805 protein-coding genes, 12 tRNA genes, 1 other RNA gene, 19 pseudogenes and 1 riboswitch (2 of these 838 cut by a window edge) are annotated in these 905,322 nt (G+C 69.1%); of the genes and pseudogenes, 422 read left to right on the top strand and 415 right to left on the bottom strand.

From position 1 onward, the window contains the following. Positions 1-1,366, bottom strand: the 5' portion of a protein-coding gene (locus tag ABC766_RS13200) for a multicopper oxidase family protein (RefSeq protein WP_342141403.1). 119 nt of this gene lie to the left of the window's left edge; the window shows 1,366 of its 1,485 coding nt (coding positions 1-1,366); the start codon lies at positions 1,364-1,366; its stop codon lies beyond the left edge, outside the window. Between the two features lie 148 nt (positions 1,367-1,514). On the opposite strand from ABC766_RS13200, the gene ABC766_RS13195 reads away from it, so the two are divergent. From ABC766_RS13195 to ABC766_RS13165, 7 genes are all read left to right on the top strand, one after another. Further along, a tRNA-Leu gene (locus tag ABC766_RS13195) sits at positions 1,515-1,599 on the top strand. 131 nt (positions 1,600-1,730) lie between these two features. Beyond that, positions 1,731-3,140, top strand: coding sequence for a trigger factor (gene tig / locus ABC766_RS13190; RefSeq protein ID WP_043347496.1), 1,410 nt, complete (start codon positions 1,731-1,733; stop codon positions 3,138-3,140). A 127-nt stretch (positions 3,141-3,267) separates the two neighbouring features. Next, the gene (locus tag ABC766_RS13185; RefSeq protein ID WP_012322036.1) at positions 3,268-3,894 is read left to right on the top strand and encodes an ATP-dependent Clp protease proteolytic subunit; all 627 of its coding nucleotides are present in this window, start codon (positions 3,268-3,270) and stop codon (positions 3,892-3,894) included. Positions 3,895-4,080: 186 nt separating this feature from the next. After that, complete coding sequence (gene clpX, locus ABC766_RS13180) at positions 4,081-5,352, top strand: ATP-dependent Clp protease ATP-binding subunit ClpX (protein ID WP_043385521.1); 1,272 nt, start codon at positions 4,081-4,083, stop codon at positions 5,350-5,352. A 248-nt stretch (positions 5,353-5,600) separates the two neighbouring features. Further along, complete coding sequence (lon, locus tag ABC766_RS13175) at positions 5,601-8,027, top strand: endopeptidase La (RefSeq protein WP_043357208.1); 2,427 nt, start codon at positions 5,601-5,603, stop codon at positions 8,025-8,027. A 69-nt stretch (positions 8,028-8,096) separates the two neighbouring features. Beyond that, positions 8,097-8,816, top strand: a complete 720-nt coding sequence (locus ABC766_RS13170; RefSeq protein ID WP_342141404.1) for an aspartate/glutamate racemase family protein — start codon at positions 8,097-8,099, stop codon at positions 8,814-8,816. 61 nt (positions 8,817-8,877) lie between these two features. Then, a tRNA-Val gene (locus ABC766_RS13165) sits at positions 8,878-8,953 on the top strand. 466 nt (positions 8,954-9,419) lie between these two features. Here the strand turns inward: ABC766_RS13165 and ABC766_RS13160 are convergent. From ABC766_RS13160 to ABC766_RS13145, 4 genes are all read right to left on the bottom strand, one after another. Beyond that, positions 9,420-11,108: a methyl-accepting chemotaxis protein gene (locus tag ABC766_RS13160; protein WP_345822440.1), complete on the bottom strand. Its 1,689-nt coding sequence runs from the start codon at positions 11,106-11,108 to the stop codon at positions 9,420-9,422. Between the two features lie 406 nt (positions 11,109-11,514). After that, positions 11,515-12,426, bottom strand: a complete 912-nt coding sequence (locus tag ABC766_RS13155; RefSeq protein ID WP_345822439.1) for an alpha/beta hydrolase — start codon at positions 12,424-12,426, stop codon at positions 11,515-11,517. Beyond that, entirely contained in the window at positions 12,427-13,440 is a 1,014-nt protein-coding gene (locus tag ABC766_RS13150; protein ID WP_182591232.1) for an SDR family oxidoreductase, read from the bottom strand. It abuts the gene before it with no gap. Positions 13,441-13,570: 130 nt separating this feature from the next. Then, positions 13,571-15,001 carry a mannose-1-phosphate guanylyltransferase/mannose-6-phosphate isomerase gene (locus ABC766_RS13145; protein ID WP_182591231.1) on the bottom strand — a complete coding sequence of 477 codons (1,431 nt, stop codon included), beginning with the start codon at positions 14,999-15,001 and terminating at the stop codon, positions 13,571-13,573. A gap of 187 nt (positions 15,002-15,188) precedes the next feature. On the opposite strand from ABC766_RS13145, the gene selA reads away from it, so the two are divergent. Together selA and ABC766_RS13135 are read left to right on the top strand one after the other, a co-directional pair. Further along, positions 15,189-16,631, top strand: a complete 1,443-nt coding sequence (gene selA / locus ABC766_RS13140; protein WP_345822438.1) for an L-seryl-tRNA(Sec) selenium transferase — start codon at positions 15,189-15,191, stop codon at positions 16,629-16,631. A 123-nt stretch (positions 16,632-16,754) separates the two neighbouring features. After that, positions 16,755-17,225, top strand: a complete 471-nt coding sequence (locus ABC766_RS13135) for a MarR family transcriptional regulator (protein WP_342141409.1) — start codon at positions 16,755-16,757, stop codon at positions 17,223-17,225. 52 nt (positions 17,226-17,277) lie between these two features. Here the strand turns inward: ABC766_RS13135 and ABC766_RS13130 are convergent, their stop codons facing one another. Together ABC766_RS13130 and ABC766_RS13125 are read right to left on the bottom strand one after the other, a co-directional pair. Next, on the bottom strand, positions 17,278-18,648 hold the full coding sequence (locus ABC766_RS13130; RefSeq protein ID WP_345822437.1) for a pentapeptide repeat-containing protein: 1,371 nt from the start codon (positions 18,646-18,648) through the stop codon (positions 17,278-17,280). A 45-nt stretch (positions 18,649-18,693) separates the two neighbouring features. Then, the gene (locus tag ABC766_RS13125) at positions 18,694-21,012 is read right to left on the bottom strand and encodes an FdhF/YdeP family oxidoreductase (protein WP_043357026.1); all 2,319 of its coding nucleotides are present in this window, start codon (positions 21,010-21,012) and stop codon (positions 18,694-18,696) included. A gap of 156 nt (positions 21,013-21,168) precedes the next feature. Here ABC766_RS13125 and ABC766_RS13120 point away from each other — a divergent pair, with 156 nt between their 5' ends. After that, the gene (locus tag ABC766_RS13120; RefSeq protein WP_043357024.1) at positions 21,169-21,342 is read left to right on the top strand and encodes a metallothionein; all 174 of its coding nucleotides are present in this window, start codon (positions 21,169-21,171) and stop codon (positions 21,340-21,342) included. 249 nt (positions 21,343-21,591) lie between these two features. Here the strand turns inward: ABC766_RS13120 and ABC766_RS13115 are convergent, their stop codons facing one another. Together ABC766_RS13115 and ABC766_RS13110 are read right to left on the bottom strand one after the other, a co-directional pair. After that, positions 21,592-21,879, bottom strand: a complete 288-nt coding sequence (locus ABC766_RS13115; RefSeq protein ID WP_287090606.1) for an MTH1187 family thiamine-binding protein — start codon at positions 21,877-21,879, stop codon at positions 21,592-21,594. 115 nt (positions 21,880-21,994) lie between these two features. Next, positions 21,995-22,897 carry a LysR substrate-binding domain-containing protein gene (locus ABC766_RS13110; protein WP_043357021.1) on the bottom strand — a complete coding sequence of 301 codons (903 nt, stop codon included), beginning with the start codon at positions 22,895-22,897 and terminating at the stop codon, positions 21,995-21,997. Positions 22,898-23,005: 108 nt separating this feature from the next. On the opposite strand from ABC766_RS13110, the gene kdgD reads away from it, so the two are divergent. The 3 genes from kdgD to gudD all read left to right on the top strand — a co-directional run bounded on the left by kdgD (position 23,006) and on the right by gudD (position 26,803). Then, on the top strand, positions 23,006-23,920 hold the full coding sequence (gene kdgD / locus ABC766_RS13105; protein WP_043357019.1) for a 5-dehydro-4-deoxyglucarate dehydratase: 915 nt from the start codon (positions 23,006-23,008) through the stop codon (positions 23,918-23,920). 98 nt (positions 23,921-24,018) lie between these two features. Further along, positions 24,019-25,374 carry an MFS transporter gene (locus ABC766_RS13100; RefSeq protein WP_043386722.1) on the top strand — a complete coding sequence of 452 codons (1,356 nt, stop codon included), beginning with the start codon at positions 24,019-24,021 and terminating at the stop codon, positions 25,372-25,374. 79 nt (positions 25,375-25,453) lie between these two features. Next, on the top strand, positions 25,454-26,803 hold the full coding sequence (gene gudD, locus ABC766_RS13095; RefSeq protein ID WP_043357015.1) for a glucarate dehydratase: 1,350 nt from the start codon (positions 25,454-25,456) through the stop codon (positions 26,801-26,803). Positions 26,804-26,825: 22 nt separating this feature from the next. On the opposite strand, the gene ABC766_RS13090 is transcribed toward gudD, so the two are convergent. The 8 genes from ABC766_RS13090 to ABC766_RS13055 form a co-directional block, all read right to left on the bottom strand. Further along, positions 26,826-28,367, bottom strand: a complete 1,542-nt coding sequence (locus tag ABC766_RS13090; RefSeq protein WP_342141411.1) for an amidohydrolase family protein — start codon at positions 28,365-28,367, stop codon at positions 26,826-26,828. 25 nt (positions 28,368-28,392) lie between these two features. Continuing rightward, positions 28,393-29,199, bottom strand: a complete 807-nt coding sequence (locus ABC766_RS13085; RefSeq protein ID WP_179697676.1) for an ABC transporter ATP-binding protein — start codon at positions 29,197-29,199, stop codon at positions 28,393-28,395. Next, positions 29,189-30,115 (bottom strand): ABC transporter permease, encoded by a 927-nt coding sequence (locus tag ABC766_RS13080; RefSeq protein WP_345822435.1) that lies wholly within the window; start codon positions 30,113-30,115, stop codon positions 29,189-29,191. Before ABC766_RS13080 ends, ABC766_RS13085 begins: the two co-directional genes overlap by 11 nt. A 4-nt stretch (positions 30,116-30,119) precedes the next feature. Then, positions 30,120-31,172: an ABC transporter substrate-binding protein gene (locus ABC766_RS13075; protein ID WP_043760248.1), complete on the bottom strand. Its 1,053-nt coding sequence runs from the start codon at positions 31,170-31,172 to the stop codon at positions 30,120-30,122. Between the two features lie 461 nt (positions 31,173-31,633). Beyond that, positions 31,634-32,179 (bottom strand): GNAT family protein, encoded by a 546-nt coding sequence (locus ABC766_RS13070; RefSeq protein WP_345822434.1) that lies wholly within the window; start codon positions 32,177-32,179, stop codon positions 31,634-31,636. 22 nt (positions 32,180-32,201) lie between these two features. Next, on the bottom strand, positions 32,202-33,095 hold the full coding sequence (locus ABC766_RS13065; protein ID WP_345822433.1) for a hypothetical protein: 894 nt from the start codon (positions 33,093-33,095) through the stop codon (positions 32,202-32,204). Positions 33,096-33,106: 11 nt separating this feature from the next. Then, the gene (locus ABC766_RS13060; RefSeq protein ID WP_043760252.1) at positions 33,107-34,093 is read right to left on the bottom strand and encodes an SPFH domain-containing protein; all 987 of its coding nucleotides are present in this window, start codon (positions 34,091-34,093) and stop codon (positions 33,107-33,109) included. Positions 34,094-34,103: 10 nt separating this feature from the next. Further along, positions 34,104-34,835: an NUDIX hydrolase gene (locus ABC766_RS13055; protein WP_345822432.1), complete on the bottom strand. Its 732-nt coding sequence runs from the start codon at positions 34,833-34,835 to the stop codon at positions 34,104-34,106. A 251-nt stretch (positions 34,836-35,086) separates the two neighbouring features. Here ABC766_RS13055 and ABC766_RS13050 point away from each other — a divergent pair, with 251 nt between their 5' ends. From ABC766_RS13050 to ABC766_RS13040, 3 genes are all read left to right on the top strand, one after another. Beyond that, complete coding sequence (locus ABC766_RS13050; protein ID WP_345822431.1) at positions 35,087-37,279, top strand: marine proteobacterial sortase target protein; 2,193 nt, start codon at positions 35,087-35,089, stop codon at positions 37,277-37,279. Continuing rightward, complete coding sequence (locus tag ABC766_RS13045; RefSeq protein WP_043353988.1) at positions 37,276-37,866, top strand: class GN sortase; 591 nt, start codon at positions 37,276-37,278, stop codon at positions 37,864-37,866. The genes ABC766_RS13050 and ABC766_RS13045 overlap by 4 nt, the downstream gene beginning before the upstream one ends. Positions 37,867-37,958: 92 nt before the next feature. Next, positions 37,959-38,711 carry a helix-turn-helix domain-containing protein gene (locus ABC766_RS13040; RefSeq protein ID WP_182591223.1) on the top strand — a complete coding sequence of 251 codons (753 nt, stop codon included), beginning with the start codon at positions 37,959-37,961 and terminating at the stop codon, positions 38,709-38,711. A 264-nt stretch (positions 38,712-38,975) separates the two neighbouring features. Here the strand turns inward: ABC766_RS13040 and ABC766_RS13035 are convergent, their stop codons facing one another. Both ABC766_RS13035 and ABC766_RS13030 read right to left on the bottom strand, forming a co-directional pair. Continuing rightward, on the bottom strand, positions 38,976-39,200 hold the full coding sequence (locus tag ABC766_RS13035; protein ID WP_345822430.1) for a hypothetical protein: 225 nt from the start codon (positions 39,198-39,200) through the stop codon (positions 38,976-38,978). Positions 39,201-39,555: 355 nt separating this feature from the next. Beyond that, a complete protein-coding gene (locus ABC766_RS13030) occupies positions 39,556-40,053 on the bottom strand; it encodes an Rrf2 family transcriptional regulator (RefSeq protein WP_075381312.1) in 498 nt (165 codons plus the stop codon). Positions 40,054-40,147: 94 nt separating this feature from the next. Between ABC766_RS13030 and hmpA the strand changes: the two genes are divergently transcribed. Continuing rightward, a complete protein-coding gene (gene hmpA / locus ABC766_RS13025; protein ID WP_345822429.1) occupies positions 40,148-41,392 on the top strand; it encodes an NO-inducible flavohemoprotein in 1,245 nt (414 codons plus the stop codon). 138 nt (positions 41,393-41,530) lie between these two features. Here hmpA and ABC766_RS13020 read toward each other — a convergent pair whose 3' ends face one another. The 3 genes from ABC766_RS13020 to ABC766_RS13010 all read right to left on the bottom strand — a co-directional run bounded on the left by ABC766_RS13020 (position 41,531) and on the right by ABC766_RS13010 (position 44,795). Next, positions 41,531-42,472: a cyclic nucleotide-binding domain-containing protein gene (locus tag ABC766_RS13020; RefSeq protein ID WP_345822428.1), complete on the bottom strand. Its 942-nt coding sequence runs from the start codon at positions 42,470-42,472 to the stop codon at positions 41,531-41,533. Between the two features lie 162 nt (positions 42,473-42,634). Then, the gene (fixJ, locus tag ABC766_RS13015; protein ID WP_043345590.1) at positions 42,635-43,252 is read right to left on the bottom strand and encodes a response regulator FixJ; all 618 of its coding nucleotides are present in this window, start codon (positions 43,250-43,252) and stop codon (positions 42,635-42,637) included. Then, positions 43,242-44,795 carry a PAS domain S-box protein gene (locus ABC766_RS13010; RefSeq protein ID WP_345822427.1) on the bottom strand — a complete coding sequence of 518 codons (1,554 nt, stop codon included), beginning with the start codon at positions 44,793-44,795 and terminating at the stop codon, positions 43,242-43,244. The genes fixJ and ABC766_RS13010 overlap by 11 nt, the downstream gene beginning before the upstream one ends. A gap of 419 nt (positions 44,796-45,214) precedes the next feature. On the opposite strand from ABC766_RS13010, the gene ABC766_RS13005 reads away from it, so the two are divergent. The 12 genes from ABC766_RS13005 to ABC766_RS12950 all read left to right on the top strand — a co-directional run bounded on the left by ABC766_RS13005 (position 45,215) and on the right by ABC766_RS12950 (position 55,534). Continuing rightward, on the top strand, positions 45,215-45,427 hold the full coding sequence (locus ABC766_RS13005; RefSeq protein ID WP_345822426.1) for a hypothetical protein: 213 nt from the start codon (positions 45,215-45,217) through the stop codon (positions 45,425-45,427). Further along, positions 45,427-45,573, top strand: a complete 147-nt coding sequence (locus ABC766_RS13000) for a hypothetical protein (protein WP_345822425.1) — start codon at positions 45,427-45,429, stop codon at positions 45,571-45,573. Before ABC766_RS13005 ends, ABC766_RS13000 begins: the two co-directional genes overlap by 1 nt. Beyond that, on the top strand, positions 45,570-47,828 hold the full coding sequence (locus ABC766_RS12995; RefSeq protein WP_345822424.1) for a phage/plasmid primase, P4 family: 2,259 nt from the start codon (positions 45,570-45,572) through the stop codon (positions 47,826-47,828). Before ABC766_RS13000 ends, ABC766_RS12995 begins: the two co-directional genes overlap by 4 nt. A gap of 146 nt (positions 47,829-47,974) precedes the next feature. Beyond that, complete coding sequence (locus ABC766_RS12990; RefSeq protein ID WP_345822423.1) at positions 47,975-48,271, top strand: hypothetical protein; 297 nt, start codon at positions 47,975-47,977, stop codon at positions 48,269-48,271. Between the two features lie 91 nt (positions 48,272-48,362). Then, a complete protein-coding gene (locus ABC766_RS12985) occupies positions 48,363-48,569 on the top strand; it encodes a hypothetical protein (protein WP_345822422.1) in 207 nt (68 codons plus the stop codon). Between the two features lie 118 nt (positions 48,570-48,687). Further along, positions 48,688-49,188: a hypothetical protein gene (locus tag ABC766_RS12980; protein ID WP_345822421.1), complete on the top strand. Its 501-nt coding sequence runs from the start codon at positions 48,688-48,690 to the stop codon at positions 49,186-49,188. 247 nt (positions 49,189-49,435) lie between these two features. Then, positions 49,436-50,014 (top strand): hypothetical protein, encoded by a 579-nt coding sequence (locus ABC766_RS12975; protein ID WP_345822420.1) that lies wholly within the window; start codon positions 49,436-49,438, stop codon positions 50,012-50,014. A gap of 11 nt (positions 50,015-50,025) precedes the next feature. After that, complete coding sequence (locus ABC766_RS12970; RefSeq protein ID WP_345822419.1) at positions 50,026-51,015, top strand: hypothetical protein; 990 nt, start codon at positions 50,026-50,028, stop codon at positions 51,013-51,015. Beyond that, positions 51,012-51,287 (top strand): hypothetical protein, encoded by a 276-nt coding sequence (locus ABC766_RS12965; RefSeq protein ID WP_345822418.1) that lies wholly within the window; start codon positions 51,012-51,014, stop codon positions 51,285-51,287. The genes ABC766_RS12970 and ABC766_RS12965 overlap by 4 nt, the downstream gene beginning before the upstream one ends. Beyond that, positions 51,284-51,487 carry a hypothetical protein gene (locus tag ABC766_RS12960; RefSeq protein WP_345822417.1) on the top strand — a complete coding sequence of 68 codons (204 nt, stop codon included), beginning with the start codon at positions 51,284-51,286 and terminating at the stop codon, positions 51,485-51,487. Before ABC766_RS12965 ends, ABC766_RS12960 begins: the two co-directional genes overlap by 4 nt. Positions 51,488-51,503: 16 nt before the next feature. Beyond that, on the top strand, positions 51,504-51,878 hold the full coding sequence (locus tag ABC766_RS12955; RefSeq protein WP_345822415.1) for a hypothetical protein: 375 nt from the start codon (positions 51,504-51,506) through the stop codon (positions 51,876-51,878). Between the two features lie 95 nt (positions 51,879-51,973). Further along, on the top strand, positions 51,974-55,534 hold the full coding sequence (locus tag ABC766_RS12950; RefSeq protein ID WP_345822414.1) for a phage tail tape measure protein: 3,561 nt from the start codon (positions 51,974-51,976) through the stop codon (positions 55,532-55,534). A gap of 19 nt (positions 55,535-55,553) precedes the next feature. On the opposite strand, the gene ABC766_RS12945 is transcribed toward ABC766_RS12950, so the two are convergent. The 4 genes from ABC766_RS12945 to ABC766_RS12930 all read right to left on the bottom strand — a co-directional run bounded on the left by ABC766_RS12945 (position 55,554) and on the right by ABC766_RS12930 (position 57,568). Continuing rightward, on the bottom strand, positions 55,554-55,961 hold the full coding sequence (locus ABC766_RS12945) for a hypothetical protein (protein ID WP_345822413.1): 408 nt from the start codon (positions 55,959-55,961) through the stop codon (positions 55,554-55,556). Positions 55,962-56,668: 707 nt separating this feature from the next. Further along, positions 56,669-56,968: a hypothetical protein gene (locus tag ABC766_RS12940; protein ID WP_345822412.1), complete on the bottom strand. Its 300-nt coding sequence runs from the start codon at positions 56,966-56,968 to the stop codon at positions 56,669-56,671. Next, positions 56,968-57,192, bottom strand: coding sequence for a hypothetical protein (locus tag ABC766_RS12935; RefSeq protein ID WP_345822411.1), 225 nt, complete (start codon positions 57,190-57,192; stop codon positions 56,968-56,970). Before ABC766_RS12935 ends, ABC766_RS12940 begins: the two co-directional genes overlap by 1 nt. A gap of 31 nt (positions 57,193-57,223) precedes the next feature. Beyond that, the gene (locus tag ABC766_RS12930) at positions 57,224-57,568 is read right to left on the bottom strand and encodes a hypothetical protein (RefSeq protein WP_345822410.1); all 345 of its coding nucleotides are present in this window, start codon (positions 57,566-57,568) and stop codon (positions 57,224-57,226) included. A gap of 374 nt (positions 57,569-57,942) precedes the next feature. Here ABC766_RS12930 and ABC766_RS12925 point away from each other — a divergent pair, with 374 nt between their 5' ends. Further along, positions 57,943-58,371, top strand: a complete 429-nt coding sequence (locus ABC766_RS12925) for a hypothetical protein (protein WP_345822409.1) — start codon at positions 57,943-57,945, stop codon at positions 58,369-58,371. 45 nt (positions 58,372-58,416) lie between these two features. Here the strand turns inward: ABC766_RS12925 and ABC766_RS12920 are convergent, their stop codons facing one another. Together ABC766_RS12920 and ABC766_RS12915 are read right to left on the bottom strand one after the other, a co-directional pair. Further along, on the bottom strand, positions 58,417-59,193 hold the full coding sequence (locus tag ABC766_RS12920) for a hypothetical protein (RefSeq protein WP_345822408.1): 777 nt from the start codon (positions 59,191-59,193) through the stop codon (positions 58,417-58,419). A 353-nt stretch (positions 59,194-59,546) separates the two neighbouring features. Beyond that, positions 59,547-60,155: a DUF6338 family protein gene (locus tag ABC766_RS12915; RefSeq protein ID WP_345822407.1), complete on the bottom strand. Its 609-nt coding sequence runs from the start codon at positions 60,153-60,155 to the stop codon at positions 59,547-59,549. Between the two features lie 197 nt (positions 60,156-60,352). On the opposite strand from ABC766_RS12915, the gene ABC766_RS12910 reads away from it, so the two are divergent. Next, entirely contained in the window at positions 60,353-61,111 is a 759-nt protein-coding gene (locus ABC766_RS12910) for a hypothetical protein (RefSeq protein ID WP_345822406.1), read from the top strand. Positions 61,112-61,114: 3 nt separating this feature from the next. On the opposite strand, the gene ABC766_RS12905 is transcribed toward ABC766_RS12910, so the two are convergent. Continuing rightward, on the bottom strand, positions 61,115-61,630 hold the full coding sequence (locus ABC766_RS12905; protein ID WP_345822405.1) for a potassium channel family protein: 516 nt from the start codon (positions 61,628-61,630) through the stop codon (positions 61,115-61,117). 3 nt (positions 61,631-61,633) lie between these two features. Further along, on the bottom strand, positions 61,634-61,891 hold the full coding sequence (locus ABC766_RS12900) for a helix-turn-helix transcriptional regulator (protein WP_345822404.1): 258 nt from the start codon (positions 61,889-61,891) through the stop codon (positions 61,634-61,636). A gap of 155 nt (positions 61,892-62,046) precedes the next feature. Here ABC766_RS12900 and ABC766_RS12895 point away from each other — a divergent pair, with 155 nt between their 5' ends. The 7 genes from ABC766_RS12895 (at position 62,047) to ABC766_RS12865 (ending at position 65,585) form a co-directional block, all read left to right on the top strand. Then, positions 62,047-62,286: a hypothetical protein gene (locus ABC766_RS12895; protein ID WP_345822403.1), complete on the top strand. Its 240-nt coding sequence runs from the start codon at positions 62,047-62,049 to the stop codon at positions 62,284-62,286. 10 nt (positions 62,287-62,296) lie between these two features. Then, positions 62,297-62,773 (top strand): hypothetical protein, encoded by a 477-nt coding sequence (locus ABC766_RS12890; protein WP_345822402.1) that lies wholly within the window; start codon positions 62,297-62,299, stop codon positions 62,771-62,773. Further along, entirely contained in the window at positions 62,770-63,204 is a 435-nt protein-coding gene (locus ABC766_RS12885; RefSeq protein WP_345822401.1) for a hypothetical protein, read from the top strand. Before ABC766_RS12890 ends, ABC766_RS12885 begins: the two co-directional genes overlap by 4 nt. Positions 63,205-63,207: 3 nt before the next feature. Next, positions 63,208-63,459, top strand: coding sequence for a hypothetical protein (locus ABC766_RS12880; protein ID WP_345822400.1), 252 nt, complete (start codon positions 63,208-63,210; stop codon positions 63,457-63,459). A gap of 90 nt (positions 63,460-63,549) precedes the next feature. Beyond that, the gene (locus ABC766_RS12875; protein WP_345822399.1) at positions 63,550-64,113 is read left to right on the top strand and encodes a MerR family transcriptional regulator; all 564 of its coding nucleotides are present in this window, start codon (positions 63,550-63,552) and stop codon (positions 64,111-64,113) included. A 4-nt stretch (positions 64,114-64,117) separates the two neighbouring features. Further along, positions 64,118-64,369: a hypothetical protein gene (locus tag ABC766_RS12870; RefSeq protein WP_345822398.1), complete on the top strand. Its 252-nt coding sequence runs from the start codon at positions 64,118-64,120 to the stop codon at positions 64,367-64,369. Then, a complete protein-coding gene (locus ABC766_RS12865) occupies positions 64,359-65,585 on the top strand; it encodes an integrase (RefSeq protein ID WP_345822397.1) in 1,227 nt (408 codons plus the stop codon). Before ABC766_RS12870 ends, ABC766_RS12865 begins: the two co-directional genes overlap by 11 nt. A gap of 88 nt (positions 65,586-65,673) precedes the next feature. On the opposite strand, the gene ABC766_RS12860 is transcribed toward ABC766_RS12865, so the two are convergent. Next, a tRNA-Gly gene (locus ABC766_RS12860) sits at positions 65,674-65,747 on the bottom strand. A gap of 193 nt (positions 65,748-65,940) precedes the next feature. Next, complete coding sequence (locus ABC766_RS12855; protein WP_342141424.1) at positions 65,941-66,783, bottom strand: 3-keto-5-aminohexanoate cleavage protein; 843 nt, start codon at positions 66,781-66,783, stop codon at positions 65,941-65,943. 191 nt (positions 66,784-66,974) lie between these two features. On the opposite strand from ABC766_RS12855, the gene aroQ reads away from it, so the two are divergent. The 13 genes from aroQ to ABC766_RS12790 all read left to right on the top strand — a co-directional run bounded on the left by aroQ (position 66,975) and on the right by ABC766_RS12790 (position 80,079). Further along, positions 66,975-67,424 carry a type II 3-dehydroquinate dehydratase gene (gene aroQ / locus ABC766_RS12850; protein WP_179697684.1) on the top strand — a complete coding sequence of 150 codons (450 nt, stop codon included), beginning with the start codon at positions 66,975-66,977 and terminating at the stop codon, positions 67,422-67,424. 143 nt (positions 67,425-67,567) lie between these two features. Continuing rightward, positions 67,568-68,269 carry an orotate phosphoribosyltransferase gene (locus ABC766_RS12845; RefSeq protein WP_053611097.1) on the top strand — a complete coding sequence of 234 codons (702 nt, stop codon included), beginning with the start codon at positions 67,568-67,570 and terminating at the stop codon, positions 68,267-68,269. A 12-nt stretch (positions 68,270-68,281) separates the two neighbouring features. Further along, positions 68,282-69,361 carry a dihydroorotase gene (gene pyrC / locus ABC766_RS12840; RefSeq protein ID WP_345822396.1) on the top strand — a complete coding sequence of 360 codons (1,080 nt, stop codon included), beginning with the start codon at positions 68,282-68,284 and terminating at the stop codon, positions 69,359-69,361. Positions 69,362-69,568: 207 nt separating this feature from the next. Then, positions 69,569-71,014, top strand: coding sequence for an amidase (locus ABC766_RS12835; protein ID WP_345822394.1), 1,446 nt, complete (start codon positions 69,569-69,571; stop codon positions 71,012-71,014). Positions 71,015-71,435: 421 nt separating this feature from the next. After that, complete coding sequence (locus ABC766_RS12830; RefSeq protein WP_342141427.1) at positions 71,436-73,211, top strand: acetolactate synthase 3 large subunit; 1,776 nt, start codon at positions 71,436-71,438, stop codon at positions 73,209-73,211. 70 nt (positions 73,212-73,281) lie between these two features. Further along, on the top strand, positions 73,282-73,824 hold the full coding sequence (ilvN, locus tag ABC766_RS12825; RefSeq protein WP_043347129.1) for an acetolactate synthase small subunit: 543 nt from the start codon (positions 73,282-73,284) through the stop codon (positions 73,822-73,824). Between the two features lie 53 nt (positions 73,825-73,877). Then, entirely contained in the window at positions 73,878-74,171 is a 294-nt protein-coding gene (locus tag ABC766_RS12820; protein ID WP_342141428.1) for a MazF family transcriptional regulator, read from the top strand. Further along, positions 74,152-74,502, top strand: a complete 351-nt coding sequence (locus tag ABC766_RS12815) for a type II toxin-antitoxin system PemK/MazF family toxin (RefSeq protein WP_043347126.1) — start codon at positions 74,152-74,154, stop codon at positions 74,500-74,502. The genes ABC766_RS12820 and ABC766_RS12815 overlap by 20 nt, the downstream gene beginning before the upstream one ends. Before the next feature lie 24 nt (positions 74,503-74,526). After that, positions 74,527-75,171, top strand: coding sequence for a glutathione S-transferase family protein (locus ABC766_RS12810; protein WP_342141429.1), 645 nt, complete (start codon positions 74,527-74,529; stop codon positions 75,169-75,171). 85 nt (positions 75,172-75,256) lie between these two features. Next, the gene (locus tag ABC766_RS12805) at positions 75,257-75,913 is read left to right on the top strand and encodes a TetR/AcrR family transcriptional regulator C-terminal domain-containing protein (protein ID WP_043347122.1); all 657 of its coding nucleotides are present in this window, start codon (positions 75,257-75,259) and stop codon (positions 75,911-75,913) included. Between the two features lie 12 nt (positions 75,914-75,925). Beyond that, a complete protein-coding gene (ilvC, locus tag ABC766_RS12800; protein ID WP_012322218.1) occupies positions 75,926-76,945 on the top strand; it encodes a ketol-acid reductoisomerase in 1,020 nt (339 codons plus the stop codon). Positions 76,946-77,111: 166 nt separating this feature from the next. Next, a complete protein-coding gene (locus tag ABC766_RS12795) occupies positions 77,112-77,765 on the top strand; it encodes a pyridoxamine 5'-phosphate oxidase family protein (protein WP_043347120.1) in 654 nt (217 codons plus the stop codon). 361 nt (positions 77,766-78,126) lie between these two features. Then, positions 78,127-80,079, top strand: coding sequence for a methyl-accepting chemotaxis protein (locus tag ABC766_RS12790; protein ID WP_345822390.1), 1,953 nt, complete (start codon positions 78,127-78,129; stop codon positions 80,077-80,079). Between the two features lie 23 nt (positions 80,080-80,102). Here the strand turns inward: ABC766_RS12790 and tam are convergent, their stop codons facing one another. From tam to ABC766_RS12765, 5 genes are all read right to left on the bottom strand, one after another. After that, positions 80,103-80,885: a trans-aconitate 2-methyltransferase gene (tam, locus tag ABC766_RS12785; protein WP_345822389.1), complete on the bottom strand. Its 783-nt coding sequence runs from the start codon at positions 80,883-80,885 to the stop codon at positions 80,103-80,105. A gap of 21 nt (positions 80,886-80,906) precedes the next feature. Further along, on the bottom strand, positions 80,907-81,608 hold the full coding sequence (locus tag ABC766_RS12780; RefSeq protein WP_345822388.1) for a haloacid dehalogenase type II: 702 nt from the start codon (positions 81,606-81,608) through the stop codon (positions 80,907-80,909). Continuing rightward, the gene (trpS, locus tag ABC766_RS12775; RefSeq protein WP_043760278.1) at positions 81,605-82,669 is read right to left on the bottom strand and encodes a tryptophan--tRNA ligase; all 1,065 of its coding nucleotides are present in this window, start codon (positions 82,667-82,669) and stop codon (positions 81,605-81,607) included. The genes ABC766_RS12780 and trpS overlap by 4 nt, the downstream gene beginning before the upstream one ends. A 93-nt stretch (positions 82,670-82,762) precedes the next feature. Beyond that, the gene (locus tag ABC766_RS12770; RefSeq protein WP_083935967.1) at positions 82,763-83,524 is read right to left on the bottom strand and encodes an endonuclease III domain-containing protein; all 762 of its coding nucleotides are present in this window, start codon (positions 83,522-83,524) and stop codon (positions 82,763-82,765) included. 290 nt (positions 83,525-83,814) lie between these two features. After that, positions 83,815-84,558, bottom strand: a complete 744-nt coding sequence (locus tag ABC766_RS12765) for a GyrI-like domain-containing protein (protein WP_078947350.1) — start codon at positions 84,556-84,558, stop codon at positions 83,815-83,817. Between the two features lie 194 nt (positions 84,559-84,752). Here ABC766_RS12765 and dapF point away from each other — a divergent pair, with 194 nt between their 5' ends. Together dapF and mtaB are read left to right on the top strand one after the other, a co-directional pair. Next, positions 84,753-85,640, top strand: a complete 888-nt coding sequence (gene dapF, locus ABC766_RS12760) for a diaminopimelate epimerase (protein ID WP_043382597.1) — start codon at positions 84,753-84,755, stop codon at positions 85,638-85,640. After that, complete coding sequence (gene mtaB, locus ABC766_RS12755; protein ID WP_345822387.1) at positions 85,640-86,860, top strand: tRNA (N(6)-L-threonylcarbamoyladenosine(37)-C(2))-methylthiotransferase MtaB; 1,221 nt, start codon at positions 85,640-85,642, stop codon at positions 86,858-86,860. The genes dapF and mtaB overlap by 1 nt, the downstream gene beginning before the upstream one ends. Before the next feature lie 303 nt (positions 86,861-87,163). Here the strand turns inward: mtaB and ABC766_RS12750 are convergent, their stop codons facing one another. Further along, the gene (locus ABC766_RS12750) at positions 87,164-87,838 is read right to left on the bottom strand and encodes an RNA pseudouridine synthase (RefSeq protein WP_345822386.1); all 675 of its coding nucleotides are present in this window, start codon (positions 87,836-87,838) and stop codon (positions 87,164-87,166) included. Positions 87,839-87,895: 57 nt separating this feature from the next. Between ABC766_RS12750 and ftsY the strand changes: the two genes are divergently transcribed. Together ftsY and ABC766_RS12740 are read left to right on the top strand one after the other, a co-directional pair. Next, the gene (ftsY, locus tag ABC766_RS12745) at positions 87,896-89,248 is read left to right on the top strand and encodes a signal recognition particle-docking protein FtsY (protein WP_345822385.1); all 1,353 of its coding nucleotides are present in this window, start codon (positions 87,896-87,898) and stop codon (positions 89,246-89,248) included. A gap of 130 nt (positions 89,249-89,378) precedes the next feature. After that, the gene (locus tag ABC766_RS12740) at positions 89,379-89,993 is read left to right on the top strand and encodes a septation protein A (protein WP_075381323.1); all 615 of its coding nucleotides are present in this window, start codon (positions 89,379-89,381) and stop codon (positions 89,991-89,993) included. A gap of 3 nt (positions 89,994-89,996) precedes the next feature. On the opposite strand, the gene ABC766_RS12735 is transcribed toward ABC766_RS12740, so the two are convergent. Genes ABC766_RS12735 through ABC766_RS12725 form a run of 3 tightly spaced genes read right to left on the bottom strand, consistent with a single transcriptional unit; the run spans position 89,997 to position 91,558 of the window. After that, entirely contained in the window at positions 89,997-90,611 is a 615-nt protein-coding gene (locus ABC766_RS12735; protein ID WP_043347162.1) for a DsbE family thiol:disulfide interchange protein, read from the bottom strand. Beyond that, a complete protein-coding gene (gene ccmD / locus ABC766_RS12730) occupies positions 90,608-90,751 on the bottom strand; it encodes a heme exporter protein CcmD (RefSeq protein WP_043347163.1) in 144 nt (47 codons plus the stop codon). Before ccmD ends, ABC766_RS12735 begins: the two co-directional genes overlap by 4 nt. A 9-nt stretch (positions 90,752-90,760) precedes the next feature. Then, a complete protein-coding gene (locus ABC766_RS12725; protein ID WP_043382608.1) occupies positions 90,761-91,558 on the bottom strand; it encodes a heme ABC transporter permease in 798 nt (265 codons plus the stop codon). 514 nt (positions 91,559-92,072) lie between these two features. Between ABC766_RS12725 and ABC766_RS12720 the strand changes: the two genes are divergently transcribed. Together ABC766_RS12720 and ABC766_RS12715 are read left to right on the top strand one after the other, a co-directional pair. After that, a complete protein-coding gene (locus tag ABC766_RS12720) occupies positions 92,073-92,747 on the top strand; it encodes a hypothetical protein (RefSeq protein WP_043382610.1) in 675 nt (224 codons plus the stop codon). 31 nt (positions 92,748-92,778) lie between these two features. Further along, on the top strand, positions 92,779-93,090 hold the full coding sequence (locus ABC766_RS12715; protein WP_020090705.1) for a hypothetical protein: 312 nt from the start codon (positions 92,779-92,781) through the stop codon (positions 93,088-93,090). 9 nt (positions 93,091-93,099) lie between these two features. Here ABC766_RS12715 and ABC766_RS12710 read toward each other — a convergent pair whose 3' ends face one another. Together ABC766_RS12710 and ABC766_RS12705 are read right to left on the bottom strand one after the other, a co-directional pair. Then, on the bottom strand, positions 93,100-93,858 hold the full coding sequence (locus ABC766_RS12710) for a tRNA1(Val) (adenine(37)-N6)-methyltransferase (protein WP_342144978.1): 759 nt from the start codon (positions 93,856-93,858) through the stop codon (positions 93,100-93,102). Then, the gene (locus ABC766_RS12705; RefSeq protein ID WP_026604550.1) at positions 93,855-94,079 is read right to left on the bottom strand and encodes a DUF2007 domain-containing protein; all 225 of its coding nucleotides are present in this window, start codon (positions 94,077-94,079) and stop codon (positions 93,855-93,857) included. Before ABC766_RS12705 ends, ABC766_RS12710 begins: the two co-directional genes overlap by 4 nt. A gap of 168 nt (positions 94,080-94,247) precedes the next feature. On the opposite strand from ABC766_RS12705, the gene ABC766_RS12700 reads away from it, so the two are divergent. Further along, entirely contained in the window at positions 94,248-95,267 is a 1,020-nt protein-coding gene (locus ABC766_RS12700) for a polyprenyl synthetase family protein (RefSeq protein WP_345822383.1), read from the top strand. A 181-nt stretch (positions 95,268-95,448) separates the two neighbouring features. Here ABC766_RS12700 and ABC766_RS12695 read toward each other — a convergent pair whose 3' ends face one another. Next, positions 95,449-95,877, bottom strand: a complete 429-nt coding sequence (locus ABC766_RS12695; RefSeq protein ID WP_043347176.1) for a MarR family winged helix-turn-helix transcriptional regulator — start codon at positions 95,875-95,877, stop codon at positions 95,449-95,451. A 137-nt stretch (positions 95,878-96,014) separates the two neighbouring features. Between ABC766_RS12695 and ABC766_RS12690 the strand changes: the two genes are divergently transcribed. Both ABC766_RS12690 and ABC766_RS12685 read left to right on the top strand, forming a co-directional pair. Next, entirely contained in the window at positions 96,015-97,832 is a 1,818-nt protein-coding gene (locus tag ABC766_RS12690) for a chloride channel protein (RefSeq protein ID WP_345822382.1), read from the top strand. Then, positions 97,829-98,311, top strand: a complete 483-nt coding sequence (locus tag ABC766_RS12685; protein WP_179697699.1) for a hypothetical protein — start codon at positions 97,829-97,831, stop codon at positions 98,309-98,311. The genes ABC766_RS12690 and ABC766_RS12685 overlap by 4 nt, the downstream gene beginning before the upstream one ends. 19 nt (positions 98,312-98,330) lie before the next feature. On the opposite strand, the gene ABC766_RS12680 is transcribed toward ABC766_RS12685, so the two are convergent. Both ABC766_RS12680 and ABC766_RS12675 read right to left on the bottom strand, forming a co-directional pair. Then, on the bottom strand, positions 98,331-99,203 hold the full coding sequence (locus ABC766_RS12680) for a 4-(cytidine 5'-diphospho)-2-C-methyl-D-erythritol kinase (protein WP_345822381.1): 873 nt from the start codon (positions 99,201-99,203) through the stop codon (positions 98,331-98,333). A 66-nt stretch (positions 99,204-99,269) separates the two neighbouring features. Beyond that, positions 99,270-100,520 (bottom strand): molybdopterin-binding protein, encoded by a 1,251-nt coding sequence (locus ABC766_RS12675; RefSeq protein WP_345822380.1) that lies wholly within the window; start codon positions 100,518-100,520, stop codon positions 99,270-99,272. 143 nt (positions 100,521-100,663) lie between these two features. On the opposite strand from ABC766_RS12675, the gene ABC766_RS12670 reads away from it, so the two are divergent. Next, on the top strand, positions 100,664-101,806 hold the full coding sequence (locus ABC766_RS12670; protein ID WP_342144988.1) for an aminotransferase class V-fold PLP-dependent enzyme: 1,143 nt from the start codon (positions 100,664-100,666) through the stop codon (positions 101,804-101,806). 206 nt (positions 101,807-102,012) lie between these two features. Continuing rightward, on the top strand, positions 102,013-103,278 hold the full coding sequence (locus ABC766_RS12665) for a hypothetical protein (RefSeq protein WP_345822379.1): 1,266 nt from the start codon (positions 102,013-102,015) through the stop codon (positions 103,276-103,278). A gap of 15 nt (positions 103,279-103,293) precedes the next feature. Here ABC766_RS12665 and ABC766_RS12660 read toward each other — a convergent pair whose 3' ends face one another. Both ABC766_RS12660 and ABC766_RS12655 read right to left on the bottom strand, forming a co-directional pair. After that, entirely contained in the window at positions 103,294-104,292 is a 999-nt protein-coding gene (locus tag ABC766_RS12660; protein ID WP_345822378.1) for a GNAT family N-acetyltransferase, read from the bottom strand. A 323-nt stretch (positions 104,293-104,615) separates the two neighbouring features. Continuing rightward, positions 104,616-105,881, bottom strand: a complete 1,266-nt coding sequence (locus ABC766_RS12655; RefSeq protein ID WP_345822377.1) for a glycosyltransferase family 4 protein — start codon at positions 105,879-105,881, stop codon at positions 104,616-104,618. Positions 105,882-105,987: 106 nt separating this feature from the next. On the opposite strand from ABC766_RS12655, the gene ABC766_RS12650 reads away from it, so the two are divergent. After that, a complete protein-coding gene (locus ABC766_RS12650) occupies positions 105,988-107,169 on the top strand; it encodes a DUF1972 domain-containing protein (RefSeq protein ID WP_342145492.1) in 1,182 nt (393 codons plus the stop codon). Next, entirely contained in the window at positions 107,163-108,404 is a 1,242-nt protein-coding gene (locus ABC766_RS12645; RefSeq protein WP_345822376.1) for a glycoside hydrolase family 5 protein, read from the top strand. Before ABC766_RS12650 ends, ABC766_RS12645 begins: the two co-directional genes overlap by 7 nt. A gap of 34 nt (positions 108,405-108,438) precedes the next feature. On the opposite strand, the gene ABC766_RS12640 is transcribed toward ABC766_RS12645, so the two are convergent. Together ABC766_RS12640 and ABC766_RS12635 are read right to left on the bottom strand one after the other, a co-directional pair. After that, a complete protein-coding gene (locus ABC766_RS12640) occupies positions 108,439-109,743 on the bottom strand; it encodes a VpsF family polysaccharide biosynthesis protein (protein ID WP_345822375.1) in 1,305 nt (434 codons plus the stop codon). Then, positions 109,740-111,845, bottom strand: a complete 2,106-nt coding sequence (locus ABC766_RS12635; RefSeq protein WP_345822374.1) for an exopolysaccharide transport family protein — start codon at positions 111,843-111,845, stop codon at positions 109,740-109,742. Before ABC766_RS12635 ends, ABC766_RS12640 begins: the two co-directional genes overlap by 4 nt. Before the next feature lie 516 nt (positions 111,846-112,361). Here ABC766_RS12635 and ABC766_RS12630 point away from each other — a divergent pair. The 7 genes from ABC766_RS12630 (at position 112,362) to ABC766_RS12600 (ending at position 117,192) form a co-directional block, all read left to right on the top strand. Further along, a complete protein-coding gene (locus ABC766_RS12630) occupies positions 112,362-112,541 on the top strand; it encodes a hypothetical protein (RefSeq protein ID WP_345822373.1) in 180 nt (59 codons plus the stop codon). Between the two features lie 69 nt (positions 112,542-112,610). Next, positions 112,611-112,767: non-coding RNA, 6S RNA (gene ssrS / locus ABC766_RS12625), on the top strand. Next, positions 112,757-113,374, top strand: a complete 618-nt coding sequence (locus ABC766_RS12620; protein ID WP_345822372.1) for a 5-formyltetrahydrofolate cyclo-ligase — start codon at positions 112,757-112,759, stop codon at positions 113,372-113,374. Before ssrS ends, ABC766_RS12620 begins: the two co-directional genes overlap by 11 nt. A 3-nt stretch (positions 113,375-113,377) precedes the next feature. Next, positions 113,378-114,196, top strand: coding sequence for a TIGR00282 family metallophosphoesterase (locus ABC766_RS12615; RefSeq protein ID WP_043382652.1), 819 nt, complete (start codon positions 113,378-113,380; stop codon positions 114,194-114,196). 206 nt (positions 114,197-114,402) lie between these two features. After that, positions 114,403-115,383, top strand: a complete 981-nt coding sequence (locus tag ABC766_RS12610) for a MotA/TolQ/ExbB proton channel family protein (RefSeq protein WP_043382654.1) — start codon at positions 114,403-114,405, stop codon at positions 115,381-115,383. Continuing rightward, positions 115,383-116,396 carry a peptidoglycan -binding protein gene (locus ABC766_RS12605; protein ID WP_075381337.1) on the top strand — a complete coding sequence of 338 codons (1,014 nt, stop codon included), beginning with the start codon at positions 115,383-115,385 and terminating at the stop codon, positions 116,394-116,396. The genes ABC766_RS12610 and ABC766_RS12605 overlap by 1 nt, the downstream gene beginning before the upstream one ends. A 280-nt stretch (positions 116,397-116,676) precedes the next feature. Next, a complete protein-coding gene (locus tag ABC766_RS12600; RefSeq protein WP_342143624.1) occupies positions 116,677-117,192 on the top strand; it encodes a methyl-accepting chemotaxis protein in 516 nt (171 codons plus the stop codon). A gap of 40 nt (positions 117,193-117,232) precedes the next feature. Here ABC766_RS12600 and ABC766_RS12595 read toward each other — a convergent pair whose 3' ends face one another. Continuing rightward, positions 117,233-119,077, bottom strand: coding sequence for an ABC transporter transmembrane domain-containing protein (locus ABC766_RS12595; RefSeq protein WP_342143622.1), 1,845 nt, complete (start codon positions 119,075-119,077; stop codon positions 117,233-117,235). A 240-nt stretch (positions 119,078-119,317) separates the two neighbouring features. On the opposite strand from ABC766_RS12595, the gene rpmE reads away from it, so the two are divergent. Both rpmE and ABC766_RS12585 read left to right on the top strand, forming a co-directional pair. Continuing rightward, a complete protein-coding gene (gene rpmE / locus ABC766_RS12590) occupies positions 119,318-119,566 on the top strand; it encodes a 50S ribosomal protein L31 (protein ID WP_012322259.1) in 249 nt (82 codons plus the stop codon). Positions 119,567-119,864: 298 nt separating this feature from the next. Next, a complete protein-coding gene (locus tag ABC766_RS12585; protein ID WP_345822369.1) occupies positions 119,865-121,226 on the top strand; it encodes a diguanylate cyclase domain-containing protein in 1,362 nt (453 codons plus the stop codon). 12 nt (positions 121,227-121,238) lie between these two features. Here the strand turns inward: ABC766_RS12585 and ABC766_RS12580 are convergent, their stop codons facing one another. From ABC766_RS12580 to ABC766_RS12560, 5 genes are all read right to left on the bottom strand, one after another. Beyond that, on the bottom strand, positions 121,239-121,769 hold the full coding sequence (locus ABC766_RS12580; protein WP_043353077.1) for a DUF1465 family protein: 531 nt from the start codon (positions 121,767-121,769) through the stop codon (positions 121,239-121,241). A 195-nt stretch (positions 121,770-121,964) separates the two neighbouring features. Then, entirely contained in the window at positions 121,965-124,103 is a 2,139-nt protein-coding gene (locus ABC766_RS12575; protein ID WP_342143618.1) for a TonB-dependent receptor, read from the bottom strand. Positions 124,104-124,147: 44 nt separating this feature from the next. Further along, positions 124,148-124,480, bottom strand: coding sequence for a DUF2946 family protein (locus ABC766_RS12570; RefSeq protein WP_342143616.1), 333 nt, complete (start codon positions 124,478-124,480; stop codon positions 124,148-124,150). A gap of 145 nt (positions 124,481-124,625) precedes the next feature. Beyond that, complete coding sequence (locus ABC766_RS12565; RefSeq protein WP_043760313.1) at positions 124,626-125,600, bottom strand: DUF1775 domain-containing protein; 975 nt, start codon at positions 125,598-125,600, stop codon at positions 124,626-124,628. A 42-nt stretch (positions 125,601-125,642) separates the two neighbouring features. Beyond that, on the bottom strand, positions 125,643-126,020 hold the full coding sequence (locus tag ABC766_RS12560) for a hypothetical protein (protein ID WP_342143613.1): 378 nt from the start codon (positions 126,018-126,020) through the stop codon (positions 125,643-125,645). Between the two features lie 229 nt (positions 126,021-126,249). Between ABC766_RS12560 and ABC766_RS12555 the strand changes: the two genes are divergently transcribed. Both ABC766_RS12555 and ABC766_RS12550 read left to right on the top strand, forming a co-directional pair. Then, positions 126,250-127,548, top strand: coding sequence for a L,D-transpeptidase family protein (locus ABC766_RS12555; protein WP_043760317.1), 1,299 nt, complete (start codon positions 126,250-126,252; stop codon positions 127,546-127,548). A 213-nt stretch (positions 127,549-127,761) separates the two neighbouring features. Then, positions 127,762-129,417, top strand: a complete 1,656-nt coding sequence (locus tag ABC766_RS12550) for a calcineurin-like phosphoesterase family protein (protein WP_342143611.1) — start codon at positions 127,762-127,764, stop codon at positions 129,415-129,417. 36 nt (positions 129,418-129,453) lie between these two features. On the opposite strand, the gene ABC766_RS12545 is transcribed toward ABC766_RS12550, so the two are convergent. Next, positions 129,454-130,032: a type 1 glutamine amidotransferase domain-containing protein gene (locus ABC766_RS12545; protein WP_043382680.1), complete on the bottom strand. Its 579-nt coding sequence runs from the start codon at positions 130,030-130,032 to the stop codon at positions 129,454-129,456. 166 nt (positions 130,033-130,198) lie between these two features. Here ABC766_RS12545 and ABC766_RS12540 point away from each other — a divergent pair, with 166 nt between their 5' ends. Beyond that, complete coding sequence (locus ABC766_RS12540; protein WP_043353093.1) at positions 130,199-130,402, top strand: hypothetical protein; 204 nt, start codon at positions 130,199-130,201, stop codon at positions 130,400-130,402. Positions 130,403-130,409: 7 nt separating this feature from the next. Here ABC766_RS12540 and ABC766_RS12535 read toward each other — a convergent pair whose 3' ends face one another. Next, the gene (locus ABC766_RS12535; protein ID WP_043353095.1) at positions 130,410-130,799 is read right to left on the bottom strand and encodes a hypothetical protein; all 390 of its coding nucleotides are present in this window, start codon (positions 130,797-130,799) and stop codon (positions 130,410-130,412) included. Between the two features lie 317 nt (positions 130,800-131,116). Between ABC766_RS12535 and ABC766_RS12530 the strand changes: the two genes are divergently transcribed. Continuing rightward, positions 131,117-131,326: a cold-shock protein gene (locus ABC766_RS12530; RefSeq protein ID WP_010682786.1), complete on the top strand. Its 210-nt coding sequence runs from the start codon at positions 131,117-131,119 to the stop codon at positions 131,324-131,326. A gap of 217 nt (positions 131,327-131,543) precedes the next feature. Next, positions 131,544-131,780, top strand: coding sequence for a hypothetical protein (locus ABC766_RS12525; RefSeq protein ID WP_043353097.1), 237 nt, complete (start codon positions 131,544-131,546; stop codon positions 131,778-131,780). Between the two features lie 35 nt (positions 131,781-131,815). Here ABC766_RS12525 and ABC766_RS12520 read toward each other — a convergent pair whose 3' ends face one another. Beyond that, on the bottom strand, positions 131,816-132,631 hold the full coding sequence (locus tag ABC766_RS12520) for a 3'(2'),5'-bisphosphate nucleotidase CysQ (RefSeq protein ID WP_345822368.1): 816 nt from the start codon (positions 132,629-132,631) through the stop codon (positions 131,816-131,818). Between the two features lie 421 nt (positions 132,632-133,052). Here ABC766_RS12520 and ABC766_RS12515 point away from each other — a divergent pair, with 421 nt between their 5' ends. Then, positions 133,053-133,508: a DUF6101 family protein gene (locus ABC766_RS12515; protein ID WP_342143607.1), complete on the top strand. Its 456-nt coding sequence runs from the start codon at positions 133,053-133,055 to the stop codon at positions 133,506-133,508. Between the two features lie 15 nt (positions 133,509-133,523). On the opposite strand, the gene ubiA is transcribed toward ABC766_RS12515, so the two are convergent. Together ubiA and ABC766_RS12505 are read right to left on the bottom strand one after the other, a co-directional pair. Further along, entirely contained in the window at positions 133,524-134,471 is a 948-nt protein-coding gene (ubiA, locus tag ABC766_RS12510; protein ID WP_342143606.1) for a 4-hydroxybenzoate octaprenyltransferase, read from the bottom strand. A gap of 88 nt (positions 134,472-134,559) precedes the next feature. After that, positions 134,560-135,039 (bottom strand): hypothetical protein, encoded by a 480-nt coding sequence (locus ABC766_RS12505; RefSeq protein WP_043353104.1) that lies wholly within the window; start codon positions 135,037-135,039, stop codon positions 134,560-134,562. Between the two features lie 220 nt (positions 135,040-135,259). On the opposite strand from ABC766_RS12505, the gene ABC766_RS12500 reads away from it, so the two are divergent. The 5 genes from ABC766_RS12500 to ABC766_RS12480 all read left to right on the top strand — a co-directional run bounded on the left by ABC766_RS12500 (position 135,260) and on the right by ABC766_RS12480 (position 139,072). Next, complete coding sequence (locus tag ABC766_RS12500) at positions 135,260-136,012, top strand: 16S rRNA (uracil(1498)-N(3))-methyltransferase (protein ID WP_342143604.1); 753 nt, start codon at positions 135,260-135,262, stop codon at positions 136,010-136,012. A gap of 294 nt (positions 136,013-136,306) precedes the next feature. After that, positions 136,307-137,674 carry a glutamate--cysteine ligase gene (locus ABC766_RS12495; RefSeq protein WP_345822367.1) on the top strand — a complete coding sequence of 456 codons (1,368 nt, stop codon included), beginning with the start codon at positions 136,307-136,309 and terminating at the stop codon, positions 137,672-137,674. A gap of 97 nt (positions 137,675-137,771) precedes the next feature. After that, positions 137,772-138,119 (top strand): hypothetical protein, encoded by a 348-nt coding sequence (locus ABC766_RS12490; RefSeq protein WP_345822366.1) that lies wholly within the window; start codon positions 137,772-137,774, stop codon positions 138,117-138,119. Positions 138,120-138,200: 81 nt separating this feature from the next. Then, positions 138,201-138,458 carry a sulfurtransferase TusA family protein gene (locus tag ABC766_RS12485; RefSeq protein ID WP_043353112.1) on the top strand — a complete coding sequence of 86 codons (258 nt, stop codon included), beginning with the start codon at positions 138,201-138,203 and terminating at the stop codon, positions 138,456-138,458. Positions 138,459-138,496: 38 nt separating this feature from the next. Beyond that, positions 138,497-139,072 carry an NUDIX hydrolase gene (locus ABC766_RS12480; protein ID WP_345822365.1) on the top strand — a complete coding sequence of 192 codons (576 nt, stop codon included), beginning with the start codon at positions 138,497-138,499 and terminating at the stop codon, positions 139,070-139,072. A gap of 2 nt (positions 139,073-139,074) precedes the next feature. Here ABC766_RS12480 and ABC766_RS12475 read toward each other — a convergent pair whose 3' ends face one another. The 6 genes from ABC766_RS12475 to ABC766_RS12450 form a co-directional block, all read right to left on the bottom strand. Next, positions 139,075-139,920 (bottom strand): WecB/TagA/CpsF family glycosyltransferase, encoded by an 846-nt coding sequence (locus ABC766_RS12475; RefSeq protein WP_236961732.1) that lies wholly within the window; start codon positions 139,918-139,920, stop codon positions 139,075-139,077. A gap of 10 nt (positions 139,921-139,930) precedes the next feature. Then, positions 139,931-141,322: a GumC family protein gene (locus ABC766_RS12470; RefSeq protein WP_345822364.1), complete on the bottom strand. Its 1,392-nt coding sequence runs from the start codon at positions 141,320-141,322 to the stop codon at positions 139,931-139,933. A gap of 364 nt (positions 141,323-141,686) precedes the next feature. Further along, positions 141,687-142,799 carry a glycosyltransferase gene (locus tag ABC766_RS12465; RefSeq protein WP_342143687.1) on the bottom strand — a complete coding sequence of 371 codons (1,113 nt, stop codon included), beginning with the start codon at positions 142,797-142,799 and terminating at the stop codon, positions 141,687-141,689. Next, a complete protein-coding gene (locus ABC766_RS12460) occupies positions 142,796-144,808 on the bottom strand; it encodes a glycosyltransferase (protein ID WP_345822363.1) in 2,013 nt (670 codons plus the stop codon). Before ABC766_RS12460 ends, ABC766_RS12465 begins: the two co-directional genes overlap by 4 nt. A gap of 104 nt (positions 144,809-144,912) precedes the next feature. Further along, positions 144,913-145,959 carry a selenide, water dikinase SelD gene (gene selD, locus ABC766_RS12455; protein ID WP_345822362.1) on the bottom strand — a complete coding sequence of 349 codons (1,047 nt, stop codon included), beginning with the start codon at positions 145,957-145,959 and terminating at the stop codon, positions 144,913-144,915. 40 nt (positions 145,960-145,999) lie between these two features. Continuing rightward, positions 146,000-146,719, bottom strand: a complete 720-nt coding sequence (locus ABC766_RS12450) for a cytochrome c biogenesis CcdA family protein (protein WP_345822361.1) — start codon at positions 146,717-146,719, stop codon at positions 146,000-146,002. Positions 146,720-146,877: 158 nt separating this feature from the next. Between ABC766_RS12450 and ABC766_RS12445 the strand changes: the two genes are divergently transcribed. The 3 genes from ABC766_RS12445 (at position 146,878) to ABC766_RS12435 (ending at position 148,066) form a co-directional block, all read left to right on the top strand. Next, on the top strand, positions 146,878-147,387 hold the full coding sequence (locus tag ABC766_RS12445; RefSeq protein WP_345822360.1) for a metallophosphoesterase family protein: 510 nt from the start codon (positions 146,878-146,880) through the stop codon (positions 147,385-147,387). Positions 147,388-147,525: 138 nt separating this feature from the next. Next, positions 147,526-147,840: a hypothetical protein gene (locus ABC766_RS12440; protein WP_043355560.1), complete on the top strand. Its 315-nt coding sequence runs from the start codon at positions 147,526-147,528 to the stop codon at positions 147,838-147,840. A 4-nt stretch (positions 147,841-147,844) separates the two neighbouring features. Next, positions 147,845-148,066, top strand: a complete 222-nt coding sequence (locus ABC766_RS12435) for a hypothetical protein (RefSeq protein ID WP_345822869.1) — start codon at positions 147,845-147,847, stop codon at positions 148,064-148,066. Here the strand turns inward: ABC766_RS12435 and ABC766_RS12430 are convergent, their stop codons facing one another. After that, positions 148,067-148,312, bottom strand: coding sequence for a hypothetical protein (locus ABC766_RS12430; protein ID WP_043355558.1), 246 nt, complete (start codon positions 148,310-148,312; stop codon positions 148,067-148,069). A 168-nt stretch (positions 148,313-148,480) separates the two neighbouring features. Here ABC766_RS12430 and flaF point away from each other — a divergent pair, with 168 nt between their 5' ends. Further along, complete coding sequence (gene flaF, locus ABC766_RS12425) at positions 148,481-148,852, top strand: flagellar biosynthesis regulator FlaF (RefSeq protein WP_043355557.1); 372 nt, start codon at positions 148,481-148,483, stop codon at positions 148,850-148,852. A 13-nt stretch (positions 148,853-148,865) separates the two neighbouring features. Here flaF and ABC766_RS12420 read toward each other — a convergent pair whose 3' ends face one another. Beyond that, positions 148,866-149,279 (bottom strand): flagellar biosynthesis repressor FlbT, encoded by a 414-nt coding sequence (locus ABC766_RS12420; RefSeq protein ID WP_043355555.1) that lies wholly within the window; start codon positions 149,277-149,279, stop codon positions 148,866-148,868. Positions 149,280-149,429: 150 nt separating this feature from the next. Here ABC766_RS12420 and ABC766_RS12415 point away from each other — a divergent pair, with 150 nt between their 5' ends. Continuing rightward, positions 149,430-150,206 carry an SDR family oxidoreductase gene (locus ABC766_RS12415; RefSeq protein ID WP_345822359.1) on the top strand — a complete coding sequence of 259 codons (777 nt, stop codon included), beginning with the start codon at positions 149,430-149,432 and terminating at the stop codon, positions 150,204-150,206. An 88-nt stretch (positions 150,207-150,294) separates the two neighbouring features. Here the strand turns inward: ABC766_RS12415 and ABC766_RS12410 are convergent, their stop codons facing one another. From ABC766_RS12410 to ABC766_RS12390, 5 genes are all read right to left on the bottom strand, one after another. Beyond that, on the bottom strand, positions 150,295-150,525 hold the full coding sequence (locus ABC766_RS12410; RefSeq protein ID WP_043355551.1) for a hypothetical protein: 231 nt from the start codon (positions 150,523-150,525) through the stop codon (positions 150,295-150,297). Between the two features lie 218 nt (positions 150,526-150,743). Beyond that, complete coding sequence (gene moaD, locus ABC766_RS12405) at positions 150,744-150,995, bottom strand: molybdopterin converting factor subunit 1 (RefSeq protein ID WP_345822358.1); 252 nt, start codon at positions 150,993-150,995, stop codon at positions 150,744-150,746. A 54-nt stretch (positions 150,996-151,049) separates the two neighbouring features. After that, positions 151,050-151,649, bottom strand: coding sequence for a CDP-diacylglycerol--glycerol-3-phosphate 3-phosphatidyltransferase (gene pgsA / locus ABC766_RS12400; protein ID WP_043355549.1), 600 nt, complete (start codon positions 151,647-151,649; stop codon positions 151,050-151,052). A gap of 73 nt (positions 151,650-151,722) precedes the next feature. Beyond that, on the bottom strand, positions 151,723-153,783 hold the full coding sequence (gene uvrC / locus ABC766_RS12395; RefSeq protein ID WP_043382720.1) for an excinuclease ABC subunit UvrC: 2,061 nt from the start codon (positions 153,781-153,783) through the stop codon (positions 151,723-151,725). A 73-nt stretch (positions 153,784-153,856) separates the two neighbouring features. Next, a complete protein-coding gene (locus ABC766_RS12390; protein ID WP_043382723.1) occupies positions 153,857-154,573 on the bottom strand; it encodes a protein phosphatase CheZ in 717 nt (238 codons plus the stop codon). A 278-nt stretch (positions 154,574-154,851) separates the two neighbouring features. Between ABC766_RS12390 and ABC766_RS12385 the strand changes: the two genes are divergently transcribed. Beyond that, positions 154,852-155,667: a L,D-transpeptidase gene (locus ABC766_RS12385; protein ID WP_345822357.1), complete on the top strand. Its 816-nt coding sequence runs from the start codon at positions 154,852-154,854 to the stop codon at positions 155,665-155,667. 101 nt (positions 155,668-155,768) lie between these two features. Here ABC766_RS12385 and ABC766_RS12380 read toward each other — a convergent pair whose 3' ends face one another. From ABC766_RS12380 to pgeF, 3 genes are all read right to left on the bottom strand, one after another. Continuing rightward, entirely contained in the window at positions 155,769-156,548 is a 780-nt protein-coding gene (locus ABC766_RS12380; RefSeq protein WP_043382729.1) for a DUF2076 domain-containing protein, read from the bottom strand. A gap of 198 nt (positions 156,549-156,746) precedes the next feature. Then, positions 156,747-157,586: an outer membrane protein gene (locus ABC766_RS12375; RefSeq protein ID WP_043346898.1), complete on the bottom strand. Its 840-nt coding sequence runs from the start codon at positions 157,584-157,586 to the stop codon at positions 156,747-156,749. A gap of 269 nt (positions 157,587-157,855) precedes the next feature. Next, positions 157,856-158,626 (bottom strand): peptidoglycan editing factor PgeF, encoded by a 771-nt coding sequence (gene pgeF / locus ABC766_RS12370; protein WP_043346897.1) that lies wholly within the window; start codon positions 158,624-158,626, stop codon positions 157,856-157,858. Between the two features lie 144 nt (positions 158,627-158,770). Here pgeF and ABC766_RS12365 point away from each other — a divergent pair, with 144 nt between their 5' ends. Next, entirely contained in the window at positions 158,771-158,962 is a 192-nt protein-coding gene (locus ABC766_RS12365; RefSeq protein ID WP_043346894.1) for a hypothetical protein, read from the top strand. A gap of 43 nt (positions 158,963-159,005) precedes the next feature. Here the strand turns inward: ABC766_RS12365 and ABC766_RS12360 are convergent, their stop codons facing one another. The 10 genes from ABC766_RS12360 to rpsF all read right to left on the bottom strand — a co-directional run bounded on the left by ABC766_RS12360 (position 159,006) and on the right by rpsF (position 167,840). Continuing rightward, a complete protein-coding gene (locus ABC766_RS12360; protein ID WP_345822356.1) occupies positions 159,006-160,076 on the bottom strand; it encodes a class I SAM-dependent methyltransferase in 1,071 nt (356 codons plus the stop codon). Continuing rightward, the gene (lgt, locus tag ABC766_RS12355; protein WP_427902306.1) at positions 160,073-160,975 is read right to left on the bottom strand and encodes a prolipoprotein diacylglyceryl transferase; all 903 of its coding nucleotides are present in this window, start codon (positions 160,973-160,975) and stop codon (positions 160,073-160,075) included. Before lgt ends, ABC766_RS12360 begins: the two co-directional genes overlap by 4 nt. Positions 160,976-161,057: 82 nt before the next feature. After that, entirely contained in the window at positions 161,058-161,945 is an 888-nt protein-coding gene (locus ABC766_RS12350; protein WP_345822355.1) for a VOC family protein, read from the bottom strand. Between the two features lie 5 nt (positions 161,946-161,950). Then, entirely contained in the window at positions 161,951-162,853 is a 903-nt protein-coding gene (locus tag ABC766_RS12345; protein WP_345822354.1) for an SMP-30/gluconolactonase/LRE family protein, read from the bottom strand. A 10-nt stretch (positions 162,854-162,863) separates the two neighbouring features. Beyond that, the gene (locus ABC766_RS12340) at positions 162,864-163,313 is read right to left on the bottom strand and encodes a cupin (protein WP_053611135.1); all 450 of its coding nucleotides are present in this window, start codon (positions 163,311-163,313) and stop codon (positions 162,864-162,866) included. A 132-nt stretch (positions 163,314-163,445) separates the two neighbouring features. Further along, positions 163,446-164,933: a replicative DNA helicase gene (locus tag ABC766_RS12335; RefSeq protein ID WP_043346877.1), complete on the bottom strand. Its 1,488-nt coding sequence runs from the start codon at positions 164,931-164,933 to the stop codon at positions 163,446-163,448. Positions 164,934-165,302: 369 nt separating this feature from the next. Beyond that, positions 165,303-165,875, bottom strand: a complete 573-nt coding sequence (gene rplI / locus ABC766_RS12330) for a 50S ribosomal protein L9 (protein ID WP_043346875.1) — start codon at positions 165,873-165,875, stop codon at positions 165,303-165,305. 41 nt (positions 165,876-165,916) lie between these two features. Then, the gene (locus ABC766_RS12325) at positions 165,917-166,996 is read right to left on the bottom strand and encodes a DUF2232 domain-containing protein (RefSeq protein WP_043346873.1); all 1,080 of its coding nucleotides are present in this window, start codon (positions 166,994-166,996) and stop codon (positions 165,917-165,919) included. Positions 166,997-167,123: 127 nt separating this feature from the next. Beyond that, the gene (gene rpsR / locus ABC766_RS12320) at positions 167,124-167,375 is read right to left on the bottom strand and encodes a 30S ribosomal protein S18 (RefSeq protein ID WP_007561044.1); all 252 of its coding nucleotides are present in this window, start codon (positions 167,373-167,375) and stop codon (positions 167,124-167,126) included. 3 nt (positions 167,376-167,378) lie between these two features. Further along, complete coding sequence (gene rpsF / locus ABC766_RS12315) at positions 167,379-167,840, bottom strand: 30S ribosomal protein S6 (protein ID WP_020090632.1); 462 nt, start codon at positions 167,838-167,840, stop codon at positions 167,379-167,381. A gap of 528 nt (positions 167,841-168,368) precedes the next feature. Between rpsF and hpnA the strand changes: the two genes are divergently transcribed. The 6 genes from hpnA to ABC766_RS12285 all read left to right on the top strand — a co-directional run bounded on the left by hpnA (position 168,369) and on the right by ABC766_RS12285 (position 175,387). Then, on the top strand, positions 168,369-169,397 hold the full coding sequence (gene hpnA, locus ABC766_RS12310) for a hopanoid-associated sugar epimerase (RefSeq protein WP_043346872.1): 1,029 nt from the start codon (positions 168,369-168,371) through the stop codon (positions 169,395-169,397). Beyond that, positions 169,394-170,290 carry a squalene synthase HpnC gene (gene hpnC / locus ABC766_RS12305; protein WP_342145390.1) on the top strand — a complete coding sequence of 299 codons (897 nt, stop codon included), beginning with the start codon at positions 169,394-169,396 and terminating at the stop codon, positions 170,288-170,290. The genes hpnA and hpnC overlap by 4 nt, the downstream gene beginning before the upstream one ends. Further along, complete coding sequence (hpnD, locus tag ABC766_RS12300) at positions 170,287-171,138, top strand: presqualene diphosphate synthase HpnD (protein WP_043387032.1); 852 nt, start codon at positions 170,287-170,289, stop codon at positions 171,136-171,138. The genes hpnC and hpnD overlap by 4 nt, the downstream gene beginning before the upstream one ends. Next, positions 171,138-172,439 (top strand): hydroxysqualene dehydroxylase HpnE, encoded by a 1,302-nt coding sequence (gene hpnE / locus ABC766_RS12295; RefSeq protein WP_111473208.1) that lies wholly within the window; start codon positions 171,138-171,140, stop codon positions 172,437-172,439. The genes hpnD and hpnE overlap by 1 nt, the downstream gene beginning before the upstream one ends. A 42-nt stretch (positions 172,440-172,481) precedes the next feature. Next, complete coding sequence (gene shc / locus ABC766_RS12290) at positions 172,482-174,479, top strand: squalene--hopene cyclase (protein WP_043387030.1); 1,998 nt, start codon at positions 172,482-172,484, stop codon at positions 174,477-174,479. A gap of 209 nt (positions 174,480-174,688) precedes the next feature. Next, on the top strand, positions 174,689-175,387 hold the full coding sequence (locus ABC766_RS12285; RefSeq protein ID WP_182591191.1) for a phosphorylase: 699 nt from the start codon (positions 174,689-174,691) through the stop codon (positions 175,385-175,387). A gap of 176 nt (positions 175,388-175,563) precedes the next feature. On the opposite strand, the gene ABC766_RS12280 is transcribed toward ABC766_RS12285, so the two are convergent. Beyond that, positions 175,564-177,090 carry a Do family serine endopeptidase gene (locus tag ABC766_RS12280; protein WP_043355239.1) on the bottom strand — a complete coding sequence of 509 codons (1,527 nt, stop codon included), beginning with the start codon at positions 177,088-177,090 and terminating at the stop codon, positions 175,564-175,566. Positions 177,091-177,418: 328 nt separating this feature from the next. On the opposite strand from ABC766_RS12280, the gene ABC766_RS12275 reads away from it, so the two are divergent. Then, complete coding sequence (locus tag ABC766_RS12275; RefSeq protein WP_345822353.1) at positions 177,419-177,784, top strand: hypothetical protein; 366 nt, start codon at positions 177,419-177,421, stop codon at positions 177,782-177,784. Positions 177,785-177,869: 85 nt separating this feature from the next. Here ABC766_RS12275 and ABC766_RS12270 read toward each other — a convergent pair whose 3' ends face one another. From ABC766_RS12270 to ABC766_RS12260, 3 genes are all read right to left on the bottom strand, one after another. Beyond that, positions 177,870-180,587, bottom strand: coding sequence for a valine--tRNA ligase (locus ABC766_RS12270; protein WP_345822352.1), 2,718 nt, complete (start codon positions 180,585-180,587; stop codon positions 177,870-177,872). A 113-nt stretch (positions 180,588-180,700) separates the two neighbouring features. Then, positions 180,701-181,231: a DUF2497 domain-containing protein gene (locus tag ABC766_RS12265; protein WP_345822351.1), complete on the bottom strand. Its 531-nt coding sequence runs from the start codon at positions 181,229-181,231 to the stop codon at positions 180,701-180,703. A 197-nt stretch (positions 181,232-181,428) separates the two neighbouring features. Continuing rightward, positions 181,429-183,018 carry a TolC family outer membrane protein gene (locus ABC766_RS12260; RefSeq protein ID WP_342144550.1) on the bottom strand — a complete coding sequence of 530 codons (1,590 nt, stop codon included), beginning with the start codon at positions 183,016-183,018 and terminating at the stop codon, positions 181,429-181,431. Positions 183,019-183,837: 819 nt separating this feature from the next. On the opposite strand from ABC766_RS12260, the gene ABC766_RS12255 reads away from it, so the two are divergent. After that, the gene (locus ABC766_RS12255) at positions 183,838-184,062 is read left to right on the top strand and encodes a hypothetical protein (RefSeq protein ID WP_043355250.1); all 225 of its coding nucleotides are present in this window, start codon (positions 183,838-183,840) and stop codon (positions 184,060-184,062) included. A 33-nt stretch (positions 184,063-184,095) separates the two neighbouring features. On the opposite strand, the gene ABC766_RS12250 is transcribed toward ABC766_RS12255, so the two are convergent. Continuing rightward, complete coding sequence (locus tag ABC766_RS12250; RefSeq protein ID WP_345822350.1) at positions 184,096-186,009, bottom strand: putative bifunctional diguanylate cyclase/phosphodiesterase; 1,914 nt, start codon at positions 186,007-186,009, stop codon at positions 184,096-184,098. 306 nt (positions 186,010-186,315) lie between these two features. Here ABC766_RS12250 and ABC766_RS12245 point away from each other — a divergent pair, with 306 nt between their 5' ends. Both ABC766_RS12245 and ABC766_RS12240 read left to right on the top strand, forming a co-directional pair. After that, the gene (locus tag ABC766_RS12245) at positions 186,316-187,383 is read left to right on the top strand and encodes a spore photoproduct lyase family protein (RefSeq protein ID WP_345822349.1); all 1,068 of its coding nucleotides are present in this window, start codon (positions 186,316-186,318) and stop codon (positions 187,381-187,383) included. 64 nt (positions 187,384-187,447) lie between these two features. After that, positions 187,448-187,906: a nucleoside deaminase gene (locus ABC766_RS12240; RefSeq protein ID WP_345822348.1), complete on the top strand. Its 459-nt coding sequence runs from the start codon at positions 187,448-187,450 to the stop codon at positions 187,904-187,906. 16 nt (positions 187,907-187,922) lie between these two features. On the opposite strand, the gene ABC766_RS12235 is transcribed toward ABC766_RS12240, so the two are convergent. Continuing rightward, positions 187,923-188,234 (bottom strand): ETC complex I subunit, encoded by a 312-nt coding sequence (locus ABC766_RS12235; protein WP_043355257.1) that lies wholly within the window; start codon positions 188,232-188,234, stop codon positions 187,923-187,925. 25 nt (positions 188,235-188,259) lie between these two features. After that, a tRNA-Pro gene (locus ABC766_RS12230) sits at positions 188,260-188,336 on the bottom strand. A gap of 352 nt (positions 188,337-188,688) precedes the next feature. Here ABC766_RS12230 and ABC766_RS12225 point away from each other — a divergent pair. From ABC766_RS12225 to ABC766_RS12210, 4 genes are all read left to right on the top strand, one after another. After that, complete coding sequence (locus tag ABC766_RS12225) at positions 188,689-189,639, top strand: SMP-30/gluconolactonase/LRE family protein (RefSeq protein WP_043387050.1); 951 nt, start codon at positions 188,689-188,691, stop codon at positions 189,637-189,639. Positions 189,640-189,745: 106 nt separating this feature from the next. After that, positions 189,746-190,453, top strand: coding sequence for a glutathione binding-like protein (locus tag ABC766_RS12220; RefSeq protein ID WP_043387021.1), 708 nt, complete (start codon positions 189,746-189,748; stop codon positions 190,451-190,453). A gap of 7 nt (positions 190,454-190,460) precedes the next feature. Further along, on the top strand, positions 190,461-191,036 hold the full coding sequence (locus ABC766_RS12215; protein WP_345822347.1) for an NUDIX domain-containing protein: 576 nt from the start codon (positions 190,461-190,463) through the stop codon (positions 191,034-191,036). Then, on the top strand, positions 191,033-191,926 hold the full coding sequence (locus tag ABC766_RS12210) for an inositol monophosphatase family protein (RefSeq protein WP_345822346.1): 894 nt from the start codon (positions 191,033-191,035) through the stop codon (positions 191,924-191,926). The genes ABC766_RS12215 and ABC766_RS12210 overlap by 4 nt, the downstream gene beginning before the upstream one ends. A gap of 92 nt (positions 191,927-192,018) precedes the next feature. On the opposite strand, the gene ABC766_RS12205 is transcribed toward ABC766_RS12210, so the two are convergent. The 3 genes from ABC766_RS12205 to clpB (ABC766_RS12195) all read right to left on the bottom strand — a co-directional run bounded on the left by ABC766_RS12205 (position 192,019) and on the right by clpB (ABC766_RS12195) (position 197,390). Beyond that, positions 192,019-193,965: a DUF4139 domain-containing protein gene (locus ABC766_RS12205; protein ID WP_345822345.1), complete on the bottom strand. Its 1,947-nt coding sequence runs from the start codon at positions 193,963-193,965 to the stop codon at positions 192,019-192,021. A gap of 258 nt (positions 193,966-194,223) precedes the next feature. Next, on the bottom strand, positions 194,224-194,568 hold the full coding sequence (locus tag ABC766_RS12200; RefSeq protein ID WP_345822344.1) for a hypothetical protein: 345 nt from the start codon (positions 194,566-194,568) through the stop codon (positions 194,224-194,226). 185 nt (positions 194,569-194,753) lie between these two features. Continuing rightward, entirely contained in the window at positions 194,754-197,390 is a 2,637-nt protein-coding gene (gene clpB, locus ABC766_RS12195; protein WP_075381365.1) for an ATP-dependent chaperone ClpB, read from the bottom strand. Positions 197,391-197,589: 199 nt separating this feature from the next. Between clpB (ABC766_RS12195) and ABC766_RS12190 the strand changes: the two genes are divergently transcribed. Continuing rightward, on the top strand, positions 197,590-198,360 hold the full coding sequence (locus ABC766_RS12190) for an MOSC domain-containing protein (protein WP_345822343.1): 771 nt from the start codon (positions 197,590-197,592) through the stop codon (positions 198,358-198,360). A 171-nt stretch (positions 198,361-198,531) separates the two neighbouring features. Here ABC766_RS12190 and ABC766_RS12185 read toward each other — a convergent pair whose 3' ends face one another. Together ABC766_RS12185 and ABC766_RS12180 are read right to left on the bottom strand one after the other, a co-directional pair. Beyond that, positions 198,532-199,122 carry a c-type cytochrome gene (locus ABC766_RS12185; RefSeq protein WP_345822342.1) on the bottom strand — a complete coding sequence of 197 codons (591 nt, stop codon included), beginning with the start codon at positions 199,120-199,122 and terminating at the stop codon, positions 198,532-198,534. Next, entirely contained in the window at positions 199,122-200,396 is a 1,275-nt protein-coding gene (locus ABC766_RS12180) for a PQQ-dependent sugar dehydrogenase (protein WP_345822341.1), read from the bottom strand. Before ABC766_RS12180 ends, ABC766_RS12185 begins: the two co-directional genes overlap by 1 nt. A 317-nt stretch (positions 200,397-200,713) precedes the next feature. On the opposite strand from ABC766_RS12180, the gene ABC766_RS12175 reads away from it, so the two are divergent. Beyond that, positions 200,714-201,367 (top strand): protein-L-isoaspartate O-methyltransferase family protein, encoded by a 654-nt coding sequence (locus ABC766_RS12175; RefSeq protein WP_043349657.1) that lies wholly within the window; start codon positions 200,714-200,716, stop codon positions 201,365-201,367. Positions 201,368-201,445: 78 nt separating this feature from the next. Here the strand turns inward: ABC766_RS12175 and ABC766_RS12170 are convergent, their stop codons facing one another. Genes ABC766_RS12170 through ABC766_RS12160 form a run of 3 tightly spaced genes read right to left on the bottom strand, consistent with a single transcriptional unit; the run spans position 201,446 to position 204,658 of the window. After that, on the bottom strand, positions 201,446-202,912 hold the full coding sequence (locus tag ABC766_RS12170; protein ID WP_345822340.1) for an NAD(P)/FAD-dependent oxidoreductase: 1,467 nt from the start codon (positions 202,910-202,912) through the stop codon (positions 201,446-201,448). Beyond that, positions 202,909-203,811 carry an alpha/beta hydrolase gene (locus ABC766_RS12165; protein ID WP_043387506.1) on the bottom strand — a complete coding sequence of 301 codons (903 nt, stop codon included), beginning with the start codon at positions 203,809-203,811 and terminating at the stop codon, positions 202,909-202,911. The genes ABC766_RS12170 and ABC766_RS12165 overlap by 4 nt, the downstream gene beginning before the upstream one ends. Before the next feature lies 1 nt (position 203,812). Next, on the bottom strand, positions 203,813-204,658 hold the full coding sequence (locus ABC766_RS12160) for an SDR family NAD(P)-dependent oxidoreductase (RefSeq protein ID WP_053611149.1): 846 nt from the start codon (positions 204,656-204,658) through the stop codon (positions 203,813-203,815). A gap of 99 nt (positions 204,659-204,757) precedes the next feature. On the opposite strand from ABC766_RS12160, the gene ABC766_RS12155 reads away from it, so the two are divergent. Together ABC766_RS12155 and ABC766_RS12150 are read left to right on the top strand one after the other, a co-directional pair. Next, positions 204,758-205,420, top strand: coding sequence for a TetR/AcrR family transcriptional regulator (locus ABC766_RS12155; RefSeq protein ID WP_345822339.1), 663 nt, complete (start codon positions 204,758-204,760; stop codon positions 205,418-205,420). Positions 205,421-205,477: 57 nt separating this feature from the next. After that, positions 205,478-206,725, top strand: a complete 1,248-nt coding sequence (locus ABC766_RS12150) for a NupC/NupG family nucleoside CNT transporter (protein WP_053611150.1) — start codon at positions 205,478-205,480, stop codon at positions 206,723-206,725. Positions 206,726-206,729: 4 nt separating this feature from the next. Here ABC766_RS12150 and ABC766_RS12145 read toward each other — a convergent pair whose 3' ends face one another. The 3 genes from ABC766_RS12145 to pqqA (ABC766_RS12135) all read right to left on the bottom strand — a co-directional run bounded on the left by ABC766_RS12145 (position 206,730) and on the right by pqqA (ABC766_RS12135) (position 208,101). Then, entirely contained in the window at positions 206,730-207,683 is a 954-nt protein-coding gene (locus tag ABC766_RS12145) for a class I SAM-dependent methyltransferase (protein ID WP_345822338.1), read from the bottom strand. A gap of 158 nt (positions 207,684-207,841) precedes the next feature. After that, positions 207,842-207,931: a pyrroloquinoline quinone precursor peptide PqqA gene (gene pqqA, locus ABC766_RS12140; RefSeq protein WP_007559225.1), complete on the bottom strand. Its 90-nt coding sequence runs from the start codon at positions 207,929-207,931 to the stop codon at positions 207,842-207,844. Positions 207,932-208,011: 80 nt separating this feature from the next. Beyond that, positions 208,012-208,101: a pyrroloquinoline quinone precursor peptide PqqA gene (gene pqqA / locus ABC766_RS12135; RefSeq protein WP_007559223.1), complete on the bottom strand. Its 90-nt coding sequence runs from the start codon at positions 208,099-208,101 to the stop codon at positions 208,012-208,014. Positions 208,102-208,536: 435 nt separating this feature from the next. On the opposite strand from pqqA (ABC766_RS12135), the gene mgtE reads away from it, so the two are divergent. Continuing rightward, positions 208,537-209,907, top strand: a complete 1,371-nt coding sequence (gene mgtE, locus ABC766_RS12130) for a magnesium transporter (protein WP_043387512.1) — start codon at positions 208,537-208,539, stop codon at positions 209,905-209,907. Between the two features lie 126 nt (positions 209,908-210,033). Here mgtE and ABC766_RS12125 read toward each other — a convergent pair whose 3' ends face one another. From ABC766_RS12125 to paoA, 4 genes are all read right to left on the bottom strand, one after another. Continuing rightward, entirely contained in the window at positions 210,034-211,575 is a 1,542-nt protein-coding gene (locus ABC766_RS12125; protein WP_345822337.1) for an acyl-CoA synthetase, read from the bottom strand. A gap of 86 nt (positions 211,576-211,661) precedes the next feature. Then, entirely contained in the window at positions 211,662-213,884 is a 2,223-nt protein-coding gene (locus ABC766_RS12120) for a xanthine dehydrogenase family protein molybdopterin-binding subunit (protein ID WP_345822336.1), read from the bottom strand. Positions 213,885-213,908: 24 nt separating this feature from the next. Beyond that, positions 213,909-214,883, bottom strand: a complete 975-nt coding sequence (locus ABC766_RS12115) for a xanthine dehydrogenase family protein subunit M (protein WP_345822335.1) — start codon at positions 214,881-214,883, stop codon at positions 213,909-213,911. Between the two features lie 10 nt (positions 214,884-214,893). Then, positions 214,894-215,544: an aldehyde dehydrogenase iron-sulfur subunit PaoA gene (gene paoA, locus ABC766_RS12110; RefSeq protein WP_043760372.1), complete on the bottom strand. Its 651-nt coding sequence runs from the start codon at positions 215,542-215,544 to the stop codon at positions 214,894-214,896. A 313-nt stretch (positions 215,545-215,857) separates the two neighbouring features. Between paoA and ABC766_RS12105 the strand changes: the two genes are divergently transcribed. The 9 genes from ABC766_RS12105 to lptB all read left to right on the top strand — a co-directional run bounded on the left by ABC766_RS12105 (position 215,858) and on the right by lptB (position 226,850). Then, a complete protein-coding gene (locus ABC766_RS12105) occupies positions 215,858-216,682 on the top strand; it encodes an aldo/keto reductase (protein WP_342143046.1) in 825 nt (274 codons plus the stop codon). A 137-nt stretch (positions 216,683-216,819) separates the two neighbouring features. Continuing rightward, on the top strand, positions 216,820-217,836 hold the full coding sequence (gene nadA / locus ABC766_RS12100; protein ID WP_345822334.1) for a quinolinate synthase NadA: 1,017 nt from the start codon (positions 216,820-216,822) through the stop codon (positions 217,834-217,836). After that, positions 217,833-219,356 (top strand): L-aspartate oxidase, encoded by a 1,524-nt coding sequence (locus ABC766_RS12095; RefSeq protein WP_345822333.1) that lies wholly within the window; start codon positions 217,833-217,835, stop codon positions 219,354-219,356. The genes nadA and ABC766_RS12095 overlap by 4 nt, the downstream gene beginning before the upstream one ends. Further along, a complete protein-coding gene (nadC, locus tag ABC766_RS12090; RefSeq protein ID WP_345822332.1) occupies positions 219,353-220,225 on the top strand; it encodes a carboxylating nicotinate-nucleotide diphosphorylase in 873 nt (290 codons plus the stop codon). Before ABC766_RS12095 ends, nadC begins: the two co-directional genes overlap by 4 nt. A gap of 173 nt (positions 220,226-220,398) precedes the next feature. After that, on the top strand, positions 220,399-222,387 hold the full coding sequence (locus ABC766_RS12085; RefSeq protein ID WP_427902305.1) for a potassium transporter Kup: 1,989 nt from the start codon (positions 220,399-220,401) through the stop codon (positions 222,385-222,387). 165 nt (positions 222,388-222,552) lie between these two features. Next, complete coding sequence (gene htpG, locus ABC766_RS12080) at positions 222,553-224,385, top strand: molecular chaperone HtpG (protein ID WP_287089842.1); 1,833 nt, start codon at positions 222,553-222,555, stop codon at positions 224,383-224,385. A gap of 229 nt (positions 224,386-224,614) precedes the next feature. Beyond that, entirely contained in the window at positions 224,615-225,334 is a 720-nt protein-coding gene (gene lptC / locus ABC766_RS12075) for an LPS export ABC transporter periplasmic protein LptC (protein ID WP_345822331.1), read from the top strand. Continuing rightward, a complete protein-coding gene (locus ABC766_RS12070; RefSeq protein WP_043386965.1) occupies positions 225,331-225,990 on the top strand; it encodes an LptA/OstA family protein in 660 nt (219 codons plus the stop codon). Before lptC ends, ABC766_RS12070 begins: the two co-directional genes overlap by 4 nt. Before the next feature lie 8 nt (positions 225,991-225,998). After that, entirely contained in the window at positions 225,999-226,850 is an 852-nt protein-coding gene (gene lptB, locus ABC766_RS12065) for an LPS export ABC transporter ATP-binding protein (protein ID WP_403090610.1), read from the top strand. Positions 226,851-226,903: 53 nt separating this feature from the next. Here the strand turns inward: lptB and ABC766_RS12060 are convergent, their stop codons facing one another. After that, complete coding sequence (locus ABC766_RS12060; protein WP_345822330.1) at positions 226,904-228,055, bottom strand: dimethylmenaquinone methyltransferase; 1,152 nt, start codon at positions 228,053-228,055, stop codon at positions 226,904-226,906. 180 nt (positions 228,056-228,235) lie between these two features. Here ABC766_RS12060 and ABC766_RS12055 point away from each other — a divergent pair, with 180 nt between their 5' ends. Next, positions 228,236-229,549: an MFS transporter gene (locus tag ABC766_RS12055; RefSeq protein ID WP_345822329.1), complete on the top strand. Its 1,314-nt coding sequence runs from the start codon at positions 228,236-228,238 to the stop codon at positions 229,547-229,549. Positions 229,550-229,573: 24 nt separating this feature from the next. Here the strand turns inward: ABC766_RS12055 and ABC766_RS12050 are convergent, their stop codons facing one another. Genes ABC766_RS12050 through ABC766_RS12035 form a run of 4 tightly spaced genes read right to left on the bottom strand, consistent with a single transcriptional unit; the run spans position 229,574 to position 234,498 of the window. Continuing rightward, the gene (locus ABC766_RS12050; protein WP_345822328.1) at positions 229,574-230,701 is read right to left on the bottom strand and encodes a glycosyltransferase family 1 protein; all 1,128 of its coding nucleotides are present in this window, start codon (positions 230,699-230,701) and stop codon (positions 229,574-229,576) included. A gap of 1 nt (position 230,702) precedes the next feature. Then, complete coding sequence (locus ABC766_RS12045; protein ID WP_345822327.1) at positions 230,703-232,085, bottom strand: right-handed parallel beta-helix repeat-containing protein; 1,383 nt, start codon at positions 232,083-232,085, stop codon at positions 230,703-230,705. Next, positions 232,082-233,023 (bottom strand): glycosyltransferase family A protein, encoded by a 942-nt coding sequence (locus ABC766_RS12040; protein WP_345822326.1) that lies wholly within the window; start codon positions 233,021-233,023, stop codon positions 232,082-232,084. The genes ABC766_RS12045 and ABC766_RS12040 overlap by 4 nt, the downstream gene beginning before the upstream one ends. Beyond that, positions 233,020-234,498, bottom strand: a complete 1,479-nt coding sequence (locus tag ABC766_RS12035) for a lipopolysaccharide biosynthesis protein (protein WP_345822325.1) — start codon at positions 234,496-234,498, stop codon at positions 233,020-233,022. The genes ABC766_RS12040 and ABC766_RS12035 overlap by 4 nt, the downstream gene beginning before the upstream one ends. Before the next feature lie 211 nt (positions 234,499-234,709). Between ABC766_RS12035 and ABC766_RS12030 the strand changes: the two genes are divergently transcribed. Together ABC766_RS12030 and ABC766_RS12025 are read left to right on the top strand one after the other, a co-directional pair. Next, on the top strand, positions 234,710-235,231 hold the full coding sequence (locus ABC766_RS12030; protein WP_236961721.1) for a serine O-acetyltransferase: 522 nt from the start codon (positions 234,710-234,712) through the stop codon (positions 235,229-235,231). After that, a complete protein-coding gene (locus ABC766_RS12025) occupies positions 235,228-235,830 on the top strand; it encodes a serine acetyltransferase (protein WP_287089726.1) in 603 nt (200 codons plus the stop codon). The genes ABC766_RS12030 and ABC766_RS12025 overlap by 4 nt, the downstream gene beginning before the upstream one ends. A gap of 28 nt (positions 235,831-235,858) precedes the next feature. On the opposite strand, the gene ABC766_RS12020 is transcribed toward ABC766_RS12025, so the two are convergent. Continuing rightward, complete coding sequence (locus ABC766_RS12020) at positions 235,859-237,001, bottom strand: DUF1972 domain-containing protein (protein WP_043354830.1); 1,143 nt, start codon at positions 236,999-237,001, stop codon at positions 235,859-235,861. 72 nt (positions 237,002-237,073) lie between these two features. On the opposite strand from ABC766_RS12020, the gene ABC766_RS12015 reads away from it, so the two are divergent. Next, complete coding sequence (locus ABC766_RS12015) at positions 237,074-237,811, top strand: class I SAM-dependent methyltransferase (RefSeq protein ID WP_043354823.1); 738 nt, start codon at positions 237,074-237,076, stop codon at positions 237,809-237,811. 12 nt (positions 237,812-237,823) lie between these two features. Here the strand turns inward: ABC766_RS12015 and ABC766_RS12010 are convergent, their stop codons facing one another. The 5 genes from ABC766_RS12010 to ABC766_RS11990 are packed head-to-tail and all read right to left on the bottom strand — an operon-like array spanning position 237,824 to position 243,711. Continuing rightward, entirely contained in the window at positions 237,824-238,756 is a 933-nt protein-coding gene (locus ABC766_RS12010) for a glycosyltransferase family 2 protein (protein WP_342144510.1), read from the bottom strand. After that, positions 238,753-240,393, bottom strand: a complete 1,641-nt coding sequence (locus ABC766_RS12005) for an O-antigen ligase family protein (RefSeq protein ID WP_342144512.1) — start codon at positions 240,391-240,393, stop codon at positions 238,753-238,755. The genes ABC766_RS12010 and ABC766_RS12005 overlap by 4 nt, the downstream gene beginning before the upstream one ends. Next, positions 240,390-241,031, bottom strand: coding sequence for a CpsD/CapB family tyrosine-protein kinase (locus ABC766_RS12000; protein ID WP_053610503.1), 642 nt, complete (start codon positions 241,029-241,031; stop codon positions 240,390-240,392). The genes ABC766_RS12005 and ABC766_RS12000 overlap by 4 nt, the downstream gene beginning before the upstream one ends. Then, positions 241,028-242,560: a GumC family protein gene (locus ABC766_RS11995; RefSeq protein WP_342144515.1), complete on the bottom strand. Its 1,533-nt coding sequence runs from the start codon at positions 242,558-242,560 to the stop codon at positions 241,028-241,030. Before ABC766_RS11995 ends, ABC766_RS12000 begins: the two co-directional genes overlap by 4 nt. Continuing rightward, positions 242,557-243,711 (bottom strand): polysaccharide biosynthesis/export family protein, encoded by a 1,155-nt coding sequence (locus ABC766_RS11990; protein ID WP_043760400.1) that lies wholly within the window; start codon positions 243,709-243,711, stop codon positions 242,557-242,559. Before ABC766_RS11990 ends, ABC766_RS11995 begins: the two co-directional genes overlap by 4 nt. Before the next feature lie 446 nt (positions 243,712-244,157). On the opposite strand from ABC766_RS11990, the gene ABC766_RS11985 reads away from it, so the two are divergent. The 4 genes from ABC766_RS11985 (at position 244,158) to ABC766_RS11970 (ending at position 247,705) form a co-directional block, all read left to right on the top strand. Further along, positions 244,158-245,261 (top strand): helix-turn-helix transcriptional regulator, encoded by a 1,104-nt coding sequence (locus ABC766_RS11985; protein WP_345822324.1) that lies wholly within the window; start codon positions 244,158-244,160, stop codon positions 245,259-245,261. Positions 245,262-245,367: 106 nt separating this feature from the next. Beyond that, positions 245,368-245,568 (top strand): glycine zipper 2TM domain containing protein, encoded by a 201-nt coding sequence (locus ABC766_RS11980; protein ID WP_043349362.1) that lies wholly within the window; start codon positions 245,368-245,370, stop codon positions 245,566-245,568. Positions 245,569-245,980: 412 nt separating this feature from the next. After that, entirely contained in the window at positions 245,981-246,190 is a 210-nt protein-coding gene (locus tag ABC766_RS11975; RefSeq protein ID WP_043386991.1) for a hypothetical protein, read from the top strand. Positions 246,191-247,090: 900 nt separating this feature from the next. Then, a complete protein-coding gene (locus ABC766_RS11970) occupies positions 247,091-247,705 on the top strand; it encodes a DUF2147 domain-containing protein (RefSeq protein WP_043349347.1) in 615 nt (204 codons plus the stop codon). 13 nt (positions 247,706-247,718) lie between these two features. Here ABC766_RS11970 and ABC766_RS11965 read toward each other — a convergent pair whose 3' ends face one another. Together ABC766_RS11965 and ABC766_RS11960 are read right to left on the bottom strand one after the other, a co-directional pair. Then, positions 247,719-248,942, bottom strand: a complete 1,224-nt coding sequence (locus ABC766_RS11965) for a serine hydrolase (protein ID WP_043349345.1) — start codon at positions 248,940-248,942, stop codon at positions 247,719-247,721. Between the two features lie 51 nt (positions 248,943-248,993). After that, complete coding sequence (locus ABC766_RS11960; RefSeq protein ID WP_345822323.1) at positions 248,994-249,503, bottom strand: DUF427 domain-containing protein; 510 nt, start codon at positions 249,501-249,503, stop codon at positions 248,994-248,996. Between the two features lie 114 nt (positions 249,504-249,617). Between ABC766_RS11960 and otsB the strand changes: the two genes are divergently transcribed. From otsB to ABC766_RS11945, 3 genes are all read left to right on the top strand, one after another. Further along, positions 249,618-250,361 carry a trehalose-phosphatase gene (gene otsB / locus ABC766_RS11955; RefSeq protein WP_345822322.1) on the top strand — a complete coding sequence of 248 codons (744 nt, stop codon included), beginning with the start codon at positions 249,618-249,620 and terminating at the stop codon, positions 250,359-250,361. 64 nt (positions 250,362-250,425) lie between these two features. After that, positions 250,426-250,830, top strand: coding sequence for a DUF4260 domain-containing protein (locus ABC766_RS11950; RefSeq protein WP_043386997.1), 405 nt, complete (start codon positions 250,426-250,428; stop codon positions 250,828-250,830). A gap of 118 nt (positions 250,831-250,948) precedes the next feature. After that, entirely contained in the window at positions 250,949-251,950 is a 1,002-nt protein-coding gene (locus ABC766_RS11945; protein ID WP_053610495.1) for a glucokinase, read from the top strand. 123 nt (positions 251,951-252,073) lie between these two features. On the opposite strand, the gene ABC766_RS11940 is transcribed toward ABC766_RS11945, so the two are convergent. Next, positions 252,074-253,546: an MFS transporter gene (locus ABC766_RS11940; RefSeq protein WP_043349334.1), complete on the bottom strand. Its 1,473-nt coding sequence runs from the start codon at positions 253,544-253,546 to the stop codon at positions 252,074-252,076. A 159-nt stretch (positions 253,547-253,705) separates the two neighbouring features. Here ABC766_RS11940 and ABC766_RS11935 point away from each other — a divergent pair, with 159 nt between their 5' ends. Further along, on the top strand, positions 253,706-253,990 hold the full coding sequence (locus ABC766_RS11935; RefSeq protein WP_236961717.1) for a hypothetical protein: 285 nt from the start codon (positions 253,706-253,708) through the stop codon (positions 253,988-253,990). Between the two features lie 115 nt (positions 253,991-254,105). Next, positions 254,106-255,047, top strand: a complete 942-nt coding sequence (locus tag ABC766_RS11930; protein ID WP_345822321.1) for a glyoxylate/hydroxypyruvate reductase A — start codon at positions 254,106-254,108, stop codon at positions 255,045-255,047. Positions 255,048-255,277: 230 nt separating this feature from the next. Here ABC766_RS11930 and ABC766_RS11925 read toward each other — a convergent pair whose 3' ends face one another. Further along, positions 255,278-256,171, bottom strand: a complete 894-nt coding sequence (locus ABC766_RS11925; RefSeq protein ID WP_345822320.1) for a LysR substrate-binding domain-containing protein — start codon at positions 256,169-256,171, stop codon at positions 255,278-255,280. Positions 256,172-256,282: 111 nt separating this feature from the next. Between ABC766_RS11925 and ABC766_RS11920 the strand changes: the two genes are divergently transcribed. Beyond that, complete coding sequence (locus ABC766_RS11920; protein ID WP_043349326.1) at positions 256,283-257,035, top strand: SDR family NAD(P)-dependent oxidoreductase; 753 nt, start codon at positions 256,283-256,285, stop codon at positions 257,033-257,035. A gap of 135 nt (positions 257,036-257,170) precedes the next feature. Continuing rightward, entirely contained in the window at positions 257,171-259,132 is a 1,962-nt protein-coding gene (locus tag ABC766_RS11915) for a cytochrome C oxidase Cbb3 (RefSeq protein WP_345822319.1), read from the top strand. 88 nt (positions 259,133-259,220) lie between these two features. On the opposite strand, the gene ABC766_RS11910 is transcribed toward ABC766_RS11915, so the two are convergent. The 10 genes from ABC766_RS11910 to urtA form a co-directional block, all read right to left on the bottom strand. Beyond that, complete coding sequence (locus tag ABC766_RS11910) at positions 259,221-259,790, bottom strand: ClpP family protease (RefSeq protein WP_345822318.1); 570 nt, start codon at positions 259,788-259,790, stop codon at positions 259,221-259,223. 26 nt (positions 259,791-259,816) lie between these two features. Then, entirely contained in the window at positions 259,817-260,872 is a 1,056-nt protein-coding gene (locus tag ABC766_RS11905) for an aliphatic amidase (protein ID WP_075381391.1), read from the bottom strand. Between the two features lie 222 nt (positions 260,873-261,094). Further along, entirely contained in the window at positions 261,095-261,412 is a 318-nt protein-coding gene (locus ABC766_RS11900) for a zinc ribbon domain-containing protein (RefSeq protein WP_345822317.1), read from the bottom strand. A gap of 200 nt (positions 261,413-261,612) precedes the next feature. Then, the gene (gene fmdA, locus ABC766_RS11895) at positions 261,613-262,842 is read right to left on the bottom strand and encodes a formamidase (RefSeq protein ID WP_043353434.1); all 1,230 of its coding nucleotides are present in this window, start codon (positions 262,840-262,842) and stop codon (positions 261,613-261,615) included. A 62-nt stretch (positions 262,843-262,904) separates the two neighbouring features. After that, positions 262,905-263,924 carry an alpha/beta fold hydrolase gene (locus ABC766_RS11890; protein WP_345822316.1) on the bottom strand — a complete coding sequence of 340 codons (1,020 nt, stop codon included), beginning with the start codon at positions 263,922-263,924 and terminating at the stop codon, positions 262,905-262,907. Between the two features lie 10 nt (positions 263,925-263,934). Continuing rightward, complete coding sequence (gene urtE, locus ABC766_RS11885; RefSeq protein WP_164706332.1) at positions 263,935-264,699, bottom strand: urea ABC transporter ATP-binding subunit UrtE; 765 nt, start codon at positions 264,697-264,699, stop codon at positions 263,935-263,937. A 2-nt stretch (positions 264,700-264,701) separates the two neighbouring features. Continuing rightward, positions 264,702-265,487, bottom strand: coding sequence for an urea ABC transporter ATP-binding protein UrtD (gene urtD, locus ABC766_RS11880; protein ID WP_043353438.1), 786 nt, complete (start codon positions 265,485-265,487; stop codon positions 264,702-264,704). A gap of 7 nt (positions 265,488-265,494) precedes the next feature. After that, the gene (gene urtC, locus ABC766_RS11875; protein WP_043353440.1) at positions 265,495-266,667 is read right to left on the bottom strand and encodes an urea ABC transporter permease subunit UrtC; all 1,173 of its coding nucleotides are present in this window, start codon (positions 266,665-266,667) and stop codon (positions 265,495-265,497) included. Between the two features lie 13 nt (positions 266,668-266,680). Continuing rightward, complete coding sequence (urtB, locus tag ABC766_RS11870) at positions 266,681-267,607, bottom strand: urea ABC transporter permease subunit UrtB (RefSeq protein WP_043353442.1); 927 nt, start codon at positions 267,605-267,607, stop codon at positions 266,681-266,683. A gap of 234 nt (positions 267,608-267,841) precedes the next feature. Then, positions 267,842-269,110 (bottom strand): urea ABC transporter substrate-binding protein, encoded by a 1,269-nt coding sequence (urtA, locus tag ABC766_RS11865; protein ID WP_345822315.1) that lies wholly within the window; start codon positions 269,108-269,110, stop codon positions 267,842-267,844. A 285-nt stretch (positions 269,111-269,395) separates the two neighbouring features. Between urtA and ABC766_RS11860 the strand changes: the two genes are divergently transcribed. From ABC766_RS11860 to ABC766_RS11845, 4 genes are all read left to right on the top strand, one after another. Continuing rightward, on the top strand, positions 269,396-272,770 hold the full coding sequence (locus ABC766_RS11860) for a hybrid sensor histidine kinase/response regulator (RefSeq protein WP_043354168.1): 3,375 nt from the start codon (positions 269,396-269,398) through the stop codon (positions 272,768-272,770). Then, the gene (locus tag ABC766_RS11855; protein ID WP_043354154.1) at positions 272,763-273,680 is read left to right on the top strand and encodes a DNA-binding response regulator; all 918 of its coding nucleotides are present in this window, start codon (positions 272,763-272,765) and stop codon (positions 273,678-273,680) included. Before ABC766_RS11860 ends, ABC766_RS11855 begins: the two co-directional genes overlap by 8 nt. A 113-nt stretch (positions 273,681-273,793) precedes the next feature. Continuing rightward, on the top strand, positions 273,794-274,018 hold the full coding sequence (locus tag ABC766_RS11850) for a hypothetical protein (protein WP_075381396.1): 225 nt from the start codon (positions 273,794-273,796) through the stop codon (positions 274,016-274,018). A 48-nt stretch (positions 274,019-274,066) separates the two neighbouring features. After that, the gene (locus ABC766_RS11845; RefSeq protein ID WP_043354155.1) at positions 274,067-274,441 is read left to right on the top strand and encodes a DUF6894 family protein; all 375 of its coding nucleotides are present in this window, start codon (positions 274,067-274,069) and stop codon (positions 274,439-274,441) included. 7 nt (positions 274,442-274,448) lie between these two features. On the opposite strand, the gene ABC766_RS11840 is transcribed toward ABC766_RS11845, so the two are convergent. Continuing rightward, positions 274,449-274,892, bottom strand: a complete 444-nt coding sequence (locus ABC766_RS11840) for a DUF488 domain-containing protein (protein WP_345822314.1) — start codon at positions 274,890-274,892, stop codon at positions 274,449-274,451. A 202-nt stretch (positions 274,893-275,094) separates the two neighbouring features. Here ABC766_RS11840 and ABC766_RS11835 point away from each other — a divergent pair, with 202 nt between their 5' ends. Both ABC766_RS11835 and ABC766_RS11830 read left to right on the top strand, forming a co-directional pair. Continuing rightward, on the top strand, positions 275,095-275,979 hold the full coding sequence (locus ABC766_RS11835; protein WP_051044925.1) for a glycoside hydrolase family 25 protein: 885 nt from the start codon (positions 275,095-275,097) through the stop codon (positions 275,977-275,979). A gap of 133 nt (positions 275,980-276,112) precedes the next feature. Beyond that, the gene (locus ABC766_RS11830; protein ID WP_342143085.1) at positions 276,113-276,895 is read left to right on the top strand and encodes a Crp/Fnr family transcriptional regulator; all 783 of its coding nucleotides are present in this window, start codon (positions 276,113-276,115) and stop codon (positions 276,893-276,895) included. 15 nt (positions 276,896-276,910) lie between these two features. Here the strand turns inward: ABC766_RS11830 and ABC766_RS11825 are convergent, their stop codons facing one another. From ABC766_RS11825 to ABC766_RS11810, 4 genes are read right to left on the bottom strand one after another with little or no spacing between them, the layout of a single operon-like run. Beyond that, positions 276,911-277,684 (bottom strand): ABC transporter ATP-binding protein, encoded by a 774-nt coding sequence (locus ABC766_RS11825; protein WP_345822744.1) that lies wholly within the window; start codon positions 277,682-277,684, stop codon positions 276,911-276,913. Continuing rightward, complete coding sequence (locus tag ABC766_RS11820; RefSeq protein WP_345822313.1) at positions 277,684-278,742, bottom strand: iron ABC transporter permease; 1,059 nt, start codon at positions 278,740-278,742, stop codon at positions 277,684-277,686. Before ABC766_RS11820 ends, ABC766_RS11825 begins: the two co-directional genes overlap by 1 nt. Then, positions 278,739-279,803 carry an iron ABC transporter substrate-binding protein gene (locus ABC766_RS11815; RefSeq protein ID WP_345822312.1) on the bottom strand — a complete coding sequence of 355 codons (1,065 nt, stop codon included), beginning with the start codon at positions 279,801-279,803 and terminating at the stop codon, positions 278,739-278,741. The genes ABC766_RS11820 and ABC766_RS11815 overlap by 4 nt, the downstream gene beginning before the upstream one ends. Further along, the gene (locus tag ABC766_RS11810) at positions 279,803-280,186 is read right to left on the bottom strand and encodes a VOC family protein (protein WP_345822311.1); all 384 of its coding nucleotides are present in this window, start codon (positions 280,184-280,186) and stop codon (positions 279,803-279,805) included. The genes ABC766_RS11815 and ABC766_RS11810 overlap by 1 nt, the downstream gene beginning before the upstream one ends. Before the next feature lie 240 nt (positions 280,187-280,426). Between ABC766_RS11810 and ABC766_RS11805 the strand changes: the two genes are divergently transcribed. Both ABC766_RS11805 and fabI read left to right on the top strand, forming a co-directional pair. Then, entirely contained in the window at positions 280,427-281,353 is a 927-nt protein-coding gene (locus ABC766_RS11805) for a J domain-containing protein (protein WP_345822310.1), read from the top strand. Positions 281,354-281,483: 130 nt separating this feature from the next. Beyond that, complete coding sequence (fabI, locus tag ABC766_RS11800) at positions 281,484-282,308, top strand: enoyl-ACP reductase FabI (protein ID WP_043381765.1); 825 nt, start codon at positions 281,484-281,486, stop codon at positions 282,306-282,308. Between the two features lie 67 nt (positions 282,309-282,375). Here fabI and ABC766_RS11795 read toward each other — a convergent pair whose 3' ends face one another. Both ABC766_RS11795 and ABC766_RS11790 read right to left on the bottom strand, forming a co-directional pair. After that, positions 282,376-283,530, bottom strand: coding sequence for an AAA family ATPase (locus ABC766_RS11795; protein WP_278306322.1), 1,155 nt, complete (start codon positions 283,528-283,530; stop codon positions 282,376-282,378). Between the two features lie 16 nt (positions 283,531-283,546). Then, positions 283,547-284,539 carry a polyphosphate kinase 2 family protein gene (locus tag ABC766_RS11790; protein ID WP_075381404.1) on the bottom strand — a complete coding sequence of 331 codons (993 nt, stop codon included), beginning with the start codon at positions 284,537-284,539 and terminating at the stop codon, positions 283,547-283,549. A 96-nt stretch (positions 284,540-284,635) separates the two neighbouring features. Between ABC766_RS11790 and ABC766_RS11785 the strand changes: the two genes are divergently transcribed. The 3 genes from ABC766_RS11785 (at position 284,636) to ABC766_RS11775 (ending at position 290,741) form a co-directional block, all read left to right on the top strand. Further along, on the top strand, positions 284,636-285,223 hold the full coding sequence (locus ABC766_RS11785; RefSeq protein ID WP_274926200.1) for a histidine phosphatase family protein: 588 nt from the start codon (positions 284,636-284,638) through the stop codon (positions 285,221-285,223). A 111-nt stretch (positions 285,224-285,334) separates the two neighbouring features. Beyond that, positions 285,335-289,402, top strand: coding sequence for a Pls/PosA family non-ribosomal peptide synthetase (locus ABC766_RS11780; RefSeq protein WP_345822309.1), 4,068 nt, complete (start codon positions 285,335-285,337; stop codon positions 289,400-289,402). Positions 289,403-289,586: 184 nt separating this feature from the next. Next, a complete protein-coding gene (locus ABC766_RS11775; protein WP_345822308.1) occupies positions 289,587-290,741 on the top strand; it encodes a GGDEF domain-containing protein in 1,155 nt (384 codons plus the stop codon). A 16-nt stretch (positions 290,742-290,757) separates the two neighbouring features. On the opposite strand, the gene ABC766_RS11770 is transcribed toward ABC766_RS11775, so the two are convergent. Next, complete coding sequence (locus ABC766_RS11770; protein ID WP_345822307.1) at positions 290,758-292,233, bottom strand: PAS domain-containing methyl-accepting chemotaxis protein; 1,476 nt, start codon at positions 292,231-292,233, stop codon at positions 290,758-290,760. Between the two features lie 380 nt (positions 292,234-292,613). Between ABC766_RS11770 and ABC766_RS11765 the strand changes: the two genes are divergently transcribed. Further along, a complete protein-coding gene (locus ABC766_RS11765) occupies positions 292,614-292,820 on the top strand; it encodes a SlyX family protein (RefSeq protein WP_043353476.1) in 207 nt (68 codons plus the stop codon). Between the two features lie 44 nt (positions 292,821-292,864). Here the strand turns inward: ABC766_RS11765 and ABC766_RS11760 are convergent, their stop codons facing one another. Together ABC766_RS11760 and ABC766_RS11755 are read right to left on the bottom strand one after the other, a co-directional pair. Next, the gene (locus ABC766_RS11760) at positions 292,865-294,298 is read right to left on the bottom strand and encodes an NAD-dependent succinate-semialdehyde dehydrogenase (protein WP_043353478.1); all 1,434 of its coding nucleotides are present in this window, start codon (positions 294,296-294,298) and stop codon (positions 292,865-292,867) included. 101 nt (positions 294,299-294,399) lie between these two features. After that, a complete protein-coding gene (locus ABC766_RS11755; RefSeq protein ID WP_043353480.1) occupies positions 294,400-295,185 on the bottom strand; it encodes a class II glutamine amidotransferase in 786 nt (261 codons plus the stop codon). 321 nt (positions 295,186-295,506) lie between these two features. Between ABC766_RS11755 and ABC766_RS11750 the strand changes: the two genes are divergently transcribed. After that, positions 295,507-295,899, top strand: a complete 393-nt coding sequence (locus ABC766_RS11750) for a response regulator (RefSeq protein WP_043381749.1) — start codon at positions 295,507-295,509, stop codon at positions 295,897-295,899. Between the two features lie 244 nt (positions 295,900-296,143). On the opposite strand, the gene rpsU is transcribed toward ABC766_RS11750, so the two are convergent. Next, positions 296,144-296,479: a 30S ribosomal protein S21 gene (rpsU, locus tag ABC766_RS11745; protein ID WP_043381746.1), complete on the bottom strand. Its 336-nt coding sequence runs from the start codon at positions 296,477-296,479 to the stop codon at positions 296,144-296,146. A gap of 222 nt (positions 296,480-296,701) precedes the next feature. On the opposite strand from rpsU, the gene ABC766_RS11740 reads away from it, so the two are divergent. Beyond that, positions 296,702-297,748 (top strand): low specificity L-threonine aldolase, encoded by a 1,047-nt coding sequence (locus tag ABC766_RS11740; protein WP_342143099.1) that lies wholly within the window; start codon positions 296,702-296,704, stop codon positions 297,746-297,748. A gap of 259 nt (positions 297,749-298,007) precedes the next feature. Here the strand turns inward: ABC766_RS11740 and ABC766_RS11735 are convergent, their stop codons facing one another. Both ABC766_RS11735 and ABC766_RS11730 read right to left on the bottom strand, forming a co-directional pair. Further along, positions 298,008-299,195, bottom strand: a complete 1,188-nt coding sequence (locus ABC766_RS11735; RefSeq protein WP_043381744.1) for a DUF1501 domain-containing protein — start codon at positions 299,193-299,195, stop codon at positions 298,008-298,010. Next, positions 299,192-300,721, bottom strand: a complete 1,530-nt coding sequence (locus ABC766_RS11730) for a DUF1800 domain-containing protein (protein ID WP_345822306.1) — start codon at positions 300,719-300,721, stop codon at positions 299,192-299,194. Before ABC766_RS11730 ends, ABC766_RS11735 begins: the two co-directional genes overlap by 4 nt. A gap of 185 nt (positions 300,722-300,906) precedes the next feature. Between ABC766_RS11730 and ABC766_RS11725 the strand changes: the two genes are divergently transcribed. Next, entirely contained in the window at positions 300,907-302,520 is a 1,614-nt protein-coding gene (locus tag ABC766_RS11725; protein ID WP_043381739.1) for a peptide chain release factor 3, read from the top strand. 134 nt (positions 302,521-302,654) lie between these two features. On the opposite strand, the gene ABC766_RS11720 is transcribed toward ABC766_RS11725, so the two are convergent. Then, positions 302,655-303,113, bottom strand: a complete 459-nt coding sequence (locus ABC766_RS11720; protein WP_043352244.1) for a response regulator — start codon at positions 303,111-303,113, stop codon at positions 302,655-302,657. Between the two features lie 9 nt (positions 303,114-303,122). After that, entirely contained in the window at positions 303,123-303,590 is a 468-nt protein-coding gene (locus ABC766_RS11715) for a BLUF domain-containing protein (protein WP_043352241.1), read from the bottom strand. A gap of 298 nt (positions 303,591-303,888) precedes the next feature. Here ABC766_RS11715 and ABC766_RS11710 point away from each other — a divergent pair, with 298 nt between their 5' ends. The 5 genes from ABC766_RS11710 to ABC766_RS11690 all read left to right on the top strand — a co-directional run bounded on the left by ABC766_RS11710 (position 303,889) and on the right by ABC766_RS11690 (position 309,388). After that, positions 303,889-305,151, top strand: coding sequence for a flagellar hook protein FlgE (locus ABC766_RS11710; RefSeq protein ID WP_043352240.1), 1,263 nt, complete (start codon positions 303,889-303,891; stop codon positions 305,149-305,151). Positions 305,152-305,185: 34 nt separating this feature from the next. Further along, positions 305,186-307,042, top strand: a complete 1,857-nt coding sequence (gene flgK, locus ABC766_RS11705) for a flagellar hook-associated protein FlgK (protein ID WP_345822305.1) — start codon at positions 305,186-305,188, stop codon at positions 307,040-307,042. A gap of 2 nt (positions 307,043-307,044) precedes the next feature. Next, positions 307,045-308,640, top strand: a complete 1,596-nt coding sequence (locus ABC766_RS11700) for a flagellin (RefSeq protein WP_345822304.1) — start codon at positions 307,045-307,047, stop codon at positions 308,638-308,640. Positions 308,641-308,790: 150 nt separating this feature from the next. Next, positions 308,791-309,051: a hypothetical protein gene (locus tag ABC766_RS11695; protein ID WP_345822303.1), complete on the top strand. Its 261-nt coding sequence runs from the start codon at positions 308,791-308,793 to the stop codon at positions 309,049-309,051. Between the two features lies 1 nt (position 309,052). Beyond that, positions 309,053-309,388, top strand: coding sequence for a hypothetical protein (locus ABC766_RS11690; RefSeq protein ID WP_345822302.1), 336 nt, complete (start codon positions 309,053-309,055; stop codon positions 309,386-309,388). Between the two features lie 8 nt (positions 309,389-309,396). Here the strand turns inward: ABC766_RS11690 and ABC766_RS11685 are convergent, their stop codons facing one another. From ABC766_RS11685 to ABC766_RS11675, 3 genes are read right to left on the bottom strand one after another with little or no spacing between them, the layout of a single operon-like run. Continuing rightward, positions 309,397-309,870, bottom strand: a complete 474-nt coding sequence (locus ABC766_RS11685; RefSeq protein WP_043352231.1) for a hypothetical protein — start codon at positions 309,868-309,870, stop codon at positions 309,397-309,399. After that, entirely contained in the window at positions 309,857-310,213 is a 357-nt protein-coding gene (locus tag ABC766_RS11680) for a rod-binding protein (RefSeq protein WP_043381723.1), read from the bottom strand. Before ABC766_RS11680 ends, ABC766_RS11685 begins: the two co-directional genes overlap by 14 nt. Positions 310,214-310,238: 25 nt before the next feature. Further along, positions 310,239-311,375, bottom strand: a complete 1,137-nt coding sequence (locus tag ABC766_RS11675; RefSeq protein ID WP_043352227.1) for a flagellar basal body P-ring protein FlgI — start codon at positions 311,373-311,375, stop codon at positions 310,239-310,241. Between the two features lie 242 nt (positions 311,376-311,617). Here ABC766_RS11675 and ABC766_RS11670 point away from each other — a divergent pair, with 242 nt between their 5' ends. Further along, positions 311,618-312,046, top strand: a complete 429-nt coding sequence (locus ABC766_RS11670) for a flagellar assembly protein FliX (protein WP_043760456.1) — start codon at positions 311,618-311,620, stop codon at positions 312,044-312,046. 117 nt (positions 312,047-312,163) lie between these two features. Here ABC766_RS11670 and ABC766_RS11665 read toward each other — a convergent pair whose 3' ends face one another. Further along, positions 312,164-313,660 (bottom strand): ATP-binding protein, encoded by a 1,497-nt coding sequence (locus tag ABC766_RS11665; RefSeq protein ID WP_043381719.1) that lies wholly within the window; start codon positions 313,658-313,660, stop codon positions 312,164-312,166. Positions 313,661-313,815: 155 nt separating this feature from the next. Here ABC766_RS11665 and ABC766_RS11660 point away from each other — a divergent pair, with 155 nt between their 5' ends. The 5 genes from ABC766_RS11660 to dksA all read left to right on the top strand — a co-directional run bounded on the left by ABC766_RS11660 (position 313,816) and on the right by dksA (position 318,887). Next, a complete protein-coding gene (locus ABC766_RS11660) occupies positions 313,816-315,063 on the top strand; it encodes an Hsp70 family protein (RefSeq protein ID WP_043381716.1) in 1,248 nt (415 codons plus the stop codon). A gap of 248 nt (positions 315,064-315,311) precedes the next feature. Further along, a complete protein-coding gene (locus tag ABC766_RS11655; protein WP_345822301.1) occupies positions 315,312-315,707 on the top strand; it encodes a cupin domain-containing protein in 396 nt (131 codons plus the stop codon). A gap of 194 nt (positions 315,708-315,901) precedes the next feature. After that, on the top strand, positions 315,902-317,275 hold the full coding sequence (locus ABC766_RS11650) for an MBOAT family O-acyltransferase (RefSeq protein WP_345822300.1): 1,374 nt from the start codon (positions 315,902-315,904) through the stop codon (positions 317,273-317,275). A 2-nt stretch (positions 317,276-317,277) separates the two neighbouring features. After that, on the top strand, positions 317,278-318,285 hold the full coding sequence (locus tag ABC766_RS11645; RefSeq protein WP_345822299.1) for a hypothetical protein: 1,008 nt from the start codon (positions 317,278-317,280) through the stop codon (positions 318,283-318,285). A gap of 182 nt (positions 318,286-318,467) precedes the next feature. Then, positions 318,468-318,887, top strand: a complete 420-nt coding sequence (dksA, locus tag ABC766_RS11640; protein ID WP_012322444.1) for an RNA polymerase-binding protein DksA — start codon at positions 318,468-318,470, stop codon at positions 318,885-318,887. Between the two features lie 48 nt (positions 318,888-318,935). On the opposite strand, the gene ABC766_RS11635 is transcribed toward dksA, so the two are convergent. From ABC766_RS11635 to ABC766_RS11625, 3 genes are read right to left on the bottom strand one after another with little or no spacing between them, the layout of a single operon-like run. Beyond that, positions 318,936-320,645 carry a TadE/TadG family type IV pilus assembly protein gene (locus ABC766_RS11635; RefSeq protein ID WP_043760459.1) on the bottom strand — a complete coding sequence of 570 codons (1,710 nt, stop codon included), beginning with the start codon at positions 320,643-320,645 and terminating at the stop codon, positions 318,936-318,938. Next, positions 320,617-321,282 (bottom strand): TadE/TadG family type IV pilus assembly protein, encoded by a 666-nt coding sequence (locus ABC766_RS11630; RefSeq protein WP_345822298.1) that lies wholly within the window; start codon positions 321,280-321,282, stop codon positions 320,617-320,619. The genes ABC766_RS11635 and ABC766_RS11630 overlap by 29 nt, the downstream gene beginning before the upstream one ends. Continuing rightward, positions 321,261-321,908 carry a TadE/TadG family type IV pilus assembly protein gene (locus ABC766_RS11625; RefSeq protein ID WP_078947025.1) on the bottom strand — a complete coding sequence of 216 codons (648 nt, stop codon included), beginning with the start codon at positions 321,906-321,908 and terminating at the stop codon, positions 321,261-321,263. Before ABC766_RS11625 ends, ABC766_RS11630 begins: the two co-directional genes overlap by 22 nt. 422 nt (positions 321,909-322,330) lie before the next feature. On the opposite strand from ABC766_RS11625, the gene ABC766_RS11620 reads away from it, so the two are divergent. Beyond that, positions 322,331-322,522, top strand: a complete 192-nt coding sequence (locus tag ABC766_RS11620; protein WP_244538877.1) for a hypothetical protein — start codon at positions 322,331-322,333, stop codon at positions 322,520-322,522. Then, the gene (locus ABC766_RS11615) at positions 322,519-322,989 is read left to right on the top strand and encodes a hypothetical protein (RefSeq protein ID WP_345822297.1); all 471 of its coding nucleotides are present in this window, start codon (positions 322,519-322,521) and stop codon (positions 322,987-322,989) included. Before ABC766_RS11620 ends, ABC766_RS11615 begins: the two co-directional genes overlap by 4 nt. A gap of 14 nt (positions 322,990-323,003) precedes the next feature. Here the strand turns inward: ABC766_RS11615 and ABC766_RS11610 are convergent, their stop codons facing one another. Next, positions 323,004-324,281 carry an FAD-binding oxidoreductase gene (locus tag ABC766_RS11610; RefSeq protein WP_345822296.1) on the bottom strand — a complete coding sequence of 426 codons (1,278 nt, stop codon included), beginning with the start codon at positions 324,279-324,281 and terminating at the stop codon, positions 323,004-323,006. A gap of 148 nt (positions 324,282-324,429) precedes the next feature. Here ABC766_RS11610 and ABC766_RS11605 point away from each other — a divergent pair, with 148 nt between their 5' ends. Further along, entirely contained in the window at positions 324,430-325,770 is a 1,341-nt protein-coding gene (locus ABC766_RS11605) for a glutamate--tRNA ligase (protein ID WP_345822295.1), read from the top strand. Position 325,771: 1 nt separating this feature from the next. Here the strand turns inward: ABC766_RS11605 and ABC766_RS11600 are convergent. The 4 genes and pseudogenes from ABC766_RS11600 to ABC766_RS11585 form a co-directional block, all read right to left on the bottom strand. Further along, positions 325,772-327,059, bottom strand: a pseudogene (locus tag ABC766_RS11600) (hemolysin family protein). A gap of 88 nt (positions 327,060-327,147) precedes the next feature. Further along, entirely contained in the window at positions 327,148-327,924 is a 777-nt protein-coding gene (locus ABC766_RS11595) for a class I SAM-dependent methyltransferase (RefSeq protein ID WP_345822294.1), read from the bottom strand. A 211-nt stretch (positions 327,925-328,135) separates the two neighbouring features. Continuing rightward, positions 328,136-330,275: pseudogene (locus tag ABC766_RS11590) on the bottom strand (OmpA family protein). A gap of 78 nt (positions 330,276-330,353) precedes the next feature. Then, positions 330,354-331,406, bottom strand: coding sequence for a DUF2865 domain-containing protein (locus ABC766_RS11585; RefSeq protein WP_345822293.1), 1,053 nt, complete (start codon positions 331,404-331,406; stop codon positions 330,354-330,356). A 159-nt stretch (positions 331,407-331,565) separates the two neighbouring features. On the opposite strand from ABC766_RS11585, the gene ABC766_RS11580 reads away from it, so the two are divergent. Further along, a complete protein-coding gene (locus tag ABC766_RS11580) occupies positions 331,566-332,078 on the top strand; it encodes a CreA family protein (RefSeq protein ID WP_043350523.1) in 513 nt (170 codons plus the stop codon). 37 nt (positions 332,079-332,115) lie between these two features. On the opposite strand, the gene ABC766_RS11575 is transcribed toward ABC766_RS11580, so the two are convergent. Then, on the bottom strand, positions 332,116-332,463 hold the full coding sequence (locus ABC766_RS11575; RefSeq protein WP_043350520.1) for a hypothetical protein: 348 nt from the start codon (positions 332,461-332,463) through the stop codon (positions 332,116-332,118). Positions 332,464-332,773: 310 nt separating this feature from the next. Between ABC766_RS11575 and cysS the strand changes: the two genes are divergently transcribed. Both cysS and ABC766_RS11565 read left to right on the top strand, forming a co-directional pair. Further along, positions 332,774-334,171 (top strand): cysteine--tRNA ligase, encoded by a 1,398-nt coding sequence (cysS, locus tag ABC766_RS11570; protein ID WP_345822292.1) that lies wholly within the window; start codon positions 332,774-332,776, stop codon positions 334,169-334,171. A 119-nt stretch (positions 334,172-334,290) separates the two neighbouring features. Further along, positions 334,291-335,058 carry a trypsin-like serine protease gene (locus ABC766_RS11565; protein WP_342145340.1) on the top strand — a complete coding sequence of 256 codons (768 nt, stop codon included), beginning with the start codon at positions 334,291-334,293 and terminating at the stop codon, positions 335,056-335,058. A gap of 176 nt (positions 335,059-335,234) precedes the next feature. On the opposite strand, the gene ctrA is transcribed toward ABC766_RS11565, so the two are convergent. Beyond that, the gene (gene ctrA / locus ABC766_RS11560) at positions 335,235-335,936 is read right to left on the bottom strand and encodes a response regulator transcription factor CtrA (protein WP_010683835.1); all 702 of its coding nucleotides are present in this window, start codon (positions 335,934-335,936) and stop codon (positions 335,235-335,237) included. A 419-nt stretch (positions 335,937-336,355) separates the two neighbouring features. On the opposite strand from ctrA, the gene fliI reads away from it, so the two are divergent. The 3 genes from fliI to ABC766_RS11545 all read left to right on the top strand — a co-directional run bounded on the left by fliI (position 336,356) and on the right by ABC766_RS11545 (position 339,483). Beyond that, on the top strand, positions 336,356-337,708 hold the full coding sequence (gene fliI, locus ABC766_RS11555) for a flagellar protein export ATPase FliI (protein ID WP_043381683.1): 1,353 nt from the start codon (positions 336,356-336,358) through the stop codon (positions 337,706-337,708). A gap of 150 nt (positions 337,709-337,858) precedes the next feature. Further along, on the top strand, positions 337,859-338,266 hold the full coding sequence (gene fliJ / locus ABC766_RS11550; RefSeq protein WP_012322462.1) for a flagellar export protein FliJ: 408 nt from the start codon (positions 337,859-337,861) through the stop codon (positions 338,264-338,266). A 143-nt stretch (positions 338,267-338,409) separates the two neighbouring features. Next, on the top strand, positions 338,410-339,483 hold the full coding sequence (locus ABC766_RS11545; protein WP_043350518.1) for a lysylphosphatidylglycerol synthase domain-containing protein: 1,074 nt from the start codon (positions 338,410-338,412) through the stop codon (positions 339,481-339,483). A 228-nt stretch (positions 339,484-339,711) separates the two neighbouring features. Here the strand turns inward: ABC766_RS11545 and flhA are convergent, their stop codons facing one another. After that, positions 339,712-341,859, bottom strand: coding sequence for a flagellar biosynthesis protein FlhA (gene flhA / locus ABC766_RS11540; protein WP_043350527.1), 2,148 nt, complete (start codon positions 341,857-341,859; stop codon positions 339,712-339,714). A 215-nt stretch (positions 341,860-342,074) separates the two neighbouring features. On the opposite strand from flhA, the gene ABC766_RS11535 reads away from it, so the two are divergent. Continuing rightward, on the top strand, positions 342,075-342,656 hold the full coding sequence (locus tag ABC766_RS11535) for a hypothetical protein (protein WP_287089716.1): 582 nt from the start codon (positions 342,075-342,077) through the stop codon (positions 342,654-342,656). Positions 342,657-342,704: 48 nt separating this feature from the next. On the opposite strand, the gene ABC766_RS11530 is transcribed toward ABC766_RS11535, so the two are convergent. After that, the gene (locus tag ABC766_RS11530) at positions 342,705-343,946 is read right to left on the bottom strand and encodes a capsule biosynthesis protein (protein ID WP_342140872.1); all 1,242 of its coding nucleotides are present in this window, start codon (positions 343,944-343,946) and stop codon (positions 342,705-342,707) included. A gap of 907 nt (positions 343,947-344,853) precedes the next feature. On the opposite strand from ABC766_RS11530, the gene ABC766_RS11525 reads away from it, so the two are divergent. The 3 genes from ABC766_RS11525 (at position 344,854) to ABC766_RS11515 (ending at position 347,889) form a co-directional block, all read left to right on the top strand. Then, entirely contained in the window at positions 344,854-345,321 is a 468-nt protein-coding gene (locus ABC766_RS11525; RefSeq protein ID WP_374701349.1) for a PAS domain-containing protein, read from the top strand. Positions 345,322-345,376: 55 nt separating this feature from the next. After that, positions 345,377-346,627: a formyl-CoA transferase gene (gene frc / locus ABC766_RS11520; protein ID WP_043353710.1), complete on the top strand. Its 1,251-nt coding sequence runs from the start codon at positions 345,377-345,379 to the stop codon at positions 346,625-346,627. Positions 346,628-346,710: 83 nt separating this feature from the next. Further along, entirely contained in the window at positions 346,711-347,889 is a 1,179-nt protein-coding gene (locus ABC766_RS11515; RefSeq protein ID WP_345822291.1) for an HPP family protein, read from the top strand. Between the two features lie 3 nt (positions 347,890-347,892). On the opposite strand, the gene ABC766_RS11510 is transcribed toward ABC766_RS11515, so the two are convergent. The 7 genes from ABC766_RS11510 to ABC766_RS11480 form a co-directional block, all read right to left on the bottom strand. Further along, positions 347,893-348,588 (bottom strand): esterase, encoded by a 696-nt coding sequence (locus ABC766_RS11510; RefSeq protein ID WP_345822290.1) that lies wholly within the window; start codon positions 348,586-348,588, stop codon positions 347,893-347,895. A gap of 310 nt (positions 348,589-348,898) precedes the next feature. Beyond that, the gene (gene oxc, locus ABC766_RS11505) at positions 348,899-350,644 is read right to left on the bottom strand and encodes an oxalyl-CoA decarboxylase (RefSeq protein WP_345822289.1); all 1,746 of its coding nucleotides are present in this window, start codon (positions 350,642-350,644) and stop codon (positions 348,899-348,901) included. 146 nt (positions 350,645-350,790) lie between these two features. Next, entirely contained in the window at positions 350,791-352,077 is a 1,287-nt protein-coding gene (gene oxlT / locus ABC766_RS11500) for an oxalate/formate MFS antiporter (protein WP_345822288.1), read from the bottom strand. 134 nt (positions 352,078-352,211) lie between these two features. Next, entirely contained in the window at positions 352,212-354,020 is a 1,809-nt protein-coding gene (locus ABC766_RS11495; RefSeq protein WP_345822287.1) for a hypothetical protein, read from the bottom strand. Between the two features lie 243 nt (positions 354,021-354,263). Further along, positions 354,264-355,352, bottom strand: a complete 1,089-nt coding sequence (locus ABC766_RS11490; protein WP_345822286.1) for a branched-chain amino acid aminotransferase — start codon at positions 355,350-355,352, stop codon at positions 354,264-354,266. A 91-nt stretch (positions 355,353-355,443) separates the two neighbouring features. After that, on the bottom strand, positions 355,444-357,204 hold the full coding sequence (locus ABC766_RS11485) for an ABC transporter ATP-binding protein (protein WP_345822285.1): 1,761 nt from the start codon (positions 357,202-357,204) through the stop codon (positions 355,444-355,446). A gap of 93 nt (positions 357,205-357,297) precedes the next feature. Continuing rightward, positions 357,298-357,819: a Spy/CpxP family protein refolding chaperone gene (locus tag ABC766_RS11480; protein WP_345822284.1), complete on the bottom strand. Its 522-nt coding sequence runs from the start codon at positions 357,817-357,819 to the stop codon at positions 357,298-357,300. A 164-nt stretch (positions 357,820-357,983) separates the two neighbouring features. Between ABC766_RS11480 and ABC766_RS11475 the strand changes: the two genes are divergently transcribed. The 4 genes from ABC766_RS11475 (at position 357,984) to ABC766_RS11460 (ending at position 363,301) form a co-directional block, all read left to right on the top strand. Beyond that, on the top strand, positions 357,984-358,922 hold the full coding sequence (locus tag ABC766_RS11475; RefSeq protein ID WP_345822283.1) for a metal ABC transporter solute-binding protein, Zn/Mn family: 939 nt from the start codon (positions 357,984-357,986) through the stop codon (positions 358,920-358,922). Between the two features lie 326 nt (positions 358,923-359,248). After that, complete coding sequence (locus ABC766_RS11470) at positions 359,249-360,997, top strand: heparinase II/III family protein (RefSeq protein ID WP_345822282.1); 1,749 nt, start codon at positions 359,249-359,251, stop codon at positions 360,995-360,997. A gap of 72 nt (positions 360,998-361,069) precedes the next feature. After that, positions 361,070-362,668 (top strand): bifunctional phosphoribosylaminoimidazolecarboxamide formyltransferase/IMP cyclohydrolase, encoded by a 1,599-nt coding sequence (gene purH / locus ABC766_RS11465; RefSeq protein ID WP_345822281.1) that lies wholly within the window; start codon positions 361,070-361,072, stop codon positions 362,666-362,668. Between the two features lie 381 nt (positions 362,669-363,049). Beyond that, positions 363,050-363,301: a hypothetical protein gene (locus ABC766_RS11460; RefSeq protein ID WP_245282001.1), complete on the top strand. Its 252-nt coding sequence runs from the start codon at positions 363,050-363,052 to the stop codon at positions 363,299-363,301. Positions 363,302-363,962: 661 nt separating this feature from the next. Here the strand turns inward: ABC766_RS11460 and ABC766_RS11455 are convergent. From ABC766_RS11455 to ABC766_RS11435, 5 genes are all read right to left on the bottom strand, one after another. Beyond that, entirely contained in the window at positions 363,963-365,597 is a 1,635-nt protein-coding gene (locus ABC766_RS11455; RefSeq protein ID WP_052083781.1) for an MFS transporter, read from the bottom strand. Between the two features lie 292 nt (positions 365,598-365,889). Continuing rightward, positions 365,890-367,572 carry a cation acetate symporter gene (locus ABC766_RS11450; RefSeq protein WP_043353743.1) on the bottom strand — a complete coding sequence of 561 codons (1,683 nt, stop codon included), beginning with the start codon at positions 367,570-367,572 and terminating at the stop codon, positions 365,890-365,892. Beyond that, on the bottom strand, positions 367,569-367,940 hold the full coding sequence (locus ABC766_RS11445; protein WP_043353744.1) for a DUF485 domain-containing protein: 372 nt from the start codon (positions 367,938-367,940) through the stop codon (positions 367,569-367,571). Before ABC766_RS11445 ends, ABC766_RS11450 begins: the two co-directional genes overlap by 4 nt. A 136-nt stretch (positions 367,941-368,076) precedes the next feature. Then, positions 368,077-370,023, bottom strand: a complete 1,947-nt coding sequence (gene acs, locus ABC766_RS11440) for an acetate--CoA ligase (protein ID WP_345822280.1) — start codon at positions 370,021-370,023, stop codon at positions 368,077-368,079. A 301-nt stretch (positions 370,024-370,324) separates the two neighbouring features. After that, the gene (locus tag ABC766_RS11435; protein WP_345822279.1) at positions 370,325-372,820 is read right to left on the bottom strand and encodes a PAS domain-containing protein; all 2,496 of its coding nucleotides are present in this window, start codon (positions 372,818-372,820) and stop codon (positions 370,325-370,327) included. Between the two features lie 269 nt (positions 372,821-373,089). Here ABC766_RS11435 and ABC766_RS11430 point away from each other — a divergent pair, with 269 nt between their 5' ends. Continuing rightward, complete coding sequence (locus tag ABC766_RS11430; protein ID WP_043353754.1) at positions 373,090-373,578, top strand: phasin; 489 nt, start codon at positions 373,090-373,092, stop codon at positions 373,576-373,578. A gap of 131 nt (positions 373,579-373,709) precedes the next feature. Beyond that, a complete protein-coding gene (locus tag ABC766_RS11425) occupies positions 373,710-374,045 on the top strand; it encodes a hypothetical protein (protein ID WP_051044905.1) in 336 nt (111 codons plus the stop codon). Between the two features lie 84 nt (positions 374,046-374,129). Here the strand turns inward: ABC766_RS11425 and ABC766_RS11420 are convergent, their stop codons facing one another. From ABC766_RS11420 to ABC766_RS11400, 5 genes are all read right to left on the bottom strand, one after another. Continuing rightward, entirely contained in the window at positions 374,130-374,777 is a 648-nt protein-coding gene (locus ABC766_RS11420; RefSeq protein WP_342140860.1) for a L,D-transpeptidase, read from the bottom strand. Between the two features lie 153 nt (positions 374,778-374,930). Then, positions 374,931-375,749: a transglutaminase-like domain-containing protein gene (locus ABC766_RS11415; RefSeq protein ID WP_287089634.1), complete on the bottom strand. Its 819-nt coding sequence runs from the start codon at positions 375,747-375,749 to the stop codon at positions 374,931-374,933. A gap of 77 nt (positions 375,750-375,826) precedes the next feature. Next, complete coding sequence (locus ABC766_RS11410) at positions 375,827-376,756, bottom strand: transglutaminase family protein (RefSeq protein WP_043760501.1); 930 nt, start codon at positions 376,754-376,756, stop codon at positions 375,827-375,829. A gap of 225 nt (positions 376,757-376,981) precedes the next feature. After that, positions 376,982-377,521, bottom strand: a complete 540-nt coding sequence (locus ABC766_RS11405) for a response regulator (protein WP_427902324.1) — start codon at positions 377,519-377,521, stop codon at positions 376,982-376,984. A 176-nt stretch (positions 377,522-377,697) separates the two neighbouring features. Next, entirely contained in the window at positions 377,698-378,864 is a 1,167-nt protein-coding gene (locus ABC766_RS11400) for a transglycosylase SLT domain-containing protein (protein ID WP_043760503.1), read from the bottom strand. A 229-nt stretch (positions 378,865-379,093) separates the two neighbouring features. Here ABC766_RS11400 and alaS point away from each other — a divergent pair, with 229 nt between their 5' ends. Beyond that, positions 379,094-381,772, top strand: coding sequence for an alanine--tRNA ligase (alaS, locus tag ABC766_RS11395; protein WP_053608886.1), 2,679 nt, complete (start codon positions 379,094-379,096; stop codon positions 381,770-381,772). A gap of 431 nt (positions 381,773-382,203) precedes the next feature. Here alaS and ABC766_RS11390 read toward each other — a convergent pair whose 3' ends face one another. The 5 genes from ABC766_RS11390 to mdeB all read right to left on the bottom strand — a co-directional run bounded on the left by ABC766_RS11390 (position 382,204) and on the right by mdeB (position 389,603). Then, positions 382,204-382,614, bottom strand: a complete 411-nt coding sequence (locus ABC766_RS11390; RefSeq protein WP_342140858.1) for a DUF2147 domain-containing protein — start codon at positions 382,612-382,614, stop codon at positions 382,204-382,206. Positions 382,615-382,650: 36 nt separating this feature from the next. After that, positions 382,651-383,238, bottom strand: a complete 588-nt coding sequence (locus ABC766_RS11385; RefSeq protein WP_043381805.1) for a hypothetical protein — start codon at positions 383,236-383,238, stop codon at positions 382,651-382,653. 338 nt (positions 383,239-383,576) lie between these two features. Then, on the bottom strand, positions 383,577-385,286 hold the full coding sequence (lpdA, locus tag ABC766_RS11380) for a dihydrolipoyl dehydrogenase (RefSeq protein ID WP_345822277.1): 1,710 nt from the start codon (positions 385,284-385,286) through the stop codon (positions 383,577-383,579). A gap of 11 nt (positions 385,287-385,297) precedes the next feature. After that, positions 385,298-386,674 (bottom strand): 2-oxo acid dehydrogenase subunit E2, encoded by a 1,377-nt coding sequence (locus tag ABC766_RS11375; RefSeq protein WP_342140856.1) that lies wholly within the window; start codon positions 386,672-386,674, stop codon positions 385,298-385,300. Positions 386,675-386,915: 241 nt separating this feature from the next. After that, the gene (gene mdeB, locus ABC766_RS11370; RefSeq protein ID WP_342140854.1) at positions 386,916-389,603 is read right to left on the bottom strand and encodes an alpha-ketoglutarate dehydrogenase; all 2,688 of its coding nucleotides are present in this window, start codon (positions 389,601-389,603) and stop codon (positions 386,916-386,918) included. A gap of 207 nt (positions 389,604-389,810) precedes the next feature. On the opposite strand from mdeB, the gene ABC766_RS11365 reads away from it, so the two are divergent. Next, positions 389,811-390,299, top strand: a complete 489-nt coding sequence (locus ABC766_RS11365) for an Lrp/AsnC family transcriptional regulator (protein WP_043354596.1) — start codon at positions 389,811-389,813, stop codon at positions 390,297-390,299. A 119-nt stretch (positions 390,300-390,418) separates the two neighbouring features. On the opposite strand, the gene ABC766_RS11360 is transcribed toward ABC766_RS11365, so the two are convergent. The 3 genes from ABC766_RS11360 to ABC766_RS11350 all read right to left on the bottom strand — a co-directional run bounded on the left by ABC766_RS11360 (position 390,419) and on the right by ABC766_RS11350 (position 391,164). After that, positions 390,419-390,494, bottom strand: a tRNA-Ala gene (locus ABC766_RS11360). A gap of 55 nt (positions 390,495-390,549) precedes the next feature. Further along, positions 390,550-390,625, bottom strand: a tRNA-Ala gene (locus ABC766_RS11355). A 152-nt stretch (positions 390,626-390,777) separates the two neighbouring features. Then, on the bottom strand, positions 390,778-391,164 hold the full coding sequence (locus tag ABC766_RS11350) for a TIGR02300 family protein (RefSeq protein WP_075381438.1): 387 nt from the start codon (positions 391,162-391,164) through the stop codon (positions 390,778-390,780). 279 nt (positions 391,165-391,443) lie between these two features. Between ABC766_RS11350 and aroA the strand changes: the two genes are divergently transcribed. The 4 genes from aroA to ABC766_RS11330 all read left to right on the top strand — a co-directional run bounded on the left by aroA (position 391,444) and on the right by ABC766_RS11330 (position 394,085). After that, positions 391,444-392,793, top strand: coding sequence for a 3-phosphoshikimate 1-carboxyvinyltransferase (aroA, locus tag ABC766_RS11345; RefSeq protein ID WP_345822276.1), 1,350 nt, complete (start codon positions 391,444-391,446; stop codon positions 392,791-392,793). 5 nt (positions 392,794-392,798) lie between these two features. Beyond that, positions 392,799-393,437: a (d)CMP kinase gene (gene cmk / locus ABC766_RS11340; RefSeq protein ID WP_345822740.1), complete on the top strand. Its 639-nt coding sequence runs from the start codon at positions 392,799-392,801 to the stop codon at positions 393,435-393,437. 105 nt (positions 393,438-393,542) lie between these two features. Further along, positions 393,543-393,618 (top strand) — tRNA-Lys (locus tag ABC766_RS11335). Positions 393,619-393,803: 185 nt separating this feature from the next. After that, the gene (locus tag ABC766_RS11330) at positions 393,804-394,085 is read left to right on the top strand and encodes a hypothetical protein (RefSeq protein ID WP_043350305.1); all 282 of its coding nucleotides are present in this window, start codon (positions 393,804-393,806) and stop codon (positions 394,083-394,085) included. 174 nt (positions 394,086-394,259) lie between these two features. Here the strand turns inward: ABC766_RS11330 and ABC766_RS11325 are convergent, their stop codons facing one another. Beyond that, a complete protein-coding gene (locus ABC766_RS11325; protein WP_345822275.1) occupies positions 394,260-395,198 on the bottom strand; it encodes an alginate O-acetyltransferase AlgX-related protein in 939 nt (312 codons plus the stop codon). Between the two features lie 318 nt (positions 395,199-395,516). Between ABC766_RS11325 and ABC766_RS11320 the strand changes: the two genes are divergently transcribed. Continuing rightward, entirely contained in the window at positions 395,517-395,696 is a 180-nt protein-coding gene (locus ABC766_RS11320; protein ID WP_342140851.1) for a hypothetical protein, read from the top strand. An 18-nt stretch (positions 395,697-395,714) separates the two neighbouring features. Here the strand turns inward: ABC766_RS11320 and ABC766_RS11315 are convergent, their stop codons facing one another. Next, positions 395,715-396,005: a PilZ domain-containing protein gene (locus ABC766_RS11315; protein WP_053610192.1), complete on the bottom strand. Its 291-nt coding sequence runs from the start codon at positions 396,003-396,005 to the stop codon at positions 395,715-395,717. Positions 396,006-396,454: 449 nt separating this feature from the next. Between ABC766_RS11315 and ABC766_RS11310 the strand changes: the two genes are divergently transcribed. Then, positions 396,455-397,483, top strand: coding sequence for a hypothetical protein (locus ABC766_RS11310; RefSeq protein ID WP_345822274.1), 1,029 nt, complete (start codon positions 396,455-396,457; stop codon positions 397,481-397,483). A gap of 18 nt (positions 397,484-397,501) precedes the next feature. Here the strand turns inward: ABC766_RS11310 and ABC766_RS11305 are convergent, their stop codons facing one another. Together ABC766_RS11305 and ABC766_RS11300 are read right to left on the bottom strand one after the other, a co-directional pair. Continuing rightward, entirely contained in the window at positions 397,502-397,843 is a 342-nt protein-coding gene (locus ABC766_RS11305; protein WP_345822273.1) for a hypothetical protein, read from the bottom strand. A 70-nt stretch (positions 397,844-397,913) separates the two neighbouring features. After that, a complete protein-coding gene (locus ABC766_RS11300) occupies positions 397,914-398,777 on the bottom strand; it encodes a formyltransferase family protein (RefSeq protein WP_043381630.1) in 864 nt (287 codons plus the stop codon). A gap of 109 nt (positions 398,778-398,886) precedes the next feature. On the opposite strand from ABC766_RS11300, the gene ABC766_RS11295 reads away from it, so the two are divergent. Further along, positions 398,887-399,621, top strand: a complete 735-nt coding sequence (locus ABC766_RS11295; protein ID WP_345822738.1) for an SDR family NAD(P)-dependent oxidoreductase — start codon at positions 398,887-398,889, stop codon at positions 399,619-399,621. A gap of 4 nt (positions 399,622-399,625) precedes the next feature. Continuing rightward, complete coding sequence (locus ABC766_RS11290) at positions 399,626-401,230, top strand: cryptochrome/photolyase family protein (protein WP_075381445.1); 1,605 nt, start codon at positions 399,626-399,628, stop codon at positions 401,228-401,230. Here ABC766_RS11290 and bcsS read toward each other — a convergent pair. Continuing rightward, positions 401,197-401,850 carry a cellulose biosynthesis protein BcsS gene (bcsS, locus tag ABC766_RS11285; RefSeq protein ID WP_274926164.1) on the bottom strand — a complete coding sequence of 218 codons (654 nt, stop codon included), beginning with the start codon at positions 401,848-401,850 and terminating at the stop codon, positions 401,197-401,199. The two genes, ABC766_RS11290 and bcsS, sit on opposite strands and share 34 nt — an antisense overlap. Before the next feature lie 365 nt (positions 401,851-402,215). On the opposite strand from bcsS, the gene ABC766_RS11280 reads away from it, so the two are divergent. After that, complete coding sequence (locus ABC766_RS11280; protein ID WP_210274666.1) at positions 402,216-402,818, top strand: exopolysaccharide biosynthesis protein; 603 nt, start codon at positions 402,216-402,218, stop codon at positions 402,816-402,818. A gap of 3 nt (positions 402,819-402,821) precedes the next feature. Here ABC766_RS11280 and ldtR read toward each other — a convergent pair whose 3' ends face one another. Together ldtR and ABC766_RS11270 are read right to left on the bottom strand one after the other, a co-directional pair. Continuing rightward, complete coding sequence (ldtR, locus tag ABC766_RS11275) at positions 402,822-403,334, bottom strand: transcriptional regulator LdtR (protein ID WP_043350258.1); 513 nt, start codon at positions 403,332-403,334, stop codon at positions 402,822-402,824. A gap of 160 nt (positions 403,335-403,494) precedes the next feature. Continuing rightward, entirely contained in the window at positions 403,495-403,953 is a 459-nt protein-coding gene (locus ABC766_RS11270) for a DUF6163 family protein (protein ID WP_043350256.1), read from the bottom strand. Positions 403,954-404,165: 212 nt separating this feature from the next. Between ABC766_RS11270 and hemB the strand changes: the two genes are divergently transcribed. From hemB to ABC766_RS11225, 9 genes are all read left to right on the top strand, one after another. Further along, a complete protein-coding gene (gene hemB, locus ABC766_RS11265) occupies positions 404,166-405,224 on the top strand; it encodes a porphobilinogen synthase (RefSeq protein ID WP_043350254.1) in 1,059 nt (352 codons plus the stop codon). Continuing rightward, positions 405,221-405,589, top strand: a complete 369-nt coding sequence (locus tag ABC766_RS11260) for a hypothetical protein (RefSeq protein ID WP_043350251.1) — start codon at positions 405,221-405,223, stop codon at positions 405,587-405,589. Before hemB ends, ABC766_RS11260 begins: the two co-directional genes overlap by 4 nt. Before the next feature lie 110 nt (positions 405,590-405,699). Beyond that, positions 405,700-406,191: an RDD family protein gene (locus tag ABC766_RS11255; RefSeq protein ID WP_043350249.1), complete on the top strand. Its 492-nt coding sequence runs from the start codon at positions 405,700-405,702 to the stop codon at positions 406,189-406,191. A gap of 124 nt (positions 406,192-406,315) precedes the next feature. After that, positions 406,316-407,062: an arginyltransferase gene (locus ABC766_RS11250; protein WP_043350247.1), complete on the top strand. Its 747-nt coding sequence runs from the start codon at positions 406,316-406,318 to the stop codon at positions 407,060-407,062. A 119-nt stretch (positions 407,063-407,181) separates the two neighbouring features. Beyond that, a complete protein-coding gene (purB, locus tag ABC766_RS11245; protein WP_043381613.1) occupies positions 407,182-408,489 on the top strand; it encodes an adenylosuccinate lyase in 1,308 nt (435 codons plus the stop codon). 52 nt (positions 408,490-408,541) lie between these two features. Beyond that, the gene (locus ABC766_RS11240) at positions 408,542-409,399 is read left to right on the top strand and encodes a D-amino-acid transaminase (RefSeq protein ID WP_345822267.1); all 858 of its coding nucleotides are present in this window, start codon (positions 408,542-408,544) and stop codon (positions 409,397-409,399) included. A 121-nt stretch (positions 409,400-409,520) separates the two neighbouring features. Next, entirely contained in the window at positions 409,521-409,811 is a 291-nt protein-coding gene (locus ABC766_RS11235) for a hypothetical protein (protein ID WP_342140848.1), read from the top strand. Positions 409,812-409,965: 154 nt separating this feature from the next. Further along, complete coding sequence (locus ABC766_RS11230) at positions 409,966-411,258, top strand: adenylosuccinate synthase (RefSeq protein WP_043350287.1); 1,293 nt, start codon at positions 409,966-409,968, stop codon at positions 411,256-411,258. A 279-nt stretch (positions 411,259-411,537) separates the two neighbouring features. Then, a complete protein-coding gene (locus tag ABC766_RS11225; protein WP_345822266.1) occupies positions 411,538-412,986 on the top strand; it encodes a histidine kinase in 1,449 nt (482 codons plus the stop codon). Positions 412,987-413,031: 45 nt separating this feature from the next. Here the strand turns inward: ABC766_RS11225 and rpoH are convergent, their stop codons facing one another. Then, positions 413,032-413,925: an RNA polymerase sigma factor RpoH gene (rpoH, locus tag ABC766_RS11220; RefSeq protein ID WP_043350239.1), complete on the bottom strand. Its 894-nt coding sequence runs from the start codon at positions 413,923-413,925 to the stop codon at positions 413,032-413,034. 235 nt (positions 413,926-414,160) lie between these two features. After that, positions 414,161-415,165 (bottom strand): RluA family pseudouridine synthase, encoded by a 1,005-nt coding sequence (locus tag ABC766_RS11215; RefSeq protein ID WP_342140846.1) that lies wholly within the window; start codon positions 415,163-415,165, stop codon positions 414,161-414,163. 103 nt (positions 415,166-415,268) lie between these two features. Here ABC766_RS11215 and ABC766_RS11210 point away from each other — a divergent pair. Further along, positions 415,269-415,344, top strand: a tRNA-Glu gene (locus ABC766_RS11210). 195 nt (positions 415,345-415,539) lie between these two features. Further along, positions 415,540-415,820: pseudogene (locus ABC766_RS11205) on the top strand (IS3 family transposase); the annotation flags it as partial. 211 nt (positions 415,821-416,031) lie between these two features. On the opposite strand, the gene ABC766_RS11200 reads toward ABC766_RS11205, so the two are convergent. The 3 genes from ABC766_RS11200 to ABC766_RS11190 all read right to left on the bottom strand — a co-directional run bounded on the left by ABC766_RS11200 (position 416,032) and on the right by ABC766_RS11190 (position 418,284). Beyond that, positions 416,032-416,796, bottom strand: coding sequence for a BA14K family protein (locus tag ABC766_RS11200; RefSeq protein ID WP_287091440.1), 765 nt, complete (start codon positions 416,794-416,796; stop codon positions 416,032-416,034). Between the two features lie 326 nt (positions 416,797-417,122). Further along, positions 417,123-417,434, bottom strand: a complete 312-nt coding sequence (locus ABC766_RS11195) for a hypothetical protein (RefSeq protein ID WP_279899692.1) — start codon at positions 417,432-417,434, stop codon at positions 417,123-417,125. A 238-nt stretch (positions 417,435-417,672) separates the two neighbouring features. Further along, positions 417,673-418,284 carry a PAS domain-containing protein gene (locus ABC766_RS11190; RefSeq protein WP_287091441.1) on the bottom strand — a complete coding sequence of 204 codons (612 nt, stop codon included), beginning with the start codon at positions 418,282-418,284 and terminating at the stop codon, positions 417,673-417,675. Between the two features lie 181 nt (positions 418,285-418,465). On the opposite strand from ABC766_RS11190, the gene ABC766_RS11185 reads away from it, so the two are divergent. Beyond that, positions 418,466-418,810, top strand: a complete 345-nt coding sequence (locus ABC766_RS11185; RefSeq protein WP_345822265.1) for a hypothetical protein — start codon at positions 418,466-418,468, stop codon at positions 418,808-418,810. A gap of 797 nt (positions 418,811-419,607) precedes the next feature. After that, positions 419,608-419,859: a hypothetical protein gene (locus ABC766_RS11180; protein WP_345822264.1), complete on the top strand. Its 252-nt coding sequence runs from the start codon at positions 419,608-419,610 to the stop codon at positions 419,857-419,859. Between the two features lie 695 nt (positions 419,860-420,554). Here the strand turns inward: ABC766_RS11180 and ABC766_RS11175 are convergent. Next, positions 420,555-421,229, bottom strand: coding sequence for a sigma-70 family RNA polymerase sigma factor (locus tag ABC766_RS11175; protein WP_345822263.1), 675 nt, complete (start codon positions 421,227-421,229; stop codon positions 420,555-420,557). A gap of 211 nt (positions 421,230-421,440) precedes the next feature. Here ABC766_RS11175 and ABC766_RS11170 point away from each other — a divergent pair, with 211 nt between their 5' ends. The 5 genes from ABC766_RS11170 (at position 421,441) to ABC766_RS11150 (ending at position 426,416) form a co-directional block, all read left to right on the top strand. Continuing rightward, positions 421,441-422,901 (top strand): helix-turn-helix transcriptional regulator, encoded by a 1,461-nt coding sequence (locus ABC766_RS11170; protein WP_345822262.1) that lies wholly within the window; start codon positions 421,441-421,443, stop codon positions 422,899-422,901. Positions 422,902-423,129: 228 nt separating this feature from the next. Next, on the top strand, positions 423,130-424,053 hold the full coding sequence (locus ABC766_RS11165) for a PhnA-like protein (protein WP_345822261.1): 924 nt from the start codon (positions 423,130-423,132) through the stop codon (positions 424,051-424,053). Between the two features lie 107 nt (positions 424,054-424,160). Continuing rightward, positions 424,161-424,364 carry a CsbD family protein gene (locus tag ABC766_RS11160; RefSeq protein ID WP_043350217.1) on the top strand — a complete coding sequence of 68 codons (204 nt, stop codon included), beginning with the start codon at positions 424,161-424,163 and terminating at the stop codon, positions 424,362-424,364. 95 nt (positions 424,365-424,459) lie between these two features. Then, the gene (locus tag ABC766_RS11155) at positions 424,460-425,875 is read left to right on the top strand and encodes a TAXI family TRAP transporter solute-binding subunit (RefSeq protein WP_043345428.1); all 1,416 of its coding nucleotides are present in this window, start codon (positions 424,460-424,462) and stop codon (positions 425,873-425,875) included. A gap of 64 nt (positions 425,876-425,939) precedes the next feature. After that, positions 425,940-426,416, top strand: a complete 477-nt coding sequence (locus tag ABC766_RS11150) for a YidB family protein (protein WP_342145645.1) — start codon at positions 425,940-425,942, stop codon at positions 426,414-426,416. A gap of 63 nt (positions 426,417-426,479) precedes the next feature. Here ABC766_RS11150 and ABC766_RS11145 read toward each other — a convergent pair whose 3' ends face one another. The 8 genes from ABC766_RS11145 to ABC766_RS11110 form a co-directional block, all read right to left on the bottom strand. Continuing rightward, positions 426,480-427,466, bottom strand: a complete 987-nt coding sequence (locus tag ABC766_RS11145; protein ID WP_043345432.1) for an ABC transporter substrate-binding protein — start codon at positions 427,464-427,466, stop codon at positions 426,480-426,482. Positions 427,467-427,606: 140 nt separating this feature from the next. Then, complete coding sequence (locus ABC766_RS11140; RefSeq protein ID WP_043760534.1) at positions 427,607-428,872, bottom strand: adenylate/guanylate cyclase domain-containing protein; 1,266 nt, start codon at positions 428,870-428,872, stop codon at positions 427,607-427,609. Beyond that, positions 428,869-429,267, bottom strand: a complete 399-nt coding sequence (locus tag ABC766_RS11135; RefSeq protein ID WP_043760537.1) for a response regulator — start codon at positions 429,265-429,267, stop codon at positions 428,869-428,871. The genes ABC766_RS11140 and ABC766_RS11135 overlap by 4 nt, the downstream gene beginning before the upstream one ends. Further along, positions 429,264-431,240 carry a sensor histidine kinase gene (locus tag ABC766_RS11130; protein WP_287090110.1) on the bottom strand — a complete coding sequence of 659 codons (1,977 nt, stop codon included), beginning with the start codon at positions 431,238-431,240 and terminating at the stop codon, positions 429,264-429,266. Before ABC766_RS11130 ends, ABC766_RS11135 begins: the two co-directional genes overlap by 4 nt. Positions 431,241-431,287: 47 nt before the next feature. Beyond that, positions 431,288-432,259: an ABC transporter substrate-binding protein gene (locus ABC766_RS11125; protein ID WP_043345438.1), complete on the bottom strand. Its 972-nt coding sequence runs from the start codon at positions 432,257-432,259 to the stop codon at positions 431,288-431,290. Between the two features lie 139 nt (positions 432,260-432,398). After that, positions 432,399-434,708 (bottom strand): TonB-dependent receptor family protein, encoded by a 2,310-nt coding sequence (locus tag ABC766_RS11120; protein WP_043760539.1) that lies wholly within the window; start codon positions 434,706-434,708, stop codon positions 432,399-432,401. Between the two features lie 472 nt (positions 434,709-435,180). After that, the gene (locus ABC766_RS11115) at positions 435,181-436,563 is read right to left on the bottom strand and encodes a PepSY domain-containing protein (protein WP_345822257.1); all 1,383 of its coding nucleotides are present in this window, start codon (positions 436,561-436,563) and stop codon (positions 435,181-435,183) included. Between the two features lie 39 nt (positions 436,564-436,602). Then, a complete protein-coding gene (locus ABC766_RS11110) occupies positions 436,603-436,914 on the bottom strand; it encodes a hypothetical protein (RefSeq protein ID WP_287090114.1) in 312 nt (103 codons plus the stop codon). A gap of 451 nt (positions 436,915-437,365) precedes the next feature. On the opposite strand from ABC766_RS11110, the gene ABC766_RS11105 reads away from it, so the two are divergent. From ABC766_RS11105 to ABC766_RS11080, 6 genes are all read left to right on the top strand, one after another. Then, positions 437,366-438,577, top strand: a complete 1,212-nt coding sequence (locus ABC766_RS11105; protein ID WP_345822735.1) for an ABC transporter substrate-binding protein — start codon at positions 437,366-437,368, stop codon at positions 438,575-438,577. A gap of 132 nt (positions 438,578-438,709) precedes the next feature. After that, positions 438,710-439,582, top strand: a complete 873-nt coding sequence (locus ABC766_RS11100; protein WP_043345455.1) for a branched-chain amino acid ABC transporter permease — start codon at positions 438,710-438,712, stop codon at positions 439,580-439,582. Positions 439,583-439,620: 38 nt separating this feature from the next. Beyond that, positions 439,621-441,669: a branched-chain amino acid ABC transporter ATP-binding protein/permease gene (locus ABC766_RS11095; protein WP_278306392.1), complete on the top strand. Its 2,049-nt coding sequence runs from the start codon at positions 439,621-439,623 to the stop codon at positions 441,667-441,669. Continuing rightward, a complete protein-coding gene (locus ABC766_RS11090; protein WP_043380492.1) occupies positions 441,662-442,384 on the top strand; it encodes an ABC transporter ATP-binding protein in 723 nt (240 codons plus the stop codon). The genes ABC766_RS11095 and ABC766_RS11090 overlap by 8 nt, the downstream gene beginning before the upstream one ends. 456 nt (positions 442,385-442,840) lie before the next feature. After that, entirely contained in the window at positions 442,841-443,092 is a 252-nt protein-coding gene (locus ABC766_RS11085; RefSeq protein WP_427902304.1) for a hypothetical protein, read from the top strand. A 614-nt stretch (positions 443,093-443,706) separates the two neighbouring features. Continuing rightward, a complete protein-coding gene (locus tag ABC766_RS11080) occupies positions 443,707-446,733 on the top strand; it encodes a PAS domain-containing protein (RefSeq protein ID WP_345822732.1) in 3,027 nt (1,008 codons plus the stop codon). Between the two features lie 609 nt (positions 446,734-447,342). On the opposite strand, the gene ABC766_RS11075 is transcribed toward ABC766_RS11080, so the two are convergent. Continuing rightward, a tRNA-Gln gene (locus ABC766_RS11075) sits at positions 447,343-447,416 on the bottom strand. 174 nt (positions 447,417-447,590) lie between these two features. On the opposite strand from ABC766_RS11075, the gene ABC766_RS11070 reads away from it, so the two are divergent. Beyond that, positions 447,591-447,680, top strand: a tRNA-Ser gene (locus ABC766_RS11070). A 413-nt stretch (positions 447,681-448,093) separates the two neighbouring features. Here the strand turns inward: ABC766_RS11070 and ABC766_RS11065 are convergent. The 4 genes from ABC766_RS11065 to ABC766_RS11050 form a co-directional block, all read right to left on the bottom strand. Continuing rightward, positions 448,094-448,747: an ABC transporter ATP-binding protein gene (locus ABC766_RS11065; RefSeq protein WP_043346135.1), complete on the bottom strand. Its 654-nt coding sequence runs from the start codon at positions 448,745-448,747 to the stop codon at positions 448,094-448,096. A gap of 528 nt (positions 448,748-449,275) precedes the next feature. Beyond that, positions 449,276-450,946, bottom strand: coding sequence for an EAL domain-containing protein (locus ABC766_RS11060; RefSeq protein WP_342144325.1), 1,671 nt, complete (start codon positions 450,944-450,946; stop codon positions 449,276-449,278). Beyond that, on the bottom strand, positions 450,943-452,772 hold the full coding sequence (locus ABC766_RS11055; RefSeq protein ID WP_043346187.1) for an ATP-binding protein: 1,830 nt from the start codon (positions 452,770-452,772) through the stop codon (positions 450,943-450,945). The genes ABC766_RS11060 and ABC766_RS11055 overlap by 4 nt, the downstream gene beginning before the upstream one ends. 288 nt (positions 452,773-453,060) lie before the next feature. Beyond that, positions 453,061-453,297: a hypothetical protein gene (locus tag ABC766_RS11050; protein ID WP_085987611.1), complete on the bottom strand. Its 237-nt coding sequence runs from the start codon at positions 453,295-453,297 to the stop codon at positions 453,061-453,063. A gap of 142 nt (positions 453,298-453,439) precedes the next feature. On the opposite strand from ABC766_RS11050, the gene ABC766_RS11045 reads away from it, so the two are divergent. The 3 genes from ABC766_RS11045 (at position 453,440) to ABC766_RS11035 (ending at position 455,301) form a co-directional block, all read left to right on the top strand. Continuing rightward, positions 453,440-453,682, top strand: a complete 243-nt coding sequence (locus ABC766_RS11045; RefSeq protein WP_043346132.1) for a hypothetical protein — start codon at positions 453,440-453,442, stop codon at positions 453,680-453,682. 35 nt (positions 453,683-453,717) lie between these two features. Continuing rightward, on the top strand, positions 453,718-453,933 hold the full coding sequence (locus ABC766_RS11040; protein WP_043380487.1) for a hypothetical protein: 216 nt from the start codon (positions 453,718-453,720) through the stop codon (positions 453,931-453,933). Positions 453,934-454,020: 87 nt separating this feature from the next. After that, positions 454,021-455,301: an O-acetylhomoserine aminocarboxypropyltransferase gene (locus ABC766_RS11035; RefSeq protein WP_053608749.1), complete on the top strand. Its 1,281-nt coding sequence runs from the start codon at positions 454,021-454,023 to the stop codon at positions 455,299-455,301. A 171-nt stretch (positions 455,302-455,472) separates the two neighbouring features. On the opposite strand, the gene ABC766_RS11030 is transcribed toward ABC766_RS11035, so the two are convergent. Next, positions 455,473-457,260 carry an acyl-CoA dehydrogenase C-terminal domain-containing protein gene (locus ABC766_RS11030; protein WP_345822249.1) on the bottom strand — a complete coding sequence of 596 codons (1,788 nt, stop codon included), beginning with the start codon at positions 457,258-457,260 and terminating at the stop codon, positions 455,473-455,475. 299 nt (positions 457,261-457,559) lie between these two features. Here ABC766_RS11030 and ABC766_RS11025 point away from each other — a divergent pair, with 299 nt between their 5' ends. Both ABC766_RS11025 and ABC766_RS11020 read left to right on the top strand, forming a co-directional pair. Next, positions 457,560-460,781, top strand: coding sequence for a hypothetical protein (locus tag ABC766_RS11025; RefSeq protein ID WP_345822248.1), 3,222 nt, complete (start codon positions 457,560-457,562; stop codon positions 460,779-460,781). 136 nt (positions 460,782-460,917) lie between these two features. Next, positions 460,918-461,355: a DUF3429 domain-containing protein gene (locus tag ABC766_RS11020; RefSeq protein ID WP_043346119.1), complete on the top strand. Its 438-nt coding sequence runs from the start codon at positions 460,918-460,920 to the stop codon at positions 461,353-461,355. 38 nt (positions 461,356-461,393) lie between these two features. Here the strand turns inward: ABC766_RS11020 and ABC766_RS11015 are convergent, their stop codons facing one another. Then, positions 461,394-461,624: a hypothetical protein gene (locus tag ABC766_RS11015; RefSeq protein ID WP_053608815.1), complete on the bottom strand. Its 231-nt coding sequence runs from the start codon at positions 461,622-461,624 to the stop codon at positions 461,394-461,396. Positions 461,625-461,774: 150 nt separating this feature from the next. Between ABC766_RS11015 and ABC766_RS11010 the strand changes: the two genes are divergently transcribed. The 3 genes from ABC766_RS11010 to ABC766_RS11000 all read left to right on the top strand — a co-directional run bounded on the left by ABC766_RS11010 (position 461,775) and on the right by ABC766_RS11000 (position 463,473). Beyond that, on the top strand, positions 461,775-462,503 hold the full coding sequence (locus ABC766_RS11010; protein WP_287090122.1) for an autoinducer binding domain-containing protein: 729 nt from the start codon (positions 461,775-461,777) through the stop codon (positions 462,501-462,503). A gap of 164 nt (positions 462,504-462,667) precedes the next feature. Next, positions 462,668-463,291 carry an acyl-homoserine-lactone synthase gene (locus ABC766_RS11005; protein ID WP_287090123.1) on the top strand — a complete coding sequence of 208 codons (624 nt, stop codon included), beginning with the start codon at positions 462,668-462,670 and terminating at the stop codon, positions 463,289-463,291. Positions 463,292-463,293: 2 nt separating this feature from the next. Then, the gene (locus ABC766_RS11000) at positions 463,294-463,473 is read left to right on the top strand and encodes a hypothetical protein (RefSeq protein ID WP_287090124.1); all 180 of its coding nucleotides are present in this window, start codon (positions 463,294-463,296) and stop codon (positions 463,471-463,473) included. Between the two features lie 74 nt (positions 463,474-463,547). On the opposite strand, the gene ABC766_RS10995 is transcribed toward ABC766_RS11000, so the two are convergent. Then, the gene (locus ABC766_RS10995) at positions 463,548-464,762 is read right to left on the bottom strand and encodes an NADP-dependent isocitrate dehydrogenase (protein WP_043380473.1); all 1,215 of its coding nucleotides are present in this window, start codon (positions 464,760-464,762) and stop codon (positions 463,548-463,550) included. Positions 464,763-464,968: 206 nt separating this feature from the next. Between ABC766_RS10995 and ABC766_RS10990 the strand changes: the two genes are divergently transcribed. Further along, positions 464,969-465,742, top strand: a complete 774-nt coding sequence (locus ABC766_RS10990) for an RNA methyltransferase (protein ID WP_342144897.1) — start codon at positions 464,969-464,971, stop codon at positions 465,740-465,742. On the opposite strand, the gene ABC766_RS10985 is transcribed toward ABC766_RS10990, so the two are convergent. Then, complete coding sequence (locus ABC766_RS10985; protein ID WP_043346103.1) at positions 465,743-465,928, bottom strand: hypothetical protein; 186 nt, start codon at positions 465,926-465,928, stop codon at positions 465,743-465,745. It lies immediately after the preceding gene. Between the two features lie 127 nt (positions 465,929-466,055). Between ABC766_RS10985 and ccmA the strand changes: the two genes are divergently transcribed. From ccmA to ABC766_RS10955, 6 genes are all read left to right on the top strand, one after another. Next, complete coding sequence (gene ccmA / locus ABC766_RS10980) at positions 466,056-466,694, top strand: heme ABC exporter ATP-binding protein CcmA (protein WP_345822240.1); 639 nt, start codon at positions 466,056-466,058, stop codon at positions 466,692-466,694. Beyond that, complete coding sequence (ccmB, locus tag ABC766_RS10975) at positions 466,691-467,359, top strand: heme exporter protein CcmB (RefSeq protein ID WP_043380469.1); 669 nt, start codon at positions 466,691-466,693, stop codon at positions 467,357-467,359. Before ccmA ends, ccmB begins: the two co-directional genes overlap by 4 nt. A 310-nt stretch (positions 467,360-467,669) precedes the next feature. After that, positions 467,670-467,936, top strand: a complete 267-nt coding sequence (rpsT, locus tag ABC766_RS10970; RefSeq protein ID WP_007561677.1) for a 30S ribosomal protein S20 — start codon at positions 467,670-467,672, stop codon at positions 467,934-467,936. 489 nt (positions 467,937-468,425) lie between these two features. Further along, entirely contained in the window at positions 468,426-469,922 is a 1,497-nt protein-coding gene (dnaA, locus tag ABC766_RS10965) for a chromosomal replication initiator protein DnaA (RefSeq protein WP_043346098.1), read from the top strand. A 266-nt stretch (positions 469,923-470,188) separates the two neighbouring features. Next, the gene (locus tag ABC766_RS10960) at positions 470,189-471,397 is read left to right on the top strand and encodes an acetyl-CoA C-acetyltransferase (RefSeq protein ID WP_345822235.1); all 1,209 of its coding nucleotides are present in this window, start codon (positions 470,189-470,191) and stop codon (positions 471,395-471,397) included. A 120-nt stretch (positions 471,398-471,517) separates the two neighbouring features. Next, entirely contained in the window at positions 471,518-472,033 is a 516-nt protein-coding gene (locus tag ABC766_RS10955; protein WP_043346096.1) for a hypothetical protein, read from the top strand. Between the two features lie 31 nt (positions 472,034-472,064). Here the strand turns inward: ABC766_RS10955 and ABC766_RS10950 are convergent, their stop codons facing one another. Continuing rightward, positions 472,065-472,844 (bottom strand): EAL domain-containing protein, encoded by a 780-nt coding sequence (locus ABC766_RS10950; RefSeq protein ID WP_342144888.1) that lies wholly within the window; start codon positions 472,842-472,844, stop codon positions 472,065-472,067. A gap of 113 nt (positions 472,845-472,957) precedes the next feature. Between ABC766_RS10950 and ABC766_RS10945 the strand changes: the two genes are divergently transcribed. Next, positions 472,958-475,159 carry a 3-hydroxyacyl-CoA dehydrogenase NAD-binding domain-containing protein gene (locus ABC766_RS10945; RefSeq protein ID WP_345822233.1) on the top strand — a complete coding sequence of 734 codons (2,202 nt, stop codon included), beginning with the start codon at positions 472,958-472,960 and terminating at the stop codon, positions 475,157-475,159. Here the strand turns inward: ABC766_RS10945 and ABC766_RS10940 are convergent. Beyond that, entirely contained in the window at positions 475,129-476,106 is a 978-nt protein-coding gene (locus ABC766_RS10940) for a LysR substrate-binding domain-containing protein (RefSeq protein WP_345822231.1), read from the bottom strand. The two genes, ABC766_RS10945 and ABC766_RS10940, sit on opposite strands and share 31 nt — an antisense overlap. Positions 476,107-476,251: 145 nt before the next feature. On the opposite strand from ABC766_RS10940, the gene ABC766_RS10935 reads away from it, so the two are divergent. Together ABC766_RS10935 and ABC766_RS10930 are read left to right on the top strand one after the other, a co-directional pair. Further along, positions 476,252-477,160, top strand: a complete 909-nt coding sequence (locus ABC766_RS10935) for an amino acid ABC transporter substrate-binding protein (protein ID WP_345822229.1) — start codon at positions 476,252-476,254, stop codon at positions 477,158-477,160. Between the two features lie 19 nt (positions 477,161-477,179). Next, entirely contained in the window at positions 477,180-478,241 is a 1,062-nt protein-coding gene (locus ABC766_RS10930) for a GntG family PLP-dependent aldolase (protein ID WP_345822227.1), read from the top strand. 6 nt (positions 478,242-478,247) lie between these two features. Here ABC766_RS10930 and ABC766_RS10925 read toward each other — a convergent pair whose 3' ends face one another. From ABC766_RS10925 to ABC766_RS10915, 3 genes are all read right to left on the bottom strand, one after another. After that, positions 478,248-479,117, bottom strand: coding sequence for a 3'-5' exonuclease (locus ABC766_RS10925; protein ID WP_345822225.1), 870 nt, complete (start codon positions 479,115-479,117; stop codon positions 478,248-478,250). 72 nt (positions 479,118-479,189) lie between these two features. Then, entirely contained in the window at positions 479,190-481,667 is a 2,478-nt protein-coding gene (gene ligA / locus ABC766_RS10920; RefSeq protein ID WP_345822223.1) for an NAD-dependent DNA ligase LigA, read from the bottom strand. A 64-nt stretch (positions 481,668-481,731) separates the two neighbouring features. Beyond that, on the bottom strand, positions 481,732-483,024 hold the full coding sequence (locus tag ABC766_RS10915; protein WP_345822221.1) for an MFS transporter: 1,293 nt from the start codon (positions 483,022-483,024) through the stop codon (positions 481,732-481,734). Between the two features lie 130 nt (positions 483,025-483,154). Here ABC766_RS10915 and ABC766_RS10910 point away from each other — a divergent pair, with 130 nt between their 5' ends. Both ABC766_RS10910 and ABC766_RS10905 read left to right on the top strand, forming a co-directional pair. Continuing rightward, positions 483,155-483,871, top strand: coding sequence for a 4'-phosphopantetheinyl transferase family protein (locus ABC766_RS10910; RefSeq protein ID WP_345822219.1), 717 nt, complete (start codon positions 483,155-483,157; stop codon positions 483,869-483,871). An 84-nt stretch (positions 483,872-483,955) separates the two neighbouring features. Continuing rightward, a tRNA-Pro gene (locus ABC766_RS10905) sits at positions 483,956-484,032 on the top strand. Positions 484,033-484,263: 231 nt separating this feature from the next. Here the strand turns inward: ABC766_RS10905 and ABC766_RS10900 are convergent. Next, positions 484,264-484,521: a hypothetical protein gene (locus ABC766_RS10900; protein WP_345822217.1), complete on the bottom strand. Its 258-nt coding sequence runs from the start codon at positions 484,519-484,521 to the stop codon at positions 484,264-484,266. Between the two features lie 237 nt (positions 484,522-484,758). On the opposite strand from ABC766_RS10900, the gene ABC766_RS10895 reads away from it, so the two are divergent. Continuing rightward, positions 484,759-485,799: a hypothetical protein gene (locus ABC766_RS10895; RefSeq protein ID WP_427902303.1), complete on the top strand. Its 1,041-nt coding sequence runs from the start codon at positions 484,759-484,761 to the stop codon at positions 485,797-485,799. 9 nt (positions 485,800-485,808) lie between these two features. Here ABC766_RS10895 and tgt read toward each other — a convergent pair whose 3' ends face one another. Continuing rightward, on the bottom strand, positions 485,809-486,945 hold the full coding sequence (gene tgt / locus ABC766_RS10890) for a tRNA guanosine(34) transglycosylase Tgt (protein ID WP_182592438.1): 1,137 nt from the start codon (positions 486,943-486,945) through the stop codon (positions 485,809-485,811). Continuing rightward, positions 486,942-488,006, bottom strand: coding sequence for a tRNA preQ1(34) S-adenosylmethionine ribosyltransferase-isomerase QueA (queA, locus tag ABC766_RS10885; protein WP_342145198.1), 1,065 nt, complete (start codon positions 488,004-488,006; stop codon positions 486,942-486,944). The genes tgt and queA overlap by 4 nt, the downstream gene beginning before the upstream one ends. Before the next feature lie 97 nt (positions 488,007-488,103). Between queA and ABC766_RS10880 the strand changes: the two genes are divergently transcribed. From ABC766_RS10880 to ABC766_RS10870, 3 genes are all read left to right on the top strand, one after another. Further along, entirely contained in the window at positions 488,104-488,361 is a 258-nt protein-coding gene (locus ABC766_RS10880) for a hypothetical protein (protein ID WP_342145199.1), read from the top strand. Next, complete coding sequence (locus ABC766_RS10875) at positions 488,358-488,588, top strand: hypothetical protein (RefSeq protein WP_244538815.1); 231 nt, start codon at positions 488,358-488,360, stop codon at positions 488,586-488,588. The genes ABC766_RS10880 and ABC766_RS10875 overlap by 4 nt, the downstream gene beginning before the upstream one ends. 97 nt (positions 488,589-488,685) lie before the next feature. Then, entirely contained in the window at positions 488,686-489,573 is an 888-nt protein-coding gene (locus ABC766_RS10870; protein WP_043348505.1) for a cation diffusion facilitator family transporter, read from the top strand. 5 nt (positions 489,574-489,578) lie between these two features. On the opposite strand, the gene ABC766_RS10865 is transcribed toward ABC766_RS10870, so the two are convergent. From ABC766_RS10865 to coxB, 10 genes are all read right to left on the bottom strand, one after another. Next, the gene (locus ABC766_RS10865; RefSeq protein ID WP_345822215.1) at positions 489,579-490,835 is read right to left on the bottom strand and encodes an SfnB family sulfur acquisition oxidoreductase; all 1,257 of its coding nucleotides are present in this window, start codon (positions 490,833-490,835) and stop codon (positions 489,579-489,581) included. A gap of 42 nt (positions 490,836-490,877) precedes the next feature. Beyond that, complete coding sequence (gene sfnG / locus ABC766_RS10860; protein ID WP_342145519.1) at positions 490,878-491,993, bottom strand: dimethylsulfone monooxygenase SfnG; 1,116 nt, start codon at positions 491,991-491,993, stop codon at positions 490,878-490,880. A 212-nt stretch (positions 491,994-492,205) separates the two neighbouring features. After that, the gene (locus tag ABC766_RS10855) at positions 492,206-492,970 is read right to left on the bottom strand and encodes an SURF1 family protein (RefSeq protein WP_345822212.1); all 765 of its coding nucleotides are present in this window, start codon (positions 492,968-492,970) and stop codon (positions 492,206-492,208) included. Then, positions 492,967-493,347: a DUF983 domain-containing protein gene (locus tag ABC766_RS10850; protein ID WP_051044717.1), complete on the bottom strand. Its 381-nt coding sequence runs from the start codon at positions 493,345-493,347 to the stop codon at positions 492,967-492,969. The genes ABC766_RS10855 and ABC766_RS10850 overlap by 4 nt, the downstream gene beginning before the upstream one ends. A gap of 146 nt (positions 493,348-493,493) precedes the next feature. Beyond that, positions 493,494-494,357: a cytochrome c oxidase subunit 3 gene (locus ABC766_RS10845; protein ID WP_043348496.1), complete on the bottom strand. Its 864-nt coding sequence runs from the start codon at positions 494,355-494,357 to the stop codon at positions 493,494-493,496. A 154-nt stretch (positions 494,358-494,511) separates the two neighbouring features. Continuing rightward, on the bottom strand, positions 494,512-495,123 hold the full coding sequence (locus ABC766_RS10840; protein WP_345822209.1) for a cytochrome c oxidase assembly protein: 612 nt from the start codon (positions 495,121-495,123) through the stop codon (positions 494,512-494,514). A gap of 10 nt (positions 495,124-495,133) precedes the next feature. Next, entirely contained in the window at positions 495,134-495,298 is a 165-nt protein-coding gene (locus tag ABC766_RS10835) for a hypothetical protein (RefSeq protein ID WP_043348492.1), read from the bottom strand. 5 nt (positions 495,299-495,303) lie between these two features. Further along, entirely contained in the window at positions 495,304-496,254 is a 951-nt protein-coding gene (locus tag ABC766_RS10830; RefSeq protein ID WP_345822207.1) for a heme o synthase, read from the bottom strand. A gap of 215 nt (positions 496,255-496,469) precedes the next feature. Then, on the bottom strand, positions 496,470-498,098 hold the full coding sequence (gene ctaD, locus ABC766_RS10825) for a cytochrome c oxidase subunit I (protein WP_043348481.1): 1,629 nt from the start codon (positions 498,096-498,098) through the stop codon (positions 496,470-496,472). 50 nt (positions 498,099-498,148) lie between these two features. Then, positions 498,149-498,988: a cytochrome c oxidase subunit II gene (gene coxB / locus ABC766_RS10820; RefSeq protein ID WP_342140727.1), complete on the bottom strand. Its 840-nt coding sequence runs from the start codon at positions 498,986-498,988 to the stop codon at positions 498,149-498,151. A gap of 300 nt (positions 498,989-499,288) precedes the next feature. Here coxB and fdhD point away from each other — a divergent pair, with 300 nt between their 5' ends. Continuing rightward, complete coding sequence (gene fdhD / locus ABC766_RS10815; protein ID WP_425287536.1) at positions 499,289-500,131, top strand: formate dehydrogenase accessory sulfurtransferase FdhD; 843 nt, start codon at positions 499,289-499,291, stop codon at positions 500,129-500,131. Positions 500,132-500,168: 37 nt separating this feature from the next. On the opposite strand, the gene ABC766_RS10810 is transcribed toward fdhD, so the two are convergent. Beyond that, positions 500,169-501,014, bottom strand: a complete 846-nt coding sequence (locus ABC766_RS10810) for a hypothetical protein (protein WP_345822204.1) — start codon at positions 501,012-501,014, stop codon at positions 500,169-500,171. A gap of 538 nt (positions 501,015-501,552) precedes the next feature. On the opposite strand from ABC766_RS10810, the gene gltB reads away from it, so the two are divergent. After that, complete coding sequence (gltB, locus tag ABC766_RS10805) at positions 501,553-506,268, top strand: glutamate synthase large subunit (RefSeq protein ID WP_342140728.1); 4,716 nt, start codon at positions 501,553-501,555, stop codon at positions 506,266-506,268. Between the two features lie 101 nt (positions 506,269-506,369). After that, the gene (locus tag ABC766_RS10800; protein WP_279897741.1) at positions 506,370-507,803 is read left to right on the top strand and encodes a glutamate synthase subunit beta; all 1,434 of its coding nucleotides are present in this window, start codon (positions 506,370-506,372) and stop codon (positions 507,801-507,803) included. A 28-nt stretch (positions 507,804-507,831) separates the two neighbouring features. On the opposite strand, the gene ABC766_RS10795 is transcribed toward ABC766_RS10800, so the two are convergent. The 3 genes from ABC766_RS10795 to galE all read right to left on the bottom strand — a co-directional run bounded on the left by ABC766_RS10795 (position 507,832) and on the right by galE (position 511,543). Next, positions 507,832-509,259, bottom strand: coding sequence for an SGNH/GDSL hydrolase family protein (locus ABC766_RS10795; RefSeq protein ID WP_051044907.1), 1,428 nt, complete (start codon positions 509,257-509,259; stop codon positions 507,832-507,834). A 93-nt stretch (positions 509,260-509,352) separates the two neighbouring features. Further along, on the bottom strand, positions 509,353-510,546 hold the full coding sequence (locus ABC766_RS10790; protein ID WP_345822201.1) for a lytic murein transglycosylase: 1,194 nt from the start codon (positions 510,544-510,546) through the stop codon (positions 509,353-509,355). A gap of 4 nt (positions 510,547-510,550) precedes the next feature. Beyond that, a complete protein-coding gene (galE, locus tag ABC766_RS10785; RefSeq protein ID WP_043353807.1) occupies positions 510,551-511,543 on the bottom strand; it encodes a UDP-glucose 4-epimerase GalE in 993 nt (330 codons plus the stop codon). 175 nt (positions 511,544-511,718) lie between these two features. On the opposite strand from galE, the gene galU reads away from it, so the two are divergent. Further along, positions 511,719-512,588: a UTP--glucose-1-phosphate uridylyltransferase GalU gene (galU, locus tag ABC766_RS10780; protein WP_043380421.1), complete on the top strand. Its 870-nt coding sequence runs from the start codon at positions 511,719-511,721 to the stop codon at positions 512,586-512,588. Positions 512,589-512,924: 336 nt separating this feature from the next. Here galU and ABC766_RS10775 read toward each other — a convergent pair whose 3' ends face one another. Next, the gene (locus ABC766_RS10775; RefSeq protein WP_287091081.1) at positions 512,925-513,827 is read right to left on the bottom strand and encodes an N-formylglutamate amidohydrolase; all 903 of its coding nucleotides are present in this window, start codon (positions 513,825-513,827) and stop codon (positions 512,925-512,927) included. A gap of 206 nt (positions 513,828-514,033) precedes the next feature. On the opposite strand from ABC766_RS10775, the gene cpdR reads away from it, so the two are divergent. From cpdR to ABC766_RS10755, 4 genes are all read left to right on the top strand, one after another. Continuing rightward, positions 514,034-514,390 (top strand): cell cycle two-component system response regulator CpdR, encoded by a 357-nt coding sequence (gene cpdR / locus ABC766_RS10770; RefSeq protein WP_003603128.1) that lies wholly within the window; start codon positions 514,034-514,036, stop codon positions 514,388-514,390. Between the two features lie 118 nt (positions 514,391-514,508). Further along, a complete protein-coding gene (grxC, locus tag ABC766_RS10765) occupies positions 514,509-514,778 on the top strand; it encodes a glutaredoxin 3 (RefSeq protein ID WP_043353813.1) in 270 nt (89 codons plus the stop codon). After that, a complete protein-coding gene (locus ABC766_RS10760) occupies positions 514,771-515,652 on the top strand; it encodes a carbon-nitrogen hydrolase family protein (RefSeq protein ID WP_345822161.1) in 882 nt (293 codons plus the stop codon). The genes grxC and ABC766_RS10760 overlap by 8 nt, the downstream gene beginning before the upstream one ends. Then, positions 515,649-516,107, top strand: a complete 459-nt coding sequence (locus ABC766_RS10755) for a DUF1178 family protein (protein ID WP_043353816.1) — start codon at positions 515,649-515,651, stop codon at positions 516,105-516,107. The genes ABC766_RS10760 and ABC766_RS10755 overlap by 4 nt, the downstream gene beginning before the upstream one ends. Positions 516,108-516,132: 25 nt before the next feature. On the opposite strand, the gene ABC766_RS10750 is transcribed toward ABC766_RS10755, so the two are convergent. Both ABC766_RS10750 and ABC766_RS10745 read right to left on the bottom strand, forming a co-directional pair. Beyond that, entirely contained in the window at positions 516,133-516,621 is a 489-nt protein-coding gene (locus ABC766_RS10750) for a disulfide bond formation protein B (protein WP_043380413.1), read from the bottom strand. Between the two features lie 2 nt (positions 516,622-516,623). Next, a complete protein-coding gene (locus tag ABC766_RS10745; protein ID WP_043353820.1) occupies positions 516,624-517,205 on the bottom strand; it encodes a YqaA family protein in 582 nt (193 codons plus the stop codon). 126 nt (positions 517,206-517,331) lie between these two features. Between ABC766_RS10745 and ABC766_RS10740 the strand changes: the two genes are divergently transcribed. From ABC766_RS10740 to ABC766_RS10720, 5 genes are all read left to right on the top strand, one after another. Beyond that, positions 517,332-517,416, top strand: a tRNA-Leu gene (locus ABC766_RS10740). Between the two features lie 175 nt (positions 517,417-517,591). Beyond that, positions 517,592-518,533, top strand: coding sequence for an NAD(P)/FAD-dependent oxidoreductase (locus ABC766_RS10735; protein ID WP_345822160.1), 942 nt, complete (start codon positions 517,592-517,594; stop codon positions 518,531-518,533). Beyond that, positions 518,530-519,450 (top strand): histone deacetylase, encoded by a 921-nt coding sequence (locus ABC766_RS10730; protein ID WP_342140733.1) that lies wholly within the window; start codon positions 518,530-518,532, stop codon positions 519,448-519,450. Before ABC766_RS10735 ends, ABC766_RS10730 begins: the two co-directional genes overlap by 4 nt. A gap of 147 nt (positions 519,451-519,597) precedes the next feature. Continuing rightward, positions 519,598-519,771: a hypothetical protein gene (locus tag ABC766_RS10725; protein WP_342140734.1), complete on the top strand. Its 174-nt coding sequence runs from the start codon at positions 519,598-519,600 to the stop codon at positions 519,769-519,771. 145 nt (positions 519,772-519,916) lie between these two features. Continuing rightward, positions 519,917-520,159: a hypothetical protein gene (locus tag ABC766_RS10720; protein WP_043380408.1), complete on the top strand. Its 243-nt coding sequence runs from the start codon at positions 519,917-519,919 to the stop codon at positions 520,157-520,159. Between the two features lie 15 nt (positions 520,160-520,174). Here the strand turns inward: ABC766_RS10720 and ABC766_RS10715 are convergent, their stop codons facing one another. The 3 genes from ABC766_RS10715 to ABC766_RS10705 all read right to left on the bottom strand — a co-directional run bounded on the left by ABC766_RS10715 (position 520,175) and on the right by ABC766_RS10705 (position 522,936). Then, positions 520,175-521,341, bottom strand: coding sequence for an alanine racemase (locus tag ABC766_RS10715; RefSeq protein WP_345822159.1), 1,167 nt, complete (start codon positions 521,339-521,341; stop codon positions 520,175-520,177). Between the two features lie 84 nt (positions 521,342-521,425). After that, the gene (locus ABC766_RS10710) at positions 521,426-522,061 is read right to left on the bottom strand and encodes a 2-dehydro-3-deoxy-6-phosphogalactonate aldolase (protein WP_345822158.1); all 636 of its coding nucleotides are present in this window, start codon (positions 522,059-522,061) and stop codon (positions 521,426-521,428) included. Continuing rightward, complete coding sequence (locus tag ABC766_RS10705) at positions 522,058-522,936, bottom strand: 2-dehydro-3-deoxygalactonokinase (RefSeq protein WP_345822157.1); 879 nt, start codon at positions 522,934-522,936, stop codon at positions 522,058-522,060. The genes ABC766_RS10710 and ABC766_RS10705 overlap by 4 nt, the downstream gene beginning before the upstream one ends. Positions 522,937-523,147: 211 nt before the next feature. Between ABC766_RS10705 and ABC766_RS10700 the strand changes: the two genes are divergently transcribed. The 8 genes from ABC766_RS10700 to ABC766_RS10665 all read left to right on the top strand — a co-directional run bounded on the left by ABC766_RS10700 (position 523,148) and on the right by ABC766_RS10665 (position 531,411). Next, positions 523,148-523,906, top strand: coding sequence for an ABC transporter ATP-binding protein (locus ABC766_RS10700; protein WP_345822156.1), 759 nt, complete (start codon positions 523,148-523,150; stop codon positions 523,904-523,906). After that, a complete protein-coding gene (locus ABC766_RS10695; protein WP_043348642.1) occupies positions 523,899-524,639 on the top strand; it encodes an ABC transporter ATP-binding protein in 741 nt (246 codons plus the stop codon). Before ABC766_RS10700 ends, ABC766_RS10695 begins: the two co-directional genes overlap by 8 nt. A gap of 95 nt (positions 524,640-524,734) precedes the next feature. Further along, complete coding sequence (locus ABC766_RS10690) at positions 524,735-525,952, top strand: ABC transporter substrate-binding protein (RefSeq protein ID WP_043348643.1); 1,218 nt, start codon at positions 524,735-524,737, stop codon at positions 525,950-525,952. Positions 525,953-525,980: 28 nt separating this feature from the next. Then, complete coding sequence (locus ABC766_RS10685) at positions 525,981-526,868, top strand: branched-chain amino acid ABC transporter permease (protein ID WP_043380394.1); 888 nt, start codon at positions 525,981-525,983, stop codon at positions 526,866-526,868. Between the two features lie 23 nt (positions 526,869-526,891). Next, positions 526,892-527,878: a branched-chain amino acid ABC transporter permease gene (locus ABC766_RS10680; protein WP_278306473.1), complete on the top strand. Its 987-nt coding sequence runs from the start codon at positions 526,892-526,894 to the stop codon at positions 527,876-527,878. A 237-nt stretch (positions 527,879-528,115) separates the two neighbouring features. Then, positions 528,116-528,418 (top strand): hypothetical protein, encoded by a 303-nt coding sequence (locus ABC766_RS10675; RefSeq protein WP_244538817.1) that lies wholly within the window; start codon positions 528,116-528,118, stop codon positions 528,416-528,418. A gap of 63 nt (positions 528,419-528,481) precedes the next feature. Further along, positions 528,482-530,428 (top strand): DNA mismatch repair endonuclease MutL, encoded by a 1,947-nt coding sequence (mutL, locus tag ABC766_RS10670; protein WP_345822729.1) that lies wholly within the window; start codon positions 528,482-528,484, stop codon positions 530,426-530,428. Between the two features lie 215 nt (positions 530,429-530,643). Further along, positions 530,644-531,411, top strand: a complete 768-nt coding sequence (locus ABC766_RS10665; RefSeq protein ID WP_287090697.1) for an SDR family NAD(P)-dependent oxidoreductase — start codon at positions 530,644-530,646, stop codon at positions 531,409-531,411. Positions 531,412-531,459: 48 nt separating this feature from the next. Here the strand turns inward: ABC766_RS10665 and ABC766_RS10660 are convergent, their stop codons facing one another. Beyond that, positions 531,460-533,112 (bottom strand): AMP-binding protein, encoded by a 1,653-nt coding sequence (locus ABC766_RS10660; protein ID WP_182592451.1) that lies wholly within the window; start codon positions 533,110-533,112, stop codon positions 531,460-531,462. A gap of 225 nt (positions 533,113-533,337) precedes the next feature. On the opposite strand from ABC766_RS10660, the gene ABC766_RS10655 reads away from it, so the two are divergent. The 4 genes from ABC766_RS10655 to ABC766_RS10640 all read left to right on the top strand — a co-directional run bounded on the left by ABC766_RS10655 (position 533,338) and on the right by ABC766_RS10640 (position 536,085). Further along, positions 533,338-533,877 carry a phasin family protein gene (locus ABC766_RS10655; protein WP_287090696.1) on the top strand — a complete coding sequence of 180 codons (540 nt, stop codon included), beginning with the start codon at positions 533,338-533,340 and terminating at the stop codon, positions 533,875-533,877. Next, positions 533,874-534,812: an alpha/beta hydrolase gene (locus ABC766_RS10650; RefSeq protein ID WP_342140742.1), complete on the top strand. Its 939-nt coding sequence runs from the start codon at positions 533,874-533,876 to the stop codon at positions 534,810-534,812. The genes ABC766_RS10655 and ABC766_RS10650 overlap by 4 nt, the downstream gene beginning before the upstream one ends. Before the next feature lie 399 nt (positions 534,813-535,211). Continuing rightward, positions 535,212-535,652, top strand: a complete 441-nt coding sequence (locus tag ABC766_RS10645; protein WP_043754937.1) for a helix-turn-helix domain-containing protein — start codon at positions 535,212-535,214, stop codon at positions 535,650-535,652. Positions 535,653-535,710: 58 nt separating this feature from the next. Beyond that, entirely contained in the window at positions 535,711-536,085 is a 375-nt protein-coding gene (locus ABC766_RS10640) for a cupin (protein WP_075381492.1), read from the top strand. 6 nt (positions 536,086-536,091) lie between these two features. Here the strand turns inward: ABC766_RS10640 and rsmD are convergent, their stop codons facing one another. The 4 genes from rsmD to ABC766_RS10620 form a co-directional block, all read right to left on the bottom strand. After that, on the bottom strand, positions 536,092-536,649 hold the full coding sequence (rsmD, locus tag ABC766_RS10635; protein WP_287090693.1) for a 16S rRNA (guanine(966)-N(2))-methyltransferase RsmD: 558 nt from the start codon (positions 536,647-536,649) through the stop codon (positions 536,092-536,094). After that, complete coding sequence (locus ABC766_RS10630; protein WP_342140743.1) at positions 536,646-538,421, bottom strand: pseudouridine synthase; 1,776 nt, start codon at positions 538,419-538,421, stop codon at positions 536,646-536,648. The genes rsmD and ABC766_RS10630 overlap by 4 nt, the downstream gene beginning before the upstream one ends. Before the next feature lie 119 nt (positions 538,422-538,540). Then, positions 538,541-538,717, bottom strand: coding sequence for a DUF1328 domain-containing protein (locus ABC766_RS10625; RefSeq protein WP_012317097.1), 177 nt, complete (start codon positions 538,715-538,717; stop codon positions 538,541-538,543). 77 nt (positions 538,718-538,794) lie between these two features. After that, positions 538,795-538,986 (bottom strand): CsbD family protein, encoded by a 192-nt coding sequence (locus ABC766_RS10620; RefSeq protein ID WP_043754943.1) that lies wholly within the window; start codon positions 538,984-538,986, stop codon positions 538,795-538,797. Positions 538,987-539,129: 143 nt separating this feature from the next. On the opposite strand from ABC766_RS10620, the gene ABC766_RS10615 reads away from it, so the two are divergent. Continuing rightward, entirely contained in the window at positions 539,130-539,621 is a 492-nt protein-coding gene (locus tag ABC766_RS10615) for a nucleoside deaminase (protein ID WP_342140744.1), read from the top strand. Between the two features lie 96 nt (positions 539,622-539,717). Here the strand turns inward: ABC766_RS10615 and ABC766_RS10610 are convergent, their stop codons facing one another. Beyond that, positions 539,718-541,532: an outer membrane beta-barrel protein gene (locus ABC766_RS10610; protein ID WP_345822155.1), complete on the bottom strand. Its 1,815-nt coding sequence runs from the start codon at positions 541,530-541,532 to the stop codon at positions 539,718-539,720. 293 nt (positions 541,533-541,825) lie between these two features. Between ABC766_RS10610 and ABC766_RS10605 the strand changes: the two genes are divergently transcribed. Next, positions 541,826-542,344 carry a MucR family transcriptional regulator gene (locus tag ABC766_RS10605; protein ID WP_342140745.1) on the top strand — a complete coding sequence of 173 codons (519 nt, stop codon included), beginning with the start codon at positions 541,826-541,828 and terminating at the stop codon, positions 542,342-542,344. Between the two features lie 830 nt (positions 542,345-543,174). Beyond that, positions 543,175-544,350, top strand: a complete 1,176-nt coding sequence (locus tag ABC766_RS10600; protein ID WP_345822727.1) for an MFS transporter — start codon at positions 543,175-543,177, stop codon at positions 544,348-544,350. Between the two features lie 4 nt (positions 544,351-544,354). On the opposite strand, the gene ABC766_RS10595 is transcribed toward ABC766_RS10600, so the two are convergent. Then, positions 544,355-549,199, bottom strand: a complete 4,845-nt coding sequence (locus ABC766_RS10595; RefSeq protein ID WP_345822154.1) for an NAD-glutamate dehydrogenase — start codon at positions 549,197-549,199, stop codon at positions 544,355-544,357. A gap of 242 nt (positions 549,200-549,441) precedes the next feature. On the opposite strand from ABC766_RS10595, the gene ABC766_RS10590 reads away from it, so the two are divergent. The 4 genes from ABC766_RS10590 (at position 549,442) to ABC766_RS10575 (ending at position 553,084) form a co-directional block, all read left to right on the top strand. Continuing rightward, on the top strand, positions 549,442-549,798 hold the full coding sequence (locus ABC766_RS10590; protein WP_236952810.1) for a MarR family winged helix-turn-helix transcriptional regulator: 357 nt from the start codon (positions 549,442-549,444) through the stop codon (positions 549,796-549,798). A 37-nt stretch (positions 549,799-549,835) separates the two neighbouring features. Continuing rightward, positions 549,836-551,122 (top strand): MFS transporter, encoded by a 1,287-nt coding sequence (locus ABC766_RS10585; protein ID WP_043356721.1) that lies wholly within the window; start codon positions 549,836-549,838, stop codon positions 551,120-551,122. Positions 551,123-551,209: 87 nt separating this feature from the next. Further along, on the top strand, positions 551,210-552,481 hold the full coding sequence (locus ABC766_RS10580; RefSeq protein ID WP_075381497.1) for a multidrug effflux MFS transporter: 1,272 nt from the start codon (positions 551,210-551,212) through the stop codon (positions 552,479-552,481). A gap of 75 nt (positions 552,482-552,556) precedes the next feature. Beyond that, positions 552,557-553,084, top strand: a complete 528-nt coding sequence (locus ABC766_RS10575) for a DoxX family protein (RefSeq protein WP_345822153.1) — start codon at positions 552,557-552,559, stop codon at positions 553,082-553,084. Here the strand turns inward: ABC766_RS10575 and ABC766_RS10570 are convergent, their stop codons facing one another. Further along, positions 553,085-554,533 carry an MFS transporter gene (locus tag ABC766_RS10570; protein ID WP_345822152.1) on the bottom strand — a complete coding sequence of 483 codons (1,449 nt, stop codon included), beginning with the start codon at positions 554,531-554,533 and terminating at the stop codon, positions 553,085-553,087. Positions 554,534-554,740: 207 nt separating this feature from the next. Here ABC766_RS10570 and ABC766_RS10565 point away from each other — a divergent pair, with 207 nt between their 5' ends. From ABC766_RS10565 to panE, 3 genes are all read left to right on the top strand, one after another. After that, the gene (locus tag ABC766_RS10565; protein WP_043351034.1) at positions 554,741-555,631 is read left to right on the top strand and encodes a DUF3313 domain-containing protein; all 891 of its coding nucleotides are present in this window, start codon (positions 554,741-554,743) and stop codon (positions 555,629-555,631) included. A gap of 311 nt (positions 555,632-555,942) precedes the next feature. Then, on the top strand, positions 555,943-557,436 hold the full coding sequence (gene guaB / locus ABC766_RS10560; RefSeq protein ID WP_043351032.1) for an IMP dehydrogenase: 1,494 nt from the start codon (positions 555,943-555,945) through the stop codon (positions 557,434-557,436). Positions 557,437-557,443: 7 nt separating this feature from the next. Beyond that, entirely contained in the window at positions 557,444-558,388 is a 945-nt protein-coding gene (gene panE, locus ABC766_RS10555; protein WP_345822151.1) for a 2-dehydropantoate 2-reductase, read from the top strand. A gap of 21 nt (positions 558,389-558,409) precedes the next feature. Here panE and ABC766_RS10550 read toward each other — a convergent pair whose 3' ends face one another. Continuing rightward, a complete protein-coding gene (locus ABC766_RS10550) occupies positions 558,410-558,583 on the bottom strand; it encodes a hypothetical protein (protein ID WP_164706329.1) in 174 nt (57 codons plus the stop codon). Positions 558,584-558,795: 212 nt separating this feature from the next. Between ABC766_RS10550 and ABC766_RS10545 the strand changes: the two genes are divergently transcribed. Next, positions 558,796-560,097, top strand: a complete 1,302-nt coding sequence (locus ABC766_RS10545) for an RsmB/NOP family class I SAM-dependent RNA methyltransferase (protein ID WP_345822725.1) — start codon at positions 558,796-558,798, stop codon at positions 560,095-560,097. Positions 560,098-560,213: 116 nt separating this feature from the next. After that, entirely contained in the window at positions 560,214-561,227 is a 1,014-nt protein-coding gene (locus ABC766_RS10540) for an alpha/beta hydrolase (protein ID WP_345822723.1), read from the top strand. 4 nt (positions 561,228-561,231) lie between these two features. On the opposite strand, the gene ABC766_RS10535 is transcribed toward ABC766_RS10540, so the two are convergent. The 4 genes from ABC766_RS10535 to ABC766_RS10520 form a co-directional block, all read right to left on the bottom strand. Further along, positions 561,232-562,470: a peptide ABC transporter permease gene (locus ABC766_RS10535; protein ID WP_342140774.1), complete on the bottom strand. Its 1,239-nt coding sequence runs from the start codon at positions 562,468-562,470 to the stop codon at positions 561,232-561,234. Positions 562,471-562,576: 106 nt separating this feature from the next. Then, positions 562,577-563,101: a DUF2937 family protein gene (locus tag ABC766_RS10530; protein ID WP_043754964.1), complete on the bottom strand. Its 525-nt coding sequence runs from the start codon at positions 563,099-563,101 to the stop codon at positions 562,577-562,579. 80 nt (positions 563,102-563,181) lie between these two features. Continuing rightward, on the bottom strand, positions 563,182-564,195 hold the full coding sequence (locus ABC766_RS10525) for a WD40 repeat domain-containing protein (protein ID WP_179697860.1): 1,014 nt from the start codon (positions 564,193-564,195) through the stop codon (positions 563,182-563,184). Continuing rightward, positions 564,192-564,866, bottom strand: a complete 675-nt coding sequence (locus ABC766_RS10520) for a YoaK family protein (RefSeq protein WP_345822150.1) — start codon at positions 564,864-564,866, stop codon at positions 564,192-564,194. Before ABC766_RS10520 ends, ABC766_RS10525 begins: the two co-directional genes overlap by 4 nt. Before the next feature lie 207 nt (positions 564,867-565,073). Between ABC766_RS10520 and ABC766_RS10515 the strand changes: the two genes are divergently transcribed. Together ABC766_RS10515 and ABC766_RS10510 are read left to right on the top strand one after the other, a co-directional pair. Next, complete coding sequence (locus tag ABC766_RS10515; RefSeq protein WP_043380355.1) at positions 565,074-565,502, top strand: response regulator; 429 nt, start codon at positions 565,074-565,076, stop codon at positions 565,500-565,502. A gap of 24 nt (positions 565,503-565,526) precedes the next feature. Further along, on the top strand, positions 565,527-565,892 hold the full coding sequence (locus ABC766_RS10510) for a photosystem reaction center subunit H (protein ID WP_342140754.1): 366 nt from the start codon (positions 565,527-565,529) through the stop codon (positions 565,890-565,892). A 97-nt stretch (positions 565,893-565,989) separates the two neighbouring features. Here ABC766_RS10510 and ABC766_RS10505 read toward each other — a convergent pair whose 3' ends face one another. The 10 genes from ABC766_RS10505 to proB form a co-directional block, all read right to left on the bottom strand. Further along, positions 565,990-566,619, bottom strand: coding sequence for a DUF2939 domain-containing protein (locus ABC766_RS10505; protein ID WP_345822149.1), 630 nt, complete (start codon positions 566,617-566,619; stop codon positions 565,990-565,992). A 24-nt stretch (positions 566,620-566,643) separates the two neighbouring features. Next, positions 566,644-567,198 carry an RNA pyrophosphohydrolase gene (locus tag ABC766_RS10500; protein ID WP_345822148.1) on the bottom strand — a complete coding sequence of 185 codons (555 nt, stop codon included), beginning with the start codon at positions 567,196-567,198 and terminating at the stop codon, positions 566,644-566,646. A 94-nt stretch (positions 567,199-567,292) separates the two neighbouring features. Further along, positions 567,293-568,528 carry a divergent polysaccharide deacetylase family protein gene (locus ABC766_RS10495; protein WP_179697861.1) on the bottom strand — a complete coding sequence of 412 codons (1,236 nt, stop codon included), beginning with the start codon at positions 568,526-568,528 and terminating at the stop codon, positions 567,293-567,295. Between the two features lie 171 nt (positions 568,529-568,699). Further along, positions 568,700-570,040: a S41 family peptidase gene (locus tag ABC766_RS10490; protein WP_043358098.1), complete on the bottom strand. Its 1,341-nt coding sequence runs from the start codon at positions 570,038-570,040 to the stop codon at positions 568,700-568,702. Then, positions 570,040-571,392 carry a murein hydrolase activator EnvC family protein gene (locus ABC766_RS10485; RefSeq protein WP_043380513.1) on the bottom strand — a complete coding sequence of 451 codons (1,353 nt, stop codon included), beginning with the start codon at positions 571,390-571,392 and terminating at the stop codon, positions 570,040-570,042. Before ABC766_RS10485 ends, ABC766_RS10490 begins: the two co-directional genes overlap by 1 nt. Positions 571,393-571,413: 21 nt before the next feature. Beyond that, positions 571,414-571,908, bottom strand: a complete 495-nt coding sequence (rlmH, locus tag ABC766_RS10480) for a 23S rRNA (pseudouridine(1915)-N(3))-methyltransferase RlmH (RefSeq protein WP_345822147.1) — start codon at positions 571,906-571,908, stop codon at positions 571,414-571,416. 15 nt (positions 571,909-571,923) lie between these two features. Next, positions 571,924-572,313: a ribosome silencing factor gene (gene rsfS / locus ABC766_RS10475; RefSeq protein WP_075381505.1), complete on the bottom strand. Its 390-nt coding sequence runs from the start codon at positions 572,311-572,313 to the stop codon at positions 571,924-571,926. Positions 572,314-572,370: 57 nt separating this feature from the next. Then, positions 572,371-573,045 (bottom strand): nicotinate-nucleotide adenylyltransferase, encoded by a 675-nt coding sequence (locus tag ABC766_RS10470; RefSeq protein WP_345822146.1) that lies wholly within the window; start codon positions 573,043-573,045, stop codon positions 572,371-572,373. Positions 573,046-573,064: 19 nt separating this feature from the next. Further along, positions 573,065-574,363 (bottom strand): glutamate-5-semialdehyde dehydrogenase, encoded by a 1,299-nt coding sequence (locus ABC766_RS10465; RefSeq protein WP_342140759.1) that lies wholly within the window; start codon positions 574,361-574,363, stop codon positions 573,065-573,067. A 158-nt stretch (positions 574,364-574,521) separates the two neighbouring features. After that, the gene (gene proB / locus ABC766_RS10460) at positions 574,522-575,637 is read right to left on the bottom strand and encodes a glutamate 5-kinase (RefSeq protein WP_342140760.1); all 1,116 of its coding nucleotides are present in this window, start codon (positions 575,635-575,637) and stop codon (positions 574,522-574,524) included. Positions 575,638-575,930: 293 nt separating this feature from the next. On the opposite strand from proB, the gene ABC766_RS10455 reads away from it, so the two are divergent. After that, complete coding sequence (locus tag ABC766_RS10455; RefSeq protein WP_342140761.1) at positions 575,931-577,121, top strand: cupin domain-containing protein; 1,191 nt, start codon at positions 575,931-575,933, stop codon at positions 577,119-577,121. Between the two features lie 84 nt (positions 577,122-577,205). Here the strand turns inward: ABC766_RS10455 and obgE are convergent, their stop codons facing one another. From obgE to ABC766_RS10425, 6 genes are all read right to left on the bottom strand, one after another. Then, entirely contained in the window at positions 577,206-578,234 is a 1,029-nt protein-coding gene (gene obgE / locus ABC766_RS10450; RefSeq protein ID WP_043754988.1) for a GTPase ObgE, read from the bottom strand. 89 nt (positions 578,235-578,323) lie between these two features. Next, the gene (locus ABC766_RS10445) at positions 578,324-578,920 is read right to left on the bottom strand and encodes a GNAT family N-acetyltransferase (RefSeq protein ID WP_345822145.1); all 597 of its coding nucleotides are present in this window, start codon (positions 578,918-578,920) and stop codon (positions 578,324-578,326) included. Between the two features lie 187 nt (positions 578,921-579,107). After that, the gene (gene rpmA / locus ABC766_RS10440) at positions 579,108-579,374 is read right to left on the bottom strand and encodes a 50S ribosomal protein L27 (protein ID WP_043352185.1); all 267 of its coding nucleotides are present in this window, start codon (positions 579,372-579,374) and stop codon (positions 579,108-579,110) included. 86 nt (positions 579,375-579,460) lie between these two features. Further along, the gene (rplU, locus tag ABC766_RS10435; RefSeq protein ID WP_010683509.1) at positions 579,461-579,775 is read right to left on the bottom strand and encodes a 50S ribosomal protein L21; all 315 of its coding nucleotides are present in this window, start codon (positions 579,773-579,775) and stop codon (positions 579,461-579,463) included. 191 nt (positions 579,776-579,966) lie between these two features. Then, complete coding sequence (locus ABC766_RS10430) at positions 579,967-580,368, bottom strand: hypothetical protein (RefSeq protein ID WP_043754991.1); 402 nt, start codon at positions 580,366-580,368, stop codon at positions 579,967-579,969. A 415-nt stretch (positions 580,369-580,783) separates the two neighbouring features. After that, the gene (locus ABC766_RS10425) at positions 580,784-581,416 is read right to left on the bottom strand and encodes a YceI family protein (protein WP_342140763.1); all 633 of its coding nucleotides are present in this window, start codon (positions 581,414-581,416) and stop codon (positions 580,784-580,786) included. Between the two features lie 133 nt (positions 581,417-581,549). Here ABC766_RS10425 and ruvA point away from each other — a divergent pair, with 133 nt between their 5' ends. The 8 genes from ruvA to ABC766_RS10385 all read left to right on the top strand — a co-directional run bounded on the left by ruvA (position 581,550) and on the right by ABC766_RS10385 (position 586,898). After that, complete coding sequence (ruvA, locus tag ABC766_RS10420) at positions 581,550-582,167, top strand: Holliday junction branch migration protein RuvA (protein WP_043352190.1); 618 nt, start codon at positions 581,550-581,552, stop codon at positions 582,165-582,167. A 192-nt stretch (positions 582,168-582,359) separates the two neighbouring features. After that, positions 582,360-582,632: a (2Fe-2S)-binding protein gene (locus ABC766_RS10415; protein ID WP_078947121.1), complete on the top strand. Its 273-nt coding sequence runs from the start codon at positions 582,360-582,362 to the stop codon at positions 582,630-582,632. 44 nt (positions 582,633-582,676) lie between these two features. Further along, positions 582,677-583,174 carry a bacterioferritin gene (gene bfr / locus ABC766_RS10410; protein WP_043380322.1) on the top strand — a complete coding sequence of 166 codons (498 nt, stop codon included), beginning with the start codon at positions 582,677-582,679 and terminating at the stop codon, positions 583,172-583,174. A 111-nt stretch (positions 583,175-583,285) separates the two neighbouring features. Then, positions 583,286-584,083 (top strand): 4-hydroxy-tetrahydrodipicolinate reductase, encoded by a 798-nt coding sequence (gene dapB / locus ABC766_RS10405; protein ID WP_053609417.1) that lies wholly within the window; start codon positions 583,286-583,288, stop codon positions 584,081-584,083. A gap of 17 nt (positions 584,084-584,100) precedes the next feature. Then, on the top strand, positions 584,101-584,739 hold the full coding sequence (locus tag ABC766_RS10400; RefSeq protein WP_342140764.1) for a 2,3-bisphosphoglycerate-dependent phosphoglycerate mutase: 639 nt from the start codon (positions 584,101-584,103) through the stop codon (positions 584,737-584,739). Continuing rightward, positions 584,740-585,393: an alpha-ketoglutarate-dependent dioxygenase AlkB gene (locus ABC766_RS10395; RefSeq protein WP_345822144.1), complete on the top strand. Its 654-nt coding sequence runs from the start codon at positions 584,740-584,742 to the stop codon at positions 585,391-585,393. 29 nt (positions 585,394-585,422) lie between these two features. Continuing rightward, positions 585,423-585,854 carry a DUF2809 domain-containing protein gene (locus ABC766_RS10390; protein WP_345822143.1) on the top strand — a complete coding sequence of 144 codons (432 nt, stop codon included), beginning with the start codon at positions 585,423-585,425 and terminating at the stop codon, positions 585,852-585,854. A 75-nt stretch (positions 585,855-585,929) separates the two neighbouring features. After that, complete coding sequence (locus ABC766_RS10385) at positions 585,930-586,898, top strand: hypothetical protein (protein ID WP_043380310.1); 969 nt, start codon at positions 585,930-585,932, stop codon at positions 586,896-586,898. Positions 586,899-586,902: 4 nt separating this feature from the next. On the opposite strand, the gene ABC766_RS10380 is transcribed toward ABC766_RS10385, so the two are convergent. The 3 genes from ABC766_RS10380 to ABC766_RS10370 form a co-directional block, all read right to left on the bottom strand. Further along, on the bottom strand, positions 586,903-588,522 hold the full coding sequence (locus tag ABC766_RS10380) for a gamma-glutamyltransferase family protein (RefSeq protein WP_345822142.1): 1,620 nt from the start codon (positions 588,520-588,522) through the stop codon (positions 586,903-586,905). 157 nt (positions 588,523-588,679) lie between these two features. Further along, complete coding sequence (locus ABC766_RS10375; protein WP_043350497.1) at positions 588,680-589,102, bottom strand: hypothetical protein; 423 nt, start codon at positions 589,100-589,102, stop codon at positions 588,680-588,682. A 136-nt stretch (positions 589,103-589,238) separates the two neighbouring features. Next, positions 589,239-590,063 carry a hypothetical protein gene (locus tag ABC766_RS10370; RefSeq protein ID WP_345822141.1) on the bottom strand — a complete coding sequence of 275 codons (825 nt, stop codon included), beginning with the start codon at positions 590,061-590,063 and terminating at the stop codon, positions 589,239-589,241. 318 nt (positions 590,064-590,381) lie between these two features. On the opposite strand from ABC766_RS10370, the gene ABC766_RS10365 reads away from it, so the two are divergent. Together ABC766_RS10365 and ABC766_RS10360 are read left to right on the top strand one after the other, a co-directional pair. After that, the gene (locus ABC766_RS10365) at positions 590,382-591,419 is read left to right on the top strand and encodes an aspartate-semialdehyde dehydrogenase (RefSeq protein ID WP_043380306.1); all 1,038 of its coding nucleotides are present in this window, start codon (positions 590,382-590,384) and stop codon (positions 591,417-591,419) included. A gap of 127 nt (positions 591,420-591,546) precedes the next feature. After that, positions 591,547-593,379: an alkaline phosphatase family protein gene (locus tag ABC766_RS10360; protein WP_345822140.1), complete on the top strand. Its 1,833-nt coding sequence runs from the start codon at positions 591,547-591,549 to the stop codon at positions 593,377-593,379. Positions 593,380-593,590: 211 nt separating this feature from the next. Here ABC766_RS10360 and ABC766_RS10355 read toward each other — a convergent pair. Then, a pseudogene (locus ABC766_RS10355) lies at positions 593,591-593,710 on the bottom strand (GapR family DNA-binding domain-containing protein); the annotation flags it as partial. Positions 593,711-594,292: 582 nt separating this feature from the next. On the opposite strand from ABC766_RS10355, the pseudogene ABC766_RS10350 reads away from it, so the two are divergent. From ABC766_RS10350 to ABC766_RS10340, 3 genes and pseudogenes are all read left to right on the top strand, one after another. Beyond that, positions 594,293-594,655: pseudogene (locus ABC766_RS10350) on the top strand (DUF1109 domain-containing protein); the annotation flags it as partial. A gap of 787 nt (positions 594,656-595,442) precedes the next feature. Then, entirely contained in the window at positions 595,443-595,847 is a 405-nt protein-coding gene (locus ABC766_RS10345; RefSeq protein WP_345822139.1) for a MerR family transcriptional regulator, read from the top strand. Then, positions 595,828-597,108 (top strand): MFS transporter, encoded by a 1,281-nt coding sequence (locus ABC766_RS10340; protein ID WP_345822138.1) that lies wholly within the window; start codon positions 595,828-595,830, stop codon positions 597,106-597,108. Before ABC766_RS10345 ends, ABC766_RS10340 begins: the two co-directional genes overlap by 20 nt. A 317-nt stretch (positions 597,109-597,425) precedes the next feature. On the opposite strand, the gene ABC766_RS10335 is transcribed toward ABC766_RS10340, so the two are convergent. Together ABC766_RS10335 and ABC766_RS10330 are read right to left on the bottom strand one after the other, a co-directional pair. After that, positions 597,426-598,070, bottom strand: coding sequence for a DUF1109 domain-containing protein (locus tag ABC766_RS10335; protein WP_345822137.1), 645 nt, complete (start codon positions 598,068-598,070; stop codon positions 597,426-597,428). Beyond that, positions 598,067-598,420, bottom strand: a pseudogene (locus ABC766_RS10330) (sigma-70 family RNA polymerase sigma factor); the annotation flags it as partial. The pseudogene ABC766_RS10330 and the gene ABC766_RS10335, both read right to left, overlap by 4 nt. A 72-nt stretch (positions 598,421-598,492) precedes the next feature. On the opposite strand from ABC766_RS10330, the gene istA (ABC766_RS10325) reads away from it, so the two are divergent. Together istA (ABC766_RS10325) and istB (ABC766_RS10320) are read left to right on the top strand one after the other, a co-directional pair. Continuing rightward, positions 598,493-599,791, top strand: a complete 1,299-nt coding sequence (gene istA, locus ABC766_RS10325) for an IS21 family transposase (protein WP_427902312.1) — start codon at positions 598,493-598,495, stop codon at positions 599,789-599,791. Further along, complete coding sequence (istB, locus tag ABC766_RS10320; protein ID WP_127991182.1) at positions 599,791-600,579, top strand: IS21-like element helper ATPase IstB; 789 nt, start codon at positions 599,791-599,793, stop codon at positions 600,577-600,579. The genes istA (ABC766_RS10325) and istB (ABC766_RS10320) overlap by 1 nt, the downstream gene beginning before the upstream one ends. A gap of 68 nt (positions 600,580-600,647) precedes the next feature. Here the strand turns inward: istB (ABC766_RS10320) and ABC766_RS10315 are convergent. Continuing rightward, positions 600,648-600,857, bottom strand: a pseudogene (locus tag ABC766_RS10315) (sigma-70 family RNA polymerase sigma factor); the annotation flags it as partial. A 326-nt stretch (positions 600,858-601,183) separates the two neighbouring features. Continuing rightward, positions 601,184-601,537 carry a hypothetical protein gene (locus tag ABC766_RS10310; protein ID WP_345822136.1) on the bottom strand — a complete coding sequence of 118 codons (354 nt, stop codon included), beginning with the start codon at positions 601,535-601,537 and terminating at the stop codon, positions 601,184-601,186. Between the two features lie 934 nt (positions 601,538-602,471). Here ABC766_RS10310 and ABC766_RS10305 point away from each other — a divergent pair. The 10 genes and pseudogenes from ABC766_RS10305 to ABC766_RS10260 all read left to right on the top strand — a co-directional run bounded on the left by ABC766_RS10305 (position 602,472) and on the right by ABC766_RS10260 (position 612,451). Continuing rightward, positions 602,472-602,705 carry a hypothetical protein gene (locus tag ABC766_RS10305; protein WP_345822135.1) on the top strand — a complete coding sequence of 78 codons (234 nt, stop codon included), beginning with the start codon at positions 602,472-602,474 and terminating at the stop codon, positions 602,703-602,705. 214 nt (positions 602,706-602,919) lie between these two features. Next, positions 602,920-603,198: pseudogene (locus ABC766_RS10300) on the top strand (sigma factor); the annotation flags it as partial. A gap of 692 nt (positions 603,199-603,890) precedes the next feature. Further along, positions 603,891-604,346: a FixH family protein gene (locus ABC766_RS10295; RefSeq protein ID WP_345822134.1), complete on the top strand. Its 456-nt coding sequence runs from the start codon at positions 603,891-603,893 to the stop codon at positions 604,344-604,346. Then, entirely contained in the window at positions 604,343-604,915 is a 573-nt protein-coding gene (locus ABC766_RS10290) for a FixH family protein (RefSeq protein WP_345822133.1), read from the top strand. The genes ABC766_RS10295 and ABC766_RS10290 overlap by 4 nt, the downstream gene beginning before the upstream one ends. Then, a complete protein-coding gene (locus ABC766_RS10285) occupies positions 604,915-606,423 on the top strand; it encodes an efflux RND transporter periplasmic adaptor subunit (protein ID WP_345822132.1) in 1,509 nt (502 codons plus the stop codon). The genes ABC766_RS10290 and ABC766_RS10285 overlap by 1 nt, the downstream gene beginning before the upstream one ends. Beyond that, positions 606,420-609,614 carry a CusA/CzcA family heavy metal efflux RND transporter gene (locus ABC766_RS10280; protein ID WP_345822131.1) on the top strand — a complete coding sequence of 1,065 codons (3,195 nt, stop codon included), beginning with the start codon at positions 606,420-606,422 and terminating at the stop codon, positions 609,612-609,614. Before ABC766_RS10285 ends, ABC766_RS10280 begins: the two co-directional genes overlap by 4 nt. A 76-nt stretch (positions 609,615-609,690) precedes the next feature. Further along, complete coding sequence (locus ABC766_RS10275; RefSeq protein ID WP_345822130.1) at positions 609,691-610,689, top strand: NAD(P)/FAD-dependent oxidoreductase; 999 nt, start codon at positions 609,691-609,693, stop codon at positions 610,687-610,689. Between the two features lie 591 nt (positions 610,690-611,280). Then, a complete protein-coding gene (locus tag ABC766_RS10270) occupies positions 611,281-611,670 on the top strand; it encodes a copper-binding protein (protein ID WP_345822129.1) in 390 nt (129 codons plus the stop codon). A gap of 25 nt (positions 611,671-611,695) precedes the next feature. Beyond that, on the top strand, positions 611,696-612,133 hold the full coding sequence (locus tag ABC766_RS10265) for a DUF411 domain-containing protein (RefSeq protein WP_345822128.1): 438 nt from the start codon (positions 611,696-611,698) through the stop codon (positions 612,131-612,133). Between the two features lie 48 nt (positions 612,134-612,181). Further along, entirely contained in the window at positions 612,182-612,451 is a 270-nt protein-coding gene (locus ABC766_RS10260; protein WP_345822127.1) for a hypothetical protein, read from the top strand. A 348-nt stretch (positions 612,452-612,799) separates the two neighbouring features. On the opposite strand, the gene ABC766_RS10255 is transcribed toward ABC766_RS10260, so the two are convergent. Continuing rightward, positions 612,800-613,225: a helix-turn-helix domain-containing protein gene (locus tag ABC766_RS10255; protein WP_345822126.1), complete on the bottom strand. Its 426-nt coding sequence runs from the start codon at positions 613,223-613,225 to the stop codon at positions 612,800-612,802. Between the two features lie 69 nt (positions 613,226-613,294). On the opposite strand from ABC766_RS10255, the gene ABC766_RS10250 reads away from it, so the two are divergent. From ABC766_RS10250 to ABC766_RS10240, 3 genes and pseudogenes are all read left to right on the top strand, one after another. Further along, on the top strand, positions 613,295-613,720 hold the full coding sequence (locus tag ABC766_RS10250; RefSeq protein ID WP_345822125.1) for a mercury transporter MerT: 426 nt from the start codon (positions 613,295-613,297) through the stop codon (positions 613,718-613,720). Continuing rightward, positions 613,717-613,890, top strand: a pseudogene (locus ABC766_RS10245) (GDCCVxC domain-containing (seleno)protein); the annotation flags it as partial. The gene ABC766_RS10250 and the pseudogene ABC766_RS10245, both read left to right, overlap by 4 nt. 362 nt (positions 613,891-614,252) lie before the next feature. Next, positions 614,253-614,681, top strand: coding sequence for a DUF411 domain-containing protein (locus ABC766_RS10240; RefSeq protein WP_345822124.1), 429 nt, complete (start codon positions 614,253-614,255; stop codon positions 614,679-614,681). Between the two features lie 13 nt (positions 614,682-614,694). Here ABC766_RS10240 and ABC766_RS10235 read toward each other — a convergent pair whose 3' ends face one another. Next, the gene (locus ABC766_RS10235; RefSeq protein WP_345822123.1) at positions 614,695-615,432 is read right to left on the bottom strand and encodes an NYN domain-containing protein; all 738 of its coding nucleotides are present in this window, start codon (positions 615,430-615,432) and stop codon (positions 614,695-614,697) included. A 324-nt stretch (positions 615,433-615,756) separates the two neighbouring features. Beyond that, on the bottom strand, positions 615,757-616,158 hold the full coding sequence (locus tag ABC766_RS10230) for a helix-turn-helix domain-containing protein (protein WP_345822720.1): 402 nt from the start codon (positions 616,156-616,158) through the stop codon (positions 615,757-615,759). A 100-nt stretch (positions 616,159-616,258) separates the two neighbouring features. On the opposite strand from ABC766_RS10230, the gene ABC766_RS10225 reads away from it, so the two are divergent. The 3 genes from ABC766_RS10225 to ABC766_RS10215 all read left to right on the top strand — a co-directional run bounded on the left by ABC766_RS10225 (position 616,259) and on the right by ABC766_RS10215 (position 620,554). Next, positions 616,259-618,451 (top strand): heavy metal translocating P-type ATPase, encoded by a 2,193-nt coding sequence (locus ABC766_RS10225; protein WP_345822122.1) that lies wholly within the window; start codon positions 616,259-616,261, stop codon positions 618,449-618,451. A 2-nt stretch (positions 618,452-618,453) separates the two neighbouring features. Further along, the gene (lspA, locus tag ABC766_RS10220) at positions 618,454-618,966 is read left to right on the top strand and encodes a signal peptidase II (RefSeq protein WP_345822121.1); all 513 of its coding nucleotides are present in this window, start codon (positions 618,454-618,456) and stop codon (positions 618,964-618,966) included. 802 nt (positions 618,967-619,768) lie between these two features. Beyond that, positions 619,769-620,554, top strand: coding sequence for a hypothetical protein (locus tag ABC766_RS10215; protein WP_345822120.1), 786 nt, complete (start codon positions 619,769-619,771; stop codon positions 620,552-620,554). An 18-nt stretch (positions 620,555-620,572) separates the two neighbouring features. Here ABC766_RS10215 and ABC766_RS10210 read toward each other — a convergent pair whose 3' ends face one another. From ABC766_RS10210 to ABC766_RS10185, 6 genes are all read right to left on the bottom strand, one after another. Further along, entirely contained in the window at positions 620,573-621,859 is a 1,287-nt protein-coding gene (locus ABC766_RS10210; RefSeq protein WP_345822119.1) for a multidrug ABC transporter ATPase, read from the bottom strand. 129 nt (positions 621,860-621,988) lie between these two features. Next, positions 621,989-623,542, bottom strand: a complete 1,554-nt coding sequence (locus tag ABC766_RS10205) for a TolC family outer membrane protein (protein WP_345822118.1) — start codon at positions 623,540-623,542, stop codon at positions 621,989-621,991. Positions 623,543-624,390: 848 nt separating this feature from the next. Further along, positions 624,391-624,945: a threonyl-trna synthetase gene (locus tag ABC766_RS10200; protein ID WP_345822117.1), complete on the bottom strand. Its 555-nt coding sequence runs from the start codon at positions 624,943-624,945 to the stop codon at positions 624,391-624,393. A 5-nt stretch (positions 624,946-624,950) separates the two neighbouring features. Further along, positions 624,951-628,199, bottom strand: a complete 3,249-nt coding sequence (locus tag ABC766_RS10195; RefSeq protein ID WP_345822116.1) for a CusA/CzcA family heavy metal efflux RND transporter — start codon at positions 628,197-628,199, stop codon at positions 624,951-624,953. 14 nt (positions 628,200-628,213) lie between these two features. Next, positions 628,214-629,548 (bottom strand): efflux RND transporter periplasmic adaptor subunit, encoded by a 1,335-nt coding sequence (locus ABC766_RS10190; RefSeq protein WP_345822115.1) that lies wholly within the window; start codon positions 629,546-629,548, stop codon positions 628,214-628,216. A gap of 130 nt (positions 629,549-629,678) precedes the next feature. Further along, complete coding sequence (locus ABC766_RS10185) at positions 629,679-630,149, bottom strand: hypothetical protein (RefSeq protein ID WP_345822114.1); 471 nt, start codon at positions 630,147-630,149, stop codon at positions 629,679-629,681. A gap of 464 nt (positions 630,150-630,613) precedes the next feature. On the opposite strand from ABC766_RS10185, the gene ABC766_RS10180 reads away from it, so the two are divergent. Then, positions 630,614-631,063, top strand: a complete 450-nt coding sequence (locus tag ABC766_RS10180; protein WP_345822113.1) for a hypothetical protein — start codon at positions 630,614-630,616, stop codon at positions 631,061-631,063. A gap of 47 nt (positions 631,064-631,110) precedes the next feature. Here the strand turns inward: ABC766_RS10180 and ABC766_RS10175 are convergent, their stop codons facing one another. Beyond that, a complete protein-coding gene (locus tag ABC766_RS10175; RefSeq protein WP_345822718.1) occupies positions 631,111-631,353 on the bottom strand; it encodes a PepSY domain-containing protein in 243 nt (80 codons plus the stop codon). After that, a pseudogene (locus ABC766_RS10170) lies at positions 631,354-632,031 on the bottom strand (adenylate/guanylate cyclase domain-containing protein); the annotation flags it as partial. A gap of 580 nt (positions 632,032-632,611) precedes the next feature. On the opposite strand from ABC766_RS10170, the gene ABC766_RS10165 reads away from it, so the two are divergent. The 4 genes and pseudogenes from ABC766_RS10165 (at position 632,612) to ABC766_RS10150 (ending at position 636,905) form a co-directional block, all read left to right on the top strand. Further along, positions 632,612-632,866, top strand: a complete 255-nt coding sequence (locus ABC766_RS10165) for a hypothetical protein (RefSeq protein WP_345822112.1) — start codon at positions 632,612-632,614, stop codon at positions 632,864-632,866. 415 nt (positions 632,867-633,281) lie between these two features. Continuing rightward, entirely contained in the window at positions 633,282-633,779 is a 498-nt protein-coding gene (locus ABC766_RS10160; protein WP_345822111.1) for a DUF305 domain-containing protein, read from the top strand. Between the two features lie 84 nt (positions 633,780-633,863). Further along, positions 633,864-636,311: a heavy metal translocating P-type ATPase gene (locus tag ABC766_RS10155; protein WP_345822110.1), complete on the top strand. Its 2,448-nt coding sequence runs from the start codon at positions 633,864-633,866 to the stop codon at positions 636,309-636,311. A gap of 8 nt (positions 636,312-636,319) precedes the next feature. After that, positions 636,320-636,905 (top strand): annotated as a pseudogene (locus ABC766_RS10150) (DUF4396 domain-containing protein). Between the two features lie 92 nt (positions 636,906-636,997). On the opposite strand, the gene ABC766_RS10145 reads toward ABC766_RS10150, so the two are convergent. The 3 genes and pseudogenes from ABC766_RS10145 to ABC766_RS10135 all read right to left on the bottom strand — a co-directional run. After that, entirely contained in the window at positions 636,998-637,201 is a 204-nt protein-coding gene (locus tag ABC766_RS10145) for a hypothetical protein (RefSeq protein ID WP_345822109.1), read from the bottom strand. Then, on the bottom strand, positions 637,201-639,372 hold the full coding sequence (locus tag ABC766_RS10140) for an AAA family ATPase (RefSeq protein ID WP_345822108.1): 2,172 nt from the start codon (positions 639,370-639,372) through the stop codon (positions 637,201-637,203). The genes ABC766_RS10145 and ABC766_RS10140 overlap by 1 nt, the downstream gene beginning before the upstream one ends. A 400-nt stretch (positions 639,373-639,772) precedes the next feature. Beyond that, positions 639,773-640,387, bottom strand: a pseudogene (locus tag ABC766_RS10135) (FAD-binding oxidoreductase); the annotation flags it as partial. A 582-nt stretch (positions 640,388-640,969) separates the two neighbouring features. Here ABC766_RS10135 and ABC766_RS10130 point away from each other — a divergent pair. The 5 genes from ABC766_RS10130 (at position 640,970) to ABC766_RS10110 (ending at position 646,245) form a co-directional block, all read left to right on the top strand. Then, the gene (locus ABC766_RS10130; RefSeq protein WP_345822107.1) at positions 640,970-641,527 is read left to right on the top strand and encodes a hypothetical protein; all 558 of its coding nucleotides are present in this window, start codon (positions 640,970-640,972) and stop codon (positions 641,525-641,527) included. Positions 641,528-642,254: 727 nt separating this feature from the next. Then, a complete protein-coding gene (locus ABC766_RS10125) occupies positions 642,255-642,764 on the top strand; it encodes a hypothetical protein (protein WP_345822106.1) in 510 nt (169 codons plus the stop codon). Between the two features lie 470 nt (positions 642,765-643,234). Then, entirely contained in the window at positions 643,235-643,663 is a 429-nt protein-coding gene (locus ABC766_RS10120; RefSeq protein ID WP_345822105.1) for a hypothetical protein, read from the top strand. A gap of 455 nt (positions 643,664-644,118) precedes the next feature. Further along, a complete protein-coding gene (locus ABC766_RS10115; RefSeq protein WP_345822104.1) occupies positions 644,119-645,651 on the top strand; it encodes a hypothetical protein in 1,533 nt (510 codons plus the stop codon). 3 nt (positions 645,652-645,654) lie between these two features. Then, positions 645,655-646,245 (top strand): hypothetical protein, encoded by a 591-nt coding sequence (locus ABC766_RS10110; protein ID WP_345822103.1) that lies wholly within the window; start codon positions 645,655-645,657, stop codon positions 646,243-646,245. Here ABC766_RS10110 and istB (ABC766_RS10105) read toward each other — a convergent pair. Then, complete coding sequence (istB, locus tag ABC766_RS10105) at positions 646,242-647,030, bottom strand: IS21-like element helper ATPase IstB (RefSeq protein WP_127991182.1); 789 nt, start codon at positions 647,028-647,030, stop codon at positions 646,242-646,244. The genes ABC766_RS10110 and istB (ABC766_RS10105) overlap by 4 nt on opposite strands. Next, positions 647,030-648,328, bottom strand: a complete 1,299-nt coding sequence (istA, locus tag ABC766_RS10100) for an IS21 family transposase (RefSeq protein WP_427902312.1) — start codon at positions 648,326-648,328, stop codon at positions 647,030-647,032. The genes istB (ABC766_RS10105) and istA (ABC766_RS10100) overlap by 1 nt, the downstream gene beginning before the upstream one ends. A 390-nt stretch (positions 648,329-648,718) precedes the next feature. Between istA (ABC766_RS10100) and ABC766_RS10095 the strand changes: the two genes are divergently transcribed. Both ABC766_RS10095 and ABC766_RS10090 read left to right on the top strand, forming a co-directional pair. Next, on the top strand, positions 648,719-651,295 hold the full coding sequence (locus ABC766_RS10095; RefSeq protein ID WP_345822102.1) for a VPA1269 family protein: 2,577 nt from the start codon (positions 648,719-648,721) through the stop codon (positions 651,293-651,295). Next, positions 651,292-652,107, top strand: a complete 816-nt coding sequence (locus tag ABC766_RS10090; RefSeq protein WP_345822101.1) for a hypothetical protein — start codon at positions 651,292-651,294, stop codon at positions 652,105-652,107. The genes ABC766_RS10095 and ABC766_RS10090 overlap by 4 nt, the downstream gene beginning before the upstream one ends. Before the next feature lie 66 nt (positions 652,108-652,173). On the opposite strand, the gene ABC766_RS10085 is transcribed toward ABC766_RS10090, so the two are convergent. The 5 genes and pseudogenes from ABC766_RS10085 to ABC766_RS10065 all read right to left on the bottom strand — a co-directional run bounded on the left by ABC766_RS10085 (position 652,174) and on the right by ABC766_RS10065 (position 657,025). Then, a complete protein-coding gene (locus ABC766_RS10085) occupies positions 652,174-654,711 on the bottom strand; it encodes a TniQ family protein (protein ID WP_345822100.1) in 2,538 nt (845 codons plus the stop codon). Between the two features lie 380 nt (positions 654,712-655,091). Continuing rightward, positions 655,092-655,355 (bottom strand): DUF2312 domain-containing protein, encoded by a 264-nt coding sequence (locus ABC766_RS10080; RefSeq protein ID WP_345822716.1) that lies wholly within the window; start codon positions 655,353-655,355, stop codon positions 655,092-655,094. Positions 655,356-655,605: 250 nt separating this feature from the next. Further along, positions 655,606-655,788, bottom strand: a pseudogene (locus ABC766_RS10075) (GapR family DNA-binding domain-containing protein); the annotation flags it as partial. Positions 655,789-655,889: 101 nt separating this feature from the next. Continuing rightward, entirely contained in the window at positions 655,890-656,198 is a 309-nt protein-coding gene (locus ABC766_RS10070; protein ID WP_043755005.1) for a DUF1244 domain-containing protein, read from the bottom strand. 62 nt (positions 656,199-656,260) lie between these two features. After that, complete coding sequence (locus ABC766_RS10065; RefSeq protein WP_345822099.1) at positions 656,261-657,025, bottom strand: N-formylglutamate amidohydrolase; 765 nt, start codon at positions 657,023-657,025, stop codon at positions 656,261-656,263. 178 nt (positions 657,026-657,203) lie between these two features. Between ABC766_RS10065 and ABC766_RS10060 the strand changes: the two genes are divergently transcribed. The 3 genes from ABC766_RS10060 to pyk all read left to right on the top strand — a co-directional run bounded on the left by ABC766_RS10060 (position 657,204) and on the right by pyk (position 660,521). Further along, a complete protein-coding gene (locus ABC766_RS10060) occupies positions 657,204-658,523 on the top strand; it encodes a glycerate kinase (protein WP_345822098.1) in 1,320 nt (439 codons plus the stop codon). Next, positions 658,489-658,971, top strand: coding sequence for a DUF1036 domain-containing protein (locus ABC766_RS10055; RefSeq protein ID WP_075381519.1), 483 nt, complete (start codon positions 658,489-658,491; stop codon positions 658,969-658,971). The genes ABC766_RS10060 and ABC766_RS10055 overlap by 35 nt, the downstream gene beginning before the upstream one ends. A gap of 113 nt (positions 658,972-659,084) precedes the next feature. Next, complete coding sequence (gene pyk / locus ABC766_RS10050) at positions 659,085-660,521, top strand: pyruvate kinase (RefSeq protein ID WP_043380293.1); 1,437 nt, start codon at positions 659,085-659,087, stop codon at positions 660,519-660,521. Positions 660,522-660,676: 155 nt separating this feature from the next. On the opposite strand, the gene ABC766_RS10045 is transcribed toward pyk, so the two are convergent. The 6 genes from ABC766_RS10045 to ubiG form a co-directional block, all read right to left on the bottom strand. After that, the gene (locus ABC766_RS10045) at positions 660,677-661,693 is read right to left on the bottom strand and encodes an alpha/beta hydrolase (protein WP_345822097.1); all 1,017 of its coding nucleotides are present in this window, start codon (positions 661,691-661,693) and stop codon (positions 660,677-660,679) included. After that, a complete protein-coding gene (locus tag ABC766_RS10040) occupies positions 661,690-662,301 on the bottom strand; it encodes a tetratricopeptide repeat protein (protein WP_345822096.1) in 612 nt (203 codons plus the stop codon). Before ABC766_RS10040 ends, ABC766_RS10045 begins: the two co-directional genes overlap by 4 nt. Positions 662,302-662,441: 140 nt before the next feature. Next, entirely contained in the window at positions 662,442-662,567 is a 126-nt protein-coding gene (gene ykgO, locus ABC766_RS10035; RefSeq protein WP_003601867.1) for a type B 50S ribosomal protein L36, read from the bottom strand. Between the two features lie 174 nt (positions 662,568-662,741). Further along, the gene (locus tag ABC766_RS10030; RefSeq protein WP_345822040.1) at positions 662,742-663,323 is read right to left on the bottom strand and encodes a PAS domain-containing protein; all 582 of its coding nucleotides are present in this window, start codon (positions 663,321-663,323) and stop codon (positions 662,742-662,744) included. 171 nt (positions 663,324-663,494) lie between these two features. Next, positions 663,495-664,067: a YbhB/YbcL family Raf kinase inhibitor-like protein gene (locus ABC766_RS10025; protein WP_345822039.1), complete on the bottom strand. Its 573-nt coding sequence runs from the start codon at positions 664,065-664,067 to the stop codon at positions 663,495-663,497. Between the two features lie 46 nt (positions 664,068-664,113). After that, entirely contained in the window at positions 664,114-664,875 is a 762-nt protein-coding gene (gene ubiG / locus ABC766_RS10020; RefSeq protein ID WP_345822038.1) for a bifunctional 2-polyprenyl-6-hydroxyphenol methylase/3-demethylubiquinol 3-O-methyltransferase UbiG, read from the bottom strand. 258 nt (positions 664,876-665,133) lie between these two features. Here ubiG and ABC766_RS10015 point away from each other — a divergent pair, with 258 nt between their 5' ends. From ABC766_RS10015 to ABC766_RS09995, 5 genes are all read left to right on the top strand, one after another. Then, the gene (locus ABC766_RS10015) at positions 665,134-666,369 is read left to right on the top strand and encodes an aspartate kinase (RefSeq protein WP_053609408.1); all 1,236 of its coding nucleotides are present in this window, start codon (positions 665,134-665,136) and stop codon (positions 666,367-666,369) included. Positions 666,370-666,558: 189 nt separating this feature from the next. Then, complete coding sequence (gene ptsP, locus ABC766_RS10010; RefSeq protein WP_342140827.1) at positions 666,559-668,820, top strand: phosphoenolpyruvate--protein phosphotransferase; 2,262 nt, start codon at positions 666,559-666,561, stop codon at positions 668,818-668,820. A gap of 215 nt (positions 668,821-669,035) precedes the next feature. Next, positions 669,036-670,121, top strand: a complete 1,086-nt coding sequence (prfA, locus tag ABC766_RS10005) for a peptide chain release factor 1 (RefSeq protein ID WP_043380277.1) — start codon at positions 669,036-669,038, stop codon at positions 670,119-670,121. 23 nt (positions 670,122-670,144) lie between these two features. Beyond that, on the top strand, positions 670,145-671,029 hold the full coding sequence (prmC, locus tag ABC766_RS10000) for a peptide chain release factor N(5)-glutamine methyltransferase (RefSeq protein ID WP_345822036.1): 885 nt from the start codon (positions 670,145-670,147) through the stop codon (positions 671,027-671,029). Positions 671,030-671,449: 420 nt separating this feature from the next. Continuing rightward, positions 671,450-672,526 carry a DUF4167 domain-containing protein gene (locus tag ABC766_RS09995; protein ID WP_278306478.1) on the top strand — a complete coding sequence of 359 codons (1,077 nt, stop codon included), beginning with the start codon at positions 671,450-671,452 and terminating at the stop codon, positions 672,524-672,526. Positions 672,527-672,595: 69 nt separating this feature from the next. Here ABC766_RS09995 and ABC766_RS09990 read toward each other — a convergent pair whose 3' ends face one another. From ABC766_RS09990 to ABC766_RS09975, 4 genes are all read right to left on the bottom strand, one after another. Beyond that, a complete protein-coding gene (locus tag ABC766_RS09990; RefSeq protein WP_345822032.1) occupies positions 672,596-673,153 on the bottom strand; it encodes a hypothetical protein in 558 nt (185 codons plus the stop codon). A 206-nt stretch (positions 673,154-673,359) separates the two neighbouring features. Beyond that, complete coding sequence (locus ABC766_RS09985) at positions 673,360-674,085, bottom strand: RlmE family RNA methyltransferase (RefSeq protein ID WP_043345260.1); 726 nt, start codon at positions 674,083-674,085, stop codon at positions 673,360-673,362. A gap of 10 nt (positions 674,086-674,095) precedes the next feature. Continuing rightward, positions 674,096-675,178, bottom strand: a complete 1,083-nt coding sequence (locus ABC766_RS09980) for a Ppx/GppA phosphatase family protein (protein WP_345822031.1) — start codon at positions 675,176-675,178, stop codon at positions 674,096-674,098. 110 nt (positions 675,179-675,288) lie between these two features. Continuing rightward, a complete protein-coding gene (locus tag ABC766_RS09975) occupies positions 675,289-675,762 on the bottom strand; it encodes a response regulator (protein ID WP_012317168.1) in 474 nt (157 codons plus the stop codon). 314 nt (positions 675,763-676,076) lie between these two features. On the opposite strand from ABC766_RS09975, the gene ABC766_RS09970 reads away from it, so the two are divergent. The 6 genes from ABC766_RS09970 (at position 676,077) to adh (ending at position 681,403) form a co-directional block, all read left to right on the top strand. After that, positions 676,077-676,865, top strand: coding sequence for a cold shock domain-containing protein (locus ABC766_RS09970; protein WP_043345255.1), 789 nt, complete (start codon positions 676,077-676,079; stop codon positions 676,863-676,865). A gap of 108 nt (positions 676,866-676,973) precedes the next feature. Then, on the top strand, positions 676,974-677,231 hold the full coding sequence (locus ABC766_RS09965) for a hypothetical protein (protein WP_345822030.1): 258 nt from the start codon (positions 676,974-676,976) through the stop codon (positions 677,229-677,231). Positions 677,232-677,393: 162 nt separating this feature from the next. Further along, on the top strand, positions 677,394-677,705 hold the full coding sequence (locus ABC766_RS09960; protein ID WP_043345251.1) for a hypothetical protein: 312 nt from the start codon (positions 677,394-677,396) through the stop codon (positions 677,703-677,705). A gap of 26 nt (positions 677,706-677,731) precedes the next feature. Continuing rightward, positions 677,732-679,225, top strand: a complete 1,494-nt coding sequence (locus tag ABC766_RS09955; protein WP_345822714.1) for a PepSY-associated TM helix domain-containing protein — start codon at positions 677,732-677,734, stop codon at positions 679,223-679,225. Continuing rightward, positions 679,222-679,569 (top strand): DUF3325 domain-containing protein, encoded by a 348-nt coding sequence (locus ABC766_RS09950; protein ID WP_279897619.1) that lies wholly within the window; start codon positions 679,222-679,224, stop codon positions 679,567-679,569. The genes ABC766_RS09955 and ABC766_RS09950 overlap by 4 nt, the downstream gene beginning before the upstream one ends. A 310-nt stretch (positions 679,570-679,879) precedes the next feature. Next, a complete protein-coding gene (gene adh / locus ABC766_RS09945; RefSeq protein ID WP_043345235.1) occupies positions 679,880-681,403 on the top strand; it encodes an aldehyde dehydrogenase in 1,524 nt (507 codons plus the stop codon). An 81-nt stretch (positions 681,404-681,484) separates the two neighbouring features. Here adh and ABC766_RS09940 read toward each other — a convergent pair whose 3' ends face one another. Further along, on the bottom strand, positions 681,485-681,778 hold the full coding sequence (locus tag ABC766_RS09940) for a hypothetical protein (RefSeq protein ID WP_345822029.1): 294 nt from the start codon (positions 681,776-681,778) through the stop codon (positions 681,485-681,487). A 148-nt stretch (positions 681,779-681,926) separates the two neighbouring features. Between ABC766_RS09940 and ABC766_RS09935 the strand changes: the two genes are divergently transcribed. The 3 genes from ABC766_RS09935 to ABC766_RS09925 are packed head-to-tail and all read left to right on the top strand — an operon-like array spanning position 681,927 to position 683,230. After that, entirely contained in the window at positions 681,927-682,352 is a 426-nt protein-coding gene (locus ABC766_RS09935) for a DUF779 domain-containing protein (protein WP_043345230.1), read from the top strand. A 27-nt stretch (positions 682,353-682,379) separates the two neighbouring features. Beyond that, positions 682,380-682,793, top strand: a complete 414-nt coding sequence (locus ABC766_RS09930; RefSeq protein ID WP_345822028.1) for a carboxymuconolactone decarboxylase family protein — start codon at positions 682,380-682,382, stop codon at positions 682,791-682,793. Next, complete coding sequence (locus ABC766_RS09925; RefSeq protein WP_179697880.1) at positions 682,790-683,230, top strand: cupin domain-containing protein; 441 nt, start codon at positions 682,790-682,792, stop codon at positions 683,228-683,230. Before ABC766_RS09930 ends, ABC766_RS09925 begins: the two co-directional genes overlap by 4 nt. A 3-nt stretch (positions 683,231-683,233) precedes the next feature. Here ABC766_RS09925 and ABC766_RS09920 read toward each other — a convergent pair whose 3' ends face one another. The 7 genes from ABC766_RS09920 to gap form a co-directional block, all read right to left on the bottom strand. After that, positions 683,234-684,262 (bottom strand): tetratricopeptide repeat protein, encoded by a 1,029-nt coding sequence (locus tag ABC766_RS09920; protein ID WP_427902323.1) that lies wholly within the window; start codon positions 684,260-684,262, stop codon positions 683,234-683,236. Positions 684,263-684,282: 20 nt separating this feature from the next. Beyond that, entirely contained in the window at positions 684,283-684,927 is a 645-nt protein-coding gene (locus ABC766_RS09915) for a thiamine phosphate synthase (protein WP_345822026.1), read from the bottom strand. 20 nt (positions 684,928-684,947) lie between these two features. Next, positions 684,948-686,018: a class II fructose-bisphosphate aldolase gene (gene fba / locus ABC766_RS09910; RefSeq protein WP_043345222.1), complete on the bottom strand. Its 1,071-nt coding sequence runs from the start codon at positions 686,016-686,018 to the stop codon at positions 684,948-684,950. 63 nt (positions 686,019-686,081) lie between these two features. After that, a complete protein-coding gene (locus ABC766_RS09905; protein ID WP_345822025.1) occupies positions 686,082-686,402 on the bottom strand; it encodes a hypothetical protein in 321 nt (106 codons plus the stop codon). Positions 686,403-686,481: 79 nt separating this feature from the next. Then, the gene (locus ABC766_RS09900) at positions 686,482-687,684 is read right to left on the bottom strand and encodes a phosphoglycerate kinase (RefSeq protein WP_345822024.1); all 1,203 of its coding nucleotides are present in this window, start codon (positions 687,682-687,684) and stop codon (positions 686,482-686,484) included. A gap of 35 nt (positions 687,685-687,719) precedes the next feature. After that, positions 687,720-688,205 (bottom strand): hypothetical protein, encoded by a 486-nt coding sequence (locus ABC766_RS09895; RefSeq protein ID WP_345822023.1) that lies wholly within the window; start codon positions 688,203-688,205, stop codon positions 687,720-687,722. Positions 688,206-688,294: 89 nt separating this feature from the next. Continuing rightward, the gene (gene gap / locus ABC766_RS09890; protein ID WP_043345211.1) at positions 688,295-689,299 is read right to left on the bottom strand and encodes a type I glyceraldehyde-3-phosphate dehydrogenase; all 1,005 of its coding nucleotides are present in this window, start codon (positions 689,297-689,299) and stop codon (positions 688,295-688,297) included. Between the two features lie 450 nt (positions 689,300-689,749). Between gap and ABC766_RS09885 the strand changes: the two genes are divergently transcribed. Then, complete coding sequence (locus ABC766_RS09885) at positions 689,750-690,034, top strand: DUF4164 family protein (protein ID WP_043380241.1); 285 nt, start codon at positions 689,750-689,752, stop codon at positions 690,032-690,034. 42 nt (positions 690,035-690,076) lie between these two features. After that, a complete protein-coding gene (locus ABC766_RS09880; RefSeq protein ID WP_043345206.1) occupies positions 690,077-690,448 on the top strand; it encodes a cell division protein ZapA in 372 nt (123 codons plus the stop codon). Between the two features lie 322 nt (positions 690,449-690,770). Here ABC766_RS09880 and ABC766_RS09875 read toward each other — a convergent pair whose 3' ends face one another. From ABC766_RS09875 to madL, 3 genes are all read right to left on the bottom strand, one after another. After that, entirely contained in the window at positions 690,771-691,439 is a 669-nt protein-coding gene (locus ABC766_RS09875) for a GntR family transcriptional regulator (protein WP_043380236.1), read from the bottom strand. 123 nt (positions 691,440-691,562) lie between these two features. Next, positions 691,563-692,327, bottom strand: a complete 765-nt coding sequence (gene madM, locus ABC766_RS09870; RefSeq protein ID WP_287090539.1) for a malonate transporter subunit MadM — start codon at positions 692,325-692,327, stop codon at positions 691,563-691,565. Between the two features lie 17 nt (positions 692,328-692,344). After that, positions 692,345-692,812 (bottom strand): malonate transporter subunit MadL, encoded by a 468-nt coding sequence (gene madL, locus ABC766_RS09865; RefSeq protein WP_342140812.1) that lies wholly within the window; start codon positions 692,810-692,812, stop codon positions 692,345-692,347. A gap of 227 nt (positions 692,813-693,039) precedes the next feature. Between madL and mdcA the strand changes: the two genes are divergently transcribed. From mdcA to ABC766_RS09825, 8 genes are all read left to right on the top strand, one after another. Continuing rightward, positions 693,040-694,686: a malonate decarboxylase subunit alpha gene (mdcA, locus tag ABC766_RS09860; protein ID WP_342140811.1), complete on the top strand. Its 1,647-nt coding sequence runs from the start codon at positions 693,040-693,042 to the stop codon at positions 694,684-694,686. A gap of 39 nt (positions 694,687-694,725) precedes the next feature. Beyond that, on the top strand, positions 694,726-695,034 hold the full coding sequence (mdcC, locus tag ABC766_RS09855; RefSeq protein WP_043380229.1) for a malonate decarboxylase acyl carrier protein: 309 nt from the start codon (positions 694,726-694,728) through the stop codon (positions 695,032-695,034). Positions 695,035-695,036: 2 nt separating this feature from the next. Beyond that, a complete protein-coding gene (locus tag ABC766_RS09850; protein WP_342140810.1) occupies positions 695,037-695,966 on the top strand; it encodes a biotin-independent malonate decarboxylase subunit beta in 930 nt (309 codons plus the stop codon). Beyond that, positions 695,953-696,669, top strand: coding sequence for a biotin-independent malonate decarboxylase subunit gamma (gene mdcE / locus ABC766_RS09845; RefSeq protein ID WP_345822022.1), 717 nt, complete (start codon positions 695,953-695,955; stop codon positions 696,667-696,669). The genes ABC766_RS09850 and mdcE overlap by 14 nt, the downstream gene beginning before the upstream one ends. Further along, positions 696,662-697,321, top strand: a complete 660-nt coding sequence (gene mdcG, locus ABC766_RS09840; protein WP_342140808.1) for a malonate decarboxylase holo-[acyl-carrier-protein] synthase — start codon at positions 696,662-696,664, stop codon at positions 697,319-697,321. Before mdcE ends, mdcG begins: the two co-directional genes overlap by 8 nt. Then, on the top strand, positions 697,318-698,244 hold the full coding sequence (locus ABC766_RS09835) for an acyltransferase domain-containing protein (RefSeq protein ID WP_342140807.1): 927 nt from the start codon (positions 697,318-697,320) through the stop codon (positions 698,242-698,244). Before mdcG ends, ABC766_RS09835 begins: the two co-directional genes overlap by 4 nt. Positions 698,245-698,420: 176 nt before the next feature. Continuing rightward, entirely contained in the window at positions 698,421-699,404 is a 984-nt protein-coding gene (gene gmd, locus ABC766_RS09830; RefSeq protein ID WP_043350641.1) for a GDP-mannose 4,6-dehydratase, read from the top strand. A gap of 69 nt (positions 699,405-699,473) precedes the next feature. Next, positions 699,474-700,955, top strand: coding sequence for an aldehyde dehydrogenase (locus ABC766_RS09825; RefSeq protein ID WP_342140806.1), 1,482 nt, complete (start codon positions 699,474-699,476; stop codon positions 700,953-700,955). Between the two features lie 45 nt (positions 700,956-701,000). On the opposite strand, the gene ABC766_RS09820 is transcribed toward ABC766_RS09825, so the two are convergent. The 8 genes from ABC766_RS09820 to ABC766_RS09785 all read right to left on the bottom strand — a co-directional run bounded on the left by ABC766_RS09820 (position 701,001) and on the right by ABC766_RS09785 (position 712,220). Next, positions 701,001-702,239 carry a hypothetical protein gene (locus ABC766_RS09820; RefSeq protein WP_345822021.1) on the bottom strand — a complete coding sequence of 413 codons (1,239 nt, stop codon included), beginning with the start codon at positions 702,237-702,239 and terminating at the stop codon, positions 701,001-701,003. A gap of 119 nt (positions 702,240-702,358) precedes the next feature. Continuing rightward, positions 702,359-703,870, bottom strand: a complete 1,512-nt coding sequence (locus ABC766_RS09815) for a lipopolysaccharide biosynthesis protein (RefSeq protein ID WP_345822020.1) — start codon at positions 703,868-703,870, stop codon at positions 702,359-702,361. Continuing rightward, positions 703,867-705,090: a glycosyltransferase family 4 protein gene (locus ABC766_RS09810; protein WP_345822713.1), complete on the bottom strand. Its 1,224-nt coding sequence runs from the start codon at positions 705,088-705,090 to the stop codon at positions 703,867-703,869. Before ABC766_RS09810 ends, ABC766_RS09815 begins: the two co-directional genes overlap by 4 nt. Positions 705,091-705,200: 110 nt before the next feature. Then, positions 705,201-706,457, bottom strand: a complete 1,257-nt coding sequence (locus tag ABC766_RS09805; protein ID WP_345822019.1) for a glycosyltransferase family 4 protein — start codon at positions 706,455-706,457, stop codon at positions 705,201-705,203. Further along, the gene (locus ABC766_RS09800; protein ID WP_345822018.1) at positions 706,438-707,574 is read right to left on the bottom strand and encodes a glycosyltransferase family 1 protein; all 1,137 of its coding nucleotides are present in this window, start codon (positions 707,572-707,574) and stop codon (positions 706,438-706,440) included. Before ABC766_RS09800 ends, ABC766_RS09805 begins: the two co-directional genes overlap by 20 nt. A gap of 46 nt (positions 707,575-707,620) precedes the next feature. Beyond that, positions 707,621-708,847 carry a glycosyltransferase family 4 protein gene (locus ABC766_RS09795; RefSeq protein ID WP_081948652.1) on the bottom strand — a complete coding sequence of 409 codons (1,227 nt, stop codon included), beginning with the start codon at positions 708,845-708,847 and terminating at the stop codon, positions 707,621-707,623. Then, entirely contained in the window at positions 708,844-711,039 is a 2,196-nt protein-coding gene (locus ABC766_RS09790) for a polysaccharide biosynthesis tyrosine autokinase (RefSeq protein WP_342140801.1), read from the bottom strand. Before ABC766_RS09790 ends, ABC766_RS09795 begins: the two co-directional genes overlap by 4 nt. 11 nt (positions 711,040-711,050) lie before the next feature. Next, on the bottom strand, positions 711,051-712,220 hold the full coding sequence (locus tag ABC766_RS09785) for a glycosyltransferase (protein ID WP_043755085.1): 1,170 nt from the start codon (positions 712,218-712,220) through the stop codon (positions 711,051-711,053). A gap of 210 nt (positions 712,221-712,430) precedes the next feature. Between ABC766_RS09785 and ABC766_RS09780 the strand changes: the two genes are divergently transcribed. After that, positions 712,431-712,556 carry a hypothetical protein gene (locus ABC766_RS09780; protein ID WP_342140800.1) on the top strand — a complete coding sequence of 42 codons (126 nt, stop codon included), beginning with the start codon at positions 712,431-712,433 and terminating at the stop codon, positions 712,554-712,556. On the opposite strand, the gene ABC766_RS09775 is transcribed toward ABC766_RS09780, so the two are convergent. Beyond that, the gene (locus ABC766_RS09775; protein WP_342140799.1) at positions 712,532-713,620 is read right to left on the bottom strand and encodes an acyltransferase; all 1,089 of its coding nucleotides are present in this window, start codon (positions 713,618-713,620) and stop codon (positions 712,532-712,534) included. The genes ABC766_RS09780 and ABC766_RS09775 overlap by 25 nt on opposite strands. Before the next feature lie 386 nt (positions 713,621-714,006). On the opposite strand from ABC766_RS09775, the gene ABC766_RS09770 reads away from it, so the two are divergent. The 7 genes from ABC766_RS09770 (at position 714,007) to ABC766_RS09740 (ending at position 723,775) form a co-directional block, all read left to right on the top strand. Next, complete coding sequence (locus ABC766_RS09770) at positions 714,007-714,261, top strand: acyl carrier protein (RefSeq protein ID WP_043353394.1); 255 nt, start codon at positions 714,007-714,009, stop codon at positions 714,259-714,261. Then, positions 714,258-715,421 (top strand): acyl-CoA dehydrogenase family protein, encoded by a 1,164-nt coding sequence (locus tag ABC766_RS09765; RefSeq protein WP_342140797.1) that lies wholly within the window; start codon positions 714,258-714,260, stop codon positions 715,419-715,421. The genes ABC766_RS09770 and ABC766_RS09765 overlap by 4 nt, the downstream gene beginning before the upstream one ends. Further along, positions 715,421-716,377 carry an amino acid--[acyl-carrier-protein] ligase gene (locus ABC766_RS09760; RefSeq protein ID WP_251982364.1) on the top strand — a complete coding sequence of 319 codons (957 nt, stop codon included), beginning with the start codon at positions 715,421-715,423 and terminating at the stop codon, positions 716,375-716,377. Before ABC766_RS09765 ends, ABC766_RS09760 begins: the two co-directional genes overlap by 1 nt. A gap of 4 nt (positions 716,378-716,381) precedes the next feature. Beyond that, the gene (locus ABC766_RS09755; protein ID WP_345822017.1) at positions 716,382-719,798 is read left to right on the top strand and encodes a DUF1839 family protein; all 3,417 of its coding nucleotides are present in this window, start codon (positions 716,382-716,384) and stop codon (positions 719,796-719,798) included. After that, the gene (locus tag ABC766_RS09750; protein ID WP_345822016.1) at positions 719,788-721,569 is read left to right on the top strand and encodes an alpha/beta fold hydrolase; all 1,782 of its coding nucleotides are present in this window, start codon (positions 719,788-719,790) and stop codon (positions 721,567-721,569) included. The genes ABC766_RS09755 and ABC766_RS09750 overlap by 11 nt, the downstream gene beginning before the upstream one ends. Continuing rightward, positions 721,566-722,879, top strand: coding sequence for a hypothetical protein (locus ABC766_RS09745; RefSeq protein WP_345822015.1), 1,314 nt, complete (start codon positions 721,566-721,568; stop codon positions 722,877-722,879). Before ABC766_RS09750 ends, ABC766_RS09745 begins: the two co-directional genes overlap by 4 nt. A gap of 71 nt (positions 722,880-722,950) precedes the next feature. Next, positions 722,951-723,775, top strand: a complete 825-nt coding sequence (locus ABC766_RS09740) for an alpha/beta hydrolase (RefSeq protein WP_345822014.1) — start codon at positions 722,951-722,953, stop codon at positions 723,773-723,775. 122 nt (positions 723,776-723,897) lie between these two features. Here the strand turns inward: ABC766_RS09740 and ABC766_RS09735 are convergent. After that, positions 723,898-724,497, bottom strand: a pseudogene (locus tag ABC766_RS09735) (cytochrome d ubiquinol oxidase subunit II); the annotation flags it as partial. On the opposite strand from ABC766_RS09735, the gene istA (ABC766_RS09730) reads away from it, so the two are divergent. After that, positions 724,496-725,794, top strand: a complete 1,299-nt coding sequence (gene istA / locus ABC766_RS09730) for an IS21 family transposase (RefSeq protein WP_427902312.1) — start codon at positions 724,496-724,498, stop codon at positions 725,792-725,794. The pseudogene ABC766_RS09735 and the gene istA (ABC766_RS09730) overlap by 2 nt on opposite strands. After that, positions 725,794-726,582 carry an IS21-like element helper ATPase IstB gene (gene istB / locus ABC766_RS09725; RefSeq protein WP_127991182.1) on the top strand — a complete coding sequence of 263 codons (789 nt, stop codon included), beginning with the start codon at positions 725,794-725,796 and terminating at the stop codon, positions 726,580-726,582. The genes istA (ABC766_RS09730) and istB (ABC766_RS09725) overlap by 1 nt, the downstream gene beginning before the upstream one ends. A 67-nt stretch (positions 726,583-726,649) precedes the next feature. Here the strand turns inward: istB (ABC766_RS09725) and cydB are convergent. Together cydB and ABC766_RS09715 are read right to left on the bottom strand one after the other, a co-directional pair. Further along, a pseudogene (gene cydB, locus ABC766_RS09720) lies at positions 726,650-727,144 on the bottom strand (cytochrome d ubiquinol oxidase subunit II); the annotation flags it as partial. A gap of 5 nt (positions 727,145-727,149) precedes the next feature. Further along, positions 727,150-728,592, bottom strand: a complete 1,443-nt coding sequence (locus ABC766_RS09715; RefSeq protein ID WP_043356420.1) for a cytochrome ubiquinol oxidase subunit I — start codon at positions 728,590-728,592, stop codon at positions 727,150-727,152. Between the two features lie 192 nt (positions 728,593-728,784). On the opposite strand from ABC766_RS09715, the gene ABC766_RS09710 reads away from it, so the two are divergent. Beyond that, a complete protein-coding gene (locus ABC766_RS09710; protein WP_043382208.1) occupies positions 728,785-729,597 on the top strand; it encodes a universal stress protein in 813 nt (270 codons plus the stop codon). Between the two features lie 170 nt (positions 729,598-729,767). On the opposite strand, the gene ABC766_RS09705 is transcribed toward ABC766_RS09710, so the two are convergent. The 4 genes from ABC766_RS09705 to pucL all read right to left on the bottom strand — a co-directional run bounded on the left by ABC766_RS09705 (position 729,768) and on the right by pucL (position 736,483). Beyond that, positions 729,768-730,721, bottom strand: coding sequence for a substrate-binding domain-containing protein (locus ABC766_RS09705; RefSeq protein WP_345822013.1), 954 nt, complete (start codon positions 730,719-730,721; stop codon positions 729,768-729,770). Positions 730,722-730,757: 36 nt separating this feature from the next. Then, positions 730,758-732,467 (bottom strand): methyl-accepting chemotaxis protein, encoded by a 1,710-nt coding sequence (locus ABC766_RS09700; protein WP_182592503.1) that lies wholly within the window; start codon positions 732,465-732,467, stop codon positions 730,758-730,760. Between the two features lie 1,228 nt (positions 732,468-733,695). Continuing rightward, a complete protein-coding gene (locus ABC766_RS09695; RefSeq protein ID WP_345822011.1) occupies positions 733,696-735,180 on the bottom strand; it encodes a PAS domain S-box protein in 1,485 nt (494 codons plus the stop codon). Positions 735,181-735,640: 460 nt separating this feature from the next. After that, entirely contained in the window at positions 735,641-736,483 is an 843-nt protein-coding gene (gene pucL, locus ABC766_RS09690) for a factor-independent urate hydroxylase (RefSeq protein ID WP_342140785.1), read from the bottom strand. A gap of 172 nt (positions 736,484-736,655) precedes the next feature. Between pucL and ABC766_RS09685 the strand changes: the two genes are divergently transcribed. From ABC766_RS09685 to ABC766_RS09675, 3 genes are read left to right on the top strand one after another with little or no spacing between them, the layout of a single operon-like run. Then, positions 736,656-737,495, top strand: a complete 840-nt coding sequence (locus ABC766_RS09685; RefSeq protein ID WP_345822010.1) for an FAD binding domain-containing protein — start codon at positions 736,656-736,658, stop codon at positions 737,493-737,495. Then, entirely contained in the window at positions 737,492-740,227 is a 2,736-nt protein-coding gene (locus ABC766_RS09680) for a molybdopterin-dependent oxidoreductase (RefSeq protein ID WP_345822009.1), read from the top strand. The genes ABC766_RS09685 and ABC766_RS09680 overlap by 4 nt, the downstream gene beginning before the upstream one ends. Beyond that, the gene (locus tag ABC766_RS09675; protein WP_043382194.1) at positions 740,227-741,567 is read left to right on the top strand and encodes an NCS2 family permease; all 1,341 of its coding nucleotides are present in this window, start codon (positions 740,227-740,229) and stop codon (positions 741,565-741,567) included. The genes ABC766_RS09680 and ABC766_RS09675 overlap by 1 nt, the downstream gene beginning before the upstream one ends. A gap of 16 nt (positions 741,568-741,583) precedes the next feature. On the opposite strand, the gene ABC766_RS09670 is transcribed toward ABC766_RS09675, so the two are convergent. The 11 genes from ABC766_RS09670 to ABC766_RS09620 all read right to left on the bottom strand — a co-directional run bounded on the left by ABC766_RS09670 (position 741,584) and on the right by ABC766_RS09620 (position 751,753). Further along, the gene (locus tag ABC766_RS09670) at positions 741,584-742,030 is read right to left on the bottom strand and encodes a PTS sugar transporter subunit IIA (RefSeq protein ID WP_075381557.1); all 447 of its coding nucleotides are present in this window, start codon (positions 742,028-742,030) and stop codon (positions 741,584-741,586) included. Between the two features lie 45 nt (positions 742,031-742,075). Beyond that, entirely contained in the window at positions 742,076-742,804 is a 729-nt protein-coding gene (locus ABC766_RS09665; RefSeq protein ID WP_043356449.1) for a response regulator transcription factor, read from the bottom strand. Further along, a complete protein-coding gene (locus tag ABC766_RS09660) occupies positions 742,801-745,518 on the bottom strand; it encodes a sensor histidine kinase (RefSeq protein WP_179697913.1) in 2,718 nt (905 codons plus the stop codon). Before ABC766_RS09660 ends, ABC766_RS09665 begins: the two co-directional genes overlap by 4 nt. A gap of 156 nt (positions 745,519-745,674) precedes the next feature. After that, on the bottom strand, positions 745,675-746,280 hold the full coding sequence (locus tag ABC766_RS09655; protein ID WP_287090680.1) for a K(+)-transporting ATPase subunit C: 606 nt from the start codon (positions 746,278-746,280) through the stop codon (positions 745,675-745,677). A 22-nt stretch (positions 746,281-746,302) separates the two neighbouring features. Beyond that, entirely contained in the window at positions 746,303-748,393 is a 2,091-nt protein-coding gene (gene kdpB, locus ABC766_RS09650) for a potassium-transporting ATPase subunit KdpB (protein WP_053608969.1), read from the bottom strand. 56 nt (positions 748,394-748,449) lie between these two features. Further along, positions 748,450-748,647 (bottom strand): hypothetical protein, encoded by a 198-nt coding sequence (locus tag ABC766_RS09645; protein WP_345822007.1) that lies wholly within the window; start codon positions 748,645-748,647, stop codon positions 748,450-748,452. A 1-nt stretch (position 748,648) separates the two neighbouring features. Next, positions 748,649-750,364: a potassium-transporting ATPase subunit KdpA gene (gene kdpA / locus ABC766_RS09640; protein WP_345822006.1), complete on the bottom strand. Its 1,716-nt coding sequence runs from the start codon at positions 750,362-750,364 to the stop codon at positions 748,649-748,651. Between the two features lie 22 nt (positions 750,365-750,386). Continuing rightward, a complete protein-coding gene (locus ABC766_RS09635) occupies positions 750,387-750,476 on the bottom strand; it encodes a K(+)-transporting ATPase subunit F (RefSeq protein ID WP_020091582.1) in 90 nt (29 codons plus the stop codon). Between the two features lie 11 nt (positions 750,477-750,487). Beyond that, positions 750,488-750,634 carry a hypothetical protein gene (locus ABC766_RS09630; RefSeq protein ID WP_158498429.1) on the bottom strand — a complete coding sequence of 49 codons (147 nt, stop codon included), beginning with the start codon at positions 750,632-750,634 and terminating at the stop codon, positions 750,488-750,490. A gap of 363 nt (positions 750,635-750,997) precedes the next feature. Then, the gene (locus ABC766_RS09625; RefSeq protein ID WP_164706328.1) at positions 750,998-751,138 is read right to left on the bottom strand and encodes a hypothetical protein; all 141 of its coding nucleotides are present in this window, start codon (positions 751,136-751,138) and stop codon (positions 750,998-751,000) included. Between the two features lie 405 nt (positions 751,139-751,543). Then, complete coding sequence (locus ABC766_RS09620) at positions 751,544-751,753, bottom strand: hypothetical protein (RefSeq protein WP_043755118.1); 210 nt, start codon at positions 751,751-751,753, stop codon at positions 751,544-751,546. A gap of 326 nt (positions 751,754-752,079) precedes the next feature. On the opposite strand from ABC766_RS09620, the gene ABC766_RS09615 reads away from it, so the two are divergent. The 4 genes from ABC766_RS09615 to ABC766_RS09600 all read left to right on the top strand — a co-directional run bounded on the left by ABC766_RS09615 (position 752,080) and on the right by ABC766_RS09600 (position 757,147). Next, a complete protein-coding gene (locus ABC766_RS09615; protein WP_342140778.1) occupies positions 752,080-755,004 on the top strand; it encodes a response regulator in 2,925 nt (974 codons plus the stop codon). Between the two features lie 49 nt (positions 755,005-755,053). Beyond that, positions 755,054-755,413, top strand: a complete 360-nt coding sequence (locus ABC766_RS09610; RefSeq protein WP_342140831.1) for a response regulator — start codon at positions 755,054-755,056, stop codon at positions 755,411-755,413. A 46-nt stretch (positions 755,414-755,459) separates the two neighbouring features. Further along, positions 755,460-756,515, top strand: a complete 1,056-nt coding sequence (locus tag ABC766_RS09605) for an adenylate/guanylate cyclase domain-containing protein (protein ID WP_345822004.1) — start codon at positions 755,460-755,462, stop codon at positions 756,513-756,515. Between the two features lie 68 nt (positions 756,516-756,583). Beyond that, positions 756,584-757,147, top strand: a complete 564-nt coding sequence (locus ABC766_RS09600; RefSeq protein WP_345822002.1) for a DUF1203 domain-containing protein — start codon at positions 756,584-756,586, stop codon at positions 757,145-757,147. A 73-nt stretch (positions 757,148-757,220) separates the two neighbouring features. Here ABC766_RS09600 and ABC766_RS09595 read toward each other — a convergent pair whose 3' ends face one another. The 4 genes from ABC766_RS09595 to ABC766_RS09580 all read right to left on the bottom strand — a co-directional run bounded on the left by ABC766_RS09595 (position 757,221) and on the right by ABC766_RS09580 (position 763,776). Further along, positions 757,221-760,082, bottom strand: coding sequence for a putative bifunctional diguanylate cyclase/phosphodiesterase (locus ABC766_RS09595; RefSeq protein WP_345822001.1), 2,862 nt, complete (start codon positions 760,080-760,082; stop codon positions 757,221-757,223). Further along, positions 760,079-760,888 (bottom strand): PstS family phosphate ABC transporter substrate-binding protein, encoded by an 810-nt coding sequence (locus tag ABC766_RS09590; protein ID WP_043347639.1) that lies wholly within the window; start codon positions 760,886-760,888, stop codon positions 760,079-760,081. Before ABC766_RS09590 ends, ABC766_RS09595 begins: the two co-directional genes overlap by 4 nt. A 75-nt stretch (positions 760,889-760,963) precedes the next feature. Then, positions 760,964-762,001, bottom strand: a complete 1,038-nt coding sequence (locus tag ABC766_RS09585; RefSeq protein ID WP_345822000.1) for a 2Fe-2S iron-sulfur cluster-binding protein — start codon at positions 761,999-762,001, stop codon at positions 760,964-760,966. A gap of 14 nt (positions 762,002-762,015) precedes the next feature. Next, positions 762,016-763,776, bottom strand: a complete 1,761-nt coding sequence (locus tag ABC766_RS09580; protein WP_345821999.1) for an ethylbenzene dehydrogenase-related protein — start codon at positions 763,774-763,776, stop codon at positions 762,016-762,018. A gap of 850 nt (positions 763,777-764,626) precedes the next feature. Between ABC766_RS09580 and ABC766_RS09575 the strand changes: the two genes are divergently transcribed. Next, on the top strand, positions 764,627-766,225 hold the full coding sequence (locus ABC766_RS09575; protein WP_345821998.1) for a porin: 1,599 nt from the start codon (positions 764,627-764,629) through the stop codon (positions 766,223-766,225). A gap of 720 nt (positions 766,226-766,945) precedes the next feature. Next, positions 766,946-767,239 carry a hypothetical protein gene (locus ABC766_RS09570; protein WP_287089153.1) on the top strand — a complete coding sequence of 98 codons (294 nt, stop codon included), beginning with the start codon at positions 766,946-766,948 and terminating at the stop codon, positions 767,237-767,239. 66 nt (positions 767,240-767,305) lie between these two features. Here ABC766_RS09570 and ABC766_RS09565 read toward each other — a convergent pair whose 3' ends face one another. The 4 genes from ABC766_RS09565 to ABC766_RS09550 form a co-directional block, all read right to left on the bottom strand. Further along, positions 767,306-768,691: a sensor histidine kinase gene (locus tag ABC766_RS09565; protein ID WP_287089154.1), complete on the bottom strand. Its 1,386-nt coding sequence runs from the start codon at positions 768,689-768,691 to the stop codon at positions 767,306-767,308. Then, on the bottom strand, positions 768,678-769,358 hold the full coding sequence (locus ABC766_RS09560) for a response regulator transcription factor (RefSeq protein ID WP_043347627.1): 681 nt from the start codon (positions 769,356-769,358) through the stop codon (positions 768,678-768,680). The genes ABC766_RS09565 and ABC766_RS09560 overlap by 14 nt, the downstream gene beginning before the upstream one ends. A gap of 176 nt (positions 769,359-769,534) precedes the next feature. Beyond that, a complete protein-coding gene (locus ABC766_RS09555; protein WP_345821997.1) occupies positions 769,535-770,920 on the bottom strand; it encodes an efflux RND transporter periplasmic adaptor subunit in 1,386 nt (461 codons plus the stop codon). Continuing rightward, positions 770,920-774,189, bottom strand: coding sequence for an efflux RND transporter permease subunit (locus ABC766_RS09550; protein ID WP_345822712.1), 3,270 nt, complete (start codon positions 774,187-774,189; stop codon positions 770,920-770,922). The genes ABC766_RS09555 and ABC766_RS09550 overlap by 1 nt, the downstream gene beginning before the upstream one ends. A 1,068-nt stretch (positions 774,190-775,257) precedes the next feature. Here ABC766_RS09550 and ABC766_RS09545 point away from each other — a divergent pair. Next, positions 775,258-775,509 (top strand): PilZ domain-containing protein, encoded by a 252-nt coding sequence (locus tag ABC766_RS09545; protein WP_043347619.1) that lies wholly within the window; start codon positions 775,258-775,260, stop codon positions 775,507-775,509. A gap of 168 nt (positions 775,510-775,677) precedes the next feature. On the opposite strand, the gene ABC766_RS09540 is transcribed toward ABC766_RS09545, so the two are convergent. Beyond that, positions 775,678-776,967: a D-serine ammonia-lyase gene (locus tag ABC766_RS09540; protein ID WP_043382156.1), complete on the bottom strand. Its 1,290-nt coding sequence runs from the start codon at positions 776,965-776,967 to the stop codon at positions 775,678-775,680. Between the two features lie 676 nt (positions 776,968-777,643). Between ABC766_RS09540 and ABC766_RS09535 the strand changes: the two genes are divergently transcribed. Further along, entirely contained in the window at positions 777,644-777,832 is a 189-nt protein-coding gene (locus ABC766_RS09535) for a hypothetical protein (protein ID WP_043382154.1), read from the top strand. Positions 777,833-777,989: 157 nt separating this feature from the next. Here ABC766_RS09535 and ABC766_RS09530 read toward each other — a convergent pair whose 3' ends face one another. After that, entirely contained in the window at positions 777,990-778,148 is a 159-nt protein-coding gene (locus tag ABC766_RS09530) for a hypothetical protein (protein WP_345821996.1), read from the bottom strand. A 394-nt stretch (positions 778,149-778,542) separates the two neighbouring features. Next, a complete protein-coding gene (locus tag ABC766_RS09525; RefSeq protein WP_043382283.1) occupies positions 778,543-779,037 on the bottom strand; it encodes an HD domain-containing protein in 495 nt (164 codons plus the stop codon). Between the two features lie 289 nt (positions 779,038-779,326). Between ABC766_RS09525 and ABC766_RS09520 the strand changes: the two genes are divergently transcribed. After that, complete coding sequence (locus ABC766_RS09520; RefSeq protein ID WP_345821995.1) at positions 779,327-779,629, top strand: hypothetical protein; 303 nt, start codon at positions 779,327-779,329, stop codon at positions 779,627-779,629. A gap of 171 nt (positions 779,630-779,800) precedes the next feature. On the opposite strand, the gene ABC766_RS09515 is transcribed toward ABC766_RS09520, so the two are convergent. Beyond that, positions 779,801-780,199, bottom strand: a complete 399-nt coding sequence (locus tag ABC766_RS09515) for a PRC-barrel domain-containing protein (RefSeq protein ID WP_043382150.1) — start codon at positions 780,197-780,199, stop codon at positions 779,801-779,803. A gap of 276 nt (positions 780,200-780,475) precedes the next feature. Between ABC766_RS09515 and ABC766_RS09510 the strand changes: the two genes are divergently transcribed. Then, positions 780,476-781,363: a DMT family transporter gene (locus ABC766_RS09510; RefSeq protein WP_075381572.1), complete on the top strand. Its 888-nt coding sequence runs from the start codon at positions 780,476-780,478 to the stop codon at positions 781,361-781,363. A gap of 17 nt (positions 781,364-781,380) precedes the next feature. Here ABC766_RS09510 and ABC766_RS09505 read toward each other — a convergent pair whose 3' ends face one another. After that, a complete protein-coding gene (locus ABC766_RS09505; RefSeq protein WP_043755151.1) occupies positions 781,381-782,298 on the bottom strand; it encodes a hypothetical protein in 918 nt (305 codons plus the stop codon). 153 nt (positions 782,299-782,451) lie between these two features. On the opposite strand from ABC766_RS09505, the gene ABC766_RS09500 reads away from it, so the two are divergent. From ABC766_RS09500 to ABC766_RS09485, 4 genes are all read left to right on the top strand, one after another. After that, positions 782,452-783,015: a nitroreductase family protein gene (locus ABC766_RS09500; protein ID WP_179697928.1), complete on the top strand. Its 564-nt coding sequence runs from the start codon at positions 782,452-782,454 to the stop codon at positions 783,013-783,015. An 11-nt stretch (positions 783,016-783,026) separates the two neighbouring features. Continuing rightward, positions 783,027-783,656: a flavin reductase family protein gene (locus ABC766_RS09495; protein ID WP_345821994.1), complete on the top strand. Its 630-nt coding sequence runs from the start codon at positions 783,027-783,029 to the stop codon at positions 783,654-783,656. An 89-nt stretch (positions 783,657-783,745) separates the two neighbouring features. Next, complete coding sequence (locus ABC766_RS09490) at positions 783,746-784,831, top strand: lytic transglycosylase domain-containing protein (RefSeq protein ID WP_345822711.1); 1,086 nt, start codon at positions 783,746-783,748, stop codon at positions 784,829-784,831. Then, positions 784,828-786,336, top strand: a complete 1,509-nt coding sequence (locus tag ABC766_RS09485) for a DUF2336 domain-containing protein (protein ID WP_345821993.1) — start codon at positions 784,828-784,830, stop codon at positions 786,334-786,336. Before ABC766_RS09490 ends, ABC766_RS09485 begins: the two co-directional genes overlap by 4 nt. Positions 786,337-786,534: 198 nt before the next feature. Here ABC766_RS09485 and ABC766_RS09480 read toward each other — a convergent pair whose 3' ends face one another. After that, a complete protein-coding gene (locus tag ABC766_RS09480) occupies positions 786,535-786,726 on the bottom strand; it encodes a hypothetical protein (RefSeq protein ID WP_043382136.1) in 192 nt (63 codons plus the stop codon). Positions 786,727-786,740: 14 nt separating this feature from the next. After that, positions 786,741-787,559: a universal stress protein gene (locus tag ABC766_RS09475; RefSeq protein WP_342140963.1), complete on the bottom strand. Its 819-nt coding sequence runs from the start codon at positions 787,557-787,559 to the stop codon at positions 786,741-786,743. A gap of 173 nt (positions 787,560-787,732) precedes the next feature. Here ABC766_RS09475 and ABC766_RS09470 point away from each other — a divergent pair, with 173 nt between their 5' ends. Next, a complete protein-coding gene (locus tag ABC766_RS09470) occupies positions 787,733-788,545 on the top strand; it encodes a universal stress protein (RefSeq protein WP_342140971.1) in 813 nt (270 codons plus the stop codon). Continuing rightward, positions 788,545-788,874: a cytochrome c gene (locus tag ABC766_RS09465; RefSeq protein ID WP_342140962.1), complete on the top strand. Its 330-nt coding sequence runs from the start codon at positions 788,545-788,547 to the stop codon at positions 788,872-788,874. The genes ABC766_RS09470 and ABC766_RS09465 overlap by 1 nt, the downstream gene beginning before the upstream one ends. Before the next feature lie 67 nt (positions 788,875-788,941). On the opposite strand, the gene ABC766_RS09460 is transcribed toward ABC766_RS09465, so the two are convergent. Further along, complete coding sequence (locus ABC766_RS09460; protein WP_342140961.1) at positions 788,942-789,304, bottom strand: hypothetical protein; 363 nt, start codon at positions 789,302-789,304, stop codon at positions 788,942-788,944. A gap of 278 nt (positions 789,305-789,582) precedes the next feature. Between ABC766_RS09460 and ABC766_RS09455 the strand changes: the two genes are divergently transcribed. Then, positions 789,583-792,471, top strand: a complete 2,889-nt coding sequence (locus ABC766_RS09455; protein WP_345821991.1) for an AMP-binding protein — start codon at positions 789,583-789,585, stop codon at positions 792,469-792,471. Between the two features lie 2 nt (positions 792,472-792,473). Continuing rightward, entirely contained in the window at positions 792,474-794,312 is a 1,839-nt protein-coding gene (locus tag ABC766_RS09450) for an AMP-dependent synthetase/ligase (RefSeq protein WP_345821990.1), read from the top strand. A 54-nt stretch (positions 794,313-794,366) separates the two neighbouring features. On the opposite strand, the gene ABC766_RS09445 is transcribed toward ABC766_RS09450, so the two are convergent. Continuing rightward, a complete protein-coding gene (locus tag ABC766_RS09445) occupies positions 794,367-794,579 on the bottom strand; it encodes a hypothetical protein (protein WP_345821989.1) in 213 nt (70 codons plus the stop codon). Between the two features lie 159 nt (positions 794,580-794,738). Between ABC766_RS09445 and ABC766_RS09440 the strand changes: the two genes are divergently transcribed. Together ABC766_RS09440 and ABC766_RS09435 are read left to right on the top strand one after the other, a co-directional pair. After that, a complete protein-coding gene (locus tag ABC766_RS09440; protein WP_345821988.1) occupies positions 794,739-794,972 on the top strand; it encodes a hypothetical protein in 234 nt (77 codons plus the stop codon). A gap of 40 nt (positions 794,973-795,012) precedes the next feature. Beyond that, positions 795,013-795,663, top strand: a complete 651-nt coding sequence (locus ABC766_RS09435) for a BON domain-containing protein (RefSeq protein WP_274925996.1) — start codon at positions 795,013-795,015, stop codon at positions 795,661-795,663. Positions 795,664-796,035: 372 nt separating this feature from the next. Here the strand turns inward: ABC766_RS09435 and aqpZ are convergent, their stop codons facing one another. Next, entirely contained in the window at positions 796,036-796,770 is a 735-nt protein-coding gene (gene aqpZ / locus ABC766_RS09430) for an aquaporin Z (RefSeq protein ID WP_345821984.1), read from the bottom strand. 367 nt (positions 796,771-797,137) lie between these two features. On the opposite strand from aqpZ, the gene ABC766_RS09425 reads away from it, so the two are divergent. The 11 genes from ABC766_RS09425 to ABC766_RS09375 all read left to right on the top strand — a co-directional run bounded on the left by ABC766_RS09425 (position 797,138) and on the right by ABC766_RS09375 (position 812,198). Continuing rightward, the gene (locus ABC766_RS09425; protein ID WP_043350331.1) at positions 797,138-797,749 is read left to right on the top strand and encodes an HdeD family acid-resistance protein; all 612 of its coding nucleotides are present in this window, start codon (positions 797,138-797,140) and stop codon (positions 797,747-797,749) included. A gap of 82 nt (positions 797,750-797,831) precedes the next feature. Further along, on the top strand, positions 797,832-798,074 hold the full coding sequence (locus ABC766_RS09420; RefSeq protein ID WP_043350334.1) for a hypothetical protein: 243 nt from the start codon (positions 797,832-797,834) through the stop codon (positions 798,072-798,074). 89 nt (positions 798,075-798,163) lie between these two features. Beyond that, on the top strand, positions 798,164-800,278 hold the full coding sequence (locus ABC766_RS09415; RefSeq protein WP_345821982.1) for an alkyl/aryl-sulfatase: 2,115 nt from the start codon (positions 798,164-798,166) through the stop codon (positions 800,276-800,278). A 94-nt stretch (positions 800,279-800,372) separates the two neighbouring features. Continuing rightward, positions 800,373-801,422 carry a patatin-like phospholipase family protein gene (locus tag ABC766_RS09410; protein ID WP_345821981.1) on the top strand — a complete coding sequence of 350 codons (1,050 nt, stop codon included), beginning with the start codon at positions 800,373-800,375 and terminating at the stop codon, positions 801,420-801,422. A gap of 330 nt (positions 801,423-801,752) precedes the next feature. Then, the gene (locus ABC766_RS09405) at positions 801,753-801,953 is read left to right on the top strand and encodes a hypothetical protein (RefSeq protein WP_345821980.1); all 201 of its coding nucleotides are present in this window, start codon (positions 801,753-801,755) and stop codon (positions 801,951-801,953) included. Between the two features lie 567 nt (positions 801,954-802,520). Further along, positions 802,521-802,727: riboswitch (cobalamin riboswitch) on the top strand. A gap of 191 nt (positions 802,728-802,918) precedes the next feature. After that, positions 802,919-805,051, top strand: a complete 2,133-nt coding sequence (locus ABC766_RS09400) for a TonB-dependent siderophore receptor (protein ID WP_342140956.1) — start codon at positions 802,919-802,921, stop codon at positions 805,049-805,051. After that, positions 805,051-805,776, top strand: coding sequence for an ABC transporter ATP-binding protein (locus ABC766_RS09395; protein WP_342140955.1), 726 nt, complete (start codon positions 805,051-805,053; stop codon positions 805,774-805,776). The genes ABC766_RS09400 and ABC766_RS09395 overlap by 1 nt, the downstream gene beginning before the upstream one ends. Then, positions 805,773-807,167 (top strand): DUF3526 domain-containing protein, encoded by a 1,395-nt coding sequence (locus tag ABC766_RS09390; protein ID WP_345821978.1) that lies wholly within the window; start codon positions 805,773-805,775, stop codon positions 807,165-807,167. Before ABC766_RS09395 ends, ABC766_RS09390 begins: the two co-directional genes overlap by 4 nt. Continuing rightward, entirely contained in the window at positions 807,164-808,651 is a 1,488-nt protein-coding gene (locus ABC766_RS09385; protein WP_345821977.1) for a DUF3526 domain-containing protein, read from the top strand. Before ABC766_RS09390 ends, ABC766_RS09385 begins: the two co-directional genes overlap by 4 nt. Positions 808,652-808,910: 259 nt before the next feature. Further along, a complete protein-coding gene (locus tag ABC766_RS09380) occupies positions 808,911-810,062 on the top strand; it encodes a DUF1624 domain-containing protein (RefSeq protein ID WP_342140952.1) in 1,152 nt (383 codons plus the stop codon). Positions 810,063-810,527: 465 nt separating this feature from the next. Continuing rightward, positions 810,528-812,198: a SulP family inorganic anion transporter gene (locus ABC766_RS09375; protein WP_345822709.1), complete on the top strand. Its 1,671-nt coding sequence runs from the start codon at positions 810,528-810,530 to the stop codon at positions 812,196-812,198. Here ABC766_RS09375 and ABC766_RS09370 read toward each other — a convergent pair. From ABC766_RS09370 to ABC766_RS09345, 6 genes are all read right to left on the bottom strand, one after another. Next, the gene (locus ABC766_RS09370; RefSeq protein ID WP_425287538.1) at positions 812,195-812,569 is read right to left on the bottom strand and encodes a hypothetical protein; all 375 of its coding nucleotides are present in this window, start codon (positions 812,567-812,569) and stop codon (positions 812,195-812,197) included. The genes ABC766_RS09375 and ABC766_RS09370 overlap by 4 nt on opposite strands. A 159-nt stretch (positions 812,570-812,728) precedes the next feature. Continuing rightward, complete coding sequence (rnhA, locus tag ABC766_RS09365; protein WP_342140970.1) at positions 812,729-813,391, bottom strand: ribonuclease HI; 663 nt, start codon at positions 813,389-813,391, stop codon at positions 812,729-812,731. Between the two features lie 669 nt (positions 813,392-814,060). Then, complete coding sequence (locus tag ABC766_RS09360; protein ID WP_345821976.1) at positions 814,061-814,861, bottom strand: MetQ/NlpA family ABC transporter substrate-binding protein; 801 nt, start codon at positions 814,859-814,861, stop codon at positions 814,061-814,063. A 176-nt stretch (positions 814,862-815,037) separates the two neighbouring features. Then, positions 815,038-816,375, bottom strand: a complete 1,338-nt coding sequence (locus ABC766_RS09355; protein WP_345821975.1) for an LLM class flavin-dependent oxidoreductase — start codon at positions 816,373-816,375, stop codon at positions 815,038-815,040. A gap of 14 nt (positions 816,376-816,389) precedes the next feature. Further along, positions 816,390-817,433 (bottom strand): LLM class flavin-dependent oxidoreductase, encoded by a 1,044-nt coding sequence (locus tag ABC766_RS09350; protein WP_345821974.1) that lies wholly within the window; start codon positions 817,431-817,433, stop codon positions 816,390-816,392. Positions 817,434-817,437: 4 nt separating this feature from the next. Then, positions 817,438-818,427, bottom strand: coding sequence for an ABC transporter substrate-binding protein (locus ABC766_RS09345; RefSeq protein WP_345821973.1), 990 nt, complete (start codon positions 818,425-818,427; stop codon positions 817,438-817,440). 405 nt (positions 818,428-818,832) lie between these two features. Here ABC766_RS09345 and ABC766_RS09340 point away from each other — a divergent pair, with 405 nt between their 5' ends. The 3 genes from ABC766_RS09340 to ABC766_RS09330 are packed head-to-tail and all read left to right on the top strand — an operon-like array spanning position 818,833 to position 821,688. Next, positions 818,833-820,053 (top strand): monooxygenase, encoded by a 1,221-nt coding sequence (locus ABC766_RS09340; protein ID WP_345821972.1) that lies wholly within the window; start codon positions 818,833-818,835, stop codon positions 820,051-820,053. Between the two features lie 13 nt (positions 820,054-820,066). Then, positions 820,067-821,431 carry an LLM class flavin-dependent oxidoreductase gene (locus ABC766_RS09335; RefSeq protein WP_345821971.1) on the top strand — a complete coding sequence of 455 codons (1,365 nt, stop codon included), beginning with the start codon at positions 820,067-820,069 and terminating at the stop codon, positions 821,429-821,431. Positions 821,432-821,475: 44 nt separating this feature from the next. Beyond that, positions 821,476-821,688, top strand: a complete 213-nt coding sequence (locus ABC766_RS09330) for a hypothetical protein (protein ID WP_345821970.1) — start codon at positions 821,476-821,478, stop codon at positions 821,686-821,688. A 330-nt stretch (positions 821,689-822,018) separates the two neighbouring features. Here ABC766_RS09330 and fghA read toward each other — a convergent pair whose 3' ends face one another. Beyond that, complete coding sequence (gene fghA / locus ABC766_RS09325) at positions 822,019-822,852, bottom strand: S-formylglutathione hydrolase (RefSeq protein ID WP_345821969.1); 834 nt, start codon at positions 822,850-822,852, stop codon at positions 822,019-822,021. A gap of 134 nt (positions 822,853-822,986) precedes the next feature. Further along, the gene (locus tag ABC766_RS09320; RefSeq protein WP_179697951.1) at positions 822,987-824,123 is read right to left on the bottom strand and encodes an S-(hydroxymethyl)glutathione dehydrogenase/class III alcohol dehydrogenase; all 1,137 of its coding nucleotides are present in this window, start codon (positions 824,121-824,123) and stop codon (positions 822,987-822,989) included. 717 nt (positions 824,124-824,840) lie between these two features. Here ABC766_RS09320 and ABC766_RS09315 point away from each other — a divergent pair. Then, complete coding sequence (locus ABC766_RS09315; protein WP_345821968.1) at positions 824,841-827,495, top strand: MHYT domain-containing protein; 2,655 nt, start codon at positions 824,841-824,843, stop codon at positions 827,493-827,495. 240 nt (positions 827,496-827,735) lie between these two features. Here the strand turns inward: ABC766_RS09315 and ABC766_RS09310 are convergent, their stop codons facing one another. The 6 genes from ABC766_RS09310 to ABC766_RS09285 all read right to left on the bottom strand — a co-directional run bounded on the left by ABC766_RS09310 (position 827,736) and on the right by ABC766_RS09285 (position 838,517). Continuing rightward, the gene (locus ABC766_RS09310; protein WP_345821967.1) at positions 827,736-829,808 is read right to left on the bottom strand and encodes a response regulator; all 2,073 of its coding nucleotides are present in this window, start codon (positions 829,806-829,808) and stop codon (positions 827,736-827,738) included. Further along, positions 829,805-835,618, bottom strand: coding sequence for a HAMP domain-containing protein (locus tag ABC766_RS09305; protein WP_345821966.1), 5,814 nt, complete (start codon positions 835,616-835,618; stop codon positions 829,805-829,807). Before ABC766_RS09305 ends, ABC766_RS09310 begins: the two co-directional genes overlap by 4 nt. A gap of 821 nt (positions 835,619-836,439) precedes the next feature. Beyond that, positions 836,440-836,673 carry a hypothetical protein gene (locus ABC766_RS09300; protein ID WP_345821964.1) on the bottom strand — a complete coding sequence of 78 codons (234 nt, stop codon included), beginning with the start codon at positions 836,671-836,673 and terminating at the stop codon, positions 836,440-836,442. Positions 836,674-837,167: 494 nt separating this feature from the next. After that, positions 837,168-837,509, bottom strand: a complete 342-nt coding sequence (locus ABC766_RS09295) for a hypothetical protein (RefSeq protein WP_427902302.1) — start codon at positions 837,507-837,509, stop codon at positions 837,168-837,170. A 30-nt stretch (positions 837,510-837,539) separates the two neighbouring features. After that, positions 837,540-837,893 carry a response regulator transcription factor gene (locus ABC766_RS09290; protein ID WP_342140938.1) on the bottom strand — a complete coding sequence of 118 codons (354 nt, stop codon included), beginning with the start codon at positions 837,891-837,893 and terminating at the stop codon, positions 837,540-837,542. A 192-nt stretch (positions 837,894-838,085) separates the two neighbouring features. After that, positions 838,086-838,517 (bottom strand): PAS domain S-box protein, encoded by a 432-nt coding sequence (locus ABC766_RS09285; RefSeq protein ID WP_425287539.1) that lies wholly within the window; start codon positions 838,515-838,517, stop codon positions 838,086-838,088. Here ABC766_RS09285 and ABC766_RS09280 point away from each other — a divergent pair. Further along, positions 838,459-838,806 (top strand): hypothetical protein, encoded by a 348-nt coding sequence (locus ABC766_RS09280; RefSeq protein WP_345821961.1) that lies wholly within the window; start codon positions 838,459-838,461, stop codon positions 838,804-838,806. The genes ABC766_RS09285 and ABC766_RS09280 overlap by 59 nt on opposite strands. A gap of 87 nt (positions 838,807-838,893) precedes the next feature. Here the strand turns inward: ABC766_RS09280 and ABC766_RS09275 are convergent, their stop codons facing one another. The 5 genes from ABC766_RS09275 to ABC766_RS09255 all read right to left on the bottom strand — a co-directional run bounded on the left by ABC766_RS09275 (position 838,894) and on the right by ABC766_RS09255 (position 848,417). After that, positions 838,894-840,948 (bottom strand): ATP-binding protein, encoded by a 2,055-nt coding sequence (locus tag ABC766_RS09275; RefSeq protein WP_342140935.1) that lies wholly within the window; start codon positions 840,946-840,948, stop codon positions 838,894-838,896. Continuing rightward, a complete protein-coding gene (locus ABC766_RS09270) occupies positions 840,948-842,474 on the bottom strand; it encodes an ATPase domain-containing protein (protein WP_345821958.1) in 1,527 nt (508 codons plus the stop codon). Before ABC766_RS09270 ends, ABC766_RS09275 begins: the two co-directional genes overlap by 1 nt. Before the next feature lie 116 nt (positions 842,475-842,590). Then, positions 842,591-844,873: a hybrid sensor histidine kinase/response regulator gene (locus ABC766_RS09265; RefSeq protein WP_345821956.1), complete on the bottom strand. Its 2,283-nt coding sequence runs from the start codon at positions 844,871-844,873 to the stop codon at positions 842,591-842,593. 1,578 nt (positions 844,874-846,451) lie between these two features. Next, the gene (locus ABC766_RS09260) at positions 846,452-847,207 is read right to left on the bottom strand and encodes an SDR family oxidoreductase (protein ID WP_345821955.1); all 756 of its coding nucleotides are present in this window, start codon (positions 847,205-847,207) and stop codon (positions 846,452-846,454) included. 295 nt (positions 847,208-847,502) lie between these two features. After that, positions 847,503-848,417, bottom strand: a complete 915-nt coding sequence (locus ABC766_RS09255; RefSeq protein ID WP_345821954.1) for a LysR family transcriptional regulator — start codon at positions 848,415-848,417, stop codon at positions 847,503-847,505. A 141-nt stretch (positions 848,418-848,558) separates the two neighbouring features. On the opposite strand from ABC766_RS09255, the gene dctA reads away from it, so the two are divergent. From dctA to ABC766_RS09240, 3 genes and pseudogenes are all read left to right on the top strand, one after another. After that, positions 848,559-849,890, top strand: a complete 1,332-nt coding sequence (gene dctA, locus ABC766_RS09250; RefSeq protein ID WP_345821953.1) for a C4-dicarboxylate transporter DctA — start codon at positions 848,559-848,561, stop codon at positions 849,888-849,890. A 62-nt stretch (positions 849,891-849,952) separates the two neighbouring features. Then, positions 849,953-851,116, top strand: coding sequence for a mandelate racemase/muconate lactonizing enzyme family protein (locus ABC766_RS09245; RefSeq protein ID WP_345821952.1), 1,164 nt, complete (start codon positions 849,953-849,955; stop codon positions 851,114-851,116). A 560-nt stretch (positions 851,117-851,676) separates the two neighbouring features. Beyond that, a pseudogene (locus ABC766_RS09240) lies at positions 851,677-851,968 on the top strand (hypothetical protein); the annotation flags it as partial. A 69-nt stretch (positions 851,969-852,037) separates the two neighbouring features. Here ABC766_RS09240 and ABC766_RS09235 read toward each other — a convergent pair. Beyond that, the gene (locus tag ABC766_RS09235; RefSeq protein ID WP_345821951.1) at positions 852,038-853,057 is read right to left on the bottom strand and encodes a zinc-binding alcohol dehydrogenase family protein; all 1,020 of its coding nucleotides are present in this window, start codon (positions 853,055-853,057) and stop codon (positions 852,038-852,040) included. 581 nt (positions 853,058-853,638) lie between these two features. On the opposite strand from ABC766_RS09235, the gene ABC766_RS09230 reads away from it, so the two are divergent. The 4 genes from ABC766_RS09230 (at position 853,639) to ABC766_RS09215 (ending at position 858,363) form a co-directional block, all read left to right on the top strand. Next, a complete protein-coding gene (locus ABC766_RS09230; protein ID WP_345821950.1) occupies positions 853,639-854,121 on the top strand; it encodes a (2Fe-2S)-binding protein in 483 nt (160 codons plus the stop codon). Between the two features lie 95 nt (positions 854,122-854,216). Next, positions 854,217-856,382, top strand: coding sequence for a xanthine dehydrogenase family protein molybdopterin-binding subunit (locus tag ABC766_RS09225; protein ID WP_345821949.1), 2,166 nt, complete (start codon positions 854,217-854,219; stop codon positions 856,380-856,382). Positions 856,383-856,384: 2 nt separating this feature from the next. Next, positions 856,385-856,984, top strand: a complete 600-nt coding sequence (locus ABC766_RS09220; RefSeq protein WP_345821948.1) for an Isoquinoline 1-oxidoreductase subunit — start codon at positions 856,385-856,387, stop codon at positions 856,982-856,984. Between the two features lie 323 nt (positions 856,985-857,307). Then, entirely contained in the window at positions 857,308-858,363 is a 1,056-nt protein-coding gene (locus ABC766_RS09215; protein WP_345821946.1) for an SDR family oxidoreductase, read from the top strand. Between the two features lie 296 nt (positions 858,364-858,659). Here ABC766_RS09215 and ABC766_RS09210 read toward each other — a convergent pair whose 3' ends face one another. Then, a complete protein-coding gene (locus ABC766_RS09210) occupies positions 858,660-860,645 on the bottom strand; it encodes a PAS domain S-box protein (protein ID WP_345821945.1) in 1,986 nt (661 codons plus the stop codon). 679 nt (positions 860,646-861,324) lie between these two features. Here ABC766_RS09210 and ABC766_RS09205 point away from each other — a divergent pair. Then, positions 861,325-861,447 carry a hypothetical protein gene (locus ABC766_RS09205; RefSeq protein ID WP_345821943.1) on the top strand — a complete coding sequence of 41 codons (123 nt, stop codon included), beginning with the start codon at positions 861,325-861,327 and terminating at the stop codon, positions 861,445-861,447. Positions 861,448-861,606: 159 nt separating this feature from the next. After that, positions 861,607-861,750 (top strand): hypothetical protein, encoded by a 144-nt coding sequence (locus tag ABC766_RS09200; protein WP_345821941.1) that lies wholly within the window; start codon positions 861,607-861,609, stop codon positions 861,748-861,750. A gap of 108 nt (positions 861,751-861,858) precedes the next feature. Here the strand turns inward: ABC766_RS09200 and ABC766_RS09195 are convergent, their stop codons facing one another. Together ABC766_RS09195 and ABC766_RS09190 are read right to left on the bottom strand one after the other, a co-directional pair. Beyond that, positions 861,859-862,698, bottom strand: a complete 840-nt coding sequence (locus ABC766_RS09195; RefSeq protein ID WP_345821939.1) for an aldo/keto reductase — start codon at positions 862,696-862,698, stop codon at positions 861,859-861,861. A 59-nt stretch (positions 862,699-862,757) separates the two neighbouring features. Beyond that, the gene (locus tag ABC766_RS09190) at positions 862,758-863,417 is read right to left on the bottom strand and encodes a hypothetical protein (RefSeq protein WP_345821937.1); all 660 of its coding nucleotides are present in this window, start codon (positions 863,415-863,417) and stop codon (positions 862,758-862,760) included. 636 nt (positions 863,418-864,053) lie between these two features. On the opposite strand from ABC766_RS09190, the gene ABC766_RS09185 reads away from it, so the two are divergent. Both ABC766_RS09185 and ABC766_RS09180 read left to right on the top strand, forming a co-directional pair. Further along, entirely contained in the window at positions 864,054-866,753 is a 2,700-nt protein-coding gene (locus tag ABC766_RS09185) for an excinuclease ABC subunit UvrA (RefSeq protein ID WP_345821935.1), read from the top strand. 94 nt (positions 866,754-866,847) lie between these two features. Further along, positions 866,848-867,531: a type 1 glutamine amidotransferase domain-containing protein gene (locus ABC766_RS09180; RefSeq protein ID WP_345821933.1), complete on the top strand. Its 684-nt coding sequence runs from the start codon at positions 866,848-866,850 to the stop codon at positions 867,529-867,531. Between the two features lie 118 nt (positions 867,532-867,649). On the opposite strand, the gene ABC766_RS09175 is transcribed toward ABC766_RS09180, so the two are convergent. From ABC766_RS09175 to ABC766_RS09155, 5 genes are all read right to left on the bottom strand, one after another. Next, complete coding sequence (locus ABC766_RS09175) at positions 867,650-869,428, bottom strand: c-type cytochrome (protein ID WP_345821932.1); 1,779 nt, start codon at positions 869,426-869,428, stop codon at positions 867,650-867,652. A gap of 104 nt (positions 869,429-869,532) precedes the next feature. After that, the gene (locus ABC766_RS09170) at positions 869,533-870,561 is read right to left on the bottom strand and encodes a hypothetical protein (protein ID WP_345821931.1); all 1,029 of its coding nucleotides are present in this window, start codon (positions 870,559-870,561) and stop codon (positions 869,533-869,535) included. Positions 870,562-870,628: 67 nt separating this feature from the next. After that, positions 870,629-871,195, bottom strand: a complete 567-nt coding sequence (locus ABC766_RS09165) for a type 1 glutamine amidotransferase domain-containing protein (protein ID WP_345821930.1) — start codon at positions 871,193-871,195, stop codon at positions 870,629-870,631. A 50-nt stretch (positions 871,196-871,245) separates the two neighbouring features. Beyond that, a complete protein-coding gene (locus ABC766_RS09160) occupies positions 871,246-871,575 on the bottom strand; it encodes a zinc ribbon domain-containing protein (RefSeq protein ID WP_345821928.1) in 330 nt (109 codons plus the stop codon). A gap of 100 nt (positions 871,576-871,675) precedes the next feature. After that, positions 871,676-872,833 carry a glutathione-independent formaldehyde dehydrogenase gene (locus tag ABC766_RS09155; protein ID WP_345821926.1) on the bottom strand — a complete coding sequence of 386 codons (1,158 nt, stop codon included), beginning with the start codon at positions 872,831-872,833 and terminating at the stop codon, positions 871,676-871,678. A gap of 847 nt (positions 872,834-873,680) precedes the next feature. Between ABC766_RS09155 and ABC766_RS09150 the strand changes: the two are divergent. Both ABC766_RS09150 and ABC766_RS09145 read left to right on the top strand, forming a co-directional pair. Continuing rightward, positions 873,681-874,851: pseudogene (locus ABC766_RS09150) on the top strand (IS3 family transposase). Between the two features lie 31 nt (positions 874,852-874,882). Next, positions 874,883-875,019, top strand: a pseudogene (locus tag ABC766_RS09145) (IS5/IS1182 family transposase); the annotation flags it as partial. Between the two features lie 163 nt (positions 875,020-875,182). Here the strand turns inward: ABC766_RS09145 and ABC766_RS09140 are convergent. From ABC766_RS09140 to ABC766_RS09090, 11 genes are all read right to left on the bottom strand, one after another. Continuing rightward, complete coding sequence (locus ABC766_RS09140; RefSeq protein ID WP_345821924.1) at positions 875,183-876,178, bottom strand: zinc-dependent alcohol dehydrogenase family protein; 996 nt, start codon at positions 876,176-876,178, stop codon at positions 875,183-875,185. A 171-nt stretch (positions 876,179-876,349) separates the two neighbouring features. Beyond that, a complete protein-coding gene (locus tag ABC766_RS09135; RefSeq protein WP_345821922.1) occupies positions 876,350-877,549 on the bottom strand; it encodes an alcohol dehydrogenase catalytic domain-containing protein in 1,200 nt (399 codons plus the stop codon). A gap of 63 nt (positions 877,550-877,612) precedes the next feature. Further along, positions 877,613-877,912 (bottom strand): putative quinol monooxygenase, encoded by a 300-nt coding sequence (locus ABC766_RS09130; RefSeq protein ID WP_135299995.1) that lies wholly within the window; start codon positions 877,910-877,912, stop codon positions 877,613-877,615. A 338-nt stretch (positions 877,913-878,250) separates the two neighbouring features. Beyond that, a complete protein-coding gene (locus tag ABC766_RS09125; protein WP_345821921.1) occupies positions 878,251-878,853 on the bottom strand; it encodes an Hsp20/alpha crystallin family protein in 603 nt (200 codons plus the stop codon). 96 nt (positions 878,854-878,949) lie between these two features. Then, positions 878,950-879,273 carry a chaperone modulator CbpM gene (locus ABC766_RS09120; protein ID WP_345821920.1) on the bottom strand — a complete coding sequence of 108 codons (324 nt, stop codon included), beginning with the start codon at positions 879,271-879,273 and terminating at the stop codon, positions 878,950-878,952. Between the two features lie 12 nt (positions 879,274-879,285). After that, the gene (locus tag ABC766_RS09115; RefSeq protein ID WP_345821919.1) at positions 879,286-880,161 is read right to left on the bottom strand and encodes a DnaJ C-terminal domain-containing protein; all 876 of its coding nucleotides are present in this window, start codon (positions 880,159-880,161) and stop codon (positions 879,286-879,288) included. Between the two features lie 55 nt (positions 880,162-880,216). After that, positions 880,217-880,801, bottom strand: coding sequence for a nucleotide exchange factor GrpE (locus ABC766_RS09110; RefSeq protein WP_345821917.1), 585 nt, complete (start codon positions 880,799-880,801; stop codon positions 880,217-880,219). A 29-nt stretch (positions 880,802-880,830) separates the two neighbouring features. Further along, positions 880,831-883,419, bottom strand: a complete 2,589-nt coding sequence (clpB, locus tag ABC766_RS09105) for an ATP-dependent chaperone ClpB (RefSeq protein WP_345821916.1) — start codon at positions 883,417-883,419, stop codon at positions 880,831-880,833. A gap of 85 nt (positions 883,420-883,504) precedes the next feature. Then, the gene (dnaK, locus tag ABC766_RS09100; protein WP_345821914.1) at positions 883,505-885,412 is read right to left on the bottom strand and encodes a molecular chaperone DnaK; all 1,908 of its coding nucleotides are present in this window, start codon (positions 885,410-885,412) and stop codon (positions 883,505-883,507) included. Between the two features lie 101 nt (positions 885,413-885,513). Further along, positions 885,514-886,044 (bottom strand): DsbA family protein, encoded by a 531-nt coding sequence (locus ABC766_RS09095; protein WP_345821912.1) that lies wholly within the window; start codon positions 886,042-886,044, stop codon positions 885,514-885,516. Continuing rightward, positions 886,010-886,522: a redoxin domain-containing protein gene (locus tag ABC766_RS09090; RefSeq protein WP_345821911.1), complete on the bottom strand. Its 513-nt coding sequence runs from the start codon at positions 886,520-886,522 to the stop codon at positions 886,010-886,012. Before ABC766_RS09090 ends, ABC766_RS09095 begins: the two co-directional genes overlap by 35 nt. Positions 886,523-886,828: 306 nt before the next feature. Here ABC766_RS09090 and ABC766_RS09085 point away from each other — a divergent pair, with 306 nt between their 5' ends. Then, positions 886,829-887,533, top strand: coding sequence for a helix-turn-helix domain-containing protein (locus tag ABC766_RS09085; protein WP_345821909.1), 705 nt, complete (start codon positions 886,829-886,831; stop codon positions 887,531-887,533). 222 nt (positions 887,534-887,755) lie between these two features. On the opposite strand, the gene ABC766_RS09080 is transcribed toward ABC766_RS09085, so the two are convergent. Together ABC766_RS09080 and ABC766_RS09075 are read right to left on the bottom strand one after the other, a co-directional pair. Further along, positions 887,756-888,721, bottom strand: coding sequence for an LLM class oxidoreductase (locus tag ABC766_RS09080; RefSeq protein ID WP_345821906.1), 966 nt, complete (start codon positions 888,719-888,721; stop codon positions 887,756-887,758). 128 nt (positions 888,722-888,849) lie between these two features. Then, the gene (locus tag ABC766_RS09075) at positions 888,850-889,902 is read right to left on the bottom strand and encodes a helix-turn-helix domain-containing protein (protein WP_345821903.1); all 1,053 of its coding nucleotides are present in this window, start codon (positions 889,900-889,902) and stop codon (positions 888,850-888,852) included. Between the two features lie 633 nt (positions 889,903-890,535). On the opposite strand from ABC766_RS09075, the gene ABC766_RS09070 reads away from it, so the two are divergent. The 9 genes and pseudogenes from ABC766_RS09070 to ABC766_RS09030 all read left to right on the top strand — a co-directional run bounded on the left by ABC766_RS09070 (position 890,536) and on the right by ABC766_RS09030 (position 904,089). After that, on the top strand, positions 890,536-891,039 hold the full coding sequence (locus ABC766_RS09070) for a MucR family transcriptional regulator (RefSeq protein ID WP_345821901.1): 504 nt from the start codon (positions 890,536-890,538) through the stop codon (positions 891,037-891,039). A 192-nt stretch (positions 891,040-891,231) separates the two neighbouring features. Further along, complete coding sequence (locus ABC766_RS09065; RefSeq protein WP_345821900.1) at positions 891,232-895,581, top strand: diguanylate cyclase domain-containing protein; 4,350 nt, start codon at positions 891,232-891,234, stop codon at positions 895,579-895,581. A 608-nt stretch (positions 895,582-896,189) separates the two neighbouring features. Continuing rightward, positions 896,190-898,456, top strand: a pseudogene (locus ABC766_RS09060) (CDC48 family AAA ATPase). A 380-nt stretch (positions 898,457-898,836) separates the two neighbouring features. Then, on the top strand, positions 898,837-899,085 hold the full coding sequence (locus ABC766_RS09055; RefSeq protein ID WP_345821899.1) for a hypothetical protein: 249 nt from the start codon (positions 898,837-898,839) through the stop codon (positions 899,083-899,085). 478 nt (positions 899,086-899,563) lie between these two features. Beyond that, positions 899,564-900,070 carry a PRC-barrel domain-containing protein gene (locus ABC766_RS09050; RefSeq protein ID WP_345821898.1) on the top strand — a complete coding sequence of 169 codons (507 nt, stop codon included), beginning with the start codon at positions 899,564-899,566 and terminating at the stop codon, positions 900,068-900,070. 195 nt (positions 900,071-900,265) lie between these two features. Further along, positions 900,266-900,556: a co-chaperone GroES gene (locus ABC766_RS09045; protein WP_060768194.1), complete on the top strand. Its 291-nt coding sequence runs from the start codon at positions 900,266-900,268 to the stop codon at positions 900,554-900,556. Between the two features lie 52 nt (positions 900,557-900,608). Beyond that, complete coding sequence (groL, locus tag ABC766_RS09040; RefSeq protein WP_345821897.1) at positions 900,609-902,255, top strand: chaperonin GroEL; 1,647 nt, start codon at positions 900,609-900,611, stop codon at positions 902,253-902,255. Between the two features lie 190 nt (positions 902,256-902,445). Next, positions 902,446-903,168 (top strand): TMEM175 family protein, encoded by a 723-nt coding sequence (locus tag ABC766_RS09035; protein WP_345821896.1) that lies wholly within the window; start codon positions 902,446-902,448, stop codon positions 903,166-903,168. A 393-nt stretch (positions 903,169-903,561) separates the two neighbouring features. Further along, on the top strand, positions 903,562-904,089 hold the full coding sequence (locus ABC766_RS09030; RefSeq protein WP_345821895.1) for a general stress protein: 528 nt from the start codon (positions 903,562-903,564) through the stop codon (positions 904,087-904,089). A 17-nt stretch (positions 904,090-904,106) separates the two neighbouring features. Here the strand turns inward: ABC766_RS09030 and ABC766_RS09025 are convergent, their stop codons facing one another. Both ABC766_RS09025 and ABC766_RS09020 read right to left on the bottom strand, forming a co-directional pair. Continuing rightward, entirely contained in the window at positions 904,107-904,466 is a 360-nt protein-coding gene (locus ABC766_RS09025; protein ID WP_345821894.1) for a hypothetical protein, read from the bottom strand. A gap of 832 nt (positions 904,467-905,298) precedes the next feature. Continuing rightward, on the bottom strand, positions 905,299-905,322 hold the end of the coding sequence (locus ABC766_RS09020; protein ID WP_345822706.1) for a BON domain-containing protein. Its footprint extends 630 nt past the window's final position; 24 of the gene's 654 nt are visible here — the last part of the coding sequence; the start codon falls outside the window, past its right edge; the stop codon is at positions 905,299-905,301.

The following is a 905,322-nucleotide window of genomic DNA, read 5'->3' as shown; positions in this document are numbered from 1 at the left end:
GGAGCTGGAACGTGTCCAGCCAGTAGGGCTCCCAGCCATCGTCGAGGGGGTGGAGCAGCCGGAAGCAATGGCCGTGCAGGTGCAGGGCCTGGGGAAAGGCGGTGTCGTTGCGCAGGGCCAGCACCACGACCTGGCCGCGCTTCACCGAGAAGATCGGCTGGAGGCCCGTGGTGCCGCTCGCACCGTTCACCGACCAGATCTTCTGCGGATCGCCCGTATAGACGGCGTCGGGCGCCGGACCGTCCTTGGCGCCTCCCTTGTCCTTCGGCACGAAGGCGCCGCCGGTGATCACGACGTCGCGGCGCAGGGCGTTCTGGAGCTTGACCTCGGCCGGCAGGCGCTTGTTCTCGCCGATCGGCCCGATCGGCGGCCGCTTCTCGGTGATCTTGGCTCCCTTCGTGGTGACGCTGGCCAGGATGAGGCCCTTGCCGATCAGCGCGTGGATCGCGCAGGTGGCGCCTTCCTCCTCCGGCAGGTCGACGAGCAGGTCGTAGCGGGTTCCCGGCGGGAAGGGCAGGGTGGCCCGGAGCGGCTCGAACGTGTCGGTAGGCTGACCGTCGACCGCCGCCACGTAGACCTTGACGCCTTCGAACTTGATGCGCGTCGCCCGGGCGTTGCAGGCATTGCCGAGGCGCAGGCGGACCCGGGCGCCGGGGCGGGCCTCGAAGATACCCGGCACCGGCTTGCCGTTGACCGTGACGAGGTTGCCGAGGCGCCCGTGTGCGGCCGCGAGCGGAACCTGCCCGAAGGGCATGAGCGTGCCGTCATCCTCGAGCCGCCAATCCTGCAGGACGACGCTGACATCGGCATCGACGGCGGGCGGATTTACCTCCTCGACGACCAGCATGCCCGCGAGCCCGCGCCCCGACGGTTCGCTCGACCCCCCGACGACCAACGGCCGGATCAGGTAGGAGCCGGCATCCGGCGGCGTGAACGCGTAGAGGAAGTCGCCGCCCGGCGGGATCGGCGCCTGGGTCACCCCGCCGACGCCGTCCATGGCGTTGACGTTGCGCACCCCGTGCCAGTGCAACGCGAGCGGCTTGTCGGTCCGGTTCTCGACCTTCAGCCGCACCGGCTGGCCGAGCTTGACCCGGACGACGGGCGGCAGGGCCTTGCCGTCGAAGCACCAGACCGGCGTTTCGGGCGCGGGCTCCGGCCGGAACCGAGCCCGGCCGGGGGCCGCCGGCAGGACGGCGGGTTCCGGTTGCGCCGGAGACGCCGCCCCGTTGCCGGGGGTCGGGCTCGGCGCCTGGGCCCGCGCCGCGTCCGGCACCAGCCCGAAGGCGGCGGCGGTGGCGAGGAGGCTCCGGCGCGACGGCGAGCCGGCGCGCGAATCGGTCGGCGGCACGGGGCGGGATGGCGGCATGGGATCTCGGCTGCGGCTCGCGACGGGTTCGCTCCATAGCGGCGTGTCGGCTCCCGCGCCACAGGGGTAAGTTTTTTGCTGCGGGCCGGCCGGCCCATGCTATAGGGCGCGCTTCCGGCGGCCGGCGATGCGCCGGATGTCGGCGCGCGCGGGCGTGGCGGAACTGGTAGACGCGCTGGATTTAGGTTCCAGTGTCGCAAGACGTGGGGGTTCGAGCCCCTCCGCCCGCACCAGGACGTCTGCTGCGGTAGCGGTCCCCTCGGGACCCTCCGTCCCGTACCCGACATCTCGGCATCCCGGTCCGCGCGAGCACGACGCCGGCCCGGCCGGCGAACCCAGGTTTCTTTGAAGAGCGACGACGACGATGCAGGTGACCGAGATCAACGCCCAGGGGCTGAAGCGCGAGTTTCAGGTTCTGCTGGCCGCCCAGGAACTCGAGGAGCGCCTGACCAACGAGCTGTCCGGCATGAAGGACAAGGTGCAGCTCAAGGGCTTCCGCCCCGGCAAGGTGCCGGTCGCGCATCTGCGCAAGGTCTACGGCCGCTCCGTGATGGCCGAGGTGGTGCAGAACGCCGTCAACGAGGCCAATCGCCAGATCGTCGCCGACAACGGCCTCAAGCTCGCCCTGGAGCCGCAGGTCGAGTTCCCGAGCGATCAGGCCGAGGTCGAGAAGGCGCTCGACGCCAAGGGTGACCTCGCCTTCAAGGTCGCCCTCGAGGTGATGCCGAGCTTCGAACTCGCCGACCTCTCCGACGTCAGCCTGACCAAGCGCGTCGCCAAGCCTTCCGACGCGGAGGTGGACGAGGCCCTGGAGCGCATGGCCGGCCAGGGCCGCCCGTTCGCCGAGCGCGACGAGGGCGCGGAGGCCCAGAGCGGCGACCGCGTCACCATCGACTTCGTCGGCCGCATCGACGGCGAGGAGTTCCAGGGCGGCAAGGGCGAGGGCATCGATCTGGAGCTCGGCTCCGGCTCGTTCATCCCGGGCTTCGAGGACCAGCTCGTCGGCGCCAAGGTCGGCGACAAGCCGCTCGTGAAGGTCACCTTCCCCGAATCCTACGGGGCCGAGCACCTCGCCGGCAAGGACGCCGAGTTCGACGTGACGGTCACGAAGATCCAGGCTCCGGGCGAGGCCAAGGTGGACGACGAGTTCGCCAAGTCCATGGGCATGGAGTCGCTGGAGAAGCTCCGCGAGGCCGTGTCGGAGGCGATCGGCCGCGACTTCGAAGCCGCCACGCGCCGCCGCCTCAAGAAGGACCTCCTCGACGCCCTGGACGGCAAGTACGCCTTCGAGCTGCCTCCGTCCCTGGTGGCGCAGGAATTCGCCGCGGTGTGGGCCCAGGTCGAGCAGGACCTCAAGACGCGCGGCAAGACCTTCGAGGATGAGGACACCACCGAGGAGAAGGCCCAGGCCGAGTACCGGAAGATCGCGGAACGGCGCGTCCGTCTCGGTCTCGTGCTTGCGCAGGTCGGCGAGAGCGCCGATATCAAGGTCTCGGACGAGGAGGTGAACCAGGCCCTCATCGCCCGGGTCCGGCAGTTCCCGGGCCAGGAGCAGCAGGTCTGGGACTTCTACCGGAAGAATGCGCAGGCGCTCGCGGAACTCCGCGCGCCCCTGTTCGAGGAGAAGGTCGTTGACCACGTCCTCGGGCAGGTCAAACTCGTCGAGGAGCCTGTCTCGAAAGAGGCGCTTTTCGCAGACGAAGATGACGACGACACGACCGGCGAGAAGCCGGCAGACAAGGCCGAGGCCAAGACCGAGGCAAAGGCCGACTGAGTCCCGCCCTGTCCGAGCGACGGCGGGCAAGGGTTAGGCGATGGTTAAGCATCGCCGGTGTTCGCTGACATGCCCGGGGCTGCCCTGATTCGCGGCAGCCCCGGGCCTCACTCCTGGGCAGGACGAGATGAGAGATCCGATCGACGTCTACAACAATGCGCTCGTGCCGATGGTCGTCGAGCAATCGAGCCGCGGCGAGCGCGCCTTCGACATCTACTCCCGCCTGCTGCGCGAGCGCATCATCTTCCTCACCGGCCCCGTGGAGGATTACGGCGCGTCGCTGATCGTGGCGCAGCTGCTGTTCCTCGAGGCGGAGAACCCGAAGAAGGAAATTTCCTTCTACATCAACTCCCCCGGCGGCGTGGTCACCTCGGGCCTGTCGATCTACGACACGATGCAGTTCATCCGCTGCCCGGTGACGACGCTGTGCGTCGGCCAGGCCGCCTCCATGGGATCGCTGCTGCTCACCGCCGGCGAGCCCGGCCATCGCTTCGCCCTGCCGAACGCCCGGATCATGGTCCATCAGCCGTCGGGCGGCTTCCAGGGCCAGGCGACCGACATCCTGATCCATGCCCGCGAGATCGAGGCGCTGAAGCGGCGCCTGAACGAGATCTACGTGAAGCACACGGGTCGCGACTACGACACGATCCACACCGCCCTTGAGCGCGACAACTTCATGACCGCGGACGCGGCCAAGGAGTTCGGGCTCATCGACGAGGTGATTGAGAAGCGCCCCGAGCCGGCAGCCGCCTGATCGGATCCGCGACGCCTGACCGCCGCGGCGCGGCCTTGATCCCGCCGCGGCAGCGTGTTTGCATCCGAGATCGGGCCCTTCGGTCAAAGGCGCGCAGCACACTGTTTCTTTAAACGGGCCCCCTACATTCAAACGATGCGCGTCCGCCCCCTTGCCGGCTGCGGACGCGAGGAATCGGAGACCGATATGAGCAAGACTGGCGGCAACGACTCGAAGAGCACGCTGTATTGCTCGTTCTGCGGCAAGAGCCAGCACGAGGTCCGCAAGCTGATCGCTGGCCCGACCGTGTTCATCTGCGACGAGTGCGTCGAGCTGTGCATGGACATCATCCGCGAGGAGTCGAAATCCTCGCTGGTGAAGAGCCGCGACGGGGTGCCGACCCCGAAGGAGATCCGCCGCGTCCTCGACGACTACGTCATCGGCCAGGACTTCGCCAAGAAGGTCCTCTCGGTCGCCGTGCACAATCACTACAAGCGGCTCGCGCACGCGACGAAGCACAACGACGTCGAGCTGGCCAAGTCCAACATCATGCTGATCGGGCCGACCGGCTCGGGCAAGACGCTGCTCGCGCAGACGCTCGCCCGCATCCTCGACGTGCCGTTCACCATGGCGGATGCCACGACCCTCACCGAGGCCGGCTACGTCGGTGAGGACGTCGAGAACATCATCCTCAAGCTGCTCCAGGCCTCGGACTACAACGTCGAGCGGGCGCAGCGCGGCATCGTCTACATCGACGAGATCGACAAGATCTCCCGCAAATCCGACAACCCGTCGATCACCCGCGACGTGTCGGGCGAGGGCGTGCAGCAGGCGCTCCTGAAGATCATGGAGGGCACGGTCGCCTCCGTTCCGCCCCAGGGCGGCCGGAAGCACCCGCAGCAGGAATTCCTGCAGGTCGACACGACCAACATCCTGTTCATCTGCGGCGGCGCCTTCGCGGGGCTGGAGCGGATCATCTCCCAGCGCGGCAAGGGCACCTCGATCGGCTTCGGCGCGACCGTGCAGGCCCCGGACGACCGCCGCACCGGCGAGATCTTCCGCTCGGTCGAGCCGGAGGACCTCCTGAAGTTCGGCCTCATCCCCGAGTTCGTCGGCCGCCTGCCGGTCCTGGCGACGCTTGAGGATCTCGACGAGGCCGCGCTGAAGAAGATCCTGCAGGAGCCGAAGAACGCCCTGGTCAAGCAGTACCAGCGGCTCTTCGAGATGGAGAACGTCGATCTGACGTTCCAGGACGACGCGCTGTCGCTCGTCGCCCGCAAGGCGATCGAGCGCAAGACCGGCGCCCGCGGCCTGCGCTCCATCCTGGAGACGATCCTGCTCGACACGATGTACGACCTGCCGGGCCTCGAGTCTGTGGAGCAGGTCGTGATCGGTCCGGAGGTGGTCGAGGGCAAGTCGCGCCCGCTCTACATCCACGGCGACCGCAACAAGGAAGCGCCCGCCAGCGTCAGCGCGTAAGCGCTTGGTAGGGTTGTGTTAAGCGCCCGGCTCCGGCCGGGCGCGCTGCGGGGAACATCTTGAAAACGCTGCGCCCCGCAGCCACCTCAGGCTCAGCGCGGTGGCCGCACGCTCCTTCGAGGTCCGGTCCGCGTCACCAGCCGCAAAGTTTTCGAAATTCCGACCCTCGCGGCCCGGTCGGCCCCTGGCTGTAGGCGCGCTCCATGCTTGGAGGTGCCGAACCCGGGCGTCCCTGAGAGGAAGTCAGCATGTCACAGTCGAAATCGCGCCAGCCGGTGGTCCCGGGCACGACGGGCACCTACGCCGTCCTCCCCCTGCGCGACATCGTCGTCTTCCCGCACATGATCGTGCCCCTGTTCGTGGGGCGCGAGAAGTCGATCCGCGCCCTTGAGGAGGCGGTCCGCACCGACCGCCACATCCTGCTCGCCACCCAGATCAACGCGGGCGACGACGATCCGGCCACCGATGCTATCTACAAGATCGGCACCCTTGCCTCCGTCCTCCAGCTCCTGAAGCTGCCCGACGGCACCGTGAAGGTGCTGGTGGAAGGCGTCGGCCGCGCCAAGGTCACGGGCTTCACCCGCTCGGACGAGTACTACGAGGCCACCGCCGAGGCCCTGCACGACGAGCTCGGCGACCGCGTCGAGGCCGAGGCGCTCGCGCGCTCGGTGCTCTCGGAGTTCGAGAACTACGTCAAGTTGAATAAGAAGATCTCGCCCGAGGTCGTCTCTGCCGTGACCCAGATCGACGAGCCGTCCAAGCTCGCCGACACGATCGGCTCGCATCTGCTCGTCAAGATTTCCGACAAGCAGGGCATCCTGGAGACCCCCACGGTGGCGCAGCGCCTCGAGCGCGTGCTGTCGCTCATGGAGAGCGAGATCTCCGTGCTGCAGGTGGAGAAGCGCATCCGGACCCGCGTCAAGCGGCAGATGGAGAAGACCCAGCGCGAGTACTACCTGAACGAGCAGATGAAGGCGATCCAGAAGGAGCTGGGCGACTCCGAGGATGGCCGCGACGAGCTGGCCGAGCTGGAAGAGAAGATCGAGAAGACCAAGCTCTCCAAGGAGGCCCGCGACAAGGCGACGGCGGAGCTGAAGAAGCTGCGCCAGATGTCGCCGATGTCGGCCGAGGCGACCGTCGTGCGCAACTACCTCGACTGGATGCTCGGCATCCCGTGGGGCAAGCGCTCGAAGATCAAGAAGGACCTCCTCGGCGCCCAGGCGCTCCTCGACGAGGACCATTTCGGCCTCGACAAGGTCAAGGAGCGGATCGTCGAGTACCTCGCTGTGCAGCAGCGGGCGAACAAGCTCACCGGTCCGATCCTGTGCCTCGTCGGTCCCCCCGGCGTCGGCAAGACCTCACTCGGCAAGTCCATCGCCAAGGCGACGGGTCGCGAGTTCGTGCGCATGTCGCTCGGCGGCGTCCGTGACGAGGCCGAAATCCGCGGTCACCGCCGGACCTATATCGGCTCGATGCCCGGCAAGATCGTGCAGTCGATGCGCAAGGCCAAGACCTCGAACCCGCTCATCCTGCTCGACGAGATCGACAAGATGGGCATGGACTTCCGCGGCGATCCGTCGGCGGCGCTCCTCGAGGTGCTCGACCCTGAGCAGAACAGCACCTTCAACGACCACTACCTGGAGGTGGATTACGACCTCTCGAACGTGATGTTCGTGACCACGGCCAACACCCTCAACATCCCGGGCCCGCTCATGGACCGGATGGAGGTGATCCGCATCGCCGGATACACCGAGGAGGAGAAGGTCGAGATCGCGCGCAAGCACCTGATCCCGAACGCCCTGAAGAAGCACGGGCTGGGGACGCACGAGTGGTCGATCGACGATGACGGGCTGATGATGCTGGTCCGCCGCTACACGCGGGAGGCCGGCGTCCGGAACCTGGAGCGCGAGCTGTCCAACCTGATCCGCAAGGCGGTGAAGGAGATCCTGATCACCAAGACCAAGTCGGTCGCGGTGACGACGGAGACCCTTCCGGTCTTCCTCGGCCCGCCGAAGTTCCGCTACGGCGAGATCGACGCGGACGATCAGGTGGGTGTGGTCACGGGTCTGGCCTGGACCGAGGTCGGCGGCGAGTTGCTGACGATCGAGGGCGTCATGATGCCCGGCAAGGGCAAGATGACGGTCACCGGCAACCTGAAGGACGTGATGAAGGAGTCGATCTCGGCGGCAGCGAGCTACGTCCGCTCCCGGGCGATCGACTTCGGGATCGAGCCGCCGCTCTTCGAGCGTCGCGACATCCACGTCCACGTTCCGGAGGGGGCGACCCCGAAGGACGGTCCGTCGGCCGGCATCGCCATGGCCACCGCGATCATCTCGACGCTGACCGGGATCCCGGTGCGCCGCGACGTCGCGATGACCGGCGAGGTGACGCTCCGCGGTCGGGTCCTGCCGATCGGCGGCCTGAAGGAGAAGCTGCTCGCCGCGCTGCGCGGCGGCATCAAGACGGTGCTGATCCCCGAGGAGAACGCCAAGGACATCGCCGAGGTGCCCGACAGCGTGAAGAACGGGCTGGAGATCGTTCCGGTCTCGCGGATGGATCAGGTACTGGAGAAGGCGCTGGTCCGTCAGCCCGAGGCGATCGAGTGGGAAGAGCCGCTGCCGGTGGCCAAGCCTGCCCGGACCGAGGAAGACGGCGCCGCCTTCGTGGCCCACTGACGAAGACGTCCGAATGAGACGAGCCCCCGGAGCTTCGCACCGGGGGCTTTTTCATGCGCGGAGGCTTGGATGCGCGTCCTGCTGATCAACCCGAACACCAGCGCGCATGTCACCGACCTCGTCGCCGCCCATGTCCGTGCGCAACTCGGTGACCAAGCGGAACTGCGCGCCGTCACAGGCCGCTTCGGGGCGCGTTACATCGCGAGCCGGGCTGCCGCATCCATCGCCGGCCATGCGGCGCTCGACGCCCTCGCGGAGCACGGGGCTGAGTGCGACGCGGTGTATCTGGCCTGCTTCGGCGATCCGGGTCTTCTCGCCTTGCGGGAGCTGTCGCGGGTGCCGGTCATCGGCATGGCGGAAGCCGCCTGTCGCGAGGCCGCCGCGGCGGGCCGGTTCGGCATCGTCACCGGGGGCGCGGCCTGGGAGCCGATGCTGCGGGAATTCGTGGCGGCCCTCGGCCTGTCCGATGCTCTGGCGGCGCTCCACACGGTGGCTCCGAGCGGTGGCGCCATCGCCCGTGATCCGGACGCCGCCCTGGCGACCCTGGCCGAGGCCTGCCGCGCCTGCGCGGCGTCCGGCGCCGAGCGCGTCATTCTCGGGGGCGCCGGCCTCGCGGGACTGGCGCGGCGGATCGCGGCGCAGGTTTCCGTGCCGCTGATCTGCTCGGTCGAGGCGGGAACCCGTGCGGTTCTGGCAGCGGGTGCGACCGGGAAGGTCCGGTTCAGGCCAGAGCCCGTGGAGAGCGTTGGCTTGGCGCCGGCACTGGCGGCGCGGCTCGTCGATCCCTGACGCCGATCCGAAACGGAGCCCCTTGCACCGCACCGGCGCCATGCCGTAACGGTCGCCGGCCGGGCGGTTAGCTCAGTTGGTAGAGCGTCTCCTTTACACGGAGAGGGTCGGGGGTTCGAGTCCCTCACCGCCCACCAGAAACCTCCCTCTTTCGCGGAGCTGGCCGTTCCACCGGTCGCACGTCCTGCACGGGGGCCGTTCTGACGGCACCGCCACGCCACCGAGCCGGCAAAGCGCGCCAGGGGGCGAGTCGGCCTCGTTACGAGGTCCCGGAGGGGATCACGCGCCGTCCGGTGGCGCGTCGGTTTCGACGGCGTCTTCTGCGGCAGGACCGAGGGCCAATGCGCACCTTTCGATCCTGCGCATCTGTCCGCGCGCCACATGGCCCGGGGTGGAGCATCGATCTGTGGGCTGAGCGGCCGCGCCTCCGAACGTCAACGATTGCAATTGCTTGAGAGCCATGTGCCGGTCTGGCGTATCGAGGGCCGATCGGCGCACGTCGTGTGAATCGCGGCCTCGAGGCCGGCCTATGCTTCGGCCGATCGGGTCGCACCGCCAGGCGCGACCCGATCGGGCATCGCGAGGAGGCCTGCCGGGGCGGGCTCAGGCCGCCCGGACGGTGGTCAGGAAGCGTCGCACCTCGGCCGACAGATGTTCGGATTGTTGCGAGAGCTCGGACGCCGAGGTGAGGACGTGCGCGGCGGCTGCGCCCGTGTCTTCGGAGGCGCGGGCCACACCCGCAATGTTGCCGGTCACTTCGGCCGTGCCGCTCGAAGCCTGCGCCACGTTGCGCACGATCTCCTGTGTGGCGGCGCTCTGCTGCTCGACGGCCGCCGCGATGCTGGAGGCCACGTCGTTGATCTCGCGGATCCGCCCCGTGATCCCACCGATGGCCGAAACGGCCTGGTCGGTCACGCCCTGCACCTGCCCGATCCGCCGGCCGATCTCCTCGGTGGCCCGTGCTGTCTGATTGGCCAGCTCCTTCACCTCGGCCGCCACCACGGCGAAGCCGCGGCCTGACTCTCCCGCCCGGGCGGCCTCGATCGTCGCATTGAGGGCCAACAGGTTGGTCTGGCCGGCGATGTTCGAGATCATTCCCACCATCGCGCCGATCTGCTCGGCGGCCTGGCTGAGTTCCTGCACGAGGCGCGTGGTCTGGTCCGCCTCCGCCACCGCAGCCTGGGCGAGCCCGGCCGAGCCGGCCACCTGCCGGCCGATCTCCTGCACGGAGGTCCCCAATTCCTCGGCGGCTGCCGCCACGGTCCCGACATTGGCCGCCGCCTCCTCGGCCGCCGCGGCGACCGTGGTCGATTGCGCGGCCGTCTGGCTCGCATTGGCGGTCATCTGCTCCGCCGTGGACTGCAACTCCGTGGAGGACGAAGAGACCATGCTGACGATGCCGCCGACCGCCCGCTCGAAGCTGTCAGCCAGTTCGACCATCGTGCGCCGGCGCTCCGCCGCGGCGGCCGCATCGGCGATCTGCCGGAGTTCCGCTTCCTCGGCGGCTTTGCGGGCGACCATGGTCTTGATGTTGTCGACGGCGCGGCCGAGCGCGCCGATCTCGTCGCCCCGCTGGCTTTCGGGGATCTCCGCGTCGATCTCGCCGGCGGCCATGCGCTCCAGCACCGCCACCAAGCGGGTGATCGGGCGCTGGATGTTGAGCATCAGCAGGATCGCGGCCGTGAGCAGGCTCAGCAGCATGGCCGCACCCGCCAAGAGGCCGAAGCGCGTCGCCGCGCTGACCTGCTCGGTCGTGGTCTCCATGGCCTTGTCGGTGAAGCCGCGCGCGTTGGCCACGGCCTGATCGATCATACCCTCGGCCCGGGCGATCTGTTCCGTGATCGACCGTCGTGCCGCGTTCGCCGCGTCCGGATCGACCGCGCCGCCGCGCAGGTCCGTCCGTCCGGCGTCGGCATAGGTCCTCACGGCGGCGGCCAGATCCTGCAACGCCGTCCCGCTGTCACGCAGGATCTGCGGCTTCAACGCGATGGCGATCGGGCGCTCGAGGCCGCGTGACGCCTGCTCGGCTTCCTTGGCCGCGCGGGTGACGGCCGCGTCGGCCTCGGGAGCGGTCCGAGCCAGATCGACGGCCTTGAGGCTCAGCTGGATCCGGTTCAGGGCGACCTGCGCCTGCGAGATCCCGGTCAGGATCGTCTGCTCCCGGGCGACGGCGTCGGTCGCTTCCGCGATCCGACGATCGCTGTTCCATTGGTTGTAGATCACGCCAGCGGCGAACAAGGCCGTCACGGCGGACGACAAAATCAATTTGCGGCCGATTGTCAGGCGGGGCATGTGGATCGCCAGTATCCGAGATGATTGAGCTGGAATTGCGTGCTCAATCTTAAGCGTATCGGATAAAGAAAATCCTAATCGCGCGTTTTTTTCCTTGGTATCGTGATATTTGACTTGCGCGCGCAAGAGATTCCGGGCGCGTGCAGGGACAGGCTGCACGGCATCCGCGTGCCAGACGCATGCGAAGGCGAAAAGTTCCGGGTGGGCTGAGATTTATTGCGCTGGAAGCCGGGCGGTCAAAGCGACAGCGGCGGCGGCGGCGGGCTGCATCGAGGCGAACGGCGCGTCGTTGGATCGGAACATTCCAATCGCGGGCCGTGACCGGGCTATGTCCTGTGGACTGATCGGGATCTGCGCGGGGCAGCATCCTCAAGCACCCTCGCCACGCGCGGGGCCGCCGGACACGTCAGGCGCAGGCTTGCACCGCGCAGGCCGCGCGCACGACCGCAGCGGCCTGGAAATGATGGAGCATGTGGCCGGCGTTCGGCAGACGTTCGAACCGCGCGCCGGGGATCATCCCGGCCGCCCGCTGTCCGTGCAGGGTGGTGTTCACCACCAGGTCGGCGCTGCCGCCCAGGATGCGGACGGGCCGGTGCAACGACGGGTAGCCGAGGACGCTGCGGGTCAGCGCCGGCCAGAGCCAGCCAGCATCCTCCCCCTCGGCGGTGATCTGCGCCGGGCGCCCCGCGAGATCGAACGGGAAGTCCCGGGCGAAGCGCGGCGGCATCGCCTCGGGAAAGAACATCGTATCCCACAGGAGCGGCAGGAGCATCCGGTCGCTGCTCGCGGCCAGGAGGGCCGACAGAGCGTCGCCGCCGAACGGCAGCGCCCGCGGCCCGAACAGCACCTGCTCCAGCCGCGGCTCCGGGAAGCAGATCGGCGCCAGGGCCACGACGCCGGCGATCTCCTCCGGATGGAGCATCCCGTACGCCAGGGCGACGGCCCCGCCGAACGAGTGACCCAGGATCACCGGCCGCCGCAGGCCGAGGCGCTGCACGGCTTCCCGGATGCTCGCGGCCTGATCCCAGATGTCGGCGGCGGCGCCCCGCGGGCGTCGGCTGAAGCCGTGGCCCGGTCGGTCGACGGCGACCACGCGGAAACGCTCGGCCAGTGCCGGCACGGGGCCGAGCCAGACGTCCTCCAGGCACATCAGCGTGCCGTGGATCGCCACGAGATCCGGTCCGGAGCCGGTCTCCGCGTAGGCGATCGTCCGGTCCTGCGCCAAAGCGACGATCCGGCGCGGCACGATCCGGGGATCGGCCCCGGCTCCCTGCGCCGGCCGAGCGGCGCCGGGCAGAGCCTCCGTGCCAGCGGCCACTTACAGGCGCCGCCGGCGCCCGGACGATGGGCCGAGCACCGCGAAGGCCGTGACCGCGCCGACGCCGAGGAGACCGGCCGCGGCGGCGAGGGGGTGCAGGCTCGCACGGGTATAGGCGCTGGTCCGCATGACCGGGACGGGCGGGTCGCCCCGCGTCTCGCCGGCCGCCACCGGCGCATGCAGGGCGCCATCCGGATTGCGCGGCGCGTCCGTCCGCTTCTGCAGGGCGATGATCGCCGAGCTGAGGTGGTCGTAGGCCCCGGGTGCGAATTCCTTGCCGGCCACGAAGGCCTTGCCGGCCCCGCCCACGATGATGTCGCGCTGCGGGTGCACGGCCGCGTGCAGGATGGCGTTGGCGACCTCCTCCGGCGGGTAGATCGGAGGCGGCAGGCTCGGTTCGCGGTCCATGTAGTTGCGCGCCCGCTGGGGCAGGGGCGTGTCGATCGAGGCCGGCTTGATCAGCGTCACCGAGACCGGCGCCTTCTCGTCCATCAGCTCCATGCGCAGGGCATCGGTGAAGCCCTTCACGGCGTGTTTCGAGGCCGCGTACATGCCCTGGTAAGGGAAGGCGAGATCCGATGCGATGCTGCCGACGTTGATGAGGGCGCCACCGTGCTGCCGCAGGTGCTCGGTCGCCACCAGGGATCCGTAGACGGTGCCCCAGAAGTTGGTCTGGATCAGGCGCTCATGGTCTGCGTCGCTGATCTCGCGCAGCCGGCCGTAGATCGAGCCGCCCGCGACGTTCACCCAGGTGTCGAAACCGCCGAAGGTCGCCACGGCCCGGTCGGCGACCGCCTGCACGTCGGCCCGCCGGCCGACATCGGCCACGACGTCGATCGCCTTGCCGCCGACGCCCTCGATCTCGGCCCGGATGCGCGCCAGGGCGTCGCCGCTGCGCGCCGCCAGCACCACCCGGGCGCCGCGTTCGGCCGCCATACGGGCCGTGGCGAGGCCGATGCCCGACGAGGCGCCGGTGATCACGATCACCTGCGCGCGGAGCGGCTTATGCGTCATGCGGTATCCCCGATGCTGCCCGGCGCGGCCGCACGGAAGCGGCCACACGCTGTGCTATCGATCGGGGAGGCCGCATGTTCCGAGCGCGTCTGCGGGCGATCGGGTCGCAGGGACGTCGGGTCCTGCGCGCTCAGCGTCCGTAGATATCCTCGACGCGGATGATGTCGTCCTCGCCGGTATAGGAGCCGACCTGGACCTCGATCAGCTCCAGCGGGATCTTCCCCGGATTGGCCAGCCGGTGCATCGAGCCGATCGGCAGGTAGACCGCTTCGTTCTCGTGAACCAGCACCACCCGGTCGTCGATCGTCACCTCGGCGGTGCCGCGCACCACGACCCAGTGCTCCGCCCGGTGGTAGTGCTTCTGCAGCGACAGGCGCCCGCCCGGCACCACCTGGATCCGCTTCACCTGGAAGCGCTCGCCGATGTCGATCCGCTGGTACCAGCCCCAGGGCCGGTACATCCGCAGATGCGCGTCCGCCTCCGGCGCGCCCGAGGCCCGCAGGGCGTTGACCAGATCCTTCACCTGGCCCGAATGCGCCTTGGAGGCCACCAGCACCGCGTCGGGGGTGGAGACCACCACCACGTCCTCCAGCCCGACCACCGCGGTCAGGCCCTCGCCCTGGCTGTGCACGAGGCTGTTCTTCGTGCCGATCAGCGAGACCCGGCCCCGCACGGCATTGCCTTCCGCGTCGTGGTCCAGCACCTGCCAGACCGCGTCCCAGGTGCCGACATCCGACCACGAGAACGACACCGGCAGCACCCCGGCCCGGGCGGTCCGCTCCATCACCGCGTAGTCGATCGAGATCTTGGGCGCCCGGGCGAAGGCCGCCGCATCGAGGCGCACGAAGTCGAGGTCGGTCACCGCCGCCTCCAGCGCCGCCCGCGCGGCCGCCAGCACCTCGGGGACGAACGCCTCCAACTCGGCCAGCATCAGGTCGGCGCGGAACAGGAAGTAGCCCGAGTTCCACAGGGCGCCGTCCGTGATCAGCGCCTCGGCGCCGGCCCGGTCGGGCTTCTCGACGAAGCGGGCGACCCGGGCCGCGCCGGGCGCCTCGGCGATCGGCTCGCCCCGGCGGATGTAGCCGTAATCGGTGGCGGGCCGGTCCGGCTCGATGCCGAGCGTCATGGTGTAGCCGGCCTGGGCGCCGGCGGCCGCGCGCCGCACCGCGTCGACGAAGGCCTCCGTGTCGGGCACGACATGGTCGGCGGCCAGGATCAGCACCACGGCCTGCGGGTCGGCGGCGGCGGCATGCAGTGCGGCCACCGCCACGGCGGCGGCCGAGTCGCGGCCCTGCGGCTCCAGCAGGATGTCGGCGGCAAGACCCAGCTGGTCACGCTGCTCGGCGACGATGAAGCGGGCCTCCGCCGAGGCGATGACCGTGGGCCTGGCGAAGACGGACGCGTCCGACACCCGCGCCAGCGTCGCCTGGAAGGTCGAGCGCTCGGCATCCACCAGCCGGGCGAACTGTTTGGGCATGCTCTCCCGCGACGCCGGCCACAGCCGCGTCCCCGTCCCCCCGCACAGGATCATCGGGTGGATCTGGATCGAAGATCGGGACATGGCGGCGTCTCCCGAGAGGGCTCGGCGGGGGCGCGGCCGAGCCCGCCCCGCGCGGGTGCGATGGACTCTCGGCCGCCGATTTCCAGATCTGCCCTTACCGTCGGGGCGGAGACTGAACAACCTGCGCGCATTATCCGCGCCGGAACGGACTGGCTCCGTGCCGGGGGATGGTTATCTCTGAGCTGACATGAATGCGCCTGTCCCCACCCCCCCGGCCGACGATCCGGTGCCGTCCCCGCGCCGGATCCCCTCGGTGGAGCGCCTCGTCGGCGCCGCGTCGCCCGCGGAACTCGAGACCTACGGACGGACGGCCTTCACGGACGCCATCCGGACGGTTCTGGCGGGAATCCGGGCCGGGGGCGGCCCCGTCCCGGACGCGGCGGCGATCCGGGCCGAAGCGTCCGCGCGGCTCGCCGCCGAGCGCCGCCCGTCCCTGCGGCCGGTCTTCAACCTGACCGGGACGGTGCTCCACACCAATCTCGGTCGCGCCCTGCTGCCCCGCTCGGCCGCGGAGGCGGTGGCCGCCGTGATGGTGCAGGCGAGCAACCTCGAATTCGATCTGGCGACCGGCGCCCGCGGCGAGCGCGACGACCATGTCGAGGCGCTGATCTGCCGCCTGACCGGCGCCGAGGCCGCGGTGGTCGTCAACAACAACGCGGCGGCGGTCCTGCTGGTGCTGAACGCGCTCGCCATGCGCAAGGAGGTGGTGGTCTCCCGCGGCGAGCTCGTGGAGATCGGCGGCTCGTTCCGGGTGCCGGACGTGATGGTGCGGGCCGGCTGCCGCCTGCGCGAGGTCGGCACCACCAACCGCACCCACCTGCGCGACTACGCGGAGGCCCTCGGGCCCCGCACCGGCTTGGTGATGAAGGTGCATCCGAGCAACTACGCCATCGCGGGCTTCACCGCGGCGGCGGATCCCGTCGCCCTCCACGCCCTCTGCCGGGAGCGGGGCGTGCCGCTGGCGGACGACCTCGGCAGCGGCAGCCTCGTCGACCTCGCGGCCTACGGCCTGCCCCCCGAGCCCACGGTCCGGGCCGCCCTGGAGCGGGCGGATGTCGTGACCTTCAGCGGCGACAAGCTGCTCGGCGCGGTCCAGTGCGGCATCGTCGCCGGCCGGAAGGACCTGATCGCCCGCGTGCGCAAGAACCCCCTTAAGCGCGCCCTGCGCGTCGACAAGATGACCTACGCGGCCCTCGAAGCCGTGCTGCGGCTCTATCTGCATCCCGAGCGGCTGCGTGCGGAGCTGCCGACCCTGCGGCTCCTCACCCGCGAGCGGCACGCGATCGCCGCACAGGCCGAGCGCCTCGCCCCCGCGGTGGCGGAGCGGCTCGCCGGCCGGGCCACGGTCTCGGTCGCCGACTGCATCAGCCAGATCGGATCCGGCGCCCTGCCGGTGGAGACGCTCCCCAGCGCCGCCCTGGTCCTGACGCCGAACGCCCCGGGGGGACGGGGCGGCGGCGGGCGGTGCCGGCGGCTTGCCGAGGATCTGCGCCGGCTTCCGGTGCCGGTGATCGGCCGCATCAGCGACGAGGCCGTCCGCCTCGACCTCCGGACCCTGGAGGACGAGGCCGGCTTCCTCGCCGCCCTGGCGGCGCTGACGCGCGCCGAAGACGGGCGACGAACCACATAGGGTTGTTGAGAGAACGGATCACACGTCTGGATCTTGCGCGCCGGCATCCCGTGTTATGGTATAATGACGGACCTGCGGTCGCGGTCGAGAGTGGCGGTGCGTGGACCGCGATGGGCGAACGATATGGCGTATATTGCCGATACGGCTGAGGCGGAGCCGGAGACGGATCCGCTGCTTCTCGATAACCAGCTTTGCTACGCGCTCTATGCTGCCGCGCATCGAATGACCAAGTCGTACCGGCCCCTGCTCGAGCGGCTCGGACTGACATACCCGCAATATCTGGTCCTGCTGGTGCTGTGGGAGCAGGACGGCGTCACCGTGTCGGAGATCGGCCGGCGCCTGCGTCTGGATTCCGGCACGCTGACACCGGTGCTGAAGCGCCTGGAGAGCGCGGGCTTCCTGCTCCGGACCCGTCGCCAGTCCGACGAGCGCGAGGTCGAGATCGCCCTGACGCCCGAAGGCGCCGCTTTGCGCGCCGACGCGGTGTCCGTCCGCGAGAGCGTGATGTGCCAGCTCGAACTCAGCGAGCCGGAGATCCGCGCCCTCCGCAAGGATCTCAGCCTCGTCATCGAGCGGCTCAGCGTGAACGACTGAGGTGCCCTCGAAGCCGCGATGAGCCGCTTGCGCCGCGCCGGAGCGATCGGCCTCACCGCCGCAGGCGGTTGCCCAGGACGAAGCCGTAGAGCCCCATCAGGATGATGCCGACGCCGCCCTCGATGCCGACCAGCAGGTTGGTGACGCGGCCGGTGGGCTTGAGGCCGATCTCCGGCGGGTTGGCGGTCATCATGTTGAGCGCGCTGTAGCTCAGGAGATCGAGGGGATTGTAGGTCGGCCCCGCCTCCGGCCCCTCCAGGATGAACAGGCCGCCGGTGAGCCCGAAGAGGCCCGCGAACACCACGATCAGCAGGGCGAAGGCCCGGGCGATGCGCGACAGGCTCTCGCCGTAATCGCACAGCCACTCGACGAAGCGGTCCGCGGTCCAGCGATAGCCGTGGCGCAGGAAGCCGGCCCCGTCCCGGGCGCTCCAGGCGCCGCGGGCCTGCTGGCCGGCATGGAAGCGGCCCATCCGCCGGCCGCGCTTGTAGGCCCAGCTCGCCGCGTCGTGGCTTCCGATGCTCTTCCAGTTCTGCTCCAGCGCGAGGTAGCTCGCCTGGGCGGCCTCGTAGGCGCCGGCCACCTCCTCGCCCACCGCCCCGCCGAGCTGCTCCACGCTCATCCGCGTTCCGTTGAGCCAGGCGCCGGCGAAGCGGGCATGCCGCAGGCGGCAGGTGCCGAGGTTCAACCGTACGAGGTCGGTGTCCGAGAGATCCGCGCCCGAGAGATCGGCACCGTCGAGCTTCGCCCCGGTGAAATGCGCCCCCCGCAGCCGCGAGCCGGCGAGCGACGCCTTGGTCAGGCTCGCCTCGGCGAAATCCGCATGGGTCAGGTTGGCGTCGGCGAGCTTGGCCTCGTCGAGACGCGCCCCGCGGAAGACCGTGTCGTCCGCATCCGCCCCGGAGAAATCCGCCCCCCAGAGGTCGGCCTCGGCGAAATCGGTCCCGTCCAGGAGGGCGCCGGACAAGTCGGCGAAGCGCATCGCGGCGTGCCCGAAGCGGGCATCCTCCAGCATCGCCCCGGCGAACTTCACCTGACCGGCGACGATGCCGGTGAAGTCCGCCCCCGAGAGGTCGGCCTCGGACAGGTCGGCCTCCTCCAGGATCGCGCCGGTGAAGCGCGTCGAGCGTCCGACGGCGCCGGCGAGGCGTGCCCGGCGCAGGTTGGCGCCGGAGAGGTCGGCCTGCTCCATGCGGGCCCGGGACAGGTCCGCACCGGCCAGCCCCAGTCCGCCCGACTCGACGTCCGTGCCGATGCCGGCGTCCGGCTGTGCGGCGAGCGCGTCCGGCCCGGCGCTCAGCTGCGACAGGTCCGCGCCCGGCTCACGCAGGGGCGCCCCGCCGGCGATCCGGTCGAGGAGGGCGCGCAGCCGCGACTCCACCGGAGCGTCCGGTCGTGCATCGGGTGGGGTCGCTTGGTCCATGGTCGTTCCTTGCCGGAACGCGCGACCGGACGCCAGACACGCCGCTCACGGGCCCTGGGTCGCGGCCGCCACCCGCACGGCGATCGCCTTGGCGGCCGGCGTCTTGGACTGCTCGTCATGGTGCCAGAGCGGCAGCAGCACGTTCAGCTCCGGATAATACCCGGCGCAGTTGCCCTCCGGGATGTCGTAGGCCACCACGCGCAGGCCGCCGACGCGCCGCGGCACTTGGTCCTCGGCCTCGGTCTCCACGGCGACGGTGAGGCCGTCCCTCAGCCCCAGCCGGGCGATGTCCCGCCGGTTCATGAACAGCACGTCGCGGGTGCCCTTCACCCCGCGGAAGCGGTCGTCGTAGCCGTAGACCGTGGTGTTGAACTGATCGTTCGACCGCAGGGTGATCAGGTCGAGCACGTCCGGGCCGCGGGCGGGAAGGTCCGGATCGGCCTCGAGGCCCTCGGGGACCGCGAAATTCGCCTTCCCGGTCTCGGTCTCCCACTTGCGGTCGCGGGCGCCCAGCGGTTTTAGCAGGCCGCCGGGCTGGAACATCCGACCGTTCAGGTCGTGGAACACGCTCGGGTAGGTCGCTTCGATCGCGTCGCGCACCCGCGCGTAATCGGCGACCCAGGCATCCCAGTCGATGCGGGGATTCGGCGGCAGGGTCGCCTTGGCGATCTCCGCCACGATCCAGGGTTCGGCGCGCACATGCGGACCGACCGGATCGGCCACCCCCCGCGAGCCATGGAACTGCGCGGTGGAGCTCTCGATCGACACGGCCTGCGGCCCGCTCGCCTGCCGGTCGATCTCGATCCGGCCGAGGCACGGCAGGATGTAGGCGACGGCGCCGTTCACGAGGTGGGAGCGGTTGAGCTTGGTCGAGACCTGCACCGTGAGCCGTTGCCGGCGCCAGGCCGGCTCCATCCGGCCGGTATCGGGGATCGCCCGCAGGAAGTTGCCGCCGAGCCCGATGAACGCCTTCACGCGTCCATCGAGGAGCCCCTCGCAGGTCTCCACCGTGTTGAGCCCCTTCTCCCGCGGCGGCTCGAAGTCGTAGAGTTCCTTCAGCCGGTCGAGCGGTGCCAGTTCGGGCTTCTCGGTGATGCCGACGGTGCGCTGGCCCTGCACGTTCGAGTGGCCCCGCACCGGGCAGATCCCGGCGCCGGGCTTTCCGATGTTGCCGCGCAGAAGCAGCAGGTTGACGAGCATCCGGACGGTCTCGGTGCCCTTGCGGTGCTGGGTCAGGCCCATCCCGTAGATGCCGATCACCGCCTTCGCGCGGGCGTAGACGCCGGCGGCCGCCTCCAGCGCCGTCCGGGTCAGGCCGGAGCGCCGCTCCAGGGCGGCCCAATCCTGCCCGTCGCAGAAGCGGACGAAGGCCTCGAAGCCGTGGGTGTGCTCGGTGATGAAGGCGCGATCGAGGACCCCCGGCCGGCCGGCGGCGTCCGCCGCCCGGTCGAGGGCGAGCAGCGCCTTGCACAGGCCGGTGAGCGCCGCGAGATCCCCGCCGGCTTTCACTTGGTGATACTGCGTCGAAATCTTGGTGGAGGAGCGCGTCAGCATCTCCACCGGCGATTGCGGGTCGGTGAAGCGCTCCAGCCCGCGTTCCCGGAGGGGGTTGAAGGTGATGATCTGCGCGCCCCGGCGCCGCGCCTCCTGGAGCGGGTGCAGCATCCGCGGCGAATTCGACCCGACATTCTGGCCGAAGAAGAAGATCAGATCGGTGGTCTCGAAGTCCTCCAGCAGCACCGTGCCCACCGGGGCGCCGATCGATTGCGGCAGCGCCACCGAGGTCGGCTCGTGGCACATGTTGGAGGAATCCGGCAGGTTGTTGTTGCCATAGAGCCGGGCGAGCAGCGCCCACATGTAGCTGGTCTCGAGGGAGGCCCGTCCCGAGGCGTAGAACACCACCGATTTCGGGTCCTGCGCGCGCAGGTCCTTCAGCTCCCGGCCGATCTCCGCGAGGGCCTCCGCCCAGGCGACGGGCCGGTAGCGGTCCGTCTCCGGATCGTACCGCATCGGATGGGTGAGGCGTCCCTGCTCTTCGAGGGCGTAGTCGCTCCAGCCGAGGAGTTCGGTCACCGTGTGTTCGGCGAAGAAGTCCGGGGTCGCCCGCCGCCGCGTCTGCTCCCAGGCGGTCGCCTTGGCGCCGTTCTCGCAATACTCGAAGGCGAGGGGCTTGGCGGGCTTCGCCCAGGCGCAGGACGTGCACATGTAGCCGTCCGGCTTGTTCTGCTTCAGCAGCATCGCCGAGCCGGTGATCGGCACGCCCTCACGGGTCAGGATCTCGACGAGGGAGCGGGCCGAGCCCCAGCCGCCCGCCGGGCCGTCATAGGGCTCGATCCGGACGTCGTCGGTCTTCTGATCGGCCATGCCGTCCTCCCATCCGGCGCATCGATCACCGGACGAAGGGAACGCACGAGGGAGCGAATGGGATCACGGGCGCGTCACCGCGTTCTTGGACGGCTTTCCTTGCCGATGGCGCGGATCTAACGTCGACGTGCGGACCGACCGCCGGAGGAGGAAACCATGGCCAGCGTCGACGTCGAGATGGTGAAGTGTGCGTGCCAGGATTGCGTCTGCGTGATTCCGGTCTCCAAGGCCGTGTCGCGGGACGGCAAGGCCTATTGCTGCGACGACTGCGCGGACGGCCACAAGAATCACGCCGGCTGCGAGCACGCCGGCTGCGCCTGCCACGGCTAGGGCCGCTCGCAATCGCGCTGCTACGGTCTGGAGAAGGCATCTTTGGTCGAGACAGCCGTGACGCGCCCTCTCTCCCGTGCGGGAGAGGGTTGGGGTGAGGGATCAGGTCTTTCCGGAAAGCTCTCGCCCCTCATCCTGTCCTCCTCCCGCACGGGAGAGGGGATTCGCGCCTCGCTCGGCGCGGGCTCGGCTGTCGTCACTGCGCCGACCTGATCGGCAGCGGCTCTGCGTCCGTGCCCGACCTCGCGGTCAGGAGACCGCCGCGAGCTTGTCGGCCATCGACTGGTGCTTGTCGCGGCGCGTCGAGAAGATCAGCGTGAAGAAGGTCCGCTGGACGCCGAGTTCGGCGAGCTTCGCCTCGCATCGCTCGGCCAGCGCGCAGATCTCCGACAGCTCGCCCTCGATGTTCGTGCCGTTGGGATGCATCGTGGCGGTGAGCCCGCTCGCCTCGATGATGTCCTTGATCGCCCGGACGTAGGGCGAGACCGACGGGCCGACGCCCATCGGCACGATGCAGAGGTCGGCCGAAACTTTCATGGTGCCTGCCTGATCCGGGGGAAGCGGCCCCGCACGGTTCTGCGACCGGACGCGGGGCGGGCCGGCAGGCTATCGCCGGCCGCATCGACTTTCCAGGGCGCTGCCGAGCCGGCCGTCACGCCTCGCCGGTTTCGAGCGCGGCGGCGCGCACGGAAGGCAGGCACGGATTGGCATTGTCGGTGCGCCACGCGAGCCACAGCTCCGGCCCGGTCGTGGCGGGCAGGGCGATCGGCCGGAGCCGGATATCGGCCATGCTGTTGCCCCGGGCACTGCCCGGCACCAGCGCGACGCCGATGCCCGCGCCGACGAGGGCCAGCATCGCGTGGACCTGATTCACCCGCTGCACGATCCGCGGCTGCACGCCCCCGGCCTCGAACAGCCTGTCGAGGAGGTCGATGAAGTAGCGGCCACCCCGGGGCGACCACGTCACGAAGGCCTCGCCGTCGAGATCCCGCAGGGTCGGGGTGCGGGCGGTCGCCAGGCGGTGTCCGCGCGGGACCGCGAGCAGCAGCCGTTCCCGTGCGAGCGGCGCCGTCGCGATCGCGGATTTCGGATCCTGCAGGACCGGACTTGGCCGCAGGATCGCGAGATCGGTGCGGTTCTCGCCCAGGGCCAGGATCTGCTCGTCCGAGACCATTTCCTCCAGCACGAGGTCGACCTCGGGCAGCGTCCGGCGGACATGGGCGACGACCTGGGGCAGCGTCCGGTAGGCCGAGGCGGCGGTGAAGCTGAGGCGCAGCACCCCACTCTCGCCCCGGTCGGCACGCTGCGTGATGCGCGCGGCGTTCTCGGCCGCCGCCAGCACCCGGTGGGCCTCCGCCAGGAAGGTCCGGCCCGCCGGGGTCAGGCGCACCGCCCGGGTGGTCCGCTCGAGCAGCGTCACGCCCAGCGTCTGCTCCAGCATCTGGATCTGCCGCGACAGGGGCGACTGGGTCAGGTTCAGCCGTGCCGCGGCCCGGCCGAAATGCATCTCCTCGGCGACGGCGATGAAGCTGCGGGCGTGGCCGAGATCGAACATTGATGCAGGATCCGGGATAATCCAGCCAAAATCAACGTTGGACGCATCGAAGGCCTGCGCCTAACCCCGGACGCGACACCGAACGGTGCGCATCAGGGAGAGGAATCGATGGCGCGGATGACCCCGGCCGAGATGGCGCGCGTGTTGGGCTCCGGCCTGCTGTCCTTCCCGGTCACGCATTTCCGCGACGATCTCGGCTTCGACGAGACCGCCTATCGGGACAATCTCGGGCGGCTGGCCGACTACAAGGTCTCGGGCTTGTTCGCGGCCGGCGGCACCGGCGAGTTCTTCTCGCTGACGCCCGCCGAGATCGACCGGGTCCTGCGCGCCGCCGTCGCGGAGACCCGCGGCCGCACGCCGGTCATCGCCCCCGCCGGCCAGGGCACCGCCCTGGCGGTCGAGATGGCCCGGGCCGCCGAGGCCGCCGGCGCGGACGGGATCCTGCTGCTGCCGCCCTACCTCGTCGGCTCCGAGCAGGCCGGTCTCGCCGCCCATATCGAGGCGGTCTGCCGCGCGACCTCTCTCGGGATCATCGTCTACAACCGCGCCAACGCCCAGCTCAACGAGCAGACGCTCGCCGGCCTGTGCGAGCGCTGCCCGAACCTCGTCGGCTTCAAGGACGGCGTCGGCGATGTCGAGCTGATGACCCGGATCTACGCCGCTTTGGGCGACCGCCTGACCTATGTCGGCGGCCTGCCCACCGCCGAGACCTTCGCGCTGCCGTATCTGGAGATGGGCGTCACCACCTACTCCTCGGCGATCTTCAACTTCCTGCCCGAATGGGCGCTGTCCTTCTACGACAGCGTGCGCCGCCGGGACCGCGACGCCGTCTACCGGGAGCTGCGCGACTTCGTCCTCCCCTACATCGCGATCCGCAACCGCAAGCGCGGCTACGCGGTCTCGATCGTCAAGGCGGGGATGAGCGCCGTCGGCCGCCACGCCGGCCCGGTCCGGCCGCCGCTGACCGAATTGGACGCGGCGGAGCGCGCCGAGCTGACGGCGCTGATCGGCGACCGCCGCTGAGCCCCCACGAGACGACCAACGACAGACCCGCCGAGCCAACGGCGGCCACGACCCGCCCCCTGGATCAACCGGGCGGCGACGAGCCAGGGAGAACGTCCATGAGTGCCAGTTCGAGCGGCGCGGCGAGCACCCTGCTCGACGCCGCCGATGCGGGTCGCCGCACCCGCGTCCGCCTGCTGATCGTCGCGATGCTGTTCGCCGCCACCACGATCAACTACGCCGACCGCGCGACCATCTCGATCGCCGGACCCGACATGGCCAAGGAACTCGGCCTGTCCCCGGTCCAGATGGGCTACGTCTTCTCGGCCTTCGCGTGGTCCTACGTTCTGGCCCAGATTCCGGGCGGCTGGCTCCTCGACCGCTACAGCGTCAAATGGGTCTACGCCGCCGCCGTCGCCCTCTGGTCCGGCTTCACCCTGGTCCAGGGAGCCGTCGGCTTCTTCTCCGGCCTCACCGCCGTGGTGCTGCTGTTCGCCCTGCGGCTCGCCGTCGGCCTCACCGAGGCGCCGGTCTTCCCCGCCAATGCCCGGATCGTCGCCGCGTGGTTCCCGACCCGGGAGCGCGGCATGGCCTCGGCGTTCTTCAACTCGGCGCAGTACTTCGCCACGGTGCTGTTCACGCCGCTGATGGCGTGGATCGTCCACAATTTCGGCTGGCACCACGTCTTCACCAGCATGGGCCTGCTCGGCCTCGCCTTCGCGGTGGTGTGGCTGCGCGTCGTCGACAGCCCGAAGAACCACCCGTCCATGAATCAGGCGGAGCGGGACTACATCGAGGCCGGTGGCGCGCTGCTCGACATGGACGGGCAGAGCCGGACCAGGCAGGGCGATGCCGGCCGGACGCTGCGCCAGCTGCTCGCCAACCGCATGCTGCTCGGCATCTATATCGGCCAGTACTGCATCACCGTGCTGACCTACTTCTTCCTGACGTGGTTCCCGGTCTACCTCGTCAAGGAGCGCGGCCTGTCGATCCTCCAGGCCGGCTTCGCCGCGGTGCTGCCGGCGCTCTGCGGCTTCATCGGCGGCATCCTCGGGGGCGTGATCTCCGACCTGCTCCTGCGCCGCGGCTTCTCCCTGACGGCGGCCCGCAAGATCCCGATCGTCGGCGGCATGCTGCTGTCGATGAGCATCATCGGCTGCAACTACGTCCAGGCGGATGCCCTCGTGGTCGGGCTGATGGCGCTCGCCTTCTTCGGCAAAGGCATCGGCGCGCTCGGCTGGGCGGTCGTCGCCGACACCTCCCCGCGGGAGAGCGGCGGCCTTTCGGGCGGCCTGTTCAACACCTTCGGCAACACCGCCGGCATCACCACGCCGATCGCCATCGGCTACATCGTCCAGAGCACGGGCTCGTTCAACGGCGCCCTGGTCTTCGTGGGCCTGAACGCCCTCGTCGCCTGCTTCTGTTACCTCGTGGTGGTCGGCGAGATCCGCCGCGTCGAGCTGAAGGCCCACTGACCCGCGGGCCGGACCGGCCCCGTTCCGAACCCGCCCCGCGCCCGGCTCAGGCCGGCCGGGGATCTTCGAGGAGGACGCCATGCCGAACGACAGCCGTCATGCCGCGCGCAACACGCCCACCGTGACCGAGATGAAGGTTGTGCCGGTCGCCGGCCACGACAGCATGCTCCTCAACCTCTCGGGCGCGCACGGCCCGTACTTCACCCGCAACCTCGTGATCCTCACGGACTCCACCGGCGCCACCGGCCTCGGCGAAGTCCCCGGCGGCGAGGGCATCCGCAAGACCCTGGAGGATGCCCGGGACCTCGTGGTCGGGCAGCCGCTCGGCGCCTGGAACGCGGTGCTGAACGCCATGCGGACGCGCTTCGCGGACCGCGATTCCGGCGGGCGCGGGCTGCAGACCTTCGACCTGCGCATCACCATCCACGCGGTGACGGCGGTCGAATCCGCCTTCCTCGACCTGCTCGGCCAGTACCTCGACGTGCCGGTGGCCGCCCTCCTGGGCGAGGGCCAGCAGCGCGACGCCGTCGAGATGCTGGGCTACCTGTTCTACGTCGGCGACCGCACCCGCACCGATCTCGATTATCGCGCGCCGACCGCCCGCGACGGCTGGTTCCGCCTGCGCGACGAGGAGGCGCTGACGCCGGAGGCCGTCGCCCGGCTCGCCGAGGCCGCCTACGACCGGTACGGCTTCAACGATTTCAAGCTGAAGGGCGGAGTGCTGCGGGGCGAGGATGAGATCGCCGCCGTCACCGCGATCCACGCGCGCTTCCCCAAGGCGCGGGTGACGCTGGACCCGAACGGCGCGTGGTCCCTCGACGAGGCGATCCGCCTCTGCAAGGGCCAGGGCCACGTCCTGGCCTACGCGGAGGATCCCTGCGGCGCCGAGGGCGGGTTCTCGGGCCGCGAGATCATGGCCGAGTTCCGCCGCGCCACCGGCCTGCCCACCGCCACCAACATGATCGCCACCGACTGGCGGCAGATGAACCACGCGATCCAGCTCGGCGCCGTCGACATCCCGCTCGCCGACCCGCATTTCTGGACGCTCGCCGGCTCGGTCCGGGTGGCCCAGCTGTGCCGCGACCATGGCCTGACCTGGGGCTCGCACTCGAACAACCATTTCGACGTGTCGCTCGCCATGTTCACCCACGTGGCCGCGGCGGCCCCGGGCAACGTCACGGCGATCGACACCCACTGGATCTGGCAGGACGGCGAGCGCCTGACCAAGGAGCCGCTGGCGATCCGCGGCGGCCTCGTGCGGGTGCCGGAGCGGCCGGGCCTCGGCATCGAGCTCGACATGGCGGCGGTGGAGGAGGCGCACGCCCTCTACCGCGACCACGGCCTCGGCGCCCGCGACGACGCGGCCGCCATGCAGTTCCTGATCCCAGGCTGGAGCTTCGACAACAAGAAGCCCTGCCTGGTCCGCTGAAGCCCGGCCCGGGCCCGCGCCGTCAGACGCGCGAGCTCGGGCGGTAGAACGGCTCGTGCCGCGACGGGTCGATGTAATCGGCGTAGAAGCGCCGCGCGTGGGGCAGCAGCGCCTTCGAGAGCTGGCGCCGCTCGACCTCGTCGTCCGACAGCGCCCGCGACAGGTCGTCGTGGAGCGCCTTCAGGGCGGCATCCTTGTCGACCCGGGTGAAGCGGCCGTCGGCGTAGAGCACCTCGCCCTCGCACAGCACCGTGGTCACGCCGCCGGTCTTGGCCCGCTGGATCACGGCGTCGAGGAGCGGCGTCTCCGGGTCGAGATACGGGTAGGCGATCTGGTCCCAGTCGATCAGGACGAGGTCGGCGCCCTTGCCGACCTCGATCGTGCCCAGGCTATCGCCATAGGGCGTGGTGCGGGCACCGCCGACGGTCGCCATGCGCAGCACCTGCGCCATGCTCGGCACGTCGGCCTCGTCCATGCCGGGCACCCGGTGGGCGCGGAGCACGAGGCGCATCTCCTGGAGCATGTCGCGGTCGTCGTTGATGCCGGCCTCGTCGAGGCCGATCGCCGTGTTGATCCCCTTCGCCTCGAACCGGTTGAGCGCCGCCACGCCGGAGCGCAGCCGGAAGTTCGACGAACAATTGTGGCAGATGCAGGTGCCGGTCGCCGCGACCCGCTCGATGTCGGATTCGTTCAGCCAGACCCCGTGGCCGAGGGTCAGGCGCGGACCGAGCATGCCGAACCGATCGAGATACTCGACGGCGGTGCCGCCGCCGCGCTTCTCCGCATAGGCCTTCTGGTAGGCGGTCTCGACGAGGTGCATGTGCATCGGCACGTCGTAGGATTCGGACAGGCCGGCGATCCCTTCGAGGGCCGCGTCGGAGCACCAGTGGAGGTTGGCGGGCGCGAGCTGGATCTTGGACCGCGACGCCCCGGCCTGTCCGGCATGCAGGCTGCGGAACAGGGAGAAGTTGTCCTCCAGGGACATCTGGAAGCGCTCGAACCAGCGCTTCATCGGGTCCTGCAGCGGCGCCGGCAGGCTCGCCACGAAATCCAAGTCGGCCTGATAGACGAGGCGGTTCTGGTCGCGGACCGCGAAGCAGTACGAAACCCGCATGCCGATGTCGCGATAGGCGCGCAGCACCTCGTTGGAGCGCGCCTCGACCTCCTCCAGGCTGCCGGGCATCCAGCCGTGGATATGCTGGACCGTGGTGATCCCGGAGCCGACCATCTCGAAGGCCGAGTACAGGGTGTCGAGGTAGAGGTTCAGGTTGCGCGCCACCATGCGGGTGACGAACCACAGTTCCAGCGGCATGTCGGGGGAGCCGAGCTGCACCGGCGTGAGGCCGACATGGTGGTGGCCGTTGACGAAGCCCGGCAGCAGGATCTCGCGGCCGGAGCCGATCACGGGGGCGTCGGGGTAGCGGGCATGCAGGTCCGTGTAGGTGCCGACCGCCTCGATCACGCCGTCCTTCTGCAGGACCGCGCCGTCGGCGATCTCCTCCCAACGGTCGTGATCGAGGGTACGGGTGATCATCCGCCGGCTGCGGATCAGCGATGTGGCCATGGTCGTGTCCGTGTTGGGGAGGGGGTCAGACGAGCGCTTCCTGCTCGGCGAAGGCCCGGTCGACCTCGTCGCGCAGAAGCTCGGTGAGGTGCCGCCGCATCGCCTCGGCCTCGGGGGAGAACGGGTCGCGCGGGCGGGGCAGGTCGTTGCGGACGATGGTCTTGATCCGCCCGGGCCGGGCCGTGAACACCACCACCCGGTCGGCGAGCGCCACCGCCTCGTCGATGTGGTGGGTCACGAACAGCACCGAGGCGCCGCTGTCGCGCCAGACGTCGAGCAGAAAGTCCTGCATCTTCTGGCGGGTCTGGACGTCGAGCGCCGCGAAGGGCTCGTCCATCAGCAGGACCTTGGGACGCATGGCGAGCGCCCGGGCCACGGCCACGCGCTGGCGCATGCCGCCGGACAATTCGTCCGGCCGCTTGTCGAAGGCCTCGGCGAGGCCGACCCGCTGGAGGGCGGCCCGCGCGATACTCCGGCGCTCGACCTCCGGCACGCCTTTCAGCGACAGGCCGAAGCTGACGTTCTGCCAGACGCTGAGCCAGGGCAGCAGCGAGGTCTCCTGGAAGATCAGGCTGCGCTCCGGCGACGGGCCGGTGACGGCCTCGCCGAAGGCCAGGAGCGCGCCCCCGGAGGCGGGTTCGAGCCCGGCGATCAGGTAGAGCAGCGTGCTCTTCCCGCAGCCCGAGGGGCCGAGAAACACCACGAACTCGCCGGGCCGCACGGTGAGGTCGATGTCGCGCAGGGCCTCGTGGGCGCGAGCGGTGCCGGCCGCCCAGACCTTGGCGACGCCCCGGCAGGAGACGGCGTCCTGGGATGCGGGATCAGAGGCCAAGGGAGGACCCCGCGTCGCGCGGCAGCCAGTAGAGCATCCGCCGCTGGACCAGCCGGAACAGCAGGTCGAAGGCGAAGCCCAGGAGGCCGATCAGCGTGATGGTGAAGAAGACGAGCGACGGGTTGAAGGTGTTGCGCGCCAGCATGATCACCTGGCCGAGCCCGTAGCCGACGCCGGTCGCTTCGGCGACGAGCACCACCATCCAGGCGCCGAACAGGTTGAGGCGCAAAACCGCGAGCAGCCCCGGCAGGATCGCCGGCACGATCACCCGCGCGTAGATCTGGCGCTTCGTCGCCCCCATGGTCCGGGCGACGTTGATGTAGTTCCGGTTGACCCCGTCGATCTGGTGGATGGTCGAGAGGACCATCGTGAAGAACAGGGCGATGAACACCATGAAGATCGCCGGGGCGTTGCCGATCCCGAACATGAAGATCGCCACCGGCAGCCACGCGATCGGCGAGACCGGGGCCAGCAGCGTGATGGTCGGCAGGGTCAGCCGCTCGAACAGCACGACGTAGCGGATCGCCACGCCGACGAGGATCGACAGGGTCGCGGCCAGGGCGAGGCCCGCCAGAACCCGGCCCGTGGAGGCGAGCACGGTGATCAGCACCGCCATGGCGGGGCTCGGGCCGGCATTCATCCCGGTGCCGATCTGCCAGCGTTGCGCGGTGTTGAAGAAGCGCGCCTGCTCGGCGAGGTTGCCGAGGAAGATGTGCGGCGGCGGCAGGAGCTTGGCGTCGGCGATGCCGAGCGCCCAGAGCAGCTCCCAGAGGCCGGCGAAGCAGCCGACCGAGACCAGCATCCAGCCGGTCCGTTGCAGGAGCGGGACGAGCCCGTCGGGCAGCGCGAGGCGCTGACCGAAGGGCACGCGCGGCCGGATGTGCGGGACGGCGGCGCGGGCGAGATCGACGGCCATCCGCTCAGGCCGACTTCAGCTTGAGCTTGCCGTAGAGATCCGGGTTCTCGGCAATGACCTGCTCCAGCAGGGTCCAGTCGATCGCGTCGCGGCCGGGCTTCTTCTTGATGTAGCCCATCTCGGCGACGGAATCGGTCCGGTCGAGGATGAACTGCGTCTGGTTGCGGGCGTCCACCACCGAGGGCTGCCGGCCCATGGCGAGCTGGGCGTTGCTCATCGAGGTCTTGTAGTAGGAGCCGACGAGCTTGTTCAGGGCGGCCTGGGGATCGCCCTCGGCCAGGGCCTGGGCCTTCATCATGCCCTTGATCAGCGCCTTCACGGCGGCCGGGTTCTTGGCGATCAGCTCATTGCGGACCGCCAGCACGCAGTCGGTGTAGCCCTTGCCGTAGATGTCGGTGCCGTCGGAGAGCTTCACGGCGCCCTTCACGTCGGTGAGGAGCGCGGTGCCGTAGGGCTCGATGGTCGAGATGATGTCCAGCGCCCCGGCGCGGAACGCCTCCACGGCCTCCGGGGTCGAGCCCATGTAGCGGACCGTGATGTCCTTGAAGGCGACGCCGTTCTTCTTCAGCCAGTCGTAGGGCAGCACCTCCAGCGTATCGAGCTGGAAGGTGCCGAGCGTCTTGCCCTTGAGCTTCTCCGGGCTGTCGAGGCCGGGCTGGGCGACCAGCACGCAGCCCTCGATGCCGCCGCCGGCCACGATCTTCACGGGGGCCCCCGCGTCGTAGAGCGCCATGAAGCTCGTGTAGGGCATCACGCCGGCATCGACCTGCCCCATGCCGAGGAATGTGACCTGATCCGAGAAGGTCGGCGTGTTGACGAAGTCGATGGTCAGGCCGTCATCCTTGGCGAGCTGCATCGCCTCGGCGAGGAAGAAGTTCAGGTTGCAGAAGCCGGTGCCGTGGGTCGCGCGGATGCCGGTGGCCGCCGCGGCCGGGCCGGTCAGGCCCGGACCCACCGCCAGGGTCAGCGCGGCGGCGGTCCCGCCGAGGAAGCGCCTGCGGCTGGGCTTGAACCGCGTGAAATCCGGGACGCGATAATCGCCGTGACGGTCGCACATATCGACTCTCCTCAGAGGGCGGATCGTGCGATCCGCCGGACGGCGCGTGCCGGTGCTGAAACGGAGGGATCGGAGCTCGGGACAGGCTCAAGGCAGTCGCGGAGATCCGGTCGCCCGGCACCTCACCACATCGACGGCACGCCAACCTCTAGCCGCCGCCGGGGCGACGCTGCGCTGGTGAAGACGAACCAAGAAGCGTGCCAGATGCAGGGACCGACCGTATTGGCGGCGCGCCTTGCCCGTCGCCGCTGTCGAAGAACTGCACCGCCGTCATTGCGAGCGGAGCGAAGCAATCCAGCAGCGCCAGGCCTCCGAACGTCGCGCTGCCCTGGGTCACTTCGCTGCGCTCGTGATGACGGACACCGTCTTCGCGCCGTGATTCGACCGGTCCGACGCCCGCGAAAGCAGCTGAATGCCGCCGGCGTATTCAGCCGGGGTCTTTGGACAGTGCCGGACCGGCCTCAGCCGCGCGCGGAGCGCTCTGCCCATTCCCGGCGCAGGATGGCGTACTGCATCGTGTTCTCGAGGATCGGGTTGCCCTGATCGTCGTCCACGAAGGTGACGAACTCGCGGAACAGGCCCTCGAGGCGCATTCCCAGCGTCGCGCACAGGCGGTGCGAGGCGGCGTTGTCCTCCTCGACATAGGCGTAGAGGCGCCGCGCCTGCCGCTCGCAGAACAGGTGCCCGAACAGAGCGGCCGCGGCCTCATGGGCGTAGCCCGCGCCGCCATACGCGGCGTTGAAGTTCCAGCCGACCGAGAAGGTGTCGGGCGGTTCGGGGAGGCAGAACAGGTCGCCGATCAGCCGGCCGCACGCGGTCAGGCACACGGCCACGTGCTCGTCGTCGCTGGCGCGCCGCCCGGCCTCCGCCTCCGCGTCCGCCGGCGTATCGAGGCGGCTGCTCAGGAAGCAGCGTGCCCGCGGCCGGTGCAGGTAGGCGAACAGGTCGGCGGCGTCGTCCGGCCTGAAGCGCCGCAGGATGAGGCGGTCGGTCCGGATGGCGATCATCGGGCTCCCGGTCGGCGCCGCCCTACGCGGCCACGAGGTTGAAGGTGCGGTCGGCCGGCGCGAGGCTCACCCGCCGCCCCCAGTCGAAGGCGACGAAATCCTGCTCGATCCCGTCCGAGAACACCACGCCGCCCTCGTTCATCCGCGACACCACCGTGAGGGGCGATCCGGCGAACTTGCCGCCGCGCAGGTCGGTGCCGGTGGCGACGCTCGGGAACGGCTCGCGCACCCAGTAGCCGAAGGCCGCCTCCTCGATGCCCACCTCAACGGTGAGGTGCGTCGCCTCGCTGATCGAGCGCGCCCAGCCGGTCAGGCCGGTGCCCGAGGCCACGATCAGCCCGCTCGACGAGTGGTCCTCCACCCGCGCCCCGTCGTCGATGCGGTAGCGCGCCGATTGGTGGCTGCGGTGGCCGACGAAGATCTCGTTCAGGGCGAGCAGCCGCTCGCCGCCGTCGAAGGTCGCCTGCACCATGGTGCGCCGCTGCAGGGGCGCGGCGCCGGCCGCGCTGGCGGGCAGCAGGGCACGCAGGGCCTCGACCCGGGCCCGGGCCAGCACGCCGTCGTAGAGGTCGGGCGCCGGGTTGACGCCGACCACCGGCTGACCGTCGAGGTATTTGGCGACGTTGGCCACGAGCCCGTCCTGCCCCACGGCCACGACCACGTCCTCGGGGGCGAAGAGGAAGCGGTCGAGGTCGGGGCGCCGCACCAGGGCCTGCCGCCAGTCCAGGGGCACGGCGGACCGCGCCTCGGCGAGCACGGCCTGGAACTGGGCGTGGCGCGCCTCGACCTCCGCGAGCGTCTGGCCCCGGCTCTCCAGGAAGAACCGGACCTGGCCGCGGGTCGCGTGCCGGGCGATGAGCAGCTCGTAATCCGTGTCGCGGATCACGAAGACGACGCGGGGGGTGATGGCCGGCATGGGGGGCCTCCTCAGCGCGGCGCGAGCCGCGCGGGCAATGCGCCGCGGAACTCGCCGAGAACGGCCGCCAGCAGGTCGGGCGTGACGTTGACGTGCTCGATGGTCTCCAGCTTGCCGGCGAGTTCCCGGGCCGCCAGACCCAGCAGGACGGCGGGCGGCATGTCCCGGTAGATTGCGGCGCGGCGCTGCTCCGCCTCGGCCCGGGCCCCCTCGACGAGCCGGATCCGCTCGGCCTCCGCGGCGGCCTCCAGGCCGCGGGCCTCCGCGACGCCGGCGGCGCGGTCGCGGGCGTTCTCGGCTTCTTGCGCGATCAGCACGGTCTCGCGCCGGGCCAGCTCGGTCTTGGTCGCGAGCTCGTTCTCCGCGATGGCGCGCTCCTTCTCGACCGCTAGGGCGCGCCGGGCGAAGGTCGCCTCGTCGGCCTTCTGCTGCAGGGCCTCGAAGGTCGGCGTCTGCAGGGCGCGCTCCAGCTCGCTCGTCGGCGCGAGGTTGGTGAGCCGCACCGCCACGGCCGCGATGCCGATCTCGGCCAGTGCCGGGGCGGCGAAGAGCACCCGTTCCAGAACGGCGCGCAGCGGCTCTGGCCCCGCGTCGAGGAGGGCGCCGATCGGGCTCGCCCCGAGATATTGCAGCACCGCCTGGCCGGCGATGCCGCCGAGGCGCGCCTCGATCCGCTCGATCGGCTCGCCCTGCAGGCGCCCGGTGCGGAGGTCGATCGAGAAGTCGACCCGGCTCGCCAGCAGCTCGGGATCGACGACGTGCCAGCCGATCGTCCCCTGGACCACGACGGTCTGGAAGTCCCGGCTGCGGCCGCGGACGAACAGGGTCATCTCGCGGTCGTCCACCGGCACCTCGCTGATGCTGGCGGTCTCGGGCCGGAACCAGAAGACCAGCCCCCGCCCGCTCTGCCGGACCCGGCCGTTGCGGAAGCGGATGATGTGGCTGCTCGCCTCGCTCCGGAGCTGGGCGATCACACCGATGTTGCGGACCGTGGCCATGATGGTCTCCTCAAAACTGACCCGACCTGTCGAAGCGGAAGAGTTCGGCGGGGCGGAACGCCGTCCCGGCCTCGCGGGCGCCCGTCGGCGCGATCCAGCCCCGGTCGCGCATGCGGCGGCGGAAGGCGGATTTGTTGAGGGGCGCGCCGCGGATCGCCGCGTGCACGTCCTGGAGCTGGCGGAGGGTGAAGTGCTCCGGGAGCAGCGCGAAGCCGACATCCGTGTAGTCGAGCTTGCCGCGCAGCCGCTTCACGGCGAGCGCCAGGATGTCGGCGTGGTCGAAGGCGAGGGCGAGGGGGGCGCCGTCCTCCGTGACGGCCGAGACCGGGCCGCCGGCCTCGCCCGCCCAGGGCACGACCAGCGTCGCCGCCGTCAGCGCGGCGCCGCCCGCCAGGGCCTCGGCGAAGGCCGCCTCCGGCAGCAGCGCCAGGTAGGCGACCGAGACGATGCGCATCCGCGGATCCCGGTCCACGGCACCGAAGGTGTAGAGCTGCTCGAGCCGCGCCCGCCCGATCCCGGCCTTGTCGCGCAGGACGCGCTCCGCGGCGGCGTCGAGGGTTTCGGCGATGCCCACGAACCCGCCCGGCAGGGCCCAGAGGCCCGCCTGCGGCTGCTGGCTCCGCCGCAGCAGGAGAGCGGCGAGCCGCCCCGCCCGGATCCCCAGCAGGACGAGATCCACCGCCAGGGCGGGCCGCTCGTAGGCCGTAGGATCGTAGCCTGCCAGGAACTCGGATTCGGTCATCGCTCAATTTATACTCAGGTTGAGCATAACTAAGACGCAGGTTGCGCATATGTCAAGGCGGCGGCGGATCCGTCAGGACGCGCCGCCGGGCGCACAGCTCCGCACCGGCTCCGCACAGATCCGCCGCGGCGCGGCCGGCGGGTGCGGGCCGAGCCTGTAAAAGGGCGAAGCTTCTCGTGGCGGCAGAGGGGCGGGCGCGGGAGCTTCAGCGGCGAGCCGGCCTCGATCCGCCGGCGCAGGAGGTTTCCCCGATGCCGTTCTTCGCTCCTCGATCCGCGGTCGAGCCCCCCCGCAACGCCGCGTTGTCACCGCTCTTCCTCGCGCTGCTGGCGCTCCTCGTCATGCTCGCCTCGGCCCACGCGGCGCCGGGACCGGCGCGGGGCGGCCTGATGCTGCGCGGGCCGGCCGGCACCGCGCCGGTCGAGGCCGTCCAGCTCGCCACCGACATCAGCGTCGATGTCAGCGGCCCGACCGCCCGGGCCACCGTCACCCAGGCCTTCCGCAACACCTTGGCGGAGTGGGTCGAGGGCACCTACGTGTACCCCCTGCCGGAGGACGCGGCCGTCGACGGGATGAAGCTCGTCGTCGGCAACCGCGTGATCGTGGCCGACATCCGCGAGCGGGCGGCGGCCAAACGCGCCTACGAGGCCGCGAAGGCGGCCGGGCAGTCGGCGGCCCTGACCGCGCAGGAGCGGCCCAACATCTTCACCAACGCGGTCGCCAATATCGGCCCCGGCGAGACGGTGGTGGTCCAGATCACCTATCAGCAGACGATCCCCGTCTCCGGCGAGACGCGGACGCTGCGCCTGCCGCTGGTGGTGGCGCCCCGCTACACTCCCGCCCCCGCCGCGGTGGACGCGGTCTCCCTCGACGGCGTGGCCGAGGCGGCCCGCGACCCGGTTCCGGATCGCGCCCGGATCAGCCCGCCGGTGCTCGACCCGGCCCTGTCCCCGCCGACCAACCCGGTCGCCGTCACCGTGCGGCTCCAGGCGGGCTTCGCCGTCGGCGCCGTCCGCAGCGCTACCCACGCGATCCGCGTGACCGAGACCGGCCCGGAGGCGCGCACCGTCACGCTGGCCGACGGCGTCGTGCCGGCCGACCGCGACCTCGAGCTGACCTGGGAGCCCGCTCCGAGCCGGGTGCCCGGCCTCGGCCTGTTCCGCGAGACCGTGGCCGGCCGAACCTACCTGCTGGCCGCCGTGAACCCGCCGGCGCTCGAGGCAGACGCGGCCACCCGGCCGGCGCGCGACGTCACCTTCGTGATCGACAATTCCGGCTCGATGTCCGGCGCCTCGATGCGGCAGGCCAAGGCCGGGCTGCTGGCCGGCCTCGCGCGTCTGACGCCGCAGGACCGCTTCAACGTCATCCGCTTCGACGACACCTGGGACGCGCTGCATCCCGAGCCGGTCCCGGCGACGAGGGCGGCCCTGGCGGAAGCCGAGCGCTTCGTCGCCGCCCTGGAGGCCCGCGGCGGCACCGAGATGCTGGCGCCGCTCAAGGCGGCCCTGGCCGATCCCCATCCGGACGACGGGCGCGTGCGCCAGGTCGTGTTCCTCACCGACGGGGCCGTCGGCGACGAGGAGCGGATCTTCGCGGCGATCCACGCCAATCTCGGGCGCACGCGCCTGTTCATGGTCGGCATCGGCTCGGCGCCCAACGGCCACCTGATGCGCCACGCCGCCGAGATCGGCCGCGGCAGCTTCACGGAGATCCGCGACCTCGCCCTGGTCGGCGAACGGACCCGCGCGCTCTACGAGAAGCTGGAATCCCCCGCCGTCACCGACCTGACCGCGACCTTCTCGGTCCCGGGCGTCGCCGTCACGCCGGGCGCGCTGCCCGACCTGTATCGCGGCGAGCCGCTGGTCTTCGCCGCGCAGCTGCCGGAGGCGGCCGAGGGGATCGCCCACGGGACCGTGACCGTCTCGGGCCGGGTGGGCGGCCGGACCTGGACCCGGACCCTGCCCCTCGCCGCGGCCGGCACGGGCGCCGGCATCTCCAAGGTCTGGGCGCGCTCCCGGATCGGCGAGACCGAGACCGCGCGGATTACCGGACGCCTCGGCGCGGAGGCGGCCGACGCCACCATCCTGGCGCTGGCCCTGGAGCACGGCCTGACGACGCGGCTGACCAGCCTCGTGGCCATCGACGCCACGCCCCGCCGGGCGCCGGGCACGCCGCTGGTCGCCGCCGACCTGCCGCTGAACCTGCCGGCGGGCTGGGACTTCGCCAAGGTGTTCGGCACGGACCGGAGCGGCGAAGCGCCCGCCGACGACAAGGCCGCCCGGATCGTGCCGATCCATGCCGGCGAGGCGGGCGTCGACCTCCCGCAGACCGGGGCCGGGATCCTGGCGCAGCTCGGCCTGGGCCTGCTTCTCGCCCTCCTGGGTCTCCTGCTGGGCGCTGGCCTGCAGCGGCGCGGCGTCCGGCTGATCGGGGACGCGCGATGAGCCGCTCTCCGGTATCCGGACTGGGGAGGGCCCTCGCGGCCCTCCTCACCCTCGGGGGGCTCGGGTTGGCGGCGCAGGCCGCCTGGATCCCCGCCAAGGCCGCCCTGGCGCAGGTTCTGCTGGAGCGCGCCTTCGCCCGCACGCTGGCCGAGGGGCACCCCGCCAAGCCCTGGCCCTGGGCCGACACCGAGCCGGTCGCCCGGCTCACGGTCGCGGGCCGCAGCTTCGTGGTGCTGCGGGGCGGGAGCGGCCAGGCCCTGGCCTTCGGCCCGGGCCACCTGGACGGGACGCCGGAGGCCGGCGCGCCCGGCACCGCAATCTTCGCCGCCCACCGCGACACGCAGTTCGCGGTGCTGGGGCGCCTCGGGCCCGGCGATCCCGTCACGGTGACGGGCCGCGACGGCCGGACCCGCCATTTCCGCGTCACCGGCACGCGGGTGGCGCGGTGGGACGCCTCGGGCATCGACCCGCAGGCGGCCGGCCGGCATCTCGACCTCGTCACCTGCTGGCCCCTGGAGGCGCTTCGGGCCGGACCGCTCCGGCTGATCGTCGAGACGGAGCTGGCGTCGGAGGCGGGTCGTTCCTGACGGGCCGCCGTGGATGGCCAGCTTGGCCGCGCTTGCGCAATTGTGCGGTTTCGTGCGGATCTGTCCGGATCAAGCCCGCGCGAGCCGTGCCTGTGAGCGAGATCGAACTGTCCGAGGCGCAGAGCCGCGCCATTGCCCAGACCGTGCGCGAGGCGCTGGCCCGCCGGCGCATCTCCCGGCAGACGCTGGCCGAGGAGGCCCGGATCAGCATTTCGACCCTGGAGAAGGCGCTCGCCGGCCGCCGGCCCTTCACCCTGGCGACGACGATCCGGCTGGAGGAGGCCCTGGGCCAATCCCTCCGCCAGGAACCGGGGCGACCGGCTCCGGAGACGGCCCGTCACGCGCCCGACGAACTCGGCTCCTACTCCCGGGAAAGCGTGGCCTGGATCGAGGGCCGCTATCTCACCCTGCGGCCCTCCTTCGGGACGGCCGGGGCGATCTTCGCCTACCGCACCGAGATCGCCTGGGACGCGGAATCGGCCCGCCTCGTGTTCCGCGAGGCCGAGCGGCTCGACGCCCCCTTCGCGCAATCCGGCAGCGTCGCCGTGCCGAGCCAGTCGGGCATGATCTATCTGGTGACCAACTGGCACGGGCAGCATCGCCTGGCGGTCCTGTGCCGCCCGAACATCCAGGGCGAGATGTACGGGGTCCTGACGACGCTCCATGCGGGGCGCGGCACCCAGCTGACCCCCGCCGCGGCGCCCCTGGCGCTGCTTCCGGAGCAGGCCGGCGCGTTCGGCTACGGGCGCATCGGACCCGAGGAGCCGGGCTTCGCACCGTACCGCGCCTATCTCGCCCGCGTGCACGAGGACGGCTACGCCACCTTCTTCACGGGTGTCGCCTGACGGGGCCGGGCGCGATGCGGATGGGCCGGCGCCCCTGGCCGTGATGGGCCGGTCGACACAGCAGCCGACGCGTTCGGCCGACCGCGCGTTGCGCCGGCTGCGGACAGGAGGCGTCCCGCGCCGGGTCGGCCCCCCTCGCGTAGGCGCCGGCCGGCCGAAGACCCTGCGCCCGTTCGGGTGCCCGTCGAAGCCTCGGTCCTTGGAGAGGGCCGCTCCGTGAGCAGACCCTCTCCGGACCCGGCGGGCAGCCGGGTTGAGGCCGCGCTACTGGGCCGCGATGTTGTAGGCGAGCGCCGACGAGGCGAGGGAGGCCCCCCACACGCAGAGCGTCGTGCTCGTTCCCATGGTCGGCACCGCGATCAGCGCGCCGACGCTGGCCACGGCGAGGCCGATCGCTGCCCCGTACAGTGCGTCGTCGCTCACGCCGCCGGCGACACGATCGATCTCTTCATCCGTCAATTCGCGGATCTCTGGCACATTCTTCATCATCGCGACCTTTCGATATCGATGGTTGAATGCCGAATTATCGATCGGCGTCGCGCAGGCAGCCCCAAAGCGTTCGAGAGATCAAATCGTATAGAAGCACTATAGCCTGCGTCCGGGCGAGGTCCTATCGCCGGTGCCGTCCTGCCCTGGGCTCCGGAGCCGCGACGGCAGAGATGAAGACCTGCCGCTTCGATCGCGACGACTGCGCCGCGATCACCGAGGCGAGTCGGCATCCGGTGGGGCTCCGAGCCCGCGTCCGGAGCGCGCCGACGCTCGCCCATGCTCCGATGCTGCGGGCGTCCGGCCTTGCGATGGCGTTGGTGATCACATCGCGGCGTCGAGGCTGAGCAACCGTCGATCAACGCACCGGGTCGACGGGGCGTCGAGGCATGCGCGAGGCGGGCTCGTCGATCGACGGCATGGGATCGATGCCCAGGAGGGCTGCGAGATCCTGCCCGGCATTCGGCTCCAGCAGGTCGGCGAGGGTATGTCGGTCGAGGACCGCGAGGAACGCGGCGAGCGCTTCGTTCAAGACACCCTTGAGGCGGCACGCGGGCGTGATCGCACAGGCCGCACCGGCGAAGCAGGGGACCAGCGCCAGATCCTCCTCCATGGCCCGCACGACGTCTCCGACGCGGATTTGGTCCGCAGGCCGGCCCAGAAGCAAGCCGCCGCCCCGGCCACGCGTCGTCCGGATCAATCCCAGGCGGCCCAGCTGATGCACCACCTTCACCAAGTGATGCTCGGAGATCCCGTAGGCCGCCGCGACGCCGGCTATGGAGCCCTGCCGGGGGCCCAGCGAGCCGAGATAGATCAGAGTGCGCAGGCCGTAATCGGTGAAGCGGGTCAGCCGCATGTCAACTCCGTAACAGCCCTTAAGGTGCATGACGATTGCACCTTTAAAAATGGGCCGTCATAAGGTGCATGTAATATGCATCTTGAGGACCGCCATGCCTGCCCCGCTGAGTCCCCCCACCGTCGCCCTCATCAAAGCCACGATTCCCGCCCTGGAGGCGCGAGGCTTGGACATCACGCGGCGCATGTACGAGCGCCTGTTCGAGAACGCCGAGATGCGCGACCTCTTCAACCAGTCGCACCATGGGGCAGCGGGCTCGCAGCCGAAGGCCCTCGCGCAAGCCGTGCTGGCCTATGCTCGTAACATCGACAATCTGAGCGTTCTCGGCGGGGCGGTGGAGCGCATCGCGCAGAAGCATGTCGCGCTCAACATCCTCCCCGAGCACTATCCGCATGTCGCGGATGCGCTGCTCGGCGCGATCGGCGACATTCTGGGCGATGCGGCGACGTCCGAGATCTGCGCGGCCTGGGGAGACGCGTACTGGCTCCTGGCGGAGATCCTGATCGGGCGCGAGGCGGCCATCTACCGCGACCACGCTGCAAAGCCTGGAGGCTGGACCGGCTGGCGCGCGTTCCAGATCGAGAGCGTGACCCAGGAGAGCGAGACGATCCGCTCCTTCGTGCTGGCGCCGGTCGATGGGGGGCCCGTGCTGCGCCACCAGCCCGGTCAATACCTGGGCTTCCTCTTCGACCTGCCAGGCCAGGGCGTTCTGAAACGCAATTACTCGGTCTCGTGTGCCCCGAACGACCGCGTCTACCGCATCACCGTCAAGCGCGAGAACGCGCCCGGTGCGCCGGCCGGTGTCGTCTCGAACTGGCTGCACGACGCGGCCGGCATCGGCACGATCATGCGCGTGGCACCGCCGGCGGGCGACTTCTTCCTCGACCGGTCGACGAACGGCCCCGTGGTCTTGGTCAGCGGCGGCGTCGGACTGACGCCGATGGTGAGCATGCTGGCCGCCATCGCGGATGAGATGCCCGAGCGCCCGACTTGGTATGTCCACGGAGCTCTCAACGGCCGTGTCCATGCGCTGCGGGACGCGACGGCCGCCGCAGCCTCGGGGCGCGCGCATATCCGCGTCCGGACCTTCTACGCCCAGCCGGACGCCCAGGACCGGCGTGGTGAGCATTACGACGAGGCGGGTCTCATCACGGCGGATTGGCTCGTGGCGAATACGCCGCAGGCCGAAGCGGTCTACTACCTCTGCGGTCCCAAGCCGTTTCTGGCCGCGCTCGTCAACGGCCTGCAGCGCCACGGCGTCCCGGCCGAACGGGTCCGCTTCGAATTCTTCGGGCCGGCGGACGAATTGCTGGAGGACGAGGTGCGGCGCGTCGCCTGATCGTGGCGCCACGGCCGGGTGTCGGCGGCGCCGCGAACGGCGCTGCCGCCTCCCGTGATCGCGCGTGCGGGCGCCGGACCGCCCGGTGCCGACGGAACGGGCGTCCGCCGTCGAACGCCGCGGGCCGCCCTGCCGTCCCTATCCCTTCAACCGCTCGATCAGGGCCAGGGTCCGGCGACCGGTGTCGTCGAAGGCAGGCAGATCGATCATGGGGTCGGGCTTGGCGACGGCGGTCAGTCGCGCGCGGTCGCGGATGACGATCTCCTGGCCCGCAACGCCGATGCCGATCTTGGTGAGGGCTTTGAGGGCGCGGGAGAAGGACTCGCGCGTCATCCCGAGTTCGGACGCGATCATGTGCTTCTCGTAGGGCAGGATCGCGCGGTCCGGCGTGCCCTGCCGTTCGGATAGGACGAGGATATGGCATCCGACGCGCTCGGCCGCGGAGCGCAGCTTCAGATTCTTGGTCTGTCGCACCATCCGACGGAACTGCTCGGCGAGCGTTTCCAGAACCGCCTTCGCCAGATGCGGGTTGCGTTCCACCGCGTCGCGGAACGCATCGGCCGGAATGAGCAGGAAGCGGGTCGGCTCTGGAGCCCGTCCCTGCATCAGATACGGCGATGCGGTCACGACGGCGGCAGGGATCAACAGGTCCGGCGCCCTCACGACTTCGATGAGCACCTCGCGGCCATCGCGGGATCGTCCGAAGAGCTGAACCGATCCCGACAGGACGACGATCTGAAAGGTCGGGACCTCGCCCTGCGCGAAAAGGATCGTCCCCGCCGGCACTTCGTGCTCGAGCGTGTGCTGGAACATGGTGCGGATGCGCGGTGCCTCCTTGCTGCTGTCACCCGTTCCGGGATCGGTGTTCGCTTCTCCGCGCATGGCAAGCTGCGCTTCCACTCGACCTCGGCATCGTGAGAACCGGGGCGCATTCCGGCCTTGATGCATATCAACTGCAGATTTGGCCCAACCCCGCTCCCGATCCGGCATCGACCGCGCGCCGCCGACCCGCGGCGAACGCGAACCGCCGGGGCCGGCAAGCGCCCTGGGGTCGGATGTGACTGCGGTGCGCCGATCCACCCGATGTCGGCGCGGAGGCGGGCCTGCAGCCATGCGCCCGGCTGTGGGCGGGCGCCGAGAGGGCATTGGGGATGCCTTCGAAGAGCGAGCCCCTGCGTCGAAGCCCGTCCGCTGAGGCATCCCGGAATCGGCATCTCGAAGGGACGCAACGCGCGTCGGTCTTCAGTCGCCCTCCAGGCTTTCTGCGATCAGTGCCATGCGCACCAGCTCGGACAGGCTGCCCGCCTGCATCTTGGACATGACGTTGGCCCGGTAGATCTCGACGGTCCGCGGGCTGATGCCGAGATCGAGCCCGATGACCTTGTTGGCCTTGCCGGCGACCAGTCCCTCCAGGACCTGGCGCTCGCGCTCGCTGAGTGCGGCCAAGCGCGCCCGCACCGCGTCCCCCTCGGCGTCGCGCGTCCGGGCGCGATCCGCCCGCGCCAAGGCCGATCGGATGCTGGCGAGAAGAACGTCGTCGTCGAAGGGCTTCTCGATGAAGTCCACCGCGCCGGCCTTCATCGCTTCGACCGCGAGCGCGACGTCCGCATGGCCTGTCATGACGATCACGGGCGGCATCCGGCCTCTCTGCCGGAGGCGGTGCAGCAGTTCGACGCCGTCGATGTCGGGCATGCGCACGTCCGTGACGATGCATCCGACACGGTCGGTCCCCGCGGCGAGGAAGGCGGTCGCCGAGTCGTGGACCTGGACCGCCAGTCCGTCGGTCGCCAGCAGGAAGGCGAGGGATTGGCGCACCGCGAGATCGTCGTCCACGATGTGCACGGGCGCGTCAGTCGACATGAGCCATCTCCTCGCGGTCGAGCGTGCGCAGGGTGAAGCGGAAGGTCGTTCCGCCGTCCGGACCCGGGCAGGCCTGGATCTTGCCGCCGTGGGCCTCGACGATGGTTCGACAGATCGACAGGCCGACGCCCATGCCGTTCGCCTTCGTCGTCACGAAGGGCTGGAACAGCTGCTCGGCGATCTCGGGCGCGATGCCGGTCCCGGTATCCGACACCCGTATTTCGACCAAGCCTTCGGCCGGACGCGCCCGCGTACCGACGACGAGTTCGCGCCGGGTCACGTCCTGCATGGCCTCGATCGCGTTGCGGATGAGGTTGAGCAGGACCTGCTGCACTTGGATCCGGTCGGCCAGCACGAGCGGCGCATCCGGATCGAGATCGAAGCGGACGCGCACGCCCTTCTCCTTGGCGCCGACGAGGGCGAGGGCGCTCGCCTCCTCGACCAGCTTGGGCAGGCTTTCGATATGCCGCTCGTTCTCGCCGCGCGGCACGAAGTCTCGCAGGTGCCGGATCACCTGTCCGGCTCTCAGGGCCTGATCGGCCGCTTGGTTCACCGCGTCGGAGAGCCGGGCCGCCTCCGGGCCTTCCATGCGCCCGAGGAGGCGGCGGCAGCCCTTGAGGTAGCTCGCGATCGCCGTCAGCGGCTGGTTGATCTCGTGCGCCAGCGTCGATGCCATCTCGCCCAGGGCCGTGAAGCGCGACATGTGCACCAGCTCGGACTGCAACTCCTGCAGACGCATCTCCGTCTGGTTCCGTTCGGTGAGGTCGCGGATGAAGCCGGTGAAGTAGCGCACGCCGCCCGAACGCATCTCGCCGACCGCCAATTCCATCGGGAAGGTCGAGCCGTCCTTGCGCTGGCCGACCACGACGCGGCCGATGCCGATGATGCGGCGTTCTCCAGTCGAACGGTAGCGCGCCATGTAGGCGTCGTGCTGGCTCCGATAGGGTTCCGGCATCAGCAGGCTGACGTTCCGGCCAACCATCTCGTCCGGTCCATAGCCGAACTGCCGCACGGCCGCCGCGCTGAACGATTTGATCTGCGCCTGCTCGTCGATGACGATCATGGCGTCGGGGACCGTGTCGAGGATCGAGCGCAGATGCGCCTCGCGCGCCCGCAGGTCTTCGTCGGCCTGCTTCTGTTCGTGAATGCTGAAGACCACGCCGCGGTGGCGGCACGGCCGACCGTCGGCGCCGATCTGCACGCGGCCGCGCGAACGCAGCCAGTGGACGCGTCCATCGGGATGCACCGCCCGATAATCGACCTCGTAGCGTCCGCCCTCCGCCAGCGCGCGCCCGATGGCGTCCGCCCTGGCTGCGCGGTCGTCCGGATGCACGAAGGCCTGCATCGCGTCGAAGGTGGTCAGGCGGTCCGGCGGCACCCCCAACAGACGGATGCAGGACGGCAAGATCGTGACGCGCCCGGTCCGGACGTCGAGGGCCCAGCCGCAGATGCCCGCTTCGTCGAGCGTCAGCCGAAGTCCCTCCGCGTCGAAGGGGTCGTCGCCGCGGGAACCCGGATCGTTGGGAGGGTCAGACGTCGTCATGTCGGCCGTACGGGGGGACGGCATCGTCATCCGTCCGGATCGTCGGCGCCCGTCTTACAACGCCGGGTCCATCAAGAAACAGCCGGCGCGCACCGCGGTCGTCGGTCCTCCGGGAGGGCCTGGCCGGCGGGGCTCCTGGCGGCCCGCGATCCTGGCCTCGAGCCGCCGCCGCCTCCGCCCCGCATCCGGCTGCCCGCGGCGCGGCGGGGCCGGGAACGCGGCTTGCACGGCGCAGGGGGCGGCCGCGCGGCGCCCGGGAAGGGCCGGCCGGTTACGTTTAAGCGCGTGATGCGATTTCGGATTTTGGAATGGAGCGGGTGAAGGGAATCGAACCCTCGTATTCAGCTTGGAAGGCATCGATAGCCCGTTGATCTAGCTGAACTTCGTTCCTCGTCGCACAGCGACGAAAGGAACGTATCGTGCCTCGTGCAAAAGGAAACGCCGTCGCGGGGGTGAAGGCCCGCAACGGCGTTGAGAAGATCGGCTCCCGCAAAGAAACCGTGCGCAACGATAGGACGGTCTGCCCGGCCCTGACAAGCGCCCTGATTGCGGTGCTGGACAGCCAGGGCTTGGTCGTCGGCGTGCTCGCCGGCCGCACCGCGGCCCGGGCCTTCCTGAGGGGAGGCGCCTGATGCCGACGATCCTATGCCAGCTCGAAGCCGTGCTCCGCTTCCTGTCGAACGATCCCGGTGACTCGAACATGCAGGCCTGCCGCGACGGCCTGCGCCAAGCGATCGCCGCCTTGAAGCGTCACATCCAGACGGGGAGCTCGCGGTGAGCGCCCCGCGGACGATCCCGCCCCTGCCGAAGCCCGGGACCAAGTTTCCGGCGCTGCCGGCCGCCCTGGACGCCATGCGGGCCGAAGCCCGCTGGCTAGTGTGGCGCTGGGAGCCGCACCCGAAGTCCGGCAAGCTCACCAAGGTGCCGTTCATCGCCGACGCGCCGCGCTTCAAGGCGGCCAGCAGCCGGCCGAGCACATGGCGCACCTTCGAGGTGGCGGTAGCCGCCTACGAGGCTGGAGAGGCGCACGGCATCGGCTTCGCCCTCGCCGGCTCGACCTTCGGCATGTTCGACTTGGACGATTGCCGGGATCCGGGGACGGGTGAGATCGCGACCTGGGCCCAGGCGCAGGTCAGCCGGTCGGGCAGCTACGCTGAGGTAACTACCTCGGGCACGGGCCTGCGCATCATCGGACGCGCGACGGGCCCCAAAGTCCACCGCAACCAGGCGGTGCTCGGCGCGGAGGGCGGCCGCATCGAGACCTACCGGAGCTGCGAGCGCTACGTCGTGGTGACCGGCGATCACCTGCCGGGCTCGCCCGACCATCTGGCCGAGCTGGATGCCGAAATCGACAGCACCGTGGAATGGCTGGACGAGGCAGCGAGCCTCGTGGGTGAGGCAAACGCGCCGGCCGCCGATCCGGAGCCGTCCGAGCCGCGCGCGGCACAGCGGCGCGATCTGCCATCCGCCCTGATGCGGCTGGTCGAGTGCGGCGTACCGGAGGGCCAGCGGTCCGACCAGTTCATGCACGCGATCGGCTGGTTCAAGGATCTTGGCTGGGAGGTGGCCGAGATTGTCGAGCTGTTGACGCAGCACCCCGCTGGCATCGCCGAGAAGTACGATGGTCGGCTACCCGAGGAGGTCCGTCGCTGCTGGGACAAGGCCAAGGTGAAGCCGCGCCGCGCGCGCTTCGCCGCCCCCACCGATGAGTTGGTGACCGAGGACTCGGCAACGATCCGCTTCGTAGAGCTCTATGCCGACCGCCTGCGCTTCTGCCACGACCACAGGGCTTGGTTCGAGTGGACCGGTGCCGCGTGGCGGCAGAACCGGGTCGGCGTAGCCTTCCGCTGGGCTCGAGAACTGGCACGCGAGCTCGGGCGGGCCCTGGGTGACGATCCGAAGGCCAAGTCCGTCCTGGGCAAGACGGCGTTCGCCGCGGGCGTGGAGAAGTTCGCCCGCACCGATGCAGCCTTCGCGGTGACCCAGGAGGCCTGGGACGCGAACCTGTGGCTGCTGGGCACACCCGGAGGGACGGTTGACCTGCGCACGGGCGAGTTGCGCGAGCCGGATCCCGCAGACGGTGTCACCAAGCTCACCACCGTCGCGCCGGCCCAAGCCCCAGACTGCCCGCGGTGGCTGGCCTTCCTGGATCAGGCAACGAAGGCCGATCCGGAGATGATCCGGCTGCTGCGGCAGCTGGCCGGCATCGCGCTCACCGGCGAGACGCGGGAGCACATCCTTCCCTTCGCCTTCGGCGACGGTGGTAACGGTAAGGGCGTCCTACTCAACACCCTGACCCGGATCCTCGGCGACTACGCGGTGACCGCCACCGTGGATGCCTTCATGGCCTCTCACGGGGACAAGCACTCGACCGATCTCGCCATGCTGCGGGGTGCTCGGCTGGTGACGGCATCGGAGACCGAGGAGGGCAGGGCCTGGGCAGAAGCCCGCATCAAATCCTTGACCGGCGGCGACCCGATCACCGCCCGGTTCATGCGATGCGATAATTTCACCTACGTGCCGCAGTTCCTGTTGTTCATCTCGGGGAACAACAAACCGAACTTGAATAGCGTCGACGCCGCTATGCGTCGCCGCTTCATAATGCTGCCCTTCGAGAACAAGCCACTCGTAACAGACCCGCTGCTGCCGCAGAAGCTCGAAGCCGAGTGGCCGGGCATCCTGCGCTGGATGATCGAGGGCTGCTTAGACTGGCAGCGGAACGGCCTCGTGCGGTCGGAGCGCGATAAGGCCGCGACGGAAGAGTACTTCGCGACCCAGGACGCCTTCGGGCTGTGGCTAGCTGAGGAATGTGACTGCGAGCCTGGCAACGAGTTCAAGACGGCTACCAGCACCGAGCTGTTCAACGCTTGGCAATCGTTTGCCCGCCGCTCGGGTGAGACCGCCAGCTCCCACAAAGACTTCGCCAGCCGCATGGAGAAGCGGGGGTTCCAGAAGCACAAGAGCCACGGAACGATGGTCTACCGCGGCCTTCGGATCCCAGTGCGCAGCCCGTTCCATGAGGCCGCAGAATGACCCGGACAGCTCGCGGGGAGGGTCGGGGAGCTTCCTCGGTATGTGTTCACGTACGCGCGCGCACGCGCGTGTGGGGAGATACAGAAAACGGTCCCCAACCCTCCCCACGCTCCCCTTCTCCGGATCCTATGTCTCCGGTCATCGCGATGCGACGCGACTTGCCGCGGTGCCTAATCCCGTTCGACCGTCGGGAGGGCCTCACCACCGCCGAGGCCGCCGTTCGCGCCGCCCGAACCGAGCGCACCATCAGGATGTGGTGTCGGGACCATGACATCGGACGGCATGTCGCTGGCGGCCCGTGGCTCGTCTCCCGGGTCGCGCTGGCGATGTTCCTGAACGACGACGCGGCCGCGCTGCGGTCCTACCTCGCGGGCGATAGAGCCGGCCCGGCGGTCGCGCCGTACTTCCTAGCCGAGGGCCTGGCTGATCTGATCCGCAACTGACCGATGCACGTCGCGGAAATGACAACGTATCGCGGCGGCCTTCGCCTCGGGCACCATCGGCACACTCCAGCCGTAGCCCGAGGCCAGCGCGATGAAGACTGCCGTACGCTCCATGACCTATCCGGAGTTCGTCCAGTTCCGCGCGGAAGACGGCTTCTCGGGTGCCATCGTTCAGGCCGCCCGCAATCGCCGCGTCTCCACCAGCGAGTTCCTGCGCCGGATCGTGCGCGAGCGCCTGGCCGCCGAGGGAGTGCAGCTTCCTGATCTCGGGTTGGCTAGCCGCCGCGAGGCCGCCTGATCCCAGTTCGCCGAGCGACCTACCGCGCTCGGCGAGGCACCTGCGGCTCTCTGGGTTGTCGAGGACCAGGAAGTCGCGGGTGCCGCCCCCTCTAGCTTAGCAGCAGGATGCGTCGCCGATGCGCGGGTATGTCGAAGCCGACCTTATCCAAGCCCGGAAGCCGATCACGGACCAGGCCGGCCGGGATCTGGCCTTCTGCACCCTCGGCCACCTTGAGGCGGAGCAGCGCGAAGCCGCGACTTCAGAGCGGGCCGAGACCATCCGCGTGATCCAGGCCAACATCGCCGCGTTCGACGGCGTTGAGCCAGAGGCCGAGGACGCCCCGACGGATCCCACGCCGCAGCCGACGGCCAGCAACCCTATACCCACACCGGTACCGTTGGCGCCGCCCACGCCAGCCCCAGCCGCCACCGACCCCCATATGCTCGGCGCGGCCAGCATGCGCCGGACCTTGGCCCGCGCCGGCATCACGCCCGTGGGTGGGCAGCAGGGGACGGCGATCGCCTCGCAGGCAGCCGGTCGTGCCTATGCCGGCCAGAGCTCCCAGAAACCCGTTGATCTGGTCGCCGACATGAGGCGCCGCTACGGCATCACCACGAACACGGGCGGCAGGTCATGACCGCGCTCGCCCGCTGCTCCTGGGAAGGCGACCAGTCGGTCGGAGGTGGCTGCGGGCATGCCGAAGCCCTGCCACCCTCCCAAAGCGTGACATCTGAGCAACACCGTAGGGACCCTGCCACCTCGACCGGAGGACGGGCTGTAGAGGCGCTGTCCCTTCCTAGCGCCGGGTTCGAAAATCTAGGTTCGCACCCTGGCCGGGGTTCGCATCCATGACCCGGGGTGTCTCTCAACGACACTTCGCCGGGATGATCGGCGTCAGCGAGACCGCGGTCCGCAAGGCTGTGAAGGCGGGCCGGATCAATCGCTTAGCGGATGGGACCGTCGATCCGGTCGCCGCTCGCGCCGCATGGGAAGCAGGCACCGATCCGGCGCGCACCAAGGTGCGAACCCAGGCGCGAACCACGCCGGAGGTTCGCACGAGTGGTTCGCAGCGCCCTGTGCCGGTCCGGACCGAGGACGAAGCCCGGGCCGCCGTCACTCTGATTGCCCGGATCCTGGCCGAGGAAGGCATCGCGGACGACGGCCGCGGCATCGACTTCAGCAAGGCGCGGACCGCCGAGCTGATCCTGAAGGCGCGGCAGCGCGACCTCGACCAAGCCGAACAGTCCCGCCGCCTCGTCGACCGCGCCGCCGCCGAGAAGCTGTTCTTCGACACGGCCCGCAACCTTCGGGACGCGTGGCTGTCGTGGCCGGCCCGGGTGGCGATCGAGATGGCCGACGAGCTGAAGGTCGATGCTCGTGTCCTGACGCAGATCCTCGTCGCCCACATCCACAAGCACCTCACCGAGCTCGGCGAGCCCGAAGCTGACGGTCTCAATCCCTAGGAGGACCACCCATGAAGGCACCCACTCAGAAGACCGCCAAGCCCGCCACCGACCTCGTGGCGCTGGCCCGCACCGGCACCGACCTCGACGCCCTGGAGGCCGGGCTCGCCGAGGCCGGCGGCCAGATTGAAGTCGCCACCCGGGACCGGGACGCCGCCGAGGCCAGCTACCGCGAGAACCTTCTCGATGCCACGCCCGCCGAGTTGGAGCAGATCCAGGTGACCAAGGCCCGAGCCGTCGTCGACCTCGACCGCGCCGAGGCCCTGACCGCGGCACTCACCCGCCGTATCGCCAGCGTCCGGGACGATCGGGAGCGGGACGCGCGCCGGGCCCAGCACGCAGACGCGGTCGCCAAGTGCGATGCCATCCGCCAGCGCCTCCCGGCCGAGTACCGCCGGCACGCCCTGGCGCTGCGGGGCCTGCTCCGGGATCTCGCCGAGGCGGAGGTGGCCCGCGAGCAGGCCGAGCCCCTGCAGGCCGACTTCGGCCCCATTCCGCCGGTCGAAAACGAGCTGCGCGGCCTCCGGTCCATTCCCGAGCAGATCATCGAGCGGACCGAGATCGATCTGTGGGTGATCGACGGCCGCGCCGAACCGATGTCCGCCGACAAGCAGGACGATGTTCAGGCGAAGCCCGGCAGCAACAAGGGGGTGTACTACACGAAGAATGCCGGCAGTCATGTTGGCACCGGCCACCCGTTCCACTGCACGCGGCGCCGCTTCACGCGCATCCGCTACCATGAGGCGGTCCGGGAGCCCTGGAACAGCGGCTCTCTGCTCAGGCTGGTCAATCTGCCGGCCTTCTATGCATTCGGCGACGACTTCGTGACGAGCGAGCAGGTCCGCAGTGCCGCCACCGCCCTCGACCATCTCAGCCGAGAGCTCGTCGAGCGCCCGGAGGATCAGCGTCCGGTCCAGGAGCGGTTCGAACTGGTCACCGCTCCGCTCGGCGACGGTCGTAGCGGCGCCCGCGTCTCGCCCCCGCTACGGAGCGTGGCGTGACCCTAGCCGATCTCCACGATCTCGACGGCGAGGACCGTGCGGAGGCCTATCGCCTCCGCCGGGACACCCGGATCGACGCGATCATGGGGGCGCCAGAAGCCGAGGCGGAAGAGCGCCGGCTGGTCGCCTTCGCTCTGGCTCTGCGCCTCGATCTCACGCCCGACGCCGCGGTGCTGCTGCTTCGCCAGGCGCCGGAGCTGCGCACGGTCGACGCCGTGTCCTCCTGGGTCGGAGCGATCCCGGTCCAGCCTCATCCGGAGACGCGACATTGAGCGCCGCGCTCCTCGAAAACCCGGACTGCTCGCACGTGGCGCTCCTGCGGCAGCTCGCGGCTCGCCTGGAGGCGATCGGCACCGGTGCCGCCACGGACCTGCTCGTTAGGCTGTCCGAGTCCACCGAGGCGCACATCGCCGTGGTCGAGGACACCATCGCCATGGTCGAGGCGCTTGAATCCTCGACCCCCATCCACTGACCCGCGGAGAGAACGCATGCCCAACAAGATCGTCGTCCTCGAGAAGCCCATCGTCGGCCACAGGCCACTCCGGCAGCTGGAGTTCCGCGAGCCGAAGTTCCGCGACCTGATGGAGCTCGGCGATCCCTACGTCTGGGTGCCGGCCGGCGAATACAGCCGCCGCGTCGACGATATGCCGGCGATTGAGAAATATGCCGAGCGCCTCCTCACCGAGGACGGCAAACCGGGCGACCCTCTCGTCCTCGACCAGCTCGGCATCAAGGACACCCGCAAGGTGCGGGAGGCCATCGTGGGTTTTTTCCAGGACGCCGTGGAGACCGCGGCCTCCAAGACCTCGGACGAGAGCTCGTCTTCGACGCAGGCTTCGATGCCGGAACCGTCGACGACATGACCCTGTCCCGGGTCATCGGCTGGTGGCGCGATGCAGCCACCTACGCCGAGAAGCGGACGAAGGCGGCAGAGCGAGCAGCGCGGCAGAGGTAGGTAATGGCGAGCAAGACGATCGAAGCCAAGCTGGTCATCAGCGGCGAAGACCGGGCATCCTCCGAGATCGCCAAGGTCGTCAAGGCGATGAAGGAGGCGGAGAAGGCCGCGGCTTTCTCCGACAAGGTCGAGCGTCTGGGCAAAGCCTACTCTGACGTCGAGCGGCAGATGCGGGCCGCGGGCGCGGTCATGTCTGCCCGCGGGCCCCTGGAGTCGACGGTCAAGAACCTGGCCGCGGTGGAGAGGGAAACCGCCCGCCTAGCCAAGGAGTACGACGTGGCCCGCAAGGCCGTGACGGACTTCGCCGCAGCTCAGAAGGTCGCGAAGACGGCCGACAGCGTTCAGCAGGCGGCAGCGCTCGGGGCGGAGGTGAAGCGTCTCGGCACAGCCTATCGTGCCGCCGAGAAGGATGTGAAGCAGCTTTCCGCTGCCTTCTCGGCGCAGACCTCGACCCTCCGTGCGGCCGAGAGTGCGGCGTCGAAGCTTGGCGTCGACCTATCGAGCCTTGAGCGGCACCAGACCACGCTGGCGCGCCAGACCGATCTCGCCACGCGCGCTCTCAAGGCGCAGGTCGCGGCGGAAGAAGCCGGCGCCCGGGCCACCGAGGCGCGGATCGCGAGGAGCGCGCGTCGGCGCGAGGCCCTCGGCACGATCGCGGCTGGCGCCGGTGTGCTGGCGGCGCACGAGGGCAAGAAGATCGGCCTCGAGGCAGTCAACTCGGCCGCTGCCTTCGACATCGCTGTGCGCAAGCAGAAGGTCTACACCGACATCAGCGAGACGGATCAGGCCGCCTTGCTGAAGCAGGCGACCAAGATCGGTCAGGAGACGCAGTTCTCCAACATCGACGTGGTGCACGCCCAGACCGCGGCCATGCAGGGCCTGCCGGCCGGGTTCGCGCCCCGGCTGAAGGCCGAGGTCGCACAGGGCATCATCGACAACGTCCGCAACTTCTCGACCCTGATGGACACCGACCTCAAAGAGGGCGCGGAGACGATCCGCTCCTACCTGCAGGCGACCGGCAAGGACATCTCGACCAAGGAGCGCGCGCTCCAGGAGGCGAACAAGGCCACCAATCAGCTCGTGAAGATGGCGAAGCTGGGAGGCATGAACGGCGAGGACGTATCCCAGTACGTCAAGTTCGCCGCGGCGCCCGGGACCGCGGCCGGTGTCTCGACCGAGAGCCTGATGTCGCTCGGCGCGCTCGCACGACGCGGTGGCCTGCGCGGCGACGAGGCCGGCGTGTTCATCCGTTCGGTGGCTTCGCACCTCGTATCACCGACGAACAAGGGGCACTTGGCCCTGGCCGCCGCCGGGATGCGCCATTCCGACTACGTGAGCATGCCGGACAGGCTGAGCACGAGCGCCCTGGAGGGAGCGTTCCAGCTCAAGATCGGCAAGGGATTCACCCCGGAGATCCGGCGTCGGCTCGATGCGATCAACGCCAACAAGGACCTGCTCGGCGATCAGGGCCGCTACACCGCCGCGGTGGTCGAGGCGGCCGGCGGGATCCTGGGCAAGGACAAGAAGGGCAAGGTCCGGGCGAGCGATGCGAAGGCCGCCGCCAAAGCCGCGGGCGACTTCTACCGGATGAGCGCCGGCAACGTGGACGTGGAGCGCCTGCTCGACGACGCCATGGCCAAGAACATGACCTTGGCCCAGCTCAACGCGCTGTTCACGGACAAGCACGGCGGCAAGGGTGCGATCACCCAGCGACAGTGGGACGAGTTCAAGGTCGCCCGAGAGGAGATCAAGAAGTCCGGCGACGACCCGGATTTCGCGAAGAAGAAGGCCGACTACGTGTTCGCGGGCGTGGGTGGCTCAGTTGAGAACCTGAAGGGCTCGTTCGAGAACCTGGTCTTGCAGATCGGCAACGCCAATGCGGGTCTCATCAAATGGACCGCGGATCTGGCCGGCAACGGGATCGACCTGTTCTCCAGCCTGTCGAAGGAGCAGCAGCAGGCGCTCAGCCTCGGCGGTGGCGCCGCGGCGCTGGGTGGCGGGGCCTACGGGGCCTACACGCTGACCAAGACCCTCCTGGGCTTCGGGGGCGGCGCGGTGGCGCTGAACGGCTCCGCCACAGCCCTGACGGCCGCCGCTGCGGCTCTCACCGAGGCTGCGGTGCTCCAGGGCGCAAAGGGCGCGGCCGGCGCGCTTCCGGAGGTGGCCAAGAAGGGCGGTCGGTTCCTGCCCTCACTCCTGGGGGCCGGGCTCGTGGGCGCTGGTGCAGCCGGGATCGGCTACGTGCTCTCCGAATACGGCGACCCGTCGAAATCCGTGAACGGCACCGGCGGTCGACCGGACATCGCGATGAACCCCGGCGACGAGCTGCCAGGTCTGTCTGGCTCCACCGAAGCACCTTCATGGGCGCCAAAGACGGCGCCGAGCATGACGCTGGCGCCCGGCGCGATGCCACTCACGATCCAGGGCACCGGCATCGGAGGCTTCGGATTGTCGGGCCCGGTCAACCCGGAGGCCGCCGGCAAGGAGGCTGGCGAGAAGGTCGGAACCGGTGTTGCGGACGGGATCAAGGCGAAGGCCGGCGAGGTGATCGAGCAGGGCCGCTCGCTACTCCAGAAGCTGAACGAGCAGTTCCGCGAGGGCATCTTCGTCCCGATCAATTTCGCCCCTGGCGCGGGCATGGGCGGCGGCGGCGGGCTGATCCAGCGCGCGAGCTTCAGCCCCGGCGGTGGCGGCGGCGGGATCGGTGGTGTTGGGGCCGGCGTTCCGCGCTTCGGGGGCGGGACCGGCACAGGCGGCGGCTCCGGCGGTGGTAGCGCGTCAGGCGGCTCGATACCCGGCATCCCAGCCTCGGTCGACATGACGGATGCCGAGCGCAACATGCTCGGCCTGATCCAGCTGCACGAGAGCCACGGTCGGAACACCCTGAACTACGTGGGCACCCGCCAGGGCCTCGATCCGATGACGGCCCGCGGTGCCACCGCTCAGGGGTACTTCCAGATCCTCAATTCCAACTGGCGGCGGCTTGCGCCCGGACTCGGGATCAAGACGCGGAACGCCATCTCATCCTCCTTGGAGGAGCAGACGCGCGTGGCACTTGCGCTCCTGCGGAGCAGGGGCGGGCGGCCGCAGGACTGGGCTCCGTTCAATCCGGCGCTACGTCGCGCCCTGGCGCGAGGCGATCGGGCGCCGTTGGGTGCCGGCGTGGCCAAGGATGCGGCCGCGCTGGAGCCCAAGCTGATCAGGGGCCTCGACGGTAAGGAAGGTCTCGATCTCGGTGACGGCACCATGCGGATGCCGGACGGGTCGATCCGGTCGGTCACCCGCAGCGGCCTTGAGATCCCGGAGGCGCCGGCGGGCGGCATCGGGGCCGGTGGCGGCCGAGGAATGTCCGAGCTCCGCGAGCACGTTGCCGAGCTGGGCCGGCACATTGAGCGCTTCGGCCAGTCCGGCTTTCACGGGCAGATCGAGGTGACTGGGCTTCGGCAGGCGGGCCTGCGGGCAACGTCGCTCCGCGTGAAAGGGCGCCATGGTCTCACGGCCGACATGGGCATCACCGAGATGGGCGCAAAGCTCAACATGGGCGATCCGGCCGACTGGAGCTGACGCACCAGCATGGGCGCGGCTAATTGCTGTTGTGCCAGGCCTTGATCTGCCGGAACACGGCCTGCCCGTTGTTGACGGTCACCTCGATCGTCTTGCCCTCCGAGGGGCAACAATGGGCGTCGCCAGGCCCCTGCGCGACGGCGTAGATCACCGCCCGCTTGTCGTTGAAGTCCGCGCCTTTAACGATCGACCAGCTCTGCGGCTTGCCGATCTCAACCGCCGTGTCGTCCTTCACCCCGTAGACCTGCGCGGTGTAGCCCCAGTTGTTGCCGCCGTTGCAGCCGTCGACACTGTAGATCAGCACCAGCGCGCCATCGAACCGCGCCGACGACGGGCCCCCGCCAGCGCCGATCCGACCGGCGTAGGACATCCCGACGTTGCACTCGCGGTTGTCCTGCTCAATCCGCTTCAGGACCCGCTGCATCATCGCAGCGTCCGACGGTTTCGGATCGGCCTGAACGCCCGTGCAACTTATGAAGAGAGCAAGACCGACTAAGGCGTAGTGCATCAGGGTCCTGCCAGCAGCTTGAGCCACGTTTAGGCGCTCCACTGAGCTATCACGTCGAAACGAGTTGGGAGCGATCCGCGAGCACTAGGTGACGCGGAGGAACCGATCGATACTGTCGGCACCCCCGCAATTCCGTGTAATTACCTTTTGCAGAACTCGCCCTTCAGCCAAGAAATCACAGACTCTTTGTCTCGGCTGAGGCTATTGCTAGCGTTATTGTTGTGACATTGGCAGATCTGTAGCAGTTCGATCGCACGATCGTCGTGTCCCGCGCAGGCCTCTTGGCCCGCCTCTCTTGCTAAATCATTCTGGTGACGAAGACCGTATTTCGGCACATATTTTGGACACTCCGACAACATCGGCTGATCTTTTATCAGCTTGGTGGCCCGCTTAAGGCACCACTCCGCGTTGATTGCGCCTTCTGATTGAGCCTGCGCACTACTTGCACATAAAGCGCCGGCAAGAACGATAAATGACATGAGTTTCATAGGTAAGAATCGCCTAGTTTGTGTTTGCGATACTATCAAGGACAACATGAGATGCTAGATCCGGTCAATATGTGATTGCTCTGGTATAATCAGCCAAAAGTATCATAATTCGATTTACAAACTTAACACCCCCGGCCACTATCCTGCGCCAGAAGGCAATAGAAGCGCCACGCCTTGGAGGGCCGCAGCTATCCCTGCTGCCACGGCAGCCCACGCGCTCAGCTGGCTCTGCCTGATCATCGCCCGCGCGAGATTGTCGATCTCCGGGCTGGATCCGGTCGACACGACCTGCTCACCGATGATCTGGTTCATCGAGGTGTGCATGCTGTACACGGTGATGGGGAACTGGCTCGGGACCTCTACCCTCGCCGAGGCCCACCAGAGCCCTGCGGCGGCGATGGCCGCTAACGCGGATGCGACGTTCAGCCAGTAGGCCATCAGCCCAGTGCCCAAACTATCGTGGTGCCCGCCATACCGACTGCTGCGACGCAGATCAGGGCGAACGGCAAGGCACAGCCCATCGCCCTGCCCATCTTCTGCCTGCGGCCGCCGCGGGTGAGCGGCACACCGATCTGACGCGAGAGGCGCCCCTTGGCGGCCGACATCCCGCTGGCGCGCTTCCACGAGAACGACGTGCCGAAGGTCTTGCGACGGCGGGGCATTTTTCAGCTCTCCTGACGGCGAGTGGAGGCGCTACTGGGGCTTCACGAACGGCATCGGCAGCCAGAAGCAGTCCGGCTCGCCCTTCGGCCGCAAGCATGTCGAGTTGGACCACACGGAGTTCTCCTCGACGATGCCGGTGACGCCCTCGCTGAACGGCCGGCAGTCCGGGATCTTGCGGGTGACGAACTTGATCGCCGCCTCCTTGTCGCCGGCCAGGAACAGCGACTTGACCTTGCTGAGGTCGTCCTTGTCCCGGCAGCCGATGAATCCCGTCTCGAGCCGACCAGGTTTGCCGGCCATCACGAAGTCGGCGGCGCCGGCAGGAGCGACGGTTGCGGCCACTGCGACGGCGGCCAGCAGGATGGGGCGGAGCATGGTGACCTTCTGGGGAACTCAACTTCCAGATGAGGCCAGCCGCGCCTCGCGCTGACAAGGGTGCGCGTGCGTCTAGGTTGTGCGAAACTCGCAGAAGCTGTGCGACCGTATCAGCTCGGGACGGTTGATCGAGAAGAGACCGCACGCCCCAGTAATTGCCTCCGACCATTCGGTGGGCGAGTTGCGTTGCGTGTTGGTTCGGCTCGCACTGGTGAGATCGGATGCTCCCCCGCCCCGTGAGCAGATCGGGGCGGCGCCGAGCGGCCAGCGCTATGCGCCGCCAAGCCGGATCGTCGATCTCGGCGTGACGGAGCCTCGCACAAAGGAAGACAAGAGCGACTGGACGTGATCCCGGCACTCCGCCACCCTACGGGATGCGCACGCTGATCCTCGGCCTAATCATCATCTCGGCCACTCCTGCCGCCGCTGACCAGTGCGACACGGCCGCCGCGCGCATCGCCGCCCAGGTCGGCGGATCCGTCCGCACCCGCATCGGCCCGGCGATCAAGATGCAGCACCCGGAAGCCGCCAACTTCTCCGTCGACTGCAAGGGCGCGACCATCTCCCGGGTGTCCGGCAGCAAGGACGATCCAGGCTCGGTCGCCGGGTTCGCTCAACTCATCGCTCGCACCTCCAGCCTCGCCCTCGGCACGACCGAGGATCAGGCCGCAGGGGTGATGCTGTCGTGCGTCCGTGCTGCCTCGCGCGCAGCCGGCACCCTCAAGGAGGCGAAGGCTAGCGGCTTGAAGGTCGAGTGCTTCGTGAAGGGAGATTACGTGGCCCTGGAGGTCACGCGGCCTTAGAGGACCAATTCGCCAAAATCTTCCGAGAAACCTAGCGTCGAAGCATCAGCTATCAGTGTACAAGGCGCGCAATTCTGTTTCAGTAAGGAAATTGCCCACAGGCGTTGAAATCGGCAAGCTTTTCAGTATCAAATTGATGCTCCGGACCTCATTATAATTATAGTTTTTAAACCAAGTGATGTTAGTCAATCTTTCATCGACGGGATATTGACCGACATCCAGCATCAGGATTAGCGGCGGAAAAGAGATTTCGGAGAACACTGAAAGTCGGCCGTTATTCATGTCCATAGAGGAGGCAATACCGGTCGACCGCAGAACGACAGAATGCTCCAAATTGTACAAAGCAATGGAAATACGAAATTTATCCGGCAGCGCTCGATTTTCCTGATTTAGTATGAAGCGGATCATTTCAGGGTGAACTTCAGCGTACCGTTCCGAGTTGACACTGCAAAACATCGTCATAATTTGTTTTAAGATGTTCAAAGGCTTGATTTTAAGGGTGATCCAGCCTGATTTATAAACTTCAAGACCTGCACACATTGGGTAAAGCGCATGAGAAAAATCAGTGAATGCAGGAACGTACCAGCTACCAGTTTTGCTGTTACAATCGCCACACAAGGTGTAGCCACCAACTCCTCTTTGATTAGTTCTCCCCTTACGATTGTCTAGATATTCGATCGTATCGCGACCGATGATAAGGTCCCTGTTTGGCTCCAGTACACTTTGGTCGTTGAAGGCAGATTCCGGAGGAATGTGCTCGTATGTAAGCGGTCCTACGCTGCCGCATATGCGGCATTTGCCGATTATCGTTCTGCGCGACATGTCTCATTTGGCTGCGATCTGATCATCAACTATATCCTCGCACGAGCGACCCGGCGATCGCCTCGCCGGGCGCAGAAAGTGACGGCCAGAGCCCTCAGTCCTTCTTCTCGGCGGCCTTAGAAGGGGCGGCCCTTTCAGAGGGGCCACCGGTCGGTGGCGTGGGTGCCGCCTGGCTGGTCGCGCTGGCGTGTCCACCTTGTATGTATGTCGGATGACTCCCGGTGTGTCCTTTGTGTCCCTCGTTCAGCGATTGCCGGCCCGGGTGTCCATCCTGCGCCATCCTGCCCGGATGGCCCTTCTGAACCTCCTGCAAAGGAGCCGGCCCCTTATTATCCTTGTTATCCTGTGCCATCCTACATTCCTTGTATCTTCGGTCGCTGGAACTCGATTCGTTTGACTTCTCCGGCAACTATAAGAGTGCTCTTGCCTGTCGGTTCCCATGGCTTGTCGTCGTGAATGTCGTAGACTTGACCAATAAGTATGTCCCTTTCTTTGCTGTCGGAGGATGCAAAAGAGTCATTCACCCACCAGCCACCGATTTGCTTATCATCCTTCGTAGTAACACAGATAAACTCGCCGCCGGCTTGAGAAAATTTATAATCCCAAGCATTAGGAACGACGTGGATCGGCCTGAGTTTGCACCAACAAAGAAGCTTATAAAGCAATTGTCGCTGCGAAGACGCGCCGGAAGCTATGCCAGATACGGCAGGAGCGATTAATATAAGAAAACTCCAGACTAATATTTTGTTTTCTGCAAGTAGATTGTATGGAAATGCGAGATAAATAGCTGATCCGAAAGCAGCGTTGTTGATAGAACTGTATGCGAGCAGTCTAACAAACTGATCGACGCCGGTTCTATCTTGCTCGATGACAAATTGCGCTCGCACGGCTCGAATTATGAAGCCTGGGACAACGAAAATGAGAGCGATGTATACTACGTCGAGTGAAGTCAGCCCGCTCATCGTCTGCCCTTAAGCGCCTGGATGCCAAGGCCAACGTCAACGTTGGGTGCACTTTTTGGATCCGTCGGCAGCACGCCCACGCCTGCATCACATTCGATAGGGGCACCCATCTTGACGTGGGCTTCCGCGGAAAGCTTCCTTTCGCTGACCCTAACCCGATCGATCCACTAGGCATATCCCGAGCAATGCAAGATACAATGTTCAACGCGTTCAAAGCTGCATTCATCGAGTATGGCTGGATGGGACTTGTGGCGGTTGGCCTTGTGTTGGCCGCCTTTTTAGTCATCCGGTATGTCTTATTCAAGTGGATGGACAATAGATTTCAGCAATCCCTTGAGGCGTATAAAATTCAGGCTCAAGCCACTACGGAGCAGCAAAAGCACGATCTCCAGAAGATATTGGAAGATAAAAAATACGATATCAATTCACGGTTTGATAGAACGACTCGTATCAATCAACTTGAATTTCAAATGCTACCAGATCTTTGGTCACACTTGAATGATGCTATTATCAAGACGCAAAGCTTGTCTGGGATTCGCCAATATCCAGACGTGTCTCGGTTGTCGGAGGAAAAACTCAAACGGCATCTGGTGCAAATGAAATTTACAGATAACCAGATCGAAACCGTAGTCGAATCAAATGATAAAGATAAGTCTTATCGAGCAATTATCGACGCAATTGATCATGGCGAGGCCGCGGAGTCATTCAATCGGTTTGCTATCACGATGAGGAAAAGTGCAATTTTCATACAGCCAGATCTATTTGTGTCTTTTAAGGAATTTGAAGATATTGTGAAATCAGCGCTTATAGAATGCGATATGAACCGTCAGGGTTTTTATCCCACTAGAATGTTTGAGCATCGACAGAAATTAAGCGATGCTGCTGGCAGCGACCTTAACAAATTCGAAGCTCGAATTAGAGATAGGTTGTGGGGCTCTATTGCCCCAGAAATATAGCTGCTAATTCGTCCCACCAGAAGTGCTATTCTCCTGAGTGAACCGATCAAGGACTTTGAGTGCGGCCGCTATAAGTACCGCCATCGAAATGTAGCCAACCAATGCCTCACTTGCTGCAATCATACGGGCGGATGGCTTGGGGATAAAATCGCCATACCCAACCGTTGTCCAAGTAATAACTGAAAAATATAAATAATCGCTCGCCATAATTGGGTCTCCGGACGAAGATGTTATCAGATCATTGTCCTTGTAGATGAGCGCATACATTAAAATGAAGTCTATCACCAAAGCAGACGCAAGCAGAAACAATTTTAACGATCTGACACGGTCGTTCAATATGAGCGAACGAACAGCAATAAACATAAATATGCAGAATGTAACGACAAGATATGCAGGACTAAATTTCTGGTTGTTGTGACCCAAAAACAATGCTGACAGCAGGGCGAGTGGCGATAGACATGTAAAAACAAACCACTTCCGCTGCCCTGCTTCTAATTTGCTCGATCGTTGTTTGGGCATTTGTCACGATTGCTCTGCTGCTGAAGGCTTCTTCAATCTCACACCAGGCCCCTCGCCGTTCTCCTGGATGAAGATGACGCCGGCCGCCTCCAGGGCGGCCTGGAGCTTCGCCCCGGTATCGGCGCGACCACCGATTGGGCCGTCCTCTGCTTCCAACCGCTTCACTGTCGGGATCGACACGCCCGACTCGCGAGCGAGATCCTCCTGTGACCACGCCAGGAGAGCCCGAGCCGCCTTCGCCTGACGCGTCGAAATGGCCATTTGATACTTTCGGTATTGACGCCATCCGGCATCATCGTTTAATACCGATAGTATCAGACGCGGCTAGCAGGAGCAACGCGGCCGAGCCCTGACGCCTGCGCGAAAGCGCGGTCCCACGCACATCCCGAAGCCTTCAGCCCCGGAGGACACCGGTTATGGCAACGCCCCCGCTCGCCCCGCGTCCGGCCAAGCGCCGGCCCCTATCCCCGCAGACCCGAGCCGACGCCCTGCTCGACCCGGACATGCTTGTCCGGGGCCCGGTCATCCGCGCTACGCGGCCGGACACCGCCCACGTCCGGGCGCCACGCTTCCTGGACGTCGCTGGCGAGCTGCTGACCGCCACCCTGATCATCGCCGGTGGCGTCTTCGCCTACGGCTTCATTCCCGTGGCTTGAGGAGGTCGACGTGAACACCGCACAGCTTCATCACCAAGCCCCGGACCTGCGTCGGCGCGCCGTCGCGCGCCGCGGTAAGCTCGCCCCTCTGCTCGCCGCCTCCGTCGCACCGACGCGCGGCGACGATACTGAGCGTCTCCCCGACTACACGGCCTTGTGGGCGCGCCTGCCGCTGCCGTTCACCCCGGCGCAGGCTTGGCACCTGCTGTCGCCCGCGACGCAGACCGAGATCGGCGCCGCGCTGATCGGCATGGCGCTGGCCGAGTACGTCTCCGGCGACATGTACGCCGAGGAGGACCAGTTCCACGACAGCCGCCTACGGGCGGCGGCCGACAACATCGCCAACGACCTCCTGGCCGGCATAGAGGATCGGCTATGGTCGCTATTCCCGGAGCTGCTCGGCCCGGAGAGCGATCACCCCGCCTGGGCGCTCGACGCCGGCATGGCGCCCGTCCGCTCGCTCGCGAAGATCGGGGACCGCGCATGAAGCTCGCTCGCATCCTGCAGACCTCGGATCTGCGCCAGCGCGCTGCCGCGATCCGCTACAACGTCGCTCGTCGCATCCGCCCGGCCGCCGCACCGGTCCTGCCGCGGCCGGCCGACGTGGCCGGCGCGATCGAGCTCGAAGCTCTCACCGTGCCCGAGCTGAACGCGCTCCACGACACGGCGGCTCTCATCGCGGAGATCTGCTGCGCGGTGTCGTGCCAGCCTCGGTGCCTCACCAAGGCCGCCGACGGCTCCGAGGAGCCGACGGCCGCCGGACGGCTGGCGGTCTGGCAGATGGGCTTGGGCACATCGCTGATGGACCGTGTCATCGACCGCCTGGAGGAGCTGGGCCAGCCCGCCCGTCGGGACGGGTCGGAACCGCAGATGGTCGACGTCCTCGACGTCTACGAAGTCGCGCCGTTGAGGATCTGAACCATGGCCGAGATCCTGACCTTCAAGCGCCGCCCCAAGCCAGCGCGCATGCCGGACACGCGCACCCGCATCCAGGGCGCCCTCGCTCTGGCTCTCGACGCCGTCGACCACCTCGTGGCCGCGCTCGACGAGATCGATGGCGATCCGGACCTCGAGGACGGCGCCGATGCGGAGCCGAGCCTCGGGGCGCCGGAGGGCCATAGCTCGCAGATCATCTGGTTGCGCGGCAACGATCGCGATCTGGAGGATGCGTAGCTCGGCTCTCAGAAGGCCGCAGCGGTCTTTTACGGTTGACGTCGATCCGTCTCACATCGTATGACCGCTGTGGTCTTCTGAGGACGTGACGTGGAATCCACGCAGATCGAAAGCTGGAGCTTTGGCCGGAACGAGGCGGCAGACCTCGTAGGTATGAGCTCCGTCCAAGTCGGCAATTATCTCAAGCGCTACGACCTATTCCCAGGCCGGCCGCGCGGGAAGGGTTATCACGTCAGCTTCAAGCTCCGGGATCTGCTGAAGCTCGCCGCCGTCAAAGCTCTGATCGAGAGTGGGCTCACACCCGAGCAGGCGGCCGAAGCGCTGCGAAACCTCCAGAGCCCCCTCGATGCGATGATGCACGACGGGTACGGCAAGGATCAGGAGCCGGCTTTCACCTACCCCGGGACGATGTTCTTCACCCGGAATGCTGACGGCCATTGGATCGCGGCGGACGGTCCGGACAAGGTCGTGTGTATTCAGATCCGGTGCTGGCCGTTGTTCGACGACCTCTGGCCCCGCGTGCGCGCGAAGATTCGGGAAGAGAGCACACCCGACTTCATGGCGCCGTACCCCGGCGACGTTGAGGCGGGCATCGCCGCCTTCGAGGCCGAGATCGCGAAGATCCGGGCGCAGCGCTGGGGCAAGGAGGCCTGAGACCGTGCCCCGCCGCGCTCACGAGGATCAGGGCCTGTTCCCGTGTGAAGCCGAGGTGGCGCGCCGCCTCAGCCAAGATCCGGTCGCGTGGAAGGCGAAAGCGATCATCCTGGAGCGCGATGGGCTGCCGAAGATCGACCCCTTGTTCGGCGGCCGGTTCTGGCCAGGCGTCGTCGCCTTCCTGAACCGCCGCTACGGTCTCTCCCGCGTCGAGGCATCCGCCCTCGACGGACAGGAGAACCTCGATGCCTTCTGAACTCAGCTTCCCCGGCCTGAAGCGCCGAGCGCGAAAATCCGGGCCTCATGCAGCCTATTGGGTCGCTCGCGCGGACCTCGTGCGGACCGGCTACCAGCCCGAGACGGTCCGGATCCCCTACGATCTCGATGATCCGGACCAGCAGATGCTGGCCAGTGCCCTCTGCATGAAGCTGCAGGCCGAGATGCTGGAATGGGCATCGGGCCGGCGGCGCGACCCGAACCGCTTCGACGGGACCCTGCTCAGCCTGTCCAAGAAGTACCAGACGGACGAGGCGAGCCCGTTCAACACCAACATGAAGCACAACACCCGCCGGACCGACCTCAGCATGCTGCGGTTGATCGAGCGGACCGTCGGGGCTCGCCAACTCGCTCAGCTCGGGAACGACGACTTCCGGCGCTGGTACAACGAGGCCAAGAAGCCGAAGGCGCCGGGCGGACCCGAGCGGGTCCGGCGCGGCTACGGATTGATCAAGAAGCTCCGAGAGCTGTTCTCGTTCGGCATCATGGCCGGGCTGCCGCAGTGCAAGCGGCTGCACGAGATCCTCAGCCACGCCCGGTTCGCCCAGCCGGCCCGGCGGCGAATCACCCTGAAGCTCGAACACGTCGAGGCGTTCATACCCGTTGCGCTCGAGCAGGGGCGGCTCAGCCTCGCGCTCTGCACCGCCATCCAGTTCGAGGCGGTGCTCCGGCAGCGCGACGTGATCGGCGAGTGGATGCCGATCCCCGACGGCGAGGAGCCGAGCGGCATCGTCATCAACGAGCGGCGTTGGCAGAACGGCCTGACCTGGGCCGACCTCGCGGGCGACATGGTGGTCCGCAAGGTCACCACGAAGACGGGCGCGATCGTGGCGCACGACTTCAAGCTCTACGCGCTGGTGATTCGGCTCCTCGACATGGTGCCGGCGGCCAAGCGGGTCGGGCCGCTGATCATCAACGAACACACCGGCAAGCCCTACGCGGAGTGGGTCTTTACCCGCGAGTGGCGCGCCGTGGCCCGAGCGGCCGGCATCCCGGACGAGGTCCGGAACATGGATGCCCGGGCCGGCGGGATCACGGAAGCCGATGATGCGGGCGCCGACTTCGACTCCATCAAGTCGACGGCGGCGCACGCCAACGCTTCGACGACGCAGCGGTACATGCGCGGTGCCGTCGGAAAGGCTCGGAACGTGGCGGTCCTGAGGGCCGCGCACCGGGCCAAGGAGAACAAGGCCTAAACAGCCTTGGGGAACGCGACGGGGAACGTGGGGAACGCGAGATCAACACGAAGGCTGAAATTCGCTAGCACCATCAGTCAGATGGGAGTGGAGCGGGTACCGGGAATCGAACCCGGGTATTCAGCTTGGAAGGCTGCTGCTCTACCATTGAGCTACACCCGCGCGGGCGGATCGTTAGCACGCTGCGATGCCCGTGAGAAGGTGGGGCGCGGCCGGCGATGAACGGCCGCCGCGAAGGGACGATCCTCCGGCGCCGCGCCGCTCGGCAACCCGGCACCACCTCGAAACGAGGGGCTTGCGACGGTCGCGTCGCTCCAGCCGGGAGCACGCGTCGCGGGACCGAGGCGTCGCCCGATCAGCCGAGCCCCAGCGCGGCGCGGGCCTCGGCGGGCGTCGCGACCCGCCGGCCGTGCCGGGCCACCGCCTCGGCGGCGAGGCCGACCAGTTCGGCGTTGCTGGCCGCCAGACGGTCCTTCGTCACCCGGATGTTGTCCTCCAGGCCGGTGCGGACCGCGTCGGCGCCGCGGGCGAGCGCCCAGTCCATCACGATCGCCTGGTTGCGGCCGATCCCGGCCGCCGTCCACGTCGCCTCCGGCAGGATCCGCCGCGTCTCGGCGAGCAGGATGTCGAGGAGGTGCTCCTCGGCCGGCATCGCGTTCTGGACGCCCAGGACGAACTGCACGTGCGGGCGTGCGTCGATCAGGCCTGCCTCCACGAGGCGCCTGGCGCCGTGCAGGTGCGAGAGGTCGAAGATCTCGATCTCGGGCCGGACGCCATACTGCTTCATCTGGCCGGCGAGGTCGGTCACGAGGCTTGCGGAATTCTCGTAGACGATCGTCGGGAAGTTCACCGAGCCGGTGGACAGGGACGCCATGTCGGGCCGGTGCTTGAGCGAGAGGCCGCGGGCGGCCGGGTCGCGCCCGCGCCCCCCCGTGGAGAACTGCACGATCATCCCCGGGCAGTGCTCGCGCAGCCCCGCCTGCACGGCGGCGAACTTGTCCGGGTCGGAGGAGGGCGACTCGTCGTCGTTGCGCACGTGGATGTGGCAGAGCGTGGCGCCTGCCTCGAAGGCCTGATGCGTCGACTCGACCTGCTCGGAGACGGTGACCGGAACGGCCGGGTTGTCGGTCTTGCGCGGCACGGAGCCGGTGATCGCCACCGCGATCACAACGGGCGCCTCGCTTCGGGATCCTGCCATCCGCCTGTCCTCCCTGCCTCTTGGAATTCGGAATCCCGGATAGCGCCGTGGAAGCCGGATCTGAACCGCCCGGCGCGGGCGGCAGATCCGTCTGCGGGACATCTCGGGCCGGATGACAGCCCGGACCCGTGTCCCGACGGACTTGTGTCTCGCCGGCGCTTGCCGCACCTCTTCCGGCCGCGAGGCACACGATGAACGACACGATCCTGGTCCTGAACGGGCCGAACCTGAACCTGCTCGGCAAGCGCCAGCCCGAGATCTACGGCCGCGAGACCCTGGCCGACGTCGAGGCCCTGTGCCGCGAGACCGCCGCCGGCTTCGGGCTCACGGTCGATTTCCGCCAGAGCAACGCCGAGCACGTGCTGATCGACGCGATCCACGATTTCCGGGTCGGCTCGGCCGGCATCGTGATCAACGCGGGCGCCTACACCCACACCTCCGTGGCGCTCCTCGACGCGCTCAACACCTGCGAGGTGCCGGTGATCGAGTGCCACATCTCGAACGTCCACCGGCGCGAGGCCTTCCGCCACCACTCCTACATCTCGCTCGCCGCCACGGCGGTGCTGGCGGGGTTCGGGACGCACGGCTACGCGCTCGCCATCCGCCACCTCGCGCATCTGCGGGCCGGCAAGCCTGCATGAGGCGCGGATAGCGCCGCGATCAGGGTTGACGCTGGCGGAGACAGGGCGGAGGAGGGCGGTCAGGCCCTAGTTTCACGCGCGCTCCCCGGCCGGACCGGTCCTCATGGCCCCGGAGAGCGCCTCAAGCGGAGCGCGCACGCCGCATGACCAGCCCCTTCCTGCCCCTCGACCGGACCGTCATCGCCCGCGAGGCGGCCAAGATGTTCCTCGAGATCGGTGCCGTCCTCTTTTACAAGGACGAGCCGTTCAAGTTCACCTCCGGCTGGGCGAGCCCGGTTTACACCGACAGCCGGAAGATCATCTCGTTCCCGCGGCTGCGCTCGACGCTGATGGACTTCGCCACCGCCACGATCGTGCGCGAGATCGGCTACGAGCAGCTGACCCACATCGCGGGCGGCGAAACCGCCGGCATCCCCTTCGCGGCCTGGATCGCCGACCGGATGATGCTGCCCATGCAGTATATCCGCAAGAAGCCCAAGGGCTTCGGCCGCAACGCCCAGATCGAGGGCGAGATCGTCGACGGCGCCCGGACGCTGCTGGTCGAGGATCTGGCCACCGACGGACGCAGCAAGGTCAACTTCTGCAAGGCCCTGCGCGAGTCCGGCGCCCAGGTCGATCACTGCTTCGTGCTGTTCTACTACGACATCTTCCCCGGCAGCGCCGCGCTGATGGAGGAGATCGGCATCAAGCTCCACTACCTCACCACGTGGTGGGACGTGCTGGCGGTGGCCAAGGAGATGGGCACCTTCGACCCGAAGACGCTCGACGAGGTCGAGCGGTTCCTCAACGCGCCGGCCGAGTGGTCGGCCGCCCATGGCGGCATCTCCGCCTTCGGCCAGGCCTGAGGGGTTTTCGCGATGGGCGTCGCAGACCTGTTCCCCGCCGAGCGCCAGGACGCGAAGCCGGTCGACCGGATCACGATCCGCCGGCCGGACGACTGGCACATCCACCTGCGCGACGGCGCGATGCTGAAGGCGGTGCTGCCCTACACGGCGGCGCAGTTCGCCCGGGGCATCATCATGCCGAACCTCGTGCCGCCCGTGACCACGGTCGCCGCCGCGGAGGCCTATCGCGCGCGGATCCTGGCGGCCCTTCCCGCCGGCATGGACTTCACCCCGCTCATGACCTGCTACCTGCGGGACGACACCGATCCGGACGAGATCGAGCGCGGCTTCCGGGAGAAGGTCTGGGTCGCCGCCAAGCTCTATCCGGCGGGCGCGACCACGAACTCCCATGCGGGCGTCACCGACCTCCTGGGGATCGCGCCGGTGCTGGAGCGGATGGAGCGGATCGGCATGCCGCTCCTGATCCACGGCGAGGCCACCGACCCGGAGATCGACATCTTCGACCGGGAGGCCGCGTTCATGGAGGGCAGCCTGATCCCGCTGCTCGGCCGGCACAAGGGGCTGAAGGTCACCGTGGAGCACGCCACCACGGCGGAGATCCTCGACGTGGTCCGGGAGCACCGGAGCCGGTGCGCGGCCACGATCACGCCGCACCACCTCGTGATCAACCGGACGCACATCTTCCAGGGCGGGCTGCGCCCGCACCTGTACTGCCTGCCGGTGGCCAAGCGCGAGCGGCACCGGCTGGCCCTGCGCAGGGCCGCGACCTCCGGCGAGGCCTGCTTCTATCTCGGCACCGACACCGCCCCCCACGTCCGCGGCGCCAAGGAGGCGGCCTGCGGCTGCGCGGGCGTGTTCTGCGGGCCGAGCGCGCTCCAGACCTACGTGCAGGTCTTCGACGAGGAAGGGGCGCTCTATGAGTTCGAGGCCTTCGCATCCCTCAACGGCGCCCGCTTCCACGGGCTGGAGCCGAATGCCGGGACCGTGACCCTGGAGCGCCGGCCCGGCCGGGTCGCCGAGGCCGTGACCGTGGACGACACCGCGGTGGTGGTGTTCCGGGGTGACGAGACGCTGCCCTGGTCGGTGGTGTGACCGCCTAGGCTGAGGACAGCGCACCGTCATCGCGAGCGGCGCGAAGCGACCCTGGGCAGCGCGACATCGGTGATCGTCGCGCGACACTGGATTGCTTCGCTGCGCTCGCGATGACGGACATCGGCACTCCATCCAATCAGCCAAAGCCATCTTTGCCTGGATCCAACCTCCGGGTACCGATCTTCGGTTGATGCGGAGGAGGGTACGATGCAGGACGCGCGACAGGATGGCATCACGGCGATGGGTGCCGTGGATCTCGCCGCGGCGATCCGCGGGCGGGTGGTCTCCTGCGCGGAGGTGATGCGCGCCTATCTGGAGCGGATCCACCGGCTCAACCCGCAGGTCAACGCGATCGTAGGCCTGCAGGACGACGCGGCGCTCTTGCGGGAGGCTGAAGGTGCGGACGCCGTCCTGGCGCGGGGCGAGCCCGTCGGGCCGCTGCACGGCTTCCCGCTGGCCGTGAAGGACCTCGACCCGGTCCGCGGCCTGCCGTTCACCCAAGGGTCGCCGATCTTCGCCGACCGGATCGCCGAGACGGACTCGATCATGGTGACGCGCCTGCGCGCCGCCGGGGCGATCTTCATCGGCAAGACCAACATCCCCGAGTTCGGCCTCGGCTCGCACAGCTTCAACCCGGTCTACGGCGCCACCGGCAACGCCTACGATCCGGCGAAGACCGGGGGCGGGTCGAGCGGCGGCGCGGCCGTGGCGGTGGCGCTGCGGATGCAGCCGGTGGCCGATGGCAGCGACCATGCCGGTTCGCTCCGCAACCCGCCGGCCTTCAACAATTGCTACGGCCTGCGCCCGGCCTGGGGACGGATCCCCGCCGAGGCCAAGGACGTGTTCAGCCCGAACCTCGGCGTGCTCGGGGCGATCGGGCGCACGCCCGCTGATATCGGCCTGATGCTCTCGGTTCTGGCGGGCTACGACCCCCGCTGCCCGAACGCCATCCGGCAGGACCCCTCCGCCTTCGCGAGCCCGCTCGCCCGCGACTTCCGCGGGACGCGGATCGCGTGGCTCGGCGATTGCGGCGGCCAGATCCCGTTCGATCCCGGCGTGCTCGACGTCGGACGCTCCGCCCTGGCGACGTTCGCGGAGATCGGCTGCACCGTCGAGGAGGCGATGCCGCGCTACGACATGGAGCGGCTCTGGGAGGATTGGCTGGTGCTGCGCGCCTTCACCGTCGCGGCAAATCTCCGCCCGTTCTACGACGAGCCCCGCCACCGGGCCCTGCTCAAGCCGGAGGCGGTCTGGGAGGTCGAGCGAGGGCTGGCGCTCGGCGCCGACCGGATCATCGCGGCCCTGGAGGGGCGCACCCGCTGGTACGAGACCCTGCGCCGCTTCATGGAGGGCTACGATTACCTCGTCATGCCGAGCGCGCAGGTCTTCCCGTTCGACAAGGCCCTGCGCTGGCCCGAGACGGTGGGCGGACAGGCGATGGACACCTATCACCGCTGGATGCAGATCACGATCCCGGCGACGATGTCGGGCCTGCCCGCGCTCGACGTGCCGGCCGGGTTCGGAGCCGCCGGACTGCCCACCGGCATCCAGATCGTCGGACCCAACCACGGCGAACTCGCCTGCCTGCAACTCGGGGCCGCCTACGACGCGGCGAGCAACTGGGTCCGCCGCTTCCCGCCGCCCCTGCAGTGAGGCAGCGGCTTCGCCTCCGAACCGGCTCACTTGCACGCGCGGACGCGTTGACCCGCCGCGCGCGCTCCGCTATGAGGCCCGACACTTCGCGCGCCGACCATGAGCCAGTTCCGGATCATGCGGGCGCCGCGGGGCAGGTTCGGATTTCCGATGACCACGGTCCTTATTGTAGCGGTAGCGTCACCGACGGGGCGGCCCTGAGCTAGGGCCGCGATCCGGGCGGTGGCGCATGCAGGGTCCCTCGGGGCCCTTTTTTGTTGCCCGCGTCCGGGCGGGACAGGACTGGGACGGAGATCCGAGGCGAGAGGCACCTTCGGGCGAGGCGGAGACCGCCCCGCGTGACGGGGGTGCCGGGAGAGAGGACGGGGCAGGGCGGCGATCACGGGATCGCGGTGGCTCCGGAGAGCGCGAGGAGACGAGCATGGGCGGCGAGGTCATGACCGGGGCCGAGATGGTCATCCGGGCCTTCCAGGATCAGGGTGTCGACACGCTGTTCGGGTATCCGGGCGGCGCCGTACTTCCGATCTATGACGCGCTCTTCCACCAGAACGCCGTCAAGCACATCCTCGTCCGCCACGAGCAGGGCGCCGTCCACGCCGCCGAGGGCTATGCCCGCTCCTCCGGCAAGGTCGGCTGCGTGCTGGTCACCTCGGGCCCCGGTGCGACCAACATCGTCACCGGGCTGACCGACGCGATGCTGGATTCGATCCCGCTGGTCTGCATCACCGGCCAGGTCCCGACGCACCTGATCGGCACCGACGCGTTCCAAGAGTGTGACACGGTCGGCATCACGCGCCACTGCACGAAGCACAATTACCTGGTCAAATCGATCGACGACCTGCCGCGCATCCTGCACGAGGCGTTCTACGTGGCGGCGAACGGCCGGCCCGGCCCGGTCGTCGTCGACCTGCCCAAGGACATTCAGTTCGCCTCCGGCCTCTACGAGCGCCCGGAGATCGCGAGCCACAAGACCTACCGCCCGGCCGTGAAGGGCGATGCCGACCGGATCCGCGCGGCCGTCGAGCTGATGGCGACCGCGCGCCGGCCGGTCTTCTACACCGGCGGCGGCGTGATCAATTCCGGCCCGGAGGCGTCGCGCCTGCTGCGCGAGCTCGTCCGCGAGACCGGATTCCCGATCACCTCGACCCTGATGGGCCTCGGCGCCTATCCGGGCACGGACGAGAAGTTCCTGGGCATGCTCGGCATGCACGGGACCTACGAGGCCAACCTCGCGATGCACGAGTGCGACGTGATGATCTGCGTCGGCGCCCGGTTCGACGACCGGATCACCGGCCGGCTCGACGCGTTCTCGCCCTTCTCCAAGAAGATCCACATCGACGTCGACGCCTCCTCGATCAACAAGGTCGTCAAGGTCGATGTCGGGATCGTCGGCGACTGCGCCTCGGTGCTCGGCGACATGCTGGAGGCGTGGCGCGCCCTGCCGTCTCGGCCCGACAAGTCCAACCTCGATCCGTGGTTCCAGAAGATCAGTGCCTGGAAGGCGCGGGACTGCCTCGCCTACTGGCCGTCGGGCACGATCATCAAGCCGCAATACGCCGTGCAGCGCCTCTACGAGGCCTGCAAGGACCGCGAGACCTACATCACCACCGAGGTCGGCCAGCACCAGATGTGGGCGGCCCAGTACTTCAAGTACGACGAGCCGAACCGCTGGATGACCTCCGGGGGCCTCGGCACGATGGGCTACGGCTTGCCGGCGGCGATCGGCACGCAGCTCGCGCATCCGAATGGGCTGGTGATCGACATCGCCGGCGAGGCCTCGATCCTGATGAACATGCAGGAGATGTCGACGGCGGTTCAGTACCGCCTGCCGATCAAGGTGTTCATCCTGAACAACGAGTACATGGGCATGGTCCGGCAGTGGCAGGAGCTGTTGCACGGCTCGCGCTACTCGCAGAGCTACTCGGAGAGCCTGCCGGACTTCGTGAAGCTCGCGGAGGCCTACGGCGCCAAGGGCATGCGCTGCGAGAAGCCGGGCGACCTCGACGGCGCCATCGCGGAGATGCTCGCCTATGACGGCCCGGTGATCTTCGACTGCATCGTCGACAAGACCGAGAACTGCTTCCCGATGATCCCGTCGGGCAAGGCGCACAACGAGATGCTCCTGTCCGACTACCTCGGTGAGACCGGCGTCGAACTCGGCGACGTGATCTCCGAGGAAGGCAAGATGCTGGTGTGATGGGTTTGGCGGCGGCCCTCCGGGGTCGCCGCCGGTGAGCACGGACGGGACGACGAGGACGAGGCCGGCGATGAATGCGATGAACACCCACTACCCCGATGCCGTCCGCGTCGAGCCGGTGAACCGGCACACGCTGGCGGTGATCGTCGACAACGAGCCCGGCGTGCTCGCGCGCATTTCGGGCCTGTTCTCCGGCCGCGGCTACAACATCGAGAGCCTGACCGTCTCCGAGACCGAGGAGGCGCGCCACATCTCCCGCATCACCATCGTCACGACAGGCACCAACGCCGTGATCGAGCAGATCAAGGCGCAGCTCGACCGGCTGGTGCCGGTCCACCGGGTGGTGGACCTGACGCTCCAGGGCAACGCCCTCGAGCGCGAGATCTGCCTCGTGAAGGTGAAGGGCGAGGGCGAGCACCGCAGCGAGGCCCTCCGGCTCGCCGCGGCCTTCGGCGCCAAGACGCTGGACGCCACGCTCAACTCCTTCGTGTTCGAATTGACCGGCGCCACCGAGGAGATCGACCGGTTCGTGCGCCTGATGAGCGTGATCGGGCTGGTGGAGATCTGCCGGACCGGCATCTCCGCGATGGGGCGCGGGGCTGAGCCGCTGTAGGCTCCGGCGGCTGACCTCTGCTAGGATGCCCCGTCCCCGCAGGAGGCGGAGTGATGGAAGCCAAGGTCATCCGCTGGGGTGACGACCTCGCCGTCCGTCTGAGCAGCGCGGAGGCCGAAGAACTCGGCATCCGCGAAGGCGAGACCGTGGAAATCGTCTCGAAGCGTCCGGTCACGCCGGAGCCGCAGCAATGGGCTGGGCGCCGGTACGTCAACGGGCTGCCGGTCTATACGCTCGAGGACATGGTCGCCGAGATGCGCCGTCTGGGCCCGGATTTCGAGCCGCCGACCGTGGACTGGGGTCCGGATGTCGGCTCTGAGATCATCGATGACGACGACTCCCGCTGAGCCATCGCTTCAGGCCGGCGATTTGATCCTCGTCGAATTCGGTCCTGTCCGCGGGACGGAACAAGATGGTCGTCGACCGGCGTTGGTTGTGTCGGAAGTGCTGATGAACACGGCGACGCGCCGCGTCATCGTCTGCCCGATTACGAGCAACATCGAACCATGGCCGACGAAGGTCATGCTTCCGGTCGGAATGACTGTCGAAGGCGCGGTGTTGACGGATCAGATCCGGTCCATCGATCAGCGGGCGCGTATTCTGAGGCGCCTCGGCGTCGCGCCGGGCGCTGTTCTCGCCGAAGTCCGGCATCAGATCGCGAAACTGCTCGGGCTTTGAAGCAGGACGGCGTATAGCAGTGTCATGACCGCCCGCACCCTCTACTACGCCCCCGGCGCCTGCTCGCTCGCCGCCCACATCGTCCTGGAGGAATCCGGGCTGCCCTACGAGGGCATCAAGCTCGACCTCGCCGCCGGCGACCAGCGCCGGCCGGAATACCTCGCGATCAACGATCGCGGCCGCGTGCCGGCGCTGACCGAGGATGGCTGGGTGCTCACCGAATGTGCGGCCATCATGCGCCACGTGGCCCGTCAGGTGCCGGAGACGGCTCTGTGGCCCGCCGACCTGCGGGAGCAGGCCGCCGCGGACGAGTGGCTCGGCTGGCTCGCCTGCAACCACCACGTGACCTACGCGCATGTCCGCCGTCCGGAGCGCTACATCGACGATGAGAGCGCGTTCGACGGCATCAAGAGCAAGGCGGCCAACACCTACGCGGATCTCGCCACCATGACCGAGGTGCGCCTCTCGCACGGCGGCTGGGCGGTGGGCGACCGCTTCAGCGTCGTCGACGCCTACCTGATGGTCTTCTGGTTCTGGGCGAATGGCCCGGTGCTGCGGTTCGACATGGCCGGCCGCTTCCCGGCCTGGACCGCCCATGCCCGCCGCGTCGCCGAGCGCCCGGCCGTGCAGGCCGTCTTTGCCCGCGAGGGGTTGCCGCTCCCGCGCTAATCCCATTCGGTCGCGGCACCCCCCCTTGCCGCAGCCATCGAATCGGCCTAGAGCGCGTACCGTACGGTACGGTACGCCATTCGAGATGATGCAGGCCAGCGCCACAGCAGAGCGGGAAGCGCCGTCGGCACGCCAGCAGGCGGTGCTGGACGTCGTGCTCGGCCTCATGGTCGAGGACGGCGAGCAGCTCACCATGGACGCCGTCGCGCGCCGGGCGAGCTGCTCGAAGGAGACGCTCTACAAGTGGTTCGGCGACCGGGACGGGTTGCTGACCGCGACGGTGCGCTGGCAGGCCTCCCGGGTCCATGCCGGGCACGACGCCGCGCAGATCCTCGACGGGGCGACCCTGCGGGAGCGCCTGCAGGATTTCGCCGTGACGTGGCTGGAGGTCATCACCGGCCCCACCTCGGTCGCGTTGAACCGCATCGCCATCGCGCATGCCGGCTCGCGCAAGAGCAATCTCGGCGGCATCGTGCTGGCCAACGGCCGCTTCGCCATCGGCGAGCGGGTGAAGCCCGTGCTGGAGGCCGGGCGCGCCGCCGGGCTACTCGCCTTCGCCGACAGCGAGGCCACCTTCCGCACCTTCTTCGGCCTCGTCGGCCGGGATATCCAGATTCGACTTCTGCTCGGCGAGACCCTCGATTTCGACGGGGCCGAGATCCGGCGCGATGCGGGCCGCGCCGTCGAGCAGTTTCTGGCCCTCTACGGCCAGGCCAAACCCGACCCGAACCGCCACGTTTAAGAGGAGACAGACATGCGGGTGTATTACGATCGCGACGCCGACCTGAACCTGATCAAGGGCAAGAAGGTCGCCATCGTCGGCTACGGCAGCCAGGGCCACGCCCACGCGCTCAACCTGCGCGATTCCGGCGTGAAGGACATCGTCATCGCCCTGCGCGAGGGCTCCGCCACTGCCAAGAAGGCCGAGCACGAGGGCTTCAAGGTCCTGTCGGTCGCCGAGGCCGCCAAGTGGGCCGACGTGGTGATGATGCTCACTCCCGACGAACTGCAGGGCGACATCTACCGCGAGTCCCTCGAGGGCAACATGAAGCAGGGCGCCGCGCTCCTGTTCGCCCACGGCCTCAACGTCCACTTCAACCTGATCGAGCCGCGCAAGGACCTCGACGTCCTGATGGTCGCCCCGAAGGGCCCGGGCCACACCGTGCGCTCCGAGTACCTCCGCGGCGGCGGCGTGCCGACCCTGATCGCCATCGCGCAGGACGCGAGCGGAAACGCCCACGACCTCGGCCTGTCGTACGCCTCGGCGAACGGCGGCGGCCGCGCCGGCATCATCGAGACGACCTTTAAGGAGGAGTGCGAGACCGACCTGTTCGGCGAGCAGGCCGTGCTCTGCGGCGGCCTCGTCGAGCTGATCAAGGCCGGCTTCGAGACCCTGGTCGAGGCGGGCTACGCCCCCGAGATGGCCTATTTCGAGTGCCTCCACGAGGTGAAGCTGATCGTCGACCTCATCTACGAGGGCGGCATCGCCAACATGAACTACTCGATCTCCAACACGGCCGAGTATGGCGAGTACGTCACCGGCCCGCGCATCGTCACGCCCGAGACCAAGGCCGAGATGAAGCGCGTGCTGAACGACATCCAGTCGGGCACCTTCACCCGCAACTGGATGCTGGAGAACAAGGTCAACCAGACCTCGTTCAAGGCGACCCGCGCCAAGCTCGCCGCCCACCCGATCGAGGAGGTCGGCGCCAAGCTCCGCGGCATGATGCCGTGGATCTCCGAGAAGGCGCTGGTCGACAAGACCCGCAACTGATTGCTTCGGATTGCGCGGCCGGGCTCTGCTCGGCCGCGCCCGGGGGCCGGTCGCGCGGAGGCGTGGCCGGCCCTTCGCGTTCCGGGTTGCCCGACCTGGGGAGTCCCGGCCATAAGCCCGCCAGCGGTCCCGCGTGTACGAGGACCGGCTAGCGGAGAGGACACGCATGGCATCGCTCTATTCCGACGCGCACCGGGCGCTGCAGGAGGAGTTCGGCACCACCAAGCTCGCGGTGCGCCTCGACGAGGACTGGGTCCACGAGAGCATCCAGCCGGACGAGGCCGCCTTTATCGGCTCCCGCGACATGTTCTTCCTCTCGACCGTCGACCCGGACGGCATGCCGACCGTCTCCTACAAGGGCGGCCCCACGGGCTTCGTGAAGGTGCTCGACGCCAACACGCTGGTGTTCCCGGGCTTCGACGGCAACGGCATGTTCTACTCGATGGGCAACATCGCGGGGCAGGCCAAGGTCGGCCTGCTGTTCATCGATTTCGAGACGCCCCACCGCATCCGCGTGCAGGGCCACGCCACGCTGCTGCGCGACGACGCCCTGATGGCCGAGTACACCGAGGCCAAATACTTGGTGAAGGTCGCGGTGACTAAGATCTGGATCAACTGCCCGCGCTACATCCACAAGTACCAGAAGCTCGAGCAGAACAAGTACGTGCCGCGGCCCGGCCGCGAGACGCCGCTCGCCGCCTGGAAGCGTCTGGACCTCGCGGGCGACGTGATCAGCGACGAAGACAAGGCGCGGGTCGCCCGGGAGGGTAAGCTGGAGGTCTCGGAGTACGAGGCGCTGGTCGCCCGCGGCGAGGCCTGACGACCCTTTGCCGGCCGCCTCGCGAAATGGGGCGGCCGGCGGGCGCTCGATATGCCGGGAATTCAATCTTCGGCGCACAAGTTGATACCAAGTAGATATCCGCGGCGCTTCATATTGATGTAGCAATATAATTGCGACTGATCGCGGCCGAGTTCAAAATTTCTTGACGATGTGCGGGGGCGGCCGCTAGATTTCCTGCAAATCTGGTCGGTCACATCCTTGCGCGGATCGTAGAGAACATGCTTTCGCTGCCCCTGCGTGTCGCCGTTATCTGTAGCGTCCTGATCGCTGCGGTTTCGCGGGAGGGATGACTTTTCTTGCCCGTCGAATCAACGCTTCCTTCGAGGAGCAGGCGGCCAAGATGCAGTCGGAGACTCTGTCGAACGAGGCGCGCGAGCTCCGGTTTCGCCTCGCGGTCGCGGCGAAGACCGCCGAGAGCATCGCGGTCTCCGCCTCGGCCCTGCGCGCCCGCGGCATTCAGGACCGTGAGGTCTACGATGCGATGCTGCGCGAGCTTCTGCGCGCCAACCCCAGCCTGATCGCGACCTGGACGGGCTGGGAGCCGGATGCCCTGGACGGGCGCGACCGCACGTTCGCCGGCACGGCCTCCTCGGACGCGAGCGGCCGCTTCATGCCCTACTGGAATCGCGGCAGCGGCACGATCAAGCGGGAGGTTCTCACCGGCTACGAGGCCGAGCCGGACGGCGCCTATTACCTTCAGCCGAAGAAGCTGAACCGCTTGGTGGCCATCGAACCCTACATCTACAAGGTGGCCGGGAAGGACGTCGTCATGATGTCCTTCGGCGCGCCGATCAGCGTGGACGGCACGTATCGCGGCACCGCCGGTGTCGACATCGACCTCGGATCCCTGAATGCCGCCTTCGGCGCGGTGAAGCCGTTCGGGACCGGCTACCTGGCCGTGGTCTCGGCGAGCGGAACGACCGTCGCGCATCCGACCGGCGCGGCGGCCGGGAAGCCGATGCAGGGCTTCGACGCGTCGGCAGCCGACGCGGCCAGGCAGGCGATCGCGGCAGGCGCCGTGGTGGTGACCGATGCGCCGGGTCCGGATGGGGCGCCGTGGCGGTACATGGCGCAGCATATCCAGGCGGGCGAGACGACCGACCGCTGGGCCATCGTGGTCGCGGTGCCGGTGGCGACGCTCACGGCCGCCGCCGATCAGGCGCGCGCCAGGCTCATCGGCATCTCGGTCCTCTGCGTGCTGATCGGCTGCGCGGTCGTCTTCGGCGCGCTGCACCGCCTCGTCGGAAAGCCGGTCCGCGCCCTCGGCAGGACCATCGGCGACATGGCCGCGGGCGATTACGGGGCGGACGTGCCCGAGGCTCGGCGCCGCGACGAGGTCGGGCTGGTCGGGCGGGCCGTCCTGAAGCTGCGCGACGGCCTCCGGGCGCAGGCGGAGGCCGACACGCAGGCGCGGGCTTCTGCCCAGGCCGCCGCCGACCGGGACCGCAAGCGGGTGACGGCGGATCTGGCGAACACGTTCGAGCAGGCGGTCGGCGGCATCGTCGAGACGGTCACGAACGCGGCCACCGAGCTGCAGGCCACGGCCCGGGCGCTGGCCGCCACGGCGTCGGAGACCGCCGGCCAGTCGACGACCGTCGCGGCCGGGGCCGAAGAGGCGGCCGCCAACGTCCGGGCCGCGGCCTCGGCGGCCGAGGAGCTCGGCAGCTCCGTGCAGGAGATCGGGCGTCAGGTCCAGGGCTCCGCGCAGCTCGCGCGGGCCGCGGCGGACGAGGCCGGGCGGACGGTGCGTCTGGTCGAGGACCTGAGTGCGGCCGTGATGAAGATCGGGGACGTGGTGGCGCTGATCAGCGGCATCGCGGGCCAGACCAACCTGCTGGCCCTCAACGCCACCATCGAGGCGGCCCGTGCCGGCGAGGCCGGACGGGGCTTCGCGGTCGTGGCCGCCGAGGTGAAGGCGCTGGCCGAACAGACCGCGCGGGCGACCGAGGAGATCGCGGGCCAGATCGCCCGCGTGCAGGCCTCGACCGCGCAGGCGGCCTCGGCGATCGGCAGCATCACGACGCGCGTCGACGAGATCAGCGGCGTGGCCACGACGATCGCGGCCGCGGTCGAGCAGCAGGGTACGGCGACCCAGGAGATCGTCCGCAACGTGACCCAGGCCGCCGCCGGCACGGGCGAGGTGACGACGAACATCGCCCGCGTGGCCGAAGCCGCCGACATGACCGGCTCGGCCGCGGGCCAGGTGCTGGACTCGTCCGCGAACCTGTCGCAGCAATCCGAGCACCTCCGGGCGGAGGTCAGCCGCTTCCTCGGAACGGTGCGCGCGGCCTGAGGACCACCGGGCCGGCCTGCGCGCTACGGGGCTTTTCGGGCGACGATGAACACCCGCGGGAAGGCGAGCAGGCGCTGCCCGTCGCTGCGCGGCGGGTAGGCGGCGTCGATCGCGCGGGTATAGGCCGCCAGGAAGCCGGCCTTCTCCCCGGGCTCCAGCGGGTCGAGGAAGGGCCGGAGCCCCGTGGCGCTCACCCAGTCCACGATGGCGGCGGCATCCGCCATCCGGTGGTGATAGGCGGTGCGCCAGACATCGACCGCGGCGGCCAGGGGCGCCAGCAGGTCGTAGTAGGCTGCGGGCTCCAGCATGCGGCCGAGGCGGCCGGCCACGGCCGGGTCGCCGATCGTTGCCGCCCAGGGTCCGGCCGCCGCGACTTCGCGCATCAGCCGGTGGGTGGGCTCGGCGAGATTGTCGGGCATCTGCACGGCGAGCACCCCGCCCGGGGCGAGGAGGCCGAACAGCCGCGGCAGCAGGGTCGCGTGGTCCGGCAGCCATTGCAGGACGGCGTTGGCGAAGATCAGGTCCGGGGCGCGCTCCGGGACCCAGGTCGCGGCATCGGCCTGCGCGAAGGTGAGGTCGGGCAGGCGGGCACGGGCGCTCTCCAGCATCGCCGGGGAACTGTCGAGGCCGAGCACCTCAGCATCGGGAAATCGCGCCGCGATCAGCGCGGTGGAATTGCCGGGCCCGCAGCCGAGATCGCAGGCGAGCCGTGGCGCGTCGAGGGGCACGCGGGCGAGGAGCTCGGCCGCCGGCCGCGTCCGCTCGTCCTCGAAGCGGGTGTAGAGGGCGGGGTTCCAATCGGCCATCTCAACCTTCCGTGCGACGCCTCAGCAGCCGAGCTGGTCGGCGAGGTCCGCCAGGTCCCGCGCCGCGTGGGTGACCGGCACCGTCGGCGCGGTCTCGCCGCCGGCCGGGCCGTGCTCGTGCGGGCGGGCGATGTGGGCGGTGGACAGACCGTGGCGCGCCGCCGCCGCGAGGTCGTTCGAGTGCGCCGCGACCATCATCGTTTCCGCCGGCGCGAACCCGAACGCCGCCACCGCATCGCGGTAGAGCGCCGGCTTCGGCTTGTAGTCGCGGGAATAGCCGGCGCCGAGCACCGCGTCGAAGATCAGCCCGTTGCGGCGGGCGAGGTCGGCCATCAACCGGACAGGCCCGTTGGAGTTCGGCGCCAGGAGGTGCTTCTCGCGCAGCCGCCGCAGCGCGTCCGGCACCTCGGGCCAGGCGTCGAGCCGGTGCCACGCCTGGACCAGCTCCCGCTGCACGGTCTCGGGCACGCCCGCGATGCCGAACTGCGCCAGCACGTCGGGCAGGGACTCGGCCTGGAGCGTGTCGAGGTCGACATAGGGCCGGGCGCCGGAGCGCACCGTCTCCATCGACGGGTCGTAGCGGGCCCGCCACTCATCCGCGAAGGCGCCGGCATCGAGGCTCGGCGCGACGGGCGCCAGCAGCCGCGCCGCCTCGCGGGCGACGCCGGAGCGCCAGTCGACGAGCGTCCCGAAGACGTCGAAGACCAGCGCCCGGATTGTCACCGCACCGCCTGGAGGCTGGGGCCCCGCCGCACGAAGCCGACGATGTCCTTGACCGCGTCGAGGGTCTGCGCCGCGATCGTCTCCGCCCGGGCGGAGCCGTCGGCCAGCACGGCGTCGATATGGCCGGGATCGGCGGTGAGCCGCCGCATCTCCCCGGCGATCGGCGCGAGGCTCGTCACGGCGAGGTCGGCGAGCGCCGGCTTGAAGGTCGAGAACTGCGCCCCGCCGAAGTCGCGCAGCACGTCCTCGCGGCTGATGCCGGCCAGCGCCGCGTAGATCCCCACGAGGTTGTCGGCCTCGGGCCGCTCCTTCAGGCCCGCCACCTCGGAGGGGAGGGGCTCCGGATCGGTCTTCGCCCGGCGGATCTTCTGGGCGATGGCGTCCGCATCGTCCGTGAGATTGATCCGGGCGTTGTCGGACGGGTCCGACTTCGACATCTTCTTGGTGCCGTCGCGCAACGACATGACCCGGGCGGCCGGACCGCCGATCAGCGGTTCCGTGATCGGGAAGAACGCGTCGCCGTGGCCGTGCGCCGCGATCGAGCCTGCGAAGTCGGTGTTGAACTTCTGCGCGATGTCGCGTGTCAGCTCCAGATGCTGCTTCTGGTCCTCGCCCACGGGCACGTGGGTCGCCCGGTAGGCCAGGATGTCGGCGGCCATCAGCACCGGGTAGTCGTACAGGCCGATCGAGGCGTTCTCCCGGTCCTTGCCGGCCTTCTCCTTGAACTGGGTCATGCGGTTCAGCCAGCCGAGGCGGGCGACGCAGTTGAACACCCAGGCGAGCTCGGCGTGCTGGGGCACCTGGCTCTGGTTGAACACGATCGAGCGCTTCGGATCGATGCCGGCGGCGAGGAAGGCGGCCGTGACCTCGCGGATCTGGCCGCGCAGGGCCTCCGGATCCTGCCAGACGGTGATCGCGTGCAGGTCGACCACGCAGTACAGGCACTGCGCGTCGCGGTCCTGCATCTCCACGAAGCGCTTCACCGCTCCGAGATAGTTGCCGAGATGCAGGTTGCCGGTGGGCTGGACGCCCGAGAAGACCAATTCGGTGAACGCGGCCATCGGCGCCGATCCTGAGCAAAGATAGACCGGGGCTCCGCGCCGTCCGGGCGCGGGGTTACTCGCACCCGTAGGCCGGAATGGTCAAGGACGCGCTCACGGCTCCCGCACGGGGCGCTTCGCGCTGGGGCAGAGGTCGGTCAGGACGCAGCGCCCGCAGGCGGGCCGGTGATGGTGGCAGACCTGCTGGCCGTGCAGCATCAGGATCTCGTGATTGTCGTAGAGATCCTGCGCGCTCCACGCGGCGGGCAACTGCCCCCGCAGGATCGCGTGCGCCGGGCCGACATCGACCCGCGGGCCGATCAGCCCGAGGCGCTGGGCGACCCGGTGATGGTGGCTGTCCACCGGCAGCGCCGGCATCCGCAGGGTGGAGAACGACAGGACCGCGGCACTGGTCTTCGGCCCGATCCCGGGGATGGCCTGCAGCCACGCCCGCGCCGCCTCGACCTCCATGTCGGCCAGGAAGGCGAGGTCGAGGGTTCCGCACCGGTCGCGCAGGGCCCGGATCACGTCGCGGATGCGCGGCGCCTTCAGCTCCGGCCATGTCACCCCCGCGATGGCGGCCTCGATCTCCGGCACGTCCGCGTCGATCACCGCCTCCCAGTCCGGGAAGCGTGCCCGCAGGGCCTTGAAGGCCCGGCCGGATTCGGCGTTGCGCGTCCGGTGCGACAGGAGCGAGGAGACGAGTTCGCTGACCGGATCCAGGCTGTGGAAGTACGGGATCGGGCAGCCGTAGACCGGGCAGAGGCGCGCGTGGATCGCCAGCGCCTTCTCGGCGAGGGCGGGATCCATGGCGTTGGGGGCCGCCTTGCGGCGCGGAGGCGGGACGGTCCCGGTTCTGAGATCGGTGGCGGGCATGTCGGGCGAATCCGCGAGCCGATGCCCCTGTTCCTGCCGGGGCGGGGCAGCGGCGATCTGTCCGCCTCTCGGGTTCGCACACACGTATCGGAGAGCGCGGCTGGCGGCGACGCGCGACCTGCCCCCTCTCCCGTGCGGGAGAGGGTTGGGGTGAGGGATGCGCCCTCTCCGGAAGGACCTGTCCCCTCACCCTGTCCCTCTCCCGCACGGGAGAGGGGACCCGCGCTCGATCCCGAAGCGGTCGTGGCGGTCAAGTGTGACGCCGCGAGCCCGCGCCGGATGGCGGTCGCCTACTTCACCAGCGCGTAGATGTTCACGTCGAGGTTGTCGTCGGTACCGTCCTTAAGGTCGGTGGCGTATTCCTCGACGAACCGGTCCTGCACCACGATGTCCTTGGCATCGAGATAGGCGGTCAGGGTCTCGTAGGTGCTGTCGATCGACTCGTAGGAACCCTTGTGGGCGAAGCGCAACGCCTTGCCGGAGGGCGTCGTGCCGAAGCGCAGCCCGTCGGTCTCCGCCGGCGCCGGGTTCGGTGCGGACGCCACCGGGATCATCGCCTCGAACTCGAAGCCGTCATCGTCGGTCCGGGTGAAGACCGCCAGCGGCCGGCCGGCCGGTGCGACGCCCAGCTTGGCGAGGTCGGCCTCGATCCGCGCGAAGGCCTGCTTCAGGTTCGGCACGGCCTCCTCCCATTTGGTCTTGCCCGACAGGATCGCGGCGGGCTTCGACGGCAGGGTGACCTCGTCGACGTCGCCGGGCTCGCCGGCCTTCTCGATGAGCGTCGGACGCGCGGGCGTTCCCACCGCGGACTGGCCCGCGGGCGGGGGCGCCACCGATTGCTGGGGGGCCGGGGCCGCGCTCTTGTCCGGATCGGCCACCGGGTTCGGCGCCGTCGTCGTCGGCAGCGGGTTCGTCTGGGCCGGCGCGGGTGCCGTGGAGGGCGGCGGCGCAGGCTGCTGCTGCGCGGCGATCGGGCCGCCGGACGCGAGCACGAGGGCGGCCGAGAGGGCGACGAGCGGACGAAGGCGGATCACGTGGGGCGCTCCGGTCGAGGCCCGCGGATGATCGCGCAGGCTCCCGCCGCGTAACCTAGTGGCGAACGTGACGGCCCGCGAGGGCACCGCGGACGAGAGCCGCGGGTGCGGCGCATCTGCCACGCTGCTGCACCCCTCGCGCCGGGCGGTCGCTTTTGCGATATAGCCGGCCCCTCCTCGACCTGCGGGACTGCATGAGCGCACTCGCCCACAGACGCTTCCTGAAGATGCACGGCGCCGGCAACGCGATCGTGGTGCTGGACCTGCGCGGCTCCACCGTGACGGTGCGGCCCGAGGAGGCGCGGGCGATCGCGCAGGATCCCGGCTCGGCCTTCGATCAGCTGATGGTGCTACACGATCCCGTGAGCCCGGGCACGGACGCGTTCCTGCGGATCTACAACACCGACGGTTCGGAATCGGGCGCCTGCGGAAACGGCACGCGCTGCGTCGCCTACGCGATGCTCGACGATCCGGCCATGGCCCGGCCGGCCGAGGGCGGGCGGCTCACCCTGGAGACCGAAGCGGGCGTGCTCGGCGTGCGCCGCGTCTCGGAGCGGGCCTTCACGGTCGATATGGGCCGGCCGCGTCTCGCCTGGGACGAGATTCCCCTGTCGGAGCCCTTCCCGGACACGCGCCGGATCGAGTTGCAGATCGGCCCGATCGACGATCCGATCCTGCACTCGCCGGGCGCGGTGAACATGGGCAACCCGCACGCGGTGTTCTTCGTGGAGCAGGATCCGGATTCCTTCGACCTCGCGCGGATCGGTCCGATGCTGGAGAACCACCCGCTGTTCCCGGAGCGCGCCAACATCTCCGTGGCTCAGGTGACGGGCCGCGAGACGATCAAGCTCCGCGTCTGGGAGCGCGGCGCCGGGCTGACGCTCGCCTGCGGCACCGCCGCCTGCGCCACCGTGGTGGCCGCCTCGCGCCTCAAGATGATCGGCCGGCAGGCCCAGGTCGCGCTGCCCGGCGGCGAGTTGTTCATCGAGTGGCGCGCCGACGACCATGTCCTGATGACCGGTCCGGTCGCGCTCGTCGCCGAGGGGACCCTGGCGCCGGAGCTGTTCGACAGCGCGGCCTGATGGCGGTCGAGACCCTCACCTTCGGCTGCCGCCTCAACACCGTCGAGTCCGAGGCTCTGCGGGCCCATGCGGCCGCGGACGGCCGCGACCGGGTGGTGGTCAACACCTGCGCGGTCACCGCCGAGGCCGGGCGGCAGGCCCGCAAGGCGATCCGGCGCATCGCCCGCGAACGGCCCGGCGCCGAGATCGTCGTCACCGGCTGCGGCGCCGAGGTGGAGACGGAGGCCTACGCGGCCATGCCGGAGGTCGCGCGCCTCGTCGGCAACGCCGAGAAGCTGCGGCCGGAGGGCTGGTCGGCGGCCGCGACCGGACCGGGGGCCGTCATGGCGGCGCGGATGGCCGAGCCGACGCGGATCGAGGCCATGGCCGGGCACACCCGCGCCTTCGTGCCCGTGCAGAACGGCTGCGACCACCGCTGCACCTTCTGCGTGATCCCGTTCGGACGCGGCGTCTCCCGCTCGGTGCCGGTGCCCGATGTGGTCGCGCAGGTCGAGACCCTCGTGGCCCGGGGCGGGCGGGAAGTGGTGCTGACCGGCGTCGACCTCACCGCCTATGGACGGGATCTCGCCGGGCCGTCCCTCGGCGGTCTGGTGCGGTCGATCCTCCGGGCGGTGCCCGACCTCCCGCGCCTGCGCCTCTCCTCCATCGATTCCGTGGAGGCCGACGACGCCCTGCTCGCGGCGATCGCCGAGGAGGAGCGGCTGATGCCGCACCTGCACCTGTCGCTGCAGGCCGGCGACGACCTGATCCTCAAGCGCATGAAGCGCCGGCACCTGCGCGCCGACGCGATCCGCTTCTGCGAGACCGTGCGGCGGCTGCGGCCCGACATGGTGTTCGGCGCCGATCTGATCGCGGGTTTTCCGACCGAGACGGAGGCGCAGTTCGCCCGCTCCCTCGACCTCGTGGCGGAGTGCGGCCTGACGCACCTGCACGTCTTCCCGTATTCCCCGCGCCCCGGGACACCCGCCGCGCGGATGCCGCCGGTGGCGGCGGACGCGATCCGCGCGCGGGCGGCGCGGCTGCGCGCAGCCGGTGCCGACGCCCTGCGGCGGCACCTCGACGCACAGGTCGGGCGGCGGCTGACCGTGCTGGCGGAGCGCGGCGGCACCGGGCGGAGCGCGGATTTCACCGCCGTGCGGCTGCCGGGCGCGGCCGAGGCGGGGACGTTCCACGACGTCGCCGTCGCGCGTCACGACGGCGCGCGGCTTATCGGGGCCTAGCGCCACCCGACCCCGTCGTGACAGGGCCTGCGTGGCCGACCGTGACGCGGATCCCCTCTCCCGTGCGGGAGAGGGACAGGGTGAGGGACGTGCGGCATCCGCAGAGAGCTCGACGGACCCGCACGTCGACCGCGTGATCAATCCTGACGCTTCTCGCCCCTCACCCCGACCCTCTCCCGCACGGGAGAGGGGGCACGTCGCGCTCCGTCGCTGCCGGTATTCGCCACCGGACGTGTGCGAACCTCGTCGCCTGTCCGCGGCTGGAGGCAGGCGCCGTCGCCCCGTGCCGGATGGCGCCGCGGCTCACGCCGCCATCGCAGCGACGGCCTCGGCGATGTGCGGCGGCGGCGGGGCCGTCACCGTGATGGCGTCGCGCTTCGGATAGAGCGGGATCGACAGGGTCCGCGCGTGCAGGTGCAGCGCGCTGCCGCGGGGCGCCCCGCCGTAGATCGCGTCGCCCAGGATCGGCCAGCCGGAGGCGGCGCAATGGACCCGGAGCTGGTGGGTGCGGCCGGTCACCGGCTTCAGCTCCAGCCATGTCCGCCCCCCGGCGCGGCCGAGCACCCGCCAGTGCGTCAGCGACGGGTCGCCCGCCGGGTCGGCCTTCATCCACCAGGAGCGCGGATCGTCCGAGCGGCGGGCCAGCGGCAGGTCGATGCGGCCGGCCTCCTCGGCGGGGCCGCCCTCCACGATCGCCCAGTAGGTCTTGTCGACGCCGCTGCCGGAGAACAGCTTGCCGAGCCGCGCCAGCGCCTTGGCGTGGCGGCCGAGCGCGAGGCAGCCGGAGGTGTCGCGGTCGAGCCGGTGCGCGGCCTCCGGGCGGCGCGGCAGGCCGAACCGCAGGGCGTCGAGGTGATCGGTGAGCGTCTCGCCGCCGCGGGGACCCGGATGGACCGGCAAACCCGCCGGCTTGTCGATGACGAGCAGCAGGGCATCGCGGTAGAGGAGGCGCGCGCCTATGTCGAAGGCGTTGGACATCCGGATCGGCTAGAGGGTCGGTGTCGGCGGGGCAAGGTGGGGCGAGGACGCGATTTCATGGCGAGCGAGGAGAAGCCCGGCTGGTTCGGACGCCTGTTCGGGCGCAAAGGCCAGCCCGCGCCCGAGGACAAGCCGGAAGACAAGCCCGAGGCCGAGCTGCCCGCGGAGGCGGCCTCGCCCTCCGAGGGTGAGCCGGACTTCGCCACCGCCGCGGAGGACGTCGCGCATGTTCCGCTGCCGCCCGAGGAGACCGGGGAGCCGGTCCCGGACGTGGTCGAGGGCGCCGATCTGCTGCCCGTCGCGGGCGAGCCCGAGCGTCCGCCGGCCGGCACCGCCGGCGACGACCCCGCGCACGGGGCCGACCCGGTCGATACCGGTGACGTGAACCGGGAGCCGGTGGTCGCGCCGATGCCCGACATCCAGCCGGTCGACAGCGCCGCTGCCCTGGCCCACGACGCGAGTGCCGGGCCGGACCGCGAGCCGGAGGCCAAGGGCTGGTGGAGCCGGCTCACCTCGGGGATGAAGCGGACCTCGTCGGCGCTCTCCGAGCGCGTGACCGGCCTGTTCACCAAGCGCAAGCTCGACGCCACCACCCTGGAGGACCTAGAGGACGCGCTGATCCAGGCCGATTTCGGCCTCGAGACCGCGATGCGGGTCTCGGAGGCCGTCGGCAAGGGCCGCTACGAGAAGGGCATCTCGCCGGACGAGGTGCGGGCGATCCTCGCCGCGGAGGTCGAGCGGGCGCTGGAGCCCGTGGCGGTGCCGCTCGCCATCGACGCGAGCCGGAAGCCCTTCGTGATCCTCACTGTCGGCGTGAACGGCGCCGGCAAGACCACGACCCTCGGCAAGCTCGCCTCAAAGCTCCGGGCGGAGGGGCGCACCGTGATGCTGGCGGCGGGCGACACGTTCCGGGCGGCGGCGATCGACCAGCTCAAGGTCTGGGGCGCGCGCACCGGCACGCCGGTGGTGAGCGGCGCGCAGGGGGCAGATGCCGCGGGCCTCGCCTTCGACGCCCTCAAGCAGGCCTCGGCCGCCGGGACCGACGTGCTGCTGATCGACACCGCCGGCCGGCTCCAGAACAAGACCGGCCTGATGGCGGAGCTTGAGAAGATCGTCCGCGTGCTGCGCAAGCAGGATCCGGAGGCGCCCCACGCCACGATCCTCGTCCTCGACGCCACGGTGGGCCAGAACGCCCTCAGCCAGGTGGAGCTGTTCTCGCAGGCCGCGCCGGTCTCGGGCCTGGTGATGACCAAGCTCGACGGCACCGCCCGGGGCGGCATCCTGGTGGCGCTGGCGGCGAAGTTCGGCCTGCCGGTCCACTTCATCGGCGTCGGCGAGGGCGTCGAGGACCTGGAGCCCTTCGCGGCCCGCGACTTCGCCCGGGCGATCGCCGGGCTGGAGAAGGATTAGGACGCGGGCGCCCGCCGATCTTTGGTGCGCGATGTCATGGACATCGCGCGCTCGGCGTACCACACACCCCGCAAATCCCGTTCGACGCTCCCGGCCCACCGTGAGCGCCGCAGCCGAGCCGACCGAGCGTATGCAGATCGAATCCGTCCCCCCGCACCGCCACCTGCCGCCGCTCGTGAAGCTGGCGCTGGAACTCGGCCCGCTGGTGCTGTTCTTCCTCGGCAACGCGTATTCCGAGAAGTTCGGCGTCGCCCCGGACCAGAAGCTGTTCGTGGCCACGGGCGTGTTCATCGCGGCGACCGTGTTGGCGCTGGCGATCCACTACGTCATGGTGCGCCGCCTGCCGATCATGCCGCTCGTGTCCGGCGTGGTGGTGGTGGTGTTCGGCGGCCTGACCCTGGCGCTGCAGGACAAGACCTTCATCATGGTCAAGCCGACCATCGTGAACGCCCTGTTCGGGACGGTGCTGCTCGGCGGCCTCCTGTTCGGGCGCTCGCTGCTCTCGGTGGTGCTCGATTCGATGTTCAGCCTCACCGAGGAGGGCTGGCGCAAGCTCACCTTCCGCTGGGGCGTGTTCTTCTTCGTGCTGGCGGCGCTCAACGAGCTGGTGTGGCGGACGCAGACGGAGGATTTCTGGGTGAACTTCAAGGTGTTCGGCATCATGCCGATCACCGTGCTGTTCGCCCTGGCGCAGACGCCGCTGCTGACTCGCTACGAGCGCAAGACCCCGCAGCCCGAAATCTAGGGTCTACTGCGCCGCCGCGACCTTGCCGGCGGCGCGGATTCGCGTGAGCACGCTCGCGAAATTCTCAGGCGTGAGGATGCCGACGAGCTTGTCGCGGATGATGCCGTCCGGCCCGATGATGAAGGTTTCGGGCACGCCGTAGACGCCGAAATCGATCGCCGCCCGCCCGCCGGCATCGGCCCCCACCGCGCTGAACGGGACCCCGTGCCGGGCCAGGAAGCGCTGGCCAGCCTCGGGGGTCGGCTCCTTGTAGTCGATGCCCACGAGCCGGATGCCGGGCTCCTTCGCCAGGCGCATCAGCATCGGGTGCTCCACCTGGCAGGGCGCGCACCAGGAGGCGAAGACGTTGAGCACCGTGATCTGGCCCTTCAGATCCGCGCTCGACAGGCCGGGCACGGGCGCGCCCCCGGCGGTCAGCCCCGGCACGGCGGGCAGATCGAACTGCGGCACCGGCTTGCCGATCATCGCGGAGGGCAGGGCCGCCGGATCGGCGCCGGAGCGCAGGCGCAGGAACAGCACGGCGGCGAGCGCCGCGAAGGCGAGGGCCGGCACGATCAGCAGCAGCGAGCGGCGGACCGGCGGCGGCCGCCCGGTCGCCTCGTCGAGGGGCGCGGTCATCGCCGATCCTCGCCGAAGCCCTTCAGGGCACGCAGCTGCGTCCGGCGATCGCGCAGGGCGTTGCCGACCAGGGCGACCATCACGAAGGCGGTGAAGGCGTAGGCGAGCAGGATGAAGCCGCCGTGAGACCCGAGATCCATTGCGGCCCCCTAGACCGGTTGGCCGACCGGCATCGCGGCCGGCGTCGGAGTGATGTGCGGCTGGGCGCGGTCGAGGCGCTCGGCCTCGCGGATCGTCAACGTCCGCACCCGGCGACGCATGATCTCGGTGCGCATCGTGTAGAGATGCAGGGTGGTCCCCCCCAGGGTCGCGGCGCCGATCATGACCAGCAGCGGGTAGAGCATCGAGGGATCGATGGTCGAGCCGCCCATGCGCAGGATCGAGGCCGGCTGGTGGAGGGTCGACCACCAGTTCACCGAGAACTTGATGATCGGCAGGTTCACGGCCCCGACCAGGGTCAGGATCGCCACCGCGCGCGCGGCACGGTTCGGATCCTCCAGCGTGCGCCACAGGGCGATGATGCCGCAATAGATCAGCAGCAGAATGAGCATGGAGGTCAGGCGGGCGTCCCAGACCCAGTAAGTGCCCCACATGGGCTTGCCCCACAGGGAGCCGGTCACGAGGCAGATCAGCGTGAAGGCCGCCCCGATCGGCGCCGCCGCCCGCTGGGCGACATCGGCCAGCGGGTGGCGCCAGACCAGGGTGCCGATCGCCGACACGCTCATGGCCCCGTAGAAGAACACGCCGAGCCACGCCGCCGGGACGTGGATGTACATGATCCGCACGGTCTCGCCCTGCTGGTAGTCGGGCGGCACCACGAAGAAGGTCTGGTACAGCCCCAGGGCCAGGACGGCGAGCGACAGGGCCGTGAGCCACGGCACCAGCGCGCCCGACCAGCGCATGAAATGGCTGGGGTTCGACAGGCGGGTCCAGAGGGAAGGCGTCATCGCGGCAGCTGTCTCGGACATCGTGGAAGCGGTCTAGCCTAGGGTGCGGTGCAGCAACAATGCGGGTCGGCGGCGCAGGCGGCGGGGTCGCCGGAATGTGGTCGCAGGCGGTGCCAACGGTGACGGGGCGTCGGAGCCGACGCGCTCCTGGACGATCGCGTCGACACCCAACCGTCTTCTTGGGACATCCGCGACGCGCCCCCTATCCCGTGCGGGAGAGGGCGCGCGCTACGCCCACACGCGTTTAAGCCTCCCAGCGTTCGCCGGTCTGGAAAGTATCGCTATCTCGAGCTTCTTGACCGCGCCTGTTCTGTTCGAGGCGTCCCGGGCCATGCCCCCGGCGCCACCGGCGCGCGGGGACGATGACGCAGGTCCGCAACCGCAGGTTTTCGCGTCCGAGCCTTGCGCATCGCGGGCAGATTGCGCATATAGACGTGAACAAAAAGAGAACGAAAGAGCGTCCCCGAGAAAAGCTGTGGACGACCCGCCTCCCTCCTGACGGAACGAGCGCCTCATGCGAACCGCCGACAAGCAGATCGCCGACATCCTCGTCCGCTACGGCGAGCCCTTCGGGGGCAACGTCTGGCGCGTTCAGGGCACCGCCGTCATCTACCACAAGACCCTGGAGCGCATCGCCGCCCAGGCCGGCATCGTGTTCGAGCCGCCGACCGTCATCCGGGCCGAACGCGACGAGGCCGTGATCCTGGTCACCGGCCGCCTGCCCGGCGCGAAGCCCGGGACCGAGCGGGTCGAGTGGTCGATGGGCGAGGCGCTGGTCAACGTGAACTACCGCGTCTCCGGCAAGCAGGCGGCCTACGTCTACGCCATGGCCGAGAAGCGCGGGAAGGACCGCGTCATCCTCAAGCTCATCGAGCTGCACGGTCTCGTCTACTCGGAGGAGGAGGCCGACGAGTTCCGCGCCCACCAGATCCCGGTCCGCGCCGTCGACGAGGATTTCGAGGAGGCGCCCGCCTTCGACGAGGTCACCGAGGCCGAGGGCGACCTCAAGCGCCGCATCGACGAGGCCGCGACGATCAACGCGGTCACCGACCTGATGCTGGACGGCGCCACCCAGGCCGTCTTGGCGACGATGCCGCCCGGCACCCGCGACGAGGTGCGCGACTACGCCAAGGCCCGCCTCGTGGCGCTCGGCTGGCCGAAGCGCGCCGGACGCCGCAGCGCCGCCTGATCCCGCTTCCACCCCACCGAAGGAGACCGCCATGCATCGCGCGACGAGCCGCCGCACCATGAAGGCCCGCCGGGATTCCCACCACGGCTGGAGCATCGAGACGCTGTCCTACAGCCCGACGCGGATCGTGCGCCTCGGCGCCGAGAAGGTCGCCATCCTGTTCCCCCCGGTCGAGCCCGGCGCAGCCTGGCAGCTCTACCCGCATCCCGACACGTTCCCGGGCCTCAACTTCGAGGGCCTGCCCGAGCCGCTGCGTCCGGAATTCCTCGCCTTCCCGGATCTTCCGGAGGTCGAGCGGTTCCTCGGCATCCGTGATGCCGAGCCCGCCGCGCTGGCGGCGTAAGCTGACGGCTCAGAGCGATGGCCAGGGTGCGCCGCGATGGAGCGCCTCGGCCTCGGCCGTGAAGGTGCCGTCGGAATCGTGCAGCACGAGGGGCGGGCGCAGGCTCGCGGCGGCGCGGCTGCCGCGGATCGCGGCGATCAGCACACGGATCGCGGGCGCGTCGCCGCGGGGATGGACCGGGCGGATCGCCAGCCCGCCGTAGCGGCCCTTCAGGGCGTCGAGGCAGGCGGGAAGGGCGTCCGCCCGGTGGATCAGGCCGAGGCGGCCGCCGGGCCGCAGGATCGCCGTGCAGGTCCGGATCCAGGTCTCGAGATCCCCGCCCGCGAAGGTGTGGGCGGCGGCGCGGCCCGGATGCGGCGAGGCACGGTGGCTGCCGGGTGCGAAGAACGGCGGGTTGGTGAGCACGACGTCGAAACTGTCCGGCACCAGGCCGGCGGCGCGGCGTTCCGCCGCGGATGCCAGGACGTCGGCCACCAGAACCTGCGCGTCGATGCCGTTGAGGGCCGCGTTGGCGCGGGCCTGCCCGGCGAGCACCGGGTCGCGCTCGACCAGCGTCGGCCGGAGGCCCGGCGCCAGGGCCGCGCAGGCGAGACCGACGGCACCGGTCCCGGCGCCGACATCGCAGATCCGCTCCCCGGCCTGCGGCGCGAGCAGCCGGGCGAGCAGCACCGCGTCGGTCCCGGCGCGATGCGCCCCCCGCGGCGGCTGGTGCAGGCGCAGGAGGCCGCCGAGGAAGGAATCGGCGCCGGTGTCGGCCTCTTCTGTCACGGTTGGCGCAGCTCGTGGGCGATGCCGGCATCCGTGAGCAGGCGGCGGGCCTGGGCCTCGTGGTCGCGCGGGACGAGAAGGCGCTGGCCGAAGACCCCGATCGATCCCTCCATCAGGCTCATGTGGCTGTCGGCGACGAGGACCGGGATCTCGGCCGCCTCGAGGACCGATCGGGCGAACCCGATCAGCACGACATCGTTGGCCCGGATCAGCTCGATCATCGCGTGTTCGCTCCGAAGCGGGCTCGGATCGGCGGTTTCGTCGCGTGAGCCCCGCGCTGGCGGCACCCCATATCCGGACGGCGACGATGTTGCGGCGCCGCGGGGCGCGTGCGAAGGGATCGCCCGCCCCCTGAGGGGCGACCGGTCTGGAGGTCACGGATCTTGGGTATGGCCCTCTCCATCGAGAATCCGAAGCCCGAGGCGGAGGCGGGGCTCAACGACCTCGTCGCGCTGGTGGCCGACGGCATGGCGCGGGTCAACACCACGATCCTGTCGCGGACGGGATCGGACGTGGCGATGATCCCCGAGGTCGCCAACCACCTGATCGCCTCCGGCGGCAAGCGCCTGCGCCCGATCCTGACGCTCGCCTGCGCCCAGCTCTGCGGCTACGCGGGCGCGACCGACGGCGACGTGAAGCTCGCCGCCAGCGTCGAGTTCATGCACACCGCGACGCTCCTCCACGACGACGTGGTCGACGAGAGCGACATGCGCCGCGGCCGCGTCGCCGCCCGGATCAAGTGGGGCAACGAGGCCTCCGTGCTGGTCGGCGACTTCCTGCTCGGCCAGGCCTTCCGGATGATGGTGGAGGTCGGCTCCCTGCGGGCGCTCGACATCCTCTCGGCCGCCGCCACGGTGATCGCCGAGGGCGAGGTGATGCAGCTCACCAACGCCAAGAACCTGGAGACCGACGAGGCCGCCTACCTCGCGGTGATCCGCGGCAAGACCGCCGAGCTGTTCGCCGCCGCCTGCGAGGTCGGCCCGGTGCTCGCCGGACGGCCCGAGGCCGAGCAGGCGGCCGCCCGGTCCTACGGGATGAATCTCGGCATCGCCTTCCAGCTGATCGACGACGTGCTCGATTACGGCGGCACCTCGGCGGAGCTCGGCAAGAACGTCGGCGACGATTTCCGCGAGGGCAAGATCACCCTGCCGATCGTGCTCGCCTACCGCCGCGCCAGCGAGGGCGAGCGCGGCTTCTGGCGCCGCACCCTGCAGCAGGGCGAGATCGGCGCCGACGATCTGGAAACGGCCCTCGACCTCCTGCAGCGCCACGGCGCCCTGGAGGAGACCGTCGCCCGCGCCCACCAATACGGCGCAGAGGCCCGGGCCGCCCTCGACATCTTCCCCGACGGGCCGGTCAAGGCGGCGCTCCTCGGGGCCGTCGAGTTCTGCGTGGCGCGGGCGCGCTGAGGCGGGGCCTCGCGGCTCCCGCATCGACAGCCAGACCGCCCCACCATCGGATCGGCAGCGCGTCGCCCCGGGCTGACCGGACCGCGGCCCGCCGCGAAGGTATCCCTCGCGCTCCGTCCCCGCAGGCGGGTCGGTGATGCCGGTCCCCTGCGATTGAACGACCCATCGGCCGCCGGTCGCGTCAGCGCGTCGCGGGTCCGAGGGCGTCGGTGAGGGCGGGGGCGAGGTTGCGCAACTCGTCCAGATGCGCGGCCGTCAAGCTTTGCAGGAGGCCCTCGGCACGGGGGGTGAGCGACAACGCGCTCCGCCGCCGGTCCTCCACGGCGCGTGTCTTGGTCAGCAGACCGGCCTCCACCATGCGGGACACCAGTTCGGCCGCGCTGTGCGGGGCGATCAGCAGCTGCTCGGCCAGAAGGCCGACCGTGGCGGGCGCGCGTCCGACATGGCCTGCCAGGGTCAGCAGGGCCTGATGCTGCTGCGGCGGCAGCCCCGCCCGGGCCGCCGCGGCCTCGCTGAACGCCAGGAAGCGGCGGAGCCGGAACCGGAAATCCGCGAGCGCCGCATATTGCTCCCGCGACAGCGCCTCCGTCCCGGACGCGTCGGTGTCCATGATCGCCTCCGTGATGGGGCCTGTGATCCGCCGACGATGCCCCGGATCGACAGGCTTGTGCAGCCTCGCCACGACCGTGCCGTTGTGAATTATATCGGATCACGACATAAATGCGGTCGTGAGGAAAGGAGGCCTGGATGATCGGCGGGACGGAAGGGGAGCGCGGGGGTGCCAGGCCGTTGCGCCGTGCGCTGCGGGATTTCAGCGCTGATCGGCGGGTCCTGACGCTGGCCGGCATGGCTGTCGTCACCGGCACGGCCGCGAGCGGCACCGCCTGGATCCTGCTCACGCTCATCGGCCTTGTGACCAATCTCGCGTGGTATGGCCGCTTCGATACCGCTCTGACCTCCCTGGCCGGCGCGACGCCGGGGCCCTGGATGGTGGCGATCCCGGTGATCGGGGCGCTGATCGTCGGCGCCATGGCGCGCTACGGCTCGGAGAAGATCCGCGGCCACGGGATCCCGGAGGCGATGGAGGCGATCCTGATCGGCGGGAGCCGGATGTCGCCCAAGGTGGCCGTGCTCAAGCCGCTCTCCTCGGCGGTGGCGATCGGCACCGGCGGCCCGTTCGGCGCCGAGGGGCCGATCATCGTGACGGGCGGCGCGGTCGGCTCGCTCTTCGCCCAGTTCTTCCATCTCAGCGCCGCCGAGCGGAAGACCCTGCTGGTGGCGGGCGCGGCGGCGGGCATGACCGCCATCTTCGGGACGCCCGTGGCGGCCGTGCTGCTCGCCGTCGAAGTCCTGCTGTTCGAGTGGCGGCCGCGGAGCCTCGTCCCGGTGACCGTCGGGGCGGTCACGGCGGCCTGCTGGCGGCCGGCCCTGTTCGGCGCCGGCCCGCTGTTTCCCTTCGCCGACAATCCGGCCCTGGCCTGGTGGGGGCTTCCCGCCTGCGCGCTGCTCGGCGTCGCCTGCGGCCTGATCTCCGGCGCGCTGACCCGGGCGCTCTACGCGCTGGAGGACGCGTTCGGGCGGCTTCCCCTCCACTGGATGTGGTGGCCCGCCCTCGGCGCCGTCGTGGTCGGCCTGGGCGGCCTCGCGGAGCCCCGGGCGCTCGGCGTCGGCTACGACGTGATCCACGACCTGCTCTCCGGCCACATGCTGGCGAGCGCCGTGGTGCTGATCGTGGTGGTGAAGGCGGTGATCTGGCTCGCCGCCCTGTCGTCGGGCACGTCCGGAGGCGTGCTCGCGCCGCTGCTGATCCTTGGCGGCGCCGTCGGCTGGCTGATCGGCCTGCTCCTGCCCGGCGCCCACGGCTTCTGGTCGCTGCTCGGCATGGCGGCGATGCTCGGCGGCACGCTGCCGGCGCCCCTCACCGGCGTCGTCTTCGCCGTCGAGATAACCGGCGACGTCGCCGCCCTGGCGCCCCTGCTCGCCGCAACCATGGCGGCCTACGCGGTGACCGTGCTCCTCCTCAAGCGCTCGATCCTGACCGAGAAGATCGCCCGGCGCGGGCAGCACGTCACTCGGGAATACGGGATCGATCCCTACGATCTGGCCCGGGTCCAGGCGGTGATGACCCGCACCGTCGAGACCCTGGACGCGGACCTGCCCCTGGCCGAGGCCCTCGCCGCCATCGAGACCGGCGTCCACCACGCCTACCCGGTGGTCGACGGCGCGGGCCGGCCGGTGGGCCTCGTCTCCCGCAACGACGCCCTGCGCTGGACCCTCGAAGAGCGCGAGGGTGAGACGGAGGCGGGCACCCTCGGCGAGCGCGTCTCCGACGCCGATCTGGCCGTCGTCCATCCGGGCGACGTGGTCTCGCACGCCCTCGACGTGATGCTGTCGGCCGGGCAGGGCCGCCTGCCGGTCACCGATCCGCAGACCGGCAGCCTCGTCGGGCTCCTGACCCGCAAGGATCTGCTTCAGGTGCGCGCCACCGTGGTGCGGGCCGAAGCCGAGCGCCGCGCGTTCTACCGGAAGGAGCGGGGTGAGCGGCGCGCACGGATGGAGGCATGACCATGGAGCCGCGCCTTCCCGGCCGGACCACCCGCCTCGACCAGCTCGGGCCGGGCAGCTGCTACCTGATCGCCGGCCCGGACGGGCCTGATCTCGCCCTCGTCGTCCTGCGTGACGGACGGCGGGAGGCCCTGCTGCTGAACCGGCGTCACGAGGCCGACGGCCACCTGCGGATCGTCTCTGAGATCGCCCCCGACACCGACGTGTTGGCGCTGCAGGGCGCTTTCCTGGCGCCCAGCGGTGCCCTCGCGGACATCGCCTTCGGCCACGCCGCCCTCGCTCCGGCTGCGCTCCATCTCGGTGACGGCCGCGCGTATCTGTGCGGCTGCGACAGGGATGGCCGGCTGGCCGCCTTCGATGTCGGGAGCGGCCGGGTCAGCGCGATGGATCCCGGCGACCTGCCGCGGGCAAGCCGCTGGCGCGTGATGGTGCCGGAGGGGAACGGGGTCGTGACGGTCTACGCGGCGGAGCCGGCCTGAACGCCTGCTGCGGGTTGGCTCAGCGCAGGAAGGTCGGTGCGACCCACCATACAGGGTGGGCGGTGCGCAGGGCTGCGGCGGCCCGCACGGCCGCGCGCCGGTCGGCGAACAGCGCGAACACGGTCGCGCCCGAGCCCGACATCCGCGCGAGGCGGCAGTCCTGGCCGCGGAGGGCCTTGAGCGCGTCGCCGATCACCGGCGCCACGGTCAGGGCCGGTGCTTCCAGATCGTTGCGGGCCCCGGCCAGGGCTTCCAGCAGCGCGCCGGTCGCCATGTCTTGCGGGATCGTCGGATGCGGCGCGCCCGGGAGCTCCTGGCCGGCGGCGAGGCCCAGCGCCTTGAAGACCGGTGCGGTGGGCACCGGAACGCCGGGATTGATCAGCACCGCGGGCAGCGGCGCGAGCCCGAGGGCCGGGCCGATCTCCTCGCCGGCACCGCGCATCATCCGGGCCCGCGGGACGAGGCAGACCGGCACGTCGGCGCCGGTCTCGCGCGCCACCGCGCCGACGGCCTCGTGGTCGAGGGACAGCCCGTTGAGGCGTGCCAGCAGCCGCAGCGCCGCGGCGGCGTCGGAGGAGCCGCCGCCGATCCCCGCCGCGACCGGCAGGCGCTTCACCAGATGGAAGGCGCCCACGCGCAGCCCCGGCACCCGCGCGGCGAGCCCCCGGGCGGCCCGGAGGACGAGGTTGTCGTCCGTGGGACCGGCCGGGCCGGCGGTGGGCCCGCTGACGGTCAGGCCCAGCGGGGCAGCGGGATCCAGCGTCAGGCGGTCGGCAGTCCCCGCGAAGGCGACGAGGCTCTCAAGCACGTGGTAGCCGTCGCCGACGCGGCGGCCGAGGACGTGGAGCGTCAGGTTGACCTTGGCGGGGGCGCGATCGGCGAGAAGGGTCACGGGGTCTCGGTCGGGTCGTGGCGGTTTGTCCCGAGGCTCTACAGCCTCGTGGACCAGAACAACAGCTCAGCGGGTGTCTCCGCCGAACGCCCCGTGCGGCCGATAGGGCAGGGCGTCGCCCACGCGGATCGCGGTCAGATCCTCGGCGAGTTCGACCAGCCCGTCGCTTCCCGCAAGGCCCGACAGAGCTCCGCCGGGCGCCGGCACGGCCTCAGGCAGACCGTCCGGGCCGGCGCGCAGGCAGACGCGCAGATATTCGCGCCGCCCGGGACGCTTCTCGCGGGCGAAGCCGCTGCGGACCGCCATCTTGGGCGCCGTGTCGTGTGCCCCGGAGAGATGCAGGACCAGGGGACGCAGCACCGCAAGGGCGGTCACGTAGGCAGCGGCCGGATTGCCCGGCAGGCCGATGAAGGGCGTGCCGGCCACGGTTCCGAGTGCCACCGGGCGACCGGGCTTGATCGCCAGCCGCCAGAAGGTCAGCGCGCCCGAAGCCTCGACCGCGGCGCGGACGTGATCCTCCTCGCCGACGGACACGCCCCCCGATGTCAGGATCAGGTCGTGGGACGCGGCGGCGCCCGCGATGCGCGCCCGCAGAGGCCCCGGCTCGTCGCGCAGGATGCCGAGATCGACCGGGTCGGCGCCGAGCCGTTTCAGGAGCGCGGCGAGCATCGGCCGGTTGGCGTCGAAAATGCCGGCCGGCGACAGCGGCTGGCCGGGCGGCGTCAGCTCGTCACCGGTGGAGAACAACGCGACCGTCAGGGGCTTCCGCAGGGGCAGCGCGGGCATGCCGCAGGCGGCGGCGAGCGCGATGTGCTGCGGCCCGAGGCGGGTCCCGGCGCGGATCACGATGCTGCCGCGGGCGACGTCCTCGCCGGCCCGCCGCCGGTTGGAGCCCGGCAGCAGGCCCTCGGGCAGGACAACGGTGCCGCCCTCGATCCGCACGTCCTCCTGCATGGCGACGGTGTCGGTCCCCGGAGGCATCGGCGCCCCGGTGAAGATCCGAACCACCGCGCCCGGATCCGGATCGGCGGCCGGATGGCCCGCCGGCACGCGTCCGCCGATGGGCAGGCGCGTTTCGCCCTCGACCGCGAGATCGCCGGCCCGCAGGGCGTAGCCGTCCACCGCGGCATTGTCGAAGGGGGGCAGATCGAGCGGCGCGATCAGGTCCTCCGCGAGGACCCGGCCATCCGCACCCGCGAGCGGAACCGTCTCGATTCCGGACAGGACCGGAAGCCGCGCCCGGATCAGCGCCACCGCGTCGGCGACCCGCATCGGCGCGGGTGCGGCGTCGAAGCAGTCGGGGCTCAGGCGGCCCATGGCGCTGCGGGCTCAGACGGGGGCGGGCGGGTCGGCACAGGCGGCCTCGCGGGCTGGGACGAGTCGCCTTGCGGCATCGGCGCCGCGCGATCAAGCCCGGGCCTTGGTCCCGGCAGGTCAGATCCTCTAGGCTCCCGCGCATCATGGCGTTTCCCGAATCCGTCCCTCTCGCGCTTCCCTGCCAGCGCCACCTGTTCGAGATGCCTGCCGACATCTGCTACCTCGACGCGGCGGCGTGGTCGCCGCTTCCGCGGGCCGTGCGCGAGGCGGGCGAAGCGGGAATTCTGGTCAAGAGCCGACCCTGGGACCATCCCCGCGCGGTGGTCCCGGCTTGGGCCGAGCGGGCGCGCGCAGCGGCCGCCCGGCTGATCGGGGCCGGCGCGGACGATATCGCGATCGTCGGCGCGGTCAGCCATGCCATGGCGGTGGCCGCGCACAACCTGACTTTGAGACCGGGCGGTCGCCTGCTGCGCGTGGCCGACGAATTTCCGTCCCTGCGATTCGCCTTCGACCGCCTGGCCGAGCGACAGGGCCTCGTGGTTGAGGAGATCCCGCGCCCTTCGGACGGGGACTGGACCGAAGCCGTCGCGGCCGCGATCACGCGGCCGGGTGCCGCGCCGCTTGCCCTCGCGACCCTGACCCCGCTGCACTGGACCGATGGCAGCCTGATCGACCTCGACCGTCTCGCCCCCCTGGTCCATGCGGCGGGCGCGGCCCTGGTGATCGACGCGACGCAGGCCGTGGGCGCCGTTCCGGTGAGCGTCGCCCGGTGGCGCCCCGATTTCCTGGCCTTCCCCACCTACAAATGGACCCTCGGTCCCTATGGCCTCGCCTTCCTGTACGCGGCGCCGCACCGGCAGGACGGGGCGGCCATCGAGGAGAATGTCGGGAACCGGCCGCCGGCCGTCGGCGCACGCCGCTACGACCGGGGCGAACTCTACGATCCGGTGGCGTTGTCCATGGCCGTAGCCGGGCTGGAGCTGATCGCCGAATGGCGCGTGCCGGCCATCGCCGCCCGCCTGCGCGGGCTGACAGACCGCTTGGCGGTCGGGGTCGCCGCGTTCGGCCTGACGCCGATGCCGGCGGCCTTGCGGGCACCACACATCCTGGGATTGCGGCCGCCTGCGGGGATGCCGACCGATCTCGTCGGGCGCCTGCACCAGGACAAGGTCTTCGTGAGCGAGCGCTCCGGCGCCCTGCGCATCAGCCCGCATGTCTGGGCGAACGACGACGATCTCACGCGCTGCATTGCCGCACTGCGCGCCGCGTGCCAGGGCGTCATCTGAGACCGATCGGGCGCGGATCCTTCGACGCAGGCGCAGAGCCGGAGGAATGCGGATGCTGCGCCACCGGCCGGCTCTCGATGACGGTGCCGGAACACCGTCGGCGCGCCCACACGGAGACTGTCCACACCCACATGCCCGATTCGATGCCGCGTCCCGGTGATTGGCTCCGGATCCCGGGTCCCGGCCGTCGCCGCCTGCCCGGACCGATGCGCGCCGTCCTCTCCGGGCGGTTCGCCGTGATCCTGTCAGGCGAACTGATCCAGAGCCTGTTCCATTTCCTCCTGAACATCCTGCTGGTGCGCGAACTCGGCGCGCACGATTACGGCTTGTTCGCCATCGTTTTCGCGGTCGGTGCGGTCGGCATCACCTATATCCGGGCGCTGGTCGCGGTCCCGGCGACGATCCACGTCGCCCGGAGCCTGGGGCGGCCCGCGGCGCTCGGCTACGACGTGATGTTCGGCTCGGGGGCGGTGCTCGTCTCGGGCGTCATGGCGACAGGCGTCGGCTTGGTGCTGATTCCGGTGATCGGCCTCGGCGCGCTTGCGGCGGGAGCCTTCGTGGGCCTCTACGCCTTCCGGAGCTATCTGCGGATCGTGCTTCTCGCCCGCGGCCGTCCCCGGATCGCCGGCCTGAGCGATCTGGTCTACGCGGTCTGCGGCGGTCTCCTGGTCGCCCGCTGGCTGAACGGCGAGGGCGCGGCGCTCTTGGATCGGGCCTTCGCGGCGATCGCACTCGCCCACGCGATCGCGATCGCCGTGGCGTACGGGGCACTCCGCGAGCGGATCCGCTTCTCCCTCCATGCGCGGGCACGGGCGCGCTACCGGGCGATCTGGCGGACCCTCGCTTGGTCTCTGGCCGGCGTCACCAGCCTGACCGTGCAGGGGCAGGGGCTGACCCTGCTGCTGGCGCTCCTGGCCGGGCCTGCCGCCTACGCGCCGATCGCCGCCACGATCGTGCTCTATGCGCCGCTGCGCATCCCGGCGAGCGCGCTGCTGAACATGATCCTGCCGGAGATCAGCCGGCTGCTCGCGGCCGGGCAGGTCGACGCCGCACGCCGGCTCGTCATCCGCAACGGGATCCTGCTCGGCAGCGCCTGTCTCGCCTATGGAGCGCTGATGGCGGCCGCCCTGCCGCTGATCGAGGACATCCTGTTCAAGGGGCGGTTCGCCGACCAGCCGATGGGCTGGATCGGGCTCGGCGTCTGGGCGGTGGTGACCGTGTCGCTCCTCTACGCGATCCCGCGGGCCTATCTGGAGGCCTCCGCGGCGTTCCGGACCATCACGGCGGGTGCGGTGGCGAGCGCCGCCCTCGGCATGGCCGTGATGGTGCCGGTCCTGCTGCTGATGATGCCTCCCGCCACGGCGCTCGTCGGCCTGCTGTCCTCCGAGGTGGCCACGCTGGTCTGGTCGGTCTCGGCCTTTCGGACGCTGGCCCGGCATCCGAGGCCGGCGCGGCCCGTCGGCGTCCTGTGAAGGGCGCGGCGGCGCTCAGCGGAGGGAGAGCAGGACGGGCGCCAGTTTCCGCAGCGCGGGCGTCTTGCTGTAGATCCAGAGCGGGTTGTGCTGGACGACGTGGGTGCACAGGCCGCGCTTGAAGTCGAAGACGGGACGGTTCACCGCCGGATCGATGCCGCCGAAATCGAAGACGCGGCAGCCTTCCGCCTTCGCTCGTTCCACGAAGCGCCAGACGGCGAGGGTGGCGGCGCCCGTCGCCCGGGCCCGCGCGTTCGAGGCCGTGTAGAAATCCGTGCAGCGCGTGTCCGACAGATGCGCGATGCGCACGAGGATGCGCTCTCCCTTCTCGCGGACGTCGAGGAAGAGCAGGTGCTCGTCCTCAGCCGCGATGTCCCGGTAGGCCTTCGGCTGCAGCGTCGTGGCGAAACCCTTGCGCTCCCGCAGGGCCGCGAACATCGCGGTGAAATCGTCGAAGGCCGACAGGCGCTCGGCTCGGTCCGTCAGGAAATGCGTCGTGACCTCGGTGTTGCGCTCCGCCTTGCGCAGGGCCTTGCGCCAGCGCTGCTCCATACCGGCCTGGATGGCGTCGAGATCCTGCGTCAGGTCGAGTTCGAGAGTGTGATCGTGCGCGCCGATCACCGGGGTGAAGCCGTGCATCAGGAGAGCCAGCGTCGCATCCCGTGTCTCGAACTGCTCGTAGTCGATGGCGAGGATGTCGAGCCGACCGAGGGCGAGGTGATCGATGAACGCCGCGAACACCGCCTCCGCGCGGTGTGTCCCCGCCTGGGTCAGCAAGGGGCCGCCCTGGACGTGGATGAACCGCGCCGGCCCCTTGCGACGGGTCTGCCACTGGATGAAGGCGAGATCCGCGCCGTCGCCGGTCACCACCGCGCGCCGCACCGCCAATCCGCGCCGCATCTTGTAGGCGCCCCAGGGACTGCCGCAATAGATGTTGGCGCCCGGGCAAGCCCAGATCCGTCTGTCCCAGTCCAGGGCATCCGCAGTCTCCTGAACTGCGAGCTTGGCCGCCATGTCGCTCCTCGTCCTGCCCAGGCAGGGTTGTCCGCGCTGCACGCTCATCGATCAGGCGCGGTCGCATTGCATCCTTGCGCCGCCGATCGTCCACAGGGTGACTGCCGCACTGCGCGCCGAATCCCCGTCGTGACCAGCGGGTCTTCGAGGCCTCGGAGCGGATCCGCGAAGCGGTGGACGACCGTCAGTTGCCGTACGATCCGCCCCGCCCCGCCCCGCCCCGCGCGGCTGCGGTGCTCGGCCCCGATCGCTGAGGGCGAGCCCGGTCCCATGACCGGCTCCGTCGCCGGATCGGAACCGAGGCGAATGCGAGGACGCCGGCCTTAAGCTGCCGGGCGGGCCGGAACGTCCGCGGCGCGCGCGGCATCCGTCGCCCGCGGGCGGCGCAGCGTCGTCCGGACGATCGCCTCGATACCCTCGGCCGCCGAGGCTTCGGAGAACAGGCTCTCGTAGCGTGCCCGCGCCGCACGGCCGAAATCGCGCCAGCGCGCCGGGTCCGCGACCAGATCCGCCAGCACGGCGGCGATCGGCTCCGGGCCGCCCGACGGAACGATCCAGCCGGTCTTCCCGGCCTCCACCACCTCCGGAAGGCCGCCGATGGCGGTGACGAGCGGGGGAACGCCGTAGGACATCGCCTCGATCGCCACGCGGCCGAGGGATTCCGGTCGCTGCGACGGCATCGTGACCACGTCGGCCCAGCGGTAGAGTGCCGCGGGATCGGCGACGAACGGCGCGAGGGTGACCTGATCGGCGAGGCCCGCCTCGGCGATCCGATTCACCAGGGCCTGCTCGCGGGCGTCATCCTCGAAGGCACTGCCGACGATGCGCACCTGGATCCGCTGGCGCACGGGTTCGGGCAGCGAGGCGAGGGCCTCCACGAGGACGTCCTGTCCCTTGATCCGGCTGATCCGGCCGAGCATCAGCACCCGAAGCGGGCGAGACCCGTCATACGCAGGCCGGTTCGGCTCCACCGGACCGGCGATGCCGTTATAGACGACGCGGGCTGTGGTCCCGTGGGGCAGGGCGTAGGTTCGCTCGGTGGCCCGCGAGTTGAACACCACGTTGGCGCCGCTCCAGCGGATCAGACCACGCAGGACCTTCAGCACAACGCCTTCGGGGATCTCGTGGACGTGCACGATGCTCCGGCCGGGCGCGAGCCGGGCGGCCAACAGATAGTCGGCCACCACGGTGGTGTTGATGTAGACGAGGTCGCTCGCGCGGATGCGACGCAACGCACGGATTATGGCGATGGGCAGCGTCAACAGACCCAGAGTTGCGAGGCGCGCCAGATTCTTGCGCCGGAGGATCCAGAGCGGTGCGATGACGATGTCGTTGGCGAACGGCTCCAGCCCGGCGACGATCGGCCCGCGCCGCGGGAGCACCACGTCGATCCGCGCGGTGGGATGGGCGGCCCGGATGGTCCGGACGGTCTCGATGAAGCAGCGATCCGAGCCGTACAACTCGAAGCCCTGATGGACGCAGGTGATCCGCAGACGCGACGCGGTGTCGCCCTCCGCGCGCATGGCGGCTGCGAAGGCGCGATCGTCGTCGCTGACGCGACCCGACTTAAATCTTGGGCTATCAACCATAAGTCTATTTCTGTATTTTTGCAGCAACTAGCGGTTGTAATCGCATCGCGCCGTAACTGTATCCTCGGGCTTTACAATAGGGGCCCTTAATTGGGAAGGAAGGTCCATGGCTGACCGCGCACCGAAACTACTTATCCTTGGCACGCGCGGAATTCCGGCTGCCCATGGCGGCTTCGAGACTTTTGCCGAACGTCTGGCGCTGTTCTTGGCCGGTCGCGGTTGGCAGGTCGGGGTGTACTGTCAGCGGGACGTCGAGACGGTGCGGGAGCGCATTTCGACTCGCCTCTGGAACGGCGTCGAACTGATCACCGTGGAGACCGGCCTGAGCGGCCCTGCCGCGACTCTCGCCTTCGACGCCATCTGCACGCACGATGCGGCGACACGCGGCGGCGTGTGCCTGGTGCTCGGGTACAACGGTGCGGTGTTTCTGCCCTACCTGCGGGCGCGCGGCGGACGGATCGTGACGAACATGGACGGCATCGAGTGGCGCCGTCCGAAATGGTCGCTGCCCGTCCGCGCCTTCTTCTATGTCAGCGAGTGGATCGCCGCGTGGTCCTCGCAGCGGTTGGTGGCCGACCATCCCGGGATCGCCGACCATCTCGCCCGACGCCGGCCGCGCGCGGCCATCACGACCATTCCGTATGGCGGCGACCCTCCGGCCGAAACCGGACCGCCGCCCCTCGGGCTCGAGCCCGATCGCTACCTCGTTTCGATCGCTCGCATCGAGCCGGACAACAACATCCTGACGCTCGTCGAGGCGTTCTCACGCCGCGCCCGGGGCATGCGGCTGGTCGTCCTCGGCACGCTGAATGTCGGCAACCCGTACCACCGCGCCGTGGAGGATGCCGCCTCGCCCGAGGTGCTGTTCCCCGGCGCCATCTATGAGCCCGAGCAGGTTCAGGCCCTTCGGGTTCATGCGCGGGCCTATCTCCACGGTCACACCGTGGGCGGCACCAACCCGTCGCTGGTCGAGGCGCTGTGGGCAGGCAACGCCGTGATCGCCCACGACAATCCGTTCAACCGGGGCACGGCCGGCGACGATCAGTTCTACTTCACGGATCGGGACAGCTGCGCCGCAGCGATCGCGCATGTCCTCGCCGACGAGGCCGCGGTCGCGGCGGCCCGCAAGGCCGCACGGCGGCGCGCCGAGCGGTTCCGCTGGGACGACGTGCTGGCCTCCTATGAGGACACGCTGCGCCGGGTCGGCGGCTACCCGCCGGCACCGGACGTCTCGGCCACCGAACCCGGCGCCGTTCTCGTCGGCGCCGCATCCGGTCCGGAATGGTAGGCCCAAGCCGGCGCTCCCTGCTCGTTGGTGCCCTCGCAGCGGCGGGGGCGCGACCCGCCCGAGCGACGCCTGCGCCGATCGCGTTGCGTCGGGGCATCGCCCTGTGGCCGTGGTTCTCGCTGACCACCGAATATCCGCCTCCGCGGACCGACTATGCCTGGCCGCCCTTCCAGGCCGGCCGGCCGATACCCACGCCCCGCGACCTGGGGCAGCTCGCCGATCTCGGCTTCGACTTCGTGCGACTGCCCCTCGATCCCGGACCCTTCGTGGCCTTCACGGGCACCCGGCGCACCGAACTTTTCGATGCGCTCTCCGCCGCCATCGATGCGATCCTGGCGGCCGGGCTGCGCGTCGTGGTCAATGTCCAGGCCAATGCCGCGACTCACCATTACACGCCCGACGCGTTCTACGGTTCGGACCGGGCGCCGCTGTTCTCCGCCTATCGCGACCTCGTCGGCGCCCTCGCGCGCCTGTGTGCCCGGAAGGATGCCGGCCAAGTGGCCCTGGAACCGGTGAACGAGCCGCCGCAGGCCTGCGGCGCGCTCGCCTGGAATCGGGTCCAGGACAGGCTCCTCGAGGCGGCCCGGGCGGCGGCACCGGCGCTGACCCTGGTGGCGACGGGATCCTGCGGCAGTCTCGTCGCCGGCCTGACCGCGCTCGATCCGGGCACCCTCGCGCGGTTTTCGCCGCTGCTCTACACGTTCCACTTCTACGAGCCGTACCTGTTCTCCCATCAGGGAGCGACGTGGCTTACCGAGGAGCCGTTCTATCGCTGGCTCACGGCGGTTCCCTGGCCCGGGACGCGCGGCAGGCTGCGGGAGACGCTGGCGGTGATCGGCGCGCGCATGGACGCGGACCGCACGGTGACGCAGGCCGAGAAGGCGCGCGATCGGGCGGTGATTGAAGCGAAGCTGCGCGACTATTTCGAGGCCGCGCCCGGCCCCGCCTACATCGCCGACGCGATGGCGCCGGTTTCGACCTGGGCGGACCTCTACGGCATCGCCCCGGGACACGTTCTGATGGGCGAGTTCGGGGCCCTGCGCACCGATGCCCGGTTCACGGCGTCCCGGGCTCCGGACCGGGCCGCCTATATCCGCGACGTCCGGATGGCGGCCGAGACGAATCGGTTCGCCTGGTCGTTCTGGAATCTCTTCGACGGCCTCGGCTTCATGGACGACGCGCACGTCGCCGATCCCGCCCTCGTCGCAGCGCTCGGGCTCCGGAGCCGGTCCTGATACGGCCGCCGATCCGGCCGCCCTCCGCTCACGATCAGGCGCGCCCCCGGGCGGGGAGGGGCGGGAACAGCACGATGAGCATCAGGGCGAACTTGGCGAGCAGGGTGGTCTTGCCGGCCAGGCCCTCGAAGGTGTTCACCAGGATCACGAAGGCCAGGATCGGCAGCCAGACCCCGCGCCGACAGTCCCGCGCGACCTCCGCAAGGTAGAGCCCCACCGCGATCACCAGCACCGCCGTCACCAGGATGCCGTGATAGAGCACGGCCGAGATGATCGAATTCTCGATGCCCCATTCCAGCCCGTAGATCCGGCGCAGGGTGTTCACCTGTAGGAAGTCGGGGCCGAGCAGGAGCTGCCGGAACGGGATCGCGTCGAAGACCGAGAGCATGTCGACCCGGGCCTTGGCGCTGCCGCCGTCCGAGACGAACCGGTCCAGGAGGGTGTCGAAGAAGCCGGCAGCGGCCAGGATAGCGACCAGAACCGGCAGCAGGGTGAGGGCGAAGCAGGCACCGGCCGCCGCCGCCAGCGGAACGCGGCCGGTGCGCAGGGTGCGGTTCAGGGCCACGAGGCCCACGCCGCTCCCGAGAACCAGTGTCGTGACGGTGGCCGAGCGACCGCCGAACGTGACGAGGGCGACCAGCTGGAGGCCGATCATCGCGGCGCGGGCCATCGGCGCCAGCCGGCCACCACCCTTGGCGAGCGCCAGGATGTAGCAGGCCGTCAAGGTCGCGTTGGCCAGCGGATGCCCCTGCAACGCCGCCGAGCGGGTGTCGGATTCGAACGCGATGCCGTCGAATCGATAGGGGAAGAATCGCTGGCCGCTCGCCAGTTCGAACAGGCCGAGCAGGGCGTTGGCGAGCATGACCCCGTGGAAGACGGTCTCCAGCCGGCCGAGCGTGGCGGCGTCGCGGTCCATCAGCAGGATCGGGATGAGGCCGGCGAGCACGAAGGTATCGATCGAGCCGGCGAGGCCCGCGCCGCCCCGGGCCGCGATCAGCGCGAGGAGCGCCACGCCGCAGGCGGCCAGGAGCACGCTGGCCGGTCGTCGGTTCAGCGCGACTGCCACCGGGATCACGGGATTGCCCGCCCGCACCAGCGTCCAGCCGATCAGGATCACCGCCAGATAGGTGGCCGGGTGGATCTTGGAGGCGGCCGAGCCGGTGATCCCCTCGTAGTTGAACCCCAGCACCCACAGCAGGCCGCCGGAGACCCCGACGAGGAGGAGGGCCCAGAGCGACAGCGCCGCCGCTTCCACCCGCAGGAGGACCCGCAGAACCGGACCCGGGCGCGCCACCGCGGCGCGGCGGCGCGCGACGGCGGTCTGCCGGAGGGTCCTCACGCGGTGCGCCGGGTGAGGAGCAGGGAGCCGGAGACCGGTCGGCCGAGGGCCTCCGACGTGTCGACGAGGTCGATCAGATCGCGCTGGCGCGTCGCACCGTTGCAGGCGACCAGCAGCAGCCGGTCCGCGGCGGCGGCCAGAGGGCCGAGCCGCAGATTCTCGGTCAGCACGCCGCCATCCACGATCACGAGGTCGAAGCGTCCTTTCACGCCCGCAATGAAGCGCTCGATGTTGGCGGGTGTCAGGGCGTCGCGCAGGGGCTTCACCGTATCGCCGAGTCCGATCCGGCGGGCACCGGAGGCCGGGTCGGTCTGCGTCACGGCGTTGAGGCTCTGCTCGCCGCGCAGCACGTCGAGCAGGCCGCCGGTGCCGGAGCCGTCGGATCGCAGATCGGCATCGATCCGCAAAACCCGGTCGCCGCGCCCGACCGCCACGGCGGCGAGCAGCGCGATCACGGCCCGGCGCTCCGCATCGTCGGATTCGCCCGAAGTCACGAGCAGCGCCAGGGAGCGGCCGCGGCTGCTTGAGGTCGCGGCGAGGTGATCGAGCGTCATGCTCGCCGCGCTCGCGCTCGCGCCGCCCGGCCGCAGGCCGGGCAGCACCGCGACGACCGGGGCGTTCGACAGGCGCTCCAACTGCCGGGACGAGAGCACGGTCGGCGCGAGGTATTCCCGCGTCAGCGCGAGACCGGCGCCGAGGCCGAGGCCACCGGCGAGGGCGGCGGCGACCAGGATCAGGCGCGGTGGCCAGCTCGGATCCTGCGGCGGCCGCGCCGCGGTGATGATCCGCGCGTTCGAACTGTCGATGCTGGTCTGCTCCTTGATCTCCCGGGCGCGGACCAGGAAGGCGTTGTAGACCGAGCGCGCCGCGTCGACCTCCCGCTCCAGCTCGCGCTGCTGCACCGACGACTGGGCGTTGACCGCCGATTGCCGCTGCAGGCGCTCCAGCTCCGCCGCGAGGGTCCGTTCGTTGGCCTGGGCCCGCTGGGACTCGGTCTCGGCGGCGCCCGCGATCCGGTTCAGCTCGGCGTCGATCAGCCGGCGGACGTCCTGCATCTGCGTGCGCACGGCGGCGATGAACGGGTGGCGCTCGCCGAGATTGGTGCGCAGGTCCGCCTCCTTGGCCGCGAGTTCCGCGTACTGGCCGCGGAGCCGGTCGATCACTGAGGACTGGACGGCTTCCGGCATCGCTCCGGACCCGATCGCCTGCCCGCGCGCGTCGCGGATCCCCTGAAGGCGCGCCTTGGCCTCGGCGGTCCGAGCCCGTGCCGCGACAAGCCGCGCATTCAGGTCGGTGAGTTGCTGCTCGTTCACCAGCCGACCGCTGGAGGCGATGAGGCCGTTGCGCGCCTTGTAATCCTCCAGTTTCTTGTCGGCGGTGTTCACGGCGTTCCGCAGCTCGTCGAGGCGCCCGCGCAGATCGCCCGCGGCGCGCTTGGCGGCGTCCGAGCGGGCCTCGGTCTGGTCCGTCAGGTAGGCGCCCGCGATGGCATTGACGATCCGCGCCGAGAGATCGGGATCGGTCGTGGTGACGACCAGATCGATCACGAACACCTTGTCGGCGCGCTTGACCGCGAGCCGGCGTCGCAGCTGGTCGAGGGCGCGGCCGCGCGCATCGACGCGGCGTTCCGGTCTCGGCGCGGTCAGCATCTCGCGAAGGGACGCCAACGCACGGGCGACGCCGCTCTCCTGCGGAACGCCGAAGCCCGGCACCCGCTCGAGGCCGGCCTGATCGACCGCCCGCCCCAGGACGGCGTCCGACTCGATCACCTTCACCTGGCTCTCGACCTGCGCGATGCCACCATCCGGCGACAATGCAGCGGGATTGACGTCGTTGGTGACGACCTGACGGTCCCGGGGATCGATCAGGATCTGTCCCGTGGCCGTGTAGAGCGACGGCGTGATCAGGGCATAGGCCAGCACGGTGAGTCCGAGCAGCAGCGCCGTTCCGAAGACCAGCCACTTGCGCCGCCACAGGATCCGCCACAGGTCGCCCAGCTCGGCCGTCGTGTCCGGACGGTTCGGGCCCGGACGCTCGGGATGCGCCGGGTGCACGGGGGCGAGCCACGTCGCGACAGCGATGTTATGGTCGATCTGTGCCACGATCGGTCACCGTCGTCTCAATCCGGGTCGGTCCCTCGCGGGCGCCTTCTTTACTGCAAGAGTCGCGCAGTCTGCGGACAATGTATCGGGCCCCCGATCAGCGCCTCAATCGCGCGGATGACTGGGGGCATGGTAAACAATCGGCACGCGGCGCGGTCCCGGATGACTGCGTCGTTCCGATTGTTGCTACAGCATGTCGGTGGCGCGCGGCTCGCACACGTCGCCGCATCGCGGAGGTCTGTCGGCAGGCCGACCTTGCCGGCTCGCCAGCCGCGCAAAGACAGCGCCTTCGTGCTGAGGCTTTCACCGATACGGAGTGCCATCGGCGTGGATAACCTCTACGGCATGCTCTATTATCCCATCGGATAAATTGTATTGATCACATGGCGTCGTAGCATTGTCTAAATTCGCGGCCTGCGATCCAATTTTGGGTGCGCTCTTATGCAGACAGTCAGTTCCGAGGACCGGGCCGGTGGGCGGCGCGATGTCAGTGCCCATCTGCGTCGGATCGCGGACGTGACCGGGGTGCCGGTCGCGGCCTTCTTCGGGACTCCGGCATCGCGCCCGCTGGCCGATCTCATCGAGCTGATCCGCCTGTGGCAGTCGGTCGCCGACGAGGAGGGCCGCATCGAGATTCTCGCGGTGGCCCGGGCCCGAGCGGCCAGCGCGAAAGACGGCGGAGCGGCGCCGGCCTGAAGCGACGACCTGCGGTTTTTGGTACGCACGGCCCTGGCGGGATCGGGTCAGGACCGCTACATGATGACAGCGGGGCTGCAGAGTTCGTCAGGAGCACTATCCCCGGGGCCTTATCGACTCCCTCGGGAGCTGTCCCTGGCCTCGTCCCTGGACTTGGCCAACACGGCGCCCACCTACGCTGTAGGTTTCCCGGGATCGATCCTCCAACGGCTCACGTGGCTCCGCACCCGACCCCTCCCCAGGCCAGCGCCGAAGCTCCGGACGTCGCCCGAAAGGCGGAACTCCGTTGCGCGGCGCTCGCAGCCCGCGACGCCCTCGATCCCGCGGCTCGGCAGGCCGCCTCGGCGGCGATCGGACGTGTGCTGCTCGCGCTGCCCGAGCTTGCCCAGGCCCGTCTGGTGGGTGCCTTCTGGCCGATCCGCAGCGAAGTCGACCCCCGCCCCGCCGTCGAGGGCCTGCGCGCCCGTGCCCAAACCGTGGCCCTGCCGCACGTCACGCCGGACGGCTTGGTGTTCCGCGAATGGCGCGTCGGCGACGACTTGATCGCCGGCCGATTCGGTCTCAGCGAGCCCGATCCGTCGCTTCCGCCGTTGGAGCCCGACGCGCTGATCGTCCCGCTCGCCGCCTTCGACCGGACCGGTCAGCGTATCGGATACGGCCGCGGCTACTACGACGGCGCGATCGCGCGCCTCTCCCGGACCCGTCCGGTCCTGACCGTCGGCATCGGCTTCGCCGCCCAGGAGGTGGAGCGGGTGCCAGCCGAGCCGCACGACCGCCCCCTCCAGTTCGTGATCACCGAGTCCGGCGTGATCCGCTGCGACAGGACCGCCTGACCCATGCGCCTGCTCTTTCTCGGCGACGTCGTCGGGCGCTCGGGCCGCACCGTCGTGTGCGAGCGCCTGCCGCGCCTGCGTGAGCGGTGGCGCCTCGACTGCGTGGTGGTGAACGGCGAGAACGCGGCCGGCGGCTTCGGCATCTCCGAGGCCATCTGCGACGAACTGATCCAGGCCGGTGCCGATGCGGTGACGCTGGGCAATCACAGTTTCGACCAGCGCGAGGCGATGGTCTTCATCGCCCGCCAGCCACGCCTGGTGCGGCCGGCGAACTATCCCCCGGGTACGCCGGGCCGCGGCGCGACCGTCGTGGAGACGCAGGGAGGCGCCCGCGTCCTCGTCGTCAATGTGATGGGCCGCGTCTTCCTCGACCCGATGGACGATCCGTTCACGGCCGTGGAGCGGGAACTCACCGCCTGCCCCCTCGGTGCGGCGGCCGACGCCGTGATCGTCGACGTTCACGCCGAGGCGACGAGCGAGAAGCAGGCCTTCGGTCACTACCTCGACGGGCGGGCGAGCCTCGTCGTCGGGACGCACACGCACACGCCCACCGCGGACCACCGGATCCTGCCGGGTGGCACGGCCTACATGTCGGATGCCGGCATGTGCGGCGATTACGATTCGGTGATCGGCATGCAGAAGGACGAGCCGATCCGGCGCATGATCCAGAAGACTCCGGGCTCCCGATGGGAGGTGGCGGTCGGTGAGGGCACCCTGAGCGGCATCGCGGTGGAGACGGATGCGCGCGGCCTCGCCACGCGGGTCGCAGCCCTCCGCCTCGGGCCGAATCTGGAGGAGAGCTGGCCGCAATTCTGGGATTAGCGTCCCGTCCGGTTCTGCGGATGCCGGTTCGGCTTAGGACGAAGCGGCGGTCTTAAGCCTTTTGTGCTTCGCCGGTCCCGAAGGGGGTGGGCATAGCTTCCCGCTGACCTTCGCGAGACTTGATCGCGTGCGGGCCTACCCCCACAGTGCCCACGATCGGCGCCGGCATCCGGCTGCCGCGTAATGAGATCAGGTTAGAGCGACGGATGGCCGCCCGAGAAACCGGCGACGTTAACAAGGGGCCGCTGGCACAACCCGGGATCTATCTCGGGCGCATGGTCATCTTCTTGATCCTGGTGGGCTTCCTGGCCTTCATCCTGTTCAGGCAGATCACCCCGGCCTTCCTGGCCAATCCCGGACTCAACGGTCTCATCCTCGGGGTGTTGCTGATCGCGGTCCTGATCGCCTTCGGTCAGGTTGTGCGGCTGTTCCGCGAGACCGCCTACGTCAACGCCGTCGCCAACGGCGGGCCGGTGAAACGGCCGCCGGCCCTGCTGGCGCCGATGGCGCCGATGATCGCCGCGCGGGCTGGAGGCGCCACCCTCCCGGGCACCACCGGCTATCTGGACACGATCGCGGTGCGCCTCGACGAGGGCCGCGACATCCTGCGCTACATTGCCGGCATCCTGATCCTGCTCGGCCTGCTCGGGACCTTCTGGGGCCTCATCGATACGCTGTCGGCGGTGGGCGGCGTCATCAAAGGTATGCGCGGTGGCGGCGATGCCGGCGTGATGTTCGACGAACTGAAATCCGGTCTTGCGGTGCCGCTCTCAGGCATCGGCCTGGCCTTCTCGGCCTCGCTGTTCGGCTTGGCCTCGTCTCTGATCACCGGCTTCCTGGAACTGCAGGCGGGGCAGGCCCATGCCCGGTTCCACAACGAATTGCAGGACTGGCTGATGTCCGGCGCGACCGCGCCCGAGGCCGTGGCGACCGTCGCGGCGGTCCGGCCTGCCGCGGGCACGCAGGAATTGAAGGACGCCGTCGACCGCCTGACGGCTCTGGTGGCCGAGGGCGGCGGGAGCCGCGCGGCGACGCAGGCGATGACCAATCTCGCCGAGGGCATCCAAGGTCTCGTCCAGCACATGCGCGCCGAGCAGCAGATGATCCGCGACTGGGTGGAGGCGCAGGCCAGCCGCGAGCGCGAGCTGAAACAGGTGCTCGACCGGCTGGGCCGGGAGCGCGTCTAGTGGCCTCCACGGCGACGCGGACCCGGCGCACGCTCAATGTCTGGCCCGGCTACGTCGACGCGCTGGCGACGCTGCTCCTCTCGGTGGTCTTCCTGCTCACGGTGTTCGTGGTGGGGCAGTTCTTCCTGTCCCAGGAGCTGACCGGCCGGGACGAGACGCTGGCCAAGCTCAACCGCCAGATCTCCGACCTCACCGATCTGCTCGCCTTGGAGCGGACGAACCGCCGGAATCAGGAGGAGGAGGCGCGGAACCTCCGCACGACCCTCGCCGGCGTCGAGGCCGAGCGCGACCGGGCCAAGGTGCAGGCCGAGGCCGCGACCGTCAGTCAGGGCGCCGCGGGTACGCTCGACAAGCAACTGGAGGCCGAACGCGGGGCGACGAAGCGGGCGCTGTCTCAGATCGACCTGCTGAACGAGCAGATCAGCGCCATGCGCCGGCAGCTCGCCGCCCTGGAGGACGCCCTCTCGGCCTCCGAGAGCCGCGACCGGGAATCCCAGGCGCGGATCGCCGAACTCGGCAGCCGGCTGAACGTCGCCCTCGCACAGAAGGTTCAGGAACTGGCCCGCTATCGGTCCGACTTCTTCGGCCGCCTGCGCCAGATCCTCGGCAACCGGCCCGACATCCGCGTGGTCGGCGATCGGTTCGTGCTGCAATCCGAGGTACTGTTTCCGGGCGGCTCCGCGACCCTCAAGCCTGAGGCCGGGCCGGAACTCGACCGCATCGCCGGGGCCATCTCGGATCTCGCCAGGCAGATCCCGGCGGATCTGCCCTGGGTGCTGCGGGTGGATGGGCACACCGATGCGCGCCCGATCAGCACGTCGCAATTCCCGTCGAACTGGTCGCTCTCGGCGGCGCGCGCCATCGCGGTGGTCCAGTACCTCGCCGGCAAGGGGATCCCGCCGCAGCATCTCCTGGCGGGTGCCTTCGGCGAATTTCAGCCTCTCGAGGCCGGGGCGACCGAGGAGGCCTACGCCCGCAATCGCCGGATCGAGATGAAGCTCACCGAGCGGTAGGGCTGCGCGGCCCACCCGGGGGCCTCAGGCGCATCCGGCCTCAGGATCTGAGCCGGCTCCCCCGGTGAGGTCGGGATCGCCCAGTCTTCCCGGTCGAAGAGGGCTATAAAGACGCAAAATTTGTGTCCAATTCAATCTGTATGATTTTTACATGCTATCATCGAAGCGTGTTTTGCCTCCTGTATTTGCGGTTCATTCGCGGCCGTCTTGACGGACCATCGATTTAACCTCTCGTTATCTTTGATGCTCCAGGGTACCGGCGATCCGGGGAGTGTCATCGATGTCGAAGCTCAACCTGTTCCCGAACGCCGCTCGGCGCGACGTCAGCCATCTGCCCGGTCCGGCCACGGACGGGCACGCCGCTCGACGCCCTCCGGTGGGCCGCGATACGATGGAGTGTCTGGGTGACCAGGAGCCGCATGACGAGGCCGGCGCGATTGCGGCGGCCGTGCGGGTCTTCGAGGACGGGCTGATGCAAATGCAGGCGAGCGCGAGGGTTGCCGGCGCGGCGGACGCGGGTGAGGCTGTGGCCGACCAGGCGACCGGCCTCCTCGCGAGCATCGCCGGTCAGACGAGCCTCATGGCACTCCGGGCCGCAATCGAGGCGGTCCGTGACGGCGGGGAGGGGAAGGGCTTCGCGGTCGCCGCCGCGGACGTCAAAGATCTGGCCGGTCAGATGGCACGGGCGACGGATACGATCGTCGCGCAGGTCGGCCTGATCCAGGCCGCGGCGGAGCGGGCGCAGGGCGGGGCTGGGCATCGTCATCGCCGCGTCGCGCAGGCCTCCGCCCAGTGAGCGGCGCCGGCCGTCGCGGCGATGTCCAGACCCGCTCCGGCTAGTCCGCGACCGGCAGGCGCTCGCCGCGGCTGCGGGGCTCCTTGCCCCGTGCCGTTTCGTCCAGCGCATCGGTGAATTGCAGGTTCGCGAGCTGGGCGTAGAGCGCACCCTGCGTCAGAAGGCTCTCATGGGTTCCGGTCTCGACGATTCGGCCGTCGTCGAGGACCAGGATGCGGTCCGCGGCGCGAATCGTCGCGAGACGGTGGGCGATCACCAGCGTGGTGCGGCCCTGCATCAGCGTCGCGAGGGCGGCCTGGACCGCGCGCTCGGACTCGGCATCCAGCGCCGATGTCGCCTCGTCGAGGAGGAGGATCGGCGCGTCCTTGAGGATTGCCCGCGCGATGGCGATGCGCTGCCTCTGACCGCCGGAGAGGGTCACGCCGCGCTCGCCGACCTGGGTGGCGTAGCCCTGCGGCAGCGCCGTGACGAAACCGTGCGCGTTCGCGAGTTCGGCCGCGCGCCGGACCTCCGCCTCGCCGGCCTCCGGTCGGCCGTAACGGATATTCTCGGTGACGGTCCCGGAGAACACCACCGGGTCCTGCGGGACCAGGGCGATGCGGGAACGCAGGTGCTCGGGGTCGACCCGGGCGATGTCCGTGCCATCCACCAGGATCCGGCCGCTCTGCGGATCGTAGAAGCGCAGCAGCAGCTGGAACACCGTCGATTTGCCGGCGCCGGACGGGCCCACGATGGCGATGCGCTCGCCGGGTGCGGCCGTGAAACTCAACCCGCCCAGGGCGGCATGTTCCGGTCGGGTCGGATAGGCGAAGCGCACTTCCTCGAACGACACCGCGCCCCGCGCAGGCTCGGGAAGCGGCATGACGGGCGACGGCGCGCGAATTGCGGGTTCGGCAGCGAGGATCTCGGTGAGCCGCTCGGCCGCCCCGGCCGACATGGCGAGGTCGCCGTAGACCTCGGAGAGCTGGCCGAGGGCGCCCGCGCCGAACACGGCGTAGAGCACGAATTGCGAGAGTTCGCCGCCCGTCATCGTGTGATTGAGGACGCCCTGGGCGCCGTACCACATCACTCCGACAACCGAGGCCGAGATCAGGAAGATCGCGACCCCCGTGAGCAGGGCCCGGGCGCGGATCGAGGCGCGGGCGGCCAGGTAGGCCTCCTCGGAGGCTGCGGCGAACCGGGCCGCCGTCGCGGCCGAGCGGCCGAAGGCCTGCATGGTGCGCACCGCCCCGACGGCCTCGGCCGCGTACGCGGAGGCGTCGGCGAGGCGGTCCTGGGCCGCTCGGGATCGCCGCCGCACGCCGCGGCCCGAGACGATCAGCGGGAAGACGATGATGGGGATTGCGGCCAGCACCATCACGGACAGGCGCGGGCTCGTCACGACCATCATGGCCGTGGCGCCCACGAACAGGAACAGGTTGCGCAGCAGGATCGAGACCGAGACCCCGAAGGCCGACTTGATCTGCGTCGCGTCCGCGGTGAGCCGGGAGACGATCTCGCCGGATTGCGACCGGTCGAAGAAGGCAGGGTCGAGCAGGGTCAGCCGGGCGAAGACCGCGCTGCGGAGATCCGCGACGACCCGCTCGCCCAGGGACACCACCGTGTAGACGCGGGCCGCGCTCGACAGCGCGAAGGCCGCGACGACGCCGAGCAGAGCCAGGAAATAGGCGTCGATCACCCCCGAACCGTCGGCGGTGAACCCGTGGTCGATGACCCGACGCATGGCGATCGGCACGACCAGCGTCGAGGCGGAGGCGCAGACGAGGGCGATCAGGCCCGCGGCGATCCGCACGCGGTAGCGCAGGGCGAAGGGAAGGAGCGGCCGGAGGGCGCTCAGCGGGGCTTTGGGTCGGCCATCCGCGGCCGCCTTGGTCTTACGGGCCATCACGCCTCACGTGTTTTCTTTGTCCCGGTCCGCGGCGCTTGTGACCGGGGAGCGGCTGCGGTATAGGCCGCCGCTCATCCGATTGCGTGTGTTCAATGGCCGCGGGCCGCCACCACGGTCGGCTTGGACGTGCCGTTGCCACGAACCCATGGTTCGGTGCAACCGGTGATATCTTCCGCATTCCGGGCCGGGCGGCGCCTCCTGCGCTTCCCGCCGGCGTGCCAGACAGGGACCAAGGTCATGGCGAAGGACGCGGCCGCAAAGGCCAAGGGGACCGAGCACCCCGATTACCACTTCATCAAGGTCGTGATGACGGACGGTACCGAGTACCAGACCCGTTCGACCTACGGGAAGGAGGGTGACACCCTCAATCTCGACATCGATCCGCTGACCCATCCGGCCTGGACCGGCGGTGAGCAGAAGATGCTCGATCGCGGCGGCCGGGTGTCGCGCTTCAACTCGCGCTTCGGCAATCTCGGCAAGCGCTGAGTCCCGAACACCTCGCTCACGCGAATCGCGCAATCAGGCGGGCGGTCTCGTTTCGGGGCCGCCCGTTTTCGTGCGCGCTGCCCAGCGCACGTCCTCGCACAGCGGGGCGCATGGCCCTGTCCGGCGGATGGTCTTCAGTTCGAAGTGGAGACTTCTCGCGCAAGTTGTTTTTGGACTTAGACTTAAGAATTATTGATTTTTTGCGGAGAAAAACATAGGGAGATCGAGCGCGATCTGACCAGAGGCAGCGCGGCTGCCGTCGCGGGCGGGGTTTCTGCGTCAGGGAACGGTTGCAACGATGAGTGGGGCTCCGTCGATAGAGCATGTCGACCGCGCAAACATCGACCGGACTCTCTCGATCGAGCGCTTCGAGCCGAGGGCGGCACGTTACGGCTACGCCATCGCGATTGCCGCGGTGCTCTGCGCGCTGGCTGCGCGTGCGGCGCTTCCGCCCGGTCTTCCGTTCATCACCTTCTATCCCGCGGTCATCCTCACCGCCTATTTCTGCGGTCTCCGTCCGGCACTCGTCTGCACGATCCTATCGGGCGTGGCCGTGTGGTACGCCGTGCTGCCGTCGAACCTTCCAGCCACGGGCGCATCGTCGGCCGCCATCGCCCTGATCCTGTTCGGGATCGTCGTGGGCATCAACCTGATCCTCATCGAGAGGATGCGGCGGGCCTCGGACGCCAACGCGGCGTTGGCGCAATCCACGCGGCGGCTCATGGTCGAGCTCCAGCGTGAGACCAGCCTGCGCATGGCCCACGAGCAGCTCGCCGAGAAGACGCTGCTTCTCGATCTCGCCCTGCAGGCCGCCGATGCCGGAACCTGGCGCTACTGTGTTCGGACGGGGCGCGCCCAGCTCTCGGAGCAGATGGCGCGTCACCACGGCTTCGGCGACCAGCCCATCGAGATCGACGTCGAGCGCGACTGGCGACCGCGTATCCATCCCGACGATGCCGAGCGAACCTTGCGGGATCTCGGGGCGGCCATTGCCGGGCGAACGAAGTTCGTCACGGATTTTCGCGTTTTCCTGCCGGATGGCCGGGTGCGCTGGATCACCGGCCTCGGGCAGGTGGAGACCGACGCGGCCGGTGCCGTCACCGCGGTCGTCGGTCTCAGCCTGGACATCACCGCCCGTAAGGAGGCCGAGGCGAAGATCGCCCACATGGCGTGCCACGATCCCCTGACCGGGCTCGCCAATCGAACGCTGTTCCACGACCGTCTGGATGCGGAGATTGCCCGTGTCCGCCGGCACGGCGCCACCTTCGCGCTGTTCTGCCTGGACATCGACCGCTTCAAGGCCGTGAACGACACCCACGGCCACTCGGTCGGCGACGCACTGCTCCGGATCGTCGCAGCCCGACTTCAGGCCGTCATCCGCACGGAAGACATGCTGGCGCGGATCGGGGGCGACGAGTTCGTGATCATCCAGACCGAGGCCGAGCAGCCCGAGAGCGCTTCCGCCCTCGCCGAGCGCCTGATCGGCACCGTGGAGCAGCCGATCGAGCTCGAGGGGCATACCCTCTCGGTGAGCCTCAGCGTCGGGATCGCCCTGGCGCCCGCCGACGGCCACGATCCGCTGAGCCTCTACAACAGCGCGGACAGCGCCTTGTACCGTGCGAAGGCGCAAGGCCGGAACACCTTCCGGTTCGCGGGCTGAAGCCGGAGGCGATCAGCCCTCGGCCATCCGGAACGCCATCCGCAGCAGGCCCTGCTGCTGGGCCACCGGGCTCTCGACGGGGACCGGGGTCGGCCGGTCCTCGGCGATCAGCGCGTCGAGGTGCAGGATGCGGCTGTGCAGGCGCCGGGCGCGCACGATCAGCTGCTGGAGGCGCATCGGCAGCAGGTTGAAATCCTGCTGCTTCGGCGGCTCCGCCGTGCCGAGCTTGACCCGGTGCTTCTCCTGAAGGGCCTCCGCCGGGGTCATCTCGCCTTCAGCGACCGCGCGCTGCACCAAGAGCCACGAGGCGATCTGCATCAGCAGCGTGGTCAGGCGCATGCTCTCGGCCGCGTAGCTGAGGGTCGCGTCGCGGGAGACCAGGCGCGACTCGTCGCGGCCTTCGCCGTCGAGATAGGCGGCGGTCTCCTCGACCAGGGTCATCCCGTCACGGAACAGCGCCTTGAAGGCGTCCGAGTTGACGTAGGACCTGCCGAAATCGATCCAGTCCTGATCGTCCCGAAACGTGACATCGAAGCCGTTCATCTGCCTCTCCTGTGCCGTCCGACGGCCCGGCTCGTTCCGATCCGGGACGCTCCGTCCTTGGCTTTCGGACGACACCGCAATCCTAGCGCCGATTGCCCCGAACAGCAGGGTTCATGTTTTTTTAACCTTAACCTGCCGTCCGGTGCCTGGAGAAGGGTTGGGAGAAGGGTTTCGGGTCCGACGGCGGAGAACGCCTCAGAACGCGGCCCGGATCCCTCCGAAGACGCTGCGGCCGCTGCCGGGATAGAACGCCGCCAGCGCGCCCGCTCCGCCGGCCGTCGCGGCGGCGTTGGCGACCACGGCGATGTCCGAGACGTAGCGGGCATTCGTGAGATTGCGGGCATCCACGAACAGGGCGACGCCGTCGGCGAAATCGATGCCGGCCTCGACGCCGAGCAGGGCGTAGCCCGGCACCCGCAGGGTGTTGGCGTGATCCGCGAAGGCGCCCTGCGGGACCCAGTCGAGCGACGGCGCGACGTGGAAGCCGCTCGGGTGCCGGTAGCTCAGGACCGTCCGCAGCACGTCCGCCGGGATCCCGGCGATGCGGTTGTTGCCGAAGACCGGGTCGCCGACGAACCGGAAGTCGTTGTGGGTCCAGATCTGGGTCAGGCTGAACCCGTCGCCGGTCCCGGCGAGATCGCGGACGAGGTCCAGGGTGACGGCCGCCTCGACGCCCTGGTGGACGGAGCGGGGCGTGTTGAAGGTGGCGGCCGGAATGTTGAGGCCGGGATTGGTCGCGAAGTTGATCAGCTCGTCGCGCAGGTCCGACCGATAGAGCGTCACGTCGAAGGCGAGGCGGCCGAAGCGCCCGCGGGCGCCGGCCTCGTAGGTCCAGGCGCGCTGCGCCCGCAGGGGTACGAAGGTGGTGCTCAGGAGGTTCTGCTGAACGAGATCGGAGAAATCCGGCACGTCCCGGGACCGGACGACGTCGCCGAAGACCTGGATGTCGGGCCGCGGCTGCCACAGCAGGCCGACCTTCGGGTTGAGCCCCTCGTAGGTCACATCGGCGAAGCGCGGCCTCGGGTTGCCCGGCAGGCCGCCCTTGTCGCTGAAGGTCCGGTTCGACGAGAACGCCTTCGCGCCGGTCATCAGCGCCACGTCCGGCAGGAACCAGAAGCGGTTCTCGCCATAGGCCTCGACGCTCGACGCGCTTTGGAGGGAATTCAGCGTCTGCGCCCCCCGCTGTCCGCGGACATTGACGAATTGCAGCGCGGAGTTCTGGCCCGCGAAGGCGCGCAGCCCGAGGACGACGTCGTCGCGGAAGCCGCCGAGATCGAAGGTCCCGGCCCAGTGCGGGCTGATCCCGTAGGTCCAGCCATCCTGGTCGATCGCCTGGAAGATCGGATGGTACAGGCTCTTGTGGATCGCCCAGGTGTCGACGTCGAGCTTGCCCACGTCGAGGAGGAACGAGGTGCGGTTCGCGATGCGCTCCGTCTCGACCTTGCGGGACTGGTTGCCCGTGATGGCGGCGGGATTGGCCAGCGTGGGCGTCGTGAGGCTCTGGCCGAGGGTCAGGGTGCCCGGGAGCTTCTGGTCGGTGAGATAGGTGCCGAGATAGAAGCGGGTCTCGATGTCGGGGGCGATCCGGTAGCCGATATTGACGTTGAAGTTCTTCGTGGCCTGCGCCTCGTGGGCACGGAACCCGTCGGAATTGGTCAGCGTCGCGTTGACCAGCACGTCGAGCGGCCCGTCGATGCGGGACATCTGGGCCTGCTCGCGGATCGTGCCGAAGCTGCCGCCATCGACCCGCAGGATGTTGGGCGCCAGCGCCGTGTAGGCCGTGGGCGTCACGACGTTGACGGCGCCGCCCATGGTCGTTGCCCCGAAGGTGAGGGCGTTGCCACCCTTGTAGACCTCCACCGAGCGCAGGGCGAGCGGATCGACCTGATAGAAGTCGCCGCTCCCGTCCGCGAGGTTGAGCGGGATCCCATCCTGCAGCAGCTCGATGCCGCGCAGGTGAAAGGCGCGGGCGATGCCGGAGCCGCGGACCGACAGGCGCAGCTCCTGCCCGTAGCGCTCCTGCACGTAGACGCCCGGCACGTCCTTGAGCACGTCGCGAAGCGTGTTGGCGTAGCGGTCCTGGAGCGTCGCGGCGTCGACGAAGGCCACGGATCCGACGGTTCCCGCGAGGGCGGCCCGCTGGCGGTCGACGCTCGGCACCGAGAGCGAGCCGCGGGTCTCGCCCGACGACGCGTCCGCCGCAGCGGCGCCGACGACGCTGAGTTCGGACAAGGTGACCGAGGCGGCTGATGACTGAGGTTGCGCTGCGGCCGGCGTCGCGCAGGCGGAGAGCAGGAGCGCGGCGCATCGGCCGGCCCGGAACAGGCGGGGCATGGGGCAGAATCCGTGTCTGATGATCGGGGGCGGGCGGCGATCGGTCAGACGACGGGTGGGGCGCGGGCTCCGAGACCGGCACGTGGCGGCGCCCGCGGGAAAGCGACGCGCTGCGGCCGCGGGCCGGCGGCCGCAACCGGACGGGCGAGTGGGACGGCCGTCACGGTCGAGGGCGCGGGGAGGGTGGCTGGCCCCGCCGCGTGACAGGCGACGCAGCAATCCCCGTGGTGATGAGCCGGCAACTGCTTGCCGGCCGGTGCCCGATCTGTTTGGCCGCCATCGGCGAGGCACAGGATATGGTCCGGTCCCGCATTGGCCGAGGCGATGCCGCCGAGGATGCCCTGCAGCGCCAGGGCGTAGAGGGCGAGGAACGCCACGACCCGAGCGCATGCACGGACCGACCGTGCGGGAACGTCCCGACGATCCGCGCGGCCGCGCAGGCTGGGCGCCGTGGCGGCCCGGCCTCGTGGGTTCTCCCTTCTCACGTCGGTCGCCCGGCGGCCGATGCTCCCTGTCGGGCGGCTAGTGCTGGTGCTGATGCTGGCCGCTCGGCGCGCCCGCGCCGATCGGGGCCACCGTGAAGGTCACCGGCACGGCGCCCGCCCGCTGGAAGGTGAGCGTCCCCGCGACGGTCTCGCCGGCCTTCGGCGCGCCGGTGAGACCTTCGAACATCAGGTGGTAGCCGCCGGGCTTGAGCTCCACGGTCTCGCCGGGCTTGATCGTCAGGCCGTCCGAGACCGGGGCCATCTTCATGACGCCGCCCTCCATCGACATGGAGTGGATGTCGCTGCTCTTGGCAAAGGGCACCGTCGCGCCCGTGAGCGTGTCGGGCGTGCTCCCGGTATTGGTGATGCGCACGTACCCGCCCGCGACCTTGGCGCCGTTCGGCGTGGCGCGCAGCCACGGCGTCTCGATCGTCAGGTCCCCGGCCTTCACGGTCGAGCCGGCGGCGGGCGTCGCCGCGGCCGGTGCGCCGCCGGCCTGAGCCACCTGGACGATCCGGAAGGACGGTGCCGCCGCCTTCAGGTCATGGGCGTCCTGGCCGGCCTTGGGGATCTCCGACCAGGAATAGCCGCCCTCCGAGCAATCCTGCTGAACCGGGACGTAGACGGTCGCGCCGGGCTCGAACGTGCCGGCCACCTGCGCCAGGAACGTGAACTCGTCGACTTGGTCGTCCGGCAGGGAGCCGCCGCTCCAGGTGATCGCCGTCACGCCCTCAGAGGCCGTGCCGTGATGGGTCGCGTAGGTCTTGGCGTAGGGGCCGCGCGTCGTGGCGAGGGTCCAGCCGGGCTTCGGCATCGGCTTGGCGCCGACGAGGCCCTCCGGGATGCTGACGCTCACGCGGGTGGTCGGCTTGCCGTTGCAGCCGTGCATGATCTGGACGACGCCGCGATAGGCGGCGCCGGGGGCGGCCTGCTTGCGTTCCAGCACTGCGTGAGCCTGCGCCGCGGAGGCGAGCAGCCCGAGGCCGAGGGCGGCCGATACAAGGGTTTTCATGGGAATACATCCGTCCTGAGGGATCCGAGAGGTGGTGATCGCTCAGGCGGTCGGCGGCCCCCGGGGAGAGGCAATTGTGCCGGGCGGGGCACGGGCGCCGATGCTGCCGGTGAGGGGCCAGGCCGGATGAAGATCCGCGGCCGCGGCCCACCGGAGTGCGGTCACGGCCGGTCGCGGCGGAAGCGCCGGCCCGGTGGCCTGGGCCGCCGTGCAGCAATCGCCATGGCTGTGGGGAACGGGCGCTCCTGGTAGGGCCGCCGCGTCGGAATGCTGCGCGCAGAGGCCGTCGGTCGTCGCCGGCCACGGCATCAGGCCGCCGAGGAAGGCCTGGAGCAGCAGGGCGTAGAGCGCCAGCACGGCGATCACGGCCCGCAGGGCCGGCCCGACACGTCGATCCGAAAGGGCCTCGCCCGAATCCATGCTGCTCCCGCGCACCGTCCGAACCGGACCGCTATGGCATCCCTGCCACACCGGGCCGCCTTAGGCTGTTGCCAGGGTGCCGCACCGGGACGCTGCGTGCGCTGGCGCACGGCGATGCCACATTCCGGCCCCTTCGATAGGGAGTCTTAACGCCATCCCGACACCGTGGCGCACGAGACAATCCGCTCCCGTCACGATCTGACGAACCCCGGACCAGAGCCAGCGACCGATGCGCAAGAAGGCACAAAACCGGTTCACCGCAATCCTGAGCGTCGCCGCTTTCGGCGCGCTGGGCTTCGGCGCCGCCCAAGCCCGCGATCAGGGCAACTATGCCCAGGCCGAATGGGCACAGGACTACGCTTCACCCGCCGGCATGCAGGTGCAGCGCGAGACGGTTCCGATCCTCTCGCCGCAGACCGTGACGTCCACCGAGCAGATGGTGGAGCGCTACAAGGACATCGTCGCCCGCGGCGGCTGGCGTCAGGTTTCCGGCGCCGACCATCTGCGGGTCGGCTCGCGCGGCCCGGCCGTGGCGGCCATCCGCCAGCGCCTGATCGTCACCGGCGACCTCGATCCGGCCGCCGGTGGCTCGGGCGTGTACGATTCGTACGTCGCCGCAGGCGTGAAGCGGTTCCAGGCCCGTCACGGCCTCAGCCAGACCGGCGCGATGACGATGGCCACCCAGCAGGCCATGAACGTCCCGGCCGAGGTGCGCCTCCGCCAGCTCGAGATCAACGTCGTGCGCCTGCGCTCCTACTCGGGCGATCTCGGCCGGCGCTTCGTGATCACCAACATCCCGGCCGCGCTCGTCGAGACGGTCGAGAACGGTCAGGTCGTGACGCTCCACGCCGCAGGCGTCGGCAAGATCGACCGCCAGTCGCCGATCATGAACACCAAGGCGACGCAGATCAATTTCAACCCGACCTGGACGGTCCCGGCTTCCATCGTGAAGAAGGACCTGATCCCGAAGATGCAGAAGGATCCGAACTACCTCACGGACAACAAGATCCGGATCCTGTCGAACGGCTCCGAGATCTCGCCGAAGTCGGTGAACTGGTTCTCGGATGAGGGCACCCGCTACACCTACCGGCAGGATTCGGGCGCCGACTTCAACTCGATGGGCATCGTCCGCATCAACATCCCGAACCCCTACGGCGTGTTCATGCACGACACGAACACCAAGGGCGTGTTCGGCGACGACTTCCGCTTCATCTCCTCGGGCTGCGTGCGCGTGCAGAACGTGCGCGAGTACATCACGTGGCTGCTGAAGGACACGCCCGGCTGGGACCGCCAGAAGGTCGAGGAGGCGATCGAGAGCGGCAAGCGCGTCGACGCCAACATCGCCCAGCCGGTGCCGGTCTACTGGACCTACATCACCGCCTGGTCGACCCCGGACGGCATCGTCCAGTTCCGCGACGACATCTACAAGCGCGACGGCGTGAACGTCCCCTCGACCATCGGCGCACCGACCCCGGTCGCCAGCGCCGAGCCGATGCCGCAGACCTTCGAGCCCGGCGACGAAGAGTAGTCGTTCCGCGGGCGCCGGCCGCCTCCGGCGGCGCCCGCCCATCGAACCCGATCCGAGGCCCGCACCTCCGCCGAGGCGCGGGCCTCGTGCGTTCGGGGCCGCTTCTGTCATCCGGAAGTCAAACGCGTCTGCTTGGCCGCGGAGGCTGCGTCCCGGAGCCGGTTGCCGGCCTCCCGCGAGACGCCGCGCCGCGAAGCCGTGCAGGAGCTATCCATGTCGCGCGATACTCAACCCGGAGGCCTGACCCGCCGGAGCACCATGGCGGGCGCCGCCGCCCTGGGCCTCGTCGCGGGCCGGGCTGGCGCGCAGGAGGCCGACGAGGCCACCGGGATCGTCTCCGCGCGCGGTGCGGCCGGCGGGGACCCGGCCCCGTTGCCGGGTGTGCTGGTGTCCAACGGTCGCGAGGTCGTGCGCACGGACGATCAGGGCCGCTACCGCTTGCCGATGTCGGGCGACGGGGCGGTCTTCGTGATCAAGCCGCCGGGCTACGCCCTGCCGCGCGACGCCGACAACGTGCCGCGCCATTCCTACATCCACCAGCCCGGGGGCACGCCCGCAGAGCTGGGCCTGCGCTATCGCGGGCTCGCGCCCACCGGGCCGCTCCCGGTCTCGATCGACTTCACCCTGACCCGCGTGGACGAGACGACGGACTTCGACGTCGTGCTGTTCACCGATCCCCAGCCCGAGAGCCGGTTCGAACTCGACCATGTGCGGGACACGGCGGTCGCCCGCGCCATGGCGATCCCGGCGGCCTTCGGCCTGACCACCGGCGACGTGCTGTTCGACGACCTGTCGCTCTACGGGCGGTCCAACCGCATCGTCGGGCGGATCGGTCTGCCCTGGTACAATCTGCCGGGCAATCACGACCTCAACATGCAGGCGCCGGACGCGCGCTACAGCCGCGAGACGTGGAAGCGGGTGTTCGGCGCGCCGACCTACGCGTTCCGGCACGGCCGGGCGTGGTTCGTGATGCTCGACAACGTCGAGTGGCTCGGGCCGCCCGTGCCGGTGGGCGCCAACACCTATCGAGGCCGGATCGGCGAACGCAGCCTCACCTTCCTGCGCAACCTCCTGGCCGAGATCCCCCGGGACGACCTGATCGTGCTGGCCATGCACATCCCGCTGCACACCGACACCGCGCCGGACGATCCGCGCAACACCACCACCGACCGCGCCGCGCTCCTCGAGCTGCTCGCCGGCCGCAAGGTTCTGAGCCTCGCCGGCCATACCCACACGACCGAGCACCATTACCTCGCCGACGGGCACCACCATCACGTGCTGACCGCCGTCTCGGGCTCGTGGTGGAGCGGTCCCGACGCCCGCACAGGCATCCCCTCCGCCGACAGCCGCGACGGCACGCCGAACGGGTTCCACGTCCTGTCGATCCGCGGCGCCGATTACACGTCGCGCTACGTCGCCGCGCAGGGTCAGCCGGACGAGACCATGCGGATCCTGTTCGAAAGCGAGTTGCGGGCCGGCGCGCCGGAGGTGGTGCGCTGGACCCGGCCCGTGCAGGGCCTCCGGCCGCCGGTGCCGCAGGACGCGCTCCCCGACACGACCCTGGTGGTGAACGTGTTCGACGGCGGCCCGCGTACGCACCTCGCGTTCCGGATCGGCGAGGCGCCGGCCCGACCGATGGCGCGCATCCGCCGCCTCGACCCGTTCGTCACCGAGCTCTACGAGCGCTACCCGGAGACCAAGAAAAGCTGGGTGAAGGCGACGCCCTCGACCCACATCTGGACGGCGCGGCTTCCGGACGATCTCGCCCCGGGGGCCCACCGGGTGACCGTGGAGGGGACGGACGAGTACGGCCGCCCGATCCGCGGCTGCACGGTGCTGGAAGTCACCGGCGAGCGCAGCCGCGGCTGAATCCGGGCGCCGCGTGCTTGGCGGCGCCCGCGCGGGTCACGCCGCCAACTGGCGGGCGCCGTGGCCGCCCTCCTGGATCTCCTCGATGACCTTCGCGCAGAAGGCGTCGAGGTCGCCCGGGTTGCGGCTGGTGACGATGCCGTGATCGGTCACGACTTCCTTGTCGTGCCAGCGGCCGCCGGCATTGATCACGTCGGTCCGGATCGAGCTGAACGAGGTCAGATCGCGGCCCTTGGCCGCGCCGGTCTCGATCAGCAGCCACGGGGCGTGGCAGATCGCGGCTACGACCTTGCCGGATGTGAGGAAGCTCCTGATCACGTCGAGCGCCCGGGGCTCCAGCCGGAGCTTGTCCGGGTTGATCTGACCACCCGGCAGGACCAGGGCGTCATAGGATGCGGGATCGACCTGCTCCAGATCGGTATCGACCGCGACCTCCTTGCCCCAGTCGGTCTTGTCCCAGCCGCGGATCGTACCCTTGCTCTGGCGCGATTGCGGGGCGGCGACGGTCACGGTGGCGCCGGCCTGGGCCAGCTTGGCCTGCGGGACGGTCAATTCGCTCTCCTCGAAGCCGTCGGTGGCGAGGATCAGGATCTTGGCTTGGCGGATGTCGGGCATGGCGGGTGTCCTCTTTGGGGATCTGCCCGGCTAACGGAGGGTCTTTCGCCCTGTTCCTGCGGCTCTCGGCCGCCCGGCCGCGTCCGAAACCGGATGTCGGTGCGGTCAACGGAACTCCCGCGAGGGCGACCCGTTGGTCACCACCCCAACCGCCAGGAGTCGCGTCATGGCCAATCCCGGTCTTCCCGAGCCCACGCCCGGCGACCTGCCGCCGCCCCCGCCGGCGCCCGATGAGGAGCCCGATATCGGTCCGACCGGTCCGCGCACGCCTTATCCGGTGAACGATCCGGGGATCGGAGAGCCCGGCGGCCCGGGCTCCGAACCCGACGTCTTCCCGGGCACGCCGACCGATCCCGGCACCCGCATGTGAAAAGCTGTCAGTGACCGCCGTGCGAGGTTCGCACGTCGCGCGGCGCGCTGAGGATTTCGGAGAGGCTCGTCACCACGTGGCGGGCCTCTTCGTCCGTGAGGCGAAGCTGGAAGGGCGGTAGTGCGCCGGCCTGGAGGGCGACCACGGCCTGGCCTTCGTCATCGGTGCCGATCTCGATCGCGGACGACGTCACGTCGAGCATGGCGACCTCTTCGTCGCCCATCTCGTCGGCCATGTCGGGCTCGTCCGTATCGTCGATCGCCGTCAGAAGTTGCCCGACGGCGCGCACCAGCGCCCGGGCGGCGCGGGCATCCATCACCACTGCCGTCGCCTGATCGTCCTTCTGGAAGGACAGCTGGATGTTCGCACCGTCCAGCGAGACCGAGATGCCTGCCATGTATCGTCCAGAGCCACGCGCCTTAACTGCTTGAGCGCATTCCGTATATGCATCGTGAACGCCCGGAATCACAGGGGGCGGGGCCTCTCGGCCGCCTCCCGATCCCGGCCTGCGACGCAGATGATACGCCGCTCATGCCTTGTTGCGGCCGCAGCCTGCGCTTAAATACGTCCTCGGGGGGCTTTTCCACCGAGGCTGACGCTGCTCAAGGTTCAGCGACTCGCGCCCCGCCGCACTGGCCAAATCCAGAAAGACCGTGGTGCATTACGCGGCCCTCGTGCCGCGCGGATGGCCTATGGACGAACGAGGTACACTACGTGAATACCGGCACTGTAAAGTGGTTCAATGAGACCAAGGGCTACGGTTTCATCCAGCCCGACGATGGCGGCAAGGACGTGTTCGTCCACATCTCGGCAGTCGAGCGCGCCGGGATGCGCAACCTGATCGAAGGCCAGCGGATCACTTACGAGATCCTCACGGACAAGCGCAGCGGCAAGGACGCCGCCGGCAACCTGCAGGCGGCCTGACCGTCGCAGGATTTGAAGGCGCCTCACGCGGCTTTCCTTGCGCCAGCCGGTACAGGTGAAAGGCGCGCATGACGCGCGAAGCGGCCGCCCGAAGCGGTTCCCCCTTCCGACGCTGCCATTCCGGGCAAGATCGCCCGGTCCGGGTCGCGTCGGAGGCAATATCCCAGAAACGACGCCGGACGGAGCCAACGTTCGGTCCAGAGAAGAAAAGACACAGATGTTGTTCGAGTTTACACGGCGCCGCGGCGTCCGTTCCCCCGTGACCGATGCGCCGACCTTCCGGGTGGGCAAGCTGGCCCGGGCCAAGACCGCGGAGCAGACCGGGGTCGATGTCAGCGACCTGATCGACCGATCCTACAATTACCATTCCCCGCGCGAGCTGCATTGGCATCTCGCCGAGCGCCTCGGGCTCGCGCCCGGCGCGGTGAAGCTTCGCGAGGCGGCGGCGGCCTGAGAGGCCGGACCGCCGGTCTGCGCAGGGCCTCGTCCTCAGACGTCCCAGGCGGACAGGACGGGGTCGCGTAGGCCGACCGGTGCCGCGAGCAGCTCGCCGTGCACCGGGTCGGGGCGGTTGTAGAGCGTCGCCGCCCCCCCGAAATCGCAGACCACGCCGCCTGCCTCGCGCAGGACGAGGTCGGCCGCGGCAAGGTCCCAATCGCGGGCATTGCCGGAAATCATCCCGATATCGACCGTTCCGTCCGCCACGCGGGCGAGCCGCAGGGCGAGGGAGGGGATCCGCGCGATCACCTCAAAATCCGGTTCCGTACCGGCGCCGCGGGTCAGACGGTCGAGCATCGGCTTCGGGCCGGTGATGCGGGCGCCCGTCAGGTGCTGCCGTGCATCGACGCGGATCGGTTCACCGTTCCGCGTCGCGCCGCGACCGCGCACCGCCTCGTAATTGGCGTTGCCCACCGGCGCGTGCACGAACCCGATCAGCGGTTCGCCGCCCGACAGGAGCGCAACCGCGATCGACCAATCCGGATGGCCCGACAGGAAGGCCCGCGTCCCGTCGATCGGATCGACGATCCAGACGAGGTCGTGGCCGAGGCGGGCCGGGTCGTCGGCCGTCTCCTCCGACAGCCACGCGGCGCGCGGCACGAGGGCGCTCAGGCGAACCTTCAGGAAGGCATCCACCGCGACGTCCGCCTCGGTCACCGGCGAGCCGCCGGCCTTGGACCAGATGCGGGCCGAAGTCTGACCGCCGAGCCTGAAAAACGGCCGCGCGATGTCGGCCGCCTCGCGCATCACGGCGCGCAGCTCCGGCATGAGGGCGGATACGGCATCGTCGGTGAGAGAGTCGGGCATCGCGCTCCGCGTGGAATTCGTGCGGCCCGCGAGGGCCTTGCTGTCCCGTCCGTCCGGTGACGCGGACGTCCGGGCCCGCCTGGGCTCACCCGCTCGGGCTGAGAAGACCCGGCACGGAGGATCGCGCGCCCGGTCGCTCCGTTGTACGGCGCCTCCCGCAGCGCCACAAGGATGCTGGTTGATCGTTCGATAACGACCGGTCTGGGCAAGGAAATGTTGAGCATTCAAGGAAGCATTGAGCATTCCGCAAATGACAGCGCTGTCCAGATTCGCTTAACGACGGCTCTTAAGCGGTGCGGAGGAGTTCGGGTGCGATTTTGCTTGGCATAACGGACGGCCCGACAGGGACCGCCACTTGCTCCAGGGACTCGGACTGATGAACACTTCCCCGGCCACGGACAAAAGCCACGCAGGACACCCGATGCACGGTGCCGACGCCGCGCCCCGTTTCGTCGCTTCGCCGCTTCCGGTGATCGGTCGCGCCGTGGGTGCGCGCCGCGCCGTCGGGATCGCGCTCGCCTATGCCACCGAGGATGCGGAGATCACCGGGGCCGACCGGTTCAGCCTGATCCTGGTGGATGCCGAAGGCGACGTGCTCCAGCGCCTCGGCAGCTTCGAGGAGGACGACGTCGTCGCCGTGTGGCGCGACATCGCGGCGCGGGCCGGACTGACGCGGATGATCGTCCGCGAGGATGGCCTCCTGGTCCCGGTCTCGCAGCAGATCGGCCGGCTGATTCTCGGCCAGGTCCGGATCCGCCGCCGTCATGCAGGCCTCGGCCGCCGCCGCCCGCGGTTCCTGGCCCGCCGCAAGACCGGCCGGCTGCCGGCGCGTCCGCAGATCTTCCGCGGCGAGAACGAGATCATCGCCCGCACCTGAGGGCGCCGACCGCTCTTAGACGAGATTGCGCAGCACGAGGTCGGCGGTGAGGCCGACGAACAGAAGCAGCCCGGCATTCCGGTTCGACCGGAACAGCGCCAGAGCCCCGCGCCCATCGCGTTCCCGCAGCGACAGGACCTGCCAGGCGAGGTGCCCGGCGAAGGCCGCGACGCCCAGATACCCGACGAATCCCGCACCGGCCCCGCGCGCCGCCAGCATCACGAAGGCAGCCGCCAGCGCGTAGCAGAGCCCGACGGCGAGACGCACATGCCGGCCGAACAGGCGCGCCGACGAGCGGATCCCCGCGATCTCGTCGTCCTCGATATCCTGCACCGCGTAGATCGTGTCGTATCCGATGATCCAGCACAGGGCGCCCGCGTAAAGCAGCAGCGCCGGCGGATCGAGGCGGGCGAACACGGCGGCCCAGCCCATCAGCGCTCCCCAGGCGAAGGCCAGGCCCAGAACCGCCTGCGGCATCGGCATGACCCGTTTCATGAACGGGTAGATCGCCACCGGCAGCAGCGAGCAGAGGCCGATGATCACCGCCTCGGCGTTGAACTGCAGCAGGACGGCCAGCCCGATCAGGGCCTGGATCACCAGGAAAAGGGCTGCATGGCGCGGACGGACCTGACCGGAGGGCAGGGGGCGCAGGCGCGTGCGCTCGACCTGCGCGTCGAGGTCTCGGTCGGCGATGTCGTTGTAGGTCGAGCCCGCCCCGCGCATCGCCACCGCGCCGATCAGGAACAGGAGGCAGTGCCAGGGATCGGGAAAGGCCTGATCCGCGGCGATCGCCGCCAGGGCGGCCGACCACCAGCAGGGCAGGAGGAGGAGCCACCAGCCGATCGGCCGATCGATCCGGGCGAGGCGCAGGTATGGACGCCAGGAACGGGGCGCCAGCCGGTCGACCCAGTGACCGGAGACGGCATCGGCTGGCCGCCCGTCGTCAAGCGCCGTCCCGTTCATCGGTCGGATCTCCGGTCGTGCCACACGTGCGTCCCCCATCGCTGCAGAGGGGGGACCCGCGCCGGATCCGTGATCCTCTCAGACGATCTTACAGAGCGCCCTGCGGCAGCTTGAAGCTGCCGGTCAAGCCCGGTCCGCCGAGCAGGCCGCCGCCACCGCCGCCGGCCTGGGCCTGGGCCTGTGCGCGGGCCTGCGCCTCCATCTTGGTCGCCTGAGCGGCGACGCTGCAGATCTTGGTGCGGATGCCGCTGACCTTCACGTGGTCGGCCTTGAAGCCTTCCGCGAAGGAATCCGGGATCGAGCACCATTCCTTGTTGGCGGCGATCCACTTGATGCCCTCGGTGCCGTTGGCCTGGAGCTTCCCGAACAGGGCGCAGGCCTCCTGCGGGGTCATCTTCTTCTTAGACTGCGACGCCGCATTCGCGCGGCCGACCAGTGCCTTGCGCTCGGCCAGGGTCTTCTGGATGGCGCCGCATTCCGGTGCCGCGCTCTGCGCGAACGCGGCGGTACCGAACACGACGGTGCCGACCAGCACCGCCGCCCCCAGCTTCAGACTCCCCTTCGCCATTCCGAGACTCCCTCGACGCCCCTGCCGAATCCGCGAGCGGCCGGCTTTCTTCCGTTCCCCTGGGTTCGCCATAGGATTGTGGCGTCAATCGAGCGGCAAACCGGCTGCGCCATGCACCGGTGGACTGGCTGCCGAAAACCGGGGCTCGTAACCATTCGGCAACACTTTCGGGCGCGCGCCCTACGTTGACAGGCTCGCCGCCCCGCGCGACCACGCCGCCATGCCGGCCTATGACTTCACCGCCCCGCGCCTTCACGTCGCGGCCGATCTCGCCGCGGGCGTGATTCTCCCCCTCGATCGCGCCCAGGCCAACTACCTGCTCAACGTGCTGCGCCGGGGGCCGGACGATCCGGTCCTGGTCTTCAATGGACGCGACGGCGAGTGGCGCGCGCATCTGGTCCAGACCGGGCGCAAGGGCGCCGACCTCCACGTCGCCGCGCGGACGCGCCCCCAGACGAAGCCGGCCGACCTGCATTATCTCTTCGCCCCGCTGAAGAGCGCGCGCCTGGACTACCTCGCGCAGAAGGCGGTCGAGATGGGCGCCGGGACGATCCGCCCGGTCAACACCCGGTACACGCAGGGCGACCGAATCAACATGGACCGGTTGCGGGCCAATGCCGTCGAGGCGGCCGAGCAATGCGGCATCCTGACGATTCCCGATTGTCCCGACCCCGAGCGTCTCGCCCCGGCCCTGGCGGGGCTCGCCGCCGAGCGGCTCCTGGTGTTCTGCGACGAGGACGCGCCGGTGCGCGATCCCGTGCAGGCGCTGCGGGCGGCCGGCGATCCGCAGGATCCCCCACCGCTCGCCGTGCTGGTCGGTCCGGAAGGCGGCTTCTCGGAGGAGGAGCGTGCGCTGATCCGGGCGCGGCCGAACACCGTCGCGCTCTCCCTGGGACCGCGCATCCTGCGGGCCGACACGGCCGCGGTCGCCGTGCTGGCCCTGGTACAGGCGGTCCTCGGCGACGCGCGTTGAAGGCGGCCCGGCCCGATCCATGTGTGCCCGCGCACATGAAGGCGTCAGCCCGGACGATTGTTTCCCCGGATCGGACGTGAAGCGGCGCGCCGGCCGAGGCCGCCGCGTTGTGGGTTCCCGGCGGCTCGATTATGTCCCGGAACGGACGCCGCCTGCGCCGCGGGCTCATCGGGGTCGGGGGCGGGTGTCCGCCCGGAGCCCGCTCGCGAGAGCGGGTCGATACCGGGTGGATCCGCCGAAGCAGTTCGGCGCGCCCGTTCCAACGCATAAGTCAGACGCACGGGCAGGCAGCGCATGGCGCGCGACAGCAACGACACCACGCCGCTCACCACGCGCGCCGAACTGATCGAATGGTTCGCGGCGGGCGAGAAGCCGCGCGCCCGCTTCGCGATCGGCACCGAGCACGAGAAGATCCCGTTCTACCGGGAGAGCCGGGCGCCCGTCCCCTATGACGGGGATCGCGGCATCCGGGCCCTACTGGAGGGCCTTGCCGGCGAGACGGGCTGGGAGCCGATTCTCGATCTCGGTAACATCATCGGCCTGTCGGCGGAGGCGGGCGGTGCGATCTCGATCGAGCCCGGCGGCCAGTTCGAGCTGTCCGGCGCCGCGCTGCCCGACGTGCATGCCACCGCCGCGGAACTCGCCACGCATCTCGCCGCCACGAAGCGGGTGGCCGATCCTCTGGGAATCGGTTTCTTGACGCTGGGCATGAGTCCGAAATGGCGCCGGGACGAGACCCCGGTCATGCCCAAGAGCCGATACCGGATCATGGCCGGTTACATGCCGAAGGTCGGATCGCTCGGCCTCGACATGATGCTGCGCACCGCCACGGTGCAGGTGAATCTGGATTTCGCCTCCGAGGGCGACATGGTGCGCAAGATGCGCGCATCCCTGGCGCTGCAGCCGGTGGCCACCGCGCTCTTCGCCAACTCCCCCTTCACCGACGGCCGGCCGAACGGCTTCCTGTCGCGCCGGTCCGAGATCTGGCGCGACACCGATGCCGATCGGACGGGGATGCTGCCCTTCGCCTTCGATGCCGGGTTCGGTTACGAGGCCTATGTCGATTGGCTGCTCGACATGCCGATGTACTTCGTCAAGCGGGGCGACACCTACCACGACGTGTCGGGCGCCTCGTTCCGTGACCTGATGGCCGGCAAGCTGCCGCAGCTGCCCGGCGAGTTCGCGACGGTCTCGGATTGGGCCAATCACGCCTCCACCGCCTTCCCCGAGGTCCGGCTGAAGCGTTTCCTGGAGATGCGCGGCGCCGATGTCGGCGATTCCGGCATGATCGCCGCCCAGGCCGCTTTCTGGGCGGGCCTCCTCTACGACGAGGCGGCCCTCGACGCGGCCCTCGACCTCGTGAAGGGGTGGAGCCCGGCCAATCGCGAGGCTGCGCGGGCCACCGCACCGCGCCTCGGGCTCGCGACTCCGGTGGCCAACACCACCCTCGGCGTGGTCGCCGCCGAGGCCCTGGCGATCGCCCGGTCGGGTTTGCGGGCACGGGGCCGCCGCGACGCCGAGGGGCGGGACGAGACCATCTATCTGCAGCCTCTCGAGGCCATCGTCGCGGCCGGCCGCACGCGGGCGGAGGATCTGCTCGCCGATTACGAGGGCCGCTGGGGCGCCTGCGTGCGGCCGGCCTTCGCCGAATGCGTCTTCTGACGCCTCCCTGATCGACCGACGCACCGGGCGCGAATCACATCCGGAGCGTGCTATTGGAACGTTCCAGCAGGGCGTTTTGCCGCTGGAGGATCGTACCATGACCCGTGTCACCGCCGTCATCCTTCTGGCGATGGCTTCCTTGCCGGCGAGCGGGGGCGCAGGTCGGGCGGCCGATCTGGCACGGTTCGAGGCTCCAGGCCCGGCGCCGGGCCCCGGCCGCTGGCATTACGGGGCGGGCGGACGCATCGCCGGAACCGTGGCGGCCCGCGGGCGTCCGCAATACAGCTACTATGGCGAGTACGGTTATCCCGCACCCTTCGGTTACGGCTATGCCTACGCGCCGGTGCCGAGCCACGGCTTCGACTACGGCTATTCCGGTCCGCGCTATCTCTGGTCTGCACCAGACAGCTATTACGGGCCTGCCTTCGGTTATTTCGAATGGTGAGCGGATCCGCTGGCATCGCGGGCTCGCGATGCCTATGACGCGCCGGGTGCCGGTCGCTGTGCCGGTTCGGGAGCTTGCGGCGTGCGGGACGAAGATCCGGACTGCGTCGATCTCGACCTCAGCGGGCTGAAATGCCCCCTCCCGGTCCTGCGCACGCGCAAGGCCCTGCGAAGCCTTCCTGCCGGCCGCACGCTGGTGGTGACGTGCACGGATCCGCTGGCTGCCCTCGACATCCCGAATCTCGTGCGGGAGGAGGGCGCGCGCCTCGACGCTGTCGAGCGGCGTGCGGAACGCCTGCGCTTCCGCATCACCGTGTCCGCAAGGCCGCCGCATTCCTGAACGATCCGTGAGCCTTCCAGGGGCAAGGCAGGATCGGTATGGCACCGCGGATCGGGGGCGTGCGCCTCGTGCACGACGGTTGGGCGCGCTACCTCGTGGCCGAGGTGATGCAGGAGGACGGAACCCGCCTCACGCGGGAGATGGAGGATCACGGCCGGGCGGTCGCGGTGCTGCCTTACGATCCGGAGCGGCGGGTCGCCACGCTGATCTCGCAGTTCCGGGCGCCGGTCCTCTACTCGGGGGGGCCGCCGAGCCATATCGAGGTGCCGGCCGGCCTCCTCGACGAAGGCGCCTCGGAGGACGAGGCACGGCGCGAGGCCCTGGAGGAGACGGGGTTGCGCCTGGGGGCGCTCGACTTCGTCGCCAGCGCGTGGTCGATGCCGGGCATCTCCACGGAGCGGATGGACCTGTTCCTCGCCGCCTACGGCGAGGCCGACCGGACCGGAAGCGGCGGCGGCCTCGCCGCGGAGGGAGAGGCCGTGGCGGTGCATGAGATCCCGCTGCCGGAGCTGGCCGCCATGGGCCGCCGCGGCACGATCACCGACATGAAATCGCTGACGCTGCTGTTCGCGCTCCAATTGCGGCGGCCGGACCTCTTCGAGGCGACGCGCTGAGATCAGCCGGCGCGCCGCCCCATCTGCTCCCGCATCGCGAGGCCGATGAAGCGCCAGGACTTGATGAAGTAGCGGCGGAACAGCCGCCGCGGCGCCTGCAGGAACCGATAGATCCATTCGAGGCCGAGACGCTGCATCAGCTGCGGCGCGCGCGGCAGGAACCCGGCCGCGACGTTCAGGGCGTCGCCGACGCAGAACACCACCGGTTCACCGAGCGTCTGGCCGTGCCGATCCACCCAGATCTCGGATTTGGGCGCGCCCACACCCATCACCAGCAGTGTCGTACCGTGGGCGCGGATCCGCTCCGCCAGCGCGCGGCTGTAGGCCGCATCGTGCTCGAAGCCGAAGGGCGGGACCGCGCTGGCTACGGCGCCGGCCGGAAGGCCCGCCGTCTGCAGGCGAAGGGCCAGGGCGTCCGCCGCATCCTTGCGGGCGGAGACGAAGAAGACCCGCTGCGCGAAGGCCGGCGGATCGGCGAGGACGCAGCCGAGGAGATCGTGCCCGGTGATCCGATGCACGGGCCGGCGACAGGCCCTCCGGGCCAGCCAGACCAGCGGCATCCCGTCGAGGGTCCTGGCCGCAGCACGCGCGTAGGCCTCGCGAAAGGGGGCATTCTCGCTGAGCTGGACGACATGATCGACATTCGCCGTGACGATCATCCGGGGCCGGCCGTCTCGCCGGGCCGCGACGGCGGCCACGAGGGCCGCGACGGGTCCGGTGTGAAACTGGTATCCGAAGAGTTCGACGGTCGCCTCCGCCTGCGGCGACCCGGACGCCGCGCAGGCGGGGCCGCTCACCGTGTGTGCTTCCCCGCGGACCGGATCCATGGCGCCGAGGTAGAGGCTCATCTCTCCGATGTCACGCATCGGCGGCCCGGAAGCTGGCCGCCGGCCGAGTGGCGGCGCGCAGGGTGCGGCGACGGTCGCTGTCGGCGCCGAGGAGCAGGGCGATGCCGCCGCCGAGCAGCAGGCCGAGGAACAGGGCCACCGGCAGGACGATCTTGGGCGACGGCGGGAAGGTCCGCTGGCGCGCGGGTGTCGCGGCCGAGATGATGCGGACGTTGGTGGTGTTGAGCCGCTCCTGCTCGCTCGCCTCGCGGGCGCGCTTCAGGTAGGCCTCGTAGATGCCGCGGCGGGCCTCGAGAGTCCGCTCCAGTTCGCGCAGGCCGACATAGGCCCGGTCGCTGCTCGCCGTCTCGGTCTTCACCCGGTCGAGATTCGTCCGGATCGCCGCCTCGCTCGCGGCAGCGCGGTCGTAATCCTTCTGGGTCGTCTCGATGATCCGCTCCTTCTCGCGCTGGATCAGGCGCTGCAGGTCGCGCTGCTGGGCGTATTGCTCGGCCATGGCCGGGTGGCGTTCGCCGAGGCGGGTGGCGAGCTCCGCGGTGTTGCGGGACAGCGTGGCGTATTGCTGCCGCAGAGCCTGCATCTCCAGGGATTGCAGCATCTCCGGCAAAGCGGTGCTGGGATCCGACGAGCGCATCCGGCGCGCCTGATCGAGGCGCGACTTCGCCTCGGCGGTCTTGATCGAGGCGGTGACGAGCTGCTGATTGAGGTCGCCGAGCTGCTGGTCGGTGAGCAGACGGCCGCTGGCCGCCACGAGCTTGTGATCCTCACGGTAGCGCACCACCGCGCCCTCCGCCTGCTCGACATCCCGCTTCAGGCTGGCGAGCCGTCCGGCCAGGGCGTTGGACGCGCGGCGCGCGGTCTCGGTGCGGGCCGCCGCTTCTTCGGCGAAGTAGGCGTCCCCGACGGCGTTGGCGATGCGTGCGGCCTTCTCGGGATCGCGGGACTGCACCGCGACATCGATCACGAAGGTCCGCTCGGCCCGCCGGACGGTGAGCCGGTTCTGCAGCGTGTCGAGAGCGATGATGACCGGATCGCGACTCGCCGCCGGCGGAAGCATGCCCAGAGCGCCCTTCACCCAGGTGAGGGTCGGGTTGTTGCCGTCCGGCAGGACGAACTCGTCGTCCTGATCGAGGTGGAGCTTGGCGATCACCCGGCGCAGGACGCTATCGGACTGGATCACCCGCACCTGGCTCTCGGCGATCGAGACGCCGCTGTCGGCCTGGGGCTGGCGCGCGTTCACGTCGTTCTCGACGACGCGCAGATCGCTCGGATCCACGAGAACCTGGATGCTGGACGTGTAGCGCGGCGGGATCAGGCCGAGCAGCGCCACCGCCACGGCGACCATGAACAGGCCGCCCAGCACGATGAAGCCGCTGCCGCGCCACAGGCGCCGGAGGATCACGCGACTGTCCGTCTGCGGGGTAACCTGCGGCAGCACCATTCGGACGGGCTGCTCACCGCTCATCCGTGTCGAGAAGTCGAACATACGCCTCGCTCCCTGACCTGTCGGGACGGAGACAACCGCCCGCCGCCACCCTCGTCGCCTGTTCCCTTTCTGACCAGCTTCGTGCCGGTCTGGAACAGGTGCTCGCCCGAGGCGCCGTCTTCGTCGGGAGTCCAGCAATCAGCATACCGGACCAGTAGTATCGCCCCGCTGCGGTTCCTGCTTCAGGAAGCCCGCAGATATCGCATACAGACGTAATCCTAACTGTCACGACAATCGAACGTGAAAAGTCTCCGCTTTGTTGGGGACTACGCAGGCCGCCTCAGGCGCTGCGGTCGCATGCGACAATTGACTCCAACGGTGCGTAGGCTGTCGGGTCGCCCGACAGGAAGCGTTGGAAGCGCAGCCCATCCTCGGCCGCTGTGGCGTTCCAGCACGCCACGTTGGCCCGGCTTGCCGCCGCCGCGCGGGTCAGACCGCCATCCCGGAGCCAGGCGGCGATGGTCCGAGCGGCGCCGTCCGGATCCTCCGGCCGGATCAGCAGGCCGGACGTCCCCAGCACCTCACGGAACACCGGGTCGTCCGGCGCCACGACCGGCAGGCCGCCATGCTGGACTTCCAGGAGCGGCAGCCCCAGCCCCTCCGCCTTGGAGGTCGAGACCAGCAGGTGGCACGACCCCACGAGGGCCCGCAGCTCCGCGTCGGCGAGGTATCCGTGCCGGTGCAGGAACGGCGGTGGTGCCTCCAGGAAGTCGTGCCGCCCCCATCCGACCCGGCCGACGAGATGGAGTTCCGCCGGGATGCCGGCGCGGATCAATGCCGCCGTCAGGGCGAGGGTCGCCGGGTAGTTCTTGCGCGGTTCGACGGTCCCGATGGCGAGGAGCCGCAGCGTCGCGCCGGGCTCGCAGGCCGGCGGCCCCGGCAGGTCGGCCAGGCCGAAGGCGTCGCGGACGGCGGGTCGCAGCAGGGCGACGCGGGCGCGCTCCGCGCAGAGGGCGCGCACGGCCGCGCCGGTGGTGCGGCTGTTGACGAACAGGTTCGGGCACCAGCGCAGGGCGAGGGCGAAGCTCGGGCTCATGTAGATCCGGCTGCGCAGGCTCAGATCCGCCTTCCGCGTGACCAGGAAGGTGTCGTGGACGTAGAGCAGGCACCGTGCCGCCGCGATGGCGCAGAGCGGCCCGGGCGGGAAACCCGGGAACAGGAACAGGGCGTCCCTGTCCGTGAGCGCCCGCGCGGGGAGGCCGATCTGCTGGGCGGCGATCATGCCGGGCAGGGAGCCGGCGGTCACCGGCCGTACATTGTGCGGGGCGAGCCTCTCCGGGGCGAACAGGTCGAGGGTGACCCGCTCGATGCCCGTGACATGGGCCCGCAGATGGGTCTGGTCGAGGTAGATCCGCCGCTGCGCCATGCCGGATTTCGCCTTAAGGTCCGTCATGGCACCCTGCGCCGCAGCGTGCCGGCCAAGTACAGGCATCGCCGCACGAAGAGCGGCATCCGGCGCCCGAACACCATCTGCTTGGCCCGCCGCAGCCGGCGCACGAGCGGAGGCGAGACCGCCGGGACCGTGCCGGTCGCGCCCATCCGCAGATCGGCCGCGAAGGGGAAATGCCCGAGCATCGCGGGGGCGAAGCGCGGATGGGCCGCGCCGTCCCCCAGGCCCTGCCGCCGGAAGACCGCCTCCAGCGACAGCGCCGCCGCGGCCGGGCTGTAGCGGCTCTCCAGGGCGATCCGCGCGAAGGCGCCGAGGCGGGTGCGGGTCGCCCGGTCATCGACCAGGGCGGCCAGGGCGTCGACGAGGGCGCCGGGCCGCATCGGCACGAGGCGGCCCGAGACGCCGTCGATCACCGCCGAGGTCAGCCCGGCGGTGCGGTAGGCCAGGGTCGGGACCCCGCACAGGCCGGCCTCGATGGGCGTCTGTCCGAGAGTCTCGTGGCGGCTCGCGGTGACGTGGAGGTCGCAGGCGCCGTACCACGCCGCCAGCATCGCCTCGTCCGCGATGAGGCCGGGCGCGAACAGGTTCGCGATCCCGAGCCGGGCCGGATCGTCGAGGCGGCCGATCGCCACGACGCCGACGCCCGGTTTTGCCACGGCCTGAAGCGCCGCCCGGAGATCGGCAAAGCCCTTGTCGGGCCCGTCGACGATGACCGAGGATACGAGGATCAGCACGTCATCGGGGGGCAGGCCGAGCCGGCCGCGCAGGCCGGCGCGATCGCCGGGCCGGAAGACGGCGGTCGGGAAGGCGAGGCGGATCGGCTCGACCACGGTGCCGGGCGGCGCGAGTTCGCGGGCCCGCGCCAGCGTCCAGTCGGAATTGGCGAGAAGCCAGGGAGCCGGAGATCGAGCCGCGGATCGGGCCGGGGATCGCACTTCGGGCCCGACCGGGGCGCCGGCGAGCACCGCGCGTTTGCGGTCGTGCATGCCGGCGATCCGGCCGGGGGCCAGTTGCGGATACTCGTCGGGGGTGGGGCAGGCCGCATCGCAGCCGATCGCGGCGCGGCCGCACGCGCGCGGATGGGCGCACCGGCCCGTGAGGGGGAAGAGGTCGTGCAGCACGAGGCCGACCGGTCCCCGCCGGGCCAGACGGCCGACGACGTCAAGGCTGCGGGTGGCGCCGTGCAGGTTGCCGGCCAGGACGAGATCCGGTGCGGTCGCCGAGATTGCGGCCTCGGCCGGGGGGAAGACGTCGCGCCACTCGGCGGCCTCGGGACGGCCGCTCAGGGTGACCTCCGCGATCCGGTGACCGGCGAGAGTCAGTGCCTCGGCGAGCCGGCGCTGGGCCACGCCGGCCCCGCCCTGGGTGCCCGTCCCGGTGAGCGAGACGATCGACAGACCGCTGGCGGGCGGAGGAAGGTCCGAAAGCAGCCTGTGGAGCAGGGCGGGACGACCGATCAGGCTGCGCCGGTCCTCGGAGATCGTCGACCAGGCGGCCCCCTCGTTCAGCATGCCGTCGGGGTCGAGGACCGCATGGTCCGCCAGCCCGTCGCGCCGCCAGAGGATCCCGCCCCCCGCAGACCTGCGGCCACCGGCTTCCGCCGCACGATCGGGCCCGTCGAGGCCCCGCACGGCGTGGTCGAACAGGACGCGCAACCCCGCGACCGCGTCGACCTCGGCGAGCGAGGCCTCCAGCGCCAGAGCGATCAGCGCACCCGGGGCGAGCAGGTCGCCGGCAGCGAGCCAGAGCAGATGATCCGGACCGGGATCGGTCAGGATCCGCTCCACGGCCGCGCGGCCGGTCGTAGGCGCCAGCACGTCGTGTCGAAACTCCGGATAATCCTGGCGCAGGACCGACGCGACGGTCCCGGCCAGGGCGGCATCCGCGTGGGCCACCGTGATGATCCGGATCCGCGGCCAGGGGCGCCCGTCGGGCAGCGACCGCGGACGGGCGGGTCCGGGGGCGCTGCGCCCGTACGGCCAGCCGGCGACGCCGTGGGGAGGCGGTGACATGTCTGCGGCCTCGGTCACGGCGGCTCTAGCGGCGGCTCGGGTCTCGTGTGGGGCGACAGAGTGGACGGGAAGGTTGAAGATTGCCTCTCGGGGCCGGCGGCGTCTCAGCCCATCACCCGGATCCGCGCCGGACCGGCCTCGATCCGGCCGATGCGGGCGGCCGCCGGGTAGCCCGCCGATCGGATGCGCGCGAGGAGCGCGTCGGCCCGGTCGGTCGAGCAGGTCACCAGCAACCCGCCCGAGGTCTGCGGATCGGTGAGGATGTGGCGGCGCCAGTCCGGAAAACCCTCCGGCAGGTCGACCGCCTCGCCGAACGCCGACCAGTTCCGGTGCGAGGCACCGGTGACGGCGCCGGCGCGCGCCAGCGCCTCCGCCTGCGGCAGCAGGGGGAGGGCGTCGGCCTCGAGGGTGAGCGTGAGACCGGCGCCGCGGGCGATCTCCAGCCCGTGGCCCAGGATGCCGAAGCCGGTCACGTCGGTGAGGGCGTGGACGGCGGGCTCGGCGGCCAGGTCGGGTCCGATCCGGTTGAGCAGCGTGGTGGTGGCGATGAAGTCGCGGTAGCCGGCGTCGTCCAGGGTCTCCCGCTTGATCGCCGCGGAGTAGACCCCGACCCCGAGGGCCTTGGTGAGCAGGACGGCATCTCCCGCCATCGCGTCGGCGTTGCGTCGCACCGCCTCCCTGCGGCAGGTGCCGATCACCGCGAGGCCGTAGATCGGCTCGGGGGCGTCGATCGAGTGGCCGCCCGCCACCGGGATGCCGGCCTCGGCGCATTGCTCTGCGCCGCCGCGCAGGATCCGCGCGACCACCTCCGGGTCGATCTTGCCCAGGGGCATCCCGAGGATCGCGAGCGCGAAGAGCGGCCGGCCGCCCATGGCGTAGACGTCCGAGATGGCGTTCGTCGCGGCGATCCGGCCGAAATCGACGGGGTCGTCCACCATCGGTGTGAAGAAATCCGTGGTGGCGATGATGCAGGTGCCGTCCTCCAGCTCCCATACGGCCGCATCGTCCGCCGTCTCGTTGCCGACGAGGAGCCGCTCGAACGGCCCGGCCGCCGGCTGCTGGGCGAGGAGCTGGCGCAGGGTGGCGGGGTCGAGCTTGCAGCCGCAGCCGCCGCCATGGGCAAGACTGGTCAGGCGGGGGGCATCGGTCATCGCTGATCTCCGTTCCGGACGTCCTGGGACCATGGCGGACTCAGTAGCGCGTCGTCAGCGCATTGAGCCAGTCCGGCGAAGCCGCGACGGCCGCAGCTTCGACCTGCTTGTCGAGTCCCGTCAGCACCAGCAGGCCGAGGACCACCATCACGGCGCCCAGCGCGGCCTTCGCGGCCCGGCCGGCCGCGGCGAGGCCGCCGCGCCAGCGCAGCAGCGCCTCGCGGGAGACGAAGCCGAGGAGCATCAGCGGGGCCGCGGCCCCGATCCCGAAAGCCAGCATCGTCAGGGCGACGCTCCCGAGATGCTCGCCCCGCGCCGCCATCAGCGAGGCCGCGCCCAGGGTCGGTCCCACGCAGGGGCTCCAGGCGGCGCCGAGCAGCAGGCCCACGGCGAACTGGCCGGACAATCCGCCGGAGCCGAAGCCGCCGAAGCGTTCCTCCGCCCAGGCGCCGACCGGGCCGGCCGCCGTCGCGACCCAGGCCTGGAGCCGCGGCAGCATCAGCACCACGCCCAGCAGCAGGAGGAGAACCGCGCCGGCATGCCGGAACGTGTCGCCGTCCAGGCCGATGGTGAAGCCGATCGTGGCGACGAACAGCCCGATCGCCGTGAAGGCGATCGCCAGCCCGCCGGCCAGCGCCACAGGGCCGAGGCGATGCTCCGCGGCCGCGGTGCCGAGCACGATCGGGATCAGCGGCAACACGCAGGGCGAGAGCACCGACAGAAGCCCGGCCAGGAAGGCGAATCCGACCGTTCCCAGCATGCCCTCGCGCTCCCGATCCCGCTCGCCCTGCGGAGCTCTCCTCCGTGCCGCGCGGGCGGTCAACGCGCCAGGCGGCCGCGGGCGCGCGGGAACCAGGCGGCAGCCAGCCGATTTCGGCGGCAGTCCGGTGGCGTTCCCCGGCGAGGCGGAGCAGACCGGTGACCATCTTCTTCACGGGCGACACGCATTTCGGCGACCCGCGGGCACTGCGCTTCGACCACCGGCCCTATCCGGATCTTGAGGCCCACGATGCCGGGCTGGTCGCGGCCTGGAACGCCGCGGTCTCGCCCGGCGACACGGTCTGGCACCTCGGCGACTTCGCCCTCGGGCCGAGCGGGGACCGGATTCGCGAGATCCTCGCCGGGCTGAACGGCGAGAAGCACCTGATCGTCGGCAACAACGACGGGCCCGATACTCTGAGTGCGCCCGGCTGGACGTCGGTTCGGCACTACGCGGAAATCGAGGTCGAAGGCCGCATGGTCGTGCTCTGCCACTACGCGTTCCGCACTTGGAACGGCATGAGCCGGGGTGCCCTCAACCTCCACGGGCACAGCCACGGCAAGCTCAAGCCAATGCCGAAGCAGTACGACGTGGGCGTCGACCCGATGGGGCCAGCACCCGTGCCGCTCTCCGCAATCCTCACGTCCCGCCGGCGTCGGGGGCGGTGAGTTGGGGCGGAACTTTCACGTCAGCTTCACCGTTTCAGCGGACAGAAAGGGAGTGGACTTGTGCCGCTCCGAGAAACCCGGCCGGTCCGCCTTCGGAGCGGCCATCCCAAACCGTGTGTGAGTGTTGAAGTGAGTGCCATGTCGGTCACTCTGACCCGTTGCCTCGCCAGCCTCGTGGCAGGCCTCGTGATGACTTCCGCGGCGTCGGCTGTGCCGGCCTGCATCGAAGCCCAGCGCAAGGTCGACGAGGCGAATGCCCTGCGCTTCCAGGCGCGTCAGGAGGCCCGTCTGGGCGATCATGACCGCGTCTGCGACACGCTCGATGAAGTGGGCGACCGCTACGACGATGCTCGCGACGCCTTCGAGCGATGCGGCGAGGGCGTCGTGGCGATCGATCTCCGCAGCGAACTGCGGGGCCTGCGGATCGCCAAGAAAATTAACCGCTGCGATTGATCGGGTGCGCATCCGCACCTCGGAAGTCTCGTTCCTGCAGCATCACCCCGTCACGCGCGACGCCGGTCGCCGAAAAGGTTCTGCGCCCATGACCCCCGCCACGCTTTCGAACGACATCGAGCCCGCCGTCGTCCGCACCGGCCCGTCCTTCGCGGCCGCCTTGTGCGGCTTCGTCAGCACCACCGTCGCGACGACGATGCTGCTCATGCTGATCGGTGCGTTCTGATCAGGGCGCGACCGACCAGAATCGCTGACGGTTGAACAACATATCCTGGGAGCCGACCTTCGGTGCCGGCTCGGTCCGCCGCCCGCAATCGGGTTCGGCCGGCTTCGTGACGGCCGCGAGGGTCGTGTGGGCCGGCACGGGTATCAGGCCCAGGCGCGTCTGAACCTCGGGCTGCCGCGCCGCCGCGATGGTCAGCACGCAGGCGATCAGGCCGCCGGCAACAGTTCCGAGAACGAAATTCAACATCGGGCCTGGGATCCGGGGCCCGATTCCTTTGGGCCACACAGCGTCGTCGATAAGCAACCCGGCGGCATCATGGCGGATCTGGCGCTCACGCGCTTTTAACTCCTGGTCTGCGACAGCTACGCGCCAGCTTGCCGCCAAGGCAGGCCTGACGACGGGGCTGGACCGCCGATGAACTACGCCGCCAACGCCTACGCCAAGACATCCCACAGCGCCCTCTCGCCGCGCGAAGCCGAATCCGCGGTTCTGCTGAAAGCGGCGCAGAAGCTGATCGGTGCGAGCCAGGGGCTCTCCGAGGGCGATGCCGGGCGCCTCAACGACGCCCTGTCGTTCAACCAGCGCGTCTGGACACTGCTGACCTCCGAGGCCACGTCGGACCTGAACCCGCTCCCTTCGGACGTCAAGCAGGGCGTCGGCCGCCTGGGCGTGTTCGTGCTCCAGAGCTGCATCGACACGATGATCGCGCCGACGCCCGAGAAGATCGCGACGCTCGTGTCGATCAACAACCACATCGCCGCCGGCCTGCAGGGCAATCCCGGCTGAGGCCCGAGAGCCGTCAGGAAGCCGCCGACGTTTCCGGCAGGTCCGGCTGGGACACCGCGCCGGCGGCTTCCCACTCGACGAGTTTGCGGCTCAGCTTGAGCGCCCGATAATACGCGCCGGTCTCGACGGCCTGGGCGATCCCCGCGATGTGAGGGGCCGCCGCCGGCGCGAGCCCGAGCAGATCCGTCGCCTGCCGGAAGAACAGGTCGATCCCCTGCGTCGGATCGTCGGCGAGGTAGATGACCGTCAGGGTCAGGTGGAGGCGCTTGCAGGCCGTGTCGGCCTCGGTCTCCGTGATGATCTCGCTCTCGCGCAGGAACTTGCACTGCGTCTCGATCAAGAAGGTCGAGCGCCGGTCGCCGTTGCGCAGCAGGGCACCGTTGATGATCAGCCGTTCGAAGGGCTTGAGTTCCAGACGCAGGGGCATCGGGCGTTCCTTTCTAGAAGACCCGGCGATCTCATTCGCGAACCGTTAACGTTTCGAGAATTCCCGCACCGAGCGCGGCCGTTGCACCACGCGGGTGCCGTGATAAACTCACACAAATGACGACCGGGTGAAGCGTGTCGGGGAGGTCCGATGACGGCGCAGACGGATCGGCGCGCACGGTATCCGAGCCTCGGCGGCAAGCGCGTCCTGGTGACGGGCGGAGCCTCGGGAATCGGCGCGGGTCTGGTCGAGGCCTTCGTCGGCCAGGGGGCCCGCGTCCTGTTCTGCGACATCGCGGATGATGCGGCGAACGCAGTGGTGGCGCGTCTGACGCCCGGCGCCGCGCACGCCCCGCTCTACCGGCGCTGCGACCTGACGGATGTCGATGCGGTTCGCGCGCTGGTCGCCGAGGCGGATACGGTTCTGGGCGGCTTGGATGTCCTGATCAACAATGCCGGCAACGACGACCGCCACAGCCTCGCCGAGGTGACGCCCGCCTATTGGGACGACCGGATGGCGGTGAACCTGCGCCACCTGTTCTTCGCCGCCCAGGCGGCGGTGCCGGCGATGCGGCGTGCGGGCGGCGGCGTGATCCTCAATTTCGGATCGATCAGCTGGCATCTCGGGCTGAAGGAGATGCCGCTCTACCAGACCGCCAAGGCGGCGATCGAGGGGATGACCCGCGCCCTGGCCCGCGACCTCGGCCGCGATGGGATCCGGGTGGTGTCGATCATCCCCGGCAACGTCCAGACGCAGCGGCAGGAGAGATGGTACACGCCGGAGGGCGAGGCGGGCATCGTCGCCGCGCAATGCCTCGACGGCCGGATCCAGCCGGCCGACGTCGCCGCGCTGGTCCTGTTCCTCGCCTCGGACGATGCCCGGATGTGCACCGGCCACCCCTACGTCATCGACGCGGGATGGCGCTGACCGGGAGCCGGGCAGGAGACCGGCCGGACATGAGACCGGCCGGACAGGGGGCGCGGGTCCGCGTTCCGGCCCGGCCCGCTTCCGTGCCTCAGTCGCACGTCTCCTTCTTGACGGTCTTGGAGTCGCCCATGTCGTTCTCCTTGCGCACCGTCTTGGTGACGCAGCCGTCGCCATGGTCGTGGACGGTCACGGATTTCGACTCGGTCGCCGGGCGGTCGACGACGACGGCCGGCCGGTCGCGCTCGATGACGGTGGTCTGGGCCTGTGCGGCGGCGCCGAGGCTCAACAGGGCGGCGGTCGCGAGCAAGGTCTTGCGCATGCTGAAACTCCAATACCGGTTTCGGTACCGGGTAACGGCGGTCACAGCTTGAGCGTTCCGCAGAGCCGTCGGTCTCGAAGGCGGACCGAACCCGTAAAAAAACTTGGCTCGGCCCGCGCGCCGTTCGGTTCGCAGCAGAGCCGGAGCGACGGCGCCAATGACTGCGGAACCGGGACCAAGACAACCCCGGTGGACTACGTGCGCGGCGTGGCCGGGCCTCAGCCGCCCGTCATCGGCGGGAAGAAGGCGATCTCGCGGGCGCCCGCGATCGGCGCGTCCGGCTTGGCGTGGACCCGATCGATCGCGGCCCGGACGACGCCCGGATCCTCGAAGGCGTAGGCATATTCCTCGCCCCGGCCCCGGAGCCACCGGACGAGGTCGGCGACGGTGGCGACGTCCGCCGGCGGTGCCAGCTCCTCCTCGGGGCGGCCGATCCGCTCGCGGACCCAGGCGAAATAGACGAGCTTCATCGCATCACCGTAGCGAAGACAGGGCAGGGACCGCACGTCCCGCAGGCCGATCCGTCAGCGCGGATCGTCGATGACGTGCTTGATCCCGGCCCGCATGTAGTCCCAGCCGGTCCAGAGCGTGAGGGCGGCGGCCAGCCACAGCAGCGTCAGGCCGATCGGCTCGGTCCCCGGCAGCAGGGTCTCGCCCGCCGGGCCGGCGACCAGGAAGCCGAGAGCCACGAGCTGCACGGTGGTCTTCCATTTGGCGATCTTGCTGACGGGCACCCCGACCTTCAGCTCGGCCAGGTACTCGCGCAGGCCGGAAACCAGCACCTCGCGGCACAGGATCACGATGGCCGCCCAGATATTCGAGCCGACGATCGTGTGGTCCGCCGTCAGCATCAGCAGGCACGCCGAGACGAGAAGCTTGTCGGCGATCGGATCGAGCATCCGGCCGAGCGCCGAGCTCTGATGGTAGGTGCGTGCGACGTACCCGTCCAAATAGTCGGTGATCGCGGCCGCGACGAAAACGCCCAGCGCCGTCCACCGGGCGGTGTGGGATTCGGGCCAGAACAGCAGAGCGACCATCACCGGCACGGCAACGAGGCGCCCGTAGGTCAGGCAATTCGCGAGCGTCCAGGCCGGCGACCGTCGTCGGGGAAGGACGGCGTTCATCGCAGGGGTGAAATCAGAGCGGGGCCCGGGCGTCAACGTCCTGGTTTCGGTCTCGGCCATCGCGGTCGGGTTCTCAGGCGCCGGCATGGAAGAAGTCGTAGACCGCCCGCGCGGTGGCGGCGTTCACGCCCGGTGTCTTGGCCAGATCCTCGAAGGCCGCACGCTCGATGGCCTTCACGGTCCCGAAGTGATGGAGCAGCGCGCGCTTGCGGCTGGGCCCGATGCCGGCGATCTCGTCCAGGGGGTTCTTCACCATCTCGCGCTTCCGCTTGGCCCGGTGGCTGCCGATGGCGAAGCGGTGCGCCTCGTCCCGGAGCCGTTGCACGAAGTAGAGCGTCGGGTCGCGCGGCGGAAGCTTGAAGGGCGGCCGGCCGGGCACGAAAAACGTCTCGCGCCCGGCATCCCGGTCGCGGCCCTTGGCGACGCCGATCAGCGGCACGCCCGAGACGCCGACCTCCTCCAGGGCCGTCCGCGCGGCGTCGAGCTGGCCCTTGCCGCCGTCGATCAGCACGAGGTCCGGCCAGGCCGGGAACGCCTCGCTCTCCTCGGCCGGCACCGGCTCCTGGACGCCGCCCTCGACGGCGGCGGCCGCGGCTTCGCGTTCGGTGCGCGGTGACTCCTTTACCAGCCGCTTGAAGCGCCGCTGCAGGACTTCGCGCATCATGCCGTAATCGTCGCCCGGGGTGAGCTCCTCGGACTTGATGTTGAACGTGCGGTAATGCGTCTTCATGAAGCCCGTCGGGCCGGCGACGATCATGCCGCCGACCGCGTTCGTCCCCATGATGTGCGAGTTGTCGTAGACCTCGATCCGGCGGGGCGCGCCGTCGAGCCCGAAGGCCTGGCCGAGCGCCGCGAGCAGCTTGCCCTGGGAGGCCGTGTCGGCGAGGCGCCGCGCCAAGGCTTCCTTGGCGTTGCGCTGGGCGTAGTCGACGAGGTTCTTCCGCTCGCCGCGGCTCGGCTTGTGGATCTCGACGCGGTACTCCACCCGGCTCGACAGGGCCGCCGCCACCAGCTCGGCATCCTCGACCGCATGGCTCGTCAGCACCGTCCGGGGCGCCGGCTTGTCGTCGTAGAACTGGCCGATGAACGACCCGAGCACCTCGTCGGGGGTCATCGACCGGTCGGCCTTGGGGAAATAGGCGCGGTTGCCCCAGTTCTGGAAGTTCCGGAAGAAGAACACTTCGATGCAGAACTGGCCGGCCTGCTCGTCGAGGGCGAACACGTCCGCTTCCTCCACGCCCTGGGTGTTGACCCCCTGCACGCCCTGGATCGCCGACAGCGCGGCGATCCGGTCCCGGAAGCGGGCGGCGCGTTCGAACTCCATCGCTTCCGAGGCTTCCTGCATCTCGGTGCGCATCCGGTCCTTCACGGCGTTCGACTTGCCCGCCAGGAACGCCCGGGCGGAATCCGCCATGGCGGCGTAATCCTCCGTGGCGATCTCGCCGGTGCAGGGGCCGGAGCAGCGCTTGATCTGGAAGAGCAGGCAGGGACGGGTGCGGTTCTCGTAGTAGCTGTCCGTGCAGGTGCGCAGGAGAAAAGCGCGCTGCAGGGCGTTCACCGTCCGGTTCACCGCCCAGACGCTGGCGAAGGGCCCGTAATAATTGCCCTTCCGGCGCCGGGCGCCCCGGTGCTTGACGATCTGCGGGGCGGGGCCGTCGTCGGTGACCAGAATGTAGGGGAACGACTTGTCGTCCCGCATCAGCACGTTGAAGCGGGGCTTCAGCTGCTTGATCAGGTTGGCTTCGAGGAGCAGCGCCTCGGTCTCGGTGGCGGTGGTGACGAACTCCATCGCCGCCGTCTGCGAGATCATCCGGGCAATGCGGTTCGAATGCGCCTGACCCCGCGCATAGGAGCCGACCCGGGCCTTCAGGTTCTTGGCCTTGCCGACATAGAGGACGTCGCCGCGATGATCGAACATCCGGTAGACGCCGGGCGAGGACGGCAGGGTCGACCAGAACCGGCGGATCACCTCGGTGCCGGCCTGGACGGCACCCGGCTCGAAGTCGAAATCGATTTCCGGCGCCTCCGTGTCGGGGAGGCCGGCTTCCGGCGCGTCGGCGGTCTCGTCCCGCTCGGCGTCGCGGCCGTCGTCGAAGGTGTCCGGGGGCAGGTCTGAGAGGGCTCTGCGGCTCATACCGCAGATCTAAGCGTTCCTGAGCGCCAGCGGGACCGGGGCGGCGACAAAAATCGCGCGCCCGGACCGGGGATCAGTCGAACAGCGAATCGATGTCGCTCTGGTCGACGTGGCCGGGATCGTGGTCGAGCTTCGGACCGTTCAGGAGCGAGCTCTCGTCGTCCAGGGAGGTCGGCACCGGCATGACGGTGATGAGTTCCTTGAAGCTGTCGAGTTCCGACCACGTGGCGATCAGCCGGTCGAGATGCTCCTCGATGAACTTCATCACGCCGACGATCTTGGTGATCCGCTGGCCGGTCAAGTCCTGGAAGTTGCAGGCCTCGTAGGCTGTGATCACGCGCTCGAGGATCACGTCGACGTGCTGCTTCAGCCCGGGCGGCAGCGTCGCGGCGTTGAGCATGCCGGCGTGGCTCTCGATCTCCTCGATCGCCCCGAGGAGCTGCGTCGTGGCGCGCTCCGTCGAGTCGACCACGGCGTCGAGTTCGTCGGCCGCCCGGCGCATGCCCTTGCCGGTATTCTCCGTCCGATGCAGCGTCGCCAGCTCCGACTTGGTGCGGGTGATCGCCTCCTTCATCACGTCGAGTTCCGTGCGCATCGCGAGCGCTTCGTGCAGCTCGCGCCGGCACGACTCGATCGTCTCGCTGGCGCTCATCTGCGTGACGCGGCGCAAGTCCTGGATGGCGCTGAAGATTTCTTCGAGTCGCTCGTTCGAGGCGATCGAGCCCGGACCAGGCTGGGGAGCCGCGGGAATCCCGAGGCTGTCTTCGATGCGATAGCGCTTCTGGGTCATCGTCCGGGCGTGGGCGTTCGGGTTCCGTCGACGCAACTCTCTACCACATCGGTTAGCGGACTGTGACTGCCAAGCTTTTTCCGAGCGTTCCGGGCTCCTTCCCGAAGGCGCGGCGGGCTGCGATGAACGGTTAACCGGCGATTCACGCTGCCGCCGACGGGCCGGGGAGAGACCGCGGCCTCGGCGCGATTCACCACGTTCCTTCACCTGATTCGGTAAAATGCCGCGGGATCGTTCGCGGGCCGGGCGCTTGGGCGCCGGCTCGGGAGCATGCGACGATGCGGGGTTCGGTCCGATTGGGAATGGCGGCGGCCGCGGCCGCTTTCGTGCTGTGCGGGCCTGCGCGCGCGCAACAGGCGCGCTACGCCGAGGGCGGCTACGGCGGCGGCCTGATCGAGTACCTCGTCACCGGCAGCGCCGGGGGCGGCGGCCGCGGCTGGCCGCAGCGCTCCGCGGCCCCGCAGCGGGCGGCGACGCCCCAGCGGGTCGCGGCCTATTCCGGGGAGCTGGTGCCGGCCGAGCCGGAGGCCGCTCAGGCATACGGACAATCCTACGGACAGGCTTACGGTGCGGCTCAGCCCTACGGCGCGCCGCCCGCGGCCGCCTACGGAGCGTCCCAGGCGGATCCCGGCCGGATCGCCCGCGCGGTCGCGCCGGAATTCCAGCGCCAGGAGGTCCCGTTCGCGGGGCCGCAGAAGCCCGGGACGATCGTCATCGACACCGCCGGCAAGCATCTCTACCTCGTGCAGGCCGGCCAGCGCGCCCTCCGCTACGGGATCGGCGTCGGCCGTCCCGGCTTCGCCTGGAGCGGTCTCAAGACCGTCAGCCGCAAGGCGGAGTGGCCGGACTGGACACCGCCGGCGGAGATGCTCGCCCGCCGGCCCGACCTGCCGCGCCACATGGCCGGCGGGCCGGAGAATCCCCTCGGGGCGCGGGCCCTGTATCTCGGTTCATCGCTCTACCGGATCCACGGCACCAACGAGCCCAACACGATCGGTCAATCGGTCTCGTCGGGCTGCATCCGGATGATGAACGACGACGTCGTCGACCTCTACGACCGCGTGCCGGTGGGAACGCGCGTCGAAGTCCTGTGAGCGCCTGACGTCGTCGGCATCACGCAGGCTGACCCTTCGGATACGGAAAGGCCCGGCCGCGCCTGACGCGACCGGGCCTCTTTCTTTGGGGGGCTGGACGATCAGGTCCAGTCGCTGTCGTCGCCGCCGCCCAGGTCGCCGCCGAAATCGCCACCCGGATCGCTGTAGTTCGCGTCCTGGAAGCTACCCAGGTCGCCGCCGCTGTTGTCCAGGGCAGCTCCGAGATCCTGGTTGCCACCGTCGCCGTAGTAGTTGTTGACCACGGTCTCGCCGGCACCGCCGCCCAGGCCGGCGGCCGCAGCGCTGCCGAGGCTCGAATGGCCGCCCGCGAAGGCGTTCGACAGGGCGCTGCCCAGGAGCATGCCGCCGGCCGCGCCCGCCGCCATGGGGAGCGCCGTCGCCATGAAGCCGCCGCCGCGGGCCGGCGCCTGCGGCTGACCGCCCCACGGGCCGCCCTGCTGGGGATAGCCGCCCTGCTGGGGATAGCCCCCCTGCTGCGGGTAGCCTTGCTGAGGATAGCCCTGCGGGGGCGCGCCGCCCTGATTGCCCCAGGGTTGTCCGGCGGGACGCTGCTGTGCGTAGCCGGGCTGCGGCTCCTGGCGCTGGCTGCCGCCGCCGAAGATGCTCGACAGGAAGCCGCCGCCGCCGCCCGAGGGCTGCGCAGAGGCCGCCTGGCTGCGCGCCTGCTCCAGCTGCTGGTTCAGGCTCTTGATCGCCTCTTCCTGGACGTAGATCAGCTGCGCCATCGCGTAGGGCGCGTAGGGCTGGGCGCGGATCTTGTCGGCGATGAAGCGCTCCGCCTCCGCGTCGCGGGGCTGGGTCTGCGCCTGCTCCAGCCGCTGGAAGATGCCCGAAATGACGTCGCGTTCTTCGCTGTTCATGGAGTCGTCCTCCTCGAATCTCACCCGCGGGCCCGAACGCGCCGCATGGCAGACACGACATGGGTGCGCGGCGACGCTTTGTCAGGGGGATTGCGAAAACTTCATCCGCCGACTGCGAAAAACGAGAAGCCCGACCTTTCGGCCGGGCTTCCCAGAGACGGATCCCGAACGCGGCCGTAGCCGCGCCGTCGCGCAATCCTAGAAGGTGCCGAACTTGTAGTTCAGGCCGGCGCGGACGACGGCGAACTCGTCGGAGCGGCGGCCGACGCCGCTGTAGACGACGGGGAAGTTGTTGGCGGCGTTGACGACGAGCGCGCCCTGGTTGCGGGTGCCACGGTCGAGGTTGACGTACAGGCCTTCGACCTTGAGCGTCACGGCCGACGAGCGGAAGAAGTTCAGGAAGGAGTCGGTGGGCAGGGCATACTCGATGCCGCCGCCGGCGGCCCAGCCGGTGCGGAAGCTGTCGTTGCCGGCATAGCCGCCGAAGGAGCGGTCGGCGCTGCCCGAGCCGTAGGCGAAGCCGCCGGTGCCGTAGATCAGGGTGCGGTCGAAGGCGTAGCCGAGGCGACCGCGGACGGTGCCGAAGAAGTCGAGGCTGGAGAGGCCGCGCGGGTCGGTGACGTAGTAGCCGGGGGCCAGCGCGCCGGAGATGAAGGCGTTGTTCCGGCTGCGGCCGAAGTCGAGGTACTGGGCGTCGGCCTCGACGCCGATGACGATGCCGGAGCCGGGCGTGAACTGGTAGTTGTAGCCGACCTGGCCACCGCCGGAGAAGCCGTCCTGGCTGCGGTTGCGGAAGGTGGCGACGGTGCCGGGGGCGGCGTAGGGGAAGGGCACGCCGAAGCTGGAACCGGTGTTGCGGTCGCTGGCGTCGAAGGCGTAGCCGGCGTTGATACCGAAATAGGCGCCGGTCCAGGTGAAGACCGGGACGGGGGTGAAGATCGGCGGCGGGGCGGCGCGGCGCGGCAGGTCGGCGGCGAAGGCCGAGCCGGCGAAGGCGACGCCCGCGAGGGCCGTGGTCACACGGAGCAGGGATTTCATGATCTGGTCCTCACTGGTGGTCCGCCCCGACCGTGGCCGGACGGGGGCGTAACCGGATCTGGCTGCGTTCCAGCGGTTCCAGGGCTGCTTTGCGCTCCGCGGTGTCGCCGACCGCATTCGCGGCCCCTTATGGCAACCCGCCGTTTATCCCCGGCACCTTGACCCCCCAACGCGGGCGAATGGCCAAGGTTCATTCACGGCTACGCTTTTTTCTCGCCCGTGCATCGACAAAGTGTCGCACCCCTGGTGTCCGATGGCGGACCGCGCCGTCAGGGGACGAGCGTCACGGCGGAGATGAGGCGGCCGTAATCGGCCTCGCCGCGATGCGTGGTCCGCCGATAGCTGTAGAACCGCTCCGGATCCGCGTAGGTGCAGAGGTTGAGCGCGCTGGCTTCCCCGACCTCGGCCTCGGCGAGCCGGGCCAGGATGAAGCCCGGCAGGTCGAACTGCGCGTGTCCGGGCCGCGTGCCGGCCGCGAGGAAGCGCTCCATGCCGGGGGCGTCGGACCGGAACCGGGTGATGAAGTCCGGGCCGACCTCGTAGGAAGCCTGCCCGATCGTCGGGCCCAGTACGGCGACGATCCGCTGCCGCCGCGCGCCGAGCGCCTCCATCGCCGCCACCGTCGCGCCGATCACGCCGGTGAGGGCGCCCTTCCAGCCGGCATGGGCGGCACCGACGACCCCGTTCTCGGGATCCGCGAACAGGATCGGCCCGCAATCCGCCGTGGCGATACCGAGCGCCAGGCCCGGCACCCGCGTCACCATGGCGTCGGCCTTGGGCCGCTCCGCCGCCGCGAAGGGCGCTTCGACGGTGACGACATCGGCCGAGTGGACCTGGTACAGGCTGACGAGCCGATCCGGCGGCAGGCCGAGCCGGCCGCACATCCGCGCCCGGTTCTCGGCGACGCGCTCCGGCACGTCCTGGGAGCCGAGCCCACCGTTGAGCGACGCGTAGAGGCCGTCCGAAACCCCGCCGACGCGGGTGAAGAAGGCGTGGCGCACGCCCGCATGCGCGGAGAGTTCCGGCGCCTCGATGATCATGCCTGCGGTCACGGTCGGCCTCGCGGTTGCTCGTATCGCGCCCCGATAGCGCAAGGGCGGACCCTTGACGATGTCGTTCAACCGTCAGATTCTTGCTGCATTGCAGTATGGAGCCGATCCGGCTCCGCCTTGAGAAGGATCGCAATGTCACGAGGGATCGAGACCGACGTCCTGCCCGAGACGCCCGAGGCTGAAGAGCCCCGGATCCCGAGCGCGCCCGCCCACCCCGTCACGGGAGAGCCCGCCGCCTTCGACCCGACCGACCTCAACCCGCCTGCACCGCCGACACCGCGGCCGTCCACCCAGACGGATTCCGGCTTCGGCTCCTTCGGCTGACCGAATCCGGCCCCCTGCGGGGCCGAGGAATCGGCCCGGCGGCTCAGGCCGCCGGAAACCCCGGGAGCGGTCCGAGGGCCGGGCCGCTCACCGCCATCACCTTGAACAGGCTGCCCATCCCGCCCCGGCTCGGATCCGTGAGGCGGGTGATTGCCGCGTCGATCGCGGCGGATTGCGCCGCATTGGCCCGGGCCTTCAGACGTTCGGCACGGGCGCCGAGTCCGAGGGCTGCCAGGAAGTCGCCCTGGTCCACCGGCCCATGGATCGCCGCGCCCTCGGCCTGTGCCGCCTTCGCGTGGGCGGCGAAATCGACATGATGCGTCAGATCCGCCTCGCCGGGCGCGGCCAGTGGATCGGCGAAGCGATGCCCCGACAGGGCCTGGAGGGTGTCGCCGAAGCCCGGTCGGACATGGCCGTAATCGATGGCCAGCAGGGTGCCCCCCTGGATGCACAGGCGCTGCGCCAAGCTGCGCATCAGCGCGAGCCCGGCCGTCGGCACGCTCATGAGCGCCCCGTCCGGGCCGTCCGCGTCGAGGCCGGGGGTCGGCTCCGGCGACAGCCCGAAGGCGAGGCCGCCCTGCGGATCGAGGCCGACCTGCCGCTCGTGCCAGCCCGTCGGCCGGCGCTCGAACTGGCGCACCGGCAGGCAGTCGAAGAACTCGTTCGCCAGGATGATCGCGGGACCCGGAGGCAGCGACTCGATGTCGGCGTGCCACGCCGCGCCGGTCCCGGCGAGGAGGCGTTCCTGCGCGGCCCGCAGGACCGGGCTGGTCTCCACCAGATGCGGTGCCACGCGCATTCCCGGGCGCGCCGCCCGCAACGCCCGCAGCGCGTCCGCCATCAGCGTGCCGCGGCCGGGCCCCAGCTCCACCAGAACCAGGGGATCGGGTCGTCCCATCAGCTCGTGGACATAGGCGCTCCAGGCACCGATCAGCTCGCCGAACATCTGGCTGATCTCGGGCGCGGTGGTGAAGTCGCCCCGGGCGCCCAGAGGGTCGCGGGTGCGGTAGTAGCCGTGGACCGGATGGCCGAGGCACAGGGCCATGTAGCGATCGACGCCGATCGGCCCGTTCTGGCGGATCAGCGCCGCGATCTCGGCTCCGAGGGGGCTCACGCCTCGACGGCCGCCTTGCGGTCCGCCTCGGCGGCGGGTGTCGCCACCGGATGGCGCGGACGCGTCCGGCCGGTCCCGGCCAGCACGATGTAGGTGAGGCCGACGACCATCATCGGCACGCACAGCAGCATGCCCATGGTCACGCCGCCGCCCATCGGACCGAAATGGTCGCCGAACAGGAAGCCGAGCTGGCGGTCCGGCTCGCGGAAGAACTCGCAGAAGGTCCGCGCCAGGGCGTAGCCGAGGACGAAGATGCCGCCGAGGAGGCCGGGCTTGCGGAAGCCGAACCGGCGGACGCTCACCGCCATCACGATGAACAGCAGCAGACCTTCTGTGGCGGCCTCGTAGAGCTGGCTCGGATGGCGGGGCACGGCCCCGCCGCTCGGGAACACGATGGCGTAGGGAAAGTCCGGCGCCACGCGGCCCCAGAGTTCGCCGTTCACGAAATTGGCGATCCGGCCGAAGAACAGGCCGATCGGGACGACCACCGCGCCGATATCGAGGAGCGTGTAGCCGTTAAGGCCCTTGCCGCGCGCGAACAGCAGGAAGGCCAGGATCGCCCCGATGAAGCCGCCGTGGAACGACATGCCGCCGTTGCGGATCGCCAGGATCTCCATCGGATCGGCGATGTACATCGGGAGATTGTAGAACAGCACGTAGCCGATCCGGCCGCCGAGCACGACGCCGAGCGCCACCCAGACGACGAGGTCGTCGATGTCGACGACCTGCGGGCGCTTCACCACGCCCCAGAGGCTGTCGGCCATGACGAGGCGGCGCGCGTAATACCACCCGCCGATCAGGCCGGCGATGTAGGCGAGGGCGTACCATTTGATCGTGATCGGCCCGATCGCGAGCGCCACAGGATCGATGGCCGGAAAGGGCAGGGCGAGGAACGGCATCAGTCTCACCTCCGGGGCGGCCGGATTGGACGCCGGAGGGGCGACGCGTCAAGCCCGAGGGCACCCTGCCGGAGTGGAGGCCTCAGGTGCGCACGAACAAGACGCCGTGTCCGTCCGGCCCCGCGCAATAGACCGTTGCGCCGTCAGCGGAGGCCTGCGGAACCCGTCCGGCCGCGCGCAAGCGTCGCGACAAGGCCTGCGGATCGGCCGTGGCGAAGACGAAGCGGGTCGCGGCCCGGTCGGCGGGCCCGAAGACGAGCCGCCGTTCGGTGGCGGGCAAGCGATAATGCAGCAGTTCCACGTGCGGCGCCGGCTCCGGCGGTTCCAGCGCCAGCACATCGACCTGCGGATCGTCCAGGCCATCGAGGCGTGCCTGTTCCGGGCCCTGGTTCAGGCCGCGTTCCGCCAGCGTGAGACCGAGGGGGCCGGTCAGGAAGGCCAGGGTCGCCTCAAGATCGGTGACGGTGATCGCCGAGTGATCGATCCCCAGAAACAGCCCCGGCGCCTCGCGCCAGCGGTCGGCCGGGGGGCCGCCGGGAAAGACGATCAGCTCCAGCGGGTGCCCGTCGGGGTCGCGGAACTTGTAGGCGGTTACGCCCCCCGTGGATTCCGGCAGGCGCTGGGGACCGCCGCGGCTGATGGGAAGCGGGGATAGCGGCGCGAGCTGCGCCATCGCGGCCGCCATGTCGCGGACCGGGATCGCGAGATGCTGGAAGAACGGGTCGGTCGCCGCCGGATCGGCCGGGTAGGGCGCACCGGGCGGATCCACCCTGAGGAAGGTGACGGTCTGCGCGCCGAGCCGCATGCGCAGCTGCGTCGCGCGCCTGTCCCCGAGTCCCATCGCTTCCGCCTGCGCGGGGGGCAGGGGTTCCGGCGGCGCGATCCGCGCGAAGCCGAGCCCGTCCCGGTAGAAGGCTTCCGTGACGGCGAGGTCCGCGACGGTGCGGCCGAACCCGATGAGCGCCCGCACCCCGCTCACAGGAGAGGAGCCCCCCGCACGTTCACGTAGATCGCGTAGAGCGCCTGCGAGGCGCACAGGAAGAGGCGGCTGTTGTTGCGGCCGCCGAAGGTCAGGTTGGCGACCGTCGCGGGCACGCGGATCTTGCCGACCAGCTCGCCGCCCGGGTCGATGCAGTGGACCCCGTCCCCGGCGCTCGACCAGAGATTGCCATGCTCGTCGCAGCGGATCCCATCGGCATTACCCGGTGCGATCGTGCAGAAGACGGCGCCCCCGGACGGGCCGCCGTCTTCGCCGACGTCGAACACGCGGACGTGCTGGAGCGGGTCGGTGTCGAACTGCAGGCCGGTCTCGACGATGTAGAGCCTGCGCTCGTCGGGCGAGAAGCACAGCCCGTTCGGCCCCTGGAAATCGTCGGCCACCACCCGCAGCGAGCCGTCGCGCGGGTCGAACCGGTAGACCGCGGCGGGCAGCTCGGAATCCTGCTTGCCGCCTTCGTAGTCGGTCTGGATGCCGTAGGGCGGGTCCGAGAACCAGATCGTCCCGTCCGACTTGCAGACGATGTCGTTGGGCGAGTTCAGCCGCCGCCCCCGGTAGCGCTCCACGAGGCTGGTGATGCTTCCGTCGAGTTCGGTGCGGTGGATGCGCCGGCCGCGATGCGAGCAGGACAGCATCCGTCCCTGGCGGTCGCGGGCGTGGCCGTTCTCGAAGTCGCTCGCCGCCCGATAGACGCTCAGGCCGGCAGAGTCGGACCAGCGCATCACCCGGTTGTTCGGGAGATCCGAGAACAGCAGCTCGTCGCGGTCGCCGAACCAGACCGGGCCCTCCGTCCAGCGGAACCCCTCGGCGAGCTTCTCCAGCGGCGCGTTCGGCAGTATGTAGGCCTTGAAGCGCGGCTGCGTGAGGTCGAAGCCCTCCATCAGACCGGGCCTACTTGAAGCGGCCGGGCTGATTGACGGTCGGCTCGACCTGCAGGCCGGTCACGATCATGGTGCAGGGCTCGTCGCCCACCGTGCCGGACAGGTGGCCCTTCTTGCCGTCCCGCGCCTTCGTGTTCTGGTCCTCGCCCATCATCAGCTCGCCCGGGCCCATCTCGACCCGGTGGCCGTCCATGGTCTCGACGAACCAGCGCCCCGAGAGGATGGCGATCCATTGCGGCCGCGGATTCTCGTGCCACTCGCCCACCCACCCGACCGGCAGGACCGTGAAGGTCACGACCGACGGGGCCGGATCCATCTTGTCGTTCCACTGCGGCGCGGTCTCGGGGTTGATCCCCTCGAACTTGAACCGCTCGAGATGGACCAGCTCCTGGCGGCTCACCCCCTCCGCATCGGTGTAGACGTGCCAGTACGGCATCTTCGGAGGGGTCTGCTCGCTCATCGTCGCTCCTGCCGCGGCGGGACACTTGTTGTCCCACAACGGCCGGGCTTGGCGATGGTTCGCGCGCGGATGTCGGTGATCGGGACGGCCGACGTGCCGTCTCGAGGCCGGACCCGCCAGCGGCCCGCGCCGTCACATCTGCTCGGGGATCCGATCCGTCTGCGCGAGGTTTGAGAACCGGGTGATGTTGGCGTCGAACTGCAGCTCCACCGTGCCGGTCGGGCCGTGACGCTGCTTGCCGAGGATGACCTCGGCCTTGCCGTGGACGCGCTGCATCTCGGCTTCCCAGGCGAAGAACTCTTCGGTCCCTTCGCGGGGCTTCTTGTTGCCGACGTAGTATTCCTCACGGAACACGAACATCACCACGTCGGCGTCCTGCTCGATCGAGCCCGATTCGCGCAGGTCGGCGAGCTGCGGGCGCTTGTCGTCGCGGTTCTCCACCTGACGGGAGAGCTGCGACAGGCCGATGATCGGCACCGCCAGTTCCTTGGCGAGCGCCTTCATGCCCGTGGTGATCTCAGTCATCTCCTGCACGCGGTTGTCGCTGCGCTTGCCGGAGCCCGACAACAGCTGGAGATAATCGACGATCAGCAGATCCAGCCCCTTCTGGCGCTTCAGGCGCCGGGCCCGGGCTGCGAGCTGGGCGATCGAGATGCCGCCGCTCTGGTCGATGTAGAACGGGATCGTCTGCATGTCGCGGGCGGCATCGGTGATCTTGTAGAAATCTTCCGGCCGGATGTCGCCGCGGCGGATCTTGTAGGAGGGGACGCCCGACTGCTCGGCGATGATACGGGTGGCGAGCTGCTCGGCCGACATTTCGAGGGAGAAGAACCCGACGATCCCGCCATTCACGGTCTTGGTCGTTCCGTCCGCCTGCTTCTCGCCGCGATAGGCCTTGGCGATGTTGAAGGCGATGTTGGTCACCAGCGACGTCTTGCCCATGGCCGGGCGGCCCGCGAGAATGATCAGGTCGGAGGGCTGGAGGCCGCCCATCTTGGCGTCGAGATCGCTGAGGCCCGTGGCGATGCCGGAGAGCTTGCCCTCGCGCTGATAGGCCTTGGCGGCCATGTCGACCGCGGCGGTCAGCGCGTCGGAGAACTTCTGGAAGCCGCCGTCGTAGCGTCCGGCCTCGGCCAGTTCGTAGAGCCGCCGCTCGGTTTCCTCGATTTGGTCGCGCGGCGCCTGCTCCACGGGCGCCTCGTAGGCGCCGTTCACCAGATCCTCGCCGATGGTGATCAGCCGGCGGCGGATGGCGAGGTCGTAGATCGTGCGGCCGTACTCGCCGGCATTGATCACCGTGGTGGCGTCGGCGGCGAGCCGGGCGAGGTACTGCATCACCGTCTGGCCGCCGAAATCGGCGTCGCCCAGATAGGTCTTCATGGTGATGGGCGTGGCGAGCTTGCCCGCCTTGATCAGGGACGCCGCCACCGTGAAGATCTGCTGGTGGGCATCCTCCATGAAGTGCTCGGCCAGCAGGAAGTCCGACACCCGGTAATAGGCGTCGTTGTTCACCAGGATCGCGCCCAGCAGCGCCTGCTCCGCGTCGATGTTGTGCGGGGCGACGCGGTACTCGGCCTGGACCGTTTCGAGCTTGGCCGTGAGCGCATTGGGCAGGGCCATCGGCGGACGACTCCGTATCAGGCGCCGCGGCGGGCGCGCCAGGATCACACCGCACGACCTTGGCCTCGGTATGGTTACCGAAGCTTAGCCGACGGCCGGTTCTCCCGGGCCGGGGCGCGGAAAAGCGGACGCCCGCCGACTCTCGCGAGCGGCGGGCGTCCATGCTGGAACAAAACTGGAACGTGTCAAGTCTCGGGGGCAATCGTCCCCAGTGTTCACCGACATACAGGGCTGGGGACGGTTCCCAGCCGAGCCCGAACGCGGCGCGTCCGGCGCCCGGCCTAGGGCGTGGCCCTGTCCGGTACCCGGCCCGCAATGTCCCGCACGCCCGACCGGCCCCGAAGCCGGTCGGATTGTCCGCGGAAGAAATCAGCCGCGGTCGTCGGCACCCTCGCCGGCATCGGCCAGCGCCATGCCGACCTCGAGACCCAGGTCGTCGAGATTGAACGCCTCGCGCTCGGTGACCGACTCGCCGCGGGCCTGACGCTCGGCCTCCTCGGGGCTGCGGGCGACGTTGACGGTGATCTCGACCTCGACCTCGGGGTGCAGCACAACCGGGACCTTGTGGAGGCCCAGGGTCTTGATCGGCTGGTTCAGGGTGAACTGGCCGCGGTCGACCGTGAAGCCCTCCTTCGAGACGACCTCGGCGAGGTCTCGGGTCGAGACGGAGCCGTAGAGCACGCCGGTTTCGCCCGACTGGCGGATCAGGACGAAGCTCTGGCCGTTCAGCTTCTCGGCGACGGCCTCGGCGTCCTTCTTGCGGTCGAGGTTGCGGGCCTCGAGCTGGGCGCGCTGGGCCTCGAAATGCTTCTTGTTGGCTTCCGTCGCGCGCAGGGCCTTGCCGCGGGCGAGCAGGAAGTTGCGGGCGAAGCCCGGGCGGACATTCACGGTCTCGCCCATCTGGCCAAGCTTGGCCACGCGCTCGAGCAGGATCACTTCCATGGTCTTTCTCCTTCAGGTGGTCGGCCGCTGAGGCCGGGGTCTCACGGCGCCGGGCTGTCCTTGGGACGCCGGCGGTCGAGGGCTGTATCGGCGAGGCCGAACAGGGTGAGGGCGACCAGGGCGATACCCTGGGTCACGAACAGGATCAGATACATGCCGAACAGCATCAGCCCGCGTCCGGGCCGGCCGCGGGAACGGTCGTGGAAGGCGGCGAGTCCCTGAAGGGCGAAGGCCGCGCTGAAGGCTCCGACCAGCGCGACGCCGAAGACGCCGACATAGCCGGGGGCGAAGCACATCGCGACGGCGGCCGCGAGCGCCGCGAGCGTCGAGCGCGGCATCGTGGTGGAGGGGATGTCCGGCCAGGGCCGCGGCAGGCGGCCCGAGATCTTCACGATCCGGGCCGAGGCCCAGAGGTAGAAGGCCAGCAGCAGCGCGAGACCGTTCGCCGCCAACGCCGGCACCACTCGGGCGAGGGCATCCGCGACCTCGGTCCGCGTCACGTCGGCCTGATCGTCACCGGTCTGCGGCGCCGGCTCGGGCGCGGCCGCCGCGTCCTGTCCGCCCGCGTCCTGTCCAGCCTTGTCTTGGCCGGCGGCGTCCTGGCCGGCGGCGTCGGAGCCGGTCGCCGGCGCACCGGCGCGTCGGGTTTCGGCAGGGCTGCGGGTTGCAGGCATGCGCGTCTGCACCAGCGTCTGGGCGAGCCCGCGCAGCTGTGCATCGAAGGCCGCGTGATTCGGCGAGGACAGGACCGCGATGGCGATGAAGGCGAGGGCGGCCGTGGCGGCGATCCAGCCGAGCAGGCGGCCGGTCGGGTACCATTCAAGGCCGGCTTGCGTCTCGCGCCCGAGGAGCGTGAGGTAGGCGAGCCACCAGGCGGGGAGGGCGATGTAGGCCGCGAAGGCGAGCCCCATGAACGGGGCGATCACGAGGATCAGCACGAGGCTGCCGGTGGCCGCCGCCACGAGGGCGGCCTTATGGCTCCAGCCGAGGCCGACGATCAGGATCGGCAGCGGTGCCACGAGGTAGAGCAGGATCGCGAGGGGGGTCGCCTTCAGAAGCACCCCGAACAGGAGTGCCGAGACGAGGCCCGCGCCGATACCGATGCCGATATGCTGTGCCATGAATTCCGCTGTCCCGCTGCCGGTGCGGCAGGGTTAGAGGCACGGATACGCCCCAACGATCGGGCGGCGCGCGCCGCCCTCTGTGAGGACCGGCCCGGGCGAGAGCCGGGCCGGTCGGTTCGGTGACCTACTTGATCACGTAGGGCAGCAGGCCGAGGAAGCGGGCACGCTTGATCGCCTGGGCGAGCTCGCGCTGCTTCTTGGCCGAGACCGCGGTGATCCGCGACGGGACAATCTTGCCGCGCTCCGACACGTAGCGGGAGAGGAGCTTGACGTCCTTGTAGTCGATCTTCGGCGCGTTCGCGCCGGAGAACGGGCAGGTCTTGCGACGACGGAAGAAGGGACGGCGTCCGCCGCCTGCACCAGCACCGAAAGCCATGGGTTAGCCCTCCCCGCCGAAGCTGCGCTCGCCGCGGTCACCGCGATCGCCGCGGTCACCCCGGTCGCCGCCGAAGCCGCCACCACCGAAGCCCTCGTCATCCCGACGACGGCCGCGCTCGCGATCCTTGCGGTCGTCGCGGTCGCGCTTCTGCATCATGGCGGACGGCTCGGAATCGAGCTCCTCGACCCGGATGGTCATGAAGCGCAGCACGTCCTCGGAGATCTGCATCTGGCGCTCCATCTCGGCGATGGCGGCCGGCGGGGCATCGATGTTGAGGAGCGCGAAGTGCGCCTTGCGGTTCTTCTTGATCCGGTAGGCGAGGGACTTCACGCCCCACATCTCGATCTTCTCGAGACGGCCACCGTTCTGCTCGATCACACCCTTGTAGGTGTCGATCATCGTCTCGACCTGCTGGGACGTCACGTCCTGGCGGGCCAAGAGCACATGCTCGTAGAGAGGCATATCGGGCCTTTCATCGTCAAAAGGAGCCCGGCCGCCGGAGGGCGGCTGAGTCGGGCCGGTTCATCTCGCGAGACGCTCGGCGCCAAGCCCTTCGAGCCGATTTTCAGGCCCGAGCGGTTGATCGAAGGCGGAGACACCGGACGACGGGATCCGGCAAGATCCCTATGCCGCGAGCAGCATTGTCCGTTCAGCCCCCGGCCGGAGCGAACGCGAGGGGCGGCGCATAGTCGGTTTTTGCCGCTCTGGCAAGTTCGCCGCGCACTTCAGGCATCCCGGTGCGGCGCCGGAGTAGGTATTGGATCTGGCGCGCCACGCTGCCGGGCTCTTGGCAAGGCTCGTGCCGGAGACCGCGCGGGGGCAGCGCCGTCCGGGCCTGATTCTGCGAGCGGACGGCGGGGCGGCCACGATCGGTCTCCGGATCCGTCGACGGGCACCGCGGCTTGCCGCTCGGGCGGTTCGATGACACAAGCGCGGCGCAGCTGGGGATCCCCGGCCGCGCTGGTTGTTCGGTAATTCTCCAGATCCGTGATGGCAGAGGCCCCATCTTCCGGCCCCTCCGAGGTCGGTCCCGTGCTGATCACCGGCGCGAGCGGCTTCCTCGGCTCAGCCCTGGTCGACGTCTTTCGCCGGGCCGGCTTCCCGGTGCGCATCCTCGTGCGCGCCTCGAGCCCGCGCCGCAACCTCACCTGGACCGACGTGGAGATCGCCGAGGGCGACATGCGCGACCCGGCGGCCGTGGCGGCGGCGATGCGCGGCCAGCGCTACCTGATCCACGCCGCCGCCGATTACCGGCTGTGGGCGCCGGACATGGAAGAGATCGTCCGCACCAACCGCGACGGCACGCGCCTGATGATGCGCGCGGCGCTGGAGGCCGGGGTTGAGCGGGTCGTGTACACATCGAGCGTCGCGACGATCCGGCCGCCGGCCGACGGCGTCACGCCCTCCGACGAGACCATGCCGCTGACGCCCGAGACCGCCATCGGCGCCTACAAGCGCAGCAAGGTCGTGGCCGAGCGGGTGGTCGAGGAGATGGTCGCCCGGGACGGCCTGCCGGCGGTGATCGTCAACCCGTCGACGCCGATCGGCCCCCGCGACGTCAAGCCGACGCCCACCGGGCGGATCATCCAGGAGGCGGCGCTGGGCAAGATGCCGGCCTTCGTGGATACCGGGCTCAACCTCGCTCACGTGGACGACGTGGCCCACGGCCATCTCCTGGCGCTCCGCAAGGGGCGGGTGGGCGAGCGCTACATCCTCGGCGGCGAGGACGTGTTCCTGTCGCAGATGCTCGCCGACATCGCCGGCATGGTCGGGCGCAAGCCGCCGACCGTGAACCTGCCGCGGGCCGTGGTCTATCCCGTCGCGTTCTTCGCCCAGCTCGCCGCCCGGGTCACCGGAAACCAGCCCTTCGCGACGATCGACGGCATCCGCATGTCGCGGTACCGGATGTTCTTCTCGGATCGGAAGGCGCGCGCCGAACTCGGCTACACGGCCCGGCCCTACCGCGAGGGCCTGTCGGACGCGATCACGTGGTTCCGTGAGGCGGGGTACCTCGCATGAGCACCCTCGAATCCGCCACCGCGACCCGTTCCGGCAAGGGGCACCGCGACGAGAACTTCCCCGTCGCCTCGCACCTGATCCATCCCCGCCATCGCGGCGCGATCCTGGCCTTCTACAATTTCGTCCGCGCCGGCGACGACGTGGCCGATCACGCGGAGCTGTCGCCGGAGCGCAAGATCGCGCTCCTCGACAGCCTGGCCGATTCGCTGACCGGCGCCGGCCCGTCCGATCCGGAGGCCGAGCCGCTCAAGCGCGAGCTCGCGGCCCGCGGCCTGCCGCCCCGCCACGCCCTGGAACTCCTCGACGCGTTCCGCATGGACGCCCGCAAGAGCCGATACGCGGATTGGGATGAGCTGATCCACTACTGCCGCTATTCGGCCATGCCGGTGGGGCGCTTCGTCCTCGACGTGCACGGCGAGGATCCGGCCCGGGTCTACGGGGCCTCCGACGCCATCTGCGCGGCCCTTCAGGTGATCAACCACCTTCAGGATTGCGGCAAGGACTACGCCGCCCTGGACCGGGTCTACCTCCCGCAGGATTGCCTGGATCGGCACGGCGCCACGGTGGCGATGCTCGGCGAGGCCAAGGCGCCGCCGCAACTCCGGGCGGTGATCCGCGAACTGGCGCAGAGATGCCTCGACCTCCTCGACGAGGGCGCGGTCCTGCCGGATCTGATCGACGACCTGCGCCTGTCGCTGGAGATCGCCGCCATCCACCGCCTCGCCGTGGTGCTGAGCCGGGGCCTGCTGGAGCGCGACCCGCTCTCGGAGAAGGTCCATCACGGCAAGGCCGCCTTCGCCCTGACGGCTCTGGGTGGCGTCGCCGCCACCCTGGCACGCCGGCCCTTCCGTGGGCGGACCATCCGGGCCGCGGCTCAAGGAATCCGCTCGTGACCGCCACCGCCACGCCCGCCCAGAACCCAGAGAGTGCCGCCCCGGCGCTGCCCGCCGCCGGCTCCTCCTTCTATACGGCGATGCGCCTGCTGCCGAAGGAGCGGCGGGAGGCGATGTATGCCGTCTACGCCTTCTGCCGCGCCGTCGACGACGTCGCCGATGACGGCGGCACCCGCGCCGTGCGGCAGGCCGAGCTCGACCGCTGGCGGGCAGATATCGACGCGCTCTACGCCGGCCGGCCCGCGCCGCGCGTGCGCGACCTCGTGGAGCCCGTGCGCCGCTTCGGCCTGAAGCGGGAGGATTTCCAGGCGGTCATCGACGGCATGGCCATGGACGCCGTCGAGGACATCGTCGCCCCCGACGCCGAAACCCTCGACCTCTACTGCGACCGGGTCGCGAGCGCGGTCGGCCGGCTGTCGGTGCGGATCTTCGGCATGCCGGAGGCGGACGGCATCCGGCTGGCGTGGCACCAGGGCCGGGCGCTCCAGCTCACCAACATCCTCCGCGACATCGACGAGGATGCGGAGCGCGGCCGGCTCTACCTGCCGCGCGAGAAGCTCCAGGCAATCGGCCTCACCGATCCGACGCCGGTCCAGGCGATCAGCCACCCGCGCATCGGCGAGGTCTGCATCTCCCTCGCCCGCGAGGCGGAGGAGCATTACGAGGCGACCTGGGAGATCATCCGCCGCAGCCCCCGCAAGGCCACCAAGGCCGCCCGGCTGATGGCGGCGGCCTATCACCTCTATCTCAAGGCGGTCGTCGACCGCGGCTGGGCGATGCCCCGGGCGCGGGTGAAGCCCGGCAAGCTCGCGCTGCTGGGCGTCGTCCTCCGGCACGGCCTGATCTGATGGGCACCGTCCACGTCGTCGGCGCCGGCCTGGCCGGCCTCTCCGCCGCCGTCGCCCTCGCGGAATCCGGTGTCCGGGTGGTCCTGCATGAGGCCGCCAAGCAGGCGGGTGGCCGCTGCCGCTCGTACTACGATCCGGCACTCGGCCTGACCATCGACAACGGCAACCACCTGCTGCTGTCCGGCAATGCCGATGCCCTGGGCTTCCTCAGGACCATCGGTGCCCCGGCCGATGCCCTGACCGGTCCGGACACGGCGGAGTTCGATTTCGCCGATCTGAAGACGGGCGAGCGCTGGCGCCTGCGGCCCAACGCCGGGCGGCTGCCCTGGTGGGTGATGAGCCCGGCGCGCCGCGTTCCCGGCACCCGGGCGCGGGACTACCTGGCGCCCCTCGGCATCCTGCGGGCGGCCTCCGGCAAGGCGGAGGGCGCGGGCGGGACCATCGGCGCGCACATGGCCTGCGAGGGCCCGCTCTACCGGCGCCTCTGGCATCCGGTGCTGCTCGCCGCCCTCAATACCGAGCCCCGCGACAGCGATGTTGGGCTGGCGGCCCGGATCCTCCGCGAGACCCTGGGCGCCGGCGGGAAGGCCTGCCGACCCCTCGTCGCCGTGGAAGGCCTGTCCTACGCCTTCGTCGACCCGGCGATTCGCTATCTCACCGCGCGCGGCTCCGAGATCCGCCTGGGCCGGCGCCTGCGCGGGCTCGAGACCGTGGACGGCCGCGTCGGGCAACTCGTGTTCGCGGACGGCGCCGAGAGCCTCGGCCCGGAGGACGGCGTCGTTCTGGCGCTGCCCCCGTGGGTGGCCCGGGAAGTGTTGCCCGGTCTCCTCGCCCCGACGGAATTCCGCTCCATCGTGAACGCGCATTTCGCGCTCGCTCCGAAGCCCGGCAGCCCCCTCGTCCTCGGCGTCGTCAACAGTCTCACGGAGTGGCTTTTCGCCTATCCGGACCGGTATTCGGTCACGATCAGCGGTGCCGACCGGCTTCTCGATGTGCCCCGCGAAGACCTCGCGCGGCAGATTTGGGCCGAGATCGCACAGTTGTGCAACCTTGCACCGGATCTGCCCAGCTGGCAGATCGTAAAGGAGAAGCGTGCGACCTTCGCGGCGACGCCGGCAGAAGCCGCGCGGCGCTCGGGGGCCGAAACCGCCTACGAGAATCTCGTCCTGGCAGGCGATTGGACTGCGACCGGCCTGCCATCGACGATCGAGGGAGCGATCCGTTCGGGCCAGACGGCCGCGCGTTCCTTGCGCGCGGCATCGGTCGTGCGCTCTGGAACCCCAGCGCGCGGCGCAGCTTGAGGCATGGCGTCCGCCGCGAGGCGGTCGTTCGAGGCGAGGACTATGAGAGAGGCCGTAAGCAAAGTCGAGGCGCTGCAGCGCTCCAAGACGCAGGGGATCGCGCTCGAGGACGTCGAGCGCGGCGTGGCACAGGCGACGCGCGCGCTGACCGACCTGGCGCATGACGACGGGCATATCTGCTTCGAACTCGAGGCGGATGCCACCATCCCGTCCGAGTACATCCTGTTCCACCACTTCCGCGGCACGCAGGTCCCCGGCGACCTCGAGGCCAAGATCGGCACCTACCTGCGGCGCACCCAGGGCCGTCACGGCGGCTGGGCCCTCGTCCACGAGGGGCCGTTCGACATGAGCTGCACGGTCAAGGCGTATTTCGCCCTGAAGATGATCGGCGACGACATCGAGGCGCCGCATATGCGCCGGGCGCGCGAGGGCATCCTGTCCCGCGGCGGCGCGGCCAACGCCAATGTCTTCACCCGCTTCATGCTGGCGCTCTACGGCGAGGTGCCGTGGCGCGCCGTGCCGGTGATGCCGGTCGAGGTGATGTTCCTGCCGAAGTGGTTCCCCTTCCACCTCGACAAGATCAGCTACTGGGCTCGCACCACCGTGGTGCCGCTGTTCGTGCTCCAGGCGACCAAGCCCCGGGCCCGCAACCCGCGGGGCATCAGCGTGCAGGAGCTGTTCATCACGCCGCCGGAGAGCGTCCGCTCCTGGCCGGGTTCGCCCCATGCCACCTGGCCCTGGACCCCGATCTTCGGCTTCATCGACCGGGTGCTCCAGCGGGTCGAGAACCACCTGCCGCGCAAGAGCCGCCAGCGGGCCATGGAAATGGCCCGTGCCTGGGTGAGCGAGCGCCTGAACGGCGAGGACGGCCTGGGCGCCATCTTCCCCGCCATGGTCAATTCGGTGCTGATGTACGAGGTGATGGGCTACCGGCCCGATCACCCGCAGGTCCGCGTCGCCTGCGACGCCATCGAGAAGCTCGTCGTCGAGAAGGCCGACGAGGCCTATGTCCAGCCCTGCGTCTCGCCGGTCTGGGATACGGCGCTGGCGAGCCACGCGCTCCTGGAGGCCGGCGGCCCCGAGGCCGAGGCCCAGGCCCGCGCCGGGCTCGACTGGCTGAAGCCCCGGCAGGTGCTCGACATCGTCGGGGACTGGGCGGCGCGCAAGCCGAAGGTCCGGCCGGGCGGTTGGGCATTCCAGTACGCCAACGCCCATTATCCCGACCTCGACGACACCGCCGTGGTGGTGATGGCGATGGACCGGGCCATGCGCCAGCACGGTCTGGTCGCCGGCATGCCGGACTACAAGGTCTCCATCGCCCGCGCCCGCGAATGGGTCGAGGGGCTGCAGTCGGAGGACGGCGGCTGGGCGGCGTTCGACGCCGACAACAACCACATGTACCTCAACCACATCCCGTTCTCGGATCACGGCGCGCTGCTCGATCCGCCGACCGCGGATGTGACCGCCCGCGTGGTCGGGATGCTGGCCCAGCTCGGCGAGACCCGGGAGACCTCCCGCGCCCTGGACCGCGGCGTGAACTACCTCCTGAACGACCAGGAAGAGGACGGATCCTGGTACGGCCGCTGGGGCATGAATTTCATCTACGGCACGTGGTCGGTGCTCTGCGCCCTCAACGCCGCGGGTGTCGATCCCGCCGATCCCCGCATCCAGCGGGCGGTGAACTGGCTGATCCGGATCCAGAATCCGGATGGCGGCTGGGGTGAGGACGCCTCCTCGTACAAGATCGACCCGGCCTTCGAGCCCGGTTCGTCCACCGCCTCGCAGACCGCCTGGGCGCTGCTCGCCCTGATGGCAGCCGGCGCGGTCGATGATCCGGCCGTCACCCGGGGCATCAACTTCCTGACCCGCACGCAGGGCGCGGACGGGTTCTGGAAGGAAGAGCGCTACACGGCCACGGGCTTCCCGCGGGTGTTCTACCTGCGGTATCATGGTTACCCGAAGTTCTTCCCGCTCTGGGCGATGGCGCGCTTCCGCAACCTCAAGCGCGGCAACAGCCGGCGCGTCCAGTTCGGCATGTGACGGCCTGCGGCCGGCCGCGCCTCGCCGGATCGCAGCGCGTTCGACCGTTCCGACGACCGATCTGCGAGCCCGGTATTCCAGACGTGGCCTCCTCAGACAGCGATCCCGCGGGACCGGGCGAACCGCGTTCCGCGCCGGAGCCGGCCCAGACGCCGCCGCGACGTCCGCGCCGGCTTGCGGACCTGGCCGGACTGGTCCACCAGCGGGTCATGATCGATCCCACCGCACCCGTCCTGGCCGTCACTGGCCTCGCCCGCGAGCGCCGCATGGCGGCGGGGGAGGGGGTCGAGGCGGTGGGGGCCGGCGGCAACCCGCATCGCCTGCGTCACCTCCTCGACGCGCGCGTCTCCGCCGGCTGCCGGGCGGTTGTGAGCTTCGGCATCGCGGGGGGGCTCGATCCCTCCCTCAAGCCGGGTGACGTCGTCGTCGGCACCGGCGTGGTGAGCGAAGACGGGCGGCGTGCCGCCGATCTCGACCTCTCGGCGGCGCTCCTCAATCTCCTGTCCGGTTCCGGCGCGCGGGTGATCGCCGCCGATCTGGCCGGTGTCGATACGGCTGTGCTCTCCGTCGAGGGCAAGACCGATCTGCGGGCCACCTCCGGCGCGGCCGCCGTCGACATGGAATCGCACGTGGCTGCGTCCTTCGCGGGCCGGCACGGCGTGCCCTTCGCGGCGCTGCGCGTGATCTGCGATCCGGCCGGTCAGGCGCTGCCCGCCTTCGCCGCACAGGCGCTCACGGCGGACGGCGAACCCGACATTGCGGCGGTGTTCTTCGCCTTCGCCCGCGGCCGGGCACGGCTGGGAGACCTGATGCGGTTGGCCCGCGACTCCAATGCGGCCTTCGCGTCGCTCGGACGCTGTCGTGCGCGGCTCGGGCCGGGGCTGGGAATACCGGCTGCGGAGCGCTGAGACGTCAGAGCCCCGTTTCTGCCAGCGGACGCGAAGCAGGCCGGTTTCTCGCTTCCCAGCGCGCCAGGACCATCGTGAGGAACGACAAAAAGGCGCCGGCCTGTTCGGCCGGCGCCAGTCGGAGGTCACCACGCGGCGGCGCGGGGGAAGGGGCCCCGCGCCGGGAGGAGCCGGCCTCAGCCGTCCTTCTTGTTGAGCGAGACCGCCACGAACCGGGTCTGGCCCTTGCCGCTCTTCACCCGCATCAGCACGGCCTTGCGTCCGCTCGACTCGGCCGCCCGGATCTGCGTCGCCACATCCGACGGACGGGACACGCTCTGGCCGCCGACATCGAGGATCACGTCACCCGCCTCGATGCCCTTGGCGGCAGCCGGCCCGTCGGGATCGACCTGCACCACCGCGACACCCTGATCCGACAGGCCGACATCGCCGGCCGGAGCGAGCTGCAGGCCGAGCCGCGGCTGGCCGTTGCTCGAATCCTCGTCACGGCTCGCCATCTTCGTGCCGTCGGTCGGCATCGTGCCCAGCGTCACCGTGGCGGTGTCGGACTTGCCGCCGCGCAGGTAGCTCAGCTCGACCTTGGCGCCGGGCTTCATGCCGGCGATCCTGCGCGACAGCTCGCGGGCGCTGTCCACCGTGTCGCCGTTGACCTTCTCGATCACGTCACCGGCCTTCAGCCCGGCCTTGGCCGCGGGGGTGCCGTTCTCGGCGTGGTCGACGAGCGCGCCCTTGGCCTTGTCGAGGCCCAGGCCCTCGGCGATGTCCTGCGTCACGGGCTGGATCTGGACGCCCAGATAGCCGCGGGCGACCTTGCCGTCGGTCCGGAGCTGATCGACCACCGCCTGAACGGTCTCGGCCGGGATCGCGAAGGCGAGGCCGACGCTGCCGCCCGACGGGGACGCGATGGCGGTGTTGACGCCGACGACCTCGCCGTTGACGTTGAAGGTCGGGCCGCCTGAGTTGCCCTTGTTGATGGGCGCGTCGATCTGCAGGAAGTCGTCGTAGGGGCCGGCGCCGATGTCGCGGCCGCGGGCCGAGACGATGCCGGCGGTCACGGTGCCGCCGAGGCCGAACGGGTTACCGATCGCCACAACCCAGTCGCCGACCTGAGGCGCGGATTTGCCGAACTGCACGTAGGGGAAGTTCGAGCCCTCGGTGATCTTCAGCAGAGCGACGTCGGTCTTGGGATCCTTGCCGATGACCTTCGCGTCGAGGGTGCGGCCGTCGTCCAGGGTCACCTGCACGGTCTTGGCGTGATCGACGACGTGGTTGTTGGTGACCACGTAGCCATCGGCCGAGATGATGAAGCCGGAGCCGACCGCGCCGCGCGGACCCTGGCGCTGGGGCTGCATCCCGCCGGGGCCGTTCTGGCCGAAGCGCTTGAAGAACTCGCGCAGCTGCGGCGGCACATTCTGAAGGTTGCGGCCCTGGCTCGGGCCGTCATCGTCGTCGCTGCTCGCGGAGTCGTCGAGCTTGACCTTCACCGAGACGACGCCCGGCTTCACCTTGTTGACGATGCCGGCGAACGAGCCCGGCGGATGCTCGGGGGCCTCGATCGGGGATTTCGGAAGGGCCTGCGCGTAGGCCGGAGTCGCGCTCGGCAGATAGCCGCTGCCAATGGCACCGCCGGCGATCAGCGCTGCAGCCGCCACGGAGGCGAGGGCGCGGCGCGAGGTGCGGCCAGTGGGACGGGTCTCGGTCATGGGGGGCTCAACCTCTCGAAACTGATCGGGACGACGCCTGCGGTCGCGGCCGTCGATGGGATCTGTCTAGAGAGCGCCGCCTGACCCGGGCGTGGCGGTCAGATTACCGTTTGGACAGGTGGCCAAGCGATCGCGGAGCCCCATCGCGATCCCGGCGGTGGCCTGCGATCGAAAGAGCGCGATGCCTCGGTGCGGCATGGGACAGGCCCAGGCTTGTGCTGTCCGACACCGCGATTTCCGAGGGTCGGCCTTAAATCCCGCTGAGTTCGGCAGGCCGGCATAAGTTTCGGCGTTGCTGGATCCCAGTGTTCAGGCAGAGGGGATTGCAATGAAGACGCTGTTGGCCGCCGCCATGTTCTTCGGTCCGACTGTCGGCGCGCTGGCGGCCGACTCGTACGCGGATTACCGTGACTACTTTGACGCGAAGCCCGCCGTGGCAGATCACGCGCCGCGCGGCGGGTCCATGAGGACATACGGTGTCGATACGCGCCGCCCCGGCGACGATCGCACCGCCAAGTCGGCGACCCACCTGCGGCCCGGCTACTGGAACCAGGCCGGCGGCTATGCTCCGCCGGACTATTCCACGCATCCGCGGGCCGCGTCGCAGGACGGGTTCTGGAGCCCGAACGACGCGTCGGCCGCCAACTGGGCCGGGCCGCGGGCCTTCACCGGCACCCTCGGCACCCGCCGCTGACGCAGGGCCGTCCGGGTGACGGCGCGCTGCCGGTCCCGCCGGCGCAGGGCGCCGAGCCCGGGCCTCCGCGGCCCGGGACGGGCGCTCAGTCCCCGCTGAGCCGGACCAGAGCCTCCTCGATCTTCACGAGCCGCGCCGCCTCGCTGTCTCGACGCTCCCGGTTCTCCTCGATGATCTCCTCGGGCGCCCGGGCCACGAAGTCGGCATTGCCGAGCTTGGCGTCGATCTTCTTGATCTCGCCCTGCGCCTTGCCCTGCTCCTTCTTCAGGCGGGCGACCTCGGCGGCGAGATCGACGACGCCTTCCAGGGGCAGTGCGGCGACGCTCCCGCGCACCAGCAGCTGAACCGAGTTCTTCGGCGGCGCCTCCGCGAAGGTGATGTCCGACAGGCGCGCGAGGCGCAGCAGCGTGTCCCGCCATGCCTCCACCCGCGCCCGGACCTCAGGGGCCGCGCCGACCATCACCAGCGGGATCTGCGCGGCGGCCGGGACATTGGTCTCGGACCGCGCCGAGCGGATCTGGCTGACGAGATCGACCACGAACCCGACCTCGGCCTCCGCGGCCGCATCGGCAAGGCCGCCGAGGTCCGGCCAGGAGGCCAGGGTCAGGAGGCCGCGCTCCGGCAGCTCGGCCCCCTTGATCGCCCACAGCTCCTCCGTGAGGAACGGCATGAACGGGTGCAGCAGCTTGGCGACCTGATCGATCAGGAACGCCACGCTCGCCTGCGTCTCGGCCCGGATCGCAGGGTCGACGCCCTCGCCCTGGAGCACGGGCTTGGCGAGTTCGAGATACCAGTCGCAGAAGATGTTCCAGACGAAGCGATAGGCGGCCGCCGCGGCGTCGTTGAAGCGGAAGGCCTCGAGGGCACCCGTGACCTCGTCGACCGCGCGCGCGGCCTCGGTGAGCGCCCAGCGGTTGATCGCGCCGGTGGCGGAGCGCGGATCGAAGGCCGGATCCAGGCGGCAGCCGTTCAGCTCGGCGAAGCGGGCGGCGTTCCAGAGCTTGGTCGCGAAGTTGCGGTAGCCCTGGACCCGGTCGGTGGACAGCTTGATGTCGCGGCCCTGGACGGCCAACGCACAGAGGGTGAAGCGCAGGGCGTCGGCGCCGACCTGATCGATCAGCTCCAGCGGATCGACGACGTTGCCCTTCGACTTCGACATCTTCGCCCCCGACGCGTCCCGCACCAGCGTGTGCAGGTAGACCGTGTCGAAGGGGGCCCGGTCGGTGAGGTGCAGGCCCATCATCATCATCCGGGCGACCCAGAAGAACAGGATGTCCTTGCCGGTCACCAGGGTGTTGGTCGGGTAGAAGCGGCCGAGTTCCGGGGTCGAATCCGGCCAGCCGAGGGTCGAGAACGGCCAGAGGGCCGAGGAGAACCACGTGTCGAGGACATCCTCGTCGCGGGTCAGCGCGACGGAGCGGCCGTGCTTCGCCTCGGCCGCTTCCAGCGCCTCCGCCTCGCTCTCGGCGACGAAGATGCCGCCCTCCGCGTCGTACCAGACCGGAATCTGGTGGCCCCACCAGAGCTGGCGCGAGATGCACCAGGGCTCGATGTTGGTGAGCCACTGGAAGAAGATCTTCTCGTAGTTCTCGGGCACGAACTTGGTCTGCCCGTCGCGCACCGCCTGGAGGGCGCGCTCCGCGAGCGGCTTGACGTTCACGTACCACTGGTCGGTCAGGTAGGGCTCGATGACCACGCCGGACCGGTCGCCGTGCGGGACCGCGTGGGTGTTCGGCTCGGTCGCGCGCAGGAGCCCGCGCGCCTCCATCAGCGCGACCACCGCCTTGCGCGCCTGCGCCCGGTCGAGGCCGTGGAGCGCCAGGGCCTCCGGCTCGGGCGAGGTCCCGTCGAGGAAGGCCGCATTGCCCTCGAGCAGCATCCGCCCCTCGGGGTCGAGGATGTTGATCACGCCGAGTCCCTGGCGGCGGCCGACATCGAAATCGTTGAAGTCGTGGGCGGGGGTGATCTTGACCGCGCCCGTCCCCTTTTCCGGGTCCGAGTAGGTGTCGGCGACGATCGGGATCAGCCGCCCGACCAGCGGCAGGCGCACGCGCTTGCCGACCAGCGCCGTATACCGCTCGTCCTCGGGATGGACCGCGACGCCGGTATCGCCCAGCATCGTCTCGGGTCGGGTGGTCGCCACCGTGATGACCGCCCCGGTCTCGGCTCCGGTCTCGTCGACGACCGGATAGTCGAAGTGCCAGAGATGGCCCTTCGTCTCGATCTGCTGGACCTCCAGGTCCGAGATCGCGGTCTGGAACTTTGGGTCCCAGTTCACCAGCCGCTTGTCGCGGTAGATCAGGCCCTGCCGGTGCAGGTCGACGAAGGTCTTGAGGACGGCCCGGCTCAGGCCCTCGTCCATGGTGAAGCGCTCGCGGGACCAGTCGCAGGAGGCGCCCAGCCGCTTCAGCTGGTTGACGATCGCGCCGCCGGATTCCGCCTTCCAGGCCCAGACCTTCTCGACGAAGGCCGCGCGGCCGATCTCGCGGCGGCCGGGCTCCTGATGCTCCATCATCCGCCGCTCGACCACCATCTGGGTGGCGATGCCGGCATGGTCCGTCCCCGGCTGCCAGAGCACGTCCTTGCCGCGCATGCGCTCGAAGCGGCAGAGGATGTCCTGCAGGGTGTTGTTGAGGGCGTGGCCCATATGCAGCGAGCCCGTCACGTTCGGCGGCGGGATCACGATGCAGTACGGCGGAGCCCCGGCGCGCTCGGGCCGGCCGGCGCGGAAGGCGTCCGCCTCGGCCCAGGCGGCGGAAATCCGCGCCTCGACGGAGGTGGGCTCGAAGGTCTTGTCCATCATCGCGGGTACGGGCCGGCGCTTGTCCAAACGGGGTTGGCCCCGCTTTCGACCGTCACGCCGCTCCCGTCAACACGCGGATGGCGGCTCGCGGCCACCGTACCCAGGCCGCCGGCTCAGCGGCCGCGCGAGACCCGCTCGATCTCGGCGCGCACGAGGCGCTCGACCACGGCCGGCAGGTTGTCGTCGAGCCAGGATTTCAGCATCGGCCGGAGCATCTCCTTGACGAGATCCTCCAGGGTCCGGGCGTTCTGCGTCAGCACCGTATGGGCCAGCAGGTTGAACGCGCCGCTGACGCTGGCATCGGTCTCTGGGGAGACCAGGGCCTCCCGCTCCGGCTCCGGCTCCGGCGCGCGCACGGCCTGGAGCACGGGCTGCGGCCGCGGCGGTGCCGGCGGCTCCGGGATCGGATCGGGCTCCGGTGCCGCGGCGACCGGGTCCTCGAAGTCGATCGCGTCGAAATCGAGCAGGTCCGGAGCAGGTTCCGGCTCCGGCTCCGGTTCGACCACGCGCGGGCGCGTCACCGGCTCGGCGACCTCAGCGAGATCGAGCACGTCATCGGGCTCCGGCGCGACCGTCGTCTCGGCGGGCTTGGCGGCCTGATCGTCGGCGATGATCCTGCGGATCGACGCGAGGATCTCTTCCATCGAAGGCTCGTGCGCCTTATCGGCAGCCTTGTCCTGGAATTTCGTGTCCGGGATCTTTGGGCTTGCTGCACTCATCGGCAGGCGCACTCGGGCATGGGAGACTGGAACGCGACCCGATCGGATCGTTGTTCAATCAGTATTCCATGCCGTTTCGTGGCGGCAAGCGTGCCCGCAACACACTCCCCGTGGAAAAGCCCTCAGCGGCCGTCCGGCGTGCGCAGACCGAACCATAGATCCTTGACCTGATCGAAGTGGACCTTGGCGCTGTAATATTCGACCGGCAGTGCCGTGAACCGCGCGGTGAGTTGCCCGATCGCCTGGACCACGCCGTAGGAGAAGATCACGCGGTCGCGTTGGGCGACGATGAGGTTCACGCGGGAGTTCAGCAATTCCTGCTGCGCATTCAGCACGTCGAGGGTGGTGCGCTGGCCGACGCGGGCCTCCTCGCGCACGCCGTTCAGCGCCACCTCGTTCGCCTGGACCTGGGCCTGGGCGGCGATGACCTGGGCCTTGGCGGCTTCCAGGCGACCCCAGAAATCGACGATCTGGGCGCGGACCTGATCGCGGACCTGATCCACCTGGATGCGCGTCTGGCCGACGGTCTCCTTCGCCTGCCGGATCTGCGCGTAGGTCTGGCCGCCCTCGTAGATCGGGATGTTCAGCCGGCCGCCCACGAATCCGACGAAGAAGCTCTGGTTCGGGCCGGTCTGGTCGTAGACCTGACTGAGGGAGCCCTGCAGGCTGACCTGCGGCGCCAGCTGACCTTCCAGCACCTTCACCTGCGATTCGGCCGCGTCGACGGCGTGGATCGCCGACACGATCTGCGGATGCTCGCGCAGGCCGATGGCGATGGCGGCGTCCAGGCTGTGCGGAACGAACCGGTCCAGCGGCCGGCCGGGCGCAAGCTGGCGCGGCTCGACACCGATATTCTGCCGGTAGATGCCGATGCTCGTCCGCAGGGCCGATTCCGCCGCGCTCACCTGCGAGCGGGCACCCGCGAGACGGGCCTCGGCCTGGGCGACATCGGTCCGCGTCACCTCGCCGACGTTGAAGCGGTCGCGCGTCTGGCGCAGCTGCTCCTCCAAGACCTCGACGTTGTTCCGGTTGAGTTCCAGCGTCGCCGTGTTGCTGAGCACGTTCATGTACGACTGAACGGCGTTGTAGAGCACGGTCAGCTCCGTGTAGCGCAGCGTCTCGCGCTGGCTGTACACGGTCGACTCGGCGCGGCGGGTCAGGTTGTCCGTCTGGAAGCCGTTGAACAGCGTCTGCGAGACCGTCAGGCTCGCGGTGCTCGGCAGGTAGGTGGTCCGGACCGTCCGCTTGGAGGTGATGGTCTGGGCCGACGCGATCTCAGCCGTGCTCGATGTCGCCCCGGCCCCACCTGTCGAAGACGTGCCGGCCACGCCGGACGAGCCCGCTCCGATGTCGGTCGTGCCGACACCCGTCGTGCTCGTTCCGACGCCGATCCCGGTGCCGCCCGTAACGCCGCCCGTGGTGCCCCCGAGACCGGCTGTGCCGGTCGCCGACGTGCCGGTGCTGGCCGAGCCTGCCGCTGCCGCGGCGGTGCTGGAGCTGCGGGTCTGAAGGTACTGGACGCCGATCTGCGCCCCGAGATTGACCTGGGGGCGATAGCCCGACTGCGCGATCGCGACGCTCTCGTCGGTCGCGCGCACGCCGGCGCGGCTGGCGTTGAGGCTTGGATTGCCCTGATAGGCTTTCGCGAGCGCGCTTTCGAGTGTCTCGGCAGACGCCGGCATCGCTGCCAGAATCGCGAGCCCGGAGACCATCCCGACCAAACGGAATGTCGAGCAACTCGCTTGTGGACGTCGTGTCACGATGAACAAGCCCTTGCGGTCTCTTTCGGTTCGGATGTCCGAGACGAAAACGGCCAAGGTACGGCGTTTCGCTCGTCTCCGATCAAGCCCGCCCCACCGTCACGCTTAGCGCAAACCGGGCGCTTTGGCTCGCCCCGGCTTAGGGATGGCGACGGAAAGTCCGGCGTTGGGGCATTAAGGTGACACATCCGGTCTCCGGTACCCTGCGCGTTGGGCTGTTACGATAAATGTTGTTCGGAATACGGTATCTCTCCAAATAATAATGGCTGTGGATCAGCAACGATCGCGCGCCGACCAAGACGGGGCCAGCTTTGCCGCCCGGGAGGGGGAGCCGGGCCTAGGCCCCCCGATTTGTTGCGGGAAGCGGATGTCGGGCGTCGCGTTTACCGCCCGGTTCGGGACCGGCTCGCGGGCGCGCAAGACAGGCGGCCGGCAGAGCCGCCATCCACCACCGCACGGTCGTCGCACCCCGCAGGACCCGCGACCATTCCGGCTACCGAAGGGACGTGTCACGCGGGCGGGACAACAGTTCGCGGGCTGAGCCGGTCGCAATAGGGTGTTCCGGCGCTGGATGTCGTCCGAATTGAGTATTCGATGAAATCGGGCCCCGGCAGTAGCGTCCACTCACCGGGCCGGTTCTGTGCCGGTCGTTCGGGTCGGTGCGCGGAACGGATTCGGAGGCCCTGTGAGCCGGGGCAGCCGGCGATCCGTCGGCCACCGCCGTGCGAACATCCGGGTCCGCGGGTCGGCGCCGCGGTGGAGGGGTTCATCGTGGACGAGAACGATCCGCCCTGGGACACCGATCCCCTCTGGTATGACCGGGCGGAGTCCGGGCCGGCACCGGGTCCCGTCCTCGAATGTCTGGCGTGGCTGTTCCTGCTTGCGGTCGCCGTCGTCGCTGGGCTGGTCTGGCTCTACGGGGTTCCCGACCGCCTGTGGCGCGCGGCGACGCGCCGGTTCCTGCGCCGCAGGCCGGCGGGCGCGAAGCGCTTCTGATCCGGTTCGGAGGCTCCGCGGCGACTGCGGGTTTCAGGCCGCCGCGATGCGCGTGACGAGCAGCGTGTCTTCCAGGGCCTCCACCGGCATCGGACGGCCGAGATAATAGCCCTGCAGGAACGGGCAACCCATCGCCTGGAGGATGTGCAGGTCGTCGACCGATTCCACGCCCTCCGCCACGACGTCGAGACCGAGCAGGCGCCCGAGGCCCAGGACGGCGAGGACGAGCCCGCGCTTGTCGTCGCATGTCCCGAGCCCGGTCACGAAACTCCGGTCGATCTTGATCCGATCCGCCTTGAGCTGCCGCAGGGAGGAGAGCGACGAGTAGCCGATGCCGAAATCGTCCAGGGTGATCCGGATGCCGGCGCGCGACAGGGCCTGCAGCTTTCCCTGAACCGCGCCGATGTCGAGGGCGGTCTCCTCGGTGATCTCGATCTCGAGCATGGTGGGCGGCAGGTCGAGCAGGCCCAGGCGCTCGATGACGATCTCGTCCACCGGGACCTGCGCCATCTCCCGGGGCGAGACGTTCATCGCGACGCGGACCCCATCGAGGCCACGGCTGCGCAGGATCTCCAGCATCGCGCAGACCTGCTCGAGGATGTAGCGGAGCAGCGATTCGGTCAGGCCCGCCATCGCGGCGGCGGCGATCAGGTCCGGCGGGGCGATCCAGCCGAGCCGCGGATGCTCCCAGCGGATCAGCGCCTCCAGCCCGACCAGCGTGTGGCCATCCGCGGCGTAGATCGGCTGAAACCAGACCCTGGGCGCGTTCTCGACCAGGGCCTGCGACAGGTCGCGCTCCAGGTCGCGCCGCATCTGCAGGCCCTCGCGCAGGCCCGCATCGAACACCCGGAAGCGATTCCGGCCTCCGGCCTTCGCGGCGTAGAGGGCCTCGTCGGCGCAGCTCAGCATCTCGGTCAGACTGGGCTCCGGACCGGCATGGACTCCGATGCTGACCCCGAGCCGGCCCGCGTCGAAACCGTCGAACGGGTGTGCCACGGCCGTGATGAAGTTGGCCGCCATGACGTCGTGGGCCAGACCGGAGGTGGCGGGATCGTAAAGCACGGCGAATTCATCGCCGCCGAGCCGGGCCGCAAGGCCGTTCTCCGGCAGCGCATCCCTCAGCCGTCGCGCCACTTCGACGAGCACCCGGTCGCCCGCCTTGTGTCCGTAGACGTCGTTGACGAACTTGAAGCCGTCGAGGTCGAGCAGCAGCAGGCTGAGCGTCCCGCTGTGGAGCCGGCTCTCCGCCGCCTGGAGGAATCCCGCGCGGTTCAGCAGACCGGTGAGGTCGTCGTGCGTGGCGCGCCACCGCATCTCGTCGACGAGGGCGCTGGCGCTGGCATGCGCTTCGGCCCGCGACCGGGCGAGGGCATGGGCCTCGTTCTTGAGCCGGCTCGCCTGGCGGAACACGGCCTGGCTCCGGAACGCGGTGTGCGTCAGCGCCACGAGGTAGAGGACGACGCAGGCCGCAAGGCAGTTCCGGTCGAAGTCACCCGCATAGGTCAGGCAGACGGAGACCGACAGCAGCGGTAGAGCGATGAAGGCGATCGGAATGCGCGCATAGGCAATCCCGTGCGTCACCGCCCCGGCGGTCACGCCGCAGGTGATCGTGAGATAGAACAGGGTCTCGGGTGAGGTGTAGCCGGCGGACAGGAGCGGCTGGCAAGCCCAGACCAGGCCCGAGAGAAACGCCGCGAGCGTGCAGACGCGCAGGTGCCGGTCGACGGAGCGCGCGGCGGTCGCGGCCAGGCTCGGCGTCATGTCGGCGGTCAGCGCGAGGCCGAGGCAGGGGATCCGACACAGCACGATCCGCAGGAGATTGACGCAGGTCGATGCCGCAAACCAGGCGGCCCCCAGGGCGCCGTGCCCACTCCGATAGGCGACCAGGATGCTTGCCAGCCCGAGCAGCATGTTGACGGGGATGGCCGCCAGCACGGTCCCGCGCATGGCCTCGAGCTGGTCCCGCCGGACCAGCGCGTCCCACCTCGGATCCGCAGGGTCGAGAGATTCACCGGAGCCGGGTGAGCCTGGCCCGGATCTCTCCTGGTCCCAAGCGATCATCATATGTCCACTCAAAGCTGAGCGACTCATGACAGCGAATCGTTAGATATCGTTGAACGATCATCGACCACCGCAAGCGATCTCGATCTTTTCGCGCTGCGGATGCGCGGAAGCGCCGGCGCGCGGGGCATTCCGGCCGCGCCCGAAAGCACCATATCGACACCCGGGCCGCTCCCGGGCCCCGGATCGTCCATGGCCCTCACCCGCGACCTGCTCGATATCCGGACGATCTACCACGAGCCTGCCGTCCGCGACTTTCCGCTCGGCGGGGAGATCCTGGCCCGTTTCCCGGACGCCGAGCGCATCGTCGTGCCGTCGCACTGGAACATCCCGGAACTCCACGGCAATGCGGGATCGGTGGAGGATTGGGTGCGGATCAAGCGCTCGACCCTGGTCCTCGGCGTGAAGAAGGGTCTCGCGATGCGTCCCAACGGCCGCAGCGCCCATTTCATCGCGCCCTCGACCTCCAACGGCTGCGCCATGGCCTGCGCCTATTGCTACGTGCCGCGCCGCAAGGGCTTCTCCAACCCGATCTCGCTGTTCGTGAACGTCGAGCAGGCCTGCGCGGCGATCGCCCGGCACGCCGGCCGTCAGGGACGCCTGTCGGCGCCGGATCCGATCGACCCGGAATACTGGGTCTACGACATCGGCGAGAACGGCGACCTCTCGGTGGATGCGGCGGTCAGTGGCGGCGTACGCGCCCTGATCGCGCTGTTCCGCACCCTGCCCAACGCCAAGGCCTCCTTCGCCACCAAGGCCGTGAACCGCGATCTCCTGGCCTACGATCCGCAAGGCAAGACGCGGATCCGCTTCTCGCTCATGCCGGCGCGGATCGCCCGGATCGTGGACGTGCGCACCGCCCCGATCCCGGAGCGGATCGCCGCCATCGACGACTTCGTGGCCGCCGGCTACGAAGTCCACGTCAATTTCTCGCCCGTGATCCTGTACGAGGACTGGGAGGCGGACTGGCGGGCCCTGTTCGCCGAGATCGACGCGACCCTGTCCGACGCCGCCAAGGCGCAGCTCAAGTGCGAGATCATCATGCTGACCCACAATGCGGATCTGCATGCGGTCAATCTCGGCTGGCACCCGAAGGCCGAGGACCTGCTCTGGCGGCCGGACATTCAGGAGGCGAAGGTTTCCGAGGGCGGGGGCACGAACCTGCGCTACCGGGCCGGCTGGAAGGGCCGGTGGCTCGTCCGGTTCAAGGCCCTGCTGGCCGAGACCATGCCCTACTGCGCCGTGCGCTACGCGTTCTGAGGCCCCGGTCGCTGAACTTCCCGCCGCGCTCGGCGTTGCCGCGCCAGCGCAGAGGGGATCGTCCATGGGGATGCACGAAGATCATATCCGCGAGGCGGTCGCCCTCGCCGAGACCAATGTCGAGGCCGGCGGCGCCCCTTACGGCGCGGTGATCGTGCAGGACGGCACCGTGCTGGTCCGCGCGGCCAACACCGTGCACGCCACCAACGATCCGAGCGCCCATGCCGAGATGGTTGCGCTGCGCGAAGCCAGCCGCCTGCTCGGCCGGCGCGATCTCGGCGACTGCGTGATGTACGCGAGCGGCCGCCCGTGCCCCATGTGCCACGCGGCGATGCGGCTTGCCGGCTTCAAGGAAGGCTATTTCGCCTTCTCGGCCGAGGAGGCCGAGACCTACGGTGCCGGCAGCGCGACGATCTACGCCGAACTCTGCCAGCCCCTCGATGCGCAGCCGATGCGGATCAGCCAGATCCGTCCGCCGGGCGATTCGCCCTACCCGGCCTGGAAGGCGCGCCGGACGGCCTGATCCGGCCTCGCCGGACTCAATGCGTCCACGGCGCCGTGCGGTTGAATTTGAAATTGTCGGAATAGGACAGGCCCTTGCGCTGGACCACCTTGGCCGGCTGCTCGACGCGGAAGGCGATGCCCTCGCGCTTCGCGTAGGCGACGGCCTCCGCCTCGGTGTCGAATTCCAGGCGGACCTGCTGAAGCATGTCGGAGGAGCCGTTCCACCCCATCAGCGGATCGATCTCGCGTGGGCTGGTCTGGTCGAATTCCAGAACCCACTGCTTGGTCCGGGCGAGGCCCGACTGCGTGGCATCCCGAGACGGACGGAAGATGCGGGCGCTCGGCATCGGACTCGACAAGCTCCTGATCGAATGGTCGGGGCGATAGGATTCGAACCTACGACCCCCTGGTCCCAAACCAGGTGCGCTACCAGACTGCGCTACACCCCGACTGCCACACGGCCTCAATGCCGTAGCGGTTCCGCCGGTCCCCCGCAAGGCGCGGCACGCCGGTGGCCCATTCCCCCGCCTGCGTGCTTCCGGCGCGCCTGCAGCGCCCGGGCGACTTGTCAGACAAATCGCGGGGCGATAGCGTCCGATTCGGGACGAGGGCCGGGCCTCCCTGCTGACGAACCAGCGTCCACCATCACTGGGGGGTGGAGGATGGGGCGTTACGGATCGCCGCGCCGGGAACACCGGCCCTCGTTGCCACCGTCGGGCCTTCGGCCATGCGGGGGCGGTTGTTGGCCCTTGATGACCCTTGCCGGCGGGCGCCGAAACCGCGACGATCGCCGCGAGCGACATGGACCTTCCCGTGTGGACACCGAGCCCGCGCTATCCCGATCCGGCGGTCGAGATCCTCGACGACGCCTTCGCCCGTTACCGTGTGTTCAACACGGCGGTGGAGCGCCTCGCTACCGGCTTCCGCTGGTGCGAGGGCCCGGTCTGGTTCGGCGACGGTCGCTACCTGCTGTGGAGCGACATCCCCAACGACCGCATCCTGCGCTGGGATGAGGAGAGCGGCGCGGTCGGCCTCTACCGGAAGCCGTCCGGCTTCGCCAACGGCAACACCCGCGACCGTCAAGGGCGGCTCGTCACCTGCGAGCACGGGAACCGTCGGGTCACCCGGACCGAGCATGACGGCGCGATCACCGTGCTCGCGGACGCGTTCGAGGGCCGGCGGCTGAACTCGCCCAACGACGTCGTAACGGCCGCCGACGGTGCGGTCTGGTTCACCGATCCGCCCTTCGGCATCGCGGGGTTCTACGAGGGCGCCCGCGCCGAGGCCGAACTGCCGCAGAACGTCTATCGGCTCGACCCAGTTACCGGCGTGCTGGAGACGGTGGCCACCGACCTCGCCGGCCCCAACGGCCTATGCTTCTCCCCCGATGGCCGCGTGCTCTACCTCGTGGAGTCGCGCGGGCGGCCGACCCGGCGGATCGTCGCCTACGACGTGGCCGGCGGCCGTGCCCTTTCGGGCCGGCGCGTGCTGATCGATGCCGGGCCGGGCACGCCGGACGGGCTGCGCTGCGACGTCGACGGTAATCTCTGGTGCGGCTGGGGCATGGGTGACGACGCCCTGGACGGCGTCATGGTGTTCAATCCCGACGGCCGGCCGATCGGGCGCATCCGGCTGCCGGAGCGCTGTGCCAACCTCTGTTTCGGCGGCCGGCACCGCAACCGCCTGTTCATGGCGGCGAGCCAGTCGCTCTATGCCCTCTACGTCGAGGTCCAGGGCTGCGCCGGCGGATGAGGCCAGGCCGGGATACCGCGGCTCCCCCCGCCGCCGGTTGCGTGCTTGACCGGAGCGCCGCGCCGACCCACTTCCCGTCCGCCGGGGCATAACGGGACACCAGCCGATGATCGAACTCCACTACTGGCCGACGCCGAACGGCCATAAGATCACGATGTTTCTCGAAGAGGCGGGGCTTGCCTACCGCATTCACCCGGTTAATATTGGTAAAGGCGAGCAGTTTAATCCGGATTTTCTCAAGATCGCGCCCAACAACCGGATGCCGGCGATCGTCGACGACGAGCCGGCCGGCGGCGGCGCCCCGGTCTCGCTGTTCGAATCGGGAGCAATCCTGCTCTACCTCGCCGAGAAGACCGGGCGCTTCATTCCGGGGGATCTGCGCGGCCGGGCAGAGGTGCTGCAATGGCTGTTCTGGCAGATGGGTGGCCTCGGCCCGATGCTCGGCCAGAACCACCACTTCTCGCAATATGCGCCGGAGAAGATCGACTACGCGATCAAGCGCTACGTCAACGAGACCAACCGGCTCTACGGCGTCCTCGACCGGCGCCTGGCCGATCGCGCCTTCGTCGCCGGCCCTGATTATTCCATCGCCGACATGGCCTGCTATCCCTGGATCGTGCCCTACGAGAAGCAGGGTCAGAACCTCGATGACCACCCAAACCTGAAGCGCTGGTTCACGGCGATCGCCGAGCGGCCGGCCACGAAGGCGGCCTATGCCCGCGCCCCGGAGGTCAATCCCGACTACGGCAAGACGATGAGCGAGGACGCCAAGAAGGTGATGTTCGGCCAGACCGCTTCCAGCACGAAGCGCTGACCGGGACATGACCGAGGCCGCGCCTGCCCTGCCGCTGGAGGTGATCCACCGCGGCTGGAACACCTTCGGCATCGCCACGCTGACGCTGCCGGACGGGAGCACCGTCCGGCGGGCGCTGGAGGATCACGGCGAGGCGGCCTGCGTGCTGCCTTACGATCCCGTTCGGCGCGTGGCGCTGCTCGTGCGGCAGGCGCGGGTCGGCCCGGCCTTCTTGGGCGAGCCGGCCGATCTCGACGAGGCACCCGCGGGCGGCCTCGACGGCGCCGCGCCGGAGGAGACCGCGATCCGCGAGGCGATGGAGGAGGCGGGCGTCCGCCTTCGGGATCTCGAGCCGGTGGCGCATGCCTACAGCATGCCGAGCATCTCTTCGGAGCGGCTTTGGCTCTACCTTGCGCCCTACAGCGCCTCCGACCGGGTCGGATCCGGCGGCGGCCTCCACGAAGAGGGCGAGCAGGTTCTCGCCCTCGAAGTGCCCCTCGCCACGCTGGGCGATCAGGCCCGTGCCGGTCGCCTGCCCGATCTCAAGACGCTGGTCCTGGTCCAGGCCCTGATGCTCCGAAGCCCCGACTTGTTCGCCGCATGACCTCGTCCGACACGTCCGAATCCGATGTCCTCGCGCAGATGCTGGCCTTCGCCGAGGAGGCCGCACCCCTGGCCTTGACCATGCGGGCGACGGGCCTGGACATGACCAACAAGGGCCCGGATCTCGGCCAGGCCCTGACCGAGGCCGACCTCGCCGTCAGCCAGCTGATGCACGCGCGGTTCGGCCCCGATTTGATCGAGGAGGAGACCGCCGAGGATCAGGGACAGGCGGCGGCCCGGGCGCTGCTCGCCCGGGATGCCTGGACCTTCGTGGGCGATCCGATCGACGGCACCCGACCCTTCGCGGGCGGCCTGTCGGGCTGGGGCGTGATGGTTGCGGCCTGCCGCACGGGCTGGCCCCGGAACTGCGTGATGAGCCTGCCGGCCTGGAACGAAGACCGCTCAGCGCCGGCCCGGAGCATCCCGGCGGAGGCGACGGAGGGCATCCTGCTCGCGGCCAGTGAGGGCCGGGCCTTCTGGGCGCCGACCCGCGGCGGCCGCATGATTGCGGCGTTGCGCCCGCTCCACCGGCCGGAGCGCCGGACCGGCCATGTCGGCTGGCTGTCGGTCACGGCGCAGCGCTACACCCTGGATTACGGCTGCGGCTGGTTCCCCTGGAGCGAGGGCGGCGCGATCTCGGATGCCGCGCTCCTGGCCACGGGACGCCTCGACGCGACCCTGAGCAACAACCGCTTGTGGGACCTGGGCCCGATCCTGCCCCTGTTCGAGGCGCTGGGCTTCCGCCTGTTCCACTGGCCGGACCTCGGGGATCCGCCGGCCGCCTTCGTCGACCTGTTCGACGCTGAGCTGTCCGCTCACGACGATCTCTGGCTGGTGTGTCGGGATCGCGATCAGGCGGCCGATCTGGCCGCGGCGATCCGCCGGGCCTAGGACATCATCCCGGAGGCGGGCGCCCGGATCGCGGGACGCCCTTCGCGGACGGGACTTCGGGCCCGGACCGCGAACGGATCCGGGACGGGCGGTCAGAGCGCCGCGATCAGCGTCCGGATCCGCGCCTGTGCGGCCTTCAGCTCGCTCTCGGCCCCGGCCCGGTCGGCGGCCAGCTTCGCCAGTTCGTCTTCCTGGGCGCCCATACGGGTGAGATAGCGCCGCGCCAGTTCGCTGTCCTTGGGGACGGCGCCGAGATTGCTGCGGATGCGCTCCTGCTCGGCCTGCACCTTCGCCGCGCGCTCGCCGATCTCCTCGACGGTGCGCGTCGCCGCGGCAACCTCCGCACGGACCTGCGACAGGGCCCTAAGCTTGCCGCCGAGGTCCGGTTCGGTGGCGAGGGAGGCCCACCGGACCAGCAATGCCTCATCGGCATCGACGAGATCGTAGGCATCGATCTGAACGCGTTCGAACACGGCCTGGGTCTCCGCCGACCCGCCGGCGGGAACCGCGACCTTGAGGCGATAGGCCGTGGGGGTTTCGCTGTCGCGGGCGGAGGACGTGAAGGTCCAGCCATCGCGTCGGGGATGCTCGATGATGACGGCCCGGGCGGCGTCCGGCGCACCCTTGATCGTGTAGGTCGTGACCTCCCGGGCAATCATCGTCGCGCGCGCCACGCCGTCGACCACCGTGATCTTGGTCAAGGCCTCGCTCGGCTTCGTCTCCGCCTGGACGGCGACCTTCCGGTCGACGGCGAAGCTGGCCAGCCGCTGCTCGCCGACGGGGGTCGCGGGCAGGCGCGCATCCCCGAGGTAGCCGGCCTTGCGGTCGTAGAGGGTGATGAGACCGGCGGGAAGCATCGCGGCGGTGCCGTTGCGGATCCTGAGGGCCGCGATCGGATGGATCCCCTGACCCGGTTTCCAGAGGGCGATCCGCTCGGCCTCGATCTCGGTATCGATGAACGGCACGGACAGCGTGCCGCCGGCGCGGAGATCGACCGGATGCGGCAGCGTGAAGTTGGCCGACACGTCTCCCTCGCTGGCCCCGGCACTCGCCGTCGCGGCCGCCGCCTCGTAGCCGGATTCCGCAGCGTCCAGGCGCGCGTCGAGGCGCGCCATCGGAGCCGGAAGGGGCACAGCGGCAGCGGGCGCCGCGGGGGCACGCAGACGGGACAGCGCCTTCGGGGCGACCGTGCCCTGGTCGAGATCGGGCATGCCGACATCGTCGACCATCACCGGCGCCTCCGGTCTCGTGCGCCAGTAACGCCGGTGCAGGCGCTGGAGCAGCGCCACCGGCGATCCGGACGACAGGGTGACGTCGACGCCCTTCCAGTCCGCGCCGAGGGCATTCTCGAGGACCGCCCAGGCCTGCAGATTCGCCCGGCCTTCGCCGCCGTCGACGATGCGATAGCTCGTCTTCCAGACGGGCGCGGCGACGACGTAGGTCAACCGGACCTCGCGCCGGCCGCGTCCCGCGACATCGATCTCGACCCGGTGGGCATCGCCGACCTTGGCCTTGCCGGCCGCGTCGACGGCCGCGGCGATCCTGGCCGCCATGACCGGATCCTGGATCGTCACGGTCGCGCCGTCCTCGATCGGCACGGATTCGAGCGTGCCCGACCCGGTCAGCACGGTCAGGATCGCGACCTCGCCCGCCTCGGTTCCGGCATTGCGCTCGGATACGCCGAGCACCCGGCCTTCGAGCGTGCGCCCGGCACTCTGGATCTTGACTGGAATGCCCTGCAGCTTCCCCACGAGGCGCGCCGGCGCGGACAGATCGTCCGCGGTGAACGGCATCGTCCGCAGCGTCTCGTCGACCTGATCCACCCCGTCCAGACGCAGGGCACCGACGGTGCCGAGCGGATCACGCACGACGAGGCTCTTGAGGATGTCGTCGATCTGCTCGGGCCTGACGTTGAGCCCGATCGTCGTATCGCCGTCGACCGCATGAACCAGGGTCACTTCGGCAAGGCCGCCGCTCGAAAGGGTGACGGCGCGGATGCCGTCGGGGGCTGCCATCAGGGGCGGCGCGGCTGCGATCATGGACAACAGGGCTCCGGCTAAGATCAGATGCGATGGGATCAATTTGCCTGTCTCCCGTCAGGTGGCACTCCGCCGAGCACGATGCCAATCTGGCCGACCGTGCGCCGTCCGGCAAAGGCTGCGTGACGCCCGCGGCCGCAAACCGATCGCGGTCGGAGCTCGCCTGCTGTCCGGACCGGAGCACGCCCCCATGCGGCACGGATGCCGCTGAACGAATGCGCAGTGCCTCGTCGACATGCTGCGGCCCGCGGCTGCACGCTAGCGTATCCGGCTGTCTGTGCTCCCGTTCCAGAAGGCGATCGGATCGACGGCCTCGACGAACTCGTCTTTCTTCGATGCGGAGACCCGCATCTCGCAGCCTGCGGTGCCGCTCTCGGACACGGCGTCATCACCGCACGGAACGGCACTCAAACGCAGGACGACGTCGGCCATAGCGCTGCGTTTCACGGCCCGCCGCGTGATGACATCGGGCTCGTGCGTTGCCGCCTCGGATCCGCAGGAGGCCTTGGCCCTGGCGAGGGCAGCCGCGACGGGCGGCGGGTGATGGTCCGCCGCAACGATGCGGGGTTCGGCGAGAATCAAGGCGGCGTGGGCGCGACGCATGTCGCCAGGATCCCCAGGCCCGTCCGCGCTGTCCAGGCAACTAGCTCATCGTGACGCTGGCGGCCGATACGGCACGCGTCGTCACTCGGGATCGCGATCGCGTCGCGAGGGCCGGTGGAACGAAGCCGAGACGGAAAAGGCGGCGCACCCTGTGTGGGCGCGCCGCCCGATGGTCTGTCTCAGGATCAGTTCAGCGTCGCGTTGACCGGCCGCCGCTCGGCTCCGACCGTGACGTCGCCGATCATCAGGCCCAGCGCGCCCAGGCGAACCGGCACTTTCTCGCCGTCATGGATCTTGCCCGAGAGCACCAGCTCGGCCAGCGGATCCTGGACATTCTTCTGGATCACCCGCTTGAGCGGCCGCGCCCCGTAGGCCGGGTCGTAGCCCTTGTCGGCGAGCCAGGTCTTGGCCTCCTCGTCGACCTCCAGGGTGATCTTGCGCTCATCCAGCAACTTCTGCAGCCGCCCGAGCTGGATCTCGACGATCGCCCCCATCTCCGACCGCGCCAGGCGGTGGAACAGGATGATCTCGTCGACCCGGTTCAGGAATTCCGGCCGGAAGTGGCCCCGCACCACGCCCATCACCTCGTCGCGGACCGCGTCGGTGTCCTCGCCCGCAGGCTGGTTCACCAGATACTCGGACCCGAGATTCGAGGTCATGATCAGCAGCGTGTTGCGGAAATCCACCGTCCGCCCCTGACCGTCGGTCAGCCGCCCGTCGTCGAGAACCTGCAGCAGGACGTTGAACACGTCCGGATGCGCCTTCTCGACCTCGTCGAACAGCACGACCTGATAGGGCCGGCGCCGCACGGCCTCGGTCAGCGCACCGCCCTCCTCGTAGCCGACATAGCCGGGAGGCGCGCCGATCAGCCGGGCGACCGCGTGCTTCTCCATGTACTCGGACATGTCGATGCGCACGAGCGCCGTGTCGTCGTCGAAGAGGAAGCCGGCGAGCGCCTTGGTCAGCTCGGTCTTGCCGACGCCCGTGGGGCCGAGGAACATGAACGAGCCGATCGGCCGGTTCGGGTCCTGAAGCCCGGCGCGGGCGCGCCGGACCGCGGTCGAGACCGCCTCCACCGCCTCGCGCTGGCCGACGACGCGCTTGGCGAGCGCCTCCTCCATGGCCAGCAGCTTCTCGCGCTCGCCCTCCAGCATCTTGTCCACCGGCACGCCGGTCCAGCGGGAGACGACCCCGGCGATGTGGGCGGGGGTGACGGCCTCCTCCATCATCGCGTCGCGGCCGTTCTCCGACTTGGCATCGGCCTTGGCCTCGATCTCGGCGAGCTGCTTCTCCAGGCCCGGGATGACCCCGTAGGCGAGCTCGCCCGCGCGCTGATACTGACCCTGGCGCTGCGCCGCGGCGAGCTCGTTGCGCGCCTCGTCGAGCTTCTTTTTCAAGGTGGCCGCGGTGCCGAGCTTGTCCTTCTCGGCCTTCCAGCGGGCGGTGATCGCCGCCGAGCGCTCCTCCAAGTCGCCGAGTTCCTTCTCCAGCCGGACCAGCCGGTCGCGGGAGGCGGAATCGGTCTCCTTCTTGAGCGCCTCGGCCTCGATCTTCAGCCGGACGATCTCCCGGTCGATGTTGTCGAGCTCCTCGGGCTTCGAATCGACCTGCATGCGCAGGCGCGAGCCGGCCTCGTCCATGAGGTCGATGGCCTTGTCGGGCAGGAACCGGTCGGTGATGTAGCGGTTCGAGAGCGTCGCCGCCGCCACCAGGGCCGAATCCTGGATGCGCACGCCGTGGTGCTGCTCGTACTTCTCCTTCAGGCCGCGCAGGATCGAGACCGTGTCCTCCACGGTCGGCTCCGACACGAAGACCGGCTGGAATCGCCGGGCGAGCGCCGCGTCCTTCTCGACGTGCTTGCGGTACTCGTCGAGCGTGGTCGCGCCGACGCAGTGCAGCTCGCCGCGGGCGAGCGCCGGCTTCAGCAGGTTCGAGGCGTCCATCGCCCCGTCCGCCTTCCCGGCGCCGACCAGCGTGTGCATCTCGTCGATGAACAGGATGATGCTGCCCTCTGCCGCGGTGACCTCGGAGAGCACGCCCTTCAGCCGCTCCTCGAACTCGCCCCGGTACTTCGCGCCCGCGATCAGCGCGCCCATGTCGAGGGCGAGCAGGCTCTTGTCCCGGAGACTTTCCGGCACGTCGCCGTCGACGATGCGCAGGGCCAGACCCTCGACGATGGCGGTCTTGCCGACGCCGGGCTCACCGATCAGCACCGGATTGTTCTTGGTGCGCCGGGACAGGACCTGGATGGTCCGCCGGATCTCCTCGTCGCGGCCGATCACCGGATCGAGCTTGCCGTCCCGGGCGGCCTCGGTGAGGTCGCGGGCATACTTCTTCAGGGCGTCGTAGGCGTTCTCGGCCGAGGCGTTGTCGGCGGTGCGGCCCTTGCGGAGCGCGTTGATCGCCGCATTCAGCGAGGCGGGGGTGACGCCCGCCGCCTGGAGCGCGCGGCCGGCCTCGGAATCCTTCTCCACCGCCAGGGCGAGGAGCAGCCGCTCCACCGTGACGTAGGAATCGCCCGCCTTCTCGGCGGCCTTCTCGGCGGTGTCGAACAGGCGCATCAGCTCGCGCGTCGCCTGCGGGGCGGCCGCGTTGCCGGAGACCTTCGGCTGCTTGGCGAGCCACTGCTCGGTTTGAGCCAGCGCCACCCGCGACTGCCCGCCCGCGCGGTCGATCAGGCCGGCGCAGAGGCCTTCCGGATCGTCGAGCAGCACCTTGAGCAGGTGACCCGGCTGAAGCTGGGGATGTCCCTCGCGCATCGCGAGGTTCTGAGCCGCCTGCACGAAGCCGCGGGCGCGCTCGGTGTACTTTTCGAAGTTCATGCACAAGCCTCCCGTACCGGCATCCGCCGCCCGATGAGAGGCGCGGCGCCACCGAAACGTCGCCCTCCGGCTATCCGCCGCGCGAGGGCCCCGGCGCCATTGGCGGCCGCCGGTGATCCCGATGTGGTGTTGCAATTGGGCACCACAAGGGGCGATGAAGCTCTTGCGTGACGGATCATTTCAGGGCCACGCTTCGCGCATGACCGCATTGATTCATGTCAGCGCTCTCTACCGCTATCCGGTGAAGGGCTTGAGTCCCGAACCCGTCGAGCGGGCGGACCTCGAGACCAGCGGCTTCTTCCCGGGCGACCGGCTCTACGCCATCGAGAACGGGCCCTCGGGCTTCAACGCGGTGGCGCCCCGCCATCAGCCGAAGACGAAGTACCTGATGCTCATGCGTGACGAGGCGCTCGCCCGCCTGCGCACCCGCTACGAGGATGCTACGGCGACTCTCACCGTCGAGGGCCATGGCGAGCCGCAGGCCTTCAACCTCGGCACCGAGGCCGGGCGAGAGGGGCTTGCGGATCTGATGCGGCGGTTCATCCCCGGGAGCCTGCGGGGCGAACCGAAGGTGCTCGCCGCCCCGCCGCAATACCGGTTCACGGATTCCCCAACCGGCTACGTGTCGCTCATCAACCGTGCGAGCGTGGCGGCGGTGGAGGATTATCTCGGCGTGCCCGTGGACCCGCTGCGCTTCCGCGGCAACCTGCTCGTCGAGGGCCTCGACCCCTTCGTCGAACTGGAGATGGTCGGCCAGGTGGTCGAGGCGCCGAGCGGGCTGCGGCTCAAGATCACCAAGCGCACGGTGCGGTGCGCGGCGACAAACGTCGAGCCGACCAGCGGCATCCGCGACTGCGACATCCCCTGGACTCTCGACGCCCGCCTCGGCCACCGCGACCTCGGCGTCTACGCGGAGGTGATCGCCGGCGGGGCGCTGGCGAAGGGCGACGCACTGCGGGTCGTGCGGTGACGGGACCGGACGAGCGGTCCCATAAGCCCCCGTCATCCTGACGGGCCGGAGCGCGGCGCAAGCCCCGGATTGGGGCTTCAGCCGGCCGCGCGATCCCTGGATTACGCCTTCGAGGCCCGCTTCGCGCTCACCTCAGGATGAGAGGGGGCGGGGAAGCGCCCGAGCCCGCCCTCAGAGCCGCGACACGTAGGCCGCCAGATCCTTGATGTCGGCCTCGCTCAGGCCCTGCGCCACCTCGTTCATGGCGGGATCGTAGCCGGGCCGGGCGTTCGACTTGTAGCCGGCGAGCGCCTTGGCGAGGTAGTCCTCGCGCTGTGCCCGGATCCGCGGGATCGCGTCCCGACCCGCGAGATCCGGTCCATGGCAGGAATTGCACTGGTGCTTGGCGACCAGTGCCTGGGCCCGTGCCGTCAGAGCCGCATCGGCCGGCGGACCGGACCAGGCGGGCGGCGGCAGCGTCGCCACCGCGTCGGCGTAGCTGCGCAGGTCGTCGTCGGAGAATCCGGCAGCCACCTCGTTCATCGGCGGCGCCTCCCGCTGCTTCTCCCGGAACTGGAAGAGCTGCGTCACCACGTAGTCCGGAAGCTGCCCCCCGAGCGAGGGCACGCCCTCCGTCGCAGACATGCCCGCACCGTGGCAGCCGAGACAGGGGGCGAGGCGCTCCTGCAGCGCCGCGTCCGGGGCGGCAAGCGCCGCACCCGTCAAGAGCAGCCCGCCGAGGGCAGGGGCCAGCCCGCGGATCGACCGGAGGTGGCGGCGCATCACCGGCCGTAGCTGACGCGGTAGATCGCGCCGTTGTAGTCGTCGGACACGAGCAGCGATCCGTCCTTGGCGACCAGCACGTCCACCGGGCGGCCGACATACTTGTTGTCCTGGAGGAAGCCGGTCAGGAACGGCTCCGTTGCCGCGGTCTTGCCGTCCGGTCCGGCCTTGGCCACGACCACGTCGCCGCCGAGCTTGGCGGTGCGGTTCCACGAGCCGTGCCGGGCGACGAACATCGCGTCCCGGTAGGCCTCCGGGAACTGCGTGCCGGTGTAGAACCGCAGGCCGAGGGAAGCCGTGTGCGGGCCGAGGAGCGCCGCCGGCGCGGTGAATTCCGAGCAGGAATGACCCCAGCCGTATTCCGGATCCGTGAACGTGCCCTGGTGGCAGTACGGATAGCCGAAATGCTGCTTGCCCGGCTCCGTGAGCACGTTCAGCTCGTCGTTCGGGATGTCCTCCGAGACCCAGTCGCGGCCGTTGTCGGTGAACCAGAGCTGCTTGGTCTTCGGGTTCCAGTCGAACCCGACGGTGTTGCGCACGCCGCGGGCGATCACCTCGGCGTTCTTGCCGTCGAGGTCCATGCGCCGGATCTGCGCGTGGGTGTCCGGCGGCATCACGATGTTGCCCGGGGCACCGACCGGCACGTAGAGCTTGTTGTCCGGGCCGATGGCGATGAACTTCCAGCCATGGGCCTCGTCCTTCGGCAGGTCGTCATAGACCAGGGTCGGCTTCGCCGCGCCGTCGAGGTGGTTCGCGATGTCGTCGTAGCGCCAGATCTTCGAGAGCTCGGCGACGTACAGCGCGCCGTCGTGGTAGGCGACGCCGTTCGGCCGGTGCAGGCCCGACGCGATGGTCTTCACCTCGCGCTTGCCGTCCCCATCCGCCTTCGGAAGCACCGCGTAGACCTTCCCCACCGTCCGGGTGCCCACGTACAGCGTGCCGTCCGGCGCCTGGGTCATCTCACGGGCATTGGCGAGGCCGCTGGCATAGACCTCGATCTTGAAGCCCTCCGGCACCTTCAGCTTGTCGAGCGGCAGCTTGGCGGCCGCGGCCGCCAACGGCGGCCCCGCCACCGGCGCGAGCTTGGCTGCGGCGCCGCCCTCGGGGCGGCCGTACAGCGCCGAACCGCGGTCGACCTGGACGCTGGGCAGCGGGGCCGCGGTGGCGGCCGTCTCCTGTGCCGCGGCGCGGCCGTTGTCCATCAGGCCGAAAGTGAGGCCGGCGAGGGCCACGGTGAGGCTGCGGATCAGGATCGGCTGGCGGATCGGCGTCATGGTGTCTCCCGGTGGGGACGGTCTCACGGACCGCCCGCTCGCTCTGCACTCTTTATTCAACGGTCGGCTGGACAGCGCGACCGGGATTGGGGGCGCCGAGGCGACACTCGGCGGCCGCCGTAACGCGGGCCGGGATTACGCGCGCTGCCGTGTCCTCCGCGACCGACGTCGGCTGCCGTGTCGGCTCACCTTGCGTTTTGGGCAATGATCTCCGAAAACGCCCCCCGTCCGGGAAGCTTAGGCTTGGCCGGGGCTGCCGGCCGTCCGCCGGAGCCCGGCCGACGCGGCGTTCCGATCCGGTTCGAGGACACGTATCGATGATCGATTACGCGCAGGCGCGGCGGATGATGGTCGACTGCCAGTTGCGGACCTTCGACGTGAACGACAACACGGTGCTCGACGCGTTCGACACCGTGCCGCGTGAGGACTTCGTGCCGAAGGGCCGCGAGCCCTTCGCGTATATCGACCAGACCCTGAGCCTCGGTGAGGCCGGCGGCGAGACCCGCTGCATGCCGGCCCCGATGGTCGTGGCCCGGATGATCCAGGCCCTGCGGATCCGGCCGGGCGTCGCCGCCCTCGACGTCGCCACCGGCACCGGCTACGCGGCGGCGGTCATGGCGCAGCTCGGCGCGCAGGTCACGGCGCTGGAATCGGTGCCCGACCTCGCCGAGGCGGCGCGCACCCGGCTCGGCGCCTCCGCACAGGTGATCGAAGGCCCAATCGCCGCCGGCGCGCCCAAGCAGGGGCCCTTCGACGTCATCCTGATCAACGGCCGCGTCGAGGTCCGGCCGCAGGCGCTGCTGAACCAGCTCAAGGATGACGGCCGCCTGGTCTGCGTGTTCGGCCCGCACCGCAACGCCAAGGTCACGCTCTTCGTGCGTGCCGGCGACGCGTTCGGGGCCCGTCCGCTGTTCGACGCGTCGCTGCCTGGTCTCGAGGCCTTCGCGGCGGAAGCCGGCTTCGCGTTCTGACACCGCGCACCGGATCACCCCCGCCTCCGTCCTTGCGGGCGGAACGGGTGGATCCGGGACGGGGCGCGCAGGCCGCGATCAGCCGAGCCTGTAATCCCCCAGCCGGGCCCGGCGGGCGCTCCGGCGATACGCCATGACCGAGTCGGGCCAGAGGGTGTTGTTGCGCCCGCTCGCGTCGAGGTACCAGCTGCGGCAGCCCCCGGCCTGCCAGATGCTGTCGGCCATGCGGCTGTGGATCCGGTCGACGAACCGGGCCTGCGCCTCCGGCCGGACCTCGACGGTCTTCGTCCCGCGGCGCAGGGCTTTGAGACAGTCGAGGACGTGCTGCACCTGGATCTCGATCATCGAGACGACCGAGTTGTGGCCGAGCCCGGTGTTGGGTCCGAGCAGCATAAAGTAGTTGGGAAACCCCGCGACCGTGATGCCCTGGTGGGTGCCCATGCCGTCGGCCCAGGCCTCGGTCAGAGTCCGGCCGCCGCGGCCGACGAGCTTCATCCGCGCGAAGGTCGCGGTCACGTCGAAGCCCGTGGCGTAGACGATCACGTCGAGGTCGTGGTGCCGTCCGGCCTCGGTGGTCACGCCGGTCTCGGTGAGCCGGGCGATGCCGTCCGTCTCCAGGGTGACGTTCGGGCGCTGGAGCGCGGGGTAGTAGTCGTCGGAGATCAGCACCCGCTTGCAGCCGAGCCGGTAGCTCGGCGTCAGCTTCGCCCTCAGGGTCTTGTCGGGGACCGCCTTGGCGAGATGGCGCCGGGCCAGAGCCTCGGCCTGACCGGTGAGCTTCGAGACCTTGGTGAAGCCGAGGAGCGCACGCACCTCGTGCAGCCAGAACAGCCGCGCCCGTTCGAGCCGCCGGCTGAACGGCAGGCGTCGGTAGCGGCTCTTGGTGCCCTCCGCGATGGCGTGGTCGTTCTTCGGCATGATCCAGGGCGGCGTGCGCTGGAACAGAGTCAGGTGGGACGCGATGGCGGCGAGCTCCGGCACCACCTGGATCGCGCTGGCGCCCGTGCCGATCACCCCGACGCGCTTGCCCTCGAGCGCCACGGCATGGTCCCAGGCCGCCGTGTGGAAGGCGGGCCCGGCGAACGCCTCGCGACCCGGGATGTCGGGATAGGCGGGATGATGCAGCCCGCCCATCCCGGAGACGATCGCGCGCGCCGTGATCGGCCCCCGGTCGGTCTCCACGTGCCACAGGGCGCGCGCCGCGTCCCACGTGGCCCCGGTGAAGGTCGTCCCTAGCTGGATCAGGGGCATCAGCCCGTTCCGCTCGGCGGTGTCCGTCAGGTAGGCCAGGATCTCCGGCTGCGGCGCGTACATCCGACTCCAGTCGGCCTTCGGGGCGAAGGACAGGGAGTAGAGGTGCGAGGGGATATCGCAGGCCGCCCCCGGATAGGTGTTGTCGTGCCACGTGCCGCCGATGCCGTCGGCCTTCTCGATCACCCGCAGCGGGCCGATGCCCGCCTGCCGGCACCGGATCGCCATCGCGAGCCCCGAGAAGCCCGCGCCGACGATCAGGACCGCCAGGGTCTCGGACGCGGTCTCGGTCATGGCAGAGGGCTCCCGGAGGGGGCGTGGGGCGCGTGCGCCTTCAGGAAGGCCGCGGCCTCGTCGAGGGAAGCCCGCGCCTCCGGCAGCATGCCGGCGGCGAATTGCCAGGCGTGGGACACGACCGGGAAGAGCTTGAGTTCGGTCTCGACGCCGGCCGCGCGGGCCCGCTCGGCCATGCGGACGGAATCGTCGCGCAGGACTTCGCGCGCGCCGACATGGAACAGCAGCGGCGGGAAGCCGGTCGGGTCGCCGTAGATCGGCGAGATTCGCGGATCGGCCGGATCGGCGCCGCCCAGATACATCGGCCGGATCGCCGCGAGGGCCTGCGGGTCGAACATGGCATCGCGCCATGCATTTGAAACCCGTGACCCGTCCTCGGAGACGAAATCCGTGGCGGGGGAGAAGAGGGCCGCCGCCCAGGGCATCGGCAGACCCCTGGCGCGGGCTTCGCCCATCAGCACGAGGGCGAGGTTTCCGCCGGCCGATTCCCCCGCCACGCAGGCGGCGCCCTCGGCGCTGAACGCCGCCCAGACCGCCGTCACGTCGTCGACCGCCGCGGGGAACGGATGCTCGGGGGCGAGGCGGTAATCGGGGGCGAAGATCGTGAAGCCCCGGTTCGCCAGGGCGCCCGTGACGGGACGGTGCGTCCGGGGCGAGCAGGCGATGAAGCCGCCGCCATGGATGTAGAGCATCCGCCGGCCGGGACCCGCCTTCGGCCGGATCCACTCGCCTTTGACCCCGCCGACGATGCCCGGCTCATAGGTCACGCCCTTGGGGTCCGGGAAGGCCGGCGCCTCGAAGATGCGGCGGAACGCGGCCACGTCCCGCGCCCGTGCCAGAGGCCCCCGGACCCGGCTTCGGACCATGTAGGCCCCGAGATACGCACGCAGGCTCGCCATCTCAGAGCGCCCCTCCGGACAGACGCACGATCGTCTTCCAGTAGCCCACCGGCATCAGCCGCTGGATCAGCGCGGCATTCTTGGCGTCCTTGCCGACGACGATCCGAGGCGCCCGGGCCTCGATGCCGCGGATGATCGCGGCGGCCGCGTCGGCGGGCGCCAGGGTCAGGAGCTTGCCGAACGCCTCTCGCGCCTTCTCGTCCTCCACGGACGCGCGCTTCGCCGCCTCCGGATCGGTCGGCGGCCGCCGGCCGCGGGCGTTGCGCGAGATGGCGGTGGCGACACCGCCCGGATGGACCACCGTCACCCCGAGTCCGGTGCCGGCATATTCGTGCCGCAGGGCCTCCGAGAAGCCGCGCACCCCGAACTTGCTGGTGCTGTAGGCGACCTGACCCGGCGGCGCGATCAGCCCGAACAGGCTCGACAGGTTGACGATCTGCGCCGCCGGCCGGGCACGCAGCATCGGCAGGAAGGCGTGGCACATCCGCACGACGGCGCGCAGGTTGATGTCGAGCAGCCACTCGAAATCGTCGAGATGCGTCTCGTCGAACCGGCCGCCGAGGGCGACGCCGGCATTGTTGATCAGAATGTCGAGATGCCCGGACCGTTCTGCGACCCAGTCCGGCAGCGCGCGGATCCCTTCGGCATCCGTGAGATCGAGGACGCGGGTCTCGACCGAGACGCCGCGGATCTTGCCGGCGGTGGCCGCCAGCCCGGTCGCGTCCCGGTCCACGAGGAGAAGATTGCAGCCCTTCGCGGCGAGGCCTTCGGCCAGGGCCGCACCGATGCCGCTCGCCGCGCCGGTGATCAGGGCCACCGCGCCCGCGAGTTGGAACCGCTGTGCCAAACCGCGCCTCCCCGTACCGTCGACCTGGATCGGTCTTCAGGGGGATAGGCCCGGCCGGCCTGATTGTCTAGGGTGAACACCCTAGACGAGGATGGGATCATGCCGCGGGGCGAGGGCCGCAGGTTCGACTTCGATGTGGAGGCCAGCCCGGAGGCCGGTCCTGCCGTGCCGATCCCGGATACGCGCACGCGAATCCTCGCAGTCAGCCTCGCGCTGTTCAACGCCCGCGGGCTCGGCCGTGTCACGACGGCGGAGATCGCGGCCGCGGCGGGGATCCGCGAGGGCAATCTGCAGTATCACTTTCCGCGCAAGAGCGGTTTGGTCGAAGCCGTGTTCGCCGCCTTCGAGGCGGAGGCCCTGGCGGTGGCCGGCCGCATGCCCGCCGACCCCGCCGCTCCGGACGCGTTGCTCGGCTACCAGCGGGCGTGGTTCGACCTGATCTGGCGCTACCGCTGCATCTACCGCGACGGGATCGCCATGGTGGACATCGCCCCGGCACTGCGCCCGCGGATCCATGCCCTGCGGGCCGAGACCCAGGCGCTGGCCCGCGGTGTCTTCGAGGCGGCCGTGCGGGCGGGACGGCTGCGGATCGCGCCGGAGGCCCTCGGGCGGCTCATCGACAATGCCTGGATCGTGTCCAGCCACTGGATGAACCATCGCCTCCAGGGGGGCACCACCCTGACGGAGGCCGATCTGGACTGGGGCTTCGCGCAGCTCCGCGACCTGTTCGCCCCCTATCTCACACCGGACAGCCCGGATTGACGGCGTCTGGCCTGAACCTTCCATAGGCTCCGGCCAAGCTCGGAGCCGAAGGACGCGATGCTCGACCGCCTGATCCATGCCGGCCTCAGCCTTCTGGTGCTGCTCGCCGTCGCCATCCTGTTCTCGACCAATCGGCGGGCGATCCGTCTCCGCGTGGTGCTCGCCGGGCTGGCCCTGCAGGTGGGGCTCGGTGCTCTGGTCCTGTTTCTTCCCGCCGGGCAGGCCGCGCTGCGGGCTGTCGCCGACGCGGTCGTGACCGTGCTGTCCTACGGCGATCGCGGCACCGCCTTCCTGTTCGGCGGTCTCGTCGAGCCGAGGATGTTCGAGCTGTTCGGCGGCTCGGGCTTCATCCTGGCGCTGCGGGTCCTGCCGCAGATCCTCTATGTCTCCGCGCTCATCGGCGTGCTCTACCATCTCGGCGTGATGCAGGCGCTGGCTCGCCTCCTCGGCGCGGCGCTCCGGCGGATTCTGGGCACGTCACCCATCGAGTCGTTCTCGGCGGTGATCACCATCGCCATCGGCCAGAGCGAGATCGCCGTCGCGCTGCGCCCGTTCCTCGCCCTGCTCACCGGGGCCGAGTTGTTCGCCGTCATGTCGAGCGGCGCCGCGTCCACGGCAGGATCGATCCTGGCGGGCTACGCGGCCCTCGGCGTGCCCATGACCTACCTGCTCGCCGCCTCGGTGATGGCGATCCCGGGGGGCCTCGTCTACGCCAAGATCCTGATGCCATCGACGGAGCCGACCCGGATCACCACCACCCGGGTCGAGTTCGGCGAGACGCGGGCGGCCAACATCATCGAGGCGGCGGCCGACGGGACCCAGAAAGGGCTCGCGGTGGCGGTCTCGGTAGGGGCCATGCTGATCGCCTTCGTCGGGCTGATCGCCCTGGCGGACGGCCTCTTCGGCATGCTGGGCGGATGGGTCGGGTATCCCGCCGCCTCGTTCGAGGGCGTGCTCGGCTGGGCCCTCGCCCCGCTGGCCTGGCTCCTCGGCGTGCCCTGGGAGCAGGCGACCCTGGTGGGCGGGGCGATCGGCCAGAAGCTCGCCTTCAACGAGTTCCTGGCCTACGCCAACCTGTCGCCGGTCCTGAAGGCCGGCACGCTCGAGCCGCGCGCGCAGGCGATCGTCTGCTTCGCCCTGTGCGGCTTCGCCAACTTCGCCTCGATCGCGATCCAGCTCGCGAGCTTCTCCAGCCTCGTCCCGGAGCGCCGCGCCGAGGTGGCCCGGTACGGCCTGCGGGCGATCCTGGCGGGGACGCTGTCGAATCTCACGAGCGCGGCGATCGCGGGGCTGTTCGTGGCGTGAAAGATCAGATGCCCGTCCGCGCCACGAGCAGCAGTGCGTTCGGGCGCGTCCGTTTCGGCACCGGCAGGCAGCGGTCGAGGACCGACCCGACGCCGTAGGCGAAGGCGAGCGCCAGCGCCCAGGACCACGTCCGCCGGAAGAAGCGGTCGCGGCAGCGGACGGGGCTGGCCTTGGCCATCCAGTGAATCAGCGAATCGTGCCGGTCCATGCCGATGGCATGGACCGCCTCGGCGGTGCAGCCCAAGGTGCCGGCCAGCGCCTCGAGAGCGGTGGGCGTCCACCACGTCAGATGGTGGGGCGGCGCGTTGATGACGAAGTTCGGGATCGTGGTGTTGGGCGAGGGCCAGAGCGGCGTCCCGATCAGAATCAGGCCGCCCGGCTTGACGCAGGCCGCCAGCGCCCGGGCGAATCCCAGCGGGTCCGCCACATGCTCGATGACTTGGAAGGCGCAGGCCACGTCGTAGACCGGACCGAGGCGCGCCGCATGCGCCTCCACGGTCTCGGCGAGGATCGTCCCGGTCGGGTCCTCGGCGGAAAAATTCGGGTCGAGGCCGGTATAGGTGGCCTCCGGCACATAGGCGCGGAAACCGCCGTGGCCGCAGCCCACGTCGAGCACCCGGGCACCCGACGGCACATGCGTGGCGGCCTGGCGGAACTCCAGGCGCTCCGTCTCCGGCCCGGCGAGCTTATCGTGCGCGGCGATCCGGCCGTAGAACGCCCGGTAGAAGGCCGCATCGCCAGCCACCGGCGGATCGAAGAAGATCAGCCCGGTCGGTGATTCCCAGAGCCGGAACGTCCCGGCGGGGCGCAGCAGCGGCCCGACATCGACGCGGCCGGAATAGTGCCAGAGCAGCGTCAGGAAGGCGGCGTCCAGGCGCTCGACGCAGCGCAGGGCGGGGGCACCGGTGATCGGGCAGGGTGGGATCGCTTGATCGGCCGAATACGCAGTGTCCGCCAAACCCGTTCTCGCTCGCTCTGCAGGCTCACATGGCCCGGTGGCGGTTCAGCGGCACGGTTTGGTGTGGCAGGTCAAGCCGAGGCGCAGCATGTCTTGCGCGCACAAAAGAAAAGCGCCGCTTCCGATGAAGCGGCGCCCCAGAACGTGATGTCGACGTCTCAGTTGAACGTGTCGATCTCAGCCGACTCGTAGCTGGTGACTTCCATGCCGACGCAGATCTCAGACACGACGGGGGCGGACCAAGCCATGATTTCCTCCAAGTGAATTGACGCGATGAATGAAGAAGCCGCGAAGGCCGGAGCGTCGGGCGCTCCGAACCGTGAGCGACTTAGTTGAACGTATCGATCTCAGCCGACTCGTAGCTGGTGACTTCCATGCCGACGCAGATCTCGGACACGATCGGGGCGGACCAGGCCATGGCGTTTCTCCTCGCTGTTGGTGAGTTCCATATAGGCAATATCTTGGACGCAATACAAGTGAGCACAACACTTATATTTCTCATAGGGTGGGTCGCTGGCCGGCGGGGCCCACCCGTCCGTGGCCGCGCGGCCACCCGACGGAGCGTCGTTCGGCATCGGCTGCGGATGGGCGCTGTTTCGGCTTGACGGGCCTCTTGCTCGGGCGCACGACGCACCCGCGCGACGGCGTCTTCGACGGTGCCGCGTTCCCTTTCCAGCAGCGACCAGCGAAGCGACGTGCCCGACCGATCGTGCCTGCCGTGCCCGGCCCCGTGCCGTCATCCCGCCTGAGCCGCTGAGAGGCCTGGCCGCGGGGCGATCGACGCGGCGGCCGGCCACGGCCCTGACCTAGGATGACCGGCGACGCGTCGCCTCGTAACCCACGAGGCGAGGCCATGAACGAGATCGCGCCCTTCGACACGCGAGTCGATCCCTCCGTCTTGGCCGCACGTCTTTCGGACGAACGGGCGCCCGACATCGTCGAAGCGCTGAACGACGAGGCTCCGGAGGTTGCAGCCGCCATCCTGCTCGGTCTGCCGACGGAGCGGGCGATCGAGGTGCTGGACCAGCCGGAACTCGACTGCGCCGCCGACATCATCGAGATGCTGCCCCGGGATCGGGTGGCCGGCTACCTGTCGGGCATGTCGGCCGACCGGGTCACGGACGTGTTCCGCGAGATCGAGGAGCCCGGCCGCTCCGACCTGCGCGCGCGCCTCGACGCCGAGACCCGCGGCGCCGTGGACCGGCTCTCGGCCTACGGCGAGGAGACCGTGGGCTCGCTGATGACCACGGAGTTCGTCACCGTGCCGGGCACCTGGACGGTGGGCCAGACCCTGGAGCACATCCGCCATGTGGAGAAGACCCGCGAGACGATCTACGCGATCTTCGTGCTCGACCCGCGCACCCGCGCGTTGACCAAGGCGGTGCCCCTGCGGCGGCTGATCTCGGGCGATCCGAGCGACAACGTCCTCAGCGTCGCGCCGGGACGCCGGCCCCTCGCCGTCTCGCCGACGGCCAGCCGCGAGGAGGCGGCCCGACTGATCTCGAAATACGATCTTCTCGCGCTGCCGGTGGTCGACGCGGTCGGGCACGTGATCGGCATCGTCACGGTCGACGACATGATCGACGCGATGATCGAGAAGCAGACGCAGGACGTGCAGCGCTTCGGCGGCATGGAGGCGCTGCCCGAGCCCTACATGGATATCGGCTTCTTCACGATGATCCGGAAGCGCGCCGGCTGGCTGTGCGCGCTGTTCCTGTCGGAGATGCTCACCGCCTCGGCCATGCAGGGCTTCGAGGGGGAACTGGAGAAGGCGATCGTCCTGACGCTGTTCATCCCGCTGATCATGAGTTCGGGGGGCAATTCCGGATCTCAGGCGACCTCGCTGCTGATCCGGGCGCTGGCCCTGCACCAGATCCGGCTGCGGGACTGGTGGCGGGTGGCCCTGCGGGAGCTGCCCACCGGGATCGTGCTCGGGGCGATCCTCGGGGTGATCGCGGTCATCCGCATCGTCGCGTGGCAGAAGTTCGGCCTCTACGATTACGGCGAGCACTGGCCGCTGGTGGCCGCAACGGTGGGCGCGGCGCTCGTCGGGATCGTGACATTCGGATCGCTCGCCGGCTCGATGCTGCCCTTCCTGTTGCAGCGGATCGGCTTCGATCCGGCCACCGCCTCGGCGCCGTTCGTGGCGACGCTGGTCGATGTCACCGGACTCGTCATCTATTTCTCGGTGGCCCTGCTGATCCTGCGCGGGACGCTGCTGTAGGGGGCGTCCGGTCCGGCAAGACTCGGCAACACCCGATCCCTCCCCCCGACCCTCTCTCGGACGGGAGAGGGGGCCTGTTGCGGCGCCCTCGAAACGCCGGGGCGAACCAGCGGGCGGCGGCGCCGGTCAACCGGCCGCAGCCGCGGCGAGCCGCTTGCGCTGGACCTTGCCGTTGGGCGTGCGCGGCAGGGCGTCGAGGAAGCGGATTTCCCGCGGCCGCTTGTAGGCGGCGAGCCGCTCGGCGCACCAGGCCAGCAGGCCCTCCGCGTCGGGCTCGGCGTCCGGCTGGAGCACCACGAAACCGCAGATGACCGAGACGTCTGCCCGCACAGGCAGTTCGGCCACGCCGACCTCCGCCACGGACGGGTGGTCGGACAGCACCGCCTCGACCTCGTTGGGCGAGACCCGGTAGCCCATCGCCTTCATCAGGTCGTTGTTGCGGCCTTCGAACCAGAGGTAGCCGTCCGCGTCGAGCCGGGCGAGATCGCCGCCGACGAACCAGTCGCCGCGCATCACCTCGGCCTCTTCCTCGGGGCGATTCCAGTAGCCGAGCATCAGCGCCGGCTCGGTCCGATGGACGGCGAGGAGGCCGCTCTCGCCGGCCGGCAGCGGGACCGGCTCGCCCTCGACGGGCAGGATCGCCACCCGCCGACCGGGCTGCGGCTTGCCCGGCGAGCCGGGACGGACGGGAATCGTCGGTCCGCTGGAGATGTAGGTCGAGATCTCGCTCATCCCGAGCGCCTCGTAGAGGGGCTTGCCGGTGGCCTGCCGCCAGGCATCGAGCAGCTCCACCGAGAGGGGCTCGCCCGCCGTGCAGCCGTGGCGCAGACTCGACAGGTCCTGGGCGCCGAGGTCGCCGTATTTGAGGATCTGGCGGTAGAGCGTCGGGACGGCGGCGAACAGGGTCGCGCCGTACCGGGCGATCAGGCGCGGCCAGACGGCGGGATCGCGTGGACCGTTGTAGAGCACCGCCGTCGCGCCCACCGACCAGGGATCGCTCAAGCCGACGCCCAGCGTGTAGGTCCAGTTCATGGTGCCGGCATGCAGCATCACGTCGGATTCGGTGAGGCCGAGCCAGTGGTCGCGCATCGGCCGGCGGCCGTAGGTGGCGCGGTGGGCGTGGAGCACGCCCTTCGGCCGGCTCGTCGTGCCGGAGGTGTAGATCAGCATCGCCGGGTCGTCCGCGGCGGTGTCGGCGTAGGCCGGCAGGGGCGGCCCCGCCTTCATCCGCGCGATGGCGGCGGCGTCGAGCAGGAGGCGTCCGCCCAGGGCCTCGGGCGCGACCGTGCAGCCGCCTCCGATCACCACCGCGGCGGCGCCGGAATTGTCCATGAGGAACGCCGCCTCGCCCGCGGTGAGCTGCGGCGAGGAGGGCAGGGCGACGAGGCCCGCCGCCAGGGCCCCGAAATAGACGAGGACGTAGTCGGCCTCGTTGCCCATGCGGATCATCACCCGGTCGCCGGGTTCCAGGCCGAGATCCAGCAGGCCCGCCGCGATGCCGCGCACCGCCCGCTCGACGTCGCCGAAACTCAGCCGCCCCGCGGTGCCGTCCCCGACCATCACGAGCGCCGTCTTGTCGGGGCGCAGGCGCGCATTCTCGGCCAGGCAGTACCGCGCGGCGTTGAACCGCGCGGGCGGGTGACGGTCGTTGGCAAGGCTGTCGGGCACCGGGCGCTCCCCGTATTCGGGCTTTCGGCCGGGTGTCCCGCCTGCGCGGGCGGCCGTCAACCGCGGCCGCCCAGGGCTTTCTGCGATCAGGTCCGCCGCTGCGCCTGGCCGTCCTGCTCCTCGAAGCCCTTGAGCATCTTGTCGAGGGTGAGCGGATAGTCCCGCACGCGGATCCCGGTGGCGTTGTAGATCGCGTTGGCGAGCGAGGCGCCTGCGCCGCAGATGCCGAGCTCGCCGAGTCCCTTGCTCTTCAGCGGGTTCGCCTTGTCGTCGAGTTCGGGCAGGAACACCGCGTCGATCGCCGGGAGGTCGGCGTGGACCGGCACATGGTACTCGGCCATGTCGTGGTTGACGAAGTAGCTGTAGCGCGGATCGACCACCGCATCTTCCATCAGAGCCGCCCCGACCCCGAAGGTCATGCCGCCGATCGCCTGACTGCGCGCCGTCTTGGCGTTGAGGATGCGCCCCCCGGTGAAGACCCCGAGCATCCGCCGCAACCGGATCTCACCGGTATCGACATCGACCCCGACCTCGGCGAAGTGCGCACCGTAGGAGTATTGCGAGAACTTCTCCTTCATCTCGCCGGGCTTGATCTCACCGGCGGCCTCCATGCCCGACCGGGCGAGATCGGTCAGCGACTCCGTCCGGTTGCCCGAGGTCACCGCGCCGTCGCGGAACACTGCCCCGTCCGGGTTCAGGTCGCCGGCCTTGAGCAGGGCCTGCCGGAGGTTGTCGCAGGCGACGTAGAGGGCAGAGCCCGCCGACGCAGCGCCGAACGAGCCGCCGGAACCCGAGGCGAAGGGAAAGTCGGTGTCGCCCATCTCGACGCGGACCCGCTCGGGCGGCAGGCCCAGCATCTCGCCGGCGATCTGGGTGAGGATCGTATAGGTGCCGGTCCCGGGATCGGTCATGGCCATGCGCACCACCAGCACGCCGTCCGGCCCGAGACGGACCTTGGCGGCGGAGGGCATCAGCGGGTTGAGGCGGGCGGCGGCCGACATGCCCATGCCCACGAGCCAGTTGCCGTCGCGGCGGCTGCCCGCCGCCTGCCGCTTGTCCCAGCCGAATAGGCGCGCCCCCTCGCGCATGCAGGGCACGAGCTGGCGGGTGGAGAACGGGACTTTCTTCTCGGGATCCTCGGCCGGCTCGTTGCGCACCCGCAGCTCGATCGGATCGACCTTCAGATGCTCGGCCAGCTCATCCATGGCGCACTCGAAGGCGAGCTGGCCCACGGCCTCGCCAGGGGCGCGCATCGACGAGGCGATGGGCATGTTGAGGTTCACGAGCCGATGGCGCGTGATCCGGTTCTGTGCCGCGTAGAGCGACCGGGTGACGTTGGCCGACGTCTCGAAGAACCCGTCGCCCTCGGCCGTGTCGGACCAGGATTCGTGGCTGATCGCCGAGAGCCGGCCGTCCTGATCGGCACCGAGCCTGATCCGCTGGATCGTGTCGGTCCGGTGGGTCCCGACGTGGAACTCCTGCTGCCGCGTGAGCGCGACCTTCACGGGGCGCTGGATCAGCTTCGAGGCCAACACGGCGAGCGTCGCCTCCGGCTGAGCCTGGAGCTTCGAGCCGAAGCCGCCGCCGATATAGGGGCTCACGATCCGCACCTTTTCGGGCGGCAGCTTGAGCACCGAGCCGAGCGCCTTCTGACCGCGGTTCAGCATCTGGTTGGCGGTGTAGAGCACCACGCCGTCGCCCTCCCACGACGCGATCGTGGCGTGCGGCTCCATCTGCGCGTGGATCTGGTTGGGCGTGACGTATTCCACGTCGAGCTTCACCGGCGCGGCCGCGAAGGCGGCGTCGAAGTCGCCGAGTTTCGAATCCGGCGGCGAATTGACGGGCTTCGGCTCGTAGGCCGCCGCCAGGTTGTCCTTGAGCAGCCCCTTGGGCTTGGCCGCGTCGTAGCGGACCCTCACCAGCATCGCGGCGGCGCGGGCCTGCTCGAAGGTCTCCGCCACCACGAAGGCGACGGGTTGCCCATAGAACGTGACCTTCGTCCCCTGGAGTTGCGGCCAGACCTGCTCCTTCTTCTCGCCCTGCTCGGGGACGTTCTCGTGGGTCATGACCAGGATCGTGCCGGGCGCCCGGCGGGCGGTCTCGGCGTCGATCGACGTGATGGTGCCGGCCGCAATCGTCGCCGGCACGATGAAGCCGTAGGCGGGGTTCTTCAGCGCCCGGGTCTCGTACGCGTAGGGGGCGTGGCCCGTGACCTTGAGCTTGCCTTCGACGCGGTCGAGCGGCTTCCCGACGAGCCCGTCGGCGCGGTCGTCGAGGGGCGTCCGGCCGATCGGCTGGTTCATCTCCATGGGGACGGTCCTTGATCGGGGGGCTTAAGCGCGGGTCGCCTGCGCCACCACGGCGCGCAGGGTCCGCCGGGTCAGCGGAATCTTGAAGTCGTTGCTGCCGTAGCCGCGGGCACCCTTCAGCACCGCGTCGGCGGCCTCATCCGCTGAGCCGGTCCGGACCAGGGCTTCTTCGGCCTCGGCCACCCGCCAGGGCTTGTGCGCCAGGCCGCCGAAGGCAAGCCGCGCCGCGCTCGGCTTGCCGCCCTCGGCGCCCGCGATCACCGCCGCCACCGAGACGGTCGCGAAGGCGTAGGACGCCCGGTCGCGGACCTTGCGGTAGATATGCATGCCGGCCACCGGCTTCGGCAGGGTCACGGCCGTGATGATCTCGCCCTTGCGCAGGTCGGTCTCGATCTGCGGGGTGTCGCCGGGGAGCCGATGGAAATCGGCGATTGGGATCCGTCGGGTCTCACCCGCCGGATCCATCGTCTCGACGGTGGCGTCGAGGGCCCGCATGGCGACAGCCATGTCGGACGGGTTGGTGGCGATGCAGGATTCGCTGGCGCCCACCACCGCCATGATCCGGTTGAACCCGCCGATCGCCGCGCAGCCCGAACCCGGCTCGCGCTTATTGCAAGGCATGGCCGTGTCGTAGAAATAGTAGCAGCGGGTCCGCTGGAGCAGATTGCCGGCGGTGGTCGCCTTGTTGCGCAGCTGCCCCGAGGCGCCGGCCAGCAGAGCCTTCGCCAGGACGGCGTAGTCCTTCCGGACCCGCGGCTCCGCGGCGAGGTCGGAGTTGCGCACCAGCGCACCGATACGCAGGCCGCCCTCCTGCGTGGCCTCAACCTTGTCGAGGGGCAGCCGGTTCACGTCGATCAGCGTGGCTGGCGTCTCGATCTGCAGCTTCATGAGGTCGAGCAGGTTGGTGCCGCCCGCGATGAACTTGGCGTTCGGCCGCTCGGCCGCGAGCTTGGCCGCGTCCTGAACCGTGGCGGGACGCTCGTAGGTGAAAGCCTTCATGTCCGCCCCCTCAGAGGTTGCTGGCGGCGGTGTCGCGGATCGCCGCGACGATGTTCGGGTAGGCGCTGCAGCGGCAGATGTTGCCGCTCATCCGCTCGCGGATCTCGGCGTCACTGAGCGTCGGGGTCGAGGCGAGATCCTCGGTGACGTGGCTCGGCCAACCGGCCTTGGCCTCGTTCAGCATGCCGACCGAGGAGCAGATCTGGCCCGGCGTGCAGTAGCCGCACTGGAAGCCGTCATGTTCCAGGAAGGCGGCCTGCATCGGGTGAAGCTTCTCGCCATCCGCGAGGCCCTCGATCGTGGTGACCTGATCGCCCTCGTGCATCGCCGCGAGCGTCAGGCACGCATTGATCCGACGCCCGTCCACCAGCACCGTACAGGCGCCGCACTGGCCGTGGTCGCAGCCCTTCTTGGTGCCGGTGAGAGCCAGATGCTCGCGCAGCGCATCGAGGAGCGTGGTGCGCGTGTCGAGGACGAGATCGTGCGGCTGCCCATTGATGGTGAGCCGTACCGGCATCGTCTGCGGGGCGGGATCTCCCGGCGCCGCCGCTGCGGGGGCCGGTCGGAAGCCGAGGGCGCCGAGCGCCCCGGCCGCCGCGCAGCCTTCCACCACGGCGCGCCGCGTCAGGGCGAACGGCTTCTTCGAAGTCGCGTCTGTCATGCTGCCATCCCGTCCGTGCGCCGCGCTCGACGGCGCGGCGCAACCTGGAATCCGGTGCGCCAACGTGCGGTCGTGCGGATTAGATCCAGTCCAGACTGCGCCCGTTCACCGCGGGCCGAGGTGGTCCGCTGGTCCATGGGCCGCCCTATCCGATCCGCGACGTGGGGGTAGAGAATCGGCCCAAGGCCGCGCGGCAGGGCCGGGCGTGGCGCCTCCGGGCCGCCGCGCTCCGCTTGCAAAGGACGCGATCATCGGAACGCGTCGCACCGCCGGCGTTTGGGTAGATCGGAAAGCGTTTCCGGAGGCTCACCCCATGGCCGTCCCGACTTTGGCCCTGAACGACGGGCGCCGCATCCCGCAGATCGGCTACGGCTGCTGGCAACTCTCCGACGCTCAGGCGCCGGACCTCGTCGGCCGGGCGCTTCGGGCCGGCTACCGCCTGATCGACACCGCCGCCGCCTACGGCAACGAGGCGGGCGTCGGACGTGGTATCCGCGATGCGCAGGTGCCGCGCGCGGAGGTCTTCCTCACCACCAAGCTCTGGAACGACCGCCAGGGACGCGACGAGGCGCGGCGTGCCTTCGACGAGAGCCTGCAGCGGCTCGGCCTCCCGTATGTCGATCTCTACCTGATCCATTGGCCGTGTCCGCAGCGGCGCCTGTTCGTCGAGACCTGGAAAACGCTGATCCAGCTCCGCGAGGAGGGGCGGGCCAAGTCGATCGGCGTCTCGAACTTCACAGCCGAGCACATCGCCACCTTGATCGGCGAGACCGGCGTGGCGCCTGCCGTGAACCAGATCGAGCTGCACCCGCATTTCCAGCGCAAGGCGCCGCGCGCTGACGACGCGCGTCACAGCATCGTGACCGAGTCCTGGAGCCCCCTCGGCCAGGGCAGGGAGCTGAACGACCCGGTCATCCTCGCGATTGCGAAGGCCCATGGGAAGACGCCCGCCCAGGTGGTGCTGCGCTGGCAGGTGCAGATCGGCTGCGTGGCGATCCCGAAGACCGCCCGGCCCGAGCGCATCCTCGAGAACATCGCGCTGTTCGATTTCGAACTCGGTGCCGGCGAGATGGAGGAGATCGCGGCTCTCGACCGCCCCGACGGCCGCATCGGCCCCGACCCGGCGTCCTTCTGCTGACCGGCATCCCTTCGGCGGCGCAGCGTAACATCGCGCCGCAAAAGATTTATGCTCACAGCTAGCATATCTGGACAGGCGCGTCCGGCGCCCATAAGTTAGACGGCACAATGCTCAAACTGAGCATAATGGAGGACGCCATGGCGGCGACCGTTGCACCCGTCTCCCGCACGCCCATCCCGGGCCTGCCGCTTCCGGATCTCTACGCCCGCGTCAGCCGGCACGTTCCCGCGATCGAGTGGCCGGCGCTCGCCCCCGACATCGAGGCGATCCTGCGCCTGAAGCGGGAGCGCAACGCGGTGATCCTGGCGCACAATTATCAGGCGCCCGAGATCTTCCACACGGTGGCCGACATCGTCGGCGACAGCCTCGCGCTCGCCCGCGAGGCGGTGAATGTCGACGCGGACGTGATCGTGCTGGCGGGCGTCCACTTCATGGCCGAGACCGCCAAGCTCCTGAACCCGGCCAAGACCGTGCTGATCCCCGACATGGGCGCGGGCTGCTCGCTGGCCGATTCGATCACGGCCGCGGACGTGCGCGGCCTGCGGGCGAAGTATCCGGGCGTGCCGATCGTGACCTACGTGAACACCTCGGCGGCCGTGAAGGCCGAGTCGGATTTGTGCTGCACCTCCGGCAACGCCGTCGCGGTGGTGAGGTCGCTGAACGCGCCCCGCGTGCTGATGATCCCGGACGAGTTCCTGGCGCAGAACGTCCAGGCCGAGATTCCCGAGGTCGAGATCCTGACCTGGGCCGGCCACTGCGAGGTGCACGAGCGCTTCACCCCGGCCGACATCCGCGAGGTCCGCGACAGCTATCCCGGCGTGATGGTGATCGCGCATCCGGAATGCCCGCCCGACGTGGTGGCCGAGTCCGACTTCTCCGGCTCCACCGCGATGATGATGGACTTCGTCGTCGAGAAGCGGCCGAAGCAGGTGGTGCTCGTCACCGAGTGCTCGATGGCCGACAACATCGCGGCGCAGAACCCGGATATCGAGTTCATCAAGCCCTGCAACATGTGCCCGCACATGAAGCGGATGAGCTTGGCGAACATCCGCCGCGCGCTGGAGACGATGACCCACGAGGTCACGGTCGATCCGGCGCTGGCCGACCGGGCCCGGGCGGCCGTGGAGCGCATGCTCCAGGTGCGCACGCGATGAACGCCGTCTCGCCCAGCACCGCCGACCGCGTCGTCGTGGTCGGCGGCGGCGTCGCGGGGCTCAGCGTCGCGCTGCGTCTCGCGCCCCGGCCGGTGACGCTGGTCACCGCGTCGGCCCTGGGCCTCGGCACCGCCACCGGCTGGGCGCAGGGCGGCATCGCCGCCGCGGTCGGCGCCGATGACGCGGCGGAACTGCACGCCGCCGATACGGAAGCGGCCGGCGCCGGGCTGACCGAGTCCGACGTCGCGCTCCGCGTGGCTCAGGAAGGGCCGGGCCTGATCGATTGGCTGGTGCGGATCGGCGTCCCGTTCGACCGGACCGACGATGCCGCGCTCGCGCTCGGGCTTGAGGCCGCGCATGGCCGCCGCCGCATCGTCCGCTCCGGCGGCGACGCGACCGGGGCGCGCGTGCTCGAAGGGCTGGTGCGGGCCGTTCTCGCTGCGCCGTCCGTCGAGATCGTCACGGCGCGGGCCTGCGACCTGCTCCGGGACGCGCGCGGGGCCGTGGCCGGCATCGTCGCCGAGCGCGACGGTGCCCTGTTCCGCATCCCGGCCCGCGCCGTGGTGCTGGCCACCGGCGGCGTCGGCGCCCTCTACGCGGCGACCACGAACCCGCCCGGCGCCGTCGGCCGCGGTCTGGCGCTCGCCGCCCGGGCCGGTGCCGTCATGCGCGACATGGAGTTCGTGCAGTTCCACCCGACCGCCATCGCGGCCGGCGCCGACCCGATGCCGCTCGCCACCGAGGCCCTGCGCGGGGAGGGCGCCCGACTCATCGACGAGACCGGCGCACCCGTCATGGCCGGTATCGCCGGCGGCGATCTCGCCCCCCGCGACGTCGTCGCCCGCGGCATCTTCCAGGCGCTGCAGCGCGGCCGCGCGGTCTATCTCGACGCCCGCGGGGCGCTCGGCGCCGCGATGCCGACGCGCTTCCCGACTGTGGCGGGACTCTGCGCCGCCGCCGGCATCGACCCGGCCGTGCAGCCGATCCCGGTCCGCCCGGCGGCGCACTACCACATGGGCGGGGTGAAGGTGGACGCGCACGGCGCCACATCGGTGCCGGGCATCTATGCCTGCGGCGAGGTCTCCTCCACGGGCCTGCACGGCGCCAACCGCCTCGCCAGCAACTCCCTGCTGGAAGGGCTCGCCTATGCCCGCTTCATCGCCGACGGGCTCGATGCGCCGCCGCCGGCGGCCATCGTGCCCCAGGCCGTGACCGCCCGCACCTCCGGTGACCTGACGGCGATCCGTGGCCTGATGGAGCGCCAGGTCGGGGTCGTGCGCGACGCCGCCGGCCTCGGGGGGGCGGTCGCCGCCCTGACGCCTCAGGCGGAATCCTGCGACGCCGCGCTGGTGGCGCTGCTGATCGCCCGCGGCGCGTTGGACCGCCAGGAGAGCCGCGGCGCCCATTGGCGCAGCGATCATCCGCATCTCGCAGCCGCAACCCATACCGAGACCACGCTGGCCGATCTCCGGGCGGCGCAGAGCGGCCGGACGGTCGCCGAGGAGGCCCTGACGCCATGACCCGATCGGTCTTCTCCGACGCGATCCTGCCCCTGCCGCGGCTCCTGGTGGAGCCGGTGGTGCGCGCCGCCCTGCTGGAGGATCTCGGCCGGGCCGGCGACATCACGACCGACGCCATCGTGCCCCCCGGCGAGCGGATGCGCGGCGTGATCGCCTCCCGCCAGGACGGCGTGATCTCCGGCACCGATGCCGCCGCCATCGCGTTCGAGCTGGTCGATCCGGCCGTCACCGTCACGGTCGAGCGCGGCGACGGCGCCCGCGTCGCACCGGGCGACGTGGTGCTGCACCTCGAGGGGCCGGCCCGCGCCATCCTCACCGCCGAGCGCGTCGCCCTGAACCTGCTCTGCCGGATGTCGGGCGTCGCCACGGCCACCCACGGCCTCGTCGAGGCGGCCCGCCCGCACGGCAAGGCCTCGATCGTCTGCACCCGCAAGACCACGCCGGGCCTGCGCGCCCTGGAGAAGCACGCCGTGCGGGCGGGGGGTGGTTCGAACCACCGCTTCGGCCTCGACGATGCCGTGCTGATCAAGGACAACCACGTGGCGGTGGCGGGCGGCATCGTGCCGGCCATCGAGCGCGCCCGCGCCCGGGCCGGACATCTCGTGAAGATCGAGTGCGAGGTCGACAGCCTGGAGCAACTGGAGGAGGCCCTTTCGGTCGGGGTCGACGCGGTGCTCCTCGACAATATGGGGCCCGACCAGCTCACCCGCGCGGTGGCGATGATCGACGGACGCGCGCTCTCCGAGGCGTCGGGCCGGATCACCCGCGAGACGGTGGGGGCGGTCGCGGCCTCGGGCGTCGACCTGATCTCCTGCGGCTGGATCACCCACTCGGCGGCGATCATCGACCTGGGTCTCGACGCGGCCTGAATGGGCGACCTCCGGGTCGCCGCGGGGATCCGCCGTCGGGCAGGGCTCGAAGATCATCACGTTCGGGTGACAAGTCTTCGTCATCAGCGCGGCTGAGACACCCGAAGTCTATCGCCGCGCGACCGACTCGCTAAGGTTTCGCCCAACCGCGACGCCATCGACCGGACGTGACCGTGAGCCAAGCCCTGCCCTCCGCGGCTGCCCCGGCGGTCGATCTTCCGGCGGCGCCGGTGGCGCGCAAACCCGGTGCCGTCCGACATGGGCCCGGCGCCGCGCTGATGCTGGGCGCGCTGGGCGTCGTGTACGGCGACATCGGCACGAGCCCGCTCTACGCGTTCAAGGAAGCCGTGAAGGCGGCGACCGCCGGCGGGGCCGCGGTGCCGGCGGCGGCCACGGGGGCGGTGTCGCTGATCCTGTGGTCGCTGATCCTGATCGTGTCGCTGAAATACGCGGTGCTGATCCTGCGCGCCGACAACCGCGGCGAGGGCGGCATCGTCGCCATGCTGGCGCTGCTCGGCACCCGGCAGGCCCGGCCGGGCACGGGGAAGGCGCTGCTTCTGGTGGTCGGTCTGGTGGGGGCGGCGCTGCTCTACGGCGACGGCGCGATCACCCCGGCGATCTCGGTCCTCTCGGCGATCGAGGGCGTGAAGGTCGATGCGCCGGCGCTCGGCCCGTACGTGGTGCCGATCACGCTCGTCATCCTGGTCGGGCTGTTCCTGGTCCAGCACAAGGGCGTGGCCGCCATCGGCCGCGTGTTCGGGCCCGTGATGCTCGTCTGGTTCGTCGTCCTCGTCCTGCTCGCGATCCCCAGCATCCTGCGCGCGCCGGAAATCCTGGCGGCAGCCAACCCGTTGCGGGCGGTGGACTTCCTGGTCCATGCCGGCTGGCATGTCAGCTTCCTGATGCTGGGTGCGGCCTTCCTGGCGGTGACCGGCGGCGAGGCGATGTATGCCGATCTCGGCCATTTCGGCGCCCCCGCGATCCGCTTCGCGTGGTTCGGGCTCGTGCTGCCCGCTCTGTTGATCCACTATTGCGGGCAGGGCGCCCTGATCATCGCCGATCCCGGTGCGATCGAGAATCCGTTCTATTGGCTCGCCCCCGACTGGGCCCATTATCCCCTGGTCGCCCTGGCCACGATGGCGACCGTCATCGCCTCGCAGGCGGTGATCTCGGGCGTCTATTCGTTGACCCAGCAATCGATCCAGCTCGGCTTCATGCCGATGATGCGGGTCGTCCACACAGACCGGGACGAGCGCGGCCAGATCTATGTGCCGGCGGTGAACTGGCTCCTGGCCGCAGCGACCCTCACGGCGGTGGTCGTGTTCGGCTCCTCCGACGCCCTGGCCGGGGCCTACGGCATCGCGGTCTCGGCCCTGATGGGCATCACCACGCTGCTCGCCGCGCTCATCGCGCTGCGCTGGGGCTACAATCCGATCCTGGTCTTCGCGGTCAACGGCGCCTTCCTCACCCTCGACGCCGTGTTCTTCGCCGCCAACAGCGTGAAGCTGTTCGAGGGCGGCTGGTTTCCGCTGCTGCTGGCCGCCGCGGTCGCCTTCCTGATGCTGACATGGATGACGGGCAACCGCGTTCTCGAATCCGTCCGCCAGACCATGCGGATGTCCGAGGCGACCTTCCTGGCCCGCCTGACCTCGCACCCGCCGGTGACGCTCCCGGGCACCGCGGCCTTCCTGACCGCCGCCACCGATGGCATCCCGATGGCCCTCGGCCGTCTGCTGGAGCGCAGCCGGTGCCTCCACGAGCGGATCCTCCTGATCACCGTCGTCTACGAGGAGGAGCCGGTCATTTGCGCCGCCGAGCGGGCGCAGGTGACGCTGGTTGCGCAGGGCATCCGCAAGGCGATCTCGAAGTATACGCCTGGCATGGAACGGGTCGTCCTGCGGTACGGCTTCATGCAGACCGCCTCGATCCCCGAGGGGCTGCGATGCGCCGTGGCGAGCGGCCTCCTGCCTCCGGAATACCTCGAGGACATCACCTACTTCGTGGGCCACGAGGTGGTCATCCCGTCGCCCACCCATCCCGGCATGGCGCCCTGGCGGGAGGCGATGTTCAGCTTCATGAAGCGCAATGCCGAGCGCACCGGCGCCCATTTCGGCCTGCCGACCCGGCAGATCGTCGAGGTGGGAACCGAGATCGAGATTTGAACCGGGGGCCCTGAACAGGGCCGCGCCGCGGCACGCCCGAAGGGCAGGGCCTCCACAGGCGACAGACCGCCATGACGGCGATGCCGAGCCCGCGCGGCGCATTGAAAACGGCCGCGTTCGCCAGCATATCGCCACCGCGATTTTCCCACAGCGGAGGCATGACCCGTGAGCGAGACGATTGAGCGGCACGAGTTCGGGGCGGAGGTAGGCCGGCTCCTCGACCTCGTCGTGCACGCGCTCTATTCCGACCGCGAGATCTTCCTGCGCGAACTCGTGGCCAACGCCGCCGACGCCATGGACCGGCGGCGGTTCGAGGCCCTGACTTCGGCGGCGAGCGCCCTGCCGGCGGACGCCAAGGTCCGCATCGCCCCCGACAAGGAGGCGCGGACCCTGACCGTGTCGGATGCCGGCATCGGCATGACCAAAGAGGATCTCGCCACCAACCTCGGCACCATCGCGCGCTCCGGCACGCGGGCCTTCTCGCAGACGCTGGAATCCGCCAAGGCCGAGGACCGGCCGAGCCTGATCGGCCAGTTCGGCGTCGGCTTCTACTCGGCCTTCATGGTCGCCGACCGGGTGACGGTGACGTCGCGCCGCGCCGGCAGCGACGAGGCCTGGACCTGGGCCTCCGAAGGCCAGGGCAACTACACCCTGGAGCCTGCCACCCGGGCGGAGCCCGGTACCGACATCGTGCTCCATCTGAAGGACGACGCCGACGAGTACCTGGAGCCTTACCGGCTCGACCATCTCGTGCGGAAATGGGCCGACTTCATCACCGTGCCGATCGCGGTCGTGCGCGACGGCAAGGACGAATCGGCCAATCAGGGCACCGCGCTCTGGCGCAAGGCGAAGTCCGAGGTCACCGAGGAGCAGTACGAGGCGTTCTACCACTCCATCGGCATGAACTTCGACAAGCCCTGGGCGACGCTCCACTGGCGCGCCGAGGGGCAACTCGAATTCGCCGCGCTGCTGTTCATCCCCGGTTCGAAGCCCTTCCAGGCGCTCGAGAACGAGCGGCAGAGCAAGGTCCGGCTCCACGTGCGGCGGATGTTCATCACCGACGAGGCCGAACTGCTGCCGCCCTGGCTGCGCTTCGTCCAGGGCGTGGTCGATACCGAGGACCTGCCCCTCAACGTGTCCCGCGAGATGCTGCAATCGACCCCGGCCCTGGCGCGGATCCGCCGCGCCGTGACCGGCCGCGTCGTGTCCGAACTCGCAACCCGCGCCAAGGACGCCGAGGGCTACCAGGCCTTCTGGGAGAATTTCGGCCCCGTCCTCAAGGAGGGCATCTACGAGGATTTCGAGCGCCGGGGTGAGATCGCCCCGCTCCTGCGCTTCCGCTCCTCGGCGGTGGAGGGCTGGACCTCCCTGCCGGATTACGTATCCCGCATGAAGGATGGCCAGGAGGCGATCTACTACCTCGTCGCCGACGATGCCGAGGCGCTGAAGTCGTCGCCCCAGCTCGAGGGCTTCAAGGCGCGCGGCCTCGAGGTGCTGCTGCTTTCCGATCACGTCGACGCCTTCTGGCCCGACCAGCTCGGCAGCTTCGAGGAGAAGCCGCTCCGCTCGATCACCAAGGGTGGGCTCGACCTGTCGAAGTTCGCCCTCGAGGGCGAGCAGCCGGAGGCGCCCGAGGGCATCGATGCGTTCGTGGCCGCCGTGAAGACCGCGCTGGGCAGCGAGGTCTCGGACGTGCGCACCACCGACCGGCTGGTCGACTCGGCGGTGGTCCTGTCCGCCGGGACCGGAGGCCCCGACCTGCAGATGCAGCGGCTCATGCGGCGGGCGGGGCGGGCCGGGGCCGGGCAGCCGGTCCTGGAGATCAACCCGCGCCATCCGCTGATTCGGGCGCTGGCCGCGGCGCCCGAATCGGAGGTGCCGCAGGCGGCCGGCACGCTCCTCGACCTCGCCCGCATCCAGGATGGCGACAGCCCCCGCGACCCGGCGGCCTTCGCCCGGACCGTGGCGGCGGCCCTGGCGGCGGCGCGCAGCGCGTAGGACTACGGAGACACGCGCCGGGCGCAGGCGGAAAGCCGCTCGCGGCGTGTGTCTCCACACACATCCGCGCCGGACGATTGTCGGTTCGGTTGATCATTCGGAAACGGTCGAGCCATAACTTCGCCACCGGTCGGGATCATTGCCCGGCCGATGGCGCGGGCGCGGTGGGGGCCGCAGGCGTCTGAGCCGAACCCTCTCGCGCGCGTCAGGCGCGCCTCACGGACGCTGCATGAACCCGGTCGAGGCTGAAGCCGGCAACGGACAGGCGGTCGCGGCGGCGCGGACCCGGGCCCATGCCCGGGCGTATCGCCACAGCGGACGCGTGCGCACCATGCGCCGCATGATTCCGGTGGTCGCCGGGGGCTCGGTGGCACTGCTGCTGGGGTACCTGTTCAATCCTTTCGCGGCCCAGCTGCCGGGCGTCTCGGTCGGTGCTGTGACGCTGGCGGGCTCGAAGGTCCGCATGGAGAATCCGCGGCTCTCGGGCTTCCGCCAGGGAACGCGCGGCTACGAGGTGACGGCGGACGCCGCCCTGCAGGACGTCCGCAAGCCGAGCCAGATCGAGCTGCAGCAGATGCGCGGCCACATCGCCACCGACGACCAGGGCGGCATCGCCCGGCTCTCGGCGGTGTCGGGCCTGTTCGACACGGCCCGCGAGGCGCTCGACCTGAAGGACGACATCCGGATCTGGACCGACAAGGGCGAGGAGGTGCGCCTGCGCTCGGCCGCCGTGGCGTTCAAGACCGGCGCCATCAGCTCGCAGGAGCCCGTCACCGTTTCGAGCCCGCGGGCCACCGTGAAGGCCGACACCCTCGACGTCGTCGAGAACGGCAAGCGGATCTCCTTCGTGGGCAAGGTCCAGGTGGTGATCCTCAACGAGGATCAGGCCGAGAAGCCGCAGGCCCGCATCCTGACGTCGGACGCCCAAGCCGCGGACGGTGCGCGATGAGCGCCGCCCGCATCGTCTGGGCCGCCCTGGCGGCGGGGCTGGTTCTCGCCGGCCCGGCTTTCGCCGAGAAGTCCGCGCGGAAAGATTCGCCCTTCGGGAATATCGGGGGCGGGGGCAAGGACCCGATCAAGATCGACGCCGACCGACTCGACGTGTTCGACCGGGAGAATAAGGCGATCTTCGCCGGCAACGTCGTGGCCGTGCAGGGCGACAGCACCATCCGGTGCTCGACCATGACGGTCACCTACAAGCGCGGCAAGGACGCGCCCGGCAAGGGTGCCAAGGGCGAGGCGAAGGAGGAGGGGGCCGAAGCGGCGCCCCGGAATCCCGCCGAGAACGGGATCCAGAAGGTCGATTGCGCCGGTCCGGTGACGGTGGTGCAGAAGGATCAGGTCGCCACCGGCGACCATGCGGTGTTCGATCAGGACGCCAAGCGGATCGTGCTGACCGGCAATGTCGTCCTGAGCCAGTGCCAGAACGTCACCCGCGGCCAGCGGCTCGTCTACGACATGAACACCGGGCGCGCGAACATGGACCCGGTGGCGGGCGGCCGCGTCTCGGCCCTGTTCGTGCCCGGCGAGAAGTCCGACGCCAAGGACGGCAAGGCGAAGGGCTGCACGCAGCCGCCGCCCAGGCCGAAGGCGCAGGTCGATTGAGCGGCGCCGTGGCGTTCCAGGCTGGCCCGCAGGACCCGGCGGGCCGAACGAGCTGGCTCGGCCGCCTGTTCGGCCGGCGCGCGCGGCAGCCGGACGCGTCCGAGGCCGAGGGCTGGTCCGCGGCCGAGGCGGGCGGCCTCGGCATCCTCAGCGTGAGCGGCCTGCGTAAGAGCTACGGCGCCCGCACGGTGGTCCACGAGGCCGGGCTCACCGTCCGCACCGGCGAGGCCGTGGGACTGCTGGGCCCGAACGGCGCCGGCAAGACCACGATCTTCTACATGATCACCGGGCTGGTGGCGGCCGATCGCGGCCACATCACCCTGGACGGCCTGCCGATCACGCACCTGCCCATGTACCAGCGGGCGCGGCTCGGGATCGGCTATCTGCCGCAGGAGGCCTCGATCTTCCGCGGGCTCACCGTCGAGGACAACATCCGCGCGGTGCTGGAGGTGGCCGAGCCCGACCGCAAGGCGCGCGCCCGCAAGCTCGATTCCCTATTGGAGGAGTTTGACATCGCGCGCCTGCGCAAGTCGCCCTCGATCGCGCTCTCGGGCGGCGAGCGGCGGCGTTGCGAGATCGCCCGGGCGCTCGCCTCCTCGCCGACCTTCATGCTGCTGGACGAGCCCTTCGCGGGCATCGACCCGATCGCGGTGGGCGACATCCAGGATCTAGTGAAGCACCTGAAGCAGCGCGGCATCGGCGTGCTGATCACCGACCACAACGTCCGCGAGACGCTGGGCCTGATCGACCGGGCCTACATCGCCCATTCCGGCCGCATCCTCACCGAGGGCACGCCGGAGGAGATCGTCGCGAACCCCGATGCGCGGCGCCTGTATCTCGGCGAGGATTTCAGGCTTTAGGCCGGACTTCGCTATTACCAGGGGAGCGAAGACGGGGCGGAGGCGGCCGCGCCTCACCCCTTCCAGTTCTTGAGCGCCGCGAACGGGCTGTCGGAACCCGCGGGCTTCTCCGGGTTCAGCACCGGCTCCACCTGCGCGATGGCGTCCGCCATCGAGAAGGCGGAGCCGCTCTGGAGCCGGCCGCCCGCCGCGTCGCGGTGGCCGCCGCCGCGGAACAGGCGGGCGCCGTCGAGCGCCGTGCCGTCGTTGGAGCGGAACGACAGCGTGCCCATCCGCTGGACGTTGACCACGCGCTTCGCGCGGCCCGCATCCATGATCAGGTCGGAGACCCGCTGGAAGGTGCCCGAATCGAGGGCGAAGGACAGGAGCGTGCCGTCCTTCAGCGGGCGGAACAGGGCGTCCGAGCGGGCGAGCGCCCGGGCGAGGCGCATGCGCGTGGTCAGCGTCGGATCGTCGTCGGGCGCCTCGCGCAGCAGGGCGTCGACCACGCTGGTGCGGATCGCCGAGGCGCGCCGCTCGAGTTCGGCCGGGTTGGCGCCGTCCCGCAGGGACGCGGCGGCCGCGAGCAGGATGTCGGACACGAACCGGTCGTGCCAGGGATGACCGACCGGTACGTAGCTCGACACGACTTCCCAGAACAACTCGTCCAGGGCGAGCCCGCCGCGGAAGGCCGGGCTTTCTTTGCGCCAGAGGTCGACGGCATCGACCGCGGACAGCAGGCTCGACAGGTCGGTCGCGGGTTCGTGCGTGGCGAACAGGGCCCGGTGTTCGAAGGTCATCCGCGTGGCGCAGATGTCGTCCTCGATCAGCACGGCGATCTCGGGATCGCCCAGATCGATCCGGTGGAGCGCCGGGCGCGCTGCATCGGCGGTCGCCTCCAGGCCCAGCCGGCGCATCTGGTCGAGGGACGAGGCGTGGTGGTCGAGGACCACGAGGCGGTGCTTCTGCCCGTCCTCCCGGCGCCGGTTCATCGCGGCGAACTTCCTCAGGCCCGCGATGGTCTGCTCCTCCAGGCCGAGATCCGTCATCAGCAGGATCTCGCGCTCCGCCGCGCGGCCGAGACGCTTGATCTCGTCCTCGAAGACCGGGCCGACATCGCTGTAGCGGGGCACGTGGACGACGCGCTCGACCGTGGCGCAGGCGGCGGCGACCGTGGAGGCGCCGTAGCCGTCGAGGTCGTGGTGGGTGATCTGGATCAGGCGCAACGGTCCGGACTCGAAGGATGACGGAGCGGCCGGTCTACGACGCCCGGCGCCGCGAGGCGAGGGGTGGCGGACCTTCCGTCCGGCGGCGTTCGGTGCAGAATGGTGCCGGGCCGCCACGAGTCGCACAGGACCGGCCGGCCACGGAGACCCTCAAGGGGCCCGCAATTCTGGGAGGATACGATGGCCTTGGCCGCAACGCCGCGCGTGCGCCGCATCCAGACGATCTCGCTTGCCCTTCTCGTGACGGCGGGCGTCGTCAACTACGTCGACCGGGCCACCCTGGCGGTGGCCAACCCGCTGATCCGGGAGGATCTCGGCCTCTCGATCCCCGAGATGGGCTTGCTGCTCTCGGCCTTCCTCTGGGCCTACGCCTTCGCACAGCTGCCGGCCGGTGTGCTCGCCGACCGGTTCGGACCGCGCCTGACGCTGACGCTCGGCCTGACCTGCTGGTCGTTCGGCCAGATGCTCGGCGGCGCGGTGACGTCGTTCTGGCAGTTCGTGAGCGCGCGGATCGTGCTCGGCATCGGCGAGGCGCCGCATTTCCCGACCTGCGCCCGGGTCTCCCGCGACTGGTTCAACATCCGCCAGCGCGGCACCGCCACGGGGATCTGGAACTGCGCCTCCTCGCTCGGGACCTTCCTGGCCCTGCCGCTGCTGACCTTCCTCATGGTGAGCTTCGGCTGGCGGGCGATGTTCGTGATCATGGGGGCGGTCGGCCTCCTGCTCGCCGCGATCGTCTACGGGGTCTTCCGCAACCCGCGCGAGAACGACCTGACGCCGGGAGAGCGCGCCTTCTTGGAAGAGGGCGATGCCCCGAATGCCAGCCGCCCGGTCACCTGGAGCACGTGGCGCCGGCTCTTCGGGTTCCGCACCAGCTGGGGGATGATCGTCGGCTATTTCGGCTGCATCTACATGACGTGGCTCTACACCGCGTGGCTGCCGAGCTACCTCGAGATCGAGCGGCACTTCACCCTGCAGAAGACCGGCCTCGTCGGCTCGATCCCCTTCGCCTTCGGCGTGCTGGGCGGGATCCTGGGCGGCCGCGTGGTCGACATGCTGGTCCGCCGGGGCGTCGACCCGATCCGCAGCCGCAAGATCCCGATGGTCGGATCCCTGGTGGCGACTGCCGCCTGCACGGTCGTGGCGGCGCTGACGCCGAGCGACACCCTCGCCATCGCCTGCATTTCGGCCTCGCTCTTCCTCGTCTACGTGAGTTCGTCGTCGGCCTGGGCGATGGCCTCCGTGGCGGCGCCGGCCAGCTGCACGGCGTCGCTCGGCGCGATGCAGAATTTCGGCGGCTATATCGGCGGCGCCCTGGCGCCGACCGTGACGGGCTTCATCGTCGGCGGCACGGGCCATTTCTCGATGGCCTTCATCACCGGGGCGGTGATCGCCCTGGTGGCGGCGCTCGGCTACTGGACGCTGATCCGGGATCCCATCGCCGACGAGGCGCCGGAGGGTCCGGTGGTCGGTCAATTCAGGGCCGCGCAATAAGCCGGCGGACGGTCTCTGCTGGCGTCACCCCCGCAGGTTCGGGGCAGCCAGGATCAGGTCCCGGAGATGCGTGCGGGCCGTGAAGCTGCCGCGCATCAGGTCCACGAAGGTGGCGGCCGGTCCGTCCCAGTCGTGGCGCGCGGCATGGGCCCGGGCGGCGGTCGCGTCGAAGGGCAGCCGCCCCTCGATCGCCGCGCCCATCAGTTCGGCGAGCCGATCCACCCGGTCGGGGGCGTCGGGGTCGAAGTAGCTCGCCGCGCTGCCGCCGGCCTCCGGGATGGCCGTCAGGCTCGAGGCGATGACCGGCGTCCCCCGGGCGAGGCTGTCGAGGACCGGGATGCCCCAGCCCTCGCCGCGGCTCGGGAAGACCAGGGCTGCGGCCCGGGCGTAGAGGTCGGAGAGCCCCCGGTCGTCGATGCCGGCGATGTGCACCGCGTCCGGCGTCCGGGCGAGGCGGTCCAGGGTCTCGGGCCGCTCGCCGTCACCCTTGCCCACCACGATGAGCCGCGCCCCGCCCTCCGGCAGCCGCGCGAAGGCATCGAGGACGAGACCGAGATTCTTCCTCGGCTCCAGCCGGCCGACCATGAGCAGGTACGGCCGCCCGTCCGCAAGCGGGGTCCGCTCCGAGACCGCCTGCGGCGGGGTCGAGCCGCAGCGCACCTCGGCGATGCGGTGGCGTTCGATGCCGTAGACCTTGGCGATGGAGTCGCGGCTGTAGTCGGAGATGGTCAGAACCAGCTTGGCGCGCCGGGCCGAGAGCCGGGTCAGGATCTTGTTCCGCCAGCGCATCGACCAGGGAAAGAATTCGGGGTGAGTCTCGAACAGGATGTCGTGGACCACCACCACCTGCCGGTCGCCCGGCACCAGCGGCGGGGCGATGTAGGTGGTGAGCAGCGTGTCCAGGCGATCCCGCAGGAACAGCCACGGCCAGACCAGGGTCAGCCGCACGGTCGCGGGGACCCGCGGCAGCCGCCGGTGCTCGATGTTGTCTCCCGAGACGATGCGGGCGCAGGCCTCCGGATCGCCCGAATAGACCACGTAGGTGGCGTCGGGGTGCTGGGCGGCGGCCCGGCCGATGATGTTCACGAGCCAGGTCCGGCTGCCCTGCGGCTTGCCGGTGAGCACGTGCGCGTCGATGCCGATGCGAAGCATATCAAGGGCTCCTGTAGGCGCCGAAGGTCGGGGCCTCTCCGGGGGCGTAGGCCCGGCCGGCGATGTCGCGGGTGGCGCCGAGCGGGACGCCGGCGCGGGCGGGGGCGGCGGTCAGGGCGAGGCCGCCGGTCATCGGGCTTGCAGGATCGCGGAAGGCGGGCGTGCCGGTGAGGTCGGGCCCCTGGCCGTTGAGCGGCAGGCTCGTCCCGTCGCCGGTGGCCTGATTGCCCCAGCGGTAGAGCGGGGCGCCAACGGCGCTGCCGAGGAAGTTCGGGCCGATCGCGTTGTTGTTGTCGGTGGTGGTCGCCTCGACCACGATCGCGGCCACGTTCGGCCGGGTCGCGTAGGCGATATTGTTGATCACCCGGTTGTTCGACGTGCGGTCGACCTGCTTGGTGTAGTCGGAGGCGAGCACGATCTCGCCGCGATAGACGTGCTTGCCGCCGGAATCGCGCATGTTGCCGGTGGTCGTATTGTTCACCACCGTGTTGGAGCCGGCGTCGAACAGGTTGATCCCGGCGCCGTCATTGTCGGCCGCGACGTTGAACGCGACGATGTTGCCGTCACACCACTGGTCGATCTGGATGCCGTTGCCGTCCTGGCCGGTGGTCTCCTTCTGGCCGGTGACGATGTTGTACCGGATGGTGTTGCGGTCGCCCGCGTCCTGGGCGGCGTCCTTGGCGTAGACGTGGATGCCGGAGGTGCCCGACATCCCGACGCCGTTGCCCGAGACCCGGTTGCCCTCCACCACGTAGCCGGAGCCGTTGATCTCCATTCCGTGGATGCCGTTGCCGGTCACGGTGTTGTCGAGGATGTAGCTCGGGTCCTCGGGGGGCGCGTTGATGACGTCGACGGCGACGCCGTGGGTCTGGTTGTCGGAGAGGGTGTTGCCGGTGATCCGGTGCCCGGCGCCCGCGCCGTCGCCGATCCAGATGCCGAGGCCGGACCGGGACACGGTCGAGCCCGCGACCGTCACGTGGCTCGACCCCCGGCGGATGATGAAGCCGGAATTCACCGCGCCCTGCACGGTCAGGCCGGTGACCGTCACGTAGGCGGCGTTCTCGAACACCACCGAGTTGGACAGGCGCGGTTGCGTGCCGGTTTCGGCCGCCACCGTGACCGGCGCGGCCTCGGTCCCGCGGGATCCGATGAAGACGACGTCGCCATAGCTGCCGCCGCGGACCAGCACGGTCGAGCCGGGGCCGAGGGTGGCGAAGGACACGTCGGCGAGGCGCGCCACCGTGGTGTAGCCGGGCTTCGTGCCGCCGGCAGGATCGACCAGGATGTTCTGCTGCACCTGCGCGCCGGCCGGGCCGCAGGCGGCCAGGACCGGCAGGACCAGCGCCGCGAGGGCGCTGCCGAGGATCGTGCGGGGCTGTCTCATGCCGCGAGCGCCCGGGCGATGGCGAGCCGCTTGCGCCGCTGAAACAGCCGGCGCCACACGCTGCGGCCGGCCTCCGGGCTGATCCGCGTCAGCGCGCGGGCCGCCATCTGCCAGCCGGGCAGCAGGGCCTGCGGCATCGCGAGGTCGGCAACCCGGTGGCGTGCCGCCGCGCCGAGCGGCGGCGGCCCGACCAGGCCGAGCCGGCCGAGATCCGCGACGAGGTCCGGGCGCTTGCGGTACCACAGCACCAGGGCTGCGCCCTCGCGCTCTGCGATGCGCAGATAGGCCGCCTCGTCCAGGAGGTGATGGTGATAGCCGAGCGCCTCGGGGGCGTAGAACAGGCGCATGCCGCGCCGGGCCAGCCGCTCGCCGAGCTCGATATCCTCGTGCCAGAACAGCTTCGGGTCGAAGCCCCCGGCCTCTTCCAGGAAGCCCCGGTCGACGCTGACGTTGCAGGTCAGGAACGCGTCCCAGCCGACCTCGTCGCGGCCCGCGAGCGCATCGTAGGAGGCGTCGTGGTGAAGCGCCGAGAACGGCGAGAACGGCAGGGCCGGGTCGATGGTCATGCGCCCGAGGATCGCGGTCCTCCGTCCCCCCCGCCGCGCATGGGCGCGCCGGTGCGCCTCGACGAGGCCCGGCACCGGGATGGTGTCGTCGTTGACGATCAGGAGGCGCTCGCCCCGGGCCGCCGCAATGGCGTGGTTGCGGGCGGCGTTGGCGCCGGCATTCTCCTGGCGCAGATGGACCACCGGGATCCGGGCCGTCGCTACGGCGCGGTCGATGACCGCTCCGGTGCCGTCCGTCGAGCCGTCGTCGCAGACCACGATCTCGAAGAGCGCGTCCGTCTCCTGCCGATCGAAGGCCCAGAGGCACAGGCGCAGCGTGTCGGCGCGGTTGTAGGTCGGGATGATGACCGAGAGCACGGGATCATCGCTCATGACGAGGCTTCCGGAAGCGGGAGGGGGAGGGGATCGGTCGGGGGGCGGCGCAGGCACAGCCACCCGACCAGGGCGGCCGAGACGGCCGCGACGGCGGGGACCGTCCCGGGCGCCAGCGCGGCGGGGCCGGCCGCCCAGGCGAGGGCGGTGAGGAGGCCCGGCGCAGCCAGGATCGGGATGTCCGCCAGCGCCAGGGGCGGTCCGGCCTGCCGCCAGAAGGCATGGGCCAGCACGAGGAGCATCGCGGCCTCCGCGAGCAGCGCCGCGAGCGCCGCGCCGAGCAGGGAGTTCCAGGGGATCAGCAGCGTGCAGGCGATGAGGTTGGTGGCGCAGGCCGCCGCGCTCCCGCGTACCGCGAAGCCGGTCCGCCCCAGCGGCACGAGGCCCGCGAACAGGATCGTGGCCGCGATCAGCAGGACGCTCATCCCGGTGGCGATGCGCAGCACCGGGACGGCGCCGGGGAAGTCCGGCCCGAAGGCGAGGCGCACGATCGGCTCCGCGAGGGCGCAGGCCGCCACCGCTCCCGCGCAGGAGGCGGCCAGGATCGGGACCAGCGCGGTGCGAACCCGGGTCCGCAGCGCTGCCGTCCCGGTCCGCGGCCGTCCGTCAACCAGGGGGCCGACGGCCCGTCCGAAGACCGGCACGAGCGGCGCACACAGGGTGATCGCCACCGCAGCCCCGAGCTCGAAGAACCGGAAGCCGGCTGTGAACTGGCCGAGCTCGGCCGCGCCCGCGAAGGCGGCCAGCATCATGAGGCTGATCCGGCCGTTGAGCGAACCGAGGGCATTCGCGACGCCCACGCCCGCCGCGGCCCGGATGGTCGCCAGGGCCTGCGGCAGGGGAGCGAGGCGGGCGGGCACGAGGCGCAGCGCGAGCGCCAGTCCCACGGCGCCGTAGGCGATGCCTGCGCCGACCGCCGCAAGGCTCAGGGCCGCCTCCGGAAGCTGCAACCGGAGCGCGAGCGCGGTCCCGCCGATCAGGATGACGGCGTTGGCGAGCGCCGGCCAGACGGACCAGCCGGGCCGCCCGCAGACCTGGAACAGGGCGTCGAGGAAGCGGGCGGCCGCGAGGGGCATCAGCAGGGCGGCCAGCGCCAGCGCGGGCTGGATCGCGTCCGGCAGCATCGGCAGGATGCAGAGCAGCGCCGCGCCGGTCCCGAGACCGAGGACGAGACGCGCCGACAGCATTCGGCCGAACTCGGCCGCCCGCATCTCGGGTTCGATCGCACCGAGGCGCGCCCCGAAGGTCAGGGTCGTGCCGAAATCCGCCGCGATCAGCGCCACCGCCAGGATCGCCAGGGCGAGGCCGTAGCGACCGAGGGCCGCCGGCCCGGCCATGTGCCCGACCATCACGAAGGCTGCGAGGCCTGCCGCAAGGTAGACGCCGCGGCCGGCAGCCTGCCCGAGCAGATTCGCACCATAACGGAGCCCGCCGGCCCGTCCGCGCCCCGACAATCGGTTTACCAAGCGGATCATCTCTCGGTGACGTCTGACTGAAAACTGCGACCTACGATTGCATCGTGGCAGGCTGCGTATGGCTTGCAACCGGTGTCTCAATTTATGGTTGCAGAGTTATCGCGTTGGCAAAACCGGAGGACTGCGTATGTCCGAGACAGCCGCTGGGTCGGACCTGTGTCTCTCGCGCCGATCAGAAGCGGAGCCGGGACGGCGCCTCCGATGGGGGGAGGTGCGGGCCGCCCTGGCCGCCGATCGGGATCATTGGCGCCGCCGCGGTTGCGGGCCGGCGGCCTTTCGCCGGGGCTACCACGCGATCTGGCTCTACCGCCTGTCCCGCTATGCCCATGAGCGCGGCTGGCGGATGGCGGCGTGGCTGCTGTGGCTGGTGAACGGCTGGTGGACCGGCGCCGACATCCCGCCCTCCAGCCGGATCGCCGGCGGCCTGTTCCTGCCGCAGCCCTATGGGACCGTGATCGCCGGCGCCGTGGGCCGCGATGCCGCCTTCGGCATCCAGGCCTCCATCGGCGGCCTGCTGAAGGAGCCGGACCAGGATATCGGCGGCGGCCCGGGCCTTCCGGTGCTGGGCGACGACGTGATGCTGGAGGCGGGCGCCATCGTCCTCGGCGCCGTGCATGTCGGGGACCGCGCCCGGATCGGGCCGCGGACCATCACCCTGAAGTCCGTCGAGGCCGACGAGGAGATCATGCCGCAACCCTGGCGCCCGCTCCCCGGCCGGAACGTCGCGCCATGAGGAGCGCGATGTCGGACCATGGCACCCTGTCGGGGATGCGGCGCCTCCTGGCGGCCGACTTCGCCCGCATCCTGCATCAGACCACGGGGGGGAAGCCGACCGCCCGGCTCCGGCGCCTGATGCACCTCCTGCTTCCGGCCATGCAGGTGGCGATCCTGCATCGAACCGCGCATCTGCTGCACGGAAGGGGCTGGCGCCGCTCGGCCGCCCTCGTGGCGGACCTGTCGCTGCGTCTCACGGGGGCCAGCCTGCATCCGGGCTCGCGCGTGGGGCCGGGCCTGTTCGTGCCGCATCCGGCGCGAGTCGCCTTCTGCGCGACGGCCGGGGCCGACCTGACGCTGCTGCCCGGGACATTGGTCGGACCGCGGGACTGGGTCCTTCCGGACCAGCCGTTTCCCGCCGACGGTCCTGATCTCGGGGACGGCGCGATCGTCGGCGCGCACGCCGCCATCCAGGGATCGGTCGCCATCGGCGCGGGCGCGACGGTCGGCATCGCGGTCTGCAGTCTTCGCGATGTGCCGGCGGGCACCGTGACGATGATCGCCCAGCGGCAGGTTCGCGGTCCGCGGCGCCCCCAGGGGACGATTCATGGGCGCTAGACCCGGCCGCACAGGGATGTGGCGCCTGTCACGCGCGCCCGTGCTCCCCGCGGACCGCCCGCAGCGCGCCGCGGCCGGCTCGTGCGGGCGCGATCTGGCGGCGCAGGACGCGCTCGTAGGCGTCGAAGATGACGCGCCACGTGAAGGCCTCGGCGTGCCGGCGACGGGAGGCGGCGCCCATGACGTCGAGGCGGCCCGGCCCGGCCCGCACCAGGCTCAGGATGCCCCGCCGCAACTCGGTCTCGTCGCCGAAATAGAGCGCCTGCGGCCCCGCCACCCACCGGTTGAACGGGTTGTCGTGGGCGAGGATCGGCGAGCCCGCCCCCAGGGCCTCGACCAGCGAGGGGTTCGTCCCGCCCACCGTGTGGCCGTGGATGTGGAAGCGGGCGTGAAAGCGGAGCGCGGCCACGCGCTCGGCCTCGTAGATCGCGCCGGCGAAGATCACGTCCGGTCCGCCCGCCGCCCGGACGGCGCGGTGATACGGGTCGGACTCCGCGAGCTTGCCCAGCACGAGCAGCGGCAGGCCCGGGCGCACCTCGCTCCAGGCCCGGACGACCTGGAGCACGAGGTTCTCCGGCACCACCCGGGCGATCAGCAGTCCGTAATCGCGGGGGCGCAGGCCGAACTTCGCCAGCGGCTCGGTCGAGGCTTCCAGAACCGGGTCGGCGCCATACGCGATGGTGGTGATCCGGGCGGCCGAGGTCCCGCGGGCGAGGTGCTTGGCGATCTCCGGGTGGTCCGCCACGAGGTGCGTCGAGAACAGGCTGCCGAGGCGCTCGTTCAGCCAGAACCAGGCCTTGGCGGGCTTCGACCAGCGGTCGCGCTTCCACTCGATGCCGTCCATGTTCATGACGCTGCGCTTGGCCGTCAGCCGGTAGAGCAGCGAGAACGCCGCGGTGTTGTAGCCGAGCACGAGGGGCAGGGCGGGCCGGAAGGCCGCCCGCAGGGTGCATTTCAGGTCGAACACGATCGTCGAGACGGCACCGTCGCCCCGGACCGCGACCGGGATCAGCAGGATCCCACGCCACACCGTCGGCGGGGCCGGCTCGCGCACCTGGCAGTAGACCTCGACCCGCCAGCCCCGGGCCACGAGTTCCAGCGCGAGCCGCTCCGCCAGGGTCTCGAACCCCCCATGCGCCGCCGGCACCCCGCGTGTGCCGAGGATCGCCACCGCCGGGCGCCCGCCCGGCTCCCCCGCCTTCACATGCGCCGTGGGCGCGACACGTTCAGAGGAGTCTGAGGCATGGTCACGGTCGAACAGCGTCTGTTCCGGGAGATGGGAGCCGGAGGCTACTCCCGGCACGACCACCGGATGGAGTACATCGTGCGGGTCAACGCGCTGCTCCGCCCGGACATGCGGGTGATGGAGTTCGGCGCGGGACGCGGCAAGTGGAGCGATGATCCGGTCCCATTGCGCCGACACCTCGGCGACTTCCGCGGGCGCTGCGCCCACGTGGTCGCCTGCGACGTCGACGAGGCGGTTCTCGGCAACAAGTCGGCCGACGAGGTCCGGCTGATCGGTCACGACGGGATGCTGCCATTCCCGGACGGGAGCTTCGACCTGATCTCGGCCTTCTCGGTCCTCGAACACATCGAGCATCCCGAGCCCACCGCGGCGGAACTCGGCCGGGTTCTCGCCCCGGGCGGCTGGCTCTGCGCCTGGACGCCCAACCGCTGGGGCTATGTCGGGATCGGGGCACGGCTCATCCCGAAGCGGCTGCACGCCCGGGTGCTGCGCCTCGTCGAGCCCCGGCGGGTCGAGATCGACTCGTTCGTGCCGCTCTACACGATGAACACGGAGGCGGCGCGGAAGCGGCTTTTCCCAACTGATCGGTTCGAGCACTTCACCTACAGTTTCGACGGGCAGCCGTTCTATCATGGCGAGAACATCGTCCTGGGCAAGTTCTGGGAGCTGCTGTTCCGGCTCACGCCGGGTCCGTTCAAGGGCTACCACATGGTGTTCATTCGTAAGCGACCGTGAGAGACGGTCCGGTCAGAGGCGAAGACTGCGCAGATGGCTGGCAAATCTGCGCATGTCCTCGGCCTTTCGGGCGAGGTCCGGCTGCCCGCGCAGCCGGGCCGCGAATCCGTAGGCCAGGGCGCGCAGGGTGAAGCCGAGCCGCAGCGGGGCCGAGAAGAAGGCCGGCGACGAGAGGCGCCGGCCGGCGTTGCGCAGGCTGTAGATGGTCGCCAGCCCGTCGAGCCAGCGGGGCGAGCGGGTGCCTCCCGAGCCCCCTTGGAGATGGAGAACGGCAATCCCCGGAAGGTAGGCGACGCGCCAGCCGGCATCGCGCAGGCGGCATCCCCAATCCACGTCCTCGCCGTAGAGGAACATCGGGCTGTGCAGACCGCCGATGGCGGCGATCGCCGACCGGCGCAGGAGCAGGCAGGCGCCGCAGATCCAGTCCACGTCGAGGGCTGCGGTGCCGCGGGCCTGCCGGCTGGCGAGATAGAGGCCACGCCGGCCGAGGCGGCCCGACAGGCCGGCGGCGTGCACCAGGATCGAGAGCGGGCGCGGCTCGTAGCCGGCATCGCCGACCTGATGCGTCCCGTCCGGAAAGGTCAGCCGCGGGCCGACGGCGCCGACGTCCGGATGCGCGTCGAGATGGGCCAGAAGACCGGTCAGGGCCTCCGGGTCGCGCAGGAACGCGTCGGGGTTGAGGAGCAGGATCGCCGCGCCGCGCGCGTGCTCCAGGGCGACGGCGTTGCCGCCCGCGAAGCCGTGGTTGGTGCGCTCGGCGATCACCCGCACCCAGGGGAAAGCCTTCGCGACGCGCTCCGGCGTGCCGTCGGTCGAGGCGTTGTCGACGAGGATCACCTCGTAGGGGCGGTCGATCCGGCTTGAGGCCAGCAGTTCCAGGCAGGTCGCGATGTCCCGACCGGCGTTGTAGGTGACGATCAGGACGCTGAGGCTGACGGCGCTCATGATCGGTCTCCACGTGTGAAGGGGGTATGGCCGGTCCTGAACGCGGGCGCTCCCGGGGCGCTGGCGAGGGGGGCCGCGGTTCCTCTCCGTTGGACGGGGAGGGCGCGTGTCGCGCCTGTCGATTCTGGCGGCCCGACCGGCCGGCGCGCCTGAACGGCCCTTTGCCGCTGGACGGCACGCACCCCGGCGATCAGTCCGAGGCCGGTGTAGAGCAGCTCAGCGATGCCGAGATTCAGGCGGAAGCCCGGATCGACCAGGCCGTGCAGCAGGTGCGCGATCAGCCCCACCGCGCAGGCCGCCGCGATCGCCGCGAGGGGATCGCCCACCGGCGCGCGGCGGGCCGCGCGGAACCCCCGTAAGATCCCGATCCCGAAGACCAGCGCGAAGGCCGCGTAGCCGACGATCCCGACCTCGGTGAGGATCAGGATGTGCAGGTTGTGCACCACGTGGTTCGACCGGTCGAAGAGTCCGGCGAGCCGGGACAGGCCGGTCTTGTCGAGGACCGCGAACTGATTGCCGAAGTTGTTCAGGCCGACGCCGAAGACCGGAAACTGCTCGAAGAGGGCGAGGGCCGCCGCGTTCAGCGGGCCGCGCTGGGCGGCCGAGCCGCCGTCGTCGGCGGTGAGCCGCTCCCAGATCAGCGGACCGGCATAGAGGGCCGCGACGCTGCCGACGATTGCCAGAAGACCGAAGACGATCAGACTCGCCCGGGAGAACAGACGGTCCCGATAGACCAGCAGGATCAGGAGCGCGGCGGAGACCGGGAAGGTGAGCCAGGATGCGCGCGACAGGGTCAGGACCACCCCGACCAGTGCCGACGCGGCGCCCGCTGCCCCGACGAGGCGGAGGATCAGCGGGCCGCGGGAGAGGGCCAGCGCCAGGGCGAGAGGCCAGACGAACTCGTAATAATAGCCCAGGATGTTCGGGTGGACCTTCAGGCCACCGGCGCGGCGTTGCGCCGAGAAGTTGATGTTTTCCTCGACGATCTGTTCCTCGCCCAGCACCGAGAGGCCGAGTTCCGAGCCCGAGACGTATTGCAGCCCCGCCACCGCGGTCTGGACGAGGCAGAGGGCGCAGATCGCCAGCGCCAGGGTCCGGATGTCGGATTCCGACAGGTTCGAGACCGCGACCGAGACCAGGAGCAGGCCGACGAAGCGCCACGTGTCGAACCAGAGATAGGCCGGGTCGGTGGCGTTGGTGAGCGACAGCAGACCCGCGATCAGGAAGCCGACCTGCGTCAGGACGAGGGGGCGGTCGAGCCGCAGGCCGGGCGCATTCTCCCAGAGGCCCGTGAGCTTGGCGGTGATCAGCGCCACGGCCACGAGAAGGGCGACGCTCACCGTCAGGCCGGCCCCGCCGCCGATGCTCGGCAGGTACTGCCCGACCGCCTCGAAATGCTGGAAGAAGCTCACGTCGAGCTTGACCGTCAGCCCGACCGCGAGGGCCACGAGGAGGACCGGCGTCAGGCGATAGAGCCGCCCGACGATCAGGGCGCCGACGCCGCCGAATGCCGCCGCCAACCCGACGACGGCGAACTTCAGGGGCGCCGCGCTCAGTGCGACCGCGCCAGCCGCCGCCGCGAACCCGATTCCTGCGATGGGCAGGGCCCGCAGCGTGCGAGTGTGCGCCGCGCTCACCCGAGCCACCGGTAGAGCCATTTCGGGATCGGTCTGCGGGTGCGATTGAGGACCACGCCCAGCGGGGCACCCCCGGCGGCCCTCAGGTCGGCCAGGGCCTGCTGCGCCACGGCTCGGCGGGTGCGCTCGGCGCCGATCACCACGATGAAGCCGTCCACGAAGGGTGAGAGCGCCGCGGCGTCGCCGATCTCGGTGATCGGCTCGCAATCCACGAGGGCGAGATCGAAGCGCTCGTCGACCAGCGCCAGGAAATCCTCGACGCGCCCGTCGTCCAAGGTCGCCTTCCGGATCGCCGCCGGGGTTCCCGCAGGCACGACGCTGAGGCCGTCGGCGACCGCGTGGACGCCGCGGCTCGGCGCTACCGCCCCGGCGACGATGTCGGCGAAGCCCGGCCGTCCGATCAGTCCGTAGGCCTCGGCGAGGGACGGGCGGGACCAGTTGGCTTCGATCAGCACGGCGCTGCGGCCGCGCCGGGCGTAGGCGCCGGCGAGTTCGCGGGCGAGCGTGCTCACGCCCTCGCCGGTCTGGACCGCGGTGATGCCGACCCGGCGCACGCGCGCCTCGTTCCGGGTGAGCTGGACGAGCGCCGGTTCGAGGATCGCCGGATCGATGCGGGGGGCGGCTGCGGCGGCGATCATCCGGCGGTTCCTGTCTGCAGCGGCACCGCGGCCAGCACGGGTACCCGCAGCGAGCGGGCGACCTCCGACGCGCTGCGGTAGGTCTGGGCCAGGATCTCCGCGAGGGCGACGTAGGCCAGCGCGGCGAGCAGACCGAGACCGGCCGCGAGGCCGAGGATCAGCGGCCGGTTCGGGCCGGAGGGCAGCCGCGGCGGCACGGCGCGCGCCACCAGGGCCGAGGACGTGACGGCCTGCGCGTCGAGGCCGGTGCCGGTCTTCAGCGCGTCGATCCGCTTCTGCGTCTCGGTGATCTCGTCGGTGAGCAGGCCCTTCTGCTGGGTCAGCCGGCCATAGGCCAGCGCCGCGTCGCTCTGGCCGATGGCAGCCTTGCGGCGCGTCTGCTCAATCGCCGTGATGCTCTGGATCTTCTCGGCCAGCACGGCGAGCTTCGCCGTGTCGGCGGCGAGGAGCGACTGATACTTCTGCCGCGCCAGGGCGGCGAGATCGCGGTCGAGGCTCACGTATTCGGGCGCGGTCGGCCGGAACCGGACCGCGAGTTCGGCACGCTTCGTCTTCAGGTCCGCCCAGCGCTGGTCGAAAGCGGTGACCGTCGGGTCGGCGTCGGGGGGCGTCGGCTGCCAGCGGTCGGGTCCGGCCTCGCGGGTGCGCTTGAGCCGGGTCTCGACCACCTCGCGCTCGATCTGCGCCGCCGATTTCTGCTTGGCGAGATCGGCCAGCGTGCCGAGGTCGTTCTGCTGCTCGATCTCGAAGCTCGCGGTGTTGTTGCCCTTGAGATAGGTCGCGAGCTGCGCGTCGATGGCGGCGAGGTCGGCCCGGGCGCGCTCCAGCTTGCTCTGGTAGAACGAGGCCGGCGTCTCGTCGGCGTAGACCTCCACGTGCCGGCGCTTGTAGGCGTCGAGCAGCCGGTTGAGCGCCTGCGCGGCGAAGTGCGGATCCGTCCAGGTGAAGCCGGTCACGATCACGTCCGTCTCCTTGACGAACGCCACCTTGAAGGCCGCGAGATAGGCCTCGTAGAGCTTCTCGTCCGGCGTGAGGTGTCGCAGCAGGCCCACCGCCTCGAAGGGCACCCGCACCGTCTCGACGATCCAGGTCTTGACCGCCTTGGCACTGCGCAGGACCTGGCGCCCCTGGTAGATGAACCAGTCGATCCAGTCCGCGGGGGGCGGGCCGGGATCGCCGGTGGGCGTCATCTGCTTCAGCGCCGCGAACTCGTCGCGCACGATGCTGGGGTCGCGCAGGATCTCGATCTCGTTGTTCACGTTCTGCGCGCGCTCGGAGAACATGTAGTTCTGGTTCGCGCCGCCCTGGAGCGGGGCGCCCGCCTTCTCGCGTCCGAGACGGATGATCAGCTTGGCGTCCGCCGTGTATTCGGCCGGGGTCAGCAGGAGGTAGATCCCGGCGCCGACGATGGCCGCGACCAGGATCAGCAGGGCCGGCCGGATGTGCCGGAACAGGGCCGCGAGGGCGTCGCGGAGGTCGAAGGCGGGGCCTTCGACCGCGTCGGCGGCGGTCAGGTCGGTCTGGCTCACGTGCCGGACCTCACGGTGGCGGTGTTGGAGGTGCTGGCGGACGGCCCGGTGATGTAGTTCACGCCGAAGCCGGTCCCGTTGAAGAGCAGGATCTGGCGCACCACGAGATCCACCGCGCGGGCGGTCTTCGCGAGCAGCGACGGCGGCACGTAGACGGTGGCGTTGGGCGGCACGACGATCGAGTCCGCGAGCCCCGGCTGGCTGATATCGACGATGCGGACGCTGCCGGCCGCCTCCGCGTCGAAGCGGATGATGCGCACGGCCTCGCCGGCGGCCGTCGGCAAGACGCCGCCGGCCGAGCCCAGGACCTGAGCCAGGGTCCGCGGCCCCTGAAGGCTGACCGGGCCCGGGGCGCGCACCTCGCCGAACACCATGGTGTTGGCCGGGACGAGGCTCGCGAGCCGCACGCTGGTCGTGACCGAGGCGAGCTGGTGCTTGTAGGCGGCGTTCAGGCTGCCGGCGACCTCGTGCACGGTCCGGCCCGCCGCCTGGACGGCTGGCACCATCGGCAGGTTGATCTTGCCGTCCGGCTCGATCGCCAGGACCTTCACGCGGCCCATATCGGCACGCTGGGTGAGGTCGCGGAAATCGTCCGTCACGGTGCGGAACCGGCGCAGCATCACCGTGACGACGGGGTCGATCAGCACGTCGTCGTAGGTGCTTTTGATCAGCGCGGCCGCGGCTTCCGGCGACAGCCCCGCGACCTTGATGCCGTTCTTGCCGGGCAGCGAGATCCGGCCGTCCGGCCGGACGATCACGGTCCGGTTGTACTCCGGATGGGTGCGGAAATCGACATCGAACTCATCGTTCGGATTCAGCCGGTAGGTCGGCTGGACGACGCTGGAATCGATCAGGAACGAGACTTCGACATTGTCGCCGACATTGAGCCGGTAGTTCGCCAGCCCGAGGCGCATGGTGCGTCCGACCTCCTCCTGCGCGGCGGCGACCAACGCGGGCGGCAGGCCCTCCGAGATGGTGCCGGTTTGGGTGACGTCGGTTCCCGCGCGCGTCGCGCTCTGCGGACGGCTCGACATGCAGCCCGCGAGCAGCGGGGCGCAGCCGAGCAGCGCAACGGCGACCCCCAGGACGCCGGCCGGGCGACCGGCGTGCCGGGACGGCGCGCCGCGGAATCCAGACAGGGAAAACGCCATCGACCTCAGCCGCATCCTGCTCGACTGCGCTCGCTCGAAGACAACCCATGATCGAGCCGCGCACCGCGATACAATCGCAAAGCTTGGTTAACGAGGCTTGAACCCGGCTCTTCGCAATTCTATCAGAGGTTGTAATTTGCAAGCTGTGGCAAATTGCGGAGGCGCGCTCCGGCCCGTGAGGGAAGGCTGCCTCGCCTGCGGGCGCGACCTGCGAGATAGCGCGAAATGAAAAGGCCCGACGTTCGAGCCGCTGGACGAGGTGGCCCCGTCGAGATCCCGACACCTCAGACTTGGTACTCTCGATCGAAAGCTGTATACATCCGGACACTTGCTCGGATTTAACGACGTGATTTATAGTTCGCTGGTGAAAGCCGGTCCGAGCTGCGGGTCGAAACTCTGCGGCGCGGTGCCGGACGGCATTGTTCGTTGCGAGGAGGGCGTGCCGCATGGCGGGCGTGAGGCCGGATCTCTTCGCTCGCCTGCGCGACGACCTTGAGACAGGGTTCCGGGAAGATCTCGAGGAGGCGGTCGTCGATCCTGCGCGCTGGCCTGATCTGGCCGAGCGCACCGTGCGGGCGTCCGGCAGCGAGGGAGCCCTGCTCCTCCGGTCCGATCGAAGAAGCCTTGAATCGCTCTGCACCGCCTCGCTTGCCGACGCATCGCGCCGCTACTTCGACGAAGGCTGGTACCGCGACGACCACCGCCTGCGCGGAATCCCGTTCATGCGGACGCGCGGGATCGCCGTCGATCAAGACTTCACGACCCCCGAGGAAGTCGCACGCCTGCCCTTCTACCAGGATCTGCTCGCCTCCCGCGGCCTGCGCTGGTTCGCCGGCATCGGCTTCGCAGTGAAGGGTCGTCTCTGGTGCCTGTCCCTGCAGCGGACGGTGGAGCAGGGGCCGTACGAGGCACACGAGCAACGGCGCCTCGCCACCCTGTCGCCGCTTCTGCAGCGCGCGGCTTTGCTGACGTCGATGGTGGAGCAGGCCCGCCTGGCGGGGCTGACGCAGGCCTTCGAGCTGATAGACCGGCCCGCCCTGATCCTCGATTTCGAGGGGCGCGCGCTCCGCTGGAACGACGCCTTCGGCGCGCTCCTCGGTCGCGACCTGAAGCTCACGGGCGGTCGCCTCACTGCGGACAATCCGGAGGCAACCCGGCAGCTGGAAGCCCTGACGCGGCCCTTCGGCCGCCCGCCCATCTCCGCTGTGGTGGTGCCGCGACAGGACGCGCCGCCCATCGTGATCCACGTCGTGCCGTTGGTCGGACCGACCCGCGGCCTGTTCGGGGGAGCGAGCACGCTCCTCCTCTGCAGCGTTCCCGGGACCATGACGGTGCCGACCTCCACCATTCTCCAGGCGGTCTATCGGTTGACTCCCGCGGAGGCGCGTCTCGCCCTGGCCTTGTCGACTGGCACCTCGCTCGCGGAGAGCGCAGCGCGGTTTGCGATCACTGCGGCAACCGCCCGCTCGCAGCTGAAATCGATTTTCGCCAAGACCGGTGCGACACGCCAGTCCGACCTTGTGCGACTGGCGGCGAGTCTCGCGCGCTGACCGCGCCCATCGCGGTGAACCGGAACAGGCGCGTCCCGGTCCCGGCCCTCGACGGAACGGGTTGGACCGCGCAGCCGTTTCCGGTCGACTGCAAGGAGACATGTCAATGACGAACCGGATCGCCTTCGCTTCTGCCCTGGCCATCGCGGCCCTGCTCACCGGCGCGCCGGCCGAGGCAAAGGGCTGTCTCAAGGGTGCCGTGGTCGGCGGCGTTGCCGGACATATGGCGGGCCACGGCAAGATGGGCGCTGCCGCTGGCTGCGCCATCGGTCACCACAACGCCAACAAGAAGGCCAAGCAGGGCTAGCCTGTCTGCACGCGATGCCGTCGTAGGCGACGGGATCGCGTAGCGACGACGCTGATTCGACAAGTGTCTATTGCCGAGGCCGGATTCTCCCTGAGATTCCGGCCTCTTCGCATTCTCGAACCTCACCCGGTCGCACAGAGTCGATGCCGGCTGCGCGGGCGTCCTCGGGGCCAGCCCAGATCCTGGCTGCTGCCACCGCGGGTACAGCGGGAATCTCGAAACACCGCCGCTTAGCCGTCGTCGCAGCGGCTGCCCCGTTCGCCTTCGGCCACCACCAGCTTGCGTGGCCCGACACAAGCTCCGCGCAAGCCTGCCCGTTGACCGCTCTTTCGAGCTATTCTAATTAAGAACTGTCGGGGGAGCGATCCCGAAACGGTTCCACCGCCCCCCAGTCAGCCGATGGAGAGACCCGATGGCCGGTACCGCGAACGCCGCTTGCGAGAGCTGCCGCTTCTTCGACGATCACAAGCTCAACGGCGCCCAGGCAAAGGGTGACGAAGGCCTTTGCCGCTTCAATCCTCCGGTCAGCCAGCCCGCCCCGGAGTCGAAGGGCCTCTGGCCGGTCGTCGCCTCCAAGGACTGGTGCGGCCACTTCACTGCCGAGATGTCCGCCGCCGAGTAATCCACCGGCTCTCCGAGCCTGCGGGATCAGTCGCCAGGCGACCATCCCGCCGCAGCGTCACGGTTGCCCGCCTCCGGTGGCCGTGCCCGCCCGAGATAGCTCCGTGCCATTGCCGGCGCTTGGCGGCTTCGCTTAACGGGCCGCCGTGACAGGCGTGATACGTTCGACCACCGGGGCCGATCGTTCTGCCATCGCGGCGATCTACGGTGACGCCGTCACTGCGAGCACGGCCAGCGTCGAGACGGAGCCGCCGACGCTCTCGGAATAGAGGCGCCGCTACGAAGTCCTGCGCGGAGGCGGCTACCCCCGCGTCGTGGCCGATTGAGCCGACTCGGTTGCGGGCTATGCCGATGCCGGTCCCTAGCGCCGGCGCGCCGCCTGCCGCTCGACCCGCGAGGATTTGATCCACGGGGCCCGGTCGGGCCGCGGCGGGCGCCGCCCGCTTGCGACCCCGGTCGCGGGTAGCGAGCAGATCGACCGCCGAACTCTGGTCGCCATCATCGCCGACAGCGGCTCTCCCGTCTCGATTGCATTGCATGAAAGCCTCGGCTGCACGCCTGTCGCAACCTTGCTGGCGTGGCGGCCGCAAGCCTGGGCGCTGGCGCGCCGTGATGCTCATGCAGGGCGCGCTCTGACCCGACCGAAGCCTGCCGCCGACGCGGATCTGACCGCGAGACCCCGTTTCCCAGGGCCGATTACGCCCCAACACTGCGGTTGGGTTGTCATGATGCGGACAACTTCGCGCGGGACAGGGCGGGCATGATGCGCACGTCGTCCGGTTCTCGGCTCGGCGCGGGCGCGATGGCGCGGAGAGAGCGGTCTTTCCGCGCGCGAAAGCGGTTTACGCGAGGGCGGGCGGTCAAGGCTCCATCACGACTCGCGAGGGATGGGAGTTCAGGTATGCGGTTTACATCGATCGGTCGCCGGGTTGCGCCGCTCGCAATCCTGGCGCTCTCGGCATTGGCGAGCACGGCCCAGGCCAAGACGCCCACTGATCCCAGCGGCACCTACCTCACCGAGGACGGCCGGGCGCGCGTGCGTCTCGAGAAGTGCGGGACCGCGGGCGACCGGCTCTGTGGCTACGTGGTTTGGCTGAAGGTTCCGCTCAACGACAAGGGCGAGCCGCGGATCGACTTCAAGAACCCCGATCCCAAGAAGCAGGCGCGGCCGTCGCTCGGTCACCAGCTGATCCTGGGCCTGAAGCCGAACGCGGACGCCCATTTCGAGGGCAAGATCTACAATTCCGAGGACGGCAAATCCTACGACGTCACCATCTGGACCGACACGCCCGGCGAGCTGACGGTGCGCGGCTGCCTGATCGCGTTCCTGTGCAAGTCGCAGACCTGGACCAAGGTCACCGATCTCGCGCCCGGTCAGCTCCCGGGCCCGACCAATGGTCCGAACGGTCCGCGCACCGATCCGGAGTACGCCAGCGCCGCCCCCAAGCCGACCGCCAAGGCCGGTGCCAAACCGGCCCAGAAGCCCGCCGCCACCGAGGCGCCCCCCGCGGAGTGAGGGGCACCGGCCTTCAATCGGCCAGGGCCGCGTAGGTCAGGACGCGCAGTTCGCGCCGGATCGGCAGAGCCGAAGACGGCACGAGCTGCGTCATGAGCACCACCGACAGATCCTCGGCGGGATCGATCCAGAACGCCGTCGAGGCGAGGCCGCCCCAGGCGACCTCGCCGGGCGTGCCGAGGATCTGGGCGCGGGCCGGATCGAGCATCACCGAGAAGCCCAGACCGAAGCCGATGCCGGTGTATGAAGTCTCGGCGAAGCGCGGCGTGCCCATGGCTGCCAGATCGCCCGGCAGGTGGTTCGACAGCATCAACTCCACCGTCTTGCGGCCCAGGAGGCGCGTGCCGTCGAGGGTGCCGCGGTTGAGGATCATCCGGCAGAAGCGCTGGTAATCGGCGGCCGTGGAGACGAGGCCGCCGCCGCCCGACGCGATGGCGGGTGGCTTCGCGAAGGCCGTCTCCACGGAATCGTCGAACAGGCGCAGCTGCCTTGCGCGGTCATACGCGTAGGTGGCGCAGAAGCGCGGCATCAGCTCCGGCCGGACGAAGAAGTCGGTATCGATCATGCCCAGCGGCCCGATCACCGCCTCACGGAGATAGTCGGCGAACGGACGACCGCTCAGGGCGGCCACGAACTGGCCGAGCACGTCGGTGGCGACGCTGTAGTTCCAGGCGCTGCCCGGCTGGGCGAGGAGCGGCAGCTTCGCCACCCGGGCTGTCATCTCGGCGAGCGTGCCCTCGCGCGCCAGGTAGTCGACGCCGTGCTCGCGATACTGCGCATCGACGAGGGTCGCCTCCATGAAGCCGTAGGTCAGCCCGGCCGTGTGAGTCAGCAGATCCCGCACGGTGATCGCCCGGCGGGCCGGCTCGGTCTCCAGCTTCGCCCGGTTGCCGCCCACGGCAACCCGCATCTCGGCGAATTCGGGCAGGACCCGGGAGATCGGATCGTCGAGCTGGAACAAGCCCTGCTCGTAGAGCTGCATCACCGCCACCGAGGTGAGTGGCTTGGTCATCGAGTAGATCCGCGTCACCGTATCGAGGGTGAAGGGCGTCGCCCGGGCGAGGTCGGCCTGCCCGCAGGCGCGCGCGAAGGCGACACGGCCGCGCCGCGCCACGGTGACCGACAGGCCGGCGAGCCGGCCCTCGTCGACGAGGCGGTCCATCCATGGCGCGATCCGGGCGAGACCTTCCGGGCTGAACCCGGCGCCGGTCGGATCGGTCTCGGTCAGCGCGCTCATGCGGTCTCCTCGTCGTGGCGGTCCGGAAGGTAGAAGGGGAGGGCTGGAAAATCACCAGCCCATCGTTCCGGGACCGCCCTTGAACGGTCCGACGATGCCGGGCGTGATCCAACCGCCGTAGAAAGTTCCGGGCTGCGGCGTCGCCTGGGCCGCGCCGACGAAGCAGGCATCCATCGGGCCGGCGTAGAACGCGACATAGCCGGCGATCGCGCGGAAATCCGGGGTCGGGTCCGGGTAGGCCCAGGCGGCCCCGGGGACGAGATGGTCGCCGCCCCGCACGTCGAACAGTACCGCCTGGCCCTTCCACTCGCAGATCCCGCCGCGCCGCGGATTCACGAGCGTTCCCTCCGCGATGTCGGCGGGCGGCAGGTAGTAGGTCGGCGGGTGCGAGGTCTCGAGCACCCGGAAGCCGGAGACGGTCTCGGCGATCGTATCGCCGCCCAGCACCACGCGCAGTCGCTCTCGGACGGGCTCCAGCCGCGGCGGCCGCGGATAGTCCCAGACGCTCTCCTCGCCGGGCCTCACCGGATCCGGAGCGGGCCGGAATGGCGATCCTCTCATGGGAAACCTCGTGACGTGCCTGTGGGGATACAGATAGGGCGGCGCGGCCGGCGTTTGTCGTCGGCCTCGCCCGTGCTAGCCCGTCGCCGACACTCGAGCCCGGGATCGCCCGCGATGGACATCGCCCTCTTCCTCGACTTCGACGGCACGCTCACCGAGATCGCGCCGCGGCCGGACGCCGTGCAGGTCGAGCCGGGGCTGGTGGAGGATCTGGAGCGGCTCCGGGCGCGCCTCGACGGGGCGCTGGCGATCGTGACCGGCCGGCCGGTGACGGTGATCGACGGCTTTCTGACGCCGTCCCGCCTGGACGCGGCCGGCCTTCACGGCGTCGAGCGCCGGGTCGGCGGTGCGATCACGGGGGGCCAGATGGAGGATCACCCGGATCTGCGCCGGCAGGTCGCGCGTCTCCAGGCCGAGACCGCGGCGCTGGCGCGGGTCCTGATCGAAGACAAGGGCGCGTCGGTGGCGGTGCATTGGCGCCTCGCGGATCCCGACGATGCCGCTCGGGCCGAAACGCTCGTGAAGGACGCGGCGGACGCGCTCGGCCTCGCGTACCGCCTGCAACTCGGCAAGGCGGTCGGCGAGATCGTCCCGGCGCAGGCGACGAAGGCGCACGCGATCCGCGCCTTCATGGCGGAGGCGCCCTATGCCGGCCGGACACCCGTCTTCTTCGGGGACGACCGCACCGACGAGATTGCCTTCGCGTCGATCAACGAGGATGGCGGCATCGCGGTACGCGTGGGCGAGGGCGAGACCGTCGCCCGCCGCCGCCTGCCCGACCCCGCCGCGGTCCGCGCGCTGCTGCGCGACTGGGCCGCCGGGGGGGCGATCGATCCCGACGTGCTTCCGCGGGCTTGAGCCGTCTCGCCAGTCGGCCCGCGGCCCGGGCCGTCGTCCTGCGCGCCGATCATGGGGAGCCGCGATGTCGAACCGTTCCGTCGACGGCTGGCCGCGGATGCTGCTGCGGCTCGAGGGCGCCTGCATCCTGGCCGGCGCCGTGTCGGCCTATGGCTGGCTCGGGCAATCGTGGTGGATCTTCGCCGCGCTGCTGTTCGTCCCCGACGTGAGCATGCTGGGCTACGCGGCCGGCCCGGTGGCCGGTGCCGTGCTCTACAACCTTGCCCACTTCCTGGCCCTGCCGCTGGTCGGCCTGTGTCTGGCGGCTGGCCTCGGCCACCCTGATCTCGTGGGATTAGCCCTGATCTGGCTCGCCCATATCGGCCTCGATCGTGCGCTGGGCTATGGTCTCAAATACGCGAGCGGATTTGGCGATACGCATCTTGGCGTCATCGGCCGGCCGCGTGACACCACGATCGCGCCGCATTGAGAGGCGGCCGGTGCCGAATGGGACTTGCCCGCGCCGGGGCGCGGGGCCGATGTAGCGCCGAAGCCGCGTCGGGTGCGGATCCCGTCGGCGGCGGGACAGGTAGCAGGGGCTTGTTGCGATGTTCGAGTTTCCGGTTCTGGTCGGCGACATCGGCGGCACGAACGCGCGGTTCGGCCTGATCGAGACGGCCGGCCAACAGCCCCGCCTGCTTTCCCACGAGGCCACCGCCGACCATCCCGATCCGTCGAGCGCCATCAGGGCGTCGCTGGCGAAGGGGGGCGGGCCGTCGCCGCGCTCGGCCATCCTGGCGATCGCCGGCCGGGTCGACGGGCCGGAGATCCAGCTGACGAACGCGCATTGGAAGATCGCCGGCCAGCGCATCGCGGCGGATTTCGATCTCTCCGCCGCGGTTGTGGTCAACGACTATGTCCCGGTGGCGGCCGGCGCCGCCGATATCGAGCCCCACGACCTCACGCCTGTGGGGCCCTGTCCGCCCGTGCCCGGCGGCGCGCGGGTTGTGCTGGGCCCCGGAACGGGCTTCGGCGCGGCGGCGCTGGTGCCCTACGCGGCGCATCTCGCCATCGTGTCCACCGAGGCCGGCCACACCGATCTCGGCCCGGTCGACGCGTTCGAAGAGAAGGTCTGGCGCGTCTTGGAGCGGGTCGAGGACCGCATCACCGTGGAGACGGTGCTGTCGGGTCCGGGGCTGTCGCGGCTGCACGCGGCGGTCGCCCATGTCCGGACCGGGCAGCCGCACGGGAAGATCGAGCCGGCCGCCGTCACCGAGGCGGGGCTCAACGCCACCGATCCGCATGCAGCCGAGACGCTCGAGCTTTTCGGCCGGGTGCTCGGCCGAGTCTGCGGGGATCTCGCGCTGACCTTCCTGGCGACCAGCGGCGTCTATATCGGCGGCGGCATCGCGCCCCGGATCCTCAAGGTGCTCGCGGAAAGCGGCTTCCGCGCCGCCTTCGAGAAGAAGGCACCCTTCGCCGCCATGATGCGCCAGATCCCGACCAGCGTGATCACCGTCCACGATCCGGCCTTCCGGGGTCTGGCGGCGCTGGCGAACGAGGGCGCCAAGTTCGTCTACCACGGGCAGGTCTGGCGCAAGGAGGCGTGACGGACGGGCGCCGTCGCCGCCAACGGGGCGAGGCGACCGGCGACGGCGCCCCGTCAATGGACGGGGCGCCGCCCGGACGGCAGCGCCCCGGTCGCGGCGACGACGGCCCGTGAGGGCCGGCGCTCAGGCCGCCGCCAGCGGCTTCGAGACCTCCTCCAGGGACTTGCCCTCCGCGGCCGTGCCCCAGATCCCGCCGACGATTGCCGCGATGAGCATCAGCACCGCGCCGAGGCCGTAGCCGAACAGGACCCAGTCCCGCGAGCCGGTCTCCACCAGGCTGCCGAACAGGAGCGGCCCCGACACGCCGCCGATGCCGGTGCCGACCGCGTAGAAGGCCGCGATGGCGAGCGCCCGGATCTCCAGCGGGAAGGTCTCGGAGACCGTGAGATAGGCCGAGCTCGCCGCCGCCGAGGCGAAGAAGAACACCACCATCCAGGCCCCGGTCTGGCCGACCGGCCCGAGCACGTCGAGGCGGAACAGCAGGCCGACGCCGGCCAGCAGCAGGGCCGAGATGCCGTAGGTGAAGGCGATCATCTTGCGCCGTCCGATCGTGTCGAACAGCCGCCCGAGCAGCAGCGGGCCCAGGAAGGAGCCGAGCGCGAAGGGCAGCAGGTACCAGCCGACATGGTTGCCGGGCACCTGATAGAAGCGTTCCAGCACCAGCGCGTAGGTGAAGAACAGGGCGTTGTAGAAGAAGGCCTGGGCGATCATCAGCGCGAGGCCGACCATGGTCTCCTTGCGGCTCGTCACGAACAAAGCCTTGAACACCTCCGAAAGGGGGGTGTGGTCGCGGGTGCGGACCTTCATGCGCTTGCTTTCGTCCACCGGCGGCAGGGTCACGCCCTCGTCGGTGAAGCGCTTCTCGATGCCGGTGACCACCCGGTCGGCTTCCGCCGCGTAGCCGTGGGTCGCGAGCCAGCGCGGGCTCTCGGGGATCCAGGTGCGCAGGAGCAGGATCACGAGGCCGATGGCGCCGCCGGTGAAGAAGGCGACGCGCCAGCCCCAGGCCGGGTCGATCACCTCGGGCTTCAGGAGCACGATCGACATGAACGAGCCCAGCGCCGCGCCGATCCAGAACGAGCCGTTGATGACGAGGTTGGTCCAGCCGCGGACCCGGGCCGGGACAAGCTCCTGGATGGTCGAGTTGATCGCCGTGTATTCGCCGCCGATCCCGGCCCCCGTGAGGAAGCGGAAGAAACAGAAGCTCCAGATGTTCCACGACAGGCCGGTGGCCGCCGTGGCGACGAGGTAGAGGGCCAGCGTGATGAAGAACAGCTTCTTGCGGCCGATCCGGTCCGTGAGCCAGCCGAAGCCGATGGCACCGGTCACGGCGCCCACGAGGTAGCAGGAGGCGGCCAGCCCGACGTCGAACTCGGAGAAGGACATCGGCGGCTGGCGCAGGGCGCCCACCAGGGAGCCGGCGAGGGTGACCTCGAGCCCATCCAGCACCCAGGTGATGCCCAGGGCCACGATGACGAGCACGTGGAAGCGGCCCCAGGGCAGCCGGTCCAGACGCGCCGAGATGTCGGTATCGATCACGCGGCCGATCTCCGCGCGCTCCGGCGTCCCGGATCCCCCCTCGACCTTGCTCGCCATGTCCGCGTGTCCTCCCGTCTCAAGCGTTTACTGTACCTGGACAGTGCGCATTTACCGCGACTGTAGGCAGGTGTTGGGAACGGGTTGGAAATCGATTCGGTTCGATTTCGTCTTCACATGCGCGGCGCAGAACAGGGAGGTCCACGCGGTGCCCTTCCCATGTCCTCCCGTCCTGCCCTTTCCCGCCGCCCCCGGGCTCGGCTCGTCCTGCTGACCGTCCTGACCCTCGCGGGGCTCGCCACCGTCCCCACCGAGGGGGCGGACCGGCATCTCGAACGGCCCAAGCCGCGCGTCGCCCTGCAGGCGGCCGAGCGCTGGCGCCTGCGGCCGACGGAGCCCGTGGTGACGGTGACCGGCAGCGTCCGCAGGCGGCCCGAGACCGCGATCCCCGAAGATCGCCGGAACGTCCGCCTCGTCTACCCGGCGCTGGTCGAGGCGCGCTGACCGCGCCTGCAATCGATCTCTCGCCCACTCCATCTCGACGATCCGGATCCCGTCAGGCACAGCGCCTGCTTCGTCCGCATGTGGACGGGTTCGTCGGGACGGTGCGGAGGCGCGGATGGCGGAGGCAATCGCCCTGGTCGGGTGCAAGGGGCCGGGCCAGGAGGCGGAGTATCTGCGGATCCTGTCGGCGGCCATGCCGGAGGAGCGGCTGATCCCGTTCCGGACGATGGATGATGCGGCTCGGGCGGCGGCGCGGGTCGCCGTCGTGGCCAATCCCGATCCGGCCGAGGTGGCGGCGCTGCCGGGACTCGTCTGGGTGCAGAGCCTCTGGGCCGGAGTCGAGAAGCTGGTCGGCGCCTTCGACCGGCCGCTGCCGATCGTCCGCCTGGTCGACCGGGAAATGGCCCGCACCATGGCCGAGGCCGTGCTGGCCTGGACCTATTATCTCCAGCGCGACATGCCGGCCTATGCCCGCCAGCAGCGGGATCGGGTCTGGCGCCCGCACGCCTACCGCAAGCCGTCCGACGCCACGGTGGGACTGCTCGGCCTCGGGGCGCTCGGCACCGCGGCGGCGGAGCGGCTCACCGGCGCGGGCTTCCGTGTCGTCGGCTGGAGCCGCAGCCCGAAGGCCGTGCCGGGCCTCGAGACGTTTCACGGCACCGACAGCCTCCCGGCGATGCTCGGCCGGTGCGACATCCTCGTCTGCCTCGTGCCGCTGACGCCCGAGACGCGGGGCCTGGTGGATGCTCGACGCCTCGCGGCCCTGAAGCCGGGCGCCGCGCTGATCAATTTCGCCCGCGGGCCGATCGTCGTCACCGAGGATCTGATCGCCGCCCTGGATTCCGGCCACCTCGCACATGCGGTGCTCGACGTCTTCGGGGTCGAACCCCTGCCGGCGGACTCCCCGCTGTGGTCACATCCCGGGGTGACGGTGCTGCCGCACATCTCGGGGCCCACCGACATGGACTCGGCCGCGGCCACGGTGGCGGAGAACTTGCGGGCCTATCGCCGGACCGGTCAGGTGCCGGACGGGGTCGACGCGACACGGGGTTATTAGGCCGCGCGTCGCGGCCGCTTCGCCTCGTCGTCCCGGGACCGCGCAGCGGTGCCCGGGATCCTGACACGCCGAGGCGCCAGGATCCTGCTCCGGCGGCGGCTCCGGATCGCCCGCCTCCGGCGTGCCTCTCCCGGTCCGGGTCCGCCTGCGGCGCCCGGAATGACGGCGCAGGTGGACGGGCGCGCCGCGTGACCTTTGCATCTTCGGATGCGCGGGGACGACGCGTGGCCTCACAGCGTCGGGAATGTCGCCGCGAGGTGGTCGATCAGCACCCGCACGGCCGGCGGCAGCCCGCGCCGGGTCGTGAAGACGAGGTGCACGATCCCAGGCTGCCCCTGCCACTCCGGATAGACGGGAACAAGCCGGCCCGCCGCGATGGCGTCGGTGCAGGCATGGTCGGGCAGGAACGCGACCCCGAGGCCGGCGGCCGCCGCGTCGCAGAGCGCGGCGAAGTCGCCGCAGGTCAGGCGCGGCTCGTGACACAGGGTGAAAATTCGGCCATCCGCCCGCTCCAGCCGCCAATCCGCCTCGCCCGGATCGTCGCGGGTCCCGAGGGTCGGGGCCGCGCCGAGGCTGGCGATATCGGGGCCCAGGCCGCGCGCGACTTCCGGTGCGGCCACCAGGATCCAGCGCGAGAGCCCGAGCGAGCGCATGGTCAGCGACGCGTCGCTGGTCAGATCCCGCCGGACCCGCAGGGCCACATCGATCCGCTCCTCGATCAGGTCGACGGGCCGGTCGGTCGCCACCAGCTGCAGCCTGACCTTCGGATGCCGGGAGAGGAACACGCGCACGATCGCGCCGACGATATCGATGAGGCCCGTCGGGCAGCTCATGCGGATCCGCCCGTGCGGCTCGGTCTGCGCCTCCGCGACCAGCGCCTCGGCCCGTTCGGCCTCCAGCATCATCGCCCTGCAGCGCTCGTAGAAGCCCTGGCCGACCTCGGTCACGCGGAAGCGTCGGCTCGACCGCTCGATCAGGCGGACGCCCAGGCGCGTCTCCAGGGCCGCGACCCGGCGGCTGAGCTTCGATTTGGGCTGGTGCAGCGCCCGGCCCGCCGCGGCGAAGCCGCCATGCGCCACCACCTCGGCGAAGTAGACGTAATCGTTCAGGTCTGCGCGGCTCATCGTTCCTCCAGCAGAACGCTGAGTGCCATATCTGCCGACTACCGGCATCATCGTTCCGTCGGCATCTCTCCAACCAGCGGCGCATGCGAAGCCGAACGATGGAGAACGACGATGGCCGGCAGGTTTCAGGACAAGGTTGTGGTTGTAACGGGCGGGACCAGCGGCATCGGGCTCGCCGCCGCCCAGGCCTTCGTGGACGAGGGGGCCGCGGTGTTCATCACCGGCCGCCGCCAGGAGGCCCTCGACGCCGCGGTGAAGCAGATCGGCGGCCGGATCACCGGCGTACGCGGGGACATGGCGAACCTCGCCGACATCGACCGCCTCTATGATGCCGTTCAGCAGAAGCACGCGCAGATCGACGTGGTCTTCGCCAATGCCGGCGGCGGCACCTTCGCGCCGCTGGGGGCGATCACCGAGGAGCACTACCAGAGCATCTTCGACACCAACGTGAAGGGCGTGCTCTTCACCGTCCAGAAGGCGCTGCCGCTGCTGCGGGACGGGGCGGCGATCGTGCTCACCGGATCGACAACGGGCAGCGCGGGCACGCCGGCCTTCAGCGTCTACTCGGCCACCAAGGCGGCGGTGCGCAACTTCGCCCGGAACTGGATCCTCGATCTCAAGGACCGGCGCATCCGGGTGAATACGATCAGCCCCGGCGTCACCGAGACTGCGGGCCTCGACGCGCTGTTCGGCGGCGGCGATCAGGCGGCGGCCACCAAGGATTACCTCGCCGGCCAGATCCCGGCCGGGCGCGTCGGCCGGCCCGAGGAGATCGCCCAGGCGGTGCTGTTCCTCGCCTCCGACGCGGCGAGCTTCGTCAACGGTGTCGAGCTGTTCGCCGATGGCGGGCAGGTCCAGATCTGAGGATCCGGCGCCGGCCGGGACGCGACACCCCGTCCCGGCCGGCGGGATGAACCCTGGCTTTATCCGGGGGTTGATGGCCCGGCCGTCCGGATCCGCATCTCCGCGGGCGGAGGTCTGGAAGGACGCTCGGATTTCATGGGTTGGCCGCGCCGCATCTTGATCACCGCCGGACTCGTGACCGTCGCGGCGGGTGTCACGCTGAGCGTGGGCCACTTCAGCTACGCGCCGATGCCCGACCGGGCGGACCTGCTCAACCCGGACCGCTACCCGATCCAGACCGCCTTCGACGTGCTGGGACGGCGCATCTCGCGCGCGGAGGCGGACCGGCTCAACGGGACCGAGGCCGGACGGAAGGACCTCGCACCGGGGAACGGCGCGGTCGCCATCGATCCTGCCATGGTCGAGCGCGGGCGGCAGGCCTTCTATCAGGAGACGTTCGGCAACGAGGTCTTCCTCACCGACGTCATGGGCATGCTCGACGGCGGGCTCACACCAACCGCGGTCGCCCTGGCGGTGGCGAAGCTCGGCGGTCAGGGAACCACAAATCTCCAGGTCGCCATGGCCAAGGACGTGCGCATCGGCGACCGCGTCTACCGGGCCGGCGAGCTGGTCCCGACCGGGCTCGACGTGCCGAGGGGCGGGGCCTTCATCATCGGGATCAAGACCTTCTCCGACCGCGGCCACCTGCGCATGGGCATCACCTGCGCCCTGTGCCACGCGGCGGTCGATCCCGGCACCGGCAAGGTCGTGGAGGGCGCGCCCAATACCGACCTCAATGCCGGGCTGCTGATGGCGCTCGCGAAGAACTCGTCGGCCTACTTCATGCACGCCAGCGTGCCGGAGGCCGATGCCCGGCCTTCCGCCGACCCGCAGCAGACCGGCGCGACCGGGACGGGGCCGGCGCTGCCGGACGCCGCTTCCGTCGAGGCGGCCACAAAGGTGCAGGTGGCGAGCTGGCCGCCGGGCAGCTTCGACTCCTCCGCCGACCGGGTCACCAACCCGACCTCGATCCCGTCGAGCTTCTCCGCCCATGGCGAGCCCTACAGCTGGAGCGGCCGCGAGGCGATCGGGCCCTTCGCGGGCCTGTCCTCGCTGAACAACAACGTCCACGCGGCCAATTCCGACACGACCCAGCTCGCCGCCGCCGCGCCCTGGCTGTTCGGCATGGATCCCGAGACGTATCTCGGCATCGTGCTGCGCGGCGCGGCCACGGAGGCGTTCCGCTTCAAGCCGGAGGGTGGCCGGAGCCCGTCCGAGGTGCTGCGCAGCGTCGATCCGACCCCGGCCTCGCCGGGCCTCAACAGCTACGCGGTCCTGCCGACCTATCCGGCGACCAATTACGTCACCGACAACGGCCTGTTCACGTCGGTGCCCGGGGAGCCGGTCAACCACGCCAACAACGCCATGTCGGCGTTCCAGAACCTGCTGCACCCGCCCGCCGCCGGACAGGATCCCGAAACGGTGCGCGCCGGCCGCGCGGTGTTCGAGAAGGCCGGCTGCGGGACCTGCCATGCCGGGCCGGCGCTCACCAACCACCGGATCGTCCCGGAGGCCGAGATCGGCACCGAGCCGACCCGGGCCCGGGCGGGCGCCAAGATGGAGGCGCGCCTGTCGCCGCCGACGATGTTCGCCACCGACACGCCGTTCCCGGTCCCGGCCGATCCGGTGATCGTCCCGGTGCCGCTCGCGGGCGACGCGCTGGCGCAGGTGCAGCTCGCCTGGGGGCAGGGGGGCACGGAGGGGGGCTACAAGGTGCCGAACCTCGTGGGCCTCGCCTGGACGGCGCCGTACCTGCACGATTCCGGCGTGGCGGTCGGGCCCGATGCCGAGGGCCAGCTCGGCGTCCCGGGTACGCTCTACAGGGGCGTCGCCCCCGATCCCGCCAACAGCCTGCGCGCCCTGGTGGACCGGGATCTCCGGGCCAAGGTGATCGCCGCCAACGCGGCCTCGGATACGGCGCGGATCGCCCGCGTCACCGGCAAGGGGCATGCCTTCTGGGCGGATGCCGGTTCGGGCGTCTCGCCCGAGGAGCAGCGGGCGCTGATCGCCTATCTGCTGTCGGTCGATCGTCTGACCGAGCCGGCCGCGACGCCCTGATCCGGGCGGTGCCACCGGTGGTCCGGGTCACCGTAGCGGAGCCCCGGCAGCCCGGCCGCATGGCCGGGCGCAGCGCCTCCCGCGCGGTTCAGATGACCGCCTCGATCAGGCCCCGCCGCTTGGCCTCCTCGGCCTCGAGGTACCAGTTCGACGGCGCCTTCTCGAGCACCTCGTCGAGAGTCACGTCCGAGCCCTGGATCAGGTTCGAAAACCCCTCGTTCTGGATCGCGATCGAGCACTGGATCTCATTGAGCGTCGCCGTCACGGAGGCGATGCAGGTGGTGAGCGGCCCCTCGATCTGGAGCTGCTTGTTCATCTTGCGCTCGTGGATCATCAGCCGCGTGCCGCAGGTCAGGTATCGGTTCGGCCGGGCGAAGAAGCTCATGAAGGTGGTGCCGGCCGAGTAGATCGCCGCCTTGCCGAGGAAGACGAACCGCCGGTCCGGGTCCATGGTGCTGTTGAAGCGGATGTCCTCGCCCATCATCCGGGCCACCTCCGGATCGCCGCCGAGCGTCGTGAGCTCGACGACGACGATCTCGCGGTCGGCCGCCGCCCCGAGCTGGCGGCGGAAGTCGCGGTACATGTCGTAGTCCACCGCGCCCGACAGCAGGACGGCGGGGGCCCGGAACGCGGTGGGGCCGAGGGGCGTCGTGTCCATGGTTCTCCTGGTCGAATGACCGGCGTTCAGCGTGCCGGGTCGGGGGGACCCTCGCCCTTGCCCACGAAGGGGATACCCGCGATCGGGCATTCCTCCGTGCCGACGCTCTGACGGGTAATGGCCCGCACCGCGTCGCGGGTTCCGTCAGGATCCTCGATCCAGCGCCGGTAGAAGTCGTAGGGGCATTCCGACATCCCGTGCCGGTTCTCCTTCGAGTTGATCATGCCCGTGTAGCCGCGGTGCAGGAGCTTGAAGAGGTGGTTCTCCGACTGGCCGTGGGCGCGGAAATCCCGGATCAGGAACTTCGACAGGGCCGCGTACTGGATGCCCATCTCCTCCTCGCCGCACTCGCCGAGGGTTCGGCCGTCGAAGCCGATGATCGCCGAGTGGCCGAAATAGGTGTAGACGCCGTCGAACCCGGCGGCATTGGCCACCGCCACGTAGGTGTTGTTGGCGAAGGCCATCGCCTTCGAGATGACGACCTGCTGCTCTTTCGCCGGGTACATGTAGCCCTGGCAGCGGATGATCAGCTCGGCGCCCCGCATGGCGCAATCGCGCCAGATCTCCGGGTAGTTGCCGTCGTCGCAGATGATCAGGCTGATCTTCAGCCCCTTCGGCCCGTCCGACACGTAGGTGCGGTCGCCCGGATACCAGCCCTCGATCGGCGTCCAGGGCATGATCTTGCGGTACTTCTGCACGATCTCGCCCTGGTCGTTCATCAGGATCAGGGTGTTGTAGGGCGCCTTGTTGGGGTGCTCCTCGTGGCGCTCGCCGGTGAGGGAGAACACGCCCCAGACCTTGGCCTCCCGGCAGGCGGCGGCGAACACCTCGGTCTCGGCGCCTGGGACTGTGGAGGCGGTCTCATACATCTCGGCGGCGTCGTACATGATGCCGTGGGTCGAGTATTCGGGGAAGATCACGAGGTCGAGGCCGGGCAGGCCGCTCTTCATGCCGACGATCATCTTGCCGATCGCCTTGGCGTTCTCCAGCACCTCCGCGCGGGTGTGCAGGCGCGGCATCTTGTAGTTCACGACGGCGACGCCGACGCTGTCCTGGCTGGACGAGATGTCTCCGTGCATCATGGCGTGATGTCCTCCTGAGGATTGTTGCGCCGAGGCGCGCCGTGACCCTCCCCCCTCTGCGGGGGAGGGTACCCTGCGCAGCAGGGGGGAGAGGGGCAGCGCGACGCGGCAGGATCGCGCGTCCGTCGCGACAAATCCGGATGCGGCGCTCCCCTCTCCCGACCCTCGCTGACGCGAGGGCCACCCTTCCCCGCAGAGGGGGGAGGGCCATGCGCGTCCGACTTAGTGGCTGATCATCCAGGGCCGCGCCTTCGGGAAGCTCTTGGCGGCGGCCGGGGCCGCGGTCGCCTTCTTGGGGGTGCAGCAGCCGCAGCCGGACCCGTGGCTCCCGGAGCGACGGGGCGCGTGGCGGCTGCGCTCGTTGGTGGCGTGGGCGGCCCGCAGCCCCGCATCCATGCCGGCGATGCGCGGCGCGGTGAGAAAGGCGCGCTGGCTCGAGCTGCCGCAGTCCGGGCAGGCATGCGGATCGCGGAACTCGGCCATCGGCCGCATCACCGTGAAGGGCCCGCAGGCCTCGCAGGCGTAGTCGTAGACGGGCATGGCGACGCTTTCAGAAAGGCTGCCGGATCAGACCACTGTCGGGCGAAACGCGGGTTCCCTCTCCCGTGCGGGAGAGGGACAGGGTGAGGGATGCGACCTCTCCGGAAAGACCGGGTCCCTCACCCCAACCCTCTCCCGCACGGGAGAGGGGGCAGGTCGCGTCCGATGAAACCGGGCGCGACACGCAGCAGACGGCCTGATCACAGATCCGGCGAGAGCGGCATCTGGATCGAGCCGTCGAGGAATTGGGTCGGTCCGTCGGCGCCCGGGTTGATGTCGAACTCGAAGATCTTGGTCGGTATCCAGAGCGTCGCGCAGGCGTTCGGGATGTCGACCACGCCCGAAATGTGCCCCTGGACCGGCGCCGTGCCGAGGATCGAGTAGGCCTGGGCGCCCGAATAGCCGAACTTCTTGAGGTACTCGATCGCGTTCAGGCAGGCCTGCCGGTAGGCGATGTGGACGTCGAGATAGTGCTGGCCGCCGCTCTCGTCGACCGAGATGCCCTCGAAGATCAGGTGATCGTCGTATTTCGGCGTGATCGGCGACGGCTTGAAGATCGGGTTCTTGATCCCGTACTTCGCCATGCCGTCCTTGATCAGCTCGACCTTGAGATGGACCCAGCCGGCCATCTCGATGGCGCCGCAGAAGGTGATCTCGCCGTCGCCCTGGCTGAAGTGCAGGTCGCCCATCGAGAGGCCGGCGCCGGGGACGTAGACCGGGAAGTAGATCTTCGAGCCGCGCGACAGGTCCTTGATGTCGCAATTGCCGCCGTGCTCGCGGGGCGGGACCGTGCGGGCGCCCGTGGCGGCAGCCTTGTCCTTCGCGTCGCCCTTCAGGCGGCCCATATGGGCCGTCGGCCCGAAGGGGAGGGTAGCCAGCGCCGGCACGCGCTCCGGATCGGTGTCGTAGAGCGCCTTCTCGCGGGTGTTCCAGGTCTCCAGCATCTTCGGATCGGGCAGGCAGCCGATCAGGCCGGGATGGATCAGGCCCGGGAAGCGCACGCCCGGCACGTGGCGGGACTTGGTGAACATGCCCTCGAAGTCCCAGATCGACTTCTGGGCCTGCGGGAAGTGCTCGGTGAGGAAGCCGCCGCCGTTCTTCTTCGAGAAGAAGCCGTTGAAGCCCCACTGGCTCTCGGGCTTTGCGCCGATGTCGAGGAGATCGACCACCAGGAGGTCGCCGGGCTCGGCGCCCTCGACGCCGATCGGACCCGAGAGGAAGTGGACGATCGACAGGTCGATGTCGCGCACGTCGTCGGCGGAATCGTTGTTCTTGATGAAGCCGCCGGTCCAGTCGTAGGTCTCGACGATGAAGTCGGCGCCCGGCTTCACATAGGCGACCATCGGGATGTCCGGGTGCCAGCGGTTGTGCACCATGTCGTTGTCGTAGGCCGATTGCGTGAGATCGACCTTGATCAGCGTCTCGGGCATGTTCTGTCTCCAGCTCCCTAGAACCTTGGGGCGGACCCCATCCGCGCGCCGGTGCGCGAATCTCACCCGCTCGCGAGCAGCTCGTTCAGCGCGTCGTCGAGGACCTTGATGTCGTCCGGGCTGGTGCCGGGCCCGCCCGCGAAATGGCCCCACCACGTGTCGATCACGCGCAGCTCCGCGTTCGGCATGGCAGCCGCCTCGATGGCGTTGTCCTCGGGCGGGAAATACAGATCCGTGGAGGCGGGCATCAGGATCGCCTTGGCGCGGATGGCGCCGAGCGCGGCCTTGAAGTCGCCCTTGAAGGTGTCGTTGGCGCTGATGTCGCCGTGCTGCCACGTCCACAGCATGGCGAGCAGGTTGTTGGCGTCGCGTTCGTAGAACAGGCCTTCCCAGAACCCGATCAGGAAGTCCTCCAGCGAGGCGTAGCCCATGTGGGTGATGTCGGCCTCGAGCCGGTAGAAGGTCTGCGACAGGCCCCAGCCGGCATAGACCCGGCCGAAGGCGCGCAGCCCCCGCGTCGGCGGGCTCGTGTACCAGCCCTCCGCCCAGGCGGCGTCGGCCTGGAGCGCCGCCTTGGCGCCCTCCAGGAAGACGTAGTTGTGCCGCGAGCACTTGGCCGAGCCCTGAAACGGCAGGATCTTCGGCACCATGTCGGGGTACATCGACGCCCAGTGGTAGGTCTGGAGCGCGCCCATCGACCAGCCGGTGACCAGAACCAACTTCTCGATGCCGAAATGCTTGGTGACGAGGCGGTGCTGGGCGCGGACGTTGTCGTAGGCGGTGACGTTGGGGAAGCGCGGCCCGTTCCAGGGCGCGGGCGTGTTGCTCGGCGAGGACGAGAGCCCGTTGCCGAACATGTTCGGGATGATGATGAAGTACTTGTCCGGGTCGAGCGCCTTGCCGGGGCCGATCAGCCATTCGTTCTCGGTGTGCTGGCCCGAGTACCAGGTCGGGTAGACGATGGCGTTGTCCTTGGCGTGGCTCAGGGTCCCGAAGGTCTTGTAGGCGAGCTTGGCCGCGCGCAGCGTCTTGCCGCACTGAAGGACGAAGTCGCCGAGTTCAAAGATCTCGTAATCGGCCATTCCGCGCTCCTCAGACCGACAGGAACCGGGCGACGGCGGCCTCGTCGATGCCGTCGCGCGGGGCCTCGTGGACGATGGCGCCGTTCTCCAGCACGATCACCCGGTCGGCCACGTCCAGGGCGAAGCTCAGGACCTGCTCGGACACGACGATGGACAGGCCGCGCGCGTCGCGGATCGTCTTCAGGGTCCGGCCCATCTCCCGGATGATCGAGGGCTGGATGCCCTCGGTGGGCTCGTCCAGAAGCAGGACCTTCGGGCGGCTCGCGAGCGCCCGGGCGATGGCGAGCTGCTGCTGCTGCCCGCCCGACAGGTTGCCGCCGCGCCTTCCCTTCATCTCCAGGAGCACCGGGAACATGTCGTAGAGGTCCTGCGGCACCTTGCGGGTGCCGGTGACCGTGAGCCCGGTCTCGATGTTCTCCTGGACCGTCATGGTCGAGAAGATCATCCGGCCCTGCGGCACGTAGGCGAGGCCCTTGGCGACCCGGGCATGGCTCTTGAGGGCACCGACATCCGCCCCCTCGACCCGGATCGACCCGGCCTTGACGGGAACGAGCCCCATCAGGGTCTTCATCAGGGTGGTCTTGCCCATGCCGTTGCGGCCCATCACGGCGACGATCTCGCCCGGCGCCACCGAGAAGGTGAGCCCGTGCAGGACCTCGCTCTGGCCGTAGGCGGCGTGCAGGTCCTCGACGGCGAGCGCCGGCGTGGCGGATGGGATCGTGGCGAGCGGGGGCGCCTGGACGGGGGCCGAGTGCGCGGTCTGGAGCGACGCCATCGTCAATGTCCCAAATACACTTCGATGACCTTCGGGTCGTTCTTGACCCGGTCCATCGACCCTTCGGAGAGCACCTTGCCCTGGTGCAGGACGGTCACCCGGTGGGCGATGTCCTCGACGAACTTCATGTCGTGCTCGATCACCAGCACCGAGCGGCCCTTGATGATCTGGTTGAGCAGCTCGGCGGTCTTGATCCGCTCGCCGACGCTCATCCCGGCCACCGGCTCGTCGAGCATCAGCAGCTCCGGGTCCTGGATCAGCAGCATGCCGATCTCCAGCCACTGCTTCTGGCCGTGGCTCAGGAATTCGGCCCGCTCCTTGAGCTGGTCCTTCAGGAAGATCGTCTCGGCGATGGCGTGGATGCGGTCGCGGACCTCCGCGTCCCGCTTGAACGTGAGGGCGCCGAACACCGAGCGGCCGCGGGGGAACGAGATCTCGAGGTTCTCGAACACCGTCAGGTCGTCGTAGATCGACGGCGTCTGGAACTTGCGGCCGACGCCGGCCTGCACGATCGCGCTCTCGGAGAGCTTGGTGAGTTCCTGGCCCTTGTACTTGATCGAGCCGGCGCTGGCCTTGGTGCGCCCGCAGATCAGGTCGAGCACCGTGGTCTTGCCGGCCCCGTTCGGGCCGATGATCACCCGGATCTCGTCGGGATCGACGTAGAACGACACGTCGTTCACCGCCTTGAACCCGTCGAACGAGACGGTGAGCGCCTCGACGGCGAGGAGGTAGTCGGGCGGGGCCGCCTCGGCGCCGACCACGGGGGAGGGGAGGATCGCGGCGTTCATGGCGTGCTCACTCGGCCGGGGCGCCGTGGGGCGGGACGATGGCGGGTTCGGGCGCCTGCAGGCTCTTGGCGCGGCGGGTGAGGCGCGGCTCGATATGCTCGCGCCAGATCCCCGCGAGGCCGTTCGGGAAGGCCAGCACCACCGCGATGAACAGGGCGCCGAGGCCGAACAGCCAGAGGTCCGGGAAGCTCTCGGAGAAGCTGGTCTTGGCCCAGTTGACCAGCAGCGTGCCCCAGACCGCGCCGAACAGGGACAGGCGCCCGCCGACCGCGGCGTAGATCACCATCTCGATCGACGGGACGATGCCCACGAAGGAGGGCGACATGAACCCGACCTGCAGGGTGAACATCGCCCCGCCGATCGCCGCCAGCCCGGCGGCGAAGCAGAAGGCGAAGACCTTGAACCCCGCCACCGAGTAGCCGGAGAAGCGGACCCGGTCCTCCTTGTCGCGCATGGCGACGAGGATGCGGCCGAGTTTCGACTTCTTCACGTATTGCGCCGCCAGGATGCAGGCGATCAGCAGGCCGCCATTGACGAAGTACAGGATGAATTTCGCCGAGTCGGTGCGGATGTCCCAGCCGTGGAGGGTGCGCAGATCGGTGATGCCGTTGATTCCGCCGGTATAGCCCTGCTGGCCGACGATCAGGATCGTCAGGATCGCCGCGATGGCCTGGGTGATGATGGCGAAATAGGTGCCGCCGACCCGGCGCTTGAACATCGCGAAGGAGATCAGCATCGCGAACAGGACCGGCACGGCGACCGCCAGCACGATGGTGAGCGGCAAGCTCTTGAACGGCTGCCAGAACCAGGGGAGCGCCGTGATCTGGTTCCAGTCCATGAAGTCCGGAATGCCGGGCGTGGACTGGATCTTGGTGTTCTCGATGCTCGAAGCCTCGAGCTTCAAGTACATCGCCATGCCGTAGCCGCCGAGGCCGAAGAACACGCCCTGGCCGAGCGACAGGATCCCCGCATAGCCCCAGCAGATCACCAGCCCGAGGGCCACGAACGCGTAGGTGAGGTACTTGCCGACGAGGTTGAGGCGGAAGCCGTCGAGCATCAGCGGCAGGACGACCAGGATCACCCCGGCCAGGAGGAAGAGGCTCAGCCACTCCACCGGCTTCATGAACGGGTTGTCGTTGACGGTGACGGATTTGGTGAGGGTCTGGACCGGGTTCGTCATCGGGAAAACATCCTCAGCGCCGGACCTTGAGGGTGAAGAGGCCCTGGGGCCTCAGCATCAGGATGCCGACCACCGCGAGCAGGGTGATCACCTTGGCCATCGAGCCGGAGAGGAAGAACTCCAGGGTCGACTGCGTCTGGGAGATCGAGAAGGCCGACGCGATGGTGCCGAGCAGGCTCGCGGCGCCGCCGAACACGACGATCAGGAAGGTGTCGACGATGTAGAGCTGGCCCGAGGTCGGCCCGGTGGAGCCGATCATCGTGAAGGCCGAGCCGGCGATGCCCGCGATGCCGCAGCCGAGGCCGAACGTGTAGCGGTCGACCTTCTCGGTATCGATGCCGACCGCCCCCGCCATGGCGCGGTTCGACATCACGGCGCGGACCTGCTGGCCGAAGCGCGAGCGGAAGATCAGCAGCGCGACGCAGACGGTGATCAGGATGGTCACGGCCATGACGAACAGGCCATTGATCGGGATCTCGATCGTGTCGGTGACCTGCACCGAGCCGATCAGCCAGGACGGCAGCTCGACGCCGACCTCGCGGGCACCGAAGATCGACCGGTAGGCCTGCTGGAGGATCAGCGAGAGGCCCCATGTGGCGAGGAGCGTGTCGAGGGGACGCTTGTAGAGGAACCGGATCAGGCCCCATTCCACCAGCATGCCCAAAGCCCCGGAGGCGAGGAACGCCAGGCCCATGGCGATGAAGAAGTAGATCGGGAACAGCGCCGGCAGATAGGTCTGGCAGAAGGTCGAGCAGAGATAGGTGACGTAGGCGCCGAGGATCATGAACTCCCCGTGGGCCATGTTGATCACGCCCATCTGGCCGAAAATGATCGCGAGCCCCAGCGCCATCAGGAGGTAGACGGAGAACAGGATCAGGCCGGCGAAGCCCTGCATGGCGAAGATCGCGCCGAGGTCGCCGAGGGAATAGTCGCCGAGCATGTCTTGGTCTTCCGCTGCAGATCGGGGCGGAGGGCGAGCGTCCTCCGAGCGGATTGTTCGGTGCCGGTTCTGAAGTCCGAGACGGACTCCCTCTCCCGTTCGGGAGAGAATTGGGGTGAGGGATGTGCCTTCTCCGGAAGGACCTCGTCCCTCACCCTGTCCCTCTCCCACACGGGAGAGGGGACCCGCGTTCCATCCGGTGAGCGGCGGCGCGGACTGTGTGCGGGCCTGGGGCTATTGGTAGCCCTTCGGGAACGGATCGGGCTTGATCAGCTCGGGGCTGGTGTAGACGATCTCGAACTGGCCATCGGTCTTGGCCTTGCCGACCCGCGTCTTCGACCAGAGGTGATGGTTCTCGTCGATCTTGACGTAGCCTTCCGGCGCGCCCTTGAACTCGATGCCCGGCGAGGCCGCCACCACCTTGTCGACGTCGAAGGAGCCGGCCTTCTCGCAGGCCATCTTCCACAGGAACGGGCCGAGATAGGCCGCCTGGGTGACGTCGCCGATGACGGTCTTCTCGCCCCACATCTTCTTGAAGGCGGCGACGAACGCCTTGTTGTTCTCGTTGTCGATCGACTGGAAGTACTTCATGCAGGCATAGGCCCCGGCGATGTTCTCGCCGCCGATGCCGTCGATCTCGTCCTCGGTGACCGAGATCGTCATCAGCACCTGCTTCGACAGGTCGATGCCCGCCGCCTTGAGCTGCTTGTAGAACGCCACGTTCGAGCCGCCGACCACGTCGGCGAAGATCACCTTCGGCTTGGTGAGCTTGATCTTGTTGATGACCGAATTGAACTGCGTGTGGCCGAGGGGGAAGTACTCCTCGCCGACGACCTTGCCCTTGAGCACGTTCTCGACGTGCTTGCGGGCGATCTTGTTCGACGTGCGCGGCCAGATGTAATCGGAGCCGATGAAGTAGAAGCTGTCGCCGCCCTTCTCCTTGTGCACCCAGTCGAGGCCGGCGAGGATCTGCTGCGTGGCCTCCTGGCCGGTGTAGAAGACGTTCTTGGACTGCTCCAGACCCTCGTAGAAGGTCGGGTAGTACAGGAGGCCGTTGTACTGCTCGAAGACCGGCAGCACCGCCTTGCGCGAGGCCGAGGTCCAGCAGCCCATCACGGCGGCGCAATGGTCGTTGACGAGGAGCTTCTTGGCCTTCTCGGCGAAGGTCGGCCAGTCGGAGGCGCCGTCCTCCTGGATGATCTTGATCTTGCGGCCCAGCACGCCGCCGGCATCGTTGATCTGCTGGATCGCGAGTTTTTCCGCTTCCTGCGCGCCGGTCTCGGAGATCGCCATCGTGCCGGTGATCGAGTGCAGGATGCCGACCGTCACCTCGGTGTCGGTCACCGCGAGGCCGGTGGTGTTCACCGAAGCGGTCGGCGGCGCCGCCCAGGCATTCCGCGGCATCAGCGCCAGCGCCGGAGCGCCGGCCAGTCCCATGAGCAGCCTGCGCCGCAGCGGGGAGCGCAAGCCGTGATCGGCGCCGGTCTCGGTGTCGTCTGCCATGTGCCTGACCCTGTTCGCGTCCGGGGCCTTGAGAGGCGGCCGCGGATCGACGAGCGCAGGCTAGGTCCTGGGTTGCGGTGCGGCCTATACGCGATTTTGCGTATGGCCGTACTCTTGCATGCGGTGCACCATCGCCGCGGAATACTTTGAGGTTGGGGTGACGGGGAGCGCGAAGAGCGTGAGCACCGTTCGGGTGCTCGATGTTTCGCGCGCGCCCGCGCCCGTTGGCGTCGCATGCGCCGCGCCGGCCATGGGCGGCGGCCGGGTCGTCGGGTCTCCGGCACCATGAGCGGGCCGCAGCGCATCATCCCGATCCGCCGGGACTACAACCGCTTCGTCGCCGACGAGACCCTGGAGGATTATGCCCTCCGCTTCACCGCCAAGAAGGCGCGGCGCTGGTCCAGTCTCGAAGTGGCGCAGACCGCGCTCGGGTCGATCTCGTTCCTGGCGCTCGAGGCGATCGGCGGGACGCTGGCGCTGACGGCCGGGCTCCCCAACACGGTGGCGGCCGTCCTGGTCGTCGGCCTGATCATCTTCGCCACGGCGGCACCGATCACGGTCTACGCCGCCCGTCACGGCGTCGACATGGATCTCCTCACCCGCGGCGCCGGGTTCGGCTATCTCGGCTCGACCGTGACGTCGCTGATCTACGCGAGCTTCACGTTCCTGTTCTTCGCCATCGAGGCGGCGATCATGGCGCTGGCGCTGCAGCTCTGCTTCGGGCTGCCGCTGGGCGTCGGCTACCTGCTCTGCGCCGGGGCGGTGATCCCGCTCGTCGTCTATGGGATCCGTCTGATCAGCCGGTTCCAGATCTGGACGCAGCCGATCTGGATCGGGCTGAGCCTGCTCCCGCTGATCTTCGTGGCGGCGCAGGGCGCGGGGCCGCTGCGCGCGCTCACCGTCTTCCCGGGCCTCGACGGCGGCGGCGCCGGCTTCGATCTCGCCCGATTCGGGCTCGCCACGGGCGTCCTGCTGGCGCTGCTGGCGCAGGTCGGCGAGCAGGTCGACTTCCTCCGCTTCGTGCCGGAGCCGGCAGGTCCGCGCGACCGCCGCTGGTGGCTGGCGGTCCTGGCGGGCGGCGCGGGCTGGATCCTGCCCGGCATGCTGAAGATCCTGCTCGGCGCCGCCCTCGCGGTCCTGGCCCTGGGGCACGGCGTCCCGCCCGAGCACGCCGCCGAGCCGACCCGCATGTACGCGGTGGCCTTCGGCTACCTGACGGGGGAGGGCAGCCGGGCAGCACTGCTGCTCACCGGGCTGTTCGTCATCGTGTCGCAGCTCAAGATCAATCTCACCAACGCCTATGCCGGCTCGATCGCGTGGTCGAACTTCTTCTCCCGGCTGACCCACAGCCATCCGGGACGGGTGGTCTGGCTCGTGTTCAACGTCGCCATCGCGGTGCTCCTGATGGAGCTCGGTATCGACAAGACCATCGAGAGCACGCTGCCGCTCTACGGAGCCGTGGTCTCGGCCTGGGTCGGGGCGCTCGCCGCGGACCTCGCGGTCAACAAGCCGCTGGGCCTCTCGCCTCCGGGGATCGAGTTCAAGCGCGCCCATCTCTACGCCGTGAACCCGGTGGGGACCGGCGCCATGGCGCTGGCGCTGACGGCCGGCGGCGCGGCCTATCTCGGCTGGCTCGGCCCGATCCTGCAGCCCTTCGCGCCGCTGCTCACCCTCGCCGTCGCCTTCGGCGCCGCGCCGGCGATCGCCTGGGCGACGGGGGGGCGCTGGTATCTCGCCCGGACGCCCAAGCAGGATTGGGGCACCGCCGAGGTCACCTGCCGGGTCTGCGAGTTGCCCTTCGAGGGCGAGGACATGGCCCATTGCCCGGCCTACGACGCGCCGATCTGCTCGCTCTGCTGCTCGCTCGACGCCCGCTGCGGCGACCTGTGCAAGCCGCACGGAAGGCTGGAGGTGCAGGCGCAAGCCGTAGCCGCCCGGATCCTGCCGGGCCGGACCGCAGCCTGGATCGGCGCGCCGCTCGGCCGCTACCTCGCGGTGATGCTGACGCTCTGCGCGGTGATCGGCCTGATCCTCGGCATCGTGCATGCGGGCGCGACGATTGCCCACCCGGAGAATCGCGAGTTCCTGCGCACGGCGCTGACCAGCGTGTTCTTCACCCTGGTGGTGATCCTCGGCGTGGTGGCGTGGCTGTTCGTGCTCGCCCAGGAGAGCCGGCGCGTCGCCCAGGCCGAGACGATGCGCCAGACCGCGCTCTATCAGGCGGAGATCGCCGCCCATAAGATCACCGACGCCAAGCTGCAGGAGGCCAAGGAGCGGGCCGAGGCCGCCAACCAGGCCAAGAGCCGCTACGTGGTCGGCATCAGCCACGAGCTGCGCACGCCGCTCTCCACGGTGCTCGGCTACGCGCAGCTCCTGGAATCGGATCCGGCGATCCCGGCGCACCGCCTCAACGGTCTCCGGGTGATCCGCCGCAGCGCCCAGCACCTGTCCGGGCTGATCGACGGCCTCCTCGACATCTCGCGCATGGAGGCCGGACGCCTTCAGATTCACCGCGACGAGGTGCGCCTCGCGGATTTTCTCGACCAGCTGGTCGACATGGTCCGGCTCCAGGCGCGCGAGGCGGGGCTGGAGTTCCGCTTTTCGCGGCCGGAGATCCTGCCGGCCGTGGTCGCCACCGACGAGAAGCGGCTGCGCCAGGTGCTGCTCAACCTTTTGTCGAACGCCATCAAGTTCACGGAAACCGGCACCGTCTCGCTGGACCTGAGCTACCGGAGCCAGATCGCGATCTTCACGATCCGCGACACCGGTCCCGGCATCCCGGAGGCGGATCTCGCGCGGATCTTCGAGCCGTTCGAGCGCGGCTCGACGCCGGCCGCCCGCAGCACGCCGGGGACCGGGCTCGGGCTCACCATCGCCAACCTGCTGGCCCAATTGCTGGGCGGCGAGATTACCGTGACGGCGGCGCCGGGCGGCGGCACGCAGGCGCGTCTGCGGCTGATGCTGGCCTCCGTGGCCCAGCCGGCACCGATTGTCCCGCCCGCGCCGGCGGCGGCCCCGGAGCGGGTCTATGCGGGCGCGCGACGCACCGTCCTGGTCGCCGACGACGACAGCGCCCACCGCGCGCTGATGCGGGCGATCCTGGAGCCGCAGGGCATCTCCGTCCTGGAGGCCGGCTCGGGGCCGGAGTGCCTGGCCATCGTCGCGCGGGGCGGGGTCGACCTGATCCTGCTCGACATCGCGATGCCCGGGATGACCGGCTGGGCGGCGGCCGCGGCCCTGCGGCAGGCCGGACATACCGGCCCCATCGCCATGATGTCCGCCAATGTCCACGAGATCAGCCCGGTTCGCGGCGACGACGCGCCCCACGACGCCATCTTCGCCAAGCCCTTCGACCTGCGCGACGTGATGGAGCGGATCGGCAAGCTCCTGCACCTCGAATGGACCGAGAGCCCCGCGCCGACGCAGCCCGAGCCTGTTCCGGCCTTCGCGGACGGGCCGGGGCCCGGGCCCGAGCATATCGGCGAGCTCCTGCGCCTCGGCCGGATCGGGCATATCCGGGCCATCGAGGCCAAGCTGATCCAGATGGAGGAGGACGCGACCGTGCCGCCCGCTTTCGTCGCCCGGATGCGCGGGCTGGTCGAAGGGTACGACCTGCGCCGCTACCTCTCGGTCCTGCAGGAGCTCGCCCGTCATGGCTGAGGCGCCGAAGCTCCAGCCGAACCGGGACATCGTCCTGGTGATCGATGATTCGCCTGACACGCTGAGCTTCCTCACCGAGGCGATCGAGCGCTCCGGGGCCACCGTGCTGGTCGCGGTCGGCGGCGACCTCGCCCTGGCCCTCGTGGACGAGATCACGCCCGACGTGATCCTGCTCGACGCGGTGATGCCGGGGCTCGACGGCTTCGAGACCTGCCGGCGGCTCAAGGCCAAGCCGCATCTCGCCGGCGTGCCGGTGATCTTCATGACCGGCTTGAGCGAGACCGAGCACATCGTGAAGGGCCTCTCCGCCGGCGGCATCGACTACGTCACGAAGCCCATCGCGCCGGACGAGATCCTGGCCCGGATCCGCGTGCACCTCGCCAGCGCCCGCGCCGCGCAGAGCGCCCGGGCTGCCCTCGACACGGCCGGGCGGACCCTGTTCGCCGTCTCGGAGGACGGGCATGTGCTGTGGTCGACGCCGCAGGCCGGCCGGCTGCTGGCCGGCCTCGGCGCCGATCGGCCCGGCGCCGTCGAACTGCCCGCCAAGGCGCGCGACTGGCTGCGCGGATGCCTCGCCGGCGCCGCGCAGCCCCTGACGCTGACCGATCGCGACGGTCTCGCCTACGCCCTGAGCTTCATCGGCCGCACGCCGGACGAGATCCTGCTCCGCCTGTCGCGGGACGCGCTCTCGGCGGGGGTCGAGCGGCTCCGGGCGCGCCTCCCGGTCACCGGCCGCGAGGCGGAGGTTCTGCTCTGGCTGTCCCGCGGCAAGTCGAGCCGCGACATCGGCGAGATCCTCGGGCTCAGCCACCGGACCGTGACCAAGCACCTCGAGGGCATCTACGCCAAGCTCGGCGTGGAGAACCGCACGGCGGCCTCGATCATCGCCGCCCGCCATCTGGAGGGGTGAGCCGAAGGGCGCATCTCCCTCTTGTCCACAGGCTGCGCGGCCCGGCGAAACGCCTTGGTAAGCCCCGTTCCCTCACGGTCCCGGCTCAGCCTGACAAGCCGAGTCCGGATGCGATGATGACCAGCCAGCAGCTCGCCGACGAACTGAAGCGGATCGCCACCACGCAGGTCAGCGACATCACCCGCGCGGTGAAGGAAGGCCAGAAGTCGATCGCGCTCAACGAGGTGCGGGACATGGCGCGGCGCCTCGTCCTGCTCGCGGACGCCTTCGATCCGAAATCCGCGGCTGAGAAGTCCGAACCCGTCGCCGAAGCCGTCGACGACGCCCAGGCCGCCTGACACCCGTTGCCGGCGGTGTCCCCGCCGGTCCCCTCCCAGGAGCGCTTCATGGTCCGCGCCCACTTCACCATCCGCCTCGGCAACGCCTCGCTCCCGGCCTCGGCGGCCCAGTGGGTCGAGGATGTCGAGGCCGCCCGGTCCACCGCGCGCACGATCGTGCAGGGGCTGATGCGCCAGCACGGCGGCGACCCGCGGCTGATGGAGGCGGCGATGGTGATCACCGACGACGACGGCGCCACGCTCCTGGAGATGTCCTTCTTCGACGCGCTGTACCTGCCGGTCGAGCCGGTCGCGGATGCCGACCGTCGCCGGCCGCGTGCGCCGCGCAGGGCCGCGCCGCTGGGTCTGACGGCCGCCCTCGGCCCCGTCCGGCGTCTCGCGGGCGCGCTGGGCATGCGCGCGCCCTCCCTGTCGGGCCGCTGAGACCGGCTCAGCCGAAGAGGTCGCTGACCACGAAGCCGCGCGGTGCAAGGCGCTCGGCCAGCACGCGCCGATGGCAGCCGGCCGGATCGCGCTCGAAGCACAGCAGGCAGATCGGGGCCCCCTCGGCCAGCGTGGCGAGCTCGTCGAGGGCCGCGAGGCCTGCGGCCGTGTCCAGCACCTCCTCGCAGTAGATCCGGCGCATCAGCGCCGCGTCCCCGGCCCGGGCCGCCTGCCGGCCGGATTTCGGTGTCCCGAGGCTGCGCAGATGCGCGTAGCCCAGGCCGGCCTCGCGCAGGGATGTGCCCAGCGCACCCTTCGAGAAGCCGCGCTTGCGTGAGTTCGCCACCGCCCGGACATCCGCCAGCGTTGCGACCCCCGCCGAGCGCAGGACCCCGACGAGGCGCTCCGAATCGAGGCCTTCGTAGCCTATGGTAAAGAGTTGCTTACTCACGGCGCCGTGTCCGGACTCGCGTTGCGGGACCGCGACTTAGCCGGATCTCGCCCTGTGAACCAACCGGGGATGGGCGCCGTATGTCGCGGGCAGGCAACGCGTCCCGGAATTCCGCCGCAATGATCGCAAAGCTCCGTTAACCGCGCCGGGGCCATCGAATACGCCTGTCTGTGGCGCTTCTTCGGTGGCGGGCTAAACACTGATGTCGCGGATTTCAAAACTTTCGCGGTCGCCGTTCGGGGAAGTCGCTCGGAGTCTGACCGACCGTCTGAAGCCGGCCCGGCGCCTCGCCGGGCGCTTCGCCGCCGCCGCCATCCTGGCCGGCCTCGCGGCCTGTGCCTCCAACAACGACTTCTACCCGACGAAGGGTGACGCCAAGCCCCATCCGGGCGTGGCCAAGGCCAAGCTTCACCCGATCCAGGGCATCGACATCTCGAAGTGGCAGGGCAACGTCGACTGGGCCTCGGTCCGGGCCGCCGGCACGCAGTTCGCCTTCATCAAGGCCACCGAGGGCGGCGACCACGTCGACGAGCGCTTCCGGACCAACTGGGACGGCGCGGCGCGGGCCGGCGTGCCGCGGGGCGCGTACCACTTCGTGTTCTGGTGCCGCTCCGCCAGGGAGCAGATGGACTGGTTCAAGCGGAACGTTCCGAACGACCCCACCGCTCTGCCGCCGGTCCTCGACGTCGAGTGGAACGGCCACTCGCAGACCTGCCCGAAGAAATTGCCCAAGGCCCAGGCCCTGGCGATGGTCACCGAGATGCTGGAGGAGATGGAGCGCTACACCGGCAAGCGCCCGATCATCTACACCGACATCACCTTCCACAAGGACGTGCTGGAGGGCGAACTCCCGGACTATCCGCACTGGCTGCGCTCCACCGCGGCCGAGCCGGAGCAGCGGTTCGTCAACCGTAAGTGGATGCTGTGGCAGTTCACCTCCACGGGTCGGGTCCCGGGCGTGCGGGGTGACGTCGACCGCAACGCCTTCTACGGGACCCCGTCCGACTGGGCCTCGTTCCTGGCCACCGACTGCGATCCGCGCGAGCACAGGAGACTCTCGGAGCAGGGTCTATGCACGGACAAGTAGATGAACGGGTGCAACGAAACCTAAGTTAGTTCGAGGGCGCAGCCTGCGGGCTATGGCTGGCGAGTCCGCACGCTGACGGGCGCATATCCTTGAGGGTCCCGACGGGACTCTCTCTGCCGCATCTCGCCGCCCCATGCCGATCGAACCTGCCGCCTCCACCGGCAACCTGCTCCTCGACGCGCTTTCGGGTTCGGACCGCGCGCTGATCGAACGCGATCTGGAACCGGTGACCGTCGCCAGGGGGGACACGATCCTCACGGCTGACTCCGGCGCGAGCCCTGTGATCTTCCCCTGTGATCAGGCCGTTGTCGCTCTGGTCGTCGCCACCCACGACGGCCGGATGGCGGAGACCGCGAGCGTCGGTCACGACGGGGCGGTCGGCGGGATCATCGGCCAGGGCCGGCTGCCGAACGCCGTCAGCGGGCTGGTGCAGGTGGGCGGGCGGGTGCTGCGCCTCGACGCGGACCGGCTGCGGGAGGCCGAGCGCCGCTCCGCGACGTTCCGCGATCTGTTCGCCCGCTATGCCGATTGTTTCCTGGCTCAGCTGCTCCTGATCGGGGCCTGCAACGCCGTGCACCCGATCGAGCAGCGCTGCCTCCGCTGGCTGCTGACGTTGCAGGACCGGACCGGCGGCGACACCCTTCCGGTCACCCACGAGCTGATGGCCGCGATGCTCGGCGTCCAGCGGACCTACCTCACCCGGATCCTGCGTGTGCTGCAGGAGCAGGGCCTTCTCCGGGCGGAGCGCGGGCGCATCACGATCGTCGATCGCCGGGCGGTCTCAGCCGCCGCCTGTGCCTGCCACGCCCGCGTCCGGCTCCATTGCGAGGCGGTGCTCGGCGCGGTGTACGGGCCCGATAGTCCGCGCCGGGCCGCACCGGACGCGGATGCCGGGCCGGTGTCGCGAACGGCCTGAGGGGCCGGAGCGCGGTCAGTCGACGACGGGGACGCAGACCGGTGCTGCGAGGCCCGGGACCGGCGCCACCACCACGTCGATCCCGTAGATCAGACGCAGGAGCGCCGGGGTGACCGTGGCGGCGGACGGCCCGTCGGCGACGAGGCGGCCCTCGTGCAGGGCGACGAGGCGGTCGGCGCAGAGCAGGGCGTGGCCGGGATCGTGCGTCGAGAACAGCACGGCGATGCCGGCCTGGGCGAGGCGGCGGATCTGCCCGAGGACGCGGGCCTGATTGCCGAAATCGAGGCTCGCGGTCGGCTCGTCCATGATCAGCAGCCGCGGCTCCCCGCTCAGCGCCCGGGCGATCAGGGCGAGCTGCCGCTCGCCGCCGCTGATCTCGGTGTAGACCGTGTCGGCCAAGTGCCCGATCCCCAGGGCGTCGAGGGCCTTTTCGGCCGCCGCCGCGTCGGACGGGCCGGGCGCGGCGAACGGGCCGATCCGGCTCGCCCGGCCCATCACGACGACCTCCCGCACGGTGAACGGGAAGAAGGCCGCATGTGCCTGGGGGACGGCGGCGACCATGCGGGCGATGGCGCTGCGCGACAGCCGGGACAGGTCGGTGCCGCCGAGGACGACGCGACCGCCCCGGGCGGGCAGCAACCCGAGCAGCGTCTTGAACAGGGTGGTCTTGCCGCCGCCGTTCGGCCCGATGAGACACAGCACCTCGCCCGCGGCGAGGTCGAACGACACGCCGCTTCCGACGCTGCGGCCGCCGTAGCCGAAGGCGAGGTCCCGCACGTGGAGCAGCATCACGCGAAGCCCCGGCGCCCGGACGCCAGCAGCCAGAGGAAGAACGGGGCCCCGACCAGGGCCGTCAGGATGCCCAGCGGCACCTCGACGGTTCCCATATTCCGCGCGATCAGGTCGACCAGCACGAGGTAGCCCGCTCCGAGCGCCAGCGAGGCCGGCAGCAGCCGGCGGTAATCCGGCCCGACCAGCAGCCGGGCGATGTGCGGCACGATCAGCCCGATCCAGCCGATGACCCCGGTCATCGCGACGGCCGCCGCCGTGATCAGGGTCGCGCCGGCGATCAGGACCGGGCGCAGCACCCGCGTCTCCACGCCGAGGGTCCGCGCCTCCGCGTCGCCGAGGCTCATCAGGTTCATGCGCCAGCGCAGCAGGACGAGGGGCACGAGGCCGATCAGCATCATCGGCAGGGTGGCGGCGACGTCGCCCAGGGTGACCGAGGACAGGCTCCCCAGCAGCCAGAAGGTGATCGCCGGCAACTGGTTGTAGGGGTCGGCCAGCACCTTCAGGAGCGAGATGCCCGCCCCGAGCACCGCGCCCACCGCCACCCCCGCCAGGACCAGGGTCAGGACCGGATCGTGCCGCCGCACGGCGAGGCCGACGCCGTAGACCGCGGCGACGGCGCCGAGCCCGCCCAGGAAGGCCAGGAGCTGGATCGGCGCCACGGGCAGGCCGAGATAGATCCCGAGCACGGCGCCGAGCCCTGCGCCGGCCGACACGCCGAGGATGTCGGGGGAGACCAGCGGGTTGCGGAACAGGCCCTGGTAGGTCGCCCCGGCCGCCGACAATGCTGCGCCGACCACCAGAGCGGCGATCACCCGGGGCAGCCGCACCTGCATCACCACGGTCTCCGCCGCCGCCGGCGCGCGCGAGGGCAGGCCGAGCAGATGGTGCCCGAGGATTGCGGCAAGGTCCGCGGGCGCGACCGGATATTGGCCGACCGCCAAGGCGAGCACGGCCAGCGCCAGCAGAGCCAACCCGGAGAAAAGCGCCGCGGAAATCCGCAGGCGTCTGCGGGTGCGAAGCCCGATCGCCTCGGCCGCAGCCGGGATGTCGCTCATTTCGGCGCGTCCGGTTCCGCGCCCGGGGGCCTCGGTCCGAGGAGGGCGGCGACCTGATCGCCGTCGAGATCGACGTGGTAGAAATCCCGGTAGAAGGCGCGCACCACGTCGGGCATTGGTTCCGGGAACAGGTCCGGGTGGAGCCGGGCCGCCAGCCAGCGCAGGCCGATCAGGCGGTTGACCCCCGGAGGCGCGTCAAACCACGGGAACGGCTGACGCGGCGCCACGTAGATCCGCCCCGTCTGGACAGCCCGGATGGTCCGCCACAGCGGGTCGGTGCGCAGCCCGGCCGCGAAGGCCGGGTCGAGGGTGACGATCACGTCCGGGTTCCAGGCGAGGACCTGCTCGGGCGAGACGTTGCCGAGGCGACCGCCGCCGTCCTGCGCGACGTTGCGGCCGCCCGCGGCCTCCACCAGCTCGGTGTTGATCGATCCGGCGAAGCCCGTCTCCAGGCCGCGCGGGCCGCGCGCGTAATAGACCCGGGGCCGCCGGTCCTCGGGGAGCGTCGCCACGGCGCGGTCCACCCTGTCGGCGAGAGCCTTGGCCTCGGCCGCCAGGGCATCCGCCGCGGATTGACGGCCCAGCGCGGCGCCAAGCTGCCGATAGGCTTCCGGACTCTTCGCGAAGCTGCCGTCGAGGAGGATGTAGGGAATCCCGGTCTGCGCCTGGATCCGGTCGGCGAGGGACGCGTAGGTCGGCCCGAGGCTCCCCGAATCGACGATGAGGTCGGGCTTGGCGGCCAGGACCGCCTCGACATTGGCCGTGCCGCCCCGACCGGTCAGGCGGCCATAGGCCGGCAGCGTTCGGGTCCGGGGCTCGAGGAAGGGCAGCGCCTCGGGATGCGGTGCGGTCACCCAGCCGGCCATCAGGTCCGGCGCCAGGGTGTAGAGCAGCACGGCGGCCGGCGGCCCCGCGGCGAGCACCCGCCCGATCCTTTCGGGAAGTTCGACCGTGCGGCCGGCCGCATCCGTGAACGGACGCGCCGCGGCCGCCCCGGATGCCACAAGCAGCAGGATCAGCGCCGCGGTCAGGGATGCCCGGCGACCGGGGCTCGATGGCATCAGACGGATGTCCGCTCGAGGATCTCGATCAGCGCGCCGTCCGGTCCCTCCACGAAGGCGATCCGCAGGCCGGGCCCGCGCTCGGTGATGCCGGTCCGCACCGTCACGCCCCGGGCGGTGAGATCGGCCATCGCCGCCTCGATGTCGGCGACGCGCAATCCGACATGCTCGATCCCGAGGCAGGGCGTGGTCGCCGCGGGCGCGATCTCGGCCGGGGCCTGCTCGATGAAGACGGCGAGGCCGCCGAGGTCGAGCACGACGCGCTGCACCGGATCCGTGCCGACGCGCTTGATCTCGCGGGCTCCGAACGTCGCGATGTAGAAGGATGCGGCCGCGACGGCGTCGCGGCTGCGCAGGTGGAGGTGGTCGCAGGCGTAGTGCATCGGCTCTCCGGCCTCGGGTGATTCCGGCGCGAGCGGCCTCCGGCCCGATCCCGCCGGAGGCGCCGGTCGGCGCTGACTCCGACGATAGGGCCGGCCCGCAGCCGCGGCGAGATCGGCCGCTTGACGTTCGGCACGAACCCGCAGACTTTCGCCGACAGGACCGTTGCAGGGATGCAACATCCATCCCACATCCGGCTGGCGAAGCGATATCGCACAGCCAACCGCACAGCCAAGAGATCCATGCGCAATCCCTACGACGTGCTGGGCGTAGCCAAGGGGGCGAGCGAGGCCGAGATCAAGAAGGCCTATCGCAAGCTCGCCAAGGACTTCCACCCCGACCGCAACAAGAACGACGTGAAGGCCAAGGACCGTTTCGCCGAGGCGAACTCGGCCTATGAGATCCTGGGCGACGCCGAGAAGCGCAAGCAGTTCGACCGCGGCGAGATCGATGCCGAGGGCAAGCCGCGCGCGACCGGCTTCGAGGGGTTCGGCGGCTTCGGCGGCGGCCGCGGGGGCAATTTCGACTTCGAGCACATGGCCCGCGCCCAGCGCGGCGGCATGGGCGGCGGCGGGATGGGCGAGGACATCTTCTCGCACATCTTCGGCGAGGCCTTCCGCGCCGGCGGGGCCGGGCCGGGCGGTCAGCGGCAGCCCGCCAAGGGCGAAGACGTCGCCGCGGAGCTGTCGGTGACCCTGGAGCAGGTCGCCAGCGAGGAGAAGCTGCGCCTCGCCTTGCCCACCGGCCGGGAGGTCGACGTGATGATCCCCCGTGGCGTGATCGACGGCCAGACCATCCGGCTGCGCGGTCTCGGCCAGAGCGGCGGCCTCCGGGGTGAGCCGGGCGACGCCCTGCTGACGATCCGGATCCGCCCGCATCCGCGCTTCACCGTCGAGGGGGCCGACCTGCGCACCACCGTCGACGTTCCCCTGGAGGATGCCGTGCTCGGCGGGACGATCCGCGTGCCGACGCTCACCGGCGTCGTCGAGATGAAGATCCCGGCGATGACGAGTTCCGGCCGCACCTTCCGCCTGCGCGGCAAGGGCCTGCCGAAGAAGGACGGCACCCCCGGGGACCTGTTCGCCACCACGGCGATCGTCCTGCCGGAGGGCGAGGATGCGGCCCTGGCGGACTTCGCCCGCAGCCGGCGGGCCGCCAAGGCGGCCTGACGGCCTCGCGAACCGGACACCGAGGCCGGCTTGACGGCGCTCGGTGTCGCCCCGGACTTCCGTCGCCGGGCCGCCTCCGCTAAGGAGGCCCCCCGGCCCCGAAAGGGGTCGCGCGGCTTCGGGATCGATCATGGCGGAACACGGGCAGGGCCTTCTGGCGGGCAAGCGGGGCATCGTCCTCGGGGTCGCCAACAACCGCTCGATCGCCTGGGGCATCGCCCGCAGCGCCCGCGCCCACGGCGCCGAACTCGCCTTCACCTATCAGGGCGATGCCCTGCGCAAGCGGGTCGAGCCCCTCGCCAAGGAGCTCGACGCCCACGTCATCGGGCATTGCGACGTCACCGAGGCGGCCACGATCGACGCGGTCTTCGCGGAAGCCGCGAAGGTCTTCCCCGACGGCATCGATTTCGTCGTCCACTGCGTCGCCTTCTCCGACAAGGACGAGCTGACCGGCCGCTATATCGAGACCTCCGAGGACAACTTCACCAAGTCGCTCCTGGTCTCGTGCTACTCGTTCACCGCCGTGGCCCAGCGTGCCGAGAAGATCATGCGCCCGGGCGGCTCCCTCGTGACGCTGACCTATTACGGCGCCGAGAAGTGGATGCCGCATTACAACGTGATGGGCGTGGCCAAGGCGGCGCTGGAGGCGTCGGTGCGCTACCTCGCGGCCGATCTCGGCCCGAAGAACATCCGGGTCAACGCGATCTCGGCGGGCCCGATCAAGACCCTCGCCGCCTCCGGGATCGGCGATTTCCGCTACATCCTGAAGTGGAACGAGTACAACGCGCCCCTGCGCCGGACCGTGACGATCGGGGAGGTCGGCGAGACCGCGTCCTACCTCGTCTCCGACATGGCGGCGGGCATGACCGGCGAGATCCTCCACGTGGATGCCGGCTACCACGTCGTCGGCATGAAGAATCCCGAGGCCCCGGACCTCACCCTCGACAAGGATTGAGGCGCGCCGTCACCGCACGCGCCGCGCGCGGCCAGACGGCTTTTCGCACGATCCGATCGGATCGGGGTCAATCTTCGTCCGCGTCGGCGAAGTCCCCCGAGAGCTTGAGCCCGTCGATCCAGGTCTCGCCGTCGCGCTTAATGACGGTGCGCGGCCGGACGCGTCCGTGCTCCGCGATCCCCGCCGCCAGCCGCTCCGAATGGGTCACGAGCCAGACCTGGGTGCGTTCTGCGGCCCGCGCGATCAGCCGCGCCAGCGGATCCATGAGATCGGGATGCAGGCTGGTCTCGGGCTCGTTCAGGGCGATGAACGGCGGCAAGCGGTATCCGAGCAGGGCGCCCGCGAGGGCGAGGTAGCGCAGGGTGCCGTCCGACAGTTCCGGCGGATCGAAGATCCGGACGGGGAAGTCGGGAAAGCGCAGGCCGAAGCTGGCGTGACGGCCCGGCTCGGGGATGACGAGCCCCGCACCCGGGAAGGCGGCGTCGACGGCCTCGTCGATCTCGGCGGTGTCCTGCCGGATATGCGCCAGGGTGGCGAAGACGGCGGCGAGGTCCGAGCCGTCCGAGGCCAGCGTCGGCGTCGTCACCGCGAGGCAGGGCCGGCGTAGGGGCGAATCGGCATCCGTCCGGAAATCGTGGTGGAAGCGCCATCCCGCCAAGGCGAGGCGGACCAGGGCGATCTCGGGAAGCCCTGTGGCGTCGAGGAGGCTGCCCAGCGCGGTCTCGGTCGCCAGCAGATCCCCGCCGAGGGAGCGTTTGGCGCCCGCCTCGTCGCGGACGAAGCCGCTGCGCCCGTCGCGATCGAGGAGTACGGCCGTGCGGCCGCGGGTGCGGACCGTCAGGCGCTCGGCCTTCACCTGCGGCTCCTTCCGAAAGGCCGCGCCGAAAATCGAGTCGCCGGCCTGCTGCACCAGCCCGACCTCCACCGTGTATTGGAAGTCCTGGCCGGTGCCGTCGTGGCGCAGGGTGGCCGACAGGCAGATCCGCGCGGCCTCGCCCTGCCGACGGCGACCCGCCCACAGGGCCGAGTCCATCCCGCCCTCCGCGGCGAGATCGCGGGTGAGCGTACCCCGGGCCGCCGCCTGTAGGAGCTCGAGCGAGCGGTACAGGTTGGTCTTGCCCGTGCCGTTGCCCCCGACGAAGACCGACAGCCGATCGACCGGGAAGCTGATCCGCCGCAGCGAGCGGTAGCCCGAGACCGCGATTTCCCGAACCACCAGCATGTCGGGCCTCCCCCCGTCAGTCGGGCACCGTGAGATCCGCGATGCCCTTCGAGGCCTCCGGGAATCGCGGATCCATGGCCTCCAGTGTATCGGCCACGGTCCGGGCAATCACGTAGTTGCGGAACCACTTGTGGTTGGCCGGCACCACCAGCCAGGGCGCATGGGGCGTCGAGCAGCGGCCGAGGGCGTCCGCGAAGGCCTGCTGGTAGGCGTCCCAGGACTTCCGCTCGACCAGATCGGCGGGATCGAATTTCCAGCGCTTCTCCGGATCGGCGATCCGGGCCTCCAGGCGCTTCTTCTGCTCGGCCCGGGAGATGTGCAGGAAGAACTTGATCACGGTTGTGCCGGACTCGGTGAGCAGGCGCTCGAAGTCGTTGATGCGGCCGTAGCGGCTCTGCCACACCGCATCCGGCACGAGGCCCTTCACCCGCACCACCAGCACGTCCTCGTAGTGGCTGCGGTTGAACACCCCGATCATCCCGCGTCCCGGCACGCGGGCGTGGTAGCGCCACAAGAAGTCGTGATCGAGTTCCTCGCTCGAGGGCACCTTGAACGAGGCCACGGTGCAGCCCTGCGGGTTCACGCCCTGCAGGACCGAGCGGATCGTCCCGTCCTTGCCGCCGGTATCGATCGCCTGGAACACCAGCAGCAGGCTGCGGGCGCGTTCGGCATAGAGGCGCTCCTGGAGGGCGACGATGCGCGCCCGCTCCCCGGCCAGGGCCTCCTTCGCCCAGGCCTTATCCAGGCCGCCATCGGCGTCGGCCTCCACCGCGGAGAGGTCGAAGGCCGCGCCCGGCTCCACCGTGACGATGCCCGGGGCGGCGAGGATGGGGATCTGGCGGTGGCCGTCCAGGGCGGCCGGGACGGTCCCGGCGATCGTGTCCGCGGAACCCGCCCAGCGGGCCGTCGACGGGCGGGGCGGCCGGGGCGATCCATGCAGGTCTGCCTCACCTGTCATGTCATCGGGACGTTTGTGGCCGCGATGATGCTTGCCGTGCTTCTTGGACATGGGGCAGGACCTGTATCCGGATATTGCCGACCGACGGCGAGAACGGCCGGCGATCCAGGCCGTTCCGGATTCCTGCGCAGGACGGGGTTGAGACGGTTGGGTACGATCTACTTCATCCGGCACGGCCAGACCGCCTGGAACGCCGAGGGACGCCTCCAGGGCGGGCGCGACACGGACCTCAACGCCCAGGGCGAGGCGCAGGCGGCGGCCGTCGCGGAACGCCTCGCCGCGGTGGCGGGGGCGACGCTGGCGGAGGCCGATTTCGTCGCGAGCCCGCTCAAGCGCACCCGGCGCACCATGGAGATCCTCCGGACGGCCCTCGGCCTGCCCCCGGCGGCGTACCGCACCGATCCGCGCCTGCGCGAGATCGGTTTCGGCAGCTGGGAGGGCTCCACCTGGGCGGAGATCCGCCGCCGCGACCCGGCGGGGGCGGCCGGCCGCGACCGGGACCGCTGGCATTACCGTCCGCCCGGCCTCGGCGCCGAGAGCTACGCCGCCCTGGTCGAGCGCGTCGGCCCGATGATCGCGGCCCTGGAGCGGGATACGGTGGTCGTCGCCCATGGCGGCGTCGCCCGGGCGGCCCTCGTCGCCCTCGGTCATCTCGACATCTACGCCGCGCCCCGCCTCGGAATCCGGCAGGGCGAGGTCCTGATCCTCGAGCCCGGTGGCTGGCGCTGGGCTTGATCCCGTGCGCCTGCGCAGTGCAAGGCCGCCTCGATAACGGCATGATCGGCAGGCTATAGGGCGGCGGCCAGGACAGGCGCCGGCTCGAGCGGCCGGCCAGCGGAGCAGCGGATGAGCGACGTCGCCGAAAAGACCCGGCCCGGCCCGGTGGCCGGGGAGCGCGACCGTCCCGGGGACGCGGCGATCCTGCGCGGCGACCACCGGCCCGACCTGATCCGCGACGAGGTCCTGGCCGAGATCTTCCTGCACGCCGCCGAGACCCGGCCCGACCATCCCTGCCTCGTCGACGGCGCCCGCGTGGCGGCCGGCGGCGTCCACCCGCACCTGACCTACGCGGAGGTCGCCGCCCGGGCCGGCCGGATCGCCGCCGGCCTCGCCCATCGCGGCATCGGCCCCGGCGACGTCGTCGGCCTGTGGATGGCCCGCGGCCCGGACCTCCTCGTGGCGCAGATCGGCATCACGATGTCGGGGGCGGCGTGGCTGCCCTTCGACGCCGAGGCGCCGGCCGACCGGGTCGGCGTGTGCCTTACCGATGCGAGCGCGAAGGCGCTGCTGGTCTCGCCGGCGCTGGCGGCCGCGGCGCCCGACGGGACGCCCGCCCTGACGCCCGCCGATCTCGACGCGGGGACGCCCGCCGATGCGCCCGAGCCGGACCCGCGCGCCGCCGGACTGACGCCCGAGCATCCCGCCTACCTGATCTACACCTCGGGCTCGACCGGCGTGCCCAAGGGCATCGTCATCAGCCACGCCAACATCTGCCACTTCCTCCGGTCGGGGAACGCCCTCTACGGGATGCGCGCCGACGACGTGGTGTTCCAGGGGGCCTCGGTGGCCTTCGATCTCTCGATGGAGGAGATCTGGGTCCCGTACCTCGTGGGTGCGACCCTGTTCGTGGCGAGCCCGGCCATGATGGGCGACCTTGAATCGCTGCCGGGCATCCTGGAGGCGGAGGGGATCACGGTGCTCGACACCGTGCCGACGCTGCTGGCGATGATCTCCGGCGACCTGCCGCGGGTCCGCCTCGTCCTGCTCGGCGGCGAGGCGCTGCCCGAGCCGCTGATCGCCCGCTGGGCGACGGGCGGGCGCCAGCTGTTCAACACCTACGGGCCCACGGAGGCCACCGTGGTGGCGACCGCCGCCGAGATGCGGCCCGGCGAGCCGGTGACCATCGGCGGCCCGATCCCGAACTACTCCGTCTACGTCGCCGGCGAGGACCTCGCCCTGCTCGGCCGCGACCAGCAGGGCGAGCTGCTGATCGGCGGCCCCGGCGTGGCGCGGGGCTACCTCGCCCGTCCGGAGCTGACGGCGGAGAAGTTCATCGCCAACCCCTTCGCGTCGGACGGGACCGATCCGGTGCTCTACCGCTCGGGCGACGCGGTCTCCCTCGATACCGAGGGCCGGATCGTTTTCCACGGCCGGATCGACGACCAGGTGAAGATCCGCGGCTTCCGCGTGGAGCTGGGCGAGATCGAGTCCCGGATCCGGGCGGTGCCCGAGATCAACCAGGCCGCCGTCGTGCTCCGGCAGGACGACGGCGTCGACCGCCTCGTCGCCTTCCTGATCCCGGAGCGCGGCCGCGCCATCGACGCCGCGGCCCTGCGCCGGACGCTTGCCGGGCAGATGCCGCCCTACATGGTGCCCGGCCATTTCGAGGTGGCCGAGACGCTCCCGCGTCTGACCTCCGGCAAGGTCGACCGCAAGGCGCTGAAGATCGCCCCGCTGACGGTGGTGGCCGCCGACGGCGAGCAGGAGCCCCCCGCCAACGAGACCGAGGCGGCCCTCGTCGCGGCTGCCAAGCAGGTCTTCGGCAATCAGCCGATTGCCCTCGAGGGCGATTTCTTCGCCGATCTCGGCGGGCATTCCCTGCTCGCCGCCCGCTTCGTCTCGGCGGTGCGCGAGAACCCGCCGCTCGCCGGCATCACCCTGCCGGACGTCTATGCCCTGCGCACGATGCGGGCCATGGCGGACGCGCTGATCGCCCGCACGGGCGGGATGGGCGCCGGGGCCGCGACCCGTGACCTGAGCTTCGAACCGCCGCCGCTGCTGCGCCGGGCGCTGTGCGGCCTCGCGCAACTCGTCGCGCTGCCCTTCGTCATCGCCCTGGCCACTGCGCAATGGCTCGGCATGTTCGTGACCTACCTGCTGCTCACCGGCGGCGGTCTCAGCTTCTTCGCCGAACTCGGGGTGCTGCTCCTCGTCTACGTGGCGATCAACGGCGTGACCGCAGTGGCCGCGGTGGCCGGCAAGTGGCTGATCCTCGGCCGGACCAAGCCGGGCCGCTATCCGCTCTGGGGCGCCTACTATTACCGCTGGTGGCTCGCGCAGCGGTTGGCCCCGCTGGTCCACGTGAAGTGGCTCCAGGGTTCGCCGGCCATCGCCGTCTACCTGCGGCTGATGGGCGCCCGGATCGGGCGTGACACCCTGATCTCCGACATCGAGATCGGCGCGCCCGACCTCCTGACCATCGGAGACGGCGCGTCGCTCGGCGGTCGCCTCGTCATCGCCAACGCCGAGATCGTCGGCAACGAGCTTGTCATCGGCCGGGTGGAGATCGGCCCGGATGCGGCGGTGGGAACCTCCTGCGTCATCAGCCACGACACGGTGATCGGGCCGCAGGCGGAGATCGCCGACCTGACCACGATCCCCGTGGGCTCGCGGGTCGGGGCTGCCGAGCGCTGGGACGGTTCACCCGGCCGCAAGGTCGGGATGGCGGACCCCTCGGACCTGCCCGCGCCCGCCGAGGCCTCCTTCGCGCGCCGCAGCGCCTTCATGGCGGCCTACGTCGTCCTGCTCGGCGCGATCCCCGCGGTCGGCCTGCTGCCGATCTTCCCGGCCTTCTTCATCTTCGACCAGATCTCGGACTCGCTCTCCGACATCACCGACGTCGACTACCACTGGTACCTGCCGATCCTCACCTGGCCCACGGCCATGCTGATGACCGCCGGCACGGTGCTGCTGATCGCCGGCATCCGCTGGATCGTGCTGCCGCGGACGCGCTCGGGCACCTACTCGGTCCATTCCCTGTTCTACCTGCGGAAATGGTCGCTGGCGCTCGCCGTCGAGGTGACCCTGGAGACGCTCTCGTCGCTGTTCGCGACCGTCTACATGCGGGCCTGGTACCGGCTGATGGGCGCCAATATGGGCCACGGCGCCGAGATCTCGACCAACCTCGCGGGCCGCTACGATCTCGCCGAGGTCGGCGCGAAGAACTTCGTCGCCGACGAGGTGGTGTACGGCGAGGAGGAGATCCGGCGCGGCTGGATGCACCTGGAGCCGACCCGCACCGGGGCGCGGGTCTTCGTCGGCAACGATGCCGTGGTGCCGCCGGGCGCCGTCATCCCCGACGACGTGCTCATCGGGATCAAGTCGAAGCCGCCCGAGAACGCCGCCATGAGCCCCGGCGAGACGTGGTTCGGCTCCCCGCCGATCCGGCTGCCGGCCCGCCAGAAGGTCGATCTCGGCTCGACCGCCCAGACCTACGAGCCCGGCGCCTGGCCGAAGATCCGGCGCGGCGTGTTCGAGGCCTTCGCGACCTCGTTCTCGCCGATGCTCTACATCACCCTCGCGATCACGGTGATCGACTGGTACTTCTACCCGGCCATCCTGGAGCAGGACTGGTGGGGGCTGGCCTTCAGCTTCGTCGCGGCGAGCGTCGCCATCGCGCTGATCCAGTCGTCCGCCGTCATCGCGATGAAATGGCTGCTGATGGGCGTCTACAAGCCCGGCATGCAGCCGATGTGGTCGTGGTGGGCGATGCGCACCGAGGCGATCGCCGTGGCCTATTGGGGACTCGCCGGCAAGGTGCTGCTCGAGCATCTCCAGGGCACGCCCTTCCTGCCCTGGGTGCTGCGGCTGTTCGGGGTGAAGGTCGGTAAGGGGGTGTGCATGCTCACCACCGACATCACCGAGTTCGACTGCGTCACCATCGGCGACTACGCCACCATCAACCGGGTCTCGGCGCTGCAGACGCACCTGTACGAGGATCGGATCATGAAGATCGGCCGCGTCGTCGTCGGCCGGGGCGTCTCGGTGGGCGCGTTCTCGACCGTGCTGTACGATACGAAGGTCGGCGATTTCGCCCGCCTGCGTCCGCTCACCATCGTCATGAAGGGCGAGTCGATCCCCGCCAACACCGAGTGGGAGGGGGCGCCCGCGGTGCCGGTGATCCACCGCGCCTGACGGTGGCCCCGGTCAACGGATCTTGGCGGTGTACTAGCTCGTCTACGAGCGAGTGATGCCGCCAAGCTAACTTATTGTAATGTCTAGCCTGCGATATTGGTATAGATTGAGATGCCGAGCCGTTCCCCCAGCAATGCCGGGATGGGACGGCGCCATCGTTTGAGCCGAGGATCGACAGTCTTCCGTGCAACTCGATCCCGCGACTCTGCTGGTCGTCAGCGCGGCGACGACCTTTCTGGTCGGCGTGTTGTTCATGGCCTCATGGCGGCAGGCTCCCGGATCCCGGACGCTCGCCCTCTGGGGCACGGCGCACCTCGTCGGGGCGGCCGGGTCGGCCGGCCTCGCGTTGCGCAATCAGATCCCCGATCTGATCTCGGTGGGCTTGGCCAACGCGGTGGTGCTGGCTGCCTACGGCCTCATCTGGAGCGGAGTCCGTACCTTCGAGCATCGCGAGCCACGGACGGGCGTCGCGATGGCGGGTGCCCTCGGATGGTGCGTCCTGTGTCTGATCCCGGCCTTCTATGCCGCGATCGAGGCCCGCATCCTCTACGCCTCGGCCGTGGCGGCCCTCTATTGCGGCGCTGCGACCGCGGAGATCTGGCGCGGTCGCGCCGAGCAGCTCGCCTCCCGGATCGCGGCCGCGACCATTCTCGGCCTGCACAGCGCCTTCTACGTCCTGCGGATCCCCGCGACCGTCATGGCGCCGCCGCAGCCGGGCCTGAGCCCGCTCGCCTCTCCCTGGGTGGCGATCCTGTGCTTCGTCACTCTGATGTTCTCCATCGCCTCGGCCTTCACCTTCATGGCGCTGGTCAAGGAGCGGGCCGAGCGCGAGCAGCGTATCGCCGCGTCCACGGACGCCCTCACCGGGGTGCGTAACCGCCGGTCCTTCACCAGGGCCGCCGAGCGGGCGATGGCCGAGTATCCCGACGTCGCCCTGCTGCTGTTCGACCTCGACCGGTTCAAGGCGGTGAACGACCGTTACGGTCATGGGGTCGGCGATGCGGTCCTGATGGGCTTCTGCGCCATGGCGACGTCGCTCTTGCCCAAGGAGGCGCTGCTGGGCCGCCTGGGCGGCGAGGAATTCGCCTGTCTGCTGCCGGACGTCTCGCCCGCCGAGGCCCTCGGTCGGGCCGAGGAACTGCGCCGGACCTTCGCGCAGCTTCACGTCCCCGAATTGCCGGGCCTCAGCGTCAGCGTCAGCATCGGGATCGCGCAGGCCCGGCCCGGGGTCGCGTTCGATGCGCTGATGCAGCGGGCCGATGCGGCGCTCTACGCCGCCAAGGAGGGGGGGCGCGACCGGGTCGCCGTGGCGGATTCGGTCGCGGTCCGCGCCGCCTGACGCGCGGCCGGGTCGCTCACGCCAGGGCGCGGGCCGCCTCGGAGACCTTCCGCACCGACGTGTCGACGACGGCCGCCGAGGCCGCGATCTCCGCCATGGCGGCGTGAACGGCCGCGACGCTCTGCGCGGCGGCCTGCATGTTCTCGGTCATGTCGCGGGTCACCGTCGCCTGTTCGGTCACGGCTGACGACACGCTCAGCGAGAGCGCACTCAGCTGTTCGATCGTCCCACCGATCCCGTCGATCGCCGCGACCGCCCGCGCGGTCTCGGCCTGCACGGCGGCGATCTGGGTGCCGATCTCTCCGGTCGCCTTTGCGGTCTGCCCGGCGAGCGCCTTCACCTCGGCGGCCACTACGGCGAAGCCCCTGCCGGCCGCCCCGGCCCGGGCCGCCTCGATGGTGGCATTCAGCGCCAGCAGATTCGTCTGGTCGGCGATGGAACGGATCAGGCTCACCGCCGCTCCGATCCGGTCGGCGGCGCCGGTGAGGCCCACGACGATCGCGGCCGCCTCCTCGGCGCGGGAGACGACCAGGTCGACGGACGATTTCGCCTGCAGCGCGTGACGGCTCAATTCCTCGATGGAAGCGGCGAATTCCTCCGAACCGGCCGCGACCGCTTCGACATTCTGGGTGGTCTGGCTCGACGCTTCCGCTGTGTCGTCGGCCTGCCGGACGACCCGGCTCATGGACTCGCGGATCGCCGCGATATCGGCATCGATGGCGCGCTGGCTCTCGGCCCGGCGCTGCCGATCCTCGACCTGCCGGGTCACGTCGGTGGCGAACTTGACCACCGCGCAGGGCTTGCCGTCGGTGTCGAGGATCGGGTTGTAGGCACCGAAGATCCAGACCGTGCGGCCGCCCTTTCCGATCCGCCGAAACTCCCCGGCCTGATACTCGCCGTTGCCGAGGGCGGTCCAGAACGCGGCATAATCCGCGCTCGCCGCCTCGGCCGGCGGCAGGAACATCCGGTGATGCAGCCCGCGGATTTCCTCCAGGGTGTAGCCTAGGGTGGCCAGGAAGTTCGCGTTGGCGTCCACGATCGTGCCGTCGAGGGCAAAGCTGATCGTCGCCTGCGAGCGGTCGAGGGCCGCGATCTGGCCGGCGTAGAGCGCGTTGCGGGCGCGCTCCGCGGTGATGTCGGTGGCGAGCTTCACCACCTTGATCGGCTTGCCGCGTCGATCGAGGATCGGATTGTAAGACCCCTGGATCCAGACAATCCGGCCGGACTTGGTCAGGCGGGGGAAGGCGCGGGTCTCGTGCCGGCCGGCGCGCAGCCGGTCCCAGAAGGCGGCATAGTCCGAACCCGACCGCTCGGATTCCGGCACGAACAGGCTGTGATGCCGGCCCCGAACCTCTTCGAGGGTGTAATCGACGAGCGCGAGAAAGATCGCGTTGGCATCGGTGACCATGCCGTCGAGATCGAACTCCACGCGGGCCATCGTCCGATCGATGGCCGCGAGCAGGGCGTTGTCGCGAGAACCAAATATCGCCATTTGAAAACGTCCCTGTCTATTTTTATTTATGAATTATATTGATTTCAAAGCGATTCATTTGACCGCAGGCGCGCCATTTTATCTGCGTGACATCCTAGATTAGAGTATTGCAAATCTGCTTCACATTGGTCAACCGGCTTGTCGGCGCCACAAAGATGGCGGACAATTTGGTGGGTTTGTTTATTTCGGTCGTAATTCATGTGTATTCGGATCGAGAAATGCCGCGAATGGCTCATTCCATCGGACTTCGAGCCATCGGGCGCTGAGGTACTCAGCCGGATGGCGCGGCTCGCGGTCTGCGCTAGGACGGGGCGAGCGTCGACGGGCCGATCCAAGTCGGTCGAGGCGACTGTCGGCACGGCACTGACTGGAGGTCGGACATGGACGAAGACACCCGGATCGATCGCCTGGAGATCCGCCTGACCGAGCAGGACGCGACGATCGAGGACCTGAACCGCACCGTGACCGAGCAATGGCGCGTCATCGACCGGTTGGTGCGGCAGCTGGACATGCTGCGGGAGCAGGTCGAGGAGGCGGCCGCCCGGGCGGCGCCGCGGGGGCTGGAGCCGCCGCCGCCCCATTACTGACAGAGGGAGCCGGCGCGCCGGGGTGCGACGCGCCGGCCCGCGCGTCAGAAGTTTGCCTGCGTGACGAACTTGGTGACCAGGTAAGCGTCGAGCGCCTCCGGGCCGCCCTCGCTGCCGTAGCCCGAATCCTTGACGCCGCCGAACGGCGTCTCCGGCAAGGCGAGGCCGTGGTGATTGATGGAGATCATGCCGCTCTCCACCGCGTTCGACACCCGCGCCGCCCGCTCGGCGGAGCGGGTATAGGCGTAGGCCGCGAGCCCGTAGGGCAGACGGTTGGCCTCGGCGAGCGCCTCGCCGTCGTCGGAGAATCGGTTGATCATCGCCAGGGGCCCGAAGGGCTCCTCGTTCATGATCCGGGCGGTCAGCGGCACCTCGGTAAAGACCGTCGGCTCGAAGAAGTTACCCTGGTTGCCGATGCGCTTGCCGCCGGCGCGCAGCGTCGCGCCGCTCGACTCGGCGTCCGCCGCCAGCGCCGTGACGGCGTCGAGGCGCCGCCCGTGGACCAGCGGTCCCATCTTGGTCTCGGGATCGAGCCCGTCGCCGACCTTCACGGCCTTGGCGAAATTGGTGAAGCCCTCGACGAAGCGGTCAAAGACCGAATCGTGCACGAGGAAGCGAGTCGGCGAGACGCAGACCTGGCCGGCGTTGCGGAACTTCGAGGGGGCCAGGACGGCGACCGCCTTCTCCACGTCGGCGTCGCCGAACACGATCGCGGGGGCGTGGCCGCCGAGCTCCATCGTGGCCCGCTTCATGTGCGCGCCGGCGAGCGCCGCGAGCTTCTTGCCGACCACGGTCGAGCCGGTGAACGAGATCTTCCGGATCACGGGATGCGGGATCAGGTAGGCCGAAATGGTCTCCGGGTCGCCGTAGACCAGCGAGAGCGCGTCCCCAGGGATGCCGGCATCCAGGAAGGCGCGGACCAGGGCGGCGCAGCTCGCCGGCGTGTCCTCGGGACCTTTGAGGATCACCGTGCAGCCGGTGCAGAGCGCCGCCGAGATCTTGCGCACCGCCTGGTTGATCGGGAAGTTCCAGGGGGTGAAGCAGGCCACCGGGCCGACCGGCTCGCGCACCGCCACCTGCAGCACGCCGTCGGCGCGGGCCGGGATGACGCGGCCGTAGGCGCGCTTACCCTCCTCGGCGAACCAATCGATGATGTCGGCCGCCGCCAGGGTCTCGACCCGCGACTCGGCGAGCGGCTTGCCCTGCTCCAGGGTCATGGTCCGGGCGATCTCGTCGACCCGCGCGCGCAGGAGGTCGGCGGCCTTCCGCATCACCTTGGCGCGCTCGAAGGGCGCGACGCTGCGCCAGGCCGGGAAAGCGCGGGACGCGGCCGCCAGGGCCTCGTCGAGATCCGCCGTGGTGGCGACGGCGCACCGGCCGATCGTCTCACCCGAAGCCGGGTTCAGGACTCCCAGGGTCTCCCGGTCGGCACCCGCGCGCCAGCGCCCGGCGATGTGAAGCTCGGTATCCGGATACATCGGTCGATTCCCGCTCGGCCGCACCATCGGCCGCAGGCGGACTGTGCCGATGTGGCGCGCCCGGGCAATCCCCGCGGCGGCATAGCTGGAACCGTCTGTATTCAGGCGGCGGCGCGGGCGGGCTCCGGTGCCTGGACGAGGGTCGCGGTCCCGTGGCGGGCGCGGAGGGTCGCGCCTTTCGGGACCACCTGCCATCCCTCGCGGCAGCCGTCGATCGGCTCCGACACCACCACGATGCCGCCCGGCCCCTCGCGGAAATACAGGCTCGGCGGCCGGCCATCGCAGGCCCAGCGGTAGGCGGTGAGCGTCTCGCCATCCGTAAGCAGTGCGGTGAAGCGCAGCGGCTCGCTGACGCTGGCGGCTTCCATCAGCTCGCGCACGGTCTTGAGCGTCCGCGCCATCGCGCCGACGGGATCCTCCTCGAGGCCGTTGGCGAGTGCCAGCAGGAAAATCGCCTCCGAATCCGTGCTGCCCCGACGGTGGTCGTAATAGGTATCCGGGATCAGCGCTTCGAGCCGCCGCTTGATCCGGTGGTAGCCGCCGATCTGACCGTTATGCATGAACAGGTGCCGGCCGTAGACGAACGGGTGGCAGTTCGCCCGGGCCGTGGCGGTCCCGGTCGAGGCACGCACATGCGCGAAGAACGTGCGCGCCCGCACCTGCCCACACAGGTTCACCAGATTTTCGTCCGACCAAGCCGGGGAAATGTCGCGATAGACCCCCGGCTCGGGCCGCTCGGCGTACCAGCCGATGCCGAAGCCGTCGCCGTTGGTTTCGGTCTTCCCCTCGTCGGCGTGCAGGGACTGATGCACCAGCGAGTGGGTCGGCGCGCAGACGAGGTCGGAGAGGAAAACCGGCTCACCGCTATAGGCGAGGAAACGGCACATGACGGACGATGATCCTTCAGCTCAGGTCCACGTACGATCCCGCGCAACGCCCCTCGGAGGGTGGAGACGTTCCGCCGCAGGACGTTAACAGTCGGTCCACTCCGGTGAACAGTTTCTTAACCGGTCGGAAACTGCGCCATTTTCGTGCGTTCCGCATGAAATCGGTGCCGCTTGATCGCAGGGCAGGCATTCGCCGGCGCGGCGACGCGACTCTTGTGAGCCGTCTCATGAAGGGTCAGCATGGCCAAATCGGGGAATCAGAACGCCGCCCAGGAGGCGGTCGCCCGAAGCGGGGCAAGGCACCAACAGCAGGAGACTTTTATGGATTGCGCAGTGCCCGACGGATCCGCCCCCGTGGCTCTCGTCGTGGAGGACGATGCGGCCGTGCGCGATCTCGCCACCGCGGTGCTTGAAGAAACCGACCTCGGAGTCATTGCCTGCGAAAGCGCGGAGGCGGCCCTGTCCGTGCTGGAGCGCTCCGACGTGACGGTGGCGTTGCTCTTCGCCGACGTGCGGTTGCCCGGTGCGATGGACGGGGTGACCCTGGCCCAGGCGGTCAAGCGGCGCTGGCCGGACGTGCGCGTGGTCGTGACCTCCGGCGCGGGCCGGGATGCGCGGCTCCCCGACCAGGCGGTCTACATGCAGAAGCCGTGGCGGGCCCTCGACGTGCTGGTCCAGGCCGAGCACGCGACCATGGCCGCCAAGGCTGCCTAGCCCGGCGCGCCGACGCGATCCCTTCACGTCTTCGCGCGTTCAGCGACGCGACCAGGGCTGCGTGACGTCTCCTGACGTGGCGCCGCCCCGGTTCTCGTGGCGCACGCAAGGACGGCGGCATCGCCGGAACGTGCCCGTCCGACGTTTTAGCTGGCCCGCTGTCTCGCCCGGCTGCTGCGCGCCGCAAAGAAAAAGCCCGGCCGCTCGCGCGGGCCGGGCTCTTTCACAACCGATGTGACGTCGCTCAGGCGGCGGGAGCCGGGCTGACCGGGGTCTGACCCGAGGCGTTGCCGCCCTGAGCCGGCGCAGCGGACGGCGACGGGAAGCCGGGACGACGGCTGCCGGCGGGGAAACGGGGCTTCGGCTTCGGCGCGGCGATCAGGCCCTCGCGGATAGCGGTCTTGCGAGCCTGCTTGCGGGCGCGGCGCACGGCTTCCGCCTTCTCGCGGGCCTTGCGCACGGACGGCTTCTCATAAGCCTTGCGCTGCTTCATCTCGCGGAAGATGCCCTCGCGCTGCATCTTCTTCTTGAGGACGCGGAGCGCTTGATCGACGTTGTTGTCGCGAACGAGTACCTGCAACGGACTTGATCCTCTGGACCTGAAGTTCTGGGTTCACGCGGCCCGCCGCCGATCTGGAAACCGGCAACGTCCCTCGCCCGGGATGAACCCGAGGGGGACGGGAACGTCGGTTTCCGAATCGGCGTGGAGCTCACGCCTTGACGGGGCTATTACACCAAGCGCGCACCAGTTCCAACCTGCCCGCGCGATCCATCTGCGTCTGCGTCGTGCTAGGTTGCGCGGATGAGACACGACGACTCGCAGCAATTCGCCAGCGACAACTATTCCGGCATCTGCCCGGAAGCCTGGGGAGCCATGGAGGCGGCCAATCGCGGCCACGCCCCGGCCTATGGCGAGGATGCCTGGACGGCCAGGGCGGCGGACGCGTTCCGGGACCTGTTCGAGACCGAATGCGAGGTGTTCTTCGCCTTCAACGGCACCGCCGCCAACGCCTTGGCCCTGGCCGCGCTGTGCCAATCCTACCACAGCGTGATCTGCGCCGATTCGGCCCATGTGGAGACCGACGAGTGCGGCGCGCCGGAATTCTTCTCCAACGGCTCCAAGCTGCTCACCGTCCGGACCGAGGGCGGCAAGCTCACGCCGGAGGCGATCCGCGGGCTCGCCCAGAACCGCAGCGACATCCACTTTCCGCGGCCACGGGTGGTGACGATCACGCAGCCCACCGAGACGGGACAGGTCTACAGCCTCGCCGAGCTGCGGGCGCTGTCGGCGACCTGCCGCGAGCTGGGGCTCGCCTTGCACATGGATGGGTCTCGCTTCGCCAATGCCTGCGCGTGTCTGGGCTGCAGCCCGGCGGACATGACGTGGCGGTCGGGTGTCGACGTCCTGTGCTTCGGCGGGACCAAGAACGGCATGCATGCCGGCGAGGCGGTGGTGTTCTTCGACCGCAAGCTCGCCGAGGATTTCGGCTACCGGTGCAAGCAGGCCGGCCAGCTCGCCTCGAAGATGCGCTTCCTCGCCGCCCCCTGGGTCGGCATGCTGGAGAGCGGCGCGTGGCTGAGGAATGCGGCCCACGGCAATGCCTGCGCCCGGCACTTCGCCGACTCCGTCGCCGGGCTGCCGGGGGTGCGGGCGCTGTTTCCCGTGGAGGCGAACGCGGTCTTCCTGACGATGCCGGCCGCCACGATGGAGGGCCTGCGCGCCCGGGGCTGGCGGTTCTACACCTTCATCGGCGGCGGGGCGCGCTTCATGTTCGCCTGGGATGCCCGCCCCGAGCGGGTGGATGAGCTGGTCCGGGACCTGCGCACGCTGGCGGCCGCGGCGGCCTGACGGGGTGGACATGGGGGTGCAGAGCCGCCCCACCGACGGTGTTTCGCGCGCCGGTGTCGGGTTTTCCTGAGGAGCGTCAAGACGCTGGCGCGGCCCGCGCACGGTCGTCCTCGCGAGCGCAGCGAAGCAACCCCGTCTCGCGCGACGCCTGCCGATGTCGTGCAGCCCTGGGTCGCTTCGCTGCGCTCGCGATGACGGCGGCCCCGAATACCCAGACTCCAGTGGGCCGGGTGCGACGCCTCAGTCTTCTGCTTGCCCCCTACAGCAGCGCGAGATCCGCCGGCTCCGCGCTCGGGAAGATCCGGCGCAGACTCGCCTGATCGAGCCCGTAGAGGCGCCGGAACAGCCCGCCGAGCAGCCCACGGTAATCGGTGAGCACCGGATAGTCCCGGTTCTGGAACAGGTGCGCCTCGTCGGCGCGCACCTGCGGTCCGGCGATCCGCCCACCCCGGACGCCGCCGCCCAGGATCCAGTAGACGCTGCCATGGCCATGGTCGGTGCCGCGGCTGCCGTTCTCCCGGAAGGTGCGCCCGAACTCCGACAGCACGACCACCACCGTGTCGGACCAGCCGGGTCCGATCTCCTCGACGAAGCCGGACAGGCCCCGCCCCAGCTCGCCGAGCCGGTCGGCGAGGTAGCCGGTGCCGGCACCCTGGTTCACGTGCGTGTCCCAGCCGCCGACATCCACGAAGCCGAGATTGAAGTTCTCGCGCATCAGGCGGCCGATCCGCCGCGCCGACAGCTCGAAGCCCTTGGGCGAGACCGCTCCGCGGTCGGCCTGACCGGCATGGTCGGAAATCGTCTGGTAGACCGCGTCGCGCACCCGGAACCCCTCGGTCACGGCGGCGGCCAGCTTGGTGTCGCTGTACATGGCGGCGATGAGGCGCGCCTGCCGGTCGTCGATGCCGGGCTTGCCGACGCCGTTGATGGCGATGTTGGGCACCGTCTCGCCGCCCCGGAAGATCAGCGGCATCTGATCCGTGAAGGCGATCGGCCGGACCCGGGTCAGCTCCGCGGCCAGCCGGGCCATGAAGCCGGAATTGTAGTCGCGGCCGGACCCGACCGTCTGGCCCATCTCGATCGTATCCTGGGTCTCGAAATGGCTCCGGGTCATGTCGTCGGTGCCGGCGAAGGGCACGAAGGCGGCCTGACCCTTGGCGTAGAGCGGCAGGAGCGTCTCGCGCAACGCCGGGTGCAGGCTCCAGTCGGCGTCGAGCGCCAGGGCGGCCTTCGGGTCGGCGGCGTCCGGCTTGGCGATCGCGAGGTTCGGCCGCGACCGGTAGTAGAAATCGCTGCCGGTGGGGATCACCACGTTGGCGGCATCGTAGGCGCCGCGCAGGAACACCACGAGGAGGCGCGCATCGGTCTTGGGGGCCGCCCAGACGCGGCCGGCCACCGTGGACAGGCCGAAAGCCGCGGCGGCGCGGATCAGGTCGCGACGGTTCATCGCATGAACTCCGGCGAGGCGAGGTAGAGGGTGTTCCAGTCCTGCGGCGAGACCGCCTGGGCGAGCGCCGCCCGCGTCGCCGCCGACAGGGTGCCGGACAGCGTCGAGAAGTAGAGTCCGTTGGCGAGCACCGGGAAGGCCGGCTCCTCGGCCTGATCTGGCAGCGTCGGCTTGAACAGGCCGGCCGAGCCCGACCCGATCTGCCGGGCGATCTCGAACCGCGTCGCGAGCTGCCCGGGGCCGCTCCAGGCGGCGGCGTCGAGGGGGTAGCCGTCCGGCGTCGACCGGTTGAACAGGCCCTCGCCGAGGCGGTTCAGCCAGCCCAGCACCGGGCCGGCGTTGCGGATCACCCTTGTGTCGTAGGCCATGCGCAGGGCGGAGAAGACGTAGCGCACCGGGTCCTTGAAGGCGCCGCCGCGCTCGGCCGTAAAGGCCGGCTCGCGCACCAGCGCCTCCATCACCGCGGCGATGTCGCCGTCGCTGCGAGTGAAGACGGCGGCGAGCCGCGCCACCAGGGCGTCGTCGGGCGGCTGACCCAGGAAGTAGGTGGCGAGCGCCCGGGAGACGTTGGTGGCGGTGGCGGGATGGCGGGCGATCAGGTCCACCGCCTCCTCGATCTCCGGCCAGCCGCGTCCCTGGATGCGGGTCCCAAGGAAGACCTTGTCGCCGTAATCGTGCCGGTTGGGGTTGAACGCGAACAGGCCGTCCCGGCGGAAATCGGCGGCATGCTCGGGGCGAAGCTTCGGGGTCTCGGGCTTCATGTCGATGCCGACCCCGCTCAGGATCCGGGCCAGCGCCTCGACATCGCCCTGCGTGTAGCCGGAGCCGACACCCATCGCGTGCAGCTCCATGATCTCGCGGGCGTAGTTCTCGTTCGGCCGGCCGGCCGCGTTGGCGTCGTTGTCGAGGTAGCGCAGCATCGCCGGGTGGCGCAGGCTCGCCATCAGCAGGTCGCGGAAGCGCCCGAGCACGTGCGGACGGATCGCCGTGTCGAGGTAGTCGCCCACCGCGGCGCGCAGGGTGGACTTGCCCTGATGCACGTTGAACCGGTTGAACCAGAACCACGTCAGCCGCTCGCGCAGCTGATCGGGGCTGTAGAGCGCCCGTAGGACCCAGACGGAGGCGGCGTTCCCCGCGGCCATGTTCAGCGCGACCTGGAAGGCCTGCTGGGCGGCCTTCTTGGCGTCGGGGTCCTGGATGTCCTTGAACGCCTTGGCCTGTGCATCCAGCGCCTGGGCCCGTTCGAACAGGCTGCCCGGCGGGGTCAGCGCGTCGACCTGCGCCTGGGCGGCGGGCGGCAGGCGCGATTCGGCCGGCGGATGGAGCTGGGCCTGCAGCCACCGTGCCCGCCCCTCCGCGGTGAGCTGCGCGAAGGCAGACGGGCTGGCGCCCCAGGTCAGGGCATCCAGGAAGGCGGCATCGGCCGCGGCGGCCTGCGGCGGCGCGTCGGCCGCACGGGGGCCCGGGCCCGCCCAGGCCACCAACAGACCAGCAACCAGACAACAGCGTGTTGCGGCGCGCGACATCGCAGCCTCGCGGTGCGTGGATCGGTCGGGGCAGCGTGGTGTCGTGTCCCTGTACCGTGCCTGAAAGGCGGCCCCATCATGCCGGCGTCTTTGCCAATATCGGGGCTTGCCGCTACACGATCCCGAGACCGCGCGAATGCCGCGCCGCGCACCACCACGTTCCGCCGATCCAGAGCGTTCGCTCCATGCTGATGCAGACCAAGACCGAGGCGAGGCCGGCCGATCCGGTGTCGCGGCGGCGCACCTTCGCGATCATCTCCCACCCGGACGCGGGCAAGACCACGCTCACCGAGAAGCTGCTCCTGTTCGGGGGTGCGATCCAGCTCGCCGGCGAGGTCAAGGCCAAGCGCAACCGGGTCTCGACCCGGTCCGACTGGATGGGGATCGAGAAGGAGCGCGGCATCTCGGTGGTCACCTCGGTGATGACCTTCGAGTACGGCGATTGCGTCTTCAACCTCCTCGATACGCCCGGCCACGAGGACTTCTCGGAAGACACCTACCGGACGCTCACGGCGGTCGATTCGGCCGTCATGGTGATCGATGCGGCGAAGGGCATCGAGGCGCGCACCCGCAAGCTGTTCGAGGTCTGCCGCCTCCGCGACATCCCGATCGTCACCTTCATCAACAAGCTCGACCGCGAGGCCCGGGACCCGTTCGAGCTGCTCGACGAGATCGAGAAGACGCTGGCGCTGGACGTCGCCCCGGTGACGTGGCCGATCGGCACCGGCCGCAACTTCTCGGGAACTTACGAACTCGGCGGCAACCGCGTGCGCCGGCTCGACGCCGCCGAGGATGCCGGGATGGTGGCGGTGTCCGGCCCGGACGACCCGCTGTTCGACGAGCTGCTCACTGAGGACGGCGCGGCGGACGCGTGGCGCGAGGAGGTGGAGCTGGCCGAGGGCGGCCTGAAGCCCTTCGACCTCGACGCGTTCCGCGAGGGACACCTGACGCCGGTGTTCTTCGGCTCGGCGCTGCGCAATTTCGGCGTGCGCGACCTCATCGACGGTCTCGCCAAGGTGGCCCCGCCGCCCCGCGGCCAGGACGCCGACAAGCGCCTCGTCGAGCCGACCGAGCCGCGCATGACCGGCTTCGTGTTCAAGATCCAGGCGAACATGGACCCGAACCACCGGGACCGGATCGCCTTCATGCGGGTCTGCTCGGGCAAGCTCAACCGGGGCATGAAGGCCCGGCTGGTGCGCACCGGCAAGCCGATCTCGCTCTCGGCGCCGCAATTCTTCTTCGCCCAGGACCGGGCCATCGCCGACGAGGCCTATGCCGGCGACGTCGTCGGCATCCCGAACCACGGTACCCTCCGGATCGGCGACACGCTCACCGAGGGCGAGGACCTCGTGTTCCGCGGCGTGCCGAGCTTCGCCCCCGAGATCCTGCGCCGGATCAAGCTCACCGACGCCATGAAGGCCAAGAAGCTCCGCGAGGCGCTGCAGCAGATGGGCGAGGAAGGCGTCGTTCAGGTCTTCGTGCCGCAGGACGGCAGCCAGGCGATCGTCGGCGTGGTCGGCGCGCTCCAGCTCGACGTGCTCAAGGAACGGCTCCAGGCCGAGTACGGCCTGCCGGTGGATTACGAGACCTCGCGGTTCTCGGTCTGCCGCTGGGTGTCGTCCGACTCGGAGGCGGAACTCGACAAGTTCGTCGATTCGCACGGATCGGCCATGGCCAAGGACCTCGACGGGGCCCCGGTCTTCATGGCGACCACGGCGTTCTCGCTCCGCTACGAAGAGGAGCGCTACCCGGCGGTGCGCTTCACCGATGTGAAGGACTATCAGAAGCGGGCGGTGTGAGCCGGTCCGGAGCCCCGCTCCGACGGCGGGCGCCGCGCGTCGTCGCGCGCGCGGCGTGACAATCCGGCGGCGTAACGCTCATCGCGGCGGCGCTGCCCGGACCGCTGTGCCGCCCCCGCGACGCCAGGGCCGCGTCAGAACTTGCCGAGCATCGGGAATTCGACGCTCAGACTCGACTCCGAGGCGATCGGCATTTCGCGTTTGCGCGGCTTGCGGTTGAGCACCTGCTTCAGTTTCGACTTCAACACCGCCATGTCGAAGGGCTTGAGGATGAAGGCGTCCGCGCCCGCCTGGTGGGCGAGGTTGATGTCCTCGAAGTCGAAGGACGATTCGGTGAGCATGAAGGGCGTGTTCATCAGCGCGTCGTCGGCCCGGATCTCGCGCAGCAGGCTGAGCCCGTCCATCGGCTCCATGTCGAGGTCGGAGATCACCAGGGCGTAGCGGCGCTGCCGCATCCGCTCCAGGGCTTCCGTCGCGCTGGTGACGCCCTCGACATCCGGGAAGCCGATGCGTGTCATCAGCATCACGATCAGCCGGAGAAGCTTCTCCTGATCGTCGACGATGAGGATCGGGGGCGTATCGCTCTCGGACATCGGCGCGGCTCAGATGAAAAGATGGTCGATGCCCTGGCGGGACATCGCGTCGGACTGGAGCGACAGGCAAAGCCCGTGGATCGCGGAAGCCTTCGGCGTGCCGCGCTGGAGCATCGGCAGAAGGTTGGCCTTCGCGAACAGCGTGTCGTTGCCGGCGGTACGTTGCGCGCTCTTGAACGAGTGGACGAACTCGCGCTTGGCGATCTCGCGCCACTCGCTGATCTGGACATCCCGGTGGCGGCTGTCCGCGCTCACCCGGTCGAAGGTCTCGTGCACCGACGAGCGCTCGCCTTCGATCACCTGGCAGGCGAAATTTCCCTCGATGACCAGGAAGCTTGTGATCACCGCAAACTCGTTCTTCTTCTGGGCGGTCCGGCCGATCTCATTGATCTGCTCGGACCTCTTCGCCGGTTCGGACGACAGGTTCAGGCGTGAGAAGTAGATGATGTGGACGAGGCTCGTCCGTTTCGCCCGCATGATCCCGAGATCCGAAATCCGTATCCGTTCAGCGCTTCCGGTCAGGACGCACCGCGCGTGGCCCTGGCCCGGCCGTATCTTCGCGCGTGTGGAATAACACCGCGTAAACGCGGCCCGATCGCGTCCGACCGTGCGTGGATCCCACCCGGCAGGATCTGCCGGGACCGCCGCCGCGCCCGGCGAACCCTGCCGGGTCCGGAACCCCGCGACTCCGAAATATCAAAGACTTAGCCCTGGCATGCCGGTTGCGGCGCATCGAGCCTGCGGGCCAGAGCGGCGCGTATTGGGATCGTTCGCCATGGATCTTTTTTCCGCCCTGCAGACCTCGGTCTCCGGTCTCCAGGCGCAGTCCTATGCCATCAGCAACATCTCCGGGAACATCGCGAACTCGCAGACGACCGGCTACAAGCGCATCGACACCAGCTTCGTCGATCTGATGGCCGAGACGACGCCGAAACGCGAGGTCGCCGGATCCGTCCTGGCCCAGTCGCAGCTGACGAACACGATTGCCGGCAACGTGGTCTCGTCCAGCGTACCGACCAACATGTCGATCAGCGGCACCGGTTTCTTCACCGTGGTGCAGAAGACCGGTGACGCGAACAATTCGCCAACCTTCAGCGGCGCGAATGTCTACACGCGTCGCGGCGACTTCTCGCAGGACAAGGACGGTTATCTGGTCAACGGCGCGGGTGGGTACCTGACCGGGACCAACCTCGATCCCACGACCGGTCAGGTCACCAGCACGGGCCCCGTCAACATCGGCAACCTCACTCTTCCGGCGCAAGAGACGAAGACGATCACGTATTCGGCCAACCTGCCGGCCACGCCCACGGTGAGCGCCTCGGCTCAGCCACCCAACAGCATCGCCGGTCCATCGATCACGGGCTACACCACGACCGGGGCACCGGTGACGATCAGCATGCGCTGGGTTCAGACGACGACGGCCGGCACCTCGCCCTCGTCGTGGGACTTGTACTACAACAGCAGCACCACCGACACGCCGTCTTGGACGCAGACCGGGCCGGCCTTCACGTTCGACTCAACCGGTAAGCTCACGAGCCCGGCCTCCACCACGCCGGTACCGCTGACCGGCGTGCAGATCGGCGACTATACCTTCTCGTCGCTCAGCCTGGATATCAGCGGCGGGCTGACCCAATACGCGGATGCCAGCGGTGCCGTGACCACCAAGGCGCTGAGCCAGAGCGGCAACAGTGCCGGCACCCTGATGAGCGTCGCCGTGGGTGAGGACGGCAAGATCAACGGCACATTCTCGAACGGTTCGGTGATTCCCGTCGCGACCGTGGGCATCTCGCAATTCGCCGATCCCGACGGGCTGAAGGCCGACGGGAAGGGGAATTATTTGCAGACGGCCGATTCCGGGCCGCCGCTCACCGGTCTCAACGGCAGCACGATCAATGGTGCCAGCATCGAGCAATCCAATACCGACATTGCCAGCGAATTTTCTAAGATGATCGTAACCCAGCAGGCGTACTCTGCGAACACGCGGGTCATGTCGACGGCGCAGACGATGATGTCTGACCTGCTGAACGTGATTCGCTGATTGAGGCCGGGGCTCGCGACGCGGAGGCCGTGATATGTCGCTGAACGCGATTTCGACCGCGACCGCGGGTTTGGCCGCCACGCAGGCGGCCATCAACATCGTCTCGCAGAACGTCGCCAATGCGGGGACTGCGGGCTACGTCAAGCGGACGGTCTCGACGGTCGCCACCGGCACCAACAATTCGGGTGTCGCCGTCGGGACGATCACCCGCAGCTTCGACGCTGCGGCCCTGAACCAGCTCCGGCTGGAGACATCGGGGGCTGCCTACACCAGCACCAAGGCCGGCATCGCCACCCAGCTCGATGCCCTCTACGGGACGCCGGGCAGTTCGACCTCCCTCGACGGCACATTGAACACCTTCACGCAGTCGCTTCAGGAACTCGCGGCGAATCCGACCTCGGCGGCCGCCCGCACGACGGTGCTGGGCAACGCCTCCGCGCTCGCGAGCCTGATCAACAGTTCCGCCGGCACGGTTCAGAACCTGCGTACCGGCATCGAATCGCAACTGGGCAGCGATACGAGCGCCGCCAGCACGCTGCTGGCCAATATCGCGACCCTGAACGGCAAGATCCAGAACAACACCGACAGCACCACGCTGACCGCCCTTCAGGACCAGCGCGACCAGGCGATCAACAGCCTGTCCAGTTACATGGATGTCCAGACGTCCGATCAGAGGGACGGAACGGTCTCGGTGATAACCCGGTCGGGGGTCACACTGGTGGATCACGGAAACGCGGCGACGCTCAGCTTCGACGGACGCGGGATCCTCGACGCCAATTCCGCCTATTCCACCGATCCGACGCAGCGCACGGTCGGCACCATCACGGCCACGCTGCCGGGCGGCGGCAAGATCGATCTCGGCGCCCCCGGCGTGCTGCGCTCCGGGAGCCTGGCCGCCGGGATCGAACTGCGCGACCAGACCCTGCCGCAGGCGCAACGTCAGCTGGACGACCTCGCGGCCGGCCTGGCCAGCGCGCTCAGCGACAAGACCGTCACCGGCACGTCCAACGGCACGCAGACGTCCATCGACCTGACCGGCATCCAGCCGGGCAACACCCTGACCTTCCCGGTGACGGTGAACGGCACGGTGCGCAACGTCATCCTGGTCGCGTCCAACGATGACGCCACGTCAGTCCCCGCGAGCCAGACCAAGGATTCCACGGCCCTCGTCCAGACGTTCAAGATTCCGAGCAGCGGATCGGACTACGCCGGCGCGATCAACACGGCCCTCGGGAATCTCGGTCTCTCCGCTAAAGTTGCGGCTTCGGGCACCGGCGCCGCTCTGGTGATCGGGCCGGCGGCCGGGAGTTCCGACACGGTGACGTCGGCGACGGCCAACATCACCCCGATGTCGTCGGTCAGTGACCTGACCTCGGGCAACCCGTCGCTCGCCCTGTTCGTCGACGGTACGCCCAACAAGCTCTACACCGGCTCGCTCGACAATGGCTCGCAGCTCACCGGATTCGCCCAGCGCATCACGGTTAATGCCGCCCTGTCCGGAAACACGGCGGCGCTCACCCAGACGAGCGCCACCGATCCCAGCGCCTCCGGGTCACGCGCCCAGAAGCTGTTCTCGGCGCTGACCTCCACCCAGCAGACCTTCTCGTCGTCCAGTGGCATCGGCGGTGTCTCGGCGCCCTACAATGCCACCGTGATCGGCTTCGCGCAGGACATCGTCTCGACCCAGGGGGCGGCCTCCGCGAACGCGTCGGCGATCGACGACACCCAGCAGACGGCGCTCTCCACCGCCCAAAGCCGGTTCTCCGCCGGGGCGGGCGTCAATATCGACCAGGAGATGTCGAATCTGATCGCTTTGCAGACCGCCTACGGCGCCAACGCCCGGGTGCTGACGGCGGCCCGCGACATGCTCAACCAGCTGCTGCAGATCTGATCATGACGACGATCACCCCCTTCGCGGCCGGCTCGTACATCACGAATCGCAACGCCTCGCAGCTCCTGACGCTGAAGAACCAGCTCAACGACCTGTCGAACCAGCTCTCCAGCGGTCAGGTCTCGCAGACCTATGGCGGGCTCGGCTCCGGTCGCTCCACAGCGCTGGCGGCTCAGGCCACCTTGAGCGCCCTCAACGGCTATGCCAGCGGCATCACCGCGGCCCAGACCCGGACCAACCTGGCGGTGACGAGCCTGACACAGGTGGCGAGTATCGGGACGAGCACCGCGTCGACCTTGCAGAACGGCCTGCAGAGCGTGGCGGCGAACTCCGTGTCCGGCCGCGCGACGGCGCTGGCCAACCTCCAGACGGTGCTCGACACGCTCAATCAGTCGGCGGCGGGCAATTACCTGTTCGGTGGGACCAACACCGAGACCCAGCCGGTGCTCGATGCGAACACGATCCTCAACGGATCGACCGACTCGACCGGCCAAACGCTCGACGGCCTCACGGATGTCATCAACGAGCGGGTCAGCGCACAGCTGGGCACCCAGAAGAACGGCCGGCTGACGCAGAGCGCGTCGACGGCGATCCCGATCCAGGTCACGGAGGAATCGAACCCCGGGACGCGCGGCAATTTCGGCTTCACCCTCGGCAGCACCGCGACGGCCACGGGGGCTCTGACCGCTTCCGTCTCGAGCACGGTCCCGGCGACCCTGACCGTCAATCTGACGAGCGCGAGCGCCGAGCCGGCCCCCGGCGACAGCATCAGCTTCTCGCTGGTGACACCCGAGGGGACGTCCACGACCATCACGCTGACCGCAGCGACCAGCGTGGTTGCGGGCTCGAACTCCACCTTCGCGATCGGCGCCAACTCCGCCGAAACGATGAAGAACCTCTCCGATACCCTCACGAAGGCGCTGACGGGCGCGGCGAGCAGCACGCTGGCGGTGAAGGCCACAGCCGACGCGGCGACGCAGTTCTTCAGCGGGTCCGTGAACGGGGGGCCGGGCGGAAACGGCGTGATCCCCCAGCGGGTCGTCTATTCCGGAACCAACCCGGTCGGATATGCAAGCCCCGACCCGAACACGACGGTGCTCTGGTACCAGGGCGAGAACACCTACGACACGTCCAAGACGCCGCCGGAGCCGACCTCTGCGATCGATACCCAGTCGGTCCAGGTCAGCGCGACCGGCACCGTCGGCACGGGAGCGCGGGCCAACACGGCCGAGATCCAGAACGTGCTGGCGGGCTTGGCGACCATGGCCTACGCCCTGCCGACCACGAACGATGCCAGCACCTACAACACCTATCAGGCCGTCGCGACCAAGGCCGGCGGGCTGCTGGCTTCCGCCAGCCAGACCCCCAGCGTCCAGGACACGGTCACACAACTGACCATCGCGTCGGCGCGCCTCTCGAACGCCAGTACGACCAACAAGGCCACCCAGAACACCGTCCAGAACACCCTGGACGGAATCGAGCAGGCCTCCCCCGAAGAGGTGATCACCAAGCTGCTCGACGTGCAGAACCGGCTCCAGGCCAGCTATCAGGTCACCTCGACGCTCTCCAAGCTGTCACTGGTGAACTACATCAGCTGATCGTTCACGGAGATTGGTCCCCGACCGAGCGCGGCCGGTATCCGAAAGATCCGTCTCGGCCCGAGCGACCATAGTCTTGCCGTTTTCCGGGATTGAACCGCGGCGTGCGGACGCGCCCACGCGCCGTGATTCGATCGAGGAGAGGTCGGCATGTCGCTGCCCGGACCCATCGAACTCGTCCTTCGCCTCGGGATCGCGCCGCGGATCGGCGCGATCGGGATGGTGGAACAGGCCGTCGACGCGTATCTTGCGGGCTATGCCCATCCCGGCGAGCGCGCCATCGCCCTCGACATCCTGTTGCGCGACCTCGCCCGTCTGCGCTTCCACGAGCCGGATCTCGATCCGTTCATCGGCGAGGTCGAGCAGTACATCGACCAGCTTCACCGGAATCTCGCGCGCCAGGCCGCCTGAGATGCGCGGCCGGCTCCGCATGCTGGCGGTTATGGCGGCTCTCATCGCGGCGGGCCTGTCCGGCGCCGGGACAGCCGCCGCCCTCGATCTCCGGGACCTGCCCAAGACGTCCGGACCTGTGCCGTGCCCCTCCAAGGGGCCGGGCTTCGTGCGCCTGCCGGGGAGCGGCGGCTGCATCCGCATCTCGGGCCGCGTCACGGCGGGAGCGGATCTGGGCGCGGGGCATGGCCTGGCGGCGGCGCCGGCCGTCGCCGGCCGCCTCGCGATCGACAACCGCGCGGACACGGATCTCGGCGAGGTGCGGACCTACCTTCGGATCGGCACCGGCCGCCGTTGAGGCGCGGCTCAGAGGTTGCGCGAGAGGACCAGCGGTCCGCTGCGCACACCGCGGCCGTACGGGGAGGGGGCCGGAATCTGCCGGCCGTAGCCGGACGGCAGCTGAGCCCGGCCGATCTCCTCCGCCAGGGTCTTGATCAGCCCTTCCGATACGGTCTTGGCGCTGGCGAGCACCGTCTGGTTGGCCTCCACGGCCGCGGTGAAACGGCGATGGGCCGTGCGCAGGGCCTCGACCCCGTCGGGATGGAAGCGCTTCAGCGCGACGGCGTTCGCCTTCGCGACCTCGAGGCCCTGCATGTAGGCGGCGGCCAGCGCGGCCTTCGGCTCGGCCGCGGCGACGCCCTCCTGCAGGCGGCCCTCCCGGACGAAGGCAGCCTCCTCGGCGAGCACGGCCTCCAGGGCGGCCATGTTGCCGAGCACGCCAGCCACCAGGGCCTCGGCGGTGACCCGGTCCGCGACGCGCAGCGGTTCAGCCCTTTGCATTGGTCGCTCCATCGCTCGCCGCACCCTGCATCTTCATGATCTCACGGAAAATCGAATCGGCGATGCCGACGCCGCCGCTCTTCACGATCTGGGTCGCGTATTCCTTGGTCAGCATCGAGCGGTAGACACCGCCGCCGGTGCCGTTCTCGCCCAACGGTCCCTCGGTGCCGTCCGATTGGGTCAGCCGATCCAGGCTGTTCTCCAAGAACATCGATTCGAACTCGGTGGCGGTCTTCCAAGCCTTGGCCTTGCTGGCCGACTTGATGACCCCGTCGACGGCGCTCCCGGCGACCGAGGTCCCGATGCCGGCGGCATTGGCCGCGAGACTGGCGAGTTGCAGCATGGTTCGACCCTCCAGGTCCGGTTGATCACATCAGCTCGATGTCGGCCTGAAGCGCGCCGGCGGCCTTGATCGCCTGCAGGATCGAGATCAGATCCCGCGGGCCGACACCCAGCGCGTTGAGGCCATCGACCAGCTCGCGCAGGCTGACACCCTCCTTGACCAGGGCGAGCTTGTTGCCGTCGCCGGTATCGACCTTCACGCCGGTGCGCGGCACCACCACGGTGCGGCCATTGGACAGCGGCGCCGGCTGGCTCACCTGCGGCTGTTCCGTGATGGTGACGGTGAGATTGCCCTGCGCGATCGCCACCGTGGAGACGCGCACGTCCCGGCCCATGACGATGATGCCGGAGCGCTCGTCGACGACGACCCGGGCGGTCTGGTCCGGCTCGACCTTCAACTGCTCCACCTCGGTGATCAGCCGGATCATGTTGCCGTTGTAGCGGGTCGGGATCTGGATCGTGACGGTTGCCGGATCGGTGGGCTCGGCGGTGTCGGCGCCCATGAAGTCGTTGATCGCGGCGGCGATCCGCTTCGAGGTCGTGAAGTCGGGATTGCGCAGGGAGAGCCGCAGCGCGCGTGCGTCGTTCAGCTTGAAGGCGATCTCGCGCTCGATATTGGCGCCGTTGGAGATCCTGCCGTTCGTCGGCACGCCCCGGGTGATCTTGGCGGCATCGCCCTCGGCCGAGAATCCCGCGATCGCCACCGATCCCTGCGCCAGGGCGTAGACCTCGCCGTCGGCGCCGAGGAGCGGCGTAACCAGCAGGGTGCCGCCCTGGAGGGACTTGGCGTCGCCCAGAGACGAGACCGTCACGTCGATCCGCGTGCCCTGTGCGGCGAAGGGCGGCAGGCTCGCCGTCACCATCACGGCGGCGAGGTTCTGCGTCCGCATCGTGGCGCCGCGGGTGTTGACGCCGAGGCGCTCCAGCATCGCCTGCAGCGACTGCTTGGTGAACGGGATGTTGTTGAGCGTGTCGCCGGTGCCGTTGAGGCCGACCACGATCCCGTAGCCGACGAGCTGGTTCTGGCGGACGCCCTCGATGGAGGCGAGGTCCTTGACGCGCGACAGGGCCAGCGCCGGCCCGGGCAGGGCGGCGAGCAGCAGGGCGCCCGCGACGACACCGAGCAGAAACCGGAGGGGACAGAACGCGTGACGCGGGCGCATGCCGGATTTTCGACCAAGAACGGACCTGCCGCCATCCTGCCAGGGCCGTGCCAGTCGAGCCGGTGCGGCAAGGCTTTGAAGGAATGGTATTTTTCGCTCCGGGTCCCCGGCGGCGCGTTCCGGCGCACCGGGACCGAACCTGCCGACCCGGCAGCTTCTGCCGCCTCGTTTACCCGCGCTTAACCCTAGGGGCCGAGTTTCGGGTCCTGCGCGGGGGCGCTTGGAGCAACGCGAACCGGATCATGCGTGTCGAGACTCGCCAGCCGATCCAGAGTGCCGGCGGCGTCGCGGCTCCCCGGAAGCCCGAGGGGGGCGCCGGCTTCAGCCTCGGTGCGGCCCCGGCTCCCGGGACGGGGGCCGGTGCGCCGGCAGCCGCCGCGACTTTGGCCGGGCTGGACGCGGTCCTGCTTCTCCAGTCCGAGGCCGATACACCCCAGGAGCGGCGGCGGCGCTCGGCCCAGCGCGGCCACGACCTTCTCGATGGTCTCGACCGGCTGAAGGCGGCGCTTCTCGGTGGCCGCGTCGCACCGCAGGAGCTGCGCGCCATCGCCGGCCGGCTGAACGAGCGTGCGGGCCTGTCGGGAGATCCGCGGCTGGACGGCCTGATGGCCGAGATCGAGCTGCGGGCCGCGGTGGAACTCGCCAAGCTGGAGATGGCCCGGGGCGTCTGACCGGGCGTCCGCGACGGTCGGCGCGGACAGCGGCACGCCGGCCGGCGGCACCGCGCGCCGCTTCGCCCCGTCGCGCCGTACGCGATAGCTGTTGCGTCGGACGCGAGCCCGGCCCGGCTAAACCACCCGCCGCTTCGGTCCCGCCGGCAGCATCTGCGGCTCGCCCGGTCCGGTCTCGACGCCGAGATCCGGCACCGCGATGATCGGCGCGCCGCGCAGGTCCTTGCGGGTGACGATGGCGCCGCGCTCCTCGAGATAGGCCAGCATCCGCCGCGCCCGGCCGCCCGAACTGGTGCCGTAGGCCTCGGCCAGCATGGTGTCGGTCGGGCAGGGGGCACCCTCGATGGCGGCCCGGGCGACCACCAGGAACAGGCCGGCGAGATCGTCCGGCAGGCTCGCCGCGATCGCCTGGGCCTGCTCCCAGCCGGAATTGTCCGCCACCGCGCCCCCGGCCTCGGCCCGCGCCACGGCGAGTCGCCGCTTGAACTCGGGCAGGCCCATCGTGTCGCCCCGCAGGCGGCGGATGCGGCAGCGGACGGTGAAGTCCTGATAGAGCGTCGCGGGCGTGCAGGCGGCGGCGTCGGCATCTGCCAGCACGGAGGCCAGAACCTCGGCGAGGGCCGCCTCGCGGGCCTCCGGGTCCATGGGCTCCTCCTCCGGCTCCTCGGCGGGCACCGGCGGCCGGTAATTGGCGAGCTGGACGAGCACGTCCGGCGCCGGAGTGGGGCGCGGCTTCGGGCGTGGCGCCAACGGCGCCACGATCTCCTCCGGGCTTGCCGTGAGGATCAGCGCGCGGGCGTCTTCCAGGGCGTCGGGCAGGGGGACGAGGACCGGCGAGGAGCTCCGGCTCACGGTCTGGGTCGGTCCGACCGCGATGGTCAGCGGGCGCCGCGACAGGGCCGGGCCGAGGGCCACGAAATGCCCGCGCGGTAGATCGCGGAACGTCTCGGCCTGCCGGCGCTCCAGGCCGAGCAGGTCGGCGGCGCGGGCCATGTCGATGTCGAGGAAGGTCCGGCCCATCAGGAAGTTCGAGGCCTCGGCCGCCACGTTCTTGGCGAGCTTGGCGAGGCGCTGCGTCGCGATGATGCCGGCGAGGCCGCGCTTGCGGCCGCGGCACATGAGGTTGGTCATCGCGCCGAGCGAGAGGCGCCGGGCCTCGTCCGAGACCTCGCCGGCCGCCGCTGGCGCGAAGAGCTGCGCCTCGTCCACGGCCACCAGCATCGGGTACCAATGGTCGCGGTCGGCGTCGAACAGGCCGCCCAGGAAGGCCGCGGCGGCCCGCATCTGCCCGTCGGCGTCGAGATTTTCCAACGACAGCACCACCGAGACCCGGTGGGTCCGCACCCGGGCGGCGATGCGCTGCAGGGCGACGTCGTCGCCGTCCGCCTCGACCACCACGTGACCGTAGCGGTCGGCGAGGCTGGCGAAATCACCTTCGGGGTCGATGATCGCCTGCTGCACGAGGCCGGCGCTCTGCTCCAGCAGCCGCCGCAGCAGGTGCGATTTGCCGGAACCCGAATTGCCCTGGACCAGAAGCCGCGTGGCGAGCAGTTCGGTGAGGTCGAGGAGCGCGGGGCGCTCGCCGGTCAGGCCGAGATCGATGTCGGAACGCATAAGGCCTCATAGCACGGCCCGACGGATCCGGCTGCGCCGCCGTCGCGCTGTCCACGCTTCCCGCCATACCAGCCGTGCCGCGCCCGGCCTGGACCCGGACGCCGCGGCCCTGTACGGCCACCGGCCTCCCAGAACGAACCCGGATCTACGACACGATGGCGGCCTGCGGCCTCGATTTCGGCACGTCGAACACCACCCTCGGGCATAACGGCCCGGACGGACCGACGCTGCTGCCCCTGGAAGGCGCGCACCGGACGATCCCCAGCGCGATCTTCTTCGAACTCGGCCGGGAGCCCATCATCGGCCGGGCCGCGACGGCGGCCTATGTCGAGGGCCGGTCCGGCCGGATGATGCGCGGCCTGAAATCCGTCCTCGGCACCCCGCTCATGGATGAGGCCACACCGGTCGGCCGCCAGCGGCTGCGCCTGCGCGACGTCATCGCCCGCTATCTCACGGCCGTGAAGGAGCGCGCCGAGGCCGCCTGCGGCCAGAGCCTCGACAGCGTGGTCCATGGCCGCCCGGTCCACTTCGTCGATGGCGATCCGGAGGCGGACCGCCGTGCCGAAGACACGCTGCGGGACATCGCCCGCGACGTCGGCTTCCGGGAGGTCTCGTTCCAGTACGAGCCGATCGCGGCCGCCCTCGACTACGAGCGGCAGGTCCGGTCCGAGGAGATCGCGCTGGTCGCCGATATCGGCGGCGGCACGTCGGATTTCTCGATCGTGCGCCTCGCGCCGGAGCGCCGGGGGCGGCCGGACCGGGCCGGCGACATCCTGGCCAATGACGGCGTGCGGATCGGCGGCACCGATTTCGACCGTCAGCTCAGCCTCGGCACGGTGATGCCGCTCCTCGGCCTCGGAAGCCCGATGCGCCGGGGCGACCTCGCGGTGCCGAACGCCTATTACCACGACCTCGCCACGTGGTCGGCGATCAACCGTCTCTACAATCAGAAGACCCTGCGGGAGATCGACGAGGTGATCCGCGACGGCGCCCGGCCCGACCTGCTCGCGCGGCTGCGCGAGGCGGTGGAGGGGGAGCGCGGGCACGCCCTCGCCGGAGCGGTGGAAGGCGCCAAGATCGCGGCCTCCGAGCAGGATGCGACGGTGCTCGATCTCGGCCTTCTGGAGCGCGGCCTCTCCGTGCCGGTGGATCGCGCGACCCTGTCGGCCCAGACCGGTGACCTCGCGCGGGCCGTGGCGGCCCGGATCGCGCGCTGCCTCGCGCAGGCGGAATTGCCGGCCGACCGGGTCGACGCCCTGTTCCTGACCGGCGGGTCCACCGGCCTGCCGCATCTGCGCGCCGCGCTCACGGCCGCGCTGCCCGCCGCCCGGGTTGTGGAGGGGGACACGTTCGGTTCGGTGGGGCTGGGCCTGACCATCGAGGCGGCCCGGCGCGGCGCCTGATCCGCAGTGCCGGCTGATCCGGCGCCTGCAACGGGGCCCGATCCCTGATGTTTGCCCGCGTTGTCAGGCCGAACGCTTGCGCTTACAACTGTATTTACGGTCGACAGTTCGTAATACGAGCGGATATTGTTGCGTCTTAGAGTCTATAGAACAGGATGTGTGGATTGGGATTGGCGATCTGTCGACCTGATCGGCCCGAATAGGTTCGTGCCGGGTACGAGGGGAGAAGGCGTATGTTGAGCAGGCGGATGTTCACCGGTTGTGTGCTCTGCGCAGCGATCGGCCTCGTGGCGGAAGACGCATCGGCTCAGGCGCCGAGGGGAATAAGACGGACGATTACATCCCGTGTCGATGGCCCGACGCAGGGTTACGAGACGCTTCAAGTCATCGTCGATGTCGAGCCGAACTTCCTCATCGATTGGCACACCCATCCCGGCACCGAGGCGGGCTACGTGCTGGAAGGCGTCGGCGAGTTCCGCGTCAAGGACGCGGAGACGCAGCAGATCAAGCCCGGATCCTCCTGGGTGACCCCGCCGGAAACCCCGCACACGCTGAAGAACGGACCGCAGGCAAGCAAGCTGTTCGTCACCTTCACGGTGCAGAAGGGCAAGCCGCTGGCGACACCGGTCCCGGCGCCGACGTAAGCGCCCGGCATCGGGAGCGATGCGCAGGATCTGCCGCAGACGGCCTGATCACCGGTCGCGACGGGGCGCCCGGCACGACCGGGCGCCGCGCGCCGGCCGGCGATTGACGGGCCGGCCCTGATCCCCGACAAGGCGGTCCCTTCCGCTCGGAGACAACGGCGGCCCATCCGGGCTCCTCCGCGCCGCCTCGCCCGATGCTGTTCAACTCCTTCGTCTTCCTCCTCGCCTTCCTGCCGACCGCGCTGATCCTGCACGGGCTGGTGGCGCGCGCCGCGCCCGGGTGGCGGCTGCCGCTCCTCGTCGGCCTGTCCTTCGTGTTCTACGGCTGGTGGGATGTCCGGTTCGTGCCGCTGCTCGCCGGCTCGATCCTGGCGAACTGGTGTGTGGCCCGTCTCTATCGGCACAGGCCCGGCCGATGGCTGATCCCGGTCGCCATCGCCGCCAACCTCGCCCTCCTGGGGGTGTTCAAGTACCTCGATTTCGCAGCCGATCTCGCCAACCTGATCCCCGGCCTGGAGGCGCAGCGGCTCGGCCTCGCCCTGCCGCTCGGCATCTCGTTCTTCACCTTCCACCACATCATGTATCTCGCCGACCTGCGGGCCGGCCGGGCGCCGAGCTTCGGACTCGTGAAATACGCCCTCTACATCGCCTTCTTCCCGCAGGTTCTCGCCGGCCCGCTCGTGCGCTGGAGCGAGATCATGCACCAGTTCGACGAGGCGCCCTACGCGCGGCCCGACGCCGCCGAGCGCTTCGCCCGCGGGCTGATGCTGCTCACGGTGGGGCTGGCCAAGAAGGTGTTCCTCGGCGATCCGCTCGCGGAATACGTGAATCCGGTCTTCCAGGCCGCCGCCGCCGGCAAGGCCGTCACGGTGGTGGAGGCGTGGCAGGCGACGCTGGGCTTCACCTTCCAGATCTATTTCGACTTCTCCGGCTACACCGACATGGCGCTGGGCATCGCGCTGCTGTTCGGCCTCGTCCTGCCCCAGAATTTCGACGCGCCCTACCGCGCCACCTCCCTGCGCGACTTCTGGCGGCGTTGGCACATGACCCTGTCGCGCTTCCTGCGCGACTACCTCTACGTGCCGATGGGCGGGAACCGCCGCGGGCTGCCGCGGCAGGTCGGGGCGCTCGCCGCCACCATGACGCTGGGCGGCCTCTGGCACGGGGCGGGCCTGACCTTCCTCGCCTGGGGGGCGCTCCACGGGATCGGCCTCGGGGCCGGGGTGCTGGCGCGCCGCGCCCGGATCGCGATCCCCGCGCCCCTCGGCTGGGCGCTCACCAGCCTGTTCGTCGTGCTCACCTGGGTGCTGTTCCGGGCGACGAGCTTCGAGGCGGCCCTCGTGATCTTCAAGGGCCTGTTCGGGCTGGCGCCCAGGGGCTCGGGCTTCAAGTGGCGCACCATCGCCATCGCCGCCCTGGTCGCCACGGTCGGGCCCACCGCCTGGACTGCGGTGCACCGCCTGCCGCCGCGGCGGCTCCTCGCCTGCGGCTTCGCGCTGCTGTTCGTGCTCGTCCTGCTGAAGATCGGCGACGATGCGAACTACGAGTTCATCTACTTCCAGTTCTGAGGATGGCGCCCGCTCCCCCCACCACCGATCGGGACTGGCGTGCCTTCGTCCGCATCCTGGCCCTGTCGATGGTCGGCCTGTTCGCGGGCTATCTGGCCCTCGCGGTCGTGGTCGATCCCTACGAGACCGGACGCTCGACGCTGCTGTCCCGGGGCGCCGTGCGGCCGCAGGGACCCCGCACCGCCTCGGCCATGCGCGGGCGCGATCCGGCCTATTCAGGCGTGGTGATCGGCAATTCGCATATCCAGCTGATCGAGCCGGCAGCACTGACGCGGCTCACCGGCATTCCGTTTCTGCAGCTCTCGGTGCCCGCCACCGGTCCCTCCGAGCAGTTCGCCCTGCTCGGCTGGTATCTGAAGCACCATGCGAGGCCCGACGCGATCGTGCTCTCGGCCGACGCATTCTGGTGCGCGGACGACCCCGCCTTTCCGAGCGAGCATGGATTCCCCTACTGGCTCGTGGGCGACTGGCCCGCCTATCTGAGGGGGCTCATCCGCTTCTCGGCCGCGCAGGAGACGGTCAACCGCCTCGGCTGGCTCCTGAATCCGCGCCACAAGACCGCCGCGGCCGACGGCTGGTGGGATTACGAGCGCAACTACCTGAGCCAGGGCTTCGGCATCGATCCGGCCAAGAAGGCGGCCCTGGAAAAGCCGGTCGGACCCGAGCCGGAGCCGCATCATGGCGGCCCGTTCCCGATCGCAGCGCGGCTGCGCACCGAACTGGCCCGTATCCCGGCGGCGACGCCGGTCGTGGTGGTCTTTCCCCCGGTCTACGCCCGGGCCGAGCCGCCGCCCGGCAGCCCTCGGGCGCGGGCCGAGGCCGCCTGCCGGGCCGAAGTGCGCGCTGTGCTCGCGCAGCACGCCCTGAGCACGGTGGTCGACTGGCGCGACGGCCGGTCCGCGGCGGCGGATCCGGACCAGTTCTTCGATCAGACCCATTACAGGCTGCCGCTCGCCCGAGGCCTCACCGCTGAAATCGCCGCCGCGATCGTACGGCTGCGGACCCGATGACAGCGTAAAAGATCTGTACCGTGGCCTGTTTGCCGCACGCGGCGATGCAGTGACAGCCGGTTACAACCCCTGCATCTGTGTGCGTTGTAGCGCTGAGGCACCTCGACTATACGGCACCTCACGTTATCGCCGCACACCGGCCATCCCCTGGTGGGCGGTTTACCATCCAGCGAGGGTGACGCATGGCGAAGGTGCAGCTGGAGGACGGCTACGTCCCGTCCGACGACGAGCCCTTCATGAATGACCGGCAGCGCGAATACTTTCGGCGCAAGCTGCTCAGCTGGAAGAACGACATCCTGCGCGAAGCGCAGGATACGCTGGTGGCGCTCCAGAGCGAGAACGAGAACCATCCCGACCTCGCCGATCGCGCCTCGTCCGAGACGGACCGGGCGATCGAGCTCCGGGCGCGGGACCGGCAGCGGAAGCTCACCGGCAAGATCGACGCGGCTCTCGCCCGGATCGAGGACGGGTCCTACGGCTTCTGCGAGGAGACCGGCGAGCCGATCTCCCTGCGCCGGCTCGACGCGCGGCCGATCGCCACCCTGTCGCTCGAAGCCCAGGAGCGGCACGAGCGCCGCGAGCGGGTCTACCGCGACGACTGAGCGCGGTCCGGCTCAACGCCGGGGCGCCGCTGTTTCCGATCGCGTGGTCTACTGCGTCAGGCGCAGCGCGCCGATGCTCGCCTGGATCGTCTGGAAGGCCTTGATCAGGTCGTCCGACGTGTTGGCGAGGAAGTATTGGTCGGCCGACGAGGCGCAGTTCTTCAGCAGGGTCTGACCCGCCGCGTCGATCGGGTCGGACGGAATGCTGAAACCGATCGTGTAGATCGAGATGTTCACCGCCTTGGCGTTGCTGCACGCCTCCGCCGTCAGGGCGTCGAGGGCGGAGCGGGCCGTGTTCGCATCCGCGATGTTCTGGTATTTCGGCGGCATGCGCGGATTGGGTGTCGTGCCGTTGGCGTTCTTGAAGTAGGCGGCCGCAAAATAGAGCGATCCGGTGGGCGCGTACGGATTGGCGCTCCAGCTGTTGGTGCCGTCCGTCATCAGGATGATGACCTTGTTGATCGTCGACGCGTTCGAGCTGTTCGCGCTCGACGCGTAAGGCTGACCGTCGGCGAAGACGCTGTTGGGCGAGAGCGTGCGCCAGCCCCACATGAACCCTTCATGGATATTGGTCGATCCCAGCGGCGCCATGTTGTTGATGAGGGTCTTCAGGGTCGATGTGTTGTTGGTCAGCCGTTGAAGCGGTTGAGTCGTGCAGCCGAAATTCGGACCGTTCGGGATGCCGAGGGGAGAGGCGGACACGGCGTCCGTCGGGTTGACGTACTTGCACGCCTGTCCGAGCGCCGTCGTGTAGGAATTGCTGTTCTGGCAGCTGCCGCCGGTGCGGTCGTCGAGGTAGCTGTTGTAGCTGTAGGCCGTCGGATTCTGGCTGCCGACGGGGAAGGGAGCGACCTGCGCACTGGCATCCCCCGGCTCGTCCGGTGCCAGGAGGGGCACGTAGTAGGAATCCTTGTTCGAGGCGGTTGGCGCGCCGTCCTGCACGTTGAGCGGGTACGACAGCGTTTCGAGGCACCCGGCCCAGCCCCAGGCGCGGTTGACGGCCTGCAGTTTGGCAAAGACGTCGAAGCGGCTCTTGAACGGCGCGGGGGGCGACTGGACAATATTGGTCCAGTGGTAGCTCGATATGCCGTTCAGATCGATCCAGGAGGCGTAGCGGTAGGCCGTCGGATCGACCGCCACGGCGCCGGCGAAGGGCACGATCGCGATCTTGGTCGCGCTGGAGAAGGCCGCGCTGGTGTAGACGTAGTCCACGAAGTTCGCCGCAGCCGACTGCACGGCCTTGAGCTTCGACTGGCCGCCGCTCGATTCCGCCATCGAACCGGTATTGTCCAGCACCAGTGCGATCTCGAAGGTCTTCGGAAGCGGGGTGGCGCATTGCGCCACCGCGCCCGGATTGATCCGCTTGGTGCCGGTGAGCGCGCCGAAGAAGGTCGTCGACAGCTTGTGCGTGGTCAGGGTGATCTTGCGGGGGTTGTTGGTGATGGCCAGAGGATCGACCACGAGGTTCGCGGTCCCCATGGCGCCGGTCATGGTCGTCACGGCGAGGGTGTTGAGGTCGGCCTGCGGCGTGGCGAGCGGCGTCTGGCAGAGGAGCAGGGCGGTGGCATCGGTCGCGGCCTGCAGCTTCGTCTCCAGCCGTGTGGCGAACCCGTAATCGATCGCCGCGCCGCCGAGCATCAGCATCGGCACGCTGAGGAACGCGAACAGCAGCGCGACGTTGCCGCCGCGATCGTGGAAGAACCGGGGTCGCCGCGGCTTGGGCGCGCTGTCAGGACGCACGATTGACCACTGTGCCATCGCAATTCGCGTGTTTGGTGTCCGGAAGGACGACCTCGGTGTACGTGTTGGCGCCGTAGGCCTTTCCGCCGCGGGTCGGCCAAGGCGCACTGCTCTTGAATGTGATCGTGCCGCTGACGCCCTTGGCGAGCTTGACCAGGGTGCTGCCGATCATCGGCGCGTAGCTGATGGTGACTTCCGCCTGGACGTAGCGCATCCCCGGCGTCAGGTAGCCGTCCGGGACGGTGAGGTCGGTCGCGGATCCGGGGCTGCGCGCGGTGGCGTTGGCGTTGGCGACGCTGGAGCAGACCAGCGGAACCGGGCTCGGGTTCTTCAGGTCGACGCCCATGGCGCTGACCACAATCGTGACCTTCGACGTATCGAACGGGCGCATCACCGCCGTGGCGGAGGCGATGATGTCGTTCATCAAGGTGGGGCTGATCGGGTTCTGCGTGTCGCCCTGCGCCGTCAGATCCGCCACGGTGCGGGCGAGCTGCGTGAGCTTGCGCCACTCGTCGATGGCGTGCGCCACCTCGGTCATGCCGGCCCAGATCGCGAGCAGGAGCGGCAGGATGACGGCGAATTCGACCATCGCGCCGCCACGCCCGTCGCGCCGCAGCCGCGCTGCCTGGCGGGCTAGGACGGAGACGACGGGCATGGGCTCCCTCCGACGATCTGGTAGGGCTCGGTCCGGAACACCGCGGTGGAGGTCAGAAGGCTCGATCCCGCTGCGGAGCCGCTGGTGAATTGCCGCGTGTTCAGACCCATCAGGTTGAAGAAGGTCGGGAACGGCACCGCCGCGGTGACGATCACGATCGTCCCCGGCGAAGCGCATTTGTAGTTGCTGCCGAAGCTGGTGTTCCACGTACCCGTCGCGGTATCGATCGGCTTGGCGGCGGTGGCATTCGCGAAGCTGCTCGCCGTCGCGACGTCGATCTTGACGTTCTGGCAATTGAAGACCGTGGCGACGGGCGTGCTGGCCGGACCGCACATCCGGGTCTTCAGGGCCGCGAGCAGGATCGCCGGATCGGTCTGACCCGCCGTGTCGAGCTGGAACTGGCCGGTGAAGATCGTCCGGACCGCGTTCTGCAGGGCGCGATCGAAGTTCTGCGTCGCCCAGATCTGGAAGGCGATCTGGATGACCGCGCCGCACAGCGCGAGAAAGGGCAGCGCCACGAGGGCGAATTCGACCGCGGCCGCGCCGCTGGCGTCACGCCCCAGGCTCTTCAGCAGACAACCTGACGTCGCTTTGCTCCGCGCGCTGAAGTGTCTTCGGGCGTTCATGAGCAAGCAGATCAGTCAGACATGGCCATACAAGTCGATGTGAGGCCAAGATTTTGCAAAACTCTTAATTCGATCGGCGAGAGCTGGTTTATCCAGGGACTACTACTTTTGGTTGTATCGACGCGGGCCGATCGACGAGGCGCCGTTGACCCGATTGGGTTGCGCACCAAGTTCCCTCTGCGCAAGCCCCACCGGAGACCCGCATGAGAGGCCCACCGATCGCGCTCCTGCTCGGCGCGATGGCGCTCGCGCTCGGCGCCTGTGACGCGCCGAAGCCGGGGCCGGCAGGACCTCCCGGTGCGACGGGTGACCGGGGGCCTCCGGGGCCAGCGGGGCCTGCGAGCTTGAACGGAGCGACCGGGGCATGCGGTCCCACGGGCGAGACGGGTCCGGCCGGGCCGCCCGGTCCGCCGGGGCCGTCGATGAACAGCCAAGTGCGCCTGGATGTGGCCTGTCGTCGTGACGAGGAATTGATCGGTGCCTATTGCCGGGGCATGGCGGTTTTGCCGTCCGTGACACAGACGGACGGTATATCCACCGTCGGCTGCCTCGACATGACCGCCAAGGCGGCCAAGGATGCCGAGCCCGTCGCGGTCTGCATGAAGAAGCCATGAGATTCGTCGTTCCCGCTCTCCTGGCCGCGCTGGTGTCCGGTACCGTCTGTGCACAGCCGTTCGTCCCGACGGAGCGCGCGGCGATCGACCTCGTGCGCGATCGGCGCACCGCCGGCTTCACCACGGTGGCGCGGACGCTGACCTATGCCGAGCGCGTGACCGGAGGTGCCTTCCGGTTCGGCGGGTACCGGGTCGATTATCGCCCTGACGTGCCCTTCGCCCGGGTGCGGATCTGCTATCGGCTCGGGATCGACCCGCCGAACTGCGGCCTCGCGTACCGCGTCGCGGTGAATCCCCCCCATGTCGAGCCCGCCGACCGCTACAACGGCTTGGCGCGGGATCTGGAACATGGCCCGCAGGCGTTCCTCCGGGCTTTGGCCCGGGAGGCCGATCTCCAGCGGCAGCCGGACGTCCTGCGGAAGGTCCAGGCTGCGCTCGAGCCCTACAACCCCTACGACTGGCGCTGAGGGCGGGAGCGCCGTCAGAGCAGGCGCGGCCAGCGCAGAAGCCGCTCCGGCGCGAAGGCGGCCACCGGCACCGCGGGCGTGCGGCCGGTGGCGAGATCGGCGACGATCTCGCCGGTGATCGGCCCGGTGGACAGCCCGATATGGCCGTGGCCGAAGGCGAACAGCAGGCCGGTGTGACGCGGTGCCCGGCCGATGACCGGCATCCCGTCGGGCGTCGATGGGCGGGAGCCGAGCCACGGCGCGTTGTCCAGGGGCCCGCCGAGCCGGAGCGTTCCGGCCGCTTCCCGGGATGCCGCCTCGATCTGGGTGTGATCGGGTGCGGCGCGGCGGGCGTTGAGTTCCACGCCGGACAGGACCCGCACCCGGTGGTCGCCCATCGGCGACAGGATGGAGCCGGCCCCCGTGTCGAGGACTGGCCGGGTCAGCGGCGGGCTGTCCGGATGCAGGGCGTAGTGACGATGGTAGCCGCGCTCGGCCGCCACCGCGAAGCGATAGCCGAGGGATCGGGCGATCGCCCCCGAGGCGGCGCCGGCCGCCAGGACGACTTGGCGGGCCTGCACCGTGCCGCTGTCGTGATCGATGCGCCACCCGCCCGCCTCAGGCGCCAAGCGGGCGACGTGGCTGCATAGGCGGCGACCGCCGAGAGCGTCGAACAGGGCGTCGCAGGCCTCGATGAGACGGCCGGGCTCGCGCACCGAGCCGGTCTCGGTCAGCAGCATCCCCCGCGCGTAGGGCCGCACCAGGGCCGGCTCGAGGGCGCGCAGGGCCGCCGTATCGAGGATCTCGAAGGCGACGCCGTGGCTCGCCAGGATCTCCCGCTCCAGGGCCGCGGCCGCGAAGGCCGCTTCCGTGCGATAGGCCTTGATCCAGCCGGTCCGCTGGAGCCGGTCGCCGGTCCCCGCCCGGGCGGCCAGCCGCTCATGGGCCGGATAGGCGGCGGTCGTCAGGGGGAGCAGCGCCGCTGCCGCGCGGCGCCACCGGGAGGCGCGGGCGGCCGCCAGGAAATGCGCCGTGTAGGGGATGATCCGCGGGAGATGCGCGTAGTGCAGGCGCAGGCCGCAATCGGCGTTGCGCAGGTAGGCCGGGAGCTTGCCCCAGAGGGCGGGGCTCGACATCGGCAGGATCGAGCCGCGGCTGACCACGCCGGCATTGCCGTAGGAGGTCCGGGCTCGGGCCTCGCCGGGATCGCACAGGACCACGTCGAGGCCGCGATCCTTCAGCGCGATGGCGCTGGCGAGGCCGACCATCCCGCCGCCGACCACCACGATGTCGGCCGTCCCGTCCGTCGCCATGCCGCTCATATCCCGCACCGCACCACGCGCGCCCTTCTGACGGGTTTTCCGCCTCCTGGGTAGCGGGACTCCGCAGGGCGGTGCATCGGTCCGGTGCCGTCATGAAGTCCCGCGCACATTCCCGCAGAGATCGGCTACAGAGCGGTCCATGACTCTCGTCCGCTTCGCACCGTCACCGACCGGCTACCTCCATATCGGCAACGCCCGACCGGCCCTGCTCAACGCCCTGTACGCCCGCCGGACCGGGGGGCGCTTCCTGCTGCGGCTCGACGACACCGACGCGGAGCGCTCCACGGAAGCCTTCGCCGCGGCGATCGCCGAGGATCTCGCGTGGCTCGGCATCGTGCCCGATCTGTTCGCGAAGCAGAGCGCCCGCAAGGCGCAGCATGACGCCGCCGCCGACCGCCTCCGCGCAGCGGGCCGGCTCTATCCCTGCTACGAGACGCCGGAGGAGCTGGAGCGCCGCCGCAAACGCCAGCTCGGACGCGGCCAGCCGCCGATCTACGACCGGGCGGCTCTGCGGCTCACCGCCGAGGAGCGCGCGGCGTTCGAGGCCGAGGGCCGCCGCCCGCATTGGCGCTTCCTCCTGGAGGCGCGGACCGTCACCTGGGACGATCTCGTCCGCGGTCCGGCCCATGTCGACTGCGCGTCCCTGTCGGACCCGGTCCTGATCCGCGCCGATGGCAGCTATCTCTACACGCTGCCGTCGGTGGTGGACGACGCCGATCTCGGCGTCACCCACGTCATCCGCGGCGAGGATCACGTCACCAACACCGGCGTGCAGGTGCAGATCTTCGAGGCCCTGGGCGCTACCGTCCCGATCTTCGGCCACCACAACCTGCTGACGACCGCCGACGGGGAGGGGCTGTCGAAGCGCCTCGGCCACCTGTCGCTGCGCGGCCTGCGCGAGGCCGGCTACGAGCCCGCGGCGGTCCGCTCGCTGGCCGTGCTCACCGGCTCGGCCGAATCCGTGCGGGCCGTCCCGGATCTCGACACCCTCGCGCGCCTCGTCGAACTCGGCGAGATCTCGCGGGCGCCCGCCCGGTTCGATCCGGCGGAACTCGACGGCCTCAACGCCCGACTGATCCACGCCATGCCGTACGCGGAGGCGGCCGCGCGCCTCGCCGATCTCGGGATTCCGGCGGATCGGGCCGAAGCCTTCTGGCTGGCGGTCCGGGCCAATCTCGGCCGTGTCCCCGAGGCGGCCGATTGGTGGCGCGTCGTCGCCGGCCCGGTCGAGCCTGTCCTCACCGAGCCGGCCGTGATCTCGGCCGCTCGCGAGACCCTGCCCCCGGAGCCATACGGCCCGGACACCTGGAAAGCGTGGACGACGGAGATCCGCAGCCGGACCGGCGCGAAGGGGAGGGGCCTGTTCATGCCGCTCCGCCTCGCGCTGACCGGGCTGGAGCACGGCCCGGACCTCGCGGGTCTGCTGCCGCTGATCGGACGGGCACGCGCGGCGCGGCGTCTGTCCGGCGAGACCGCTTGAGCTACGACGCCTCGGTTTCGGCGAGACGGCTCGCGAGCAACTTGTCGACGCGCCGGCCGTCGAGATCCACGACCCTCGAACCGCCAGCCGGCGATGTCGCAGGTCTCGCCCGTTTCCGGTAGGTGCTGGAGCACCGCGATGACCAGGCCGGCGACCGTCGCATAGTCGCGCGAGGGCGGGAGACGCAGGCCCAGCCGGTCGGTCAGTTCATCGACCGGCATCGAACCCGCGATCAGCCAGGACCCGTCCGGGCGGGGTACCGCGTCCGGCTCCGTATCCTCCGACAGGAACGCCCCGGCGATGGCATCGAGGATGTCGGCCGGGGTCACGAGCCCGTCGAAATGTCCATACTCGTCGTGCACCAGGGCCATGGGCACCGAGGCCCGGCGCAGCGTATCCAGGGCGTCGAGGGCATCGAGCGTGTCCGGAAGCACCGGCGCCGCGCGGACCTGCGCGCGCAGGTCGAGGGGCTCCCCCCGCGACAAGGGGCCGATCAGGTCGCGCAGCTGAAGCACGCCGATCATCGCATCGGGGCCGCCATCGGCGACGGGCAGACGGGCATAGGGGCTGGCGAAAATGCGTGCCCGGACGGTCTCCGGATCATCGGTGAGATCGATCCAGGTCACGTCGGTGCGCGGAGTCATGACGCCGCGCACCAGACGGTCGCCGAGGCGCAGGACCCCGGAGATCATCGCCCGCTCGTCGCCCTCGATGACGCCCGCGGTCTCGGCCTCGGCCACGAGACTACGGATCTCCTCCTCGGTCACCGCGCTGGCGCTTTCTGTCTCCTGGCCGATCAGCCGGAACACCGCCCGCGTCGAGGCGTCGAGGAGCCACACGGCCGGCAGAGCCGCGCGCGAGACCACCCGCATGCCGGGCGCCACCATGCAGGCGATCCGTTCGGGGTTGCGCAAGGCGAGGTGCTTGGGGACCAGTTCGCCGATGATCACCGACAGGTAGGTGATCACGCCGATCACCAGGGTGTAGCCCAATGTGTCGGCCCAGCCCTTGCCCAAGCCCAGATCGATCAGAATCAGGGCGAGGCGGTCGCCCAGAGCCGCGCCCGAGACCACGCCGGAGAGGATGCCGATCAGCGTGATGCCGATCTGAACGGTGGACAGGAACCGCCCCGGCTCCTCGGCCAGCGCGAGGGCGGCCTTCGCGCCGGCGCGGCGCTCCTCGGCCAAGGCGCGCAGCCGGCTCTTGCGAGCCGAGACCAGGGCCAGCTCCGACAGCGAGAAGACGCCGTTGAGCGCGATCAGCAGGACGACGACGAGGAGCTCGATCAGACCGGATCATTGAGCCGGGACCCCGCTGGGCGGGGACGGCTTCCTCTGGTGGCGCGGTCCTGCAACATGGGGATGTGTCCGCGACCGTTCAACGGCCAAGCCTCGGGGTCGCCTCGATCAGTGCGGCGTCGAGCAGGAAGCTGCCATCGGCCTCGATGCCGAAATGGGCGGTGACTTCGGCGGGCGCCGCAGCCTGGAGGGCGCGGATCGCCGCGACATGGATCTCCGGCGTGCGCATCCGGGCGATCCAGCTGGCGAAGTCCATGCGCGGCCGGCTCGCCATCACGGCGCCGGGCTCGAACCCGGCCGCTTCCAAAAGGGCGCGCCATTCCGAAACCCGGTAGTCGCGCACGTGCGAGGGGTCGCGCAGCAGCTCCACGGCCTGCAGGTGCGTGTCGAGCAGCGGATCCTCCGGAGCGACGATATCGCTGACGACGAGCAGGCCGTCCGGCCGCAGCACCCGCCGCGCCTCGGCCAGCGCCGCCGGGACGTCGCGCCAGTGGTGGGCGCTGTAGCGGGTCAGCACCGCGTCGAAGATCGCGTCTGGGAAGGGCAGGGTCTCGGCGCCGCCCTGCCGGGTTTGGATCCGGTCGAGACCCCGCCGGGACGCCTCGGCGGAGACCGCTGCCAGCATCTCCGCCGACAGATCGTAGGCCGTGACGGCGGCGCCGGCGGCGGCGGCCGTGAAGGCGACATGGCCGCCGCCGCAGCCGAGGTCGAGGACCTGGGCACCCGGCCGCGCGCGCAGCAGAACGCCGATCCGGTCGAGGTCGGCGCCCGCCGCGTGCACGGCGCTGGTCACGTAGGCGGAGGCCTGCGCGCCGAACTGGTCGACGACATGTCGGGCGTGGCTGCGCGCGCTCATGGGCGGATCTCCTGGTTCGGATCGCGCGCGGCGGGCGGTGGCACAGCCGCAAGGCGACGATCAGAGGCGACCGTACAGGCTGCCTGGGATCGGCACCACGCCGTTCCATCCGACCGGGTGGTCTCCCGTCCACCTCTGCCACCTGCCCCGAGGCAGGGCAGCGCCCCGGACCGTGGAGCGCCGCGCAGGGCAAATCTGCGCGGCGATCGACTCAGCGCGGCGGCTGCGCCGGCGGAGGCGGAGGCGCTGCCTGTCCCTGATCCGGACCCTGCTGCAGCAGCGGCGTGATCCGCTGGACCACGACCCGGCGGTTCTCCCGCGATGGGCCCTGCGTGTTCACCTTGAGATACTGCTCGCCGTAGCCCTGGGTGGTGAGATTGCCCGGCGGCACCCGGAATTGCTCCGTGAGCACGGTCGCCACCGATTGGGCACGCCGATCCGACAGCGAGAGATTGTCGATGTCGGAGCCGACCGCGTCGGTGAAGCCCTCGATCAGGAAGACCTCCCGCGGATTGGCCTGGATCGCGCGGTTCATGGCCGCGGCGATCACCGACAGCTTGGCCGCCTGATCCGGCGTCACGGTGAACGAGCCGGTATCGAAGGTGATCGTGTTGATGTCGACCGAGCGCAGACGGGCGCGGAGGTCCGGGCTGTAGCGGATCTGATCGAGGGTGTAGCGGCGTTCGACAGGGACAACCGGCGGTGCCGTCAGCGCCTCGTAGACCTCCGCCTCGTCGGCCTGGGCGTAGTCCACGATGTAGCGGTCCCGCGGGATTCGAATGTCGGGCGGCGGCAGCGCAACCACGTCCTCGTAGATCGGGCGCAGCGGGCCGGAATAGCTGTTGTCGATCAGGACGACCTCCCGACCGTCGGGGTAGCGGCTGTAGCGGCGCAGCAGCCGGCCGTCATCGTCCGTGACGGTGACGATCTGGCCGCCGCCGGACCACGCGACGTAGCTGTAGAATTCGGCGCCCCGACGCTCGAACCGGTAGCCGCGCGGGTCGAGGGTCGCGGAAGCGCTCGTTCTCGTCGTGGCGGATCAGGTAGTTGTCGCGATCCCGCACGATGATGCGGCCCGGCTCCCGGTAGTAGGTCCGGCCATCCTCGACGAATTCGCGGCGGTCGCTGCGGACCTGCTCGAAATCGCGCACCGTGTCGTTCTGCCGAAAGCCGCCGGGGACGTAGCCCGGCTGGCCCGGCCGGTTGAAGGCGCCGGGGCCGGGATCTGCCGGCCGGCCAGGGCCACCCACCGGCGGCGGTCCCGACGGCACGCCTCCGGGGGGCGGAGCCTGTCCTGGTGCCGCGCCCTGTCCCGGCGGCACGAACGGGCGGCCCGGGACGCCCGGGGCCATGTTGGGCGGGAGCGGTCGTCCCGGCTCGGCGCCGGGCGCGCCGTTCGGCTGGGGCTGCCCACGCCCTTCGGGTTGGCCTCCCTGAGGCTGGAACGGCCGTCCCGGGACCCCCGGAGCCGTGTTGGGCGAGCCCGGCCGGCCGGGCTCTGCGCCGGGGCCGGCATTCGGCTGCGGACGGTTCTCGGGCTGGGCATCCAGACGCTGGGACGGCCTGCCGGGCCCGTCCGGCGTCGCATTGGGCGCCTGCGGGCGCGCATCGGGGCCGCCTTGACCGGCCGGTCGCTGGCCGGGAGGCCCACGGTCGGGTGTGGCGTCGCGCTGTGCGGGACGGTTCGGGGGCGTCTCCGGGGCCGCGCGATCGCGGTCCGGTGCCTGACGCTGCTGCGGCGGTGCCGGCGGCCGCTCCGGCTTCGGCTGAGGAGCAGGACCCTGGTCCCGATCCGGCCCCTGTTGCCGCTCCGGGCCGGGCCGCCCGGGCGCTGCGCGGTCCTGAGGCCCGCGATCCGGACGATCCGGCTGCTGCTCCCGGCGCTCCTGCTGGCGCTGATCCGGCTGGCGCTGCTCCTGCTGCCGCTCTTGGCGCTCCTGCTGCCGATCCTGGCGCTCCTGCTGCCGGTCCTGTGCCGGAGGGCGCGATGCCGGCGGCTCGGGACGGCGCTCAGGCCCGCGCTCCCGCTGAGGCTGCTCAGCCTGCGGTGCACGCTGGGCCGGCGGTTCCGGCCGCTCGCGCGGCGGCGGCGCGGCGCGCTCCGGTCGGGGTTCCGGTCGGGGCTCGGGGCGTTCACGTCCAGCCGGCGGACCCGGCTGCGGGCCGGGCCGCTCCTGCGGCGGCCGCTCCGGGCGCGGTCCGCCGTGTGGCGGCTCGCCGCCGCGGGGGCCGCGCTCCTCCGGTCCACCTTGTGCGAGGTGGAACCGGCCCGGCTCGGCTCCGGCGGGCTGCATGAGCGTGAGGGCCGGCAGCACTGTGCCGGTGAGGAGGATCAGGCGGAGCAGACGCATCGCGGTCCCATGTCGGTTCAGGCCGACCCGAACCCGGAACGCGGCATTTGGTTCCCCCGCGCGCGGGCGGGGGAGGTCTCAGGGCGTGAGGCGCTTGGGGACAGCGACGACGTCCGGCGCGATGATGCGCACGGCAACGTGATCGGGTTTCGCCGCCGCCGGCTCGGCCTTTCCGGGTTCCTCCGGTGTCAGGCCAGCCTTCGTGTCGACCCCGGCGCGACCGGCCACATCGGCGGCGAGTTCGGCCGCGGTCCGGTCGGCCCGTCCCACCAAGGTGAGGCGCACCTTCGGCCGGGACAGCGCCTCGGCCTGCATCGGCGTGACGAAGATGTCGCCCTTGTGCCGAACGAGCATGCTCTCGGCCTTCACCAGGGACTGGGCCCAGCTCTTGCCCTCCGGCTTGCACGAGCAGTTCGGAACGAATTCCTTGCGAAACTTGAAGGCGTTGGCGAGGCTCGCATAGGCGCGGCTGCCTTTCACCGTGGCGGCGTGCTTCAGGGCATCGTCGCCATACGGCATCGAATAGGCCTGCGCCTCGGTCCCCGGGCACAGGGCCTGGCACATCTCGTCGGCACCGCCGCGTCCCTCAGGCAGGTTCTTCAGGGGGAAGAAACCGCCGTCGCAGGTGCGCACGCAGACCGTCTGCGGGCCGCCCCGGGCATAGGCCTCGCCGGAGCCGGCATAGGTCTCGCGCGGCGGGCAGGTGGAGGCGACGAGCCCCTGGAGCTCACGCTTCCGGGCGCCGCTGTCGTCGATCACGGCGCCGCCATAGGTGGCCTTGAGGGCGCGGATCCGCTGCTCCACCGCCCCGCATTGTGGCGGTCGCGTGTCGAAGAACAGGAACTTGCCGCCCTCGCAGTTGAGGCCGCGGAAATAGGCCTCGAGCCGCCCGATCTCGTCGTTCAGGGCGCGCGTCGTGCTGGCGCCGTTCTGGAGCGAGGCCAGCTCCGCCCGGTACCGCCGGCACTGCGGTGACGGCAGTTGCGGCGCCGGCCGTGCCTCGGTCGGCGGCGGGCTGGGAGCCGCATCCTGCGCGCGCGCGGCGGTGGCGAGGGGATAGGACAGTCCGAGGGCTATGGCCGCGCTCAGGACGAGGCGGCCGAACGTACGGACGATCGGGCGGTGAGGCATAGGCTGCATCGCGTTGATCGGGTGCGCGGCGATCCGGAGAATCCAGGCCCGCGCGCATCCGCGCTTCGGAACCGAAGCGGAGCCATTCTACGCCCCCTCGCAAGACCGCGACACCCCTCCTACATCCGGCCGGCAAGCGTGAGGGGGAATTGGCCAGTGATGTTGTTTCGGAGTCTCACCTATGTCGGGCTGTTGGCCGTGGGCTTGGCCGCAGCCGGTCCGGCCTCGGCGCAGGAGCCGGATCGCATTTTCGACAAGTCGACGGTCTGGCGGCCGCTGACCCCCAACGACAAACTCGTGGTCTACGGCGTGGACGATCCGGCAGTCTCGGGGGTCGCCTGCTGGTACACCCAGCCCGAGAAGGGCGGGATCAAGGGCACGCTGGGCCTCGCCGAGGACGTCTCGGACATCTCGCTGGCCTGCCGCCAGACCGGGCCGATCGCCTTCAAGGGCAAGCTCAGCCAGGGTGAAGTCGTGTTCAGCGAGCGTCGGTCGCTGATCTTCAAGTCGATGCAGATCGTCCGCGGCTGCGACGCGAAGCGCAATACGCTGATCTACATGGTCTATTCGGACAAGGTCATCCAGGGCTCGCCGAAGAATTCGACCTCGGCCGTGCCGCTGGCGCCCTGGGGCACCGAACCGGCGCAGAAATGCGCCGACTTCATGAAGTGAGCGGAGCGCCCTGCCGACTGGGCCGGCCCTGGCCGGCTCAGTCCTGGCAGGTGATCCGGATCGGGCGCTCGGACGGCGTCGGGACCGGCTGGCTGATCGCGCCGGTATATTCGTCGGCGGCGGCCACGCCGTAGGAATTGGCGGCCGCGTAGCCCTGCGCCTCGCACCACGCGTTGGCGACGACTTGGCCGCAGGCGCTGCCCGGCGTGGTCAGGCATTCGCCGACGCCGTAGCCATCGCTGGACGGGATCAGGAAGGTCTTCTCGACGCGGGCGGGCGCCTTCGCAGGCGTCTCGCCGTCGGTGCCGGCCAGCGCGACATGCGTCAGGCCTGCGCAGGCAAGAACGGTGACGAGGGCGAGGGAACCGGCGGCCGAGCGTCGCATGAATTGTCCTTGGGCACAGGATCTGTGGCGTGAGGATCGTGCCCCGGACGGTCCGACGGCGCGGTTAAGGAAGCCTTACGCGCAGGGCGCGCAGGCCATCTCGAATTCCTCACGCTTTTGGGTTAGCCCCATCGCGCGGGCCGCGCCGTCGCCGCGATGCAACAGGGTGCCGTGGCGGGCCTTCCGGATCCGCCACGTTTCGGCCGTTCTTCGCCGCGCGGGGCCCGCAGGTCGTTGACGGCAGGGCCGGTTTTCCGGCGCCGGCGCGGCGCCGGGATCAGGCCGCGGCGCCGGAATGGGGATGGGTTTCATGGCGCCGATGTTGCGGCTCTACAACACGCTGACCGGCGCCAAGGAAGCCTTTGCGCCGATCGATCCGCAGCATGTCCGCCTCTACGCCTGCGGCCCGACCGTCTACGACGCCGCCCATATCGGCAATGCCCGGCCGATCATCGTCTTCGACCTGCTGTTCCGGCTGCTGCGCCACCTCTACGGGCCGGGGCACGTCACCTACGCGCGCAACGTCACCGACGTGGACGACAAGATCAACGCCCGGGCGGCCGAGCGCGGCATCACCATCCGCGAACTCACCGACGGGACGCTGGCGCAGTTCCACCGGGACGTGCGCGACCTCGGCGTGCTCATGCCGGAGGACGTCAACGTGCCGGGCGAGCGGCCCCGCTTCGTCGAGCCCCGCGCCACCGATCACATCGCCGAGATGGTGACGATGATCGAGGCGCTGGTCCGGGCCGGCCACGCCTACGTGGCGGAGGACCACGTGCTGTTCGACGTCCCGTCGATGCCGGATTACGGCGGCCTGTCGAAGCGGCCGCTCGACGAGATGGAGGCGGGCGCCCGGGTCGAGGTCGCCCCCTACAAGCGCTCGCCCCTCGATTTCGTCCTGTGGAAGCCCGCCAAGCCCGGCGAGCCGTCCTGGCCGTCGCCCGCGGGGATCGCGGCGGCGGGGCGGCCGGGCTGGCACATCGAGTGCTCGGCCATGTCGGCCAAGCATCTCGGCCGGACCTTCGACATCCACGCGGGCGGCATCGACCTGATCTTCCCCCACCACGAGAACGAGGTGGCGCAGTCGCGCTGCTGCTTCGGCACGCCGGTCATGGCCAACGTCTGGCTGCACAACGGCTTCCTCCAGGTGGAGGGGGAGAAGATGTCGAAGTCGCTCGGCAACTTCATCACCATCCGCGACGTGCTGAACGACTGGCCGGGCGAGGTCGTGCGCCTCACCATGCTCAAGACCCAGTACCGGCAGCCGATCGACTGGACCTTGCGCGGCCTGGAGGAATCGAGCCGCGTGCTCGACCGCTGGTACAACGCCGCCGGCGATGCGCCCGCCGCGTCCGACGTCCCCGCCGGGGTGGTCGAGGCCCTCTGCGACGACCTCAACACGCCGGCGGCAATCAACGAGCTGCACCGGCTCGCGAGCAGCGCGGAGACGCAGCCCGGCGCGTTGCGCGCCGGTGCGAACCTCTTCGGTTTCCTCGCCAGCACCCGCAGCGACCGCGAGCAGGCTCAGGTTGCTGCGTCCGGCGTGGACGTCGCGGCGGTCGAGGCGCTGATCGCCGAGCGCCGCGCCGCGCGGGCCGCGAAGGACTGGGCCGCCTCCGACCGGGCGCGCGATGCCCTCGCCGCGATGGGCGTCGCCGTGAAGGACAACAAGGACGGCACCACCACCTGGACGGTGGCGCGCTGATTGCTGAGCTGGCCGCCGACGACACGGATGTCACGGCGGCCGCGTCCTCGCGCCCGCTTGCGCGATGCGGCGTGCGCGGCATCTGTGGTCCGGGGGCTCGCGCCGGGGAAGAGCAGCACGTGACCATCTTCGCGACCATCGGGGCGCGCTGCGCCGCCGCCGCATCGGCCCTGGCATTCGGATTGGGGCTGTCGGGGCCGGCCGTCGCCATCGACGGCGGGGCGGCCGCGGGGCGGGATGCCCTGGCGCAGGCCACCGTCGCGATCGGCACGATCACCCAGCCCGAGGAGGCGCTGCGCCTGACCCGCTGTAGCGGTGTGCTCATCGCTCCGGATCTCGTGCTGACGGCGGCCCATTGCGTGAACGGCGATCCGCTCGGCGCGCTGGTGGTCTTCTTCCGCGGCAGCGAGCCGGCGCGGCCGGTCTACGGGGCGCGGGTCGCCGCCCGCTACAGTCCCGATCCGGGGGAGATGCTGCCGAACGAGGCGTCGGGCGTCAGTCTGTCCGATCTCTCCCTCGATCTCGCGGTGCTCCGCCTGACCGAGCCGGTGCGCGACCGGCGGCCCGTGCCGCTGGCGGCGGATCCCGGGCGGGTCCCGAAGAGCCTGCGGATCGCGGGCGCCGGCCTGTCCGGCCGCACCGTCGGACGCCTGCGCACCGCCACGCTGACGCCGATTGCGGCCAGCAATACCGGGCTCACCATCGCCCGGGCCAACGGCGCCCGGGTCTGCTTCGGTGATTCCGGAGGCCCGGTCGTCGCGCAGGATCGTCGCGGCACCTACATCTGGGGCGTGGCCAGTGCGGTAATCAGCCGGGCCGCGCCCTGCGGCGGCTACGTGGTGATCGCGCCGGCCGCACAGGTCTTCTCCGCGACCGGGATGCGGTGAGCGTAGCGTCCATCGCAAGCCGGAGGATCCGGCCTGCGCCACGCCCGCCACGGTCGCGCGGCCCGGTGTCCCTGCGCTGCGTCGGCGATGCCGTCGCGGAGGAGCCCCTTCGAAACGCGAAAACCCCGCGCGGCCGGGCCGCACGGGGTTTTTCGGAAGACGATGCGCCGGGCGGATCAGACCGCCATGCGCTCCTCGCCGTCCATCGGCTCGCGCAGCACGTAGCCGCGGCCCCAGACGGTCTCGATGTAGTTCTTGCCCTGGCTGGCATTGGCGAGCTTCTTGCGCAGCTTGCAGATGAACACGTCGATGATCTTGAGCTCGGGCTCGTCCATGCCGCCGTAGAGATGGTTGAGGAACATCTCCTTGGTGAGCGTCGTGCCCTTCCGCAGAGAAAGGAGTTCCAGCATCTGGTACTCCTTGCCGGTCAGATGCACCCGGGCACCGCCGACCTCGACGGTCTTCTGATCGAGATTCACGATCAGGTCGCCGGTGGTGATGACCGACTGGGCGTGGCCCTTCGAGCGGCGCACGATGGCGTGGATGCGCGCCACCAGCTCGTCCTTGTGGAACGGCTTGGTGAGGTAGTCGTCGGCGCCGAAGCCCAGACCCTTCACCTTGTCCTCGATGCCGGCCATGCCGGAGAGGATCAGGATCGGCGTCTTCACCTTCGCCACGCGCAGCGAGCGCAGCACCTCGTAACCCGACATGTCGGGCAGGTTCAGATCGAGGAGGATGATGTCGTAGTCGTAGAGCTTACCGAGATCGACACCCTCTTCCCCGAGGTCGGTGGTGTAGGTGTTGAAATTCTCGGACTTGAGCATCAGCTCGATGCTCTGCGCGGTCGCGCTGTCGTCCTCGATCAAAAGTACCCGCATCGTCGGTCCCCAGCCCCGCCGGCCGCATCAGCGCGCAGACACGTCCCTATCGTTCGCCCGCCACCGGCCTGTGGACGGGCGCTCCGTCGCTCTTGACGTGGAACGCTATGGATTAATCGTTAACAAAACCTGATTCCTGCCCGCAAGCGTCCCGTTCGAAGTTCCGCGAGCTTGACAGGAGAAACAGCGTTTCCCCGGTCTCGCCCCGACCCCGATTCCGATCCACCCGCGTCCAGGCCGCTCGCCCCCTTCGGCGTAAGTACTTCCTCCGTAACGATCCGATCCCCGCTGTTGTCCATGGGACACACCGGTACGACTTCGTCGGGCGCGGCCGAAGCCGCCACCCGGATCGAGCCGCTACGAGCCCGTGACCCGCAGTGTTAAGGAGGCCGGTAAACGAAGCGTTGAGAGCCAGGCCGATGACACAGGATCCGGCAAGATCCGTAGCTTCCCTCGCGTCGGCGCAGGCCGCCCTGGAGCGGATCGAGGTGCTGGAGACGTTCGGCCGGGTCGTGGCGATCCGCGGCCTGCTGGTCGAGGTCGCCGGGCCGGTGGCGGCGATGCGGCTCGGGGGACGGGTCGATGTCGAGGGCGCCAACGGCCACGGGCTGGTGCCCTGCGAAGTCATCGGCTTCCAGGGCGACCGGGCGCTCGCCATGCCGTTCGGCTCGCTCGAGGGCGTGCGGCGCGGCTGCCCCGCCTACGTCCGCGACGAATCGGCCGGCGCGATCCGGCCGTCCGACGCATGGCTCGGCCGGGTGATCGACGCCCTCGGGCGGCCGGTCGACGGGCTCGGCCCCCTGGCGCACGGGCCCGACGTCTATCCCCTGCGCGCGGACCCGCCGCCCGCCCACGCCCGCACGCGGGTGGGCGGGCCGCTGGATCTCGGCGTCCGGTGCATCAACACCTTCCTGACGATGTGCGCCGGCCAGCGGATGGGCATCTTCGCCGGGTCGGGCGTCGGCAAGTCGGTGCTGCTGTCGATGCTGGCCCGCTACACCGCCGCCGACGTGGCGGTGATCGGCCTCGTGGGCGAGCGCGGCCGCGAGGTCCAGGAATTTCTTCAGGACGACCTCGGAGCCGCCGGCCTCGCCCGCTCGATCGTGGTGGTAGCGACGTCCGACGAGCCGGCGCTGATGCGCCGGAACGCGGCCTACATGACCCTATCGGTGGCCGAGTATTTTCGCGACCGGGGTGCCAAGGTCCTGTGCATGATCGACTCGATCACACGATTCGCCATGGCCCAGCGCGACATCGGCCTTGCCGCCGGCGAGCCGCCGACCGCCAAGGGCTATACGCCGACCGTCTTCTCGGAGCTGCCGCGCCTGCTCGAGCGGGCCGGCCCCGGCGTGGGGCAGGGGACGATCTCGGCCCTGTTCACCGTCCTGGTGGAGGGCGACGACCACAACGAGCCCGTGGCCGACGCGGTGCGCGGCATCCTCGACGGTCACATCGTCATGGAGCGCGCCATCGCGGAGCGCGGGCGCTACCCGGCGATCAACGTGCTGCGCTCGGTCTCGCGGACCATGCCGCGCTCGTGCGATCCGGCCTACCTGCCGGTGGTCCGGCGGGCGCGGCGGGTGCTGTCCACCTATGCCGATATGGAGGAGTTGATCCGCCTCGGCGCCTACCGGGCCGGGTCCTCCCAGGAGGTCGACGAGGCCGTGGCGCTCATGCCGTATCTTGAGGCTTTTCTGGGGCAGGGTAAGGAAGAAGCAACGTCCATCGGCGATGGTTACGCACGGCTCACCGAGATCATCGGCGGGGCCTAGGCACCATGCCTCGGGGCGGCGACGCTTCGGCGAACCACATGGTGCAGGTGGGGGATCCGGGCGAGGCTGCCGTGGGCAGGCTCGCACATGGGCACGGTCCGGGCGTGATCCCGGGCGCGGCCTCAAGCGTTGCGTGGAGTGAGCGTCCTAATGAAATCGCGTGACACGCTGATCCGCCTGCGCCGCTTCCAGGTCGATGAGAAGCGCCGGCGCGTGACCCAGATCGAGATGATGATGGCCGACTTCCAGCGCATGGCGGTGGAGCTCGATCGCGAGGTCGCCGTCGAGGAGGCCCGGGCCGGAATCACCGATGTCGGTCACTTCGCCTACCCGACCTATGCCCGCGCGGCGGCGACGCGCCGGGACAACATGATTCAGTCCGCCCAGGCTCTCGAGGGTCAGCTCGCCGAGGCGAAGGCCGAGCTGGGCGAGGCTTTCGAGGAACTGAAGAAGGTCGAGATCCTGAACGACCGCGAGCGGACCGCCGAGCGCGCGGCCGAATCGGCTCGGGACCAAGCCGCCATGGACGGGATCGGCCTGAACCGCGCCCGGGGCTGAGCCCGGCCGACGGACCGATCGGCAGGCTCCCGCGGCACGAAACCGTCACGATCACCTGACAAGGGGGATCGCGGCGGTGACATGCCGCTTGCAGCGCGTCGCGTGCCGGCGCATCAGGGGCTCTCCCCAGGGCGTCGGTGTTCATGAAGAAGATCAGCGAGTTTATCTGGCCCATGATTGGCCTCGCGGCCGTCGTGGTATCGGGCTACTTCCTCTATCAGGAATTGAAGACCACCTCGCTCTCGGCGATCTGGGCCGCGGTGCTCGCGATCCCGCCGCACCGGATCCTGCTGGCGGCCTTCTCGACCCTGGTCGCCTATGCGGCGCTCGCCTGGTACGACCGGATCGCGCTCCTGCATCTGGGCGTGCGCCACATCTCGTGGCTGTTCGTCTCGCTCTGCTCCTTCACGACCTACGCCCTCTCGCACAATATCGGCGCCTCGGTCTTCTCCGGCGCCCTGGTCCGCTATCGCGCCTACACGGCCAAGGGCCTGTCGGCGGCGCAGGTCGCCGTTCTGGTGGCGCTGTGCTCCTTCACGTTCTTCCTCGGGACGGTGCTGCTCGGCGGCTTCACGCTGGTTTACGATCCGCATCTGCTGGCCCGCCTGCAGGACAAGCTCCCGGCGATCCTGACCAATCCGAGTACGGCCGTCGCCGTCGGCATCGGGATGCTGGCTTTCGTCGCCCTCTACGTCGCCGGTTCGCTTCTGCGGCTGCCGCCGATCAGCCTGCGGAAATTCAAGCTCGAATACCCGCGCCCGGGGATCATGCTGCGCCAGCTCGCGGCGGCACCGCTGGAGCTTCTGGGGGCGGCCGGGATCATCTATTTTGCCCTGCCGGACGCGGTCAATCCGGGCTTCATCCCCGTCCTGGCGATCTTCCTGGCCTCCTTCTCGGTGGCGCTCGCCTCGCACGCGCCCGGCGGCCTTGGCGTCTTCGAGATCGTCTTCCTCACCGCCATGAACATCGCGGAGACCGACGAGGCGCGTAAGAACGCCGTCGTCGCCGCGCTGCTGGTGTTCCGCGTCTTCTATTTCTGGCTTCCGGCGCTGATCTCGGTGATCGTGGTGATCGCATTCGAACGCTCGCGTCTGGCCGCGGCGATCGGCACCCCAGCGAACGGACCGAAGGCGACCGTCGTGCCGGAACCGCCGGTCACCGCCCCTGGCCTCGACGCCCATGAGATGGAGCGGGAGCTCAAGCAGAAGGCGATCTGACTCGCCCTAGGGAATTCCTTCAAGGGGCGCCGTCGCGGCTCGCGTCCGGTTTGGGAAGTCGGCGCACGAAGCACTGTCGTGCGGGCCTCACCCTTCTGAGGCCGGTCTCCGCGCGGGGTGCAACGGGCTCCCGCGTTCGGCCTGAGGCGATGATCCGCCGGGCGTTCCGGAGCCCGACGCCGACATCCAGGGGCCGCGATCCGTCCGGTCGCAGGCGAGCGCCCGCGCTCAGATCGAATTCACCGTCCGCAGACGCGCCCGCGGATGGATCTCGGCCTGGCTCATCACCGGTGTCTCCCGGCGGAAGCGCTCGATGATCGAGCGGACGAACGGCCGCGTCTGCGCCGAGGTCACGAGGACCGGCATCTCGCCCTGGCGCGCCGCCATCTCGAAGCGGTCGCGCACCGCATTGACGAACTCGCTGAGCTTCGAGGGCTGCATCGCGAGGTAGCGCTCGTCGCGCTCGCCCACGATCGATTCCATGAACGCCTGCTCCCAGGCCGGCGAGAGGGTGATGATCGGCAGCATCCCGTTCTGGTCCTGGTACTGCGCGCAGATCTGCCGGCCGAGTCTGGCGCGGACGTGCTCAACCACGTCCCGGGGGTTCTTCACCCCGCCCGCCACTTCGGCGATCGCCTCCACGATCGCGCCGAGATCGCGGATCGAGACCCGTTCGGCGAGCAGGAACTGCAGCACGCGCTGGATGCCGGTGGTCGAGATCTGCGAGGGGACGATCTCCTTCAGCAGGTCGGCGTGCTCCTTGGACAGCTCGCGCAGCAGCTTCGAGACCTCGACATGGTTGAGGAGCTCGGAGACGTGGGCCTTGATGACCTCGGTGAGATGGGTCGACACCACGGTTGCGGCATCCACCACGGTGTAGCCCTTCAACTGGGCTTGGTCGCGCAGGGCCGCGTCGATCCAGGTGGCCGGCAGGCCGAAGGTCGGCTCCAGCATGTGCTGGCCCGGCAGCTGGACCTGGCCGCCCATCGGATCCATCGCCATGAACTGACCGGGGAAGATCCGGCCGGTGCCGGCCTCGATCTCCTTCACCCGCACCACGTAGGCGTTGGCGTCGAGCTGGACGTTGTCGAGGATGCGCACCGACGGCATCACGAAGCCCAGTTCCGCCGCGAGCTGGCGGCGCAGGGCCTTGATCTGGTCGGTGAGCCGGTCCTGCCCTTCGCCGTTGACGAGCGCCAGGAGCGCGTAGCCCATCTCCAGCTTGAGGTCGTCGAGCTTCAGGAGGTCGGTGACCGTCTCCTCCTTGGGGGCGGCCGCGGCCGCCACCGCGGCCGCATCCATCGGTACGCCCTGGGCGTCGAGGGGCGGGGCCAGCTTGGCGGTCTTGTTGATGCGCCACGCGGCGTAGCCGGCGCCGCCGCCGAGCAGCACGAAGGGCAGCATCGGCATGCCGGGCAGGAGCGCGATCAGCAGCATCACGGCCGCCGACATGCCCAGCGCCTTGGGGTAATGGGCGAGCTGCTTGCCGAGGGCCTTGTCGGCCGCGCCCCGCACACCGGCCTTGGAGACCAGCAGGCCCGCCGCCGTCGAGACGATCAGGGCCGGGACCTGGCTCGCGAGACCGTCGCCGATGGTCAGCAGCGTGTAGCTCTTGGCGGCGTCGCCGAAGCTCATGCCCTGCTGCGCCACCCCGATGATGATGCCGCCGACGACGTTGATGAAGGTGATCAGCAGGGCCGCCACGGCGTCGCCGCGGACGAATTTCGAGGCACCGTCCATGGCGCCGAAGAACGACGATTCCTCTTCCAGCGCCGCCCGCCGGGCCTTCGCGGCCTTCTCGTCAATGAGGCCGGCCGAGAGATCGGCGTCGATGGCCATCTGCTTTCCGGGCATCGCGTCGAGGGTGAAGCGGGCCGCGACCTCGGCGATGCGGCCCGAGCCCTTCGTGATCACCACGAAGTTCACGATGATCAGGATCGCGAACACGATGATCCCGATCACGAAGTTGCCGCCCATGACGAAATGGCCGAACGCCTCGATGACGTGACCCGCGGCGGCGGTGCCCTCGTGTCCGTGCCCGAGGATCAGGCGGGTCGAGGCGAGATTCAGGGCGAGCCGCAGCATCGTGGCGATGAGCAGCAACGTCGGGAAAACGGTAAATTCTAGCGGGTTGTCGATGGACAGGCCGGTCATCATGATCAGCACCGACATGATGATCGAGACCGCCAGGAGCAGGTCGAGCAGGACCGCCGGCAGCGGGAAGATGAGGACCGCCAGGATCCCCAGCACGCCTGTGGCGAACAGCAGGTCCGACCGCTTGGACAGCGCGTGGAGGTCGCCGCGCGTCGGCAATGTGAGCTGGCCGAGGACCGTCGTGACGCCCGCCTGTGCCGGCGCGCTCGCCGCTTCTGCCATCGATTCCATCCGTCGCCGTTCCCCTCGGACGGGCCGGGGAGCGCTCGGCAAGATCTGCCGGGTGGATGGTTAGCGCGGCGTTAAGATGTGGCGGGCTGTGCCGGGAACCGGGGCTGCCGCAAGCGCTTGATGAGGACCCGTCCGAGCCCCTTGCGGGCTTTCCGCGATGTCGCCACGTCTCCGGGCTCCGACCCGGGTATGTCCGGGAGGATCCGATGGCCGTCCGCATCTTGACCGCCCTGTTCGACCGATACGAGGCCGCTGCAGACGCGGTGGACCGGCTGGAAGCTGCCGGCATCCCCCATGCCGAGATCAGCATTGTCGCGAACCGCCCCGACTCACCCGCTGAAACGCACGCGCCCGGTTCCGCCGTGCCCCACCCATCGGACGCGGCGGAGTCGGCGGGCACCGGGGCGACGTTCGGGACGGTGTTGGGCGGTGGCGCGGGGCTGCTCGCCGGCCTCGGGCTGCTGGCCATCCCCGGGCTCGGACCGGTGGTTGCGGCGGGCTGGCTCGTAGCCGCCGTCACGGGCGCCGGGGTCGGCGCCGCGGCCGGAGGGCTGATCGGCGGCCTGACGGCGGCGGGTCTCAGCGCCGACGAGGCCGAGACCTATGCGGAAGGCGTGCGACGGGGCGGCACTCTGGTCACCGTTCGGGCCGACGAGTCGCGGGGCGAGCGCGTCCTCGCCATTCTGGATCAAGCCGGTTCGATCGACATCGACGAGCGCGCCGAGGATTGGCGGGCACAGGGCTGGACCGGCGGTACGATCGGCCCGGCCGCCCGGTCCACCCGCTGAGGCGAGGATACGTATCCGCCCCGGGCAAGTCCGCGGGGCGGGCGTGGGTCAGGTCATCATCTTCCGGGCGAACATCGAGGCTCCAAACAGGATTCCGGCGCCCGCCATGATCAGGCCGATCATCAGGAGCCGCCGCGGTTCGGTCGACGATTCCGCTTTCACGGGCTCGACGATCGGGCTGAAGAACTCGATCTGCCGGGCCGAGATGATGCGGGCGCGCTCGTAGGCGGTCAGCACTTGCTGGTAGTATTTCTCGGCATTCTTCCGGTCGTTCTCCAGGATCTCGAACCGCGTCAACGCGTCGGACAGCAGCCGCTTCTGATCGGGATCCTGGCTGGCGGATTGCCGCTCGATCCGGGCGATGTTGTCGTCGATATCCTTGATCTGCTGCTTCAGATCCATGATCCGGCGCGAATCGGGACCGAGGTCGCGCTGGCCGATCGCGAGCTGGACCGCGAGGTTGATGCGGGATGCCCGCAGCTCCGCGATCATCTTGATATTGATGTCATTCGTCTTCTGGGCGTCCAGCACACCTTCGCGGTTGCGCAGGTCGCGCATGGCGAGGCGGATCTTGGTCATGCGCTCTTCGGCAAGACGGAGTTCGCGCGCGCTCTCCGCCACGGCGTCCTCGCGCGACTTGACGCTGAGGTCGTTCACCTTGCGCTCGGCCTCCTTCATGACGGCCTTGGCAATGGCAAGCGATTCGTCCGGATCGAAGGCCTCGACCGTGACGGACATGATCCCGGAGCCGCCTTCGACCTCGACGCCGACGCGCCGCTTCCAATAGCGGACGAACTTCTCGATCGGCTTTTCGGGATCGAACCGTGAAAAGTAATCGATCGAATCGCTGCTGAACCACTGGCGCAGCGGTAACTGCCCCTCGAGGATCTCCAGCATCGGCCGGCTGAGGATGAACTCGCGCGTGATCTGTGTATCCTGCGCCACCATCTGGTTCGACGTGCCGGAAGCGGTTCCCCCGGTTTCGGAGGATGTCTTGTCGGACGAGCCGAGAGCCGGTCGGATCGCGAAGCGTGCTTCGGTGACGTAGCGATTCGACGCGATCAAGCCGTAATAGACGGCACCGGCCAAGGCCGGCAGGATGAAACAGAGCACGAACAGGACCGGGATCCAGGGGTCGTTCTTGGTCTGGACGTGATAGGATCGGATCCCCTTCTTGCGATCGGCGAAGCGCGACATGCGCGCGATCTGCCGAAGCGACTCAGTGACCGCCTGTTGACGGTCGGCAGACGTAACCGGCTGTCCCTCTGCCTTCCGGATCTCCATATTCATGGTCTGATTCCCGGCCCTCCCGGCCTAGAAGGTCGACCCGTCACCGGGATCATGACCGCGCCGCAATCCGCACGCCGGTCGCCTCTCGCACGGGGAGACGGCAAAAGCATGTCGTTATGGATGCCTCGGCGTCGCCGCCGCGCGCGTCGCGGCGCGGCCTAGTCCGATGGAATCCGTGCATGCCATCGATGACCACATCGCCGTCGGGCCGGAGGCAGTCTGCCGGATCCAGCCGCCCGGTCGTCCTCGCGGAATGCGTGGCCATGGTGGTGCCCGCGTTCTGTCGGAGTCACACGAAGCCGCGCTCAAGCCGATCTCGCTACGGAAAACCTGCGCTAAGGCGCCGGATCTATGACGCGTCGGCGGAGATCCCGTCACTTATGAACAGCTTCCGATAAAAGCCGATACGGAAATCATTCGGCGTGACGATCCATCAATCGTTGCGGTCCGAGATTAAAGTCGTAATCGAGGCGAGCAGAGTGAGACGCGGCGCACTCATTCAGGAAATACTGTCGATACCCGTAGACATATCTGATCGTCGAGCCCGGGGCCCGACATCCTGAACGGCGATCATCGGCGTGGCGAATGCGATCGCGTTCGGAAGGCCCGGGGCGAAATGCCGGGCTGCTCGGCCCGTGTCGAGACCGCCCGCCGGCATTCCGTCAGGGGCCGCGTCTCTCGGGATCGAGTTGAAGAAAAGTTCCACCTGTCACCGCAGGCGTTGACGGAATTCCCCATTTGGCATACCAAATACCAATGAAAGGGCTGGTCACGGTTCCTTGGCAAGACCGGACTGGAATTTTAACGCCGCTCTTTCGGGCGACGTTCAGGGAGGGTGGCCGCGGATGACGCAGCTTCGGACTTCTGCAATCCGCCTCATCCCTGGCCCGTTGGCCGGATGTCGCCGGTGACGGGCTTGGCGCAGGCGGAGCGTAACGGTTCCGATCTCGCCGACTTCGTCAGGGCTATCGGAGACGCCGTGGTGGTGTCCGATCCGGACGGCGCCATCACCGTCTGGAACGCCGCCGCCGAGCGCATCTTCGGCTTCAGCGCCGCCGAGGCGCTGGGGCAGAGTCTCGATCTGATCACCCCCGAGCGGCACCGGCGCCGCCACTGGGACGGCTATGCCAAGACCATGCGCACCGGCGTCACCCGCTACGGGGCGGAGACCCTGAGGGTGCCGGCGCTCCACAAGGACGGCCGCCAGCTCTCCATCGCCTTCACAGTGGGGATGGTGCGGGACGCCTCCGACCGGGTGACCGGGATCGTCGCCGTGATCCGCGACGAGACCGAGCGCTGGGCCGAGGAGAAGCGCCTGCGCCAACGCGTGGCCGAACTCGAAGCTTCCTCGGATCCGGCCCGCCGGGCGCCATGAGCCCGCCGGACGATCCGAAGGTCCCGATCACCAAACCGCACAGGGAGAACGCCCCATGAGCAAGCCGCTGGAAGGCATCAAGATCATCGACTTCACGCACGTCCAGGCGGGGCCGGCCTGCACGCAGCTGCTCGCCTGGTTCGGCGCCGACGTGATCAAGGTCGAGCGTCCCGGCGCCGGCGACGTGACCCGGACCCAGCTGCGCCACGTCGAGGACGCGGACGCGCTCTACTTCACGATGCTGAACTCCAACAAGCGCTCGCTCACCCTCGACACCAAGACCCAGGCCGGCAAGGAAGTCCTCGAGAAGCTCATTCAAGACTCCGACGTCATGGTCGAGAATTTCGGCCCCGGCGCCCTCGACCGGATGGGCTTCTCCTGGGCCCGCATCCAGGAGCTGAACCCGGGCATGATCCTCGCCTCGGTGAAGGGCTTCTCGGACGGCCACCACTATGAGGACCTGAAGGTCTATGAGAACGTCGCCCAGTGCGCGGGCGGCGCCGCCTCGACCACGGGCTTCTGGGACGGTCCGCCCACCGTCAGCGCCGCCGCGCTGGGGGATTCCAACACCGGCATGCACCTCGCCATCGGCATCCTCACGGCGCTTCACCAGAAGAACAAGACCGGCAAAGGCCAGAAGGTCGCCGTGTCGATGCAGGACTCGGTGATCAACCTCTGCCGCGTGAAGCTGCGCGACCAGCAGCGCCTCGACGCCCTCGGCTACCTCGAGGAGTACCCGCAGTACCCCCACGGCGAGTTCTCCGACGTGGTGCCGCGGGGCGGCAACGCCGGCGGCGGCGGCCAGCCGGGCTGGGTGCTGAAGTGCAAGGGCTGGGAGACCGACCCGAACGCCTACATCTACTTCACGATCCAAGGTCATGCCTGGGCGCCGATCTGCAAGGCGCTCGGCAAGGAGGAGTGGATCACCGATCCGGGCTACAACACCGCCCGGGCGCGCCAGGACAAGATCTTCGACATCTTCAAGACGATCGAGGAGTGGCTCGCCGACAAGACCAAGTTCGAGGCGGTGGACATCCTGCGCACCTACGACATTCCCTGCGCGCCGGTGCTGTCGATGAAGGAGATCGCCGAGGACAAGTCCCTGCGCGAGAGCGGCACCGTCGTCGAGGTGGCGCACCCGAAGCTCGGCAAGTACCTGACTGTCGGGAGCCCGATCAAGTTCTCCGACATGAAGGTCGAGGTGAAGGCGTCGCCGCTGCTCGGCGAGCACACCGATGAGGTGCTCGCAGACCTCGGTTACTCGCCGGAGCAGATCCGGGCGATGCACGAGGCTCGCGCGGTCTGATAGACAGCGCCCGACCTCAGCGTTCCTGAGACAGGACGGCGCTCACCCAGCGCCGTCCTTTTCATGTGCGAGCCCCGGATCCGATGCGCGCATTCCTGAGCCGTTTCCTGCCGGAGCTGACCCCGATCAGCAAGCGTGAGCGCCTGCGCTCCGCCGCCGGTGCCCTGGCGGGCATCCTGGCGACCGGCCTCGTCTGCCGCGCCGCCCTGGGCTCCGAGGCGCTGCCTGTCCTGATCGCCCCGATGGGGGCCTCGGCGGTGCTGCTCTTCGCGGTGCCCGCGAGCCCCCTGGCGCAGCCCTGGTCGATCCTCGGCGGCAACATCGTGGCGGCACTCGTGGGCGTCACGGCGGGGGCGTGGATCGCCGATCCGTTCGTGGCGGCATCCAGCGCCATCGGGGTTGCGATCGCCCTGATGATGGCCCTGCGCTGCCTGCACCCGCCGAGCGGTGCCGTGGCGCTGACGGCCGTTCTCGGCGGCCCGGCGATCCGCGAGCTGGGCTACGGCTTCGTGCTCTGGCCGGTCGCGGCCAATTCGCTGCTGCTGCTGACGACCGCCCTGCTGTTCAACAACCTGACGGGGCGCGCCTACCCGCATCTGCGCCCGGCGGGTCCCAGAACGGCCGATCCGCCCTCCGGCGCCCGGGTGGGCTTCCGGGCCTCGGACCTCGACGCCGCGCTGGAGGATTTCGACCAGCTCCTCGACGTCGACCGGAGCGACCTGGAGCAGATCCTGCGGCGCGTGCAGATGCGGGTCTACGGCCGCCTCTCGAGTCCGATCACCTGCGCGGCGATCATGTCGCGCGACGTGATCGCGGTGGCGCCGGACGCGCCGCTGGCTGAGGCGTTGCGGCTGCTGCGCAGGCACCGGATCAAGGCGCTTCCGGTGACCGACGAGGGGGCACGCGTCCTCGGCATCGTCACGCAGACGGATCTTCTCGACAAGGCCGCCTGGGACCGGTCCGGGCCGCGCCTCGGCCTCGGCCGCCGCCTGCGGCTCACGGCCGAGCGGGGCCGCGCACCCCATGGCTGCGCCGCCGACATCATGAGCGCGGTCGAGCCCGTCGGTCCCGACACACCCATCGCCGTGCTGGTGCCGCGGATGTCGGAGGCGGGGCTGCACCACCTGCCGGTGGTCGACGCCGACGGCCGTCTGGTCGGGATCGTCTCGCAGACGGACCTCATCCCGGCGCTGTTGTCCGAAGCCGACGCGCCCGAGGCACCGGTCCGCGCCCGCGCCTCGGCCCGTACCGCTCTGGCCTGACGCTCACACGCCGTCGGGCGGATCGCTCAAGAAGAAGTCCACTGCCCGGGCCACCACGGCCGGCTGATGGGCGTGCGGCCCGTCATACTCGACATAGGTGACCGGATAGCCGGCCTCGCGCAGCGTCGGCACGTGGATCCGGGCGCTCCGGTCGATCGGGATCTGCTCATCCTGCGTCCCGTGCGACAGGAAGATGCGCGGTGCGCCGACCTGCAGATGGACCGACAGAAACCCGGCCGACGAGACGATCAGGTGACTCGCCACATCGCCGTTCGCGAGCCCCAGCGAGAGGGTGTAGCTTCCACCGTCGGAATGGCCGGCGAAGCAGAGCCGCCCCGGATCGAGCAGGAACCGGTCCGCCACGTGCGCCAGTGCCGTCGCGACCCTCTCGCGGTCCGGCCCGTGGCCGGCGATGACGATGTCCCAGGTCGGGAAGAGGGATTGCGGCACGAGGAGCAGGAAGCGCGCTGCGCGGGCATGCGCCTCCAGCATTGGCAGGATGCGCTCGGCACTGCCGCCGCCGCCGTGGAACAGAACCACGAGCCGGCAGGGCCGGCGCGGATCGAGGCCCTCGGGAACCACCAGCACCGCGTCGCGCTCGGCGAAGAGGCCGAGGTCATGCCTGCCCGGCGGAAGGGGTTCGCCGCCGGGCAGTCGGTGGCGAAAGTGCAGGCGGCCGGCGAGGTCGGGATCGATCATCGCAGGAACTCGTCGGATCGGTGTTGGATTCGCGTTGTGTGGCTTGCCAGCGGCGCCAGACTCCCTTTCCCGTGCGGGAGTGGGCTGGGGTGAGGGGCGAGAACTCTCAGGACGAGCACGTCATTGAGGCGCGTCCCGGTCGCGCCCTTTCCGGACGGACCTGTTCCCTCACCCTGTCCCTCTCCCGCACGGGAGAGGGGACCCGCGGCTCGGCCTCGAAGCGTGCCGCGCAGTCATGAACGGCCGGACCGCTGAGCGATCCGGCCGGCGTGCAGACATCCCGGTTGCGGGCTTCAGGGGCCCGCCGCCCTCACTTCTTCTTCTTGATGCCGCTCTGCGGGTTGAGGCTGCCGATGTTGCCGCTCTCGCTGCCGGCCGCCGGGTCGATGACGGCGTTGACCAGGGCCGGGCGGCCCGAGTTCATCGCCTCGTTGACCGCGCGGGTCAGCTCGTCCGGCGTGGTGACGTGGTAGCCGACGCCACCGAAGGCTTCCATCATCTTGTCGTAGCGGGAATCCGGCACGAACACCGTCGTGGCGGGATCGCGGCCGGTCGGATCCGTGTCGGTGCCGCGGTAGATGCCGTTGTTGTTGAACACGACGATGCAGACCGGCAGCCCGTACCGGCAGATGGTCTCGACCTCCATGCCGGAGAAGCCGAAGGCGCTGTCGCCTTCGACGCAGAGGACCGGCTTGCCGGTCTCGACGGCCGCCGCGACCGCGAAGCCCATGCCGATGCCCATGATGCCCCAGGTGCCGACATCCAGGCGCTTGCGCGGCTGGTACATGTCGATGATGCCCCGGGCAAGGTCGAGGGTGTTGGCGCCCTCGTTGACCAGGATCGCGTCCGGCCGCTCCTTGACGATGGTGCGGAGCGCACCGAGCGCCGCGTGGAAGTTCATCGGCGAGGCGTTGCTCATGAGCTTCGGCGCCATCTTGGCGACGTTGGCCTCGCGCTTGGTTTTGAGCGTCTCGATCCAGTCGGAGGGAGGCTGCTGCCAGCCCTGGCCCATGCCGTCGAGCAGCGCCTGCACGCAGGAGGCGATGTCGCCGACCACCGGCGCGACGATCTCGACGTTCGAATCCATCTCGCGGGGTTCGATGTCGATCTGGATGAACTTGGTCGAACCGGGCTCGCCCCAGCTCTTGCCCTTGCCGTGCGACAGCAGCCAGTTCAGCCGGGCACCGATCAGCAGCACCACGTCCGAGTCCTTCAGCGCCGTCGAGCGCGCCGCGCCGGCCGAGAGCGGGTGGGTGTCGGGCAGGAGGCCCTTGGCCATGCTCATCGGCACGTAGGGGATGCCGCTGGTCTCCACGAGGCTGCGGATCGCCGCGTCGGCCTGGGCGTAGGCGGCGCCCTTGCCGAGCACGATCAGCGGCCGCTTGGCGGATTTCAGGACGTCGAGCGCCCGGGCGATCGCCTCGGGGGCGGGGTGCTGGGCCGGGGCCGGATCGATCACCTTGACCAGCGACTTCTGGCCGGCCTCGGCGTCCATCACCTGGGAGAACAGCTTGGCGGGCAGGTCCAGGTAGACGCCGCCCGGCCGGCCCGAGCAGGCGGCGCGGATGGCGCGGGCGACGCCGATGCCGATATCGGCCGCATGCAGAACCCGGAAGGCCGCCTTGCACAGGGGCTTGGCGATGGCGAGCTGGTCCATCTCCTCGTAGTCGCCCTGCTGCAGGTCGACGATCTCGCGCTCGGAGGAACCCGAGATCAGGATCATCGGGAAGCAGTTGGTGGTGGCGTTGGCGAGGGCGGTCAGGCCGTTCAGGAAGCCCGGGGCCGAGACCGTGAGGCAGATGCCCGGCTTCTGGGTAAGGAAGCCCGCGATCGCCGCGGCGTTGCCGGCGTGCTGCTCGTGGCGGAACGAGATCACCCGCATCCCCTCGGCCTGGGCCATGCGGCCGAGATCGGTGATCGGGATGCCCGGGACACCGTAGATCGTCTCGATGCCGTTGAGCTTGAGCGCGTCGATGACGAGGTGGAAGCCGTCGGTCAGCTCGGGCTCTGCCTCGACCTCGGGGGCGGTGTGGACGATCTTGGCGAGTGCGGTCATCACGGTTTCTCCCGGAGGATCGGTATCGGTACGGGCGGCTCTGGGCGCCGGCTGGCGGGGGATCCCCCACGCTCCCCGAGGAGGGGAGGGCGGGAGATCCGTGAAGGCTGGGCGTCGCTCGGGCGACGTCGTGGGGCGGGGGGCGCTCAGGCCGCCCGGATCGGGTGGGCGCCGAGCGCCGCGGGATGCTCCTCCGCGGCGAGGTAGCGGGCCCGCATCGGGCGCAGGACGAACATCGCCATCGCCGCCGCCGTCACGTTGAGCACGATGATCAGCGTGAACACCGCCGACCAGCCGTAGGCCGCCGACAGGATGCTGGCGAAGGGGACGAGGAACGCCGCGGTGCCCTTGGCGGTGTAGAGCAGGCCGGCATTGCTGGCGGCGTACTTGGAGCCGAACGTGTCGCCGCAGGTTGCCGGGAACAGCGAGTAGATCTCGCCGAACACCCCGAAATACACCGCGGTGGCCAGCACGAAGACCATCGGGATGTGACCGTAGGTCAGCAGCACGATCACCGCCAGCGCAGCCGTCGAGAAGGCGATGAACATCGTGTTCTCGCGGCCGATGTTGTCGGAGACGTAGCCGAAGAACGGCCGCCCGAACCCGTCGAAGATCCGGTCGAGCGAGATCGCCAGTGTCAGCGCCGCCATCTGGAGGCCGAACAGGCTCACCGGCACGCCGGCCACCTGGAAGTCGTGGGCGATCGGGGCGATCTGCGCCGCCGCCATCAGGCCGCCAGAGGCGACCATCACGAACATGGCGTACATCACCCAGAAGACCGGGGTGCGCACCGCCTCGCGGGGGCTGCGGTCGACCTTGGTCTGCGGCAGGCGGGTGCTCTTGCGCTGGACCGGCGAGTTGGTCGACGGCTTGCGCAGCAGGAAGGCGAGCGCGAGGACCACGGCGCCCTGACCGATGCCGAAATACAGGAAGGCGTCCTGGTAACCGCTCGACGCGATCATGCGGGCGATCGGTACCACCGTGATGGCGGCACCCGCGCCGAAGCCGGCCGCGGTGGCACCGGCGGCGAGGCCGCGGCGATGCGGGAACCACTTGAGCGCGTTGCCCACGCAGGTGCCGTAGACCGAGCCCGCACCGATGCCGGCGATGACGGCGCCGAGATAGAGCATCGCCAGGCTGTCGGCGTAGGCGTTGATCGTCCAGGCGAGGGCGATCATCACGCCGCCGAACGCGACCACGATCTTCGGGCCGTAGCGGTCGACGAACCACGCCTCGACCGGGACCAGCCAGGTCTCGGTGGCGACGAACAGCGTGAAGGCGAGCTGGATCGCCGCGCGTCCCCAGTGGTAGCGCTGGTCGATCGGGTCCACGAACAACGTCCAACCGTATTGGAGGTTGGCGATCATGGCCATGCAGATCACGCCGAAGGCGAGCTGCCACCATTTCGCCGACGGCGAATCCTGGCGTTCCATCCCTGAGCCTCTCTCTTGGGCGGCGCGGCCTTGCTGTGGCGGCGTCTCTCGTGCACCGACGATCATGCACATCCGTTCTAGGTATGCAATATACCAGCCTGAGACGGACGGGATGAACTGTCAGGGCGGCGATATTATTCCGTTTCCTCCGGCGGAGGAATCGGGCCCCAGGCACCGAGCGTCGGCGCGTCGGTTGGGTGCAGCGTTTCATCGAGCGTGGGAATCGCGGTCGGATCGGCCGGGAAGCCGATGACCGCGCAGGCCGCCTCCCAGTCCGGACCCGCCTTCACCGCCGCCAGGGTGGCCGGATCCAGCGCGGTGATCCGTCCGCGATCGAGGCGCAGGAAGGCACGGCCGGTCTCGGCCTGAACGAAGCGGACGATCGCCATCCGGCGCAGGCATTCGCGCAGGAAGGTGGTGTTGGCGGATGCCGAAAGGTCGGCGCCCTTGAACACCGCCTCGGGACCGCGGGCGAAGATGTCGACCTTCCGAAACCGGTCGATGTCGATCAGCCCTTTCACGTCGAGGATGTTGAGGATCCCGTCGGCCCAGAACGCGATGGTGCGCGGGCGCTCGCCCAGCGGCACGCTGTTGTCGAGGAACTCGCAGACCACCTGCTTGTCGCGCGAGAGCGCCCAGTTGAAGAACAGGCGCGGCATGCCGGTATAGGCCTCGACGTTGTGCGCCAGCAGGTCCTCCACCGCCTTGTAGCGGCCGAACATCTCGCCCCGCTTCCATGCCCGCTCGACGGTGTCGGCTGGGGGCGTGACCATGAACTGCATGTAGACCCGGTCGCCGAACCGGGTGAGCAACTGGCCGCCGCCGTCAGAGCCGGCCTCGGCCTGGAAGCTGTCGAACCGAAACCGGTCGATGAGCAGGTTCGAGATCCGCCGCTCGGCCGCCTTGCGGGTGACGTAGCGGTCGAGCTTCATGTCGATGATCTCGACCTCGTAGCCGGTCAGTGTCCCGGCATAGCGGGAGGCTTCGCCCAGGCTGTCGTAGTCGAGGAGGTACTTGCGCCAGACGTCGGGTGTGATCACCGCGAAGTCCGACCACGCCATGCCGAGACGTCTGGCGAGGCCGAGCTGGTAGGGACGGATCGTGCTCTTGCCGGAGGCCGACGCCCCTTTCACGTTCATCACCACCGGGTAGTCCTGCGGCGCCAGCCGGCGATAGCCATGCGCCTCCACCACTGCGGCGATCCAGGGCTCGATCAGCTCGCCGATGCGGCGGCTGCCGTAGCCGTTCGAGACCAGCGTACCGGCGATGGTCCGCATGAGGGATCCGTCGCGGATCAAGGTGTTCTGCCGCGCGATGAGGCCGGACACCACGCTGCGCAGGGCCTCGCAGGCGGCGATCTCAAGGCCGTCGCCGGATTCGGCGGCGCGCCGCTGCCAAGTCTCGAGATGACGCAGGGACCGGGTCGCGAGATCCTCGCGCGGGGCCACGACCGCCGGGGGGCGGCGTCCGAGGAGCCTATCGAGCCAGCGCGGCTCGAGCGGCGGCGGGGCCGGCGTCTCGTCGAGGATGGCGGCGACCTCACGATCGAGCAGCGCGTCTGCTTCGGCGCGGATCTGGGCGAGGGCTGCTTCGATCTCACTGAGGCGGGGCTCGATGCCCTCGCGCAGGATCGTGGACACGATGGCCCGGAAGTTCACGCCGAGATCGGCATAGACCGCACCGACCGGCACGGACAGGTCCGACATCACGCGGATCAGCACCTCGTGGACGACGAGGCGGCGGGCCCGGAACCGGCTGAGCTGGCGGGCCGGCAGTCCGCAGAGGTCGCTCAGATCCAGGGCGTCGCGCAGCGGCGTCTCGACGTGCTCGGACCGGTAGACGGTCACCAGCGGCAGGAAGGCGGACGGCAGATCGGATCGGACGCCGGGGTTCCACGGGCCGATGATGGCCGCATCGGGAGCCTGCCCCGCCGCGACGGTCACGAGCGCAACCGCCGTGGCATGACGCGGCCTGTCCGATCGATCCCTCTTATCCTGAGGTGCTGTGCAGCAGCCTCGAAGAAGCGGTCCAGGGATCGCGCGGCCGTCCGGAGGCCTCCTGCGAGGCCTCCGTTGCGCTGCGCCATCTCACGATGCGGGGATGGGTTGCACGTGCGGGTGCTGCGGCGAGGGTGCGAGCCAAGCCTGCTCGACCCCCGTCGCATGAGGTCGAACTGGTGAGACGCCTTAAAAGATCTTCTGGAACCAGCCATGGGCTTCATTGGTGTTGCCCCGCTGGATGTCCACCAGAAGGCTCCGCAGCCGCTGGGCCACGGGCCCGGCCATGCCGTTCCCGATTGTGAAGCTCTCCTCGCGGCTCTTCACGGTGCCGATCGGCGTGATCACCGCGGCGGTCCCGCAGGCGAAGGCCTCGGTCAGGCGGCCCTCCCGCACGTCGGTGCGCCACGCGTCGATCGTGTAGGGCTCCTCCTTCACGGTCAGGCCGGCCTCCCGCGCCAGGGTTATGACCGAGTCGCGGGTGATGCCGTGCAGGATGCTGTCCGAGAGCGGCGGTGTCACCAGCGTGCCGTCCTCGAAGACGAAGAACACGTTCATGCCGCCGAGTTCCTCGATGTAGCGGCGCTCAACCGCGTCGAGGAAGACGACCTGCTCGCACCCCTGGGCCGCGGCCTCGGATTGCGGGGCGAGGCTCGCCGCGTAGTTGCCCCCGCACTTGGCCGCGCCGGTGCCGCCCGGGGCGGCCCGCGTGTAATGCTCCGAAACCCAGACCGTGACGGTGCTGTTCGGGTCCTTGAAGTACGAGCCCACCGCCGACGCGATGGTGATGAACAGGTATTCGGAGGCCGGCCGGACGCCCAGGAACGCCTCGGTGGCGATCATGAATGGCCGGAGATAGAGGCTACCGTCGGGCGTGTCGGGGATCCAGGCGCGGTCGATCTCGACGAGCTTGCGCACCGCGTCGACGAAGGCATCCTCAGGAAACGGTGGGATCGCCAGGCGCTCGGCCGAGTGCCGGAAGCGACGCGCATTGGCGTCGGGCCGGAACAGGGCGGCGCCGCCATCGGCAGTGCGGTAGGCCTTGAGGCCCTCGAAGATCTCCTGCGCGTAGTGCAGCACCGCGGAGGCGGGATCGAGGGGAATCGCCTCGCGGGCCTGGATCCGCGCATCGTGCCAGCCGCGACCGGCCGTGTAGCGCGCCACCACCATGTGGTCGGTGAACACCTTGCCGAAGCCAGGATTCGCCATCAGCGCGGCCCGCTCCTCGGCGGTCCGCGGGGCGGGATGACTTTGGATCTCGAACGTCAGGTCGCTCACGGTCTGGTCCTTATCGACTGAGGCCCTTATGGCGCGCTCCGGCGCGCGAATCTACGGAGCCGGCGCATGACGGTGTCACCGCACATGCGCGTTATTCGGCGGTCGCGGGCTCCGACAGCTGGAGCCGGTGCAAGCGTGCATAGGCGCCGCTGGCCGCGAGCAGGGCGTCGTGCCGTCCGGTCTCGATCACGCGGCCCGATTCCATCACGGCGATCTGATCGGCGTCGCGCACCGTCGAGAGGCGATGGGCGATCACCAGGGTGGTGCGGCCACGCATCAGCCGGGTCAGCGCCTCCTGGACCAGACGCTCCGATTCGGAATCGAGGGCCGAGGTTGCCTCGTCGAGGAGCAGGATCGGCGCGTCCTTCAGGAAGGCGCGCGCCAGCGCCACCCGCTGCCGCTCGCCGCCGGACAGTCGGCCGCCGCCGGGCCCGACACGGAAGTCGTAGCCCTCCGGGAGGGCCGCGACGAAGTCGTGGGCCGCGGCGGCGCGGGCGGCCGCCTCGATCTCCGCAGGCGACGCCCCGGGCCGGCCGAAGCCGATATTCCGCGCGACCGTGTCGTCGAACAGGACCACCTCCTGCGACACCACAGCCACCGCCGCGCGCAGGGACGCGAGGGTCACCGCGCGGACGTCCTGCCCGTCGATGGTCACGCGGCCTTCGGTCACGTCGTAGAGCCGCGGGACGAGGTTGAGCAGCGAGGATTTCCCGGAGCCTGAGCGTCCGACCAGGGCCGTGACCGAGCCCGCCGGGACCGTCAGATCGATCCCCTCCAGGGCCGGCGCATCCGGCCGGTAGCGGAACCGCACGCCGTCGAAGCGGATCGTCCCGGCGGACACGGTGAGCGGCCGCGCGTCGGGCGCCTCGCGGATCTCGGGCGCCTCGTCCATGACATCGAAGTAGCGCCTGAGGGCGGCGGCCGCCTCCTGCAGGATGGCGTTGAGGTTCCCCAGCGCCCGGGCCGGCTGCGCGGCGAGCAGCAGCGCCGCCACGTAGCCGGTGAAGTCGCCCACCGTCTTCTCCCCCGCCAGCACCCGTTGCCCGACCAGTACGAGCACCCCCGCCACCGCGATGCCGCCCCCGATCTCCAGCAGCGGGTCGAGACGCCCGCGGGCATTGGCGGCCTTCATCTTGAGGCGGCGCACCTCGTCGAGGGCCTGCGCGGCGCGGCCCTTGAGGTAGGCCTCCATGGCGTAGGTCTTGGCGACCCGGGCCCCCTGGAGACTTTCGGAAATGAGGCTGGCGGTGGCGCCCATCTGCTCCTGCGTCGAGGTCGAGACCCGCCTGAGCTTCTTCCCGATCCGCCCGATCGGTCCGGCCACGAACGGCACCGTGACGCCGGCCACCAGAGTCATCACCGGATCCATCCAGATCAGCGCTCCTACGAGGCCGATCAGCATGGCGATGTCGCGCAGGAGCACCGTCGAGATGCGGGTCAGCGCTTCCTTGATGAAGGCGAAATCGGTGGTGAAGCGCTGGGTCAGCGCCGCCGGGCTCTCGCGGCCGAGCTGGGCGAGATCGGACTCGATCAGGTGCCCGTAGAGCGCCGCCTGCATGTCGGCCTCGACCCGGGTGACCACCCTGTTCGTCAGAACGGTCTGGCCATAGAGCGCGAAGCCGCGCGTGGCGGTGACGACGATCACCACCAGCGGCCCATAGGCGATGGCCGCCGCATCCTTGCGGTCGAAGGCGTCGAAGGCGGCCTTGATCAGCGCCGGGTAGAGGCCGGTCGAGGCGCCCACCAGCGCGATCAGCACCAGCACCACGGCAAGGGTGGCCCGATGCGGGTACAGCCAGGTGCGCCAGAGGCGCGCGAGGAGGGGAGCCGTATCGCCGCGGAGGCGCGCCATGAAACCTACCAGGTCGGATCAGCGCCGGCCTCGGGCAGGATGCGCGGCGGCAGCGGTGTGCCGCCGCCATCGCCGCGGATCAAGGCCTTTGGCTCAACGGTCGTCGCCGTCCGGACCGCGGCCGCCCTCCCGGCCGCGATGCCAGCCGCCGTGACCATGCCCGCCCATAGGCCGGGCGAGGATCGTTGCGCGCCGCTTCTGGTCCTGATCGAGGCTGGCGTAGAGCGGCTGGGACGCGTCGGCCAGCTTGCGCAGGGCTTCTCCGCGTGCCGTCGCGGCATCTGCCATCGCCCGAAGGGCCGCTGGGGCATCGTCGCTGAACTTGGGGCGGTCGCGCATCGCCTCGCGGCGCTGCTGGCGCATCTTGGCCATGTCGCGGATTGCAGCCTCCACGGGCGGCCACAGCTTCTCCTGGTCGGGGTTGAGCTTCAGGCCGGCATGCAGGGCGGCGATGCGGGCATCCGTGAAGGCCGCCCGATCCTCGGGCGTGAGCGCACTCCAGCGCCCGTGACCGCGGAAGCCGTCGGGTCCATGGTCGTGCGCAACGGCCGCGCTGGCGACACCCAGGCCGAGCGCCCCTGTTACCAGGATGCTCGCTCTCAAACGGCGGGACATGGAATCCTCCATCTTGACGCTCCGGACAGCGTCGGAACCAACGGGGCGCGACGCGTCCGACGCCGCGCATTGGGGACCGGGCATGTATCCCGCTTGTGTATGTAACAATGTTACATTAGTGGCAGGTGCGACCGAAGGCACGGGAAGGTGGAACGGTGCGGGGCGTGGCAACAACATTCCGGATCGCGGCGTTCGCGGTCCTGTCCGTCTGGCTCGGACTTGGGGTGCCGGCGGTGGCCACCACGCAGACCGTCCCGATCCGGGCGGTTGCGAGCTTCTCGATCCTGGGCGATCTCGTCCGGCAGATCGGCGGTGCGTCCGTGACGGTGACCACCCTGGTCGGGCCCGATTCCGACGTTCACGGCTTCAGCCCGTCGCCAGCCGATGCGCGCAAGCTCGCCGAGGCCGATATCGTGTTCGTCAACGGCCTCGGGCTGGAGGGCTGGCTCGACCGGCTGATCCGCGCCTCCGGCACGCGCGCCCCGGTGGTAACCGTCTCGACGGGCGTGTCGCCGATCCCGGCGCAGGACGAGCATGTCCACGGGGAGGGCGGTCACGGACACGGTGAGCACGCCTTCGATCCGCATGCCTGGCAGAGCATCGCCAACGTTCGGATCTACGTGGCGAACATCCGGGACGGCCTCGTGAAGGTCGATCCGGCCCATGCCGCCGCCTATCAGGCGGCCGCGGCCGGCTACCTCGCCAAGCTCGATGCCCTGGAGCGGGACGTCCGGGCAGCGATCCTCCAAATCCCGCCGGAGCGGCGGCAGATCATCACGACCCACGATGCCTTCGGTTATTTTGCGGCGGCCTACGGCCTGCGCTTCATCGCGCCGCAGGGCGTCTCCACCGACAGCGAGGCGAGCCCGCGGGACGTGGCGTCGATCATCCGTCAGATTCGCCGCGAGCGCGTACCCGCGGTGTTTCTGGAAAACATCAGCGACCCGCGCCAGATGGAGCAGATCGCCCGCGAGAGCGGCGCCCGCATCGGCGGGAAGGTCTATTCCGACGCGCTCTCCGGGGCGGACGGTCCGGCAGCGACCTATCTCGACCTGATGCGATCCAACCTGGCGGCGTTCGACGCCGCGCTCATGCCGAAGTGACCCGATCCGACCGGCGCGGGATTGACTGCGCTGCAGCCGCTCCGCCGAGGGCTGGCCCGTGTCATGGCCGGATGCCGGCTCCGACAGGACGGGATCGACCTTCCATCCCGACGACGTGCTCCGCGGCTGCGCCGATCCTGCCTGGATCACGAGCCGCCACGACTGGCGGTGCCGTCCTCTGTCGCCTTCACGGCGTCGGGCATGACATAGCGTAAACCGCCGGTTAAGAGGCCCCCACTAGCCTTACGAAACGGGTGCCAGCCGATCCTCGTACGCGAGGGCTCAAGGCCTTGGGGCCTTGTGAAAACGCGCAGCTCGGAGATCGCGTGGCTTGGGGGCCTGACCGCTGGCGCTTCTATCGGCTCGTCGCGCGCGAGGCTGCACGCGCGAGCCGCGCGGCCGGAGCCAGCGTCACAGCACCGCCCGACATCCTCGCCCGGATGCGGGTGACCGGACTGGTGATCGCACCGCAGGACCTGCGGACCTCGGACGCGACCTTTGCGGACGACATCTATGCCGGACTGTTCGTCTTCGCGGGCCGGTCGCTCGCGGCGAGCGGCGGCTCACCCTTCGACTACGCGGCGCCGTCGCCGGAATGGGCTGACGAGCTCTACGGCTTCGGCTGGCTGCGCCACCTGCGCGCCGCCGACACCGCCCTCGCCAGGGCCAATGCCCGCGCCTTCGTGGCCGATTTCATCGCGGGCCGGGGGGACGCGGCGCTCGCCCGGCAGACGCCGGTGGCGGCCCGCCGGTTGATCTCGTTCCTGTGCCAGTCGCCCCTCGTGCTGGAGGGGGCCGATCACGGCTTTTACCAGAACTTCCTCAAGGCGATCGGACGCAACGCGCAGCAACTCGAGCGCGATCTGCGGCGAGGCGTGCCACCGCAATGGCGTCTGAACGCCGCCGTGGCGCTCTGTTACGCCGGCCTGTGCTGCGACGGCATTCAGCCGATCCTGCGTCGAGCGACCCGGATTCTGACGCGGGAGCTCGACCGCCAGATCCTGACCGATGGTGGCCACCGGTCCCGCGACCCGCGCTTCGCCATGGATCTGCTCCTCGACCTCCTGCCCCTGCGCCAGAGCTACCTCAGCCGCAGCGTCGAGCCGCCGATGGCGCTGCTGCGGGCCGTCGACCGGATGTTGCCGCTGCTGCGACTCCTGCGCCACCCGGACGCCTCGCTGAGCCACTTCAACGGCATGGGCGCCACGGATGCGGACCACCTCGCGACCCTGCTGGTCTACGACGGCGCGCTCGCCCGGCCGCTGATGCACGCGCCGAACTCGGGCTACGAGCGCCTGGAAGGCGGCCGGGTCGTGATCGTGGCCGATGTCGGCGCGTGCCCGCCGCTGCCCTACTCGGTGAATGCCGGTGCCGGCTGCCTCGCCTTCGAGATGTCGAGCGGCCCCCAGCGCATCGTGGTCAATTGCGGCCTGCCGGCCAGCGGGGCGGATCTGCGCCTCCTCGCCCGTTCGACGCCGGCCCACTCCACGGCCTCGGTCGCCCACAGCTCGTCGTGCCGGTTCCTCACTCGTACCGGGTGGTGGGGCGAACGGCTCCTGGCTGATTGGCTGATTCGCCGGCGCGGGCCCGTGGTGCTGAGCGGGCCCTCGGCGGTGGCCGCCGAGCGCGCCGAGGAGGCCGACAGCGTCGTCCTCGCGGCCCGGCACAACGGCTACGCGCCCGATTTCGGTATCGTGCACGAGCGCCGCTGGCAGCTGTTCCACGCGTCGGTGCGGCTGGAGGGCCGCGACGCCTTCCTGCGCCAGGGCAAGGCGCAAAGCCGGGGGCGGCGGTTGCGCCCGCAGGATGTGGCGATCCGCTTCCATCTCCATCCCGGCATCGCGGTGCGCGGCATCCCGGACGGGCTCGAACTCGCCTCGGCGCTCGGCGAGGTCTGGGTGTTCCGCGCCGAGAACGCCGAGATCGCCATCGAGGAGAGCGTCTACTTCTCGGGCCTGACGGGGCCGCGCCGCACCGACCAGATCGTGCTGCACCTGCGCGTCTCCGAGGACGTGGAGGTCCGCTGGAGCTTCGAGCGTCAGGCGTCCGCACCGCTGCGCGGGGTGGCACCCTGAGGGAGCCGGCTGGCCGGGCTCACCGTTTCCATGCTACCGCGCCGGAAAATCTCGAACTTTCGGCACGAAGCTATGGCGCACGATCAGGTGCGGGTCTCCCGCGCGCTCCTCTCGGTCTCGGACAAGACCGGCCTCGTCGACTTTGCCCGGGCGCTCCACGCCCGCGGCATCGCGCTGGTCTCCACCGGGGGCACGCACCGTGCCCTGCAGGAGGCCGGCCTGCCTGTTACCGAGGTGGCCGATCTCACGGGCTTTCCGGAGATGATGGACGGCCGGGTCAAGACGCTGCACCCGGCGGTTCACGGTGGATTGCTCGCCATCCGCGACAACCCGGAGCATCAGGCCGCGCTCGCCGCCCACGGGATCGGCGCCATCGATCTGCTGGTGGTCAACCTGTACCCGTTCGAGGCCACCATCGCGGCCGACCGGTCGGATGCCGACTGCATCGAGAACATCGATGTCGGCGGCCCGGCCATGATCCGTGCGGCGGCCAAGAACCACGCGGATGTGGCCGTGGTCACCGACGTGTCGGATTATGCCGGCGTGCTGGCCGCACTGGAGGCGCATGACGGCGCCCTGGGCGCGGAACTGCGCCGGAGCCTGGCGCAGAAGGCCTTTGCCCGCACCGCCGCCTACGATGCCGCCATCGCCAACTGGATGGCCGGCCGCTTCGGCACGGATGCGCCGGCCCAGTTCCGCGCCTTCGGCGGCACCCTCGGTCAGGCGCTGCGCTACGGCGAGAACCCTCATCAGGCGGCCGCCTTCTACCGCGCGCCCGGCAAGGTCCGCTCGGGTGTGGCCACCGCCCGGCAGCTCCAGGGCAAGGAGCTGTCCTACAACAACTTCAACGACACGGACGCCGCCTACGAGTGCGTGGCCGAGTTCGATCCGGCCCGGACCGCCGCCGTGGCGATCATCAAGCATGCCAATCCGTGCGGCGTCGCGGAAGGCACCAGCCTGCTCGAAGCCTACGAGCGGGCTCTGAGCTGTGACCCGACCTCGGCCTTCGGCGGCATCGTCGCCCTCAACCGGACGCTCGACGCCGAGGCGGCCAGCAGGATCGTCGAGATTTTCACCGAAGTGATCATCGCCCCGGATGCCACGCCCGAGGCCGCGGCCATCGTCGCGGGCAAGAAGAACCTGCGCCTGCTTCTGGCCGGCGGACTGCCTGACCCGCGGGCCCCCGGCGAGACCGTGCGGACGCTCGCTGGCGGTCTGCTGGTCCAGAGCCGGGATGCGGTGGTCGTCGACGACATGCCGCTCAAGGTCGTCACCAAGCGGGCGCCGAGCGAGGCCGAGCTGGCCGATCTCCGGTTCGCCTATCGGGTGGCCAAGCACGTGAAGTCGAACGCCATCGTGTACGCCAAGGCCGGCGCGACGGTGGGAATCGGCGCGGGTCAGATGTCCCGGGTCGATTCCTCGCGCATCGCCTCCTGGAAGGCCGCCGAGGGCGCGAAGCGCCTCGGGCTGTCCCAGAGCCTGGCGGTCGGCTCGGTGGTGGCGTCGGACGCGTTCTTCCCGTTTGCGGACGGGCTGATGGCGGCCGCCGAAGCGGGCGCAACGGCGGTGATCCAGCCCGGCGGTTCGATGCGCGATGCGGACGTCATCGCGGCTGCCGACGCGGCAGGCCTGGCCATGGTCCTCACCGGCCACCGTCACTTCCGGCATTGATCGGGCGGAGTCGGGAGGGTCACGACGTGACGCTCCCGTGCCTCCGTGCCCCGGCAACCGCCGAGAGGCCTGTCCGTCGCGCGGCGCCGCCGCGCTTCCGTTAACGATCCGCACGGATTGGAGCGGGCGCGGCGATTTTTGTTCGGGCTGCGATGTCTCTCAGCATTGCCGTGAACAAGCGTGGCCTGTGCCGAAGCTCAGCAATGGATGTCCCGTAACGCCGAATGCTATTTTTTGAGCATTATTGCCGAACAAATACCCCCACCTTTGCGAATATGGGTGGCATCTGCGGGGCGGGTTGATATTTTCTCGGCTGCACGCCATCATTGCCCAGATGTGCGCCGGAAGCTCGTGAGAAGAACTTCCTGGAACGAATCCGGGTTGGGTGACGAGATGGTGGTCGCAGCGCTGTTGTTTCTCGTGGGAGCGCTGATCGGCCGCTCCTATTCGGTGATGATCATCGCCATGACCTCATCGGTGGTCATGTTCACTGCGATGACCATTTTCATGTCCGTTTACGGCCTCGACCTGCTGCACGTTCTGATTATGCTGGGATATCTGACGGCTCATCAGGCGGGATATCTGCTCGGCGCCTATCTCACCGACTATCCCGAGAACAATCGCGGGCTGTAACCAGCGTCACCACCACCAAACCAGCCGCCCGGCGAGGGTGTTGATCAGCGCCCACAAGCCCAGAGCTACGGCCATCCAGATAATTAGAAGTAGAAGATGCAGCTTCCGATGAGGCTGACGGCGCAAATGTTGCACGACATCGTTCACGATGGAAATCCCAGGGGCCCTGGATCGTAGGGGAACCTTATACGGTCTTGTGCCGCTAAGGTTCCGCCGGGGCGATCGGCGAAAGATTAAATTTCGGATAGTTTCCGGCGGCCGGCAGGTTTGTTGGACGACCGGAATTGGCCGAGAAATGGACTGAAAGTTGCAGTCATAGACTGCTTGCAACGTGATGGTCAGAAATCAGGACATTCCGTGTCGGCCCGCCGTTTCGACGGTGATGGTTCCGTCTGCCGTCGATACTTGAGACCTCTGTATAGGATCCGCCGCAACGCAATCCGTGACAGACCGCACGGATTGCGATTCCGCCGCCGCGTTGCGGGTTCGACACAAGCCGAGACGGCCCGGCCCGCCTTGCGGCCACGACCCGGCACGGGTCCGTGCGCGGCGGCCCTCTGCCCGGAGGCGCGCGGACATCTCTGTGGAAATGGAAACGCCCAGGCAGTGGGAACTGCCTGGGCGTCGTCGGCGCGTGGTTGGTCTGGCCGGTTTGCGCCGCTCAGGTATCCGCGAAGATGTCGCGATCCTTGGTCTCCGGCACGAAGAGGATGCCGATGATCACGGTCGCGACCGCGATGACGATCGGGTACCAGAGGCCGAAATAGATGTCGCCGGTCTGGGCCACCATGGCGAAGGCGGTCGCCGGCAGCAGGCCGCCGAACCAGCCGTTGCCGATATGGTAGGGCAGCGACATCGAGGTGTACCGGATCCGGGTCGGGAACAACTCCACCAGCATGGCGGCGATCGGGCCGTAGACCATCGTGACGAAGAGCACGAGGATGAACAGCAGGCCGATCACCTGCGCGACCTGCGGCCGGAAGATGTCGAACGGATTCGACATCTTGACGATCTCAGGGTCACCCGCCTTCGGGTAGCCCGCGGCCTGGAGTGCCGCGGTCGTGGCCTTGTTGGCCTCGACGTTGCCCCCCTGCGGATAGGGGATCTCCGTATCGTTGACCCGGATGGTCGTGGGCTGTCCGGCCGCCCCGGCAGCGGTGGTGTAGCGCACCGACGACTTCGACAGGAAGTCGCGGGCGAGGTCACACGGCGCGGTGAACACCCGGGTTCCGACCGGGTTGAACAGGTTTCCGCAGGCGGCCGGATCGGCCGTCACCGTCACCTTCACGTTCTCGATCGCCGCCTCGAGCTTCGGGTTGGCCGTGGAGGTGATGCCCTTGAAGATCGGGAAGAACGTCGCCGCCGCAATGGCGCAGCCCGCCAGGATGATGACCTTGCGGCCGATCTTGTCGGACAGCCAACCGAAGACCACGAAGAAGCCGGTGCCGAGGAGCAGCGACCACGCGATCAGCAGGTTGGCGGTATAGCCGTCGACCTTGAGAATCGATTGCAGGAAGAACAGCGCGTAGAACTGGCCCGTGTACCAGACCACACCCTGACCGGCGACGAGGCCGAACAGGGCGATGATCGCGAACTTCGCATTGCGCCACTGGCCGAAGGCCTCGGTGAGCGGTGCCTTCGAGGTCTTGCCCTCGTCCTTCATCCGCTGGAAGGCCGGAGATTCCGACAGCTGGAGGCGGATCCAGACCGAGATGCCGAGCAGCAGCACCGAGACCAGGAACGGGATGCGCCAGCCCCACTCGGCGAAGGCGGCCTCGCCGGTGAAGGTCCGGGTCGCGAGGATCACGAGGAGCGACAGGAACAGGCCCAGGGTCGCGGTCGTCTGGATCCAGCTCGTATAGAACCCACGCCGGCCGTTGGGCGCGTGCTCGGCGACGTAAGTGGCGGCGCCGCCATACTCGCCGCCGAGGGCGAGGCCCTGGGCGAGGCGCAGGACGATCAGGATGATCGGAGCCGCGATGCCGATGGTGGCCGCGTTGGGCAGGATGCCGACGATGAAGGTCGATAGGCCCATGATCAGGATCGTGATCAGGAACGTGTATTTGCGTCCGACGAGATCACCGATGCGGCCGAAGACCAGGGCGCCGAACGGACGGACGATGAAGCCGGCCGCGAAGGCGAGCAACGCGAAGATGTCGCGCGTGGCGGGCGGATAGGCAGAAAAGAACTGCGCGCCGATGATCGCCGCCAGAGAGCCGTACAGATAGAAATCGTACCACTCGAACACAGTACCGAGCGAGGACGCGAAGATCACCCGCTTCTCGGCCGAAGTCATCGGCCTCGCGGCGTCTCCGGCCCGCGGGATCGCGGTTGCCACAGCCATAAGACACGTCCTCCCAAACGCATATGGGCGGCCCGACGATGGGATCGCCCTTTCCCGGCCCGCTCCCGGGCGGCCCTGCGCAAAGCGCAGATCACCTATGCGTTATCTCAAGGGCGTGGCGGGTCAACCGGTAAAGCGATTGTGAAGAGCCTCATCAACACAGGTGCGCACCGAGTTGTCACCGGAACGACGAAGGGCGCGGCTCGCGCCGCGCCCTCCGCCTGTCCGACGCGTCTGGTTGAGGTCAGTGCGCGTGGGCGCCGGACGCCCCGATGCCCGTCTCGGAGCGCACATACTGCGCCTCGAAGGCGGCCCGCTCGCGCTGGGCCCGGCGGGACTTGTCCATGAGCGACACGACCCAGATCGTCGCGAAGGCCAACGGCATCGAGAACAAAGCCGGGTTGTCGTAGGGGAAGAGCGGGGCCGGGTTGCCCAGCGTCGTCACCCACACGGCTTTCGACAGCACCACCATGATCACCGCGGCGAGCAGGCCGACGAGGCCGCCGGCCAGCGCACCCCAGGTGGTTGTGCCGCGCCACAGGATCGACATGGCCAGCACCGGGAAGTTGCAGCTCGCCGCCACCGCGAAGGCCAGGCCCACCATGAAGGCGACGTTCTGGTTCTCGAACACGTAGCCGAGGTAGATCGCCACGATGCCGATCACCACCGCCGAGATCTTCGACAGGTTGACCTCGTGCTTCTCGGTGGTGCGCCCGCGGGCGATCACCTGGGCGTAGAGGTCGTGGCTGATCGCCGAGGCGCCGGCGAGCGTCAGGCCCGCCACCACAGCCAGGATGGTCGCGAAGGCCACGGCGGAGATGAAGCCGAGGAAGTACGGGCCGCCCACGGCGTTGGCGAGGTTCACCGCCACCATGTTGGTGCCGCCGATCATGTCCTTCAGCTTGTCGAAGGTCCCGGCCGCGCCGAGCTTGAAGTAGACCGGATCGGACATCAGCAGGGCGATGCCGCCGAAGCCGATGATGAAGGTGAGGATGTAGAAGTAGCCGATCAGGCCGGTGGCGTAGAACACCGACTTGCGCGCGGCCTGCGCGTCCGAGACCGTGAAGAACCGCATCAGGATGTGCGGCAGGCCGGCGGTGCCGAACATCAGGCCGACGCCGAGGGAGATCGCCTCCACCGGGTTCGACACGAGTCCGCCCGGCGCCATGATGGCGTCGCCCTTCGGGTGAACCTGCACGGCGTTCGCGAACAGCATCTCGGGGTTGAAGCCGTACTTCAACAGCACTGCGCCGGCCATGAAGGTCGCGCCGCCGAGGAGCAGGCAGGCCTTGATCACCTGCACCCAGGTGGTCGCCTTCATGCCGCCGAAGGCGACGTAGACGATCATCAGGACGCCAACGATGATCACCGCGTAGAGATAGGGCAGGCCGAACAGGAGCTGGATCAGCTTCCCGGCGCCGACCATCTGGGCGATCAGGTAGAACGCCACCACCACGAGCGTGCCCACCGCCGAGATGATGCGGATCGACGTCTGGTCGAGACGGAAGCTCGCCACGTCCGCGAAGGTGAACTTGCCGAGGTTGCGCAGGCGCTCCGCGATCAGGAACAGCACGATCGGCCAGCCGACCAGGAAGCCCGTGGAATAGATCAGCCCGTCGAAGCCCGAGGTGTAGACGAGGCCGGAGATGCCGAGGAACGAGGCGGCCGACATGTAATCGCCGGCAATCGCCAGGGAGTTGGTCCCCGCCGAGATGCCGCCGCCCGCCGCGTAGAAATCGGCGGCGGACTTCGTGCCCTTCGCGGCCTTGTAAGTGATGCCGAGCGTCAGCAGCACGAAGAACAGGAACATCAGGATGGCCGGCCAGTTCGTGACCGATTGCTGCACGGCCCCGAGATCCGGGCCGGCGGCGTAGGCCGCGCTGGCGGCGATCGTGCCGAGCGTCAGGCCGAGGAGGAGCCGGTTCATCGGGCGACGCTCCGCTTGAGGGCGGCGCTCAGCGCGTCGAAGCGCGTGTTGGCCCGGGCCACGTAGACGCCGGTCAGCGCGAAAGCGAACAGGATCACGAAGACGCCCGCGAACAGCCCGAGGGAGGCGGTGCCGCCAACCTTCACGGCGAGCAGCGACTTGTCGAAGGCGATGAGCCCGATGAAGCCGAAATAGACCACCAGCATCAGGATGGTCAGCGTCCAGGCGAAGCGGGTGCGCTCATGGACGAGTTGCTGGAATTCGGGTGTCCGGACAATCCGCTCGACCTGCGGATCGACCTCCGTTCCGAGTGCGCGTGTTCCCGGGGGCGCCGTGCGCCCTCGAAGGCCGAGTGTCGTGCCGCTCATGGCTTTTCCTCCCGCGAGGGCACTCTGGCCCCCCGGTTCATCGCGTTGAAGTTCGTGGTTCTTGTTGTAGACGGGCGCCGCCCCGGCACCCGTCCCGGTCCGAACCCGCGCCGCTATGGCCGCGGCGCGGATACGATCAGGCCCGGTTCTGCCGGTTCTCGATCAGGTCGTCGACCACGGCCGGCTCGGCCAGCGTCGAGGTGTCACCGAGCGAGCTGAAATCGTCCTCGGCAATCTTGCGCAGGATCCGGCGCATGATCTTGCCCGAGCGGGTCTTGGGCAGTCCCGGCGCGAACTGGATCAGGTCCGGAGAGGCGATCGGCCCGATATCCTTGCGGACCCAGGTCACGAGCTCCTTGCGCAGGGCGTCGTCGCCCTCCTCGCCGTCGTTGAGGGTCACGTAGGCGTAGATGCCCTGGCCCTTCACGTTGTGCGGGTAGCCCACGACCGCCGCCTCGGCGACCTTCGGGTGGGCGACCAGCGAGGATTCGACCTCTGCGGTGCCCATGCGATGGCCGGAGACGTTGATGACGTCGTCAACGCGTCCGGTGATCCAGTAATAGCCATCCGCATCGCGCCGGGCGCCGTCGCCGGTGAAGTACTTGCCTGGATAGGTCGAGAAGTAGGTCTGCTCGAACCGCTCGTGGTCGCCGTAGACCGTACGCATCTGGCCCGGCCAGGAATCGGCGATGCAGAGATTGCCCTCGCAGGCCCCTTCCAGAACCTTGCCCTCGGCATCGACCATCTCGGGCTTCACGCCGAAGAACGGCCGGGTCGCCGAGCCGGGCTTGAGCGCGGTGGCACCGGGCAGCGGGGTGATCAGGATGCCGCCGGTCTCGGTCTGCCACCACGTGTCGACGATCGAACAGCGCTTGTCGCCGACGACGTTGTAGTACCATTCCCAGGCTTCCGGGTTGATCGGCTCGCCGACGGAGCCGAGCACGCGCAGCGAAGCCCGCGAGGTCTTCTTCACCGGCCCCTCGCCGCCGCCCATCAGCGAGCGGATGGCGGTGGGCGCCGTGTAGAAGATGTTGACCTTGTGCTTGTCGATCACTTCCCAGAAGCGGGACGTCGACGGATAGGTCGGGATGCCCTCGAACATCAGCGTCGTCGCGCCGTTGGCGAGCGGTCCGTACACGATGTAGCTGTGGCCGGTGACCCAGCCGACATCGGCGGTGCACCAGTACACGTCGCCCTCGCGGTAATCGAAGACGTATTCATGCGTCATCGACGCGTAGACGAGGTAGCCGCCCGTGGTGTGCACCACGCCCTTCGGCTGACCGGTCGAGCCCGAGGTATACAGGATGAAGAGCGGATGCTCGGCCTCCACCGCCACGGCGGGGCACTCGTCGGTCACCTGCTCGGCGGCCTCGTCGTAATAGACGTCCCGGCCCGCCTCCATGGCGACGCTGCCGCCTGTGCGGCGCACGACGATCACGTGGTCGACGAGATCCGCGTCGAGCCGCTTGATCGCTTCGTCGACATTGGCCTTCAGCGGCACCTTGCGGCCGCCGCGCAGGCCCTCGTCGGCGGTGATCACCAGCTTGGAGCCGCACCCCTGGATGCGCGACGCCAGCGAGTCGGGGGAGAAGCCGCCGAACACGATGGCGTGGATCGCCCCGAGCCGCGCGCAGGCGAGCATCGCGTAGGCGGCCTCCGGGATCATCGGCATGTAGAGCGTGACCCGATCGCCCTTGCCGACGCCGCGATTGCGCAGGACGTTGGCCATCCGGCAGACCTGCGCGTGCAGCTCCCGGTAAGTGATGTGCTTCGACTCGTCGGGATTGTCGCCTTCCCAGATGATCGCGGTCTGGTCGCCGCGGGTCTCAAGATGACGGTCGATGCAGTTATGGGCGACGTTGGTCTTGCCGTCTTCGAACCACTTGATCGAGACCTTGCCGGGCTCGAAGCTGGTGTTCTTCACGGTGGAGAACGGCGTCATCCAGTCGATGCGCTTGCCGTGCTCGGCCCAGAACGCATTCGGATCGGCGACGGACGCCGCATACATCTCTCGATACTTGGAATCGTCGACGTGAGCGCCCTCACGCCACGCGTCCTTCACCTCGATGACCTTGCCTTGCATGGCGTTCCATCCCTAATTGGTGCCCGATCGTATCGCGGTGGCGGCCGCGCAGCCAGGACTTCCAAAGTAATGTAGCCTACAATTTACGATGACGATATGATCGCGGTTTCGCGCGCGCTCAGATCAAGTCCCGTAAATAAATTGGGCACAATGTAAGAGCTGATTGAGGCTTCGATGCTGCGCTGTCAAGCGCGGGGAGCCCGGCGAACGATCACCCGCCGTCCTCTGTTTCCGCCCCCGGACGATGGCCGGTACAGGGGCGCGCTTTCGGGGACGCGTCGGCGCGCGATCGGCCAGGGACCTATCCGTTCGCCACCCGTCGCGTCGGCATGATGATTTCCACGAGCGTGCCGTCTTCCGGGCGTGCGGAGAGCTGGAGGCGGCCGCCGTTGGCCTCCACCAGGGCGCGCGGCAGTGCCAGCCCGTCCTCGACGGATTCCTTCGGGTCTTCCACCCGCGGAGCAGGCCCGGCGCCGGTACCGCGCACCCGCAGGGCAACGGCCGCCCGTTCCGCCGACCCGGTGGAAACGATGATCTGGCTTCCGGCGGCGGAGCGTCGGATCGCGTTCTCGATCACGAGGCTGGCCGCGCGGCTGACCGAGCGCTCGTCGGCTTCCAAGTCGCCGAGATCGGTGGAGAAGCTCGTCCGCATGACGACCCGGCCCCGCGCTGCCTCGCCCTGAAGGCGGGCGACGCAACCCGCCACGACGTCGTTGAGGTCGAGAGCGCGGGGTTCGAGGCGCAGCGAACCGGCCTCGACTGCGGCAAGATCCAGAAGCTTGCCGACCCGTTCCAGGATCGTCTCGCCCGACGCTTTGATCTCCGCCAGGCAGTCCCTGTAGCGCGAGTCGCCGAGGGGCCCGAAGGGCTCCTTCAGCATCGCGTTTGCCAGATCGATCATCCCGGTGACGGGGCCGCGCACGGCGCCGTCGAGCCGGCTCAAGGCCTCTCCGCCGCCCGGCACGGTTTCCGGGCGACTGGCCGCGCCCGTCTTTCCGGGCGCCGCGCGACCGGCATGGTCGAGCGTGACCACCCGTTGTCCAAGAGGCCCCGCGACGGCGAGCGACATCGGCTTGCCGGCCAGGACAATGGAGCGCCGCTCCGGGGCCGCGCCGCGCAGGGCATCGGCGATCGTCAGGACGCTCTGACGGTCGAACAGGCTGACGAAACTGCCGCCGACGACCTCGCGCGGATCGCATCCGAACAGATCGGCCGCGGCGTGGTTCAACGCGACGATGCGGCCGGCCCCGTCGACGGTGACGACCCCGATCTCCAGTGCGTCCAGCGCCGCCTCGGCACGGGCCGTCCGTTCCGTCTGGGCGGCGCGGGCGAGGCGCTCGGCGGTGAGCGCATCCGCGACATCGGCCTCATCGACCGGGCGCGCGATCAGGCACGTCGCAGCGGCGCCTGCCCAGCTGAAGGCGCCGCTCAGAAGTTCCACCGGACGCGTATGGCCCTCGACCGACTTCACCGTGGTCCGGCGTGCCGCGTCGCCAAGCGCGTCGCCAAGCGCGTCCGAAGGCGGCAGACCCGGGAGAAGTCCGGAGAGCCCAGTGCGGGCGAGGCTCGGCAGGTCGGGATGGCCGGTCAGATCCAGAAAGCCGCGATTGGCGGCGACGATGGTGCCGTTGTGGTGGATCAGCGTCGGCAGCGGCAGACCCGCGAGAAGGTCGGCCTGCGGAGGAGCGGCCACGTCCACGGGCGGCTCGACACTGGCCCCGTCGGTTTCCGTGCTGGCCTCCTCGGAGGCCACGGGCAGATCCACCGGATTGGTCTGCGGCGCGGGGAACGGCATCACCGCGCCGCTCTCGGCCTTCGGCGCTCCTGATTCAGGATCGACCTCGTCGCCGGCGTAGCGTGCGCCCAGCGCCCGGGCGATTTCCCGGAAGGCGGCATGCTCATCAGTCGAGAGCGGTGTCGCGATGAGATCCGGCGCAGGCGCGACCGGCCTTTCGACTTCGACGGGCTCGGGGATAGGCGACGCGGGTGCCGAAACCGAAGATTCCGGCGTCGACGCCGCTGGCTCGGCGACCTTAATCGCGTTCGGCGCGCTCCGGATCAGGCCGAACCCGCCGAAGCCGGAGAACGCCGCATCACCCCGCCCCAGAGGGGCGCCGGAGAGATCGACCCGGAACGGCCCGGTGCCGGCATCGAGCACCGCCGATTCGCCGCGGAAGGTTCGCCGGTCGCGCAGGGCCGCCAGCACGGAGTCGGCTTCGGACAGGAGGCCTGTCGCCGCCATGTCTTGCCACCGCTGCCCCACGAGGCCCGCGAGGGCCTCCGGCCCGGTGAGGGTGGTCAGGACGCCCGCGGCATCGATGCGCCACAGGAAGCGGTTGTCCCGCCCCATCGAGGATGGCGTCGCCTGCGGATGCGCCGGCGGCGCGCTTGCGCTCGCCGGGGGCGCGACGGGGCGGACCGGCCGGGCGCGGGCGGCGGTCACGGGCGTGGTCGGTACCACGAGGATGGCGGGACGACCGTCCGCCTGAGTTCCACGCGCCAGCCAGCACAGTGCCGGGGGGGCGATGCGGCGGACATCCAGGCGCAGGCGCGCGAGGCGGGGCGCGGCGTCCCCTGCGGTCGCGGCAACAATCTGACGGATCAAACCGACGAGCGCGGAGCCGGTCAGGGTCTCGGCCAAGGGCGCCGCCGCATCGGACGCGTACAGGATCTGCCCCGCCGACGGGTCGACCACGAAATGCACGGTGTCCCGAGCGCCGAGCGTGGCGGCCAGGGCCGGCACGCGCGCCCAGGCCGCGAAGGCAGTCGCCAGCCCGGGCTGGGCTGCACCGGCCATCGGTGTCACTGTCGTCTCCAAAGCCCGCGACCTCGAACCCTAACGCGATCCGTCACGTTCCATGGGCTCGCTTTGCCCGAGAAACGCCCGTGACCGTAGCCCTATTGTAAACTCCCTTGCGCCGCGACGCTGGACTCTGGGCGCAACCGTCACACGTTTACGTCATGGCAACCTTAACGCCATGGGCGTGGGTGGCATAAGGCGGCGAATCAGATATTGTGCACCGCACAAAGCGCCATCCACAGAGCAATCAAGAGAGGAGACGTAGAATGAGCAACCCCCCGAATTACGAAGTCCCGGCCGAGATGCGTGACTTTGCCGAGAAGAGCGTCGAGCAGGCCCGCAAGGCCTTCGACAGCTTCATCGGCGCGGCCCGCCGCACTGCCGATACCGTGCAGGGTTCGGCCGAAATGGCCCGATCCAACGCGCTGGACGTCTCCTCGCGCGGCTTCGAGTATGCCGAGCAGAACGTGAACGCGGCCTTCGATCTCGCCCAGAAGCTGGTTCGCGCCAAGGACGTTCAGGAGGCCATGCAGCACCAGGCTGAGTTCGTGCGCAGCCAGTTCGCCGCCATCCAGGCGCAGGCCAAGGAGTTCAGCGGTCTCGCGCAGAGCGCGATGCAGCAGGGCGCCGAGCGTGCCAAGTCGGCGATGCAACAGGGGGCCGACGAGGCCCGCAAGGCCATGGAGCAGGGCCAGGACGCCGCCAAGCAGACGGCCCAAGACGCCCAGGACGCCGCCGAGCGCGCGACGCACTGAGGCCTGCACCGAGCAACGGGGCTGCGACCCGCTCCCGGACTCCGGGGGCGGGTCGTCTCGTTTTCGCCGGTATTGCCGCCGAGAGCCGCCGGGCGGACGCGTTGAGTCCGCGCCGAGCGAAGGAATCAGGGATGCGCCTTACTGTTTCGGGCCGATCCGGCCTGCGTGGTCCGTTCCGGCTCGCGATCGCCGCGCTGGCGCTCGCGGCCGCGTTGCCGGCCGGCGCGGCGCGGGCCCAATATTACGACGATCCGGGTTACGACGGCGAATACCGGCCTGTCCCCCGCCGGGCGCAGCGCGCCCCCGTGGGTTACAACTGCGATGCGGTCCAGCAGGGCATCACCGGACCGAAGCCGTTCTCGTGTCCTCTGCCCGGCCCGCGGCCCCTCGGCGTGCGCTGCTTCTGTGACATGCCGATCGCCTCGTTCAGCCCGCCGCAGACCGCTGTCGGGCGCGTCGTCCCGTAACGGAACGGGCCGCGCACCCGGATGGGTGGCGCGGCCGGTCTCGTTGGGTCGGGGTTCGGCGAGGATGGTCCCGCCGGATCGAACTCAGTTCAGAACGACCACCTTGGCGCCGACCTTCACCCGCTCGTAGAGATCGGTGACGTCGTCATTGGTCATCCGGATGCAGCCCGACGACACCGCCTGACCGATCGTGTCCGGCTCGTTGGAGCCGTGGATGCGATATTCGGTGCTGCCGATGTACATGGCACGGGCGCCGAGCGGATTCTCGATGCCGCCGGCCATGTAGCGCGGCAGGTCGGGACGGCGGGCGATCATGGCCTTCGGGGGCGTCCACGACGGCCACTCGCGCTTGGCGGTGATTTTGTTGGTGCCGCTCCAGCTGAAGCCCGGGCGACCGACGCCGACGCCGTAGCGGATCGCCTGACCATCGCCCAGAACGAAGTACAGGCGGCGCTCGGCGGTGGAGACCACGATGGTGCCGGGCGCGTAGGGCGCGTTGAACGCCACGACCTCACGGGGGATCGGCTGGACCTGCGCCTGCGGCGCCGCCTGCACGCCCTGACCATAGCCCGGGGCGTAAGTGCCCTGGTAACCGTACTGTCCCTGATCCGAGTAGTACTCGTCGGCGCCGTCCGTACCGAAGGGATCGTACGACGAAGCGGCGAGGGCTGGCGTTGCGGCAAGAACAGCCACGCCGAGGAGCGCGCCGAGTGCGGTGACCGAGGTCTTCATGAGTGGCCTGCCTGTGCGATAACCTTTGCCTTTACAAGCGTGAGCATAGGCAGGCAGTTCCACACATCCGCCATGAATCTGCTGTTGGGCGGAATACGCAGGGCCGCTCGACCGTGCGGCGCGCTGCGGTTCGGGCCAGGGCCCGTGGCTTACTCAGGTCACCTCGTCGGTGTGGATGTCGAACCGTGCGAGGTGGGCGTAGCCGAAATTGGTCGAGATCGCGCAATCGGTGGCGTCGCGGCCGCGGGCCATGACGATGCGACCGATCCGGGGCCGGTTGTGGCGGGCGTCGAACGTGTACCAGCGCGGTCCGTCGGGCCCGTGGAGGTAGACCTCGAACCACGCGGAGAAGTCCATCGGCGCTGGATCCTTCGGCACGCCGATGTCGCCCAGATAGCCGGTGGCATAGCGCGCCGGGATGTTCATGCACCGGCACAGGGCGATCGCCAGATGCGCGAAGTCCCGGCAGACACCCTCGCGCTGCATGAATGCGTCATGCGCACTCCTCGTGGCATCGGCGCGTTGGTAGTCGAAGCGGATCCGCTCGTGCGTGTAGTCGACGATGGCCTGGACGCGCGCCCAGCCCTCCGGCGTGGTGCCGAACAGCGACCACGCCGTCTGCGAGAGCCTGTCGGTGTCGCAATAGCGCGAGCCCAGGAGGAAGATCAGGACATCGTCGGGCAGATCTTGGACCGGGATCTGGCGGGCCTCCGGCACGACCGGATCGGGCAGCCCCGTATCGTCAACGGTGAGGTCCGTCGAGATCGTCAGCTGTCCGGGCGGCGCGACGATCCGGTGGCAGATGTTGTTGAAGGCGTCGCGGTATTCGCGAGCCTGGAGCGGCGGATCGAAGCCGATTTCATGCGGGGTCGTCACGTCCGGCATCCGTGAAGGATGGACGCTGAGCATCAAAATCATCGGTGTTGGCTGCGACAGCGTGAATGCAATCTCGAAACCCGTTCTGATCTTCATCGCGGCCACCTTGCTCTGTCGCCTTCCGCGCGCACTCGCCGCGCATGCCTGTCCCGGATCCGGATGCTCACCCGTGCTCAACGCGCGAGGGGCGGCGGCAGCCCTTGCAGGCTGTGGGCCGTCGTCCCGTCGGTGGGCAATTCCACCACGTTGACATCGACGCGCATGCCGAGATCGTCGCTGCTGAGGCCGAAGAAGGAGCCGTGCAGCGGAACGGCCTGAGCGGGGTCGCGGGCCACCGCCACGCGGATCAGGTCGCGGTTGCCGACGATGCCGTTGGTCGGGTCGAACTCGACCCAGCCCGCGCCGGGCAGGTAGACCTGCAGCCACGCATGGGTGGAGCCGCCGCCCACGTGGCGGGCGCGGTCGTTCCGGGGATTGTAGAGATATCCGGAGACGAACCGGGCGGCCATGCCCAGCGCGCGCACGCCCTCCATCATCAGCACGGCGAAGTCCCGGCAGGATCCGAGCTTCGTGCGCAGCGTCGTCAGCGGATCCTGCACGCCCTTCTCGGCACGGGCCAGATAGGTGAAGTTCGCGCGTACGCTGCGCGTCATGGCGGCCAGCAATTCCTGCGTGGGGATGCGTCCCTGAGGCGGCAGGAAGCTTCGCGCCCAGGCATCGACCTCGTGGCGCGGGTCGGGCCATTGCCGCTCGATCGAGCGGGCGAGATCCGGCATGTCCTCGGCGCCGTAGCCGAACGGATAGTGCGTCGCGTGCGGTGCGAGCGGGAACACCGGCGCGTGTTCCGGCGTGTGGTCGAGGGTGATGCCGCAATCGAAGGTCAGGACTTCGGCGCGGATGTCGAAGGTCGTGACGGCCACACAATTTCCGAACACGTCGAACAGCCAGCGCTGGGAGGCCGGTTCGGGCGTGATGTCGAGGGTCGCCGCGATCAACCGCTGATCGTAGCTGTCGCGCGGCCGGAACATGATCCGGTGCTCACCGAAGGCGACCGGACGTCGATACCGGTAAGTCGTGCGGTGGCGGACAGACAGGATCGGCAACGTCACAGTCTCCCGGCTCGTGCCGACACGACCGGCGGTCATGCAAGGGCCGGGCCTTCCCGGTCCGCATCGTGCAGCGATGATACGGGTCCGACGGCCCGCACAGATCCGGGCTCACGATCCGTCCGGATTCCCGGCCCTGCCGTCAGGCGCGGATGACGCGTCCGGGCTCTGCCGGATGGTTCGAGAGCGACGATGAACGGGCTCGGGGGAGGCCGCGGGCTCTCAAACGACCGGAGAAGCCGGATCGGAAGTGGCGCGCTCGGCTTCGACCAGCACGTCCAGGGGGCGCCAGGGCTTGGCGATGAACACGGCCTCGGGCGGCATCTCCGGCCGCGGCAGGCCATGCCCGGAGGTGATCACCAGCCGGGCCCGCGGCCACAAGGTCGCCACCGCGCGGGCGAGCTGGAGGCCGTCCATATGGCCGGCCAGCCGGACATCGGCGAAGACCAGGGCGACGTCGCCGCCGCGTGCCTGAAGGACCGACAGCGCAGCCTCGGCGCTGTCGCACCCGACCACGTCGAGTTCCGTCTCTTCGAGCAGGGTCTCGGCCAAGGCCCGAATCGCGGGATCGTCCTCGACGACGAGGGCGACGCGCCGCGGATCGGTCTCGGCCGCCACGGCGACCGGCCCGGCTGCGGCGACCCTGTCGTCCTCGGTCTGCCGGACGCGGCGCACCAGGGCGGCGAGGTGCTCCGGCATGCCCTCGGACACCAGATCATCGTAGAACGACGCCAGTGTCTGACCGATCTGGTCGAGAGGAATACCTGGCGACAGCGTATCATTGAGCGGCAGGGGCGCGCTCGTTCCATGTTTTTTCAAGGACTTCCCCCGAAGTCGAACGTCGTGCCGCTCAAGGAGGCGGCGCTTGAGGAGGAAAGTCGGCAACCCGCCCCTGGTTGCGCGCGACGTTGGGAATCCCGCATCGCACCCGCCGCCCGTTATGGCGTGGCGAGGCCCAGGTCGGCGTCGGCGTAAGCCATGATCCCGGACACTTCGCGGACGTTCTGATAGCGCGTGCCGCGGGTGCTCATCATCGCCTCGAACTTCTCGTGGACCTGTGCCACCGACAGGCTCATCGGCTTGCGGTGACGTCCGCGCCCGACGAAGCGCCCGGCGGCGAAGAATATCGAGCGGTTGGCCCGGGCCGGGCCCGGGAGCAGGGCCGCCGCTGCGGCGGCCGGCTTGTTCACGACGTTGGCGAGGAATTCCCCGGCATCGTCCGGCCCGAGGAAGTGGGCCAGGTAGACCTCGCCGAGGGTCAGCTCGCGGCCGATGCGCAGGGCGATGCGGGCCGCGTCGCGCTTCAGCATCTCGCCGGCCATCAGGGCCGACAGGTACGGGTCGCGGCGCAGCTCCAGCACACGGGCGCGTTCCGCCTGATCGGCGATCACCGGCCGGTCGTTGGCGTCGGACGTGATCGACGCGGCCTCCTTCTCCAGCCCGTATTTGGGCCCGAAGTCGCGGACCACACCGAGCCAGGTCCGCTCAATGAACTGGAAGAGGCCCGTCGCTGAGGAAGTCTTGGCCTGGACGGCCGTGACGAAGCTCGACTCCTTGTCGGCAACTGCCATCAGCAGCACCGGATCGGTCTGAACGGCCTGGGCCGCCCGCACGATCGTCTGCACCAAGTGGCGCCGGATCTTCATCGGGCCGAATTCGAGAATGTCGTTGGGGTCGCCGGCGGCGCTCTCGGAGAGAAGGAAGTCGTACGACACGCGGTCGACCGTGTTGGAGCCGAGATCGGTGTCGAGATCGTGGACGGGGGCGAAACTGGAGGCGGCGCGGAGCGGCGTCTGGTCGAGCTCGGTATTGAGGGCGACTGTGTGGATGCGCGGGCGCGGCATCGGGAGTTCGGTAGCGGCTTCCGCCGTGGACACGGCCGGCGACAGGCCAACCTTGGCGAGATCCACGCCCGATCCGATCAGCGCGGCGCTGAGGCCGCCGGCGATCATCGACACGGTGAGCAGCGAGCGGAACAGCGCGGGGCGGCTGCCATGGGCACGGCCCAGCATGGGCTGTGCGGCGATCACGTCGGCGCGGTTCGAGCCGAAATGGCTCTGCTTGCCCGTGATGGTCCTCGGCGATCCGACCGTGCGGCCCTGCATCGTTATCCCGACTCTCCACACGCCGTTGTGGCGCTACGGACTCACCATCGCTTGACAGATGTGGCGACAACACGGCCGTGCTTGTGGCCGAGTTGCGGCGTCCCGGGGAGATTTCGGGGCAGGCCGCCCGTGACTCGCGCGGCATCCCTCCTTAAGAGGGCGCCATGCGGGCGCCGGGCGGATGACGCGCGGCCGCCCTTTCCCGTCCGTCCTGCCAGAGTCAGCCCCGATGAGCGGCGTCAACGAGATCCGGTCGACCTTCCTCGACTACTTCGCCAAGGCGGGACACGAGGTCGTGCCCTCCTCGAGCCTCGTGCCGAAGAACGATCCGACGCTCATGTTCACGAACGCCGGCATGGTGCAGTTCAAGAACGTCTTCACGGGGATGGAGAAGCGCGCCTACGACCGGGCGACGACGGCGCAGAAATGCGTGCGGGCCGGCGGCAAGCACAACGACCTCGACAATGTCGGGTACACGGCACGTCACCACACCTTCTTCGAGATGCTCGGCAACTTCTCGTTTGGCGACTACTTCAAGGACCGGGCGATCGAGCTGGCCTGGACCCTGATCACGAAGGAATTCGGCCTCAAGTCCGACAGGCTCCTCGTCACCGTCTACGCCGACGACGACGAGGCCGCCGGCCTGTGGAAGAAGATCGCCGGCTTCCCGGACGAGAAGATCATCCGGATCGGGACCTCCGACAATTTCTGGCAGATGGGCGATACCGGCCCCTGCGGTCCCTGCTCGGAGATCTTCATCGACCAGGGTCCGGCGCTGCAGGGCGGGCCGCCCGGCTCTCCGGACGAGGACGGCGACCGGTTCCTGGAGTTCTGGAACCTCGTGTTCATGCAGTACGAGCAGCTGGAGCCGGGCGTCCGCAACCCGCTGCCGCGGCCGTCGATCGACACCGGCATGGGCCTGGAGCGCATGGCGGCGATCCTCCAGGGCGTCCACTCGAACTACGACACCGACCTGTTCCGCGCCCTCATCGACGCCGTGGCCCACGCCGTGTCGCGGGCGCCGGAGCCAGCGACGCTCGCATCCTACCGGGTGATCGCCGACCACCTGCGGGCGGCCTCCTTCCTGGTGGCCGACGGCGTGCTGCCCGGCAACGAAGGGCGCGGCTACGTGCTGCGCCGGATCATGCGCCGCGCCATGCGCCACGCCGAGATCCTGGGCGCCCGCGAGCCCACCATGTTCCGCCTCGTCCCGACGCTGGTGCGCGAGATGGGCCAGGCCTATCCGGAGTTGATGCGGGCCGAGAGCCTGATCGCCGAGACCCTGAAGCTGGAGGAGACCCGCTTCCGCCGCACCCTCGAGCGGGGCCTGTCGATCCTCGACGCCGAGAGCCGCGACCTCAAGCAGGGCGACAAGCTCTCCGGCGAGACCGCGTTCACCCTTTACGATACCTACGGCTTCCCCCTCGACCTGACGCAGGACGCCCTGAAAGCCCGGGGCATCGGCGTCGATACCGACGCCTTCTCGGCGGCGATGCAGCGTCAGAAGCAGGCGGCCCGCGAGGCCTGGAAGGGCTCGGGCGAGGCGGCCACCGAGACGGTGTGGTTCGGCTTGCGCGAGCGCGTCGGTGCCACCGAGTTCCTGGGCTATGAGACCGAGACGGCCGAGGGCATCGTCACGGCGCTGCTGCGCGACGGCGCCGAGGTGCAGAGCCTCGACGCTGGCCAGACCGGCCTCGTCCTCGTGAACCAGACGCCGTTCTACGGGGAATCGGGCGGCCAGGTCGGCGATACCGGCCTGATCCTGGCGCCGGGCGTGCGGGCGCGGGTGACCGATACCCAGAAGAAGCTCGGCGACCTGTTCGTCCACCACGTGACCGTGGAGGAGGGAAGCTTGGGCCTCGACCAGCCGGTGGAGCTCAAGGTCGACCATGTCCGCCGCAAGGCGATCCGGGCCAACCACTCGGCCACCCATCTGCTGCATGAGGCTCTGCGGCAGGTGCTGGGTGATCACGTCGCGCAGAAGGGCTCGCTCGTGAGCCCCGATCGTCTGCGTTTCGACATCAGCCACCCGAAGCCCATCGAGGCGGATGAACTCGCCCGGGTGGAGGACATCGCCAACGCCGTGCTGCTGCAGAACGCGCCGGTCGTGACCAAGCTGATGGCCGTGGACGACGCCATCGCGTCGGGCGCCAGGGCGCTGTTCGGCGAGAAGTACGGCGACGAGGTGCGGGTGGTCTCGATGGGGCTGCCTATCGACGAGGAGGCCGCGCAGGGCCGGCCGAAGACCTTCTCGGTCGAACTATGCGGTGGCACCCACGCCGGGCGCACCGGCGACATCGGAGCGATCACCATCGTGGGCGAGAGCGCGGTGGGGGCCGGCGTGCGCCGGATCGAGGCTCTGACGGCAGACGCGGCGCGTCATCATCGGGCCGAGGAGGCCCGGACCCTGGCGGCGCTGGCCGGCATCCTCAAGGCTCCGGTCTCCGAGGCGCCCGATCGTCTGACGTCACTGATGGAGGATCGGCGGCGCCTGGAGCGCGAACTGGCCGAGACCCGCCGGAAGCTCGCCATGGGCGGCGAGGGCGGTCCGGGCTCGGGCGCTCAGCAAACTGAGATCGGCGGCGTGGCCTTCCGCCGCTCGGTGGTGGAAGGGCTCGACATGCGCGACCTCAAGCCGATCGTCGATGAGGAGAAGAAGCGTCTGGGCTCCGGCATCGTGGCGGTGGTCGGCGTCGCGCCGGACGGCAAGGCGGGTCTGGTCGTTGGCGTCACCGACGACCTGACCGGGCGCTACGATGCCGTCGGGCTCGTGCGGGCTGGAGCGGGCGCGCTCGGCGGCAAGGGAGGCGGAGGCCGGCGCGACATGGCGCAGGCCGGCGGGCCGAACGGAGCCGGAGCCGAGGCCGCCCTTGACGCCATCGCGCAGGCTCTCACCGAAGCGGCCTGAGACGCCCCCGCAAGGAACTAGGCCGTCTCCGGTGCGGCCGTGGAGGCGAGCGGCGGGATGGTCGGGGTCCCGCCCTCGGTGGCTTACGTGTTTCCGCCACCGCCGCCGCCCTGCGGTGTCGCCCGCGACGGGGCACTGGCGTTTCCCGCTGCGGCCAGATCGGTCGCCATCGTGTCGCCCGGTCGATTGGTCGGGCAGTGGGTCCCGGTCGCGGCGTGACCGGTAGCGTCGCTCTGCTGGCTCACAAAGCTCAAAGCGCGGGCTCGACTGTGCCTGGGCTGTGTCCAACACGAGGGCGTCCAGGCCAATGAGGCGGGCGAGGAGGGTCTGGGTCGTGAGGCCCCGTTTCTGTTTCTGACCCATGCGACCTCAACGGCGCAGACCCGATCCTGCGTCGTTGCAGTGCCGGCGCCGGCCTGCGGGGGCCTCGGTCATTTGACGCGTGTCCAGGTCTGCTGCTTGCAGAATACGCTCAACACGCAACCGGAGACTTCGAGCGTATCCGGGCCCGTGAGCTTCAGCGAACCGGAATAGGTCTTGCCGTCGTTCGGATTGTAGAGGGAACCCGAGTAGCCGCCGCCTTGGGGCTGACGCGCGTCGAGGATCTGAACGCCCACGACGCTGCGACCGCGCAAGGCCGGATCCGGATTCTTCGCGTCGAGTCCCTTCCCCGGCGCGCTGACGATCGTCCCGCAGAAGCCGCTCCCGCAGGGCGTGATGCGGACGCGGGAACTGCCGGTCTCCGTGAGCCAGAAGCCAGCCGGGTCGGCCGCCAGAACCGGACCGCACGCCGTGCCCATCGCGAGCAGTGTCAGAATCGAGCGACGAAGCCTCGAACCCATCCCTGGTCCTCTCCTGTCCAGAATGCGGATGGGTACTTAGCGCGATGCTCGAGGCAGCGCACTGCCCAGATAAGTCTCGACCACCTCGCAGAACGGCTCGCCGGCGGCAGTCGAGAGCACGGCATCGATCTCGAAGAGCGGATCGTCGGGGCCCGGATCCGTGCGCTGGTCCGGCGCGCGAACCGCGACGGTGTCGCGAACCGGGGCGAGGGGACGCACGACCCGGCCGAAGGGTGTCCGCGTGCTGTCCAGCGTCGCGTTCATCTCCGGCGTGAGGCGTGCGGGCACATACCAATTGTCCGCTTCCGACAGGACGCGGTCGCCGCAGGCGAGGCGGACCCGGCGATAGCGCACGGGCTCGTCCGGCCCGATCGCCAGCCGCGCCCGCTGCACCGCCGTCAGAGGCTTGTCCGCCACCGGTATCCGCTCGGCGACGAGGTGAGGATCCCCCGCAAGCTTGTGGTCGGCACACCAGCTTTCGAGGGCGAAGGTCGCGCTGTGAGCCGCGAGAATGCGGCTCCGCAGCGAGGCGATGAGCGCCTGCGGGCTTTCAGCCGGCGCCGGCGCGGCGGCAGGACCGGACACGGACGCCCCATCGCGCGCAGAACTTGGCGACCCGGTCATCGGGACAAGCGCCGCCAGAGCCACGCGCAGCGCCCACCGGCGGAATGCGGGCTGCCGGGTTCGACGGCCGTCGCGCGTCGATCGATCCCGTGCCAAGTATGGCGAAATACAGAGGGCATGGCCGAAAGACTTTCCGGTGTGCCACAGCATCTCGAGCCATGTCCTCCCAGTCGAAATACCAGGTCTTCGCCGATCTCCGCGGCGTCGAGGCCCGGCAGAACGTGCTGACCGGGCTGTTTCCTGGCCGAGTCGGCGACGCGGGCCAAGATCTATACAAGACGCGTCCATCCGTCGAGCTGCCCGCCGCCTGGCGGACCCGTCCCCTGGCGAAGATGATCCTACCGGCGCCCGACCGGCGGCAGGTCGGTGCAGAGCCCGAGGCCGGCTTCGGCCGCGAGGCCGATCGTCTCGCCGAGGGTCGGATGGGGATGGATGGTCCGGGCGATGTCGGTGGCATCGGCGCCCATCTCGATTCCCAGCGCGACCTCGCCGATCATGTCGCCCGCGCTCGGGCCGACGATGGCGCCGCCGACAACGCGCCTGGTCTGCGCATCGAACAGCAGCTTCGTCAGACCGTAATCGGCGCCGTTGGCGATGGCCCGGCCCGAGGCCGCCCAGGGGAAGCGGGCGACCTCCACGGCCCGCCCAGAGGCCTTGGCCGCCGTTTCCGTCAGGCCCACCCAGGCGATCTCGGGATCGGTGTAGGCCACCGAGGGGATCACGGCGGCATCGAAGCCGGCCTTGTGGCCGGCGGCCACCTCGGCGGCCACGTGCCCCTGGTGGACGGCCTTGTGGGCGAGCATTGGCTGCCCGACGAGATCACCGATGGCGAGAATATGCGGCACGTTGGTCCGCATCTGCGCGTCCACGGGCACGAAGCCGCCATCCAGCACCACGCCGGCGGCGTCGAGGCCCAGGTTCGCGCCGTTCGGACGACGCCCCGCGGCCTGGAGCACGAGGTCGTAGGTCTGCGGCTCGGCCTCGCCAGCGATCGATACGGCGATGCCCTCCGGTGTCGCCTCTGCCGCCATCACCTCCGTACCCGTGCGGATCCGGTCGAACCGATGCGCGTTCCGCTTCGTCCAGACCGCCACGAGATCCCGGTCGACGCCCTCCAGCAGGTTCGGCAGGCGTTCGACCACGTCGACCCGGGCGCCCAGTGCGCTGTAGACGGTCGCCATCTCCAGGCCGATGATGCCACCGCCGATCACCAGCAACCGGCGCGGCACAAAGGGCAGCTCCAGCGCCCCCGTGGAATCCACGATGCGGGGATCGTCCGGCAGCATCGCCAGGGCCACCGGCGACGAGCCCGCGGCCACGATGGCGCTGGCGAAGGTGACGTGGCGCGTGTCGCCACCATGCAGCGCCACCGAGACCGCGCTCGGGCCCGTGAAGCGTGCGGTCCCGCGGATCACCTCGACCTTGCGCTGGCGCGCCATCTGGGCGAGCCCGTCGGTGAGGCGCCGGACGGTGCCGGCCTTGAAGCTCCGGAGCTTTTCCAGGTCGACCGTCGGTGCGCCGAAGCTGATCCCGTGCGCGGCCAGCCGGACGGCCTCCTCGGTCACCGCAGCCACGTGGAGCAGCGCCTTCGAGGGAATGCAGCCCACGTTGAGGCAGACGCCGCCGAGGGTCGCGTCACGCTCCACCAGGATCACCCGCTGCCCGAGATCGGCGGCCCGGAAGGCGGCCGCGTAGCCGCCCGGTCCGCCGCCGATCACCAGGAGGTCGCAGCCCGCCTCCGCCTGCGGCTTCGGTGGCGGCGCGGCGGGGGCCGGCACAGGTGCCTGCTCGGTGCGCACCTCGGGCGCCTCCACCGTGAGGCGGGCGACGAGAGTGCCGGCCGAGACCGTGTCGCCGAGGCCGACCAGCATCTCCACGAGGCGGCCCGCCGCCGGGGAGGGGATGTCCAGCGTCGCCTTGTCGGATTCGACCACCAGCAGGGTCTGGTCCTTGGCGACCGGCTGGCCGGGCGCCACCGGGATCTCGATGACGGGCACGTCGGCGTAATCCCCGAGATCGGGGACGCGGATGTCGAGGGTCTCGGGCATGGCGGCGGCGGTCACAGGAGGGCGCGGCGGAGGTCCGAGAGGACCGACGCCACATGGCCGAGGAAGCGGGCGGCGGCGACGCCGTCCACGACGCGGTGGTCCCAGGAGAGGCTCAAGGGGAGGATCAGGCGCGGCTGGAAGGCTTTGCCGTCCCACACCGCCTCGGTGCGCGAGCGCGCGGCGCCCAGGATCGCGACCTCGGGGGCGTTGATGATCGGCGTGAAGCCGTCGCCGCCGATGCCGCCGAGCGACGAGACCGAGAAGCAGCCGCCCTGCATGTCCGAGCCCGGGAGGGTTCCTGCCCGGGCCTTCTCGGCCATCGCGGCCATCTCGGTGGCAATCTCGATCAGGCCCTTGCGGTCGCAGTCGCGCACCACCGGCACCATCAGGCCCTTCGGCGTGTCCACCGCGAAGCCGACATGGACGTAGTCCTTCAGGACCAGCTCGCCGCCCGCCAGGGAGGAATTGAAGCGCGGGTAGGCGCGCAGCGCCGAGGCCGCCGCCTTGATCAGGAAGGCCACCATGGTGACCTTCGCGGGCGGCGTGCGGGTCTCCGTGTTCAGGCCGACCCGGAACGACTCGATCTCGGTGACGTCGGCCCGGTCGAAGTTGGTCACGTGCGGGATCGTGAGCCAGTTGCGGCTGAGATTGGCCCCCGAGAGGCTCTGGATGCGCGACAGATGCTCGCGCCGGACCGGGCCGTATTTGGCGAAGTCCACGTCCGGCCAGGGCGGCAGGCCGGCGCCGATGCCGGACGCGGCGGCGGGCGCCGGGACCGGCGCGCCGAGCGCCGCCTTGACGAAGGCGTGCACGTCCTCGCGCAGAATCCGCCCCTTCGGTCCGGTGGCGGCGACGCGGTCCAGCCCCACGCCGAGCTCGCGGGCAAGCTGGCGGACGGACGGGCTGGCATGCACCGCGCCGCGGGTCGCCTGGATCGGTTCGGCCTGTATCGGCTCCGGCGAGGCGCGACCGGCTCCCTCTCCCGTCCGGGAGAGAGTTGGGGTGAGGGGGGCACCGTCTCCGGACAACCCTGATCCCTCATCCTGTCCCGCTCCCGAACGGGGGAGGGGACCCGCGCTCCGCTCGGGGGATGACGCGGCCGCGGCAGCGGGTGTTGCGTCCAACACCGGTGCGGCCCCGCTGCCCTCCGCGGGCTCCACCGTCAGGATCGGGGTTCCTTCCGACACCTTCGACCCCACGGAGACCAGCAACTCGCGGACGATGCCGGCGACCGGGGAGGGAACCTCCATGGTGGCCTTGTCGGACTCGATGCTGAGGATCAGGTCGTCCACCGCGAGGCGGTCGCCGGGCTTCACCAGAAGCTCGATGACCGGCACGTCCCGGTAGTCGCCGATATCCGGAAGGGCGATCTGCAGCGCGGCGCTCATGCGGGTGGAATTCCGGTTGCTGGAAGGCTGTGACGGCCTGTCCGCGTGCGGGCAGGGGAAGAGAGGCGCGATGGCGTCGACGCGCCGGATCTCCCAGCCACGCCCTCATCCTGAGGCGCCGGAGCGCAGCGGAGGCCTCGAAGGAGGGCTCCAGGGATCGCACGGCCGGCTGGAGAGCTCCTTCGAGGCGCGCTGCGCGCGCACCTCAGCATGAGGTCGCGGGTGGGTTCGCCGGTTGGCCTCAGATCGTCCAGGGCGCGGGCGCGTCCGCCGCGATGCCGTAGCGGCGGATCGCGTCCGCCACCGTGGCGCGCGGCACCGTCCCGGCTTCCGCCAGGGCGTGCAGCGCCGCGATGACCACGTGCTGCCGGTCGACCTCGAAGAACCGGCGGAGCGCATTGCGGGTGTCGCTCCTCCCGAACCCATCGGTGCCGAGGGCGACGAAGCGCGCGCCGACATAGGAGGCGATCAGCTGCGGGTAGGCCCGGACGTAGTCGCTCGCCGCGACGATGGGCGCCGTGCCCGGCAGCAGCGCCGCCACGTGGCTGACCGGCGCCTCGGCTTCCGGGTTGAGCATCGCCTGCCGCTCGGCCTCGCGGGCGTCGCGGGCCAGCTCGCTGAAGCTCGTCACGCTGAACACCTCGGCGGCGACGCCGAAATCCTGCGCGAGCAGCTCCGCCGCCGCGATCACCTCCGGCAGGATCGCCCCGGAGCCGAGTAGCCGCACGGCGGCGGCGCCCGTCCCTTGCCCGGCCTCCGGCCCCGACAGCCGGTACATGCCCTTCAGGATCCCGGCCTCCGCCCCCTGCGGCATGGAGGGCTGGGCGTAGTTCTCGTTCATCGCGGTGAGGTAGTAGAAGGCGTCCTCGCCCTCCTCCATCATCGCCCGGGCGCCCCGGTCGACGATCACCGCCATCTCGTACGCGAAAGCCGGATCGTAGGCCCGACAGTTCGGGATTGCGGCCGCCTGCATGTGGCTCGACCCGTCCTGGTGCTGAAGGCCCTCGCCGCCCAGCGTGGTCCGGCCCGCCGTGGCGCCGATCAGGAAGCCGCGGGCCCGCTGGTCGGCCGCCGCCCAGATCAGGTCGCCGACCCGCTGGAAGCCGAACATCGAGTAGTAGATGTAGAACGGCAGCATCGACAGGCCGTGGACGCTGTAGGCCGTGGCCGCCGCCGTCCAGGACGAGATCGCCCCGGCCTCGGTGATGCCTTCCTCCAGGAGTTGCCCGTCCCGGGCCTCGCGGTAGTAGAGCATCGAGCCGGCATCCTCCGGCTCGTAGAGCTGGCCCTGCGGCGCGTAGATCCCGACCTGCCGGAACAGGTTGGCCATGCCGAAGGTCCGGGCCTCGTCGGCGACGATCGGGACGATGCGCGGCCCGAGATCCTTGTGCTTCAGGAGGTTGCCGAACAGGCGCACCACCGCCGTGGTGGTCGACATCTCCTTGCCGCCCGCTTCGAGCGCGAAGCCCGCGTAGGTCGAGAGGGCCGGCACAGAGACGGCCGGCGCCGTGCGGCGGCGGGCCGGCAGGACGCCGCCGAGCGTCTCGCGGCGCTCGCGCAGGTAGCGCATCTCGGCGCCGTCCTCGGCCGGCTTGTAGAAGGCCAGACCCTCCACCTGGGCATCCGACAGCGGCAGGGCGAACCGGTCGCGGAAGGCGCGCAGCGCGTCCACGTCGAGCTTCTTGGCCTGGTGGGCGGTCATGCGCGACTCGCCCGCGCCGCCCATGCCGTAGCCCTTCTTGGTCTTGGCCAGGATCACCGTCGGCCGGCCCTTGGTGGCCTTGGCGGCGGCGAAGGCCGCGTAGAGCTTGCGAAAGTCGTGGCCGCCGCGCTTCAGCCGGTCGACATCGGCGTCCGACATGTGGGCGACGAGCTCGCGCACCTCCGGATCCTCGCCGAAGAAGTGGGCGAGGTTGTAGGCGCCGTCCTTGGCGCCGAGCGTCTGGTACTTGCCGTCCACCGTGTCGGCGAAGCGCCGCAGCAGGGCGTGGTTGGTGTCGCGGGCGAAGATCCCGTCCCACTCCGAGCCCCACAGCACCTTGATGACGTTCCAGCCCGCCCCCCGGAACAGGCTCTCCAGCTCCTGGATGATCTGGCCGTTGCCGCGCACCGGTCCGTCGAGCCGCTGCAGGTTGCAGTTGATGACGAAGGTCAGGTTGTCGAGGTTCTCGCGCGCCGCCAGCGCGAGGCCGCCGATCGACTCGGGTTCGTCCATCTCGCCGTCGCCGAACACGCCCCAGACGTGGCGGCCGGACGTATCGGCGAGGCCCCGGTCGGCGAGGTAGCGCATGAACCGCGCCTGATAGACCGCGTGGATCGGCCCGATGCCCATCGAGCCGGTGGGAACCTGCCAGAAATCCGGCATCAGCCAGGGATGCGGATAGGAGCACAGGCCGTCGCCGGCGATCTCCTGGCGGTAGTGCTTCAGCTGCTCCTCGGAGAGCCGCCCCTCGAGGAAGGCCCGGGCGTAGACGCCGGGGGCCGAGTGCGGCTGGAAATAGACGAGGTCGCCGTCCGTCCCGCCCTTGAAGAAGTGGTTGAAGCCGACCTCGAACAGCTCCGCCGCCGAGGCGTAGCTGGCCACGTGGCCGCCGAGCTCGCCGTAGGCCATGTTGGCGCGCACCACCATGGCGAGCGCGTTCCAGCGCATGATCGAGGTCAGGCGCTCCTCGATGTCGAGATCGCCGGGGTAGCGCGGCTGCTTCTCCAGCGAAACCGTGTTCCGGTAGGGCGAGTAGGGCAGGGCCTCGTCGAGGATGCCGATCTCCTTCGAGCGCCGCTCCAGGCGGTCGAGGATGAACCGCGCCCGGGCCGCACCCTCGGTGCGGAAGACGGATTCCAGCGCGGCGAGCCAGTCCTGGGTCTCGGCCGGGTCGTGATCGACCTCGGCGGACCGCGCGATCGTGGCTTTCGGCGGTATGGCGTTCATCGACGCGGCCTCCCTTATTCCCCCGATCATACGGGGATCGGGACGGCGGGACATGCCGAAGATTTGCTTCCATCGCGCCGTGTCCGGATTGATATTCCGCGATTTGGGCGATAGGCGGCAAAATATGCCTCTGTCGCAAGGCCGGAGCGCCTCGCGCGTCGTCGTCGGAAGCTGCGCTTCGCGGCGGCCAGATTGGAGACCGAACCGATGCCCGCACGACCGGCCCCCCTCGACGCCGCGAGCCTGCGCATTCTCGAATGTCTGCAGCAGGACAGCGAGATCAGCATCGCGGATCTCGCCGAGCGGGTGGGCCTGTCGACGTCGCCGTGCTGGCGCCGCGTCAACGACCTGAAGGAGGCGGGGGTGATCCGCGGCTGCGTGGCGGTGGTCGACCCGCTGAGCCTCGGGCTCGCGGTCAACGTGTTCGTCCACGTGTCGCTCGAGAAACAGACCCAGGCCGCGCTCCAGGCCTTCGACGAGGCGGTGCGCAACCGCCCGGAGGTGATGGAGTGCTATCTGATGAGCGGCGAGGCCGACTACATGCTGCGGGTCGTGGTCGAGGATCTCGGTCAGTACCAGAAGCTCGTCCTGGACCACCTCACGCGGATCCCCGGGGTGGCCAACATCCGATCGAGCTTCGCCCTGGGGCAGGTGAAGTACGCGACCGCGCTGCCGCTCGGGCACCTGACCCGCTGACCGGACGCGGCCGCTCACGGCGCATCAGTGGCAGCGGGGTCCGCTCGCGACGGCGAAATCTGGAAAGTCTCGTTCTCGGGTGCGCAGGCCATGCTGGGCCGCGTCGCGCGCGAGATGAATGGTGGAGCCTAACGGGATCGAACCGATGACCTCTTCCATGCCATGGAAGCGCTCTCCCAGCTGAGCTAAGGCCCCATAATTTTTACTGCATTTCGCGTCCCGTGGAGGGCCGCGTCACGCGAGAGTGGGATGGTGGAGCCTAACGGGATCGAACCGATGACCTCTTCCATGCCATGGAAGCGCTCTCCCAGCTGAGCTAAGGCCCCACTTTTAGCATCCGCCGCGGGTTGGGTCCCGCGGGGTCTCGCCGGTCTAAATCGCGTCCGGCGAGGCCGGTTCTATAGGCGGCTCGCACCGCGGACTCAACCCCCTTTTTCGCTGCCGCCGGGGGTTTTTGATCGGGGAGGCGACGACCGCCTCAGCCCTCTTCGTCGTTCTCGATATCGCCGTCGATCAGGTCGGAGACATCGTCGTCGCCGGCGTCCTCTTCCTCCAGGAAGGTGTCGTCGTCGGCGGTATCCCCGTCCTCGACCGAATCGTCCTCGGGCGTCGGATCCGCATCGTCCTCGGCGGCTTCGACCTCGTCGAGGGAAACCAGCTCCGGACCCTTCTCGTCCGTCTCGTCCTCATCGTCGTTGCTGGCCGCGCTCCGCGACAGCGCCGGAGGCGCTGCACGGCTCGAGGTGGCCACCGCCTGATAGACCGCGCCGCATTTCGGGCAGACGGCGGGATCTCGGGCGAGGTCGTAGAACTTCGCGCCGCAGCTCATGCACTGGCGCTTCAAGCCAAGTTCCGGTCGGGCCACGGGCGGACACCTCGTCGTCAGTTCTGTCTCGGGGGAGGGGCCCCGTTAGTCGCGGTGGCGGCCCCTGTCAATCGAGCCCGTGCAGGGCGTTCCGGGCCGCGTCCTACGGAGGATCGGCGGGAGGATCGGCAGGAGGATCGACGAAGACATCGGATTGATGACGCCGGCCGGTACCCGTGTTAACCGCCCGGCGATTTCACCGTCCGATTGCAGCGCCGCGGCCGAGCCGCGCGACGCGCCGGATCCAGGCCCACTCGTCAGAGCCCGAACGGACGTCCCGTGTCGCACGATTCGACTCCACAGCCCCTCACCGCCGCGCCGGGCACCCCGCTGCGCGGACGCCTTCGGCCGCCCGGCGACAAGTCGATCTCGCATCGGGCGATGATCCTCGGCCTGCTCAGCCAGGGCGAGACGCGGGTCGAAGGGCTGCTGGAGGGCGACGACGTCCTGCGGACCGCCGCCGCCGCGAAGGCGCTCGGCGCGGGCGTCGAGCGCCTCGGGGCCGGACGCTGGCGGGTCCGGGGCGTCGGCATCGGGGGCCTCGGCGATCCCGCCGACGTCCTCGATTTCGGCAATGCCGGCACCGGCTCCCGCCTCATGATGGGCGTGGTCGGTGGGCAGCCGGTGACCGCGACCTTCGACGGCGACGCCTCCCTGCGGTCGCGGCCCATGCGCCGCATCCTCGACCCGCTCACCCGGATGGGGACCCAGGTCCTGGCCGAAGCTGAGGGCGGCCGCGTGCCCCTGACCCTGCGGGGCCCCAAGGAGGCGATCCCGATCACCTACGAGACCCCGGCGGCCTCGGCGCAGATCAAGTCGGCGGTGCTGCTCGCCGGGCTCAACGCCCCCGGCGTCACCACCGTGATCGAGGCGGCCGCGACCCGCGATCACACCGAGCGGATGCTGCGCCTGTTCGGCGCCACGGTCGTCGTCGAGCCGCACGGTCCCGGCGGCCACGGCCGCAAGGTTGCGCTGACCGGCCAGCCGACCCTGCGCGGCACCGATGTCGTGGTGCCGGCCGATCCGTCTTCGGCGGCCTTCCCCCTGGTGGCGGCGCTGATCGTCCCCGGCTCCGACGTGGTCATCGAAGGCGTGATGATGAACCCGCTGCGCATCGGGCTGATCACGACGCTCTTGGAGATGGGCGCGCAGATCGAGCGCGTGGCGGAGCGGGAGGAGGGCGGCGAGACCGTGGCCGACCTGCGCGTGCGCGCGAGCCGCCTGACCGGCGTCGACGTCCCGGCCGAGCGGGCGCCCGCGATGATCGACGAGTACCCGGTGCTGGCGGTGGCGGCGAGCTTCGCCGAGGGCCGGACCCGGATGAACGGCCTGCACGAGCTGCGGGTCAAGGAATCGGACCGCCTCGCCGCCGTGGCGGCGGGGCTGGCCGCCAACGGCGTCCGCCACACGGTGGAGGGCGACGACCTCGTGGTGGACGGCGACGGCGCCGCCGCGCCGGGCGGCGGAACGGTCGCGACGCATCTCGACCACCGCATCGCCATGGCGTTCCTCGTCATGGGGCTCGCCGCACGGAACCCGGTCACGGTGGATGACGGCGCGATGATCGCCACGAGCTTCCCGAGCTTCCTTCCGACCATGCAGGCCCTCGGCGGCCGGATCGAGGCGTGACCGGCATGCCGCTCGTCATCGCGATCGACGGACCGGCCGCATCCGGCAAGGGCACGCTCGCCAAGCGTCTGGCCGATCATTACGGCCTGCCGCATCTCGACACCGGGCTCCTCTACAGGGCCGTGGCTATGGCCCTGCTCGATGCAGGCCTGTCGCTAGAGGATTCCGCGGCCGCGGCGCGGGCGGCCCAGGCCCTCGACGCCGGCAAGCTCGACGACCCGCGGCTGCGCGACCGGGCCATGGGCGAGGCGGCCTCGCGCGTCTCGTCCGTGCCGGAAGTCCGGGCCGGCCTGCTCGCCTGGCAGCGCCGCTTTGCCGCCGATCCGCAGGGGGCGGTGCTCGACGGGCGCGACATCGGCACGGTGGTCTGCCCCGGGGCCTCGGTGAAGCTGTTCATCACGGCGTCCTCGGAGGAGCGCGCCCGCCGCCGCCATCGAGAACTGGTCGGCCGCGGCGAGTCGGCGACCTTTGCGACGATCCTCGCCGACATCGAGGCCCGCGACGCCCGGGATGCATCCCGGAGCGCAGCACCCCTGCGCATGGCCGACGACGCGATCCGGCTCGACACCACGGAGCTCGATGCCGACGCGGCCTTCGCCGAGGCCCGGGGCATCGTGGAGCAGAGCCGCGGCAACGCGGATTGAGGGCGGATTGAGGATTGTCCACGTCCCTTATGTTGACCCCCCGGGCCCGCTCACCTATTGCGGACGCGCCGTCCCCGACGGGCCACCGCGATCGGCCCGGGACGCGAGCGCGTAGCTCAGCTGGTAGAGCAACGGACTTTTAATCTGTAGGTCCTGGGTTCGAGTCCCAGCGCGCTCACCACACCCTCGGTGATCCCCATCGGACGCGGCTGACCGGCAACGGCGAAGCACCCGCGGTTGTTGATGGGCACTCCCTTTCAGATTGGCGGTGCGTTGCCGATTGTGCCGGCGCTCGCAGAACCTGTGGTGGAACCTCTTTGCGGCGTATTGGGTTGGGGCCCTAACGTAACCGTGAAGGATTCATCGATGCGAAAGCTCGCACTCATCTCCGCCCTGAGCCTCTCCATCGGAGCTCTCGGCGCCACCAGCGCGGACGCGCAGGGCTATGGCTACGGGCGGCATCACGGCTACGGATACGGCCACGGATATCATCGCGGATACGGCCCGCGCCGGGATTACGGCTACCGTCGTCATCGCGGGATCTCGACCGGGGCTGCGGTCGGTCTCGGCATCGCCGGTGCGGCCGCCGGAGCCGTTGCGGCGGGCGCCCTGAGCCGGGGTCCGGGTTACTACGGCTCCGGCTACTGAGCCGAGCCACGGATTTTGACGCAGAGCCCCGTCGCCCCCGCGACGGGGCTCTCGCCGTTTTTCACCGCCGCATCGATGAACCGGCCGGGTGCGCCGAGTCGATGATGCGAGACCTCGGGGTTGGCGCTATCGTATGGGGGAGCCGAAACCAACGATGGCGTCCGCGTGATCGTCTCACCGCAGCCAGCGCCGGATCTGTTCGCGGAGGGTCGGGCGGACGGCACGGCGCGCTCGGGCTTCTGCGAAGCGATCGATGTGGATCCTGTCGTTGGGGACCTGCCGCAGGAAACGCTCTGCGATTTCGAAGATCACGACATCCGGCCGAACCGCCTCGACATAGCGCCAGTCGATATTCGCCGACCAGATCGCGTGCACCTCGTGGAAGGTCTCGGCCAGCATGGCGGTGAGACGCGCCCCCGGGCTGTAGATGTAGGAATCGCCGAACAGGATCACGCGCCGCGGATCAGGGGCCGTTTTGTTCTGCAGCACGACCCGTGACCCGACGAACAGACCGCGCGGTCGCACGGCGCGTCCGGACTCGCGAACCTCGACCAGCGCGTTCGCGTCGATCCGTTCGGCACGGCGCGGGAAATCGTAAGCCACATACGCTTCGTCGACCGGAGGGACGAGCTTCTCACCGAGATCGAAGGTGAAGGTCTCGCGGGTGCTGGTGCCGGCAAAGACATGGTCCGCCGCCGGTGCGTTCAGGGCTTCGCAGAGGGCGCGATAGGCGATGAGATAGCCGCGATAGGTCCAGTGCGTGTCCGTCCGCAGGTAGACCGGCTCGCCGCCCCGCGCGGCCACGAGTGGCGTCTGCAGATCTGCCATCGGAGCTCCGCTGTCGGCGGCGACCGATCGGGCGAGGCGGACGCCCGGTGGGTCGTCGAGCCCCGGAAAGGGGCGGCCGAGCAAGTCGGGATAGATCGCCAGCTTGTCGGGGACGACGGTATGCACGTGGCGGATTCCGAGTGCGTCCAGGCGGCGTGCCCGTTGCCCGATCAGCCGGGTCCAGCGTCTGAGGATCCGTCGCGAGGTCGCGGTGTCGCCGTAGAAGGCCTCCACCTCGCCGGCGCGCCCGACCCAGTACAACCAGCCCTCATGTCCCACGGCCACGCCGCTGCCGCTCGCCTTCACAGGTCGAAGTCCCCCCGTTGCCTGCGACAATCCTCAACGATGCCGCTTGCTTCCGCCTCGACGGATCTGCGCGGGATTGCAACCCCCTGACCCTGAGGGCACGCGCTCGGCACGGGTCTACGGTGGAGATGCCGGCGCGGCGCCGCCCTGCGGTCGTGTCCGGAGTGCAGGGACCCGTAGGCGCCCGGGTGGTGATTTTCGCGATCGGCGGACCTGCGTTGAAACTTTACGCCTCCGCGGCGGGTACTGCCGGGCAGGCGCACGCTTCCGTGCGGCGTTCCGCAAAGGGGCCGGGTCATGTCCGCGCTTGTCACGTTCATCGGTTGCGGCTTGGTTCTGTTCGGTTTCGCAGCCGAGAAGTTCGCCGAGCATCGCTGGCTCGCCGCGAGCCGGCCGGCACCGCTCGACGGCCTGGCCATCCTGGCGCTGACGCTCCCGGCATTCGGACTGATGCTCATGGCGGCCTTGGCGACCTGAGCCTGGACGGCGCGTGCCTCAATCGGAATCCGGACTGAACGCCACGCCGACCGTCTGCTCCGTCCGCCAGATCAGGCGAACCGCGTGCCGCGTTTCTGAACTCGTCAACACCAGATCGAACGCGTTCTCGAGCAGCGCCGCCTGCTGGCCGAGGAACTCCAACATCGCGCCGCGATCGGAGATGTTTCTGACCTGACACGGATAACGCGCGCCGTCCCGTTGCTGAGCAAAGGCCAGCAGGGCGGTGGGCTTCCGCTCGGTCGCCCGTCGCTCCGCCAGGGCGCTGTAAGGGCGTGCGGTGCGGGACACGGCCGAGGTTCCTGCCTGGATCCGTTGATGGGCGCGATATCAGTAAAAATGCGCGGTATTTACTAATAGATGATTGATGGTCCCCGATCGTCTGGCGGAAGGACAAGACGTGGCGCGTCTATCGGCGGGAGTTCGCATAATCACCGCGGGCCCTTTCCGGGCGACGGCGGTCCCTTGCCGACCTTGATGAACCTGCCGACCAAGAGGCCCAGCGGGATCGATATCAGGAGCCAAATTCGCAGGAAACGAAGGGCTTGCATGGGTCCGAACCGGTGGCGAAATCCGGCCTGCATCAGATCACATCGGGATCCAGGCACCGAATCCGCAACCCGCCCGGGCGAATCGGGGCGGATGTCGCCGCGACGCTTGGCAGAGCCTATCTCGCACCGAGGGGCGGCCGCCCGTCCGGTTCCGGGCGCGGCCGTGCCGTACGGATATCGGAGACGATCATGCGCATCCGCCCTGGCTTGGTCCTGCTGGCCAGCATCGCGGCCGGTCTGCCGCTTTCCGGCGCCGCCGAGGCACCCGGACGGCCGCCGTCAGCCGCGCCTGTCCCCGATCAGTCTTGGCTGCCGACCCTCTCCCGGAGCGTCCAGGGAACCGGCGTGCCGGGGCTGGACGGCGGCCACGTCTTCCTCTGGAACCGGCCGCAGGCCTTCGATCCGGTCTCGACCCTGCGGGTCGACCGGCACGTGCCCGAAGGGTCGGGTGAGGCCACCCACACCTACAAGGCGATCTGGGCCCTCGGCTCCACCGGCCCGCACAATGCCGGCTACGAATGGACGATCACGGGCGAACTGCACAATCGCGCCCTCGCCAGCACCGGGGCACAGAACGTCGCCGTCAATGGCACGATCTTCAAGGAACCGAACGGGGTGGGGCCGGTGGGGCCGTCCTGGGCCGGCAACTTCAATTGCGTCGACATGACCGACGAGGCCGACCCCGTGGCCTCGTGCATCGGCGCCGAGATCGACGTCTCGGCGCAATCGCCGACGACGGATCGGAACCGCCAGCGGGTCGGTCTGCAGATCTCCACCGGCGGCGTGCCGGGCGCCCATACCGGCTACGGCATCCTCATGGGCAATCTCACCGGATCCATCACCGACCGGGCGATCTCGTTCCAGGGGGAGGGGACCTACGGCATCGGGATCGACGCTGCCGCGGCCCGGTTTACCGGCGTGCCGATGCTGCTCGCGGCCGGACAGGCGATCGGGCTCGACGGCAACCGCGACGGCGGCTTCTCCCGCAGCCTCGGCTTCGACGGCCGCGATCTGGTCTATGGCACGGGAGCCGGACCGGTCCTGCGCGTCAGCGACACCGGGCAGATCGAGGCCGCCTCTTTCCGCGAGACGCTGCCGCGGCCGCCCGCGAGCAGCCGCGCACCCTGCATCCCGGGGGACCACGCCTGGGACGAGGCCTACGAGTACCGCTGCGTCGCGCCCGATCGCTGGAAGCGCGCGGCGCTCAGCGACTGGTGAGCCGCGCGCCGCGGGGCGTCAGCGATCGAGGATTCGCACCACCGCACGGGTCTCGGGGTCGACGACCACGATCTTGTCGCCCGGCGCCACGAAGTAGCCGAAGCGCCGCAGGCGCGGATTCGGGGCCTCGGTGAAGGGGGCCAGACGCACGTCGGGCGGCACGATGCTGCCGGGACGCAGCGGGATCGATCCGACGATCGGCCCGGGCCCCACCGGTCGGCGCACGATGTAGTCGCGCACCACCACGTCGTCGTCGGGGCCGAACTCGTCGGGGGTCACGATCACCGCCTGCGCGAAGGCAGAGCAGGTGAACAGCGCGGCAAACCCGAGGGCTGCGGCGAGGCTGGCGCGTGTCGACATGTCGGACTCCGTAATGTCCTGGGCCGCCGGAAACATCAGGGTTCGCGCTTCGGTTCCCGGTCGGTGTCGGTCAGCGGCCGACCTGCCCGGCTTCCGCGAGGGGCACCGGCGACCAGCGGGTCAGCTGAACGTAGCCGTCGAGGGCCGCGACCACGACGTGGCGGCGGTGGCGGTGCACCACCGTCCCGGGCGTGTGCGCATGGCGTTCCGGCCAGCCCTGGGCCTCCGCCACGAACACCCGGGCATCTCCCAGCCGCGCGATCGTCTCGACCGTGCCGAAGGCCCGCACCCGGCGCAGGACCGTCGCGACGTCCTGCCGGAAATCGAGCGTCCGGTCGAAATCGGTGGCACGGGGCCAGTAGGAGCCGTCGCCCTGCGGCTCGGATCTCCGCCATCGTGCGGGCAATTCGCGGCCGAGCGGGCCCGCGGCGAGACGGCGGGCCGCCATCTGGCACTTGGCCAGCAGGGTCTCGTGGCTCTCGTGCGAACTTAAGCCGAAGATATCCTGCGCGAGGATGTCGCCGGTGTCGAAGCCGTCGGCAAGGACATGGGCGGTGACGCCCCAGCTCTCGTAGCGGTCGAGGACGGCGCGGAACAGCGGGTAGGGGCCGCGGCCCGTCGGAAGCGGGGAGGGGTGGATGTTGAGGCCGTAGGCGGCGCGGCCCTTCCAGCCCTTGATGAGCCAGGGATATCCCGCGACCACGAGCGCCCAATCCCGGCCGTGCTCGGCCTGAAGCGCCTCGATATCCCGTTCGCGGATCCGCGACAGCTGGATCGGCAGCCGCAGCGCCCGGGCGCGGGCGACGATGACTTCGTTGTGGTCGTAGATCCCGTCACAGGGGCGGGTGAACAGCTTCACCGGCGTCCAGCCGGCATCCAGCAGTCCCTCGAAGACTCCGCCGAGGAAGTCGATGCCGGCGAACGCGAACTTCATCCTTGCCGCCTGCGACCTTGTGCACGTGGAGGGCGCGGATCCGCCGTCTGCCCGGGAGCGTCCCTCGCCTTACCTTGATCGGGCCAATGCGGGTAGCAAGGGGTTCGGCGTGCGTCGGGTGATCATCTACGGCGGAACCGGAGGCATCGGTCTCGCGACGGCGCGTGCCCTCCGCGCCCGAGGCTACGCCCTGCATCTCGCGGCCCGGGACGCGGACCGCCTGTCTAAGGTCGCCGAGGATCTGGGCGAGACGCGCATCACCGCGGGCGACGTCACCGATCCGGACTTCGCGTCCGCCGTGACCGAGGCGGCGGGCCCGGACCTCGCGGGGCTGGTCTACGCGGTCGGCACCATCAATCTGCGACCGCTGAATCGGTTGACGCGGGCGGATGTCGAGGGCGACTTCGCCATCAATGCGCTCGGCGCCTTCTCGGCGGTGCAGGCCGCCGCGGGCGCGCTGAAGGCCGGTGCCGGCGCGGCGGGGGCCGGGATCGTCCTGTTCTCGACGGTGGCGGTGGCGCAGGGTTTTGCCGCGCATGCCTCCGTCGCCATGGCGAAAGGCGCCATCGAGGGCATGGCACTGTCCCTGGCGGCCGAACTCGCGCCCCAGATCCGCATCAACGTCGTGGCGCCCTCGCTGACGCGCACGCCGCTCGCTGCGGGGATCACCGGCAACGAGACCCTCGCGCAGGGGATTGCGGCCATGCATGCCCTTCAACGGCTCGGGCGTCCGGAGGATGTCGGCGCCCTGGCCGCCTTCCTGGTCTCCGAGGAGGCGGCCTGGATCACCGGCCAAGTCATCGGCGTGGATGGCGGCCGCTCCGCCCTCCGAACCAAGGGCTGAGACGATGGCCGGAAAACGCCGCGGCGCCGCCGCACCGCGCGGCACGCTGCGCTTCGTCCTCGGCGATCAGCTGACGCGCCGGGTCTCGAGCCTCGTCGACCTCGACCCCGAATGCGACGTGGTGCTGATGGTCGAGGTCCGGGACGAGGCGACCTATGTCCGCCATCACAAGCAGAAGATCGCCTTCCTGTTCGCGGCCATGCGCCACTTCGCGGCCGAGTTGGAGGCGGAGGGGATCACCGTCGACTACGTGCGCCTCACCGAGGCGGGCAATACCGGTAGTTTCACCGGCGAACTGGAGCGCGCCGTCGCGCGGCACCGGCCGGAGCGGATCGTCGTCACCGAACCGGGCGAGTGGCGCGTCTGGGAAATGATGCAGGATTGGCGCGAGAGCCTGCCGATGCCGCTCGAGATCCGCGCCGACAACCGCTTCCTGTGTCCGCGTGAGGATTTCGCGAAATGGGCAGACGGCCGGCATCACCTGCGGATGGAGACCTTCTACCGGGGCATGCGGCGTCGGACCGGCCTTCTGATGGATGGCGGCGAGCCCGCCGGCGGCCGCTGGAATTACGATCCCGAGAACCGCAAGCGCCTGCCCAAGGGGCATCGTCCGCCGGATCGGATCGGCTTCCAGCCCGATTCCGTGACGCGCGAGGCCATCGCCCTCGTCGAGGCGGAATTCGGCGACCATTTCGGCGATCTCTCCGGCTTCTCCTGGCCGGTGACCCGGGCCGACGCCCTCGCGGCGCTCCGGCACTTCCTGGCCGAGGCCCTTCCGACCTTCGGCGACTATCAGGACGCAATGAAGACCGGCGCGCCCTTCCTGTACCACGCCCTCCTGTCGCCCGCCCTCAACGCCGGCCTGCTTACCGCCGAGGAGGTCTGCTGGGCGGCCGAGCGCGCCTACCGCGACGGTGCGGCGCCGCTCCACTGCGTCGAGGGCTTCATCCGGCAGATCCTCGGCTGGCGGGAATACGTGCGCGGCCTCTACTGGGCGCGGATGCCCGCCTACCGGGACACCAATGCCCTCGGCGCGCGCCGCGACCTGCCGTGGTTCTACTGGTCGGGGGAAACGGCGCTGAACTGCGTCGCGCAGGTGGTCACCGAGACGCGCGCCCACGCCTACGCCCACCACATCCAGCGCCTGATGGTGACCGGCAACTTCGCCCTCATCGCCGGCCTCGACCCGGCGCAGGTGGAGGAATGGTACCTGATCGTCTTCGCCGACGCCTACGAATGGGTCGAGTTGCCCAACGTTCACGGCATGGTTCTGTGGGCCGATGGCGGCGTGATGGGCTCCAAGCCCTATGCGGCCTCGGGCGCCTATATCGACCGGATGTCCGATTACTGCGCGTCCTGCGCCTACGACGTGAAGGTCAAGTCCGGGCCCGAGGCCTGTCCGTTCAACTATCTCTACTGGAACTTCCTGATCGAGAACGAGGAGCGGCTGGCCGGCAATCAGCGCTTGGCGATGCCGTACCGGACCCTGCGCGGATTCGGCGACAAGCGCCGCGCCGAGATCCGCCGCGACGCGGCCGCCTTCCTCGATGCCCTCGAGGCCCGGCCGAGCGCCGATCAGAGGGGCGACCAGACCGACAGCGTCACGTAGGGACAAGCCCGGGCCCGGCGCGACTCGGTCTGAAGGCCCACCGACGCGCGGAGGCTGTACCGGCCGAGGGCGAAGTCGGTCCCGTGCAGGCCGAGGCTCCACTTCGCGTAGCCGGTCGCGTCGGTGTAGAGCGCCGCCTCTGGGCCGAGATAGGTCTCCCAGAGGCGATAGCCCCAGGCGAGGCGCGCCCAGAGGCTGTCCCGGGCCGAGCCCGCGACGGCGGTCGCCTGAAGCAGCGTCGCAGCGGTCGGACGTGCCCAGACCTCGCCCTGCAGGCGCAGGCCGAAGCGGGTCGGCAGGGCATCGCGTGTCGGCCCTGCGATCAGCATCTCACTCGTGGTCTCGAGGCCGGCATAGGCCGCGACCACGCCCCAGTCGAAAAACCACTGATGCCCGGCGAGTGCGGCGGCGGCGACGGTGTACCGTTCGCGGGGACCGTCCGCGCCGCTTTCCGTGCGCCGTCCGCCGCCGACGGTCGCCAGCGCGACGAAACCCTCCTGCGCGAGAGAGGTGAGGCCGACCTTCGCGCCGAGGGTCAGGAACGTGTCGCCGCCCGCGTCGAGGCTGCCGAACAGCAGCGTGTCGATCTCGCTGGCGTGCGCCGTTGAAGCAAAACCCACGATGCCTGCCAGAAGAATCAGAGTCGTTGGCCTTCGCGCATGGATCTTTGAGGCTGTGCGATGGCTTTGCACGATCAATCCTCCGGACTCGAAGGATCGGTTTAAGATAAAATTAACCTTTTTGCATCGATTGGCGCGATGTCATCCCCGGATTTGTTGGCGCCATGATCCGGAAGCCCGGCAAAAGCGTGCCGCATGTCCGCCGGCGTGCGCTGTGACTTTGGGAATGCTTGGCCGGGCTGCCGGGCGCGGCGCGGTGCGCGGCCACCTGCCGGCCGCCATCGCGCTGTCGCGAATCCGCCGTGCTTGGCGTGCCAGATGTTCTCGGCTAGAGCCCCCGCGGGTTAGCGAAGGTTGGCAGATCCTTGACCTCCGGTGCACGAACGTCGGACGTCCTCACCGTGCTGGCGAGCCAGGAGGGCGAGCGCCTCACCGTGGGCGACATCGTCGCGGTCCTACGGGATCGCGCCTTCGCGCTGCTCGTGGTCCTGCTGGGGCTGCCGAATTGCCTGCCGATGCCGCCGCCGATCCCACTGATTTGCGGCCTGCTCCTGCTGCTCGTGGCGATCCAGATCGCCGCCGGCATGTCGGCACCGTGGCTGCCGCGGATGCTGCTGGGCCGCTCCATCGCCTTGACGGATGTCCGGCGCGCTGTGACCCGCGCGGTGCCGATCCTGCGCCGCCTGGAGCGCTGGTCGCGCCCCCGCGTCAGCGTCTTCGAGACCGCGCTCGGCATGCGCGGCATGGGGATCGTCCTGCTGGCCCTGGCGCTGGCGCTGATCGTGGCCGCGCCCATCGTCGGGCAGATCCCGCTCGGTCTCGCCGTCTGCCTGGTCGGGCTCGGCCTCGTCGAGCGCGACGGTCTCGTCGTGCTGGGCGGCCTCGTCATCGGCGTGTTCGGCGTCGCCATCAATGCCGGCTTCGCCTATGCGGTGATCGCCGGGGTTGCCGGGCTCCTCAACCTCTGAGCCTCAGAGGCGGTAGCGGATCTGGTCGGTCCAGAAGCGCTCCAGGCGGCCGAGCGCCTGATTCAGGCGGGCGAAATCGTCCTCGGAGATCCCACCGATCGGCGTGATCGTCCGGGCATGCTTGTCGTACAGCCCCTGGATGATCTCGTGGACCTGACGGCCCTTGTCGGTCAGGCTGATCCGCACGGAGCGCCGGTCCGTCTTCGAGCGGGCATGGTGGAGGTAGCCCGCCTCGACCAGCTTCTTCACGTTGTAGGAGACGTTGGAGCCGAGATAGTACCCCTTGGTCCGCAGCTCGCTCGCGGTCAGTTCCTTGTCGCCGATGTTGTACAGCAGCAGCGCCTGGACGCTGTTGACGTCCTCGCGGCCGCGGCGCTCGAACTCGTCCTTGATCACGTCGAGCAGGCGGCGGTGCAGCCGTTCCACGAGGTGGAGCGCCTCCAGGTAGGAGCCCTTCGCGCCCAAGCCTTCCTCGGGAGCTTCGATCTGCGCGACTCGGGCGTTCTGGGTCTTCATCTCTGCCTCGCCATCCGATGATCCGGCACCCGTTCGATGCGGCGCCGTTGATGATGGCTAAGCTAGGGCTCGGGAATGAAAGGCGATTTAAGCGACAGGATGAATTCGCGATTTACTCTTCGCGGTAAAGACAAACTGAATGAAGATAAGAACGGTTCGTTCACCGTGCTTCCTGCGCCGCCAGCCAGGACAGCAGGAAGTACAACGTCACGACGCAGCCCCCGAATACGAGCAGCGGCACCGATAACGGCAAGAGTTGCGGTGTCAGAACCGCCAGCGTCATCGCCGACGTGACGGCGAGCAGCCAGATGACGCCGCCCCAGGCGCTCGTCAGCCACAGGCCGATCGCCGCGGCGGCATCGATCACCGCGAAGTAGACGATGGCGGATTGGCGGCCGAAGGGCTCGGCCTCGAAGGGGCGGACACCCGGCACGATGTCGAGGATGGTCGCCCAGGCGAAGACGCTCTTGAGCAGCCAGACGAGGGCCGTGAGCCGCATGAACCAGATCAGCACCGTATCCCACGTGCCGGGTGCCGGCCCCTGGACGCGCTCGATCCGGTCGCTGGGGATCCCCCCGGGCCGGGGCGTCCTGCGCCGGATCGGAAAATAGCCGGGCACTATCGGTGACTCGCGGAGATGATGGGCCGGCTCATGGACAGGGAACAGGATCCTGGTCTTCGGGAACGCAACGCGCCGGGTTGAAGCCGTTCCGCCGTCCTGCGTCAACGGTCGGGTTTCGCCGCACAGGTCCGGTGTGGTAGTCGAACGCCTCCGGCGCAGGGGCGCCGCGCGATCCGCGGCGTGGTCCGCGCGAACGGTAGCGAAGCCGCATGTCAGACACCCTGCCAGAGCCGCGCCCTCTCGCCGTGGAGGCCGCCCGCGAGGGCGCCCGCGTGGAGGGTCTCAAGATCACCCAGCGCCCGCGCCGCAACCGAAAATCGGAATGGTCGCGCCGGCTGGTCCGCGAGCATACCCTGACGGTCGACGATCTGATCTGGCCGATGTTCGTGATCGAGGGCGAGGGCCGGCGCGAGCCGATCGCCTCCATGCCCGGCGTCGAGCGGCTCTCGGTGGACGAGGTCGTCCGCGACGCGGAGCGCGCGGCGCGCCTCGGCATTCCGGCCATCTCGTTCTTCCCCTACACGGATGTGGCGCTGCGCGACCCGACCGGCTCGGAGGCGCTCAACGCCAACAATCTCGTCTGCCGGGCGGTGCGGGCCGTGAAGCGGGCCGTGCCCGAGGTCGGGATCATGACCGACGTGGCGCTCGATCCCTACACCAGCCACGGCCATGACGGCCTGATGAAGGACGGCGCGGTCCTCAACGACGAGACCGTCGCGGTCCTCGTCGAGCAGAGCCTGATCCAGGCCGAGGCCGGCACCGACATCATCGCCCCCTCCGACATGATGGACGGGCGCGTGGGCGCGATCCGCGCCGGCCTCGACAAGGCAGGGTTCCTCGACGTGCAGATCATGGCCTACGCGGCCAAGTATGCCAGTGCGTTCTACGGGCCGTTCCGCGACGCGATCGGCACCAAGGCCGCCCTCGTGGGCGACAAGCGCACCTACCAGATGGATCCGGGCAACTCGTCTGAGGCCCTGCGCGAGGTTCGCCTCGACCTCGACGAGGGCGCCGATTCGGTGATGGTCAAGCCGGGCCTGCCCTATCTCGACATCATCCGCCGGGTCCGCGACGAGTTCCAGGTCCCGACCTTCGCCTACCAGGTGTCCGGCGAGTACGCGATGATCGAGGCGGCCGCCCGGAATGGCTGGCTCGACGGCGACCGCGCGATGGTCGAGGCGCTCCTCGCCTTCAAGCGGGCCGGAGCCGACGGCGTCCTCACCTATCATGCGCCGCGGGTCGCGGAGCGCCTGCGCAGCCATCCGTGACACGCGGGCACCGCTGGCTCCTCGGGGCCGCGGTCGTCGCCGGCTTTCTCGGCGGGCTCGCCGCCTGTCAGGACACCCTGCGCCGGGATCGCGTCGCCACCTGCCGGCGGGCGTTGCCGGCCGTGGCGCCGCAACCTGGGATCCGGCTCCTGCGGGCGGCGCCGGGACCGGCGGCGAATTCGGTCCGGGTCGATTATTCCGACGGGACCCGGCCGCACTGGCTGACCTGCCGGTTCGATGCCGGGACGACCCTCGTCGCCCTCGCCACCGAGGGGACGACCCTGTCGGGGCCCGCGCTCTACATGCTGAGGCGATTCTATCTCGACACGCCGGACGCCGCGGCCGGCGACCCGGCCGGACGGTAAGGCAGTCCTGCAGCAGCGCGAAGCTGAGGCCGGGCAAACGCATCCTCTTGCGGCCTGAGCGGCGCGCACCCACCTTCTCGCCCGCAGCCTCGCTGGCAGGACGCGACATCATGCAGAACCCCCAACCCGGATACGCGCAGCGCTTCGACACGGCACCCGGCTATGCGGCGTCGCTGCCGGTTCCGTTCGTGCGGGCGAGTCTCGGCGGCCGGACGGTCGCCTATCTCCTCGATATCCTGTTCATCTTCGGCTTCACGGCCCTGCTGACTTTGCTGATCACCGTGATCGGCGTGGTCACGTTCGGCCTCGGCTGGACCCTGTTCGCGGTGCTGCCGGCGAGCGGCATCATCTACAGCGCGATCACGGTGGGCGGGTCGAAGCAGAGCACGATCGGCCAGCGGTTGATGGGCCTGCGCACCATCGCACCCGAGAGCGGCGCGCGGGTCGACGTGATCACGGCCGCGGTCCACGCGCTGTTGTTTTACGTGGCGATCTCGACCTTCCTGCTCTGGTGCGTCGACATCGCGTTCGGCCTGATGCGGTCGGACCGGCGTCTCGGTCACGACCTGCTGCTCGGCCTCGCCGTCGTCCACGCCCGCTGAGCGTCGAACCCGGCGATGAAAATCTGACGGTGCGACCGGTCGGGCCATTGAGCCTCGGCCGGTCGCCTGTACATTGACATGCCGGCGCCGAGAGGACGAACCCGGCGTAGGGCCTGTGAGAAGCGTGACCAGCCATCCGCGCGACACACCGCAATTCTACCTCACGGCCCCCTCGCCGTGCCCGTACCTGCCGGGACAGGAGGAGCGGAAGGTCTTCACCCACTTGGTCGGACGGCGCGCCCGCGACCTCAACGAGATCCTGACCCAGGGCGGCTTCCGTCGCTCGCAGACGATCGCCTACCGTCCCGCCTGCGAGACCTGCCGCGCCTGCATCTCGGTGCGTGTCGTTGTCGATGAATTCGTGCCGAGCGCCAGCCAGAGACGCATCCTGGCGCGGAGCGCCGACTGGATCGGCACGCCGGAGCCGAACCGGCCCGCCTCGGAGCAGTACGCCCTGTTCCGCCGCTACCTCGACGCCCGCCACGGCGACGGCGGCATGGTCGACATGACCGTGCTCGACTACGCCATGATGGTCGAGGACAGCCACGTCGACACCCATCTGGTGTCGTACCGGCGGCACGGGCCGGACACGGCGGTCACCGGCCGCGGCTCCGGGCCGCCGCTCGCCTTCTGCCTGACGGACGTCCTCTCCGACGGGCTGTCGATGGTGTACTCGTTCTACGATCCCGCCGAAGCCGCGCGCTCCCCCGGGACCTTCATGATCCTCGACCATATCCGCCGGGCCCAACGGCTCGGCCTGCCGTATCTCTATCTCGGCTATTGGGTCGAGGGGTCGCGGAAGATGGACTACAAGTCCCGTTTCCGCCCGCAGGAGCGCCTGATGGGCCAGGGCTGGGTGCGGATCGACTGATCCCGCTGTTGCCGACGGTCCACATCCGTTGCCGTCCCGTCATGGCCGATGCGCATTGAGCGGCCGGGCCGGCGCATGCTACCGGCCTCGCACGCAATACGGACCGTGCCGAGGCCCCCATGATCCCCCGCTACAGCCGCCCCGCGATGACGGCGATCTGGTCGCCCGAGAGCCGCTTCCGGATCTGGTTCGAGATCGAGGCCCACGCCACCACGGCGCTCGCCGAGATCGGCGTCGTCCCGAAGGAGGCGGCCGAGACGATCTGGGCCAAGGGTAAGGACGCGGTCTTCGACGTCGCCCGCATCGACGCGATCGAGGCGGTGACGAAGCACGATGTCATCGCCTTCCTCACCCATCTCGCCGAGATCGTCGGTCCGGAGGCGCGCTTCGTCCACCAGGGCATGACCTCGTCGGACGTGCTCGACACCTGCCTCAACGTCCAGTTGGTGCGCGCCGCCGACATCCTGATCGCCGACGTCGATTCGCTCCTTGCCGCCCTCAAGACCCGGGCCTTCGAGCACAAGCTGACCCCCACCATCGGCCGATCGCACGGCATCCATGCCGAGCCGGTCACCTTCGGGCTGAAGCTGGCCCAGGCCTATGCCGAGTTCGAGCGCAACCGTCGCCGCCTCGTCGCGGCCCGCGAGGAGGTCGCCACCTGCGCCATCTCCGGGGCGGTCGGCACCTTCGCCAACATCGACCCGCGGGTGGAGCAGTACGTTGCCGAGAAGATGGGCCTGACCGCCGAGCCGGTCTCCACCCAGGTGATCCCGCGCGACCGGCACGCGATGTTCTTTGCCACCCTCGGCGTCGTCGCCTCGTCCCTGGAGCGCCTGGCGATCGAGATCCGGCACCTGCAGCGCACCGAGGTTCTGGAGGCGGAAGAGTTCTTCTCCGAGGGGCAGAAGGGCTCCTCGGCCATGCCGCACAAGCGCAACCCGGTGCTCACCGAGAACATCACCGGCCTCGCCCGGATGGTGCGCGGCTACGTCACCCCGGCGCTGGAGAACGTCGCCCTCTGGCATGAGCGCGACATCTCGCACTCCTCCGTCGAGCGGATGATCGGCCCCGACGCCACCGTGACCCTCGACTTCGCTCTGGCCCGCATGACCGGGGTCATGGAGAAGCTGCTGGTCTACCCGGCCAACATGCAGAAGAACCTCGACCGGCTCGGCGGCCTGATCCACTCGCAGCGCGTGCTTCTCGCGCTCACCCAGGCCGGCGTGTCCCGCGAGGATTCCTACCGGCTGGTCCAGCGCAACGCGATGCCGGTCTGGCGCGGAGAGGGCGATTTCCTGGCCCTGCTCAAGGCGGACCCGGAGGTCGCCGCAGCGCTCGCGCCCGAACAGATCGAGGCGTGCTTCGATCTCGACTACCACTTCAAGCACGTGGACACGATTTTCGGGCGGGTGTTCGGCGACCGCTGAGCATCCCGCACGATTCCTGCTTGGGCCCGCGACGAACACAGGACAGCTCTCCGTGACCGCTCCCCGCATCGTCTATCTCAACGGCCAGTTCCTCCCCTACGAGGAGGCGCGCGTGCCGATCATGGATCGCGGCTTCCTGTTCGCGGACGGCATCTACGAGGTCTCGGCGATCATCGACGGCAAGCTCGTCGACAACGCCGCGCATCTCGCCCGCCTCGACCGTTCCCTCGGTGAGATCGGCATTCGCAATCCGCACGATGCGGCAAGCTGGGAGCGCCTGCAGACCGAACTCGTCGCCCGCAACGGCGTCACCGAGGGGCTGGTCTACATGCAGGTGACCCGGGGCGTGGCCGAGCGCGACTTCGCCTTCCCGAAGGCCGGCACCGAGCCCACCGTGATGATATTCACGCAGGCCAAGACCGTGCTCGCCAACCCGCTTGTCGAGAGCGGCGCCCGGGTGATCACCGTCGAGGATCTGCGCTGGAAGCGGCGGGACATCAAATCGGTGGCCCTGCTGGCGCAGGTGCTCGCCAAGCAGCAGGCGGCCGAGGCCGGCGTCGCCGAGGCGTGGATGGTCGAGGATGGCGCGGTGACCGAAGGCTCGTCCTCGACCGCGTTCATCGTCAGCCGCGACCGCGTGCTCGTCACCCGGCCGCTCTCCACGGCGCTCCTGCCGGGCATCACCCGGGCGTCGGTCCTGCGCCTCGCCCAGGAGGCGGATCTGCGGATCGAGGAGCGGCTGATTCCGGTCGAGGAGGCCTACGCGGCACAGGAGGCCTTCTACACCAGCGCCTCGGCCTTCGTCATGCCGGTCATCGAGATCGACGGCCGCGCCATCGGCGAGGGGCATCCGGGGCCGCTGACTCGGCGCCTGCGGGACCTGTACATCGAGGCCGCGCGTCGGGGCTGAAGCCCATCGGTTGCCCGGATACCGTCCACAGGTGGACGCTCCGGCCTCCCAGGCCCGCAGGAACGGATTGCGTCTCCGACTGTTCCTCCCCGAATTCGTATCCCGAACCGGGGAGGCTCTCATGCCGAAGAAGACTCTGATCGCCGCCTTCGCGGCGACCCTGGCGGCGGTGCCCGCCTATGCTCAGACCCCCAGCCCGTCTCCGACGCCGCCCGAGCGCGTGCGCCCGAATGCGGATGCGCCGCCGCAGGATCAGTCTCTCAGCGACAAGCTCCAGAAGAACGACGGGGTCATCAAGCCGCCGGATTCCGGGACGACCGGGACCGTGGTGAAGCCCGATCAGTCCGGGACCATGCCGGTCATCAAGCCGCACGAACTCCCGGGCCGGACGCCGGGAACCGAGGCCAAGTAGCCGCGCCGGACCTGTCGCCGGACCGCAGAACGGGTCTCCCGTGCGGTGTCTTGCTTGATTTCGCTGGCTGGATCGCGGAAACGGCACACGACGTGCGCCGCCTGCACCCGTGGGCGGCGCCGTCCCGGTTTCCGTCGCGGGTAAGCAGGCAGGCATGGCCAACGTCGTCGTTGTGGGCGCCCAGTGGGGCGACGAAGGCAAGGGCAAGATCGTCGACTGGCTCTCCGAGCAGGCCGACATCGTCGTCCGGTTTCAGGGCGGGCATAATGCCGGCCATACGCTCGTCATCGACGGCGTCACCTACAAGCTGGCGCTGCTGCCGTCGGGCGTGGTCCGCGGCGGCAAGCTCTCGGTCATCGGCAACGGCGTCGTGGTCGATCCCTGGCATCTCGTGGACGAGATCGACCGGATCAAGGCCCAGGGTGTGGAGGTCTCCCCCGCGTCCCTGCGGATCGCCGACAACGCCACGCTGATCCTGCCGCTCCACCGGGAGCTGGATCATTTCCGCGAGACCGCCAATGCCGGCCTGAAGATCGGCACCACTAAGCGCGGTATCGGGCCGGCCTACGAGGACAAGGTCGGGCGCCGGGCGATCCGGGTCGTCGATCTTGCCGATCCCGACGCCTTGCCGGCCAAGATCGAGCGCGTGCTGACCCATCACAACGCCCTGCGTCGCGGCCTCGGGATCGACGAGGTCAATGCCGAGGCGCTGCTGTCGGAGCTGAAGGCCATTGCGCCGAAGATCCTGCCTTTCGCCGACACCGTCTGGGCGCTGCTCGACGAGGAGCGGCGGGCCGGCAAGCGCATCCTGTTCGAGGGCGCGCAGGGCGCGCTGCTCGACGTCGATCACGGCACCTATCCGTTCGTCACCTCCTCCAACATCGTGGCCGCGCAGGCGGCGACGGGCTCGGGCCTCGGCCCGGGTGCGATCGGCTACGTGCTGGGCATCGCCAAGGCCTACACGACCCGGGTCGGCGAGGGGCCGTTCCCAACCGAGCTGTTCGACGAGATCGGCGAGACCATCGGCAGCCGCGGCCGCGAGTTCGGCGTCAACACCGGGCGCAAGCGCCGCTGCGGCTGGTTCGACGCCGTGCTGGTGCGCCAGACGGTCCGAACCTCCGGCATTCACGGGATCGCGCTGACCAAGCTCGACATCCTCGACGGCTTCGAGGAGATCCGCGTCTGCACGGGCTACATGCTGGACGGGCAGCCGATCGACCATCTGCCGGCGAGCCAAGCCGCTCAGGCGCGGGTCGAACCGGTCTATGAGGTGATCCCGGGCTGGTCGGAGACGACCGCAGGCGCTCGATCCTGGGCGGACCTGCCGGCGCAGGCGATCAAGTATGTCCGGCGGATCGAGGAGTTGATCGGGGCGCCGGTCGCCCTGCTGTCCACCTCCCCCGAGCGGGACGACACGATCCTCATGCACAACCCGTTCGAGGACTGACGCGTCGCGCGCTATCCCGTTGACGACGCGTGATTCCGGCAGCGCTGCCTGTATCCAGTCCGCGCAGGCTTGATCTAGAACGGGCTGGCGGCCGGGCCTTCGTTCTCGCGAATGATCCGCCGTATGCGGCGCAACCGGCGTGCGGGCACCGATCCGTGCGGCGGAATACGACAAACCGGCCGACGGCCGCGACCGGACCTGTCCGGCGGGAGCGGCCATCGGTCCCCGGCCGTCGACCGGCGTTGCCGGACGGCGGCCGAAGGGGCGGACCAGGGTATTATGGCCGATTACTATCCGCTTCTGGCGCGCGCGCTCGATGCGCTACCGGATCGAACGCCCGCTCTGCGCAAGGCGGTCTACGACCGTGCGCGCAACGCGCTGATCAGCCAGTTGCGCTCCCTCGACCCGCCGCTCTCCGAGGCGGACATCGATCTCGAGCGGCGCGCCCTCGACGCCGCGATCGAACGGCTCGAGGTCGACCATGGCGGTCTGCCGGCGCCGGCCAACGATGCGGTTCAGGCCACTCCGGGACAGGCGCCTGCACCGGTCGTCTCCGAGCCCATCGCGGTCGCGCCAGCGGTGCAGCCGGAGCCGGAGATCCCCGAACCGTCTCCCCCTGAGTCGAGCGTCGCGTCGAATCCCGATCCGGTGCTTCCTGCCGCCAAGGCGCCGTTCGCGATCCCGGGTCGGGATAGCGATTCCGCATCCGAGTCCGGACCGCGCGAGGCACCGATCCCGATCACCTCGAGGCGCCCGGGCGCCTCCGCCGCTGCTGCGCCCGAAGGGCTACCCCCTGAGGCGGCGACTTCGGCTCGACCCTCGATCGAGGAGCAGGACGCCGGCGAGGCCGCAGCAGACGTCGGATCGGGCCGTCAGCGCCCGCGGATCGAGGTGGTGCCGCTCCGAGCCGGGCGCTCCCGCGTGCTGCGCAACGTCTTTGTCGGAAGCGTCCTTGCTGTCGTGATCGGCTTGATCGCCGTCGCGGCCTTCCTGCTGCGCGACCGCCCACAGAATCTGCCATCCAGCGGTGCGGAGATTGCGGATTCTCAGCAGTCCGAGGCCGAGTCCAAGTTCGGCGATCGGGTCGGCGGCGATGCGGCGCCGGTGTCGAAGGCGCCTGCGCGCGCGGACGGTGCTGCCCCGTCTCGGACCAACGCGCCACCCGCCGAGGCGGGCGTCTCGGTCGCCCAGAGGGCTGAACTCGTCGAGGAAGGGGCCGGCGCAGAAAGCAGCCAGCCGACCGTCACGCAGGGGCGGGTGACGTGGCGCCTGGAGACGGTGAACGGGGAGCATGGTCAGCCGGTTCAGAACGCGGTCGTCGCGACCGTGACCGTTCCGGAGGCCGGGCTGACGCTGGTGATGACCATCCAGCGCAACCTCGACACGACGTTGCCGGCCTCCCACACGGTGAGCCTTGCGTTCAGCCAGACCGGCAGCAGCGGCACCGCTCGGACGGTCCAGGATGTCGGATTGCTGCAAGCGAAGGATGAGCAGAGCGCCCGCGGTTCGCCAGTCTCGGGCCTGCCGGTCCGTGTCCGCGACAACCTGTTCCTGATCGGCCTGTCGTCGCTGCAGAACGACGTGGAGCGCAACACCGACCTGCTCCTGCATAGGAACTGGTTCGACATCGCGCTGCGCTACACCTCCGGTCGCCGGGCGGTGCTGACCTTCGAGAAAGGGACCGCCGGCGCCCAGGTCATGCAGAGCGCGTTCGACACCTGGCAGTGATGAACGGGATTGTCCCCGGCGCTCAGTTACGCCGGGGACCTGCTGTCAGCGGGCTTCAATGCCGGTCCGCGGCAGCTCGCGACTGGCAATGTTGCGCTTGACCGCTTCCTGCACCTTTTCGAAGGCCCGCACCTCGATCTGACGAACGCGTTCGCGGGAGACCCCGAACTCGCCCGAAAGATCTTCCAGCGTGATCGGATCCTCGGCGAGACGTCGCGCCTCGAAGATGCGCCGCTCGCGGGCATTGAGGACACCGAGGGCGTCCTTCAGCGCGGAAAGGCGGTTCTGGCCCTCCTGTTCGCGCGCGAGCACGGTCTCCTGGCTCGGGCTGTTGTCCACGAGCCAGTCCTGCCACTCACCTTCGCCCTCCTCGCGCAGGGGCGCGTTGAGCGACGTGTCACCGGACAGACGCCGGTTCATGTCGATCACGTCCTGCTCGGGCACGCCGAGGCGCGTGGCGATCTGCGACACCTGGTCGGGTTTCAGATCGCCCTCATCGAGGGCGGAGATCCGTCCCTTCGCCTTGCGGAGGTTGAAGAACAGCTTCTTCTGGTTGGCCGTCGTGCCCATCTTCACCAGAGACCACGACCGCAGGATGTATTCCTGAATCGCTGCCTTGATCCACCACATGGCATAGGTGGCGAGACGGAACCCCTTGTCGGGATCGAAGCGCTTGACCGCCTGCATCAGGCCGACATTGCCTTCCGACACGACCTCGCCGATCGGCAGGCCGTAGCCGCGATAGCCCATGGCGATCTTGGCGACGAGGCGCAGGTGCGACGTCACCAGGCGGTGCGCCGCTTCGCGGTCACCGGCATCACGCCAGGCCTTGGCGAGGGTGAATTCCTCCGACGGCTCCAGCATCGGAAACTTGCGAATCTCGTCGAGGTAGCGCGAAAGGCCACCTTCGTTGGCGAGCACGGGAAGCGTACCGGCCATGGCTTTCTCCTGAACCTGTGTCCCCCTGCCGGGCGGACGCGACGGACAACAGTGCCGTCTACTCGGGCCGCTCTTGAGCCGACCCTGCCGGCCACCCATCTCATGCAGGTCGCCGGGGAGCCGGTCACGGTCGATGACACCCACGTCGCCAACAACGCGCCACCGGCGATTTTGATCGTACCATGTCACGATGTGACGCGGTACGGGGTGTTCTTTCGCACGCCGCAAGGGGCGGTTACAGGCGCGCCGGGTCGCCTGCGTCGGCCCGCAGTGCCTGGATCAGGGCAGTCAAGTCGGTCGGCAGCGCACTCTCGAAGCGCAGCGTCTCACCCGTGCGCGGGTGACTGAAGCCGAGCAGTTCCGCGTGGAGCGCCTGCCGTCCCAGGGCCGTTAGAGCGGCACGCGCCTCCAGACTCAGGCGGGCCGCCTTGGTGCGGAAGGCACCCCCGTAGACCGTGTCCCCGAGCAGGGGATGTCCGCGATGGGCGAGATGCACGCGGATCTGATGCGTGCGACCCGTCTCCAGGCGACACCGCACGAGGGTAGCCTCGCGATAGGACTCGGCGACGGCATAATGCGTGACCGCATGGCGGCCGCTGTCGTCGGAGACGACGGCGATCTTCTCCCGATGGAACCGGGACCGGGCAAGGCTGGCCCGGATCGTCCCCGCCCGCGGCTGGGGCAGGCCCCAGACCAATGCGGCGTAGGCGCGTTCCAGCGGCCCTGTCCGGCCGTGATCGGCGAATTGCGCGGTGAGGCCCTGATGCGCCGCGTCGTTCTTGGCGACGACGATCAGGCCGCTCGTGTCCTTGTCGAGGCGATGGACGATGCCGGGGCGGCGCACTCCGCCGATCCCGGACAGGCTGGCCCCGCAATGGGCGATGAGGGCGTTGACCAGCGTCCCGCTCTCGTGGCCCGGCGCCGGGTGGACCACCAGGCCGGCCGGCTTGTCGATGACGATCAGATCGTCATCCTCGTAGACGATCGGCAGGTCTGCGGCTTCGGCCACCGGCTCGGCCGGTGCCGGAGGCGGCACGGTGAGGATGATGGACGCGCCGGCGGCAACTTTGGCGGCCGGATCGCGCGCCGGGAGACCGTCCCGCTTCACATGGCCTGCGCGGATCAGGTCCTGCAATCGGGCCCGGGACAGATCCGGGAACAGCGTGACCAGCGCTCGATCGAGCCGCACGCCTCCCTCGGCCACGATCCCGGCCTTTTCGACGTCAGCGTTGTCCACCACGATCCTTGTCCGCACCCGATCTGACCCGCCGAGGCGGATTTCCTGACGAAGGCTCTTGCTCCGCCGCCGGGTCGTGGCTATAGCACCCCCGCGCCGCCGGAAAGCTCCCATCGTCTAGCGGTCTAGGACGTCGCCCTCTCACGGCGAAAACAGGGGTTCGATTCCCCTTGGGAGCGCCACCGGCGCATTTTTCATAAATGCTGGCAGCATTTCACCTCATGGTGGGTGCCCGAGCCCGCAACTCCAGCGGGCCGCGCTGTCATGACACGAAGCCTTTCCAAGCGATGTCAGCAAGCCGTGCTCGCTGCGTCTCGCGCGTGCAGCTGCGCTCGGCGCGTTAGCCGCGGTCGCCTGTTGCAGGCCTTGCGGCCGTGCCGACGTTCCATCGCTCAAAGACGCAGTTCGTCGTCAGGGATATGCCGAGAATTTGGCGGGTCGGGCGGCTGGTCGCCGACCTAATGCGCGATCGCTCTCTTCTGCAGGACGTGCGCAAGCGAGAGGGATGAGGCTCGCCGTTCGCCGCGCGATCGCTGGCCCCCTGCCGGTGGCCTGCGGCATCAGCAAGCGCATGGCCGCATTAGCCAGCGGCTTCGGCCATTCGTCCCAGTGCGAGCGTAAGCGTTCGGGTCCACAGGCGGCGCTGCGCATGCGGCTGGGCGGTGCAAACGCTTCCGGGTGAACACTCTCGTGCCAGACCACCGTGGACCCCGCGGTGAATGGCTGTGCAGGGCTTTCGCTCGGTCGCAGCTTGAGCTTGATCCGGACGTGCTCGTCCGACCCGTCATCCCCGAATGAAAGCTCGAAAACGGAACCGTGCCCTGTCTGCACGGCACAGACGGTTCCGTTCCTCGCGCGTGTTCCCCTGATCAGCGGCAGCGATGGCGCCGTCCATCCCGGCCGAGATAGGTCCCGGTCTGCGGATCGTAGGACCGGAAACGACGCGCGCAGTAGCGGTCATCACCGATGGTGCGATCCGAATCGACGTCGTCGTAGCCATAGGTGACCGGAGCGTAGCCGCCGCCATATCCGACGTCATAGCCGTAGCCGTATCCCGGATAACCGTATCCGCCGTAGAGGCCTCCCACGGCCACTCCAAGGCCGAGCCCGCCGAGCCCATATCCGCGTCGTCCGTAGCCGTAGCCGTATCCGTAGGGACGTCCGTAGAAGCCTCGGTTCACGCCGTAATGCCGATGCAGGCCGTAACCGCGGTGGGCGCCGAGGTCATGGGCGAGCCCGCGATTGGGGAACCCGTGGCCGACGCCTGGCCTGCCGAGATGAGGGTTGCCGAAGCCCCGGTTGGCAAACCCACCACCACCGGCCGCCGCGGCTCCGAAATTGTGATTGCCGAAGCCCTGGTTGACGAAGCCGCCGCCGCCCGCCGCAGCTCCGAAATTGTGATTGCCGAAGCCCCGATTGGCGAAGCCGCCGCCACCCGCTGCAGCTCCGAAGTTGTGATTGCCGAAGCCCTGATTGCTGAAGCCGCCGCCACCGGCGGCTGCGGCCCCGAAGTTGTGGCTGCCGAAGCCTTGGTTGGCGAAACTGCCGCCGGCCTGTGCCCGGGCACCGGTGGGTGCCGCCAAGAGGGCGCCGGCGAGGATTGCCGATGCAATCGCTGTGACCGTCTGGTTCATGGTCGCCACGCTCGCTGTGTTGAGTCTATCTGGATCAACGTCGCGCCAGCGGCGGCCAATCCCGCTTCCTTTTGTCCTGCGACCAGATCGCTGGTCGATCCGACCGATGATCGAGGGCGTGCGATTGTCCCGGCCCGGTTACCCTTCGCCATTTCAGCCCCGCAGTCCTGGCCGCACCGGGCATTTTATTGCGCTGTATCGTGATAGCTCTGATCAGGGATCCGCTCGTTCTCGCCACCTGAGCTTCGGGTCTGGGAAGACTCGCCCGGTTCACCGGCGCGGGCCTCTCACGCGCGTCGGCAGTCTTCTCACCGAGACCCGTTCCCTCAGTACCGGACGGTGCGGATACCGCCGCCACCGCCACCCACGACGCTCCGGATCACCTCCTTGGTCGACGGGCTGATCCCACCATCGCTACGCAGACGACGCCCATCCGCTCGTTCGAGGCGCGCGACATCGTCGGAGCATCGATCCAACGCATCCCTCACCTTCGACGCGAGGGGACCGCCGCGGTGCGCGCCGGCGCCGCTCATCTCGAACCGCAGGCAGGATGCCAGGTAGCCTTTCAGGTCGTCGAAGGCGGCGGCTTGCGCGCCCGTCGTCATGACGATGAAGAGCAGTGCGGATCGGGCGAGCATGGGGCAATCCGGGAAACGACAGTTGTCATAGACAACGTGCGAGCGGGCCATTGGTCGCTTCAAGGCTCACCCGGCGGAGGCTGGTGTGCGTCTGCGCTGCCGGTTCGGGACGCCAATGCGCCCGAGGCTGGCGCCCCGCCGTAGCCACCCCCTGCGATCCCATCCCGGGCCGCGTTGCTGTCGGCTCACCGCTTGTGGGTTCAAGTATCCTGACCCATGCAAGCCATCAGACGCGCACTTAATTCATGTGCCGGCGCCGAGCCTGAAGCTCCTGCTGAGCGAGCTTGCGCCCGACCTCCAACAGCAGCGCATCCGCGCGTGCTTTCAGATTCGGATCCTGCAACTGCGCGAGAGACTGCTGCGCGGCCAAAAGGAGTTCGGCTGCTCGTTCTAAGGGTGGCATGCAGAGTGGGTGCAACTCACCGCCTGTCGCCGCTCTCGTGCCGGTGCGCGACCGCGTCAGATCGATGATGATGCCCCGTCCCCGGATCGGACGCCCCGATGCGTCGCGAACGGTATAGCCACGGTCGAGAACCCATCGCGTAACACCATCAGCCGAAAGCACCCTGTACTCGGCAACGAAAGGGGTGTCTTCGTCGATGCTGCGACGGATCAAAGTGTGGACATGCTCCTGATCATCCGGATGCATGCCGTCCACAAACGCCGATAGCGGAACGCCTGTAGCTGCGGCGTCCGGATCGACGTTGAACATCAATGCTACGAACGTGTCTGCACGCACCGAGTCCGAGACGATGTCCCAGTCCCAGGTGCCGGCCACCTCGACGGCGTCCAACGCCTGCTGCAATGCGGTGGGGCGAGTCTGGATGTCAACGAGCTTGAGCTTCGGCACCGAGACGCTCACGATTGCAGCGGGACCAACCTTCAGTTGCGAATGTATAAAAGCACTCACTCCGGCTTCAAGCGATATCGAGAACAATATCAACCGGAGCGTGTAAATGGTGCCGGATACGGCACGGATTGTGGTAGGAAGCAGCCGAAGTGGCGTTTTTCGCGCCAGCGCGGAGCGAGCGATGGGACAGAAGATGCCGCTTCAAGCGAAGGCCGGGTCGGATAGTTCCTGGGAAAATCGCAGCGACAGCCGCTCCGCAGCCTCGGCCGGCGATGACGCAAGGCGTCTCGTGACCCGCATCGCGGGGGCGCTTCAGGTTCAACCCGACGTCCTTTACGCTCCCGACGCGGCCAATGCGCGAACTCACAGCGCCGCGGATGGCGCCGACCTCGATCAGCAGTGCGAGGCGCTGCTGTACGCCTACAGGCGTATCCGAGATCCCGAAGAACGCCGTCGGCTCCTGCTGCTCGTCCAGGACGCGGCTGAGGAGACCGAGGCTCTGATCGGACGCTCTTCCGCCTCGTGAGCAGACTCGCGCGGGGCCGAGCGGCCGGTTTTCGCTCATGAATAGGTTGAACTGACGGCACGCGCCGAGAGATGCGAGGCGTGTCCCGGTCTCGAGACCGGACCACTCAGATACAAGCCTCGCGCAATGATCGCCCTAGGTGTCCGGTGTGGGGAAGGCGACAGGAAGGACAAGGACGAAAAGCCGCGTAATCTATCTCGAATTATCGCTAGAACGTATTGCGGACTGTTATGCGATTTGCGTCCGCAGTATAGAGCCGATTAATCCCATCTCCGTGGTCGCAAAACCGTTGTAGGCGTAAAATCAATGACTTTGTAGTCGTATGAATATCGATTGCCTGCGGTGATGGGTTTCGTGGCGACCGCAATGTCTTGGCGGTCGTATTGGAGGATTCCAGAACGTGCCGGATGCATGGCAGCGCTGTTTCAGAGAATACAGTGCCGCACCTCTGTCGCCCGGTCATTCGGGATTATAGATCGGCTTTCAAAATTTTGCGTTAGGCTCATATCGATCGTGTGGGCGCCACAGGCTTCAGCAGCCTTTCGGATACCCCGAAGACCTGCATGACGGATCGATTCAGCGGGTAACAGGAGGACGGTGTCAGCTTTGTTGGACTCGGCGTGTTCGTTGTTGGGCGTCGTGAGGAGCCAAGAGTTCCCTCCGAGACCCCCATCAGGCCAACGCCAGCCGCCCTACGATCCGTCGGCCGCTGTCGCGCGCGCCAGCTTCGGTCGGAAGGCCTCGAACTCAGTCAGAGACGCCCGCATCAGCAACGGATCCACCGCCTCGGAAAAGCGATGATCGCGATCATCCGGATCGGGGAACCCGGGCTGACCCAGCAAGGGGCTCACCAGGCCGCCATCCAAGGAAGGCGTCGTTCGAGGTATCCGATTGACTGGCCGATCCGAGCCGGCCGCGCCGCGTCTTCAAACGGCATCACGGAATTTGCGGCGCTGGAGAAGGCGATCCGGTTATCGCTGCCTGTTCCGAATGGGCGGGCGACCATGGACGTCCGGCTCCGCGGCGTCGCCGTTACCAGAACCAGATGAGGCGGCCGGATACCGCGTAGATGACGAACCAGAGCCCGACAGCCAGAGCAATCGACGCGACGACGAGAGCCGGATGAGGCTTCTTGCGGTTGCGAGAGGACGCGACGGGAGCGATCTGGTCCATGGGGATGGCGTGTTCGGGCCTCGTACCGATCGCATGCATCGAGGTTCCTCGGGCGGAAGACGGAATGTCCGGTGGATGCGGTCAGCGACAAAGGCGCCTTACCAGCAAAACCAAACCCCCGCGTCCTCATCAAAAGATGGATTGACGCCGCGGTGGCCGGTGTCGGATTGCGCACGGCGCACGCATCCGCGATCACCGCCGGGTGTTCCGTCTGCGATTGGCGGGAATATCGGGGACGTTCCGGAACGACGGTGGCGGAGTTTGGCCCCGCATTCCCTGCGCAGGCTCAGCCTTAGGCCGCCGCGCCGGCCATTGCGCAGCGTGCCGCCCGGGCCAGTCGGTCCCCTGTCGGCGGATCGTCGGGCGGCCTCCTGTCGCTTGTTGCACCCCTCAAATGATCGCCACGCCTCGCGGACAGGCGTCCGCGCCACCGTCGAGCGACGTCATTGCATGCGGCATTGCATGCGGCACGGCTGTTCTGGAACGTTGACCTTTCTCGCGGCCCAAGTTTCCGGCTCCGGAAGAATGAGCGAGGTCCGACGCATCGCTGGGTAAGGGCAGCGCGCCCCGATCACGCTTCTCCGAGATCCCGCAGGAGTCTGTCGCGCGCGCGGCTGACGCGGCTCTTCACCGTGCCTGCGGGGCACCCGATCACCGCGGCGGCGGCCTCGTAGGGGAGGCCGTCGATGGCGACGAGGAGGAGCGCTTCGCGATAGGCCGGCTCGAGGCGGTCGATGGCGGCCTGAACCTCCTTCAGTCCGAGGGCGTGATCCTGCGCGGCCGGTTCGGAAACGGTGGCAGCGTGGAGGCCGTCAGGATCCGCGATCTCGAGGCGCCTCTTGCGCCGCCCGTTGATGAAGCCGTTGCGCAGGATCGTGAATAACCAAGCGACCAATCGGGTGCCGGGCTCGTATCGCTCGCGATGCTCCCAGGCCTTGAGCAGCGTGAACTGTACGAGATCATCCGCTTCGGCTCCATCGAAGGTCAGCGACAGGGCGTACCGCCTGAGACGCGGCACCAGCGCGATCAGGTCGTCCTTGAATGCATCGGGAACCTGCCCGCCGGCTTCGGCTGCATCGAGGGCCGCGGACAAACGATCCAGCACGGCGGCGAGCCGCGAGCCGACATCAACCGCCGCGACCTCTGAGTAGTATTGCCGCAGCCGATGACCGAGCTGCGCATGGACATACGAGATGACGGGATCGGACGCGTCGGCCGGATCCCGCTTTTCGTCGGCGGGCTGCACGGGAAGCTCTCGTGTCGATAGGATGGAAACATTGTCGCAGCGGACGACACGTCCGGCGGAAGGGCGCGGACTTATCTCTGGTCGATAACGACAGCGTCAATGATGCAGGTATACCAGTGTAAAACGCGAGCGCAGTGGAACCTGCTTGTGCGCAACCCGTTTGTGCCCGGCTGCCGGAGGGGCGGCGAGCGCGGCATGGGGTGCGAGAGCGGTGACGGCGGGCGTCGACAGGCATGAACTCCGGCAGATCATCGCCGGCCTGAGCGAGGGCGTGATCCTGGTCGAGCCCGACCAGACCATCGCGTACGCCAACGCCGCCGCCCTGGCGATGCACGGCGCCGAGAGCCTCGACGAGCTCGGGCCGACCGTGGACGCGTACCGGGATCGGTTCTGCCTGCGCTACCGCAACAACGTCGCGCCCAACCAGTATCCGATCGAGCGCGTCGTCGCCGGCGAGCGCTTCCACGATGTCGTGGTCGAGGTGCGCCGGGCCGACAAGCCCGAGATGGATTTCGTCCACTCGCTGCGCAGCCTCGTGGCCACGGACCGCGACGGCAAGCCGAGCTGCCTCGCGCTGATCCTCAAGGACGTCTCCGACCAGTTCGAGGCCGAGGAGCGGTTCGAGCGGACCTTCAACGCCAACCCGGCCCCGGCGGTGATCACCCGCCTGTCCGACCTGCGCCACGTCAAGGTCAACACCGGCTTCCTGGAGATGACCGGCTTCACCCGCGACGCCGTGATCGGCCGCAGCGTCTACGAGGTCGACGTCCTGGCCGGCGCCCGCAACCGCGACCTCGCGGTCGCGCGCCTCGAGGCCGGCGGCACGATCCCCCAGATGGAGGCCTGCCTCGACCTGCCCGACGGCGGCAGCCGGTTCGTGATCGTCGCCGGCCAGCCGATCGCGATGGGCGACGAGCCGTGCATGCTGTTCACCTTCGCCGACCTCGAACTGCGCCGGAAGGCCGAGACGGCCCTGCGCCAGAGCGAGGAGCGCTTCGCCAAGGCGTTCCGGATGACGCCGGTGCCGACCGTGCTGGTGCGGGCGGACACGTTCCAGGTCACCGGCATCAACGAGGCGTTCAGCCGGGTCTTCGGCCACGGCGAGGACCGGATCGTCGGGCGCAGCCTCGACGAGGCCGGGCTGTGGGTCGCCGACAAGCAGCGCCTGCAGGTCGAGGCTGCCCTCGACCGGCACGGCTACGTCCTCGGGGTCGAGGTGTGCCTGCGCCACGAGAGCGGGACGAACCTCGACTGCCTGGTCTCGGCCGAGCGCGTGACCATCAACGATGCCGAGTTCGCCCTGCTGGTCCTGCAGGACATCACCGAGCGCAAGCACACCGAGCGGGAGCTGTTCGACGCGATCGAGACCGTGATGGCCGACACGTCGTGGTTCAGCCGCGGGCTGATCGAGAAGCTCGCGACCCTGCGCCGCCCCGGCCGGGAGGCCGCCGAGGGGGCGGCGCCGAACCTGACGGTGCGCGAGCGCCAGATCCTCAACCTGATCTGCTCGGGGCTCGGCGACGACGCGATCGCGCGCAAGCTCGGCCTGTCGCGCAACACGGTGCGCAATCACGGCGCCGCCTTGTACCGCAAGATCGGCATCCACAAGCGCAGCGAGGCGGTGGTGTGGGGGCGCGAGAACGGCTTTCCGCTGAGCAGGCCTGACGGATGAATACCGCCATACCGGTATGGGCGGATCATTGATCGGGCGATGTCCGCCCTCATCTTCCGCGCGGCCAGGGCTCTTCCGCGCGGGACGAGGCGCCCGCGACGGAGCCCCCTCGCCGGCGCCCCCCCACCGCGAGGCCCCCTGGCGACGCCCCCACCGGCGACACCCCCTTGCGACGACCCACGACGACCCACGACGACCCACGACGACCACCACCACCGGAGTGACAGCGTGACCACCATCCAGACCGTAGCAACGCCCCTCGCGCCGGACGCGCACGCCGACACGCGCGCCGTCCTGCTCAACCAAGTGTCCTGGGGGGCGATCTTCGCCGGCGCCGTCACTGCCCTGGTGACCCAGGTGATCGTCAACCTCGTCGGCGTCGGGGTGGGCCTGGCCTCGGTGGGCACGACGGCGGCCGACAATCCCTCCGCCTCCACCGCCTCGATGGGCGCCGGCATCTGGTTCGTGGCCTCGGGCATCGTCGCCTCGCTGGCCGGCGGCCTGATCGCCGGCCGGCTCTCGGGCAAGCCCCTGCCGGGCGCGGCCGCCCTGCACGGTCTCGTCTCCTGGGCGGTGACGACGCTGGTCGTGCTCTACCTGCTGACCTCGGCCGCCAGCGGCCTGGTCGGCGGCACGCTGAGCACGGTCTCGGGGGCGCTCGGCGGCGCGGGCACCCTCGTGGGCGGCACCGTGCAGACGGCGGCCCAGGCTGCGGCGCCGTCGCTGGCGAAGATCTCGAACCCGCTGGACGGCATCGAGCAGAAGGTCCGCCAGCAGACCGCCGGCCAGGACCCGCAGGCGGCCCGCGACGCGGCGGTGGCGGCGATCAAGGCGCTGTTCACGGGTGACGCGTCGCAGAAGCAGCAGGCCGAGGCCCGCGCGGCCGACGCCCTGGCCAAGGCGCAGAACATCCCGGTCGATCAGGCCCGCCAGCAGATCCAGGACTACGAGACGCAGTACGACCAGGCGGTGGCCACCGCCAAGCAGAAGGCCGAGGCCGCGGCCGTGACGGCCAAGTCGGCGGCCACGCAGGGCGCCTTCTACGCGGCGCTGGCGCTGATCCTGGGGGCCCTGGCGGCCTTCCTCGGCGGCCGTCTGGGCGCGCCGAAGCCCGCGGCCCTGCTCGGCGTCTACGAGACCCGGCGCGTCTGACCGCCTTCGGCGCCCGCGCCTCCATGCGGGCGCCGCCCATCCCCGGCGGGCGGAACGCGCCCGGCCGGGATCCCTGACCACCCCTCCAACCGCGCGGAGCACACGCGATGAGCAGCACCACCGACAAGATCAAGGGCCTGGCCAACGAGGCGGTCGGCAACGTCAAGCAGGCGGCCGGCAAGGCCACGGGCAACGACAAGCTGGTGGCCGAGGGCAAGGCGCAGGAGCTGAAGGGCGAGGCCCAGAAGACGGTCGGCGACGTCAAGGACGGCGCCAAGACCCTCGCCGACAAGATCACCGGCAAGCACTGATCCTCATCCCGCGGCGCCGGGCCACCGGCGCCGCCCCTCGGCCCATGTCCGGTACGGTGCCGGGCCGAACCGCTCAACGCGCGGGAGCAGAGCCGATGCGGCACTTCGCCAGCCTCTTCCTGCGTCAGGAATTCGTCTTCCTGGTGCTCGCCATCCTGCTGAGCGTCGGCGCCGGCGTGGCCTACTGGGTGTCGCGCGCCACCGTCCTGACCATCGCGGTCGCTCCCAAGGACGGGACGGAGCCGGCGCTGATCCAGGCCTACGCGGATGCCCTGGCCAAGCGCCACAAGGAGATTCGCCTCAAGATCATACCCTTCGACGACGTGCGCGACAGTGCCGAGGCGCTGCGTGACGGGCGGGTCGATCTGGCGATCGTACGCCCGGACGTCGAACTCCCCGACAACGGCCTGACGTTGGCGATCCTACGCGACCAGGCGATGATCATCGCCTCGCCGGAAGCCGCCGGGATCGACCGCTTCCCCGATCTCGATCGCAAGCGCCTCGCGATCCTGGCCCATCGGGACGCCGATGAGGCGCTCATCCGCGCCATGCTGGATCACTATGGTTTGACGCTGGTCACCACCGAACCGGAAGGCGGTCTGCCGCCGCGCCACGTCGCCCTGGTCGAGATGGCCGAGAGCGACCTGGGCGCGGCCTTCGCCCGCAAGCGGGTCGACGCGGTGATCTCGGTCATCGCGCCGACCGCGCCGACGGCCCAGCGGATCGTCGGCCTCGTCCAGGCGGCCAGCCGCAACCGCAAGATCTCCTTCGTGGATGTCGAGAATGCAGAGGCGATCGTCGCCCGGCTGCCGCGTCTGCAGGTGGTCACCATGCCGGCCGAGACCTTCGGCGGCAGCCCCAAGGTGCCGGCCGACGACGTTCACACGGTCGGCGCTTCGTACCGGCTGATGGCGCGGTCGAGCCTCGCACGCTCCGTGGCGGCCGACGTCACGCAGCACCTGTTCGAGCTGCGCAGCGCGATGGCGAACGTCACGCCGGCCGCCGACTACGTTCAGGCCCCCGCCTATGACGGCACCGTCGGCGCGACCAGCGCGAGGCTGCCCATCCATCCCGGCGCCGTCGATTATTACGAGCGCGAGCAGCAGAGCTTCATCGAGCGCTACGAGACCTGGATCTACCTGCTCGCCTTCCTGGGCGGCGGCATCGGTTCGGCGCTCGCGTGGATCGGCCAGCGCCTGTCGCGCCTGCGCCGCGAGCGCGTCGAGGAGGCGACCGACCGCCTGCTGCAGATCCGTCAGGAGGCGCAGGAGACACCGGATTCCGGACGTCTCGAGATCCTGGCCCGGGAGATCGACGATCTCGCGGGCGACATCGCCAAGCATGCCCTGGAGCGCCCGACCGAGGCCCGGACGATGTCGGCGGCGACCATCGCCATCGACGCGGCCCGTTCGACGGTGAAGCGCGCCATCACGGCTGGCCGGAGCGCGGATGACGGCCTGGGCCTGGCCGGCAGAGCCGTCGCGGCAGACGCGGCCCAGACGCCGGCATGACCCGATGCGGCGGCCCACCGCCGTACCACCCGGGCTTCGGCCCGCACCAAGGAAGGACGACGCCATGAGTAAGGGATATCCCTCGATGACCGCCCTGCTGGGGCTGCTGGCGGTTGCCGGCTACCAGAACCGCGACCGGATCGCCGAGTGGCTCGGCGGCCACGCCAAGGATTCGGCGCGGTCGCCGGCACCGCAGGTCCCGCCCGCGACGGGGTCGACGATCCCGGCGAACCTGGATCGCCTCCTCGGCGGCGCCAGCGCGGGGGGCGTCGGCGGCCTCATCGCCGGCGGCCTGACCGAGCTGGTCGATCATTTCACCAAGGGCGGCCATGCCGAGACGGCGCAATCCTGGATCAATCACGGCCCGAACCGCGACATCCCGGCCGCGGATCTGGAGCGCGCCATCGGGCCGGACACGTTGGCGGCCCTGGAGCAGCGCACGGGCCTGAGCAAGAGCGAGCTGTTGGAGCGCCTCTCGCGCGACCTGCCCTCGGCCATCGATCGCTACTCGCCCGAAGGACGACTGCCGGCCTTCAGCTGATCCGCTTCGCGGAGGTCGTCGCGGCGACGCCGCGACGACCTCCGCCGACGATTCCGGCAGCCGCTACTCGACCAACTCGTCCACCTTCGCCATCAGCGAGGGCGAGATGGTCAGACCCAGGGTGGCGGCCGTCTTCAGGTTGAGCAGGGTGATGAAGCGCTCGCTCGCCTGCACCGGCAGGTCGCCGACCACCGCGCCGCGCAGGATCCGGTCGAGGTAGCCCGCCGCCCGCTGCACATCCTGCTCGACGCTGGTCGTGTAGGCGGCAAGGCCACCGAGGCGGACCGGCGCCGCATAGGCGTAGACGGCCGGGAGACGGTAGGCGGCCGCCAGGTCGACGATCCGCTGGCTGTACACGCCGGTCACCGCGTCCGGCAGCGCGATGAGGCCGCCCTTCGGCTGGGCGGCGAAGCCGGTGATCGCCGCCTCGATCTCGGCGGCGTCGTGCACGCCGGCGATCCGGGCGTCGATCCCGAGTTCGGGGCCGATCCGGGCCATCTCCGCCGTGTAGCCCGCGAGGCGCGCCCGGTAATCCGGGTTGATCAGGGCGAGGGCCCGCGTGACGCCGGGACTGAGTTCCTTCAAGAGTTGCAGCCACTTGCCGACGAGAATGAAGTCGAAGTTGGTGAAGCCGGTCAGGTTGCCGCCGGGCCGCGACAGGTTGGATACGAAGCCGCCGCCGACCGGATCCTGCAGCATCATGAAGACGACCGGAACCGTCGTGGTCGCCCGCTGGAGCGCCGTCGCGCCGACGACGCCCTGCGCGAGCACCACGTCGGGCTTGCGCGCCAGAATCTCCTCGGCCTGACCGCGCATCCGCTCGGCTTCGCCGTTGCCGTACTGCAGGTCGACGGCGAGGTTCTGGCCCCAGATCCAGCCGGCCCGATTGAGGCTCTCCTTGAGCGTGTCGACGATGACGGGACTGTCGGGATGCGCTTCGCCGTAGACCAGCAGGATCCCCAGGCGACGCTGACCCTTCGCCGGCCCGGCGGCGAGGGCCGGCCACGCGGCCGCGCCGCCGAGGCCCGCGATGACGTCGCGCCGTCTCATGCGCCGGTCTCCCGCCTTCACCCGTTCCGAGCCGCGCCGATCGGGAGGGGGTCCGATCACGCGCCCGGGGATGGTAATAGGCGCTGCCTTAAGGCGGGGCTATCGCGTGTACCGATGGGGATCCCGGCGGGGCGCGGAACTCAGCGGACCTCGACCCGGCTGCCGCTGCCGCCGTTCAGGAGGCGCTTCAGGTGGAAAGCCGCGACCCCGTCGTCGGGACGCAGCCCGACCAGGGCCGCGAAGGCCGCGAGGGCGCCGGCCTCCCCGGCATCGAGCTTCGCGTAGGCGTCCTGATACTGGGCGAGCGGCGCGTCGCCGTAGACCGCCTCCGTCAGGGGTTCGTAGGCGCGCAGGGCCGTCTGCTTGCCGCGCAGGAGCAGGTCGCCGAGGGGCCGGCCGCGGAACTGCCCGGCCCGGATCACCACCGCCTCGCTGACGCAGATCCGCGTTCCGAACGCCTTGTTGGCGTTCTCCAGGCGTGCCGCCGTGTTGATGGTGTCGCCGTAGGCCGTGTAGTCGAAGTATCGGCCGCCGCCGAAATTGCCCACGATCGCCGGCCCGGCATGGACGCCGATCCGCGTCACGCCGATCTCGATCCCCCGCTCCCGCCAGCGCGCGCGGAACCCCTCGGCCACCTGGTCGAGGGCCAGCGCGCAATCCACGGCCCGAGCCGCGTGGTCCGGTTGGTCCCCCGGCGCCCCGAACAGCACGTGCAGGGCGTCGCCGACGATCTTGGCCACCGTCCCCTCGTGGGCGAAGACCACGTCGGTCATCTCGGCGAAGTAGCCGTTGAGGATTTCGGCGAGCTGCGCCGGGTCGAGGCTCTCCACCAGGCTGGTGAAGCCGGCGATGTCGGTGAACAGGGAGGCCACGTCGCGCCGGTGGCCGCCGAGTTCCAGGCCCGATGCATCCCCCGCGAGCCGCTCGGCGAGGTTGGGCGAGAAGTACCGGGCCAGAGAGGCATGCGCCCGCTCGGCCAGCGATTGCCGCCGCCGCCCCTCGCGCAGAGCCTCGACATGCCTCAGCGTCCGCTCGATCGTCGTCTCGAGATCCACGAAGTCGATCGGCTTCGTCAGGAAGTCGAAGGCACCCCGGTTCATCGCCGTGCGGATGTTCGCCATGTCGCCATAGGCCGAGACGATGATGGTCGAGGGGCGCTCGGCAAGATCCTGCAATTTGGCGAGCAGCGTCAACCCGTCCATGCGCGGCATGTTGATGTCGGACACGACCAGATCGACGTCGCGGTTGTCCGAGAGGCGGTCCAGGGCCTCCTGTCCGTCATGGGCGAACAGGAACGTGACGAGGCCCTGGCGGATCTGGCGGCGGAACTTCTGGGTGATCAGCGCCTCGAGATCCGGCTCGTCATCGACGACGAGGATCTTGGCGCTCGGCATGCCGGGGGTCATTCGGCCCCCGAGAGCGCGGAGAGGCGGCGGTCGATCTCCGCCTTCAGGACGGGGAAATCGATCGGCTTGGTGATCAGGCCCACCGCGCCGGCGGCGATGACCTTCTCACGCGTCTCGGCATCGCCGTAGGCCGTGATCATGATCACCGGCACGTCGGGCCGGGCTGCGCGCACCCGCGGCAGCAATTCGAGGCCGGTCATCCCGGGCATGTTGATGTCGGAGAGCATCAGAATCAGGCTCGGATCGTTGGACCCGTTGATCCGGTCCAGGGCCTCCGCCGCCGAATGCGCGAAGCCCATCGCGAACCGTCCGGCGCGCAGCTCGCGGCGGAACTGCTGCCGGAACAGGTCGGTCACGTCGGGTTCGTCATCGACGACGAGGATCAGGACGTTCATGGCTGGCTCTCGGTCTCGGTCGCTGGCTGTGGAGGCGCAGCGGGCGCGGTCGTCGTGACGCTCTGGCGCGGCAGGGTGATGGTGAACTCGGTGAAGGCGCCTGGCTCCGTGGCGACGTCCACCGTCCCGCCGTGTTGCTTGACGAGGATGTCGTGGCTCAACGAGAGCCCGAGCCCCGTTCCCTCGCCGGCCGGCTTCGTGGTGAAGAACGGATCGAACATCTTGGCCTTGACGCTGTCGGGGATACCGGTGCCGTTGTCGCGCACGCGGATCTCGATGCTGTCGCCCCGATCCCGGGTGGCGATCGACAGCGTCGGTTCGTAGCCCGGCTCCGCGCCGTCGGCTTTCTTCTCGGTGGCGTAGAATCCGTTCGACATCAGGTTGAGAAGGACCCGGGTGATCTCCTGGGGAAAGAGGTCGGCCGTGCCGGCGGCCGGATCGTAATCGCGCACAAGGGTCACGTTGAAGCTGGGTTTCGCCGCACGGGCTCCGTGATAGGCAAGATTCAGGCTCTCCTCGACCAGAGCGTTGACGTCCACCGGGCGATGCTCCCCGGACCCGGTGCGCGAGTGCAGCAGCATATTCTTGACGATCGAATCGGCACGCTTGCCGTGCTGGACGACCTTCTCGAGATTGCCCTTGAGAAGGCCGGTGATCTCCTCGACCTCCTCCCGCGTGCTCGGATCGAGCGAGGCGGGTTCGAGCACGTCCCGCAACTCGTCCACCAGCTCGTTCGAGAGCGATGCGAAGTTGTTGACGAAGTTCAGCGGATTCTTGATCTCGTGGGCGATGCCGGCGGTGAGTTGGCCCAAAGACGCGAGCTTCTCCGATTGCACGAGACGGCTCTGGGCTCTCTGAAGGTCATCGAGTGATTGATTGAGGTCGCGGGTCCGCTCCTCGACCTTGGCTTCTAGGGTCTCGTAGGATTCCTGGACGCGGCCCGCCATCGTGTTGAACCGGTGCGCCAGGGTCTCGATCTCGTCGCCGGTGCGGATCACGATGCGTTCCGAGAGGTCTCCGGATCCGAAGCGTTCTGCGCCATCCTCCAGCTGCCGGATGGGAACGACCATGCGCCGCGCCAGAAAGGTCCCCGCCACGGCCGCCAGCAGCACGCCGAGGCCCATCAGGGAGGTGGTCTGGATGACGGATTCCAGAGCCGGCCCCATCGCGTCGCGCAGCGATTCCTGCACGAACACGATCCAGTCGACCCGCGGGATGGTGGCATGGGCCGCCAGCACCCAGCCGCCGTCGAGGCCGGTGGTGATCTCGTAATCCTGTCCTGCCATCCGGGATCCGGGCAGCGCCGCCGCGACCTCCGACAGACCGGACAGGTCGGTGTCACGCAGGACCAGACTCAGATCCGGGTGCGCGATCAGGCGTCCGGTCGCGGTCGTCACGAAGGCGTAGCCGTGCTCACCGACGTTGATCGCGCTGACCACGTCCCAGATCAGCTTCAGATTGACTTCCGCGACGGTCACGCCCGGGTCGCGGCCGGCATGGGCGACCGAGACCGTCATGTAAGGCTCGGAACCGCGCCGGAAATAGACCGGGCCGAACCAGGTCTTCTGGGCGATGGCCTGGGTGAACCGCGGAGAGGTCGAGAAATCCTTGCCGCTGCCTACGGCGTCGGGTTCGAGCCGCGACACCCGCAGCTGTTCCTTTCCGGCCGGATCGAGATAGGCGACCTCCGTGATCGCCGGCGCCTGGCGCAGCAGGCGAATGAAGTCGTAACGCTGCTGCTCGGGGGGGATCCGCCGCCACTCGGCGCGGGTCGTCCAGCCGATCTGGCTCTCGATTCCGGACAGGAAGGCATCGACGCGTTCGGCGGCCGCCCGCGCCTTGGTGCGCTGCGTCTCGATCGCCGTCCGCTTGGCGTCCTGATAGTTCAGGGTCAGGTCGACGGCCCCGTTGATAAGCAGGACCAGGCTGACGAGGCCCACGAAGGCCACCGCGAACTTGACCGACAGCGGCACGCGGAGCCACCGCGGGACCGTATCTCCGGTCGGTGGGGGAAGCGCCGTCACTCGACGATCTCATCGGCTTGGGCGAGAAGTGCCGACGAGATGTCCACGCCCATGCCGCGCGCGGATTTGAGGTTCACGATGAAGTCGAACTTCGTGGGCGCCTGGACGGGCAGGGTTGCCGGGTTCTCGCCGCGGAGAATGCGACCGACATAGGCCGCCGCCCGACGGACCGCCTCGGTCGGATCGGGACCGTACGACATCAGGCCGCCGCGATAGGCGAAGCGCCGGATGGCGAAGACCGTCGGGATCGTGTTGCGCGTCGTCAGCGCGACGATGCGATCGCCGTTGGCCTCGCTGAATGTCCCGGGCGCGACGATCAGCCCCCCGTGCCCCTGTCGCGCGAGATCTGCGATGACAGGATCGATGTCGGCAGTCTTCTCGACCTTTACCACCCTGGGTTCGATTCCCAGCGCGGACGCGGTGCTGCGGAACGGCTCGGCGTAGAGGTTCTTGCCCCGGATCTCGGTGCTCGGATTCGACAGGAGCGTGACGCGTCGGATGCTCGGCACGGCTTCCTTGAGGGCCGCCACCCATTTTCCACCCAGGGGCGCCTCGTAGAGGGTGAAGCCCGTGATGTTGCCCCCCGGGCGTTGGAGACTCTCCACGTACCCGAACCCGACCGGATCGGAGGCGCCGACGAACACGATCGGAATCGTTCGGGTCGCCGTCGCGACGGCCGAGAGTTGCGCATTCAGATAAGCGAAGATGACCGGCGGCCTTGCGGCGACGAGTTCGGTCGCCAGGATCCGCGTCCGCTCGGGGTCGGCACCGCCCCAGCGGTGATCGACGGGCTGATCCGGATGCCCCTGGTCGCGCAGGGCGGCATTGAACGCCTCCGCGAGCGCGCGACCTTCGTCATCGCTTTCCGTGAACGGCCAGAGCGCCGCCACGTGGGCCTGCGTCTGCGCTCCGGCGATGCGTGGCCATCCGGCCAGCGCCAATCCAGCGATTACGGTGCGCCGCCTCATCCGACCATCGCGCCAAGTCTCCGCCCACGGCCCGCGCCGCGCAGCCCGGACCGCGCGCATCGGCCCGGCCCCCGCGATCGATCGCCGGAGCATAGTGCAAGCTCGGCATTGACACCACGCGCCGGCCCGCCGGCAACGCTCAAAATGCCAGCCGCATCCCGCCGACGATGTTCCGTGGAGCCCCCGCGAAGATCGAGCCGGTCGTCGTCGCCAGCACCGCCGCCCCGTTCTGGAGGCCGGTCGTGGCGCTGATCCCGTTGGCGAGATTCTGCGCGGAGGCCACGTAGGTCGTATCGAACAGGTTGCGCACTTCGAGATAGACGCTGAGCCGCTTGGCGTATCCGCCGGTCAGGTCCGTGGCGTAGTGCAGGTTGGCGTTGACGATCGCATAGCCCGGCGCCTTCAGCGAATTGGCATTGTCGAGGTAGAAGTCGCCCTGAACCACCGTCTCCACGAAGGCTCCGAGACCGGCGAGCGGCCCGCTCGGCACGTCGTAGCCCAGGCGGGCCAGCAGCTGGTGGGCCGGAACGCCGGGGATCCGGTTCCCCGCCCGGTCGAACCGACGGCTCAGGCTGCCCGCGCTGAGCTGCTCGGTGTAGCGGGTGTAGATCTGGTCGTCGAACGTGTAGGCCAGGGTTCCGCGCCAGCCGGGCGCGAAGGCCCAGTCGGCGCCGACCTCGATCCCCCGATGCTCCGAGGCGGGCGCGTTGAACGTGTAGGCGAGGAGGCCCGCCCCCGGCGATTGCGTGACCAGCTCGTTGCGGAAGAACTCGTAGAAGCCGGTGACGCTGAAGCGAAGATCCGTCACCGGACTCCACTCTGCGCCGAGATCGAAGCCCAGATTTTCCTGCGTCTGGAGCTGGGTGTTGTTGCCCGGAAGTCCGGCGGGGGTGATGAACAGGTTGCTCGCGGCCGGCGTCGTATAGCCGGTGGCGACCCGGCCGCGCAGCGCCCAGGCCGGATCCGGCCGGTAGACCAGCGCCAGTTCCGGGGCGACGTTGAGAAAGGAGCGGTTCGCGTCCGCCACTGTCCGCGTCGCGCCGCTCGCCGCGTAGCTGTAGGCCAGGTTGCGGCCGGTGATGGACGTGCTCTCGGCGCTGAGGCCGAGAACGCCGGTCCATTGGTCCGACAGGGCGAGTTCGAGCCGCGCCCGGCCGCCGAGATTCGACTGCACCGCCGTCTGATCGCCGATCAGCGCCCCCAGGCGCGGGCCGTCATAGGGCGCCCGGTTGAACGTCGTGATGTGGTTGTCGATCGTGTTGTAGGCCAGCGCGACGTAGCCGGTCGCCGGCAGACCGAACAGATCCCCCCGCCGGGTCAGGTCCGTCAGGAAATTCCAGGACGGATACGAGCCACGCGACGATGTCTGGTAGAAGGGCTGATCGAAGTTGCGCTCGTCGAAGCCGAGCTGCGTGCGCCACGTGGTGAAGGCGTCGATGTCGTGCTCCCAGCGGGCCGCCACGATGGTCCGGCGGTCGTTGCGCCCGAAGCCGCCTTCATCCGCCGTCACCGGCACGGTCGCGCCGAAGGCTCCGTTCCGGAACAGGTTGAAGGTGGTGCAGCCGGCCGCCGCGCTTGCGGCGGCGGCGCAGCCGCGCTGGTACGGGTTGATCCGGTACTGGGCCAGGGACGAGCGGGCGGGAAGGTTGGCGTCGAGGGTGTTGTTGATCACCTTGAGGGTGAAGCGGTTGTCCGGGGTCGGGGTGTAGCTCGCGAGCAGATTGATGGTCTGCGTGTCATAGCTCGCATGGTCCTGATAGCCGTTGGCGCGGACGTCGCTCGCGAACAGGCTGATCTCGAACGGACCGCTGACGCCTCCGACGGTAAAGTAATTGCTGAGGTAGCCGAAGCTGCCGGCATCCACCCCGATCTCGTAGCCGTCGATCTCCCGCCCGGTCCGCGTCCGGAACGCGAGCGCCCCCCCGGTGGCGTAGTTGCCGAAGAGGGGCGATTGCGGCCCGCGGAACACGTCGATCCGGCTGTAGGCCCGCGGGTCCGTGAGGTCGAAGCGCGACGCCCCGTCCGGTTGGGTCAGGATGAAGCCGTCCTCCAGAACGACGGTGTTCTTGATCACGCCGGTGGAGCGGGCGTTGTTGCCGCGGATCGAGATCACCACGTCCCGGCCGCCATTGCCCTGCCGGACCGTGACGCCCGGGCTGTTCACCAGGACCGATCCGATGCTGGTCGCCGGCCGGTTCGCGATGGTGCCGTCCCGGCCGATGCCGGTGACGATCTCGCCCACCGGATGCTCGATGACCGAGGGGGCCGCGCCGGGGGGTGCGGCCACGCCGAAAGGCGGGGCCGTGGTCCGGCCTGCAGACGGCGCCGCTTCGCCCTCCACGGAGAGTTCGTCCAGCGTCACCGCGGTCTGGCCGAGGGCGGGGAGGGGGGTACCGGCAAGCAGAAGCGCGAGGGCGCGGCCGCGCAGGGCGGTCTGGTCGGGGGGCATCGGAGGACTCGTCTGATCGGTGGGGCAAGCGGCGGGGCCGCGGGCATGGGCAGGCGATCAGGCGAAACGGGGCGGCCCTCGCGGTTGGCCAGGGATGCGGTGGACCGAGACGATGGGCTTTGGGGGCGGGATCGGCCACGTCACCGCATGCCAGCGCAGGCGACGGGCGAGACCGACCACCGTCGGAAGAAGCGGCGGGACGGCGCCGGCCCGACACAGCCCGCAGAGGCCGCAGCCCGTCAGTGCCGGCGCATGCGGACCGATGGCGACTTCCGTCGCCTGATCCGGCCCATGCCCGCACAGGATCTGACCGGGCAGCGGCCACGGCGCCTGTGCCATCCGGAGGGCCACGGCCGGTGCCAGCGCCTGGATCCAGAGCGCGCACACGATCAGCCCCGCACCCAGAAGGCCCGGGCGCCGGCGCGTCAGACGAGAACGGGTCCGCACGGGCATGGCGCCCGTCCGCTCCGGATCAGCTCATCCCGCGCCTTCGGAGCCGATCCACGCCGAGATCGAGACCGAGCATCCCGGCGATCGCGAGGCCGGTCAGCGGGAAGAGGATCCCGAGCCCGAGGATCATCAGGGTCACGGTGACCAGCACCCGCCGGTTAGGCGGCCACGGCGGCACCCCGAGGCTGCCGGCCGGGCGCCGCTTCCACCACATCGTTCCGGCCGTCACGGCGAGCAGGATGGTGGCGAGGCAGAAGGCCAGCATCGCGAACTGGTTCGCGCGGCCCCAATGCTCACCTTTGTGGATCCCGATGCCGTATTGGATCGCCCGGCCGACCGGGCCGAGATCGGCGAAGCGGACGTCGACCAGCGGCCGCCCGGAATACTGATCGAGGGTGATCACCCGCTGCCGGGTGACGTCGCGCGGGTAGATGGCGGCGGCGTAGACCCCGTCGGCGCCGACGGGCAGCGCCAGCTCGAAGCCGTGGGGCATCCCCATGCGTCCGAGACTCGCGACGGCCTCGTCGATTCCAATGCCCGCGCCCGCTGCGGCAGGCGGTGCAGAGCGCGGTATCGGCGCGTCCTGCAGGGTCCAGCCCGCATCCTCGAGCCTGTCGCGCAGGGGTATCGTGGAGACCGGCCGGTTCGCCCACAGCGCGGCCGGTTGGCCGAGGCCGGCGGCATTCGACCATGCGCGGAGCTGCTGCCCCCACCAGATCGACCAGGGCAACCCGGTGAGCGCGAGGAAGAGCAGACCGCCGCCGGCCACGAATCCGGTGACGGCGTGGAGATCGCGCCACCACACGCGCCGGCGGGGCGTGGTGCGAACGGTGACGACGCCGCCGGTCCGACCGCGGGGCCACCAGAGATACGTGCCCGTCACCACCAGGATGACCGCAAAGCCCGCGACGATCTCGATCACGGCATTCGCCAGCGGGCCGAGCAGGGCGAGGCTGTGCAGCCCCCGAACCACCGCCATGAACTCGCGATCGGAGTCGACGCGGTCGAGCACGTCACCGGTGTAGGGGTTCAGGTAGACTTGGATGCGGCGATCGCCCACCGCGACCGTGACGCGCGCGGCGGCGTCCGGGGCGGCGGGATCGACGTAGGTGACGGGCGCGCCGTCCGGGACCGTCTGCAGCGCATTGAAGATCAGGCGATCCGGGCCGAGCGACGCCATCGCCTGGGGGGCGACCTTGGTCCGGTACGCGAACAGGCTGCCGTTGATCTCATCCTTGAACAGGTAGAGCGCGCCGGTCGCCGACAGGCTGATCAGGAAGGGCAGGCACAGAAGGCCCGCGTAGAAGTGCCAGCGCCAGACGGCCCGGTAGATGGCGTCGCTGGACAGTCGTCCAGTGGCAGCCGCCCCGTACGCGGGGGCGCTGCCGTGCAGAACAATCGACATGAGGAGAGGTCCGGGCCTGAGCGATCGGGATCGGGATCGTCAGGCCGCGGGCGGACCTCGCGCGGTTCCGTTATAGGTCGGAGGTCCCGTCGTCGGGATCTCGGCTTCCGGGCGCCACGCACACAGCGAGGTCGGCGCGGAGGGCCAGGCCGCCGCCTCCGGATCGATGGGGGGCAGCGTCAGCGTCCCGGCCTGCACGACCGTGCAGCACGCATGGACATGAACGCCCTTGCTCGCAGGCTCGCCCGACGAATGCCCGGCGCAGAGCACCTCGCCCGGACCGTCCAGGGCGCGGCTCGGTGTGGCGAGCCCCAGAAAGGCTTGAAGCAGCAGCGCGTAGAGCGCGACCAAACCAATGATCGCGCGCCCTCTACCCGTTCGAGGCTGCCGCCGGCGCATGGGGCGATCTATGCGGCCGGACTGCGGCGCGTCAATGCGCGGTTCCCATACGGCGCTGGACGCCCTGTGCATCGGCGACGACCGGGAGGTACGCCCTGATGAGACCGCGCCGCATCCGCCCTGACGCCGTTGGGCTCGAGGCCCTGCGGACGCCGGAGATCGCGCCGTGCCGGATGTCGGCGTCCTACGAGTCCGGTCGCCCTTTAATCCGCTCGCCCGGTCGGCAGGGCTGGATTCTTCTCCTGTGTTGCTCATCCTGCGGAGAGATCGGTACAATCTTTATTATTCGTTCTGGATTCATCAGAGCATCAGCTTGACGGCCCGACCTGAGTCAATGAGACGTCGTCGGCAGAGTGCCACGGTGAAGGGCATGCCGCGCGAGCGGGAGCTTGGAGAGGGAACGATGGTCTTCGCAGGTCGCACAGCAGCTGCGGTGCTGTTCTTATCGATGTTGTCGGCCCCCGCATGGGCTGCGGATCCGATCAAGATCGGGCTGAGCGGTCCCTATACCGGGGGGTCGTCTTCGATGGGCGTCTCAATGCGCGACGGCGCCAAGCTCGCCGCTGCCGAAATCAACAAGGCCGGCGGTGTCCTCGGTCGGCCGATCCAGCTCGTCGAGCGCGACGATGAGGCCAAGAACGAGGTCGGTGCGCAAGTCGCGCAAGAGCTGATCAATAAGGAGAAGGTGGTCGCGACGGTCGGGTTCATCAACACCGGCGTCGCGCTCGCGGCCCAACGCTTCTACCAAGAAGCCGAGATCCCGGTATTCAACAACGTTGCCACCGGGACGATCATCACCAATCAGTTCAAAGAGCCGGATTACGACGCGAACTACGTCTTCCGGAACTCGGCCTACGACGTGCTGCAGGCGGGCCTGATGGTCGACGAGGCTCTCGCGCAGGGCCACAAGAAGATCGCGATCCTCGCAGACTCGACCAATTACGGTCAGCTCGGCCGTGAGGATATCGAGAAGTATCTCGGCACGAAGGGCGTGAAGCCGGTCGCGGTCGAGAAGTTCAACATCAAGGACGTCGATATGACGGCCCAGCTGCTCAAGGCGCAGCAGGCCGGTGCCGAGGTGATCCTCGCCTACGGGATCGGGCCGGAGCTGGCCCAGATCGCCAACGGCATGGCCAAGCTCGGCTGGAAGGTGCCGATGATCACCAGCTGGCCGTCCTCGATGCAGAGCTTCATCGACATCGCCGGCGCGAACGGCAACGGCGTGGTCATGCCCCAGACGTTCATCGAGGACCAGACGCTGCCGAAGCGCAAGGCTTTCCTTGAGAACTACTACAAGACCTACGGCGTCACGAAGATCCCGACCCCCGTGGCCGGCGCCCAGGGCTACGATTCGATCTACCTCCTCGCCGCGGCGATCAAGCAGGCGGGCAGCACCGACGGCGCGAAGATCCGCACCGCCCTCGAGAACCTGAACGAGAAGGTCGAGGGCGTCGTCACCACTTACGACAAGCCCTTCACCGCCAAGGACCACAACGCCATCTCGCGCAACATGGTCGTGTTCGGGAAGGTGCAGGACGGCAAGATCGTCTACGCCAAGGATGAGGACGCCAAGAACGCCGGCGTCGTCCGCGTCAAGGAGAAGTCCTCGAACTGAGGTCCCGACGCCCGCGCCCACCCGGGCGCGGGTGCCCCAGAGTCCGGCGGCACTCCAGCCTGCCGGCACGTCGCATATCGGTCCCGCGGCGCGCGCCGCGCGGCCGGACGACCCTCCGGTGACAACGCATCCATGGCCATCCTGCTTCAGCTCATCGCCTCAGGCGTCGCGGTCGGCATGATCTACGCCGCCATCGCGTTCGGCTATCAGCTCACCTTCGCGACCTCGAAGACGCTCAATTTCGGCCAGGGCGAGGCGCTGGCGCTCGGGGCCCTGTTCGGCCTGACCCTGGTGCCCTTCGTCGGCTACTGGCTGATGATCCCCCTGGTCCTCGTCTTCGGCTTCGCCCTCGGGGCCGTGGTCGAGCGCCTGGGCGTGCGCCCGGCCGTGAAGATCAAGTCCGAATACGGATGGATCATGGCGACCATCGCCCTCGGCATCATCTTCAAGAACGTCGCCGAGAATGTCTGGGGCCGCGACGACCTGAAATTTCCCTCGCCACTCCCCGAGACTGCCCTCGAAGTGGGCGGCGTCCGCATCCTGCCGATGGAACTGCTGATCGTCGCGGGGGCGCTGCTGATGATGCTCGCGGTCGAGATCTTCAATCGCAAGTCGATCTGGGGGAAGGCGGTCGTCGCCACCTCCAACGACATCGACGCCGCCGGCCTGATGGGCATCAACACCCAGAAGGTGATCACCCTGTCCTATTCGATCAGCGCCATGACGGCGGCCTTCGCGGGCGTGCTCGTGGCGCCCGTCACGCTGACCGGGGCCACGATGGGCTCCGTGCTGGCGCTGAAGGCCTTCGCGGTGGCGATCATCGGCGGCCTCGAATCCGGCCTCGGCGTCATCGTCGGCGGCCTGATCCTCGGTGTCGCGGAGACGCTGACCGGCTTCTACATCTCGACCGGCTACAAGGATGTGCCGGGCCTGATCCTGCTCCTCGTCGTCCTCTCCATTCGCCCCGTCGGCCTGTTCGGCAAGGCGGTCATCAAGAAGGTCTGACCGTGACCGCCCGCGCATCTCTCCCGGCAGCCTGAGCCATGGCGCAGACCCTCGCCCCCGCCGACGCGCCCGTCCCGACCGCCGCGCCGAGCCTGTCCCGCCACGTGGGCGCCCTCGGCGCCGTGCTGCTGGTGGTCTGTCTCGCCGCCTTCCCGCACGTGGTGACGAGTTCGTATTACATCCACCTCGTGGTGGTGATCGCCATCTACGCGATCCTGATCCTCGGGCTCGACATCGTGGTCGGCTATACCGGACAGGTCAGTCTCGGGCATGCCGGCCTGTTCGGGGTCGGCGCCTACGCGGCCGCGGTGCTGTTCCTGCACTTCAAGCTCGGCGTGTGGTGGGGCATCCTGGCCGGGATCGGCGTGACCTCGGCCTTCGGCGTGCTGCTGGCCGTCCCGGCGCTGCGGGTCACCGGTCCCTACCTCGCCATGGTGACGCTGGCCTTCGGCACCATCATTCAGATCTTCATCAACGAGCTGACGCCCCTGACCAACGGCCCCCTCGGCATCACCCTGCCGCCGGCCCGCGTCCTCGACTTCTCGCTCCTCGGTCTCCAGGCCCCGTGGGGCGCAGCCGGGCGCAAGCTCGAATTCTACTACCTCGTCTGCGTCGCGCTGCTGGCCACAATCCTGGTCGTCAACCGGGTGGTGCGCTCTCCCTACGGCCGCGCCTTCGAGGCGCTGCGGGACTCACCGATCGCCTGCGACTGCATGGGCGTCAGCGTCTACCGCTACAAGGTCTATGCCTTCGTGATCTCGGCAGCCCTCGCTGGTCTCGCCGGTGCGCTGTTCGCGTGGTCGGAGCGCTACGTGGCTCCGAACTCCTACGGCTTCGAGCTGACCGTGCTGTTCCTGCTTGCCGTCACGATGGGCGGGCGCAAATCCCGGGCGGGGCCGATCATCGGGGCCGCGATCGTCGTGATGATGCCCAACGTGCTCGCCGATATCGAGCTGGTGCGGATCATGGCGGGGCTCATCGCCCTTGCCGCCTTGATCGTGGGCGCCCTCGCTTTCCTTCGGCGCCGGGAGGACCGCTTCGCCCTGCTGGTGCCGGTCGGGCTCTGCCTCGCCTTCTTCCCGGCGACCCTGGCGCTCGAATCCGTGACCGACTTCCGCCTGACGGTCTTCGGCCTGATGATCCTGTTCGTGGTGTACTACCTGCCGGACGGGATCGTCGGCTTCGTCCGCGAGAAGATCCCGGCGCTCCGGCCGGCCCACACCGCCGAGGGCAAGAGCCTCCACGCCGAGGGGGCGGCGCTCAGCGTCCAGAGCGGCGGCCGGGGTGCCGACCCGCTGCTCACCGTCGAGCAGGCCCTGATGCAGTTCGGCGGCCTCAAGGCCCTCGCCGGCGTCGACCTCACGGTCCGGCCCGGCACGATCCACGGCCTGATCGGACCGAACGGTTCCGGCAAGAGCACGATGATGAACGTGCTGACCGGTATCTATCGGCCGACCGGCGGCAGCGTGACCCTGGCCCGCGGCCAGGGCTCGAAGCGCCTCGACGGGCGCACGCCCTCCGAGATCGCGGCGGCCGGCGTGGCGCGCACCTTCCAGAACGTGCAGCTCTTCCGGGAGATGACGGCGCTGGAGAACGTGCTGGTCGGGCTCCACCACAGGTTCCGCGGCACCCTTTTCGACGCGATCCTCGGCACGCCGCGCCGCCGTCGGGAAGAGCGCGAGCAGCGCGCCCGCGCCATGGCGATCCTCGACTTCGTCGGCCTGGGCGCCCTGGCGCAGGTGGAGGCCCGCAACCTGCCCTACGGCAAGCAGCGCCTCCTCGAGATCGGTCGCGCGCTCGCCCTCGATCCTGTCCTGCTCCTCCTCGACGAGCCCGCCGCCGGCCTCACCGCCCCCGACATCGCCGAGCTGACGGCGATCATCCGCAAGATCCGAGACGCCGGCATCACGGTGATCCTCATCGAACACCACATGGACGTGGTCATGGGCCTGTGCGACCGCGTCAGCGTCCTCGATTTCGGCCACAAGATTGCCGAGGGCAGCGCCCGCGAGGTCCAGGCGGACCCGAAGGTGATCGAGGCCTATCTCGGCAGCCCGGTCGCCGACGAGGAGTTGACCCATGCTTGAGGTCACGGGTCTGTCGGCCGGCTACGGCCAGGTCGAGGTGCTGCACGGCCTCGATTTCGCGGTCCCGAAGGGGCAGGTCGTGGCGCTGATCGGCTCGAACGGCGCCGGCAAGACCACCACGATGCGCGCCCTGTCGGGCATGATCCGCCCGCGGGCGGGTTCGATCCGCCTCAACGGGCGCGAGATCGGCGGCCTCGAAAGCCACGACGTCGCCCGGTTCGGCCTCGCGCACTCGCCGGAGGGCCGCCGCGTCTTCCCGACGCTCTCGGTGGAGGACAACCTGACCCTGGGCGCCTTCCCCCGGTTGACGGGCGCGCGGCCGAAGGGCGACGTCGCGGCCGACCGCGAGCGCGCCTTCGAGATGTTCCCCCGTCTGAAGGAGCGGCGTACGCAGCTTGCCGGCACCCTCTCGGGCGGCGAGCAGCAGATGCTCGCGATGGGCCGGGCCCTGATGCTGCGGCCGGAGATCCTCCTGCTGGACGAGCCCTCGATGGGCCTCGCCCCGAAGCTCGTGGAGGAGGTGTTCCGGATCATCCGCCTGCTCAAGGCCGAGCAGGTCACCATGTTGCTCGTCGAGCAGTTCGCCATGGCGGCGCTCGGCGTCGCCGACCACGCCTATGTGCTCGAGAACGGTCGGATCCGCTTCCAGGGCCCGGCGCAGCAGATGCGCAACGATCCGGCCGTCCGGGCGGCCTATCTCGGCGGCAGCCACTGAGGCCGCCGCGAGACCCCCGGTCGCGGAGACCGATCCGCTCCGGGGGCTGACGCTTCGGGCGGGGCGCGATGCCGTCAATCTGGACCGTCGCGTCCTGCGAGCGTCGCCCTCGTGAAGGCCGGCGTGTCCTGCACATGGCTATGCGGAGCCTGCCCAGCGACGACATCCGTGCTCCAGCAGCCCGGCGACGCCTCGCTGTGGGGAATCGGACGCATGTACCGCCGGAGGGCCCCGCCGTTCCGGCTCGCGCCGGCCGACGCGACCACGAATCAAGCATTGCCGGCCAGGAGATGCATCATGGCTGCCCCTGCGCAGAGCCGGATGAAATGACTTGTCATTGATCATCCCTGCATTCGCTATCTCCGAACGCCGGTAACCTCCTGTGTCGCCCTGTCGTGGGGCTCCGGCAGCCGAGGGTGGCTGCCGAACGGGAAGGGCGGTCTGATGAGACGTCGCGTGTCGGCCCTCCTGATCCTTCCGGCATTCGCCTTTGCCGGCTCCGTGCAGCCAAGTGCGGGGTCGCCGGACGCGCCGGCCACCTTCGTCGAACCGATGGATGGCCCGCACCGTCATTGCTCCGGTTCCTGTATGAAGACGGGGGCCTTGCAATGGATCTGCCGGCGCGATCAGACCTGTTCCATCGATTGTGCGACGGCACCGCCGAAGATGCATTGTCACGACCCCGAGCCGCCGCGCCGGACGCGCTGAGGCGAGACAGCGCGGCCTGGTACGACTCAGCCGATGAGGCCTCCGAGGCCGCCGGTGACCAGGCGGGCGTGGCCTGCAGGGATGAGAAGGTTCATCCCGATGCCGCCGGGAACCGCGTGCCGAACCGGCATCCGCGTCCTCGCGCAGAGGTCTGAAGCTCGGCTGATCCCCAGGATTGTGGAAGCGCCGGTCGCAGCGGCTTGGTCACGCATGGCTGCGTTCCCCTGGCGCATCGGGAAGGACGATCTTCGCTGGCGCCCGCGACCTGCGGGGGCGGCAGGATCGGGAGATGGAGCGGGCGCACCACGCCGAACGGCATCGCCAGATCTCCGGCAGGCGACGACTCTCAAAGGTTGGCGATTGCGCCGCCGGCCAGGCGTCCATGGCTTTGACAACCTCGGCTCGCCATGAGACCGCTCTAGGGTGTTGGATGCACGAGCCTGTCGCGTGCCACGGCCAACACGGTGAACGGGCCTGCCTTCTCTCAGGGCGGCAACTGAAGGGTCGTTCGGCGCGCCGTCATGGCGGCGCATACGCGCGATCGTTCAGGCTCAACCGCGGAAGCAGTCCGCTCGGTCAATCCCTGAGGCCCCGTGAAACAGCGCCACGCCGTGATGCACAGAAGTTCGAACGTGACGATGTGCATCCCAGCCTGCCTGATGGACGGTGGCGCGATGGGCGCGCTCATGCGCGCGCACGACTGGGACGCCTCACCGCTCGGCGATCCCGCGACCTGGCCGCCATCCTTGACGACGCTGACAGGCGTCATGCTCGGTTCGAGGCAGCCGACCTTCGTCATCTGGGGGCCCGAGCGCAGGCTCCTCTACAACGATTCCTTTGTCGGGCTTCTCGGCGCCGCGCATCCGTCTGCGCTCGGTCGCGACTATCTCCAGGTCTGGCACGACCTCGGCGCCGAGCTTGGATCCTTCGTGGACGAGGCCTGCTCCGGTCGCTTCGTTGACACGGCCGCGTTCGAATACGTCGTGAGGTCGCCCGACGGGGGCCGGTTCTCGTTGTCCTATGTGCCCATCCGCGATCCGGCCGGGCGCGTGGATGGCCTGTGGGGCACCTGCACTGAGATCGCGGACCAACGGTTCGTCGAGGGGGAGCGGCAGGAGGCGGATGCGACGCTCCGCGAGAACGAGGAGCGACAATCGTTCCTGCTGGATCTGAGCGACGCGCTTCGGCCGCTGAACACGCCCACCGACATCGTCGAAGTGGCCGCCCGGCGTCTGGGCGAGCGGGTCGGTGCGAGCCGCGTATTCTACGCTGAGATCGCCGGCAGCCTGATGACGGTCGAACGCGAGTACGTCCACGGCGTCGGCTCGATCATCGGCGAGCACTCGCTGGCGGCGTTCGGCCCGGACCTTCTGGCAGCCTACCGCGACGGCGTGGTCGTCGCGGTCGACGACGTGCCCTCGGACCCCCGGTTCACCGTTGAGGCCCGGGCGGGCTTACGGTCACGCCAGGTCGGCGCCTTCGTCGATGTCGTTCTGTTTCGGGGTGACGAATGGGTCGGCCTGCTCGCGGTGCAGAGCGCGACCCCGCGCGCCTGGACGCCAGCGGAAGGCAACCTGATCCGGGAGGTCGGCGAGCGCGTCAAGGCTGCCACCGAGCGGGCCCGTGCCGAAGTGGCGCTGCGCGAGAGCGAGGAGCGTTTGGCGGCGATCTTCTCGGCTGCGTCCGTCGGCCTGTCCGAGGTGGATGCGAGCGGCCGCTATCTTCGGGTCAACACGGAGATGTGCCGCATTCTCGGACGGTCCGCAGACGAGGTTCTCTCGGTCGGCGTCGCGGATGTGACCGATCCAGCCTATAGCCCGCAGAGCTTGGCGACGATCGCGCAGGCGTTCGAGACCGGGCACAGTTCCGCCCTCGACAAGCTCTACTGTCGTCCCGACGGCACGTCCATCTGGGCGAGCAGCAGCGTCCGACGTCTCGACGATGGGCAGGGCAGGTTCAAGAACCTGCTGGTCGTCACGGCGGATCTCAGCCATCGCCGGGAGGCAGAGCAACGGCTGGCCGAAAGCGAGCGCCGCTTACAGCTTCTCAACGAGACGCTCGAACTTCAGGTCTCGGAGCGCACGGCCGAGCGCAATCTATTGGCCACGATCGTCGAAAGAACCGACATCATGGTGATGGCGTCGGATCTCAACTACAACATCCTGGCCATCAACAAGGCGAATGCGGACGAGTTCGAGCGCATCTATGGCGTACGGCCGAAGGTCGGCGACAACATGCTCGACCTTCTGGCCGATCAGCCTGAACACCAGGCCCAGGTCAAAGCGGGTTGGGGACGCGGGCTGGCCGGCGAGGAGATCACCCTCGTCCAGGAGTTCGGCGATCCCGGACGCGTCCGCCCCGCCTATGAGATCAGTTTCCGCACCCTGCGCGGTGCGGATGGCGAGCGCACGGGCTGCTATCAGTTCGTCATGGACGTGACAAAGCGGTTGCGCGATCAGGCCGAGCTGGTCCTGGCCCAGGAAGCCCTGCGCCAATCCCAGAAGCTGGAGGCGGTCGGCCAGCTCACGGGCGGAGTGGCGCACGACTTCAACAACCTTCTGACCATCATCCGCTCATCCGTCGATTTTTTGCGTCGGCCCGATCTGCCGGAGGTCCGCAAGCGCCGCTACCTCGACGCGGTCTCCGAGACGGTCGACCGGGCCGCCAAGCTGACCGGCCAACTCCTCGCCTTCGCGCGCCGTCAAGCGCTGAAGCCGGAGGTGTTCAGCGCCGGGCAGCGGGTGAGTGCGATCGCCGACATGCTCGACACGCTGACCGGCGCACGCGTGCAGGTTCTGATCGAGGTGCCGGACACCGCCTGTCATGTACGGGCGGATGTGAGCCAGTTCGAAACGGCCCTGGTCAACATGGCCGTCAACGCCCGCGATGCCATGGACGGCGAAGGCACGCTCATCCTCCGGGTCACCGGGGGGGCGGCGCTGCCGGCTGTTCGCGGCCATGCAGGGTGCGAGACGCCGTTCGTGGCGGTCTCTCTGACCGACACGGGGACCGGCATTTTGCCGGACCGGATCGAGCGGATCTTCGAGCCCTTCTTTACCACGAAGGAGGTTGGTCGAGGCACGGGTCTCGGGTTGAGCCAAGTCTTCGGTTTCGCCAAGCAGTCGGGCGGCGACGTGGATGTCCGGAGCGTCGTCGGCCGGGGCACCACCTTCACGCTCTATCTACCCGAAGTGGCTGCGTCCGATCTGTCGTCCGGTGAGCGCATCCAGGAAATGGGGCTGGCCCCGCTGGGTTCGGGTCAACGCATCCTGGTCGTCGAGGACAATATCGGGGTCGGCCAGTTCGCGACCCAGATCCTGGAGGATCTGGGCTACCGGACGGCATGGGCCGGCAATGCCGAGGAAGCGTTGGACCGGCTGGGTCGCGACGGTGACGGGTTCGATCTGATCTTCTCCGACGTGGTGATGCCGGGCATGGGCGGCGTCGCGTTGGCGCGTGAGCTCCAGCAGCGGTGGCCGGATCTGCCGGTGGTCCTCACGTCGGGGTACAGCCACGTGCTCGCCCAGGAAAGCGACCACGGATTCGCGTTGCTGCACAAGCCCTATTCGGCCGAGCAACTCGGGCGCATCCTGCACCAAGTCCTCGGCGTGCGGTCCAAGCTCACGGCCCCGGCCGCCTGACGGCAGACGCGTTCAGGGAGTGCGCGCGCGGTATTGCGGCGGACCGTCGATCCGACGCGGGTTGGTCGCTCGCAGGTGGGCCCCACTGAATCCGTAAAGCGGAGGCCAAGCGCCGACGATCATCTTCCCGGCCGGGGCCGCCGCTCAACGCAACGGGGTCACTCTGCGCCGAGAGGAGGAATGCGGGGTGGATGCAGGGCACCGTCCCAGGTCGGCATAGGTCTCACGGCCGCGCGGGCTGCGGCCGAGGGGCCCCGCGGTGTCAGGCCGAGCTTGGTCGGCATTGCTTGTTCTAACGGGCTTCCGCTCCTCAGAGCGCAGGGCTTCTGCACGGCCGGGACCGGCGATCTGACCATTTGATGAGTGTGCCTGAGAGCGCCGTCACGGATACGGTGCCTGTTGGCTGCTCAGAAGGGGCGTTTGCCGGGCAGACCCGCCTGAGCCTGCGATTGGCCCCACTCGATCGGCGATGCGTGTTCCCGAGGCGAGAAACAGCTCAGCTTGAGCCCATCACCGGGAGGCGCAGACGCGACTCCATGCGTCCGGTCGGTCCGGCCAACGGGCCAGTCCAATCTCAGTCAAAAGCGGAAACTACGAAGCGGTGACAGGTGGCTGGGGGACCTGGATTCGAACCAGGACTAGAGGAGTCAGAGTCCACCGTTCTACCGTTAAACTATCCCCCAAAGCCTACAGCCGAGCGCATCCCTACCGGATGGGGCTGGGCGAAACCCGTTCCGTATCGAGCGGCGCCGGGCGTGGGCGGTGAGATAGGCGGAATGCTTCGGAAGGTCAACCGGTTGTTCTCCTGTTGACGCAGCCTCTGCCGCGGCCGTAACCGTAACGCCGCAGACCCGTCAGGAAGGGTGGCCGAGTGGTTTAAGGCAGCGGTCTTGAAAACCGCCGTGGGGGCAACTCCACCGTGGGTTCGAATCCCACCCCTTCCGCCAGCGGGTTTCGGTCACAGCGGCCAACGCACGCCCCGCGAGGGGCGGTAGCGTCATCGGGCCAAGGCTCAGACCGGGATCGCGGGCGTACGATAAGGCCGCTTCCGAATGGAATGCGATCGTCTCCGATCAAGGCGCCTGTTTTGAGGGCGGCACCGTGCGCGTCGATCTGGCGACAAAGGGCGATGCGTCCGCGCTGGGTCGAGATTTCGACCACGTCGTGACGAGTCGCGCCGGCAAGCTGCTGAAGGGGGGCGAGGACCGGCCTTCTGGCCCCTGTGTGCTTGCCCAGGTCGAATGGCTTGGCGCTGCTATTATGTGTCACCAGCGAAATGATCTCGGGAAACGGATTTCGAGCTCCGAGCCTGTTGATTTCAAAAACCTATGCGTCGGCCGATCATAGTCTGCGCTGAAACTCAGGCATTGAGACGTCTGTAGACCTCAATCGCGTCGTTGATGTCTTCGTAGACGATTGCCCGCCCGTTCAGCAGCACGATGCCTTGGGTACACCACTCGCGGAGCTGCTCCATCGAGTGGGAAATCATGATGATGTCGGCATTCTTGCGACGGGCGGAGAAGACTTCGTCACACCGCTTGGAGAAGCGCGCGTCTCCGACCGAGGTGAGCTCGTCGATCAGGTAGGTCTCGAACGGGATTGCCATACTCATGCCGAAGGCGAGCCGTGCGCCCATGCCCGATGAGTAGGTGTAGATCGGCTGCTCCAGATAGCTCCCGAGTTCCGAGAAATCCTCCACGAAATCAAGCACCTTCCGCGGATCCTCGCCATAGATCCGGGCTACGAACATGACGTTGTCGCGGCCGGTCATCTTGGGATGGAATCCGCCCGCGAAGCCGAGCGGCCACGACACACGCCGGCCTCTATAGACCTTGCCCTTGGTCGGTTCCTCGGTGCCCGCCAGGATCCGCATCGTCGTCGACTTGCCGGCACCGTTGATGCCGAGGATGCCGTAACAGATACCTTGCTTCAGGGTGAAGGATGCCCGGTCCAGGACGATTCGCGGCGCGCCGTTGGCGCGGTAGATTTTCGTGACGTTCTCGAATCGGATCACGGGACTGCTCGTACGGCACAGCGGCCTGATGGTCTTTGGGTCGGAGGTAGAGCACCTGAAGGTGGCCAAAACTGGGAATGACAGCGGTCGGGTCAAGCCGTTGGCGTTCCCCCTGGGGCCGCCCCGATCGACACCGGTCATTCGGATCTGCGCCCGGTGTCTGGGCCGCCCGCTTGGGGACCGCGTGCGGCAGCGTGGGCCATTCGTATGCCTCCAGAGGACAAAAGGCCCTGGCTCGGCCGGCGCCGAGGCCAGTGCGCCGGAACCTAGCGCGCAGGCCGCCTCAGCCTGCTTCAGCGACGGCCCTGCCGACGCGGTCCGTGGGGTAGCCGGGGAGAGGCGATCGGAATCGCCGCTGGGCTAGGTGGCGATGCGCCGGATGGGGATTCCGGCCGTCGGCGTGAACGCGGGGCGATCATGCCCCTCAAGCCGCGCCGGAATCCATCTCGCGGCGTAATCGGGTCATCCCAGTCTGTCCCGGCAGCGTTCGGCCACGGTGAGAGGATGGCCTTCGCGGTCTGTGGCCTTTTACGCCCGCCGCAGCAGACTGGGCATCCGCAACTCCGAGGCGCGGCTGCGCGGCGAAGGATGGCGTGATCCGGACAGGCGCGGCTCCACCTGACCGATCTGATCGAGCAGGAGCGGGCGAGCGAAGTAATAGCCCTGCGCGCAGCGGATCTGCGTCGCCCCGAGAAGGTAGGCCACCTCCTCGTAGGTCTCGACGCCTTCGGCCACCACCGACATGCCGAGTGCTGCGCCGAGCGACTCGATCGCCTTCAGGACGATCTGGCTGCGCGGTCGCTTGTCGATGTCGGTGATGAAGGAGCGATCGATTTTCAACTCGTCAGCGGTGATGTCCGCCAAGGCCGACAGCGACGAGTAACCGACGCCGAAATCGTCGATCGAGACCCGCGCTCCGATCGCCCGGATCCGCGGGAGCACGTCGCGCTGAAAGCGGCCCGCCGTGAAGAAGGCCTCCTCGGTCAGCTCCAGGACGAAACGCTCCGCGAGCCCGGTCTCGCCGAGTGAGGCACAGAAGGCGGTCATGAAGGGCACATCGCAGGCCTGCTTCGCGGCGATGTTGAGGCTCACGGTGACGTCCGGGCCAAACACCTCATCGATATCGGGCATCGACCGAACGGTCTCGGCCAGGACCTGGAGCGTGATCTCGTTGATCAGGCCGAGCTCGATGGCGAGGGCGATGAAATCGCCCGGCGCCTGGATCATGCCGAGTTCGTCCCGCCAGCGCAGAAGCACCTCGACGCCGGTGACGGCATGGGTGCGCATGTCGACCTTCGGCTGAAACGCGCAGCAGAAGCAGCGGTCGCGGATCGCCAGCCGGAGCCGCTGCTCCACAGCCATCCGGGCCGTCGCCGCCTGGCTCATCGCGTCGTCGAACAGGCTGACGCCGCCCTTCAGCTCGCCCTTCACCCGGTACATGGCGTTGTCGGCCTGGCGGGCGAGGACCTCATAGGTGTCGCCGTGGTCCGGGAACAGGCTCACGCCGATGGAGGCGGAGGCGAAGATCTCGTGCCCGTCGATGAAGAACGGCTGCTTGAGCCGCTCCGAGATGGCGCGAACGGCTGCCAGCGCGTCGTCCCGATCGAGGACGGGATCGAGCAAGAGCACGAACTCGTCGCCGCCGATGCGGGCCAGCAGGTCGCTCGGGCGCAACGTCGCGCGGATCCGGTCGGACATCTTGCGCAGCAGGGCGTCGCCCGCGGCGTGACTGTAATAGTCGTTGATGTGCTTGAAGTTATCGAGATCGATGAAGGCCAGGGCGAAACGGTCCCCGGGTCGTGATCCGGCCAGGACCTCGGCGATGTTTTGCTCGAACATCGTCCGGTTGGGAAGCCCGGTCAGGGCGTCGATGAAGGCCTTGGTGATCAGCTCCCGCTGAATCCTGTGATGACGCGTGACATCGGTGACCGTGGTGAGCGTGAAGCTGCCGTGATCCTCCGCGATCGGGTGGGTGCGCACCTCGACGACACGATCGCCGATGGCCTCGACATGCGCGGCCTCCCGAGACGAGCCCGCCGCGGCGGCGAGCGCGTGGACGGCCCTGTCGCCGAGAGCGCGCGCGGCGGCATTGGCCAGGGTGCACCCTCCCTGCTCGTCGAAGACCACGACGCCCACGGGGAGCGTCTGGATCACGGCTTCGAGCAGGGTCTGAGGCGTCGGGGAAGTCGGGGCGCTCATACTCCGCCCTGCTGCCAGAGCGGCGTGGCAGCGTGTGGTCCGGCCTGCGAGACGGTGTCGCCGGCCTCGAGGGGACGGCGGAGCAGCCGGCGATGCACGTGATCGAGCGCTGCGCCCTGAGCCCCCTCCGGACCCGTCTCGCGTCCGAGGCGCACGGCGCCGATCGGATCGTGGTCTTGGCCGCCGACCTTGTTCATGGTCGCGCCCCGCCACCGCTCCACGACAGCACCGATGAAGCCGGCGCCGGCGACCGCCGCGCCGTCCCCCGCCGCGGCGCCGCTCGTGTCGTTGCGCGGCTGGCGGATCGACGGGAGGCGCCGGAACGTCATCCGGACCGGGATCGGAACGCCTTCACCGAAGGCAATGACCTCGCCCGTCCCGAGCGACGGGATGAAGGTGAGCAGGTTGCTGGCGTCCGATACCGCTGCGGCCAGGAAGGCCTGATCGCGCGCGTTCGTCATCCGCATGGCGAACAGGGTGCTGCATTGCGACATGATGGTCGCGTCGAGTTCGGCCGGACGCTGCGTGACCAAGCCCAGATGGACGCCATGTTTCCGGCCCTCGCGGGCGATCCGCGACAGGGCGCGGCGGGTCGGCGTGAAGCCGACGGAGCGATCGGCCGAGGCGAAGCGATGCGCCTCCTCGCACACGAACAGCAGCGGGATCGCGCCCTCGCTCCAGATGCCGAACTCGAACGCCAGCCGGGACAGGACGCAGACGACGGCGTCCACCACCTCGCTCGGCAGGCCGGCGAGCTGCATGATCGTCATCGGCCGCCCATCCGGATCGAGGCGGAACAGGTGCGCCAGGATCTCGCCCATCATGTCGCCGCCGACATTGGCGTTGTCGAACATGAAGCCGTGCCGCGGATCGTTCCGGATCGCCTCGATCCGCGTGATCAGACGGTGATAGTGCATCCGGGAGACGCGATTCTCCAGCCGGCCCATCCGCTCGTCGATGAGGGCAATCAGGTCCTGGAGCACGTAGGGCACGGGCGTGTCGATCGTGTAGCCGCCGGCCTTGCCCAGTGTCCGCTTCACGATCTGCCGGTCGCTCGCCTCCTTGTACTGGGCGTACTTGCTCTTCGCGAGCGGGATGACTTCGGCGAGGATCTCGATCTCCTCGTCCACGGCTGGACGCCCGCCGTAGATCACGTCGGCGATCTCTTCGAGGTTGAACAGCCAGAACGGCAGCTTGAGAGTCCGCGGATTGATCACGCTCGCGCGGTCGCCGAAGCTGGCGGCGTATTCATTGTGTACGTCCAGCAGGAAGATGCGCACTGCCGGCTTGGCGCGCATCACCTCGTCCAAGATGATGGTCACGCCGCTCGACTTGCCGACCCCCGTGGCGCCGAGAACGGCGAAGTGCTTGGAGAGAAGGTCGTCGAGTTTGATGCAGGCGGGGGTTTCGGGGTCTTGGTAGAGCGCCCCGACGGCCGCCGTGTTGGCCACAGACACTTGGTGGACGATTCGCAGTTCGGAGGGGGACAGCAGCTCGACCGTGTCGCCGATCGCCGGGTAGCAGGTCACGCCCCGGCAGAATCCAGGCACCCCATTCGTCTCAATGATCTGGCCGAGCAGGTCGAGGCTCGCAAAGGCCCCGGGTTCTCGCCCGCGCTCGTGGGCCGAGGCCAACGTCGTGACGATGCCCACGAGGATGGCCCCGCCCGCACGGATCCGGACCAGATTGCCGACCGTGACCCTCACGCTCGGTCGCCCGTTCCGGAGCCCGAGCTCAAGATGAACTTTCGACCCCTCGATGGAAGTCACAGACCCCATCTGCGACGCGGACTCGTCGTCCCGGAACGTCCCGTCGCCGCTCAGCATCATCCGCGCCCTGCTCTGAAACAGAATCAACACGATACTGCAGGGTGGTCATTAAAGTTCTGACAAAGGAATTCCCGCAAAAGCGTAATGCTTAACCGATGCTTTTCGTCTCAGTATTATCGCCCAGGTTGCGTGCGTCCTGTGCATCGGCTCGCGGTACGGGCGCACCGCCCCTCGCGATACCGGTGTCTCAGGGCTTCCGGGTATTGGACACGGCCTGAAAGCCGGCCACCTCACCGAGAGTACAGAATCGGACGGTGCCGTCGATCGCGGATGTCGGGCGCGCAGCTAGGCGGCCTGCCCGTCGCCGAAATGCTCACGCATCCAGCACTCGCCGGAAATGCGGGCTCCGTTCCGCGTTACGAAGGCGTAGGGCGACTTTTCGACGACCGTGCCGCCGTGGCTGCGGATGATCCAGCGGAAGCACCGGGGATCGTCCCTGCACGGGACGATTTCGACCGTATGGGAGTGCATTGTTTCGATCGACATAGAGCAGTAACGCCGCAGCGCGGCAATCCGCTCCATGCGACGATCGCGGAGGGTTACCGAACCGTGCGGGCCCGCACGCGATTTGCGCCGTCTTGCCGCGTCAGACCATATCGCGCCGCGATCCGGGCCGAACCGGTCGACCGGATGCTACACCGGCACCGAGCAACAGGAAGTCTGCATGCCGATCAAGGCCATCAATGACCGCAAGAAGCTGTCCAGCGATTTCAACGAGGCCAACGACGCCTTCATCGACGAGGTGCTGAACGCGCTCCAGGGCGGACGCATTCCCCTCGATCTCGCCCGCGCCTATCTCGCGCATCCCGTGGCAATGATGCACACCGACGGGGCGCAGGCCGTCGCCAACTACTTCGAGCGCATGCTGGCCCAGCGACCGAATATCGACTGGACGCCGGGGAGTTGATGACGGTGTCGCTGAGTCGAGGAGAGGACGCGCGGATGACCATCGAAGAGATCGAGGAGCTGAACCGGGCCCGCGCCGCGCTGGCGCGCCAGCGGAATGCCATCGCCCGGCGCCTGGGCGGTCTCGACGTGGCGCCGATCTCCATGGCGGAGGATCTGACCCGGACGCTGCTCGCCATCGAAGCCGTGGATCGGGCCCTGGTCGATGCGGGCCAGCCCCATATGGACATCGGCCCCAGGCCGGAAGCCTAACCGACTCCGGCGCGTCAGCCCTCGCGGAGCCTTGCGCCGAACTCCCGGGCGGGCGTACAGGCTCGGGTGCTCTGAGGAGACCCGACGATGTCCGACCGCCTGCCCGGCTTCAACACGCTGGCGATCCATGCGGGCGCCGCCCCCGACGCCGCCACGGGCGCGCGCGCCACGCCGATCTACCAGACCACCAGCTTCGTGTTCGACGATGTCGATCACGCCGCGTCGCTGTTCGGGCTCCAGGCCTTCGGCAACATCTACACACGGATCACCAACCCGACGAACGCGGTGCTGGAGGAGCGCATTGCGGCCTTGGAAGGCGGGACCGCCGCCCTGGCGGTCGCCTCCGGCCACGCGGCCGAGTTCCTGACCATGCACGCCCTGATGCAGCCGGGCGACGAGTTCGTGGCCTCGAACAAGCTCTACGGCGGGTCGATCAACCAGTTCAATCACTCGTACAAGAACTTCGGCTGGTCGGTGGCCTGGGCCGACAACGATGATCCCGCCTCCTTCGAGGCGGCGATCACGCCGCGCACCAAGGCGATCTTCTGCGAATCCATCGCCAATCCCGGCGGCGTCATCACCGACATCGCGGCGCTGTCGCAGATCGCCAAGAAGCACAACATCCCGCTCGTCGTCGACAACACCATGGCGACGCCGTACCTGATCCGGCCCTTCGAGCACGGCGCCGACATCGTCGTCCATTCGGCGACGAAGTTCCTCGGCGGCCACGGCAATTCGATCGGCGGCCTGATCGTCGACGGCGGCTCGTTCCAATGGGCGGGCGATGCGCGCTACCCGATGATGAGCCAGCCGCGGCCGGAATATTCCGGCATGGTGCTGGCCGAGACCTTCGGCAATTTCGGCTTCGCCATCGCCTGCCGGGTTCTGGGCCTCCGCGACCTCGGTCCGGCGCTCTCGCCGTTCAACGCCTTCCTGATCCTCAACGGCATCGAGACCCTGCCGCTGCGCATGCAGCGCCATTCCGACAACGCGCTGACGGTGGCCACCCATTTGTCCAAGCACGAGGCCGTGTCCTGGGTGAGCTACCCGGGGCTGGAGACCGATCGTTACCATGCGCTGGCCAAGCGCTACACGCCGAAGGGCGCCGGTGCCGTGTTCACCTTCGGTCTGAAGGGCGGCTACGAGGCGGGCGTGAAGCTGGTCTCGAACCTCCAGCTGTTCTCGCACCTCGCCAATATCGGCGACACCCGGTCGCTGATCATCCATCCGGCCTCGACAACGCACCGCCAGCTCACCGACGCGCAGAAGACCGCCGCCGGGGCGGGGCCGGAAGTGGTGCGCCTGTCGATCGGCCTGGAAGATCCGGCGGACCTGATCGACGATCTCGACGCCGCGCTCGAGGGCTGACACCGTCCCGCGCCGCGAGCCGGCTCGCCCGCCGTCGCGCGCGCGGCGCGGCGACCGAGGGCAGCGGGCACTGGGTCAGCGTCGCACGGCTGGTTTGCTTCGCGACGCTCGCAAAGGCGGGGACGCCACGTTGCCGGCCGCCGCGCTCTGGCGCGACGGCCCGTGGGACGCTCAGAACGCGTCCGCCGCCAGCGCCATCGTGCTGTCCGCACCGGCCTTGATGCGGGTCAGGCGCAGGGCGGTCTCCGGCAGCATCCGCTCCATGTAGAACCGGCCGCTCGTCAGCTTCGACTCCCAGCGCGGGGAGGGCGCCTCGGCATGCTTGGCCTGGGCGGCCTTGGCGATCCGCGCCCACATGTAGCCCAGGGCCACGAGGCCGAAGAGGTGCATGAAGTCGGTTGCGCCGGCCCCGGCATTGTCGGGCTTGGCGAAGGCGTTCTGCATCAGCCACATCACCGCGCCCTGGAGATCGTTCAGCCCGGCCTGGAGCGGCTGGGTGAATGGCGCCATCGCGGGATCCTCGCCGTGGTCCTTCAGGAAGGTCTGGACCTCGCCCAGGAAGGTCATCATCGCCCGGCCGCCATCCTTCGGCAGCTTGCGGCCGATCAGGTCCATCGCCTGGATGCCGTTGGCGCCCTCGTAGATCATGGCGATGCGGGCATCGCGCACGAACTGCGACATGCCCCATTCCTCGATGTAGCCGTGGCCGCCGAGCAGCTGCTGCGCCTCGACCGCATTGGCGAAGCCGCGATCGGTGAATACGCCCTTCACCACCGGCGTCATGAGGCCGAGATAATCGTCGGCCGCCTGCCGCTCCCGGGCATCCTCGGAACGGTGCAGGATGTCGGCCTGGAGCGCCGTCCAGAGCATGAGGGCGCGGGCCGCTTCGTTGAACGCGCGGATCTGCATCAGCGTGCGGCGCACGTCCGGATGGACGATGATCGGGTCGGCGGCTTTGTCGGGCGCCTTCGCGCCGGTCAGCGCCCGGCCCTGGAGGCGATCCTTCGCGTAGGCGGCGGCGTTCTGGTAGGCGACCTCGGACTGCCCGAGCCCCTGGACGCCCACGGCGAGCCGCGCCTCGTTCATCATCACGAACATGGCGTTGAGGCCGCGGTTCTCCTGGCCCACGAGCCAGCCGGTCGCGCCGTCGTAGTTCATCACGCAGGTGGCGTTGCCGTGGATGCCCATCTTGTGCTCGAGGGAGCCGCAGGACACGCCGTTGCGCGCGCCGAGGGAGCCGTCGGCGTTCACCAGAACCTTCGGCACCACGAAGAGCGAGATGCCCTTGGTGCCGGCGGGGGCCCCCTCGATCCGGGCGAGAACGAGGTGGACGATGTTCTCGGCGAGGTCGTGCTCCCCGGCCGAGATGAAGATCTTGGTGCCGGTGATGCTGTAGGCGCCGTCGCCGTTCGGCACGGCCTTGGTCTTGAGCAGCCCGAGATCCGTGCCGCAATGCGGCTCGGTCAGGTTCATGGTGCCGGTCCAGGCCCCTTCGACCATCCTGGGCAGATACACCGCCTTCTGCTCCTCCGTGCCGTGGACCAGCAGCGCCGCCATCGCGCCCTGCGTCAGACCGGGATACATGCCGAAGGCGAGGTTCGCGCCCGAGGCGAATTCCTGGATCGCGGTGTTCAGCGTGTGCGGCAGGCCCTGGCCGCCATAGGCTTCGGGCACCGAAAGTCCCATCCAGCCGCCGCTCGCGTAGGTGTCGTAAGCGGCCTTGAAGCCCGTCGGCGTGCGTACCGTGCCGTCGGCGTCCCGGCGACAGCCCTCCAGATCGCCTGTCCGGTTGATCGGGGCCAGGACCTCCTCGGCGAGCTTCGCGCCCTCGCGCAGGACGGCCTCGATCACATCGGGTGAGGCATCGGCGAAGCCCGCAAGGTTGTCCCGGGCATGAAAGCCGAGCACATCGGTGAGGAGGAACAGCGTGTCCTCAACCGGAGCGCGATACTGCGGCATCTCTGGCTTCCCCCGTCTGGTGCAGGCCCCTCGACACGGCCCGCTGCCTTGGCCGCATGTAACCGCCCCGCCGCCTCCGGAGCAACGGCTCGACCCCGTCGCCGCCGGACCGGCGCACCCGTCCCACGCCGCCGGTCGCTCGCGACGATTACCGGGGCCCGGTGAACCTTAACCTCGTGTTTACCAAGAAAGTTAATGGTCGCCTCGAACGATCCGACGCGTGTGTTCGTGGATACCGAATTCCGGTCCGCCCTGCGCAGAGGAAACGGACGCCGACCGCTGCCGACGACAGGCCACCGATGACCCGCAACGCGATGCCGCAGCTCGACAGTTTCGATCCCGAGGTGCTCGACGCGGCGCGCGACGTGGCGGCGCGGGCGGGCGTGCCGCTTGAGACCTGGATCGCCTCGGTGGTGCCGCAGCAGCAATCGGCCGCGCCGGGAAACCGGCGGCACCGGCGTCGCCACCGCGCCGAGCAGGTCGGTTCCGGTGCCGTCCGGCCCGATGCGGCGCCGGATCGATCCACCCCGGCCACTCCGGACGGCGAGAACCCGGAGCCCCGCGCCGACGCCTACGGCCAGGGCATCGCCGCCTTGATGGATCGCCTGGACGGGCTCGACCGGGCCCTCGACCATGAGCGGCGTGCCGCCCAGGAAGCGGAGGCGCGGCGCCTCGCGGAGATCGAAGCCCGCATCGAGCGGGCCCTCAAGGCGGCCCCCGTCCAGCAGGTGACCGAACGGCTCGGCGATATCGAGCGGCGCATGTCCCAGCTCGGCGAGCAGGTCGCCACCACGCGCCAGCCCGGCCGTCGCGCGCGCCCCGCCGCCGCGGACATCCGCAATGCGGTCCAGGACATCCGGCAACGGCAGCGCGAGCTCGCCGAGACCGCCGGGCCGGGGGCCGCGATGTCCGCGACCGATGGCGGCGTCGTCGCCAGCATGCGCATGGACCTCGCGCGCCGGCTGGAAGCCCGGATCGAGGAAGGTGTCGCCCCGTCGACCGCCCTGATCGAGCTTCAGGAGGAGACCACACGCCTGCGCGAGGCGATCAACCAGCTGGCGACGAGCCGGGATATCGGCGCCCTGGAGCAGGCCGTCATCACCCTGGCCAGCGGCATCGAGCGGGCCCAGGCCGGAACCGATCTCACCGCCATCGCGGTGCCGATCGAGCAGGTCCGGGCGCAGGTCGAGCGCCTCGCCGAAGAGGTGGCCGAGAACGTCCACAGCCGCGTCGCGGAGGATGTCCGCCGCCTGGCCGAGCGCCTCGACACCGCGGCGGCGACGGGCGCGGCCGATCCGGATGGTCGCACCCTCGCCGGCCTGTTTGCCGAGCTTGAGGAGATTCGCCGGCAGATCGGTGCCCTGGCGGGTCCGGAGCGGATTCAGGGGCTCGCGCAGAGCCTTCAGGCGCTGAGCGCACAGATTGCGCAGTTGCAGAGTCTGAGCGCCGGTCCGGACCTGCGCCCGATCCTGGAGGAGATCCGCAGCGACGTGAAGATCGCCGCGCCGGCGGCGCTGGCGGAGCAGATCCAGGCGCTTGCGGAGAAGGTCGACGTCCTCTGCGCCCGGGACGATTGGTCCGAGCGGACCGGTGAAGCCGCCGCCCGTCCGGACGGGATGGCGTCGATCCACGCCATGCTGCGCAGCCTCGCCGACAAGGTCGATCAGGTCGGCGCCCGGGCCGAGCACGAAGGGCTCGACGCCCTGGAGCGGCAGGTCGTGTCTCTGGCGGGGCGCCTCGACGCGCCGCTGAGCGTCGATCCGGCGCTGGCCGGCCTCGAGCGCACCATGGGCGACCTGCTCCGGCAGGTGACGGCTCTCCGGGACTCCGCCCCGACCGAGGCCGTGGTGGAGCGCGCCGCGCGCAACGCCGTGGCCCAGACCCTCCAGGGTTCCGGTCTCGGCACGGCCGAGTCCGGGGAGATCGGCCTCCTCCGCGCCAGCTTGGCCGATATGCAGGCCCGGCAGGTCGCGTCCGATCAGCGGCTCGGCGCCACCCTCGATGGCGTCCAATCCGCCCTTGAGCGCCTTCTCGTCCGGCTCGGCCCGGCCGAGTCCGTCCCGCCGCGGGTCCCGTCCCTCGACGAGCGCCTGATGTCGTCGACGAGCGCGGAGGCGACCCTCGCGCCCGTCGAGGCGCGCGCGAAGCCCCGCCGGGACGGCATCGAGGCTTCCCGCCTCGCCGACGACCTGCTCGAGCCCGGCAGCGGCCGTCCGCCGCGCGAGCCGCGCTCGCCCAGAGAGCCGTCGGCCCGCCGGCCGATGCAGGAGCGGATCGGCGACGCGGCCGCCGCGCGGATCGCGGCCGACGCCACCTCTGAGACCGACATCAAGACCAGCTTCATCGCCGCGGCGCGACGGGCCGCCCAGGCCGCGCAAGCGGAGCTGGTCGCGGAAGCGCCCGTGGAGCGCCGGGAGACCCGGGGCGAGCGGGCCGCGCTGCTGCCCAACGCGACGACGGGGCGGCTCGCGCGGCTGCGCGCCGAGATCGATCGCCGCCGCCGCCCGCTCCTGCTCGGGCTCGCCGCCATCGTGCTGGCGCTGGGCGCGCTCCAGGCGATCACCATGCGCAGCGCGGATGAGCCGCAAACGCCCGCCCCGGCGAGCCAGATCGCGCCGTCACGCGGGGATGCCGCCGACATCCAGAAGAAGGCTCCGGACACCGCCAAGGAGACGCCGGACGCGAAGCCGGCCGTGGCCGATCCGACCACGACCCAGTCGCTGCCGAATCCCGCTCCCGCGGAGACGCACTCCACCGCCAAGCCGGCGGTGCCGCAGGTCTCCGGCATGAACGCCCTGCAGGCCGATCTCGGGAACCTGCCGCCGGCGCTGGCCAAGGTGAAGCTCGCCGCCCTCGAGGGCGACGGCACGGCCATCTGGGACCTCGCCACCCGGGAGGCCGACGGCCGCGGCATGCCGCGCGATCTGTCGGTCGCGGCCAAGCTCTACGAGAAGCTGGCCTCGGCCGGCTACGCCCCCGCCCAGTACAAGCTCGCCGGCCATTACGAGAAGGGGTCCGGCGTCGTCCGCGATCTCGACAAGGCGAAGCTCTGGTACGGCCGTGCCGCCGAGCAGGGTCATGCCCGCTCCATGCACAATCTGGCGGTGCTCTATGCCGAGAACCCGGTCGCCAACGGGAAGCCGGACTTCGCATCCGCGGCCTCGTGGTTCCGCCAGGGAGCCGAATTCGGCGTCCGCGACAGCCAGTACAATCTCGGCGTTCTCTATGCCCGCGGCCTCGGCCTGACGCAGGACCTGATCCAATCCTACGCGTGGTTCTCGGCCGCGGCGAGCCAGGGCGACGACGATGCCGGCAAGAAGCGCGACGACGTGGCCAACAAGCTGAGTCCCGCCGATCTCGCCAGCGCGAAGAGCCTCGCGGCCAACTTCAAGCCGCGAAAGATTGACGCGGCGGTGAACGAGCCGCCGGCGTCGAAGGCTCCCGCCAGCCCGCCGATGTCGCTGCTCGGGGCGCCTTTGCCCAGCGCGGTGCCGTCCACGGCCTCGCCCCGCCGGGGCTGACGGCTTTCCTGAAGCCGGCGCCGCAGCCGCGCTGACCTTGACCGCCGTGCCGCGATGCGGGAACGCTCCGGCGGGGCGGCATCGACCGCGGTCGGATCGCGCGGGTCGCCAACCCTTGCCGATGCCCGGAGGATGGATGGCGCACCGGAACTCTGTCCCGCTGAGCGCCATCGTCCTCGGCATTGCCGGCCTCATTCCTTTCCTGGGATTTGCGGCCCTCGCGGTCTCCGGCACCGATGGCGGCCTGAGCAGCATCGGCCTGTCGCCGCGCACCATCCTCTCGGCCTACGGTGCGGTGATCGCCTCGTTCCTGGGCGGGATCCGCTGGGGCGCGGCCGCGGCGCGCAATGCCGGCAACGGCGACTATCTCGTGGCCATCGTGCCATCCCTGGTGGCCTGGGCGGCAATGGCGGCGCCCGCACCCTGGGATCTGCGCATCCTCGGCGCCCTGGTTCTCGCCTGGGGGCTGATCGATCAGGATCTGCCCCGCCGCGGCCTCGTTCCGCTCTGGCTCGGCCGGATGCGCCTCGTCCTTTCGGGGGTTGCCGGGGCCGCGCTCCTCGTGGCGGCATGAGGCCGGCGCGGAGACCGGGAGACGAGCGCCGCGCGCCGTCAGGTCTCGCGTGTCATCTCGCGCAGGAGCTTCAGGACCGCGTCGCGGCGTGCCGGTGACTTGATCGCCCGGAACAATGCGGCGGCCTCGGCGGATTGCTCGTCAATCTGATCCTGCTCTGTCCCTGCGAGCCGGTCGTTCTGCAGGAAATAGGTCGGGCAGACGTTCAGCGTGACTGCGATCCGTTCCAGAAGCCAGCGCGTCGTCGGCGGGGTCACGTCGTCTGTCATCCCGTTGAAACTCGCGTTCTGCCCGCTGGACCGATTAAAACGGCAGAGCTTTCCACCGCCACCCTAGCCTTTCAGCGTCGGCGATGCCATCCTCAGGTTGCGCTCGATGTATCATTTGTCGCAATGCGTGCACCAACGTTGAGATCGGGCATGCCGCATTCGAAGCACCTGGACAGGACCTTCAGCGTGTTGCGCGATCTGGAGCGGGCTGCGGCGCCCGACGAGATCGCGCGATTGCTGGTCGACGCCTTCACCCGCTACGGGGTGTCGTACGTGATGGCCGGGATCGTTCCGACGCCTGGCCTGCCGGCGCGGCGGCATGCCGGATTCGTCCTCACGAGCACCATGCCGGAGGGGTGGGCACGCCGGTACGTGACGCGGGGCTACGCGCTCCATGATCCCACGGTCCGGCGGCTCTGTACCAGCGCGACGCCCTTCGACTGGAGCACCGTGCCGCCGGACACGCCGACGGCGAGCCGCATCATGAACGAGGCCGGCGATTTCGGTATCCGCGCCGGCATCACGATCCCGTTCGTGACCCTCGATGGCGAGCCGGGCGGGATCAGCGTATCCGGGGAGCGGATCGAGATCGATCCGGCCGAGCGCGTCGCGGTCAATCTGGTGGCGACCTACGCGGTCGGCCAGCTCCTGCTGATGAACAGCCGCCCCTCCGCGCAGGCGCCGGCGCGCCTCTCGCCGCGGGAGCGCGAGACCCTCCAATGGGCGGCCGAGGGCAAGACCGATGTCGAGATCGGTATGGTCATGGGCATCACGGCAGCCGGGGTCGACTACCATCTGCGCTCGGCGCGGGCGAAGCTCGATACCGTCAACCGCGCCCACACCGTGGCGCAGGCGCTGCGTGCCGGCCTAATCACGTAGGGCCGGCACGGTCGGCTCCGGAGCGCGCGCGAGCGCGACCCGCTCGGGCCCGGCAAGGTCTTGGCCCGATGGGCCCTCACGCACGCAAACCCTACGGTTTCTCGTAGTACCCAGGTCTTCGCGAAACGAAGAAAACCCACGTCAATCCAACGTGAGGTTACTTCGTGATCCATATCGTCACCCCCGCCAACGCGCATCGCTACGCCGATGCGATGGAGCAGGCCTGGCGCCTGCGCCACGACATCTTCGTGGCAGAGAAAGGCTGGACCGAACTCGCCCGCCCGGATGGCCGGGAGATCGACCAGTTCGACACGCCGCATGCGGTCCACTTCCTCGCCATGGAGGGCGACGCCGTCGTCGGCTACAGCCGCCTGCTGCCGACGACGCGCCCGCATCTTCTGTCCGATGTCCTGCCTCAGCTCTGCGAGGTCGAGCGGCCGGTCGGCCCGCAGATCTGGGAATGGACCCGCCAGGGCGTGGCGCGCTCGCACCGTTCGAAGGGCCGTGTGGTCAACCCGGTCTCGATCGCGCTGCTCACCGGCATCGTCGAATGGGGGCTCGCCCACGGGGTCAACAGCCTGCTGCTGCAGATGCCGACCCTCTACATGATCCACGTGATCCAGCTGCATTTCCGCCCGCAGCCCCTTGGCCTGCCGGTTCAGATCGCCGGCGAGGAGATCATGGCGGCCACAGCCCGGTTCGATGCCCGAACCCTCGCCAAGCTGCGCGCGGTCCGCGGCGACAGCAACTCGGTCCTGGTCTCCGAACCCGCTTACCTGGTGGCTTGAGGATGATGTTCGACAGCAAGGACATGGCGTTGGACGCGCTCGCCGCACAGTGCCTGCGGGTGCGCGAACTCGTCGACACGGTCGGAGACCCGCTGATGCGGGCCGCCATCGACCTCCTGCTTCTCGAGGTCGCCCGGGCCCTGGCCGAGACCAGCCCGCAGGAGCGCGCAGGCGGGGCGTGAAGCGGTCGCCGGCGGAGCGCTGATACGAAACGGCGGGCGTCCCGGACGACGCCCGCCGCTCTTTGGTCCGGGGTTCAGGCGCCCATCGCCGTCTTCAGGTTCTGGTCGACCTTGTCGAGGAAGCCGGTGGTCGAGAGCCACTTCTGATCGGGGCCGACGAGCAGCGCGAGGTCCTTGGTCATGTGACCCGCCTCGACCGTGTCGACGCAGACCTTCTCCAGGGTCGCGGAGAACTTGGCGAGATCGTCGTTGCCGTCGAGCTTGGCCCGGTGCGACAGGCCGCGGGTCCAGGCGAAGATCGACGCGATCGAGTTGGTCGAGGTCTCGCGGCCCTTCTGGTGCTCGCGATAGTGGCGGGTGACGGTGCCGTGGGCAGCCTCGGCCTCCACGGTCTGGCCATCCGGCGTCATCAGCACGGAGGTCATCAGGCCGAGGGAGCCGAAGCCCTGGGCGGCCGTATCGGACTGCACGTCGCCGTCGTAGTTCTTGCAGGCCCAGACGTAGCCGCCCGACCACTTGAGGCACGAGGCGACCATATCGTCGATCAGGCGGTGCTCGTAGGTGAGGCCGAGCGCCTTGAACTTCGCCTCGAACTCCTCCTCGTAGACCTTCTGGAACAGGTCCTTGAACCGGCCGTCATAGACCTTGAGAATGGTGTTCTTGGTCGACAGGTAGACCGGGTATTTGCGCGCCAGGCCGTAGTTCATCGAGGCGCGGGCGAAGTCGATGATCGACTGGTCGAGGTTGTACATCGACATGGCGACGCCGGCGTCGGGGAACTTGAACACCTCCTTCTCGATGACCGTGCCGTCATCGCCCTCGAACTTGATGGTCAGGCGGCCCTTGCCGGGCACCTTGAAGTCGGTGGCGCGGTACTGGTCGCCGTAGGCGTGGCGGCCGATCACGAAGGGCTGGGTCCAGCCGGGGACGAGGCGCGGCACGTTCTTGCAGATGATCGGCTCGCGGAAGATCACGCCGCCCAGGATGTTGCGGATCGTGCCGTTGGGCGACCGCCACATCTCCTTGAGGTTGAACTCCTTCACGCGGGCCTCGTCCGGCGTGATGGTGGCGCATTTCACGCCGACGCCGTGGCGCTTGATCGCCTCGGCGGCGTCGACCGTGACCTTGTCGTTGGTGGCGTCGCGGTGCTCGACGCCGAGGTCGTAGTATTCGAGATCGACATCGAGATAGGGGTGGATCAGCTTGTTCTTGATCTCGGCCCAGATGATCCGGGTCATCTCGTCGCCGTCGAGCTCGACGACGGGGTTCGCTACCTTGATCTTCGCCATGGACCGATGCCTTCCCGCGTTGTCCCCGCGCACGGCATGCAAGGGCCGTGCGGTCGTCGACCCGAGTGCCCTGTGGGGCGCCCCGGGCCGGAATCGCCCCGCGACATAGCGCGGGCCACCCGGCGACGGAAGGCGCGCACTGTCATCCGGCCGGCTTCGTCACCCGACCCTCGACGGCGCGGGGCTGCCCGTGTCAGACGGCCCGCATGACGAGCCGAGACGTGCCGGGCGACGCCCCGAGGAAGGTCACCGAACTCCCGCCGGGGATCGCCCCGGCCGTGATCCTGGTGGAGCCGCAGCTCGCCGAGAATATCGGCATGACGGCGCGCGCCATGGCGAATTTCGGCCTGTCGGAGCTGCGCCTCGTCAATCCGAAGAACGGCTGGCCCAAGAAGGGGGTGCGCGAGTCGGCCTCCGGTGCGACGCATGTCCTGGACCGGGCGACGATCTTCGGCAGCGTCGCCGAAGCCATCGCCGATTGCCGGTACGTGCTGGCGACCACGGCGCGGGAGCGCGGGCAGATGAAGCGGGTCTTCGCCCCCGAGGAGGCCATGGGCGAACTCGTGGCGCGGGAAGGGCAGCGCACCGCGGTGATGTTCGGCCGCGAGCGGGTCGGGCTCACCAACGACGAGGTGTCGCTCGCCGACGCGATCATCACCTTCCCGGTCTCACCGGATTTTCCGTCGCTCAACCTCGCGCAGGCGGTGCTGCTGGTCGGCTACACGTGGCGGCAGGCGAGCGGCCGGGCCCGGCTGCCCTTCTCGGGCGAGCTTCTCTCGCCGCCGGCGACCCGCGAGGCGCTGGTCGCGCTGTTCGGAAGCCTCGAGGCCGCGCTCGACGCGGCGGGCTTCTATCCGCCGGAGAAGAAAGAGATCATCGCCCGCAACATGCGCGACATGCTCCATCGCATGAGCCTGACCGAGCAGGATGTGCGGACGTTTCGCGGTGCCCTGCGGGCCCTGACCCGCAAGGGAGCCTGATCAGCCGGAGGCCGACTTCATCTCCGGAGGCTTGCCGCCGCCGAAGCATCGGCCGACCGCCTCCCAGAACGCCGCCTGCTCCTCGGGGGTGCATTGCGCCATGCGCGCCTCGACCTTGGCGCGGCCGGCCACCGCATCGGGCGTCGCGGCCACCTCGGACTCGCTCGGGTTTCTCGCCTCGGCCATGGGCAATCCTCCGTTGCAGAACGAAAGCTCAGCTGGGCCGTGCGGTTCCGTTCCGCGGCGCAATCGGGCATGGAGTCGGCGGTTCGCGGAGCGGCTGCGCGGCAGCGGGACGAGGGCGGGGTATCGGGTGCGGCTCAGCGTGGACAATCTGGCCTGCCGCCGCTCCGGCCGCCGCATCTTCTCCAACCTGTCCTTCGCCCTCGGACCCGGCGATGCCCTTGCGATCACCGGGCGGAACGGTGCGGGCAAATCGAGCCTGCTCGCCATCCTGTCGGGCCGGTTGCGGGCCGATGCCGGGCGGATCGCCGTCGCCGAGGTCGGGGAAGCGAGCCTGCCCGAATGCCTGCATGCCGTCGGCCATCGCGACGGATTGAAGAGTGCCCTCACGGCGGGCGAGAACCTCCTGTTCGCGCAACGGCTCCTGGGTGCGCCGCGCTTGGATCCGCGCGGCGCGCTGGAGCGGCTCGGCCTCGGTCACGCCCACGATCTGCCGGTGGCCTATCTCTCTGCGGGACAGCGGCGGCGTGTGGCCCTGGCGCGGCTCCTCGTCTGCGCCCGGCCGCTCTGGCTCCTGGACGAGCCCACCGCAGCCCTCGATACGGCCTCGCAGGCGGTGCTCGCCGAACTGATGGAAGGACATCGGGCCGGCGGTGGCCTCGTGATCGCCGCCACCCACCAATCCCTCGGCCTCGCCGGCGCGGCGGAACTGCGCATCGAGGCTTCCGCCGCGGCGCCCGTGGCCGACGTCCCCGAGGATTGGGCATGATCCGCGCGGTCCTCGCCCTCATCGCCCGCGACCTGCGCCTCGCCGGCCGGGTCGGCGGCTCCGGTGCCCTGTCGCTGGTCTTCTTCCTGATGATCGTCGCCCTGGTCCCCTTCGCGCTCGGGCCGGACCTGAACCTGCTGTCGCGGATCGGTCCCGCGATCCTGTGGCTGGCCGCGGTGCTGTCGACCCTGATCGGCCTCGACCGCCTGTTCCAGGCCGACGAGGAGGACGGTTCCCTCGACCTGATGACCGCCGCGCCGGTGCCCCTCGAACTGGTGGTGCTCGCCAAGGTGACGGCCCATTGGCTGACCACCGGCCTGCCGCTCGCGCTCGCCGCGCCGCTGTTCGGTCTGCTGGTGGCCCTCGACGGTACCGCCATGGGCGCTTCAGCGCTGACGCTGCTCGCCGGCACGCCGGCTCTCAGCTTCATCGGCGCGGTGGGCGCCGCGCTCACGGCCTCGATCCGGCGGGGCGGACTGATCCTCGCCGTGCTGGTTCTGCCGCTGATGATCCCGACGCTGATCTTCGGCGTCTCGGCCGCGCAGGCGGCGAGCGGGGGGACGGTGCCGTTCCTCGTGCCGCTGGCCGTGCTCGGAGCACTGACGTTGATCGCTGCCGTGGTCGGAACGCTGGCGGCGGCGGCGGCGCTGCGTTGGCCGGAATAGCCGAAGCTCTCTTGCGCAACGCGGCCAGCACTCATCGTTGCGCCAGCAGTGCCGGCTTCTTCGTTCCGATGTCTTCGGTCGGGCCGGTCGAATGCTGTCCGGGTCCTCGGCTGTGGCCGAAGCCGGCGACCGGATTTGGCTCCGGGCGCGTTGACGCGCGGCGCCCCCCTCACTATAGAAGCCGCTTCGCCGAGAGGCCGCGCTTTCGCGCGCGCTGCGTCTCGGCCATCGCCAGACAACCTGACGCGACGACCGATTTCCGGCCAAGCCGGCCCGTCGGCATCGCCCGACGAGAAACACGAGGACTTACATGGCCAACACCGCTTCGGCCAAGAAGATGACCCGCAAGATCGCCAAGCGCACGGCGATCAACCGCTCGCGCCGCTCGCGCATGCGGACCTTCGTCCGCAAGGTCGAGGAGGCCATCGCCACCGGCAACCAGCAGGACGCGCTCGCCGCCCTCCGCGCTGCCGAGCCCGAGATGATGCGCGCCGCCCAGCACGGCATCGTTCACAAGAACAACGCCTCGCGGAAGGTCTCGCGCCTCGCCGCCCGTGTGAAGGCGCTGGCCGCCTAACGCCCACGCACCACCGAGACGGTTTCAAGCCCGGCCTTCGCGCCGGGCTTTTTCGTGCGCGCTGTCCGGGCGCAATCGCTCGATGCCGGCTCCGTGCGGCCGCCGAAACCGTTAACCCTATCCAAGAATCAACGCGATTGCAGAGTCCGGAAACGGCGTGTAGCTTAACAGAAACTGACACCGGGCAAGCAAAACACGACGATTTCGGGACTCAAGCGAATCAATCTGATTCGCCAAGACTCTAGCGCTCGTGTTCAGCCGTGCCGGGAACACTTCCGAATGGGAATCCGCGCCGTCCCCACAAGTCCCACTGTTAAAGGAACCGTAGGTAATTGTTGATAGGCTCTCCCAATCGGCAAAAGTTCCTCGCGGTGGGGTTGACTCCGTCCAGGGGACTCTGTCCCGCCGGTTCTTGCGGGACGCTGAGGGCGTAAATCGTGCGTACGCGCGGACTGCGGACTTCCGCGGGCCGCGTCGGGAGAGCCAGTGATGCGTGTCGACGGAACGGTGGCGAGTGACGACGACGGGGGCCGCAGCGGCGGCGGCACTGTGGATTACGGGTCTGCCTGGGCCCGGGTGAAGCGTCGGCTGCGGGCCGAACTCGGCGAGGACGTGTTCGCGAGCTGGTTCGCCCGCCTTGAGCTGGAAGCCGTCGCCGGCGGAACGGCCCGGCTGACCGTCCCGACCCGCTTCCTCAAGAGCTGGATCGAGTCGCATTACCTCGACCGCGTCCTGAACACCTTCAAGGCCGAGGTCGAGGAGATCGCGCGGATCGAGGTCGGCGTCCGCGGGACCGGGGCCCCGGCCCGTCCTGTCGCCGCCGGCGTCGCCAAGCCGGGCCCGGCCAGCGGTCCGCTCGCCCGCCTTCACGCCACGAGCGCGCCGATCCCGATCGCCGCCGTTGCGCCCGCAGCCGAGGCGCGCAATGCCGACGCTGGAGGCGACCTCAGCGGCACGCCCCTCGACGCGCGGCTGACCTTCGCGAGCTTCGTCATCGGGCGCTCCAATGCCCTGGCGCATGCCGCCGCCGAGCGGGTCGCCAACCACCAGGGGGAGGGCGCCCTCTACAATCCGCTCTATCTCCATGCCGGCGTCGGGCTGGGCAAGACCCACCTGCTGCACGGCATCGGCCACGCCGCCCGCGAGGCCGGCCGCCGGGTGATCTACCTGACCGCCGACCGGTTCATGTACGGCTTCGTCAATGCCCTGAAGACCCAGTCGGCGCTCGCCTACAAGGAGCGCCTGCGGGGCATCGACCTGCTGATCCTCGACGATGTCCAGTTCATCCAGGGCAAGTCGATCCAGGCCGAGTTCGGCCACACGATCAACGCGCTCATCGATGCCGGCCGTCAGGTCGTGGTCGCGTCCGACCGGCCGCCGACCGAGCTTGAGGCTCTGGACGAGCGCGTGCGCTCGCGCCTGGGCGGCGGCCTCGTCGTCGAGATCACCGCCCTCGACGAAGCCCTGCGGGTCTCGATCCTGTCGGCGCGGCTTTCCGCGGTCCGGGCCGCACATCCGGGCTTCGACGTCTCGCCCCAGGTGGCAACCTACGTGGCCCGGGCGATCACCGCCAACGGCCGCGACCTCGAAGGTGCGGTGAACCGCCTGCTGGCCCACGCGACGCTCACCGGCACCGCCGTGACGATGGAGACCGCCGAGAGCGCGATCCGCGACCTCGTGAAGAATCGCGAGCCGAAGCGCATCAAGATCGAGGACATCCAGAAGCTGGTCGCCTCGCGCTACAACGTCTCACGGTCCGACATCCTGTCGGAACGGCGCACCGCCGCGGTGGTGAAGCCGCGTCAGATCGCCATGTATCTGTCGAAGGTCCTGACCCTGCGCTCCCTGCCGGAGATCGGCCGCCGCTTCGGTGGCCGCGACCACACCACGGTGCTGCACGCCGTGCGCAAGATCGAGAAGCAGATCGGCGAAGACGCGGTGCTCGGCGATGAAGTCGAGCTCCTGAAGCGGATGCTTCAGGACTAGTCGAACCTGCATGACGTCCCGGACGAACCTGCTCTCGACCGAGCAGATTCGCTCCGGATCGGCCGCGGGACCGTCCCCCGTGGCCTGATCGGGAAGGCGTCCGGACCAGCAGCGCCCCATCAGGCCCCGATGCCACGCGCCCTCTGCCGGTCCCTCCCTCCAGGACTGGCCGGGGGCGCGCGCCCCGTGGCAGACTGGCGCGAATGGAGACGGCCCTGTAAGGCCGCGTCGTCGACCGGCGACAATCAACGCCCCGGGGAGTGCTGATGACGGACGCCTTCATCTACGACCACGTTCGCACGCCGCGCGGTCGCGGCAAGGCGGACGGCGCCCTCCACGAAGTGACCGCGCTCCGGCTGGCCGAGACGGCGCTGCGCGCCCTCACGGTCCGCAACGGGCTCGACACGGCCCTCGTCGACGACGTGATCCTGGGCTGCGTCGATCCGGTCGGGGAGGCGGGCGGCGACATCGCCCGGGCCGCGGCCCTGGTGGCCGATTACGGCGCGCATGTTCCGGGTGTGCAGATCAACCGTTTCTGCGCCTCGGGCCTCGACGCGGTGAACTTCGCCGCCGCACAGGTCATGAGCGGTCAGCACGAGATGGCGGTGGGCGGCGGCGTGGAATCGATGAGCCGCATCGGCATCGGCGCCTCGGGCGGCGCCTGGCCGGTGGATCCGGCGATCGCCATCAAGTCCTATTTCATGCCGCAGGGAATCTCGGCCGACCTGATCGCCACCAAGTACGGCTTCACCCGCGACGCGTGCGACGCCTACGCGGTCCGCTCGCAGGCGCGCGCGGCGAAGTCCTGGGAAGACGGCCTGTTCGACCGGTCCGTCGTTCCGGTCCGCGACGTGAACGGCATCACCCTGCTCGACCGCGACGAACACATGCGCCCGGGCACCGACATGCAGTCGCTGGCCGCCCTGAAGGCGTCGTTCGTGCAGATGGGCCAGATGGGCGGCTTCGACGCCGTGGCGACGGACGCGCATCCGGACGTGGAGAGCGTGGATCACGTCCATCATGCCGGCAACTCCTCCGGCATCGTCGACGGTGCGGCCGCCGTGCTGATCGGCTCTCGGGCGGCCGGCGAGGCCGCGGGCCTGCGCCCGCGCGGCCGGATCCGGGCCTTCGCCAATATCGGCTCGGACCCGGCCCTGATGCTCACCGGGCCGGTGGACGTCACCCGCAAGATCCTGGCGAAGACTGGCCTGAGCCTGTCGGATATCGACCTGTTCGAGGTCAACGAGGCTTTCGCGGCGGTGGTCCTGCGCTTCTGCCAAGCCTTCGACCTCGATCCGGAGGCCGTCAACGTGAACGGCGGCGCCATCGCCCTCGGCCACCCTCTGGGTGCCACCGGCGCGATGATCCTCGGCACGGCCCTCGACGAGCTGGAGCGGACCGGCAAAGAGCGGGCGCTGATCACCCTGTGCATCGGCGCTGGCATGGGAACCGCCACCATCATCGAGCGGGTGTGAGCCATCGCGTGCACGGGAGCGACGTGCCGCCGCTCCCCAAAGTCCGGGAACGCTGCTAGAGGCGCGGTCGACGCTCGGCCCGTCTCTGGGCCGGACGATAAAACAACGGGAGACAAGCCCTTGAACCGCCTGTTTGCGACGCTCTGTCTGGGCGTCACCTTGAGCCTGCCGGTCGCTGCGCGCGCCGATGATGCGGCGGACCGCGTGGCCGCGGCCACCACCCTCGTCAACAAGACCCTGATCAAGAACCTTCAGACCGGGTTCAACGTCGCCCTCGAGAAGACCGTGGCGGCCATGCCGGAGGCGCGCGCCGAGGCCGTGCGCAAGGAACTCCTGACCGAGTTCGACAAGCAGCGCGCCCTCATGGTCGAGGGGCTGTCGAAGGACTACGCCGAGAAATTCAGCCTCACCGAACTGAAGCATCTCGATGAGATCTACTCGGACCCGACATACCTCAAGTTCCAGACGATGAACGCCGATCCGAACTCCTCGGTGACCGCGATCTCGCAGAACTCCGTCACCAAGCTGCTGAACATGCTGGCGGTGGCCGCGGCGACCGACAACACACCCAAGCCCGGCGCGGCGCCGATGCCGCCCGTGCCGCCGGCCGCGGCGCCTGCTCCGGCTCCGAAATAGCCAATGGGTGGCCGCGCGCGTGAGGCCGATCTCAGGCGGCGCGCGCGGCTGTCACGGGCGCGAAGCCCGCGACCGGGGGGAGCGCTTTCAGAAGGGGCTTGGCGAAGTGGTAGCCTTGCACGAGCGTGATCCCGATACTGCGCAGGGCGGAGAGTTCGGCAGCGGTCTCGACGCCCTCGGCGAGCACCGTCACGCCGAGGGCGCGGGCGATGCCGACCACACCCGACACGATGGCGTACCGTCCGGCGTCCCCGTCGAGGCCGCGCAGAACGTCCATGTCGATCTTGATCAGATCGGGACGGAAGTTGGCGAGCAGGCTGAGCCCCGCGAAGCCGGCGCCGAAATCGTCGAGGGCCGTCAGGAATCCCTGCTTCCGATAGGCGGCGACGATGTCCTTCACGTGCTCGATGTCCCGGAAGCGTTCCTGCTCGGTGAACTCGAACATGATGCGTTGATGGGCGAAATCGATGCGTCGCGCGGCCTCCAGCGAGGCGCGGATGCAGGCATTCGGCTCATAGACCGCGTTCGGCATGAAGTTGATCGAGAGACGCGTGGCGCTGTCGCGGGGAAACAGCGCGCCGGCGAGCTCGATCGCCTTGACGCGGGCGGCCTGATCGAACTGGTATCGCGTTTCGTCGGTCACCTGGTCGAGGATCGTGTAGGCGGATTCCCCGTTCGGGCCGCGCACCAGCGCCTCGTAGGCCCAGACGGAGTCGTCTGCGAGATCGAGGATCGGCTGGAACGCCATTGTGAAATCGAAGTCGAGCTTGGTGCCGGCGCGACAGGCGCGGCAGCCGGAGTCCTTCGTCATGTGCAGCTTTCGGTTCTTCTCGCCGACGCCGCCACCATGAGCGTCGGCGCTCAACACAACCTTAATGCAAGCTCGCCGGTGGATCATTGGCGCAACCCAGGGAGGACGGCACCGTGACGCTGACCGATTTCCGCTTCGAGACCGATGCCGACGGCATCGCCCTGGCGACCTGGGATATGCCCGGCCGCTCGATGAACGTGATCACCGAGGGGGTGATGGACCAGCTCGAGCAGATCATCGAGCAGGTTGCCTCCGATCCGGCCCTCAAGGGCTGCGTCATCGCCACCGGCAAGGACAATTTTTCCGGCGGTGCCGACCTCACCATGCTCCAGGGCCTCGGCCGGGCCTACGAGCAGCTCAAGGCCGAGCAGGGCGAAGAGGTGGCGATGCGCCACTTCTTCGAAGCGTCCCGGCGCCTGTCGCTGCTGTTCCGTCGGCTGGAGACCTGCGGGAAGCCCTTCGCGGCGGCGATCCAGGGCCTGTGCCTGGGCGGCGCCTTTGAGCTGGCTTTGTCCTGCCATCACCGGATCGCCTCCGACGACGGGAAGACCCGGGTCGGCCTGCCGGAGATCAAGGTCGGCCTGTTCCCGGGCGGCGGCGGCACGCAGCGCGTCGCCCGCCTGATGCAGACCGGCGACGCCCTCCAGATGCTGTTCAAGGGCGAGCAGATCCGCGCGCCCATGGCCAAGGGCATGGGGCTGATCCACGCGGTGGCGCCCCAGGCCGAGATCGTCGAGCGCGCCAAGGCCTGGATCCGTGAGGGCGGCTCGGCGGTGGCGCCCTGGGATGTGCCGAAGTTCAAGGCCCCGTCCGGAAAGGTCTACTCCCCGGCCGGCATGATGATCTGGCCGCCGGCCAACGCCATCTACCGCCGCGAGACCCACGACAATTACCCGGCCGCCAAGGCGATCCTGGCCTCCGTCTACGAGGGCCTGCAGCTGCCGATGGACCTCGCCCTGCGGGTCGAGAGCCGATACTTCGCCCACATCCTGCGCTCGACCGAGGCGGCGGCGATGATCCGCACGCTGTTCATCTCCATGGGCGAGCTGAACAAGGGCGCGCGGCGACCGAAGGACGTGCCGGCCGCCAACCTGCGCCGGGTCGGCGTGATCGGGGCCGGCTTCATGGGCGCGGGCGTGGCCTACGTCACCGCGCAGGCGGGCCTCGATGTGGTGCTCGTCGACCAGTCGGTCGAGGCCGCCGAGAAGGGCAAGGCCTACGCCCACACCCTCATCACCGGCCAGATCAACAAGGGCCGCGCCAAGACCGCCGATCGCGACGCGCTTCTCGGCCGCATCCAGGCCACGGCCGATTACGGCGCGCTCGCCGATTGCGACCTCGTGATCGAGGCGGTGTTCGAGGATCCGCAGGTGAAGGCCGAGGTGATCCAGAAGGTCGAGGCGGTGATCCGCCCCGACGCGATCTTCGCCTCCAACACCTCGACGCTGCCGATCACCGGGCTGGCCAGGGCCTCGCAGCGGCCGGCGCAATTCGTCGGCATCCACTTCTTCTCCCCCGTGGAGAAGATGATGCTCGTCGAGATCATCAAGGGCGAGGCGACCGGGGATGCGGCGCTCGCCGCGGCCCTCGATTACGTGCGCCTGATCAAGAAGACCCCGATCGTCGTGAACGATGCCCGCGGCTTCTTCGCCAACCGCTGCGTCGGCGCCTACATCCTCGAAGGGCACAAGATGCTCGCCGAGGGCGTTCCGCCGGCCATGATCGAGAGCGCCGGCCGCCAGGCGGGCATGCCGGTCGGGCCGCTGTCGCTCAACGACGAGGTCGCCCTCGACCTCGTGCTCAAGATCGCCAAGGCCACCGAGGCGCAGGTGGGGCAGGGGGCCGTGGACCCGGCTCAGAAGGCGATCCTGTCGGAGATGGTCGAGAAGCAGGGCCGGCTCGGTCGCAAGAACCGCAAGGGCTTCTACGACTACCCCGAGGGCGCGCCCAAGCGTCTCTGGCCCGGCCTGAAGGACCTGCAGCCGAACCGCCTCGACCCGGACGCCGTCGACTTCACCGAGCTGAAGCAGCGGCTTCTGGTGGTGCAGGCGCTGGAGGCCGCCCGCACCGTCGGCGAGGGCGTGGTCACCGACCCGCGCGAGGCCGATGTCGGCTCGATCCTCGGGTTCGGCTTCGCGCCGTTCACCGGAGGGGCCTTGTCGTACATCGACTTCATGGGCGCGGCGGCCTTCGTCGACCTCGCGCTGACGCTCGAGGCCAAGCACGGCCCCCGGTTCCGGGCACCCGATAACCTGACAGCGATGGCCGCGCGCGGCGGCACCTTCTACGCGGGCGCCGAGAAGCGCGCCGCCTGAGACGGAGGTGCCGGACGCCCGATCGCGGCGTCCGGCAGCTGAGCGAGTTCCTCCAGCAGCACCGCCCGCGCGCAGGCGCCGAAAGCCCGCATCAGCCGTCCACGGGCATGGTCGGGCGGGAACAGCAGGGCGAAATGCACCGGGAGGGCGGGGGCGAAGGGACGGATCGTGATCGGCGAGACCTTCGCCTCCTCGTAGGCGGCCAGCGGATTCATCACGCTGACCCCGAGCCCGGCCGAGACGAGGGTGCAGATCGATGCACCGAGGCCGGCCTCGGCGGTGATGGTCAGGGTAATCCCGGCCGCTGCGAAGATCGCCTCGGTCCGGTTGCGCAGGGCGCTCCCGAGCGAGGAGGCGACGAAGGGTACGCCGAAAAAATCCGCTGGGATTAGAAGAGCCTGCGCGGCAAGGGGATGGTCCTGCGGCAGGACGGCGACGCAGGCACGCGTCTCGACATGTTCCCGATGCGCGTCCGGGGCGTCGCCGTACAGCATCGTCAGCGCGGCGTCGCAGAAGCCGGTGGCGAGCCAGTGGTTCACGGTCTCGTCGTCGCCGGAATGGATCGCCACGATCACGTCCGGATGCGCGGCGCGGAAGCGCACGACCGCCCGCGCCAGGAGGCCGCCCGCCAGCCGCGGCATCGCGGCCACCCGCAACCGCTCCGCCCCGAAGGCGCGGATCCGTGCGGCCGCGGATTCCAGGCTGGTCAGCCCCACGAAGGCGCGCTCGACCTCCGCGTGAAACCGCGTGCCGTCGAGGGACGGCACGACCCGGCTCCCGCTCCGATCGAACAGGGGCAGGCCCGTGATCGCCTCCAGCTGGGCGATCAGCCGGCTCACCTGCGGCTGCGAGGTGTGGAGCCGGCGGCTCGCCTCGGTCATGGACCCGGTGGCCACAACGGCCCGGAAGGCCTCGATGTGCCGGAAGGTCATGCGCCGCTCGGCCATATCAGATCCGTATGCTCGGCAGGTGAATCGGCATTGGACGCCCGCGCGCGGCCGCTCCTAGGATCGCACGGCAAAGCTTCGGGCCGAAGCCCTGGCGGACGGTCCGGCGCTGAACCGGTTCAGACATAGCGAGGGGGTTCGGATCGTGTCGAGGACGCTGCCGCTTCTGTTGGCCACTCTGTGCTGGGCCGGGCTCGCCGCGCCGTCGGCCGCGGAGGGGCGCCTCGACAAGATCCGCACGACCGGACAGATCAGCCTCGGCTTCCCGGACGCGTCGCCGCCCTTCGGCTTCCTCGACCAGAACGCCAAGCCGGTGGGCTATTCGCTGGAGATATGCGAGCACGTCGCGCAGAAGCTCAAGGCCGCCCTCGGCCTGCCGAAGCTCGAGGTGCGCCACGTGCCGGTGATGTCGGCGACCCGGATCCCGCTCATCAACAACGGCACGATCGACCTGGAATGCGGCACCGCCAGCAACCTGCCCGAGCGGCACAAGCTGGTCTCCTTCGCGCCGACCACCTTCGTCGCGCAGGTGGTGCTGGTGGCCAAGAAGGATACGCCGGTGGATGTGGACGATATCGCCTCGTTCCGCGGCAAGGCCATCTCGGCGCAGGCCGGCGGCGAGACCCAGCGCGTCGCCACCCGGATCAACGTCCGCGACAAGCTCGACATCCAGGTGATGCCGGCCAAGGACACCGCGGAGGTGTTCCTGCTTCTCGAGACCGGCCGCGCGGCGGGCGCCATCAACGACGACGCCCTGGCCCACGCCACGGTGGCCGGCGCCAAGCGGCCCTCGGATTACAAGATCGGCACCAAGGGCCTGGAATTCGCGCCCTACGGGATCTTGGAGCCGAAGGACGACCCGGCCTTCAAGGCGGCCGTCGACAAGGCGGTGATCGAGCTGATTCAGGACGGCACCGTTGCCCGCCTCTACGGCAGGTATTTCGAGCAGCCGATCCCGCCGAAGGGTATAAACCTGGAGTTGCCGATGAGCGACGTGCTCAAGCGGGCCCTGGCTCACCCGACCGATTCCGGCGACGAGGCCGCGTACCGATAGGGCGGCCGGCGAGTCCGAGATGCGAAACGATCTGACCCATACGGCGGACGCGCCGTCCGTCGTCGACCTGCGGAGCGACACCGTCACGCGGCCGACCGAGGCGATGTACGCGCGAATGCGGACGGCACCGCTGGGCGATGACGGGCTCGATGCCGACCCGACCGCCCGCGCGCTGGAGGAGACCGCCGCCGCCATGCTCGGCAAGGCAGCCGGCCTGTTCGTGCCGAGCTGCACGATGGGCAATCTGCTGGCGATCCTTGCCCAGGTCCAGCGCAGCGAGCAGATCCTGCTCGAAGCCCAGGCCCACATGCTCAACACCGAGCGCGGCGCCGCGACCCTGACCGGAGCCTTCCTGTACGGGGTCGCCGGCACGGACGGCGCCATGGACCTCGACCGGCTGGAGGACGCCCTCAGCCCGAATGCCAGCCCGCTCCGGACGGCCATGATCGCGCTGGAGACCTCGCACAACGCCGCCGGGGGCACCGTGCTGCCGCCGGCCCATATGGCGGCGGTCGCAAATCTCGCCCGGGCGCGCGGCATCCCGGTCCATCTCGATGGGGCGCGCCTGTTCAATGCGGCGACGCATCTCGGCGTCGCGCCGGCGGATCTCGCCGCGCATGTCGACACGGTGTCGCTGTGCCTGTCCAAGGGCCTGAGCGCCCCGGTCGGCGCCGTGCTGGCGGGCGACGGGCCGGTCATCGCGGCGGCGCGGCGCCTGCGGAAGATGATCGGCGGGACCCAGCGGCAGGTGGGGATCATGGCCGCGGCCGGGCTCGAGGCGATCACCGTCATGGGGGCGCGCCTCGCCGAGGATCACGACCGGGCCCGGCAGCTGAGCGAGGGGCTGAACGCCCTGCGGCCGCGCCTCTCGGCAACCATGCCGCAGACCAACATCGTGCAGGTCGATCTCGGCCGGACCGGGCGGGATAGCGCGCGCTGGATCACGGATCTCGACGCGCTCGGGATTCGCACGCGCCCCCTGGGCGGGCAGCGGCTTCGGCTCGTCACGCACCGCCACATCGCGGCGGCCGATATCGACCGCGCCGTGGCGGCCTTCCGCACCTGCCTCGACGCGGCTTGAGCGGAATCAGGCCGCGCCCGCGACCCGCGTCTTCGCGCCGAGCATCCGGGCGAGGAGGACGACGTCGGCGGCATTGTCAGAGAGCAGGTCGGTGACGTCGCCGACCTCCAGCGCCTTCACGTGGCGGCAGCGCATGCCGTAGCGGCCGGCGGTGCAGGTGCAGCGCAGCTCCGGGCCGCCCGGCCGCTCCTCCAGGCTGACGTGGTAGCGGTTGCCGGTCGAGCCCCGCATGGCGAATCGCAAAGCCGCCGGCTCGTCGGGGAAGGCCGCCAGGGCCCGGCCGCTGATCGTCCCCGGGCTGCGACGCGGTCCTGCCGGGCCGCCGACCGCCCGCGTGACCGGCAGGCCGAGCGCGGCCGCGAGGGCATGCACGTCCGCGACCGCCCGCTCGCGCATCGCGGCCAGGGCGATCTCCGCGCAGGCATAGGCGTCCTCGCCGGCATCGTGATGCTCGAAGCGGATGCCGAGACGCCGCGCCACCTTGCCGAGCCCGCATCCCTCCGGCGCCGGGAAGACCCGGCGCGCCACCTGGACCGTGCAGAGATACGCGAGATCGGGAACCGCCAGGCCCGCCCGCGTCAGGCCGGCCCGCAGGACGCCGATATCGAAGCTCGCATTGTGCGCCAGGATCAGCCCGCGCCCGAGGTCGCCGAGATAGGGCGCCATCACGGTGGCGAAATCCGGCTTGTTGGCGACGTCGGCCGGCAGGATCCCGTGAACCCGGATGTTGCCCGGCGCGAAGCGCATCTCGGGGGGCCGGATCAGATGGCTCTCCCGGCGGACGACCCGGCCCTGCGCGATCCAGGCGAGGCCCACCGCGCAGGCGCTGTCACGCCGCTCGTTGGCCGTCTCGAAGTCGAGGGCCAGGACCGTCATCCAGGGTCAACCATGCCGGGTGGGAGTTCTCGGGGTGTTCCCCGCGAGGTCTAGGCCGCCCGGATCCGGGCTTCAACCCTCCGCCACCATCGCCAGCCAATCGTCCTCCGACACGACCTGGACGCCGTGCTTCTGGGCGTCCTTCAGCTTCGAGCCGGCTCCCGGGCCGGCAACGACGAGGTTGGTCTTGGCCGAGACCGAGCCGGACACCTTGGCGCCGAGGCGCTCGGCCACCGCCTTGGCCTCGTTGCGGGTCATCTTCTCCAGGCTGCCGGTGAAGACCACGGTCTTCCCCGCGAAGGCGGAGGCCGAGGCGGGCCGCTCCATCGGCTCGACCGCGACCGCGTCGAGCAGAGCCGCGACGGCATCGGCGTTGTGCGGCTCGGAGAAGAACAGGAGCAGGGCATCGGTCGCCACCGGGCCGATCTCCCCGTCATCGGCGAAGACCCGGTAGGCATCCCCGGGACGCTGCGCCGCCGCGCGCGCGATCGCCGCACGCACCGCGTCGACGTCGCCGTAATGGGCAAGGAGGTTCTCGCGCTGGACGGCGCTCAGGCGCGCCCGCTCCTTGGCCGGCGCGGCGTCGTCCTCCGGGAAGCCGAGATCGAGCAGCCGGTCGCGGGTGGTGCCTCCGACGCGCGGGACGGCGGTGAGTTCGACCCAATCCGGTCCGGGCTGCGCCGCCGAGGCCTCTTGGATTGCCGCGATGAGCGTCGGCATGTCGGTGAAACGCTTGGCCAGCGCCTTGGCGGTCGCCTCGCCGATCTGCGGAATGCCGAGGGCGAAGAGCAGGCGATTCATCGGCACGGCCCGGCGTGCCTCGACGGCGGCGAGCAGGTTCTTGATCGCCTTGTCGTCGTCCTCGCCCTTCTTCTTGGCGGCTTTCTTGGGCGGCTCGGCTGTTGCCGATTCCGCACGCCGCTCGGCCGAGAGCGCCTCGCGTCGCGCCACGATGGCGGCCTTGAGTTCCTCGAAATCGAGTCGGAACAGGTCGGCGGGCTGGCGCACGAGCCCGGCCTCGAACAGGACCTCGATATAGGTCTCGCCGAACCCCTCGATGTCGAAGCCGTTGCGCGACACGAAGTGCTTCATCCGCTCGACGCCCTGCGCCGGGCAGATCAGGCCTCCGGTGCAGCGGCGCACCGCGTCGGGGCGGCCGGTGCGCGGATTGATGGCGCGGACGGCGCGGCTGCCGCAGGCCGGACAGGTCTCGGGAAACGCATAGGGCTGCGATCCGGCCGGACGCTTGGTGAGGTCGACATCCATGACCTTGGGGATCACGTCCCCGGCCCGCACCACCGTCACGGTGTCGCCGACGCGGATGTCGCGGGGCATGGGGATCGGCTGACCGTCGGCGCCGATCCCCTCCGCGATAGGCTCACGGATAAACTCGCCGTCCGCCCCGACGCCCCTCACATAGCCCTCGTTGTGGAGGGTGGCGTTGGAGACGACGACGCCGCCGACCGTCACGGGGCGCAGCTTCGCCAGAGGGTTCAGGGAGCCGGTGCGGCCGACATTGATGACGATGTCCTCCATCACCGTCGTGGCTTCCTGCGCGGCGAATTTGTGGGCGAGGGCCCAGCGCGGCGAGCGCGAGACGAAGCCGAGACGCTTCTGCAAGCCGAGGTCGTCGACCTTGTAGACGACGCCGTCGATGTCGTAGCCGAGCCCGGCCCGGTCCGCCTCGATGCGGCGGTAATGGGCGAGCATCGCCTCCGTGTCCGTGAAGGTCTCGGTGCGGGGATTCACCGGCAGGCCCCAGTCCGCGAAGCGCTGGAGGCTGCCGGATTGCGTCTCCGCGATGGGCGCCGACAGCTCGCCCCAGGCATAGGCGAAGAACCGGAGCGGACGGGACGCGGTGATCGCGGGATCGAGCTGGCGCAGGCTCCCGGCCGCGGCGTTGCGCGGGTTGGCGAAGAGCGGCTTGCCGGCCGCTTCCTGCCGGGCGTTGATGGCGGCGAAATCGGCGTGGGACAGGTAGACCTCCCCGCGCACCTCGCAGATCTCCGGCCAGCCGGACCCCGCGAGCACCGCCGGGATGTCCTGCACCGTGCGGGCATTGGCCGTGACGTTCTCCCCGACCTCGCCGTCGCCGCGGGTGGCCGCGGTGTCGAGCCGCCCGTTCACGTAGCGCAGCGACAGGGACAGGCCGTCGATCTTGGGCTCGGCCGTGAAGGCGAGGGGCGTCTCGTCGGGCCAGCCCAGGAAGCGGCGCACGCGCGCGACGAACTCGGCCACCTCCCCATCGTCGAAGGCATTTCCCAGGGAGAGCATGGGTACGGCGTGCCGCACCTTGGCAAACTTTTCCGAGGGCTTGGCGCCGACCGACGTGCTGGCCGCGCCGGTGCCGGCGAGATCCGGAAAGCGCGCCTCGATCTCCTCGAGGCGGCGGCGCAGCCGGTCGTACTCGGCGTCCGAGATCTCGGGCGCGTCCTCCTGGTAGTACAGCCGGTCGGCCTCCAGGAGCGCGTCCGACAGCCGCGCGTACTCGGCGCGCGCATCCTCGGCGGTGAGGTCGAGATCGAGCGGATCGGATTTCGTAACGGCCATGGCGGGTTTCTAACGCATCGGCGGCCAACGGGGAGTCGGCCGTGGCGCGCAGTCCCCTGTTCCCTCAAGCATGGGACTTGAGCAGGCCGCCGTCTCCCGCCATCCGGAACGCCGCCAGGAATGTTGCGGCGACGAGGACGGCGACCCCGTGCAGCGGCAGCAGGGGCGCCAGCCAGCCCGCGACGGCGGTGCCGGCGACCGAGCCCAGATTCATGGCGGCCATGTAGACTTCGAACTGCGTGGCCGCGCCCGGTCGGCCCCGGCTCGACTCGAGCAGAGCCGGCATCAGGGCGACGATCAGCAGGCCGGGCAGCACGCTGGTGAGCGCCAGGATCACCGGTCCCGCCGCCCCGATGAGGCCGGCGCCGATCAGGCTGCCGGCGAGCGCGAAGGTGACGGCGCTTCCCAGGAGCAGCACGCGCAAGGGCGCTGCTGCACCCGCCCGATCCGACCAGAGACCCACCGCGATGGCGCCGGCCGTGCCGCTCGCCAGGGTCAGGATCGCCTGAAGGCGCGACAGACCGGCGGCATCCCAGCCCTGACGCTGGAGCAGATCGATCGAGAAGGGCAGCTCGAACAGTCCGAGGGCGGCGTCCAGGCCGAAGCACAAGGCGAGCAGACGCAGGGCACACGGCCGCTGGAGCGCGACGACGGTCCGGCGCAGGAAGCGCCGGACCGGGACGCGGCGCGGTGCCGGTCCGCGACGCTCAAGGGACAGGAACGCGTCGGTCGGCGCCTCGCGGATCAGCAGCATCGGCAGGCTCGCGAGGATCGCGGCGACGAGCAGCCAGCGGCTGCTCGCGGCGAATCCCCAGGCCGCCAGCATCCAGCCGAAGAGCCCGGCGCTGAGGCTGGTTCCCGCCACGAAGCCCGCGCGCGTGCAGGCGCTGACCCGGCCGAGCTCGTGCGCCGGGACATGGTCCATGATCATCCGGTCGCAGGCGGTGTCGAGCAGCGACGCGAACACGCTGTGAACGAGGAAGACCAGTCCCAAGGCACCGATGGCGTTGCGTTCGACGACGAGGAGGAGCGCGAGACTCGCGAGGCATCCGACGAGCGCTGCGACCGCGAAGGGCCGACGCCGGCCCATCTGCGTGTCGCCGGCCCGGTCCACCCAGGGTCCCCAGAGCAGGGGCTGCAACGTCCAGGGCAGTCCCGCCAGGGCGAAGTGAACGCCGACCTCGGCCGACGAAACGCCCTGCGCCGCCAGATGGTTGGCGAGGGCGGTGAGCGAGAAGCCCGCGATGAGGCCCTGGTAGAGATAGGTGGCGAAGAACACCCCGTAGCGGACCCTTCGCCGGTGCAGGCTCGGCCTGTCCGAGGGAGCGCTGCCGAAACCCGCGGCAATCGGGGTCATCGCGCACGCCGCTCCTTGCGGGAGGCGTGCTTGTTTCCGATGCTGCTCATACCGCCCTCACCGGATCCCCGCCCGTGCCGTTTCGCCCTGCCGACGCTAGCGCCAGCTCTCCGCCCCTGCGAGGCGTCGCGTGAGCGCGGCTCGCGTCTGGATCGTCGATCTCGGGCTTTCTCCGGACCGGCTCCATCGCTGCGACGCCGTACTCGACGGCGCGGAGCGCCTGCGCGCGGACCGGTTCCTGCGGCCGGCGGATCGGGCGCGCTTCGTCGCCAGCCACGCGGCGCTCCGAACGGTGCTCGCCGACGCGCTCGGTCTCGCGCCGGCCGAAGTGGAGATCACGGCCGGCCCCGGCGGCAAGCCGGAGCTCGCGAGTGCGGCGCGAGGCGCCTGGCAGTTCAACCTGTCGCATTCCGGAGCGCGGGCGGTGATCGGCATCGCGCGCGACATGCCCATCGGTGTCGATGTCGAGGCCGTCCGGCCGATCGTGGACGCGCTGCGGATCGCGCGGGCGCATTTCGCCGCCGACGAGGTGTCAGCCCTGTCCCGAGCATCCCGGAGCACGGTCGAGCGTGCCTTCTTCGGTCTGTGGACCCGCAAGGAAGCCGTGGTGAAGGCGCTCGGCAGCGGCCTGTCGCTGCCCCTCGACCGGTTCAGCGTCACCGTTCCGCCTGAAGCCCCGCGTCTCCTCCGGGCGGTCGGCGACGGATCCTGGACACTGGACGGTCCGTGGAGTCTCGCGGATCTCGATTGCGGCGCGGACCATCTCGCCACGGTTGCGGTGCGTTCGGCCGCGGTGGCGATCACGAGCCACCGGCTCTCCGACGATTGGCCCGAACATCTCGGCTGAAAAGGCGCAACACCGCGCTTGCGGTGGGGGAAAGGCGCGGCTATACACCCGCTCGCTGGCCCAGCGGAGACGCGGGACGGCCTTCGGAGTGTAGCGCAGTCTGGTAGCGCACCACGTTCGGGACGTGGGGGTCGCAGGTTCAAATCCTGCCACTCCGACCAAGATTTCCCGAGACTTCCCAATCCCCGAGCGCCTCCACACCGAGGGCGGTCTGAAATCAGCCGCCTCTGTCGAGCGTGCCGTCGGAACGGGACCATCGATCCCTGCCTCTCCGCCTCACGTCTGCGTCTCCACGATCGAACCGGCCGCGCCGACGAACTCCGGCATTCCGCGCCAACTAGGGATTCATGCGCGGCGCCGCCGCTGCCGAACCTGATCGGCAGCCGTCATCGTCATGGCTCGTTTCGATCTCGGGCCGCACCGGGATCGAAACCCGCCTCGCCGGGCGCAGGCCCGTGACGTGGAAACGGCGCCATGGGCACGCTCGCCACCAAGAGCGCGATCATCGCGGAATACGAGCTCAAGAGAATCGCGGGCGGCTCACCCGTGATTTGCTGCCACCGCGTAACGAAGACATTCGTCGGCAGATCGGCGACCGCTTCCGCCGCCGTCGCGAGGGGGTCTTTCTCAGGCGGCGCGGAGGAGACCATGCGCCTCCAACGGCCTCGATCAGGATTCGGCCTTAGCCTCCGTCCAGGATGGTGAATCGAAGGTTTTTCGATCTGAGACGGGTCTGGGTGCCGCGACGAAGCGGTCAGTCGCGGTGGAGGCGGCGTGATGGCTCCGCGCATGCCCGTGTCCCTGGTCGAGCAAACCCACGGGGATGCGCCGTCGCCCGGTGTCGCCGGCTGCGACGCGGGCGGCGGAATGGCGTATGGAGCCCGCCGATGGACGCGCCGTCTCACCGCCCGATCGACCACCCTTCAGCATGGAGCGGCTTCGCCCGCACCTTCGTCGTGGCCGCCGCAATCATGGGCCTGGCGGCGATCGGCCTCGTGGCCGCAATCGACCCCTACGGATTGCGGGCCGCGCCCGGTCGTCCGCCGGGACCGATCATGGACACCAATCAGCGGCTCTCCTACCCGCAGATCGCCCGCGGCGGTCCGTTCGACGCGGCGGTCTTCGGGACCTCGACCGCACGTCTGCTCGACCCGGTGGCGCTGGACGCGGCCTTCGGCGTCCGGTTCGCCAATCTGGCCGTGAATGCCGCCACGCCCGATGAGCAGACCCGCCTCGCCGGATTGTTCCTGGCACGCAGGCCGATCCGCGCGGTCCTGTTCGGCCTCGACGCCACGTGGTGCGCCGCCGATCCGCCGGCCCGAACCGCGAACGCCTTTCCCGACTGGCTCTACGCAGACGGAGCGCCGGGGGACGTGTTGCGGCAGATGAGCTTGCGCTCGGTCACGACGGCCGTCGGAGCCGGGTTCGCAGATCTCGGGCTGGCACGGGCGAGGATCCGCGGCGACGGCTATGCGGTGTTCACGCCATCGGAGGCGCGCTACGATCTCGACCGCGCGCGGGCGCATATCCGAGCGGGGGCCGTCGAGTCATCCGCCGCGGACGCACCGGGCGCCCCGATGCCGGCCCTCGCCCATCTCGACGATCTGCTCGGCCGCGTGCCGGGGGAGGCGCTGAAGATCGTGGCGTTCATGCCGGTCCATGCGGCGGCGCAGGGAGCGCCGGACTCGGCAGCGGGCCGGCGCGAGGCGGCTTGCAAGGCGCGCACCGCGATGATCGGGAAACGCCGCGGCGCCGTCGTGGTGGATTTCCGCCGGATCTCGCCGCTCACGACCGAGGACGCGAATTACTGGGACGCGCTCCATTACCGTTTGCCCGTGGCGGCGCGCCTCGTCTCGGATCTGAAGGCCGCCGTCGCGACGGGCCATGACGATCCGGACGGAGTCTACCGCGTGCTGGCACATCCCTGAATTGGGCGGTCAGGCGGCGGCGCGCTCGGACCGGGCCCAACCCGCGCGGGTGCTGGTGCAGTAATCCGCGTAGCGGCCGTCCCGGATCGCCGCGCGGGCGCCGGCCATCAGGTCCTGATAATAGGCGAGGTTGTTCCAGGTCAGGAGCATCATCCCGAGGATCTCGTTCGACCGAACGAGGTGATGCAGATAGGCGCGGGAGTAATCCCGGGCCGCCGGACAGGTCGAGGCCTCGTCGAGCGGCGCGGTGTCCTCGGCGTGGCGGGCATTGCGCAGGTTGACGCGTCCGTGGCGCGTATAGGCGAGGCCGTGCCGGCCGGCGCGGGTCGGCATCACGCAGTCGAACATGTCGATCCCGCGGGCGACCGCGCCGAGGATGTCGTCCGGCGTGCCGACGCCCATCAGGTACCGGGGCTTCGCCGCCGGCAGATGCGGCTCCACGGTCTCGATCATGGCGAACATGACCTCCTGGGGCTCGCCCACGGCGAGGCCGCCCACCGCGTAGCCCTTGAGATCGAGATCCGTCAGCGCGCGCGCGCTCTCGACGCGCAGGGCCGGCACGTCGCCGCCCTGGACGATGCCGAACAGGGCCCGCCCGGGCTGCTCGCCGAACGCGACGCGGCAGCGCTCGGCCCAGCGCAGGGACAGATGCATGGCCTTCTCGATGGCCGCATGGTCGGCCGGCAGGCGCACGCATTCGTCGAGCTGCATCTGGATGTCCGAGCCGAGCAGACCCTGGATCTCGATGGAGCGCTCCGGGCTCATGTGGTGGGCGGTGCCGTCGATATGCGAGCGGAAGGTCACGCCCTGCTCGTCGATCTTCCGCAGGGCGGAGAGGGACATCACCTGGAAGCCGCCGGAATCCGTCAGGATCGGCCGATCCCAGTTCATGAAGCGGTGCAGGCCGCCGAGCCGGGCCATGCGCTCCGGGCCGGGCCGCAGCATCAGGTGATAGGTGTTGCCCAGCACCACGTCGGCGCCGAGGTCGCGGACCTGATCGGGATACATCGCCTTGACGGTCGCGGCGGTGCCCACCGGCATGAAGGCCGGTGTGCGGATCGTGCCGCGCGGCGTCGTGATGACGCCGGTTCGGGCGGTGTCGTCCTGCGCCAGCAGGTTGAATCCGAAGGGAACGCTGTCGGTCATGGGATGTCCGCGCGCGGGCCCGGGAAGAGCAGGCTGGCGTCGCCGTAGGAGTAAAACCGGTATTCCGCCTCGATCGCGTGCGCGTAGGCCGCGCGCATCGTCTCCAGTCCGGAGAAGGCCGAGACCAGCATGAACAGCGTCGAGCGCGGCAAGTGGAAGTTGGTCACGAGCGCATCGACCGCGCGGAACCGATAGCCCGGCGTGATGAAGATCTCGGTCGGCCCCGAGAAGGGCGCGAGCGTTCCGTCCGGGCCGGCGGCGCTCTCCAGAAGGCGCAGCGCCGTGGTGCCTACCGCAACGATCCGGCCCCCCGCGGCCCGCGCCGCGTTCAGGGCGTCGGCCGTGGCTGCGTCGAGGATGCCGATCTCCGCATGCATGCGGTGTGCGTCGGTATCCTCAGCCTTGACCGGCAGGAAGGTCCCGGCGCCGACATGCAGCGTGACGTGGTGGCGCCGCAGACCGGCGGCATCGAGATCGGACAGCAGCGCCTCGGAGAAGTGCAGGCCCGCCGTCGGCGCCGCGACCGCTCCCGGATGCCGGGCGTAGACCGTCTGGTAGTCGGTGGTGTCCCGGGTATCCGTGGCGCGCTTGCCCGCGATGTAGGGCGGCAGCGGCAGGGCGCCCTCGGCGGCGATGGCGGCGTCGAGCTCGGGCCCGGACCGGTCGAAGGCCAGGACGATCTCGCCGGCCTCGGCCTTCTCGATGACGGTGGCGCCCAGTGCGCCGAAGCGCAGTGCATCGCCCGGAGCGAGTCGTTTCGCCGGCCGGGCGAAGGCGCGCCAGCGATCCGGGGCTTCGCGCAGGTGAAGCAACACCTCCGTGCGCTGGCCCGGGGCGCCGGGACGCGTGCGGACACCGTTCAGCCGCGCAGGAATCACCTTCGTGTCATTGAAGACCAGGGCATCGCCCGCCCTGAGGGCGCCGGGAAGGTCGCGCACGGTCCGGTCGGCCGGCGGCAGGCCGGGATGAACCACGAGCAACCGCCCGGCATCGCGCGGCTCGGCCGGGCGCAGGGCGATGCTGGTTTCCGGCAGGTCGAAATCGAAGAGGTCCACGCGCATCGCCGGCTGCCTGCACCGAACGGCACGCAGTTTCAACCGCGGAACCGCCGGGGAGTGCGCCCGTTTCCGCGTCACCGAGACGCGAGGTCCTCGATCCATGCCCTGGTACGCCGTTCGCCCCCGTGATGACGCCGACCCCCGCTGGCCGCTGCCCGGCACAGCCGAGATCGTGCTGAAGGCCGAGGATCCCGAATCCGCCCGCGCGAAGTTCGAATCGGCCTATCCGAGCCAGCCCTTCGGCAGCCCCGGCGTTCCGATTCCGGATACCGGTGCCGGCAGCTTCCGCGGCGATCCGGACGCGCTGGTCGTCGCCGAGACGGGCGAGCCGCCGGCGTCGCGGGATCGCCCCGCGTGACGACCCGCGTGCCCCCCCGCGCGCCCCGCCGGTCCATCACCCTGGACGGCCAGCTCCTCGGCTATTGGGAGCGTGAGGCCGCCCGGCTGGAGACCCTGGCCGCCGCGACGCGCTTCGCTTGGCAGCGTCGGCGCTATCTCCGCAAGGCCGAGGTCGCCCACGCCAAGGCGGAGCTGAGCCGACGGCGCGAGGTTGCCCGGGGCCGCGAGACCCCGTCGGAGACATAGCCGCGGCTAACACGTTTTCGACGGTCTCGAACCTTTGCCGTGGCCTTGGCCGCGGCGGGTGCCGTATGGGCGCGGCGTCACCCCAACGGCGCAATCCATGGACCGCACCCAGAAAGCCGCCCTCTTCAGCGCGGGCATCGGCCTCGCCGTCACGGCGCTGAAATTCTACGCCGCGTGGCTCACGGGCAGCCTCGCCCTATACTCCGACGCGCTGGAGAGCATCATCAACGTGGTCGCGGCCGTGGGCGCCTTCGTGGCCCTGCGGGTCGCCGCGCGTCCGGCCGACGAGGACCATCCCTACGGACACCACAAGGCCGAGTTCTTTTCCGCGGTGATCGAGGGCGCGCTGATCGTGGTGGCTGCGCTGCTGATCCTGCGCGAATCCTATTCCGGGCTGCTCGCTCCGGAGCCCCTCGACGCGCCCCTGATCGGCCTCGCGATCAACTTCGGGGCCGGAATCATCAACGCCGCCTGGGCGGTGGCACTCATGCGGTGGGGCAAGCGCTGGCGTTCGCCGGCTCTGATCGCCGATGCGCGTCACGTCTTCGCCGACGTTGTCACGTCCTGCGGTGTCCTTGCCGGCGTCGGCGCCGTCATCCTGACCGGGTACCCGGTCCTCGACCCCGTCGTGGCCGGGCTCGTCGCGCTCAACATCCTCTGGTCCGGCTTCCGCATGGTCCGGGAGTCGGTGGACGGCCTGATGGATCGGGCCGCCCCGGCCGAGATGGTGAGCCAGATCCGGTCGCTCATCTCGCAGCACGGTGAGGGCGCGCTGGAGGCGCACGACGTGCGCACCCGCTCCGCCGGTCAGGCCACCTTCATCGATTTCCACCTCGTCGTCCCCGGGGCCATGACCGTCGAGGATTCCCACGCGATCTGCGACCGGCTGGAGTCCGCCTTGGAAACGACGATTCCCGGCGCCGTGGTGACCATCCATGTCGAGCCCGGCGAGGAGGCCAAGGCCCGGGGATTGCCCGTGCTGTAGGACCGTCAGCTCCAGGCGTGGAGCGGCGGGTTCACGCCGTTCAGGGCGTGGTTGCCCACGATCGCGTATTTCCAGCGGACCGGATCGTGCAGCGTGTGCGTGCGGGCGTTCCGCCAGTGCCGGTCGAGGTTCTCTGCCGCCAGGGTCGAGCGGGTGCCCGACAGCTCGAAGAGCTTGTTTGACGCCGCCAAGGCCACCTCGGTGGTGAGCACCTTTGCCTCGGCCACGGCGATCTGTGCCGCGGCGACCGCCTCGGCATCGGGTCGCGCCACGGCCGCGTCGAGGACGAGCCCGGCCCGGTCGAGCAGCGCTTCGGCGGCGTGCTGCCGGATGGTCAGATCGCCGATCGCGTGGATCGTGTAGGGATCGTCCGAGGCCCGTTCCAGCCCGCTATCGATCCAGGGGCGGGCCTTGTCGCGAACGAAGCGAATCGTGTCGTCCAGGGCCTCGCGGCCGATCCCGGCATCGACGGCCGCCTGGATAATCTGGAACACCGCGCCGTCGGCGGTGGGCGCCTCGTAGCCCTTCCAGGCGGGGACGAGATGGGTCTTGGGTACCCGCACGTCCTCGATCAGCACGGTCCCGCTGGCCGTACCGCGCTGGCCGAAGCTCGACCAGTCGTCGATTACCGTCAGGCCGGGCGCGTCCCGCTCGGCGATGGCGTACCAAGCACGCCCGTCTCCATCGAGCGCCACGATCGGCACGAGATGCGCGAGAAGGGCGCCCGATGCGTAGAATTTCTGGCCCCGCACGACGACGTGGTCGCCGTCATCGGTGAAGCGTGTGTCGAAATCGGCCGCCCGCTTGGTGCCGCGCTCCGAGAAGGCGTTGCCGAACCGCGTTCCGCGCAACACCTCCGAGAAGAGCAGGTGCTTCTGCGCCTCGTCCGACACGGTCCGGATGGCCGCCAGGATGCCGAGATGGTTCTGGGCGATCTGCGCGATCGATGGATCGGCAGCCGCAAGGATGGCGATCACCTGGGCCAGTGTCCGGTACGAGACCTCCGGGCCGCCATACGCCCGCGGCACGTTGATCGACCAGAGGCCGCTCTGAGAGAAGGCGTCGAGTTCCGCCAGCGGTCGTGTGGCGTGGCGGTCCCGCTCCGAGGCGCCGCCCCGGAACGCGGCAGCCAGCCGGTGGGCGACGGCCAGCGCCTCGGCATCATCACGGATCACATGGGCGGGGGAGGGCGGTCGCGCAGGGCCGGGAGCGCCCTGACGGCGCTCCGGCGCGAGCGTGCGCGCATCGACGGCGATGTTCATGGCTCACTCCAGTCAGGCAGGATACGGATCGGCGTGCGACGCTCAGGCTGCCTCGGCATGCCGGTTCCGGGCGGCCTCGAGGGCGCGGACCCGGGGGATCACGTGCGCGCCGAAATACGCGACGTCTTCCTGGAAGTGCAGGAAGGCCAGCAGCGCGAGGTCCGCACCGGCATCCTTCAGCGCCAGGATCCGCTCGGCGATCTGGTCGGGCGTGCCGATCAGATTGGTCTTGAAGCCGTCGTTGTACTGAACGAGATCCTCGAAGCTCGACTTCGCCCAGTTGCCTTCGCCTTCGGGCGAGGCCTTGCCGGCATTCTTCACCTCGTGGCCGAAAGCCTTCACGGCCTCGGGGTCGGCATTGTCGATGATCTCCTGAAGGACGGCGCGGGCCTCCTCCTCCGTGTCGCGGGCGATCACGAAGGCGTTCACCCCGATCCGGGGAGGGTTGCCGGTCTCGGCCGACTTGGCGCGGATGTCGTCCACCTGGGCGCGGATCGTCTCCGGCGTGCCGCCATTGGTGAAGTACCAGTCGGAGACGCGGGCTGCCATGTCGCGCGCCGCCCGCGACGAACCGCCCTGGAAGATCTCAGGCAGCGGCTGGGCGGGCTTCGGCTTCAACGTGTAGTCGCTGTAGCGATAGAAATCGCCGCGGAAGGTGAAGTTGTCCTGCGTCCAGATCCCGCGCAGGCTCCGGATGAATTCCTCGGACCGGCGGTAACGCTCGTCATGATCGAGCCAGGGCTCGCCGATGGCCCGGAACTCTCCCGAGAACCAGCCCGACACGATGTTCACCGCGATGCGCCCCTCGGTGAGCTGCGAGATCGTGGCGATCTGCTTGGCGGCGAGGGTCGGATGCCACGGTCCGGGCAGAAGGGCGGCGATGACCTTGAGCTTGGTCGTCGCGGCAAGCAGGGCGTGGCTGAAGGCCACCGATTCGTGTTGGTACTCAGCCCCGTAGCCGGCGGTGAACCGGATCTGCGTCAGCCCGTACTCGAACCCCGCCGCCTCGGCGATCTGGGCCAGCTTTCGATTGTACTCCGCATCCCAGCTCGTCCGCTGCGGGATCTTGCTGATCACGAGCCCACCGGAAACGTTGGGCACCCAGTAGGCGAAGCGGATCGGCTCGCGCCGCGGGTCATCGGCGAAATGGCTTGTCATCCGGCGCTACCTCAGTTGCACGGCGGCCACGCGCCGTGTCGTCTTTGGAAGATCGCCGCGAACTGAATACACTATGCACTGCGCGGCCGATCGATCTAGAACACAGAAAGTATTCTGGAGCGGCGGCGCGCGGTCAAAGGAACGGGTTGCTGTTTTTCAGCCGGACCCGGCGAGACTTTTCCTCGTCGGGAGCCAAAGAGTTCGATTTTGTCCTAGGCCGCCCGGGGCTCGGCCGAATCGTGCAGGCGGCGCCACGCGAAGACCGAGAAGACGCCGATCAGACAGGCGGCGAGGCCGAACCACGTGAACGCGTATTGCAGATGGTTGTTGGGGAGGTCGACGCGCAGCTGACCGCCCCGCGGCCAGGTCGTCTGTCCTGGGACGGCATCGGCCTCGATCAGGTAGGGTGCCACCGTGCCGAGGCCGCGGGCCGCGGCGATGCCGGCGATGTCCCGATTGAACCACTCGCCACGGGCCGGGTCGGGCTCCGGCACGAACATCCCCCGGGCCTCGCTGGAACGGAGGATTCCAGTGACCGTCGTCGGCCCCTCGATCAGGCCATCCCGGCGATCACCCTGCGCCTTCAGTTCCGTGGGCACGAAGCCCCGGTTGATCAACACGACGCTGTCGTCGTCGCGGCGCAGAGGCGTGAGAACGTAGAAGCCTTGCAGGGCGCGTCCCGGCGTCTCGCCGGCTGCCAAGCCGTGGACGAGGGTCTCACGGTCGTTGAGGAAGCGCCCGGAGACCCGGACATGCCGAAACTCGTCACGCTCCGGAGTCCAGGCCTCCGGCGTTGGGGGCGCCACGGGCTCGGCCCGGCTTTGCCGAACGATCCGCGCGATCAGGTCTTCCTTCCAGGCCTTGCGTTCGAGCTGCCATGTCCCGAGGCCGAGCAGGATGGCCAGAGCGATCAAGGACGCGATTCCCGGCGCGACGAGATCGCGCCAGGCGGCCCGCTTCGTTTCGGCAGCGGTCACGGCTCGAAGCGCCCTTCCTCGGCCCGATTGCTGAACTGAAGGGCGACCAGAAGGCCCTTGAGCGGTCGAACCAGGATCAGGCTGAGCCCGACGGAGAGTGTCAGTGCCACCGTGGCGTGGACCCAGATCGGCGGCTCGTAGGTGATCTCCAGCCACAGGGCGAGGCCCACGACGATGAGGCCGACGATCGACATCACGAAGAAGGCCGGCCCATCCGCGGAGTCGAAATGCGCGTAGTCGAGGCCGCAGGCCTCGCAGGAGGGGCGTAGGGTGAGAAACCCCTTGAACAGATGGCCCTCGCCGCAACGCGGGCACCGGCCGCGCAGGCCGGTGGGGATCGGGGGCGGCGGCGAATAGGTTCGGTTGTCCACGGGCATACTCCAGAACAGCTCCGCGCGGACCCCGGTCGTCCCGCGCCCGGGCCGTCCTATCCGATATGGGGATCACGAAGCGTCGGAAATGCAAAAGGGCGGCCTGAGCCGCCCTTCGCAGGTCCGCCATGCATCGGCGGGATGCTTCGGTCTCAGTGAGCGCCGCCGCCGTGGAAGACGCCCGAGCCCCACACGTAGATGGCGGCGAACAGGAACAGCCATACGACGTCGACGAAGTGCCAGTACCAGGCGGCGAACTCGAAGCCGAGATGCTGGCGCGGGGTGAATTGGCCCGCATAGACGCGGAACAGGCAGACCGCGAGGAAGATCGTGCCGATGATGACGTGGGCGCCATGGAAGCCCGTCGCCATGAAGAATGTCGACGCGTAGATGCTTCCCGAAAAGCCGAATTCCGCGTGGCTGTACTCGTAGGCCTGGCAGGCTGTGAACAGAACGCCGAGGATGATCGTCAGCCACAGGCCGTATTTCAGGCCCTTGCGGTCGCCCTCGATCAGCGCGTGGTGGGCCCAGGTCACCGTGGTGCCGGAGGTCAGCAGGATCAGCGTGTTGAGGAGCGGCAGATGCCAGGGATCGAAGGCCTCGATACCCTTCGGCGGCCAGACGCCGCCGGTAAACTCCACACGCGAGACCTGGATGGGATCGGCGGTGTAGAGCGCGGCCTCGAAGTAGGCCCAGAACCACGCGACGAAGAACATCACCTCGGAGGCGATGAACATCATCATGCCGTAGCGGTGGTGCAGCTGGACGACGCGGGTGTGATCGCCGGAATTGGCCTCGTGGGCCACGTCCCGCCACCACGAGAACATCGTGTAGAGGACGCCGATCGTGCCGGCCCCGAAGATGTAGGGGCCTGGGCTCAAGGTGCCGATCTGGAGGCTCTTCATCCAGAACACGGCGCCGAACGCCATCAGGAAGCCTGAAAAGGCCCCGATCAACGGCCACGGGCTCGGACTCAGGATGTGATAGTCGTGATTCTTGGCGTGCGCCTCGGCCATCGTCCCGTCGCTCCTCACCCTCGTGCCCCGCGCCGTTCCCGGCATCCGGCCTTACGCTGTTCGTTGCTTGCTCTTGGCCGGGCGCGGCCGACACCACACCCAAGCTTGCCCGAACGTTTAGTCGGTGCAGCCCCGTCTTGTCACGGGTCCGCGATCAGAAATCGCCCTTCGTCTCCGAAGAACCGGACTTCGCCACCGTCGCCTTGACCGGCTGGCCGTTCTTGGAGGCGAAGTACGTGTAGGACAGCGTCATCTCCGAGAGATGCGCGGTGTTCGAATCGTCCCGGACGGCCGGATCGACATAGAACACCACGGGCACGTCCAGTGTCTCGCCGGGCTGAAGCGTCTGCTCGTTGAAGCAGAAACAGGCGATCTTGACGAAATAGCCGCCCATCAGGCCGGGCTGGACGTTGAAGGTGGCCACACCCGCCGACGGTGCGCTGCCGACATTCTGCACCCGGAAGAAGACTGTCTTCGTCTCGCCGAGCTTCGCTTCGACGCGGCTCACTTCCGGGAGGAACTTCCAGGACAGCCCCGGCGCGACGTTCGTGTCGAAATGCACGACCATGCTGTCGTCGGTGCGTGCCGCGGAGGCGGCGAGCGCTGGCCCCTGGCGGGGCGTTCCGTCGTAGCCGGTCGCCTTGCAGAACGCGTTGTAGAGAGGGACCGACGCGAAGGCGAGGCCGACCATGCCGACGGCGAGACCGGCGCAGGCGATGGCGGTACGCTTGGCGCCGCGACCCGGACCAGAAGGGGCAGCTGTCATCGCGAACTCCTCAGAGCGGCCGGCTCAGGATCTGCGGTCCGAGCTTGACGATCGTCAGCACGAAGAACAGCAAAACCCAGGCGCCGAGGGCCAGCGCGATGGCCACGGAGCGCTTCCGGCGGCGCGCCTCCTCCTCGGGGGTCAGTGGCCGGTACTGGATCTCGGGATCCGCCATAGCGCTCAGCCCAGGACCGGGCGGAACAGGCCGAAGCTCTGCTCGGCCAGGAGCGCCGAGAACAGCGCGAACAGGTAGAGGATCGAGAAGCCGAACATGCCCATGGCGGCACGCTTCTCGGCATCGCCCTCGCGGTTCCGGAGAACCCGGATGCTGAAGGCCACCATACCGACGCCGCCCACGAGGCCGACCACCGCGTAGACGAGGCCGCCGAAGCCGAGCGCAACCGGCACGAGGCCGAGGGGCGCGAGGAGCAGCGAGTACCACACGATCTGGCGGCGGGTGGAGGCCGGGCCGGCGACGTTCGGCATCATCGGGATGCCGGCGCGGGCGTACTCGTCGGCCTTGATCAGGGCGAGCGCCCAGAAGTGGGGCGGGGTCCAGATGAAGATGATGGCGAACAGGATCAGGGACTCGATGCCCACCGAGCCGGTCACCACCGCCTGACCGATGACCGGCGGTAGGGCGCCCGCGGCGCCGCCGATGACGATGTTCTGCGCCGTCGCCCGCTTCAGCCACATGGAATAGACCACCGCGTAGAACACGATGGTGAAGGCCAGGAGCGCCGCGGCCAGCCAGTTGGCGGTGAGGCCCAGCACCAGGACGGACGCGACCGACAGGAACAGGCCGAAGCCGAGGGCTTCCTCCGACGTGATCTTGCCCGCAGGGATCGGCCGCGTCGCCGTGCGGCTCATCACGGCGTCGATATCCGCGTCCCACCACATGTTGAGGCAGCCGGAGGCACCGGCGCCGACCGCGATGGCGAGCAGCGAGATCGCGCCGATCGCCGGCTGCACGTGCCCGTGGGAGACCACCATGCCGACCAGGGCGGTGAAGATGACGAGGACCATCACCCGCGGCTTCAGCAGGGCGAAATAGTCCGGAACGTCGCCGCCGGCGCTCGTGAGGGCCGGGGCGGGGACCTCCGGTCCGATCGTGTTCGTCAGGCTCGTCATCGCGTCTGCCGCTGCTGTGTCGGCGCCCGGCCGCGCGCGTCACGGCCGAGTCGGTTCTCGAATTCGACGTGTTCCAAGAGTCGGCGTGAGCGGGGCCCAGGACGTCGTCCTCGGCCCGTGCGGATCGCCCTCAACGCTCGCCCTTGCCGGGAGGTCGGCCGACCGGCCTCCGGGGAAGGGCGAGGGCCGCGGATGCGGCCCTCGCGAGGTCTCTATCAGTGCGCGCCCGGCTCGTCGACGATGCGGGGCAGCGTCTCGAACTGGTGGAAGGGCGGCGGGGAGGAGAGCGTCCACTCGAGGGTGGTGGCGCCTTCGCCCCACGGGTTGTCCGCGGCCCGCTCCTTGGAGCGGAAGGCCAGGACCACGCCGATCACGAACACGAACATGCCGAGGCCGAAGATGTGGCCGCCGTAGGTCGACACCTTGTGCCACTGGGCGAAGGCATCCGGATAGTCGGCGTAGCGACGCGGCATGCCGGCGAGGCCGAGGAAGTGCATCGGGAAGAACAGGACGTTCGCGCCGATGAAGGCCAGCCAGAAGTGCAGCTTGCCGGCCCACTCGGGGATGATGTGGCCGGTCATCTTCGGGAACCAGTAGTAGACACCGGCGAAGATGATGAACACGGCACCCAGGGACAGCACGTAGTGGAAGTGCGCGACCACGTAGTAGGTGTCGTGCAGGTATTTATCGACCGCCGAGTTGGCGAGCACGACGCCGGTGACGCCGCCGACGGTGAACAGGAAGATGAAGCCCACCGCCCAGTGCATCGCGGCGGTGAAGCGGATGGAGCCGCCCCACATGGTGGCGATCCACGAGAAGATCTTCACGCCGGTCGGGACCGCGATCACCATGGTGGCGAACACGAAGTAGGACTGCGTCTGCAGCGACAGGCCGACCGTGTACATGTGGTGGGCCCACACGACGAAGCCGACGACGCCGATCGCCACCATGGCGTAGGCCATCGCGAGGTAGCCGAACACGGGCTTGCGCGAGAACGTGGCGATGATGTGCGACACGATGCCGAAGGCCGGCAGGATCATGATGTACACTTCGGGGTGACCGAAGAACCAGAACAGGTGCTGGTACAGGATCGGGTCACCGCCGCCGGCCGGATCGAAGAAGGTCGTGCCGAAGTTGCGGTCCGTCAGCAGCATCGTGATGGCACCCGCCAGCACCGGCAGCGAGAGCAGCAGCAGGAAGGCGGTCACCAGCTCGGCCCAGGCGAAGAGCGGCATCTTGTGCAGCGTCATGCCGGGGGCGCGCATGTTCAGGATGGTGGTGATGAAGTTGATCGCGCCGAGGATCGAGCCCGCGCCCGAGAGGTGCAGGGCGAAGATCGCGAAGTCGACGGCCGGGCCGGGATGGCCGGCGGTCGAGAGCGGCGGGTAGACGGTCCAGCCGGTGCCGGCGCCGGACGCGCCGGGCGCGCCCTCGACGAACAGCGAGCAGAGCAGGGAGCAGAAGCCCGCCACCGTCAGCCAGAACGAGATGTTGTTCATGCGCGGGAACGCCATGTCGGGCGCGCCGATCATGAGGGGCACGAACCAGTTGCCGAAGCCACCGATCAGCGCCGGCATCACCATGAAGAACACCATGATGAGGCCGTGTCCCGTGACGAACACGTTGTAGGTCGCGGGGTTCGAGAAATACTGCAGGCCGGGCGCCTCCATCTCCATCCGGATGCCGAAGGAGAGGAACGCGCCGATCATGCCGGCGCAGAAGGCGAACAGCAGGTAGAGGGTGCCGATGTCCTTGTGGTTCGTCGACAGGAACCAGCGGGCGAAGAACGATGGCTTGTGGTCGTGGACCTCGTGGGCCCCGGCATGGGCTGCGGCTGTAGCCATGGATTCGAATGCCTTGTGAATCTGATGGGTTCGGTTCGGTCAGCCGGGGCTCAGCGGGCCTCGGCGAAGCTCGTGCCGTTGTCGATGCGGGCGTACTTGGTCTTCGCCTCCTTCAGCCATTCGGCATAGGCCTGCTCGCTGACCACGCGGACCACGATCGGCATGTAGGCATGGCGCTGGCCGCACAGCTCGGAGCACTGACCGTGGAAGGTGCCTTCCTTGTCGGCCTTGAACCACATCTGGTTCAGGCGGCCGGGAACGGCGTCGATCTTGAAGCCGAAGGCCGGCATGGCCCAGGAATGCAGCACGTCGGCAGCGGTGACCTGGATCTTTACGATCTTGTTGACCGGAACAACCATCTCGTTGTCGGTCTGGAGCAGGCGCGGCTGCTTGTCCTCGTCGATGTTGGCGTCGAAGGTGAAGCCGCCGCCGGCCTCGGTCTGCGGGTACTCGTAGGACCAGTACCACGCGTGGCCGATGACCTTGACGATCATGTCGGCCTTCGGATCCGAGAGCTGCGTGCGCAGCAGGCGGAAGGACGGGATCGCGACGGCGACCAGGATCAGCACCGGCACGATCGTCCAGGCGATCTCGATGGCGGTGTTGTGCGTGGTGCGCGACGGCGTCGGGTTCCGCTTCTCGCTGAAGCGGTAGATGCACCAGAGGATCAGCCCCAGGACGAAGACGGAAATCCCGAGGGACAGCCAGTGCAGGCCGATTTCGAAGTTCAGGATGTCGCGCGCGTTGTCGGTGACCGGAATCTGCCGGTCCATCTCCCACGGCACGGGCTGACCGAAGCCCGCAGCCTGCGTGCCTGATATCGGGAAGAGCAGGGCGCCGAGAGCGGCGAGGCTCCAGAGTGACCGGTTGATCGTCCGCACCGTCCGCATCTGCCTCTCGTGGCTCCCTTGAACTATCTGGCTGCCGCCGAACCGTCCCGTCTTGACTGCGTGCGGGATTGTACCGACGTGACGGAGTACCGGTTGTGTCACCCGGCATTATCCGACCGGGGCTTCAGACCACAAGGGCCGGCGAGGTGCAACCGCACAAGCGTCGCATCGCGCGCTTTCCAGCCAGTTGGCGGTGTCTCGTGGCGTCGGCGCACTAGGGAACGGCGAAATCATTCACGGTCGCATGGCGCGGGGGATGAGCCATCGCCGGCCGTTCGTATCACCCCATCGGAGTTCGAGATGTCGACGGAAACCGGAAGCCGAACGTCCGGTCTGCCGCCCTGCGCGGTGCCGGTGTCCATGCAGGTGATGGCCTATGACGGTTCGGCGCCGAAGCCCGACATGCGAGCGCTGGCAGCGGAGGCGCCGGTCAACCTCGTCTACGGCAGCGTGCCGCACGCGGTGATGATGGCGACGCCCGCCGATCTGGAGGATTTCGCCTACGGGTTCAGCCTCACGGAAGGGATCGTGGACAGCGTGGACGAGATCCGCGCGACCCGGGTCGAGATGGCCGAGGACGGCCTGCGCCTTCACGTCGATCTGGCGCCCGGTCGGCTTCGCGAGCACTTGGCGCGCAAGCGCGCCATCAGCGGCCGGACCGGTTGCGGCGTCTGTGGCATCGAGGATCTGGCGCAACTGCCGCGGGCCGGGGGGCGGGCCGGGTCCGAAGTCCGGATCGCTCTTCCGGCCATCGCCCGCGCGCTCTCCGAGCTGGATCGGGCGCAGGTGCTCGGCGCGGAGACGCGCGCCGTTCACGCGGCGGCCTGGGCTCGCCGCGACGGCAGCCTCGCGGCGGTCCGTGAGGATGTCGGCCGCCACAACGCTCTCGACAAGCTGATCGGCGCCCTGATGCGGGCGGGCACGCCCGCGGACGAGGGCTTTCTCGTCATCACCAGCCGCTGCTCGTTCGAGATGGTTGAAAAGGCCGCACGGCTCGGCGCGGCTGTGATCGTCGCCATCTCGGCACCGACGTCGCTGGCCCTCGAACGTGCCCGATCCTATGGCCTGACGCTCTGCGCCATCGCGCGAGCCGATACCGTCACGGTCTTCACGGGCGCAGAGAGGCTGACCGCCGGCGGCTGACCACCGGCGGGTGACGCCGAGGCCAGAGCCTGCGCGTCTATTCGGACGGGCCCGGGACGATGGTGGCACCGCCGATCACCCGCACCGGCTTCTTGTCCGACGGCGGGTCCTTCCAGTCCTTCGCGGCCGGCTTGGCCGCGTCCGCGACGGGGGCTCCGGCCGGCTTCGAGGGTGCTGCAGCAGGCGTCGTCGGGGCCGGCGAGGGGGATTTCTCGATCGATGCCGCCTTGGTCTCGGGCGCCGAGGGCGGATTCGGATCGCTCTTGGCCGTGTCGGCGGGAGCGATCTTGGGGGCCGGCGCCTCGGGTGAGGTGCGGTGGGGCGTCTTCAGCTCCGGCGTGCGCGCGGGCGTCGCCCGTGCGACCTTTCTGGACGGAGCGCTGCGGACGACGCCGTCGGGGTTGAGCCCGTCGGGATTGACGTCCGGTCGGAAGGCTTCGCCACCCGGTCGGCGCTGCGGTCGCGCCATCGGGTCCTCGGCGGGCGGGGCCGGGCGGATCGCGCGACGGGGGAGGGCCTCGTCCTCGGTCCAGCCGAATCCGGGTGTGGGCCGCTCAAGCCGCGCGTAGGTTTCCGGCGCCCCCGTCCGCTGGCGGCCCACGATCGCCCCTGTCATCGGATCGACGAAAAGCCGCACCGGCACGCCGGCGGGGCCGACGGCCTCGACGACGTAGACCCGTCCGTCGAAGCGCGGGCGGCTCAAGCCGCTGAAGCCGCGGTCGGCGAGGCGCCAAGCCACGACGCGCGGGGGGAGGATCTCATCCTCGAAAGCGAATTGTGCGTGGGCGCCGCTGGATGCACCCAGGCAGGTCGCGGCCGATAGGACGACCGCGCCCAGCGTCAGGATCGTCGGTCGTCGGAGGCGTGCAACTCTGCTCTTCATCGTCACTCTTGTGCGTTCTCGGTTTGGAGACCCGGCAGAGTGTCCGGTTCCGGCATGGTCCGGGCCGGTGGACCCGGACCTCGACCATGCCGGCGAGGTCGTTGCCCCGCATGCCGCTTGTGCTCGGCCTGCCCGGTAGAACCCGCGATTCGGGCGAGATTGCGGAGGCCGGGAGCCGGGTCCGCCCCCTCATCCAGAGCGGCGACGCCGCAGCCGCCGGCAGTCTCTTGCTGAAAACATTTCAATCTGGCAGTTTTGCGACTTAGGACAGCACAACTGTCCCATCGGCCGTGCACCCCGGCCGTCGCCGTCTCGCGCGCGGGCGAGATTTTCGGCTGACGGATACGGGCGCGCCAGCGCACCGCTCCCTGAGCGGTCTGGGTCCTCGATGAACGCAAGCCGACGGACGTGTCCACCCGGACCGGCCGGATGGCCTGCGGCAAGAGGCCGAAGCGCCGGGCGCCGACGGCTTGCGGGCATGAAACATGCTCGCGGGTTCTTGGCTGCGGACGGGTTCGAGGGAAGGACGAGACGAAGCATGTCACAACGCAGGGCTGCCGAAGAGTTTGCTGCGTCCACGGCCCAGGCTGCCGCCCCGCGCGGCGGCGCGATGCCGCTCATCGTGCGCGATCCCGCCCTTCCGAAAGCCCAGGGTTCCTACGATCCCGTGAACGAGCGCGATGCCTGCGGCGTCGGCTTCATCGCCGACATGCACGACCGCCGGACCCACGCGATCGTCGCGCAGGGTCTGAAAATCCTGGAGAACCTCGACCATCGCGGTGCGGTGGGCGCCGATCCCAAGATGGGCGACGGCTGCGGCATCCTCACGCAGATTCCGCACGGCTTCTTCGCCGAGGAATGCTCGCGGCTCGGATTCGAGCTGCCGCCGGCGGGTTCGTACGCGATCGGCCAGTTCTTCATGCCGAAGGCGGACGAGCCGCGGGCGATCATTCAGGAGATCGTCGAATCGGCGCTCGCCGCCGAGGGCCTGCCGCTGCTCGGCTGGCGCGACGTGCCGGTCGATCCGGAGGATCTCGGAGAGGCCGTGAAGGCGACCGAGCCGCATCACCGTCAGGTCTTCATCGGCCGGCCGGCCTCGGTCACCGACCAGGACGCGTTCGAGCGCCGAGTCTATGTTGCCCGCAAGGTGATCTCCAACAAGGTCTACGCCCTCGAAGACCCGCGGGTGAAGGAGTTCTACCCGGTCTCCGTGTCGTCCCGGACCATCGTCTACAAGGGCATGGTGCTGGTCACGCAGCTCGGCGGCTACTTCCTCGACCTGAAGGACAAGCGCTTCGTCTCGGCGATCGCCCTCGTCCACCAGCGTTTCGCCACCAATACGTTCCCGACCTGGCGGCTGTCGCACCCGTACCGGATGGTTGCCCATAACGGCGAAATCAACACGCTGCGCGGCAACGTCAACTGGATGGCCGCCCGTCAGGCGAGCGTCGATTCCGACCTGTTCGGCAACGACATCTCGAAGCTGTGGCCGATCTCGTACGAAGGGCAGTCGGATACCGCATGCTTCGACAACGCCCTCGAGTTCCTCGTGCAGGGCGGATACCCGCTCGCCCACGCGATGATGATGCTCATCCCGGAGGCCTGGGCCGGCAACCCGCTGATGACCGAGGAGCGGCGCGCCTTCTACGAGTATCACGCCGCGCTGATGGAGCCGTGGGACGGCCCCGCCGCCGTGGCCTTCACGGACGGCCGCCAGATCGGCGCGACCCTCGACCGGAACGGTCTGCGCCCGGCCCGCTACATCGTCACCGATGACGGCCTCGTGGTGCTCGCCTCCGAGATGGGTACCCTGCCGATCCCGGACGAGAAGATCGTGCAATCCTGGCGCCTCCAGCCGGGCCGCATGCTGCTGATCGACCTGCAGAAGGGTCGCATCGTCTCGGACGAGGAGATCAAGGGCGAGCTCGCCGCCGCGCACCCCTATGCCGATTGGGTCAAGAACACCCAGATCGTCCTGGAGGATCTGCGTCCTGTGCAGCCGCGCGAGTCGCGCGGCGACGTCAGCCTGCTCGATCGCCAGCAGGCCTTCGGCTACACCCAGGAAGACCTCAAGCTGCTGATGCAGCCCATGGCCGTCACCGGCCAGGAGGCGGTCGGCTCGATGGGCACGGATACGCCGCTCTCGGCGCTCTCCGAGAAGTCGAAGCTGCTCTACACCTACTTCAAGCAGAACTTCGCGCAGGTCACGAACCCGCCGATCGACCCGATCCGCGAGGAGGCCGTGATGAGCCTCGTGTCGTTCATCGGGCCGCGGCCGAACCTGCTCGACATGGAAGGCGCCTCCCGGCGCAAGCGCCTGGAGGTCCGCCAGCCGATCCTGACGAACGGTGACCTGGAGAAGATCCGCTCGATCGGCCATTTCGAGGACCGGTTCGACACCAAGACGCTCGACATGACCTACCCGGCCGAGTCGGGCGCGCAGGCCATGGACGGGGCGCTGGACCGCCTCTGCGACCGGGCCGAGGCTGCGGTGCGCGGCGGCTACAACATCATCGTTCTCACCGACCGGGCGGTCGGGCCGGACCGGATCCCGATTCCGGCGCTGCTCGCCACGGCCTCCGTCCACAATTACCTGATCCGTAAGGGGCTGCGGACCTCGGTCGGCCTCGTGGTCGAATCGGGCGAGCCGCGCGAAGTGCATCACTTCGCCTGCCTGGCGGGCTACGGCGCCGAGGCGATCAACCCGTATCTCGCCTTCGAGACGCTGCTCGAGATGAAGGATGAGTTCCCCCCGGATCTCACCGACGACGAGATCATCTACCGTTACATCAAGGCGATCGATAAGGGCCTGCTGAAGGTGATGTCCAAGATGGGCATCTCGACCTACCAGTCCTATTGCGGCGCCCAGATCTTCGACGCGGTCGGCCTGAACTCGACCTTCGTGGGCCGCGACTTCTTCGGCACGGCGACGACCATCGAGGGCGTCGGCATGGCCGAGATCGCCGAGGAGACGGTGCGCCGTCACCGCGACGCCTTCGGGGACGCGCCGGTCTACCGGAACGCCCTCGATGTCGGCGGCGAGTACGCCTACCGCCTGCGCGGCGAGACCCACACCTGGACGCCGGACACGGTCGCCACGCTGCAGCACGCGGTGCGCCTCAACGTGCCCGAGCGCTACCGGGAATATGCCGATCTCGTGAACCGCCAGGAGCACCAGCTCAAGACGCTGCGCGGCCTGTTCCGGATCAAGTCGGCGCCGGAGATCGGCCGTCAGCCGGTCCCGCTCGAGTCGGTCGAGCCAGCCTCCGAGATCGTCAAGCGCTTCGCCACGGGCGCCATGTCGTACGGCTCCATCTCCAAGGAGGCGCACGAGACGCTCGCCATCGCGCTGAACTCCTTCGGCGGCCGCTCGAACTCCGGCGAGGGCGGCGAGGAGGTCGAGCGGTTCAAGCCGCTGCCGGACGGGCGCTCGCGCCGGTCCTCGATCAAGCAGGTTGCGTCCGGCCGTTTCGGCGTCACGACGGAATATCTCGTCAATTCCGACATGATGCAGATCAAGGTCGCGCAGGGTGCCAAGCCCGGCGAGGGCGGCCAGCTGCCCGGCCACAAGGTCGACGCCAAGATCGCCAAGGTCCGCTACGCCACGCCGGGCGTCGGCCTGATCTCGCCGCCGCCCCACCACGACATCTACTCGATCGAGGATCTGGCCCAGCTGATCTTCGACCTGAAGAACGTGAATCCGTCGGCGGACGTGTCGGTGAAGCTCGTTTCCGAGGTCGGTGTCGGCACGGTCGCGGCCGGCGTCGCCAAGGCGCGGGCCGACCACATCACGATCTCGGGCTTCGACGGCGGCACCGGTGCCGCGCCGCTGACCTCGCTCAAGCATGCGGGCGGGCCGTGGGAGACCGGGCTGGCCGAGACCCAGCAGACGCTGGTGCTCAACGGCCTGCGCGGGCGCGTCGCCCTCCAGGCCGACGGCGGTATCCGTACCGGGCGCGACGTGATCATCGCGGCCCTGCTCGGCGCCGACCAGATGGGCTTCTCGACGGCGCCGCTGATCGCCGCCGGCTGCATCATGATGCGCAAGTGCCATCTGAACACCTGTCCGGTGGGCGTTGCCACGCAGGATCCGGTGCTGCGCAAGCGCTTCAAGGGCACGCCCGAGCACGTGGTGAACTACTTCTTCTTCGTGGCCGAGGAGGTGCGCGAGATCCTGGCGTCGCTGGGCTTCACCAAACTGGAGGAAGCGGTCGGACGCTCGGACCTGCTCGACAAGGTCGACGCCATCGCCCACTGGAAGGCGCGCGGGCTCGACTTCACCAAGCTGTTCCATCGGCCGAAGGTGGCCGAGGGCACGGCGATCCGCCACGTGGAGGTGCAGCATCACCCGATCGACACGGTCCTCGACCGTCGCCTGATCGCGGGTGCCCAGCGCGCCATCGAGACCGGCGAGCCCGTGGTCCTGACCGACACGATCCGGAATTCGGATCGGGCGACCGGAGCGATGCTGTCCGGCATGGTCGCCAAGGCGCATGGGCACGAGGGCCTGCCCGACGACACCATCGTGGTGAAGCTCGCCGGCACCGCCGGCCAGAGCTTCGGCGCCTGGGTGGCGGCCGGCGTGACCCTCGAGCTGACGGGCCACGGCAACGACTATGTCGGCAAGGGCCTGTCGGGCGGCAAGCTGATCATCCGGCCGAGCGACGCGCTGAAGTCGCCGCAGGACCGGACCATCATGGTCGGCAATACGGTGCTGTACGGGGCGATCGCGGGCGAGTGCTACATCCGCGGCTCTGCCGGCGAGCGCTTCGCCGTGCGGAACTCGGGCGCCATCACGGTGGTCGAGGGCATGGGCGACCATGGCTGCGAGTACATGACCGGCGGCGTGGTCGTGTCGATCGGCGAGACCGGGCGCAACTTCGCGGCCGGCATGTCGGGCGGCATCGCCTACGTGCTCGACGAGGACGGCTCGTTCTCGGCGCGCTGCAACCTGTCGATGGTCGATCTGGAGCCGGTCGAGGAGGAGGACGACCTGATGCGTCGCTTCCACCAGGACGGCGATCTGGAGACCAAGGGGCGGGTCGACATCCTGGCCGACATGTCCGGGCACGACGAGGAGCGGCTGACGCAGCTCATCACCAACCATCTCAAGTACACGGGCAGCCCCCGCGCCAAGGCGATCCTCGACGATTGGAGCGGCTACCGCACCAAGTTCGTGAAGGTCATGCCGGTGGAGTACCGCCGGGCGTTGCGCGAGATGGAGATGGCGCGGATGCCGGTGGCCGCGGAATAGGCGGACACCCGAACCGGGCGGTTCGCCGCCCGGTCACGCACGCATGATGTGAGACGACGCGGGCAGCGCAGTCACGGACTGGCCGGCCCAGGGGCGGACCAATGGGCAAGATCACAGGTTTCCTCGAGTTCGACCGGCAGGAGCAGAAGTACCAGCTCGCCGCCGACCGGGTCCGGCATTTCCGCGAATTCACGCTGCCGCTCGACGAGCACGACCTGACCAAACAGGCGGCCCGCTGCATGGATTGCGGCATCCCGTTCTGTCACGGCCCGACGGGCTGCCCGGTCCACAACCAGATCCCGGACTGGAACGACCTCGTCTTCCAGTCGGATTGGGAGGAGGCTGCGCGCAACCTCCATTCCACCAACAACTTCCCCGAGTTCACCGGCCGCATCTGCCCCGCGCCGTGCGAGGAAGCCTGCACGCTGAATCTCGAGAACCAGCCCGTCGCCATCAAGACGATCGAGCAGGCGATCGCCGACCGGGCCTGGAACATGGGCTGGGTCAAGCCCGAGCCCGCAGAGACCCGCACCGGCAAGCGCGTCGCCATCGTCGGCTCCGGTCCCGCGGGCATGGCGGCGGCGCAGCAGCTCGCCCGGGTCGGTCACGACGTCCATGTCTTCGAGCGCGAGCCGAAGGCCGGCGGCCTGCTGCGCTACGGCATCCCCGACTTCAAGATGGAGAAGCGGCACATCGACCGGCGCGTGCGCCAGATGGAGGCCGAGGGCGTCGTCTTCCACTACAACCAGAACATCGGCGTGACGAAGTCGGTGGACGAGCTCAAGGCCGAGTTCGACGCCGTGATGTTCTGCGGCGGCGCCGAGGATCCCCGCAACCCGCAGCTCCCGGGACAGGAGCTGGAGGGCGTTCACTACGCGATGCCCTACCTCGTCCAGTCGAACCGCCGGGTCAGCAGCGAGCCGATGCGCGGCAACGGCGAGCCGCCGATCCTGGCGGGCGGCAAGAACGTGGTCGTCATCGGCGGCGGCGACACCGCCTCCGACTGCGTCGGTACGGCGTTCCGCCAGGGTGCCCTGTCGGTGACGCAGCTCGACATCCGCCCCCGTCCCCCCGAGCGGGAGGACAAGCTGACCGTGTGGCCGTACTGGCCGACGAAGATGCGGACCTCGTCCAGCCAGGCTGAGGGGGCGGAGCGGGAGTTCCAGGCCGCGACGCTCCGGCTCCAGGGCAACAAGAAGGGCCAGCTCACCGGTGTGGTCTGCGCCCGGGTCGACGCCAAGCGTCAGCCGATTCCCGGCACCGAGTTCGTCCTGCCCGCCGACCTCGTCTTCATGGCGATCGGCTTCGCCGGCTCGGTCCAGAAGGGTCTCCTGGAGCAATCCGGAATCGGCGTGAGCAAGCGCGGCAACGTCGAGGCCAACGAGGACGACTACCAGACCTCGGATCCGAAGATCTGGGCGGCGGGCGACATGCGCCGCGGCCAGTCCCTGGTGGTCTGGGCTATTCGCGAGGGACGTCAGGCGGCGCGCGCCATCGACGAGACCCTGATGGGCGCGAGCGTCCTGCCGCGCTGAGGCCGACCGAGAGAGAGGCGCGCCCGGCTCAGCCGGGCGGCCAGCGGAAATCGTCGGCGCGGCCGGGCTGCGGCATGGGGGCGTTTCCGCGCAGAAGCGTCCGCTCCACGGTGCCGAGGTTGTCCGGCTCGCGCGGCCGCCCGTTCAGGAGGGCGCCGCCGGGCGAGACCTCCATGCGGCTCAGCGGGACCACAGGTCCGGCCGCGGGCTTGACCGGAAGCGCCGGCACACCGGGGGGTTCCGGCAGGCTCGGCAGCATGGCGGTGATCTGGCGATCGATCGCCGCGGTGTCGGTTGCCGGCGCGGGCCCGTCGAGGCTGGGCCCCGAGGTCGAGGACGGCGCCGTCGGCGCAACGGTTGCGGTGGGCGAAGGCTCGGCCGATCCCGGCACGGTGCCCATGAGGCGCTTCAGCTCGACATCGGCGAAATGCGCGAGCTTGCGGTCACCCGCTTTGGTGAAGTGGACACCGTCCGCGGTGCGCAGCTTGGCGATCTGTCCTTCCGGATCCGGTCCCGACGCCGCGTACCGGTCCCGATCGTCGACGAAGCCCGGCCAGATATCGACATAGGTGCCGCCGGCCTTGGTCACGCTGTCGCGCACGATCTCGTTCAGCGACGCGAGATCGCGGCTCAGCGATTCGCTCTGCATCGGCGGCAATCCGACCCAGATCAGCGGGATCCTGCGATCGACGAACACCTTCACCAGCGCTTCGACCCGTGCGCGATAGAGGGCACGCCAGCGATCCGTCAGCGGATCGACCGTCTCGTCCCCGTCGCGGATCGGCTGCCGATCGTTGGCGCCCATCATCACGAAGGCGTAGCGCACCTTCGCGTTGCTCTGGAGATAATCCTGGGCAACCTTCGGCCAGTCGACCACGTCCTTGCGCACGAGGCCGCTGTCGCCTTTGGCACGGTCGATCACGGCGACGTCGGCATTGTCCTCGAAGACGTCGTCGAGGCCCTTCGCGAGATGGTCGGCCAGGGAATCACCGAACACGGCGATCTGGACGTTCGGCTCGGTCTTGGCGACGGCCGGCTTCGGCGGCGTCGGCGCCCGCGCCGGGCGGACCCGCCGCTTCACCGCGGGAGCCGGTCGTTGTGCCTCCCCGGTCGCGTAGGGGGGACGTGAGCGTGGCGCCCGGTAGGTGCGCTCCGGCTGTGGCGCCACCGGCTGCGGCCTGTCCTCCCAGGGCCAGTAGAACTGGCGCGGCGCCTCCTGCTGCGGCGCATATCGCGGTTGGCGCCCGTATGTGCCGTCATCACGGTAATACGCATCCCGTGGCCGACGCCGCGGTGGAGCCTCGTAATAGGTGCCGCCGCCGGGCTGCTGATAGCTGTCGCCCCATTGCGCGCGGGCCGGTCCCCCGCCGAGGACGGACAGACCGGCGAGCCCCAGCAGGGCCGCGAGGCCGAGGAGCAACGGGCGTTCCGAGTGACGCCGACGAGCGACTACCATGCGCATCCCGTACGCTGTACGCCGAACCCAACCCGTTCGGAACGCGCCCAGTATAGGTGGAAGCTGACGGCGGGTCTAAACCTCTCGCGGGGATCAGCGTCGCGGCGAGGCCGGCTGTCCCGTGACCCGGCTGAGCAGGGCCGGCGTGGCATAGCCGTCAGCCGGCAATCCGACGCTGATCTGATAGCGGCGCACCGCCTCACGCAGCTTCGGGCCGGCGCGGCCATCCGTCGGACCGTCGTAGAAGCCGGCGGCCGCCAGACCGGTCTGCAGGTCCCGAAGGCCCGGCCCGTCGAGGCGCGCCCCTGCGGCCGGCCAGGGAGCCGCCAGCGGCGGTCCGCCGCCGAGACGGTCCGCGAGGTGGCCCACGGCCAGCGCGTAGGAATCCGACGTGTTGTACCCCCGGATCACCTCGAAATTGTCGGTGATCAGGAAGACCGGGGCGCCGAGGCCCCCGGGCAGGAACAGGCTGGCCCGGCCGCGGCCGGGCAGAGGTTTTCCGTCCGTGCGGGCAACGCCGCGTTCGGCGAACGAGCCGAGCTCGCCGCTGTATCGGCTCAGGTCGAAATCCTTCGGCAGCCGCACCTCGTAGCCCCAGGACAGGGTCGGATCCCAGCCGAGATCCTTGAGGTAGGCCGCGATCGAGGCGAGCGAATCCGCCGCGCTGGCCCAGATGTCGCGCCGCCCGTCCCCGTCGAAATCGACCGCATGTGCCAGATAGGTGGAGGGCAGGAACTGGACCTGGCCCATGGCCCCGGCCCAGCTGCCGCTCATCCGGTCGGGCGTGATGTCGCCACGCTGCAGGATCGTGAGGGCGGCGAGGAGTTCGTCGCGAAACAGCGTGCCACGGTGGCGCGCCGCGGCCAGAGTCGCCAGCGCCCGTATGGTGGGAACGCTGCCCGCGCTGGCCCCGAAATCCGATTCCACGCCCCAGAATGCCGTGACCATCGGCCCCGGTACGCCGAAGCGGGTTTCGATGGCCTGGAGGGTCGTTGCGACGGTGGCGGCACGGGCGCGTCCGCGCGCGATGCGTCCGGGGGAGACGGCGCCGACGAGGTAGTCCCAGACGGGCCGGACGAATTCGCTCTGGCGGCGCGTATGCGCCAGGATGCCGGGGTCCGGGCCGGTGATTCCGCGGAAGGCCGCGTCGAAGGTCTGCGCGGAGACGCCCCGCGCCGCCGCATCCGGGCGGAGCGCTGCCACGAAGGCCTGGAAGGTATCTTCGGCGCGGACCTCTCCCGCGGCGAGACAGGCCGCCGCGGCGAGCAGCCCTCTGCGAGACATCATTCGGTCAGATCCGGTTGCGCGTTTCCAGGCGCTCCTCCCAGGCCAGGGCCTGAGCGACGATGGCGTCCAGATCGTCATGCCGGGGCTGCCAGCCCAAGCGCTCGCGGATCAGCGCGCCCTCGGCCACGATCCGGGCCGGATCCCCCGCACGACGCGGGCAGAGCCTGACCTCGAAGTCGCGGCCGGATAGACGCTTCACGACCTCAATGACCTCGAGCACGGAGTAACCGCGGCCATAGCCGCAATTCAGCGTCAGGCTGTCGCCGCCCGACCGGAGGTGGTCGAGGGCCAGACGATGCGCTTCGGCAAGGTCCGAGACCTGGATGTAGTCGCGCAGGCAGGACCCGTCGGGGGTCGGGTAATCGGTCCCAAAGACGTCGAGCCGCGCGCGCTGTCCTCGCGCCGCCTGCGTGGCGACCTTGATGAGGTGGGTGGCATTCGGCGTCGACTGGCCGGACCGACCCTCAGGATCCGCGCCGGCCACGTTGAAATAGCGCAGAATGACGTACGAGAAGCCGTGCGCGGCCGCGGCATCGGCGATCATCCATTCGCTCATCAGCTTCGAGCGGCCGTAGGGATTGATCGGCTTCAGTGGCAGGTCTTCCGGAACCGGCACGACCTCGGGCTCCCCGTAGACGGCTGCGGTCGAGGAGAAGATGACGTGCCGGACGCCGGCCCGCACGGAGGCCTCGACCAACGATCGGGTCTTGACCGTGTTGGACAGGTAGTAACCCAGCGGATCGGCCACCGAGTCGGGCACGACGATCTTGGCGGCGAAGTGGGCGAGGGCATCGATCCGATGCTGAAGGATCGTCTGCGTGACAAGGGCTTGGTCGGCCACGTCTCCGACCACGAGCTTGACGCCCTCCGGAACCGCCCAGTCGAAGCCGGTGGACAGATCGTCCAGGACGATCACCTCCTCATGGCCCGCATCGAGCAGCGCCAGCACCATGTGGCTGCCGATGTAGCCGGCACCGCCCGTAACCAGAACCGCCATGACCCCCCACCCTGACGCCGTCCCGCCGAGCCTGATTACGCGATTGCAGACGGGAAATTTACGCTCCGCTGCTTCATACTATCGACGTAGAACCCTTGCGACGGCTCGCGTTAAGCTATCTCACTGACGGCACCGCCGACCACGTCGCTCCATCCTGTTCCGGGGTTACCGCCTGATGAAACCGATCCGCAAGGCCGTCCTGCCCGTCGCGGGCCTTGGCACGCGCTTCCTGCCAGCCACGAAGGCGGTCCCGAAGGAAATGCTCACGGTCGTGGACCGGCCGGTCGTGCAGCATGTCGTCGACGAGGCCCGTGAGGCGGGGATCGAGCACTTCATCTTCGTGACCGGTCGCGGCAAGGCCGTGATCGAGGATCATTTCGACATGGCGTTCGAACTCGACCACACGCTCCAGGAGCGGGGGAAGACGGCCGCCTATGAAGAACTGAAGAAGGACCTGCCGAAGGCGGGCCAGACGAGTTTCACCCGGCAGCAGGCCCCGCTGGGCCTGGGCCATGCGGTGTGGTGCGCCCGGGAGATCGTCGGCGACGAGCCCTTCGCGGTCCTGCTCCCCGACATGCTCAGCCGCGGCTGCATGAAGCAGATGCTGTCCGCCTATGAGCGCCACGGTGGCAACATCATCGCCGTCGAGGAGGTGAAGCCGGAGGAAACGCATCAGTACGGGATCGTGAGCGTCGGCGAGACCTACGGTCAGTCGTTCCAGATCACCGGCATGGTCGAGAAGCCCAAGCAGGGCACGGCGCCCTCGAACTTCATCATTTCCGGCCGATACATCCTGCAGCCCGAGATCTTCGGTATTCTCGAGCATGGCAAGAAGGGCGCTGGCGGCGAGATCCAGCTTACCGATGCCATGATCGACCTGATGGAGACGCAGGCGTTCTACGGCATGCGCTACGAGGGCCGGACCTACGACACCGGCTCGAAGCTCGGCTTCCTCACGGCCAATCTCGCCTACGCCCTCGATCGGGACGACCTCGCGGGGCCGCTGAAGGCTGAAATCGAGAAGCTCCTGAAGCGTCAGGGCTAAGGCGCGCCGTCTCCGGGGCTGCCGAACCGCCCAGGTCCAGGCCCCGACCGGCGAACGCGGTGATCGGGGCCGATCGCTCACCCGGAGACCGCGTGGGCCTCTTGAGTCCGTCGCACGCGGCTCAGGTATGCACGCAGAGCAGCGAGATCCGACGATTTGCCCTTGCTTCTTGTGCGGCGCACTTTAATTTGTGCGTTGCGGGATCGCGATGGCGTCGCGGTCCTGCTGCCCTTCTTGGGCGTTTCCTCCCTAGACTTCGGGCCGCTCCTTCGGGAGTGGCCTTTTTTCTGTCTGCTCCTCCCGCGCCCGTCTCCGCCGAACATCCCGGCGCGATCGCTACTCCGCGGCGATTTGGCGCGGAACGACGTCTGCGAGATCTCGGGCGACCTCGACGATCACGGCGCGCAAGGCTCCGACCAGGGCCGGAAAGCCCGGCGTCGTCGCGAGGCTGACCTCGTTCATGTAGAGGCCGCGGTTGACCTCGATCTGGAGCGCGTGGCGATCCAGGTTCGGCTCGCCATAATGCTCCGTGATGAACCCGCCCGCGTAGGGCTTGTTGCGCACCACGCGAAAACCCCGCGCCCGGAACGCGGCCTCGAACCCGTCGATCAGCGCGGGCGCGCAAGCCGTGCCATACCGGTCACCCAGCACCACGTCGGCCTTCATCTCCGGGTCGCGGCCCAGGCTCGATGAGGGCATCGAGTGGCAATCGATGAGCATGCAGCAACCATGCGCGCGCGCCGTGCGCTGGATGAGGCTGCGCAACGCGCGGTGATAGGGCTTGTACAGGCCCTCGATCCGGGCGGTCGCCTCGGCCACGGGCAGTCGCCGGGCGTAGATTTCCTGACCGTCTGCGACGACGCGCGGGACCGTCCCGAGGCCGCCGGCCACGCGCATCGACCGGGTGTTGGCGAAGGGCGGCAGGCGCCCGTCGAACATGCGGGGGTCGAGCTCGTACGGCTCGCGGTTCACGTCGAGGAAGGCGCGGGGGAAGTTGGCCCGCAGCAGCGGCGCGCCCAGTTCGACGACGGGCGCGAACAGGCGCTCGACATAGGCGTCCTCGGAGCGACGCAGCGCCAGGGCGTCGAGCCGCGAGGCTGCGATGAAGTCTGGGGGGTAGACGGCTCCAGAATGACCGGTATTGAAGACGAAGGGCAGGGTGTGCGCCGCGGGCTCGTCGACCGCAAAGGCCGGGGCAAATCCGAAGGCGTCTGGCTGTACCGGTTCGGATGCAGTCATCGGTTGGTGGACACCCCGGCGGTTGAACGAGGACGGCAGATGCTCACTGTGGTGCGCGATCGACCGCCTGTCCACTCCATGCCGGCGACTGGGGCAGTCGCCCGTGAGACACGCGGCTCCCGCTGCGCGCTCCATCCTAACACCTTGTTTACCATCGCCTCCCTTTATGGGATCAACTTCTCGACTCGAAGGCTCGGATCCGGCCGATGAAAATCCTGCTGGCGGAAGACGACAACGACATGCGCCGGTTTCTGGCCAAGGCGCTGCAGAATGCGGGCTATGATGTTCTGTCCTTCGACAATGGCCTCTCGGCCTACAACCGGCTGCGCGAGGAGCCGTTCGAGCTGCTGCTGACCGATATCGTGATGCCCGAGATGGACGGCATCGAACTGGCCCGCCGGGCCACCGAGCTCGATCCCGATATCAAGGTGATGTTCATCACCGGCTTCGCAGCCGTGGCCCTCAACCCGGATTCCAAGGCTCCGAAGGATGCGAAGGTCCTGTCGAAGCCCTTCCACCTGCGCGATCTCGTGAACGAGGTCGAAAAACTGCTGGCTGCCTGAGCCGGCCGCAGAGCCACCGGCATGTCGCGACCGAGTTTGCCTGTGGCGACACGGGCATAGGCAAGTCGCGTCCCGCACTCCTATATGGCGGGAGTTCACGGTCGGGACGACGTTCGCGATGCAGCCGGTCACAATCTACACCACGGGCTGGTGTCCCTACTGCTCGGCGGCCAAAAGCCTGCTGAAGGAAAAGGGCGTGGCCTTCCAGGAGATCGACGTCGAACGCGCGCAGGGCGCTCGAACCGCGATGGTCGAGCGCGCGGGCGGCCGTACGAGCGTGCCTCAGATCTTCATCGGTGCCACGCATGTCGGCGGCTGCGACGACCTGTACGCCCTCGACCGGGCGGGCAAGCTCGACCCGCTGCTCAAGGATACGGCCGATGCCTGAGTCCCGCTTCACGGCCGCCTGCGTGCAGATGCGGTCGGGGCGCGACCCTGCGGCGAACCGCGACGCGGCCGTGGCGGGTGTGCGCGAAGCGGCGTCCCGGGGCGCGGCCTACGTGCAGACTCCCGAGATGACATCCCTGGTGGAGCGGAGCCGCGAGCGCCTGTTCGCCCACGTCACCGCCGAGGAGCAGGACCAGACCCTGGCGGCCCTCCGCGAGACCGCGCGCCAGACCGGCACGGTCGTCCAGATCGGCTCGATCGCAGTCCGGTCCGGCGACAAGATCGCCAACCGGGCCTACCTGATCGGCGCCGATGGCGCGATCCTGGCGTCCTACGACAAGCTGCACCTCTTCGATGTCGACCTGCCGAGCGGCGAGCGGTGGCGGGAATCCGCCACCTATTCCGGAGGTGCCTGCGCGGTCCTCGCCGAGACGCCGTGGGCCACCCTCGGCCTGACGATCTGCTACGACATCCGATTTCCCGCCCTGTACCGCGCCCTCGCCGAAGCGGGCGCGGACGTGCTGACGGCACCCGCCTGCTTCACCCGTCAGACCGGGGAGGCCCATTGGCACGTCCTGCAGCGGGCGCGCGCCATCGAGACCGGCGCCTTCGTGATCTCGGCGGCGCAGGGCGGCCTGCACGAGGACGGACGCGAAACCTACGGCCATTCGCTGATCGTCGATCCCTGGGGCCGGGTGCTGGCCGATGCCGGCGGGGCCGAGCCCGGGATCATTCTGGCGGAGATCGACCTCGCGCAGGTCGCCGAGTCCCGGGCCCGCATCCCCTCGCTGCAGCACGGTCGGCCCTTCACCATCGAGCGCGTCTCTTCCCAGGCTCAAGCGGCGCATCAGGCAGCACAGCAAGCGACAGAATGATCCGCTACAGTCTCGTCTGCGAGGCCGGACACGGCTTCGAGAGCTGGTTCCCGTCCTCCGACTCCTACGACACGCAGGTCGAACGCGGGCTCGTGACGTGCCCGGTCTGCGACAGCGCCAAGGTCAGCAAGGCCCTGATGGTGCCGAGCGTCGCCCGCACGGATCGGGCGCGCGCACCCGCGCCGCCCGCGAAGGCGGAGGCGGAAGCGCCGGTGACCATGGTCGCCGAGCCGGAGCGTCAGTTGCGGGCGATGCTGCGCGCGCTCCGGGAGCATGTGGTGGCCAATGCCGAGCACGTCGGCGCGCGCTTTCCCGAAGAGGCGCGCAGGATCCATTACGGGGAGACCGAGGGCCGTTCGATCTATGGCGAGGCGACCCCCGCGGAGGCGCGCGCGCTGATCGACGAGGGCATCGAGGTGGCGGCGATCCCGGTCCTGCCGGACGACCGGAACTGAGCGGATACCAGACCCGCCCCGAGCCTCAGGGCCGCAGGGCGGCGGTCCCCGCGAACGACGCCAGCACAGCCGAGACAAGGGCACTCCAGCCGGCGAGCGAGATCCCGGCCACCCGCAGCGCCGCCACCGAGCAATCGACGACCTTCGTGGTCTGGAGCGCGTTGAGGAAGTCGCCGACCTGGCCCGGATTCGTCCCGGTGCCGCCCCCGCAATCGGCCGGCCCCGGCCAGAAGCCCCATTCCGCGCCGGCGTGGTAGACCCCGATGCCGGCGCCGTAGAGGAGGCCGAGGGCGGCCAGCCCGAGGGCGATCCGTGCCAGGCGCTCCGGCAGGAACAGGGCCAGAAGGCCCAGGGGGATCGCGGCGTAATAGGGCAGCCGCTCTGTCAGGCAGAGCTTGCACGGCGCGTAGCCGTATCCGTACTGCAGAACGAGCGCGGCTCCGACGGTGAGGGCGGAAGCGATTGCCAGCCAGAGGCCAGCGGTCTTGAGGCGCAGGGCGGCCGCCGTATTCATCGCTACAGGATCACCTTGAAGAGCAGGAAGCCGAGGACGATGACGGCGACGGAGATCGCCGCAACCGCGTTGAGGTGCCGGTCGAGCACGGCCCGAATCTGGACGCCGTAGCGTCCAAGCAATCCGGCCAGGATGAAGAAGCGCGCGCCGCGGGTCACGATCGACAGAACCGTGAACCAGAACAGGCTGTAATGGGCGAAGCCCGAGGTGATCGTGACGAGCTTGTAGGGGATCGGCGTGAGTCCCTTCAGCAGGATCACCCAGTGGCCGTAGCGCGCGTAGGAATCCTGGAAGGTCGCGGCGGAGTTCTGCAATCCGTAGAGGCGGATGAGCCATTCCCCGAGGGAATCGAACAGGAGGGCCCCGATCGCGTAGCCCACGAGTCCGCCGATGACCGAGGCGACGGTGGTGATCGTGGCGTAGAGCCAGACCCGGTCCGGTCGGGCGACCGCCATGGGCACCAGCATCGCGTCCGGCGGAACCGGGAAGAAGGAGCTTTCGGCGAAGGCCACAGCGCCGAGCGCATAGGGCGCGGACGGCCTGTCGCTGAGGGCCAGGATCCACGCGTACAGCCGGCGGAGCATGCAAGGTCCCGAAGTGAGCGGTCGGTCGCCCTTTGAGCATAGGCGTCCCGCCTTGGCCAGATCGGGGCCCACCGCAAAAACAACACTTGGCCGGACCCGCCGTCCTATGCGAAGAGCCCTCCGTACGCGGGTATGGCGGAACTGGTAGACGCGGGCGACTCAAAATCGCCAGCCGCAAGGCGTGGGGGTTCGATTCCCTCTACCCGCACCATGGCCGTCTGGCGATCGCGCAACCTATCCCGTCCGGCAGTTCCAAGAGGGGCGACCCGAGGTCCGCGCGAATCCCATCGACGCGCGAAGTTCGGTCGCCCTGATCTCCTGATCGCTGACCCCTATCTGTGCTGCAACGCGGCCGGTTTGGCCGTCCTGCGGAGCGGAGTAGGGACTTGAACGAGCGTGGGATCGTCGCGGTTCTCGGCGCGGGCATGGCCGGCGCAACTGCGGCACGCCACCTTGCCGAGGCGGGCCTGCGGGTGCGGGTGTTCGACAAGGGACGCGGCGTCGGCGGTCGGATGGCAACCCGGCGCGTCGGTGATCTCCAGTTCGACCATGGCGCTCAATTCATGCGCGCGCGCGGTACCGCCTTCGCGGGTCAGATCGATCGATGGGCGCGAAGCGGCATCGTTGCGCCCTGGGCCGGTTCCGAACGGTCTGTCGGCGTGCCGAGCATGGTCGAGCCCGTGCGCGACCTGCTGTCGGGTCTTCCGGTTCAGAGCGCCACGACCATCCTGCGTCTTCACCGAGATGGGGCACACTGGCGGCTGGAGGACGCGTCCGGCACCGTTCACGGGCCGTTCGACGCGGTGGCGATCACCGTCCCGGCGCCGCAGGTCATGATGCTGCTCGCGGCATCCGGCGTCACCCTCCCGGACATCGCCCGCGCTTCATACGCACCCTGCTGGTCTTTCATGATCGCGGCGGACATGTCCCCGCCGGAGGACCTGATCGAGCCGGGGGCCGGTCCGATCGGCCTGATCGCGTGCGATTCGTCGAAGCTCGGGCGGCCCCCCGGGATCCGGCTCACGGTCCACGCGACCCCGGATTGGTCGCGCCGGCATCTCGAAGCGCCGCGTGAGACGATCGTCGCCGAACTTGTCCGCGCCACCCGGGACTGCCTCGGCACCGAACTTCGACCGTCCCACATGGAAGCCCATCGCTGGCGCTACGCGCAGGTCGAGAACGCCCTGCAGGTGCCCTGCCTGTACGATCCGGCATGCCGACTCGGGGCGGCCGGGGATTGGTGCCTGGGGGCCCGGATCGAGGCGGCCTACGACAGCGGGCTGGCGCTCGCCGACGCTATCCTGAACGATCTCGGGCACCCTGCGTGACTCCCCCGATCGCCTTCCACCCGGCCTATGAGGCGTCCCTCCCGGTCGGCCATCGGTTTCCGATGCGCAAGTACGGCCTGCTCGCAGAGACGCTGATCGCGAAGGGGCTGGCTCCGCTCGGTTTCGTCGCGCCGGAGCCGGCCGGGGCGGACATCCTGATCCGGGCTCACGATGCCGCCTATGTGGATGCGGTGCTGGCCTGCGATGTCGGTCCTGAGATCGAGCGGGCCATCGGGCTACCGGTCGATGCGGCCCTCGTCCGGCGCTCGCGCGCATCGGTGGGCGGCACCCTCCTGGCCGCGCGCCTCGCCCTGGCGGAAGGTCTGGCGGGCAGCGCCGCTGGCGGCAGCCATCACGCGCGGCGCCAGCAGGGTGCTGGCTTCTGCGTGCTGAACGACGTGGCCGTCGCGGCGCGGACGCTCCAGGCCGAGGGGCTGGTCCGGCGCGTCCTCGTGGTCGATCTCGACGTGCATCAGGGCGACGGCACCGCCGATTGTCTCGCCCGAAGCCCGGAGCTCTTCACCTTCTCGATTCATTGCGAAAACAATTATCCAGCCCAGAAGATCGCCGGCGACCTCGATATCGGCCTGCCGGACAGGCTCGACGACGCCGGCTACCTCGCTGTTCTGCGTGCCCGTCTGCCGCCGCTGCTCGACGCATTCGCGCCGGACCTCGTCTTCTATAATGCCGGCGTCGATCCGCATCGCGACGACCGCCTCGGCCGACTCTGCCTCACCGATGATGGCCTTCTCGCCCGCGACCGCTTCGTCGTGGCCGAGGCTCGCGCGCGCGGGATCGCGCTCGCTGCGGTGATCGGCGGCGGATACACCCACGATGTCGAGGCCCTCGCGCGGCGCCACGCGCTGGTCTTCGAAGCCCTGGCCGCCGAGGCGGCCGCTCGGCCGACGTCGAAGTGAGACCTGATTGCATCACGGTACCGTCGATCTGCAGGTCTCGGTCGAGCAGGAAAGGTTTTGGGAACGGCCACCGTCGAGGATCCGAAGTGCGCGGATGATCGACGCGGATCCGCCGCTTGCATTCGGTGACATCGGAAGGGTTCGGCCATGCTCGCGCGGGTCTGGGACGTGGTGAAGGCGACGCTGGCGGTGTCGGCCCTGATCGCCGCCGCCCTCGTCTCGGCGGACAAGGTCGACCGGCGGAAAACGCAACCGGTCGTCGGCACCGCACTGATCGAGCCGGCCACCACTGGAACGATTACGCGGCAGGAGCGTCCTTGAGCCTGCGCTCTGCGTAGTCTTGAGCGGCGCCCCTGCGTCAGATTGAAACAAGCGTGACGGGATATCTCGGTCGGCGTCGACGTTCTCGCCCGATGCCGAGGCTTGGCCGCACGCCGACCCGACCCGTTCAGGAGAACCCACCGCGATGAAGTCCGCCCCCCTCGCACTGTTCGTCGTCCTCCTCGGCACGGCTTCGGCGTTCGCGGAAACGGGGGCCGAGCGGGCCGCCTGCACGCCGGACGTGATGCGCCTCTGCGCCTCTCAGATTCCCAATGCGGGCGCTATCACCCTCTGCCTGCGGGAGAATCGGGTGGCGTTGAGTTCCGCCTGCCGGACGGTCGTCGACCGTTCCGACCGGTCGAAAGGGAACATCGCAAATCGCCGCTAGGCGCGGCGCCGCGCCTCACCAGCCGTTGATGCGCGGCCAGACCTCTCCGGAGAGGCGGCCATCGGCGACGACGTGGTAGCGATCGTGCTGAGCACCCGTGGCGCAGGCATGGTTCGGGAGAATCCGCAGGCGCGCGCCGACCGGAAGGTCGGGAAGCCCGGCGGCAGCGCCCTTCCGCACCGCGACGATCCCGTGCTCCTGATTGGCGTCCCGCACGATCAGGTCCGGATAGGGGCGCCCGGCGATGTCGCAGGCCAAGCCATAACCCTGATCGACCGCCTGCCGCGCGGTGCCACGATCACGCGAGAGTGCCATCCATCCCGCGTCGGTGATGATCCAGCCCTTGTCCCGTTGATGCCCGATCACCGTCGCGAGAACGGTGAGGGCGATGTCGTCGATCGTGCACGAGCCGACGCCCGCCTGAAACAAGTCGCCGATCATGAACACGCCGGCGCGCACCTCCGTGACGCCCGCGAGGGTCTCCGCATACCGGGCGGTGGGTGTCGATCCGACGCTCACGACAGGGCAGGGGAGGCCGGCGCCGCGCAGGATCTCGGCCGCCGCGACGGCGGCCACGCGCTCGGCCTCGGCCGCCCGACGAAGGGCGGCGGGATCGCTCAGCCCATAGCTGTCGCCGGCATGGAGCAGCACGCCGCGCAGGCTCGCGCCGTCCGCGACCGCGCGGCCGATGGCGACGAGCGTTTCGGCATCCCGCGGCCCGACCCCGGAGCGATGTCCATCGGCATCCACCTCGATCAGCACCGGCAGGGCATCGCCGCTGCGCCGGCTCCAGGCCGCCACAGCCTCGGCCTGGGCTGCCGAATCCAGGACGATCGCCAGATCCGCCCTCCAGCGCTGTCGGATGGCTCCGACCCGATCGAGCTTCTGCGGTGCGATGCCGACGGCGTAGATCACGTCGCGCACGCCGCCCTCGGCGAAATACTCGGCCTCCCGGAGCGTCGAGACCGTCGCGGGCCCAGCGGGACCGGCCATCGCCCGGCGCGCGACCTCGAGGGATTTGGCCGTCTTGAGATGCGGGCGCAGGGCGACGCCCAGCCCGTCGAGATGCCTGCGCATCCTGTCGACATTCGCCTGCAGGATGTCGGCGTCCAGGAGGAGGCACGGTGTCTCCAGCCCGTCGAAACCGCCGCCACCGGGCGATACCGCAGTGTCACCGATCATCTACCACTCCCGACCTATCCGACGCGAGAGGCTGATAGGCGAGCCTCGGCGCCGCTCCAAGCCGTCGGGACCCCGTACGTGTCTTCAGGCAGATCGCTGCAATGCCGCCACGTAGGCCGCAGCATCGCGCGCCACGTCGGCCGCCCCCTTGCCGGGGCGGTAGAGATTGGAGCCGAGGCCGAAACCATCGGCTCCGGCCTGTCGCCAGCCCGCGATCGTCTCGGGCAGGATTCCGCCGACGGCCAGGACTCGGGTGACCGGCGGCAGAACCGCGCGATGCGCCTTGAGCGCCAGAGGCGTCGCGACGTCCGCCGGGAACAGCTTGAGCGCGGTGGCGCCGGCCGCCAGGGCCGCGAAGGCCTCCGTGGGTGTCTGATAGCCCGGGAGGGAAACGAGACCGGCCGCGACGGTCGCGCCGATGACCGTCGGATCGGCGTTCGGCGACACCACGAGGCCTCCGCCGGCGGCCGCGACGTCGGCGACCTGCGATCGGCTGAGAACGGTGCCGGCGCCGACGAGCGCCCGTCCGGCGAGGCGCTCAGCGAGCACCGCGATGCTCCGCAGCGGGTCCGGCGAGTTGAGCGGCACCTCGATGAGGGTGAACCCGGCCCCGACCAGGGCCTCCCCGATCGCCGGCGCCTCGTCCGGCGTGAGTCCCCGTAAGATCGCCACGAGCGGGCAGCCCGCGAAGGCCGCCTCGAACCGGTCGTGGATGGTCATGTCCGCAGACTCCAGATGGCGTGGATACCGGACGTGGTGGAACCGTCCGGCACGATCACCGCAGTCCCGCCCGCTTGCGCGATGGCGGCGGCGTACAGCGCGGCCAGGGGACCGCCGCCGAGCAGATGGACCGGTCGGCCCTGGAGGTCGTCCCGGGTGCCGACATCGGCGCCGATCAGGATGCCGCTGGCGTAGGAGGCCGCGTCATCGGGGGCGAGGCGGTCGAGCAGCAGTCCCGAGCGGACCTCGAACAGGGTCGCGGCGAGGTTTCGGGAGGCGAGGCCCCGTCCGACGCCCGCGCGGAAGGCGGCTCTGTTCCCGACCTCACCGTCGAGCATCCCCGCCAGGATGCCCTGTGCGCGAAGCAGGGCGAAGATCTCTCCGGTCATCACGGTGGTGAAATCCGTGATCGCACCATCGACGGTCTCGATCCACTTGTTGTGTGTGCCCGGCTGACAGAACAAGGCCGTCGGCGGCGCCGAACCCGCTTCGATCGCACCGAAGACCTGGACCTCTTCCCCCCGCATCACATCGGGACGCTGTCCGTCACGCAGGGCGACGCCGGGGACGATCCGCACGTCGGGTGCGGGTTCCACGCAGGCTTTCGCCAGGGCCGCGAGGGTTGCCGGCGCGGCGATGTAGGGCGCCGCCAGCCAGCCCCGGTTGGATCCGACCATGCCGACCGCGATGACCGGAAGAGGCCCCAGCCGCGCGCGCAGATCCGCGATCTCCGCGGGGTAGTCGCCGGGCGCCAGGGAGAGGATCCCGCGTCCGTCCTGCAGGCTGTCGAGCACCGCTCCCGAGCCCGACACGGCGAAGGCCCGGCGGTTCGTGGTGCCCCAGTCGACGGCGATGTAGGCCGCGCGACCGTCCATGCCGTGTCTCCCCAGGATAGCGCCACCGGAATTTGTCTGAGTTAATCAGAGGGCGGCGCGTGGTCAAGTTCGGTCGAGCGACCGTCGCGACACGGTCGGCGACAGATATCACTGACGGGGGATTGTCGCGTGGTCCCCGGCGATTGCGATGGACTGTACCGTCACGGATCGGCGATATGGCGGCAAGAAATCAAACCCGGGAGGGACACGCTTGGCACGGGATGTAATCCTGGCGACCGATGACCTGACGATGGAATTCCGTGGATTCCGGGCCGTCAACGGCGTGGCGTTGCAGGTGGAGCGCGGCACGATTCACGCGCTCATCGGGCCGAACGGCGCCGGCAAGACCACCTGCTTCAATCTGCTCACCAAGTTCCTGATCCCGACCTCGGGGACGATCCGCTACAAGGATCGCGACATCACCGGCCTCAAGGCGGCGGATGTCGCCCGGCTGGGGCTCGTCCGCTCGTTCCAGATTTCGGCGGTCTTCCCGCATCTCACCGTGATGGAGAATGTCCGCATCGCCCTGCAGCGGCGGCGGCGCGGCGATTCCTTCGATTTCTGGCGGCCCGAGCGAGTCCTGCGTGCGCTGAACGGCGAGGCGCTCGAACTGGTCGACGCGGTCGGACTCTCGGAGTTCGCCGACGTACTGGCGGTCGAGCTGTCCTATGGCCGCAAGCGCGCGCTGGAGATCGCAACCACGCTCGCTCTCGATCCCGAGATGCTGCTCCTCGACGAGCCGATGGCCGGCATGGGCCACGAGGACGTGGACCGGACCGCCGCGCTCATTCGGCGCGTCTCGAAGGACCGGACGATCCTGATGGTCGAGCACAACCTGTCGGTGGTCGCTTCCCTCTCGGACCGGATCACCGTGCTGGCCCGCGGCCAGGTGCTGGCCGAGGGGGACTACGCCACGGTCTCGAAGGATCCGCGTGTGGTCGAAGCGTATATCGGGGCGGGACATGCGTGAGGCGGCTCTCAAGACACCTCCGGCGGCCGCGACCGGCGCGCTCCTCACCGTCCGCGGATTGGAAGGCTGGTACGGCGAGAGCCACGTGCTCCACGGGATCGACATCGATGTCCGGACCGGTGAAGTCATCACGCTGCTCGGGCGCAACGGCGCCGGAAAGACCACGACGCTGAGGGCCATCATCGGCATCCTCGGCAAGCGCGCCGGCTCGATCGTCTACGACGGTGTCGAGACCATCCGCATGGCGTCCCGGAACATCGCCCGCCTCGGAATCGGCTACGTCCCGGAGGAGCGGGGCATCTTCGCGAGCCTCACGGTCCACGAGAACCTGATGCTGCCGCCGCGGGTGAAGCCGGGGGGCATGTCGGTGGACGAGATCCATCAGCTCTTCCCGAACCTGAAGGAGCGCGCCGGCAGCCAGGGCACCAAGCTCTCCGGTGGCGAGCAGCAGATGCTGGCGATCGGACGCATCCTGCGCACCGGTGCCAAGCTGATCCTCCTCGACGAACCGACGGAGGGACTGGCGCCGGTCATCGTCCAGCAGATCGGCCGGACCATCCAGCAATTGAAGGCGCAAGGCTACACCATCGTTCTGGTGGAGCAGAACTTCCGCTTCGCCCAGACCCTGGCGGACCGGCATTTCGTGATCGAGCAGGGGCGGGTGGTCGATATGATCCCCAATGCCGAGCTTGACGCCAATATCGACAAGCTCCACGCCTATCTCGGCGTCTGAAGCCCGTTCGCAAAAACCGTAGAAGCGCCAACAATCGGCGCCCCGATACTCGGCTGGCGGAGATCCGCTGCGCCGTTACAAGGATGGAAACGAAAATGTTCGGACGTATCGCCCGGCCCGCGACCCTCGCCGCCCTCGCCGGCGCCCTGATGATGGGCACCGCTGCTGCGCAGACGAACGTGAAGATCGGCATCCTGGGCGATCGATCGGGCGCCTATTCCGACATCAGCGGCGAGGGCTCGGTCGTGGCCGCGAAGCTCGCCGTCGAAGACTTCAAGCCGGACGCTCACGGCCTGAAGGTCGAGATCGTCTCGGCCGATCACCAGAACAAGCCGGATGTCGGGGCGGCCATCGCCCGGCAATGGTATGACCGCGACAACGTCGACATGATCACCGACGGGGTGACCTCCTCGGTGGCGCTGGCCATCAGCCAGGTCACCAAGGAGAAGAACAAGGTCTTCATCGACACCGGCGCCGGCACCGCCGACCTCACCGGCCCGCAATGCACGCCGAACACCATCCATTGGGTCTACGACACGGTGGCGCTGGCCAACGGCACCGGCGGCGCCATGGTGAAGCGCGGCGGCAATACGTGGTTCTTCCTCACGGCCGATTACGTCTTCGGACAGACGCTTCAGCGCGACACCAGCGCGGTGATCACCAAGAACGGCGGCAAGGTCGTCGGCTCGGTGAAGACGCCGTTCCCGACCTCGGACTTCTCGTCCTTCCTGCTCCAGGCGCAGGGCTCGGGCGCCAAGGTCATCGGCCTGGCCAATGCCGGAACCGACACGATCAACGCGATCAAGCAGGCGGGCGAGTTCGGCATCACCGAGGGCGGGCAGGCGCTGGCCGGCCTTCTGGTCTTCTCCTCCGACGTGCATTCGCTGGGCACCAAGGTCGCCCAGGGTCTCGTGCTCACCGAGCCGTTCTACTGGGACCTGAACGACCAGACCCGGGCCTTCTCGGACCGCTTCGCCAAGCAGATGAAGGGTGGCTCGAAGCCCACCGCCAACCATGCCGGCGTCTACTCGGACGTGCTCCATTACCTGAAGGCGGTGGCCGAGCTGAAATCCACCACCGACGGCGCCGCCACGGTCGCCAAGATGAAGGCGATGCCGACAGACGATCCGCTGTTCGGCAAGGGCGTGATCCGCGCGGACGGCCGCAAGATCCACGACATGTACCTGTTCGAGGTCAAGAAGCCCGCCGAGTCGAAGGGCGAGTGGGATCTTTACAAGAAGCTCGAGACGATCCCGGGCGATCAGGTCTTCCGGCCGCTCAACGAGGGCAATTGCCCCCTCGTGAAGGGTTGACGGTGGGATCGGGGCGCGGAGAACGGCCATGACCACGATCTTCGGAGTGCCGACGCAGGCCCTGTTCGGGCAATTGCTGCTCGGCCTGATCAACGGCTCGTTCTACGCGATCCTGTCGCTGGGGCTCGCCATCATCTTCGGGCTCCTGAACATCATCAACTTCGCCCACGGCGCGCTCTACATGATGGGCGCGTTCGTGGCCTGGATGCTGCTCACCTATGTGGGCCTGGGCTACTGGTGGGCGCTGGGTCTCGCGCCCCTCGTGGTGGGCGCCTTCGGCATCGTGCTGGAGCGGGTGCTCATCGCCCGGCTCTACAAGCTCGACCACCTCTACGGACTTCTGCTGACGTTCGGGCTGGCGCTGATCATCCAGGGCCTGTTCCGCAACCAGTACGGCGTCTCGGGGCTGCCCTACGCGATCCCGGCGGAGCTCTCCGGCGGCCAGCGCCTGCCCTTCATGTTCCTGCCGAACTACCGGGCCTGGGTGGTGGTCGCGTCGCTGACCGTCTGCATCGCCACCTGGCTCGTCATCGAGAAGACCAAGCTCGGCGCGTATCTCCGGGCCGCCACCGAGAATCCGACGCTCGTCCAGGCCTTCGGGGTGAACGTGCCGCTGTTCCTGACGCTGACCTACGGGTTCGGCGTCGCGCTCGCAGGCTTCGCCGGGGTGCTCGCCGCGCCGATCTACTCGGTGAACCCCAACATGGGCGCCGACATCATCATCGTGGTCTTCGCCGTGGTGGTGATCGGCGGCATGGGCTCGATCATCGGGTCGGTGATCACGGGCTTCGCCCTGGGCCTCGTCGAGGGGCTGACCAAGGTGTTCTATCCGGAGGCGTCGGCCACCGTGATCTTCGTGATCATGGTGCTGGTGCTGCTCGTCAAACCCGCCGGCCTGTTCGGGCGCACGGCCTGACCGCGAACTGAGGCTCGACACCCATGGCCGACACCGCCGCCCTCGAGGCCGCCCCGATCGCCGCCGCGCTCCCGACGAGCCGGGACGACAAGGCGCTCCATCGCCTGATCTTCATCGGCATCGCGCTGCTGCTGATCGTAGCGCCGCTCGTCCTGTACCCCGTCTATCTGATGAAGGTGCTGTGCTTCGCGCTGTTCGCGCTCGCCTTCAACCTGCTGCTCGGCTACGGCGGCCTGCTGTCCTTCGGTCATGCCGCCTATTTCGGCATGGCGAGCTACCTCTGCGCCTACACGGCCAAGCAGCTCGGCTTCACGCCGGAACTGGCGATCCTCAGCGGCACGGTGACGGCGGCCCTGCTGGGTCTGGTCTTCGGCGCCCTGGCGATCCGCCGGCAGGGCATCTACTTCTCGATGATCACCCTGGCGCTCGCCCAGATGGTGTTCTTCTTCTCCCTGCAGGCGAAGTTCACCGGCGGCGAGGACGGCATCCAGGCGGTGCCCCGCGGCAACCTGTTCGGCGCGATCAGCCTCGCGGACGACCGGGCGATGTACGCCGTCGTCGCCGTAATCTTCATGGCGGGGATGCTGCTGATCTACCGGATCATCCACTCGCCCTTCGGGCAGGTGCTGAAGGCGATCCGCGACAACGAACCCAGGGCGATCTCCCTCGGCTACAGGGCGAGCCAGTACAAGCTCGCGGTCTTCGTCCTGTCCGCGACCCTTGCCGGACTCGCGGGCTCCACCAAGGCGATCGTCTTCCAGCTCGCCTCGCTCACCGATGTGCACTGGTCGATGTCCGGCGAGGTCGTGCTGATGACGCTCGTGGGCGGCATGGGCACGGTCTTCGGACCGATCGTGGGGGCCTTGGTGATCGTCACCATGGAGACCTACCTCGCGCAGTTCGGGGCCTGGGTGACGATCATCCAGGGCTGTGTGTTCGTGCTCTGCGTGCTGCTGTTCCGGGAGGGCATCATCGGGCTGATCGCCCGGGTTGTCCGCCGGCCGTTGTAGCGCCCGCACCGTCACCGGAGACGGACTGACTAGGGTTCCGAAGATGCGGGCGCATGGCGTCGGGCTGCATCACGGCGAGCCGAAGATGAGCGGCTTCGCAGGCGGTCTGCGTTTCCGACGTCGTGCGGTGAGCATTCGTTAACCAAGACCGCCCACGCTGACGGCTTGACGCTGCCAGGGGGCGCTATGACTCAGGACCGGACGCTCAGCATCGACGATCCCGCCCTCGAGTGCCCGGTGGCACCGGACGTCGTCGGTCGCCTGATCAAGGCCGATCCTGAGGGCGCGGTCTTTCTCCTTGAGGGCATCCCGGAGGCAACCCGGGCGCGGCTCGCGGTCTGGCTCTACGGCCGCAGTCACACCCATGCGATCGGCGTTCGCGTTGCGTCGACCTGCGACGGTGCCACCCTGCGGCGGACGGCAGGCGTCGTCGGCAACGCATTGTTCGACCTGTCGCGCCGGCCCCAGGTGGCGACAAGCCAGGGGACGCGCAGCGGCGGCGGCCGGATTTCTCTGGGCGGATCACTGCGCCGCGCCTGATTCCCAATCCGCACTGCGCAGCGTGATTGGATCACCGCGGCGCAGGGACTATTCTCCGTGGCGATGTCCACCGCCCTGCACGTGCCGTCCGTCCGTCGCCTCGACCCCGTGCTCGTCGATCGCATCGCGGCCGGCGAGGTGGTTGAGCGCCCGGCCTCGGCCGTGAAGGAGCTGGTCGAGAATGCCATCGATGCCGGGGCCCGTGCCATCGAGGTCACCATCGAGGCCGGGGGACGGCGGCTGATCCGGGTCGTCGATGACGGCCGTGGCATGACGCCGGACGATCTTGACCTCGCGGTGGAGCGGCACGCCACATCAAAGCTTCCGGGCGGCGACCTCACGGCGATCGCCACCCTCGGGTTCCGCGGCGAAGCGCTGCCGTCGATCGGCGCGGTGTCGCGGCTCGCCATCGTCACCCGGACCCCGGATGCCGAGGCCGGGGCTAGCCTGACGGTCGAGGCGGGGCTGAAGGGTCAGGTCCGTCCGGCACCGGCGCAGCGTGGGACCCGGATCGAAGTGACCGAGTTGTTCGCCGCGACACCGGCACGGCTCAAGTTCCTGAAATCGGACCGGGCGGAGAACACCGCCGTCGCCGAGACGCTGCGCCGGCTCGCCGCGACGCAGCCCGGGATCCGCTTCACCCTTCGCGCCGATGCCGGGCAGCCCCTGGTCCTGCCCGCGGAGACCGGACCCGAGGCGGAGCTGCGCCGGCTCGCCGCTGTTCTGGGGCCCGACTTTTTCGCCAATGCGCTGCCGGTCTCCCTGGCCCGGGAAGGTTTTGCCGTGAACGGCCATGTCGGCCTGCCGACCTATCATCGCGGCGCGGCGACCCATATCCACCTTGCCGTCAACGGGCGCCCCGTGCGCGACCGGCTCCTGCTGGGCGCGATCCGCGGCGCCTACGCCGACACCCTGGCCTCCGACCGCCATCCGGTGCTCGGCCTTTCCATCGCGTGCGACTCGGACCGCGTCGACGTTAACGTCCACCCGGCCAAGACCGAGGTGCGCTTCCGCGAGCCGGGCCTCGTGCGGGCGCTGATCGTGAGCGCGATCCACGACGCCCTGCGCCGCGGCGGCGCCCGTTCGGCCACCACCGGCGCCGCGCGGACTCTCGACGCCCTGCGCCCCGCCGGTCCGCCGCTCGCGACCCATAGCGGCGCTGCCGCCCCGAGCCTGTTCCGACCGACGCGACCGGGCCTGTTTCCGGTGGGCACGCCGTCGGTCGCGGCACCGTCAGGCTACCGTCCGCAGACCGCGTGGCGTGCGCCGCAGCCTGTGCCGGCCGCGCCGGCGGGATTCGGCGAGGCTGCGCAGGCCGTGTTCGCAGGCCCGGATCCGGCCCCGGTGTCGGCACCGCCCCAGGCCGATATCCGCGTCGCCGACGACCCGACGGAGACGCTGGATCATCCCCTCGGCGCCGCCCGGGCGCAGATCCACGAAACCTACATCCTCGCCCAGACCCGCGACGGCCTCGTCATCGTCGATCAGCACGCCGCGCACGAGCGGCTCGTCTACGAGCGGATGAAGGCCGAGCGGGAAACGGGCGGCATCGCCCGCCAGGGCTTGCTGATCCCCGACGTGGTCGAGATGAGCCCCGAGGAGGCGGACCGGCTGGTCGCCGCGGCGCCGGACCTCGAGCGGCTGGGTCTCGCCATCGAGGCCTTCGGGCCGGGGGCGGTGCTCGTGCGCGAGGTGCCGGCCGCGCTGCTCGGCGCTTCGACTCGCGACCTCGTCACCGACATCCTCGACGCCCTTGAGGCCAGCGGCGACGAGGAGGGCGGCGTCCCGGCTGCGGAGGGCGGCCCGCTCGGCCGGCGCCTCGACGCGGTCCTGTCGCGCATGAGCTGTCACGGCTCGATCCGCGCCGGGCGGCGGCTGCGACCGGAGGAGATGAACGCCCTCCTGCGCGAGATGGAAGCCACGCCCAATTCCGGGCAGTGCAACCATGGACGTCCCACCTCGATCGAGCTGAAGCTCGCCGATATCGAGCGGCTGTTTGGCCGCCGATGAGGTGACGGCTTCGCCGGTCTGGCTGGCCTACCGGGCAGGGGCGGTCCAAAAGAACGGTCGATGCCTCGGCGCGAAGACCGGGGAGCCGGCGGCCGCGGATCGCCGGTGCATGCAGGGGAGGCGCAGAGCCATGATCGATATCCTCATCAGCGGCCCGTGCCGCGACGCCGAACACAAGCGGAGCGCGGCTCCGGCCGTCGCGTCGGTGCGCTGAGATGACGGGCCCATTCGATCTCGCCGGCCGTCACGTCCTCATCACCGGCGCCTCAAGCGGCCTCGGCCGTCACTTCGCCGGAACTCTCGCCCGCGCCGGGGCCCGCCTGTCGCTGGGGGCCCGCCGGGCCGATGCCCTCGCCGAAACCGTCACCCGCGTCACGTCCGAAGGCGGAGAGGCCCATGCCGTCGTCATGGACGTCACCGACGCCGCGAGCGTCGAGCGGGCGCTCGATGCCGCTGAATCGCGGTTCGGACCCGTGGCGGTCCTGGTGAACAATGCCGGTGTGACGGCGACGAAACCGGCCCTCGATCTCGACGAGTCCGACTGGGACGCCGTGCTCGACACGAACCTCAAGGGGGTTTGGCTCGTGGCTCAGGCAACCGGGCGTCGCATGGTCCGACACGGCGCGGGCGGCAGCATCGTCAACATCGCCTCGATCCTCGGGCTGCGGGTGACCGGCGGACTGGCGCCCTACGCCGCCTCCAAGGCGGCCGTGGTGCAGCTCACCAAGAGTCTGGCACTCGAATGGGCGCGCCACGGGATTCGGGTGAACGCGCTTGCTCCGGGCTACATCAAGACCGAGCTGAACGACGCCTTCTTCGAATCCGACGCCGGCAAGGCGCTGATCAAGCGCGTGCCGCAGCGTCGGTTGGGCGAGGCGGCGGAACTCGACGGGCCGCTCCTCCTGCTCGCCTCGGATGCCGGCGCCTACATGACCGGCAGCGTCGTCGCGGTCGACGGGGGCCACCTCGTCTCCGGCCTCTAGGGGCTGCATGGTGACGTGACCCGTTCCGACGCGCCGGACGGGCGTGGCTCAGAGAGCCCGCGCCTGCTCGCGCAGGACGAACTTCTGGATCTTGCCCGTCGACGTCTTCGGCAACGGCCCGAACACGACGGTTTTCGGCACCTTGAAGCGCGCCATCCGCTCGCGACAGAAGGCGATCAACTCCTGGTCGGCGGGTTCCGTCGCGCCGGGCTTCAGCTCCAGGAAGGCGCAGGGGCTCTCGCCCCAGGTCGGGTCCGGCTTGGCCACGACGGCCGCGAGCATCACCGCGGGGTGGCGCATCAGCACCTCCTCCACTTCCAGGCTGGAGATGTTCTCGCCGCCCGAAATGATGATGTCCTTCGCCCGGTCCTTGATCTCCACCGACCCGTCCGGGTGCCAGACCGCGAGGTCGCCGGTCCGGTACCAGCCGCCCGCGAGCGCCTGCTCCGTCGCGTCCGGGTTGCCGAGATAGCCTTTCATCACCGTGTTGCCACGCAGCCGGATCTCGCCGACCGATACGCCGTCGCGCGGCACCGGCGCGTCGGTTGCCGGGTCGGCGACGCTTACGGCCTCCAGGGTCGCCAGCGGCACGCCTTGACGGGCCATACGGGCGTATCGTTCGGTTTCGGGAAGGTCGGCCCAATCCGGCTGTGCCAGGCAGACCGTCGCGGGCCCGTAGCTCTCGGTGGCCCCGTAGAGATGCGTCACCTGGAAGCCCAGATCCTCCATGGTGCGGATGATCGTCGAGGAGGGCGCCGCGCCGCCGACCGCGCAGCGCACCGTTTGCGGGAACGGCACGCGGTCGTGGGCCGGCGCGTGGGCGATCATGGACAGGACGATCGGTGCGCCGCACAGATGCGTCACCCGGTGCTCGGCGATCAGCCGGAAGATGGACGCCGGCTCGACCTTCCGGAGGCAGACCTGCGTGGCGCAAGCGGCAACGCTGGCCCAGGGATACGACCAGCCGCTGCAATGGAACATCGGCAGCGTCCAGAGATACACGCTCGCGTCGGTCAGCCCGAAGGTCACGGCGTTGCCGAGAGCCTGGAGATAGCCACCGCGATGGCTGTAGACGGCGCCTTTCGGATCTCCGGTCGTTCCCGACGTGTAGAGCAGGCAGAGCGACTGCCATTCGTCCTCTGGACCGACCCAGGCATAGTCCGGATCGCCTTCGGCGAGCAGGGAATCGTAGGGCACAGCCCCGTCGATGCCGGTCTCGCCGATCGCCACCACCAGGACGGGCTCGGCGAAATCGGCGAGCGCCCGCGCGGCCAGCGCGGCGTACTCGGCCTCGACGATGAGCGCCCGGGCTCCGCCGTGCCGGAGCGAGAACGCGATCGTCGCCGGGTCCAGACGGGTGTTCAGCGGATTGAGGACCGCGCCGAGCATCGGGACGGCGAAATGCGCCTCGATCATCTCGGACACGTTCGGTGCCAGGATCGCGACGGTGTCGAGCGATCCGATGCCCCGACCGGCGAGGCCCGCGGCGAGGCGGCGGCAGCGCCCGTACAGGTCCGCATAGGTGAAGCGGCGGCTTCCGTCGATGACCGCAATCCGTGCCCCGCATGCGGCGGCGGCGCGCGCCAGCAGGCTCACCGGGGTCAGCGCGACGTAGTTGGCTGGCCGGCGGCCGAGCCCGACCTCGAACGGGTGGAGGCCGGCCTCGCGAGCCTCGGCGGGGATCGGTCCGGTCTCCATCATCGACACTTGCTGCCTTCTGATCGGGCGGTGAGCGTGGCGTGCGCTCCGTGCGACGATGATTTCGCGGCCGTCACACCTGTCAATTGCGATTGCCGTGACAGCGTGGGCCGCGCGCGGATTCTGTTACCGGGCGCGATTGACGCGAAGACAACCCTGTCGGATGCCCTATCCTTGGCCGTGCGCGGCCGAGGCCGGATGCGATCGTCCGATCTGCGGGAGACGACAGTGGGGAACGACAACCTGCCGATGGTCTCCAAAGAGACCGGCCGCGCCATGGCCGAGAGCAGTGTCGCCCGGGCGCGCGAGGCGTATGAGCGCTTCGCCGAGGCCGGCGAGATGGCGCTGAACGCCTTCGAGGCGTCGGCCGCGCAGAGTTTCGCGGGCTGGCGCGCGGTCATGGGCTCGAGCCGCGAGACCGCGCACCATCTCGCCGATGGTCATGCGGCCGGTGCCCGCACGATGCGCGAGCAATGGGACGATGCCGGCGCGCGGCTCTACAATGCCGTTGAGGACAACGCCGTCCATACCATGGCGGCGATGCGGGAGATCGGCCACCGGATGCTCGTGGCCTCGGACACGAATGTCCGTGCGGGCCTCGATTTCGCGGACCGCCTTGCCGCGGCAGCCGATGCCCGCGAGGTCGTGGCGCTGAACATCGCGTTCCTGCAGGAGCAGGCGCGTCGGCTCACCGACCAGATGGTTGACCTCCATCAGACGGCCAGCCGCCTCGCCCGCGAGGCCGCCGCGCGCACGGAGACTCCGTGACCGCCGCTGGCGCGGCGCCGGCTTCCGGACCCGAGACGAAGCCGCGGCTCGACGATCTGAGTCGCGCCGATGTGCCGTTCCGGACAGGCCATTTCCAGGCCTATGCGCCGCACGACTTCCATCGCATCGCTTACGTGGAGTGGGGCGAAGCGGACAGCCCGCACGTGGTGATCTGCGTGCACGGCCTGAGCCGCCAGGGTCGCGACTTCGACGCGCTCGGCTATCGGCTGGCGAAGCTGGGCTACCGGGTCGTCTGTCCCGACCTGCCCGGGCGCGGCCTCAGCGGCTGGTTGAAGGATCCGGAACTCTACGGCCTGCCGCAATACGCCGCCGACATGGCGGCGCTCATCGCGCATCTCCGGATACAAGGAAAGATCGACTGGGTCGGCACCTCCCTCGGCGGTCTCACCGGAATGGTCCTGGCCGCCGCCGCACGCTCTCCGATCCGCCGGATGGTGATCAACGATATCGGCCCGTTTCTACCCTGGGCGCCCATCCGCGAGATCGGCTCGCGCCTGCGCGACGCGCCCCGGCTTCACCATAACCTGGCCTCGGGCGAGTCGCGCTTGCGCACGGTGCTGGGCGCATTCGGACCGCTCACCGACGAGCAATGGCGCCACATCGCCAAGTACAGCTTCCACCAGGAGCCGAACGGCGGCTGGCGGCCCCATTACGATCCCGGGATCGGCGACGCGTTCCGGCCCGGCCGGGTTTACAGTGTCAGCATGTGGCGCGACTGGGACGTCATAACCTGTCCCGTCCTGCTCCTGCGCGGAGAGCATTCGGACTTGCTCCTCGCTTCGACCGCCGACGAGATGACCCGCAGGGGACCCCCGACACGGCGCGTCGAGATCCCCCAATGCGGCCATGCGCCTGCATTGCTGGACGACGAGCAATTGCGAATCGTCACCGACTGGCTCGGTCCTGCGGCGTGACCGCATCGCCGCCGAACGGCTGCGATTTCCGGGTCGAATCTCTGTGTGTCACGCCGTGTCCCCGTGGATCGGCATTCCCGGGCGAGCGTGGAGCAGGCAACTCAATAGCGCGCTGCAGTTTTCGAATGCGGGGCTCTAGTCGATTTCGATCACTTTTGTATGATCGCGGATGATCATTTAGTTGTTCATGTCGTGGTCATTGAGAGGCCCGCCCGGGAGTCTTCCGGGCTCAAGATTTTGAAAGCGTAACCATTCGTTGCACGCGCGGCTGACCTGTGGCACTAACAGATGTCACGTCTGGATCTTCGCGGCGCAATGTTGCACCTGTCAGTTGTGATTGGCGCCCCGGATCCGGGCGAGCAAGCCTGCCAACATTTAAGAACATCCGGACTACCAACGATGGCGAACCCAACCCCCAAGCCGAAGCAGACGACAGCCATTGATCACGGGGTCGGCAGCCGCATCGCGTTCCTTCGGGCCGCTAACGGATTGAGCCAGTCGGCCCTGGCCAGTGCATTGGGTGTCAGCTTCCAGCAGGTCCAGAAGTACGAGACCGGCAAGAACCGGGTCGGAGCCGGCCGTCTGCAGGCAATCGCCGAGCGACTCGGCGTTCCGGTCTCAAGCTTCTTCGAGCCCGAGCCCGAGGCTTCGACGGAGAATGGCCCGGCGCTGCTTCGTGTGGCCGGCGCCGTCGAGATCCTGCGGGCCTACAATCAGATCGCCGACGATCAGATGCGCCGCGACGTGCTCTCGCTGGTGAAATCCGCCGCGCGGATCGGCCAGCTGCGATCGGCGGACGAAGCGGCGCCTCAGTCTCCCACCGCAACGCGCAACGCGTGAGATCGGGCCGGCGCGGCGCTCCAGCCTAGCGCCGCGTGAGATCTGCCGGGGATGGATCATGGCCGAACGACCGACGACCGTGACCAATCTGCTGGCCGATCTGCCGCTGGGCGCAGCCGATGAGGTCGTGTCGGTCTTGGTGGCCAGCCCGGGTCTCCGGGTGGAGCGCATCGTCTCGACCGGGCAAGCGAGCCCGCCGGGCTTCTACTACGATCAGCCACACGCCGAGTGGGTCGCCGTCCTGACGGGCGCGGCCGACCTCCTGTTCGCCGACGAGTCGGCCCCGCGTCGCCTCGTCGCTGGCGATGCCGTGATGATCGCTCCGCACCGTCGGCACCGGGTCCACTGGACCGCGTCTCCCACCGTCTGGCTGGCTATCCATTTCGGCGCTGAGCTGACGGTTTCCGCAGAGGAAATGGTCGAAGCTCCCTAGAGGGGCTCAGGCGCCAAATCGTGCGATCGCCACCGCCGTGTCGCCGTAGACGCGTCGTTCCACCGATTCGAAGCCTGCGGGCCAGACCAGTTGGACGGCTGCGGCCTCCTCGACCACGACAAGAGCCCCAGGGGCGAGCCATCCGCCCGCGGCAGCGCTCTCGAGGGCGCGCGGCGCCAGATCTTTGCCGTAGGGTGGATCGCAGAAGACGAGCGAGAAAGGGCCCGCCGAGGCTGCAGGTCCCAGCCGGGTCGCATCCCGACGGAACAGGCGCGTCACCCCTTCGGCCCCGAGCGCCTCGATATTGGTGCGGATCACCGCGCGGGCTTCGGCGCCCTCATCGACGAGCAACGCGTAGGCGGCACCCCGCGACAGGGCCTCGAATCCGAGAGCGCCCGTCCCGGCAAACAGGTCGAGAACCTGAGCGCCCTCGACAGCGTGCTCGTAGGCATGGGTCAGCACGTTGAACAGCGATTCCCGGAGTCGATCCGAAGTCGGCCGGATCGCTTCGGTGCGCGGCGTGGCGAGCCTGCGGCCCCGCCAAGCGCCACCGACGATCCTCATCGCGTCCCGCGTGGCGGTCGGCCACCGCCGGGCTTGGCTCCGCCGCGCGGGGCACCGGGACGACCACCCGGTCGCCCGCCGCCCTTGCCGGGCGCGCCGCCAGAGAAGCCGCCTGGCTTGCCGCCGGGACGGGATCCACCGGGACGGGATCCACCGGGACGTGCGCCTCCCGGCTTCGGGCCTCCGAAGGCCGGTTTGCCGCCACCGGCGGCGGGTTTCCGGGGCGGGAACGAACCGGCCTTTCGGGCCGCTCCGTCGGCCGGCTTGCCGTCGAATGCGCGTTCGCGCCGATCGCCAGCCTTGCCGTCGCGGCGATCCTCGAAGCGCGTATCCCCGCGCGGCCGGTCGTCTCGCCCTGTCTCCCGGCGCTTCCACTCGCCGGTGCCGCGTTCGCCGCGTGGGCCGGCATTGCGCTCCGGCCGTTCCTGTCCGGCCTTGTCGGCAAAGCGGCGCCGCGGCTTCTCGACGGGCGCTGGCTCCGCAGGCGTCGCCGTCAGGCGCTCGACGACGACGCGGCGCTCGCCGGTGCGGATCGAGCCGACACGTTCGCGACCCCGCTCGGCCGCGGCGGCCTGCGCCGCACGAGGGTCCGCACCGCGGCGGGGGATGCGCGTCCCCCGCGGCTTCGTCGCGTCCTCGTCGCGCCACGCGGAGTTGCGGGGTCCGGGTCCGGTACCGCCTGTCGAGACCCGAGGCGTCGGTGCCGGACGCGCAGCATTGCGCCGGGATGGAGCTTGTTGTGCAGCCCGAGCTTCCCGGTCGGACGGTCGCGATTCGCCGAAGGGAGCGATCGGTTCCCGGACCGGGCTGTCGAAATCCACGCCCGCCTGTTCGGCGAGGCTCTTGCCGAGCTGGTCCTTCAGCACGCGCGTGCGCACCTCTTCCACCAGCCCGACCTCCAGATCGCCCAGCTGGAACGGGCCGAAGGACAGCCGGATCAGCCGGTTCACCGAGAGGCCGAGATGCTCAAGGATACGCTTGACCTCGCGGTTCTTGCCTTCGCGAAGGCCGAGCGTCAGCCAGACGTTGTCGCCCTGGACGCGGTCGAGGGTGGCCTCCACCGGGCCGTATTCCATGCCATCGATGGTCACGCCCTTGGCCAGCCTGTCGAGCTGCGCCTGATCGGTGTCGCCGTGCGCACGGACCCGGTACCGGCGCAGCCAGCCCGTGTCGGGATGCGCGATCACCTTGGCCAAGCCGCCGTCGTTGGTCAGGAGCAGGAGACCCTCGGTGTTGATGTCGAGGCGTCCCACCGCGACGACCCGCGGAAGTTCTTCGGGCAGCGCCTCGAAGACGGTCTGGCGACCCTCGGGATCGCGGGCCGTGGTCACCACCCCCCGGGGCTTGTGGAAGATCCACAGGCGGCTCCGTTCGCGCGACGGCATCGGTTCGCCGTCGATCAGGATGCGGTCGTTCTCGGTGACGTTGCGGGCGGGGGAGGTCAGCGTCTCGCCGTTGACGCTAACGCGACCGGCGAGGATCATCGCTTCAGCATCCCGCCGTGAGGCGATGCCGGCCCGTGCCATAGCCTTGGCGATACGCTCGCCGGGCGGCGTCTCGATAGCGCCCTCGTCCTCGGTCGGGGTCGCCGGCTGCGGCTGCGCAGTCTTGGCACCCGCCTTCGCCTTGGCTGTCGGCTTCCTCGGAGCGTCAGGGGCGTCCGCGGCACTGCCCGCATCGGTCGGCGGGGTCCAGCCCTGGCCCTGGTTTGACTCGGGGGCCGGGCGGGCAGCGCCCGCCTCGGGCTTATCGTCGTTCGGCAGATCGGTCATGCCTGCCGCTTATCAGAGCCACACTCTACAGGCGAGACGGCACGTGCGGTTGAGCCGAGGCTGAAACGACGAAGGCGGCCCATCGGGACCGCCTCGAAGATCGATGCGCGTGTGTACCGTCAGAGCCGGGGTGAGCGACCGCGCATCACGCCGAACACGGCGGAGATCAGGAACAGGGCGATCGCCACGAAGAAGACGATCTTGGCAGCCTCCATGGCCGTTCCGGCGATGCCGCCGAAGCCGAGGAGCGCCGCCACGAGAGCGACGACGAGAAATGTGACAGCCCAGCCGATCATGGCATCCTCGCTTAGTCCGGTTCAGTTCAAGACTGGAACCCGCGCGAGGCGGGTTCCGTTCCGGTTGTGCTTGACGTTCAGAGCTTGTCGGTGGCCGACTTCACCGCGCTCTTCGCGTCGCCGACCGTACCCTGCGCCTTGCCCTTGAGTTCCTGAGCCGCGCCCTCAGCCTTGAGCTTGTCGTTGTTGGTCACGTCGCCGATGCCCTGCTTGGCCTTCCCAAGAGCCTCGTTGGCGACGCCCTTGATCTTGTCGGTGGTGCTGCTCATGGCGTTGTCCTCTTGTTCGACCTGCGGCGATGCCGCAATGGTTCAAGAAACGGTCACGGTCGGTCGAATGTTCCAGCCCTTAACATTGACGGGGATCAGGCCGGGACGCCGCTGCGCCTCCGTGCAGGCACTGGCTTGAGCGGATGGTGGCTTCCGATCCGATCCACCGTCCGGACCGCCCATCGTCCGGAGCGCTGACCGCACTGGATCACGCTTTCGCCGCCGCCCGCGCCGCTGCCGTGGCCGGGGAAGTCCCCGTCGGCGCCGCGGTGGTCCGGGACGGGATCGTCCTCGCGGTCGCGCACAACCGACCGCGGCGGCTCAACGACCCGACCGCGCACGCGGAAATCCTGGCGATCCGGGCCGCCTGTGCGGTCCTCGGTGAAGAGCGCCTCACTGGCTGCGATCTCTATGTCACGCTGGAACCGTGCCCGATGTGTGCGGGGGCCATATCCATCGCGCGGATACGGCGGCTCTATTACGGCGCGTCGGACCCGAAGGGCGGTGGGGTCGAGCACGGCCCGCGCGTCTTCGATCAGCCCACCTGCCATCACGTGCCGGAGGTCTATGGCGGCTTCCGCGAGCGTGAAGCCGCGGCCCTGCTCCGGGATTTTTTCGCCCAGCGCCGCGGTTGAACGGCGGATCAGCGGCGCTGGTCTCGACGGCCTCGGACGGCGCGGCGGAGACGAGACGATGACACCGGCCCTAACGATCGCGATGCGAGCGGCGCCTCATGGGTTCACCCGCAATCCGAGCAGGAAAGTGTTCTCCTGGAAGCTCGATCCGGCAACGGTGCTGTCGAACTTCTGGTAGAGATAAGTGCCTCGCAGCGTCAGCCAGCGCGTGAAGTGGTAGTCGACGCGCGCGGTTGCCGAGAAGCCGTTCTCGCGGATGGTGCTGTTCTGATAATCGTTGCGGAGGTAGGATCCACCCAGGACGATCGACAGGTTGCGCAGGAGATCGTGCTGCACTTCCAGCGTTGCGACCTCGGTCAGCACGCCGCTGGAGCCCGGGATCGTCGTCTCGGTGACGCCCGTCGCGGCGGTGAGCCGGACGGTGGTGAGCGGGCTTGCGGCCCAGACCAGGGCCGCGTTGAGCAACGGCGCATTGATGTCCCGGAGGGTCGGGTCGACGTAGGTCCGATGCTGAATGCCGGCCGAGATCTCACCCGTCACGGAGCGCGCGAGCCCGATGCTCGTGCCGAAGGCGAGCGCGATGCCGTCCGAATCCCGGCGCACACCCGTCAGGTCGAACCGCCGATCGTAGACGCGGGTGTCGCCGAGGAGGTCGATGAATGGGCTGAAATCGGGGTTGACCTCGTAGGCCGTGCGCAATTGGAGACTGTACTGATTCAAGTTCCGGTCGGACTGATTGATGGTCGTCCCATTAGCCAAGCGGGCATTGTCGAACTCCGACCGGTCGATCGACCCGCGCAGAGTCACCGACAGACGGTTGAACGTCTCCGTGGCGCCCAGCGACCCGCCGTAAACAGCCAGAAGCGGCCGGCTCGTCGCCGCGGGGGCCTGCAGGTTGGCGCTCGACGTGCGCTGTGTGTCCACCAGAAAGCGTCCCTCCGCGTCGATGCGAAGATCCCGGTTGGCGTCGATCCGCAGGCGCACGGTGCCGTCCGCTGCGGGGCGGCTCGCGGCCTCGTTCTGCGGCGTTTCGAGGTAAGAACCCCTGAGCGAACCCTGTAGGGAACTCGAGGACCAGTTGCTGCGGAAGTCGACCGTGGCGTCTGTGCGCAGGGCGACCGAGCCCTTCGCGATCTGCCGGCTGGTCTGGTCCGGATTCGAGTCGTAGCCGATGCTCTGTGCGAAGGTCGGGAGCACCGTGAAGGTGCCGACCTGATAGCCGATGGGCGCGAAGGCTGGATCGGTGGGGATCGCGCGCGCCAAGTCGGTGCCGAGGATGAAGCCCGGCGTCAGGAGGCCGAGTGTCGGTCCGATGGCCTGAAGAGGGAACAGGGGCCGGATCGGCGTCACCGTCGACGGATTCGGTACGCCGACCACCGGTTGCTGAACCACCGGCGACAACCGCAGCGCCGGGGGCGGAACCTGCGTCACGCTCTGGGTGACTCGCCGGGTCGCGGACCCGATCCGCCGGGGGGGAGCGGCTCGGGTGCGCAGGAGTGTCGAAGGGGCAAGGTTGGCCGGAGCCGTCGAGCTTCCGCCGGTCCGCCGGCCGCCCGTCGTGATCCGAGTGTCGAGCTGAGACTGGCCGGGCTGGCCCAGCGTCTGCCGCGGTATCGGAGGCGACAGCGGGGACCGAAGGCTGTCGCCTCCGGTTTGCTCGCCGCCCGTCGTGTCCCCGCCGAGCGAGCTGCGTCCTGAATCGCGGGTCAGGCCGTCAGGGATGCTCCGCTTGAGGGCTGGCAGGCCGTTCGGCGCCGCCTCCTGGCCGATGCCGGGATTGTCGGGCTGACCCGTGACGGGACTCGTCGCGTCGAAGCGTTGAGCCAGCGCCGGCGTCGCGAGCGTTAAACTCAGCGCCGCGACGGCCAGCCGCGAGTTCTGCCGTTTCCGCCGGTCAGCCGCCGTCCGCACCTGATCCCGGTCTCCGCCCACATCTCCGGCACCGAAGTCCGAAGGTCATCGATCATGCCGCCCAGAAACGGGTCGCCGGCATGGTTAACGAACCCTAGCGACGGCATGGTTAATGCCCGGTCAACGACGGCATCGCCCTGACATCCCCTGGCATCCCCCTGGCATCGACGCCGCGCGGTTTCGATCTCTCCGCGCCTCCGCAATTATGATTGAGATTTTTTGTATACTCTGCTATCGTTATGATGAATTCGATCGCATCCGACCTGGATTGATCGACTTGGTGATTTGTACTCATGGAGTTTATCGTGAGTGACAGCGCAGCTAACGAGCACAGCCCATCGGTCGATCTCACGGTAGATATCGTGGCGGCTTATGTGTCGAACAATTCCGTGCCGGCTTCGGAGCTTCCCGGGTTGATTGGCGGCATCCATGCGGCATTGAGTGGTTTGACAACTCAAAGTCGTGCCGCGAATTCGCCCGTTGAAAAGATGAGCCCGTCCCAGATCCGCAAGTCGGTCACGGCGGATCATATCATCAGCTTCGAGGACGGGAAGCCGTACAAGACGCTTCGCCGTCACCTTACGTTGCGAGGTCTGACGCCCGAGGCCTACCGTGAGAAGTGGGGCTTGCCGCGGGACTATCCCATGACCGCTGCAAGCTACTCCGCCCAACGCTCCGAGCTGGCTCGGGCTCTGGGCCTCGGGCAGCAGCGCCGCAAGAACGTCGGGGCGCCAGCGCCGGCGCCAACACCGGAAGCCGCCGTCGCGCCTGCTTCCAAGCCGCGCGGACGGAAAAAGGTCGTGGCGGAGTAATCGTCTGAATCGATGGAAGCGATCCATTGCGATCAATGTGTCGGGCGATGACACAAGACTGCTGAGCGGCTTGCCGCACAGATGGCCTCGCGCGATTGGCTGGGCGGCGTCTTGCCTTCTGCGCTGGCGTGGCTCCGGTGGGGGCGGCCACTTCGACGCTCGATGTCCGCCGGTGCCACCTGGGCTCAGGCACGGTGGACCTCGTAGCCCGGATCGCTCAATCGCTTCGGACGCGTCCCGCAGCTCGGGTGACCCCCGCGGTCAGAACCCGTCTGCCAACCTGACTTGCAAGGCTGACGTCTGCGAAGACAGTGTTGTAAAAACCTCGGCTCAACGAAGCGGTGTCGTCGCTTCGACGCTGTCTCGGTTCATGCCGACATTAACTCCGTCGTTTTCAAGCCAGTCCGACCGATCGATTGCCACGGCTGCACTCGGAGACGGTTGCCGGTCACGCCGCGACCTGTGGCCTCGCAAGCCAGCCGCCCGGGCGCCGGATGAGACAACCCCCGCCTCACGTTCCGACGGACGCCTAGGCCAAGCGCGGCGCCGGGCTGGTGCTGTCTCGACCTGATCGAAGGCGGCTCCGGCCATCCGGAAGCTCGCGGCGGGGGTGAGCCGCAGGTGCGGCATCCCAGCCGCAGCGACCCGTGTTCCCGCGCCCCGGTCCATCGGGAACTCCCTGCTCCTCCGCTCCGGCCAGGCCGATCCGCACCGGCGGGCTCTCTGCGCGTCGCGCAAGTGTGCGCCGCGTCAACGGCGCTATCCAATCGCTGACGCGCTGCGATGCTGCTCCGCACCATCGGATCTTGCCCGTGCCGAAGGACATTGCCGTGCTGCCTCTGCCGATCCTCGCCCTTGCCGTCGCCTCGTTTGGGATCGGCACCACCGAGTTCGTCATCATGGGCCTGCTTCCGGAGGTGGCGCAGAGCTTCGGTGTCACCATCCCGCAGGCCGGCTATCTGGTGTCGGGCTATGCCATGGGCGTGGTCGTGGGGGCGCCGATCGTGGCGATCGCCACCGCGGGCCTGCCGCGCAAGACCGCGCTTCTCGCGCTGATGGCCGTGTTCCTGGCGGGCAATCTCGGCTGCGCGTTGGCACCGAGCTACGCCTTGCTGATGACGGCGCGCATCCTGACCGCCTTCGCCCACGGCGCCTTCTTCGGAATCGGCGCGGTGGTGGCGCGGGACCTCGTGCCGCGAGAGAGGCGCACGCAGGCGGTTTCGCTGATGTTCGCGGGCCTGACGCTTGCCAACGTGCTGGGTGTGCCCCTGGGGACCGCCCTCGGCCAGATCGCGGGATGGCGGTCGACCTTCTGGGCGGTGGTGGCGATCGGCCTCGCGGCCGGCCTCGCGATCCAGCTCTGTGTGCCCACCGGCCTTCCCGGAACGCGTGGCCGTCTCGCCAGCGAGTTCAGGGCGCTCGGCCGCTGGCCGGTCTTGCGGCCGATGCTGATCTCGACCCTATCGTCGGTGAGCTTCTTCACCGTATTCACCTACATCACACCGTTCCTAACCGGGGTGTCCGGTTTCTCTCCGCGTGGCGTGACGGGTGTGCTGTTTTCGGCCGGACTGGGCCTGACCATCGGCAACCTCGCCGGCGGTCATCTTGCCGACCGGAGTCCGATGGCGACGATCATCGGCAGCTTCCTCGGCATCGTGGCCGCCTTGCTGGCCCTGGCGGCCGTCGCGCACGATCCCGTTCTGACCGTTCCCGTGATGGTCCTCTGGTCAGGACTCGTCTTCGCGCTGGTTTCGCCGCTGCAGATCTGGGTTGTCGAAGCCGCGACCGATGCGCCGAACCTCGCCTCCACGCTCAACCAGGGCGCATTCAACCTCGGCAATGCCGTCGGCGCCTGGATTGGTGGTACCGCTCTGACCCTCGGCGCGAGCTACCGCGAGCTTCCGTTGATCGCCGCGGCGATGTCCCTCGCCGGGCTCGGCCTGGTCCTTACCGCGGTCAGCCGCCGTCGCCACGAAGTTGCGTCGGCTTCCGTGCCCGGGGCCTGAACAATCAGTCGGCCCGAACGAGGTCGCCTAGCAGGCTGGCGGCCACGGTCGCCTTGGAGACGGTGAGGCCGGACGCACCGATCGCGTCCACCGCGTCGCGGATCCGGGCCAGCGGAGCGCCGCGTGCCTTCACCCAAGCCTCCACCGCGTCGGGGCCCGCGCCCAGATCCGCCACCACTTCGGCGGTGAGTTTGCGATGGGCGGCGGCGATGCCGGCGACCGCGCGCTCCAGCGCGACGCGGTCGAACGTGTCGGCCACCGGCACAGTCCGCGCCGCGGCCGCCAGATCGTCGAGCCGGAAGGCATGCTCCAGGGCGAAATGGGTCGCGGCCACCTCCGCGACCGGTCGGCCACTCGCCTCTGCGACGCGGACGACATCGGGTGCGGATCCGAGCGCGGTGAGCGAGGCCAGCCGCCGGGCCTGGGCCGGGGCCATGCCGTGCCCCGTCAGTTCCGCCTCGCGGGCGTCGATGGCTGCGCGGGCCTCATCCCCGAGGACTTCGGGCAGCGCCGCCTCGACGGCGGCAATGCCGTCCCGGTAGCGGGCGACCATGGGGGCGAGCCCTCCGCTCAGATCGAGGTTGCGGATGAACCAGACGATCCGGTTCAGCAGCAGATCCTGCACCTCCGCATAGAGATCGAGCTGCTCCTGCCCCGAAACGCGGCCCGCTAGACCGTCGATGGCAAGGTTCAGCTCCATCAGCCCGAAGGCGTCCCGGGTCATCGCGTAGGCCTTGGCGATGATTGCGGCGTCGGCGCCGGTGCCGTCCACGAGCCGTGTCACCAGCGAGGGCCCGCCGCGGTTGACGATGATGTTGGCGAGCGCCGTGGCGATGATCTCGCGGCGCAAGCGGTGTGCCTTCACGGCGTCCGGGAAGCGCTCGCGCAGGGCCTTCGGGAAGTAGCGCTGCAGCTCCCGGTCGAAATAGGGATCGTTCGGCACGGTGCTGTCGAGGATGGCGTCGTGCAGAGACAGCTTCGCGTAGGCGAGCAGCACCGCGTATTCCGGCCGGGTCAGGCCCTCGTTTCGGCGCATGCGTTCGGCGAGCGTGGCGTCGTCGGGGAGAAACTCCACCGTCCGGTCGAGGCGGCCTTCCGCCTCCAGCGCCTGCATGGTCCGCATGGCGAAGCCGGTCTCGCCGAGTCCGCCGCGCTGGGCGAGCGACAGGGCGAGGGTCTGCAACTCGTTGTTGCGGAGGACCAGACGTCCGACCTCGTCGGTCATATCGGCGAGCAGGGCGTTGCGCGCCTCGTAGCTCAGCCGGCCGTCCCGCTCCGGCGTCATGAGGGCGATCTTGATGTTCACCTCGACATCCGAGGTGTTCACGCCGGCGGAGTTGTCGATGGCGTCGGTGTTCAGCCGGACGCCCGCGCGTGCCGCCTCGATTCGTCCGCGCTGCGTCAGACCGAGATTGGCACCTTCGCCGACGACCTTCGTGCGCAGCTCAGCCCCGGTGATCCGGACGGCGTCGTTGGCGCGATCGCCGGCATCCTCGTCGGTCTCGGTGGTCGCGCGAACATAGGTTCCGATACCACCGAACCACAGGAGGTCGGCCGGCGCCCGCAGGATCGCCTGCATCAGTTCGGTCGGCGTCGCCTCGGCGCGGTCGAAACCGAGGGCGGCCCGGACCGCCGCGGAGAGCGGGACCGTCTTCAGGCTGCGCGAGAACACGCCGCCGCCCTCCGAGATCAGGCTCTTGTCGTAATCCGCCCAGGAGGACCGCCCCAGATCGAACAGCCGCCGCCGCTCGACGAAGCTCGTGGCCGCATCCGGGGCCGGATCGAGGAAGATGTCGCGGTGATCGAAGGCGGCGATGAGGCGGATGCTCTTCGAGAGCAGCATGCCGTTGCCGAACACGTCCCCCGACATGTCGCCGACGCCGACCGTGGTGATCGGATCGGTCTGCACGTCCACGTCGATCTCGCGGAAATGCCGGCGCACGGCCTCCCAGGCACCGCGGGCGGTGATGCCCATGACCTTGTGGTCGTAGCCCTGGCTGCCGCCGGATGCGAAGGCGTCACCCAGCCAGTGACCCTTCTCGAGGGAAAGCGCGTTGGCGATGTCCGAAAACGTGGCGGTGCCCTTGTCGGCGGCGACCACGAGATAGGCGTCGTCGGGATCGTGCCGCACCGTGTCCGGCGGCGGCACGATGGCGTTGTCGACGATGTTGTCGGTGAGTTCCAGAAGGGTCCGGATGAAGATCCGGTAGCTCTCGGTGCCCTCCTGCATCCAGGCGGCGCGGTCTGACGCCGGAGGCAGGCGCTTCGGGAAGAAGCCGCCCTTGGCGCCCACCGGCACGATCACGGCGTTCTTCACCTGCTGAGCCTTCACCAGCCCGAGGATTTCGGTGCGGAAATCCTCCGGCCGGTCGGACCAGCGCAGGCCGCCGCGGGCGACATAGCCGAAGCGCAGGTGCACGCCCTCGACGCGGGGGGCGTAGACGAAAATCTCGAAGAGGGGCCTCGGCAGCGGCATCGCCGTCACCCGGGCGCAGGCGAACTTGAAGCTGATCGTCTCGCGGGGATGGCCGTCGGCACCGCTCTGGAAGAAGTTGGTCCGGACCGCGGCCTCGACGAGGTTCACAAACCGGCGCAGGATCCGGTCGTCGTCGAGGCTGGTGACCTCGGCGAGCGCGGTCTCGATGCCGGCGCGTATCCCGGCCTCTCGGGCGGCCCTGTCGCCGACGAGTGCCGGATCGAACCTGGCGCGGAACAGGGCGACGATGTCCCGCGTGATCCCGGCATGCCGGCTCAGCGTACCGGCGAGATAGTCCTGTCCGTAACGGATGCGCAGCTGACGCAGGTAGCGACCGAGCGCCCGGAGGAGGGCGGCCTCCCGCCAGGGGAGGGCGGCTTCGAGGACGAGGCGGTTGTAGCCATCGGATTCCGCGGCTCCGTCGGCGATGGCGAGCATCGCAGCCTCGAGAGGCCGTTCCAGGGCGTCGAGATCGATCGCGACACCGGTGGCGCGCTCGATCAGCATGTCGTGCAGCCAGATTCGCGCACCATCCTCGACCCCTGTCGGCACGACCCGATAGGTGCGCTCGTTGATGACGCGGAAGCCGAGATTCTCCAGGCCGGGCACCCGGTCGGACAACGCGATGGCGGCGCCCCGCGAGAAGACCTTCAGCCGGACCTGCGCGGCCGAGTCGCTCTGTCGGCGGCCGAGCTGCACGGCCCGCGGCTGGCTGTCGCCGAGGCGCTCGAGGATCGCCACGTCGGCGACTGCGACCTCCGGCTGGAAATTGTCCCGGTAGGCCGCCGAGAACGCGTCGCCGTAGCGGGCGGCCAGCATGCGCGCCTGGTCGCCGCCGTGAGCCTCCGCGAGCGCCTCGCGCAATGCGTCGCCCCAGGTCCGGACCAGGGCGGTGATGCCGGCTTCGAGGGCCGCTGGGTCCTGCTCCGGGCTGCCCGTGTCGGACAGGCCGATGATGTAGTGAATCCGGGCGAGGGAGCCCTCCGGATAGTCCGGGTGGGCGGCACTCAGCCGGCCGCCATAGGCCTCGGCGAGGTAGGTGCCGATCCGGCCCCGTACCGCAGAATCGTAGCGGTCCTTCGGAACGTAGACGAGGAGCGACACGAAGCGGCCGAACCGGTCCGGGCGCGAGAGCACGCGCACCCGCGGCCTGTCGGCCAGGGCTGCAATGGCCAGGGTGAACCGGTACAGCCGGTCGATGTCGATCTGGAACAGCTCGTCGCGCGGATAGCTCTCCAGTACGGCGAGGAGGCTTCGCCCGGCATGGCTCGTCGGGTCGAGACCGGCGCGCTGGACCACCGCCTCCACCTTCCGGCGCAGGACCGGAACCTCGCGGGCGGGGCTGGTATAGGCCGACGCTGTGAACAGGCCGACGATCCGCACCTCTCCGGACAGCTTCCCGAGCCCGGAGAACAGCTTGACGCCGACATAGTCCAGGAAGGCGGAGCGGTGGACGCGGGATTTCACACTCGCCTTCGTGATGATGAGGGGCTGCGGCTCCTCCAGGAAGGCGAGGATTTCGGGGGTGTAGTCCACGGGGGTCCGGCCCCGGCGCAGGGGTGTGGCGCCGGGATCGCGCAGCACGCCGAGGCTCGACCCCTCGACCAGGGGATGCCCCTCACCGTCGATACCGTGCTGCTGCATGCCGAGGAGCAGGAACTGGCCCTCTGTCAGCCACTCCAGAAAAGCGCGTGCTTCCTCGGTCTCGCTTTCGGGCATCGGCGTCGGGGCTCGGCCGAGATCGGTCGCGAGTTCCGCCACGCGCGCCAGCATGGCGTCGTGATCGTCGGTCGCCAGAGCGACGTCCCGGTAGACCGCCGCGAGGGCGTCCAGCAGCCGCTCGCCGGCCTCGGCCGCCAGCCGGTCGAGGTGGATGTGGATGAAGCTCTCGCGCGCCAGGCTGCCTTGGGCATCGGCCGTCGTTTCGCCGACGACCCGTATCAGACCGCCGCCGCCATCCCGCTCGATGCCGAGAATCGGGTGCGCGACGAGGTGCGGGGACAGGCCCTGCTCGGTCAGTTCGGCGAGGGTCGAGTCGAGGAGGAAGGGCCGGTTGTCGTTGACGACTTCGAGGATCGTCATCTCGCGCGCCCGGCCACCGCGGACGAGGGCCCCTTCGCTGAGGCGCAACCGTGCCGGTTCACCGGGCCGGCGCGGCTCAGCCAGGAAGGCACGGGCTCGCGCGGCGAGATCGGCGAGAGTCCCCGCGTCGTAGGAGGCCAGATCCTCCGGTGTCACGCGGCCGAACAGGTCGCGCACGAAGCCGCCCGGTCCGCCCTGCTCGGTCACGATGTCGGCGGCCGCCTCGATCAGTCCCGTTCGGGCCGTCTTCTGCTCCGAGGAAGACAAGGCCGTGGCGGTTTCGAGTGTCATCGCGCGTCTCCCGAACCGGGTCACTCATCCAAGCGATAGCAGCGTCTTCCGCCGTGTCGATGACACCCCCGCCGGTTTGCCGGCCCGCCAGTATCGATCGGCGCAAACCGTCAGGCTCACCGCAGATGCGCCTTGCCGCCGACGAGAAGGGTGTATATGCACATATTATGGCCGACATTCATTCCGGCGATGGTCCTCAAGAGCTCTGCACCTGCTCAGCCCTGCGGCGGGCGACACGGGCGGTGACCACGACCTACGACGCCGCGTTGCGGCCGGTGGGCTTGCGCGTGACGCAGTTCGCGATCCTGCGCCTGCTGCAGAGGCTCGGACCGACGCCGGTGACGCGACTTGCCGCGGAGGCGGCCCTGGAGCGGACCACGATGGGCCGCAACCTCGATCCGCTGGAGCGTCGCGGCCTCGTGCGAATCGCGCCCGGCGCGGCCGACGCCCGCGAGCGCGTGGTCGTGCTGACCGAGGCCGGCGGCGAGGCGATCGCGGCGGCGACGCCGTACTGGCGCGACGCCCAGGCGCGCATCAACGCGCGGGTCGAGCCAGCGGCCGTGGCCGCCCTCGCCGACGCCCTGACCTCCGTCTCCTGACCGATCCGCCGCAATCCGCCCTTTCCAGAGGCCGTTCATGTCCGTCATCGCCGACACGCACGCCAAGCCGCCGCTGCATTATGCCTGGATCATCGCCGCGGTGACCTTCCTGGTGCTGCTCGTCGGCGCCGGAGTCCGAGCCACCCCGAGCGTGTTGATCGTGCCGTGGGAGCGGGAATTCGGCTGGACCGCGGCGACGATCGGCGTCGGTATCGCGCTCAACATCTTCCTGTACGGGATGATCGGGCCCTTCGCGGTCGCCATCATCGAGCGGTTCGGGCTGCGGCGCTGCATCTGTGGCGCGCTCCTCATCCTGGCGCTCGGCACCGCCGCAACGAGCCTCATGACCGCGCCCTGGCAGATGGTGCTGCTGTGGGGCATCGTCGTCGGGTCGGGCTCCGGCATGGTCGCCAACGTCCTCGGCGCCACCGTGGCGGGACGCTGGTTCGCCAAGCGGCGCGGTCTCGTGCTCGGCATGCTGACGGCGAGCAGCGCCACCGGGCAGCTCGTCTTCCTGCCGATGCTCGCCTCCCTCGCGGTCGGCCAGGGCTGGCGCTCGGTCTCCCTGGTGGTCGCGGCCGCGACCCTGGCCCTGATCCCGCTGGTGGCCCTGCTGATGCGGGATCGCCCGGCCGATCTCGGCCTGCCCCGCTACGGCGAGACCGTGGTGACGCCGACGCCGGTCCTCACCGAGAATCCGGCCCTGCGGGCGCTGCGCGGCCTGAGGATCGGACTGCGCTCCCGGGATTTCTGGCTGCTCGCCGGCACGTTTTTCATCTGCGGCGCCTCTACCAACGGCCTGGTCGGCACGCATCTGATCCCGGCCTGTATCGATCACGGCATCGCCGAAGTGACGGCTGCCGGCCTGTTGGCCCTCATGGGGATCTGCGACCTGATCGGCACCACGGCTTCGGGCTGGCTCACCGACCGGTTCGACTCGCGCAAGCTGCTCGCGTGGTATTACGGCCTGCGCGGCCTCTCGCTGATCTTTCTGCCCTATTCCTTCGACTTCAGCTTCTACGGCCTGTCCCTCTTCGCGGTGTTCTACGGGCTCGACTGGATCGCCACCGTGCCACCCACCGTGCAGCTCGCCGGCAAGTCGTTCGGCGAAGAGAACGCGGCCCTGATGTTCGGCTGGATCGCGGCAGCTCACCAGATCGGTGCGGCTTCCGCAGCCTGGCTCGGCGGGATGATCCGCACCGAGAGCGGCACCTATTTCGGCGCCTTCATCTCGGCCGGCCTGCTCTGCCTCGTCGCCGCTCTCATGGCGACCTTCGTGGGCCGCAAGCCGGCCGCGCCGGCCCTGCATCCGCTGCCGGCCTGAACTGCGCGGGGTGAGCGCGGTCGTCATAAGTGCGCCGCGAAGGAGGAGCCCTGATCGGCTCCTCCCAGCGTATCCCGAGAGCCCGTTTTGACAGTCGCGATCCGGCCCCTGCCGCCGGTCCAGGAGGTCCGGACCCCGCGTCCCTGGTCCGGACCGGGATTTGCCGAGTTCGTCGCCATCATCGCGCTGATGATGGCGGTGACGGCCATCTCGATCGACAATCTGTTGCCGGCCTTCCCGGCCATCGAGGCGCGGTTCGGAGTGCCTGATCCGAACCGGCTGCAACTCCTCGTCTACGTCTACATGATCGGCTTCGGCTTCGCGCAGATCGTCTACGGACCGGTCTCCGATGCCCTCGGCCGGCGCCCGGTGCTGCTCGCGAGCCTCGCCGTCTACGTGGTCGGCTGCGGGCTCGCGATGATGGCGCCGAGCTTCGGCTGGCTGCTGGCCGCGCGGATCATCCAGGGCATCGGTGCAGCCGGCGGGCGCGTTCTCTCGGTGGCGATCGTGCGCGACCGCTTCGCCGGCCGGGAGATGGCGAGCGTGATGTCGTTCACCATGATGGTGTTCCTGATCGTCCCGATGATCGCGCCGGCGATCGGCGGCATGATGCTGGCGCTGGGCTCCTGGGTCTATGTCTTCGTCTCGATGCTGGTCCTGGCCTTCTGGCTGACCGTCTGGTTCTCCCTGCGCATGCCCGAGACGCTGCACCCGGAATACCGCCGGCCGCTCTCGCCCGCCGCCACATGGGAGGCGATCCGCCTGACCCTGAAGACCCGCGTCGCCGTCGGTTATGCCACCGCGCTCGGCCTGATGACCGGGTGCATCATGGGCTACGTCGGCTCGGCCCAGCAGCTGTTCGACACCGGCCTGTATCACCTCGGCCCGCTCTTTCCCCTGGCCTTTGGGCTCGTGGCCGGCGCCATGGGCGTCGCGACGCTGATCAACGCCCGCGTCGTCCGGCGGCTCGGGATGCGGGCGATGTCGCACAGTGGCGTCATCGCCTTCACGTTGGTGGGCCTCGTGCAGATCGCCGCCGGGCTCGCCTATCACGGGCATCCGCCGCTCGCGCTGTTCCTGTCGATCCTGGCGGTCAACCAGTTCCTGATCAGCTTCGCGATGCCGAACTTCAACGCGCTCGCGCTCGAGCCGCTCGGGGCCATCGCCGGCACGGCCTCGTCGTTCCTCGGCTTCTACACGACGATCCTGGGCGCCTTCTGCGGCTTCCTGATCGGGCAGGCCTTCGACGGCAGCGTCATGCCGGTGGCTGTCGGCTATGCGAGCCTCGGTGCATTGTCGTTGCTCGTGGTGGCCTGGACGGAGCGCGGCCGGCTGTTCCGCGGCGGCGTCGGCGGCTGATCCGGACGCCTTAACGCGGTCTTCAGCGGGAAGGCGTCAAGCTCCACGTCTGATCCCAGCCGACCGGACCCGCCCATGCTTGCCCGCGCCCAGGACGGAACCCTCCTCGCTGCGCGTCTGCTGCTCGCCGCCGCGCTCCTGCCGACCGGCATCGCGCGGGCGCTCAACGTCTCGGGCTTCGCGCTGACGCTTGCCGGCGCCGGCATGCCCTTCCCGAACGGTGTCGCCACGGCCGCCGTCGTGGTGCAGGTCTTCGGCCCGCTGGCGCTCATCCTCGGCGTGCTGCCGCGGCTGACCGGTCTGGCGCTCGCCGTCTTCGCCGCCGTGACGGCCTTCGTGCTGCACCCGTTCTGGCACTACGTCGGACCCGCCGCGATCGCCGAGCGCACGCTGATGCTCGCCGATCTCGGTCTCGCGGGCGGATTCCTCATGTACGCCCAGAGCGGCCCGGGCGCCCTGAGCTGGCAGGGCTGGCGTGCCGGAAACCGCGCCCCGGCGCCGAGCCCGAAGCCCGCGTCCGCGAAGGCGTCCGGCAAGGCCGCCGCGTCGCGGGGCGGAGGCAAGCGGTCGGCCGGGCGCCCGCCCGCCCGGGCTGCCGCCTGATCAGCCGTGCCGGGGCCTCATCTCGGCGGTCGCGGACGGCGGCGGCGCGACCCTCTTGCGCCCGGAGATCTCCGCGCCGGCATCGTGCGACAAATTGCGGAACGCCAGCACGGAGGCTGCCGAGATCACCGCCACGGCGAAGAAAGCCGGCCCGAAATCGGTGGCCGTGATCTGCGTTCGGCCATGCCAATGGGCCGTTCCTTCCAGGGCCAGCGCGCCGAGCGTCACGCCGAGGCTCAGCGACAATTGCTGGCAGACGCTGGCGAAGCTGGTGGCCGCGCTCATCTCGCGCGATTCGAGGTCGGCATACGCGATGGCGTTGATGCAGGTGAACTGGATCGAGCGCGCGCAACCGCCGATGAACAGCAGGCCCACCATGATCCAGTGCGGCGTCTGCGCCGTGTAGAACCCGTTCACCGCCAGAAAGGCCGACGCCAGCACGGCGTTCCAGACCATCAGCGCGCGGAATCCGGTGCGGCGCAGGATCCGCGGACCCAGGGTCTTCACGAACATCGCGCCGGCCGCCGCCGCGAAGGTGATCAGGCCGGACTGCAGGGCATCGAGGCCGAAGCCGACCTGCAGCATCAGCGGCAGCAGGAACGGGATCGCGCCGGTGCCGATCCGGAACAGGCTGCCGCCGAGCACGGCGACGCGGAAGGTCGGCCGCTGCATCAGGTCGAGGCGCACGATCGGGTGGGCGATCCGCCTGGCATGCGCCCAGTAGAGCGGCAGCAGGATCGCGCCCGCCGCGAGGCAGCCCCAGGAGATCGTGGCCGGCAGCAGATGTCGGCCCAGCGAGGCCAGCCCGAGCATCAGCGCCGCCAGCCCGGTGCCGAGCAGGGCGAAGCCGAGCAGGTCGAGGGGCGGCCGTTCCGCCTCGCGGATGTCCTCGAAGTACAGGCTCGCCAGCACGATCCCGGCACAGCCGATCGGCAGGTTGATGAAGAAGATCCACCGCCAGTCGAACCATGTCGTGATCAGGCCGCCGACCGGCGGACCCAGTACCGGGCCGACGAGAGCCGGAAAGGTGAGATAGGCGAGGGCGGTGACGAGCTGCGATTTCGGCACGCTGCGCAGGACCACGAGCCGCCCGACCGGCACCATCATGGCGCCGCCCATTCCCTGGAGGAACCGCGCGGCGACGAACCACGCGAGCCCGTTCGCGGCCGCACAGGCCAGCGAGCCCGCCATGAACACCACGAGGGCCGCGCGGAACACGGTCCGCGACCCGTAGCGGTCGGCCATCCAGCCACTCACAGGGATGAAGATCGCGAGGCTGACCAGATAGGAGGTCAGCGCGAGCTTGAGGGCGATCGGGTCCTCATGGAGACTCGCCGCGATGCTCGGGAGCGCCGTGGCGATCACCGTGGAATCGGTGTTCTCCATGAACAGGGCGGTGGCGACCGTCAGCGGGACGATCCAGAGCGGTTTTTGAGCGGTCGCAGGCATCACACAGCAGACGCGTGTCGCGCCGCCGCGGTTGCACGGCAGCGCGGCCACCTCGCACCCTCGTGTTTCGCGAATGTATCCATCGTGCAACAGAGGTTGAGCCGCGGCGCGGAGCCACCTTTTTTGCGGGTGCGCCAATGGCTAAGTTTCCATCACGCGTCCGTGAGGCCGCTCCAGCCGGCCCGGGGCCGGCGCGCGAGGATTTCGATGCAGCCCAGCCCCAGCAAGGTCCGCTCCGTGGCGCGGATCGCCGCCGGCGTCGCCCTTCTCTCGATGGTCGCCGCCTGCGGCACCGTCCTGCTCAACGATCGCGGCTCGCTGACGCGCTACGACCGGCTGAAGTCCAGCGATCAGGTCGCCTCGGCCTCGCGGATCTACGTCGACCGGCCCGCGCTGGCGAAGGCGCGCACGGTCCGCATCATCCCGACGGCGTTTCACGCCGACGTCTCCGGTGCGGCGCCCCTGACCGCGGCCGAGCGCCGGCTCATCGCGAACGCCGCCGACCGGGCGCTCTGCTATGACCTGTCGCTGAAGTACGACATCGTCACCAGCCGCGACGCGGATCTGACCGTGCGCGCGCAGGTGACCCGCGTGGATCCGACGGATCTCCTCGGCGCCGGCGCGACCATCGCGGGCTCGGCGGGCGTGACCGTGGCCTCGCAGCTGGGTCTCAGCTTCGCGGAAGGGGTCGGGCGCGTGCCGATCCCGCGGGTGCCGATCGGGCTCGGGAGCCTGACCGTCGAGGCCGAGGCTCTGGACCGGCGTCGCGAGCAGCGGGCCGCCATGGTCTGGGGCGGAGCGGCGAACTCCTTCACCAGCCAGCCGCGCTTCTCCCGCGCCAGCGACGCCTACGACCTCGCCGGCGAGTTCGGCCAGGATTTCGGCTACATGCTGGCGACCGGCGAGGACCCGTTCACGGCCCCCAACACGCTGCCGACCTGGGACCGGATCCGCGTCACGACGCTCGGTGAGGCGCCGCTGGACCCCGATTGCGAGGCCTTCGGCCGCGCGCCCGGCATCGACGGCATGCTCGGCGATTATATCGGCCTGCCGCCCGAATATACCGACAAGGGGCCGGCCACACCGGCCATGCGCTAGGGCGCACGCCGCCAACCCGGTCTTCGCGGGCGAAGCAATCCACGACGGCGCCACACGCGAAGGCGCCGCACTGCGTCGCTTGGCTTCATCCGAGACGAAGGTGGGCTGACGGTTGCGATCAACCGTCGCGGGGACTGCGCGCACCGCCCCGCGACCCGACCGGACGTGGATAAGCCGCGAGCCCAGCGTGTTTTCGGGTTGCGACGCGTCGCGCGCGCATTGGCGCCGTCGCGGAGCCCGTGATACTGGCACTTGCCAACCCGATCCCGCAGCGCGATCCCTGCGCGCCCCCGTCCGAGGAAAGTTGGCACATGGCCCGAGTAGAAACCGCATCGATCATCGAGGGCCTCACCTTCGACGATGTGCTCCTGCGGCCCGCCGCCTCCTCGGTGATGCCCACCGAAGTGAACGTGGCCTCCCGGCTCACCCGCACGATCCCCCTGAACCTGCCGATCCTGGCCTCGGCCATGGACACGGTGACGGAAGCCCCGATGGCCATCGCCATGGCGGCCAATGGCGGCATGGGCGTCATCCACCGCAACCTGGAGCCGCCGGAGCAGGCCGAGCAGGTCCGCCTCGTCAAGAAGTACGAGTCCGGCATGGTGATGAATCCCATCACCATCCATCCCGACGAGACGCTGGCCGACGCCTTCGAGGTGATGAAGCTCAACCGGATCTCCGGCATTCCGGTGGTCGAGCGCGGCCCGAACGGTTCGCGGGGCAAGCTCGTCGGCATCCTCACCAATCGCGACGTCCGCTTCGCGACGAATTCGGCCCAGCCGGTTGCCGAGCTCATGACCCGCGACCGCCTGATTACGGTCCGCGAGGGCGTGACCCAGGACGAGGCCAAGCGCCTGCTCCACCAGTTCCGGATCGAGAAGCTGCTGGTCGTCGACGACCATTACCGGTGCATCGGCCTGATCACCGTCAAGGATATCGAGAAGCGGGTCGCCTATCCGCACGCCGTCAAGGACGAGCAGGGCCGCCTGCGGGTCGCCGCCGCCACGACGACCGGTGACAGCGGCTTCGAGCGGGCCGAGCGCCTGATCGACGCCGGCTGCGACGTCATCGTGGTCGACACCGCCCACGGCCACTCGATCAAGGTGCTCGACGCCGTCGCCCGGGTGAAGCAGCTCTCGAACGCCGTGCAGGTCATCGCCGGCAACGTGGCGACGCGGGACGGCGCCAAGGCGTTGATCGATGCCGGCGCGGACGCCATCAAGGTCGGCATCGGGCCGGGCTCGATCTGCACCACCCGCATCGTCGCGGGCGTCGGCGTGCCGCAGCTCACCGCCCTGATGGAGGCCGTCGAGGCCGCCAGCGAGGCGGGCATTCCGGTGATCGCCGACGGCGGCATCAAGTACTCGGGCGACCTCGCCAAGGCGATCGCGGCCGGCGCCTCCGTGGCGATGCTCGGCTCGCTGCTCGCCGGCACCGACGAGGCGCCGGGCGAGGTGTTCCTCTACCAGGGCCGCTCGTACAAGTCGTACCGGGGCATGGGCTCGGTGGGCGCCATGGCCCGCGGCTCGGCCGATCGCTACTTCCAGGCCGAGGTGAACGACACCCACAAGCTCGTGCCGGAGGGCATCGAGGGGCAGGTCCCCTACAAGGGCCCCGTGGGCAACGTCCTGCACCAGCTCGCCGGCGGCCTGCGCGCCGCCATGGGCTATGTCGGCGGCGCCACGATCCCCGAGTTCCAGGAGCGGGCGCAGTTCATCCGCATCACCAATGCCGGCCTGCGCGAGAGCCACGTCCACGACGTGACGATCACCCGCGAGAGCCCGAATTACCCGTCGCGGACCTGAGGGACCGATGCGCACGCTGATCGTCGGGGCCGGCGCGACCGGCGGCTATTACGGGGCGCGCCTCGCCGAGGCGGGGGCCGACGTGACCTTCCTGGTCCGGCCGGCCCGGGCGGCGAAGCTCGCCGCGGACGGCCTGAACGTCCGCTCCCCGCTCGGCGATCTGCACCTGCCCGATCCGCCCACCGTGACGGCCGACCGTCTGGGCGAGGCCGGGCGGTTCGACCTGATCCTGTTGTCCTGCAAGGCCTACGACCTCGACAGCGCCATCTCGGATCTGGCGCCGGCGGTGGGGGCGGACACGGCGATCCTGCCCGTGCTGAACGGCATGTCGCATCTCGACGCGCTCGACGCCCGGTTCGGCGCCAAGCGCGTACTTGGCGGCTCCTGCGCCATCGCAGCGACGGTCGCGCCGGACGGTGCGATCCGCCACATGAGCGAATTGTGCAGCATCACCTACGGCGAGCGGGACGGGTCGCGCTCGGCGCGGATCGAGGCCGTCGACGCCATGATGCGCGGCCTGAAGTTCCAGCCGCGCCTGAGCGACGTGATCCTGCAGGAGATGTGGGAGAAATGGGTGTTCCTGGCGACGCTCGCCGGAGCGACCACGCTGATGCGCGCCGCGGTCGGCGACATCGTGGCGGCGCCCGAGGGGACCGCCCTGATCGAAGCGCTCCATGCCGAATGCACGATCGTGGCCGCATCGAGCGGCTTCGAGCCGCGCGCCATCGTAGCCGAGCGGGCGCGGGCGCAGCTGACGGCGGCCGGATCCACCTTCACGGCCTCGATGCTGCGCGACATCGAGAGCAAGGGTCGGATCGAGGCGGATCATGTGATCGGCGACCTGATCGCCCGCGGCCAGCGGCTTGCGCCGGAGGTTTCGTTCCCGATCCTGACCGCGGTCTATACCGGCCTCAAGGCTTACGAGGCTCGGCGGGCGCGGGAAACGGCCTGAGCCGCGCCCCGCGCTGACGTCTCAGTAGCGGCCGGGGGGCGGCGCGGGCGGCGTGCCGTATTCCAGCTGCGTCTTGGCATCGACCCGCGGGCGCGGCGGCGGCGTCAGGTCCGGCTGCGCGGCGGGGGCGCTCGCGCAGGCGGCGAGGGAGGCGGTCACCAGGGCCGCGAGGGCGACGCGTACAATGGACGTCATGGGCTGAGGTACTCCCGGTATGCGCCCGGCGGCGGACCACACTGGTCCGGGACGGGCGGATGCCATACGACACGTGGCGGCCCGCACGGCGGCCCAACCGCGGCACGATCTGCGCCCCGAAGGTGCAGGAAGCTCGGCCGTATCGTGGCGGCATCGTGGGCCAAGCGTGGCCGTTTCGCGTCGTCGCCGACCCATTCCGGAGGATCCGACCCCTGACTCCCGCCGCTCGCTGCTCCGCCGCCATCGAAGTCCTGACCGATATCGCCGAGCGTCGCCGGCCGGCCGCCGACGCCCTCAAGGACTGGGGCCTCGCCCACCGTTTCGCCGGCTCGGGTGACCGCGCGGGCATCGCCAGCCTCGTCTACGATGCTCTGCGGCGCCGGGCTTCGGCGGCCTGGATCATGGGCGCGGAGACGCCGCGCGCCATCCTGATCGGCACGCTGCGACTCCAGCAGGGCCTCGCCGCCGCTTCGGTGGCGGCGTTGTTCACGGGGGAGCGCTTCGCGCCCGCACGCCTCAGCGACGACGAGCGCGCGCGCCTCGATGGTGGGACGCTGCACGACGCTCCTCCCGAAGTCGCGGGCGACGCCCCGGCCTTCGTGCTTCCCGATCTTGCGGCCACGCTCGGCGACGAGCTCGTCCCGGAGCTGAAGGCACTGGCGCGGCGGGCCCCCCTCGATATCCGGGTGAACGCCCTGCGCGGCGACCGCGACGCGGTGTTGCCGGCGCTGGCGGCCTTCGATGCCGCGCCGACACCCCACGCGCCGGCGGGTCTGCGTATTCCGATCGGTGCCGATGGGCGCGGTCCGGCGCTGCACGTGGAAGCGGAGTTCCTGGACGGCTGGTACGAGATCCAGGACGAAGGATCACAGCTCGCCGCACTCCTGGCCGCCCCCCGGGCCGGCGAGATCATCGTCGACCTATGCGCCGGCGGTGGCGGCAAGACCCTGGCCCTGGCGGCCGAGACCCGGAACGAGGCTCGACTGATCGCCACCGATGGCGATCCGCGCCGGCTGGCGCCGATCCACGAACGCCTGCGCCGGTCCGGCGCGGTGGCCGAGGTGCGGACCCCGCGGAGCGGCAAGGCACGGGCCGATGTGCTGGAGGATCTCGACGGTAAAGTCGATCGGGTCGTGGTCGATGCGCCCTGCACCGGATCCGGGACGTGGCGCCGGAATCCGGACGCCAAATGGCGCCTGCGGCCGGGAAGCCTCGCGCTGCGCACCGCCGAACAGGCGCAGGTCCTGGACCGGGCGGCGCGGCTCGTCAGGCCCGGCGGCCGGATCATCTACATCACCTGCTCGCTGCTGTCGGCGGAGAACGACGCAGCCGTGTCCGGTCTGCTCTCGCGCTGGCGCGGTCGCTTCGACGTCGTCCCGGCGGAGGAGGTGCTGGCGGCAGGACCGGATTCGCTTCGGGCGGCGGTGCGGAGAACCGCTCACGGGATCCAGATGAGCCCGCTTCGGACCGGGACCGACGGTTTCTATGTCGCGATCATCGCGCGCAAGGCCTGACGCGCGCGGACACGACGGAACCGACGGCGGTTGCCGGGGCGTTTGACCCGCGCTCCTTAGGGAGTCGGGACCGCCGACGAGCGGCCCCGTTCGCGGCTTGATCAGAGGGGATGCCCTTGCGGCTCGACCGCCGTTTCCTGCTCGTTGGCCTTGGAAGCGTCCTGGGCCTTCGCACCGCCGGCGCGGAGGTCTCCGGGGAGACAGCGCCCCAGCCGGCGCCGCACGAGGCGGTCCGGGCGCTTCCGCGCTCCCTGCCCGGCGCGGATCTGCAGGTGATCGATCTGTGGCCCGGCGAAGCGCCCGGCGGCGGCGACGGGCCGAAGGCGGACGGTTACCGCTACGTCGAGGGCCGGTTCGGGGACATCACCCGGGTGTCGCGGCCCTGTTTGCTGGTCATGCGACCGGCCAATCCGAACGGCGCCGCCATGATCGTCGCCGCGGGTGGCGGATACGAGTTCATCTCGCTCGGCAACGAGGGCGTGCCGGTCGGACGGGTCCTGAACGCCGCCGGGATCACGGTCTTCCTCCTCGTCTACCGACTGCCGGCGGAGGGCTGGGGTTCGGGACCGGACGCGCCGCGGCAGGACGCCCAGCGCGCCCTGCGGCTCGTCCGGGCGCGCGGCGCGGAGTTCGGCATCGATCCCGGCAGGGTCGGCGTCCTCGGGTTCTCGGCGGGCGGGCACCTGATGGGCGAAACCGCGGTGGGCAGCGCCCGGGACCTGTACGCGGGCATCGACACCGCCGATGTCCTGCCGATCCGGCCGGCGCTGGCCGGGCTGATCTACCCGGTCATCACCATGCGCAAGCCATTCGACCGGACCGCGACCCGCCGCATCCTGGTCGGCGACGACGTCACCCCCGACGAGATGAAGACCTACTCGGTGGACCTGCAGGTCGGGCCCGAGACGCCGCCGACCTTCCTGGTTCAGGCCATCGACGATCCCATCGCCGTGGCCGACCATCCGCTGCTGATGTTCTCGGCCCTGCGGAAGGCGCGGGTTCCGGCCGAGTTGCACCTGTTCGAGCGCGGCGGCCACGGGTTCGGCCTCGGTGCGCCGGGCACCCCCGTGGCGGCGTGGCCCGGCCTGTTCCTAGCCTGGATCCGCCTGCACGGCTTCCTGCGCGCCTGACCGCTTACTCCTCGCGGGCCTGGACCCTGGGCAGCTTGGCCACCTTCGGCCGGCTGGTTCGGAACTGACCTCGCTCCACAGCGACGAAGACCACGATGGCGATGGCGACGGTCGTCAGCCACCACACCGCCGTCAGCCCCACGCTCAGGCAGGCCACCGTGAAGGCGGCCGCGAAGCAGCCCATCGCCCCCGGCACCAGGGCCGGCCCGTCCCGCCCAGCCCGCCGAATCGATGCATACAGGGCGAAGGCGGCGGCCAGCGCACCGACGATCCCGAGTTCGTACCAGAACTCGAACAGCGCCGTGGTCGGAGCATTGGCCGGCAGGAGGCCGACCAGGCGGCCGCGCAGGGCCGTCTCGAAGCCGTGCCCGGTGATCAGCCGCACCGGATCGGCGGTCACCACCTTCTGCCAGCTCTTCAGCGACAGCACGGCGGGCGCGAGCGGCCCCATGAGGGCGGCGCCCACCGGCCGCGCCAGGAAGGGCAGAAGCGGCGCAGCCGCGAGGAGAGCCGCCGAGAGGACGGCGGTGAGCATCACGCCCAACCGCGGCCGGTAGCTCGTCACCGCGAAGGCGACGGCGCCGACCGACAGTGCGGCGATCTGGGTCCCGTCCGGCTGGACCGTCAGGGCGAGGGCGACCAGCAGCGCGAGGCCGAGCGCCTCCCGGTCGCGGCGACGGGATCGCAGCCATGCGAGCGCGGGCCAGAGCAGAAGGATCAGCAGGACGAGGCCGCGATCCAGCGCGCCGTCATCCTCGACGCCGGACGGCGCCATGTGGGCGCCGAACAACCCGAGCATGATCGCCACGATCCCGCCTGCCACGACGCCGAGGGGCAGGAGGTAGAGATTCGCCGAACGCATCCGGTCTGGGAGCGCGAGATAGCCGAGGAGAGCGAGGCCGATCGTGGCGCCCAGATTGGCCAGACGCTCCAGGGCCGGCCCGAGGAACGGGGTCCACGTCAGCGAGAGAGCCGACCACAGGACCACCAGCATCCCGGCCAGGAAGGCCGGAGCGGTCAGGAGGCGGTAGGTTGCCGGGCGCACCGGACGTTGGCGCCGGTCGATGACGCTCGCGATGATCAGCAGGATCACGGCGATCGGTGCGAGGATCACCGAGGCGCGGCGGGCGACCTGCGCCAGGACCGGGAGAACCACGAACAGACCGAAGAAGCCGATGCGCCGCAGCAAGGCTGCGGCGTCGAGCGCCGGATCGATGGTGGTGGAGGTCGACGCGCGCGGCATCATGCGCCTTCTTCCGGACCGGGACGGCCGGATCCCTGCTCGATACGCAAGGCTCGCGCAAGCTGCTGTAGACGTGGCGCCACACTCTCGGGCGCGTGAACCGCGCTCAGGCGACGGTTGCAGTCTCCCGCGGGCGCCGACGCACCGCCCGCCGGCCCACATCCGAGGCGACGCGCCAGCCGCCCCACGCGACGAAGAACCCGATCAGGCCCGCGGCGAGGCCGTCGGCGCTGGTGGGGATGGCCGGGCTGAAGTCCCGATAGGCCGCCTCGGCCACGGGCAGATCGGGATCGCGCAGCATCGCCACGACGCGCCCGAGGGGGCTCGTCGCCGAGGCCAGGGCCTGCTGCTGGGCGCTCAGGCGGGCGAGACGCGCGATATCCGCCTGGGCAGCGTCGCCGCGGCGGGCGACCAGCTGATCCGGATTGGCGCGCAGCCGATCGACGGCGCCGTCGCGGGTCGTGCCGGATGCCTGCGCGTCGGATTCGAGCACGGCCACCTGGCGACGCAGCTCGTCGGCGGCGCCGCCGAGCCGCTGGGCGTATTGCTGTGCGAATTCCGGCGCCTGCGCGGCGACGACGCCGCCCAACAGGCCGAGCGCGAGGCCGAAGGTGCGGAACACGCGAAACATGTCTGGCCTCTGGTGCGGGAATCGACCCCGGACAAAGAACATGCCGATGGTCGCGGTTCCAGCCGGAGCCGCGACAGGCTTCAGCCCGGCAGCGTCAGCAAGCCCGCCTTGCCGTCGGCACAGCCGAACAGCAATCGGCCGCCGCGGCCATCCCAGGCGAGCGCGGTCACGCCGCTGCCCGATACGGCCGGACGGACCAGGAGTTCGGCCGCGTCGGTGAAGCGGACCAGCAGGATGCAGCCATCCTCGTAGCCCATGGCCAGAACCGGCGCCTTCGGGTGGAACGCCACCCGGGACACGCGGGCCGGACGGACGCCGCATTCCCGCGGAGCCTTGCCGGTCGGTCCCTCCTTGGAGTCGAAGGGCCAAATGATCGCCGCCTCGGCGCCGCTCGTGGCGAGCCAATGGCCATCGAACGACCAGGACATCGAGCGGACCTTGCCGGGATAGCCCGACATCCGCATGTGGCCGCGATCCGGCTGGAGCCGCCAGCCGTGCAGGCTGTTCTCCTGCATGGTGGAGACCACGAACCGTCCATCCGGCGACCACGTCACGTCGATATGCGAACCCTTCCAGCCGATCACCTCGGCGGGCGTCTCCAGGTTCGGGTACCAGAGGCTCACGCCATTGTAGTGGGCGACTCCGAGGCGATACCCCTTGGGCGCGAAGACGAGGCCGCGGGCGGAGGAAGGCGCTTCGAAGGTCTTCTCGCGACCCTTCGCGTCCCGGGCCACGACCGTGCGGCCCGCCGACCATGCCACGGCGCCGTCGGGATGGACGGCGAGCGCATCGATCCACGCCCCACCCTTGGAGAGGCCGACCGGCTCCATCGTCCCATCCGCGCGGATCGCCACCACGCGGCCGTCGTCGCCGCCCGTGAGCAGGCGGTCGCCGCCACCGGCAGCCACGAGGATGCCGCCGTCGGGATGGGCCGCGAGGCGGGTCAGGCCGTCGTCCTTCGCCAGGACGACGGTGCCGTCGCTCAGCGCCAGAGCCGGCACATCCTTGAGGAAATGCGTCGCGAGCACGTGTTCGCCGGGCTCCAGCGCGGCGACGTGACTGGTGAGGGAGGGATTGCTGATGGCGCTGCTCATGTCGGGGGGACATTTGCGGCCAGCGGCGCGGCGCGCAAGACCATGAAGGCGGTAATCAACGCCAGGCCGCCCGAGACGGCCGCCGGGGCGACCAACGCGTACAGGCCGAATTGCTGATAGGCGTGGGCACCGAGGAAGGCGCCGAACAGCAGCGACATCCAGACCAGAGCATCGCCGATCCACCCCAGCGGATCGCCGGTGCGGGTCAGGGCCTGCGCGATCTTCTGGCCGAGGCTGAACAGTGCCCCGGTCACGAAGGTGGTCCCGGCTCGGAAGCCCGTGACCTGCGCCAGGACAGCGTTCTGCGATCCCATCGCCAAGGCGACGAAGAAGGCCGCGAGGCCCAGCTCGGGCGACTCAAGACCGATCCCCAGACCGGCGAGGATCAGCAGGGTTTCGTAGGCCAGCACCGCGGGCGTCGTCCACCGGGCCGGGACCAGGATGGCCAGCCCGCTGCCGAGAACCGACCCCGCCAGGAAGGCGACGATCAGGGTCGCGGGCAGGATCATGCGATACAGGTCGGCCCCGGCGCCCAGGACCGCGAGCTGCGTGGTGTTGCCGCTCATGAACGACATGTACAGGCCGCCGAGACGCACGAAGCCGAGTGCGTCGACATAACCGGCGAGGCCCGTGAGGAGCAGGCCGGAGCCGAGCTGCCAGGGACGCCTCACGACCGGGCCTCCCCGTCACGGCGCGGTAACGAACCATTAACCATTCGGACGGCTTCGTTGAGGGACGCCGGGCCGCGGTTAACGCGCCGCTCACCAAACCCGAGCAATTCGATGCAAACACGGTGAACGCCGCGTCGGAAGGGGCCGTTGCCCTTACGATCCGGCCCGGGGCCATCGAGCCCCCGCCGGGTGAGTGGGAGTTGCGTCATGGTTCCGTTCGCCGCCGCATTCGTCTGCCCGTCCATGCCCGTCCCGGACCGGGCCGCCACGATCCTGATCGTCGAGGATGAGCCGACCGTGTGCGAACTGGCCGCCGAGGCGCTGCTCGAGGAAGGGTATCGGGTGCTCACCGCTGCGGATGCCTGGGAAGCCGAGGCCATCCTGGCTCGCGAGAGCGTCGACCTGCTCTTCACGGATATCGACCTCGCCCGCAATACGAACGGCCTGTCGCTGGCGCGTTGTGCCCGCGAGCTGTCTCCCGACCTCCCGGTCGTCTACACCTCCGGCGGCCGGGCTTGCCTTCCGCCGTGCGAGGCCGTTCCAGGCTCGGTGTTCGTGCCGAAGCCCTATCGTCCGAGCCAACTCGTGGCGCTGACGCAGGACGTCCTGCGCGCCGCGCTCCTTCATGCCGTCTGAACTGGACCTTCGAGGACATCCGCCATGTGGCGCTCCCTTCCCGCAATCGGCTTCGCCCTCGCCGCCGCGATCGCTGCATCGCCGGCCCGAGCCGCCTGCGACGTGAAAGGCGCGCAGATCGAGGAGGCGATCGCCAAGAAGAGCGCGCTGCGCGAGGATGCCAATGCCCAGCTGGTGCGCGACCTGCGGACCCTGCGCGATGCCGCGATCGTCCTCGAGAGCTACAAGTTTCCCGGCGAGTGCGAAGTGCTTCTCGGCATCGTCCGGTCGCTCCTCGCCAACCCGAGCAAGACCATCGAGCAGAGCGGCGACACCGATGAGGAGAAGGCCGAGGATCTGAACGAGGCGCGCCAGCCCAAGGCTGCCGGCGGCACCCCGACGGCGAAGTAGCCATGCCCCGCTCCGTACGGCACGGGTCAGGCGCAAGTCCGCGTCGACCCGAATACGCGGGCGCGGAAGTCGGCCGGACGCGTCGAGGGCCCGTCGTCTAACGCTCCTCGCCGGCGCTGGCGCCGATCTTGGCGCGAGCCAGAGCCCGGCTCAACTTGGCGGCGATCTGCTCGCGCAGAACATCGGCCATCTCGATATCCACGAGGCGCCAGCTCAACCCGCGCAGCCGCAGCCGGATGCGCGTGCGCTCGGTGCGCGATCCCTCGGGCGGGATCGGGATCACGACGGCGCGAAAGCCCCGCATCTCCAACGCCGTATAGTATGACACGAGCCGCCCGAGACCGCGGATCGCCAAGCCCTCGGGATGAGCGCCGGCCGGCCGCTCGACGTCGAGCTTGTCGGGCCAGCCATTGGCCAGAAGGTCCATCACCGTTTCCGGCGTCACCATCGTTTCGGAGAGTGCAAGCGCCAGGCCGTAGGCGGCGTCGTTGAGGCGCTGGCGGTCGCGGGGCTCGAGGTCAGGATCGGTCTCGGATGCCGTGCGCATTGCCGCGGTGATCTGCCGGACCAGCGAAAGTCGCAGGGTCCTGAAGTTCACATGGCCCTCGACATAGGCGGCATCGTGCCGGCGGACCGCCTGCGCGAGGTCGTAGAGCGACCACAGCGGGCTCATGGTGAAGGCAAGCCACGCGATAGCCAGGGCGAGCGGGATCGCGAGCCAGCGCATGGCCTCAGCGTCCCGTCCGCGCGGTCAAGGCTGCGCCGACCATCGATCGAGACCGGAGAAGGCCGCGACGACCCCCTCGTAGACCGGCCGCTTGAAGGGAACGATCAGATCGGGAAGTTCGGCGAACTGCGCCCAGCGCCACGCATCGAATTCCGGCTTGTCGGCGCCGCCCCCAGGATTGAGCACGTCGATCACGTCCTCGCTGCCCAGGAAGCCGTAGGCGAACCATTTCTGCGTCTGGCCACGATACCGACCCTTCCAGGCCTGCTTCACCACGGCCGGTGGCAGGTCATAGGCGAGCCATTCGGGGATCTCGGCGAGGAGCTTCAAGGCCTCCGGCGGTACGTTCGTCTCCTCATAGAGTTCGCGGCGCGCGGCTGCCTCGGGATCCTCGCCGGGATCGATGCCGCCCTGAGGCATCTGCCACATGTGCGGGCCGGCCACATGCTCAGAACCCGCACCCTTTTTGCGCCGTCCGACGAACACGCCGCCCGATGGCGCAATCAGCGCGATGCCCACGCAGGGGCGGTAGGGCAGGGCGGTGCCCAGGTCCGAATCCGTTACCATCGAGACGACCATAGGTCAGGGGTGGCCGTTGCGGCAACGCCGCCCAAGTCTTTCCCGATCCCGGTGGGAGTGGATCTACTTGCGCTGACTATAATCACGCGCGTCCTCAATCTGCCGTCGAGACCCGCTTGTCGCGGACGCCGCGCAGCGCAACGCTCGCCGGGACCAAGCGCAGACCGCGGGCGTCGATGTCCTTCGCCCAGCGGGCGATCCGGTCGACGCTCAGTGCCGTTCCGGTCGCCGAGACGAGGACGAAGCCATTGGCACGCGCCCGGGCTTCCGCCTGCGCCAGGGCCGCATCGATGGCGTCGGCGCGCGGCGTGGTGTCGAGGACGATCTCGGCGCGGGCGATCGGTGTCTTGCCCTTGTTGGCGGGCATCGTCGCGGCCTTGGGCGCCGTTCCGTCGTCGAGGAACCCCAGGCCACGGGCGCCGATCTCGCGCAGCACCGGCTCGAAGGCCGCATCGGCCATCAGCTTGGCGCCCATGAAATTCACGAGGCCCACATAGCCCGAGAAGCGCGTCATCGCCCAGGCAAGACGATCGGCATTCTCCGGCCCCCTCAGGGCCGTCAGCAGAGTCTGGGGCCCCGGATCGCTGTCGGGGTAATCGAACGGCTCCATCGGCAGCTGCAGGAAGATCTCGTGGCCGGCATCCCGCGCACGTGCGGCCGCGTGCTCGGCCTCGCCGCCATAGGGGAGGAAGGCGAGGCTGACGGCGGCGGGCAAGCGTGCGGTGGCCACGGCCGTCGTGGCTTGGCCGATGCCCAGCCCGGTCACCACGATGGCGATGCGCGGACCGGTGCCGGGTTCCTCGGAGCGGGCATAGACGTCGAGCGGGCGGATGCGCCCCTCGCCGAGCTTCGGCATCAGCCCGTGGCGTCCGGCCTCGCTGATCCGCGGATCAGGCGCCGGGACGAGCCGCGGTGCATTCGGCGGCGGTACGCGGATCACCACCGCATCGCTCGGACCGCTGCCGGGCGGCCGCACCACCGTCACGCCGGACGCGGTCTCAACCTCCTCGGCGCTGCGCTGAAGCGGGGCCGTGCTGGGGGCAGTCGCAAGGACCTGGGGCTGCAGAGTGGGAGGCGCCTGTGTGGCCGGACGCATCGTGGGTTCGCGCATCGCGATCGCGACCTGCACGCGGGGTTCGCCGCCGTCGGGATCCCCGAGGGCGAGGACAAGGCCGGCTGCCACTGCAAAGCCGGCCGCGATCGCGGCAGCAGCGATACGGGGCCGTCGGGCAGCCGCGATCAGCTGCCCGAGCCGGCTCGTGGGCTGCGCCGGCACCGCCTCAGGCACCCCGAGGGGGCGCGTGAGGATATCGTCCGTGGACTCGGTCAAGCGGCTCTCGATGCGGGATCACGATTGCTGCGCCGATCGGCAATGCGCCAATCCTTCCGTCCATTGCCGGCGGTTATGGTTAACGTTCCGCTAATGCCCGGTCCCGGAACGGAAAATCCCGCCCGGCGCGGCGCCGGGCGGGATCGGGTCGTCAGGGCGTTCCGAACGCCGTCAGTTCGGCAGGCTGGGCTTCTGCTGCTGCGCCGAAGGCGTGCCGTTGGCGGCGCCCTTCTGGATGCCGTGCAGGAAGTCGACCGCCGAGATCAGCTGCTTGTCCTTGGCCGGATCCGGCGGAACGTAGGCGGAGGATCCACCGCGCTCGTCGGTATCCTTCTGCTTCAGGTGACCCTTCAACCCTGCCTCACCCTTGGTCTCGTCCTTGCCCTTCAGCTCGTCCGGGACCTCCTGCAGGACCTCGACATCCGGTTCGATGCCCTTGGCCTGGATCGAGCGACCCGACGGCGTGTAGTAGCGCGCCGTGGTCAGACGCAGGGCGCCCGAACCGCCGAGGGGGATGATCGACTGCACCGATCCCTTGCCGAAGGAGCGCGTACCCATGATGGTCGCGCGCTTGTGATCCTGCAGGGCGCCGGCCACGATCTCGGAGGCCGAGGCCGAGCCGCCGTTGACGAGCACCACGATCGGCTTGCCCTTGGTCAGGTCGCCCGCCTTGGCGGAGAAGCGCTGGGTCTCGTCCGGATTGCGGCCGCGGGTGGAGACGATCTCGCCGCGATCCAGGAAGGCGTCGGACACCATCACGGCCTGATCGAGCAGGCCGCCCGGGTTGTTGCGCAGGTCGACGATGTAGCCCTTGATCTTGTCGGCCCCGATCTCGCTCGACAGCTTGTCGATCGCAGCCCGCATGCCGTCGAAGGTCTGCTCGTTGAACTGGGTCAGGCGGATATAGGCGACGTCGCCGCCTTCGACCTTCGAGCGTACCGGCTTGATCTTGATGACGTCGCGGGTGAGCGTGACGTCGATCGGATCCTTCGACTCCTTGCGGGTGATCTTGAGCTTGACGCTCGAATTCACCGGGCCGCGCATCTTGTCGACCGCCTGATTCAGGGTGAGGCCCTGAACCTGATCGTCATCGATCTGCGTGATGATGTCGTTGGCGAGCAGCCCCGCCTTGGCAGCCGGCGTATCGTCGATCGGCGTGACGACCTTGATCAGGCCGTCCTCCATCGTGACCTCGATGCCGAGACCGCCGAACTCGCCGCGCGTCGTGGTCTGCATGTCACGGAACGCCTTGGCGTCCATGTAGCTCGAATGCGGGTCGAGCGACGTCAGCATGCCGTTGACGGCTGCCTCGATCATCTTCGATTCGTCGGGCTTCTCGACGTAGTCCGTGCGGACCTTCTCGAAAACGTCGCCGAACAGGCTGAGCTGGCGATAGGTCTCGGCCGAGGCAGCCACCGCCCGCGGGCCCGACAGGAAGTCGGTCTGGGTGGCCACCATGGAGGTGCCGGCACCGAGGAAGGCGCCGAGCATGATCAGGGAAGTCTTGCGCATCAGCCGCGAACCTTCTCGCCAAGTACCGTATTGTTCGGGCTCTTCGCCCACCACGGCTCCGGATCGATGGAGCCGCCGTCCTTCTTGAACTCGACGTACAGGGTGGGATCACCCTCGGACCCGCCGGGACCCGCGCTCTTTTCGCCCATGGTGCCGACCGGCTCGCCCGCGAGCACGAACTGACCGACCTCGACGCTGATCTGATCCATCCCCGCTAGCAAAAGATAGTAGCCGTCGCCAGCGTTGATGATCAAGAGTTGCCCGTAGGACCGAAACGGCCCGGCGAACTGCACCCACCCGTCGGCCGGGGACGAGACGGACGCCTTGGGACGGGTCGTAAACGACACGCCGCGGGTGGTGCCACCATTGCCATCGGGCTGGTTGAAGCCGCGTGCGACGCGTCCGCTCACCGGCCGCGGCACTTCGCCCCGCGCCTCGGCGAAGTGAACTTTGGGTGCCAATCGGGCGGGGTCGCGGAAGCCGGCCGCGGCGAAGCGCTCCTGGGTGATGCGCGCCTCCCGCTCCGCGGCTGCCTTGGCCTCCTCGGCGGAGCGCTTCGCCGCTGCGACCTCTGCCTCCGTGCGATCGAGCAGGTCCTTCAGGTTCTTGGCCTGCGCACCGAGTTCGGCGGCCCTGCGGCGCTCGGCCGTGAGGCCGCTCTCGATCTCGGCCTGACGGGCGCGGCGGGCGGCGACCAGCGCCTGCAGGCGCTGCTGTTCGCGCGCCCAGCCGGCAAGGTCATTGGACAGCCCTTCCTTGTCCTGCGCGATCAATCCGCGCAGCCTGATCATTTCCGCGAGATCGGCCGCCAGGGTGTCGACCTCGCCGCGCAGTTCCGGCACCACCGCGCCAAGCAGCATCGAGGTCCGGATCGCCGCGAGCACGTCTTCGGGGCTCACCAGAACGGCCGGCGGCGGCCTACGCCCCATGCGCTGGAGCGCCGCCAGGATCTCGGCGACGATGCCGCGTCGGCCCTGCAGCGAGTGGCGGATCGCTGCCTCGCTCTCGCTCATCGCCTTCAGGCGCTCCTCCAGGCGGCTCAGGCGGTCTTCCGTCGCCTGCGCCTGTCGGCCCGCATCGAGAAGGGCGGCGTCGAGCTTCGCCCGGTCAGAGCCGATGGCTGCGATCTCCGACTCGAACTGCGAACGCTGGCCGGCACTGGCCGCGATCGCATCCTGGACGCGCTTCAGATTCTCGGCCCGGCGCTCACGTTCCTCATTGGCACGTTGAATGGCTTCGGGGTCGGTGGCCGGAGGCGTCTCGGACCGCGCGGCCGAGCCGATCGAGACGAGGGCGACCAGGGTCAGCGTCTGCAGCGCGCGTCTTGACGCGGACTTCGACCCGGCCGTCATCTCAGGGATGGCCATAGGGGGTCAGCCCGCCTCACCGCGATGGTAGGGGTGCCCCGACAGGATGGTGAGGCTGCGGTAGAGCTGTTCGAGAGCGAGCACGCGCACGAGTCCATGGGGCAGGGTGGCGGCCCCGAAAGACAGGATCAACTCCGCCTTCGTCCGAATTGAGGCGTCGAGACCGTCCGGACCCCCGATCGCCACCACGAGTGCCGGCCGGGCGGCATCGCGCCAAGCGGCGACGCGTTCGGCCAGCGCCTCGCTTCCGATATCGGCACGACCGCGTTCGTCATAGGCGACCAGCACACCGCCAAGCGGCATGTGGCCCGTCAGGGCCGCCGCCTCCTCGGCACATCGGTCGAGGGCGCGACGGGCACGGGATTCTGCGATCTCGATGCTGTCGCAAGTGGCGAAGCCGAGCCCGCGACCGAGTTGCGCGGCACGGTCGCGATATCGTGAGGCCAGCTCGCGCTCAGGACCGGCCTTCAGACGTCCGACTGCGGCCAGAATCAGGCGCATCGGCCGCGGTCCGGATCAGCCGGCCGCGATCCCGACCGGGCGGTCGGCGCCCCACATCTTCTCGAGGTTGTAGAAGCCGCGGACCTCGGGACGGAAGATGTGCACCAGCACGTCGCCGGCATCGATCAACACCCAGTCGCAGGCCGGGAGGCCCTCGACCCGGGCATTGCCGAAGCCGCGGTTCTTCATTTCCTGAACGATCTTGTCGGCGATCGAGCCGACATGCCTCTGCGAGCGCCCAGAGGTGATGATCATCGTGTCGGCGAGCGACGTCTTGCCGGCCAGATCGATTGCGATCGTCTCCTCGGCTTTCATGTCATCGAGGCATTCGAGCGCAAGGGCCTTCAGGTCGTCCGAGCGCGCCTGACCGGCTTCCACCGGGGCTTGGACGGGGGTGCGGATCATCTCCGTGCGGCTGGTCTCGGGCAGAGTCCTGGTTCCTCGTTCTGCCACACGGCGGCGTCATGCCGTGCGGGATGACATGAAATTGGCGGTATCGGTCGTCGATTGCAACCGCGCTTGCGTCCGTCGTGACGTCCTTGGCCCCGTACTTGCGCGAATCTGCGTGGACGACAGGCTCGAACGCGGTCCGTGCAGGAACACCCAGGCCGGCGGCGGCCGCAGCGGGAGGGTCGATGCCGCCTCCTCGGGAATCCGGGCGTCGGCCAAGCGCTGCGCAGCCCGGGCGCTGAGCGGTGTCATGGTGAAACCCGGCCGGTCGATGACGACGATCGGCAGGAGCCGGGCGATCTCGGCGAAACCCTTCCAGCGATGAAAGGTGCCGAGCGAATCCGCCCCCATGATCCAGACGAAGTGCACGCCGGGGCAGCGGCGCTTGAGGAAGCGCAGGGTCTGGACCGTGAAGCGGACGCCCAGAGCCGCTTCGATGCCGGTCACGGCGATCCGCGGATGACGGGCGATGCGGTGGGCCTGGGCAGACCGCACCTCCACCGAGGGGAGTGCGCTCCGGCTCTTGAGCGGATTCCCCGGGCTCACCAGCCACCAGACCCGATCCAGGCCGAGCCGACGCAGTGCCGCGAGGGTCACGTGCCGGTGGCCCAGATGGGCGGGATTGAAGGACCCGCCATAGAGGCCGATCCGCATGCCGGGGGCGCTCGGCGGCAGGGTCAGCCGCACGCCGGATCTTCAGCGCAGGTCACGGGCGCGTCTGGCCGTTGCCGTGGACGCGATACTTGAATGTGGTCAGCTGCTCGACCCCCACCGGCCCACGCGCGTGCATCCGCCCCGTGGCGATGCCGATCTCGGCCCCGAAGCCGAATTCGCCGCCATCGGCAAATTGGGTGGAGGCATTGTGGGTGACGATGGCCGAATCGACCTCGGCGAGGAAACGGGTCGCCGCCGTATCGTCGTCGGTGATGATCGCGTCGGTGTGATGCGAGCCGTAGGTCTCGATGTGCTCGATGGCCGCTTCGATCCCGTCGACGACCCGCACCGCGATGATCGCGTCGAGATACTCGGTATGCCAATCCTCCTCGGAGGCAGCGGTCACCCGCGGATCGACGGCGCGCGTCTCGGCATCGCCGCGGACCGCGCAGCCGCTCTCGAGCAGCGCGTGGACCAGCGGCGCAAGATGGGTCGCGGCACAGGCGCGGTCGACCAGCAGGGTCTCGGCGGCGCCGCAGACGCTCGTGCGGCGCATCTTGCTGTTGAGCAGCACGGTGCGGGCCATGTCGAGGTCGGCCGCTGCGGCGACGTAGACATGGTTGATGCCGTCGAGATGGGCGAAGACCGGAACGCGCGCCTCGGCCTGGACGCGTTCCACGAGGCCTCGACCGCCCCGCGGGACGATGACATCGACGCAACCGTCGAGGCCCGCGAGCATCAGCCCGACGGCGGCGCGGTCGCGGGTCGGCACCAGCTGGATGGCGTCCTCCGGCAAGCCGGCATCGGCGAGCCCGCGGCTCATGGCCCGCGCGATCGCCATAGCCGTGCGATGGCTGTCCGAGCCGGCGCGGAGGATCGCGGCGTTGCCGGCCTTGAGGCAGAGCGCACCCGCGTCCGCAGTGACATTCGGGCGCGCCTCGAAGATCACCCCGACGACGCCGAGCGGCACCGCGATGCGCTCAATCAGCAGGCCGTTCGGCCGCTCGATGGCGGCCAGCTGACGTCCGACCGGATCGGCCAGGGAGCCGACCTTCTCGACGGCATCCGCCATGCCGGCGAGCCGCCCGGGATCCAGGGTGAGACGGTCGATCAGGGCGGCGCTCTGGCCCGCGCTCCGGGCGGCGGCCACGTCCCGCGCGTTCTCGCTCAGGATTTCGTCACGGCTCGCCCGGATCCGCTCGGCGATCAATTTGAGCGCCCCGTCCTTGGTTCGCGCCGAGGCCAGCGCCATACGCCGGGCCGCCGCGCGGGCCCGACGGCCGATGGCCGCCATCTGCTCCGGCAGGGTATCGGCCTCGGCGAAGTCCGATCTCAGGTTCAGGACGGGCACGCTGGCGTCCTCGACGTGCGACGGCCGCAGGAACGGCCAGACGATGGAAAGCGCCGTATTTGCACACCCGACACCGGTCCGACAAGAGTGCCGGCTCGTGATTGGGCGCAATGATCGGAGCGGAAAATTGTAAATAGATTAGTTTAGATCGGCATTTTCTAGAACAGTGCCAAGTCATCGCGATGCACCATCCAAGCGCGGCCCGGATAATTGAGCAAGTCCGGGATATGCGCGCTCGGGTGACCGATGATGAGCGCAGCCTCGGCGCTGTCATACGCCACCAAGCCGCGGCCGAGGATCCGTCCCGCCGGATCACGGATCAACACGGCGTCGCCGCGGGAGAAGCTGCCCTCGATCGATCGGACGCCGACCGGCAGGAGGCTGGCGCCGCTCCGCAGCGCCTGCTCGGCACCGGAATCGATCGTCAGGGTGCCGCGCGGCTCCAGGGATCCCGCGATCCAGGTCTTGCGGGCGGCCGTCGGGGTGGAGCCCGAGAGGAACCATGTGCAGCGCGCGCCCTCTATCATCGCCTTGAGCGGGTTCTTCCCGCGCCCGTCGGCGATGACCAAGTGGGTGCCGCCCGAGGCCGCGATCTTGGCGGCCTCGACCTTGGTGCGCATGCCGCCCCGCGACAGCTCGGAGGCCGGCCCGCCGGCCATGGCTTCGATCTCCGGGGTGATGCGCTCGACGACGGCGAGGTGGCGGGCCTCCGGATCGTTCTTGGGCGGCGCGGTGTAGAGACCGTCGATATCCGAGAACAGGACCAGGACGTCGGCATCGATCATGGTGGCGACCCGGGCCGCCAGCCGGTCGTTGTCGCCGTAGCGGATCTCGGACGTCGCCACGGTGTCGTTCTCGTTCACGACCGGGACGGCGCGCATCTCCAGGAGTTTCAGGACGGTGGCGCGGGCGTTGAGGTAGCGGCGGCGCTCCTCGGTATCCTGGGGCGTCACGAGAATCTGGCCGGCGACGATGCCGTGATGGCCCAGAGCCTCGGCCCAGTGGCGGGCCAGCGTGATCTGCCCCACGGAGGCCGCGCCCTGGCTCTCCTCCAGGCGAAGGGCGCCGGGTGGAAGGCCCAGCACCGTCCGGCCGAGGGCGATGCTGCCGGAGGACACCACCAGCACGTCGACGCCGCGCCCGTGCAGCTCCGCGATGTCCTCGGCCAGCGCCGCGAGCCAGGCGTGGCGCAGGCGGCCGGCACTGCGATCGACCAGCAGGGCCGAGCCGACCTTGATGACCACACGGCGGAATTCTTCGAGGGCAGGGATCATGATTCTTGCGAAAACGCGCGTTTGAGCCGGGTGTGAAGCAAGACCCGCCTCTTGAACAGCCGTCCGACGACATGGCTTGCGGCGCCCGGGCGGTCCGGGCCGCCGGCGCGTCCAGATCGTCGGCCGGCACGACCGCGGCACACGTTCCTGCGAGCGGCCTCATCCCTCACGTGGTCGTGAGTATGTGGCATGCCAAAGATCGATATTGCGGCGCGGGAGCGCGGCGGCCGGTTTGACGCTGCACCGCACCGAGCCCCGGCGCGCTCGACCTCAGCACACAGGACACAGACAAGATGGACGCGAATCGACGCGCGTTTCTCGGGACCGCAGCCCTCGGGGCCGGCGGTCTCGTCGCCCTGACCCAGGGGGCCGCCGCCGCGGCGACCGATCACGGGGCGCCCGGGGCCGGCGGCTTTGGGCGGGACGTTCAGCAGCTGCCGTCCGGCGCCCCGGTCGCCTACCACGACCCGAAGGATGTCGGCGCCATGCCGGACTTCCACTTCTCGCTCGACGGCAACGTCCCCAAGATCACGTCGGGCGGCTGGGCCAAGGAGGCGACCGTCCACCAGTTCCCCATCAGCAAGGGGATCGCGGGCGTACACATGTTCCTCAATCCCGGCGCGTCGCGGGAGCTGCACTGGCACGCCATCGCGGCCGAGTGGGCTTACGTCATCGACGGCCGATGCCAGACCGTGGTCCTCGATCCCTCGGGGGCGAGCGAGATCAACAACTACGAGCCGGGCGACCTGTGGTTCTTCCCCAAGGGGCACGGCCACTCGATCCAGACGATCGGTGACAAGCCGTGCCACTTCATCCTGTCGTTCGACAACGGCGCTTTCTCTGAGCACGGCACGTTCTCGATCACCGATTGGGTCGACGTGTCGCCGAAGGACATGCTGGCCCTCGATTTCGGCCTGCCGGCAGCCGCGCTGAACGCGTTCCCGAAGGGCGAGGCCTACATCCAGGCCGGGCCGGTGATCCCGCTCGCCCAGGCGCTCGACGCGCCCTGGCCGAAGGAATCGACCCACAAGTTCCGGCTCCTGAAGGATCCGCGCGCGGTCCGTGACTTCGACGGTGGGACGTTCCGCCTCGCCACCGTGGACGAGTGGCCGGTGTCTAAGTCGATGTCGGGCGGCGTGATGACGATCCGGCCGGGCCAGATGCGCAAGTTCCATTGGAACGTGAACGCCAACGAGTGGCACTATTACCTGAAGGGCAAGGGTCAGGTAGCCCTGTTCGGCTCGGGCGGCCGCGGCAAGGTCGCGGAGTTCAAGCCCGGCGACGTCGCCTACATCCCCATGGGGTTCGGCCACGCGATCAAGAACGTCGGCGACGACGATCTCGAGATCGTCCAGACCTGGGACAACGGCAAGTTCGAGGAGATCGACCTCGACGCCTGGATTAAGGCGAGCCCGAACTACCTCCTCGCCAACAACTTCACCGGCGTCCCCGCCGACACGCTCGCGAAGCTGAAGCAGGGCTGAGACGACGCTCCAGCCGGATCGACAGGGCCCAGACCCGGTCCTGTCGATCCCGGCCGCCGCGTCCTCGGGACAACCGGTCGACGGCTACGGCTGCCAGGCGTCCACCGGCTTCCGTTCGGCCTCGGCGCTGGCATCGATCTCGGACTGGAGCGCCCGCAGCGCCTCGGGGACGCCCTTTCGGCTCGCCGAGGACAGGACCAGCGGCGCGCGGCCGGCGGCGCGCTTCAGCTTGGCCACCTGGCTCTTGAGCGTGTCGGCGTCGAGGGCGTCGGCCTTCGAGAGCGCCACGATCTCGGGCTTCTCCGCGAGGCCGTTGCCGTAGGCCTCGATCTCGCCGCGCACCAGCTTGTAGGTCTTGCCGGCATGCTCGCTCGTGCCGTCGACGAGGTGCAGCAGCACCCGGCAGCGCTCGACATGGGCGAGGAACTTGTCGCCGAGGCCGACGCCCTCATGCGCGCCCTCGATCAGGCCCGGGATGTCGGCGAGCACGAATTCGCGCCCGTCCGAGCGCACCACGCCGAGGCCGGGATGCAGGGTGGTGAACGGGTAGTCGGCGATCTTCGGCTTCGCGGCAGTGACGCTCGCCAGGAAGGTCGACTTGCCGGCATTCGGGAGGCCGACGAGGCCGGCATCGGCGATCAGCTTGAGCCGGAGCCAGATCCACATCTCCTGGCCTTCCAGGCCGGGATTGGCGTGCTTCGGGGCGCGGTTGGTGGACGTCGTGAAATAGGCGTTGCCGAAGCCGCCATTGCCGCCCTTGGCGAGGCGGATCCTCTGGCCGACCTCGGTCAGGTCGGCGAGCAGCGTCTCGCCGTCCTCGGCGAAGATCTGTGTGCCGGCCGGGACCTTCAGGACCGTGTCGGCGCCGTTGGCGCCGTGGCAGTTCGAGCCCATGCCGTGCTCGCCCTTCTTGGCCTTGAAGTGCTGCTGGTAGCGGTAGTCGATGAGGGTGTTGAGACCCTCGACGCATTCCACCCAGACATCGCCGCCCCGGCCGCCGTCGCCGCCGTTCGGCCCGCCGAACTCGATGAACTTCTCCCGCCGGAACGAGACGCAGCCGGGACCGCCGTCACCGGAGCGGACATAGACCTTGGCTTCGTCGAGGAATTTCACGACCTGAATCCTTTGTCGGGTGCGGATTCGCGACCCGCACCATCACCCTGTCGACGGCGGCCGGCCAGCCCCGGCGCCGAAGAGCCGCCTCAGGCGGCCCGTGTCATCGCCGGCTTCGACGGCGGGTTCTGCCAGCGCCGCCGGTCGAGGCTGAAGAGATCGACCGGCAGATCCGCGCCGCGCGCCGGGAAGGGCCGGGTCGCGCTGCCGGCCTGCACGAAGCCGCAGGTCTCCAGAACGTGCCGGGACGCCGGGTTGACCGTGCGGGCCGACGCAGCCAGTTCCATCCCGCCGGTATAGGCGAAGAAGGCGTGGCACAGAGCCGTCACGGCCTCGGCCATCAGGCCGCTGCCCCAATAGGGCTGCCCGAGCCAGTAGCCGAGTTCCGGCGGCCCCTCGGTCCGCCCCTCGATGCTGATCACACCGATGAGGCTGCCGGGCGCCGCGCGCGGCGCGAGGGCGAGCGTCAGGGCCGACCCGGCGGTGTTTTGCGCGCGCGCCTGCAGCAGGAACGCATCCACCACCGGGGCCGGAAGCGGGTGCGGCACCCGCGCCAGCATCGCGGCGACAGACGGATCACCGGCCAGCTTCAGGATCGCGTCCCTGTCCTTGGCGGTCGGCCAGCGCAGCCACAGCCGCCGCGTCTCGATCCGGAAAACGTCATCACGAGTCAGATCGGGGAACATCGTGCCCTCGCAGGGCGGCGTTCCCGGCTCCGGGGCACCGCCTCAAGACGACGAAGGGGAGGATGGCGTCCCATCCTCCCCGGGTGTTCCGTCCGAACCGGCCCGTCAGGGGCTCGGCAACGACGTCTCCGGTCCGGTGTGGGACACCGGGCGGGACGCCAGCTTCGCCTCTAAAGGCGCCCGCCTCTTATTCCGCGGCCTCGGCCAGCGGGGTTACGGCCACGAAGGCGCGCCCGCGGCGCGTCTCGAAGCGGACATGGCCCGGTACCAGCGCGAAGAGCGTATGGTCCTTGCCCATGCCGACATTGGCGCCGGGATGCCATTTGGTGCCGCGCTGACGCACGATGATGTTGCCCGGAATCACGGCTTCCGCGCCGAACTTCTTGACGCCGAGGCGCCGGCCTTCCGAGTCGCGACCGTTGCGGGACGAGCCGCCTGCCTTCTTGTGTGCCATGGGATGAACTCCGAAATCTGATGGGCTTGGATGCGGTCGCGGATCGGACCCTCAGGGATCCTCACGCGCCCAGCGTCTGGCGTGCGTCAGGCCGAAATGCCGGTGATGCGCACGACCGTGTGGTCCTGCCGGTGACCGCGCTTGCGGCGCGAGTTCTGCCGGCGGCGCTTCTTGAAGGCGATGACCTTCTTGTCGCGGCCGTGGCGCACGATCTCGCCGGTGACGCTGATGCCAGACAGGGTCGGGGCGCCGACCTGGGTCGCGCCCGCGCCGTCGGCGAACAGGAGGACCTCGCCGAAGGTCACGGCCTCGCCGGCCTCGCCCGCCAGGGAGGCGATGGTGATGGTGTCGTTGGCGGCGACGCGGTACTGCTTACCGCCCGTCTTGATGACTGCGAACATCGTTCTCTCGTGTTCTCGAACGGCCTCCGGGGCGGCTGCCCCTGGACCGGCTTCTTGTTTGAAGTCATTGCGCGGGCTTTCCGCCCGGACAACGCGAAACGCGCGGACCTCAAACAGAGGCCGCGCGCCATGCGGGGTCACTACGGGCCTGATGCCGCCGTGTCAATCCGCGCCGGACCCCCGGGGCTCGGTCAGCGGATCGGGGCGCCGGTCGCCAGGACGCCCTTCGCGACACTGCCCTCGGGGCCGAAGGCGGCCAAAGCCTCGGAGCACCAAGCCTCGCGGCCGTCGGCGGCGAGCTGCTGGCGCACCTGCAGGGCGCGCTGCTTCAGCTTCTCCTCCAGCATCGCTTCCTGTCCGGCATTGACCCGGGCCGCGAGACGGAGCGTCGTGAGCTGTCCGGCCCTGACCTGCACGCCCGGGCAGGCCTGTTCGGCGATGATGGTCGTCGCCGCCGCCGTCGCATAGTTGTCGAGGGGCGAAGCCGCCGCGGCGGGCGCAGGGGCGCGGGCGGCCGGTGCGGGGACCTGCGCCGCGGCGGCTCCCGCGAAGCACAGGGCCAGGGCAAGACTGAAGACACCGGAACGCCGCACGGCTCAGACCTCCAGGGTGGCGCCGACCTGCGCGGTGAGACGCCCGTCATGCGCGGGACGAGGCCGGGTGCCACTGAGGAGAAGCGTCGTCATCTGGGGGCATCCCTTCGCTGCGGCGCCGCGACGGCGGTTGACTACACCCCCGGCGGCGAGGCGTCACCCGCCCGGTCAGACCGCGCGGCTCGACCCGGTCTTATGCGCGGCCGCGGGGCGCCGCACATGAGCCAGCTCCTCGGCGTGTGGGTCCGCCCGCCCGCTCATCCGCATGGTCGTTCCGGAGCGCCGCAGGCGAGCCCGGATCCGGAAACACCGTCGGTTCCCGGCGTCGGCGCGTCGGGCTCCAGGCCCCGGCGTGCGGGACCCTTGCCGGTTGCGAAGCCGCGCTGTCGGCTCCGCGGACCGAGTCGGCCGATCGTCAGGGCGCGGCCTTGAACTCGCCCTCGATGCGCAGGCTCACCTCGTCACCGAGCTGCGGCAGATAGGCGTTGATGCCGAAATCCGAGCGCTTGATGACCGCCCGGCCGTCGAAGCCCACGGTGTAGCGCTGATCCACCGGATGGATGCCGGCCTGATTGAACGTGGCGTCGATCGCAAAGGGCCGGACCGTGCCGCGCAGGTTCAGGTCGCCGGTGATCCGCGCCGTGGTCGGGCTGGTGGGCTCGACCTTCGTGGCGGTGAAGGTGGCGTTCGGGAACTTGGCCGTGTCGAAGAAGTCCGGGGCTGCGAGGTGCTCGTTCAGGCGCGCGCTCCCGGTCATCACGCCGCCCAGGGGCACGGTGATCTCGAGACGGCTCTTCTCCGGCGCCTTCGGATCGAGCTGGAGCGTGCCGCTGAGACCCGCGAACTGGCCGTAATAGGTCGAGTAGCCGAGATGCGAGACAGACCACGTGATCTTGCCGTGATCCGGATCGAGCACGTAGCTCCCGGGCCGGACCTGCGTCGGATCCGCGCTCGGCGCGACCGGAACGGATGCCGTTGACGGATCGTCCGCCCCCCGGGCCGGGCCGAAGCACAGCAGGCCCAGCAGGGCAAGAAGTGGCGCGCGCATGGTCATCCCCCCGTGACCGGCCAAGCGCGGCCGGCGCGGCGCCCGTGATTTCATGATCTCCCTGCGCGCTCAAGCACGTCTGGCGGAGGGCGCCGCGGTTCTGTAGGCATCCCGCGACAGCGACAGGCGTGGCATGATCGGCAAGCTCAAGGGCGTCGTGGACTCGTTCGGCGAGGATTTCGTGATCCTCGACGTGTCGGGCGTCGGCTATATCGTGCATTGTTCGGCGCGGACCCTGCAGCGCATGCCCAAGGTCGGCGAGCCCGCTTCGCTGTCGATCGAAACCCATGTCCGCGAGGACATGATCCGCCTTTACGGCTTCCGCTCGGATGCCGAGCGGGAATGGTTCCGCCTGCTTCAGACCGTGCAGGGCGTCGGCGCGCGGGTGGCGCTGGGCGTGCTCTCGGTGATGGAGCCCGAGGCGCTGGCCAGCGCCATCGCCACCGGCGACAAGGGCGCGATCAGCCGGGCTCCAGGGGTCGGGCCGCGTCTGGCGGCACGGCTCGCCGCCGAGCTCAAGGACAAGGCTCCGGCCTTCGCGCCGATCGACCCCGCCCTCGTTGCCCTCACGGGAGCCGTCGAGGACGGTGCCGCCCCCCAGCCGGTGGCGGATGCGGTCTCCGCCCTGGTCAATCTCGGCTACCCGCAGGTCCAGGCCGCCGCCGCCATCGCTGCGGCTCTCAAGGGTGCGGGAGAGGGCGCCGAGGCCAAGGTGCTCATCCGGCTCGGCCTGCGCGAACTCGCGCGCTGACACGCCCCGGAACCGTTGGGGCGCACTTAGATCGCACGCCCTTGACCCGCGCGGGCCGCGGTGCCATGTCGACCGCAGCCGATAAGGCATTGAAAAGCCAGCTACTTTTCAATTCTTCTAAACTGGTGCAGGTGCCCGGGACGGTCGTCGACGACCGCTGCGGGCGCGGGGATGACGGGATTTGCGGCGCGCATGATCGTCTGTTCTTGTAACGTCATATCGGACGGCGCGGTCCGCGGCTGCCTCGCACCCGGCCCGGGCTGCCCGCGCACGCCCGCGCAGGTCTATGCCTGCCTCGGCTGCAGCCCGAAATGCGGGCGCTGCGCCCGCACGATCCGGGCGATCATGCAGAGTGCCCTGGGCCAAGCCGCGCCGGCGGAGAGCAGCCATGCCTGCACGACGACTTGCGCAAGCGCGTGTAGTTTGGTGAAGTTCCAAACTGCGGATGAGGGAGTCGCGGCCTGATGCTTCTACCCCCCGCCTGAAAGCACGGTAAGGAGTACGGGGGCATGAAGGGCGACACCAAGGTCATCGAGTATCTGAATCGCGGCCTGCGCAGCGAGCTGACGGCCGTCAGCCAGTACTGGCTGCATTTCCGCATGCTCAATGACTGGGGCTACGTCGAGCTGGCGAAATTCTGGCGCAAGGAATCGATCGAGGAGATGAACCACGCGGACCGGTTCATCGACCGGATCCTGTTCCTCGACGGGTTCCCGAACCTGCAGGAGCTCGACCCGCTGCGGATCGGCCAGAACGTCCAAGAGATCCTGGATTCCGATCTCGCCGCCGAGAACGAGGCCCGCAGCCTCTATCTCGAGGCCGCGAAGTACTGCGATTCGATCAACGACCGGGTCTCCAAGCGACTGTTCGAGGATCTGGCCGAGGACGAGGAGGGGCACATCGACTTCCTCGAGACGCAGCTGGAGCTGATCAAGCAGATCGGCCTGCCGCTCTACGCGCAGAAGCATATCGGCGGCCTCGAGCAGATCGCCCCCGAGAAGGAGTGAGGTTGCCCGGGCTCCCGCCGCTCCTGCGGCAGACGGGGAGCCCGGACACCGACGCAGGACGGGCCGGCGCGGTGCGGATCCTGCGCGCAGCAAGGTGGGTTGGGGAACGGAATGCGGCTCGTGGTGGTCGGCGCCGACGGGCGCATGGGGCGGATGCTGATCCGCGCGGTGGCGCAAACCGAGGGCTGTACGCTCTCGGCGGCGATCGAGCGCGAAGGCTCCCCGGCCCTGGGGCAGGATGCGGGTCTGCTCGCCGGTCTCCAGCCCCTCGACGTGCCTGTCACCGATGACGCGCTCGCGGCCTTCGCGGCTGCCGACGGCGTCCTCGATTTCACCGCGCCCGCCGCCACGGTGGCCTTCGCCGAACTGGCGGCCCAGGCCCGCATCGTCCACGTCGTCGGCACGACCGGCCTGTCCGAGGACGATCTCGCCAAGCTGAAGGCGGCCTCGTACCATGCCCGGATCGTCCAATCGGGCAACATGTCGCTCGGCATCAACCTGATGGCCGAGCTGGTCCGCCGGGTCGCGAAGGCGCTGGGCGACGAGTTCGACATCGAGATTGCCGAGATGCACCACCGCATGAAGGTGGATGCGCCGTCCGGCACGGCGCTGATGCTGGGCGAGGCCGCCGCCGAGGGCCGCGGCGTCGACCTGAAGACGGTCCGCGTCTCCACCCGGGACGGGCATACCGGCGCCCGCCGGCCCGGCGATATCGGCTTCGCCACCCTGCGGGGCGGCAGCGTCGTCGGCGACCACAGCGTGATCTTCGCCGGCACGGGCGAGAGCCTGACGATCAGCCACCACGCCGCCGACCGCGGCCTGTTCGCCACGGGCGCCGTCAAGGCCGCGCTCTGGGCGCATCCCAAGCCGCCGGGGCTCTACACGATGGCCGACGTCCTCGGCCTGTGACCGGGAGCGGTGCATCCATGGAACGGCTCCTCGTCCTCGTCCGGCACGGCCAGAGCGAGTGGAACCTTCAGAACCTGTTCACGGGCTGGCGCGACCCGGACCTGACCGAGCGCGGCATCGCCGAGGCCCGGGCGGCCGGCCGCGGGTTGAAGCGGGACGGCTACGGCTTCGATGTCGCCTTCACCTCCGAACTGTTGCGGGCCCAGCGCACCTGCTCGCTGATCCTGGAGGAGATGGCTCTCCCGGATGTTCCGATCATTCGGCAGGGGGCCCTCAACGAGCGGGATTACGGCGACCTCTCCGGCCTCAACAAGGACGCGGCCCGCGCCCGATGGGGTGACGCGCAGGTCCATACCTGGCGCCGGTCCTACGACGTGCGGCCGCCCGGCGGCGAGAGCCTGAAGGACACTGCCGCGCGGGTGCTGCCCTACTACATCGCGGCGATCCTGCCGCGGGTGATGGCCGGCCAGCGGGTCCTGGTGGCGGCCCATGGCAATTCGCTGCGCGCCCTGGCGATGGTCCTCGATGGGCTGAACGAGGAGCAGGTGCCGGATCTCCAGATTCGGACCGGGGTCCCTTTGGTCTACCGCCTCAATGCCGACACCACGGTCGCCTCGAAGACCGTGCTGGAGCAGGATGTCGACGCGGGCCGCTGAGTGGCGACGGAACTCGCCCCCGGGCTGATCCACCATCGCGGCTTCCTCGATGCGACGGCCCGCGCCCGGCTCGCCGCCGAGATCGCCGCCATCCTCGAAACGGCGCCGCCGGTGACGCCGCGGATGCCGCGCACCGGCAAGCCGTTCTCCGTACGGATGTCGAATGCCGGTCCCCTCGGCTGGGTCTCGGACGTCGCGGGCTACCGCTATCAGCCGGACCATCCGGAGACCGGGCGGCCATGGCCGGCGATGCCGCCGACCGCCCTCGCGGCCTGGGCGGTGTTGGCGAACTGTCCGGTGCCGCCGGAAGCCTGTCTCATCAACCTCTACGCGCCGGGGTCCCGCATGGGTCTCCACCAGGATCGCGACGAGGCGGATCTCTCGGCGCCCGTCCTCTCGCTCTCCCTCGGTGCAGCGGCACTGTTCCGCTACGGCGGCCAGAGCCGCGCGGATCCGACGCGCTCGATCCGCCTGCAGGCCGGCGACGCGCTGGTGATCGGCGGCCCCTCGCGCCTCATCTACCACGGCATCGACCGCCTCTACCCGGCCGGCGACCTTCTCGCGGAGACGGCCGAGCCCGGCTTCCTCCCGCCGGGCGGCCGCTGCAACCTCACCCTGCGGCGCGTCACGGCGCCGGCACCGCCGTGGCGCTAGAGCGATCGCCGGAATGCGGGACGGCCGCGATGCCGGCGCCCGCGCGGATGGATCGGCCGCTGGCCCGGGCAGCCCATCTCGGCCTCGCGGCCGCCGTGATCGGGCTGGGGCTGCTGCTGCGCGTGCCGGCGTGGAACCTGCCGCTCGCGGTTCACCACTACGGCGGCGGCATCCTGTGGGGGGCGATGCTGTTCCTGCTGGTGGCCGCCCTTCGACCGGCCGGCTGGGGTCTGCGCACCTGCATGATCGCCGCCTTCTTCGGCGCCGGGCTCATCGAAGCGAGCCGTCTCGTTCATACCCCGGCGCTCGACGCCTTCCTGGCAACCCTGCCGGGCCAGCTCATCCTCGGCACACTCTTCTCCCCGTGGAATTCCTGCGCGTACGCCGTCGGGATCGCCGTCGCGGCGGCGTTGGCGGTTTCCTTTCATCGTGATCGCAGGCGCGCGGCATTGCCGGCTTGACAGATCAGGTCGCCGGGCAGACCCATCGCGGGCGGACTAACCCCAAGTTGGGTCCACGAGGAGAACCGGTTTTCGATGCGGATGCGCAACCTGACGCTGCGTCTCGGACGGGTTCTCGGCGCTGCCGCGCTTGCGGTGAGCCTCGGCTCCGCGGCCTGGGCCGGAGATCCTGTCTACCCGCCGGGCTCGCGCTTCGGCTTCGATCCGCCGGCCGACATGTCGCTGTCGCGGCGCTTCTCGGGCTTCGAGCGGAAGGAGGGGGGCGCGACCGTGTCGGTCGTCGAGCTGCCCGCGAACGCCTTCGCGGAACTCGTCAGCGGCTTCACCGACGCCAACCTGCTGAGCCAGGGCTTCGCGGTCGAGAAGCGCGAGGAGGTCAAGATCGGCGACAACGAGGGCATGCTCTACACCGGTGAGCAGCCCGCCGATCCGGCCTCGTCCGCTCCGGCGATCCGGAAGTGGATTCTCGTGGTCGGTACGCCGAGCGTGACCGGACTGATCATCGCCCAGGCGCTGCCCGACGCCGAGACCGAGGCCTCGATGCGCAAGATGGTGACCGGCGTCACCCTCCGGCCTGCGCTGACGCTGACCCAGCAGGTCGACGCGCTGCCCTTCCGCATCGCCGACATGGCGGGCTTCCGGCCGGTGCGGGTGATGGCCGGCAATTCGATCCTCCTCACCAGCGGCCCCAAGGACCAGATGCAGAATCTGGAGCAGCCGATCCTCGTCCTCGCCCAGGCCGTGCAGCAGCCGCCCTCGGCCGAGCAGCGGGACGGCTTCGCCCGCGCCGCCCTGGCCTCGAACCAGACCATGAAGGACTTCGTCATCGAGCGGGCCCAGAGTTACCGCTCGAACGGCGTCGACTGGCACGAGATCGTGGCCCGCGCCCTCGACCAGCCGACCAACCTGCCGGTGGTCGTCATGCAGACCATCCGGTTCGCGCCGGATGGCTATCTCCGCGCCCTCGGTGTCGTGCGGCAGGATCAGCGCGACGGCGTCCTCGCCAAGTTCCGCCAGGTCGTGGACAGCGTGCAGGTGAAGTAGCGCCTCACCACACGGCGGCCTGCCCGTCGCGGCGCGGGTCGCTCGCCGCCACGTAGCCTTCGACCGCCGGATCGCCCATCCGCCAGATGAACTGGCCGGCGCCGAAATCCTGGTAGCTGTCCTCGATTACTTCGAGCCGGTGGCCGAGGGCCTTCAGGCGGTCCAGGGTCGCCCGCGGCATCGCCGCCTCGACGTTGATGTCGAGACCCTCGTTCACCCGCCACCGCGGCGCGTCGCAGGCCGCCTGCGGATTCTGGCCGTGGTCGATCATCCGCACCAGGGTCTGGACATGGCCCTGCGGCTGCATGTTGCCGCCCATCACGCCGAAGCTCATCACCGGCGCGCCGTCCCGGGTGAGAAAGCCCGGGATGATGGTGTGGAACGGGCGCTTGCCCGGCGCCACCACGTTCGGGCTCGCAGGATCGAGCACGAAGCCGTAGCCGCGGTTCTGTAGGGAGATCCCCCAGCCCGGAACGACGACGCCCGAGCCGAAGCCCATGAAGTTCGACTGGATGAAGCTCACCATCATCCCGGATTCATCCGCGGCGGTGAGGTAGATCGTGCCGCCCGCGGGCGGCTTGCCGGGGCCGAAGACCTGGGCGCGGTTCCGGTCGATCAGCTTGGCGCGCTCCGCCAGATAGGCGCGGTCCAGCATGGCATCGGGCGTCACCTCCATCCCGCGCGGGTCGGCGACGTACCGGTAGGTGTCGCTGAAGGCGAGCTTCATCGCCTCGATCTGGAGGTGCTGCGCCTCCGGTCCGTCCACTGGCAGGCTGCCGAGGTCGAACTGCTCCAGGATGCCGAGCGCGATCTGTGCCGCGATGCCCTGGCCGTTCGGCGGGATCTCGTGCAGCGTGTAGCCGTGGTAATCCTTGGCGGTCGGCGTCACCCATTCGGGGCGGTACGCCGCGAGGTCGGCGGCCGTCATGGCGCCGCCGTGGGCCCGCGCGTGCGCGGCGATCGCCTCGGCGATCTCGCCCCGGTAGAAGGCCTCGCCCTTGGTCTCGCCGATCAGCCGCAGGGTCCGCTCGGCGCCGGGAAAGGTCACCAGCTCGCCGACATCCGGCGCTCGGCCGCGCGGCAGAAAGAACTCCGCGAAGCCCGGCTGGCGGGTGATCGCCTCGATCCCGGCGGCGGCCGCCCATTTCTGCTGCACGACGACCGGCGCGAGATAGCCGCGCTCAGCGATGCGGATCGCCGGCTGCATCAGATCGGCGAAGGGGAGGCGGCCGAAGCGCTCGCTGAGCGCGACCCAGGCGCCCACCGCCCCCGGTACGGTGACCGAATCCCAGCCGCGCATCGGCGTCCGATCCGCCGGACCGTATTTCCGCAGGAAGTAGTCCGGGCTCCAAGCGGCCGGAGCCCCGCCCGAGGCGTTGAGGCCGTGCAGCGCCTTCCCGTCCCACAGGATGCAGAAGGCGTCGGAGCCGAGGCCGTTGCTGCACGGCTCGGTCACGGTCTTGGCGGCCGCCGTGGCGATCGCGGCATCGACCGCGTTCCCGCCGGCCTGGAGCATCTGGATGCCGGCCTGTGCCGCCAGCGCGTGCGAGGTGGCGACACAGTTGCGCCCGAACATCGGCATGCGCAGGGACGGATACCCGGTCACCCAGTCGAACGGCTTCATGGCACTGTTCCCGGCCTCGGCAGCGGACCTGCTCCCGCGGCACTTGGCATACAGGATATCCGGCGCCGGTGAAGGTGTGCCCGGGATGGATGCCAAACGAAAAACGCGGGCCCGAGGACCCGCGCTTCGCGACGTTCACGCTGTTTGTGGGAGCCGCTCAGTAGGGGCGGCCGTAGAGCGGCGAGGTCGGATCCAGGCGATCGACGAAGGAGAGATCGACGTTGCGGATCGCGCTCGAACGGGCGCCGATGAACGGTCCGTTGGTGATCGGGTCCGGCAGGATCCCGCGGCCGAAGCGGTCGGTCGGGCCGTAGGGCGGGGTCAGCTGGTTCGACGCTGCGATCAGGTAGGGGTTCAGCGCCGGATTGCGCGAACCGCCTGCACCCGGGACGTTCGAGGTGAGCGGCACATTGCCGGCATCCAGCCAGCTGCGCGGGCGCACCCGGATCGGGAGCGGACGGCTGACCCGGTAGATCGGGCCGGAAACGAAACCATCCTGCGCCTCAGCCGGCGCGGAGGCCAGAACGCCGAGGCCGGTGGCGGCGACAACGCCGAGAAGGGCGATCTTGAGCGAGCGCATGGCCAACCTTGTGTATGAGTGCCATCAGTATGGCGACCGAAGCTTAACAGTTCGCCGCCTTTGACAAGAAGACGCTTGGGCGAGGCTGTTGTTCCGCCCTTATGGCTGAGCTTGTGCGATTTGCCACACTGTGGCCTCATTTTTTATTTTGCGGCCGTCGGATTAACGATCCGGTCCGGCTCGAAGGTTCCGCGCCGGCTGTCGCCGGGCAGGCGCTCGCGGGGTCGGGCACGGCAGCGAAGGCCGCCGTCGTGTCGGGATCCGCGAGATCGACGAGGCTCAGCGCATCCAGCAGGCAGGCCACGGCCTGCGGTTCCGGAGGATGGCCGAGGGGGGCGCAGAGCCATCCATCGAGCTGAAACCCCGTCTCCCGGGTGACGAAACCCGTGCAGGTCCGCTGCGTCGGTCCGGCGAAGGTCATCTCCAATGTCTCGACCGCGCCGAACCGGGTCCGGATCTGGCCGCGGGCTCCGGTCCGCGCGACCGCTAGGGCAGGGCGGTCGAGGGCCGGGCCGTTGGCGGCCCGCCGAGCCATCAGGACGAACAGCGACGGCGGCGGTCCGGCGAGCGTTCCGCGCGTGAGGACGATCCGCAGCGCAGGCGCCTCGATCGCAGCCACATCGCCGCGCATCAGCGTGTCCTCGCGCAGGCCCGTCCGCGGATCAACCCGGGCGGCGACCCGCACAGGATCGGGCCCAGACTCGGCGAGGCCGAACCGGGCGGGCGCGATCGCCGGCGGCGCCGGCGAAGCCCGGACGGAGGGCACGAAGGCGGTCTGGAGGTCCGGTGCGCGCTGGATCCCGGGGAGGGGGCCGGGCAACCGGGCGAACACGCACACCAGGGCGATCGCGGCCGATGCCAGCGCGAGACGCAGGCCGAGGGATCCCGGTGACCAGCCTGCGCGTGCCGCGGGCGGGCGGAGTCCGACTCGATCGACGAGAGGCGCTGTTCCGATCAGCATCGTGCTCCGTACCGAAGGCGGGACGCGGGATTGGGCGGTCAGCCTCGCACGGCAGGACTGCATGCCCGTTCCCGGCCCAGGTCCGTCACCGGATTCCTCCGCGCAGGGTGAATCAGGCGTTGCGCGGTCGTCGGCCTTGACAGCATGGGCACTTGCGCGCCTTGCTCGGCGCGGCCGTCGCCCCCACCTCCGCTGAGGACGGGGTCTGCGGCCGCGCCCGTTTTGCGGGCGCGTCCGGCACGAACGATCCTTCGGCCGATTTTGCTGGCAGGAGCGCGGCACCCGGATCGGTCGGGGTTTTCCGCGCGGAGACAAGAGATGGGTTACAAGGTCGCCGTCGTCGGCGCCACGGGCAACGTGGGCCGCGAGATGCTCGATATCCTGGCCGAGCGGGCCTTTCCCGCCGACGAGGTCGTGGCGCTGGCCTCGCGCCGCAGCCAGGGGCAGGAAGTCTCCTACGGCGACAAGACGCTCAAGGTCAAAACGCTCGACACCTACGACTTCACCGACACCGATATCTGCCTGATGTCGGCCGGCGGCGAGGCGTCGAAGGAATGGTCGCCCCGCATCGGCCAGCAGGGTTGCGTGGTCATCGATAACTCGTCGGCCTTCCGCTACGACGCCGACGTGCCGCTGATCGTGCCCGAGGTGAATGCCGACGCGGTGGTGGGCTTCACCAAGCGCAACATCATCGCCAACCCGAACTGCTCGACCGCGCAGCTGGTCGTCGCGCTCAAGCCCCTCCACGAGGCGGCAACGATCAAGCGCGTCGTGGTCTCGACCTACCAGTCGGTCTCCGGCGCCGGCAAGGAGGCGATGGACGAGCTGTTCAACCAGACCCGCGCCGTCTTCACCGCCGGCGAGATCAAGCAGGGCGGCAAGTTCACGAAGCGGATCGCCTTCAACGTCATCCCCCACATCGACGTGTTCATGGAGGATGGCTACACGAAGGAAGAGTGGAAGATGGTCGCCGAGACCAAGAAGATGCTCGACCCGAAGATCAAGCTGACGGCGACCGCCGTCCGCGTTCCGGTCTTCATCGGGCACGCGGAAGCGGTCAACATCGAGTTCGAGCGGCCGCTCTCGGCCGAGAAGGCCACCGAGATCCTGCGCGCCGCCCCCGGCGTCCTGGTGATCGATAAGCGCGAGAACGGCGGCTACATGACGCCCCACGAGGCGGCCGGCGAGGATGCGACCTACATCTCGCGCATCCGCGAGGACGCGACCGTGGAGAACGGCCTGAACCTCTGGTGTGTCTCGGACAACCTGCGCAAGGGCGCGGCCCTCAACGCGGTGCAGATCGCCGAGATTCTGGTGAACCGCAAGCTCCTGAACCGGGCCAAGCGCGCGGCCTGAGGCCGGTCCTCCTCCCGGCGGGAGGAGGAGCCAGCACCGAGATCCTTGGGACAACGTCCCTAGGATTTGTCACGCGCCCGTCATCGTTCAGGCTCACGCCGCAGACCGGATCACGTGGAGATTCGGTATGCGGCGTTTCTTTGTGTCCTGTCTTGTCGGTCTGTCGATCCTCGGCGCGGCTCAGGCTCAGCCGCAGCCTCGGAATGTCGTCCTGTTCATCGCGGACGGGCTCCGCGACGGCCTGGTGAACGCCGTGAACGCGCCGGCGATGGATGGCCTGATGAAGGCCGGGGTGCGGTTCACCAACACGCACTCCCTGTTCCCGACTTTCACGATGCCGAACGCCACCGCGATGGCGACCGGCCACATGCTCGGCGACACCGGCCAATTCGGGAACACGATCTACACGGCCTTCCCGGTCCCCGGGGCCGGAGAGAGCCTCACGCCGTTTCTGGAGAGCGACCCCGTCCTCGGCGACGTCGACGCGCATTTCGCCGGCAACTACCTCAACGAGGAGACGATCCTGCGGGCGGCTCACGCCCAGGGGCTCTCCACAGCCAGCATCGGCAAGCTCGGCCCATCCCTGGTCTTCGACCACACGGCGCGCTCCGGACAGGACAGCATCCTGATCGACGACAGCACGGGCCGGCCAAGCGGCATCCCGCTGAGCGACGACCTGCGCACGCGCCTGGACGCGGCCGGGCTTCCGCTGCAGGCGCCGACGCGGGGCGCCAACGGCCTGGCCGGAACCGCCGATTCGCCCGGGACGCTCGCCGCCAATGTCGAGCAGCAGGGCTACTTCACCGATGTGGCGACGAAGGCGGTCCTGCCGCTGTTCAAAGCCCGCGGAAAACCCTTCGTGCTCGTCTACTGGTCGCGTGATCCCGACGGGACGCAGCACAATCAGGGCGACAGTCTCGGCCGGCTCGTCCCGGGGATCAACGGACCGACGAGCCTCGCGGCGATCCGCAACGCGGATGCCAACCTGGCCGCGCTGCTCGGCGCACTGAAGGCGCTCGGTCTGGCGGAGACCACGGATGTGATCGTCACCTCCGATCACGGCTTCTCCACCATCTCCAAGGAGAGCGGGACCAGCTTCGCCGCTTCGCAGGCCTATAAAGGCGTGCCGAAGGGCCAGCTTCCGCCGGGCTTCCTCGCCATCGATCTCGCGCATGATCTCGGGCTCGGCCTGTTCGATCCGGATGCCAGGGGCATCAGGCTCGCCGCCGACGCCTTTCCGAGCCGGGCCAACGGCCTGATCGGCGCGGATCCGGCCAAGCCCGAGGTGGTGGTCGCGGCCAATGGCGGCTCGGATCTCGTTTACCTGCCGAACGGCGACCGGGCGCTGGTGCGCCGCGTGGTCGACGCCCTGGCGCGTCAGGACTACGTGAGCGGCCTGTTCGTCAGCGCGACCCTCGGCCCGATCCCGGGAACGCTGCCCCTCTCGGCGATCGCCCTCGACGGGTCGGCGCTGACGCCGATGCCGGCCATCGTGGTCAATTTCCGGAGCTTCTCGACCGGCTGCGCCGATCCGACCACCTGCGGGGTCGAGGTCTCCGATACCGGGCTGCAGCAGGGGCAGGGCATGCACGGCAGCTTCTCCCGCGCCGATACCCGCAACGTCATGGGCGCGGCAGGGCCGAGCTTCCGGGCGGGCCTCGCGAGCGCGGTGCCGGCGAGCAATGCTGACCTCGGCAAGACCATCGCCCAGCTCCTGGGCCTCACGATTCCCGGCAAGGGCCGGCTGGTCGGCCGTGTCCTGACCGAGGCGTTGGCCAATGGCAGCACGCCGACCTTCGCCCGGGCGGAGCTGCGCTCGGAGCCGGACGCCGCCGGCCACGTGACGGCGCTCGCCTACCAGACGGTGGGCGAGATCCGTTACTTCGATGCCGCCGGATATCCCGGCCGCACCCTCGGCCTCGACAGTCCTGCCGTGTCGGCCGCCGCGGAGGCGCACTGAGCGTCGCACCGTTCGGCCAGCGGGGCGGAGCGCACGGAACGCTGTCCAACCCAACCCCCTCGTCCCGAGACGTCCGCGTCCGCGGGCTTCGAAGGCGAGCTCCAGGGAGCACGGCGCTCCCTGGTCTGCTCCGTCGAGACCTCCGCTGGGCTGCAGGCCCTCAGGCAGAGGATGGCGCGGACGGGTGGGCGTGCGGTGCCGCCTGGTCCGACTACGCCATGCCGAGGGCCTGCATGTAGAGCTCGAGGATCGCCTCCTGCTCCTGGCGCTCGCTGTGATCCTGCTTGCGGATGCGGAGAATCGTGCGGACGGCCTTCGCGTCGAAGCCTTTTCGACCCGATGCTGGATGTAGCGCATGTGTAGCGCTATCCAATCCTCTCGCACTAGGATGAAATTACTATTCATTGATGCGCCTCGCTAGCACATAGCTGCCCGATGTACAGCAGCGGCGCCTCGGGCAGATCCGGGTCAACGTCAAAGCGAGAGTGCGTTGAGCCGCCGAGAGCCGGGCGTGGCACGCGGCCGTGGTCGAGTTCGTGCGCAGGGTGGCGAAGTATTCGTAGTGGCCGAAGCCGTGGAGCGGCGACATCGGGCCGGGATCCTCGCCGGTCACGGCCCGGATCGCGCGGGCCACCTGCATAGGGGTCGCCTGCGCGAGGTCGAGCCTGACGTCGGCGCCGGCGACGAGGGCGGCGGGGAGGAAGCGCTCTAGGTCCTGGCTGATCCCGCAGACGCGGTCGCCTCGGGCGTCGGCGGGCCGAGACGCGGCCAGAGCCGACCTCGGGACAGTCCTACGTTCTCAACGACCTGACCTTGTTCTTCATGTCGGAGAAGGTGGGGTGGGACGCGTCGCTGCCGCAGGGGCGTTGTCGGACCACCCATAAAGTCGGATGCACGCCCGTAAAGCCGGTGATCCGCCCTGCCGTTCGTCGCGGTCGCGGCGCTCGCGGGGGCGAGCCTGGCGATGACCCCGCGCGAGCACTGGCATGGCCTGATCTCGGGCCACACCTGGCTCGAATGCCTCGTCTCGATCCCCCTGATCGCCGTCGTGCCGTTCGCCGTTGTCACCTGGGCTGTCCGACGGTTCGGGGCACCGACGGACCTCGTGCGGGCCGGGGCCCTGGTCGGCCTCGCCTCGGGTGCGATCAGCGCGCTCGGCTATTCCCTGCACTGCATGGACGACACCGTGCCGTTCGTCGCCGTCTGGTACGGGGGGACCATCGCGCTGTGCACGCTGGCGGGTGCGCTGCTGGGACCGCGCCTGCTTCGATGGTAGCGAACAAGCCGGGAGCGTACCCAGCCGGCCGGCGAAGATGACGGGGTATGGTGGCGCCGGCCGCGGCACCAAAAAGAATTCGCGTGGCGCTGTAACGGTGAGCGCGGGATTTGCGGACTCAAGGAAAGGAGCAGCGAGCTTCCGAGTAACAATCGAGTTCCGTCATGAGAACCAAGATCGTTCCCGTCGTCGCCGGCATTGCAATGCTTGCCTCACTGCCAGGTTACGCCTTCGCGGGGCGGATGGACAACGTCCCGTCCCGCTTCGTACCCCAGACGCACCGGACGCCGCCCCGTCCTGTCGAATCGGTGGAGGTCGGCTCGACGACCGGGTCGATCACCGGGATGCCCCGGCGTCCTTCCGCCGACAGGCCGGCTCGTCCCACCCGGGACCTCTGACGCCGTGGGGGGCCAAGCCGGCGAGGGGGTGTACCTCTCGCTCGCGAGTGCACTCGGTCGGAAAATCAGCTAAGCGGGCATCAGCGTTCGACCAAGGTTGATCGAAGTGGCCTTTGGTACTTCCTCCCGCTTAATCCTGCTGATGGGTTGATGCTGACCACCATCGGTGTGACATCAAAATCGGCCGTCGCCCTCGCAGGCGGCCTGCGATGTTCTAACCTCCTGGCGAAGGGCTGACTTCAGGTCGGAGGACGATCAGGTCTCGGCCATCCCGTTCACGAACTCACTTTAGGGTGCGCCGCGAGGCTTCAGGACCGCTGCCGTCTTCCCTCACCGACCCTATTGACCCCGTACCATGGTACGGAGGGTATAGAGGTCCGGACATGAGCATGCAGCATCTGACCATCGGGAAGGCCGCCGCCGAAGCAGGCGTGAGCGTTGAGACGATCCGCTTCTACGAGCGCCGGGGCTTGATCCAGCAACCGCCGAAGGGTGAGGGATATCGCGTCTACCCGGCCGAGATGGTCACCCGCGTCCGCTTCATCCGGCAGGCGCAGCAGATCGGCTTCTCCCTGCGCGAGGTGCAGGAGCTTCTGTCTCTGCGTGCCGATCCGGCCGCCGACTGCGCTGACGTGCGCCGTCAGGCAACGCAGAAGATCGAGGAGGTGGATCGGAAGATCGCTGATCTTCAGCGCGTCCGGGCCGCCCTGAAGACTGTGGTCTCGGTCTGCCCCGGCAGAGGTGGACTGACAGATTGCACGATCATGGCCGCGCTTGAAGACCCGGCACGATGAACTCTCGGCAGGGGTGATGATGGCCGTGATGCCGCAGGATCGGCAGGACATCGAACGGGAACGCCTACTCCGGGTGCTCTCGGCCGCCACCTTCGTGATCTTTTTTCAGGCATTCATGGTCGCCCCGATCATCCCGACGCTGGCGGCAGCGTTCGGGGTATCGCCTCAGGATGCCGGTCTGATCGTTCCGGCGTACCTCGTGCCCTACGGGGTCGCCACGCTGGCCTATGGCCTGCTGGCTGACCGCTACGGGCTCTGGCGCATCATGGCTGGTTCGCTCCTGGCTTTCGCCATCCTTACCGTCGCAACAGCTACGGCGCGTTCGGTGGAAGAGCTCGCGCTCTGGCGCGTGGCGGCCGGCCTTGGGGCCGCCGGCGTCGTGCCGTTGGCTCTCACCCTCGTCGGCAAGCTGTTCCCATACGAGCGTCGCGGCCGACCTCTCGGCTGGCTGTTCGGAGCGATGGCGGGCGGCATGGCTTTCGGCTCGACCTTCGGAGCCGTGCTTGAGCCCTTCATCGGCTGGCGTGGCCTCTTCCTGGCGGTGGGGCTTGCTGGGCTGACTGTCCTCCTCGTCCTGCTACCTCGTCGCCGCCTACTCAGCGGTGCCGCTCCGGCGGCTGGAGGAGGTCTCGGTGCGCTGCTTCGAGGCTACGGAACCTTGCTCGGGACGCCGCGCGGCGCACGCACCTACGGCTTCGTGCTGGCGAACTCGATGTTCCACTCCGGGGTCTTCACGTGGCTCGGACTCTACTTCGAGCGGCGCCACGGCCTCGGGTCGGTCGGCATTGGACTGGCGCTGGTCGGTTACGGCCTTCCCGGCTTCCTGTTCGGCCCTATGATCGGCCGAATGGCCGACCGGCATGGCCGTGGTCGGCTCCTGCCGTTCGGTCTCGCCCTCAGCGCCATCGGGGCCGCTGCCTTGATCCCCAACGTGCCCCTCGCCGTCGCGGTCGTGGCCGTGACGGTGCTCTCGCTCGGGTACGACACGACGCAGCCGCTGTTCGCGGGTATCGTCACTGCCCTCGGTGGCCCTCGACCGGGACAGGCGATGGGCCTCAACGTGTTCACGTTGTTCCTCGGCTTCGGGCTCGGCAGTCTCGTGTTCAGTGAGGTGCTTCGCGTCGGCTTCGGCACCGCGCTGCTGCTATTCGTTGCAATCGAGTTTGTGCTTGCCGTTGCGGCGATCAGGCTGTTCCATGCCGAGCGGCCAGCCCTCGCCAACCAACCGGGAGGGAAACATGCCCCGCAACCCGGCGCGTAGATCGTCCCTTGAGACCAAGCTTGTCGCCCTGCTTAGGCAGGCGTGCTCTGAGCGGGAATTCGATACGGCCGATCACCTGCTACGTGCCCTGGAATGCCTCGCTGAAGATGCTGACGTGCATCCGCATGGTGAGCCGTCCTGCCTGGACGAAGGCTACCTGATCATCGCCGAGGAGTTCCGGCCGGAACCCTCGACTGAGCCTTGTGGCCGACATGGGCGGCATAAGAGGCGCTCGCACTGACGCGACGCTTCACCCTCAATCGGTGCCCATCAGGTTCATCAAGCCCTGAAGTGCATGCTCTTATGCCGGGTGCCGATCACCAGCGGAGCAAGCGTGGTCCAAGCAACGCGCCGGCGAGCGTGCAGGACGCGATGGTGCCGCCGTACCAGAGCGCCACGAAGGGGACGGAGTCGTCCATGCAGTGAAGGGCGTAGCCCATCGCGCTGATGCCGCCTGCGACGAGGCCGACGAGCGCGCCGGTGCGGACCAAGTCGGTCGGGGCGGCGAACCTGCGGACGGCCCAGACCAGAACTGCGAACGGCACCACGGCGATGATCGGGATCGAGACGAGGCACTCCAGCCACATGTGACCGACCAGCATATGGTCCCAATGTGCGCTCGGAGCCGAGGCGAGGCTTAGGGCCGCGAGCGCCATGATGGCGCCGAAGGGCAATAGCGCCGCGAGCACAGGGGCCCGGGCCTCGCCGCCCGGCCGGGCAACCTTGGCGAGGAGGCGGGCGGCGAGGACGACGATGCCGGCGCTGAAGACGAGCTTCAGCAGGAGAAAGCCCAGCACGCCGGGCGAGGCGAGGTCCGGGCGAATGCCGAGCGCCAGGAGCGCGATACAAAGTGCTGCGCCCGCACCGAGCGCAGCGGCGAGGCCAACGCCCCGCGTGAGCCGGCGGCGGTCGATCGGCCCGCTGTCCGTGCTCAGCATCTCGATCAGATCGTCCGTCCTCATCTTGCCTTACCCTGACTGACGGCCGCTGCCATGGCCTTGATGCCGCGATGCACGCTGACCTTGATGGCGGACTCCGACATGCCGCAACGCTTGGCCGCCTCCGCGACGCTCATCCCATCGAGCTTCACGAAGCGGATCACCCGGCGCATCTTCTCCGGAAGGCCCGCCAAGAGGCGGTCGAGGTCGTGCGCGCTCTCGGCACCGACATGGTCGTCCTGTGCCTCGAAGTCACCCGCGTCCTCGATAGGCACGTCGGTCATGGAGAAGCGGTTGCGGCGCAGGTGATCGATCAGCTTGTAGCGCGCGATGGCCTGCACCCACGGCGTGAACGGCTCGCCCGTGTCATAGGTGTCAGGCGACACGGCAAACTGACCCCCTGACGCCATGAGGATCTGACCCCCTCGATGAGCGAGGAGGTCGAGATGATCAGGAACGAGGCTCAGGCTCTGACGCGGATGGACGATCCGTGGAGGGCCGAGATGAAGACGCCGGACGACGTGTCGGCGATGATGCGGCTGCAGGCGCTCGGCTGGGGCGCGAAGCGGATCGCAGCCGAGCTTGGCTGTTCGAAGAACACGGTGAAGCAGTGGCTGCGACGGGGGGATTGGCGCCCCTGCGCGACGCCCTCGCGCTCGAAGCAGCTCGACGGCTTGGCGGACTGGCTGGTCGAACGCTTCCGGCAGCATGCGGGCAACGCCGACGTCGTGCGCCAGGATCTGGCGACCGAGAAGGGCATCCACGTCAGCCTGCGCACGGTGGAGCGGGCGGTCGCGCCGTTGCGGCGGGATCTGGTGATCGCCGCGCGGGCGAGCGTGCGGTTCGAGACGCGGCCGGGCGAGCAGATGCAAATCGACTTTGGCGAACGGCGCGTCGAGATCGGCGGCGTGCCGACTCGGGTCTCCCTGTTCGTAGCGACGCTCGGCTACTCGCGCCGCCTGCACGTGCGTGCCTTCGGCCACGAACGGCAGGAGGACTGGTTCGCCGGGCTGGAGAGCGCTTTCCGGGCTTTCGGCGGCGTGCCACACGAGGTGTTGCTCGACAACGCTCGCGCCCTGGTCTTGCACCACGACCCTGTGAGCCGCGAGGTCGTCCTGCACCCGCGCCTGCACGCCTTCTCCCGCCACTGGGGCTTCCGGGTGCGGGCCTGCGCCCCGTACCGGGCGCGCACGAAGGGCAAGGACGAGCGCGGCGTCGGCTACGTCAAGAACAATGCCGTGGCCGGCCGCCGCTTCGCGAGCTTCGCAGCCCTGGAGGCGCATCTCGATGCCTGGACGCGGGACGTCGCCGACCGGCGCGTGCACGGCACGACCGGCGAGGCGCCGGGCGAGCGGTTCGCCCGCGACGAGGCTCGGGCGCTACGGCCGCTCGCGGGCGTGCCGCCGTTTTCCGCCGCGCGCGATCTCGTGCGCCGGGTCGGAGCGGACTGCGCGGTTGCGGTCGACGGCAACGCTTACTCGGTACCCTGGCGGCTGATCGGTGAGCGGGTGCGGGTCACCGTGAGCGGAGCGGTGGTGCGCGTCCACCACGGCGGACGGGAGGTCGCCGCGCATGCCGAACTGAAGGGACGTCACGGCCGTGCGGTCGACGACGCTCATCTGGCCGGGCTCGTGGGTAGCCGTGAGCGACCGGCTCATCGGCGCGACCCGCCTCCTCTCGTGGCGACGCCGGAACTGCTGCGTCCGCTCGCCGAGTACGAGGCTGTCGCCGGGGGAGGCTTCTGATGAGCGAGGAACACGATCACCTCACCGTACTGCTCGACCGCCTGAAGCTGACGGCCATGCGTGACCAACTCGACAGCCTGATCGACGAGGCCGGCCGGGGCGAACTGACGATCCGCGAGGCGCTGACGCTGTTCTGCGAGCGGGAGATCGCCCGGCGCGATCAGCGGCGCATCGACATGGCCTTCGGGCTGGCCCGCTTCCCGTTCGTGCGCGACCTGACCGGCTTCGACTTCGGCGCACAGCCCTCGTTGGACAAGGCGCAGATCCGCGAGATCGCCACCGGCCGCTTCATCGCCAACGGTGAGGCGGTGCTGCTCCTCGGACCACCCGGGGTGGGCAAGACGCATCTGGCGGTGGCGATCGGGCGTGCGGCGATCGTGGCCGGCTACGGCGTGTTGTTCACCCCAGCCACGACGCTCGTGGCGCAGTTGGCCAAGGCGCACGCCGAGGGGCGGCTGGAGGAGCGGCTGACGCACTATGCCAAGCCGAAGCTGCTGATCATCGATGAGCTCGGCTACCTGCCGTTCGAGCCGGATGCCGCGCACCTGTTCTTCCAGCTCGTCAGTCGCCGCTACGAGCGCGGCGCGATGCTGGTGACCTCGAACCGGGCGGTGGGCGAGTGGGGCAGCGTGTTCGGGGACGCGGTGGTGGCCACCGCCATCCTCGACCGGCTGCTGCACCATAGCCACGTCGTCACCATCCGCGGTGACAGCTACCGCCTGCGCGAGAAGCGTCGCAGCGGACTTCTACAGAGGGCCGCTATCGTCCCCAACCCCACGCCCGTCTAGGCGAGGAAACCGGCATGGGGGTCAGATCCTCGTGACGCGAAGGGGTCAGTTCCGGTTGTCGCTTGAAAATAGGTATGCCGGCGCGTATGGATCGCCATAAGCGTGTCCTGCACGAGGTCCTCCGCCTCCGTTTGGCTCCGTCCGATGCGCGCCAGCTTGCCCCTGTAATAGGCCCGTAGGTGCCGGCTGAGCCGATCCAGCAGGGTCCGGTACGCGCCCGCGTCACCGTCCAGGCCGGCCCTCATCAGGCCTCTCAGCTCAAGTTCACTGGCAATCATCGGGCACTCCCAACCAAGTTCGGGAGGCACGCGCCAATGGTTACAATTCCACGCCGGCATGGTGTCGGTGCGGCCAAGTCACGGCGGCTTACAACGCGGGCTGTCGCCCAAAGCGCTTGGTCATGTGCCGGAGCGCGAACGGTAAGTCTTCGTGCACGACCGTGCGCCGAAGACGGTCGGCCATGGGCCGGGTCACGGTGGAATAACATCGATCTCGTCCTGGATTGTCGTAAGGGCCGGCGTCCTCAGCGCGGGACCTCGGCGCAAGACCGCGCAAGGCCAATCGCCAGAAGCGCGGCTACGGGCGCGCCAGCTGGACTGCGCGCCTAACTCAGGACGGGGCTCTTGGGCGGAAACGGATCAGGCGGCGCCTGCAGGCTCACGCCCTCGACATCTGCGAGTACGTACGCGAACGAGGCCCCGATGATCTGGGGGCCGACCGCCGCCGGGGCGATGGCGATAAAACCGGCGCACAGCAGAGAGCAGGCCGCGAAGGCTTTCCCTCCCTCGTCGCATCCATCGCAACCGTCGGGCATCGATGCCTGCATCGCCGCCACCGGCATGGAGGCCTTCATGTGCGCGGCCTGCACGCCATGCAGCGCGAACCCCGCCACGAGGGCGAGGGTCAGGAACCACGCGCAAACGGAACGGGACCGCAGCCAGGACATCCAGACCGGCATAACAGGCCACCGCGGGCACCGGAAGGGCGCGCATAGGCTGGTCAATCGGTTCGACGTGCAGGGCCGCAGGGTTGGGAGCCGGCGCGGCGGTCCAGGCGGGAAGGCGCCCCTACACCGCCGGATGCTTCAGGGGCGCCGACCCTGATCAGGTGTGCTGGCGTTCAGCGGGTGTCACCCCGGTTATCCACGTTGTAACGAAGCGTCCGCTGCCCTCGAACTCAGCACCATGGAAGCGATGTCGCAGGTGGCTCGCGGCTCCCGTTGCGGCGGCTCGCCTCTCGGGTCGGTGCGGGTGCCACGGCTGCGGATCGCGCTCCAGGCCGGCGAGGGACACGCGGCGCTAATCCACCCCCGTCAGAGACGGGTTGGACCTGATCGCACATGAGCAGGGCGGCTTCGATGGGTATGGGCCCTGCGCGGGGGAGGCGCATCGGTCGCCGAAACCAGGCTGCACGAGACGGCTGCGCCAGACCTGGAGACGGTGTCGCGACGTTCACCGAGGGCGCTCGGGCTCAGACGAAGACGCGAACCTATGTGATCTTCGAATGTCGGTTCGCCCAAGATCTGTTCTGCGCAGTTTCGACAAGCCTCTCGATCCCGGGCTTCCTCATCGGTGGGGCGTGGCGGTTCCGGGGTACCCTCGGCAAGCAAGGCTTCATGCCGACAGGCTTTGACGCGGCATCGGCCCGGAAGTCGCTCAGCCGTGACGGGTTCTACCTGTTCTCTTCGACCCGAACCGAAGATTGAGGCCTGCCGCGGCGTGCGCATCCTTCCGTCGGGCGGAAGAGCGTTCCCCGCTGGGGGTAAATTCGACGGCTCCTGCCACGCCTGCCATGCCGCATAAAAATTTCGGGCACTCTGTAACGGCCTCCACGAGGCATCCGAAGTCATAGACGGAAGCAGCAAACTTCCAGGTAAAGAAACGAGTCCCGCCATGAAGAACAAACTCATTCCCATTTTCGTCGGCATTGCCATGGTTAGTGGACTGCCTGGTTACGCCTCCGCAGGCTGGATGGACAACGTTCCGCTCCGTTTCTTGCCTCAGGCGCACCAGACGGCGTCGCGTAATCTGGAAACACGCGATGCCGGCCTCACAACCGGATCGATCAGCGCTACACCCCAGCGCCCGGTGACCCATCGGCCAGCGCGGGCCCGAGCGAACTTCTGACGCGACGGGGCGGTTCTGACGGGGCGGTCCGAGTCCGGTCGGGCTGCAGGCTCCACCGGACCGCCACGGCCGGCATCAATCCAGCTCCCACCGATGCCGCTTCTTTCGGAAGGGACATCGGTGTTTTCATCCTGCAGAACACCGGCAGGTCCATCGCGCCTGAGTTCCGGATCCCGCCCCGTCCCGCTACCGTAGCGGGATCCATCGGTTTCCGATGCCGGAGCCGGCGGAGGAGTTCTTCCCCGCCAAGCTCTGACGCGACCAGGGTGACCGCGAGGCCGCCCATCGGCTTGTGACGTCGCACCTTCGCCTCGTGGCCATGACCGCCATGGGCTCTCACGGCTTCGGCCTGCCGGCCGGCGAAGTCGTGTCCGAGGACGAAGTCGGATTGATGCAGACGGTCGGGCGCTTCGACCCTGACATAAGATCCCGCCTGGCAACCTACGCCATGTGGTGGATCAAGGCGGCGATCCAGGAATACATCCTTCGCTCGTAGCTGCTCTTGAAGATGAGCACCACGGCGAACCAGAGGAAGCTGTTCACGGGGCCGTGTTTCGGCATCCTCGTCCCGCTTGGGCAAACCCAGCCAACGAGCCTTCGCGGACGCACCTTTCGGCCGACCATTCCGATGCCGCCGTTGATCGTCCGGCTCTGTTCCGGCCCGGTGGGGCGTGAGGAGAAGCGCCTCCTCGTCGAGTCGCACGGCGCTACGAGGAGGACAGGCGTCGCGTGCGGATGTTCGTTCCCGTCCTGCCCGTAGGCAGTGAAGCATCCGGCCATCCCTGATGTAACGGAATAATTTTCCGCCCCGAACTTATGATCAAAGCCGCCACACAGACGGCGCATCCATCAAAGTTTGGCGGACCAGATCGTGCAGCACCATGGCGGCATCACTCCCGCAACACCGACCTTTGCCGACCTCGCACGGGCGGCACCCGGTTGGGAGCTGCGAGGTGGCCAAGCCGCCCTTCGGCAGGTCGAGGCTGCCGTCCAAGAACGGCATACCGCTGAGACGACGGGAAGCCTCGCGGGCCCCTGCGACCGCGCCCCGATCATCCACGACGGACACGGGCGGGACCTGCGGAGCCGCACCCGCGGAAATGCGAAGTCCCCGGAGCGCCGGCCCATCCAGCAGAACCTCGGCGCCACCACAGGCGGTCCTGAATTTTGAGCACTCTTCCTCGTATGCCTTCATCGGCCCGCGCTTTCGCCCAGGCCGCTCTCGTGCGGCGGCACCTCCCGTCGTGGCGCGTGCTCGTGCTGGTGCTGCTCCTCATAGGCGCCAGCGTCGCCATCGCGTCGTCCTCCAGTCGCAACTCTTCGGACCATTATGCCTTCGAGCTCGTCGAGCGTGAGGTGAAGCAAGGTTACGGCACGACCATCCTGGTCCGTCTCGTCGACGAGCAGACCGGCAAGGTGGTTCCGAACGCGGTCTTGTTCATCAGCCGGATCGACATGTCGCCTGACGGGATGGGCCAGATGGCGGCTCCCCTGGAACTCCAGGCCGATACGCTGCCCGGCTACTACCGCTTCGAGACCGACCTCTCGATGGGTGGCGCCTGGGCGCTCACGCTCGCCGCCAAGATCCCCGGCCTTCCAGATCCGGTCCAGCGCAGGCTCGTCCTGCAGGCAGTGCAATGATGCATCAGAACACGCCCTTCCATGACTTCGAGGAGTTCGAGACCTCACCAGGTGGCAGCGGCCGAGCAAGATGGATCATGGGCACCGCCCTGTTTGCCATGACCCTCGTGGCCGCGGTCGCCCTCGGCTACGGCTTCGGACGCGGGACCTGGGTGGTCCCAAGTGCGATCTACGACCACGTTCCGGCCGCTCTTGCCGGTTGGCTGCCGCACCGGGGCACGAAGTCCGAGGCAGCGGGTACACCGGCCGCACTCAAGGATTACGCCTTCGATCTCGTCGGGGGCCAAGCCAAGCAGGGCGAGGCCGTGCTGACGGTGCGCCTGGGGCACAAGACGACGGCCAAGCCGGTCCCGGACGCAATCGTCTTCGCGCACCGCCTCGACATGGCGCCGGCCGGCATGCCGACCATGACGACGGAGCTGGAGCCGCAGCCCGCGACCGAGCCCGGCCTGTACCGATTCAAGACCAACCTCACGATGGCGGGCGATTGGCAGCTCTCGCTGGCCGCCAAGGTGCAGGGCCAGACCGGCACCGTGCAGAACCAGCTCGCGCTCAAGGTGGTACCGTGATGGACCAGAGGACGCCTTTCCCGCTCTCCGAGGCCCAAGGACGCCGGGGCGGTCCCTCGCGCCTCGCGGCCCGGATCGCCGGCCTCACGCTCGTGCCGATCGCGCTCGTCGGCGCGGTGCTGGTCGGACTGACGGCCGGCGAGGCCGACTGGCCCCTGCCAGCCTGGGTCCCGGCTCCGGTCTCGGGCCTGCTCGTCAGGGACGGGGCGGGTCCGGCGGTGGATGCACCCATCCTGTACTACCGCGATCCCGACGGAAAGGCCGCCTACGCGCTGGCGCCGGCCAAGACCCCCGATGGGCGGGACTACCGGCCCGTCCGGATCGGCGAGGATGTCGGCTTCGAGCCAAAGCCGGCGGAGCCGGCCGGGGGCATGCCCGGCATGGCGGAGAACGGGGCCAGGAAGGTCCTCTACTACCGCAACCCGATGGGGCTGCCGGACACCTCGCCGGTGCCGAAGAAGGACTCGATGGGGATGGACTACATTCCCGTCTACCCGGGCGAGGCCGAGGACGGCAACACCGTCAAGATCTCGCCCGGCAAGGTCCAGCGCACCGGCGTCCGCTCGGAGCCGGTCGAGCGCCGCGTCATCAGCCGACCCGTACGGGTGCCGGGCACCGTGACGTTGGACGAGCGGCGCGTCACCATCGTGGCCACCCGTTCCGACGCCTATGTCGACCACGTCGAGAACGTCACCACCGGAGACCGGGTGCGCAAGGGTCAGCCCCTGGTCGACGTCTACTCGCCCGAGATCAACGCCGCCGCCGCCCAGCTCATCGCCAACCCGGGCTTCGACGGCTCGCGCCGGCGCCTGCAGAACCTCAACGTGCCGGCCGAGGTCATCGCCGAGATGGAGCGCACCCGGAAGGTGCCGATGGCCATCACCTGGTCGTCGCCGCGCGATGGCGTGATCCTGCAACGAACGGCCATCGAGGGCATGAAGGCCGCGGCCGGCGACACCCTGTTCCGAATCGGCGACATCTCGGTGATGTGGGTCCTGGCCGATGTACCCGAGTACGACCTCGGCAGCGTCAAGGTCGGCCAGCCCGTCACGGTGAGCGTGCGCTCGCTGCCGGGACGCATGTTCACCGGCAAGGTCGCGCTGATCTACCCGCAGGTGAACGCGCAGACCCGCACCACGCGCGTGCGGATCGAGTTGTCGAACCCGGACGGGGTGCTGTTGCCCGACATGTACGCCGACGTCGAGATCGGGACCGGGGCGACGAAGCCCGTCGTCGCGGTCCCGAACGACGCCGTCCTCGACACGGGTGCGCGCCAGGTCGTGCTCGTCGACAAGGGCGAGGGCCGGTTCGAGCCGCGCGAGGTCAAGGTCGGTGCGCGCGACGAGCGCTACACCGAGATCCGCGACGGCGTGCAGGCCGGCGAGCAGGTCGTGACCGCGGCCAACTTCCTGATCGACGCCGAGAGCAACCTGAAGGCGGCGCTGCAGAGCATGGCGGCCCCGACGCCGCCGGCTCCGCAAGCGCAGGGCGAGGAGAAGCCGCAATGATCGCCCGCCTGATTGGCTGGTCGGCCCGCAACCTCGTCCTGGTCCTGATCGGCACCGTGTTCGCGGTGGCGGCGGGCCTCTACGCCGTGCGCACGCTGCCCCTCGACGCCATCCCGGATCTCTCGGACGTGCAGACCATCGTCTACACCGAGTACCCGGGCCAAGCCCCGCAAGTGGTGGAGGATCAGGTCACCTATCCGCTGACCACCGCCATGCTGACGGTGCCGAAGTCGAAGGTGGTGCGCGGCTTCTCGTTCTTCGGCGTCTCGTTCGTGTACGTCATCTTCGAGGATGGCACCGACCCGTACTGGGCCCGGAGCCGCGTGCTCGAATACCTCAACGCGGCCGGGAGTAAGTTGCCGTCCGGCGTGACGCCGACGCTCGGCCCTGACGCGACCGGCGTCGGCTGGGTCTACCAGTACGCCATCGTAGCCAAGCAGCGGACGCTCGCCGAGCTCCGCTCGCTCCAGGACTGGGTGGTGCGCTTCGGGGCCTCGCGCGCCGAGGGCGTGGCCGAGGTCGCGGGCGTCGGCGGCTTCGTCAAGCAGTACAACGTCGTCGTCGACCCGAACCGCCTGCGGGCGCAGGGCATCTCGCTGGGCAAGCTGCGGGACGCGATCCGGTCGAGCAACGCCGACGTCGGCGGCCGCACGGTCGAGCTCTCCGAGTTCGAGTTCATGGTGCGCGGGCGCGGCTACGTGAAGAGCGTCGCCGACATCGAGAACATCGTGCTGAAGACCGACGCCGGCACGCCCTTGCGGGTCCGGGACGTGGCCCGGGTCGAGCTCGGGCCTGACGAGCGGCGCGGCATCACCGAGATGAACGGCGAGGGCGAGGTCGCCGGCGGCATCATCCTGCAGCGCTTCGGCGCGAACGCGCTGAACGTCATCGAAGGCGTCAAGGCCCGCTTGGCCGAGGTCGCCAAGAGCCTGCCGGCCGGCACCGAGATCCTGCCGGTCTACGACCGCTCGCAGCTCATCGACGCGGCCATCGACACCTTGAGGCACACCCTCGTCGAGGAGAGCGTCATCGTGGCGCTCGTCTGCATCGTGTTCCTGCTGCACGTGCGCAGCGCGCTCGTGGCCATCCTGATGCTGCCGGTCGGCATCCTCATCGCGCTCGGCGCCATGCGGCTGCTCGGCATCGGCGCCAACATCATGTCGCTCGGCGGCATCGCCATCGCGGTCGGCGCCATGATCGACGCCGCCATCGTGATGATCGAGAACGCCCACAAGCATCTGGAGCGCTCCCCCCCGGGCAAGCCCCGGGTCGAGATCCTGGTGGAGGCGGCGGCCGAAGTCGGCCCGTCGCTGTTCTTCTCGCTGCTCGTGATCACGGTCAGCTTCCTGCCGATCTTCACGCTGGAGAACCAGGAGGGCCGGCTGTTCGGGCCATTGGCCTTCACCAAGACCTTCTCCATGGCGGCGGCGGCGCTGCTCTCCGTGACGCTGGTGCCCGCCCTGATGGTGTTATTCGTGCGCGGGCGGATCATCCCCGAGCACCGCAACCCGGTGAACCGCTTCCTGATCTGGGTCTATCGCCCGGTGATCAAGGGCGTGCTCAGGGCCAAGGTCCTGACCATCGTGCTGGCCGTGGTGGCGCTCGGCCTGACGATCTGGCCGGCCCGCCAGCTCGGCTCTGAGTTCATGCCGGACCTGAACGAGGGCACGCTGATGTACATGCCCACGACCCTGCCGGGCATCTCGGTGACCCAGGCCGGCGAGCTGCTGGCGACCCAGGACCGGATCATCAAGTCCTTCCCGGAGGTGGCCTCCGTCTACGGCAAGGCCGGGCGCGCCAACACCGCCACCGACCCGGCCCCGGTGGAGATGTTCGAGACCATCATCACCCTGAAGCCGAAAGCCGAGTGGCGTCCCGGCATGACACTCGCGAGCCTCAAGGCGGAGATGGACAAGGCCCTGCAGTTCCCGGGCGTGTCGAATGCCTGGACGCAGCCGATCCGCGCCCGCATCGACATGCTCTCGACCGGAATCCGTACGCCGGTCGGCATCAAGGTCTACGGCACGGACCTCACCGAGATGGAGAAGGTCGCCCGTCAGGTCGAGGCGGTCGTCCGGGCCGTGCCGGGCACGTCGAGCGCCTACGCCGAGCGGGTCATCGGCGGGTACTTCCTCGACATCGCGCCGGACCGCGAGGCGCTCGGGCGCTACGGCCTGATGGTCGGCGACGTGCAGGACGTCATCGCGACCGCGCTCGGCGGCCAGAGCGTCACCACCACGGTCGAGGGCCGCGAGCGCTACACCGTGAACGTGCGCTACCCGCGCGCCTTCCGCTCGGACCCGCAATCCATCGCGCGAGAGGTGCAGGTGCCGTTGCCGAACGGCGGGACGGTGCCGCTCGGCGAGGTCGCCAAGGTGCAGCTCACGCGCGGGCCGACCTCGATCCGGACCGAGAACGGCCAGCTCGCGGTCTACATCTTCGTCGACCTCACGGGGCGCGACCTCGGCGGCTACGTCGCCGACGCGCGGGCGGCGGTCGACAAGGAGGTCCAGCTGCCGCAGGGCATGAGCATCCAGTGGAGCGGCCAGTTCGAGTACCTGGAGCGGGCGGAGGCCCGGCTGAAGATCGTGGTCCCCGTGACGCTGCTGATCATCTTCCTGCTGCTGTACCTCAACTTCCGGCGGCTCACCGAGACGTTCATCGTCATGCTCTCGCTGCCGTTCTCGTTGGTCGGGGGCGTCTGGCTGATGTGGTGGATGGGCTTCAACATGTCGGTCGCCGTGGCGGTCGGGTTCATCGCGCTCGCGGGCGTCGCCGCCGAGACCGGGGTGATCATGCTGATCTATCTCGACCATGCCTGGGACGAGCAGCGGGCCGAGGTTGCCGCCATGGGCCGGGAGGCGACACGCGCGGACCTCTACCGGGCGATCATGGTCGGGGCGGTCGAGCGGGTGCGGCCCAAGATGATGACGGTGGTCGCCATCATGGCCGGCCTGGTGCCGATCCTGTGGAGCACGGGCGCGGGCTCCGAGGTGATGCAGCGCATCGCGGTGCCGATGATCGGCGGCATGGTCTCCTCGACGGTGCTGACGCTCGTCGTGATCCCGGCCATCTACGGCCTGGTCAAGGCCCGTGGCCTTCCGCATCGAAGCCGAACCGGCATCGGAGCGCCGAGCGCCGATCAGGCCCTGGTCCGCGTGCGGCCGCGCCTCGTCAATCCCGCCGAGTGAGCGCGCGGCGGTCGCCCACGGGTGCCCGGCCGGCGCGAACAGCCCTGGTCATCGACGACGGAGAGGAGCCGGAACCATGCCGGAGAGCGTCTTGGATTGCCTCGTCATCGGCGGCGGACCGGCCGGCCTGACGGCGGCCATCTACCTGGCCCGCTTCCGCCGACGGTTTCAGGTGATCGACGCCGGCCGGAGCCGGGCGGCCCTGATCCCGACCTCGCACAACCATGCCGGCTTTCCCGAAGGCATCCACGGCAGGACGCTCCTGGGCCGGATGACGGAGCAGGCGCGCCGGTACGGCGCCCACATCGTCCACGGCTCCGTCACGCACCTGGAGCGCCGCCCGGACGGTGTCTTTGTCGCGGCCGTCGGTTCGGAGCGGATCGCGGCGCGTACGGTCCTGCTCGCGACCGGGGTCGTCGACCGCGAGCCGGCGCTGCCCGACGTGCCGGACGCGATCCAGCGCGGGCTGGTGCGCCATTGCGGGATCTGCGACGGCTACGAGGTCCTGGGCAAGCGGGTCGCGGTGATCGGCCATGGAAGCTCAGGCCTGAACGAGGCCGTGTTCCTGAGGACGTATACCTTCGACGTCACGCTGCTGTCGCTCGGCTGCCCTTTGACCCTGGCGGAGGATGAGCGGCGGAGGGCGGCGGAGGCCGGGATCGGGGTGGTCGAGGAGCCGGTCGCGTGCGTGGTCGTCGACGGTGACCGAATCCGTGCCCTGGCCATGCGCGGCGGGGATCACCGATCCTTCGATGCCCTCTACTCGGCGCTGGGCAGCGACGCCCGATCCGACCTCGTGCGCGGCCTCGGCACGCATCTGGACGACAAGGGCTGCGTGGTCACGGACGAGCACCAGAGGAGTTCGACCGACGGCCTGTTCGCGGCTGGCGACGTGGTGCGCAGCCTCGACCAGATCGGCGTCGCGATGGGCCAGGCCGCCATCGCCGCGACGGCGATCCACAATCGCCTGCGCGGGGTGCCCTCTCCGAAGGGGGCCCCCGACGAGACCCTCTCGTTCTCGCCCCAGGATCTCTGCACCGGCCGCACGCCGCTGCACGAGGCTCGACAGGGTTGAGAACGCGGGTCCTCGTCAACCACGCCCTCGTCTTCATGATCGGGGGTTGGCGCCGTCCTCGGTCCCGCTCCCTTCGCTCGGGGTCGCGGCGCAGGGTACGGGCTGGTGCTCATGGCCGCCGCGATGACCACCGTGGTCCTCGAACCGCGGCTACAGTTGGCAGGTCGGGGTCGGCGCCTACGTCGTCGGCTTCCTGAGCGCGTCGCGGCTCCTTTCGGGGCCTGACACATCGCACCGCCGTCGCCGGCCCGGGTATCTCTGGGTGAGCGGGTCGAGGATCATCGGCATGCTTGCCTGGCGTGGCGGCCAGGTCGTGTGTCCGCGTATCGTGCGGCGGCCGGACAGCGCCGGGCCGTGTCGTCCCGACCTCATCGAGGCTCGAAGGTGAGCGGGAGGTCGAGGACCGTCAGCCTGCGCCGGTGGACAGGGCTCGATCCAGGAACGGAACGCGGAAAGTAACCTTTCTCCGGCCGGCCCCGAAGTCTTGTGGGATGGCGGCCATGCGCGTGGCTGTGCCGTCGCAACACAGGTCCCGGATCCGGAGCGGGCGCCAGCAAGTCGGTCCGCGCCGCCGGAGCAAGGAGAAAAGGGATGATGGTGCCTAACCTCGGCCAGTCACGCCGGACCGGAACTCTGGCCGCTGCGGCCGCCCTGCTTCTCGCCGGAGCCGTGCAGGTGCAGGCTGCGCCGCCCGCCAAGATGGGCGACATGCCGGGCATGAGCGGCAACGCCGGCTCGGACAGTGCGAAGGGCCAGACGGCCAGCGCGACGGGCACGGTCGCGGCGGTGAATGCCGGGCAGCGCAAGGTCACCTTCGATCACGGGCCGATTCCGGCGATCGGCTGGCCCGCGATGCACATGGAGTTCCCGGCGGCGCAGTCGGTCGACCTGACGAAGGTCAAGCCGGGCGAGAAGGTCCAGTTCACGCTGACCGGATCCAAGGGCAACTACACGGTCCAGTCGATCACTCCGGCTCCGTGAAGCCAACCCAGTCGGAGGGCGTGAGATGATGAGACGACGCACGGTCCTCGCGCTGCTTCTTGCGGTCACCGCGCCGGCGAGGGCCGTGGCGCATGAGGTGCACGGCGCAATCCTCTACAAGAACCCGCAATGCCAATGCTGCGACGCCTACGCCAAGGTGCTTCAGCGCAGCGGCATTCCGGTCACCGTGAAGGCGACCCCGACACTGGCGGCGCTCAAGCGCGAGCACGGGGTGCCCGAAGCGCTCCAGGGCTGCCACACCCTGCTCATCGACGGCTACGTCGTCGAGGGACACGTGCCGGCGGCGCAGGTCAAGCGGCTGCTGGCAGAGCGGCCGGCCATCAAGGGCATCTCGCTGCCCGGCATGCCCGCGGGCTCGCCCGGCATGGACGGCGAGAAGACGGAGCCGTTCACGATCTACGAGATCGGGGACGGTGCCCCGAAGGTCTTCGCGCGGGAGTAGTGCGAGGGCAGGACTGAACTCACACTCACCGGACGAGAGGAGAGAGATATGTCCAAGGCTTCGAAGTTCGCGACCGCCGCATTTCTGGGCGCCGGCCTGGTTGCCGGGATCGCGGCGGCCTCGGCCGAACCTGCCACGACGCCCCCTGGATCCCCGGACAAGAGCATGATGCAGGACGGGATGATGCAGGGCGGCATGATGCCGATGATGCAGGAGATGTCGAAGATGATGGGGAACTGCAACAGGATGATGCAGACCATGATGGACCGGCAGAACCAGGGCGGATCGGGCCAGCAATCTCCTGACAAGCGCGGCTGAGTTGCACAAGGCTAGTCCGGTCTGCGCAGCTTCAGCCCTAATCTGAGACACGAGAACTGCGGGCGCAGAGCAAAACCCGACTTTGCGGCGTCCGCAGCCGAGCCCGCCATGCATCACGTCATGCCAGGCGTTGCAGGCCGTCCAGACCCCGCTTGCTTACCTTAGCCAGCCTGACCTCCACCGGTCAGATTCAGGCCGGACGAAAACTGTAAGGAGGGGCGGCGCCCAGACCCCTCCCGCCTATGGGGTCGGCACCAGCATCATCAGGCTCATCGAGCGCAGCCGTTTTACTGCGTAACTCCTATCGGATCGACTAAAGAAGGAGGGATCGGGTACATGCTCTGAAGCTCAACCGCTGAGGGCCATCATGTCGAGCACTTGGCATCCGGGAGCAGCTTCACCCGAGCACTGTTCTATGGTCCCGGACAGGAGCCGTTCGAGCCGGATCAGGTCGGAGATCTTCGCGCGCACCCGGTCGAGGTGGTGCGCTGCGATCTTCTGCATCTCGCTGCAGGACGCCTTGCCGGGCTGGCGCAGTTCGAGAAGCGCCCGAACCTCGTCGGGGGTGAAGCCGAGTTCGCGCCCGCGCCGGTTAAAGGCCAGGGTGCGCACGTGCTCGCTGTCGTAGGACCGATGCCCGCCTTCAGTGCGCGGAGGAGCAGAGAGCAGGCCGGTCCTCTCGAAATACCGGATGTTCTCGATGTTGACGCCGGTCAGCCGCGACAATTGATCGATGGTGAGGGCTCCGCTTCGTGCACCCGTGCTCGCACCCATGAAGATAGCCCTTGATCCTGTAGCAGCTACAGAATGCAGGGTAGCTCCACATCATGGTGGAGACGAGACATGGCCCTGGAACAGGCCCCGCCTGCGGAACTTTCCGATCACGGACCGGCGGCGGTCGGCGTCGGCGGCATGGCGGCTCTTGGCGCGATCACGGGGGTCGGTGCCCTCGTCGCCTCGTCGTGCTGCGTGCTGTCCATCGTCCTGGATGGCCTCGGGGCCGGTGCCGGGATCTTCACCGTGCTGGGCGTGCTGGCCCCGTTTCGTATCCCGCTGATGGCCGCCAGCCTCCTCGCCGTGGTCGTCGGCTGGGTCCTCTACGCGCGTCGGCGACAGGCCGCCTGTGGCTCGGACGGATCGTGCACGGCTCCACGTCGGTCGCAAGCGGCGACGGTGCTCCTCAGCCTCGCTACCATCCTCATCATCGCGGCTGCGGCCGGGGGTTACTTCGAGCCCGCCCTGATCAAGATGCTACGGAGCGTCCGATGAAACTTGTCTCGACCCTGACTTGTCCGGAGTGCGGGCGTTCCGCATCGGAGACGATGCCGACCGATGCCTGCCAGTTCTTCTACGAATGCACGGGGTGCGGGACCCTGCTGCGTCCGAAGTCGGGCGACTGCTGCGTCTACTGCTCGTACGGCAATGTCCCGTGCCCACCGAGCCTATGTGAAAACGAAAGCGCATGCCAAAACTATAGAACAATCTTCTATTCGACAGATAATCGGCCCAGCCGCGTGGAGGTTTTGACGCGGTTTATGCCTCTATTTCGGCGCTGCTCAGGTTGTCCTCGGGAAGATTCTTCTACCGCTCCTGCGTTTTCACACACCCTCCACCCGTTCAGGAAGCTCGGGCACGGAATGAACCGGCGCGTTGCTGCAGGGCCTGAGCGGCCGCTTGGTGAGTGATGTTCGCGAGCCTAGCTCCTGCCAGAGGACAAGCAGCGGATCGTGCGACAGCTCCAGACTGGCGGCGCGGTCGTGCCGAAGGTCGGCGACGGCATCAACGACGCACCGGCGCCTCCGTGCTCGTAACGGCGATTGGCCGGTCACGGTGGCGAACGGCCGATGTCCTGTTGCCGGTGGTGGTGACCAAGGACCCGAGCTGCGGCTGCTGCGAGCGGTGGGTCATCCACCTGCGCGGGACCGGCTTCACCGTGACCGATGGCCTGGTGAACCCGCTCAAGATCCGCCTGGGTGTGTCTCGCGAGCTTGCCTCCTGCCACACCGCCCAGATCGGCGGCTACGTGATCGAGGGGCACGTCCCGGCCGGGGCGATCAAGCGGCTCCTCGCGGAGAGGCCCGAGGGAACGGGTCTGGCCGTGCCGGGCATGCCGGTCGGTTCGCCCGGCATGGAGGTCGAGGACATGCAGCCCGAAACCTACGACGTCGTCCCGTTCGGGAACGACGGACGGTCGACGTCCGCGCGGTACCGGGGCGGGGAACCGTCCTGAGGCCGCGGCGGGTTCAGCGTTCGGGCATCGCCGCCGGCGCGGCCGCCTTCGCCCCCGACTTGGGCGCGGGCTTCGGACGCTCGTCCCACATCACGTAGCCGGCCGGCGGGTCGTACTCGTGCGGGCGCATGACGGAGGCCTGCCCTTCCGCGGTGACGAGCCCCGGGAACAGCGCCCTCTCGATATGCTCCCGGTTGAGCGCGATCTTGTGCGGGGTGTGCGACAGGATGTGCTGCGAGTGGGTCCGGCCCGGGGGGCTGACGCTGACGAGCTTCTTGCCGGGAAAGCGCTTGGCGAACAGCTTGGCCGTCGCCGCTTGGTCGGTATCGGCCGTTAGGAGATACGCAGTATCCATAACGTCCTGTACGGCATCGTCGTAGACGCTGAGCGCGAGATTGATGTCCGTGGCCTTCTCGGTCGGTTTCTGCCAAATGGAGCCACAGTCCCGGCACTTGGCGTCTTCATGGCTGAAGTGGCCGAGGACGGTCTCGACGCCGACCAGCTTGAGCGCCCGGACCAGGCGTTCGTGGCGGATTTTCTTGCTGTGATCGCCCGGGTAATAGGCCGTGCAGAACACGACGCGGACGAGCTCCTCCGACTGCCGCGGGATGATCGACTCCCCCAGCTTCCGGAAGTTGCACCACTTCAGGAAAGGCTCTCCTAAGTCGTTGACCGAATGATATAAATTGAAACCGTCGATGTAGAGTGCGGCCCGGATCGTGGATTTTTCCGCTTGACTATCCAGCCCCATGCACTCATATCCGATCCGTCAACGCTGAACGGTGCGCCGTCAGCAACCCATGGGCTCCGGCCCGTGTGAAGCCCACAGGTTCCAACCTGTGGGCTTCTTGGTTTCCGAGGCCGTTCTATTCTGAGTTCGCCTCGCGTGGTACTATCTTTTTTCCCTCGTGGGCTGGCCGCGCCGGCCCTTCCCGCCTTGACCGCCGGCCTGGTATCCCCGGGTCTCGGATGGTCGCGGCGACGGTCGCCGCCGCGGGTTCGTGGCCAAGGGGCTGTTCGAGAGCCGGGTGCCGATGGCGCCTTACGTCGCTCGCCGACCCCGGACCCAGGTCGCTCATGCGGGTCCCCCCAACGGCGACAGGGCCTCGATGATGCGGCAGTCGGCGACCGACCCGCAGCCGCACTGGCCGATGACCTCGCGGAGTTCCGAGGCGAGCCGGGTCAGGTCGGCCAGCTTGCGCTCCACGTCGGCGAGATGGGCGCGGGCGATGGTATCGACCTCGCCGCAGGAGCGCTCCCGGTCGTCCGCCAGGGCGAGCAGGTCCCGGATCTGGTCCACGGTGAAGCCCAGGGCGCGACCGCGGCGGATGAAGCTCAGCCGGCGCAGGTGCTCGGGCCCGTAGAGCCGGTAGTTCCCGCTCGACCGCGCCGGCGGGGGCAGCAAACCGACCTTCTCGTACCACCGGACCGTCTCGACACGGGTCTGCGTGGCCTCCGCGAGGCTGCCGATGGTCATGGAAGAGGCGGTGCGCACGGCCTTGACCCTGTAGCGACTACAGGGTGCATGTAGGAGGCCTTCCCAGTCCGGACCAGGAGCCGGGCGAACGGAGCGCACCATGAACCAGGCCGCCGGCGCGGACCGCACATCCTTCCCCACGAACGGCCCGGAGGCCCTGCGCTACAGGGTCAGAGGCATGGACTGCCCGACCTGCGCCGGGAAGATCGAGACCGCCGTCTCCCGGCTGCCGGGCGTCGCGAACGTGCGCGTGAACTACGGCAGCCAGGTCCTCGACCTCGCGCTCGACGAGGCCGCGACGCCGAGGGCCGAGTTGGAAGGGCGCATCGAGCGCCTGGGCTACGGCGTCGCGCCCCTTCCCACGGCCGCGGACCTGGCCATGGCGCAAGCCTCGGGCGGCGCCCCGCCCGCCGAGACCGCGGAGGAGCCCGAGCCACCGCTCTGGCGGAGCCGCAAGGCGCTGCTGGGCATCCTGATCGGCGCCCTGTTCGCCGCCGGCTTCCTGGTCGAGCGGATCGCGCCGGGCCTGGCGGGCGAGTACGCCTACTGGCCGGGCGCGCTCGTCGGGCTCGCCTATTACGGCCGCCGCGCGGCCGTGGCGGCGTTCGCCGGCACGCCCTTCTCCATCGAGATGCTGATGTCGGTCGCGACCGCGGGGGCGCTCGCCATCCACGCCGCCGAGGAGGCCGCCATCGTCGTGCTGCTCTTCACGGTCGGCGAGATGTTGGAGGTCGTGGCGGCGGGCCGGGCGCGGGCCGGCATCAAGGCGCTCGCGGCCCTGGTGCCGAAGACCGCCCGCCTCGTCAAGGCCGACGGCACGATCCGGGAGGTGCCCGCCGCGTCGCTGGCCATCGGTCAGGTCGTCGTGGTGAGGCCGGGCGACCGCGTGCCAGCCGACGGGGTGATCACCGACGGCGCGTCGAGCCTCGACGAGTCCCCCATCACCGGCGAGTCGGTCCCGAAGCCCAAGGAGGTCGGCGACCCGGTCTACGCCGGCAGCGTCAACGCCGACGGCGCGCTACAGGTCCGGGTGACAAAGACGGCGGCCGACAACACGGTCGCCCGCATCCTGCACCTCGTCGAGGAGGCGCAGGCGTCGAAGTCGCCCACGGCGCGCTTCATCGACCGGTTCAGCGCGGTCTACACGCCCGTCGCGTTCGCGTTCGCGGCCGCGGTCGCGGTCGTGCCGCCGCTGCTCGGCGCCGACTGGGGCACCTGGATCTACCGAGGCCTGGCGCTCCTCCTCATCGCCTGCCCCTGCGCGCTGGTGCTCTCGACACCGGCGGCCATCGCCTCGGGACTGGCCGCCGGTGCGCGGCGCGGGCTGCTCGTGAAGGGCGGGGCCGCGCTGGAGGCCATCGGGCGGGTGCGCACGGTCGCGTTCGACAAGACCGGGACGCTGACCGCGGGACGTCCGCGGGTCTCGGACATCCTGGTCTTCGCCCCGGACGCGTCGGAGCGCTCGCTTCTCGGGCTGGCCGCCGCGGTCGAGAGCGGAAGCAGCCACCCCATCGCCCGGGCCATCCTCGACCGGGCGAGCGCGGACGGGGTGCCGCTGCGGCCGACGCGGGACGCCCGCGCCATCCCCGGCAAAGCGGTTCAGGCCACGGTCATGGGGCAGACGGTGCTCGTCGCCTCCCCGCGCCACGCCGCCGAGAGCGCGCGGCTCGGCCCCGAGGCCGAGCGCGCGGTCGCGGACCTCGAAGCCGGCGGCAGGACGGTGGTCATCGTCGTCCGCGGCGCCGAGGCCCTGGGCGCCATCGCGGTCCGGGACGAGCCCCGCGCCGACGCGGCGGCCGGCATCTCGGCCCTGCGGAAGCTCGGCGTGCGCAGCGTGATGCTGACCGGCGACAACCGGCGCACGGGCGAGGCGGTCGCGTCCGAGCTCGGGCTCGACGTGAAGGCCGGGCTCCTGCCCCACGACAAGCTCGCCGAGATCGCGGCCCTGAAGGCGGCGGCTCCGGTGGCGATGGTCGGCGACGGCATCAACGACGCGCCGGCCCTCGCCGCGGCCAGCGTCGGCATCGCGATGGGCGGCGGCACCGACGCGGCCCTGGAGACGGCGGATGCCGCGGTGCTGAACGAACGGGTGGGCGACGTGGCCGCGCTGGTCTCCCTGTCGCGGGCGACCCTGGGCAACATCCGCCAGAACGTCGCGATCGCCCTCGGCCTGAAGGCGGTGTTCCTGGTGACCACCATCGCCGGCATCACCGGCCTCTGGCCCGCCATACTGGCAGACACCGGCGCGACCGTCCTGGTGACGGCCAACGCGCTCCGTCTGCTGAGGGCGTGATCATGGTCCAGCCGGGTTGGGCCGGCCGGGTCGGGACCGTGGCCGGGGTGGTGTTGGCGGCCGCGGCCATCGACCTCGGCGCGAAGGCCGTGGCCGAGGCGTGGCTGGACGAAGGCGCCGTCCGGGGCGCGCTGCCCTTCGTCGACCTGAGCCTGTCGTTCAACCGCGGCATCAGCTTCAGCCTGTTCCCGGCGCATGATCCGTCCTCCCTGGCGCTGCTCCTCGCCATCCAGGGCACGCTCACCTGCCTCGTGGCCGGCTGGGCCCTGGCCGCGGGCGGCGGGCTCGAACGCCTCGGGCTCGCCGCGATGGCGGGCGGGGCCGCCGGCAACTGCGTCGACCGGCTCATGGACGGCGTCGTCACGGACTACCTCGACCTGCACACCGGCGGCATCCGCTGGTTCACCTTCAACCTGGCCGACGTCTGGATCTCCGCCGGGGCGGTCCTGCTGTTCCTCGGCGGATTCCTCGCGTCCGATCGGCGCCGCGCCGCCGCCGCGGGGGAGATCTCGTGAGGGGCTCGATCCGGGCGGTCGCCGCCTCGCCCGCAACCGCCGGCCTCGCCCTGCGGACCGGGTGCATCCTCGGATCACGCCAGCCGTTCGGCGCGGCCGCACCGGCCCTTTCGGAGGGCCGGGCCGAGCACCCTCCGACCGGCCGCTCGCCTCGGGTGGGCGCCCCCGGCGTGATGGCGGCGGGATCGGCCGCGGTCGCCGGACACGTCGGGCGGGGCGCCCGGCGAGGTTCGGGCATCCTGTCGCGGCCATGGGCCCGCCCGCCGGCGGGGCCCGCCGACGAGGACCGCCCGCGCCCGGCGGCCGCGGCGTGCGCGTGTGACGAGGAGGGACGGAGTGGGACGCTTCCTGATGCTCGTTGCGCTCGCGGTAGCGGCGGCGACGCCGGCCCTGACCTTGCGGCTGACCGGCCTGCAGGTCGGGCCCATCGGCGAGACGGCGGCTTTCGGGACCGCCATCCTCGCGGCCGGCTTCCTCCTGTCCTGGGGGGCGGAAGCCGCTGAGCGGCACGTCTCGCAGGGGCTGATCATCGCGGTCGTCGCCCTCGTGACCGTGCTGCCCGAATATGCGGTCGACCTCTACTACGCCTACCAGGCCGGCAAGGTGGGGCCGGGGTCGGGGTACGTGCACTACGCCGCAGCCAACATGACGGGGGCCAACCGGCTGCTCGTCGGCTTGGCCTGGCCGCTTCTGGTCGCCATCCATTGGGCTCGGGGCGGCGGCCGCGCGGTGGAATTGACCCGAGCCAACGCGGTCGAGGGTCGCCTTCCTGCTCCTGGCAAGCCTGTACGCCTTCGTCATCGTGCTCAAGGACGGCATCGGGCCGCTCGATTTCGTGGTCCTGGCGGCGTTCTTCGGCGCTTACGTCTGGCGCACCCGCGGCGCGCCCGAGGACGAGGGTCAGGACGAGGAGCCCGGCCCTGCCGCCGCCCTGAACGCTTTGCCCGTTGCGGGGTGGTGGGCCGCGACGGCGGCCCTGACGTTGGCCGCCTGCGGGGTCATCCTGGCCTCGGCCGAGCCGTTCGCCGAGGCGCTGGTCGGCGCCGGCCGGGTCCTCGGCCTCGACGAGTTCCTCCTCATCCAGTGGCTCGCGCCGCTGGCGAGCGAAGCCCCGGCCATGACCGTCGCGGTCCTATTCGTGCTGGCGGGCCGGGCCGCGAACGGGCTCGGCGCCCTGGTCAGCGACAAGATCAGCCAGTGGACGCTGCTGGTCGGCATGCTGCCGCTCGCGATGAGCGCCGGCGCGGGCTCGCTGGCGAACCTGCCGCTCGACGCCCGCCAGGCGGAGGAGTTCTTCCTCACCGCCGCGCAGTCGCTGTTCGCTTTGGGCCTGCTGCTGCGGCTACGTCTCGGCCTCGTCTCGGCATTCGCCCTGGCGAGCCTCTTCGGCCTGCAGGTGGGACTGGCCTTCGCCTACCGGGACGACGCGGCGGGCACCGTGGCGACGCTGGCCGCGCTCGCCTGGGTCTATCTCGGGCTCGCCGCCATCCTGTTCCTCGTGAACCGCCGCCACCTCGTCGACCTCCTGCGCGTCGCCTTCCTGCCGCCCGCAGCGGGCGCGCCGGGCCGGCCGGAGCGACCGGATTGAACGCCTGGCCGCTCGGGCCTACCGGGGCGCATGGCCGGGCGGAGCGGGGCGGAGCGCCGCCGTGACCTCCTCGAACCGCGCCTTCGCGTCGGACCAGCTCTGGACGAAATCGAACACCTCGCGCATCGCCGGCGCGATCTCCCTGTAGGCCGCCAGCGCGGCGACGAGCGCGCCGAGCGAGAGGCGCTCCTGCACGACCAGGTAGCCGCCGATCGCGAAGAAGAAGAACGGCGTCAGGTTGGAGGTGTAGTTGTACAGGCCTTTGAGACGGCCCTTGAGGTCGTTGATCTCGACGCGCACGCGCTCAAGGTCCTCGGCCAGGCGCATCTGCCGCGACCGGTCCGGCGTCCGTGCGGCCCCGTCGCGAGGCGGCGTGGCCTTCCGACCGGACGGCGCCGCGGTCAGGAGGCCACCCAGGGCCCGCGTCGCGTGGACCCGTTCGCGCACCTTCGCGTTCAGGCGCCGCTGAAGGGGCGGCAGCAGCGTGAGCTGGACCGGCAGCATCATCAGCGCCGCCAGCGCCAGGGCGGCGTTCTGGAGGAGCAGGAAGACGATGCTGGTCGCGAGCGTGCCGCCCTGCACGAGCGGCACGACGACGAGGCTCCCGCCGAAATAGCCGATCGGCTCGACTTCCTGCATGGCCACGGCCGCCAGCGCCGCCCGTCGGTCGGGCGAGGGCTCGTCGTGCGCGCGACGGAGGATGGCGAGGCGCAGGCGGCGCACGAGACGCTCGTTGACGCGCCCGCGCGACCGGTTGACCGCATACTTGGCGAGCCCGCCGAGCGTGAGCACGGCCAAGTAGCTCCCGCACAGGGCGAACAGCAGCTCCACCTGGCTCAGGGTGAAGCCGAGGACGACCATCTCCGGATGCCCGTCCCCATCGGCGTCGGTGATGGCGCGATTGATGATGTGCTTGGGGATTTCGAGGAGGAGCCACGCCGCGGGCAGCGTCAGCAGCGAGAGCAGCACGAGACGCAGCTGGAATCGCAGCGTCGCACGGACGACGAAACGCTCCAGGCACCAGCCATGGGGGCCATCGCAGGCGCCGCCCGGCCTCGGCGGCACCGATCCGGCACGGGGCTCGCGCGACGGAACGGCAACCGGGTGGAGCCGTCGACGTCTTCCCGGTCCCAGCCATCGCAGGCCGAGCCGGATCGTCAGCCATCCCGTCCAGGCCGGCGCGACCACGAAGGCGAGCAGGGCCAGGAGGTCGACCCACCAGTGGCTGCCGGGGTAATCGACCCACGCCATCCGATGGGCCAGGGTATGGATCGAGGAGAGCGTGACCAAGAAGGGCTCCGACATGGTGTCCGGCCCTCTCTCGTGAGGGCCTCGGGGCTTCCCGCGCCGTTCCGTGTCGGCGGGCTGGAAGCCGGGTTGGCGCAGGGTGGCCGGGCCGCGGGCGACCCCGGGCGGCGTCCCGCAGGGCGGGCGTCAGCGGCCGTCGGGCGTACGCAGGCCGGCCCAGAGATCCTTGACCTGGTCGTAGTGGGCCTTGGCGCCGTAGGGGGCCACGGGCAGCTCGGCGAGGCGCGCGGTGAGGCGGCCGAGCGCTTGGACCACGCCGTAGGAGAACACGACGCGGTCGCGCTGCGCCACGACCAGGCCAACCCGGGCGTTGAGCAGTTCCTGCTGCGCGTTCAGGACGTCGAGGGTGGTGCGCTGGCCGGCGCGCGCCTCCTCCCGAACGCCAGCCAGCGCCACCTCGTTGGCCTGGACCTGGGCCTGCGAGGCGGCGACCTGCGCCTTCGAGGCCTCAAGCTGCGCCCAGGCGGCGACGATGCCGGCGCGGACGGCGTCGCGCACCTGCTCCGCCTCGATGCGCGCCTGCGCGACCTGCTCCTTGGCCTGCCGGACCTGCGCGTAGACCTGCCCGCCCTCGTAGATGGGAACCGTCACCTGCCCGACGAACCCGGCCGCGAGGACATCGTCCCCCGGCTCCTCCTCGTCGCGGCGCCTCTGAACGACGCCCGAGGCGCCGGCGCGCGGGTAGAGCCGCCCCTCGACGACCTTCGCCTGCGCCTCCGCGGCATCGACCGCGTGGAGCGCGGAGAGGATCCGTGGATGTTCGGCCAGACCCATGCCGAGCGCGAGGTCGAGACGTGGCGGTACCATGCGGTCGAGCGGGCGCCCGGGGGCGAGCCGGCGCGGGTCCACGCCGATGACCTGACGGAAGACGCCGGTGCGGGCGCGGAGCTGCGCCTCCGCCGCGCTCAGCTGCGAGCGGGCTCCGGCCAAGCGGGCGTCAGCCTGCGCGGCATCCGTCCGGGTCAACTCGCCGAGCCGGAATCGGAGGGTCGTCTGGCGGCGCTGCTCCTCCAGGACCGCGATGTTGTTGCGGTTGAGCTCCACGGCCGCGGTGTCGCGCAGGACATCCATGTAGGCCTGCGCGGCGTTGAACAGGAGCGTGTTCTCGGCGAAGCGCAAGGCCTCGCGCTGGCCGAGCACGTTCGATTCCGCGCGACGGGTGTCGTTGTCCGTCTGGAAGCCGTTGAACAGGGTCTGTTCGACGGTCAGCCCCGCACCGCGCGGGAACGAGGTTCGCGCCAGGCGCTCGCCGCCTGCGGCCCCCTGCACGTTCCGTACCCCGGCGTCCGCGTCCGCGGCGACGGTCGGGCGGTAGCCGGCCCGTGCCAGCGCGACCTCCTCGTCCGTCGCCCGCAAGGACGCTCGCGTCGCGTTCAGCTCCGGGTTCGCGCGGTAGGCGCGCGCCAGCGAGCCCTCCAGCGTCTCGGCCCGCGGGCTGCCGACCGCGCCCGCCGCGAGGGCCGCGAGCGCCGCGGCGAGGGTGCGCCGACCGAGCCGACATGGCCCGGGCTTCGCTCGGGGCGGGCGGTCCGCTTTCGAGCCGCCCGACGGCTGTGGGCTCCCTCGCACCGAGGGGCCCGGGACGTCCGACGGGCGTGATCGGGCTCGCCGGAAGCCGTCGGCCCCCGGGTCGGCGGTCGGCCGTGCGGGGTTGGTCAAGGGGGGACTGGGAACGCGCATCGCTCCACCCGATCTCGTAGGCGGTTCCGACCTGCGGCTCCGTCATGGCGACGGGCCGCGCGCTCACGCCAGGCGAGCGCACTCACATCCGGGTCACGGGACGGGGCTCTTCGACCCGGTGCGCCGCCGCGGCTCGCGGCAGCCGAGCGGTCAGGCGCGTGGCGGCTCGTGGGGCGGCGCGGCCTTCCGGGACCGGAAGCCGTCGCCGGAAAGCGGGAATTCCAGGACCCGCGCGACGCGCGCAGGCACCGCGACGCCGCCGTCGGGTCGAATGGCCGCATGGCAGGGGCAGCAACCGTTGCACCGGGCCGATCCAGGGGGCCCTCGGTCCGAGCGGTCGTCCGCGGCCGACACGGTCGCATCCGGCTCGAACAGGGACGCCGTGCCGAGCCCATTCCCGTGGTCCGGTCCGACCCGGGGCGATGCCGGGGCCGGATCCACGAGGGCTATGATCAGGGCGAAGGCGAGCAGGCACGCCAATGCACGGCGCCAGGCGCCGTCGGTGCCCCGGTCCCAAGGCCGCCAAAGCCCGATCGAGGGCGCGGCCATGGACCGAGGCGTTCCGGCCGCCGCGGGGCTGGCCGGGGCGGCCGGTGCGGGCGTCCGGCGCGCGAGGGATCCCCCGCTATCGACCACGCCGGCCCTGACCGTCCGACCCTGCACGCGGTTCCTCTCCGCAGGAGGCTTCATCCCGGCCTCGTCGCTTCGCCCCGCCGTGCCGTACCGGAACGCCGCGAGGCCGACGCCGGCCATGCTCGTCGCCCGGGCGACGTCGGATGGGCTTCCGTCTTCGAGCGATCCGCGCCCGCGCCTGCCGTACCGGCCGGGATGTCTACCGGAGAGCCTCATCAAGGGTCGCCGGCATCGATCAGGTCGGCCACGTGCGCGCCGGCCGGGTGCCCGGTCTCGGCGCGGTGGGTCCCGGAGCACGTCCCGAAACCGGGACCGAACGCGGTCATGACCAGCGCGCGCCCACCGTCCGCGGCCCGCCGGCTCGCGAGGAGCGCCCGGCCGCCGGGCCAGGTCTCGGAATCGGGGGTGCCTCCCGCGTCCGGCTCGCCGTAGCGTCGAACACCCTCGTCGTGGATGGCCCGGCGTGCCCGGGCGAGGGCCTCCCCGGATAGCGGCAGGCCGATCCAGACCACCTCCTGCAGGCCTTCCTCGCGACAGACCACCAGGACCACCTCGGCGGTCCCCGCCCCGACGGCCGGCCCGTGTCCGCGCGGGTAGTGCAGGGCGGTCAGGTTCGCCTCCCGGTCGACAAGCGCCGGCTTCGGAGCGGTCTGGACCGGCCCCCAGGCGAGGCCGAACGGCGCCTCGCCGGCCGCGGCGTCCCCACCGGGCGCCGCGCGCGTCAGGGCGAGGACCGACAACGCCGCCATCCCTGCCGCCAGGGCGCGCATCCCGCCTACTCCGCCGCCTTGAGGTGGGGTGCGGGCGCCCCCGCACCCCTACGGGCGGCCTTCGGCACGACCGCCTTGCCGAACCGGGCGTAGAGGGCCGGCAGCACGATCAAGGTCAGCAGGGTCGCGCTGATCAGGCCGCCGATCACCACGGTGGCGAGAGGCCGCTGCACCTCGGCGCCGGTGCCGGTCGCCAGCGCCATCGGCACGAAGCCGAGCGACGCGACGAGCGCCGTCATCGCCACGGGCCGGAGCCGGGTCATGGCTCCCTCCAGGATGGCTTCCCGCTTCATGCGTCCCTCGGCCACGAGCTGCTTGATGAAGGTCAGCATCACGAGGCCGTTCAGCACCGCGACCCCCGACAGCGCGATGAACCCGACCGCGGCCGGCACCGACAGCGGCATGCCCCGCAGACACAGGGCCGCGATGCCGCCGGTGAGCGCCAGCGGCACGGCGCTGAACACGAGGAGCGCGTCCCGAGCGCTCCCCAGGGCCGAGTAGAGCAGCAGGAAGATCAGGAAGAAGCACACCGGCACCACCACGGTCAGGCGCTGGCGGGCCGAGGCGAGGTTCTCGAACTGACCTCCCCAGGTCAGGTAGTAGCCTGGCGGCAGTTGTACCTGGCTGGCCACCCTGGCCTGGGCCTCGGCGACGAGCGAGCCGATGTCGCGGCCGCGCACGTTGGCGGTGACGACGACGCGCCGCCGGCCGTTCTCGCGGCTGACCTGGTTCGGTCCCTCGGTCACGGTGAAGCTCGCCACCTGCTTCAGGAGCACGGAGGCGGCGCGGCCGTTCGGCCCGGGGGGCAGGGACACCGGGATGTTCTCCAGGGCCTCCCGGTCCTCGCGGACCTTGTCGGTCAGGCGCACCACGATGGGGAAGCGCCGGTCGCCCTCGAAGACGACGCCCGCATCCTTGCCGCCGATGGCGGCCCCGATGACCTCCTGGATCGCCCCGGTGCTCAGCCCCAGGCGCGCGGCCTCGGCCTTGTCGATCTTGATCTCAAGGATCGGAAGTCCGGCGGTCTGCTCGACCTTGACGTCCTCCGCGCCGCGCGTGTCCCGCAGGATCTCGGCAATTCGGTTGGCGGCCTGCTTCATCGCCCCGAACTCGTCGCCGAACACCTTTACGGCGAGGTCGCCGCGGGTCCCGGCCAGCAGCTCGTTGAAGCGCAGCTGGATCGGCTGGGAGAACTCGTAAGTATTGCCGGCGAGCTCACCCACGGCCTTCTCGATCTGTTCCTGCAACTCGGCCTTGGGCAGCTCCGGATCCGGCCATTCCGCCTGCGGCTTGAGCATCACGAACGTGTCGGAGGAGTTCTGCGGCATCGGGTCGGTGGCGACCTCGGCGGTGCCGGTCTTCGAGAACACGTAGGCGACCTGCGGAAACTTCGAGACGGCCTGCTCGATCCTGAGCTGCATCGCCTGCGACTGGCTCAGCGAGGTCGAGGGGATGCGCAGCGCGTTCATCGCGATGCTCTTCTCGTCCAGGGTCGGGATGAACTCGGTCCCGAGCCTCGCGGCAAGCAGACCGGCTCCCGCCAGCAGCAGCAGGGCGGCGCCGATGAAGGCGAACGGCGCCCGGACAGCTACGGCGAGGACCGGCCGATACGCCGCCTTCAGAGCCCGGATGATGAGGTTGTCCTCCTCGGTGACGCGGCCGGTGATCATGATGGCGATCAGGGCCGGCACGAAGGTCAGCGACAGCACGAAGGCCGAGGCCAGCGCGAGGATGACGGTCAGGGCCATCGGCTGGAACATCTTGCCCTCGACCCCCGTGAAGGTCAGGAGCGGGACGTAGACCAGGATGATGATCGCCTGCCCGTAGAGGGACGGCTTGATCATCTCCTCGGCGGATGCGCGAACCGTCTCCAGGCGCTCCTCCAGCGCGAGGGGCCGCCCGATTGCGTGCTGCCGCTCGGCGAGGTGGCGCAGCGCGTTCTCGGTGATGATCACCGCCCCGTCGACGATGAGCCCGAAATCAAGCGCCCCGAGGCTCATCAGGTTGGCCGAGATCTTTCCCTCGACCATGCCGGTCACGGTCATCAGCATGGCGACCGGGATGACCAGCGCGGCGATCAGCGCCGCTCGGATGTTGCCGAGGAGCAGGAACAGGATGACGATCACGAGGGCCGCGCCCTCCGCGAGGTTCCGGCCGACCGTGCGGATCGTGGCCTCGACGAGCTGCGTCCGGTCGAGGACCGTCTGGACCTCGACGCCCGGCGGCAGGGCGCGCCGGATCTGCGCCATGCGGGCGTCGACGGCGGCCGCCACCGTGCGGCTGTTCTCGCCGATCAGCATCAGGGCGGTCCCGACGACCGCCTCCTGCCCGTTCTCGCTGGCCGAGCCGGTGCGCAGGTCGCGCCCGATGCGCACCTCGGCGATTTCCTTGATCCGAACGGGTACGCCGCCGCGGGTCGTGACGACGACGTTGCCGATCTCGTCCATGCTCTCCAGGCGACCCGAGGACCTGACGACGTAGCCCTCGCCGTTATCCTCCAGGTAGCGGGCGCCCTGGTTGGCATTGTTGGCCTGGAGCGCCCGGGCGACGTCCGCGAAGGAGAGGTCGAGGGCGGTCAGCTTCGTGGGGTCCGGCTGGACGTGGTACTGCTTCTCGTAGCCGCCGATCCCGTCGACGCCGGCCACGCCCGCCACGGTCCTCACCTGGGGCCGGATGATCCAGTCCTGGATGGTCCTCAGGTAGGCGGCCCGTTCGAGATCGTTCGTCAGCCGTTGGCCCTCGGGGGTCAGGTAGGTGCCGTCGGGCTGCCAGCCCGGCTTTCCGGGGGCCGCGATCTTGCGTTCCGCGGACGCGGCGTACCGGACCGTCCACATGTAGATCTCACCCAGGCCCGTGGTGATGGGCCCCATGTGCGGTTCGACCTCGGAGGGCAGCGCCTCGCGGGCCTCGCTCAGGCGCTCCACCACCTGTTGGCGGGCGAAATAGAGGTCGACGTTGTCGCTGAAGACCGCGGTGACCTGCGAGAAGCCGTTGCGCGAGAGCGAGCGGGTGTATTCGAGGCCCTTGATCCCGGCGAGCGCGGTCTCGACCGGGTAGGTCACCTGCCGCTCGATGTCGAAGGGCGAGAGCGCGGGCGCGACCGTGTTGATCTGCACCTGGTTGTTGGTGATGTCGGGCACCGCGTCGATGGGCAGCCTCGTCAACGCATAGCCGCCGAAGCCGGCGGCGAGCAGCGACAGGAGCAGCACCAGCCAGCGCTGGCGGATCGAGACGTCGAGGATGCGGCTGATCATGGTCGGCGTGCCCCTCAGTCGTTGTCGCCGGCTTCGGCCTTGCCGAGCTCGGCCTTCAGCAGGAATGAGTTGCCGGCCGCGATCTCCTCGCCGGCCTTCAGACCCGCCGTGACCTCGAAGGCCTCGTCGTCGGAGTGCCCGAGCTCGACCTCGCGCTTCTCGAAGCCCGCCTCGGTGCGCACGAAAACCACGCGCTTGCCCTCGACGGTCTGCACGGCGGCCTTGGGGATGCGCACGGTGACCGCGTCCCGGGCGATCTCCACCTCGGCGGTGACGAAGGTGCCGGGCCGCCACGCGAGGTCCGGGTTCGGCAGGGCGACGATCACCCGGGCCGAGCGCGTCTCCTGGTTGAGGAGCGGGCTGACGAAGACGACCTTGCCCTCCCCGTGGCGGTCGCCGCCCGCCTGACCCAGGGAGACCGCGACACGCGCGCCATCCCGAACATTGGCCAGGTCCAGGGTGGATACGGAGAGTTCGATCCACACGGACGAGAGGTCGGCCACCGTGTAGAGGTCGGCGGGATCACTCTCGCCGCCGACCTTGGTGCCTACGTCCACCTTGCGCTCGACGATGCGTCCGGAGAGGGGCGAGCGCAACTCGAACAGGCGCAGGCTCGACCGGTTCGGGGTGGCCTCGTCGCGCTTCTGGGCAGCCGCGACCTCGGCGGCGTTGAGCCCCAGCGCGGACAGCTTCTGGCGGGCGAGGTCGACGCGCAGCTGGTTCTCCAGGAAGGTCGCACGGGCGTTCTGGAACGCGGCTTCGGACGCGGCCTGAGACGCGAGCAGCTTTTGCTGGCGCTCGTAATTGATCTTTTGAAGTTCGGCTTGGACCAGGGCGGTCAGGTACTCGCTCTTGGCGTCGGCGACCTCGCGGCTGTCCAGCACGGCGACGGTCTCGCCCTTCTGGACGTCGTCGCCGAGGCGCTTGCGCAACTCGGCCACCGTGCCGACGACCCGGGCCGGGACGCGGGCGACCCGGTCGGTGTTGGGCGTGATGGTGCCGGGCACTAGAAGGTGCCTGGCGAGCGTGCCGCCCTCGACCTTCACGACCTTGATATCCTGCGCGGCGACCTGCTCGGGCCGCATCCTGACGATGCCTTCCGGGACATGCGCCTCGCCGGCACCGTTCGGTTCCGGCGGTGCCGGCTCCGACCCATGCGCTTCGGCGTCCTCGCGCGGCTTCTCGTCTCTCGCCGGCGCGGAGGCCATCCCAGGGGCTGCTTGCAGGAACGGGATGTTCCGGGCGCCCACGGCGTCAAGGGTTTCGTGGATGCGTGAGGACACGCCGGGAACGGCACCGCCGATGGCGATGCCGGCGACCAGGAGGGCCGCGGACAGGAGAATGCGCATGAAGCCGGACTCGACCGGGACGCCGCGCGTCGCCCGGATTGCGGCGAGCGTCGGCTCCTAGATTTGACGTAAGGGGTTCCGGGTGCCCAGCGTTCGGCTGGGCGCGCACGCCGCTCGGGGCGCGCTCACCTCACACGCGAGGCGGCCTCGACAGGCGGTCGGGCCATACGGGCGCCAGCGGCCCAGCGACCACGGACGCGACGCGGCGGCCGATGTCGGGACATGTCATGACGGCGCCACCCTCGGTCCGTATGACCGGATGGCAGCCACAATGCACATGGCAGGCGAGGCCGAGTTCAGAGGATCCCGAGACGGGATGCTCTGCGTCGATGGTCAAGGCCGGAGCGTCCAAAATCGAAGCATGCCGAACCTGGGCGCCGGTCATGTCGGCGGCGAGGCCAAGATCGGGTGCCGCAAGCGTCAGCGCCAGCACGAACGCGAGCAGGCGCGCGGCAGTTGCCCACCAGCCTCGCGGCGCGCCGACGCCCCAGTGCCACCGCCCTACCGTCATGCCGCCCTTATGCGTGAGTGGAGGTCCCCTGTACAAGTCGAAATTTCGCGCGTTCGGGGCATCGGCCGCCCGGTCGAGGATCCTGAGCATCCTCGGCCTTACCCTCGTGGGAGGCGCATCCCACGAGGCGGCCCCGGCTGGGGAGTGTCCTGTTCCGCCACGGGATATCAAGCGAGGCATTGCGAATTCGTCATGGCGGCAGGTCTTCCGTCGCGTTCGTGATTTCGGCATCTCGCCCCCGTGACTGTCCGGCCTGCCCTTCGGCGCTTGTTCTTTACAGGGAAGGGGACGGCCCGGACGGCGTCGGCCCCCGGTCGCGGCGTTTCAGGTACGCGACTCCTCGGGGAACACGTAACGCATGACAGCATCCGCTATGCGTTACGGCTCCGGTCGGCGGGCGCCACTGTCTCTTGACCCTTTAGCCGCTTGAGGACGTACGGTGACCGCCGAGAGACGCGGAAGGCACCGGCGACGAGCGACGCCTCAATCCCGGACCGTCAAGTGGCGCAGGCGATGCGCGGGCCCATGCGCCGAGCGTACGTGGAGGGGGCGGTATGGCGAACGGGGTTTCGACGAGGCGGTGCGCGCTCCTCGGCTGCGCAAGCATCCTGCTGCCGTTCCTATCGGGATGTGGGGGAGGAACGCTACCGGGTATCCAACTTGGCTCGGACGATGGCGGCAGCACGCTCGGCTTCGACTCACTGCCTTTCCGGATTCAACGCATCGACGGCAGCGTCCTGACCGGCCACGCGTCGGTCCGTCTCCTAAGGGTCAGCTTCTTCGCGCGCGACGCGACGGGGTACGTCGCGTGCAGCGGCAGCTTCACGTTAGATCTCAAGCATGCGCCCGTGCCGGTGAGCGTCGACTGCACCGGCGCTGGCATCTTGCATGGCACCGTGACGACGGCGCGGGCCGACCATGGGGAGGGTGCATTCACCGAGCGGTCCGGGGGCACCTCGACGTTCCGCTACGGGGCGCCGCTCCCGCCGGCGACGGGTAGCTGAGAGCCATCCCTGGGACCGGAGCGGCGCCGCGACCGGACTGGAGCGTCTCAGTCGTCCGCCCGCTCGGACAGCATCGCCCCCGTCCGCGGATCGACGTGGAACCTCACCTCCATGCCGTTTTTGATCCCCTTGCCGTCCCACAGCCCGTCATCGGGTTTGAGCTCCGTGACCGACGTGTAGCCCGTGTCCAAAAGCCTCTGGCGGATTTCCGCGGCCGGCAGCCAATCCGCGCCGACACGACCATCGGCAAGGGCCGTCGGCGGGCTCTGTTCCGTCTCGCGTGGCGTCATCCAGGACCAAAGCCCGAGGCCGCCGAGGGCGGCGAGGATGAGCAGCCCGCCGGCGAGCGCAGGACGTCTCGACAACCGGCGCGCCGCGGGCCAGACCCGGACCGCAGGTTCGGTCTCGCCGTCATCCTCGGCCGGCATCGACAGTATGGCCGCGGCGGCCAGCGCGAACACGCCGACCGGCCGGGCGATGTTCTTCAACGCCTGCTTGCCCCGATCCTCGAATGGGTAGCCGAGCTTGTCCCGTACCTGATCGTGGACCGTGTGCGAGATGCAGATCCCGCCCGGCTCCGCCAAGGGTTCGAGCCGAGCCGCCACGTTGACGCCGTCGCCGTAGAGGTCGCCGTCCGGCTCGGCGACGACGTCGCCGACGTTGATGCCGATGCGCAGCCTGAACGCGTGGTCGTCGGACACGCCGGCTTCACGCGTCAGCATCGCCCGCTGGATCGCGACGGCGCAGGACACGGCCCGGACCGGGCTGGGGAACTCGGCGATCAGGCCGTCGCCGGTCGACTTCACGACGCGGCCCCGGGCCGCCTCGATGCGCGGATCGAGCAGTTCCCGACGCAGGCCCCTGAGCCGGCGCAGCGTCCCCGCTTCGTCGGCGCCCATGAGGCGGCTATAACCGACGACATCGGCGACCAGGATGGCGGCGAGCCGGCGCTCGTCGACCTCGTTCATGCGTTTCTCCCGGGACCATCCCCTCCAGCCTGCACCGCGCCCGCCGCGGATGGAAGGTCATGTCCCGAAGGAATCCCGCGGGCGGTCGTCCGGGACCACGACAGGCTGGAACTGGGTTCATCGTCGACCCGTCGCTCCACGCGGTCTTGCTGGTCGACGGCGGCCCCGACGCGACCTGCGGCCCACTTGTCGGCCGAGGTGCCGGCCGCCCCGGCGGCGGAGCATCCGGCTTGCAGGTCCAGGAGCCAGGCACCGGGTATCGCGATTGCCGCGTCGGCTCGCTGGTCGCGCTCGTAGCCCTGCCCACGGAGCTGAACGTCATCTATGCCGCGGCCCGCCTCAACGTCACTCCGGCGCCCGAGCAAGCGGAACAAGTCCACTCGGAGCCAAGCTCGTAAAGGTGTCGGAGGCCGCCGGCTCGTCGGACCGCATCGCCCAGGCCATCGCCGCCGCAGGCTATCCGGCCGAGCCGCTCGGCACGACGACGTGAAACGAGCGGGGGCAACCAAACCCAGCTGCGCGCATTCACGTGCCAAGGGCGGCGCCGTCCCGGCATTCGGGATCGAGATCAGCGACCGGCATGGATTTCGACCGGCACATCGTGCGTTCGATGGCGGTGATGGTCCTCGCTATCATCGCCTTCGTCGCGCCGTTCGCCGTCGAGGCGCACGAGGGGCACGTCCACTGCGCCGGCCACAAGCGCGCGGTATCGGTGGTCCCTACTGCGTCCGCTACCAAAGCGAACCTAGGTCCCGTCGCGTCGTCGCGCATCGCAGAGATGCCGGTGAAGCTTCTGGCAACGCCCCGCCTCCAGGCGGCGGCCGGTCGGTGCTGACCGCGGCTGCTGCCCCGGCGCCTGTAAGCGCGGCTGCTGCGGAGCCATGGTCTGTGGCACGGTCGGCATCGTCGCCGGAGCCGCATCCCTGGCCGCCCCGGTATTCCGCGCGGCTGTGCTGATCCCGCACGACACACCCGGTTGCGCGGGCATCAGTCCCGAGTCGCTGCGCAAACCGCCACGAACCCTCGCGTGAGATGACGCGCGGCTGAGGCGCGCGACGCCCGAGGTGCGCCCGCCAGCGTGGACCGCGCCCGGACCTCCCGACCCGAGGCTCTTTTCCATACCGAACCTCTTTGCCGCCGCGTCGGCCTGTTGGCGCCGTCGCTGCGCCGGGAGCCGCCGAAGGATGGCGGCTGAGACCTGCGGGGCGGCCGAGCCGGCCGTCCCGACTTATCCATCAAAGGAGATCGATATGCGCGTCCGTACCCTGACGTTCGCAGTGACCCTGGCACTGGCCGGCGCGGGCGTGGCCCTCGCCGCGGACCACGACCATGGCTCCCACGATCACGGCTCCATGCAGGCCTCCTCGTTCAAGCTGCCCGCGGCCTGCAAGGCGGCGTCGGCCGGAAAGGAAGCATCGATGAAGGACATGCAGAACAACATGTCGATAGCGATGCAGAGCATGTCCGGCCAAGCGACCGACGCCCAGAAGGGCCTGCAGCACGCCATGATGCAGATGAACGGCCCGATGATGCAGGGCATGATGGCCGCGGACCCCGACGTCGCCTGGATCTGCGCGATGATCCCGCACCACATGGGTGCCATCGCCATGGCCCAGGTCGGGCTGAAGAACGGCGACAATCCCGAGGCGAAGAAGATCGCCAAGAAGAGCATCCAGGAGCAGGAGAAGAGCATCAAGGAGCTCACCGCCTGGCTCGACAGGAATGCCCGGAAGGAAGGCAAGCAGTAACCCTGGAAACACCGCCTGTCCGTGGCTCGTCCTGCGTAGGAAGGCGCGGGCCACGGACACCGAAGTCGCGTGAAGGGATCCGCCATGAACAACTCGTCGGAAACGCATTCCGCCACGGCGGGCCACGCCCGCTCCGGGGTGCACGGGCACGGCCACCCCGGACACGCCGCGTCTCACGCGCACGACCATGCCGGCATGGTGGCAGACGACGCGGGCGCCTACCGCGTGAAGGACCCGGTCTGCGGGATGATGGTCGATCCGCACGCGACGGAGCACCGGGCCGAGCATGATGGACATTCCTACTACTTCTGCTCCAACGGCTGCCGGACCAAGTTCGAGGCCGACCCGGTTCGCTTCGTCGACCCCGCCCAAGCGGCGACGAAGACCGAACCGGTGCCCGAGGGCACGATCTACACCTGCCCCATGCATCTGGAGGTCAGGCAGGTCGGGCCCGGGGCATGCCCGATCTGCGGGATGGCGCTTGAGCCGGCGATGGTCGGCGCGGACGATGGCCCGAGCGAGGAACTCGTCGACATGACGCGCCGGTTCTGGGTCGGGCTGATCCTGACCGTTCCGGTGTTCGTGCTGGAGATGGGCGGCCACCTGTTCGGCCTGACGGAGCGTCTCGGCCAGCAGACCTCCAACTGGATCCAGCTCGTGCTCGCTACCCCGGTCGTGCTCTGGGCCGGCTGGCCGTTCTTCGTCCGGGCGTGGCACTCAGTGCTGTCCCGCAACCTGAACATGTTCACCTTGATCGCACTCGGGACGGGCGCGGCCTACCTCTACAGCGTGGTGGCGACGCTGGCCCCCGGTCTGTTTCCCGAGGCGCTGCGCGGGCATGGCGGGGCGGTGCCGGCCTATTTCGAGGCGGCCGCCGTCATCACCGTGCTCGTGCTCCTCGGGCAGGTCCTGGAGCTCCGCGCACGCGAGAGCACCGGCGGCGCCCTGCGGGCGCTGCTCGACCTCGCGCCGAAGACGGCGCGACGCGTCCGGCCCGACGGCACGGACGAGGAGGTACAACTCGACGCCATCGCCGTCGGCGACCGCCTGCGGGTGCGCCCCGGCGAGAAGGTTCCGGTCGACGGCACGGTCGTGGAGGGTCGCAGTTCGATCGATGAGAGCTTGGTGACGGGTGAATCCATGCCCGTCGCCAAGAAGGCCGGCGCCTCCGTCATCGGCGGCAGCCTCAACCAGTCCGGATCGCTGGTCGTCGAGGCGACGAAGGTCGGCCGGGACACCATGCTGGCCCGAATCGTCCAGATGGTGGCCGAGGCCCAACGCTCGCGCGCGCCCATCCAGCGCCTCGCCGACCACGTGGCGGGCTGGTTCGTGCCGGCGGTCATCGGCGTGGCGGTGCTCGCCTTCCTCGCCTGGATGGTCTTCGGGCCGGAGCCGCGCTTCACCTTCGCCCTGCTGGCGGCTGTGGCGGTCCTGATCATCGCCTGCCCGTGCGCGCTCGGGCTCGCCACGCCGATGTCGATCATGGTCGGCGTCGGCAGGGGCGCCGGGGCCGGCGTCCTCGTCAAGAACGCCGAGGCGCTGGAGCGGATGGAGCGGGTCACGACCCTCGTGGTCGACAAGACCGGCACGCTGACCGAGGGCAGGCCGGCGGTGACGCGGGTGGTGGCGGCCGAAGGCTTCGACGAGGACGCGGTGCTGCGCCTCGCGGCAAGCGTCGAGCGCGCAAGCGAGCATCCGCTCGCCCTCGCCATCGTGGCGGCAGCCGGGAAGCGCGGGATCGCGACCGCCCCCGTCGCGGACTTCGACAGCCCGACAGGGAAGGGCGCTCTCGGCACGGTCGAGGGCCGGCGCGTCGCGCTGGGCAACGCCGCTTTCATGGGCGAGCAGGGGGTCGACGTCTCGACCCACGCGGCCGAGGCCGAAGAACTCCGCCGCGACGGCGCCACCGCGATCTTCGCGGGCGTCGACGGCCGGGCGGCCGGGGTCATCGCCATCGCCGACCCAGTGAAGGCGACGACGGCGGAGGCGCTGGCTGCGCTCCGGGCCGAGGGCATCCGGGTGGTGATGCTGACCGGCGACAATCGCACGACGGCCGTGGCGGTGGCGAGCCGGCTCGGCATCGAAGAAGTCGAGGCGGAGGTACTGCCCGACCAGAAGGCCGCCTTGGTCGAGCGCCACAAGGCGTTCGGGCAAGTGGTCGCGATGGCCGGCGACGGCGTCAACGACGCCCCGGCGCTCGCGGCCGCGGACGTCGGTATCGCCATGGGCACTGGCACGGACGTGGCGATCGAGAGCGCGGGCCTGACGCTGCTAAAGGGCGACCTCCTCGGGATCGTGCGGGCCCGGCGGCTGTCACGGGCCGTGATGGGCAACATCCGCCAGAATCTGTTCTTCGCCTTCATCTACAACGCGGCCGGCGTGCCGGTGGCGGCGGGCATCCTCTACCCGTTCCTCGGCATCCTGCTCTCGCCGGTCATCGCGGCGGCCGCCATGGCGCTGTCTTCGGTCAGCGTGATCGGCAACGCCCTGCGCCTTCGCGCGGCAAAGCTCGACCCGTCCGCCGCTCGCTAGGGGTGACCATGTTTCCAACTTGGCTGCATGCCCTCGCGATCGGCGCGCTGCTCCTGGGGCCGCCTGCTCGCTGCTGCTGTCCGTGCAGGTGATTCGCCATCCGCAGCACATGGCCGTGATGAACGTGGTCTGGCCGGTCAGCGCGCTGTTCGGGACGCTCGTCGTGGTCTGGGCGTACTTCCGCTACGGGCGGCTTGCGACCATGGAAGCGCACCACCACGCCAAGGAGCGGGGCGAGAAGCCGCCGAACATGACCGGCACGCCGTCTGGGTGCTGGACTTCGTTTTCGCCTGCGCGCTCGGCATCGTGTTCCAGTATTACGCCATCGTGCCGATGCGCGGCCTCTCGCCGGGGCACGGGGTCGTGGCGGCAGTGAAGGCGGACACCGCGTCGCTGATCGCCTGGCAAGTCGGCATGTACGGCCTCATGGCGCTGGTGCAGTTCTGGCTCTACCCGCACTTGGCCGGACAGCGGGCATCGGTGAATTCGGTCGAGTTCTGGTTCGCGATGCAGGTCGCTATGGTCGCGGGCTTCCTGACCATCTACCCGGTGAACTGGTGGCTCGTCGGCTCTGGCATCAAGGAGCGGATGTAGGCCGCTCCATTGAAGGCCGAAATCCGTGGCGGCATGGTCGAGCCACCGCCTTCCATGACAGTGAACTCCGTTGCGCCGCCACGCTCCATCGATCAAGGAGAGAACGGGTCCGTATCGTCGTCGTCCTCGGACGCCCGTCTGCAATGCTCGAAAGCGGCTCGCCGGCGGATGATGCCGGTCAACTCCTCGATGACCACAGCCCGATCTCCCTCGAGGATCCCGCACAACGCATCGATGGCATCGGAGAGGGGCTGAAGGTCCTCGATCTCCGGGGTGGTGGGTCGGATCGCGAACATCACTGCACCTCCTCGTCTCTCGCGACCGGGACGACCTGTTCCGTTTCCGCCCGTGTCTTCCCCGGCGCCAGGACACGGTCCATCTCTGCTCGGGTGACGTAGCCGGCTTCCTCGAGTAGGCGGCCGACTGCCTGCAGGGCCGGTCTATGCTCCATGAGGATGCTCCGTGCCCGCTCGCTCGCGCGACGCAGCCGCTCCACGACGGCCGGCAGCAGGCCTGTGACCATGATGGCCTCGCTTGCGGCGGCATCGAGGCTGATGTTGCCGAAGTGCCCGAGCCCCCATTTCAGCTCGATGTCGCGTGCGATCCCGGTCGCCAATGCCAGATCCGAGTCAGGTCCGAAGCCCGCTCCGATCGACGCGGCCCCGAACTCGATCTCTTCCGCGATCCGGCCCGCCAGGAGGGAAGCCAATCCCGCCTCGAGCACGGTCAGGGTCACGGCGCCGTCGTCGGTGAATTCCAGCAAGGCTTGGCCGCCGTCGTCGTGGAGAGACAGGTCCATGAGCGTGCCGTGGCCGAGCGTGCGGGACACGACCGCGTGACCGGCCTCGTGGATAGCCACGCGATGCCTTACGGCCGCCGGGAGCGGGCGACGCCCCTGCCGGATCTCGACCAGCAGGTCGTCCAGGGTCACGGCACGGCCGTTGCGGCGCGCCGTTCCTTTGGCGCGCCGAACGAACGCCTCCGCGTCCGCGCCCGTCATGCCGCGGGCAGCCAACGCCAGCGGCAGAGTCGACGCGTCGGGCAGGATCTCGCGACCGAGATGGTGCCGGAAGATTTGCGCGAGCGCGGTCGTGTCCGGCTTGCCGATCGCGATCTCCCGATCGAGGCGCCCGGCCCGCTTGACCGCAGGATCGATCTTTCCGGGGTGGTTCGTGGCCGCCACGACGACGACGCCCGGCCGCTCGTCCACGCCTGCCAGCAGCTCGAGAAACAGGTTTACGATCTGCGTCCAGTACTGGACGTGCTCCCCGCGGATCTGAGCGCGGTCGGAGATGCCGTCGAGTTCGTCGATGAACAGGATGCAGGGTGCCTGCGCCTGCGCCTGTGCGAAGACCTTGCGGATCGCCTGAAGCGTGCCGGAAAGATAGTCTGCTGCGTTCCATTCGGCGACGGAGGTCGTCACCAGGGGGACGCGCGCGCTCTTCGCCAGAGCGCGCGCGAAGCTGGTCTTGCCGACGCCGGGCGGACCTGACAGCAGCAGGCCACGATGATCGATCTGGGCCCAGGTCAGACAACCCGCACGGTAAGCCTGCAGATCGGACGCCACGGCCAAGCCCCACGTCTTCGCGGGCCCATAGCCATCGAGCTCCTCCAGAGCGGGACCTTCGGCTAGAAAATCGGCCTTCGCAGTGACGATCCGCTCCAGCGCTTCGATGCACGCATCTGGTGAGGTCGCCCGGCGGAAGGCGACTGGCAGGTCGGCAATGTCGATCATGCGAAGGAGATCCCGATCGATCTGTCGCAAAGGCCGGCTGCCTACGACAGCTTCGACCACGAGGGCGAGCCCGGTTTGATCAAGGCTCGGCAACCCAATCCGGTGTTCGGCGGAGCGCATCAGGTCACGCGGCAGCTGGCGCTTAGGGTCGGGTGCGATGCCCACGATCGGTACGCGTACATGCAGCGCCGCGCCAATGATCTCGTTGCCTTTCTCAGGCCGTGCGTCGCGGCTGATCCCGTCGCAAACGAAAAGTGCGGCATGCCGCCGGCTAAGCTCGCGCGCCCGCCCGTTCGCGAGATCGATGACCTTGGTGTTGGGCCGGAACAGGCACTTCTCGGCAACGACTCGAACCGGCTCCACTAGATCGATCAAATGTGTGGCGAGCGCGACTACAGGCGCTTCCCGGCGCAAACGCCGCACGAGACCGGGCTCGGCCTCGATGGCACGGGCAAGCATGACGGCGACAGCGGCGAGATCTGCTGGAACAGGCACATGTGCGCTCTCGGGTCGGTTGATCTCGTCCTGAACGACAATCTGCTCGACGGCATCGGCTTCGTCGAGCATCGGCTCCGCGTCGAAATCGTGCGAGTTGGCGCGGTGACCGGCCTTGAAACGCCTGCGCTCCTCCTGTGCAAGCTGTTGCAGAAAGGCGCGTGAGAGTTGGTCGGAAAATGCACCTTCCTGATCGATTGAACTTATGGCTGAGGGCATAGAGGATACGGCGAGCATGCAAGATCTCCCGGGGCCGAGCAGTAGGCAGCGGCCATCAGCAAAAGGCTGGATGGATCAGTGACGTCGCAGGCTCGACAGAGTCGAAGCACTTGGTGGACGTCGAATTCAGGAGATCGCCTGCTTCATAGGCGATGAAGCGTTAATAGAACAAAACGCGAACATAAACGATCCGCGTCCGTACCTGTCCACAGGAAGAGCTTGGCAGGAACGTCGTGCGAGAGACCGGGCTCGAGCACCGTCTTGGCGTTGCCTCGCGATCGACGTTCAAGAGTGCGGGGCGGGGCGAGATCCTGCACGTGCAAGGCATCATCCGAGGGGGCGCATCACAGCAGAGGATGGCGGTTGCAGCGCGGAGGCAATCACGAGCTCAGCTTCACTCCCGGACCTCCCAGACCTATTTCTGGCGGGCGGGCTCCACGACCCCCACGACGGCGTCCGGGAAGCCGTGATCGGCCATGCAGGCTTCGAGGCGCTTCAGATCGCGCTTCAGGGCGGCGAGATCGTCGCCGGCGAATTTCGTGAGCAGCAGGCAGTTCGGCTTGCCGCGGGTGATGTCGGCGAGCGTGGTCCGGAACAGGGGGATATCGGCGCCGAGGACCAGGACGTTGTTGTCCACGAGCTCGACCGCCACCGGGTCGAGCGCCACGATGTGCCGGGTGGTCTCCATGGCGTCCCGGAAGGACGGGAAATGGCAAACCCCCATCACCCGTTGCGTCGGCAGGCGCGACAGCTTCAGGGTCACCGCCGTGGTGGCTGCGAGCGTGCCTTCGGACCCGACCAGCAGATGCGCGAGATTGGGCCGTGCCTCGATCAGCACGTCGAGGTTGTAGCCGCCCACGCGCCGCTGCACCTTCGGATAGCGCGCCGCAATCTCGTCCCGATGGGTCTGGGCTAGGGCGCGCATGCGCTCGGCGAGCGCTTCGGCCCGACCGGAGCCGGTGACGCCCGAGACCGCGTTGCCGGTCAGTCCGAAGCCGAAGGCCTCGCCGTCATGGAACAGCTTCTCCACATTGCGATGCCTCGTCTGGTCAGTTCAGGTCCGAGGTGCCGCATCTGCTGCCTTCCGGCCGTGGTGGCGCTCCAGCAGCCTCCGTGGATGATTACGGCGACTGGGTGCGGGCCTGGACCGTCGGGCAAAAAGACGTCGATGCCCTGGACGGGCACTTCGCCGTAGGCGGCCTGCAGGGTGGGTTCCGGTCATGGCAACTCGAGGAAGACAGAGAGTTCCACCGGGTCGGCGAAGACTCGCCCAGCAGCCAGCGTCATAGCCACCACGAGAGCAGCGCATCACTTCATGCCAGCCTCCGGCCAACCGTCTGAGGCCGCCGACAGGTCACGTCCGCCGTCACGATAGCATGCCCGGCACCCAAACCGCTGCACCAGGCTCTGGTGGCTGTGGGCGCCCGGCGGGGCGACCTACACTTTATTGTCCACTCGCATGGCGGACTTAGGGGCAGGCTGCCCACCAATGAGCCGCCGCTGGCTCATCCGGCAACATGACGAGACTGCCGGTTTCGTCCGGAAATTTCGGACAGACTACCGATGACCAATTAAGGTGCCCATCCGACAAATTTCAACGTGGGATCGACGGATTATGGTCTCGAACGATCCGCACAGCGTACGGTCGAATTGCCCGCATGCTGGGCAAGCGCGCTCGCTCGGTAAAATAGACCGACCCGCGCTTGAGACCATCGCCTCGCGTCCGTCCGACAAATCCGGACAAGACGCGCTGGTTGAGCGACTCAGGCTGTCACATGGCGCCGACTTGAACGAAGCAGAAAGGACTTTGTTCGCAAATTTCGAACGAAGGAGCGTGATCGTGTCGAAGCATCTGTCTATTGCCGACGTAGAACTCGTCTGCGCCGTCCTTGAACGCCTAGCTGCCTCCGGACGAGGAGGGGCAAGCGAGGTCGCGGCTGAATACGGTTTGGCCCGTTCGGTCATTTCGGACAAAATCGCCCGAGTAGAGAAACATTTCAGTCGCTGCTTCATCGCTTACGGACGCGGCAGGACCGGTAGAGTAACGGAAGATGGCCGTACCTTCCTTACGCAAGGCCGTGAACTGCTCGCCGTCTATAACCGGTTACGCGATAAATTTGAAAATAATGATCTGACTACGTTCAAGATTGTGCAAGAGGCGCTTTGTGATTGAGGTGCCATTCGCAATAGGACTTGTTATTTTGTCAGAGAGTTTTTTGATATGAACGTCCTGAGACTCACATCCGGGCGGTATTTATACAATGTGTCCGTATTGCTCGGATCGTCAGAAGCTGCATGGAAGAATTTAATCACAATTCAATTTTCGGGCATGTTAGATTAACTCGTCATTCGATTTAATTTTTGGTCGATTTCTTTGGACAAAAGAAAGATATAAGTTAATTATTTTGGATTCAATTCTCGCCTGATTATCGAAAAGACCACTCGCGATCGGGACAGACCCATTTAGCGTATTGAGTCACTAGGTACATGAGGGCCGGGATTGGCCGCCTCAGAGCAGTTGCTCCGGGCATCCATTCCGTATCTCGGCCACTTCTACGCCCAGGGTCGTCGGGTTCGCGCCTTGGATTGTACGACGTTGGAACGGTGTCTCTGAGCGAATTGGGATCGGCGTCTACATGTCCGAAGCCGAAGACGACCACTTGCTTTCGCCAGGGAAGGCGTGAGGGTACGAAAAGCAACTCAGTAGGTGAGCGAGCCTAGCACTGCCTGGGCATGTTTCAGGAAAAGGCTTCTTTATATCAACGATTTAGCAAAGAGCGCTGGGTTTTCTAAGTCATTGATCTTACAGCAAAAATCAGATCTGTGCCAAGGTAGTGCTAGGAGATGTGACCGGCCGGCGAAGCAATCGAGAAATTCCGCGCATCTTGGAATCGATCGTAATGTTAAAGGAGACCGCCGACCGAGACCATTGTGAAGACGCAGCCCTGGCCGTTCAAAGGAATGAGATCAATGCGAATTCGAATTTGCGCGTCCTTCCGGTGAATGAGCCGCCTCTGACAGCATTTCTCGTGAAGCTAATCATCTTCAAACTGCCGACGGCTTTCGGAGCATCGATGGACGGCATGGAATTCAAGGCGATGCTTCGCGTTCTGCGTAGGACGCCAGGCGCATTCGCAGCCGAGGTCGGCGTTTCTCTGAGAACGGTCCGATACTGGGCGAGCCAGGGTCCTCCTACAGAGATAGCCTATTTACTTAACATGGTTGCGGCGCGCGAGCTGCCCTTTGGCACACAGGTCGAAGAAGCACCCCTCGATCAAGCGCTGCGCGAAGAGCTGGAGAGACTTCTGTATGCCGCCGGGACCGACCGCCGCGAGGAGCTCCTAGAAATCATTGAGGATTGGCTCTTCCAAGCGAGGCGAAAACATCTGGCAATAAATCAAAACGAATGAATGTCTGCCTTTCCGATTTGATTTATGTCCTGATTTGGCGATTTTATGGCGCCTGTATCAGAGCCGCTCAACACTCCTCGCTTTGCACACTCAAGCTTCAACATTTGAGTAAGCCCTTGTAAAGTGCAATTTTTGCACCCACAGTGAGAGAGCCTAATCGCCTAGTTTTCTGACGCGCGGCGATAAGAAGAGGTCCATGAATACGACCTCGGAGCAAATATGATAATGAACAAATCAATAGCAACACGTAGGTGACGGAACTGAAGCCTCCTGGTTCCGCTGCTGACCGTCCTGTGGAAGGCTGGTTGGAACCAATGCAGAATACATCGATTGCTTCAACAGGCAATCACTCCGAGCGCTCGAGCGCTGTCAGGCCTGGTTTCAGATCGTTCAAGACTGCGTCGGCTATCTATTATCCCAATCGATGGCACCGTGATCTTTTAATTCAACTGACATTCGATCCCGCTATCATGGCCATCGAACAGGCTCCGATCGAGCTGATCGCAGGAGATGCCTTCGGGGTTTTCGTCACCGATGGTTCCTCCCGAATTCTGATCGCGGCAACGCGCGACGAGAACGATCCTCCGATGCCGGCGGCGCTTCCGTGCTGCTTATCGGTACCCAGATCGTTCGTAATGCAAGAGCCTCGCTGCTCCACCGCGCGCACCGTCTGGGCGGCACGCAGCGTCTTGGTCGCACCTGGCGATAGGGTCAGGGTGCTCGCTCGCATCGCCGTATCACCCCATGGCGCGCCGCTGGCCTCACTACTCGATTGCGTGCAGACATCGCAGGCCGATCCGACCGACGTCGTCCTGGCACTCGTCTGCGCTGGACAGGCGGAGATCGAGATCGGTGCTCCTCTTTCGCCCGAGACCCTGGTCCGCCGGCGGTCCGCCTAGAAGGCATCGTCGACGGCCGCATAGCGGGGAGGCTCCGTTCCTTCCCGACATGTGCCGTCGGTCTGGTACAGGTGCGGAGATTCGGTAACTCCGTTCCTTCCTTCGCGCACTCGTCCTCAGGCTGCAAACCTGCCGTTTAGGTTGCGGGCGGTAAGCGTGGCAGGTGTTTTGACCGGCGACGCTCCTTGCCCGAACCCAATGACGTGCTTTCTTCGCCGCTTCTTCCGGATAGCTGCATCCGACCGCGCCTGCCGCAGGCCGGTTTCGCTGAAGCTTCCGATGGCTCCTGGAAGCGGCTGAACGAACACTCGACCGGCCTCCTGGCCGTGCGCCTTCGCCCAGAGCCGCTCCGTCCTACTCGGCACGAGAAGACTCGTTCCGACCGATCCGCTTCGTTCCTTGAGCCCGATCGGCACCGCAGTAGGCAATCACGTTCCAACGTCGCCGAAAGAACCATGCCGCCCGTTGAAGTCATGCACGATGGAGACGATGCGGCTTGCCGCGCATTTAAGGTCGACGATGGGAAGGTCTCGATCGAGCGCAGGTTCGATGGCGGCGATGTGGGCCGATCCTCGGATCCCGGCTACGTCGTCTTCTCTATGCCAATCGCAGGCCAGGGCAGCATGGCTCAAGCGCACGGCCAGACGACCCCGGTGCTCGCAGTGCGAACCTCGGCGGGTGAAGTCCTCGTGCCGCACTCGACTCTGTCCTGGGCGCGACATCTGACCCAACAGAATCGCTCTCCGGATAGCGTCCTCAAGGACTTGCACACGATCGGACGCTTCGCCGAATACGTCGATCGCGTGCACGGCTCCGACGAGCTTGATCCGGACACGTTGACGTTGGCCATCTATGCCTACGTTGCCTATAGAGCCGGAAATCGCCTGCCAGGCGACCCCGATTGCGAGGCGCTTCCGAATTGGCCGCCGGTTTCGGAATCGAAGGCCTGGAATGAGTACAGGGCTTTGGCCCGCTTCTTCTCATATTCCGGGGCATCCGACATCAAGGTGGACATTGCTCACGGCGTGATGCCCACGAAGCGCTTCTATGACGCTGCTGCAGCTTACAAGGTAGCCGGATCGCGTGATTTCTTCGTTCACCTAGCGCCAAAAAGAGAGCGCTGGCGAAGGATGATGGTCGACTCCGATCTGGTCGACCCGCGTGAGCAACTGACGATTCGGCCGCGAAATCCGACGCCGACCGCTCTGACCACCACCATGTCGCGAGAGGAGGTCGAGGCCATCATCCGGGCGGAACGAAGTCCGATGTTCGAGGCCCTCTGGATCCTGCTCGCCTTTGGCGGCTGCCGCATCTCCGAGGCTCTCAATCTCTGGCAGATCGATGTCATGCCGGGGAGCTGGAGCCGGCATTTCGGCGACTTGGACGCAAGCGGCCAACCCTTCGTGCTGCTCGCAGATCCAGCGGAAGGCAGATTCGTGGGCGACATAGGCAACGCCCGCACGACCCGGCAGGATTACTTGAAGGATAAATACGGTCGTGCACCCAGATCGAAACTTCCTTCCAAGCATCCCGAGCGAGCAGGCTGGAAATCGATGCTGATCTTGAACAGCGAATGGAACGCGTCGTGGATCTACTGGATCGATGGCCGAATGGCCGACGCGTTCTCGCAACTCGCCGTCGAGATCAGAGCATTCCACCGACGCTATAAAACTTCCGAGCGTCACCCCTACTTTTTCGCGAATATGGCTCGAGCGGACAGCCTCGGCGGCCTTCTTAAATACAGAAGCGCGGCGAAGGCTTTCGAACGAGCGTGCCTGCGCGCCGGGCTCGACCCCCACAGATTTCATCGCAATATTCATGGATTTAGGCATTATTACAAGTGGTATGCGGAGCGTGAACTGAAGTTGCCGCCTGAAATAAGACAGATCATGCTTCATCATCGCTCAATCAACAGTCAAGTCGATTACGGTCGCAAGGCCGCCGATGTGGCGGAGGCTCTGGCAAAAGTCATGACGCAGGCACGTTGAACGATGGTCGATCTTGTCTTTCGAGATGACGAGCGCGTTCGCAGCTTTCCCGACGAGCCAGATGTCGTGACCAATACGGCCAGGGACGGCTACGTCCTTCTCCGTACCTTGTCCGTCATCGAGCTCAGGCGGGAGTTTGCGGCATTCGATAAGCGAATTCGAGCATTGATCGTTGAGCTATTAATGCTGAAGGCATCACATGTCTTCGAGCGTTACGGCCAGCTCGACATGAGTGAAGCCAACAACGTGAAGCGAGCGAACATCGAATACGGCTTCGTTGCGACCGATAGTTTGCCCCGACGTTTCGTACTTCTAAAGCAGACCGCAGTTCTCGAAGGATTGATCGCAACCGGGGCCGTCGGCAGGCGAACGGCAGGCGGAGTCGATCGGCAACGGCTGCGTGGAGCGGGCGGCGTAGTGGAAGAGACGCTGTCGCGTTCGTCCGATGCGCGTCAGGCGATCCTGAGAACAATCTTCGCCAAGCCCGACAGCATGGACGACGCGCTGCAGATGGGATCGGGGTTTCAAGCGACAACCGGAACTGACCCCTTCGCGTCACGAGGATCTGACCCCCATGCCGGTTTCCTCGCCTAGACGGGCGTGGGGTTGGGGACGATAGCGGCCCTCTGTAGAAGTCCGCTGCGACGCTTCTCGCGCAGGCGGTAGCTGTCACCGCGGATGGTGACGACGTGGCTATGGTGCAGCAGCCGGTCGAGGATGGCGGTGGCCACCACCGCGTCCCCGAACACGCTGCCCCACTCGCCCACCGCCCGGTTCGAGGTCACCAGCATCGCGCCGCGCTCGTAGCGGCGACTGACGAGCTGGAAGAACAGGTGCGCGGCATCCGGCTCGAACGGCAGGTAGCCGAGCTCATCGATGATCAGCAGCTTCGGCTTGGCATAGTGCGTCAGCCGCTCCTCCAGCCGCCCCTCGGCGTGCGCCTTGGCCAACTGCGCCACGAGCGTCGTGGCTGGGGTGAACAACACGCCGTAGCCGGCCACGATCGCCGCACGCCCGATCGCCACCGCCAGATGCGTCTTGCCCACCCCGGGTGGTCCGAGGAGCAGCACCGCCTCACCGTTGGCGATGAAGCGGCCGGTGGCGATCTCGCGGATCTGCGCCTTGTCCAACGAGGGCTGTGCGCCGAAGTCGAAGCCGGTCAGGTCGCGCACGAACGGGAAGCGGGCCAGCCCGAAGGCCATGTCGATGCGCCGCTGATCGCGCCGGGCGATCTCCCGCTCGCAGAACAGCGTCAGCGCCTCGCGGATCGTCAGTTCGCCCCGGCCGGCCTCGTCGATCAGGCTGTCGAGTTGGTCACGCATGGCCGTCAGCTTCAGGCGGTCGAGCAGTACGGTGAGGTGATCGTGTTCCTCGCTCATCAGAAGCCTCCCCCGGCGACAGCCTCGTACTCGGCGAGCGGACGCAGCAGTTCCGGCGTCGCCACGAGAGGAGGCGGGTCGCGCCGATGAGCCGGTCGCTCACGGCTACCCACGAGCCCGGCCAGATGAGCGTCGTCGACCGCACGGCCGTGACGTCCCTTCAGTTCGGCATGCGCGGCGACCTCCCGTCCGCCGTGGTGGACGCGCACCACCGCTCCGCTCACGGTGACCCGCACCCGCTCACCGATCAGCCGCCAGGGTACCGAGTAAGCGTTGCCGTCGACCGCAACCGCGCAGTCCGCTCCGACCCGGCGCACGAGATCGCGCGCGGCGGAAAACGGCGGCACGCCCGCGAGCGGCCGTAGCGCCCGAGCCTCGTCGCGGGCGAACCGCTCGCCCGGCGCCTCGCCGGTCGTGCCGTGCACGCGCCGGTCGGCGACGTCCCGCGTCCAGGCATCGAGATGCGCCTCCAGGGCTGCGAAGCTCGCGAAGCGGCGGCCGGCCACGGCATTGTTCTTGACGTAGCCGACGCCGCGCTCGTCCTTGCCCTTCGTGCGCGCCCGGTACGGGGCGCAGGCCCGCACCCGGAAGCCCCAGTGGCGGGAGAAGGCGTGCAGGCGCGGGTGCAGGACGACCTCGCGGCTCACAGGGTCGTGGTGCAAGACCAGGGCGCGAGCGTTGTCGAGCAACACCTCGTGTGGCACGCCGCCGAAAGCCCGGAAAGCGCTCTCCAGCCCGGCGAACCAGTCCTCCTGCCGTTCGTGGCCGAAGGCACGCACGTGCAGGCGGCGCGAGTAGCCGAGCGTCGCTACGAACAGGGAGACCCGAGTCGGCACGCCGCCGATCTCGACGCGCCGTTCGCCAAAGTCGATTTGCATCTGCTCGCCCGGCCGCGTCTCGAACCGCACGCTCGCCCGCGCGGCGATCACCAGATCCCGCCGCAACGGCGCGACCGCCCGCTCCACCGTGCGCAGGCTGACGTGGATGCCCTTCTCGGTCGCCAGATCCTGGCGCACGACGTCGGCGTTGCCCGCATGCTGCCGGAAGCGTTCGACCAGCCAGTCCGCCAAGCCGTCGAGCTGCTTCGAGCGCGAGGGCGTCGCGCAGGGGCGCCAATCCCCCCGTCGCAGCCACTGCTTCACCGTGTTCTTCGAACAGCCAAGCTCGGCTGCGATCCGCTTCGCGCCCCAGCCGAGCGCCTGCAGCCGCATCATCGCCGACACGTCGTCCGGCGTCTTCATCTCGGCCCTCCACGGATCGTCCATCCGCGTCAGAGCCTGAGCCTCGTTCCTGATCATCTCGACCTCCTCGCTCATCGAGGGGGTCAGATCCTCATGGCGTCAGGGGGTCAGTTTGCCGTGTCGCCTGACACGGGGTACTTACTCAACACCGAGGCATTGAGGAAGCGAATAGGTTCCTGTGTGAGTTCGGATCAAGTGCTTCGGGCAGTAGCCGACGAGACGGAACGGTTCTACGAGCGTCAAGGCGAGACTGTAAGGCATTCCACGAGCGCAGCCTCCCGACTAGCATCCGCGGCTCCGCTGTTCGCTCAACACTTGAGCGCGATGGGCGTTTGGCTTCAGCCCGTACGCGATGGATCGGAGATCCGACGACTGCTCCCTACCAAGCTTCTACCGATCTTAGCTTGGATCTCCACGCCCGATCGTCATCGCCAACTCGCGGAACTGGTGCTCTCCAGGCACAAAGCAGCCAAAAATACCAGCTCGGAAGCGATCCTTAATGTATTCCTGGTCACAGCCGCGAACTCGACCGCATTGCAATCCGAGAATCTTTCCGTCGGACCCCTGATTTTGATCAAGGAGGGATCACAAAACTATCCAGATTCACGCAAATACTCGTCATCCGCCAATCATCTGTATCAAGAATGCTGCCGATATTTCGGGCGAGATTCATCAGACCATCCGTCTGCCTTGCTCTTCTTGACATCGATACGCTTGGCCAAGACTGGTGTGGACGCGTTCGATTGGTGCGATCGCCCGTCTGCACGCAACACCAAGAATGTCAGTCGAGTTCTGGGACGCGAAATAACGGATGTCCCCCAATACATCAGAGAGTGGGCCCGGGATCTTCGCGACCTCTTGCCGTTATTCAAAAGAAAAAATGTAAAATCTATTGTGGCAAGCCTAAATTACTGGCTGATATTCCTTTTCATGCTTGGTGAAGAGCGCGCACCATCGCGCTTGAGGGAAGTGGAGCGTCTACGAGACATCAATGATTATGGACGTAGCGGTGGCTCGACCTACGTCGAATTTCTCCGGCGCCATGTCGTCGGCGTCAACGACGAGATCGCATACATCGCACCGTCCACGCTCCAGCAGGCTTGGCAGCTCGCCGCCATCCGCGACGGCTTCACGAATCTGTCCAATCCCGTGGACGCACGCGCAGATCGACCGGGCAAGGCTCGCGAGCGTAGAGCGCGAACATCTCGGAAGGCACTCGACCAGAAGGTTCTCGAAGTGTTGATCAGCGAGAACCGCAAAGAAGAATTCGCGTTCGCACGTTGCCTGGGAAGAGGCGGTCGGGCGCATTGGCGAACGGTCATGGACACCACGACCGGGCGACACGAGGTGGTCTTTTTTCCCCTGCTACCCCTGCTGACAGACGTGATCATGCATTCCGGTGCGCGGAACCGTCAGGCGGCTTGGCTCGACAGCGGCGAAGGAGACGAGATGTCCGTCGACATTGAGGCGGCCGCCTACGTGCCGAACACGCTGGCGACCGCCACTCCCGGTCGCAGGCAGGGCTATATTCAAGTGCACGAGATCATCGATGCGAAGCAGCGTCGACCGGTGCTCGGCATGTTTCTGAACACCGACAAGGTGGTCGGAAAAGCCTACGAGGTCCCCTGGATCGATGCCGACGTCGCCAAAGCAGTGATGGAGTTACGCGACCTACAGGTTCGGTACAACCCGATTTCTCAGCCTATTCCCGCGCTGAGGCCGGCCACGACGAACAAGTACATCACGGCTCAGGTATCGGACGTCTACCCATTGTTTCGCGAGCCGCGAAGCCCGCTGGCTCAGCCGGTCACGGAAGCTCAGCTCGCTCAGTACTGGATAAGCCTACTCGAGCATTGCCAGCCTCTAGTAAACGCCAAGCTCGGGTACGAGTACCTCTTGATCAGGGACGGCAATCCGATCTTCGATATTCATTCGCTTCGCGTTACAACGGTCACCGTTCTCATCGAGAACGGCGTATCGCCGGAAATCGTCCAGATGCTCGTCGGACACCGGTCCGTCCTGATGACGTTCTACTACAATGCCGTCCGAGACGCTTCGGTCCACCGATCGATTCAGGACGCGATGGATCGCAGGCGACAGGCTGCCGGCGCCCTTGACGAAGAGACATCGGACGATCTCATTCGCGAGGCTATCGAATCCCACGTAACGCTCAGGGTCGGCGACGATTTCGCCGGTGCCGACCTATTGCGCCTTCATCTGGAGCGAAGAAGCGGCTTCGATCTGTTCACGCACGGCATCTGTCCGGGCGGAGATTGCTCAACCGGGGGCGAGCGGCTCGCGGAGGGGCGATATAGCCCGGTGTGGCGACCGCGGGCCTGCTCTGGGTGCCGATATCGCGTAACCGGGCCGAGCTTTCTGGCCGGTCTGGTGCATCGGCTCAACTCTCTCATGATGGAAATCAAGCTTAGCATGCAGCGGGAGGAGCGGCTCGTCGACGAAGCCTGCGAGGCCGAAGACGCAGGCCATCCCGCCGCTTCACTTCATGCCAATGCTGCTCGCGAGCGCGAGGATCGGGACGAGCTGTGGCGCGAATGGTGTCTTGAGTACCAGACGGTCAAAGTCGCGGAAGCAGAACTTCATGCACACAGCACCGATGGCAAGACACTCGTCGCGACATCGACGATCGATAAGGGGTCGTTGCGCTTGGCGACGGATGAGGTTCACACTTTTGAACACATGCAGGCGCTCGTCGCCGACGCCAAGTTGCTGGCAGGGGCAACGCTCGATCTGCCGCAAGGATTGGTCGAGATGCGCGACCGCCTTCTATTCGAGGTCGTCCGGACGCAGGAGATCGACCGCTACTTTTACAGGCTGGATCCCGCGGCGCGCGCCAGGGCGCTCGACCGACTCGGCGATCTGCTGGTCACCCACGCGCCGTCCCCCGACCACCTACAGGCCGTGATCGACGGAACGGTTCGGTTGGACGAGATACCGACCCTGGCAGACGCGGTGGCGACGCTGACCTGCGAAACGCCAGACTTCCAACTGGAGAGCGCCCGATGAAGGCGGCTTTGTCGGGAAGCGACCACGTCCTGTCCCGGGACGTCATGAAAAGGCTTCGTCAGGAAGCAGCGCGGTCGCCGCGAACCGATGTCCGCATGGCTACGCTGCAGCGCCTCGAAGAGGCGTGTGATGACATCGCATCGGGCCGCGCCCGTGAGATAGCCCGGAGCATCGAGGAGGACGAATCTCTGTTCGGGCCACCGAAACGGCCCAAAATCAATTCTAAATCGGTCTATCATTACGTGAAAATGAGAGCTCGCCTGGAAACTAGGCAGAATCCGTCCGTCGGCGCGCTGTATTGGACTGGCCCGCATGACTCGAAGATCCGATCCGAGCCGGAGGGCATGCTCGCGTACGTGCGTGCCAGGCAGGCGGAGGTGTTCGGCCTGTCGCGGCCCAGGCCCCCGCGCACCCGAGGTCGCCGTGTGGACGAGATCATCGCAGCAATTCAAGATGTGGATGATCGCATCCTGGTCATGGAAGTGCTCGAGAGCGGATACGCCGCGGAGAAGCGCTACAGCATCCTGACAAGCGCATTGCGGACGATGCCTGGCGTCGACGTGGACGCCCTGCTCTCAGGCGCGAAGGAGCAGACCAGATCGTCAAAACTTGACGGGGCTGCCGCTCTGGGGCCTGACAACAGACGGCTGTTGCAGACGCTTGTCTCGCGGCTCACGAACGAGCGACAGCTACCGACTTTCGGACTGCGTTACGACGGTCGACGAATCAGGATGCTGGTGCCCCCCGGCATCGAACTTGTCACGAAGGATGAACTCGATCTCTTGCGGTCGTTGTCCTCAGACAAGCCTTGAACACGGGCTTGAGCAGTGATCTATCCCGGACCTTAAGCCGAACGTGCTAAGCGAGCCGCGGCCGCTCTAAGTTGACGCTCGATCCACAAGGCCGAGCTGCTCCATGACCGTACGCGCTGCACTGCGCTCGAAGACGTAGCTGTAGAAGATTGGCCGCGCGCAAACCGGTCGAAGACCAGCCTTCAGCAATGCGATTGTGACCGCCTTGCCCGTCCCGCGATGTTCCGTCCGGCCCGTCAGTGCGCCCAGTTCATTTCCGAACACGTAAGTTCGGCGGAATCGCTCGATCTCGGCAACAGGGACCATGATCCCCCGTCCGATCTTGGTGGAGCTCAAAAGACCGTGCTGAGCGAGTTGAAGAGCCATATTGCGGACGCATCCGAGTCGTTGCGCGACTTCGTCCAGATCCACCGTCGGCTCAGCTTGCTCAGCCGTTGATGTCTCATCCAGCCGTTCACGGCTGCTTCGGAGGACGTCTTCCGCAGCCCTGCGTTCGAAGAGATAGGCTCGAAATTCAGGCGGCCGGCACACCGGCTCGACGCCGGCTTGGGCAAGTTCGGCCAGGATTGTCTTCCATCCCCGGGTCGCGAATGCGAGCGCCAGATCCGACGTCGTGGCATAAGCTGCCCTGAACCGTTCGATTTCAGCATCGGCGATACTGTCGAACCTGCAGCCGTCCTGAACCGATATCAGACCTGCATCCACAAGCTGCCGCAGCATGAGCGGCGTGGTGCCGAGCTCCGAAGCGATGGCTTTCCGATCTCTACCCCGTGTCGGGGCGACTTCCGGGCGGTCGAGCCTGCGGCATGCATCCTCTGCCTCACGACGCGGGTAAAGGCGATCAGACAGGCGCGCGCCCACGATTGCCGGGCTAACGCCTGCCCTCGTCAGCGCTGCTGCGACCGGCGGGAATGTGGAGACCCCGAGCAACACTCTCAGCTCTGGCATCGTCGCCCAGGCAGCTCTGAATCTTGGAATAGCTCCGGCCGTGATTCGACCGCTCTCGCTCGACCTGTCCAACATCCCCGCAGCGAGGACGGCGTCCATGGCGGCCAACGTCAATCCGAGTTCCCGTGCAGCTTCATCGACAGACAGCAGCTCCCGCTCCGCTGGCGTAACCGCTGCGAGCAGTGCCGCTTGATCGATGCGGAAGAGCGACAACTTGCGTTCGTACCAGAAGTAGGTCTTCGCCTCGATCCTGCCGGACAGGATCTGCATCAGGATGGTTGCCACTGAGATGCCGCAGTGCTTCGCAGCCATGTCGAGTGGAACGAGCGCGTGATCGCGTGGGTTGAGCTGTCCCGCCATGGCGTCGAGCTTAGCGACCAGGTTTGCGGCCGCGTCGGCTGGAAACAGCCAACCGGTCTCGCCCTCGCCGATCAGTATGCACTCCATGATTCCAGCACGTGCGATCTCTGCGACCTCAACGCCTGTTAGCTCAAGATGCCTGCAGGCCTCCTCAAGGTCGGAGGCGCCGGATAGGCGCCGACCCAGCTCCTCGAAGTCGGCCTGGGAAATCTCTGCTCGTCGGCCAAGACCGTCCCCGGAGCACCTTATGCCCAGACGGTCCAAAAGAGTACGGAAACGCACATACGTAATACCGAAGATCGCGGCCGCTTCGCTGGCCGCCACGCCCGATTGGACGACCCGATTAGATCCGTCGAGCTTCGTTCCGGTCTTCAGCACAATGTGCCGGCGCGCATGATCGCTCAATGCGCCTTTGAGGGAGATCGCGATCTCGTGGTCCGGCAGATTGCGGATCCAGTAGTAGATATCGCCATAGGCTTTCGTGACGCCGTCCTTGCCGTCCCGGTCCGCCCGATACTCGTGGATCCGAGCCAACACCTCGTAAAGCGTGTCGGGCAAACCCAGCAAAATGCGGAAGCCTTCACCATGCATTCGGTCTGATGCGGCTGAACGTCGCATTTCGAACGTCGTCGAAGTTTCATCCAGCGATCCGCGACCGAGCCGTTCGCAGATCGCGACAAATTCGCCGAGTGGTATAGCTTGAAACGTATCCGGTACCTGCAATGCCCGTCCGCGGAGGCGATCGACGACGTATGTGTCGAAGCTTTCCACATCCGGGTGCGCCGGTATGCGTGGGACACTATTAAGGCTGTGCCCCTGACGGCATGAACCCAGTCGGTGCCCACCTCGCCACCGGAGGGCAGGATCGATACAGCCGCAGGAGTTCGCTAGCTCGATCCCGTGATCAGGACAGGAGTGCACGGCTGTTACATCCCACCAAACTCGATGGTAGGCATCCTCAGCGAGACAGAGTGGACACCATCGCCGCCGTTCAACGCTGAACTGGCCAGCCTTGAGCGACTGCCCCATGATGTCGACAATCGCCGGCGCAGACATGGGTGACGCGCGCGCTACGGCTTCTGGATCAGCACCGCAGGCGCGCGCGACCTTCACCGAATCCAATCTCGAGACGCGCTGCCGGGGGGTATCGGCGATTAGGTCGAAGGCGCGCGTTAGCGTCGGCCATTGATTATGTTCAGCGTTCCGGAGCAGCAACCCGTAAGAGGGTTCGTCCGGACGGTGCTGGACCACTTCCTTGAACACGATCGACTGGATGGAAGTGTCAGGGGTCTTCACGCGAACCGCCTCTTCAGTCGGTAGGATACCCGCACGAAACCAAGCGAAGCGCGTCTTGGCGTGAAGTAGCCCGCGTTGGCCGAAGAACCGACCCGTCCGGCGCTTCGTCTGGGACCGGCCTAGTTGCTTGCGGCTTCGAATTGCCGCGTAGCCCTGCCGGATCGTGGCACCATGATCCAGCAGGGTTAAGGCGGGCGGAACCGGCGCGATTAATCCGAACATGGTGATGCTGGATGCCGCACTCAGTTGCCCAAAGCATGGCAGATTTTTTCGGAATGCGGACGGTCACAGTCTCCGCAATTGCTCGCTTTAAGATCCGTTTGCGGCCTGAGCTCAGTTCCACAAAGACAGGATCTTGCTCGACAAGTAGAAATATTCGGTCACGACATGCCAAGGGCCTGCATGTACAGCTCTAATATCGCCTCTTCTTCTTGTCGCTCGGCGTGGTCTTTTTTTCTGATGCGCAGGATTGATCGTACTGCCTTCGCATCGAATCCTCTGCCCCGTAACTCTGCAAAGACCTCCTTCACATCTGCTGCGATACCTGCCTTCTCTTCTTCCAGACGTTCTATACGCTCGATGAACTGCTTCAATTCATCAGCGGCGACGCCCTCGGACGAGGAGACGTCCCCAGTCTTAGGCATGGAATGAGCGTTCATTCTGGTCCTCTATGTCTCGGTTGCGATGATCCGTAGTTGATCCGGACCGCGCGGAGCTTAGGCGTCGTTTGGGCAGCGCCGCTGCTTCTTTGACCAAGAAGCAGGAATTCAGTCCTGGCCTTGCTAGAGTTGTGTGGTGCTGCAAATGAGCAGTATGAGCATTCCTAGCCTACGCTACACGACCACCGCTAAGTCTCTGCCCTGACTGTTCAACCACATAAAAACGGGTCGTTTAGAAGCCCCGGCCCTTCAGCTCGGCGAACACCTCTTTGATGTCGCCCATGATGCCCGCCTTTTCCTCCTCGAGGCGCTCCAGGCGCTCGATGAACTGCTTCAGCTCGTCGGCGGCTACGCCCTCGGCCGACGAGACGTCGCCGCCGGGACGCTGCGCGGCGGTGGGCATCGAATGGGCGTTCATGGGGCTCTCCCGAATGCACGGCGCGGTTGCGCCCTGGACCCGTGGTTAATGGGCCGGCCTTACTGGAAGCTTAGCCGATTCGCTGCCTGCCGGCCGCCGCCTCAATGCTCCTTGGCCTGCGACGCCGCGAAGCCCGCCTGCTGCTGCGGGGTTGCCTCGGTCTGGAAGCGCGCCTTCCACTCGGCGTAAGGCATCCCGTAGACGGCCTCGCGGCTCTCGTCCTTGGTCAGCGGCACGCCTGTCTCATCGGCGGCGTCCTTGAGCCAGTTCGACAGGCAGTTCCGGCAGAAGCCCGCCAAATTCATCAGGTCGATGTTCTGCACATCCGTCCGATTGCGCAGATGCGCGACGAGGCGGCGGAACACCGCGGCTTCGAGTTCCGTCTGGGTCCGGGGATCGATCGCGCTCATCGGTGGCAACTCTCTTCAGGTCGGGCGGCCCGCTCCCGATTTCGGGAGCGGCCGGACGGAGATCAAGCCGCGAGGAGCGGGCGAAGAATGTGGGCGAAGCGCGCGGCCCACTCGGCCTGTCCGTCCGCGCCGGCAATCAGATCCTGGCGGATCTCCACGAGGGCGTTGGCGAGGCCCCGCGCGGTGGCGTGACGGTTGATCGTGTCGCCCGGCAGGCCGCCGCCATAGGGCTGGTTGTCGCCGACGGTCAGCCCGGCTGGATCCGCCTCCAGCGCGCGGATGAGAGGGCGGGCCAAGCGCTCGTCCCCGTCGTACAGGATGCCGACCTGCCAGGGCCGCGCGATGCCGCGCCAGTAGGGCGTGAAGCTGTGCAGGGTCAGGAGCACGGGCGGGCGGCCGGCCGCCGCGGCGGCAGCGATCGCGTCGTCGATGGCCGCGTCGAACGGGGCGTAGAACCGGGCGATCCGCGCTCGCTTGCCGGCCTCGTCGATCCGGGCGTTCCCCGGAACAACGGCGCCGTCTGACAGGCGCATCACCAGCGTCGGGTCCGCGCGTCCGCGATTCGGGTCGATGATCAGCCGCGAGAAGTTCGTGAGGATCGCCGGGGCTCCGAGCTGCGCCGCGAGGCTCCGCGTCACCGCCGCCGCACCGATATCGTAAGCGATGTGCCGGGCGTATTCCGACTCCGGCAAACCGAGCTCGATATCCGGCGGCACGAAATTCGAGGCGTGATCGCAGGCGATGACGAGGCCGCAGGCGGGGTCGCCGGGGATGATCTCGCAGGGATGCGCGGGCGGGAGGGCCGTTTCTGTCTCCGGACGGGTCACGGGGCTCCCAGGTCTTCAGATCTGTGCGAGGGCGCGGATGGCGCTTGCCGTCGCGCGGCCGCTCGGGCAGATCACCTATCAAGGATCGTGCGCTCACGGCAAGAAACGGGCCCGCCGCCCAGGGAAGAAACGGGCGGGGAGTGTGCGACACAAACAAGAGAGGAGCCCGTTCGACGCCATGACCGAGACCGTTCCGCCCGTCGCCGATGCGGCCATCCGGGATCAGCGCGCGCTCCTCGACGCGATTCTCACGGCCGCGATCCGCGCCGCCCATCCGGATCTCTGCCTGCCGTCCCACCTGCCGGAGCCGACCCCCGGCCGTCTGATCATCCTGGCGGCCGGCAAGGCCGCCGGCAGCATGAGCGCCGTGGCGAGCCGGTTCTACCGCCGGCAGCATGGACTCGGCGACGACCGGATCGTCGGCCTCGCAGTGGCCCGCCACGGCTACGGACAGGACGCGCCGGGCATCCACATGGTCGAGGCGGGCCACCCGGTGCCCGACGAGGCCGGCATCTCGGCGACCCGGGAGGCCCTGCGGCTCGCCACCGAGGCGGGGCCGGACGACGAGGTTCTGGTCCTGCTGTCGGGCGGTGGCTCGGCCAACTGGATCGCCCCGGCCGGCGACCTGACGCTCGTCGAGAAGCAGGCGATCACCCGGGCGATGCTCCGCTCCGGCGCGCCGATCGGCGAGATCAACACGGTGCGCAAGCACATCTCGCGGATCAAGGGCGGACGCCTCGCCCTCGCGGCCCGCAACGCCCGGCGCATCCTGACGCTGGCGATCTCCGACGTGCCGTTCGACGATCCGGCGGTGATCGCGTCGGGCCCGACGGTGCCCGATCCGTCCACGCTCGCCGATGCCCGCGCCATCTGCGAGAAGCGCGGCATCCCGCTGCCCGAGGAGGCTTCGCGGCTTCTCAACGACCCGAACAACGAGACGCCGAAGGCCGGCGACCCCGCCTTCGCCCGCGCCGAGTACCGGATCATCGCCCGGCCGATCGACGCCCTGAATGCCGCCGCCGAGGCCGCCCGCGCGGCCGGCTACGAGCCGATCTTGCTCGGCGCCGATCTCGAAGGCGAGGCCCGCGAGGTCGCTGCCGAGCACGCGGCCGAGGCCAAGCGCCTGAAGGCCGAGGGCCGGCGCGTGGCGCTGATCTCCGGCGGCGAGCTCACCGTCACGATCCGCGGTGAGGGCCATGGCGGCCCGAACCAGGAATACGCCCTGGCGCTGGCGGTGGCCTTGGACGGCGAGCCCGGCATCTTCGGCATCAGCGCCGATACCGACGGGACCGACGGCGGTCGGGGCCTCGCCACCGACCCGGCGGGCGGCCTCGTCGATCCGACGACCCTGGAGCGGGCCCGGGCCGCCGGCCTCGACCCGGCCGCGATGCTGGAGCAGAACGACTCCACCGCGTTCTTCGCGGCCCTCGGCGACCTCGTGAACCCCGGTCCGACCTGTACCAATGTCAACGACTGCCGCATCATCCTCGTCAACTAGGTCGCGCGTCTCGGCGGCTCAGCTCCTCCCGGCAGTCACGGTCCTCGGCCTCGCGCTCCTCGGCGCGAGCCCCGCCCGGGCGGATCTGCGCCTGTGCAACCAGACCGCCAGCAAGGTCGGGATCTCGCTGGGCTATCGCGACCCGCAGGGCTGGGTGACGGAGGGCTGGTGGGATCTGGCGCCGAAGGCCTGCGAGACGCTTCTCAAGGGCGCGCTGGCGGCGCGGTTCTACTACGTGTTCGCAGTCGATTACACGCGCGGCGGCGAGTGGAGCGGCCGCTCGCTGATGTGCACCCGTGATTCGGAATTCACGATCCGCGGGATCGAGGATTGTCTTGCCCGCGGCTACGACCGGAACGGCTTCTTCGAAGTCGATACCGGCGAACAGAAGAGCTGGACCATCCAGCTCACCGATCCCAACCGGGCCGAGGCGCCGGCAAAACCGTAACGTGAAGGCGGCGGCCTTGACGCTGTCCGGCACGGGGTGCTCACACCCGTGGCCAAACCCTTGAACCGGCGGCGCTTCATGCTGCACGGCAACGAACAACCGGAGGAATACGCTTGAAACGGTCACGCCGCACGAAGATCGTCGCCACCCTGGGCCCGGCCTCCGATTCGCCGGAGATGATCGAGCGGCTGTTCCGCGCGGGCGTCGACGTGTTCCGGCTCAACATGAGCCACCTGCCGCGCGAGAAGCTGCCCGAGAAGGTGGAGGCGATCCGCACCATCGAGCGGGAGGCCAAGCGGCCGATCGGCATCCTGGTCGACCTGCAGGGGCCGAAGCTGCGGCTCGGCACCTTCGCGGAGGGGGCCGCGATGATCGAGGCCGGCGCCACCTTCGTGCTCGACGGCGATCCGACGCCGGGCGATGCCGCCCGCTGCCACCTGCCGCATCCCGAGATCCTCGAGGCGCTGGAGCCGGGCCACGCCATCCTGCTCGATGACGGCAAGCTCCGGTTGACGGTGGTCGAGACCTCGCACAACCGCGCCGTGACCCGCGTCGAGGTCGGCGGCCGGATCTCGAACCGGAAGGGCGTATCCCTGCCGCATACGGTGATCCCGGTCCCGGCGATGACCGACAAGGACCGGGCGGACCTCGATGCCGGCCTGAACGCGGGCGCCGACTGGATCGCCGTCTCGTTCGTCCAGCGGCCCGAGGACGTGGCCGAGGTGAAGAAGGTCTGCGCCGGCCGCGCCCTGGTGATGGCCAAGATCGAGAAGCCGCAGGCGCTGGCGCGCCTCGACGAGATCATCGAGATCTCCGACGGCCTGATGGTCGCCCGCGGCGATCTCGGCGTGGAGATGCCCCTGGAGCAGGTCCCGGGGGTGCAGAAGCGCATCACCCGCGGCGCCCGGCGCTACGGCAAGCCGGTGGTCGTGGCCACCCAGATGCTCGAATCGATGATCACGGCCCCGGTTCCAACCCGCGCCGAGGTCTCGGACGTCGCCACGGCGGTCTACGAGGGGGCGGATGCCGTGATGCTCTCTGCGGAGAGCGCCTCGGGGGCCCACCCGATTGGGGCCGTGGAGACCATGAACCGCATCGCCGAGCAGGTGGAGCGGGACGCGATCTACTGGTCGATCATCCGGGCGCAGAGCGCGACCCCCGACGAGACGGCCGCCGATGCCATCGCGGCAGCGGCGCACCAGATGGTCGATGCCCTGAATCTCGACGCGATCATGGCCTGGACCAATTCCGGCTCCACGGCGCTCCGCCTGTCGCGCGAGCGCCCGAACGCCACCGTGATCGCGCTCACACCCCGGCGCGAGACGGCGCGGCGCCTCGCCCTGGCCTGGGGCACGCACCCGATCGTCACCAAGGATGCCAGCGACGTGGACGACATGTCCTTCCGCGCCGCCAAGTTCGCCGTCCGCGAGAAGTTTGCCGCGGTGGGCGACCGGGTGATCGTCGTCGCCGGCCTGCCGTTCGGCACGCCGGGCGCCACCAACCTCGTGCGGCTGACCTTCATCACCCGCGAGCACGCCGAGAAGGCGTGAGGCGGCAGGCCTCCAGCACTGCCGGCATCCCGATTGCGATCGGGATGCCGACCGCCGACGCGGCGGGATCTTGCGCGGACAGAAATTCTCGAAACCGGGCTTGCCACCGTTGCCCCGGGACGACGCGGACGGACGTGTCCTGATCGGCCCGCGGTTCAATGCGCGACGGCTGGTTCCGAACCGGCCGCATTGGTCGCCGCAGCCAGCCGGATAATCTCCTCCGTGACCCGCTCGGCGGCGACATACTGGAGCATGTGGCCGATGCCCGGCAGCAGCACGAGCCGCGCCCCCGGGATCGCCCGCGCGAGCGGCACCGCCTGCGCGTCGGCGCGGACGATCGGGTCGGCCTCGCCGGAGATGACCAGGGTCGGGATGTGGATCCTGCCGTAGCGCGGGCTCTGCGCCGCGAGGGCTTGCGACAGGCCGAGCAGATCCTGGACGTTGGAGAGCAGCGTCTCCGGTCGCAGAACCAGGTCGGATCTGGCCAACTCAGGATAATCCGCTTGCGCGGGCTGCGGCTTGAAGACCCGGCGCGCCGCCTCGGGCAGGAACCGCCGGGTGATCGGCGGTCCGATCGTCCGGCTGAGCACCCACGCCACCGGGGGCTTTATGGCGAACCGCCAGTACCACGGCAGATCCGGCATCCGGTCCGGCATGGGCATCGCCACAGGCGCGGCGAGGGCGAGGGCGGAAACCCGCTCCGGGTGATCCAGGGCGAGGGCCAAAGCGAGGGCGCCGGCCCAGGAATGACCGAACACCACTGCCGGCCCGACGCCCATGCGGTTCAGCGCTTCCGCGATCATCCCGGCCTGCACGGACGGTGCCGCGGCGTCGCCGCCGGCAATCCGGTCGCTCCATCCGAATCCCGGCCGGTCGAAGGCGATCACCCGGAAGCCCTGCGCGGCGAGGCGGCGGCCGATCCCCTCCATGGGATCCGACGCGTTGGCCGAGGCCCCGTGCAGAAGGACGACGGGCGGCCCGTTCGCCGGGCCGTCCTGCAGGGTCGCGAGCCGCCCGCCGCTGATCGCCACGAACGGACCCGCGGGCGGGTTGGCCGCGCCGACCCGGAGCGTGATCACCAGCGCCGCCAGGGCCCCGATCGCCAGAACGAGGCCGGCGAGGGCGAAGGGCAGGGCAAGGAGGGTCAGGAGGACGGCGATCACCCGGGTCACAGGTCGCGGCCGTCGACCTCCGGGGTGAGGCGGTTGATTGCCTCGCCGACCTTCTCCATCTGCGGGTAGAGCGCCTTCGCCCGCCGGAACGCTGCCAGCGCACGCGCCTTGTCGTCGAGGGATTCGTAGATCCGGCCCATGGCGGCCCAGGCCTCGAAGTGGCGCGGCTCCAGGACCAGGGCCCGCTGCAGATCGGCCAGCGCATCGTCCTTGTCGGTGAGGAGCCAGAACACCGTCGCGCGGCGGTTCCAGCCCTCCGACCAATTCGGTTCGAGGGCGGTGACGCGGTCCATCAGCTCGGCCGCCAGGGGGAAGTCGTGGGCGGTGACGGCCTGGCGGGCGCGGTCGGTCAGCAGGTCGACGGTCGGGCTGCCGGATCCGGCCATGTGCCGCTCGATCAGTCGCGCGATGCCCTTGGCCTCCGCTGGATCCTCGCTGACGCCCAGGCGCGCGAACAGGTCATCGAGGCTTGGCGGCTTCGGTGCCGGCTTCGCTTCGGCGGTCGGCCGGCCGGGCCGGGTCGATTGCGGCGCTGCCTGGGCCGCCGGCAGTGTCGCCGCGAGGGCCGGCAGGCAGACCAGGGCGGCGATGAGACGGGTCGGCATCATGCAGCCAGACTGTGCGCCGTCGCCACGTCCGTCAACGTGCCGCGGTGCCGCGCGCACGCGGAAACGGCCGCACCCGGTGGACACGGCCGTTTCCTCGATCGGTGCCGTTCTCCGTCCGGCCTCGGCCGGTCGGAACGGTCTCAGCCCTGGCGGGCCTTGAAGCGCTTCTGGGTCTTGTTGATCACATAGACCCGCCCCTTGCGGCGCACGAGCTGGTTGTCGCGGTGGCGGCCACGCAGGGACTTGAGGGAGTTGCGGATCTTCATCGGTCTTTCGAGCCCGGAGGGCCGTCCATCAGTAAGGGATCGGGAACGTAGCCTTGAGGCAGGACGCGCAGTCGCGTCCGGCGATCACGGCTCACGCATCGCGGGATGGCGCGGCCATATCAGGAGTCGCCCCCACAAGGCAAGGCGCAGCGGGCATCGTGCTGCCGGTCCTGCTCAATGGACGCGGTCGAGATCCGGCACCGCCGGGGCGATCACGAGCTGACGGCCGATCTGGTGCAGCAGCATGTCGAGGAGCGGTTTCAGACGATCGAAACCTGGACGGGAGAGGCCATTCTCTGCAGCCGTGTACAGGGCCAGCGCCATCTCGGCGACCTGATCGATGCCGCCGGCGGCGGCATCCGTCGCGTAGAACGCCGATTCGTCGAGAAAGCCCTCACGGCTGCACGCGGTCACATCGATGACGATCCCGTGGGCCTCGTCCACGACGCCCTCGGCGTTCCGGATATACCGGCCGCGCACGAGCACCCAGCGGACCTCGCCGGGTACCGGTACGGTCCGGTACTGCGCGATATACAGGCCGCCCTCGCGGCGAAGGTCAGCGATGATGCACCCGATCCGTCGCCGGTCCTCGGGATGGATATGCTCCAAGAACGCCGCGAAGGGCGTCCCCCGGCCGCCTTTCGGCCGCGGCAGGCCCAGGACCGTCGCGGCGGCGGCGTTGCATTCGAGGACGTCGTCGGCGATGTGCCAAGTCCAGGTCCCGACATCCGATTCGGCCAGGGCACGCATCCCCATGCGGCTGCTCCGCCGCTTCGTGTGCACACCGACGCCCACAGACTCGATCTCCAGGTCCGTCCGGACGCTTTGCCCAGCCGACTTATTTGGTCGACACAATACTGGGGCTGAAGAAACGGCACAACGCATGGGAGTGACAGATCAGGTTGGTGTTCGAGGGTAGCGACGCCATCAGGAACGATAGTAAACGCCGGTCAGCGTGCCCTTTGCGAGGACGTGCCCGCGCATCGCATCGATCATCGCGCCCCGGCCCGGCGCCTCGGCCAGGGCGAGAGACTGCAGCAGCGCGAAGATCTGGAAGACGTAGTCGTGCGGCCCGTGGCCCGTCGGAGGATCCGGCGGCAACCATTCCGCGCGCAGGAAGCTGTTTTGGCCCAACGCGTGGCCGGAGCCCGGGTACCCGGGGCTCGCCAAGGCACCTTCGGGCAATTCGGCCTGCTCGAGCGGGATCGCCCAAGCGATCAGGTGGACCAGCGGACGCGGCGTCGGGCTCCCGGCGTCCTCGACGAGGATCACCAGGGCAGCGGTGCCCGCGGGCAGGCCGCTCCAGGCGAGCGGCGGGGACACGCCCGCACCGTCCGCGGTGAAGCGGGCCGGCATGTCCGCCCCGTCCGCGAAGGCCGGGCTGGTCAGCGTCACGGTGTCGGGAATGTCGGAGAAGTCCGAATGGACCGCCGTCTTGTCCCGGCCGGCTTTCAGGCCCGACAGGGCTTCGCCGACCGCCCCGGGGATTTTCTCAAGCATCGCCGCGCCCTCCGTCCCGTCTCCAACGGCGGGGGACGCAACCCGTTCACGCAGAGCGTTCGGCCGCGACCATATAGTTCACGGCCGTGTCGCGGCTCGTGCGCCAACCATCCGTGAGCGGGTTGTAGACGACCCCCACCGTGTCGGTGACGGCGAGCCCTCCCGCCCGGATGGCGCGGGCGAGTTCGTCGGGCGTCACGAATTTCTGCCAGTCATGCGTGCCCCGCGGCAGCCAGCCGAGCACATATTCGGCGCCGACGATGGCCAGCGCGAACGAGCGCAGAGTCCGGTTCAGGGTGGCCCCGAACAGCAGTCCGCCGGGCTTCACCCCCGCGCAGGCGGTCCGCACGAAGGCCGGCATGTCGGAGACGTGCTCCACCACCTCCATGATCAGCACGGCGTCGAAACGCTCGCCGCCGGCGACCACCGCTTCGATGGTCGCGCCGCGATAATCGACCGGCACGCCCGCCGCCTCGGCATGGGCCCGAGCCACCGCGATGTTCTGCTCGGCCGGATCGAGCCCGGTCACGCGTGCGCCGAGCCGGGCGAGGGGTTCCGAGAGGACGCCGCCGCCGCAGCCGACGTCGCAGATCGAAAGCCCGTCCAGCGGAAAGGGCGCGCGCGGATCGCGTCCGAACCGCCGGCACAGGGCGTCGCGGATATAGGCGAGCCGCACCGGATTGAACCGGTGGAGGACGCGCATCGGGCCGGTCTCGTCCCACCACGTGGCGGCGAGCGCATCGAAGCGCGCAACCTCACCGCGGTCGACGAACCCGTCCGTGGCCCGATCCGTGGCTGCCCTGTTCATGCGCGTTCCGTCCTCATGCCGGCGCCGCCCCGATCCGGTCCGACCCTCTATCCGGGCTGGCCGGGTAGGCCGGATCCGCCGCGATGCGTCGTGTCCGCGCTCTAGCATGGAGATCGCTCGGAAGTCGCCGCGGCGCGCGGGCGCCATGCTTGGCTGGTTGTTGACACTCTACCGAGCCGCTTGTACCCGCCGGGCACCGTCCGGACCGGGCTGCAGCGGTCCGTCCAATCGCCACCGGGAACCCGCGACCGAGAGACCATGCCCCGTCTGGTGATGAAATTCGGCGGCACCTCCGTCGCCAACGTCGACCGCATCCGCAACGTGGCGCGCCACGTCGCCCGCGAGGTGGCGGCCGGCTACGACGTTGCCGTGATCGTCTCGGCCATGTCAGGCAAGACCAACGAGCTGGTCGACTGGGTCAAGGACGCGAACGCGCTCTACGACCCACGGGAATACGACGCCGTCGTGGCCTCGGGCGAACTCGTCACCGCGGGCCTCCTGGCGATCGCCCTCCAGAAGGACGGGGTCAAGGCCCGCTCCTGGCAGGGCTGGCAGATTCCGGTCGTGACCTCGGACGCCCATGGCTCGGCGCGGATTGCCGAGATCGATCCCAAGAACCTCGAGGCGGGTTTCGCAAAGGGCGAGGTCGCGGTGATCGCCGGCTTTCAGGGCGTCCATGCCGAGACCGGCCGCGTGACGACGCTGGGCCGTGGCGGCTCCGACACCTCGGCGGTGGCGGTCGCGGCCGCGATCGGGGCCGAGCGCTGCGACATCTACACGGACGTGGACGGCGTCTACACCACCGATCCGCGCATCGTGCCGAAGGCCCGCCGCATGGAGCGGGTGACCTTCGAAGAAATGCTGGAGATGGCCTCGCTGGGCGCCAAGGTGCTGCAGGTCCGCTCGGTGGAGCTTGCCATGGTCCACCGGGTGCCGACCACGGTCCGGTCCTCCTTCGATCCGCCGGACGCCGCGCGCCCGGGCACCCTCATCTGCGACGAGGACGACATCGTGGAACAGCAGATCATCACCGGGATCGCCTTCTCCCGGGACGAGGCGCAGATCACCCTGCGCCGTGTCAAGGACAGCCCCGGCGTGGCCGCCGCGATCTTCGGGCCGCTGGCCGACGCCAACATCAACGTCGACATGATCATCCAGACCGTGTCGGGCGACCAGTCGACCACCGACATGACCTTCACGGTGCCGGCCTCCGAGTACCAGCGCTCGCGCGCCATCCTCGACGAGGCCCGCACGCAGATCGGCTACGCCCAGATCGAGGGGGCCACCGATGTTGTGAAGGTATCGGCGATCGGCGTCGGCATGCGCAGCCATGCGGGCGTGGCCGCCAAGGCGTTCAGGGCGCTTGCCGAGAAGGGGATCAACATCCGCGCGATCACCACTTCGGAGATCAAGTTCTCCGTGCTGATCGACGCCGCCTATACGGAGCTTGCCGTGCGCACGCTTCACTCGCTATACGGCCTGGACCAGGCCTGAGCCTGGGACGACGCGGGTTCGAGCGGGTCGCGTTTTGTGAACTAGACAGTCACGGGCCGATCCGCCGATCTCAGAGCGTCTCTGGGACCAGCGGTCCGGTCTATCCGGTGCCAGCCGTCCCGGGTTTGGCGCCAAGGTTGCAGGGTGGTCGACGCCAAGGCCACTCACCGACGCTGGAACGACGAACCGATGCCCGCTGCGCCCGGAGGCCCGCGCCTGCTGCTGCGCCGCCTCCGCGAAGCGATGGCGGAGCCGGTCAGCCCCCAGGCGCGCCTGGATCGCATCGTCGTCCTGATCGCCGCCAATGTCGTGGCCGAGGTCTGCTCGGTCTATGTGCTGCGCGATGACAACACCCTCGAACTGTTCGCCACCGAGGGCCTCAACCGAGAAGCGGTCCACCAGACCCGCATGCGGACCGACGAGGGCCTGGTCGGCCTGATCGCCCGCACGGCGGAGCCGCTTTCCCTTTCGGATGCGCAGAACCACCCGGCCTTTTCGTACCGTCCGGAGACCGGCGAGGAGGCCTATCACGCTTTCCTGGGCGTGCCGCTGCTGCGGGCGGGCAACACGCTCGGCGTCCTGACGGTCCAGAACAAGACCTATCGCGTCTACTCCGAGGAGGAGATCGAGGCGCTCCAGACCACCGCTATGGTGCTCTCGGAGATGATCGCCTCGGGCGAACTCGAGGGGCTGGCCCCCGATGCCGGAACCGCGGCCCGCCGCCCGGTCCTGGCGCGGGGCATCGCGTTGGCCGACGGCATCGGCCTCGGCTACGTGGTGCTGCACGAGCCCCGCGTCGTGGTGAAGACGCTGATCGCCGAGAACGTCGACCGCGAGGTCGCGCGCCTCGACGCGGCCATCGAGGAGGTCCGCTCGGCGATCGACGCGCTGGTGGAGCGCGGCGACCGGATCGGTACCGCGGAGAGCCGCGAGGTTCTCGAAACCGTCCGGATGTTCGCCCATGACAAGGGCTGGCTCCGGCGCATGCGGGAGGCCGTGGCGTCGGGCCTGACCGCAGAAGCCGCGGTCGAGCGGGTCCAGTCGGACAACCGCGCGCGGATGATGCGCCAGTCGGATCCGTATCTGCGGGAGCGGCTGCACGATCTCGACGATCTCGCCAACCGCGTCCTGCGCACCCTGATCGGCTCCGAAGCGGCCGGAACCGTGGTGCTGCCGGAGAACGCCATCCTGGTGGCGCGCACCATGGGGCCGGCGGCCCTCCTCGACTACGAGGCCTCGACCCTGCGCGGCATCGTCCTGGAGGAGGGGGGGCCGACCAGCCACGTGGCGATCGTCGCCCGGGCGCTGGGCATCCCGGCCGTGGGCGAGGTTGAGAATGCCACCGCCCTGTGCGACGCGGGCGATGCCATCATCGTCGACGGCGTGGCCGGCGAGATCCATGTCCGGCCCGGTCCCGAGGTCGAGGCCGCCTATGCCGAGATGGTGCGCCTGCGCGCCCGGCGGCAGGAGCAGTACCGGGCGCTGCGGGACGTGCCCGCCCAGACCCGCGACGGCGTGCGCGTCGGCCTGCACCTCAATGCCGGCCTGCTGGTCGATTTCAGCCACCTGCAGGAGACGGGCGCCGAGGGCGTGGGCCTGTTCCGCACCGAGCTGCAGTTCATGGTGGCGCAGCGCATGCCGTCGGCGGCCGAGCAGGAGGAACTGTACCGCAAGGTCTTCGCCGCCTCGGCGGGCAAGTCCGTCACCGTCCGCACCCTCGACATCGGCGGCGACAAGATCCTGCCCTACATGGCCAAGCTCGAGGAGGAGAACCCCGCCCTCGGCTGGCGGGCGATCCGCATCGGCCTCGACCGGCCGGCTTTGCTGCGCATGCAGCTGCGCGCCCTTCTGAAGGCCGCCGACGGCGACCCGCTCAAGATCATGTTCCCGATGGTCGCCACGGTGGACGAGTTCGTGCGCGCCCGCGGCATCGTCGAGCGGGAGAAGGCCTACCTGAAGCGCCACGGCTACCGGCTTCCCACCGATTGCCGCCTCGGCGCGATGATCGAGGTGCCCTCGCTCCTGTTCCAGATCGACGAGATCGCCCGGGAGGCCGATTTCCTGTCGGTCGGCTCGAACGACCTGATGCAGTTTCTGTTCGCCGTGGACCGGGAGAATCGCCGGGTCGCCGACCGCTTCGATCCGTTGAGCGTGGCGGCCCTCCGCGCCTTCCGGCTGATCGCCGAGCGGGCCAACGCGGCCTCCTGCCCGGTGACGGTCTGCGGCGAGATCGGCGGCCGCCCCCTCGACGCCATGGCGCTGATCGGCCTCGGCTACCGGCAGCTGTCGATGTCGCCGGCCGCGATCGGGCCGGTCAAGGCCATGGTGCTGAGCCTCGATGCGGGTGCCATCGCCGAACTCATCGACGCCGAGATGGCGCGGATGCATGACGGCGACTCCCTGCGCCCGGCGCTCACGGCCTTCGCGCACGCCCACGGCATCCCTATTTAACCGCGACCCTTGCCGAACATTCGGCCGGGGTTGTACGGCAACGCCACGACGCTTTCGGCCGACGCGCCGCGGCTTCCGCTCTCGAACGGAAGGGGCGTGGATTTGGGGGAAGTCCTGCCGGGTCACGGTCCCTCCAAGCCACGCGTCTCTTCCCCCCGAGACGAGACCCGCGCCCAGCCCGGAACGGCACGCGCAGACCTGCAGAAACACGGGCGATGATCCCCTTTCCCACCGAGCGCCTCGACGCCATCCTGGCGCGGCACGACATCGTCACCGCGCAGCTCGGCTCCGGCGAGATCGATCCGGAGACCGTGGTCCAGCTCTCCCGCGAGCTGTCCGACCTCGACCCCGTCGTGGCGGCGATCCGCGGCTACCGCGCGGCCCTGGACAACCTCGCGGGCGTCGAGGCCCTCATCGACGAGCCGGGCACGGATCCGGAGATGCGGGCCCTCGCAGCCGATGAGAAGCCGGAGGCGCAGGAGGCGCTCGAAGCCGCGCACCGGGCCCTGCAGGTGCTGCTCCTTCCGAAGGACGCCGCCGACGAGAAGAGCGCGATCCTGGAAGTCCGCGCCGGGACCGGTGGCGACGAGGCGGCCCTCTTCGCTGGCGACTTGTTCCGGATGTACGCCAAATACGCCGAGTCGAAGGGCTGGCGGGTCGAGGTGATCTCCGAGAGCGAGGGCACGGTCGGCGGCTTCCGCGAGGTCGTGGCCGAGGTGAAGGGCCGGGGCGTCTTCGCCCGCCTCAAGTACGAGAGCGGCGCTCACCGGGTGCAGCGCGTGCCTGACACCGAGACGCAGGGGCGGATACACACCTCCGCCGCCACCGTGGCGGTACTCCCGGAGGCCGAGGAGGTCGACATCCACGTCAACGATGCGGACCTGAAGATCGACACGATGCGGGCCCAGGGCGCGGGCGGCCAGCACGTCAACAAGACCGAATCGGCAATCCGCATCACCCACCTGCCGACCGGCATCGTGGTGTTCGTCCAGGAGGAGCGGTCGCAGCACAAGAACCGCGCCCGTGCGATGGCACTCCTGCGCGCACGGCTCTACGACGCCGAGCGCAGCGCGAAGGATTCGGCCCGGGCGGCCGACCGGAAGGCACAGGTCGGCTCCGGCGACCGCAGCGAGCGGATCCGGACCTACAATTTCCCGCAAGGAAGGGTGACCGATCACCGGATCAACCTGACCCTCTACAAGCTCGAGGAGGTGATGGCCGGGACGGCCCTCGACGAGGTGGTCGACGCCCTGATCACCGAGCATCAGGCGGAGCTGTTGGCCGCCGAGGGTATGGCCTGAGCCATGTCGTGATGCCGGCCGCGATGCAGAACAGATCGCGCCGCGAGGCGCTGCGAGCCTGCACGGCACGGCTGCAGTCCGCGGGTGTCGTCGAGGCGGCAGGCGATGCCCGGTTCCTCCTGCTCGGAATCCTCGGCCTGGAGACGCGCGACCTTCTGATCGAGGGCGAGCGCCGCGTCAGCGCGGACGAAGCCGCGGCCCTCGACGCGGCGCTCGCCCGGCGCCTCGCCGGCGAGCCGGTCGCCCGTATCCTGGGCGCCTGGGAGTTCTGGGGCCTGCCCTTCCGGCTCGGTCCTGACACCCTGGTGCCGCGCCCGGACACCGAAATCCTGGTCGAGGTCGCGCTGGCCGCGGCGCCCGACCGGACCGCGCCGGTGCGCTGCCTGGACCTCGGCACCGGAACGGGCTGCATCTTGACGGCCCTTCTCTCGGAACTGCCCCGGGCCAGCGGGGTCGGGCTCGATCGCTCGGAAGGCGCCCTGCGCGTCGCCCGGGACAATGCCGTCGCCAACGGCGTCGGCGACCGGGCCCGCTTCGTCGTCGGCGATTGGTGCGAGGCCCTGAGCGGGACCTTCGACCTCGTCGTCTCGAATCCGCCCTACATCGCCCGTGACGTGATCGCGACCCTCGACCGCGAAGTCCGCATGCACGATCCGGCGGCGGCCCTGGATGGCGGCGTCGACGGTCTCGACGCCTACCGGAGAATCCTCGACGGTGCGGCTGGGCTGCTCGCCCCGGGCGGCAGGCTCGTCCTGGAGATCGGCTACGATCAGGCCTCGGCGGTGCGGGCCCTTGCATGCGCGGCGGGCTTCCCGGATCGGGGATTGACCCGCGACCTCGCCGGCCGCGACCGCGTCGTGAGTTTCGACCGGCCACAGGGTCTTTTATCCGGCCACAGGGATGCCTAAGTCAGGGTTGAGCATCGCGTCACCGAAAAATTGCTTGTTGCATCAACCGGGGAACGCTAGAGTCGGCTTGAAGATCGCGAACCGTCCGTTAAGACGGACGGCTGTAAGGTCGGTGGTGACCATGGGTCGCCGATTGGTTCGCTGATCCCCCTTAACCGTCGAACCAGAACGCGCCGGTGCCAGCGCGGCGGTGCGACACAATCGAACCTGACAATCAACTGAGGATCGGCGGCTTTAACCGGGCGCCCGCTTCGAGGGATGGTCAGGCAGACGCGCGGACCGAAGAGCGGTCGCACGCGCGGCGCCGCCGGATGCGCTTGGCCGGATTGCGCCAGGAGATCCGCCCGGGCGCCTCCGTAGACAGTCGTTTGCGTGAACGAGGGTCATTACAGACCGATGAGACCAAACCAGAATCGACGGATGCGCGGCCGGAACCGGCCGAAGGGTCCGAATCCGCTGACGCGCTCGTACGAATCCAACGGTCCCGACGTCAAAATCCGCGGCACGGCGCAGCACATCGCCGACAAATACGCGCAGCTTGCGCGGGATGCTCTCGCGGCCGGCGATCCAGTTGCTGCTGAAAACTACTTCCAGCACGGGGAGCACTATTTCCGCATCGTTTCCGGTGCCCAGGAACAGAATCGTCCGGCTAATACCGCCGGTTACGCCAGTCGTCCCTATGATGACGACATGGAAGAGGGCGACGACGAGGCCCAGGGCAACGGCGGATCGCAGAACGGTCACGGCTATAGCGGCTATGAAGACGCCGATCCCGGCCAGCAGCCGCAGCCCTACGAGGGTCGTCAGGACGGAAACCAGGACGGTCGGCAGGGCCGTGACCGGTTCCAGAACCGCGATCAACGGCGGTTCGACAACGGCGGGCGCCAGGATTACCGGCGTCAGGACCAGCCGCGTCAGGACTATCAGCGCCAGGATTATCAACGGCCGGACTATCGGCAGGAGAACCGGCAGGACCGTCAGGATTACGGGCGTCCGGATTATCGCCAGGAGCGTCACGACGGCCGGCAGGACCGCCAGGACGTCCGGCAGGATCCTCGCCAAGATACGCGCCAGGATGCTCGGCAGAATGATCGGCAAGACGCCCGGCAGGACACGCGCGGCGATCAGGGGCGTTACGAGAGCGGCCGCGGCGAAGCTCCGCGGTCCGAAGCCCGGCAGGAAACGCGTCCGGAGGGGCGGCCCGAGCGGGCTCCCCGCGGCGAGGCCGGACGTCAGGGCGAGACGGCGCCCCGCCGTGAGCGCCGCCGCGAGCCTGCGCCTGTCGTGGAGGCCGAGGAGCCGACCGGCCTGCCGGCATTCCTGATGGCCCCTGCGCGTCCCGCCCCGCCGGCTGAACCGTCGCCTGCTCCCGAGCCGGAGGCTGCGGCCGAGGAAACTCCGGCCGCCAAGCCCCGCCGCCGCCGCCGCCCGCGTTTCGAGAGCGCCGCGGACGAGGGCAGCGCCAACACGTCGCCGGCAGACGTGCCGACCGAGTGAGCGAAAGCTGCAGGAAGCACTGAAGAGAGGCCGTTCCGGGCAACCGGAGCGGCCTCTGTCATTACGGGCTCAGCGTGGCACGGTTTTCCAGTCCGGGCAGGCCTGGACCCGGTGAATCAGACGGTGCCGCCGGCCGCTCGCGCCGAACGGCCCGAGCTCCCAGTCCCAAGCCGCTTCCGTAGGCGGGAGCTCGGACCCGAACAGCATATCGAGGCTGTCGGTGAAGCGGCCCGACCGATCCTCCGCGCGCTGCACCGCGTCGGTGATCAGGCAGACGCGCTCGACCCGGCCTGCCAGGGTGTCCAGGGCTTTGAGGTGGGTCTCGACCAGATGTGCCCCGAGAAGGGGCGGGGCCGCGCGGCCCCGGGCCTCGTGGGCCTTGATCGAGACGGTCGGAAGCTGCGACAGCAGGTTTGCCGAAACGATGAGGTCGGCGCCCGTGCAGAGATCCGCCCGGGACCCGGCGAGGCCGGCACTGATCTCGGCGGTCACCAGCGCCACGTTCGGGTATCGGCGTGCGGCGAGCCGGGCCGGCCAGGGATGCACGGCATCCACGAGGCTGATCCGATCGAACAGGCGGATCATATCGTCCAGCGGCACGTCGTCGAGCAGGCCTGAGCCGAGCACGACCGCATGTCGGCAATGCCCCGTTCCCTCGGCCGCCGCCGCGATCGTGCCCCGCGCCTGCGCGAGATGCGGTGCCCAGACCGCCCGGCAGCGGCGCTACCGCGCGTGTAGCAGGCCGCTCTGCCGGACATAGCCAAGCCTGCGCAGGGGCCGCGGCGCTGGATTGACGACCGACAGGGCCCAGGCGACCAGCATCGCCGGCCGGCTCACTCCGCGTCGGAGGGCGCGGTGTGCGCCGAGGTGCCGCGATAGCCGGTCGCGAGGACGTAAAGCTCGCTGGAATCGGCCCGGCTGGCGGCGGGCTTGACGTGGCGGACCGTGGCGAAGTCGCGCTTCAGGTCGGTGAGCAGGGCGCCCTCGGTCCCGCCCTGAAGCACCTTGGCTAGGTAGGCGCCGCCCGGCCCCAGGATCTCCCGGGCGAATTCCGCCGCCGTCTCGGCGAGGCCGATGATGCGCAGATGGTCGGTCTTCTTGTGGCCGGTGGCGTTGGCGGCCATGTCGGACATCACGAGGTCGGCCGGGCCGCCGAGCATGCCGGTCAGCCGCGCCGGCGCCTCGGGATCGAGGAAATCCAGGGTGATGAACTCGACCCCGGCCATAGGCTCGATCTCCAGGAGATCGATGCCCACGACCCGGCCCGACGGTCCGACCACCCGGGCGGCCACCTGCGACCAGCCCCCGGGAGCCGCGCCGAGGTCGACGATCTTCTGGCCGGGCCGGAGCAGCTTGTAGCGCTCGTCGATCTCCAGCAGCTTGTAGGCCGCCCGCGAGCGATAGCCCTCGCGCTTGGCCCGCGCCACATAGGGATCGTTGAGCTGGCGCTCTAGCCAGCGCTTCTGTGACAGGGTCCGTCCACGCCCGGTCTTCACCCGCTGCTTCAGGTCGCCCCGGACCCCGCCGCCGGAGCTCGCGCCGCCGCGCCGGTCGCTCATCGTGGGGCCCTCATCGGACAGCCTGCCGGTTCCAGACCCCGTCCTCCCGCATCATGTTCATCAGCAATCCTTCGCGCAGGCCGCGATCGGCGATGCGCAGGCGCTCCGAGGGGAACGCCCGGCGGATCGCCTCGAGGATCGCGCAGCCCGCGAGCACGAGATCGGCGCGGTCGCGACCGATGCAGGGGTTGTCGGCGCGCTGCTCCAGCCGCGTGTCGAGCAGGTCGTCGATGGCGGTGGCGACTGCGGCGTCGGTCATCCACAATCCATCGACCCGCCGGCGCTCGTAGCGCGCGAGCCGCAGATGCATCGCCGCAATGGTCGTGACGGTGCCAGACGTGCCGAGAAGGTGGAAATGCGGCGCGGTCGCGGCGGCAGCGGCCCGGAGGGCGAAGGCGGAGAGCTTCTCGGCCACCTCCTCGACCATGCCTTCGAACATGCGGCGGGTGACCTCGGCGCCGCCGTGGCGCTCGGCCAGGGTCACCACGCCCACGGGCAGCGAATCCCAGGCGCGGATCCTGAGTGTCGGATCGGTCGACGGATTGGCCGCCGCGCCGTCCAGCCACGCGATCTCTGTCGAGCCGCCGCCGATGTCGAAGATGATCACCGATTCGGCCAGCGGATCCGCCAGCGCCGCGCAGCCGGTGACCGCGAGATAGGCCTCGGTCTGCCGATCGACGATCTCAAGGTCGAGGCCGACGCCGCGGCGGACGCGCTCCACGAAGGCGGCCCCGTTCACCGCGAGGCGGCAGGCCTCCGTGGCGATGATCTTGGCCCGCTGCACGCCGCGCGCCTGCATCTTGGACCTGCAGATCCGCAGGGCCTCGACGGTCCGCTCGATCGCCGCCTCGCTGAGGCGGTCCGACGTGCCGAGGCCTTCGCCGAGACGGACGATCCGTGAGAACGCATCGATCACCCGGAAGCCGCTGAAGGTCGGCTCCGCGACCAGCAGGCGGCAATTGTTGGTGCCGAGGTCGAGCGCCGCGTAGGCGGCGCGCCGACGCTCACGGCCCGGCAAGGGGGCTGGCGTCTGAAGCGGCACCGCGCCGGTCTGGATTCGGGACGGCGCGGCCGCGGCGGTCTCGTCCCTCATCGGCGCGGCCGTCGATCCTTCGGGTCGGCCTTGAGCGTCGCGCTCGGCCTTTGTTGATCTGTGACCCTACAGGCTCAGCGGGGAACTGCAACGCCCCATCGCGGTCGCGATCAGGCGACGGCCTTCATGGCGCTGGCCCGGCGCGGGATCGGGCGCAGGAGACTCTTCACCTGGGAATAGGGGCGGGGCCGGTTGATCACTTCGTCCAGGCGCGACCACAGGGTCTTCGGCGAGAACGGCTTGGCGATGATCTCGTTGACGCCGAGCGCCACCGCACGGTCGACCACGTTCCGGCGCGGCTGGGCCAGCATTAGGATGATCGGGATCGTGGGGCAGGGGGAGGTGGTCGGCGTCCGCGCGAGCCGGATGAACTCCTCGCCCGACAGGATCGACAGGTCCCAGTCGATGATGCTGATATCGGGTTTGCTCTCGGCCAGCACGCCCAGCGCCTCCGCCCCGTCCGGCGCTTCCAGGACCCGCTTGATACCGACGCGCATCAGCATGTCGCGCACGATTCGGCGGATGTAGAGACTCTCGTCGACGACGAGGGCCGAGAGATCGGGGAAGGTCGGGGTCGCGATCATGGCCGGCGGGCTCTGCGGGGCGCGGCGCCGAGTCTAGGGGGACAGCCTTTGCGTTTCGCTAACGCCTTCCCTCGAATGAGTAAGGACCGACCCGGGATCGGGGGCGGACTCCGTTGTTTGCCGCAAGAAAGTAACGAAACGGGCGCGTCTGAGCCAAGAAGGTCCTTGCGGTCAAGGCCCGATTGCGTCAGGACTGGGGCGTTATTCTTGGTTACCGCGACCTGGGGTAATGATAGTGCGGGGCGTGGGCTGTCTGGGATGGCGCGCACGCGGTATTCGAGACAAGGGCGGCGGACGGTTTTTGCGAGCTTTCGATGGGACGTGGTCGTGATTTCAGGGGGCCGCAGAAGCGCGGCTTCGACGAGGGTGGCGAGCCGAGATGGCCTGATCAGGCACCCCCGAGCGGCGGATACGGCGGCGGCGGTTTCGGCGGTGGCGGCGGCGGTTTCGGCGGCGGCGGTTTCGACCGTGGTCCGGCGCGCGGCGCGGCACCGGTCGCGTCCGGACCGGAGCGCGATGCGACGGTCAAGTGGTTCAACAAGGAGAAGGGCTTCGGCTTCGTCGAACTCGGCGACGGTTCGGGCGATGCCTTCCTCCACATCCGCGCCGTCGAGGCGGCAGGCCACGATGACCTGATGCCGGGCACCCGGCTGACGGTCACGACGGCCCAGGGTCAGAAGGGCCCGCAGGTGACCAGCGTCACCAGCGTCGACACGTCCACGGCCGAGGCGCCTGCGCCCCGGCGCGAGTTCCGTCCGCGCACCGGCGGCTTCGGTGGTGGCGCTGGCGGCGGCTACGGTGACCGCGACCGCGGCGGCGGTGGTGGTTACGGCGGCGGCGGCGGCGGTTTCGGTGGTGGTGGCGGCGGTGGCCGCTTCGCCAGCGGCCCGTCCGTCGAGATGAGCGGCACCGTGAAGTGGTACGATCCCGCCAAGGGCTTCGGCTTCGTGTCGGTGAACGACGGCGGTAAGGACGTCTTCGTGCACCGCTCCGCTCTGTCCCGCGCCGGGCTCGATTCGCTCGCCGAAGGCCAGCAGGTCACGCTCGGCGTGGTCGAGGGTCAGAAGGGCCGCGAGGCTCAGAGCATCAACGTCGAGGATTGAGGGCGCGCGGCGGTCGCTTTGCCGCCGCGATCCTGAGAAGACTACGAGGCGGCGGTCCTGTCCGGGACCGTCGCCTTTCTCGTTCCTGGACGATCGATGCGCTGCTTGATGCTGCCGACGGCTCTGCTCCTGCTTTCGGGCAGCGCCCGGGCTGAGGATTTCACGGGCTTTTATGCCGGGATCAACGCGGGCTACGGCTGGGGCACCGGGCACCGCGGCCCTGAGGGAAGCCGCCCCGTGACCGCCGGATCGTCGGCCCTCTCCAAGCCGGAGGCCGGCCCCGATCTGCCGCCGAGTGCCCGGAATGCCGCCATCGCGATCCGCGGATCCGACCGATCCGCAACGCCCGGAACGACCGGTCGTTGAGACGGGCTGCCGCGCAAGCCGGGACTTTCATCTCTCGGCCCGACCCGGGCCATCCTAACCGCCTCAATTCACACTGGAATCGTTCTGGAACATACGCGTTGCCTGCCGGGCGCAGCCGCTGCTAGGTCGCGATATGACTTCACGGAAGCGAGAGGGCGCGCGATGAGTGCCCATGCCGTGCCCACGCTGGCCGATCGCTTGGCGGTCGCCGGCCGGGTGCTTCTGGCGGCGTTCGGCGGTTATGCCGTTGCCGCACTCGCGTGCGCCTGGCTGGCGCTGATTCTCCCCGGCCCGAGGGCCGAAGCGGTATCCGCCGCGACCCTCGCGAGCTTCAGCATCATGGCGGCGGCCGTGATCTGGGTGTTCGCCGCCCGGACGATCGCGCGTGCCACCCTGGTCCTGGGGGCTGCGGCGCTTCTGCTGACCGTGGCCTTGTGGCTGGCCGGCGGCTTCAGGCACGGGGTCGCCCTGTGAGCCGCGCGCGGAGCTTCCGCCAGTCCATGGCGTGGCTGCACACGTGGTCCGGCCTCGTGGTCGGCTGGGTGCTGTTCGCAATCTTCGTCACCGGGACGGCCAGCTATTACCGCAGCGACATCTCGCGATGGATGCGACCCGAGCTGTCCGAGGAAGCGCCGGATCCGGTGGCGGCGGCAACGCGCGCCGGTGTGTTCCTGCGCAAAACCATGCCGGACGCCGCCGGCTGGTCGGTCAAGCTGCCGAACGCCGAGGCTTCGGTCGTCGAGGTCTACTGGTGGCAGAACCTGGATGGGCCCTACCATCAGGCGCTGCTCGATCCGGTGACGGGCGAACCCGCACGCGTCCGCGACACGCGGGGCGGCGACTTCCTCTACCGCTTTCACTTCGAGTTGAGCCTGCCGCCGATCTGGGGGCGCTGGATCGTCTCGGGCTGCGCGATGATCCTGCTGATCGCGCTGATCTCCGGGATCGTGACGCACCGGCGCATTTTCGCCGACTTCTTCACCTTCCGCCGGGACAAGTCCGTCCAGCGCGGCTGGCTCGACGCCCACAACGTGATGGGCGTTCTGGCGCTGCCCTTCCACCTGATGATCGTCTACACGGGCCTCGTCACCCTGTCGTCGATGCTCATGCCCTGGGGCGTGAAGGCCGTCTACGGCGACGACCTGTTCCGGTACTATGCGGAGGCGGGATTGGCGGCGCCGGGAGCCGGCCCCGCCGGGCGTCCGGGCGTGCCGCTCCCCTTGGGCGAGATCGTGGCGCGCGCCAGCGCGGCGGGCGGCGAGACGCCCGAGATGCTGATGGTGACGCTTCCCGGGGACGCCAATGCGACCGCGACGGCGTATTTCGAGGAGCCGCATGGGCTCGCGCATCTCCATCCGCAGATCGTCTATGCGGCCGGAACCGGCGCGGAACTCGCGCGGGTCAGTGAAGCCGGCGCCGCGACCCGAACGGCCGCCGTGATGGCGGGGCTGCACGAGGCGCATTTCGCGGCCGCTCCGTTGCGTCTCGTGTTCTTCCTCTGCGGCGTGATGGGCGCGGCCACGGTTGCGAGCGGGCTGGTCCTCTGGACCGTGGCGCGGGCGCCCAAGGGCGCGGATCCCGACCGATTCGGTCTACGGCTCGTGCGATTCCTCAACCTCGGCACCATCGCGGGGCTGCCGGTGGGACTCGCGGCCTATTTTCTGGCCAACCGTCTGCTGCCCTACGGGCTTGAGGCGCGAGCCGATTGGGAAGTCCGCGTATTCTTCGCCGCCTGGGTTGCCGCGGCGCTCGCCGCAGCCCTGTATCCGCGACAGCGGGCGTGGCCAGTCGCCCTCGGGGTGGCGGCCTGCGCCTTCCTGGCGATCCCGTTGGTCGATGCGGTCCTCTTGGGCCAGAACCGGTTCCTCGGCTTCGATGCGGCGATGGCGGCTGTGGGTCTGGCCCTTGTCGCGGGCTCCCGGCTGGCGGCACGGCGACGGCCGGCGGAATCGCGGCACGGCCAGCCCAGCCTGTCCCGGGCGGCGGAAGCATGACTGCGGCGGCACTGATCCTCAGCCTTCTCCTGAGTTTCTCGGGCTTCGCCGCCCTGGCCCTCAGCCTCGACCGGCATCACCGGGCAGCCTACCGGATCAGCGTCCCGGACCGGCGCGTCGCCAGCTTGCGGATGGCGGGCTGGTGCGGGCTCGCCCTCTCGTTCGCGGCGGCCATCGCGGCGGCCGGCTGGAATTTCGGCCCGGTGCAGTGGATCGGATCGCTGACCGGGTCCGCCTTAATCGTGGTGGCGTTCATCGCCTATCGGCCGACCTGGCTGCGCAATGCGGCACTGGCGGCGCTGCCGCTCGCGGCGGCGGCCGCTCCGCTCGCCCTGTTCAGGTAAGCAGGCGCATCGGAGTCTTCGTCGATCGGCGGTGATTCGAACGGTCATCGAGACGCGGGAATGGCCTCCGAAGGCGGTTCGGACCACTCCGACGCCGAGGACATCTGTCCGCTCGCGGTGAGGTCCGGAAGAGCGTAGGATCGGCCCACTCGCGCACTGGCCAAAAGTCCACCTTGATTCGGCAGGCCAAAAGCCATTGGCTGCGAACAGAGCGGAAGCGGAAGCGGCCCCGACGATCGGTCGCCCGAGCGCCAGCTTAAGCCCAAGAGCCGCGGTTCGCGAGGCCGGGGCCTATGGAGGGAACACAGCGATGAACAAGCCGGAATTCCTCGGCGACGCCAAGGTCAAGTCGCCGTTCTCGGCCCGCTACGAGAACTTCATCGGCGGCCAGTGGGTCGCCCCCGCGGCCGGCCGCTACTTCGAGAACACCTCCCCGATCACCGGAAAGGTGGTGTGCGAGGTGGCCCGCTCCGACGCGCAGGACGTCGAGAAGGCGCTCGACGCCGCCCACGCCGCCAAGGAGGCCTGGGGCCGCACGGCGCCGGCCGAGCGCGCCCGCATCCTGCTCAAGATGGCCGACCGGATGGAGGAGAACCTCGATCTGCTCGCCCTCGCCGAGACCTGGGACAACGGCAAGCCGATCCGCGAGACGACCCACGCCGACATCCCGCTGGCCATCGACCACTTCCGCTACTTCGCCGGCTGCGTGCGGGCGCAGGAAGGCTCGATCTCCGAGATCGACCACGACACGGTCGCCTACCATTTCCACGAGCCGCTGGGCGTGGTCGGCCAGATCATCCCGTGGAACTTCCCGATCCTGATGGCGGTATGGAAGCTCGCCCCGGCGCTCGCCGCCGGCAATTGCGTGGTCTTGAAGCCCGCCGAGCAGACCCCGGCCTCTGTGCTGGTGCTGGCCGAGATCATCGGCGACCTGCTGCCGCCGGGCGTGCTCAACATCGTCAACGGCTTCGGCCTGGAGGCCGGCAAGCCGCTCGCCTCCTCGCCGCGGATCGCCAAGATCGCCTTCACGGGTGAGACGACCACCGGCCGCCTCATCATGCAGTATGCGTCGCAGAACCTGATCCCTGTGACGCTCGAACTCGGTGGCAAGTCGCCGAACATCTTCTTCGCCGACGTGGCGAACGAGGACGACGACTTCTTCGACAAGGCGCTCGAAGGCTTCACGATGTTCGCCCTCAACCAGGGCGAGGTCTGCACCTGCCCGAGCCGCGCGCTCGTGCATGAGTCGATCTACGACCGCTTCATGGAGCGGGCGGTGAAGCGCGTCGAGGCGATCACGCAGGGCTCGCCCCTCGATCCGGCCACGATGATCGGCGCCCAGGCTTCGGGCGAGCAGATGGAGAAGATCCTCAGCTACATCGACATCGGCAAGCAGGAGGGCGCCCAGCTGCTCACCGGCGGCGAGCGCAACGTCAAGGAGGGCGAGTTCGCCGAGGGCTTCTACGTGAAGCCGACGGTGTTCCGCGGCCACAACAAGATGCGGATCTTCCAGGAGGAGATCTTCGGCCCGGTCCTGTCGGTCACGACCTTCAAGGACGATGCCGAGGCGCTCGCGATCGCCAACGACACGCTCTACGGCCTCGGCGCCGGCGTCTGGACCCGTGACGGAACCCGCGCCTATCGCTTCGGCCGGGCGATCCAGGCCGGGCGCGTCTGGACGAACTGCTACCACGCCTACCCGGCTCACGCGGCCTTCGGCGGCTACAAGCAGTCCGGCATCGGCCGTGAGACCCACAAGATGATGCTCGATCACTACCAGCAGACCAAGAACATGCTGGTCAGCTACTCGGCCAAGAAGCTCGGTTTCTTCTGAGCTTCTTCCCGGGTTAACCCCCCGAGACAACTTCAGCCCCGGCCTCACGGCCGGGGCTTTTTCGATCTCGCAACACCGCGCTCAGTAGAGGCCGTAGCCGTAGCCCTCGAAGGGGCCGTTGACGATCGAGCCCGGCGCCATCGGGCCGGCATCGCCGCTGACGCTGGGCACGTCGTCCGGCGGACCGTCCCAGCCGACGACACCCATGGGATTGTCGGGCGTGACGTTGGGATTCCCCGCGACGCGCCACGCATGCTGGACGAACAGCGGCTGTTCGCGCGGCTGGACGCGGAGCGACAGCGGTTCGGCGGCGGCGGGACCGGCGAGACCGGTCAGGGCAAGGACGACGCAGGCGGCTTTTCTGAGAACTGACATGACGGGCGCTCCCGAGGCGTCGGGCGGCAACCGCCGCCCTCCGTCGACACAACGCGCATCGCGACGTTTCGGGACCTGCATTCGCTCGCGTTGCGGTGGAAACCCGCCGGCAACCGCGCATATTTCAACATCGACTGGGGAGGATGGCATGAATTCGGATCAGACCTTGGACGCCAACGTCGCCGAGCAGGCCGGCGCCGACGGGACACCCCTGCGGGTGACCGCCACCCCGGCGGCTCTCGCCCTCATCGACGAGCTGCGGAGCGAGTACGGCCCGGTCATGTTCCATCAGTCCGGCGGCTGCTGCGACGGCTCCTCGCCCATGTGCTACCCCGTCGGTGATTTCCTGGTGAGCGACGGGGACGTCCGACTCGGCACCGTCGGCGGCGCCGAGTTCTTCATCAGCCGGTCGCAATTCGAGGTCTGGAAACACACCCACCTGCTCCTCGATGTGGTGCCGGGGCGCGGCGGCATGTTCTCGCTGGAGAATGGTCGCGAGAAGCGCTTCCATATTCGCTCGCGCCTGTTCTCCGACGCGGAGAACCGGGCCCTCGAAGGGGCCTGCAAACTCTGAGGACGAGCTTCGCGGGGAGGGGGCACGATGGCCACCGTCAAACTCTGGTCCGATGCCGAGGCCGAAACCGACCCGCGCATCGGCGCCGTGTTCGCCGACATCCGGGCGACTCGCGGCTCCGACTTCATCAACAATTTCTGGCGGGGCCTCGCCAACGATCCGGCACTGCTCGAACGGACTTGGTCTGTCCTGAAGACCGTCATGGGACCGGGAACACTCGACCCCCTGACCAAAGAGCTGGTCTACATCGCGGTCTCGATCGCCAATGGATGCCCGTACTGCATCCATTCCCACACCGCCGCTGCGCGGGCCAAGGGCTTGACGGACGCGCAGCACGGCGAGGTCCTGGCGGTGGTCGGCATGGCCAACCAGACCAACGCGCTGGTGAACGGCATGCAGATCCCGGTCGATCCCGCCTTCAGAGTGGAGAAAGGTCCATGAGTTCCGTGTCCGGTCAAGGGGAGCAGGGTTTCCGGGTGTTGCGCGAGAGTGCGCCCTTCCGCGGCAAGCAGGGGCACATCTACCGGCCGGCGGTCTCCGCCGAAGCCGTGGGCTCGAAGGCGCTGCACATGCAGCTCCTGGAGATACCGCCCGGGGAGCGGGCCCATGCGCACAAGCACGAATCGCACGAGACGGCGATCTACGTGCTGTCGGGGGTGTCAGGCTGTTTCTGGGGCGAGCGGCTGGAGCATCACGCGATCGCGGGGGCCGGGGAGTTCGTCTATATCGCCGCCGACGTGCCGCACCTGCCTTACAACCGCAGCCAGACGGAGCCCGTCACCGCCGTGATCGCCCGGACGGATCCCAACGAGCAGGAGAGCGTCGTCCTGCTGCCGCACCTCGAGGCCGGCGTCGACTGGTCCAAGGCCGAGGGGTAGCGCTCAGCGCTGCTCGATCCGCTCATTGGCGAGGCGCTCGGCGCGCGAGCGCTCGTCGGCGGAAAGGCCAGACAGCGTCTGATCCAGCCACGCGTCGGACAGGCCCTGTCCGGCAGCGGCAAGGTTCCAGGCCGCAGCCTCGACGGGATTCTTGGCGACGCCACGGCCGACCGCGTAGAGGCGCGCGACGCGGTTCTGCGCGATGGCGTTGCCGCGCGAGGCCGCGTGCAGGAAATAGCGGGCAGCCGCCCGCTCGTCCTTGGTGACGCCGGTGCCGTTGAACAGAAGGATCGCGTACTCGACCTCACTGGCGAGATCGCCATTGTCGGCGCCGCGGCGGAACAACTCCGCCGCCTTGGACGGATCCTTCGGCACCCCGCGACCCTGGAGGTAGAGAACGCCCAGATCGTGCTGCGCGGGGCCGATCTCCGCATCGGCCGCCTTGCGGAACTGCGCGGCGGCCGCCGCCTCGTCGGCCGTGGCCCCGGTGCCGATCAGGATCAGGCCGAGATTGTAGGCGGCGGTCGGCGAGCCTTGGGACGTGGCCTGTTCCAGCCATCGGCGCCCGGCCTTCGGATCCTTCGGCATACCGCGTCCGTCGAGCGCCATGAGCCCGAGGGATGCCATGGCGGACGGGTCGTTCTGTGCGGCGGCCAGACGATACCAGTCGGCGGCCTTCACCGGGTCCTGCTTCACGCCGAGGCCCTGGTTGTACAGCTCCCCGAGAAGCGTCATGGCGGCGGCGTCCTTCGGATTCGCCTCGATGCGCTTCGTCGCCTCGCGGAAGGCCGTGACGTACTGGCCCTTCTGATAGGCGCCGTAGGCGAGATCCGGCGGCTGACCGCCCTGCGGCGGCACGGCGCCCCGGGTGTAGTTCGGCGTATAGGGGCTCGGCAATTCCGGCATCGGCTTCTTGCCGGTCTGCGCGGGGGACCCGATCGATCCGGGCGCCGCGGTCGCGGCCGGGTCGGCCGGAGCGGAGACGGCCCAGGTCGGCAGAGCGAGCACTGCCGCTCCGACGAAAGCCAACAGATGAGGGGCGTTGCGGCGCCTCACGCGGCAGCCTCCCGAAGGACGCGCTGGGCCCGCTCGACAGCTGCCGGATCCGACAGCCAGAGGCCGCTCTCCAATCCCACGAACTCCGCGCCTGTCGCGCCGAACGGCCCGATCTCGTCGGCGGCGACGGCGACCGCGATGCACGGCGTCTCGAAGATTTCGGCCCACCAGGTGGCGCGGGCCCGGACGGTCTCCGCATCCGGCGCGACACCGTCCGGATACAGCCCGCCGAACATCAGATAGTCGATACCCGCCTCGCCGGCTTCCATGGCGCCATGCTTGGTCTCGATGCCTCCAGCACCGAGGATGCGCCCGTCGCGCAGCCGGCCGCGCAGATCCTTCAGGTCGCGCGGCTTGTCGACATGGATGCCGTCGGCGCCGCCGCGGATCGCCACCGTGGCGAGATCACCCGTGAAACCCGGACAGGCCACGACCAGGGCCGCGCCCCGCTCCTGCGCCACCGGAGCGACCGCCTTCACGCGCGCCGTCAGCTCGCGCTCGTCGGTGGCGGCGAGCCGCAGGATCACGGCGGCGACATCGCCCGCTTCGCAGGCGGCCTTCAGGGCCGCCACGAAGCCTTCGAGTCCCTCGGCGTCGAGACCGTGCGGTCCGAGAAGGGCGAGGCGGGCATTGGTGCTCATCGGGGGCGACAACCGGCGCCTTACCGCGCGCCGATCTTCGGATCCAAGGCGCCGCTGGCGTAGCGCTTGGCCATCTCGGCGACCGAGATCGGCCGGATCTTCGAGCCCTTGCCGGCGGTGTTGAACTCCTCGAAGCGCTGCTTGCAGAGTTTGGTCATCGCCTCCATGGCGGGCTTCAGGTACTTGCGCGGGTCGAATTCGGAGGGGTTCTCGGTGAGGACCTTCCGGATCTGACCGGTCATCGCCATGCGGTTGTCGGTGTCGATGTTGATCTTGCGCACGCCGTGCTTGATGCCGCGCTGGATCTCCTCGACCGGAACACCCCAGGTCGGCTTCATCTGGCCGCCGTACTGGTTGATGATGTCCTGCAGGTCCTGCGGCACCGACGAGGAGCCGTGCATGACGAGGTGGGTCGTCGGCAGGCGGCGGTGGATCTCCTCGATCACGTTCATCGCCAGCACCTCGCCGTCGGGCTTGCGGGTGAACTTGTAGGCGCCGTGACTCGTGCCCATGGCCACCGCCAGCGCGTCCACCTTGGTGGCCTCGACGAACTTCACCGCCTCCTCCGGGTCGGTCAGGAGCTGGTCGTGGCTGAGCGTACCCTCGGCGCCGTGGCCGTCCTCGGCCTCGCCCTGGCCGCTCTCCAGCGAGCCGAGCACGCCCAGCTCACCCTCGACCGAGACGCCGGCCCAGTGGGCCATCTTGGTGACGTTGCGGGTGATCTCGACGTTGTAGTTGTAGTCGGCCGGGGTCTTGCCGTCGGCCTTCAGCGAGCCGTCCATCATCACCGAGGTGAAGCCATACTGGATCGCAGTGGCACAGGTGGCTTCGTTGTTGCCGTGGTCGAGATGCATGCAGACGGGGATGTGCGGGTAGATCTCGACGAGGCCGTCGATCAGCTTGGCCAGCACGACGTCGTTGGCGTAGGCGCGGGCGCCACGGCTCGCCTGAAGGATGACCGGCGAGTCGGTGGCATCGGCGGCCGCCATGATGGCGAGCCCCTGTTCCATGTTGTTCAGGTTGAAGGCGGGCACGCCGTACTCGTACTCAGCGGCGTGATCGAGGAGCTGCCGGAGGGTGATGCGTGCCATCGTGCGTGTCTTCCCGTTTCCCGTTTCGTTGTCCGCCCGATCGCCGGAGGCGCGGTGAGGCCCTCAGCTGGGCTGTATCGTTTCGCTCTGCCGGGTGCCTTGCTTTCGGTCAATCTCCGACGCGGCGCAGGCCATTCTTTCGGCGGATGATCCCCGGTCGGTCCGGCTTTCCTGGGCTGCGACGCGGTCCTCGACCTCGCTGACCCGCGCGTCGAACCTTACCGCCGTGGCCCGCATCGTCACGCGCATCCCGGCCACGTTCAGACGATCGCTCCGCGCCTCGAGCCTGTCGAAGCGCGTCATCGTCTCGGACCGCAGATCCGCCAGGCTCGCCTGGATGCCCCTCAGATTCTTGAGGGTCGCGTTCTCCCCATCGTCACCCATCGCCCCGGCCCCCCGGCTGATCAAGCCCGGCAGTATAGATAGGGTCGGGCCAATGGGGGAGGAGAGCAAGGTGGCCGTCTCAGCCCTTCGCCCGCAGCGCCTCGACGCCCGGGAGGGCCTTGCCCTCAAGCCATTCGAGGAAGGCGCCGCCGGCGGTCGAGACGTAGGTGAAGTCCTGCGCCACGCCGGCATGGTTGAGCGCGGCCACGGTGTCGCCGCCGCCCGCAACCGAGACGAGCTGGCCATCCTTCGTCCGCGCGGCCGCGTGCTTGGCGGCGGCCACGGTGGCGGCGTCGAACGGGGCCAGCTCGAAGGCGCCCAGCGGGCCGTTCCACACCAGGGTCTTGGCCCCGTCGATGGCGGCATTGATCTCGGCGACCGAGCGCGGACCGGCATCGAGGATCATGCTCGCGTCCGGCACGGAATCCACCGGCACGGTCTCGTGGGGAGCCTGCGCCTTGAACTCGGTCGCGGCGACCGCGTCGACCGGCAGGATGATCCGGCAGCCGGCCTTCTCGGCCGCCGCCAGGATACGCGTGGCGGTCTCGGCGAGATCCTTCTCGCAGAGGGACTTGCCCACCGCCTTGCCCTGCGCGTGCAGGAACGTGTTGGCCATGCCGCCGCCGATCACCAGCATGTCGACCTTAGCGACGAGGTTCTCCAGGAGATCGATCTTGGAGGAGACCTTGGCGCCGCCGACCAGTGCGATCACCGGGCGCTGGGGCGATTCCAGGCCCTTGGTCAGCGCGTCGAGCTCGGCCTGCATCTCGCGGCCGGCATAGGCCGGCAGCCTGTGCGCCAGACCCTCGGTGGAGGCGTGGGCGCGGTGGGCTGCCGAAAAGGCCTCGTTGACGTAGACGTCGCCATTCGCCGCCAGGGCGTCTGCGAAAGCCGCGTCGTTCTTCTCCTCGCCGGGATGATAGCGGGTGTTCTCCAGGAGGAGGACGTCGCCGTCCTTCAGGGCCGCCACCGCCTGCGCGGCGGCGTCGCCCACGCAATCCGCAGCGAAGGCGACGGTGCGCCCGAGGGCCGCGCCGAGGGCCGGGACCACCGGCTCCAGCGAATCCTTCGGCTCGCGCTTGCCCTTCGGCCGGCCGAAATGGGCGAGCAGGATCACCCTGGCGCCCTGCTCGGCGACCTCGCGGATCGTCGGCGCGACGCGCGCGATGCGGGTCGCGTCGGTCACCCGCCCGTTCTCCATGGGCACGTTCAGATCGACGCGCATGAGGACCCGCTTGCCCTTGAGGGAGCCGGCATCGTCGAGGGTGCGGAAGGCGCTCATGCGGTCTGGTGCGGTCCTGTGCGGGGCGAGGGCGATTACTGCGCGGTCGTGCCGATGGTGGCCCGCTGCGGCAGCAGGCGGTCGAGATTCAGACGCTGGACGGCGACCATCAGGACCACGGTCAGGATGGCGGTGATCACGGCGGTAAGGACGAGGGCGCCGGTCCCGGGCAGGCGCCGGGTGCGCTCGGCGAGGCCGCGCATCTCCGTCCGGAGCGCCGCCAGGTCGGACTGGCGCGCCGATTCATTCATCCGGTTCGCCGCATTCTCGACCTTGTCCTCGACTCGGGACAGCAGTGCCTCGGAGCGGGCATACTTGTCCTCGATCCGCGAACACTTGTCCTCGATCCGCGCGAGCTGATCGAAGAGCTGGTTGGCCGGAAGCGGGTGGGACGGGACCGCGGGTGCGGCAGGGGCCGCAGTCTGTGCGGCGGCGGGTGTGGCGGGCGGCGGCGGAGCCGGCCTGGGGGCGGGCGGCACGGCAGCCGGCCCGCTCGACGTGCCCTGCGAAGCGTCGGTCATCCCTGGAGAGTCCCTGGTTCGAAGAAAGGCCGTCCGAAGAGTGGTGCGGCCGCCGACCTCTCAGGAGGCGGCGACCGCTGCAGTCCGGCTCAGATGAGCTTGGCCATCGCCACGGCGGTGTCGGCCATGCGGTTCGAGAAGCCCCACTCGTTGTCGTACCAGGTCAGGATGCGCACCAGCACGCCGTCCATCACCTTGGTCTGGTCGAGGTGGAAGGTCGAGGAATGGGGATCGTGGTTGAAGTCGATCGAGACGTTCGGCCGGTCGGTGACGCCCAGCACGCCCTTGAGCGGGCCGGCCGCGGCGGCCTTGATGGCGTCGTTGATCTCCTGGACCGTCGTCGCGCGCTTGGCCGTGAAGACGAGGTCCACCGCCGAGACGTTCGGGGTCGGCACGCGGATCGCGGTGCCGTCGAGCTTGCCCTTCAGCTCCGGCAGCACGAGGCCGACGGCCTTCGCGGCGCCGGTCGAGGTCGGGATCATCGAGAGCGCCGCGGCGCGGGCCCGGTAGAGATCCTTGTGCATCTGGTCCAGCGAGGGCTGGTCGTTGGTGTAGGAGTGGATCGTGGTCATGAAGCCGCGCTCGATGCCGACCGCCGCGTCCAGCACCTGGGCGACCGGCGCCAGGCAGTTGGTGGTGCAGGAGGCGTTCGACACGACGTGGTGCTCGCCCGTGAGCTTGTCGTGGTTGACGCCGTAGACCACCGTCAGGTCGGCGCCGTCGGCCGGGGCCGAGACGAGGACGCGCTTGGCGCCGGCGTCGAGATGGGCCTTCGCCTTGTCCTTCGAGGTGAAGATGCCGGTGCATTCCAGCGCGATGTCGACGCCGAGGTCGCGGTGCGGCAGCTCGGCCGGGTTGCGCACGGCCGTGACCTTGATGCGCTTGCCGTTCACCACCAGGAACTCGCCGTCCACGGCGACCTCGCCGGGGAAGCGGCCGTGCACGGAGTCGTAGCGGAGCAGGTGGGCGTTGGTCTCCACCGGGCCGAGATCGTTGATCGCCACGACCTCGATGTCGCTGCGGCCGGCCTCCGCGATCGCGCGCAGGACGTTGCGGCCGATGCGTCCGAACCCGTTGATGGCAACCTTCGTCACGGCGTGACTCCTTCCTGATGCGGCTCGCCGCGCGCCGGACCTGGGGGGTGGTCCGCGGAGCGGTCTCGGCGGCCCGCCATACCGTCCGGGCCGGGCCGGGCGGGATCTGTGCGGGCGGATTTGAACCTGCGATGAACCGGACCGGGAGAGGCCGGGCTTCCACGCGCGTGACCGTCGGATCGGACGGTGCCGGCTGAGGCCTCGGAACTGTCGCGGACCGGCCCTCCGGCATGTCTCGCGCGGTCCCTCTCGGGATCGCGCGGCTGTCTAGCATGGAGCCTCGACCTGTCAAACGCGTCGCCGTGACAAAGACCTTCGATCCACCGTCCAATAAACAGGGATCGGCACGATCCATTCGGAGTTCACCCGGATCGGGGATCGAAGGCCATTTCCCCCTGGAATTTCGGCTGCATTCGACGGAAAGCTTGCTGTCGAGGTAGACACAGAACCATGGCCGACGAGACCGAGCTCCGTTCCATCGACGACGCCCTCCGCCGCCTCGAGGCGGCCATCAACCGCCTGGATGCCGTCGTCCAGCGCCGCCTTGAGGTGGCTGCGCAGCCCGACGACCGGGATGCGGAACTCGCGCTGATGGACGAGGATCGGGCCCGCCTCGCTGCGGCTCTCGATGCTGCGAGCGCCCGTCTCGCCACCGTCTCGGCGACCACGGGGGAGGTCGGGCATCGGCTCGACCGGGCGATCGAGACCGTCCAGGATGTGCTCGGGCGCGCCTGATCCTTACGCCTACGCCTGTCGGAGCGCACAGCGGAGCCGCCTTTGCCGCAGATCAACGTGACCATTGACGGCCGCTCTTACCGCATGGCCTGCGGGGAGGGGGAGGAGGCGCATCTCACCGGCCTCGCCGCCACCCTCGATGGGCGCATCGGCGAGATGCGCAAGAGCTTCGGCGAGATCGGGGACATGCGCCTTCAGGTCATGGCGGCGTTGACCATCGTCGACGAGCTCGCGGAGCTGCGCATGCGGTACGCGACCCTCGAGACAGACGTCGCGGCGCTGCGCGCTGCTGCCGAGGCTGCCGAGCGCGGGCGAGCGGAGGATGCCGAGCGGGCGGCCGTCGGAATCGGTCGGGCGGCCGAGCATATCGGAAAGCTCGCCGACGCGCTCGGCGGGGTGAGTCCGCGCACGTGAACGACACCACGCGAACGACAAGGAGCCGGACGCCTGCACTGTCGAACCGGTTCGCATTCCGACGCCGCGCGCGAGCCATTCGCGGACCGCAATCCGACCCCGGCGGCGCCGAAAGCGGCGGGATTTTTGGAAATACTCACCTCTCTGGACTGACGTGGATGCGGGCACGACGCCGGTCCCCTTAAACACGACCGTCACCGGCTACCGGTGCTGATCGACCGTTCGAGGCCCTTTCGGTTCGTGTTCGGACTGGTCTTCGCGCAACCGTGAGACCGTCCGGGGCCGGGTTGCCGCGCCGGACCGATCATCGCCGCCGAAAACCTCATTCCGTCTCGGCGATGTAGCGCCCCAGCGCCGCCGCCGCCCGGAGCATGTGCGCGCGCATTCGCCGGGCGGCCGTCTCGCCGTCCCCTTCGGCGATCGCCGCCAGGATCTCGCCGTGCTCCTCCCGCGAACGGCGGATCCGGTCGGCGTGGCGGAGCTGCGTGCGCCGGAACGCGGCGAGGCGCTCGCGGATCGCCAGCGCCTGCTCGGCCATGAAGCCGTTGTGGGTCGCCGTGTAGAGCGCCTCGTGGAAGGCGCGGTTGAACCGGTCGTAGGCGTCGACGTCGCCCGCCTCGACCGCCTTGGCGGATTCCTCGTGAAGCTCCATGAGCTCCCCGCGCTCCAGGGGCGTCATCCGGTAGGTGGCGAGCCGGGCACACATCGCCTCGATCTCGGCGGTCGTCTCGAACATGTCGGCGATCCGCTGCGGCGTGAGGCGCACCACCACGACGCCCCGGCGGGGCCGGATCTCCACGAGCCCCGAGGCCGCGAGCTGGCGCAGCGCCTCCCGGACGGGCGTGCGCGACGCGCCGTAGCGATCGGCCAGGTTCTGCTCGTCGAGGGCCGTGCCGGCCGCGATCGTCCCCGACGCGATGGCGTCCGTGAGCGCGTCGCGGATCCGGTCCGAGAGCAGCCCGCTGTCGATCTTCTGAAAGTCGCCGTGCATCCGCCGTTCCTCAATCATCCCATGAGCGGCGCCTGCCAGTCTTCGGGAAGACGATGCGGAACCATACCCTAATCCGCACGGGCGAATCCGCATCGCGACCGGACGCGCCGGAACGAAGCCGCTTCAGCCGGCCAGGGCCCGCACGGTCAGGAACAGGATCGAGGGGCCGACGAGGCAGCCGATTCCGGTGTGGAACGTCGCTGTCAGCGCGCCGTAGGGGACGAGCTTCGGATCGGTCGCCGCGAGGCCGCCCGCGACCCCGCTGACCGTGCCCATCAGGCCACCATACGCCATCGCGGAGCGCGGGTTGTCGAGGCCGATCAGCCGGGCCACCAGGGGCGTCCCGACCATGACCATGACCGCCTTGGTCACCCCGGTCGCGATGGACAGCGCCATCACGGTGGAATCCGCGCCGATCGCCGCGCCGGTGACGGGCCCGACGATGTAGGTGATCGCCCCCGCGCCGATCGTCGTGATCGAGACCGCGTCGTGATAGCCGAAGGCCACGGCGGTCAGGGTGCCGACGATGAACGGCAGGATCGTCCCGAGGGCGAGCGCCAGGACGCCCAGCAGGCCCGCGCGCCGCGCCTCGATCACGTCCACCTCGAAGGCGGTGGCGACGATGGCGAAGTCGCGCAGCATCGCCCCGCCCATCAGGCCGATCCCGGCAAGCGCCGGGATGTCGGCGAGGCCCTTCTTCCCGCCCGTGTAGAGCCCGCCGAGATAGGCGAGCGCCAGCCCCAGCACGATCGCGATCGCGGAGCCGTGGACGCGGCCTTTGGTGAGGCGCTTGGCGGCGTAGTTCGAGACGAGGATCAGCGCGCCGACCACCGCGAAGGCGGCCACGAGGCTCTGCTCGACGAAGACGTGCTCGATGCCGTGCCAGATGTCGTGTCCCATGGCGTTCACCCCTTCCTGGCGTCGGGCGCGACGGGCGCGGCGGCCGGCGCCACCGCTTCGGGCTCGGCGTCGCCGCCGATCACAGAGCCGCCATGCTCCACGGCGCCGCTGCCGGGGTCGCGCCGGCCGATCCGGCTGAGCAGGGCGACGGCGCCGAAGCACAGGACCAGGGAGCCTGTCGCCGCGATCAGCACGATCGGACCGCCGCTCACGGCCGCCACGACGTTCTGCTGGGCCGCCATGGCGACCACGATCGGGATGTACATCCCCGCCCAGAATTCGACGCCGAACTGGACCCCTTTGGTCAGGCGCCCCCGGTGGGACAGCCACAGGCGCGCGGCGATGAGCAGGATCATGGCGATGCCGACGCCGCCGACATTGGCCTTGACGCCGAGAGCGAGGCCGAGAAGGTCGCCGAGATACACGCCGATCAGCGTGGCGGCGGCGAGCAGGGCGACACCGAGGACGATCATCGGCGTTGCCCGTTTACTGGAGCGGCGCTTCCGGCCGCATCCGACGGCCGTGTGGACGCGTGCAACATGGCGCGTTCCCTTCCCGGATCGGCCTCGGGGGCCGTTACGCGAAGTATGCAATATGTTCACACGCACGCAATCTCGTATACGAAACTGTGATTGCGTCGGGTTTGAAAATACCGGAACAACCGCTAGATATCGTTCGGTACACCGGTTGGAGCACGCGGATGGGCGAGTGGCGCGGTGAGAGGCGGGCGCGGGACGCGCGCATCGCGGCGGGGCGCGCCCACGCGGACGGCAAGGTCGTGCCGGCCGGGGCCGTGGTCGACCTGCTGGAGTCGATCCTGCGGCCCGGCGACCGTGTCTGCCTCGAGGGCGATAATCAGAAGCAGGCCGACTGCCTCGCCCGCGGCTTGAGCGCCTGCGATCCCGACAAGATCCACGACCTGCACATGGTCCAGTCGGGGATCGTGCTGCCCGAGCACCTCGACGTGTTCGAGACCGGGATCGCGAAGCGGCTCGACTACTCGTATTCCGGTCCGCAGGGCGCCCGCATCGCCAAGATGCTCTACGGCGGCCAGATCGAGCTCGGCGCGGTCCACACCTACCTGGAGCTGTTCGCCCGCTACTTCGTCGATCTGACGCCCAACGTGGCGCTGATCGCCGGCGTCTCGGCCGACCGGAACGGCAACCTGTATACGGGGCCGAACACCGAGGACACGCCGACCGTCGTGGAGGCGACCGCCTTCAAGAACGGCGTCGTGGTCGCGCAGGTCAACGAGATCGTCGACACGGTGCCGCGGGTCGACATCCCGGGCGACCGGGTGGACTTCGTGGTCGAGGCCGACACGCCGTTCTACGTCGAGCCGCTCTTCACCCGCGATCCGGCGGCGATGACCGAGACCCAGATCCTGATCGCCATGATGGCGATCAAGGGGATCTATGCCGAGTACGGCATCCGCCGGCTGAACCACGGAATCGGTTTCGGGACCGCGGCGATCGAGCTGCTGCTGCCGACCTACGGCGAGAAGCTCGGCCTGAAAGGCAAGATCGCCACCCACTGGGCGCTCAACCCGCACCCGACCCTCATCCCGGCGATCGAATCCGGCTGGGTCAAGCAGGTCCACTGCTTCGGCTCCGAGGTCGGGATGGACCGCTACATCCGTGAGCGGCCCGACATCTTCTTCACCGGCGCGGACGGAAGTCTGCGCTCGAACCGGGCCTTCTGTCAGACCGCCGGTCTCTACGCCTGCGACATGTTCATCGGGGCGACGCTCCAGATCGACCTGATGGGCCATTCCTCGACCGTCACGCAGTCTCGGGTGGCGGGTTTCGGGGGCGCCCCCAACATGGGCTCGGACCCGCATGGCCGGCGCCATCCCTCCGATGCTTGGATGAAGGCCGGCCGTGAGGACCAGATCGTCGGCGACCCGGCGCTGATGCGCGGGCGCAAGCTCGTGGTGCAGCTGGTGGAGACCTTCGGCGACAAGCTGGTCCCGACCTTCGTGGAGAAGCTCGACGCCCTCGAACTGGCGAAGAAAATCGGCCTCGAACTGGCGCCGGTCATGATCTACGCCGACGACGTGACCCACATCGTCACCGAGGAGGGTATCGCGAACCTCCTGCTCTGCCGGGACGCGGACGAGCGCGAGCAGGCGATCCGGGGCGTCGCCGGCTACACCGAGGTCGGTCGCGGCCGGGACCGGGCGAAGGTGGAGGCGCTGCGCGCCCGGGGTGTCATCCGTCGCCCCGAGGATCTCGGCATCGAGCCCCTGGACGCCGACCGGGCGCTGCTCGCCGCGAAGTCGATCAAGGATCTCGTGCATTGGTCCGGCGGGCTCTACGAGCCGCCGGTCCGGTTCCGGAACTGGTGAGCGGCGCGCGATGAAGGGTCCTCTGGCAAGGAGCCGGCCATGGAATCTCTGACCTTCCGCCACACCACGAAGAAGCCGCTGCCCGGCTCGGTGCCGAGCGCGATCACCGGCGTCGTGGCGTCCGGCAACCTGGAGATCCTGCTGGAGCGCGTCCTGCCGCCGGATGCCTGCGAGGTGGCCGTCGAGACCCCGATCGCCGGCTACGGCGACGTCTGGGAGGCGGTGGTGGCCGATTTCGTCGCCCGGGCGCAGCCCGGGGGCCTGCGCATCAGCATCAACGACGGCGGTGCCCGCCCCGACACCGTGTCGCTGCGCCTGCTCCAGGGCGCGCGGCTGATGGAGGCCTGACCATGGCTGGCGACCGCGCCGCGAGCATCGATCCGGACGCCCTGAGCTGGTACGAGGCCACCGCCCGCCAGCGGGTGCTGGCGCTCACCGATCCGGGAAGCTTCCACGAGTTCCTGCCGCCGACGGAGCGGCGCATGAGCCCGCACCTGCCGCTGTTCGACCTGCCGCGCGCCTTCGACGACGGCATCGTGGTCGGCCGCGCGCGCCTCGACGGCGAACCGGTCCTGATCGCCGCCCAGGAGGGCCGCTTCATGGGCGGGGCCTTCGGCGAGGTGCATGGGGGCAAGCTGGTCGGCCTGCTCCGGGCGGCCCTGGCGCTGAAGCCGAAGGCGGTGCTGATCCTGTTCGACACCGGTGGCGTCCGCCTGCAGGAGGCCAATGCCGGCGAGACGGCCATCGCCGAGGCCATGCGGGCCATCGTCGATGTGCGCGTCGCAGGCATCCCGGTGATCGGGCTGATCGGCGGCCGGGCCGGCTGCTACGGCGGCGGCGGCCTGATCGCCGGCACCTGCTCGCGGCTCGCGGTCTCGGAGGGCGGCCGCATCTCGGTGTCCGGCCCCGAGGTCATCGAGACCAACAAGGGCGCGGAGGAATTCGATTCCTGCGACCGGGCGCTGGTCTGGCGCACCATGGGCGGCAAGCACCGCCGCCTGATCGGGGGTGCCGACGCCTTCTGCGCCGACACCGTCTCGGCCTTCCGCAAGGCCGCCCGCGATCTCGTCGGCCGCGCGCCGGCCTTCGACCTGGGCACCCTCGAGGCCGAGCAGGCGCGCCTGGAAGCCCGGATCGACCGGTTCGGCGATTGCCGCGACGCCACGGATGTCTGGGCCCGCCTGGGCGTGAACGATCCCGAATCCGTGCCGGCGATGGATACGGACGCCTTCGCGGAGACCGTGGCGCGGAGCCCGGAGGCCGACCATGACGCTCGCTGAGATCCTCGCCTCCCTCTTCCCGCAGGGTCACGCGGTCGCGGTGCGCGAGGGCCTCGTGACCGGCACCGGTCCGTTCGGGGACGGCCCGATGCACGTGGTGGGCGTCGACGGCGACACGCCCCTCGGTGTCGACGGGGCGCTCGTCCTGTCGCGCGCCGTGCTCGACGCCGTGCGCACCGGCGACCGCGCGCCGATCCTGGTGGCGGTGGATTCCGACAGCCAGCGCATGAGCCGCCGTGACGAGCTTTTGGGTCTCAACGAATGCCTCGCCCATCTCGCCAAGGCGCTGCTCTTGGCGGATCGGTCGGGCCATCCGACGATCGGGCTGATCTACGGCCACTCGGCCGCCGGCGCCTTCATCGCCACGGCCCTCGCGACGCGGGTCCTGGCGGCACTGCCCGGGGCCAATCCCAGCGTCATGGATCTGCCGTCCGTCGCCCGGGTGACCAAGCTGCCCCTCGACACCCTTGAGGAGATGGCCAAGTCGACCCCCGTCTTCGCCCCCGGCCTCGACAACATGGTGGCGGCCGGTGCCGTCCACGTCGTTCTGGACCCGGACCGGCCCCTTGGCGGCCAGATCCGCGCGGTGATCGACACGATGGAGGCGGAGGACGTCCGCGACCGGCTGGGCGCCGAGCGGGGCGGCCGCCCGGTCGCCCACACCGTCGCGGCGGCCGTCGCCGATCAGGCGCGCCTTGGCTGAGCCCTTCCGACGCCACGACCTCGTCCGCGTCGATCCGGCAGCCTGGGCGGCGTGGCGCGCGGACCGGCCCGATCTCGGCGCCGTCCCCCATCTGGAGGGCTGGGCCGCGGCGGGCCGGCCCTTGATCGTCCGCCGCCGTGTTCCCGGTGAGACCGGCGACGTGGTGCCGCTCGGCCTGCCGCTGCCGCCCGCGGACGGCAAGCGGCGGATCGGGCTCGCCCTGCCGGCATCCGCGCTGTCGCCCGTACCGGCGGTGAGCCTCGCCGAGGCCGCCGCCCACGCCCCGGCCTCCTGGGGTCCGGCCGTCGACGCCCTCACGGCGCTCGGCCGACGGCACGGCCTGGTGCCGCGCCCCTTCGGCAGCCTCCTCTGGCAGGCTGTCACGGGCCTCACCTACCTGAGCGCTGCCTCCGACCTCGACCTGCTCTGGCCGTGCCGAGTTCCGGTGCCGGTCGGTCTTCTCGACGGCATCGCCGCCGTGGCTGGGACGGCACCGATGGGCATCGATGGGGAGATCCTGCTGCCGGACGGCGCCGGTCTGCACTGGCGCGAGCTGCGCGACGCGCCGGAAGACGGTTCGGTGCTCGCCAAGAGCCTGGGCCGTCTGGCCCTTCAGGCGGTCGCGGGCCTGCGCGGCCCCGGCCCGGCATGACCCTCGCGATCCTCCTCTCCGGGCAGGGCGGCCAGCACCCGGCCATGTTCGACCTCACGGCCGATCATCCGGCCGCGCAGGAGGTGTTCGCCTCCGCCAGACCGCTTCTCGGCGGCACCGATCCGCGCGACTTGGCCCGCGCGGGCGGCGACAACCTGCAGGCGAATCGGACCGGTCAGATCCTGTGCTGCGTCGCCGCCCTGACGGCGTGGCGGGCGCTGGCCGGGGCGGCATCGGACCGCTCGATCGTGGCCGGCTACAGCATCGGCGATCTCGCGGCCTGGGGCGTCGCCGGACGCCTCGACCACGCGGACGTGCTCGCTCTCGCTGCGCGACGCGCGGAGGCCATGGATGCCGCTTCCGGCGCGGGGTTCGGGCTGGCGGGGATCCGCGGCCTGAGCCTCGACGCGCTCGCGGATCTTGCAGCACGCCACGGTTGCCACATCGCCATCCGCAACGCGGCCGACAGCGGCGTCGTCGGCGGTCCGCGCGAGGCGCTGGCGGCGCTGTGCCGGGATGCGGCCGGCTCGGGCGCGCAGCGGGCCGTGGTCCTGCCCGTCCACACGCCGTCGCATACGCCCCTGCTGGATGCCGCAACGGTGGGCTTTCGGGACGCGCTCGCCGCGGTGTCGCCGCGCCGTCCGCCGGCCCGCGCGCCGCGCCTGGTCAGCGGGCTGGACGGGAGCACGGTGTTTCGCGACGCGGACGGTCGCGAGAAGCTGGCGCTTCAGATCTCGCGCACGATCGACTGGGCCGCCTGCCTTGAGGCGTGCCGCGAGTACGGCGCGGACCGCGTGCTCGAACTCGGACCGGGCCATGCCCTCGCCACGATGGCCCGGGCCGCCCTCCCGGCGGCACGCGTCCACGCCGTCGAGGAATTCCGCTCGCTCAGCGGTGTGACGGACTGGCTCGTGCGACCTTAGTCACGCCGCACATATGCCGCACATCCATTGCGGTTGGCCGTGCCTCTGCGACGCTAGTCTGGTGATGGGCCAGTCCGGCCCCGCTCGCCTGGCACAATACTGATGTCGACACCTCGCCTTGACGCGCGGCCCGTTGCGGTCGTAGCAGCCGGGCATCTTCGGGACGGGACGGGTTCATGACGGCCAAGCGAGCGCTGATCACGGGTGTGACGGGCCAGGACGGCGCGTATCTGGCACAGCTGCTGCTGCAGAAGGGCTACGCCGTCACCGGCATCGTGCGGCGTTCCAGTCATGCCGGCGTGTTCGACCACCGGTTGAAGTGGCTCGGCATCCTCGACGATGTCGAGCTGGTCGACGGCAACCTGCTCGACCTCTCGGCGCTGATGCGCATCGTCCAGGCCGCCAAGCCCGACGAGATCTACAACCTCGCCGCCCAGTCCTTCGTGACCTCGTCGTGGCAGCAGCCGCTTCTCACCGGGCAGGTGACCGGCCTCGGCGCCGCGCACATGCTGGAATGCCTGCGCTCGGTCGCCCCCCAGGCGCGCTACTACCAGGCCTCGACCTCGGAGATGTTCGGCCTGATCCAGGAGGCCAAGCAGAGCGAGTCGACGCCGTTCTACCCGCGCTCGCCCTACGGTGTGGCCAAGCTCTACGCCCACTGGATGACCATCAACTACCGGGAGAGCTTCGGGCTGCACGCGTCGAACGGGATCCTGTTCAACCACGAGAGCCCGCTGCGCGGGGTCGAGTTCGTGACCCGCAAGGTCACGGACGCGGTGGCGCGGATCAAGCTCGGCACGCAGAAGGAGCTGCGGCTCGGCAACATCGACGCCAAGCGCGACTGGGGCCACGCCCGCGACTACGTGCAGGCGATGTGGCTGATGCTGCAGCAGGACCGCCCGGACGATTACGTGATTGCCACCGGCCGGACCACGACTGTGCGGGACATGTGCGCGATCGCGTTCAAGCATGTCGGCCTGACCATGGACGACCACCTCGTCATCGACCCGGCGCTGTTCCGGCCCGCGGAGGTGGAGGTGTTGCTCGGCAACCCCGCCAAGGCGAAGGCGACCTTCGGCTGGGAGGCCGAGACCAGCCTGGAGGCCCTGATCACCGAGATGGTCGACGCCGACATCAAGCGCCTCAGCGCCAACGCCTGAGACGGCCGGGCTCGCCGGAGGCGGGCCCCGGATCCATATGGCGCGCATCCGCAGTCGGAGGAGCGCGCCGTGAAGACCTACCAGCTCTACATCGACGGGGAATTCGTCGATCCGGTCGAGGGCTCGTGGTTCGAGTCCATCGATCCCTATCGCGGTGAGCCCTGGGCCCGGATCCCACGTGCCGGGCGGGCCGATGTCGATCGGGCGGTGGCCGCCGCCAAGCGCGCCATGTGGGAGGGCCCCTGGGCCACCATGACGGCCACCGCGCGCGGCAAGGTGCTGCGCCGGATCGGCGACCTCGTGGAGCGCGAAGCGAAGGCTCTCGCCGAGGTCGAGGTCCGCGACAACGGCAAGCTGTTCGCCGAGATGTACGGCCAGACCCGCTATCAGCCGGAATGGTGGTGGTACTATGCGGGGCTGGCCGACAAGGTCGAGGGCGCCCAGGTGCCGATCGACAAGCCCGAGACCTTCGCCTTCACCCGGCACGAGCCGGTGGGCGTGGTCGGGGCGCTGACGGCGTGGAACTCGCCGCTCCTGTTCGTGGCCTGGAAATGCGCGCCCGCGCTCGCGGCCGGCTGCGCGGTCGTGGTGAAGCCCTCCGAGTTCGCCTCAGCCAGCACGCTGGAATTCGCCCGGCTCACCAAGGAGGCCGGCCTGCCCGACGGGATGTTCAACGTCATCACCGGCTTCGGCGGCGAGGCCGGCAGCGCGATCGTCGAGCATCCGGACGTTGCCAAGATCACCTTCACGGGCTCTGACGTGACCGGCGCGAAGGTCTACGAAGCGGCCGCGCGCCAGATCAAGCGCGTCTCCCTGGAACTCGGCGGCAAGTCGCCCAACATCGTCTTCGCCGATGCCGACCTGAAGGCCGCCGCCGCGGGCGCGATCTCGGGCATCTTCGCGGCCACCGGGCAGACCTGCATCGCCGGCTCGCGCCTGCTGGTGCAGAACAGCATCCGCCAGGAATTCACCGACCGACTGATCGAACTCGCCCGCACCGCCAAGCTCGGCGACCCGATGCAGGCAGACACCAATATCGGGCCGATCACTACGCCGCCGCAATACACGAAGGTGCTCGACTACATCGCGCTGGCCAAGAGCGAGGGGGCCCGCTGCGTCTTCGGCGGCAATCCCGCCTCCGGTCCCGGCGTGCTCGGCGGCCAGTTCGTGGAGCCGACGATTTTCACCGGCGTCACCAACGACATGCGTATCGCCCAGGAGGAGGTGTTCGGCCCGGTCCTGTCGATCATCGGCTTCGAGGACGAGGCCGAGGCGCTCCGGCTCGGCAACGACGTGATCTACGGGCTCGCCGCCGGCGTTTGGACGCAGGATATCGGCCGCGCGATGCGGATGTCGAAGGGGCTGCGGGCCGGCACCGTCTGGGTGAACACCTACCGGGCGGTGAGCTACATGATGCCGTTCGGCGGCATGAAGCGCTCCGGCATCGGCCGCGAGAGCGGCATCGAGTCGATCCGCGAGTTCCTGGAGACCAAGAGCGTCTGGATCTCGACCAGCCGCGACGCGCCGGAGAACCCCTTCGTCATGCGGTGATGGCATTCGCCGCGCCGTCGCAGATCGCGGCGGCGCGGCCCGCCCTCAGGATCGCTGGCCGGTCGCGGATGCCGCGCGGTCGGGCGGCAGGGCGAGGGATGCCAGGATGAAGCCCATGAAGAAGAGGAAATACTGGTTGACCGACAGCTCCTCGAACATCAGCGACGGGATGAGGAACAGGGCGCTGTAGGTCAGGAACGGTCCGAAGGCGGCGGGCGCCAGCAGGATCCGGCCCAGACCGGAGAGGAGCAGCAGCGCCACCGCGATGCCGCTCTGAAGCGCCAGCGAGACGAAGCCGTTATGCGGCGTCACGAGGCCGGTCAGCGCCTGAAGTTCCTCCCGCCTGGCGACCTCGCCGACGCCGAACGGGTATTCAACGACGAGCTGGAGCGCGGTCACGCCCGACAGGAACCGCTCGTCAAAATTGCCCGTGACGTTGCGATCCTCGGCAAAGCGCCGCTCGATCGCCTGGGACAGGGTTCCCGGCAGAGGGATCTCCCCCGTCACCGCCCAGGCCACGAGCAGAAGACCGAGCACACCGAACACGGCCAGCACGGCGGGCGCCTTGAGGTTCCGCCGCATCAGCAGGCCGAGGAACAGCAGCGGCATGAACAGGCCGGCGCGGTTGTTGGTGAAGGGGAAGCTAGCCAGCAGGGCCGCGAAATAGGCGAGATAGATCGCCTTCAGGCGAAAGCGCAGGCTGAGCACCAGGGCCGCCGCCCCGCCCAGGGCGAAGACATGGCCGGTCTCGTTTCCCGAGGCCCAGAGGCCACCCTGCTTGTCCTGCACGAACAGCTTCAATTCCTCGTCGAGCCCGTCCGTGGGGACCGCGAGCCCGAACCGTTCGAGCTGCAGGCCCGAAGCGGCGAGCAGCAGCACGGCGAGGGAGGCGAGCAGGCCGGCGAGCAGGCCGATGCAGAACGCGTCCTCGACGCGCCGGTCGCGGAACATGACCAGCAGGATGAACGCCTGGACCACGTAGAGCAGGAGGACGAGGGTCAGGTAGACGTCGCCGGCCTGCTTGTGCGCCTTCAGCACCAGCGAGGCCGCGACGAGCGCCAGGATGCCGGCGAGCGGCGCGGCCTGACGCAAAGCTTCCGCGATGACGGCGCGGCGCAGCCCGAGCCAGGGAATGAGCAAAAACGGGAGAAGGTCGGACAGGCGCTGAAACGGCAGCCCGAAAGTCGAGGTCAGCACGTTGAAGTTCAGGGCCGCGCCGAGCAGGAACACCGCGACGCGATCCGCCAGCAGGGACGCGGCCGGCGCACCTGTTCCGATGGGCACCGCCTGTCCCGTCATGGTCCCGCACCGTCTGAACGCGCACCCGCCGCCGATGAACCGTCTCCGCCGGCCGCGACCTTCGGTGGACAGTGTCGCTCAGAAAGGTTGGCGGAGGGTGCAGATCAGGCGGCGCGACGCAGGAAGAAGCCGAGCGCCGTGCGGAGCGTGTCCCGGATGAGAAGCCAGGCGAGACCCAGATAGGCCACGATCCCGATGCCGATTGCCGCGAAGAGGCCGATTCGATCCCCGAGGGCGGCGTCGAGCGGGCTCTGGACGAGCAGCACGAGCCCGGCCATCGCGCCGGCACAGAGCGTGATCGGCGTCAGGATCCGGACGAGGCGCCCATTCGTCACCGGGACGATGCGCCCGGCACTGGCGACGATCGCGGGCGAGAACAGGTAGGCCCGGACCACGTGCCCGGCGACGAGGGCCGCGAGGCCGAAGGGCGCGGTCACGACGGCCGCGACGGCGCCGAGGCCGAACTGAGCGCCCGCGAGCCGCAGGGCCATGCCGTTCCGCCCCAGCGCCGTGAAGATCATCCACAGCATCGAGGTCGCGACGAATTCGGGGGCCAGGAACGCCAGCATCCGGAGCACCGGCGCCGCGTCGTGCCACTGATCGCCGAACAGGAAGGGGATGAGGGTCGGGGCCACGGCCGCCATGCCGAAGAAGGCGGGCACCGCCAGGAAGGACGACGCCTCGGTGAAGCCATAGAAGGCCGTCGCCAGCTCGCCCGGCCGATCCTGTAGGCGCGCGTAGGTGGTCAATCCGACCGTGGTCAGCGGGATGACCGCCACTTGGCTCACCAGGTCGATGCAGCGCCACGCGAGGCGCAGGTAGCCGACATCGGCCGCGGACAGGAAATAGGCGGCGATCACCTCCTGGCTCCGGATCGAGGCGACGAGTAGCAGGTAGGTGCAGAACAACCGCGAGCCGAACGCGATCTGCTCGCGCACGGAGCTAAAGTGCAGCCGCAGCGGCGGAATCCAGCGGGCCGCGACCCAGGTGAGGAGCGTGGTCGCCGTCGCGGCGACGAGGCGCTGGACCACGAGGCTCCAGACACCGTAGCCGTCGAGGGCCAGCACGAGGGCGACGGCGCCGCCGAGGATGTTGGCGCCCAGCGCCCGCAGGGCGAGCTTGCGGAAGCCGAAGCTTCGCTGGAGCCGCGCCTCGTGGATCGCGCCCGCGGCCGTGATGACGAAACAGGCGGACAGCGCGCACAGGACCGGTTGCAGCGCCGGAAGGTCGAAGATCCAGGCGATCGGCCCGGACAATGCGACCAGCCCCACGGCACAGAGGGCGCCGGTGGCGAGCATGACCCAGAAGGCGGTGGCGGCGAAGTCCTCGTCGAGGTCTGCCCGCTGGACGACCGCGTCTGGCAGGCCGCAGCGGGCGACGATCTGCAGGATGTCGATGAAGACGGCGGCGATCGCCACCATCCCGAACTCAGCGGGTTCGATCAGCCGGGCGAGGACGAGGAACACCCCGAAGCTCAGGACGACGTTGCCGACGGACGCGACCGCCACCCAGCGCGCGGCGTCGAACGAGCGGCGCGTCACCTCCGCGCCGGAGGCGAGCCCAGGCTCCTCTTCGGCAGCTGCGGCTTCCGAAAGCACCGGCGCGGCGGCGCTCACGGGCGGGTTGCCCGGCGCTCGGCGACGAGTTCGGCATAGAGGTCGAGATACTTCTCGGCGACGCGCTCGGACGTCGACTCGCGGATCACGTGCTGGAAGGCGCGCTCGTCCGGGAGGTCTTTGCGCCCCCGGGCGATCACGCTTCGTAGCCGCGCCGCGAGATCGGCATCGTCGCCCGGCGTGAACAGCCATTCGGCGTTGTCCTCACCAACCAACTCGGGGATCCCGCCCGAGGCTGCGCCGATCACCGGAACGCCCATCGTGTAGGCCTCGTAGATCGTCCGCGGCGAAGGCTCGGCCCAGAACGAGGGCACGATGAGCACGTCGATGGCGCTGAGGAAGTCGGCGGGCTTGGCCCATCCGACGAACTCGATGGGGAGGCCCTCGGCCTGCGCGGTGAAACGCGCGATGGAGTCGTCCATCGCCTGGCCGGCGACGAGGCAGCGCCAGTCGCCGGGGCCGATCCGGCGGAAGGCGTCGATCATCGTGCCGACCCCCTTCTCGGTGTTGATCCGACCGAGATAGCCGAAGGTCATCGGCCGGTCCGTCCGGTCGATCTGCCGCCGCGCCGCGGGATCCCCCTCCGGGACCGTGCAGGAATAGAAGATCACCCGGCGCCGCTCGGGCGCGAGATGCGCGAACAGGCCGTGATCGACATGGGTCTTGAGGATCTCGGTGCCGACGGAGACGACCGCGTCCACAGACCGGTTGGTGATCTGCTTGGCGGCGTTCACGACCTTGCATCCCAGATGCCAGCGGTCGCACGGCTTGCCGTCCCGGAACATGGCGGCGTTGCCGCAGATCAGGTCGTACTCGCAGACCGTGTGGACGATCGGGATCCCGCGCTTGGCCGCCTCGCGCCAGACCAGGGTCGAGACGTCGAGCAGCGAGTGCGTGTTGACGATGTCGGGCCGGAAATCGTCGAGGACGCGGCCGAACTCGGCCGCGACGGCGAAATTCCATTGCTGCTTGAGCTTGGCCCAGACGCGGCCGAACCGGGTCGCCTTGGGCCAGTCCTCCAGCCAGAAATCGTTGTGGTGCGCCATGCGGTAGACGGTGACGCCGCCGCGCACGCTCTTGGGCTCCGGCTCCCGGGCAATGCAGGCCGCTGCCACCGTGTGGCCGGCGGCGACCAGTTCCTCGGCGAGGTGCTCCACCGAGCGCTCGGCGCCGCCCACGATGTATGGCGGGTAGAGGGCACTGAGATGCAGGATCCGCAAGGGGCCGGTCACCGCGCGTGCGGCGGCCTGATCGCTCGGCCGGTCCTGGCCCTGGGGGCGCGGCTCCTCGGTGAGGATCCGGGCATAGGTCGAGGACAGGGTCGGGGTGATCATGGACGGCACTCGCTGAGGTGCGGGCGCTCCGCGTGCGCGGAAAGCTCGAGAGGCAGTTCGGGGCGGGCCGCGTCGCGGGTCGCGGCGTAGAGGGCGAGATAGGCGGCCGCGACGACGACCGGGTCGGTGCCGGCGCGGATGCGGGCGGCGCGGGCGAGCCCCTCTGCGAGGCGGGCGGGCTCCGCGACGATCCGGGCCATCGCGGCGGCGAGTGCCGGGGCATCGCCCGGTGGCACCAGCCACGGCCCCGGTCCGACCTGCTCGCCGATGCCGCCGCTTGCGGTTCCGATCACCGGGACGCCGCGCCCGTAGGCTTCCGCCACCGTCCGGCCGAAGGGTTCGGGCCAGATCGGGGGGACGACGAGGCAGTCGATGCCATCCAGGAAGGCGTCGCGCTCCGCGTAGCCCAGGAAGGTCGCGGGCAGGCCCTCGGCCCGGGCGCGGTAGCGGTCGAGCCCGTCCACGGCGCGGCCGGCAACGGAGAGGCTCCAGCCTGCCCGCGGCAGGCTCCGGCAGGCTTCGAGGAGCGTGTCGAAGCCTTTGGCGGCCTCGATCCGACCCAGATAGCCGAACCGAACCGGCGCCCCCGGAACCCGCGGACGCCGTGGCGGCGGCAGGCCGGGCGGGATCGGATTCCAGATCACCCGGCGCAGCGCCGGCGGCACGTCGGTGAAGAAGCCGGCATCGAGATGGCGCTCGAGGATGTCTGAGCCCACGGCGGCCAGAGCCGTCACGGCACGCTGACAGCGCCGGTGGATCCCACCGTAGAGGCGGCATTTGAGATGTTGACCGTCACAGGGCCGGCCGTCCCGCACCATCGCGCCGTTGGTGCAGAGACTGGTGAAGTCGTGGAGCGTGTGCACGATCGGCAGTCCGAGCTGCCGGAGCATCGGCCAGAGCGCCGGCGGCAGCTCGGAGATCGAGTGCGTATTCACGACATCGGGTTCGAAATCCCGGACCGCCGCCGCCATCCGGTCGAGGGTGGGTCGGTTCCACTGCGCGGCGAGCTTGTAGCGAAGGCGGTCGAGCCGCCCGCGTTCAGGCCAGTCGAGGATGTGGAAGGGCGTTCCGTGCCCGGTCCGATAGACGGTGACGCCGTCCTGAAGGACCGGCTCGCCCTGCGCCCGTGCCGCGCAGACGACGGCAACGTCATGGCCGAGGCCCGCCTGGGTCCGGGCGAGTGTCTCGACCATCAGTTCGGCGCCCCCGACCTGCTCGGGCGGATAGAGCGAGCTAAGGTGCAGGATGCGCATGCGGCACCTCCCGAGCGGGGCGCGCCGGAGCGCCGTCCCGGAGCGCGTCGAGCAGCAGGCCCTCGTAGCGGCGGGCGGTTTCGGCCCAGTCGTAGCGACGGACATTGTCGCGGCCGCGCGCGATCAGCGTGGCCCGGAGCCCCGGCTCGTCGAGCAGGCGGCGCAGGCCCGTGGTCAGCGCCGCAGCGTCGGCGGGATCGAAGGTCAGGGCACCGGCTCCGGCGATCTCGGGCGTCGCGGAGCGGTCCGAGCAGAGAACCGGGCAGTCAAGGGCCTGCGCCTCCAGCACGGGCAGGCAGAACCCCTCGGCGAAGGACGGGACACACAGGCACAGGGCCGCGCGGTAGAGGCCCGCCAGCTGGTCGTCGTCGATCCGCGACAGGCGCGTCAGCGGCACCGGGGCGCCGCCGAGCGCGGCGGCGATCGCCTCGTCGGGATCCTCGCCCACGTGCACGATCCCGATCCCCGGCCGGCCGAGCCCGACCACGGCGCGGGCGAGGGTCGCGAAGTTCTTGTTGTACAGGGCGTTGCCGACCGCCAGCACGAAGGGCCCGGCCGGGAGTCCGGCCCGGGGCCCGTCGCGCGTGGGATTCAGCATCGCCGCGGAGGGCACTGTCTGAGCCCGTCCGCGAAGCCGGGGATAATGGTGCTCCAGATCGCGCCGGGTCGCCTCGGACACGGTGATCACCCGTGCGCTGTTGCCCAGCACCAGCCGGAAGATCGGATCGGTGGTCAGGGCCTCGCGGGAGCGGATGCGCTCGGGCAGCGTGCGGAAATAGAGATCGTGCACGACGCTCACCCGCGCGCGACCGCCGAAGGCCGCACCGTAGGGGTCGGCATTCAGCACCACGTCGATGTCCAGGGCCCGGCACAGCCGCGGGACCGCGAGGCTCTGGCGCAGGACGTCGAGCAGCATGATCCGCGGCCGCGGCACCGTCACGACCTCGACGCGGTCGCGGATCGCCGCCGGCAGCTGGTCGCGGCGCCAGGGAGAGCGGAGCACCACCGTGAAGGTGCCGCGCGCGATCAGGCCGGCGATCACCCGGAAGGCGACGAGGGCGACGCCCGACGGCCGACCGGCATGCTGGCTCGGCATGTTGACGAGGACGCGCGGCATTGCGGTTCTGACGGCTCCGGAGGAGAGGGGAGGGATTGCCGGCCCGTCAGGCGCGGCCGGCGACCTGGAGGATGATGTCGGCGAGCGCGCGCTGCATCCGGTCCGCTCCGAAGCGGGACAGCGCCCGTTCCCGGGCGAGACCGGTTCGCGGCGCGAAGGCGTCGGGGTTTTCGAGCAGTTCCGACAGGGCGGCCGCCAAACGGTCCGGTCGCCGTGGCGGCACCAGCGTTCCGGCCGCCCCGCCGTCGAGAATCTCCGCAGAGGCACCCGCATCCGTGGCGACCACCGGCACGCCGACGCGCATCGCCTCGACGAGGGTGCGGCCGAACGGTTCCGGATCGACCGAGGGGTGCACGACCACGTCGACCGCCTGCATCAGTCGGGGGACGTCGTCGCGCTGGCCGAGGAACGTGATCCGGTCCGACAGCCGGTACTTGGCCACAAGGTCCCTCAGATGCGCCGCGTAGGCATCCTCGCCGAAGAGCGGCGCCCCCACCACGATGCAGTGGAGGCCGGGCAGGCGCGCGAGCGCCTCGATCAGCACGTCCTGTCCCTTCCAGGGCGCGATGCGGCTGAACACGCCCACGAGCGGACCCGCCGGAAGGCCGAGTTCCGCGCGCAGCGCCGCGGCAGGCCGGGGGTCGCGGTCGAGGTCGAGGCCGTTCGGCACGATACGGATCAGGGATCGGCGTCCCCCGCCCTGAACGAAGGCCCGCGCTGCGGCTTCGGACGGCACGATCACCCGGGTCGCGCAGAGATTGGCGAGGCACACCTGGGCGATGCGCTGGGCCCGCCCGAAATGCGCGCTGTCGAGGATGTCGTGCAGGTGCCAGACCAGGGGGCGTCCGACGCAGCGCGCGGCGAAGGCGGACAGCAGGAAAGCCTTCTGCGAATTCGCGTAGACGACGTCGCAGGCGCGCGCCGCCCGCGCGATCTCCAGGGCCAGGGCGCCGAGCCGGCCCAGCACCGGCAGGGCGCTCAGGGGCGAGGCATCCCGCCGGAGAGCCGCCAGGGAGGTCCGACGCCGTGCAAGACGGATCTCCAGACCCTGCCCGCGCAGGGCGTCGGTGAGGGCGCCGTCCTCGAACAGGAAGGCGGTCGAACCCGCCCATGGCTGGACGGCGTCGCGGAGCACCAGCTCCGCTCCCGACATCGTGCCGGTGTGGCTGACGAACAGAACGCTGGGACGCGCGGCGATCCCGGACCGGGCGGCCAAAACCGGGTCGACGGAGCCACGCTCCGGAAGCGTCGCGGCGGGAAGGACGTCTGTCATCGGGCGCCCGCGGCCGTGCGTGGATCGGGCAGGGGCATGACATCGTAGGTCGGCTGAGTGCCCGGCCGGACCATCGTCATCGCGATTCCGAGCACGTGTCCGCCGGCGCGGCGCAGGTTCGCCACGGTCTCGACGGTGTCGGAGAGCTGCGAGCGGCCGTAGCGGGCGCAACAGAGCACGCCGTCGACGTGGCGGGCGAGCGTCGGCGCGTCCATCAGGAGGCTGGTGGGCGGCGTATCGAGAAGGACGAGGTCGTAGCGGCGGCTCCAGTCGAGAAAGCCCGCCATCCGGTCGCTCATCAGAAGCTCGGTTGAGTCGGCCGTCGGCGTCCCCGCCGGGATGACGTCGAAGCGTCCGGCCGGGACCACGGCCTCGGCCGGGTCGATCTCGCCGCGGAGCACGCCGCCGAGGCCCGGCCCGCGGCCGAGCCCGAGCGACGCCTCGAAATTCGGGCGCCGCAGGTCGCACTCGACGACGAGGACCCGTCGCCCGCCGGCGGCGCCGATCCCGGCCAGCGCGAAGGCCGTGAACGACTTGCCCTCGCGCGGCTTCGCCGAGGTCACCAGGATGACGCGGGACTTGCCGGAGCCTGCCAGGACGAGATGGGCGTGCAGGTTGCGCAGGACGTTCTGCATCACCGGATCGACCCGCGCCCGCGCCAGGGCCTCCGGGAGTTCGAGCGCCCGCTGACGCTCGGAGAAGCGTCCGACCAGCCCGGCTGGCTCCAGGCTGGGCAGCTGCGCGAAGACCGGGGCGCCGGTGCCGGCCATGAGCTGCGCGGAGCTGCGCACCCGTCGGTCGGTATAGTCGCGCAGCAGCGCGGCAGCGGCGGCGAGGACGCCCGCGAGCACGAAGCCGCCCGCCAGGAACGGCACGGCCTTCGGCGAGAACGGCTCCTGCGGCAGCTCGGCGAGGCTGACCAGCCGCGTGCTGCCGGTGAGGATGCGCCGCTCGGTCTCCAGCTCGCCCGCCCGCTTCACCAGATCGGCGTAGCGGGTGCGCTTGATCTCCGCGTTGCGGACCATGCCCTCGATCGAGGCCTCGTCGTCCATGGCGGCGGCGGCGTCGGTCTTGGCGGTTTCGAGCTGGGCGCGCAGCGACTTGGCGAGGGCGTTCGACGCCTCGTAGGACTTGCGCAAGCCCTTCGCCACGTTGCCGACCTCCTGCTCGATCCGCGTGCGCAGGCTCGCCTGCTCGGTCTCGAGCGCCCGGATGACCGGGTGGTTCGCCCCGAGCAGCGTGCTCTGGTTGGCGAGCTGCGCGCTGACGCCGCTGAGTTGCTGCTTCAGGGATACGACGGTCTGACTGGCCAGCACCGCCGGGGCACTGTCGGCGCCGCGAGCGCCCTTGTTCTCGATCTCGCTGAGACGCGCGGCGGCATCCGCCTTGGCCGTCTCCGCAGCGGCAAGCTGCTGGCTGATGCTGGTCAGTCGCTCGGCGCTGATCGGGGCCGTCGAGCCCTTCAGCAGGCCCTTGCGACGGCGGAAGGTCTGGATTCGGGTCTCGTCCGCGCGGATCGATGCATCGAGCTGGCTGATCTCGGCATGCAGCCAGTCGGCGGCCGCCTTCCGGCTCGAGGCCTGCGTCTCGCGCTGATCCTCCAGGAAGGCGTTGATCAGGCCGTTGGCCATCGTCTGCGCCGTCTCGGGCAGCGGCGACTTGTAGCCGATGGTGATAATGCGCGAGCGGCCCGAACTCAGGACCGTGTAGCGTTTCTGAAGATACTCCACGAGGGCGTTGCGATCCGTCGTGAGCTTCGTACAGGTCGCTTCCTTCTTGGCGCTGATCTCGTCGGGATGCCCGCGGGTCGCCGCAGAGCGGCACTCGGCCATGACGGCCGCGATCAGGCCGTCGTCGATCGCGAGACGCAGCAGCCGGGGCGAGCGGATCACCAGGATCTGGCTCTCGATATCGGCCGGATCGCCGATCTTCTGGATCCAGGCCATCGAGGCGTTGTTCGCCCCGGGCTCCGCTTCGGCGACGATCACCGAGCCGCTCGCCACGTATTGCGGCTGAATCATCAGCAGGGCGGTTACGGCGAGGCCGAGGATCCCGACGAACACCGCTGCGAACAGGTAGCGGCGATGCCAGATCCGGGAGAGGGCGGCGGCCAGCGGGCCGCCGCGCACCGGCTCCTGGGGGAGGGCGCGGACCGGCGCCCGGTCGGCCAGATCGACAGTCAGGAAGGACATGCGGCGCGTCCTCAGCCGACGGCTTCGAGCCGCGGCAGGATCCGCGGGCGCGTCTCGCAGGCGGCTTGATGGAGAGCCATCTGCTGACCGACGAAGCTCGCGAAGCGGCTCCGGAACAGCTCGGCCGAGAACATCTCGGCCTGCGCCCAGCAGGCCTCACGGGTGAACAGGCTTTCCTGCTGCAGGAACCGGCCCACGCAATCGGCGATGGCCTGCGGCTCCGGCGTGTCGAAGAACATCCCGGTGCGCTGCGGGCCGCGGACCTGAACCGTCTCGCGGGCGCCGCCGCGGCCCAGCGCGAGGACCGGCGTGCCCTCCGACGTGGCCTCGACCACGATGATCCCGAAATCCTCCTCGGCCGCGAAGATGAAGGCCCGGGCCGTGGCCATGAGGCGCCGCAATTCCCCGTCGGAGACGAAGCCGGAGAACGACACGTTGGGCCCGGCGATCTCCCGCAGCCGTGCCGCATCCGGCCCGGTGCCCGCCACCACGAGTTCGAGATCGGGAAGCAGGGCGAAGGCGCGGATCACGGCCTCGACGTTCTTGTAGGGCACGAGCCGGCTGGCCACGAGGAAGTGGTTGCCGCGCGGCCCGTCGTAGCGCTGGCTCGGCAGATTGATGGGCGGGTGGATGACCTCGGCGGTGCGGCCGTAGACCTTGTGGATGCGCCGGGCGACGAAGGCGGAATTGGCCACGATCGCGTTGGGTCCGGCCGCGGTGCGGAAGTCCCAGACCCGCATCCGGTGCAGGATGAGCCGGGCGAGCAGGCTCTTCATCCCGGCGTCGCAGCCGCTCTCCCTCAGGTAGGTATGCTGCATGTCCCAGGCGTAGCGCATGGGCGAGTGAATGTAGGAGACGTGCAGCTGGTCGGGTCCGGTCAGGACGCCCTTGGCCACCGCGTAGCTGCTGGAGATGACGAGATCATAGGCCGAGAGGTCGAACTGTTCGATCGCGAGCGGCATCAGGGGCAGGTAGTTGCGGTGCCGCGTCCGCGCGAAGGGCATGCGCTGGATGAAACTTGTCCGCGCCTGCGTGTAGCCCAGCCGCTCCCGATCCTCTTCGGACAGGAAATCGAAGAGCGCGAAGACATCCGCGTCGGGATAGATCCGCAGAAGCTGCTCGAGGACACGCTCGGCGCCACCGACGATATACAACCAGTCGTGAACAATCGCGACACGCATCACAGCTTCCTCGTCGGCGCGCCAGACGCGGGACCAATCAATACTGTCCTGCCGCCCCCGCCTGTGACAGCGAGCAAAGGCGCACTGGAAAGAGTAATGGAGACATCGACCCTAAAAAAGGGGTCACCGCCTCGACAACAGTTGGAAATAGGCCCTGGCCAGATGTGTAATACCGAGTGTAAACTTAATTTTTATGAATGAGTAACGTTAATGATCGGCATTCTCTGCACGGTCAGCGCGTGGCTTCGGTCTATGCACCGGCAGCGCAAGCCGGTCGCGGCCTGCACCGCGGAGATCCTGAGTGGCGCAGGCTACGAGGCGATCGGCGTCGGCTGAGAGGCAGGACGCGTCCGTCGATGGAGCCGGTGTCGCAGGCCGGCGATCAGAGGGGTCTCGACATATCGGAACAGCACCTCTCCCGCAGCCACAGAGGCCGGAAACGCGATGGCGAAGATGAGAGCGGCACGTGCGTATCCGGGGGCGACGAGGAGCGCTGCGAGCTTGGCGGCGCTGTGAAGCAGCAGGTTGTGGACCAGGTAGAAGGAGTAGCTGGCATTGCCTTGCGAGAGCAGCCAGCGCGATTTCAGCGCGACGCCGCCCTGCTCCAGAAGCAGCATCGCGCCGACGACGAGGACGGCCGCAGAGCCCCAGACCAGCGGCCGGGCGAATCCAGACAATTCGGGGCTGGCGTCGAGCAGCGTGGTGGCGATCTGGCCGCCGAGGACGAGCAGCGCCGCCGCGGACAGGGCGGCACAGGCCAAGCGCCTGACCGGGAAGCCCGCTGGCGGGATGCCGAGGCGCAGATAGGCGTAGCCCAGGCCGATGCCGGCGGCGAACTCGATGATGATCGGCTTCGTGTAGTAGGCCCAGTACAGGCCCGGGACGGGCAGAAGTCCGAGCAGGATCAACGCGAGGAAGATTGCGGCCGCGCCCAGCGCCCGGACGGCGGGCTTCGGCACCAGCAGCAGGCCCGCGAAGATCACGTAAAAGAACATTTCGTAGTTGAGCGTCCAGCCGACGGAATTCAGAGGCTCGATGAAGCCTCCGCGGGAAAACGGCAGGAACAGCAACGACTGGATGAGGTAGTCCGGCCGGACCTCCATGATCCCGATGGGCTTCAGGCCGGTCAGCGCGATGAGCGCCAGGCCGATCGTGACGAGCCAGTAGACCGGGACGACGCGCGACGCCCGGCGGAGCAGGAACCCACTGGGGCTCTCACGGCGGGCGCTGGTGCTGACGAACATGATGAACCCGGACAGGACGAAGAACACGTCCACGCCGAAGGCGCCGAAGGCCAGGAGATCCGGTCGCGGCAAAACCGGTCCGATATACAGACCGTAATGCGTGAGGAAGACGAGGTACGACGCGACGGCACGCAGGATTTGAAGATTGTCGATCATCGCGCGCCGGCTGATGCCTGGGGCTCCACCCGGGACGGGCGAAGCCGCAACCTTATGGCCACGATGGCCACGCCACGTCACGACGAGTCCCGAATCGTCCTAAATGGCTCCTCATCCCGGATTGACGTCACGCCGCGCATTTAAGCGCGTAAGTTGCTGAATCCGCGAATTGGCCGGAGAGTTGATCGCGAAATAAAGAGCCGGAAAGTGATCGTAAAGGTAGCGGCGGCCAATATAGCGCTCGGGCCGCGTGAGCTGCCTGGATACGCCGCGCGCATCCCCGTATCGCAACACGCGCACGGCTATTTACTATTAATCAATAGATAATTTGACGGCGGGCCGATCCGTTCAATAGCGTCGTTATGACTGGAATAGGGAGTTCCGCCTTGAACATCGCTCAGGATATCCGCGAGATCCTAGGATCGAACGAAGCCTTCGCCGGCAAGGCCGACCAGCTCTCCGAGGATGACAGCCTGTTCGATCGCGGGCTGGATTCGTTCGGCTCGGTGCAGCTGATGTTGGCGCTGGAGGAGCGCTTCAACATCGAGTTCCCCGATGAACTCCTGAACCGCAAGTCGTTCTCGTCCATCCGCGCGATTCGCGAGGCCGTCTCCACGCTGATCCAGCAGGAAGCCGCATGAGCACGTTTGCCGCGCGCGCCGAGCGGGTGGCGGCGGTGGCGGCGCGTCACGCCGACGCCGTCGATCGCGAAGGCCGCTTCCCCGAAGAGGCGGTGGCGGCGCTGAAGGCCGAGCGCCTCCTCGGTCTTCAGATCCCGGGGCAGTTCGGCGGCGAGGGGGCTGGGCTCGTCCAGATCGCCGAGCTGTGCAGTACGCTCGGGCAGGCTTGCAGCGCGGCCGCGATGGTGTTCGCGATGCACCACATCAAGGTGTCGAGCCTCGTGACCCACGGGCTCGACAGCCCGTGGCACGGCCGCCTGATGGAGCGGATCGCCCGCGAGCAATTGCTGGTCGCCTCCTCGACCACCGAAGCCGGCATCGGCGGCGACCTGCGCAACAGCCTCTGCGCCGTGGAGACCACCGGTGAGGTCTTCGCCCTCGGCAAGGACGCGTCGGTGATCTCCTACGGCGCCCGGGCCGACCTGATCCTCGCCACGGCCCGGCGCCATCCGGACGCGGCGACGTCCGATCAGGTCCTCGTCGCGCTGATGGCCGATCAGATCTCCCTCGTGCGCACGGGGGACTGGGACACCCTCGGGATGCGCGGGACGTGCAGCGACGGCTTCCGCCTGGAGGCCCGGAACGTCCCGGTCGCGCAGATCCTGCCGAAGCCCTTCGCGGAGATCGCCGCCCAGTCGATGCTGGCCTCGTCGCACCTGCTGTGGAGCAGCGTGTGGTACGGGATCGCGACCTACGCGGTGGACCGCGCCCGCGCCTTCGTGCAGGCCGAGGCCCGACGGCGGCCCGGGCAGGTCCCGCCCACGGCCCTGAGGCTGGCCGAGGTCTCCAACGCCCACCAGGCCATGCGGGGCACCATCGTGTCGGCCCTGCGCCGCTTCGAGGATGCGCACGGGGACGCCGACACGATCGGCTCCGTCGGCTTCTGCGTGATGCTGAACAACCTCAAGGTCACCGTCTCCGACATGGCGGTCGAGATCGTGCGGGGTGCGCTCGCGATCGTCGGTCTCGCCGGATACAGGAACGACACGCCCTTCAGCCTGGGACGGCCGCTGCGCGACGTCCTCTCCGCACCGCTGATGATCGGCAACGATCGCATCCTCGCCAACACCGCCAAGCTCCTGCTCGTGCAGAAGGGCAGCGGCCAGCTCATGAGTGCGTGATGGAATCGATCTCCTCTCCCGCCGGCGACGTCCTCCCCGAGGACGAGCCGGCCGGCGGTCCGACGTTCCTCGACCGCCTGTTCGACCACGGGCTGCTGGTCCGGACCGGCGTCGACGGCCTCTACGGCCGCAGCGGCGGCTTCGAGAGCGTCGTCGACGCCCTCGACCGGATGATCACGCGTCTCGGCGCCGCCGAGGGGGCCGAGGTGCTGCGCTTCCCGCCCGCGATGAGCCGGTCGGCCTTCGAGCGCAGCGGGTACCTCAAGGGGTTCCCGAACCTCGCCGGCACCGTCCACAGCTTCTGCGGCGACGCCCGCGGCCATGCCGAGATCCTCGCCTGTCTGGAGGCCGGGACCGACTGGACCGGCCAGCAGGAGGCCACCGACGTCGTCCTGACGCCCGCGGCCTGCTACCCGGTCTATCCGGTGGCTGCCGCCCGGGGGGCGCTGCCCGCCGCGGGCCGCCTCTTCGACCTGCAATCCTATTGCTTCCGGCGCGAGCCCTCGCTGGAGCCGACCCGGATGCAGCTCTTCCGCATGCGCGAATACGTGCGCATGGGCAGTCCCGAGCAGGTTCTGGCCTTCCGCGAGTCGTGGCTCGAACGCGGCACGGCGATGATGCGCGACCTCGGTCTTCCGCTCGCCATCGACGCGGCCAACGACCCGTTTTTCGGACGCGCCGGCCGGATGCTCGCCAACAACCAGCGGGCGCAGGGCCTCAAGTTCGAACTGAACGTCCCGGTCAACAGCGTCGAGAATCCGACCGCCTGTCTCAGCTTCAACTATCACCAGGACCATTTCGGCAGCACCTGGGACCTGCATCAGGCGGATGGCGCGGTCGCCCATACGGCCTGCGTCGGCTTCGGCCTGGAGCGGATCACCCTGGCGCTGCTGCGCCACCACGGGCTCGATCTCGCCGCCTGGCCTGAGGCCGTCCGCGCCGAGCTGTGGGGTTGAGGCGGTGACCGCCGCTCTGCGCCGGCCGGAGGGTCTCGGAGCCGCGGGACCCTACATCCCGCACCCGCTCCACGGGTCCGGCCGCGATTGGCCGGAGACGAACTGCTACGTCGACCTCTGGATCGAGCTCCTGCACGGACGCGGCCTCGTGCCCGAGGCGATGCTGGGCTTCACCCTGCGGCAGGATTTCGAGGGCGACCAGTTCACCTTCTTCAAGCCGCCGCCCGGCGACATCGAGCGGCTCTACGGGCTGGAGGTGCTGGAACTCGCGGTCTACGGGGGCCTCGAGGCCCATGCCGTGCGTCAGGCGGAGGCCGGCCGCCCGGTACTGGTCGAAGTCGACGCGATCTATCTGCCCGATACCCAGGGGACGACCTACGGCCGGGACCACGCCAAGACCACGATCGGCATCCTGGCCCTCGACCCGGTGACCCAGGAACTCGATTACCTCCACAACGCCGGGCGCTTCCGGCTATCGGGGGCGGATTATGCCGGGATCTTCGCGCCGGCGCTGCTGCCGCCCTACGCCGAGTTCGTGAAGTCGGTTGCCTCGCCCCTGAGTTCCGCGGACCTGCCGGGGGCCGCCCGCGCGCTGCTCGTCCGGCATCGCGCCCGGGCGCCCCGCCGCAATCCCGTCCTGGCGTTCCGCGACGCATTGGCGGCGACGGCCGGGGATCTGGTGTGCCGGCCGCTCAGCGTGTTCCACGCCTACGCTTTCAATACGACGCGCCAGCTCGGCGCCAATTTCGAGATGCTCGCCAGTCACCTCGCGTGGCTCGAGGCGCGGGATGTCGGTGGGTTCGCGCCAGCGGCCGCGGCCGCCGCGGATGTGAGCCGCGAGGCGAAGGCCTTCCAGTTCCAGCTTGCCCGCGCCTTCCACCGCCGCTCGGCCGAGGGACTGGCACTGCGTCTCGACCGCCTCGCGGCGACCTACGACCGCGTCTTCGCCGACCCTCGACCGCGCGCTGGACCGCTGAGAGTCGCGATGGCCCGCATCCGCTGCGTCGACGAGCGTGCGCCGGAGGTCCAGTTCGGACCCTGGCTGCTCGCCGTCACGCCGCCGGGCGCCTGTGCAGGCTCCGGTGATCTCGACGCCGTGACCGGCTGGATCCTCGCTACCGTTCCGGGCACCGCCGCCGCCGCCCTGCGGGCCGCCGGGAGCTGGAGCGAGGCCGCGCCGAAGCCGATCCACGATCGCGATGTCTGGTACCGGTCGCGCATCGCCGGGGCGGGCCCGGCTCGGCTTCGATTCGAAGGGCTCGCCACCCTGGCCGAGGTCTGGCTCGACGGCGCGCCGATCCTCTGCACCCGCTCCATGTTCGAGGCGCACACCGTCGATGTCGAACTCGGCGGCGTCTCCGAGCTGGCGCTCTGCTTCCGTGCGCTCCGGCAGGAACTCGACCGACCGGCCAAGCGCGGGCGCTGGCGGCCCCGGATGATCACGCCCGGATCGCTGCGCCATGTGCGAACCAGCGTCCTCGGCTTCATGCCGGGCTGGTGCCCGGAGATCGACCACGTCGGCCCCTTCCGACCGCTGATTGTCGGGCCGGTCCGACCCCGCATGGCGGCCGCGGATGTGCGTTCGACCCTCGAAGGCGACATCGGCCACCTGGCCGTGCGCCTGCGAATTGACGGGCGGACCGACTCGGTCATCCTCGCGTGCGGCGGAGGTGAGGCTTCTCTGACCGAGGTCGAGCCGGGCCTGTTCGCAGGCGCGCTGGCGCTTCCCGGCATCGCGCCCTGGTGGCCGCACACGCACGGCGTGCCGAAGCTCTACCCGGTCGAGGTGCGCGTCGACGGCGCACGCTTCGACCTCGGCCGCGTCGGCTTCCGAAGCCTAACGCTCACCCGTCCGTTCGAGGACGGCCTGTCGCTGGCGGTGAACGGCGTGCCGGTCTTCTGCCGGGGCGCCGTCTGGACGCCGCCGGATCTCGTCGGGCTGGGCTCCGACGGGACCCGAACGCTGCTCATGCGCGCCCGTGAGGCCGGCATGAACATGCTGCGCGTCCCGGGCACGACGCTCTATCCGGATTCCGACTTCTACGATCTGTGCGACGAATTCGGCATTCTGGTCTGGCAGGACCTGATGCTCGCCAATTTCGACTATCCGCACGCGGACCCGGCTTTCGCGTCCCAACTCGACCGCGAGCTGACGGGGTTTCTCGAGCGGACGCAGACCGCGCCGTCGCTCTGCGTGCTGTGCGGGGGAAGCGAAATCTGGCAGCAGGCGGCGATGCTCGGCGCGCCCCGGGCCGTCTGGGCAGACACCTTCTGCGCGACGACTTTGCCGGCGCGCGCGGCGGATCTGCGACCCGATCTCATCGTCGTGCCGAACTCGCCCTCCGGCGGCGACTTGCCCTTCTCGCCGCGCGGGGGCTGCACCCACTATTTTGGCGTCGGCGCCTATCGACGGCCCTTGGAGGATGCCCGCCGGGCAGAACCTGGCTTCGCCAGCGAATGCCTCGCCTTCGCCAATCCGCCCGAACCCGGCACGCCGGGACCGACCGGACCGGCCGATCCGCTCTGGCCGGCCGGCATCCCCCGGGACCGGGGGGCCGACTGGGACTTCGAGACTGTGCGCGACCATTATGTCGCCCTGCTCTACGGCGTCGATCCGGCGGCGCTGCGCGCCGAAGATCCGGACCGCTACCTCGAACTCGGCCGTGCTGCGGTGGCCGAGGTGATGGAGGCGACCTTCGCGGAGTGGCGCCGTCCGCGCTCGCCGACGGCCGGCGGCCTCGTCCTGATGCTGCGCGACCTCGGACCCGGCGCCGGCTGGGGCGTCATCGACTGGACGCAGAGGCCGAAATCGGCCTGGTATGCGCTGAAGCGCGCCTTCCGTCCGGTCCAGGTCCTTCTCACCGACGAGGGCCTCGACGGCCTTCACGTTCACGTCCTCAACGAGACGGGGGCGGCCCAGGAGCTGACGCTGGCGCTGACCCTGTGCGATGTCGGGGGACGGATCGCAGCGCGGGCCGAGCGGGTCCTTCCGGTTGGCCCGCGGGCGGCCCTCACGCTCTCTTCTTCCGCCGTGCTCGGCCGATTCTTCGACACCACGGACAGCTACCGGTTCGGGCCACGGATCCATGATCTCGCGCATGCGCGGCTGAGCGATGCCGACGGCCGCGTGATCGCCGAGAGCTTCCACTTCCCCGGCCTGCGGCCGGTCCTCCGTGAGGCTGTCGGCCTGCGGGCCGAACCGGTCGCGACCGGGGACGGTCCGGGTCTGCGGATCAGCACCGAGCGCTTCGCCTGCAGCGTCCAAGTGCAAGCCTCCGGTGTGTGGCCGGTCGAGAGCGGATTCCATCTCGCGCCGGGATCGAGCCGGATCGTCGCGTTCGCGGACGCCGCCCGGCTGCCGCGCGGGAGCGTGCGGGCGATCAACAGCAGCGAGATCGTGGAATTCGGTCATGACGCCTGAGGTCCAGTCCGACGCCGCGGTGCCGGTGACGTTCGATGGCCTGTTCGGGTGGCTTCATCCGGCCGCCGGACGGCGCGGTGTCGTCCTCTGCGGGACCTGCGGTTTCGAGCAGTTGGCCGCGCACAGACCCTGGCGTTCGCTGGCCGAAGGCCTCGCCGCGGCGGGCTGCCCGACCTTGCGCTTCGACTACCCGGGGGAGGGCGACTCGGCCGATCCCGAAGCCGCACGGGTCCTGGCCTGCGTCGCGGCGATCCGGCAAGCCGTCCAGTTCCTGCGCACAACGGCGGGCGTGACGGAGATCGTCCTCATCGGTCTGCGCCTGGGCGCCACCTTCGCGGCGCTGGCGGCCCAGGACGAGGCCGTGGAAGGCCTCGTGCTGCTGGCACCGGTCACGACCGGGCGCGCCTATCTGCGCGAGCTGCGGCTGCGGGCGCAGACCATCGGGCGCCTGCCGGACGGGTCGGTCCCACCACAGGAGGCCGACAGCCTCACCGTCGGTGGCTTCCGGATGGAATCGGTTCTCCTCAGTGAGCTCGCCACCCTCAACCTCGAACGTCTCGAACGGGCGCCGGCGCGGCGCGCGCTGCTCCTGGCACCCGAGACCAGGACCCTGGCCGCCCGCCTCGAAACCCTCGGCTCCACGGTCGCGACAGGGCCGTTCCCGGGTCTCGCCGCACTCGTCGGCGACCCGATCTTCTCCGATGTCCCGGCGGCGGATTTCGCGCGCGTCATCGCCTTCGCGATCGCGGACGCGGCAGATGCCGGCCTGACGCGCAGCGGAACGGCCGTCGGCGCCCTGGCTTCGCCGCATCTGACCGGGTCGGGCTGGGAGGAGGAGCCGGTGCGGTTCGCCCGGGGCCTGTTCGGCATCCGGTGCCGCCCGGACCGGGCCGACGCGAATGCACCCACGATCGTGTTCGTCTCCACCGGCATGAGCGTGCATTCCGGATGGGGACGCCAGACCACCGATCTCGCCCGGCGTCTCGCCGCCGACGGAATCGGCTCGTTTCGGTTCGATCAGCGGGGCATCGGCGACAGCGCCGATCGAGCGGACGGCCGCAAGCCGCTCTTCGCGGCGGACGGATTCGCCGATGTGATCTCGGCCGTCGACGAGATCGCCGGCACGGGCGGCCCGATCCTGCTCGTCGGCGGCTGCAGCGGCGCCTACGCGGCCTTGCACGCCCTCTGCCGGGACAGCCGGGTGGACGGGGCCCTCCTGCTCAACCTCTACTGCTTCGACTGGGATCCGGATGAGGACCTCGACCAGGTCATCCGGCAAACCTTCGGGAGCGCCTCCACCTACGCGGCCCTGCTCAAGCGGGGCGCGACGTGGCGCCGGCTGATCCGCGGCGAGATCCGGATCGGCGCGATCGCCGCGGTGCTGGCCCGGCGCGGGATCGATGCCGCGTTCCGCCGGATGCGCCGGGCCATACGCCCCGGCCCGCCCGGCGGATCACCCGCCCGGCGGATCGCGGCCCTTCGCCGGCGGGGTGCCGAGATCCGCCTGCTCTACAGTGCCGGCGATCCCGGTCTTGCGGCGCTCCGCCGCCACCTGGGACGCTCGCCCGGGAAGGCGGACCGCCGCCTCGGCGCGCCCGTGACGGTCGTTCCGGGTGTGGACCACAATTTCGGATCCCGCGAGGCCCAGGCCCGGCTCGCCGAGGCTCTGCACGACCTTCTGCAGGCGGTGCAACGGTCGAAGGCGACGCGCTCCGGCACGGCGGTTTCCGCAAAGCCCGGCCGTGTCCTCACCCTGGCGGGCCGGACATGACACGTCTCACGCGCCGTTCGGCGCTCGCCCTGGCGGCGGGATCCCTCGCGACGGGCGCCTTCGCGGCAGGTACCTTGGCGGCAGGGCGTGCCACGGCGGCGGAGCCGCTGCATCGGTGCGAGGCGCTGATCGATTCCATCGGCGTGAACGTGCATCTCGGCCATCGAGGCAGCCCGTATGTCGAGCGCTTTGCGGCCTGCATTGAAGCCCTCGACGATCTCGGCGTCCGCCATCTGCGCGACGATATCGTGCTCACCGGCGACGAGCCGGCTGGACAATTCGAACGGATCGCGGACCTGGCCGGCCGGGGCTACCGCTTCAGCCTGATCTTCTATGACGGGCTCACGCCGGGGCCACGGGTGGCGCCGGAGCGCTTCGCCGAGATCGCAGGCTGGGCTGGCGCGGGACTCGTCGTGGCGGAGGGCGGCAACGAGCCCCCGGTGGCGACGCGGCCCGGTTTGGCGGTGCAGTCGGCCGCGCACCAAGCCGCCCTGTTCCGCGCCGTGCGGGCGGATGCCCGGGCCGGAACCGTCCGGGTCGCCGGGCCGAGCTACATCCAGGGCAACGTCGCAGCGGCGCAGAATCTTGCGGCCGTGATCGATTTTGCGAACATCCACGCCTATCCCGGCGCCGAGCCCCCGGAAACCGATGGCGCCGGCAGCCTCGCCCGCTTCATGGCGGCATCCCGTCCGGTCTTCGGCGATGCTCCGGTGTTGGCCACCGAGAATGGTTACCACACGGCGCTTGCCACCGGCAGCGCCCATCTGCCGATCTCGGCCGGTCTCCGGGCCCGGTACCTTCCGCGGATGCTGCTCTGGAGCTATCTGCAGGGGGTACGCCGCACCTACCTCTACGAGCTAATCGCCAGCTTCGATCGCGGCGACGCCGACCCCGAAAGCCATTTCGGCCTCCTCGCTCACGACGGCCGGCCGACCCCCGCCTTCCGGGCGGTTCGCAGCCTCGTGCGACTGTTCGGAGCGAATGCCGGCACGGTCGCCGCCGTTGCGGCCGATCGCGACGTCACATTGTCCGCTGCAGTGCCCGATCTCGTCTTCGCACGGTTCGCACGACAGGACGGGGCGACGCTCATTCCGATCTGGCTCGGTCTCGACGGCTGGGATCGGCGCAACCGGATCCCGCTTTCGGATGCGCCCGCGCGTCCCGCCGAGATCCGTCTGTCGCGCCAGCCGCGGCAAGTCAGGCTGCATCGCTTCGATGACGACGGATCGGTCACCGTCGCGAACCTTCCGGCGGACAGGTGCGTGCCGGTCCAGGTCACCGACCGCCTCGGCGTGATCGAGCTGACGTAGACTACATCCCGCCGGGACCGGCCCGCAGACCGACACACGCCCCCCCTCCGACGTTCGCGGAAGTCGATCCCATGCTGAGCTATCTGGGCGATAAGATCGTCGGTCTGACCCTCGCAGTTCTGAATGTGCTTGCGCCCTTCGAGGTGCATGTGACCAAGGGGGTGGCCTACGCGGACGGGATCGAGCACCGCGCCGACATCTATCGGTCGGCCGCGCGGGGAGCGCGTCCGGTCGTTGTCTTCCTCTATGGCGGGGGATGGCGGACCGGGTCCAAGGATGAGGTCGCGTATGTCGGCGCCGCCTTCGCGCGGCGGGGCTTCGTTGCCGTGATCCCGGACTACCGCCACGTTCCGGCTGTCGGACTGTCAGACATCCTGGCGGACAATGCCGCCGCGGTCGCCTGGACCATCGCCCACGCGGCCGAATATGGCGGCGATTCAAGGCGTGTCGTGGTCGTAGGCCATTCCTCCGGCGCGTGGGCCGCCGCCATGCTGGGTCTCGATCCAACATGGCTGGAGCAGGCCGGCTCAAGCCCGGCGAAGCTCGCCGGCATCGTCGGATTGGCGGGCCCCTATGCGAGCGCGGCGCTGATGGAGCCGTTGGACCGTGAAGTCTTCGTCGGCAGCGATCCCACTCTGCAGCCGATCAATCATGCTTCGGACAGGCATCCTACGATGCTGCTGGCCGCGGGCGCGGCCGATCTCGACGTCAACCCGGCCGGGACCCTGGCGCTCGACGGAGCCATGCGGGCCTTCGCCGGCGATGAGACCATGAAGATCTATCCCGGCCTGGGCCATGGCCAGATCGTTCATGCCCTCAGCTTTCCGTTCAGTCTCCGGTTCCCGGTCGCCGACGACGTCGCGCGATTCATCAAAGGGGCCCATGCCGGGCCGTGATGCGCCCGAGCCGACGGAGCCGCCGAGGCCCCGATCGGCTTCGCTTGGCCAATGAGCGCGGGCCGGTCCGAGACGCGCCGGCCCATCCTCCCAGTGCCGTCGCGATGCGACCTGCGCCGGCCTCAGTGATAGCCCGGCGCTCCCGCCGCGACCTTGCCGCGGAACAGCCAGTAAACGTAGGCTGTATAGACCAGGATCATCGGCACGAGCACGACGGCACCGGCCAGCAGGAAAGCTTGGCTGCTGGGATGCGTCGCCGCATCCCAGATCGAGATGGCCGGCGGTACGATCATCGGCCACAGGCTGATCCCGAGCCCGATATACGACATCAGGAACAGACCCAGGGCGCACAGGAACGGCGTCACCTCGGCGCGTCGCTCGAGGGCGACGAAGAAGCGCCAGGCGAGCACGGCGACCAGGGCGGGAACCGGGGCAGCCAGCGCGATATTCGGCCAGGACAGCCACCGGGCCCGGAACGCGTCGCTCAGGATCGGCATGGCGGCCGAGACGATCGCAATGGCCGCCAGCGTGACGAAGCCGAGTTGGCGTGCCAGCCGATAGGCCCGGAGCTGGAGTTCACCCTCGGTCTTCCAGATGAGCCAGCAGGCGCCGAGCAGGCCGTACCCGCCCACCAGGGCGATGCCCGTTGTCAGGCGACACGGCAAACTGACCCCCTGACGCCATGAGGATCTGACCCCCTCGATGAGCGAGGAGGTCGAGATGATCAGGAACGAGGCTCAGGCTCTGACGCGGATGGACGATCCGTGGAGGGCCGAGATGAAGACGCCGGACGACGTGTCGGCGATGATGCGGCTGCAGGCGCTCGGCTGGGGCGCGAAGCGGATCGCAGCCGAGCTTGGCTGTTCGAAGAACACGGTGAAGCAGTGGCTGCGACGGGGGGATTGGCGCCCCTGCGCGACGCCCTCGCGCTCGAAGCAGCTCGACGGCTTGGCGGACTGGCTGGTCGAACGCTTCCGGCAGCATGCGGGCAACGCCGACGTCGTGCGCCAGGATCTGGCGACCGAGAAGGGCATCCACGTCAGCCTGCGCACGGTGGAGCGGGCGGTCGCGCCGTTGCGGCGGGATCTGGTGATCGCCGCGCGGGCGAGCGTGCGGTTCGAGACGCGGCCGGGCGAGCAGATGCAAATCGACTTTGGCGAACGGCGCGTCGAGATCGGCGGCGTGCCGACTCGGGTCTCCCTGTTCGTAGCGACGCTCGGCTACTCGCGCCGCCTGCACGTGCGTGCCTTCGGCCACGAACGGCAGGAGGACTGGTTCGCCGGGCTGGAGAGCGCTTTCCGGGCTTTCGGCGGCGTGCCACACGAGGTGTTGCTCGACAACGCTCGCGCCCTGGTCTTGCACCACGACCCTGTGAGCCGCGAGGTCGTCCTGCACCCGCGCCTGCACGCCTTCTCCCGCCACTGGGGCTTCCGGGTGCGGGCCTGCGCCCCGTACCGGGCGCGCACGAAGGGCAAGGACGAGCGCGGCGTCGGCTACGTCAAGAACAATGCCGTGGCCGGCCGCCGCTTCGCGAGCTTCGCAGCCCTGGAGGCGCATCTCGATGCCTGGACGCGGGACGTCGCCGACCGGCGCGTGCACGGCACGACCGGCGAGGCGCCGGGCGAGCGGTTCGCCCGCGACGAGGCTCGGGCGCTACGGCCGCTCGCGGGCGTGCCGCCGTTTTCCGCCGCGCGCGATCTCGTGCGCCGGGTCGGAGCGGACTGCGCGGTTGCGGTCGACGGCAACGCTTACTCGGTACCCTGGCGGCTGATCGGTGAGCGGGTGCGGGTCACCGTGAGCGGAGCGGTGGTGCGCGTCCACCACGGCGGACGGGAGGTCGCCGCGCATGCCGAACTGAAGGGACGTCACGGCCGTGCGGTCGACGACGCTCATCTGGCCGGGCTCGTGGGTAGCCGTGAGCGACCGGCTCATCGGCGCGACCCGCCTCCTCTCGTGGCGACGCCGGAACTGCTGCGTCCGCTCGCCGAGTACGAGGCTGTCGCCGGGGGAGGCTTCTGATGAGCGAGGAACACGATCACCTCACCGTACTGCTCGACCGCCTGAAGCTGACGGCCATGCGTGACCAACTCGACAGCCTGATCGACGAGGCCGGCCGGGGCGAACTGACGATCCGCGAGGCGCTGACGCTGTTCTGCGAGCGGGAGATCGCCCGGCGCGATCAGCGGCGCATCGACATGGCCTTCGGGCTGGCCCGCTTCCCGTTCGTGCGCGACCTGACCGGCTTCGACTTCGGCGCACAGCCCTCGTTGGACAAGGCGCAGATCCGCGAGATCGCCACCGGCCGCTTCATCGCCAACGGTGAGGCGGTGCTGCTCCTCGGACCACCCGGGGTGGGCAAGACGCATCTGGCGGTGGCGATCGGGCGTGCGGCGATCGTGGCCGGCTACGGCGTGTTGTTCACCCCAGCCACGACGCTCGTGGCGCAGTTGGCCAAGGCGCACGCCGAGGGGCGGCTGGAGGAGCGGCTGACGCACTATGCCAAGCCGAAGCTGCTGATCATCGATGAGCTCGGCTACCTGCCGTTCGAGCCGGATGCCGCGCACCTGTTCTTCCAGCTCGTCAGTCGCCGCTACGAGCGCGGCGCGATGCTGGTGACCTCGAACCGGGCGGTGGGCGAGTGGGGCAGCGTGTTCGGGGACGCGGTGGTGGCCACCGCCATCCTCGACCGGCTGCTGCACCATAGCCACGTCGTCACCATCCGCGGTGACAGCTACCGCCTGCGCGAGAAGCGTCGCAGCGGACTTCTACAGAGGGCCGCTATCGTCCCCAACCCCACGCCCGTCTAGGCGAGGAAACCGGCATGGGGGTCAGATCCTCGTGACGCGAAGGGGTCAGTTCCGGTTGTCGCTTGAAACCCGTCAGCACGGAGAACGGGGTCAGCCAGTCCCACCAGCCGCCCGCATAGGCGCGGCCCTCGACCCGGATGCCCTGGACCAGGGCACCGAGGCAGATGCCCTGGCAGAAGGTCGCCACGTAGCTGCCCCACGAGAAGGACCGATCCCAGGCGCGCTGGCTTCGGAGAGTGGCGGCCCGGAACCGCATCTCGAAGGCGACACCGCGGAAGACCAAGGCCAGGAGCATCAGGATCAGCGGCATGTAGAGCGCCGGCAGGATCGTGGCGTAGGCGAGGGGGAACACTGCAAACAGACCGCCGCCGCCGAGGATCAGCCAGGTCTCGTTGCCGTCCCAGACCGGAGCGACGGTGTTGACCATAAGATCCCGATCCGCCTTGCCGCGAACTGCGGGGAACAGGATGCCGACCCCGAGGTCGAAGCCGTCCATCACCACGTAGAGGAACACGGCCGTGGCGATGAGCAACGCCCAGATGAGGGTGAGATCGAGGGACATCGGGCCTACTCCGCGGGCTGGGCGAGGGGACGGCCGGCGCCGGGCGTGCCGGAGACCAGGGCGGGCGCGGGCGTGATGCCGGCGGTGCGGATCGGCTGCCCCGGGGGCGGCCCGGGCTCATGGACGTGCGGCGTCTGGTTGAACAGGTGCAGGAGGTACCAGATGCCGGCGCCGAAGACGGCGAGGTAGACCGCCGCGAAGGCCGCCAGGGAGGCCGCGACCGCCGGGGCCGCCACCGGGGAGACGCTGTCGACGGTGCGCAGCGCGCCGTAGACGGTGAAGGGTTGACGGCCCGCCTCCGTGACCGTCCAGCCGGCCGTGACGGCGATCAATCCGGACGGCCCCATGGCGACGGCGAAGCGGTGAAGCCACGGCGTGTCGTACAGCCGCCCCTGACGGCGCAGCCAGAGCGCGGCTAGACCCAGGGCGATCATCAGAAGGCCGAGCGCAACCATGATCCGGAACGACCAGAACACCAGGGGTAGGTTGGTCGGCCACTGATCGCGCGGGATGTCCCTGAGACCGCGAACCTCGCCGTCGAAATCGTGGGTCAGATAGAGGCTGGCGAGACCGGGGATGCCGATCCGATTCTGCACCACGCCCGCATTCGCGTCGGGCCAGCCGAACAGGATCGCGGGGGCGCGGCGCTCGGTCTCGAAATGTCCCTCCATGGCGGCGACCTTGGCGGGCTGGTGCGCGTAGGAATTGCCGCCGTGCAGGTCGCCGATCACCAGCTGGGCCGGAGCCACCACGGCGGCCATCCACATGGCCATGGAGAACATCAGCCGCGCCTGGCGATTGCTCCGGTCGCGCAGCAGATGCCACGCACCCACCGCCCCGACGATCATCGCGGTGGTGAGATAGGCGCCCGTGACCGTGTGGGCGAAGCGGTAGGGGAAGGACGGGTTGAAGATGATCGCCAGCCAGTCGGCCGGTTCGAAGCGCCCGTCCGGCCCGATGGCGTGGCCGGTGGGCGTCTGCATCCAGGAATTGGCCGATAGGATCCAGAATGCGGAGGTCAGCGTGCCGAAGGCGACGAGGCAGGTCGCCAGGAAGTGCAGCCCCTTGCCGACCCGCTCCAGGCCGAACAGCATGACGCCGAGGAAGCCCGCCTCCAGGAAGAAGGCCGTCAGAACCTCGTAGCCGAGCAGGGGGCCGAGCACCGGCGCCGTCCGGTCGGCGAAGACCGACCAGTTGGTGCCGAACTGGTAGCTCATGACCAGTCCGGAGACGACGCCCATCGCGAAGGCGACCGCGAAGACGCGGAGCCAGTACCGATAGGTATCCAGATAGACGGCCTCGCCGGTCCTGAGCCAGAACCCTTCGAGGACCGCGAGATAGCTCGCAAGTCCGATGGTGAAGGCCGGGAACAGGAAGTGCCAGACGACGGTGAGCGCGAATTGGGCTCGCGCGAGATCGACTGCGCTCGGCAGTTCGAGAGCGGACATCACGGTCTCCCAGGGGACGAACGGGCCGGATGTGCCGCAGCTTGAGCGCTGCCGCGTTGATTCAGCTCAAGGCCGGAGCGCGCGAATCCGACAAGCCGGTGCGGTGGCGATTGCGCTGGATCAAGGCTGCGGCCCCTCCCACCGACCATACGGCTCTGGTCGGGGCCGTGTGTCGGTCGCGCGGAGACCGCCATGTCCTATGCCAACATCCTCGTTTCCGTGGACTTCGCGGAATCGACGCCCGACCGCGTGCGGCTGGCGGCGGCCTTGGCGCGCCGCTTCGATGCGACGCTGACCGGCGCGGCCGCCGCCGAGGTGCCGGCCCCCCTGTTTGCCCATGACATCCGCGACGCGCAGGCCCAGCACGAGCGCCTCAAGGCCGAAGTCCTCGTGGACCTTGAGCAGGCGCAGGCGATCTTCGCGCGCTGCGCAGGCGCGGCACCGCGGACCGCTTGGTGTGGCGGCCTCGACCGGCCGTCCGCTCATCTCGTGGACAAGGGCCGTGCCGCCGACCTGATCGTCGTCGGCCGGGCCGGCGAGAGCGAGATCGACCCCGGGCCGTTCGGCGTGGCGATCGCGCCGGTTCTGATGGAGGCCGGACGGCCGGTCCTCGTCGTTCCCCCGCGCGTCAGAGGGGAGCCGGGCCGGCGCATCGTCGTGGCCTGGAAGGATTCGCCGGAGGCGCGACGGGCGGTAGCCGGGGCCCTGCCGTTCCTGCGCTCGGCGGATCGGGTCTTCGTCGCCACGGCGGGCGAAGGCGCCCGCCTGGAAGGCGCGGACGAGGTGGCCGCTCATCTCGCGCTCCACGGCGCGTCCGTCGCCACGCATCTGTTGTCTCCGACGGTCAGCGATGGCGACGAGATCCTGCGTTTTGCGCACGACCATCAGGCTGACCTGATCGTCATGGGCGCGTACGGCCACTCACGCCTGCGGGAATGGATCTTCGGCGGCGCGACACGCCACATCCTTCACGCGACCAATGTCTGCTGCCTGATGGCGCATTGACGGGCTGCGGCGATGCTTCGTCGTCGGGGATCGGTCATCCGCACGTCGCCAGACGAAGCCGGATCATCCGCGCGACCCGAGCGCATGACCGTGCGGGCCGCGTCCTTGCTCCGCAGGCGCGGCCTGCCGCTACGCCACGCGGCACCAAACGGGAGAGGTCCGCGCCGGTTCTAGCGGGAGAAGTGGGTTGTCGACATCCGGTCCGTGACGAGTTCGGACGGCACCCAGTCGAATTGCGGCACCGGCTCATGCCGGATCAAAGCCAGGGCATCATCGATCGCACGACGGCCTTGTAAGCTCGCATCCTGGTGGATCGTTACGGCAAGCCGTTTGTCCTGCATGGCCTGCATCCCGGCGGCGGTCGCATCCACGCCCCCGATCAGGATCCGGCCCGCCGGAATTCCGGCCGCCTCCGCGGCTTCGGCAGCACCGATCGCCATCTCGTCGGTGACGGCTGCGATCGCATCGATGGTCGGCTTCCGGGCGAGCCAATCGGCCACCGCGGCTCGGGCCGCCGAACGGTCGCAGTCCACCGCCGCCTCCGCGACCAGCCGGAGGCCCGGGGATTCGGCCAGGACCTCCTTCACGCCCTCGGCGCGAGGCGTCGACCCGGGGTGCGACGTGCAGCCCGCAAGGATCCCCACGCGGCCCCTCCCGTCCAGCATCTGCCCAAGCTTGCGCATCTGCAACCGCCCGGCGACGAGGTCATCCGGCTGGACGAAGGCGACTCGTCCGGCGAACCAAGCCGAACGGGGTGCGCCGTTGACGGCGACCAGCGGAACATCCGCCTCTTGCGCCAGCCGGATGATCGCGGCCCAAGCCGACGGATCGACAGGGCTCACCACGAGCGCATCGACCTTCTCGGCGATGACGCGCCGGGCCTGCGCGATCTGCTGCGCGCCCGCGCCCTCCGGCGCATAGTCGAAATGCACCGTAATCCCGCGCGCCACCGCGTGCTCCTGCAGGCTGTCGTGCAGAAGGCGGGTGAGGGCCGCCGGCGGAGTCATCAGAACGGCGATCGTGGTGGCAGTCGCCGGTTTCGCGCAGACGATGACGGCGAGAGCCCCGGCCCAGGCGGCTCGTCGCAGGCGCGAGCGCATCTGCGCCCGATCTGTCCGGCCCATGACGCTCGCTCCGTTCCGGTCGTTCCGTGCCGCGCGTCAGGCCGCGCGGAGATTGTCGAGAAAGCCTGCGATCTCGCCGCCGAGACGTTCGGCGTCCCGCGACAAGCTGCGGGCCGCGGCCAACATGCCGGCCGCGACCGTGTCGGCCTCCGCGGCCGGATCGGTTGTTCCTGTGATGTCGAAGCCGGGTTCCACGGCGTCGGCGGTACAGGGGATGACGATCTGGACGGCCTCCCGCGCTGCAGCGCCCTGCTGCTCGACGGCGACGGCGATCGAAGCCGCCGCCCGGCTCATATCGGCGATCCGGGCGGTGATGCCTGCGATCGCCGACGTCGCCTCGACAGTCGATCCCTGCAGTTCGGCCACGTGCCGGCCGATGACTTCGGTGGCCTCTTTGGTCTGTCCCGCCAGGGTCTTCACTTCGGCGGCCACAACCGCAAATCCGCGCCCTGCCTCACCGGCCCGCGCGGCTTCGATCGCGGCATTGAGGGCGAGGAGATGGGTCTGGGCGGCAATCTTGGTGATCATGCGGACCACATCGCCGATCCGGTCCGCGGCGCCGCTGAGGGCTTGAACACGCGAGAGGGTCTGTTCCGCCTCCACCGCCGCGCCACCTGCCAGAGACGCCGTGATCTCGGCTTGGCGATTGACCTCGTGGGCCGCAGAGTCGAACGCCCCGGTAGCGGCGGCAATCCGCCGGACGTCGGACTGAGCCTGTTCCGCTGCGGCGGCCATCGTCGCCGCGTGACTCGTCGTCAACGTGACCATCTCGCACAGTCTCTCGGCCGTGGCGCGCAGCTCCGCCGAGTCGGATGACACGGTCTCGACAACCCCGCCGATCTCCGCTTCGAACCGCTCCGTCATGTTGCGAAACGCGTCACGGCGTTGCTGTTCACGGTGCGCCTGCACCCGGGCCGCCTCCTCTTCGCGGCGTTCGGCGTGCCGAATCCTGTTCTCACAGGCCCTGAGAGCCCCCGCCATCGCGCCGAGTTCGACGTCCTGCATCAGGGTGGAAATCGGAACCGTCGACCCGTTCTCCGCCCATCGCCGCAGGGTGGCGGTGATCGCCGACACCGGTCGAACGACATGGCGCAGGACGATCCACGCCAGCCCGAGGCTGATCGATGCGGAGGCCGACACGGCCATGGCGAGCGCCCACCACGCCATCCGGCCGGTTGTATCGACGGTCTTGGCTTCTTCGGCGATCCTGCCTTGACGGTTCATGAGCAACGCGTCGACCGCCTGCAGAAGCGCTGCCGCATCGGCCTCCAGCACCGTCGACAGGACCTGGTCGGCCAGTTCGCGTTCCCCGGCCCGGTCGAGGGCGGCCGCCTCGGCCCCGACAGCGAGGACGTGCTGCCAAGCTACGCGCAGAGTTGTCGCCAGCTTTTGGTCATCGGGCGCCGTAACGGTCGAAAGATACGCGCTCCAGGCGGCCGAGAGCGATCGATGCGCCGCGTCGATCTTGACGAAGCTTTCACGACGGGCCTCCTCAGTCGGCGCAGCGTGCGCCAGAACCGCAAGCGTCCGAAGATCCTGACTCAGTTGCTTGATGGTGCCGAGCAGGGTCGTGGCCTTGATCTCACCGGCCAGGGTGCGGCTCGCTGCTTCGACAATGCCGATCCGGACTGCAGAGACCAATCCGACACCAACCGGAAGACAGAACATCGTCACGGCAAATGCAATAACGATCGATCGAACGCTTAATTCAAGCCGCAGCCCAAGAAATGACAGACGCACATGCATCCAATTATTTCCGATAAGATCATTGGACTGACTTCTATAAAATAATCTCTCCGGAATCAACGCTCGTAGAAAGACATGTATTAAACTTGAATGATCTTATATTAAAACATACTTGACTAGTAAAATACAAACAGGCTAAGCAAATATAATGATATTCGCATCTATCACTCTTTAGATGACCGTCTCATTTGCGGGCGGACGATCTCCGCAGATTGAGTGTCGCGCGTCGCAAATCTGATCTGCCTGTGGGCGGCACACGCCGCCCGTCGCGCTGCGGCACGCCGCCGATCCCATCCGCACATCGCTTGCACGCCGGATCGGCCGCGCCGCCTGCCGAGCGCCGCAGATGCGCCGCTCAGTCTACCCCGCCAACGCCGGGCGAGGCTGCGTCTGCACCGAGGTCAGAGCGGCTTGGTCTGCTGGGCGCGCATCCATAACAGGCCGGCCAAGCCCATCCACGGGCACACGAAGACGATGAAGGCGACCAATCCCATGGACCATCTCCCGGCGAACCGTGTGTGAGGTCAAGAAACGCTCGCCGATTTCGCTGGATCCGCCTCATTGTCCGCAGCCCGGGCTTGGCGCGCCATCGCGATCAATTCCGATGCCGTAAAGCCGCGGTGCGGAGGCGGTTCAGGAAGGTTGCCCGGGGTCGGCAAGCGCGGCGCCGGCGGAAGGGGCGACGCCCGCCCCGGCCACAACCGCTTCAGCCGACCTGCCTTGCGCAAGGTTCGCTCCACCACGCATCCTTCTCCCGCTCACGAACTGCGGTGACGGGTAGGCGAGGGCCTGCCGCCGGGTAAGCCGGCCCGGGACAAGTGTGCAGCCGAGGCCCGGCGCGTAGCGTATGGCCCACCCTCTGGGCGGCCGCCGGCATTGCCCTATGGCACGCTCTTCAGACGCGAGACGCACAGGGGCTCAGACCCGATCAGCCCGCACCGCCGGTTGCCGTGCGGACAGCCGGTGCAGTTGAGCGGTCTCGTCGTCCGCGACATTGCCGTCGACGCTCGAAGTCCGGCTGGTCGGACCCGCGCGCGAGCCCGAAGGTCTCGTTCTGCAAAATCGTTTGACCAAATTGCTTCAAATACAGCTCATTGCGGCGCACGATGTTGAATGAGCCAGTAATTTCGTCCGGCTGCGGATGGGCGGTCCGGCATACGCGAGCGCCGACGCGCGTGCGGATAGCGGCGGAAGTGTTTGACCCGCGCGACGTCCGGCCCTTTCACCTTCAGCCGAAGGCGCGCGAAGCTTCCCGGACCTGACGCGTCGCCCGGTCTGCGCGGGCGCTGGCCTGCGCGATCGTGTTCATGCCCGCCGAGATCGCGGACACATCCTGCGCTGCGGTCTGCATGCTGCCGGACATCGCCCGCATGACCACGGATTGTTCTTCCACCGCAGCCGCGAGGGTGGATGATACCGTGTTCAACGTATGGATCGTTCCCTGGATCGCGTCGATGGCGTCGACGGCCTCACGGGTCGCCGACTGGGTGGAGGCGATCTGGAGTCGGATCTGGTCCGTCGCCCGGCCCGTCTGGGCGGCGAGGGTCTTCACCTCCGTGGCCACCACTGCGAAGCCGCGTCCCGCCGCGCCGGCCCGCGCCGCCTCGATGGTGGCGTTCAAAGCCAACAGGTTGGTCTGGGCAGCGATCCCAGAAATGAGGCCGAGGACATCGCCGATCTGGGTGGCGTTCTCGCTGAGCCCCGTCACGATCTGACCGGTGCGCTGCGCCTGTTCCACGGCTTGTCCCGCGACATCCGCCGCGTGATTTACCTGCCGATTCATCTCGTCCACCGACGCGGACAGCTTTTCCGCGCCGATGGCGACGGACTGGATGTCGCTCGACACGCGGCCGACGCGCGTGACCGCCTCGTCGGCTTGGCGCGTGACGTCCGCCACGGCGCCGCCAATGGCGTCGAGCTCATCACCGATCGCGCGCTGCGCGGCCGCGCGCTGCTGACGTTCATGGACTTGCGCAGTGATGTCGGTGGCGAATTTGACGACGCGGATCGGCTTCCCGTCCACGTCGGTGATGGGATTGTACGTCGCCTGGATCCAGATTTCGCGACCGCTCTTTCCGGTGCGTTTGAAGGCCCCGGATTGAAATTCGCCGCGCGCCAGCGCCGCCCAGAACAGGCGGTAAGCCTCGCTGGTGCGCTCGGCCTCGCTCACGAACAGGCTGTGATGGCGTCCGACGATCTCGTCCAGTTCGTAACCCACCGCGGTCAGAAAATTGGGATTGGCGGTGACGATGGTGCCGTCGAGGGAGAAGGCGATGACGGCCTGGGAGCGATGCAGCGCGGTGATCTGCCCTTCGAGATCGAGGGTTCGCAGCTTCTGCGCCGTGATGTCGGTAGCGAATTTGACGATCTTCACCGGCTTGCCGCCCGCGTCGAGCACCGGATTGTAGGTTGCCTGGATCCAGACCTCGCGGCCACCCTTGGCGAGGCGCTTGTACTCGGCACTCTCGAACGTACCGTGCCGCAGGCTCTCCCAGAAACGGCGATAGTCCTCACTCTCTCGCACGGCCCGTCCGACGAACAGGCTGTGGTGACGGCCCTGGATTTCCGCGAGCGTGTAGCCCATGGCCGCGAGAAAGTTCTCGTTGGCGTCCAGAATTGTGCCGTCGAGCGCGAACTCAATCGTGGCAAGGGATCGGCTCAAAGCTGCAAGTTTTGCGGCTTGGTCGTTCCGAGTCCTGAGTCCCTCGAACATTGATCCTCCACATATCACGACCGCGGTGCGGCAGAAGCGCGCAACAGCACGGTCGAAGCTGGCTTTTATCTAGTCCAGGCGTCGTTTGTCGTCCCAAACGACCTCGGGTTGTCACCGACGCCCCAGCCAATCGACATCTTTCATAGGTGCGGACCGTTTCAGTGCCGTTAAGGGCCCGCCGCCCTACATCAGAATCACACGCGATGACCGGCGAGAACGGACTGTTCAGTAAACCCCGGGTCATCGCCCAGAGATTGTGCCCTTACGTTTCAGGGCTTGATCTTGGACAATCCTGCGTTGTGCGCAGCGTGAGCTTTTCCGGCGGACTGACGCGCCGTCCCTCTGCTCCGGCGCCGCGCAACCGGGATCCGCCCTGCAGGCAGCGGTCGGCGGTCCCGCTGTCTCCGAGGGGCACCTGGGGACGGGCGCCGTTTCCAGGCCCGTCGCGCGTCGAGGGACGTCAGGCGGTCCGGCCGATCGTCGCCTCGATGCGGCCGGCAGGCTCATCCGTCGGTAGAAAGACGGTTCCAGCGCTGTCGAGGCCGAAGGAAGTGAGGTCGATCGGCAGGTAATGCTTGTTGGGCATCACGAAGCCGATCTCGGCGAGTTCCGGAACCGCGTCGAGCGCGGCCTCACCCATCCGGTACATGCTGTCCTGAATGCCGCGGCTGTAGGTCGTGCCGAACACCGTGAGCAGCGTCTCGAGGATGCGGGCATTGGCCTCGCTGCAATCGGGAGGGGGCGACGCCCAGGTCCAGGTCGCATCCATGCTGGTGGCGGCGATGCGATCCGTCGTATCCGGCAGCGTCCGGTATCGGTCCGCAACGAAATCCGACCAGCCCGATTGGGTCGTCTTCATGAAGGTGTAGCCTCGCAGGCCGGAGCGCAGCGTCGAACCGGCTCGGCTGGCGGCGAGCGCCACGAAGCCGGTGCCGTTCCCGTCCCGCGTGAAGGTATGCCCGTGCGGCGCGCCCGCAATCGCGTGACGCAGCCAGCGGATCTCCTCTGCCTCGATGGCGACGGCCTCGATCTGCGGATAGGTCTCGAGCAGAACCTGCGCGACCGCGGCGACGAAGGCTTCCGCGTCGAGAGTCAGGTTCTGCGCCGCCGTGACGTTGACGATGTTCCTGATGCTGTCGGTGGCGATGGCGGCGCGGTTGTCCCCCGTGGTCCAGGCGGCCTCGAAGCGGCCGGTCAGCATGACCGACAGCGTCAGCTCCCGCGGCGTATGGTGCTCGCCGTCGCGGGCGAGACGCAGCACACGAACCCGCTCCTTGCCGTAGCGCGATTCCTTCAGGGCCATGGGGATCTCCGAGCGGGCCGCAGCCGGCCATCTCACGCGATTCTGATTCATCCTAGGCCGAGGCGGGCGGGGGCGCCAAGGTTCCTCGGCACCGCCGCGGCTTGACCGGTGCCTCATATCGGCCGGCATAGTGAAGGGCCGGACCGAACCGGCACCGGACCGGCGAGGGGGCATGGACCTCAACACCATCGAGACCGTCCTGCGTCCGCGCAGCCGGATCGAGTTGCCCGCCTGGCAGGACGGCGATGCCTGCCTGGGCGGCGGCACGTGGCTGTTCTCCGAGCCGCAGGTCGGGATGCGGCGCCTCATCGACCTCGCGAGTCTCGGCTGGCCGCCGCACACGATCGACGCAGGCGGCCTCACGCTGGCTGCGACCTGCACCATCGCGCAGCTCGACCGGCTGGAATTGCCGCCGGGCTGGAACGCGGCGCCCCTGGTCGACCAGTGCTGTCGGGCGCTGCTCGGCTCCTTCAAGATCTGGAACGTGGCCACGGTCGGCGGCAATGTCTGCCTCGCCCTCCCGGCCGGCCCGATGATCGCCCTCGCGACCGCCCTGGACGCGACCTGCACGATCTGGTCCGCGGACGGGACCGAGCGCCACGTCCCGGTGATCGACTTCGTCCTCGGTCCGCAGCGCAATGCCCTGAGACCGGGCGAAGTCCTCCGCAGCCTCTCGATGCCGGCCGCTGCCCTTGCGCGCCGCACGGCGTTCCGCCGCGTCAGCCTCAGCCCGAACGGCCGTTCCGGCGCGCTGCTCATCGGGACGCGCGCCGCGGACGGCGCCTTCGCGCTGACCGTCACGGCCTCGGTGACGCGTCCGCTCCGCCTGACCTTCGACGAGTGGCCGAGTCCGGATGCGCTGACGCGTGCCCTCGACGCTGCGATTCCGGATGCCCTCTATCACGACGATGTCCACGGCCGGCCCGACTGGCGCCGCCACATGACCCGGCACTTCGCCGAGGAGATCCGCGCGTCGCTCGACGCGGCGCCGTCGCCGGGAGCCGCGTCATGAAGGTTATGATCAACGGCGCGATGCACGAGGGTTCGCCGCGGGCCGGACAGTGCCTGCGGACCTATCTGCGTGAGGCGGGCTGGTTCGGTGTCAAGAAGGGCTGCGACGCTGGCGATTGCGGCGCCTGCACGATTCATCTCGACGGCGAGCCGGTCCACAGCTGCCTCATCCCGGCATTCCGCGCCGAGGGCCGGAGCGTAACGACGATCGAAGGCCTGGCGGGTCCCTGCCATCCCGACGATCCCGAGCCCGCCGAGTTCCATCCGATGCAGCAGGCCTTCCTGGACGCCCAGGGCTTCCAGTGCGGGTTCTGCACGCCGGGCATGATCATGACGGCGGCGAGGCTCGACCAGGGGCAGAAGCAGGATCTCGGCACCGCCCTCAAGGGCAATCTCTGCCGCTGTACCGGCTACCGCGCCGTCCGCGAGGCCATCGCGGGCAGCGCAAGGTCCGTGGAGCGCGGCGGCTGTGGAGATCCGGTCGGGCGGAACTGCCCGGCGCCGGCCGCGCCGCTGGTGGTGTCCGGTCGCGCCCGTTTCACCCTGGACGCCCCGGTCGGCGACACGCTCCATCTCAAGGTCCTGCGCTCGCCCCATGCCCATGCCCGGATCGTGGCGATCGACGCCGCGGCAGCGCGCGCCGTCCCGGGGGTCGTGGCCGTGCTGACCCATGCGGACGCACCGACGCGCCGGTTCTCCACCGGCCGCCACGAGGATCCGCGGGACGATGCGTCCGACACGCGGGTGCTCGACCCGATCCTGCGCTTCGTGGGCCAGCGCGTCGCCGCCGTGGTGGCGGAGTCTGAAGCGGCCGCCGAGGCCGGCTGCCGGGCCCTTCAGGTCACCTACGAGGTCCGCCCGGCGCTCCTCGATCCGGACCGCGCCCTGGAGCCCGACGCACCCCGGGTCCACGATCCCCGCGACGGCCCGGGCGATGATGCGCCGCCCCTCGGACGCCACCCCAACCTCGCCGGCGAGGTCCACGGCGCGATCGGCGACGTGGAGGCCGGCTTGGCCGAAGCCGACTTCGTCTATGCCGGGACGTTCCGGTCGCAGCGCGTCCAGCACGCCGCCATGGAGACCCATGGCTGCATCGGATGGCGCGCCGAGGACGGCCGCCTGACGCTGCGCACGAGCACCCAGGTGCCGTTCCTGACCCGGGACGCGCTGACCGACCTGTTCGGCCTGGAGAAGGACGCGGTGCGCGTGGTCTGCGCCCGGGTCGGGGGCGGCTTCGGCGGCAAACAGGAGATGCTCACCGAGGATCTCGTCGCCCTGGCGGTCCTGCACACCGGCCGACCGGTCCGCTGGGAGCTGACCCGCCGGGAACAGTTCGTCGGAACCACGACGCGTCATCCGATGCGGGTGGATGTGAAGGTCGGCGCCCGGCGCGACGGCACGCTGACGGCGCTCAGCCTGGACGTCCTGTCCGACACCGGCGCCTACGGCAACCACGCCGGCGGCGTGATCCATCACGCCTGCAACGAGGTGCTGGCCGCCTATGTCTGCCCGAACAAGCGGGTCGATGGCCGCGCCGTCTACACCCATACGCTGCCGGCCGGGGCCTTCCGGGGCTATGGGCTGAGCCAGACCGTCTTCGCCCTGGAATCCGCCCTTGACGAGGTGGCCCGCGGGCTCGGCCTCGACCCCTTCGCGCTGCGGCGGCACAACGCCGTCAAGCCGGGCGACGCCCTGGTGTCGAACAGCCTGGAGCCCCACGACGTGGTGTTCGGCAGCTACGGCCTCGACCAGTGCCTGACCCTGGTCGAGGAGGCGCTGCAAGCCGATCCGGGACCGGAGCCGGAGGCCGGCTGGCGCTGCGGAACCGGCATGGCGATGGCGATGATCGACACGATTCCCCCGCGCGGCCACCATGCCGATGCGCGGGTCGGCCTGGACGCCGACGGGCACTTTACCGTGCGCGTCGGGACGGCGGAGTTCGGCAACGGCACCAGCACGGTGCATCGGCAGATCGCGGCCTCGGCGCTTGGCGTCGCGCCGGAGCGCGTTCGCATCGCGGGCGCGGACACCGATGGCGTCGGCCACGATACCGGCGCCTATGGCAGCACGGGGACCGTTGTGGCGGGTCTGGCGACGCTCCGCGCCGCGGAGGCGCTCGCGGTCCGGATCAGCACGCGGGCGGCGGAAATCGCGGGTGCGTCCCCGGATTCCTGCCGCGTGGCGGGGGATGTCGTCGAGACGCCGGCCGGGCCGGTGACGCTCGCGGCGATCGGACCGCTCGACGCGGCCGGCCGGGCCGACGGCAGCCCGCGCTCGGTGGCGTTCAACGTCCACGCCTTCCGGGTCGCGGTCGATCCCGTGAGCGGGCTGGTGCGCATCCTCAGGAGCGTTCACGCCGCCGATGCCGGGCGGGTCATCAATCCGATGCAGTGCCGCGGACAGGTCGAGGGCGGCGTGGCGCAGGCGATCGGCGCAGCGCTCTACGAAGAGGTCCGCGTCGGTGCTGACGGGAGCCTCATCACGCAGACATTCCGCGACTACCACATCCCCGCCTGCGCCGACGTGTCGGACACCGAGGTCCTGTTCGCCGACACGTACGACAGCATCGGCCCCCTCGGCGCCAAGTCGATGAGCGAGTCGCCCTTCAACCCGGTGGCGGCGGCGCTCGGCAACGCGATCCGCGACGCGACCGGCGCGAGGCTGACCGCGACCCCCTTCGCCCCCGACAGGATCTACCGGGCCGTGGCGGCCGGCGGGACCGGGCTCTCGTGATGGATCAACCGCGGGATGCCACGCCGGCGGCCAAACCCGGCTTTCTGGAGCGCACCTTCCGCCTCGCCGAGCACGGCACCAGCGTGCGCACGGAGGTGCTGGCGGGGCTGACCACCTTCCTGACGATGGCCTACATCGTCTTCATTAATCCGAGCATCCTGGCGGATGCCGGCATGCCGCGGGGCGCGGTGTTCGTGGCGACCTGCCTCGTGGCGGCGCTCGGCTCGCTGATCATGGCACTCTACGCCAATTACCCGATCGCCCTCGCGCCCGGGATGGGTCTCAACGCCTACTTCACCTACGTGGTGGTCCAGCAACTCGGCTTCAGCTGGCAGGCCGCCCTCGGGGCGGTGTTCATCTCGGGGCTGTGTTTCCTGATCGTCACCCTGACCGGGCTGCGCGCGCTCATCGTCGACGGGATCCCGCGCTCCATGCGCATCGCCATCACGGTGGGGATCGGCCTGTTCCTGGCGATCATCGCGCTCAAGAATGCCGGCCTCGTGGCGGCGAACCCCGCAACCCTCGTCACCCTCGGCGATCTGCACAAGCCCGAGACGATCCTGGCGGTGGTCGGCTTCCTGATGGTGGCCGTCCTGTCCGCGCGGAAGGTTCGGGCGGCGCTGCTCGCCAGCATCCTGACGGTGACGGCTTTGAGCTTCGTGTTCGCCGGCAACACCTTCCAGGGTGTCGTCGCCCTCCCGCCTTCCATCACCCCGACGCTCTTTGCCCTCGACATCCCGGGGGCGCTCTCGGCGGGCCTGCTCAACGTGATCCTGATCCTGTTCCTGGTCGAGCTATTCGACGCCACCGGAACGCTGATGGGCGTGGCGAACCGCGCCGGGCTCCTGACAGACGGGCGGATGCGCCGCCTCGACCGGGCCTTGATGGCCGATTCCGTCTCGGTCTTTGCGGGCGCGCTTCTCGGCACGTCGAGCACCACGGCCTATCTGGAGAGCGCCTCCGGCGTGGAGGAGGGCGGCCGCACGGGGCTGACGGCCGCCACCGTGGCGGTTCTGTTCCTCGCCTGCCTGTTCTTCGCCCCTCTGGCCGGTGCCGTCCCGGCTTACGCCACGGCACCGGCGCTGTTCTACGTCGCCTGCCTGATGCTGCGGGAGTTGGTGGAGCTCGACTGGGACGATCTCACGGAGGTGGTGCCGGCCTGCGTGACGGCCCTGCTGATGCCCTTCACCTACTCGATCGCCACCGGCGTCTCCTGCGGGTTCATCACCTACGCGGCGCTGAAGCTGCTCGCCGGCCGGGCCCGGGAGGTGAAGCCGATCGTCTGGGTGATCGCGGCGGTGTTCCTGTTCAAATTCGTCGAGACGGGCGGGGCGCATTGACGGCCGGGCCGCACGGCTACCGGGGCATCGCCGCCTCATAGAGAGCCGCCGCATCCCGCGCCGCACGCATGGCCGCGGCGGCCTCGGGATCGCGCAGGCGCCGTGCCACGCAGGCCAGAGCGTTCAGCGGCTCGCCCTCGGCGGCCGTGGGGAGCAGCAACAGGAAGACGAGGTCCACCGGCCGGTCGTCGACCGCCTCGAAATCGATCGGCTCACGGAGCCGGGCGAGGATCCCATACGGGCGCGTTATCGCGTCGAGGCGCGCATGCGGCAGGGCGATGCCGTCTCCGATCCCGGTCGAGCCGAGGGTCTCGCGCCGGACGAGCGCCGGATAAATCGCCCCCGCGCTCAGGCCGAGGGCGCCGGCCGCACGGCGTGCCAGCTCCTCGAGCAACGCGCCTTTGCTGGCCATGCGCAGGCCGACGAGGGCGTCGGCCGGCACGAGGATCTGGTCCACGGTCATCGCGCGAAATCGCGGGCGCAGGGACGCATCGGGCTATCCTCGAGATCAGTGGGTCGCGGCGCCGTCGGCGGCGCGGGGATGCGGGACCGGCTCGTCGTCGGGCGCGCGCAGGCGGTAGCCGACGCCGGTCTCGGTCAGCAGGAGGCGCGGCCGTTCGGGATCGGCCTCCAGCTTCTGGCGAAGCTGGCGCACGTAGACGCGCAGATATTGCGGATCGGACGAGGACGGGACCGAGCGCATGAGCTGCGCGTGGGTCAGCACCTTGCCGGCATGCAGCACCAGGACGCGCAGGAAGTCGTATTCCCGCGGGGTCAGCTTCACCTCGGCCTCGTCGACTTTCACGATCCGGCGGACGAGATCGACCGAGAGGTTGTCGACGCGGAAGATCGGCCGCTCGCCCCGCGCGGCGAGCTGGTGGCGCATGGCGGCCCGCAGGCGGGCCAGCAGCTCCGCCATGCCGAAGGGCTTGGTCACATAATCGTTGGCGCCGAGATCCAGCGCCTCGACCTTGCCGCCCTCGTCGTCGCGGCTCGACAGCACGACCACGGGCAGATCGGGATGGCTCGCCCGGACCGCCCGCAACAGATCGTGGCCGCGCATGTCGGGCAGGCCGAGGTCGAGGATCACGAGGTCCACCCCCTCGCGCCCGAGCAGCGCCAGGGCAGTCCGGGCGTCGGGCGCCTCCAGGACGGCGTAGCCCTGCGTGGCGAGGCCCATGCGCAGGAGCTTGCGGATCGGCGGCTCGTCGTCGACCACCAGGACCGTGGGGCTCATGCGGCGATGTCCTTGGGCGCAGTTCGGGCGGGCACGGGAAGGCTGATGGTGAAGCAGGCCCCGCTCCGGTCCCGGCGATTTCCGGCCGTGACCGTGCCGCCCATCGCCTCGACGAAGCCCCGGGAAATGGCGAGCCCCAGCCCGGTGCCGGCCCTGACCCGATCGCCCTTCCGGACGCGGTAGAACTTGTCGAACACCCGCTCGACATCCGCCTCGGGCAGGCCGTCCCCCTCGTCCAGCACGGCGATCCGGACCCGGTCGTCGGCGCGGCGGACCTGCAGGGTGACGGTCGAGCCCTCGGGCGCGTATTTGGCGGCGTTGTCCAGGAGATTGACCAGAACCTGTTCGAACAGGACCGGGTCGAGTGCCAGGGCCGGCAGGTCGGGCTCCACCTCCACGGCGACGCGATGGTCGGCGAGGATCTTCTGAGTGCGGCGCAGGGCCGTGTCGACGGTCTCGGCCACGTCCTGCGCGGAGAGGTTCGGCGCCACCGCGCCCGCCTCCAGCCGGGTCATGTCGAGGAGGTTGGCGATGAAGCGATTGAGCCGCTCCGATTCCTCGATTATCGTCGCCAGCAGCTCCGCCTTCGCGTCTGCCGGAAGCGCGGATTCGAGGTCGCGCAGCGTGCTGGCCGCGCCGAGCACCGACGCGAGGGGCGTGCGCAGGTCGTGGCTGATCGAGGTGAGCAGCGCCTGGCGCAGGCGGTCGGTCTCGGCGGCGCGCTCGGCCCGGTCCAGATCCTCCACGAGCCGGACCCGCTCGATGGCGAGGGCGCCCATGTCGGCCAGGGCGTCGAGGAGGCGGCGGCCCTCCGGCGACAGGATCGGTCCGGTGCCGTCGGAATCGAGGCCGATCACCCCGATCGTGCCGCGCCCGGTCCGCATCGGCAGAAACAGCCGCTTGGCCCCCGGCAGCGTGTCGGCCCCGCGGCCCGCCGGCCGGTCGTTGTCGAAGGCCCATTGCGCCGCCGCCAGATCGGCCTCGTCCAGCATGTCCTCGGGCGGGTAGCCGGCCCGGACCGTGACGGCCTGACCGTCGGGCAGCAGCAGGACGACGCGGACCTTCAGCATCGCGGCGACCTGGGCGCAGGTGGCCCAGAGCACGTCGTCCAGGGTGCCGCAGGCAGCGAGCTTCCGCGAGAAGCCGAACAGCCGCTCGGTGGCCCGGGCGCGGCCCTGGCTGACCACCGCCACGCGGCGGGCGCGGGACGCGAGGTTCGAGACCAGCACCGCCACCAGGGTGAAGAGCAGGAAGGCCGCGACGTTGGTCGGGTCGGCGATGGTGAGCGTGTAGACCGGCGGCAGGAAGAAGAAGTTGTAGGCGAGCGAGGCTGCCACCACCGCGGCGAGCGCCGGCCCGAGCCCCCAGCGTACCGCCACCGCGACGATGGCGGTCAGCAGGAAGAGGTCTGCGTTCTCGACGCCGGCATAGGGCTGAGCGAGGATGGCGGCGCCGAGTCCCGCGGCGACGGCCGACAGCGCGACCGCGTAGGGCCGCGCCTCGAAGCCCGACCGCGACGGGGCGACCGCGACGGGGCGGCGCGGCTGCGTCGTATCCGGAACGGCCTCGCCGGGGACCACGTGCACGCTGATGGCGCCGCTGCCCCGCACGAGATCGTGCACCACGGAGCCGTTGAGCAGCTCGAACAGCCATGACCGGTTCGCCTTGCCGACCACGATGTGATTGACGTTGGCGGACCGGGCGTAGTCGAGCACGTCGTCGGCGATCCGGCGGCCGCCCGGGAGGGTGACGGCATCGCCGCCGAGCCGGTCGGCGATCCGCAACGCTTCGGCGATCCGGTCGCGCTCGGCCTCGCTCAGGGTCGCCGCGCGGGCCCCCTCGATCGAGAGCGCCGTCCAGGGCGCATGCAGGCGGTCGGCGAGGCGCTTGGCGTAGCGCACGAGGCCCGCGGAGCGGGGGTCCTCGTTCACGCAGACCAGCACGCGCTCGCCCGCCGCCCAGGGGCCGGCGATGGCGTTGGCCCGCATGTGGCCGAGCAGCTCGTCGTCGACCCGGTCGGCGGTGCGCCGCAGCGCCAGCTCGCGGAGCGCCGTCAGGTTGCCGCGGGAGAAGTAGTGCTTCAGGGCCCGCTCGGCGTGGGTCGGGACGTAGACGTTGCCGTCCTTCAGGCGCTGGATGAGGTCGTCGGGGTTGAGGTCCACCACCTCGATGTCGTCGGCGCGGTCGAGGACGCCGTCCGGCACCGTCTCGCGCACCCGGATACGGGTGATCGAAGCGACCACGTCGTTGAGGCTCTCGACGTGCTGGATGTTGAGCGTCGTCAGAACGTCGATGCCGGCATCGAGAAGCTCCTCGACATCCTGGTAGCGTTTCGGGTGGCGCGAGCCCGGGGCATTGGTGTGGGCCAGCTCGTCGACCAGCGCCAGCGCCGGCCGGCGGGCGAGGAGGGCGTCGAGATCCATCTCCTGAAGGACGGTGCCGTGATACGGCACCGACCGGCGGGGGATCGTCTCGAAGCCGTCGAGCAGGGCCTCGGTCTCGGCCCGGCCGTGTGTCTCGACCACGCCGATCACGACGTCGATACCCGCCTTCAGCCGGGCCCGGCCGATGGTCAGCATCTCGTAGGTCTTGCCGACCCCCGGGGCGGCCCCGAGAAACACCTTGAGGCGCCCGCGCGTCCGCTCCTCCCGGCGCGCCGCTTCGAGCAGGGCGTCGGGCGAGGGGCGGGTCGGGTCGCGGGTGGTCTCGGGCATGAACCTCGTCTCAGGAGCAGTCTGTCTCGGGCCATCCGGCCCTCGCCCTCAGCCGGTGGCCTCGCGGTGCTCCGGCCGGATGCGCGATCCCCGGCCATCCCCTTCGGGACCGCTGACGTGGGTTTTCAGGATGCGGGCGGGGATCGGACGTGTCCATCACCGACGGGCGAGATCGTCGACGGCGAGGTTCAGCGCCAGGACGTTGACGCGCGGCTCACCCAGGATGCCCAGGGTGCGGCCCTCGATCCGGGCGGTCACGAGGTCGCGCAGCTTGTCCTCCGGGATATTGCGGGCCTTTGCGACACGGGGAACCTGGAAGTAGGCGGCCTCGGGCGAGATGTCCGGATCGAGGCCGGAGCCGCTTGTCGTCACGAGATCGACGGGCACCGGGGCGCTCGGATTCTCGGCCTTCAGCGCGTCGACATCGGTCTTCACCCGCTCCGCCAGCGCCGCGCTGGTCGGGCCGAGATTCGAGCCCGAGGAATTGGCCGCGTTGTAGGGCGCCGGCACCGTCTTGGAGGCGTCGGCGGGGTCCGGCGCCGTCGTTGCGGAGGGCCGGCCGTGGAAGTAGCCGGCGCCGGTGAAGGTCTGGCCGATCAGGCTGGAGCCGATGACGGTGCCGTCGCGCTCGATCAGGCTGCCGGCGGCCTTGGCGGGGAAGATGGCGCCGGCGAGGCCGGTCATCGCGAGGGGGTAGGCGAGGCCGGTGATCGCGGTCAGCGCGGTGAGCAGGACCAGGGCGGGGCGAAGCTGTTTCAGCATGGCGGGTCTCCGATGGACCGGTTCAGACGAGGTGGAGGGCGCTGACGGCGAGGTCGATGGCCTTGATGCCGACGAAGGGCACGAGGACGCCGCCGAGCCCGTAGATCAGGAGGTTCCGGCGCAGCAGAGCGGCCGCGCCGACGGCCCGGTAGGTGACGCCGCGCAGGGCCAGCGGGATCAGCGCCACGATGATCAGCGCGTTGAAGATGATCGCCGACAGGATCGCGCTCTGCGGCGAGGCGAGGCCCATGATGTTGAGCGCCTGGAGCTGCGGATAGAGGCCCAGGAACATCGCCGGGATGATGGCGAAGTACTTGGCGACGTCGTTGGCGATCGAGAAGGTCGTCAGCGCGCCGCGGGTCATCAGCAATTGCTTGCCGATGCCGACGATCTCGATGAGCTTGGTCGGGTCGCTGTCGAGATCGACCATGTTGCCGGCCTCGCGGGCCGCCACGGTCCCGGTGTTCATCGCGACGCCGACATCGGCCTGGGCGAGGGCGGGGGCGTCGTTGGTGCCGTCGCCGCACATGGCGACGAGCTTGCCGTCCGCCTGCTCCTTGCGGATCAGCGCGAGCTTGTCCTCCGGGGTGGCCTGGGCGAGGAAATCGTCGACGCCGGCCTCCGCCGCGATGGCGGCCGCAGTCATCGGGTTGTCGCCGGTGATCATCACCGTGCGGATGCCCATCTGGCGCAGCTCCGCGAAGCGCTCGCGAATGCCGCCCTTCACAATGTCCTTCAGGTAGACGACGCCGAGCAGCCGCCCGTCCTGCGCAACCGCGAGGGGCGTGCCGCCGGCCTTGGCGATCTCCTCCGCGATGGCGCGGATCTCCTTGACGGCGCCCGTCTCCGGAGCCGGCTGGAAGGCGAGGGCGGCGTTCGAGCCCCGGCTCGCCACGGGCTGGCCGGACAGGGACGCGATCACGGCGTCGACCGCGCCCTTGCGGATCGAGGCGCTCTCCAGATCGACGCCCGACATGCGCGATTGTGCGGTGAACGGCACGAAGGTGGCGTTGAGACCCGCCATGTCGCGGGCGCGGATGCCGTACTTCTCCTTGGCCAGCACGACGATCGAGCGGCCCTCCGGCGTCTCGTCCGCCAGGGAGGCGAGCTGCGCCGCGTCGGCGAGCTCCTGCGCGCTCACGCCGGAGACCGGGCGGAACTCGGTGGCCTGCCGGTTGCCGAGCGTGATCGTGCCGGTCTTGTCGAGGAGCAGGGTGTCGACGTCGCCCGCGGCCTCGACGGCGCGGCCCGACATGGCGAGCACGTTGAAGCGCACCAGCCGGTCCATGCCGGCGATGCCGATCGCCGAGAGCAGCGCGCCGATCGTCGTGGGGATCAGCGTGACGAACAGGGCGACGAGGACGATCACGGGGATCGAACCGCCCGCGTAGCTCGCGAAGCTCGGGATCGAGGCCACCGCGAAGACGAACACGATGGTGAGCCCGGCGAGCAGGATGTTCAGGGCGATCTCATTCGGCGTCTTCTGCCGCGAGGCGCCCTCCACCAGGGCGATCATCCGGTCGACGAAGGTCGAGCCGGCCGCCGCGGTGATGCGGACCTTGATCTCGTCCGAGAGAACCTGCGTGCCGCCGGTCACCGCCGAGCGGTCGCCGCCGGATTCGCGGATCACCGGGGCGGATTCGCCCGTGATGGCGGCCTCGTTCACGGAGGCGACGCCCTCGATCACCTCGCCGTCGGAGGGGATCAGGTCGCCGGCCTCGACCAGGACGACGTCGCCGACCTTGAGAGCGGTGCCCGGCACCGTCTCGTAGGCCCGGCCCGCCCCCTTGAGGCGCTTGGCCGTCATCTCGGTGCGGGTGCGCCGCAGGCTGTCGGCCTGGGCCTTGCCGCGCCCCTCCGCGAGGGCCTCGGCGAAGTTGGCGAAGATCAGGGTGAACCACAGCCACAGGATGATCTGGCCGGAGAAGGCGAGGTCGCTGCCGCCGGTGACGAGGTCGCGGGCGAACAGGACCGTGGTGAGCGCCGCCACGACCTCGACCACGAACATGACCGGGTTGCGGATCATGGCGCGGGGATCGAGCTTCCTGACGGAGCCGATGAGGGCCGGCCCGATCAGGGCGGCACTGAACAGGGATGATGTCTGACGCGACATGGAAGATGTCCGGAAGGGGTGGGGAGCCCGGCGCGGCGCGCCGGGCGCTATCGGAATCAGAGGGCCAGCCTGCCGGCCGTCAGGGCGTAGGCGGCCAGGAGGGCGAAGCCGCCGAGCAGGACGACGCCGAGGAGCGCCAGGACGAGGTCCGACGTCCGCAGGGGCGGGGCACCGGCGCGGTCGCGCCGGTACGGCTGCCGGTGCAGCACGAGGTGGTGGCGCGCGACGCGCCGGGCGGGGAGGGCGCGGGGCATCTCAGCCCCCCGTCGCGAAGGTCTGGCCGGCCGCGCCCGCGAGATGCTCGACCACGGGGCCGAGGGCCAGCGAGGGGAAGAAGGTCAGGCCGCCGATGATCAGGATCACGCCGACGAGGAGCCCGACGAACAGGCCGCCATGGGTCGGGAACGTGCCCGCGGAGGCCGGGACCGTCTTCTTGGCGGCGAGCGAGCCCGCGATGGCCAGGACCGGGATCTTCACGAAGAACCGGCCGACCAGCATGCCGATGGCCAGGGTGCTGTTGTAGAACAGCGTGTTGGCCGTCAGCCCGCCAAAGGCCGAGCCGTTGTTGGCCGCCGCCGACGTGTAGGCGTAGAGGATCTCCGAGAAGCCGTGCGGGCCGGCATTGGCCGGGCCGGCGAGGCCCGCCGGCACCACCGTCGCCATGGCGGTGAAGCCCAGCATCATCAGCGGCAGGCAGAGGATGCCGAGCATCGCCATCTTCACCTCCTTCGCCTCGATCTTCTTGCCGAGGTATTCGGGGGTGCGGCCGACCATCAGGCCCGCCACGAAGATCGCCACGATCACGAAGATCAGCATGCCGTAGAGGCCGGCGCCGACGCCGCCGATGATGATCTCGCCGAGCTGCATGTTGAGCAGCGGGATCAGGCCGCCGAGCGCCGTGAACGAGTCGTGCATGGCGTTGACGGCGCCGCAGGAGGCCGCCGTGGTGATCACCGCGAACAGCGCCGAGGCGGCGATGCCGAAGCGGGTCTCCTTGCCCTCCATGTTGCCGCCGGTCAGCCCGAAGCTGTTCAGGACGGCGCTGCCGTGGGCCTCGGCCCAGTAGGTGACGAGGACGCCCGCGAGGAACAGGATCCCCATGGCGCCGAGGATCGCCCAGCCCTGGCGCTCGTCGCCGACCATGCGGCCGAAGACGTTGGTCAGCGCGGCGCCGATCACGAAGATCGAGACCATCTGGACGAAGTTCGACAGGGCGGTGGGGTTCTCGAACGGGTGCGCGGCGTTGGCGTTGAAGAAGCCGCCGCCATTGGTGCCGAGCATCTTGATCGCCACCTGGCTCGCCACCGGTCCGAGCGCGAGGGTCTGGTGCGCGCCCTCCAGGGTCGTGGCGTCGACGTAGGCGCCGAGCGTCTGCGGCATGCCCTGCCAGACGAGGAACAGCGTGTAGGGCACGCAGATCGGCAGCAGCACGTAGAGGGTTGCGCGGGTCACATCGACCCAGAACGAGCCGATCGTCCCCGACGAGGCGCGGGCGAACCCGCGGATCAGCGCCACCGCCACCGCGATGCCGGTCGCCGCCGACAGGAAGTTCTGGTGCGTCAGCCCCAGCATCTGGGAGAGGTACGAGAGCGTGGTCTCGCCGCCGTAGGACTGCCAGTTGGTGTTGGTGATGAAGCTGGTCGACGTGTTGAACGCGAGATCCGGCGCCACCGCGGTCTGATCGGCCGGATTGAGCGGCAGCACCGCCTGCAGCCGCAGGATCGCGTACAGCACCGCGAAGCCCAGCACGTGGAACAAGATGACCGCGCCCGTATAGGCCAGCCAGTGCTGCTCCTGGCGGGCATCGATGCCGGACACGCGGTAGAGCCCGCGCTCGACGGGGCCGAGCACGGGTGAGAGGAGGGTGCGCTCTCCGCTGAAGACCCGGGTCATGTACGATCCGAGGGGCTTCACGAGCGCCAGAACGACCGCGCAGTAGAGCGCGATCTGGATCCAGCCGTTGAGGTTCATGGGGGAGATCCGTCAGGGCCGCTCAGAACCGCTCGGGGCGGACGAGGGCGTAGGTGAGGTAGACGAGGAGGCCGGCGGTCACGCAGGCGCCGAGGGCGAGGTCGAGGGTCATGGCGGACTCTCTCAGAGCCGATCGCAGGCGGCCGCGTAGCCGGCGGCGGCGGCGAAGAAGGCGAGCGCTCCTGCAAGGAAGACGATGTCGAGCATGGGGGTCAGGTCCGGTTCGGCGGACCGGCCGCGGAGGTTCCGCACCCGGCCTTGGCCGACCATCAGTGTCGCCTCTAACCGCGTTAGGGTTCGAGCGAGGACCGGGGCGGAACTTATAAGGGTCGCGTTAGGATCGTGCGCGTCCGACGAAGCTCGCACGCAACGCGCCGCAGGCTGCCGGCATCGTCAGCCGCGCGGCGCCGGGGCAGAGCGCACGCCACAGCGCCCGATCCAGCCGGATCACGCCCGCGGCCTCGCCGCGAATGCCGCCATAGATCAACCCACAAGCGTGGCAGCGCCCGGCGACGGGCACGATGGGACAGGCGCAGGGCGCGGCCAAGCCAATCTGCGGCGACCGCCCGGGTGCGGGACAGGACGGCGCTCCGGAGGGCTGGTCGTACAAATCGAGCGCCGTAACCGAGGCGCTCATCGAGCGGTGAAGGGTTCGGGGATGTTCAGAGCCAGCAGCAGGACCGAGATGGCCGACCACGCGCCGAGCGTGACGATCATCAGCGCGAAGACGCGGTCGGCCCGACATTCGGCGAGGATATGGCGGAGGATCTGCATGGGGGAGCTCCATCCGGGCATGTGCCCGGTGGCGCGATCACGTCCTCGTCGGCCGTGAGGATCCAAGACGGCTGCAGAGCATCCGGCGTAGGGATGTCATCAGGATCGCTAGCGACTGCGAGGTCAGGCGTCCCGTCGTCGGCGGCCGTGGTCTGCGGCTGTGCCGCCGGCGCCGTGGCAAGACCGAGGAAGCTCGGATCGAGTTCGTGCAAAAAGCAGGGCGGCGAGCTGTACGCGCCGACTTCCAGGTCGGCGCATGCGGAAGAGGTAACCGTCGGCCCCTGCGGCCGGGATGCGTCTGAAGCCATGATTCGGCCCTTCCCGGTGCGGCTCGTCCGCGCCCGCGGCCGGACATCCGCATCGAAGCGGACGCCGACCTCTGCATCGTCCGTCTCGCGACCGGCCCTATGCCGGTTCGGTCTCGGGCTGTTCGGTCGAACTGAACACGACGTCGCCGGTCCGCTCGCAGATCACGCTCACCGACGTCGCACCCTTCTCCCGATGCTGGATGGGCAGTTGCGCCAGCGCGTAGGCCGTCGCCGCCTCAAGGTCGCACGGCCAGAGCTTGGTAAAGCTCTCGCGCTTTCCCTTACGAAAAGTGATCTTGTAGGCCATTATTTCCTCCGTTTTCACGGAAGATACACTGTACCTGACGCGACGCGACGCCTCGCCCAGACATGGCACCGATGCGTCCGGGGCGGGCACGGATGATCGGCGGCCGTGACGGACCGGCTGAAATCGTCGGTCTGTTTCGAGCGGCCACACCTGTGGGCACATCGTTCACCGCAACGCGACAGCAGTTCTGACGCCGCTTGATCCGACAATTGGACCATGTAACGGTGTCGAATAATGAATAGCCAGGCTTCGGACAACGCGTGTGTCCGGCCTCACGCGGCAAGCCGCGGCGCCCTCGAAGCGTCGTCGTCAGGGTGGTCCGAGCCATGTCTCACACGCCGGCCGGGTCCCCGTTCGAGACGTCTCCGGATGCGGTGGGGGCCGCGATCCGGACCGCCGGATCGCCCGAGGACGGCGTCGCCAGGCACAAGCTCATCGAGGCCATCGAGAGCAGCTCGGAGGGGTTCGCGCTGTTCGATTCGGACGACCGCCTCGTCTTCTGCAACCGGCACTTCCACGATTTCCATCCCGGCCTGTCGGCGATCATCGTCCCGGGCGTGACGTTTGCGGCCATCGCCCGAGCCGTCGCCGAGACCTGCATCGTGCGCGCGGACGGGACGTCGGTCGAGGCGTGGCTGGCGGAGCGGATCGCCCGTTATCGCGCACCGCGCGGGCCGCTCCTCCAGCAGCGCGTCGATGGCCGCTGGGTTCAGGTCAGCGAGCGCAAGATCAACGACGGCGGCGTCGTTGCCGTCTATACCGACGTGACCGAGATCAAGCGTGCCGAGCAGGCGCTCCGGGCGACGCAGGGCCGGCTGACCTACCTGCTGACCGCGTCCCCGTCGATGATCTGCAGTTTCGAGGTGGGCGGCCGCAACGCGCCGACCTTCATCAGCGAGAATGTACGCGATCTCCTCGGCTACGAGCCCGGCGATTATCTGGCCGGACCGGAATTCTGGCTGGAGCGGCTGCACCCCGAAGACCGGGAGCGCGTCCTCGGCGAATTCCCGCATCTGCTCGATCAGGGTCACAACGTCATCGAATACCGGTTCCTGCACGCGAACGGCACCTATCGCTGGGTCCGGGACGAGCAGCGCGTCCTGCGCGATCCGAACGGTCGGCCCGTCGAGGTGGTCGAGTCGTGGAGCGACATCACGGAGCGCAAGGAAGCCGAGCTGGCGCTTCAGAAGCAGACCGCCTTCGTCGAGCTGCTCCAGGCGGCGGCCGCAGCCGCCAACGAGGCGCCGACGGTGGCGGAGGCCCTGCGCTTCTGTCTGGAACGCGTCGCCCACCATGCCGGCTGGCCCCTCGGCCACGCCTACACCCGCGCCGATGACGGAAGCCGGGCCCTCCTGCCGACGGGGATCTGGCATTGCGACACGCCAGAGGGGTTCGCCCGGTTGCGCGCGGCGACGGCCGGGACGCCGCTCGGTCCGGGAACGGGCCTCGCCGGTCGCGTCTTGCTCTCCGGGGCTCCCGAATGGACCCTCGGCGATCCGACGCTGGCCGGAGATCCCCGTGCCCCGGCGGCCGCGCAGGACGGGGTCCGGGCGGGCTTCGGCTTTCCCGTGACGGTCGGGCGCGAGGTGGTGGCGGTGCTGGAATTCTTCGCCCGCGATGCATCGCCGCCGGACGCGTCGCTGCTGCGGGTGATGAGCAATATCGGCGCGCAGCTGGGTCGGGTGATCGAGCGCAAGCAGGCCGAGGAACGTCTGCGGCAGGCCAAGGAGGCGGCCGAGGAAGCCAGCCGTGCCAAGAGCAGCTTCCTGGCCAATATGAGCCATGAATTGCGCACGCCGCTCAATGCGATCATAGGCTTCACCCGGCTGGTGATGCGCCGGGCGAAGGACGCCCTGCCGGTGAAGCAGTTCGAGAACCTCGAGAAGATCCTGGCGAGTTCAGAGCACCTTCTCTCGCTGATCAACAGCATCCTCGATCTCGCCAAGGTCGAAGCGGGACGGATGGAGGTGAAACCGTCCGACTTCACCTTGGAGCCGGTCCTCGACCTCTGCCTCAGGACGGTCGAGCCCCTCGTCAAGAACGAGGGCGTGCAGCTCGTTCGGGATGTCCGGGATACGCCCGCGACCCTCCGGACCGACGAGGAGAAGCTGCGGCAGATCCTCATCAACTTGCTCAGCAACGCCATCAAGTTCACCGAGGCCGGATCGGTGACGTTGCGCGTCCGTCCGGTTGGCGAGAGTGTCGAATTCGCCGTGATCGACACCGGCATCGGCATTCCCGCCGACGCGCTGAATGCGATCTTCGAGGAGTTCCATCAGGTCGACAACAGCGCCACGCGCTCCCACAGCGGCACGGGCCTCGGTCTGGCGATCAGCCACCGGCTCGCCCGGCTGCTCGGCGGAAAGATCGGCGTCGAGAGCCGGGAAGGGGCGGGGTCGACCTTCACCCTCAGCATCCCGATGCGGATCGCCGGCGCCGCCGAGGGACCGCCGACCCCGAGGCCGGCGCTCCCGGTGACGCCGGTGTCCCGCTCGGGCGCCAAGCTCGTGCTCGCGATCGACGACGATCCCAACGTCGTCTACCTGCTGCAGGAGAACCTCGCCGATGCCGGCTACACGGTCATCGGCGCATCGAGCGGCCAGGACGGGCTGCTCAAGGCGCGGGAGCTGCAACCGCGTGCCATCACTCTCGACATCATGATGCCCGGCACCGACGGCTGGCAGGTGCTGCACGCGCTGAAGACCGATCCGCTGACGCGGGACATCCCGGTCGTGCTGATCTCGATCGTCGATCAGAAGGAGCTGGGCTTCCGCCTCGGGGCGACCGACTACATCGTGAAGCCGTTCGAGCGGGAGGCCCTGATCGGCGCCCTCGCGCGGATCGCCCCCGACAACGAGCGCATCCTCGTGATCGACGACGATCCCAACGTTCCCGACCTCGTGCGCCAGCTGCTCAACGCGGAGCAATGCACCGTCGATTGGGTGGCGGACGGGGCGGCCGGCCTGGAGCGTATCGCTCAGGCCCGCCCGAGCGTCATCCTGCTCGACCTGCTGATGCCGCGGATGGACGGCCTCGCCTTCCTGGACGCCCTCCAGGCCGATCCGGTCGGCCGGACGATCCCCGTCGTGGTCCTGACGGCCGCATCCCTGGATACGGCCGAGCGCGACATGCTGCGGGAGCGGGTGCTCGGACTGATCGACAAGAGCGGTCTCGACCGCGCCGCCCTGGTCCGCGAGGTGCGGCGCGTGCTGCCGGTCTTGGAGCTTGAGGCGGCCGACGGTGACCGATGAGCCGTCGGCTACGCCCTGCGCGCCGGCCCGCTCCCTCGGGGATCAACGCATGAAGCGAATACTTATCGTCGAGGATGTCGAACTCAATCGTGATCTGCTGACTCAGTTGCTCGAGGACACGTACGAGCTTGTCATCGCGGTCGACGGCGCTGCCGGGGTCGAGATGGCGATCGCCCACCGGCCCGACATCATCCTCATGGATCTGTCGCTGCCGCTCGTCGACGGCTGGGAGGCGACACGCCGCATCAAGGCCAACGCGTCCACCGCCGCCATCCCGGTGGTGGCGATCACCGCCAACGCGATGACGGGCGACGAGGATCGGGCGCGAGCGGCCGGCTGCGACGACTTCATGACCAAGCCCGTCGACGAAGACCTGTTGTTCGCCAAGTTGCGGCACTGGCTCGATTGAGCCCGGCCGATCCGGCCGCAGTCTCGCGCCGGAGGGAGAAGAACCTGTGGAGCCAGCCCGCATCCTCATCGTCGACGATGAGCCCTTCAACCTCGACCTGCTGGAACAGGAACTGGAAATCCTGGGCCACACGAGCGTCCGTGCGGCCAACGGACGAGCCGCCCTCGACCGGCTGAGCGAGGAGCCGTTCGACCTCGTCCTCCTTGACGTGATGATGCCGGCTCTCGACGGCTATGCCGTGCTCGAACGGATGAAGGTCCACGAGGCATGGCGCCACACGCCGGTGGTGATGATCTCCGCGCTGATGGAGATCGGCAGCATCGTTCGATGCATCGAACTCGGCGCCTTCGACTACCTCCCGAAGCCCTTCGAGCCGGTGATCCTGGAAGCTCGCATCCGCTCGTGCCTGGAGCGGAAGCGGGCGCATGACCGCGAGATTGCACACCTGCGAACGATCGAGCGTGAGCGCAAGCGGGCCGACGAACTGCTCCATGCCATCCTGCCGGTCTCGGCCGTGTCGGAACTGATGGAGACCGGACAGGTCAAGCCGCGCCTGTTCGGCGACGTCGCCGTCCTGTTCGTCGACCTCGTCGGTTTCACGACGTGGTGCCATGGTCAGACACCGGACGTCGTCGTCGCGGAGATCCAGCGCCTGGCCGAAGCGTTCGAGGTCGTCGCGCAGGCGCGGGGCCTCGAGAACATCAAGACGATCGGCGATGCCTTCATGGCAACGGCGAACCTGCTGCGGGAACATGCCGACCCGGTCACGGCCGCGATCCGATGTGCCGCCGACATGGTGGCGGTCGCGGCGGCCGGAGAGCCCGGCTGGCGGATCCGCGGTGGACTCCATATCGGGCCGGTGGTCGGTGGGATCGTGGGCCGGACGAAGTTCACGTTCGATCTCTGGGGCGACACGGTCAACGTCGCGGCGCGCCTGTCGGGCCTCGGCGAGGGAACCGCGCTGCATCTGTCGCACGCGGCGTTTCTGCGCCTGCCCGACCGGCGGAGCGTCCGGCCGATCGGCGCGGTAACGCTCAAGGGCAAGGGCGCGGTCGAAGTCTATCGCCACGCGCTCGGCCTGGGCGATCCGGACCTTACCTGAAGCGCGTGCCGCTGCGCGCTTCGCCGTCTCGCGCACGGGCCTTCACCGATCGTCCCCACGGGACTTGCTTGGCGGATCTGATTGCACAGCAAGAAGCGGGATGCGGCACCTCTGCCACGCGCCGTACAGCGGGTCGCGGAGGAAGAGAGATGACCAGATTTCGATGTGTTCCGATCGAGACGGCGACGGCGGATCGCTTCCGTCGCACGGGCTTCGATGACCGCGGCAATCCGATCCGGCGGATCATCGCGACGGCGAGCGGTCAATTTCCCTGCCGACATTGTCTTAAACTTGCAAAAGCCGGTGAGAGCATGCTGCTGGGATCCTACGATCTCAGGCAGCCGCTCGGCATCTACTGGACCCCGAGTCCGATCTTCCTGCACGAGAGGGACTGCCCGTATACGGAGACGGTCGACGCGGTCGCGCCCATCGTTCGTGCGAATCCGCTCGTCTCCGTTCGGGCCTACGACGCCGATCACCTCTGTCTGTACGACCTCGGACAGGTCTGCCCAGGCGGCGATGTCGCGGAGCCGCTTCGACGCGCCCTCGACGACCCGCGGACGCTCTTCGTCAACATCCACACCGCCCGGCCCGGCTGTCTGCTGTCGCGGGTAGAAGGGGTGACGGACTGAGCCGGAGTGGGCCATCGCCCCGTTGCGCGCGCGAACCGCCCGAGCGCTGAGGGCCGTCAGACACAGGGCGCCTTCAGGCCGCGGCGGTCAACGCGTTCTGCGTGTTGATGAAGTCGGGTACGTCGGCCGCCGGAATCGGCCGGCTCAGCAGATAGCCCTGAACCTCCGAGAATCCGCTCGCCCGCAGCCGGGCAAGCTGTTCCGGCGTCTCGACGCCCTCGGCCGTCGTGGTGATCTTCAGGCTGCGACCGAGTTCGGCAACGACGTGGACAATGGCAGCCGCCTCGTCCTTCTCCAAGAGATTCCGGACGAATGACTGATCCAGCTTGATCTTGTCGAAGCGGAAGGTGTTCAGCGAGCTCAGGGACGAGTAGCCGGTCCCGAAATCGTCCATCGAGAATCGCACGCCCAGGCGACGCAGGCGGGTCAGCATATCGAAGCTCGCCTGATCCTGGCTCAGGATCACGGATTCGGTGATCTCGAGTTCGAGCCGCTGGCTCGGCAGTCGGGTCGTGCGCAGAACCTCCTCGACGAACCGGTCGAGATTGCCTTCGCGGAACTGGATCGGCGAGATGTTGACGGCGACACGCTGCTTGCCCGGCCACCCCATCGCGTCCGCGCAGGCCTTTTGCAGGACGTAAGCGCCGAGGGCGTCGATCAGCCCGGTCGCCTCGGCGACCGGAATGAACTCCCCGGGCGAGATCATGCCCCGCTCCGGGTGATGCCAGCGGGCCAGAGCCTCGAAACTGGTCACCGCGTTCGTCGCCAGATCGAACAGCGGCTGATAATGCAGCGCGATCTGGTCGGTCCCGATCGCCAGCCGCAACTCCCGTTCGAGCCAGCGTCGCTGATTCTGGCGTTCCTCCATTTCCGGCTCGAAGACGCGGACGCGCCGGCCACCGTCGGCCTTGGCGGCATAGAGGGCGACGTCGGCGCGACGCAGGAGATCGTCGCCGTCGGCATCGTCCGCCGCGGAGACCGCGAGCCCGAGACTCGCATCGACGGACACGAACTGTCCGGCGAGGATAAACGGCCGCCTGAGCTGGGTGAGGACCTCGTCCGCCAGCGCGAGAACGCCGACCGGTAAATCCGCCTCCGAGAGGACCACGGCAAATTCGTCACCGCCGAGCCGCGCGACGGTGCCGCCGGGCGGGCAGAGCACGGTCAGCCGTCGACCGACCTGCCGGAGCAACTCGTCGCCTGCCGGGTGGCCCAGGGTGTCGTTGATCCCCTTGAAGTCGTCGAGGTCGAGGCAGATCACGGTCACCGCCCGGCCGTCATGCGCATGGCCTGCCAAGGCCGCGGCCAAGCGATCCGCAAGCAGGGCGCGGTTGGAGAGACCCGTCAGGGCGTCGTGGGTCGCGAGATGGGCGATCCGGGCTTGGGCCGTCACGCTCGCCGTGACGTCCTCATGCGTTTCCACCCAGCCGCCATCCGCCATGGGCTCGACGGTGATCTCGACGCATCGCTCGTCCGCGAGGGTCCTGGTCAGAGACCGCCGGTGCGGGCGGCTCTCCGAGCCCGACCAATCCGCAAGACCGGCCAGCTGGCGGACATCCGCATGCGTCGGTTCGGCTTCGAGCGCCTCCGGAGCGATATTGTAGATCCGGCAGAACTGCGCGTTGAACACCTTGAGGCGACCATGGGCGCCGAACATGCACAGGCCCTGGGACATGTTGTTCAGGGCCGCATCGAACCGCTCGTTCTGCTCCTGCAGCTGCCGCTCGCGTTCCGTCAGGATCGTGTTCTGCCGGAAGACGTCGTCGCGCAGTTGATCCCGCTCCGACAGGGAATGTTCGAGCACGACGACGGCGCGGGCGATGTCGCCGACCTCGTCCGCGCGGTCGATATCGGGCACGCTGACGTGCCAGTTCCCGCGTGCCACCTCGGACACCGTCTGCGTGATGCGCACCAGCGGACGGGTGATCCGGCTGGACAGGATGAGCAGGACCAGGGCGACAAGGCATAGGGTCAGGCCCGCGACGACGCTGAGCGTCCTGAGGAGCGAGCGGGAACTCTCCTCGCCGATGCCGACGACCTTCCCGGTGAGCTGCTGCAACTCACGCAGCGGCGCCGCGACGCAGAGACGGAGATCCGGAGGCTGAGGAAGGCAGCGCGCGACCTTCTCGGCACCGACGACGGCGTGCAGATCCGCGCCCGAGATGTCGCCGAGCCGCGCATCGGCAACGTCGGCACCGGCCGAGGAGAGGAGGTTCGGCCCCGCCAGGATCAGCACGTCGCGTCCGCTCAGCGAAGCGAAAGCGGTCAGGGTCGGCTCGTGCGGTCGCAGGACGCGATAACCGACCAGTCCGCCGATCACGTCGCCGAAATCGTCGAACAGCGGCTGGCCGAAGACATCGGCGACCGCACCGGACTCTTCGGCGGCGAGCGCTTTCGCGAGGCCGTCGTCCCAGCGCACGGACAGCACAAACCCGTTCGCGTGCTCCCGGTCGTTCCCGGCGATCACCGCGCGCAATGCGGTGGCGACGGCCGTCGCCCCGAAGGCCGCATTGGCGGCGAGGAGATCCGCATCGACGCGGTCGGCAGTGAGGGCGCGCAAGTTGACGTCGAAGGCGATCGCTCCGTCGACATCCGCCAGGGCGAGGGCGGGCCGCATGAGCTCCGACGCCGCCACCGTGTTGCCGGAGAACACAGCCTTCACCACATCCCAGCGCTTTGCCATTGTGGCGAAGCGGCGCTCGACATCCTCGCGCTGCATCGCGAGCCGGGCCGCGGCGAGCTTGGCATCGCTCAGGAGGCGATCGGAGAGCTGTGTTTCGGACCAGGTCGTGACTTCCTGCGCCTGTTCCCGCAACGTCTGTTCGGAGCGGAGAACCACGAGGAAAACGAGAGCCGCGAGTGCGATCGCGGCCGTCGAGAGCGTCGCACCGACGAGGCGGGCGCGCAGGGATCGCGAGAAGACGGTGCCCGTCACGGCTTGAGCGGGGCGCCGCCCCGCTCCGCCATCAACTGCCCGGCGCGATCCGACGTGGCGAAGGCGAGGAACGCCGACGCCTCCGCGTCTTTCGTGGCGGTCTTGTAGATGAGCGCCAGGGTCACCGCGCTGGGATAGCCCGGGTCACGCGGCGCCCTGCCGTCGATCGACAGGACCGTGAAATCGCTTGCCAGACCTGGTGAGAAAGGGCCGAATCCGATGGCGCCGGGCGTATCCCGAACGGTCGCGATCGCGTCCTGCGTGGTGGTCGCGGTCTTCGAGCGGCTGGTCAGGACGAGATCACGCCAGCCCGGCATGGTCGCCCGGAGCACCGACAGCGTGCTGTCGGTCTCCTCGCGACGGACCACCCGGATCTTCAGATCGGGCCCGCCGAGGGCACTCCAGTTGTCGATCCCGCCCGAGAAGACCGCGGCCACCTGTGCGCTCGTCAACGTCGCCACGCCGACACCGCGATGAACGAAGATCGCCGACGGAATTCGGATGAGCGGCACCTCCACGAGGCCCTGCGCTTTCTCCGTCTCGGTGAGCGGACGCGCGACCCGCCCGAGCTTCTGGCGCTCACCGCCCACGCTCGCCACGGCCCCCCCGGAGCCAATGCTCGGGGGAACCGAGACGCGGGCTTGGCCATGCTCCGCATTGTAGGAATCGGCGACGGCCTGGAGCATCTCGATCCCGTCGCCCGTACCCACGATCGGGAGATCCTCCGCCCGGACGCCGGTCGACGCGGTCAGAAGGAGAATGGCGAGCGCGGTAGCGCTTCGAACGTTCGCGAATATGGGGCCCATTGCCGCAGAATGCGTCTCGAATGCTTAACCTCAAGTCACCAACTAGGTTGCTTTGAAGATGTGGTTGACGATCTGCTAGGCGACCGGATCCGTTTTCGCGGTCCGATTACCTGCCACGCGCTGGAGAAAACGCTGGAGGAAGTTCGTGTCGGACGGCGGGCTCCGGTTTGGCTTGTGTGTCGCGGCGTAGAACGGATCAGCGTAACAGGTCGCACCGGTCGCGGCCGCCAGGAACTGCACCGCCGCGACCATCTCGGGGGCGCCGGCGGCCAGAACCGTGTCGTCCCGTGTGAGCCTCGGCAGATGGAGGGTCGGCCGCCCGGCTCGGGCGTCGGAGGGTGGGTTGCGACCGCTGCACGTCAAGATCGTCGCCGCCCCCCGGTCGCGCAGCCATTCCAGGGCCGGACGCATGTAGAGATTCTGTGGCTCGCGCGTGCCGGCCACGACGAGCAGGTCGCGCTCCGGCTCACGCAGGCGGCTCGCTCGGGCGACGGCCCAGGCGGGCGCGAAGCCGACGCCGGACGAAACGACGACGAGACGGCCGCGCCCCAACCTGTGAAACGCGGTTCCGAACGGACCCTCGACCTTCACGGCGGTTCCCGGTCCGATCCGTCCGCCGAGCTGCGGCGACACCACGCCGTCGGGCTGCCGGCGGATCTGGAAGATCAATTCGTTCAGCTCGCCGGATCCGTCCACGCGGAGGGTCGGGCTGTAGTCGCGGGCGGGCAGGCCGGCGAAGGAGACGCGAAGGTACTGTCCCGGGAGATAGATCAGCCGCTTGCGCAACGCGACCGTGACCTCGACGATCTCGGCAGTGAGCTCGACCACGCTGTCCACGATGCCGGCCCGCCGCACGACGTCGGGAACCTCGTCGAACTCGATGGCGATGTCCGCGGTCAGGCGCGCCCGGCACGCCAGGACGGTGTCGCCGATGCGGGTCCCGGCATCGTCCACCGAGCCGGAATGGATCCGGACCCGGCAGGTGTCGCACTGGCCGGTGGCGCAATCGTGCGGGATCGCTTGGCCGGATGCCAGACCCGCGTCGAGGAGCGTCTGGCCGACGCCGGCGCTGATGGGCCGGCCATTGACGAGGAGGGAGACGCGATCGGTCATGCTGCGATCCCGCGTCAGCGCAGCAGGACTTCGACCGGCCGCATGTGCCGCGTGTGGCGGGTCTGCGTGTGATCGAAGGCCGAGACGTAGAGGAAGAACTTGCTGCCGGGCAGGAAATCGACGTCGTACTTGCTGCCGGTCGCGATCTTGCGCGAGGCCACCAGGGTCCAATGGTCGTCAGCCCAGTCGGCCGCCGCCGAGATTCCGGCCCGATCGCGCGAATAGCCGTCGGTCATGAGTACACCCGGCATGACGGTCCCGACCGGTATCTCTGCGTCGCCGGCCGCCGAGTAGGCAACCGTCTCGGTCTTCTCGACCATCCACCACGCCGAGCCCGGCGCGGTACTGGCATCGAGGCCCAGATCGATCGTCCCGAGCCTGGCCACGGTGGCCCGCCAGTCCTTGGGCAGCCGCAGCGGCTCGACGGCGCCTTCGTAGCCACCGGGGCCCTCGAAGCGGAAATTGTAGCGGTACGTGCTTGTGCCGGGATCGCCCCAGTAGCCCGCCTGGTAGCGGCCCTTCACCGCCCGCTCCGTGGCGGTCGGCTCGGTGGGAGGCCCGATATGCATGTCCTCGACGACGCCCAGCATGCCGCCCCGGGCCGCCTTCCACTGCCACATGTCGATGTAGCTGCCGTCGGTGGTGTAGTGGTAACCGCGGCCGTTCAGAGGCGCGGGGGCGTCCGGCAAGGGGCGGGCACCGAGATGGGTCGAGCCGCCGCTGCCGAAGGCATCGGAGCGAGAGAAGATCACGGCGAGCTTGTCTTCGTAGTATCCGGTCACGTCCGCCTTGGCGGCGTCCGCGTCGAGGAGATGCCAGCCGTCGGCCTTCTTGATCATCGGCACGCGCTTCAGCGAGCGGGAGGGGTCCCACCACCGAAAAGCGAAGTAGACGTTCGCCCCATCGCGCACCGCGCGGATCTCCACGGTGGTCTCGCCGGTGCCGCCGAAATTGGCGCCTTGCATCGTCCGGACCGAAACCGGTCGGGCGGTGCGCCAGACGGGATCGTCGAGGAGCTTCGACAGGTCGGGCCCGACCGAAACCTTGTCGACCACGAGGGTGGAGCGACCCGTTAGATCCGCCCAGGCCAGCAAACCCACCACGGGCAGGCCGACGATTGCGGCCGCCAGCAAGGGCCGACGGCGGCGGGTCGCCCCGTCCGCCAGGGGCGCGGGGCGGAAGAGCCGCAGGAGCTGCCACAGCCCGCCATACATGAAATGCGCGAGGGTGTGGATGGCGATGTAGGCCAGCGCGCCCAGGGCGCAGGTGGCGTGCAGCCAGACGACCCAGCCGCCGTAGCCGAGATAGAGCGCGATGCCGGTGCCGGTCAGGACGAGGGTGACGGCATAGATCAGCCAGTGCAGGGCGACGTTGACGCCACCCCAGCGCGCCTTCCGCGCCGCCTTGCTCCGGCCGCTAACGCGGATCGCGCGGAGCCGGGACAGGCCATTGCGATCCGTGAGACGTCCGCGCACGAGGTAGACGACATAGGCCGTGATCGCGAAGAACAGGGTGAGACCAGCCACGAAGTGCACGGTCCAGACTTCGCCCTGCGGCAGAAACGGGGCCAGGAATTTCGCGGTGCGCGCCACAGGAGCGTCGGCCGAGATGCGCAGGCCCGTGAGCAGGCTCGCAACCATCGCGCCGGCGACGATCCAATGGATGACGATCGTGCCGGTATCGGAGCGGGGATGCCGGTCGAGGCGCACGCCCGGTTCGGACGGTGCCGCGGCGCCACGAGGCGGATGGGGCGCGAGGGTCAGCGGTTCCGACATTCGATCCTCCGCTCAATCGGCGCAATTTATCCGACCTGCGTTAGGACTTTGTAAATCATAGACCACACCCGGCGATATGGCCGAGCTTTCAAATCCGAGATTCCTCGCGGATATGCTTAACGGCGCCGTCCTGAGCGATCGACCGAATCCCACGTGGCGAAACGGTCCGGCCATCGTGGTTCGGCGACCGATCGCATCGGCTGCGCCATCGTTTCCATTCGGGGTCCGCTGATGCCCGCGGGCAATGGCCGGCGGATCCATGTCGCATCCTGCCGGCCTGTTCCGTCCGGCTGGTAGGGCGGGCCGGCCATCGAGCGACATCGGCACGGCATTCGGTCCAATGCACGCTCAGGAGCGTCAGCGCCTCGCTCGGGAGCATGACCGCAGAGGCGTTCGGTCTCCCCGGACCGATGGGGCCGCCGGCGGGAACACGGGGCGCGGACGGCGATCCGTTTCGATGGCTGCGCGCGACATCGCGACGGCGGACAGGCGCCGCGGCGCCGCCACTCACCCGGACGATGGGCGATCCCGTCCGTGGCTTGCCCCCTGACCAGGACCTTGCCCAGCCGCGGAAACGTCGCAACCGCGAAGCCGGCGCGCGTCGTCGTCGTTTCGAGATTCAGATACAAAAACAAATTTAAGGAACCTAATTGTAGTTGAAAAATACAAGTGTAATTTATTTGTAAAATCATTACTTGATAGATACGGTCAAGCTGCCGATCGATAGGCCGGCCAAATCTCCAAAACACTGCGACGTCGCATCGTGCCGGTCTTCCCGCACGCGCGTGAACGCGGATCATTGGGTTGACGCTGGCACCTCCATGGCCACGGCGTCGGATGCGGGGACACCATGACCAAAATCAAGGCGCTGTTACTGGGCTCTTCAGCTCTGATGCTTCCGATTGCAGGCGCACAAGCCGCAGATTTGCCGACCCTGAAGTCAGCGCCAGTCGAATTCGTGCGCGTTTGCAACGCGTACGGAGCGGGCTTTTTCTATATTCCCGGCACTGATACCTGCCTCCGCATATCCGGCAGGGCGCGGTATGACTTCCTGTATCAGACCAGCAAGGTCCGCACCGGCGGCGGCGGCGACCTGACCGGATATCTGGGCCTGATGCGGATCAACCTCGATGCGCGGACCCAGACCGATTACGGAACCCTCAGAGCCTTCCTGCGGGTCGACGTCGCCAACCGCAGCGGCCCGTTCCTGACCTCCGGATCGAGGCAGCGCGAGAGCTTGGCGATCGCCGGACTCGGCGCCGACGCGTTCGGGCGCACGCAAACCTACATCAACGCCGACAAGGCGTTCATTCAGTTCGCCGGCCTGACCGCGGGCCGCGCCTCCTCGTTCTTCGACTTCTATGCCCACGACTTCGAGCTGATCGGCGGAACGGCCGGATCCGACACGTTCAGCACGAACCTGCTCGCCTATTCGGCGACGCTCGGGAACGGCGTCACCCTGACGGCCTCCATGGAAGACCCGGTCTATCGCCGCTTCCCGATCTTCGGCACGGGGGCCGCTGTCGGCGCCTTCACGGCGGGCGGCGGGTTCGCGGGCTACAGCAACGCCTTCAACCCGTTCACGCCCGCGACCTTCCTCGCGCCGATCGTGGTCGGTCCCGGCAACGTGGCTTTCGTCGATGTGACCCAGAAAAGCCGGATGCCCGACTTCATCGGCGTGGCACGCATCGATCAGGCCTGGGGATCCGCCCAGGTGTCGGCCGCCGTCCACGAGATCAATGCGGGCGACGCCGGAAGCACGGTGGGTGGCATCACCACGGCCACCGCCGGTCTCGGCATATCGCCCACGGGGCGCGCGTCGAACGCCTATGGATGGGCGGTCCAGGGCGGCCTGAAGGTCAATCTGCCGTTCATCGCGACGGGCGATACGCTGTACCTTCAGGGCGCCTACGGGCAGGGTGCCATCGCCTATACGGGCATCTCGAACTACACGGCTCCGTACGATGCCCTCGGCGCAGCGCCCGTGGGTGGCGGCTCGTTCGCCCAATACTACGCCGATGCGGTCCTCAACCCCACCACGGGCCGTCTCGAGCTGTCGACGTCATTTTCGGCCGTCGCGTCGATGCTTCACTACTGGTCACCGGCCTGGCGGTCGGCCTTCTTCGGAAGCTACGCTCAGATCGATTACAATTCGAAGGGCCGCAATGCCCTCGGCCTCCTGGGCTTCGGCTTCGCGCCGGCCGGCGCCAGCGCCTCCAATGCCCTGGCCTTCGCCACAAGCCCCGTCCTGAGAGGAAACAACCAGATCATCACCGGCGCGAGCCTAATCTGGACTCCGGTGAAGGACCTGGATATCGGGGTCGAGGGCGAGTACATCCGCACCGCCCTCAACAATGGTGTGACGCCCGACATCTCGAAGAACGCGCTGCGCTACGTGAGTTCTCAGGACGCGGCCCAGTTCCGCTTCCGTGTGCAGCGGGACTTCTGAGCGCCAGCGACGCGCGCAACCACTCACAACAAGAGATCTCGAGCCCAGCCATTCGGCTGGGCTTTTGTTTGACCGGAAGACGATTGGGAATTTTCGGTTTTGTTCGGCAAATAAAACTTCTTTTAATTGATACTTCCGCGGAATGAGCTACAACTAATACAGCTCTTCGGCGGCTCGCTTCGCCTCCGGTCGAGCAGATGCTACGGTTTCAGATCGGCGGGCCCGGGTACCAGGGCAGGGCCGACCTGATCCAAAGCTTCAGACCCAAAGACTCTGCCGACCGGGCAACCGGTCGGCTTTTTCATGTTCGACGCCGGCCGGCATCCAGATGAGCGATCTCCTGCACCATCTCCCGGGTCAAAGACCGGGTTTTGCAGGCCGTCGAGCGCTACCCCGCACGGCCCTTCATTCCGTCTAGACCTGTTGCGCGACCGTCGGGGGGGGGGGCGGCTCGAACAGCCGTCGACTCGTCCACCGACCCACATGCCAGCGAAATCCGTGCATAGGGTCGCGTCCGCGATCCCGGCGCGGCGGGCTCGAACGCCGTTCGCGCTGCACTCCGCCTTCGCCAAGGTCAAAAATTCAAAAATCCTTTCAAGATTGAAGCCGAAACAAAGAGCGAAAGAATTATTCTGCAATAAAATATAGCATTTAAACCGTCTGTGATGCATGTATTACTCACGTCGCCGGTTCGCGACAGAACAAAGACGGGAGATTATCATGAAGAGCATTGTCCTGGCCTGTTCCATGGGCGCCATGCTGATCGCGGCTCCGGCGTTCGCGCAGGATGGAGGTCCGTCGATCGATCCGAGCCTCATCATCCGGACAAACGGCAGCGGTCTCGACGCGTGGTCCGCCTCCGAGGGCAACGACAAAGCCGGCGGCATGTGGGAAGGCGCGACCGGCTACAGCGCGGCCGTTCAGCGGCCTGCCTCGATCGGAACGGTCCCGGCCAATCCTCAGTGGAGCCGCTACAACGCCCGCGAGCGTCGACACGGGCGGTCGTCCTACTGAGACGCCGCATCGGAAGCTCTGCGCGCCTGGCGCTCCTGACGACGGGAGTGGCCGGGCGCGGCGGCGCTACAGGGCAGGGGCGGGGACAAGGTCGATGGACGGCGCGTTCGCGACCGTGCGGGCCCATCGGAAGGTGACGCAGCAGCCGGCCCCGTCGCTGGCGATGTCGAAGGTGGCACTGTGGAGCCGCGCGATGGAATCGACCAAGCTCAGGCCGATCCCGAAGCCACTCTTGTCGGTCTTCAAGGCGCCGCGACGGTACCGCGCCCGCACCGCGCTGAGTTCGTCCGCCGGGATGCCGCAGCCGGTATCGACGACGCGGATGCCCGCCGGATGCTGGAGCAGCGTGACCGCGACCTCTCCGCCGGCCGGGGTGAACTTCAAGGCGTTGTCGATCAAGTTGCTCGCAGCCTCGAAGATCAGGCTGCGATCACCCTCCACGAGGCAGGGCCCGTCCGGCCGCTCCCAGCGCATCCGGATGCCGCGCTCCACGGCCAGCGGCTCGTAATACTCGACGGCATCCTCGAGCAAACGCCCGAGATCGACCTCGGTGAAGCCCGATCGGCGCAGCCGGTCCTCCATCTCCGAAATCCGCAGCAGCGCCGAGAAGCGCACGACGATCGATTTGACCTCGGCAAGCACGTCCTCGTTGCAGGCCCGGAATGCCTCGACGCTGTCGGCCTTGCGCAGCGACCGTTCCAGCGTGCCGACCACCCGGGTCAGCGGGGTCCGCAGGTCGTGGGCGATGTTCTCGTTGACACCCTTGATCTCCAGCATCAGCCGCTGAAGCTGATCCAGCATGTCGTTGACCACACGCGTGAGGTGCGCGAGGTCGGCCGAGACGCCGCGCGTCGGCAGACGCTCGCTCAGATCGCCCCGCATGATGCGCTCCACCGCCTTGGTGATCGCATCGTTCTGCCGCAGGGAGCCGGCCCCGAAGACCACGGCGCCGATCAGACCGATGACGATGGTGGCGATCATGCCCCAGACGAAGGTCTCGACCAGCGCCTTTTCCAGGGTCTCCAGATCCTTGGCAGACCGGCTGACGAGGACATACTCGCCGCTTGGCAGCTCCGTGAGTTGGCTGAACAGCGCGCGGGTGCCGTGATCCGTCGGCTGTGACAGGATGAACGGCCGGCCAACCGGCGCCGTGACCGGGAAGGGGATCGGTGCGCCGGCCCGGCGCGTCTGATCGGGCCCGAACAGCACCAGCGGGCGGCCGCCTTCGGCGAAATCCTCGGAGGCGTCGATCCGTTCGCGCAGCGCGCGCGGGGACAGCCCCAGAAGATGCTTCGACTCCCATCCCACCCATTCGAACGCGGCCTTGCGGCCGTAGCTGCGCGTGTCGACGTACAGGAAGGCCGACAGCGCGAGCGACGCGGTTCCGAAGGTCGCGAAGAACAGGCAGGCGACCCGGAAGCCGCTCGTGCGCCGGACTTCAAGCAGGCGCACGGAGAATGAACCCTGTGTTGCGCACGGTATGGATGCGGGGGTTCAGCCCGTCGGGATCGAGTTTCTTGCGGATCTTACCGATATGGACGTCGATGACGCTCGACTGGTGATTGAAGCTGTAGCCCCATACGGATTCGAAGATCATTTTCCGGCTGACGAGGGTGCCGGCGTTCTGCATGAGGAACTCGATGATCGCGAATTCCTTGGGCAGGAGTTCGATCTCGCGCTCGGCGCAGTAGAGGACGCGGTCGATCAGATCGAGGCGGAGGTCGCCGACGACGAGTTCGTTGACCGCCTCGGCGGCCATCTTGCGGCGGGCCAGCGCGTCGACGCGGGCGGTGAGTTCGATGAACTCGAACGGCTTGGCGAGGTAGTCGTCGCCGCCGGCGCGCAGGCCGTCGACGCGCTCGTTGACGGCCGAGAGGGCGCTGAGGATCAGGACCGGCGTCGAGACCTTGGCGGCGCGCAGCTTGGTCAGCAGCGACAGGCCGTCAATCTCCGGAAGCATCCGGTCCAGAACGATCACGTCAAATTTACCGTCGAGGGCCTTGCGTAATCCGATACTGCCGCTTGGGGCCTCGTCAACCTGAAATCCGTATTCCGCGAGTGCCGATCCGATCTCGGCCGCGACCCGCCGGTCGTCCTCTACCACCAATACGCTGGCCATCCGTTTTTCCTTCTTATTTTGTATTCGTCGGCTCTGCTTGGTCTCCTGCAGCTCGGAGGAGATGCCGGAAATATCCTCTTCGGTTCCGGAGTCAAATGGGGACGGCTCGCGGCTATCGCTCTGAATCATCGGGTCGGCAAAGCTTACAGGTGAGCGCGGGATCTGAACCATGCGCCTCACTCCGCGCTCGCCTGCTCGGAGAGCTTGGCTGTGGGGATCCGGGAAGCGGTGGGGCCTTTCGGAACGACCCGGCCGCCTTCCCGGAGGTCGGCAGGCGGGTTGAGGACGACCGTTTCACCGCTGCTGAGGCCGCTGCGCAGCTCGAGGCGGGTGCCGAGATCCCGCGCGATTGTGATCGGCCGGAGATGCACGGTGTTGTCCGCGCCGACCACGGCGACCTGCGTTCCGCCTGCGTCGAAGATGAGCGCCTCGGACGGGATGACCACGCGCGGGTGCATGCGCGGGACCTCGAAGGTCACGGCGACGTAGAGGCCCGGTCGCAATGTTCCCTCCGGATTGGCGACGTCCACCTCGGTGTCGAGCGTCCGGACCGAGGATTGGAGGGCGACCGAGCTGCGCGACACCGCGCCCGCGAAGGTGCGATCCGGAATCTGCGCAACCTGAACGCGCGCCTTCACGCCATCATGGATACCCACCGCCGCCGATTGCGGCACCTGCACGGTCACGCGCAGGACATCGATGCTGTCGATCGAAAAGAGCGGCGTCCCGCTGCCGGCATCGCCATGGACGAGGTCGCCGACGTCGACCTTGCGGGCGACGATGATGCCGTCGAAGGGCGCGACCACGTTCTCGAAGGTCGTCAGGGTGCGGAGCCGTTCGACGGTGGCCTGCTGCGCGGTGATGTTGGCCTCCGCGACCTTCACCTTCGCCTGCGCGGCGGCAAGGGAGGCCGTGGCCGTCAGCATGCCGGCGCGGGTCTGGTCGGCATTCTGCTTGGATGCCCAGCCCTGACCGGCCAGGGTCGCGGTGCGCGCGTCGGTGACGTTGGCGAGCGTCACGTTGGCTTTGGCCTGCTCCACGTCCGCCTGCGCCACCGCCAGTTGGGCCTTGAACTGACCGAGCTGGGCTTCGGCCTGCCGGGCCTGCTGATCCAGGTCCGGTGCGGCGATGCGGACGAGCAGATCGCCCTTCTTCACCCGCGAGCCGATATCGACCTTGCGTTCGGCGATGTAGCCGGTGGCACGGGCGAAGATGTCGGCGTGGTCGAACGCCTCGGTCTGCCCCGGCAGGGTCAGCCGCATCGGCCCGTCATCCACGGTCGCTGGGCCGGTGCGGACCGTAGGCACGAAGTCCACAGCCTCGGCCTGGGTCTCCAGCGACGCCTGATAGACGTCCCAATGGTGCCACGCGCCGAGCCCGAGGGCGCTGCCGAGGGCGAGGAACGCCACCAGGAAGGGCCGCTTGCGCGGCGGCGGTGGCGCGGCCTGGGCCAGGGTCTCCCCGGCCTCGTCCCGCCGCAGCGGATCGACCTCGAGCGCGTGCTGGTGCGCCCGCGCGGCAGGCTCGGCGCCGGCCTCGGGAGGGTCGGTGAAAGCGGTCATCAATAATCCTCGAGGGGCTTGATCGGCTGACGCCGGAGCAGGGTGTAGAGGAGGGGGACGAACAGCAGCGTCGACACGGTTCCCATCCCGATCCCGCCCATCACCGCGCGGGCGAGGGCGGCGTTCTGCTCGGCGCCTTCGCCGGCGCCGATCGCCATGGGGATCAGGCCCAGGAACATGGCGGACGCTGTCATCAGCACAGGCCGCAGGCGGGTATGCCCGGCCATGAGGGCGGCCTCGCGGGCCGAGCAGCCGGTGGCTTCCCGATGCTCCTTGGCGAAGGTGACGAGCAGGATCGAGTTCGCGCTCGCGACGCCGACCGACATGATCGCCCCGAACAGGGCCGGGATCGAGAACGCCGTGCTGGTGATGAACAGGCTCATCACGATGCCGCAGAAGGCGAGCGGAAGCGCCGCGATGACCACGAAGGGATCGACCCAGGTCTGGTAGTTCAGGACGAGCAGCAGGTAGACCGCCACCAGGGCGATGCCGAGCCCGAGCTCGATCCGCGAGAACGCGCTCTCCATGCTCTCGATCTGGCCGCGGACCAGGATCCTGTCCGGCGCCGGGAGCTGAGCCTGTTCGTCGGCGACGATCCGGTCGACGGCGGTGCGCACGCTGCCGAGATCGGCGTTCTGGACGTTGGCGAGGATGTCGAGGGTCGGCTGCTGGTTGACGTGGTTGATGACCGTCTGCTCCGGCTGCCGCTGCATCGTGGCGATGTTCGACAGCAGGATCGGAATGCCCGGCTTGTCCTGCCCGTTCGCATGGACGGAGACCGGCGTATTCATCAGCTGATGAATATCGGCGTTGCGCCATTCCGGCGTCTGGACCCACAGCTGATAGGGCATCCCGGACTTCGGATCGGCCCAGAAGTTCGGGCTGACCTGGAATGAGCCGGAGAGCGAGACGTTCAGATTCTGAGCGATGGATTGTTCGCTGACCCCCATTTCGGACGCCAGCCTCCGGTCGACATTCACGTACATCTGCGGCGCGTCGACGATCTGGTGCAGGTGGACATCGACCGCGCCTCGGACCGCCGCGATGCGGCGGACGAGATCCCGCGCCACGGCCAAGTCCTTGTCGTCGTGACGTCCGGAAACTTGAACGTCGATCTGGGCGACGGTTCCGAAGTTGAGGATCTGCGTGATGATGTCGGAGGGCTGGAAGTAGAAGATATCGTCCGGGAAGGCCTCGTGCAGAACCTTGCGCAGGCGCTTTTCATAGAAGGAAATCGGCTTGTGCTCGCCCTTCAAGTTGATCAGCATCTGCCCGTCGTTGTAGGCGACGAAGGAGGCGTCCATGAACGCGAAATTGTAGTTCGATGCCGGTAGGCCGATATTGTCGAGGATGAGTCCGAGTTCGTCCGTCGGGACGACCTGCCTGACGACGTCCTCGACCTGCGCGAAGGTCTTTTCCGCCTGCTCGATCCGCTCGCCGGGCCGCGTGCGGATGTGCAGCGTCATCTGGCTGGATTCGATCTGCGGGAAATAATCCTGCCCGACGAAGGGAAAGATCGCCGCGGTCACCGCGAAGACGGCCATCACGCCGACCAGGGCGCGGGCCGGGTGGCTGATTACGGCGGAGAGCAGTCCAACATAGCCGGCGTGGAACCGCGCGAAGCCCCGCTCGAAGGCCGCCCGGAAGGCGAGGGCGCCACGCACCGGATACCGCAACGCCCAGACGAGCGGCCGCACCGCGAAGCCGAGCACGCGCCCGAGGACCGAGCGGCGCCGGGGCGCCGCGGATTCTTCGGTTCCCGGCTCCGACCCGCCGTGATGCTGCGCGTATTCCGGGGCGACGAGGACGTCGATCAGGATCGCCACCAGCGTCCGAGACAGCAGGTACGAGGTCAGCATCGCGAAGACCACCGCCTCGGCCTGCGGGACGAAGAGGTAGCGGGGCGCATCGGTGAGGAAGAAGACCGCCGAGAAGGCCGAGCAGATGGCCAGCGTCGAGATCAGGGCCGGCTTGGCGATGCCGGCGACGCCCTCGACCACGGAGCGCCTGAACGAGAAGCCCTCCTCGAACATCCGGTAGGTGTTCTCGATCGCCACGGTGGCATCGTCCACCAGGATACCCACCGCCAGGGCGAGGCCGCCCAGGGTCATCACGTTGATGGTCTGGCCCAGGGCGACCAGGATCGACAGAGAGGTGAGGATGCAGAGGGGGATCGAGACGAGCACCACGATGGTCGAGCGCCACGACCCCAGGAACAGCAGGATCGCGAGGCCTGTGAGGCCGGCCGCGATCACCGCTTCGCGCACCACGTCGGAGATGGCGTCCGAGACGAAGACCGACTGATCGAACAGCGGCGTGATCGTCATGCCCTTCGGCGCGGCCGCGTGGATGTCGGGCAGGGCGCCCTTGACGGCATTCACGACGTCCAGGGTCGAGGCCGCGCCGTTCTTGAGGACCTGCAGCAGGACCGAATGGTGCCCATCCGCGCGGACGATGTTGATCTGCGGCGGCGAACCGTCCCGGACATGGGCGACATCGCGCAGCAGAACCGGCTGGTTGTTCTCGACCTTGATGGGAATGCGGTTGAGCTGATCGACCAGCTGCGGACTCGAATTCAGGCGCACGGTGTATTGCTGCGTCCCGATCTTCGCGAGCCCGGAGGGCACCACGAGGTTCTGCTTGAGGACCGCGTTCAGGACATCGAGCGGCGTCATGCCGATCGCACGCAGCTTGGCGGGATCGAGATCGACCATGACCTGACGCGGTGCGCCGCCATAGGGCGACGGCAGCGTGGAGCCCGGCACCTCGGCGAGCCGCCGGCGGGTCCGGTACTGCGCGTAGTCGAAGACCTTGGTGAGCGGCAGCTTGGATGACGACAGCGCCATCTGGATGACCGGCACCGAGGAGGCGGAGAAGCGCATGATGACCGGGGGCTGCACGCCCGGCGGCATGCGCGAGCGGATCGCGTTCATGGCCGAGTCGACCTGGGTCATCGCCAGATCGATGCTGACCGCCGAATCGAAGTAGATCCGCTCGGTCACGGTGCCCTGGATCGACGTCGATTCGATCCGCCTGATGTTGTTCACGTTACTCGACAGCGAGAACTCGCTGTAATTCGTGATCCGCTGGACCATGTCGGTGGCATCGAGGCCGTTGTAGGTCCACACCACGACCACAACCGGTATGTCGACGGCGGGAAGGACGTCCTTGGGGGCTACGGCAATGGAGCCGACGCCCGCGAGGAACATCAGGACGGCAAGAACATAGAAGCTCTTGCGAAACTTCAGGGCGAACCGGACGAGTTCCATGTGACCTGTCGGATCTTCCATCACGATCCGGCTCGCGTCCCGGGCGGCCGGGCCGCGGGAACATCGAGCAGATCATGCCTCGTTTTCAGAGAGAACACAGGGCGAATGCCCGGCGCGGAAGAGATATAGCTTTCGCTGAAACACTCTTCGAATGAATTCGACACGACAATCTAAAGCGGATTTCAAGAAATTAAAAACGCCCCAGCTCTCTTAAGGATCGCCGGGCTCCATACCGGCGATGTGCTGCGGCACCGGACGCCGATGGCGGCGCGCCGGTCGAAAATTAAAAGGTATTTTGGAAAAAAATTGTATTTTTACTGCCAGAAGACTTATTTAATTGCGTCTCTTGCACATCCTGCACGATCATTCTGGCGCCGCTCCGACCGATCCGGTGCCATTGCCGCGTATCGCGGGGCTGCCCGTGCCACGCGACCCGGGGTGCCGGGGTGGCTCCGATGTCTCGCGTGATCGAACCGCAGGGCCTCGTTTCGGCCGGGTTGCGGCCTGTGCGCTCACCCCGTGCCATGGCGGCGAGCGAATCTCTCGGACACCTGAGCGGCCCCCGTTACCGCCGCTCCGGGGCGGGATGAAGACGCCGATCGATCGGCGTCTGTGCTGATGATGTCAGGCTCGACGAGGAGTTAAGCCGGTGGTCGGACGATACCTGGGGCTCCTCATCCTGGCCTTGACGCTGCTGCGCTTGGTCGGGTCCGCGCGTGCGGAGAGCGAGATGGCGGCAGGGGGCGCGTTCATGAGCAGCTACACGTCGGATCCCTATTTCGATCCGCGGTCGCGATATTCTCAAGTGCATTCAGCCGGAGACATCCGCGGTCAGCCGATGTTGGCGGAACCCGGCGATGCGCCGGCGCCGTGCAGGCTCTTCGACAAGGCGTGCGCGGATGCCTTCGAACGCGCACGCCGGCACGCCTATCCTTCGACCTCTGCGTGCGTGAGGTCGGCGGCGGGCCGCAGCCGTCATGGCAGGCCCATTCCGGCAATTCGAATGAATCCGTGAAGACCTTTTTGAGCCCTCGCCACTAGCTTGACCCTGTTTGGGGTCGAGCTGTCATGATCGAAGAGCGAAGCGCCCGGCGCGTATCAGTCAACTTGCACGGACGTATCGCGGTCGCGGGTCACCCGACGATACCCTGTGTGGTCCATGACATGTCCCGCTGGGGCGTGCGCCTCCGGCTGGTCGGCACGGAGCGGGTTCCCGCTGAATTCCAGCTGACGATCGACGCCACCGAGAAGGTGATCGGTTGCGAGACGGTCTGGAAGAATGCCGACGAGATCGGGGCCCTGACCGATCTGATGGAATGATCGTCGCGTCTCGGGAGCGCGGCGAGGCGGCGGGCCGCGTCAGAGTGGTGGACGCCGTCTCTCTCGCGGCACCCTGGTCGGGGACGGAGAGCGTATCCACCCGGCACTGATCGTCGAGCCCTATTCGAAGGGGCGCGCGACGTCGGCATCCGCCCCGGGGAAGGCCCCTCAGCCGCGGGCGAGCGCCGCCTCGAACTCCTCGGCCGGGAGATGCGCACCACCGGTCGTCCAGATGACGTGGGTTGCGGCGGCGCGCGTCTCCGCCGGGATGGTCTGTGCAAAACGTCCCGCCGCCGCGAAGCCGGCCGCCGCGGAAGGCTCCAGGCGGATACCCGCCTCCGTCCAGAGGATCTTGAGCCAACGATACAACGCATCGTCGGGGACCGTGACCACGGCCCGGACAAGCTTCTCGAGGGTGCGAGCGACCAGCATGGACGCGGAGGCGACCGCCAGCCCGTCGGCGGCGGTGCGATTGTCGAGACCGACATCGTAGACGCTCACCGGCCGTTCGAGCCCCGCCGCGAGCTGAACCAGCATGCAGGGCGACGCCACGGGCTCGACGAAGACCGGATGCACGGAATCACCGAACAGCAGCTTCAGGCCGAAGGCGACACCACCCGGCGCGCCTCCGACGCCACAGGGCAGATGGACGAACAGGGGATGGGCCGGGCCAACCGGGATCCCGGCTGCAGCGAGCTGGCGCTCCAGGTCGAGGGCCGCGGCCGCATAGCCCAGGAACAGCTCGACCGAATCCTCGTCGTCGACAAAATGCGCGTCGCCGCGTCCGGAATAAGCGTTGCGCGCCGCCGCGACCGCCGCACCGTAATCGCCGCGATGCTCGACCACGCGGGCGCCGAGTTCCCGCAGGCGTTCCTTCTTCCAGGCCTTGGCATCGTGCGACATGTGAACTTCCACCGCGAAGCCGAGCGCCCGTCCCATCAGTCCGACGCTGAAGCCGAGATTGCCGGTGCTGCCGACCGCGATGATGTGGCGGCCAAACTGGTCGCGAAATTCCGGGTCCGCGAAGGCCGCATAGGATCGGCCCTCGGCGAGCAGTCCGGCCTGCGCGGCCAGCGCCTCGGCGTAGGCCAGGACCTCGTAGACGCCGCCGCGTGCCTTGATGCAGCCCGTCACCGGCAATGCATGGTCCGCCTTGACCAGCACACGGCCCCCCGCTCCACACAGGATGGTGTCGGACAAGCCGGCCGCCAGCGGGATCAGCGGCGAATCGATCCGGCCTGACACCTCCTGCGGGAAGAGGCGCGTCAGCAACGGTGCGAAGCGCTGCCAGCGTGCCACCGCACCGTCGACGTCGGCTTTGCCCAGCGCCAGATCCGGGAGGACGGACGCACTGTCGGCCACCGCCGGGTTGATCCAGATCGCCGGACAGGCCTGCATGACCGCGACGGGGATGCGGCCGACCCAGGGGCTGTTCTGCATCTCGACGATCCCTGCCATGGCGTTTTGGATCCCGCTCGCTTCGGGCCGGTCCGACCTGCGCGAGGGTCGGTGACGCGGCCGCATGTATCCGCCCGGACTGCTTATCAGAGCCACCTGCCGTTCGGCATGCCCATCGGGCGCATGGTGGGTCTGGCCGGCGATCCGTCCTTGCGCCCTCGTCGGGGCTGGCGCTGTCGCGGTGGCGGACATCCTGAGAAGGTCACCCAGACGCCGTCGCAGGGGGAGGCTTGTGTAATAGGGAGACGATCCCGACGGACGGGAACGCCACGCCGGCCCTCTGAACCGCGCCGTCGATGCCGTCGGCGATCGTTCCGGCCCCGCGACGCTCCCGACGGGACTGCCGCTCCCCTGAGCCGCGCGACGGTCACGCGATCCGTTTTCAGGTGTGCGGGAGCACTTCGGCCCGCAAAGCTTGAGCTTACATCGGGATCACACCGCGAAGACAGTCGCGGATCCGATGGAGACTTCCAATGACCCTCACTGCGCGTCTCACCCTTGCCGCCGCCGCCGCCGTCGCCACCATCGCGGTCCTGGCCGGAACCTACGTCGAAGTCCTCGATCGTGCCCTGCCGATGCACTTCGTCTGAGCATGCAGATGCGAACCGAATGAGCGCCGCATCCCGGGTCGACGCCGGGGAGCGGCGTCGTCCCGGGATGCGGCGGGAGGAGACCGATGCGCCAGATCCTGTGGTCCGTATTCGACGGCGCGCTTTGGGCTGCCGATACGCTCGATGACATCCTCGTCCAAGCCGCCCTGAGCTTCGGCGCAGTCGCCCCGTTCGTGGCTGAGCCTTCCGGCGATCCTCCCTTAACCACCGCCTCCGGCCCGGAGGGCTCCGCGGCCACATCGGACCGGGCATGACCGCAGATGTCTCGGACCGTCCATCGGTCGGCCCCGCTACGATCGCGGGCTGCCGGCGCGCGTACGCGCCGCCGCAATGAACGCCGGTTCGGCGCAAGAGGCGCCTTAGGACGAAGGCTTTGAGCCGCTCCTGATCGCGAGGCGATCGGGAACGGTTCTAGCGCTGCGGCGGGTTCGGTGCGGATTGATCGGTCTGCGGTTCCATCTTCGTGGCGTCGGGCTTCGTCGGTGTATTGTTCTGCGCCTGCTTGTCGTCGCAGGCCGCGAGGCCGATCAGCATGAATCCTACCAGCGAGAGACGACTGATCGACGGCATGGAATCTCCTTCTTGCAAATGCATGGAATGGGACCGACAGCGTTCGGCGTCAGTGCCTGCGGAAGGCTGGCCCGGAGCCTGCGTCGTTCGGACCGGTGCTCCCGCCGCGTTGCGTCGGCGACGTCCACCGCGGCCAAAGCGGGGGGCAGCACCCGCAACCGATGCAATCCGGGGGACGATCATCAGTTCCGAGTCGATCTCCCTCAGACGCCAGACGGTGCCGCCGGCAGCCCAGGTGGCGGGAAGGGCACCCTGACCGGCGAAGGCCAAGCCCGGCAGCCGGGACCTCACCCTTCAGCTTTCCGTCCAGTCTGGGCGGCGGATCGCGGCGTTGCCGTTCAGCGGCACGGAGATGTCGGAAGCGGATCACAACGCGACCCGTTTGCCCCCGGCCTCAGCGCCCTGTGTATCCCACCACCGCCGCAGCCGACTTCAGACGCGCGAAGGCGTCGGCGTAGCGCTCGCGCAGGAAGGCGGCATCGGGCGGTATCCGGGAGGGACGAAGATTGTCCTCCGTATCGGACATCTTGATCAGCAGTGCCGCGAGATCACCCGATGCGATCAGGGCCGCAATCCGTTCCGAATAGGCGATCCGGCTGGCGGGCTTCGTGAGAAGCGTGACCGTTCTGATAATATCCGCCTCGAAACCGGCCGCCTGAAGATCTGTCGTCGTGCGTGACGTGTCCTCCAGCACATCGTGCAGGAGCGCCGCCTGCATCACTCGCATTGGGTCAATGTCGAGTCCGTCGCTGAGTCGGGCGTGACCGGCTCGGGCCAAGGCCGCGTTCGCAACGCGCTCCAGGTGCCGCATGCAGGGCTCGCCACACTTGTCGAGCTGACCGGCATGCGCGGTAAGGGCGAAGGTATGGGCATCGAAGATCGTCGGCACGCTGCCCTCATGCGGCATCCACCGGACCGGATTGCCGTCGCTCCGGCTCCCAGCTCCGTGAAGTCCTCAACGCGCTGGGGTGTTCCCGACCGGCCCGCGTCAAAGAAGGCCGCGTCTTACCCGGGTCGTCGAAGCCGAGACGGTGCGGGTCCGGAAAATATCACGGATGCGCAGTCTTCGCGCGTCGGCCGAAAGTTATGACCGTTTGGACTATTGCCCAGCTCCTCGGAACTCGCCATCTCTTGTCTCTGTTCGGACAAGCGGCGAGTCGCACTTCAGGATTGAGCCCATGGCGTCCGTGACACTGGAGAAGCCGCTCGATGTCGGTGGGCCGCTCAGCCGGCGCGCCGCGGCCCTGGCCAACGTCCGATGGTTCCGTGCCCTGGCATGGCGGGCCCTTCGCGATGGAGGCCCGCGCGCCGAGTTGCGCGCCGCCAACGCACGGGCCGCCGCCCGGATCGTGCTGCGTCAGGCCAAACGCGACGCTTTGGTCGCCTGCTTGGCGCGTCAGGCTCTGGAAAGCCCCGGTGAACCGCTTCACCGAGCGCCTGAGCGCCCCTCCCAGGGCGACACCGTCGCACCGTCGCGATAGCCTGTCACTCCGCCTCGTGCGGTCGGGACAGACAGCACTGTCGTCGATCGTGTCATGGCGGCCCGGCGCTGCGTTATGCCTCGGCCGCCACGACGGGTCCCGCGATCGTTCCACCGCCAGACCCGAATGGTCGGCCGGGCGCTCTGCCCGGCCTCGTCTGAGATCTGGATCTCAGCGCTTGAACTTGCCGTCGTACTTGAATTCCGGCGCAGCCTTGAGCTGATCCTTGGAGGCTCCGATGACGGCCTTCCACTTCTTCGCGTCGGCGTCGTAGCCGATGGCGATCGAGCTCGGCGAAACCGCCACGTAGTGCTCGCCCATGCCGAGGAAGCCGCCCACCGAGACGATGTAGCCGACAAGCTTGTCATGATTGATGGCCAGATCCTTGATCTCGCCCACCGTGTTGTTCTGCGCGTCGGTGACGTTGAGACCGATCAGGTTGTAGCTGAGCACGGCGTCCTGCGGGACAGCCTCGAATTTCGGCGCCACCGTCGCGGGCGCCTCGTTGGCGGCGAAGGCGGGACCGGCGAGGGTGGCGGCGGCGAGGGCTGTAAGGACGAGGCGGCGCATGAATAACTCCAGTGTCCCGGTATGGGTGGCTGGAAATGGACGATGACGCCGCATCGTTCCGCCCCCGCACGGAAATGTTAATGCGCGGAACATGGAGCCCTCGCGAGGTGCCCGCGCGGTCCGCGGACACCTGGTCGTGAGTCGCCCGTCGAACCCCTTGCGCAACTGTACTGACGCGCGGCCGGGACAGAATGCCCGGCGGCGGCGGGATCGTTCCTGGCCCACCGGTGCCCGTCGCGGCAAGCGAAGGCCGACGTGAGTTTGCGGGAGACATGCATGGCAGACGCCTCGCTCGATCGGGCGCGGAGGTCGGCACCGGGCGCCTGGATGGATGGTCTCGTCGGGATCACCATCTTCAGCGCCTCGCTGGTCGCGACCCGGCTCGCCCTGACCGGCATGGACGCCCTGTTCCTCAGTGCGGCACGGGCGGCGCTCGCCGGCCTCGCCGGTGCGGCGGCCCTTCTGGCCCTGCGCCAAGCGCGCCCGCGCCGGGCCGACGTTCCGGCGCTCGCCATCGTGGCCGCGGGGGTCGTGGTCGGGTTTCCGCTGCTTACCGCCCTGGCCTTGCAGACCGTCGGTGCCGCGCATGGAACGGTGTTCCTCGGCCTGCTGCCCCTGGTCACCGCGCTTTTCGGTGCGCTGCGCTCGGGCGAACGGCCATCGCCCGTCTTCTGGTTGTTTTCGCTCACCGGTGCGCTCGTCACGGTCGCCTTCGCCGCGCGCGGCCTCGATGGACCGCCCGGTCCCGGGGATGGTTTCATGCTCGCGGCGATCGTGCTCTGCGGGCTCGGCTACGCCGAAGGCGGCGTCCTGGCGCGCCGGCTCGGCGGATGGCAGGTGATCGCCTGGGCTACGGTCCTGTCTCTGCCGGTGAGCGTGCCGCTGGCCCTGGCGCTCTGTCCGGCCGAGCCCGGCGCGATCCCGCTGCCGGCCTGGGCGGGCCTCGCCTACGTGGCGCTGTTCAGCATGCTGATCGGCTTCGTGTTCTGGTATCGGGCCCTGGCGCGCGGCGGCATCGCGGCGGTCGGCCAGCTCCAGTTGCTGCAGCCATTCCTGGGCCTCGGCGTCGCCGCGCTGGTCCTCGGCGAGCGGATCGAGCCCGCCATGATCGGCGCCGCTCTGGCCGTGGCCGCCTGCGTAGCCCTGGCCCGGCGCTTCGCCTGAAAGCCGATCCGGCGCTCTCAGCCCGACTTGGCCACGACCTCGATGTCGCGGTCGAGGCCGCTCTCGACCTTGAATTCCCGCGTGTAGACCTGCCCGTCATGGCGCGCGATCAGGACGTAATCACCCTCGGCGAGGGTCACCTGCGGGAACGCCCCGATGGCCTCGCGGATCGTGTCGCCGCCGGGGGTGAGAACCGAGAAGGCGGTGCCCGCGAAGGCCTCGGCCCCGGGAGCGGCCACGAGTTTCAGCGTGACGGTGGCGGCGCGGTGGTTGAGGGTCGCCTCCGTCACCTTGCCGTTCTCGACCCGGAGGTCTGCGCGCTGAATCGCGTTCGACTCCCCATAGGTCGAGACCACGTGATACGTGCCCTCGGGCAGGCGCAGCAATTCGCCGGTCTTGATCCCGGAGCGGACGAGGCGGCCCTCGGAATTGGTCCCCACCGGCACGAAGACCGAGAACATCACTTGGCCGGGCGGGATCTTCTGGTCACCCACGGCGCCCGCAAGCTTCAGTGCGCCGGCTGCCACCCGCAGCGTATCGGTGGTCGGCTGGCCACCCATCACGAGCCGCTTCGAGGCGCTGGCGAAACCGTAGGTCACGGTCGCCACATAGGTGCCCGGGGCGAGGTTGAAATGCGGCTCCGCCTCGTTGGAACGGGCGACGATCGCGGGGCGGGTGCCGTCGCCCCGGTCCTCGTAGATGCGCCATGCCAGTCCCTGGCGCAGGGGTGTGCCCGGCCCGGACAGAAGCGCCGACAGGGACAGCTGCGCCTCCGGCTCGGCCGCCGGCAGGGATGGCGGCAGGTTCGGCGTGGTGATCGACGGCGAGGGGAGGGCGCCGCCGAGCCGGTTCTGGAACGGGTCCTGCTGGGCGGATGCGGGCAGCAGGCCGGCAGCGAGAATCGCCAGCGCCGTCGCGGCAAGCCTCATGCGCATCGGTCGGCCTCTCTCAACCCTTCGCCCCAGCTCGGACGCCGGATCGTCCGGGCCTGCCTGTGCCTCCGGACCATGGCGGTGGCAAGGCCGCACTTCCACCGGAGGCCCGCGCATGCCACATCCCCCACGGGACGCGATACCGGGACGGAGCGCATGACCGCCACCCTCGATCTCCTGAAGACCCGACGTTCGGTGCCGCCGCCGCTGCTGGACGAGCCGGGCCCGGATCGCGCGCAGCTGGAAGCGATCCTGACCGCGGCCTCCCGCGTGCCCGACCACGGCAAGCTCGCGCCCTGGCGCTTCATCGTGATCGGCGGGGAGGCGCGGTCGCGGGCGGGCGAGATCATTGCGTCGACCTTCGCGGCGGACAATCCGGACGCCTCGCCGGAGCGGCTCGCGCAGGAGCGGGCGCGCCTGACCCACGCGCCGGTGGTCGTCGCGGTGGTCTCGCGAGCCGGGCCGCATGTGAAGATCCCGGAATGGGAGCAGGTGCTCTCCGCCGGTGCCGCCACCATGAACCTCGTGATCGCGGCGAATGCCGCCGGCTTCGCGACCTCCTGGCTGACGGAATGGTTCGCCTACGACCGTCGCGTCCTCGACGCACTGGGCTTGGCGCCGGCCGAGAAACTGGCGGGCTTCGTCCATATCGGCCGGGCGCGCGAGGTGCCCTCCGACCGGCCGCGGCCGGCGCTCGACGACATCGTCACCTACCTCTGAAGGGACCGGCCGTGCATTACGATCTCGCGCTGCCTCGGGAGGCGCGCGCCCTCCCGCACAATCCGCTGAAGGCGATCGTCGCGCCCCGGCCGATCGGCTGGATCAGCGCCATGAACCGTGCGGGCGCGGTGAACCTCGCGCCCTACTCGTTCTTCAACGCCGTGGCCGACAACATGGTCGCGTTCTCCTCCACGGGCCGCAAGGACGCGATGACCTTCGCCGAGGAGGGGCAGGAATTCGTCTGCAGTCTCGCGACCTGGGATCTGCGCGACGGGATGAACGATTCCTCGGCGCCGCTGCCGCGCGGAACGAGCGAGTTCGCCTTCGCCAAGCTGGAGACCGCGCCCTCGCACAAGGTTCGCCCACCGCGGGTGGCCGCCTCGCCGGCGGCGTTGGAATGCCGCTGGTTGCAGACCGTGCCGCTGGTCCCCCTCGAGGGCGGCGAGGCCGAGAATTTCCTGGTGATCGGCCAAGTCGTGTCGATCTATATCGATCCACGCTACGTGGTCGACGGCATGGTCAATACGGCGGCGATGCATCCGATCATGCGTGGCGGATACTTCGACTACTTCCACGTCACGGCCGACACCCGGTTCCAGATGCGCCGGCCGAAGGGCGCCGGGGAGTTCACCGGGTCCTGAAACAGGATCGGGACGCGCACCGTCGATTGAGGACTTGTTTACCATAGTGGGCGCAGGTTCGGACGGTCCCCACTCCCGTGCGCGCCCGGATGTTCCTGTTCACCACGCCGTCGAGCCCACCGGAGAGCCCGCCGCCCCAGGCGCGGTCCCTGCCGGCCGCGCCCGCCTCGGGGCCGGTCGTCCAGGCGATCCGTGACGGCGCGACGGCGAGCGGCGTCGGCTTCGACTATCTCCTCGCCACGGCGCGGCGTGAATCGGCCCTCGATCCCGCCGCCAAGGCGGGGACCTCCTCCGCCACCGGGCTGTTCCAGTTCATCGAGCAGACCTGGCTCGGCGTGATGAAGAATGCCGGGCCGCGGCTCGGTCTGCAGGCCCAGGCCGAAGCCATCACCCGACAGTCGGACGGGACCTATACGGTCCCCGACGCGAGCCAGCGGCAGGCGATCCTCGACCTGCGCCGCGATCCCAAGATCTCCGCCACGCTGGCCGGCGCCCTGACCCAGCAGAATGCGGACGCCCTGACGAGCGCCCTCGGCCGGGAGCCGACCGCGGGCGACCTCTATGCGGCGCATGTGCTGGGCGCGAAGGGTGCCGCGGCCCTGATCTCGACGGCCCGCGCCTTCCCGGAGCGCGCCGCCGCCCTCGACCTGCCGGAGGCGGCCGCCGCGAACCGGGCTCTGTTCTACGACCGCGCCGGACGGCCGCGCAGCGCTGCCGAACTGTATGCCAGCCTCTCGGCGGCCGCACAGGGCGCGGCCGCCACCGACCTGACCGGCCTGCGCCAGGATAATCCCGCCGCGCCGCAGGCCGTGTCGGCCTATGCCAGTGCAGCGACCGCGTTCGGCGGGAGCTCGGATCTGCGCAGCCTGTTCCAGACGGACCAGCGCGGTGCGGCGTCGGATGCCGCGGCGCGGCTCTGGCAGTCCCGCAACACCGCCGCGCCGACGCAGCACCCGGCGCCGACCTACTTCCCGCGCTCCGATTCGGAGCCGCCGTCGCGCGTCGCCGACGCGGAGCCTGCCGTCACGGGCGCACTTCCCGAGCCGGCGGCGACGCCCGCGGGCGCACCTCTTCTCAATCCGCCGCTGCCGCCCCGCCGACCCGCGGACCTTGCGGTCGCAGTGCCCATGCCCGGCGACAGGACCAGCCTGTTCGCCCCCCGGAGCGGTCGATGATCATCCGCGACTTCCTGGCCTGGACGCAGAATGCTTCGGCCGGAGGCCGGGCCGAGGCGACCGCGTCTCTGGCGCGGGCCTATCTGTACGGGGATCTCAACGCCGACGAGGCCTGGGAGGCCAAGACGGCGCTGCTCGCGCTCTTGGACGATCCATCGCCGCTCGTACGCCGGGCGCTCGCCGAGACCTGCGCGGCCTCGGCACGGGCCCCGCGTCCCCTCGTCGTCGCCCTCTCCTGCGATGTCCCGGAGGTGGCGCGGCTGGTCCTGGCCCGATCTCCGGTCCTCACCGATGCCGATCTCGTGGATGCCGCGGCCCTCGGCGATGAGGCGACCCGCGCGGTGATCGCCGCCCGGCACCACCTGTCGCACGCGGTCTCGGGCGCCCTGGCCGAGATCGGCGAGACGGACACGCTGGTCGTTCTGGCGGCCAATCCGACGGCGAAGATCACGGCCGGCCGGTTGCTGCGCATGATCGAGCGGCGGGGAGACGAGGCGTCCCTGCGCGAGGCGCTGCTTGCCCGGGCCGACCTGCCGCCCGAGGTGCGCCATGCCCTCGGGATCGCGGTGGCACAGGCCCTCTCCGGGTTCGTCACGGACCGTGGCTGGCTCAGCGCCGAGCGTTGCGGCCGGATGAGCCGCGAGGCCGGCGAGCGCGTGGCCCTCGAGGCCTGCGAAGGACGGGGTGCGGCTGCGGTGTCGCGCCTCGTGACCCATCTGCGCACGACCCGGCAGCTGACGGCAGGGCTCGTTCTCCGAGCCGTGCTCTCCGGCCGGATCGACTTCGCCCTCGCCGCCCTGGCCGACCTCTCGGGTCAGGATCATGCCGCGATCGTCCGGGCCATGCGCGACCCGCGCCAGTTCGCGGACCTGCATGCCAGAGCGGGTCTGCCCGACCCGCTCCTGCCGGCGATGCAGGCGGCGCTCTCCGCCTGGCAGGACCTCGCCGGCCGGGCGCTCCCCGCCCGGGGAACCGGTCTGTCGCGGCGGATCATCGAATGCGCCATCGAGGCCTGCGGCGATCTCTCGGATCCGCACATGCATCCGATCATCACCCTGCTGACCCGCTACGAGGCCGAGGCCGCCCGGGACGAGGCCCGCGAGGCGGCCCGCGCAATCGCCGCACAGGCGCTCGCCCGGGAAACGGCCCGCCGTGAGACCGAAGCCGCCGACGCCGCGTGGCGTGCTGCCTTGGAAAGCCAGCGCCGGACCGCCTTCGTGGCCGAGGCCGGTCCTGACGAAACCGTCATCGTCACAGCCGTTGCCAACGTGCCGGCTATGGCCGAGCCGCTCAATCCCGTTGGGGCGATCCTCGACGCGTTGCCGGAGCAGATCCTGGCTTGGTACCGCACCGAGGAACTGGACCCGGCCACGCAGGCCGCGACCGATCGGGTGCTCGACGGCCTCGGTGACAGCCTCCTCGACCATTTCCGCGCCAGCCAGGGTCGCGCCGAGCGGGATTCGGAGGAGGCGACCAGCGATCAGGCCGCGCGCATCGCCGCCTGATCGGACGACAGCGCCCGGCCTGGCCGTCGCCGCCTCGTCCTGGGCGAGCGCAGCGGCGGGCGGCACCGCCGCGCCTGGATCGCTCCGCACGGGAAGAGCTTCAGGACACGGCCGTGTCCGACGCAGCCGGAGCCGCGCCCGGATCGGTGGGCGGCCGGGATCGCCGGCTTCCGGGGCCGGTCAGGCACGCGTCCGCGGTCAGGGCACGATCTCGGGCGGCATTCCGCCCGGGATGCCCAGCGGCTCGTTGGCCGGCGGCACGTCGTCCGGCTCCGAGTCGGGGATGCCCAGGGGCTCCGGCAGCGGGGTTTGCTGCGGCTCCGGTGTCCGCGCGGGAGATGGCGGCGGGAAGCCGGTGTCAGGATCGCCAGGGTTGCCCGGGTTCGCCATCGGCGCACCTCCCGTCAGTGGCTCATCAGGCTGCAGACCGACGCGTCGGCCAGGAGGTCACGGGTCACGCCGCCGAAGAACCATTCTCTCAGACGGCTGTAGCCGTAGGCCCCGGTCACGATCAGGTCCGCATCGGCCTCGACCGCTGCCCTCTGCAGTTCCTCGGCCGCCGTCCAGCCCGATGCCACGACTCGGCGCGGCACCGCATTCACGTCGTGGAGGGCCAAGTACCGGGCGACATCCTCGATCTCTGACGCGTCCTCGCCATCGTTGACCCGCACCACCTGGACCGTCTCCGCACGCCTGAGCAACGGCATCGCGTCCCATACGGCCCTGCGGGTCTGCGGAGAGCTCTTCCACCCGACGACGATGCGCTTCGCCTCCATTCGCTCGACGCCGGGCGGTACGACCAGAACCGGACGGCCCAGCTCCATCAGAACGTCCCCGAGGTCGACCGCAGCCCCGAGGGACACTCCCTCGTTCTGCGCGTAGCGACCGACGACGACGAGGTCTGCGGCCCGCGCCTGCTGCTCCAGAAAGCGGACGGGATGGTCGAGATCCGAGCGCCACTCGACGCGGTCGCTGCGGCAGGCGGCCTCCCGGAAGATCTGTTCGAAGCCTGCGAGTCTCGTAAGGGCGGCTTGGCGGATGTCCTCGATGGCCGAGCCCATGGGCACGGCGGTCTCGCCATAGCCCCGCGGATAATCCGGCACGCATGCGGCCACGCCGACGAGGCGCGTGCCCAGGTGATGCGCGAGGTCCGCAGCGAGTCGTATGCGTTGCGCGGCGTGCAGCCCGTCATCGACCGCGACCATGAGGCTAGCGTACGACATGCGGATATCCTGCGACCGGGAACGGAATACCCACCCACAATGCGGTCGCGGTTTCCGCAGAGCCTTGATCCATCTCAAGACCCGGACGACCCAGCATCTTGCGCTGGATCAAGGCGACCATGCGCCTTCTGGGCCACCTGTCGTGGCTCGCTGTCGGCACGGGAAGGGGCGCCATGGGCTACGCGAATATCCTCGTCGCCCTCGACCTCAGCGAGGACGCTCCGGACCGGGTCAGCCTCGCCGCCGGATTGGCGCGGCGTTTCGAAGCGATCCTCACGGGTGCGGCTGCCCAGACGGTGCCTGTTCCCATCCTGGTGCGGGACCTCTGCGAGGCGGCCGACGACGTTGAGCAGAATGCGACCCGGGTCCGCGGGATCCTGCAACGGGCGCGCGACGTGTTCGAACACAGCGCCGGCTGCGAGCTGCGCACGATCTGGCACGCGGGCTTCGCCGATCCGCTGACGCATCTCGTCGAACAGGCGAGCACCGCCGACCTCGTGGTCGTGAGCCGGCAGGGGCCGGATGATCCGGACCCGGGTCCGCTCGGCGTGTCGCCGGGGCCCGTCCTGATGCAGGCCGGCCGGCCCGTCCTCATCGTGCCGCCGCGGATCGTCCATCTGAAGGCCGCCCGCATCGTCCTCGCCTGGAAGGACGGTCCTGAAGCGCGCCGGGCGATGTCGGCGGCGCTGCCCTTCTTCCGCGCGGCGGATCAGGTGCTCGTGGCGACCCGCGGCGAGGACGTGCGCGTCGGGAACGCCGAGGATCTGGCGGTTCACCTCGCCCGGCACGGCGTGAGCGCCACCGCCCACCACCTCCACGCCGCCGGCTCGGATGCCGACGCGATCATGCGGTTCGCCCTGGAGCAGGACGCCGACTTGGTCGTCATGGGGGCCTATGGCCATTCCCGCTTGCGGGAATGGATCTTCGGCGGCGTCACGCGCGATGTCCTCGACCGCGCACCCATCTGCAGCCTGATGTGTCACTGATGCATTGGCGGCTGCTCTCCGTCGGTGTCGCCCTCGGCCTGGATCTGCTCTGCACCGGAGCGATCGGGGCGGAGGAATCCTCGGCGCCGCAGGGGCGGAAGTTTGCGCATGCGCATTGCGCAGGCTGCCACGCCATCGGCCTCCGGGGCGCGAGCCCGATGCGGGCGGCCCCGACCTTCAGGTTGTTGGCCGAGCGCTTTCCCGTCGACGACCTCGCCGACGTCCTGATCGAGGGCGTCGAGCGGCGGCATCCGGCGATGCCGGACTTCCGGCTCGAACCGGATGATGCCGCCGACCTCACGGCTTACCTCAAGACGCTGAAACCGTGACGGCCGGTCGACGAATGCACGACCGTGCATCCCGGCCACTGCAGTGCGGATCGGATCGCGGCCGGGTTCAGAAGGCGTAATAGTCGGTGCAATGCGCCGGCGGAAGGAGACCGGCGTAGCCCCAGATGCAATCGTCGTAGTGCCTCCAGCGCTGGAATCCGTCTGCCGTGCCCATCACCGGAACAGGGGCGCCCGTGTCGAATCGGCCGCCGGCCAGGGTCCGGCTTCGCACGCCGCCTTGGGAGGCCGCGCGATCGCGGTAGACCGACGCCCGGTCCCTGAAGCGGGGCGATCGTCGCACGGGGCCGCACATGCAGGTCGATGTCCGACGCGCCTCGACATGCGCGAAGGGCAGGGCGCCGCTTCCGGGCCGCGAGAGCGCCGCGGTTGATCCGACCAAGACGGCGATGACGAGGACAGAGCGGAACATGACGCCTTCTTCCGGTCACCGGATGACGGCGCGGATCATAGACCCACACCCCGACCGCGTGTTTGACGCGTGTCAACGGACCCTCATCCGGCGAAGGTCTCGCTGCGTGCGCGATCCGTGGACGCGCCGCCTCGGCAAGCCAAGCTCGTCGGTTCACACTCGAACAAAGCATTTTCCCCAGTCGATCGCTGCATAGGCACATCCGATGCGGCGTTCCCGTCTTGATGAAGATCAAGCCGCGGCGGCGGGACACGGCTTATCTGAGTTGCGGATGCGGGTTGGAGCCAGGTCATTTCGCCGGCATCCCGGAGTCCTTCGTGGAGAACGTCGCGCGCCTGCCGAGCGAGCGGTTCGATCCGGTCGCGCAGCCCACCGGAGCCGCTGTCCTGGACATGGTCCGGTCGCTCCTGCTCGAACTGCACCCGGAGCGGGGCGCGACGATCGCGGTCGACCTCGACAGCGACCTCGAACGGGAGTTCGGCCTCGACAGCCTGGGGCGCGCGGAGCTGATCCTGAGGCTGTCGCGCAGCTTCCGGGTGTCGCTGCCGGAGCGGCTGATCGGCGAGGCAGCGACGCCGGCCGCGTTGCTGGCCGCGATCCAGGCTGCGGGTGCCGCGCGCGAGCCCTCGGCGGCATCCCCGCCACCAACCGCGCTGCCGACGGCGGCCGAGCCGCACCGGGCCACCACGTGGGCGGACGTGCTCGATTTCCACGTCCGCAATCACCCGGACCGCCCCCATCTTCGATTGCAACAGGAGGACGGGACCGAGACCGTTCTGACCTACGCGGCGCTCGACCGGCGTTCGCGTCAGGTCGCGGCCGGCCTCCTGAAGCTCGATCTCGCCTTCGGCGACCGGGTCGCCCTCATGCTGCCCACCGGGCCCGACTTCTTCCCGGCCTTCCTCGGCACGATCCTGGCGGGTGGGGTCCCGGTCCCGCTCTACCCGCCGTTCCGGCGCGCCCAGATTCAGGATCACCTGCAGCGTCAAGTCGGTATCCTGGCGAACGCTGCGCCGCAGATCCTGATCACCGATGCGGCGATCAAACCCTTCGCTTGGCTGCTGCGCGACGGCGTCGAGAGTTTGCGGGTCCTGACGACCACCGCGGATCTCGTGACGGAAGACGCTCTGGCGGCGGCCGTCCCGGCCACGGGGGCGGACCTTGCGCTGATCCAATACACCTCCGGCAGCACAGGCGATCCGAAGGGCGTGATGCTGACCCACGCCAACCTGCTCGCCAATGTCCGCGCCATGGGCGAAGCGGTGGCGGCCTCGTCGGCTGACGTTGTCGTGAGCTGGCTCCCTCTCTACCACGATATGGGATTGATCGGCTGCTGGCTGGGCAGCCTCTATTACGGTGCGCCGGCGGCGATCCTTTCACCCCTGGCCTTCCTGGCCGATCCGGGGCGCTGGCTCAGGACAATCCATCGCCAGCGCGGCACGATCTCGGCCGCCCCGAACTTCGCCTACGAGCTGTGTCTCAAGACACTGCGGGACGAGGATCTCGCGGGGCTCGATCTCAGCTCGCTGCGCGTCCTGACCAACGGGGCCGAACCGGTCAGCCCGGACACCCTGGCCCGGTTCACCCAGCGCTTCGCGGCCTTCGGCCTCCGGCCGTCGGCCGTCACACCCGTCTACGGGCTCGCCGAATGCGCGGTCGGCCTCACCTTTCCGCCCCTCGGCCGGGGCCCGCGCATCGACTGGATCGACCGCGCAACGCTGTCGCGGAGCGGCGAGGCCCTGCCGGCCGAGCCGGGCGCTCCGGGGGCCGTCGCCTTCGCGGCCTGCGGGCATCCGTTACGCGGCCATCAGATCCGGATCGTGGACGAGGCCGGGCGCGAGGTGCCGGAGCGCCGGGAGGGGCGGCTGCAGTTCAACGGTCCCTCCGCGACGACCGGTTACTTCCGGCGACCGGAGATCACCCGCGCCCTGTTCGACGGAGCTTGGCTCGAGAGCGGCGACCTCGCCTATTTGGCGAGCGGCGACGTCTTCGTGACGGGGCGTACCAAGGACATCATCATCCGGGCCGGTCGGAAGATCCATCCGCACGAGCTGGAAGAGGTGGCGGGTGCGGTCGACGGCGTCCGAAAGGGCTGTGTCGCGGCCTTCGCGAGCCCCGACCCGAGAACCGGGACGGAGCGGCTGATCCTCGCCGCCGAGACGCGCCTGACCGATGCCGCGGCCCTGGCGGAGCTGCGCCGCACCCTGGCCCGGGAAGCGACGGGCGTGATCGAGCAGCCGCCCGACGTGATCGTCCTGTGTCCGCCCCGCACACTGCCGAAGACATCGAGCGGGAAGATCCGTCGCGCGGCGACGCGGTCGCTCTACGCAGCAGGCGAACTCGGCCGCCCGGAAGCCGCCCTGCGGACGCAGCTGGTCCGGCTCGCCGTCGCGGGGGCCGCGGCGCGGCTGCGCCGTATCGGGCGGCTCTGGTCGGAGGCAGCCTACGCGGCGTCCTGGTGGGGCGTCCTCGTCGTCATCGGTGCCATCCTATGGCCGCTGGTGCTCGTCCTGCCGAAGCGCGCTTGGCGCTTCGGCGCCCTCCGGACGGGCCTGCGTGTCTTCTTCCGGGTCACGCGGACGCCGTTGACCGTATCGGGCGAGCCCGTCAGCCGCGGCGCCGTCATCGTCGCCAACCATGCGAGCTATCTCGACGGCGCCGTGCTGGCGGCCGTGCTGCCCGGGGCGCCGGTCTTCCTCGCCAAGCAGGAGCTGGCCCGTCAGCGCATCGCCGGGCCGTTCCTGCGGCGGCTGGGAACCGCCTTCGTCCACCGGGGTACCGTGGCGGGCATCGCCGACGCGGCGGCGATCGTCGGGCGCATCCGCGATGGCGAGCAGGTGGTCGCGTTCCCGGAGGGCACCTTTTCCCGGACCCCGGGCCTCCTCGGCTTCCACCCCGGTGCGTTTCTGGATGCCTGCCGCGCGGGTGCCCCGATCGTGCCGGTCGCGATCACGGGCACGCGGTCGGCGCTGCGGGCCGATCAGTGGTTCCCCCGGCGGAGCGTGATCCACGTCCATATCGGAGCGCCGATCGCCCCGGACGGCGGGGATTTCCACGCCGCGATCCGCCTGCGCAATCGGGCGCGCGCGGCAATTCTCGCCCGCTGCAACGAGCCGGACCTCTCCCGGGAAGCGGTGCCGCCGCCCGTCGAGCCGGCTCCGGAATGATCATGTCGGGCCGCTCCCAGACACGGATCTGCGCACAGCCGCCCGCGGACGCCTTGACGGGCACGATCCCCAGCCTTCTGCGAGCCCAGGCAACCCGCCGCCCGACGGCGGTGGCCTACGTGGCGCACGATCCTGCCGAGGGACGTTTTTCTGCGATCACATGGGCCGAGATGGCCGAGCGGGTCGCCGAACGGACGGCCGCCCTGGCCAGCGAGTCGCTCGAACCGGGCGCACGGGTCGCGCTCTGGCTGTCGAACGGGATCGAGTGGGTGGCCTTCGATCATGCGGCGCTCTCGCTCGGCCTCGTGGTGGTGCCGCTGTTTCCCGATGACGCCCCCGCCAACGCCGTCGACATCCTGGCGGATTCCGGCGCCCGCATCGTCGTCGTCCGCACGGCGGCGCAATGGGAGAGCCTCGGGGATCGCGCCCAGCTGCGCACCGGAGTTCAGCGCGTGATCGCGCTCGAGGAGCCGCGAGGAACCCGACCTTCCGATCCGCGCCTGCAGAGCCTGCGGTTCTGGCTCGCAGGGGCGCGTGGATCCGTGCTGACTCCTGCCGGGCGCGACCCCGATGCCCTCGCGACGATCGTCTACACGTCGGGGACGACCGGTCGCCCGAAGGGCGTGATGCTCTCGCACCGCAATCTGCTGGCGGTCGCGCAGGCTGTTCTCGACCGCAACCCCGGCTCGGATCGGGACGTGTTCCTGTCCTATCTGCCCCTCGCCCACATCTTCGAGCGTGTGGTCGGGTGCTATCTGCCGCTGATCCTCGGAGCGCCCGTCGTGTTCGCACGATCGGTGGCGCATCTCCAGGAGGATCTCCTGTTCGCACGCCCGACCATCCTGCTGGTGGTCCCGAGCGTGCTGGAACGTCTGCGCCACAGCGTGACGGAACGGGCGGAGCGGACGCCGCCGACGCGCTGGCTGCTGCGCGCAGCCCTGGCCCGAGGCTGGGCGCTCTTCGCGGCCCGGCGGGACGGACGGCGGCTCGGCCTTGCCCGGACCGCCATCGGCCTGCTGCTGCGCAGCATCGTGGGGCGCCCCATCCGCCGCGCGTTCGGCGGTCGTTTGCGGCTCGCGGTCTCTGGAGGCGCCGTGCTTCCGGAGGATACTGCCCGGTTCTGCCTCAGCCTCGGCCTGCCCCTGGTCGAGGGATACGGCCTGACCGAGGCGGCCTCGGCGGTCACGGGATTCCGGCTCGGCGCCACGCGCCCCGGCCGGGTCGGCCCCGCACTCCCCGGAATCGAGATCCGCCTCGCGGCATCGGGGGAAATCCTCGTGCGCTCGCCAGGCGTGATGCTCGGGTACTGGCGCCGTCCGAACCTCACGGGCGAGGTCCTGCGTGACGGATGGCTGTATACGGGCGATCTCGGCACGCTGCGGGACGGCGATCTGTGCATCACCGGCCGGCTGAAGCAGATGATGGTCCTGTCGACCGGCGAGAAGATCTCGCCCGAGGCCGTGGAGGCCGCGATCTTGCGCGATCCCCTGTTCCGTCAGGCCATGGTCCTGGGCGAGGGCGAGGCGCGGCTGTCGGTCCTGGCGGTGGTCGATGCGGCGATGTGGACGCAGCTTGCGCAGGATCTGGGTCTCGATCCCGCGGCGGAGGACGCCCTCGATGACGCGCGCGCCCGACGGGCCGCTTTGGATCGGATCGCCGCGGCGCTGCATGACGGACCCCGCGCTGCCCTGGTCCGGGCAGTGCGTCTGCTGCGGACGCCCTGGACTGTCGAGGACGGCCTTCTGACCCCCACGCTGAAGCTGCGCCGCGCCGTCCTCCTTGACCGGTTCGCCGGAACGGTGGCGGCCCTGCGCGGCGAGCCTGAACCGCCGCGCGCCTGAACAAGTCTGGGTTCGCCGACACGGTCCACCCCTGATGCGGCTCCGGTCCGCCGCTCAGTACTTGTCCGTCAGAACCGCCTCGATCCCGTATTGCACCAGACGATCGCGCGATCTGACGCCCGATCGGATGCGGTGGGCAACTTCGTAGGCGATATGATTCTCGACAAGATATCGCGGAATCATGGGAAACTCGGACAAGAATCCGGTCAATGCGTCGAGTGCCTCTCTGTGGGCTTCGACAGCGAGTCGAATATCCGATGGCGACATCGCGATCCTCCTCCTGGCGTGAGAGTTTGATGCCGGAGACGGGTGCGGCAGCGTTGATCTTGATCAATGTGTGCCGCGGTCGACTGCTTCACCGCTTCGACAGACGAAGAGCGCCGCCAGCGCCACGATGGACAGGCTCTCGGTGTCGCGCGAACCGGAATGCTGAAGACGATGGCAACGTTGAAAAAGGCCCGCGGAATTGATCAGCCCGAACGCCGGGCCACGGCGATCGCGAATGCCAACTGGTTCCGGGCCCGTGCCTGCCAGGCGCTCCGCGAGGGCCATCCGGACAGCAGGCTGCGCGCCGGCCGAGCCCGGGTGGCCGCACGGCTCGTGCTCGAGCGAGCGCGACGCGAGGGCCTTCTGATGGATCAGGCGGCCGGCGCCGCCTGACCGGGAGCCGCGCGGCGCGCGCCGCCTCAGGAGGAACGCCATGACCGACAAGGACCTGCGCCGGGCGGTGCTCGACGAACTCGACTTCGACCCGAGCCTGGACGCCGGGGATATCGGCGTCGCCGTCTCCGAAGGGGTGGTGACGCTCACCGGCCATGTCGGCAGCTACGCCGAGAAGGTGGAGGCGGAGCGCGCCGTGCGCCGCGTCCGGGGCGTGCGCGCCATCGCGCAGGAGATCGCGGTCCGCTACGCCGACGCGAAGAAGGTGGCCGACGACCAGATCGCCGCCCGGGCGCTCGCGATTATCGACTGGTCGGTGCATCTCCCGAAGGACGCCATCCAGGTCACTGTGAGCGGCGGCTGGATCACCCTGACGGGCGCCGTGCCCTGGCGCTACCAGTCGAGATCCGCCGAGGCCGTCGTGCGGCAGCTCTCAGGGGTGCTTGGCGTCACCAACCGGATCGCGATCGAACCGCGCGTTCCACCTGGGGCGGTCAAGGACAAGATCCTGGAGGCGTTTCGGCGGAGCGCGCTGTTCGAGGCCGACGCGATCAAGGTCACCGTCTCGGGCGACCGGGTCATTCTGGAAGGTGCCGTGACGGCCTGGGCCGAGCGCGATGCGGCCGAGCGCGCCGCATGGTCGGTGCCGGGCGTGCGCGCCGTCGAGGACCGCATCGTAGCCATGGCCTGAGCGGACAAGATGGGATGCACCGCGGCGCGGATTCGAGATCGATCCTCGATCCCGGAGTTGAGCGTGCGCGGCACCGATCCGTCTGGCGGACGGAAAGACATGAAGTGTTCGGGGGGGGGGTGCCTGTCCCGTCGCGTGACAGATCGCGAGCCGCTGAGGCGCGGTGCCCGGTGTCCGATCAAGGATCGCGCCGGCCTTCGATTCGACTGGCGAAGGCCGGCGCAGGGAGGAACATCCCGGGTCGTCCGGCCAAGTCACGTTCGGCGCATCGCGATGGCGCGCCGCGCGCAAAGATCGCCGTCGCGAAAAGAGACAGCAAATATAGTTCTTCAGCAAAGTTATCGATTGATTCCCGGCGAGCGGTTCGTGCTCTCACTCCGCCGGGGCCGGGGGAGAGATGCCGGTCACTTGGACGGAGGGCTCCTCACTCAGCCAGCGATACAGAATCCCGCCGAGAACCCCACCGAAGATCGGGGCGACCCAGAACAGCCAGAGCTGGGTCAGGGCCCATCCGCCGACGAAGACCGCCGGTCCGGTGCTGCGCGCCGGGTTCACCGAGAGGTTCGTGACCGGGATGCCGACGAGGTGGACGAGGGTCAGGCACAGCCCGATGGCCAGCGGCGCAAAGCCGACCGGAGCCTTGCCGTGCGTCGCGCCCATGATGACGAAGACGAACATCATGGTGAGCACGACCTCGGTCAGGAGGCAGGCGGTCAGCGCGTATTGACCCGGGGAATGCGCGCCATAGCCGTTGGCGGCGAAGCCCTTCTCGACGGAGAAGTCCGGCGCGCCGCTGGCGATGGCGTAGAGCACAGCCGCGGCGACGAGGCCGCCGACGACCTGGGCGATGACGTAGGCGGGGATGTCGTGGGCCGGAAACCGGCCTCCGGCCGCGAGTCCGCAGGTCACCGCCGGATTGAGGTGGCAGCCCGAGATGTGCCCGATGGCATAGGCCATGGTGACGACAGTCAGGCCGAAGGCGAGCGCGACGCCGAGGAGGCCGATTCCGACCTGCGGAAACGCGGCCGCGATGACGGCGCTCCCGCAGCCCGCGAAGGTGAGCCAGAACGTGCCAATGGCCTCGGCCGCGCACTTGCGGATATCCATGGAACCTCCTGCGGTCAGGCGAGGCGACATTTCCGTGGCCCGCCCGACCGAGCGGATCGGATTATCCAGGGCCGGACCGCATCCTGCCGCGAAGGGAGGGGCCCCGATTTGAGCTAGATCAATTTCGCATCGCGGGTCTGGTCGCCGGCACCGGTCTCTTCGACGCGGCGCCTCGGTCGATCCGCCAGTTTCTCCCGTGCTGCGCAGGGCATGCCGAGCCGTCGATCGACGCCCGGGCCGTCGAGAACGGGGACCCGCGCCTTTGATTTGAATCAACGCCGTTCCGATCGAACGGGCGATTCAATCGGAGGTGATCGGACGGAATGGGGACAGCCTCCTCATCCACGGGTCCGACGGGAGGTGTCGTATGGGCGGAACGGTCACCTTTGGAACGCTGCAGACCGGAGCGGGGCGTGCCCGCGGATGGCTCCTCGCGGTCGGCAGCCTGCTGCTGATCCTCGGAATCGTGGGCCTCTTCATGGTGGTCAGCCTCACGATCGTCAGCACGCTCTGGTACGGCGTCCTCCTGATCGCGGCCGGGATCGCCGAGATCGCCGAGGCGCTCGCCAAGCCGTCGGAGGTCGAAGCGTGGCGATCCCGCGTCGTTCGGTTCTTCGCGGGCCTGCTCTACCTCGTCGGCGGTCTTTGGGCCGTCTTCCGTCCCCTCGAAGCGTCGCTCGCCCTCACGCTCGTCCTCGGGCTCACCCTGATCGCCTCCGGCGTGGCGCGCGCGCTCTGGGCCATCGTCCACACGACGCAGCTGTCGCGCGCCACGGTGATCCTGTTCGCCCTGCTCTCGATGCTCCTGGGCGCCGCCATCATCGCGCAATGGCCCTATTCGGGCCTGTGGGCGATCGGCCTCTTCGTGTCCTGCGACCTGATCGCCGCGGGACTGTCATGGGCGTGGATCGGCCTCTTCGGCCCGCCGCCGGTCGCGCCGGCGCTCGCGTCGCCCGGAAGCGGGTCGGCGACCCGTTGAGCCGCTGGGGTGAGCGCCGATCTCCGTCGGCGAGGACGGGATCGGGTGGCAGAGCCAGGGACATCAGACCACGAGCCGGAGGATGGCAATGGAACCGATGCATCGTCGTGCCGTGCTGGGCAGTTTCTCGTCCGCCGCCCTGGCGGCTGCGGGCCTGCTCATGGTGCCGGGTGCCGTCTACGCCGCGCCCCTGAGAATCGAGCCCCTCGACGATCCGAGCGGCGGCCCTGTCGAGAAAGCACAGGCCGTCGTCGTCGTCCCGCGGCGGCGCCGCCGCAGGGTCTGCTGGTGGCGACGCGGACGCCGGGTCTGCGCTTGGCGCTGACCGGTGCGCCGATGACCGGATCCGGCCGCCGCCGCCCGGCGACCCGGTCGTCCCACGGCAAGCCACCGCGTCCGGGATGGAGCAGACCGATGTCGACGCGCCGCGCCTTCATCAAGACTCTTCCCGCTGTCGGAGCCGCCTTCTCCGCAGCCGGATGCCTCCTGGCGGAAGCGCGTGCCGCGGGCGACGGGGAATCCCCGGCTGCATCCGCCGGTTCGGAGCACTTCCACCCGAAAGGCAAACCGCCGTCGTCGTTCACCCGCGCCGTGCTCCGGCAGGCCCGGACGCGCCTGCCGTTCGCGGACGACACGGATTTCGAGGAGCAGCGACGCGGGCTGATCGCCCCCATGGCCGACGGGATCATCCGGGCCGACGATGGTCACGTGGCCTGGGACATGCAGCAGTTCCAGTTCCTGGAGCGGCAGGACGAATTTGACAGTATCCATCCGTCTCTGCTACGCATCTCGCGTCTCAACAACAATTACGGGCTCTACGAGGTCGTCCCCGGCATCTATCAGGTCCGGGGGTTCGATCTCTCGGACCTCACCATCGTGCGGGGGCGGACGGGTTGGATCGTGTTCGACCCCCTCGTCAGCCAGGAGACCGCACGCGCCGCCTGGGCGCTGTTCCAGACGCATGTGGGCGAGGGGCGGCCGATCTCGGCCGTGATCTACTCGCATACGCATGGCGATCATTGGGGCGGCGTGCGCGGGATCCTCAAGGAGGAGGACGTGCGGTCCGGCGCCGTGCCGGTGATCGCGCCGGCCGATTTCCTTGTCCATACGGTGGCGGAGAACGTCTACGCCGGCAACGCCATGAACCGGCGGCTGTTCTACCAGTACGGGCTGCTCCTGCCGGCGGCGCCGCACGGCTATGTCGGGCAGGGCCTGGGACAGCGCGTCTCGGCCGGTACCACGGGTCTGATCGCCCCGACGCGCTACGTGGAGAAGCCGATCGAGACCTTCGAGGTCGACGGCATCCCGATGGTCTTCCAGAATACCCCGAATACGGAAGCGCCGCGGGAGATGAACACCTACATCCCGGACCGGAAGGCGCTCTGGATGGCGGAGAACGTCATCGCATCAATGCACAACATCTACACCCTGCGGGGCGCGCCGGTGCGCGATCCGCTCAACTGGTCGAAATACATCAACGCGGCGCTGTACCGGTTCGGCCGGGAGGCCGAGGTGATGTTCGCCTCCCACCACTGGCCCCGCTGGGGCAATGCGCGGATCCAGGCGGTTCTGCGGGCGCAGCGCGACCTCTACGCCCACATGAACAATCAGGTGCTCCACCTCGCCAACCAGGGCGTGACGATCAACGAAATCCACAAGGTCTACGCGCTGCCGCAGAGCCTGCAGCAGACGTGGCATTGTCGCGGCTATCACGGGTCGCCGGAGCACAACAGCCGGGGCGTGATCCAGCGCTATCTCGGATTCTGGGATTGCAATCCGGCGACGCTGATCCCGCTCGCCCCGTCCGAGAGTGCCCCCCTCTACGTCGACATGATGGGCGGTGCGGAGGCGATCCTCGCCCGGGGAAAGCGGCTTCACGACGCGGGCGAGTATCTGCTGGCCCAGGAGATCGTGAACAAGCTCGTCCAGGCCGAGCCGCAGAACCAGGTCGCCAAGGACCTCCTCGCCGACATCTTCGAGCAGATCGGCTACCAGCAGGAGAATCCCGGCCTGCGCAACTGCTTCCTGGCCGGCGCCTACGAGCTGCGCTCCGGCATCCCGGAAGGCGCGACGGCCAGTTCGAGCAGCCCCGACGTGGTGCGGGCGATGCCGACCGAGCTCTTCCTGAACTTTCTTGGCATCCGCATGGACAGTCGCAAGGCGGAGGGGTTGCGCTTCACCATCAACCTGATCACGCCGGACAACGGCGAGCGGTTCATCGTCGAATTGGAAAACGCAACGCTGACCAACATCGCGGGGTTCCAGGCCGAGAAGCCCGATCTCACCCTGACCATCAACCGGTCGGATCTCGAGCAGACGATGATTGGCGCCAAGACCCTGGAGGCGCAGATTGCCGACGGGACCGCGCAGGTCGAGGGCGACGCCGGCATCCTGAGCCGGCTGGCCGCCACGATGGTGACGTTCGACCCGCGGTTCGAGATCCTGCCCGGCACCAAGGTGCGCGGCGCCGCCAATCGCATGCAGTCAGACCCGTATCGGGCCGATTCCGGCGAGGCGGTCGCCGAGTAGCCGGCGACCGCCACTCTTGCTCCGCAGCCGGTCGCGGTCCGGGATGGCCGCAGGGCGACGGAAGAGGTGCTCACGGGATGAGGGTATCGGTCCCATGTCGGATGAGGCCATCACACCGGGAAAGCGTGGGCGGGATCCGGTCCTGATCGATCTGGCCCTGCAGGGCGGCGGCGCGCACGGCGCCTTCACATGGGGGGTCCTCGATCGCCTGCTCGAGGAGCCCTGGCTGAGCATCGACGGCATTTCCGGGACGTCGGCCGGTGCCATGAACGCGGCCGTCCTCATCGACGGCTACGAGCGGGACGGCGCCTCCGGTGCGCGCGCGGCACTCCAGGCCTTCTGGAACGCCGTCTCGCGCGCGGCCCGGTTCAGCCCGCTGCAGCGCAGCCCGCTCGACGTGATACTGGGCCGCTGGACGCTCGATTCCGCGCCGCTGTATCTGGCCGCGGACCTGATGGCGCGGCTCTTCTCCCCGTATGACCTCAATCCGCACGACTTCAATCCGCTCAGACAGATCCTGGACTCGCGGCTGGATTTCGAGCGCATCGCACGGAGCCGGATCAAGCTCTTCGTCACCGCGACGGATGTTCATACGGGCCGGGGCCGGGTGTTCCGCAACGCCGAGGTCACGGCCGACGTGCTTCTCGCCTCGGCATGCCTGCCGACCCTGTTCCAGGCGGTGCGGATCGACGGTGCCTCCTACTGGGATGGAGGCTATTCCGGAAACCCGACGATCACCCCCCTGGTCCGCGAATGCGAGTCGCGCGATACGATCATCGTGCAGGTCAATCCGGTCGAGCGCAGACAAGCGCCGACCTCGGCCCGGGAGATCCTCAACCGGCTCAACGAGATCTCCTTCAACGCGGTCCTGCTCAAGGAACTGCGGATGATGGCCTTGCTGCGGCAGGTCGCGCCCACGGACAATTCCGAGTGCGCCCGATGGGCGGCCATGCGCATGCACCGCATCGCCAGCGACGTTGTCGCCGAGCTGGGCTCGTCCTCGAAGCTCAATGCGGAATGGGCATTCCTGACGATGCTTCGGGACGAGGGACGCCGGAGCGCCGCGACGTTCCTGACCGATCATGGGCCGGATCTGGGTCGGCGTCCGTCCTTCCACCTCGACCGACTGCTTGAAGGCGTTTGACGCAGTCGGAACGCCGCATCGCGTGGCAGAGCTTGCTGGACTTGATCAAGATCAAGGCGTAAATTTTGGGTTTTGACTTCTATTTATTCGTTAATAGATGCAGCACATACTACATTTATCAGTCTACCGTGTGGCATTTCGACAATATTTCCTCAGGTTGGGCGCGCCTCTGCCCAAGCCTCTTCAAACCGGTTCACGCGCATGATCGGCGCGGCACTTCGCAGTCGGACCGGCTCGATCCGGGGGAGCACCTTCACACCGAAGACCGCTCGTCGCATCCGGCCGGCCCCGGAAACGGCCCGGCGCCCACAGACAGAGGAGTGAACGCTTATGCACACGATCCGGGCTCTTCGCGCGGCGCTGGCCGCCTTACCCCTGTTGACCTTCGCCACGTTCGCGGACGCGACGGCCGCTGGCCCCGCACCGGGCAATGCGCTGGCCGGACCGACGGTGTCGGAAGCCAGGGTCACCATCGGCCGTCACAAGGCACTTCCGAAGAAGAAGCGTATCCATCGCGAGCGGAAGATGTAGCGGCGATCGAGAGAGCGCAGATTCTCGCTGTGACTTGACCGGCTGGCTTTGAACCGAACCGATCGAGAGCATGTGCCCGGTGCAAAGCCAGCCGGTCAGGGTATCGGGTTCGCGCCGAACGAGAAGTTTTGGCACGGGGCCACCGCGACTACGGCGATGACGCATGCCGCGATCCAAGGCTGGACGGCAAGGCCGGCCCTGAAATGGAGCGGGTCACCGAAGGACCGTATGCCGGGTCATGAGCTCGGGCCGCGCGTTCGGCAATCAGCAACACGATGCCAAGAGCGGACCATCGGATCTCCAATCAGCTGAGACGCTCGGCGCCCAGCGGCGCATGAAACAGGGCGTCGATGACCGCTCGTCCGTTCGGTTCAGGATGGCGCATATCCAGCCGCCATCGGCCCGCCGATCTCGTTCGGACCCACGTCGTCCGAGCCCAAACCGGCCCATCACGGCAACTTGAGAGCCATGCGTTCCAACAAGGATCGGGCTGTGGCCATAGCGCCACACGTAACGTAACACTGTTACAAAGTTTGTCAGGCCCGTTGACCGGATGCGCGCCGGTGGCGAATATCGTCCGGCCAAGGTTCTTCGGGTCCCGGCCCGGAGCTAAGACGGGAATTCGGTGCGCTTTTCGGAGCGAATCCGAAGCTGCCCCCGCAACTGTGAGCGGCGAGCGCCTGCCACCGATGACCACTGGTGCTTGCACTGGGAAGGTCCGGCGGGCGCTTTGACCCGTGAGCCAGGAGACCTGCCTTCGGCACGATGACGTCCCTCGGGCGGGGTGCCCCGGCGGAGCGCGCGGTGTCGCCGTCTCGTGGGCGACGCTGCCCGTATCCCCGTGGCTTCCACCCGGCAACAGCGAGTGTGTGGTGGCGACCTCCGAACGTCCGTCTCACGGCGAGCCTGCGCGGTTTTCAGCGCCATCAGCGCGTCGTCCGCGGACTCCGCATCGCGGTCGGCGGTTGGCGCTCGCCGCTGTCCTCTCGGCCGGGCTCCCGATCGAGGACGTGCGGGCGCAGGAAAGCGTGACGTTGGAGGAACTCTCGGTCGAGCAGGTCGGGGAGGGTGCCGGCCGCACGACGGCCTCCGGGCGCGGCACCATCGGCCTGATCGGCCCGACGCCGGGATACGGAGCGGGCACGGCCGTCAGCGCCACGCGCACCGCCACTCCGCAGATCGACGTGCCGGTGGCCGTCTCCGTGGCGCCGCGGGAGACGATCACCGACCTCGCCGCCACCCGCGTGGACCGTGCGTTCAACTATCTGCCCGGCGTCGCCCAGCAGAACAATTTCGGGGGGCTTTCGATCTTCAGTTACGCCATCCGTGGTGTGACGACCTCGGAGATCTACAAGAACGGTTTCCCCCTCAATCGTGGGACCCCGCCTCCGCCCGACGCGCAGAATATCGAACGCATCGAGGTGCTCAAGGGACCGGGTGCGGCCCTGTTCGGACGCAGCGATCCCGGCGGGCTCGTCAACCTCATCACCAAGCAACCCACCGCCGAACGGTTCGTCGAGTTCGGCAATCAGGTCGATTCGTTCGGTCTGACCCGCGGTACCATCGATGCCGGCGGTGCCCTGAACGCGGACGGGACAGTCCTCTATCGCTTCAATCTCTCCGCACAGGGGGCCGGCAGCTTCCGCGACTTCGTGGACAGCGACCGGCTGCTCGTGGCTCCAGTGGTGAGTTGGCAGGTCACGCCGGACACACGCGTTACGGTCGAGACCGAGTTCGTGAAGAACCGCATCGTCTTCGACCGGGGCGTGATCGCGCTCAACCGCCAACTCGGCTTCCTGCCGCTTTCGCGGTTCCTCGGCGAGCCCGGTCAGAGCACCTACCAGAACAACAATTCGCTGCAGGTCCGCGTCGATCATCGCTTCGATGAGAACTGGCAGATGCGGCTCGCCGCTTACTTCAACACCGGCGATCTGGAAGGGGAATCGGCGGAGATCCGCGGCATCGCCGCCAACAACCGCACTGTCTTTCGCGACCGCAACGTGCGCGACTATCGCTGGGACGTGGCGGTCGGTCAGGCCGACCTGATCGGGCGGTTCGACACGGGCGGCATCGGCCACACGCTCCTCCTCGGCATGGACCGGGAGAGCACCGACAGCCGAACGGTTTATCTGCGCTCGAACTTCCGCACGAGCCCCTTCGCCCTCGACATCTATTCGCCGGTCTATGGACAGGCGCTGCCGCCGATCACCATCCCACGCAACAATATCGAGCGCATCACCAATACCGGCCTCTATGCGCAGGACGAGATCGTCCTGAGCCCGGAATGGCGGGCGCTGATCGGCCTTCGGCTCGACATCTTCGAACAGAGCTTCCGCGAGCGCGTGGTGCGCAGCCAAGTGGACCAGTCGCGGGTCGCGGCCTCGCCCCGGGCGGGCCTGGTCTACCGGCCGATCCCGGAACTCGCCTTCTACACCAATGTCGGCACGAGCTTCCGGCCGAATATCGGCACCGACGCCGCCGCCGTCACGCGCGGCACGGCGCTGCCGCCCGAGACCGGCCTCGGCTACGAGGTCGGCGCCAAGTCCGAATTGTTCGGCGGCAATTTGCTCCTCACCGCCGCCGCCTTCCGCGTGGAGCGGGAGAACGTGCTCACGCCCGACCCGGCGAATACCGGCTTCTCCCTCGCGGCCGGCGCCGTGCGCAGCCAGGGCTTCGAGCTGACGGCCCAGGGACAGATCACGCCGGAACTGAAGCTCCTGGCCGGCTACGTTTATGCCGATGCCCGGGTCACCAAGGACAACGTCCTTCCGGTCGGCGCCCCCCTGGTCAACGTGCCCCGCCACTCCGGCAGCCTGCTCGCGGTCTACGAGCCAGCGGGCGCGTGGCGCGGCTTCGGGATCGGCGGCGGCGTGCGCGGCGTGGGCGAGCGTGCGGGCGACGCGGCGGGGTCCGGCTTCACCCTGCCGGGCTTCATCGCGGTCGATGCGCTGGCCTATTACAAATTCGGGAACGCCCGCGTGGCGCTCAACATCGAGAATATATTCGACACCGATTACTACGAGAGTTCACTGAACGTATTCCGCGTCTATCCGGGCTCGCCCCGTCGCATCACGGGCTCCGTGACGGTGCGGTTCTGATGGCGGTTGAGACGGTGTTGGCGCTCGGCCGCGTCGTCAAGCAGTTCGGAGGCAGGACCGCCCTCAGCGGTCTCGACCTCACCCTGCGCGCGGGTGAGGTCTATGCCCTGCTCGGTCCCAACGGTGCCGGAAAGACCACCACGATCAACCTCATCCTCGGCTTCCTGAAGGCCGATGCGGGGGAGGTCCGGGTCTGCGGGATCGATGCAGGGACGGATCCCATCGCTGCCCGGGCGCGCACCGCCTACATCCCGGAACAGGTGGCCCTGTATCCGGGGCAATCGGGATTGGAGAATCTCCGTTACTTCGCGACCCTCGCCGGTCTCGCGATCGATCGGGCGGAGGCCGAGACGCATCTCGCGGCGGCCGGCCTGGCGCCCGAGGCCTGGTCGCGGCCCGCCTCCGGCTATTCGAAGGGCATGCGCCAGAAGGTCGGCATCGCCATCGCGCTCGCGCGAAAGACCCGGCTGCTGCTGCTCGACGAGCCGACATCCGGCCTCGACCCATCGGCGGCGGCGGCCTTCTCCGGGACGGTGCGGGCGGCGGCGGAGCGCGGCACGGCGGTGCTGATGGCGACCCACGACCTCTACCGCGTGCGCGAGATGGCCGACCGGGTCGGCGTGCTGGCGGGCGGGCGCGTCGCCGAGGAGATCGATCCGAGGCGATACGCGCACACCGATCTGGAACGCCTCTACATCGCGCGCCTGTCGGGGGCGGTCACGTGAGGCGCGTCCGCGCGGAGTTGGCGCTGCTGTGGCGGGACGCGCGCGTCCGCTGGATCAGCGGCATGATCGTCCTGCTCCTGATGGTCACGGGCCTCGGCGCCTGGCAATCCGCCCGCGATTACGGTGCCGAGGTCGCGCAGGTTACGGCCGCAGAACGGGCCCGCTGGCTCGGGCAGGATGCCAAGAACCCGCATTCCGCCGATCATTACGGCCTGTGGGTGTTTCGCCCGTCGTCGCCCCTCGCCATCCTCGATCCCGGCACCGAGCCCTATACGGGCCGGATGGTGCGGATCGAGGCGCACCTGTTCAACGATGCGGTCTACCGCGCCGTGCAGGATGCCGGCCCCTTCGACCGGGCGGGCCCCTCCGATGTCTCCGATGTCGTCGGCCTCGTCGTTCCCCTGGTGGCGCTTCTCCTCGGCTTTGCCGCCTTCGCGGCGGATCGCGAGCGCGGTACCCTGCGCCTCGCCCTCGGCAACGGCGCGCCGCCCATCCCACTCTTTGCCGCCCGCTTCGCCGCCCTGAACCTCGTCCTTGCGGTCCTGGTCTGCCTGCCCCTCCTCACGCTCGGCGGCGTGGCCATCGCGAGCCTCGGCACCGCGGGCTGGCAGGCTTGGCCGCGCCTCCTCGTCTGGGTCGCGGTGCAGGCCCTATACGGTGCCGTCTTCCTGCTCATCGCGATGCTCGCCTCGTTGCTGGCCCGCACGGCGCGGGGAGCCTTGACGATCTCCCTCGCGGTCTGGATCGCGCTGTGCCTCGTCGCGCCACGGCTCGCGACTGCAGGCATGGAGATGGTCTCGCCCGCCCCGTCTTATCGCGAGACCCGGCTGCGGATCGACGGGGACCTGCGTCCCCATAAATCCGCCGAAGCCAGCGATGCGCGAGCGCAGGCGACGCTCGCCCGCTACGGCGTGAGCGATCCGCAGGAACTCCCTGTGGATCTGCGTGGCCTCATGATGGTGGAGAACGACCACCATGCCTTCGCGGTCTACGACCGGGAACTCGGGGCCTTCTTCGCGGCCCTGGCTGCGCGGGATGCCGCGTTCGGCTGGGCGGGCCTGCTCTCGCCGCGCGTCGCCCTCCAGCGTGTGTCAGAAGGCCTTGCAGGGACCGATTTCGCCCAGCATGCCCATTTCGTCTGGTCTGCCGAGGCTTACCGGCGGGCGATCTCGGAGCGCATGAATGCCGAGATCCGCGACAACCCACAGCGCGACGGACGCGCCATGCTGGCGGGGCCGGAATTGTGGCGCGCAATTCCGCCCTTTGCCTTCGCGCCCCTGCCGCTGTCGCGGTCCCTCGCCGAGATCCGGGTCCCGGCCCTCCTGCTCGGTCTGTGGCTGGCGCTGCTCGGCGCCGGGAGCATCCCCCTGATCCGCAGGCTGGCCCCGTGAGCCAATCGCGCTTTCTCCCACTGCTGAGGACCGAACTGCGCCTAATCCTGCGCGAGCGGCTGACCTGGGCGATTCTCGCCGCGCTCCTGGCGGCCCTCTGCCTCGGGGGCCATACCGGTGCCCAGCGTGTGGCGGGCGAACGGGCCGCGATCGCGCAAGCCTCGGACGATGCCGCGCGCTCCCTCCGGGACGCTAAGGAGGCCGCCGCCCGCTACGCCGTGCCGCGTGCGATGACGGTCAATTACTGGCAGGATCCTACCCACGCCTTCGGCTACATGCACTACTTCCTCGTCGCCTACGCCGTGAAGCCGCCGACGCCCCTGGCCGTGCTCTCTGCGGGGCAGAGCGAGATCCAGCCCGCCGTCATGAAGACGAGCTTCGGCTTCAGCACCGTCTTCGAGGACACGGCCTACGAACTGGGATCCTCCGCCGCGCTGAGGCTCGGGCCCTTCGACCTCGCCTTCGTCCTTATCTACCTCGTTCCCCTGGCGGTGATCGCCATCGCGGGAACGCGCCTCGCCGCCGAGCAGGATGCCGGGATCCTCCGCCTCATCGCGGCCCAGCCCGTTCACCCCCGGATCGTCGCGGGCGCGAAGTTCGGCGCGGCAGCGCTCATCCTCGTCGCCGCCGTGATCGGGGGGACGGCGTTGGCCCTGGCGCTGGCGGGATGGCGGGACCTCCCTCCCGGCTGGGCCATGACCGTCGCCCTCTTGGCCGCCGCGCTCTGCGCCTATGTCGTGCTCTGGGTCGCCGCCTGTGCCCTCGCCGCCAGCCTGTGGCGCGGGGCTGTGGCGTCGCTGACGATCCTCGTGCTGACCTGGGCCTGCGTGACCGTTGTCCTGCCGGCCCTCCTCGGTCTCGCGGTGGACAAACTGGCGCCGCCCCCCTCGCGGATCGCCGCCATCGACGCCAGCCGCCAAGTTCAGGATGCCTTCTACCGGGGCGACGAGGCGGCGAAAGTCACGGCCGCATGGCTGACGGCGCGGTTGCCCGGCACCACGGACCGACCCGACTTGCGCGAGACGCCGCAAATCAAGCGGCTGGCCCGGGATGCGTTCTACGAGACGACGCTCGCCCCCTACCGCGCAGGGATGCAGGCCCGCGCCGAGGGCGCCGCGGCCTGGAGCGCACGCCTGGCTCTTCTGTCTCCGGCGACGACGCTCGCCCTCGCGCTCGACACGGCGGCGGGAACCGACGCCGCCCGCCACGCCGCCTTTCTCGCTGCAGCCTCCGAGTACCGCCGGAGCCTGCGCGCCTTCTTCGAACCGCGCATCCTGGCGCAGGAGCTGCGGCCGGCGGCCGTCTGCGCAGGCTGCCCAGCGCGCCTCGATTTCGACGCCTACGATGCCGTGCCGCGCTTTCCGACTGTGATCGCGGCAGACGCAGCGCGATGGCAGGCCGCGCTCAGTGCGCTCACCCTGTGGGGCGTGGCATTGGCTCTGGCCGGGCTGGCCCTCCGCCGCTTCGCGATATGGTCCGTATGAGCGCTGTCGCGACGTCGGCTGCCCGCCCGGATTTTGAGACGCGGCCCGGCGATGCAGAACGTCGAGCCGCGTCGCTCCGCGCGCAACGGTCCAGGCACGCGTCGAAGCGGCGACTGCCGGCTCTCGTGCGCGAGCGGCCGTACACCCCGGTGGGATTTGCCGGCGGATTGAGCCGTCGCGGCTTCTGCATGCTCCGCGGGGGCACCGTCTGGACCCCGGCTGAGCGCCCAAACCTGCTTTGCCGTCTTGAGGACCAGTCGTGACGACCACGGACGTGAAGCGCCCGCCGCGCATCCTCTCAATCGACGCCTTGCGCGGGCTGGTGATGCTCCTGATGCTCGTCGACCACGTGCGGGAGTTCTTCTACCTTCATGCGCAGGTCCGAGACCCCATGGACCTCGCCGCGACGCCGCCGGACCTGTTCCTGACGCGGGCGGCCTCGCACCTCTGCGCGCCGCTCTTCATCCTGCTCACCGGCCTTTCGGCCAGCCTCTATGGGCAGAAGCACGGTCCGCGAGCGACCGCCGCCTACCTGCTCAAGCGCGGGCTGCTCCTGATCCTGCTGGAAGTGACGCTCGTCAATGTCGCCTGGGCCGGCAGCTTCTGGCCGCCGATCCTTTATCTGCAGGTGATCTGGGTGATCGGCCTGTGCATGGTGGCGCTGGCCGCGTTGCTCTGGCTGCCGCGGGTTCTCCTCGTGACCGGAGCCTTGGCGCTCATGCTCGGTCATAACCTGCTCGACGGGCTCGTGCTCCAAGCGGACGAGCCGGGCTACGTGCTCTGGTCCATCCTGCACCAGCGCGGGATGATCGCATTGCCCTGGGGCGGCGTGGCCCGGACTTCGTACCCGCTCCTGCCCTGGATCGGCGTGATCGCGGCAGGCTACGCGCTCGGGCCGCTTTTCACGGGAGCGGTCAACGAAACGCGCCGTCGCGCCTGGCTCGTCGGGCTCGGGGCGGCCGCCCTCGTCGCCTTCCTCGTCCTGCGCGCGCTCAACGGTTACGGCGAACCGGTGGCGTGGCAGCCCGGCCGCACGCCCCTCGCCAGCGCGCTGTCCTTCGTCAATCTGACCAAGTACCCGCCGTCCGCCGATTTTCTGCTGCTGACACTCGGGCTGGGCCTCTGCCTGCTGACGCTGTTCGAGGTGGTTCCGGCGCGGCTCGTCGGCTGGCTGTGCGTCTTCGGCGGCGCGCCGCTGCTCTTCTACCTGCTCCACCTTGCGCTCCTGCGTCTCCTGTATGACGGAGCCGCGACGGTCGGTGTGGTTGGGGCTTCGGGACGGGTCGAGGCTGGCTCACCGGCGGCGCTCTGGCTCATCGCCGCCGCTGTCAGCATTCCCCTCTGGATGGCCTGCCGTTCGATGGTACGGCTGAAACGATCCGGGAGATGGCCGGCTTTGAGCTATCTCTGAGAGCACGAAGATCGTCCCAGTTAGAGCAGAGAGCGGGACAACGGATGTCCCATTGGTGACGGATAACCCAACAGATGCGGGGGAGGGGCCTGGCCGGCATCGTCCGACGGCGCAGGGTCTGCACCGCGGGTCGCGATCCGGCGGGGCCCGCGTCTGCCAGTCCGACCGAGGGTCGCAAGACGTGGGCAACCGCGACACCGAGCGCCTCGCCGAGATGGGGATCGGCCTGGTCGAGACCGAGGTGAACCATCGACGCGGGCCGTGGCGGATGCTGCCCCGGCTGCCAGCGGGGCAAGGTCAGCCTTAACCACGCCAGACTTCGCGGATCGAACGCGATCCGTTACTCAATTGAGGAATTTTCTCAAAATAAGAATCCGGCCGAAGCTGCGCGGCGTCTTGTGCGGGAATCGTCCAAGCACTGGTAGAATCGATCCTCGTGCCCACGCCGAACGCGGAGGAGCGCACATGAAGGGCCTCGGTTCGACGCCAAATCCAGTCCGGAAAGACGCGCCACGGGAGATTCGGCTCGACGTGGTGGCAGGCCTTACGGCTGCGGCTGTCGTCCTGCCCAAGGCGATGGCCTTCGCCGCCGTGGCTGGACTGCCGGTGGCGGTCGGCCTCTATACGGCTTTCGTTCCCGCGCTCATCTACGGTCTTCTGGGCTCGTCCCGCGTGCTCAGCGTCAGCTCGACGACGACACTGGCCATCTTGACCGCGGCAGAACTCGGCAGCGTGGTCCCTGACGGCGATCCGGCAAAGCTCGTCACCGCGACGGCGACGCTGACGGCCCTTGTCGGAATTCTGCTCCTCGCGGCCAGACTGCTGAAGCTGGGCTTCGTCGCCAGCTTCATCTCGCTGCCGGTGCTCACGGGCTTCAAGGCCGGCATCGGAGCCGTCATCCTGCTGGATCAAGCTCCCAAGCTCCTCGGGCTGCACGTCGCGAAACAGTCCTTCCTTGCGGACGTGGTGAGCCTCGTTCAGCACCTGCCCGCAACCTCCCTGCCGACCCTGGCCGTCGCAGGGACCACGCTGACCGTGCTTGTCGGGATGGAACGGCTCAAGCCGCACGCGCCAGCCCCTCTGGTCACGGTGGCGGCTGCCCTCATTGCCTCATGGCTGCTGGATCTCGGCGCCGCGGGCGTGTCGACCGTCGGGACAATCCCGCAGGGCCTGCCCTCTTTCAGCTTGCCCGACCCAGCGCTCGCTCAAGCACTCCTGCCGGGCGCGATGGGCATCGCCCTGATGAGCTTCACGGAGAGCATCGCCGCGGCGCGGGCGTTCGTGAGGCCCGGCGATCCGCCGCTGGATGCCAATCGCGAACTGGTCGCCACGGGATTGGCGAACCTGGGGGGAGCCTTGCTCGGGGGCATGCCGGCCGGCGGCGGAACGTCTCAGACCGGTGTCGTCCGAGCCGCTGGCGGCAGGACACAAGTGGCCTCGCTCGTGACGGCCGGAGCGGCTCTCGCCACGATGCTGTTCCTGGCTCCGATCCTCAGTCTCCTGCCGCAGGCGACCCTCGCGGCAATCGTCATCGTCTACTCAGCCAGCCTCATTCAGCCGGAGGAGTTCCGGGCCATCTACCACGTCCGGCACATGGAATTCCGCTGGGCGATTGTGGCGGCACTCGGTGTGCTCGTCTTTGGAACACTCCAGGGCATTGTCGTGGCGATCGTGCTCTCGCTCCTCGGCCTTGCCCTCCAGACCGCCCATCCGCGGGTCTCGATCATTGTCCGCAAGCGGGGGGCCGATGTCCTGCGCCCCCTGTCTCCGGAGCACCCCGACGACGAGACGTTCGAGGGCCTTCTGATCCTGCGTCCCGAAGGCCGCCTCTATTTCGCCAACGCGCAGAACGTGGCCGATCGGATCCGGGCGCTGGTCGCCGACCGTGTGCCGCGCGTCGTCGCCCTCGACCTCAGCCGTGTGCCAGACATCGAGTATTCGGCGCTGCAGATGCTGCAGGAGGGCGTACGGCGGACCGACGTGACGGTCTGGCTCGTGGACCTCAATCCGAGCGTCCTCGACATGGTGCGGCGCGCTGGCCTCGATCAGGAACTCGGTCCGGATCGCCTGCTGTTCAACACGCGGGCAGCCATCGCGCGATACAGGGAGCTTCATCCGCGTTCGGCGCCGGACTAGCGCTTCATCGGATCTGGCCGGATCGTCAGAATCGGAGCCTGCGGCCGCGGGAAAGTTGCGGCACTCGGCCGTGGAGAAGCGCCTGAGGACGGGCGTCTGATGGTGTCCGAGGGGGCGCTGACCGTGCGGGTTGCCTCGGCGCGTGGTCTGGCCGTGAGCGGGGCGAAGACGAGTCCGATCGGATTGAAGCCGAAAAAGTCGGCCGGTCGGTGGAGCAACCGTCCGCCGTCCGCCTCGATAGGCGCGCGAAGACCGCCGACCTTGCGGGCGGGCCGATTGCCGAGGACGACCGGGTCACCGCGCTTGAGCGCGCGGGCGGCGAACAGCAGACGCTCCGTCTCGACGGCCGCCAGCACGCCGTAGCCGTCCATCCCCGTGCCCCTGCGAGTCGAGGTAAGGCTTCGGCAGCTTCGCGGGATGAATGTCGCGCAGGCCCGTCGCAGCCGGCGTCATGTCGGCGAGACCACGGACCGCGCGATCGCGCTCATCCGCGAACAGATCCACGAGGCGAATGGGATCGGCCTCGGCCACTAGGCCCGGCTCGATCGCAGGCGTGCGACCTCGCGAGGCCCGATCTCGAGGTAGAAGCGGATCGCATCGTCGACCAGAGCGTCGGGCGTGACGCCCGCAGCCCTTGCGGCGCGCGTGATCTGGAGACCCAGCGCGAGATCGACGCGCAGGTCCGCACCCTGGCTGGGCGAAGCCGATGCGGGGGTCGCGGCAGGTATGGGCGCAGCATGGGTCCGCGATTCGAGTTTGCCGAGCTTCGCTTCGCGGCGGCCTCGGTGGACGAGAGCGTCGGCGCGCTCATTGAGGCGGTCGCCGGCATGCCCCCGGACCCAGGTCCATTTCACGTCGCGCGCCGCGTTCAGTTCGTCGAGGCGCTTCATGAGGTCGACGTTCTTCACGTCACCCGTCGTCGTGCGCCAGCCTTTCGCCTTCCACCCGCGCATCCACTCGGTCACGGATTTGACGACGTACTGGCTGTCGCACCGCATCTCGATCGCGGCTCCCGCCGGGAAATGCTCGAGACCCTTGATCGCGGCCGTCAGCTCCATGCGGTTGTTGGTCGTGGTGCCGGGTTCTCCGCCGCACAGCTCGACCGTGCCGTCCGGGGCCGCAACGACGACCCCCCAACCACCTGGCCCGGGGTTAGGGTCGCAACCGCCGTCGGCATAAACGATCGTTCGCATCGTGGCGTCAGCCCTTCCGTTTGGTCTGGTCGATGGGAGGCCGCCATCCATGCCCGAAATCGGCTGACGGACGGTATACCCACCCCCGGCCGGTCCCGCTGGAGAGCTGCGAGCCGGGCAGCACACCTGTCGCCCCGGCCACGCCGCAGGCCGGGCCTGCGTGGCGCCCGTCAGCACGATCGCGGGGCTCGCAAATCTGCTGCTCCTGACGGAGCGGCCACCCTGCAGCGCTTAGATCAAAACCCGATCGGTTGGGCAATGCGCGGAGCCGCCTGCGACCCGAGCACGTCCTTGCGAACGACGCGGACCGCATCGAATGCGGTCAATCCGAGAGCCCTTCGCCCATCGGAGTCGATCGGTGGGCGCGGAGACGGTGGGGTCGTGGTCACCGGCATGCAGGACGGCTCTGCTTACCGAAGACGTCGCGGTCCACGGGTCGACCGCGCCGGTCCCTCGACGGATCATAGACGGACGCCGCGACCTGCGATGCGAAGTCGCGATAGGAGCCGCTTTCCAATCAGGCCATGATGCGGGGCGGCGGCGATGAGGCCGAACTTCTGGTAGCCGATCCGGAATTCCCTGGGCGCATTCTGGGCGAGGACGCCGGCGCCGAGGCAGAGGCCGGACTGCGCCCGCACCGAACCTCCGTGGTCCCGCAACCGTGGTCGGTCATGAATCCCGGACGGGGATCACGGAGCCGCGGTAGCGGCTGCGGATGAACGCCGCGACTTCGGCCGAGGTCAGAAGCGTTGCGAGACGCTGGATGCGCGGATCCTTCGCCAAACCCTCGGTCGTGACGAGGACGTTCGCATACGGATTGCCCTCGGCGCGTTCGAGGGCCAGCGCGTCCCGTGCGGGCTCCAGCCCCGCTTCCAGCGCGTAATTGCCGTTGATCACCGCGATCGCCACGTCATCGAGGGAGCGCGGCAATTGCGGCGGCGCGATCTCGACGAAACGGAAGTTCTTCGGATTCTCGAGGACGTCGTCCAAGGTCGCGTTCACGCCCGCGTCCTTCGCCCGCAGACGGATCAGGCCGTTGGCCTGAAGCAGCGACAAGCCTCGGCTGGTGTTGGACACGCTGTTCGACAGGGCGACGGTCCCGCCGGCCGGCACGTCCGCGAGCGACTTGGCCCGGCGGCTGTACAATCCCAGCGGCTCGATATGCACCGCCGCGACGACGGCGAAGCGCACGCCCATCGCGGCTTCCTCCGAGCGGAGGAAGGGCACGTGCTGGAAGAAATTGGCGTCGGCGTCACCGTCACGCAGCAGGGCGTTCGGGCGGAGATCGCCCGAGATCTCGATGGTCTTGAGCGGCAGGTCGGGGGCGAGCTTGTCGGCGACGAATTCGAGGATCTCCGCATGCGGTACGGACGAGGCCACGACACGCAGGGGAGCCGTCGCGGCGCGCGCCGGCGCCATGCTCAGGGCCAGCGCGCCAGACAGGAAAAGACGACGGGAGTATTGGGGCACGGCGCACGGTTCTCGAAGAAAATTCTTGAACGATAATGCTTATATTCTTATCGCTCGGTGCTACGTGGCATCAAGAGTAACGACTGTCGAACTTTCGCATGTTGGTAGGTCTTGCTTCTCGTGTCGTCGGGAAGATCCAGAGCGGAATTCTCTCAGCCTGATGCTGCTGCACTTGATCATGCCGAAGCCGCGGCGTCCGTGGCGGCGAAGCGGCTCGCCGGCCGTGGCAGGCCGAGATGGTCGCGCAGGGTCGCGCCGGTATAGTCGCGGCGGAACAGCCCGCGCCGTTGGAGGATCGGCACGACCGCGTCCACGAAAGTCTCCAGACCATCCGGCAGCACGTCAGGCATCAGGTTGAAGCCGTCTGCCGCGCCCGCGCGGAACCAGGCCTCGATGTCGTCGGCGATCGCCTCCGGCGTGCCCACGACGACGCGGTGGCCGACGCCGCCGCCCAGCGCCCGCAGGAGTTGGCGGACCGTCAGCCGGTCCCGGCGCGCGAGGGCGAGCGTGCCGAGGAACATCGTGTGGTTGGCGTCGGGCGGCAGGGGGAGCGGTTCCGGCAGGGGCTTGTCGAGTTCGAGCCGCGACGGGTCGAGGCGCAACGTCCCGGCGAGGCGGGCGAGACTGTATTCCACCGGCACGAGGTCCCAGAGCTCGTCCTGGCGGCGGCGTGCCTCGGCCTCCGTGGCGCCGATCACCGTGGCGAGGCCCGGCAGGATAACGAGCGCGTCCGGTCGGCGTCCGTATCGCGCGGCCCGCGCCCGCAGGTCCCGGGCGTAGGCGGTGCCGTCCTCGATGGTCTGCGCGAGGGAGAACACCGCATCCGCGGTGGCGGCGGCGAGTTCACGCCCGTCTTCCGATCCGCCGGCCTGAAAGGTCACCGGGCGCCCCTGCGCGCTCCGTGGCACCGTCAGCGGCCCGGCAACGGCGTAATGCGCGCCGCGGTGCTCGACGGCATGGACCTTCGCCGTGTCGATGAACCGGCCGCTCGCCTTGTCGCCGACGAACGCGTCGTCCTCCCAGCTGTCCCACAGCGCGTGGACGAGATCGGTGAATTCCCGCGCCCGGGCGTAGCGTGCCCCGTGCTCCGAAGCGCCGGCGAAGCCGAAATTGCGGCCGGCGGCGGCATCGGCCGTCGTCACCACGTTCCAGCCCGCCCGGCCCCGGCTGATGAGGTCCAGGCTTGCGAAGCGGCGGGCAAGATTGAACGGCTCGTTGTAGGTCGTCGAGGCGGTGGCCACGAGGCCGACATGGCGCGTCGCGGTGGCCAGCGCGGCGAGCAAGACGGTCGGCTCCAGGGCGTTGAAGGGCCGGTGGTCGATCCGGTCGTTGATGGCGGGCGTGTCCGCCAGGAAGACCGCGTCGAGCTTGCCCCGCTCCGCGACGCGGGCGACGCGCACGAAGTGGTCGAGGTCGAGGAAGGCATCCGGCTGGCTCTGCGGCAGCCGCCACGCGGAGGGGTAGACGCCCGCATGCAGCACATTGACGTTGAGGTGCAATTGACGGCCACTCATCGACTCTCTCCGGATCAGCGGACGCGCGGCAGGATCTGCTCGGCGAAGCGGCGCATCTCGGCTTCGAAGGGCTGGAACTGCAGCATGAACAGGTCGATGCCGGCAGCGTGGAAGTCGCGGAGACGCCGGGCCACAGTCTCGTAGCTGCCCACCAGCCCGGCGGCGGTGCCGCCATTGGTGCCGACATGCCGGGAGGCGGCGGCATCGGTCTTGGCGAACATGACGCTCGCGGCATCGGTGCGGGCCCGGGTGTCGGCGCGCAGGGCCGCGTCGCGCTGGGCGAGGGCGAGGAGACGGTCCTGCTCGGCCTGCGCCTCCGCATCGGTCTCGCGGGCGATCACGAAGGCCGAGAGGCCGTAGCGCAGGGGGCCGTTGGGGGCAGGGCGGCGGGCGACGTCTTCGATCAGCGCCGCGACCTCCGCGAGCGGCTGGCCGTTGATGAACCAGACATCGGCATGGTCGGCGGCGAGCGCCCGGGCGGGCTCGGATTCGCCGCCGAGATAGATCCTCGGCCGCGCCCGGAAGGTCCCGGCCGGGCGGAGCTGGTACTCCTCCACTTGGAAGTGCTGGCCCTGGACGGTCACGCGCTCGCCGCGCATCAGCCGGTCCACGAGGCCGATCCACTCGCGGCCGTAGGCGTAGCGCTCGTCATGGGCCGGGAAGGGCAGCCCGGCTCGCTCGAACTCGGCCTTGTTCCAGGCATTCACGAGATTCAGTGCGAAGCGACCGCCGCTGATATGCTCGATCTGCAGCGCCATCTTGGCGAGCACCACGGGGTGGTAAAGCCCGGGCTTGATCGCCGCAATGATCTCGATGCGCTGGGTCAGGGCCGCCAGCGCCGCCGCTCCTGTCCAGGCCTCCAGCTGATCGCGCTGCGGATCGTAGGGGTTCATTGTGTGCTGCGCGACCAGCACCGCGTCGAAGCCCAGCGCCTCCGCCTCCAGCACTAGGGCCCGGTTGCGCTCCCAGCTGGCATCGTCCGGCTCGTCGGGATCGTGGTGGGCGGCGCGGGAGCCGTGGACGGCGGCCCAGATGCCGAACCGGGGTGAGCCCGTCATGGCGTCAGCCCCGGCCGGGAGGAATCGCGAAGATCGGCACGGCGGTGGCGTCGATCCGGCGGGGGATGAGTTTCGCCTCGTAGAACACGTCGGCGATGGCCTGCTGCTCGCCGAGCTGCGCCCGCTCAACCGGCTCGACGGCATAGGTGCGGCGGCTGTTGGCGGCGGCCACGACGGCGGGCGGCAGGTCGCCCCAGATCGGAGCCAGCAGCGCCACGGCCTCCGCCGGGTTCGCCTTCATCCACGCGCCGGCCTCGGCGAGCGCGCGGTAGACGGTCGCCACCACCTCCGGCTGCGCGGCGGCGAAGCTATCGTTGACGAGGTAGTACCGGTGATAGCTCGTGAGCCCGCTGCCGTCTGCGATGACCCGCACCGGGCGCTTCGCCGCCGCGAAGGCCAGGAACGGATCCCAGATCGACCACGCATCGAGGCGGCCCTGCTCGAAGGCCACGGCACCTTCCGGCGCCTGAAGATAGGCGGGCGTGATATCGCCGAGCGTGAGGCCGTCGCGCTTCAGCGCGGCGGCGAGCACGTAATGGCTGCCCGAGCCGCGCGAGACGCCGACCGTCTTGCCCTTCAGATCGGCGACGGTGCGGATCGGCGACTCGTCCGGCACGATGATCGCCTCGGCCGACGGCGCCCCCCGCTCCCGGGCGTAGAAGGTGAGGGGCGCCTTGGCCGATTGGGTGAAGATCGGCACCGCATCGGCCACGTCGGCATGGATATCGACCGCGCCGGCATTCATCGGCTCGATCACGCTGGTGAACAGGTGCCAGGTCGGCGTGAAGCCCAGCGGAGCGAGCCGCTCGGCCAGCGTGCCCTTCACCTTGAGCACGGTGAACAACACCGACGAGCGCTGCATGCTGATCTTCACCTCGCGCGGCGCCGCGTGCACGGCAGGGGCACCGAGCGCGACGGCGGCCGCGCCGCCGAGTCCGGTGCGCAGGAGCGAGCGGCGGGAGGGCGCGATCCGCCAGAGGGTCTCGTCGGTCATCGAAGGCTCGCAACGCGGCAGGGAAAGAAGAGGCCGGCCCCGTATTGAAAGCCGCCCGGGGGCGCCGGATCAATGAAACGTGTTTTCGATTTGCCGTAGCAGCATGGCAGACCGTTCCTCGACGGGCGCTCGGAAAAGTATTCTTTCGCTGTCGACGCCCGACAGTTCGGAATTCGGCGCCGACGATCGATCTTTGTCGGATCATCCACGAATCATGGGCCCGAAGAGGCAGCCTTTTCTCTCTGGGACGTTGAAGAAAATGAAAATCTCCGAAGCGTCTTCCTTGCAAGACCGAGTTTCCAAAAACAGATAATGCCAGACCATTCGGCTTGAGATCCGGGAACAACTCACCGATTCCAGGGGCATCGCTGTCGGGCCGTCGGCCGGAATCGGGAAGTCGTGTTCATGTCTCAGACGGACGCGGGCTGGGGTGCGGGGCCGAGCGGGCGCTACGAGGAACTCGCGGACCGGTTTCGGCCGGTCTTCGCCGAGATCCGCGCCACGGCGGTCGAGCGGGATCGGACCCGCCGATTGCCCCATGCCGAGATCGGTTGGCTGCGGGAGGCCAACTTCACCACGCTGCGCCTGGCGCCGTCCGAGGGCGGCCACGGCGCCAGCCTGTCGGAACTGTTCGCTCTGCTGATCGAGCTGTCGAGCGCGGATTCCAACGTCACCAATGCGCTGCGGGCGCATTTCGGCTTCACCGAGGACGCGCTCTGCTCGTCCTCGCCAGAATGGCGCGCGGCCTGGATCGGCCGGATCGGCGCGGGCGAGACGATCGGCAGCGGCGTCTCGGAGACGGGCCCCGCCAAGGTCGGCGCATTCGACACGGTGGTGCGCCAGCGTGACGGTGTCCGCGTTGTCGACGGCCGGAAGTTCTACACGACCGGCTCGCTGTTCGCGGACTACATCCACCTCTCGGCGGATGACGAGGCGGGCGGCCCGGTGACGGCGGCGGTGCCGGTGCGCGCGCCGGGGGTGACCATCGTCGACGATTGGGACGGGTTCGGGCAATCGCTCACAGCCAGCGGCACCGCGACCTTCGAAGGCGTGGTGCTCGCCCCCGACCTGATCAAGCCTGATCCGGCCCGTTTCCCCTATGCGACGGCGTTCTTCCAGCTGGTTCATCTCGCGACGCTCGCCGGGATCGGCCGGGCGGCGGCTGACGACGTGGCACGGCTCGTGGCCGAGCGGACCCGCGTCTACAGCCACGGCAATGCCGGGCGGACGGCTGACGACCCGCAGATCCAGGCGGTGGTGGGGCGCGTGCGTGCCAACGCCTACGCGGCGGGCGCGATCGTCCTGAAGGTCGCGGAGGCCCTCCAGAGGGTCCACGACGCGCACCGGGCCGGATCGCCGGACGTGGAGCGTCAGGCGACGCTCGCCGATGTCGAGGTCAACCAAGCGGTCAGCGTGGTGACCGACCTGATCTTGAGCGCGACGACGAGCCTGTTCGACGCGCTGGGCGCCTCGGCGGTGAAGGTCGGGAACGGGCTCGACCGCTACTGGCGCAACGCCCGCACCATCGCCTCCCACAACCCGCGGATCTACCGGGACCGCTCTGTCGGTGCCTTCGCGATCTCCGGGGAGGCGCCGCCCCGGCAATACCGGGTCGGCTCGGCGTGAGGGGGCGACGGGCATGGCACGCCGCGACCGCATGCGCCTGGGCGCGTTCCTGTATCCCGGCGGCCACCACGTCGCCGCGTGGCGGCATCCGTCGTCCCAGGCCGATGCCGGGATCAACGCCGCCCATTACCGGCAGATCGCCCGGACCGCGGAGGCCGCGAAGTTCGATCTGCTCTTCCTCGCGGACGGCGTCAGCATTCGCGGGGACGATCTCGACGCCCTGAGCCGCACGGCGATCCGCTATGTCGGCCAGTTCGAGCCCCTGACGCTGCTGTCCCACCTGTCGGCGGTCACCGAGCGCATCGGGCTCGTGGCGACCGCCTCCACGACCTACAACGAGCCGTTCCATGTCGCGCGGAAGTTTGCCTCGCTCGATCACCTGAGCGGCGGCCGGGCGGGCTGGAACCTCGTCACCTCCGCCGATCCGCGCGAGGCCTGGAACTTCAGCCGCGAGAGCCATCTCGCCCATGCCAACCGCTACGCCCGAGCGGAGGAATTCGTGGACGTCGTCCGCGGCCTCTGGGATTCCTACGCGGACGACGCCTTCGTGCGCGACCGCGAGACCGGCCGCTTCTTCGATCCGGACAAGCTCGGCCTGCTCGCGCACGCGGGCGCGCATTTCTCGGTGAGGGGGCCGCTCAACGTCCCCCGGCCGCCGCAGGGGCATCCCGTGGTGGTTCAGGCCGGCTCTTCGGAGGCGGGCAAAGCCCTCGCCGCCCGCACCGCCGAAGTGATCTTCACCGCCCAGCAGACCCTGGAGGACGCGGTGGATTTCTACGGCGACGTGAAGCATCGGATGGCACGCCACGGCCGCAACCCCGACCACCTCAAGATCATGCCGGGCGCCTTCCCCGTCGTGGGCCGGACGGAGGCCGAGGCGCAGGACAAATTCGCGTCCCTGCAGGAGCTGATTCATCCGGCGGTCGGCCGCGCGCTCCTGCAGCAGCTCATCGGCGCCGATCTCTCCGCCTACCCGGACGATGCCCTCGTGCCGGATCTTCCGGAGACCGACGGCGGCAAGAGCCGGCAGGATCTCTTCCTCCGTCTCGCCCGCCGCGAAGGGCTGACGATCCGCGCATTGTACCTGCGGGCCGCCAGCGCCCGTGGACATTGGACGATCGTCGGCACGCCGACGCAGATCGCGGACGCCCTGCAGGAGCGCTTCGAGGCTTATGGCGCGGATGGCTTCAACATCATGCCGCCGACCCTGCCCGGAGGCCTCGACGATTTCGTTTCCCTGGTGATCCCCGAACTGCGCCGAAGGGGCCTGTTCCGGGAGGCATACGAGGGGACGACCCTGCGGGAGAATCTCGGCCTGCCGCGTCCCGCCGACCGGTTCTCCACGCCGCACGCCGCGTCCGACCGGGGAGCGGCATGACCGTGCCCCGGCCGCAGGCGCCTTCGACTTCGGATCGCACGGTCATGACCGACGACGACACGGATATCCCCGCCCGGCGGCGCTTTCTGAAAGACGGTGTCGCCGCCGTTGCCGGTTTGGTGGCCGGACACCCGATTGATCAGGGCGACCGTTGGGTTCGCAACGACGAGGTCCCGAGATGTCCCGGCGCGCCGCCGGGATCCTGTCCTGACAGACATCGCGCCAGTCGGTCCGCCTGGTTCCGGTCCGGGACGTGAAGCGGGTCGATCTCGCCCCGGAACCGTGCCGGCTTCGGGGGACGTTTCTGCCCCTCGCCGTTAAGCCGAATGGAGCGCAAATCCGGATGCCCGGTCTTGCGGGCTTCGGCGATCCGGCGTGCGTTGGTCTGGCCGGAAGTCAAACGTCCGCCTTGCAGAGGGCGCGCTGCACAAGCGGACGAGCTCCAACCGATCCATGTCGGGCATGCGGAAAACCGCCTGGGCTTCCCGAAAGCGGGGGGATCGAGCCTCCGCGTGCGCCCAGGACGGCGTCTTCCACCCGAGGTCGGGAAGCATCGCTTCCCGACTGCGCCGAGGGTGCTGACAAACTTACTTCAGGCGCGCGGCAGCCCAGGCGATGTGGTCGGCCATGAAGGTCGAGATGAAGAAGTAGGAGTGGTCGTAGCCCTCGCGCATGTTGAGCGTCAGCGCGATGCCGGCCTTCTTGCAGGCCTCCTCAAGCAGCCAGGGGCGCAGACCGTCCTGAAGGAAGCTGTCGGCGGAGCCCTGATCCACCAGGATCTCGGGGAAGCGCTTGCCGTCCTCGATCAGCGCGGTGGCGTCGTGGGCGCGCCAGGCGGCCGGGTCGGACCCGAGGTACTTCTCGAAGGCAGGCTTCGACCAGCCGGCCGTGGACGGCTGTGCGATCGGCGCGAATGCGGAGCAGGACTTGAAGCGCTCCGGGTAGGTCAGCGCGATGGTGAGCGCACCGTGGCCGCCCATGGAATGGCCGAAGATGCCCTGGCGCGACAGATCGGCGGGGAATTCCCGCGCGATCAGGGCCGGCAACTCCTCAGTCACGTAGCTCCACATCTTGTAGTTCTTCGCATAGGGCGCCTCGGTGGCGTCCAGATAGAAACCGGCACCGGAGCCGAACTGCCAATTGCCCTCTTCGTCCGGGATCCCGGGGCCGCGCGGGCTGGTATCCGGAGCCACGACGATCACACCATGATCGGCTGCCGCCTTGCGATACTCACCCTTGTCCATGACGTTGGCGTGCGTGCAGGTCAGCCCGGACAGGTACCACAGCACCGGGACTGGTCCCTTCTCGGCCTGGGGCGGCACGAACACCGCGAAGGTCATCGGGCATCCGGTGGTCTGCGCGTCGTGCTTGTAGACGCCCTGCGTGCCGCCGTGGGCGCGGGCCTTCGAGACGGTTTCCATCAGCTGTAGTCTCCTGCTCGGGCGCCGAGAGCCCCGCTCGGGGGCCGAATGGCGGGCACCGGGGCTCCGGGAATGCGGGGGCGTGCGTGGGGCTCCCCGACCTCGCAGGCGGGGGAGCCCCGGATCTGTCTTCCTTAGTAGACGACCACGGAGCGGATCGACTTGCCCTCGTGCATGAGGTCGAAGCCGTGGTTGATCTCCTCCAGCGGCATGGTGTGGGTGATCAGATCGTCGATGTTGATCTTACCCTCCATGTACCAGTCGACGATCTTCGGCACGTCCGTGCGTCCGCGCGCGCCGCCGAACGCCGAACCCTTCCAGACGCGGCCGGTGACGAGCTGGAACGGACGGGTCGAGATCTCGCGGCCGGCTTCCGCCACGCCGATGACGATCGACTCGCCCCAGCCGCGATGGCAGCACTCGAGGGCCTGGCGCATCACGTGGACGTTGCCGGTGCAGTCGAAGGAGAAATCGGCGCCGCCGCCGGTGAGATCGACGATGGCCTGAACCACCTTGTCGGTGCCGACCTCGTTCGGATTGATGAAGTCGGTCATGCCGAATTTGCGGGCCATGGCCTGCTTCTCCGGGTTGATGTCGACGCCGATGATCTTGTCGGCACCGACCATCCGGGCGGCCTGGAGCACGTTGAGGCCGATGCCGCCGAGACCGAACACAACCACGTTGGCGCCCGGCCAGACCTTGGCGGTGTAGATCACTGCGCCGATCCCGGTGGTCACGCCGCAGCCGATGTAGCAGATCTTGTCGAAGGGGGCGTCTTCGCGAATCTTGGCCAGCGCGATGGCGGGCAGGACCGTGAAGTTCGAGAAGGTCGAGCAGCCCATGTAGTGGAACACGGTGTTCGAACCGCCCGGGCTGCCGCCGGTGGAGACGCAGGAGAAGCGGCTCGTGCCGTCCGGCATCACGCCCTGGCCCTGGGTCGCCCGGATCGCGGTGCACAGGTTGGTGCGCTGGGACAGGCAGGACTTACAGTTGCGGCATTCCGGCGTGTAGAGCGGGATGACGTGGTCGCCGGGCTTCAGCGTGGTGACGCCGGCGCCGACCTCGCGGACGATGCCCGCGCCCTCATGGCCGAGGATCGCCGGGAACTTGCCCTCGGAATCCAGGCCCGACAGCGTGTAGGCATCGGTGTGGCAGATCCCGGTGGCCATCAGCTCGACGAGAACCTCGCCGGCCTTGGGCCCCTCGATGTCGATGGTCTCGATCGTGAGAGGCTTCTTGGCCTCCCACGCGACAGCCGCGCGCGTCTTCATCACAAGTTCCTGTTGTCTGGACGATCACGGACGGCGCCGAACTGCCGACTCTTCGGTGCGCCTCGCTCATGGGCGGCGCACCGAACGGTCCGGAAATCTGGTGCGTGTGTGATGCTTCTGGCGCTCGGATGCAACGTCTGCGTCCGCATTTTGACCCTGGCGTCCCGGTTCCGGCAGATCCGGGGAATGGGTCCCATCCGCACCCTGCATGGCGCGCGCTGACCGCGAGGGTTGCATCAGAGACGTCGCCGACGGGACCAGACGGCTTGGCCGAAATCGACCCGTGTCTGTCCCAGGCTCCGCTCGGCCATGCCCACGGTGCTGACGGGATCCGGACGCGCGCTGATCGGCGATCCTGCCCTAGGACGATATGGGCACGACCGTCGCCCGGATTCGCACGCGTCACGCGCCGCGTGAATCTCCTGTCCGCGTCGGTGCATGAGGGGTGCCCGTCACGGTCCGCCAGCGTGGGCGGGCCCAGCTACATGCGTGAGCCGACTCCGATCTCTCATCCACGGAATGGGATTCGGGCTCGCGGGAGGCCTGAGCCGACCTCTCCACCGCGGTCGTCGCGCGACAATGCCACGCTATCGGCGTCCCGCGCGGGCGGATACCGAAGCCAAACGCATCGGTGAGTGGACACGCTCCGTCGCCGCCCGCAGATTCGTCCGCCCTCCCGAGCGCCCGACGCCCGACCTCTCCCTGATCGATCCTCGTATGATCCATACCGGCTACAGCCCGGCCCTTGTGGCGCTCTCCATCGTGATCGCGGTGTTCGCATCCTATGCGGCGCTCGACCTCGGAGCGCGCATCCGCCAGCCCGATTCCGGTCCGCGCTGGGCCTGGGCCGCAGCCGCCGCGTTCGCCATGGGCGGTGGCATCTGGGCCATGCATTTCGTCGGGATGCTTGCCTTCGAGATGGGCATGCCGGCGCGGTACGACCTCGGCACGACCGTCCTGTCGCTGTTGATCGCTGTGGGCAGCACGGCCGCGGCCTTTGCCTGGGTGGCGCGGGAAGGCATCGCCACCGCGCCGCTGCTCGTCGCGGGCTCGGCGATGGGCCTCGGCGTGGCGGCCATGCACTATACCGGCATGGCCGCGATGCGGGTCCCTGGGAACCTGGCCTACGACCCGCGCATCGTCGCCGTGTCGGTCGCCATCGCCGTCACCGCATCGACCGCCGCCCTGTGGCTCACCTTCCGGCGCAACCGTCCCTGGCAGAGGCTCATGGCCGCCGGCGTCATGGGGCTGGCGGTCGCCGGCATGCACTACACCGGCATGGCCGCCGCGACCTTCACAGCCGAGGAGGCGGGTGCTCACCCGGCCCACGCGGCCATCCTGTCTACCGGCCAGCAGGATCTCGCCCTGGCGGTGGCCGGTATCACCTTCGTCGTCCTGTTCCTGGCGATGATGGCGGGTTCGTTCGACCAGCGGCGCACCCAGCGGCGCCTACACGTCAGCGAAGCGCGCTTCCGCTCTGCGGTTCGGGCCGTCGATGGCGTGATGTGGACGACGAACGCTGCCGGCGACTTCATCGAGGAGCAGCCGGGCTGGGAGCAGATCACGGGCCATACCTTCGCTGAGTATCGCGGTCGCGGCTGGGCGAAAGCGATCCACCCGGAGGATTTCCCCGAGACGAACCGGATCTGGCAGGAGGCGTCCCGGACGGGCGGCGCCTACGCCGTGGAACACCGCGTCCGCGCATCGGATGGCAGCTGGCGGCACTACGCGGTGCGCGCCGTGCCCGTGCGGGATGCGGACGGGGCGATCCGCGAATGGGTCGGCGTCCACGCGGATGTCAGCGCCCGTCACGCCCACGAGGCCGCCTTGCGGGATGCCCGGGATGCGGCCGAGGCCGCCAACCGCGCCAAGAGCGCGTTCCTCGCCAACATGAGCCACGAGCTGCGCACGCCGCTCTCGGCGGTCATCGGCTACGCCGAGATGCTTCAGGAGGAGGCGGAGGATCTCGGGCAGGACACGTTCCAGGCCGATCTCGGAAAGATCCGCTCGAACGCCCAGCACCTTCTCGGGCTGATCAACGACGTCCTCGACCTCTCGAAGGTCGAGGCCGAGAAGATGGACGTCCTGGCCGAGGACGTCGCCGTCGAGGCCTTCGTGCGAGACGCCGCCGCGACCGTCGAGGGTCTCGTGGCCAAGAAGGGCAACCGCCTCGTCCTCGACCTTGCTACGGACCTCGGCCAAGCACAGACCGACGCGGTGAAACTGCGCCAGTGCCTGTTCAATCTGCTCGGCAACGCCGCCAAGTTCACCGAGGGCGGGACCGTGACGTTGCGGGTCCGGCGCGAGCCCGGCCCCCATGGTGAACGGCTGACCTTCGCCGTGTCGGATACCGGCATCGGCATGACGCCCGAGCAGCTCGCCGGGCTGTTCCAGAGGTTCGTGCAGGCCGACGAATCGACGACGCGCAAGTACGGCGGCACGGGACTGGGCTTGGCCCTGACCAAGGCCTTCGCCAATCTGATGGGCGGCGACGTCTCCGCGGACAGCGCCGAAGGCCGGGGCACGACCTTCACCCTCACACTGCCGGCGACCATGCCCGGGCCCGAGATAGCGGATGGGCATCCTCCGGCCCTTCACGGGGGCACGGCGGACGGCACGCGCGGTCTGGTTCTGGTCGTCGACGACGAGTCCAGCCAGCGCGAGCTGATGATCCGCTTCCTGGCCCGCCAGGGCTTTGCGGCCCAGGCTGCGGTCGACGGACGGTCGGGTCTCGAACTCGCACGCCAGTTGCAGCCCGTCGCGGTGCTGCTCGACGTGATGATGCCGGAGATGGACGGCTGGGCCGTGCTGGCCGCGCTGAAGCGCGACGACGTCACCCGCGACATCCCGGTGATCATGGTCAGCTTCGTGGCCGATACCGCACTCGGGGCCGCGCTCGGGGCGGCCGGTTCGCTTCCGAAGCCGGTGGACTGGAGCCGCCTGAAGGGGGTGCTCGACCGGATCGGCGCGGGCGCGGGCGACGTGCTGGTGGTGGATGACGACGCCGAGATGCGGCGCCGGCTCCGCACCGTGCTGGGACGCCAGGGGTTCGCGGTTCGGGAGGCCGGCGACGGGGCCGAGGCCCTGGCCAGCGTGCGCGCGGCGCGCCCGGGGCTCGTGCTCCTCGACCTGACCATGCCGGTGATGGACGGCTTCGCATTCCTGCGCGCCCTGCGGGCAATGCCGGGCGGCGACGAAGTTCCGGTGGTCGTCCTAAGCGCCCGCGACGTCTCGGAAGAAGAGCGTCATGATCTGTCCGCCGCCGACCGGATCTTGCGCAAGGGTGACGCCAGCTTGCAGGACGTTGCCGCGGAAGTCGGCCGGCTCGGCCGACTGAACCCGTCCATCCCGGTGCGTGCGACAGACGGCTGATCGACAGGCAGCGCGTCCATCCCTCGATAACCGGCGTCGCCCAAGTGCCGTTCGCACGCACCGTCTTGGGGCACCGCTGGCCATCTTCCCGGGACCCCGAACGCCGGCAGCCCTGTGCCGATACGCGGGAACGGCGGATCTCCACAGATCCCGGGGATCTCTGCTGGGCAACATCGCCGCGCCTGTCTGCGATCGGCACGCGTTCCGCTGTCGATTCTCACAGGCGCGATTGAGAAAGCTTTACCCCCGCGCGTTGCCGAGCAGGTCCCGCAGGTTGTCAATCAAGTCGTTCGCTCGGAATGGTTTCTGCAGCAAGGGGAAGCCGTTCGCATCCTGACCTTCCCGAAGGTAGCCGGAGGCCAGCAGGATCTGCATGTGTGGCCATTGCTGCCGGATCATGTGTCCGAGCTCGATGCCGTTCATCGCGCCGGGCATGTTCACGTCGCTGAAAACGAGGCAGATATTCGCCTCCCTCCGCAGAACGCGAAGGGCCTCGCTGGCATCATGAGCACTGAGCACCTCGAACGCGAGGGCCTCGAGGGTCGAGACAACGGTCGAGCGAACATCGGCGTCGTCCTCGACGACAAGCACGGCCCTACCCGCACCGTTCATCGGATCCGGAGATACGTTCGTCGTACCCGCAGGGTCTTCATCCGACTTGGGACTCCCGCCGGCGAGCACGGGCATCGTGACGACGAAACGGGTGCCTTGATGCGGCGTGCTGTCGACAACGATGGTCCCGCCGCTCTGCTGCACGAAGCCATAGACCATGCTCAGACCGAGGCCCGTGCCTTTGCCGACCTCCTTCGTCGTGAAGAAGGGTTCGAAGACGCGCGCCAGAACATCAGGTGACATCCCCGTGCCCGAGTCGGCGACCGTGATCTCTACGAAACGCACGTCCTCGACCCCCTCCGGCCCAGTGGGGTCCCGGCGCCTGATGCGGATGTCCAAGGTCCCTCCATCCGGCATCGCGTCCCGGGCATTCACCGCGAGGTTGATGAGAGCGGCCTCGAACTGAGCGTGATCGACACAGACTTCCGGCAGTCCCGCCTCCAGATCCGCGGAGATCGTGATCCGCTCGCCAAGCGTGCGCTCCAGAAGCTTGATCAGGCCAGGAATGAAGTTCGCGAAGGTCAGCGCTTTCGGCTGGAGAGGTGAGCGTCGCGAGAAGGCCAGCAGCCGGCTGGTGAGTTCGGCGCAGCGATGGGCCCCCTCGATGGCGCTCTCGATGCGGCGGTGCGCCTTCTCGTTGCCCAGCAACGCGCCTTTTACCAAATCGAGATTGCCGATGACGATGCTCAACATGTTGTTGAAATCGTGCGCGATCCCGCCGGTTAGGCGGCCCACCGCCTCAAGCTTCGAAGCGTGCTGCAAGTTGAGCTCAAGCTCCTTGCGCTCCGTCACGTCGAACCACATCCCGAAGAGCTCGACCGCCGTGCCGCTCTCATCACGGTTCACCGCGATCTGGTCGAGGATGTGCCGTTCCAAGCCATCCGCGTTGCGCCAGCGATACTCCAGAGCCACCTCGCCGGTCTCGAGGACCGCGCGCAGCGCCGCCGACACGCGCTCACGGTCGTCTGCTTCGAGGCGGGAATTCCAGAGGCCGGAGGTGGCGAAGGCCTCGCGCGAGAAGCCGGTGATGCGCGCGATGCTGTCGTTGGTGAAGTCGAGGCGCCGGTCGGCGACGCCGATCGGTGAGGTGTAGAGGGCGATGGGAAGGCCGCGCAGGACAGCGGCCTGATGCTCTTCCCGCCTGCGCAGCGCCTGCTCGGCTTCCAGTTTCTCACCGCGTACGCGAAGGTTCTCCAGGAGCAGACGCTTCTCGGCGGTCGCGTTGCGCTTGATCTCTTCGGTCTTGCGGTAAAGATCGACGAAGACATCGACCTTCGACTTCAGCACCAAGGGCTGGATAGGCTTGAACACATAGTCGACCGCGCCTGCGGAGTAACCGCGGAAGATGTGGATGTCGTCCTTGTTGTGGGCCGTGAGGAACAGGATCGGGACACGGGATGTGCGCGAGCGGCTGCGGATGAGGGCGGCCACCTCGTAGCCGTCCATGCGCGGCATCTGTACGTCGAGCAGAATGAGGGCGAAGTCCTCCCGGAGGGCCCGGCGTAGGGCTTCTTCCGGCGAGTTCGCCAGAATCAAGTCGGTCTCGGGATCGGCTAGAATCTCGGAGGCGGCAAGCAGATTACGCTGGTCGTCATCGACAATCAGGATCTTGGCTCGGACCGGGGCCAGCTCGGTGGGTAAGCCGAGCTGTCCCGCGGTATCGTCCGGACCAGCCGGATGGGGATCCAGTCGGCGGCTCATCGGGGTTGCCGCTCGAAGTCTCTCGCTTCCGCGCGCAGCGGCGTCACACTGTCGGCGACCTCGCCCCGTCGTGCCAACTGCACCCGCAGCACGGCCAGAAGCTCGTCCATATCGATCGGCTTCGAGACGTAATCCGACGCGCCCGCCTCGAGGCACTTCTCGCGGTCGCCCTTCATGGCCTTCGCGGTCACGGCGATCAGCGGCAGGGTTCGGAAGGCGCCCTGAACCCGGATCGCACGCATCGTCTCGTAGCCGTCCATTCCTGGCATCATGATGTCGATCAACATCGCGTCGATGTTCGGATGGGATTCGAGCAGCGCGATGCCGTCGTGCCCGTTCTCCGCGAACAGAACCTCAAGCCCGTGCTGCTCCAGGGCGCTCGTGAGCGAGAAGATGTTACGCAGGTCGTCGTCGATCAGGATGACCCGGCAGCCCTGGAGAGACACCCCGTCAATGCGCTCGCCGAGACCCTGCTCGTCGGCTGGAGCGCTCGCGATGGCCCGATGCAGGAACAGGGCGGTCTCGTCGAGAAGCCGCTCGGACGAGCGCGTGTCCTTGATGATGATCGTCGAGGCGGTCTGCCTCAGCTGCTGCTCCTCGGCGGGCGTGAGCTCCCGACCGGTATAGACGATGATCGGCAGCTCCTCCCCGTCCTGCGAGGCGCGGATCTGCTCGATCAGCTCGGAACCACCGATATCGGGCAAGCCGAGATCGATGATCGCGCAGTCGAATCGGCCGCCGGTCAGGGCTTCCAGTGCGGCCGACGCCGTGCCGACCCCGAAGATCTTGACGTCCTCCTCGCTCAGGAGCGCCGTGATGCTGGCGCGCTGGTTCTCGTCGTCTTCGACGAGCAGAAGGTTGCGGACGGGCCGCGTGATGAAATCCTTCGAGAGCTCCAGGGCCCGCAGCAGGCCCTCGCGCTCGACGGGCTTCTCCAGAAAGCCGAACGCACCGGCGCGCAGGCCGCGCTTCTTCTCGTCGTTCACGGAGATGACGTGGATCGGGATGTGGCGGGTGCGGGAGTTGTTCTTCAGGAGGTCGAGCAGGGCCCAGCCGTCCATGTCGGGCAGGCCGATATCGAGGGTGATGGCGTGCGGCTTGAAGCGGTGGGCGAGGCTCAGCGCGCCGGCGCCGTCCTGCGCGATCAAGCCTTTGAACCCGCGTTCGCGCGCAAGTTCCAGCAGCACCGAGGCGAACATCGCGTCGTCCTCGACGATGAGCACGATGTGATCCCCCGGGTGGATGGCATGGCGGTCGTCCGCGGCGGCCGAAAGGGCCATCGCGGCGTTCGGCTGGCGGCCGGTCAGCGCGGCATTTCCGGTCCCCGCGGCCGTCTCCCACGCGCGGCCCGTGGCCGCCTGAACGGGCGGTTCGAAGGGCAGGAACAGGGTGAAGGTGCTGCCCGAACCGATGCGGCTCTCGACCACGATCTCGCCGCCCAGCAGGCGGGCGATCTCGCGGCTGATGGCGAGGCCGAGGCCGGTGCCGCCATACTTGCGGCTCGTGGTCCCGTCGGCCTGCTGAAACGCCTCGAAGATGATCCGCTGCTTATCCTCGGCGATGCCGATGCCGGTATCGGTTACGGAGAGGGCCATCCACTGGCTCCCGGCGCGCAGCGGCGAGCCCTCGGCCGAGCCGATCTTGAGCGAAACGCTGCCCGTCTCGGTGAACTTGAAGGCGTTGGAGAGAAGGTTCCGGAGAACCTGCTGCAGGCGCTTGGAATCCGTGCGTACCGACCGCGGCAAGCCGGGCTCGACATCGATCACGAAGGCGAGGTGGCGGTCCTCGGCCAGCTGGCGGAAGGTCCTTTCGAGGTTCTCGACGAGATCTTGCAGCGCGACATCGCCGACTTCGAGCGACACCGTCCCGGACTCGATCTTGGAGAGATCGAGGATGTCGTTGATGAGCGACAGGAGGTCGGTCCCGGCTGCGTTGATGGTCTTGGCGAACTCCCGCTGCTTGTCCGTGAGGTTTCCGTCGCGGTTCTCGGAGAGAAGCTTCGAGAGGATCAGGAGGCTGTTGAGCGGCGTGCGTAGCTCGTGGCTCATGTTGGCCAGGAACTGCGACTTGTAGCGCGAGGTCAGGCTCAGCTGCTCGGCCTTCTCCTCCAGCGCCGTCTTGGCAACGGAGACCTCGCGGTTCTTGCCCTCGACCTCGCGCTTCTGGATTTCGAGCAGCCGCGCCTTCTCCTCCAGCTCCTCGTTGGTCTGCTGCAGGCGCTCGCGCTGGCTCTTCAGCAGATCCTCGGATTGCTGCAGGGAGGCCGCCTGAAGTTCCAGGCGGTCGTTCGTCTTCTTCAGCTCCTCTTGCCGGCTCTGCAATTCGCCGGTCAGGAGCTGCGACTGCTTGAGGAGACCTTCGGTCCGCATGTTGGCGGCAATCGTGTTGAGCACGATCCCGATGGATTCGGTCAGTTGGTCAAGGAAGGACTGATGGGTCTCACTGAAACGGTTGAACGACGCCAGCTCGATGACTGCCCGAACTTCCTGCTCGAACAGGACTGGCAGGACGATGATGTTGAGGGGTGGTGCCTCGCCGAGAGCCGAGCCGATGGTGATGTAGTCGCCGGGCACGTTGGTGAGGGTGATGCGCTTTTTCTCGAAGGCGCATTGGCCCACGAGACCCTGACGGAGGCGATACCGGTTCGACAGGTTCTTGCGCTCCGTGAAGGCATAGCTCGCCATCAGATCCAGAACCGGCTCTCCGCCATCGTCCTCCACCATGAAGAACACGCCGCGCTGGGCATTCACGAGCGACGCGATCTCGGACAGGATCAGATTTGAGACGGTGGCGAGGTCGCGCTCGCCCTGCAGCATGCGCGTGAACTTGGCGAGGTTCGTCTTCAGCCAGTCCTGCTCGGCGTTCTTGAGGGTCGTGTCCCGCAGATTGCGGATCATCTCGTTGATGTTGTCCTTCAACGAGGCGACTTCGCCGGAAGCCTCGACCGAGATCGAGCGTGCGAGGTCGCCCTTCGTCACCGCCGTCGCCACTTCGGCGATGGCGCGCACCTGGGTCGTCAGGTTTGCCGCGAGCTGGTTCACGTTGTCGGTGAGATCGCGCCACAGCCCGGCGGCACCCGGCACCCGGGCCTGACCGCCGAGCTTCCCTTCGACGCCCACCTCGCGGGCCACGTTGGTGACTTGGTCGGCAAAGGTGGCGAGCGTCTCGATCATCTCGTTGACGGTGTCGGCCAGGGCGGCGATCTCGCCCTTGGCATCGACCGAGAGTTTCCGCTTGAGGTCGCCCTGGGCCACCGCCGTGACGACATCCGCGATGCCGCGGACCTGACCGGTCAGGTTGGCCGCCATCATGTTCACGTTATCGGTGAGGTCCTTCCAGGTTCCGCCGACGCCGCGCACCTGGGCCTGGCCGCCGAGCTTGCCCTCCGAGCCGACCTCACGGGCAACGCGGGTCACCTCCGAGGCGAAGGAGTTGAGCTGATCCACCATCGTGTTGATGGTCGATTTCAGCTCCAGGATCTCACCCTTCACGTCGACGGTGATCTTCTTGGACAGATCGCCGTTGGCCACCGCAGTCGTGACGTCGGCGATGTTGCGCACCTGACCGGTGAGGTTCGCGGCCATCATGTTGACGTTGTCGGTGAGGTCCTTCCAGGTTCCGCCGACGCCGCGCACTTGGGCCTGGCCGCCGAGCTTGCCCTCGATGCCAACCTCACGGGCGACGCGGACCACCTCCGAGGCGAAGGAGTTGAGCTGATCCACCATCGTGTTGATGGTCGACTTCAATTCCAGGATCTCGCCTTCGACGGCCACGGTGATCTTCTTGGAGAGATCGCCGTTGGCCACCGCGGTTGTGACCTCGGCGATGTTGCGCACTTGGCCCGTCAGGTTGGCCGCCATCATGTTCACGTTGTCGGTCAGGCCTTTCCACACGCCGCCGACGCCCTTGACCTGCGCCTGCCCGCCGAGCTTGCCTTCCGTGCCGACTTCGCGGGCGACGCGGGTCACCTCCGAGGCGAAGGAGTTGAGTTGGTCCACCATCGTGTTGATGGTCGATTTCAGCTCCAGGATCTCACCCTTCACGTCGACGGTGATCTTCTTGGACAGGTCGCCATTGGCCACCGCGGTTGTCACGTCGGCGATGTTGCGCACCTGACCGGTCAGGTTGGCGGCCATCAGGTTGACGTTGTCGGTGAGATCGGCCCAGGTTCCTGCCACGCCTTCGACGCGGGCCTGCCCGCCGAGCTTCCCCTCCGAGCCGACCTCCTTGGCGACGCGGGTCACCTCCGAGGCGAAGGAATTGAGCTGATCCACCATCGTGTTGATGGTGTTCTTCAATTCCAGAATTTCGCCGCGCACGTCCACGGTGATCTTCTTGGACAGGTCGCCGTTGGCCACCGCGGTGGTCACGTCGGCGATGTTGCGCACCTGACCGGTGAGGTTGGCGGCCATGAGGTTCACGTTGTCGGTGAGATCGGCCCAGGTGCCGGCGACCCCAGGAACTTGGGCCTGCCCGCCGAGCTTCCCCTCCGATCCGACCTCGCGCGCGACGCGGGTCACCTCCGAGGCGAAGGAATTAAGCTGATCCACCATCGTGTTGATGGTGTTCTTCAGCTCCAGGATCTCACCGCGCACGTCCACGGTGATCTTCTTGGACAGGTCGCCATTGGCCACCGCGGTGGTCACGTCGGCGATGTTGCGCACCTGGCCGGTGAGGTTGGCCGCCATCATGTTCACGTTGTCGGTGAGGTCCTTCCAGGTCCCACCGACGCCTTCCACCTGGGCCTGACCGCCGAGCTTGCCCTCCGTGCCGACCTCGCGGGCGACACGTGTCACCTCGGAGGCGAAGGAGTTGAGCTGGTCCACCATCGTGTTGATGGTCAGCTTCAGCGCCAGGATCTCGCCTTTGACGTCGACGGTGATCTTCTTGGAGAGGTCGCCGCGCGCGACCGCGGTCGTGACCTCGGCGATGTTACGCACTTGGCCCGTCAGATTCTCGGCCATCATGTTGACGTTGTCGGTCAAATCCTTCCAGACGCCACCGACGCCCTTGACCTGGGCTTGGCCTCCAAGCTTGCCTTCCGAACCCACCTCCTTGGCAACGCGCGTGACCTCCGAGGCGAAGGAATTGAGCTGATCGACCATCGTGTTGATGGTCGATTTCAGGTCGAGGATCTCACCCTTCACATCGACGGTGATCTTCTTGGACAGATCGCCATTGGCCACCGCAGTGGTGACCTCCGCGATATTGCGGACTTGGCCTGTCAGATTCGCCGCCATCAGGTTCACGTTGTCGGTGAGGTCCTTCCAGGTTCCGCCGACGCCTTTGACCTTGGCCTGTCCGCCGAGCTTGCCCTCCGAGCCAACCTCCCGGGCCACGCGCGTCACCTCCGAGGCAAAGGAGTTCAGCTGGTCGACCATCGTGTTGACCACTTTGCCGATGCGGAGGAACTCGCCCCTTAACGGGCGGCCCTCGATCTCGATCTGCATGGTCTGACCGAGGTCGCCTTTCGCGACCGCTCCGATGACGCGGACCACTTCGGTGGTCGGTTGAACGAGATCTCCGATCATCGTGTTGACCGAGTCGACACAGTCGTTCCATCCGCCGGTCGCGGCCGGAAGCTTGCCACGCTCGCCGATGCGCCCGTCCTTGCCCACGGCACGCGCAACCCGGTCGAGTTCCCGGGCGAGACCCTGATTGAGTTCGAGAATGTCGTTGAACGCGTCCGCGATCTCGCCATCGATGCCCGTGAGATCCAGCGGCAGCCGGATCGAGAAGTCACCTTTCCGAAAGGCGCGGAGGCTCTTCAGGAGGAGCTTCGGCTCCAACTGCGACGTAGTCGGCGTCATGCGGAAACAACCTCAGGGTAGATCCGCATGGCTAAGCGTGTCAGCCATCCGAAACGTCAGCGATTACGAGTGACCACCACCGAAGTGGCACGGCAATTGAGCTCAGCCCAGAGGGTTGCTCAATCGTTTGGAGCGCGGGATGAAGCCGAATCGCGAGCCTCGTCCTGTGTAGAACTAGTTTCGTGGCCGATCTGACAGAAACGAATACGCTCACACTGGCATGGCCGTGTCAGGCCGGTTCGGTGCATCCGGACAGGTCAGCATGGATGCCCGTGCAAGGTGAGGTGCTCCTCGCTGGCAGGATTCGCAACGCGCCAGGGCCGGGCGCGGCGCGCCCGGCTTTTCACAGGACCGATTTGACAGCCCATCACTTCGGCGGCCGCCTCATAGGTTAAGTCTTGCGCGCTCACGAGCAGCAGACCCCCGCGCCAAATCTCAGGCAGCTGACCGATGGGCGACCGGACGGTCGGCAGATCGGAGCGGTGCTCATGGGCCGCGAGCGCGGCGCGCTAATCGTAACGGAACCGTCCACATTTCCGATCACGCGCCTGCGCTCGCGGCACGCCGCATGAAACGGATTGTGGCTGATGGTGCAGAGCCACGCCTCCAGGTTCGAGCTTGGCGTGACGTCATCCTGGCGCGTCCAGGCCCGCTGCACTTCTCCAGCGCCCCGTCGTCGGCGCACGCGTCGACGGCCATGAGCGAAAAGGCGAACGCGCGCCGCCCAGCAGGTTTTGCTCAGGAAGACGCGTCTTCAAACGCCTTCTTCTGATAGGCCCAGCTCCTCACCGGCATAGCGGTGCTGGCCAGCGGCTTTGACGTCACCCGGACCCTGCCATCTGTTCAGCACTGGATGCCACCGTGAAGCCCTCGCGGTCGAACACGTTGTAGAGGACACAGGCTGGATCGAGCCCGAGCCCTGCTATGTGAGTGACAGCGGCTTCCTTGGCTTCGGCCAGCGTGCTGAAGGGATCGGGCAACTGGTACAGCCTTGCTGGCCGTTCCTCGCCGTCGACCTGCGCCGCGAGCGTTGTGATCTCGACTGTGTAGGGCATGATGCTGGCCCACCGGCGCTCAGTGGAACACGCCGAAGAACCACAACAGCAGGATAATTGGCAGCGGGATCCCCAGCAACCACAGCATTCCACCGCGCAGCATTCGCGCCTCCTTCATGTCAGAAATCGTACCGGAATACCGGTTCGCCTGTGAATAGAACGCGGCAACATGGGAAAGCGATGCAAAATATCTGCGTCGGTGTTCACGGAGCGGAGGCATAATTACTTCAAGTAGCGCCCGCATCGCGTACCGCCTGTAAGGACGACGTCTGCGAAACCTCAGTGGCCCTGGGGCCGGCAAGCGGATTGGGGATCGGCGCGGCCGAGTTTTTCAGCTGGAATACGGTGAGGACGCCACCGAATCGCGCCGGGATCAGAAGCAATCCGACCGATTTGGCTGCCTATGGAGTGTGTCCATTGACCAAATCGCGATGACTTGGCGAGCCTGAGCGCCGTCCGCAAATTAGCCTGTAGCCGGTTCGACAGATACCATCTTAAGCAAATCGAGCATGGTATTGGATTTCGACAGGTTTGAGACAGCCCAAGGTCGAGAGCCGCCTGGTCGGGCTATAGAAGCGCTCGATGTCGTCGAACACATCCGCGGGCGCCTCGTGCCGCGTGCAGTCGGTCCTCGGGGCCGTGCGCGCGATCGTCAGCGACGAGAAACGGCCTTCCATGGTCGCGCGGTCCCACGCATCGCCCGACCGGCTCATGAAGCAGTCCATACCGCGCTCGGCCATCAGGTCCGGGAAGGATTCACTCGCGCATTGCGGTCCCTGATCCGAACAGACACCAATATATCTGGTTTTCCCTTGCGCCAGAATAACATTCTGCACGCCGCCCAGCCTCCGACCAAGAGCCTATGGTCAATGCAGCGGACCTATCGCTTCGATGGCGCCGAGCAGGTCCTCGACGAAGGCCTTTTCGACCAGCGGCAAGCCAGCCTGCCGCACCTTCTCGCGGATCGCGGCGCTCGGATGGCCTGTGATGATGATCACCGGAGCGGTCCCGCCTGAAGACCGCACGCGTTCGTAGGCATCCAGCCCCGTCATGTCCGGCAGCACGTAGTCGATCACGATGCAGCACGGTTTCGCCTGCGGAAATGCGGCGATCAGCTTGCTGCCAGACTCGAACGTGGCGACGGTGTAACCTTCGCCCTCCAGCATGAACTGTGCTGAACTTAAAATGGCGGCATCGTCGTCCACGATGAAGATCGGCATTACGCTATCCTGGAAGACAGTGTCCGTTCGCCTACCAACTCGACTGGCACCATAGAGCGGGAAATGACGCTGCCACTTTCTCGGTTCCGTCGAATTGCGGAGGATCAAACCCAGCCGAGACCGCCCAGCATCCCCCAACGCACCAACTCCTATCGGTCGGCCGCCTGCGTTTTGGTGATGATGTTCGCCCGGTCAATTTCGACGGGGGGCGGGCTGAAGTCGAGCACGCGACCGATTTCCTGGCTGGTGTCCCCGCCTACCGGGTGGTCCAGAACGTGTCGCTCGCTTTCGGCGATCCGGCGGATATGCACTCGCCGCGTGTTCGAGCCCGTCTCGGCCACGCAGCCGCGCTCCAGGTTGGCGCGCAAAGGTCGTAGAAGGGCTCTCTCGTCGAACGGTTTCCCAATGAAGTCGCAGGCTCTGAGCTTCATCGCCTCGACCGCGCGCGACGGATCTTCGTGCCCCGTCGCCATGACGACAGGCCGCATAGGATCGGTCGCGATCCGGCTCCGGCAGCACCAGACTGATCTTCCGACCCACGATCTCGGCCGACCGGTAGCCGAAGATGCGCTCGGCAGCAGGGTTGAATGAAGGGATGATGCCGCGTTCGTCGATGACGATCATGCCTTCAGTCATCGTGTCGGGGATGGCGTACAGGCGCGCCTCGCGCGTCCGCACTTGCGCCTCGACCCTCCTCGTCTACCTGCACGCGCCCGCGCGAGCGCAACCGGCGGATCTGCCCGCCGGGATGAACGATCCTGTAATCCACGCCGTAGATCCCGCCGGAGCGGCGAACGCGCGCGATGGTGTCGGCCCGAGCAAGTCGGTTGTTAGAATACAGCAGAGCTTTGAACGCGGCGAGATCGGTCGAATGCGCGCGCCGAACCCCGAACATGACAGGCTAAGAGTCTGATGCCTATACTCCCGGCGCAGAGTGTATCTCCCTCGCGCTCTTCATTGTGCAAAGCCTCTAACAAACCAGATCGTCCTCGGTGTCGCGTCAACGTCCCTCTCCCCCCAGGACCAGGCGCAGCGAGCGGGCGAGCTCGTCGCGGCGGTAGGGCTTGTTCAGGACCGGCATCTCGCCTCGACCGATGACCTGACCCTCGTCGAGGTTTGCGACGTAGCCTGATGTGAGCAGGACCTTGACACTAGGCCGAAGTTTCTGCGCCTCGACCGCCAGCTGTGATCCGTTCATCCCGCCCGGCATCACGACGTCGGAAAACAGAATGTCGATCCGCTCCACGCCGCGAAGGTGCTCAAGAGCCTCGACGGCGTTTCGAGCGATGATGACCCGGTAGCGCAGCTCCTCCAGGCTCTCGACAGCCATCCCGAGCACCTGCTCGTCGTCCTCGACCAACAGAACCGTCTCGCCCTCGCCGGCGCGGCGCAGCGGGATCGAGCTCGCCGAAGCGGCGCCCGTCTCATCGCCGGCCGGGTCGGTCGAACGCGGAAAGTACAGGTTGACCGTCGTGCCCGAGCCGATCTCGGACTCGATCTGGGCAAAGCCCTTGGCGCTGCGCGTGAAGCCGTAGACCTGGGAGAGGCCGAGCCCCGTTCCCTTGCCGACCTCCTTGGTGGTGAAGAACGGCTCGAATACACGCTGGAGCGCGTCGGGTGGAATGCCGCTGCCGGTGTCGCTGACCGATACGACCACGTAGGGCCCCGGGGGCACCCCCTGGTCGGCGACGGCCGCGGTGCCAAGGTGGACGTTGCGGCTCACGACCGCGATGCGGGCGTGGCCGTCGCGGCCCTCAATGGCGTCGCGGGCGTTCACGATCAAGTTCAGCACCGCCGCCTCGAATTGTGCCGGATCGATGCGGATCGGATCGAGCGCCGGGTCGAGGTTGAACACCAGCTCGACGGCACTCGTGGCCGCCCGTTCGGCCAGCGGTCTGAAGTCGAGCAGCACGCGGTTCGGGTTGAGCGTCTGTGGCCGCAGCATCTGCCGGCGGGAGAAGGCCAGGAGCTGCTGCGTGAGCTGCTCGCCGCGCCGGGCTGCGCTCATCGCCGCCTCGGCCAGCCGCTTCACGCGGTCGGTCTGCTCGGGCCGGCGAAGCATCATGTCGAGGCCGCCGACGATGACGGTGAGGAGGTTGTTGAAGTCGTGGGCCACGCCGCCGGTCAGCTGACCGATGGCTTCCATCTTCTGGGCCTGGCGCAGCGCGTCCTCGGTGATGCGCTGGTCGGTTCGATCCACCAGGATCCCGGCGATGCGGGTCGGTACGCCGGACGCGTCGTATGTGACCTGCCCCTTCGCCGCGACCCAGCGCCCGGCGCCGTCCCGGCGCGTGATGCGGCATTCCAGGTCGATCCGGCCGGTCTCCGGAATGGCCGAGAACGCCTCCTCGACGGTGGGACGGTCCTCCTCGACGACATGGGCGAGAAACGTGCCTCGGGTCCACGATGGACCCAGCTCGGAATACCCGAAGATGGCATCGAAGCGCGGGGAATGACGGGAGGTTCCGTTCGCGAGATCGAGGTCCCACGAGCCCATGCCGGCTGCTTCGAGGGCGAAGGCCAGGGTCTCCCGGGCGGCCTCGACCTCGCGGGTCCGCTCGGCAACCCGCCGTTCGAGACCCTCGTTGAGGAGGCGCAAGTGCTCCTGCGTGCGCTCACGACCGGCCAGGAGGCTGCGCACCTGATACTGGCGCCGGCGCGCCCGCAGCGCCGACTCGGCGGCACTGATCAGGGTCTCGGCATTGATCGGGCGTTCCAGCAGGACGACGTTTCCGAGCCGCGCGAGGATGCCGGCGGCGGATTCCGACCGGCGGCCTGTCTGCCGCGTCGCCAGGACGATGAACGGGAAGTCGGACCAAGCGGGTTGCGCGTCGAGCCAGGCGAATAAGGCTCCCGTATCCGCCCCGGCGAGCACCTCCTCGGTGACCAAAGCGGCTCCGGCCCCCGCCTTCAGGCCCGTCACGCAATCCGACACGTCGGCACAGACCTCGGTCGGCGTGCCGACGCGGTCGAGCACCTGCGCGATCACCGCCGCGTCACGGCCGCGCGGCGCCAGGACGAGGACGCGCCCTTCGTGATCCGGCGGCTGAGGCATCACGCTTGGCTTCCGAGGGGAGCGTCGTCCGGCAACAGCGCGACTCTCCCTCGGTAAGAGGGCAGCCCGGTGAGCACACCTTGGAAGTCGTCCAGGGCCGAGCCGACCCGCAGCCCCTGACCCGTGAGCTTCAACTCACGGATCGTGCGCTCATGCGCATTCACCCGGCTCTTCACCACTGAGACGGCGGTGCGGACCTCTCCCTTCGCCTCGAAGAACCGGAACAGCAGGATGCCGTCACTGAGATAGCTGAGGTCGACGTCGGTCTGGACATCACCGATGATGCCGTGCTGTCCGAGAACCAGCAGCGTCGTGACGCCCTGCTGATTCAGGTAGTTCAGAAGCTCGTGCATCTGCAGGATGAGGAATTCCTCGCCCGGCATCGCGTGCAGGTAGGCGTTCAGACTGTCGATGACGACGAACCTGGAGCGGCGCTTCTCCACCGCATGCCGAACATGGGTGGCGAACTCACCCGGAGCGAGTTCCGCCGGGTCAATTTGGGTGATCGTCAGCCGGCCCGCCTCTATGTGCGGGGACAGGTTCATGTTGAGCATCGCGGAACGGGCGAGCAGGGTGGCGAGCCCCTCGTCGAACAGGAAGTAGGTCGCCGACTCACCCCGCTCCAAGGCCGCCAGCATGCACCCGAGCGCCGTCGTGGTCTTCCCGACTCCCGATGGGCCGATCAGCAGCGTATTGGTGCCGGGCACCAAGCCGCCGCCGAGCAGCAGATCGAGCTCGGGGGACCCGGTCGAGGCGGCGGTCGGATCGAACGTCGCGTGGTGCTCGGCGGCGACGAGGCGGGGAAAGACCGTCAGACCGCCGGTGTCGAGGGCGAAGTCATGATAGCCGCCGCGGAACTTGATGCCGCGCATCTTGACGATGCGCAGGCGACGGCGCTCCGAGCCGAACTCGCGCGGTGCCTGCTCCAGCGAGATCACCCCGTGGGCGATGCTGTGAAGTTGCTGGTCACCCGGTTCCGACGTGCGGTCGTCGAGCATGAGAACGGTGCAGCTGCGTCGGGCGAAATATTGCTTGAGGGCCAGGATCTGACGACGATAGCGCAGCGGATTCTGGGCCAGCAGGCGCAGCTCGGACAGGCTGTCGAAGACGACCCGCGCCGGCTTCAAATCGTCGACGCGAGCAATGACGTCCCTGACAGTCTCGCCCAGCTCGATTTCCGACGGGTGCAGGATCGACTGCTCGCTGTCGGGATCGAGGCCGAACTCGTTGACGAGTTCGTAGATCTCGATGCCGTCGAGCGACCAGCCGTGCGAGGCGGCTGCAGCACACAGCTCATCTTTGTTCTCGGATAGTGTGACGTAGAGGCCGCGCTCACCGCGCGCGGCGCCGTCGAGCAGGAACTGGAGTGAGAGCGTAGTCTTGCCGGTGCCCGGTGTGCCCTCAAGCAAGTACAGTCGATCCTGCGTGAGGCCACCGCACAGGACCTCGTCGAGGCCGGGAACGCCGGTGGATATGCGCCCGTTAACGCCGCTCGGTGTGGCGGAGCCGGAACTGTCTTCTGCCATGATACTGATGCGTCGCGCCTATCCAGATTGTTGATTCAACGTTTTCCCACGAAGAACGCTCCTGGTCGCGCAACGGCTCCCGGCACACCGTCTCTGCGCACCCTGTCGGGGGTCGTTCAAGCGGCTCGGGACCGCTCGGCGGACTCGACGAGACAGCGCTCGATAACCGCGCGGAGATGGGTTCGGTCGAAGGGCTTTCCGACGTGATCGTTCGCGCCCGCCGTAAGGAGCGCGCGAACCTGCTCCGGCAGGACATGCGCCGTCATCGCGATGATTGGCACGGCGCGCACCACACCCTCGAGCCCCCGTATGAGCCGCATCGCCGTGATGCCGTCCATGACCGGCATCTCCACATCCATCAGCACGAGATCGTAGGCCTGCTCCTGCACCCGTTTCACGGCTTCCGAGCCGTCGCAGGCGATGGACACGCGATAGCCCATGGCCTCCAGAACCATCTGGGCGATCTCGCGGTTGATCGCGCCGTCCTCGACGAGGAGCAGATGCGCCTGCCGCGACGCGTCGTCTTCGACCGGTCTGGGCAGAGCCGCGGCAACCGGTCGTGCGGGCGACCGCTCGCCAGTCGGCACACGCGGAAGCACGAGGCTGAACCAGAAGGTCGAGCCGACACCGTCGCGGCTCTCAAGGCCGATGGCGCCGCCCATCGCTTCGATCAGCCCTTTCGATATGGCCAGCCCTAATCCTGTACCGCCGAACCGTCGCGTGGTGCTGCTGTCGGCCTGCACGAAGCGGGTGAAGAGCCGCGCCTGCGCCTCGGCGGGAATGCCGATGCCCGTATCGCAGACGGCGACGCGCAGAGCGATGCCATCCGGCGTTGCCGCTTGTTCCAAAGAGACGGTCACAGAGCCCTGCGGCGTGAACTTGACCGCGTTGTTGACGAGATTGAGCAGCACCTGTCTCAACCGGGTCTTGTCGCCGATGAGGAAATGCTCGTCGCCTGCGCCGACGTCCAACCGCAGGTCGAGACCCTGGCGCTCGGCGGTGCCGGCGACGAGGGCGACGGTCTCCTCCACCAGCCCTCGCGGCGAGAACGGGGCAGCTTCGAGTACGACGCCATGGGCTTCGATGCGTGCGTAGTCGAGGATGTCGTTGACGACCGTCGTCAGGACTTCGCAACCGACGCGCATCTGATCGATGCAGCGCATCTGGTGCGGCGTGAGGTTGATGTCATCACGGAGTAGGTCACCGAAGCCCACGATAGCGTTCAGGGGCGTGCGGACCTCATGGCTCATCGTCGCCAGGAAGTCGCCCTTGGCACGCTCGCCGGCTTCGGCGCGCGCTTGCGCCCTCTCGGCGCGATGGCACGCTTCGGCCAGTTCCACAGTCCGCTCTGCGACCCGGCCTTCCAGATCGGTGTTGGCCTGCGCCAGGGCTCGATCACGCTCGCCGAGCCGGGCCAGCAATTTTGTCAGGGCATCCGTCAGTTCGGCGATCTCCCGGTAGCCGTGCGGCTTGGGTAGCTGCGCGTTCGTCGAGGAATGGCCGATGCCGCCAGCGGCGCCCGCCAAGGCGCGAAGCGGCTCGGCCAAGCGCTCGGCCGCCCACCAGCCGAGCAGCGCGAACAGAAGCGTAAATGCCGCGCCGCCGAGTACCAGTTGATTGACGATGGGATCGGAGATCGCCTTCGCGACCTCGACCGGCTGGCGGACCAGGACCGTCCAGGGCAGCGTCGGCCGGTCAGCCACGGGTCGGGCGCGGCTCGCGCCGGTGAAGTAATCGCCCCCATCGGGCCATGTCCCGCGGGCGCTCGCGAGCTCGGCACCGGCCGTCAGTGCCGGAAGCGCGGGCAGATCGGCATCGATCCGTCGACCGGCCTGATCGCCGGGACCGAGGATCACGGTTCCGTCCCCAGCGAGGATCAGCACCTCGACGCTCGGCTCACGCTTCAGGGCGGTGGCGATGGCCGCTCGGCTCATCTCACGCATCCAACTGACACTGAGATGGCCGCCGACGACGCCGACGACGGCGCCGGAAGGGTCGCGGAAGGGCATCGCCACGTCGACGAACCGCCGCGGCTCGCCGTAGGGCAGCGACGGTAAGCGTTTGGCCAGCAGCTTCGCTTCGTGGATGTCGATGACGGCCAAGGCCTCGATGCCGCGCTGGAACCACGGGCGCGCCGCAACGCTCTCGCCCTCCAGCATGCCGTCGGTGCTGGCGAGGACGATACCGGTCCGGTCCGCGAAGCCGATCCAGGCATAGGCGGGAAAGCTCTCGCGCAAGGCGTCGACCCAAGCACGCCGCGCTTCCGGCGTGGTGGCGTTCGTCCGGGCGACCGAGGACAGCACGGCCATGTCGCCGAGCCGCTCGCTGATATTGGCGTCGATGATCTGGCGCAGATGCTCCGCGAGGTCAGCCGTGTGGGCCTCCGCGCGGATCTGCACCCGCGCCGCGATGAATTGGGAGACGACGATCGTGGCGGCGAAGGTGAGGAGCAGCGCCCCGGCCGCGAAAGTGAGGGCGAGGAGCGTGCGCAACCGCATGATGACGTCCGACACTGAGACGCCCCATCATGGCCCCGAGCGGTTAATTTCGAAGCCCGCTCGGTCCCGACGATTCGGCGAGCGGATCGACGTTCGGCCTTTTCGGTCCGGCGCGACAACTCAGGGATCCAGCGCTGTCCCGCACACGTAATCCGCTCTATTCGGCCGGCCCATGATTGTCGCAAGAGGCCATATATTCACGTTTTGTTCCACTTAATGTTCCAGGCCGCCGAGAAGGCGGCCTGGAAGGAGATCGAGCGGTTCAGCTTTTGAGTGCTGCCGTCGTCGTTAAACAAAGGGAATCGTTGCCGTCACCCATATCTCTACCAAAGGGCGTCGGTTTTACGAGCACCCCGTCGTGGACCCGCGCGAGTATAACGTGCTCGACATCATTCGTGTGTATGTTCAATGTGTTGGCACACAGCATATGCCGCCTAGGTTATGCCGCCTTGTGCAGCTCGGCACAGGACGAGTTCGTGAGCTCACTCGATATGCTCAGGCGCTAAGCAGAATGCGTCGGGACGAGCACCTCACCCACTCATTCGAGACGTCGCGCCTCCATCAGCTCAATGACCCGCTCTTCAAATATTGAACTGTTGCGCCGCCTGACCTTCAGAGCCGCCCCCTCACATCATCACCCTGGCATGGCCGTGCTCGCCCACAAGGCATCCACGCACTACGTGCGCGGACCCTCCTTGCGGGCTGCGCGCGTCCATGCAGCACGGGCGACGCGAGGGGGCGGCTCCGAAGGTCAGGGGTAAACGGGGGCACCCGTCTGGGCTAGCACCCAGCCATTGTCGCCCGCTCAGGGGCTCACCAGAGGTCAGTGGACGTCCTTCGATATATCCTCTGACGGGGAGCACCAACTAAGGCCGACCTTCCGCCGCTCGGCTGCCCATTCCATCACGAGGGCTTCTGATATCGTCGTAAGATCGCCAACAAAGACGACCTGCCGCTCCGCGTTCGGGTTTGTCCCCGGGCCGCACAAACTTCAGCTATGGGTTGCCCATCATCAACGTAATAGACTGGACTTGCAGGCTACTGCTCGATGGATACGCGAAGAAATCATGACAATACCCGCGACGATCCAAGGTTTTAATAATTGATTATTAGCTAAGATGCAAAATTGCAGAATAATTCGAAATTATACAGATATATTTTACGACTTCAATTTCAAATTCGTGTCGACAATTTTCAGCTGCTTCCTGATGAATGCTTATCTCGAAGTTTGCGATTCCCAGGGGATCGTCTGCTTCCCAATCGCCCCATTCAAGAAGCGGACCAGCTGCTTACGACCCAACCCGGTCGTCGCGACCGCCGTCAGCGCTTCCCGAAAGCGGCCGTTAGTCGGTCGTCCGGCAGCTTCGGCTGAGGGGGGTGAGCGGTCTTCACCGCAGGGTCGGAAAGCGGACCTTGGCTCCGCTCCCGTCATTTGAGAACTCGCTCGTCGGTCTGAGCCCAGACACCGCGGCGCAAGTGCTACGTAAGGTTCAAACCTCCATCGGAGAGCAAGATCTCCCCAGTGAGATAATCCGACGCTGCCAGCAGTGCGACGGCTTGAGCGATGTCCTCCGGCTTGGCAGCCCGGCGCATGGGCGAACGCTCTCGCCACAGCGTCTGGGCGGCCGTCCAATCCGCCGTTAGGGGGGTGTCCACCAAGCCTGGGGCGACGGCATTCACCCGGATGTCCGGGGCCAACGATACGGCGAGCAGACGGGTCATGTGGTTCAACGCCGCCTTCGATGCGGCATAGGGGATCGATGCGCCCTTGGGTCTGACCCCGGCATGCGAACTGACGTTGACGACGCAAGCCGGCCGACCGCGCCGAGCGGCATCCCGCAAGGCGGTTTCCGCTTCTGCCACGAGGCGGAACGGCGCCACCACGTTGACCTCGTGCAGCTCGTGCCAGATTGCCGGCGAGGCGGCCTTGAGGTCGGCATGGGGGATGACCCTGCTGATGCCGGCGTTGTTGACCAGAACATCGAGACGGCCCCAGCGGGCAATAGCCTGCCGCACCAGCCTGACCCTGTCGACGTCATCGGCAAGATCGGCCTGGACATAGGCGGCCTTCCCGAGTTCGGCGGCGAGCGCGTGTCCCGTGCCCACGGAATTGCGCGAGTGCAACACGACCGCGTAACCATCGCTGGACAGCCGACGCGCTATCGCCGCCCCGATGCCGGAGGTGGAACCGGTCACGAGGGCAACGGGCGGCTCATCATCAAGGGCTTGGCTCAAGGACTTTCCTCCATTCTGCGGCCATGCGGTCTTGGACCCAATGGTCCAACGCGCAGCGCAGTCGTCGGCGTCGGCGTCGGATAACAGAGGCAGCGCGCCCGGAGGCAGACATTCAGGGCGGCTGCTCTAAGTCGGGAGCAGGCAAAGAGACGGCGACCGATTCCGTGCTTCGTCGTCCGAGAGCGGACGGGCAGAAACTCACCGTACGCGGTCATTTCGCTGGCGACCCAACGCGGCTCATCAGGGCTTCGCTATGAAGCCCCTGAAGCGGAAATTGCGGCAAGCAGGGATCCAGTCAGCCAACGCGATTGCGAAAGCCTCGGCCGCTGAGATGATCCCAGAGTTCATCGGCCGCAGGGTTGCGGCTGGCAGAGGATCGAAACAGCCGGATCTCAATAGGCACGTCGAACTGCTCGGGTCCGGCGCGCACGAGCCGGCCCTGCGCCAGATCTTCGGCCGCCACAGTACCTGGCAGCCACGCGATCCCATGTCCTTCTCGTGCCATCGTCGTGAGCGTTGCGGCGAGATGCGAGGTGAAACTGGTTGCGGTGTAGGTTGGCTCCCCGAGCTTGCAGGCTGCCAGGATGCGGCCGAGCCCTGACGCGGGGCTGTACGCAAGATGGGGAACCGGTTCGCCCGGCGAACCAGGCAGCGACCATGTTCCGCTTCCGTCCGCCCGAGGGGCACAGAGCGGCATCAAGACATCCTCACCGACCCAGACGCTCTCGAAGCGCTCGGTTTCGAACCGGATCGGTGCGTCCGAGTGAAAATGACAGAGCAGGAAATGCACTTCCCCGGCGAGCATGATCTGCTCGCAGGCTTCCATGCTATCCGAGACGAGGTTGAGCGTTCCAAAGACTTTGGATCGCATCAGCTCCCGAATCCAGGCAGGGAAGAACGTGAACGACAGGGCATGGGTCGCCGCAATCGACAGGGTGACCGTGTCCCGCGCGTCGATCGCCTGCGTGTCTCGTCGCGCCCGTTCCAGGTGGCGTATCAGTTCCTGTGCTGCCGGCTGGAAATGGACGCCCGCTGGGGTCAGGCTGGCGCCCTGCGCGCTCCGCACGAAAAGCGCCGCCCCAATCCAATCTTCCAGAGCGCGGATACGGCGGCTGAAGGCCGGTTGCGTCACGTTCCGAGCATCGGCGGCACGCGAGAAGGTTCGCTGCTCGGCCAGAGCCAGGAAGTCCTTCAGCCAATCGAGATCCATGTCGATGCCGTTCGCGCATAGGGCGAACCGAACATGGCATTGGCTGTCTGGACGTGTCCAGGCGTAAAGCCTCCATCAAGCTCCCAGGAGAGGAGACGGTCGGCTCGCCGCATCATCGGCGAATGAATGGAGGGTTCGCTGATGAGAATGTGGCTGAGCAGGCTCTACATTCAAGTATTCATCGCCATCATACTCGGCGGTCTGATCGGGTATTTCCTGCCAGACGTGGGCATCACCCTGCAGCCGCTGGCAGACGGCTTCATCAAGCTGATCAAGATGCTTCTCGCGCCGGTCATCTTCGGCACGATTGTCGTCGGCATCGCCAAGATGGGTAACCTCAAGGAGGTCGGTCGGATCGGCGTCCGGGCGCTGATCTACTTCGAGGTCGTCTCGACCCTCGCGCTCGTCATCGGTCTCGTCGTCGTGAACGTCATGCAGCCCGGCGCCGGCATGAACATCGATGCCACGCATATCGATGCCAGCGCCATCGCCGGCTACGCGAAGCGGGCAGAAGCCCAGCCGGGCTTCGTCGGCTTCCTGATGGACATCATCCCGACGACGATAGTGGACGCCTTTGCAAAGGGCGCGATGCTGCAGATCATCCTGATCTCGGTGTTGCTGGGCATCGCCCTGGTCCAGGCGGGGGAGCGCGGCAAGCCGGTTGTCGCAGTCATCGACAGCCTGCTCGACGCGCTGTTCCGCATCGTCGCAATGGTGATGCGCCTGGCTCCAATCGGCGCCGGTGCCGGCGTCGCCTTCACCATCAGCAAGTACGGGTTCGGCACCGTCTGGTCCCTCGCCTACCTGATGCTCGGCGTCTACGCGACCTCGATCCTGTTCGTCGGTGTGGTCCTCGGAGCGGTCTGTGTCTGGACCGGATTCTCACTCGTGAAGGTGCTCAGCTACTTCAAGGACGAGATCCTGATCACCTTCGGCACCTGCTCCACCGAGGCTGTCATGCCGCGCATGATGGCCAAGCTGGAGCGGCTCGGCTGCGAGAAGTCGGTGGTCGGCTTGGTGCTGCCCACCGGCTACACCTTCAACGCCGACGGCACCTGCATCTACCTGACCATGGCGGCCATCTTCGTCGCCCAGGCCACCAACACGCCGCTTGGGCTCGGCGACCAGCTCGTCGTCCTCGGGGTGCTGCTCCTGACCTCGAAGGGGTCGGCCGGCGTCGCCGGTGCCGGGTTCGTCACCCTCGCCGCGACCCTGTCGAGCATCCACACCGTCCCGGTCGCCGGCCTGGTCCTGCTGCTCGGCGTCGACCGCTTCATGAACGAGGCCCGGGCGGTCACCAACCTGATCGGCAACGCAGTCGCCACCATCGCAGTCGCGAAATGGGAAGGCGCCTTCGACCGCGCCAGGGCCGAGGACGCCTACTGCAACCGGGTATTGGTCGCGGCCGAGGACGTCATCCCGGACACCGAGGCCGGGCATGTCCTGCCCAGCCCGGTTGCCGTCGCTCACTAGCACTGGCGATCCTCGCCAACCCTTCAACCCAACCAAACCTTTATAACCCAGGGAGAACAGCCATGCGTATCGTTGACGTCTGCGAGGTCACCAAGCCGATCTCGTCCCCCATCCGCAATGCCTACATCGACTTCTCGAAGATGACGGCGAGCCTCGTGGCGGTGGTCACCGACGTCGTGCGCGACGGTCGCCGAGTCGTCGGCTATGGCTTCAACTCAAACGGCCGCTACGGCCAGGGCGGCCTGATCCGCGAGCGCTTCAGGAACCGCGTCCTGGAGCTGGAGACCAAGGACCAGCTGAACGAGGCCGGCGACAACCTCTGCCCCCACAAGCTGTGGGCGGCGATGATGACCAATGAGAAGCCCGGCGGCCACGGCGAGCGCTCGGTGGCGGTGGGCACCCTCGACATGGCCATCTGGGACGCAACCGCCAAGATCGCAGGCAAGCCGCTGTTCCGGATGCTCGCCGAGCAGAAGGGCGTCGAGGCCAATCCGCGCGTCTTCGTCTACGCGGCCGGTGGCTACTACTACCCGGGCAAGGACGACACCCAGCTGCGCGCCGAGATGCGCGGCTACCTCGACCGTGGCTACAACGTCGTGAAGATGAAGATCGGCGGTGTGCCCATCGACGAGGACCAGCGCCGGATCGAGGCCGTGCTCAAGGAGATCGGCTCCGAGGCCCAGCTCGCCGTCGACGTGAACGGCCGCTTCAACCTCGAACAGGGCATCGCCTACGCCAAGATGCTGCGCCAGTACCCGCTGTTCTGGTACGAGGAGATCGGCGACCCGCTCGACTACGCCCTCCAGGCAGCCATCTCCGAGTTCTATCCGGGCCCGATGGCCACCGGTGAGAACCTGTTCTCGCACCAGGACGCGCGCAACCTGCTCCGGTACGGCGGCATGCGGCCGGACCGGGACTACCTGCAGTTCGACTGCGCCCTGTCCTACGGCCTGGTCGAGTACCTGCGCACCCTCGACGTGTTGCACCAGTTCGGCTGGTCGCCCTCCCGCTGCATCCCGCACGGCGGCCACCAGATGTCGCTCAACATCGCGGCCGGCCTTGGGCTCGGCGGCAACGAGAGCTACCCGGACCTATTCCAGCCCTACGGTGGTTTCCCGGACGGCGTGAAGGTCCAGGACGGCCACATCGTGATGCCGGAGTTGCCGGGCATCGGCTTCGAGGGCAAGTCTGACCTGATCAAGGTCATGCGCGAACTCGCAGAGTAAGCGGCTCCAACCGGGCGGCATCCCCAACGACCGCCCGGTCCCGTTCCGTGTTCCATGCGTCGATGTTCATTCGTGAGATCGCACCGGCAGACGTCATTGACCGATGACGAGTGGGCCGTCGTGAAAGCTCTGACCGACGATTTCGTGAGTACGTCGGTCATCAAGATCCGGGCGGGTATCCCCAGCACCGAGCGGAACACCCGGGCTTTGAATGCCTGCCTCGCGCTGGAGAGAAGGAGCTTGGTTGAGCGCGCCGGCTCCGGTCAGCGCTCGACGTTGCGATGGCGTCGACGATCGAAAAGCCCTTAGGCGTTCAAGCCAACGTCTGGTTTCAATGGTAATCGGCTCAGAAGCAGACAGACCGAAATCCACGCATCCTTGTCATTCGAAGGCATCGGCCCGCGCGACTGGAGCTGGCCGATAGCGGAAGATCTGCTTCTAAGCGAGCTGTCCACCAAAACGGACGTAAGCGCGGCTAGTTTCCGCACCATGCGCTCTCGGTCCGACGCTGCACCAAGGCGTAGAGCCCGAGTAGCGGTGACCTGACCGGCTGGCTTTTGACCGGTCTGATGCGAGGCCGACGATCCATTGCGGGTGGACGAGGTCGGTGCGGGGCATGCTCGACATGGCCGCTCTGACCGCGATCCGAGGCGTCCCCCCTTCCGACCCTTCTATGAGAGGCCGACCCAGCGAGGCCGGCCGAAGAAGGTCGTCCTCGTAGCCGTGATGCGAAAGCTCCTAATGACGCTCAACGCCCTCGTCCGCGAACGTACGCCATGGCGGTCATTCTCCGCTCGACCTTCAACACGGCCTCAGTCGTCGCGGTGCTGCCTTGAAGAACCCGGCTCATAGCGCGTCCCTCAATGCTGCATCCGTCACACCACACGGCAGGATCGCACATCTGGCCCGCCTGTCTGGATCTCAGTCGCCGAACCCTTCGAGAACCAGCTTGCCCTTCGCCCGCCCGCTCTCGATCAGCGCGTGAGCACGAGCGAAGTTCGCGGCAGCGATCAGGCCGAACGACTCGGCGAGTGTCGTACGGAGCCGCCCGGCGTCGATCAACTGGGACACCTCCGTGAGGATCGCGTGCTGGCGTTCCATGTCGGCAGTCTGGAACAGCGAGCGCGTGAACATCAGTTCCCAGTGCAGCGACAGACTCTTGGGCTTAAGCGGCATCACGTCCAAAATCGCGGGGTCGTCGATCGGTCCGAGGCGTCCCTGCGGAGCGAGAAGTTCGATGATCTCCGGGAGATGAGCACCCGTACCCGTCGTCGAGAACACGAAGCTCGGCGCGCCCAGACCCAGCGCGGCCACCTCGTCGGCCAGCGGCCTTTTATGATCGACGACGTGGTGAGCCCCGAGATCCCGGCACCATTGCGCGGTCTCGGTGCGCGAGGCGGTGGCGATCACGGTGAGATCGGTGAGTTGCCGGGCGAGTTGGATGGCGATCGAGCCGACGCCACCTGCGCCGCCGACGATCAGGATCGCGGGCGCCGCTCCGGGCACGGGCTTCGCCACCTCAAGCCGGTCGAATAGCATCTCCCAGGCGGTCACCGCTGTCAGCGGGAGGGCCGCGGCGGCGGCGAAATCCAGACTGTCAGGCTTGGGGCCGACGAGGCGCTCGTCGACGCATTGCAGCTCCGCGTTGCTGCCCGGCCTGTCGAGGGCGCCGGCATAGAACACCGTATCGCCCGGCTTGAACAGGCGCGCTTCGGGGCCGACCGAGATCACGGTCCCGGCGGCATCCCAGCCGAGGATTTTGGGCTCGCATCCCTGCTTGTAGGCGCCCTGCCGAACCTTGGTGTCGATCGGGTTCACCGAGACGGCCTGCACCCGCACCAGCAAGTCGCGGCCGGTGGGGGCAGGATCGGGGAAGGTCGTGTCCACGAGCGCACCCGGCGCGTCGATCGATGAGCCTTCAGTGTAGGTGACAGCACGCATGGTGTTCTCGGATCTTCGGCTCCGCCATCTACCGCCTATAACGCAAGCTTCGGCCTGGAGCACACGGACTGGATGGCGTGCGCGAGATGCGGGTCGTCGACCGGACCATCATGCCGATGTCGGTTGATGAAGACCGGCGGAGCGGCCCTTCCGCACAGGACCACAAGACGGGTCATCGCGGCTCTGACATGCATCAGTTCCGGTGGGATCTGTCGCTTCCGGACCGGCAACCCGCACCCTCAGTCGGGGCCTGGACTAAACGAGGTCGCGAAATCCGGGCCTCCATGCAGCCCCGAGAAATTCTCGATGTCCGGCGCACAGCGAATCAAGACGTCAAACTGACCGGCGTCAGGGCTGCGACGAGCTGTATCCGGTAATTCCTCGCCATCCCGCGGCTCGCATGCAGCAGGGCCGGGCCGAATCCTGCGAAGCCCTGCGGAGCATCCACGCATGTCCCGAGGACGTATCGGCAGCAAGGGCCAGAATAGCAGCGTGGTGTTCGTCCGAGGGACGCTCGAACGATTCGGGATACCTCGCCGCATGTGTCCAGCAGGCCATCGACCCACTGTTGGAGATCCAAGGTGATTTCGTTTTTGGTCAACAACGGCGACGTCCAAGTCGACGCGCCCGGCGACACGCCCCTTCTCTGGATCTTGCGCGACTGGCTGAACCTGACGGGCACCAAGTTCGGATGCGGCGTGGCGCAGTGCGGGGCCTGCACCGTCCATGTCGATGGCCAGGCGCGACGTTCCTGCGTCACCCCGGTGGCGAGCGTCGCCGGCTCAGCCGTCACGACAGTCGAGGGCCTGGCCGCGACGGCAGGCGACGGTCGCGAGCGCCACCCCCTCCAGGCCGCCTGGATCGAGGTCCAGGCCCCGCAATGCGGCTATTGCCAGTCGGGCCAGCTTATGCAGGCCGCGGCCCTCCTCGGTGAGACTCCCGATCCGTCCGACGACGACATCAGGAACGGGATGGCCGCAAACCTTTGCCGCTGCATGGCGTACGTTCGGATCCGGAAGGCGATCAAGCTGGCCGCCCAGGCCCAGAACGGGGGGCGGAGATGAGCGCGGTCGACGTCACCCGGCGGTGGTTTCTCGCGTCCTTGGGAAGCGCGGCCGTCGCGACGGGTTTCCTCCCTGCGGGCGCGCAAGCTGGTCCCTTGTTCGGCGACGTCTCGTCCAGGGGCTACAGCCCGACACTCTGGTACGAGATCAGCGGGGACGGGCGCATCCTGGTTCACGTCACCCGGGCGGAGATGGGCCAGCACATCGGTACCGCGCTGGCACGCATCGTCGCCGAGGAGCTTGAGGCGAACTGGGACCACGTCGAGGTCGTGCACGTCGACACGGACCCGCGCTGGGGCGTGATGATCACGGGCGGCTCCTGGTCCGTGCACAAGAGCTTCGAACAGCTGAGCCGCGCCGGGGCCGCCGGCCGCATCGCGCTGCTTGAGGCCGGCGCGAGAATGCTCGGGGCGCCCCTGAAGGATTGCGTCGCTCGCGCCAGCGAGGTGCGGCACGGTGCGCGTGCCATCAGCTACGCCGACATCGTCTCCTCCGGCAGCGTCACCCGCCAGTTCACGGAAGAGGAGCTCAAGGCGATCGTCCTGAAGCCAGCGTCGGAACGCCGGTTCCTCAACCGGGACGCCGCCGCGCGCGACGTGCCGTCGAAGGTGAACGGCACCGCCGTTTACGGCATCGACCGCAAGGTCGACGGCATGGTGTTCGCGCGGCCGGTCCTGCCACCGACCCGCTACGGGAACAGCATCGTGAGTTGGGACGACGGGGCCGCCCGCAAGCTCCCCGGCTACCTGAGCACCGTCGTGATCGACGATCCGACAGGAACATGCCAAGGCTGGCTCGTCGCGGTCGCAGAGAGCTGGCCCGTCGCGGCCAAGGCGGCCGATCTCATCGCGGTCAGCTACCGGTCCGATGGTGGCGCGGCGAGCGAAGACCAGATGCTCGCGGAAGGCGCGCGCCTCGTCGAGAATCCGAGTACGGGAGGCATCTTCTTCCAGGAGGGCGACCCCCTGATGCGGATCGCCGAAGCCGCCGCGCTGTACGAGGGCGTCTACCGCACGCACACCGCGCTGCACATGCATCTCGAAGCGCTCAACGCCCTGGCCTGGCAGGATGGCAGCACATGGCACGTGCACGCCGGCAACCAGTGGCAGTCGGTCACGCTGCCGCTCGTCGCCGAGGCGCTCGGGATCGATCAGGCCAATCTCGTGTTCGAAACTTCCTACCTCGGCGGCGGCTTCGGCCGGCGCCTGTACTGCGAATACATTGTCCCGGCAGCGCTCGCGGCGAAGAAGATGGGTCGACCGGTCAAGCTCATCTTCGCGCGGTCGGATGACACGAAGTTCGACCAGCCGCGCTCGCCTACCGTGCAGAGACTCCGCTCGGTGACCGGCGGGCGGGGAGCGCTTCTGGCCTACGACCACAGGTGCGCATCGGGATGGCCGACCCGCTCGATCTTTCCGGAGTTCCTGGCGCCGAGCGCGGACGGGCACGGGACGGTCGATGTGTTCGCCATCAACGGCGCGGACCATTGGTACGACACGGCGAGCCAGCGGATTCAGGCGATCTGCAACGACGTCGTCCATGCCACGATGCTCCCCGGATACCTGCGGTCGGTGGCGCCCGGCTACACCACGTGGGCGGTCGAGACGCATATCGATGAACTCGCGCACAAGCTCGGTCGCGATCCCGCCGAGTACCGGCGCGCGCTGCTCGGCGCGAAGGGCCGCAACGGCGGCGCGGCTCCGCACGCCGTCGGTGGAGCCAATCGCCTCCGAGCTGTCATGGAGCGCGTCCTGGAGAAGGCCGGGTGGTCCGCCCGGGAAGCGCTGCCGCCCGGCAAGGGTATGGGCCTGGCGCTCGGCACCGGGCAGGAACGCGACATGCCGACCTGGATCGCCACGGTGGCGCAGGTCGCCGTCGACACACACAGCGGTGCCGTCACAGTCGAGAGGCTGACGTCCGTCGTGGATGCCGGCACGCTGGCGCATCCGGACGGTGCGCTGGCCCAGGTCGAGGGGAGCATGCTCTGGGGCCTATCGCTCGCCCTGTTCGAGAGCACGGAATACGAGAAGGGCCTGCCCCGGGACCTCAATCTGGACACCTACACGCCATTGCGCATGACCGACGTGCCGGAGCTGGACATCGAGTTTCTGCGCAACGATCACATGCCGGTCGGTCTGGGCGAGCCCGGCGTGATCTCGATTGCGCCGGCTATCGGGAACGCGATCTTCGCTGCCATCGGGGCCCGCGTGCGCGACCTTCCCATCCGCCCAGCGGCGGTCCGCGCCGCGATGGGAGCCTGACCGTGCGCGTCGTGATCCTGACGGCGGCCGCGGCGCTGTCCACCACCGTGGCCCTCGCGGCGGAGGCCGATCTGCGCCGCTCAGAGTCCTTCGACGCGATACAGGACAGGATCGAACGGTCCGTCGCCCTGTTCGGGGAGATGGCGAAGGTCATCACGCATCCGCGCTGCATGAACTGCCATCCCGCCGATAACATCCCGAGGCAGGGAGACGAGCAACGACTTCACCATCCCCCAATGATTCGCGGTGGCGAGGCCAGCTTCGGCCCGTCCGGCTTGCACTGCAATTCCTGCCACGGTTCCGAGAACTTGGCGGTCGTCGGCCACGACAGGGACATACCGGGACACGACCCATGGCAGTTGGCGCCAGCCAGTATGGGCTGGATCGGGCTGACAGTCCCCGAGATCTGCGTGCAGCTCAAGGACCCGGCCCGAAACGGTAACCGCTCGCTGGCGGACATCCATAAGTTTCTCGCGACCGACGGTTTGGTTGGCTGGGGCTGGCATCCCGGCAAGGGTCGGGAGGCAGCTCCCGGGACCCAGGAGATCCTCGGCGAACTGACGCAAGCCTGGATCCAGACCGGGGCAGCCTGCCCGAAGTAGGTGATCCCGAATGGACAGCGCCATGACAACGTGAGGGTTTCACAAAACCGGAAAAACGCGCATGCGGGCCGGACCGAAGCGACGGGAGGTCGTCAGGCTTCGCCCTCCTGCCTCTGGTCGGGACGTCGCTCCTCCTCGGCTCTTTCCGGGGATCGGCTTAGCTCGGCCTACCGGTATCGCTGCTGTTCGGCCGAACCCTCGTCGAGGCGGCAGCGCTGCGGAAGGATCTCGCGGGATACCAGGACGACACGCGCAGAATCCGTCGCCGGCTGGTGCCCGTCTATGAACATCGCGCCGAAACGATCAGAGAAGGGAATCCTCGCGTGAGCACCACGAATGTTGTTCTCGTCGCCGGCATGCACGGCGTGTCCGGCAACGCGGCAGCCAGAGCCTGGGCCAACACCTCAGATGCGACCGTGTACGGTCTGTCCCGCCGTGACGCGCACCTCCCCGAAGGTGTGGAGGGCATCAAGGTCGATCTGCTCGACCGCCACGATGTCGAGCGCAAGCTAAACGGTCGCCGTGACGTCACGCACATCGTCTTCGCTGCCTACATCGAGAAGTCGAGCGCTGCCGAGCGCTCAAAGGTCAACGTGGCGATCTTGAAGAACCTCGTCGAGGTGGTCGAGACAGTGTCTCCAACGCTGAGGCATGTAACGTTCTACCAAGGCGGCAAGGCGTATGGCTCCGACCTTGGACCCTTCAAGACGCCGGCCCGCGAGGACGATCCGCGCCTCATGTCGCCGAATTTCTACTACGACCAGGAAGACTTCCTTCGACGTCAGCAAGCCGGGAAGGCGTGGCATTGGACGGCCCTGCGCCCGGAAGCCATCATCGGTTATGCAACCGGCAACCCGATGAACCTGGGCATGGCAATTGCCGTCTACGCGGTCATCTCCAAGGCGCTCAACATTCCCCTACGCTTCCCCGGTTCGCCGGCAGCCTATGGCGCCCTCTATCAGGTAAGTTCAGCGGACGTCCTGGCAGAGGCGACGGTGTGGGCAGGGGCCACGGGATCCGCCCGCGACAACATCTTCAATATCACGAATGGGGATCAGTTTCGCTGGCAGCATATGTGGCCGCGCATTGCCAAAATGTTTGATATGGAGGTCTCTGATCCGGTTCCGATGCCACTCGCTTCTTATATGACTGACAAGACAGAGCTCTGGAGCGAGATTGTCGCCCGGTACGATTTGCTTAGAACGCCGTATGATAAATTGGTTTCGTGGGACTTTGCGGATTTTATATTCAACAGTGGATTCGATAATGTGTCGAGCACAATCAAGGCGCGCAAGGCAGGTTTTTTCGAGTGCATCGACACCGAGGATATGTTCCAAAATTTCTTCGCGTCATTGCGCAACAGGAAGGTCATTCCTTAGCATGACAGTCGTATATCTTCTCTGAGACGCTGCTGGTGAGCAGCCGCTTGACGGGCGCGTCGCCGAGCTAATGGGGCGATTGACTTGACCGGCCGGCTTTGGACACGGCCGAGTGAGAGAACGAGCAGGACTGAAGGAGCTGGACATTGATCCTCTCTCGGCTTCACGGCCACCTCTGATACGCTCATCCTGGGCGGGGAAGGGGTCGGATGGCGAAGACGAGACGAGAGTTCAAACCCGAGTAGGCCGAGCGGACCGCGAGCTAAACTCCCCGTGCTCGCGGATCCAGGGGAGGATCACTGGTCGCCGTCGTGATCGGCCGGACGCACGCCGGCTGCGGTCGCAATGAGAACGGCCTCGGGCAGCGTGCGGACCCCGAGCGCCTCCATGACCCGGGCGCGGTGGATCTCCACCGTGCGCGGGCTCAGGCCCAGCGTCCGGGCGATGGTCTTGTTGGTCCCGCCCGCCAGCAAACCCTCCAGCACCTCGCGCTCGCGCGCTGAGAGCCCTGCGATGCGGCTCCGGCCCTCGTCCCCCCCGCGCGCCCGATCCGCCTCGGCGTGGAGCTCGGCGAGCGCCGTTCTGACCGCGAACAGTACGGTGTCTGGCGACCAGGGGGCTTCGAGGTAATCGACCGCCCCCGCCTTCATGACGCGGACCCCGAAGCCGACATCGCCCCGGCTCTTGCCGACCGCCACCACGGGCAGGTGCGCGCGTGCCGCCTTCAACTCGCTCAGGGCGGCGAGGCCGCTGGTGTCGCCCAGGTCGAACACGACGCAGCCTGGTATAAGAGAGCCCGCCATCGTCAGGAACACCTGACCGTCCGCAAAGGCGCGGACCTCGTAGCCGGCGGCCTGCAGGGTGCCGACGAGGCCGCGCCGGGCGTCATCCTCGGCCGCGACCACGTAGGCCCGCAGGCCGGTGTTGACGGTGACGTCCTGCGCTATCCCGCCCGCGGACCGGATCCGTCCGTCGAGGCCCGGGATCGGGAAGAAGGTGTCGCGGATGCGACGCACCGCTTGGTCGGAGGCGCGTTGGATGCGGTACTCGAGCAAGAGCGTCTCGCCTCCGCCGACGCGCTCGATCGCCTGCGCGGCGGCCTCGCGGTCCTCGGGGTGAACGCTCATGAGCCAGCTCGCGAGGTCCGGCATGTCCTCCGGGCGCATCCCCCAGACCTGCGCGAAGGCCGGGCTGAGGTAGTCGAGCCGCCCACTCTCCAAATCGGCGAGCCAGAGCACGTCGGCCGTATGCGCGGCGAAGCGCCGGAAGCGCTCCTCGCTCTCGCGAAGGGCCGCCTCGGCCTGATGGCGTTCGGTGACTTCGAGGGAGACGGCAAGGCCACCGACAATGGCACCTGTCCCGTCGCGGAGGGCGCTGACGACGTTGCGCACCCACACGGCCGAACCATCCGGACGCAGGTAGCGCTTCTCGATGGTGAAGGATGCGCCGTCTACCATGGCGCGCCGGTAGAGGGCTTCGTTGAACGCCCAGTCGTCCGGGTAAGTCAGCTCCTCCACGGTGCGGCAGAGCAGATCATCGCGCGTGCGCCCCAGGATCTCGCAGTAGCGGTCGTTGACGAAGCTCATCCGATGGCCGCCATCGACGATGACGATGCCAGCCTCAGCTTGCTCGGCCACGGCCCGGAAGCGCTCCTCACTCGCGCGCAGGGCCTCATCCGCGATGCGCCGTTCGATCAGGCCTGCAGCTTGCCGATGCTGCGCGATGATGATCGCTGCGGTCTTGGTCATGGCCGCGGCGAATTCGTGATCGCGGGGCGTGGCCGCACGCGGCTCGCGGAAGTACACGGCGAAGGTGCCAAGGACCCGCCCGACTGCGGTTTGTGTCGGGAACGACCAGACGGCACGGAAGCCGTATTCTTCGGCCAACCAGAGCCATGGCTGCCAGCGTGGCTCCTCCCTCACGTCGACGGTGATGACCGGCTGGCCGGTGAAGACCGCCAGACCGCATGAGAGCGAGTCCGGCCCGACCTTGATGCCATCCGTGACGGCCAGGGCGTAGGGCTCGGGCATGCCTATGACGTGCTGCAGTCCGACGCCGCTTTGATCGGTCAGGTAGAAGGCGGAGCGAAGGTCGCCGCCGGACTGGGAGCAGGCCGTGTCCACGAGGATGCCCAGACACTCTGCGAGCGGCGCACCCTCAATGGCGGCCTGGAAGGCTGCTTGCTGTGCCGACAGCCATGCCGTGTGCTCAACCAGACTACCGAACGCGTGGGCGCCGTTCAGGGCACGTAACACGTTGGCCGACATGTCGCCCGTGGTCATCCCAGGCACCTCAAGCGGACAGCGGCGTGTACCGAGCGCCGGCGCGAGCTGTATGCGCGGAAGCCCCAACGTAGATGATCTTTTTTAGGCCTCCTAAAGCGGACTTGATATAACTTAGGACAGGAACGCTTCGGCATCCTGGTCGGCGTCCAGAAATCCGTCTTGCCAGTTGAAGCTGCGCGTTCTGCTATTTGTGCTGTCGAGCGGCAACGCGCCAAAGGCCAAGTCTAGCAAGCTCGGCTTTGAGAGGCTCTCGCCCGAGCAGCAGCGCCACCGGTTTATCAAAGCCGCGTGGGAGGCTGGTGCCGGCGGGAATGAGGCCGACTTCGATGCCGCGTCGAAGCGGATCGCGAGGCCGAACACAGCAGCACCAGCACGTGAGCCCGGTCAGCTTGACCATAGCGGTGGCCGATCAAATCTTGCCGATACGCAACATTTATCAACGACAGCTAAAGTGGGGTCCGTGTTCAGTGGCCGCAGCCGGATTGAGGAAGCCCACGGGGCATGGGTCAATCCGCGAAAGCCGCTGCTTTAACCGCGAACACCCAGCATCGGGCCACCCCAGCTTTTGGCCGCCGCGAAGGCGCGCCCGAGGCGTTCGCGACACCGCACGGCATGCAGCGGGTAAGCACGTGACGACAATCGTCACGCCTTGCTCGGCCAGGGCGGCGCACAGTTCATGCAGGCAGATCGTGGGCTGCGCCTCGTCGGTCGCGCGGATCAGGTTCGCGTGCGCCTCGATGGCCCGTGGACGCTGATCGCCGCCGCGTGGCCGTGGCGCGACCCGGCCCTCCTGCCGTAGAGCCCGCCCAGCGACTGGCGCGCGACGCACTCGACCCGAAGCGGGTGGCCGCGCTGTGGCAGGACGCTCCCTCCGCCATCGCGGTGACGACGCGCTCACGGAGATCGATCAAGAGGGCTGACGGCATCGAAGCCTCCTGGGCCCATCAACGCCTCACCTATGGCTGAGGAGGACCCGGCCGCCGCGGGCTGGGAGTATCGTCAGCCCTACATCCACAAGGGCGGCCAGCCCCAGAACCAATCCGAAGACCGGCACTTGGACACGCATCGCAAGGCGATTCTTCTCGCCACACCGGAATCCTGACGTGTGAGACGTCCCCACGAATTCCATCCCTTTGAGCGCGGGCGGACAGCCCGACTGCCAGGACGCGCTACGCATGAGGGAGGCTCCGGCCCAACAGGCATCCCGGACTCAAAGCATGGGAAGACGGCGCGGTCGCGGTCCGCGCGGGAACGCAGCATCGAGCCGAGCGATTTCGGCGTCCGTCAGCGCGAGCGCGCCGGCGCCCGCGTTGTCGGCGGCGTGCTCGGGGTTGGACGCCTTGGGGATCGTGAAGGTGGACGGCCGCCGCACCAGGAACCGAAGCGCAACTTGGCGTGCCGTCGCGCCGTGGTTGGCTGCGATACTTTCCAACAGGCGACCGCCTGGCGTGCGCGGGCTCGGGAAGCTGCCATGACCGAAGGGGCTATAGGCGACGACGGCGACGCCGTGCGCCTCGCACCAGGGCTGCACGGCGTGCTCGATCGCGCGCTCCTCCAGATGGTAGAGTACTTGGTTGCAGGCCATCCGGCCCTCGCCCCCGGCTTTCCAGGCGGTCTCGAGCTGGGGTACGTCGAAGTTGCTCACCCCCCAGGAAAGGATCTTGCCCTGCTCGCGAAGCCGCTCGAAGGCGGCGAAGGTGTCCTCGAGCGGGTGCGAACCGGGCCAGTGCAGGAGGTAGCAGTCCAGCCTGTCGGTGCGCAGGCGCGCGAGCGAGCGCTCGCAGGCCGCCACGGTCCCGGCCCGCGAGGCGTTGCTGGGGATGACCTTGGAGACGAGGAAAACCGCATCGCGCCGTTCCGCGATTGCCTCGCCGACCACGATCTCGGCGTCGCCATACATCTCGGCGGTGTCGACATGGGTCATGCCGAGGTCCAGGCCGCGGCGCAGGGCGGCGACCGCGGTGGGCCGGCGCGCGTCGTCGATGTACCACGTTCCCTGGCCGATCACCGCGACCGCGCGCGGCACGGGTCCAAACGGGCGCTGCTCCATGCTCTTCCCTCCTCGCGAAGACGGCGCGTGCTCCACAGCGCCGGGTGTGACGGGCCTGATCACCCCCTGGGCGAAGGGCAGGATGTTCCCCTGGAGAGGCGCGCCGATGGGAGGGGGGATACCGCATCGGCACGCGCACCCTTGCGCCGGGCGGCTCCTACGGCGCGAACACCGCGCGCGTGCAGCCGTCCGTCCTGTGCTTGAACATGTCGTAGCCGCGCGGTCCGTCCGGGAGCGATAAGCCATGGGGTGGCGAAAGAGGCCGGTTTAGGCTCGCCCTTCTGGGCATGCGCGCGCAGCCGGTCCATGTAGGCCTGCCCGGGCTGCTGGGCGGCGCGCACCGTCATATCCTTGCTCATGATGACGCCCTTCGGGACTTTGTCGATCATCCCGTAGACGCCGAGCACCGACAGCGTGCCGCCCTTGCGGTAGGCCATGGCGGCCTCGCGGAGTGCCTGGCCGCGGCCCGTCTCCAGGCGCAGCGCCTGCTTCACGCGATCATAGGCGTATTGGGCGCCGGTGCCGTGCGCCTCCATCCCGACAGCGTCGATGCAGGCATTCGGCCCGCGCCCGCCCGTCATCTCCTTCTGGGCTTCCAGGACGCCGTGCACCTGCGTGTCGTCGATCGTCTCGGATCCGGCGTGCTCCCGCGCGCCCGTCGAAGCGCGATCAGGCTCCCTTTGGTCGCGCGGTCTGCCGTTACCGTATCGATCAGCCATGAGTGCCCCCCTGGATCGGATTGCCGCGACAGGCCGGCTCGCGTGATGGTCAGGCGGCGCGTTGGGATGCGGCGCGACCGGCTCTGAACAGCCTGATCCATGCGCGGTTGGAAAACAGCGGCTGGAGCCCATTGGTTTGACGAGGGGTTTCCCTAGGGAAGTTCCCGGCATTGGCGCGCGTCCGTACGCCCCAGACGTCATCCGCGCGATCATCCACGCTTCGCGAGGCGATCCGACGGCCTCAACCCGGTGGTGGTCACCATCGCCACAGATCGACAGCCTCGCGGGGTCGCGGTTCATCGAGCGGGTGTCAGGAGGCCCAGGGCGGCGTCTGCGGCGTCTGTAGCGATGTCTGGAGCGCTTGTTCGTCCGGGATGTCACGTAGGACGGATCCGGGTACCACACCGGACAGCCGACGCTATCTCGACTTGTCGTGAAACGGAGGCCGAGCGTGACTGCGAACGGCCGGGAGACGTTCGACAAGGCCCCGCGGATAGTGCGCAGCGGCGGCGGACATCCGAGAGTCGGACGTCAATCGAAGCGCCGGCCCGGGGGTCGCGCCCGCGCTCGTGAGCCTTTCGCCGGCGCGGCGCCGTTCGGTGTCCTGCGGAAGAGGACGGATCGAGGGACAGTGTCATGGACCAGCCGAAGCCGAGAGACCTCGTCGGGATGGCTCGATCGGGCGCGGGACGGCCGGGGTATGTCACGGTGAAGGGCGCCCGGGAACACAATCTGCGGGACGTCGACGTGGAGCTGCCGCGCGATGCCCTCGTGGTGTTCACGGGCGTCTCGGGCTCCGGAAAATCCTCGCTGGCCTTCGGGACGCTCTATGCGGAAGCCCAGCGGCGCTACTTCGAGTCGGTCGCCCCCTACGCGCGGCGGATGATCGACCAAGTCGGCGTGCCCGATGTCGACGCCATCGAGGGTCTTCCTCCAGCCGTCGCCCTCCAGCAGCAGCGCGGCACACCCAGCGCCCGCTCCTCGGTCGGCAGCGTCACCACCCTGTCGAGCCTCGTGCGGATGATGTACTCGCGCGCCGGCACCTACCCGCCGGGCCAGCCGATGCTCTACGCGGAGGATTTTTCGCCCAACACGCCCCAGGGCGCCTGCCCGTCCTGCGGCGGGCTCGGGCGGATCTACCGGGCCACGGAAGCCTCCATGGTGCCCGACCCGTCGCTGACGATCCGCGAGCGCGCCGTCGCGGCCTGGCCGCAAGCCTGGGGCGGCCAGAACCTGCGGGACATCCTGGTGAGCCGGGGGGTCGATGTCGACAAACCCTGGAAGGACCTGCCGCGGGCGCTCCGGGACTGGATCCTGTTCACGGACGACCAGCCGCAGGAGCCCGTCTATGCCGGGCTCTCCCCGGAGCAGACGCGCCTCGCCCGCCAGCGCCGCCTGGAGCCGAGCTACATGGGCACGTTCACGAGCGCCCGCCGCCACGTGCTCGGGACCTTCACCAAGTCGCAGAGCGCCCTCATGCGCCGACGGGCGGCGCGCTATCTCGTCAGCGAGGACTGCCCCGCCTGCCACGGCAAGCGCCTGAAGCCCGAGGCGCTCTCGGTCACCTTCGCCGGCCTCGATATCGGCGACCTGTCGCGCATGCCGCTCGCCGACCTCGCCGCGGTGATGCGGCCGGTCGCCGAGAACCGGCTGCCCGATGACGACACCGCCGCCAGCGCCGAGTCCGAGACGCTCGATCGCGAAGCGGGGCGGCGGGATCGGGCTCGGCGTGCCGCCTCCGGGGCGTCGACCCATGCCGGGGCGCCGGACGTGCGTGCGACCCCGAACCTCTCGATCGAGAAGCGGCTCGCCGCCCAGCGCCTCGCCGCCGATCTCATCGACCGAATCGGCACGCTCACGGAGCTGGGCCTCGGCTACCTGTCGCTCGACCGGGTGACCACGACCCTGTCGTCGGGCGAGTTGCAGCGCCTGCGCCTCGCCACCCAGCTCCGCTCGCAGCTCTTCGGCGTGGCCTACGTGCTCGATGAGCCGACGGCGGGGCTGCACCCCGCCGACGGCGACGCCATGCACGACGCGCTGGCCGGGCTGCTCGCCTCGGGCAATTCGCTGTTCGTCGTCGAGCACGACATCGGCACGATGCGCCGGGCCGACTGGCTGGTCGATGTCGGTCCGGCGGCGGGCGAGCACGGGGGCACCGTGCTTTACAGCGGCCCGCCGGAGGGCCTGCGCGCCGTGGAGGCATCGCGCACGCGCCTGCACCTGTTCGGGCTCGCCGAGCCGCCGCTGCGACCGCAGCGCGAGCCCGCGGGATGGCTGCGCCTGGAGGGGATCGTCCGCAACAACCTGCGCGGCGTCTCGGTCGCGTTCCCGCTGGGATGTCTCACCGCGGTCACGGGCATCTCGGGCTCCGGCAAGTCGAGCCTCGTCAGCCAAGCCCTGCTGGACCTCGTCGGCGACCGCCTCGGCCGGCCGATCGACACGGACGACGAGCCGGAGGATCCCCTCGACGCGGCGCCGGGTCCGACCGAAGGGCGCATCGTCGGCGACATGGACGGGATCCGGCGTCTGGTCCAGGTCGATCAGAAACCGATCGGGCGCACGCCCCGCTCGAACCTCGCGACCTACACGGGCCTGTTCGACGGCGTCCGCAAACTGTTCGCCGCCACCCCCGAGGCACGCCGGCGCCGCTACGACGCCGGCCGCTTTTCGTTCAACGTCGCGAAGGGCCGCTGCCCGGCCTGCGAGGGCGAGGGTTTCGTCAGCGTCGAACTCCTGTTCATGCCGAGCGTCTACGCCCCCTGCCCGACCTGCCACGGGTCCCGCTACGCGCCGGAGACGCTGGCGGTCACCTGGAACGGGTTGACCATCGCGGACGTGCTCGGGCTGACCGTCGAGCGCGCCTGCGAAGCCTTCGGGGACGAGCCCGCCGTGCTGCGGCCGCTCCTCGTGCTGCGGGATCTCGGCCTCGGCTACCTGCGCCTGGGCCAGCCGGCGACCGAACTCTCCGGCGGGGAAGCGCAGCGCATCAAGCTCGCCACCGAGCTGCAGCGCGGGCAGCGCGGGGGCACGCTCTACGTCCTCGACGAGCCGACGACTGGGTTGCACCCGACCGACGTGGATCGCCTCATGCTCCAGCTCAACGGCTTGGTCGATGCGGGCAACACGGTCGTCCTGGTCGAACACGACATGCGCGTCGTGGCGGGGGCCGATCACGTCATTGACGTGGGGCCCGGCGCCGGAAGCCTGGGTGGCACGATCGTGGCGGCGGGCCGCCCCGAGGTGGTGGCCCGGGCGCCGGCAAGCCGCACGGCGCCGTATCTGCGGGAGGAGCTTGAGGCCGATGCCGGCGGGAGCTGGCAGCCCCGAAATCCCTGATGGACCCGTGGATCCGGATTCTGCGCCCCATCGGAACCGGAAGACGATACCCGCATCCAGGACGACTGACCCAGACCAGCCCCGGAGAATGACCATGAAGATCCTGATGGTGCTGACCTCCCACGACCGGCTCGGCGACACCGGCCGCAAGACCGGCTTCTGGCTGGAGGAACTCGCCGCGCCCTACTACGTGTTCAAGGATGCCGGCGCGGAGATGGTCCTCGTCTCGCCGAAGGGCGGGCGTCCGCCGCTCGATCCCAAGAGCAGCGAGCCGGACTTCCAGACCGACCTGACCCGGCGCTTCAAGGCGGACCCTGAGGCCAACGCCGCCCTGTCGAACACAGGCCGGCTCGACGGCGTCACCCACGCGGGCTTCGACGCGGTGTTCTATCCCGGCGGGCATGGTCCCCTGTGGGATCTCGCCGAGGACCCCGCCTCGATCCGGCTGATCGAGACGACGCTCCGGGCCGGCAAGCCGGTCGCCCTCGTCTGCCACGCCCCCGGCGTCCTGCGTCATGCCAAGGCGCCCGACGGCCAGCCGCTCGTCGCCGGCAAGGCCGTCACCGGCTTCACGAACACCGAGGAGGAGGCCGTGGGCCTGACCGCGGTGGTCCCCTTCCTCGTCGAGGACGAGCTCAAGCGGAAGGGCGGCGTGTTCTCCAGGGCCGGCGACTGGGAGCCCTACGTGGTCGGGGACGGGTTGCTGATCACCGGTCAGAACCCGGCCTCGTCCAGACTGGCAGCCGAGCGCCTCAAAGCGTCTCTCGACGATCGATGACCGGCGGGGGCGAAGGCCTGCCGCACTGGCTGCGGAGCCCCTCGACGCTGGCGTCGAGAAGCTGAACACTCCGATCTCAACCCCCTTGGCCAGCGTGGGCGCCCTGGGCTCTGGCCCATCACTTCCCGTGATGGCCCAATGCCCAGACATACGCCGCGACGGCCTTCAGGTCGGTCTGGGACAGCTCGACGCCACCCATGGGCGGCATCGCGTTCTGGTGCTCCTTGGGCTCGGGAACGCCATTCGCAATCGTGTTCTCGATGCCCGCCAGGCTGCCGTCGCTCCAGAGCCAGTGGCCGCTGGTGAGATCGGCCCCGACCGGCGAGCCCCGGCCGTCCGAACCGTGGCAGCCGCCGCACGTCGCGTCGGCCACTTCCCCGTGGAAGATCCGGTCGCCGAGCGCGACCTGCTCGCGCGTCGCGCCCTTCGGCACCGGCAGCGCCGAGACCGTGCGGCCGGCATCCGGGTGCAGGCCCTCCGGCGGGGCTGCGTCCGTGGACGCGGTGGCGACGTTCTGCGGGCTCGGCGCGGCCGCGACAGCCGCGTTCGGATCACCGCCCGTATAGGTGACGCGCCAGATGCGGCCCTTCACGTCGTCGGAGATGTAGAGCGCCCCGTCCGGTCCGACCGCGAGGCCGGACGGCCGGTACTCGGCCCGGCCCGGCTCCTTCACGGGTCCGGCGAATCCGTCGGCGAAGACCACGAAGTCGCCCGCGGCCTTGCCGTCCTTGAACGGTTGGAAGACGACGCTGTAGCCGCCCTGCGGGCCGGGCGCGCGGTTCCAGGAGCCGTGGAAGGCGATGAAGGCGCCGTCGCGATAGGCTTGCGGGAAGGCCGTTTCGGTCCCGGATCCGACGTAGAACTTCATGTCGTTGGGCGCCCAGTGCGCCGGGAACCACGCCACCGGCCCCTGCCGGTCGGCGCAGAGCCCGACCGTGTGGCCGCCGTCGCCGCCATATTCGGGAGCCAGCACCAGCTTCTCCTGCGCCGGGTCGAAGTAGCATTCCGGCCAGCCGAAATCGGCGCCCGGCTTCAGCTCGACGACCTCCTCGGAGGGCAGCTCGAAGCCCTGCTTGGCCGTGTAGAGCTTCGGCCAGTCCTCGTGGAGCTGGTCGCGCCCGTGCTGGGTCGAGAAGATCCGGCCCTGCGCATCGAGCGCGAGACCCTCGCCGTTGCGGATGCCGGCCGCATACCGCTCGGCGGGCGAGAACGTCTGATCGCGCCCCTTCGCGTCGTAGCGCCAGATGCCGCCGCGGGTCTCCTTCTCCGTACAGGGCTCGCGGCCGATCGAACCCGGAACGCGGTTCTTCACTTCGCAGGCATTCGTCGCCGAGCCGAGATCGACGAGAAGATCGCCCTTCGGCGTGATCGCGAAGGGGTGCATCGGGTGGTCGCCCGTCACCGGCAAGCCGGAGACGACGACTTCGCCTACAGCCCTGGGCGCCACCTCGCCCGTCCTCAGCGGGTAGCGCAGGATGCGGTCGTTGATCTCGGCGTAGACCGCCCCCTGGAACAGAGCCAATCCTGTACCGCCATGGCCGCCCTCGGCGGGGCTCTCGCCGAAGCGCTCCGTTACGTCTGCCTTGCCGTCGCCATCGGTGTCCTTGAGGGCGACCAGGAAGCCGCCCGGCGGGGGCGTGGCGTTCTTGTAGTACACGCCGCTCCACGTGTTGACGTAGAGCGTGCCGTCCGCCGCCACGGCCATCTGCCGGGCATGGCCAATCCCGTCGGCGTAGATCGTGGCGCAGAAGCCGGCCGGCAGGCTCAGGCCGCCCGTGCCGCCGTTACAGGTCGAGTCGGCGGCCCGTGCGGGCCGAGCGGCCGGCCAGGCGGCGAGAAGGACGGCTGTCGCGACGCCGGCGGACAGGACGAGGGTCGACGAATGGATCCGACGCATGGTGTCCTCTGGGGGCGCTGTCACAAACCACGGCTGCATGATCTGGGCGAATAGGGGCGCGGCGCTCACCGGCCAGGATCGGCGACCGCACGCGGCAGAACCTATCACGGGGCGGTCAGCGGCACCGCCAGGACGCGGAACGGAAGTGCGGGCTTGGTCCCCTTCCGCGCCGGCTCGGTGATGACGGCGAGCTGCCCGACCGTCATGAAGACCGTCGCACCGACCTTGGCGGCGCTGGTGACGCCGCCGGCGATGCCGTCCCGCAGGACCTCCACCTGGGCCGTATCGCCGGAGACGGTCATGCGGTCGAGCCGGCCGCCGCCCTCGGCCAGGAGGAAGGAGCCGTCGCCGAGCGGTCGCAGGCCGTCCGTGAGCACCAGCGGACGTGAGGGCGTCAGCGGCGTCACTGCGCCGGCCTGCCCGTCCTTCACGGCGATCCGGAACAGCTTGGCCTTGGTGAAGGTGTCGACGTAGAGGTTGCCGTCGGTGCCGAAGGCGATGCCGTCGAGCCCAGCGTCCTGGCCCTCGGGCGCCAGAAGCGGATCGGTCTTCCAGACCTCCAGCGTCTGCGCGCCGGGCTTCAACCGCAGGATCTGCGGTCCCAGCGTGTTGGTCACGTAGGCCGCCCCGTCCGGTCCGAGCGCGATGTCGTTGCAGATGGCCGGGCTGACGGGGAACGGCGCGCTGATCTTGCCGGCGCCGGTCTTCAGGTCGAAGCCCTTCAGCGAAGCGCCTTTCACGTCGCTGGGTCCCGGGATGCCGAGTGCCGAGAGATCGTTCGAGCAGACCCAGAGCGTGCCCGACGCCTCGTCGGCGAGCACGCCGAAGGTCGAGCGCGTCTCGAACGCGCCGGGCGCGATCCAGACCTTACCCGAGGATGCGCCCGGCTCGATCCGGGTGACGCCGCCGCCCGCGAAGTTACTGACGTAGAGGGTGCCATCCGCGGTGGCCGTGATGCTTTCGGGATACGCGGCCTCCCCGGGCAGGGCGATCTCGCGCGTGTCCCGGGGGGCGGCCCGCACAACCGTTGCGGCTCCGACAGCCGCGAGGATGAGAAATCCGGTCAGCGCGACGCTGACGCCCCGGCGTGGCACGCCTCCGAACGGCCGGACACAGACCTCGGCTTGCCTCATCGCAGATCTCCGGTCGGCCGCAGAGAAGGGCGATAGCCCTGGAGCGATCGCGTGCGTTCATCGCGGCTCACGCGGGCCGAACGCCCCCGCGCGCATCTGCGAACAGCGCGATCACCGCCCGATTGAACGCCGGTAAGTCATCGGGCTTGCGGCTGGTGACCAAGTTGCCGTCCACGACCACCGGCTCATCCATCCAATCGGCCCCTGCATTCCGGAGATCGGTCTGGAGCGACGGCCAGGAGGTCATACGTCGCCCGCGCGCCGCGCCCGCCTCGATGACGGTCCAGGGGCCGTGACAGATCGAGGCGACGGGCTTGCCCGAGTCGAAGAAGCTTTTCGCGAACGCTACGGCCGCGGGGATGGTGCGCAGCGTGTCGGGATTGATCACGCCGCCCGGAAGCAGCAGCGCGCTGTAGTCATCGGGGCGAGCGCTGTTCAGCGGCACGTCCACCGGGAATTGATCGCCCCATTCCGTGAAGTTCCAGGCCTTCACCGCGCCGTCCTTCGGTGACACGATCTGCGTCTCGGCCCCAGCCTGATCGAGCGCTTTGCGCGGCTCGGTCATCTCGACTTGCTCGAAACCATCCGTGATCAGGATCGCGACCTTCAGGCCGTTGAGGGGATGGGAAGCCATGGTTGTTCCTCGGTCGGAGTGGGGATGCGTTCAGCCTGATGCGGGCGCCATCACGAACTATCGCGCCGCACCGGCCCGTGCGCCGTGAAGACCCGCCCACCCGCGGACAGGGCGCCCGGGAGCGGCAAGCGGCGCACGCAACAGCCGCAACCGGCGGGATGGGCGGCCGAAGCCGGGCGCGCCGGGGATGCGCCCGGTTCGGTCGCCGCGAAGGCGATGCGGCCACCTGCGCTGCCGCCGATGATCGCCGGTGCGCTCAAGGCTGCTCGTGGGACCCCAGCGCCGCATTCCGGGCAGGCACAGGGGTCGCGGAACTGCGCCATGGGCCGCAGGGCCGTGAACGGCCCGCACGCGTCGCACGCGTAGTCGTAGATCGGCATGGCGTCCTCACGCGCGCGCCCGTCTGGGCAATGGCGGATGGGCCGGGCGAACGGATGCCCGCCCGTCTTAGAGATCAGCTTGGCAGGTCGCCCCGGCAGATCAGGCGGCGGGTTTGAGGATCACCTTGGTCCAGCCATCGTCGCGCGCGTCGAAGTGCTTGTAGGCCTTCGGCGCCTCTCCCAGCCGAAGTTCATGCGAGACGATGAAGGACGGCTTCGCGCGGCCGGCCGAAATGAGGTCGCGCAGCCGCCGGTTATAGGCCTTCACGTTGCATTGGCCGACGCCGATCGTCTGACCCTTGAACCAGAAGAGGCCGTAGTCGAAAACGATCTCGCCCTGCTTGTACAGGGGGTCCTGCGGAGCCGGATCCTGGGGCGTGAAGACGCCGACCACGCCGATGCCGCCGGTGAACTTCACCGACTTCACCAAGTCGTTCATGGTCATGTTGGGGTGCTCGTGACCCTGCGGATCGTGCGCCTGGTAGCCGACGCACTCGCAGCCGCGGTCGGCCCCGATGCCGTTCGTCAACGCGAGCACCTGGTCCACCGGGGAGCCCTTCGAGTCGTCGATGGGCACGGCGCCGATCTTATCCGCGAGGCGCAGGCGGTCGGGATGGCGGTCGACCACCATCACCCTGCTGGCGCCCTTGATCATCGCCGAGAGGGCCGCCATCAGGCCGACCGGGCCGGCCCCGTAGATGACGATCGACTCGCCGGGACGCAGTCCTGCGAGTTCGGTGGCGTGCCAGCCGGTCGGGAAGATGTCGGCCAGCATCACGTAGTCGTTTTGCCGTTCCTCCGCATCCGGGGGCAGCTTCAGGCAATTGTAGTCGCCATAGGGAACGCGCAGCAGGTCGGCCTGCCCGCCCCGATACGGTCCCATGTCGGCGAACCCGTATGCGGCGCCGGCCATGTTCGGCAGGACGCTGCGATCGGCCGTGGTCAGGCAGAACGCGCTCAAGCCGCGCTCGCAATTCTTGCAAAAGCCGCAGCCGATGTTGAATGGGATGGCGACCCAGTCCCCGACCTTCACCCGATCGACGGCACTGCCCACTTCGGCTACCTGGCCGAGGTTCTCGTGCCCGAATACGCCCCCGCGCGGGAAGTCGGTCCGGCCCTCGTACATGTGCAGGTCCGAGCCGCAGATATTTGTGCTCGTGATCCGCACCAGCACGTCGGTCGGCCGCTCGATCCGCGCGTCGGGCACGTCCTGCACAGCGACATCGCGTGGGCCATTGTAGACGACTGCGCGCATCATGCTCTCCTGCCCTGACTTCGATTGCCAGGCCAGAGAGAGTATATGTTGCCGGTCATCGAACTATCCGGTCGATGCCTACGGTGTTCTCCGTAGCGCGGTGGGAGACTCTGTCCGAGACGCACCCCGTCGAAACCGGCCGGTGCAAATTGGATCGCGGAGATCCGGTTCTCGGCTGCCGCCCGAGCCGGCTGAATGTCCCAGACGCGTTCAGACGGTCGGCCATGTGGGCCGACCTCAATATCTGTGTGAGCAGTGGGAGCCCATCGCGCGACCGAACCCTGCGACGCCCCGCCGGAGCGAGGCCATCGTAGCCTGCAGAGTGGAGAGTTCCTTAGAGACGAATCGGATGTGCCTGCCGCGCGCCGCCGGGAGAATGGGTCGTCATCCTGAAGGAGAAGCCAGATGGAGATGACCGCCCCGATCACCGAGATCGACCCACCGTGCCCGGGGTCACTCGCCCTCGGCGCCATTTGGTCCCGGCGCCACGTGACGACGGTCTTGTCTGTGCGCTTGCGCGTAAGCTCGAGGGCTTCGCCCCACTGACGGAGAAGGACCGGGCGGCGCTCACGGGCTTGGCCAGCTATGTCCAGCCGGCTGACCGGCATACCGTTCTGTTGGAGCCGGAAGGGGTGGCCGACCACGCGCTCATCGTCTTCGGCGGATTCGCCAGCCGGTACAAGCGCCGTGTGTCCGGCCGGCGCCAAAGCATTGCTTATCTCGTCCCCGGCGATCTCTGCGATCGGGGTGCGCTCGACGGGTACACACTCAAACACGCGATCGAAACGCTGACCCGATGGACTTGCTTTGCAAAGGTAGAGAGCTCTTTTCCTGAAGGAGGAGGGTTCCGATGGCAGACCGGAAGCAGACCTTTACCCCTAAGTTTCGTGCTGAGGCGGTGCGACTGGCGCAGACGAGCGGGCGGTCCCGCCGGGAGATCGCCGCTGATCTCGGCGTCGGGCTCTCGACGCTGCGCAACTGGATTGACGGCCGGCGTGTGCGGGAGATGGGCCACCCGCCGGCCGAGCGGCAGGAGGACATGGCCGCCGAGCTCAAGCGCCTGCGCCGCGAAAACGAGGTGCTGCGCCAGGAACGCGAGATCCTGAAGCGGGCCCCGGCTTTTTTCGCCAAAGAGGGAAGTCGATGAGGTTCCGCCTCATCGACGCGGCGAAGAAGGACTTCCCGGTCGCGCGCCTGTGCAAGGTCCTCGACGTCAGTCCGAGCGGCTACTTTGCCTGGAAGGACCGTCCAGCCTCGTTGCGGCAGCGCGAGGATCTCGTGCTGCTCGCTCACGTTCGCTCCGCCTTCACGCTCTCGCACGAGACGTACGGCAGCCCCCGCATGACGCACGAGTTGCGCGAGCAGGGCTTGGCGGCAGGCCGGCGGCGCGTGGCCCGGCTCATGCGGGAGAGCGGGCTCAAGGCCCGCCAGCCGCGCCGCTTCCGACGCACGACGGACAGCGGCCACGCCTTCCCAGTCGCGCCCAACCACCTCGATCAGAACTTCACGGCGGCGGGACCGGACGGGAAATGGGGCGCGGACATCTCTCCTACGTCTGGACGCGGGAGGGCTGGCTGTACCTGGCGGTGGTCCTCGACCTGTATTCCCGGCGAATCGTGGGCTGGGCGGCGGGCGACCGTCTTCACAAGGAACTCGCGCTGACCGCGCTGCGACGAGCCCTCGTTGTCCGGCAGCCCGGATCAGATTTTCTCCATCACTCCGACCGCGGCAGTTAGTACTGTTCGAACGAGTATCAGGCGAAGCTACGAAGATATGGCATCGTGATATCGATGTCTGGCAAGGGCAACTGCTTTGACAATGCGATGGTCGAGACGTTCTTCAAGACGCTGAAGAACGAGCTGGTCTGGCGCGCCACGTTCCAGACGCGAGCGGAGGCCATCGTCGCGCTGGCCCGCTACATCGATGGCTTCTACAATCCCCGCCGCCGTCACTCGGCGCTGGGCTTCACCAGCCCTATCCATTTCGAGAGGGGCTTCAACCACCAAACCGCTCTCCATTAAACCGGAGCGAGTCCACTGTTCGCCCGTGCTCTATCGTGGGCGGAACGCGATCGCATGCATGTTCGGGCGGCTCAAAGACCTTCGTCGCATCGCCACCCGCTATGATCGGCTCGCCCACAACGACCTCGCTGCCGTCTGCCTCGCGGCGACGTCTGCTATTGGTTATGAGTCCGGACGGCAGGGCCTCTCGTCGAGAAGGGCTCAGATCTGCGGGAACCGGCCGGGGCGAACACTCAATCTGTAAGCCGCTCTAAGCCGGGATCATCTTTCGCAAGACGACGTTGTGGCGCGCGTCAGCCGTGCTAGATCGCGCCGGTCGAGCACGGCGGTGTCAGTGGGGGACTGTGACGACGATCTTCCCGAACTGCTCGTTCGACTCTAAGTAGACATGTGCCTGAACGATCGCGTCGAGCGAGAAAGTTTTCGCAATGATTGGCTCGAGCCCCCCGTCGGCGAGCCCGTCCTCAATAAAGGCCGCGGCGCGGGCCAGCCGCTCCGGGTCCCGAACGAACTCGAACAGGGTGTAGCCGCGCAGCGTGAGAGCCTTCTGCAGCGCGGCGATGACCGGAAATGGTGTGGGTGCGGTCGCGAGGGCACCGTAGATCAGCATGACGCCGCGGTGGCTCATCGCCTGGGCGAGCGCCTCGGCCTGAGGGCCACCGACCGGGTCGAACACGAGGCGCGCGCCCTTGCCGCCCGTCGCATCGTTGACCGCGGCGCCGATCTCCTGCTCGGACGTGACGACCACGTGCGCGGCGCCCGCCTTAGCCAACGCCGCCGCCTTGGCACGCGTCCGGGTCGTCGCGATCGGGACCGCGCCGACGCTGTTCGCGATCTGGATCGCCGCGAGTCCGACACTTGAGGACGCCGCCGAAATGATGACCGCGTCGCCGCGCCCGAGACGACCGATGTCGATGAGGGCCCCCCACGCCGTGAGGTAGGCCATCCACACCGCCGCCGACTCAATCGTCGAGACGCCGGTCGGGCGTTGGAGGACGGCGTAGGCCGGAACGATGGCCGTGTCGGCGTAAACGCCGTAATCGTTCATGGAGAAGGCCGGGATGACGCTGACGGAATCGCCCGGCGCGAACCCGTCGACGCCGTCTCCCAAGGCCTCGATGATCGCGGAGGCTTCGTAGCCGAGGCGCGCGGGCAGGCGCGGCTCTTCGAGGTAGGTGCCAGACCGGAACATCGCCTCGGCGCGATTGAGACCGATCGCCTCGATCCGGACGCGCATCTCCCCGCGCTGCGGATCGCCGACCGGGAGATCATCGAACTGCATCACGTCCGGCCCGCCGGTCCGATGAAACCTGACCACGCGCGCCATGGCGACGTCTCCTTCAATGGTCGCGCCTCGGCGCGCGTGAGGGGCGCAGCGATCGCCCGGCGCAGAGGCCGGGCGAAGCCGATCCCACGGGCTCCCTCCGGTCCCTGCCGTTGGGCGCTGACGCGCGCGGCAGGGACTCGGCTCGGCAGGGACTCGGCGCCCTCCGATGTCTCAGGCCACCAGTTTCGTCGTGTTGTGCGGATCGATGACGAACTTCTTGGGCGCCCCCTGATCGAAGATCCGGTACGCTTCAGTCGCCCGTTCGAGCGGGATGACCTCGACGTTCACGACCTTGCCGAGATAGGGCATGCGATCCCAAAGAATCGCCATCATCAGATCGCGGTTGTAGTGCATGATGGGGGCTTGGCCTGCCGAGATATGCGGCGACTTGATCCAGGCCTTGCCGAAGTCGATCCGATACCGCCCGGCTTTGGCGTCGTCGTCGATGGCCTGGGGATCTCCCGGCGTGTAGATTCCGGGCGCTCCGACGGCGCCGTTGGCGCGAACGACCTCGACCATCGCGTTGAGGACGGCAGCCGGATCCTCTCCGGCGCCGGGCCCGTTCCCGTGCGCCTCGAAGCCGACGGCGTCGACGCCGCAATCCACCTCCCGTGCGCCGAGGATCGCCTCGATTTGGTCGGCGAGCGGCGTTTCGGAGGACAGATCGACGGTCTCATACCCAGCGCTCTTCACGAGGGCGAGACGCTTGCTGTTGATGTCGCCGACGATGATGCAGGAGGCGCCCAGCAGCTGGGCAGAGGCGGCGGCACACCTGCCGACGGGTCCTGCACCCGCGATATAGACCGTCGAACCGTATTTGACGCCTGCCTGGATGCAGCCGTGAAAGCCCGTGGGCAGAATGTCGGAGAGCAAGGTCAAATCCCTGATCTTCGCCAACGCCTGATCCTTATCGGGGAAGCGAAGCAGGTTCCAGTCGGCGTAGGGAACCATGAGATAGTCGGATTGTCCGCCCTGCCAGCCGCCGAGATTGAATCCGTAGGCGCCGCAATCGACCGCATCGTTGACGTTCATGCAGGTGTCGGTATGGCGCTCCTTGCAGTTGCGGCACCGCCCGCATGAGACGTTGAACGGGACCGAGCAGAGGTCGCCTTTCCTGATGAAATGCACATCGGGCCCGGTCTCGATCACCTCGCCCGTCATCTCGTGGCCGAGCACCATGCCGGAGGGAGCGGGGAACCGGCCGCGGTAGATATGCTGGTCGCTGCCGCAGATGTTGGTGGTGACGATCTTGAGGATCGCCCCGTGCGGCGTCGCGTTACCCTTGGGATCGACGAGCTTCGGAAAATCGAAGGTTTGAAGCTCGACCTTTTTCGGCCCCATATACGTGATGACCCGATTGCTGGATGCCATGACGGATGTTCCTTCCTCATTTCAGGACGGGTCAATCGTCTCCAGCGATCGGCCCGCGGCGTCTCAGGGCAGCTTCGCCGCGAGCACGTCGAGCTTCTCGATCTGCGGAGCTGTGGCGAACAGATCGGAGGCCCTCTCCATCAGAGCCGACGCCACGCGGCCGGAGAGGTGGGCTTGCCGTGCGGCTTCGTCGGGAAACGCGTCGAAGATCCCGAAGGTCGACGGGCCCAGACGCAGGCCGAACCACGCGACGGTTCCGGGCTCGTCCTGCACGACGGGCAGACTGTCCCGCAGAAACGTCTCGACCGCCGCTTCCTGTCCTGGCTTGGCGTTCAGGATGACGAGAAGTGCAAATTTGGCCATCGGCCTGTTCCTTCCGGAGAGTCTCAGAGAACGCGGACGTGACCGCCGCGCCGGGCCCGCATTGGACGGGATCCGGCGCCCCTCCAGTCGCCGACGGCGGTCGCGCTCCGGCCGCGGGCGTGATCGACGAGGGGGGCGGTCGGGGCGGTTGCGCTCACCACGAACAGGTTCGCGATGGCGCCCGGAAGCCGTTCACCCGCCAGTTCTGGACCGGCGCATGGTCCACGCCTGCGGCCCCGGCCGATTGCCGAACCGGCCCGTGCGGGGAGCCTCCACCCACCCGATGCGTCCGTATCGTCCGGCGCGTGGGGGGAAGGACCGGCCGTGATCCGGCCTCTTCAATGGGGCGTGGTCTGTTCGGGAGCCTTGTCCTGCTGGTCGACTTCGGCGCCGTTCTGACGGGGGACGCCTTCGGATCCGGAGGCCTGGCCGGCGTCGGAGCCCCGAACCTGCACGCGGCGCGCCCGCTGCTGCGCCTCGGTCTTCGGGAGCGTGATCGTCAGCACCCCGTTCTCGACCCGAGCCTCGACCCGTTCAGGATCGACCCGGAACGGCAGCGCAAGGGCGCGCTGGAACGTGCCGAACACGCGCTCGCTCACATGGGTGCTCTGCCGGTCTTCCTGGCGCTCGATCTCCTTGACGGCGCGAATGAACAGGGTGTCCTCGTCGATCGTCACCTCGACATCCGCCTCGCGCGCGCCGGGCACCTCGGCGGTGATGCGCACCGCGTGCGCCGTCTCGGTGATGTCGATGTCCGGGACGAGGATTGCGGCACCCAGCGGGCTGGCGGCACCCGCGGTTCCGGCACCCGCCCCCGGCGCATCCTCGAGAAGGCGGTTCATGTCGTGGTAGAGGGCGAGAAGCGGCGTGAACAACGGGCCCGGCATGCCGTGGCGCGTCGAACGGCTCGACCTCTGGAAGGCTCCTGGTCCGCGAGACATGATATCGATTCTCCCTGTGGACTGGCAGAATTGGTCGGGCTGGGGTTGGATTAGCCGGTCAGCCGCGAAGCGGCCCTGACGCCGGTCAGTTCGGCGTCAGGATCGGCCCTGCGCCACGCAGGCCTCGACGATCTCCCGGCGGACGAGGTCGGGCTGCGCCCGCAAGGCCCGCACAATCGCCTGCAGCACATGCCGCAAGCCGCCGACCTGATCGATGAGGTTGAGCACGACCGGGATGCCCTCGTCGTTGATCCCAAGATCGTGCTGCAGATCTCCGATCAGTTGGGCCCTGGCCACATCGATCTCGAAATAGTGCCAGACGCCCTCCCGGAGCGCGGGTCGAAGCCAGCCGCTTTCGAGCCAGATCTCGAGCGTGCCGGGGTTCAGGTCCGACCGAGCCTGGAATTCGCGCGCGTCCATATCGTCCCCTCTTCACTCTGCCCGATGCCACGCGGCGATCGCGCGTTCGAGCTCCGGATCGGGCTTGTCCGGGAGCTTGATCAGCAGCTTGACGTAGGCATCCCCCGCCGTCCCGTCCGACCGCGGGACGCCCTTGCCCTTGAGGCGAAGCACCGTGCCGGACGTGCTCCATTTCGGAATCGTCAGGGTCACGGGCCCGGAGGGAGCCGATACGGCGATCCGACCGCCGAGCACCGCCGCGTGCAGCGGAACGCCCTGTTCGAAATGGATGTCGTCGCCCTGGCGCCGGAAGACCGGGTGCGGGCGGACGCCGATCGCGATCAGCGCATCGCCCGGCGGCGCGCCGTTCCGCCCCGGTTCGCCCTTGCCGCGCAGGCGCAGGGTCTGTCCCTCGCTTGTCCCGGCCGGGATGCGGACATCGAGCGTCGCGCCGTCCGGCAGGGTCACCGCGCGGGTGGTGCCGTTGACCGCATCGAGGAAATCGAGGTCGAGATGGTAGCGGGTATCGGCGCCCCGCCGCCGGACATCCGCCCGATTCCGGCGTCCAAAGATCTCCGAGAGGAGGTCGTCGGTATCGAAATCCGCAAAGCCTGCGTCGCTCGCATAGGCATGACCCGCGGATGGCTCCGAGACGTCGCGATAGTAGCGATGTCGGGGCCGCTCGACGCCGGAGATGTCGACCTCGCCGCGATCGAACCGCGCGCGCTTCTCCGGATCGTTCAACAGGTCATAGGCCCGTGACACGTTCTTGAACTGCTCTTCCGCTTCCGTATTGCCCGGGTTCAGGTCCGGATGCAGTTTGCGCGCGAGCTTGCGGTAGGCTTTCTGGATCTGCTCCGGGGAGGCATCGCGCTTCACGCCCAGAATCGCATAGGGATCGTCGCTCAACGCTTCCTCCCTGCCGCCCTCGGTGGCGAAGCCCGCACCCGTTACGGACGCCGTCCTAGGGATTGGCCTTGTCGTGATCGTCCCGGGCCATGGCGCGACGGGTCACGGTGACCCGGGCGGGGCGCAGGAGCCGATCGTGGAGGACGTAGCCATCCTCCATGACGTCGTGGACGGTCCCGGGCGCGGTCGCCGGATCATCGACCTCCATCATGGCCTCATGCCGCAACGGGTCGAACGGAGCACCACGGGCATCGACCCGTTGCACGCCGACGCCCTCAAGGGCCCCCATCAGCAAGCGCTCCGTGGCGCGCACCCCGTCGATGAGCGACGCGCCCTGCGACTCCGGCTGCTCCGACGCGACGATGGCCCGGCGCAGGTTGTCCAGAACCGGCAGAAGCGCGCGGGCGAGGCCCGTCACGGCGAAGCGCCGCTCATCCGCCAGGTCACGCGTCGCCCGACGCCGTGTGTTGTCGGCCTCGGCCAGGGCCCGCAGGAGGCGGTCCTGAAGGGCGGCGTTCTCGGCCTGCAGGGCCGCGGTCGCGTCCGCGCCCGGCTGAGGGGCCGCGCCGGCCTCCGGCGGCGGGGACTGGCCAGCGGGGGCGGGCGGAGCGCTCGCTGCATCCATAGGCGTCTCGGCCATATCAGGCCTCCTGTCGGCACGGGGGGATGTCAGGCCGCCTGAGCCAGGCTCGCGCCCTTGACCGAGAGCTGGCCGTTGAGGACCGAGACCGGGACCGGCTCGCCGTCCTTGATCGCACCCGTCAGGAGCATCTTGGCCAGCGGGTTCTGCAGATGGCGCTGGATCATGCGTTTCAGGGGTCGCGCGCCGTAGACCGGATCGTAGCCGGCATTCGCGAGCCAGTCCTTGGCCGCCGACTCGACCTGCAGGACGATCTTCCGTTCGGCCAACCGCCGTTCGAGGCCTTCGAGCTGGATGTCGACGATCCGGCGCATGTCGCCGCGGCCCAGGCGGTTGAACAGGATGATCTCGTCGAGCCGGTTCAGGAATTCCGGCCGGAACGCGCGGCGCACGACCTCCATGACCTGCTCGCGGGCCGCCTCGGCCGGCTGGCCCTCCATCAGGGCGGCCAGGAACTCGGCGCCGAGGTTCGACGTCAAGACGATGATCGTGTTGCGGAAGTCGACCGTGTTGCCCTGCCCGTCGGTCAGCCGGCCGTCATCGAGCACTTGCAGCAGGATATTGAAGACATCCGGGTGCGCCTTCTCGACCTCGTCGAACAGGATCACCTGATAGGGGCGCCGCCGGACCGCCTCCGTCAGGACGCCGCCCTCCTCATAGCCGACATAGCCGGGCGGCGCGCCGACGAGCCGCGAGACCGCGTGCTTCTCCATGAATTCGGACATGTCGACCCGCAGCATCGCCCGGTCGTCGTCGAACAGGAATTCGGCCACCGCCTTGCACAACTCGGTCTTGCCGACGCCGGTCGGCCCGAGGAACAGGAAGGAGCCGATCGGCCGGTTCGGGTCCTGCAGGCCCGCACGGGCCCGCCGGACCGCGTCGGACACGGCCACGACCGCCGGTTCCTGGCCGACCACGCGCTGGCTCAGCTTGTCGTCCATCGCCATCAGCTTGTCGCGCTCGCCTTCGAGCATCCGCGTGACCGGAATGCCCGTCCAGCGCGCGACGACGGAGGCGATGTCCTCGGCCGTGACTTCCTGCTTGATCAACCGGCCTTGGCTCGCCTGCATCGCGTCCGCGAGCCGTTGCTCCAATTGCGGGATCACGGCGTAGAGCAGTTCGCCCGCGCGGGTCAGGTCGCCCCGCCGCTCCACCTGCTCGAGTTCGATCTTGGCCTGCTCGGCGCGCTCCTTCAGCTGCTTTATCTCGCCGAGCTTCGCCTTCTCGGCCTGCCATTGAGCGGTCAGCTCGGCCTGCTTCGTCTCCAAGGTGCCGAGTTCATCCTCGACCTTGGTCAGGCGCTCCCGTGCGCCCGGATCCGTCTCCTTCTTAAGGGCCTCCCGCTCGATCTTGAGCTGGATCACGCGGCGGTCGATCTCGTCGAGTTCCCGGGGCTTCGACTCCGCGGCGATCCGGAGCCGGCTCGCGGCCTCGTCGACGAGGTCGATCGCCTTATCGGGCAGGAACCGGTCCGCGATGTAGCGGTGGGACAGCGTGGCGGCCGCGACGATCGCGCTGTCGGTGATGCGCACACCGTGATGGAGCTCGTACTTCTCCTTCAGACCGCGCAGGATCGAGATCGTCTCCTCGACGGAGGGCTCGCCCACGAACACGGGCTGGAAGCGGCGGGCGAGCGCGGCATCCTTCTCGATGTTCTTGCGATACTCATCCAGGGTGGTGGCACCGATGCAGTGCAATTCGCCCCGGGCCAGGGCCGGCTTCAGCATGTTGGAGGCATCCATCGCCCCCTCGGCCTTTCCGGCGCCGACGAGGGTGTGCAATTCGTCGATGAACAGGATGACGTCGCCCGAAGCCGAGAGTTCCTGAAGAACGGCCTTCAACCGTTCCTCGAACTCGCCCCGGTACTTCGCGCCGGCCAGGAGCGAACCGAGATCGAGGGACAGGAGACGGCGATCCTTCAGGGTGTCGGGCACGTCGCCGTTGACCATGCGCTGGGCGAGCCCTTCGACGATCGCGGTCTTGCCGACGCCCGGCTCGCCGATCAGCACGGGATTGTTCTTCGTCCGGCGCGAGAGAACCTCGACGGTGCGCCGGATCTCCCCGTCGCGTCCGATCACCGGATCGAGCTTGCCCTGGCGGGCATCCTCGGTGAAATCGCGCGTGTATTTCCGCAGGGCCTCGTAGCCTTCCTCGGCCGACGCGCTGTCGGCCCGGCGCCCCTTCCGCAGTTCGGCGATGGCGGTCTTGAGCGACTCCGGCGTCACGCCCGCCTCCCGGAGGAGCGCGCCCGGACCGTCCGGGGTCTCGGCCAGGGCAAGCAGCAGGTATTCGACCGTGACGAAGCTGTCCCCGGCCGCCCGCGCCCGCTCCTCGGCCTGGTCGAACAGGCGCGCGGTTTCGGGCGCCATGAAGATCTGGCCGGCACCGGAGCCCTCGACGCTCGGGAGCTTGGCCAAATCGCGGTCCAGATCCGACGCGAGCACCTCGGGGCGGCCGCCCGCGGACTGGATCAACGCCTTCGCCAGGCCGTCCGTGTCGTCGAGCAGCGCCTTGAGGAGGTGGAGCGGCGTGAGCCGCTGATGGCCCTTGCGCTGGGCCAGGCTCTGGGCGGCCTGGATCGCGCCCTTGAGATGCTCGGTGTACGTGTCGATCTGCATCGCTCACCTCGGATGATGGACGCTGACGGCGCGGCGGATGCCGGCTCGGCGTGCGCCGAACCGGCGACGCGGAGCTGGGCCGGCCCTAATGCGCGCCCTGGTCCTGCCGGCCGTGCTCCTCGAATTCCGCGTCGACGACCTCGCTCTGCGGGCCGCTCCCGCCGCCGCCTACACCGGCCTCGGATCCTTCGGGCGGCGCGGTCATGACCTGGGCCAGCCGCTGCGCCAGCTGCGACAGGCGCTCCGTCGCCTGCTTGATGCGGTCCACAACCTCGCCGCCAATCGCCTCGCGCAAAGCCGTGATGGCTTGTTGCAACTCGCTCTTCAGGTCGCTCGGAACACGCTCGCCCGCCTCCTGCTGGCTGCGCTCGGCGGTGTAGATCGCGGCATCGGCTTGGTTGCGGGCGTCGGCCAGTTCCCGGCGCCGCCTGTCCTCCTCGGCGTGGGCCTCGGCTTCCCGCACCATGCGCTGGATCTCGCTCTGATCCAGCCCGCCCGAGGCCTGGATGCGGATCTGCTGTTCCTTGCCGCTGGCTTTGTCCTTGGCCGTCACGTTGACGATGCCGTTGGCGTCGATGTCGAAGGTCACCTCGATCTGCGGCGTGCCGCGGGGCGCCGGCGGGATGCCGACGAGGTCGAACTGGCCGAGCATCTTGTTGTCGGCCGCCATCTCGCGCTCGCCCTGGAAGACCCGGACCGTGACGGCGCTCTGGTTGTCCTCGGCCGTCGAGAAGGTCTGGCTGCGCTTCGTCGGAATGGTGGTGTTGCGCTCGATCAGCTTGGTCATCACGCCGCCGAGCGTCTCGAGGCCGAGGGACAGCGGGGTCACGTCGAGAAGCAGCACGTCCTTGACGTCGCCCTGGAGCACGCCGGCCTGGATCGCGGCACCGATGGCCACGACCTCGTCGGGATTGACGCCCCGATGGGGCTCGCGCCCGAATAGGGTCTGGACCACCTCCTGCACCTTCGGCATCCGCGTCTGGCCGCCGACGAGGACGACCTCCGCGATGTCGGACGGTTGCAGCCCGGCATCCTTCAGCGCGGCCTCGCACGGCCCGATCGTGCGCTTGATCAGGTCGTCGACCAGGGCTTCGAGCTTGGCGCGGGAGAGCTTGATATTCAGATGCTTCGGCCCGGCCTGATCGGCCGTAATGAAGGGCAGGTTGACCTCGGTCTGGGTCGCCGAGGACAGCTCGATCTTGGCCTTTTCGGCGGCATCCTTCAGACGCTGGAGAGCGAGCTTGTCCTTGGTCAGGTCGATGCCCTGCTCCTTCTTGAACTCGGCCGTCAGGTACTCGACGATCCGGTTGTCGAAGTCCTCGCCGCCCAGGAAGGTGTCGCCGTTGGTGGATTTCACCTCGAAGACGCCGTCGCCGATCTCCAGGATCGACACGTCGAAGGTGCCACCGCCGAGGTCGTAGACCGCGACGCGGCCGTTGCCCTTCTTGTCGAGGCCGTAGGCGAGCGCGGCGGCCGTCGGCTCGTTGATGATGCGCATCACCTCAAGGCCGGCGATCTTGCCAGCATCCTTGGTGGCCTGACGCTGGGCGTCGTTGAAGTAGGCCGGAACCGTGATGACGGCCTGCGTCACGGACTGACCGAGCTTCAGCTCGGCGGTCTCCCGCATGCGCTGCAGAATATAGGCGGAGATCTGGCTCGGGCTGTACGTCTTGCCCTTGATCTCGACCCAGGCATCACCGTTCTTCCCGGATACGATCTTATAGGGCACCATCCCGATATCTTTCTTGGTGATCGGGTCGTCGTAACGTCGCCCGATCAGCCGCTTGATGGCGAAAACGGTGTTTTCCGGATTCGTGATCATCTGCCGCTTGGCCGGCTGCCCGACCAGAACTTCGCCGGATTCCGTGAAGGCCACCACCGACGGGGTCGTGCGACCGCCCTCGGCGTTCTCAATGACATTGGCCTTGCTGCCGTCCATCACGGCGACGCAGGAGTTCGTCGTTCCGAGATCAATGCCGATCGCCTTTGCCATGGGAGAGACTCCTTCCTGTGCGCGCCTTGCAGACCGATCGAGATCGCGGCCGGGTCGATGTGCGTCGCGGGCTGCGTGGGGCTGACCGCCCACACCGCGCGCTACGGCCTGGACCGCACCGATTGAATGGCAGCCGCGAGATGCTGGTAGTCGAACGGACCATCGTGCCGATGGCCGTTGATGAAGAAGGTCGGCGTTCCGTTGACGCCACTCCGAACGCCGCTCAGAAAGTCTTGCGCGACCTTCGGGGCATAGGTCTTCGCCTCGAGGGCAACCTCGAAATCGCGCACCGACAGGCCGAGCGCCCGGACTGCGCCCACGAGGAAGGGCAGGCTCAACTGATCCTGATGCGCGTAGATCGCATCGTGCATGTCCCAGAACCGGCCCTGCGCCCCCGCGAACTCGGCGGTCTCCGCAGCCGGCTCCGCGAACGGGTGGATCTCGGTGAGCGGGAAATGGCGGAACACGTAGGTGAGGTCATCGCCGAAGTGCCGGCCGAGCCGCAGGACCTCGACATGCGCGGCGCGGCAATAGGGACATTCGTAGTCGCCGTACTCGACGAGCACCACCCGCCCCGCGGCGGCACCCCGGGCATGGTCAGCCGCGGACACCGGCACTCTGAGTTCGGCCATCGCTTTTCTCCTGGGTCTCGAGTCGATCCAGCGCATCGAGGATGCCGTCTGCACCGGGATTGACGGCGATCGGGGAGCGGTAGCTCCAGAAGATGAGTCCCTCGCGATCCACCACGAACAGCGCGCGCTCGCAGACGCCGTCGCCGTCGCGGTAGGCGCCGTATTGGCGGGCGACGGCGCCCTTCGGCTCGAAGTCCGCGAGCAGGGGGAAATGGAGATGGCGCGTCTCGGCGAAGGCCTGATGGCACCAGGCACTATCGACCGAGATTCCGACGACTTCGGCGTCGTGCCTCCGAAATTCCGGCAGCACCTGATTGTAGACCGCCATCTGATCCCCGCAGACCGGGCTCCAATCCGCGGGATAGAACGCCAGAACGGCGGGCCGTCCGCGCAGATCGCCGAGCGAGAGAGTCTGGTCCGGAGTAACGTGGAGCGTGAAATCGGGCGCCGTGACCCCCGGTGCTAAGACGTGTCCCATCCTGAATCTCCCGGCCAGCCTGCGGGGCAACCAGGGCGCATATGACGACGCGGCGGGGCGTCTCGGCACTGACGCGCATCAGTTCCGGTGGCGGATATCGGGCCGCTCCTCCGCGCATCCGCGCCGGTCCCCGGCGCGCGATCTCCGCGTCGGCCTCGCCGCGCGGTGCCCCCCGATCCCGAGGTCGCCGCCGAGTCGCAGGATGAACCGACGGAACCGGGATAGTCCCTAGGTGCCCTCCGAATTGTGAGACCTGCAGCGATGCACGATCTCGGAGATCTCGAGATATCGCGAGCGAGGAGCATCATGCTGCAGTATGGTCACGTCGTGCCTGCTCCCGGCCCGCATGTTCGATGGCCGCCCGCTCTGGCCCAGGCCTCTGGCGATCTCACGCTGGCGCGCACCATCCCCCTCGGACGGGCCGAGCATTTCTCGCCCGGCGCGACCCTCTATGCCGAAGGCGATATCGCAGATGCTGTATACTGGGTGGTTGCCGGGATAATCCGCACGGTCAACATCGGTCGCGACGGAAATCGGGTCGTGCGCGGTTTCTATCTATCCGGGGATTTCTTCGGGTTGGAGCGGACCCCGTTACATGCCTCTTCGGCCGAGGCGGTCAGCGAGACGCGGGCCGTGCGCTGTTCCCGCTCTCGGCTGGACGCGCTTGCCATATCAGACGCGCAGATCGCGAACGAACTCTTGTCATGGCTGCTGCGGATGACCGAGCGCGCCCAGGATCTCTCGGCGCTCGGCCGCGCCAGCGCCGCTCAGAAGCTCGCGTATTTCTTGCTCGACCTCATGGACAGGGTTTCGGCCGGTCGATCGATCGCGTTGCCGATGTCGCGCACCGACATCGGAGATTATCTCGGCCTCTCGAGCGAGACCGTCAGCCGGGCGTTCACCACACTGCGCCTCGACGGGCTGATCGCCACGCGCGCACGCTACGTCACCCTTCTCGATCCGGTCGCCCTCAAGCGCATGAACGGCAACCTGATGCGCGATGCGAGCTAGCACGCGGCGCCGAAGCAAATACTGCTTTTGCGAAAACGGGCGTCTTGAAGAACTCAGATCTGCTCCCGATTGCATCGCGTACGGGACACGACGATCGTGCGTCGGAACGGCCTGGCAGGAGCGACGAGAGCTCTTTCCCGTGCGGGAGAGGGGGCTCGCGCCGCGTTCGGTGAAGCTGGCGTCCCTGCTGTGGATCGCGTTGCACCGCGATCGGGCACGGCTCTAAGCTGTCAACTGCGGCAACACTTCGAGGCCGATCTCTTCGAGCACGTCGTCCGCGCTGCGGGCGCCGTACTTCAGATTCAGGATCACGTGGTGGACGCCGATCGCGCGGAGCGCGACCAGGAAGCCGAGCAGGGCCTTGCGACCGCTGCGGAATCCGAGGTGAATGGGTTGCGGCGGGTGGTCCGGATCGCTGTGCAGATCGACGTAGAGGGATTGGGCGAAGGGCTTGAACCGGCCCGGCGCCACCGCTGCGGTGGTGGCCCGCCACCGGGCCGCGAGGTCGGCTTGGCGCTCGAGGGCGCGCGGGTAGGTGATCCAGCCGTCCGCATGTTCGGCGATCCACTCCGGACTCTGCCGGCTCGATCCGGTGACGAGGATCGGCAGCCGCCCGATCGGCTTCGGCACGAGGTCGACGGTGCCGAGCATCTCACCGAAGCGCGAGCGCAGGGTGGGGAACGACTCCTCGAGGACCTGGCGGATGACCACGAGGCTCTCGCGGAACAAGACGTCGCGCGCATCCGAGGGAACGCCGAAGGCTGGGAATTCGATCGGCCGATCACCCGAGGCCACCCCCATGACGAAACGGCCCCCCGACAACCGGTCCACGGAGGCGGCAGCCTTGGCGGTATGGAGCGGGTGGCGCAGGGGCAGGACGATCGACCCCGTCGCCAGGGCGATCGCGCGCGTCTGCGCGGCGATCCACCCGAGCCAGACCCACGGGTCGTAGACCTGCCCGAGGTCTCCGAAGTTCGGATCCCGCAGGGGCACGTCGCGGGTCCAGAGCGCCGCGTATCCGAGTTCCTCCGCCCGGACGGCCAAGCGCTCCTGATCGCGCATGGTCGGCTGGTCGCGCTGGAAGGCCTCAATGGGGAAGAAGACGCCGACCGTCAGGCGGCCCGGGGCGAACATGCGCCGGAATCCGGGCGTGACGCTCGGGTCGGCTGTGCCTTGAACGTGAAGCATCGGACGATCCCGGCGTTCGGCGGCCCCCGCGTCGGGGTCAGCAACCACGTTCCGGGATCCCTGGCCCTGACGCATATCAGCCGGATCCAGGCACCGGATCGAACGCCGAGCGGAGCGGGCGTTCGGTCTTACTGCCCGACGCGGCGGCGATACGCGCTGGGCAATACGCCGTAGGCGGCTTTAAACCGGCGGCCGAAATGGGTCATGTCCGAGAACCCCCAGCCAAAGGCGATCTCGCTGACCGTCCGGCCGCGTTGCCTGGGATCTTCCAGGGCCTGCCGACAGCGCGCGAGGCGCCGCGCCTGGATGAGCTGCACGATCGACGTGTTCTCATCCGCCAGCACGGCATTGGCGTATCGCACGCTGACCCCGGCCGCACTGGCGACCGAGCCGGCGTCGAGGGTCCGGTCGGCCAAGTGCGCTTCGACCACGGCCCGCAGTTCCACGCGGACGAGGGAGCGGGACCGCGACGTGCGCACTCTGTCCTGAGCCATCGTCCGCCCGACGGCCAGGGTGATCAGATCGAGCAGGTGCGGTTCGAGAAGAGCTTCGGCGGCCGAACTCAAATCGCCCGTGTGATGCGGCAGCATCGCGAGGCTGGCCGACAGCAGGCTGTTCTCGGCCGTGCTCGGCGTGATCGCCCGGGCCGTCATCTCCCGCGTCTTCCCGAGGCGCGCTTCCATGAGCTGCCGTGGAACCTTCAGGAGAAGGATGTCCGAAGCTTCGGAAAACCGTCCCTCGTAGGGCAAGGCCGGGTCGATCAGGGTGATGTCTCCCGCCCCCAGAACGACGTGGCGGCCATCCTGCTCGAGGGCGATCCGCCCACCGAATTGCCGACAGATGAGCAGCTCGTCGGCGTTGCCGTGCGCGATGTGACGGCGGGTGTGGGTGACCGACATGTCCGAGTTCTGAAACGAGACAAGTCCGATGGCGCCGACCGTACCGGCGCGCAGCCGAGCCTGAAACGTATCGCGGCATCCCGGGGTGGATTCGTGATCAACGACATCCTTCCGGGCCGCGTCGTGCCAGAAATCGAAACGGTCCCGCGGGTGGACGTTCTCCGTCGAGAATACGGTCTTCACATGAACCTCGCATGTCCGAATAGCCGACGAAGAAGGCCGAACAGGCCGATTCGGAGCCGCACGGGCATGATCTATTGGCCCTCGGTGGGTTGAACGCAACCGGCGGCGCCAGATCCGGCCTGAACAGATCGTCTGACATGATACGGTTTCAACGCAGACGGCCGGCCCGACTCCCGGGGCACGGCGTGGCGATGCGCGTCGACTTCAGCGACGCCCACGCCGCTTTACTGCGCGCGTTCGGCGCCGGAGTTGCGCGGACGGCATCGCCCCCCGACAGAACCCAGTCTCGGGGGCGGCGCGGGATGAGGGCAGGGATCGCCCCTGACTGGCGACGCCCTCACCGATTATCGAGGATGATTATTTTTACTAATAATACTTACGATTATGCCTCAGATGCCACCATATTTGGCCGGCGATATCAATCTTGAAAATATCTGGCCCCGGATATTCGATCGGCAATCACTTTCGGCACATCGTCCAGGCGATGGCGAGCCGCACTTTCCTGATCGAACAAATCAATATCGGCAGTGGACCGGGTCGCATCGCACCACGTCGAGCACGAATAGCCTCCTCATCGGACAGCCTTTGAGGTGATACGACAGTGCAAGTCGCGTGATGCAGACGAGTGTTCGACGTTTCGATGCCGAGTGCTGCGCGGCCCCCACGGCCGAGAGTTCTTCATCACTTCGCACTCGAGCTATCACCGGCAACCTGATCAAGGGGACTAAACCTATGACGCAAAACGATGCGCCGCGTTCCGCCAATGCGCTGGATTTGGCCGGCGATATCGTCTCAGCTTATGTCGCCAACAATTCCTTGACCATGTCCGAGCTTCCGAAGCTCATTGAGTATGTTCATGCGGCGTTGAGCGATCTCGCGAACGGAGCGACCACGGACACACCGGTCGAAGCCCACAAGGCGACACCGGCGCAGATCCGCAGGTCGGTCACGCCGGATGCGCTGATCAGCTTCCTCGACGGCAAAGCCTACAAAACGCTGAAGCGACACCTGACCGGCCACGGGCTCAACCCGCGCAGTTACCGGGAGCGCTACGGCTTGCCGGCCGACTACCCGATGGTCGCCGCGAGCTACGCCGAGCAGCGCTCCCAGATCGCTAAGGCGATCGGCCTCGGCCAGCCGATCAATGCGGAAGCGATCCGCGCGGCGGCCGGCGCGTCGCACCCACAGACGGACCGCGCGAACCGCCGCGGCCGGCGCAAATCGGCGGACCGGTAACATCATCGTCATGCCGTGGCGCATGCGAGATGCGCGGACTCGATGGGCCAGAAGCCGGAATTTCCATCCGGATCCGCGCAGCGCCGACCCTGTCGCTCCCGTTTGAAGGCGTCCAACGCGCGCGTTCCTCAACCCGTGCTTCGACAGCGTGGTTCTCGGGCTCAGCGCGGCCGGACATCGGGCCGAGCGGACTTGAGTGGATTCAACATGTATCCGGTTCATCCCAACGAGGTTGGGCGTCTAGAGGCTCTGCGCGACCTCGACGTATTCGACTCGCCCCCCGAGCCGCGGTTCGACGCCCTCTGCCGGACGGCGCAGGCGCTGTTCGGAGTCCCGATCGCCCTCGTCAGCCTCGTCGGCGAGACCGAGCAGCGCTTCAAGGGTCAATGTGGCCTGGATTTGAGCGGCTCGCCGCGGGCCGTATCCTTCTGCACTTACGCCATCCTGTCCGACGCGGTGATGGTGGTCGAGGACGCGACACGCGATGCGCGGTTCGCCGTGAATCCATTGGTCACGGGCGAACCGCAGATCCGCTTCTATGCCGGCGCGCCGCTCGTGCTCGCCCCGGGCCTCCATCTCGGCTCCTTGTGCGTCATCGACCGGGTGCCGCGCACCTTCACGGTCGAGCAGCAGAGCCAGCTTCGGAATCTGGCGGAGATCGCCGTCACCCTGCTGCGCATGGGCCGGGCCGAGCGCGAGGCTCGCGAGAGCGCGGCCCTGTACCGGCTGCTGGCCGACAACGCCACCGATGTGATCGTCCGCTGCGACCGCGACGGCACGCGCCGCTACGTATCGCCGGCGGCGAAGCGGCTGCTCGGCTTCAAGCCGGAGGAACTCCTCGGCACGAAGCCGATCGACTTCGTCCATCCGCACGACGCCGCAGCCTTCGCGCACCTGCTCCATCAGGTGGGGTGCGGACAGATTGAACAAGCGGTCAGCCAGCAGCGGTACCGCCGCAAGGACGGCTCGTGGGTCTGGGTCGAGGTCTCGTTCAACCGGACCTACGACCCGGCGCTGGGGGCGCCGGACGGCTACGTCGCCGTCATCCGCGACATCGCCCTGCGCAAGGAAGCCGAGCGGCAGATGGCCCATATGGCGCGTCACGATCCGCTCACGGGCCTGCCAAACCGGCTCCACTTCCGCGAGCAGCTTGCGTGTGCGATCGCGCGGACCCAGCGGGGCGGCGACGGCTTCGCGCTGTTCTGCCTCGATCTGGATCGGTTCAAGCCGGTCAACGATACCCTGGGGCATCAGGCCGGCGACAGCCTGCTGTGCGCGGTGGCGCGGCGGCTGAAGGGGGTCCTGCGCGCCGAGGATCTGGTGGCGCGCCTGGGAGGCGACGAGTTCGTCATCATCCAGACCGGGCAAGGCAACGTCGCGGAATCGGTCGCGCTGGCCGAGCGCCTGCTGGCGGCGATCGCGGCGCCGGTCGATCTCGACGGCTATCCGGCGAGCATCGGCCTCAGCATCGGGATCGCCCGCGCGCCGGACGACGGACTCGACGCCGACCGCCTGTTCTCGCGCGCAGACCAGGCGCTCTACCGCGCCAAGGCCGCCCATCGCGGCGGCTATCACCTGTACGGGTCCGAGGCGGCCGGACCTGCCAGCGCCGATCAGGGGCAGGCACTGGGTCCAACGACGGATCGCGCGCGCCCGGCCCGGTCCGGGCCCGGGCTGCTCGGCGCCCTGTTCAGCGGCCTGCTCGCGAGCAGCACCGACTGCGTGACGCTCGTCGATCCGGGGGGCCATCTCCTCTTCATGAGCGCCGGCGGCCGGACCGTGATGGAAATCGCGGACATCGAGCCCCTTCTTGGACGATCCTGGCTCGACTTCTGGCACGGGGCGGATCGCGAAGCGGCTCGGACCGCCCTCGCGACCATGAGGGCCGGGGACGGCGCCAGCTTCCGCGGCTTCTGCCCGACGCCCTCGGGGCAGCCGAAATGGTGGGCGGTCAACCTCAGCCCGCTTCCGGGCGACCGATCCGGCCCGGGGCGCATTCTGGCCGTGTCCCGGGACATCACAGCCCAGGTCGCGCTGGAGGCCGATCTGCAAACGACGGCGCGGCGCTATCAGGCGCTGATCGAGGCCACGGGCGCCATGGTCTGGCGCGCGGACGCGGCCGGCGGCCTCGTCGAGATCAGCGGCTGGGCGGCCTACACGGGACAGGGCCCGGACGCCTCCCTTGGGCTCGGCTGGCTGGAGGCCGTGCATCCGGACGATCGGGAGGCGGTCACTGCGACATGGCATGCCATCAGGGCCACCGCGCAGGCCGGCATGGCCACGTACCGGGTCCGCCATAGGCAGGACCAGTATCGCTGGGTCCTGGGCCGGACCGCCCCGTTGAAGGACGAGGCCGGTCAGGTCCGGGAATGGGTCGGCACGATCACCGACATCCACGAGCGGCATGAGGCCGCCGAGACCATCCGAGTCCAGGAGGAGCGGTACCGCTTGGCCGTGCGCGCCACGCAGGACGGCATCTGGGACTGGGACGTGGCGTCGGACGATGTGTCCTGGATCAAGTCGACCGGCGAAGTGCTCACCTACACGGATGACGCGAGCAAGCCATCGCGGTCGCGTTGGGGGGCTCGGATCCATCCCGAGGATCGTGCGCGCGTGCTCACCGGCTTTGCCGCCGCCGTCGAAGGCACGGATGATCGGTGGCAGGCCGCGTACCGCTATCGCGGGGACGACGGGGTCTACACGGAAGTGATCGACCAAGCCTTCGTCGTCCGCGATGCCGGAGGGCGGCCTATTCGGATGGTCGGTGCGGTCCGCGATATGACCGAGCAGCGGCAGGCCTTGTCCGCGCTCCGCGCCAGCGAGGAACGGCTGCGTCTGGCCCTGCGTGCCGGTCGGATGGTGGCGTGGGAACACAACCTCACGACGGGGCGCAGCACCCGATCCGAGAACGCCCCGCAGATCCTCGGTCTGCCCGCCCCGTGGCAATCGGAGTTCCTCGATCTCGTACACCCGGACGACCGGGCGCCCATGGCGGATTTCATCCGATCGGGCGAGGCGCGCGCGGAGCACGAGTTCCGGTACGTCTCACCTGCCGGCCGCCTCCAATGGCTGTGTTCGTCGGTCGAGCGGGTCGATGCGGATCGGATCGTGGGGATCACCTTCGACGTCACAGAACGCAAGCTCGCGCAGGAGAAGCTGTGGCGGACCGCCAACCTCGACGCCCTCACGGGTCTGCCGAACCGGCAATTGTTCCGCGGGCGGATCGAGGCGGCCCTCTCGGAGGCGGAGCGGGACGGGACCTGCGTGAGCCTGCTGCTGATCGACCTCGATCGTCTCAGGGCCCTGAACGACACCCTCGGCCACGACGTCGGCGATGCCGTGATCTGCGCGGTCGCCGATCGCCTGCGGGACGGCCTGCGCCCCTGCGATACGCTCGCGCGGCTGACGGGCGACGAGTTCGCCCTCATTCTCGTCGAGCCGCTGCTCCTGTCCCACGCCGTTCAGCACGCGGAAACGCTGATCGAGCGCCTGCGACAGCCCTTGCGGATCCGGGACCATACGCTGACCTGCCAAGCCAGCGTCGGCGTGGCGGCCTACCCGGATCACCACGCCGATTGGCGCGAGCTTCTCAAGGACGCCGACCTCGCGCTGACCCAGGCCAAGCTGCGGGGCCGCGACCGTGTCGTCGCGTTCTCGCCCTCGATGCGCGTGGACGCCCTGCGCCGGCTACGGATCGCCGCCGAGGTTCGCGCCGCCCTTGCGGCCGGGCAGATTGTGCCGCACTACCAGCCGAAGGTCTGCATCACGACCGGCCGGATCGTCGGCTTCGAGGCGCTGGCACGCTGGCGCCACCCCGAGAGGGGTCTACTGACACCGGGCTATTTCGGTTCGGCCTTCGAGGATCCGGAGCTGTCCACCGCGATCGGCGACACCATTCTCGAAACGGTGGCGGCCGACATGCGGTCCTGGAACGAGCAGGACCTCCCCTTCGGTCGCGTCGCAGTGAACTTCGCGTCAGCTGAGTTCCGCAAGCCCGATCTGGCCGGCCTGATCCTCGATATCCTAAACCGCTTCGGGATCCCCGCACCACAATTCGAGGTCGAGATCACCGAGACGGTGTTCCTCGGACACGGCGCGGAGACCCTTCCCGCGACCCTCGCACGCTTGCACGACCGCGGCATCAGCATCGCGCTCGACGATTTCGGGACAGGCTTCGCCTCGCTCACGCACCTGAAACAGTTCCCGGTCAATCACATCAAGGTGGACCGGAGCTTCGTGCGCGATCTGGACCAGGACGCGGACAGCGCGGCGATCGTGGCGGCCGTGATCGGCCTCGGCCGGAACCTCGGAATGACGGTCACGGCGGAAGGTGTGGAAACGGTGGGGCAGGCGCAGCACCTCGCGGCCATGGGGTGTGACTACGCGCAGGGCTACCTCTATGCCGAGCCGATGGCGGGCGCGCGCGTGCCCTGGCTGCTGAACACGTGGCAGCCCGACGCGTTCGTTGGTGAGCGTCTCTCGGCACGCGGGCTTGGCCATTCTGCCGAAATCAATTTTCTTGTCTGTTCTAGAGACTGCTGAGACGCCTGCGCGGCTGTCCGCTGTCGCCGACGGGGTGACTCAGCTGCTGCGGTCGTCTTGGATGCGTGGCCAAGAGTTCGCTTTTAGGCGCTACGCCTATTTCCGCCTTCCGCCCGACACACCGTTCGACCTCTTGCCCCACACGTCCGCCTCAGAGTGGGGCGCTTACCGGGCCGCTCCATCTAGCGTCGGATCGCCCCCAACCTGTCGCCGAGATGCCGGTGCGCCTAGCGCGGCAGCACCTTCGCCACGTGCAGGCTTTGAATGGCGCTCACGAGGGCCGCAACGCTATCAAAGGTCTTTCCGACCCCGCTCCCGATCTTGCCCAGATCGGAGACGCGATCGAAGTCACTCTGGAACACGAAGTCGCTGATGCTCCATCTGGTCGCCCACTCGTGGGAAATGTCACGCCGGGCTCTGCTCGGCGATCGGTCGCTTCCAGTTGAGCATTTTGCCGGCCATGTTGAGTGGCCAAGCGCATCGGAACCGAGAAGCCAGAGGGCAGCTCCCGCGGCGCGGCAAGTATTTCTCAAGGCGTCGACTCGAACCAACTTAGGCACCAGCGGTTGACTGCGTGGGGATGACAAACGTCCCGACCGGGAGTTCCTATGGCTGAAGCCCAGGAGCAGACCCTCCGATTGCAGGTCGCTAATGCCCGCCCCCAGGATGCGGGGCGGGGCATCGCCCGTCTCGGTCATGCGGCTCTGACCCAGCTCGGCCTGCGCGAGGGCGCCGTCATTGAGATCGTCGGCAAGCGCCACACTGCGGCGATCGCGGTCGGTCCCTACGACGAAGACGAAGGTCTGAGCCTCGTCCGCCTCGACGGGCTCCAGCGCGTCAATGCCGGCACGGCGAGCGGCGACCATGTCGAGATCCGCGTCGCCGAGATTCGACCCGCCACCCGCGTCGTGGTCGCGCCGGCTCAGAAGAATATGCGCCTCCAGGGGTCGGGCGAGGCCCTGCGCCGCACCCTGTTCCGGCGGCCCCTTGTGTCGGGCGACGTCATCTCGACCTCGACCCAGTCGCGCGCCGCGGCTGACCCGCGCGTCCCGCCGGAGCTGCGCCCCTATTTCGAAGGGCCCACCTACGGCCTGCAGGAAATCCGCCTCGTGGTCGTCTCCACGCAGCCCCGCGGCATCGTCTTTGTGGCGGAGGGAACGGAGATCGAGCTCAGGCCCCTCTTCGAGGAGCCGAAAGATGGGCGGCGCGCCGACGTCACCTACGACGATATCGGCGGCCTCGGCGACACCGTCGATCAGATCCGCGAGATGGTCGAGCTGCCCCTGCGCCACCCGGAGCTGTTTCAGCGCCTCGGCATCGACCCGCCGAAGGGCGTGCTGTTGCACGGGCCGCCCGGTACCGGGAAGACGCGGCTCGCCCGCGCGGTGGCCAATGAGACCGAGGCGCGGTTCTTCCACATCGGCGGCCCCGAGATCATGGGCAGCCGCTACGGTGAGTCCGAGCAGCGCCTGCGCGAAGTCTTCCAGGAGGCCGCCCAGAACGCGCCCTCGATCATCTTCATCGACGAGATTGATTCGATCGCGCCGAAGCGCGAGCAGGTGACGGGCGAGGTCGAGCGCCGCATCGTCGCGCAGCTCCTCACTCTGATGGACGGGCTTGAGCCACGCCAGAACGTCGTGGTGATCGGCGCCACCAACCGGCGCGACGCCATTGACGAGGCCCTGCGCCGTCCCGGCCGTTTCGACCGCGAGATTATCATCGGTGTGCCTGATCAGCCGGGCCGGCGCGAGATTCTCGGCATCCACACCGCGGCATGCCGCTCGCAGAGGATGTCGACCTGGATGACGTGGCGCGTACCACCTACGGGTTCGTCGGGGCCGATCTCGGCGCGCTGGTCCGCGAGGCCGCCATGGACGCGGTGCGCCGGATCTTGCCGGAGGTGAACCTGCGCGACGGCATCCCGGCGGAGATCCTGGAGGGCCTGAGCGTCCGGCGCGACGACTTTCTCTCGGCGATGAAGCGGATCCAGCCTTCGGCGCTGCGCGAGATCATGATCCAGGTGCCGGATGTAACCTGGGACGATGTCGGGGGGCTTGCCGAGGCGCAGATGCGTTTGCGCGAGGGCGTCGAGCTGCCCCTGCGGTGGCCGCAGGCCTTCCGCCGCATCGGGATCCGCCCGGCCAAGGGCTTCCTGCTGTTCGGGCCACCGGGCACCGGCAAGACACTGCTGGCCAGGGCGGTGGCGCGGGAGGCAGAAGCGAACTTCGTCGCGACGAAATCCTCCGACCTCTTGTCGAAGTGGTACGGTGAGTCCGAGCAGCAGGTCTCACGCCTGTTCCAGCGGGCCCGGCAGGTCGCCCCGACGGTGATCTTCATCGACGAGATCGACGGCCTTGCGCCGGCGCGGGGTGGGGGGCTGGGCGAGCCCGCCGTCACGGAGCGCGTCGTCAACACGATCCTGGCCGAGATGGATGGGCTGGAGGAGCTGCAGGGCGTCGTCGTGATGGCGGCCACCAACCGCCCCAACCTGCTTGATCCGGCGTTGCTGCGCCCGGGACGCTTCGACGAACTCGTCTACGTGCCGGTTCCAGATGTGGCCGGTCGCCGCCGGATCCTGGCCATTCACACGCGGGACATGCCGCTCGCGGAGGACGTCGACCTTGACGCGATTGCGGAGCGCACCGCCCGCTTCACCGGCGCGGACCTGGAAGATCTCACCCGACGCGCCGGTCTGCTGGCCCTGCGCGCGTCGCTGGAGGCGACCCAGGTGCAGCGCGACCATTTCGAGCAGGCGGTCCGCGAGACCCGGCCCTCGGTCACCCCCGAGATGGAGAGGGACTACGAGGAGATGCTGCGCACTCTCAGGCAAGAGGGTCCGCAGCGCCAGCCGATCGGCTTCCTCACGCCACGCTGAGCGGTTCCGCCGACAAGCGGCGCGGTGTCGGGCATCGGCCGTATCGTCTCAGCGGCGACCGTGTCTGCCCGAGCATTGTACACGGACACCGCACACGCTCACGCTCACGCTCACGCGACGGACGATCGAGATCGCTGTCGAGTCCGGCCTCCGCGAGCGGGACGCCCTGTCCGTGATGCCGCGCGGACTCGTCTGCCTCTTAACGATCGACCACCGCGGCGATGGCCGGCGATGCGAGGCGGAAGTCTGTCGGCGATGTGGGTGGATGGGGACGCAGGATCGGCTTGCGCGAGGGGCCGATATTCTCGGCCGTGCTCGCTGGCGCTCTTCGGCTGATACCGCGTTGGCGAGTTACAAGGGGACGACTGATGACCCCTGACATGAAGCACCTGTACGAGGCGGCAAACAAGGCTGGATCGCTCGAATGGCACGTCGCAGTTTTGCCCGACGACCGCACAGCGATCATACGTGCGATCCTTCTGGCTCTGAGAGAACCGTCCTATGATATGATCCGCGCGGCCGATGACACCGCGATGGTCAGCGGCGATGGTCAGAGGGTCAGAGGCGATTTCGAGAGGGAGCTCGCCGCGATGATCGATTACATTCTCACGGAGCCCACTATGGCGTGACGCTTCGGCGCGCAAGACAATTACGGTGCAGGTCACCGGAAGGACAGTATTTGGCGCAGGCGCCTGCAGTGTGCTTGCCCGCGTCTTCGCGCTAAAGGCCGGGGCCTTCCCAACCGCGACACGGGATCTGCGATTGTCGGACGAATGCGTCCGGCTCGTGCGGCACGGCCAACGGGCCGGAGCGGGTGATCCAGATCTGCATCTGTCCGATCCCGGCGGGGCCCGTCGCGCGCGATTGCGGCATGAGCATATTTGAGGACTGGGTCCGCCTCGGTGCTCGTCGCCGGGACCGTCAGCCTCCGAAGTTCGTCCAAGCCGGCCGCCGGCAGGGGCCGCGAACAATCGCTCATCCGTCTGACGCGGATCAATGTGCGAGGTCCATCGCGGAAGCACAACTTCGATTGCAGAGAGTGTCGGCGGCCATGACCCCGGTTTCGGTCGCGCGCCGTGTCCAGCACCGTTTCCAGGGAGTGGTCTCATGAACCTCTATCGCCATGTTCGACCGGCCGCAGCTTGGCGGGATGCCCTCGTGCACAACGGTCTGCACCGCGCGTCTCGGCCTCAGCGTTCGGGTCATGCCGCCGGGGGGCGCCATCGCGTCATCGCGACGCTCGTGGCGGCGGCCATGTGCGCGGGCGGTGTCGCGACGGTCGGGGTGGCCGTGCCGGCCTTCTCTCAGGTCGTCCGCCTCCTAAGCGTGGACGTTAAGGAAGTGGCGAAAGGCTGGCGCACGACGAAACTGCACGGTAGCGCTGTCGTCAATGACAAGGATGAGAAAATCGGCAGCATCGACGATATCATCATCGGAAAAGATAAGGTTCTATTCGCCGTCATACAGGTGGGAGGATTCCTCGGGCTCGGCGGTCACCTGATTGCGACCCCGTTCGAGCGGCTGCAACTCGATGACGAGAAAGGAAAGATCGTGCTGCCTGGTGCCAGTAAGGACGAGCTCAGTAAATTGCCGGAGTTTCGTTACCTCACGTGACGGCAGCCTGGCGCGACGCGTGATCGACCGGTCCCGCCGGGTGCCCTCAACACAAACAAGGCCGTCGCCGACAGTCTGAACGACGGCTCGATCGCGGTGCGGGCGCGCCGAGCCCTCGCGCCACGCGGCGCAATGCTCGACCGAACGTCACCGCGACGCAGAAACAGCCGAACCGGACTGTTGAGGAGGCTTACGATGAAACTCCGACCGCTGCACGATCGGGTCGTCGTCAGGCGCACCGGTGCCGAGGAGAAGACCAAGGGAGGCATCATCATTCCCGATACGGCGAAGGAAAAGCCCCAGGAGGGTGAAGTCGTCGCCGTCGGTCTGGGTGTACGTGACGACAACGGGAACATGGTCGGCCTCGACGTCAAGGCTGGCGACCGCGTGATCTTCGGGAAATGGTCCGGGACCGAACTGGTCGTCGATGGCGAGGATGTCTTGGTCATGAAGGAGTCCGACATCATCGGCGTCATTGTCGATTAGATCGCGCCTTCCGCACAACCAAGATTGAAAATCTGGCTTACGGAGCGGAATCATGGCTGCCAAGGAAGTCAAGTTCTCCGTCACAGCGCGCGCGATGATGCTGCGCGGCGTCGACATCCTCGCCGACGCGGTGAAGGTGACGCTCGGCCCGAAGGGCCGCAACGTCGTGATCGAGAAGAGCTTCGGCGCCCCGCGCATCACCAAGGACGGCGTCACCGTCGCCAAGGAGATCGAGCTCGCCGACCGCTTCGAGAACATGGGCGCCCAGATGGTGCGCGAAGTGGCCTCGAAGACCAACGACATCGCGGGCGACGGCACCACCACCGCGACCATTCTGGCCCAGGCCATCGTCCGCGAGGGCGCCAAGTACGTCGCCGCCGGCATGAACCCGATGGATTTGAAGCGCGGCATCGACCTCGCGACGACGGCGGTTATCAGGGAATTGGAGAAGAACGCCCGCAAGATCACCAGGAACGATGAGATCGCTCAGATCGGCACGGTCTCGGCCAACGGCGATCCGGAGATCGGCCGTATGCTAGCCGACGCCATGCAGAAGGTGGGCAACGAGGGCGTGATCACGGTCGAGGAGGCCCGCACCGCCGAGACCGAGCTCTATGTCGTCGAGGGCATGCAGTTCGACCGCGGCTATATTTCGCCCTACTTCGTCACGAACCCGGAGAAGATGGTCGCCGAGCTGGAAGACCCCTACATCCTCATCCACGAGAAGAAGCTCTCCTCGCTCCAGGCCATGCTGCCGGTGCTCGAGGCCGTGGTCCAGACCGGCAAGCCGCTCCTGATCATCGCCGAGGACATCGAGGGCGAGGCGCTCGCCACGCTGGTGGTGAACAAGCTGCGCGGCGGCCTGAAGGTCGCGGCCGTGAAGGCGCCGGGCTTCGGTGACCGCCGCAAGGCGATGCTCGAGGACATCGCGATCCTGACCAAGGGCCAGATGATCGCCGAGGATCTCGGGATCAAGCTCGAGAACGTGACGCTCCCGATGCTCGGCCGCGCCAAGCGCGTGCGGATCGAGAAGGAGACCACCACGATCATCGACGGTGCCGGCGAGAAGTCCGACATCGAGGGCCGGATCAGCCAGATCAAGGCGCAGATCGAGGAGACCACCTCGGACTACGACCGTGAGAAGCTGCAGGAGCGTCTGGCCAAGCTCGCGGGCGGCGTCGCGGTGATCCGCGTCGGCGGTTTGACCGAGATCGAGGTCAAGGAGAAGAAGGATCGGGTCGAGGACGCCCTTCACGCCACTCGCGCGGCGGTCGAGGAAGGCATCGTCCCCGGTGGTGGCGTCGCGCTGCTCCGGGCAAAGGAGGCGGCCCGCGGCCTGACGAGCGAGAACAGCGAGGTGCAATCCGGCATCAAGATCGTCCTCAAGGCTCTCGAGGCTCCAATTCGTCAGATCGCCGACAACGCTGGCGTCGAAGGATCCATCGTAGTCGGAAAGGTCATGGAAAGTAACTCGCCGACATTCGGCTTCGACGCTCAGACCGAGCGTTACGTTGACATGATCGAGGTCGGGATCGTCGATCCCGTGAAAGTGGTGCGCACCGCCCTGCAGGACGCGGCCTCCGTGGCCGGCCTGCTCGTCACCACGGAGGCGATGATCGCCGAAACGCCCAAGAAGGACCCACCGACGCCCATGCCGGGTGGAGGCATGGGTGGTGGATTGGGGGGCATGGATTTCTGAGCTGCCGTGACACGCCGTTTCCGACGTGATTGCCGATGCTCGCAGAGCATGGGCCCAGCGGTGAGAGTAAAACACAGATTTCGCGAAGCGTTGTGCGTATCGGGGCTCGGACGGATCGAGCGACGGCCGAGTCCGGCGGATTCGGAAGCGGCGCAATTCCCGAAATGCCGCTACAGACTCTGGACAGGGCATGCTGCAACAACGGTCCGAGCTTCCCAGTGATGCTCCGTTCACGCTGATCGACGAGGCGCCTTCGCCAGCACGGATCGAAGCGTTCAGCGATGGGGTCTTCGCGATCATCATCACGCTCCTGGTCCTGGACATCCGCGTGCCGCGGGAAGCCGAGCGGCACGGAGAGGAACTGACGGCGTTGTTGCTGCGGCAGTGGCCCGTCTATGCCGCTTATGTCCTCAGCTTCCTGCAGGTCGGCGTGGTGTGGGCCAACCATCACACCATGTTCCATTATCTGCGCCATAGCGACCATGTGCTGCTGTTCACGAACCTGATCTTGCTGCTCTGCGTCGCCATTCTTCCGTTCACGACCGCGCTCATGGCGGAATACGCGCGCGCCGACACGAACGACCTTCGCGTCGCGGCGCTGCTCTACAGCGCCGCGCTCTGTCTGGCGGGGACGATGTTCAGCTTCATGTGGCAGCATGCCCAGCGCGCCAAACTGGTGAAAGCAAATGTAGACGCGAATCGTCTCTACGCGCTGACTTGGCATTGGCGGCTCGTTCCGCTCCTGTACGGCCTCGCCTTCGTTCTGGCCTTCGTGACGCCCTATCTCAGCGTCAGCATCTATATCCTATTGCTGATCTACTACGCCCTGCCGGGCCCTACGATGGTGCGCTGGACGACCGGGCAGCGCGAGGCCTGGGTCGCAACTCAGGCTTCAGGCGGTCGACGGCGCTAAACCCGCAGCCGCACAGGTGGCCCAGGAGCACAGCTGGCCTGAGGTCGCGCGGCCATTCCTCCCGGGTACGGAAGCGGCTCCTCCGTGGTGCCAGCGATGGGCTCGGACCGCGCGACGGTCCGTTGCAGGTCTTCTGAGCCTACCGTGAGAGGATTGCCTACAGCTCCCAAATAAATGCTGGGCCCGACACGGATTGACACCTTGAATGCCCTCGAAGCGGCGGAACAGCGCGTTCGGGTTGACGGCATTCTCTGCGGTACGAGGGGGCGTGCCCCGGATGTCTGACACCGCATCGTCGCGTTGCGCACTGACGCGCGTCAATGCGCGCGCGCCGCGGGATGTCAGTCTCGGCCGGACCGGATTTTCTTACGGCTGCCGCGAGAGGGTGCTTCGATGGCCGAGAATGTGGTTGCCGTCGCCGGAATGTTCGAGGACTACGAGACGGCTGCGACGGCGGTCCAGGCGCTCGAGCGCGCCGGCCTGCACCGTGTCGAGATCAGCTTGGTATCGAACGATGCGGACACGAAACAGGCCGAGCGCCTCGACGGGAGCGCTCGGAACCCGGCGGTCGCTCGCGCTGCGGTGGGCGGCGTCGTGGGCGGCAGCGTGACCGCGCTCGCGGCTCTCAGCGCGCTTGCCATCCCGGGCGTCGGACCGGTTGTAGCGGCCGGCTTCGTCGCGGCTGCGCTCGGCGGAGCCGCCGTCGGTGGACTCGCGGGCGCTCTGATCGGGGCGGGTCTCAGCGCCGATGACGCGGACGCGTACGTCGAAGGCATTCGCCGCGGCGGCACCCTGGTCGTCGTGCGCACCCCCGAAACGCACGTCGCCCGGATCGAGGACATCCTCGACCAAGCGGGCGCGGTCACCGTAGAGGAGAGGGAAGCCGACTGGCGCGAGGCGGGCACCGGCGGACACGCCTGAGCGCACGTCCGGAGACGTCAATGGACGCGGCTTCGCTCGCGCATGGCTTCGACCGCGAGCGCCCGATAGACCAGCGCGAAAGCTTGCATCACGCCCAGGTAGTCGCCGTGGGCCGAGGCGAAGCTGTGGGCTAGATGGAGAAGCTCGGGGTTGTTCGCCTCGAGGTCGTGGATGCACGCCACCGTGAAGGTCTCGGTCCCTGTCTCGTCGATCTCACGCACGAGGCGATCCCGGGTCTCCGGGCTGACGCGCGGGAGCGGATGGAGCAGGGTCCCGAATTCGGCGCCGCACTCCGCGGCGAGCGCCCGGTAGAACAGGCCGAAACCCAACAAGATCTTGGACGGCTTCCCGAGGTCCGTCGCGCAACGCGCCACCATGTCAAGAATCTCCGGATTATTTCGCTTGAGATCTTGCGTGAGGCTGTCGATGCAGGCTTCGGGTCCACGATCGTCGAACTCTCGGTGAACGCGCTCTGAAGTGGACATGACGACGCGCGGGAGAAACTGCATCGTTCTCAGACCTTTCGGCATTCGAAGACGGATACGGGGCGCCGTTCTAGCTCACGCGCGCGCGCCCGTCTTGCCTCAGGCTGTCGCAGGTTTGGCCGTCACACAGAACGACGACCGCAGGCGAGATCTGACGCCCCAGGCGCTGCAGCCCCGTGATTTCATCAGTTCGGGCCTTCCGGTCGGCGAGGCTCGCGAGGAGGGCCGCGGACGCGTTGCAGGGCGGACGAGCGGGCTCTCGACGAGGCCGCGGGTCCGGAGCCGCTCTGCGTCGCAGTCCCATCGAGGTTCCGGCTCCGCGCGTCACCCAGATGCACGGATCACGGAGAATCTGCGGTCCTATCGAGGCGACGCTGAAACCGCGGGCTTGGTCCCTGCGTGAGATGAAGCGCCGTGCGCGGCTGCTGTTCAACCAGGAGCAGCTCGCCACCTCGTCCGGAGCATTCCCGGACAGGCCGCTCCGACGGGCCGCTTCGACGGGCCGCTTGGGCCCGGGAGTCGCGAGACGGGCTGGATAGGCCTCCCTGCCGCGGCGCAGAGTGTCAGCCGCCCCCGCCTTCACGAGTCGCATCCTGGACGCGCACGACGCCACGGAGGCCGCCGCGTGAGCTGGCACTCCGGAGCGAGGCCCAGCGCTGGGCCGGCCGCAGTTCCTGCCCCACCGAGCCTCGGCCCATACAGGTTTAGAAGCCGAACCGCGCGCCTAAAGGCTGATTGTGATGCGGTT

The organism is Methylobacterium fujisawaense, from assembly GCF_039619325.1.
Lineage (GTDB): Bacteria > Pseudomonadota > Alphaproteobacteria > Rhizobiales > Beijerinckiaceae > Methylobacterium > Methylobacterium fujisawaense.
This window is presented reverse-complemented; position numbering and strand designations above follow the sequence as displayed.

Bases quoted from the DNA above. Each gene is read 5' to 3' on its own strand.
- ABC766_RS12505 (WP_043353104.1), bottom strand. From the start codon at position 135,039: ATGGCGAAGGGGAGTCTGAAGCTGGGGGCGGCGGTGCTGGTCGGCACC.
- ABC766_RS13150 (WP_182591232.1), bottom strand. From the start codon at position 13,440: ATGACGCATAAGCCGCTCCGCGCGCAGGTGATCGTGATCACCGGCGCC.
- ABC766_RS09130 (WP_135299995.1), bottom strand. From the start codon at position 877,912: ATGGCCAAATTTGCACTTCTCGTCATCCTGAACGCCAAGCCAGGACAG.
- ABC766_RS10840 (WP_345822209.1), bottom strand. From the start codon at position 495,123: ATGACAGCTGCCCCTTCTGGTCCGGGTCGCGGCGCCAAGCGTACCGCC.
- ABC766_RS11125 (WP_043345438.1), bottom strand. From the start codon at position 432,259: ATGAGGCGGCGCACCGTAATCGCTGGATTGGCGCTGGCCGGATGGCCA.
- ABC766_RS10720 (WP_043380408.1), top strand. From the start codon at position 519,917: ATGAAGTCCGCCCCCCTCGCACTGTTCGTCGTCCTCCTCGGCACGGCT.
- ABC766_RS11680 (WP_043381723.1), bottom strand. From the start codon at position 310,213: ATGCTGCAACTCGCCAGTCTCGCGGCCAATGCCGCCGGCATCGGGACC.
- ctaD (WP_043348481.1), bottom strand. From the start codon at position 498,098: ATGGCTACAGCCGCAGCCCATGCCGGGGCCCACGAGGTCCACGACCAC.
- ABC766_RS10070 (WP_043755005.1), bottom strand. From the start codon at position 656,198: ATGAGCGCGATCGATCCCCGGACCCAGACGGAACTCGAAGCCGCGGTG.
- ABC766_RS10850 (WP_051044717.1), bottom strand. From the start codon at position 493,347: ATGCCCGTGGACAACCGAACCTATTCGCCGCCGCCCCCGATCCCCACC.
- ABC766_RS09025 (WP_345821894.1), bottom strand. From the start codon at position 904,466: ATGGTGGCGCGTTGCGCGACGGACCTCGGGAAGCCGTCCAAGATCTTG.
- ABC766_RS11510 (WP_345822290.1), bottom strand. From the start codon at position 348,588: ATGATCGATCCCGACCTCGCCGGCCGCCTGCACTTTCGCCACCGACTG.
- ABC766_RS09935 (WP_043345230.1), top strand. From the start codon at position 681,927: ATGAATTCGGATCAGACCTTGGACGCCAACGTCGCCGAGCAGGCCGGC.
- ABC766_RS09080 (WP_345821906.1), bottom strand. From the start codon at position 888,721: ATGCTTCACGTTCAAGGCACAGCCGACCCGAGCGTCACGCCCGGATTC.
- ABC766_RS09635 (WP_020091582.1), bottom strand. From the start codon at position 750,476: ATGACCCTCGACCTCGCCCTCGGCGCCTGCGTGACCGCCGGCCTCCTC.
- ABC766_RS10225 (WP_345822122.1), top strand. From the start codon at position 616,259: ATGAACCAGGCCGCCGGCGCGGACCGCACATCCTTCCCCACGAACGGC.
- ABC766_RS12210 (WP_345822346.1), top strand. From the start codon at position 191,033: ATGACCTCGTCCGACACGTCCGAATCCGATGTCCTCGCGCAGATGCTG.
- ABC766_RS09535 (WP_043382154.1), top strand. From the start codon at position 777,644: ATGCGCCAGATCCTGTGGTCCGTATTCGACGGCGCGCTTTGGGCTGCC.
- ABC766_RS13055 (WP_345822432.1), bottom strand. From the start codon at position 34,835: ATGACCGAATCCGAGTTCCTGGCAGGCTACGATCCTACGGCCTACGAG.
- ABC766_RS12200 (WP_345822344.1), bottom strand. From the start codon at position 194,568: ATGCGTCGCGCCCACGCCGCCTTGATTCTCGCCGAACCCCGCATCGTT.
- ABC766_RS11690 (WP_345822302.1), top strand. From the start codon at position 309,053: ATGCGCGGCCGGCTCCGCATGCTGGCGGTTATGGCGGCTCTCATCGCG.
- selA (WP_345822438.1), top strand. From the start codon at position 15,189: ATGAATGCGCCTGTCCCCACCCCCCCGGCCGACGATCCGGTGCCGTCC.
- ABC766_RS12415 (WP_345822359.1), top strand. From the start codon at position 149,430: ATGACGGCGCAGACGGATCGGCGCGCACGGTATCCGAGCCTCGGCGGC.
- ABC766_RS12380 (WP_043382729.1), bottom strand. From the start codon at position 156,548: ATGAACAGCGAAGAACGCGACGTCATTTCGGGCATCTTCCAGCGGCTG.
- clpB (WP_075381365.1), bottom strand. From the start codon at position 197,390: ATGAACTTCGAAAAGTACACCGAGCGCGCCCGCGGCTTCGTGCAGGCG.
- mdcC (WP_043380229.1), top strand. From the start codon at position 694,726: ATGGAATCTCTGACCTTCCGCCACACCACGAAGAAGCCGCTGCCCGGC.
- ABC766_RS10270 (WP_345822129.1), top strand. From the start codon at position 611,281: ATGATGGTGCCTAACCTCGGCCAGTCACGCCGGACCGGAACTCTGGCC.
- fliJ (WP_012322462.1), top strand. From the start codon at position 337,859: ATGAAATCGCGTGACACGCTGATCCGCCTGCGCCGCTTCCAGGTCGAT.
- ABC766_RS11905 (WP_075381391.1), bottom strand. From the start codon at position 260,872: ATGATGCACGGAGACATCTCGTCCAGCCAGGACAGCGTCGGCGTCGCC.
- ABC766_RS12975 (WP_345822420.1), top strand. From the start codon at position 49,436: ATGATCGGCGTCAGCGAGACCGCGGTCCGCAAGGCTGTGAAGGCGGGC.
- ABC766_RS13145 (WP_182591231.1), bottom strand. From the start codon at position 15,001: ATGTCCCGATCTTCGATCCAGATCCACCCGATGATCCTGTGCGGGGGG.
- ABC766_RS12095 (WP_345822333.1), top strand. From the start codon at position 217,833: ATGAACGCCGTCTCGCCCAGCACCGCCGACCGCGTCGTCGTGGTCGGC.
- ABC766_RS09670 (WP_075381557.1), bottom strand. From the start codon at position 742,030: ATGACCGTGGACCAGATCCTCGTGCCGGCCGACGCCCTCGTCGGCCTG.
- ABC766_RS11665 (WP_043381719.1), bottom strand. From the start codon at position 313,660: ATGCGTTCCGACATCGATCTCGGCCTGACCGGCGAGCGCCCCGCGCTC.
- ABC766_RS13170 (WP_342141404.1), top strand. From the start codon at position 8,097: ATGCGCGTCCTGCTGATCAACCCGAACACCAGCGCGCATGTCACCGAC.
- sfnG (WP_342145519.1), bottom strand. From the start codon at position 491,993: ATGACAAGCCATTTCGCCGATGACCCGCGGCGCGAGCCGATCCGCTTC.
- ABC766_RS12150 (WP_053611150.1), top strand. From the start codon at position 205,478: ATGCTCGACCGCCTGATCCATGCCGGCCTCAGCCTTCTGGTGCTGCTC.
- frc (WP_043353710.1), top strand. From the start codon at position 345,377: ATGAGCAAGCCGCTGGAAGGCATCAAGATCATCGACTTCACGCACGTC.
- ABC766_RS11645 (WP_345822299.1), top strand. From the start codon at position 317,278: ATGGCGCCCGCTCCCCCCACCACCGATCGGGACTGGCGTGCCTTCGTC.
- ABC766_RS09090 (WP_345821911.1), bottom strand. From the start codon at position 886,522: ATGGGACACGTCTTAGCACCGGGGGTCACGGCGCCCGATTTCACGCTC.
- ABC766_RS12845 (WP_053611097.1), top strand. From the start codon at position 67,568: ATGACCAGCCCCTTCCTGCCCCTCGACCGGACCGTCATCGCCCGCGAG.
- ABC766_RS11760 (WP_043353478.1), bottom strand. From the start codon at position 294,298: ATGTATCCGGATACCGAGCTTCACATCGCCGGGCGCTGGCGCGCGGGT.
- ABC766_RS12430 (WP_043355558.1), bottom strand. From the start codon at position 148,312: ATGTTGAATTTCGTTCTCGGAACTGTTGCCGGCGGCCTGATCGCCTGC.
- ABC766_RS11140 (WP_043760534.1), bottom strand. From the start codon at position 428,872: ATGACCCCCGGCATGCCGAGCGCCAAGATCCTCGTCGTCGATGACGAG.
- dapF (WP_043382597.1), top strand. From the start codon at position 84,753: ATGAGCGCACTCGCCCACAGACGCTTCCTGAAGATGCACGGCGCCGGC.
- ABC766_RS09590 (WP_043347639.1), bottom strand. From the start codon at position 760,888: ATGGGCCCCATATTCGCGAACGTTCGAAGCGCTACCGCGCTCGCCATT.
- ABC766_RS09715 (WP_043356420.1), bottom strand. From the start codon at position 728,592: ATGTCCGCTCTCGAACTGCCGAGCGCAGTCGATCTCGCGCGAGCCCAA.
- ABC766_RS09710 (WP_043382208.1), top strand. From the start codon at position 728,785: ATGTCCTATGCCAACATCCTCGTTTCCGTGGACTTCGCGGAATCGACG.
- mtaB (WP_345822387.1), top strand. From the start codon at position 85,640: ATGGCGGTCGAGACCCTCACCTTCGGCTGCCGCCTCAACACCGTCGAG.
- ABC766_RS09540 (WP_043382156.1), bottom strand. From the start codon at position 776,967: ATGGCAGGGATCGTCGAGATGCAGAACAGCCCCTGGGTCGGCCGCATC.
- ABC766_RS11120 (WP_043760539.1), bottom strand. From the start codon at position 434,708: ATGCCCCCCGACCAGACCGCCCTGCGCGGCCGCGCCCTCGCGCTTCTG.
- ABC766_RS09700 (WP_182592503.1), bottom strand. From the start codon at position 732,467: ATGCATGTGCGTCTGTCATTTCTTGGGCTGCGGCTTGAATTAAGCGTT.
- ABC766_RS11000 (WP_287090124.1), top strand. From the start codon at position 463,294: ATGATGTTCGACAGCAAGGACATGGCGTTGGACGCGCTCGCCGCACAG.
- ABC766_RS13000 (WP_345822425.1), top strand. From the start codon at position 45,427: ATGCCGACGATCCTATGCCAGCTCGAAGCCGTGCTCCGCTTCCTGTCG.
- ABC766_RS10235 (WP_345822123.1), bottom strand. From the start codon at position 615,432: ATGGGGCTGGATAGTCAAGCGGAAAAATCCACGATCCGGGCCGCACTC.
- ABC766_RS10530 (WP_043754964.1), bottom strand. From the start codon at position 563,101: ATGTTTCGCGTGTTCCGCACCTTCGGCCTCGCGCTCGGCCTGTTGGGC.
- ABC766_RS12660 (WP_345822378.1), bottom strand. From the start codon at position 104,292: ATGGCGGCCAAGCTCGCAGTTCAGGAGACTGCGGATGCCCTGGACTGG.
- ABC766_RS09045 (WP_060768194.1), top strand. From the start codon at position 900,266: ATGAAACTCCGACCGCTGCACGATCGGGTCGTCGTCAGGCGCACCGGT.
- urtB (WP_043353442.1), bottom strand. From the start codon at position 267,607: ATGCTCGGCGACTATTCCCTCGGCGACCTCGGCGCGATCTTCGCCATG.
- ABC766_RS12790 (WP_345822390.1), top strand. From the start codon at position 78,127: ATGCAGTCGGAGACTCTGTCGAACGAGGCGCGCGAGCTCCGGTTTCGC.
- ABC766_RS12180 (WP_345822341.1), bottom strand. From the start codon at position 200,396: ATGACGCCGATCCGCCAGCCGATCCTGATCCGCAGCCTCACCGTGGCC.
- ABC766_RS10200 (WP_345822117.1), bottom strand. From the start codon at position 624,945: ATGCGCGCCCTGGCGGCAGGGATGGCGGCGTTGTCGGTCCTCGCCCTG.
- ABC766_RS11850 (WP_075381396.1), top strand. From the start codon at position 273,794: ATGATGACCAGCCAGCAGCTCGCCGACGAACTGAAGCGGATCGCCACC.
- ABC766_RS11415 (WP_287089634.1), bottom strand. From the start codon at position 375,749: ATGAAGATCAGAACGGGTTTCGAGATTGCATTCACGCTGTCGCAGCCA.
- ABC766_RS11425 (WP_051044905.1), top strand. From the start codon at position 373,710: ATGCGCCTTACTGTTTCGGGCCGATCCGGCCTGCGTGGTCCGTTCCGG.
- ABC766_RS09280 (WP_345821961.1), top strand. From the start codon at position 838,459: ATGCGCTCGGCAGCAGGGTTGAATGAAGGGATGATGCCGCGTTCGTCG.
- bfr (WP_043380322.1), top strand. From the start codon at position 582,677: ATGAAGGGCGACACCAAGGTCATCGAGTATCTGAATCGCGGCCTGCGC.
- ABC766_RS09425 (WP_043350331.1), top strand. From the start codon at position 797,138: ATGGGCGGAACGGTCACCTTTGGAACGCTGCAGACCGGAGCGGGGCGT.
- ABC766_RS11310 (WP_345822274.1), top strand. From the start codon at position 396,455: ATGCGCATCCGCCCTGGCTTGGTCCTGCTGGCCAGCATCGCGGCCGGT.
- ABC766_RS09050 (WP_345821898.1), top strand. From the start codon at position 899,564: ATGAACCTCTATCGCCATGTTCGACCGGCCGCAGCTTGGCGGGATGCC.
- ABC766_RS12385 (WP_345822357.1), top strand. From the start codon at position 154,852: ATGCGGGGTTCGGTCCGATTGGGAATGGCGGCGGCCGCGGCCGCTTTC.
- ABC766_RS11630 (WP_345822298.1), bottom strand. From the start codon at position 321,282: ATGCCCGTCGTCTCCGTCCTAGCCCGCCAGGCAGCGCGGCTGCGGCGC.
- rlmH (WP_345822147.1), bottom strand. From the start codon at position 571,908: ATGCGCCTGATTCTGGCCGCAGTCGGACGTCTGAAGGCCGGTCCTGAG.
- ABC766_RS09550 (WP_345822712.1), bottom strand. From the start codon at position 774,189: ATGGAACTCGTCCGGTTCGCCCTGAAGTTTCGCAAGAGCTTCTATGTT.
- ABC766_RS09315 (WP_345821968.1), top strand. From the start codon at position 824,841: ATGATCCATACCGGCTACAGCCCGGCCCTTGTGGCGCTCTCCATCGTG.
- ABC766_RS11160 (WP_043350217.1), top strand. From the start codon at position 424,161: ATGAGCAGCACCACCGACAAGATCAAGGGCCTGGCCAACGAGGCGGTC.
- ABC766_RS10060 (WP_345822098.1), top strand. From the start codon at position 657,204: ATGACCGAGACCGTTCCGCCCGTCGCCGATGCGGCCATCCGGGATCAG.
- ABC766_RS12190 (WP_345822343.1), top strand. From the start codon at position 197,590: ATGACCGCATTGATTCATGTCAGCGCTCTCTACCGCTATCCGGTGAAG.
- ABC766_RS09800 (WP_345822018.1), bottom strand. From the start codon at position 707,574: ATGCCGCGCGTCCTCGTCAACATGCCGAGCCAGCATGCCGGTCGGCCG.
- ABC766_RS12815 (WP_043347126.1), top strand. From the start codon at position 74,152: ATGACGACGACTCCCGCTGAGCCATCGCTTCAGGCCGGCGATTTGATC.
- ABC766_RS09805 (WP_345822019.1), bottom strand. From the start codon at position 706,457: ATGCGCATCCTGCACCTTAGCTCGCTCTATCCGCCCGAGCAGGTCGGG.
- ABC766_RS10535 (WP_342140774.1), bottom strand. From the start codon at position 562,470: ATGCCGCGCGCGTCGACCTCCACCACCATCGATCCGGCGCTCGACGCC.
- cysS (WP_345822292.1), top strand. From the start codon at position 332,774: ATGGCGCCGATGTTGCGGCTCTACAACACGCTGACCGGCGCCAAGGAA.
- ABC766_RS12120 (WP_345822336.1), bottom strand. From the start codon at position 213,884: ATGGAGATGAACCAGCCGATCGGCCGGACGCCCCTCGACGACCGCGCC.
- ABC766_RS11965 (WP_043349345.1), bottom strand. From the start codon at position 248,942: ATGAGCGCGCTGACCGAGACCGATCCGACCGGCGCCGGGTTCAGCCCG.
- ABC766_RS11515 (WP_345822291.1), top strand. From the start codon at position 346,711: ATGCGCGCATTCCTGAGCCGTTTCCTGCCGGAGCTGACCCCGATCAGC.
- ABC766_RS10865 (WP_345822215.1), bottom strand. From the start codon at position 490,835: ATGAACATCGCCGTCGATGCGCGCACGCTCGCGCCGGAGCGCCGTCAG.
- dnaK (WP_345821914.1), bottom strand. From the start codon at position 885,412: ATGGCAAAGGCGATCGGCATTGATCTCGGAACGACGAACTCCTGCGTC.
- rsfS (WP_075381505.1), bottom strand. From the start codon at position 572,313: ATGATCCGCACCCCCGTCCAAGCCCCGGTGGAAGCCGGTCAGGCGCGC.
- ABC766_RS12970 (WP_345822419.1), top strand. From the start codon at position 50,026: ATGAAGGCACCCACTCAGAAGACCGCCAAGCCCGCCACCGACCTCGTG.
- ABC766_RS10490 (WP_043358098.1), bottom strand. From the start codon at position 570,040: ATGCGCAAGACTTCCCTGATCATGCTCGGCGCCTTCCTCGGTGCCGGC.
- ABC766_RS12770 (WP_083935967.1), bottom strand. From the start codon at position 83,524: ATGCCCGCCACCGATCTCAGAACCGGGACCGTCCCGCCTCCGCGCCGC.
- oxlT (WP_345822288.1), bottom strand. From the start codon at position 352,077: ATGGAACGCCAGGATTCGCCGTCGGCGAAATGGTGGCAGCTCGCCTTC.
- ABC766_RS10115 (WP_345822104.1), top strand. From the start codon at position 644,119: ATGCCGCCCGTTGAAGTCATGCACGATGGAGACGATGCGGCTTGCCGC.
- ABC766_RS09345 (WP_345821973.1), bottom strand. From the start codon at position 818,427: ATGACCGACGAGACCCTCTGGCGGATCGCGCCCTCCCGCCGCTCGCTC.
- ABC766_RS11700 (WP_345822304.1), top strand. From the start codon at position 307,045: ATGACGACGATCACCCCCTTCGCGGCCGGCTCGTACATCACGAATCGC.
- ABC766_RS11400 (WP_043760503.1), bottom strand. From the start codon at position 378,864: ATGCAGGGCCGCACGGTCGGATCGCCGAGGACCATCACGGGCAAGCAG.
- ABC766_RS12525 (WP_043353097.1), top strand. From the start codon at position 131,544: ATGTTGTTCGAGTTTACACGGCGCCGCGGCGTCCGTTCCCCCGTGACC.
- ABC766_RS13010 (WP_345822427.1), bottom strand. From the start codon at position 44,795: ATGACGACGTCTGACCCTCCCAACGATCCGGGTTCCCGCGGCGACGAC.
- rpsF (WP_020090632.1), bottom strand. From the start codon at position 167,840: ATGCCTCTCTACGAGCATGTGCTCTTGGCCCGCCAGGACGTGACGTCC.
- ABC766_RS10515 (WP_043380355.1), top strand. From the start codon at position 565,074: ATGGTTCCGTTCGCCGCCGCATTCGTCTGCCCGTCCATGCCCGTCCCG.
- ABC766_RS09795 (WP_081948652.1), bottom strand. From the start codon at position 708,847: ATGACAGACGTCCTTCCCGCCGCGACGCTTCCGGAGCGTGGCTCCGTC.
- ftsY (WP_345822385.1), top strand. From the start codon at position 87,896: ATGGCGAGCGAGGAGAAGCCCGGCTGGTTCGGACGCCTGTTCGGGCGC.
- ABC766_RS10630 (WP_342140743.1), bottom strand. From the start codon at position 538,421: ATGACCGATCTGCCGAACGACGATAAGCCCGAGGCGGGCGCTGCCCGC.
- hmpA (WP_345822429.1), top strand. From the start codon at position 40,148: ATGCCTGCCCCGCTGAGTCCCCCCACCGTCGCCCTCATCAAAGCCACG.
- ABC766_RS09095 (WP_345821912.1), bottom strand. From the start codon at position 886,044: ATGGCCGAACTCAGAGTGCCGGTGTCCGCGGCTGACCATGCCCGGGGT.
- ilvN (WP_043347129.1), top strand. From the start codon at position 73,282: ATGAATGCGATGAACACCCACTACCCCGATGCCGTCCGCGTCGAGCCG.
- ABC766_RS10310 (WP_345822136.1), bottom strand. From the start codon at position 601,537: ATGCCGGTCTGGATGTCCTGGCTGCGGTCCCGTTCCGTTTGCGCGTGG.
- ABC766_RS10625 (WP_012317097.1), bottom strand. From the start codon at position 538,717: ATGATCGGCTGGGCTGTCACATTTCTCGTCGTCGCTCTCGTGGCGGCG.
- ABC766_RS12340 (WP_053611135.1), bottom strand. From the start codon at position 163,313: ATGAGCGAGCAGACCCCTCCGAAGATGCCGTACTGGCACGTCTACACC.
- ABC766_RS11615 (WP_345822297.1), top strand. From the start codon at position 322,519: ATGAGATTCGTCGTTCCCGCTCTCCTGGCCGCGCTGGTGTCCGGTACC.
- ABC766_RS09680 (WP_345822009.1), top strand. From the start codon at position 737,492: ATGAAGGTTATGATCAACGGCGCGATGCACGAGGGTTCGCCGCGGGCC.
- istB (WP_127991182.1), top strand. From the start codon at position 725,794: ATGAGCGAGGAACACGATCACCTCACCGTACTGCTCGACCGCCTGAAG.
- ABC766_RS11010 (WP_287090122.1), top strand. From the start codon at position 461,775: ATGCCGCATTCGAAGCACCTGGACAGGACCTTCAGCGTGTTGCGCGAT.
- ABC766_RS09190 (WP_345821937.1), bottom strand. From the start codon at position 863,417: ATGGCTGATCGATACGGTAACGGCAGACCGCGCGACCAAAGGGAGCCT.
- urtE (WP_164706332.1), bottom strand. From the start codon at position 264,699: ATGGCGTCGCTCCAGACCGCGCACTCGGCCCCCGTCCAGGCGCCCCCG.
- ABC766_RS10345 (WP_345822139.1), top strand. From the start codon at position 595,443: ATGCAGCATCTGACCATCGGGAAGGCCGCCGCCGAAGCAGGCGTGAGC.
- ABC766_RS11180 (WP_345822264.1), top strand. From the start codon at position 419,608: ATGATCGCGATCATCCGGATCGGGGAACCCGGGCTGACCCAGCAAGGG.
- shc (WP_043387030.1), top strand. From the start codon at position 172,482: ATGAGAGAGGCCGTAAGCAAAGTCGAGGCGCTGCAGCGCTCCAAGACG.
- fixJ (WP_043345590.1), bottom strand. From the start codon at position 43,252: ATGTCGACTGACGCGCCCGTGCACATCGTGGACGACGATCTCGCGGTG.
- ABC766_RS09515 (WP_043382150.1), bottom strand. From the start codon at position 780,199: ATGCGCCGCCTCGTCCTTACAGCCCTCGCCGCCGCCACCCTCGCCGGT.
- ABC766_RS12900 (WP_345822404.1), bottom strand. From the start codon at position 61,891: ATGGCCATTTCGACGCGTCAGGCGAAGGCGGCTCGGGCTCTCCTGGCG.
- ABC766_RS09780 (WP_342140800.1), top strand. From the start codon at position 712,431: ATGATCGGCATTCTCTGCACGGTCAGCGCGTGGCTTCGGTCTATGCAC.
- ABC766_RS10660 (WP_182592451.1), bottom strand. From the start codon at position 533,112: ATGATGGAGACCGGACCGATCCCCGCCGAGGCTCGCGAGGCCGGCCTC.
- pgeF (WP_043346897.1), bottom strand. From the start codon at position 158,626: ATGATCATCGAGGCGCCGGAACTCTCCGCGCATGCGGGCGTGCGCCAC.
- ABC766_RS10810 (WP_345822204.1), bottom strand. From the start codon at position 501,014: ATGAAGAGCAGAGTTGCACGCCTCCGACGACCGACGATCCTGACGCTG.
- ABC766_RS09210 (WP_345821945.1), bottom strand. From the start codon at position 860,645: ATGACCACGGGCGACATGTCGGCCAACGTGTTACGTGCCCTGAACGGC.
- ABC766_RS09980 (WP_345822031.1), bottom strand. From the start codon at position 675,178: ATGAGGGACGAGACCGCCGCGGCCGCGCCGTCCCGAATCCAGACCGGC.
- ABC766_RS11090 (WP_043380492.1), top strand. From the start codon at position 441,662: ATGCTTGAGGTCACGGGTCTGTCGGCCGGCTACGGCCAGGTCGAGGTG.
- ABC766_RS10290 (WP_345822133.1), top strand. From the start codon at position 604,343: ATGATGCATCAGAACACGCCCTTCCATGACTTCGAGGAGTTCGAGACC.
- ABC766_RS11035 (WP_053608749.1), top strand. From the start codon at position 454,021: ATGTCCGACCGCCTGCCCGGCTTCAACACGCTGGCGATCCATGCGGGC.
- ccmB (WP_043380469.1), top strand. From the start codon at position 466,691: ATGATCCGCGCGGTCCTCGCCCTCATCGCCCGCGACCTGCGCCTCGCC.
- ABC766_RS12985 (WP_345822422.1), top strand. From the start codon at position 48,363: ATGAAGACTGCCGTACGCTCCATGACCTATCCGGAGTTCGTCCAGTTC.
- ABC766_RS12225 (WP_043387050.1), top strand. From the start codon at position 188,689: ATGGACCTTCCCGTGTGGACACCGAGCCCGCGCTATCCCGATCCGGCG.
- coxB (WP_342140727.1), bottom strand. From the start codon at position 498,988: ATGCGGACGGTGCGGACGATCAACCGGTCACTCTGGAGCCTCGCCGCT.
- ABC766_RS10295 (WP_345822134.1), top strand. From the start codon at position 603,891: ATGCCTTCATCGGCCCGCGCTTTCGCCCAGGCCGCTCTCGTGCGGCGG.
- lpdA (WP_345822277.1), bottom strand. From the start codon at position 385,286: ATGCCCGAGACCCTCGACATCCGCGTCCCCGATCTCGGGGATTACGCC.
- ABC766_RS10185 (WP_345822114.1), bottom strand. From the start codon at position 630,149: ATGCTCAGGATCCTCGACCGGGCGGCCGATGCCCCGAACGCGCGAAAT.
- ABC766_RS11080 (WP_345822732.1), top strand. From the start codon at position 443,707: ATGCACAGAAGTTCGAACGTGACGATGTGCATCCCAGCCTGCCTGATG.
- ABC766_RS10285 (WP_345822132.1), top strand. From the start codon at position 604,915: ATGGACCAGAGGACGCCTTTCCCGCTCTCCGAGGCCCAAGGACGCCGG.
- ABC766_RS10645 (WP_043754937.1), top strand. From the start codon at position 535,212: ATGGCGAACCCAACCCCCAAGCCGAAGCAGACGACAGCCATTGATCAC.
- ABC766_RS09575 (WP_345821998.1), top strand. From the start codon at position 764,627: ATGACCAAAATCAAGGCGCTGTTACTGGGCTCTTCAGCTCTGATGCTT.
- ABC766_RS11725 (WP_043381739.1), top strand. From the start codon at position 300,907: ATGCTGATGCAGACCAAGACCGAGGCGAGGCCGGCCGATCCGGTGTCG.
- ABC766_RS11135 (WP_043760537.1), bottom strand. From the start codon at position 429,267: ATGAACGTCCTGATCCTCGTCGTCGATGACGAACCCGACGTGACCGAC.
- ABC766_RS11845 (WP_043354155.1), top strand. From the start codon at position 274,067: ATGGTCCGCGCCCACTTCACCATCCGCCTCGGCAACGCCTCGCTCCCG.
- ABC766_RS10415 (WP_078947121.1), top strand. From the start codon at position 582,360: ATGATCGTCTGTTCTTGTAACGTCATATCGGACGGCGCGGTCCGCGGC.
- ABC766_RS09625 (WP_164706328.1), bottom strand. From the start codon at position 751,138: ATGCAGATCCTCCGCCATATCCTCGCCGAATGTCGGGCCGACCGCGTC.
- ABC766_RS12595 (WP_342143622.1), bottom strand. From the start codon at position 119,077: ATGGCCCGTAAGACCAAGGCGGCCGCGGATGGCCGACCCAAAGCCCCG.
- ABC766_RS12910 (WP_345822406.1), top strand. From the start codon at position 60,353: ATGTTCAACGCGTTCAAAGCTGCATTCATCGAGTATGGCTGGATGGGA.
- ABC766_RS09445 (WP_345821989.1), bottom strand. From the start codon at position 794,579: ATGTCGCCATCGGATATTCGACTCGCTGTCGAAGCCCACAGAGAGGCA.
- ABC766_RS12535 (WP_043353095.1), bottom strand. From the start codon at position 130,799: ATGGCAGGCATCTCGGTCTCGCTGGACGGTGCGAACATCCAGCTGTCC.
- kdgD (WP_043357019.1), top strand. From the start codon at position 23,006: ATGGCGCGGATGACCCCGGCCGAGATGGCGCGCGTGTTGGGCTCCGGC.
- ABC766_RS12365 (WP_043346894.1), top strand. From the start codon at position 158,771: ATGTCACGAGGGATCGAGACCGACGTCCTGCCCGAGACGCCCGAGGCT.
- ABC766_RS12805 (WP_043347122.1), top strand. From the start codon at position 75,257: ATGATGCAGGCCAGCGCCACAGCAGAGCGGGAAGCGCCGTCGGCACGC.
- ABC766_RS09140 (WP_345821924.1), bottom strand. From the start codon at position 876,178: ATGGCGCGCGTGGTCAGGTTTCATCGGACCGGCGGGCCGGACGTGATG.
- ABC766_RS11740 (WP_342143099.1), top strand. From the start codon at position 296,702: ATGAGACACGACGACTCGCAGCAATTCGCCAGCGACAACTATTCCGGC.
- ABC766_RS11455 (WP_052083781.1), bottom strand. From the start codon at position 365,597: ATGACTTCGGCCGAGAAGCGGGTGATCTTCGCGTCCTCGCTCGGTACT.
- ABC766_RS12335 (WP_043346877.1), bottom strand. From the start codon at position 164,933: ATGGCCCTGCCCAATGCGCTCACGGCCAAGCTCGAAACGGTCCAGGCC.
- istB (WP_127991182.1), bottom strand. From the start codon at position 647,030: ATGAGCGAGGAACACGATCACCTCACCGTACTGCTCGACCGCCTGAAG.
- ABC766_RS12475 (WP_236961732.1), bottom strand. From the start codon at position 139,920: ATGAGCCTCTACCTCGGCGCCATGGATCCGGTCCGCGGGGAAGCACAC.
- grxC (WP_043353813.1), top strand. From the start codon at position 514,509: ATGCAGCCGGTCACAATCTACACCACGGGCTGGTGTCCCTACTGCTCG.
- ABC766_RS10055 (WP_075381519.1), top strand. From the start codon at position 658,489: ATGTCAACGACTGCCGCATCATCCTCGTCAACTAGGTCGCGCGTCTCG.
- ABC766_RS10250 (WP_345822125.1), top strand. From the start codon at position 613,295: ATGGCCCTGGAACAGGCCCCGCCTGCGGAACTTTCCGATCACGGACCG.
- ABC766_RS09300 (WP_345821964.1), bottom strand. From the start codon at position 836,673: ATGCCCTACACAGTCGAGATCACAACGCTCGCGGCGCAGGTCGACGGC.
- ABC766_RS11300 (WP_043381630.1), bottom strand. From the start codon at position 398,777: ATGAAGTTCGCGTTCGCCGGCATCGACTTCCTCGGCGGAGTCTTCGAG.
- ABC766_RS12245 (WP_345822349.1), top strand. From the start codon at position 186,316: ATGGCCCTCACCCGCGACCTGCTCGATATCCGGACGATCTACCACGAG.
- ABC766_RS10830 (WP_345822207.1), bottom strand. From the start codon at position 496,254: ATGACGAGCCTGACGAACACGATCGGACCGGAGGTCCCCGCCCCGGCC.
- ABC766_RS12045 (WP_345822327.1), bottom strand. From the start codon at position 232,085: ATGAGACAGCCCCGCACGATCCTCGGCAGCGCCCTCGCGGCGCTGGTC.
- ABC766_RS11620 (WP_244538877.1), top strand. From the start codon at position 322,331: ATGAACAGCCAAGTGCGCCTGGATGTGGCCTGTCGTCGTGACGAGGAA.
- ABC766_RS10950 (WP_342144888.1), bottom strand. From the start codon at position 472,844: ATGACGAAGGACTCCGGCTGCCGCGCCTGTCGCGCCGGCACCAAGCTC.
- ABC766_RS09035 (WP_345821896.1), top strand. From the start codon at position 902,446: ATGCTGCAACAACGGTCCGAGCTTCCCAGTGATGCTCCGTTCACGCTG.
- ABC766_RS11945 (WP_053610495.1), top strand. From the start codon at position 250,949: ATGTTCGAGTTTCCGGTTCTGGTCGGCGACATCGGCGGCACGAACGCG.
- ABC766_RS12715 (WP_020090705.1), top strand. From the start codon at position 92,779: ATGCATCGCGCGACGAGCCGCCGCACCATGAAGGCCCGCCGGGATTCC.
- ABC766_RS09775 (WP_342140799.1), bottom strand. From the start codon at position 713,620: ATGATCGACAATCTTCAAATCCTGCGTGCCGTCGCGTCGTACCTCGTC.
- ABC766_RS09285 (WP_425287539.1), bottom strand. From the start codon at position 838,517: ATGATCGTCATCGACGAACGCGGCATCATCCCTTCATTCAACCCTGCT.
- lon (WP_043357208.1), top strand. From the start codon at position 5,601: ATGTCACAGTCGAAATCGCGCCAGCCGGTGGTCCCGGGCACGACGGGC.
- ABC766_RS12010 (WP_342144510.1), bottom strand. From the start codon at position 238,756: ATGAGCGCCGTCAGCCTCAGCGTCCTGATCGTCACCTACAACGCCGGT.
- ABC766_RS12665 (WP_345822379.1), top strand. From the start codon at position 102,013: ATGCGCGCCGTCCTCTCCGGGCGGTTCGCCGTGATCCTGTCAGGCGAA.
- ABC766_RS10710 (WP_345822158.1), bottom strand. From the start codon at position 522,061: ATGACCATCCACGACCGGTTCGAGGCGGCCTTCGCGGGCTGCCCGCTC.
- ABC766_RS09310 (WP_345821967.1), bottom strand. From the start codon at position 829,808: ATGAGCCGCCGACTGGATCCCCATCCGGCTGGTCCGGACGATACCGCG.
- ABC766_RS12810 (WP_342141429.1), top strand. From the start codon at position 74,527: ATGACCGCCCGCACCCTCTACTACGCCCCCGGCGCCTGCTCGCTCGCC.
- ABC766_RS10125 (WP_345822106.1), top strand. From the start codon at position 642,255: ATGTTAAAGGAGACCGCCGACCGAGACCATTGTGAAGACGCAGCCCTG.
- ABC766_RS12540 (WP_043353093.1), top strand. From the start codon at position 130,199: ATGGCCAATCCCGGTCTTCCCGAGCCCACGCCCGGCGACCTGCCGCCG.
- ABC766_RS12830 (WP_342141427.1), top strand. From the start codon at position 71,436: ATGGGCGGCGAGGTCATGACCGGGGCCGAGATGGTCATCCGGGCCTTC.
- ABC766_RS11595 (WP_345822294.1), bottom strand. From the start codon at position 327,924: ATGAGCGCGCGCAGCCACGCCCGACATGTCGTCGACCAGTTCGGCGCG.
- ABC766_RS09940 (WP_345822029.1), bottom strand. From the start codon at position 681,778: ATGTCAGTTCTCAGAAAAGCCGCCTGCGTCGTCCTTGCCCTGACCGGT.
- purH (WP_345822281.1), top strand. From the start codon at position 361,070: ATGGCGCACGATCAGGTGCGGGTCTCCCGCGCGCTCCTCTCGGTCTCG.
- ABC766_RS10265 (WP_345822128.1), top strand. From the start codon at position 611,696: ATGATGAGACGACGCACGGTCCTCGCGCTGCTTCTTGCGGTCACCGCG.
- ABC766_RS11580 (WP_043350523.1), top strand. From the start codon at position 331,566: ATGTTGTTTCGGAGTCTCACCTATGTCGGGCTGTTGGCCGTGGGCTTG.
- ABC766_RS09160 (WP_345821928.1), bottom strand. From the start codon at position 871,575: ATGCCGATCTACGACTACGCGTGCGACGCGTGCGGGCCGTTCACGGCC.
- ABC766_RS09665 (WP_043356449.1), bottom strand. From the start codon at position 742,804: ATGAGCCCCACGGTCCTGGTGGTCGACGACGAGCCGCCGATCCGCAAG.
- ABC766_RS09765 (WP_342140797.1), top strand. From the start codon at position 714,258: ATGAGCACGTTTGCCGCGCGCGCCGAGCGGGTGGCGGCGGTGGCGGCG.
- ABC766_RS10305 (WP_345822135.1), top strand. From the start codon at position 602,472: ATGAAGAACAAACTCATTCCCATTTTCGTCGGCATTGCCATGGTTAGT.
- galE (WP_043353807.1), bottom strand. From the start codon at position 511,543: ATGGCGGTTCTGGTTACGGGCGGTGCCGGCTACATCGGCAGCCACATG.
- ABC766_RS12655 (WP_345822377.1), bottom strand. From the start codon at position 105,881: ATGGTTGATAGCCCAAGATTTAAGTCGGGTCGCGTCAGCGACGACGAT.
- ABC766_RS10130 (WP_345822107.1), top strand. From the start codon at position 640,970: ATGGTCTCGAACGATCCGCACAGCGTACGGTCGAATTGCCCGCATGCT.
- ABC766_RS09750 (WP_345822016.1), top strand. From the start codon at position 719,788: ATGACGCCTGAGGTCCAGTCCGACGCCGCGGTGCCGGTGACGTTCGAT.
- flaF (WP_043355557.1), top strand. From the start codon at position 148,481: ATGAACTACGCCGCCAACGCCTACGCCAAGACATCCCACAGCGCCCTC.
- rplU (WP_010683509.1), bottom strand. From the start codon at position 579,775: ATGTTCGCAGTCATCAAGACGGGCGGTAAGCAGTACCGCGTCGCCGCC.
- ABC766_RS12250 (WP_345822350.1), bottom strand. From the start codon at position 186,009: ATGCGCGGGACCGTGCTGGCGGCCATCCCCGTCAACATGCTGCTCGGG.
- ABC766_RS12675 (WP_345822380.1), bottom strand. From the start codon at position 100,520: ATGGGCCGCCTGAGCCCCGACTGCTTCGACGCCGCACCCGCGCCGATG.
- ABC766_RS12375 (WP_043346898.1), bottom strand. From the start codon at position 157,586: ATGAAATCCCTGCTCCGTGTGACCACGGCCCTCGCGGGCGTCGCCTTC.
- ABC766_RS12260 (WP_342144550.1), bottom strand. From the start codon at position 183,018: ATGGTCTCCGGGCTCGCGATTCTGGCAGCGATGCCGGCGTCTGCCGAG.
- aroQ (WP_179697684.1), top strand. From the start codon at position 66,975: ATGAACGACACGATCCTGGTCCTGAACGGGCCGAACCTGAACCTGCTC.
- ABC766_RS11020 (WP_043346119.1), top strand. From the start codon at position 460,918: ATGGCGCACCGGAACTCTGTCCCGCTGAGCGCCATCGTCCTCGGCATT.
- ABC766_RS09110 (WP_345821917.1), bottom strand. From the start codon at position 880,801: ATGGCCGAGACGCCTATGGATGCAGCGAGCGCTCCGCCCGCCCCCGCT.
- ABC766_RS11755 (WP_043353480.1), bottom strand. From the start codon at position 295,185: ATGTGCCGTTTCCTCGCCTATAGCGGTGAGCCGGTTTTCCTCTCCGAC.
- ABC766_RS13135 (WP_342141409.1), top strand. From the start codon at position 16,755: ATGGCGTATATTGCCGATACGGCTGAGGCGGAGCCGGAGACGGATCCG.
- oxc (WP_345822289.1), bottom strand. From the start codon at position 350,644: ATGACCGCACTCGCCAAGATCGTCCACACCGCCCCCGAGGTCGAGGCA.
- ABC766_RS11365 (WP_043354596.1), top strand. From the start codon at position 389,811: ATGCCCGCACGACCGGCCCCCCTCGACGCCGCGAGCCTGCGCATTCTC.
- ABC766_RS12685 (WP_179697699.1), top strand. From the start codon at position 97,829: ATGACCATGGAGCCGCGCCTTCCCGGCCGGACCACCCGCCTCGACCAG.
- ABC766_RS09835 (WP_342140807.1), top strand. From the start codon at position 697,318: ATGACCCTCGCGATCCTCCTCTCCGGGCAGGGCGGCCAGCACCCGGCC.
- ABC766_RS09470 (WP_342140971.1), top strand. From the start codon at position 787,733: ATGGGCTACGCGAATATCCTCGTCGCCCTCGACCTCAGCGAGGACGCT.
- ABC766_RS09335 (WP_345821971.1), top strand. From the start codon at position 820,067: ATGGCACGCCGCGACCGCATGCGCCTGGGCGCGTTCCTGTATCCCGGC.
- ABC766_RS12465 (WP_342143687.1), bottom strand. From the start codon at position 142,799: ATGACGGACCTTAAGGCGAAATCCGGCATGGCGCAGCGGCGGATCTAC.
- ilvC (WP_012322218.1), top strand. From the start codon at position 75,926: ATGCGGGTGTATTACGATCGCGACGCCGACCTGAACCTGATCAAGGGC.
- ABC766_RS11715 (WP_043352241.1), bottom strand. From the start codon at position 303,590: ATGCGGGCGAAACGGACGAGCCTCGTCCACATCATCTACTTCTCACGC.
- ABC766_RS10620 (WP_043754943.1), bottom strand. From the start codon at position 538,986: ATGAGCAGCACCACCGACAAGATCAAGGGCGTCGCCAACGAGGCTCTT.
- ABC766_RS09900 (WP_345822024.1), bottom strand. From the start codon at position 687,684: ATGAGCGCCTTCCGCACCCTCGACGATGCCGGCTCCCTCAAGGGCAAG.
- ABC766_RS13125 (WP_043357026.1), bottom strand. From the start codon at position 21,012: ATGGCCGATCAGAAGACCGACGACGTCCGGATCGAGCCCTATGACGGC.
- ABC766_RS10925 (WP_345822225.1), bottom strand. From the start codon at position 479,117: ATGACGGTCCTGGCCCTCGACTTCGAGACGGCCAACGAGCGGCGTGAC.
- ABC766_RS11430 (WP_043353754.1), top strand. From the start codon at position 373,090: ATGAGCAACCCCCCGAATTACGAAGTCCCGGCCGAGATGCGTGACTTT.
- ABC766_RS12440 (WP_043355560.1), top strand. From the start codon at position 147,526: ATGTCGGTCACTCTGACCCGTTGCCTCGCCAGCCTCGTGGCAGGCCTC.
- ABC766_RS11935 (WP_236961717.1), top strand. From the start codon at position 253,706: ATGTCCTCCCGTCCTGCCCTTTCCCGCCGCCCCCGGGCTCGGCTCGTC.
- ABC766_RS10195 (WP_345822116.1), bottom strand. From the start codon at position 628,199: ATGATCAGCCGCATCCTCGACGTCTCGATCCGCCAGCGCTGGCTGGTG.
- ABC766_RS13090 (WP_342141411.1), bottom strand. From the start codon at position 28,367: ATGGCCACATCGCTGATCCGCAGCCGGCGGATGATCACCCGTACCCTC.
- ABC766_RS12390 (WP_043382723.1), bottom strand. From the start codon at position 154,573: ATGACCCAGAAGCGCTATCGCATCGAAGACAGCCTCGGGATTCCCGCG.
- ABC766_RS12945 (WP_345822413.1), bottom strand. From the start codon at position 55,961: ATGATGCAGCGGGTCCTGAAGCGGATTGAGCAGGACAACCGCGAGTGC.
- ABC766_RS12880 (WP_345822400.1), top strand. From the start codon at position 63,208: ATGGCCGAGATCCTGACCTTCAAGCGCCGCCCCAAGCCAGCGCGCATG.
- ABC766_RS10695 (WP_043348642.1), top strand. From the start codon at position 523,899: ATGCGTGAGGCGGCTCTCAAGACACCTCCGGCGGCCGCGACCGGCGCG.
- lptC (WP_345822331.1), top strand. From the start codon at position 224,615: ATGAACCCGGTCGAGGCTGAAGCCGGCAACGGACAGGCGGTCGCGGCG.
- ABC766_RS09405 (WP_345821980.1), top strand. From the start codon at position 801,753: ATGCACACGATCCGGGCTCTTCGCGCGGCGCTGGCCGCCTTACCCCTG.
- gmd (WP_043350641.1), top strand. From the start codon at position 698,421: ATGACGGCCAAGCGAGCGCTGATCACGGGTGTGACGGGCCAGGACGGC.
- ABC766_RS10370 (WP_345822141.1), bottom strand. From the start codon at position 590,063: ATGCTGATCGGAACAGCGCCTCTCGTCGATCGAGTCGGACTCCGCCCG.
- ABC766_RS10760 (WP_345822161.1), top strand. From the start codon at position 514,771: ATGCCTGAGTCCCGCTTCACGGCCGCCTGCGTGCAGATGCGGTCGGGG.
- ABC766_RS09415 (WP_345821982.1), top strand. From the start codon at position 798,164: ATGTCGACGCGCCGCGCCTTCATCAAGACTCTTCCCGCTGTCGGAGCC.
- ABC766_RS09545 (WP_043347619.1), top strand. From the start codon at position 775,258: ATGATCGAAGAGCGAAGCGCCCGGCGCGTATCAGTCAACTTGCACGGA.
- ABC766_RS12695 (WP_043347176.1), bottom strand. From the start codon at position 95,877: ATGGACACCGACGCGTCCGGGACGGAGGCGCTGTCGCGGGAGCAATAT.
- ABC766_RS12035 (WP_345822325.1), bottom strand. From the start codon at position 234,498: ATGATCCGCTTGGTAAACCGATTGTCGGGGCGCGGACGGGCCGGCGGG.
- ykgO (WP_003601867.1), bottom strand. From the start codon at position 662,567: ATGAAGATCCGCAACTCCCTCAAGTCCCTGCGTGGCCGCCACCGCGAC.
- ABC766_RS10990 (WP_342144897.1), top strand. From the start codon at position 464,969: ATGACGAGCCGAGACGTGCCGGGCGACGCCCCGAGGAAGGTCACCGAA.
- nadC (WP_345822332.1), top strand. From the start codon at position 219,353: ATGACCCGATCGGTCTTCTCCGACGCGATCCTGCCCCTGCCGCGGCTC.
- otsB (WP_345822322.1), top strand. From the start codon at position 249,618: ATGGACATCGCCCTCTTCCTCGACTTCGACGGCACGCTCACCGAGATC.
- ABC766_RS12070 (WP_043386965.1), top strand. From the start codon at position 225,331: ATGAGCGCCGCCCGCATCGTCTGGGCCGCCCTGGCGGCGGGGCTGGTT.
- rpmE (WP_012322259.1), top strand. From the start codon at position 119,318: ATGGCGAAGGACGCGGCCGCAAAGGCCAAGGGGACCGAGCACCCCGAT.
- rpsT (WP_007561677.1), top strand. From the start codon at position 467,670: ATGGCCAACACCGCTTCGGCCAAGAAGATGACCCGCAAGATCGCCAAG.
- ABC766_RS09410 (WP_345821981.1), top strand. From the start codon at position 800,373: ATGTCGGATGAGGCCATCACACCGGGAAAGCGTGGGCGGGATCCGGTC.
- ABC766_RS12855 (WP_342141424.1), bottom strand. From the start codon at position 66,783: ATGGCAGGATCCCGAAGCGAGGCGCCCGTTGTGATCGCGGTGGCGATC.
- ABC766_RS11320 (WP_342140851.1), top strand. From the start codon at position 395,517: ATGTCCGCGCTTGTCACGTTCATCGGTTGCGGCTTGGTTCTGTTCGGT.
- ABC766_RS09135 (WP_345821922.1), bottom strand. From the start codon at position 877,549: ATGGCATCCAGCAATCGGGTCATCACGTATATGGGGCCGAAAAAGGTC.
- ABC766_RS13070 (WP_345822434.1), bottom strand. From the start codon at position 32,179: ATGATCGCCATCCGGACCGACCGCCTCATCCTGCGGCGCTTCAGGCCG.
- ABC766_RS09205 (WP_345821943.1), top strand. From the start codon at position 861,325: ATGCAGGCAGATCGTGGGCTGCGCCTCGTCGGTCGCGCGGATCAGGTT.
- pucL (WP_342140785.1), bottom strand. From the start codon at position 736,483: ATGGCCCTGAAGGAATCGCGCTACGGCAAGGAGCGGGTTCGTGTGCTG.
- ABC766_RS09485 (WP_345821993.1), top strand. From the start codon at position 784,828: ATGATCATCCGCGACTTCCTGGCCTGGACGCAGAATGCTTCGGCCGGA.
- ABC766_RS11225 (WP_345822266.1), top strand. From the start codon at position 411,538: ATGGCCGATTACTATCCGCTTCTGGCGCGCGCGCTCGATGCGCTACCG.
- groL (WP_345821897.1), top strand. From the start codon at position 900,609: ATGGCTGCCAAGGAAGTCAAGTTCTCCGTCACAGCGCGCGCGATGATG.
- ABC766_RS11420 (WP_342140860.1), bottom strand. From the start codon at position 374,777: ATGAAGACCTCGGTCACCGCACTCGGCGCGCTCCTCGGCGTGGCTGTT.
- ABC766_RS12585 (WP_345822369.1), top strand. From the start codon at position 119,865: ATGAGTGGGGCTCCGTCGATAGAGCATGTCGACCGCGCAAACATCGAC.
- clpB (WP_345821916.1), bottom strand. From the start codon at position 883,419: ATGCAGATCGACACGTACACCGAGCATCTCAAGGGCGCGATCCAGGCC.
- ABC766_RS10380 (WP_345822142.1), bottom strand. From the start codon at position 588,522: ATGAAGCCGTTCGACTGGGTGACCGGGTATCCGTCCCTGCGCATGCCG.
- ABC766_RS09520 (WP_345821995.1), top strand. From the start codon at position 779,327: ATGGCGTCCGTGACACTGGAGAAGCCGCTCGATGTCGGTGGGCCGCTC.
- tam (WP_345822389.1), bottom strand. From the start codon at position 80,885: ATGGCCGATTGGAACCCCGCCCTCTACACCCGCTTCGAGGACGAGCGG.
- ABC766_RS10915 (WP_345822221.1), bottom strand. From the start codon at position 483,024: ATGACCCCGATTGCCGCGGGTTTCGGCAGCGCTCCCTCGGACAGGCCG.
- ABC766_RS09460 (WP_342140961.1), bottom strand. From the start codon at position 789,304: ATGTTCCGCTCTGTCCTCGTCATCGCCGTCTTGGTCGGATCAACCGCG.
- ABC766_RS11095 (WP_278306392.1), top strand. From the start codon at position 439,621: ATGGCGCAGACCCTCGCCCCCGCCGACGCGCCCGTCCCGACCGCCGCG.
- ABC766_RS09915 (WP_345822026.1), bottom strand. From the start codon at position 684,927: ATGAGCACCAATGCCCGCCTCGCCCTTCTCGGACCGCACGGTCTCGAC.
- ABC766_RS11810 (WP_345822311.1), bottom strand. From the start codon at position 280,186: ATGCACTACGCCTGCGACCACCTCCACCTGCGCAGCCGCGACGCCGTC.
- pgsA (WP_043355549.1), bottom strand. From the start codon at position 151,649: ATGAACGCCGTCCTTCCCCGACGACGGTCGCCGGCCTGGACGCTCGCG.
- ABC766_RS09975 (WP_012317168.1), bottom strand. From the start codon at position 675,762: ATGATCGCGACCCCGACCTTCCCCGATCTCTCGGCCCTCGTCGTCGAC.
- ABC766_RS11535 (WP_287089716.1), top strand. From the start codon at position 342,075: ATGGCCGTCCGCATCTTGACCGCCCTGTTCGACCGATACGAGGCCGCT.
- flgK (WP_345822305.1), top strand. From the start codon at position 305,186: ATGTCGCTGAACGCGATTTCGACCGCGACCGCGGGTTTGGCCGCCACG.
- ABC766_RS11930 (WP_345822321.1), top strand. From the start codon at position 254,106: ATGGCGGAGGCAATCGCCCTGGTCGGGTGCAAGGGGCCGGGCCAGGAG.
- ABC766_RS12865 (WP_345822397.1), top strand. From the start codon at position 64,359: ATGCCTTCTGAACTCAGCTTCCCCGGCCTGAAGCGCCGAGCGCGAAAA.
- ABC766_RS10120 (WP_345822105.1), top strand. From the start codon at position 643,235: ATGGCCATCGAACAGGCTCCGATCGAGCTGATCGCAGGAGATGCCTTC.
- ABC766_RS09580 (WP_345821999.1), bottom strand. From the start codon at position 763,776: ATGTCGGAACCGCTGACCCTCGCGCCCCATCCGCCTCGTGGCGCCGCG.
- pqqA (WP_007559223.1), bottom strand. From the start codon at position 208,101: ATGGCCTGGTCCGCCCCGATCGTGTCCGAGATCTGCGTCGGCATGGAA.
- ABC766_RS11445 (WP_043353744.1), bottom strand. From the start codon at position 367,940: ATGAGCGGCACGACACTCGGCCTTCGAGGGCGCACGGCGCCCCCGGGA.
- ABC766_RS09290 (WP_342140938.1), bottom strand. From the start codon at position 837,893: ATGCCGATCTTCATCGTGGACGACGATGCCGCCATTTTAAGTTCAGCA.
- hpnA (WP_043346872.1), top strand. From the start codon at position 168,369: ATGGCAGAGGCCCCATCTTCCGGCCCCTCCGAGGTCGGTCCCGTGCTG.
- kdpA (WP_345822006.1), bottom strand. From the start codon at position 750,364: ATGAACCTCAACGGCTGGATCCAGATCGCGCTCTACTGCGCGGTCGTT.
- ABC766_RS10640 (WP_075381492.1), top strand. From the start codon at position 535,711: ATGGCCGAACGACCGACGACCGTGACCAATCTGCTGGCCGATCTGCCG.
- ABC766_RS09675 (WP_043382194.1), top strand. From the start codon at position 740,227: ATGGATCAACCGCGGGATGCCACGCCGGCGGCCAAACCCGGCTTTCTG.
- ABC766_RS11155 (WP_043345428.1), top strand. From the start codon at position 424,460: ATGCGGCACTTCGCCAGCCTCTTCCTGCGTCAGGAATTCGTCTTCCTG.
- ABC766_RS12105 (WP_342143046.1), top strand. From the start codon at position 215,858: ATGGCCGTCCCGACTTTGGCCCTGAACGACGGGCGCCGCATCCCGCAG.
- ABC766_RS09195 (WP_345821939.1), bottom strand. From the start codon at position 862,698: ATGGAGCAGCGCCCGTTTGGACCCGTGCCGCGCGCGGTCGCGGTGATC.
- ABC766_RS09695 (WP_345822011.1), bottom strand. From the start codon at position 735,180: ATGTTCGAGGGACTCAGGACTCGGAACGACCAAGCCGCAAAACTTGCA.
- ABC766_RS09655 (WP_287090680.1), bottom strand. From the start codon at position 746,280: ATGCTGAAACAGCTTCGCCCCGCCCTGGTCCTGCTCACCGCGCTGACC.
- ABC766_RS13035 (WP_345822430.1), bottom strand. From the start codon at position 39,200: ATGATGAAGAATGTGCCAGAGATCCGCGAATTGACGGATGAAGAGATC.
- ABC766_RS10385 (WP_043380310.1), top strand. From the start codon at position 585,930: ATGCGGATGCGCAACCTGACGCTGCGTCTCGGACGGGTTCTCGGCGCT.
- ABC766_RS10485 (WP_043380513.1), bottom strand. From the start codon at position 571,392: ATGACGGCCGGGTCGAAGTCCGCGTCAAGACGCGCGCTGCAGACGCTG.
- ABC766_RS10110 (WP_345822103.1), top strand. From the start codon at position 645,655: ATGGTCGATCTTGTCTTTCGAGATGACGAGCGCGTTCGCAGCTTTCCC.
- urtD (WP_043353438.1), bottom strand. From the start codon at position 265,487: ATGAACGCCGCGATCCTCCCCTCCCCCGTGGTCGGCGCCGAGGCGGCC.
- ABC766_RS11975 (WP_043386991.1), top strand. From the start codon at position 245,981: ATGGCCGGTACCGCGAACGCCGCTTGCGAGAGCTGCCGCTTCTTCGAC.
- ABC766_RS12920 (WP_345822408.1), bottom strand. From the start codon at position 59,193: ATGTCGCGCAGAACGATAATCGGCAAATGCCGCATATGCGGCAGCGTA.
- ABC766_RS12275 (WP_345822353.1), top strand. From the start codon at position 177,419: ATGAAGACGCTGTTGGCCGCCGCCATGTTCTTCGGTCCGACTGTCGGC.
- ABC766_RS12940 (WP_345822412.1), bottom strand. From the start codon at position 56,968: ATGGCCTACTGGCTGAACGTCGCATCCGCGTTAGCGGCCATCGCCGCC.
- ABC766_RS13160 (WP_345822440.1), bottom strand. From the start codon at position 11,108: ATGCCCCGCCTGACAATCGGCCGCAAATTGATTTTGTCGTCCGCCGTG.
- ABC766_RS11195 (WP_279899692.1), bottom strand. From the start codon at position 417,434: ATGCTCGCCCGATCCGCACTGCTCTTCATCGTCATGACGACGGGCGCG.
- ABC766_RS09930 (WP_345822028.1), top strand. From the start codon at position 682,380: ATGGCCACCGTCAAACTCTGGTCCGATGCCGAGGCCGAAACCGACCCG.
- ABC766_RS10985 (WP_043346103.1), bottom strand. From the start codon at position 465,928: ATGGCCGAGGCGAGAAACCCGAGCGAGTCCGAGGTGGCCGCGACGCCC.
- ABC766_RS12280 (WP_043355239.1), bottom strand. From the start codon at position 177,090: ATGACCGAGACCCGTCCCACTGGCCGCACCTCGCGCCGCGCCCTCGCC.
- ABC766_RS12925 (WP_345822409.1), top strand. From the start codon at position 57,943: ATGCGCACGCTGATCCTCGGCCTAATCATCATCTCGGCCACTCCTGCC.
- ABC766_RS09995 (WP_278306478.1), top strand. From the start codon at position 671,450: ATGCGCGGCCGGAACCGGCCGAAGGGTCCGAATCCGCTGACGCGCTCG.
- ABC766_RS12285 (WP_182591191.1), top strand. From the start codon at position 174,689: ATGATCGATCCCACCGCACCCGTCCTGGCCGTCACTGGCCTCGCCCGC.
- gltB (WP_342140728.1), top strand. From the start codon at position 501,553: ATGTCACAACGCAGGGCTGCCGAAGAGTTTGCTGCGTCCACGGCCCAG.
- ubiG (WP_345822038.1), bottom strand. From the start codon at position 664,875: ATGAACAGGGCAGCCACGGATCGGGCCACGGACGGGTTCGTCGACCGC.
- ABC766_RS12740 (WP_075381323.1), top strand. From the start codon at position 89,379: ATGCAGATCGAATCCGTCCCCCCGCACCGCCACCTGCCGCCGCTCGTG.
- panE (WP_345822151.1), top strand. From the start codon at position 557,444: ATGCGCACGCTGATCGTCGGGGCCGGCGCGACCGGCGGCTATTACGGG.
- ABC766_RS09960 (WP_043345251.1), top strand. From the start codon at position 677,394: ATGAGTGCCCATGCCGTGCCCACGCTGGCCGATCGCTTGGCGGTCGCC.
- ABC766_RS12270 (WP_345822352.1), bottom strand. From the start codon at position 180,587: ATGATGGACAAGACCTTCGAGCCCACCTCCGTCGAGGCGCGGATTTCC.
- ABC766_RS11695 (WP_345822303.1), top strand. From the start codon at position 308,791: ATGTCGCTGCCCGGACCCATCGAACTCGTCCTTCGCCTCGGGATCGCG.
- ABC766_RS11980 (WP_043349362.1), top strand. From the start codon at position 245,368: ATGACGAACCGGATCGCCTTCGCTTCTGCCCTGGCCATCGCGGCCCTG.
- ABC766_RS10685 (WP_043380394.1), top strand. From the start codon at position 525,981: ATGACCACGATCTTCGGAGTGCCGACGCAGGCCCTGTTCGGGCAATTG.
- aqpZ (WP_345821984.1), bottom strand. From the start codon at position 796,770: ATGGATATCCGCAAGTGCGCGGCCGAGGCCATTGGCACGTTCTGGCTC.
- flhA (WP_043350527.1), bottom strand. From the start codon at position 341,859: ATGGCAGAAGCGGCGAGCGCGCCGGCACAGGCGGGCGTCACGACGGTC.
- ABC766_RS11100 (WP_043345455.1), top strand. From the start codon at position 438,710: ATGGCCATCCTGCTTCAGCTCATCGCCTCAGGCGTCGCGGTCGGCATG.
- ABC766_RS09785 (WP_043755085.1), bottom strand. From the start codon at position 712,220: ATGCGTGTCGCGATTGTTCACGACTGGTTGTATATCGTCGGTGGCGCC.
- ABC766_RS10680 (WP_278306473.1), top strand. From the start codon at position 526,892: ATGGCCGACACCGCCGCCCTCGAGGCCGCCCCGATCGCCGCCGCGCTC.
- ABC766_RS09985 (WP_043345260.1), bottom strand. From the start codon at position 674,085: ATGAGCGACCGGCGCGGCGGCGCGAGCTCCGGCGGCGGGGTCCGGGGC.
- ABC766_RS11940 (WP_043349334.1), bottom strand. From the start codon at position 253,546: ATGGCGAGCAAGGTCGAGGGGGGATCCGGGACGCCGGAGCGCGCGGAG.
- ABC766_RS11025 (WP_345822248.1), top strand. From the start codon at position 457,560: ATGACCCGCAACGCGATGCCGCAGCTCGACAGTTTCGATCCCGAGGTG.
- ABC766_RS09705 (WP_345822013.1), bottom strand. From the start codon at position 730,721: ATGGGCCGGACAGATCGGGCGCAGATGCGCTCGCGCCTGCGACGAGCC.
- ldtR (WP_043350258.1), bottom strand. From the start codon at position 403,334: ATGAAGACCCAGAACGCCCGAGTCGCGCAGATCGAAGCTCCCGAGGAA.
- mdcE (WP_345822022.1), top strand. From the start codon at position 695,953: ATGACGCTCGCTGAGATCCTCGCCTCCCTCTTCCCGCAGGGTCACGCG.
- mutL (WP_345822729.1), top strand. From the start codon at position 528,482: ATGTCCACCGCCCTGCACGTGCCGTCCGTCCGTCGCCTCGACCCCGTG.
- ptsP (WP_342140827.1), top strand. From the start codon at position 666,559: ATGCCCGCTGCGCCCGGAGGCCCGCGCCTGCTGCTGCGCCGCCTCCGC.
- ABC766_RS10030 (WP_345822040.1), bottom strand. From the start codon at position 663,323: ATGGGGATGCGTGCCCTGGCCGAATCGGATGTCGGGACCTGGACTTGG.
- ABC766_RS12325 (WP_043346873.1), bottom strand. From the start codon at position 166,996: ATGGCACAGCATATCGGCATCGGTATCGGCGCGGGCCTCGTCTCGGCA.
- ABC766_RS10040 (WP_345822096.1), bottom strand. From the start codon at position 662,301: ATGATGCCGACCCGTCTCATCGCCGCCCTGGTCTGCCTGCCGGCCCTC.
- ABC766_RS10940 (WP_345822231.1), bottom strand. From the start codon at position 476,106: ATGGCCGAGCGGCGCATGACCTTCCGGCACATCGAGGCCTTCCGGGCC.
- ABC766_RS12165 (WP_043387506.1), bottom strand. From the start codon at position 203,811: ATGGCGAGCCTGCGTGCGTATCTCGGGGCCTACATGGTCCGAAGCCGG.
- ABC766_RS10775 (WP_287091081.1), bottom strand. From the start codon at position 513,827: ATGACTGCATCCGAACCGGTACAGCCAGACGCCTTCGGATTTGCCCCG.
- ABC766_RS11915 (WP_345822319.1), top strand. From the start codon at position 257,171: ATGGGTTGGCCGCGCCGCATCTTGATCACCGCCGGACTCGTGACCGTC.
- ABC766_RS10360 (WP_345822140.1), top strand. From the start codon at position 591,547: ATGCGGCGTTTCTTTGTGTCCTGTCTTGTCGGTCTGTCGATCCTCGGC.
- ABC766_RS12115 (WP_345822335.1), bottom strand. From the start codon at position 214,883: ATGAAGGCTTTCACCTACGAGCGTCCCGCCACGGTTCAGGACGCGGCC.
- ABC766_RS12820 (WP_342141428.1), top strand. From the start codon at position 73,878: ATGGAAGCCAAGGTCATCCGCTGGGGTGACGACCTCGCCGTCCGTCTG.
- ABC766_RS12500 (WP_342143604.1), top strand. From the start codon at position 135,260: ATGCCGGCCTATGACTTCACCGCCCCGCGCCTTCACGTCGCGGCCGAT.
- ABC766_RS09440 (WP_345821988.1), top strand. From the start codon at position 794,739: ATGCTGAAGACGATGGCAACGTTGAAAAAGGCCCGCGGAATTGATCAG.
- ABC766_RS12885 (WP_345822401.1), top strand. From the start codon at position 62,770: ATGAAGCTCGCTCGCATCCTGCAGACCTCGGATCTGCGCCAGCGCGCT.
- ABC766_RS11030 (WP_345822249.1), bottom strand. From the start codon at position 457,260: ATGCCGCAGTATCGCGCTCCGGTTGAGGACACGCTGTTCCTCCTCACC.
- ABC766_RS11890 (WP_345822316.1), bottom strand. From the start codon at position 263,924: ATGGCCGATTACGAGATCTTTGAACTCGGCGACTTCGTCCTTCAGTGC.
- ABC766_RS11920 (WP_043349326.1), top strand. From the start codon at position 256,283: ATGGCCGGCAGGTTTCAGGACAAGGTTGTGGTTGTAACGGGCGGGACC.
- ABC766_RS12915 (WP_345822407.1), bottom strand. From the start codon at position 60,155: ATGAGCGGGCTGACTTCACTCGACGTAGTATACATCGCTCTCATTTTC.
- ABC766_RS10175 (WP_345822718.1), bottom strand. From the start codon at position 631,353: ATGACGCCACGCGAGACGGAACAGAGCCCGCCGACGGCCCTTGCCGAT.
- istA (WP_427902312.1), top strand. From the start codon at position 598,493: ATGATCAGGAACGAGGCTCAGGCTCTGACGCGGATGGACGATCCGTGG.
- ABC766_RS10995 (WP_043380473.1), bottom strand. From the start codon at position 464,762: ATGGCGAAGATCAAGGTAGCGAACCCCGTCGTCGAGCTCGACGGCGAC.
- ABC766_RS09950 (WP_279897619.1), top strand. From the start codon at position 679,222: ATGACTGCGGCGGCACTGATCCTCAGCCTTCTCCTGAGTTTCTCGGGC.
- ABC766_RS12795 (WP_043347120.1), top strand. From the start codon at position 77,112: ATGGCATCGCTCTATTCCGACGCGCACCGGGCGCTGCAGGAGGAGTTC.
- ABC766_RS12990 (WP_345822423.1), top strand. From the start codon at position 47,975: ATGCGACGCGACTTGCCGCGGTGCCTAATCCCGTTCGACCGTCGGGAG.
- ABC766_RS09120 (WP_345821920.1), bottom strand. From the start codon at position 879,273: ATGGACGCGCGCGAATTCCAGGCTCGGTCGGACCTGAACCCCGGCACG.
- rplI (WP_043346875.1), bottom strand. From the start codon at position 165,875: ATGGAAGTGATCCTGCTCGAGCGCGTGGCCAAGCTTGGCCAGATGGGC.
- ABC766_RS10960 (WP_345822235.1), top strand. From the start codon at position 470,189: ATGACGGACGCCTTCATCTACGACCACGTTCGCACGCCGCGCGGTCGC.
- ABC766_RS12690 (WP_345822382.1), top strand. From the start codon at position 96,015: ATGATCGGCGGGACGGAAGGGGAGCGCGGGGGTGCCAGGCCGTTGCGC.
- ABC766_RS11780 (WP_345822309.1), top strand. From the start codon at position 285,335: ATGAGCGACGTCGCCGAAAAGACCCGGCCCGGCCCGGTGGCCGGGGAG.
- ABC766_RS09450 (WP_345821990.1), top strand. From the start codon at position 792,474: ATGTCGGGCCGCTCCCAGACACGGATCTGCGCACAGCCGCCCGCGGAC.
- ABC766_RS11825 (WP_345822744.1), bottom strand. From the start codon at position 277,684: ATGCTGCTCCACGTGCGGGACCTCGCCTTCGGCTACGGCGGCCGCAGC.
- galU (WP_043380421.1), top strand. From the start codon at position 511,719: ATGAAACCGATCCGCAAGGCCGTCCTGCCCGTCGCGGGCCTTGGCACG.
- ABC766_RS10140 (WP_345822108.1), bottom strand. From the start codon at position 639,372: ATGCTCGCCGTATCCTCTATGCCCTCAGCCATAAGTTCAATCGATCAG.
- ccmD (WP_043347163.1), bottom strand. From the start codon at position 90,751: ATGGATCTCGGGTCTCACGGCGGCTTCATCCTGCTCGCCTACGCCTTC.
- urtA (WP_345822315.1), bottom strand. From the start codon at position 269,110: ATGGCAGACGACACCGAGACCGGCGCCGATCACGGCTTGCGCTCCCCG.
- nadA (WP_345822334.1), top strand. From the start codon at position 216,820: ATGGCGGCGACCGTTGCACCCGTCTCCCGCACGCCCATCCCGGGCCTG.
- ABC766_RS12495 (WP_345822367.1), top strand. From the start codon at position 136,307: ATGGCGCGCGACAGCAACGACACCACGCCGCTCACCACGCGCGCCGAA.
- ABC766_RS12615 (WP_043382652.1), top strand. From the start codon at position 113,378: ATGCGCCTGCTCTTTCTCGGCGACGTCGTCGGGCGCTCGGGCCGCACC.
- ABC766_RS10565 (WP_043351034.1), top strand. From the start codon at position 554,741: ATGCAGCCCAGCCCCAGCAAGGTCCGCTCCGTGGCGCGGATCGCCGCC.
- ABC766_RS10400 (WP_342140764.1), top strand. From the start codon at position 584,101: ATGGAACGGCTCCTCGTCCTCGTCCGGCACGGCCAGAGCGAGTGGAAC.
- ABC766_RS12645 (WP_345822376.1), top strand. From the start codon at position 107,163: ATGGTAGGCCCAAGCCGGCGCTCCCTGCTCGTTGGTGCCCTCGCAGCG.
- fdhD (WP_425287536.1), top strand. From the start codon at position 499,289: ATGTCGACGGAAACCGGAAGCCGAACGTCCGGTCTGCCGCCCTGCGCG.
- ABC766_RS10155 (WP_345822110.1), top strand. From the start codon at position 633,864: ATGAACAACTCGTCGGAAACGCATTCCGCCACGGCGGGCCACGCCCGC.
- ABC766_RS10210 (WP_345822119.1), bottom strand. From the start codon at position 621,859: ATGTCGGAGCCCTTCTTGGTCACGCTCTCCTCGATCCATACCCTGGCC.
- ABC766_RS11730 (WP_345822306.1), bottom strand. From the start codon at position 300,721: ATGTCGCGCGCCGCAACACGCTGTTGTCTGGTTGCTGGTCTGTTGGTG.
- ABC766_RS09570 (WP_287089153.1), top strand. From the start codon at position 766,946: ATGAAGAGCATTGTCCTGGCCTGTTCCATGGGCGCCATGCTGATCGCG.
- ABC766_RS11815 (WP_345822312.1), bottom strand. From the start codon at position 279,803: ATGCCATCGAGCCCCGGTCGCCGGGCATCCCTGACCGCGGCGCTGATC.
- ABC766_RS11835 (WP_051044925.1), top strand. From the start codon at position 275,095: ATGTCGCGGATTTCAAAACTTTCGCGGTCGCCGTTCGGGGAAGTCGCT.
- pyrC (WP_345822396.1), top strand. From the start codon at position 68,282: ATGGGCGTCGCAGACCTGTTCCCCGCCGAGCGCCAGGACGCGAAGCCG.
- ABC766_RS09760 (WP_251982364.1), top strand. From the start codon at position 715,421: ATGGAATCGATCTCCTCTCCCGCCGGCGACGTCCTCCCCGAGGACGAG.
- ABC766_RS13080 (WP_345822435.1), bottom strand. From the start codon at position 30,115: ATGGCCGTCGATCTCGCCCGCGCCGCCGTCCCGCACATCCGGCCGCGC.
- ABC766_RS11990 (WP_043760400.1), bottom strand. From the start codon at position 243,711: ATGGCGTTTTCCCTGTCTGGATTCCGCGGCGCGCCGTCCCGGCACGCC.
- ABC766_RS09270 (WP_345821958.1), bottom strand. From the start codon at position 842,474: ATGGCAGAAGACAGTTCCGGCTCCGCCACACCGAGCGGCGTTAACGGG.
- istA (WP_427902312.1), top strand. From the start codon at position 724,496: ATGATCAGGAACGAGGCTCAGGCTCTGACGCGGATGGACGATCCGTGG.
- ABC766_RS09790 (WP_342140801.1), bottom strand. From the start codon at position 711,039: ATGTCCTTCCTGACTGTCGATCTGGCCGACCGGGCGCCGGTCCGCGCC.
- ABC766_RS09955 (WP_345822714.1), top strand. From the start codon at position 677,732: ATGGCGTGGCTGCACACGTGGTCCGGCCTCGTGGTCGGCTGGGTGCTG.
- ABC766_RS12460 (WP_345822363.1), bottom strand. From the start codon at position 144,808: ATGTCACCGCCTCCCCACGGCGTCGCCGGCTGGCCGTACGGGCGCAGC.
- rnhA (WP_342140970.1), bottom strand. From the start codon at position 813,391: ATGCGAACGATCGTTTATGCCGACGGCGGTTGCGACCCTAACCCCGGG.
- ABC766_RS11575 (WP_043350520.1), bottom strand. From the start codon at position 332,463: ATGCGACGCTCGGCCGCCGGTTCCCTCGCCCTCGTCACCGTTCTTGCC.
- rpoH (WP_043350239.1), bottom strand. From the start codon at position 413,925: ATGGCCGGTACGCTTCCCGTGCTCGCCAACGAAGGTGGCCTTTCGCGC.
- ABC766_RS09630 (WP_158498429.1), bottom strand. From the start codon at position 750,634: ATGGTCGGCCAAGGCCGGGTGCGGAACCTCCGCGGCCGGTCCGCCGAA.
- ABC766_RS09200 (WP_345821941.1), top strand. From the start codon at position 861,607: ATGGCTGAGGAGGACCCGGCCGCCGCGGGCTGGGAGTATCGTCAGCCC.
- proB (WP_342140760.1), bottom strand. From the start codon at position 575,637: ATGATCCCTGCCCTCGAAGAATTCCGCCGTGTGGTCATCAAGGTCGGC.
- ABC766_RS09620 (WP_043755118.1), bottom strand. From the start codon at position 751,753: ATGGCCTACAAGATCACTTTTCGTAAGGGAAAGCGCGAGAGCTTTACC.
- prmC (WP_345822036.1), top strand. From the start codon at position 670,145: ATGCAGAACAGATCGCGCCGCGAGGCGCTGCGAGCCTGCACGGCACGG.
- ABC766_RS11485 (WP_345822285.1), bottom strand. From the start codon at position 357,204: ATGGCGCGCCTCCGCGGCGATACGGCTCCCCTCCTCGCGCGCCTCTGG.
- hpnC (WP_342145390.1), top strand. From the start codon at position 169,394: ATGAGCACCCTCGAATCCGCCACCGCGACCCGTTCCGGCAAGGGGCAC.
- ABC766_RS10895 (WP_427902303.1), top strand. From the start codon at position 484,759: ATGGACGCGCCGTCTCACCGCCCGATCGACCACCCTTCAGCATGGAGC.
- ABC766_RS10570 (WP_345822152.1), bottom strand. From the start codon at position 554,533: ATGCCTGCGACCGCTCAAAAACCGCTCTGGATCGTCCCGCTGACGGTC.
- ABC766_RS10880 (WP_342145199.1), top strand. From the start codon at position 488,104: ATGCCCTGGTACGCCGTTCGCCCCCGTGATGACGCCGACCCCCGCTGG.
- ABC766_RS11115 (WP_345822257.1), bottom strand. From the start codon at position 436,563: ATGTCGATTGTTCTGCACGGCAGCGCCCCCGCGTACGGGGCGGCTGCC.
- ABC766_RS11200 (WP_287091440.1), bottom strand. From the start codon at position 416,796: ATGAACCAGACGGTCACAGCGATTGCATCGGCAATCCTCGCCGGCGCC.
- ABC766_RS11585 (WP_345822293.1), bottom strand. From the start codon at position 331,406: ATGCCTCACCGCCCGATCGTCCGTACGTTCGGCCGCCTCGTCCTGAGC.
- ABC766_RS12555 (WP_043760317.1), top strand. From the start codon at position 126,250: ATGCGCAAGAAGGCACAAAACCGGTTCACCGCAATCCTGAGCGTCGCC.
- ABC766_RS13115 (WP_287090606.1), bottom strand. From the start codon at position 21,879: ATGAAAGTTTCGGCCGACCTCTGCATCGTGCCGATGGGCGTCGGCCCG.
- ABC766_RS10205 (WP_345822118.1), bottom strand. From the start codon at position 623,542: ATGCGCGTTCCCAGTCCCCCCTTGACCAACCCCGCACGGCCGACCGCC.
- ABC766_RS12235 (WP_043355257.1), bottom strand. From the start codon at position 188,234: ATGCCGAGCGCCCGCATCTTCCGTCCGTCTCGGGATGCCACGCAGTCG.
- ABC766_RS09355 (WP_345821975.1), bottom strand. From the start codon at position 816,375: ATGAGTGGCCGTCAATTGCACCTCAACGTCAATGTGCTGCATGCGGGC.
- ABC766_RS10260 (WP_345822127.1), top strand. From the start codon at position 612,182: ATGTCCAAGGCTTCGAAGTTCGCGACCGCCGCATTTCTGGGCGCCGGC.
- ABC766_RS10725 (WP_342140734.1), top strand. From the start codon at position 519,598: ATGCTCGCGCGGGTCTGGGACGTGGTGAAGGCGACGCTGGCGGTGTCG.
- ABC766_RS12215 (WP_345822347.1), top strand. From the start codon at position 190,461: ATGACCGAGGCCGCGCCTGCCCTGCCGCTGGAGGTGATCCACCGCGGC.
- selD (WP_345822362.1), bottom strand. From the start codon at position 145,959: ATGACCGATGCCCCCCGCCTGACCAGTCTTGCCCATGGCGGCGGCTGC.
- ABC766_RS12580 (WP_043353077.1), bottom strand. From the start codon at position 121,769: ATGAACGGCTTCGATGTCACGTTTCGGGACGATCAGGACTGGATCGAT.
- ABC766_RS11610 (WP_345822296.1), bottom strand. From the start codon at position 324,281: ATGGCGACGGACGGGACGGCCGACATCGTGGTGGTCGGCGGCGGGATG.
- ABC766_RS12450 (WP_345822361.1), bottom strand. From the start codon at position 146,719: ATGCTGGGAACGGTCGGATTCGCCTTCCTGGCCGGGCTTCTGTCGGTG.
- ABC766_RS10715 (WP_345822159.1), bottom strand. From the start codon at position 521,341: ATGATCGGTGACACTGCGGTATCGCCCGGTGGCGGCGGTTTCGACGGG.
- ABC766_RS09165 (WP_345821930.1), bottom strand. From the start codon at position 871,195: ATGGCTTCCCATCCCCTCAACGGCCTGAAGGTCGCGATCCTGATCACG.
- ABC766_RS13130 (WP_345822437.1), bottom strand. From the start codon at position 18,648: ATGGACCAAGCGACCCCACCCGATGCACGACCGGACGCTCCGGTGGAG.
- ABC766_RS11710 (WP_043352240.1), top strand. From the start codon at position 303,889: ATGGATCTTTTTTCCGCCCTGCAGACCTCGGTCTCCGGTCTCCAGGCG.
- ABC766_RS09435 (WP_274925996.1), top strand. From the start codon at position 795,013: ATGACCGACAAGGACCTGCGCCGGGCGGTGCTCGACGAACTCGACTTC.
- adh (WP_043345235.1), top strand. From the start codon at position 679,880: ATGAACAAGCCGGAATTCCTCGGCGACGCCAAGGTCAAGTCGCCGTTC.
- tgt (WP_182592438.1), bottom strand. From the start codon at position 486,945: ATGACCGACAGCGTTCCCTTCGGATTCAACCTGCTGGCGCAGGACGAC.
- ABC766_RS12560 (WP_342143613.1), bottom strand. From the start codon at position 126,020: ATGGATTCGGGCGAGGCCCTTTCGGATCGACGTGTCGGGCCGGCCCTG.
- purB (WP_043381613.1), top strand. From the start codon at position 407,182: ATGATCCCCCGCTACAGCCGCCCCGCGATGACGGCGATCTGGTCGCCC.
- ABC766_RS09740 (WP_345822014.1), top strand. From the start codon at position 722,951: ATGCTGAGCTATCTGGGCGATAAGATCGTCGGTCTGACCCTCGCAGTT.
- ABC766_RS11330 (WP_043350305.1), top strand. From the start codon at position 393,804: ATGCGAAAGCTCGCACTCATCTCCGCCCTGAGCCTCTCCATCGGAGCT.
- ABC766_RS09340 (WP_345821972.1), top strand. From the start codon at position 818,833: ATGTCTCAGACGGACGCGGGCTGGGGTGCGGGGCCGAGCGGGCGCTAC.
- ABC766_RS09175 (WP_345821932.1), bottom strand. From the start codon at position 869,428: ATGCGTCGGATCCATTCGTCGACCCTCGTCCTGTCCGCCGGCGTCGCG.
- trpS (WP_043760278.1), bottom strand. From the start codon at position 82,669: ATGGCCGCGTTCACCGAATTGGTCTTCTCGGGCGTCCAGCCCACCGGC.
- dnaA (WP_043346098.1), top strand. From the start codon at position 468,426: ATGCGTGTCGACGGAACGGTGGCGAGTGACGACGACGGGGGCCGCAGC.
- ABC766_RS10705 (WP_345822157.1), bottom strand. From the start codon at position 522,936: ATGGACGGTCGCGCGGCCTACATCGCCGTCGACTGGGGCACCACGAAC.
- ABC766_RS11545 (WP_043350518.1), top strand. From the start codon at position 338,410: ATGAAGAAGATCAGCGAGTTTATCTGGCCCATGATTGGCCTCGCGGCC.
- ABC766_RS12175 (WP_043349657.1), top strand. From the start codon at position 200,714: ATGATCGATTACGCGCAGGCGCGGCGGATGATGGTCGACTGCCAGTTG.
- istA (WP_427902312.1), bottom strand. From the start codon at position 648,328: ATGATCAGGAACGAGGCTCAGGCTCTGACGCGGATGGACGATCCGTGG.
- ABC766_RS11050 (WP_085987611.1), bottom strand. From the start codon at position 453,297: ATGGAGCGGATTGCCGCGCTGCGGCGTTACTGCTCTATGTCGATCGAA.
- ABC766_RS11390 (WP_342140858.1), bottom strand. From the start codon at position 382,614: ATGGGTTCGAGGCTTCGTCGCTCGATTCTGACACTGCTCGCGATGGGC.
- rpsR (WP_007561044.1), bottom strand. From the start codon at position 167,375: ATGGCTTTCGGTGCTGGTGCAGGCGGCGGACGCCGTCCCTTCTTCCGT.
- ABC766_RS09185 (WP_345821935.1), top strand. From the start codon at position 864,054: ATGGACCAGCCGAAGCCGAGAGACCTCGTCGGGATGGCTCGATCGGGC.
- ABC766_RS11650 (WP_345822300.1), top strand. From the start codon at position 315,902: ATGCTGTTCAACTCCTTCGTCTTCCTCCTCGCCTTCCTGCCGACCGCG.
- ABC766_RS09875 (WP_043380236.1), bottom strand. From the start codon at position 691,439: ATGCACGGCGACTTTCAGAAGATCGACAGCGGGCTGCTCTCGGACCGG.
- ABC766_RS10745 (WP_043353820.1), bottom strand. From the start codon at position 517,205: ATGCTCCGCCGGCTGTACGCGTGGATCCTGGCCCTCAGCGACAGGCCG.
- tig (WP_043347496.1), top strand. From the start codon at position 1,731: ATGCAGGTGACCGAGATCAACGCCCAGGGGCTGAAGCGCGAGTTTCAG.
- ABC766_RS10615 (WP_342140744.1), top strand. From the start codon at position 539,130: ATGGTGGCTTCCGATCCGATCCACCGTCCGGACCGCCCATCGTCCGGA.
- ABC766_RS12955 (WP_345822415.1), top strand. From the start codon at position 51,504: ATGCCCAACAAGATCGTCGTCCTCGAGAAGCCCATCGTCGGCCACAGG.
- ABC766_RS12700 (WP_345822383.1), top strand. From the start codon at position 94,248: ATGGCCCTCTCCATCGAGAATCCGAAGCCCGAGGCGGAGGCGGGGCTC.
- ABC766_RS09305 (WP_345821966.1), bottom strand. From the start codon at position 835,618: ATGACGCCGACTACGTCGCAGTTGGAGCCGAAGCTCCTCCTGAAGAGC.
- cmk (WP_345822740.1), top strand. From the start codon at position 392,799: ATGCCGCTCGTCATCGCGATCGACGGACCGGCCGCATCCGGCAAGGGC.
- ABC766_RS12170 (WP_345822340.1), bottom strand. From the start codon at position 202,912: ATGACCGAGACCGCGTCCGAGACCCTGGCGGTCCTGATCGTCGGCGCG.
- ABC766_RS10550 (WP_164706329.1), bottom strand. From the start codon at position 558,583: ATGACGTCCATTGTACGCGTCGCCCTCGCGGCCCTGGTGACCGCCTCC.
- ABC766_RS11150 (WP_342145645.1), top strand. From the start codon at position 425,940: ATGAGTAAGGGATATCCCTCGATGACCGCCCTGCTGGGGCTGCTGGCG.
- ABC766_RS13185 (WP_012322036.1), top strand. From the start codon at position 3,268: ATGAGAGATCCGATCGACGTCTACAACAATGCGCTCGTGCCGATGGTC.
- paoA (WP_043760372.1), bottom strand. From the start codon at position 215,544: ATGACAGACGCGACTTCGAAGAAGCCGTTCGCCCTGACGCGGCGCGCC.
- ABC766_RS12980 (WP_345822421.1), top strand. From the start codon at position 48,688: ATGCGCGGGTATGTCGAAGCCGACCTTATCCAAGCCCGGAAGCCGATC.
- ABC766_RS10930 (WP_345822227.1), top strand. From the start codon at position 477,180: ATGCGAAACGATCTGACCCATACGGCGGACGCGCCGTCCGTCGTCGAC.
- alaS (WP_053608886.1), top strand. From the start codon at position 379,094: ATGAGCGGCGTCAACGAGATCCGGTCGACCTTCCTCGACTACTTCGCC.
- ABC766_RS09555 (WP_345821997.1), bottom strand. From the start codon at position 770,920: ATGACCGCTTTCACCGACCCTCCCGAGGCCGGCGCCGAGCCTGCCGCG.
- ABC766_RS11305 (WP_345822273.1), bottom strand. From the start codon at position 397,843: ATGTCGACACGCGCCAGCCTCGCCGCAGCCCTCGGGTTTGCCGCGCTG.
- ABC766_RS11480 (WP_345822284.1), bottom strand. From the start codon at position 357,819: ATGTCCCGCCGTTTGAGAGCGAGCATCCTGGTAACAGGGGCGCTCGGC.
- ABC766_RS09850 (WP_342140810.1), top strand. From the start codon at position 695,037: ATGGCTGGCGACCGCGCCGCGAGCATCGATCCGGACGCCCTGAGCTGG.
- ubiA (WP_342143606.1), bottom strand. From the start codon at position 134,471: ATGAACGGGACGGCGCTTGACGACGGGCGGCCAGCCGATGCCGTCTCC.
- ABC766_RS10390 (WP_345822143.1), top strand. From the start codon at position 585,423: ATGCCGGCGCCCGCGCGGATGGATCGGCCGCTGGCCCGGGCAGCCCAT.
- ABC766_RS10750 (WP_043380413.1), bottom strand. From the start codon at position 516,621: ATGAATACGGCGGCCGCCCTGCGCCTCAAGACCGCTGGCCTCTGGCTG.
- ABC766_RS10870 (WP_043348505.1), top strand. From the start codon at position 488,686: ATGGACCGCACCCAGAAAGCCGCCCTCTTCAGCGCGGGCATCGGCCTC.
- ABC766_RS12905 (WP_345822405.1), bottom strand. From the start codon at position 61,630: ATGCCCAAACAACGATCGAGCAAATTAGAAGCAGGGCAGCGGAAGTGG.
- pqqA (WP_007559225.1), bottom strand. From the start codon at position 207,931: ATGGCTTGGTCCGCCCCCGTCGTGTCTGAGATCTGCGTCGGCATGGAA.
- ABC766_RS10755 (WP_043353816.1), top strand. From the start codon at position 515,649: ATGATCCGCTACAGTCTCGTCTGCGAGGCCGGACACGGCTTCGAGAGC.
- dksA (WP_012322444.1), top strand. From the start codon at position 318,468: ATGGCGAAGGTGCAGCTGGAGGACGGCTACGTCCCGTCCGACGACGAG.
- ABC766_RS12050 (WP_345822328.1), bottom strand. From the start codon at position 230,701: ATGCTTCGCATCGGCATCGACGCGCACGTGCTCACCGGCAAGCCGCAG.
- ABC766_RS12015 (WP_043354823.1), top strand. From the start codon at position 237,074: ATGGTCACGGTCGAACAGCGTCTGTTCCGGGAGATGGGAGCCGGAGGC.
- ABC766_RS13075 (WP_043760248.1), bottom strand. From the start codon at position 31,172: ATGTGCGACCGTCACGGCGATTATCGCGTCCCGGATTTCACGCGGTTC.
- ABC766_RS11795 (WP_278306322.1), bottom strand. From the start codon at position 283,530: ATGCTGGTGGTTCGGGAAATCGCGGTCTCGGGCTACCGCTCGCTGCGG.
- ABC766_RS09330 (WP_345821970.1), top strand. From the start codon at position 821,476: ATGACCGACGACGACACGGATATCCCCGCCCGGCGGCGCTTTCTGAAA.
- ABC766_RS09610 (WP_342140831.1), top strand. From the start codon at position 755,054: ATGAAGCGAATACTTATCGTCGAGGATGTCGAACTCAATCGTGATCTG.
- ABC766_RS12000 (WP_053610503.1), bottom strand. From the start codon at position 241,031: ATGATCGCCGCCGCAGCCGCCCCCCGCATCGATCCGGCGATCCTCGAA.
- ABC766_RS09585 (WP_345822000.1), bottom strand. From the start codon at position 762,001: ATGACCGATCGCGTCTCCCTCCTCGTCAATGGCCGGCCCATCAGCGCC.
- ABC766_RS11910 (WP_345822318.1), bottom strand. From the start codon at position 259,790: ATGGACACGACGCCCCTCGGCCCCACCGCGTTCCGGGCCCCCGCCGTC.
- ABC766_RS11145 (WP_043345432.1), bottom strand. From the start codon at position 427,466: ATGAGACGGCGCGACGTCATCGCGGGCCTCGGCGGCGCGGCCGCGTGG.
- rpmA (WP_043352185.1), bottom strand. From the start codon at position 579,374: ATGGCACACAAGAAGGCAGGCGGCTCGTCCCGCAACGGTCGCGACTCG.
- ABC766_RS12550 (WP_342143611.1), top strand. From the start codon at position 127,762: ATGTCGCGCGATACTCAACCCGGAGGCCTGACCCGCCGGAGCACCATG.
- ABC766_RS12720 (WP_043382610.1), top strand. From the start codon at position 92,073: ATGCGAACCGCCGACAAGCAGATCGCCGACATCCTCGTCCGCTACGGC.
- ABC766_RS09970 (WP_043345255.1), top strand. From the start codon at position 676,077: ATGGGACGTGGTCGTGATTTCAGGGGGCCGCAGAAGCGCGGCTTCGAC.
- ABC766_RS10365 (WP_043380306.1), top strand. From the start codon at position 590,382: ATGGGTTACAAGGTCGCCGTCGTCGGCGCCACGGGCAACGTGGGCCGC.
- ABC766_RS10665 (WP_287090697.1), top strand. From the start codon at position 530,644: ATGACGGGCCCATTCGATCTCGCCGGCCGTCACGTCCTCATCACCGGC.
- ABC766_RS09645 (WP_345822007.1), bottom strand. From the start codon at position 748,647: ATGCCCCGCGCCCTCCCCGCCCGGCGCGTCGCGCGCCACCACCTCGTG.
- ABC766_RS10165 (WP_345822112.1), top strand. From the start codon at position 632,612: ATGGATTTCGACCGGCACATCGTGCGTTCGATGGCGGTGATGGTCCTC.
- ABC766_RS09965 (WP_345822030.1), top strand. From the start codon at position 676,974: ATGCTGCCGACGGCTCTGCTCCTGCTTTCGGGCAGCGCCCGGGCTGAG.
- ABC766_RS09560 (WP_043347627.1), bottom strand. From the start codon at position 769,358: ATGGCCAGCGTATTGGTGGTAGAGGACGACCGGCGGGTCGCGGCCGAG.
- ABC766_RS12420 (WP_043355555.1), bottom strand. From the start codon at position 149,279: ATGCCCCTGCGTCTGGAACTCAAGCCCTTCGAACGGCTGATCATCAAC.
- ABC766_RS09420 (WP_043350334.1), top strand. From the start codon at position 797,832: ATGGCAATGGAACCGATGCATCGTCGTGCCGTGCTGGGCAGTTTCTCG.
- ABC766_RS11635 (WP_043760459.1), bottom strand. From the start codon at position 320,645: ATGGCACAGTGGTCAATCGTGCGTCCTGACAGCGCGCCCAAGCCGCGG.
- ABC766_RS12895 (WP_345822403.1), top strand. From the start codon at position 62,047: ATGGCAACGCCCCCGCTCGCCCCGCGTCCGGCCAAGCGCCGGCCCCTA.
- ABC766_RS11765 (WP_043353476.1), top strand. From the start codon at position 292,614: ATGGACGAAGACACCCGGATCGATCGCCTGGAGATCCGCCTGACCGAG.
- moaD (WP_345822358.1), bottom strand. From the start codon at position 150,995: ATGAAGCTCGTCTATTTCGCCTGGGTCCGCGAGCGGATCGGCCGCCCC.
- rsmD (WP_287090693.1), bottom strand. From the start codon at position 536,649: ATGAGGATCGTCGGTGGCGCTTGGCGGGGCCGCAGGCTCGCCACGCCG.
- ABC766_RS11435 (WP_345822279.1), bottom strand. From the start codon at position 372,820: ATGGCCGGTGCAGCCCAGCCCGGGCTGGCGACTGCCTTCGCGGCCTGG.
- ABC766_RS11685 (WP_043352231.1), bottom strand. From the start codon at position 309,870: ATGCAAAGGGCTGAACCGCTGCGCGTCGCGGACCGGGTCACCGCCGAG.
- ABC766_RS10585 (WP_043356721.1), top strand. From the start codon at position 549,836: ATGTCCGTCATCGCCGACACGCACGCCAAGCCGCCGCTGCATTATGCC.
- ABC766_RS12750 (WP_345822386.1), bottom strand. From the start codon at position 87,838: ATGTCCAACGCCTTCGACATAGGCGCGCGCCTCCTCTACCGCGATGCC.
- ABC766_RS09500 (WP_179697928.1), top strand. From the start codon at position 782,452: ATGACCGCCACCCTCGATCTCCTGAAGACCCGACGTTCGGTGCCGCCG.
- fba (WP_043345222.1), bottom strand. From the start codon at position 686,018: ATGGCACGCATCACCCTCCGGCAGCTCCTCGATCACGCCGCTGAGTAC.
- ABC766_RS12025 (WP_287089726.1), top strand. From the start codon at position 235,228: ATGAGGAGCGCGATGTCGGACCATGGCACCCTGTCGGGGATGCGGCGC.
- ABC766_RS11040 (WP_043380487.1), top strand. From the start codon at position 453,718: ATGACCATCGAAGAGATCGAGGAGCTGAACCGGGCCCGCGCCGCGCTG.
- ABC766_RS12575 (WP_342143618.1), bottom strand. From the start codon at position 124,103: ATGCCCCGCCTGTTCCGGGCCGGCCGATGCGCCGCGCTCCTGCTCTCC.
- fabI (WP_043381765.1), top strand. From the start codon at position 281,484: ATGGCGGAACACGGGCAGGGCCTTCTGGCGGGCAAGCGGGGCATCGTC.
- madL (WP_342140812.1), bottom strand. From the start codon at position 692,812: ATGATCGTCCTCGGTGTCGCCCTGCTCGCCGCCGCCACGCTGATCGGC.
- ABC766_RS10595 (WP_345822154.1), bottom strand. From the start codon at position 549,199: ATGACACTCGAAACCGCCACGGCCTTGTCTTCCTCGGAGCAGAAGACG.
- ABC766_RS11625 (WP_078947025.1), bottom strand. From the start codon at position 321,908: ATGAACGCCCGAAGACACTTCAGCGCGCGGAGCAAAGCGACGTCAGGT.
- ABC766_RS11185 (WP_345822265.1), top strand. From the start codon at position 418,466: ATGGGACAGAAGATGCCGCTTCAAGCGAAGGCCGGGTCGGATAGTTCC.
- ABC766_RS09465 (WP_342140962.1), top strand. From the start codon at position 788,545: ATGCATTGGCGGCTGCTCTCCGTCGGTGTCGCCCTCGGCCTGGATCTG.
- lgt (WP_427902306.1), bottom strand. From the start codon at position 160,975: ATGCCGTTCCTCGCCCTGCCCTTTCCGGCCATCGATCCTGTGGCGCTC.
- ABC766_RS11735 (WP_043381744.1), bottom strand. From the start codon at position 299,195: ATGAACCGTCGCGACCTGATCCGCGCCGCCGCGGCTTTCGGCCTGTCC.
- ABC766_RS11950 (WP_043386997.1), top strand. From the start codon at position 250,426: ATGTCGAACCGTTCCGTCGACGGCTGGCCGCGGATGCTGCTGCGGCTC.
- ABC766_RS09615 (WP_342140778.1), top strand. From the start codon at position 752,080: ATGTCTCACACGCCGGCCGGGTCCCCGTTCGAGACGTCTCCGGATGCG.
- ABC766_RS12650 (WP_342145492.1), top strand. From the start codon at position 105,988: ATGGCTGACCGCGCACCGAAACTACTTATCCTTGGCACGCGCGGAATT.
- ABC766_RS10275 (WP_345822130.1), top strand. From the start codon at position 609,691: ATGCCGGAGAGCGTCTTGGATTGCCTCGTCATCGGCGGCGGACCGGCC.
- ABC766_RS09275 (WP_342140935.1), bottom strand. From the start codon at position 840,948: ATGCCTCAGCCGCCGGATCACGAAGGGCGCGTCCTCGTCCTGGCGCCG.
- ABC766_RS12545 (WP_043382680.1), bottom strand. From the start codon at position 130,032: ATGCCCGACATCCGCCAAGCCAAGATCCTGATCCTCGCCACCGACGGC.
- ligA (WP_345822223.1), bottom strand. From the start codon at position 481,667: ATGGCCGTTACGAAATCCGATCCGCTCGATCTCGACCTCACCGCCGAG.
- ABC766_RS09660 (WP_179697913.1), bottom strand. From the start codon at position 745,518: ATGCCCGAGACCACCCGCGACCCGACCCGCCCCTCGCCCGACGCCCTG.
- ABC766_RS12265 (WP_345822351.1), bottom strand. From the start codon at position 181,231: ATGGAAGAGATCCTCGCGTCGATCCGCAGGATCATCGCCGACGATCAG.
- ABC766_RS12490 (WP_345822366.1), top strand. From the start codon at position 137,772: ATGACCCGTGTCACCGCCGTCATCCTTCTGGCGATGGCTTCCTTGCCG.
- ABC766_RS10375 (WP_043350497.1), bottom strand. From the start codon at position 589,102: ATGCGCTCGCTCAAGATCGCCCTTCTCGGCGTTGTCGCCGCCACCGGC.
- ABC766_RS09125 (WP_345821921.1), bottom strand. From the start codon at position 878,853: ATGTCTCGCGGACCAGGAGCCTTCCAGAGGTCGAGCCGTTCGACGCGC.
- ABC766_RS12520 (WP_345822368.1), bottom strand. From the start codon at position 132,631: ATGCCCGACTCTCTCACCGACGATGCCGTATCCGCCCTCATGCCGGAG.
- ABC766_RS12565 (WP_043760313.1), bottom strand. From the start codon at position 125,600: ATGAAAACCCTTGTATCGGCCGCCCTCGGCCTCGGGCTGCTCGCCTCC.
- ABC766_RS11015 (WP_053608815.1), bottom strand. From the start codon at position 461,624: ATGACAGACGACGTGACCCCGCCGACGACGCGCTGGCTTCTGGAACGG.
- mdeB (WP_342140854.1), bottom strand. From the start codon at position 389,603: ATGAACGCCATACCGCCGAAAGCCACGATCGCGCGGTCCGCCGAGGTC.
- ABC766_RS10605 (WP_342140745.1), top strand. From the start codon at position 541,826: ATGGAGTTTATCGTGAGTGACAGCGCAGCTAACGAGCACAGCCCATCG.
- ABC766_RS10335 (WP_345822137.1), bottom strand. From the start codon at position 598,070: ATGAGGACGGACGATCTGATCGAGATGCTGAGCACGGACAGCGGGCCG.
- ABC766_RS10575 (WP_345822153.1), top strand. From the start codon at position 552,557: ATGCTTGCCCGCGCCCAGGACGGAACCCTCCTCGCTGCGCGTCTGCTG.
- ABC766_RS11805 (WP_345822310.1), top strand. From the start codon at position 280,427: ATGCGCAATCCCTACGACGTGCTGGGCGTAGCCAAGGGGGCGAGCGAG.
- ABC766_RS13100 (WP_043386722.1), top strand. From the start codon at position 24,019: ATGAGTGCCAGTTCGAGCGGCGCGGCGAGCACCCTGCTCGACGCCGCC.
- ABC766_RS11750 (WP_043381749.1), top strand. From the start codon at position 295,507: ATGGATTGCGCAGTGCCCGACGGATCCGCCCCCGTGGCTCTCGTCGTG.
- ABC766_RS09085 (WP_345821909.1), top strand. From the start codon at position 886,829: ATGCTGCAGTATGGTCACGTCGTGCCTGCTCCCGGCCCGCATGTTCGA.
- ABC766_RS10500 (WP_345822148.1), bottom strand. From the start codon at position 567,198: ATGGTCGTCTCGATGGTAACGGATTCGGACCTGGGCACCGCCCTGCCC.
- ABC766_RS09475 (WP_342140963.1), bottom strand. From the start codon at position 787,559: ATGTCGTACGCTAGCCTCATGGTCGCGGTCGATGACGGGCTGCACGCC.
- ABC766_RS10145 (WP_345822109.1), bottom strand. From the start codon at position 637,201: ATGTTCGCGATCCGACCCACCACCCCGGAGATCGAGGACCTTCAGCCC.
- lspA (WP_345822121.1), top strand. From the start codon at position 618,454: ATGGTCCAGCCGGGTTGGGCCGGCCGGGTCGGGACCGTGGCCGGGGTG.
- ABC766_RS10690 (WP_043348643.1), top strand. From the start codon at position 524,735: ATGTTCGGACGTATCGCCCGGCCCGCGACCCTCGCCGCCCTCGCCGGC.
- ABC766_RS11045 (WP_043346132.1), top strand. From the start codon at position 453,440: ATGCCGATCAAGGCCATCAATGACCGCAAGAAGCTGTCCAGCGATTTC.
- ABC766_RS09245 (WP_345821952.1), top strand. From the start codon at position 849,953: ATGCGTATCGTTGACGTCTGCGAGGTCACCAAGCCGATCTCGTCCCCC.
- ABC766_RS12835 (WP_345822394.1), top strand. From the start codon at position 69,569: ATGCAGGACGCGCGACAGGATGGCATCACGGCGATGGGTGCCGTGGAT.
- ABC766_RS11855 (WP_043354154.1), top strand. From the start codon at position 272,763: ATGGCTGAGGCGCCGAAGCTCCAGCCGAACCGGGACATCGTCCTGGTG.
- ABC766_RS13045 (WP_043353988.1), top strand. From the start codon at position 37,276: ATGAGCCGCTCTCCGGTATCCGGACTGGGGAGGGCCCTCGCGGCCCTC.
- ABC766_RS11960 (WP_345822323.1), bottom strand. From the start codon at position 249,503: ATGAGAGGATCGCCATTCCGGCCCGCTCCGGATCCGGTGAGGCCCGGC.
- ABC766_RS09255 (WP_345821954.1), bottom strand. From the start codon at position 848,417: ATGGATCTCGATTGGCTGAAGGACTTCCTGGCTCTGGCCGAGCAGCGA.
- ABC766_RS09745 (WP_345822015.1), top strand. From the start codon at position 721,566: ATGACACGTCTCACGCGCCGTTCGGCGCTCGCCCTGGCGGCGGGATCC.
- istB (WP_127991182.1), top strand. From the start codon at position 599,791: ATGAGCGAGGAACACGATCACCTCACCGTACTGCTCGACCGCCTGAAG.
- ABC766_RS12705 (WP_026604550.1), bottom strand. From the start codon at position 94,079: ATGATCGAGCTGATCCGGGCCAACGATGTCGTGCTGATCGGGTTCGCC.
- ABC766_RS13060 (WP_043760252.1), bottom strand. From the start codon at position 34,093: ATGGCCACGGTCCGCAACATCGGTGTGATCGCCCAGCTCCGGAGCGAG.
- ABC766_RS10180 (WP_345822113.1), top strand. From the start codon at position 630,614: ATGGCGAACGGGGTTTCGACGAGGCGGTGCGCGCTCCTCGGCTGCGCA.
- ABC766_RS11790 (WP_075381404.1), bottom strand. From the start codon at position 284,539: ATGTCCAAGAAGCACGGCAAGCATCATCGCGGCCACAAACGTCCCGAT.
- ABC766_RS10160 (WP_345822111.1), top strand. From the start codon at position 633,282: ATGCGCGTCCGTACCCTGACGTTCGCAGTGACCCTGGCACTGGCCGGC.
- dapB (WP_053609417.1), top strand. From the start codon at position 583,286: ATGCGGCTCGTGGTGGTCGGCGCCGACGGGCGCATGGGGCGGATGCTG.
- ABC766_RS11900 (WP_345822317.1), bottom strand. From the start codon at position 261,412: ATGCCCGTCTACGACTACGCCTGCGAGGCCTGCGGGCCCTTCACGGTG.
- ABC766_RS12185 (WP_345822342.1), bottom strand. From the start codon at position 199,122: ATGCGCCGCCACCTCCGGTCGATCCGCGGGCTGGCCCCTGCCCTCGGC.
- ABC766_RS11385 (WP_043381805.1), bottom strand. From the start codon at position 383,238: ATGACCGGGTCGCCAAGTTCTGCGCGCGATGGGGCGTCCGTGTCCGGT.
- ABC766_RS12610 (WP_043382654.1), top strand. From the start codon at position 114,403: ATGGCCGCCCGAGAAACCGGCGACGTTAACAAGGGGCCGCTGGCACAA.
- ABC766_RS09170 (WP_345821931.1), bottom strand. From the start codon at position 870,561: ATGAGGCAAGCCGAGGTCTGTGTCCGGCCGTTCGGAGGCGTGCCACGC.
- dctA (WP_345821953.1), top strand. From the start codon at position 848,559: ATGAGAATGTGGCTGAGCAGGCTCTACATTCAAGTATTCATCGCCATC.
- ABC766_RS11820 (WP_345822313.1), bottom strand. From the start codon at position 278,742: ATGAGCGACATCCCGGCTGCGGCCGAGGCGATCGGGCTTCGCACCCGC.
- ABC766_RS12725 (WP_043382608.1), bottom strand. From the start codon at position 91,558: ATGACGCCTTCCCTCTGGACCCGCCTGTCGAACCCCAGCCATTTCATG.
- ABC766_RS10525 (WP_179697860.1), bottom strand. From the start codon at position 564,195: ATGAGCAGCGCCATCAGCAATCCCTCCCTCACCAGTCACGTCGCCGCG.
- ABC766_RS11670 (WP_043760456.1), top strand. From the start codon at position 311,618: ATGCGTGTCGAGACTCGCCAGCCGATCCAGAGTGCCGGCGGCGTCGCG.
- ABC766_RS10790 (WP_345822201.1), bottom strand. From the start codon at position 510,546: ATGATGTCTCGCAGAGGGCTGCTCGCCGCGGCGGCCTGTCTCGCCGCG.
- ABC766_RS11290 (WP_075381445.1), top strand. From the start codon at position 399,626: ATGGCCGGAAAACGCCGCGGCGCCGCCGCACCGCGCGGCACGCTGCGC.
- ruvA (WP_043352190.1), top strand. From the start codon at position 581,550: ATGATCGGCAAGCTCAAGGGCGTCGTGGACTCGTTCGGCGAGGATTTC.
- ABC766_RS09030 (WP_345821895.1), top strand. From the start codon at position 903,562: ATGGCCGAGAATGTGGTTGCCGTCGCCGGAATGTTCGAGGACTACGAG.
- ABC766_RS10025 (WP_345822039.1), bottom strand. From the start codon at position 664,067: ATGCTTGAGAAAATCCCCGGGGCGGTCGGCGAAGCCCTGTCGGGCCTG.
- ABC766_RS12735 (WP_043347162.1), bottom strand. From the start codon at position 90,611: ATGACCGCGCCCCTCGACGAGGCGACCGGGCGGCCGCCGCCGGTCCGC.
- ABC766_RS10845 (WP_043348496.1), bottom strand. From the start codon at position 494,357: ATGGCCGAGGCGCACGCCAAGAATCACGACTATCACATCCTGAGTCCG.
- ABC766_RS10795 (WP_051044907.1), bottom strand. From the start codon at position 509,259: ATGGTAGTCGCTCGTCGGCGTCACTCGGAACGCCCGTTGCTCCTCGGC.
- ABC766_RS13030 (WP_075381312.1), bottom strand. From the start codon at position 40,053: ATGCGGCTGACCCGCTTCACCGATTACGGCCTGCGCACTCTGATCTAT.
- ABC766_RS09395 (WP_342140955.1), top strand. From the start codon at position 805,051: ATGGCGGTTGAGACGGTGTTGGCGCTCGGCCGCGTCGTCAAGCAGTTC.
- acs (WP_345822280.1), bottom strand. From the start codon at position 370,023: ATGCAAGGCAAGGTCATCGAGGTGAAGGACGCGTGGCGTGAGGGCGCT.
- ABC766_RS11985 (WP_345822324.1), top strand. From the start codon at position 244,158: ATGGCGGGCGTGAGGCCGGATCTCTTCGCTCGCCTGCGCGACGACCTT.
- ABC766_RS12040 (WP_345822326.1), bottom strand. From the start codon at position 233,023: ATGAGCGATGATCCCGTGCTCTCGGTCATCATCCCGACCTACAACCGC.
- ABC766_RS10080 (WP_345822716.1), bottom strand. From the start codon at position 655,355: ATGCCTAAGACTGGGGACGTCTCCTCGTCCGAGGGCGTCGCCGCTGAT.
- ABC766_RS10255 (WP_345822126.1), bottom strand. From the start codon at position 613,225: ATGGGTGCGAGCACGGGTGCACGAAGCGGAGCCCTCACCATCGATCAA.
- ABC766_RS10015 (WP_053609408.1), top strand. From the start codon at position 665,134: ATGCCCCGTCTGGTGATGAAATTCGGCGGCACCTCCGTCGCCAACGTC.
- ABC766_RS12155 (WP_345822339.1), top strand. From the start codon at position 204,758: ATGCCGCGGGGCGAGGGCCGCAGGTTCGACTTCGATGTGGAGGCCAGC.
- ABC766_RS10090 (WP_345822101.1), top strand. From the start codon at position 651,292: ATGAAGGCGGCTTTGTCGGGAAGCGACCACGTCCTGTCCCGGGACGTC.
- ABC766_RS12935 (WP_345822411.1), bottom strand. From the start codon at position 57,192: ATGCCCCGCCGTCGCAAGACCTTCGGCACGTCGTTCTCGTGGAAGCGC.
- ABC766_RS11375 (WP_342140856.1), bottom strand. From the start codon at position 386,674: ATGAGCGCCGCGCTGCAGATCGCCCTTCCGGATATCGGCGACTACCGG.
- ABC766_RS09375 (WP_345822709.1), top strand. From the start codon at position 810,528: ATGAAGGGCCTCGGTTCGACGCCAAATCCAGTCCGGAAAGACGCGCCA.
- fliI (WP_043381683.1), top strand. From the start codon at position 336,356: ATGACACAGGATCCGGCAAGATCCGTAGCTTCCCTCGCGTCGGCGCAG.
- ABC766_RS10280 (WP_345822131.1), top strand. From the start codon at position 606,420: ATGATCGCCCGCCTGATTGGCTGGTCGGCCCGCAACCTCGTCCTGGTC.
- ABC766_RS09180 (WP_345821933.1), top strand. From the start codon at position 866,848: ATGAAGATCCTGATGGTGCTGACCTCCCACGACCGGCTCGGCGACACC.
- ABC766_RS09480 (WP_043382136.1), bottom strand. From the start codon at position 786,726: ATGGCGAACCCGGGCAACCCTGGCGATCCTGACACCGGCTTCCCGCCG.
- ABC766_RS12055 (WP_345822329.1), top strand. From the start codon at position 228,236: ATGGCCTTGGCCGCAACGCCGCGCGTGCGCCGCATCCAGACGATCTCG.
- fghA (WP_345821969.1), bottom strand. From the start codon at position 822,852: ATGGAAACCGTCTCGAAGGCCCGCGCCCACGGCGGCACGCAGGGCGTC.
- cpdR (WP_003603128.1), top strand. From the start codon at position 514,034: ATGAAAATCCTGCTGGCGGAAGACGACAACGACATGCGCCGGTTTCTG.
- ABC766_RS12220 (WP_043387021.1), top strand. From the start codon at position 189,746: ATGATCGAACTCCACTACTGGCCGACGCCGAACGGCCATAAGATCACG.
- ABC766_RS10230 (WP_345822720.1), bottom strand. From the start codon at position 616,158: ATGACCATCGGCAGCCTCGCGGAGGCCACGCAGACCCGTGTCGAGACG.
- ABC766_RS13120 (WP_043357024.1), top strand. From the start codon at position 21,169: ATGGCCAGCGTCGACGTCGAGATGGTGAAGTGTGCGTGCCAGGATTGC.
- ABC766_RS12345 (WP_345822354.1), bottom strand. From the start codon at position 162,853: ATGGAGGGCTTCGACCTCACGCAGCCGCGCTTCAAGGCCTACATACTG.
- ABC766_RS09895 (WP_345822023.1), bottom strand. From the start codon at position 688,205: ATGACCGACGCTTCGCAGGGCACGTCGAGCGGGCCGGCTGCCGTGCCG.
- prfA (WP_043380277.1), top strand. From the start codon at position 669,036: ATGATCCCCTTTCCCACCGAGCGCCTCGACGCCATCCTGGCGCGGCAC.
- ctrA (WP_010683835.1), bottom strand. From the start codon at position 335,936: ATGCGGGTACTTTTGATCGAGGACGACAGCGCGACCGCGCAGAGCATC.
- ABC766_RS11255 (WP_043350249.1), top strand. From the start codon at position 405,700: ATGCAGAACCCCCAACCCGGATACGCGCAGCGCTTCGACACGGCACCC.
- mdcA (WP_342140811.1), top strand. From the start codon at position 693,040: ATGGGCGAGTGGCGCGGTGAGAGGCGGGCGCGGGACGCGCGCATCGCG.
- ABC766_RS12240 (WP_345822348.1), top strand. From the start codon at position 187,448: ATGGGGATGCACGAAGATCATATCCGCGAGGCGGTCGCCCTCGCCGAG.
- ABC766_RS11770 (WP_345822307.1), bottom strand. From the start codon at position 292,233: ATGGCGATATTTGGTTCTCGCGACAACGCCCTGCTCGCGGCCATCGAT.
- ABC766_RS11055 (WP_043346187.1), bottom strand. From the start codon at position 452,772: ATGCTGAGCGGCGACGGGACGTTCCGGGACGACGAGTCCGCGTCGCAG.
- queA (WP_342145198.1), bottom strand. From the start codon at position 488,006: ATGCGCGTGGACCTCTTCGATTTCGACCTGCCGGAAACCAGCATCGCC.
- hpnE (WP_111473208.1), top strand. From the start codon at position 171,138: ATGGGCACCGTCCACGTCGTCGGCGCCGGCCTGGCCGGCCTCTCCGCC.
- ABC766_RS12670 (WP_342144988.1), top strand. From the start codon at position 100,664: ATGGCGTTTCCCGAATCCGTCCCTCTCGCGCTTCCCTGCCAGCGCCAC.
- ABC766_RS09685 (WP_345822010.1), top strand. From the start codon at position 736,656: ATGGACCTCAACACCATCGAGACCGTCCTGCGTCCGCGCAGCCGGATC.
- ABC766_RS10445 (WP_345822145.1), bottom strand. From the start codon at position 578,920: ATGTTCCCCGATCTGACTCGTGATGACGTTTTCCGGATCGAGACGCGG.
- ABC766_RS11605 (WP_345822295.1), top strand. From the start codon at position 324,430: ATGACTCTCGTCCGCTTCGCACCGTCACCGACCGGCTACCTCCATATC.
- ABC766_RS10190 (WP_345822115.1), bottom strand. From the start codon at position 629,548: ATGCGCATTCTCCTGTCCGCGGCCCTCCTGGTCGCCGGCATCGCCATC.
- ABC766_RS09055 (WP_345821899.1), top strand. From the start codon at position 898,837: ATGAAGCACCTGTACGAGGCGGCAAACAAGGCTGGATCGCTCGAATGG.
- ABC766_RS12930 (WP_345822410.1), bottom strand. From the start codon at position 57,568: ATGCTCCGCCCCATCCTGCTGGCCGCCGTCGCAGTGGCCGCAACCGTC.
- ABC766_RS11720 (WP_043352244.1), bottom strand. From the start codon at position 303,113: ATGTCCGAGAGCGATACGCCCCCGATCCTCATCGTCGACGATCAGGAG.
- ABC766_RS12950 (WP_345822414.1), top strand. From the start codon at position 51,974: ATGGCGAGCAAGACGATCGAAGCCAAGCTGGTCATCAGCGGCGAAGAC.
- ABC766_RS10835 (WP_043348492.1), bottom strand. From the start codon at position 495,298: ATGGCGGATCCCGAGATCCAGTACCGGCCACTGACCCCCGAGGAGGAG.
- ABC766_RS11530 (WP_342140872.1), bottom strand. From the start codon at position 343,946: ATGAATATGGAGATCCGGAAGGCAGAGGGACAGCCGGTTACGTCTGCC.
- ABC766_RS11925 (WP_345822320.1), bottom strand. From the start codon at position 256,171: ATGAGCCGCGCAGACCTGAACGATTACGTCTACTTCGCCGAGGTGGTG.
- ABC766_RS12480 (WP_345822365.1), top strand. From the start codon at position 138,497: ATGGCACCGCGGATCGGGGGCGTGCGCCTCGTGCACGACGGTTGGGCG.
- ABC766_RS09370 (WP_425287538.1), bottom strand. From the start codon at position 812,569: ATGGACGGCTACGGCGTGCTGGCGGCCGTCGAGACGGAGCGTCTGCTG.
- ABC766_RS09070 (WP_345821901.1), top strand. From the start codon at position 890,536: ATGACGCAAAACGATGCGCCGCGTTCCGCCAATGCGCTGGATTTGGCC.
- ABC766_RS11675 (WP_043352227.1), bottom strand. From the start codon at position 311,375: ATGCGCCCGCGTCACGCGTTCTGTCCCCTCCGGTTTCTGCTCGGTGTC.
- ABC766_RS11230 (WP_043350287.1), top strand. From the start codon at position 409,966: ATGGCCAACGTCGTCGTTGTGGGCGCCCAGTGGGGCGACGAAGGCAAG.
- mgtE (WP_043387512.1), top strand. From the start codon at position 208,537: ATGAACGAGATCGCGCCCTTCGACACGCGAGTCGATCCCTCCGTCTTG.
- ABC766_RS10510 (WP_342140754.1), top strand. From the start codon at position 565,527: ATGTGGCGCTCCCTTCCCGCAATCGGCTTCGCCCTCGCCGCCGCGATC.
- ABC766_RS10800 (WP_279897741.1), top strand. From the start codon at position 506,370: ATGGGCAAGATCACAGGTTTCCTCGAGTTCGACCGGCAGGAGCAGAAG.
- ABC766_RS10900 (WP_345822217.1), bottom strand. From the start codon at position 484,521: ATGGTCTCCTCCGCGCCGCCTGAGAAAGACCCCCTCGCGACGGCGGCG.
- fmdA (WP_043353434.1), bottom strand. From the start codon at position 262,842: ATGCCCGAGACGCTGATCAAGGTCGATCTCACGCAATCGGCCTACGAC.
- clpX (WP_043385521.1), top strand. From the start codon at position 4,081: ATGAGCAAGACTGGCGGCAACGACTCGAAGAGCACGCTGTATTGCTCG.
- ABC766_RS11860 (WP_043354168.1), top strand. From the start codon at position 269,396: ATGAGCGGGCCGCAGCGCATCATCCCGATCCGCCGGGACTACAACCGC.
- ABC766_RS11235 (WP_342140848.1), top strand. From the start codon at position 409,521: ATGCCGAAGAAGACTCTGATCGCCGCCTTCGCGGCGACCCTGGCGGCG.
- ABC766_RS13110 (WP_043357021.1), bottom strand. From the start codon at position 22,897: ATGTTCGATCTCGGCCACGCCCGCAGCTTCATCGCCGTCGCCGAGGAG.
- ABC766_RS11060 (WP_342144325.1), bottom strand. From the start codon at position 450,946: ATGAGCGCCCCGACTTCCCCGACGCCTCAGACCCTGCTCGAAGCCGTG.
- ABC766_RS11660 (WP_043381716.1), top strand. From the start codon at position 313,816: ATGGCGGCCTGCGGCCTCGATTTCGGCACGTCGAACACCACCCTCGGG.
- urtC (WP_043353440.1), bottom strand. From the start codon at position 266,667: ATGACGAACCCGGTCCAGACCCTCACCAAATCCGTCACCGTCAACGAC.
- ABC766_RS09885 (WP_043380241.1), top strand. From the start codon at position 689,750: ATGGCCGACGAGACCGAGCTCCGTTCCATCGACGACGCCCTCCGCCGC.
- ABC766_RS11105 (WP_345822735.1), top strand. From the start codon at position 437,366: ATGGTCTTCGCAGGTCGCACAGCAGCTGCGGTGCTGTTCTTATCGATG.
- ABC766_RS09155 (WP_345821926.1), bottom strand. From the start codon at position 872,833: ATGATGCGCGCAGTCGTCTACAATGGCCCACGCGATGTCGCTGTGCAG.
- kdpB (WP_053608969.1), bottom strand. From the start codon at position 748,393: ATGTCGCGTCAGACATCATCCCTGTTCAGTGCCGCCCTGATCGGGCCG.
- ABC766_RS10425 (WP_342140763.1), bottom strand. From the start codon at position 581,416: ATGCGCGCGCCACTTCTTGCCCTGCTGGGCCTGCTGTGCTTCGGCCCG.
- guaB (WP_043351032.1), top strand. From the start codon at position 555,943: ATGGCCCGAGTAGAAACCGCATCGATCATCGAGGGCCTCACCTTCGAC.
- ABC766_RS13050 (WP_345822431.1), top strand. From the start codon at position 35,087: ATGCCGTTCTTCGCTCCTCGATCCGCGGTCGAGCCCCCCCGCAACGCC.
- ABC766_RS11970 (WP_043349347.1), top strand. From the start codon at position 247,091: ATGCGGTTTACATCGATCGGTCGCCGGGTTGCGCCGCTCGCAATCCTG.
- ABC766_RS12410 (WP_043355551.1), bottom strand. From the start codon at position 150,525: ATGCGCAAGACCTTGCTCGCGACCGCCGCCCTGTTGAGCCTCGGCGCC.
- hemB (WP_043350254.1), top strand. From the start codon at position 404,166: ATGTCAGACACCCTGCCAGAGCCGCGCCCTCTCGCCGTGGAGGCCGCC.
- ABC766_RS09905 (WP_345822025.1), bottom strand. From the start codon at position 686,402: ATGGGTGACGATGGGGAGAACGCGACCCTCAAGAATCTGAGGGGCATC.
- ABC766_RS12515 (WP_342143607.1), top strand. From the start codon at position 133,053: ATGCACGGTGCCGACGCCGCGCCCCGTTTCGTCGCTTCGCCGCTTCCG.
- ABC766_RS09490 (WP_345822711.1), top strand. From the start codon at position 783,746: ATGTTCCTGTTCACCACGCCGTCGAGCCCACCGGAGAGCCCGCCGCCC.
- ABC766_RS09530 (WP_345821996.1), bottom strand. From the start codon at position 778,148: ATGCCGTCGATCAGTCGTCTCTCGCTGGTAGGATTCATGCTGATCGGC.
- uvrC (WP_043382720.1), bottom strand. From the start codon at position 153,783: ATGAGCCGCAGAGCCCTCTCAGACCTGCCCCCGGACACCTTCGACGAC.
- ABC766_RS11450 (WP_043353743.1), bottom strand. From the start codon at position 367,572: ATGAACCGGCTCCTCCTCGGCCTGACGCTCGGCACGATCGCCGCCAGC.
- ABC766_RS10505 (WP_345822149.1), bottom strand. From the start codon at position 566,619: ATGCGCTGGCTCGCGATCCCGCTCGCCCTGGCTATCGCGTGGCTTGCC.
- ABC766_RS12205 (WP_345822345.1), bottom strand. From the start codon at position 193,965: ATGATCGCAGCCGCGCCGCCCCTGATGGCAGCCCCCGACGGCATCCGC.
- gudD (WP_043357015.1), top strand. From the start codon at position 25,454: ATGCCGAACGACAGCCGTCATGCCGCGCGCAACACGCCCACCGTGACC.
- ABC766_RS09510 (WP_075381572.1), top strand. From the start codon at position 780,476: ATGGCAGACGCCTCGCTCGATCGGGCGCGGAGGTCGGCACCGGGCGCC.
- ABC766_RS09235 (WP_345821951.1), bottom strand. From the start codon at position 853,057: ATGCGTGCTGTCACCTACACTGAAGGCTCATCGATCGACGCGCCGGGT.
- ABC766_RS12600 (WP_342143624.1), top strand. From the start codon at position 116,677: ATGTCGAAGCTCAACCTGTTCCCGAACGCCGCTCGGCGCGACGTCAGC.
- ABC766_RS09505 (WP_043755151.1), bottom strand. From the start codon at position 782,298: ATGCGCATGAGGCTTGCCGCGACGGCGCTGGCGATTCTCGCTGCCGGC.
- ABC766_RS09925 (WP_179697880.1), top strand. From the start codon at position 682,790: ATGAGTTCCGTGTCCGGTCAAGGGGAGCAGGGTTTCCGGGTGTTGCGC.
- ABC766_RS10455 (WP_342140761.1), top strand. From the start codon at position 575,931: ATGGACGCGAATCGACGCGCGTTTCTCGGGACCGCAGCCCTCGGGGCC.
- ABC766_RS11830 (WP_342143085.1), top strand. From the start codon at position 276,113: ATGCCGATCGAACCTGCCGCCTCCACCGGCAACCTGCTCCTCGACGCG.
- ABC766_RS11655 (WP_345822301.1), top strand. From the start codon at position 315,312: ATGTTCACCGGTTGTGTGCTCTGCGCAGCGATCGGCCTCGTGGCGGAA.
- ABC766_RS13065 (WP_345822433.1), bottom strand. From the start codon at position 33,095: ATGCCGGCCATCACCCCCCGCGTCGTCTTCGTGATCCGCGACACGGAT.
- ABC766_RS09350 (WP_345821974.1), bottom strand. From the start codon at position 817,433: ATGACGGGCTCACCCCGGTTCGGCATCTGGGCCGCCGTCCACGGCTCC.
- ABC766_RS09320 (WP_179697951.1), bottom strand. From the start codon at position 824,123: ATGAAGACGCGCGCGGCTGTCGCGTGGGAGGCCAAGAAGCCTCTCACG.